General features: G+C 52.7%; 745 protein-coding genes, 1 tRNA gene, 5 pseudogenes, 1 riboswitch and 1 other annotated feature (1 of these 753 running past the window's edge). Of the genes and pseudogenes, 199 read left to right on the forward strand and 552 right to left on the reverse strand.

Annotated elements, in window-relative coordinates; genetic code table 11:
• A protein-coding gene (locus HRQ63_RS02140) for an alpha/beta hydrolase (RefSeq protein WP_172238424.1) crosses the window boundary here: on the forward strand, positions 1-480 show its 3' portion. It extends 456 nt beyond the left edge of the window; only the last 480 of its 936 coding nucleotides appear in the window; its start codon lies off the left edge, out of view; its stop codon occupies positions 478-480.
• A gap of 172 nt (positions 481-652) precedes the next feature.
• Here HRQ63_RS02140 and HRQ63_RS02145 read toward each other — a convergent pair whose 3' ends face one another.
• Positions 653-994 carry a cupin domain-containing protein gene (locus tag HRQ63_RS02145; RefSeq protein ID WP_172238427.1) on the reverse strand — a complete coding sequence of 114 codons (342 nt, stop codon included), beginning with the start codon at positions 992-994 and terminating at the stop codon, positions 653-655.
• Between the two features lie 185 nt (positions 995-1,179).
• Here HRQ63_RS02145 and HRQ63_RS02150 point away from each other — a divergent pair, with 185 nt between their 5' ends.
• Positions 1,180-1,761: a hypothetical protein gene (locus HRQ63_RS02150; protein ID WP_172238430.1), complete on the forward strand. Its 582-nt coding sequence runs from the start codon at positions 1,180-1,182 to the stop codon at positions 1,759-1,761.
• A 182-nt stretch (positions 1,762-1,943) separates the two neighbouring features.
• On the opposite strand, the gene HRQ63_RS02155 is transcribed toward HRQ63_RS02150, so the two are convergent.
• Positions 1,944-2,783 carry a YitT family protein gene (locus tag HRQ63_RS02155; protein ID WP_172238433.1) on the reverse strand — a complete coding sequence of 280 codons (840 nt, stop codon included), beginning with the start codon at positions 2,781-2,783 and terminating at the stop codon, positions 1,944-1,946.
• 218 nt (positions 2,784-3,001) lie between these two features.
• Here HRQ63_RS02155 and HRQ63_RS02160 point away from each other — a divergent pair, with 218 nt between their 5' ends.
• Positions 3,002-3,331, forward strand: a complete 330-nt coding sequence (locus HRQ63_RS02160; RefSeq protein WP_172238439.1) for a hypothetical protein — start codon at positions 3,002-3,004, stop codon at positions 3,329-3,331.
• 108 nt (positions 3,332-3,439) lie between these two features.
• Here the strand turns inward: HRQ63_RS02160 and HRQ63_RS02165 are convergent, their stop codons facing one another.
• Positions 3,440-4,810 (reverse strand): MFS transporter, encoded by a 1,371-nt coding sequence (locus tag HRQ63_RS02165; protein WP_172238444.1) that lies wholly within the window; start codon positions 4,808-4,810, stop codon positions 3,440-3,442.
• Between the two features lie 114 nt (positions 4,811-4,924).
• Between HRQ63_RS02165 and HRQ63_RS02170 the strand changes: the two are divergent.
• The 13 genes and pseudogenes from HRQ63_RS02170 to HRQ63_RS02230 all read left to right on the forward strand — a co-directional run bounded on the left by HRQ63_RS02170 (position 4,925) and on the right by HRQ63_RS02230 (position 17,829).
• Positions 4,925-5,806: pseudogene (locus HRQ63_RS02170) on the forward strand (LysR family transcriptional regulator).
• A 159-nt stretch (positions 5,807-5,965) separates the two neighbouring features.
• Positions 5,966-6,346, forward strand: coding sequence for a hypothetical protein (locus HRQ63_RS02175; protein WP_172238447.1), 381 nt, complete (start codon positions 5,966-5,968; stop codon positions 6,344-6,346).
• 111 nt (positions 6,347-6,457) lie between these two features.
• Positions 6,458-7,039, forward strand: a complete 582-nt coding sequence (locus HRQ63_RS02180; protein WP_172238450.1) for a TetR/AcrR family transcriptional regulator — start codon at positions 6,458-6,460, stop codon at positions 7,037-7,039.
• Between the two features lie 217 nt (positions 7,040-7,256).
• Entirely contained in the window at positions 7,257-8,306 is a 1,050-nt protein-coding gene (locus HRQ63_RS02185; protein WP_172238453.1) for an NADH:flavin oxidoreductase, read from the forward strand.
• A 42-nt stretch (positions 8,307-8,348) separates the two neighbouring features.
• Positions 8,349-8,426, forward strand: a complete 78-nt coding sequence (locus HRQ63_RS26345; RefSeq protein WP_371873195.1) for a MerR family DNA-binding transcriptional regulator — start codon at positions 8,349-8,351, stop codon at positions 8,424-8,426.
• Positions 8,427-8,638: 212 nt separating this feature from the next.
• Positions 8,639-11,464, forward strand: coding sequence for a sugar-binding domain-containing protein (locus HRQ63_RS02195; RefSeq protein WP_172238456.1), 2,826 nt, complete (start codon positions 8,639-8,641; stop codon positions 11,462-11,464).
• A 119-nt stretch (positions 11,465-11,583) separates the two neighbouring features.
• Positions 11,584-12,138, forward strand: a complete 555-nt coding sequence (locus HRQ63_RS02200; protein WP_172240504.1) for a DUF4334 domain-containing protein — start codon at positions 11,584-11,586, stop codon at positions 12,136-12,138.
• A 268-nt stretch (positions 12,139-12,406) separates the two neighbouring features.
• A complete protein-coding gene (locus tag HRQ63_RS02205) occupies positions 12,407-13,096 on the forward strand; it encodes a response regulator transcription factor (RefSeq protein ID WP_172238459.1) in 690 nt (229 codons plus the stop codon).
• Positions 13,083-14,519, forward strand: coding sequence for a HAMP domain-containing sensor histidine kinase (locus tag HRQ63_RS02210; RefSeq protein ID WP_172238462.1), 1,437 nt, complete (start codon positions 13,083-13,085; stop codon positions 14,517-14,519). Before HRQ63_RS02205 ends, HRQ63_RS02210 begins: the two co-directional genes overlap by 14 nt.
• A gap of 4 nt (positions 14,520-14,523) precedes the next feature.
• Complete coding sequence (gene flgB, locus HRQ63_RS02215) at positions 14,524-14,934, forward strand: flagellar basal body rod protein FlgB (protein ID WP_037288268.1); 411 nt, start codon at positions 14,524-14,526, stop codon at positions 14,932-14,934.
• Between the two features lie 308 nt (positions 14,935-15,242).
• A complete protein-coding gene (locus HRQ63_RS02220) occupies positions 15,243-15,443 on the forward strand; it encodes a cold-shock protein (RefSeq protein ID WP_037288271.1) in 201 nt (66 codons plus the stop codon).
• A 309-nt stretch (positions 15,444-15,752) separates the two neighbouring features.
• Positions 15,753-16,679 carry a bifunctional helix-turn-helix transcriptional regulator/GNAT family N-acetyltransferase gene (locus HRQ63_RS02225; RefSeq protein WP_172238465.1) on the forward strand — a complete coding sequence of 309 codons (927 nt, stop codon included), beginning with the start codon at positions 15,753-15,755 and terminating at the stop codon, positions 16,677-16,679.
• Between the two features lie 100 nt (positions 16,680-16,779).
• The gene (locus tag HRQ63_RS02230) at positions 16,780-17,829 is read left to right on the forward strand and encodes a hypothetical protein (protein WP_172238468.1); all 1,050 of its coding nucleotides are present in this window, start codon (positions 16,780-16,782) and stop codon (positions 17,827-17,829) included.
• A 102-nt stretch (positions 17,830-17,931) separates the two neighbouring features.
• Here HRQ63_RS02230 and HRQ63_RS02235 read toward each other — a convergent pair whose 3' ends face one another.
• The gene (locus tag HRQ63_RS02235; protein ID WP_172238471.1) at positions 17,932-18,882 is read right to left on the reverse strand and encodes an AraC family transcriptional regulator; all 951 of its coding nucleotides are present in this window, start codon (positions 18,880-18,882) and stop codon (positions 17,932-17,934) included.
• A gap of 211 nt (positions 18,883-19,093) precedes the next feature.
• Here HRQ63_RS02235 and HRQ63_RS02240 point away from each other — a divergent pair, with 211 nt between their 5' ends.
• Complete coding sequence (locus HRQ63_RS02240; protein WP_172238474.1) at positions 19,094-20,074, forward strand: aldo/keto reductase; 981 nt, start codon at positions 19,094-19,096, stop codon at positions 20,072-20,074.
• Positions 20,075-20,132: 58 nt separating this feature from the next.
• Here the strand turns inward: HRQ63_RS02240 and HRQ63_RS02245 are convergent, their stop codons facing one another.
• Positions 20,133-21,005: an AraC family transcriptional regulator gene (locus tag HRQ63_RS02245; protein WP_172238477.1), complete on the reverse strand. Its 873-nt coding sequence runs from the start codon at positions 21,003-21,005 to the stop codon at positions 20,133-20,135.
• Positions 21,006-21,192: 187 nt separating this feature from the next.
• Here HRQ63_RS02245 and HRQ63_RS02250 point away from each other — a divergent pair, with 187 nt between their 5' ends.
• Complete coding sequence (locus tag HRQ63_RS02250) at positions 21,193-27,093, forward strand: rhamnogalacturonan lyase family protein (protein ID WP_172238480.1); 5,901 nt, start codon at positions 21,193-21,195, stop codon at positions 27,091-27,093.
• Between the two features lie 97 nt (positions 27,094-27,190).
• Here the strand turns inward: HRQ63_RS02250 and HRQ63_RS02255 are convergent, their stop codons facing one another.
• The 3 genes from HRQ63_RS02255 to HRQ63_RS02265 are packed head-to-tail and all read right to left on the reverse strand — an operon-like array spanning position 27,191 to position 29,063.
• On the reverse strand, positions 27,191-27,559 hold the full coding sequence (locus tag HRQ63_RS02255) for a GntR family transcriptional regulator (protein ID WP_172238483.1): 369 nt from the start codon (positions 27,557-27,559) through the stop codon (positions 27,191-27,193).
• A gap of 3 nt (positions 27,560-27,562) precedes the next feature.
• Positions 27,563-28,216 carry an ABC-2 transporter permease gene (locus HRQ63_RS02260; protein ID WP_172238486.1) on the reverse strand — a complete coding sequence of 218 codons (654 nt, stop codon included), beginning with the start codon at positions 28,214-28,216 and terminating at the stop codon, positions 27,563-27,565.
• A complete protein-coding gene (locus HRQ63_RS02265; RefSeq protein ID WP_172238489.1) occupies positions 28,209-29,063 on the reverse strand; it encodes an ABC transporter ATP-binding protein in 855 nt (284 codons plus the stop codon). Before HRQ63_RS02265 ends, HRQ63_RS02260 begins: the two co-directional genes overlap by 8 nt.
• Positions 29,064-29,245: 182 nt before the next feature.
• Here HRQ63_RS02265 and HRQ63_RS02270 point away from each other — a divergent pair, with 182 nt between their 5' ends.
• The 3 genes from HRQ63_RS02270 (at position 29,246) to HRQ63_RS02280 (ending at position 36,237) form a co-directional block, all read left to right on the forward strand.
• Entirely contained in the window at positions 29,246-29,851 is a 606-nt protein-coding gene (locus tag HRQ63_RS02270) for a sugar O-acetyltransferase (protein WP_172238492.1), read from the forward strand.
• Between the two features lie 188 nt (positions 29,852-30,039).
• A complete protein-coding gene (locus tag HRQ63_RS02275) occupies positions 30,040-32,043 on the forward strand; it encodes a TerD family protein (protein WP_172238495.1) in 2,004 nt (667 codons plus the stop codon).
• A gap of 48 nt (positions 32,044-32,091) precedes the next feature.
• Positions 32,092-36,237, forward strand: a complete 4,146-nt coding sequence (locus HRQ63_RS02280; protein WP_172238498.1) for an NACHT domain-containing protein — start codon at positions 32,092-32,094, stop codon at positions 36,235-36,237.
• Positions 36,238-36,251: 14 nt separating this feature from the next.
• On the opposite strand, the gene HRQ63_RS02285 is transcribed toward HRQ63_RS02280, so the two are convergent.
• Positions 36,252-37,217 carry an AraC family transcriptional regulator gene (locus tag HRQ63_RS02285; protein ID WP_172238501.1) on the reverse strand — a complete coding sequence of 322 codons (966 nt, stop codon included), beginning with the start codon at positions 37,215-37,217 and terminating at the stop codon, positions 36,252-36,254.
• Positions 37,218-37,376: 159 nt separating this feature from the next.
• Between HRQ63_RS02285 and HRQ63_RS26135 the strand changes: the two genes are divergently transcribed.
• From HRQ63_RS26135 to HRQ63_RS02355, 14 genes are all read left to right on the forward strand, one after another.
• On the forward strand, positions 37,377-37,982 hold the full coding sequence (locus tag HRQ63_RS26135) for a sugar O-acetyltransferase (RefSeq protein ID WP_172238504.1): 606 nt from the start codon (positions 37,377-37,379) through the stop codon (positions 37,980-37,982).
• A gap of 2 nt (positions 37,983-37,984) precedes the next feature.
• Positions 37,985-38,590, forward strand: coding sequence for a DUF1349 domain-containing protein (locus tag HRQ63_RS02295; RefSeq protein ID WP_172238507.1), 606 nt, complete (start codon positions 37,985-37,987; stop codon positions 38,588-38,590).
• Between the two features lie 453 nt (positions 38,591-39,043).
• Entirely contained in the window at positions 39,044-39,199 is a 156-nt protein-coding gene (locus HRQ63_RS02300) for a hypothetical protein (protein ID WP_172238510.1), read from the forward strand.
• A gap of 285 nt (positions 39,200-39,484) precedes the next feature.
• The gene (locus tag HRQ63_RS02305) at positions 39,485-40,810 is read left to right on the forward strand and encodes an MFS transporter (protein WP_172238513.1); all 1,326 of its coding nucleotides are present in this window, start codon (positions 39,485-39,487) and stop codon (positions 40,808-40,810) included.
• Positions 40,811-41,108: 298 nt separating this feature from the next.
• Positions 41,109-41,534, forward strand: a complete 426-nt coding sequence (locus HRQ63_RS02310) for a MarR family winged helix-turn-helix transcriptional regulator (RefSeq protein WP_172238516.1) — start codon at positions 41,109-41,111, stop codon at positions 41,532-41,534.
• Between the two features lie 522 nt (positions 41,535-42,056).
• Complete coding sequence (gene nfsA / locus HRQ63_RS02315) at positions 42,057-42,797, forward strand: oxygen-insensitive NADPH nitroreductase (protein ID WP_172238520.1); 741 nt, start codon at positions 42,057-42,059, stop codon at positions 42,795-42,797.
• A gap of 52 nt (positions 42,798-42,849) precedes the next feature.
• Positions 42,850-43,854: an MsnO8 family LLM class oxidoreductase gene (locus HRQ63_RS02320; protein WP_172238524.1), complete on the forward strand. Its 1,005-nt coding sequence runs from the start codon at positions 42,850-42,852 to the stop codon at positions 43,852-43,854.
• A 54-nt stretch (positions 43,855-43,908) separates the two neighbouring features.
• The gene (locus HRQ63_RS02325) at positions 43,909-45,300 is read left to right on the forward strand and encodes an NtaA/DmoA family FMN-dependent monooxygenase (RefSeq protein ID WP_172238527.1); all 1,392 of its coding nucleotides are present in this window, start codon (positions 43,909-43,911) and stop codon (positions 45,298-45,300) included.
• Between the two features lie 123 nt (positions 45,301-45,423).
• Positions 45,424-46,755: an NtaA/DmoA family FMN-dependent monooxygenase gene (locus tag HRQ63_RS02330; protein ID WP_172238530.1), complete on the forward strand. Its 1,332-nt coding sequence runs from the start codon at positions 45,424-45,426 to the stop codon at positions 46,753-46,755.
• 35 nt (positions 46,756-46,790) lie between these two features.
• Positions 46,791-47,051 (forward strand): BUD32 family EKC/KEOPS complex subunit, encoded by a 261-nt coding sequence (locus HRQ63_RS02335; RefSeq protein WP_172238533.1) that lies wholly within the window; start codon positions 46,791-46,793, stop codon positions 47,049-47,051.
• Between the two features lie 19 nt (positions 47,052-47,070).
• On the forward strand, positions 47,071-47,385 hold the full coding sequence (locus HRQ63_RS02340) for an ArsR/SmtB family transcription factor (protein WP_172238536.1): 315 nt from the start codon (positions 47,071-47,073) through the stop codon (positions 47,383-47,385).
• Between the two features lie 78 nt (positions 47,386-47,463).
• A complete protein-coding gene (locus HRQ63_RS02345) occupies positions 47,464-47,712 on the forward strand; it encodes a DUF896 domain-containing protein (RefSeq protein ID WP_172238539.1) in 249 nt (82 codons plus the stop codon).
• A 161-nt stretch (positions 47,713-47,873) separates the two neighbouring features.
• On the forward strand, positions 47,874-48,575 hold the full coding sequence (locus HRQ63_RS02350) for an SDR family NAD(P)-dependent oxidoreductase (RefSeq protein ID WP_172238542.1): 702 nt from the start codon (positions 47,874-47,876) through the stop codon (positions 48,573-48,575).
• Positions 48,576-48,689: 114 nt separating this feature from the next.
• Positions 48,690-49,136 carry a MarR family winged helix-turn-helix transcriptional regulator gene (locus HRQ63_RS02355; protein ID WP_229714040.1) on the forward strand — a complete coding sequence of 149 codons (447 nt, stop codon included), beginning with the start codon at positions 48,690-48,692 and terminating at the stop codon, positions 49,134-49,136.
• A 69-nt stretch (positions 49,137-49,205) separates the two neighbouring features.
• Here the strand turns inward: HRQ63_RS02355 and HRQ63_RS02360 are convergent, their stop codons facing one another.
• Complete coding sequence (locus HRQ63_RS02360; RefSeq protein ID WP_172238548.1) at positions 49,206-49,574, reverse strand: VOC family protein; 369 nt, start codon at positions 49,572-49,574, stop codon at positions 49,206-49,208.
• Between the two features lie 102 nt (positions 49,575-49,676).
• On the opposite strand from HRQ63_RS02360, the gene HRQ63_RS02365 reads away from it, so the two are divergent.
• The 7 genes from HRQ63_RS02365 (at position 49,677) to HRQ63_RS02395 (ending at position 58,691) form a co-directional block, all read left to right on the forward strand.
• On the forward strand, positions 49,677-50,687 hold the full coding sequence (locus tag HRQ63_RS02365; protein ID WP_172238551.1) for an alpha/beta hydrolase: 1,011 nt from the start codon (positions 49,677-49,679) through the stop codon (positions 50,685-50,687).
• 111 nt (positions 50,688-50,798) lie between these two features.
• The gene (locus tag HRQ63_RS02370; RefSeq protein WP_172238554.1) at positions 50,799-51,041 is read left to right on the forward strand and encodes a DUF896 domain-containing protein; all 243 of its coding nucleotides are present in this window, start codon (positions 50,799-50,801) and stop codon (positions 51,039-51,041) included.
• Positions 51,042-51,236: 195 nt separating this feature from the next.
• Positions 51,237-52,457, forward strand: a complete 1,221-nt coding sequence (locus tag HRQ63_RS02375; RefSeq protein ID WP_172238557.1) for a sensor histidine kinase — start codon at positions 51,237-51,239, stop codon at positions 52,455-52,457.
• Complete coding sequence (locus HRQ63_RS02380; protein ID WP_216673817.1) at positions 52,454-53,125, forward strand: response regulator; 672 nt, start codon at positions 52,454-52,456, stop codon at positions 53,123-53,125. Before HRQ63_RS02375 ends, HRQ63_RS02380 begins: the two co-directional genes overlap by 4 nt.
• A 252-nt stretch (positions 53,126-53,377) precedes the next feature.
• The gene (locus tag HRQ63_RS02385) at positions 53,378-55,570 is read left to right on the forward strand and encodes an MMPL family transporter (RefSeq protein WP_172238560.1); all 2,193 of its coding nucleotides are present in this window, start codon (positions 53,378-53,380) and stop codon (positions 55,568-55,570) included.
• A 150-nt stretch (positions 55,571-55,720) separates the two neighbouring features.
• The gene (locus HRQ63_RS02390) at positions 55,721-57,802 is read left to right on the forward strand and encodes a beta-galactosidase (RefSeq protein ID WP_172238563.1); all 2,082 of its coding nucleotides are present in this window, start codon (positions 55,721-55,723) and stop codon (positions 57,800-57,802) included.
• A gap of 34 nt (positions 57,803-57,836) precedes the next feature.
• Positions 57,837-58,691: an AraC family transcriptional regulator gene (locus tag HRQ63_RS02395; protein WP_172238566.1), complete on the forward strand. Its 855-nt coding sequence runs from the start codon at positions 57,837-57,839 to the stop codon at positions 58,689-58,691.
• 157 nt (positions 58,692-58,848) lie between these two features.
• On the opposite strand, the gene HRQ63_RS02400 is transcribed toward HRQ63_RS02395, so the two are convergent.
• The 5 genes from HRQ63_RS02400 to HRQ63_RS02420 form a co-directional block, all read right to left on the reverse strand.
• The gene (locus HRQ63_RS02400) at positions 58,849-59,319 is read right to left on the reverse strand and encodes a DinB family protein (RefSeq protein ID WP_172238569.1); all 471 of its coding nucleotides are present in this window, start codon (positions 59,317-59,319) and stop codon (positions 58,849-58,851) included.
• Positions 59,320-59,341: 22 nt separating this feature from the next.
• Entirely contained in the window at positions 59,342-59,929 is a 588-nt protein-coding gene (locus tag HRQ63_RS02405; protein ID WP_172238571.1) for a TetR/AcrR family transcriptional regulator, read from the reverse strand.
• Entirely contained in the window at positions 59,926-60,387 is a 462-nt protein-coding gene (locus tag HRQ63_RS02410; RefSeq protein ID WP_172238574.1) for a nuclear transport factor 2 family protein, read from the reverse strand. Before HRQ63_RS02410 ends, HRQ63_RS02405 begins: the two co-directional genes overlap by 4 nt.
• 667 nt (positions 60,388-61,054) lie before the next feature.
• The gene (locus HRQ63_RS02415; RefSeq protein WP_229714042.1) at positions 61,055-63,334 is read right to left on the reverse strand and encodes a glycoside hydrolase family 3 C-terminal domain-containing protein; all 2,280 of its coding nucleotides are present in this window, start codon (positions 63,332-63,334) and stop codon (positions 61,055-61,057) included.
• A 92-nt stretch (positions 63,335-63,426) separates the two neighbouring features.
• The gene (locus HRQ63_RS02420) at positions 63,427-64,986 is read right to left on the reverse strand and encodes an NAD-dependent epimerase/dehydratase family protein (RefSeq protein ID WP_172238577.1); all 1,560 of its coding nucleotides are present in this window, start codon (positions 64,984-64,986) and stop codon (positions 63,427-63,429) included.
• A gap of 173 nt (positions 64,987-65,159) precedes the next feature.
• Here HRQ63_RS02420 and HRQ63_RS02425 point away from each other — a divergent pair, with 173 nt between their 5' ends.
• Positions 65,160-65,717, forward strand: a complete 558-nt coding sequence (locus HRQ63_RS02425) for a TetR/AcrR family transcriptional regulator (RefSeq protein WP_172238580.1) — start codon at positions 65,160-65,162, stop codon at positions 65,715-65,717.
• A gap of 84 nt (positions 65,718-65,801) precedes the next feature.
• Here HRQ63_RS02425 and HRQ63_RS02430 read toward each other — a convergent pair whose 3' ends face one another.
• Genes HRQ63_RS02430 through HRQ63_RS02440 form a run of 3 tightly spaced genes read right to left on the reverse strand, consistent with a single transcriptional unit; the run spans position 65,802 to position 70,921 of the window.
• Positions 65,802-66,635 (reverse strand): SDR family NAD(P)-dependent oxidoreductase, encoded by an 834-nt coding sequence (locus tag HRQ63_RS02430; protein ID WP_229714043.1) that lies wholly within the window; start codon positions 66,633-66,635, stop codon positions 65,802-65,804.
• A 44-nt stretch (positions 66,636-66,679) separates the two neighbouring features.
• Positions 66,680-68,122, reverse strand: coding sequence for an MFS transporter (locus HRQ63_RS02435; protein WP_172238583.1), 1,443 nt, complete (start codon positions 68,120-68,122; stop codon positions 66,680-66,682).
• 57 nt (positions 68,123-68,179) lie between these two features.
• Positions 68,180-70,921: a glycoside hydrolase family 78 protein gene (locus HRQ63_RS02440; protein WP_216673818.1), complete on the reverse strand. Its 2,742-nt coding sequence runs from the start codon at positions 70,919-70,921 to the stop codon at positions 68,180-68,182.
• Positions 70,922-71,110: 189 nt separating this feature from the next.
• Between HRQ63_RS02440 and HRQ63_RS02445 the strand changes: the two genes are divergently transcribed.
• Positions 71,111-72,346, forward strand: a complete 1,236-nt coding sequence (locus tag HRQ63_RS02445) for a helix-turn-helix domain-containing protein (RefSeq protein WP_172238586.1) — start codon at positions 71,111-71,113, stop codon at positions 72,344-72,346.
• A 108-nt stretch (positions 72,347-72,454) separates the two neighbouring features.
• On the opposite strand, the gene HRQ63_RS02450 is transcribed toward HRQ63_RS02445, so the two are convergent.
• The 4 genes from HRQ63_RS02450 to HRQ63_RS02465 form a co-directional block, all read right to left on the reverse strand.
• Positions 72,455-72,844 (reverse strand): GNAT family N-acetyltransferase, encoded by a 390-nt coding sequence (locus tag HRQ63_RS02450; protein ID WP_172238589.1) that lies wholly within the window; start codon positions 72,842-72,844, stop codon positions 72,455-72,457.
• A gap of 223 nt (positions 72,845-73,067) precedes the next feature.
• Positions 73,068-74,096, reverse strand: coding sequence for a zinc-binding alcohol dehydrogenase family protein (locus HRQ63_RS02455; RefSeq protein WP_172238592.1), 1,029 nt, complete (start codon positions 74,094-74,096; stop codon positions 73,068-73,070).
• On the reverse strand, positions 74,093-75,061 hold the full coding sequence (locus HRQ63_RS02460) for an aldo/keto reductase (RefSeq protein WP_172238595.1): 969 nt from the start codon (positions 75,059-75,061) through the stop codon (positions 74,093-74,095). The genes HRQ63_RS02455 and HRQ63_RS02460 overlap by 4 nt, the downstream gene beginning before the upstream one ends.
• Positions 75,061-75,927, reverse strand: a complete 867-nt coding sequence (locus HRQ63_RS02465) for an amidohydrolase family protein (protein WP_172238598.1) — start codon at positions 75,925-75,927, stop codon at positions 75,061-75,063. Before HRQ63_RS02465 ends, HRQ63_RS02460 begins: the two co-directional genes overlap by 1 nt.
• 140 nt (positions 75,928-76,067) lie before the next feature.
• Here HRQ63_RS02465 and HRQ63_RS02470 point away from each other — a divergent pair, with 140 nt between their 5' ends.
• Complete coding sequence (locus tag HRQ63_RS02470) at positions 76,068-76,937, forward strand: AraC family transcriptional regulator (protein ID WP_172238601.1); 870 nt, start codon at positions 76,068-76,070, stop codon at positions 76,935-76,937.
• Positions 76,938-77,022: 85 nt separating this feature from the next.
• Here the strand turns inward: HRQ63_RS02470 and HRQ63_RS02475 are convergent, their stop codons facing one another.
• The 3 genes from HRQ63_RS02475 to HRQ63_RS02485 are packed head-to-tail and all read right to left on the reverse strand — an operon-like array spanning position 77,023 to position 80,206.
• Positions 77,023-78,150 (reverse strand): glycoside hydrolase family 88/105 protein, encoded by a 1,128-nt coding sequence (locus tag HRQ63_RS02475; protein WP_172238604.1) that lies wholly within the window; start codon positions 78,148-78,150, stop codon positions 77,023-77,025.
• On the reverse strand, positions 78,147-79,259 hold the full coding sequence (locus tag HRQ63_RS02480; protein ID WP_172238607.1) for a dienelactone hydrolase family protein: 1,113 nt from the start codon (positions 79,257-79,259) through the stop codon (positions 78,147-78,149). The genes HRQ63_RS02475 and HRQ63_RS02480 overlap by 4 nt, the downstream gene beginning before the upstream one ends.
• Positions 79,260-79,315: 56 nt before the next feature.
• Positions 79,316-80,206 carry a pectinesterase family protein gene (locus HRQ63_RS02485; RefSeq protein WP_172240519.1) on the reverse strand — a complete coding sequence of 297 codons (891 nt, stop codon included), beginning with the start codon at positions 80,204-80,206 and terminating at the stop codon, positions 79,316-79,318.
• An 84-nt stretch (positions 80,207-80,290) separates the two neighbouring features.
• Between HRQ63_RS02485 and HRQ63_RS02490 the strand changes: the two genes are divergently transcribed.
• Positions 80,291-81,157, forward strand: coding sequence for an AraC family transcriptional regulator (locus HRQ63_RS02490; protein ID WP_172238610.1), 867 nt, complete (start codon positions 80,291-80,293; stop codon positions 81,155-81,157).
• Here HRQ63_RS02490 and HRQ63_RS02495 read toward each other — a convergent pair.
• Positions 81,087-82,727, reverse strand: coding sequence for a glycoside hydrolase family 28 protein (locus HRQ63_RS02495; RefSeq protein WP_172238613.1), 1,641 nt, complete (start codon positions 82,725-82,727; stop codon positions 81,087-81,089). The two genes, HRQ63_RS02490 and HRQ63_RS02495, sit on opposite strands and share 71 nt — an antisense overlap.
• A gap of 23 nt (positions 82,728-82,750) precedes the next feature.
• Positions 82,751-84,331, reverse strand: coding sequence for a glycoside hydrolase family 43 protein (locus tag HRQ63_RS02500; protein WP_172238616.1), 1,581 nt, complete (start codon positions 84,329-84,331; stop codon positions 82,751-82,753).
• Between the two features lie 148 nt (positions 84,332-84,479).
• Between HRQ63_RS02500 and HRQ63_RS02505 the strand changes: the two genes are divergently transcribed.
• From HRQ63_RS02505 to HRQ63_RS02520, 4 genes are all read left to right on the forward strand, one after another.
• The gene (locus tag HRQ63_RS02505) at positions 84,480-86,672 is read left to right on the forward strand and encodes a helix-turn-helix domain-containing protein (RefSeq protein ID WP_172238619.1); all 2,193 of its coding nucleotides are present in this window, start codon (positions 84,480-84,482) and stop codon (positions 86,670-86,672) included.
• Positions 86,673-86,852: 180 nt separating this feature from the next.
• A complete protein-coding gene (locus HRQ63_RS02510) occupies positions 86,853-87,833 on the forward strand; it encodes an ABC transporter permease (protein ID WP_172238622.1) in 981 nt (326 codons plus the stop codon).
• Between the two features lie 12 nt (positions 87,834-87,845).
• Positions 87,846-88,730, forward strand: coding sequence for a carbohydrate ABC transporter permease (locus HRQ63_RS02515; RefSeq protein WP_172238625.1), 885 nt, complete (start codon positions 87,846-87,848; stop codon positions 88,728-88,730).
• A gap of 62 nt (positions 88,731-88,792) precedes the next feature.
• On the forward strand, positions 88,793-90,319 hold the full coding sequence (locus HRQ63_RS02520) for an ABC transporter substrate-binding protein (RefSeq protein ID WP_172238628.1): 1,527 nt from the start codon (positions 88,793-88,795) through the stop codon (positions 90,317-90,319).
• A 133-nt stretch (positions 90,320-90,452) separates the two neighbouring features.
• On the opposite strand, the gene pdxR is transcribed toward HRQ63_RS02520, so the two are convergent.
• The gene (gene pdxR / locus HRQ63_RS02525; RefSeq protein WP_172238631.1) at positions 90,453-91,976 is read right to left on the reverse strand and encodes a MocR-like pyridoxine biosynthesis transcription factor PdxR; all 1,524 of its coding nucleotides are present in this window, start codon (positions 91,974-91,976) and stop codon (positions 90,453-90,455) included.
• 101 nt (positions 91,977-92,077) lie between these two features.
• On the opposite strand from pdxR, the gene HRQ63_RS02530 reads away from it, so the two are divergent.
• Positions 92,078-92,962: a dihydrodipicolinate synthase family protein gene (locus HRQ63_RS02530; protein WP_172238634.1), complete on the forward strand. Its 885-nt coding sequence runs from the start codon at positions 92,078-92,080 to the stop codon at positions 92,960-92,962.
• Between the two features lie 188 nt (positions 92,963-93,150).
• Positions 93,151-94,080 carry a DMT family transporter gene (locus HRQ63_RS02535; RefSeq protein WP_216673846.1) on the forward strand — a complete coding sequence of 310 codons (930 nt, stop codon included), beginning with the start codon at positions 93,151-93,153 and terminating at the stop codon, positions 94,078-94,080.
• 302 nt (positions 94,081-94,382) lie between these two features.
• On the opposite strand, the gene HRQ63_RS02540 is transcribed toward HRQ63_RS02535, so the two are convergent.
• The 8 genes from HRQ63_RS02540 to HRQ63_RS02575 form a co-directional block, all read right to left on the reverse strand.
• Positions 94,383-95,201 (reverse strand): energy-coupling factor transporter transmembrane component T family protein, encoded by an 819-nt coding sequence (locus tag HRQ63_RS02540; protein ID WP_172238640.1) that lies wholly within the window; start codon positions 95,199-95,201, stop codon positions 94,383-94,385.
• Positions 95,188-96,114, reverse strand: coding sequence for an energy-coupling factor ABC transporter ATP-binding protein (locus HRQ63_RS02545; RefSeq protein WP_172238643.1), 927 nt, complete (start codon positions 96,112-96,114; stop codon positions 95,188-95,190). The genes HRQ63_RS02540 and HRQ63_RS02545 overlap by 14 nt, the downstream gene beginning before the upstream one ends.
• A complete protein-coding gene (locus HRQ63_RS02550; protein WP_172238646.1) occupies positions 96,099-96,899 on the reverse strand; it encodes an energy-coupling factor transporter ATPase in 801 nt (266 codons plus the stop codon). The genes HRQ63_RS02545 and HRQ63_RS02550 overlap by 16 nt, the downstream gene beginning before the upstream one ends.
• A 1-nt stretch (position 96,900) precedes the next feature.
• Positions 96,901-97,455 carry a biotin transporter BioY gene (locus HRQ63_RS02555; protein WP_172238649.1) on the reverse strand — a complete coding sequence of 185 codons (555 nt, stop codon included), beginning with the start codon at positions 97,453-97,455 and terminating at the stop codon, positions 96,901-96,903.
• A 233-nt stretch (positions 97,456-97,688) separates the two neighbouring features.
• A complete protein-coding gene (locus tag HRQ63_RS02560; protein ID WP_462939118.1) occupies positions 97,689-98,750 on the reverse strand; it encodes an ABC transporter substrate-binding protein in 1,062 nt (353 codons plus the stop codon).
• 34 nt (positions 98,751-98,784) lie between these two features.
• Entirely contained in the window at positions 98,785-99,546 is a 762-nt protein-coding gene (locus HRQ63_RS02565) for an ABC transporter ATP-binding protein (RefSeq protein WP_172238652.1), read from the reverse strand.
• Between the two features lie 3 nt (positions 99,547-99,549).
• Positions 99,550-100,566, reverse strand: coding sequence for a FecCD family ABC transporter permease (locus HRQ63_RS02570; RefSeq protein ID WP_172240525.1), 1,017 nt, complete (start codon positions 100,564-100,566; stop codon positions 99,550-99,552).
• Positions 100,567-100,856: 290 nt separating this feature from the next.
• Positions 100,857-103,352 carry an ATP-binding cassette domain-containing protein gene (locus tag HRQ63_RS02575; RefSeq protein WP_172238655.1) on the reverse strand — a complete coding sequence of 832 codons (2,496 nt, stop codon included), beginning with the start codon at positions 103,350-103,352 and terminating at the stop codon, positions 100,857-100,859.
• A gap of 178 nt (positions 103,353-103,530) precedes the next feature.
• On the opposite strand from HRQ63_RS02575, the gene HRQ63_RS02580 reads away from it, so the two are divergent.
• Positions 103,531-104,295 carry a MerR family transcriptional regulator gene (locus HRQ63_RS02580; protein WP_172238658.1) on the forward strand — a complete coding sequence of 255 codons (765 nt, stop codon included), beginning with the start codon at positions 103,531-103,533 and terminating at the stop codon, positions 104,293-104,295.
• Between the two features lie 58 nt (positions 104,296-104,353).
• Here HRQ63_RS02580 and HRQ63_RS02585 read toward each other — a convergent pair whose 3' ends face one another.
• From HRQ63_RS02585 to HRQ63_RS02600, 4 genes are all read right to left on the reverse strand, one after another.
• Positions 104,354-105,097, reverse strand: coding sequence for an amino acid ABC transporter ATP-binding protein (locus HRQ63_RS02585; RefSeq protein ID WP_280529283.1), 744 nt, complete (start codon positions 105,095-105,097; stop codon positions 104,354-104,356).
• Positions 105,098-105,132: 35 nt separating this feature from the next.
• Positions 105,133-105,798, reverse strand: a complete 666-nt coding sequence (locus tag HRQ63_RS02590) for an amino acid ABC transporter permease (RefSeq protein ID WP_172238661.1) — start codon at positions 105,796-105,798, stop codon at positions 105,133-105,135.
• A gap of 32 nt (positions 105,799-105,830) precedes the next feature.
• A complete protein-coding gene (locus HRQ63_RS02595; protein ID WP_172238664.1) occupies positions 105,831-106,637 on the reverse strand; it encodes a transporter substrate-binding domain-containing protein in 807 nt (268 codons plus the stop codon).
• A gap of 170 nt (positions 106,638-106,807) precedes the next feature.
• Positions 106,808-106,966 (reverse strand): hypothetical protein, encoded by a 159-nt coding sequence (locus HRQ63_RS02600; RefSeq protein WP_172238667.1) that lies wholly within the window; start codon positions 106,964-106,966, stop codon positions 106,808-106,810.
• A gap of 68 nt (positions 106,967-107,034) precedes the next feature.
• On the opposite strand from HRQ63_RS02600, the gene HRQ63_RS02605 reads away from it, so the two are divergent.
• Complete coding sequence (locus HRQ63_RS02605) at positions 107,035-107,292, forward strand: hypothetical protein (RefSeq protein ID WP_172238670.1); 258 nt, start codon at positions 107,035-107,037, stop codon at positions 107,290-107,292.
• Between the two features lie 146 nt (positions 107,293-107,438).
• Here HRQ63_RS02605 and moaA read toward each other — a convergent pair whose 3' ends face one another.
• From moaA to HRQ63_RS02635, 6 genes are read right to left on the reverse strand one after another with little or no spacing between them, the layout of a single operon-like run.
• Positions 107,439-108,455 carry a GTP 3',8-cyclase MoaA gene (gene moaA / locus HRQ63_RS02610; RefSeq protein ID WP_172238673.1) on the reverse strand — a complete coding sequence of 339 codons (1,017 nt, stop codon included), beginning with the start codon at positions 108,453-108,455 and terminating at the stop codon, positions 107,439-107,441.
• A gap of 16 nt (positions 108,456-108,471) precedes the next feature.
• On the reverse strand, positions 108,472-109,119 hold the full coding sequence (locus tag HRQ63_RS02615; RefSeq protein WP_172238676.1) for a molybdenum cofactor guanylyltransferase: 648 nt from the start codon (positions 109,117-109,119) through the stop codon (positions 108,472-108,474).
• Positions 109,116-109,349 carry a molybdopterin converting factor subunit 1 gene (moaD, locus tag HRQ63_RS02620; protein WP_172238679.1) on the reverse strand — a complete coding sequence of 78 codons (234 nt, stop codon included), beginning with the start codon at positions 109,347-109,349 and terminating at the stop codon, positions 109,116-109,118. The genes HRQ63_RS02615 and moaD overlap by 4 nt, the downstream gene beginning before the upstream one ends.
• Complete coding sequence (locus tag HRQ63_RS02625; RefSeq protein WP_172238682.1) at positions 109,346-109,789, reverse strand: molybdenum cofactor biosynthesis protein MoaE; 444 nt, start codon at positions 109,787-109,789, stop codon at positions 109,346-109,348. The genes moaD and HRQ63_RS02625 overlap by 4 nt, the downstream gene beginning before the upstream one ends.
• Complete coding sequence (mobB, locus tag HRQ63_RS02630; protein WP_172238685.1) at positions 109,776-110,390, reverse strand: molybdopterin-guanine dinucleotide biosynthesis protein B; 615 nt, start codon at positions 110,388-110,390, stop codon at positions 109,776-109,778. The genes HRQ63_RS02625 and mobB overlap by 14 nt, the downstream gene beginning before the upstream one ends.
• A gap of 29 nt (positions 110,391-110,419) precedes the next feature.
• Positions 110,420-111,697 (reverse strand): molybdopterin molybdotransferase MoeA, encoded by a 1,278-nt coding sequence (locus tag HRQ63_RS02635; protein ID WP_172238688.1) that lies wholly within the window; start codon positions 111,695-111,697, stop codon positions 110,420-110,422.
• 64 nt (positions 111,698-111,761) lie between these two features.
• On the opposite strand from HRQ63_RS02635, the gene moaC reads away from it, so the two are divergent.
• Positions 111,762-112,253: a cyclic pyranopterin monophosphate synthase MoaC gene (gene moaC, locus HRQ63_RS02640; protein ID WP_172238691.1), complete on the forward strand. Its 492-nt coding sequence runs from the start codon at positions 111,762-111,764 to the stop codon at positions 112,251-112,253.
• A 297-nt stretch (positions 112,254-112,550) separates the two neighbouring features.
• Here the strand turns inward: moaC and HRQ63_RS02645 are convergent, their stop codons facing one another.
• The 11 genes from HRQ63_RS02645 to HRQ63_RS02695 form a co-directional block, all read right to left on the reverse strand.
• Positions 112,551-113,075, reverse strand: coding sequence for a MogA/MoaB family molybdenum cofactor biosynthesis protein (locus HRQ63_RS02645; RefSeq protein WP_172238694.1), 525 nt, complete (start codon positions 113,073-113,075; stop codon positions 112,551-112,553).
• A 50-nt stretch (positions 113,076-113,125) separates the two neighbouring features.
• Positions 113,126-114,157 carry a ThiF family adenylyltransferase gene (locus HRQ63_RS02650; protein ID WP_172238697.1) on the reverse strand — a complete coding sequence of 344 codons (1,032 nt, stop codon included), beginning with the start codon at positions 114,155-114,157 and terminating at the stop codon, positions 113,126-113,128.
• An 81-nt stretch (positions 114,158-114,238) separates the two neighbouring features.
• Positions 114,239-115,444, reverse strand: coding sequence for a nitrate/nitrite transporter (locus HRQ63_RS02655; protein ID WP_172238700.1), 1,206 nt, complete (start codon positions 115,442-115,444; stop codon positions 114,239-114,241).
• A gap of 276 nt (positions 115,445-115,720) precedes the next feature.
• The gene (locus tag HRQ63_RS02660) at positions 115,721-116,233 is read right to left on the reverse strand and encodes a hemerythrin domain-containing protein (protein WP_172238703.1); all 513 of its coding nucleotides are present in this window, start codon (positions 116,231-116,233) and stop codon (positions 115,721-115,723) included.
• 28 nt (positions 116,234-116,261) lie between these two features.
• On the reverse strand, positions 116,262-116,909 hold the full coding sequence (locus HRQ63_RS02665; protein ID WP_172238706.1) for a response regulator: 648 nt from the start codon (positions 116,907-116,909) through the stop codon (positions 116,262-116,264).
• Between the two features lie 6 nt (positions 116,910-116,915).
• Positions 116,916-117,959 carry a sensor histidine kinase gene (locus HRQ63_RS02670; protein ID WP_172240531.1) on the reverse strand — a complete coding sequence of 348 codons (1,044 nt, stop codon included), beginning with the start codon at positions 117,957-117,959 and terminating at the stop codon, positions 116,916-116,918.
• Between the two features lie 23 nt (positions 117,960-117,982).
• Complete coding sequence (locus tag HRQ63_RS02675; RefSeq protein WP_172238709.1) at positions 117,983-118,441, reverse strand: GAF domain-containing protein; 459 nt, start codon at positions 118,439-118,441, stop codon at positions 117,983-117,985.
• A gap of 125 nt (positions 118,442-118,566) precedes the next feature.
• On the reverse strand, positions 118,567-119,253 hold the full coding sequence (gene narI, locus HRQ63_RS02680; RefSeq protein WP_172238712.1) for a respiratory nitrate reductase subunit gamma: 687 nt from the start codon (positions 119,251-119,253) through the stop codon (positions 118,567-118,569).
• On the reverse strand, positions 119,250-119,816 hold the full coding sequence (gene narJ, locus HRQ63_RS02685) for a nitrate reductase molybdenum cofactor assembly chaperone (protein ID WP_172238716.1): 567 nt from the start codon (positions 119,814-119,816) through the stop codon (positions 119,250-119,252). Before narJ ends, narI begins: the two co-directional genes overlap by 4 nt.
• Complete coding sequence (gene narH, locus HRQ63_RS02690) at positions 119,809-121,395, reverse strand: nitrate reductase subunit beta (protein WP_172238720.1); 1,587 nt, start codon at positions 121,393-121,395, stop codon at positions 119,809-119,811. Before narH ends, narJ begins: the two co-directional genes overlap by 8 nt.
• On the reverse strand, positions 121,385-125,077 hold the full coding sequence (locus HRQ63_RS02695; RefSeq protein WP_172238723.1) for a nitrate reductase subunit alpha: 3,693 nt from the start codon (positions 125,075-125,077) through the stop codon (positions 121,385-121,387). Before HRQ63_RS02695 ends, narH begins: the two co-directional genes overlap by 11 nt.
• Before the next feature lie 104 nt (positions 125,078-125,181).
• On the opposite strand from HRQ63_RS02695, the gene HRQ63_RS02700 reads away from it, so the two are divergent.
• Positions 125,182-125,631 (forward strand): hypothetical protein, encoded by a 450-nt coding sequence (locus HRQ63_RS02700; RefSeq protein WP_172238726.1) that lies wholly within the window; start codon positions 125,182-125,184, stop codon positions 125,629-125,631.
• A gap of 230 nt (positions 125,632-125,861) precedes the next feature.
• Here HRQ63_RS02700 and HRQ63_RS02705 read toward each other — a convergent pair whose 3' ends face one another.
• Positions 125,862-126,239: a MerR family transcriptional regulator gene (locus tag HRQ63_RS02705; protein WP_172238729.1), complete on the reverse strand. Its 378-nt coding sequence runs from the start codon at positions 126,237-126,239 to the stop codon at positions 125,862-125,864.
• A 104-nt stretch (positions 126,240-126,343) separates the two neighbouring features.
• Between HRQ63_RS02705 and HRQ63_RS02710 the strand changes: the two genes are divergently transcribed.
• Positions 126,344-127,225, forward strand: coding sequence for an SDR family oxidoreductase (locus HRQ63_RS02710; protein ID WP_172238732.1), 882 nt, complete (start codon positions 126,344-126,346; stop codon positions 127,223-127,225).
• A gap of 89 nt (positions 127,226-127,314) precedes the next feature.
• Here the strand turns inward: HRQ63_RS02710 and HRQ63_RS02715 are convergent, their stop codons facing one another.
• From HRQ63_RS02715 to HRQ63_RS02760, 10 genes are all read right to left on the reverse strand, one after another.
• Entirely contained in the window at positions 127,315-128,064 is a 750-nt protein-coding gene (locus tag HRQ63_RS02715) for a response regulator transcription factor (protein WP_172238735.1), read from the reverse strand.
• The gene (locus tag HRQ63_RS02720; protein WP_229714044.1) at positions 128,039-129,796 is read right to left on the reverse strand and encodes a sensor histidine kinase; all 1,758 of its coding nucleotides are present in this window, start codon (positions 129,794-129,796) and stop codon (positions 128,039-128,041) included. Before HRQ63_RS02720 ends, HRQ63_RS02715 begins: the two co-directional genes overlap by 26 nt.
• Before the next feature lie 295 nt (positions 129,797-130,091).
• Positions 130,092-131,582 (reverse strand): ABC transporter substrate-binding protein, encoded by a 1,491-nt coding sequence (locus HRQ63_RS02725; protein ID WP_172238741.1) that lies wholly within the window; start codon positions 131,580-131,582, stop codon positions 130,092-130,094.
• An 82-nt stretch (positions 131,583-131,664) separates the two neighbouring features.
• A complete protein-coding gene (locus HRQ63_RS02730; RefSeq protein ID WP_172238744.1) occupies positions 131,665-132,594 on the reverse strand; it encodes a carbohydrate ABC transporter permease in 930 nt (309 codons plus the stop codon).
• Positions 132,595-132,607: 13 nt separating this feature from the next.
• Complete coding sequence (locus HRQ63_RS02735; protein WP_172238747.1) at positions 132,608-133,543, reverse strand: ABC transporter permease; 936 nt, start codon at positions 133,541-133,543, stop codon at positions 132,608-132,610.
• 679 nt (positions 133,544-134,222) lie between these two features.
• Positions 134,223-134,900 carry a molybdate ABC transporter permease subunit gene (gene modB / locus HRQ63_RS02740; protein ID WP_172238750.1) on the reverse strand — a complete coding sequence of 226 codons (678 nt, stop codon included), beginning with the start codon at positions 134,898-134,900 and terminating at the stop codon, positions 134,223-134,225.
• Complete coding sequence (gene modA, locus HRQ63_RS02745) at positions 134,900-135,766, reverse strand: molybdate ABC transporter substrate-binding protein (RefSeq protein ID WP_172238753.1); 867 nt, start codon at positions 135,764-135,766, stop codon at positions 134,900-134,902. Before modA ends, modB begins: the two co-directional genes overlap by 1 nt.
• 229 nt (positions 135,767-135,995) lie before the next feature.
• Positions 135,996-137,576, reverse strand: a complete 1,581-nt coding sequence (gene hemG / locus HRQ63_RS02750; RefSeq protein ID WP_172238756.1) for a protoporphyrinogen oxidase — start codon at positions 137,574-137,576, stop codon at positions 135,996-135,998.
• Entirely contained in the window at positions 137,573-138,757 is a 1,185-nt protein-coding gene (locus HRQ63_RS02755; RefSeq protein ID WP_172238759.1) for a TIGR04053 family radical SAM/SPASM domain-containing protein, read from the reverse strand. Before HRQ63_RS02755 ends, hemG begins: the two co-directional genes overlap by 4 nt.
• Positions 138,758-138,771: 14 nt before the next feature.
• The gene (locus HRQ63_RS02760) at positions 138,772-139,491 is read right to left on the reverse strand and encodes a YwiC-like family protein (RefSeq protein ID WP_172238762.1); all 720 of its coding nucleotides are present in this window, start codon (positions 139,489-139,491) and stop codon (positions 138,772-138,774) included.
• 169 nt (positions 139,492-139,660) lie between these two features.
• Here HRQ63_RS02760 and HRQ63_RS02765 point away from each other — a divergent pair, with 169 nt between their 5' ends.
• The 8 genes from HRQ63_RS02765 (at position 139,661) to HRQ63_RS02800 (ending at position 150,398) form a co-directional block, all read left to right on the forward strand.
• Positions 139,661-140,086, forward strand: a complete 426-nt coding sequence (locus HRQ63_RS02765; RefSeq protein WP_172238765.1) for a hemerythrin domain-containing protein — start codon at positions 139,661-139,663, stop codon at positions 140,084-140,086.
• Positions 140,083-141,882 carry an SEC-C domain-containing protein gene (locus HRQ63_RS02770; protein WP_172238768.1) on the forward strand — a complete coding sequence of 600 codons (1,800 nt, stop codon included), beginning with the start codon at positions 140,083-140,085 and terminating at the stop codon, positions 141,880-141,882. The genes HRQ63_RS02765 and HRQ63_RS02770 overlap by 4 nt, the downstream gene beginning before the upstream one ends.
• 545 nt (positions 141,883-142,427) lie before the next feature.
• Positions 142,428-144,110: a sigma-54-dependent Fis family transcriptional regulator gene (locus HRQ63_RS02775; protein ID WP_172238771.1), complete on the forward strand. Its 1,683-nt coding sequence runs from the start codon at positions 142,428-142,430 to the stop codon at positions 144,108-144,110.
• A 158-nt stretch (positions 144,111-144,268) separates the two neighbouring features.
• The gene (locus tag HRQ63_RS02780; RefSeq protein ID WP_172238774.1) at positions 144,269-145,294 is read left to right on the forward strand and encodes a 2-keto-3-deoxygluconate permease; all 1,026 of its coding nucleotides are present in this window, start codon (positions 144,269-144,271) and stop codon (positions 145,292-145,294) included.
• Positions 145,295-145,346: 52 nt separating this feature from the next.
• Complete coding sequence (locus HRQ63_RS02785) at positions 145,347-146,642, forward strand: four-carbon acid sugar kinase family protein (RefSeq protein WP_172238777.1); 1,296 nt, start codon at positions 145,347-145,349, stop codon at positions 146,640-146,642.
• Positions 146,639-147,634: a 4-hydroxythreonine-4-phosphate dehydrogenase PdxA gene (gene pdxA / locus HRQ63_RS02790; protein WP_172238780.1), complete on the forward strand. Its 996-nt coding sequence runs from the start codon at positions 146,639-146,641 to the stop codon at positions 147,632-147,634. The genes HRQ63_RS02785 and pdxA overlap by 4 nt, the downstream gene beginning before the upstream one ends.
• Before the next feature lie 235 nt (positions 147,635-147,869).
• Positions 147,870-148,922: an NAD(P)/FAD-dependent oxidoreductase gene (locus tag HRQ63_RS02795; RefSeq protein ID WP_172238783.1), complete on the forward strand. Its 1,053-nt coding sequence runs from the start codon at positions 147,870-147,872 to the stop codon at positions 148,920-148,922.
• Between the two features lie 243 nt (positions 148,923-149,165).
• Positions 149,166-150,398 (forward strand): aminopeptidase, encoded by a 1,233-nt coding sequence (locus HRQ63_RS02800; protein WP_172238786.1) that lies wholly within the window; start codon positions 149,166-149,168, stop codon positions 150,396-150,398.
• A gap of 95 nt (positions 150,399-150,493) precedes the next feature.
• Here the strand turns inward: HRQ63_RS02800 and HRQ63_RS02805 are convergent, their stop codons facing one another.
• Entirely contained in the window at positions 150,494-151,636 is a 1,143-nt protein-coding gene (locus tag HRQ63_RS02805) for a zinc-dependent alcohol dehydrogenase (RefSeq protein ID WP_037288494.1), read from the reverse strand.
• A 251-nt stretch (positions 151,637-151,887) separates the two neighbouring features.
• On the opposite strand from HRQ63_RS02805, the gene HRQ63_RS02810 reads away from it, so the two are divergent.
• From HRQ63_RS02810 to HRQ63_RS02820, 3 genes are all read left to right on the forward strand, one after another.
• A complete protein-coding gene (locus HRQ63_RS02810) occupies positions 151,888-152,691 on the forward strand; it encodes a TraR/DksA C4-type zinc finger protein (RefSeq protein ID WP_172238789.1) in 804 nt (267 codons plus the stop codon).
• 272 nt (positions 152,692-152,963) lie between these two features.
• Complete coding sequence (locus tag HRQ63_RS02815) at positions 152,964-153,551, forward strand: RNA polymerase sigma factor (protein ID WP_172238792.1); 588 nt, start codon at positions 152,964-152,966, stop codon at positions 153,549-153,551.
• Positions 153,532-154,362, forward strand: a complete 831-nt coding sequence (locus HRQ63_RS02820) for a hypothetical protein (RefSeq protein ID WP_172238795.1) — start codon at positions 153,532-153,534, stop codon at positions 154,360-154,362. Before HRQ63_RS02815 ends, HRQ63_RS02820 begins: the two co-directional genes overlap by 20 nt.
• A gap of 98 nt (positions 154,363-154,460) precedes the next feature.
• On the opposite strand, the gene HRQ63_RS02825 is transcribed toward HRQ63_RS02820, so the two are convergent.
• From HRQ63_RS02825 to HRQ63_RS02855, 7 genes are all read right to left on the reverse strand, one after another.
• The gene (locus tag HRQ63_RS02825) at positions 154,461-155,024 is read right to left on the reverse strand and encodes a hypothetical protein (RefSeq protein ID WP_172238798.1); all 564 of its coding nucleotides are present in this window, start codon (positions 155,022-155,024) and stop codon (positions 154,461-154,463) included.
• Positions 155,025-155,141: 117 nt separating this feature from the next.
• Complete coding sequence (locus HRQ63_RS02830) at positions 155,142-156,866, reverse strand: PH domain-containing protein (protein WP_172238801.1); 1,725 nt, start codon at positions 156,864-156,866, stop codon at positions 155,142-155,144.
• The gene (locus HRQ63_RS02835) at positions 156,863-157,372 is read right to left on the reverse strand and encodes a PH domain-containing protein (protein ID WP_172238804.1); all 510 of its coding nucleotides are present in this window, start codon (positions 157,370-157,372) and stop codon (positions 156,863-156,865) included. Before HRQ63_RS02835 ends, HRQ63_RS02830 begins: the two co-directional genes overlap by 4 nt.
• Positions 157,373-157,580: 208 nt before the next feature.
• Positions 157,581-158,969 carry a hemolysin family protein gene (locus HRQ63_RS02840; protein ID WP_172240533.1) on the reverse strand — a complete coding sequence of 463 codons (1,389 nt, stop codon included), beginning with the start codon at positions 158,967-158,969 and terminating at the stop codon, positions 157,581-157,583.
• A 378-nt stretch (positions 158,970-159,347) separates the two neighbouring features.
• Positions 159,348-160,139 (reverse strand): class I SAM-dependent methyltransferase, encoded by a 792-nt coding sequence (locus tag HRQ63_RS02845; RefSeq protein ID WP_172238807.1) that lies wholly within the window; start codon positions 160,137-160,139, stop codon positions 159,348-159,350.
• A gap of 45 nt (positions 160,140-160,184) precedes the next feature.
• On the reverse strand, positions 160,185-161,654 hold the full coding sequence (locus HRQ63_RS02850) for a DUF6892 domain-containing protein (protein WP_172238810.1): 1,470 nt from the start codon (positions 161,652-161,654) through the stop codon (positions 160,185-160,187).
• 360 nt (positions 161,655-162,014) lie between these two features.
• Complete coding sequence (locus HRQ63_RS02855; protein ID WP_172238813.1) at positions 162,015-163,460, reverse strand: alpha-L-fucosidase; 1,446 nt, start codon at positions 163,458-163,460, stop codon at positions 162,015-162,017.
• Positions 163,461-163,595: 135 nt separating this feature from the next.
• On the opposite strand from HRQ63_RS02855, the gene HRQ63_RS02860 reads away from it, so the two are divergent.
• Entirely contained in the window at positions 163,596-165,041 is a 1,446-nt protein-coding gene (locus tag HRQ63_RS02860; protein WP_172238816.1) for a glycoside hydrolase, read from the forward strand.
• 121 nt (positions 165,042-165,162) lie between these two features.
• On the opposite strand, the gene HRQ63_RS02865 is transcribed toward HRQ63_RS02860, so the two are convergent.
• The 6 genes from HRQ63_RS02865 to HRQ63_RS02890 form a co-directional block, all read right to left on the reverse strand.
• Positions 165,163-165,567, reverse strand: coding sequence for a spore coat protein GerQ (locus HRQ63_RS02865; RefSeq protein ID WP_172238819.1), 405 nt, complete (start codon positions 165,565-165,567; stop codon positions 165,163-165,165).
• A 339-nt stretch (positions 165,568-165,906) separates the two neighbouring features.
• Entirely contained in the window at positions 165,907-166,653 is a 747-nt protein-coding gene (locus HRQ63_RS02870) for an SDR family NAD(P)-dependent oxidoreductase (protein ID WP_172238822.1), read from the reverse strand.
• A 189-nt stretch (positions 166,654-166,842) separates the two neighbouring features.
• The gene (locus tag HRQ63_RS02875; protein ID WP_172238825.1) at positions 166,843-167,025 is read right to left on the reverse strand and encodes a hypothetical protein; all 183 of its coding nucleotides are present in this window, start codon (positions 167,023-167,025) and stop codon (positions 166,843-166,845) included.
• Between the two features lie 710 nt (positions 167,026-167,735).
• Entirely contained in the window at positions 167,736-169,025 is a 1,290-nt protein-coding gene (locus HRQ63_RS02880; protein ID WP_172238828.1) for a VPS10 domain-containing protein, read from the reverse strand.
• A gap of 97 nt (positions 169,026-169,122) precedes the next feature.
• Complete coding sequence (locus HRQ63_RS02885) at positions 169,123-169,809, reverse strand: LrgB family protein (protein WP_172238831.1); 687 nt, start codon at positions 169,807-169,809, stop codon at positions 169,123-169,125.
• The gene (locus tag HRQ63_RS02890; protein WP_172238834.1) at positions 169,790-170,158 is read right to left on the reverse strand and encodes a CidA/LrgA family protein; all 369 of its coding nucleotides are present in this window, start codon (positions 170,156-170,158) and stop codon (positions 169,790-169,792) included. The genes HRQ63_RS02885 and HRQ63_RS02890 overlap by 20 nt, the downstream gene beginning before the upstream one ends.
• Positions 170,159-170,373: 215 nt before the next feature.
• Here HRQ63_RS02890 and HRQ63_RS02895 point away from each other — a divergent pair, with 215 nt between their 5' ends.
• Positions 170,374-171,303 carry an L-lactate dehydrogenase gene (locus HRQ63_RS02895; protein WP_172238837.1) on the forward strand — a complete coding sequence of 310 codons (930 nt, stop codon included), beginning with the start codon at positions 170,374-170,376 and terminating at the stop codon, positions 171,301-171,303.
• Between the two features lie 87 nt (positions 171,304-171,390).
• Here HRQ63_RS02895 and HRQ63_RS02900 read toward each other — a convergent pair whose 3' ends face one another.
• From HRQ63_RS02900 to HRQ63_RS02915, 4 genes are all read right to left on the reverse strand, one after another.
• The gene (locus HRQ63_RS02900) at positions 171,391-172,479 is read right to left on the reverse strand and encodes a hypothetical protein (RefSeq protein ID WP_172238840.1); all 1,089 of its coding nucleotides are present in this window, start codon (positions 172,477-172,479) and stop codon (positions 171,391-171,393) included.
• Positions 172,480-172,499: 20 nt separating this feature from the next.
• The gene (locus HRQ63_RS02905) at positions 172,500-173,594 is read right to left on the reverse strand and encodes a DUF3900 domain-containing protein (RefSeq protein ID WP_172238843.1); all 1,095 of its coding nucleotides are present in this window, start codon (positions 173,592-173,594) and stop codon (positions 172,500-172,502) included.
• Between the two features lie 220 nt (positions 173,595-173,814).
• Positions 173,815-174,159, reverse strand: coding sequence for a hypothetical protein (locus HRQ63_RS02910; protein WP_172238846.1), 345 nt, complete (start codon positions 174,157-174,159; stop codon positions 173,815-173,817).
• Positions 174,160-174,186: 27 nt separating this feature from the next.
• Positions 174,187-175,137, reverse strand: a complete 951-nt coding sequence (locus HRQ63_RS02915) for a tyrosine-type recombinase/integrase (RefSeq protein WP_172238849.1) — start codon at positions 175,135-175,137, stop codon at positions 174,187-174,189.
• A 287-nt stretch (positions 175,138-175,424) separates the two neighbouring features.
• On the opposite strand from HRQ63_RS02915, the gene HRQ63_RS02920 reads away from it, so the two are divergent.
• Entirely contained in the window at positions 175,425-176,744 is a 1,320-nt protein-coding gene (locus HRQ63_RS02920) for an outer membrane protein assembly factor BamB family protein (RefSeq protein ID WP_172238852.1), read from the forward strand.
• Positions 176,745-176,896: 152 nt separating this feature from the next.
• Complete coding sequence (locus HRQ63_RS02925; RefSeq protein WP_172238855.1) at positions 176,897-177,844, forward strand: alpha/beta hydrolase; 948 nt, start codon at positions 176,897-176,899, stop codon at positions 177,842-177,844.
• 84 nt (positions 177,845-177,928) lie between these two features.
• Here HRQ63_RS02925 and HRQ63_RS02930 read toward each other — a convergent pair whose 3' ends face one another.
• From HRQ63_RS02930 to HRQ63_RS02955, 6 genes are all read right to left on the reverse strand, one after another.
• Entirely contained in the window at positions 177,929-179,386 is a 1,458-nt protein-coding gene (locus tag HRQ63_RS02930; protein ID WP_172238858.1) for a DUF4179 domain-containing protein, read from the reverse strand.
• Complete coding sequence (locus HRQ63_RS02935) at positions 179,383-179,928, reverse strand: RNA polymerase sigma factor (protein WP_172238861.1); 546 nt, start codon at positions 179,926-179,928, stop codon at positions 179,383-179,385. Before HRQ63_RS02935 ends, HRQ63_RS02930 begins: the two co-directional genes overlap by 4 nt.
• 404 nt (positions 179,929-180,332) lie before the next feature.
• Positions 180,333-181,328 carry a tryptophan--tRNA ligase gene (gene trpS, locus HRQ63_RS02940; protein WP_172238864.1) on the reverse strand — a complete coding sequence of 332 codons (996 nt, stop codon included), beginning with the start codon at positions 181,326-181,328 and terminating at the stop codon, positions 180,333-180,335.
• Between the two features lie 71 nt (positions 181,329-181,399).
• Positions 181,400-181,664: a binding site (T-box leader), on the reverse strand.
• A 76-nt stretch (positions 181,665-181,740) separates the two neighbouring features.
• A complete protein-coding gene (locus tag HRQ63_RS02945; RefSeq protein ID WP_172238867.1) occupies positions 181,741-182,259 on the reverse strand; it encodes a hypothetical protein in 519 nt (172 codons plus the stop codon).
• Positions 182,252-183,889 carry a sensor histidine kinase gene (locus HRQ63_RS02950; RefSeq protein WP_172238870.1) on the reverse strand — a complete coding sequence of 546 codons (1,638 nt, stop codon included), beginning with the start codon at positions 183,887-183,889 and terminating at the stop codon, positions 182,252-182,254. The genes HRQ63_RS02945 and HRQ63_RS02950 overlap by 8 nt, the downstream gene beginning before the upstream one ends.
• Positions 183,890-183,996: 107 nt before the next feature.
• Positions 183,997-186,978: a Tn3 family transposase gene (locus HRQ63_RS02955; RefSeq protein WP_172238873.1), complete on the reverse strand. Its 2,982-nt coding sequence runs from the start codon at positions 186,976-186,978 to the stop codon at positions 183,997-183,999.
• 198 nt (positions 186,979-187,176) lie between these two features.
• Here HRQ63_RS02955 and HRQ63_RS02960 point away from each other — a divergent pair, with 198 nt between their 5' ends.
• On the forward strand, positions 187,177-187,743 hold the full coding sequence (locus HRQ63_RS02960) for a site-specific integrase (protein WP_172238876.1): 567 nt from the start codon (positions 187,177-187,179) through the stop codon (positions 187,741-187,743).
• Positions 187,744-187,915: 172 nt separating this feature from the next.
• Here HRQ63_RS02960 and HRQ63_RS02965 read toward each other — a convergent pair whose 3' ends face one another.
• From HRQ63_RS02965 to HRQ63_RS02985, 5 genes are all read right to left on the reverse strand, one after another.
• Positions 187,916-188,338 (reverse strand): protein-tyrosine phosphatase family protein, encoded by a 423-nt coding sequence (locus HRQ63_RS02965; protein WP_308809900.1) that lies wholly within the window; start codon positions 188,336-188,338, stop codon positions 187,916-187,918.
• A gap of 25 nt (positions 188,339-188,363) precedes the next feature.
• Entirely contained in the window at positions 188,364-189,323 is a 960-nt protein-coding gene (gene trxB / locus HRQ63_RS02970) for a thioredoxin-disulfide reductase (protein WP_172238879.1), read from the reverse strand.
• Between the two features lie 80 nt (positions 189,324-189,403).
• Positions 189,404-189,823, reverse strand: a complete 420-nt coding sequence (gene arsC / locus HRQ63_RS02975) for an arsenate reductase (thioredoxin) (RefSeq protein WP_172238882.1) — start codon at positions 189,821-189,823, stop codon at positions 189,404-189,406.
• An 18-nt stretch (positions 189,824-189,841) separates the two neighbouring features.
• The gene (locus tag HRQ63_RS02980; protein ID WP_172238885.1) at positions 189,842-191,140 is read right to left on the reverse strand and encodes an arsenic transporter; all 1,299 of its coding nucleotides are present in this window, start codon (positions 191,138-191,140) and stop codon (positions 189,842-189,844) included.
• Positions 191,141-191,159: 19 nt separating this feature from the next.
• Complete coding sequence (locus HRQ63_RS02985; RefSeq protein WP_172240539.1) at positions 191,160-191,495, reverse strand: ArsR/SmtB family transcription factor; 336 nt, start codon at positions 191,493-191,495, stop codon at positions 191,160-191,162.
• 215 nt (positions 191,496-191,710) lie between these two features.
• Here HRQ63_RS02985 and HRQ63_RS02990 point away from each other — a divergent pair, with 215 nt between their 5' ends.
• Entirely contained in the window at positions 191,711-192,031 is a 321-nt protein-coding gene (locus tag HRQ63_RS02990) for an ArsR/SmtB family transcription factor (RefSeq protein WP_308809901.1), read from the forward strand.
• A gap of 58 nt (positions 192,032-192,089) precedes the next feature.
• Entirely contained in the window at positions 192,090-193,388 is a 1,299-nt protein-coding gene (locus tag HRQ63_RS02995; protein WP_172238888.1) for an NAD(P)-binding domain-containing protein, read from the forward strand.
• A gap of 374 nt (positions 193,389-193,762) precedes the next feature.
• Here HRQ63_RS02995 and HRQ63_RS03000 read toward each other — a convergent pair whose 3' ends face one another.
• Positions 193,763-194,449: a response regulator transcription factor gene (locus HRQ63_RS03000; protein ID WP_172238891.1), complete on the reverse strand. Its 687-nt coding sequence runs from the start codon at positions 194,447-194,449 to the stop codon at positions 193,763-193,765.
• A gap of 84 nt (positions 194,450-194,533) precedes the next feature.
• A complete protein-coding gene (locus tag HRQ63_RS03005) occupies positions 194,534-195,016 on the reverse strand; it encodes a hypothetical protein (RefSeq protein WP_172238894.1) in 483 nt (160 codons plus the stop codon).
• 124 nt (positions 195,017-195,140) lie between these two features.
• Here HRQ63_RS03005 and HRQ63_RS03010 point away from each other — a divergent pair.
• A pseudogene (locus HRQ63_RS03010) lies at positions 195,141-195,482 on the forward strand (dihydrofolate reductase family protein); the annotation flags it as partial.
• 209 nt (positions 195,483-195,691) lie between these two features.
• On the opposite strand, the gene HRQ63_RS03015 reads toward HRQ63_RS03010, so the two are convergent.
• The 23 genes and pseudogenes from HRQ63_RS03015 to HRQ63_RS03125 all read right to left on the reverse strand — a co-directional run bounded on the left by HRQ63_RS03015 (position 195,692) and on the right by HRQ63_RS03125 (position 218,917).
• On the reverse strand, positions 195,692-196,012 hold the full coding sequence (locus HRQ63_RS03015) for a hypothetical protein (RefSeq protein ID WP_172238900.1): 321 nt from the start codon (positions 196,010-196,012) through the stop codon (positions 195,692-195,694).
• 173 nt (positions 196,013-196,185) lie between these two features.
• Positions 196,186-197,085: a 3-hydroxyacyl-CoA dehydrogenase gene (locus tag HRQ63_RS03020; protein ID WP_172238903.1), complete on the reverse strand. Its 900-nt coding sequence runs from the start codon at positions 197,083-197,085 to the stop codon at positions 196,186-196,188.
• A 105-nt stretch (positions 197,086-197,190) separates the two neighbouring features.
• Positions 197,191-198,687 carry a DUF1963 domain-containing protein gene (locus HRQ63_RS03025; protein WP_172238907.1) on the reverse strand — a complete coding sequence of 499 codons (1,497 nt, stop codon included), beginning with the start codon at positions 198,685-198,687 and terminating at the stop codon, positions 197,191-197,193.
• Between the two features lie 60 nt (positions 198,688-198,747).
• Entirely contained in the window at positions 198,748-199,716 is a 969-nt protein-coding gene (locus HRQ63_RS03030; RefSeq protein WP_172238910.1) for a phosphotransferase family protein, read from the reverse strand.
• Positions 199,713-200,669, reverse strand: a complete 957-nt coding sequence (locus HRQ63_RS03035) for a hypothetical protein (protein WP_172238913.1) — start codon at positions 200,667-200,669, stop codon at positions 199,713-199,715. Before HRQ63_RS03035 ends, HRQ63_RS03030 begins: the two co-directional genes overlap by 4 nt.
• Positions 200,670-200,862: 193 nt before the next feature.
• Positions 200,863-202,275 (reverse strand): extracellular solute-binding protein, encoded by a 1,413-nt coding sequence (locus HRQ63_RS03040; protein WP_229714045.1) that lies wholly within the window; start codon positions 202,273-202,275, stop codon positions 200,863-200,865.
• 59 nt (positions 202,276-202,334) lie between these two features.
• Positions 202,335-203,186 carry a carbohydrate ABC transporter permease gene (locus HRQ63_RS03045; RefSeq protein WP_172238916.1) on the reverse strand — a complete coding sequence of 284 codons (852 nt, stop codon included), beginning with the start codon at positions 203,184-203,186 and terminating at the stop codon, positions 202,335-202,337.
• A gap of 18 nt (positions 203,187-203,204) precedes the next feature.
• Complete coding sequence (locus tag HRQ63_RS03050; protein WP_172238919.1) at positions 203,205-204,113, reverse strand: carbohydrate ABC transporter permease; 909 nt, start codon at positions 204,111-204,113, stop codon at positions 203,205-203,207.
• 73 nt (positions 204,114-204,186) lie between these two features.
• A complete protein-coding gene (locus HRQ63_RS03055; protein WP_172238922.1) occupies positions 204,187-205,209 on the reverse strand; it encodes a LacI family DNA-binding transcriptional regulator in 1,023 nt (340 codons plus the stop codon).
• Between the two features lie 201 nt (positions 205,210-205,410).
• The gene (locus tag HRQ63_RS03060; protein WP_172238925.1) at positions 205,411-206,286 is read right to left on the reverse strand and encodes a hypothetical protein; all 876 of its coding nucleotides are present in this window, start codon (positions 206,284-206,286) and stop codon (positions 205,411-205,413) included.
• A 113-nt stretch (positions 206,287-206,399) separates the two neighbouring features.
• Positions 206,400-207,314 carry a LysR family transcriptional regulator gene (locus tag HRQ63_RS03065; protein WP_229714046.1) on the reverse strand — a complete coding sequence of 305 codons (915 nt, stop codon included), beginning with the start codon at positions 207,312-207,314 and terminating at the stop codon, positions 206,400-206,402.
• Positions 207,315-207,542: 228 nt separating this feature from the next.
• A pseudogene (locus HRQ63_RS03070) lies at positions 207,543-207,818 on the reverse strand (ABC transporter permease); the annotation flags it as partial.
• Between the two features lie 64 nt (positions 207,819-207,882).
• Positions 207,883-208,167: an ATP-binding cassette domain-containing protein gene (locus tag HRQ63_RS03075; RefSeq protein WP_172238928.1), complete on the reverse strand. Its 285-nt coding sequence runs from the start codon at positions 208,165-208,167 to the stop codon at positions 207,883-207,885.
• 51 nt (positions 208,168-208,218) lie between these two features.
• Positions 208,219-208,863, reverse strand: coding sequence for an HAD-IA family hydrolase (locus HRQ63_RS03080; protein WP_172238931.1), 645 nt, complete (start codon positions 208,861-208,863; stop codon positions 208,219-208,221).
• A gap of 297 nt (positions 208,864-209,160) precedes the next feature.
• Entirely contained in the window at positions 209,161-209,832 is a 672-nt protein-coding gene (locus tag HRQ63_RS03085) for a pyridoxine/pyridoxamine 5'-phosphate oxidase (protein WP_172238934.1), read from the reverse strand.
• A 4-nt stretch (positions 209,833-209,836) separates the two neighbouring features.
• Positions 209,837-210,706 carry an aldo/keto reductase gene (locus HRQ63_RS03090; protein WP_172238937.1) on the reverse strand — a complete coding sequence of 290 codons (870 nt, stop codon included), beginning with the start codon at positions 210,704-210,706 and terminating at the stop codon, positions 209,837-209,839.
• Positions 210,707-210,865: 159 nt separating this feature from the next.
• A complete protein-coding gene (locus tag HRQ63_RS03095; RefSeq protein WP_172238940.1) occupies positions 210,866-212,323 on the reverse strand; it encodes a glycoside hydrolase family 1 protein in 1,458 nt (485 codons plus the stop codon).
• 13 nt (positions 212,324-212,336) lie between these two features.
• Positions 212,337-214,214, reverse strand: a complete 1,878-nt coding sequence (locus HRQ63_RS03100) for a beta-glucoside-specific PTS transporter subunit IIABC (RefSeq protein WP_172238943.1) — start codon at positions 214,212-214,214, stop codon at positions 212,337-212,339.
• A 138-nt stretch (positions 214,215-214,352) separates the two neighbouring features.
• Entirely contained in the window at positions 214,353-215,195 is an 843-nt protein-coding gene (licT, locus tag HRQ63_RS03105) for a BglG family transcription antiterminator LicT (protein WP_172238946.1), read from the reverse strand.
• Positions 215,196-215,410: 215 nt separating this feature from the next.
• Complete coding sequence (locus HRQ63_RS03110; protein ID WP_172238949.1) at positions 215,411-216,313, reverse strand: Cof-type HAD-IIB family hydrolase; 903 nt, start codon at positions 216,311-216,313, stop codon at positions 215,411-215,413.
• An 86-nt stretch (positions 216,314-216,399) separates the two neighbouring features.
• Positions 216,400-217,596: an epoxide hydrolase family protein gene (locus HRQ63_RS03115; RefSeq protein ID WP_172238952.1), complete on the reverse strand. Its 1,197-nt coding sequence runs from the start codon at positions 217,594-217,596 to the stop codon at positions 216,400-216,402.
• Positions 217,597-217,684: 88 nt separating this feature from the next.
• A complete protein-coding gene (locus tag HRQ63_RS03120) occupies positions 217,685-218,482 on the reverse strand; it encodes a hypothetical protein (RefSeq protein WP_172238955.1) in 798 nt (265 codons plus the stop codon).
• A gap of 21 nt (positions 218,483-218,503) precedes the next feature.
• Positions 218,504-218,917 (reverse strand): DUF3592 domain-containing protein, encoded by a 414-nt coding sequence (locus tag HRQ63_RS03125; RefSeq protein ID WP_172238958.1) that lies wholly within the window; start codon positions 218,915-218,917, stop codon positions 218,504-218,506.
• A 173-nt stretch (positions 218,918-219,090) separates the two neighbouring features.
• On the opposite strand from HRQ63_RS03125, the gene HRQ63_RS03130 reads away from it, so the two are divergent.
• Positions 219,091-220,803 (forward strand): methyl-accepting chemotaxis protein, encoded by a 1,713-nt coding sequence (locus tag HRQ63_RS03130; protein WP_172238961.1) that lies wholly within the window; start codon positions 219,091-219,093, stop codon positions 220,801-220,803.
• Positions 220,804-220,905: 102 nt separating this feature from the next.
• Here HRQ63_RS03130 and HRQ63_RS03135 read toward each other — a convergent pair whose 3' ends face one another.
• From HRQ63_RS03135 to HRQ63_RS03210, 16 genes are all read right to left on the reverse strand, one after another.
• Complete coding sequence (locus tag HRQ63_RS03135; RefSeq protein ID WP_172238964.1) at positions 220,906-221,412, reverse strand: DinB family protein; 507 nt, start codon at positions 221,410-221,412, stop codon at positions 220,906-220,908.
• A gap of 120 nt (positions 221,413-221,532) precedes the next feature.
• The gene (locus HRQ63_RS03140; RefSeq protein WP_172238967.1) at positions 221,533-223,791 is read right to left on the reverse strand and encodes a TerD family protein; all 2,259 of its coding nucleotides are present in this window, start codon (positions 223,789-223,791) and stop codon (positions 221,533-221,535) included.
• A 224-nt stretch (positions 223,792-224,015) separates the two neighbouring features.
• Positions 224,016-224,375 (reverse strand): hypothetical protein, encoded by a 360-nt coding sequence (locus HRQ63_RS03145; protein WP_172238970.1) that lies wholly within the window; start codon positions 224,373-224,375, stop codon positions 224,016-224,018.
• A 30-nt stretch (positions 224,376-224,405) separates the two neighbouring features.
• Positions 224,406-224,771, reverse strand: coding sequence for a hypothetical protein (locus HRQ63_RS03150; protein ID WP_172238973.1), 366 nt, complete (start codon positions 224,769-224,771; stop codon positions 224,406-224,408).
• A gap of 117 nt (positions 224,772-224,888) precedes the next feature.
• The gene (locus HRQ63_RS03155) at positions 224,889-225,818 is read right to left on the reverse strand and encodes an NAD(P)/FAD-dependent oxidoreductase (protein ID WP_172238976.1); all 930 of its coding nucleotides are present in this window, start codon (positions 225,816-225,818) and stop codon (positions 224,889-224,891) included.
• Between the two features lie 202 nt (positions 225,819-226,020).
• Positions 226,021-227,070, reverse strand: a complete 1,050-nt coding sequence (locus HRQ63_RS03160; protein ID WP_172238979.1) for an ankyrin repeat domain-containing protein — start codon at positions 227,068-227,070, stop codon at positions 226,021-226,023.
• Between the two features lie 454 nt (positions 227,071-227,524).
• Positions 227,525-228,559 (reverse strand): ABC transporter substrate-binding protein, encoded by a 1,035-nt coding sequence (locus HRQ63_RS03165; protein ID WP_229714047.1) that lies wholly within the window; start codon positions 228,557-228,559, stop codon positions 227,525-227,527.
• 122 nt (positions 228,560-228,681) lie between these two features.
• A complete protein-coding gene (locus HRQ63_RS03170; RefSeq protein ID WP_172238985.1) occupies positions 228,682-229,140 on the reverse strand; it encodes a hypothetical protein in 459 nt (152 codons plus the stop codon).
• Positions 229,141-229,312: 172 nt separating this feature from the next.
• Positions 229,313-230,134 (reverse strand): hypothetical protein, encoded by an 822-nt coding sequence (locus HRQ63_RS03175; protein WP_172238988.1) that lies wholly within the window; start codon positions 230,132-230,134, stop codon positions 229,313-229,315.
• Between the two features lie 129 nt (positions 230,135-230,263).
• Positions 230,264-230,830: a hypothetical protein gene (locus HRQ63_RS03180; protein WP_172238991.1), complete on the reverse strand. Its 567-nt coding sequence runs from the start codon at positions 230,828-230,830 to the stop codon at positions 230,264-230,266.
• Entirely contained in the window at positions 230,827-231,714 is an 888-nt protein-coding gene (locus HRQ63_RS03185) for a phosphotransferase family protein (RefSeq protein WP_172238994.1), read from the reverse strand. The genes HRQ63_RS03180 and HRQ63_RS03185 overlap by 4 nt, the downstream gene beginning before the upstream one ends.
• 280 nt (positions 231,715-231,994) lie before the next feature.
• On the reverse strand, positions 231,995-232,624 hold the full coding sequence (locus HRQ63_RS03190; protein WP_172238997.1) for an NUDIX hydrolase: 630 nt from the start codon (positions 232,622-232,624) through the stop codon (positions 231,995-231,997).
• Between the two features lie 33 nt (positions 232,625-232,657).
• The gene (locus HRQ63_RS03195) at positions 232,658-232,951 is read right to left on the reverse strand and encodes an adhesin (RefSeq protein ID WP_172239000.1); all 294 of its coding nucleotides are present in this window, start codon (positions 232,949-232,951) and stop codon (positions 232,658-232,660) included.
• Positions 232,952-232,978: 27 nt separating this feature from the next.
• The gene (locus tag HRQ63_RS03200) at positions 232,979-234,337 is read right to left on the reverse strand and encodes a GNAT family N-acetyltransferase (RefSeq protein WP_172239003.1); all 1,359 of its coding nucleotides are present in this window, start codon (positions 234,335-234,337) and stop codon (positions 232,979-232,981) included.
• Between the two features lie 50 nt (positions 234,338-234,387).
• The gene (locus HRQ63_RS03205) at positions 234,388-235,383 is read right to left on the reverse strand and encodes a nucleoside hydrolase (protein ID WP_172239006.1); all 996 of its coding nucleotides are present in this window, start codon (positions 235,381-235,383) and stop codon (positions 234,388-234,390) included.
• A 214-nt stretch (positions 235,384-235,597) separates the two neighbouring features.
• Complete coding sequence (locus HRQ63_RS03210; protein ID WP_172239009.1) at positions 235,598-237,364, reverse strand: ABC transporter substrate-binding protein; 1,767 nt, start codon at positions 237,362-237,364, stop codon at positions 235,598-235,600.
• Positions 237,365-237,513: 149 nt separating this feature from the next.
• On the opposite strand from HRQ63_RS03210, the gene HRQ63_RS03215 reads away from it, so the two are divergent.
• Together HRQ63_RS03215 and mgtE are read left to right on the forward strand one after the other, a co-directional pair.
• Positions 237,514-238,764, forward strand: a complete 1,251-nt coding sequence (locus HRQ63_RS03215; RefSeq protein WP_216673821.1) for an MDR family MFS transporter — start codon at positions 237,514-237,516, stop codon at positions 238,762-238,764.
• 231 nt (positions 238,765-238,995) lie between these two features.
• Positions 238,996-240,369, forward strand: a complete 1,374-nt coding sequence (mgtE, locus tag HRQ63_RS03220; protein WP_172239012.1) for a magnesium transporter — start codon at positions 238,996-238,998, stop codon at positions 240,367-240,369.
• 371 nt (positions 240,370-240,740) lie between these two features.
• On the opposite strand, the gene HRQ63_RS03225 is transcribed toward mgtE, so the two are convergent.
• Positions 240,741-243,095, reverse strand: coding sequence for a heavy metal translocating P-type ATPase (locus tag HRQ63_RS03225; protein WP_172239014.1), 2,355 nt, complete (start codon positions 243,093-243,095; stop codon positions 240,741-240,743).
• Positions 243,096-243,433: 338 nt separating this feature from the next.
• Between HRQ63_RS03225 and HRQ63_RS03230 the strand changes: the two genes are divergently transcribed.
• Positions 243,434-243,742, forward strand: a complete 309-nt coding sequence (locus HRQ63_RS03230) for an ArsR/SmtB family transcription factor (RefSeq protein ID WP_051507534.1) — start codon at positions 243,434-243,436, stop codon at positions 243,740-243,742.
• 249 nt (positions 243,743-243,991) lie between these two features.
• Here the strand turns inward: HRQ63_RS03230 and HRQ63_RS03235 are convergent, their stop codons facing one another.
• Both HRQ63_RS03235 and HRQ63_RS03240 read right to left on the reverse strand, forming a co-directional pair.
• Positions 243,992-245,059 (reverse strand): cation diffusion facilitator family transporter, encoded by a 1,068-nt coding sequence (locus HRQ63_RS03235; protein ID WP_371873196.1) that lies wholly within the window; start codon positions 245,057-245,059, stop codon positions 243,992-243,994.
• Positions 245,060-245,248: 189 nt separating this feature from the next.
• Positions 245,249-246,913, reverse strand: coding sequence for a glutamine--tRNA ligase/YqeY domain fusion protein (locus tag HRQ63_RS03240; RefSeq protein WP_229714050.1), 1,665 nt, complete (start codon positions 246,911-246,913; stop codon positions 245,249-245,251).
• A 749-nt stretch (positions 246,914-247,662) separates the two neighbouring features.
• On the opposite strand from HRQ63_RS03240, the gene HRQ63_RS03245 reads away from it, so the two are divergent.
• Positions 247,663-249,867, forward strand: a complete 2,205-nt coding sequence (locus tag HRQ63_RS03245) for an anthranilate synthase component I (RefSeq protein ID WP_172239023.1) — start codon at positions 247,663-247,665, stop codon at positions 249,865-249,867.
• A gap of 416 nt (positions 249,868-250,283) precedes the next feature.
• Here the strand turns inward: HRQ63_RS03245 and yidC are convergent, their stop codons facing one another.
• On the reverse strand, positions 250,284-251,324 hold the full coding sequence (yidC, locus tag HRQ63_RS03250; RefSeq protein WP_172239026.1) for a membrane protein insertase YidC: 1,041 nt from the start codon (positions 251,322-251,324) through the stop codon (positions 250,284-250,286).
• 522 nt (positions 251,325-251,846) lie between these two features.
• Here yidC and HRQ63_RS03255 point away from each other — a divergent pair.
• Positions 251,847-253,955 carry a sensor histidine kinase gene (locus HRQ63_RS03255; RefSeq protein WP_172239029.1) on the forward strand — a complete coding sequence of 703 codons (2,109 nt, stop codon included), beginning with the start codon at positions 251,847-251,849 and terminating at the stop codon, positions 253,953-253,955.
• 147 nt (positions 253,956-254,102) lie between these two features.
• Here the strand turns inward: HRQ63_RS03255 and aguB are convergent, their stop codons facing one another.
• From aguB to HRQ63_RS03275, 4 genes are all read right to left on the reverse strand, one after another.
• Positions 254,103-254,984, reverse strand: coding sequence for an N-carbamoylputrescine amidase (gene aguB, locus HRQ63_RS03260; RefSeq protein ID WP_172239032.1), 882 nt, complete (start codon positions 254,982-254,984; stop codon positions 254,103-254,105).
• Between the two features lie 86 nt (positions 254,985-255,070).
• Positions 255,071-256,099 carry an agmatine deiminase family protein gene (locus HRQ63_RS03265; RefSeq protein WP_172239035.1) on the reverse strand — a complete coding sequence of 343 codons (1,029 nt, stop codon included), beginning with the start codon at positions 256,097-256,099 and terminating at the stop codon, positions 255,071-255,073.
• 118 nt (positions 256,100-256,217) lie between these two features.
• Positions 256,218-257,444: a Bcr/CflA family multidrug efflux MFS transporter gene (locus HRQ63_RS03270; protein ID WP_172239038.1), complete on the reverse strand. Its 1,227-nt coding sequence runs from the start codon at positions 257,442-257,444 to the stop codon at positions 256,218-256,220.
• Between the two features lie 311 nt (positions 257,445-257,755).
• The gene (locus HRQ63_RS03275; protein WP_172239041.1) at positions 257,756-258,682 is read right to left on the reverse strand and encodes a ketopantoate reductase family protein; all 927 of its coding nucleotides are present in this window, start codon (positions 258,680-258,682) and stop codon (positions 257,756-257,758) included.
• A 176-nt stretch (positions 258,683-258,858) separates the two neighbouring features.
• Between HRQ63_RS03275 and HRQ63_RS03280 the strand changes: the two genes are divergently transcribed.
• Both HRQ63_RS03280 and HRQ63_RS03285 read left to right on the forward strand, forming a co-directional pair.
• The gene (locus tag HRQ63_RS03280) at positions 258,859-259,449 is read left to right on the forward strand and encodes a TetR/AcrR family transcriptional regulator (protein WP_172239043.1); all 591 of its coding nucleotides are present in this window, start codon (positions 258,859-258,861) and stop codon (positions 259,447-259,449) included.
• 87 nt (positions 259,450-259,536) lie between these two features.
• Positions 259,537-260,667: an AI-2E family transporter gene (locus tag HRQ63_RS03285; RefSeq protein ID WP_172239046.1), complete on the forward strand. Its 1,131-nt coding sequence runs from the start codon at positions 259,537-259,539 to the stop codon at positions 260,665-260,667.
• Between the two features lie 83 nt (positions 260,668-260,750).
• Here HRQ63_RS03285 and HRQ63_RS03290 read toward each other — a convergent pair whose 3' ends face one another.
• Both HRQ63_RS03290 and HRQ63_RS03295 read right to left on the reverse strand, forming a co-directional pair.
• On the reverse strand, positions 260,751-261,638 hold the full coding sequence (locus tag HRQ63_RS03290; RefSeq protein WP_172239049.1) for an aldo/keto reductase: 888 nt from the start codon (positions 261,636-261,638) through the stop codon (positions 260,751-260,753).
• Positions 261,639-261,796: 158 nt separating this feature from the next.
• Positions 261,797-262,291 (reverse strand): GNAT family N-acetyltransferase, encoded by a 495-nt coding sequence (locus tag HRQ63_RS03295; protein WP_172239052.1) that lies wholly within the window; start codon positions 262,289-262,291, stop codon positions 261,797-261,799.
• Positions 262,292-262,489: 198 nt separating this feature from the next.
• Between HRQ63_RS03295 and xerS the strand changes: the two genes are divergently transcribed.
• A complete protein-coding gene (xerS, locus tag HRQ63_RS03300; RefSeq protein WP_172239055.1) occupies positions 262,490-263,575 on the forward strand; it encodes a tyrosine recombinase XerS in 1,086 nt (361 codons plus the stop codon).
• Between the two features lie 306 nt (positions 263,576-263,881).
• On the opposite strand, the gene HRQ63_RS03305 is transcribed toward xerS, so the two are convergent.
• From HRQ63_RS03305 to HRQ63_RS03345, 9 genes are all read right to left on the reverse strand, one after another.
• Positions 263,882-264,292 carry a DUF350 domain-containing protein gene (locus HRQ63_RS03305; RefSeq protein WP_172239058.1) on the reverse strand — a complete coding sequence of 137 codons (411 nt, stop codon included), beginning with the start codon at positions 264,290-264,292 and terminating at the stop codon, positions 263,882-263,884.
• Positions 264,293-264,437: 145 nt separating this feature from the next.
• Complete coding sequence (locus HRQ63_RS03310; RefSeq protein ID WP_172239061.1) at positions 264,438-265,109, reverse strand: PspA/IM30 family protein; 672 nt, start codon at positions 265,107-265,109, stop codon at positions 264,438-264,440.
• A gap of 103 nt (positions 265,110-265,212) precedes the next feature.
• The gene (lpdD, locus tag HRQ63_RS03315) at positions 265,213-265,560 is read right to left on the reverse strand and encodes a prenylated flavin chaperone LpdD (RefSeq protein ID WP_172239064.1); all 348 of its coding nucleotides are present in this window, start codon (positions 265,558-265,560) and stop codon (positions 265,213-265,215) included.
• Between the two features lie 32 nt (positions 265,561-265,592).
• The gene (locus HRQ63_RS03320; protein ID WP_172239067.1) at positions 265,593-266,537 is read right to left on the reverse strand and encodes a dihydroorotate dehydrogenase; all 945 of its coding nucleotides are present in this window, start codon (positions 266,535-266,537) and stop codon (positions 265,593-265,595) included.
• Positions 266,534-267,226, reverse strand: coding sequence for a dihydroorotate dehydrogenase electron transfer subunit (locus HRQ63_RS03325; protein ID WP_172239070.1), 693 nt, complete (start codon positions 267,224-267,226; stop codon positions 266,534-266,536). The genes HRQ63_RS03320 and HRQ63_RS03325 overlap by 4 nt, the downstream gene beginning before the upstream one ends.
• 345 nt (positions 267,227-267,571) lie before the next feature.
• Positions 267,572-268,606 carry an NADH:flavin oxidoreductase/NADH oxidase gene (locus HRQ63_RS03330; RefSeq protein WP_172239073.1) on the reverse strand — a complete coding sequence of 345 codons (1,035 nt, stop codon included), beginning with the start codon at positions 268,604-268,606 and terminating at the stop codon, positions 267,572-267,574.
• Positions 268,607-268,877: 271 nt separating this feature from the next.
• Entirely contained in the window at positions 268,878-269,642 is a 765-nt protein-coding gene (locus tag HRQ63_RS03335) for a MarR family winged helix-turn-helix transcriptional regulator (protein ID WP_229714051.1), read from the reverse strand.
• A 312-nt stretch (positions 269,643-269,954) separates the two neighbouring features.
• Positions 269,955-270,677, reverse strand: coding sequence for an amino acid ABC transporter ATP-binding protein (locus HRQ63_RS03340; RefSeq protein WP_172239076.1), 723 nt, complete (start codon positions 270,675-270,677; stop codon positions 269,955-269,957).
• Entirely contained in the window at positions 270,664-272,139 is a 1,476-nt protein-coding gene (locus tag HRQ63_RS03345; protein ID WP_172239079.1) for an ABC transporter substrate-binding protein/permease, read from the reverse strand. Before HRQ63_RS03345 ends, HRQ63_RS03340 begins: the two co-directional genes overlap by 14 nt.
• A 207-nt stretch (positions 272,140-272,346) precedes the next feature.
• Here HRQ63_RS03345 and HRQ63_RS03350 point away from each other — a divergent pair, with 207 nt between their 5' ends.
• The 3 genes from HRQ63_RS03350 (at position 272,347) to HRQ63_RS26140 (ending at position 275,932) form a co-directional block, all read left to right on the forward strand.
• Positions 272,347-273,546: a M20 family metallopeptidase gene (locus HRQ63_RS03350; protein ID WP_172239082.1), complete on the forward strand. Its 1,200-nt coding sequence runs from the start codon at positions 272,347-272,349 to the stop codon at positions 273,544-273,546.
• A 362-nt stretch (positions 273,547-273,908) separates the two neighbouring features.
• The gene (locus HRQ63_RS03355; RefSeq protein WP_172239085.1) at positions 273,909-275,666 is read left to right on the forward strand and encodes an alpha-glycosidase; all 1,758 of its coding nucleotides are present in this window, start codon (positions 273,909-273,911) and stop codon (positions 275,664-275,666) included.
• A 131-nt stretch (positions 275,667-275,797) separates the two neighbouring features.
• Complete coding sequence (locus HRQ63_RS26140; RefSeq protein WP_268239419.1) at positions 275,798-275,932, forward strand: hypothetical protein; 135 nt, start codon at positions 275,798-275,800, stop codon at positions 275,930-275,932.
• 269 nt (positions 275,933-276,201) lie between these two features.
• Here the strand turns inward: HRQ63_RS26140 and HRQ63_RS03360 are convergent, their stop codons facing one another.
• From HRQ63_RS03360 to glgB, 3 genes are all read right to left on the reverse strand, one after another.
• Positions 276,202-276,573, reverse strand: coding sequence for an iron chaperone (locus HRQ63_RS03360; RefSeq protein ID WP_172239088.1), 372 nt, complete (start codon positions 276,571-276,573; stop codon positions 276,202-276,204).
• A 425-nt stretch (positions 276,574-276,998) separates the two neighbouring features.
• Entirely contained in the window at positions 276,999-278,429 is a 1,431-nt protein-coding gene (glgA, locus tag HRQ63_RS03365; protein ID WP_172239091.1) for a glycogen synthase GlgA, read from the reverse strand.
• A complete protein-coding gene (glgB, locus tag HRQ63_RS03370; RefSeq protein ID WP_172239094.1) occupies positions 278,426-280,465 on the reverse strand; it encodes a 1,4-alpha-glucan branching protein GlgB in 2,040 nt (679 codons plus the stop codon). The genes glgA and glgB overlap by 4 nt, the downstream gene beginning before the upstream one ends.
• A gap of 218 nt (positions 280,466-280,683) precedes the next feature.
• Between glgB and HRQ63_RS03375 the strand changes: the two genes are divergently transcribed.
• Positions 280,684-281,898 (forward strand): glucose-1-phosphate adenylyltransferase, encoded by a 1,215-nt coding sequence (locus tag HRQ63_RS03375; protein WP_172239097.1) that lies wholly within the window; start codon positions 280,684-280,686, stop codon positions 281,896-281,898.
• Between the two features lie 88 nt (positions 281,899-281,986).
• Here the strand turns inward: HRQ63_RS03375 and HRQ63_RS03380 are convergent, their stop codons facing one another.
• From HRQ63_RS03380 to HRQ63_RS03405, 6 genes are all read right to left on the reverse strand, one after another.
• Positions 281,987-282,559 (reverse strand): GNAT family N-acetyltransferase, encoded by a 573-nt coding sequence (locus tag HRQ63_RS03380; protein WP_172239100.1) that lies wholly within the window; start codon positions 282,557-282,559, stop codon positions 281,987-281,989.
• Positions 282,560-282,578: 19 nt separating this feature from the next.
• Entirely contained in the window at positions 282,579-284,048 is a 1,470-nt protein-coding gene (locus tag HRQ63_RS03385) for a sensor histidine kinase (protein WP_172239103.1), read from the reverse strand.
• Complete coding sequence (locus HRQ63_RS03390) at positions 284,045-284,743, reverse strand: response regulator transcription factor (protein WP_037288719.1); 699 nt, start codon at positions 284,741-284,743, stop codon at positions 284,045-284,047. Before HRQ63_RS03390 ends, HRQ63_RS03385 begins: the two co-directional genes overlap by 4 nt.
• A 59-nt stretch (positions 284,744-284,802) precedes the next feature.
• A complete protein-coding gene (locus HRQ63_RS03395; RefSeq protein ID WP_172239106.1) occupies positions 284,803-286,107 on the reverse strand; it encodes a hypothetical protein in 1,305 nt (434 codons plus the stop codon).
• 52 nt (positions 286,108-286,159) lie between these two features.
• Entirely contained in the window at positions 286,160-286,885 is a 726-nt protein-coding gene (locus HRQ63_RS03400; RefSeq protein WP_037288724.1) for a phosphonate ABC transporter ATP-binding protein, read from the reverse strand.
• Between the two features lie 73 nt (positions 286,886-286,958).
• Positions 286,959-288,134, reverse strand: coding sequence for an MFS transporter (locus tag HRQ63_RS03405; RefSeq protein ID WP_342355245.1), 1,176 nt, complete (start codon positions 288,132-288,134; stop codon positions 286,959-286,961).
• A gap of 218 nt (positions 288,135-288,352) precedes the next feature.
• Here HRQ63_RS03405 and HRQ63_RS03410 point away from each other — a divergent pair, with 218 nt between their 5' ends.
• Both HRQ63_RS03410 and HRQ63_RS03415 read left to right on the forward strand, forming a co-directional pair.
• Positions 288,353-289,213, forward strand: a complete 861-nt coding sequence (locus HRQ63_RS03410) for an ArsR/SmtB family transcription factor (protein ID WP_172240563.1) — start codon at positions 288,353-288,355, stop codon at positions 289,211-289,213.
• A 60-nt stretch (positions 289,214-289,273) separates the two neighbouring features.
• A complete protein-coding gene (locus tag HRQ63_RS03415) occupies positions 289,274-290,041 on the forward strand; it encodes an HAD family hydrolase (RefSeq protein ID WP_172239109.1) in 768 nt (255 codons plus the stop codon).
• Positions 290,042-290,072: 31 nt separating this feature from the next.
• Here HRQ63_RS03415 and HRQ63_RS03420 read toward each other — a convergent pair whose 3' ends face one another.
• The 8 genes from HRQ63_RS03420 to pdhA all read right to left on the reverse strand — a co-directional run bounded on the left by HRQ63_RS03420 (position 290,073) and on the right by pdhA (position 301,148).
• On the reverse strand, positions 290,073-292,355 hold the full coding sequence (locus HRQ63_RS03420; protein ID WP_172239112.1) for a DNA topoisomerase III: 2,283 nt from the start codon (positions 292,353-292,355) through the stop codon (positions 290,073-290,075).
• A 341-nt stretch (positions 292,356-292,696) separates the two neighbouring features.
• A complete protein-coding gene (locus HRQ63_RS03425) occupies positions 292,697-294,184 on the reverse strand; it encodes a glutamate synthase subunit beta (protein ID WP_172239115.1) in 1,488 nt (495 codons plus the stop codon).
• A 158-nt stretch (positions 294,185-294,342) separates the two neighbouring features.
• Positions 294,343-294,837 carry a dihydrofolate reductase gene (locus tag HRQ63_RS03430; protein WP_172239118.1) on the reverse strand — a complete coding sequence of 165 codons (495 nt, stop codon included), beginning with the start codon at positions 294,835-294,837 and terminating at the stop codon, positions 294,343-294,345.
• Positions 294,838-294,849: 12 nt separating this feature from the next.
• On the reverse strand, positions 294,850-295,644 hold the full coding sequence (gene thyA / locus HRQ63_RS03435; RefSeq protein ID WP_172239121.1) for a thymidylate synthase: 795 nt from the start codon (positions 295,642-295,644) through the stop codon (positions 294,850-294,852).
• Between the two features lie 195 nt (positions 295,645-295,839).
• Positions 295,840-297,264: a dihydrolipoyl dehydrogenase gene (gene lpdA, locus HRQ63_RS03440; RefSeq protein WP_172239124.1), complete on the reverse strand. Its 1,425-nt coding sequence runs from the start codon at positions 297,262-297,264 to the stop codon at positions 295,840-295,842.
• A 3-nt stretch (positions 297,265-297,267) separates the two neighbouring features.
• Positions 297,268-298,950: a 2-oxo acid dehydrogenase subunit E2 gene (locus tag HRQ63_RS03445; protein ID WP_172239127.1), complete on the reverse strand. Its 1,683-nt coding sequence runs from the start codon at positions 298,948-298,950 to the stop codon at positions 297,268-297,270.
• 30 nt (positions 298,951-298,980) lie between these two features.
• Entirely contained in the window at positions 298,981-299,958 is a 978-nt protein-coding gene (locus tag HRQ63_RS03450) for an alpha-ketoacid dehydrogenase subunit beta (RefSeq protein ID WP_172239129.1), read from the reverse strand.
• A 122-nt stretch (positions 299,959-300,080) separates the two neighbouring features.
• The gene (pdhA, locus tag HRQ63_RS03455; RefSeq protein ID WP_172239133.1) at positions 300,081-301,148 is read right to left on the reverse strand and encodes a pyruvate dehydrogenase (acetyl-transferring) E1 component subunit alpha; all 1,068 of its coding nucleotides are present in this window, start codon (positions 301,146-301,148) and stop codon (positions 300,081-300,083) included.
• A 276-nt stretch (positions 301,149-301,424) separates the two neighbouring features.
• Between pdhA and HRQ63_RS03460 the strand changes: the two genes are divergently transcribed.
• From HRQ63_RS03460 to HRQ63_RS03470, 3 genes are all read left to right on the forward strand, one after another.
• On the forward strand, positions 301,425-302,150 hold the full coding sequence (locus tag HRQ63_RS03460; RefSeq protein WP_172239136.1) for an alpha/beta hydrolase: 726 nt from the start codon (positions 301,425-301,427) through the stop codon (positions 302,148-302,150).
• A 231-nt stretch (positions 302,151-302,381) separates the two neighbouring features.
• The gene (locus HRQ63_RS03465) at positions 302,382-303,023 is read left to right on the forward strand and encodes a thiamine diphosphokinase (protein WP_172239139.1); all 642 of its coding nucleotides are present in this window, start codon (positions 302,382-302,384) and stop codon (positions 303,021-303,023) included.
• Between the two features lie 246 nt (positions 303,024-303,269).
• Complete coding sequence (locus HRQ63_RS03470; protein ID WP_172239142.1) at positions 303,270-303,590, forward strand: helix-turn-helix domain-containing protein; 321 nt, start codon at positions 303,270-303,272, stop codon at positions 303,588-303,590.
• 30 nt (positions 303,591-303,620) lie between these two features.
• Here the strand turns inward: HRQ63_RS03470 and HRQ63_RS03475 are convergent, their stop codons facing one another.
• The 20 genes from HRQ63_RS03475 to HRQ63_RS03570 all read right to left on the reverse strand — a co-directional run bounded on the left by HRQ63_RS03475 (position 303,621) and on the right by HRQ63_RS03570 (position 321,205).
• Complete coding sequence (locus tag HRQ63_RS03475; protein WP_172239145.1) at positions 303,621-304,595, reverse strand: hypothetical protein; 975 nt, start codon at positions 304,593-304,595, stop codon at positions 303,621-303,623.
• Positions 304,582-305,133 (reverse strand): hypothetical protein, encoded by a 552-nt coding sequence (locus HRQ63_RS03480; RefSeq protein WP_172239148.1) that lies wholly within the window; start codon positions 305,131-305,133, stop codon positions 304,582-304,584. The genes HRQ63_RS03475 and HRQ63_RS03480 overlap by 14 nt, the downstream gene beginning before the upstream one ends.
• 3 nt (positions 305,134-305,136) lie before the next feature.
• The gene (locus HRQ63_RS03485) at positions 305,137-305,517 is read right to left on the reverse strand and encodes a hypothetical protein (protein ID WP_172239151.1); all 381 of its coding nucleotides are present in this window, start codon (positions 305,515-305,517) and stop codon (positions 305,137-305,139) included.
• A gap of 63 nt (positions 305,518-305,580) precedes the next feature.
• A complete protein-coding gene (locus tag HRQ63_RS03490) occupies positions 305,581-306,045 on the reverse strand; it encodes an ABC transporter permease (protein ID WP_172239154.1) in 465 nt (154 codons plus the stop codon).
• Between the two features lie 41 nt (positions 306,046-306,086).
• A complete protein-coding gene (locus tag HRQ63_RS03495) occupies positions 306,087-308,165 on the reverse strand; it encodes a hypothetical protein (RefSeq protein ID WP_172239157.1) in 2,079 nt (692 codons plus the stop codon).
• Complete coding sequence (locus tag HRQ63_RS03500) at positions 308,162-310,057, reverse strand: ATPase, T2SS/T4P/T4SS family (protein ID WP_172239160.1); 1,896 nt, start codon at positions 310,055-310,057, stop codon at positions 308,162-308,164. Before HRQ63_RS03500 ends, HRQ63_RS03495 begins: the two co-directional genes overlap by 4 nt.
• Before the next feature lie 3 nt (positions 310,058-310,060).
• Complete coding sequence (locus HRQ63_RS03505) at positions 310,061-310,906, reverse strand: CpaE/TadZ family protein (RefSeq protein ID WP_172239163.1); 846 nt, start codon at positions 310,904-310,906, stop codon at positions 310,061-310,063.
• A gap of 1 nt (position 310,907) precedes the next feature.
• Entirely contained in the window at positions 310,908-311,579 is a 672-nt protein-coding gene (locus HRQ63_RS03510; protein WP_172239166.1) for a hypothetical protein, read from the reverse strand.
• Between the two features lie 12 nt (positions 311,580-311,591).
• Entirely contained in the window at positions 311,592-312,557 is a 966-nt protein-coding gene (locus tag HRQ63_RS03515; protein WP_172239169.1) for an SAF domain-containing protein, read from the reverse strand.
• A 67-nt stretch (positions 312,558-312,624) separates the two neighbouring features.
• Positions 312,625-314,073, reverse strand: a complete 1,449-nt coding sequence (locus tag HRQ63_RS03520) for a serine/threonine protein kinase (protein ID WP_172239172.1) — start codon at positions 314,071-314,073, stop codon at positions 312,625-312,627.
• 148 nt (positions 314,074-314,221) lie between these two features.
• Positions 314,222-315,304: an SAM-dependent methyltransferase gene (locus HRQ63_RS03525; RefSeq protein WP_172239175.1), complete on the reverse strand. Its 1,083-nt coding sequence runs from the start codon at positions 315,302-315,304 to the stop codon at positions 314,222-314,224.
• 69 nt (positions 315,305-315,373) lie between these two features.
• The gene (locus HRQ63_RS03530; protein ID WP_172239178.1) at positions 315,374-315,724 is read right to left on the reverse strand and encodes a thioredoxin family protein; all 351 of its coding nucleotides are present in this window, start codon (positions 315,722-315,724) and stop codon (positions 315,374-315,376) included.
• The gene (locus HRQ63_RS03535) at positions 315,721-316,086 is read right to left on the reverse strand and encodes a cyclic-phosphate processing receiver domain-containing protein (protein ID WP_229714052.1); all 366 of its coding nucleotides are present in this window, start codon (positions 316,084-316,086) and stop codon (positions 315,721-315,723) included. Before HRQ63_RS03535 ends, HRQ63_RS03530 begins: the two co-directional genes overlap by 4 nt.
• 31 nt (positions 316,087-316,117) lie before the next feature.
• The gene (locus tag HRQ63_RS03540) at positions 316,118-316,945 is read right to left on the reverse strand and encodes an Fpg/Nei family DNA glycosylase (RefSeq protein ID WP_172239181.1); all 828 of its coding nucleotides are present in this window, start codon (positions 316,943-316,945) and stop codon (positions 316,118-316,120) included.
• Positions 316,946-316,966: 21 nt separating this feature from the next.
• Entirely contained in the window at positions 316,967-317,773 is an 807-nt protein-coding gene (locus HRQ63_RS03545; RefSeq protein WP_172239184.1) for an HAD-IIA family hydrolase, read from the reverse strand.
• A gap of 18 nt (positions 317,774-317,791) precedes the next feature.
• Complete coding sequence (gene rnz, locus HRQ63_RS03550) at positions 317,792-318,727, reverse strand: ribonuclease Z (RefSeq protein ID WP_172239187.1); 936 nt, start codon at positions 318,725-318,727, stop codon at positions 317,792-317,794.
• A 169-nt stretch (positions 318,728-318,896) separates the two neighbouring features.
• The gene (locus HRQ63_RS03555; protein ID WP_172239190.1) at positions 318,897-319,706 is read right to left on the reverse strand and encodes an HAD family hydrolase; all 810 of its coding nucleotides are present in this window, start codon (positions 319,704-319,706) and stop codon (positions 318,897-318,899) included.
• Positions 319,707-319,773: 67 nt separating this feature from the next.
• Complete coding sequence (locus HRQ63_RS03560) at positions 319,774-320,307, reverse strand: methyltransferase (protein WP_172239193.1); 534 nt, start codon at positions 320,305-320,307, stop codon at positions 319,774-319,776.
• Positions 320,308-320,445: 138 nt separating this feature from the next.
• Positions 320,446-320,646: a DUF896 domain-containing protein gene (locus tag HRQ63_RS03565; RefSeq protein WP_037288787.1), complete on the reverse strand. Its 201-nt coding sequence runs from the start codon at positions 320,644-320,646 to the stop codon at positions 320,446-320,448.
• A gap of 145 nt (positions 320,647-320,791) precedes the next feature.
• Positions 320,792-321,205 (reverse strand): LysM peptidoglycan-binding domain-containing protein, encoded by a 414-nt coding sequence (locus HRQ63_RS03570; protein ID WP_172239196.1) that lies wholly within the window; start codon positions 321,203-321,205, stop codon positions 320,792-320,794.
• 239 nt (positions 321,206-321,444) lie between these two features.
• Between HRQ63_RS03570 and lexA the strand changes: the two genes are divergently transcribed.
• Entirely contained in the window at positions 321,445-322,071 is a 627-nt protein-coding gene (lexA, locus tag HRQ63_RS03575) for a transcriptional repressor LexA (protein ID WP_172239199.1), read from the forward strand.
• A gap of 92 nt (positions 322,072-322,163) precedes the next feature.
• On the opposite strand, the gene HRQ63_RS03580 is transcribed toward lexA, so the two are convergent.
• From HRQ63_RS03580 to HRQ63_RS03600, 5 genes are all read right to left on the reverse strand, one after another.
• The gene (locus HRQ63_RS03580) at positions 322,164-322,538 is read right to left on the reverse strand and encodes a hypothetical protein (protein WP_172239202.1); all 375 of its coding nucleotides are present in this window, start codon (positions 322,536-322,538) and stop codon (positions 322,164-322,166) included.
• A gap of 64 nt (positions 322,539-322,602) precedes the next feature.
• Positions 322,603-323,403, reverse strand: coding sequence for a D-alanyl-D-alanine carboxypeptidase family protein (locus HRQ63_RS03585; RefSeq protein WP_172239205.1), 801 nt, complete (start codon positions 323,401-323,403; stop codon positions 322,603-322,605).
• A 178-nt stretch (positions 323,404-323,581) separates the two neighbouring features.
• Complete coding sequence (gene coaA / locus HRQ63_RS03590; RefSeq protein ID WP_172239208.1) at positions 323,582-324,505, reverse strand: type I pantothenate kinase; 924 nt, start codon at positions 324,503-324,505, stop codon at positions 323,582-323,584.
• Between the two features lie 173 nt (positions 324,506-324,678).
• Positions 324,679-324,879 carry a hypothetical protein gene (locus HRQ63_RS03595; protein WP_037288795.1) on the reverse strand — a complete coding sequence of 67 codons (201 nt, stop codon included), beginning with the start codon at positions 324,877-324,879 and terminating at the stop codon, positions 324,679-324,681.
• 177 nt (positions 324,880-325,056) lie between these two features.
• Positions 325,057-325,434 carry a hypothetical protein gene (locus HRQ63_RS03600; RefSeq protein WP_172239211.1) on the reverse strand — a complete coding sequence of 126 codons (378 nt, stop codon included), beginning with the start codon at positions 325,432-325,434 and terminating at the stop codon, positions 325,057-325,059.
• Positions 325,435-325,889: 455 nt separating this feature from the next.
• Between HRQ63_RS03600 and HRQ63_RS03605 the strand changes: the two genes are divergently transcribed.
• Positions 325,890-326,126 carry a hypothetical protein gene (locus HRQ63_RS03605; RefSeq protein ID WP_172239214.1) on the forward strand — a complete coding sequence of 79 codons (237 nt, stop codon included), beginning with the start codon at positions 325,890-325,892 and terminating at the stop codon, positions 326,124-326,126.
• A 207-nt stretch (positions 326,127-326,333) separates the two neighbouring features.
• On the opposite strand, the gene glnA is transcribed toward HRQ63_RS03605, so the two are convergent.
• The 14 genes from glnA to HRQ63_RS03675 all read right to left on the reverse strand — a co-directional run bounded on the left by glnA (position 326,334) and on the right by HRQ63_RS03675 (position 346,110).
• Entirely contained in the window at positions 326,334-327,662 is a 1,329-nt protein-coding gene (gene glnA / locus HRQ63_RS03610; protein WP_037288797.1) for a type I glutamate--ammonia ligase, read from the reverse strand.
• A 128-nt stretch (positions 327,663-327,790) separates the two neighbouring features.
• Positions 327,791-328,204, reverse strand: coding sequence for a MerR family transcriptional regulator (locus tag HRQ63_RS03615; protein ID WP_018977629.1), 414 nt, complete (start codon positions 328,202-328,204; stop codon positions 327,791-327,793).
• 176 nt (positions 328,205-328,380) lie between these two features.
• Positions 328,381-329,634 carry a methionine gamma-lyase family protein gene (locus tag HRQ63_RS03620; protein WP_172239217.1) on the reverse strand — a complete coding sequence of 418 codons (1,254 nt, stop codon included), beginning with the start codon at positions 329,632-329,634 and terminating at the stop codon, positions 328,381-328,383.
• Between the two features lie 236 nt (positions 329,635-329,870).
• Positions 329,871-331,154, reverse strand: coding sequence for a GTPase HflX (gene hflX, locus HRQ63_RS03625; protein WP_172239220.1), 1,284 nt, complete (start codon positions 331,152-331,154; stop codon positions 329,871-329,873).
• Positions 331,155-331,218: 64 nt separating this feature from the next.
• Positions 331,219-331,902: a YdcF family protein gene (locus HRQ63_RS03630; RefSeq protein ID WP_172239223.1), complete on the reverse strand. Its 684-nt coding sequence runs from the start codon at positions 331,900-331,902 to the stop codon at positions 331,219-331,221.
• 37 nt (positions 331,903-331,939) lie between these two features.
• Positions 331,940-332,491 (reverse strand): ribonuclease FAU-1 family protein, encoded by a 552-nt coding sequence (locus HRQ63_RS03635; RefSeq protein WP_037288804.1) that lies wholly within the window; start codon positions 332,489-332,491, stop codon positions 331,940-331,942.
• A gap of 206 nt (positions 332,492-332,697) precedes the next feature.
• Positions 332,698-335,448 carry a PBP1A family penicillin-binding protein gene (locus HRQ63_RS03640; RefSeq protein ID WP_172239226.1) on the reverse strand — a complete coding sequence of 917 codons (2,751 nt, stop codon included), beginning with the start codon at positions 335,446-335,448 and terminating at the stop codon, positions 332,698-332,700.
• A 196-nt stretch (positions 335,449-335,644) separates the two neighbouring features.
• Complete coding sequence (gene hfq / locus HRQ63_RS03645; RefSeq protein ID WP_037288808.1) at positions 335,645-335,887, reverse strand: RNA chaperone Hfq; 243 nt, start codon at positions 335,885-335,887, stop codon at positions 335,645-335,647.
• Positions 335,888-335,926: 39 nt separating this feature from the next.
• A complete protein-coding gene (gene miaA, locus HRQ63_RS03650; protein ID WP_172239229.1) occupies positions 335,927-336,877 on the reverse strand; it encodes a tRNA (adenosine(37)-N6)-dimethylallyltransferase MiaA in 951 nt (316 codons plus the stop codon).
• Positions 336,870-337,649, reverse strand: coding sequence for a class I SAM-dependent methyltransferase (locus tag HRQ63_RS03655; protein WP_308809902.1), 780 nt, complete (start codon positions 337,647-337,649; stop codon positions 336,870-336,872). Before HRQ63_RS03655 ends, miaA begins: the two co-directional genes overlap by 8 nt.
• A gap of 208 nt (positions 337,650-337,857) precedes the next feature.
• Positions 337,858-339,948, reverse strand: coding sequence for a DNA mismatch repair endonuclease MutL (gene mutL / locus HRQ63_RS03660; RefSeq protein ID WP_172239232.1), 2,091 nt, complete (start codon positions 339,946-339,948; stop codon positions 337,858-337,860).
• Between the two features lie 54 nt (positions 339,949-340,002).
• Positions 340,003-342,774 (reverse strand): DNA mismatch repair protein MutS, encoded by a 2,772-nt coding sequence (gene mutS, locus HRQ63_RS03665; RefSeq protein WP_172239235.1) that lies wholly within the window; start codon positions 342,772-342,774, stop codon positions 340,003-340,005.
• 707 nt (positions 342,775-343,481) lie between these two features.
• Positions 343,482-344,435 carry an aromatic acid exporter family protein gene (locus tag HRQ63_RS03670; protein WP_172240572.1) on the reverse strand — a complete coding sequence of 318 codons (954 nt, stop codon included), beginning with the start codon at positions 344,433-344,435 and terminating at the stop codon, positions 343,482-343,484.
• A 151-nt stretch (positions 344,436-344,586) separates the two neighbouring features.
• Complete coding sequence (locus HRQ63_RS03675) at positions 344,587-346,110, reverse strand: carboxypeptidase M32 (protein ID WP_172239238.1); 1,524 nt, start codon at positions 346,108-346,110, stop codon at positions 344,587-344,589.
• 146 nt (positions 346,111-346,256) lie between these two features.
• Here HRQ63_RS03675 and HRQ63_RS03680 point away from each other — a divergent pair, with 146 nt between their 5' ends.
• The 5 genes from HRQ63_RS03680 to HRQ63_RS03700 all read left to right on the forward strand — a co-directional run bounded on the left by HRQ63_RS03680 (position 346,257) and on the right by HRQ63_RS03700 (position 348,971).
• Positions 346,257-346,619 (forward strand): iron-sulfur cluster biosynthesis family protein, encoded by a 363-nt coding sequence (locus HRQ63_RS03680; RefSeq protein WP_172239241.1) that lies wholly within the window; start codon positions 346,257-346,259, stop codon positions 346,617-346,619.
• Positions 346,620-346,721: 102 nt separating this feature from the next.
• Entirely contained in the window at positions 346,722-347,303 is a 582-nt protein-coding gene (locus HRQ63_RS03685; RefSeq protein WP_172239244.1) for a beta-class carbonic anhydrase, read from the forward strand.
• A gap of 236 nt (positions 347,304-347,539) precedes the next feature.
• Positions 347,540-348,079, forward strand: a complete 540-nt coding sequence (locus HRQ63_RS03690) for a PadR family transcriptional regulator (RefSeq protein ID WP_172239247.1) — start codon at positions 347,540-347,542, stop codon at positions 348,077-348,079.
• A 145-nt stretch (positions 348,080-348,224) separates the two neighbouring features.
• Complete coding sequence (locus tag HRQ63_RS03695; RefSeq protein WP_172239250.1) at positions 348,225-348,689, forward strand: hypothetical protein; 465 nt, start codon at positions 348,225-348,227, stop codon at positions 348,687-348,689.
• A 3-nt stretch (positions 348,690-348,692) separates the two neighbouring features.
• Positions 348,693-348,971 carry a DUF2653 family protein gene (locus HRQ63_RS03700; RefSeq protein WP_172239253.1) on the forward strand — a complete coding sequence of 93 codons (279 nt, stop codon included), beginning with the start codon at positions 348,693-348,695 and terminating at the stop codon, positions 348,969-348,971.
• A 176-nt stretch (positions 348,972-349,147) separates the two neighbouring features.
• On the opposite strand, the gene HRQ63_RS03705 is transcribed toward HRQ63_RS03700, so the two are convergent.
• Complete coding sequence (locus HRQ63_RS03705; protein WP_172239256.1) at positions 349,148-349,396, reverse strand: hypothetical protein; 249 nt, start codon at positions 349,394-349,396, stop codon at positions 349,148-349,150.
• 242 nt (positions 349,397-349,638) lie between these two features.
• Between HRQ63_RS03705 and HRQ63_RS03710 the strand changes: the two genes are divergently transcribed.
• Together HRQ63_RS03710 and HRQ63_RS03715 are read left to right on the forward strand one after the other, a co-directional pair.
• On the forward strand, positions 349,639-350,016 hold the full coding sequence (locus HRQ63_RS03710; RefSeq protein WP_172239259.1) for a MerR family transcriptional regulator: 378 nt from the start codon (positions 349,639-349,641) through the stop codon (positions 350,014-350,016).
• 68 nt (positions 350,017-350,084) lie between these two features.
• A complete protein-coding gene (locus HRQ63_RS03715; protein ID WP_172239262.1) occupies positions 350,085-350,930 on the forward strand; it encodes an oxidoreductase in 846 nt (281 codons plus the stop codon).
• Between the two features lie 90 nt (positions 350,931-351,020).
• On the opposite strand, the gene HRQ63_RS03720 is transcribed toward HRQ63_RS03715, so the two are convergent.
• Positions 351,021-353,129, reverse strand: a complete 2,109-nt coding sequence (locus HRQ63_RS03720; RefSeq protein ID WP_172239265.1) for a glycosyl hydrolase 115 family protein — start codon at positions 353,127-353,129, stop codon at positions 351,021-351,023.
• Positions 353,126-353,863, reverse strand: coding sequence for a rhamnogalacturonan acetylesterase (locus HRQ63_RS03725; RefSeq protein ID WP_172239268.1), 738 nt, complete (start codon positions 353,861-353,863; stop codon positions 353,126-353,128). Before HRQ63_RS03725 ends, HRQ63_RS03720 begins: the two co-directional genes overlap by 4 nt.
• Positions 353,864-354,024: 161 nt before the next feature.
• Here HRQ63_RS03725 and HRQ63_RS03730 point away from each other — a divergent pair, with 161 nt between their 5' ends.
• On the forward strand, positions 354,025-354,903 hold the full coding sequence (locus HRQ63_RS03730) for an AraC family transcriptional regulator (RefSeq protein WP_172239271.1): 879 nt from the start codon (positions 354,025-354,027) through the stop codon (positions 354,901-354,903).
• Positions 354,904-354,912: 9 nt separating this feature from the next.
• Here HRQ63_RS03730 and HRQ63_RS03735 read toward each other — a convergent pair whose 3' ends face one another.
• Together HRQ63_RS03735 and HRQ63_RS03740 are read right to left on the reverse strand one after the other, a co-directional pair.
• The gene (locus HRQ63_RS03735; protein ID WP_172239274.1) at positions 354,913-358,098 is read right to left on the reverse strand and encodes an alpha-mannosidase; all 3,186 of its coding nucleotides are present in this window, start codon (positions 358,096-358,098) and stop codon (positions 354,913-354,915) included.
• A gap of 94 nt (positions 358,099-358,192) precedes the next feature.
• Positions 358,193-359,251 (reverse strand): LacI family DNA-binding transcriptional regulator, encoded by a 1,059-nt coding sequence (locus HRQ63_RS03740; protein ID WP_172239277.1) that lies wholly within the window; start codon positions 359,249-359,251, stop codon positions 358,193-358,195.
• Between the two features lie 157 nt (positions 359,252-359,408).
• On the opposite strand from HRQ63_RS03740, the gene HRQ63_RS03745 reads away from it, so the two are divergent.
• From HRQ63_RS03745 to uxaC, 4 genes are all read left to right on the forward strand, one after another.
• Positions 359,409-360,443: a LacI family DNA-binding transcriptional regulator gene (locus HRQ63_RS03745; protein WP_172239280.1), complete on the forward strand. Its 1,035-nt coding sequence runs from the start codon at positions 359,409-359,411 to the stop codon at positions 360,441-360,443.
• A gap of 81 nt (positions 360,444-360,524) precedes the next feature.
• Positions 360,525-361,940, forward strand: coding sequence for a tagaturonate reductase (locus HRQ63_RS03750; protein ID WP_172239283.1), 1,416 nt, complete (start codon positions 360,525-360,527; stop codon positions 361,938-361,940).
• A 13-nt stretch (positions 361,941-361,953) separates the two neighbouring features.
• Positions 361,954-363,441, forward strand: coding sequence for a UxaA family hydrolase (locus HRQ63_RS03755; RefSeq protein ID WP_172239286.1), 1,488 nt, complete (start codon positions 361,954-361,956; stop codon positions 363,439-363,441).
• Positions 363,438-364,922, forward strand: coding sequence for a glucuronate isomerase (uxaC, locus tag HRQ63_RS03760; RefSeq protein WP_172239289.1), 1,485 nt, complete (start codon positions 363,438-363,440; stop codon positions 364,920-364,922). The genes HRQ63_RS03755 and uxaC overlap by 4 nt, the downstream gene beginning before the upstream one ends.
• Before the next feature lie 825 nt (positions 364,923-365,747).
• Here uxaC and HRQ63_RS03765 read toward each other — a convergent pair.
• Positions 365,748-366,629, reverse strand: coding sequence for a helix-turn-helix transcriptional regulator (locus tag HRQ63_RS03765; protein WP_172239292.1), 882 nt, complete (start codon positions 366,627-366,629; stop codon positions 365,748-365,750).
• A gap of 218 nt (positions 366,630-366,847) precedes the next feature.
• On the opposite strand from HRQ63_RS03765, the gene HRQ63_RS03770 reads away from it, so the two are divergent.
• Entirely contained in the window at positions 366,848-368,839 is a 1,992-nt protein-coding gene (locus HRQ63_RS03770; protein ID WP_172239295.1) for a beta-galactosidase trimerization domain-containing protein, read from the forward strand.
• Between the two features lie 407 nt (positions 368,840-369,246).
• Here HRQ63_RS03770 and HRQ63_RS03775 read toward each other — a convergent pair whose 3' ends face one another.
• Both HRQ63_RS03775 and HRQ63_RS03780 read right to left on the reverse strand, forming a co-directional pair.
• On the reverse strand, positions 369,247-370,653 hold the full coding sequence (locus tag HRQ63_RS03775) for an NCS1 family transporter (RefSeq protein ID WP_172239298.1): 1,407 nt from the start codon (positions 370,651-370,653) through the stop codon (positions 369,247-369,249).
• A gap of 413 nt (positions 370,654-371,066) precedes the next feature.
• Positions 371,067-372,314 carry a pyridoxal-phosphate-dependent aminotransferase family protein gene (locus HRQ63_RS03780; RefSeq protein ID WP_172239301.1) on the reverse strand — a complete coding sequence of 416 codons (1,248 nt, stop codon included), beginning with the start codon at positions 372,312-372,314 and terminating at the stop codon, positions 371,067-371,069.
• Positions 372,315-372,595: 281 nt separating this feature from the next.
• Between HRQ63_RS03780 and HRQ63_RS03785 the strand changes: the two genes are divergently transcribed.
• On the forward strand, positions 372,596-374,227 hold the full coding sequence (locus tag HRQ63_RS03785; protein WP_172239304.1) for a PucR family transcriptional regulator: 1,632 nt from the start codon (positions 372,596-372,598) through the stop codon (positions 374,225-374,227).
• 71 nt (positions 374,228-374,298) lie between these two features.
• On the opposite strand, the gene HRQ63_RS03790 is transcribed toward HRQ63_RS03785, so the two are convergent.
• The 4 genes from HRQ63_RS03790 to HRQ63_RS03805 form a co-directional block, all read right to left on the reverse strand.
• On the reverse strand, positions 374,299-374,763 hold the full coding sequence (locus tag HRQ63_RS03790) for an SMI1/KNR4 family protein (protein ID WP_172239307.1): 465 nt from the start codon (positions 374,761-374,763) through the stop codon (positions 374,299-374,301).
• Positions 374,764-374,784: 21 nt separating this feature from the next.
• Positions 374,785-375,225: a hypothetical protein gene (locus HRQ63_RS03795; protein ID WP_172239310.1), complete on the reverse strand. Its 441-nt coding sequence runs from the start codon at positions 375,223-375,225 to the stop codon at positions 374,785-374,787.
• A 101-nt stretch (positions 375,226-375,326) separates the two neighbouring features.
• Positions 375,327-375,731 (reverse strand): hypothetical protein, encoded by a 405-nt coding sequence (locus tag HRQ63_RS03800; protein ID WP_172239313.1) that lies wholly within the window; start codon positions 375,729-375,731, stop codon positions 375,327-375,329.
• Between the two features lie 16 nt (positions 375,732-375,747).
• On the reverse strand, positions 375,748-376,233 hold the full coding sequence (locus tag HRQ63_RS03805; protein WP_172239316.1) for an oxidoreductase: 486 nt from the start codon (positions 376,231-376,233) through the stop codon (positions 375,748-375,750).
• Positions 376,234-376,423: 190 nt separating this feature from the next.
• Between HRQ63_RS03805 and HRQ63_RS03810 the strand changes: the two genes are divergently transcribed.
• Positions 376,424-376,828: a CBS domain-containing protein gene (locus tag HRQ63_RS03810; protein ID WP_172239319.1), complete on the forward strand. Its 405-nt coding sequence runs from the start codon at positions 376,424-376,426 to the stop codon at positions 376,826-376,828.
• Positions 376,829-376,934: 106 nt separating this feature from the next.
• Here HRQ63_RS03810 and HRQ63_RS03815 read toward each other — a convergent pair whose 3' ends face one another.
• The 14 genes from HRQ63_RS03815 to HRQ63_RS03880 all read right to left on the reverse strand — a co-directional run bounded on the left by HRQ63_RS03815 (position 376,935) and on the right by HRQ63_RS03880 (position 395,759).
• Complete coding sequence (locus HRQ63_RS03815; RefSeq protein ID WP_172239322.1) at positions 376,935-378,827, reverse strand: bifunctional homocysteine S-methyltransferase/methylenetetrahydrofolate reductase; 1,893 nt, start codon at positions 378,825-378,827, stop codon at positions 376,935-376,937.
• A complete protein-coding gene (gene metE, locus HRQ63_RS03820) occupies positions 378,827-381,265 on the reverse strand; it encodes a 5-methyltetrahydropteroyltriglutamate--homocysteine S-methyltransferase (protein WP_172239325.1) in 2,439 nt (812 codons plus the stop codon). Before metE ends, HRQ63_RS03815 begins: the two co-directional genes overlap by 1 nt.
• 441 nt (positions 381,266-381,706) lie before the next feature.
• Positions 381,707-387,112 carry a diguanylate cyclase gene (locus tag HRQ63_RS03825; RefSeq protein WP_172239328.1) on the reverse strand — a complete coding sequence of 1,802 codons (5,406 nt, stop codon included), beginning with the start codon at positions 387,110-387,112 and terminating at the stop codon, positions 381,707-381,709.
• Positions 387,113-387,247: 135 nt separating this feature from the next.
• Positions 387,248-388,141, reverse strand: a complete 894-nt coding sequence (locus tag HRQ63_RS03830; protein WP_172239331.1) for a DUF6612 family protein — start codon at positions 388,139-388,141, stop codon at positions 387,248-387,250.
• Between the two features lie 210 nt (positions 388,142-388,351).
• Positions 388,352-388,702: an Imm51 family immunity protein gene (locus HRQ63_RS03835; protein WP_172239334.1), complete on the reverse strand. Its 351-nt coding sequence runs from the start codon at positions 388,700-388,702 to the stop codon at positions 388,352-388,354.
• 170 nt (positions 388,703-388,872) lie between these two features.
• Positions 388,873-389,481, reverse strand: coding sequence for a hypothetical protein (locus HRQ63_RS03840; protein ID WP_172239337.1), 609 nt, complete (start codon positions 389,479-389,481; stop codon positions 388,873-388,875).
• A gap of 142 nt (positions 389,482-389,623) precedes the next feature.
• Positions 389,624-390,262 carry a DUF4241 domain-containing protein gene (locus HRQ63_RS03845; protein ID WP_172239340.1) on the reverse strand — a complete coding sequence of 213 codons (639 nt, stop codon included), beginning with the start codon at positions 390,260-390,262 and terminating at the stop codon, positions 389,624-389,626.
• A gap of 88 nt (positions 390,263-390,350) precedes the next feature.
• Complete coding sequence (locus HRQ63_RS03850) at positions 390,351-391,259, reverse strand: cytochrome c oxidase assembly protein (RefSeq protein ID WP_229714054.1); 909 nt, start codon at positions 391,257-391,259, stop codon at positions 390,351-390,353.
• Entirely contained in the window at positions 391,252-391,722 is a 471-nt protein-coding gene (locus HRQ63_RS03855; protein ID WP_172240578.1) for a DUF2243 domain-containing protein, read from the reverse strand. Before HRQ63_RS03855 ends, HRQ63_RS03850 begins: the two co-directional genes overlap by 8 nt.
• A 281-nt stretch (positions 391,723-392,003) precedes the next feature.
• Entirely contained in the window at positions 392,004-392,522 is a 519-nt protein-coding gene (locus tag HRQ63_RS03860) for a MarR family transcriptional regulator (protein ID WP_172239343.1), read from the reverse strand.
• Positions 392,523-392,714: 192 nt separating this feature from the next.
• Complete coding sequence (locus HRQ63_RS03865; protein ID WP_229714055.1) at positions 392,715-393,740, reverse strand: phosphotransferase enzyme family protein; 1,026 nt, start codon at positions 393,738-393,740, stop codon at positions 392,715-392,717.
• Positions 393,741-393,771: 31 nt separating this feature from the next.
• Entirely contained in the window at positions 393,772-394,131 is a 360-nt protein-coding gene (locus HRQ63_RS03870; RefSeq protein WP_172239346.1) for a YhjD family protein, read from the reverse strand.
• Between the two features lie 42 nt (positions 394,132-394,173).
• Positions 394,174-394,515 carry a YolD-like family protein gene (locus HRQ63_RS03875; protein WP_172239349.1) on the reverse strand — a complete coding sequence of 114 codons (342 nt, stop codon included), beginning with the start codon at positions 394,513-394,515 and terminating at the stop codon, positions 394,174-394,176.
• A complete protein-coding gene (locus tag HRQ63_RS03880; RefSeq protein WP_172239352.1) occupies positions 394,512-395,759 on the reverse strand; it encodes a DNA polymerase IV in 1,248 nt (415 codons plus the stop codon). Before HRQ63_RS03880 ends, HRQ63_RS03875 begins: the two co-directional genes overlap by 4 nt.
• Positions 395,760-396,040: 281 nt before the next feature.
• Between HRQ63_RS03880 and HRQ63_RS03885 the strand changes: the two genes are divergently transcribed.
• Positions 396,041-396,841, forward strand: coding sequence for an SDR family oxidoreductase (locus tag HRQ63_RS03885; protein WP_172239355.1), 801 nt, complete (start codon positions 396,041-396,043; stop codon positions 396,839-396,841).
• A 160-nt stretch (positions 396,842-397,001) separates the two neighbouring features.
• Here the strand turns inward: HRQ63_RS03885 and HRQ63_RS03890 are convergent, their stop codons facing one another.
• The 9 genes from HRQ63_RS03890 to HRQ63_RS26250 all read right to left on the reverse strand — a co-directional run bounded on the left by HRQ63_RS03890 (position 397,002) and on the right by HRQ63_RS26250 (position 412,649).
• Positions 397,002-398,225 (reverse strand): glycoside hydrolase family 88 protein, encoded by a 1,224-nt coding sequence (locus tag HRQ63_RS03890; protein WP_229714056.1) that lies wholly within the window; start codon positions 398,223-398,225, stop codon positions 397,002-397,004.
• Positions 398,218-401,655, reverse strand: a complete 3,438-nt coding sequence (locus HRQ63_RS03895) for an alpha-mannosidase (protein WP_172239358.1) — start codon at positions 401,653-401,655, stop codon at positions 398,218-398,220. The genes HRQ63_RS03890 and HRQ63_RS03895 overlap by 8 nt, the downstream gene beginning before the upstream one ends.
• 33 nt (positions 401,656-401,688) lie before the next feature.
• Positions 401,689-404,118 (reverse strand): heparinase II/III domain-containing protein, encoded by a 2,430-nt coding sequence (locus HRQ63_RS03900; RefSeq protein ID WP_172239361.1) that lies wholly within the window; start codon positions 404,116-404,118, stop codon positions 401,689-401,691.
• A gap of 83 nt (positions 404,119-404,201) precedes the next feature.
• Positions 404,202-405,827 (reverse strand): extracellular solute-binding protein, encoded by a 1,626-nt coding sequence (locus HRQ63_RS03905; RefSeq protein ID WP_172239364.1) that lies wholly within the window; start codon positions 405,825-405,827, stop codon positions 404,202-404,204.
• 24 nt (positions 405,828-405,851) lie between these two features.
• A complete protein-coding gene (locus HRQ63_RS03910; RefSeq protein ID WP_172239366.1) occupies positions 405,852-406,727 on the reverse strand; it encodes a carbohydrate ABC transporter permease in 876 nt (291 codons plus the stop codon).
• A 34-nt stretch (positions 406,728-406,761) separates the two neighbouring features.
• On the reverse strand, positions 406,762-407,730 hold the full coding sequence (locus HRQ63_RS03915; protein WP_229714057.1) for an ABC transporter permease: 969 nt from the start codon (positions 407,728-407,730) through the stop codon (positions 406,762-406,764).
• Between the two features lie 509 nt (positions 407,731-408,239).
• Entirely contained in the window at positions 408,240-409,730 is a 1,491-nt protein-coding gene (locus HRQ63_RS03920; protein WP_172239369.1) for a DUF3969 family protein, read from the reverse strand.
• Positions 409,731-409,832: 102 nt separating this feature from the next.
• Positions 409,833-410,144 carry a YtxH domain-containing protein gene (locus HRQ63_RS03925; protein ID WP_172239372.1) on the reverse strand — a complete coding sequence of 104 codons (312 nt, stop codon included), beginning with the start codon at positions 410,142-410,144 and terminating at the stop codon, positions 409,833-409,835.
• Positions 410,145-410,252: 108 nt separating this feature from the next.
• Positions 410,253-412,649, reverse strand: coding sequence for an AraC family transcriptional regulator (locus HRQ63_RS26250; protein WP_172239375.1), 2,397 nt, complete (start codon positions 412,647-412,649; stop codon positions 410,253-410,255).
• A gap of 165 nt (positions 412,650-412,814) precedes the next feature.
• On the opposite strand from HRQ63_RS26250, the gene HRQ63_RS03935 reads away from it, so the two are divergent.
• Genes HRQ63_RS03935 through msrB form a run of 3 tightly spaced genes read left to right on the forward strand, consistent with a single transcriptional unit; the run spans position 412,815 to position 415,366 of the window.
• A complete protein-coding gene (locus HRQ63_RS03935) occupies positions 412,815-413,528 on the forward strand; it encodes a cytochrome c biogenesis CcdA family protein (RefSeq protein ID WP_172239378.1) in 714 nt (237 codons plus the stop codon).
• Between the two features lie 18 nt (positions 413,529-413,546).
• Positions 413,547-414,095, forward strand: a complete 549-nt coding sequence (locus HRQ63_RS03940) for a redoxin family protein (protein ID WP_229714058.1) — start codon at positions 413,547-413,549, stop codon at positions 414,093-414,095.
• A 44-nt stretch (positions 414,096-414,139) separates the two neighbouring features.
• Positions 414,140-415,366 (forward strand): peptide-methionine (R)-S-oxide reductase MsrB, encoded by a 1,227-nt coding sequence (msrB, locus tag HRQ63_RS03945; RefSeq protein WP_172239384.1) that lies wholly within the window; start codon positions 414,140-414,142, stop codon positions 415,364-415,366.
• A 116-nt stretch (positions 415,367-415,482) separates the two neighbouring features.
• Here the strand turns inward: msrB and HRQ63_RS03950 are convergent, their stop codons facing one another.
• Positions 415,483-415,710 carry a DUF1450 domain-containing protein gene (locus HRQ63_RS03950; RefSeq protein WP_172239387.1) on the reverse strand — a complete coding sequence of 76 codons (228 nt, stop codon included), beginning with the start codon at positions 415,708-415,710 and terminating at the stop codon, positions 415,483-415,485.
• Positions 415,707-417,152 (reverse strand): HEAT repeat domain-containing protein, encoded by a 1,446-nt coding sequence (locus tag HRQ63_RS03955; protein WP_172239390.1) that lies wholly within the window; start codon positions 417,150-417,152, stop codon positions 415,707-415,709. The genes HRQ63_RS03950 and HRQ63_RS03955 overlap by 4 nt, the downstream gene beginning before the upstream one ends.
• 134 nt (positions 417,153-417,286) lie before the next feature.
• On the opposite strand from HRQ63_RS03955, the gene HRQ63_RS03960 reads away from it, so the two are divergent.
• On the forward strand, positions 417,287-418,843 hold the full coding sequence (locus tag HRQ63_RS03960; RefSeq protein WP_172239393.1) for an ABC-F family ATP-binding cassette domain-containing protein: 1,557 nt from the start codon (positions 417,287-417,289) through the stop codon (positions 418,841-418,843).
• A 350-nt stretch (positions 418,844-419,193) separates the two neighbouring features.
• A complete protein-coding gene (locus HRQ63_RS03965) occupies positions 419,194-419,886 on the forward strand; it encodes a hypothetical protein (RefSeq protein ID WP_172239396.1) in 693 nt (230 codons plus the stop codon).
• A 63-nt stretch (positions 419,887-419,949) separates the two neighbouring features.
• Here the strand turns inward: HRQ63_RS03965 and HRQ63_RS03970 are convergent, their stop codons facing one another.
• Both HRQ63_RS03970 and HRQ63_RS03975 read right to left on the reverse strand, forming a co-directional pair.
• On the reverse strand, positions 419,950-420,840 hold the full coding sequence (locus HRQ63_RS03970) for a fumarylacetoacetate hydrolase family protein (protein ID WP_172239399.1): 891 nt from the start codon (positions 420,838-420,840) through the stop codon (positions 419,950-419,952).
• Positions 420,841-420,915: 75 nt separating this feature from the next.
• Positions 420,916-421,368 carry a MerR family transcriptional regulator gene (locus HRQ63_RS03975; RefSeq protein ID WP_172239402.1) on the reverse strand — a complete coding sequence of 151 codons (453 nt, stop codon included), beginning with the start codon at positions 421,366-421,368 and terminating at the stop codon, positions 420,916-420,918.
• Between the two features lie 214 nt (positions 421,369-421,582).
• On the opposite strand from HRQ63_RS03975, the gene HRQ63_RS03980 reads away from it, so the two are divergent.
• On the forward strand, positions 421,583-422,434 hold the full coding sequence (locus HRQ63_RS03980; protein ID WP_172239405.1) for an aldo/keto reductase: 852 nt from the start codon (positions 421,583-421,585) through the stop codon (positions 422,432-422,434).
• Between the two features lie 71 nt (positions 422,435-422,505).
• Here HRQ63_RS03980 and HRQ63_RS03985 read toward each other — a convergent pair whose 3' ends face one another.
• From HRQ63_RS03985 to HRQ63_RS26255, 6 genes are all read right to left on the reverse strand, one after another.
• The gene (locus HRQ63_RS03985; protein ID WP_172239408.1) at positions 422,506-422,790 is read right to left on the reverse strand and encodes a hypothetical protein; all 285 of its coding nucleotides are present in this window, start codon (positions 422,788-422,790) and stop codon (positions 422,506-422,508) included.
• 52 nt (positions 422,791-422,842) lie between these two features.
• On the reverse strand, positions 422,843-423,556 hold the full coding sequence (locus HRQ63_RS03990; protein ID WP_172239411.1) for a hypothetical protein: 714 nt from the start codon (positions 423,554-423,556) through the stop codon (positions 422,843-422,845).
• A 340-nt stretch (positions 423,557-423,896) separates the two neighbouring features.
• Complete coding sequence (locus tag HRQ63_RS03995; protein WP_229714059.1) at positions 423,897-424,919, reverse strand: NAD(+)/NADH kinase; 1,023 nt, start codon at positions 424,917-424,919, stop codon at positions 423,897-423,899.
• A gap of 32 nt (positions 424,920-424,951) precedes the next feature.
• A complete protein-coding gene (locus tag HRQ63_RS04000) occupies positions 424,952-425,989 on the reverse strand; it encodes an SPFH domain-containing protein (protein WP_172239414.1) in 1,038 nt (345 codons plus the stop codon).
• A 166-nt stretch (positions 425,990-426,155) separates the two neighbouring features.
• Complete coding sequence (locus HRQ63_RS04005) at positions 426,156-426,893, reverse strand: alpha/beta hydrolase (RefSeq protein WP_172239417.1); 738 nt, start codon at positions 426,891-426,893, stop codon at positions 426,156-426,158.
• A gap of 131 nt (positions 426,894-427,024) precedes the next feature.
• Positions 427,025-428,407, reverse strand: coding sequence for a HEAT repeat domain-containing protein (locus tag HRQ63_RS26255; protein WP_172239420.1), 1,383 nt, complete (start codon positions 428,405-428,407; stop codon positions 427,025-427,027).
• Between the two features lie 296 nt (positions 428,408-428,703).
• Here HRQ63_RS26255 and HRQ63_RS04015 point away from each other — a divergent pair, with 296 nt between their 5' ends.
• A complete protein-coding gene (locus HRQ63_RS04015) occupies positions 428,704-430,395 on the forward strand; it encodes a DUF6138 family protein (protein WP_172239423.1) in 1,692 nt (563 codons plus the stop codon).
• Positions 430,396-430,810: 415 nt separating this feature from the next.
• Here HRQ63_RS04015 and HRQ63_RS04020 read toward each other — a convergent pair whose 3' ends face one another.
• The 4 genes from HRQ63_RS04020 to HRQ63_RS04035 all read right to left on the reverse strand — a co-directional run bounded on the left by HRQ63_RS04020 (position 430,811) and on the right by HRQ63_RS04035 (position 437,234).
• Positions 430,811-432,340, reverse strand: coding sequence for an MDR family MFS transporter (locus HRQ63_RS04020; protein WP_172239426.1), 1,530 nt, complete (start codon positions 432,338-432,340; stop codon positions 430,811-430,813).
• 195 nt (positions 432,341-432,535) lie between these two features.
• A complete protein-coding gene (locus tag HRQ63_RS04025; protein WP_172239429.1) occupies positions 432,536-432,829 on the reverse strand; it encodes a hypothetical protein in 294 nt (97 codons plus the stop codon).
• A gap of 298 nt (positions 432,830-433,127) precedes the next feature.
• Complete coding sequence (locus HRQ63_RS04030; RefSeq protein WP_172239461.1) at positions 433,128-436,247, reverse strand: chitobiase/beta-hexosaminidase C-terminal domain-containing protein; 3,120 nt, start codon at positions 436,245-436,247, stop codon at positions 433,128-433,130.
• A gap of 198 nt (positions 436,248-436,445) precedes the next feature.
• Entirely contained in the window at positions 436,446-437,234 is a 789-nt protein-coding gene (locus tag HRQ63_RS04035) for an SDR family oxidoreductase (protein ID WP_172239464.1), read from the reverse strand.
• Positions 437,235-437,421: 187 nt separating this feature from the next.
• Between HRQ63_RS04035 and HRQ63_RS04040 the strand changes: the two genes are divergently transcribed.
• Positions 437,422-437,973 carry a helix-turn-helix domain-containing protein gene (locus HRQ63_RS04040; protein ID WP_037288985.1) on the forward strand — a complete coding sequence of 184 codons (552 nt, stop codon included), beginning with the start codon at positions 437,422-437,424 and terminating at the stop codon, positions 437,971-437,973.
• A 128-nt stretch (positions 437,974-438,101) separates the two neighbouring features.
• Here HRQ63_RS04040 and HRQ63_RS04045 read toward each other — a convergent pair whose 3' ends face one another.
• The 6 genes from HRQ63_RS04045 to HRQ63_RS04070 form a co-directional block, all read right to left on the reverse strand.
• Entirely contained in the window at positions 438,102-438,797 is a 696-nt protein-coding gene (locus HRQ63_RS04045) for a hypothetical protein (protein WP_172239467.1), read from the reverse strand.
• Between the two features lie 37 nt (positions 438,798-438,834).
• The gene (locus HRQ63_RS04050; RefSeq protein WP_172239470.1) at positions 438,835-440,061 is read right to left on the reverse strand and encodes a DUF418 domain-containing protein; all 1,227 of its coding nucleotides are present in this window, start codon (positions 440,059-440,061) and stop codon (positions 438,835-438,837) included.
• Positions 440,062-440,228: 167 nt separating this feature from the next.
• Entirely contained in the window at positions 440,229-440,651 is a 423-nt protein-coding gene (locus tag HRQ63_RS04055; protein WP_172239473.1) for a MaoC family dehydratase, read from the reverse strand.
• A 177-nt stretch (positions 440,652-440,828) separates the two neighbouring features.
• Positions 440,829-442,259, reverse strand: coding sequence for an NAD-dependent succinate-semialdehyde dehydrogenase (locus HRQ63_RS04060; RefSeq protein ID WP_172239476.1), 1,431 nt, complete (start codon positions 442,257-442,259; stop codon positions 440,829-440,831).
• A gap of 170 nt (positions 442,260-442,429) precedes the next feature.
• Positions 442,430-443,602: a saccharopine dehydrogenase NADP-binding domain-containing protein gene (locus HRQ63_RS04065; protein ID WP_172239479.1), complete on the reverse strand. Its 1,173-nt coding sequence runs from the start codon at positions 443,600-443,602 to the stop codon at positions 442,430-442,432.
• Complete coding sequence (locus HRQ63_RS04070; protein ID WP_172239482.1) at positions 443,599-444,390, reverse strand: class I SAM-dependent methyltransferase; 792 nt, start codon at positions 444,388-444,390, stop codon at positions 443,599-443,601. The genes HRQ63_RS04065 and HRQ63_RS04070 overlap by 4 nt, the downstream gene beginning before the upstream one ends.
• 243 nt (positions 444,391-444,633) lie before the next feature.
• Here HRQ63_RS04070 and HRQ63_RS04075 point away from each other — a divergent pair, with 243 nt between their 5' ends.
• Positions 444,634-445,722, forward strand: a complete 1,089-nt coding sequence (locus HRQ63_RS04075) for a helix-turn-helix transcriptional regulator (protein ID WP_172239485.1) — start codon at positions 444,634-444,636, stop codon at positions 445,720-445,722.
• A 259-nt stretch (positions 445,723-445,981) separates the two neighbouring features.
• Here HRQ63_RS04075 and HRQ63_RS04080 read toward each other — a convergent pair whose 3' ends face one another.
• The 4 genes from HRQ63_RS04080 to HRQ63_RS04095 all read right to left on the reverse strand — a co-directional run bounded on the left by HRQ63_RS04080 (position 445,982) and on the right by HRQ63_RS04095 (position 452,148).
• Complete coding sequence (locus HRQ63_RS04080; RefSeq protein WP_172239488.1) at positions 445,982-447,160, reverse strand: acetoin utilization protein AcuC; 1,179 nt, start codon at positions 447,158-447,160, stop codon at positions 445,982-445,984.
• Between the two features lie 71 nt (positions 447,161-447,231).
• Positions 447,232-447,864: a GNAT family N-acetyltransferase gene (locus tag HRQ63_RS04085; RefSeq protein ID WP_172239491.1), complete on the reverse strand. Its 633-nt coding sequence runs from the start codon at positions 447,862-447,864 to the stop codon at positions 447,232-447,234.
• A gap of 313 nt (positions 447,865-448,177) precedes the next feature.
• Positions 448,178-449,686, reverse strand: a complete 1,509-nt coding sequence (locus HRQ63_RS04090) for an extracellular solute-binding protein (protein ID WP_172239494.1) — start codon at positions 449,684-449,686, stop codon at positions 448,178-448,180.
• A gap of 182 nt (positions 449,687-449,868) precedes the next feature.
• Positions 449,869-452,148: a helix-turn-helix domain-containing protein gene (locus HRQ63_RS04095; protein WP_172239497.1), complete on the reverse strand. Its 2,280-nt coding sequence runs from the start codon at positions 452,146-452,148 to the stop codon at positions 449,869-449,871.
• A gap of 423 nt (positions 452,149-452,571) precedes the next feature.
• Between HRQ63_RS04095 and HRQ63_RS04100 the strand changes: the two genes are divergently transcribed.
• Both HRQ63_RS04100 and HRQ63_RS04105 read left to right on the forward strand, forming a co-directional pair.
• The gene (locus HRQ63_RS04100) at positions 452,572-453,498 is read left to right on the forward strand and encodes an ABC transporter permease (RefSeq protein WP_172239500.1); all 927 of its coding nucleotides are present in this window, start codon (positions 452,572-452,574) and stop codon (positions 453,496-453,498) included.
• 23 nt (positions 453,499-453,521) lie between these two features.
• Positions 453,522-454,400 (forward strand): carbohydrate ABC transporter permease, encoded by an 879-nt coding sequence (locus tag HRQ63_RS04105; protein ID WP_172239503.1) that lies wholly within the window; start codon positions 453,522-453,524, stop codon positions 454,398-454,400.
• A 224-nt stretch (positions 454,401-454,624) separates the two neighbouring features.
• Here the strand turns inward: HRQ63_RS04105 and HRQ63_RS04110 are convergent, their stop codons facing one another.
• Positions 454,625-455,992, reverse strand: a complete 1,368-nt coding sequence (locus HRQ63_RS04110) for an alpha-L-fucosidase (RefSeq protein WP_172239506.1) — start codon at positions 455,990-455,992, stop codon at positions 454,625-454,627.
• Between the two features lie 262 nt (positions 455,993-456,254).
• Here HRQ63_RS04110 and acsA point away from each other — a divergent pair, with 262 nt between their 5' ends.
• The 3 genes from acsA to HRQ63_RS04125 all read left to right on the forward strand — a co-directional run bounded on the left by acsA (position 456,255) and on the right by HRQ63_RS04125 (position 459,913).
• Positions 456,255-458,027 (forward strand): acetate--CoA ligase, encoded by a 1,773-nt coding sequence (gene acsA, locus HRQ63_RS04115; RefSeq protein ID WP_172239509.1) that lies wholly within the window; start codon positions 456,255-456,257, stop codon positions 458,025-458,027.
• Positions 458,028-458,242: 215 nt separating this feature from the next.
• On the forward strand, positions 458,243-458,839 hold the full coding sequence (locus HRQ63_RS04120) for a hypothetical protein (RefSeq protein ID WP_172239512.1): 597 nt from the start codon (positions 458,243-458,245) through the stop codon (positions 458,837-458,839).
• A gap of 15 nt (positions 458,840-458,854) precedes the next feature.
• A complete protein-coding gene (locus HRQ63_RS04125) occupies positions 458,855-459,913 on the forward strand; it encodes a hypothetical protein (protein ID WP_172239515.1) in 1,059 nt (352 codons plus the stop codon).
• Between the two features lie 127 nt (positions 459,914-460,040).
• Here HRQ63_RS04125 and HRQ63_RS04130 read toward each other — a convergent pair whose 3' ends face one another.
• A complete protein-coding gene (locus HRQ63_RS04130) occupies positions 460,041-460,403 on the reverse strand; it encodes a DUF4181 domain-containing protein (protein ID WP_172239518.1) in 363 nt (120 codons plus the stop codon).
• A gap of 80 nt (positions 460,404-460,483) precedes the next feature.
• Complete coding sequence (locus HRQ63_RS04135) at positions 460,484-461,221, reverse strand: Bax inhibitor-1/YccA family protein (protein WP_172239521.1); 738 nt, start codon at positions 461,219-461,221, stop codon at positions 460,484-460,486.
• Between the two features lie 140 nt (positions 461,222-461,361).
• Between HRQ63_RS04135 and HRQ63_RS04140 the strand changes: the two genes are divergently transcribed.
• On the forward strand, positions 461,362-462,243 hold the full coding sequence (locus HRQ63_RS04140) for a PhzF family phenazine biosynthesis protein (protein WP_172239524.1): 882 nt from the start codon (positions 461,362-461,364) through the stop codon (positions 462,241-462,243).
• A gap of 77 nt (positions 462,244-462,320) precedes the next feature.
• Here the strand turns inward: HRQ63_RS04140 and HRQ63_RS04145 are convergent, their stop codons facing one another.
• The 11 genes from HRQ63_RS04145 to HRQ63_RS04195 all read right to left on the reverse strand — a co-directional run bounded on the left by HRQ63_RS04145 (position 462,321) and on the right by HRQ63_RS04195 (position 474,504).
• A complete protein-coding gene (locus HRQ63_RS04145; protein WP_172239527.1) occupies positions 462,321-463,079 on the reverse strand; it encodes a MerR family transcriptional regulator in 759 nt (252 codons plus the stop codon).
• Positions 463,080-463,393: 314 nt separating this feature from the next.
• On the reverse strand, positions 463,394-464,221 hold the full coding sequence (locus tag HRQ63_RS04150) for an endonuclease/exonuclease/phosphatase family protein (RefSeq protein WP_172239530.1): 828 nt from the start codon (positions 464,219-464,221) through the stop codon (positions 463,394-463,396).
• A gap of 129 nt (positions 464,222-464,350) precedes the next feature.
• Positions 464,351-465,067, reverse strand: coding sequence for an ABC transporter ATP-binding protein (locus HRQ63_RS04155; protein ID WP_172239533.1), 717 nt, complete (start codon positions 465,065-465,067; stop codon positions 464,351-464,353).
• Positions 465,064-466,182 (reverse strand): ABC transporter permease, encoded by a 1,119-nt coding sequence (locus HRQ63_RS04160; RefSeq protein ID WP_172239536.1) that lies wholly within the window; start codon positions 466,180-466,182, stop codon positions 465,064-465,066. Before HRQ63_RS04160 ends, HRQ63_RS04155 begins: the two co-directional genes overlap by 4 nt.
• A gap of 112 nt (positions 466,183-466,294) precedes the next feature.
• Positions 466,295-467,701: a HAMP domain-containing sensor histidine kinase gene (locus tag HRQ63_RS04165; RefSeq protein WP_229714061.1), complete on the reverse strand. Its 1,407-nt coding sequence runs from the start codon at positions 467,699-467,701 to the stop codon at positions 466,295-466,297.
• A complete protein-coding gene (locus tag HRQ63_RS04170) occupies positions 467,698-468,375 on the reverse strand; it encodes a response regulator transcription factor (protein WP_172239539.1) in 678 nt (225 codons plus the stop codon). The genes HRQ63_RS04165 and HRQ63_RS04170 overlap by 4 nt, the downstream gene beginning before the upstream one ends.
• Positions 468,376-468,396: 21 nt before the next feature.
• The gene (locus HRQ63_RS04175; RefSeq protein WP_172239542.1) at positions 468,397-469,176 is read right to left on the reverse strand and encodes an apurinic/apyrimidinic endonuclease family protein; all 780 of its coding nucleotides are present in this window, start codon (positions 469,174-469,176) and stop codon (positions 468,397-468,399) included.
• Between the two features lie 295 nt (positions 469,177-469,471).
• On the reverse strand, positions 469,472-470,452 hold the full coding sequence (locus tag HRQ63_RS04180) for a glycoside hydrolase family 43 protein (protein ID WP_172239545.1): 981 nt from the start codon (positions 470,450-470,452) through the stop codon (positions 469,472-469,474).
• A gap of 638 nt (positions 470,453-471,090) precedes the next feature.
• Complete coding sequence (locus HRQ63_RS04185; RefSeq protein ID WP_172239548.1) at positions 471,091-471,987, reverse strand: carbohydrate ABC transporter permease; 897 nt, start codon at positions 471,985-471,987, stop codon at positions 471,091-471,093.
• Between the two features lie 17 nt (positions 471,988-472,004).
• Complete coding sequence (locus HRQ63_RS04190) at positions 472,005-472,883, reverse strand: carbohydrate ABC transporter permease (protein WP_172239551.1); 879 nt, start codon at positions 472,881-472,883, stop codon at positions 472,005-472,007.
• Between the two features lie 364 nt (positions 472,884-473,247).
• The gene (locus HRQ63_RS04195) at positions 473,248-474,504 is read right to left on the reverse strand and encodes an extracellular solute-binding protein (RefSeq protein WP_172239554.1); all 1,257 of its coding nucleotides are present in this window, start codon (positions 474,502-474,504) and stop codon (positions 473,248-473,250) included.
• Positions 474,505-474,783: 279 nt separating this feature from the next.
• Here HRQ63_RS04195 and HRQ63_RS04200 point away from each other — a divergent pair, with 279 nt between their 5' ends.
• Both HRQ63_RS04200 and HRQ63_RS04205 read left to right on the forward strand, forming a co-directional pair.
• The gene (locus tag HRQ63_RS04200; RefSeq protein WP_037289034.1) at positions 474,784-475,686 is read left to right on the forward strand and encodes an ArsR/SmtB family transcription factor; all 903 of its coding nucleotides are present in this window, start codon (positions 474,784-474,786) and stop codon (positions 475,684-475,686) included.
• A 173-nt stretch (positions 475,687-475,859) separates the two neighbouring features.
• Positions 475,860-478,079, forward strand: a complete 2,220-nt coding sequence (locus tag HRQ63_RS04205; protein WP_172239557.1) for a carboxypeptidase-like regulatory domain-containing protein — start codon at positions 475,860-475,862, stop codon at positions 478,077-478,079.
• A gap of 80 nt (positions 478,080-478,159) precedes the next feature.
• On the opposite strand, the gene HRQ63_RS04210 is transcribed toward HRQ63_RS04205, so the two are convergent.
• A complete protein-coding gene (locus tag HRQ63_RS04210; protein WP_172239560.1) occupies positions 478,160-479,134 on the reverse strand; it encodes an AraC family transcriptional regulator in 975 nt (324 codons plus the stop codon).
• Positions 479,135-479,259: 125 nt separating this feature from the next.
• Here HRQ63_RS04210 and HRQ63_RS04215 point away from each other — a divergent pair, with 125 nt between their 5' ends.
• Complete coding sequence (locus HRQ63_RS04215) at positions 479,260-480,018, forward strand: SDR family oxidoreductase (protein WP_172239563.1); 759 nt, start codon at positions 479,260-479,262, stop codon at positions 480,016-480,018.
• A 103-nt stretch (positions 480,019-480,121) separates the two neighbouring features.
• Here the strand turns inward: HRQ63_RS04215 and HRQ63_RS04220 are convergent, their stop codons facing one another.
• The 3 genes from HRQ63_RS04220 to HRQ63_RS04230 form a co-directional block, all read right to left on the reverse strand.
• Entirely contained in the window at positions 480,122-480,952 is an 831-nt protein-coding gene (locus HRQ63_RS04220) for an energy-coupling factor transporter transmembrane component T family protein (protein ID WP_172239566.1), read from the reverse strand.
• On the reverse strand, positions 480,952-482,655 hold the full coding sequence (locus tag HRQ63_RS04225) for an ABC transporter ATP-binding protein (protein ID WP_172239569.1): 1,704 nt from the start codon (positions 482,653-482,655) through the stop codon (positions 480,952-480,954). The genes HRQ63_RS04220 and HRQ63_RS04225 overlap by 1 nt, the downstream gene beginning before the upstream one ends.
• A gap of 91 nt (positions 482,656-482,746) precedes the next feature.
• Positions 482,747-483,304, reverse strand: coding sequence for an ECF-type riboflavin transporter substrate-binding protein (locus HRQ63_RS04230; RefSeq protein ID WP_172239572.1), 558 nt, complete (start codon positions 483,302-483,304; stop codon positions 482,747-482,749).
• 244 nt (positions 483,305-483,548) lie between these two features.
• Between HRQ63_RS04230 and HRQ63_RS04235 the strand changes: the two genes are divergently transcribed.
• The gene (locus tag HRQ63_RS04235) at positions 483,549-484,406 is read left to right on the forward strand and encodes a CPBP family intramembrane glutamic endopeptidase (RefSeq protein WP_172239575.1); all 858 of its coding nucleotides are present in this window, start codon (positions 483,549-483,551) and stop codon (positions 484,404-484,406) included.
• Positions 484,407-484,560: 154 nt separating this feature from the next.
• Here HRQ63_RS04235 and HRQ63_RS04240 read toward each other — a convergent pair whose 3' ends face one another.
• The 6 genes from HRQ63_RS04240 to HRQ63_RS04265 all read right to left on the reverse strand — a co-directional run bounded on the left by HRQ63_RS04240 (position 484,561) and on the right by HRQ63_RS04265 (position 492,325).
• Complete coding sequence (locus tag HRQ63_RS04240) at positions 484,561-485,169, reverse strand: hypothetical protein (protein WP_172239577.1); 609 nt, start codon at positions 485,167-485,169, stop codon at positions 484,561-484,563.
• Positions 485,170-485,191: 22 nt separating this feature from the next.
• The gene (locus tag HRQ63_RS04245) at positions 485,192-485,695 is read right to left on the reverse strand and encodes a GNAT family N-acetyltransferase (RefSeq protein ID WP_172239580.1); all 504 of its coding nucleotides are present in this window, start codon (positions 485,693-485,695) and stop codon (positions 485,192-485,194) included.
• On the reverse strand, positions 485,692-486,372 hold the full coding sequence (locus HRQ63_RS04250; RefSeq protein WP_172239583.1) for a DUF1266 domain-containing protein: 681 nt from the start codon (positions 486,370-486,372) through the stop codon (positions 485,692-485,694). The genes HRQ63_RS04245 and HRQ63_RS04250 overlap by 4 nt, the downstream gene beginning before the upstream one ends.
• Positions 486,372-488,999: a tetratricopeptide repeat protein gene (locus tag HRQ63_RS04255; RefSeq protein WP_172239586.1), complete on the reverse strand. Its 2,628-nt coding sequence runs from the start codon at positions 488,997-488,999 to the stop codon at positions 486,372-486,374. The genes HRQ63_RS04250 and HRQ63_RS04255 overlap by 1 nt, the downstream gene beginning before the upstream one ends.
• Position 489,000: 1 nt before the next feature.
• Entirely contained in the window at positions 489,001-490,698 is a 1,698-nt protein-coding gene (locus HRQ63_RS04260; protein WP_172239589.1) for a molecular chaperone HscC, read from the reverse strand.
• A gap of 169 nt (positions 490,699-490,867) precedes the next feature.
• Positions 490,868-492,325, reverse strand: a complete 1,458-nt coding sequence (locus tag HRQ63_RS04265) for an amino acid permease (protein WP_172239592.1) — start codon at positions 492,323-492,325, stop codon at positions 490,868-490,870.
• Between the two features lie 164 nt (positions 492,326-492,489).
• Here HRQ63_RS04265 and HRQ63_RS04270 point away from each other — a divergent pair, with 164 nt between their 5' ends.
• Complete coding sequence (locus HRQ63_RS04270) at positions 492,490-492,948, forward strand: PH domain-containing protein (protein WP_172239595.1); 459 nt, start codon at positions 492,490-492,492, stop codon at positions 492,946-492,948.
• Between the two features lie 271 nt (positions 492,949-493,219).
• Here the strand turns inward: HRQ63_RS04270 and HRQ63_RS04275 are convergent, their stop codons facing one another.
• The 15 genes from HRQ63_RS04275 to HRQ63_RS26350 form a co-directional block, all read right to left on the reverse strand.
• Positions 493,220-494,365 carry a Gfo/Idh/MocA family protein gene (locus tag HRQ63_RS04275; protein WP_229714098.1) on the reverse strand — a complete coding sequence of 382 codons (1,146 nt, stop codon included), beginning with the start codon at positions 494,363-494,365 and terminating at the stop codon, positions 493,220-493,222.
• 216 nt (positions 494,366-494,581) lie between these two features.
• Positions 494,582-495,628: an ABC transporter ATP-binding protein gene (locus HRQ63_RS04280; RefSeq protein ID WP_280529284.1), complete on the reverse strand. Its 1,047-nt coding sequence runs from the start codon at positions 495,626-495,628 to the stop codon at positions 494,582-494,584.
• Positions 495,625-496,617 carry an ABC transporter ATP-binding protein gene (locus tag HRQ63_RS04285; protein WP_172239601.1) on the reverse strand — a complete coding sequence of 331 codons (993 nt, stop codon included), beginning with the start codon at positions 496,615-496,617 and terminating at the stop codon, positions 495,625-495,627. Before HRQ63_RS04285 ends, HRQ63_RS04280 begins: the two co-directional genes overlap by 4 nt.
• 33 nt (positions 496,618-496,650) lie before the next feature.
• Positions 496,651-497,934, reverse strand: coding sequence for a M20 family metallopeptidase (locus HRQ63_RS04290; protein ID WP_172239604.1), 1,284 nt, complete (start codon positions 497,932-497,934; stop codon positions 496,651-496,653).
• 127 nt (positions 497,935-498,061) lie between these two features.
• The gene (locus HRQ63_RS04295; protein WP_172239607.1) at positions 498,062-499,636 is read right to left on the reverse strand and encodes an ABC transporter substrate-binding protein; all 1,575 of its coding nucleotides are present in this window, start codon (positions 499,634-499,636) and stop codon (positions 498,062-498,064) included.
• Positions 499,637-499,669: 33 nt separating this feature from the next.
• Positions 499,670-500,581, reverse strand: coding sequence for an ABC transporter permease (locus tag HRQ63_RS04300; protein ID WP_172239610.1), 912 nt, complete (start codon positions 500,579-500,581; stop codon positions 499,670-499,672).
• A gap of 19 nt (positions 500,582-500,600) precedes the next feature.
• The gene (locus HRQ63_RS04305) at positions 500,601-501,611 is read right to left on the reverse strand and encodes an ABC transporter permease (RefSeq protein ID WP_172239613.1); all 1,011 of its coding nucleotides are present in this window, start codon (positions 501,609-501,611) and stop codon (positions 500,601-500,603) included.
• A gap of 469 nt (positions 501,612-502,080) precedes the next feature.
• A complete protein-coding gene (locus HRQ63_RS04310; RefSeq protein ID WP_172239616.1) occupies positions 502,081-503,610 on the reverse strand; it encodes a PucR family transcriptional regulator in 1,530 nt (509 codons plus the stop codon).
• Between the two features lie 403 nt (positions 503,611-504,013).
• Positions 504,014-504,649 carry an aspartate/glutamate racemase family protein gene (locus HRQ63_RS04315; RefSeq protein WP_172239619.1) on the reverse strand — a complete coding sequence of 212 codons (636 nt, stop codon included), beginning with the start codon at positions 504,647-504,649 and terminating at the stop codon, positions 504,014-504,016.
• Positions 504,650-504,662: 13 nt separating this feature from the next.
• Positions 504,663-505,610, reverse strand: coding sequence for an aminopeptidase (locus tag HRQ63_RS04320; protein WP_172239622.1), 948 nt, complete (start codon positions 505,608-505,610; stop codon positions 504,663-504,665).
• Between the two features lie 12 nt (positions 505,611-505,622).
• Positions 505,623-506,288 (reverse strand): AroM family protein, encoded by a 666-nt coding sequence (locus HRQ63_RS04325; RefSeq protein WP_268239422.1) that lies wholly within the window; start codon positions 506,286-506,288, stop codon positions 505,623-505,625.
• Between the two features lie 29 nt (positions 506,289-506,317).
• Entirely contained in the window at positions 506,318-507,295 is a 978-nt protein-coding gene (locus tag HRQ63_RS04330) for a DUF1177 domain-containing protein (RefSeq protein ID WP_172239625.1), read from the reverse strand.
• Positions 507,296-507,509: 214 nt separating this feature from the next.
• A complete protein-coding gene (locus HRQ63_RS04335) occupies positions 507,510-508,487 on the reverse strand; it encodes a LysR family transcriptional regulator (protein ID WP_172239628.1) in 978 nt (325 codons plus the stop codon).
• A gap of 235 nt (positions 508,488-508,722) precedes the next feature.
• Positions 508,723-509,283: a flavin reductase family protein gene (locus HRQ63_RS04340; RefSeq protein ID WP_172239631.1), complete on the reverse strand. Its 561-nt coding sequence runs from the start codon at positions 509,281-509,283 to the stop codon at positions 508,723-508,725.
• A gap of 241 nt (positions 509,284-509,524) precedes the next feature.
• Positions 509,525-509,689 (reverse strand): hypothetical protein, encoded by a 165-nt coding sequence (locus HRQ63_RS26350; RefSeq protein WP_371873177.1) that lies wholly within the window; start codon positions 509,687-509,689, stop codon positions 509,525-509,527.
• 82 nt (positions 509,690-509,771) lie between these two features.
• Here HRQ63_RS26350 and HRQ63_RS04350 point away from each other — a divergent pair, with 82 nt between their 5' ends.
• Positions 509,772-510,617 carry an alpha/beta hydrolase gene (locus HRQ63_RS04350; protein WP_172239634.1) on the forward strand — a complete coding sequence of 282 codons (846 nt, stop codon included), beginning with the start codon at positions 509,772-509,774 and terminating at the stop codon, positions 510,615-510,617.
• 170 nt (positions 510,618-510,787) lie between these two features.
• On the opposite strand, the gene uvsE is transcribed toward HRQ63_RS04350, so the two are convergent.
• Positions 510,788-511,789 (reverse strand): UV DNA damage repair endonuclease UvsE, encoded by a 1,002-nt coding sequence (uvsE, locus tag HRQ63_RS04355; RefSeq protein ID WP_172239637.1) that lies wholly within the window; start codon positions 511,787-511,789, stop codon positions 510,788-510,790.
• Positions 511,790-512,572: 783 nt separating this feature from the next.
• Here uvsE and HRQ63_RS04360 point away from each other — a divergent pair.
• Positions 512,573-512,794 (forward strand): hypothetical protein, encoded by a 222-nt coding sequence (locus HRQ63_RS04360; protein WP_172239640.1) that lies wholly within the window; start codon positions 512,573-512,575, stop codon positions 512,792-512,794.
• Positions 512,795-512,872: 78 nt separating this feature from the next.
• Here the strand turns inward: HRQ63_RS04360 and HRQ63_RS04365 are convergent, their stop codons facing one another.
• The 3 genes from HRQ63_RS04365 to HRQ63_RS04375 all read right to left on the reverse strand — a co-directional run bounded on the left by HRQ63_RS04365 (position 512,873) and on the right by HRQ63_RS04375 (position 514,486).
• Positions 512,873-513,253, reverse strand: coding sequence for a flagellar basal body-associated FliL family protein (locus tag HRQ63_RS04365; protein ID WP_172239643.1), 381 nt, complete (start codon positions 513,251-513,253; stop codon positions 512,873-512,875).
• Positions 513,254-513,377: 124 nt separating this feature from the next.
• Positions 513,378-514,259 (reverse strand): hypothetical protein, encoded by an 882-nt coding sequence (locus tag HRQ63_RS04370; protein ID WP_172239646.1) that lies wholly within the window; start codon positions 514,257-514,259, stop codon positions 513,378-513,380.
• Between the two features lie 5 nt (positions 514,260-514,264).
• A complete protein-coding gene (locus tag HRQ63_RS04375; RefSeq protein WP_172239649.1) occupies positions 514,265-514,486 on the reverse strand; it encodes a hypothetical protein in 222 nt (73 codons plus the stop codon).
• A 434-nt stretch (positions 514,487-514,920) separates the two neighbouring features.
• Here HRQ63_RS04375 and HRQ63_RS25845 point away from each other — a divergent pair, with 434 nt between their 5' ends.
• Positions 514,921-515,178 (forward strand): hypothetical protein, encoded by a 258-nt coding sequence (locus tag HRQ63_RS25845; protein WP_229714062.1) that lies wholly within the window; start codon positions 514,921-514,923, stop codon positions 515,176-515,178.
• 689 nt (positions 515,179-515,867) lie between these two features.
• Here the strand turns inward: HRQ63_RS25845 and HRQ63_RS04385 are convergent.
• On the reverse strand, positions 515,868-516,590 hold the full coding sequence (locus HRQ63_RS04385; RefSeq protein WP_172239652.1) for a YceI family protein: 723 nt from the start codon (positions 516,588-516,590) through the stop codon (positions 515,868-515,870).
• A gap of 219 nt (positions 516,591-516,809) precedes the next feature.
• On the opposite strand from HRQ63_RS04385, the gene HRQ63_RS04390 reads away from it, so the two are divergent.
• The 3 genes from HRQ63_RS04390 to HRQ63_RS04400 all read left to right on the forward strand — a co-directional run bounded on the left by HRQ63_RS04390 (position 516,810) and on the right by HRQ63_RS04400 (position 519,611).
• On the forward strand, positions 516,810-517,493 hold the full coding sequence (locus HRQ63_RS04390; protein WP_172239655.1) for a response regulator transcription factor: 684 nt from the start codon (positions 516,810-516,812) through the stop codon (positions 517,491-517,493).
• Positions 517,478-518,917 carry a HAMP domain-containing sensor histidine kinase gene (locus HRQ63_RS04395; protein ID WP_229714063.1) on the forward strand — a complete coding sequence of 480 codons (1,440 nt, stop codon included), beginning with the start codon at positions 517,478-517,480 and terminating at the stop codon, positions 518,915-518,917. The genes HRQ63_RS04390 and HRQ63_RS04395 overlap by 16 nt, the downstream gene beginning before the upstream one ends.
• Positions 518,918-519,200: 283 nt before the next feature.
• Complete coding sequence (locus HRQ63_RS04400) at positions 519,201-519,611, forward strand: hypothetical protein (RefSeq protein ID WP_172239658.1); 411 nt, start codon at positions 519,201-519,203, stop codon at positions 519,609-519,611.
• A 187-nt stretch (positions 519,612-519,798) separates the two neighbouring features.
• On the opposite strand, the gene HRQ63_RS04405 is transcribed toward HRQ63_RS04400, so the two are convergent.
• From HRQ63_RS04405 to HRQ63_RS04440, 8 genes are all read right to left on the reverse strand, one after another.
• The gene (locus HRQ63_RS04405; protein ID WP_172239661.1) at positions 519,799-520,845 is read right to left on the reverse strand and encodes an LLM class flavin-dependent oxidoreductase; all 1,047 of its coding nucleotides are present in this window, start codon (positions 520,843-520,845) and stop codon (positions 519,799-519,801) included.
• Between the two features lie 56 nt (positions 520,846-520,901).
• The gene (gene ssuE, locus HRQ63_RS04410; RefSeq protein ID WP_172239664.1) at positions 520,902-521,474 is read right to left on the reverse strand and encodes an NADPH-dependent FMN reductase; all 573 of its coding nucleotides are present in this window, start codon (positions 521,472-521,474) and stop codon (positions 520,902-520,904) included.
• Between the two features lie 50 nt (positions 521,475-521,524).
• Entirely contained in the window at positions 521,525-523,618 is a 2,094-nt protein-coding gene (locus HRQ63_RS04415; RefSeq protein ID WP_172239667.1) for a dipeptide ABC transporter ATP-binding protein, read from the reverse strand.
• A 52-nt stretch (positions 523,619-523,670) separates the two neighbouring features.
• Complete coding sequence (locus tag HRQ63_RS04420; RefSeq protein WP_172239670.1) at positions 523,671-524,588, reverse strand: ABC transporter permease; 918 nt, start codon at positions 524,586-524,588, stop codon at positions 523,671-523,673.
• Positions 524,585-525,520, reverse strand: a complete 936-nt coding sequence (locus HRQ63_RS04425) for an ABC transporter permease (protein ID WP_172239673.1) — start codon at positions 525,518-525,520, stop codon at positions 524,585-524,587. Before HRQ63_RS04425 ends, HRQ63_RS04420 begins: the two co-directional genes overlap by 4 nt.
• A gap of 36 nt (positions 525,521-525,556) precedes the next feature.
• On the reverse strand, positions 525,557-527,212 hold the full coding sequence (locus tag HRQ63_RS04430) for an ABC transporter substrate-binding protein (RefSeq protein WP_172239676.1): 1,656 nt from the start codon (positions 527,210-527,212) through the stop codon (positions 525,557-525,559).
• Positions 527,213-527,370: 158 nt separating this feature from the next.
• Positions 527,371-528,738 carry an LLM class flavin-dependent oxidoreductase gene (locus HRQ63_RS04435; RefSeq protein WP_172239679.1) on the reverse strand — a complete coding sequence of 456 codons (1,368 nt, stop codon included), beginning with the start codon at positions 528,736-528,738 and terminating at the stop codon, positions 527,371-527,373.
• 645 nt (positions 528,739-529,383) lie between these two features.
• Complete coding sequence (locus HRQ63_RS04440; RefSeq protein WP_172239682.1) at positions 529,384-531,225, reverse strand: UbiD family decarboxylase; 1,842 nt, start codon at positions 531,223-531,225, stop codon at positions 529,384-529,386.
• 298 nt (positions 531,226-531,523) lie between these two features.
• On the opposite strand from HRQ63_RS04440, the gene HRQ63_RS04445 reads away from it, so the two are divergent.
• The gene (locus tag HRQ63_RS04445) at positions 531,524-532,405 is read left to right on the forward strand and encodes an AraC family transcriptional regulator (protein ID WP_172239685.1); all 882 of its coding nucleotides are present in this window, start codon (positions 531,524-531,526) and stop codon (positions 532,403-532,405) included.
• A 62-nt stretch (positions 532,406-532,467) separates the two neighbouring features.
• On the opposite strand, the gene HRQ63_RS04450 is transcribed toward HRQ63_RS04445, so the two are convergent.
• Together HRQ63_RS04450 and HRQ63_RS04455 are read right to left on the reverse strand one after the other, a co-directional pair.
• The gene (locus HRQ63_RS04450; protein ID WP_172239688.1) at positions 532,468-532,611 is read right to left on the reverse strand and encodes a hypothetical protein; all 144 of its coding nucleotides are present in this window, start codon (positions 532,609-532,611) and stop codon (positions 532,468-532,470) included.
• 189 nt (positions 532,612-532,800) lie between these two features.
• Positions 532,801-533,442 carry a sugar O-acetyltransferase gene (locus HRQ63_RS04455; protein ID WP_172239691.1) on the reverse strand — a complete coding sequence of 214 codons (642 nt, stop codon included), beginning with the start codon at positions 533,440-533,442 and terminating at the stop codon, positions 532,801-532,803.
• Positions 533,443-533,887: 445 nt separating this feature from the next.
• Here HRQ63_RS04455 and HRQ63_RS04460 point away from each other — a divergent pair, with 445 nt between their 5' ends.
• Together HRQ63_RS04460 and HRQ63_RS04465 are read left to right on the forward strand one after the other, a co-directional pair.
• Entirely contained in the window at positions 533,888-534,235 is a 348-nt protein-coding gene (locus tag HRQ63_RS04460; RefSeq protein ID WP_172239694.1) for a hypothetical protein, read from the forward strand.
• Positions 534,236-534,373: 138 nt separating this feature from the next.
• Positions 534,374-535,360 (forward strand): 3-oxoacyl-ACP synthase III family protein, encoded by a 987-nt coding sequence (locus tag HRQ63_RS04465; protein ID WP_172239697.1) that lies wholly within the window; start codon positions 534,374-534,376, stop codon positions 535,358-535,360.
• A gap of 394 nt (positions 535,361-535,754) precedes the next feature.
• Here HRQ63_RS04465 and HRQ63_RS04470 read toward each other — a convergent pair whose 3' ends face one another.
• From HRQ63_RS04470 to HRQ63_RS04480, 3 genes are all read right to left on the reverse strand, one after another.
• Positions 535,755-537,212, reverse strand: a complete 1,458-nt coding sequence (locus HRQ63_RS04470) for a catalase (protein WP_172239700.1) — start codon at positions 537,210-537,212, stop codon at positions 535,755-535,757.
• Between the two features lie 269 nt (positions 537,213-537,481).
• Positions 537,482-538,255: a winged helix family transcriptional regulator gene (locus HRQ63_RS04475; protein ID WP_172239703.1), complete on the reverse strand. Its 774-nt coding sequence runs from the start codon at positions 538,253-538,255 to the stop codon at positions 537,482-537,484.
• Positions 538,231-538,626: a Fur family transcriptional regulator gene (locus tag HRQ63_RS04480; RefSeq protein ID WP_172239706.1), complete on the reverse strand. Its 396-nt coding sequence runs from the start codon at positions 538,624-538,626 to the stop codon at positions 538,231-538,233. Before HRQ63_RS04480 ends, HRQ63_RS04475 begins: the two co-directional genes overlap by 25 nt.
• A gap of 898 nt (positions 538,627-539,524) precedes the next feature.
• Here HRQ63_RS04480 and HRQ63_RS04485 point away from each other — a divergent pair.
• Both HRQ63_RS04485 and HRQ63_RS04490 read left to right on the forward strand, forming a co-directional pair.
• A complete protein-coding gene (locus tag HRQ63_RS04485; RefSeq protein ID WP_172239709.1) occupies positions 539,525-539,701 on the forward strand; it encodes a YjfB family protein in 177 nt (58 codons plus the stop codon).
• Between the two features lie 135 nt (positions 539,702-539,836).
• Positions 539,837-540,682 (forward strand): GNAT family N-acetyltransferase, encoded by an 846-nt coding sequence (locus tag HRQ63_RS04490; RefSeq protein ID WP_172239712.1) that lies wholly within the window; start codon positions 539,837-539,839, stop codon positions 540,680-540,682.
• 73 nt (positions 540,683-540,755) lie between these two features.
• Here the strand turns inward: HRQ63_RS04490 and HRQ63_RS04495 are convergent, their stop codons facing one another.
• Both HRQ63_RS04495 and HRQ63_RS04500 read right to left on the reverse strand, forming a co-directional pair.
• Positions 540,756-541,511: a hypothetical protein gene (locus tag HRQ63_RS04495; protein ID WP_172239715.1), complete on the reverse strand. Its 756-nt coding sequence runs from the start codon at positions 541,509-541,511 to the stop codon at positions 540,756-540,758.
• On the reverse strand, positions 541,508-541,957 hold the full coding sequence (locus HRQ63_RS04500; protein ID WP_172239718.1) for a flavodoxin: 450 nt from the start codon (positions 541,955-541,957) through the stop codon (positions 541,508-541,510). The genes HRQ63_RS04495 and HRQ63_RS04500 overlap by 4 nt, the downstream gene beginning before the upstream one ends.
• 189 nt (positions 541,958-542,146) lie before the next feature.
• Between HRQ63_RS04500 and HRQ63_RS04505 the strand changes: the two genes are divergently transcribed.
• Together HRQ63_RS04505 and HRQ63_RS04510 are read left to right on the forward strand one after the other, a co-directional pair.
• Entirely contained in the window at positions 542,147-543,016 is an 870-nt protein-coding gene (locus HRQ63_RS04505) for a class I SAM-dependent methyltransferase (protein ID WP_172239721.1), read from the forward strand.
• A complete protein-coding gene (locus HRQ63_RS04510) occupies positions 543,016-543,768 on the forward strand; it encodes an RluA family pseudouridine synthase (RefSeq protein ID WP_172239724.1) in 753 nt (250 codons plus the stop codon). Before HRQ63_RS04505 ends, HRQ63_RS04510 begins: the two co-directional genes overlap by 1 nt.
• Before the next feature lie 417 nt (positions 543,769-544,185).
• Here HRQ63_RS04510 and gyrA read toward each other — a convergent pair whose 3' ends face one another.
• The 5 genes from gyrA to HRQ63_RS04540 form a co-directional block, all read right to left on the reverse strand.
• Positions 544,186-546,642: a DNA gyrase subunit A gene (gene gyrA, locus HRQ63_RS04520; RefSeq protein ID WP_172239730.1), complete on the reverse strand. Its 2,457-nt coding sequence runs from the start codon at positions 546,640-546,642 to the stop codon at positions 544,186-544,188.
• A gap of 24 nt (positions 546,643-546,666) precedes the next feature.
• A complete protein-coding gene (parE, locus tag HRQ63_RS04525; protein ID WP_172239733.1) occupies positions 546,667-548,646 on the reverse strand; it encodes a DNA topoisomerase IV subunit B in 1,980 nt (659 codons plus the stop codon).
• Positions 548,647-548,739: 93 nt separating this feature from the next.
• Positions 548,740-549,729, reverse strand: coding sequence for an ABC transporter permease (locus HRQ63_RS04530; protein WP_371873178.1), 990 nt, complete (start codon positions 549,727-549,729; stop codon positions 548,740-548,742).
• A complete protein-coding gene (locus HRQ63_RS04535; RefSeq protein WP_172239735.1) occupies positions 549,726-550,697 on the reverse strand; it encodes an ABC transporter ATP-binding protein in 972 nt (323 codons plus the stop codon). The genes HRQ63_RS04530 and HRQ63_RS04535 overlap by 4 nt, the downstream gene beginning before the upstream one ends.
• A gap of 100 nt (positions 550,698-550,797) precedes the next feature.
• On the reverse strand, positions 550,798-551,613 hold the full coding sequence (locus tag HRQ63_RS04540) for a GDSL-type esterase/lipase family protein (RefSeq protein WP_172239738.1): 816 nt from the start codon (positions 551,611-551,613) through the stop codon (positions 550,798-550,800).
• A 218-nt stretch (positions 551,614-551,831) separates the two neighbouring features.
• Between HRQ63_RS04540 and HRQ63_RS04545 the strand changes: the two genes are divergently transcribed.
• Positions 551,832-551,904: transfer RNA gene (locus tag HRQ63_RS04545), tRNA-Lys, on the forward strand.
• A gap of 228 nt (positions 551,905-552,132) precedes the next feature.
• Here HRQ63_RS04545 and HRQ63_RS04550 read toward each other — a convergent pair.
• From HRQ63_RS04550 to HRQ63_RS04595, 10 genes are all read right to left on the reverse strand, one after another.
• The gene (locus HRQ63_RS04550; RefSeq protein WP_172239741.1) at positions 552,133-552,687 is read right to left on the reverse strand and encodes a CAP domain-containing protein; all 555 of its coding nucleotides are present in this window, start codon (positions 552,685-552,687) and stop codon (positions 552,133-552,135) included.
• Between the two features lie 177 nt (positions 552,688-552,864).
• The gene (locus tag HRQ63_RS04555) at positions 552,865-553,320 is read right to left on the reverse strand and encodes a GNAT family N-acetyltransferase (RefSeq protein WP_172239744.1); all 456 of its coding nucleotides are present in this window, start codon (positions 553,318-553,320) and stop codon (positions 552,865-552,867) included.
• Positions 553,310-554,500 (reverse strand): formate-dependent phosphoribosylglycinamide formyltransferase, encoded by a 1,191-nt coding sequence (gene purT / locus HRQ63_RS04560; RefSeq protein ID WP_172239747.1) that lies wholly within the window; start codon positions 554,498-554,500, stop codon positions 553,310-553,312. Before purT ends, HRQ63_RS04555 begins: the two co-directional genes overlap by 11 nt.
• Before the next feature lie 146 nt (positions 554,501-554,646).
• Positions 554,647-556,491 carry an ABC transporter ATP-binding protein gene (locus HRQ63_RS04565; protein WP_172239750.1) on the reverse strand — a complete coding sequence of 615 codons (1,845 nt, stop codon included), beginning with the start codon at positions 556,489-556,491 and terminating at the stop codon, positions 554,647-554,649.
• On the reverse strand, positions 556,488-558,260 hold the full coding sequence (locus HRQ63_RS04570; protein ID WP_172239753.1) for an ABC transporter ATP-binding protein: 1,773 nt from the start codon (positions 558,258-558,260) through the stop codon (positions 556,488-556,490). The genes HRQ63_RS04565 and HRQ63_RS04570 overlap by 4 nt, the downstream gene beginning before the upstream one ends.
• Before the next feature lie 472 nt (positions 558,261-558,732).
• Positions 558,733-559,689, reverse strand: a complete 957-nt coding sequence (locus HRQ63_RS04575; protein ID WP_172240608.1) for a pectinesterase family protein — start codon at positions 559,687-559,689, stop codon at positions 558,733-558,735.
• A gap of 23 nt (positions 559,690-559,712) precedes the next feature.
• On the reverse strand, positions 559,713-561,056 hold the full coding sequence (locus tag HRQ63_RS04580; RefSeq protein WP_172239756.1) for a glycoside hydrolase family 28 protein: 1,344 nt from the start codon (positions 561,054-561,056) through the stop codon (positions 559,713-559,715).
• A gap of 1 nt (position 561,057) precedes the next feature.
• Positions 561,058-562,305 carry a glycoside hydrolase family 88/105 protein gene (locus HRQ63_RS04585; RefSeq protein WP_172239759.1) on the reverse strand — a complete coding sequence of 416 codons (1,248 nt, stop codon included), beginning with the start codon at positions 562,303-562,305 and terminating at the stop codon, positions 561,058-561,060.
• A 15-nt stretch (positions 562,306-562,320) separates the two neighbouring features.
• Positions 562,321-563,850, reverse strand: a complete 1,530-nt coding sequence (locus HRQ63_RS04590) for an extracellular solute-binding protein (RefSeq protein WP_172239762.1) — start codon at positions 563,848-563,850, stop codon at positions 562,321-562,323.
• A 49-nt stretch (positions 563,851-563,899) separates the two neighbouring features.
• Positions 563,900-564,772 (reverse strand): ABC transporter permease, encoded by an 873-nt coding sequence (locus HRQ63_RS04595; protein WP_229714099.1) that lies wholly within the window; start codon positions 564,770-564,772, stop codon positions 563,900-563,902.
• 369 nt (positions 564,773-565,141) lie between these two features.
• Between HRQ63_RS04595 and HRQ63_RS04600 the strand changes: the two genes are divergently transcribed.
• Positions 565,142-566,029 carry a carbohydrate ABC transporter permease gene (locus tag HRQ63_RS04600; RefSeq protein WP_172239768.1) on the forward strand — a complete coding sequence of 296 codons (888 nt, stop codon included), beginning with the start codon at positions 565,142-565,144 and terminating at the stop codon, positions 566,027-566,029.
• Between the two features lie 87 nt (positions 566,030-566,116).
• Here HRQ63_RS04600 and HRQ63_RS04605 read toward each other — a convergent pair whose 3' ends face one another.
• The 12 genes from HRQ63_RS04605 to leuC all read right to left on the reverse strand — a co-directional run bounded on the left by HRQ63_RS04605 (position 566,117) and on the right by leuC (position 585,666).
• Entirely contained in the window at positions 566,117-568,357 is a 2,241-nt protein-coding gene (locus HRQ63_RS04605; RefSeq protein ID WP_172239771.1) for an AraC family transcriptional regulator, read from the reverse strand.
• Positions 568,358-568,591: 234 nt separating this feature from the next.
• Positions 568,592-569,461 carry a peptide-methionine (S)-S-oxide reductase MsrA gene (gene msrA, locus HRQ63_RS04610; RefSeq protein WP_229714100.1) on the reverse strand — a complete coding sequence of 290 codons (870 nt, stop codon included), beginning with the start codon at positions 569,459-569,461 and terminating at the stop codon, positions 568,592-568,594.
• A gap of 207 nt (positions 569,462-569,668) precedes the next feature.
• Positions 569,669-570,517: a S66 peptidase family protein gene (locus HRQ63_RS04615; RefSeq protein WP_172239774.1), complete on the reverse strand. Its 849-nt coding sequence runs from the start codon at positions 570,515-570,517 to the stop codon at positions 569,669-569,671.
• 317 nt (positions 570,518-570,834) lie between these two features.
• Entirely contained in the window at positions 570,835-573,252 is a 2,418-nt protein-coding gene (locus tag HRQ63_RS04620) for a putative bifunctional diguanylate cyclase/phosphodiesterase (protein WP_172239777.1), read from the reverse strand.
• 223 nt (positions 573,253-573,475) lie between these two features.
• Complete coding sequence (locus HRQ63_RS04625) at positions 573,476-577,282, reverse strand: dynamin family protein (RefSeq protein WP_172239780.1); 3,807 nt, start codon at positions 577,280-577,282, stop codon at positions 573,476-573,478.
• A gap of 54 nt (positions 577,283-577,336) precedes the next feature.
• Positions 577,337-577,594 (reverse strand): hypothetical protein, encoded by a 258-nt coding sequence (locus HRQ63_RS04630; protein WP_037293207.1) that lies wholly within the window; start codon positions 577,592-577,594, stop codon positions 577,337-577,339.
• Between the two features lie 54 nt (positions 577,595-577,648).
• Complete coding sequence (nth, locus tag HRQ63_RS04635) at positions 577,649-578,320, reverse strand: endonuclease III (RefSeq protein WP_172239783.1); 672 nt, start codon at positions 578,318-578,320, stop codon at positions 577,649-577,651.
• Between the two features lie 137 nt (positions 578,321-578,457).
• Positions 578,458-581,187 (reverse strand): S-layer homology domain-containing protein, encoded by a 2,730-nt coding sequence (locus tag HRQ63_RS04640; protein WP_172239786.1) that lies wholly within the window; start codon positions 581,185-581,187, stop codon positions 578,458-578,460.
• A gap of 132 nt (positions 581,188-581,319) precedes the next feature.
• Complete coding sequence (locus tag HRQ63_RS04645) at positions 581,320-582,729, reverse strand: N-acetylmuramoyl-L-alanine amidase (RefSeq protein WP_172239789.1); 1,410 nt, start codon at positions 582,727-582,729, stop codon at positions 581,320-581,322.
• Positions 582,730-583,051: 322 nt separating this feature from the next.
• Positions 583,052-583,441, reverse strand: a complete 390-nt coding sequence (locus HRQ63_RS04650) for a DUF6037 family protein (protein WP_172239796.1) — start codon at positions 583,439-583,441, stop codon at positions 583,052-583,054.
• Positions 583,442-583,607: 166 nt separating this feature from the next.
• On the reverse strand, positions 583,608-584,210 hold the full coding sequence (gene leuD / locus HRQ63_RS04655) for a 3-isopropylmalate dehydratase small subunit (protein WP_172239802.1): 603 nt from the start codon (positions 584,208-584,210) through the stop codon (positions 583,608-583,610).
• A 34-nt stretch (positions 584,211-584,244) separates the two neighbouring features.
• Positions 584,245-585,666 (reverse strand): 3-isopropylmalate dehydratase large subunit, encoded by a 1,422-nt coding sequence (leuC, locus tag HRQ63_RS04660; RefSeq protein ID WP_172239805.1) that lies wholly within the window; start codon positions 585,664-585,666, stop codon positions 584,245-584,247.
• A gap of 471 nt (positions 585,667-586,137) precedes the next feature.
• On the opposite strand from leuC, the gene HRQ63_RS04665 reads away from it, so the two are divergent.
• The 4 genes from HRQ63_RS04665 to proC all read left to right on the forward strand — a co-directional run bounded on the left by HRQ63_RS04665 (position 586,138) and on the right by proC (position 590,882).
• On the forward strand, positions 586,138-587,055 hold the full coding sequence (locus HRQ63_RS04665; protein WP_172239808.1) for a LysR family transcriptional regulator: 918 nt from the start codon (positions 586,138-586,140) through the stop codon (positions 587,053-587,055).
• A gap of 447 nt (positions 587,056-587,502) precedes the next feature.
• Positions 587,503-588,606, forward strand: a complete 1,104-nt coding sequence (gene proB, locus HRQ63_RS04670) for a glutamate 5-kinase (protein ID WP_172239811.1) — start codon at positions 587,503-587,505, stop codon at positions 588,604-588,606.
• Positions 588,607-588,635: 29 nt separating this feature from the next.
• On the forward strand, positions 588,636-589,931 hold the full coding sequence (locus HRQ63_RS04675; protein WP_172239814.1) for a glutamate-5-semialdehyde dehydrogenase: 1,296 nt from the start codon (positions 588,636-588,638) through the stop codon (positions 589,929-589,931).
• 72 nt (positions 589,932-590,003) lie between these two features.
• Positions 590,004-590,882, forward strand: a complete 879-nt coding sequence (gene proC / locus HRQ63_RS04680; RefSeq protein ID WP_172239817.1) for a pyrroline-5-carboxylate reductase — start codon at positions 590,004-590,006, stop codon at positions 590,880-590,882.
• A 102-nt stretch (positions 590,883-590,984) separates the two neighbouring features.
• Here proC and HRQ63_RS04685 read toward each other — a convergent pair whose 3' ends face one another.
• From HRQ63_RS04685 to HRQ63_RS04710, 6 genes are all read right to left on the reverse strand, one after another.
• Positions 590,985-592,241 carry a multi-tm2 domain protein gene (locus HRQ63_RS04685; RefSeq protein WP_172239820.1) on the reverse strand — a complete coding sequence of 419 codons (1,257 nt, stop codon included), beginning with the start codon at positions 592,239-592,241 and terminating at the stop codon, positions 590,985-590,987.
• On the reverse strand, positions 592,222-592,695 hold the full coding sequence (locus HRQ63_RS04690; protein ID WP_172239823.1) for a hypothetical protein: 474 nt from the start codon (positions 592,693-592,695) through the stop codon (positions 592,222-592,224). Before HRQ63_RS04690 ends, HRQ63_RS04685 begins: the two co-directional genes overlap by 20 nt.
• Positions 592,692-593,318 carry an RNA polymerase sigma factor gene (locus tag HRQ63_RS04695; RefSeq protein ID WP_308809906.1) on the reverse strand — a complete coding sequence of 209 codons (627 nt, stop codon included), beginning with the start codon at positions 593,316-593,318 and terminating at the stop codon, positions 592,692-592,694. Before HRQ63_RS04695 ends, HRQ63_RS04690 begins: the two co-directional genes overlap by 4 nt.
• Before the next feature lie 419 nt (positions 593,319-593,737).
• Entirely contained in the window at positions 593,738-595,408 is a 1,671-nt protein-coding gene (locus HRQ63_RS04700) for a type 2 periplasmic-binding domain-containing protein (RefSeq protein WP_172239826.1), read from the reverse strand.
• A gap of 133 nt (positions 595,409-595,541) precedes the next feature.
• Positions 595,542-597,149: a response regulator gene (locus HRQ63_RS04705; RefSeq protein ID WP_172239829.1), complete on the reverse strand. Its 1,608-nt coding sequence runs from the start codon at positions 597,147-597,149 to the stop codon at positions 595,542-595,544.
• A 15-nt stretch (positions 597,150-597,164) separates the two neighbouring features.
• Positions 597,165-598,934, reverse strand: a complete 1,770-nt coding sequence (locus HRQ63_RS04710; RefSeq protein WP_229714064.1) for a sensor histidine kinase — start codon at positions 598,932-598,934, stop codon at positions 597,165-597,167.
• 248 nt (positions 598,935-599,182) lie between these two features.
• Here HRQ63_RS04710 and HRQ63_RS04715 point away from each other — a divergent pair, with 248 nt between their 5' ends.
• Together HRQ63_RS04715 and HRQ63_RS04720 are read left to right on the forward strand one after the other, a co-directional pair.
• Complete coding sequence (locus HRQ63_RS04715; RefSeq protein ID WP_229714101.1) at positions 599,183-600,040, forward strand: ABC transporter permease; 858 nt, start codon at positions 599,183-599,185, stop codon at positions 600,038-600,040.
• A gap of 16 nt (positions 600,041-600,056) precedes the next feature.
• Entirely contained in the window at positions 600,057-600,929 is an 873-nt protein-coding gene (locus HRQ63_RS04720) for a carbohydrate ABC transporter permease (RefSeq protein WP_172239835.1), read from the forward strand.
• Between the two features lie 224 nt (positions 600,930-601,153).
• On the opposite strand, the gene HRQ63_RS04725 is transcribed toward HRQ63_RS04720, so the two are convergent.
• The 60 genes from HRQ63_RS04725 to HRQ63_RS05020 form a co-directional block, all read right to left on the reverse strand.
• Positions 601,154-601,834 carry a DnaD domain-containing protein gene (locus HRQ63_RS04725; protein ID WP_172239837.1) on the reverse strand — a complete coding sequence of 227 codons (681 nt, stop codon included), beginning with the start codon at positions 601,832-601,834 and terminating at the stop codon, positions 601,154-601,156.
• Between the two features lie 57 nt (positions 601,835-601,891).
• Positions 601,892-603,187: an asparagine--tRNA ligase gene (gene asnS / locus HRQ63_RS04730; RefSeq protein ID WP_172239840.1), complete on the reverse strand. Its 1,296-nt coding sequence runs from the start codon at positions 603,185-603,187 to the stop codon at positions 601,892-601,894.
• 23 nt (positions 603,188-603,210) lie between these two features.
• Entirely contained in the window at positions 603,211-604,419 is a 1,209-nt protein-coding gene (locus HRQ63_RS04735) for an acetate/propionate family kinase (RefSeq protein WP_172239843.1), read from the reverse strand.
• Positions 604,416-605,288 (reverse strand): 3-hydroxyacyl-CoA dehydrogenase family protein, encoded by an 873-nt coding sequence (locus tag HRQ63_RS04740; RefSeq protein WP_037289189.1) that lies wholly within the window; start codon positions 605,286-605,288, stop codon positions 604,416-604,418. The genes HRQ63_RS04735 and HRQ63_RS04740 overlap by 4 nt, the downstream gene beginning before the upstream one ends.
• 414 nt (positions 605,289-605,702) lie before the next feature.
• Entirely contained in the window at positions 605,703-607,205 is a 1,503-nt protein-coding gene (locus HRQ63_RS04745; RefSeq protein ID WP_172239846.1) for an AAA family ATPase, read from the reverse strand.
• On the reverse strand, positions 607,198-607,743 hold the full coding sequence (locus HRQ63_RS04750; protein ID WP_172239849.1) for a hypothetical protein: 546 nt from the start codon (positions 607,741-607,743) through the stop codon (positions 607,198-607,200). Before HRQ63_RS04750 ends, HRQ63_RS04745 begins: the two co-directional genes overlap by 8 nt.
• A 412-nt stretch (positions 607,744-608,155) precedes the next feature.
• Positions 608,156-608,674, reverse strand: coding sequence for a DUF5590 domain-containing protein (locus tag HRQ63_RS04755; protein WP_172239852.1), 519 nt, complete (start codon positions 608,672-608,674; stop codon positions 608,156-608,158).
• A 25-nt stretch (positions 608,675-608,699) separates the two neighbouring features.
• On the reverse strand, positions 608,700-610,010 hold the full coding sequence (locus tag HRQ63_RS04760) for an amidohydrolase (protein WP_172239855.1): 1,311 nt from the start codon (positions 610,008-610,010) through the stop codon (positions 608,700-608,702).
• On the reverse strand, positions 609,973-610,650 hold the full coding sequence (locus tag HRQ63_RS04765; protein WP_172239858.1) for a redox-sensing transcriptional repressor Rex: 678 nt from the start codon (positions 610,648-610,650) through the stop codon (positions 609,973-609,975). The genes HRQ63_RS04760 and HRQ63_RS04765 overlap by 38 nt, the downstream gene beginning before the upstream one ends.
• A gap of 25 nt (positions 610,651-610,675) precedes the next feature.
• Positions 610,676-613,540, reverse strand: a complete 2,865-nt coding sequence (gene dinG / locus HRQ63_RS04770; protein WP_172239861.1) for an ATP-dependent DNA helicase DinG — start codon at positions 613,538-613,540, stop codon at positions 610,676-610,678.
• 224 nt (positions 613,541-613,764) lie between these two features.
• A complete protein-coding gene (panD, locus tag HRQ63_RS04775; protein WP_172239864.1) occupies positions 613,765-614,148 on the reverse strand; it encodes an aspartate 1-decarboxylase in 384 nt (127 codons plus the stop codon).
• Positions 614,141-615,055: a pantoate--beta-alanine ligase gene (gene panC / locus HRQ63_RS04780; protein WP_172239867.1), complete on the reverse strand. Its 915-nt coding sequence runs from the start codon at positions 615,053-615,055 to the stop codon at positions 614,141-614,143. Before panC ends, panD begins: the two co-directional genes overlap by 8 nt.
• Positions 615,052-615,981, reverse strand: a complete 930-nt coding sequence (panB, locus tag HRQ63_RS04785; protein WP_172239870.1) for a 3-methyl-2-oxobutanoate hydroxymethyltransferase — start codon at positions 615,979-615,981, stop codon at positions 615,052-615,054. Before panB ends, panC begins: the two co-directional genes overlap by 4 nt.
• 491 nt (positions 615,982-616,472) lie before the next feature.
• Positions 616,473-617,522, reverse strand: coding sequence for a biotin--[acetyl-CoA-carboxylase] ligase (locus HRQ63_RS04790; protein WP_172239873.1), 1,050 nt, complete (start codon positions 617,520-617,522; stop codon positions 616,473-616,475).
• On the reverse strand, positions 617,519-618,841 hold the full coding sequence (locus HRQ63_RS04795; RefSeq protein WP_229714065.1) for a CCA tRNA nucleotidyltransferase: 1,323 nt from the start codon (positions 618,839-618,841) through the stop codon (positions 617,519-617,521). Before HRQ63_RS04795 ends, HRQ63_RS04790 begins: the two co-directional genes overlap by 4 nt.
• A 12-nt stretch (positions 618,842-618,853) precedes the next feature.
• Positions 618,854-619,984, reverse strand: coding sequence for an N-acetyl-alpha-D-glucosaminyl L-malate synthase BshA (bshA, locus tag HRQ63_RS04800; protein WP_172239876.1), 1,131 nt, complete (start codon positions 619,982-619,984; stop codon positions 618,854-618,856).
• Between the two features lie 27 nt (positions 619,985-620,011).
• Complete coding sequence (bshB1, locus tag HRQ63_RS04805) at positions 620,012-620,710, reverse strand: bacillithiol biosynthesis deacetylase BshB1 (RefSeq protein ID WP_172239879.1); 699 nt, start codon at positions 620,708-620,710, stop codon at positions 620,012-620,014.
• The gene (gene mgsA / locus HRQ63_RS04810; protein WP_172239882.1) at positions 620,703-621,128 is read right to left on the reverse strand and encodes a methylglyoxal synthase; all 426 of its coding nucleotides are present in this window, start codon (positions 621,126-621,128) and stop codon (positions 620,703-620,705) included. Before mgsA ends, bshB1 begins: the two co-directional genes overlap by 8 nt.
• 142 nt (positions 621,129-621,270) lie before the next feature.
• The gene (dapB, locus tag HRQ63_RS04815; RefSeq protein WP_172239885.1) at positions 621,271-622,071 is read right to left on the reverse strand and encodes a 4-hydroxy-tetrahydrodipicolinate reductase; all 801 of its coding nucleotides are present in this window, start codon (positions 622,069-622,071) and stop codon (positions 621,271-621,273) included.
• Complete coding sequence (locus HRQ63_RS04820; protein WP_172239888.1) at positions 622,068-622,421, reverse strand: nucleotide pyrophosphohydrolase; 354 nt, start codon at positions 622,419-622,421, stop codon at positions 622,068-622,070. Before HRQ63_RS04820 ends, dapB begins: the two co-directional genes overlap by 4 nt.
• Positions 622,422-622,517: 96 nt before the next feature.
• Complete coding sequence (locus HRQ63_RS04825) at positions 622,518-623,177, reverse strand: DUF1405 domain-containing protein (protein ID WP_172239891.1); 660 nt, start codon at positions 623,175-623,177, stop codon at positions 622,518-622,520.
• A gap of 128 nt (positions 623,178-623,305) precedes the next feature.
• A complete protein-coding gene (locus HRQ63_RS04830; protein ID WP_037289219.1) occupies positions 623,306-623,524 on the reverse strand; it encodes an IDEAL domain-containing protein in 219 nt (72 codons plus the stop codon).
• Positions 623,525-623,841: 317 nt separating this feature from the next.
• On the reverse strand, positions 623,842-624,444 hold the full coding sequence (locus HRQ63_RS04835; RefSeq protein ID WP_172239894.1) for a histidine phosphatase family protein: 603 nt from the start codon (positions 624,442-624,444) through the stop codon (positions 623,842-623,844).
• Between the two features lie 37 nt (positions 624,445-624,481).
• The gene (locus tag HRQ63_RS04840; protein WP_172239897.1) at positions 624,482-625,099 is read right to left on the reverse strand and encodes a hypothetical protein; all 618 of its coding nucleotides are present in this window, start codon (positions 625,097-625,099) and stop codon (positions 624,482-624,484) included.
• On the reverse strand, positions 625,089-625,694 hold the full coding sequence (locus HRQ63_RS04845) for an RNA polymerase sigma factor (protein ID WP_172239900.1): 606 nt from the start codon (positions 625,692-625,694) through the stop codon (positions 625,089-625,091). The genes HRQ63_RS04840 and HRQ63_RS04845 overlap by 11 nt, the downstream gene beginning before the upstream one ends.
• Before the next feature lie 190 nt (positions 625,695-625,884).
• Positions 625,885-626,505, reverse strand: coding sequence for an immunity protein Imm33 domain-containing protein (locus tag HRQ63_RS04850; RefSeq protein ID WP_216673823.1), 621 nt, complete (start codon positions 626,503-626,505; stop codon positions 625,885-625,887).
• 20 nt (positions 626,506-626,525) lie between these two features.
• Positions 626,526-626,969 (reverse strand): hypothetical protein, encoded by a 444-nt coding sequence (locus HRQ63_RS04855; RefSeq protein ID WP_172239903.1) that lies wholly within the window; start codon positions 626,967-626,969, stop codon positions 626,526-626,528.
• Between the two features lie 43 nt (positions 626,970-627,012).
• Positions 627,013-627,810, reverse strand: a complete 798-nt coding sequence (locus HRQ63_RS04860) for a metallophosphoesterase family protein (RefSeq protein WP_172239906.1) — start codon at positions 627,808-627,810, stop codon at positions 627,013-627,015.
• Positions 627,811-627,828: 18 nt separating this feature from the next.
• On the reverse strand, positions 627,829-628,143 hold the full coding sequence (locus tag HRQ63_RS04865; RefSeq protein ID WP_172239908.1) for a hypothetical protein: 315 nt from the start codon (positions 628,141-628,143) through the stop codon (positions 627,829-627,831).
• Positions 628,140-628,865 (reverse strand): DUF4274 domain-containing protein, encoded by a 726-nt coding sequence (locus HRQ63_RS04870; protein ID WP_172239911.1) that lies wholly within the window; start codon positions 628,863-628,865, stop codon positions 628,140-628,142. The genes HRQ63_RS04865 and HRQ63_RS04870 overlap by 4 nt, the downstream gene beginning before the upstream one ends.
• 307 nt (positions 628,866-629,172) lie before the next feature.
• Positions 629,173-629,520 (reverse strand): hypothetical protein, encoded by a 348-nt coding sequence (locus HRQ63_RS04875; RefSeq protein WP_172239914.1) that lies wholly within the window; start codon positions 629,518-629,520, stop codon positions 629,173-629,175.
• A gap of 453 nt (positions 629,521-629,973) precedes the next feature.
• Entirely contained in the window at positions 629,974-631,062 is a 1,089-nt protein-coding gene (locus HRQ63_RS04880; protein ID WP_229714066.1) for a prephenate dehydrogenase, read from the reverse strand.
• A gap of 83 nt (positions 631,063-631,145) precedes the next feature.
• On the reverse strand, positions 631,146-632,243 hold the full coding sequence (hisC, locus tag HRQ63_RS04885; RefSeq protein ID WP_172239920.1) for a histidinol-phosphate transaminase: 1,098 nt from the start codon (positions 632,241-632,243) through the stop codon (positions 631,146-631,148).
• Positions 632,244-632,409: 166 nt separating this feature from the next.
• Complete coding sequence (gene trpA, locus HRQ63_RS04890) at positions 632,410-633,327, reverse strand: tryptophan synthase subunit alpha (protein ID WP_229714067.1); 918 nt, start codon at positions 633,325-633,327, stop codon at positions 632,410-632,412.
• Positions 633,324-634,526 carry a tryptophan synthase subunit beta gene (gene trpB / locus HRQ63_RS04895; protein ID WP_172240629.1) on the reverse strand — a complete coding sequence of 401 codons (1,203 nt, stop codon included), beginning with the start codon at positions 634,524-634,526 and terminating at the stop codon, positions 633,324-633,326. Before trpB ends, trpA begins: the two co-directional genes overlap by 4 nt.
• Positions 634,526-635,248, reverse strand: a complete 723-nt coding sequence (locus tag HRQ63_RS04900) for a phosphoribosylanthranilate isomerase (RefSeq protein ID WP_172239923.1) — start codon at positions 635,246-635,248, stop codon at positions 634,526-634,528. Before HRQ63_RS04900 ends, trpB begins: the two co-directional genes overlap by 1 nt.
• On the reverse strand, positions 635,245-636,063 hold the full coding sequence (gene trpC / locus HRQ63_RS04905) for an indole-3-glycerol phosphate synthase TrpC (RefSeq protein ID WP_172239926.1): 819 nt from the start codon (positions 636,061-636,063) through the stop codon (positions 635,245-635,247). Before trpC ends, HRQ63_RS04900 begins: the two co-directional genes overlap by 4 nt.
• Positions 636,053-637,084, reverse strand: coding sequence for an anthranilate phosphoribosyltransferase (gene trpD, locus HRQ63_RS04910; RefSeq protein ID WP_172240632.1), 1,032 nt, complete (start codon positions 637,082-637,084; stop codon positions 636,053-636,055). The genes trpC and trpD overlap by 11 nt, the downstream gene beginning before the upstream one ends.
• 485 nt (positions 637,085-637,569) lie before the next feature.
• The gene (gene aroH / locus HRQ63_RS04915; RefSeq protein ID WP_172240635.1) at positions 637,570-637,941 is read right to left on the reverse strand and encodes a chorismate mutase; all 372 of its coding nucleotides are present in this window, start codon (positions 637,939-637,941) and stop codon (positions 637,570-637,572) included.
• On the reverse strand, positions 637,941-639,056 hold the full coding sequence (gene aroB, locus HRQ63_RS04920; RefSeq protein WP_172239929.1) for a 3-dehydroquinate synthase: 1,116 nt from the start codon (positions 639,054-639,056) through the stop codon (positions 637,941-637,943). Before aroB ends, aroH begins: the two co-directional genes overlap by 1 nt.
• A gap of 1 nt (position 639,057) precedes the next feature.
• A complete protein-coding gene (gene aroC, locus HRQ63_RS04925; RefSeq protein WP_172239933.1) occupies positions 639,058-640,227 on the reverse strand; it encodes a chorismate synthase in 1,170 nt (389 codons plus the stop codon).
• A 202-nt stretch (positions 640,228-640,429) separates the two neighbouring features.
• Positions 640,430-641,254: a CheR family methyltransferase gene (locus HRQ63_RS04930; RefSeq protein WP_268239424.1), complete on the reverse strand. Its 825-nt coding sequence runs from the start codon at positions 641,252-641,254 to the stop codon at positions 640,430-640,432.
• A complete protein-coding gene (gene ndk / locus HRQ63_RS04935; protein WP_037289254.1) occupies positions 641,245-641,688 on the reverse strand; it encodes a nucleoside-diphosphate kinase in 444 nt (147 codons plus the stop codon). The genes HRQ63_RS04930 and ndk overlap by 10 nt, the downstream gene beginning before the upstream one ends.
• A 267-nt stretch (positions 641,689-641,955) precedes the next feature.
• Entirely contained in the window at positions 641,956-642,930 is a 975-nt protein-coding gene (locus HRQ63_RS04940) for a polyprenyl synthetase family protein (RefSeq protein WP_172239936.1), read from the reverse strand.
• The gene (locus HRQ63_RS04945) at positions 642,927-643,781 is read right to left on the reverse strand and encodes a menaquinone biosynthetic enzyme MqnA/MqnD family protein (RefSeq protein ID WP_371873179.1); all 855 of its coding nucleotides are present in this window, start codon (positions 643,779-643,781) and stop codon (positions 642,927-642,929) included. The genes HRQ63_RS04940 and HRQ63_RS04945 overlap by 4 nt, the downstream gene beginning before the upstream one ends.
• Positions 643,778-644,395, reverse strand: coding sequence for a UbiX family flavin prenyltransferase (locus tag HRQ63_RS04950; RefSeq protein ID WP_172239942.1), 618 nt, complete (start codon positions 644,393-644,395; stop codon positions 643,778-643,780). The genes HRQ63_RS04945 and HRQ63_RS04950 overlap by 4 nt, the downstream gene beginning before the upstream one ends.
• Positions 644,389-645,261 carry a UbiA-like polyprenyltransferase gene (locus HRQ63_RS04955; RefSeq protein WP_172239945.1) on the reverse strand — a complete coding sequence of 291 codons (873 nt, stop codon included), beginning with the start codon at positions 645,259-645,261 and terminating at the stop codon, positions 644,389-644,391. Before HRQ63_RS04955 ends, HRQ63_RS04950 begins: the two co-directional genes overlap by 7 nt.
• A 1-nt stretch (position 645,262) precedes the next feature.
• Entirely contained in the window at positions 645,263-645,979 is a 717-nt protein-coding gene (locus HRQ63_RS04960) for a demethylmenaquinone methyltransferase (RefSeq protein WP_172239948.1), read from the reverse strand.
• Positions 645,979-646,770, reverse strand: a complete 792-nt coding sequence (locus tag HRQ63_RS04965; RefSeq protein WP_172239951.1) for a heptaprenyl diphosphate synthase component 1 — start codon at positions 646,768-646,770, stop codon at positions 645,979-645,981. The genes HRQ63_RS04960 and HRQ63_RS04965 overlap by 1 nt, the downstream gene beginning before the upstream one ends.
• 117 nt (positions 646,771-646,887) lie before the next feature.
• On the reverse strand, positions 646,888-647,112 hold the full coding sequence (gene mtrB, locus HRQ63_RS04970) for a trp RNA-binding attenuation protein MtrB (RefSeq protein ID WP_037289270.1): 225 nt from the start codon (positions 647,110-647,112) through the stop codon (positions 646,888-646,890).
• Positions 647,113-647,280: 168 nt separating this feature from the next.
• A complete protein-coding gene (locus HRQ63_RS04975) occupies positions 647,281-647,553 on the reverse strand; it encodes an HU family DNA-binding protein (RefSeq protein ID WP_037289272.1) in 273 nt (90 codons plus the stop codon).
• A gap of 242 nt (positions 647,554-647,795) precedes the next feature.
• Positions 647,796-648,158 (reverse strand): 2Fe-2S iron-sulfur cluster-binding protein, encoded by a 363-nt coding sequence (locus HRQ63_RS04980; RefSeq protein ID WP_172239954.1) that lies wholly within the window; start codon positions 648,156-648,158, stop codon positions 647,796-647,798.
• A gap of 13 nt (positions 648,159-648,171) precedes the next feature.
• Entirely contained in the window at positions 648,172-649,212 is a 1,041-nt protein-coding gene (locus HRQ63_RS04985; RefSeq protein ID WP_172239957.1) for an NAD(P)H-dependent glycerol-3-phosphate dehydrogenase, read from the reverse strand.
• On the reverse strand, positions 649,205-649,843 hold the full coding sequence (plsY, locus tag HRQ63_RS04990; RefSeq protein WP_172239960.1) for a glycerol-3-phosphate 1-O-acyltransferase PlsY: 639 nt from the start codon (positions 649,841-649,843) through the stop codon (positions 649,205-649,207). The genes HRQ63_RS04985 and plsY overlap by 8 nt, the downstream gene beginning before the upstream one ends.
• Positions 649,844-649,903: 60 nt before the next feature.
• Positions 649,904-651,232: a ribosome biogenesis GTPase Der gene (gene der, locus HRQ63_RS04995; protein ID WP_172239963.1), complete on the reverse strand. Its 1,329-nt coding sequence runs from the start codon at positions 651,230-651,232 to the stop codon at positions 649,904-649,906.
• Between the two features lie 207 nt (positions 651,233-651,439).
• A complete protein-coding gene (rpsA, locus tag HRQ63_RS05000) occupies positions 651,440-652,720 on the reverse strand; it encodes a 30S ribosomal protein S1 (protein ID WP_172239966.1) in 1,281 nt (426 codons plus the stop codon).
• Between the two features lie 93 nt (positions 652,721-652,813).
• Positions 652,814-653,509, reverse strand: a complete 696-nt coding sequence (gene cmk, locus HRQ63_RS05005) for a (d)CMP kinase (protein ID WP_172239969.1) — start codon at positions 653,507-653,509, stop codon at positions 652,814-652,816.
• 185 nt (positions 653,510-653,694) lie between these two features.
• Positions 653,695-654,336 (reverse strand): flagellar brake protein, encoded by a 642-nt coding sequence (locus HRQ63_RS05010; RefSeq protein WP_172239972.1) that lies wholly within the window; start codon positions 654,334-654,336, stop codon positions 653,695-653,697.
• Positions 654,337-654,549: 213 nt separating this feature from the next.
• Positions 654,550-655,299 carry a glutamic-type intramembrane protease PrsW gene (gene prsW / locus HRQ63_RS05015; RefSeq protein ID WP_172239975.1) on the reverse strand — a complete coding sequence of 250 codons (750 nt, stop codon included), beginning with the start codon at positions 655,297-655,299 and terminating at the stop codon, positions 654,550-654,552.
• A 107-nt stretch (positions 655,300-655,406) separates the two neighbouring features.
• Positions 655,407-656,018 carry a genetic competence negative regulator gene (locus HRQ63_RS05020; RefSeq protein ID WP_172239978.1) on the reverse strand — a complete coding sequence of 204 codons (612 nt, stop codon included), beginning with the start codon at positions 656,016-656,018 and terminating at the stop codon, positions 655,407-655,409.
• Between the two features lie 361 nt (positions 656,019-656,379).
• Here HRQ63_RS05020 and HRQ63_RS05025 point away from each other — a divergent pair, with 361 nt between their 5' ends.
• Positions 656,380-657,342: a polysaccharide deacetylase family protein gene (locus HRQ63_RS05025; RefSeq protein WP_172239981.1), complete on the forward strand. Its 963-nt coding sequence runs from the start codon at positions 656,380-656,382 to the stop codon at positions 657,340-657,342.
• Between the two features lie 63 nt (positions 657,343-657,405).
• Here the strand turns inward: HRQ63_RS05025 and HRQ63_RS05030 are convergent, their stop codons facing one another.
• The 3 genes from HRQ63_RS05030 to HRQ63_RS05040 are packed head-to-tail and all read right to left on the reverse strand — an operon-like array spanning position 657,406 to position 659,254.
• Positions 657,406-658,236, reverse strand: a complete 831-nt coding sequence (locus HRQ63_RS05030) for a metallophosphoesterase (RefSeq protein WP_229714103.1) — start codon at positions 658,234-658,236, stop codon at positions 657,406-657,408.
• A complete protein-coding gene (locus tag HRQ63_RS05035) occupies positions 658,233-658,667 on the reverse strand; it encodes a hypothetical protein (protein WP_172239987.1) in 435 nt (144 codons plus the stop codon). Before HRQ63_RS05035 ends, HRQ63_RS05030 begins: the two co-directional genes overlap by 4 nt.
• Positions 658,664-659,254 (reverse strand): CPBP family intramembrane glutamic endopeptidase, encoded by a 591-nt coding sequence (locus HRQ63_RS05040; protein WP_172239990.1) that lies wholly within the window; start codon positions 659,252-659,254, stop codon positions 658,664-658,666. Before HRQ63_RS05040 ends, HRQ63_RS05035 begins: the two co-directional genes overlap by 4 nt.
• A gap of 785 nt (positions 659,255-660,039) precedes the next feature.
• Between HRQ63_RS05040 and serA the strand changes: the two genes are divergently transcribed.
• Positions 660,040-661,626: a phosphoglycerate dehydrogenase gene (gene serA / locus HRQ63_RS05045; protein ID WP_172239993.1), complete on the forward strand. Its 1,587-nt coding sequence runs from the start codon at positions 660,040-660,042 to the stop codon at positions 661,624-661,626.
• Positions 661,627-661,704: 78 nt separating this feature from the next.
• Here serA and glpK read toward each other — a convergent pair whose 3' ends face one another.
• The 9 genes from glpK to ribE form a co-directional block, all read right to left on the reverse strand.
• Positions 661,705-663,207, reverse strand: a complete 1,503-nt coding sequence (gene glpK, locus HRQ63_RS05050; protein WP_172240641.1) for a glycerol kinase GlpK — start codon at positions 663,205-663,207, stop codon at positions 661,705-661,707.
• 96 nt (positions 663,208-663,303) lie between these two features.
• Entirely contained in the window at positions 663,304-664,758 is a 1,455-nt protein-coding gene (locus tag HRQ63_RS05055; RefSeq protein WP_172239995.1) for a HAMP domain-containing sensor histidine kinase, read from the reverse strand.
• Between the two features lies 1 nt (position 664,759).
• Positions 664,760-665,476, reverse strand: coding sequence for a response regulator transcription factor (locus HRQ63_RS05060; protein WP_037289300.1), 717 nt, complete (start codon positions 665,474-665,476; stop codon positions 664,760-664,762).
• 108 nt (positions 665,477-665,584) lie between these two features.
• On the reverse strand, positions 665,585-666,316 hold the full coding sequence (locus HRQ63_RS05065; RefSeq protein ID WP_172239998.1) for a pseudouridine synthase: 732 nt from the start codon (positions 666,314-666,316) through the stop codon (positions 665,585-665,587).
• Between the two features lie 210 nt (positions 666,317-666,526).
• Positions 666,527-667,186, reverse strand: coding sequence for an SMC-Scp complex subunit ScpB (gene scpB / locus HRQ63_RS05070; protein ID WP_172240001.1), 660 nt, complete (start codon positions 667,184-667,186; stop codon positions 666,527-666,529).
• On the reverse strand, positions 667,155-667,946 hold the full coding sequence (locus HRQ63_RS05075; protein ID WP_172240004.1) for a segregation and condensation protein A: 792 nt from the start codon (positions 667,944-667,946) through the stop codon (positions 667,155-667,157). Before HRQ63_RS05075 ends, scpB begins: the two co-directional genes overlap by 32 nt.
• A 31-nt stretch (positions 667,947-667,977) precedes the next feature.
• On the reverse strand, positions 667,978-668,448 hold the full coding sequence (ribH, locus tag HRQ63_RS05080; protein WP_172240007.1) for a 6,7-dimethyl-8-ribityllumazine synthase: 471 nt from the start codon (positions 668,446-668,448) through the stop codon (positions 667,978-667,980).
• 59 nt (positions 668,449-668,507) lie between these two features.
• Positions 668,508-669,821 carry a bifunctional 3,4-dihydroxy-2-butanone-4-phosphate synthase/GTP cyclohydrolase II gene (locus tag HRQ63_RS05085; RefSeq protein ID WP_172240010.1) on the reverse strand — a complete coding sequence of 438 codons (1,314 nt, stop codon included), beginning with the start codon at positions 669,819-669,821 and terminating at the stop codon, positions 668,508-668,510.
• A gap of 22 nt (positions 669,822-669,843) precedes the next feature.
• Positions 669,844-670,509, reverse strand: a complete 666-nt coding sequence (gene ribE / locus HRQ63_RS05090) for a riboflavin synthase (RefSeq protein WP_172240013.1) — start codon at positions 670,507-670,509, stop codon at positions 669,844-669,846.
• Positions 670,510-670,862: 353 nt separating this feature from the next.
• Positions 670,863-671,029, reverse strand: a riboswitch (FMN riboswitch).
• 445 nt (positions 671,030-671,474) lie between these two features.
• Between ribE and HRQ63_RS05095 the strand changes: the two genes are divergently transcribed.
• Positions 671,475-671,885 carry a DUF3221 domain-containing protein gene (locus tag HRQ63_RS05095; RefSeq protein ID WP_172240016.1) on the forward strand — a complete coding sequence of 137 codons (411 nt, stop codon included), beginning with the start codon at positions 671,475-671,477 and terminating at the stop codon, positions 671,883-671,885.
• A 100-nt stretch (positions 671,886-671,985) separates the two neighbouring features.
• Here HRQ63_RS05095 and HRQ63_RS05100 read toward each other — a convergent pair whose 3' ends face one another.
• The 8 genes from HRQ63_RS05100 to HRQ63_RS05135 all read right to left on the reverse strand — a co-directional run bounded on the left by HRQ63_RS05100 (position 671,986) and on the right by HRQ63_RS05135 (position 678,845).
• Positions 671,986-672,252 (reverse strand): hypothetical protein, encoded by a 267-nt coding sequence (locus tag HRQ63_RS05100; protein WP_037289310.1) that lies wholly within the window; start codon positions 672,250-672,252, stop codon positions 671,986-671,988.
• A 170-nt stretch (positions 672,253-672,422) separates the two neighbouring features.
• A complete protein-coding gene (locus HRQ63_RS05105; RefSeq protein ID WP_172240018.1) occupies positions 672,423-672,857 on the reverse strand; it encodes a peptidylprolyl isomerase in 435 nt (144 codons plus the stop codon).
• Positions 672,858-673,045: 188 nt separating this feature from the next.
• Positions 673,046-674,380 carry a diaminopimelate decarboxylase gene (lysA, locus tag HRQ63_RS05110; protein WP_172240021.1) on the reverse strand — a complete coding sequence of 445 codons (1,335 nt, stop codon included), beginning with the start codon at positions 674,378-674,380 and terminating at the stop codon, positions 673,046-673,048.
• 154 nt (positions 674,381-674,534) lie between these two features.
• Positions 674,535-675,365, reverse strand: coding sequence for a purine-nucleoside phosphorylase (locus HRQ63_RS05115; protein ID WP_172240024.1), 831 nt, complete (start codon positions 675,363-675,365; stop codon positions 674,535-674,537).
• A 55-nt stretch (positions 675,366-675,420) separates the two neighbouring features.
• The gene (gene xerD / locus HRQ63_RS05120) at positions 675,421-676,305 is read right to left on the reverse strand and encodes a site-specific tyrosine recombinase XerD (protein ID WP_172240027.1); all 885 of its coding nucleotides are present in this window, start codon (positions 676,303-676,305) and stop codon (positions 675,421-675,423) included.
• Positions 676,306-676,559: 254 nt separating this feature from the next.
• Positions 676,560-677,015, reverse strand: a complete 456-nt coding sequence (gene fur, locus HRQ63_RS05125) for a ferric iron uptake transcriptional regulator (protein ID WP_037289318.1) — start codon at positions 677,013-677,015, stop codon at positions 676,560-676,562.
• Between the two features lie 112 nt (positions 677,016-677,127).
• Positions 677,128-677,691, reverse strand: a complete 564-nt coding sequence (locus tag HRQ63_RS05130) for an NUDIX domain-containing protein (RefSeq protein ID WP_172240029.1) — start codon at positions 677,689-677,691, stop codon at positions 677,128-677,130.
• A 26-nt stretch (positions 677,692-677,717) separates the two neighbouring features.
• Positions 677,718-678,845, reverse strand: coding sequence for a M20/M25/M40 family metallo-hydrolase (locus tag HRQ63_RS05135; RefSeq protein WP_172240032.1), 1,128 nt, complete (start codon positions 678,843-678,845; stop codon positions 677,718-677,720).
• Between the two features lie 463 nt (positions 678,846-679,308).
• Between HRQ63_RS05135 and prli42 the strand changes: the two genes are divergently transcribed.
• Entirely contained in the window at positions 679,309-679,404 is a 96-nt protein-coding gene (gene prli42, locus HRQ63_RS05140; RefSeq protein ID WP_084778204.1) for a stressosome-associated protein Prli42, read from the forward strand.
• A 322-nt stretch (positions 679,405-679,726) separates the two neighbouring features.
• On the opposite strand, the gene HRQ63_RS05145 is transcribed toward prli42, so the two are convergent.
• From HRQ63_RS05145 to HRQ63_RS05165, 5 genes are all read right to left on the reverse strand, one after another.
• The gene (locus HRQ63_RS05145) at positions 679,727-681,148 is read right to left on the reverse strand and encodes a dihydrolipoamide acetyltransferase family protein (RefSeq protein ID WP_172240035.1); all 1,422 of its coding nucleotides are present in this window, start codon (positions 681,146-681,148) and stop codon (positions 679,727-679,729) included.
• Positions 681,149-681,175: 27 nt separating this feature from the next.
• Positions 681,176-682,159: an alpha-ketoacid dehydrogenase subunit beta gene (locus tag HRQ63_RS05150; RefSeq protein WP_172240038.1), complete on the reverse strand. Its 984-nt coding sequence runs from the start codon at positions 682,157-682,159 to the stop codon at positions 681,176-681,178.
• A 1-nt stretch (position 682,160) separates the two neighbouring features.
• Positions 682,161-683,198 (reverse strand): thiamine pyrophosphate-dependent dehydrogenase E1 component subunit alpha, encoded by a 1,038-nt coding sequence (locus HRQ63_RS05155; protein WP_172240041.1) that lies wholly within the window; start codon positions 683,196-683,198, stop codon positions 682,161-682,163.
• A gap of 343 nt (positions 683,199-683,541) precedes the next feature.
• Positions 683,542-684,963: a dihydrolipoyl dehydrogenase gene (gene lpdA / locus HRQ63_RS05160; RefSeq protein ID WP_172240044.1), complete on the reverse strand. Its 1,422-nt coding sequence runs from the start codon at positions 684,961-684,963 to the stop codon at positions 683,542-683,544.
• A gap of 42 nt (positions 684,964-685,005) precedes the next feature.
• A complete protein-coding gene (locus HRQ63_RS05165; RefSeq protein ID WP_172240047.1) occupies positions 685,006-685,218 on the reverse strand; it encodes a Ni2+-binding GTPase in 213 nt (70 codons plus the stop codon).
• 202 nt (positions 685,219-685,420) lie between these two features.
• On the opposite strand from HRQ63_RS05165, the gene HRQ63_RS05170 reads away from it, so the two are divergent.
• The 10 genes from HRQ63_RS05170 to HRQ63_RS05215 all read left to right on the forward strand — a co-directional run bounded on the left by HRQ63_RS05170 (position 685,421) and on the right by HRQ63_RS05215 (position 695,777).
• Positions 685,421-685,828, forward strand: a complete 408-nt coding sequence (locus HRQ63_RS05170) for a GntR family transcriptional regulator (RefSeq protein WP_172240050.1) — start codon at positions 685,421-685,423, stop codon at positions 685,826-685,828.
• A complete protein-coding gene (locus HRQ63_RS05175) occupies positions 685,825-686,925 on the forward strand; it encodes a DUF1648 domain-containing protein (protein ID WP_172240053.1) in 1,101 nt (366 codons plus the stop codon). Before HRQ63_RS05170 ends, HRQ63_RS05175 begins: the two co-directional genes overlap by 4 nt.
• 114 nt (positions 686,926-687,039) lie before the next feature.
• Positions 687,040-687,891, forward strand: coding sequence for an STM4015 family protein (locus tag HRQ63_RS05180; RefSeq protein ID WP_172240056.1), 852 nt, complete (start codon positions 687,040-687,042; stop codon positions 687,889-687,891).
• Positions 687,888-689,189, forward strand: coding sequence for an STM4014 family protein (locus HRQ63_RS05185; RefSeq protein WP_172240060.1), 1,302 nt, complete (start codon positions 687,888-687,890; stop codon positions 689,187-689,189). The genes HRQ63_RS05180 and HRQ63_RS05185 overlap by 4 nt, the downstream gene beginning before the upstream one ends.
• Positions 689,186-689,989, forward strand: a complete 804-nt coding sequence (locus HRQ63_RS05190; RefSeq protein ID WP_172240063.1) for an STM4013/SEN3800 family hydrolase — start codon at positions 689,186-689,188, stop codon at positions 689,987-689,989. Before HRQ63_RS05185 ends, HRQ63_RS05190 begins: the two co-directional genes overlap by 4 nt.
• A 17-nt stretch (positions 689,990-690,006) precedes the next feature.
• Positions 690,007-691,371: an STM4012 family radical SAM protein gene (locus HRQ63_RS05195; RefSeq protein ID WP_172240066.1), complete on the forward strand. Its 1,365-nt coding sequence runs from the start codon at positions 690,007-690,009 to the stop codon at positions 691,369-691,371.
• The gene (locus HRQ63_RS05200; RefSeq protein WP_172240069.1) at positions 691,368-692,258 is read left to right on the forward strand and encodes an STM4011 family radical SAM protein; all 891 of its coding nucleotides are present in this window, start codon (positions 691,368-691,370) and stop codon (positions 692,256-692,258) included. The genes HRQ63_RS05195 and HRQ63_RS05200 overlap by 4 nt, the downstream gene beginning before the upstream one ends.
• Complete coding sequence (gene cysC / locus HRQ63_RS05205; RefSeq protein WP_172240072.1) at positions 692,255-692,836, forward strand: adenylyl-sulfate kinase; 582 nt, start codon at positions 692,255-692,257, stop codon at positions 692,834-692,836. The genes HRQ63_RS05200 and cysC overlap by 4 nt, the downstream gene beginning before the upstream one ends.
• A 112-nt stretch (positions 692,837-692,948) precedes the next feature.
• Positions 692,949-694,091: a DNA alkylation repair protein gene (locus HRQ63_RS05210; protein WP_172240075.1), complete on the forward strand. Its 1,143-nt coding sequence runs from the start codon at positions 692,949-692,951 to the stop codon at positions 694,089-694,091.
• 120 nt (positions 694,092-694,211) lie between these two features.
• Complete coding sequence (locus tag HRQ63_RS05215) at positions 694,212-695,777, forward strand: methyl-accepting chemotaxis protein (protein ID WP_172240078.1); 1,566 nt, start codon at positions 694,212-694,214, stop codon at positions 695,775-695,777.
• A gap of 414 nt (positions 695,778-696,191) precedes the next feature.
• Here the strand turns inward: HRQ63_RS05215 and HRQ63_RS05220 are convergent, their stop codons facing one another.
• On the reverse strand, positions 696,192-697,103 hold the full coding sequence (locus tag HRQ63_RS05220) for a hypothetical protein (RefSeq protein ID WP_172240081.1): 912 nt from the start codon (positions 697,101-697,103) through the stop codon (positions 696,192-696,194).
• 598 nt (positions 697,104-697,701) lie between these two features.
• On the opposite strand from HRQ63_RS05220, the gene HRQ63_RS05225 reads away from it, so the two are divergent.
• Positions 697,702-699,675 carry a copper amine oxidase N-terminal domain-containing protein gene (locus HRQ63_RS05225; RefSeq protein WP_172240084.1) on the forward strand — a complete coding sequence of 658 codons (1,974 nt, stop codon included), beginning with the start codon at positions 697,702-697,704 and terminating at the stop codon, positions 699,673-699,675.
• Positions 699,676-699,848: 173 nt separating this feature from the next.
• On the opposite strand, the gene HRQ63_RS05230 is transcribed toward HRQ63_RS05225, so the two are convergent.
• The 4 genes from HRQ63_RS05230 to HRQ63_RS05245 form a co-directional block, all read right to left on the reverse strand.
• Complete coding sequence (locus HRQ63_RS05230) at positions 699,849-700,424, reverse strand: GNAT family N-acetyltransferase (protein WP_172240087.1); 576 nt, start codon at positions 700,422-700,424, stop codon at positions 699,849-699,851.
• 227 nt (positions 700,425-700,651) lie between these two features.
• Entirely contained in the window at positions 700,652-701,719 is a 1,068-nt protein-coding gene (locus HRQ63_RS05235; RefSeq protein ID WP_172240090.1) for a GTPase, read from the reverse strand.
• Positions 701,720-701,815: 96 nt separating this feature from the next.
• Positions 701,816-702,457, reverse strand: coding sequence for an SDR family oxidoreductase (locus HRQ63_RS05240; RefSeq protein WP_172240093.1), 642 nt, complete (start codon positions 702,455-702,457; stop codon positions 701,816-701,818).
• A 29-nt stretch (positions 702,458-702,486) separates the two neighbouring features.
• Complete coding sequence (locus HRQ63_RS05245) at positions 702,487-702,735, reverse strand: hypothetical protein (protein WP_037289356.1); 249 nt, start codon at positions 702,733-702,735, stop codon at positions 702,487-702,489.
• Between the two features lie 171 nt (positions 702,736-702,906).
• On the opposite strand from HRQ63_RS05245, the gene HRQ63_RS05250 reads away from it, so the two are divergent.
• Together HRQ63_RS05250 and HRQ63_RS05255 are read left to right on the forward strand one after the other, a co-directional pair.
• Complete coding sequence (locus HRQ63_RS05250; RefSeq protein ID WP_172240096.1) at positions 702,907-703,854, forward strand: copper amine oxidase N-terminal domain-containing protein; 948 nt, start codon at positions 702,907-702,909, stop codon at positions 703,852-703,854.
• Between the two features lie 124 nt (positions 703,855-703,978).
• Positions 703,979-704,548, forward strand: a complete 570-nt coding sequence (locus HRQ63_RS05255) for a glutathione peroxidase (RefSeq protein WP_172240644.1) — start codon at positions 703,979-703,981, stop codon at positions 704,546-704,548.
• A gap of 95 nt (positions 704,549-704,643) precedes the next feature.
• On the opposite strand, the gene spo0A is transcribed toward HRQ63_RS05255, so the two are convergent.
• From spo0A to HRQ63_RS05345, 18 genes are all read right to left on the reverse strand, one after another.
• A complete protein-coding gene (gene spo0A, locus HRQ63_RS05260) occupies positions 704,644-705,450 on the reverse strand; it encodes a sporulation transcription factor Spo0A (protein ID WP_172240098.1) in 807 nt (268 codons plus the stop codon).
• 342 nt (positions 705,451-705,792) lie between these two features.
• Entirely contained in the window at positions 705,793-707,523 is a 1,731-nt protein-coding gene (gene recN, locus HRQ63_RS05265) for a DNA repair protein RecN (RefSeq protein WP_172240101.1), read from the reverse strand.
• Between the two features lie 154 nt (positions 707,524-707,677).
• The gene (gene ahrC / locus HRQ63_RS05270; RefSeq protein ID WP_172240104.1) at positions 707,678-708,127 is read right to left on the reverse strand and encodes a transcriptional regulator AhrC/ArgR; all 450 of its coding nucleotides are present in this window, start codon (positions 708,125-708,127) and stop codon (positions 707,678-707,680) included.
• A gap of 83 nt (positions 708,128-708,210) precedes the next feature.
• A complete protein-coding gene (locus tag HRQ63_RS05275) occupies positions 708,211-709,074 on the reverse strand; it encodes a TlyA family RNA methyltransferase (protein ID WP_172240107.1) in 864 nt (287 codons plus the stop codon).
• Positions 709,075-709,121: 47 nt separating this feature from the next.
• Complete coding sequence (gene dxs / locus HRQ63_RS05280; protein ID WP_172240110.1) at positions 709,122-711,026, reverse strand: 1-deoxy-D-xylulose-5-phosphate synthase; 1,905 nt, start codon at positions 711,024-711,026, stop codon at positions 709,122-709,124.
• A gap of 244 nt (positions 711,027-711,270) precedes the next feature.
• Positions 711,271-712,176, reverse strand: a complete 906-nt coding sequence (locus tag HRQ63_RS05285) for a polyprenyl synthetase family protein (RefSeq protein WP_371873180.1) — start codon at positions 712,174-712,176, stop codon at positions 711,271-711,273.
• Positions 712,173-712,454: an exodeoxyribonuclease VII small subunit gene (xseB, locus tag HRQ63_RS05290; protein ID WP_229714105.1), complete on the reverse strand. Its 282-nt coding sequence runs from the start codon at positions 712,452-712,454 to the stop codon at positions 712,173-712,175. Before xseB ends, HRQ63_RS05285 begins: the two co-directional genes overlap by 4 nt.
• Positions 712,455-712,461: 7 nt before the next feature.
• Positions 712,462-713,823, reverse strand: a complete 1,362-nt coding sequence (gene xseA / locus HRQ63_RS05295) for an exodeoxyribonuclease VII large subunit (protein ID WP_172240116.1) — start codon at positions 713,821-713,823, stop codon at positions 712,462-712,464.
• A gap of 15 nt (positions 713,824-713,838) precedes the next feature.
• Complete coding sequence (gene folD / locus HRQ63_RS05300) at positions 713,839-714,699, reverse strand: bifunctional methylenetetrahydrofolate dehydrogenase/methenyltetrahydrofolate cyclohydrolase FolD (RefSeq protein ID WP_172240119.1); 861 nt, start codon at positions 714,697-714,699, stop codon at positions 713,839-713,841.
• Positions 714,700-715,054: 355 nt separating this feature from the next.
• Positions 715,055-715,507, reverse strand: a complete 453-nt coding sequence (nusB, locus tag HRQ63_RS05305; RefSeq protein WP_172240122.1) for a transcription antitermination factor NusB — start codon at positions 715,505-715,507, stop codon at positions 715,055-715,057.
• A 334-nt stretch (positions 715,508-715,841) separates the two neighbouring features.
• Positions 715,842-716,075: a DUF2273 domain-containing protein gene (locus HRQ63_RS05310; RefSeq protein WP_172240125.1), complete on the reverse strand. Its 234-nt coding sequence runs from the start codon at positions 716,073-716,075 to the stop codon at positions 715,842-715,844.
• Positions 716,076-716,087: 12 nt separating this feature from the next.
• Positions 716,088-716,627 (reverse strand): alkaline shock response membrane anchor protein AmaP, encoded by a 540-nt coding sequence (gene amaP / locus HRQ63_RS05315; RefSeq protein WP_172240128.1) that lies wholly within the window; start codon positions 716,625-716,627, stop codon positions 716,088-716,090.
• 67 nt (positions 716,628-716,694) lie between these two features.
• The gene (locus HRQ63_RS05320) at positions 716,695-717,114 is read right to left on the reverse strand and encodes an Asp23/Gls24 family envelope stress response protein (RefSeq protein WP_037293297.1); all 420 of its coding nucleotides are present in this window, start codon (positions 717,112-717,114) and stop codon (positions 716,695-716,697) included.
• An 83-nt stretch (positions 717,115-717,197) separates the two neighbouring features.
• On the reverse strand, positions 717,198-718,586 hold the full coding sequence (gene accC, locus HRQ63_RS05325; protein WP_172240131.1) for an acetyl-CoA carboxylase biotin carboxylase subunit: 1,389 nt from the start codon (positions 718,584-718,586) through the stop codon (positions 717,198-717,200).
• On the reverse strand, positions 718,583-719,056 hold the full coding sequence (gene accB / locus HRQ63_RS05330) for an acetyl-CoA carboxylase biotin carboxyl carrier protein (RefSeq protein WP_172240134.1): 474 nt from the start codon (positions 719,054-719,056) through the stop codon (positions 718,583-718,585). The genes accC and accB overlap by 4 nt, the downstream gene beginning before the upstream one ends.
• Before the next feature lie 181 nt (positions 719,057-719,237).
• Complete coding sequence (locus HRQ63_RS05335) at positions 719,238-720,491, reverse strand: aspartate kinase (RefSeq protein ID WP_172240137.1); 1,254 nt, start codon at positions 720,489-720,491, stop codon at positions 719,238-719,240.
• A 220-nt stretch (positions 720,492-720,711) separates the two neighbouring features.
• Complete coding sequence (efp, locus tag HRQ63_RS05340; RefSeq protein ID WP_172240140.1) at positions 720,712-721,269, reverse strand: elongation factor P; 558 nt, start codon at positions 721,267-721,269, stop codon at positions 720,712-720,714.
• A gap of 53 nt (positions 721,270-721,322) precedes the next feature.
• Positions 721,323-722,393 (reverse strand): M24 family metallopeptidase, encoded by a 1,071-nt coding sequence (locus tag HRQ63_RS05345; protein WP_172240143.1) that lies wholly within the window; start codon positions 722,391-722,393, stop codon positions 721,323-721,325.
• Between the two features lie 219 nt (positions 722,394-722,612).
• Here HRQ63_RS05345 and HRQ63_RS05350 point away from each other — a divergent pair, with 219 nt between their 5' ends.
• Positions 722,613-723,614, forward strand: coding sequence for a DUF1385 domain-containing protein (locus HRQ63_RS05350; RefSeq protein WP_172240146.1), 1,002 nt, complete (start codon positions 722,613-722,615; stop codon positions 723,612-723,614).
• A 6-nt stretch (positions 723,615-723,620) separates the two neighbouring features.
• Positions 723,621-724,007, forward strand: coding sequence for a DUF2207 domain-containing protein (locus tag HRQ63_RS05355; protein ID WP_172240149.1), 387 nt, complete (start codon positions 723,621-723,623; stop codon positions 724,005-724,007).
• A 305-nt stretch (positions 724,008-724,312) separates the two neighbouring features.
• On the opposite strand, the gene HRQ63_RS05360 is transcribed toward HRQ63_RS05355, so the two are convergent.
• From HRQ63_RS05360 to adhE, 12 genes are all read right to left on the reverse strand, one after another.
• Positions 724,313-725,899 carry a family 10 glycosylhydrolase gene (locus HRQ63_RS05360; RefSeq protein ID WP_172240152.1) on the reverse strand — a complete coding sequence of 529 codons (1,587 nt, stop codon included), beginning with the start codon at positions 725,897-725,899 and terminating at the stop codon, positions 724,313-724,315.
• Between the two features lie 172 nt (positions 725,900-726,071).
• Complete coding sequence (gene mntR / locus HRQ63_RS05365) at positions 726,072-726,497, reverse strand: transcriptional regulator MntR (RefSeq protein ID WP_172240155.1); 426 nt, start codon at positions 726,495-726,497, stop codon at positions 726,072-726,074.
• 225 nt (positions 726,498-726,722) lie between these two features.
• Positions 726,723-727,526, reverse strand: a complete 804-nt coding sequence (locus tag HRQ63_RS05370) for a metal ABC transporter permease (protein WP_172240158.1) — start codon at positions 727,524-727,526, stop codon at positions 726,723-726,725.
• A gap of 12 nt (positions 727,527-727,538) precedes the next feature.
• Positions 727,539-728,315: a metal ABC transporter ATP-binding protein gene (locus HRQ63_RS05375; RefSeq protein WP_172240161.1), complete on the reverse strand. Its 777-nt coding sequence runs from the start codon at positions 728,313-728,315 to the stop codon at positions 727,539-727,541.
• 111 nt (positions 728,316-728,426) lie between these two features.
• Positions 728,427-729,440, reverse strand: coding sequence for a metal ABC transporter solute-binding protein, Zn/Mn family (locus tag HRQ63_RS05380; RefSeq protein WP_172240164.1), 1,014 nt, complete (start codon positions 729,438-729,440; stop codon positions 728,427-728,429).
• A gap of 182 nt (positions 729,441-729,622) precedes the next feature.
• The gene (gene metG / locus HRQ63_RS05385; RefSeq protein WP_172240167.1) at positions 729,623-731,641 is read right to left on the reverse strand and encodes a methionine--tRNA ligase; all 2,019 of its coding nucleotides are present in this window, start codon (positions 731,639-731,641) and stop codon (positions 729,623-729,625) included.
• Between the two features lie 497 nt (positions 731,642-732,138).
• Positions 732,139-732,426 (reverse strand): membrane protein insertion efficiency factor YidD, encoded by a 288-nt coding sequence (gene yidD / locus HRQ63_RS05390; protein WP_172240170.1) that lies wholly within the window; start codon positions 732,424-732,426, stop codon positions 732,139-732,141.
• A complete protein-coding gene (locus HRQ63_RS05395) occupies positions 732,423-732,887 on the reverse strand; it encodes a Fur family transcriptional regulator (RefSeq protein WP_037289406.1) in 465 nt (154 codons plus the stop codon). The genes yidD and HRQ63_RS05395 overlap by 4 nt, the downstream gene beginning before the upstream one ends.
• Positions 732,888-733,154: 267 nt before the next feature.
• The gene (locus tag HRQ63_RS05400) at positions 733,155-735,578 is read right to left on the reverse strand and encodes a stalk domain-containing protein (protein ID WP_172240173.1); all 2,424 of its coding nucleotides are present in this window, start codon (positions 735,576-735,578) and stop codon (positions 733,155-733,157) included.
• A 226-nt stretch (positions 735,579-735,804) separates the two neighbouring features.
• Positions 735,805-736,542, reverse strand: a complete 738-nt coding sequence (gene pflA, locus HRQ63_RS05405) for a pyruvate formate-lyase-activating protein (RefSeq protein WP_172240176.1) — start codon at positions 736,540-736,542, stop codon at positions 735,805-735,807.
• A gap of 108 nt (positions 736,543-736,650) precedes the next feature.
• The gene (gene pflB, locus HRQ63_RS05410; protein WP_172240179.1) at positions 736,651-738,915 is read right to left on the reverse strand and encodes a formate C-acetyltransferase; all 2,265 of its coding nucleotides are present in this window, start codon (positions 738,913-738,915) and stop codon (positions 736,651-736,653) included.
• 475 nt (positions 738,916-739,390) lie between these two features.
• On the reverse strand, positions 739,391-742,006 hold the full coding sequence (adhE, locus tag HRQ63_RS05415) for a bifunctional acetaldehyde-CoA/alcohol dehydrogenase (protein WP_172240182.1): 2,616 nt from the start codon (positions 742,004-742,006) through the stop codon (positions 739,391-739,393).
• 506 nt (positions 742,007-742,512) lie between these two features.
• On the opposite strand from adhE, the gene HRQ63_RS05420 reads away from it, so the two are divergent.
• Entirely contained in the window at positions 742,513-743,229 is a 717-nt protein-coding gene (locus HRQ63_RS05420; protein WP_371873198.1) for a Crp/Fnr family transcriptional regulator, read from the forward strand.
• Between the two features lie 45 nt (positions 743,230-743,274).
• On the opposite strand, the gene HRQ63_RS05425 is transcribed toward HRQ63_RS05420, so the two are convergent.
• The 8 genes from HRQ63_RS05425 to HRQ63_RS05460 all read right to left on the reverse strand — a co-directional run bounded on the left by HRQ63_RS05425 (position 743,275) and on the right by HRQ63_RS05460 (position 750,775).
• Positions 743,275-744,021 (reverse strand): hypothetical protein, encoded by a 747-nt coding sequence (locus HRQ63_RS05425; protein WP_172240188.1) that lies wholly within the window; start codon positions 744,019-744,021, stop codon positions 743,275-743,277.
• 152 nt (positions 744,022-744,173) lie between these two features.
• Positions 744,174-744,503, reverse strand: coding sequence for a winged helix-turn-helix transcriptional regulator (locus HRQ63_RS05430; RefSeq protein WP_037289418.1), 330 nt, complete (start codon positions 744,501-744,503; stop codon positions 744,174-744,176).
• A 95-nt stretch (positions 744,504-744,598) separates the two neighbouring features.
• Entirely contained in the window at positions 744,599-745,363 is a 765-nt protein-coding gene (locus tag HRQ63_RS05435) for a uracil-DNA glycosylase (protein WP_229714069.1), read from the reverse strand.
• 170 nt (positions 745,364-745,533) lie between these two features.
• Positions 745,534-746,265, reverse strand: a complete 732-nt coding sequence (locus HRQ63_RS05440; RefSeq protein WP_037289422.1) for a ThuA domain-containing protein — start codon at positions 746,263-746,265, stop codon at positions 745,534-745,536.
• Between the two features lie 52 nt (positions 746,266-746,317).
• Complete coding sequence (locus tag HRQ63_RS05445) at positions 746,318-747,286, reverse strand: sugar phosphate isomerase/epimerase family protein (RefSeq protein ID WP_172240191.1); 969 nt, start codon at positions 747,284-747,286, stop codon at positions 746,318-746,320.
• A gap of 527 nt (positions 747,287-747,813) precedes the next feature.
• On the reverse strand, positions 747,814-748,896 hold the full coding sequence (locus HRQ63_RS05450) for a Gfo/Idh/MocA family protein (protein ID WP_037289426.1): 1,083 nt from the start codon (positions 748,894-748,896) through the stop codon (positions 747,814-747,816).
• Positions 748,889-749,659, reverse strand: coding sequence for a sugar phosphate isomerase/epimerase family protein (locus HRQ63_RS05455; RefSeq protein WP_172240194.1), 771 nt, complete (start codon positions 749,657-749,659; stop codon positions 748,889-748,891). The genes HRQ63_RS05450 and HRQ63_RS05455 overlap by 8 nt, the downstream gene beginning before the upstream one ends.
• A 24-nt stretch (positions 749,660-749,683) precedes the next feature.
• On the reverse strand, positions 749,684-750,775 hold the full coding sequence (locus tag HRQ63_RS05460) for a Gfo/Idh/MocA family protein (protein WP_172240197.1): 1,092 nt from the start codon (positions 750,773-750,775) through the stop codon (positions 749,684-749,686).
• A gap of 184 nt (positions 750,776-750,959) precedes the next feature.
• Here HRQ63_RS05460 and HRQ63_RS05465 point away from each other — a divergent pair, with 184 nt between their 5' ends.
• Positions 750,960-751,784: a helix-turn-helix domain-containing protein gene (locus HRQ63_RS05465; RefSeq protein ID WP_172240200.1), complete on the forward strand. Its 825-nt coding sequence runs from the start codon at positions 750,960-750,962 to the stop codon at positions 751,782-751,784.
• Positions 751,785-751,942: 158 nt separating this feature from the next.
• Here HRQ63_RS05465 and HRQ63_RS05470 read toward each other — a convergent pair whose 3' ends face one another.
• The gene (locus HRQ63_RS05470) at positions 751,943-752,329 is read right to left on the reverse strand and encodes a hypothetical protein (protein ID WP_308809903.1); all 387 of its coding nucleotides are present in this window, start codon (positions 752,327-752,329) and stop codon (positions 751,943-751,945) included.
• 322 nt (positions 752,330-752,651) lie between these two features.
• Between HRQ63_RS05470 and msrA (HRQ63_RS05475) the strand changes: the two genes are divergently transcribed.
• Positions 752,652-753,626, forward strand: a complete 975-nt coding sequence (gene msrA, locus HRQ63_RS05475; RefSeq protein ID WP_172240203.1) for a peptide-methionine (S)-S-oxide reductase MsrA — start codon at positions 752,652-752,654, stop codon at positions 753,624-753,626.
• A gap of 94 nt (positions 753,627-753,720) precedes the next feature.
• Here msrA (HRQ63_RS05475) and HRQ63_RS05480 read toward each other — a convergent pair whose 3' ends face one another.
• Positions 753,721-754,254, reverse strand: a complete 534-nt coding sequence (locus tag HRQ63_RS05480; protein ID WP_172240206.1) for an NADPH-dependent FMN reductase — start codon at positions 754,252-754,254, stop codon at positions 753,721-753,723.
• Between the two features lie 275 nt (positions 754,255-754,529).
• Here HRQ63_RS05480 and HRQ63_RS05485 point away from each other — a divergent pair, with 275 nt between their 5' ends.
• Both HRQ63_RS05485 and HRQ63_RS05490 read left to right on the forward strand, forming a co-directional pair.
• Complete coding sequence (locus tag HRQ63_RS05485; RefSeq protein ID WP_172240209.1) at positions 754,530-755,816, forward strand: MFS transporter; 1,287 nt, start codon at positions 754,530-754,532, stop codon at positions 755,814-755,816.
• Positions 755,817-755,936: 120 nt separating this feature from the next.
• Entirely contained in the window at positions 755,937-756,368 is a 432-nt protein-coding gene (locus HRQ63_RS05490) for a DUF2188 domain-containing protein (protein ID WP_172240212.1), read from the forward strand.
• A 132-nt stretch (positions 756,369-756,500) separates the two neighbouring features.
• Here the strand turns inward: HRQ63_RS05490 and HRQ63_RS05495 are convergent, their stop codons facing one another.
• The 3 genes from HRQ63_RS05495 to HRQ63_RS05505 all read right to left on the reverse strand — a co-directional run bounded on the left by HRQ63_RS05495 (position 756,501) and on the right by HRQ63_RS05505 (position 759,087).
• On the reverse strand, positions 756,501-757,202 hold the full coding sequence (locus HRQ63_RS05495; protein ID WP_172240215.1) for a YitT family protein: 702 nt from the start codon (positions 757,200-757,202) through the stop codon (positions 756,501-756,503).
• 388 nt (positions 757,203-757,590) lie between these two features.
• On the reverse strand, positions 757,591-758,091 hold the full coding sequence (locus tag HRQ63_RS05500; RefSeq protein WP_172240218.1) for a Crp/Fnr family transcriptional regulator: 501 nt from the start codon (positions 758,089-758,091) through the stop codon (positions 757,591-757,593).
• Between the two features lie 18 nt (positions 758,092-758,109).
• On the reverse strand, positions 758,110-759,087 hold the full coding sequence (locus tag HRQ63_RS05505) for a helix-turn-helix transcriptional regulator (protein WP_172240221.1): 978 nt from the start codon (positions 759,085-759,087) through the stop codon (positions 758,110-758,112).
• A gap of 158 nt (positions 759,088-759,245) precedes the next feature.
• Here HRQ63_RS05505 and HRQ63_RS05510 point away from each other — a divergent pair, with 158 nt between their 5' ends.
• Complete coding sequence (locus HRQ63_RS05510; protein ID WP_172240224.1) at positions 759,246-760,124, forward strand: SDR family oxidoreductase; 879 nt, start codon at positions 759,246-759,248, stop codon at positions 760,122-760,124.
• Positions 760,125-760,667: 543 nt separating this feature from the next.
• Here HRQ63_RS05510 and HRQ63_RS05515 read toward each other — a convergent pair.
• The gene (locus tag HRQ63_RS05515; RefSeq protein ID WP_172240226.1) at positions 760,668-762,125 is read right to left on the reverse strand and encodes a serine hydrolase domain-containing protein; all 1,458 of its coding nucleotides are present in this window, start codon (positions 762,123-762,125) and stop codon (positions 760,668-760,670) included.
• A gap of 287 nt (positions 762,126-762,412) precedes the next feature.
• On the opposite strand from HRQ63_RS05515, the gene HRQ63_RS05520 reads away from it, so the two are divergent.
• Complete coding sequence (locus HRQ63_RS05520; protein ID WP_172240228.1) at positions 762,413-763,453, forward strand: LLM class flavin-dependent oxidoreductase; 1,041 nt, start codon at positions 762,413-762,415, stop codon at positions 763,451-763,453.
• A gap of 145 nt (positions 763,454-763,598) precedes the next feature.
• On the opposite strand, the gene aspA is transcribed toward HRQ63_RS05520, so the two are convergent.
• The 3 genes from aspA to ald form a co-directional block, all read right to left on the reverse strand.
• Positions 763,599-765,023, reverse strand: a complete 1,425-nt coding sequence (aspA, locus tag HRQ63_RS05525; protein WP_172240230.1) for an aspartate ammonia-lyase — start codon at positions 765,021-765,023, stop codon at positions 763,599-763,601.
• Between the two features lie 248 nt (positions 765,024-765,271).
• Positions 765,272-765,727, reverse strand: a complete 456-nt coding sequence (locus HRQ63_RS05530) for an OsmC family protein (protein ID WP_172240232.1) — start codon at positions 765,725-765,727, stop codon at positions 765,272-765,274.
• Entirely contained in the window at positions 765,724-766,860 is a 1,137-nt protein-coding gene (ald, locus tag HRQ63_RS05535; protein ID WP_172240234.1) for an alanine dehydrogenase, read from the reverse strand. Before ald ends, HRQ63_RS05530 begins: the two co-directional genes overlap by 4 nt.
• 302 nt (positions 766,861-767,162) lie before the next feature.
• Here ald and HRQ63_RS05540 point away from each other — a divergent pair, with 302 nt between their 5' ends.
• Positions 767,163-768,242 (forward strand): bifunctional 3-deoxy-7-phosphoheptulonate synthase/chorismate mutase, encoded by a 1,080-nt coding sequence (locus HRQ63_RS05540; protein ID WP_172240236.1) that lies wholly within the window; start codon positions 767,163-767,165, stop codon positions 768,240-768,242.
• A 564-nt stretch (positions 768,243-768,806) separates the two neighbouring features.
• Here HRQ63_RS05540 and aroC (HRQ63_RS05545) read toward each other — a convergent pair.
• The gene (aroC, locus tag HRQ63_RS05545; RefSeq protein ID WP_172240238.1) at positions 768,807-769,862 is read right to left on the reverse strand and encodes a chorismate synthase; all 1,056 of its coding nucleotides are present in this window, start codon (positions 769,860-769,862) and stop codon (positions 768,807-768,809) included.
• Between the two features lie 108 nt (positions 769,863-769,970).
• On the opposite strand from aroC (HRQ63_RS05545), the gene HRQ63_RS05550 reads away from it, so the two are divergent.
• Complete coding sequence (locus HRQ63_RS05550) at positions 769,971-770,861, forward strand: LysR family transcriptional regulator (RefSeq protein ID WP_172240240.1); 891 nt, start codon at positions 769,971-769,973, stop codon at positions 770,859-770,861.
• A gap of 39 nt (positions 770,862-770,900) precedes the next feature.
• Here HRQ63_RS05550 and HRQ63_RS05555 read toward each other — a convergent pair whose 3' ends face one another.
• The 4 genes from HRQ63_RS05555 to HRQ63_RS05570 all read right to left on the reverse strand — a co-directional run bounded on the left by HRQ63_RS05555 (position 770,901) and on the right by HRQ63_RS05570 (position 778,115).
• The gene (locus tag HRQ63_RS05555; RefSeq protein WP_172240242.1) at positions 770,901-772,238 is read right to left on the reverse strand and encodes a serpin family protein; all 1,338 of its coding nucleotides are present in this window, start codon (positions 772,236-772,238) and stop codon (positions 770,901-770,903) included.
• A gap of 46 nt (positions 772,239-772,284) precedes the next feature.
• Positions 772,285-773,460 (reverse strand): serpin family protein, encoded by a 1,176-nt coding sequence (locus tag HRQ63_RS05560; protein ID WP_172240244.1) that lies wholly within the window; start codon positions 773,458-773,460, stop codon positions 772,285-772,287.
• 51 nt (positions 773,461-773,511) lie between these two features.
• The gene (locus HRQ63_RS05565) at positions 773,512-774,804 is read right to left on the reverse strand and encodes a serpin family protein (protein WP_172240246.1); all 1,293 of its coding nucleotides are present in this window, start codon (positions 774,802-774,804) and stop codon (positions 773,512-773,514) included.
• 173 nt (positions 774,805-774,977) lie between these two features.
• Positions 774,978-778,115 carry a PAS domain S-box protein gene (locus HRQ63_RS05570; protein ID WP_172240248.1) on the reverse strand — a complete coding sequence of 1,046 codons (3,138 nt, stop codon included), beginning with the start codon at positions 778,113-778,115 and terminating at the stop codon, positions 774,978-774,980.
• A 710-nt stretch (positions 778,116-778,825) separates the two neighbouring features.
• Between HRQ63_RS05570 and HRQ63_RS05575 the strand changes: the two genes are divergently transcribed.
• Positions 778,826-780,892, forward strand: a complete 2,067-nt coding sequence (locus HRQ63_RS05575) for a hypothetical protein (protein WP_172240250.1) — start codon at positions 778,826-778,828, stop codon at positions 780,890-780,892.
• 484 nt (positions 780,893-781,376) lie between these two features.
• On the opposite strand, the gene HRQ63_RS05580 is transcribed toward HRQ63_RS05575, so the two are convergent.
• The 5 genes from HRQ63_RS05580 to HRQ63_RS05600 all read right to left on the reverse strand — a co-directional run bounded on the left by HRQ63_RS05580 (position 781,377) and on the right by HRQ63_RS05600 (position 786,059).
• A complete protein-coding gene (locus HRQ63_RS05580; RefSeq protein WP_172240252.1) occupies positions 781,377-781,865 on the reverse strand; it encodes a NusG domain II-containing protein in 489 nt (162 codons plus the stop codon).
• A 99-nt stretch (positions 781,866-781,964) separates the two neighbouring features.
• A complete protein-coding gene (locus tag HRQ63_RS05585) occupies positions 781,965-782,789 on the reverse strand; it encodes an AAA family ATPase (protein ID WP_172240254.1) in 825 nt (274 codons plus the stop codon).
• Between the two features lie 129 nt (positions 782,790-782,918).
• Positions 782,919-783,149, reverse strand: a complete 231-nt coding sequence (locus tag HRQ63_RS05590) for an ATP-binding cassette domain-containing protein (RefSeq protein WP_229714070.1) — start codon at positions 783,147-783,149, stop codon at positions 782,919-782,921.
• 25 nt (positions 783,150-783,174) lie between these two features.
• Complete coding sequence (cntE, locus tag HRQ63_RS05595) at positions 783,175-784,374, reverse strand: staphylopine family metallophore export MFS transporter CntE (protein ID WP_172240256.1); 1,200 nt, start codon at positions 784,372-784,374, stop codon at positions 783,175-783,177.
• 71 nt (positions 784,375-784,445) lie between these two features.
• The gene (locus tag HRQ63_RS05600; protein WP_229714071.1) at positions 784,446-786,059 is read right to left on the reverse strand and encodes an amidohydrolase; all 1,614 of its coding nucleotides are present in this window, start codon (positions 786,057-786,059) and stop codon (positions 784,446-784,448) included.
• Between the two features lie 188 nt (positions 786,060-786,247).
• Here HRQ63_RS05600 and HRQ63_RS05605 point away from each other — a divergent pair, with 188 nt between their 5' ends.
• Positions 786,248-787,843: a choice-of-anchor I domain-containing protein gene (locus HRQ63_RS05605; RefSeq protein WP_172240260.1), complete on the forward strand. Its 1,596-nt coding sequence runs from the start codon at positions 786,248-786,250 to the stop codon at positions 787,841-787,843.
• Positions 787,844-787,920: 77 nt separating this feature from the next.
• Here the strand turns inward: HRQ63_RS05605 and HRQ63_RS05610 are convergent, their stop codons facing one another.
• Positions 787,921-789,804, reverse strand: coding sequence for a coiled-coil domain-containing protein (locus tag HRQ63_RS05610; RefSeq protein WP_172240262.1), 1,884 nt, complete (start codon positions 789,802-789,804; stop codon positions 787,921-787,923).
• Between the two features lie 488 nt (positions 789,805-790,292).
• On the opposite strand from HRQ63_RS05610, the gene thrS reads away from it, so the two are divergent.
• The gene (thrS, locus tag HRQ63_RS05615) at positions 790,293-792,257 is read left to right on the forward strand and encodes a threonine--tRNA ligase (protein WP_172240264.1); all 1,965 of its coding nucleotides are present in this window, start codon (positions 790,293-790,295) and stop codon (positions 792,255-792,257) included.
• Between the two features lie 150 nt (positions 792,258-792,407).
• Here thrS and HRQ63_RS05620 read toward each other — a convergent pair whose 3' ends face one another.
• The 4 genes from HRQ63_RS05620 to HRQ63_RS05635 all read right to left on the reverse strand — a co-directional run bounded on the left by HRQ63_RS05620 (position 792,408) and on the right by HRQ63_RS05635 (position 796,735).
• Complete coding sequence (locus HRQ63_RS05620) at positions 792,408-793,511, reverse strand: hypothetical protein (protein WP_172240266.1); 1,104 nt, start codon at positions 793,509-793,511, stop codon at positions 792,408-792,410.
• 190 nt (positions 793,512-793,701) lie between these two features.
• Positions 793,702-794,880 (reverse strand): hypothetical protein, encoded by a 1,179-nt coding sequence (locus HRQ63_RS05625; RefSeq protein ID WP_172240268.1) that lies wholly within the window; start codon positions 794,878-794,880, stop codon positions 793,702-793,704.
• 320 nt (positions 794,881-795,200) lie between these two features.
• Positions 795,201-795,374 (reverse strand): hypothetical protein, encoded by a 174-nt coding sequence (locus HRQ63_RS05630; protein WP_172240270.1) that lies wholly within the window; start codon positions 795,372-795,374, stop codon positions 795,201-795,203.
• On the reverse strand, positions 795,371-796,735 hold the full coding sequence (locus HRQ63_RS05635) for a helix-turn-helix domain-containing protein (protein WP_172240272.1): 1,365 nt from the start codon (positions 796,733-796,735) through the stop codon (positions 795,371-795,373). The genes HRQ63_RS05630 and HRQ63_RS05635 overlap by 4 nt, the downstream gene beginning before the upstream one ends.
• Positions 796,736-797,167: 432 nt before the next feature.
• On the opposite strand from HRQ63_RS05635, the gene HRQ63_RS05640 reads away from it, so the two are divergent.
• Positions 797,168-797,566 carry a hypothetical protein gene (locus HRQ63_RS05640; protein ID WP_172240275.1) on the forward strand — a complete coding sequence of 133 codons (399 nt, stop codon included), beginning with the start codon at positions 797,168-797,170 and terminating at the stop codon, positions 797,564-797,566.
• Between the two features lie 58 nt (positions 797,567-797,624).
• Here the strand turns inward: HRQ63_RS05640 and HRQ63_RS05645 are convergent, their stop codons facing one another.
• From HRQ63_RS05645 to HRQ63_RS05675, 7 genes are all read right to left on the reverse strand, one after another.
• Positions 797,625-797,801 (reverse strand): hypothetical protein, encoded by a 177-nt coding sequence (locus tag HRQ63_RS05645; protein WP_172237243.1) that lies wholly within the window; start codon positions 797,799-797,801, stop codon positions 797,625-797,627.
• A gap of 80 nt (positions 797,802-797,881) precedes the next feature.
• Positions 797,882-798,541 carry a hypothetical protein gene (locus tag HRQ63_RS05650; RefSeq protein ID WP_172240278.1) on the reverse strand — a complete coding sequence of 220 codons (660 nt, stop codon included), beginning with the start codon at positions 798,539-798,541 and terminating at the stop codon, positions 797,882-797,884.
• Between the two features lie 16 nt (positions 798,542-798,557).
• Entirely contained in the window at positions 798,558-799,628 is a 1,071-nt protein-coding gene (locus HRQ63_RS05655) for a Kiwa anti-phage protein KwaB-like domain-containing protein (protein ID WP_172240281.1), read from the reverse strand.
• A gap of 27 nt (positions 799,629-799,655) precedes the next feature.
• Positions 799,656-800,066: a DUF3592 domain-containing protein gene (locus HRQ63_RS05660; protein WP_172240284.1), complete on the reverse strand. Its 411-nt coding sequence runs from the start codon at positions 800,064-800,066 to the stop codon at positions 799,656-799,658.
• 313 nt (positions 800,067-800,379) lie between these two features.
• Positions 800,380-800,574: a glycine zipper domain-containing protein gene (locus HRQ63_RS05665; RefSeq protein WP_172240287.1), complete on the reverse strand. Its 195-nt coding sequence runs from the start codon at positions 800,572-800,574 to the stop codon at positions 800,380-800,382.
• A 45-nt stretch (positions 800,575-800,619) separates the two neighbouring features.
• Positions 800,620-801,060, reverse strand: a complete 441-nt coding sequence (locus HRQ63_RS05670; RefSeq protein ID WP_172240290.1) for a hypothetical protein — start codon at positions 801,058-801,060, stop codon at positions 800,620-800,622.
• A 3-nt stretch (positions 801,061-801,063) separates the two neighbouring features.
• Positions 801,064-801,267 carry a helix-turn-helix transcriptional regulator gene (locus tag HRQ63_RS05675; protein ID WP_088489829.1) on the reverse strand — a complete coding sequence of 68 codons (204 nt, stop codon included), beginning with the start codon at positions 801,265-801,267 and terminating at the stop codon, positions 801,064-801,066.
• 192 nt (positions 801,268-801,459) lie between these two features.
• Here HRQ63_RS05675 and HRQ63_RS05680 point away from each other — a divergent pair, with 192 nt between their 5' ends.
• Positions 801,460-801,861 carry an ArsR/SmtB family transcription factor gene (locus HRQ63_RS05680; RefSeq protein ID WP_172240293.1) on the forward strand — a complete coding sequence of 134 codons (402 nt, stop codon included), beginning with the start codon at positions 801,460-801,462 and terminating at the stop codon, positions 801,859-801,861.
• Between the two features lie 143 nt (positions 801,862-802,004).
• Entirely contained in the window at positions 802,005-802,799 is a 795-nt protein-coding gene (locus HRQ63_RS05685; protein WP_172240296.1) for an SDR family NAD(P)-dependent oxidoreductase, read from the forward strand.
• A 57-nt stretch (positions 802,800-802,856) separates the two neighbouring features.
• Here the strand turns inward: HRQ63_RS05685 and HRQ63_RS05690 are convergent, their stop codons facing one another.
• The 3 genes from HRQ63_RS05690 to HRQ63_RS05700 are packed head-to-tail and all read right to left on the reverse strand — an operon-like array spanning position 802,857 to position 806,442.
• Positions 802,857-803,084, reverse strand: a complete 228-nt coding sequence (locus HRQ63_RS05690; RefSeq protein WP_037289504.1) for a hypothetical protein — start codon at positions 803,082-803,084, stop codon at positions 802,857-802,859.
• 14 nt (positions 803,085-803,098) lie between these two features.
• Positions 803,099-804,652: a response regulator gene (locus HRQ63_RS05695; protein ID WP_172240299.1), complete on the reverse strand. Its 1,554-nt coding sequence runs from the start codon at positions 804,650-804,652 to the stop codon at positions 803,099-803,101.
• A gap of 17 nt (positions 804,653-804,669) precedes the next feature.
• The gene (locus HRQ63_RS05700; protein WP_229714072.1) at positions 804,670-806,442 is read right to left on the reverse strand and encodes a cache domain-containing sensor histidine kinase; all 1,773 of its coding nucleotides are present in this window, start codon (positions 806,440-806,442) and stop codon (positions 804,670-804,672) included.
• A 718-nt stretch (positions 806,443-807,160) separates the two neighbouring features.
• Between HRQ63_RS05700 and HRQ63_RS05705 the strand changes: the two genes are divergently transcribed.
• The 4 genes from HRQ63_RS05705 (at position 807,161) to HRQ63_RS05720 (ending at position 813,443) form a co-directional block, all read left to right on the forward strand.
• Positions 807,161-808,498 carry an ABC transporter substrate-binding protein gene (locus tag HRQ63_RS05705; RefSeq protein WP_172240305.1) on the forward strand — a complete coding sequence of 446 codons (1,338 nt, stop codon included), beginning with the start codon at positions 807,161-807,163 and terminating at the stop codon, positions 808,496-808,498.
• Between the two features lie 122 nt (positions 808,499-808,620).
• Complete coding sequence (locus HRQ63_RS05710) at positions 808,621-809,493, forward strand: carbohydrate ABC transporter permease (RefSeq protein ID WP_172240308.1); 873 nt, start codon at positions 808,621-808,623, stop codon at positions 809,491-809,493.
• The gene (locus HRQ63_RS05715) at positions 809,493-810,323 is read left to right on the forward strand and encodes a carbohydrate ABC transporter permease (RefSeq protein ID WP_172240311.1); all 831 of its coding nucleotides are present in this window, start codon (positions 809,493-809,495) and stop codon (positions 810,321-810,323) included. The genes HRQ63_RS05710 and HRQ63_RS05715 overlap by 1 nt, the downstream gene beginning before the upstream one ends.
• 339 nt (positions 810,324-810,662) lie before the next feature.
• Positions 810,663-813,443 (forward strand): cation-translocating P-type ATPase, encoded by a 2,781-nt coding sequence (locus tag HRQ63_RS05720; RefSeq protein ID WP_172240314.1) that lies wholly within the window; start codon positions 810,663-810,665, stop codon positions 813,441-813,443.
• Positions 813,444-813,636: 193 nt separating this feature from the next.
• Here the strand turns inward: HRQ63_RS05720 and HRQ63_RS05725 are convergent, their stop codons facing one another.
• The 14 genes from HRQ63_RS05725 to HRQ63_RS05790 form a co-directional block, all read right to left on the reverse strand.
• Positions 813,637-815,145, reverse strand: coding sequence for a glycoside hydrolase family 30 protein (locus HRQ63_RS05725; protein WP_172240317.1), 1,509 nt, complete (start codon positions 815,143-815,145; stop codon positions 813,637-813,639).
• 29 nt (positions 815,146-815,174) lie between these two features.
• Positions 815,175-816,815: a type 2 periplasmic-binding domain-containing protein gene (locus tag HRQ63_RS05730; RefSeq protein WP_172240320.1), complete on the reverse strand. Its 1,641-nt coding sequence runs from the start codon at positions 816,813-816,815 to the stop codon at positions 815,175-815,177.
• Between the two features lie 72 nt (positions 816,816-816,887).
• Positions 816,888-817,802 carry a carbohydrate ABC transporter permease gene (locus tag HRQ63_RS05735; protein WP_172240325.1) on the reverse strand — a complete coding sequence of 305 codons (915 nt, stop codon included), beginning with the start codon at positions 817,800-817,802 and terminating at the stop codon, positions 816,888-816,890.
• Positions 817,803-817,815: 13 nt separating this feature from the next.
• Positions 817,816-818,793, reverse strand: a complete 978-nt coding sequence (locus tag HRQ63_RS05740; RefSeq protein WP_172240328.1) for an ABC transporter permease — start codon at positions 818,791-818,793, stop codon at positions 817,816-817,818.
• Positions 818,794-819,007: 214 nt separating this feature from the next.
• Positions 819,008-820,012, reverse strand: coding sequence for a LacI family DNA-binding transcriptional regulator (locus HRQ63_RS05745; protein ID WP_172240331.1), 1,005 nt, complete (start codon positions 820,010-820,012; stop codon positions 819,008-819,010).
• Between the two features lie 152 nt (positions 820,013-820,164).
• Positions 820,165-821,175, reverse strand: a complete 1,011-nt coding sequence (locus HRQ63_RS05750) for a hypothetical protein (protein ID WP_172240334.1) — start codon at positions 821,173-821,175, stop codon at positions 820,165-820,167.
• Positions 821,176-821,182: 7 nt separating this feature from the next.
• Positions 821,183-822,361 (reverse strand): serine hydrolase domain-containing protein, encoded by a 1,179-nt coding sequence (locus HRQ63_RS05755; RefSeq protein ID WP_172240337.1) that lies wholly within the window; start codon positions 822,359-822,361, stop codon positions 821,183-821,185.
• Between the two features lie 17 nt (positions 822,362-822,378).
• On the reverse strand, positions 822,379-822,624 hold the full coding sequence (locus HRQ63_RS05760; RefSeq protein WP_172240340.1) for a glycine zipper domain-containing protein: 246 nt from the start codon (positions 822,622-822,624) through the stop codon (positions 822,379-822,381).
• A complete protein-coding gene (locus HRQ63_RS05765; RefSeq protein ID WP_172240343.1) occupies positions 822,621-823,559 on the reverse strand; it encodes an ATP-grasp domain-containing protein in 939 nt (312 codons plus the stop codon). Before HRQ63_RS05765 ends, HRQ63_RS05760 begins: the two co-directional genes overlap by 4 nt.
• Positions 823,560-823,985: 426 nt before the next feature.
• Positions 823,986-824,318, reverse strand: coding sequence for a hypothetical protein (locus tag HRQ63_RS05770; protein ID WP_172240346.1), 333 nt, complete (start codon positions 824,316-824,318; stop codon positions 823,986-823,988).
• A gap of 29 nt (positions 824,319-824,347) precedes the next feature.
• Positions 824,348-825,223 (reverse strand): DUF4261 domain-containing protein, encoded by an 876-nt coding sequence (locus HRQ63_RS05775; protein ID WP_172240349.1) that lies wholly within the window; start codon positions 825,221-825,223, stop codon positions 824,348-824,350.
• A gap of 84 nt (positions 825,224-825,307) precedes the next feature.
• Positions 825,308-826,060: an esterase family protein gene (locus tag HRQ63_RS05780; RefSeq protein WP_172240352.1), complete on the reverse strand. Its 753-nt coding sequence runs from the start codon at positions 826,058-826,060 to the stop codon at positions 825,308-825,310.
• Positions 826,061-826,109: 49 nt separating this feature from the next.
• Positions 826,110-827,273 (reverse strand): ATP-grasp domain-containing protein, encoded by a 1,164-nt coding sequence (locus tag HRQ63_RS05785; RefSeq protein WP_172240355.1) that lies wholly within the window; start codon positions 827,271-827,273, stop codon positions 826,110-826,112.
• A 199-nt stretch (positions 827,274-827,472) separates the two neighbouring features.
• Entirely contained in the window at positions 827,473-828,333 is an 861-nt protein-coding gene (locus HRQ63_RS05790; RefSeq protein WP_172240358.1) for a GNAT family N-acetyltransferase, read from the reverse strand.
• 202 nt (positions 828,334-828,535) lie between these two features.
• Between HRQ63_RS05790 and HRQ63_RS26145 the strand changes: the two genes are divergently transcribed.
• Positions 828,536-828,664 (forward strand): hypothetical protein, encoded by a 129-nt coding sequence (locus HRQ63_RS26145; protein WP_268239429.1) that lies wholly within the window; start codon positions 828,536-828,538, stop codon positions 828,662-828,664.
• 372 nt (positions 828,665-829,036) lie between these two features.
• Here the strand turns inward: HRQ63_RS26145 and HRQ63_RS05795 are convergent, their stop codons facing one another.
• From HRQ63_RS05795 to HRQ63_RS05805, 3 genes are all read right to left on the reverse strand, one after another.
• Positions 829,037-829,471: a nuclear transport factor 2 family protein gene (locus HRQ63_RS05795; RefSeq protein WP_229714107.1), complete on the reverse strand. Its 435-nt coding sequence runs from the start codon at positions 829,469-829,471 to the stop codon at positions 829,037-829,039.
• 133 nt (positions 829,472-829,604) lie between these two features.
• Positions 829,605-831,218 carry a sensor histidine kinase gene (locus HRQ63_RS05800; protein WP_172240363.1) on the reverse strand — a complete coding sequence of 538 codons (1,614 nt, stop codon included), beginning with the start codon at positions 831,216-831,218 and terminating at the stop codon, positions 829,605-829,607.
• Positions 831,215-831,955 (reverse strand): response regulator transcription factor, encoded by a 741-nt coding sequence (locus HRQ63_RS05805; RefSeq protein WP_172240366.1) that lies wholly within the window; start codon positions 831,953-831,955, stop codon positions 831,215-831,217. The genes HRQ63_RS05800 and HRQ63_RS05805 overlap by 4 nt, the downstream gene beginning before the upstream one ends.
• Positions 831,956-832,125: 170 nt before the next feature.
• Between HRQ63_RS05805 and HRQ63_RS05810 the strand changes: the two genes are divergently transcribed.
• The 3 genes and pseudogenes from HRQ63_RS05810 to HRQ63_RS05820 form a co-directional block, all read left to right on the forward strand.
• The gene (locus tag HRQ63_RS05810; protein WP_172240369.1) at positions 832,126-834,201 is read left to right on the forward strand and encodes a glycosyltransferase family 39 protein; all 2,076 of its coding nucleotides are present in this window, start codon (positions 832,126-832,128) and stop codon (positions 834,199-834,201) included.
• Between the two features lie 37 nt (positions 834,202-834,238).
• Positions 834,239-835,159 (forward strand): annotated as a pseudogene (locus HRQ63_RS05815) (glycosyltransferase family 2 protein); the annotation flags it as partial.
• Between the two features lie 356 nt (positions 835,160-835,515).
• Positions 835,516-835,767, forward strand: a pseudogene (locus tag HRQ63_RS05820) (sugar phosphate nucleotidyltransferase); the annotation flags it as partial.
• Between the two features lie 236 nt (positions 835,768-836,003).
• Here the strand turns inward: HRQ63_RS05820 and HRQ63_RS05825 are convergent.
• A complete protein-coding gene (locus tag HRQ63_RS05825; protein WP_172240375.1) occupies positions 836,004-836,519 on the reverse strand; it encodes a hypothetical protein in 516 nt (171 codons plus the stop codon).
• 263 nt (positions 836,520-836,782) lie between these two features.
• Here HRQ63_RS05825 and HRQ63_RS05830 point away from each other — a divergent pair, with 263 nt between their 5' ends.
• The 4 genes from HRQ63_RS05830 (at position 836,783) to HRQ63_RS05845 (ending at position 841,683) form a co-directional block, all read left to right on the forward strand.
• Positions 836,783-837,982: an alanyl-tRNA editing protein gene (locus HRQ63_RS05830; RefSeq protein ID WP_172240378.1), complete on the forward strand. Its 1,200-nt coding sequence runs from the start codon at positions 836,783-836,785 to the stop codon at positions 837,980-837,982.
• A 186-nt stretch (positions 837,983-838,168) separates the two neighbouring features.
• On the forward strand, positions 838,169-839,884 hold the full coding sequence (locus tag HRQ63_RS05835; protein WP_172240659.1) for an ABC transporter ATP-binding protein: 1,716 nt from the start codon (positions 838,169-838,171) through the stop codon (positions 839,882-839,884).
• A gap of 63 nt (positions 839,885-839,947) precedes the next feature.
• Positions 839,948-840,280, forward strand: a complete 333-nt coding sequence (locus HRQ63_RS05840) for a YtxH domain-containing protein (RefSeq protein WP_172240381.1) — start codon at positions 839,948-839,950, stop codon at positions 840,278-840,280.
• A 767-nt stretch (positions 840,281-841,047) separates the two neighbouring features.
• On the forward strand, positions 841,048-841,683 hold the full coding sequence (locus tag HRQ63_RS05845; RefSeq protein WP_172240384.1) for a YtxH domain-containing protein: 636 nt from the start codon (positions 841,048-841,050) through the stop codon (positions 841,681-841,683).
• 116 nt (positions 841,684-841,799) lie between these two features.
• Here HRQ63_RS05845 and HRQ63_RS05850 read toward each other — a convergent pair whose 3' ends face one another.
• From HRQ63_RS05850 to HRQ63_RS05885, 8 genes are all read right to left on the reverse strand, one after another.
• On the reverse strand, positions 841,800-843,326 hold the full coding sequence (locus HRQ63_RS05850; RefSeq protein ID WP_172240387.1) for an ABC transporter transmembrane domain-containing protein: 1,527 nt from the start codon (positions 843,324-843,326) through the stop codon (positions 841,800-841,802).
• Between the two features lie 100 nt (positions 843,327-843,426).
• Positions 843,427-844,971: a lipopolysaccharide biosynthesis protein gene (locus HRQ63_RS05855; protein ID WP_172240390.1), complete on the reverse strand. Its 1,545-nt coding sequence runs from the start codon at positions 844,969-844,971 to the stop codon at positions 843,427-843,429.
• Positions 844,968-846,056, reverse strand: coding sequence for a glycosyltransferase family 2 protein (locus HRQ63_RS05860; protein ID WP_172240393.1), 1,089 nt, complete (start codon positions 846,054-846,056; stop codon positions 844,968-844,970). The genes HRQ63_RS05855 and HRQ63_RS05860 overlap by 4 nt, the downstream gene beginning before the upstream one ends.
• Positions 846,056-847,189 carry a glycosyltransferase gene (locus HRQ63_RS05865; RefSeq protein ID WP_172240396.1) on the reverse strand — a complete coding sequence of 378 codons (1,134 nt, stop codon included), beginning with the start codon at positions 847,187-847,189 and terminating at the stop codon, positions 846,056-846,058. Before HRQ63_RS05865 ends, HRQ63_RS05860 begins: the two co-directional genes overlap by 1 nt.
• A gap of 216 nt (positions 847,190-847,405) precedes the next feature.
• The gene (locus HRQ63_RS05870; protein WP_172240662.1) at positions 847,406-849,358 is read right to left on the reverse strand and encodes a PTS fructose transporter subunit IIABC; all 1,953 of its coding nucleotides are present in this window, start codon (positions 849,356-849,358) and stop codon (positions 847,406-847,408) included.
• A gap of 81 nt (positions 849,359-849,439) precedes the next feature.
• Positions 849,440-850,351 (reverse strand): 1-phosphofructokinase, encoded by a 912-nt coding sequence (gene pfkB, locus HRQ63_RS05875; RefSeq protein WP_172240399.1) that lies wholly within the window; start codon positions 850,349-850,351, stop codon positions 849,440-849,442.
• A gap of 3 nt (positions 850,352-850,354) precedes the next feature.
• A complete protein-coding gene (locus HRQ63_RS05880) occupies positions 850,355-851,101 on the reverse strand; it encodes a DeoR/GlpR family DNA-binding transcription regulator (protein ID WP_172240402.1) in 747 nt (248 codons plus the stop codon).
• Positions 851,102-851,528: 427 nt separating this feature from the next.
• Positions 851,529-852,605: a suppressor of fused domain protein gene (locus tag HRQ63_RS05885; protein WP_172240405.1), complete on the reverse strand. Its 1,077-nt coding sequence runs from the start codon at positions 852,603-852,605 to the stop codon at positions 851,529-851,531.
• Positions 852,606-852,906: the final 301 nt, after the last annotated feature.

Below are 852,906 nucleotides of genomic sequence, written 5' to 3' on the forward strand. Positions count from 1 at the left end.
GCTCCAGGATTCGGCATCCATCCCTCCAAAATCGGCGCGCTCGGTTTTTCGGCAGGCGGACATATGGTTGCGGCTTTGGCTGCGCTTTTGCGGGGATCGTCCGTCGATTACGCGGGATATGAGAAAGACGATATTGACGGCAGCGACGATCGTTTGGCGTTGCTCGGCTTGGTTTATCCCTTGATTTCGTGTACCGATCTGCCGTCGGTGGCCGTCTCGCTTTTTCATCGGAAAGACGCCGAAAACGAAAAGAAACGCGAAGAACTGCTGCGGCATTACTCCTTGGCTCAATACGTCCGGCCGGGAGATCCGCCTCATTTTCTTTGCTACGGCGATCACGATATGCTGCTCGGTTCCGACGGCATATCGGCCTACAAAGAATCGCTGGATAAGCACAATGTACCGAATACGCTGTTGACGCTCCAAGGAGCGAACCACGGCTTCGGAGACTGCCGGGCGCTCGGCGTATCGGACGCGTGACGAGCTTGGAGAGATACGCGTATTGGAAAAAAGAATTCACGGATTGGGCTAACGATATTTTCGCGAAAGTTACGATGTAACTGCGGACAAAAACATTCATCCCGAAAAGCCTAAACGCCGGGAAAAGGCGTTTAGGCTTTTTTTATTGCGCGAATCGCGTGTTCCAAAAAACTTACGCGTCCTTCGCGTACTCTTCGCTCGGCGTGTTGATCAACACGACCGACAAGCTTGAACGGGTATCGTCCGCGCTGCGGTAGGCGAAGGCTTCATGCCCTTCCACCTGCACCAAATCGCCTGTAGTTACTGCCGTTTCCGAACCGTCCGCGATCATGAATCCGCTGCCTTCCAGCACCGTCAGATACACCGTCGCTCCCGTATGGTTATGCGTCGGAAGCTGATGACCCGGGCCGAAATTCAAAAGAAATGCGACATGGCCTTCTTTTTTGAACACGATTTTTTTCGTAAACTTCTCCTCGCGGTATTCCTGAAAATCGCTCAATGTTTGTTTCTCCATCTATGACTCACTCCTTGACCGGATTAGGTTCTCGATGAGGGAATTCCCTCGGTTCTTCTTCATTATAAAAGACGGGAAGAAGAGGTTCGTGATTTCAGTCACAAAGATTTGGGCTGATTAAAAAAACATCCTGCAACTTTCTGAACGGTTTTTGCGTCAGGATGGAAAAAGAAGGGGGTTCTATCATGCTTAAGCCTAAAGTCTTTTTATCCTTACTCGCCCTAAGTCTGACCGCGATCGCCGCAAACGGATCGACAACCGAAAATATCGCGTTTGCCGCTCCCGACGAAAGCCTTTCAGCCGCCGCTCCGGCCGGCTATGACGAAATCTTGGACTTCCAATCCCGCGTCATTCCCATGCTTGAAGACTTTTTCCGAAACAAAAAATACGCCGCCCTGATCCCCGCAACCACCGACTACTACTTCAATAACGATCATCCCCAAGGCCCGAAAATCGCGTTCGTCACCAAAAAAGGCAACGAACCCAAAATCCGAGATCTCCGCAAAGCGCTGGAACGCAAATTCGGAACCGACGTCGTGTTCGAATCGTCCGATTACACCGTTCCCGAACTGGCCGCTTACGCCAAAAAGGTCGAAAAATATCTCCCTGCCATTTATGACGGTCCTTGGAGCGTCAGCTATTCGATCAACAGTTCCAGAATTTTCGTCGATGCCAATCTCACGAGCCGTCAAATCTATCTGCTTCTCCAGAAATTCGATGCCAAACGCCTGGACATCCAACTCGATTTCCATCCCGCCCTTACCTGAATAAAAAAGGCTGCCGATCGGCAGCCTTTACGCTTAAAGCTCTAATTGATAATCCACAGCGAGCCGAGCCCAGCGGAGGGAGAAATTCAGTGAAGGACGCCTTTGAACGCGTAAAGCCGAAGGCTTTGTGCGCGAGACAGCGTCCTGAACGAATTTCTCCCGCAGCGTCTCGACGAGCTCCTTCACGACCGCTGCAAATCCACGAACCCTTTTCCGAATACGTCTTGCAGATTGTGAATCGTCAAAAACGCATCCCGATCCGTCGCCCTTACGATATTTTTCAACATCGCCAGTTCTTTTTTGCTTACCACGACATACAAAATATCCACTGAACTCTGCGTATAGTACCCCTGACCGTTCACTACGGTAACCCCGCGATCCATCAGCGCGTTAACCTGCCTGGCGATCTCGTCCTTGTGCTTGGAAATGATCGTTACGGACTTCTGCGGGTTCAGCCCGGTCGTCACCAGATCGATGATCTTGGTCGCGACCACCAGCATGATAATCGTGAACATCAGCTTTTCCGCACCGATGATGAAGTACGAACACGCCGCTACCAGCACGTCGCAGACCAACAGCGCGTAGCTGATATTCCATCCCCAGAACTTGTTCATCAGCCGGGCGATAATGACCGTGCCTGCCGTCGTGCCGTCTCTGCGGATAATCAGTCCGATGCCGAATCCGATCATGGCTCCGCCGAAGATCGCGTTGACCATCAGGTCGTTCGATGCCACCTGCCACCCTTCCGTCATATGCAGGAAAAGAGAGTGCAGCGCGACGGCAACCAAAGTATAGACGACCGTCTTTTTAGGTAACAGCCGATAGCCGATCGCGAGCAGCGCCATATTGATGATCAGGCTGCTCCAACCGGGCGACCATTGGAATAAATAAAACAAAATGATCGTAATGCCGACCACGCCGCCTTCGCCAAGCTCGTGAGGAATAACAAATACGTTAATCCCCAACGCGAAAGCGAAAGCGCCGATCGCGATGATCAGTAAATCCAGTCCCGTCTTTTTCACCCCGATATCCTTCTTTCCGTCGTCTTTTCGCGCGCTGCTTCATATGCCTTCATTTAAGCACGGGACTTCGAAATTTCTCAAGAACTTGGACTACCAAGATACCATGCTAACTTGTTAGTCGATTAAAGAAAGAAGGCGACGGAAACTTTTAAAAAAACCTACTTGACAGATATGTGTTATACTAAATAAAAAAGGTACGACAAAGGAGACGCGCTTCCATGCAGTTTATCGGTCAAAAAGTAGAACATGCGAGTTACGGACAAGGCCAGATCGTTCATCAAGAGGACCAACGCATTGAAGTCAAATTCGCCAGCGAGGCGGAAACGCGCAAATTTATGTACCCTGACGCTTTCGAGAAATTTTTGAGCATGAACGATCCGAAATCCAAAACGCAGGTCGAACAAGACGTGCAGCGCATGCATGAAGGACGCCGCGAAGAACGGGAAGAGACCGAGCGCAAATGGGTAGAATCCAAAGAAGCCGAAGCCGCCGCCAAAAAAGCGAAAAAAGCTCCCGTTCGCAAAAAAGCGGTCGCGAAACAAGCGTAAGAACTTCCCGAGTCATGAATAGGCCGGTCGGAAAAAAGCAGCTCCCCTCGCTTTCAAGCGAAGGGAGTTTTTAGGTTGCGCAAAGCACTCGGCGTATCGCCCTGTTTGTCATGAATGCTCGACCGGGCCGCGTTTTTGCAAGCTCAAAATAGTCAGCAGCAGCGCGATCGAGAAAAGGCATATGCCCAATGTCCGAAATCCCGCGTTATTGAACGACCCGCTCATTACGATCCCCGTCAACAGCGACGACAAAACGGTTCCCAAATAACGAAACGTGTTGAACAAACCGGAAGCGACGCCGATGACTTCTTTCGGAGCGGCGGCGAACAGTGCAGCCTGCATGGCGACGCCGTTCAACCCGTTTCCGATGCCGAAAGCGGCCAGAATCAGAAAAAGGATAAACAAACCGGAATCCGGTTGCAAAATCGCCAGTCCTGCCGCGCCGAAAACCATAAGGATCGCCGAAGCGCGCAGCGCGGGAGCGGCGCCTTGACGTCCGACCCAAATTCCGGCCGCAGGCGAGATCGCAAGCGAACAAACACCGAGACTCAACATCAGCATTCCCGCGTGAAACTCGTCGATGCCGCGCACCTGTTGCAGATAAGACGGAAGTCCGAAAAATACCGCGTAAAAAAGCAAATTGGCCAGCATGAACTCCATATTGACGCGCGTAATCGCCGGATAACGGACAAACAGTCGCAAAGGAATAAACGGCGTGCCGACCCGAAGTTCGTACGCGGCGCAGACGACCAACAGCAGAAGTCCGATCCCTGCAAGCACAATCCCCGTCACGTTGATTTGCCCGCCGTGTTCAATCGAGAGCAGCCCGATGAATAACATGACCAACCCTGCCGTAAAAAGAACGATTCCCGGTACATCAATGCGTCTCAGCCATTCTCGCAAAGAGGACGTCGAATCTGTCGAGCGTTCTTCGGGAATGTTTTTCCACGACAAAAAGAATCCAAGCAGCGCAAAAGGAACATTGACGAAAAAAATAGCTTCCCATCCCCAATTCGAAGTGAGCAATCCTCCAAAAAAAGGTCCGATCGCCGCAGCCCCTGACAGAAAGACCGATAAAGTCGCCAATGCGGCAGATCGTTTTTCCGTAATATGAATCCGTACGATCGCCATGCCGACCGCAACCATCATGCTGGTGCCGACCGACTGGATGATGCGCAGCACGATCAGCCAACCGAAGCTCGAACAAAGCGGCGCGAGCAGCGAAGCGGCAAAAGCGACAACGAGTCCGGCCAGAAAAATGCGTTTTCGTCCGAATAAGTCACTGGCTTTGCCCATTACGGGCTGCGCGACGGCACTAGAGACATAGAATGAAAAAACGATCCAGGATACCGTCGTATAATCCAACCCGAAAGCATTTTGGATATCGGGAATCGCGACGGCTACCATCGAAGAGTTAAGCGGGTTCAGCATAATGCCCAAACCGATCGAAACCATCAGCCAGCGGCTGCGTGCATGCATATTCATTCCTCCTTATCCGAAGCTTAGCGAATTCTCGTCATTTCCTCCAACGCATTTTATGCTATGATTCCATAGACTCAAAGGAATGAATCGGCAAATAAGGGAGGCGTTCGGATGGAACTGCTGCAACTGCACTATTTTATCGAAGTGGCCCGGACGGAGCATATGACGGAGGCCGCGCATAAGCTGCATGTGACGCAATCTTCGCTCAGCAAAACGATTCGCCGGCTGGAAGAGGACGTAGGCATGCCGCTATTCGATCGGAATAATCGCCGGCTGAAGCTGAACGAATTCGGTTTGTTGTTTTTGCGGCGGGCGGAGAAAGCTTTATTCGAGCTGGAGCAGGGGAAAAGGGAAGTCCGAGACTTGGCCGACCGCGAGCCGGATACGTTAAAGCTGGTCGTCACCGCCGCAAGTACGCTGCCGTCCCTATTAGGCGAATTCCGCAAGCGGATGCCCGAGATCCAGTTTCACGTCGAACGGCTGACGGCTCGGGAAACGGAAGAACGATTGCGGCGAGGCGAAGCGGACTTCGGATTATCGTCGCCGCTCGCTTGCGGAGGCGGGATCGGCTGCGAGGTCGTCCATATCGATCCGATCGTCGCCGCGATTCCTTCCGAGCATCCTTTGGCAAGGAATCCGATTCTGTCCTTGGCCGAATTTCGGGAAGAGTGGCTGATCGGGGTGAAAAAAGGTTACGGAACGCGTAATCTGATCGATAATGCGGCGCTCCGGTATGGATTCTCGCCGCATTATGTCTACGAGGGCGATGAACCGTCAAGGCTGATTTCGCTCGTGGAAGCCGGCATCGGGATCGCGTTTATTCCGGCTACGGCGAAGGAAGAGCGAAGCGGGGTCCGATATATCGCTTTGAAAGAAAAAGAATTGAGCCGCCAGATCGCGCTGTCATAGAATACGGATCGCTATATTTCGCGTGCGGCGAAGGTGTTTCGCGAAGTGGTTCGGTCTCACTTTTCCGAAAAGGCTTCTTTTTAAAAACAGTCGCGATGGCTGGCTTCCTTGTGTCGGAGCGAATAAACCTGTATAGTGAGCCTTGAAAGAACCTCTGGAAAAATGAGGAACAAAACTTCCTTTTTTGCGGCTAACATTTCCTTTGCGGAAAAGTGGGACGGGAAGAGGAAGGGGCATATCATCATGGAAAAAGCAGCAGATCGGAAAACCGAGTTTCACGAACTTTCCGTCGCGATCAAAGCCTTTATCTTGGAAGAAAGCAGTCTGGTCCATATCGAAGGTTCGAACGAAGTCGTGGACGGCGGCGCTTACAAATGGAAGGCGTTATCGGAGGAAAGCAAACAAACGCAGCAGCGCTTATTCTCCCGATACGTCCGGCTTATCGATTCGATCGTTCGCGAAAATTTCGACGAAGAGTCTTTGGACCGCTTCGCGTGCAGCCGCGACCGCGTACTGAGCCTGCTGAAGCAGGATTCCGTCGTTTTGCAAGATACGAACGAGAAGGTGTACGAAGACATCACGGAAGAATTGAAGCTTCAAGCGTGGCTAAGCAAAGCGCTTTAATCAAAAAGACATCCTGCTCCGGATCAAGCCGGGACAGGCTTTTTTTGCGTTAAGAAAAGCCGCTTTTTCCTCATACTTGACCACGTGGTCAATAACTGATACACTCGTCCCATGAGCAGACCGAGAGAATTCGACGCCGACCTCGCGCTTCGCCGATGCATGGAGGTGTTCTGGACGAAAGGGTTTCATGCGACGTCCTATGAAGACCTGACTCGCACGACGCAGGTGAAGAAGCAGAGTTTGTACGGCGTGTTTAAGAACAAGCGGGAGTTATTTTTGAAGTCGTTGGCTTTATATCGGGAAGAAAACCTGTCTGTCTTGGAAAAAAGGATGGCCTGCGAAACATCGCCGGTCCGACGACTCGAAGCGATCTGCGAAGCGGCTTTATACGCGGACGACGAAGCCAGAATTCGCGGCTGCTTGATCATCAATACTTCGTTGGAATTCGGAAACGGGGACGCGGACATCAACCGGGAAATCGGACAGATGATGGAACGTACCGAAGGAATGATCGAACAGGCGATACGCGACGGGCAAGCGGAAGGCGCGATTACTTCGCGTTTGGGCAGCCGCGAACTGGCTCTTCATCTGAGCAACGCGATCAACGGAGCGAAGATGATGGAGAAATCGGGCATATCCCGGGAAGAAATACTCGGCGTTTTGCGCACCTCGATTGCTTTAATCGAAGCGTAGCGCTTTGCAAGAGGCGAATACCGGCTTATCGAAGAAGATGCGCCGGTTATTTTTCGGCTTTTAGTTGACCAGTCGGTCAAGAATAAAGAGATATTTGAATAAGGGGGTGAGGCTTCTAGGGCAGCTTGCAGACGATGACTTTTGACGATGACCAAGCGGTATTCACATATTCAATCTATTTCACATTTTGATCACACATATTAGGAGGCTATTCGCCATGACCGATTCGCAATCCGTAAAATCCGTTCAATCTTTGTTCCAACCGTTCCGGGTAGGCAATCTTTCGCTGTCCAACCGAATCGTGATGGCGCCGATGACCCGTCAATTCTCGCCTGAAGGCGTACCGGGAGACAATGTCGCCGCCTATTACCGCCGCAGAGCGGAAAACGGCGTCGGCCTGATCGTGACGGAAGGAACGGTCATCGACCATCCGGACGCGTCCAATCAGCAAAACGTGCCGCATATCCACGGCGAAGCCGCGCTTGCAGGATGGAAAAACGTCGTGTCCGAAGTCCATGCCGCAGGAGGCAAGATCATTCCGCAGATCTGGCATATGGGCGCTCGCGGCCAAGTCGGCGATTATACCGAAGCGGAAGTCGCGGATATCGTGAAGCAATTCGCGCATTCGGCAGCCGCGGCGAAAGAAATCGGCTTCGACGGCGTCGAGCTGCACGGAGCGCACGAGTACCTGATCGATCAATTTTTCTGGGGCAAAACGAATCCGCGCACCGATCGTTACGGCGGCGATATGGTGGAGCGCACGCGCTTCGCGGTCGAAGTGATCGAAGCGGTTCGCGCCGCGGTCGGACCCGACTTCCCGATCGTGTTCCGTTTCTCCCAATGGAAAGGAAGCGATTATACGGCGAAGCTGGCCGAGACGCCGGAAGAACTCGAACAGTTCCTGAAGCCGCTGAGCGAAGCGGGCGTCGACGTCTTCCACTGCTCCACGCGCCGCTTCTGGCAGCCCGAGTTCGAAGGTTCCGATCTGAACCTCGCGGGCTGGACGAAAAAGCTGACGGGCAAACCGACGATCACGGTCGGATCGGTAGGTCTGGACGGCGAATTCATGACGCTGTTCAAAGAAGGCAAAGGCGCGGAAGTAAGCGGGATCGAGCAACTGCTGGAGCGTCTGGAGCAAAACGAGTTCGATCTGGTCGCGATCGGCCGCGCGTTGATTGCCGATCCGGCTTGGTCGGATAAAGTGCAGCAAGGACGCCAAGACGAACTGGTGGCGTTCTCGCCGGCAGCATTGCAGGAGCTTTATTAAGGAAAGCTTGCAATTCGCCAAAAGCATCCAAGGACTGATTCGATTGGAGAGTTTGCGGCTATCGTCGGCATACCCGCCAGCAAGCTTCGGTATTACGAAAAAGAAAATCCGCATCCGTAAGGGAAAAAGCCCGTTCGACGCGAACACTCGCATTGAACGGGCTTTTTTACATGCCGAGCAGGCGAGATAGCAGAATCAGTCGGTTTCTTAGCCGGATATTCATTTCTTTTTCGCACAACGAACTCTACAATCAAGGTACATGCAACGAAGCCTTTGGCTTAAATTGATAACGCTTACCGAGTAGTTTGCGATAATCGAAAAGGAGTGAAAAAATGATCGATTTGCAATCGGCAGCCCGGATTCGACTGAACGGAAGTTGGAACTATGTATTGGACCCGGAAGACGTCGGAGAAACGGAGCAGTGGTACGAGCAAGGATTGCTCCAATCCAAAGAATCGCCGCAAACATTGAACTTTCCGGGAACGTTAACTTCTAACGGAATCGGTACGCCTTATACGTGGAACGGTGAAATGGACAAGGAAGCGATTCGTTCTCTTCGCCAACGGCATTCTTATGTCGGAGCGGCCTGGTACGAGATCGAAGTCGATGTTCCCGCGGACTGGCAGGGCAGCAAGGGGGTTGTCGTTTTGTTGGAGCGTGTCATGTTCCAATCTTCGCTTTGGGTAAACGGGAGTTTTGCAGGACGCTGCGACAGTTTATCCGTTCCGCATGAATACCAAGCGGACGCGTTGATTCGGACCGGGCAAAAAAATCGGATCACGCTGCGCATCGATAACCGGGATGTGCAGCGGATCGGCAATTACCCGAGCGCCTACACCGACGAGACGCAGACGATCTGGAACGGTGTCGTGGGACGAATGGAGTTGCAGGCTTATGAGAAAATTCGGATTACGGATGTGCATATTTTCCCGCATGACGATCTGCGCACGGTGACTGTAACCGGAGTGTGTCATAACGAAACGGATACGGAACTGCACGCGTTCATCGATCTGTCCGCGCATGTTCTGGGCACCGATCCCGATACGGTTTCGCAAAATGACTCTCCGTCTGCACCGTCGAATCGACAAGAACGCCTCGTTCTTCCTGCGCAAACGCAGAAGACGTTTAGCTGGAGCTATGACCTGGGACCGAATCCGCTGCTATGGGACGAATTTAGGCCTAATCGATATGCGCTTAAACTGGAACTGCGAGCAAATACGGAAACCAGCCAAACTCGCTCCTCCAACCAAGTCTTTTACGCAGAGACTGTTCAATCCTTCGCGCTCCGGCGTTTCTTGACGGACGGAAGAAAGCTTACGATCAACGGCCGGCCTGTTTTCTTGCGCGGCACGCTGGAATGCTGCATTTTCCCGCTGACCGGATACCCGCCGACGGAACTCGAAGATTGGCTGAAGCTGATGGGCACGGTCAAAAGCTACGGCCTGAACCATGTTCGTTTCCATTCCTGGTGTCCGCCCGAAGCGGCTTTCGAGGCGGCGGATCGCTTAGGCGTGTATCTGCAAGTCGAAGGCCCGGCGTGGATGGATACTTGGAATACGCCGGTCGGCGCGCATCCCGAGCATTACGCGTATCTGCCGGAGGAAGCGCATCGGATCGCGAAGGCATACGGCAATCACCCGTCGTTCTGCATTTTTAGCAACGGCAATGAGCTGAACGGCGATTTCGGGCTGCTGCACCGGATTGCGGAAGAGCTGCGAACGTCGGATAACCGACATTTGTATACGCTGACGACGAACTGGGACAGACAGCCCGACCCGGCGGAGGATCTGTTCTGTACGCAATCGGTCGACGGGACGGGGATTCGCGGACAATTTTATCCGGATGAGCTGGCGGACGGAACGATGCTGGACTTCAGGGAAGCGGTGGTGAAGCGGGATATGCCCGTGGTGGCGCACGAAGTCGGACAATATACGGTGTACCCTGACGTTGATACGATTGCGGATTATTCCGGCGCGCTGCGGGCAGTCAATCTGGAAGCGATCCGGGGGGATTTGGAGAGACGCGGATTGTCGGGCGACGTGCGCAAATTCGTACAGAGCTCGGGCATGCTGTCGCTCCGGTTGTACCGCGACGAGATCGAAGCCGCGCTGCGGACACCGGAGTTCGGCGGCTTCCAACTGCTCGATCTGCACGACTTTCCGGGACAAAGCACCGCGACGATCGGCATTCTGGATGCTTTTTGGCAGTCGAAAGGCCTGATCGAGCCGGAGCAATTCCGAGCGTTTTGCGGACCGACGGTTCTGCTGCTGCGGATGCCGAAGCGCGTGTATACGGCGGCGGAAGCTTTTGAAGCAGAGATCCAAATCGCTCATTTCGGAGAAAAGGAGCTGCCGCCTTCGCGCCTTGAATGGTCGATTGCGGACAGGTCCGGACATGTGCTGGATCGCGGGGAGCTGAATACGCAGCAGATCGGCTTCGGCTCGGGAATCCCGTTGGGAAGACTGCAATCCGATGCGCTGAATCAAGTTGCGCAGAGCACCGAGCTGCGTGTGGCGATCGAGCTGCCGGAGATCAAGGTTCGCAACGAATGGTCGATCTGGGTTTATACGCAGCCTCGGCTTGGAAAAGAAGATCATGGAGCGACGAGCGAAGCTTCCGGCTCCGAGATTACGATAACGAACGATTGGAACGAAGAGACCCGGCAAGTGCTGGAAAGCGGCGGCTCCGTTCTATTCCTCGCTCACGCGGCCCAGCTGACGCATGCGGTTCCCGGCAAGTTCGCGCCCGTATTTTGGAGTCCGGTCCATTTCGAGACGGATAACCCTTGCGGCATTTGGGTGGATCATGCGCATGGCGCTTTGGCCGGATTCCCGACTGCCGGTTATGCGGAGCATCAGTGGAAAGACCTGTTGGATCGTTCCGTGTCGCTGATCGCGCCGAAGGAACTGCCTTTCGAGCCGATCGTTCAGGTCATTCCGAACTTTTTCCATAATCGCAAAATGACCAATCTGATCGAATACCGCGCAGGCCGGGGCAAGCTGTTGATCTGCGGGATGGATATCGACAGCGATTTGGAGCAGCGTCCGGCGGCCGCGCAGCTTCGCAGCAGCCTGCTGACGTATATGAATAGCGGGCGTTTTATGCCGAAGACGGTGCTTGAAACCGAACAGCTTCAGGAGCTGTTGCGGAGAAAGTAAGCTTGCCGCGCATTGAACGACCGATTGCCTCATGTTACGATCAATGCGCGATAGCGTTACAAATGTAACAGGCGTCGACTCCTACTTCAAACCGCCAAAGGAGAGAACGGGTTTTGAATATGAAAAAAGAGCAGTTGAACCGAATGTTAAGCCGCCGATCTTCGCAGGAAGAGGCTTTTGCATTCTTTGATACATTGGAAGCGGCGGAGCCGCACGAGATGTGGGGCGTATGGAAAGGCGAAGAGCTGGCGACCGGTCATGCTTTCGAGGGTTTGCTCACGGCTTCCGGCTGGTACGGCAAAGAATTTCTCAGCGCCGAGCACGTGCATCCTCTGGTATTCGAGAAAAAGAACGGCGATTTATATAAGGTCAATCCGCTGCTGATTCCGCTCAATCTGCCTTTCGACAAAATTCCGAGACGGCTGATCCGTCCCGCGATGACACTGATCCGCCCGATTATCCGGACGAAGAAAAGCGCCGCCCGGCTGCGCAAGGTGGAGTATCGGGGCAAACTCGGCGCGTCGATGGTTTACGATAAAAAGGATATTATCGACGTCTTCCGCAAAGTCGATCCGGACACGCTGCTCGGGATCATGGACATTAAAAGCATGGATACGGACGATACTTACTTTTTCGTGTTGAACCGGGTCAACGGAAGAGGGCTTTTGGCGTAAGCGGAAAAATCGCCGTCGTAACGGGTTCATTCTTCGGCCGGCATCGCGCGGAAGACTGTTTCCTCAAGCATGGGCGATGAGCGCATTATGGAAATTGAAGCGAACGGTTTTCTATCCAAGAGCCTATAATGGAGATGACGGATCGATGCGCGGAGTTCCGTTAACCGGGGCTCTTTTTTGCGTTCGGATCCATCATGAAAAAAATTTAATGCTCTCTTCAGAGCGCTTTTATTACACTATTATAAAGTGGGAAAAGGAGCTGACGCCTATGCGTATTTTGGTCATTGAAGATGAAGAGGCGTTGTCCGACTTCATCGTGCTGGAGCTTCGGCATGAAGGTTATGAAGCCGTCCCTGCGTATGAAGGAAGAGAAGGCCTGGAGCAGGCGCTCGGCGAAGAGTGGGATCTGGTCCTGCTTGATCTGATGCTGCCCGGCTTGAACGGAATCGAGGTATGCAGGCGATTGAAAGCCGTCAAGGATACGCCGGTCATCATGATTACCGCGAGAGACAGCGTGATGGATCGCGTGGCGGGACTCGATAGCGGCGCCGACGATTACATGCCCAAGCCGTTCGCGATCGAAGAATTGCTCGCGCGCATCCGGGTGATCCGCAGACGTCAGGAGAAATCGCAGACTCCCGCGCCGATGTCGCTGACGTTCAAAGACCTTGAATTGAATATCGAATCGCGCATGCTGCGCAAAGACGATCAATGGATCGAACTGACGAAAAAAGAATACGAGCTGTTGTTCATTTTTATGAAGAATATCAATCGGGTTCTGCCCCGGGATCTGCTTCTGGAACGAATTTGGGGACATGACGTGGGGATCGAGACGAACGTGGTGGACGTGTACGTCCGGCATGTGCGCAACAAGCTGGACACTCGCGGCGGGGACATTGAAGCGTATATCCAAACGGTCCGGGGGATCGGATACGTGATGCGGCATGAGAAAGATTAAGCTGCCGGTATGGAAGACGCTCGATATCAAGTGGAAGCTGACGTTATGGTCCGCTTTTCATCTGATTTTGCTCTTTTTCTTCTACAATCTGCTTCAGTTCTCGATCCTGCAAGGATGGGTGCATAACCATGAGAAGGATATCATCCGCAAAAACATGGAAGAAGCCGTCGTATATCTGCACAGCATCGAAGGTTCAGGAAAAGTGGCGGACAGCCGATATTATCTGAACGTGCTGAACGAGCGGCATCAGTTGATCCGAATCGTGAACGAACGGAATATGCCGGTCGTCACGGTGACGAATAAAGTAGACGAAGACTGGGTCGCTCCGCGCTATGCCGATATGGAGCCTGAAGAACAGACTTCGCCCACGGGGGATACGCTGCTCGTTTACCGCAAGCCGATCGATTTCGGTTCCGAACGTTTTACCGTCGAGATCGTGCGCAACATGGAAAATTTCGAAAGCCTGATCACGCTGATCACCAGCCTGCTTGTGGCAACCGGATTGATCTCGATCGTGCTCAGCCTGATCGGCGGCCGGATGATTTCGTACCAACTGCTGAATCCGATCAACGCCATGATTCGAACGATGAAAGGGATTCGGGAAAAAGGGCTTAAGGAACGCGTCCAGATCAGCAATCCGCAGGATGAACTGACCGAGCTGTCCACCATGTTCAACGAGCTGATGGATAGCCTGTCCAAGTCGTTCGACCAACAGCAGCAGTTCATCGAAGACGCTTCGCACGAGCTGAAGACGCCGCTTACGATTATCCACGGTCATCTGTCGCTGATCAAGCGCTGGGGCAAGGACGATCCCGAAGTGCTGGAACGTTCGATTCAACTCAGCCTGAACGAGACGAACCGGCTCATCCATATGGTATCGGAGCTGTTGATCCTGACCCGCGCCGACGGCGCGGATGCTTCCGTATACGGACCTCCGGGGCCGATTCGGATCAGGCCGGCCGTCGAGGAGATCGTCGAGAACTTCCAGACGCTTCAACCGGAATTCCGTATTCTGACCCGGATCGAGCTGGAAGAGAACTTTACGCTGCCGATCCGAAAAAATCATCTTCAACAGCTGTTGATTATCGCGTTCGACAATGCGATCAAGCACGCCAGGGACAGCAAAAAGATACGCGTCGACGCCAAGATCGAAGATTCGTCGTTCAAGCTCGCGATCAAAGATTACGGAGCCGGAATCCCGCAAGAGGATTTGCCGTTCGTGACAAACCGCTTTTACCGGGTCGATAAAGCGCGAAGCCGCAAAGAAGGCGGCAACGGCCTCGGATTATCGATCGCCAAACGGCTGCTGGACGATTACGGCGGGTATCTGGATATCGATAGCGTCTACGGAGAATGGACCGAGGTGACGATTCGGTTCCCGCTCGCGCAAGTCGCATCGGAACGAACCCTTATAAAGGAGTGAGACCATGATTCAATCGACGAACGTGAAGCTGCATCAGTCGATCTTGCAGGCATTAAATGCCCGCAACGAAGTGACGGCGAACAATATCGCCAACGCGGATACCCCGCATTACAAAAGAAAAACGGTCGTCTTCGAAGACGAGCTTCGCAAAGCGATCGAAGGCGGGCGCAGCGAGCTGGAACTCAAAACGAATAACGCCCGCCATATGACGATCCGCTCGACGACCGGCGATGCAGCCGTACCTTTCCGGATCGTCGAAGACAAAGGCGCCAAGATGAACAACAATAACAACAGCGTCGATATCGACGTGGAGATGGCGACGCTGTCGGAAACTCAACTGATGTACAACTATACGGCCGACCGGGTCAGCGGGCATTACAAGAAATATAAAGAAATGCTTCAGGGTTTAAAATAAAAAAAAGCCGAATCGGCAAACTGAAAAAGCTGTCGAAAAGCCTTTGTTTTGGCGGTGCGACAGCTTTTTCAAACGATTCGGAGCTTAGTAAAATCATATATTTATTTTTTATATTTTTTAGGAGGCTTGTATTCCTCGGTTCGATAGGGTATAGTGACGTTAAGAAAGCCCTGACCCAAACTTACATGTTGCAGAGGGTTGTTATAGGATTAGCGAATAACCTTGTGCAATATGTGATTTTTAATTTTATCGGATGCTTTTTCTGAATAAATGAGGTCATGTAAATTTAATTTTTGGAGGTACCTCACATGCAAACAGGTACAGTTAAATGGTTTAACGCAGACAAAGGTTTTGGTTTCATCGAAGTTGAAGGCGGCAACGACGTGTTCGTTCACTTCTCCGCTATTCAAGGCGACGGTTTCAAAACTCTTGACGAAGGCCAACGCGTAGAATTCAACGTAGTTGAAGGCGCTCGTGGACCACAAGCTGAGAACGTTGTAAAGCTGTAATACTTTTTTAAGTGAAAGAAGCCGTACGCTGAATAAGCGTACGGCTTCTTTTTTTGCATTGTTCGAGCAGGCAACGTGACCGGAGAACTGCGGCAAGCAGGGTTAGTGCGGCGCTGCTGAGGGCCTTTCGAGCGGAACGCCTGCTCCATTGGGTATCCTGTTCTTCGTCTGCGCATTCGGTTGTTTGACCGTATTAGGAACATCGGACTTGGGATGTTTTTTTAGTTGACGCAGTCAAACTTAATCGCTATACTTCTTTTATATTTGACTGAGTCAAGTTCATTAATCATGAAACGGGAGGAATCCAGTATGCGTTCAGAAACATCCATGATTGCCGATATTCGCCGATTCAGCCGGTTTTATACGAGAGTATTGGGATTGTTGGATTCGCGTTTGTTAAGCACCGAGTTTTCGCTATCTGAGGTGCGCGTGCTGTACGAGATCGGAACGACACCGGATTGCACGGCCAAGATGCTGATCGATTGGCTGAATATCGACGCGGGGTATCTGAGCCGGATCATGAAAAAATTCGAGAAATCAGGTCTGGCTTACCGCGTGCAGTCGGAAGAAGACGGACGTTCTTATCTGCTGCATTTATCGGAAAAAGGAAAAGAAACGCTGGAGAAAATGGACGCGTTATCCAACAAGCAGGTTCGTCAACTGATCAGCCAAGTATCGGATCGGAGTCAAGCCGAATTATCCGCCGGCATGAAGACTATCGAAAGAATATTGTCCGAGGATCGCGACCTGCCCGACATCGAGATCCGTACCGATATTCGCCCCGGCGATATCGGCATGCTGATTCATCTGCACGGTTGGATTTATGCGCAGGAATGCGGCTACAACCACGTCTTCGAAGCCTACGTCTGCCGTACGTTTTACGAGTGGATGGAACGTTATGACCCGGAGAACGATCGAATTTGGTTAGCCGAAGCGGACGGACGGATCGTGGGAAGCATTGCGGTCATCGGAAAAGGCGAAGGTATCGCGCAGCTCCGATGGTTCATTCTGCATCCGGATTACCGGGGCGCCGGGTTGGGCAAGCAGCTGTTCGAACAAGCGATGGCGTATGGGCGGGAAAAAGGGCTGCGGCAGATGTTCTTGGAAACGACCGACGATCAGGAGACGGCGATCCGCATGTACGAAAAGAGCGGATTCCGGAAGACGGGGGAGCATGCGAACGAAGCCTGGGGCGTCCGCCATATCGAACGGACGTATACGTTGGAGTTGGGTTGAAGGGGAATGAAGGAGCAGTAAAACTCCTCTTTTGATGTATAGTAAAAGAATGGATGCAGAATCATTTATTTCTTATGCTCGCAATTCAAAGGAGGAGCTTATGCTATTTAAAGAGCTGAAAGAAACAATGCTGATTCCTGACCGTGAAATGATGTTGAATCGTCTGGTGAGTATAAGAGGTGCCGATGTTCTGCTGATTTCGATCACATCGGAGAACGGGCTTCGCAAATTGTGGACGCTGCGTGAAATTCCGGACTGGATGTATGAAGAAAAGCCGGATTACCAGCCTGAAGAGAATCGAACCCATCGCCAGCGCATGCAGGGGGCTTTACAAGACAAGGCGGCTTTCGGCGATCAGGAAGATTCCATCTCCAAAATGATCATTCAAGGGCAGCTTATGACGTTCGGTACATCGCAGTCCACGTTCTGTACGGAACAGGATCATGAAGCGTATATGAAGCTGCAGCATTTTGTTGAACAAGGAATGGAGCTGGCAAGCTTTGCGGACGTTAGAGTAGATCGTTTGTTTTTGACTTTTTACGAGCAGGACGCTTCCGAGCCTTTTCCCGACCTGGATTCGGAAAAGGAACTGGATATTGCGTTGAAGTTCAATAGCACGTCGCGTCAGATCAGCGTACGTACGGAGCCGATCGTGCTGGAATTCGGAGATGCGCCGAAAGAGGTCAAGCATTCCTTTTACGATCCCGTTAGCGGGAAAGATCGATTCTTCTACATCAAAGCGTTGACGCGAGAAGATGTTTGGAAAATAACCGAAGAAAATTTCGCCAAGCCGACTCCTCCGAGTTCGACGGAAGAAGAATGGCAGCACTTCAAAAATCAATATTTGCGGGGACTTGAACGTGCTTGTCCCAAAGGTCAAGAATTGGCTGTCGTCGAATACGAATCCGAAGACGATATTCAATTGGCGTTGTATTCCGAAGATTTTTTGGATTCGAAACCTGTATCCTTCACTAGCGAATCCGGAGACTTGCACTTTTCCGTATTTTATTCGTCCGTAAAACTAGGGCCCGACGGCTTCAAGCATCAAACGACAGTGGTCGGGCTGATTGATCGAACGTTTGATGGGAGTCTGGTCATTGAACTGGTGTCTTACCGCCAAGAACTTCCGGAGAAAACCATTACGTTTTGATCGGATTCCATAGTCGACATACCAAAGCGAGGTCCGTGCCTGCCCGGCGCGGATCTTGCTTTTTTCGTGTCGGTGAGTTTACCTATACGCGCTAAGTCTTGTTTATCCTCCGTACCGTTCCTTCATCCGCCGAATATCCGCGCGCGGCGAGCTTCCGAACAGTCGCGAATATTCCCGGCTGAATTGCGACTGGCTTTCGTAGCCGACGCGGAACGCGATGCCGGCAATATCCGTCGACTCGGCAAGCAGCAGACGTCTCGCTTCCTGAAGCCTTAACTGCTTTTGAAACTGAATCGGGCTCATGGCGGTGACTTCCTTGAACTGCCGGTGCAGCGACGAGACGCCGAGATTAGCCAATCGGGCCAATTCCTCGACGGGGAGCGTTCGATCGTAGTTCGCCAGAATATGCTCGATTACCGTTCGAATCCGCCGCGCGCTGCTGCCTTCCGCGGCCATCTGCTTCAAGGAGTCGCCATGCGGACCTTGCAGCACCCAGTAGAGCAGTTCCTTTTTGAAAAGAGGGGCCAGAACGGGAATATGCTGCGGTTGATCCAACAAGGAGCCTAACCGAACCGCTGCATCCAGCAAAGGCTTCTCCGCATCGCCCACGAACATGGCTCGTTTGGCTTTTTTGTCGCGGATCGGCTTGAGGTTCGCATGATTCATCACATCCAGCACTTCGGCCGGAGTGAATTCGATCTTGAACGCCAGATACGGACTTTCGGCCGAAGCCTGAACGACTTGCCCGGTAACGGGAAGTTCGACGGAGGCCACGATGCAATGACCCGGGCCGTAGCGAAAACGCTGCTCGCCGAGCCACACTTCCTTTTCCCCCTGGACGATTAGGCAAAACGAGATTTCGTTCACCCGGGCGACGGGTTCGCTGACCTCCGACTCACGAACCAAATATAACGACGGGACCATTGTAGAGTGAACGCCGTCCGTTTGCGCGTGTTTCCTGATCAGTCCATTTAATTGCGGCACGTCGACGGAGGGCTTATCGGAGACTTCTTTAGAAACTTCGGTGAAAGATTCGTCTGTCGTTTCGCTCATCCGCAACCTCTCCTTTTTCGCAAAATCTTGTTCGGTTTCCGCCTTGAACCCATCTTATCCGATATTGCGCTTTGGAAAAAGGGAGTTGAGAGCTTTAGGCAAAAAGAGAGCAGGAATACGAATAGGGATTGCGCAGAGCTTGTGGCATAATCGGAACTATAACGAACGAATTCACTTTTGAACTTACGGACCGACAAGGGAGGATATCGAAATGGAATACGTGAAGCTGGGAAACACGGGACTCGACGTATCGAAGTTTTGTCTGGGCTGCATGGGGTTCGGCGACCCGAAAAAATGGATTCATTCCTGGGTATTGAACGAAGAGGAAAGCCGCCCCGTCATCCGAAAAGCGTTGGAGCTGGGGATCAACTTTTTCGATACGGCCAATGTCTATTCGACTGGAGCCAGCGAGGAGATTCTGGGGCGGGCCATTCGAGACTATGCGAACCGCGACGAAATCGTGTTGGCCACGAAGCTGCACGGCCGCATGCACGACGGGCCGAACGGCGCGGGCCTGTCCCGCAAAGCAATCTTGAGCGAAATCGACAACAGCCTTAAGCGGCTCGGCACGGATTACGTGGACTTGTATATCATTCACCGCTGGGATTACGAGACGCCGATCGAAGAAACGATGGAGGCGCTGCATGATGTCGTGAAATCCGGAAAGGCGAGGTACATCGGCGCTTCCGCCATGTATGCCTGGCAGTTCCAGAAGGCGCTCTATACCGCGGACAAACACGGCTGGACGAAATTCGTCTCCATGCAGAATCACTTGAATCTGATTTATCGCGAGGAAGAACGTGAGATGCTGCCGCTGTGCCGGGCCGAAGGGATCGGCGTTACGCCTTACAGTCCGCTCGCTTCCGGCAGATTGACGCGGGACGCGTCGGAGAAAACGGAGCGCTTGGAGAGCGATCAGGTGCAGAAGTCCAAGTACGACGGGGCGGCGGATGCCGATCGGGTCATTATCGAACGCGTGGCGGAGCTTGCGGAGCGGTACACGGTACCCCGTACGCATATTGCGCTCGCCTGGCTGCTGCAAAAAGAACCCGTTACGGCTCCGATCATCGGCGCGACGAAGATCGCTCATCTGGATAACGCGCTCGGAGCGCTCGATCTGAAGCTCGCACCGGAGGATATAGCGTGGTTGGAAGAGCCTTATGCGCCGCATCCGATCATCGGGCATAGCTAATAAGCAAAAAGGCTTCGACGTACCTCGTGCGTACGTCGAAGCCTTTTTTTCATGCCGATCATTCGTAATAAATCGCCTCATACGGAAACTCCAGCTTATTCAGACGATACTCCGTAGGCGACATGGACATGTACTGCCGGAATACTTTGCCGAAGTAGCTGGGACTTTCGAAGCCGCATTTTTGGCCGATCAGCGAGATGGGCAGTTCGGTCGTTCTCAGCATCGTCAACGCGGCTTCGATCCGCCGATCTTTGAGATAGGCGAGCGGAGAAGTCTGCTCGGAACGCTGGAAAAGGCGGCATAAGTAATGCTTGTTGATCTCGCAATGCTGCGCCAATAGATCCAACGTGATCGGCGAGGCATAATTGTCCCGAAGAAATCGTTTGCATTTCTCGATCGCGTTGACGGACAAAGCGCCGATATCTTTCTCCGCGTCCCGGCTGCTTTGCACGAGCGTGAGCAGCCATTGATACACCTGCACGGACAGCCGGTATCGATCCGTCACCTTTTCCTGATTGATTAATCGGATGATATTCCACAATTCCTGAATCAAAGGCGAATCCGCGTTGCGCGAAATGACATGACCTTCTTTTTCGATAACCAAGTTCCAGATCCGGCTGGCTTCCTCTCCCCGAATGTTGATCCATACGAACTCCCAAGGCTGCTTGCCTTCTTCTTTATAGTAATAACAATGCTCGTCGTCGACCTTTACCACAAGCGCATGGCCTTTCGACAAGGAAAAGGTTTGCCCGCCGATATCCAAATACCCTTGACCGCTCAGCGTATATTGAAAAACGACATGCCCGGAATCCGGTCTCGCATCGCTTGAACAGCGGTATTCGGGATGCGACACGTTCTGCCAACCTACCGAATCGACGGTCATGATCGACGCGTCGTCGTTGCGAAAAGCATAAGAAACCGTATGGTACATCGCTTATCCTCCTTTGCGAAAAGTCAATTTTGTTATAGCGGAAGTCACATTTTTTAGATTGTAGGTCTATTTTAGCACTTGTAGAATAAATGTAAACGTTACCAAGAAAGGGGGATTCGTGATTGAACCGCAGAAAATGATGTTAGAAAACCAAAATACATATTCGTAAACAGGAGGGATTCGTTCGATGAACCGAAGAAAAGGTTCCAATCAGAAATCCGCAGCTGCTTTGTTTTTAGCCTTCCTCATGATCGTTTCGTTGGTTATTCCTCCAGCACCGGCAAATGCGGAAAACACAGATTCGCTGCCGACTCGCCAAGCGGAGTACTTGGACCGTGGATTGGTTGCAGTTCTGACCGACAATGGTGTATTTCTGAGCTGGAGATATTTAAACACGGACCCGAATGATATCGCTTTCAATATATATAAAAACGGCTCTAAAGTAAACGCGTCTCCTCTGGGTGATGTCACGAATTACACGGATACGACGGGATTCGACAGCTCGCAGTACCAGATTTCGACGGTCATCGCGGGCAAAGAACAAATGCAGCCGGAAGTCGTATTGGTCTGGCATAACGACTATCTGCCGATTCCGCTGGATAAACCTGCCGACGGGCGCACCAAAGACGGCGGAACGTACTCCTATTATGCGGGCGATGCATCTGTAGCCGATCTCGACGGCGACGGCGAATACGAGATTGTCTTTCTGTGGAGCCCGAGCAATTCCAAAGACAACTCGCAAGCCGGCTATACCGGCAACGTGTACATCGACGCGATCAAAATGGACGGCACAAAGCTGTGGCGGATCGATCTGGGCGTCAATATCCGGGCGGGCGCACACTACACGCAATTGATGGTCTATGACCTGGACGGCAACGGAAAAGCCGAAGTCGTCGTGAAAACGGCGGACGGCACGATCGACGGGCAAGGTACCGTGATCGGCGACGGCACGAAGGATTACCGCAACGACGGCGGGTATATTTTGTCGGGCGCGGAATACCTGACCTTGTTCGACGGAGAGACGGGGGCCGCCGTATCGACGGTCGATTACGCTCCGCCGAGAGGCAGCGTCGGCGATTGGGGCGACGGTTACGGCAATCGGGTAGATCGCTTCCTCGGCGGCATCGCGTATCTGGACGGCAAGACGCCGAGCGTGATCATGAGCCGCGGTTATTATACGCGTACCGTCATTGCCGCTTACGATTACGAAGACGGCCGATTGGTGAAGCGGTGGGTGTTCGACACCAACGAAGCCGGCAAACAATACGAAGCGCAGGGCAACCATAACTTGAGCGTGCTGGACGCCGACGGGGACGGCAAAGACGAGATCATGTTCGGGGCGCTTGCGATCGACGACGACGGCACGTTGATGTACAGCACCGGACTCGGACACGGCGACGCCATGCACGCGGGCAAGCTTGATCCGAACCGAGAAGGTTACCAGATCATGAGCGTGCACGAACATTCTAATGCTGCATACGGCGTCGAGATGCGCGACGCCGGGACGGGAGAGATCATATGGGGCGAATTCACGGGTCGGGACACCGGACGCGGCATGTCGGCGGATATCGACCCGAATCATCCGGGCTACGAGTCCTGGGCCACGACGATTACCGACGGATCGAGCGTGCCGGTCACCGGCACGTACTCGGCTGGCGGAGAAGTTGTATACACCCCGGAGCAATCGCCGAAAACGGCAAACTTCGCGATCTGGTGGGACGGCGATTTGCAGCGCGAGCTGTTCGACCATGAATGGGACGCGGGTACGGCAAAAGGCGTTCCGATCGTATACAAATGGGATTACGAGAACAAGAAGCTGAACGAAATCTTCCGGGCGACCGGCGCGTTGACCAACAACCATACCAAGGGAAATCCGGCGCTGCAAGCGGATATCCTGGGCGATTGGCGCGAAGAGATTCTGGTGCGGAGCGAAGACAGCTCGGAATACCGTCTGTACACGACGACCATTCCTACCGAATACCGCATTCCGACGCTGATGCAGGACCCGGTCTATCGATTGGGGATCGCTTGGCAAAACGTATCGTATAATCAACCGCCGCATACGAGTTTCTACATCGGCGCGGAAGCGACCGAGTTTCCGAAAGCGAATCTGAACTTGGTCGGCGGAGGCCAACAGACGGAGGAGGTGTATCGCTTCGACTTCGGCACGGAACCGGAAGCGGGAAATACGGGCGTGCAGGATACGCTGTATAACGAACAGACGGGATACGGCTTCACGGACATCGGCAGCGTGATTGCGGAAGCCGGTCAGGTGTCTGTTCAGTCGGGAACGACGTTCGCGGTAGACCTCCCGGACGCGAATTACAAAGTCACGCTGCGGCTCGGCAGCGACTCGCGCGACTCCGACGTCGGCGTCAAGTCGGAATACGTGCAGAAGCTGGCGGTGACTTCGGTGACGGCGGGCGAACCGCTGGAATACGCTTATGACGTGGCTTTGGTGGATGGGCAGCTCGAATTCTTGTTTACAGGCTCGGCGATCGATATTCAGGATATCGTCATCGAGAAATATCCGGATAAAAAAGCCGGAGCAGCCGCGACAATCTACATGGCCGGCGATTCGACGATGCAGTCGTACAGCGAATCGCAAGCGCCGCAAGAAGGCTGGGGCCAACAGTTCGGCCGCTACTTCGCGAATGGCGCGACGGTCGTGAATAACGCGATCGGCGGTCGGAGCAGCAAGTCGTTCCTGGCGGACGGCCGCTTGGATACGATCTTGCAGCGGATCAAGCCGGGCGATTACTTCTTCATTTCTTTCGGTCATAACGATGCGAGCGCCGGAATTCCGGATCGTTATGCGTCGCCGGAAGATTATAAAATGTATCTGGCCCGTTACGTGAACGGCGCCAAGCAGCGCGGCGCGACTCCGGTGCTGCTCACGCCGGTCGGCCGCCGGGATTTCAATACGGTGACCCAGCAATTCAACGTCAGTTTCCCGGAATACGTGCAGGCGGCCAAAGAAGTGGCGGCGGAGCTGGACGTTGACCTGATCGATCTCAGCCAATTGAGCGTGGCCTACTACGATCAGCTCGGCAGCGCGGCGACGGAGAAATTGTTCCTGTATGCCAATCCGGGCGAGTATCCGAAATATCCGAACGGCGTCAGCGACAACACGCATTTCAGCGGCTACGGCGCGCAAAAGATCGCCGGATTGGTCGCGAATGCTGTGAAAGACATGGGTTTAAGCATCTCGCCGCTGGTGATCGACCCGGATCTTGAAGAACCGGAGCCGGAACCGGAAGCTCAGCTTTATGAAGAAGACTTCGAAGGCGACCCGGCCGATGTTCAATATTCCCTGGTTAACGCGACGGGAATCGGCGGAACGATGGGAGGCACGGTCGTCGATCAGGACGGCAGCAAAGTCATGTCGCTGAGCGGCAGCGGTTCCGGGCATCGGGCGAAGACCTTCCGCATCTTCGATGCCGTGAACGGCGACAAGGTTGACGTGAATTTCGATTGGCAGTCCGGCAATGTCGGCGCTTTCCCTTCGGAAGGCCATCTGACGGTGCAGGATTCCGACGAGAACGCGCTGTTTACGTTGGTTGCCAAAAACGGCGATCCTAATCTCCATTACTTCGTCGGCCCGTACGCGGCGGATTACGCAGGCGGCAACACGGCGATTCCGGAAGGCGGCACGGCGACGACGATTCCGAAAAATCAATGGGTCAACGTGGACGCCGCGATCAACTTTGCCAACAAGACGCTGGATCTGACGTTGACGAGTCGCAGCAATCCGTCGGTCGCGCAAACGATCAAAGGGTTGACGTTAAGTCCGGGCGCTTATGCCGACAACGTCAGATCGCTTCGCTTCCTGGGCACGAGAAAAGGCGGCGCGGGTACGTTGAATTGGACGACGGCGATCGACAACGTGCGGATCGAAGGCACGGAGCTGCCGCCGGAGTCCGGCGATCAGACGGCCTTGAAAGCTTTGTACGCGGAGATTCAAGACCTGGATCTGTCGTCTTATACCGAAGCTTCGCGCGCCGTGTTGAGCAAGGCGTTGACTGCTGCCGAAGGTATCATCGACAAGACGGCGACGCCGGCTCAAGTCGAACATGCATTGAATATGCTGACGGTCGCCAGAGCTTCGTTGACCGGCGAAAAGGCTGAACCGATGAGCGTATACAAATTCGACTTCGGTTCCGGCGAAGCGGCCGAGGGCTACACCCGAGTAACGGCCGACCATGCTTATATCGAAGGTAACGGTTACGGCTTCGCCGATACGGCGTTGACCGAAGACGAGAATCGGGAAACCGGCGATGCGCTGAAAGAAGATTTCACACGGGTAAACGCGACCTCCTTCCTGACGGAGTTGGAACCGGCCAACTACCGGGTGACGATGACCGTCGGCGACGCCGAGGAATCGACGAGCACGAGCGTGATCGCCGAACAGATGACCAAGCTGCCGTTGGCGACGATCACCAAAGGCGAATTCAAGGAAGTTACTTATGACGTAGCGCTGATCGACGGCGTATTCAACTTCGAGTTTGCAGGCAATTCGCCGAAGATCAACGCTTTGACGATTGAGCGTCTGCCCGATAACGGCGCGGGCGAGCAGCCCGTCATTTACCTGGCGAGCGATTCGACCGTAGCCAATTACGCGGAAAGTTACCGTCCTCAAGCCGGCTGGGGCGAGACATTGAGCCAATACTTCGATCCGGATCAAGTATCGGTCGACAACCGCGCGATCGGAGGATTAAGCAGCAAGACCTTCCTGGTCGGCGGACATCTGAACGATCTGCTGCTGGACGTGCACGAAGGCGACTATCTGTTCATGCAGTGGTCGCATAACGATTCCACGCCGTCCCGTCCGGAACGTTATCTGACGCCGGAACAATTCAAAGGCTATCTGAACACGTATATCGACGGCGCGAACCAGCGCGGCGCGACTCCGGTTCTGGTGACGCCGGTAAACCGCCGCGACTACACGGGAGAAGTGCTGAACAAAAGCTTCCCGGAATACGTGCAGGCGATGAAAGAAGTGTCTCAGGAAACCGGCACGCTGCTGGTAGATCTGAATCAGGCGAGCTGGGAGTACTTCAACGAACTCGGCAGCGAAGGCACCAAGTCGATCTTTATGTGGGTCGGCAGCACGGAAGACAATACGCATTTGCAAATGAACGGCGCGATCGAGGTGTCCGAACTCGTCGCGGGTCTGGTCAAGGAACTGAATATCCCGCTGTCCGCCTTCGTGACGCTGGATGACGAATCGGATCAGACGCCTCCGCAGACTACCGCGACGCCGACAGGCGATTTGCAAAACGGCTCCTACAAGTCAGCCGTCGAAATTGTGTTCGAGGCAACGGACGAAGAATCGGGCGTGGCCGCGACCTATTACCGGATCAACGAAGGAGAAGTTGTCGAAGGCAATCAGGTCACGCTGAATGAAGAAGGCCGGCATGTCGTCACCTATTGGAGCGTCGATGCCGCGGGCAACAAAGAAGCCGAGCAAACGCTGGAAATTTCGATCGCCTTTGCTCCTCCGCTCGCGACCGATGCTCCGGGAGTTCCTGTACTTTCGGATAACAACGGTCACGACAGCGGCTTGCGGGACGGCGATTATACGATCACGATGAATCTCTGGTGGGGGAATAACGGCAGCACTTTTAAATTGTATGAAAATGGAGAGTTTATTAAGGAAGTGCCGTTAACCGATCAATCGCCTGCCGCGCAATCGGTCAAGGTCGATATCGCGGGCAAGCCTAACGGTACCTATGTCTACACGGGCGAGCTGATCAATGCACTCGGCACCACGACAAGCGCGCCGCTGACCGTAACGGTCACGGATGCCGCGCCGGGGCAAGCCGTTTTATCGCACGATAACTGGGACCAAGACGGCAACTATCTGATCAGTATGAATCTGTGGTGGGGCACGAATGCGACCGAGTATCGATTGTACGAGAACGGCGTTCCGGTCGATACGCAGGCGCTGCAAGCCCGCACGCCCGGCGCGCAATCGGCGACAACGACGATTGCAGGCCGAGCGGCGGGAAACTATGAGTATGAAGCCGTATTGCAAAATGCAGCCGGAGAGACCCGGACGTCCAAATTGACGGTTACGGTCAAGTAAGCATAGGCAGGTCGTGGCTGCGCGCAAGGTGTGCTTTATCTAACTAAAGAACCCGCTTCAGCGCTGTTGAAAAATGCGCGTCGAAGCGGGTTCTTTTTCATTCATAAATGCTTTTCAACAACGCTATGACTTCTTCTAACGTCAGTCCGAAAGATTGATAGTACTCGATATCGACCGTCATCTGCTTCAGGATCATCTCGCTGCGCTTCTCCGTCATCCGTTCCGGCGACAGCTCCGTGATAAAGCAGCCTTTGCCCGTTACCGTGTAGATCAGGCCGGAGCGCTCAAGTTCTTCCCACGCTTTTTTCACCGTGATGATGCTGACTTGAAGCTCGACCGCGGCTTGACGGATCGGAGGGAGGGAATAACCGCCTTCCAGCTCGCCCTTCAGAATTTGCGCGCTGATTTGTTCGAAAATTTGCTGGTAGATCGGTTTTTCGGAGGTGTTGGAGATCATGATATTCATGCTTTACACTTCTACTTTCTTGAATCGTTGATAAGCGATGCGATACGCGACGTACGTTAATGCGGCAAAGATCAATACCCCCGTAAGCAGAATCGAATAATGGATCAAGCCGTCGCCGGAACCGCTGCCTTTGAACAAGTTGTACACGAACTGATTTTGAATGCCCAACCATTCGGCGCCGCCCGCGAACAGCACGGCAGCCGTACTCGCGACAAGCGTCGCCGCACCGTATTTATAAGCCGTTTTGTAGTACATCGAGATGAAAAAGAGATTGAACAGCGCCAACATGGTCAGCGTCAGTCCCCAGAAACCGGGTGTCGGCTTGAAGAAAATGTAGTCGAGATACGGATACAGGCTCAAGCTGATTTTACCGTAGATCATAGCCGTCAGCACGTGCAGCACTTCCAATAACACGATCAGCAGCACCTTCGACTTGACGACGTTTTTCTTGTCCACGGGCAGCATGCTGGTGAACATCAAGTCGTTTTGGCTTTTATAGCCGCCGAAGATGTTCGGAATCGTGATCATGCAGAAATACAGCGGAACGATAAAATACAACCAGCCGGGAATCAGCATCAAGGCTCCCGTGATAAAAGGAAGCACGAAGAAAAACGGATTCACGCCGAGCTTGATTTCTTTCAACAGCAAATTATACATGGGCAGCCTCCTTTTTGGAGTAATAGATCATGATTTCTTCGAGGTTCGGAATCGCGGTTTTGAACGCAGCGGAAGGCGTGAAGTTCTCGGTCAGGATCAAGCCGGTAAAGCCGAACGAATTGACTTTATACGAAATCAGGCGATCTTTGATGTGGTCGAGGTCTTCGACCCTGCCGTTGATCAGGCGATACCTATCGACAAAGTCTTCCTTTTCCGCGCTGTTGATGATTCGCCCGTCATGGATGTATGTAATGTAGTCGGCGCACTTTTCCAGGTCGGAGGTGATATGGGTCGAGAACAGGATGCTGATCTCCCCGCCCTGCACCAGCTCGCGGAACACGTCCAGCAGATCGTCGCGCGCCGCCGGATCGAGACCGCTCGTCGGTTCGTCCAGAATCAGCAGCTTGGCGCCGTGCGAGAGAGCAAGAACCAGGCTGTACTTCACTTTCATCCCCGTAGACAGCTCGGCAATCTTTTTGTCTTCGATCAATTTGAACTTTTGGATGTAATGGCGGTAAGACTCCTCGTTCCAGTTGTCGTAGAAGGTCTTGAAGACGTTGGTCAACGTCTTGATTTTGCTGCGCGTATAGAAATCGACATTGCCGAACGCGTATCCGACGGTCTGCTTCAGCTCGACTTCGTGCTCATTCATGCTCTTGCCCATGATCCGGATCTCGCCGCTGTCGACCGAAATCAGGTTCAGTATCGACTTGATCGTCGTAGTCTTGCCCGCGCCGTTCAGCCCGATAAAGCCCATAATATAGCCTTGCGGCAGTTGAAAAGAGACGTCGCTTAGTTGAAAGTGCGGAAACTTTTTGTTCAGGTTTTTTACGTCGAGCATAATCATATTCTCATCTCCTTTGTCGCGTATATATCGTGTATGCACAATGTATCATCGAGCTATCAGAGTGTCAACAGCGCCGAATCTTGCTTTCCGCTATTTCCTTTTCTAAAATTATCGGATACGCTTGGTTGTAATCGCTTACTGAATAAAAGAGAAGCGAAGTCGATTTTAAAGGAGTGTCGGAAGTGGAGTTCAGAGAGAAATTGCACAACGGAGATTTATATTTGCCGATGGACGAGCAGCTTATGAATGAACAACTGAAGTGCATGGAGCGTCTGTACGACTTCAATCTCACACGCCCCCTTGAGCAAGAACGTCGTCAAGAATTGCTGAAAGAGATGTTCGCCGAGATCGGAGAAGGCTGTTACATCGAACCTCCGCTTCGCGCGAATTGGGGAGGACACCATGTTCATTTCGGAAAAGGCATCTATGCGAACTTCAACCTGACGCTGGTGGACGATACGCATATCCATGTGGGCGACTATACGATGATCGGGCCGAACGTGACGATCGCGACGGCCGGACACCCGATTCTGCCTGAACTGCGGGAGCAAGCTTATCAATACAACGCCCCGGTACATATCGGCAAAAATTGCTGGATCGGCGCGGGCGTCATCATCATTCCCGGCATCACGGTCGGCGACGACTCGGTGATCGGCGCCGGCAGCATCGTGACCAAAGACATCCCGGCAGGCGTGGTCGCGGTAGGGAATCCGTGCAAAGTCATGCGGGAGATCAACGAGCGGGATCGGGAGGTTTATTTCAGAGATCGGAAGATCGAGCTGGAGTAGAGGGCTAGCGATCGGAAAATGGATATAACGGAAAAGAGTCTTCAGTTGCGGTTCGCGCACTGAATCGACTCTTTTTTTCTTTTTGTGCATTCACTTCCAGAAGAAAAGAGAGTACTATTTAGAGAGCAAGTGGAACTTTAGAACTATGCTCATATTAAGAAAGAAATTTCCTCAGGAGGGGACATCTTATGGGTGCCAGCAGTTATCGCAGTTCGTATCAATCGTACTTAAACCGCCAAAGCGTCGAGGGAGACCAAATGAACGTCATCCTGATCGTCAACGTCGCGGAAGGCTTGCAAAAATACATGAAGCGCAGCAATATGCAGACCGTGTTCAACAAACTGTCTCCGTTAACGTTGAGCGGTCCGGTCAAAGTCGTGGCGCAGCAAGACGGTTCTTTTTACCTGCTGCCGCCGTTCACTCACGAAAACACCCACACCTATATGAAAGAACACATCTATGGTCTGGACCCGGCACGCGGCGAAAAAACGGATCTGTTCTCCAAACTGTTTACGACCAGCGAATTGACGCACCTGATCTGGTTTACGGATGAAGAGGTTACGCCGTATCTGCCGAAGATCACTTCCATGCACGCGCCGCATCTGTTTTGGAACTTCATTTCGATCAAAGGCTCTCCGCTTCGCTGCACGGAAAAAGCGCCGAAAAACGTCACGCTCACGCACGCCCCGAAAGTCTCCAGTCTTGCTACCTCCGTGCTCTACCGCAAAATCTTCAACAAATTCACCCAATATATCAACAAAACCGATCTGCCGATGAGCGGACGGGTTCGCGTGATGCAGACCGAAGACCGTTCCGCATCGCAGCAGGTGGTCAAAGGCTCCAAAACGACCATCGAACCCCGCAATCTGAAGATCGGCATCGGTTGGAAAACGTCGGAAGGCGAGTGTCTCACCGCGGGCATGCTGCTCGCGAACAACCGGCTGCCGGACGCGGAAAGCATCGCTTTTTTCGGAAACAAATCGACGATCGGCATGACGCACGTGGACGGAAGAGAGCTGCCGACGGAGGACATGGAGTTATTTACGGTGAATCTGGCGGCGATCGGGCAAGCAGGTCCGGACAAAGTGTTGTTCACGCTCGTCATGCCGCACGGCGTGCCGGAAGAACTCTATCTGCGCCTGATGACTTACGACAACCGGGAATTGCTGCGGTATGACGTGGATATGAGCGCTTGTTCCGGCAATACGGCTTTGGAATTGGGCTCGCTATATGCTTACAAAGACCAATGGCGGTTCAACGCGATCGGCAACGGCTATGACGCGGGGATGGAGCTGGTCGCGGAGCATTACGGCATTCCCGATCTGACCACGACCTATTCGTTCACGCCGGAAGTGTTGGAAGAGATCGCGCTGGACGGCCGGACGTTCGAGTATCAGATGCAGGATTTGTTCACGAAGCTCGGCTACGACGTGGAAGTGCCGACCAGCGACCCTTATGCGCCGGATTACGGAGTCGATTTGATCATCATCAAAGGCGGCGTCCGCAGAGCGGTACAGCTCAAGTGCTTCAGCAACGTCGTGCCGGTTCGCGCCGTGCAGGAAGTGTACGCGGGAGCGAAAATGTACGATTGCGACAGTTACTTGGTGGTGACGACGAGTTACTTCAGCCGCGCGGCGCTTCAGATGGCGGAACAGCTCGGCGTCGAAGTGTGGGACAAAACGCAGCTCACGAAAACGGAGGAGCGCCTGCGCTCGCGGATCGGCGTCTCGCCGGAGCATGAATTGAAACTCAAGCTGTCGAAGCTGGATTCGGAAGACGAAGTGGATATCGATATTTCGGCGTTTCTCGTGAACGAACATGACCGCTGCGCGGGCGAAGACGACTTCGTCTTTTACAATCAACCGGATCATCCGAGCGGCTGCGTACGATTGATTAACGATAACGTGTGGGAAAAGCTGCTGATTCTCGACCTGGCGAAGCTCCCTGCGCACTGCACGCGGATCGTCGTGGTCGGATCGCTCGATACGTATAAGCGGAAAGTGGAGCTGACGATCGATAACGAGCTGGATCTGTACCATACGTTCGAGTACATGCCGAGCGCGGTGTGCGATACGTTGGTGCTGGGGCAATTCCGGAAGATCGACGGGGAATGGGCTTTTACGACGTCGGAGACTTATTTCGCGGGCGGGTTGGAAGAGGCTTGTCGGGCTTATGGGTTGGAGGTTGGTTGAAAAAAACGCAAAAATTTTAAATTTAAATATATATGATAAAGGAGCAATATGAAAAAAAATATTTATGATTGGGAAAGGTTTTGGTGTGGCCGTACTGACTCTTATTCTTTGGATCAAGAGGGTTTTTTAACTGAACCTACTTCTGAATATGGAAAATACTTATCAACTGCTGTGAAAACGGCAGATGAACTCAAACAAGTAAAATGCTTAGCCTTATTAGGAGAGCCTGGTATTGGCAAGACTTATACTTTCAAAAAGATGTCTCAGGAACAGGAGCTTTCTCAAGACATAATCTATATAGATCTTAGATCATTTGCTAGCGAGCAGCGTTTAATGCGCAAGCTTTTTGATAGTCCCAAATTTTTAAACTGGGTTGATAGCGATAATTTACTTTATGTTTTCTTGGATAGTCTAGACGAGTGTTTACTTCAAATGAAAGAAATAGCTGACTTATTAGCTGATGAATTCAAAAATTATGATTGCAATCGCCTGTTTCTAAGGATTGCTTGTCGAACTGCAGATTGGCCGTTACGTCTAGAAGAAGAATTAATTAACGCTTGGGGAGAAGACGAATTTTTGGCACTTGAAATGCTTCCGTTAAGGCGCTGCGATGTTGAAGGGGCAGCTTCAAGCGAAGGATTAGATTCTAATCAATTTTTGGAGGCCGTTATTGCTAAAAATATTGTTCCGTTTGCAATAAAACCCGTTACGCTAAAAATGTTGTTAAATATATTTGAAAGCCAAGATTCATTTCCTGACAAACAATCTCAAATATACTATGAAGGTTGCAGATGGTTGTGCGAAGAACTTAATGCTAAAATAAAAAGTTTTAAAACGACTGATGTTGAAGGGCGTTTAACTATTGCTTCGAGAATTGCCGCTCTTACTATCTTTACAAATAAATTCACCATTGTTAGAGAGAACTATTTTGGTAGGTACCAAAAAGAAGATTTGAATATGCTTGATATCCTAAACGGTTCAGATCGACAAATAAATCAGAATCTAGTTTTGGCTGAAAATGATGTTGCAGAGGTACTTTCTACAGGTCTTTTCACATCAAGAGGAGCTGCACGTTTTGGTTGGTCGCACCAGACTTATGCTGAGTTTTTAGCTGCTATTTACCTTATCGAAAGCAACTTTACGTTTGAACAAATGCTGAGTTTAATTAAGCATCCGACTGACCCGACAGGTAAAATTATTCCTCAACTTCGTGAAACAGCTGTATGGCTTGCGTCTTTAAATAATAATGTCTTCCAATATATATTAGATCATGAACCGGAATTGTTGCTAAAAAGCGATATTGTAAATACAGAAGACAATGCCAAAAAAAGGATTGTAGAGCATCTTCTTTTAAAATGCGAAGCACAGGAACTACACGGATCAGAACCAGACCTGATTAATCTACTCAATAAATTAAATCATCCTCAAATTGCTGCACAATTGCATCCTTATATAAGTAATCCAAGCAAAAATTCATTTGCTCGAAGAATTGCTATTAGAATTGCTAAAATCAATAGAGTTCAACAATTAAAAAATGAAGTTCTTCTGCTTTTACTGGATCCTAAAGAAGATCATTATCTGCGTGGTCTAGCGGTTAATACTTATGTCCAATTATGTGACTCAAGTGAAATTCAAAATTTAATGCCCTTGGTCGAAGAAAATTTGGAAGAGGACTACAATGATGAGTTAAAGGGAAAAGCTTTGAGTGCATTGTGGCCAGACGTTATTAATCTGGAGCAGTTGCTTTCTATTTTGACTCCTCCAAAGAAATTGAATTTTTGGGGCGAGTATAGATATTTTATCAAGTATAAATTTGAAGAGGCTTTAACTGAAAAGGATCTTCCTTTTGTTTTGACTTGGCTATTAGGTTATAGCGATTTCAGACATATAGATTTTTTTTGGGAAGATTTATTTAAAGAATTAATGAATCAAGCATTAGATAACTTCGAAAACAAGTATACAGTTGAAGCTTTTATTAAAATAATTAAAATAAGATTTAAAAATTTTGATGATTTTGAATACTTAAAAAGAGAAATTAAAGTAGATATAAAGAAAAAAATCGTAGAAAAAATACTGTTAGAATCAGAAGAAGGGGTTAATCATTTAGCTTATTCTATTTTCGTTAAAGAAATAGATCTTATTTGGTTTTTGGAACAAGCATGTGAGCAAAGAGAAGAGAGGATACAAAAAAAGTTTGCTAGACTTTCTCTATGGTGCGGTGACATTTTTGAATACAGAAACGTTGAAACTATAATGAAATTTGCAAATGACAATGCTGCTGTATTCGAGACCTATAAGGGCTACTTGGAACCGATTGTATTAGACTCAAAAGAAGCAGTACAAGCAAAGAATGATTTTTATAAGTTGGAAAGACGGCGTCTAAGAAACCGAGAGCAGCAAACTCCAAAGGTGCCTTCTTTAACAACTCGGTTCGACACTTGGATGGCAAAAGTTATAGCAGGTGAGGTTGGGCTATGGTGGAGGGTAATCTATGAGTTGGCTTATTTAGATGAAGTAAATAGAGCAGATGTATTTAATATGAATATACAAACTTATCCTGGCTGGTCGTTGATTGCAGATAGAGAAAAGCGTTTGGTTATAAATTATTCAAAAGAATATATAAAGCAAGCAGAGGTACTTAAAGAAGAATGGTTTGGTAAAAACATTCTTCATCACGCTGCAATGGCCGGCTATAAGGCTTTGAGATTGAATTATGATTTTGAACATGATTTTTTGTATTCTATAGATACAAATATATGGAGTAAATGGTCTCCGGTATTATTTTGCTCATATAATGAAAGTCCAGAGGAAGAAAAGATTCGAAAACAACTAATGAGAATGGCTTACAGCAAGGCTTCATCTAAAATTATTAATGATCTGCTGGAGCTTATGCTTAAATACGACCAAGATAATTCCAGCATTTCTTTTATTGGTTTAATGGAAGAATGTTGGGATGATGAGTTGCAAGTGAAGGTTTTTCGATTTTTGAGAGAACAAAAATTGAATGATCAAAACAAAAGTATACTTATTGGTGAACTTCTAGAGAGTAAGGTGTCTGGTGTAGAGGAATATGTTTTATCGATAATTAAAACACAATTGAATAACGATGAAAATAGTAAATTATCGGCTACTATACAAGCTGTGGCTTTATTGAAATCTAATGAACAAACATGGAAACAAATATGGAATTTTAAACAACATGATCCAATATTTTTACGTGAGGTATTTTTATTAGCTGCAGACAAAACTGAAGCTAAGTTGAAAGTAAATTCTTTTTCTGAAGAATTTTTGGCTGAGATATTTATATGGTTAACCAAGCAATTTCCTCACCATGAAGATCCCAACCACGAAAATGAAACTATGGCTCATTGGGTGGGACCAAGAGAACATATCGCTGAATTTAGAGACAGCCTTTTAATTTTGCTAAAAGGGCGAGGAACGGAAAAATCCATTTCAGCTATTGAACAAATTATTAGATCCTTTCCTCATTTAAGCTGGTTGAATTGGACACTGCAAGAAGCTAAAGAAACAACGCGACGTAGCACATGGCAGCCAGTAAGCGCTAAAGATCTAATTTTGCTTGCGGAAAACTCTCAGAAAAGAATTGTAGACAGTGGGCATCAGCTTATAGATGTTGTATTAAAGGCACTGACAAAGATTGAGCAAAGATTACATGGTGTAACTCCTGAAGTTCGGGACATATGGAATGACGTTGGAGATAATAAGTATACACCTTACAATGAAAATGAATTTTCGGATTACATCAAAAGGAGACTTGAAGATGAAATTCGGGGAAATGCAATCGTTGTAAATAGGGAAGTAGAGTTACAAGCTACTTTAGCGTCAGAAACAGGAGAGCGAACGGATATTCATGTGGATGCAGTAGCTCTATCAGATGCAGATAATTTTGAAAAGATAACTGTTGTTATCGAAGTAAAAGGCAATTGGCATCGGGAGCTGCTAACTGCCATGCAAACCCAGTTAGCAGATCGCTATTTAAGTGAGGGTAAGACTAGTTATGGTATCTATTTAGTGGGATGGTTTGATAGTGAAAAATGGAGTGCATCTGATTCACGTAAGAAGAATGCCCTTAAGTACGACATAGAGGAAGTCAAAGAAATATTACACAAACAAGCAGAAGAATTATCAATCAATAAACAAATAAAAACTTTTGTAATGAATGCAAAATATTAATTCTCATCACCTATTTAATTTTTATATCCTGAACGCCGATACTCCCCCGGAGTCACCCCAACCCTCTCCCTGAACGCCTTTACAAAATAGCTCAACGACCGAAACCCGCATTCCAGGCTCACCTCCTGCACGCTCTGCGTCGTTAAATGCAGGAGGCGCTGAGCCATTTTGACCCGATATTGCAGCAAATACTCGATCGGCGATACGCTCGTATACGCCTGAAAACACCGCGCCGCTTCGCTTTTGCTAATATTGGCCGATAGGATAATATCCTGAAGCGTCACCGGATTCCGGTAATTCTCCCGAATATAAGCGATCATCTGCTGAAGTCTCACCTGCGCCTGGATCGCTTTTTTGTCTTGCGGAAATCGCGGCAGTTCATCCAGATGCGCGAACAGGATCTGCCATACCTCGCTAAGCTCCCGCTGCACCTGCATTTCATACCCTTGACCGTTCAAGTCGCGAGGCCCGAAGTCCAGATAAGGAAAAGCTTCGTACACGCTCTTCGGCCCAAACTCCTGCAACAACGCAAACACCAAATCCAACCGCTCCAATACGTCTTTTTGCCAAGAAATCTCCGGTTTGAATACGACATAAGGCAGATCCGGCGCATCCAGCAGCGGCGTGATGTATTTCTCGTAAATGACGCTGGAGTGCGGGGCGATCATCTCGGCGGAGAATACGATATTCGGACACGGACATTCCTGCGGCTCGCCGACCTGTTGAAATCGATGAAGCGTATTGTTGCTGATAAAGATCCCTTCCCCGGGATTCAGCGGAACCAGATGATGACCGACTTGCACCTGAATCGCGGAACCTCGAATCACGAAAAACTCCGGTTCGAAATGCCAATGCAGCGGAACCTGTCGTTGTTGGAACAAATGAAGCTCGTCGACGTAGAACTGGATCGGAAAATTCGCCGTGCCGTGTTGGGTACCTTCGTACAGCATAGCATCTAAAGGCATCGTGTCTGGACGCATAAGCAGCTCCTTTTCGGGAAAATAGTGATAACGAATGGAAAGAAAGTGGATTGAGCCTAAGCAGGCTTATGCCTATAATCTGTTCTGGGAAGAAGTCGTTTCGCTGCACCTCGTATTTTCTTCATCTTACCAACAAAATAGGTAAAGTCGGAGGTTTTTATGGATATCGAGCAGATCAAACGCATGACCAATACCGGAGAAATGTATGATGACGCCGCTCCCGACGTGGCCCGCGTCAGAGATCATGCGTTGGCGGAGTGCCGAAGATATAATGCTAAAGTAAACGCCAACGAAGGCTACGACATGTCGATTTTGACAGCGTTATTCCACGAGGTCGGGGAAAATGTGTACATCGAATCGAATTTTCGCTGCGAGTTCGGATTTAATATCTCGATTGGAAGCGAAGTGTATATCAACCATGATATGATTATTCTGGATTGCAACGAAGTCAAGATCGGGAATGACGTGTACATAGGACCGCGTGCGGGATTGTATGCGGCCAACCATGCGGAAGATCCATTCGAGCGAGCGGAAAAAGGCGTATACGCCAAGCCGATCGTGTTGGAGGATCGGGTATGGCTGGGCGGCGACGTGAAAATTATGCAGGGCGTGACGATCGGGGAGAACAGCATCATCGGCGCGGGCAGCGTCGTGACTAAGGACATCCCGCCCAACGTCGTCGCAGCCGGCAATCCGTGCAAAGTGATTCGACCGATCCGTTTTTCGGATACGCAATGGAAGCGCCCAAATGAAGGAGGAAAATGACCATGAACCCAGCTGATTTTAAAGATTTCCGTTGGTTAAACGAGAGCCGTGCCGAATTCGAAGGGGACAAGCTGACCATTTACGCCCCGGAGAAAAGCGACTTTTTCTGCAATAACGGAGCGGTTTCCGACGAAGGCATTACCCCGGAATCGCTGACGAACGCGCCTTTTTTCTATAAAGAAGTCACCGGGGATTTCGTGATGCGCGCACAAGTGCAAGTGGATTTCAAAGACGTCTACGACGCGGCTTGCTTGATGGTCATGGACAATCTGGACGTGTGGGGCAAGTTTTGTTTTGAATTTACCGACTTCGATACGCATGCGGTGGTGAGCGTCGTGACCAACCATACGTCGGACGACGCCAACGGCAGTAATATTGAAGGGAATTCGGTATGGTTGCAAGCGGTGCGCGTAGGCCAATCGTTCGCGTTCCACTATTCGCTCGACGGCAATCGCTTCTTCATGGTTCGCTTCTTCAATCTTCCGGTGGGAGACACGGTCAAAGTCGGTCTTGTCGCTCAAGCTCCTACGGGCGGCGGAGGAGATCGGGTCTACTCGAATTTCTCGTTGGAGCCGCGGACGGTGAAGAATATTCGAAGCGGCGAATAAGAAAAGGGCTTTCCGGCATCATGCCGGGAGGCCCTTTTTCATATTCATATGTGTTTCTGGCGAAAGCATCATTCCTTCAACGCCCCGATCATTCCCCCATGCACGCAATGCTTGCGCAAGAATGAGTACAGCATCAAGATCGGCAAGTTCGTTACGATGATTGTTGTATGCTTGATGGCGATTGCATGGATTAGTCAGTGCGCTGAAGCACCGATTCCAGTGCAACGGTAAGGATCAACTTAAAGTCGAACCCCAGTCGTAAAGACCCTGCTGATTGTCGTAAATGCCTTTAACGACGCGATAGGCGAGCATTTAAAATTTTCGGGATGCGTCTTCGGATCGAAGCTGTTAAACTGACAAAAGCTATCGATAAGATAGTGAATCTATAAAGCTTTATGAGCGATAAGAAATGAGGACTTAGGGAGTGCCGAAATCCTGGGAATGTACGCCGATTTGAAAGAAGATTCCGTAACGGACGCTTTGAACTTTAACGCCAGTCTGATCAACACGAAAGTGATGAAAACATCGATTCTAGGGGAGCGGTACGAATATATCGTATTTTCGCTGCACGGCGGAGTCGTGCTGTGCAGAAGCGAAGACGTCGAATAAATCGAAGATTGGATCGACGAAAAGTTCCAAGAAGTGTTCAGACCGAAAAAAGCGACCGCTTCGGAAGAAGAGAAGATCATCGAATTGGTACATAGCTGAAATTAAAGAACCAATAAAAACATTGATAAGAGAACGGCTGTTGCGGAGAGAACAAGCGGCCGTTTTCTTATTACGTAAATCTGAATTTGAACGGGATCATTGTGTGCCATACAATTTCGTTATTGTATGGCTTTTTCACGCATGGTATCATTTCGGATATTGTCAAAGTGGAAGTAGGGGGAAGAGATGTCAAAAGATCAAACCGAAAAGAATGTTCCGACCCGGGAATCGGCGGGGAGTCGGAACGCCGAATTCCGGTCTTACGTCGATTCGCCGGAAAAGCAGCGCCGATTGTACCGGAAAACGATGAATATCGTGATCGCGTCGCAAATGTTCGGCGGAGCCGGACTTGCCGCCGGCATCACGGTAGGCGCGCTGCTCGCGCAGGACATGTTCGGCACGGACGGCTATGCGGGCGTGCCGACGGCGCTGTTTACGTTGGGTTCGGCCGGTGCTGCCTTGATCGTCGGTCGCTTGTCGCAGCGCTCGGGACGACGCGTCGGACTGGCCAGCGGATTTTTAGCGGGAGGAATCGGCGCGATCGGCGTCGTATTGGCCGCCGTGCTGAACAGCATTCCGCTACTCTTGTTATCGCTGCTCGTATACGGCGCCGGATCGGCGACCAACTTACAGGCCCGGTATGCGGGTACGGATCTCGCCCTGCCGACGCAGCGCGCCAAATCGATCAGCATGGCCATGGTGTTCACCACGTTCGGCGCGGTAGCGGGACCGAATCTGGTGAACGTGACGGGCGGCGTTGCTACCTCATTGGGCGCTCCGGCCCTGTCCGGTCCGTTCATGCTGGCCGCCGCCGCCTATCTGCTGGCCGGATTCGTCCTGCTGATCTTCCTGAAGCCCGATCCGCTGCTTGTTGCCAAAGCGGTCGCTTCCGCGGAACGGGAAAAACTCAGCCTCGGCAGCGCTGCGCCCGCGCCTCTTTCGCAAGCGCAAAGGGAAGTCAATAAGCGGGGCGTTATCATCGGCGCTTCCGTCATGGTGTTAACCCAGATCGTGATGACGGGCATCATGACGATGACGCCGGTACATATGAAGCACCACGGTCACGGACTCGGTGCCGTCGGCATGGTCATCGGCATCCACGTGGCGGCGATGTACCTGCCTTCCTTATTGACCGGAGTTCTCGTCGATAAATACGGTCGCAAACTGATGTCCTACGCATCCGGCGTGACGCTGCTGCTGGCCGGTCTGTTAGCCGCATTCGCGCCGGGCGATTCCATGCCGCTGCTCATTCTTGCGCTCGCGCTGCTCGGCCTGGGCTGGAACTTCGGTCTGATCAGCGGAACCGCGGCGATCGTGGATGCCACGACGCCGGAGACCCGCGCGAAAACGCAGGGAACGGTGGATGTGCTGATCGCTCTTGCGGGAGCCTCAGGCGGTGCGCTGTCGGGTATGGTGGTTGCGCATTCGAGTTATTCGATGCTTTCTTTGGGCGGGGCCGTGCTAGCGTTGTTGTTGATTCCGGTGGTGTTGTGGTCGAGGAAGACGGCATAGAAGGATAGGTTAATGTACGGGAAAATATAAGTGCAAAAGCATTTGCATAATCTGCGCTCCGAGAACGAATCGATGGGTCTACAGAGTGACCTTATGGACGTCCGCTGGCTCGAAAAGCACAAAATTGAAATAGGCACCGGGCAGAATGCGTGATTCTTGCTTTTTCGGTCACTCTGGATCACTTGGAACGGTCAAACGGCGGATATTGATTAATAGGCTAATGATTTTCGTTGACAGCTGAATTCCCTCGTGATACATTTAGTCTGCTAAATATATTTTGGGTAGTGGAGGTTTAGCAGTGAACAATCAGATTGATTGCGATATTCGTCAGTCATTAGATAAAATTTCATCTCGTATGCGTCGAGACTATAATGAAAGTCTGCGAGAAATTAATTTGTATGTAGGTCAGGATAATTTACTTTGTCGTTTATGGGAAAGTGATGGAATTACCCAAATGCAATTATGCGAACATTTAAAATGTGAACCGCCGACAGTCACGAACATGGTGAAATCGCTGGAGCAAAATGGATTTATATCTCGCAAACGCGATCAACAAGATGCTAGAGTCATGCGGATTTATTTGACCGAAAAAGGGCGAGATTTACAGGCGTCGGTTAAGCTAAAGTGGAAACAGCAGCAAGACAAGTTGCTCCATTCCTTTTCTCCTGAAGAACGTTTAGCTTTAAGAGATGTAATGGATCGGATGGAGAGAAACTTATACTAAAGTTTCTCTCATCATTTATTTAGCAGGCTAATTATTTATTTCTTTTGCCGAAACAGATCTGTCGATTCCTTGGCAGCTCGATCCAAAGAGGTGTATCCATTGAAAATTGAGCAGCTTATTCTTGCCTGCATACAAGAGAAACCCGGTATAAGTGCCGAGAAAATCGTTGCATGCTTAAATGAAATTCAATCAGATTTGCAAATAGACGTTAACGGGAATTTTCGCATTTTGGTTTATAGGCAGCTACGCACATTGAAAAAGAGACGTAACGTTCATAATAAAGGTGACCGTTGGTATAGGATCAATCCTAATAAGTAAATTTTAAAATACTCAAGAACTCAAATCTCTAAACATGATTGAAGTCTTCGAAAAGTAATCAATCATCCGTTATATCTTAACCTATTGTTTAATAAGCTAAGTATTATCTTGGTTTCTTATCTTCTGAAAATACCGACAGCTATCCGTAGAGCCAAAATGAATTTAACAGCCCCAAATAAAGTTTTTATTAGAAGGGATAATTCAATGAATGATACTTTAAAACTGCTTCAAAATCATGCATCCGTTCGTTCGTATACAAGCCAGCCGTTGACTGAGGAACAGCGGTCCGCTATTTTTCAGGCGGCGAATCAAACGTCCTCGTTTAGTCTGCTTCAGGCAGTAACCATTATGAGAATTACTGAACAAGATCTTCGGAAAAAAGTAATGCATCTTTGCGTGGATCAACCTTATATCGAAGAAGCGGCAGAGTTCTGGATTTTTTGTGCTGATTTTAATCGCAACCATCAAATCGCCCCTGACGTAGATCTTTCCTACGTTGAGTTTCTACTGATCGGATCGTTCGATGCGGGGTTAATGGCTCAAAATGCTTTAACGGCAGCCGAATCAATGGGTCTTGGAGGGGTCTATATCGGCGCAGTTAGAGCAAACATAGAAAAATTAACCGATTTATTGAATTTACCAACGCATGTTGTTCCTTTGGTAGGGCTTTGCATGGGTTACCCTGCTGAAGAGAAGCCTGGTTTGAAGCCTCGTTTGCCTCAATCAATGATGATGTTCGAGAATCAATACCAGCCGGTGGACAAAGATCAGTTGGAAGCGTATGACCGACAGATGCGCGATTATTATCAGAATCGTCCAGTCAGCGCACCCTTTTCTGTGAAAAAGATAAAAGGTTGGACAGACCATATCGCGGATCATCTCGAGAGAAGCCAAATGCCTTCCATGCTCGAGTATTTAAATAAACAAGGCTTTGCGAAAAAATAGAAGGTCATAAGAAAGAAAATTCGATTTACCTCATAATACGGGAGATGACGTTGTGAACTATTCGGTACTCGATTACGTGCACGTTTTTAAGGGAGAAACCCCTCAACAAGCGCTGGAAAATACAAAAGAAACATTAGCATTAGCGGATTCCTTGAACTATAAACGATACTGGTTTACGGAGCATCACAACGCAACGACCATATTCAGCATGGCTCCCGATTTATTGATGATGCTCGCCGGTACGTTGACGAAAAAGATGAACGTCGGAGCAGGAGGCATCATGCTGCCCAATTACAGTCCTTATAAAGTGGCGGAAAACTTTGCGCTATTAGAAGCATCGTTTCCGGGTCGCGTGGATTTGGGCATGGGACGTGCATCCGGAACGGACATCTTGGCAAAAATCGCACTTCAAATGACCAGAGAGAAAATGATTGAGGTAGATACGGCTGATCAGATTCAAGAGATTATTTATCATTTAACGAAATCCTTCCCCGAAGGTCATCCCTTCCAAGCGTTAAAAATCGCTGGAGCACCGTATAAGCCAAATATGTTTATGCTAGGCTCATCCGCAGGCGGCTTAAGTTTGGCGGCAAAATTCGGTATGAAATTCGCTTTTGCAGGCCAATTAAACCCGGGGCAAGACGTGCAATTATTGAACCTTTATAAACAACGCTTCGAAGCGCAAGGCCATAAAGAAAAGCCGTACAGCATTTTATCGAAATTCATTTTCGTGGCAGACACGGAAGAAGAAGCACAACGAGCGGCCTTGCCGGCTGAAATTAGCTGGATGAAAATGTATATGGGCGTAAAATCAGAAGACTTGCGATTAATGTCGGTTGAAGAAGCGGCCAACTATGAATTTACTCCATATGAACTGGATATCCGTGAACAAAATAAAGGACGCTTTATCATAGGGAATTCCGAGCAAGTCAAGACGGAAATTCAAGAACTTGAACGCACAGCACATATTGACGAGATTATGATCGCGGATTGGTATGCGGATCAGCGTACGCGATTAAAAGGATATGCGTTATTGGCTGAATTGATGAAAGCATAATGGCTCTAGATACACAATCATCTTAATGATTCGAGTCGGAAAGAAGGCATATCCATGAATAACGTAAAAAAAAGTGAATCATCCGCAGGCAAGCCGGAAACGAAAAACAAGCATATGATCTTGGGAGCGGTCCTCGGAAACAACTTCGGTTCGCATCCTGCCGCATGGCGGATGCCGCACGCGGACCTTGGGTCATACACTAATATTGATGCTATCGTGAAACAGGCACGGTCAGCCGAACGGGGAGGAATGCAGTTCCTCTTCCTGCCCGAACGTCTTTTCCTGCAAGGCGATCTTTCCAAGGCACCGCCTTTGTTCAACATCGATCCGATCATTACCCTTTCGGCCGTGGCTCAGGCAACCGAAAAGATCGGACTGATGGGCACGGCGTCCACCTCCTTCACCGAGCCGTACCTGCTGGCCCGCCAATTCAAGGCCCTCGACGTGATCAGCCGCGGACGGGCCGGATGGAATGCCGTACCGAGCTACGAACCCGTTGCTTTCGCGAATTTCGGCAAGGTTCCGCCTCTCCGGGAGAATAAGTACGAGCGTCTCCACGAAGTGGTGCAGATCGTCCAGGCGCTGTGGGGAAGCTGGGGATACGAAGCGGGCCGGCCCGACCCGAACGGCATGTTCGCTGACCCGGCCCATATTCGTCCGATCGACCTTCAAGGCAAGCACGTCGGAGCGCGCGGACCGCTTCCCATCCCTCCGTCCGAGCAGGGACAGCCGGTCATTATGATGCCTGCCAGCAGCGGTTACGGCTTGCAAGCTGCCGGCATGTACGCCAACGTCGTTGTCGGAATGCCATCGACGATCCAAGAAAGCCGGGCCATCCGTCGGGCTCTGCAAGAAGCTGCCGTACAGGCGGGCCGAGATCCCGAAGAAATCAAATTCGTTGTATTCGCCGGCTTCACAGTCGGCGAAACGAAGCGGAAAGCCCTCGATGCACGGCGCGCGCTCGACGACAGAACGGATATCCGAGGACCATTGTCACATCTAGGCGCGTATCTCGGCTTGCGTGAGGAAATCGCTCTCCCTGACGCCCCTCTCACGGCTGCGCAGCTCGCCTCCGTTCGGGCGAATCCGCAAGACGCACGTTCCATTTTGGCAGTCAAGCTGGCTAAAGCAGGATGGTCGCCCCGTGACATCCTCGCCCATGGGGTGTTCGAGGCTACACCTACTATAGTCGGCACCGCCGAGGAAGCTGCCGACTACCTTCAGGAATGGTTTGAAGCCGGAGCCGCGGACGGATTCGTGACAAACTTCGACGACTTCCACACGGGGATCGACGAATTCGTCGATCGCGTCGTTCCCGTCCTGCGCGAACGCGGCCTTTTTCTCGACGGATATGAGGGGAAAACTCTCCGTGACCACTTAAGTCTGCCCGAGCAGTACGGACTAGATCCCCGTATTGCAAATGAATCGACCGGAGGCGCCCTTTGATAGACTGGAAAATTGTCTCTAAAGATTGTAGATAGTATAGAACGTTTGACACGTTATTGTTTATTTATTTTGAGTCCTATCGGCAAGTAGATACCATATAAAAATAAATTAGGGGGGTTGTTTATGTCCGAAAAAAAACAAATGCTGCTTGGTTTAGGATTTACGGGGGCATACGGGGCAAGTGCCAAAGCTTGGAAAAGCGAAGGCGTCCATGTGACTACTTATCCAGATATTCATGCAGATATTCGCTATGCTCAACTTGCTGAAAAAGGTAAATTTCAATTTCTGTTTGTAGGGGATTTCCCTGGAGCGATACCCGATGATAACAGGGAAGTGCCATCGATGACGCTTGAACCTATCATTACGGCCACTGCCATATTACAACAAACCAAACACATTGGCGTGGCGTCGACTGTGCACACTCAGTGGAATAATCCTTTTACGTTAGCACGTCAATTTAAAGGGATAGATTTAATGAGTGGTGGACGTATTGCTTGGAATGCGGTTACGGGATCAAGTCCAAAGGCAGCAGAGAACTTTGGTGTAAAATTAATGGATAATAGATCACGGTATGAAAGTCATTACGAGTTCGTAGAAACTGTACAGCACTTATGGGCAACATGGGGAAAAGATGCTCTAAAAGCCGATAAAGAAACCGGTGTCTTTGCGGATTACAGCCAAGTAAAACCTGTTCATATATCCGGTAAACATATACAGGCAAGCGGAGCCTTGCCCATTCCGCCTTCACCGCAAGGACAACCGGTCATCTTTCACTCTGGTGGATCCCCGAATAGTATAGCGTTTGCAGGACGTTATGCGAGTGCAATGATTGGTGAAGTGTGGACGATCGAACAAGGGATTGCTACAAGAAATGCACTACGCCAGGCTGCGATAGACGCGGGTCGAAATCCGGATGAGATTAAATTTATCTCAGGACTCATGCCGGTTATTGCCAATTCTAAACGTGAAGCCATAGATCGTCACGCAAGTTTTATGGATGAAAATATCGTAAGACAACGTGCATATCATATCGGAATGATATTAGGAATCAGCTTGACTCCTGAAGATTTGGAACGACCGATCGCACCGGAAGTTTTAGATAAGGTAAAAATCGGCCGTTACTCCGATCCTCGTACTGAGAATGTTTTAAAAGTGGCGCGTGAAGGTTGGACATTACGCGATGTCATTTATCATTCCGTGATTGATTACCATCCTGCAACATTAGGGGATGCAAAAGAAACGGCGGATTACCTAACTGAAGTGTTTGAAAGCGGCGCAGCAGATGGTTTTTGGATACTGCCCGATGCTTATGAAACCGACTTGAAACGTTTTGTGGAAGAAGTGGTTCCTATTTTACAGGAGCGTGGTATATTCCATGAAGATTATGAGGGAGAGACTTTAAGAGAAAATCTTGGCGTGCCCTATCAGTATGGTGTAGATAAACGATTATCTTAATAGAAGTAATACAGAGCACAGGCTGAGAAGGGCCTGTGCTTGTTTATGAGCGTAAAAAATCAAGTCAAGAAGTACCGATGCCGGTCGGTTTCGACGCGGAGGGACGGGAGATTGTTACTTTTCTTCCGGGCAAAGTCGGTAAATACCTGCTGCCTGCCTGGTTATGGGCGCCGGAGATCGTGGACGATGCAGGCAGGCTGCTGCGCCGTGTCCATGATGCCAGCGTTCCGCTGATCGGAAAGCCGCTCGCCGCCATGTACGAGCGAGATTACGAGCTTATATTGATATATCGGTAAAAATCGATATAATAAAGATATGGAACACATTGACATATTCAAAGCTTTATCGAACGAGACTCGCTTGAACATTTTGAAGTGGCTGAAGGAACCCGAACGGCATTTTCCCGACCAAAGCGCGAACATCCCGAAAGGGGAGGGCTTTGAAGGCGGAGTTTGCGTAGGCGAAATTCAGGAAAAGGCGAAGATTTCGCAATCGACCGTATCCCACTATCTGAACATGATGCACAAAGCCGGATTGCTGGAATCGGCCCGTTACGGTCAATGGACATACTATAGACGCAACGAATCGTTTATTCGCCGCTTTATCCGATCGCTCGACACCGAGATCTGACGCGAACGTCATGGAGTTCGAAGTCGCTAACGATACGGAGCGCGGGACGATCGCCGCGAAATGAAGGGGGACAAATATATGGTTATTCCGATCTTGGAACGAATTAATGAACTGTCGAAAATGGAGAAAGAAAACGGATTGACCGAAGAACAGCGGCAGGAACAAACGCATCTTCGCAAAGAATACCTGGGAATCTTCCGCGGTTCGGTTAACGATCTGCTGCTCAATTCCACGATCGTCGATCCGCTGGGCGACGACGTGACCCCGGAAAAATTGAGAGCGAAACAAAACGAGATCGCTCAAAACAAAGATAACGAATCGCTGTAACTCTTTACATCGAACTCGCCGTATCGCGCCACTGCGATTACGACGAGTTTTTTCATGTGAAAATTTTTGCTCGGAAAAGGACTTGCCAGAATATCGAATAGCGACTACAATGTTGATACATCAACTGTTGATGTATCAACATTGTAAGAGGAGAATGAATCATGACGAAAACAGCGTTGGTAACAGGCGCGAATAAAGGGATCGGTTTTGAAACGGCGAAGCATCTGCTGCAAGCGGGATACCGCGTATTGGTAGGCGCGCGCGATCAAGCACGCGGCGAAGCGGCCGTCGCCGAGCTGCAAGCTTTCGGAGACTCGAAGCTGCTCGTCGTGGACGTTGCCGATCTCGGCAGCATCGATAGAGCCGTCGCGACGATCAACGAACAGTATCCGGAGCTGTCGCTGCTGATCAACAACGCGGGCATCCCCGGCGATATGCACCGCGTCGGCTGGGAATCGAACGTCGAAGAACTGCGCGAGACGCACCAGGTCAACTTTATCGGACCGTTCGCGTTGTCGAAAGGATTGCTTCCGCTGTTGATCGCCAACCAAGGCATCATCCAAAACATCACGATTCCGATCGAGCCTCTGTCATTCTTCAATCCGTTCGCGTATTCGACGTCCAAAGCGCCTTTGAACGTGATGACGAAGTCGTGGGGCATGGCGTTCGAACAAGAAAACATCCCGGTGCAGATCTTTGCCGTCATGCCGGGAGGCGTGACCACGGACCTGAACGGCAACATGACCGGCGATTTCATGAAGACGCCGGCTCAAGCCGCCGAGCTGATTACCGGCTTCGTGCTGGACGGCGAGAACCGTAACGGGCAGGTCATCAACTTCGACGGTACGCTGTCGGTTTATTGATCCTTATCCGATTTAACGAAACCCTTTCTCCTCAGGAGAGAGGGTTTTTGCTTGATTTTGCGTTATAATAAAAGATATCGTAAGCCCGTTCGAAATAAATCCGAGAAAGATGTGATGGTTTTGAGCAAAGATTGGTCGCAGGAATCCGCTCTTTTATATGAAATCTACCGCGTCAACAACGCGATCAATACGACATTCGATGCCTACATCAGCATCAGCCAGTCGCGCTTCGAGATTCTCGCCCTGATCTACAACGAAAGCGAGATCAGCCAAAGCGACCTGCAGCGCAAAGTCACGCTCGACAAAGCGGCCGTCGCCCGTCATCTCAAGCAGCTGGAGGAAAACAAGATCGTGACCCGGCGCAAAAAAGACGGGGACAACCGCTCGGTATTCGTTCAGCTGACCGATGCCGGCCGGGAAATGATCGAGACGTCGCAAAAAGAAAAAGAACATTTCGCGAACGAGCTGCTGGCCGACATGGGCGAAGCGGAACTGGCTCAATTGAAAAAAACGCTGGTTCGGTTGAATCACAACATCGAGCGTATGAGAAAGCAAAATTAATAATTGTTTTTCGAAAAAGAAAAAGTGCAGCAACATGAATCGTCATGCCGCTGCACTTTTTGCGTCTGCTTAAGCCTTACTATGCAGCGTGATCCAGTACCCGTCGGGATCGGCAAAGCTAAACGTGCGTCCGAACGGTCCGTCGATCGGAGCCGATACGATCGTTACGCCTGCCGTGGCAAGCTTGTCGTGAATCTCTTGAGCATCGGGCGCGTGCAGCCATAATGCAACGCCAAGTCCCGGCTGCGTAACCGAGCGCAGCTCAACGCCCGGCATCGGATCGCGCAGCGCGAAAGCGATCGGTTTGGTGTCGAAAACGACCGCGTGAGGCGGGCCTGCTTGGGATCGAACGAGACCGAGATGATTCTGATAAAACTGTGCGGAACTTTCAAGATCGGTCACCTGAAGCGAAATAAAGTCGGGTCCAATAACGGGCATGATATTCTCCTTTGCGTACCTATGAATTTGGATTGCGTTTATATGTTCACTATACAAGCCCGCTACTGACAGCAGTATGTCAGTAGTCAAAAGGAGAGACGGATGAAAGCAGTCAAACGAATATCCGCGGCCGTATTGTCGCTGCTGATCGCTATTCCGGTTTTGTTTTTCGGCATCGGCTTATTCACACCTGATCCCGCGGCGCATTTGACGAGATGGGCGTTCGGCGGAATCGGCGATCAAGCGCAAGGTTCGTATGCCCGAATTCCCGAGTTTTCAAGCTTGAGCGAACAGGTCGTCGTACATCGAAACGAAATTTACGATCCTTCATCCCGTTTCGGCCGAATGGATATCTATATACCGAAAGATAGCGTAAACAGGCAAAAGCCCGTGCTTTTCTGGGTACACGGCGGAGCTTTTGTGGGAGGAGACAAGAACGGGATCGCCGATTATATGACCATGCTTGCCAGCCAAGGGTACATCGTCGCGAATTTGAACTACGAGCTGGCGCCCGAATCCGAATATCCGAAGCCGCTGCTTCAGATCGGAGAGGCCTATCGCTATATCGAAAAGAACGCTTCAAGGTACGGAGCCGATATGACGCGGATCGCGTTGGGCGGCGACTCGGCGGGCGGGCAGCTGATCGGACAGTTCGCCAATATGCAGGTCGATCCCGGATACGCGGAGACGATCGGCATAGAACCTTCGATCCGTCCCGATGCTATCAAAGCCGTCGTGTTCTTCTCGGCGCTGCTGGATGTCGAAAAGTTCGACGAAACGGATTCCGGCATGTCCAACTACTTTTTCAACAAATCGGCTTGGGCTTATTTCGGGAAAAAGAACTGGAAGACGTCGGCGGAAGCGAAGCAGTCGAATATAACGGGGAATGTAAATGCCGATTATCCGCCGACCTATTTGACCGACGGCAACACGAATTCGTTTCAAAGCCATGCCGAAGAGCTGCGCGGACAGTTGGAAGCATCGGACGTTCCGGTCGAAGCTGCTTTTTACGAATCGGAGCTTATGCATGAATATCAATTCGATATGAGTAAGGATGAGTCGCAGGACAATTACCGCAGAGTTTCTGACTTTTTGGCAAGATATCTGCAATGAACGATGCGGCCTGACCCGTCTATCGGCGCGAAAGATGTACACGAAAGCAGAAATTAGTTAAAATATGATATAACCAAAATGAAAAATGCATGGAGTCAGGGAGGAAGTCATATGGTAAACCCGAGTTTGGAACGAATCAACGAGCTGTCCAAGAAACAAAAAGAAGTCGGTCTGACGGAGGCTGAAAAAGAAGAGCAAGCGGTGCTTCGCAAAGAATATTTGCGTACCTTCCGCGGTTCGGTCGACGAGCTTCTGCTGAATTCCACGATCGTCGATCCGCTGGGCGACGACGTGACGCCCGAGAAACTAAGAGCGAAGCAGAACGAAATCGCGAAAAAAAGAGATGAAAATTAGGAAACGAAAATCAAGAAACGAAAACTAAAATTCGAGTTCGATCCGAAGAAGCCTGCCGATCCGGCAGGCTTCTTTTTGTCCGGGTGATTTTCGCTCGATAGCCTCTTTAGCATCGCCGCATGAACGACCCTGTACGAAAGTACAATATCCACGTTTCCTGTTCGCCTTTATAATAGAAGGCAAGGAGGCGTTGTTTTGATTTCCGACCTTATCTTTTCGCGTTTTAAAAAAACCGCTCGCGGCGGATCGGCGGATGAACTGTTCGTTTCGAGGCTGCCTGTTATCTTATGGATTTGCATGGTGTTCGCGGCGGGACTGATCCTGCAAAATTTTATCCGTTTCGATCTTGTCGGCAGCTTGGCTTTCGGCATAATCACGGCTTTGCATATCGACGTGCATTGGCATGCGCATCGTTGGGCCAAATCGCATCCGTGGATGTATTTCATTCTTCAGCATGTTTTGGTCTGGATTGCCGCTTTGTCGGTACCGCAGGGATACCAGGCCGTCATTATCGGATTTTTCCCTATACTTGCCGCTCAAAGCGTCGCCGCATTCGATTTGAGAAAAAAGGTTGCCGTCGTGCTTTTGGCCAATGCCGGATCGTTCGTATCGCTTGTATTCGTGCTGGGCCAGCTCCGCGATCTTGCGCTGCTGCTGCCCCTGTTCGGGTTGATGTTGGTCGTCGTTATCGCGTACGCCGTGCTTTTTTTCAATCAGGTGCATGCGAGGGTTCGTACGCAGGCTTTTCTGAGCGATCTGGAAAAAGCGCACCGCAAAGTCGAAGAACTTACGTTGGCTAACGAAAGGCAGCGGATGGCCCGCGATTTGCACGATACGCTCGCGCAAGGCGTTGCCGGCCTCATCATGCAGCTTGAAGCCGCGGAAGCCTTTTGGATGCAGGGCAACACGGAACGCACCGGAACGATTATCCGGCTGTCGATGAGCCAGGCACGAACCACGCTTGCCGACGCCCGACGGGCGATCGATAATTTGCGGGCCAAATCCGCTTCCGACCTTGATTTCCGCGAAGCGGCGGAAGCCGAGATCGAGCGTTTCGTTCAAGCGATCGGCTTGCGCGTTTATACGGATATCCAAGTCGCGCGCAGCCCGTCGAGAGTGGCCGCCGAGCATCTGCTGCGGATTCTGAGCGAGTGCCTGACGAACGTGGCCAAGCATGCGCGCGCAGGCAAGGTCTGGGTCTCTTTGTCCGAACGCGGCGATCTGTTGGATATGGAGATTCGGGATAACGGTGATGGTTTCGATACGAATCAGATCGGCAAGCAAGCCGGACATTACGGAATATTGGGCATGCAGGAACGGGTGCGGCTGATCGGAGGCAAGCTCAGTGTGTTCAGCGGCAGCGAAGGAACGCGCGTGCAGGTCGAAATTCCGTTAAGCAAAGGAGAGAAAGCATGAGTCAAGCAGAAGAAAACCGGATTTATGCCGTGCTGATCGCGGACGATCATCTGGTGGTGCGGGAAGGATTGAAGTTGATTCTGGAAACCAATCCCCGGTTCCGTATCGCCGGAGAAGCGGAGAACGGCGAAATCGCGGTAAAGCTGGCCGAAAAAGCGAAGCCGGATGCCATATTGATGGATCTTAACATGCCGATCATGGGCGGGCTTGAAGCGATGAAAGCCATGAACCGCAAAGGTCTCGATATTCCGGTGATCATTTTGACAACCTATAATGAAGACGACATGATCGCGGACGGATTGGAGCTCGGCGCCAAAGGGTATCTGCTCAAAGACACCGGCCGCGAGCATCTGTTCCGCACGATCGAGTCCGCCGTTCGCGGCGAGACGCTGCTTCAAGCGGATATCGTCAGCCGGGCGTTCGCCGCCAGGCAGAAAAGGCAGAGCACGGAACCGGCGATCAAAGCGGAAAGCGTGTTGAGTCCGAAAGAAGTGCAGACTTTGCAGCTCGTCGCCAAAGGGTACCGAAGCAAAGAGATCGCGTTCGACATGGGCATTTCCGAACGAACGGTCAAAGCGCATTTGACGAACATCTATAATAAGCTCGGCGTCGATTCCCGGATGCAGGCGATATCGGCTGCGGTGGAGCAGGGGATCGTACATCTTTGAATTTCCATATTCCTATACAGTGAAATAACAAAGCCTTTCCGTGCCGCCGCGCGAAAAGGCTTTTTTGCGATTTCGCTTCGAGGCTTCTTGCATTCCTGTAAGGGTGATCTGCTGGCTGCTTGCGTACATGTACGTTTTTGCCCGAAGGTACAAGTCCGTAAACGGCACGTTCGTACGATGGCGGCTTTCCGTTTCGAGCCTAAGATAAATGAAGACACAGATTATCATCACGAAACGGAGTGGAAACTACGCATGGCAAAATATTTATATCGGCTCGGCTTATGGTCGGCCAAAAATCGCTTGAAAGTCATTTTCGGAGGCATCGCACTGCTGATCGCGACCGCCGTACTGGCATTATCGATCGGCCCGGCATTTAACGAAAACACGCCGATTCCCGGATTGAAATCCCAAGAAGCGTTGGAAATGATGAATAACGAGTTCCCGTCGGCTCCCGAAAACGGCGGTCAAACCAAAATGGTGTTCAAAGCCCCGCAAGGTGCAACCTTATCTTCGCAAAGCGCGCAGATGACGATCGCGCGCACGCTGAAAAAAATCGCCGAAGATCCTGCCGTCAAAGAAGTCGTCAGCCCGTACAAAAACGGATCGCTCAGCGTCGACCGGACGATCGCTTACGCGACCGTCACCTATGACGTACCGGGCGGGGAGGTCACGAAAGAATCGAAAGCAAACATCGACGCCGCGGCCGAGACGCTGCGAGAAACCGGTTGGCAGGCGGAGATGAGCGGCAACGGCTACAGCAAAATGAAAATCGTCAGCATCATGGAAGTGATCGGCGTGTTCGTCGCTTTCCTGGTTCTGTCCGTCACGTTCGCTTCGTTCCTGACCGGCCTGCTGCCGATCGTTACCGCGATTATCGGGCTCGGCATCGGACTGATGGGCGTTCTGCTCGGATCCAATGTATTGGAGATGTCCGCGACTTCGCTGTCGCTGTCCGCCATGTTGGGGCTTGCGGTCGGCATCGACTATGCGCTGTTCATCGTCTCGCGTTACCGTCAGCAGCTGCTCGAAGGGTATGACCGGGACGAAGCCATCGCGATCGCGAACGGAACGGCGGGAAGCTCGGTCGTGTTCGCCGGCATCACGGTCATGATCGGCTTGTGCGGATTGGCTGTCGCCCGAATTCCGTTCCTGACCGCGATGGGCTTGGCCGGGGCGCTGTGCGTGCTCGCTGCCGTACTGATTGCTGTCGTTTTCGTTCCGGCTGTCCTGTCTTGGATGGGCGAGCGGATCAGTCCGAAAAAAAACAATCCGCTGCTCGCCAAATTTTCGTTCAAAAAAGCAGGTCGACGCGAAGACGTGGATACGGCGTGGGGCACGTTCGTGACGAAACGCCCATGGCTCGTCGTGTTGGGAGGCGTGGCGCTGCTTGCCGCGATCGCGCTGCCGTTCGGACGCATGGAGCTCGGGATGCCCGACGACGCGCAAAAACCGGTCGAACAAACGGAGCGGCGCGCCTACGATTTGCAAACCGAAGCTTACGGCGCCGGCAGTCACAGTCCGCTCGTGATTCTGGCCGAGGCTTCAGGCGGCGAACAAGCGGGGATTGATGTGCAAAAAGCGATCGAGGCACTCGGGAAGTTCAAAAATATCGGAACGGTAACCCCCGCTATGCCGGGGCCTTCCGGTAATCTGTTCCTGATCAGCGTGGTTCCCGCAACAGGGGCGCACGATCAAGAAACGCGGGATTTGGTTCAGCAAATCCGAGGCGGCGCGGCAGATATTCAGCGAGATACGGGAGTCCGGTTGATGGTGACGGGCAGCACCGCGGTCGGCATCGATATTTCGCAAAAACTCAGCGACGCGCTGCCGAAGTTTTGCCTCGTGATCATCGGGTTGGCTTTCTTGCTGCTGATGACGGTATTCCGCTCCCTGCTGGTGCCGATCAAAGCGGTGCTCGGCTTTATCTTGTCATTGGGCGCGACGCTGGGCTTCGTCGTTCTTGTCGTCCAGGATGGGCATACGGGCACGCTCTTCGGTTTCGGAGGACCGGGACCGATCCTGAATTTCCTGCCGATCATTGTCGTCGGTATCCTGTTCGGCCTGGCTATGGACTATGAAGTGTTTCTCGTCAGCCGGATGCGCGAAGAGTTCAAACACAGCCGCGACGCGAAGCGCGCCGTGCTTGCGGGGATCAAGCATAGCGGCAGCGTGGTTACGGCGGCAGGCTTGATCATGATCTCCGTATTCGTCGGTTTCATGCTGGCGGAAGATCCGATCATCAAGTCCATGGGCTTCGCGCTCGCGTTCGGCATCTTGTTCGACGCTTTCGTCGTCCGCATGCTGATCGTGCCGGGCGCCATGACGCTGATGGGACGCTCCGCCTGGTATTTGCCGAAATGGCTGGACCGTATCCTGCCGAATATCGACGTCGAAGGCGAATCCGTGATGGAAGAAGTGAATCGCCGAAAAAAAGAAGCGGCGTAAAAGCATCAAAAATCGGTATTGTTCATTTTGTGCTAGTTATAATCCGGATAATCCTAACGCGCCGAACCCTCTCTCCTTTACAATGAATGCACGAGCACGCAGCAAACCGACAACCGAAAATCATTGAAATCGAGAGAGGGCGGCTAAGCGATGAAGCATACGTTCAAGGAGTATCGGCAACCGGAAATCCTGCGCAATCATTTGAATCTGGGAGGCACTAATCCGGAAGGCGAGAAGATCGACGTCACCAGTTTGTACATCGAACGGGGCGGCAAGCCGCATATTCCGGTTATGGGCGAGTTTCATTATTCCAGATGTAATCGCAACGACTGGCACGACGAGCTGTGCAAAATGAAAGCCGGCGGAATCACGCTCGTCTCCACCTATGTATTTTGGATCTATCACGAAGAAATCGAAGGCGTCTTCGATTTTTCGGGCAATAACGATCTGCGCGCCTTTATCCAAGAATGCGAAAAGGTCGGTCTGGACGTCGTGATCCGAATCGGTCCGTGGGCGCACGGCGAATGCCGCAACGGCGGATTCCCGGATTGGCTGCTGGATAAACCGTTCGAACTTCGCGACAACAATCCGTCCTATTTGGCGCAAGTGCGCACGCTGTATACGAAGATTTTCGATCAGGTGCAGGGGCTCTTTTACAAAGACGGAGGAAAGATCATTGCCGTTCAGTTGGAAAACGAGCTGACGGATCGGGCCGACCATCTGGCGAAGTTAAAAGAAATCGCGATCGACTGCGGGATCGTCGCTCCGATCTATACCGTGACCGGATGGAATGCCGTGGAAGGCGCTCAGATCCCGGTAGATGAAGTGCTTCCGGTATTCGGCGGGTATTGCGAAGCGCCTTGGGAAGATCATAGAAATCCGCTACCGCCGTCTCCTCATTATTTTTTTACCGGCCTGCGCAACGATACCGGCATCGGGGCGGATCTGCTTCCTCAAGCGATCGAAACGGATTCGCGGTGGCGTTTGCCGTATGAACGGTATCCTTTTGCAACGTGTGAGCTGGGCAGCGGCATACAAGTCACGCATCATCGCAGACCGTTGATCAAGCCGATGGACATTTACAGCCTATCGCTCGTGAAGATCGGTGACGGCAACAATCTGATCGGTTATTATATGTATCACGGCGGCACGAATCAGATCGGCAAACGGTCGACGTTCCAGGAATCGAAAGCCACCGGCTACCCGAACGATTATCCGATTCTGTCGTATGATTTTCAATGCGCGTTGTCCGAATACGGAGAAGTGCGGGAACAATACCGTCTGCTGAATCTTCTGCATTTATTCGTTCAGGATTTTCAGGAAACGCTTGCGCCGATGACGCGGGTAGAGGCTGCGCAATCCGTTTCCAGGGAAGATACGACTTCTTTGCGGTATGCGATGCGCACGGACGGAGATCGCGGGTTCGTATTCGTGAATCATGTTCAACGGCTGACGGAGCTTGCGGATGTGCAAGATGCGGTGATCGATACGGGGAGCATCGCATTTCCGAAAATCGACGTGAGCGGCGAAATCAGTTTCTTTATGCCGTTTCGTATGGAGCTGCCGGGCGCGGTTCTCGATTATGCGACGGCTCAGCCTTTGTGTATCGCAGGCGATACGTATTTCTTCGCGCAAATCCCCGGAATCAAGCCCGAATACCGATTCGGCGACGGGCAAACGATTACGGTTCAAGCGGGGATCGAATCGGCTTTTGAGATTAACGAGGCGACGATCGTGACGCTGACTTGGGAGCAGGCCAAATATTTGCGCAGATTGGAAGGGGAACTGTACGTAGGCGAACAATGCGACCTGTACCGATCGACCGGCGAAATTCGTTCTGTTGCGGGCGGTGACGTTCGTTATCTGCATTGGACCGGAAAAAGCTTTGAGCCGCATTCCATTCAACAGCCGTATACGGCACCCGTAGTCACGTATGAGGATGTCGCGAAGCTTCCTTTTGAGCCGAAGCATACCGAAGAACTGCATATCGGCGGCGAGCGGAACGTTCAATGGCGAAAAGTTTCCGTGACGGGAGCCGAAGGGTTCGTCGATATCGACTATTATGGAGATACGGCGCAGATTTATGCAGACGGGGAACTGGTCGCGGATAGTTATTATTACGGAGAGACATGGAGAGTGCCGGCAAAGCTGCTGGAAGGAAAAGAGTGTTACCTTGCCGTGTCGGAAATGCGGGATGACTTTTACAAAGAGTTCGAGAGCAAGACCGGCTAACAGGCTTATCAAATCGAAGGAGATCGAACCGACCATGTTACCCTTCAGACTTTTTCATCATAAAGGCCATATCGAATATCCGTTGTCCTTATACAGCTGCGGCTTGCATGAACAGCACCGGGTGCATCGGGCTATCGGTTATCCGACCTTTCAATGCATGATTTGTTTCGGCGGCGCGGGGACCTTTGATTTTGAAAACGGATCTTCCTTAACGATGCAGAGGGGAGACGTGCTGCTTGTGCCGGGCAAACTGGCTCATGCGTACGGTCCGAAAGCGGAAGGCGGTTGGGTGTTAGGGTATATGGGCATCGAGGGGCCTTTGATCGAGCCGTTGATTCATTCCCTGGAGCTTCCGCTTATGCAGCCGATCGCGGTGGTAAGCGAGCATCATATGAAGCAGCTCGAAACGGATCTGAGGCAGTTGTGGAACGGAAGCGAACCGGACGGGCGGGATAGTTACGATCAGCAGCATGCTTCTACGCGGATTTACCATTTGCTGACGTCGATTGCCGCGATGACGCGCAGCGAGGATTCCGTATCCAAAGACCGCAGCAGTGCCGGAGTCAAAACGCTGCTGCGCGCGTCGGTGCAGTATATGGAGCAGCATTATATGGAAGAATTAAGCATCGCGAATATCGCCGATACGGTAGGCTACTCCAAACAGCATTTTCAACGCAAATTCAAAGAAATCTACGGCGTAAACCCTAATCATTATCTGCAGCGTTTGCGAATGCTCAAAGGCGAGCAGCTATTGGCCGAACAATCCGAACTTTCCGTAGGCGAGATTGCGATCAGGGTCGGCATGGAATTCAATTATTTCGTGCGCTTGTTCAAAAGGGAGCACGGAATCACGCCGGCGCAGTATCGATTGACCCGAGCGTATGAATAATTGAGAGAAGATCTATTTATCCATGCGAAATATCAAAATCCTCGAGCCCTGTAATCCAAAAAAGTCACATTAGTCTATATTGGCAAGAAGTTCGTATGAAAATAAAACCGACCTGATCCTGATTCGAATAGGATGCAAGGTCGGTTTTATTCGTTTTCTAATTTTCGATAATGCTCTTCATGTTTTTGATCGTTGCAAAGTGCATGGCTTCATGGTAAATCAGAAAACCGAGCAGCTGCTCTACAGTGGTAAAGGTAAGTCCTGTAGAAGATTTGTAAGGCGAATGGATGTCTTCGTTCAATTTGCTTGAGAGAACCTCTTCGACCCGCTGCATCTGTTCCGTCAGCAAGTCGAGGAGTCGGGACAACGTCGGGGGCTCGATATCCCAATCGGACGGTTTGGTTCCCGGATCGAACAGCTTGTTGAAGTTAGCCGGATATTGGGTGTCTTGGCCGGCAAGCTGGAAAGCGAACTTCTCGTGTATCACGTACATGTGTCCCAGATTCCATTTGATATGGTTTTTCAAACCGATCGGAATAATTTCCGTCGTAGAGTCATCCATGCCTTTCACATACTCAATAGTCTGAAGGCGAACGAACTTCAATTGATCCATGACAAAATTGCTCATCTTATTAACCTCCGATAATGTATCAGTGAGTCGGATGGCTATCCGAAGCCGAAATGCAAGCCGAGACCCGCTGCTTCAGATTGGCCAATGTGCGTCCGAACAAGGCTTCATCATGCAGCGCTCTGCTCAGAACCAATCCTCCCTGAATGCCCGCGATCGTTTCTTCGGACATGCGGTCGGCCGTCTCTCGAGAAAGACCGGTTCGAACCAACGCCGCGCTAAATGCTTCGATCCATCTTACGAAATATTGCCGAATCGCGGCAGCGAACCGATCCCGGGTTTCGTCCAAAGCGAATGCGCCGATCAAGCAAATCCGCTGACCCGATTGAAAATAAGCATCGACCTCTTGCCACATCTGATCGATCGCGGCTTGTGCTTCGCTTTGTTCGAGCGGTTCGAAAATTTGACGGGTAAACCATTGATCGATATGCGTCAGAACTTCGGAAGCCATCTCGTCTTTTCCGCCGGGGAAGAAATGATACAAGCTTCCTTTGGACAGACCGGTTCGGGCCGTAATCTTGCTCATGGAGGCTCCTTCATAACCTAACTCGCGGAATACTTCAGTAACGAGAGGGATGACGTCTGGCTTTTCGAAAACGGTACGGGTCATAGGCCTAAGTCGCTTAAGCTTGGATGATCGGCAGGTCGGGTACCGAGCGGCCAATGGAATTTGCGTTCTTCTTCTTTGATCGGCATGTCGTTGATCGAGGCGAATCGGCGCTGCATCAATCCGTTTTCGGCGAATTCCCAATTCTCGTTGCCGTAAGATCTGAACCAGTTGTTGCTATCGTCGCGCCATTCGTAAGCAAAGCGTACCGCGATGCGGTTATCCGTAAACGACCACAATTCTTTGATCAGTCGGTAATCGAGTTCTTTGGCCCATTTGCGGGTGAGCAAAGAGACGATGGCTTCGCGGCCCGTGATAAATTCGCTCCGGTTTCTCCAATAACAATCTTCGGTGTACACCAGCGAAACGCGCTGCGGATCGCGGCTGTTCCAGCTGTCTTCGGCCACGCGGGTTTTTTGGATTGCCGTTTCGAGAGTGAATGGAGGGTTCAAGTTTTGCATGATTATTTCCTCGCTTTCTATACTGTTTGTCTCAGTATAAACCGATCGGTTTAGAAGCGCAAGTTCATATTTTTCTTTTCGCAGAATACACATTCCGTGATCGTTATAGGACGCATGGAATCGGTCATAAGCGTTGGTATTAAGGGCTGCATGTGCATGCAAGATTTGCGCAAACAGGCGGGATATGAAGAAAAAAAGCATTGTGCATGCACGACTTGGAACGAAAAAGCATCGTAAGACAATTTTCGGCGAGATCGGCTTAGATCTGACCGAGCGGCTAATCCGATTACGCGATACGATAAGTATTGAGTCGTTCGTTCATCGCGGATGCACAACTTAGCGAAGGTACGGCGATTGAGTAAATGAAGAAAACGTTGGAGGAAATGCTTTTGATGAACGGATGATTGAAGTAAGTGTTTGAAAATTGGAGCAGCCAAGCGAATTTTTCGACGGCAGAAGGTCATTAATTCGCTTATATACATATGTACAAAATACGGATTTTGTGAATAAGTATTAAATCTTTTATATCATATGGAACATCTTCGATCAAAAACATAAAAAGCTGTAGTTACCTCTTGAATCCCGGCAACTGCAGCTTTTTATTTGATTTACCGTTGTTTTAGACGTTTAAGCCCATATTTATCAACGGTTTCTTCAAGCGGTCCACTTAACTTATTTTCGAGTTATTTGCAGCTTGCAAGATTCCCTGCATCATGTCCTCAGTAAAAGCGCCGTTACTCATTACACATGCATTATGCAAGGTTGTGCCCAAGATCATTTCTTGCATCCCGGCACCCAAACCCTCATTATTACTTGGATTTGCTTGTGACTGCATAGCTTTCATTATTTCTGCTCCGACAGGATTATCCATTAAATCTCCGAAAGTCGAATGTCTTGTCAAAATGTTAGGGATAACCGTTGTCGAATGAACGTAGACGGTTTTGCGTTGCAAAATTTCACGAGAAGATGAACCGATTAAAATATCGAAGCTTCCCGTCTCCACATGCCAGTCGTTTATTTTAGTATTGTAATAAGCAAAAGCTCTCTTTTCCAACTTAAACGTTACGATTTTTTCTTCGCTTGGATAAAGGTGAACTTTTTCGAATCCTTTTAACTCTTTTTCCGGTCTGGAAATCTTGCTTTCGATGTCCCTTACATAAAGTTGGATAATTTCTTTTCCTTCCATATCCCCCGTATTTTTCACCTTGATCGAAACAGTAATTGAATCGGTATCCTGAATTTCATCGCGATTTACTTGGATGTTGCTGTATTCAAAGCTTGTGTAACTCAATCCGTATCCGAACGGAAACAATGGTTCAACGTCTCTAGTATCGTAATGCCTGTAACCAACAAATATTCCTTCGCTATAGTCGGCCGTTTCTCCATCTCCGGGGAAGTGTAAATACGAAGGGTTGTGAGCCAACTTCTTAGGGAATGTTTCAGCCAATTTTCCGCTCGGATTAGCCAGTCCGAATATCAAATCAGCAATAGCTCCTCCTAATGCCTGTCCTCCCAAGTAACCTTCAAGTACCGCTTTTACCTGATCAAGCCAAGGCATTTCAATAGGTGCCCCATTGCTTAAAACGACAATTACATTGCTTTGAACTTTGGCGACTTCTTCGATCAAAACTCTATGGCTTACAGGTATGCTCAAATATTTACGATCAAATCCTTCCGATTCGTAGCTTTCGGGCAGCCCGGCAAAGATTACCGCAATCTCCGTTTTCTTCGCTAGCTCAACGGCCTCTGAGATCAGCTGTTCATCCGCCTCGTCGCGATCGAGGGAATAACCTTCGGCAAAATCGAGTACAGTGGTAGGCAAGGCTGCTTTTTGCATCTCTTCAAAAATATCGTCGACTTTTGTAGGATTAATATGTGAGCTGCCTCCGCCTTGAAATCTCGGTTTCTTTGCGAAAGCTCCTATCACCGCAACGGATTTCACCGATCGAAGAGGTAGAATTCGATCTTCATTCTTTAGCAATACCATGCTTTCGCGCGCTGCTTCCCTAGCTATCTTATGATGTTCGTTCTTGTCATAGGCAGCATTTTGCTTCTTGTTTTCTACTGCCTGAAAAACGATTTTCAATATCCTCTCCACACTCTGATCAAGCTTCTCCAATGAAAGTTTACCTGTTTGTACAGCTTCAATAATTTTTTTCTCTCCCATTCCTCCGCTTGCCGGCATTTCAAGCTCAAGCCCCGCTTCAATACCGTCATCCAGTTCGTTTACAGCCCCCCAATCGGACATGACCAACCCTTCGAAACCCCATTCTTCCTTGAGAATTTCAGTCAACAATTTTTTATTTTCAGAACAGTAGCTGCCGTTCACTTTATTATAAGCGGCCATTACAGTCCAAGGTTGTCCGTCCTTCACGGCTTGTTCGAAACTGGCCAAGTAGATTTCTCTCAATGTACGTTCGTCAACTACGGCATCGACAGACATCCTTTTGAACTCTTGATTATTTACCGCGAAATGCTTGATGGAAGTCCCCACACCTTGGCTTTGAACTCCCTTGATATAACTAGCCGCAAGACTGCTCGATAAATAAGGATCTTCTGAGAAATATTCAAAGTTCCTTCCGCACAACGGCGAGCGCTTGATATTGACACTCGGTCCAAGCACAATAGATACATCTTCTGCTTGAGCTTCCCTCCCGATAGTCGCTCCCGTTCTATTGATCAAATCTTTATCCCAAGAGCAAGCTAGTCCGGCGGCGGAAGGGAAGCAGGTCGACGGAAGGCTTTTATTGATTCCGAGATGGTCGGTATCTCCTTCCTGTTTTCTCAAACCATGCGGTCCGTCTGTCATCATGACGGACGGAATACCCAATCTCTCGATTTCCTTCGTATTCCAAAAATCTTTACCGGAGCAAAGACCGGCCTTTTCTTCCAAAGTCATTTGTTTCAGTAACTCTTTAATATTTCTCATCGGTTTAATTTGTTGCATTCTTCCGAGCCTCCAGTTCTTTTACGATTTGCGAATATTTCTTGTCGAGATCATATCCCCGTTATTATTTATTCCATATCGGATTCAACGTTTTAATCACTAATCTTCCGACTCGCAAGCAGCTCCGTTTCCACATCCAGCTCCGACACCACTTTTTTGTAGACGCGCCCTTCTCCTTCGGCGTGCAAAGGATTCCACACCTGCGCAAAAAACGGTTCTCGTTTGGCGCGTTCTCGATAATTCCAGCTCTCTCGCTCGCACTGCGGACAGAAGTGCCCGCCTTCCAACATCAGCGTGGGACTCGCTGAAAACGAATGTCCGAACGCGCATTCAAAATCAAGCTTACCGCTCCAATCGCCGGTGGTCATCTCTGTCGAAAGGCACGTTCCCCCACGGAATGCTGCGGCGCCTCTGATATCTTCAAGATTTAGGCCCGAAGCTGGTTTGGATTCTTCGTAACCGTGGTTCAGCCGGATGACGGTATCCCATTGTTCGAATTTTCTCATGTCAGATAGTCGATCAGGCAAGGTTTCCCAATTCGTTTTACTGCCCCAATAGGCTTCGATCTTTGCCTCGTCTTTGTCTTCGATGAATCGGATGGTGCCGCGTTCTTTGACCGCCTGTTTTCGGATCGTCCGTTTGATCATTTTCCCCATGAACTTTTGCCCGCCGGGCAGTTTGGTTATGACCTTGGCGACTGGGACGAGTGCTCCTAAGTTATCGAGATAACTGCGGTAAAAATAATCCATCGAATCGCTGCGAAAATGCAGGCGATGCTCCAGTTTGTCGGAATCGAGATAATATTGTCCGTGAAAATTCCGCGTCGCGTACCATTTGGGTTCGATCAGATGATCCAGGTTGCTGATGCCTAATTTCCCGTACATGGCCCGATACATATCGAGTGTGCTGACCCGGCAGCTCTCCCCGCCTCCGACATTATAAATATGTCGCCAAAACCCGGGGTCCAAGCTTTCATCGATATCGAATATGCACAGATTTCGCATCAATCGACCGGAGTCGCGATCGGATACGTATTCCAGCACGTTTTCCAAGCAGTTATGAAACATGATCGGATCTTCAATCTTGCTCATCGCCGGGCCCATGATTCCGGTCTGCCGGAGACTTACCCAGTAACGCAGTCCCGATTCGATCACCATACGCTCGGCCGCAATTTTCGATACGGCGTAATAATCGTAGACGCTCGGCTTCAGCGGGTCGCCGACGCGTCCCCAATGGATTGGCGGCATTCGGTCGCCTGTCTGGGCCACCGTGCCGATATAGACAAATCGCGTATGCGTTTCGCGGCCGCTTTCTTTGATCGCTTCAACAATATTGAACGCGGAACCGTAGTTGACTCTCATCGCGATTTCCGGAAACTCATCCGCAGCGGGAGATACGAAAGCGGCGATATGCAAGATGATATCGGCCTTCTTCACGCATTCGTTCACTAAGTCCCGGTCAAGTAGGTCGCCGTATACGACTTCAATCCCTTCGATTTGTTCGTAGGCGTTCAATTTGGCGCGACTGCCCGGCGTGTCCAGATCAAGCAGAAGCAGTTCGCATTTGTCCAGATCGTTTTTCATCAATTTGAGCGTTTCGATACCCATATTGCCTGCCGCTCCGGTAATCATGACTTTCTTTTTTGACTTCATCTTCTCTCACCTGCATCGTGGATTTATTGACAAATCATTCGTCTAACCTCAGAATACAGACACAGTGTCTATTCAACAACCACCAGTCTATTCGGAAAATGATGCGATATCGACACTTTCATTCTCCGTGTCTATTTCCGCGAAAAAATAATCGATTCCAAGGAGAAGACGGTATGAATCAACGCGAAAAATTAACCAAGATGCTGCTCAAGCAAGGCTTGATCCGGTTGCTGAAGCAAAAAAACATCAATCGGATCAACGTCAAAGAATTATGTGCCGAAGCCGGACTCAATCGTTCCACCTTCTACCTGCATTACGACGGCGTTTTTCATTTGCTCGAAGAGCTCGAACAGGAGATCATCGGCAAGACCAAAGAATATCTATCGAAAATCGAAGCCGACAATGATAGCATCGCGTATATCCGCGCTTTTTTGGACCATATTCAAAAAAACGGCGACCTCTACACTTTGATGCTTTTGAGATCGGATGAGCTCTCTTCTTTTCCGAAGCGCTTGATCAACGAAGTATTGAACAATATCGATAACGACCTGCGTTTGAATGTGCCCGAGCAGCTGAAAGACTATATTTACGCCTATCTGGTCAACGGAAGTCTCAGCATCATGCAGGAATGGATCCGACGCGAATTCACGGTATCCAGCTCGGAAATCGCGAATTTGATCTACTCATTAGCCGACTCTTCGATGCAGGCCTTCATGTCTCGCAACGAATAATGACTGTCGAAATTCCAGAACGCCGCCTTTATAGGCATAGGAAAAGGTAATGTACGTTCATACATGTTCGTTAGTTCCGAGGCGTCAAAGGGTCAAGCCCCCGTCGACCGCGATCACCGAGCCGGTCATGTAAGCAGATCGATCCGAGGCCAAAAAGACGACGGTCTCCGCGATATCCGACGGGTCCGCAAATCGGCCGATCCGCATATTGGGGAATTCTTCCGGCACATAACCGGACTCCTGCATCATCAAGGGAACGGCTTGCGTCAAAGGCGTATCGACGCCTCCCGGACAAATCGCGTTGATCCTTACGCCTTTGCGCACGTATTCGATCGCTGCCGCTTTGGTCAGTCCGATCACGGCATGCTTGCTCGCGGTATAAGCGGACATGCTGTGTTCGGCGCGCAGGCCCGCCGTGGACGCCGTATTGATAATCGAACCGATTCCTTGGGCATGCATGATTTTAAGCACCTTTTTCAAGCCGAGAAACACGCCTCGTACATTGACGCTCATGATCCGGTCGAATTCCGCTGCGTCCAGATCTTCGATTAAAGAGAACTTTTGCAGAATGCCGGCATTATTGAAAAATACGTCGATTCGGCCGTAAGCGTCGATCGCGGCTTGAACGTAGCGTTCGACGTCTTCTTCGCGGGAAACGTCGGCCTGTACGAATAAGGACTCGCCTCCCTGCTTGCGGATCAAGTCGGCCGTTTCTTCGCCGGTTTCGGCATTGAAATCGACGGCGACCACCGTATAACCGGCGGCAGACAATGCAAGCGCCGCTGAACGTCCGATTCCGCCGCCGGCTCCGGTGATGATCGAGATCGCTCCCTTCGTGGCCTGTTGTCGGACGGAACTTTTGACGATCGTTTTCGGGTTTTCGGACGGTTCGCCCGGCATGGAATGTTCAGTATGCATGATAGTAATCTCCTTTTTGTGAACGGATAGGCCGTATGGGTGTCTTAATTGTTCGCCTGTTTTCTAGCTTCCAATTCTTTGACGATTTGCGGGTACTTCTTGTCCAGGTCGTATTTGCGAAGGAGCAGATAACTGACAACGAACAAAGCAAACGGCAGGTATATGGTCAAGGCCAAAATGCTCGCGATAGCGGAATCGGATTGAACGGCCAAGGTTCCGTCGTAGCTGCCGAAAGCCAGAATCCATCCGATCATGGCCGTACCGATCCCCATGCCGACTTTTTGTCCGAAACTGCTGCCGCTGTTCGCCATGCCGACAATACGCTTGCCGGACTGCCATTCCCCGTATTCGATCGTATTGGCGAGCAGCACACCGCTGACCGCCATCATCGGAATCATGGCAAACGTAGAAAATGAACCGAAAATCAAAGCGCCTAAAAAGCTATACGGCATGAAGCAGCGGATGCCTGTCGATGCAATGCCGATCAGAAAACCGATCTGTGCGGTACGCGTTATGCCGTATTTTTTAATCATTGGGCCTACAAGCGCGAAGCCTATAAGGACGGGCAGAAGACCTACAGCTCCCATGACACCGACCAAATTTTCGTTTCCGAGAATATACTTGGTGTAATAAACGTTTGTCGAACCAGAAATAGAGTTGGACATTTGATATAAAATATTAATAAAAAGCATGATGACCCAATATTTATTTTTGAACAACAACCTGATGCTTTCCCGAAAAGTGACTCGGTCTTCTTCTGCCGTTTCTTTGAGTCGGTCTCCGTCTACTTTTTCTTCGGAAGACAAAAACGTGGTCAATAACGCAAGACCTGATAGAATACCCAGCGTGACGCCGATGATGATCCAAGCTTTCTGATCGCCGCCGAGCATGTTGGACATCGGGATCAAAAAGATGGCGACGGCCATGCCTATGGCATATCCGAAGGCGGCCCGCGTAATACCCATTTTTCCGCGTTCTTCCGTGCTTCGCGTACGCAAAGCCATCAGACTTCCGAGAGGAATCGCGATAGCGGAATAGACGAAGCCGGTTGCCAAAGTGATCGTCACGAAAGCGTAAACGTACTTCACCGAATCGGAAGCGCTTACAGGAACGGTAAACAATAAAATGATGGAAGCGATGGCTGGAACGATCATCCATAAAAACCAGGGGCGCGCTTTTCCGTATTTTGATTTCGTCGAATCCACGATCTTTCCCATCATCAGATCGATAAAAGCGTCCAATATCCGGGTCAACAGCATGATGGTACCCACAGCTGCCGCCGCTAATCCGATTTTATCCGTGTAGAAAAACGTAAGCATCCCGGCCAAGCCGCTGATGGAATTGACCGCGACCATCGAAGCGCCGTCGCCGAGGTAATGCTTAAGGGTCATCGTTTTTTGAATTCCGTCGGCATCGACGCCGAGCGTTTTTTTCGGTTTGCTTGCGATCGGATCCAGTCGATTGATCTCGTTTTTTTCGGCTTTCATGGGCTTCCTCCTAGTTATGAAGGGAAAAGGGAATCGTTTCCCTTTTCCCGGACTCCGCTAAACCGTTATTTCGGCCGCGTTCAACCGATCAAGCACCATATTGAACAAGTCTGCCGATTCTTGGGTTCCGTTAGCTACCACTTCGCTGATCGTAAATCCGTAAGCCATCTTGATCAGAGGGTGATTCAACATGTCAGGCGCATACTGATTGAACAGTTCTACGGCTTCCGGTTGATCCATGATTTCTTGCAGCGTGGAGTCCATCGAATACCGATCTTTCTCCAGGCTCGTTGCCGTTTCGTATTCGAACGTATGCAGTCCCGAACCGACTTCGATCGGCTCCGCTTTTTCCGGCAGATGAATAACTGCCGTCGTGTTGGCCGGAATCTTCACCTCGATACGGATTTTTCGGTTTTCGCAGGACCATACGCTTCTGATTTCTCCGTACACCGATCGGAAAGAAGCCTCTACCCAGGTAATGCCTTTGATGAATTGCGGCTTGATTGATACCTTTTTGTAGCCCAGCTCCAGAAGGCCGATTCCCGCCAGCTTGCCGTACATCCAATCGCCGATCGAACCGTATGCGTAATGATTCAGCGAATTCATTCCCGATTCGTCAAAGCTACCGTCGGGCAGAATCGAATTCCACCTCTCCCAGATCGTTGTCGCGCCTTTTTTGACTGCGTACAACCAGGACGGATAATCTTCTTTGAGCAGAAGCGTTCCGGCCAGCTCATGTTCGCCTTGTTCCGTCAATACGTGGCAGAGGTAAGGCGTGCCTACGAATCCGGTCGATAAATGGTTTTTGTGATTGGCGATATTGGTTGTCAGCGATTCTAGGATTCGAGGTTTATATTTCTCATCCGCCAAATCGAAGTGCAAGGCCAATACGCAGCCGGTCTGCGTCTCGCTGACCATTCTTCCTGTCTTGGTGATGTATTCGTCGTTGAAGGCTTGTTTAATTCTTAGATACAACTCGTCATACTTGGCCGCGTCTTCGTTCTTGTTCAGAATTCGGGCCGTTTGTCTGACGATATCGGTCGAATAGGCATAATAAGCGTTGGCGACCAGATACTTGTCGGTGGCTCCGGTTCGATCCGCGCTTTCTTCTTTATCCAGTGCTAGCCAGTCTCCGTATTGAAAACCGGTTTGCCATAATCCGCTGCTTCCGCAGCGGGCGGAAATGTAATCGACCCAGCCGGTCATGCTCTCGTATTGGTCTTCCAATATTTTTAGATCGCCGTACGTTTGATACATGACCCACGGAATGACGGTAGCGGCATCGCTCCAAGCGGCGGCTCCTTCCTGATCGCCCAGAATATTGGGCACGACATGAGGGACGCCGTACTCCGCCGTTTGTTCGGAAGCCAGATCTCGCAGCCATTTCGTGAAAAACAGCGCTACATTGGCATTATAAGCCGCTGTGCCCGCGAAAACCTGAGCGTCTCCCGTCCAGCCCAAGCGTTCGTCCCGCTGCGGGCAATCGGTCGGAATGTCCAGGAAGTTGCCGCGCTGTCCCCACTGAATATTGCTTTGAAGTTGATTGATCAACGGATTCGACGTTCGGAAAGAGCCTGTCTCTTCCATGTCCGTATGCAGCGCGCAAGCGCGGAAATCGCCCGTGTCGATCTCTTCAAGCCCCTCGATCGCGATATACCGGAAGCCGTGGAACGTAAAATGCGGCGTGAACGTTTGGACCTGTCCGTTGCAGATAAAGGTATCTACGGAAATCGCTTGTCTCAGCGTGTCGGGATAGAAGTTCCCGTCCTTATCCAGTGTTTCCGCATGGCGGATTATGATTTTTTGCCCGACATGGCCGGTCGCTTCGAATTCGACGAACCCGGTGAGGTTTTGGCCGAAGTCAATGATCCGCTCGCCTTTGGGCGAAGTGATAAGAGCTTGGGCCGGAAGTTTCCGGGTAATCCGGACAGGTTCGCTTTCTTGCGCGACCAGCTTGCCGTTATCGAAACACGTGATCTTAGCGGCGTGCGAGGCATCCGTTTCGAAGGTCGAATCGAACGTCTCGCCCATATAAATCTCGCTGTAGCGGATGCTTCCCGTCGTCGCTTGCCAGCTGTCGTCGGTCGCGATAATTTCTTTCGAACCGTCTTTGTACGCGATATGAATCTCCGCCAGCGCGGCAACCCGCTCTCCGTAATGGTTAGGCGTGCAGCTGAATCCGAAGATCCCTTTGTACCAACCGTTTCCGACCGTGATTTCGATCTTGTTCGTTCCCGGGATCAGCTCTTTTACCGCATACGTTTGATATTGCAGCCGCTTGTTGTAATTGGTCCAGCCCGGAGCGAAAAAGGTATCTCCTACCTTCTCCCCGTTCATTTTGATTTCGTAAACGCCCAGCGAAGTCGCGTACACGCGGACTTTTTCGATCTCTTTTTTCACGTCGAACTCCCGAACGAAAACCGGACATGCCGTTTCCTCGGCCGCGAAACCGTGCGTGATCCATTTCGCTTGAAAATTCGTTCCGCCGGACAATCCCGTTTCGAATGAAGCTTCGGCCGAAGCTTCATGACCTTGATTATCCCAGACCGTGACGCGCACGTCGTACAAAGAGCAAGGCTGCAAGTCTTGGCCGGCGTAGGCGATCAGCACGGAGGAATCGCTTTCGCGCATTCCGCTGTCCCACACCGCTCGGCCTCCTAGATTCACCTCGATTCGATAAGCCTTTTGCAGCACGTTTTTTTCCGACGATTCGATCTTCCACGAAATTCTCGGTTTCTTCAGATCGATTCCGATCGGGTTGTTGAGATATTCGATTCGTACATCCGTCAATTTCATCATTTTCATCCTTTCCGATTATCGGCAGCGAATGGTTTGCCATATGGACTGATTCTGCGATATTCTTTGTTTTTCTTTGATGTTAGCGCTTTCTGATTTTATTTTAAGCGGTTGAGGTTTAGAATTATGGTATTCTGATTTTATTTTTGGCATTATAATGCTAAGAAATTCGATCGAAAGGATGAGAGCGTATTGGAAGCCGATCTGGAAGTCTGTCGAACTCTTTGCTCGTCTCTGGCCGGACTGCACGATATATCCGCTTTTTTGGTAACTCCGACCGGGGAAATCGTATTCGAGTGCGTGGAATCCCGGCTGTTAAACCCTTTGTACCGCAACGATAAGCAGAATTTGTTCGCGTTGTTGAATTTCGATCCTGTACAGCATTACGACTTCCCCGTCATCCGGCGGACCGTGCTTTTCGAATCTTACATTCTGGTAAGCGTCATGCGGAATCAAGAATTCAAAGGAACGGTCATTCTGGGTCCTGCGCTTGCCCGAACGATGGCTGAGCCTCATATTAACGGGTTGATTAGCGACTTCGATGCTTTTTCGACGCGGGATCACATCCTTCATTACTATATGAACCTGTCGATTTTGCCGAAAGAAAAACTCATTCATCTCGCTCTGCTGGTCCATGCCTCGATCAATGGCGTCTATCTGCCCTTCGAGGAAATCAGCGCGCGAAATGATCAACTGATGCGGTTTCCCGACAACTTGGAAGCGACGCGCTTGACGTTCGAAAAAACCGAATCTTTCGAAGCCCCGCATCATGATCCGCTGCTGGAAAAACAACTGCTTGCCCTGATTCGGGAAGGCCGCGTCGATGAATTGAAAACATTTACCGTCATGAGCGAAGAAGCGACCGGGGTTTTGTCTAAATCCAGCCATATCCGTTCCCAAAAAAACTTGGGGATCGTGGCGATCGCCATTTGCGCCAGAGCGGCGATCGACGGAGGCGTCTACTCGGAGATCGCGTTTTCGCTAAGCGACCGTTACATTCAGCGGCTTGAAGATTTGTCTTCCGTCAAAGAGATTGATAAGCTTCAAATGGAAGCGATTTTTACGTTCGCGAGCAAGGTGGCGGAAGCGCGGGAGCAGAAATATACGACAACCGTGACGGCCTGCCAAAATTACGTTTATTCCAATCGATTCGAAAAAATCACGCACGAAGACATCGCCAAGGCCGTCCGCCTGAGCCCCAACTACTTGTCGGTTCTGTTCAAAAAAGAGGTCGGACTGTCGGTCGGCGAGTACATCCAAAAAGTCAAAGTGGACGAAGCCAAAAACCTAATCGCGTACACGGCGACTTCGTTATCGGAGATCAGTTCTTTGCTGCAATTCACGGACCAAAGCTACTTCACCAAGATTTTCAAAAAAATAGAAGGCATCACGCCCAAGCAGTACAAAGAAAGGCATCGCCTGCTATAGAGTCGCAATTCGCCTCCGTTTTGGCCATAAAAAAAGAAGCGGAAGACTTTATGATCGCAAGCCTAAGCTTTTGATCCGCAGTTTCTTCCGCTTCTTTTTCAAATCCGCTCAACCTCTGTGCCACACGCCGCCCGCTCCGGCCTTGAACCCGCAGCCTTCGTAAAATGCGGCGTTTTTTTGTTCGAACGTCAGCGTCACAATCTCCAAACCATACGCTTCCGCCTCTTCCAACAACCTGATCACTAGTTTTTTCCCCATCCCTTGTCCCTGATAATCCGGATGCACGATAACATCTTCCATATATCCATGCTGCAAGCCCATCCCGGCTACATAGCCAAAGGCAATGAGTTTTTCCTGTTCATTTTTAACGCCCGCCCAGAAATTACACCGCTCGAACAGAATAGGAAAGTCACTGTCCCGCCGCACCCAGCCGATCGCTTCTCTAAGGTCAGGCACTTCATTGTTCTGTAGCTTCGGGTTAATCAACACTTGAATCATGAAGCTCTCCTTTCATGCCGTTCTTCATTGTCTTTCCCCAGAATACAGACCATAAGAAAAAAGCAATTTGTGCAGATGAAAACGCAGAATAACAACTATAAATTAGCCAATGAGCATCCGCAACCGATATACAGCAGCGATTCCATTAATTGCATGATTATAGGAACTTCATTATAATCTCTATCTAAACCTTTTCAAAGGAACCCAAATCTAGTCTACAAACTCAATCCCCCAACTCCACCATCGCCTTAATCACCCCAGACTCCGGCTTCAACCAACTTTCAAACTCCCCGATCATCTCCGCAAATCCCGCCCGGTGCGTAATATACCGGTCGGTATCGATCATCCCGCCAGCAAGCGCCTCCCGGACCGATGCGAAGTCTTCCGGCGTCGCATTCCGACTCCCCAGCAGCGTCAACTCGCGGCTATGGAAATGCGGATCATTAAACGTAATATCATCCTTAACCAGACCCACGTACACCAAAGAACCGCCATGCGCAACGTACCCGAAAGCCTGCTGCATCGACTGCACGCTGCCCGTCGCATCGATCACGATCGGAGCCCCTGCGCCGTCGATGAGTTCATCCAACTGCCGCTGTACTTCGCCGCCCGCGATAATCGTATGCTCCACGCCCGCCCATTCCCGGCAAAAGGCCAACCGTTCTTCGTTGATATCCATCGCAATGACGCGTGCTCCCGCATAACGCGCCAGCGCCATAATCCCAAGCCCGATCGGTCCCGCTCCCACGACCAACACCGTCTCGCCGCTTCCCTTAACCAACCCCGAACGGCGAAGTCCGTGTGCACCGATTGCAAGCGGTTCCAACATGGCGGCTTGATCGAGCGTCAGTCCTTTCGTTCCGATCAGATGGCTCACCGGAATCGAGACGCGCTCCCGCATGCCGCCGTCGATATGAACGCCGAACACCTGCATGTGTTGGCAGCAGTTCGTTTTTCCGATTCGACAAGCCGAGCAGTTTCCGCAGTGCATGTACGGGATCACGCTCACTGTGTCGCCGGCGCCCAGCCCTTGCTCATTTTCGCCGATTTGCTCAATGACCCCTGCCAACTCATGTCCCAAAATCCTCGGATAGTTGAAAAAAGGCTGCTTCCCGCGAAACGCATGCAGATCCGTTCCGCAGATTCCGATCCGCCGAATCCGCACGATCGCATGTCCCTTTTCCCTGATCGGTTCCGGTAAATCTTCGCGCAGCACCAGACGACCTACTTCTTCGCACACGATTCCTTTCATGCCAGGTCCCTGCTTTCGCTCGCCTTTTTCAAACCCTGATTATATTCCGGAAGTCCGCTTGGCCAGCTCTTATTATGGATCGGCTTGAGAATCTCCAATACTTCTTCCAATAACGTCTCGTCGATCGTCTCCTCGATCCACCCTGCATTGCGAATGATATTGGCAGACGAAGCCGTACTCACGAGCGTCGTCGGAATCTGCGCATGGCTCGTCGAATACTGCATAGCCAACTTCGCGATATCCGTGCCGGCCTTCTCGCAGTGAAGCGCCGCTTGGCGGCACAACGCTTTCACTTCTTCTCCCGCAGGATGCCACGACGAAGGTTCGCGCGTACTGAGCAGTCCCATCGCCAGAGGCGAAGCGTTCACCAGCCCCACCCCTTTTTCCTCCAATAAGGGTACCAAATCCAGCAGGGAGTTATCGTTCAGCGCATAATGGCAGTACGACAGAATCGCATCGAACTTCATTTGCGGCAGCATCTGCTCGAACAAGGCCAAAGGCAGACCGCTGATCCCGCAAAAACGAATCTTTCCTTGCTCTTTTAACTGATGCAGAGCCGGAACCGCTTCCTCCAAGATGATCTCCGGCGAAACGAATTCGATATCATGCAAAAACAACATATCCAAGTAATCCGTCTGAAGACGCTGCAAGCTTTCCTCCACGCTGCTGAAAATCCGTTTCGCCGTAAAATCGAACTCTGCTTCTCCGTAACGCCCGGCTTTCGACGATAACAGGAACTTGTCTCTCGGAACCTGTGCGATCGCTTGGCCGAGTACCGCCTCCGCGCGCGTCAATCCGTAATAAGGCGACACGTCGATGTAGTTGATGCCGCAGTCGATCGCCGCATGTACCGTTCGAATGCTTTCCGCGTCGTCCGTTTCCCGGAACACGCCGCCGAGCGAAGAAGCGCCGAAGCTTAAGATTGAGACGTCCAGACCGGTTTTGCCCAGTTTGCGCGTTTGCATTATGAAATTCCTCCGTTATCCAAATAAAATGTGTTCGCGTTTTCTCCGAATAGCAAAGCCTTCTCCCGATCGGTCCATTCCGCCGGAATCGCATGCAGCAATATATCCATCACCTGATCGTATTCCGCAGCCAACAGGCATACCGGCCAGTCGCTTCCGAACATGACCCTTTCCGGTCCGAAAGTTTGCAGCACGCGGCGCACATAAGGAACGAAGTCGTCGACACTCCAGCCTGACGGATTCGCTTCGGTCACCATCCCGGAGATTTTGCAAGATAGACCCGGGTAATCGGCAAAAGCGCTCAAATGATCCGCCCAAGCTTCAAAATGCTTTGGCTCGCCGTGTTTACCGCTTTGCGCAATGGGAGGCTTGGCGAGGTGATCCACGACCCCTCGCAAATTCGGAACCTTTTCCAACAAACGCAGCGTCACTTCCATCTGAGGCGCCGTCAGCAGCAGATCGATCGGCACCTGTTCGTCGGCGTATCCCCGCAGCGCTTCGACGAATGCCGGCTCCAACATGCGCGAAGCGTCGGGCATATCTTGAATCATTAAGCGAAATCCGCGGAATTTGGGATTGCGGCGGAATCGTTCGTAATGAAGGCGATGATCACCGTCGAACAAATCGATCCAGCCCACAACCCCGAGAATCGAAGGCGTACGGTCGGCCAGCGACAAGATATATTCGGTCTCTTCCAGAGTCGGCGCCGCCTGAACAAGGATACTCCCGTCCAAGTTGTGCGCATGCAGCAGAGGTTCCAGGTCGTTCGGCAAAAAGTCCCGATGCAAAACCGGAAGCTCCGGCGTGATCCATCCGTAATCTCCCCGTTCTATTTTCCAATAATGCTGATGAGCGTCGATACGCATACGGCAGTCCACCCCTTTCAACGACTATTGTATCCGACGAAAAAAGGATTGAATATCGTCTTTCCTTGCATATTTATCGCTTTTTTTGATATTTTGTAAGCGTAATCTATTTTGTCGGAAAAGGAAAGGAGCGATGATCCGTGAAGCCTTTGCGTAAACCGTTCGACGGCGATCCTCTTTTCCCGCTTGAACTGTCTTACCGCACGATGAAAAAGCCGATCGACGAATTGCCGGATCATCTGCATGACCGATATGAGATCGTCTTCGTGCATAGCGGTCAAGGCGTGTTCTTTATCGACGATGCTTGGTATGAGAAAAAAGCAGGCGATTTGTTTCTGATTCCCGGCAACACGATCCACCGATCGCTGCCTCATGACGAAGATCCGGTCGTGTCGTCCGTGTTGTTTTTCGCGCCGCGCCTGCTGCATACGGAGTCCGTAGACGGTGCTTATCATGCGCTGCTCTGCTTCGATCGGGCGCGCAAACATAAAACGTACCGCCTGGAGCTGCCTGATTCGCTGATCGCCGAAATAGAAGCTTCGTTCAAAGAAATTCATCTGGAACTTGAGCGGCAGCAGCTCGGCAGCCGTGAAGCGGTCAAGCTGATCGCGAGTACGCTGCTGCTGCGAATCAACCGCCTGATTTACGCGCAGCAGCCGGACCGCGCCGAAGAAACGGCAAGTATTCCGTTTTGGATGAAAGAAGCATTGCGCGAGATCGACGAGCATCCCGAGCGTTCCAACGGATTGTCTACACTCGCGGCGAGAGCCTGCATCTCTCCGCCGCATTTTTCGCGCGTATTCAAGCAGTTGACCGCCATGAACGTAACCCAATACGTCAATGCCAAGCGAATCGTACGGGCAAAAGAACTGCTGACCTCTACCGACCGCAGCGTCGCGGAGATTGCTCAAAGCTGCGGTTACGAGACGACGGCGCATTTTCATCGGATATTCAAGCGGGTTGCCGGCACGACGCCGAGCGGATATCGGAAAACTGCGCCTCAACAATAAAAAACGACAGAAAGCGATTCGCTTCTCTGTCGTTTTTGAGCAGACGGAACATTTCGAAGTTTTTTCAATCGCTATATTCGTTTTGTTAGGATACTCCTTCTGCTTCCAACACCGCCAACATCAAGGGAGCGACGCCCATCGGCGTATCGCTGACCACGGCTTCGGAGATATAGTAATCGTACGAACCGTTGCGGTCGATGCTCAGTCCCGCGCCGTGGCAGATGCTGTTCAGATGAATGCCCTGCTCGTCTTCCGTAATCAGATGCTGCAAAATGCCTTCATACCCGCGCCGCATCGGTTCCTCGAAATTGTTTTCCAGGTAGCCCAGCCGCAGCCCTTTCGCCATCGCGTACACGAACATGCAGGACCCCGAAGCTTCCGAATAATTGCCTTTGCGCCCTCCCTGATCCAATACCTGATGCCACAGACCGCTGTCCGCATCCTGAACCTTGACCAGCGCGCCGATCATCCGTTGGAAAATGCCGATGAGCGTGCCCCGCTGACGATGCGCGACCGGAACATGATCCAGCACGTCCACGGCCGCCATCGCGTACCATCCCATCGCGCGGCTCCAAAAATGCGAAGACAGTCCCGTCGACGAATCGGCCCATTCCTGTTCTTTCGACTCGTCCCAACCGTGATAAAGCAGTCCGGTACGCGGATCGCGGGTACGGCGTTCGATCAACAGCAGTTGGTGCATCGCTTCGTCGATCAGATCGGGACGGTCGAACGTTTTGCCGTATTCGGCCAGAAACGGCGAAGCCATGTACAGACCGTCGAGCCACATCTGAAACGGATACACTTTTTTATGCCAGAATCCGCCTTCCGAGGTTCGAGGTTGGGAGATGAGCTGGGCAGCGAGCAGATGGGCGGCTTCCGCGTAATGGTTTTCTCCCGTCGCCCGGTATAGAGTGAACAGGTTTTTCCCTTGGTTGATCTGATCCAGATTGTACTCTTCCAACCGATAGGTGCGAATACGTCCGTCTTCCCCGACAAACGCATCCATATGCCGCTTCATGAACGCGATATATTCCGGTACTTCAAGCTGCTGGCCTGCACGCGCAATCGCCATAAGCTGCATCCCGGGGACGTAGGCCCAGCGCTCCATGACCCATGGATGCTCGCCTTTGTCGTTGCACTGTGCCAAAAGCCGGTCGGCGAATTTGCGTACGAGCCGGGTTCCTGCCGCGTTTTTCGCGTTTATCGTTGTCATCTCTGCCGTGCCTCCTTGTTGGTCGTCATCAGCTGCTGCTTCAGCCAGGCAAACGCCGGATCGCCGTGAATCTCGTGACCGCCTTCGAAAAAGTCTGCTTCAATGCCGTCGGGACGGCCTGCTGCCTGAAAAATGGTGTGCAGCCGATCCAGCGCTTCGCGAACGCCTGCAAGACCGAATAGATGATCTTTCGCACCCGACTCTACAAAAAGACCGCGCGGCGCGATCAGGCCGAGCAGATCGGGCATTTCCGCTTCAAGCAAAATACCGGGGATATAATTGTCCAGACAGTGATTGCGCGACAGGATGCTTGCGGCAAACGTATTTGTGTAACCGCTTACGACTGTGCAAGCAATACGCGGATCCAAAGCAGCGGTAAACCCGGCGACAAGCCCCCCGCCCGAAATGCCCATGATCCCCGCCCGATCGGAATCGAATTCATGGCGCGTCTGTACATAATCCAGCGCGCGCATCGTCTCGTAGATCCGGTACCCCGCCATCGTTTGCCCGACCATAAGCAGCGCCGAAGATAAGCGGAAGCAGGAATTTTTGCCCGGATCTTCGGCCGCCGAAGCCAAGTCCTCTTCCAAGCGGCGATCGCCGAAACCCAGCAGCTCGGGCGCGACGACGACGAATCCTTGCCGCACGAGAGACAACGCGAAATCTTTATGCAGGCCCGGCTCGCTTTCCCTCGCCGATCCGTCCGGATGCAGCCCTACGATCTCGCGGCTTCCGTAACCGTGACCGTGGATCGCGAGTACGACAGGACGCGAATCGGAAGCCGCGGAATGCCGAGAATCGTCATGCGTATTCGAATTCGGCAAAGGAATGTCGGGAACGAGCAGATATAGCGGCATGCGAAGACCTTCGTACGTCGTAATTTCGATGCGCTCTCGAATATAACCGTCGCACTGCGTATGTTCCATCAGCGTCGGGTTCAATTCGGCGGGAACGGACGGGAATTCGCCCAAAAGTTCGCGGAATCGAAGACGCAGCTCCGTTTGCCATTGATCGAAAGGGATGTTCGCTTCCCATTCCGAACGCCGGGGTGCTGATTCGCTCAGCGTACGTATGAAATGCTCTAACGTGTTCGGTTCATGTGGGTTCATCGCGTCAGTTCTCCTTTTTGATTGCGGGTCTCGCCGGATCGATTGAACGGTTCCGATCAATATCCCTCCGGATGCCAGCCGTCCAAAATCTCGATCACCCGATAGTCGGCCGCTTCTTCGGCACTTAACTGACGAGACCAGTCGGCACGCGCATCGGGATTCGCTCCGGGTCCGCTGCTGTCGAATTCTTCATAACGGCTGGTCGATTCCCGATCCGGCTGTCCCCAATTGTGCCAGCCTTCCGGAATAATCGAAGCGTCGATCGTCGTCCGGATCAACGCGACATGCGCGAAGGAGCGCCAAGGGCGTCCCAGATAGACGTCGCTGACGCCTTCCCCGCCCGTGATGTTGCAATCGAGAAATACATAGCCGAACTTTGCGTCTTCGGGCGTGGAAGCTGCGGTTATATAGCCGCGGGAGCGCTTGTTATGCAAGCGGCAGCGGTCAAAGACCGCAGTCGCCGCGCCGAAGATATAATCGACATCGCCTTCAATATAGCAATCGTCGTAGTATTGTTTGCCTTTTCCCGCATACAAGGTGTCCTGGTCACCCAGCAATCGGACGCGTCGGAATACCGCATAGCCGGCGTCGACGAACGCAGCAACGGCTTGGCCCGTACCGGGTCCGGAAGCATTGCGGATCGTCACGTTTTCGGCGGTAAAATGTTCGGACAAGACGTTGAGCGTACCGCTGCGGAACGTGCCGAGCGGCTGTCCTGCCTGGTCCGGCGTATGCGCATTGTCCGACCAGCTGATGATCGTGGAAGCGGCATCGTCACCCAGCAGCAGGATCGGCGGGGCATCGGCGCGAACCGTCACCTTTTCCTCATATACGCCGGGTTTGATCCGCAGCGTGACCGATCCGGCAGAGCCGGTCGGAATATAATCAAGTGCCGACTGAAGCGTGGCGAAATCGGCATCGGACTGCTTAGAAACGGTAATGAGCATCAAGGGGCGGACTCCTTTCCCGGATTGGCGGGTATGTTCTATAATGAAGTTAAAACAGGTCGGTGCGAGAAAAGGAAGTGAACCATGTCCGGTATCAGCAGCCCCAATCCCAAGCATGTTCTGGAAGACGGACGATTCAGTATTCAACATATGAAGCGCAAAGGGATCACGGCCATGCCGCGTTCCCACAGTCATGACCAGATCGAATTGTATTTCCTGTGCGAAGGCGAACGCGTCTACTTTGTCGATGATCGCGTCGTCACCGTGCATAAAGGCGAGCTGATCCTGATCCGCCCGAATCAGCTTCACGCGACGGCAAGTTCCGAGATGGCGGAGTTCGAGCGGATTCTGGTCAATTATGATCCTCTGCTGCTGCCGGATGCTCTACAAGGCGAAAACAAATGGTTCCATAATCAGGGCTACCGGATGTTTCGACTGACGCTGCGGGAGCAAGACGAGGTCAAACAGCTGCTTACCCGAATCCTCGACGAATGTCTGGCAAGCCGCGACTATTACGAAAGCTGCGCGGTCGCTTTGTTCACGGAACTGATGATTCTGCTTCAGCGTTCCGAAGGCGTGCAGTTTCAGCAAAACGGATCGGCCAAGCCGCCGCTGCACGATCTGGTCAACAACGTTGCGGCGCATATCCGCGAACATCATCGGGAAACGCTGACGCTGGAAGCGACGGCCGCTCATTTTTTTATCAGTCCTTCGTATTTGAGCCGCGTGTTCCACCGTTTAACCGGGTTTCACTTCCGCGAATATATTTTGCATATCCGAATGCGGGAAGCCGAGCAGCGGTTGGCCGACTCGGAAGAACGGGTTCAGGAGATCGCTTCAACCGTCGGATTCGAGCATTTATCGCATTTCAACAAGACGTTCAAGAAAGCGACGGGACTGACGCCTCTGCAATACCGGAAGCAGGCGCGATCGCTTCGCCGTCCAGATTGACGTTACGGCAGCGGTGTACGGTTAACTGCGGGCGTTCCCGGGTCCGGAGCGCGATATTGTCGAGCTCTATTCCGTCGGCATGCCGCAGGACGATCCCTTTTTCGCTGGTCGCCCGAAGCTTTTCGATACGCAGATTGCGGAGGGGCATTTCGGGAAGGCCATTCACCAGAAGCGCTGCAGCCGCTCCTCCGCAAACGACGTCCCGAATCGCGATATCCCGAAATACCGGCGTTTCTTCCGTTACCGGATACACTTCGTCGTCGCTGCCTTCAGACCCTTCCACCCCTGCATAAAAGAGATGGAACGAAATCGCTTCGTGCACGATATCCCGCATCACGATCCGCTCGATCTCGATATCCTCCACGACACCGCCGCGTCCGCGCGTACTTTTGAACCGCAGGCCGATATCCGTTCCGCTAAACAAACAATCGCTGACGCGCACCCCGCGTACGCCGCCGGACATCTCGCTGCCGATCACGACGCCGCCATGCCCGTGATACACGCTGCAATGCCGGATCGTGATCGACTGGCACGGCATTCCCGCACGCCGGCCTGCTTCATCCTTACCGGATTTTAGGCAAATGGCATCGTCACCGACATCGAATACGCTATGTTCGACAAGCGCATGGGTGCACGATTCCAGATCCAGTCCGTCTCCGTTTTGCGAGTACCAGGGGTTACGGACTTGCACCCCGCGAATGGTCACTTCTTCACAGCCGACCGGATGCAAACACCAGGCCGGGGAATTTTGAAACGTAGGCCCTTCGAGCAAAATCCGTTGGCATGAGCGCAGGCTAACCATGTTCGGACGCAAGAAGGTTCGGGCAGGCAAATAATCTTGCGCGCCGGCTGCAGGGTGCGAAATTCCTGCTTGCTCGACATGCGCGGATGCCGTAGATAATCGCTCGCGCAGTTCCCGACAGTACGCTTCTCCGTCCCGTGCTTCCGCGTTGGGCCACCAAACTTCATTCGCCGTATCCACGACGCCGCCGGATTGAAGCAGCTGCGTCCATTGCGGCGGCGTTGTCTTGAAACGCTTGACCGGACGCCAGCCTTCCCCGCCGCCGTCGAAAATTCCGCTGCCGGTAATGGCGATATCCGTCAACTCCGAACCGTCCAGAGGAGCTTGGCAGCGCCATTCCGGACGGCCTTCGAAATGCGAAGGCACCAACGGATACAATTCAGGATTAGAGTCGAATTGGACCAGCGCGCCGCTCTCTACGCGGAGGTTGATTCGGCTTCGCAGCGTTAGCGGGCCGGTGCGCCATAATCCGGCGGGAATGATCACCGTTCCGCCGCCCGAGGCGGCACAGTCGTCGATAGCGGCTTGCAAGGCGGACGTGCACAAGTCCAATCCGTCTCCGACCGCGCCGTAGTCCAGCACGGTTACGCTTCGATCCGGAATTCGCGGCAGTTCGGGCAGCGGGTATCCGGTGTCATGCCCCTCGGATTTATCGCGATCCGAATGTGCGCCGGACCGATCCGAGTGCTTCAACCGATCCGCTCCGTCCCATTCATCAAGATGCTGCGGCTTGCGTTCAGCCTCGCTGCGGGTTACATGCCTATTCATTTTGGCAATCCTCTCCTTCCCCTCTATTCCAACCCTTCATAACTGAACCAATCAAAGTCGGCGTGGTTGGAGCTGTCCGCCCCGTTCGAGCTGGCATACAGTCCGATATAAGCGCCGGTGAATCCGCCTGCCGTATCCGTGCTGAGCACCCGACCGTCGGCATTCGCATGCAGCGGCGTCCACGTCTGCTGTTCGTTTTCCCGGTAAAAGAAACTGTAGTCCTGACCGCGGGCTTCGACTTTGAACTGGGTATGCGTTTTGCTCCACGGCACGCTGGCCAATACCTCGTCTTCGCCGTGCAAACGTACCGTCAGCGTTAGAGTCCCTGTTTCGCCTGCGAAACCTTTTTCCCCGGAAGCCACTTCGAATCGGAAATGGTTATCCGCATTTTGGAACAACACCAGTCCGGCCGTTTCGTCAGCCGCGGCGGGTTCGAACGTCATGTCTGCGGCCGCGCGGAACGAAAGATGCTGCTGCCTGCGCGCGATCAATGCCGGATTGGCAAGGTCGCTCAGCTTCTCCGGCTTCAAACGCAGACGCAGATTTCCCGGCGCATCCTTCAAACTCCAGAAGTCGCCTTGCGGCGTTCGCAGGAAGTTCCAAACCAACGACAAGTCGCTTTGATCGAACTCGTCGCGAACAGAAGGCTGCGGCCAGATCGTCTCCGGCAGGTCGGGTGCAGGCGTCTCGAATTCCAGCATGCCTTTTCCCGGATTGACGATCGGCCATTCGTTTTCCCACTTTACGGGCGTCAAGAACGTCTCGCGTCCGAGGTTGCGGTAATAGCCGCCGCTCGTGCGCGAAGCCAGGCAGAACATCCACCAGTCGCCGTGCTGCGTCTCGATCAATTCGCCGTGGCCGACGTTCACGATCGGAAACTCCCGGCCCAAATGGCGGTGAGTCAGGATCGGGTTGGCTTTATTGCCTTCGTAAGGACCCGTGATCTGTTTGCTGCGCGCAATCGTGATCGCATGGGTATGTCCCGTGCCGCCTTCGGCGATCAGCACGTAATACCAATCTCCGATTTTGTACACATGCGGTCCTTCCTGGGCATGGCCGACCTTCAGTGCTCCCTGCCAAATACTGAGCTTTTCGCCGATCAGCTTGCCCGACTTCAAGTCGATCTCTTGCAGCCAGATATCCATATGCTTCGCGTAATCCTGACCTTCCGGCGGAACGCGATTTCCCGTGTAGTAGACTTTCCCGTCGTCATCGAAAAAGAGCGAAGGATCGATCCCCGGCGCATCCTCCAGCCAGACCGGGTCCGACCATTCTCCTGCCGGATCGGCAGCGGTCACATAGAAGTTATGACAGTCCTTGTCATTGTCCACGAAGGTCGTTATCATATAGAACACGCCTTCGCGGTAACGAATCGTAGGCGCCCAGATGCCTCGGGACGGCGTGTTTTGATCCAGGTTCAACTGCGACGGACGATCCAATACATGGCCGAGCTGTCGCCAATGAACCAGGTCTTTGCTGTGGAAGATCGGTACGCCGGGGAAAAATTCGAAGCTCGAAGTGACCAGATAATAGTCTTCGCCGACGCGGATCGCCGACGGATCGGGATAAAAACCGGGCAGGATCGGATTGCGGAACGTTTTCAAAGGGATGCCTCCTTTAGAGTGAAAATTAATCCGTTTACATATGTAAGCCTTATCAATTATAGTTCGTATACATTTAATTTTCTTGCTATAAACATGTCTATTTTGATCATTTTTATACTTTCATGCTTTTAACTTAGGAGTGATGACCATGAAGAAAAGAATGAAGCTGCATACGCCTTTTTTTCTGAGTTTGACGCTGATCGCGGTATGCAGCATTCTTGTGCTCTCCGTCGCGATCTTTTTCTGGTACCGGAGCTTAACGATTCAGAACGTCAACAAGGCCAACGAAAGCGTGCTTTTGAATACGGCCAACGTGTACCGAAATTACAAAGACGTCGCCCAAAACTATACGATGGATTTCTATGCGAACCCGAATATCCACGCGCTCATGATGAGCGGCGACACCGATTGGAGCGACCAGCTTTACAGCGCTTTAAGCCAGATCAAGGGTGCGCTGATCGTCAATCCTTATTTGGAAAACGCCTATATCTTCGGTACCGAAGAACCTGTCGCCATGTTCGAGAATCTTCCGCTCAGCCTGGACTCCAAACAAGAATTGTTTCGTAAAATTCAGGAGAGCCGAATTGTCGAGTCGCCTTTTCTTTGGACCGCGCAGCGAAATGACGGAAGCGACATTCCGTTGATCGCGGTTTTCTATAATGACCGGGCTTTTGCCAACAGCGCTTATTACGGCGGCGTCGCGATCACGATCAATCCGGCGGAACTGCAAAAAAATCTGTTCGTGCAGCAGGGCGAAGATTCCACGCATTACCGAATTCTTGACGAGCACGGAAATTTGTTGATGCATAGCCCCGGAATCTCGGAAATCGACCCCGAAATGGCGCAGCGCATTATCCAAACGGAAGCTTCGGCTGAACACTCTTTCGTTTTCAAAGGCAATGATGAAGCGAAATTGATTACCTACGTCCACTCGGAAAAAGACGGATTGTGGTTCGTTTCCGAAACCTCTTATACCGACAGCGTGCGCGATATCTCCAATGCCCGGAACCTGATGATGCTTCTGTGCCTGGCTCTTACCCTCGTCGCGATCGCGATTGCTTTCTGGATCTCGCGCCGCATGTATCAACCGATCGACCGGATCTTCGGCAGCATCGTTCATCTGTCGGGCAGCCCTGATTCCCCGCAGAGTCGGGATTACCGGATCGTCAATCGCGAACTGGAAAGCATCGGCGAACGAATGGCCCAGCTGCGCAAAGAAAACGACGACAGCGCCGTGCTGCATTGGCTGCTCGCTCCCCGCGATGCCGACGGGAGCGGTACGCCGCAGCGCTTGGCCGAGTTGGAAGGTTCTTATTGCGTATGCGTATTGTCTGCGGAAAAAGACTGCGACGAGATGTTGGCGCTCATTAAGCTAACGTTCGAAGAGTGGGCCAATCTCCGGATCTTCCGTCCGCACCGCCATACCGCCGTGCTGATTGTCAGCGAGTTAACGCCGGGATGTTTGGATGATCCCGAAGATTTTCAAAAGCGCTGGAACCAAGTCGAACATAGCGCAGACGCAGCGGGGATTCGTTATACGCTCGGCGTCAGCGGGTTGACCGGCCTCGCGGAACAGCTGAAAGACCGCTATGACGAAGCTTGCGACTGTCGGCGCCACGTGAAATTCCGCAAGCAGCAATCGATCATATTCGCCGAAGGTCTGCTTCCGCTTCATGCAGGGCCGATTCCGGAAAGTCATATGGAACCGATTCGGACTGCCGTGCGCAAACGGGACGAAGCGTCGATCAATCAGGCAGTCGGGCAGCTTTTGTCCGTGACCTGCGAGTATCGGGCGGAAGCCTCGACTGCTTTTCTCGCCAGCCTGGCTTCGGAGCTGAGTCGTATCGGCGCGAAAAAGGCAGAACACTGGGACCTCGATCTGCTCGATCTGTATCCGCTAATCGATCGGATCGGGAACCACGCCGAATTGCGGGAGTGGCTCGATCATCACTGCCGCGTTGCAAGTGATCGGCTGGATCGGATCGACGGTCTGCAAACGCGCAGTCTCGCCGCAGAAGCGGTACGTTATATCGCCGAGCATTACAACGATCCCGAATTGTCGCTCAACGCGCTGGCGGAAAAGCTGTCGATCAGTTCGGCGTATCTCAGCCGCTTGATCGCGGACGGAACCGGCAGCAATTTCCCGGAACTGGTGAATCTGCATCGTCTGGAACAAGCCCAGCGGCTGTTGATCGGAGAGCTTGAGCTGGATATTCGCGAGATTGCCGAACAGGTCGGGTACAACAGCAGCACCTATTTTACGACTCAGTTCAAAAAGCGCTACGGCGTCACTCCTTCCAAATGGAGAATCCACCACGTGCTGGAGCATAAGGAACCGTAATGCTTGCTTAAGGCAGCTTAAGTTCAAAAAAATGATGCTTTTTTCGTTTTGTTAAGCCCTTCTTTTCGCGATTTGTTAAGCTTTATCTCTTTATTTTGATAGCGCTTACATATTTCCCGGGCTTATGCTGATGGCGTTACGAATCCAACACGTCAAAACGAAAAAAGGAGTGGAACGTCGATGGTGCAACAAGCTACGCCGCGCGAAACGAACGAGCGTCTCGCCAAGCGTCAGGCTGTAAGCTTCGGTCGGCTGCGAAAGTCGATCGGAAGAGATGCTCCCTTATACTTGCTGGCGCTGCCGGGAATCGCGGTTCTGATCCTCTTCGCCTACCTGCCGATGAGCGGGCTGATCCTCGTATTCAAGAACTACAACTTCAATGACGGCATCTTCGGCAGTCCCTGGGCGGGATTCGCCAACTTCGAGTTCTTTTTCTCCAGCATGGAAGATGCGATTCGGGCAACGCGCAACACCGTCATGCTGAATGTGCTGTACATGTTGACCGGTACCTTTTTCTCCGTGGCGATCGCTATTGTATTGAATGAAATACGCAGCAAATGGTTCGTCAAAATCACGCAAAGCGTCATGTTCTTTCCCTACTTCATTTCGTGGATCATCATCGGAGCGATTCTGTTCTCCCTGCTGGACTACGATAAAGGCATCCTGAACCAATCGCTCGCCGCTTTGGGCTTAAGTCAGGTGGATTGGTATTCGAGTCCGTGGCTGTTCGTCGTCATTTTGGTGCTGGCGAACATCTGGAAAAGTGCCGGATACGGCGCGATCATCTATTATGCGGTGCTTCAGGGGATTGACACCTCCTACTATGAAGCGGCCCGGATCGACGGTGCTTCGAGGTGGCAGATCATCATGCGGATCACGCTGCCGATGCTGATCCCGTCGATCATCCTGATGAGCCTGCTCAGTATCGGCGGGATGCTCAAAGGCGATCTCAGCATGATCATGGGCGTCACTTTCCTGAATCCTTTGCTGCTGCCGACCACCGATATCATCGACGTGTACGTCTACCGTACCGCGATCCGTTCCGGCGAGTTCGGATTCGCGTCGGCGATTACGTTGTATCAGTCCGTGTTCGGCTTCATTCTGGTGCTGGTCGCCAACAAAATGGCCGGCTGGTACGACAAAGACAGCAAACTCTTCTAGGAGGTGAAAAGCATGTCCAAGGCTGAAAACAAAGGCTTATTGATCTTTTTCTACATCTGCATCGCCGTCTTTTCTGTCATTTGCTTCGCCCCGTTCGTGCTGGCGGTCTCCGGTTCGTTATCGACGGAGTCTCGGATAGCGGCGGAAGGGTATTCGTTCTGGCCGCGCGGCTTTTCGCTGGAGACGTATCAGTTTTTGTTCGGCTCCAAACTGGAACAGATCGTTCGCGCCTATGCCGTGTCGTTGACCGTGACGGTGCTGGGCACGGTGTCGGCGGTTCTGGTCACGACGGCGTACGCCTATGTGGTTTCCGTCAAAAGTTTCCGCTTCCGCAACGTCTTTGCCTTTTTCGCCTACTTCACCATGCTGTTCAGCGGCGGCACGCTCCCTTGGTATCTGCTCAGCACGAAATACTATCATCTCGACGACAAGCTCATCGGCCTGATCGCCCCTTACCTGCTGAGCGTGTTCCTGATGTTCCTGATGACCAACTATTTCCGCAGCATTCCGCACGAGATCGTGGAATCGGCGCAGATCGACGGAGCCGGACATCTGCGTATTTTCATCCGGATCATGCTGCCGCTCGGGCGGGTCGGGGTGGTCACCATTTCCCTGTTCTACGCGCTGCAATATTGGAACGACTTCTACCTGCCGCTGATGCTGGTCACCGACGAACGGCTGTACACGATCCAATACCTCATGTACACCATGATGGCCAATATCCAGTTTCTCGCGTCCGGCAATGCCGCGCAGGTCGGAGGAGCGATCATCGCCCCGCCGCTTGAAACCGCCAAAATGGCGATGACTTGTCTGACCGTGCTGCCGATCGCGATTTTGTACCCGTTTTTGCAAGGCTTTTTCGTAAAAGGAATCGTGGTCGGCTCGGTCAAAGGTTGATCGTACCGCTATAAGGGCAAAGCGCTTGAATCTTCGACTACATGAGGGAGGTTGGTTCATTTATGTTCGGAAAAAAAGGATGGCTCGGTTTGCTTATGACTGCGGTTCTGCTGCTTGGTGCGTGTTCGCAAGGCGGAGGCGCAACGACGACCGGCACAGGCGGCAGCGACGCAAATTCCACGGATGCGTCCGGTAACGAAGCAAGCGGCGAGTTGGCTCCGGCCAAGCTCAAGATCGTGCTGTACGGAGACGAGTCTAACCGGATGAAGGAATTGGCGAAGACGGAGTTTTACGACCGCATCAAGCAGGAAATCAACGCCGAAGTCGAATTCCAATTCCTGCCGTGGACGGAATATGCGGGCGGCAAGACGGATCTGATGCTCTCCACAGGCGAAGACTTCGCGACGTACACCGACGCCAACTACATGGTCAAATCGGTCGCCAAAGGCCTGTACGCGGATCTCACCCCCTATACGGAAGCTTCCGACGATCTGAGCCGAACGGTAGACGAAGCTTCGTTCAAAGCCTTCCAATTGAGCGGAAAACAGTATGCGATTCCGGTCGGCAACAAACCCAATTCCGCCGAGTTTTACAGCGTGCTCGTCCGTCAGGACCTGCTGGAAGAAGTCGGCATGAGCGAAGTGACTTCGCTTGCGCAGCTGGAGGAATACTACGATAAAGCCCATGCTGCCCATCCCGAGCTGATCGGTTACGCCGGAGTCGATGCTCGCCGGATGCTGCTGTACGATTACACGGACAAAAACCTGTATTGGCAAAACGATTTTGTCGCATTGGACGAATCGGCGCAGGACGATCGGATCATCAATTGGTTCGAGTCCGAAGAATTCAAAAAATATGCAGGCCTGATGCGCGGCTGGTACGAAAAAGGCATCATCCCGAAATACGCCGCCACCAACGTCCCGCAGTTGCAATCCGACTGGAATTCCGGCAAAGCGATGTTCTGGGCCGGTACGGCGGCGCGTCCTTTCGAAGGCGCGGCGACCATCTCCCAAGCCGTGCCGGACGCCAAGCTGGTCAACTACTTCCTCGGCGAAGGCCGTCCGAAGATCAGCCGTGGCACGTATAGCACCGCGTTCTTCGTCTCTTCGGCCGCGAAAGATCCGGAACGTTACGTGATGTTCTTCAATCTGCTGCAAAAAGATCAAGAACTTTACGACCTGTTCGCCTACGGCATCGAAGGCACGGATTATACGCTGGACGAGAACGATCGGATCACCCGCCTGACGACGGATTCGTTGATTCCCGACTGGCTGCTCATGAACAAAAACTTTATCCGTTTCGACAACAGCGTGCCGGACGATTTTATTGCCGAATACAAAGCTTGGGACGACGGCGCGGTCATTTCGAAAGGCGCAGGCTTTAACTTCGACAACACCCCGGTCAAAAACGAAGAAACCAAGCTGAACGGCGTATTGACCGAATACCTGGCTCCGATCGGCAGCGGCTTCGTCGATTACGAGACGGGATATCCGAAAGCGCTGGAACGACTTAAAGCCGCAGGGATCGACAAGTATATCGCGGAATATCAAAAGCAATTTTCGGCGTGGCATGCGGAGCAGAATCAGTAGTACATCGCAAGCGAAACAGACTTAAAAGTTCCTTTCGAGAGAATTCAAGAGGATTTATCGAACAAACGCGCTTTCGGATAATAGAGGGCGCGTTTGTTTTCGTTGAGGCGCATTAGAGATAGGCCCGCTTCTTTCATATGCGCGCTATGCCCCATGCTATAGCCAATCGCTTTACGCCTTCCTCGATTGCGGCTTCATTTAATCCCGCGTATCCAAGCAGCACTTGCGTTTTGACTGGGGACGATACATCCGAAGGATCGATATAACAGTCGGCTGCCGGATAGACTCTGACTCCCCATTTTTCTGCAGCCCCGATCGATTCCTGCTCGGTCATTCCGTTATTCGGCTTCAGCAGCAGATGCAAGCCGGCAGCCGCACCGATGATTCGCACCTTTTGATCCATGTAAGTTCGAATAGCCGCCACCAAGGCCGAGTATCTTTTTTTATACAAATTCCGCATTCGATTAAGATGTCTGGCCCACTCCCCGCTCTGCATGAACAACGCCAACGTATATTGATCCAATCTCGAAGTCGTTTGTTTGTAATGCTGTCCTCTCGTCCGGTAGGCGGGCATCAGCTTATCGGGAAGAACCAGATAACCGATACGCGCCGAGGGCATCAGCGACTTTGAAAACGTCCCTACGTAAACCGTATTGCCGTGCTTGTCCAGGCTATGCAAAGAAGGAATCGGCCGCCCTTCATAACGAAACTCGCTGTCGTAATCATCCTCGATGATCGTTCCGCCTGCCGCCCGCGCCCATTCGATCAATTCCAGCCGCCGTGATACGGACATCACGGTGCCGGTGGGGAATTGATGGGAAGGGGTAATGTAGACGGCCTGTACTTCGTGCTGCCCGAGTTCGCTCACTCGTATGCCCGATTCATCCAGTTTTACCGCAACCGGGGCGCGCCCGCACTCCTCAAAAATCATGCGCATGCGCGGGTACCCCGGCTCTTCCATTGCGTATCTCGCTTCTCGTCCGATCAGCCGGCACAACAAGTCCATCAACCACTGCGTTCCCGCACCGATGACGATCTGTCCGGGCGAGCAGCGCACGCCGCGCGACTGATACAGATATTCGGCAATTTGCTGTCTTAACTCGATCTCTCCCTGCGGGTCTCCGTATTGGAGAAGGCGCGCATGCTCGGGAGACAAGCTTTTCATCAGAAACTGACGCCATAAGCGGTACGGAAAATGCTGCGTATCGACGTCGCCGTATCTGAAGTCGTACAACGGTTCATTTGCGGCATTCAAAGATTCAAGCTCGGCTCCGCCGTCCAAATCCGAGTCGTCGGAGTCCCACGGATTTTTGCCGTTGATCAGATTCGTCGGTTCGTCTTTGTTGAGTTGGGACCGATCACGCTTTAATGCCTCTTCGCTCTCGGGCAGTTCGGATACAAACAAACCTCGACGAGGCTCGCTGTGCACATAACCTTCCGCAAGCAGCTGCTGATAAGCCGCATCTACCGTATTTCGGCTAACATGCAGATGACCGGCCAGTCGGCGCTGAGAAGGCAATTTGCTGCCCGAAGAAATTCGCCCGGCACGGATCTCTATTCTCAAATAGCTGTACAACTGTTCATAAATCGGTTCTTTTCGATGGCTATCCCATATTCCGTCCGGATTGCTTGTCAACAACGGCGTAAGTTCCAACATTCCAAACTGGCCCCTTTCATTTGATCGAAACTGGTTCTGTCGAACAAGCCAGTTCATTTATATACTATACGAAATCGAAAAAGAAATGGGAGTGTCGGGTTATGTTCAAAGGATTGTCCGCTTTTCCCCTTACGCCTTTTAAGGATGAGGATATTGACGAACAAGCTTTTCTTGCTTTGGTCGGCCGCCTGGTTGAAGCCAAAGTCGATTCGATCGGCGTACTCGGTTCGACGGGCAGCTATATGTACCTCGGTCGCGAAGAACGTCGGCGAGTTATCGAATTGTCGGTTCGCGAAGCCGGGAAAATTCCCGTTATGGCAAGCATTAGCGAACTTCGCCTGCGCGACGTGCTGCTGCTGGCTGAAGATGCGCAAAAAGCCGGGGTGAGCGCCATGCTTCTTGCTCCCGTGTCGTATCAACCGCTCAGTGAAGAAGAAGCGTTCTCGTTGTACGAAGAAGTTTCACGCCGCGCGTCTGTTCCGATCTGCGTCTACGACAATCCCCGTACAACGAGGTTTACGTTTAGCGACGATCTGCATGGGCGAATTGCGGCGCTGCCTCATGTGCAATCCATTAAGATTCCCGGCGTTTCGGATCATTCAGTCGAGGCAAAAGAACGTATCGATCGTTTGCGGTCGGTCGTTCCCGAAAATTTCGCGCTTGGCATCAGCGGCGACCCCTGCGCGGCAGCGGGACTGAATGCAGGCTGCGACGCCTGGTATTCCGTATTGGGCAGCTTATTCCCGAAAGTCTGCCTGGAACTGACCCGTCATGCGCAAGCCGGTCGAGCGGAAGAAGCCCTTCGCGTCTCCGAACGCTTGGCTCCGATCTGGACTTTGTTCAACCGTTACGGCAGCGTGCGCACCGCCGCGGCAATCGCGATTCGTCAAGGATGGATGAGTGCGCCGGGATTGCCTCGTCCGCTTGCTCCTGTTCCGGTTTCCGACATCGAGCAGATTGCCGATTATCTGAATACGTTGTCCTAATAGCTTGACCAATCTTAATCCGAGGTTTACGTTCGCCTGAAACATACACGCTTTAGGTACGATTCAGGGGGGCGTAACCTTACATTTAACTTGGTCAAGATACTGATTAAAGGAAAACGGCCCCGATAACGCGAATGAAGAAGCATGCAGAGATCGGTTAAGGAGGCTAGGGTAAAGTCGTGTGGTTTATGTTCGCAATTGCAGCTTCCGCTTGCTTCGGTATTCGGGGGATTTTGTATCAATGGACTTCGCAGCGGCCGGCAGATCGAAATCTGCTGTTCGTGGGCGTGTATTTGTCGGGAATTATCGTCTCGCTTCTGCTGAATTGGCAGGCGAAACAGCCCTGGAACGACGGGATTGAGCTGGGCATTCTAATGGGGATGTTTTCTTTTGCCGCCAATGCTTCGTTGTATCGGGGCTACGAGGTCGGCCGCGCGTCGGTCGTGGCGTTCTTCTCTGCTTTGTCACCGCTGGTTGTCGTTCTGGCCGCTTATCTGCTATGGAGCGAAGCGCCGGGCGTTTTGCAGGGAGTCGGCTTCGCCATAGTCGTGCTGGCGCTCGTCATCGTCCGTTACGGACAAGATCTTCGCAGCGGTCAGCTTCGCGGTTGGAGTTGGGGAACGCTCGCGATGCTGCTATACAGCTTCACGGATTTGAGTTCCAAACAATCCGTGCTGGTCGGCGCATCGATGCTGCCGGTGTTGACGATGATGTTCGTGACGGGGACGGTATTGTTTCTGGGGATGTACGTCGCAGATCAGGTTCGGAAAAGCCGCGGGAAAAAGGAAGCGGTAAATGATACGGCGTCTAATCTGGAGAATCAACAACCTGCATCAGCTGCTACCGCCCCCGACCTTACGGCTTCTGCCGCCTGGACGATGCGGCGCACATTGTTATGGGGCATGACCGTAGGTCTGACCAATATCGCAGGCATGGTTCTGATGCTGAACGCGCTGCAGGAAGGCGTCACGGGCATCGTCTCCGCGATTACTGCGATGAGCGTGATCGTCGTGATTTTGTACGCGCGCTTTTATTTGAAAGAAACGATGAGCCGCCGCGAAGCGTTAGGCATTTTGCTTGCTTTTGCGGGGATTGTCGTACTGAGGTTGGCTTCTTGAAAAAGAAAAAGCGCCCGGGTTTTTGGGGACGCTAACATTATAAGAAAGATCCTATTCGGTTTGGGAGCTTGATGGCTGCAGGAGAAATTCGTTCAAGACGCTGTTTCACTCGGAAAATGGATTAGATTTAAACAAGGAGTTTTCCGAGTTCAAAGGCGTCAACATAGCGCTGAGTGTTACCGCAGGTTTTCTTCGAAATCCTGTATTTCACTGAATTTCTCCCTCCGCCGTACGCTTTGCCACGAATCAAATCTTTCTCTGCCTGTTAGCGCCCTTAAAGCTGGGCGCTTTTTTGAGTGAGTTTAGATATGGGGAAGATAGTCATCTAAAACAAGAAGAGCGCTTAAACTTAACAACATAAGCAATCCGGCTGCAAGATCGAGCTTCGTCAAACAAAGCGGGCGGTATACGGTTCTCCCCCGCCCGTCGCCGTAAGCCCGCGCTTCGATCGCCAGCGTCAAATGATCGGCTCGGCGGGCGGTGCTGACCAGTAGGGGAACCAGGATCGGGATGAACTCGCTTAGACGAGACAGCGGATTGCGACTGGATGGCTCGAAGCCTCTGGCTCGCCTTGCCAATCGAATACGGTGGATTTCTTCCAGGATTGTCGGGATGAATCGAATGGCGATTACGACCATCAGCGAGAATTGTTCGACGGGAACGCGCAGCTTGGACAACGGCTTCAGCAGCGTTTCCAGTCCCTGCGCCAGAACGAGAGGTCGGGTCGTGCCCGTCAGCGCGGATGCCGGCAGAATCATCAGCAGGATGCGCCAGACGATTCGGATTCCTTCTTCGATCCCTTCGACGGTGACTTGCAGGAAACCATATGAAGCGAGAATCGTTTGTCCTTTTCCCAGCATCGCATGATACAGCAGCGTGAGCAGCAGAACCGGAAGCAGCGGCAGCAGACCCCGCAGGTAAAAAAGAACCGGAATACGCGATACAAGCAAAATGACCACGACCGCGATCGTCGCCGCAACATAACCGCTTCGGTGATCCAGCATCATGATGACCACCATCAGCATTAATAGGCTAATCAGCTTGATACGAGGATCAAGACGGTGCAAAATGGATTTCCGCTCAATGAACTGGCCGACTAACAATCGATCAGAACGGTTCATCCGACGGGCCTCCTGTTTCTTTTCGGGCATTCCAGGCTTCCTTTACCCGCTCAAGAACATCCGCTTCGCGGCAGCTTGCCGGATTCAACGCTCGACCTGACAGCTGCCCGGTCAAGCGCAGCAGTTCGATCGCTTCCGGCAGCGGCATTCCGGCCTGACTGAGCAACTCGCTTCGATGCAAAAACAACTCGTCTGCCGTGTCGTGTGCCAACAGACGTCCCTCATGCAGCAATGCAACGCGATCCGAATACTCCGCAACATCCTCCATCCGGTGGGAAATAAACAACACCGCGCGTTGTTCGTGCTGCAGGCCGTTTCGCTGCCAATCTCGAAGAAGCTTCAGCAGCTCGCGCCGGCTTACCGGATCGAGTGCGGCTGTAGGCTCGTCCAAAATCAACAATCGAGGATTCGCGATGAGCACGGAAGCAATAGCCAGCCGTCTTTTTTGTCCCCCGCTGAGTAAAAAAGGCGATTGCTGGAGCAGTTCTTCGCTTAAGCCGAACGTCGGAAGGATTGCTCGAATGGATGCCGCAATTTCTTTCGAAGAATCTCCCCGCATTCGCAAAGCAAAGCTCAATTCTTTCTCGACGGTCGTTTCGAAGATCTGATGCTCCGGATATTGAAAAACAAATCCGATCTCAGGCACAACGCGAGCACGTCCTTTGCGATCTCTGGCCATCGATTGTCCTTCAAGCCGGTATTCACCCGTAAATTCGGGGATCAGTCCTTTAAACAAACGGGCCAGCGTAGACTTGCCGGCTCCGGTCTTGCCGATCAACGCGGTCCAGGTTCCGGGTTCCAATGTTAGATCGATATGCTTCAGCACAGGCGTTCCGTCCAGTTTAACGCAGACGTCGCGAAGCTCCCAACCGCTTTGCTGCTCGATAACGGTCTTTTTTATCCGATTGACCATTGCGATGCAACACGTCCTTTCCAGTCGGCGGCCGTTTCTCCGGTCCAGCCGAGCAGCTGCCCTATTCGAACGGCAAAAGGTTGTTCCAGTCCGTACTGCTCAAGCGGCGTCTCCCGGAAAAAGCTGTCCGGCGAACCGTCGAATACCAACGTTCCCTGATCCAGCAGCAGAACGCGACGCGATGCCAAAACTTCGTCCATATGATGGGTGATTTGCACGACGGTTATTCCTTGCTGATGAAAATCCCGCATGAGTTTGATCAGTTCGCTGCGGCCTTCAGGATCGAGCATGGAAGTCGCTTCATCGAAGACGATGAATTGAGGTTGCATCGCGATGACCGCCGCAACGGCAGCCCTCTGCTTCTGTCCGCCCGACAGCTCGTGCGGAGCGGAATTGGCGTACGACTCCAGCCCTACGGCTTGCAGCGCACTGCGAACCCGTTCTCCGATTTCGTTAGCAGGAACAGCGATGTTTTCCAAACCGAATATAATCTCGTCCGTGACATTTGTCGTAATAAATTGATCTTCGGGATTTTGAAAGACCAAGCCGACGGCTTGGCGAATACCGCGAGCTTGTTTGGGATCGGACATCGTTTTTTCACCGAGTCGAACGGAACCTTTTTTGGCAGGCAGCAGCCCGTTCATAAGCTTGGCGAGGGTAGATTTTCCGCTCCCGTTACCCCCTACGATCGAGATAAATTCTCCCTTTTCGATCGCGAAACTGACGTCTTTCAATACCTCTTGATCCCTGCGATAGTAATAACCGACTTGATCGAAGACCAGCATATCAGGCGCCGAGCACTTTCTCTTCAACCGGACTGACCGCGCGGGCTTGCACGACCACGATCGCAGCGATCACGGCCTTCACGATATCTCCGGGCACAAAGGCCAGCGAGGCAATCAATCCTGTCCATATCGGCGTGTTCGTAATCAAAGCCATGACGACCGCTCCGATCGCTCCGCCCATAATAACGCTGAACGCAATATTTATAGCTATGAGTTTCCAAGTTTTCAGCTTCGGCCATACTCGTTCGGTCGCCCAGCCGATGCAGAATGCAACCAGCGGCCAGCTGAAGATGTACCCGGCGGTCGGACCTACCAAAGGAGCCAATCCCCCCGACCCGCCGGCAAGGATAGGCAGGCCGAGCGCAACCAGCACGATAAACAGAATCAAGCTGATCGAGCCCGTTTTTTTACCGAGAAAACCGCCGGCCAGCATTACCCCCAATGTCTGAAGGGTGATCGGAACGGGAATGAATCCGAGCGGAATCGGAGGAATCATCCCCAATACGGCGATCAGTGCAGCAAATAAAGCGGCATATACCATTTCTTTTGTTTTCATGACATTGTCAACCTCCGATATCGTTCTTCTTACTATGTAGGCAAGCTAGTCCGATCCTGCTTGCTTCGTGCTTTTGCATTATAGCCTGATCGAAATCTATTGTAAACCATATTTTTCATTTATGGTTAACAATAGATTTCTGCTTAAGTCGACTCGCCGTCTTGTCAGACTCGCTCAACTTTATAGCCGATAAAAAGAAGCGCCCCCTTTCCGCAGAAAGGAGCCGCTTCTTTTTACTTGAACAGGTCCGGATACAATTCTTTCGACAATTTCTCGATCCCTTTCAAAGAATCGTACCCATAACCGAACATATAGTTATAATTCATGGCATAAACTTGTTGGTTTTTAATCGCTTGCATGCTTGAGAGCTTAGGATTCGCGTATAGCGCTTCTTTGACCTTCTCGGTCTGCTCGCCGTCCGGAATGATGATGATATCGGGGTCGGTCTCGATCAGCATCTCGATACTGCCGTCGCCCGCGCGATCTTTGAGCGGATTGTCGAGTTTGATCTTGTTCATGACGTCGTTGAAAAAGGTTTCTCCCTGAAGCGTCAGCAGGCTGACTTCGCTCGCGTCGAACATATGCAGGTAAACATACGTCTTGTTTTCCGTGATCGTGCTCAGCTTCGAGGTCACGGCTTCTTCGCGCTTTTTCAGGTCGTCGATGAAGGTCTGCGCATTTTCTTGAACGTCGAAAATTTTGCCCAGGTTTTCGATGTCGGCATAGACCGAATCGTACGTGCCGCCCGCGATCGAAGATTCCAGCACGTACGTCTTGACGCCCATCTCGTTCAGCGAGTCGACCGTTCCCGTACCCCAATCCGCGTTGTCGAACAATCCGCCGCGGCCCAACACGATGTCCGGATCGACGCCGAGCGTGACTTCTTTGCCGACATAACCTTGATCGAGAATGTTCAGCTTCGCGTATTCGTCGGCTACGTCCGGATCGCCTTCGCCCTGCCCTGCGCCGACGCCGACGATCTTATCGCCGAGTCCCAAGTGCAGCAACAGTTCGGCAGTAGGGCGGGTGTTAGCCATGATGCGCTCGGGGGCTTTGTCGAAGGTTTGGTCTTTGGCTGTCCACTCCGTGCCGCCCTCAGCCTTGGCCACGTTCGGCATCGTCAACGGGTAAAGAGCCGCTTCGGTTTGCGCTGCCGTTTCCGTCGATCCCGCGGCCACTGTTCCTGTCGATTCCGCCGCGGCTTCCGGTTGAGTGCTCGCTGCGCCGCCGCACGCCGTCAGAGCCAGCATTAGGGCCAGCGTCGCTCCTGCCATTGCGTTCTTTTTTTTCATCATGATCATTTCCCCCTCTATGTATATGCAAATCGCGTTACAAACTGTAGGCGAAGCCTAAGCTTCCGGTAATCGGATTGCGGTAAGTCGTGCATTTCACCTCGTAAATGTCTTCGATGTTTTCCGGCGTCAGCACGTCTTCCGGCGTTCCGTGCGCGTACACGACCCCGTTTTTGACGGCATACAGATAATCGCAGTAATGCGCGGCCATCTCCAGATCGTGCAAAGCGGCCAATACGCCGATTCCGAGGTTTTTGACGCAGGACAGAATTTCGATCTGATACCGGATATCCAAGTGGTTGGTCGGTTCGTCGAGAATCATGAATTCCGGCTGCTGCGCGATCGTGCGCGCCAGTACCACCCGCTGCTTCTCGCCGCCGGACAGCGACAGATAGCTGCGTTCCTTGTACTCCGTCAGATTGGTGATGCGCAGCGCGTCCTCGACGATCTCGCGGTCTTTCGGCCGATCCGCTTCCAGCATCTTTTTGTGCGGCGTGCGGCCGAGCATCACCATTTGTTCCACGGTCAAGTCAAAATGCATCTCGTTGAACTGTCCGACGACGCCCATTTTTTGCGATACTTTTTTCTCGGACGATTTTAAAATGTTCAGATCGTCCAGCATCACGCTGCCGCTTGTCGGCACCAGGCTTTTGTAGATGCTTTTGAGCAGCGTCGATTTGCCGCAGCCGTTGGGACCGATCAGGCCGACGAACTGCTTGTCTTTTACCCGGACGGACGCGCCATGGACGATAGTCTTGCGCCCGATCCGCACCTCCATGCCCGCAGCGGTCAATTCCATCGTTTACCCCCCGAAGTTATAGCCTTTTTTGACAATCATGTAGATGAAGAGCGGCGAACCGATCACCGACGTGATGATGCCGATCGGCAGCTCGACGTTATGTACCAGCGTTCGCGACAGGATATCGGCCCAGATGAGGAACAGCGCGCCGAGCAGCAAAGTCGCCGGCATCAGCCGTTTGTGATCCGCCCCGAACATGCCCCTGGCGATATGCGGGATAATCAAGCCGACGAAGCCGATCATGCCCGCGTAAGCGACCATCGTCCCGGTAACGAGCGCCGTCGCGACCATATACAGCTTGCGGTATACGCTCAAGTTGATGCCCAACGTAATCGCCGATTCGTCGCCCAGCAGCATGGCATTCAGCACCCGATGCTGGAACAGGAAGATCAGGCAGCCGAGCAGCACGACGATCGCCATGATCGGCACCTTTTGCCAACTCGACGAACCCAGGCTGCCCATCGACCAGAACGTAACGGTCTTGATGCCTTCCGCGTCGTTGGCGAAGTAGATGATCAGACTGGAAAAAGAACCGCACATCGCGCCGACGACCACGCCCGAAAGCACCAGCTTGACCGACGTTGCCTTACCGCCGATGCTCGACAAGAACAGCACGCCGAGCGACGTGACCATGGCGCCGACGAAGGCTGCCGAAGCCACGCCGAATTGCGAGAAGATCGTACCGCTGCCGAAGCCGACCAAAATGGCAAATGTCGCACCGAGCGAAGCACCCGAGGAGATGCCCAATATGTACGGATCGGCAAGCGGGTTTTGAACGACCGCCTGCATGACCGTGCCGCATAGAGACAACCCTAACCCGATCAATAAGGCGAAGATGACTCTGGGCATCCGAACCTGCATAACGATGTTCAGATACGATCCGTTGTCGATCTGTTCGATCGAGCCGAGATGGCCTCCCGATAGCGCATGCAGCAAAATATTCATCGCTTGCCGAAACGGAATCTGCACCTGGCCGATCGACACGGAATAGACGGCCGACACAAGAATCAAACCCGCCATAGCCAGAATGAACGCACTATAAAAACCGGTCGCCCGGGCTTTATGCGTCCGTGTTTTTTGCAACGCTGCCTCCTGCATGTTTCCGGATTCACCTCCGCGTGTTGAATTGAAAACCGTCATTCGATAATGATTATCATTTTCACAAAAGTCATCGTACCTCTATTTTGCGCAAAAAACAATCTTTATAAAGAAAAAATATGTATTAAATATTGTAAACAGATAAACAAACACAAAAAAGAGAAGAGCATAAAAGCTGCCTCTCCCGTTTGAATTTTCTGTACCCGCTGTTGTCAGCCGTTTATTCTTAAATGCTCGGCCGTGGCCGTCGTGCCGCTTTGCTTCATCTCTTCCGGCGTTCCCTCAAACACGACATAACCCCCGTTGATCCCGCCTTCGGGGCCCAGATCGACGATCCGGTCCGCGGCTTCGATCACTTGCAGATTATGCTCGACGATAATGACCGTATGCCCGGCTTCCACCATTCGATGCAGCAGGGTCAAAAAGTGCTCCGTATCCAGCGGGTGCAAACCCGACGTGGGCTCATCCATGAGGTACAGAATTTTTTTGCCTTTTGTCCCCAGCAGTTCCGTCGCCAGCTTCAATCGTTGTCCTTCGCCGCCGGAAAGCGTGGTCAGCGTCTGTCCCAGTTCCAAATAACCCAACCCCACGTCCTTGAGCAGATCCAGCGTCCGCATAATTGTGGCCCGTCCTTCAAACAACTCTGCGGCCTCTTCGATGGAAGTATGCAGAACGTCGTGAATGGAATGTCCCCGATACTGGATCGCGAGCACATGATCCTGGAACTGCCGACCTCCGCAGACCGGACAAGTCACCTCGATATTTTGGAAAAAGAGCATGTTGCTCGTCACGGTTCCCAGCCCTTCGCAGTTCTCGCAGCGCCCTCCAGCCGTGTTGAACGAGAAGCTTTTTGCGGATAAACCGGCTTCTTTGGCCTGCTCCAGAGAACCGAACAGCTTGCGGATTTCCGCGTACACGTCCGAGTAGGTGGCCACGTTCGAACGCTTCATCCGGGAGATCTGCGTCTGCCTGATGCTTACGATCCGGTCAAACTGCGTCAGTCCGGTGATGCGCTTGGCGGCAGGATGAGCCCCGCCTTCAGCTAATACCCCGAACACAAGCGAGGACTTGCCGGATCCCGATACCCCGGTAACTGCGGTTAGGATCCCTGCAGGGAAATTCACGCTGACATCATTCAAATTATGCAAAGAAGCCGATTCGATTCCGATCGAAGCCCCGTTCCCTCTTCGCCGCTTGGGCTTGGGATGGTTTGTAGGGTCGGCTGACGCGGCAGACTTCGCTTCGGCAAACGCATTCAAATATTGTCCCGTTACCGATCCGCTTAATCGCTTCAGCTCATCCAGCGTTCCCGTCGCAATCACTTCGCCTCCGTGCCGCCCCGCTCCGGGTCCCATATCGACCATATAATCCGCCGCGTTCATCATATCGGTATCGTGCTCGATGACCAACACGGTGTTACCCAGATCGCGCAAACGCTCCAGCATGGCGATCACGCCTTCCGTATCGCGAGGGTGCAGACCGGCTGTCGGCTCATCGAAAATATACAAAATGCCCGTCAAATCCGAATCGAGTGCAGCAGCCATTCGGACACGCTGGCCTTCGCCGCCGGAGAGCGTCATCATCTGACGGTCGATCGACAAATAGCCGAGCCCCGTCCGCATCAGCCTGCCGAGCTTGGTGTGCAGGTCATTCAAGTAAATTTGGGCAGGTTCCCGCTCCGCGACGCCGAGAGAATCGTTCAACTTCGATATCCAGTCTTTTAATTCCTCAAGCGAAAGCTTTCCGAGCTGCGGCAGTCGGATACCGCCCACGGTGACGCTTCGAGACTGCTCATTTAAGCGTTCCCCTTCGCAGTCCGGGCAGATCACCGAGTCGAAAAACGCCTCGGCTTCTTTCGTTTCTCCGCCTTTTTCCGAAATGCGTCGCCAAAGCGTAGTATAGACGCCTTCGAACTTTCCGCTACCGACGGTTTTGGGAGGCGGAATATCGGGGAAGACCTTTTTTGCTTCGCCAGAGTCGGTGCCGTGCAGCAAAATAGCTTGGCGCCCTTCTCCATATTCGCGAATAGGCGTATTAGGTTCGATCGGCACGCCGTAGTGACGAAAAGCTTTGTACAAAACATCCACTTGATAAGCCAGATATCCGCTTTGTCCCCAGTAGAGCACCCCGCCTTCTTCCGGAGAAAGGGATTCGTCGATGCAGCGCTCCGGCAGAATGCTGAGCACGCTTCCGAATCCCTCGCAGCGCATGCAGGCTCCTTCTTTGGTGTTATAGGAAAAATGCGTGCGGGTCAGCTTGTCCATTCGTTGTCCGCAGCGGTTGCAGTCCATGTACACATAGAACTGACCGTCCGATTTGGCCGTCTCTTCCCGGCATTCCGCTGCGGATATCTGTTCCCCGCAATGCGGACAGATACGCTCGCCCAACTTCTCGTAGATCATGCGCAGATCGGTATAGATGTCCGTTTTGGTCCCTACGGTCGAGCGGGGATTGCGATTGTTCTCGTTTTGCGCGATCTGCACGGCCGGCGAGACGTTGCGAATGGATTCCACTTTCGGTTTGCGGATGCCTTCCATGCCGATCGTCTCCAGGTACTGCCGCTGGCATTCCTGGAAAAGCGTATCGACCAGCGTCGACTTGCCCGAGCCGGACAAACCGGTAAATACCGTCAGCTTTCCGCGCGGAATGTCCAGGTTCACCTGCTTCAGATTGCCTTCCGTCGCGCCTCTGATTTGGATCATGTTCATGTTTTTGCCTCCTTTACCGCGGTTCTTTTACGATCATACAACATTCATGCAACCTTTCGGTTCAAGACGAATGAGCCCGGGCGCGGCGGATACGGAATCGTGATAAAATTACCGTAGCACTTGAAGGTTGTACTTGAAGGTTGGAACTGATTTCAGAAATGAACGGGAGGACAGAAGAATGGATCACGCACCCGATGACGCAAAAGAAAAAGAAACGTGGACGCCTGCTCAGGCCGCGCGTTTGCTGAACGTCAGCACGACCACGCTTCGCCGCTACGAACAGCTGGAGTTGATTCCGGACGTGGCGCGAAAAGGCGCGGGACGACGGACGTATACCCGGACGCATATGGAAGCTTTCTCCGCGCTGCGCGCCCTGCTCGAAGCTTACGGCATTTCCGCGGCGTATGCGGCAATGCGGAGAATTCGCGAAAAAAAGATATTGGAGGCGCTGTGGGACACTAACCGGCAGCAGGCGGATATTCATCAGGAGCGGCAGCGCGTCGCGGAAATGATGGAGCTGATCGGGCAGGCCGATTTCGCGAAATACGGCGGACGCCGCATAAGCGACCGCATGACCATCCGCGAAGCGGCGGAAATTGCGGGGGTTAACGCTTCCGCGATCCGCCATTGGGAAAAGGAAGGATTGATCTTCCCGGCCCGCGAAGCGCATAACGGGTACCGGATTTTCGGGCCGCGCGAGCTTCGACGGATCGTCGTGATCAGCAGTCTGAGGCGCACCGTTTATTTTATCGATCATATGAAAAAGCTGCTGGACGACCTGGATACGCACAACGCGGCCGCCGCGGAAAAATCGTTCGCGATCGCGCTGGAAAAGCTCAACCGGCAGCTGCTGCTCCAGCATCGGGCGATCGCGGCGGTGCTTCGGTATATCGACGGCGCCGGTCTCGGCGAGGATTCGCAAACAAAGGTTTTCGAGCATTAAAAAGAACCCCCGAAAGGCCGGGGGGTCTTGCGGATGCGCATTTTCGTTTCGGATCAAGCTACCTGACCGAAGCCGTCTGCAGGAAGCTCTGCGTCTGCGGCTCTTTCGGATTCGAGAAAAATTCCTGCGCCGGCGCTTTTTCGATAATCGTGCCGCCGTGCAGGAAAACGACCGTATCGGCGACTTCGCGCGCGAAATTCATTTCGTGCGTCACGACGACCATGGTCATGCCTTCTTCTGCCAAGTCCCGCATCGTCCGCAGCACTTCGTCGACCAATTCGGGATCCAGCGCGGAAGTCGCTTCGTCGAACAGCAGGATATCGGGCTTCATGGCCAGCGCCCGCGCGATCGCCACGCGCTGCTTTTGGCCGCCCGACAGCTTGCCGGGGTACACGTCCGCCTTTTCTTCCAGCCCTACCTTGAGCAGCAGTTCTTTCGCTTCGCGGATCGCCTGTTCTTTCGGCACTTTTTTGACCCTGACAGGCGCTTCGATAACATTCTCGAGCACGGTCATATGCGGGAAAAGGTTGAACTGCTGGAACACCATGCCGACCTTCTCGCGGATTTTGTTCAGATCGTCGTTTTTCGGATCGATGGCTTTGCCTTCGATCTGGATTTTGCCTCCGCTGCTTTCTTCCAGAAAATTCAGGCAGCGCAGCAGCGTGCTTTTGCCGGAACCGCTCGCGCCGACCAGGCAAACCACCTCGCTTTCCTGCACGACCAAATCGATGCCTTTGAGCACTTGCAGGTCGCCGAACGATTTGGTCAGTCCTTGCAGCCGGATCATTTCTTTCATCGTCATCCCCGCTTTCGTTCAGTTTGAAAAATGGATGAAGCTTAACGTTCGCTGATCGCCATTCGGCGTTCCACGGCGCGCACGGCCAGCGTCAGCAGACCGACCAGGATGAGATAGTAGATCGCCACGATAATCAGGTACGTCATTTCGTCGAAATTGTTCGAGCCAAGCGTCGTCGCCACGTTGAACAGTTCGTTCATCGAAATGAAAGCGGCGAGCGACGAGTCTTTCAGTCCGATGATGAACTGGTTGCCGAGCGGCGGAAGCGCTCTGCGGAACGCCTGCGGCAGGATGATGCGGCGCATGGCCAGCGAACGCTTCATGCCGAGCGAGGTAGCCCCTTCCATCTGTCCTTTGTCGATCGATTGGATCGAACCGCGGAAGATTTCCGCGATATAAGCGGCGTTATGGAAAGCCAGCGCCAGCGAAGCCGCCCAGAAATCGGGGATCAGGAACAGGCCGCTGAGACCGAAGTACAAAATGAAGATCTGCACGATCAGGGGCGTTCCCCGAATCAAATAAATATACGCGTTGGAGACCCAAGCCAAAGCTTTGATCCCCGACAGTTTGAGCAGCGCCACGAACAGGCCGATGACGATCCCGAGCAGGATGGAAACGACGGTGAGTTCCAGCGTCAGTACCATGGCCCTCGTCAGCAGCCCGCTGCTGCTTGCAAACGTTTCGAAAAACTGGGCAATTCCGTTCATTCGGGCACGTCCCTTCTGTCAGATATGACCGGTCAATCCGCGGCCGCGGCTTCCGGTTCGGTCGTGATGTCTTCGCCGAAGTATTCTTCGCTGATCTGCTTCAGCGTGCCGTCTTCGCGCAAAGCGTCGATCGCTTCGTTGATCCGTTTCAGCAGCGCCGGATTGTCCATGGGCACGACGACGGCTTGTTCGCTTCGTTCGATCAGCTGCCGTTCTTCGACGGCGAAGCCTTCCTGGATCGTGGTGCGTCCGGTCACGAAATCCGTGATTACCGCGTCGTGGCGCCCGTCGGCCAGAGCCTGCAGCGCCGTGATATCGCTATCGTACGTTCTGACGTTGCCGGTATAGCGCTTGGCGATATCCAGATAGCTGGTTCCTTTGGCGACCGCGACTTCTTTGCCTTTCAGATCGTCCGTCGTTTGGATCGGGCTGTCGGGACGGGTGAAAATTTGAGGTCCCGAATAGTAGTACGGCGTGGAGAACAAGACGTGCTTGGCGCGGAGATCGTTGATCGTCAAGCTGGCGACCGCGGCATCCGCACGGCCGTTCTTGACGCCTTCCACCAGACCGACCATTTTCATCCGCTTGGCTACCGGTTCGACGCCGAGCTCCTCGGCAATCGCGTTGCCGACTTCGATATCGAAGCCCGACATGGTCAAATCATCGTTCAGGTAGCTAAACGGGCGAAACTCGCCGGACGCCGTGAACACGAACTTGTCGTTGTCCAGCAGCCCCGTTACTCCTTCGGCCCGCTCGCCTCCGCCGCATCCCGTCAACGCCGACATGGCCAACACCGCCGTCAGCAGAAGGCTTTCCCATTTTTTTCCCCGGATAAGCATGTGCGTCTCTCCTTTCCTCGTCGAGTCAAAACTTACTTACCCAAACCACTGAGGCAAACTCACTTTCCATGTAAAGAAGAGCTGCAATGCAAAGTAAAACGGTATTGCCTATGCGGATGCACTCGAAAAGCCGCGATCTGCGCAGATCGCGGCTTTTCGGTAAGAAACGGTCAAAAAACAAGCCGCCGCTCCAGCAGCGCGGAAAGCGGCGGAGATTGTTCGTTTTCGAGCCGTTCTTCGATCGCGACGCGCAGGGCGGCCATATGCAGCGCGACGAGAAAGCGAAACTCGCAGGGCTTGGCGGCTCTGCCGGTCAAGTTCTGAACCAAGTTTCGAGTCCCGAGCGGTTCGGGTAATGCGTAGAAAGACGTTTACTCGAACCGAGGAGGAATACGACATGGCAAACGAAGGCAGACCGGAAGATACGGAATTCATGACGCGCGAGGAACGCGAAGCGGCCGGACGCCGCATCAACGCGGGATTCGCGAAGTACGAGCGGTACGAACATTCGGATTCGGGACAGGACGCGCCATCTGATATCCCGACCGGCCCGATCGTCCGACAGCTTTCGGACGAAGAAATTCGACGCCGCGTCGGAGAAGGCAATTTCGACGCCGCAAAAAACGACGGCCAATCCCCTTCGATCAACAGCTAAGCGGGTTTCGACGCTCAAGCGCACCTTCAGGGTCGAAAAAGACGAACGAAAAAGACGGTTTCTCCGGTATGCTCGGGGAAACCGTCTTTTGTTTTGCACAACGCCGGGACCATGAAATCTTCGCTGCGTTTAAGCACCAATAAGCATCAACCGCCGATATACGACATATTGATCTTTTTGCGATTTCGCGCCGTTTGCTCGGTCCGTTCATCGGAATAACGATCCGCGCGGGCTTCCCATACCCCGATGATCGCGGCCAATATTTCTTCGTCGCTCGCGCCGCCGCGCAGCAGCGCCCGAAGATCGAAGCCTTGAGAAGCGAACAGGCACGTGTAAAAGATGCCGTTGGAAGACAGCCGCGCCCGGGTACAGGACGAACAAAACGATTCCGAGACCGAAGTGATAAAGCCGACTTCCGCATCCGTTCCTTGATATCGATAACGCGAGGCGACCTCGCCGAAATAATCGGGTTCTACCGCTTCCAGCTCATGCACGTCGCGCAGGCGTTCGTAAATTTCCTTTTTCGTGACGACCTTTTTAAAGCTCCATCCGTTATCGTTTCCGACGTCCATGAATTCGATAAAGCGCAAAGTCACGCCTCTTTGTTTGAAATAAGCGGCCATGGGCAAAATTTCGGATTCGTTGACGCCCTTTTGCACGACCATATTGACCTTGACGTCGAATCCGGTCTCCAGCGCGCGGTCGATCTGCTTCAATATCAGCGCCGAGTCGATCCCTCGGCCGTTCAAGCGGCCGAACAGTTCGGAGTCCAGCGCGTCCAAGCTGACGTTCAAGCGCCGGAGCCCCGCTTTGCGAAGGGCTTGCGCATGGGAGCCGAGCAGCACGCCGTTGGTGGTCAGGCCCACGTCCTCCACGCCTTCGACCCGCATGATGCGGGAGACCAGATCGGGCATGCCTTTGCGCAGCAGCGGCTCTCCGCCGGTCAAGCGGATTTTTTTCACTCCGATCGAGGCGAACAGCCTGGTCAGGCGCTCGATTTCCTCGAAGGTCAGCAGCTCGCTTTTCGGCATGAAGGCGAAATCGTCGCCGAAGATCTCTTTGGGCATGCAGTACGAGCAGCGGAAATTGCAGCGGTCCGTGACGGAAATGCGCAGATCGCGGATCGGCCTGCGCAGCCGGTCTGTAGGCGTTTGACGGTTCATGGTCCTTCCTCCTTTCCTAATTCAGCTTTATGTCGCTGTCGTCGGGGGTATTACAATTGCGGAATACGTTCTCGTTTTCGTTAATGGTTACGGCATCGATCCAGCAGGTATTCAGTCCGGCGAGCCTTTTCATCACGCTCAGATCGCCCGCCGAGACGGATTCTTCCAGCCTGTCGGCGGCGCCGTGACGCCAGACGCTGAACAGCGGAACGGGAGCTTCCGCAGTACGGACCGCGACGACGTCGGCCGCGGGAACGTTCCCGGCCGTTTCGAGCAGCTTCCGCACATCGGCTGCCCCGATGAACGGCATATCGCAAGCCATGACGACATAGCGCGCATTCGGATGCTTTCGCATGGCGGTGCAGATTCCGGCGAGCGGTCCCCGGCCTTCCATCTGCGGCAGATCCGTGCAAACATCGAGATGCGGAGGGAATCGGTTTTCCAGCTCCCGGCTCGCGACGACAAGAACCGTGTCGCAAGCCTCGCGAAGCGCGTCCAGCGCCCGCTCGTAAAACATGCGGCCGTCCGCTCCTTCCCCGCTCAGCCGGGCGAAAGCTTTGGGCGAACCGAAGCGGCGCGATAACCCGCCCGCCAGAAGCACGCCCACCGTCCGGCATTTTTCTCGGTCGCTGCCGCTTGCATGCGTGCCGTCCGCCCCGTTCATCCGCCGCTTACCGGAGGAATCAATGCGGCCGTATCGCCGGCTTGCAGCACGTCTTCGGGCAGCGCGTATTCTTCGTTCACGGCGACGCGAACGGCATCCAGCGAAAGGTTCGGGTATTGGTTACGTACCCATTCCAGCAGCTCGTTAACGGTACGTCCGGCAAGTTCGGCTTGTTCCTGCGGTTTGCCCGCGGCTTCCCGGAGGCCCGCGAAATAAAAAATGGTGATCATGGCGTCTCTCCTTCCTCGGGCTTTCGGCGTTGATCGCCGATCCACTCCGTACCGTTTTCCCAGATTTCCTTTTTCCAGATCGGAACAAGTTCCTTGATGCGTTCGATCGCGTGTTCGTTGGCTTCGTAGGCATCGCGCCGATGCGGCGAAGATACCGCGATGACGACGGCGATCTCGCCGATCTTCAGCTCTCCGATCCGGTGGGCGATGGCGGTCTTCGTGCCCGGCCATTTTTCTTCGATTTCCGTGCCGATTTTCGCCAGCATCTTTTCGGCCATCGGGATATAGGCTTCGTAAGCGAGGTACAGCGTGCGAATGCCGCGCGTCCATTCCCGCACATGTCCGGTAAACAGCGTCACGGCTCCGGCCTCGGGGCGCAGCACGTAGTCCGCGTAGAGCTGGGGATTAATCGGTTCTGTTACAATCTCATAAGCTTTCATGACGATCTCCTTTCAGCCAATCGGTAAACCAGGCCGCAATGTCTTCGCTTTGTCGTCGGGAGAAGATCGGGAGTTTCGATTTCTCGTCCGCATGTTTCTGTGCTGCTGCAACTTCGGCCGGAAGATCTTCGTTCGCCGTGACGATCAATTCGATATTCGGCAATGATCGAAGGCTTGTCCAGTCTTCCAGGGAACGAAGCAGCACGATCTTGGGATGCCGTTCGTTCTTGAATCCTTCGATCAGAATCAGATCCGGATCGGCGCAGTTCTCCGTATATCGAATCAGCGTATTCAGATCATCGATTCGGTCGGACTCTTGCCGCTGCCTGACTTGCAGTAAAGCGACCTCGCCGCCGACGACGATCGAACTGGCCGCTCCCGCTCGGAACAATCGAGAGGCATCCGTAGCCGGCGGCGGAAGATCCGGCGCTCCGCCGTGTCCGTGATGCTTGATGGCGGAGGTCCGGAAACCGAGATCCAGAGCGGTGCGGATCAGGCTTTCGGTCAGCGTTGTTTTCCCGCTGTTTTTGAAGCCGACAATCTGAAGCAGCTTGGAAGCACTTGTTTCGCCGTGGATGCTGCGGGGCCGCGAGTTGTTCAAGGGTTCGCCGCCCAGTCGCCTGATCTTCCTCATAGTGTCCAGACGGACGAGCCTTCCTCCATGCCGGGAAGAAGCACATCCACCGTATCTCCGGTTTTGAAGCCCCGTGTTCCGCCCGGCAGAACGATCAAGGCATTGCCGCGTCCGATCGAGGATACCGCGTTGGATTTATTGAATCCGGCCGGACGAACGCTGCGGCCGTCGTAGACGGCACGGACAAAGCGCGTAAACGGATTGGCTTTTCCGAAATCTTCGCCGAGAACCGCTTGAGTCTGCATCGGGTAAACGCGTTCGGCTCCCATCATGCTCAGCAGCGCGGGCCGGGCGAACAATTCGAAGCCCGTGTAACAAGCCGACGGGTTACCGGATAGTCCGAACAGATACCGTCCGTCCAGAACCGCTACCGTGGTTACGCTGCCCGGCCGCATCGCTACCTTGTTGAACAATACGTTCGCGCCGAGCTGTTCGTAAACGGCCGGCAGCAGATCGAAATCGCCGACCGATACGCCGCCCGTCGTAATCAGGCAGTCGCATTCCGTCAACGCTTGCCGAACGGTCTCCAGCATGTCGTCCAGACGGTCGACCGCGGCTGCGTACATTCGGCTCCGAACGCCCATTCGCCGCAATTGAGCCGCGATCATCGGACCGTTGCTGTTGCGGATCTTGCCCGGTTGAAGCGCGGAACCCGGTTCCAGCAATTCGGTTCCCGTCGATAGAATGCCTACGACCGGAAGCTTCGCAACCTCGACCCGTTCATAACCGAACGTTGCCAGAAGCGCGATCGTTCCCGGATGGACCAAGCTGCCCGCCGGCAGGATTTCTTCGCCCGAACTCATGTCTTCGCCGCGGAAAGATATATTCTCGCCTGCTTCGAACGGCTTGCGGATCGTGAATGCGGCGCTGATTGCAGCGCCTTCCGCATCGGCGGCCGCGCCGCTTTCCTGAGTCTGTTCCAACATGACCACCGCATCCGCTCCCTGAGGCAGCTGCGCGCCGGTCATGATACGGACGGCTTGATGCTTTCCGACCTTTTTGCCGGATACCGCGCCTGCGCCGATATGATCGACCACTTCGAACGCCACGCGATTCGTTCCCGACGCACCGGCGGAATCTTTCGAGCGAATAGCAAAGCCGTCGTACGGCGAGCGGTCGAACGACGGTACGTCATGAGCCGCGACCAAAGGCTTGGCGAGGATGCGTCCATAAGATTCTTCGAGCGGAACGAACTCGCTGCCTAACATTCCGGCTTCCGCCTGTATTCGCTTTACGGCTTCGCTTACGGAAATGGGGATTCTAACTTCAACCATTGATCTCTTCTCCTTTGCCCATGCTATACTGAGGTCATCCGAACAGATGAAGGGATGATCATTTTTGTCTGAATTGACTCATTTTAACGAACAGGGACGCGCCCGCATGGTCGACGTGTCGGAAAAGAACGAGACGGTGCGCACCGCGCGCGCGACGACTTCCGTCCGCGTCAACGAAACGATCTATAATCAGATCCGAACCGGCGGGAATAAAAAGGGCGATGTGCTTGCCGTGGCGCAGATTGCGGGCGTTATGGCTGCCAAAAATACCGCTCAGATTATTCCCATGTGCCATCCGCTCATGCTGAGCGGCGTGGATATCGAATTCGAATGGAAAGTCGACGAATCGCAGGCTTCCTACGAAGTGTTCCTGTACGCGACCGTGCGTACCAAAGGCCCGACCGGCGTCGAAATGGAAGCTTTGACCGCCGCCAGCGCCGCCGCGCTTACGATCTACGACATGTGTAAGGCAGCGGGCAAAGAAATGGTGATCGGACCGACGATGCTGCTGGAGAAAACCGGCGGCAAATCAGGCGATTACGTTAGGGAGCGCTAAGCAGCTCTGACGTTGTCCGGAAATTCCTATTCGCTGGGGTGAAGCTTGACGGGCGGCTGCGGGAGAAATTCGTTCAAGACGCTGTCTCACTCGGAAACATGGACGGTAATTCAGGGAGTGATTTTCCGAGCTCAAAGGCGTCTTTCACTGAATTTTTCCCTCCGCCTGTAAGTTTCACGATGGAATAGGAATTTGCGGACCGTTAAGAGCGCTTGGCGCTCCTTTTTTGGTTAGAAAGATGAAAACATTTCCAACATCCAAATTAATTTCTGTTGGCACTGTATTATGTTATTGCTTTTAATGCTCTAATCGATGTTTGGTCAGTTCATGCAGCATATGGCGCAGTTCCGGCAGGATAATGCGCTTCATGGCGAGCGTGACGGCGCCTGTGGAGCCGGGAAGAGCGAAGATGACCTTCTCTTTGGCCGTCCCTGCCGCCGCGCGGCTCAGGACGGACCGGGTGCCGATGTCTTCGGCGAAGCTGAGGTAGCGGAACAGTTCGCCGAAGCCGTCGAGTTCTTTTTCGAACAAAGGACGGACGGCTTCCAGGGTGACGTCGCGGGCCGCGATTCCGGTGCCGCCGGTGGTGATGATCGCGTCGATTTCGCCGCGCAGCAACCAACCTGCGACGATGGAATGAATCGCTTCGGCATCGTCCGCGCATAATGTGTATTCGGCAACTTCGATTCCCGCCTCGCCCGCCAGTTCCAGGATGCGTCCGCCGCTTTTGTCCGTTTCTTTGGTTCGCGTATCGCTGACCGTCAGCAGAGCCAAGCGGATCGCGCGTTCATTTCCTGTTTGGTCCGGTATATATTCGCTCATGGTAAGCCCTCCCCTTCTTGCCTTCCTTCCCTGTACTCCGATTCTATATCTTAACCGAATAATTTGCGATGCAAGGTCCGTCCTTCGGCCACGCTGCCGGTTCCGTGAATCAGCAATCTGCCGTTGATGAACAAAACGAACCGGGCATCGAGGGCATGGAACTCGACAAAATGAGGGGTGCGCCGGATTTTGCCGCCTGCGCGGCGGCCGATGCGTTCCGCGTCGTCCAGCGTGACGGGACGGTTAGGGTCCGGCAGGACTTGCACCGTGTCTCTTCCGCAAAGCGAAGCGTAAGCGGGTCTGGCGCTGCGCTGCAGCGACGGATACGTCGGAGCCGGGCCGCAAGACGGACAATCGGCTTGGCGGATCCGGGATATGCCCGTATCCATCTGCGTGCCCGTCCACAGATCGAAATGATGCACCTTCGTCCGCAGCGCTTCATGATTTCCGGTGAGCCATTTCATCGCTTCCGCGCATTGGATCGCCGCCGTCGTCTGAACGGCCGGCGCTATGATGCCTGCCGTATCGCAGGTATCGTTGGCTGCCGGAAGAACGGGAACGAGGCAGCGGAAGCAAGCCGAACGTTCCGGAACGAAAGGAAATACCGTACCCGAACTGCCTACGCACGCGCCGTAAATCCAGGGAATGCCCGCTTGCAGCGCAGCATCGTTAATGAGCAGCCGCGTCTCGAAATTATCGGTGGCATCCATGATCAAGGAACAAGTTGCCGCCAGGCGGCGCATCAAGGTCGGATCCAGATCGTCGAAATACGTATGTAAACGAACGTCCGAACGGATCTGAAGCAATCGCTCGCGCGCAGCTTCGACTTTAGGCGTCATCTGCTCGGCATCTTGTTCGGTAAAAAGCTGCTGCCGCTGAAGATTGGACCATTCCACGTAATCCCGATCCACCAGATGCAGTTCTCCCACGCCGGCACGCGTCAAGGTCTCGGCAATCGCCGAGCCAAGCGCTCCGCAGCCGATCACGGCCACGGAAGCTTGCTCCAGTTCCGCTTGTCCGGCTGTGCCGATCGGACCGAATCGTATTTGGCGGGAATAACGGTCGCCTTGAAGAGTGTTCATGGATCAGTGCCTCCTTGCATGCGAAGCCGCCCGGTATTGCCGGACGGCTGTTTGCGTGCAAACGGGTCGGTGCCCGCTTGTTTATTTGCGCATCGTTTCGGATTGCGCTTTGGATACTTTTTTTCCGCCTACGGCGTCGGACTGCATTTTATCTTGATAGTACAACCAGAACACAAGCACCATGCTGACCATCGCGACTTGGGACAGCAGCATGAATCCGATCGAATATTGCCCTGTCGCCCCGTGAATGGCTGCGAGCATGATCGGCGGGAAAAACCCGCCCAAGCCGCCCATCATGGAAACGATTCCGTTGGCGATACCGGATTGTTTTTGGAAATAGAACGGTACCAGCTTGAAAATGATGCCGTTGCCCAAGCCTGCGCAGAAAGCGATCGCCAGGCAGCCTACCGTGTACGGGCCGAGCGACGGCGAGAACGCCAACAGGATGGCCGCGATGGTATAGACCGCGAATGTGCCTCCGAGCAGCAGCAAAGGCTTGAACCGATCCGCCAGCCATCCCCCGACCGGACGGAAGAAGGTAGCGATCGCGATAAATCCGGCAGTCCGCATGCCCGCATCTACCTTGTCCAGACCGAAGTTGGTCACGAGGAAGTTCGGCAGGTAGACCGTGAACGCGACGAACGATCCGAATGTGATGAAGTAGAACAACGAAACCAGCCACAGCTTTTCGTTTTTGTAAATGCCTTTGATTTGCTCGATGATCGGCGTTTTCACTTTGACTTCGCGGCGGTCGCCGAACACGAAGTTCAAAATAATGAAGATGCCCAGCAGAACCAGGTACCACTTGATCGCAGCCTGCCAGCCGATTTGCGTGGCCAATACGGGAGCCGCGAACGTGCTGATCGCCGTGCCGATATTGCCCATGCCGTACATGCCGTTGACGAAGCCGTGTTTTTCGGCCGGATAATACTTGGGCAGCGACGTGACGCCGACGGAAAATACGGCACCGCCGACCCCCAGGAACAATCCGCCGATAATAAGCGCGGTCATCGATTGGGCTACGCTGATATAATACACGGGAAACAGCAGAAGCACAAAACTGATGAGGAAAACGAGACGCGCGCCGATGATGTTGGCGTAGTACCCGAGCGGAATGCGCAAGATCGAGCCGAGTACGACCGGAATGGCCGTCACGATCGCCAACCGATCCGCCGGAATGGCGATATCTTCCTTGATGAAAGGCATCAGCGACGAGATGATGACCCAGACCATGAACCCGAGGGTCAGGTTCAGGGTTTGAAGCGGGAGCTGCATTTTTTTGATCATGTTGCACGCACCTTTTCGACAGTTATTCGTCCGGCCGGAAAGCGATCGTCTCGAAGACGCTCGCCGCCCGCCGATCTACTGTCCTCATTGTAGCGACCCCCTCGTTCAGGGCATATAGGGGAGTCCCCTTTCAAAGGCAGGGTAAACCCTGAAAAGCTTTTTTCCGAGCGAAGATTGAGGTTTTAGGCGCATAGGCATGCAAAAACGACTCCGAAATTCCTGTCTATCAGGGTTTCGAAGTCGTTTTTTCGTCACAATTTCGGTCCGGCGGGGCGATCAGGTGATCATCGTGTTCATCCGTTCGTACAGCTTCAGCATCTGCTTGGGCAAAATCCGGGCTTCGGCCATAGGGAACAGTACCGTTTCTTCTTTTACGTGATTGACGGTGAGTACCTCGAACGCCTCGCCCGCGTCACGAACGGCAGCGCGGATTTCTTCCAGCGTCAAGTTCTCCGGATCGACTTCGGTATGATGCATGAAATGATCCAGGTAAGCTTCGATCTCCCTATGCTCTTCTTGAATGCCGACCAGAGGTCCTTGTTCAAAGCCGATATACCCGCCGAGCGCGGGGAAAAAGTGTTCTTCTTCCTTGTCCATGTGCTTTTTCAAAGGAATGCGGAAACGCTCCAGCTTCTCGCGCAGCGTGCCGAGCAGCACGCGCGCCGTATGCGGATCTTGTTCTTCTTCCAGGCGCAGCACGAGCGGATGCCACTCTTCGGCCAGATAAGACAGGTAACGATGCTCGTTTTCCAGCAATCGCATCGCCGGTTTTTCGAATGTCAGATTCATTGTGATGTTCACCTCCGTCTAATGCCGGTCAGAAGTCGAGCAGTTTTTTGCGCAGCGCGTACTCGACCAGCTCCGGACGATTTTTGAGTTGAAGCTTTTCCATGATTTTGGCCTTGTGGGCTTCGACCGTTTTGACGGAAATGAACAGCTTCTCCGCGACTTCCTTGTTTCCGTAGCCTTTGGCGATCAGGGGCAAAATCTCCAGCTCGCGTTTCGAAAGCAGCTCGAACGGATCTTCGGAGCTGCCCGACTTGTCGTGCTTGATGAATTCCCGCACCAGCGAAGTCGCCATTTTGGGATGGATGTATGTACCTCCCGCGTGAACGGTCCGGATCGCCAGCAGGAGCTCCTCGTCAGGCGCGTTTTTAAGCACGTAACCGGAAGCGCCGCTTTTTAAAATGTGGAACAGATACTCTTCGTCGTCGTGCATGGTCAGAATAAGGATTTTCGTGTCCGGATAATCTTCCTTGATCTTGCCCGTGGCGATCAGTCCGCTTTCTCCCGGCGGCATGCTGAGATCCATGACGAGAATGTCGGGTTTATTTTTGGCGACTGCCGCATAAGCTTCGATGCCGTCGGCGGCAGTGGCGATGACTTCCATGTCCGGCTGAAAATTCAGGATCATGGAAAAGCCGCTCCTTACGATGGCGTGGTCGTCCGCGATTACGATTTTCATCCGTCATTACTCCTTTTCCTTGGATTCCGGTATCGGGATTTGCAGCAGCACCCGCGTGCCGATTCCGGGTTCGGAATGCACGTTCAACGATCCTCCCGCAAGCTCGGCCCGTTCGCGCATCCCATACAGGCCGAGCCCCGTTCCGATCGGATCCGATCCGGCTTCGAAGCCCTCGCCTTCATCCTCGACTTCAAGCCGAAGCAGGCCGTCGCGCTCGAACAGATGCACGCTGACCGTATCGACCTGAGCATATTTCAACGCATTCAACACCGCTTCCTGGCAGATCCGGTAGATGACCGTCTCGATGTCGCTGTCGTAACGCTTGCGCGCCACGCCCGATACGAATCGGATGACCAGCCCGTAGTTCTCCTCTACCCTTTTGAAGTGGGAACGGAAAGCGGCCTCCAGGCCGAAATCATCGAGAGCCGCCGGACGAAGCTCGACGGACAGATGCCGAATATCGTCGAGCAGGCGGGTCATCGCGGCTTCGGTCTGCTTCACCTTTTTCAATACCGTATCGTCGTCCGTCATATATTTAAGCACGCGAAGATCGACGACGGCACTCATCAGCTCCTGAGCGACGCTGTCGTGCAGTTCGCGGGAAAGACGTTTGCGTTCGTTCTCCTGCGCTTCGATCACATGCTTCATCATCTTGTTCTGGTACAGCTTCTCTTGCACGCGCAGCTGAGGGGTCAAATCCCGCAGCATGAATACCCGTGTTCCGTTCTCGGGGTCTACCGTATGGAACGACCCGGCATAGGGAACGACGCCTTTGCCCTTCGTCTCCAGGTAAACCTGAAAAGACGAATGCTCGGCAGAGGCCGGAAGCTGAAAATAACAGTCGAGGCAGGTGATTTGCTCGGTATCGCTCGTATAGCCCCGGCAAGTTCCGCATAATGCCTTTTCGCTGCCTTCGTACAGCTTCATCAGTACGTCCTCGGAGACGATCTCCTCGGCGGCCGGGTTCATGGCTAACGCGCGTCCGGACTTATCGAAAAAGAAAATGGCTTCTTTGCTGTTCTCGAACAGCTTCATCATCAACGGGCTCATCGGTCCGACTTCCGGCAAAGGATTCAATGCGAAGCCACCTCCTTGCCGTCCAGCTCGCCGATCCCGTGCCTCGCCGCTTGTTCAAGCGCGAACATCAAATCGGGCGTCATCAAATGTTCTTCGCGAAACCCTCCGAGCAAAACTCCGGATACGCGTGCATCGTTCCAAATCGGCACGGCGCCCAAGCTTTCAAGCTTTTCGGACTGCACGATCGGATAGTTGAACAAACTGCTTGCCGCCACATAGTCGCGGACGGAAGGAATAAAGACCGATTTCCCCGTCTTGAACACCATTCCGGCGATGCCTTTGCCCGACTTGAGCACGATGCGGCGAAAACGTTCGTTGAGATTTCCGGTCGCGTACTTCCAGCGAATCACGTATTGCTGTTCGGCAGGCTCCACGAGCGCCAATGCCAAAAAATCATAGCCGAACGCCTGCCGCATCGCGTTCAACTCCGTTTGGTAATCTGCGTGTAATCCCATGTTTATGCATCTCCCAGCGAAAGTAGAAAAGCGGGCCGGGCCCGCTCCCTCCGATTCTTGACCGTATGGTTCATTCCGCTGGTTGTCTGCGAATTTCATTCAATGACTGCGGATCGGCCAAGAAATTAATTGGATTTGTGTCTTCTGTAAAGGATATAACTTCTCCCGACATAATTCAACGGCACGCTCCATACGTGAACGAGCCTCGTGAACGGCCAGAACGCGAAGATCGCAAAGCCCGTGAGCGCATGGACTTTGAACGACCAAGGCACATTATGCATCAGCGAAGCGTCCGGGCGCAGCATGAACAGTCCGCGGAACCAGATCGAGATCGACTCGCGGTAATCGAATTCCGGCTGAACGGCATTGGTGAACAACGTCGCGTACATGCCCATGAACACGATAAACAGCAGTAATACGTTGACGATCAGGTCGGACGCGGAGCTGAGACGGCGCACGTTGCGGATGGTGAAGCGGCGCGCCGTCAGCAGCAGCATGCCGATCAGCGTCATCGCGCCGAAAATCCCGCCGATATAAACCGCCCCGATGTGGTACATATGCTCGCTGACGCCCATCGCGTTCATCCACGATTTCGGGATCAGCAGTCCGGAAATATGGCCGAACGCGACCGGAATGATGCCCAGATGGAACAGCAGGCTGCCGAACATCAATTGTTTTTTCTCGATGAATTCGCTTGATTTGGCCGTCCAATTGAACTGGTCGTGCCGATAGCGGAAAATATGGCCTACGACGAAAATCATGAGGCAGGCGTACGGGAAAATGACCCAAAGGAATTGATCGAACATGTTCATGGATTTACGGTCTCCTGTTCTACGCAGGCTCTCAACGTGCGGCGCAGTCCCTGCACCAGGTAACGGTACGGGCTGTCCAGCTTCTCGAGCGCTTGCAGCAAGTGGTACGTGCCGTCTTCGAAAATCGCGAAGAGCAGCCGGAAATTTTCGGGCGCTTTGCGTTCCTTCATCCATTCGGCGGCATAAAGGAATTCGCACATCAGCGGCAGATAGTCCGGAAGTTCGCCTTCCGGCATTTCCAACCCGAACATCTCGTACAGCACTTTCATCCGCAGCAGCATCTGTCCGCGTTCCTTGGCATCTTCGAATTTGAAATAAGTCATATACAGCGCGCAGTCTTTTTGAAAATCGAACGTCTCGGTATACTGCTCCCGGATCTCGTCCAGGCTCAGCTCGTGCATCCGATCCCAGTAGGCTTTAACGTCTTCGAGTGCCGGATGATCCGCCGAAAACGATTCTTCCAGAAAAGCGGGATGGAAATCCCGCTTCTCCGGATACATCAGCTGACTGGCGAAAAATCCGAAAGACGTTTTGTAATCGTACAGCTTCGCAACATCAATCACGCCAGATCCCTCCATAGAAGTTTTCTTCGTACATCTCTTTGCCCGTTTTGACCGGCGCTTCGGCATTCGGATCGATCGACGATACCGCCGGCCCGCAGCCGTCGCAGCCCGTGCTTGCGCCCATCGCGCCGAGCATGTCGCCGAAGCCCGCGGCGCCTTGCGCCCGGTAAGGGTTCACGTAGCCTTCGCGGTGCGAAGTCGGCACGACGAAGCGGTCTTCGTATTTGGCGATCGCCAGCAGGCGGTACATGCTTTCCGTTTGGCGGGCCGTCAGTCCGACTCTGGCCAAACGGCTTTCGTCGAACTCTTTGCCCGTCGTTTTCGCACGCATGTAGGAGCGCATCATCGCCATGCGCTGCAGCGATTCCTTGACCGTCACCGTGTCGCCGGCCGTCAGCATGTTCGCCAGGTATTGGATCGGCGTCCGCATCTCGTCGATCGCCGGGAAGATCATGTCCGGATTTTCGATCGAGTCTTTGCCTTCGAAGTAGTTCATGATCGGGCTGAGCGGCGGCACGTACCACACCATCGGCAGCGTGCGGTATTCCGGGTGCAGCGGGAAAGCCAGCTTGTGCTCGATCGCCAGTTTGTAGACCGGAGAGTTCTGAGCCGCTTCGATCCAGTCTTCGGAAATGCCGTCTTTGCGCGCCTGGGCAATGATCGCCGGATCGCTCGGATTCAGGAACAGGTCGCATTGCGCCATGTACAAATCTTTTTCGTCCGGCGTCGATGCCGCTTCGTGCACGCGGTCCGCGTCGTAGAGCAGAACGCCGAGGTACCGGATGCGTCCGGTGCACGTTTCCGAGCAGACGGTCGGCAGGCCCGCTTCGATCCGCGGGAAGCAGAACGTGCACTTCTCGGCTTTGTTGGTTTGCCAGTTGAAGTAGACCTTTTTGTACGGGCAGCCCGTCATGCAGTAGCGCCAGCCGCGGCAGGCTTCCTGGTCGACGAGCACGATGCCGTCCTCTTCCCGCTTGTACATCGCACCCGAAGGACACGACGCGACGCAGCTCGGATTCAGGCAGTGTTCGCACAAACGCGGCAGATACACCATGAACGATTTTTCGAAGTTGAACTTGATCTCTTCTTCGATCTTTTGGATATTCGGATCGAGCGGGCCGGTAATATGCGCGCCGGCCAGATCGTCTTCCCAGTTCGGACCCCATTCGAGATCCATTTTTTCGCCGGTGACGACGGAATGCGCGCGTGCGACCGGGGAGTGCTGCCGGTCTTTCGCATTGGTCAGGTCTTCGTAGTTGTAGGTCCACGGCTCGTAGTAATCTTTCATTTCCGGCATGTCAGGGTTATAGAAGATTTTGCCGAGCGCGATTTTGGACAGCTTGGTGCCGGATTTCAGCTCCAGTTTGCCTTTGCGCAGCTGCCAGCCGCCTTTGTACAGTTCCTGGTCTTCCCAACGTTTCGGATATCCGATGCCCGGTTTGGTCTCGACGTTGTTGAACCACATGTATTCCGCGCCTTTGCGGTTCGTCCAGGTGGTTTTGCAGGTCACGCTGCACGTATGGCAGCCGATGCATTTGTCGAGGTTCATGACCATCGCGATTTGCGCTTTAATTTTCAAGCCAATTGACCTCCTTCATCTTGCGGACGGCAACGTACACGTCGCGTTGGTTGCCGATCGGACCGTAATAGTTGAAACCGTAGCTAAGCTGCGCGTAGCCGCCGACCATTTGCGTCGGTTTCAAGTGAATGCGCGTCGGCGCATTGTGGCTGCCGCCCCGCGTATCGGTAATTTCCGAACCCGGTACTTGAATGTGCTTGTCCTGCGCGTGATACATGAACATGGTTCCGCGCGGCATCCGGTGACTGACGACGGCACGCGCCGTTACGACGCCGTTCCGGTTATACACTTCCAGCCAATCGTTATCGTTGATGCCGTGCGCATCCGCGTCTTCGTTGTTGATCCATACCGTCGGACCGCCGCGGAACAACGTCAGCATGTGCTGGTTATCTTGGTACGTGGAGTGGATGTTCCATTTGCCGTGCGGCGTCAGGTAACGAAGTACCAGCGTATCCACGCCGCCTTTCGCTTCACGGTCGCGAGGTCCGAACACCATCGGCGGCAGCGTCGGTTTGTAGACCGGCAGCGCCTCGCCGTACTGCAGGAACACTTCGTGATCCAGATAGAAATGCTGGCGTCCCGTCAACGTGCGGAACGGAACCAGACGTTCGATATTCGTCGTGAACGGCGAGTAACGGCGTCCCTTTTTGTTCGAGCCGCTGAACACCGGAGTCGGAATGACTTCGCGCGGCTGCGACGTGATGCTTTGGAACGTGATGCGCTCCGCGGCGCGGTCGGCGGAAATGTCTTTCAATTCGACGCCGTGGTCGTGCTCGGCCGATTCGTACGCTTTTTGCGAGACGCGTCCGTTGGTCGCCGACGACAGGTGCAGAATTGCGTCGGCCGCATGACGCGCCGAGTCCAGCTTCGGCAGTCCGTCCTTAATCGTTTCGTCATAATGCACGCCATTCAACTGCTTAAGTTCTTCGTACTCTTCGGCTACCGAGAAGCTGACGCCGTGCGCGCCGGTTTTGCCGATCGCAAGGTTCGGGCCGAGCGTAATGTATTTGTTATGAATTTGCGTGTAGTCGCGCTCCACGATGCTGAAGTTCGGCATCGTTTTGCCCGGCACGCCTTCGATCTCGCCTTTGGACCAGTCTTTGATCAGACCCATCGGCTGCGAAATTTCGCCGACCGAGTCGTGGCCGAGAGGCGCGGTGACCAGATCTTTGTAAACGCCCGGCAGATGCGTTTTCGCCATCTCGGAGAACACTTCCGAAAGGCGGCGATAGATGTCCCAGTCCGAGCGCGATTCCCACAGCGGATTGACCGCCGGGTTGAACGGATGCACGAACGGATGCATGTCGGTCGAGCTGAGGTCCGTTTTTTCGTACCAGGTCGCGGCCGGCAGCACGATGTCGGCAAACAGCGGAGTCGTCGTCATGCGGAAATCGAGCGCGACCATCAGATCAAGCTTGCCTTCCACGTCTTCGCGCCATACGATTTCTTCCGGCTTGTCTTCTTCGTTCGGCTTCGCCAGCAGCGCGTCGGATGCGCCGAGCAGATGCTTCATGAAGTATTCCTGACCTTTCGCGGAACTGGAGATCAGGTTGGAACGCCAGATGAACAGCGAGCGCGGGAAGTTTTCCGGCGCGCCCGGATCTTCGACGGCGAATTTGGTTTTGCCGCTGCGGACTTCGTCCACCGCGTGTTTCACGATTTCTTCGTTGGACTTTTTGCCTTCGCGCGCCGCTTCTTCGGCGAACATCAGGCTGTTTTTGTTGAACTGCGGATACGACGGCAGCCAGCCCAGACGAGCGGCGAGCACGTTGTAATCGGCCGGATGGCTGTACGTTACGTCTCCGCCGGTCGGAGATTTGAGCGATTCGGTGCTGCTTTCTTCGTAACGCCATTGATCGGTCGCGAAGTAGAAGAACGATGTCGCGTTTTGCAGTCGGGCAGGCCCTTGCCAGTCTTTGGCGAACGCCAGCGTCGACCAGCCTTCGATCGGACGGCATTTTTCCTGACCGACGTAATGCGCCCAGCCGCCGCCGTTGACGCCTTGCGAAGCCGTCAGCACGACGAGGTTCAAGATCGAACGGTAGATCGTGTCGCTGTTGAACCAGTGGTTGATGCCCGCGCCCATGATGATCATCGAACGGCCGCCGCTGTCGAGCGAGTTCTGCGCGAATTCGCGGGCAATCTGCGTGACGACGGAGGCTTTGACGCTGGTTACTTTTTCCTGCCAAGCCGGCGTGTAGAACGATTCCGCATCGTCGTAGCCCGACGCATTATATGGGCTTTCGATCCGCGCGACGCCGTATTGGCTCATCATCAAGTCGTAGACGGTGGCGGTGTAACGTTCCGTGCCGTCGGCGAGCGTGATTTTTTTGGCCGGAATGACGCGTTTGAACGTGCCGTTACCCGCATTGTCGAAGAATGGGAACGCGATTTCGAGCCATTCGCCGCCGTGGTTCTCCACGGACATGGCCGGTTCCACCTTCGTGCCGTCTTCGCGTTCGAGGATCAGGTTCCACTTCTTGCCCTGTTCCCAACGTTGGCCGAGCGTACCGTTCGGAACGAGCATCTCGTCCGAAGCTTCGTCGTAAATGACCGGTTTCCAATCCGCGTGTTCTCCGGCTTCCGCTGAGCCCAGATCGCTCGAACGCAGGAAACGTCCGCCTTTCCATACGTCTTCGTGCGGATCGAGCAGGATCAGGAACGGCATGTCCGTGTACTGCTTCGCGTAGTCGATGAACATCGGTTCCTGGCGCTTTTGGTAAAACTCGTCCAGGATGACGTGCGTCATGGCTTGCGCCAACGCGGCGTCGGTACCGGGATGCGGAGCCAGCCAGTTGTCGGCGAACTTGACGTTTTCGGCCAAGTCCGGCGCGACGGAAACGACTTTCGTTCCTTTGTAGCGGACTTCCGTCATGAAGTGGGCGTCCGGCGTGCGCGTCAACGGCACGTTCGAACCCCACATCATCAGGTAACTGGAGTTGTACCAGTCCGACGATTCCGGCACGTCCGTCTGCTCGCCCCAAATTTGCGGCGAAGCCGGCGGAAGGTCGGCGTACCAGTCGTAAAAGCTCAGCATTTCGCCGCCGAGCAGCGAGATGAAGCGCGCGCCGGACGCGTAGCTGACCATCGACATGGCCGGGATCGGCGTGAAGCCCGCGATCCGGTCCGGTCCGTATTTGCGAATCGTATAGATCAGCTGCGCGGAAATCAATTGAAGCGCGTCGTCCCAATTCACGCGGATATGGCCGCCTTTGCCGCGGGCTTTTTTGTATTCCATCGATTTGGCCGGATTTTCGACGATGCTGGCCCAAGCTTTGATCGGGTCTTGATGCTCGCGCAAAGCGGCTTCCCACATCCGGAAAAGCTTGCCGCGCATATACGGGTATTTCACGCGCAGCGGGCTGTATTCGTACCAGGAGAACGTCGCGCCGCGAGGACAGCCGCGCGGTTCGAATTCCGGCATGTCGGCTCCGCAGGACGGATAATCGATCTGCTGGTTCTCCCAAGTGATGATGCCGTTTTTCACGAATACTTTCCAACTGCACGATCCTGTACAGTTTACGCCGTGCGTCGTGCGCACGACTTTATCGTGGGACCACCGCTGGCGGTAGACGTTTTCCCATTCCCTGTTCTTTTCTTCGAGGATCGACCAACTATCGGAATAGCTTTCGACCGGTTTGAAAAAGTTGAGTCCGAATTTTCTTTTCGTCGGATTCTTCATCGGATGATCCACACTCCTTTTCGGTTACTTTTCATTATGAAAGACCGGGAGTCGGCATCCCATTAGGGAATGTCCTATTGCGCGGGGGGAAAACCCTAAACGCATTGAAAAAGGGGATTTTAGTTGAGGGCGTGCTGAATGGCGCTGCGGGAGAAATTCGTTTCGGTCGCGTGTTGCATTTGGGAAGCTGGATTGGATTTTATAAAGGAAGCTTCCCAAATACAAAGGCGATCGCTAGCGCTCCTACACTGAATTTCTCCCTCCGCTTGGCTCGCTGGGTTATGGATTTGATGCTAAATGTTGGGAAATCGGCTTCTGCGCAATTGTTTTTGAGTTCGAGACTGCCTTTTATTCATGCAAAACAGGGCGTGTACGCGACTGCTGAATGCATGCAAAGATGCATTTCAACGAATTTGCGTACACGCCCTGATTTAGGCGTCGGATTTGCTTTATCGATGTCAACACGCGACCTAAAGCCTTTCGAAGAAAGGCACAACGCGTCGAGAAAGTCTAGCGTAACTGGAAGCGAGAAGACGGAGAGAGAAATTCAGTGAAGTACAGGCTTTTTGAAGAAAAGCCTCTTCGGAAGCATAAGCTAATAGTGATCGCCTTTGAAATCGGGAAAATTCCGCTGAAAATTTAATCTCTTTTCCCGATTTCAACACGCGACCTAAAGCATTTCGAAGAAAGGCACTTCGGAAGCATACGCTGGCAATTTTTCTTGCAGTCTTCTCGCTTCCCGCGCCTACGTGACTTTCTGTAAAGCCTTTCAACGCTCTTGCTTTCACGTCGACTCCGAACGTTCCATGTTTCGGAAAAATTCGATCTTGTAGTCGATTTTGTCGAGGGAGTCTTGGAGTTCTTTCATTTGTTCGACGACTTTTTCGCGGTAGGTTTCCATGAATTCGCGTCTTGCGGTGGCGCTGGAGGCTTGGCCGTTTTTGGGGATATTGAACAGCTTGATGTCTTGGACGCTCAACCCCAATTTGCGGAAATAGGTGATGACCTGAAACCAGGCGATATCGGACGCGGAGTAGATGCGGTATCCGTTTGGATCGCGCCGGATGCCGTCGATCAGTCCTTCTTGCTCGTAAAAGCGCAGCGTGTGAATGCTGAGACCCGTCTCTGCTGCGGCTTGTTTGCTCGAAAATGTGGTTTCCATGCCCGCATCATATCATGAAAAATTGATGCTTGCTATAGAGTTCACTCTATAGTTTAGGCTGTTCATGCGGCAATCGAAATCAACTCATTTGGAGGCGGGATATCATGAAAGTATTTGTTACGGGAGCGACGGGATTCATCGGAACGGCGGTCGTGCGGGAATTGTTGGAGGCCGGACACGAGGTTGTGGGATTGGCTCGTTCGGGCAAAGGCGAAGAAGCGTTGAAAGCGGCAGGTGCGGACGTATGGTTAGGTTCGCTTGAAGATCTGGACGGATTGCGACGCGGAGCGGAGCAGGCGGACGGCGTGATCCACTTGGCGTATATTCACGATTTTTCGGACCGGGCGGCCGCGGAGGAAGCGGACCGTCAAGCGACCGAAGCGATCGGGGAGGCGCTGGCGGGAACCGGAAAGCCTGTCGTGCTCACGTCCGGGACGTTGATGCTGCCGCAGGATCGGATCGGCACGGAGGATGAACGGCCTGTCGGCAGCGGACGTTATGCCGAGACGGGCGTGGATCGGCTGACGGAGCGCGGAATCCGGGCTTCGGTCGTTCGGCTCTCCCCTACTGTCCACGGCGAGCATGATTACGGGTTCGTCCGGGCGTTGGTAGGGATCGCTCGCGAAAAAGGGTTTTCCGCTTATGTCGAAGACGGCTCCAATCATTGGCCGGCCGTTCATCGTTCGGACGCGGCGCGTCTGTTCCGGCTGGCGTTGGAATCGGCTCCGGCAGGAACCCGCTTGCACGGCGTGGCTGAGCAAGGCGTGTTGTTCCGTTCGATCGCGGAGGTCATCGGGCGTCACCTGAATCTTCCTGTTCAATCGATCCCGGCAGCGGACGCTCCCGCGCATTTCGGCTGGTTGAATTTTGCGGCATCGGCCAATTGCGAAGTTTCCAGCGACCGAACACAGCATTTGCTGAACTGGAAGCCTGAGCATCCGGAGCTGCTGGAAGATCTCGAAGCAGGTTACTATTTCCGCGATTGAGAATAGCTCAAGCACGGGTGTCTAAAATGAAAGCGGTCGTTCGTTCAAGGGTTTTTCCTTGCGAACGGCCGCTTTTTTATTCAGGCTGCTCATCTTCTCAAATCCGAAGGCGATTTATCGAAATAAGCATGAAAATGCGTATAAAAGTAACCCAGATTGGAGTAGCCGACCGAATGCGCGATGCTGGCGATTTTGTCGTCGGTCGACAAGATCCGCTCGCGCGCTTTCAACATCCGGTAAGCCATCACGTATTCCGAGAATTTCATTTTGGTTTCTTTCAAAAAAATCTGGCCCAGATACGTTCCGTTCATGCGAAACTGCTCGGCGACCATTTTGAGCGTGATATTTTGCTCGTATTCGGTTTTGACCGTCAGCAAAATATGATTCGTGAGTTTGGACAGGCTATCGTAACGCACGCCCAGCACGGGGTCCAGATTGACGTCGCTCGTCCCTTCAAGCGTTCCGTGCAGATCTTCGACGATAATTTTTTCCACGACTTCTTGCAGTTTGGAGCGATTGACCGGCTTAAGCAGATAGTCTTTCACGCCGCAGCGGATCGCTTCCCTGGCGTACTCAAACTCGTTGTATCCGCTCATGATGATGTATTTTGTGGGCAAACCCAGTCCGTTCAGCTTGCTGATCGCCTCGTATCCGCGGTCTTTGCCGATGCAGATATCAAAGATCGCGATGTCCGGGTAAATGGCGACGGCTTTCGAGATCGCGTCGTCTGCCGTTTCGCTGGTCTCGATGCAGCCGAATCCGTACTTTTCCCAGTCCAGCGTTCGCTTCATGCCTTCCAAAATTTGCGGTTCGTCATCCACAATCAGAAGTTTGTACATGGATCGCAGCTCCCTTCGGAATCGTCACGGATACTTTCACGCCTGCTTCTTCATTATTCTCGACATGCAGCGCAAATCCTTCTCCATAGAAAAAATGCAGCCGAGTGCTTACGTTATGCAGCCCGATGCTGGTTACGGGAGCGTCGTCTTTGCGCGATAAGGTGCTGCGGATATGCTCGAGGCGTTCTTCCGCGATCCATTTTCCGTTATCCGCGATCTCCAGATGAAAATGCGTCTCCGACTCCCAACCGTTGACCATAAGCAGGTTGAAGGCATTGCTCGAATTGAATCCATGCACGAAAAAGTTCTCGGCGAGCGGCTGCATCCAGAACTTCACCGTAGGCAGCGCCGACAGCGTCTCGTCCACATTGAATTGATAATAAAAGCGATCCGGGTATTTGAACTCCATGATTTTCAGATACTCACGCAGCAACGAAAGTTCTTTGCCGATCGTGATAATATTTTCGTGTTTCACCATATCCCGATACAACGCGCCGAGTGTCGCAATTGCGTCCGAAGTTTCCATATCGCGATTGACCAGAGCTTTGGAGCGGATCGCTTCCAGCGTATTGTAAAGGAAATGAGGATTAATCTGATTTTGTAGCGCTTTCATTTCTGTCTCCTGCTGCTTGAGCTTTAACAAATATTCCGTGCGGATATGTGTGTCCAACTGCCTCACCATATCTTCAAGTTCTTTGGCGATCATCCCGTATTCGTTGCGTCGGTATCGGGCCGGAGTCTCCGGGGTGAAATCCGCTGTTTTGACCCGCCCGATCGATTGGATAATATGATGAAGAAAGCGCGCATCATCCCTAAGATTATACACAATGAGCGTCAGCACGCTGATCATCGCCGACAATACAATCAGGAAAACGGATAAAAGCGTTCCCCAGCGTTCGCGAATCATCGTATTCAGATCGACCCAACTGACGAAACTATACTCAAATTTGGCTGAGGTAAAAGTCGTGAAAAAGACTCCGTTCAGACCTCCGGCAGACAAATATCCTTGGGCCCGTCCGTCTGCCAATGCGCGTGCAACCAGTTCGTTGTTTTCTTCCTCGGCTGAAAAGTCGGGATAAACATCTCCGTTCATTCCAATCAGCGCCGCGCGACTGATCCCTTCATTAATCGAACTGCCAAATACCCGATCGCTGCCCACGACAAAACGCAGTTCCCCCAGCTTGCGCGAAATTTCATTGGGATCCGACAAATTTTCTTGATATATAAAACCCCGATCGATCGAGCTGCGGAACATTTCGTCGTCTTCAGGCACCTGGAATTTGAAGCGGGTATTGCCGTTTTTGTCGAAGCGAAGCACGTTGCCTTTTCCCGCGGTCTGCAGACTGACTTGAATGATATCCCCCTGCCCTCCGCCGTATAAAAAAGACTCCACGTCGTCCGGAAAAGAAATCATCGGCTGATCGACGCGGCTGGCTTCAAGTCTCGCGGAAAAGTATTGTTCAGCACTGCTGCCTAAAAAATACCGAACATCGGCCATCAACCCGCTGTTCAAATAGACGCGCTGCATGTAAGCTTCGATCCGATCGGCATTATGCTGCAGCGTATTCTCGACTCCGGCAAAGGTGCTTGCGGCTTGATTCCGGGCATTATCGACCCATTGAACGAATAGGATGGCGCAGGTAAGCAAGCCTATGGCCATTCCGATGGATACGACGAAGATCGCATACGCCATAAATTTGCTTCGATAAATCTTGATTTGCAAAAAGGACAAGGCAGGCGCCTCCTTTGCCATATTTCTTATTGTAGCACTTGATGCGGAAAGGATGTGCAGCAGAAAAACCCGAACGGAGATTGGATTCCGTTTGGGTTCTGCTGATGGGAAAATCCTGTTTGTTGGGGAAGCTTGAGGGCTGCGGGAGAAATTCGTTCAAGACGCTGTTTCACTCGGAAAATGGATTGGATTTAAATAAGGAGTTTTCCGAGTTCAAAGGCGTCTTTCACTGAATTTCTCCCTCCGCTCTCGCTTCGCTCACATTAAAGATTTTTACATACGCTTCACTTATTTTTTATTTAAAATAAGCTTCGATTTGTTCTTGGGCGGCTTGGACGATGGTGTCCATGCCGGCGGCTTTCATTTCGGCTTCGACCTTAGGCACGATGACGGCCGGGTCGGAGGCGCCGGTGATCAGTTCGGATTTGTATTTGTCCCACACGGCTTTGGTGTTGGCGACTTCGGTGGTCAGGTTGCTGATGTCCAGCGCAAAGCCCAATGTAGACGAAGGAGTAGCTTCTTCGTTCAGTTTGCGAACCTGCTCCCATTGGTCTTCGGGTGCGCCTTTGGTCACGGCCAAGTTGAAGAACGTGCCTTGGGTGTAAGCGGCGAGCGGCCAAGTGTCGCTGACGCGTTCGATGACTTTTTCGCCGTCCACGCTGTTGTAATCGACGCCGAGTTCGCCGAACGCCAGCATGTTGCGCAGCTTCGGATCGGTGTTGACGAGTTCCAGATACTTCAACGCTTCGTTTTTGTATTTGGAGTTCGCGGAGATCGCGTTCAGCGAGCCTTGGATCGTGCTGGTGGTGTACAGAGGACCAAAGACTTGTACCATATCGTACTTTTCGACGCCTTCGTTGATCTGGTAGTTGGCTTCCGCGCCCGGGAAGGCTTGGGCGCTGAAGAACGGACGCGCTTTTTCCGCTTCGCCCCTCGTCGGCGCGTCAGGGTTGATGATGCCGTCTTGGTACCATTGGTGCAGCAGCGTCAAGTTTTCCATCATGTCCGGTTGGTTAAGCGTGAACACGACTTTGCGGGATTCGTCGTCGACTTTTACGCCGAGCGGCTGGAGTCCCAGCGTAAGATCGTCGTAGCCGTTGAACAAGCCCGGGAATCCGTCGCCCTGCGTCAAAGACAGCGGATAGTAGCTTTTGCCTTCGCCCGCTTTCATGTCGCGGAACGGCTTGTCGAGGTCGCCGAGCGTCTTGACGCTGTTCAGGTCGATGCCGTATTTTTGCACGTAAGTATCGTCGAAGATCCAGTATTGGGTCAGCGAGGAGTCTTTATAAGTAGGAACCGAGTAAATTTTGCCGCCGATCTTGGCTCCGTCCCAGACCGTTTCCGGGATGAACTTGTACAGTTCCGGCGATTCGCTTTGCACCAGGTCGGTCAGATCGGCGAACGCGCCCATCGACACCTGCTGGTTGTACTTGCCGCTGTTGGTGAACATGATGTCGAACGGTTCGCCGGTGTTGACGATCGTGTTGATTTTGGTATCCCAATCGGCCCAGCTGGCGACGCGGATATCGATCTTGACGCCGATCTTTTCGGCCGTGTACTCGTTCATGGCCGCGACGGCTTTGTCGAAGTTGCTCGGAACCTGACCGCCGATCGTCCACCAGACCAAAGTCGGCACTTCGCCGGAGTCCGCGGAACCGCTATCCGTTTGCCCCGAGGAATCGGTCGTACCGCTGGTGCTGGAACCTCCTCCGCTGCATGCAGCGAGCACAGACATCAGCAGCATGACCGTGCAGAACGTGGAAAAGAATTTGCCTCTTTTTTTCATGAATCGTACCCCCTCTTTTCGGTTTGGTAGGCTTGCTCTATGCGTCGATGACCGGAAACGCCTGAACCGACAGCTTCCGGGGTCACCCTTTGATCGAACCCACTGTCAATCCGGCGATAAAGTAACGCTGGAAGAAGGGGTAAGCGAACGCCACGGGCACGACGATCAGGATCGCCACGGCCATGCGCGCGGTTTCTTTCGGCATGCTGGCGACCAGCGTCGCGTAGCTGACCCCCATGCTGGAAGCGTTTCTCGCCAAAGCGTCCACGTTACTCATCAGATTGTTCAGCAGCGCTTGCAGCGAGTACAAATCCTGATCGTTGATGTACAGCATGGACTGGAACCAGTCGTTCCAATAGCCGAAGCAAAGGAACAACCCGATCGTGGCCAGCACCGGCAGCGAGATCGGCATGATGATCGAGAAGAAAATGCGCAATTGGCTCGCCCCGTCGATCTCCGCCGATTCGACGATCCCGTCGGGAATGGTGCTGCGGAAAAACGTTTTGCAAATGATGACGTTGAACGACGATACCGCAAGCGGCAAGATCAGCGCCCAGATCGTGTCTTTCAACCCGAGCAGATTGGCGTTGATAAAGTAACTCGATACCAGGCCGCCGTTGAACACCATCGGAATGAACACGACCCAGGTCAGGAAACTTTTCAGCTTGTAATTGGGCTGCGCCAGCACGTACCCCATCGAAGCGGTCAGCAGAACGCCGAGCACGGTGCCGATTACGGTGACCAATACCGAGACGCCGAAAGCCCGCAAAATGACCGTTCCCTGCTGAATGATAAACTCGTACGCTTCCACGGAGAACACGGTCGGAAACATATGGTAACCCGTCTCCCGGATCGAATCTTCGCTGGAAAACGAAATGGATACAATGACCAGAATCGGAACGACGCACACGAGCGCAAGGAGGATAAAGACCAGATGGAATAGGACATTCATGCCTTTTCCGATTCGGTTGTACCGGTCGAGCCCGCTCGTCGCTTCACTTTTCGCTGCCATAGACTCGCCTCCTTTACATCATCGCGCTTTCGGAATCGATACGGCGAACGATCCAGTTGGCGAACAAAATCGTGATACAGCCCATGACCGATTGAACGAAAGCCGCTGCGGACGCCATGCCCACGGTCGCCGTTTTCAGCTGCTTATACACCAATACGTCGAGGGTCGTGGTGACGTTGAACAAGGAATTGGAGTCTCGCGGAACCTGGTAGAATAGACCGAAGTCCGTGTAAAAAATACGCCCGACCGCCAAAATGAACATCATGACGATCACCAGCTTCATCATCGGCAGCGTGATATACTTCGTCTGCTGCCAGATGGAGGCTCCGTCGATGACGGCCGCTTCGTAGTACGTGCTGTCGATACCTGTTATGGTCGCCAAATACACGACCATGCCGTAGCCGATCCCTTTCCACACGTTCATGAAGATCAGGAAATACGGCCAATACTTCGGTTCCATGTACCAATTTACCGACTCGGTGCCGATCCCGTTCAACATCTGGTTCGCGATCCCTTTGTCGAAGCTCAGGAACGCCCAGATCACGGCGGAAACCACGACCCAAGACAGGAAATACGGCAAAAACATCATCGTTTGATACACTTTGCCCGCCCTGCTGTTGTGCAGGCGTCCGATCATCAGAGCCAGCGTGACCGGGATCAGAATGCCGAGCAGGATGAAAATGATGTTGTAGCCCAGCGTGTTGCGGATGGTGATCCACGCATCGTTGGATTTGAACAGGAACTCGAAGTTTTTCCATCCCGACCAAGGGCTGTTGAATACGTTGCTCAGAAAGCCGCCGGAGATTTTGAAGTCTTTGAACGCGATGATCACGCCGAACATGGGCAGGAAGCAGAAAAGTATGTACCAGATCGTAGTGGGCAGTGCGAGTAAGGTAAGTTCGGTATCCTGCTTGCGCCAACGCGGCCGCTTTTGTTTTTCTTTTTTCATGTTCACCCCGTCCCCCGTGTAGTGGATTTGATGTGGCTGTATTCAGGATATAAGAAAACGCTTACATTTTAATAGAGCAGAAACGTTAGACTTCAGTCGGGAAACGTTAGATCAAAGGGAGAAAAATTCGACCTTTGATCTAACGTCGGGGAATTGCCTTGAAGTCCTGTTTGCGGGGGGCACTCGTCCGTGAAGGACTTGAAAGCAATTCGACGTTGGCAAGGTCTCATTTTTGGGGAAGGGAGTAAAAAGAAAAAGCTCTGGTTTCTCAAAGTACGATCAAAAGGAGTGCTTGAGAGAATGGCAAAGAAATAAATGCGGATATACAGTTATTTTCAGCAGATACGTACAAGAAAAGAAATAGATACGATTATACAGTTATTTGAACAATAATAGAGTGAAAAGAAGAAAATGAGATGAAATAGATGGATATATGCATTTATTGGCTCGATGAAGTTGAAAAAGAAGAAATTAAATGGATATTCGCATTTATTTTGCAGAGAGCATTTTTGAACTGTGGGAGGACGTTTGGATCATCGGATGATGCAGAGATTGCGCAGGACTGTGGATCATCATATATCAGCTTTGAAGGGGCAGAAAAGGAAAGGATAAGTTTGTTGAATTTGATAGAAAATAAAAAAACGTCCCGAGGTCGTTAAGATGGGCTTCGGGACGTTATTCAAGAAGATCGGCGTCCCGTGAGGAGCAGCAGGACGAAAGATACGGCGACGATCGCGATGGTCCAAGCCCAGGCTAAGGACAAATGGCCGGAGTCTACGGCGACGTAGATCGCGGTCGGAACGGTCTGGGTTCGGCCGGGGATATTGCCGGCGATCATGAGCGTGGCGCCGAATTCGCCCAGGCTTCGGGCGAAGCCGAGAACATAGGCGGTTTTTAGAGACGGCGCGATCAGCGGCAGCGTGATATGCCGGAAGACCTGCCATTCGTTAGCCCCGATCGAGCGGCCGGCGTCTTCGAGGTCTCGGTCGACGGCTTCGAATCCGGTTACGGTCGTTCGATAGACCAGCGGGAAAGCGACGACCACGGCTGCGATAACGGCGGCCTGCCAAGAGAAGATCACTGTTGAATGAAAAATCTTTTCGATCAATCCGCCAAGCCATCCCCGACGTCCGAGCAGGATCAGCAGCAGGAAACCGACCACCGTCGGCGGCAGCACGAGCGGAAGCATGAAGATCGTCTCCAGCACCGTTTTGCCTCGAAAAGTCTCGCGACGGGACATGTACCAGGCTACCGTCGTTCCGAGTAGTATGGCGATGACGCTCGCCAGCAGCGCGACTTGGAGCGAAAGGCGGATCGGCGACCAATATTCGCTCCAGCCGATGTCCGCAAAAGTCATCACTGTGCGACGGAGAAGCCGTAGCCAGTCAAGACATTGAGCGCTTCCGGCGTTTGCAGATAGTCATAGAAAGCTTGTGCCGCTTCTTGGTGCTCTGTTGCTTTTACGACACCGATTGGGTAGTTGATAGGCGAGTAGCTGCCCGCTTCAACATCGAAAGAGACTTTGACTTGATCCGAAGTCATGGCATCCGTTTTGTAGACGAAGCCTGCATCCGCATTGCCTGTTTCCGTATATTGAAGCACTTGGCGCACGTCTTTGCCTTGAACCATTTTATCTTGCAGGGAATCCCACAGTCCGGCATTGGTCAGCGCTTCTTGCGCGTATTTGCCGGCAGGAACGCTGTCCGGAATGCCGATCGCGACATGCTTGACGCTATCGACAGTCAGATCCTCGATCTTCGTTACGGCAGATTCTGCGTCTTTCGGTACTACGACAACGAGCGTATTGGTTAACCAGTCCTTTTCTTGACCGTCTTCGATCAGGCCTCCGTCCAGCAGCGCCTGCATGTTTTTGGTCGAAGCGGACAAGAACAAATCAGCGGGTGCGCCTTGCTCGATTTGCTGTTGAAGTGCACCCGAAGCACCGAAGTTGAATTCCAGCTTTACATGGGGATGGGCAGCTTCGTATGTTTTTTGAATATCATTCAAGGCATCCGTCAAGCTGGCCGCAGCCGAGATCGTCAACGTAACAGGTTCGGTTGTCGGCGCGGCGGTATCGTTACCGCTTGCTTCATCCGTACTTTCTGTTTGTTGGCCGGCGGCCTGAGCTGCGGTTGGCTCAGCAGGTTTTGCTCCGCAAGCCGAGAGGATCAGCAGCAGCGCAAGCATAGGTAACAGGAAGATATTGAACTTTCTTTTGTTCATGGTTCGCGTTCTCCTTTTCGATTACTCCAAATTTACAATACACAAACTTGCCTGTTCAGTCTACGCCCGGACAATCGAAAAAGCGATTCGGGAACCCCCCTTTTATCCAGTAAGGATTGCTTGAGAATTGGCGAGTGTCGAGTTGTTCTCGTTAATCGCAGACGTGAAAAAAAGGCAATCTCCTTACAACCCGCTTAAGGGAGTTAGGGTAGCCTTTTCGATATCCATATCAAGAAGCAGACTCGCACTTTTCCGCTTTTTCCATAAGTGCCGGAAGTCCTTCGAGCAGCTTTGCCGCGGCATCCCGACCCCCTGCCACGCAGTCGGGAATGCCTACGCCGTTATACCCGGCACCGCATAGCAACACGCCCGGCAGCGAATTTTCCAGACCGGAACGTACCTCGTTCAACATCTCGACATGTCCTACCGGATATTGAGGCATCGCGGACAGGCAGCGGCTGACTTCGGCCCATTGCGGTACGGTATCCAGCCCCGTCAATTCGCGCAGATCGCGCTTGGCCGCTTCGATCAATTCGCGATCTTCCATGCTTGTCCACTGTTGGGCGCCGGAACGGCCGATATACGTTCGAAGCAGCGTCTGTCCTTCAGGAGCGACATGCTGCCACTTGGTCGAAGACCAGGTGCACGCCGTAATCAGCCGGCCTTCTTTTCTGGGCACGAGGAAGCCGGAACGCTCGAACGAAATATTCAGATCCGCAGTCCGATAGGCCAACGCGATGTTCGCCACCGATACATAGTCGATCTCCGATAACCGCTGCGCGGCAGGCACTTCTTCGTTAAGTAATCGGGCCGCTTCAAATGCAGGCAAAGCGCAGATCACGCCGTCAGCTTTTAAACATTGACCGCTATCCAGAGTTACTTCATAACCATGCAGATCCTTTTTAATGAAAGAAGCAGCCCGAGCTCCCGTAATCACCTGAACGCCCGAGTCGCGCAGATGCTGTTCCAGACGCGCCACCAATGCCGACAATCCGCCTTGATAGGATAAAAACATGCTTTTGGACAACTTGCCGGAAAGAGCGGGTGCGCGTCCTGTTTTGCCAGGAATCGAAGATGGACTTCCAGTACCGGACGGCCCTTGATTCGACTTCGAATCTGGAGCCGGATTCCCTTTCGGACGTCCGCCGCCGCGCGCCATCCCTTTGATCAAGCTGCCTTCTCGCTCTTCCATCGCTTTGAACTGAGGAAAGGTCGCGTTCAGACTAAGCGAGCGCGTATCTCCGGCGTAAATTCCGGCCAGAAGCGGCTCGGTGATCCGTTCCAACACTTCTTTTCCCAGACGGCGCTCGATAAAATCACCCAGCGCTTCATCCCCTTTTCCCTGTTTCTTGGGCAAGACGAGATCAAGCGCGGCACGCAGTTTGCCCATCGGCGAGATCAGTCCGGTTCGGATAAACGGAGACAACTTGGTCGGGATACCCAGAATGAAGCCCATAGGCATCGGATGCATTTTCCCTTTGTGCAGGATATAGCTGGTTTTCGCATTCGGATTGGTAGGAACCAATTCGCCTGTAAGACCCAACTCTGCGGTTAAATCCAGAATGGCCGTTTTGCGTGCGATGAAAGAATCCGGTCCTTTTTCGATCAGACAGCCCTCCCGATTTTCCGTACGCAGTCGACCGCCGAGCTGTTCACTTTCCTCGACGATCGTGATTTCGAGCGAAATCCCTTGCTCCTTGGCTTGTTTGGCTAAGTAGAAAGCGGAAGCAAGCCCGCTGATCCCGCCTCCGAGTACAAGGATTCGCTGCGGAGTTGAACATGGCCCTGTTTTCTGGTTCGTTGCTGTCATGATTGTGGTTCTCCTCTCAACGCTATCGGAATATACGTGCAGCTCGGATCGCTTTCCAAAAAATCGCTAGTGACGGCAAATGCACGTGCACGCGAGCCGCCGCATAATTGCTTGAATTCGCATGCGCCGCATTTGCCTTTTAATCGATTCTTGTCGCGCAGGCTTCTCATAACGGGAGAGTCGCGGTAAATGTCCTCCAGCGCCTCTTCCCTAACATTTCCGCATTTTACGGGCAAAAATCCGCTGGGATAGACGTCTCCGATGTGGCTGATAAACAAGAAACCGTCGCCGTCATTCACTCCTTTAGGAGCGCGTCCGAGTACGTCGGCGCGTTTGAAGTCCCTTTTTGAACCCGAAACCGCATTGACCCTGTTCATCGAAAAAGAACTTCCGGGCTTTGAAATGCCAACTCCGTCAGACCTTTCTGCGCTTGGATTCGATTGGGCACGCTTCGCGGATAACTGCACGGCCACCCGGCGATAATGCGGCGCTTCGGTGGCTTTGACGCCGTACGGCATCCGCTGTCCTACCTCATACAACCATTCCATCACTTTTTCGTGTTCTTCGGCGCTGATCATGTCTTTTTGGGCGGCACGACCGGTCGGGATCAGGAAAAAAAGGCTCCAGAGCACAACGCCTATCTCTTTGACTTTTTCCGAAATAGCCTCCAGATCATGCAAGTTATAACGGGACACCGTCGTGTTGACCTGAATCGGAATTCCCATTTCCTTCAAATAACCAATACCGCGCATCGTCGTATCGAAAGATCCTGCCGTACCTCGAAAGTGATCGTGAATTTCGGCACAAGAACCGTCAAGACTGAACGCCCAACGCGAGAGTCCGACTTCTTTCGCTTTTTCGACAGAACTTCGGGTCACGCGCGGCGTGGCACTTGGAGTCATGGATACGGACAAACCTTTTTCCTGGATCGCATAGCGGGCAAGTTCGAACAAATCGGAACGCATCAGCGGATCGCCGCCCGTGAAGACCAATAACGGACGATTCATCAGGGCGATTCGATCAATCAGCGCGCGGCCTTCTTCATGCGAGAGTTGATCGGGATCGGCCCGGTATTGAGCTTCCGCCCGACAATGCAGACATTTGAGCGCGCAGGCTCGGGTCACTTCCCAGATCACGATAAAAGGATCAACGGCGTAATCGCGCGGGGCCGGCATATTCATGGGGCAAGACTCCTTTACAGATAGACGATCAATACGAAAACATACAACATCACGGCAAAAACAAGTTCGGCGATTCCCGTTTGTTTGACCTTCAGCTTACGCTTGGGCAGCACGATCGCGCGCGCCAGCAGAATCGTGAACGGAATCGCGAGCGGGAGGCTTAACCAAGCTGCAAAAGGAATCAACAACACATGGTAAGCGATCGACAGACGGTAATAGCGCGGGTTCTTTTTCTCGCGAATAATCGTTTTGACATAAAGCGCGGTACCGATGAAATACAAACCCGACATTACAAACAGCAGTGTGGTCTTCGTCCAATCTGCTTCATGTCCCGCCGACACGTACACGACCGGATAAATAAAGGAGCAAAACAACAGGATCGCCACGATATCATTGAGCAGCGCGCGTTCATTTTTGGATTTGGCGTAATAGGCGGGGATCGCGAACGTAAGCAGCAGCAGTACGCCATAGCCAATCAACTCGGGTTCGGATAGCACGACAATGATCGTAAGCGGAATCAAGATCAGACCGTACACCAGCGACGGCTTCAGGTAACGATCCTTCTTCCCTGTTTTGATCCATTGGAGCACAGGAAAGCTGAACAAATACATGGACAGCCAACACAGAAACAACGGAAGATGCAACAATGTGGCTCCGGCAACGGACATCCCAAGCAAAAACGGAAGCATCAACATGGCCCATGCGCCGTGCTGATTCGGAATATAGCGGTTCATGGCATTATCCTCCTTACGGGTTTATTGTATAAAACGTTACCGAAGGCGACCAATCAGGGACTTCCCTGTTTCGCTCCGGGAAATGCCTAACCGAACCGCCGCGCGCGTCTGCGCATGCTATACTGGACGCGTCGAAACGAGAAAAAGATTCGGAAAGGTGGAGTTAGTTATGGGAGGACCTGCACTGCGTCAACATCATGCCCATCATGCCATTCATGAAGGAGCGCTCAGCGGCGCGATCGATAAAACGGAAGAACTCGAAATTCTGATTCAGGAAGGCAAAAGCGCAGAAGCGCGCCTTGCGGCGGATCAGCTGCTCGGCTATTGGGTCACGCGCGTGCTCAGTCATGCGGATGCCGAAGAAGAAGGTTTTTATGAAGAAATGGCGGGAGAAAATCCGGATCTTCGCCTGGCCGTCGTCAAATTGACGCGGGATCACGATATTTTGCGCATGATCGTGGCCGATATCGTGAACGAGCTGCCCAAAGACGGACCTGCTCCCGACGTGATGCGTTTGTTCTACTCTCTGATTACGATCAACGCTATCCACAGCCGCGAAGAAGAACGTCTGCTGTTCGGGGAGCATTCGGAATGAACCGTTCAGCGTCTGCCGTCTCCGCGGGTCGCAACGATGCTTGTCCGTGCGGCAGCGGATTGAAATACAAAAAATGCTGCGCAACGCGCGACGAACAAGCTCGTGCCGAGGTATCCCGTCAAGCAGCGCTTCAATCGGTACTGCGCGATTTTTTCACGACTCATCCTCGCCCGTCCGAACAAAAGGCGTTATCGGCTTGGAAAAATGAATGGGCTCCTCGCCTTCAAGCCGCTTACGGCGCGGAAAAAACGGACGCCGTAGTCGGAGATACGTTCTTTTTCGGCGAAGCCGTCGATACTTGGAACGCATTCGTGCAGGATCAGTCCGCAAAGGCCGATAACGCAGCGATTGCCGACACGTTAAAAGGCTGGAACGATCCCCAATTTGCGGTATTTCGCATCATGGGCAAGGAATCGCACGTGTTCGGAGCAGCCAAAGCAGCAGGCAGCGATTCCGATCCAGGACTGTCCGTCCGCGCGTCGGAAGTGTTGAGCGGAGATCTGTTCGAGCTGCGCGTGGACGACTCTTTCCGACCTCAACCCGGTATGATCGTGCTCGGATTTTGGCTGCCCGGCATAACGCCGGATGCTCCGAAATTCGCGTTGAACAGCCTTGTGCTGATCGAAGAACCGGACGATGAAGCCGTGCTTCGTCTGGAGCGGCTCAGAAGCGAATGGAACGATCTTCAACTTAATAGCTTTTACCGTTCCCGTATCGCTGACGTATATGAAGCGTTCGGCGAATCGGTAGCTGCGGATCTTTCTCCTGAAGAGCTGCCGGAGTCGATAACCGAAGCGATTCGCAGGCTGGACAACTTCCTGATTCGTCACGACGTGAAGCATGATCGGCTGATGGACATCACTTTCCGATTCCTGAAGCGCAAGCGTCAAACGCCCGATGCGGGAACGGCCGCCGCGGCCGCGATTTCGTTCGGTCTCGCGGAGGGTTGGCTCACGAACGACTGGGATGCGGAACGCCTGACCGAAAAGTTCGGCGCGAAGCCCCAAGACGTCAAGCGTCTCGTCCAAGAAATGGCGGATTTCGAACGCAAAACCGCCGTTTATGAGGAAAAAGAAGAAATCATCGGCTTCCGGATCGGCACGGATCCCATGCCCGACGAATTCCGCCAATGGCGACTCTATATGCATATCAAAGATTTGGATATTCAAGGCGAGGCTGCGCTGCGGCGTCAGATGGACTATTTCTCGGGTATCCCTTACATCCCGGTTTCTGCACAAGAAGAAGCGCAGCTTCGTGCTTATGAAGCTTATATGGCGCGCGATCTTGAATTCCGGACCGAAAAATGGACAGAGGCCCGCCGGCTGCATCCCGACAATGCCGATGTTTTGCTGCTGGCTGCCGAATTCGAACAAGATGCTTCCATGCGCCTCAATCTGCTGGAACGCGCCGAACAGTCGGCTCTTGAATCTTTCGAAGCCGATATCCAACCGCCTTGGCTGCATATGCCCAATCGGCCTTATTTGCGCGCATTGATGCGAAGAGCGCTGCACGATTGGGAAAACGGGCTGCGGGATGAAGCGTTCGAGCGTTTTTATAAGCTGCTGCGTTTGAATCCGGCCGATCATCAAGGCGCCCGCTATCCCGCGCTCTCCGCGTTGATTGCGCGGGGAGATCTCAAAGCGGCCGCCGGGCTGCTGGCGCATTATGCGGAAGGGGCGGGAGACAACGCGATCTATCGTTGGTTCGACTGGGTCATCCAGTACCGGGAAGACCGTTTGGGCGCGGAAGCGGAAAAATTGTACCGGGCTGCGGTCGAAGCCAATCCGTATACGTAAAAATGGGTTCGCGATCGCATGGAAGCCCAGCCTTATCCGCAGTCGGCCGTCATGACGCCGCGTTCGCCGGAGGAAGCGCGGTTCATTTGGACGATGATTCGTCCGGCGCTCTTGAATTAAGAATTCTTGGTTGGGGACGCTGCGGGAAAGACAGATTTCTTAATTCGGTCGCTTGTGGCTTAGTTTTAAAAAAAGAAGTTCCGACGTGCTGTGCCATCGGAACTTCTTTTTTTTGATTAAGATCGTTGAAACTTGTGCTATTTTTGTTGCTAGATGGCGAAGCGAACTTCGTATTCGCAGTGGTCGTCGCCAGAAAAGTTGCGTTTGACTTCGCGTACGCAGGCTTCTTTGCCGGTTACGCGGTGAGGCAAGCTTCCGAAGATAGCGCCTTCGTTTCGTCTTCAAGCATCGGAAGGCCTCACAAAAACAGTCGTCCACGGCGAAAAGCGGCATGGAATTTTCGTCGTTTCGTTTGTGTTATAATGTTTCACGTACCGCCAACTGGCGGAAAAGGAAACGATTATACATTCAAAGCGGGGAAATCCATGAAAATCCATGTACATCTTATCGCGCCTTATGCCTCCATGCTTTCGATCGTCGAGGAGTGCGTCCCGCTGTTCCCGGATTTGCATATCGAGTGTTCGGTCGGCGACTTGGAAAACGGCGTCGAGCTTGCGGTCGCCGCGGAGCGAGCGGGCGCGGACATCATCGTCAGCCGCGGCGGAACCGCCCGTTCGATCAAGCGTTCGGTGACCATTCCCGTGATCGACGTGCAGCTATCGGGCTACGATATGATCCGCTCTCTTCTGCTCGCCAGCAGCCTGAAGGAAAAAACGGCGATCGTCGGGTTCCCCAACGTGACGTCGGGCGCGCAAGCGATCATCGACCTGCTCGATCTTCCGCTGAAAGCTTTTACCGTGACGGAGCCGCGCGAAGTTCCTTCGCTGGTCCTCGATCTCAAAAGCCGCGATTATAAGCAGATTGCCGGAGACGTCATTACGCTGAAAACGGCGAACGAATACGGATTAAAAGGCTTCCTGATTCAATCGGGTCGGGAATCGGTGCGCAGCGCGCTTGAAGATGCGCGGCTCGTGTACGGTTACCTGCATCGCAACGATCAGTTGGTCCGCGTTTTCGAGCGGTTTTTGCAGTCGGCTTATCCCAATCTGGTCGTGGCCGACGAGCGAAACCGGATCGTTTACGCCAGAACCGGCGATTTCGAGCGCAACCCGCTGACGGAAGAACGGATTGCGGCACTCGGCGCCAAGTTGGATCAAGATGCGGCGGGCTTGTCGGAAAAGCTGACGATCGACGGCCAGCATTTGGTTGCCGAAGGCTTTAAGCATCGCATCGACGACAAGGAATATACGCTGTATACGCTGCGGAAAAACGGAAATCCGGGTTCGAGCCATGCGGGCATATCGACTTTTTATCCCGAAGATTCAGGACCGCTGATCGAAGCTTCTTCCGAAATCCGACGGTTGACCGCTCAGCTTCGCTTGCTGTATCGGGAAACTGAGCGCGTATGCTTGTACGGGCCGCAAGGAAGCGGAAAAAACTTCATCGTCGATTGCGTTCATCGGGAACTGTCGCCGAACGGCCAGATGATGACGATCGACCTCAAGCATGCGGATCTGGCCGAGATTTCGAACGCTTCGCTGGATGGCATTGCCACGATCAAGATGCTGCATGCTTCTCAAGCGGAGGAAGAGCTGCTGCGCGACTTTTTCGCAAAGATTGCCGAACGCGGTATTCGTTTGTTTTTGATCGAGAACGCTTCGCCCGACGAACGCCTCCTTTCGATCTTCGACGCCGTCCGATTGGCGATGCCCTCGCTGTCGGAGCGAAAAGAAGATATTCTTCCTTTGGCGCAGGCTTTCTTGTCGGATTGCCATCAAAAGTTGGGAACGAACGCGGTGAAGATTCAGGAAGCGGCCGCGAAACTGTTGGAAAACCGGGATTACGCATACGGGATCGACGGTTTGAGACGCTTGATCAAAGAACTGGCTTTGAACGAAACCGACTATGTGATTCAGGCGGAGACGGTACGAAAAGCGACGACCGAACACAGTCCTCCAAATCGTTGGCAAATGCCTGCAGGCACGTTGAAAGAAATCGAAAAGCAAGTGATCGAAGCGGTCCTCCGCGAAGAAAATCATAATCAGTCCCGAACGGCCGAGCGGCTCGGCATCAATCGGGCAACGTTATGGCGCAAGCTCAAAGAGTGAATTCTTGAGCTTGCTTTTTTTATGCGTAAATATGTTGCATTATTAAACAAATAATAAAAATTAAAATGATTTATCGAAAAAATGTTGCTTTTATAAACAGTTGAGCGTATATTACGACAAGTAAACGCTTCAAAAACATCGAGAGGGGATCAATAAGCATGAAAATCAAAGCAACTTTGGATCGTATTCCCGGAGGCATGATGGTCGTACCGCTGCTTCTTGCAGCATCGGTCAACACCTTCTTTCCCAACATTCTGCGCATCGGCGGATTTACGGAAGCGCTTTTCGTCAATAGTGCAAGCGCTTTAATCGCGCTTTTTCTTTTGATTGCGGGCACGCAAATCAATTTGCGCACGGCCAAAGCTTCGGTAGCCAAAGGCGTTACGCTGCTATCCGTCAAATGGCTGCTCGGCGTCGCCGTCGGGCTGCTCGCTTTCTGGTTGGCCGACAGCAACGGGCTGTTCCTCGGCCTTGCCCCGATCGCGATCATCGGCGCCATGACCAATTCCAACGGAGGCTTGTATATCGCTTTCGCCGGACAGTATGGTAAAGAAGAAGACAAAGCGGCTTATCCGTTCCTTGCTTTGAGCGACGGACCGTTCCTGACGATGGTCGCGCTCTCGATCTTCGGCGCCATGGGTTTTGCCAACGGATTATTTTCGCCGATGTCGTTCGTCGCCGTTCTGCTGCCTTTGGCCGTCGGGATTCTGTTGGGCAACCTGGACAAAGAGATGGGCGATTTCCTATATAAAGGCAGCGATAAGCTGGTTCCGTTTTTCGCTTTCGCGCTCGGCATGGGAATCAACTTCAGCGCGATTATCAAAGGCGGTCTCAGCGGTATCCTGCTCGGAGTCATCACGGTACTGTTGACCGGCGGCGGGCTGTACCTGCTATTCAAGTTCCTCGGCTGGAACCCGATCGTCGGCGCGGCGGAAGGCTCTACGGCAGGCAACGCGGTCGGCACTCCGGCAGCGATCGCCGCGGCGAATGTATCGTTCGCTCCGATCGCGGAATTGGCTACGGTCCAGATCGCGGCAAGCGTCGTGACGACCTCCATCCTGCTGCCGATCTTTATCGGATTCCTCGCCAAGCGCTTGGAAAAAGAAAAAGGCGGACTCGCCAAGTACAATATGTCGGTCAAAGAACGCCGGGAGCTGGAAGCTTCGTCAGTCATTGAAAAATAGAGAAAGAGCCGAGCCATCGCTTAAGGCTCATGGATCGGAAGGAGAAATCAGCATGAAACTTGCCATTATCGCCGACGATTTGACAGGAGCGAACGATAGCGGCGTACAATTGTCGCGTAACGGATTAAAAACGACCGTGCTGTTCGATATGGACGCTGAAGCCGCAAAAGTTTACGAAGCGGTTGCATTCGATACGGACAGCCGCGCCGTAGAGCCGGATCAAGCTTACCAACGCGTGAAAACGGCAGCGGAATTTTTGCTGGAATCCGGCTTCGATACGCTGTTCAAAAAAGTCGATTCCACGATGCGGGGAAATATCGGCGCAGAACTGGATGCTTTTTACGACGCACTGAAACCGGATTTCCTGATGTTCGCGCCCGGCTATCCCAAAAACAACCGAACGGTTCTGGATTCCACGCTGTATCTGAACGGCATTCCGGTCGGAGAAACGGAAATCGCGAAAGATCCGAAAACGCCGGTCACGATTTCGGATTTGACCCGGCTTCTCGGTGCGCAGACTTCCCGGCGGATCGGTACGCTAACCGTAAACGATCTGGAACGGGGAACCCGGCATCTGCTGGAGCGACTGAAGCGTTATGCCGCGGAAGGCGCGGCTTACATCATCGTTGATTCTACCGAAGAGCGACATTTGGAACAGATTCTTACCGGTTTGAAAAACGTGCCGTATCGCTTGGCCTGGGCCGGTTCGGCGGGCCTTGCCAACTATCTGCCTGCTTATCACGGATTATCCGCCGACTCGAACCGTCTCCAAATCAGCGACGAGCCCGGACAAGTTTTGACCGTCGTAGGCAGCGTCAACCGAAATTCCAGAGCGCAGCTTGCGTACTTGCTGGAGCAAAATAACGTGCGTGCCGTTGCTTTCGAATCTTGGAAAGCCGTGGCTTCGAAAAAAGAATGCGAAGACGAGATCCGCCGCGTGTATGACGAAGCGTTAAACGCAGCGCGGCAAGGGCGCGACGTGGCTGTATTTTCGACCGGAGCGCCCGAGCATATCGAACAAGCCTGGAAGGTCGGCGAATCAGCCGGCTTCAGCCGCACCGAAATCAGCAACGAAATCGTCAAAGCGCTGGCTGCCGTATGCGCGCCGCTGCTCGAACAGAACTTGTTCAAAGGCGTATCCATGAGCGGCGGCGATACGGCGAAGCAGGTCTGTCTTCGCTGGGGCGTAAAAGGTTTCGAACTGTTGGACGAATTGGAAATCGGCGTGCCGATCTCTTCGTTCCTCGGCAAAGAAGGATTGTACGTCGTGACCAAAGCCGGAGGATTCGGCACGAAAAGCGTATTTGCGCATGCGATAGAAAAATTGAAAGGAGTGCAGCAGTTATGAAACCGACAATCGGAATTACAATGGGCGACGCCGCAGGCATCGGTCCCGAGATCATCGTCAAAGCGTTGAAGGAGGAAGACGTTTACCGGACATGCAGCCCTCTCGTTATCGGAGACGCCAAAATGCTGGAGCGCGCGCTGAACGTCACGCAAACGAATTTGGAGATCCATCCGGTGCAAACCGCTGCCGAGGCCAAATTCGAGTACGGCACGATCGATGTGCTGGATCTGGATCTGCTCCCTGCCGATCTCCCTTTCGGCCAAGTATCGGCCGAAGCCGGCAATGCCGCTTATCAATACCTCGCCAAATCGATCGAATTGGCAAAAGCCGGCGAGATCCAATCGATCTGCACCGCGCCGCTGAATAAGGAAGCTCTCCATCTGGGCGGACATCTGTATCCGGGCCATACCGAAATCCTGGCCGCGCTGACCGATACGGAAGATTTCTCGATGATGCTGACAACGCCGAACTTGCGCGTTATCCATCTGACGACGCATATGGGCTTGATCGCGGCAATCGAAAGCATTACGCCGGAGCGTACCTACACCGTCGTCAAGCTTGCGCACGATACGCTGAGCAAAGCCGGTTTCGACAAGCCGCGTATCGCGGTCTGCGGGATCAATCCGCATGCCGGAGAAAACGGACTGTTCGGCAACGGCGAAGAAGAAGAAAAGCTTGCGCCGGGCATCGCCCGCGCGGCGGCCGAAGGCATCGACGTGACCGGTCCTTATCCGGCCGACACCCTCTTCTTCCGCGCCGGACGCGGCGATTTCGATATAGTCGTCGCCTGCTACCACGACCAAGGCCATGCCCCGATCAAGGTCATGGGCATCGAAGACGGCGTCAATATCACCGTCGGCCTCAAAGGCGGCATCATCCGCACCTCCGTCGACCACGGTACCGCTTTCGATATCGCCGGAAAAAACATCGCCGGCGAAGCCAGCATGCTCGCCGCGATCCGCTCGGCGATCGAGTTGGCTCCCAAACGCTGATCGCGCAAAATGCCGAAAACACCCTATTCTTCAATCGAAGAATAGGGTGTTTTCGGTCCTTCCTGTCATCGTTCGCGCGATTCTTTCGATCCGGTCTGAAAACGGCTTACCGAGGCTTCCGATTTCAAACGATTTGGAAATGCGCTTGTTTTTTAGAGGAAACTGTTGGTATACTTACTTTGATATTGAGAATCATTATCTTTTGAGATTGATATATAAGGGAGGCCATATCAGCATGGAAAACCATGAAGTTTACGACGTAACGATTATCGGCGGAGGGCCGGCCGGGCTCTTTTCCGCTTTCTATAGCGGTCTGCGCGAGATGAAGACGAAGATCATCGAGTTCCAACCTTTCTTGGGCGGCAAGGTCCACGTGTATCCGGAGAAAATGATCTGGGACGTGGGCGGTTTGACGCCGATGCCGGCCGCCAAGCTGATCGAACAAATGGTAGCGCAGGGCCAAACGTTCAAGCCGGACGTCGTGCTGAACGAGAAAGTGACGTCGATCGCACGCTCGGAAGACGGCGAACATTTCGTGCTGCACACCCTGTCCGGCGATCAACACCATTCGAAAACGATTATTCTGGCCGTCGGCGGAGGCATTCTCAATCCGACCAAACTCGATATCGAGGGCGCGGAGCGCTTCGAAGTGACGAACCTGCACTACACCGTCAAATCGATCGCTCGCTTCAAAGACAAGACGGTTCTGATTTCCGGAGGAGGCCATTCGGCGGTGGACTGGGCCAACGAGCTTGCGCCTTTCGCGAAAAAAGTGTACCTGACCTACCGCAAAGAAGAACTTAAAGGACACGAAGCCGATATTACACGAATGAAAGCCAACGGCGTGGAGCTGCTGCTGAACGCTACCATCAAAACGCTTGTCGCCAACGAAGACCATTCGGCGATCGGCACCGTGTTGATGGAGAAAAACGATTCGCAAGAAGAGTTCGAGCTCACCGTGGACGACGTGATTATCAGCCACGGATACGAGCGGGATACCGAACTGCTCAAAAAGAGCGAGATCAAAATCGAAATGAACGAATACCAAATCCTTGCTTCTTCTTCAAGCGAAACGTCCGTGCCGGGCATCTTCGCCGCCGGAGACGTCGTTCATTACGACGGAAAAGTGCATCTGATCGCCGGCGCGTTCCACGATGCGGCGAATGCCGTCAACAAAGCGAAACAGTTCGTCACGCCGGATGCACGAGGTTACGGCATGGTCTCTTCCCACAATGATCTGTTCAAAGAGAAAAATCGCGAGATCATGAAGGAACTCTATAGTAACTAAGTCTTTGCGAAATCGAAGAATCCCCCGGCTGCGAGCATGCGGCCGGGGAATTTCTGCGTTAAGAGATTCGAACGCTTCATTCGCCACTCCCCTTTTCCCTCAAAATCAGCCGTTTCCCGCAACTTTTCCTGTATTCTCGCAGCCTAATTAACCAATGTTAGATTTCCTTTCTATGCGTGATCTTGTACAATGGAAGGCATAGCGTTTATTTTAATGAAGCAAGTATCGAAACGGAGGCCTATCATGTCGGATTTTCAAACAAACCTTAACAAATACGCCGAACTCGCGGTAAAAGTCGGTGTGAACGTTCAGCCCGGACAGATTCTGATGATCGATGCAGGCGTCGAATCGCTCGAATACGTGCGTCTGGTCGTCAAGCATGCCTATGCGGCTGGCGCCAAGCTGGTCAAGGTGAACCTGGCCGACGAAGCCATCACCCGCATGCGTTACGATCTTGCGCCGGACGATTCGTTCGAGATCGCGCCGAAGTGGACCGCGGCGGAGCGCGAAGAATTGGCGGAAAACGGCGGCGCGATGCTGGCTGTTATCTCCAATAACCCCGATCTGCTGAACGGCGTTGACCCTAACCGCATCTCCACGCTGCAAAAAGTATCCGGCGAAGCACTCAGCAAATACCGCCAATACGTGCAGTCCGATAAGCTGGCTTGGTCGATCGTAGCCGTTCCTTCGGCAGCTTGGGCGGCTAAAGTTTTCCCTCACCTGCCTGAAAACGAGCAAATCCCGGCCATGTGGGAAGCGATCTTCAAAGCCGTTCGCGTCGATCAGCCTGATCCGGTCGCGGCTTGGCAGCAGCATATCGCCACGCTGAACGACAAATCGACATACCTGAACAGCAAAAAATACAAAGCGCTCCACTACACGGCGCCGGGTACCGATCTTACGATCGAGCTTCCCGCGACGCATCTGTGGGTAGCTGCGGACAGCGAAAGCGAGCGCGGCACGGCATTCGTGGCCAACATGCCTACGGAAGAAGTATTCACGGCCGCGCTCAAAACCGGCGTAAGCGGAACGGTATCGAGCACGAAGCCTTTAAGCTACGGCGGCAACATCATCGACAACTTCACGCTGACGTTCGAAAACGGACGCATCGTGGACGTGAAAGCCGAGCAAGGCGAAGAAACGTTGAAACGTCTCGTCGAGATGGACGAAGGCTCGCATTACATCGGCGAAGTGGCACTCGTGCCGCATAAATCCCCGATCTCCGAGTCCGGCATTCTCTATTACAACACCTTGTTCGACGAGAACGCTTCGAACCACCTGGCGATCGGCAGCGCGTACGCGTTCAACATCGAGGGCGGCAAGTCGATGTCTCGCGAAGAGCTGGCCGAAGCCGGAATCAACCAAAGCCTTGCGCACGTGGACTTCATGATCGGCTCCGCCGAAATGAACATCGACGGCATCACGCAAGACGGCACGGCCGAGCCTGTCTTCCGCGGCGGAAACTGGGCGTTTTAATCGATTGACGGCATAACGAAAGCCCTCCATTCCCTTTCGGGGAAATCGGAGGGCTTTTTCTTTGCTTGGAAATGACGAAAGGCGACTTTATTTCATTACGGTTTAAGCACGACCTTGATACAGTCTTCCTTCTTGCTGTCGAAGATATCGTAGGCATGCTCCGCTTCGTCCAGCGACAGGCGGTGCGTAATAATGTCGGTCGGATCAAGCTGTCCCGTTTTGATTTGGTTGAAAAGTTCCGGCATATAGTGGATGACCGGGGCTTGTCCCGTCTTGATCGTCACGTTGCGCTCGAAGATATGACCGAACGGGAAGTTGTTGTAGCGCAGTCCGTAGACGCCCGTTACCTGGATCGTACCGAATTTCCGCACGACGTTGGAAGCCATATGGAACGCGCCGAGACCGCCGCCCTGCAGTTTGAGCTTCGTTTCCACTTTTTCCATGAACGTTTTCTCGGAATCCAGGCCTACGCAGTCGATGACCACGTCCGCCCCGCCGCTCGTGATTTCGAGCAAATGCTTGTCCAGATCGTCGTTTTCCATGAAGTTGAACGTCTCGACGCGGTTCGTGCGGCGCGCATGTTCCAAGCGGTACTCCACGTGATCGACCGCGATGACGCGTTTTGCTCCTTTTTGCCACGCGAATTTTTGCACCATCAGCCCGATCGGCCCGCAGCCCAACACGATGACCGTATCGCCTTTTTTGACGCCCGCATTGTCCACGCTCCAGTAAGCGGTCGGAATGACGTCGGACAGCAGCAGCACCTGCTCGTCCGTTACTTCCGCGTCCGGCGGAATCACGAGCGGACCGAAATTGCCGTAAGGCACTCTTAACAGCTCGGCTTGGCCGCCCGCGAAGCCGCCGTACGTATGCGAATAGCCGAGCATCGCGCCCGTGTCTTTGGCCGGATTTTCGTTGGCGTTGTCGCACTGGCTTTCCATCTGATTCTGACAGAAGAAACATTGCCCGCAGGATACGTTAAACGGAATAATGACGCGGTCGCCTTTTTTGACATGCGTCACGTCGCTTCCGATTTCTTCGACGATGCCCATCGGTTCGTGCCCGATGATATAGTCGTCGGTCATGCCCGGAATTTCGCCGTTGAACAAATGCAGGTCCGAACCGCAAATCGAAGTCGAAGTGACGCGAATCAGAATATCGTCGCGTTTTTCGAGCTTTGGCGTCGCTACGTCTTTCACTTTCACCTTGCGCTTGCCTTGATAAGTGAGTGCTTTCATATCGCCCATCGCTCCTTTTGACTGAAAAGTTTTGTAAAAGGCTTTCTTTTCCTCATTAAACGAAATCGAGAACGAGTTAACATTATTTTCTCGGTTTGCCGATTCGCGAGGTTTGCCGGCCGTTCCTTTTTCGCCGAAGATTGGTTCGCCTGCCGTACGGGTATAAAAGAGAAAGAAAGCGACGGTGCAAGCCTGATCTTGCAGCTTGCAATCGGATCGCTAGGAACCGACTACGAATGGAGGCTTACATCATGAAACACTTAAACGACTCCCAGATCGACACGCTGAAAAATCTTTTGCTGGAACAAAAAAGCGAGCTGGAGCAGCATTTCGGCAATTCGGAGGATACGACGGAAGGCTTCGAGACGTCTCTGCGCGATTCCACGGGCGAATTATCTTCCGTCGATAACCATCCGGCCGATCTGGGCACCGAAGAATTCGAGCGCAGCCGGGACATGGCGATCGACAGCGATCTTTCCGATCGCCTCGACGAGGTCAATGCCGCGCTTCAACGTATTGAAGACGGCAGTTACGGCGTCGACGCGAAGACCGGCAAAGAGATTCCGTTCGAGCGGCTTGAAGCCGTTCCGTATACGGCCTACAACGTCGATACGACGCCGGAAAATAATCCGATCACGGATTACCGTCCGGTCGAAGAAGACGTCATGACGCCTCCTCCTTCGGGCGCGGGAGAAAACCGTCAGGCTCATGCAGGCAAATTCGACGACTCGGATGCTTGGCAGACGGTCGAGAGCTACGGAAATGCCGACTCGCCCGCCATGTCCACCAAACGCGACGTCGAAAGCTACGATCAGCTATCGAGCGACAACAACGAAGGCGAAGGCGCGGTCGAATCCTACGAGAACTTCACGGCGAACGATATGACCGGAGGAAACCGCAGCGTGGAAATGACGCGCGCCGAGCGCGAATACGTCGAAGCCGGCGAAGGCGAAGCGATCGCCGAAATCGACGAAGCGGTCGAAACCGAAGCCGCTCTGGAACAGGCGATTGAACGTGACGGCGTCAAGTCCGGAAAAAGAAGCAGCGACGAATAAAAAGTTCATGGACGGATATCATAAAGCAAAGCCTCGGATCTCTATCCGAGGCTTTTTTATGCGGTAAATTTTTTGAATAATTGTGCAAAAGGTAATCGAATGTCCAAAAATGATTCATTATATCATAATAAAAAGCCCACCTTCTTCCTTCTTTCATGTAGAATAGGAGAATATTAAATTAATTTCTTCCGTTCCGACGAGTAGGCTTACATACATGAACAGGATCGTAAGCAGCCTGATTCGTTCGGAACGCAACCGGGAAAGGAGCAAATATGGCTCAGCATCTTCAGATGCTCCTCAGCCATGAATTCGACGAACTTGACGAAGGCATGCAGGAGCTGATATATAACGAATACTATGATCTGGCCTACGGAGCCGTATTTTACATTGTGCGGGATCACGCGGCGGCCGAAGACGTCATTCAAGAAGCTTTCTTGAAATTGATCGGCCGAAGACCCGAATTCGAGAACGAATCCAAGTTTTTCGCTTGGCTCAAGGTCGTAACGCGAAACAGCGCAATCAATGATTTAAGAAAAAACAAAAGACACCGTAACCATGTGGAAGCGGATAGCGTTCTTAATCATATAGAGGCTAAGCAGGATGCCGGAGCTTCGACCGAGAAAACGGTCGAGGTACGGATGATGGAGGAAGCGATCCTGCGGCATCTCGAAGAAATGAAGCCGGAATACCGCGCGATCATTCTATATCGCTGGAAATACGGCATGTCGTACAAGGAAATCGCCGATTCGCTTGGCACCAGCGAAGACATCATCAGGCAGAGGCTCTTCAGGGCAAGGGAAAATATGCGCAAGGTGCTGCGCAAAGAATGGGAGGGCAGCGATGAAAGACGAAAAATTTGACGAGCTGTTCGATGAAGCCTTTGAACGCGCCGTGAATTCCGCATCGCCGGTTGACCCGAAATCCCGCCGGGCATCCTGGCAGCGCGTGCAGCAGCACCGTATGCAGCATACTTCGAGAAGAAGACGCAAGCGCATGGTTCGTTTGACCGGAGCGGCGGCCGGACTAATCCTGCTCGGATCGGTCGTGTTCTCGGAACCGGTACGGACCGGAGCATTGACGCCGATTTATCAGACCTTGTATACGTGGAGTACAGGCGAAATCGCGCTGACGACCGGGGAAAAGAAGCCGCTCGAAACGGAAGGCGCGCTGACTCCTCCTCCTCCGGAAGGCATTCAAGAACCGATCTCCACTTCGGAAACCAGCGATTCCGAAGAAGGGGTCATCACGGATTTCGTGACTACCGAGAGCCAACCGGCCACTCTGGAAGAAGTTCGCGAAAAACTTCCGTATACGATGCCCGAGTTCCCTCGGATTCCGGCCGATCTCAAGTTGGACCAAGTTTATTTATCCGTTCCCGATGACGGTTCGACACCCAAAGGGTATACCCTTTTGTATCGGGGTGACGGAAATCGCGAAGCCATGTTCAATATCCGATTATTGGAGAACGAAGAAAACGGAACGTACGGTTTCGGTCCCGGCGAGCTTAAGGAAGTTATATTGGACAACGGACTCGAAGCCCAGTATGTCGGCAGGGAATACAACAGCTTGGTTCATACCATTCGCGGGAAGCTTGATATTATGGTCAACGGATCCTTGACGGAAGAAGAGTTTCTTCAAATTGCCGGACACATCGTGGACGGGGAACCTTAAGAGCGTAAAGCATGATTGTGCGAGGGATCGCATGATTTCAAATAAAAAGCTTCTTCCCGAACGGGAGGAAGCTTTTTTGCCGCGGATTGACAAGATTATTAGTTAGACACGAATACGGTGCTGCTGTAGAGCGTACGACTTTCTTTATTGATTCCGCTGGATGCCCAATGATCGGATTTGATTCGATAATAATAACCTTTCGTCACGTTGGAGGCGTAATTCAGACTGTTATACGCAAGCGCCGAACTTTTGGTTCGCGTTTTTCCGAACTCCACCCAATCGCTGCCTGTCCAGCGTTCGAGGCCGACCGTGACGCCGCCTTGAGAAGCGGAAGCCGAGCTTTTTGTTTCGGCGGAAATTTGCAGCGAAGAGCTGCCCGATATCGAAAGGTTACTGTATGCCGAAACCAGATACTGGCTGGTTATTAAACTTGATGTAAAACCTTCGTAATATAAGGTCGGCGGTGGTGGCGGCGTAAGCGCGCCGGGCTCCATCAAAGATTCATTTAACGATTTTTCCGGCAGTGTCGTAAAAATATGGTCTGTCGTAGGCTCTGATTCCGATGCTTGCCCGACCCCGGGAGCAATGAGCGACGCAGTAACCAAAGCGATAGCAGGGATAGCTAGAAGCTTAAAAAAATGAGTTTTTTTGTTTATATTCATTTTTATTCCCCTTTTCCTATGTAAATGTGTTGCATAGTTATATAACGAAACAGGAACCGAATCGGTTCCTGTTTTCTCCAAATTATTTTAATTTATTTTTAGAACTTCATAAAATGCTCAACTTTGCCGCCCTCGGCGGTACCACTCATAGATTTGTTGCGCATCCGAAGCTTTCAATCGGGAAACGCCGATGGAAGAACCTCCGGAGCCGCCCAGCAGATGAGCTTTGATATTAAGCATCTGCCCTCTTCTCTGCCAACGGCTGCCCCCGACCCGGAAAGCCACGATATGCCGTTTCAGTGTGCAGTGCGTCTGTTTGGCGATCGCCCGATTAACGATTGTCAGCCGATCTCCGTCCAAAGCGGCTCCGCTCGTGCGGAAACTCCAGTAATCCAGACCGAATACGATCGGAATCAGCAGCAGCGACCACAAGCCCATATGCGGGAAAAAGTATATCAAGACCGCGGACAAGATGATCGTTACGATCAACCCGATTCGCACATAGCCGAGGAACGCGCGTTTCGGAGGCTTCAATTCCGCAGCGGCGAACGAAAACTGCGGGATCGTCTGTTCCAGCAAATTCGCGATCTGAGCCCGGGGAATAAACGGATGCAGCGCCGGAGTCTCCTTCTCGCTTGAAGAAGACACCACGTTGACCTCGACATGCGCGTAACCTATTGCTTGCCGCAGCCAGCCCTCTCTGATCGTTACGGCCTGAACTCGGGAAGGATCGAATAAAAATTGCTTGCGTTCGAGCAATCCGTAGCGCACCGAAAGTCGCTCCCCGTCCTTGTACAAGGAAAAGCCGGCGAATTTGACGATGAACAGCACGAGCGACAACAGCCATGCAGCGATAAGCGCCGCCGCAGCAATGATCAAAATGGCTTTGATGCCGGTGAAGTAGGCTTGCGCGTTGCTTACCAGTTGGTTGACCCAGCGATCCGGCAGCAGGTCGTCCGCGAAGGAAACGATACCGGCCACGAAGGCGACGGCCAGGCCGAGATTCATCTCGGTGAGAGCCGCCAGGAATAGGCGGCCGGGTCCGAGCCGGTAGAGCAGCTCCGGCTCGCGGGTCTTCGGTCGAGCGTCGGCCGCGACCGAAGGATGTTGCGCCGCAGGCCCGCCTTCGGCGGGGCGTGCCTGCGGCGCGAGCGAATCCGGCGGGGCGAAGCCGTCCGCCGCGCCGGATTCGCCCGGAACGGCCGAATCGCGCGGCGCTCGATTCGGAAGAGGCGCTCCTGCTTCATGAGGAGCGCCGGACGGAGCACACGGTGCTCCGTCCATTCTTTCCGGTCCCCATGCTTGGACCGGAAACTCATTGGCGGCCTGGTCCGGGCCGCTTTCGCTTGCCGCGATCCCTGCGGCCGCATCATCGGCCTGATCGGGGAAGGCAATAGAGCGCTCGTTCAGCACGCGCTGAAGCCGCTCCGCTTCCTCGCGCCGAAGCACGGGCAGCACGGCATCCCCTTCGCTGCCGCCCGGCGTCTCGATCTTTAATTGCACGACGCCCAGCAGTCGCTGGATCAGAGGCTGTTCTTGGCTCACGGAATGAATACGCGAGTAATAAATAATTTTCTCGCTGCGTTGGATCAGACCTTTGCGAATCGTAATTCGGTCCGACTCTTCCTCGTACGTGAACCTTTTCCAACCGACGATTTCCATCGCGCCTGTCAGAAGAATCAAGAACAACGCGCCGCCCATCACCCAATACAAAGCAGGCGGGAATTTTCCGTCTGCCACGAACTGAATGCCGAAGATGAACAGAAGCGGAAGCAGACTGCGGATCAGCTTGAGTATGGAAAAGACGATATACAGCGGAGACAGCCGCTTCGGGCCGCTCATTCTTCCGTCCTCCGAGCCAATTCCCCGATCGTCCGTTTCAAGCTTTCCGCTTCCCCGGCTTTTAGTCCGGCAATCGAATGCGTAGTCGCCGCCGTCACGACCTTCAGTTCGGCCAAGCCGTACTTGCGAAGGATCGGGCCGCTTTCCAGCTTCACATGCTGGACCTTGGTCATCGGAATCAGCGTCTCCGTGATAAAGAACAGCCCTTTGCGAATTTCGACTTCTTCTTCGAAGATCGCGAAACCGAACCGGTTATAGCGGATCACCGGAACCCGGAACGTGGCAAAAATGAATAACAACGCAAAAACCAAGGTAACCAGACCCCCGAGCCACAGCGGCAGCCAGCTCCATTCGAAAATAGCGCCTAATACGGCAAGCGCAGCCGCTATAAGCAGCGGAAATATGTAGAAGCAGGCGCTCCCAAGTCGCGAAGCTGCAATCCAATCCGGGTGCAGGCGCCGGAAACGTTCTTCGCCTCTTTGTTGCTTTTCTTCATTCGATTCCATTATTTTCCCCTCCATGCCTTAAAGCGTAGCGATATTTCAGATTGAAGTCAAACATATGCTATCGCTTCTTCATGTACCTGAAAGGGATACGCAAACAGGTAGGTTCAAGTTGCATATATGGAAAAAAGACCGCCGAATAATTCCGGCGGCCTCTCTGTTTTTCGTTTCCCTATACTGTGCCGCTTTCCGGCACGAATCAAGCTTGTGATTACGCGCCTGCTTCAACCCTTTTCGCTGTCAAAGCCGTAGACATCGCTGCTTCGGTTTCCAGTTCTTCACCGAGCAGCTCCGAATCGGCCGTATCCGTCTCGCGTTCCGGCATGCGATCTTCCTCAGGCAGCGGCTTCAAGATCCTCACCCGCGAAATCCGCTTCTGCTCCGTTTCATCCACGATAAATGTACACCCTTCGTGATCGACCGACTGTCCTTTTTGCGGAGGCAGCGCATCGATCCGGGCATACAACCAGCCGCCGATCGTGTCATAGTCGTCAAAGTCGAGCTCGAAACCGAATTGATCGTTCACGTCTTCGATCAGCATCATGCCGTCGATCGAATAGCTGAACTCTCCGGCTTGCTCGAATTCAGGGCGTTCTTCTTCGTCGAATTCGTCCTGAATCTCGCCTACGATCTCTTCCATGATATCTTCCAGCGTAACAAGTCCGGCCGTACCGCCGTATTCATCGACCAGCATCGCGATTTGCGTACGGCTGCGCTGCATCAGCTTCATCAGTTCGCTGATCCGGATCGATTCCGGCACGGCGATAATCGGACGAATCAGCTGATCATAATCGGCGCCCGGCGAACGCATCAGATCCTTGATATGGATAAAGCCGATGATATGGTCTTTGTCCTGTTCGCATACCGGATAGCGGGTTCGCATACCGTCATAAGCTGCTTCAAGATTTTCCTCATACGACAAATTGGTGTATAAGCAGATCATTTCCGTTCGCGGAATCATCACTTCGCGCGCCGTGGTGTCGGCAAATTCGAAGATATTGTCCACGAGCGCCATTTCCGTATTATCGATCAGCCCGTTCTTGTTGCTTTCCTTCACCAGAATCCGGATTTCTTCTTCGGTGTGCGCAGAATCCAGTTCGGAAGCCGGCTCGATCCGCAGCAGCTTGAGCAGACCGTTCGCCATTCCGTTCAGGACCCAGATAAACGGATACATGATTTTGTAGAAAACGACCATCGGAGCCGCTGCCGTCAACGCTACCGCTTCCGTTTTGCGGATCGCCATCGACTTCGGAGCCAATTCCCCGATCACGATATGCAGCATCGTGATGATGATGAATGCGATCGCGACGGACGTTCCGTGAATCGCCGCTTCGTTGTTCCAGCCGAAGCTATGGAACAACGGGCGCAGGAACGACGCGACCGCCGGTTCCCCGATCCAACCGAGTCCAAGCGAAGCCAGCGTAATCCCGAGCTGACACGCCGACAGATACGCATCCAGGTTTTGCACCATGCTTCGGGCAAAACCGGCACGCTTGCTGCCGCTGTCCGCCATCGTGGCAATTCGGCTTTCGCGCAAACGCACCATCGCGAATTCCGCCGCTACAAAAAATCCGTTCAAACCTACAAGCAGCACGACCATTAAAATACTTAACCAACCTGGCAAGGGGTCACTAGTCAATATACATCCCGTTTCCGCGCCGCTTATCCAAGCGTTACGCTATCGGAAAACGGGTCCACCTCCTTCGTTTTCCTGAGTCATTTTGTTTCGCCTTTTCCGAAAAATGCTTATTTTGCGGTCTGTCGACCCAAACTAGCAACTCCCCAATTTAGCTCACTCCGTTTCTTTTTAGCTATACGTTCAATTATAATTGTTAGTTACCCGCAGCAAAATAGGAATGAAAGGTCAAAAAAGCCAAAAAACCGCCCTGAGGGCGGTTTAAAGCCTATTTTCTCGACCCATTCTCACTTCTGGCGTTCCCGCACGGTCTCGCTCACGCTTTTACGGCGGTTCCTCCGATTATTTATGCGCGATTAAGGTGAATGTCTTCGGAATGCCTTTGTCGAAACTGTCGCCGGATAAGTTGGGTTCCTCATCAAGCCGAACGATCACAAGGCTGTTTTGAGCTACCGCGGTCACGATCTCCCCGAGATTCCATTTGCGAAGCAGAACCTTCGGCGGTTCGCCCTCCGCGTATTTGGCAAAGGAAGCTTCTTGTTCTTCCAGCGACGTATCGAAGTAATCCCCGTCTACCTTATGCTTGCGAATCTTGGCCGTCGTTCCGCGCGAAGAAATCAGCTTCGTCGAAACCGGATGGAAATCGCGAAGCACAAATCGTCCACCAGGCGCGAGCAGCGTCTGAACCACGTTCATAAACGGATTCAGGTCCGTGAAGTAATGCAGGATGCCCATTTCCGCAAATACGATATCGAAGGTTCCGGCGAGATTCGTCACGTCCAGCTTGAGCACATCCGAAATCATATAATCCAGGGGAACGCCCGCCGCTTCTGCCAACTCCAACGCATAACGATGATTGCCCGGCGAAAAGTCGACGACGGCAACCGAAGCACCGAGCAGCGCAAGTGCAACCGCTTTGCTTCCGTTGGAGCCCATCAGGTTCATGATTCGTTTGCCTGAAGGATCGCCGATCGCGTCTCCCAGCACGGACAACGATTTCAATGGCTGCTTGCCGATTCTGTCTGCCGCTTCATCGGGCCTTCCGAAGCGTTGAACCCAAGCCTCGTACGTTTCCCGATTCCAGGCCTCTTCGTTGAAAGGATGGGCAGCATTCTGTTGTTCTTGGTTGTTCATATTCGACTTCCTTTCGATACCGCGCTCAGATCGCTGAACGACGCACTAATCCTGAACCAAAATTATTCCGCGTTCGACTGCCGGAGCCGAATCAGCTTTCAGCAATCGAATCGTTTGAAGCACGCGCAGGTTCGGCAAATGCTGAAGATCTTCAAGCGTATGCACGTCGAAGCAGCCGTCTTCTCCGTTCCAGAACGGAATAATCTGAAGCTGAACCTGCTGCCCGCTGCCGATAACAAGCTTCGTGACTTTCGATAAGTCCTCCTCCGTCAATACCAGGCGCTCGAAATACTCTCGAACCTCAGGAATCGGTCGGTCTCCTTCTTCGGCAATCGATATCTCGCGCAGTGCATACTCTTGGACGAATACGCCTACGTCGAAACGCGGAGTCAACACGTTTTGTTTGTACATCAATTCTTCGATAACCGCAAGCTTAAAGTTAAAATCCGCGAATGAGATCCCCTTGACCCCATTTTTGGTGCTTGGCATGCTGTCGGCTTCGATCTGCGCAATAATCGCATTCGCCTGCCGGAGCGTCTCCGCGGCTTTCGCGGCCAGAGCGGTCTTGCGATGTTGGGTAACGGTCAAATCAAGCACCAGTCGCCGATCATTGGATCTGGCGATCTGAAGCAAAGGCTGGCGCAGCAGAGGATAATAGATAAACGTATCGATAAATTCGTCGAATTGTTCATCCGACCATGCAGGCATATACCGTGCAAGTGCATCCAACACGGGGCGAATGCCGCGTTCAAGCACGGCAGCTCCCTCGCCCATAAACGAAGAAGCCAGACTGAAATAAGCTTTGCCCTTACTATCGCTGGATTGATCCAGCTCCAGATAGAAGTTAATAAGCTGCGCAATCTCTTCCGCATACCCGGGATGGTACCCCAACATATAGACATGAACATGATTGCAAGCCGGATAGAACGTTCGAATCAACTCCGGAAGCAAAATTGAGGCTTCCGAACGCAGATCATCATCATCCATATAATGCGGATGGTTGAAATAGATTTCAAACAGTGCTGCGGCGGCGCGTGAAAGCCCGTGAAAAACCGGATCGCGCTGATCGGCACCCGTCCCCTTCTCAATCCATTCGCGCAGCAGCCCAAGTACACGCGTATGGCTGGATCGCAACTCATCCCGAAGCGCATAGGAACTTTCGAGCGAGGCCTTGCGAAGTGCAAACAGCTCGGTTAATTTGGCTGTTTTTCGTGCGGATATTGCTTCTGTGAACGGTTCTTTTTCCAAAATATTCAGCATCGTGTCATAAAACCATGCGCGTTCCTCGACGGTTAGCAGGACAAACATCGACCACGCTTCGTTGATCCGTTCATCCACGCGCTTTTGGTTCTCTTCCTCAAGCTCGAAATCGTCCACCCACTCGAAAGAAGCCTCGATTATTGCCCGACCTTCCGGTTCAGGCGTGAATCCTTGCAACCGATTCAGCAATCGGTGCGAGAGTTCCGAGGGCTCTTCGTCGGGATTTGCCCGAAGCAGGGCTTGGAGCTTGGTCATCGTATTTCCTCCCAGTACATATGTCCATTACGTAACAATTTTTGTTCCTATAATAGTAACATTTAGTTTACCCCCTGTACTAGTCCGGCTTTTTGGAATCCTTTAGAATTCTAACGAAATGCCGGAAGATTTTTGCCGTTCTTTGCATTCCGTCAACGATACCTCCCTTATCGATCAGACAAAAGGCCTGTTTTGTTGAAATTAGTGCTCGTGAAAATGGTTGTTCGGTTATGCATGACAGCAATATGTAAGACCTTGAGCCTATCTCTATCATAAGGCTTTCTGCATTCTTTTCAAAGCCGAAGAGCCGGAATGCGCGCATCCCTCTTGATAGACGCACCGATTCCGGCTTTGGTTGGATTACGAATGAAGGAAGTTTACGAACAATCGAGACAATGTCGGAAATTCCCGGTATTGCTTCATAACGACTCGGATTTGCGCAGTTTGTACAGGCTCAAAACGCAAGATTTTAAGATGCCCCACAATTCCGCCTTCTGTAATCTGCTTCCATTCTCCAACGGTTTCCTGATGAGCATCTACCGGCCTAGCCAATACTTCAAAGGCTTCAATCCGTTGTCCTGCCGGCAAATATTCCCCGAGACTCAAGGTATCAATCCACTGCGATTGCTCCCACGTTAGTTCCACCCAAGGATCAACGTCTCTCTTTTCCGGCTGCCAAAATGAATCGTTCTCGCCTGAATGGGCAGAGGAAACGAGTTCAACACCGGCTTGTCCGCTTGAAGTTCGTACGCTCACTCCCTGCATCAACGAAGGATCCCGAAGCTGCGATATTCTCTGCCCGAGGTCCTCCAGCGCCAAACGATCCGGCTTAGCGATACGTCCCTGCGCATCGGGCGGTACATTCAGCAGAAACGTCGCATTCCCCCCGACCGCATTCAGATAAATCCCGAACAATTCTTCGCCGCTGCGAACCCGTTCGTCTTCTTCCTGATGGTAGAACCAACCGGGACGAATCGAAGTGTTCACTTCCGCGGGATACCAGACCCATTCGCCGTCGTAAGATTCAATTGCCTGCCTGCTGCCCAAGTCTTCTTCCATCGAATCGAAAGAACGCGAGAACTCCCCATCGTCGGCCTGCTGCGACTTCTCGGCCGTCTTCTCCGCATCGCGCAGCGGCGCAGGCACGACGCTCCATTCCTGATTCCGCGTCTGTCCCGCCTCGTTGCCGACCCAGCGGATATCCGGTCCGCATACGCTGATCACGCAATCCGGCTGCAAACGGCGAACCGTCTCGTAGTACAGCTCCCAGTTATAAAACTGCTTTTTTCCGCTGGCTCCTTCTCCGTTCGCTCCATCCAGCCATACGCATCCAACCTCGCCGTAATTCGTCAACAGCTCCGTCAGTTGGCGGACATAGAAGTTGTCGTAAGCGGCTCCTTCTCCATAGCTGCTTTCCGTCCGGTCCCAGGGAGAGAGATAGACCCCGAATTTCAACCCGTATTTCCGGCAGGCTTCCGATACTTCCCGCACCAGATCGCCTTTGCCGTCGCGCCAAGGAGTGCAGGCAACGGTATGCTTCGAGTATTCGCTCGGCCACAGACAGAATCCGTCATGATGTTTACAGGTCAAAATCACTGCCCGCATGCCGGAACCCGCAAGAATCGCCACCCATTCCTCTGCATCGAGCGACCGGGGATCGAAGATCGATAGGTCCTCATGGCCTTCGCCCCATTCGCGTCCGGTCATCGTGTTCATTCCGAAATGAATAAATCCATAGAACTCCAAACGCTGCCAAGCGAGTTGTCTGGCCGATGGAGCAACTTTCGCGATGTCATGCAAGTCCACTACAGCACTTCCTTTCCGCTAAAAAGGTTCACTCCAAAAGCATAACCGATCTGCATGAAAGATGCGCGTTTTCAGAGCGAGACGAATGATTCCCGGTTATACTATAGAAGAATTCGAATCTGAAGGAGGCGAATCATGGGGAACGAACAAGCCGAAAATGCTGCTTTATCCTCGATCGAGATCGATCTGTCCGTCAAGCATCAGACTTTTGAAGGTTGGGGAACGTCTCTCGCCTGGTGGGCCAATGTGCTGGGAGGGTGGAGCGAGGCACGTAGACGCGAGATTGTGGAAAAGCTATATTCTGCGGAATCGGGATTGGGCATGAATATCGCTCGTTACAATATCGGAGGCACGAAAGACACGGAAGATCCTTATTTGGACTACAGCAAGGCGATTTTATCTTTTCAAAACGAAGACGGAAGCTGGGATTGGTCGCGAGATGCGAATCAGCGGGAGATCGTGGAGTTGATTCGCGACGTGACCGATGAACCGATCTTTGAAGCCTTTTCCAACTGCCCGCCCTGGTGGATGACTCTTGCGTACGATCCGCGGCAGCCGGACGGCGCGCAAGGCGCGACGACGGGAGGCATCGATGGCGGAGATAACTTAAAACCCGGCTCGGAACGCGAATTCGCTCGTTATCTGGTTGAGGTTGTCCGGCATTTTCGAGATGAACATGGGCTTACGTTCCGCACGCTTGCTCCGTTCAACGAACCCGTTGCAGGCTGGTGGAAGCATCGGATTACGAAGCAAGAAGGCGCACAGATTCGGCCTGAACAGCAGCAAATCGTGATTCGAGAGGCTGTTGCGGCTTTACAGGAGGCCGGACTTTCGGATACCTCGATCAGCGCATCCGATGAATCGTTTGTCGAGATGGCGCTGAATACGTGGAACGCCTTCTCGCCTGAGGTGAAAGCACTGATCCCGCAGGTAAATACCCACACGTACAATGATTCAAGCTATGATCCGGAAGATTTTATGAAGGCGGTTACATCCGATAGGAAAAAGCTTTGGATGTCCGAAGTCGGCTTTGAAAACGGGGCTCACCCGACGGACGATCCGCATTCGATGGCAGGCGCAAAACGATTAGCTCAAAGCATCACCAAAGATTTGAAAATCATGCGCTCTGAAGCCTGGGTGTATTGGCAAGCTGTCGAAAGCAATGTCAGCACGTGGGGATTGATTTTTGCTCCGTTTGAACATAATGAATCAGAGTCTTACTCTATGTACAAGCAATATTATGCACTCGGCAACTACAGTACATTCATTCGTCCGGGAAGCGTCATTGTTCATAACGATAGCGAGAAGTCGCTCGCGGCGCTCGACTCTGCTGCGAATCGTCTGACGATCGTCACCTATAACGACAGCGATACGGAATCGGCCAGCTACGCTTATCGGTTAAAGGGATTAGCCGCGTCTGGCGATCGTGCCTTGCTTCAAGCACGCGTATACCGGACGAGCGCTGAAGAAGATCTGGTTGAGCTGGAATCCATAACGCTGGACAATGGGACTTTTACGGCTGAAGCTGTTCCGGAGTCGGTAACGACGTATGTGATTGATCAGGCGGCTGCAACAACATAACCAAAAAGACCTTCTCCGCACGACGAGTGTCGGAAAAGGTCTTTATTTATTGCCATTCATGGGCCATCAAGCCTCGCTTTGTTCGTTAGGATTGGATTTGCTCACGGGTCGAACCGTTAACTTATTGTCCGGCGAAAAAGGCTTCGTTGCCCGAGTAGAAGTATCCGGTCGTATCATTGAATACCACATAGTCGATGCAATTCAGGGGTACAACGGTACGCTGTCCGTATTCGATGCTCAATACGACATGGTCGCTGCCCGCCGCTTCAAGTCGTCCTTCGACCGAAGTTGACATGAAGCCGATATTCATTCCGGGTACGATATAAAAAGTGCCTGTGCGTCCCAGGTTATTTTGCAAAGTGGAGATCACGTTAGGCTGCTCGTAGTTGGTCTGCGGAATGGACGCTTCGATCATCGGCGATCCCGATCTGGCCAACGGATTACGGAACCCAACCCCGCCTCTTCCTGCCATGCCGTTCATGCCGCTGCTGATCCGATAAGTCACCGGTGAATAGGAATATTCCATATAAATCCCTCCTCGTTTTTTGCGCGGATGCCCGCGAATGGATAAAGATGCGTTCACGTCCGCCCGGCTGTATCGTCCATTTAGAGAAGGTGAGATTACGATTAGAGTACAATTCATGCTTTATATCCTTATTATTACCCACGAAACTGAGAGGCAAACCTTATTTTTACATGGGATATGGCAAAAAGGTGACGTGGGAGCTACAATTCTCGGGCTCAAAGGCGTTTTGAACTGAATTTCTCCTCCGCTAGTTGTAGTGGTAGGAGAAAAAGAAAAACATAAAATGATTTAAGGCCTGCGCAAGGTACGCAGGCCGCTTTGAACATCTTCTTACTTCGCTTATTCGGCGTAAATCATTTTCCGCGTCATTCCGCCGTCCAGGACCAATTCGGCTCCGGTTAGGAAGGTGTTGTCGGGGTGCGTGATGTACAGGCAGGCGCGGGCGACGTCTTCCGGGGTGCCTACTCTGCCTATCGGATGTTGCTTGTGATCTTCTTTGCGCAGTTGGTCGTATTCTTTCGTTTCGATCCAGCCCGGGCTTATGCAATTGACTTGAATGCCGTCTCCTCCAAGCGATATGGCCAGCGAATGCGTCAGAGCGAGGATCGCTCCTTTGGATGCGGCATAGGCTTCGAAATTGGGTTCGGACATATGGGCGCGCGTCGAGCATAGGTTTACGACGGAGCCTTTTCCGTGCTTGCGCATATGCAAAGCGGCTTCCCGGGTTGCGAGAAACGTGCCGCGGACATTCGTATTCATCACATCGTCCCATTCTTTAACGGTCAACTCATACGGAGACTTCCAAATCCCGAATCCGGCATTATTGATCAGGATATCGATCCGGCCGAAGGCTTCGATCGTTTCTCGCATCAGTTGGGTAATATCCGATTCGTTAGAGACATCGCATGGAATAAAGATCGCTTCCCCGCCCGAATTACGGATTTCCGCAGCCGTTGCGGCTCCTTCGGGTTCTTGCGTATCGGCAAGCACGACACGTGCTCCTTTTTCAGCATAACTTTTAGCGACAGTCTTTCCTATTCCTTGAGCGGCGCCGGTTACGATCACCGTCATCGATTCAAAACTCATATTCTTGTCAGCTCCCTTCCCGTTTTCACTGCTTTATTATTACCCAAACGTCTTGCTGAAGGAAACCAAAGCAAAAAGTCCTTCGCGGGGTGAGGCGAAAGACTTGATGTCCGGCAAGCGGATTTATTATGTGATTAAATTCACTTAACGGGGTGCAAAATGTGTCTTCTGCACATCCGGGCGTCGGAATTACGCGTAGTACATGTTCAGCAGTTGATTCGTTTCTGCGCTTTCGTTCTCTTCATTGTTCAGCAATCCTTGTTCAGCCCAGCAAGCCAAGCATTGTTCTTCGGTTTCGCAAAGGTGAGCGTCTTCGCAGTTGTAGCAAAGGTTCAGGTAGTTACGAGTCAGTTGGGCAGTTGCGGTGGTCATGTGGATCACTCCTCGATTTAATTTAAGTTTAGGGTTGTTTGAGTTGTCGTTTTGTTTTGTTGCATTCTTTATATTTAAAAAATAACAGATTTTTCGGCAGAATAATGTGATTTATTTCACATTATCTGAAATGAATTAAAATTTTCTGTTCGTTGTGTGGTTAAAGTGCGGCGCTGCGGGAGAAATTCGTTCAAGTCGCTGTCTCACCCGGAAAGTTGAATTGGATTTGAATAAGGAGTCTTTCCGGGTTCAAAGGCGTCAACATAAAACTGAATGTTACCGCAGGTTTTCTTCGAAATCCTGTATTTCACTGAATTTCTCCCTCCGCTTCTCCTTCGCTTTTTTATAAAAAGATAAAGGCGAAAAGCACAAAAAGTGCACTCATGCGATTTTACTGCATAAGTACACTTATTGTTCGAATTATTTTTTAAATAACATCGAAGTATTAGACAAAATAAAAAGGTTGTCCTTATTTAGGACAACCCCACCCCCCCCAGAAAATCTCTTCCCGAAATGAAGCGTACAGCGGAGGGGAAAATTCAGTTCAATACGCCTTTGAACTCGGAAAACCTTCAACTTAAATTTCAATCTAGTTTTCCGAGTGAGACAGCGTCTTGTGAAGCATTTCGAAGAAATGCACTTCGGAAGCCTATGCTTGTAATTTTCCCCGCAGCGCCCAAGCGTCTTTCAACGGACAGGGTTTTCTCGAATCAAATCACATGCCAGGTGACGCCGCCGTCCAGCGTTTGCAGAAGCAGAGAACGTCTCAGTTCGGTTTTGCCGATCAGGATCCAGCCGACTTGGTCGGTGACGAATTGGACTTGGAAGATCTCGGGGTACTTCTTCATATTTTCGACCAGTTTGTCGCTTTTGGGAAGTGGTTTCCAGTTTTGTCCGCCGTCGGTCGTACGATAGAACTGCGAGCCGATCGGAATCCATCCTTTTAGGCGATCGATAAATACCGGAGCAATTTGCAGGTTGAGCGATTCCTGAGCAGGAAGTTTGAAAGCCGCGTGTTTCCAAGCCACTCCGTTATTTTGCGTGAAATAACCGTGGTATTGGACGTTCTCGCGCTGCTTGCAGCCCACGGGTACCCAGGAACCTGCCGATGTCTCGTACGCTTGCGGTTTCCCGCTTACGTAAGCATCGCAACTGCCGATCGGATTTTCTCCTCCCTGGAAAAACGACGAGGACTTAAACCAGTTGCGCCCGGCGTCTTTGGTTCGATAAAGCGCAGGCCGTCCCAGTTCCAGCGTCGTGGCATAGCCGCTGCCGTCGGACTCGAAATGAATGCCCGATACGTAACCGATATCCGGTAACGGATTTCCCGAACCGCTCGGTTGGGAATCGCTTGCGGTACGCATGACCGCATTCCAACTTTCTCCCCCGTCCAACGTCCGATAAAGCGTCTTATCCTCGCGGCCCGCAGTGGAAGACGTTTTGGTTGTCAGCAGCCAGCCGCGGTCGTTATCGCTGAAAGATAAAGCAGCGGGCAACTCGTCGGTACGCCCCAATGTCGCAAGCGCCCAGTTTTCTCCGCCGTCCGAGGTGCGCAGAACGAGCGTTTCTTCGGCGATTCCTGCACTGCGTACAATCCAACCGTGCTTCGTGTCCGTGAAAAACACTTCTTTTCCATACTCGGGCACATTGGAGAACGTCACTTGCTCGGAAGGCGACAAAGGCGTCCAGTTCTTGCCGTTATTTTCGGTTAAGTACATCCGAAGCGCGCTTCGAGTCAGCCCCCAAGCCATTCCGGTCTTCCCGTCAAATAGATGCATCTCCGTTAACCGGGTCTGCACCACGTATTCTTCATATTTACTGGCGCTGCCGCCCTCTTCGGGTTCGACAAGCGTAATTTCCTGGCCTCCGTCATCATCGGCCGTATTCGTCTGCACTGTCGGTTCGGATGCCGCGTCTTCCGTCGAAGAGTCGCTCGTACATCCGGCCAGCACAATCAGCATAGCAAGCAGAGGCAGCAGCACCTTTCGCCTGATCCGCATTGCAGCCGCCCCCTTTGATTTTGAATAATGTCGCACGGAGCGCAATTCCTTCGTCATTATAGCATAAAAGACCATAGCCGTCGCAACTGCGTCCTCTTCAGCCCAACCACAGATACATCGGCACGAACAGCAATGAAGTGACGATTCCCGCAAGCCCCATGCCGAGCGCGCTGAAGCTGCCTGCCGTTTCCGATTCCTGCAAGCTGCGCGCCGTACCGAAACCATGCGCGGCGCTCCCCATCGCCAAGCCGAACGAGACCGGATCCCGGAGACCGATTCGATATAAAAAGGCCGGTCCCAATACGCCTCCGAGCACGCCCGTTACGACGCTGAACATTACGGACAGCTCCGGCGTCCCGCCGAGCGATCTGGAGATTTCGATTCCGATCGGCGAGCTGACCGATTTGGGCAGGATGCTGAGCAGCACCTCGTGCGAGCCGCGGGTCGCGTACACCAGCAGCCCTGCGCTGACGATGCCCGTGATCGATCCCGCAAGCACGGAAATCGAGATTGTTTTGAGCCGTTCTCGAATCAATTTGCGATGCTTATAAATCGGTACGCCGAGCGCCACGGTCGCCGGGCCGAGCAAACTCGTCAATAGCCCGACCTCGCCTTGAAAATCGGCGATCGGGAATCGCAGCAAACCCAAAACGATCAGAATGATCGCACTGCTGCTCAGGATCGGATGCAGCCAAGGCAGTCTCGCCTGTATCCCTCTGGCAAGGGCGTAAGCTCCGATTGTTAAGGTGAGCCCAAAAAGCGGATCATGCAGAAAGTTTTCCATCTTCAGGAACCTCCTTCTGCTTCGGCTGCGTTTTCTTGGCAACCATCCCGGTCACCCATAGCACGGCGAACGTACTTCCGACCACGCCAACCGCGATCGATACGGCATTGTTGCCAAGAAACGGAATCAGCGCCGCCGCTCCGATCACATAGGGAATAAAAAAGAGCAAAAGATGCCCCGTCAATAAGTTCGCGGATTGCTCTACCCATTCCAACTTCACGACTTTTCCGAATAATGCAGCCAAAAACAACAACAAACCTATAACGTTGCCCGGTAACGGAAGATGCAACGCATCGTGCAGCAGCACGCCGGCCAGGCTGAATCCGAGTAGGATTGCAAACCCGCGCATAATCGTTCAACCTCTTTTCCGCCGGTTCACCGCAGTAATCCCGGATACTTGTTCAAACATTTTATCATTATAACAAAACTCGACAGAATTCGCGCAAAGACATTTGACACAATTTCGTGACATGCTGCTTGTTAGCGTGTAAACTGGTTACAAAGTTGAGAGGGTCTTTTTTATTCCTCCCATCCCATATCCTGAAGAAATGGAGTGATTTGGACATGACTACCCCATCCTCGCGTTCCCGCCGTGTCGTCGTGATTGGCACGGGCGACGTAGGAGCAACTACCGCTTATACCCTGCTGTTGAGGCAGCGCATGACCGAACTCGTTTTGATTGACGTGAACAAGGAATTGGCATTGGGCCAGGCACTGGATATGAACCACGGCCTGCCTTTCGTCGGCGGCGTGAAAGTCTGGGCCGGCGATTATTCCGACTGCAAAGACGCGGCCGTGATTATCATCGCGGCAGGCGCAGCCCAACGTCCGGGCGAGACGCGTATCGATCTGCTCAACCGCAACGCGGGCATTTTCGACCAAATCATCGGCAACATCGTGAAGTACAACGATAACGGGATCATTCTCGTCGCGACGAACCCGGTAGATATCCTCTCGTACGTATCGTACAAAAAGAGCGGTTGGCCGGCTCATCGCGTGATCGGTTCGGGTACGCTGCTCGACAGCGCCCGTTTCCGTTATCTGATCGGTCAGCAAAAACATCTCGATCCGCGAAGTATCCACGCGCATATCATCGGCGAACACGGCGATTCCGAGCTTCCGGTATGGAGCATGGCGAACGTTGCGGGTGCCGATCTGGCCTTGTCGGAGACTACGCAAGACGAGATCTTCGAAAATACCAAAAACGCGGCGTACGCGATCATCAATGCCAAGGGCTCGACTTACTATGCCATCGCTCTTGCGCTTGACCGGATCGTAACGGCCATCTTGCAAAACGAAAGCTCGGTTCTTAACGTCTCGACCTTGCTGGATAACTATCACGGCATTTCCGACGTATACCTCGGTCTTCCTTGCGTCGTCGACAGCACCGGCGTACGCGAGCATCTGGAAATTCCGATGAACGACAAAGAGCTTGAACTGCTGAATGCTTCGGCCAACAAGCTCAAGTCGGAAATCGCGAAAGTCAATCTGTAAAATAAGCTTTCCTGCGTGTAAAAAGCCCCCTGCTCTCTAGCGAGAGTTTGGGGGCTTTTGTTGTTTGCAAGACGATAAGCTCAGCCGTCATAATCGGACAATCTCCGCATGCAGCAATCGGCCGGAAGAAGCATCGCACACAAATTCGCTTTCCTCGATCCAAACCAGCGAGGCTTGCTCGATTCCGTTCGCGCGGCTTCCGGTTCGCACGTAATAAGGCAGAACCCGAATATGCCCTTTGAGCTTCTCCCAAGCCTCGTTCTCCGATAACTTCGGCTTATACAAGGTTTCGGCGAAACGTTCAGGACGCAAGCGGCGAAAATGCAGCTCATCCGACACGGCTGCCAACTTCCCGCTCCGACGCTCGATATACAAATCCAAGCAAGCGCCAAGCACGGGAAGCCCGTTCACCAATCGATAAACGCGCACATGAGCAAAACCGCCGCTTGCGGCCCGAAATGAAGACCTTTGTCTGCCTGCGAGAAAAGCCCAGCGGTAAGCCCTCGGTTTGGTCGAGCGCAGCAGATAATCCAGCACGGCGCTTCGGGCGCGTCTTAACTCGTCCCGATCCAGCGGCTCGGGTCTTCTGGAGTCTGAAATAGGAATACGTCCTTGCAGAGAGCGAATCGGCGCTGAAGCACTTCGTTTCGCCGAGCTTCCGCCACGCAAGTCAATCCACTCCCACGGCCCGAGCTTTTCGTCTTGCAGCACACGCTTGCCGTTTTGATCATAGAGTCTTGGGGGGAACAGGTAAAAAGGCATTACGGCAGATACATCCAGCGCATAAGCACTTCGAATGCAAGAATAGTCCTCGGGAGCCTGAATCAATGCCGGAGCAACCTCCATAGGCTCGGTTTCGAACCGACAAGGCGCCCAGTCTGTTTGCAAATCGCTCAGTTCGCCGGAAGATTTCATTCGGATGAACAAGCGGGGGCCGCGGTAAAACGGAATCCCGCGATAATGACGGGCATACTCCAATCGCATCTCGTCATTATCCAATTCGACGGCGCGAATCGGCAGCAAGTCTTCCGGATTGATGTCGGGCCTCACTCGCGCAAGGTGTTCTTCCGCCAGAACGGCATAATGCGAACTCTCTTCGTCAGACAAAAAGCGGATGCCGCCGAAGCCTTCTTTTCGAACTCCTGATAGCGCTTCATGGTTGTTAGGTCTGGTCAAAGGCTTCTCCCCTCTACCTATTAATAAGGCAGGCCGTCATCTCCCGGTTCTTCGCGTCGTTCAAGCAGGCGCTTCGCCACGGTCTCGAAATCTTCCGGCTGAAGCAGTTCGATCGGGGAATGCCCCTTATCGAACACGAACGATTCGCCTTCCAAAATAACGGCGTACCGTCCGTTCAGGCGCGTGATATGAACGCCGTAACCGAAGTCGGCAAGCAATCCTTTGATCTGCGAATTTCCGAGCTTGAATCGAACCTCGATGTCCGGCTGGAATTCCGTGATCCGCTCGGCCGCTTCCATCACCTGCTCCGGTTCCCATTTTTGCTGAATATCGCGCTTATCGCTGGCTGTCCATAGCTCCAGGTCGTGTTCTTCGCGCTGACGCTCTTCGCTGGTTTCGTCCGGCCATTTTTCTTCCACGTAAGTCTGCACGAATTCCATGACGCGATCGTTTACGATCTCCGGCATCGACTGTTCATATACGACGAACTTCAGGAAGTCTTCGAAGTAACGCGCATGCGAAGGTTGGTGAATCTTGAGCTCCCAATCCTCGGTCATTCCCGCTTCGGGCATATGCGGATACATGATCGACTTGATGCTTTTCGTGCTAATCGCCATTTCGACTTCGTCGATCAAATTCTGTTCGTCCGAAATGCGCGCGATTTTATTCTCGAAGTCGCATTTCATCACGAAAATAAACGGATCGTCGGAATGGGTCGGCATTTTGGCACGGGTCAGCACCAACGCTCCGCCGCGAACCGAGCCGGTATCCAGATAATTTCGCACCAGATCGTCGCAGGCATTTTTAAAATCTTCCTTGCCGTCCGCCGTCCGCATGCGGTTGAACATATTGAAGTTGGGATTGCTGTCGAGTTCATAGCCCGGTTCGACGATAAACGTGCCGATCTTGGTCGGTGCTTGCTCGGTCAGCGGGTTCTTTTCCACTTTTCTTTTCGCGATCCGCGAGAACTCGCCGTCGAGAAATTTTTTCACGGGACTATCTTCGTAATCGTAATCGTCCATGGTCTGGTAATGCTTATAACCTCTCGCCCCCTGGCCTTCGCGGCCCTCCACCTGGATGACGAAAAACGATAAAAATTCAATGTCGAAACGCATAATTCTTTAAACCCCTTCTGCCTCCGATTTACGCCGGGCGCACTCGGAAGGCGGTAATGGCTGCCATGCAACGCGCATTGCTTTCCGGCAGCAAATTGCCTGTCTGCCTACGATAGCACGACCGCCGAAAATGAACAATCTCATAAAGAAAATTCGTTAAAACATACAAAAACGCGACCTGCCGATATCGACATGGGCCGCGCTTCTTGTCAAAACTTCTTTATTTTCCTTGACGCTGCTGCATGAATTCCAACCCTTTTTGCAGCAGTTCCTTCATGGAACCGAACTGCGTGTTGGCATTGACCTTCTCGTCCAATTCCTGCGGAGGAACATTTTGAAGCGCGTTCGGGTCGTTGCCGCCGATGCCGAATTTCTGAAGCATTTCCGCAGCGGACTTGAACGGCGTATACTTTTGCAAAAACTCCGAATTCAGCAGCTGATCGAGCGGAAGCTTTTGCAAAATTTCGTTAAGCGGAAGTTTATTGGCCATTTCGCTTAAGCCGCTCAAGTCTCCCTGCTTCAGTTTGTTAAATGCGTCTCCCAAACCTCCAAGATTAAATCCCATGCGTACCGCCTCCTGATCAAATAGGTGTTACTCGCTTTTACCCGAATTGCCCGGTAGCTTAACATCCAATCGACTCATGGCCTCTTCCTTCTCCCGATTCGAGACGTGGGTATATACCGTCGTCGTCTGGATCGAGGAGTGGCCGAGCATTTCCTGCACCGTTCGCAGATCCGCCCCTCGACGCAGCAGCATCGTGGCGAACGAGTGACGCAGCTTATGGCTGGAATACGGAATCCGCTGATGCGGCTCCAAGTCCTGCTGAAAACGATCGAACGTATCGGCCGCCAACTGCTGAATCGCGCGAATGGACATCCGACGTCCTTTTTGCGAAACGAACAGCGCTTCCTCACGATCCGTCCACGGCGACAGGCGCTGCGAGATCGCTTCTTCCAGCACGCCCATGACGGCTTCAGGAACAGGCAAAGTACGCCATTTGCGTCCTTTGCCGAACACTTGAAGGGTTCGCCGTTCGGCATTGTAATGGGAGACGTTCAGCGCATGCACCTCGCCGACCCGCAGCCCCATATAAGCCATCAGCAAAAAAATCGCCAGGTTGCGTTCCCGGTACTTGCCGTCGACCGCTTCCAAAAATTCTCCGATCTGACGTTCATCCATGTACACGGGTGCGCGGTTCTTTTCCGTTTTCGCTTTTTTGATCCCGATCGCCGGGTTCTGTTCGATCAATTCCAATTCGATCAACGCTTTATAAAAGCAGTGGATCGCGGCATGTTTGCGGTTCCGCGTAGCGTCTCCCGATCCGTTCCTTCTGGCATTGGACAGGAACGACATCACATGGATCTTTTTCACCGCGTCCAGCTCTTTTCCGCTCAATCCCATTAAAAATTGCCGTACGTCGCTTAAATAGTTTTTTTGCGTATAGTCCGTATATCCCGCGTCCTGCATCCAGATCAGGAACGCTTCCAGATACTCGGCATAATCCTCAAGCATCTCATCGTCGGGAATCCGAATGGTTGCCATTGCCTGCATCGCTCCGCTTCTGCTTTTTCGAAAAAGTTTCTTCTATATATTGTGGACTACCGAATGCGTATGGCGCAAGCCCCAAGAAACTTTTCTCAAACAAAGGAGCAACAAAGTTTCGAGGCTGGACGTTTAATAGGATATGGTAAAAAGCGGAAAGCGAAAGGAGTGAAGACCGTGCAAATGGATAGGGGCATTTTTTATAAGTGAACGTAACTTTAATTATGTAACCTTTTTATAGAAAAATGAAGTCGTTTCCAAATTACCGAGAGGAGAATTCATTATTGATGAACATGTGCGGAAAACCGGCTTCCCTGCTTTTGATCGTCGCCCTGACGTTGCCCTTATTATCTTTGTCCGCCGCTTCGGCAGCGCCGGTCACTTCATATACCAATCCTGTACGCTCTGAAACGAATACGATCCAAGCGATCAAGCCGATGTGGAGCGCCGAGACAGACTTCGACGGTCAAGCTTTTCCCGCGGTAAATTCCGGTAATAACGTGATTTACGTGCATAAGGGCAAACTGCGCGCGATCAGTGCCGTTACGGGAAAAACGCAATGGTCTTCTTCTCTTCTTCCTTTGTCCGAATCGATCGCAGGAAACGGCACGCTGTACTTCGTCGATCAAAAAGGAATGCTGGTCAGCTTGAACGCCAAAACCGGAAAACCGTTCTGGAAAACCGATACGGGCATACCCTCCGATTCGTCTTTGACGGTCAAGCTCGTCGACGGAACGCTTTACGCAGGCGGACCTTTTACGCTTCAAGCCTACAACCCGGTCAACGGGAAAAATCTGTGGAAGCAAAAAACGAAAAGCGAGTACGGAGGACCTTATATCCAAGGCGTCTATGACGGCGTGCTTGTAGCTTCGATGACGGTCAGCGGAGCGCTCACGATCGATCAATATGTCGGATACAACCCGAAAACGGGGAAAAAGGTATGGGAAAGCGGCGGAAACAACGGCCCTGTGCTGGCTTATCGTAACGGATGTCTCTACGTGCGCGACCAATACCCGATGAGCAGTCCGGATCACGCGCTGCTGCTGAATAAAATCCGGGTCAAGACGGGAAAAATGACTAAGGCGAATGAATACGTCCAAGTCGAAGACGGCATGTTCCAAACGGCCGATCAGGTCTTTGTCGAAGGAGACGACCTGTACATCGCGATGCGTAAATACAGCGAAGGCACATTGGAAGGCTTCTCTTCCATGCTGCACCGCTTCAAACTCGACGAGGATCCGGACAAGCAAACGCCCATGATTTACGAAGGCAGAGGCGACTTCCTTGCAGGGCCATACTTGAACCGCTTTTTCGTGCAAAAAGAGCTTCGCTTGGAAGCCGTCCCTCTTAACGGAAAAATGAGCGAGAACTACAATATCCCGAGCAACCCCGTTTCGAGACTGGACTTGATCGCGAACCGTGCCTATGTCGGCGTCAGCGACGGAAAGTTCTACATCATCGATATTCCTTCCGGCCGAACGCTCGGCGTCGTGGATACGAATTCCCGTACGTACGGACAGACGTTGGTCGTCGGCAGCATGATCGTCGTGCAAGCGGAAGGCAAGCTAATCGCCGTAAAGCGGCCGGTATTAACGAAGCAGCCTTGAAATTTTACGTTAATTATGTTTCGCAAAATTAAATTTTGTGGTATATAAAAAAGGAGGGCTGTTTCGCCATATACATATGCCCGCCGAAACGCAATACGGTTTCACCAAATTTGCAAGGGTGCGTTGATGCGCCCGGAAGGAGCTCTATTCTTATGACAGATGCAAAGAAACCCGTACTCGAACCCGCAGCGCAGAAATTTGCCGACGACAACGCGAAGCCTCCCTTCTTGTCCGATCTCGGTCCGGAAAAAGGACGCGAAACGGTCGACGAAGTTCAATCCGGCGATATTTTCAAACCGGAAGTGGACGCGGAAGACAAAACGATCGCAGGCGGTCCGAAAGGCGAAGTCTCGATCCGCGTGCTTCGTCCGAAAGGATCGACCGGTCCTCTTCCCGTGCTCCTTTACACCCACGGCGCAGGCTGGGTATTCGGCAACGCGCATACGCATGACCGCTTGATCCGCGAACTGGCAGTCGGTTCGGAAGTGGCCGTCGTGTTCCCGAATTACAGCCTCTCCCCGGAAAGCAAATATCCGGTCGCGATCGAAGAAATCTACGCGACGTTGGAATGGATCGCTTCGCAGGGCGAAGCCGAAGGGTTTGACACATCCAAACTGTTCGTCGGCGGCGATAGCGTCGGCGGCAACATGACGGCGGCGATCACGCTGATGGCGAAAGAACGCAGCGGCCCGAAAATCGCGAAGCAGCTGCTGTTCTATCCGGTAACGGACGCTTCTTTCGAAACGGAATCGTATAACCAGTTCGCGGAAGGCTACTTCTTGATGAAAGAAGGCATGAAGTGGTTCTGGGATCAATACACGACCGATCCGGCTGAACGCGACCAAATCACGGCTTCCCCGCTGCGCGCGACAATCGAACAGCTGCAAGGTCTGCCGGAAGCGCTCGTCATCACGGGCGAAGCCGACGTGCTGCGAGACGAAGGCGAAGCCTATGCGAACAAGCTGCGCGAAGCAGGCGTTCCGGTAACGGCGGTGCGTTTCCAAGGGATTATTCACGACTTCGTGATGCTGAACGTGATGGCGGAGACGAATGCAAAAAAAGGCGCGATACTGCTGGCGAATGCTTGGCTGAAAGCCTGATCCCGACCGTGAAATCGCACAAACTCAAAAAGACCTCTTCTGCCGCCTGCGGCGCGCGGAAGAGGTCTTTTTTTTAACGAATCATCAATGACGCCCTTTGACGGCTTTGTTCCAATCCAACGGAATCTCGAAGCGTTTTTGCGATTCCGGTGCTCGGAACGGCATGACCATGAACGCGGCAATATCGTCAGGATTTATACGTTCGATAGCCCTTTCGAATATCAACTCGTTTGCGGAAATGCGTTCTGGACTGAATATGTTGAAGCTCAAAATCTCGCCTTTTTTCGTTCGGATATTAAATATCCAGGATTGTGCATGGGGCGAATTGTATTTCGTACGGAACACGGTACGGTCTTTTTGCATATCGATATCGGTCAGGGTCATCGTTTCTCCGTCAAATCCTTTAAAAACGAGCGGAAGATGACCGTCAAACGTTTGAAGGATCATATCGTCTTCAGGCGCGTCTGCATCTTCGGGTTTTGACAAATGAATTTTGGATAATGTCAAAGCTAACGAAGAAGGCTCAGGATTGATTGCGCTGAAAGGTTCGATTGCAAAAACTTCGTCTTGATAATCTTCGCGGCTCGGATTCATATCCGAATACGATCGATTGCCTGTCAAAAAACGGGTATCGATATCGTCCGAATAGGTGATCTCCAAGCTGCTGTCTTCTTGCGGATTATGACGAGTCGTCTCGATCACGTTCCATAAAGGCCCTACCTTGATCTTGTTGATTCGCAATACGTATCCTTGGTACTCAATCGTTTGGTTCGGGAAAAAAGTCAGCGTCCGGGCATCCGTTTTGGACGAGTCCAATTCCAACTCGGTTTGCCAATTGCCCGGTGTGCTCGCGAGTTCATGCACCCGAAGCGCCAATTTAATTTTTTGCGGACCATCGAATTTCCAAAAAGCATACGTAAGCGTACCCGCAAAACGATGACTGTCCAAAACGGTTCTCGTAACGCGGATTTCCGCTTGAGGCGGATCATCCGATTCCGCGTCTGTCCGTTTCAATTCGTACTCGAACGTCGAAGTGGCTTCGTTCAGCGGAATAGAGGTGTCGGAACGTTCCGCCACGTAATCGATCTTAACATCGTTTCCGTCATAATAAGCTTTCACGAGCGTTAACGTAATGCCTTGATCTTCCAACCGGATATTCAAGGGCGTAAAAAATTCGTCAATGCGTTCTTCGCCTTTGAATCGGAGCTCTCTGGGTGCAACTTCGTCGACCAAATGCCGAAAATCGATACCGGAGATATTCCATTTCGCCGGAACGGATCGGGACTCGTTCCATCCATATATAGCCGCGCTTGCCAGAAGCAAAATCGCTGCCAATGCCGCAAAAATAGGCATACGGTAATTTCGTTTGACCGGAATGATTCGTTTCATCTGATCCGGCTGATCGTGCCAGATGCGATCGAACGTCACGCCCGGATTCAGCTTCTTCAAGGAATCGGGTCCGTCGGCTTTTAACCGTTCGACTATCTCGCGTTCAGACGAAGAAAAACGACGAGCGGCAAATCGAGCAAAATAAGCTTTCATCGGACCTCCTCCCGCGTTTGGGAACAATTGTGCAAACGATGCGTCAACAGGTCGGGATTCACCCTGAGTTTGGCGAGTCCGGCGGCAAGTCTGGATTTGCACGTGCCGAGCGGGATCTCTAACGTTTGCGCGGCTTCTTTAAGCGGGATTTCCGCGTAATAATGCAGTACGATTACTTCCCTGCTTTTATGCGGCAACCGACAGACCGCTTGCCATAGTTCTTGCTGTCGTTCGTTTTGCAGCGCGACCGTTTCAGCCGTTTGATCCGTAGGCCGATCCGGTACCTGCCCGAATAGTTTTTGCCAATTAAGCTTACGATAATGGCTGCGCGCGAGATTGACCGCGATTCGCGCAAGCCACGGCCGGATCGGTTCGTGCCGGCAATACGATCCGTATTTTTGAAAAGCTCGCATAAACGTCTCCTGCGTCAAATCGTCAGCAAGCGTTTTCGACTTCGTTAACGCGAGCAGAACGCCGAAAACGGCTTTGGCATGTTGATCGAACACCTTTTCCGCCTCCTCCCGGCTTAAATCTGCATTCATCTTTTCCCCTCCCTTTTCTCTGACCGCTATACGCTTTGAAAAGGAATTCGGTTCGGTGTTCTCGCAAATTTTTTTCGAAAATGAACATTAGGGCGTGTCTTCAAACCTGCTAACGTGTATCTTTGACTGCCTTTTCGCTCTCAACTGGAATCGTACCTAAACCGTGTACCATTCCAGCGACGCTTCGTCACTCTCCCTTGACGTGCCCCGGCACGACTGCGGAAAAGTTCTTTGCCGAGAACGAAAATTCAGTAAAATCTACGTCCGTCGAAGTTTAAAGACATGCCATAGTTTACAGTAATATAATTATGTAATCTAGATATAAGAAGCCTGCTATCCGTTATTCGGAAGCAGACTTCTTGTATTTTTGTTATTCACCTATTTAACTCTGCTTTTCCCGTCGATCAGTCGAACGTCACAAATCCCATCGCTTTTTTCGCCGCTAACAGCGTTTTCCCCGCTTCTTCGTTCGCTTTTCGCGCGCCTCGCTTCAAAATCTCGTCCAGCTCAGCGGAATTCACAATCTCGTGGAAACGCTGCTGGATCGGTTGCAGTTTAGCGATCACGACTTCGGCCAGTTCTTTTTTGAAAGCTCCGTAACCTTGTCCGTCGAAGCGCCGCTCCACGTCTTCCGTCGACACTTCACCGAACAGCGAATACAGCTCGATTAGGTTGCTGACGGCGGGTTTGGACTCCCAATCGTAACGCACCTGTCCGTCCGAATCGGTCACCGCGCGGGAGAACTTTTTGCGAATGACGGCAGGCTCGTCCAACATCAGAATATAGCTGGCTTGATTGGGATTGCTTTTGCTCATTTTCTTATGCGGATCATCCAATCCCATGACTCGGCAGCCAATATCTTGGACGATCGCTTCCGGTACCGTAAACGTTTTGCCGAAGCGGCTGTTGAAGCGGTCGGCCAAGTCGCGCGTGAGTTCCAAATGCTGCGTCTGATCTTCGCCTACCGGGACATGGGACGCTTGATAAAGCAGAATGTCCGAAGCCATCAGCGCGGGATACGTGAACAACGATGCGCTGACGCCTTCTTTTCCGTCCGACTTCTCTTTGAACTGCGTCATCCGGTTCAGTTCGCCGAAATGCGCCTGCGTCTCCATGATCCATCCCAGTTCGGCATGCGCCGGAACTTGCGACTGAAGAAAGATCGTCGCCTTTTCCGGATCGATGCCGGCCGCCACGTAATACGCCGCGATCTCTCGCGAACGCTGATGCAGCTCTTTCGGATCTTGAGCGACGGTCACGGCATGCAGATCCGGCACGAAAAAGAAACTCTCGAATTCATGCTGAAACTTCACGAACTGACTAAGCGCGCCCGCGTAGCCTCCGATGTTCAGATCGCCGCTCGGCTTGATGCCGGATAAAATACGTTTGGTTATGCTCATTTTTATTCTCTCCTCAAATTCGATTGAACAATACCCTCATTCGAAACGCAAAAAAGACACTCCATCCCTGTCAAAGGGACGAAGTGCCTGTATGCGCTCCGCGGTACCACCCGAAATTCAGCCCGAACGGACTGCTCTTGGACCCGTCAAAACGACTAACGGGGTTCCCCGAGATAACGGAGGGAAGCCGTCGGCGCCTACTGACCGCAAATCGCGGGGTTCGGACCGAAGCGAACGGACCCATTCACCGAACGTCGTCATGCCGGACCTTTCACCGATCGCCGGCTCGCTGAGATGATTCTCGTTAAGGTTACTCTTTCCATTCCTAGCTTTTGTTATGGGCAGTTGTTGTAGGCAAGTGTACGCGATCGGTTCGGAAAAAGCAAGCTTTGAATAGCGGGACGGATTTCGTTTATTGAAGAGTGATCTCTTTTGTCCAGGTTGCTTCTTGTCCGGCGTCATCGGAGAATACGAATGAAATCTCGCCCCGCTCCCCTTTTCGGGCATTTGGATACAGGAAGCCGGAAAATTGTCCGTCGCCGCTGATGTAAAAGCCGTCTTCGCCGCTCGCTCCGTTTTCCCGTGCCTGCTCATACGTCGTGACGATCGGATCTCCTTCGCCATGCCACTGCATTTCGCTCAGCGCGTAGCCTTCCGGAATCTTCTTAAAAGAGAAGGTCAAGCCTCCGCTCTCGATCGGTATTTCGGTCTGATCGAGCACAACCAGAATTTGCAAATCCTCCGCTTCCCGATCGGCAGCCGCATCGGGTACGTCGGTAGGTGCCGCAGCCGGAGCTGTCTTATTCGACTGCGGCGCGGAAGTTTCTTTTTCCGGCTCCTTCTCTGTTGAAGTCGCGTTTTGCCCGCACGCGCTTAACATAAGCATTCCTGCAATCAAAGCCATGCCTGCTAACCTAGGATGTTTATTCATCGTCTTCCCTCTCCTGTTCAACGAGTGAAGCTTCGCGCAACGTGAAACGAAAAGCTACACCTTTCTCTGTATTTACTACTTCATAATCGCTATCGTGCAGTTCCAAAATATGCTTGACGATGGCCAGCCCCAACCCTGTCCCGCCCAAGCGGCGATCCCGGGAACGTTCCGCTCTGTAAAACTGCTCCCAGATCCGCTCCAGGTCGTCCTTCGGAATCGGTTCTCCGTCATTTTCGATCACGATCTCTGCAATTTCAGAATCTAAGCGCCGCAGTGAAATTCGGATCTCCCCTGCTTCGCGTGCATGCCGGACCGCATTGCTAAGCAGATTGATCAGCACCTGATCGATTCTGCGCGGATCGGCGATCACACGAAGCCGGGATTCGCCGATCAGACGAACCTTGAGATGCCGGCTTTCGATCTGCTCCGTCAACGAATCGAGCAGCGAACGCACATGCACGGCGATATCCAGATTCTCCGTCTTGAGCTTGATCGCTTTGGCTTCGAAACGGGAAAGCTGGAGCATGTCCATAATCAGGGCGTTCATGCGATCCGTTTCTCCGACGATCAATTGCAGGTAACGCTCGCGTTTGTCTGCGGCCACGTCGTCTTGCAGCCCTTCCGCAAAGCCTTTCACGATACCCAATGGCGTTTTCAACTCATGCGAGATGTTGGCGATCAATTCTTTGCGCAGTTCCTCGGCACGCACTTTTTCCTCGACTTCATGTTCCAGCTCGGTATTAGTTTCGGACAGCTTGCGCAGCGCCGCGTCGAGATTATGTCCCAGCGTATCGAGATTGCGGGACAATTCGCCGAACTCGTCATGCGAACGAATCGCTCTTCCTTCATCCGGCGTAAAATCAAGCGCAGCCATGCGCGACGAGGTTCGACTAAGACGGATCAACGGGCGAGACACCATACGAGAGTATACAAACGACAACAACAGCAAAACGATTCCGATAACAGGCGCCAGATAAACGAAGTAACGTTGGAGCATTCCGACGGCCTCGCCCAACGGTTGAAGAGATGCCAAAGCAAACGCATAGCCTTCCGGTTTTCCTTGCTCGTCTACAATCGGAACCAAAATACGCAAATAAGGAATCCCGCTCCAATCATCGTTCCATTCGCTGATCAACGTGTCGCCGGCGCTTACGCGTTGTTCCATATCCGAGGAGTCGGCATTCCGCCAATCCGTCAGCGCTTCGTCGATTCGCGTATTCGCGTAAAAGGGATTGAATTCCTGGTTCTCCGGCAGCACCAATTCGGTAATTATTCCTTTTACACGAGCAAGTCCGCTTTCCGGCCGAGGTTCATCGCTTTGCAGCGCGACCGGTTGCATCAACGTATCCTGCTCGTCCATGTAGATTCCGTCCGCCACCAGTTCCTCGCCTGCCCGAAGGCCGGAAGGGACGTCCGAAGCGGTCATTCCTTCCGAGGACAGTAGAAGCGTGATCCGCTTGTTGTCTGACGTTTGCAAAGAGATAAAATAAGGATCGAGGCTTCGGCGTTCGAAATCGGTATTCAAAATCGCAAGCGAAGCTTTGTTTTCATTGGTGAATCGTCCGAGAATGCGCGCCGTCGCAACAGGGTCGTTTCCTGCTTCCGCATACTGCACGCTGAAATCCCGCATGCTTTTTTCCAGATCGTCCGTTTTAACCGTTTGGGGGTACAGCCAACATTTTAACGAAAATATACGCTAAGACAATATTTGGAATAGAAAAGCCGGATTTCCCTACTCTAAGGAGATCCGGCTTTTCTTATATTCAATGAAGGTAAAGGCTGTAGACCGGCCTTACTATTGGATTTGAATGTGTATTCCCCTAGGAAATTAATATGCTCCCACGCAAGAGGTGATACATGAGCTAACAAGTTCTCATCTAATTCTCCGTTTTGCTTTAACTGATTCGTAGCTTCTGTAAGATAAACGGTGTTCCAAAGACTAATTGCATTGATTATAATGTTTAAAGCACTTGCTCTTTGCAGTTGATCTTGTAAAGCCCGTTCCCGTAACTCCCCATGCTTTCCAAAGAAGATCGCCCTGGCCAAAGCATTCATGGCTTCTCCTTTATTAAGTCCTCGTTGTACACGTCGCCGCAGCGATTCATTTAAAATGTAATCAAGTATAAAAATCGTTTTTTCGATTCTTCCGATTTCTCTAAGTGCCTTTGATATTTTGTTCTGCCTCGCATAAGAGCCAAGCTTGCCCATAATGAGGGATCCAGAAACCGTACCTTCTCTTATTGAATGCGTCAACCGTAATACATCATCAAAATTCTCTCGAATAGTTTGGGTGTTAATTTTCCCTCGAAAAAGATCATTTATTTCATGGGGATGATCCATTACATCTATCGTATATAACCTAGAATCAGATAAGTCACGAAGTCTTGGTGCAAAGCGAAATCCAAGCAAATGAGATAAACCAAATACTTGATCTGTATAACCCGCTGTATCTGTGTAATGTTCTTCAATATTCAACTCAGACTCATGATGCAATAATCCATCGATGACATGAACAGCATCACGGGCGTTAGTATTAATGACTTTGGTGTAAAAACTCGAAAATTGATCACTTGTGAATCGATATATAGTTGCTCCCTTTCCGGAACCATAATGGGGATTAGCGTCTGCATGTAAAGAAGATACACCGACTTGCACACGCATTCCATCAGAAGATGATGTACTGCCATCGCCCCAAATTGAGGATAAATCCATTTTATGATGGAAATTAACAAGCGTAGCTTGCGCTCTGTTCAAAGCATCCTCATCCATTCGCCATTGAGCAACGTTTGCCATTTGTCGATATGTGATTCCTGGTGTTGCGTCCGCCATTTTTGTGAGTCCAATATTTGTTCCCATAGCCATTAGTGCTGCTAGTATCATGGGTTTCTCTTCTTGATGCGGGGGTTTTCCCGTAGACGTGTGAATAAATGCTTTATCAAACCCTGTCCACCCTGAGACTTCCATCAATAAATCCGTTAATTTCATACGTGGAAGTAGACGATAAAGAGAAGCACTGAATGCCCTGGCATCTTCCGGGACATCTTTTTCAAGCCGTTGAATGTGCAGTTTGCCATTCGTCAGATTGGCTCCTTCTAAATCATGAATATTGCCTTTTACATGTTGAATACGTTCTAATAAAGAAAGTCGTCGTTCTTCAAGATAATCATCCACTGACAAACTAACAGCAATCCTTGTTGCATTCGTTGCAGATGCAATCTCCCATTCTTTTTTGGAAACTAGATACTCCTCAAAATCTTTATGTTGGCGACTCCCGGCGATGGAAATATCTCCTGACCTTACATGGTTTCGAAGCTCCGTTAGTGCTGCCATTTCATAATAATGCCGATTAATCGACCCGTCTTCTTCGTAGACATGCTTTTGCCACCGATTAGATACAAAATCCAAGGGGGCATCTCTTGGCACTTTGCGCTTATTCGTTTCATTCATTTCGCGAATAGTATCTAATGCTTTCATTAATGGCTCACTCGATTTAGTCGAACGGAATTCAAGTGCCCTTAGTAGAGTCGGTGTATATTTTCGCAGGTAAAAAAAGCGACTTTCTAAAAGATCTAAATAATCATAATTAATCGGTCTAGACAAATCCTTCGCTTCCTCAATGGAAGTAACAAATTTTTCCCACGGCATGATGGTTTCTAAGGCTGTAAAAGGATCCAGCTTTTCTTCGCGTGCCTTTATAAGAGCTTCACCTAAGCGAGCATAATGGATGACTTTCTCATTTACTGATTTCCCGTTCTTCTTTTGCAGTTCTTCTTGAGCTCTACGTCCTTTCGCTTGGAGGGTCAAGATTTGTCTGTCGTGAATTTCAAATGCGTGATCAATTAAGTCTTGGTTCAGATGGAGCAAATAAGCAACTAATATTGCATATCTTTTTTCTTTAGTGAATCGTCGGAAGGAATGGGGTTCATATCTAGCGCCTATTTTAGATAGTTGTCGCAATCGATTGGGGTGTATGGACTCAGTTATTACTGTAAGTTGAAGTGTTTTAATGTATTCTAAGCGCTCGATCACTTTTAAAAAGGCATCTGGAGATGATTGCCCTGGAATCTCTCTTAACCATGATAAGTATGTTTTCCCACTATCAGTAGGCATTAGCGATAGTAAGCGATCCAGCTTTTCAAGTTGAAATGGTGCTAGGGAGTCATTAAAGTGATTAAAAATATGTTGTTCCGTCCGTTTTCGTGTTTCCCAGACTACTCTTTCAATGGTGGCCATACTTGGTAGAATGACTTTCCACTTCCGGACGATCTGAATGGCCGTCTGTATCAGATGAGTAGGGTTTCCATTAGCCATAGCATCATCGAATAGGAATCTAGAAAGTCGACGATATGTTGATATGGTAAAGGTTTGGTAATCATACTCTCTACGGATTTCTACCAAATGCTCATATTTAGTTGCTTCTCGTTTAGCGTAATTTAAGAACTCATTTGGATCCACTTTAATTTGTTTAGCGATATAAGATATAACATATGTAGGAATTTCATTTATATCAGATAATGTCCACCCTGAAAATCGAATAATGCAAAGTTGTACGGCAAAACCCAAACGATTATAGTCTCTTCTATGTCGAAAGATGACATCTACATCGTGCTGGCTTAGCGTGAAGAATGTACCTAAGGACCATTCATCTAATTCAGTGGGAATGGACATATACGTTTTCCGTTCCTCTGGGGTTAGTAATTCTCTTACTCGAGCATACACAATAAAAAAGCTCCCTCCTAAAAAGTGGTTTCACGAATGATACATAACTATCTTTTGTATCATTCGTGAATATCCTAAACACCTTGATAAATAAAGGTTTTTTTAGAGTTTTCCATCTCTCGTCATTTTCTCTGCTTTTTGAATCATACATAATATATAATAGTATACATTAAGTATCATAATTTTGGAGGAGTTAATTTGGAGTATGTTCAACCGATTCGGGATCGAAAACAGATAATTGCAATCAAGAAAATTTTAAAAGCTACCAATATAAGGGACTACTGTCTCTTTAACATAGGGATTAATTCCGGCCTACGGATTAGCGATTTACTTCAATTAAGAATTGGTGATGTAATTGATGAAAAGCATACTATTAAGGATCGAATCTCGCTTCGTGAAGTAAAAACAGGGAAAATGAAAGATTTTCCTATCGGAGATACGTCAAAAAAAGCAATCAGAGAGTACTTGATAACAAGAGATTACGAAGAAAACGAACCGTTATTTCGTTCCAGGAAGGGGAAAGAAGCATTAAAGCGACAACAAGCCTATCGAATTATTAACGAAGCGGCTAGAGCTGTAGGAATAAAAGAAAGAATTGGTACTCATACATTACGAAAAACGTTTGGTTATCACGCTTACCAATCTGGAGTGGACCTCTCGATTCTTCAAAAATTGTTTAACCATTCAGCACCAAGCGTTACGCTAGCCTATATTGGTATGACACAAGATGAGCTTGATAATGTGTATTTGAATTTAAATCTATGAGGTGGGTATCTCTTTTTATCTCATTTTAATAAATAATGTTGGCTGTACCCCTCTAAGGTCCTGATAGCGAGAATAGGTCTTATGGGGTACTAGCTCTTATTATAATTAGATGTGACGGATAATAAAGTAGATTAACCTTATTAATTCGCTTTTACCTTAATGAATATAAGCACTACATTTTATAGAGTCGTCCTAGCGTTTCCTTCATTTCAGGCTTAACGGATATCTCAGAACGAATTGAAACAGCTTTTTCTTCTGCTTCTTTTATAGATTCAGCTAACCCTAGTTCAAGAAGTAAACCAATCGCAACCGTTCCAGTCCGATTTTTTCCTCCTGAACAATGAAAGAAAATTGTTTCATCATTATCATAAGCATTTTTAACAGCATCAATAGCGGTCTTCACTGATTTATCCTGTTTCTCTTTATCATCAATAATGGGTAAATGCACACGTTTACCAGTCTTATCCTCGTCTAACGATTCAGCTCTTAGATCAAAAACCTTACCGAGATCATGTGTCTTTGTCGCTTCTTCTGCACTTGCAGCACCACCGATATACACTCGGTTAGGAATCAATTCTTGATAGGATGTCATCATCTTGTCCTCCATTTATAGTTATAAATTATGATAGAGACTGGCTCCAATCCAGTGTTGTCTCTCCCTCGAGATAGTGTTCAACATCCAATGCAGCCATACAACCTGTGCCGGCAGCTGTTATTGCTTGTTTATACGTTACATCTTGTACATCTCCACAAGCAAACATTCCCGGTATTGATGTTTTTGTTGTACCAGGTTCCACAACTACATAACCATTTTGATCAAGTTCGACCTTATCTTCCAAAAAGGCTGTATTCGGTGTATGACCTATTGCTAAGAAAAATCCGTCCGTTTCAATTAACTCTTCTTTACCTGTACTATTATCAACCACTTTTACACCGGAGACCTTCCCGTTTGTTGAAAGAACTTCAGTGGTCATTTTATTAAGAGCCCACTTTATTTTATTGTTTTCTTTAGCTCTGTTTTGCATAATCTTAGATGCTCGAAGCTCGCTACGTCTATGAATAACAGTAACCTCATCTGCAAATTTCGTTAAGAAACTTGCTTCTTCCATAGCTGAATCTCCACCACCAACAACGACAACTTTCTTACCTCGATAGAAAAATCCATCACAGGTTGCACAAGTACTGACCCCTTTTCCGAAATTTTCTTTTTCACCAGGTACGTTAAGCCATTTAGCTGATGCCCCTGTTGAAATGATGATCGTCTCGGCTTCAATCTCTTCTTTCCCATTGATAGTTAAATGGAATGGTCTTGATTCTGTTTTTACATTAGTGACCCAACCAGTTTTAAACGTTGCGCCAAATCGTTCAGCTTGTTTTCGCATGTTATCCATGAGTTCTGGTCCAGTAATACCGTTGATGAATCCAGGGAAGTTTTCAACCTCAGTTGTAAGTGTTAATTGACCTCCTGGTTCCTGTCCTTCAATAACCAAAGGGTTCATGTCAGCTCTTGCTAAGTAAATAGCAGCTGTTAGTCCAGCTGGTCCTGTCCCTACAATAATCACTTTATGTTTTGTCGCCATATTAACAACCCCTTATATAATAATTCACTTATATATACTTGAAAATGTAAGTCGAGGGTATTACTCCCTCGACTTAGAAATTACTTACTTGTTTCTGAGAAACGCTTGATACGTTCTGCTATTTCATCTCTCACACGTTGGAAAAAGGCCCACTTCTCTTCTTCTGTCCCTTCAGCCTTAGCCGGATCATCAAATCCCCAATGATCACGTTTCACATGTGGAGGAGTCATCGGACATTTGTCTGCTGCATCACCACATAACGTAACGACAAAGTCTGCGTTGTTTAACAGTTCTGTATCAATGATATCAGACGTTTGGTTAGAGATATCAACGCCTACTTCTTTCATTGCTTTAACGGCATTAGGATTTAATCCATGTGCTTCAATCCCTGCACTATATACATCCCACTCACTGGCTAAATACTCTTTTGCCCATCCTTCTGCCATTTGGCTTCTGCAAGAGTTTCCAGTACAAAGAAAATAAATTGTTTTTTTAGACATTGTATTTTGCTCCTTCTTTTAATGAATAATGAGTAACCATAGATATAGTCCCATTAGAGTTATAAACAATACTGGCAACGTGATGATAATACCTGTTTTGAAATACGTTCCCCAAGATATTTTGACGCCTTTTTGTGTTAAGACATGAAGCCATAACAAAGTGGCTAATGAACCAATTGGCGTGATTTTCGGACCTAAATCAGCTCCAATCACATTGGCATAAATTAACGCTTCTCTAGTTATACCTGTTGTATCAGTTCCCGCAATCGCAATCGCATCAATTAAAACAGTAGGCATATTGTTCATAACAGAAGACAGAATGGCTGCTATAAAGCCCATTCCCATCGTAGCTGCAAAGAGACCCTGATCAGCAACCACCTGGATGGTATCAGATAAAACGTCTGTCAAACCAACATTACGAAGTCCATACACGACAACGTACATACCAATTGAAAAGAATACAATATTCCATGGCGCACCACTTAGAACCTTTCGTGTCTCAACGGCTGAACTTTTACTAGCAAATACTAAGAAGATAATTGCGATAATACCCGCAACAATTGATACTGGGATATGCAAGAACTCACTTACTAAATAACCAACTAAAAGAACACCTAACACAAACCATGACAGACGAAACATTTTATGATCTTTAATCACATCCACAGGCTCTTGAAGTTGTGAATAATCATATCGTTTCGGCATTTGTTTTCTAAAGTAAAGGTAAAGGACCAGAATACTTGCTAGTAAGGCAAAAAAGTTTGGTACGATCATACGTGTTGCATATTCAACAAACCCAATTCCGAAATAGTCAGCAGAAACAATATTCACTAGATTACTAACCACTAAGGGTAACGAAGTCGTATCCGCAATAAATCCACTTGCTATAATGAAAGGAAAAACCATCTTCTCGTTAAATTTAAGTGAACGAACCATTGATAAAACAATAGGTGTTAGAATAAGCGCTGCACCATCATTTGCAAAAAATGCTGCCACAAATGATCCTAATATACACACATAAATGAACATAAGGACAGCATTACCTTTTGCCATTCTAGCCATGTGTAAGGCAGACCATTCAAAAAATCCAATCTCATCTAAGATAAGCGAAATAATAATAACAGCAATAAACGTTAACGTAGCATTCCAAACTATACCCGTTACATCTATGACATCAGTGAAACTTACAACTCCAAATAAGAGAGCCAAGATTGCTCCACCACATGCAGACCACCCAATATTTAAGTTTTTAGGCTGCCAAATAACGAATACCAGAGTCAGAATAAATATTGTCGACGCTAAAATGACTGAACTCAAAATGTATTTCCTCCCCTTTTTAGCACTTAACAGGCTGTACTTTTTTTAATGCCTCTTTTAGAGAAGGATCATCGTGATCTAGTTGATCTAAAACAGCTTTAACCAATGAAAAGTGTGAAGACTTATCATTAAGCGAGTAATGTCTCCATTGTCCTTTTCTATTTTCATTCAATAGATCAAGTTGCTTTAACTTTCTTATGTGCTGACTAATAGCAGGCTGACTCGTTTCAAACATATCAACAAACTGACACACGCAATACTCATTATTCTCTATCAGTTTTAACATTAACAATCTTGTTGGATCACTTATTACTTTTAAACAAGCAACCACGTCAGTTGTATCTTGTTTTTGCATATTTACCAACGTCCCCACTCCCTTCCACACAGATTGTATAATATTCTTTTTATATAAGTCAATATTTATATTAGTGCATTCTTATATACTAATTGTTCTATTCATTCGGATAGTATTTATATCAATTTTTTTGATTAAATGCTTGCAAGAAGAAGATTTATGTAGTAAATTTGATTACATCAACTAATTTTGATTAAAGGAAAGGAAGATTGCTTGTGTCTTTAGTGACGGATCAAAGCAGTTGTACTTCTCCAAACTTTGTGACTTATGCTGAAAAATTTAAAGCTATGTCAGACCCAAAAAGATTGGAATTATTACATTTACTTTGTATAAACGGTTCTACCTGTGTATGTGATCTTGTCGATGAAATGAATATTCCTCAATCTAAGCTCTCTTACCACCTAAAAATTCTTTTAAATGCAGATCTCATTTTTAAGGAAACGAAAGGTACTTGGAGTTATTATTCACTAAATGAGGATGTTATGAGTCGCATATTATCAAGAGAACTTTGCTGTATTCTTACTCCATCTTTATAAAAGGTGGACTTTTGTTTCATTATTAAATCAAAATAAATTGATATAAGGAGTGTTTAGTATGAAAAACGAACAATTACCCGTTGCAATTATTGGTGCTGGCCCTATTGGATTGGCGGCGGCTGCTCAGTTAGTGAAACAAAACCAAGCTTTTATTCTGTTTGAAGCAGGTGCTTCAGTAGGAACAAATTTTTTAGATTACTCACATGTTCGACTGTTTTCCTCTTGGGAATATAATATTGATTCAGCAGCACGATCTTTACTTCTAAAGAATCAAGTTCCACTTCCAGACCCTAACAAGCTACCCTATGGTGGCGAAATTGTTTCAGAATACTTAGAGCCTTTATCATCTCTTTCTGAATTGAAACCCTACATTCACTTAAATAGTAAAGTTGTTCATATTTCTAGAAAGGGGATTGATAAAGTTAAAACAGATGGTCGTGAATTGCTCCCTTTTATAATACAAGTAGAAAACAAAGATTTGGACCTTCAACAATTCGAAGCAAAAGCAGTAATAGACGCTACGGGAACATGGCATAATCCCAACCCCTTCATTTCAGGTGGCTTAAATACGATGAATCAAAAAAACGATTCAATTCACCCTGGAATACCTAATATATTAGGTGATGATAAGGAAACATTCATAAATAAACGAGTTCTTGTTATAGGCAGTGGACATTCTGCGTTAAATTCTATATTAGATTTAGTGAAATTAAAGAAAGTTGCACCGGAAACAACCATCTCTTGGATTATTAGAAAACCAAATGTGATAGATGTTTTAGGTGGAGGAAGTAATGATCAGCTCCCCGAACGTGGTGCGTTAGGTACTCGTGTTGAGAAGGAGATTTCAAATGGAAATGTTGAGGTTCACGTTTCCACGTTTGTTGAATCTTTTAAAACTGATAAGACGGGTGCCTACCTTTTAACAGTGTCTAAAAATGAAAATCAAACAGAAATTGGACCGTTTGATCACATTATTTCAAATACAGGTTCCAGTCCTACTTTTGAGTTTCTAAAGGAAATACGTTACACATTTGATTCTACTTTAGAAAGTGTTCCGAAATTAGCACCACTTATCGATCCAAATGTTCATAGCTGCGGTACGGTTCGACCACATGGAGAAAAAGAACTTAGACAACCTGAAAAAGACTTTTATATTGTAGGTGCTAAAAGTTATGGAAGAGCACCAACTTTTCTAATGGCTACCGGGTATGAACAAGTACGATCCATTGTTGCCTACCTTTCTGGTGATCGAGAAGCTGCCAAAAGAGTAGAACTAAAACTACCTGAAACAGGTGTTTGCAAAGTGAGCTCCCTTTCGAATAAAATCCAATCCAATGTAGGATCTTGTTGTAACTAAAAGATACTCGCTTAATTCAAGATGTTCTAGACAAGATAAAGAACTGCTGTGACTTTTCACGGCAGTTCTTTTTTTCTGATGACTTTTCCATTGCCACTACATCTACATATTTATCATCTAGTTTTCCCTGCTTTCTATCTGTAAAAATATAAAGCCGAATTATCCGGTAGACTCCTTAAAGTAGGAGGACTCGGTTTTTTTGTGCCAAATATTGTCTTAGCGTATATTTTCGTTAAAATGTTGGCGTTACCCCTTTGATAAAAACGTTCGAAAAACACGCTTTGCGCAGCAAGAATCAAAGCGAAGATACTCAGCATAACCAGCGACGTCACGCCAAACAATTTTAAAACAACGCTAACCTTTTTCATCTTCATTCAACTCTCGTTTCCGAACTCGAACTTGTATCCCGTTCCGATCACTGTGCGGATTAATCGCCCTTCGTCGCCCAGCTTGGCTCGAAGCTTTTTGATATGCGTATCCACCGCCCGCGTATCGCCGTAATAATCCATTCCCCAGACCGCATTCAGAATTTCGTCGCGTTCGAGCACTTTTCCCGTATTTCGCGCAAGAAGAATCAGCAGGTCATACTCCTTCGGAGACAGCGTGATCCCTTCTCCTGCGACTTCCACGGCATGCGCTTGGCGGTCAATCGTCAGTGTTCCATAAACCAACCGATCATCCTCGCGCCCGAGAGTGCCTTCTGCCCGCTTGAGTAACGCAGTCGCGCGAGCCACAAGCACCTTGGGGCTAAAAGGCTTGGTTACGTATTCGTCGGCTCCCAGTTCAAAGCCCATGATCTGGTCGTCATCGTCGGCCCGCGCCGTAATGATAATGATCGGAACGCCAGACTTTTTGCGCACGCGCCGGCAGACCGACCAACCGTCGATCTCCGACATCATGATATCGAGTACGATCAGATCCACTTCATGCTCTTCGAATAACTCCAGTGCTTCACGACCGTTATCCGCTTCGAGCACGTGCCAATTTTCCTTTTTAAAATAATCAGTCATGAACTCGCGCATCAGCACGTCGTCTTCCACCAACATAATCGTTCTCTTCATTAAATATGCACTCCGATTCTCCGGATTTTCCGCCTCTTTCATGCTACCCGGAGACTTACGCACTGTCAAAATGCTCCGGGACGGTTACTTGTTTACGGCGTAAACGGCAATTTTGCCATCGAATTGACTGATCCATAGTTGTCCGTTACCGACCATGACTCCTTGCCAATTGGCGAATAGGTCTTCTTCGATTGCATACCCCAACGTCCGTTTCACTTCCGGCGTCATGATCGAATCGTACTTCGCGATAAAACGGGCCGGAGTCTGGAATTTATACGTCTTGCCGTTCGTGTTGACGTTCAACGGATAACTGATCATCGAAGCTACGGCTTTTTTATCGTTTTTGGCCACTGCCTGCTGAAGTTTGATGAAGAAGGTATGGAACGCCGCAGGATCATCAATACCGGCTGCTTCGTAAGGATTGCTTTTTTGCGCCGGTTGAGAAGTGACGGTCTTGGGATTCGTTACCGCCGCCGAAGCCGCATCCGCGGATGACGTCCAGGAAGTGCCGATGATCGCCGTGCCTGCAAGCGTCGTGCTTAAAAGAAGTTTGGTTGTTTTATTCATAGTAGAATGCCTCCTGTTTGTTTGGGATGCTCTAAGTATAAAAAAGTCATGTGTAGTCTGCGTGTACATGGTGTGGAATTTCGAGTACATTGAGGATGATAAACATGTAGTTCGATGCGGCACTGAATGGATCGAGAACGTCGAGAAAATCGTATGTTCTACAACCTTGGAAAGTGTCGAATGGAATAACTCCAGATTGGTCAAAGAAAACATCAAAGAAGAAATCGAAACCCTCAAGCAACAATCCGGCGGAGACCTGGTGATTCTGGGCAGCCCGAGACTCGCTCAGCACCTGATGCAACTTGGGTTAGTCGATGTATACAAAATCACAGTCTCTCCCGTGTTGGTCGGGAGTGGGCTGCGTTTATTCGAAGGGCTCGGCGAGAAGGTTAATCTTAGACTTGTCGAAAACAAAACATTCGATTCTGGAGCGAGTGGTTTGATTTATCACACTATAGGTTCATAATTATTATTATGTAAACTAAATTAGTGACTATAGATTTTTCCGCTTCGAGAATATATTTTTGCTCGCAAAAATATAAAGGGAATAATTAGAAAATCAATCGTTTTAACCCTTCGATTATGGTTACCAAGGAGCTTTCTTTAGTAGAATTAATCGATTTAAAAGGAAACAGCGTATAATTTATATTATACGCTGTTTTTATGAAGTGAATTTCATTGCTTTTTATCGGTTGCAGCTTGTTGATTTGTCCAACAAAAACCTACCGACAACAAGGCCAAACCCAAAAGAATTAAATAAAAATCCAGCGCGGATACACGAAAACTGAAAGTCGCATCGTATTTTAAAACAACGCTTAGCCCAATAAACGTTATGCCCATAGCCATGATCCGACCTCTGGTCAAGTTTTTTCGATACCGGGTAAAGCCGAAGACGAGTCCCGAAATGATCGCCGCCAACATCAAGATCACGATCACATCAAAGCCTGTTTCCGTGATACGAAATAGATCGTATAACGGATTCCTGTAATTTTCCATGTACTCACTTCCTTTCTTTTGAGTTCCTACATCTTTATAAACTCTGCAGCTCGATGAAAGTTGGATAAAGAAACGAAAATTCATGTTTGAAAATAATTATTATTATGTAAACTTTGAGAACGCAAAAAAAACGAAGAGCGCGGCTCTCCGTTTGATCGTTTCTCTTTTGACTATTAACCTTTCAAAAACCCCGGATCCCGATAACTCGGATTCGGATACGTATAGAATCCTTCTCCCGTCGCTTTACCGAGCTTTCCTTTGTCGATATACTCCGTTTTCAACAGCTCGGCCACGGCTTGGTAATCGGCATCCCCCGTTTGATCCGCTCTTGTTTTGGCTACGTGATAAGCGGTATTGATCCCGATGACGTCAAGCATGCCGAACGGTCCAACCGGAGCGCCGGTGCCGACCATCCAGGTTTTATCGATCGTTTCGATATCCGCGACGCCTGTCACGAGCAGCTTCTGCGCCGAACTAAGCAGCGGAACGAGCAGCGAATTGACGATATAGCCGGGCTGTTCTTTTTGTATCGGCAGAGCGACCATCCCGATTTGTTTGGCGAAATTTACGACGTCGTTGAAGACCTGCTCGTCCGTGCCCGAATGTCTCATGACTTCGCCCGTGTTGTTTTTCCAAATTTCGTTCGCGAAATGCAAAGCCAAAAACTTGTCCGGTCGTCCGGTCGCGTCCACGAATTGGCTCGGCAGCAGCGTGGACGAATTGGTCGCGAAAATCGTATGCGCCGGAGCGACTTTCGCCAATTTTTCGTAAAACTCGATCTTGATCGGCACGGATTCCGGTACCGATTCGATCACCAGGTCGGCGTTGGCCGCAGCTGCAGCAAGATCGCTTTGGAACGTCAAACGTCCCCAAGCCTCGTTCAATTCCTCTTGCGTCGTGCCTAAATCTTCCGCGTAGCGCGGTTTAAGCTTTTCGATTCTTTCTTTGGCGCGGTCCAAAGCTTCGTCATTGATGTCATACACCGTTACCGAGAATCCGTGAAGGGCGGTTTGAAAAGCGATTTGACTGCCTAATACGCCGCTGCCTGCGATCAAAATATTCGTGTAGCTCATTTTCAAACATTCCCTTCGACTTTGATTTCATATATAAATATCTTCATATACCTTGCTTTTATCTTAATCCTTATTTAAATTTTAAGCAACTTAATTTTTAGCTATTTATGTACTTTGCATGATACAGATGACATGATCGAAGTTCGACTGGCGAAGATCGGCTTCCCTGATCCAAAAGTAAATCCGTCCCGTATCTCCCCAATCGGAGTCAGGCGCGTCGTCGGAATCAATCTGAAGCAGCAGTCTCCATTCGGACGCTTCGCGGTCAAACTTCGCCTGATCTTCCTCGCTGATGCTGCTGTCGAACGAACGCCATTGAAGCATTTTCGCGCACTGCTCCTGCATATCGCCTTGAATTTGATCAGGATGCCCGAGCAGCCGGTGAATCGGCACGTGGCATAGTCGCGGTTCGCTTAAGTTTGTAAGGAAAGTACTCCAATATCGTTCGTGATCAACCGTGTTCCCGTCCCATCCCAAGCCCAGTTGTTTAAGATAAGCCGAGTCGGATTCGGGTACGCATAGATCCGGAACGAACGTGATTGATGTCGGAGACAAAACGACTTTAGGATCTGCCTGCATCAGCGACTCCGGTATATCCAGGCGTCTTAATTCATCGAATGCAGAGGAAGGCGTATAAATGACTTTGCAGGTCGTCGGATCGCCGTGGAACGCATCATCGTCGTACATGGCCGCAGAAGCGTAGAAAAAAGAAAGCAGGCCGTTCGCGGGCAGCGGAAGCGTGTGGCCTTGCGGCAGTTCAGCCAGATTGATTTGCGCTATAAAAGTATAAGGACACTCGTCCCACTCCGGCCACGATATCCCTTCAGGAAGATCGGCTCCTCCGCCTACCCGGCTTTTCCCTGTAACAATATCCGCTTTCTTGAGCGCTTTCAGTTCCATTTTCAATGAAGGAAACAGCAGCTTGCCGATCTGTGTTCGGTATTCTACCAATCCCGCGTCCGCCAGCTTTTGCAGGACGAACTCGGGATTCAGACGCTGTTCGGGAGTGGGTTGTTCGTAAACGTAAAAGCCGTCGTCTTCGATTTTGAGCAGCGATTCCGGGCGTTCCGAAGCAAATTCCAACAGCTTGATCGCAGGTTCGCGTTCTTCGTAACGATTGCTGTGCGGAAGCACGATCGCTTTGACCAATCCAAGTCCGGAGAGATCTTGCTCAGGCACGGGTTCCGTTCCTGCGCTTAAAATTCGGGCATGCTCGATCGTCGTTCCGAGCACGGCCGCTCCGGCGCTATGGCCGATCAGAAGATGTCCTTGATGATGCAGCTGCCGAAGTATGCGATCCGCTCCCGACTCCTTCAACTCCGCGAGGATCGCAAAAGGATCGCCGCCATTCAGGTAAATGATCGGATAATCTTTCAACTGCTCTGCCGGCACATGCGCCAGATCGAAAAAGTCGACTTCGAATCCCAATCCTTCCAATAATTCTCGCGTTCGAAAAGCATGGTGGTTGCCGGCTGCATGTTCCGGAGCCGTTTTTGCCATAATGGCCGCTTTACGTTCCAGGTTCGCTTGCTCGACGATTTCGATCAACCGCTTTTGAGCTTCCGGAAGGTATAGGCCGCTGGAATTGAGTAAGATTTGCATGATAAATCCCTTTTAGTTTACATAATTATAATTACGTATCATTCTAGTACATTTATATCTTTACCTTAATTGAGCAAAAGCGCGTCCGGCGATATCGGCAAACTGCGCCACGTCGCCGGGGCTGCAATCGATCGCCCAGCGCAGCTTGTCGAACGAACGCAAAACGAACAGCTTTTTCGTGTCCGCGAGGACGGAAACCGGAAGTCCGTATCCTTTCAAAAAAGCCGAAATCTCCTCGTCGCGGGGCCTTCCTTCGATCATTTGAATCAGCATGAGCTGCATCAGGTCCACATGAGGCACCGGTCCGACTTCCGCGCTGCCCCAATCGATCAGCACGATATGCGGAGATGTCGTACCCGGCACGTCGCTTACTAAGATATTTTTTAACGACAAATCGCCGTGGTTCAATCCGAAATGCCATTCTTGGCCGGCCAAGCTTTCGAAAAGCTCACGCGCCTGCCGGGATTGAGCCCGGGTGATCACGCCCAACTCCAGCAGCCGGTCTCCATCGTTCAAGCTTTGGATATTGTAGCGAAGATAATCGTTCCAGCTCCCATCCGAGCCCGGATGCGGCGGGGAAAAGAACGTTCCGCGTTCCGGATCCGACAGGTTCTCGCCGTATCCTTTCACCGGAATGCGATGAAGACGCGCCGCGTATTCGCCGATAACGGACCATAATAAAGCAGGATCAGCCGAATGATCGAGCCCGTTTACACCGTTCTCAAAACTCTGAATCATATAAGGAATTTCGCCGCATCGTCCCAGTTCCAGCACTTCCGGGCCCGGAATTCCGGCAAGCCGAGCTTGTTCCATGCACCATTTTTCCTTCAAGTAAATATCGCTCGCGCACGAATCTTCGGTGTTCATGCGGATCACGATCCGACGTCCTGACGTTTCCGCGATCCAGACTTCATTGACGAAGCCTTTGCCGAGGATCGGAGAAACCGAGACGTCAGGCGCGGTAACGCTCTCTTTTTCGAAAAAAGCTTCCGCGATCCGGATCGCAAGCTGTTTCGTTTTTCCGCTCATGGGCTGCCGTCTCCTTCTTTTCCGGTTTCCTTCAATTCCATGTTCAAGACGTCCAGCAGCGAGTAAAAAAAGATCATGGAACGCAGCGGAGTCGCGGAATCCTTATGCCTGTCCAGGAATTCGTCTTTGAACAGAAACGCTTTTCTATGCCAGTTCCGGTCGTACATTCCGCCGAACAGGCCGAAAAAGGCATTGGACAGCATGGATGCGAAAATAATGATGCGCAAGTTTCGGCTTTGCCGGCTTCGCGCTCCTTTGACTACCGCATATTCGCTTGCCCATAGTTCCGCCAAAGACATCATCGTCATCTCCGGCCTGCCAGGGCGTAGTTCGAAGTACTGCCCATGTTTGCTTTCGGCGATCTCCTTCAGTTCCGCAATCGTCAGGATATGTCCGCTGCCCCGACTTAAATCTTTGCGCATTTTGTCCCGGATTACCGGTAACGAAAAAAGAGGAGGATCATTCCAATCTTCGGTCATCCCCCAAAATTCCGTATCGATCGCTTGCCAAGTCCGGCGAAGATCGACTTCGACTTCGCTTACCGCTTCCCGTCGCTGCTGTTCCGTCAACTCGATCTCTTTATACACAAAAGGTTTTTTCTTGGACGGATTCATCCGCTCGACGTAATCATCCCACATTTCCGCTTCGTCTAACACGGTCAAACGTCTAAAATGCGGCTTGACCGCATACAGCAGCTCGACGATTCGTTCGTGAATCTCATCCGGCGCGAAAGCGGTCTTGGTAAAACCGTCCATGCGCAGCTTGCCGTCAAATACAAAACCGACACTTTCTGATTCCGGATGCGGATCTGCCCGAATCCCGATTTTGCGAGCCTCGTCGATCTCTTCGTAAGGCCAACCCTGCTCCGCGCAAAAGACCTTGACCTTGTCGATTAGCGCTCCCCGGTCTTCGGTCGACTTCAAAGTTCCTTTATAAAAAATCGTCACGCCCATCCATTTGATCCTCCTCTGAATCCTGTATCAGCATTCGGCTACCGCTTTGCCGATCCCTTTTCCAATAATACCCGATTCTCAGCCTTCTTTTCTTACAAACGCCTTCTACACTTTGTTTATCACGCGAAAAAAAGCGAAGAGCCGCAGCTCTCCGCTTTGCTTTACTAATCGGCTTTCCCTATAGATCGTTCCGTCACTTTTGGCTGCCGATCCATTCCGTTGCTTCTTTTTGCGCTTGGTCCAGAGCCTCTTGCGAAGAAGCCGAATCCAGCAGCACTTTCTCTACGTTTTCGGACAAAATATAGCGGGGCTGCCCGGAACGATACGGATAGCGAGGTGCCCACAACCGGCCCATCGCTTCAAGAACGACGCTCATTTGCGGGATTTCTTTGACGCTGGCCCATTCCGTGGAAGACTTCACGACCGGCGTGCTTTCGATTCTGTAGTTGTCCCACATGAACTGCTGATAGAAGTCGCTTGAGCTGAATTTCAACCATTCCCAAGCCAGATCTTTCTGCGTGCTGGATTTGCCGATCGCAAACGGACTGCCTGCAAACATCCCGCCCATCTTCTTTTCCGGATTGATGAACAGCAGCGCCGCATCAAAACGATCCTGCGTGCCGTTGGTCCGAATGTCCGTTACGAACCCCGGAGCCGAACGCAGATTGATCGCCACATCGTTGTCCGCCGTCAAGAACTTTTCCGCCCCTTGTCCGGCCATAACGCCTTCGGGTGCATATTCTTTTGCCTTTTTCAACAGATCCAGCGACTCGGCCATGGTTGGCGTATTAAATTCCAGCTCCATGTCTTTCCAAAGGAACCCCGTGCCCCATTTGCCGCCTTTGGACTCGTTAATGTTCATTACGGTATCTGCGGCATCCGATTTGTTAAAGGTCAGACCGTAGTTCTGTTCCCCGGTTTTCGGATTGGTTCCCGTCATCTGCTCGGCTTTTTCCAAAATTTCTTCGATTGTAGGCTCTTTGGACAGGTAAGACACGCCCCACTCGTCGAAGAGCTGCTTATCGTAAGTAATGACGCGGGTATCTCCGATGAACGGCAATCCGTAGATTTGAAGATCCGCATCCTCGGGCCCCATCGCTTTCCAACCGTCGACTTGACCGTAAAAATACTGATTCAGGTCGAAGCCGTCCTGGTCAATGTAAGACTGAAGCGGCTCCAACAAGCCTTGTTCCGCAAAAGTCGCGATTCCCGGAAGCTGGTACACGTCCGCCGCGTTGGATTGCAGCATGGTTTGCGTCTTCTCGTTGTAGCTGTCCCAGCCCATCAGAACGAAATTAACTTCCGTGCCCGGATACATCTTTTCGAATTCTTCTTTTAACACGTACACGCCTTTGGTTTTTGCGCCCGTCTTCGGATCGGTCTTGTCCTGTTCCACGAAACCGCCGATCAATTGAACGTTCAGTTTACCGGATAGACCTGTCGTCTCGACCGGTGCGGCGGATGCGACGGCTTTTCCCGATTCTTTAGCCGGTTGATTAGGTGTCGTTGCGCTCGATGAGGGGTTGCCGACGCCACATGCACTGAGCAGCGTACTGATTAATAACAGACTTGTTAATCCCCAGGCACTCTTTTTCGGTTTCATCATTAGAACCTCCTATGTAGGGTTGATGACGGATCACGGGATCAAGACGATACTTCGGCCGGTCACTCTCCTTTCAGACCGCTAAGCGCGATGCTTTGGATGATGTATTTTTGCATAATCAGGAAAACGACCATAACCGGAATAATGCTGACCGCAGCCGTGGCCATCGTTACGCCCATCAACGGAGTGCCGCTTTCCTGGGAAAACTGGGACAAGAACAGAGGAACGGTTTTCAAATCCTGACTGTTAATGACGACGAGCGGCCAGACGAACGAATTCCAGCTGCCTTGAAAAGAAAGAATAGCCAGCGTCGCGGTGATCGGCCCTGCCAGGGGGAAGAAAATGTGGAAGAAAATCTTGAACTCGCCTGCTCCATCGATCTTCGCCGACTCCCGTAATCCCTCCGGCAGCTGGTCGAAAAACTGCTTGCACAGCAAGATGCCCATGGCATTGATGAGGCTTGGCAGAATGATCGGATACCGGGTATCGATCAAATGCAAATCATTGAACATGATAAACATCGGGATCAGCGTCGTCTCAAAAGGAATCATCATCGTGGCAAGTACCAGAATAAAAAGTATCTTTTTCCCTTTAAAACGACCCCGCGAAAAAGCATAACCGCCCAAGAGGGCCGACGATACGCTAAGCAGCACGCTAAAGAAGGCATTTACGGCGGAGTTCCAATATGCTTTGAGCATCAGGCCATTTTCAAACACAAGCGAGTAATTAAACCAGCTAAAATCATACGGAATCAGTCTCGGCGGAAAAGGCGCGTTCACGTTGGCCGTTCGTTCAAAGCCTACACTGATCATCCAGAGAAAAGGCGTGATCATGATCATGCCAAGCGCCAAAAGCAAAAGACCGACGACAGCGTCCTCCCATTTTCTTCGCATGCTTGAGCCCATGCTTCTCATCCGCAATCTCCTCCTGCTCTATATCTTCATTCTGAAAAATTTGATATTGATAAAAGTGAAAATCAGAATCAGAACAAGCAGCAGATACGAGGCCGCGGAAGCGACGCCGTACTCCAATCCGCCGAAGCCGCGCTCATAAATAAACCCGACCAACGTATACAAAGAACGCACCGGACTCCCCGTATGCCCGCCTAGCATAAAAGCCTCCGTAAACCGCTGAAGCCCGTCGATCCAACCCAGAATGACCAAGATCGTAATGCTTCCGAGCATATTGGGGACGGTGATGTAGAGCCATTGTTTGAAGCGCGAAGCCCCGTCGATCGAAGCCGCTTCATAGTAGTCCGGCGAGATCGCTTGCAGGTTGGCCAAGTTGATGATGATGCCGAAGCCCAGCGTATGCCAGCTCGCCAGCAGGATCACGCTCCACCTCGCAGAGGTCGGATTCGCCAGCCAGATCGTTTCCGGAATACCGAAAAAGCTTAGCGCATAGTTCAACAATCCTTGAGGATGAAGCACCACCAGAAAGACGGTAGCCGCGGCGACCATGGAGGTAATATTCGGTATGTAAAAAAGGATTTTGAAAAAGTTTTTGCCCCTGCGAAGCGATTGGATCAGGCAGGCAATGATGAATCCCGACGGAATAACGATAAGCAGTTGAAAAAAGGCAATGTAGAAGGTGTTGAATATCGCTTGGCGGAACGATCCCGAAGTCAGTACGTACCGGTAATTTTCTAACCCGACATATCGCTCTTCAGCGCCTCGGGTAAAACTCAATCGAAAAGATTCCAACATCGGGTATAGCGTAAACAAGCCGATCCCAAGCAGTGTCGGCAATAAGAAAATGAACCAGACCCAGCCTTGCGAAGTCATTTTACCTAGTCGTTTCTTTTTTCCGCGTATGCTTTCTTTGACTACGATTTCGCTCATATGGATCGGACAGTTTCGTCCTTCGACCTCCTCGTTTCGAACGGATATCAATGCGCGATGCAATCTTTTGGGATTAAAGGTCTTTGCAGCTTTCTTTTTCGATCAGATCATGCGGGATTCGATTCACCCATCCGGATGGCGGCAACTCCGAACGATATTTCTCCGGCTCGATCCGTTCAAATAATAAATCGAGTACCGTCCGTGTTATCCGATCGACAGGTTGGTGAATCGCGGTCAAGCGGGGGCGCACAATATCCGACATCGGGCCTCCGTCAATACTGATTACCGAGAAGTCGTCCGGAACGCGAAGTCCGCGGTCATGGATCCTATTCATGGCACCGACCGCCATATCGTCGCTGACCGCGAATACGGCTGTAAACGAATGGTTCTCCCTGTTCTGAAGCAGCTCTTCCATCAGCCAATATCCCGTATCCAGCTTGTAATCGCCGTAACGGATCAGTGAATGGTCGATGGTGATTCCGTAATGCTTGCATGCCGCTATATAGCCTTGGCAGCGGTGCCGACCTTCGCTGGTATCCTGCATGTCTCCTGCCAGCATGGCAATTCGCCTGTGACCTTTGCGGATGAGATACTCGGTGGCGTCATACGCGGCTTGAATGTTATCGATCGTCACCACGGGAAGGTCAAAGCCCACGTCGGCCTGCGCAATGATCGGAATGTGGGTCCGTTTGATAAAACTTTGGATCTCTTCGTTCATTTTCCCGTGCATCAGCAGAATTCCGTCAACCCGCATTTCTTGAAACACTTGCAGGTAATCCATCACTTTTTTTGTGTTTTCTTTGATATTGGAGACCAGCAAATGGTAGCCTCTCCTCGCGCATTCTTCTTCAATCCCGCTGAGTACCGAGGCCTGATAGCCGGAAGTGATATCCGCGATAATGACGCCGATCAGGTTCGTTTTATTGCGTTTGAGACTTTTGGCGATCATGCTCGGCGTGTAGTTCAGCTGCTCGATCGCTTGCCGTACTTTCTTTTCCAGTTTCTCGCTCACATGCGGGCTGTTGTTGAGTACGCGAGATACGCTGGTAGCCGATACGCCGGCAGCGCGAGCTACATCTTTAATTTGAGTGTCCATGGCTCGTCATCCTTTGCATTAGAGAAGCTGTTCTTCATTTGGTATCGATACCAATTTGGATCGAGTTTAGAATAACAGCGGAATATTAATTCAAATGATTGAATTTGTGAGCGGGAAATCAAGTTTTTGCCGAAACGTAAAAAGACGAAGAGCCGCAGCTCTCCGTCTCGATTGTTCATCTAATCGCTTGAGCGATAACGATTAATACCGATCCAGAATCAGGTTCGTCTTGAGCGAGTCCGCAGGAACCAGCCAGCCTTCGGATTCCAGTTCATCCATCAGTTCGGCGCGCTGCGAAGCGGCTTCGGTATAGCTGTCCGTCTTGAACGAGATTTCGACGATCGACTCGTTTTCCGTACCCGAAGCATTCAGGATCGGCCACACTTCGATATCCACGTCCACGCCATTGAAGTCGCCGCCGTATTTGGTCACCGCGACCGGACCGTAAGCGCGTGCGTCTTCCAGCGTATCTTTGCCCCAGCCTTTGGAACGCGTCTTTTCCAATTTGCCCGGAATTTCGTTAACCAGCATCTCCAGCGCCTTTTGATTGGAAGGAAGACTCAGTCCTTTGGAAGCCTTTTTCTCTTTAGTCACCGAAAAGCTCAGCGTCTGCTTGCCGTATCCCCAGTCCACTTCGGCCTTGTAGTTATCGTCGGAGGAATCGAACCCTGCGGCATTAGCTTCTGTTAGCGCCGCGTCGATCTGACCGTTTTGCACGTCGAAACGCTTTTTGTAAGTCAGCTCATAAGCCGATTTGCTTTCCTTTTTGCGTAAACGAACATTCCAGCTCTCACTATTCAGATCTAGCGTGTCCGTGTCAAAGTATTCCACCATAAGTCGCTCCGGCGCACCGCCGATTTCAAAAGCCTGATTGACGGCAGCGCTTAATCCTCCGCCGGAAGTCAACACTTCGTCGGAATCGAGCAGGAACTTTACTTCATAACCGGGGACGGCATTGGACGCGGCATTGGCTTCCGGCGTGCTGCTCCATCCGGTAAACAGAACGGCACTTCCGAATACAGTAACAGCAACAGTCTTCACAAGCTTGCGTGGACTTAACGGCTTCAAGAGATTCATGACGATTCTTTCCACTCCTTCGGATGTCGGTGTCGATTACTCTTTTACTTTAGAGGAGCGAAGTTAGAGCGATATGAACGGCTGCCCGGTTTCCGGTAAAAAATCGCAAGAATTTACTGAGGTTGATCAAAGTTTGATTGAACGTATTCGGTAAAACGCGACAATAACGCCGACGGATAGCGGTGTTTATGGGTCGCCATATAGATGTTTCGTTTGAAAATGCTGCCCGGCGGCGAGTACGTATGCAGCAATCCCCGTTCCACTTCGGACTGCACGGCCAGACGGGACACGAAGGATACATGCTCGCCCAGCATCACCGTCTGTTTGATCGCTTCCAACGAATCCAGCTCCAATCCGATCGGCAGCTGCCGTCCGTGTTCCTGCAGCCAACGTTCCGTCAGATGCCGCGTGCTCGATTCCGAACCGTGCATGACGAAATAGCAGGCCGCAATTTGCCGAGGCGAAGGCCGGGACGTCGAAGCAAGCGCATGATCGGGAGAGAAAATCAATACCAATTCATCTTCGCAGACCGGTTCCATGCGCAAATCCGGCGATTCCAGCGCATTCGCAGAGAGGAGAGCCAGATCGATCTCGCGGCGCTCCAGCATGTTCTGAATAACCGGAGCGGTCTTTACGCATAAAGAAAGCTTTACGCCCGGATACATCGCGGAAAACCGATGCAGCATCCCGGGCAGCAGATACGTCGCAGGCACGTAGCTGGCGCCGATCTTAAGCTCGCCTTTTCGCAGCGTATCGAATTCCCCGATCGCCCGCTGCGCTTCTTCGGCCAGCTCATTGATTTTGACCGCATAGTGATGCAAGGCTCTACCCGCATCGGTCAGCGGCACGCGTCCCATCCGTGCTTCGAACAGCTTGACGCCGAAATCCCGTTCCATGTTTTTCATATGAAACGTAACGGTCGGCTGCTTTAATTCCAAAATATCCGCTACGGCCGTGATTTTATGGTGCTTGGCCAGCAATTCTATGATTCTTAGCTTGGTCGGGGTCATGCCGTTTAAAGATGTCATCAGATTTCCTCCGTTTCCGTTTGCCTTCTGTTCTATATCAGTTAAATCTATGAATGTCAGAAGCGTTCATAGATAAAATCAATTTTCTGTTTAAGTAAAACAAAAAGAATTGGAATATACTTAACATAATATTTATTACGTTAAGTTATTTTAAAAAGCCGATTGATCAGGATGTGTACGCAAAGTCCGTGTTGGCGGAGATTGCGTACACGCCCTAAATAGCTTGATTCATCCTTTTATCGTCTCTTCCTCAACCCATTGACCGAGTTCATTTAAAAACAAACGGTACCCCATCTGCACGAATAAAATAACCGATAACGACACGCTGCCCACCATGCATAGCATAATGGCAATCTGATACTCGATCGCCATCAGCGGCGAAGCGCCTCCCAGGATCTGCCCCGTCATCATGCCCGGAAGAAACACGATGCCCATGCCGACCATCGAATTGAGCGTGGGCATCATCGCGGCGTCAAAAGCATCGTTCACGACGCTGCGATCAGCATCAGAATCAAGACGAACCCATACGCTGCCCCGAGCTGCCACCAGACGATATCGATCGTGCCGTTCATCGGCGCACTTCCGCGTCTTCCGTCACTTTTCCGGCTTCGATTGTGACGCGGTAATCGCCCAAGCGTCGAATCGCGGCCGGCGAATGGCCGATCATGACGATCGATTGGCCGGATCTCGAAGCGCTGCGGACGATCCGCTCCAAGATTCGTTCCGCCGTGCCTTCGTCGAGCGACGAAGTCGGCTCGTCGAGCAGCAGGGCGGGAGGTCGAAGCAGAAGAATTCTGGCGATCCGGATATGCCTATCTTGGTTTGCAAAAAACGCAAATAAAGCCTCAGGCATAAAGCCTGAGGCTTTCATCTCGACAAGATAACGCTTACACTCCCTCTTGCTCTAAATCGCGCTTGCGTTGAAACCCGCTATGGCTGCCGACACTTCGCCCGGGCACAAAGCCGTAAAATCGGGTGAAAAACGCTTCATCAACTCAAACGAATCGTAACCCCATCCGGCCGCGATGATCTTGATTCCCGAGCGCTGTCCGGCCTCTATATCGCGAAGCTCGTCGCCGATATACAGGGCTTCATGCGGATTAAGTTTATTGTCGCGCAGGAACGAATGGATCGCGCGATGCTTGCCGAACAAGCTGAAGCACGAGCGAACCTGCACGAATTGGCTGATCTCGTTATGACGCAGGAAGGAACGGATATTGCTTTCCAGGTTGGACGAGATGATGCTCAGTTGATACCCTTGAGCGTTCAAGTCCCGAATCAAATCGCCGACGCCGTCTTTGATTTCCAGCGTTTTGATCTGACGGCGATACTCCGAAAACAATTGGAATCCGAGGAACGGCAGACGGTACAGCGGAATGCCGAGCGCCTTGGAGCGTTCGCGTATGGACCGTCCGGCGAAAGGCTCCGATTCGTCGTCGCTGATCGCGCGATATCCGTGTTTGGCCGCCAAGCTGTTATACAATTCAACGATAAGCGGGCGGGAGTTGACAATCGTTCCGTCGAAATCGAAAATTACGTGCCGTATCATGGTCCATACCTCCTCTTGTAGTAAAAGCTTATATCTTTTATATAACCGCTTTCAGCTCAACTTTGACCTTTAATTTCCTGAATAATGGAAAATGGATGAGCGTATATACTCTATTATAACGGATTTTCGGATCAAAAAATAAAGATTTATTTTAATTTCGTGCAATTCAAGCGAAAAAAATAAAAAAGCGAAAAACAAATCCGCCCGCAGGCCGTTTAAAGGCTGCGGGCGGATTAGGATGCAAAGGCAAGGCTTGACCTCGCATGCACCTTAAATTTCTGCAAATCTGTCTGAAAACTACGGCCATAATAAGCCGCGTTCCCAATCGTCGTGCTTGTTCAGGCGGTATTGAACGCGCGTATGCTTTCTTCCCGGATCGGCCTGCCAAAACTCGGCTTCGTCGATCTGAAGCGCATACAATCGCCAAAGCGGCGCGGCGGCTTCAGGATGATTTTTCAAAAATCCCCGCTGCTCGGCCAAATTTGCTTTCAACTCTTCTCGGCTATCCAGCGGACGGCTTTGCCGCCCGATCATGGCGACCGCCCGGGCTTCGTCCGGACGCCGGCGGAAATCGTCGGCGCCTTCTTTTTCGCCCGTTTCAACCGCCGTTCCCCGCAAACGGATCTGACGCCCGACCGCGGGCCAATAGAAGGTCAGCGCGGCATGAGGCCGTTCCTGAAGCTGCATGCCTTTGCGGCTCTCCATGCTCGACGCGAAATAAAACGTCTCGTCGTGCACGTCTTTGAGAATCAGCGTGCGGGCATCCGGACGGCCTTCGCCGTCTACCGTAGACAGCGTGACCGCATGCGGCTCCGTTACCTGCTGCCGCAGCGCATCTTCGAACCATTCAAGAAACAATTCGCCCGGTTTTTCCGGAAGGTGTTCCGTATCGAACGTATCGAACGATCCGGTCAGCGACTTCAATCCGCGGAATAACGGATTTCGGTTGTCTTTTTTCGTATCGCTCATACGATCAGGCCAACTTGTTCAGCGTTTCGAAGTCTTCGTCGCTCAGCTGCAGTCCCGCCGCCGCAATGTTCTCTTCCAAATGGGACAAGGTCGACGTGCCGGGGATCGGCAACATCACCGGCGAACGGCGCAGCAGCCAGGCCAGCGCCACCTGGGCGGGCTTCGCGTTCAATTTTTTGGCGATCTCGTCCAGCGGCCCGCCATCCTTCGCCAGTTCTCCGGTCGCGAGCGGGAACCACGGGATAAAAGCGATTCCGCCCGCTTCGGCTTCCTCCAGCACGTCTTCAGCTTTGCGGTTGGAAAGATTGTACAGATTCTGCACCGACACGATCTCCGTAATCTCTCTGGCTTCGCGCAGCTGCTCGACGCTGACCTCGCTCAAACCGATATGACGGATCTTGCCTTCTTTGCGCAGCAGCTCTAGCTCGCCGAGCTGTTCGGCCAAAGGAACCTTGGGATCGATGCGATGCAGCTGGAACAAATCGATCCGTTCGACGCCGAGATGGCGCAAGCTCATCTCCGCCTGCTGCCGCAGGTATTCGGGCCGCCCGACGGGCCGCCAATCGTTGGGGCCCGAACGGGTCAAGCCCGCTTTCGTCGCCACGACCACGTCGTCCGCATACGGATGCAGCGCTTTTTTGATCAACGGTTCGGCGACGACGGGACCGTACGAGTCCGCCGTATCGATAAAGTTCACGCCCAGTTCGACGGAACGCTTCAGCACCCGCACCGCTTCGTCGGGATCTTTCGGATCTCCCCAAACGCCGGGACCCGTCAGCTGCATCGTGCCGTAACCGAGCCGGTTGACGGTCATGTCGCCGCCGATCGTGAACGTGCCGGAATGAGCCGCCGTAATATTGTTTTGATCTGTCATGAGTTCTCTCCTCTCGAAATACGAATCCGTAATTTTGAACAAGTACATCCTCATTCATTACCCGAAGCGCTTGGCGAACAATCCCGAAATAATTCGTTCAAGTCATTCATGAAACGATCGATCCTACCGAATTCACGAGAGCCTGAATCACAGGAGTTTTCAAATCAGATCGGCCCCGTTGGTTTCGATCACTTTCTGGTACCAGTAAAAGCTGTTTTTCTTGCTTCTTTTCAATGTTCCGTTCCCGTCATTGTCTTTGTCTACATAAATGAAGCCGTACCGCTTCGACATCTCTCCGGTCGACGCGCTCACTATATCGATACAGCCCCACGACGTATAAGCGATAAGGTTTACGCCATCCCGCACGGCTTCCCTCATTTGCTCGATATGAGCCCGCAGAAATTCGATCCGATACGTATCGTTGATCGTGCCGTCTTCTTCGACCGTATCCACGGCACCCAAGCCGTTTTCGACGACCATCATCGGAATGCGATAGCGGTCGTACACATGGTTCAATACGTACCGCAGTCCTACCGGGTCGATCTGCCAACCCCAATCGGTCGCTTTCAAATACGGGTTTTTGAACCCACCGAACACGTTTCCTTGCGTCTCGTCTCCTTCCGGCCGAGTCCCCACAACATGGGATTTATAGTAGCTGAAGCTGTAAAAGTCGACGCAGCCTTGCTTAAGCGTTTCTGCATCTTCGGCTTCCACTCGAATCTCGATGCCTTTTTCCTCAAAATAACGCTTTGCAAAGTCCGGATATTCGCCGCGTACTTGGACATCGCCGCATAGCATATTGTTAACTTGGTCCATGCGAAGAGCGAGCAACATGTCTTCTGGCTTACATGTACTTCCGTAACCGTGGCTATAGTTAATCATGCAACCGAGCTTGAAGTCCGGATTAATCTCGTGAGCGAGCTTCACTGCTTTCGCACTCGCTACAAATTGATGGTGCAGCGCTTGGAATCTCATTTGCGTGCTATCTACGGCTGTACTATTGAACACGCCGCTATCGTCCACTAGAAGCGCTCCGGCAAGATAAGCGCCTGCTGGAACGATCAGACTATTGATTTCGTTGAACGTAATCCAATATTTCACAACGTCTGTATAACGAGTAAAGATCGCTTCGCAATAACGAACATAGCAGTCGATCATTTCTCTGGAAGCCCAAGCATTGAATTTCATGGTTAAGCCAAAAGGCGCTTCGTAATGAGAGATTGTGACGATCGGTTCGATATTGTACTTTTTCAATTCGCTGAATACGCGATCGTAAAACTGCAATCCAGTTTCATTTGGTTGCAATTCATCGCCGTTCGGAAAGATTCTCGACCAAGCGATCGACATCCGGTAAGATTTGAAGCCCATTTCGGCGAACAAGCGAATATCTTCTTTGTAACGGTGATAAAAGTCGACGGCTTCGTGCGAAGGATAATGTACGCCTTCTTCCGTCGTTCTCGTCACACGCCTTGGCACTGCATGACTTCCGCCTGTCATCATATCGGACGTACTTGCCTTTTTCCCGTCTACGTTCCAAGCTCCTTCGTACTGATTGGCAGCGGTGGCGCCGCCCCACATAAAGTTCTCCGGGAATACGTTCTTCGTTTCGTTGTTCATGTATAGTTCCTCCTTAAACAATTTGAATCAATTTTTCGCCAATCGTAATCGACGTTTTATCTGTAACAATCACATCTGTAAAGTCATCGGAATTCGTTACAATAATCGGAGTCGTCAGGTCGTAACCTTTTGCCGCAATAGCAACGGTATCAAATTCAAGAAGCAAATCGCCGGCTTTGATCGTCTGACCTTCTTGAACGTGGGCAGTGAAATGCTCGCCTTTAAGTTTTACGGTATTCATCCCTACATGAATCAGTAACTCCGCACCACCGCTCGAACTAATGCCGATCGCATGTGCGGTAGGGAATACGGCTGTTACCCTACCATTCACTGGCGAAACTAATCTTCCGTCTGATGGCGTAATCGCAACACCTTTCCCCATAGCACCGGAAGCAAAAGCTTCATCTTGAATCGTAGACAATTCATGGACCTGACCGGACAACGGTGCGATCAACACCCGATCCGAAGTCTGAAGGGCAGAAGCTCCAGCAACCACACCCGATACGGGTTGTACAGAGGTCGTAGTTGAAGTAGCAGTTGTTTCTTCCGGGACATCTTCAAATCCTAAAATCAAAGTCATCACGAACGTTACGACAAAAGCGATTACGCAACCGATCGCGGCATGTACGAGGTTCCAAGGGTTTTCCGTGATAAAAGCAGGCAAAGTCGCGATACCCGCGATACCCAGAGCCGAACGTGCTACGCCGAATAATCCGACATATACACCCGCTACAGCACCACCGATAATGACTGCGATCAACGGCTTTTTCAGTCGCAGAGTGACACCGAATAATGCCGGTTCCGTAATGCCCAGAAGCGCAGTCACACTTGTCGAAAAAGCAACTTGTTTGAAAGCTTTGTTCTTCGTGCGTAAGCCTACAGCAAGAGCAGCCGCACCTTGGCTGATATTATGCACAAGCATACCCGGTCCGACGATGCTATCTTTTTGCGTTTGCGCATAAGCAGTCAAAACGACAGGTCCAAGACTGTAGTGCATACCTGTCATAATCAAGAACGGGAATGTTGCGCCAATCACACCGGACAACAACCAGCCTACATGCGTATTGATATAACCTACACCTGCTGCTAGATAGTTACCTACGATCGCGCCAAGCGGTCCTAGCACAATAAGCGTTAAAGGTGCCATCACGATCAGAATGATCAAAGGCTTGAGAATCGATTTGACAACCGAAGGTGAATATTTTTCTGCAAAACGTTCCACGTAAGACAAGATCCATACCGCCAAAATAATCGGGATAACAGACGAAGAATAAGTTGCCGGAGTAACGGGCAGTCCCAAGAATTTAATCGGATCTCCTGCGGACATCAAAGCCGAGAAACTTGGATGTAACAATACGCCCGCAACGGCTAAAGACAATCCTACGTTTGCTTTCAACTTAACTGCGGCACTCCAAGCGAGTAGCATTGGCAAGAAGTAATAAGCAGAATCGCCGATAAAAGTCATGATCGTATTGAATTGACCATCCAGATCGACGAGATTGAATGTTTTCAAAATCAGCATTAATGCTTTGATCATGGCGCAACCAATCATGGCAGGCAAGATCGGAGTAAAGATTCCGGAGATCGTATCTAGGATCGTAACGAATCGTCCTTTTTTCACTACAGGCGCATCCGAAGGAGCACCGAAATTACCAAGCTTAGCCAATGCTTTGTATACATTGTGAACTTCGTTCCCGATAATGACTTGGTACTGACCGCCACTGCTGGCAACGCCCATAACGCCGGGTACATTTTTGAGTGCATCACTATCAGCAATCGACTCATCTTTCAGATTGAAACGAAGTCTTGTTGCGCAATGTGTCACGCTATCTACGTTTTTTTCGCCACCAACGAGGTTTAGAACTTCGCTAGCTGTGTTCTCATGTTTCATGAACGAATCCCCTTTGAACAATTTTTTTATAAAAAAAGACCTAGAGTCCTATCGAATATAGATAGGCTCTATAGCCGATAGGACTCTAGGTCTTGCCTGCTTTACCAGTAACAATCCTAGTTTATTCATTATGAAAATCTACTCGTTCTTTTCTTCGTCGATGACTCTTTTGATATGAACGGTGAGGTACACAAGCTCATCATCGGTTAATTCTTTTCCGTAATCTACGTGTATAAGCTTGGCGATCCGTAAACTGCATTGATATTCGCTGGCATATTTTTCTTTGATAATCGGCAAGAAATCGCTATCTCCGCTTCGAACTACGTTGTCATTGAACAACCGATAAGCAAAAAATTTTAAATGCGTCGTCAGTCTGGAGTAGTGAATCGAACTTTCGTTAAAATGGATATTGAACTGATACCGAATCAGATTCAACACTTTTTGGATAAATTGCGTGATCTTCATCGTTTCTTCCATATCGGATCCAAGCTCTGCATTGACGATATGCAAGGCGATAAAACCAGCTTCATCTTCGGGCAACTCAATATCAAATTCTTGATTAATCATGCCTAACGCTTTCATCGCAACTCGGAATTCATTTGCATAAAAGGCTTTAATCTCAGATAAGAGCGCATTATTAAAATTCATTCCTTTGTTATAACGAGCTACAGCGAAGTTAATATGATCGGTCAGTGTCAAATATATGTTTTCGTTGAGTTCTTTGTTCAAAGTCTCTTTGGCATATTGAATGATACTGTCCGACACACGAATATACTCCATCGGGATTTGCGCAAGCAAGGCATATAACTTGCCTGTTACATTTTTGGATTTCAGAAAAAATTCTTTTTCGATTTTGGCTCGATCGACCTCATCTCCTTTTTTCTTCTGAAACCCAATGCCGCTTCCGAGAAGCATCATTTCCTGACGTCTGTCATTAATGGCACAGACGACATTATTGTTAATAATTCGCGTGATTTTCATAGAATCTCCTTTTAAAATGAAACGTTTACAAAATTTGCAAACAAAAAAGACCGATAATACCCGTTTCATGAGAATAAGCACTCATGTTTGGTATTAATCGGTCTTGCCTGCTTCATCAGTAACAATCCGAATCGTATTCATTATGCTTTTATAAAGTTATATTAGGGTAAAGCATGATCTTTGTCAATTACGTGTTACAGCTAACTTTTATTCGTTCACGTCTTTTTTGGAAGCGCGGCGATCGGGAGCTCTCCGCCTTCGATCAGCCCGTACTTGACGAACCCTTGATACAGCCCGTCTTCCTCCAGCGTGCCGGTCACGTGATCCGCGACGCGCTTGAGTTCTTCCCGCGCATTTCCCATCGCGATACCGACTTTGCAGTACTCGAACATTTCCAGATCGTTCAAGCCGTCTCCGATCGCGATCGTGTCGGCTGCCGAGCGCCCCAGATGGCTGAGCACGTCGGCGATGGCGACCGCTTTATGCACGCCCGGTACCACCAGCTCGCCGCTGTTTTTTCCGAACATCGGCACCGTGCATTGCAGCACTTCGAACAGGCCTTCGAATTCGGCTTTGATCGTTTCGAACGGCAAAGCGCCTTCCAGGAAGCAGATTTTGTTCACGTCTTCTTTGTATAAGTTTCTTTCTCCGTAGGTCAGCGCGTTCAGAAACGGATGCGGGTTGCTTTCCAACTGCCGCATCGCCGCCGGATCGTTCGCCACGTCGCCGTAGATCAACCGGATCAGATGTTCCCGGAGACGGGGACTGGCATACAGCGCCGAATTGGACTCCAGGTAAAAGTCGATCTCGTTCGCGCCGAAAAAGTCCACCAAATGACGCACAGCTTCGGGCGCGACCTGTTTGTGGTACAGCAGCTGACTGCCGTTTTCCACATAACCTCCGCCTGCGCCGATCAGTCCGTCGAAGCCGATTCCCCAGATTTCTTCGTAAATTTCCGGCTTGGAGCGTCCCGTGCACAAATAAAGCAGATGCCCGTTCGCCCGGGCTTCGCGGCAGGCGCGCGCGGCGGATTCCGGCACGCGTCCGTCGTCCGCCACCAGCGTCCCGTCGATATCGATAAATACGATTTTGGAAGAACCTTCATCAGAAGCAGTCATACTCGTAAAACCTCCCGGTTTTGAAATCGGATCGCCGTCTCGGTCAATTCCGTATTTCTACCGTACCGCCTGAAACGCGTTACACGTCAACCTTTATCCCAAGCGCCGATTTTCCGGAAAAATTCGATCACGTCCCGCGTCAAAAGTTCCGGCTGCTCCATGGCCGCGAAATGACCGCCGCGATCGAACTCGGTCCAATGCGCGATATTGTACCGATCTTCGGCCAGAGCGCGGACCGGGGCCGATACGTCTTTCGGGAATACGGCGACGCCGATCGGGGGACTGTCGCCCGAGGAATCGGCGTCCGGCAGCGGCGATTGCTCCGCATGCATCGTTTCGTAATACAATCGGGCCGAAGAACCCGCGGTCGCCGTCAGCCAATAGATCGAAACGTTGGTCAGCAGCCGGTCCCGGTCGATCACGTCTTCCGGCAGGTTCTTTTTGTCCGTCCATTCGTAGAATTTTTCGATGATCCAAGCCAATTGTCCGGACGGCGAATCGGTCAGCGCGTACGCAAGCGTCTGCGGGCGGGTTCCTTGCTGCACGGAATAACCCGACTGCTCTTTCGCGTAATATTTCATTTTGTCCAACTCTTCCCGGTCCTGCGGCTTGAGCTTCGCCAATTGCTTCGGATTTTCCGGCGGCGGCGTCACGAGCATGTTCACATGCGCGCCGACGACTTCTTCGGGATGCTTCGAACCGAGTTCGAGCGAGATGAACGATCCCCAATCGCCGCCCTGCGTTCCGTAACGTTCGTAACCGAGCCGCCGCATCAGCACCGCGAACATGCCGGCAATCCGTTTGTAGTCCATGCCCGGCTGCTTCGTCGGTCCCGAGAATCCGTAGCCGGGAAGAGACGGAATCACAAGGTGGAACGCTTCGGAAGCCGGTCGTCCGTAATCGCGCGGACGCGTCAGCGGACCGATCATCTCCGAAAACTCGACGATCGAGCCCGGCCAGCCGTGGATCAACAGCAGCGGCAGCGCGTCCGGTTCCGGCGAACGGATATGCATGAAATGAATATTTTCGCCGCCGATCTCCGTCGTGAAGTGCGGATATTCGTTCAACTTCGCTTCGTGTTCGCGCCAATCGTACTCCGTGCGCCAATATTCGGCCAGCTCTTGCTGGTACGAGAGCGGAACGCCGTAACTCCATCCGCCTCTCGGTTCCGGGTCCGGCCATCGGGTACGGGACAAACGCTCGTTCAGATCGTCGAGGTCCGCTTGAGCAATATCGATACGGTAAGGACGCACAATCGCACTTTCTTCGGAATGATCGAACATGGTTAAAATCCTCCTTCGCAGTCTCAAAAGAATCGGAGCCCTTACGGGTTCGGGCATACTCTCCTTCTTACCCTCCGTTCCAGGAAGCTTACAACCATTTTCCGAAGTATTTCTCGATCGTTTCCCGCGAGTATCCGTCGTCTCCCTGCCAACCGTCCACGGCGGAAAAGTCCGTATCGCCGCGCCTGCCTTTTCTCGGGGTATCTTGCTCCGCCAATATGCCCGCATATGCCCAAATCTCCATGATCTGGTCGCGTTCGGCTTTGTTCGAAGGCAGGAGGTCTTTCCAACGCTTCTCCAATTTTCGCGCATGATCTTCGGGTTGACAGTCGTCGATGCCTTTTAACAGATTAAGCAGGATATCCACGTCTTCCCGCGTCACGTCCCCGACTTCTTCGCGGGTTAACAGATGCAGGTCCATCCAGCAGTAGGTCAGCCAGTTATGACGAACGCCGCCCCACTTCACGCGTTCGAAATTCAAGACGTTGAGATCATGATCGACGTAACTTTTTTCCGACTGAAGCCATGCCTGATCGCACTCGGGACAGGCGCTTGTGCGGCGATGCTCGATAACCGGTGATTCGCTGTATGTATGGTTGGGAACATTCGCAGTCAAAGCAAAGCTGGACAGCGCGCTGCGCAGTTCCACCCGCCGACCGGATAGACTATGTAAAAACGCCGCTCCCACCCGTTCTGCCGTTAGCTCCTGATGCAGATTTCGAATTCGCCGAATCAGTTCGTCATGCGTAATCGTTAGCGGATCGAACATCATGTGTTGCGCTTTTGCATATTCGAAATCATCGCCGGAGTAGCTCATGGGCGTCTTTTTCCACCCTTGAGCCGACCAGAACGTTGTCGTCAGAATCTTTTTTGCTTTTTTATCCAAGTTATTATCCCTCTTTCCCGATTAAAATGACAATGCCGCGCCCAACGCCAGAAAAACGACGCCGACCACGATCGGCAGCGTCTGCTTGCGCAGCGTATCGCTATCGTTCAACATTTCGAACATCGAAGGATCTTCCGGATTATAATGCACCTTCACCTGCCCGCCGCTCGTCTGCGACCGCATCGAACTTCCGACTCTCGATACATGCTCCACGATGCCCGAAGCTGTTTTGAAGCGTACCACCGGATGGTAGTTGATTCCGGTACTGCCTCGATTCAATCCCGTATCCGGCAGCTCTTCGTAGCGCAAAATCTCCCCGGTCACCGTATGCTCGCTTTTTGCCAGTTTGCGGCGACGAAATCCCGAGTAAATGCCGAATACGATAAACAACGCTCCCAGCGCCCAAAATAGTCGTTCGTTTCCCCATCCTTCCATTATAAAAACCTCCTTCGAACAAGCATTTTCAGTTATTTACCGCCAAGAGCTTTCATCCAATCATCGCGTGTTCGCTTTCCTCCCGAAAAGCTTTTCGAAATATCTTATCAGAGCGCGCTTGCCGACCGATATAGATAGACGGGAATTTTATTATGGTATAAGGGGCGAATGCGTTGAAATTGTTCAGAAACTTGTCCGTGACCCGAAAGCTGATTATTTTAATTACGGTCAGCGCGCTGGCTCTCGGTTCGGTCGGCTTTATCGGCCTTAATTACATCCGTGTGTTGGCAAAAGATTCGAAGATCATGTACGGCGAAAATCTCATTCCGCTCAGCAAAGTCATGCAGGCTCGAATCAATGCACGGGCGAGCGACGCTTATACATTGGAATTGCTTACGGCAACCGATGCGGCTCGCACCCAAGAACTCAAGGGCGAGATCGACTCGGCTTGGGAAGAGATCGGCCAGATCGCCGATGAGCTGGATGCGGGCATGCTGACTTCGGATCAGCAGCAATTCCTGGACCAATACCGGTTTGAAGCGTCCAAATTGCAGGAGAGCCGCGGCGAAGTCTTGAGTTTGATCGAAGCCGGCCAACGTGCGCAAGCCTATGAGCTATACGCTTCCCGCGTCGAGACCGACCGTAAAGCGGTCAACGACTCGCTCAAAGCGCTTCAAGCTTCCAATATCGAATACGCAGGGACGATCAACGAGAAAAACCAATCCAATCTGGATGACATCATGATTTTGGTCTGTTCCTTGATTGTCGCCGCGCTTCTTGTTTTGATCGGTCTCGGAATCCTGACTGCCCGCTCGATCGTACGTCCGGTCAAAGAAGTGGTGGCTCTGCTGGCTCAAGCGGAAAACGGCGACTTCACGGTAAAAGGAGCTTATGTATCCAAAGACGAAATCGGCGGATTGACGACTTCCTTCAATCAAATGACGGGCAAGCTGCAAACGGTATTCGGTTCCGTACAGGAATCTGCTTATCTCGTCGCTTCTTCCTCGGAAGAGCTAAGCGCCAGCGCCGAACAGAACAGCAAAGCCAGCGAGCATATCACGACGATCGTGCAGGATTTGGCCGTCGGTTCGGATACGCAATCGGATAAGGTGGCGCAAAGTTCGCGCATCGTCGCCGATATTACGGGGCATACGCGCGAAATCGCCGATTACACCGACGAAATGCGCCGCGACGTGCAGAACGCTTCCGAAGCTTCGGCCGAGGGCAGCCAAGCGATCGGCGAGGTCGGACGGCAAATGCATACGATCTCGACGAACGTCGGCAGCCTTGCCGAAGCGGTGCAAAGCCTGGGACGTCGTTCGGAAGAGATCGAGCAAATTACCAATGTCATCTCTGGCATTTCCAGTCAAACGAATCTGTTGGCGCTGAATGCGGCGATTGAAGCGGCGCGTGCCGGCGAGCATGGACGCGGTTTCGCTGTCGTCGCCGACGAAGTGCGCAAGCTGGCCGAAGAATCGAATAATTCGACGAAGCAGATTACCGCGCTGATCGAATTGATTCGTCAGGATACCGAAGTCACGCTGCGTACCATGCAAAACACGTCGGAAGAAGTTCATTCCGGATTGGCCGTCGTGGACGATGCAGGACGCTCCTTCGGAAAGATCGAACATGCCGTCGGCGAAGTCGTCCGGCAGATTGAGAACGTCTCCGGTATTTTGCAGCGGCTAGCCGGCGGTACAAGTCAGGTCAACGAGTCGATCGGCGAAGTTCAAGACGTAGCGCGCGAGTCCGCCATGAACGCGCAAAACATCTCGGCGGCCACGCAGGAACAGCTGGCTTCGATGGAAGAAATTTCGTCCTCCTCCCAAGCGCTTGCGAGTTTGGCGGACGATCTCCAAAACGTCATTCGTCAATTTAAGATTTAAAGTCATCCAAGCATTCAGCCTATTCAGGCGAAGGCGCAAAAAGGAAGTCCCTCGACGGGACTTCCTTTTTTCTCATCTTTTCGCTTTTCTCCGTTCCGTGAATCAACTGAAGCTGCGGGTCGCCGGCCATACGCCTTGCATCTTGCTCAGCATGACGATCTGGCCGATATGGTACGCGTCATGCATCGCCAGCGTGCGGATTCCGCCTCCGAGCGTTCCGCCGTCCGAAAACTTGCGACCCAGCATGTCGACGTCCGATTTTTCGACCAAAGCCGAAAGTTCCCGATGCAGCCGATACAACTCTTCCTTGGATGCTGCCCATCCCGCTTCCGAAGCGTCTTCCACGTTGAACGTGCCGGTGTTGTTTTCGGTCTCCGGAAATCCCTCCGTTTCTCCGTTCGCATTCATGAGCAGACGTTTTTTGTAAAAGATCAGATGCCGCACGGTCTCGTGAATACAGTTGGAAGGACCGTCCAAAGGCTTCCATACTGCCTGCTTCGCCGTGACGCCTTGCAATGCTTGTTCCAGCGGCGGGAACCACTCTTCCTGATCCAGACAGCTGTCCCATGATTGCTGAAGCAACTTGCCGGGCAATTCTTTGATATCCATCGATACGCCTCCTTGTCGGTCTGCCCTGCGGGCTTTCTCTTTATTAGCTTTCACCCCCGGCAAGAGGACTTTAATCTCAAAAAAACAAAAAAGCGTCGGAAACGCAAAGTTCCGCGACGCTTACAAATACTCCCCGACGATGATATCCGTTCGGTACGGAGTCATTCCTTCCTCCATGCCGAACACCGTATCCGCTTCGTATTCCTTATGAGTCAAAGTTCCGCGCGCTTTCGCGTGCAGCGTATACAGCTCGGCGAGCGTCGTTCGGCGCACGTCCGCGAAAGCTCTTCCGAGCAGTTCCAAGCCGCTCATATTGTCATGCGCCGTGATCCGGAATCCTCTGTTTTTCACGACCGAATCGATCCAAATCAGCTGATTCTCCCACAAGTCGATCGCGAACGGAACGGCTTGCTGAGCATCGACGGTCAGATCGAAACGCGATTCGACCGTGCGCGGATCGTAGGCCTGCCCGGCTCTTGCCCGGTGCCGCACCATGAATCCGGCCAAACATTCCGGCAGTGCCGAAAACGGTTGTCCCGTAAAGCAGGCGACCTGTACCATGGCGTAACGCGCTCGGGTTCTCCATAGCACTTCAGGGATATTCAAATCGATGAATTCGGAAGCGCCTTTCGGAGCATTGGTGATATCGCCGCTGTGCACCCCGAATTCCTCTTTCAAATTATAAAAAGCCAACGTCTCCACATGCGACCAATTTTCGTCCAGCAGCACCAGCGACAGATCAATGTCCACGCGCCGCATGTCGGCGGAACCTTCGTTCATATTGGTCCACCAGCAGAATAAACGCAGGATGTCCCCTTCCGGAACTTCGATGCGGCTGCCGCGAGGCAGGGGACGGAGCGCGGAGCTAGCCGAACGGTTCGAGAAAGGCACGGGAATATTCGCAAGGCGCGGATCGATATAGACCGCACCCAACGGTTCGCGTTCGGCGAATCGGGCAATCAGCTCCTGCTCGATTCGTTGAACCAGCCGGTTGGTTTTGGCAGAGTCCAACCGCGGCAGGCGATCATGAATCGCGACGGCTTTGCCGATATTGCCTTTCGGAAAAAATACCCGGTATTGTCGAGACTCGCCGCGATGTTTGAAGTGCGCCAGCAGCTGAAGCAGCAGCGGAACCGCCAAACGGTCGGCTATGCGATCGAACGCGGACATGATCTTCTCCGTTTGCGCCGGTTGGGAACGCAGCAGCAGGTCCAATCGACGGGCTAATTCCCCCGGACGGCGAGCCAACAAGTCGATGACTTGGGGATCTTGCAAGATCAACCCTTCTTCCGCCTCGCGGCGGAAAGTCGGAATCGATTTCTGCCGTCTCAACAGCGTGAAAGCTTCGAACGCCGAAGGGTAGCGTCCCCGCATTTCTCCCGGATGCAAAATCTCTCCAAGACGCTTCCAAGCCTCGCGATACAGCACCATGTCTTCGACGGAAGCTCCGGTCTTCTCCAGCAAACCGAGCAGCAAACGGCGTTCCGACCGTTTAAACTTACGGAATCGATAGGGGTTCACCGGTGTCCCGTCGGCAGGATGTATCTCCGTCTGCATGCCTTGCATCAGGTTGTACGGGTTAGCGGCAGGCCGCGTCAATTGAGCCGTCTTTTTCGTCCAGAACAGGCTTGTATCCAGTCCTGACAATCCCGCCGCCAGGCGCAGCACGTCCGTCGCCGTATTGAAGGATTTGGAAAGGCGTTCGACATCGGCCATTCCTTCTTCCAATAGCACGGAAGCAACGAAAGCCGCATTTTCCTTGTACGGCATCTCTTCCGGCAGCAAGCGGGACAGCTCGGGATCCAGACCGCTGCGCAGAGAGTCCGCTACATCCTGTTTGTCTTGTTCGGACAACGAAGCATTCGCGCGCATCAGATTACGGATAATGAATAGGTATTCGGTTTCGGATCCTTGTTCGATTTGTTTGAGCTTTTTGCGAATTTTCAATTCGGGGCGCTTCTCGGCCGGAGTCTCGGGCAATGCGCCCGTCATATAATGGAGCAGCGCGCGCAAATATAGCTCTGCATCGCTTGCGTCCATGACCTGCTGCGGGAAATTGGGATACATGGGTACGTATTTGACATGGTCGCCGAGCATCCGCCGCAGCGTCGGTATCACTGCATCATGAAGGTCGCTTAGGGTATCCGCATCCAGCGTCGAAGCTGTTTCCAGCAGTTCCGAAGAAAACGTAAACCCGAGTCTTTCCATATTTTTAAGCAGCGCCGCCAAAACACCGGGCTCCGCTGCCGAATGATGTTCGAGGTTGGAAGGGATCGTTTGCTGCTCCGCCGCAGGCAGTATCAACTTCCGTGCGCGTCGCAGAAATACCGGATTGAGGGTTCGAAGCGCCTGACGCGCATTCGCGTGTTGAAGGGTCATCGTACAACCTCCTTTTATGTTTGTTAAACAATCGGAAGCCGCAGGAGAGCCGGAACGCTGGGATCGGTTGGAGGATAGAAGGAAGCGTTCCGATAGCCTGCGGCTTCGTCATGTCCACACTTTATCACTCTCATATTCACTCCAATAGGGCACAAGTATGGCGAAAGCAAAATGAATACAAAAAAAGCAAGCGGAATCTCTCCGCCTGCCTGCTCCCGATCTACCTATTCGACTCGATGTACCAGCTTGCTCCGCCGTCCCAATGTCATCTCGACCGTCTGTCCTTCGCGGAAGTTTTCCGGATTTTGGTTAGCAGAAATAACCGAACTTTTATGCTTGCCGTTGTCCAGCTTAACCCATACTTGATTGCGATGTCGGCTGACTACCGTTCCTTGAACTTTGGTAAAGTCTTTTCGAGTCATGTCCATCACGATCATAAAAAGCACGATGAATGCAATGATGCCTACAACAATGAACATGATCTGCAAGATCGAAAATTTAGGATTGCTCCAATTGCCAAAAACCTGCCCTGCCGATAAAGCAAACAGCAGCGCGGTAATCAACAAAGTCGATTTCATCTGCAATGTCCGTTCCCTCCTATTCATATGCACGGATTAAGCTTTTTTAAATTCGTCAGTCATATCCCTTTTCACGAATTCAGATGGCACATCCTGCGTCTGGGTGAAGCTATGAAACAACAGCTCTGTCGTCTCCGCGTTAAAAGTCTCCACGACTTCTCCGCCCGGCTTCGAAATTTGTCCGATCGCGTAATGCCGGAATCCATCCGGATGAGGAACCCGAATTTCCACGATCATTTCCTCATAAGATCCGGCACATTGAATATACAGATTGTCGCTAACGGTAAGTCCGCAGTATGTACGATTCAGGTCATCCATCCGATCTAAAATCTGTCTGATTCGTTCGCGGGAAGCGTCCTGCTCGGTAACATTCCCGCGGTTTTCCTCATATCTGAATTCCATGAAATCACTTCTCTCCTTCCTTTGACCAAAGATTTGGAATCAACAAAACCGCAGGCTTAAGGCTCTGCGGTTTTGTGTTGGTTCTATTTTACATCTTGCGGCGAAGAGGAACAAGCATCACCGAGCTTGGACGCGTTTTTCCCAATCCGACTCCAGAAATTCCGTGTTGATGGCAACGCCTGCCATCGATCCGGCCGCGACAGCCGCGGCTACCTGGTACTTCTGCGAAGCTCCGTCACCCGCACCGAACACGCCGGGCAGATCGGAGCGTCCCAATTCGTCCACGATCATCGTACCGAACTCGTTTACGGCACAACCGAGTTTTACGGGAAGATCAGAGCCGGGAGCAAGCTTCGGAGCAAAGAAAATGGCGGTACGCGGAATCTCGCGGCCGTCTTCCAGTATAATCGCGACCGTCTCTCCTGCTTCGGAAGATATCTCGCGAATCGGAGCCTCATAAACGGGAATTCCTCTGCGCCGAAACTCCGTCATTTCTTCTTCGGGACGAGGCGTTCCGTCGGTGAAAACGGCCACATCATTCGACCATCCGGAGATCGTGCGCGTCAGGTGCATCGTATGATCTCCGGCAATAACGGCGATCGGTCGATCCCGCATCTCCCAACCGTCGCAATACGGGCAGACATAAGCGCTTTTTCCGTAGACGTGTTCCAGCCCTTTCAAATTCATCGGAAGATCTTTCATGCCCGTCGCGAATAGCAGCTTACGGCCGGTATGCGTTTCCCCTTCGCTTGTCGTCACTCGGAACGCGCCGTCGCTTCCTTCGATGCTTGCTGCGGCTGTCTGAACAAAACGCACGCTCGGATATGCCGCAATCTGTTCGCGTGCGACTTTGCGCAGCTCGGACGGAGATACGCCGTCACGAGTCAAAAAACCATGAGATTCGCGAGTGACCCGATGGCGAGGCAGTGCTTCGTCGATAACAAGCACGCTGCGGCGGGCTCTTCCCAAAACCAGTGCGGCACTCATCCCTGCCGGGCCTCCTCCGATGATAATCACGTCTGCCGAGTTTGAAGATGGATTCAACATATCGATCTCTCCTTTTGTAACTATTATAGATTCTTTATATCTCTTATTATCCCAAAAGAAAAGCGGTCTATGTTATGAATAGGTAAACAGGATACCGAAGACCGCTTGATTTCAATTAAAGATGATATGTATCTATAATATTCGTAATCGTTTCGATTTGTCAATTCTTTTGTCCGATTTTTGATTCGAGGATTTTAACGGCCTAGGTTTGAGCATATTTTTCTGCAGCATGAAGCGGCGTTTCGCCTTTCGAATTCGGCAGGTTCGGGTTTACTCCTGCTTCGATCAAAGCTTCAATTGCGGCTGTTTTCCCGAATTGGGCGGCGTAATGAAGCGGGGTACGGCCGTGCTTTTCCTCTATTGACGGATCTGCGCCGTGTCCGATCAACGCAGCGACGGCAACATCGTTGTCCGCGTATGCCGCCATATGCAGCGGGGTAAGTCCTGCTGCTTTGCTATTGAGTTGATTCACTTCGGCTCCCCCGCGTACGACTGAAGCGATCAATGAAACATCTCGGCAGTTGACAACCAAAAACAATCCGCCTTTACGCAAGGAAGCCTCGTTCGCTTGAGGGTCGATTCGCGCCAGGTAATCAACGATTTCCAAAGCTCCGGTCGTATAGGCTTGCTCGAGCGGCGTATGTCGGTTATGCGTCTTGGCCGTGTCGGCTCCCGCTTCAACCAACAAGCGAACCAACTCGAGATTTCGATGCGCGCAAGCGATATGCAGAGGCGTTCCGTAACCGCTCACTTTGCGATCCAACTCGCGCGAGGAAGCTTTGGGCAGACGTTCCAAGACCGCTTCTGTATCCTTTTTGATACAGGCATAAGCCAACGTGTTCTTGAAGGTTTCCGATTTCAATGCTTTTTCCAGCCGTTGTTTGGCCCAGTCTCCGTCCGGTTCGATCCGGTAAACCTCGTACGCCAGCCAATCGATCGCTTGTCCGGCATCCAACAGCGGGTTTAGGTCATTCCGGTATTCAAGGGTCGGCGCGGCGCCGGGAGGCGATACCAGCAGAAATCCGGTCCATTCCGTCGTTCGCTTTTGGTAAGCACGTCTGATGATTTTCATGGGATCGCCGGGTAAGTCAGGGTCTTCGCATCGATATTGACCAGGGTTTCCCGTATAGAGCTGGTAGGAGGAAACGATCGGATCGCAAAAAGCGATCAGCAGCACATGGGAGTGCGGAGAAGGTCGGTATTGATCCAATAATGTCTGTAGTTCGTTAAGGGCCGAATCCATTTTATGCATGACAATATTCCTCCGGGTCGATTTGTTGGTTGCGTTTTTTTCAGGGTTTGTTTTGCTGTTTTTCCGGTTTTTATGTTTTTATTATTGTGAATTTTTCATATAATGATTTTTTATTTTTTCGCTAAATCTCGATATGCTGATTGCGGACAGGTTCCCTTTTCGGTTGATCGATTGGAACTACTGTATCACACTCCGATCATTTACTGCCAAGCCGTCCGGCATGGCATAATAAACCTAGAAAAAGCACCCCCGTTAAGGAAGTGCTCTCGAATTTTTTTCGGTGTGCTAGGACGTGTCTGCAAACCTACTGACGTGTATCTTTTACTGCCTTTTCGCCCTCAACTACGTCACTTTCCCTTGACGTGCCCCGGCACGACTGCGGAAAAGTTCCTTGTCGATAACGAAAATTCAGCAAAATCTACGTTCGTCGAGGTTTGCAGACACGCCCTAGAGCTTATTTGGCGGAAAGAAGGCTGTCCGTAATAAATTTCAGCTGCCCTTCGAGCGAAATCGGATCGTTGTACGTATCCGATTTCGGGTCCAGTCGGAAAACGTTGCCCGCTTTGACGGCCGGAAGGTTTTTCCAAATGCTGTTTCCGTAAACGACTTCGGGATCGCTGTCGTCGCCTGACCACGGGCTGGTGAAAATGATATCCCCGGCATACTCCGGCAGCAGCTCCAGCGAGATCGAAGCGAAGCCCGTACCGCTGTCGATCGCTTCCGCTTGCGCTTTTTCCGGCGCTTTCAACCCGAATTCGCCATACAGAATTTCGCCTCCGCGACCGTAATTGTGCCCGAATACGTAGAGGCCTTTGTCGTACGGGTTCAGAATGGATACCGTGCGATCGCCTACGGCCGCTTCGACTTGGGGCTTCAATTCATTGATCTGCGACTCCCAATTTTCGATCCATGCTTTCGCTTGATCTTCGCGGTCCGTCAGCTTTCCCAGTTCCAGGAGCAAGTCTTTGTAAGTCCGTTTGCCGTACTCGAACTGCACGACCGGCGCGATCGCGGATAACTGATCGATTCCTTCCGTGCCTTTGTACGCGATAATCAGATCCGGCTTAAGTTCGAGAATCGGCTCGGCCGTCGGAAGATCGCCCAGATCGACGGTGCCTTGCGCAGCCAATTGTTCCTTGATGTATTTATTGTTGATCGCTCCCGACAACGCTCCTGCGACAGGAGCATCGAGCGCTACCAAATATCCGGTCGTAAAAGCAGTCAGATCAACGATGCGCTGCGGATTTCGGGGAACTTGAACGTCGCCCGCATCCGATGCGAAAGTCACCGTATCGCTTTCCGTCGCTGCCGTTTTCTCAGCCGCAGGTTCTGCCGGCGTCTCCTCCGCAGTCTTTTCAACCGCCGCCTGCTCTTTTGTCTCGGTCGTACTGCTTGTATCGGCCGCATTACTTGTCGGTTGCCCGCATGCGCTAAGCACCAGCATAAAAGCCATAACCAGCAGCAACAAAGCAGCATTATATCTTTTCAACAAAATAAACCCACCTTTTTTCATTTGATATTGATAATCGTTATCAAAATAGCACGCGATCTACGATTTGACAAGCAAATTCTTCAGATTCGGCCAAAAGGCAGGTTTGATAAAAAATTGCGTTACTCAATTTGAATAGATAAGGCATAGCTTGCATAATCTTCATTGCCCCAAACGGCCCAGACTTGCAGCGCATAATAACCGACTAAATCCGGCAGCGTCAAAGTCGTTCCGCGAACGATCACGGGTACGGGTGCAGCCCCCGGGTCTTCCATGCTCATCAAGTTCGCCGTGATCTGAAAAGGCTCTTCCCCGTCAAAATCGAGCCGGATTCCGTTTTTAGCTTGAAAAATTTCTACTTCGTCATCACGAACTTGCTCCGTCGGATGCCCGGAATCGGAGTCCGTATCCTCCCAAGAATAGGTTCCGAGCGTCATCGGCATCCGTACCGTATTCAGGCGTTCTGCAGTCAAAGCCGGCGGCTTGCTCACTGCTCCGCAGCCCGACATTAGGGTAACGAACATCAGAAGGATCAGAATCATTGTTGTGCGGAAAAAACGGAGCTTGCAAGGAATTCTCATGTTCGTTTCTCCTTTCGGGCATGTAAATTAAAGATCGAATCCATTATACCTATATTTTTCCATATTGTAAAAGGATATAGCGGTCGGAAATCATAAAAAAACGACCTTCTGTTGGAGAAGATCGTCTCTTGGCATTCTACCGAATTCATTGTACGTTTTTCAAAACGTAAACTTACCTAGCTTCTTCCTTTTCGATACTGCCCGATTCGCGACTCCGGCGCATTCTGCGTTCCGCCGTGCTTTCTTCGACTCCGCGTAAACCGTCCCTTGCGAAAATCAGCTCCAGCTCCAACAGCCGATCGGACAAACGAACCGGGATCGTTTCGCGCAATTGCGGCCATGGAAGAAGCTGCTCGGACAACAAACGATATTCCGTGTATTCCAACGCGGGCTTGAACGCAAACGAACGCAAATAACGTTTTACGCGCGCATGAACTTCTTCGGCGTCGCCGCCCGCCGGCAGCGAACAAGCGATCTCTCCGCCCGCATACAGCCCGTCAGCGCCCGCTCGTTGTCCCGTACCCAGATACAAGTCAGGCAGCAGCTCGAACACTTCAGGCATCGGAGACAAAGCATGCTTGCCCGGCTGGGCGAACAAGCGAACATGGGAGCCGTCGCTCAAGTTGCTCCGATTTTTAAGCAGCCCTTTCAAAATGCGGCCGTGAAACGTGACTTCGCAATCCAGCACTTCGCCGTTGGGACCCACATAGATCCAGACCTGTTCCAATTGATAAATATGTCCGATCTCGTAATCCCACCAAATCGCGTATTCCAAAACAAATTCGGTCCGGTGATCGGCTTCTTCGAACGACCGCGGAAACGACGGTGATTCTTCCTCGACTCCCAAGCATGAAAATCCGACCAGATTGGGCAGGAAAGGCTCGCGCAGATCGAACATCAAATAAGGCGCATAGCGCTCGCACAACTTGCGCTCCTCGCCTTCGGCATTTTTTGCCGTTTGCTCTTCCCATCCGTTCGGCGCCGACTCGCTCATTTTCTCAACTCCTTAACATTTCTCTGCATCCGCACTGCAAATAGTTGCCGGAATGCGGATTCATTTTTCCCGTATCTTTATTTTGCGGGAAAAATGTTCGGTGAATGTTAAGCCGGATAGGAAGAAGCGTTAAGTTTGTCTGGAATATAACGTCGCGCCGCCGGAGCCGAGAATCGCGATGGAACGACCCGACGGCGAAAATCCGCAGATTAACGGTCCGTCTAAGCGTCTTGTATCCAGCAGAACTGCCTGGCGCAGATACGAATAACCCGGGGCAAATGCCTGTTCCAAAATCACGGAAGCCCGCGGCCACCACGGATAGATGACTTCCAAACGCCAACCGTCCTCCGTAACCCGGATGCCGCCTCCGGCTTCGAATCCGAATAAGCAAATATCCGAACCGCCGCGCGGAGGGGAGAAAACAAGATCATTCGACGACAACGACTTTTCCGTAAGCCTCGAATCCCGTTCTCTCGCTACCTGCTCGCCCGTATCGGGGACGGTAAGCGAATAACCCGAACTGCCGATCATCAGAAACTGTTCTTGCTCATCCCAACCGCATGCATAAGCGCCGGCAGCCGGAACGATGATCGCTTCTCCCCAAGGTTCCGGCATCGGTCCGAGCCGAAGCGCTTTGGCCGCTCGCGCCAGATCAAGCTCGAACGATGTCCGAATCTCGTCTTCTTCCGGATTCATTCTTTTACCTCCTGTGCATAAGCTTCCAAGCCGTAAACCAATGATTCTTCATGGCCTTCTTCGGCACCGTACAGCGCTTCGCGCAGCAGGAGTATTTTGGCGTACAGGCGAACCCGCTCAGCCAAATTTGCATCCCCTCCGTACGCAGCCAAGCATTTTTCGAAAAACAACGGTCCGTATCCGCTCAGAATGCCTGCAAAATCGGCCGCCGGATCGCCCATTCTTGCCGATCCGAAGCCGATCACGCCTGTCACCCGTTCGTCCGCGGCATCCCAGAGCAGATGTGCCGGACCGAACGCTCCATGGATCAACACCTTTTTCGATTCCTTTTCCGCTGCTATCCAAGCTTTCAGATCGACTTCCGCCCGTGCCTGCAATTCCTTGCCCATAACGGGAAACAACCGTCTGCGCATCACGTCTCTCAGCTGCTCGCCCGACAAATGTTCAATCTCTTCACTGTCGTCGGGCTCGGGCGGTTTCGCTTCCCATTGTACGGCATGCAGCCTTTTAAGAAATTCGCCGATCGTCGCCGCTGCACGTTCTTCCTCTTCCGTTCCTGTTAATCCCTTCAACGATTCCGGCCACAACGGCTCTCCGTCGATCCGCTCGTAGCCGATAAAAGCCAGCACCGGTTCCAACCGTTCCAGCGATTCGCAGACCGGTACGGGCACCGGAAGATTGGCAGCTCGCGATATCGTCGGAAGCAGCGTTTGGGCTTCGTACGCCAGGTGCTTCGCTCCCCATTCATTTCGCGCGAACCGAAACACAAATCTATAGTTGATGCCGAAGACCGCGTAATGCTGCGCGGCTCTCTCCGTCTGGATATCCTCAATCGCCATCTCCGGATAAACCTGCTGAAGGCGTTGGGCAAATGGGTTGCTCATGATGAATCCTTCCCTTCGTTTCTCTGGTACTAACTTAACACAGGTGCAACATTCGCGAAATTAAAAGAAACGCGGACATCAAAAACGAACATCGCCTAAGCGATGTCCGTTTTTGGTTACATCCTGATAGATTTCGGCTGAACTCATCCTTCATCATCCGGATCATTAGGAGAAATCCAGCTCATTTCGGCAAATTCCATGATCTTTTGGAAACGATCGACCGATTCCGATATCTTCGTTTCGTCGACGAATGTTTCGGGAATGCCGGATTTGCAAAGCCCTATTCGAGTTTTTCCAAAGCCCGGAAAAGCAATTCGTAATACGTTTCGGTATTATCCGTATAATCGCTCAACGAAACCTCGTGCTGCTCGTGCAGAGGACGCTGATGCTCATCGTAGGTGATCCCGTTGATCGCAATGCGTTCTGTTTTACCTTGTACCAACTCCCGAAAATCCTCGGCTCCCACCCAAAACACGCCGGAGACCTCGCTCTGCTGCACCCGGTAATCTTCCAGGCGCTGATCGCAACGGTACAGGTGAACGTGAGTAAACTCCCGGTCCATATAGTGCTCGGAAATGCGGTATTCCTCCTGATGCATGCCGCAGTAGATCAGATCTTCATAGCGCGCAGACAGGCCCAGTTCCTCTTCCAACTCGCGCAGTCCGTCTTCGGGTGTCTCGCCTGCAAGCAGATGGCCCGCACTGGAGGTATCGAGCTTATCGGGAAACGTTTCTTTGCTCGGATGACGGAGTTGAAAAAGCAGCTTCCATCCCTCTTTCCGCGAACCCGAAACTACCCAACAATGGAACACCTGATGCCACAAGCCCTCCCGATGAACCTCTCCGCGAGTCGCTGTTCCGATCCAATCCTTCTTTTCGTTGAATACATCCAATACTTCGGTGACGGCCATCGTTACTGCACCGCTCCTTTCGCTAACTATGATCTACGACGCGCAGTGATCCTGACCTTGCATAACGAGACCTTTTCCGCGCTCGTCGACCCGCAAATCCAATGTGACTTCGGAGTCTACGAAGCTGATCGCATGCGGCTCGTATACCACTTCAAGACCGTTCACGACGCAGCGGCGATCATTGGTCTCGGCCTCTCCGAGCTTCACCATGAATCCGGTTCCGCAGCAGCTGCAGCTTTTACCGTTCGACAAGACGCGCAGCGACGAGATCCCGGTCTTTTGCATTTGTTCTTCGATAAAGACTTTGGCTTCGCTAGTGATCACCATGTTTGCTTGCCTCCTGCGCTTAGGCGTCTATTCCTCTTCTTCCAGATCCTTCGGATTCACGATCGCCAGCAGTACATGATCCTGCCAACGTCCGTTGATGTTCACGTTGCGGCGGCACAATCCTTCGCGTTCGAAGCCCGCTTTCTCCATCACGCGCAGCGATCCCCGGTTATGCGGCATCACGCCTGCTTCGATACGATGCAGCGCCAGCACTTCGAACGCATGGCGCACGACGAATCGCACGGCTTCGGTCATATAGCCTTTGCCGTTGTAATCGCCGTCCATCGAATAACCGATCATCGCGCTTTGCAGACTGCCCCGCTTGACGTCCATCAAATCCACGCCGCCGATCAGCAGCCCGGATTCCCGTTCTCGCACCATAAACGTGTAGCGCTTATCGGCAGCCGCGGCTTCGATCGATCTGCGCACGCGGGCGACCTGCTCTTCATGCGTATAAAAAGACTCGTCGCGCGTCGCCGTAAACTGACGGAAAAATGTTTGGTTTTTCAACTCGTGCTCAAGCAGGTCGCCGACGTCGCTTTCTTGCACCAACTCGACGCGCAGCCGCTCGGTTCCGTCGTGATACAAGCCTAACGCGGATTGCCCGTCCGTCCACTCCGGTCGAGCCGATAACGGTTGATCTTGACTTTCCTGTTCGTGCAGCGGCCGGTTCGTATCCATCTCTTGGTGAGCCTCCATCCATGTCTCGCCTGTTCTCGCTATCCGTTGAAGGGAGCTTGCATGTTCCAAAAACCAGCGATACAACCCTTCGTTGGCATAGACTTTTTTCCAGCAATCGTGACCCATTCCCGGATAAAGCGTCAACTCCACTTCCGCGCCGACTTTCCGCATCGCTTCGGCAATCTTTTGCGATTCCGAAGGGCGGATAACCTGATCGTCCATTCCGTGAAAAATCCAGGTCGGCATGTCTTTGAGTTTGCGCGCATGGGCCGGGTCGCCTCCGCCGGATACCGGAGCAATCGCGGCAAAGCGCTCCGGATGGTGATCCGCCAACTGCCAGACGCCGTATGCGCCCATGCTGAAGCCCGTCAGGTACACGCGGTCGGAATCGATATGCCAATGCTCCTCCAGCTCGTCGAGAATGGCCAGTACCTCGTCCTCGCGCGTGTTCCAAAAGGCTCCCAGCGGACACTGCGGAGCCGCGACGATAAAAGGAAAGTCCCGTTCTTGTTCCATGCGTGCCGGGAGGCCTTCTTTGCGTATCGCATCCGGCTGCGTTCCGCTTCCTCCGGCTCCGTGCAGATACAGGATCAACGGCCATTTCTTTGAATCGTTTTCGTCGTAGGTCAAAGGAACGTACAGCAAATACTTCATGCGAATGCTTTTGAGAATTTGTTTGTCGATCCGAAGCTCCCGTCCATTCACCGTTCCAGCCTCCTTTTACGCGCATCGTTCATCTGTTCATTCTATTTTGTCTATCGGATTGCGCCCAACACGTCCAGCAGCATCTGCTTGAAGCGCGGACGGTCGATGCCTTCGCATACGCGCACGTTCGGCTGACGGCCGAGACGGCCGTTGATATCGACCACGCTGTAACCGCGCGTCCACTCGCCTTTGGTTTCCACGTCGACGAAGTACTTATTGCTTTTGGTCATCACCGATTCGTCAGCAGCGACCGCCATCAACAGCGTGTCCGGATGCGTCGTGCCGCTAAGACGGTGTACCTTTTTATTAAACTGCATGACGACTTTGTTGACCGCGATAAAAAATTCCGCGCCCGAAGTTCCGAGCGCCGAGATTTGCGCATGGTCCTCGTCGTCCATCAAAGAGAAGTCCGTGCACATTTCCCAGCCTACCATCGTGGTCGGAATGCCCGAATTAAGCACCAGGCTGGCCGCTTCCGGATCGGTATAGAAGTTATATTCCGCCGCCGGCGTGATATTGCCGAGCGCATTGTTCGTGCCGCCCATTACATACAAATGCGCGATTTCCGGCACGATGGTCGGGTCTTTTTGGATCGCCATGGCGATATTCGTCAGCGGCGCGATCGCGAGCAAAGTCACCTCTCCCGGATATTTGTGCACCGTATCGATCAGAAAATCAACCGCATGTCCTTCCGAAGGGCGCTGCTCGGCCAACGGGAAATTGGCTCCGCCCATTCCGTCGCTGCCGTGCACGTCTTCGACGGTCAAATGGGAAGGCGAATTCCAAGGTGCCAGCAGAGGTCGCTCGCAGCCTTTGAACACCGGAATTTTACCGTCCGCTCCGCCTTTGCCGGCAACTTGAATCGTGTACAACGCGTTTTCGACCTCTTGGTCGAACTGCACGTTGCCTCCGGTCATCATGATGCCCAATACGTCGAAATGATGCAGCGCCGTCAGGATGGCGATCGTGTCGTCTCCCGCTGTATCCGTGTCGATAATCACTTTGCGCCGCTCTTTCGCGGCAGAGTTCCCTTGATTGCTTGTCATGCGTTCCTCAGCCCTTCTTTGTCTATGATCTGGTAGCTTGTCAACTCTTAATCAAAGGATTACGTTTGTCTGAAACACACACGCTTTAAGCGTGTTTCAGACGGGCGTAACCTTATCTTTAATGTTGACAAGGTGCGGTCATCCCTGCGGTGACGGTGCAGCCGGCTTCTGCCTGCCGTCTACCTTTTAAGCATACGTCGGCGCGGACGGAGGTTCAATCTTTTTCCCCGGCATTCGCGCTTTTGACCCATAATCGGGACAGGTTCGGAAAACCGAGCGCGTCCATGCGCAATCCGTACAGATTCCGGTTGAAGTAACCGCGATGATTGATATGCGTCCCGTACAGCAGCCAGTTTTCTTGTTCCAGCAAAAACTGCGCCTGTTCGAACACTTCGGCGCGTCCTTCTTTTTCTTTGCCCATGAATCCGTCGAACAATGCGTGCAGCGTAGCGAGCCGCTCGTCGTCGAGCTTGCGGTTGATATACGTGCCTTCGTTCAGAAAAAAGTTCAACAATTCCAGCTCCCAATCGTCCTCCAGCATTTCCGCAGCCAGGGCGAGTTCGCCGGGATCCGCCTCCGTCCGGCCCAGCGAAATCTCCTGCGGGCACAGTTCCAGCTCAAGACCGATGCCGCTTGCCCGCTTTTTTAGCCACTCCGCTTCCGATCTTTCCTGCTTGCGGTCCATGAACACGATTTGCAGCTTTTGACCTGCGTACCCGCTGCGGCGCAAACATGCTGCCGCTTCTTCGAGAGAACCCGGCGGAATCACGGAGCTTTTGCTGCGCGAGGGCAAAAATCCGGCGGCCGGCTCGAGCAGGTTCCCGCCCAATTCCTTAATGATGGCCTGCCGATCATACAGCAGACGAATCGCGTGCCGGAACTCCGGATGATGATGGATGCCCGCCACGCGAAAATTGAAAATGAGATAGCGGCAGCCCATTCCGGGTTTGCTCAACTCTTTGCTGTCTTCCACGTCGTCTTGATCCGATAGATGATAAGTTCTGCTTTCCTGCTCGATTCCGGGCAAAAACCAGACATCGACCCGGTCGATCAGCGGACGGTATCCGAAATACCCGTCGAAAGCGTTCAACGTCAGCTTGCTCTTTTCCAACTTGCCGATCCGGAACGGTCCGCTGCCGATCGGCAGCCCTTCTTTTTCGTCGGCGGGCAGCACGGCCAGATACAAACAGCCGGCCAAATGAAGAAAAAAAGCATTGGGACGAGACAAGCGGAACGTGACGACGTAATCGCCGAAAGTCTCCGCGTCCTCCACGTCCCCGAACAGCTTGATTGCGGGCGAATTTTTGCGGCGCAGACGATGAAGCGTCGATTGAACGTCGCGCGACGTCAGCAGCCTCCCGTCATGAAAACGGACCCCTTTTCGCAAGTAAAAGGTCCAGCGCGTCCGATCGGGGCTGCTTTCCCAGCGGTGGGCCAGCTTAGGCAAAAAGCTTTCGGATGCCGTATCGTAATCGACGAGCGTATCAAACAATTGGCCCAACACGTACACTTCGAACACCGTGTAAGCGAAAGCCGGGTCCATGTTTTCCAAGCGTTGGCCCCGGATCATCTGCAGCACGTCCCGCGTCGACGACTCTTCGGGTTCGCTGCGAAGTCCCAGATACACGTTTACCCGCTTCCACAATTTTCGCTTCAGCGTTTCGTCGACCTGAGCGTCCGCGATCAGATCGAGCGCTTCGTTCATGCGGCCGCTTTCCAGCAGCGCGTCCACCTTCATCTCCAGCACCTCGCCGATCGGACGAAGAAAAGCCAGCGTGGACCCGTTGCCTCTTCCGCGTCCCGGCGTCCAGCGTATCCATCCTTTCTCCTCCAAGCGCCGCAGCACGAATTTGACGTTGCGCGGCGTGCAAAAAAGCAGCTCCGACAGCTTCCCGACCGTGACCGCAACGGTGCCGTCTTCGTTCTTTTGCTCCCTCAATCCCCGATAAATCTGTAAATAATGCAGCATTCCGCTGTCCATGAGCCCCGCTCCTTTCCTCGGACGACGTTATGATCTTATTCCAGCATATAAAAGGTGAAAAAAGCAAATCTTTTCTTACCCTTTTTCTTCTCCTTTTCGCCCGGTACAATGACGACAGTTCATCATAAGGAGTAAGGAGAGTAAGGCCCATGATTCCAAAAGCGCTAAAAAGTATTCACCCCCTGGCTTGGACGATCATTATCGGCACGATGTTCGGACGCGTCGTAACCTCGATGAGCATTCCTTTCCTGGCCATCTACTTGACCGGAACGATGGGCGTATCGGCTACCCAGACCGGATTCATCGTCGCGGCAAGTTCGCTCGCGGGCGTCTCGATCAGCTTTTACGGCGGGTATATCTCGGACCGGATCGGCCGAAAAAAAGTAATGCTCGTCTCCGTTTTCTGTTGGGCGGCCGTCTTCTTCGGGTTTGCGGCGTCGACGGAAGTCTGGATGTTCTTCGTCGTCAACGTGCTGAACGGCTTATGCCGCTCCGTGTTCGAACCGGCTTCGCGAGCGCTGTTGTCCGATACGACGGCACCCGAACATAAGCTGCTGGTGTTCAACCTGCGTTACGCGGCCATCAATATCGGCGTCGTGTTCGGACCTATTCTCGGCCTTCAGCTCGGCTCGGCCGAATCCACCTTCCCTTTTCTCGTGGCAGGGGTCGTGTACGTGGCATACGGCTTCGTGCTGGTGGTTCAATTCGCCGCTCATCGCAGCGCACTGCCGATTCCGAGCGAAGCCGAACCTCCGCGCATAAGCGAAGCATTATCCGTCGCAAGCCGGGATCGCATTTTTCTGCCGGTACTGATCGGAACGACGTTCTGCGTGCTCGGATACGGACACTTCAGCTCGACGCTCGCGCAGTATCTGTCGTTGGCTCCAGAGGTCAGCAACGGAAAAGAGCTGTTCTCGTACATGCTGGCGATGAACGCGGCGGTCGTGCTGCTGGTGCAGTATCCGATCGTGAAAACGGCCAGCCGCTTCCGTCCGGTCGTTCCGCTTATCTTGGGAAATGTATTCGTCGCGATTTCTTTGCTTATGTTCGGCATGGGGCACAGTCTTTTCTTATTGTTGGCGGGCGTGTTCGTGTTCACCGTCGGCGAAGTGCTGATGTTCACGATGATGGACATGCTGATCGACCGAATCGCCAAGCCCGAGTGGAAAGGCACGTATTTCGGAACGATCGGCTTCAACAATATAGGCAACGTGGTCGCGCCGATCGTCGGCGGTCTGCTGCTTGACCGGTTTGCGCTGCAAAGCGGGTTTGCCGTGTTCGCGCCTCTGGCGCTGCTGACGGCATGCGGTTTGCCTTTCCTTTGGGCGGCGCATAAGCGATTGACGTCCAAAGAAGCCGGAGCAGAGCGCAACGGCGATACCGCTGAGAAATTAGCCTGATTCGGCTCGCGACCTAAGCTTGTCGGACAAAACTGCATCTTGAAGCCATGCGAACGCCTTCGGGCGCCGCATGGCTTTTTATTCATGCTTTTGCCGTTATGACGTTTGGGTGCTTCTTCGGACGTTTACACTTTAGAGAGTAAGCAATATCGAACAAGCGCGGTTATGCACGATAACGAACCTTGATTTCGGGAGGGTTCCGGTGCATGCCCGGCTTGGAAGGAGGAACCTATGCCACCCATTCTTACCGCGCAAGAAATGTACATCCGCCAGTTGACCGAAGAAGCCCTGGGACTGCTTCGGCAAGAACGTACGACCGACTTCGAGCACTTTGCCCGGGATGTCCATCCTTACGACCTCGCACAGATTTACCACGAGCTTTTGCCCCATGATCAAAACCGATTCCTGCATCTGCTTCCGATCGAGCAGCTTGCGGACCTGACCGAATCGACCGGCAATGCGGAGCAGGTCAAGATTTTCGGCATTTTGGGACCGGAACGTTCGATCGACGTGATGCAGCAGATGGACGAAGGCGACTTGGCGCGATTCCTGCATGAACTGACGCCAGCCAAGCGCGAAGAGCTGCTATCGAGCATGCAGGTCAGCAGCGCGACTTCGCTGCGCAGGCTGCTGAGCTATCCGCCGGAAAGCGTCGGACGACTGATGTCGGAGCGCTTTATTGCGATTTCGGCAGAAGATACGCCGCGAGCAGCGACCGAACATATCCGCCGCGTCGCTTCGATCTCCGATACGATCAGTTACCTGTATGTGACCGATGAAGAAAAAAAGCTGGTCGGCGTCGTTTCGTATCACGATTTGTTTTTTGCCGACGAAACTGCTGCGATCAGCGATTTGATGAAAAAACGCGTCGTTACCGTTACCGTTACGATGGATCAGGAAGAAGCGGCCCGATTGATTCAGGACTATGATTTTCTGGCGCTGCCGGTAATCGATGAATCGCAGAAGCTGTGCGGCGTCATTACGGTGGACGATATTCTCGATATCGTCGTATCCGAAGCCGACGAAGACGTGGCCAAGATGGGCGGCGGCGGCAAAGACATCGACTTCGATACGAAGGCTTTCGTCGCGGTGCGGCGGCGTCTTCCGTGGTTGATCCTGCTGCTGTTTATCGGGTTGGTCTCGGGAAGCATCGTGGGCTATTTCGAGGATACGCTGCAGCAGATCGTCGCGCTTGCGTTCTTTATGCCGATGATCGCGGGGATGACCGGAAACACGGGCACGCAGTCGCTTGCGGTCGTGGTGCGCGGTCTTAACGGGCGCAAGCTGACGGCACCGACCGTATGGAAGCTGATCCGCCGCGAATTGGTTGTGGGCGTGTCGATCGGCATATGCTGCGGCATTATCATCACGTTGATCGCTTATTTCTGGCAAGGAAATTGGGTGCTGGGAGGAATTATCGGGATTTCGCTGCTGGCGACGCTGATTATCGGAACGTTGACCGGAACCTGCATTCCGCTGCTGCTCAGTCGGTTCAAAGTCGATCCGGCGGTCGCTTCGGGTCCGTTGATCACGACGTTGAACGATATTTTGTCGTTGTTTATTTATTTCGGGATCGCTTCGCGGTTTTTGGGGATGTTGGGGTGAGGCGGTTTTGAATTGGCCGAAAAGTTCCTGTTCGTTAAGGGAGCTTGAGGCGGCGCTGCGGGAGAAATTGCCAGCATAGGCTTCCGAAGTGCATTTCTTCGAAATGCTTCACAAGACGCTGTCTCGCCTAAGAATTTTAGAGTTGACCTTAGAGTCAGCTCTAAAATTCTTAGGCTCAAAGGCGTCGTTCACTGAATTTCTCCCTTGCTTGCGAAGCTGCTTAAGGAACAGGATATCGTCAAAACAAAGCCCTCTCGTTTGGTGAGAGGGCTTTGTTTTGATTAATTTTTAATTAACTGTATGATGGCAACTATAATGTGTAGAAGCGGATGAGCAGGAAAGAATAGAGAACATTTTAATACCTTGACCGCTTAAATCGAAGTCTGAACCGAAGTCGGTTCGGATGGCTGGGTGCCTGGGGTTGGAGATGGTGCGCGCAGCACGCGCATGGCGTTCAGTACGGCAATCAAAGTCACGCCGACGTCGGAGAATACGGCTTCCCACATGGTGGCGATGCCGAAAGCGCCGAGGATCAGGAAGACGGCTTTGACGCCTAGGGCGAAGACGATGTTTTGCCATACGATGCGGCGAGTACGTTTGGCGATGCCGATCGCGGTCACGATCTTCGACGGTTCGTCGGTCATGATGACGACGTCGGCGGCTTCGATCGCGGCGTCGGAGCCGAGGCCGCCCATCGCTACGCCGATATCGGCGCGTGCCAGTACGGGTGTATCATTGATGCCGTCACCGACAAACAGAATTTTTTCTTTGGCGCCTTTTTCCCGATCCAGTCTCTCGATCTGTTCGACTTTATGTTCGGGCAGCAGTTCGGCGTGGACTTCATCGATTCCGAGACTGCGTCCGACGGATTCGCCGACGCTTTTTGCATCGCCCGTTAGCATGACCGTCTTGCGAATGCCTAGATTTTTCAAACCGCGAACGGCTTCTGCCGAGTCCGACTTTACTTCGTCCGCGATCACGATTCGGCCCGCGTAACGTCCGTCAACCGCGACATGCACGATTGTGCCGGTATCCGAGGCTTCAGTGAAAGAAATACCTTCGGCGCGCATCAGCTTGGCGTTGCCGGCCAGTACGGTCGAGCCATTCCACCGCGCCCGGATGCCGTGTCCGGATACTTCTTCGTAATCGTTCACTTTGGACTCGTCCAGCTCGCCGCCAAAAGCTTCGCGGATCGAGTCGGCGATCGGATGGTTCGAATGCAATTCGGCATAAGCAGCGGCTTCAATCAGTCGTTCTTGCTCAAAACCTTCTCCAGGATGAATCGCGGTTACTTTGAAGCTGCCTTGCGTCAATGTGCCTGTCTTGTCGAACACGACAACTTTGACATTGTTCAAGGCTTCCAAATAGTTACCGCCTTTGACCAGCACGCCTTGTTTGGACGCTGCACCGATGCCCCCGAAGAAGCCGAGCGGGATCGAGACGACCAGAGCGCAAGGACAAGAGATCACCAGGAAGATCAAGGCACGATAGATCCAGTCGGCGAACAATGCACCAGGGATGAACAACGGCGGAATGACGGCCAGCAGCAACGCTGTAATGACCACGATCGGCGTGTAAGCACGTGCGAATTTGTTGATGAACGTCTCGGTCGGCGCTTTGCGTCCAGCCGCATTTTCAACCAGTTCCAAAATTTTGGCTACCGACGATTCGCCGAACGTACGCAGGACCTCTACGGTCAGCACGCCGTTTTTGTTGATGAATCCGCCCAGCACTTCGTCCCCGGCTTTCACGCCGCGAGGAACGGATTCGCCTGTGAGCGCCGACGTATCCACCAAGGAAGAACCTTCAACGATTCGTCCGTCCAAAGGTACTTTTTCGCCAGGACGAACCAGGATGCAGGCGCCGACAGCTACCGATTCCGGCTTGACTCTCTTCGTCTCCCCGTCGACCTTCAGGTTGGCATAATCCGGACGGATATTCAGCAGCGACGTAATCGATTTGCGCGAGCGGTTAACGGCCAGGCTTTGGAAGAACTCGCCTACTTGGTAGAACAGCATAACCGCTACGCCTTCCGGGTATTCCCCGATCGCAAAAGCACCGATGGTCGCCACCGACATCAGGAAATATTCATCGAAAACTTGGCCGCGGAAAATGTTTTTCACCGCTTGCAAGACGACATCGCCGCCGACGGTCAGATACGCCAACAAGAACAATGCCAGTTCGATTCCTCCGTTAACCGGAGCGAGCAATGCCGTTGCCATAAGCGCGGCACCCGCTCCAAGACGGATCAACAGTGTCTTTTGGCTTCCGCCGTGATCGTGCGAATGTCCGGCGTGTCCATGGTCATCATGATCGTGACCCGCGGGGTCATGAACTGCATGGGAATGCCCCTGTGCGCCATGCTCAGGATCGCGAGTATGCGCGTCCGATCCGCCGCCGTGCGCGTGACCGGAAGAAGCTGCAGGTATCGCGCTCGAGGAGGCGTGAGCAGTGCGTCCTTTAGCATCGACAGGCTGTCGGGTGCTTTTCAAAACAATCCGTACATGAGGCTCCAGCTTTTTGATCGTTCCCGCAGCTTTCGAAGACACTTCCGCCTCTTGCTCCGAATCGGTTTCAAAGGTCAGCGTTTTATTGACGAAGTTCAACGAACAGGCAGATACGCCTTGCATCTTCTGGACGCTGTTTTCGATCTTGAGCGCGCAGTTCGCACAATCCAATCCTTCAAGCACCCATTCGCGCTTGACCGTTCCCGCGGCGGTTCCCATAATAATCCCTCCCGGTTAGTGTCTTGTCTTCTCTTTAGGCGCATAGGCAAAATCCGCTTCCGTCGGAATTTGCCTGCACGCTCTATTCACGCTATTCAAAAACATTACGGATAATATATGAGCATATGTTCATGTGTTATTTTGATTATAGTCTCCTCCTTCTCCGAAGTCAAAACTTTCGCCGAAAAAAGCCTATTCGTAATCTCAACGATTTTTGCTATAATGAACACATGACGCATACGGGAAGGTGATGAAGCGTGACACAGGAAGCGCTACGCGAAGATTTGACGGACGAGTGCGGCCATGACGGCGCGGACAGCTCGGCCCCCCGAGACACGCTGGTTCAGATCAAGGAGAATTTCGTGGACGAATCCACCACTATAGATATGGCCGAAATGTTCAAAGCGCTAGGCGATCCGACCCGGGTAAGAATCATTTATGCACTGCTGCAAAAAGAACTTTGCGTGCATGACGTTTGCATCGTGCTCGATATGACGCAATCGGCCGTCTCGCACCAGCTTCGGTATCTCCGCAATACCCGCATCGTGAAAAGACGCAAAGTGGGCAAGACGGTGTTTTATTCGCTCGATGATCGGCATGTGGAGGAGATTTTTGCCCAGACATTGCAGCATTTGAAGCACGGGTGAGGGGGAGGTCCTGTTCGTGGGCAAAGCATGAGCGCTGAGGGAGAAATTCGTTCGAGACGCTGTCTCACGCAGAAAACCTTTGGTTTTCCGCGTTCAAAGGCGTCTTTCACTGAATTTCTCCCTCCGCTGCGAGCTTCACCAAGATCAAGACTTTGTTGGGGATTTAATAAATTAAGAAAAGGAAGCCCGAAATTTGGGCTTCCTCTTTTTTGGTGCAGGGAGACTTGAATTTTGTGTTTAATCAAAGCGTTAGTCGTCGTCGCTCACTTTGCAATCGAAGCCGGGCAGGTCGAGTTGGATAGTGATATGCGAGATGCCGAACTCTTCGGTGAGGATGTGGCGGGCTTGGTTCAGTACGGCGGGACCGTCGGCCGCGTCGTTGAGTACAAGGTGACCGCTAAGCAGCGGCATGTCGGAGGACAAAGACCAGATATGCAGGTCGTGAACGTTTTGCACGCCCGGAATTTCGGAAAGTTCTTCGCGGATCTGGTCGGCATCGTAACCGGCGGGCGTGCCTTCCATCAGAATATGCACGGAGTCGCGCGTAATGCGGTAAGCGCTGAGCAGAACCAAGGCGGCTACGATGACACTGGCGATCGGGTCGGCCAGATCCCAACCGAAGGCCATAATGAGAATCGCCGCGACGATCGCGCCGACCGATCCCAGCAGGTCTCCGATGACGTGCAGGAAAGCGCTTCGGATATTGAGGTTTCCAGACGTATCGCCCCGCATCAGAAGGTAGGCCGCTACGATGTTGACGAGCAAACCGATAACGGCAATCGTCAGCATGCCTGTGCTCATCACGCTCGGCGGATCGGAGAAACGTCGGAATGCTTCGTAGAAGATGTACAATGAGATACCCAGCAGTGCCAGACCGTTCAGGAAAGCAGTCAGGACCTCAAAGCGTTTATATCCGTAAGTCTTCGCGCTGCTTGCCCGGCGTTCCCCCCAGATCATCGCCAATAAACTGAGCCCAAGCGCTGCGGCATCGCTTAGCATATGCCCGGCATCGGACAACAGCGCCAGGCTGTTGGTGACAAGGCCGCCGATGACTTCGACGATCATATAAGACGCGATTAGGAAAAACGATAATTTAAGTGCTTTTTTGTTCGCGTTATGCGTATGGGAGTGACCTCCCGGCCCGTGAGAATGACCGTGGCCGCCGTGATCGTGATCGCTGCGGCGACTGCCCGAACCGCCTGCATGATGATTAGCGCGGGAATCATGATTGCGCGGGTGATGATCGTGTTCATGGCTGTCACGAAGCTGATGCTCACTTGAACCACGTTTTGCGAATGATCGTTTTTTATCCGGGATCTGACTCATGCGACTCGCCCTCTTTTCGACAACATATGAGCGATTGCTCATATGTTAACTATAGACCTCTTTTTTATATTTTGCAAGTCGCCTGCGTTACTTCTCAAAAAAACACTCCGCCGAAGCGAAGCGTTCTAGGTATGCTTTTGAATGCACGATTCTTTCGGAAAGTTCGAGCAAGACGCACGTTTAATTTCCAGCTTCTTTAGGCTTGGAATCCTTCAATGAAACAATCCGATTAAATACCGGTTCGCCTGAATGCCCTATATCCGGATCAAGTGCGTAATAGCCGTGACGAATAAATTGGAATCGATCGCCTATAGCTGCATTCTTCACACTGGATTCTACCCGCGCATGAGTGATTTTCACCAAGGAATCCGGATCGACGAGCAATGTCCAGTCATTGCCGGATTCGGTCAATCGGGTATCCGGCTTCAACAATGGACCATAGTGCCGGATTTCCGCTTGCATGGAATGTTTCACCGAAACCCAATGAAGAGTCGCTTTAACTTTTCGGGCACTGAAGCCGCTTCCGCTCCGTGTCTCCGGGTCATAGGTACCGTGCAGCTCCAGGATCTCTCCAGTTACGGGATCTTTGACGACCTTCGTACAGGTGACAAAATACGCGCCTTTTAATCGAACCTCTTTGCCCGGAGCGAGACGATGAAATCCTTTTTCAGGCTCTTCCCTAAAATCTTCCCGTTCCAGATACAACTCGCGACTGAACGGAACGCGTCTTTTGCCCATTGATTCGTTCTCCGCGTTGTTTTCGATATCCAGCCATTCCGTCTCCCCTTCGGGATAATTGGCAATGACGAATTTGACAGGATCAAGCACGCTCATGACCGTCCTGGCTTTAGGTTTTAAATCTTGTCGCACGGCGTGATCCAACAAAGCGATATCGACCGTGCTGGATGTTCGAATCATTCCGACATCCCCGATGAATCGGCGAATGCTCTCGGGCGTAACCCCTTTTCGGCGCAAACCCATGAGCGTGGGCAAACGAGGATCATCCCAACCGGAAACGAACCCGCCTTCCACAAGCTCTCTCAAATAACGCTTGCTGGTCACGACTCCGGTAATATTCAGACGGCCGAATTCTCTTTGTTTAGGGGCTTCCGGGATGTCCAATTCATTCATCACCCACTCATACAGCGGGCGGTGATCTTTAAACTCGATCGAGCATAGCGAATGCGTGATGCCTTCAACGGCGTCTTGGATCGGATGCGCGAAGTCGTACATCGGGTAAATGCACCAAGCGTCTCCTGTCCGGTAATGCGGAGCGTGAATAATACGGTAAAGGGCCGGATCGCGCAGCGTCGGATTGGGGGATTTCATATCGATCTTGGCGCGCAGTACTTTGGCTCCCGCCTCGTATTCCCCCGCTCGCATGCGACGGAACAAATCCAGATTTTCTTCGACGGACCGTTCCCTGTAAGGACTGTCGATACCGGGCTCGGTCAGCGTCCCCCGATACGTCGCCATCTCGGCCGGATTCAAATCGCACACATAAGCTTTTCCCTTTCGGATCAAGCGAACGGCCGACTCGTAGATCCGCTGCGCATAATCGGAGCCGAAAAACACTTCCGGTTCAAGACCCAGCCAGCGGATATCCACTTCGATCGCCCGAACGTATTTCATGTCTTCTTTTAGCGGATTGGTATCGTCGAAGCGCAGGTTGAACTTTCCTCCGAAACGCTCCGCCATTCCCGCATTGGTTAAAACGGCAAACGCGCTCCCGATATGCAGATAGCCGTTCGGCTCAGGCGGGAAACGGGTCGCAATCGGACGCGCATAGGTTCCGGCATCCAGGTCGCTTTGAATCATTTTGCCGAGAAAATGGTCTGTATTCATAAAAGTCTCCTCCTCCATCGAGTCTCCGAATTTGCGCAAACTAAAAATCCCGCCTCCAAGACTTGTCGTCTCGGAGGCGGGATTGAATTCGCGGTGCCACTCCGGGTTCGCCGCCGCCTCGCGGCAAACGGCCTCGTCAGGTACGTCGTGACTGCGCCCTAAAGCATTCGCACGGTTATACCCTGGCTCTATAACAGGAGCACCTGTCGCTTCATCCTTCCGGGTCGGAATTCCGAAGCGCTGCGGACGATCCCTGAACCCTGTTCGGCTCATCAGATGTCGGATAGGGCTTGGTTCGGGTCGACTTTTAACATCCCTTCTCAGCTTGCCGGGATTCTCTGTAGTCAATCAGGCAACCGTACTCTTCCTATCACTCGCGTTTTGGATTTGGAAATCTATTGTTATTCATATACGCTAAGCGTGAACAGATTTTATCATACGTATGGTAAAATGACAATGCGAACCTTTCCCGCAGCATATTCGTTCAAAGAAACTTTGACGGGGCTTCGACTCGGCATTGACAAGCGGCCTGCCGACCCGGTATGATTTGCGGTAAGTCCGGAGAGCCGGACGCCCGCGGAAGAGTCCGCAGCAACACCGAGCCGATTTACCCCTATTACCAGCAGAGCCTGAGCAGAGACAAGAGCAGAGACAAGTTGAGCGGAGCCGAGTCCCCATTTTCAAACCCATATCCATCACTTTCTTTCTCTTTGCTCTCCACCCTTGCCTGAATCGAAGGAGGAGAAAAAGTGAAATTTCAACCCACTCTTAGTCCGCAGCAAACCACTTACGTAACCCGGGGGAACCTGGAAATCACGCGCACCCTGACCCCTCTTGACCCGTCGGAGGCGGTATCTCCTATTCTTGAGCGAATTGACAGCCATCGCGGCGCCCTTTTCACCAGCGGCTATGAATTCCCGGGCCGTTATTCGAGATGGGACGTCGGATTTTTGAACCCGCCGATCGAGCTTCGCTCTTCGCGCGGTCTTTTCGAGATCCAATCGTTAAACGAACGCGGCGATCTGCTGCTTGATTTTTTGCATCGCCATCTGTCGGCCGATCCCGTATTCGATCTGTCCCGTGAAGGCGGACTGATCTCCGGCTCCATCCTGCATCAAGAAGACGAAGAGGAACTGCTGTCCGAGGAAGAACGTACCCGTCGCCCCTCGATCTTCACGCTGATTCGCAGCATCAAAAACGCGCTCGAAGCGCCCGAAGATTCGCAGCTTGGTCTGTACGGTGCGTTCGGTTATGATTTGGTGTTCCAGTTCGAGCCGATGCCGCTTAAACACGAGCGTACGCTTGAGCGGCCCGACGTTGTTCTTTACCTGCCGGACGAGATCGTGATGGTCGACCGCCAGATGGGGCAAGCGTACAAGCTGAGCTATGATTTTGCGCGGGAAGGCCGTTCGACCGCCGGATTGGATCGGGCGACGCCGGAGACAGCAACGGCGACGGCTTCCGCAAAGACTCCGCCGCAACTTCCGGAATATGTTCCGGGACGTTACGCTAGCCTGGTCGATACGGCCATCGAAGAGTTCAAAGTGGGCAATCTGTTCGAAGTCGTGCCGACGCAGACGTTATACGAACCGTGCCCGGAAGCGCCTTCCGCCGTGTTCCGCAGATTGTGCGAGATCAACCCGAGCCCGTACGGTTTCATCGTCAACCTGGGTACGGAGCATCTGGTCGGTTCGTCGCCTGAAATGTACGTGCGCGTCGAAAACAAACGGATGGAAACGTGTCCGATCTCCGGTACGATCAAACGCGGCGCTTCTCCGATCGAAGATGCCGAGCAAATCCGCAAACTGCTCAATTCGCACAAAGACGAAGCGGAGCTGAACATGTGCACCGACGTCGACCGCAACGATAAATCGCGCGTCTGCGAGCCTGGATCGGTCAACGTGATCGGACATCGGCAGATCGAAACGTATTCCCATCTGTTCCATACGGTCGATCATGTGGAAGGCACGCTGCGCGAAGGCTGCGATGCGCTGGACGCTTTCATGACGCACATGTGGGCGGTTACGGTCACCGGGGCTCCGAAAAAGGCGGCGATCCGCTGGATCGAAGATCATGAAGATTCTCCTCGCGACTGGTACGGCGGTGCCGTAGGCTTTTACAGCTTCGACGGCGGCTTGAATACGGGCTTGACGCTGCGCACGATTCGTATTCGCGGCGGCGTGGCCGAGATTCGGGTCGGCGCGACGCTGCTGTACGATTCGGTTCCGGCGGAAGAGGAAGAAGAAACGCTGACGAAAGGCGCGGCGCTGCTCAAAGCGGTTCGCGGCAATCGGACCGTCGGCGCGGCGGCACTGTCCGCATCGGAACAAGCGTTTAACAAACCCGGCGCGGGAAAAAGACTGCTGTTCGTCGATCATGAAGATTCCTTCGTGCATACGCTGGCGGGCTACTTCAAAGAAACAGGCGCCGAAGTTTTGGTTCTCCGTACTCCGGCCGCTTTACGCGTGCTGCGAAGCGGCGAAGCTTTTGACGGAATCGTTCTGTCCCCGGGACCGGGACGGCCGGACGATTTCCGGATGCGCGAGGTATTGGATCTGGCGCTTGAACGGGAAGTCCCGATGTTCGGCGTCTGCCTCGGTCTGCAAGGCATCGTCGAGTACTTCGGCGGCAGCTTGGGCATTCTGGGCGTGCCGCAGCACGGCAAGCCCGCCTATGTGACCGCTACGGCCGATTGCCCGTTGTTCGACGGCATCGACGGCGCGTTCAAAGTCGGCCGCTACCACTCCCTGCACGCCGATACCATGCCGGAATCGCTGGAAGTAACAGCTCGTTCGGAAGACGGCGTCGTCATGGGCATCCGTCACCGCGAACTGCCGATCTATGCGGTTCAGTTCCATCCGGAGTCGCTGCTGACCGCCGGAGGACGAATCGGTCATCAGATCATCGGTAACTTTATGCGGACGGCGAATTTGAGTCAGTCGGCGGTACGGTGAGTTGACGCCGGATTTGCTCCGCTTGTAATCGGTACGTTAAAATACGCCTTCTATCCAAGCTGCAACAAGGCTTGGATAAGGCGTATTTTGCTGTTCATGTCGATATGAAATGCTCTTAAGATCAATCTTGCTAAAAAGCAACAATAGGTCGAAATTCGTTTGCAGCGGCCACCATACCTTTTCGCAAAACGTCTTTTCGGCATGCAGCTGTCCTCGCTCCAGACGGTCTCGGCGTTCTCCGTTTCTGCGTGCAAGATGTGATTCCAAAAATAGGACATGAGCTTTTTCAAATAGTGCTGAATGATTCGTCGCGATTCCTCCTCAGATTTATAAAAAAACGTCCCGTCACATTCCTAGGAATGGACGGGACGTGCTTCGTCACCGAATCGCGATATGGTTGTAGGCGGGATATAATTTTAAGCTTTCGCCGGCTTTTTACCGCCCTTTATAGACGCGTTACCGTTCTTTTTCGCAGCTTGATTCCGATTGCCTGACGCTTTCGCGTTCTTGGCCGCACCCGGCGTTTTGGTCGTTTGGGCCGACGCGGTTTGCGACGATTCGGCATTCGGTTTACCGGGCTTGTCGTTTCCGTTATCCGGCTTGTCCGATTCTTCGATTACAGGAAGCTGTGCCTGCATAGCCGCGATCGAATCGGGATCGGACGGATACATTTTGCGGAACAACAGCGTCTGGAGCAGCAGGAACGATCCGCTCGCCATCCAGTACAGCGGCATGGCCGCCGGTGCGCTGAAGGAGAAGAACAGCATCATGATCGGCGAAATATAGCCCATGATCGCCATCTGCTTGCGCTGTTCGGATGTCATGCTGTATTGGGAGACTTTGGCCTGCACCAGATACAAAATCGCGACCAGAATCGCCATGATCCAGTCCGGCGATCCGAGCTTGAACCACCAGAACGAATGCGTCGACAGTTCCGGAGTCAGCCGAATCGCCGTATACAGCCCCGACAAGATCGGCAGTTGAATCAGGATAGGCAGGCAACCGATGTTGAGCGGATTAAACTTGTGCTTCTGGTAGATCGCCATCATTTCCTGCTGCATTTGTTTCTGCTGTTCGGGGTCTTTCTTATTCTCGTATTTCTTCTTCAGCGCGTCCATGTCCGGCTGCATCACGCTCATCTTGACTTTCATCTGCTGCTGCGAACGAGCTTGACGCATCATGAGCGGGAACAGAACCAAACGAACGATTAACGTAATCGAGATGATCCCGATGCCGTAACTGCCGCCGAACCATCCTGCCAGATGCTGAATCAGATACGAGATCGGGAATACGATATAGTGGTTGAAAAATCCCGGCGTCGAGCTGGTAATTTCGCCGCTCTGCATGCCGCATCCCGACAACAGCACCATCATCCCGATCAAGACCGTTACTGCTAAGAACTTACCTCTTGCCGAACCGAAAATGAATCCTTTTGACTGCGTATTTGCTTGTGCCATGTTGCTTTTCCTCCTCGTGAGTTCGAATAAACGTCATCGCACGAGGAAAAGCAATCGCCGCCGTCGTCATCGGGGGCTTCGCGGCGCCGGATCATCCGACTGAGCCTGGAAGGCGCGCTTGTACCGTGGGGCGCGGGAATGGGATTAAAATAGTTCCGATAATCGTAATTCCCGGCGATAAACCACGTAAAAGACAACCCGCCGTACAAAAACAACAGATAAAAATAACGCAAAATCAAGATTAAGCTGATCGAAAATAAATAAGGGAGCAAATCCTGGAGATCGAGCAAAGGATTCACCTCCTTTCACCGTTCAAATGTTTAAATCTTTAATTGTGAATAATATAACATATTCCCGTCCGCTTGTATATCTTCTCTCCGTCTTTTGCTTCAAGCTTCCGCCTTTAAGGTAAACAACGTGTAGAACGCCATTACATTACAGAACCGATCGTACACGTACGTTGGCCGCGTTTGAAAAGGTGCATGCGCTACAGTTCGGTCGGACCGGAAAGCAGGAAGACCCATGATGAGCTATCGAAAAAAACAACTGCTCGGCTTCGGCGTGATCCTTTTTTCCCTGATGATTCTGCTCATCGTTCTGGCCGCCATGCTGGACGGAGTTCGTCAGAACCTCTCTGAAATCATGGACGAACGCTATGATAAAGTCAGCCGCTCCGCCGCTTTCCGCAACAATTTCGCTTATCTCGACAGCGAAGTCGGTTATCTGATCAACGAAAACGATCCGCAGCAGATCTCCTCCCACCTCGCCCAGATCGATAGGCGCAGTCAGGCTGCGTACAACCATCTCTCGTATCTTCAGCTTCATATCGGCAAAGACGGAAACGGCAATATGCTCGGTTCTATCCAACAAGGCCTCGATCGGTACATGGACGTCGTCGAACGCATCGACGATGCGCTGAACCGCGGCGATTCCGAAGCGGCTTCAACCCTTTTCGTCGAGGAGGCGCAAGGAATCCGTACCAACCTGCTGCGCAATCTGGGCGAGTACACGATGATGCAGGAAGATCGGATGCAGACCGCGCAGCAGGAAGCGGATAATCGTTTCGGCCATATTTTGATGGTCAGTGCGGTTTCGGCTTTGGCAATCATCCTGATCGGAGTGATTTGCGCCTCATGGGTCATTCGAGGCACGGGACGGAGCCTGAGGCGGATCACGGATATGATGGACCGTTTCGATCCGGGAGCGGTCGAACGGATGTCGCGTTTGACGATCGATACGGATGACGAGATCGGCAATATCGCGAACGGTTACAATCATATGCTGGATGCTTTGGAAGACCACAACCGTCGAAGCAGAACGTTCAATCAACGGATCGAAGAGACCAACTGGCTGCAACTGAAACTCAATGAGCTGCTGCTGCTGTATCATCAAATGCCGGATCAGAAAGCGTTGGCGCAAAAATTCCTTTCGATCGTCGCTCCGGCCGTGCAAGCTTCGTCCGCGCTGTTTTATATCCGCGAAACGAAAGACGGAAAAACAAGCTTTTCGCGTATCGCCTCTTACGCGGACGGCGGTTCTCCGGACACGCAAAAACGCTTCCTGCCCGGCGAAGGTCTGATCGGCCAAGCCGCTATCGACCGGCGCGAAATTTTGATCGACCTGCCCGACGACCATGCCGCGACGCTTCGGGTGGGCAGCGGCGACTTCCGGCCGAAACAGCTCTGGATCATCCCCATCCAGGCGGACGACCATGTCGAAGCAATACTCGAACTGGCTTCGGTGCAACCTTTTTCTCCGCTGCACCATGAGCTGATCGAACAGCTCCGTTCGACGCTCGGCATCGCGCTGCAAAGCGTATCGGGACGGATCGAAGTCGAACGGCTGCTTCAAGAATCGCAATCGCTGACCGAAGAGCTTCGCCTTTCATCCCAGTACAAATCGGAATTTTTGGCCAATATGTCGCACGAACTTCGCACGCCGCTGAACAGTATTTTGATCTTGTCCCAGTTGATCGCGGAAAACCCCGAAGACGCGGATAGCGAAAACAAAAGTTACGCCGACATTATCCATCGCTCGGGCGAAGACCTGCTAAGTATCGTCAACGACGTGCTGGATCTGTCGAAAGTCGAAGCCGGCATGCTGGATATCAATCGAGAAGCTTTTTCGCTACGTGATTTCCCCGAACTGATCCATTACGGCTTCGATGCCCTCGCGCGTCAAAAAAATATCGAATTCGAAATCAAGGTTGCCGAAGATGTTCCCGCTTTTTTCCATACGGACGGAAAACGCATGCAACAAATCGTTAAAAACCTGCTTTCCAACGCGTTCAAATTTACTTCGTCGGGCAAAATATCCTGTACGCTTCATCCCGTTCGAATCAGCGACCTCCCCTGCGCCGCTCCCGGCGCCGAAGCCGCTATGTCCGCGATCGCCGTTACCGTTCAAGACACGGGAATCGGCATCGCGGAGGATAAGCGCGAAGTCATTTTCGAAGCGTTCCGTCAAGCCGACGGCAGTACGGAACGCATGTACGGAGGAACCGGACTGGGCTTGTCGATCTGTCGGGAGTTCGCTAGGCTGCTCGGCGGCTGCATGACGCTCGACAGCACGGAAGGCCAAGGTAGTTCCTTTACCTTGTATCTGCCCGAGCTGCCGGAAGAATCCGTTTGACTCGAACGCCTCACAACCGCTTTTGTACCCGTCAAGACGCTGCTCGATCGACATCGGGGTGTCTGAGCGACATTTAAACATTTGTTTTTCTTGCCCAAAACAAATAAAAGGACGACTCGCTCAGAGTCGTCCTTTTTCGGGCTTTTTTTAGCGGCCCATCTTGCGTTCGCCGTCGTACGTCGCCAGCACCCCGTAAAGTTCCGGTCTGCGGTCGCGGAACACGCCCCACTCGATCCGGTCGATCTCCAGTTGGTCGAGATCGAACTCGGCCGTCAAGATTTCTTCCTGGTCGCGGCTCGCTTCGGCAATCTTGTTGCCGCGAGGACCCGCGATGAAGGAAGAGCCGTAGAAGTTGATCGAAGAATCTTCGTCGCTTTCCGGGCCGATCCGGTTGGACGCGATAACCGGGATCAGGTTGGAACCCGCGTGGCCGATCATGCAGGCCTGCCAATGATCTTTCGAGTCGATCGAGCTGTCCTGCGGCTCCGAACCGATCGCGGTCGGGTACAGCAGAATCTCCGCGCCCATCAGCGCCATCGCGCGCGCGGCTTCCGGGTACCATTGGTCCCAGCAGATGCCGACGCCGACTTTGCCGTAACGGGTATTCCAGACTTTGAAGCCGGTGTCGCCCGGATTGAAGTAAAATTTCTCTTCATAACCCGGACCGTCCGGAATATGGCTTTTGCGATACGTGCCGAGGATTTCTCCGTCCGCATCGATCATCGCGAGCGCATTGTAGCGGGCATAGTTTTTCTTTTCGTAAAAGCTGATCGGCAGTACGACTTCAAGCTCTTTGGCAATCAGCTTGAAATGGTTAATCGCTTTGTTGCTTTCCAATTCTGTTGCGTACTGATAATATTCCGCTTTTTCCTTCTGGCAGAAGTAAGGCGTCTCGAACAGCTCTTGAAGCAGGATGACCTGCGCGCCTTCCGCCGCCGCTTTGCGCACGAGCGCTTCGGCTTTGCGGATGTTATCGTCGATGTCCCACGTGCAGCTCATTTGGGTTGCGGCTACTTTCACTTTTCTCATGAAAAAATTCCAGCTCCTCTCGATTGTTGCTCTCTGTTATCAAGGAAATCCGTTCAGGCAGGATTACCCGATTTTCCGATCTATGATTAACGTCCCGCCGGGATCTGCTGCGTCGTACAGTGTACATTGCCGCCTTCGCGAATAACGGCCATGCCGTCAACGGTGCGAATGCGAAGTTCCGGGAAGGTCTGCTGCAAGACTTCTTCCGCCAAGCGGTCGGTTTCCGCCGCCGCTCCGCCGAATACCGGCAGGATGATGCCTCCGTTGACGAAGTAGAAGTTCAGATAGCTTAACGTAAGCCGGCTGCCTTCGTACTCCAGGTACGGCGGCTGTTGAATTTTGATGATCTCCAGCTTGCGTCCTTTGGCATCCGTCGCTTCTTCCAGAATGCGCAGGTTTTCTTGAGTAATCGCGTAGTTCTCGTCCGACGGATCGTCGCAAACTTGAATGATGACTTTCCCCGGTGCCGCGAAACAAGCCGCATTATCGACATGACCGTCCGTCTCGTCTCCTGCCAGGCCGCGGTTCAACCAGATGATTTTTTCCACGTTGGTGAAGTTTTTGACATGCTCTTCGATTTCTTCGCGACTTAGCGAAGGATTGCGGTTCTCGTTCAGCAGGCATTCTTCCGTCGTCAGCATCGTGCCTTCGCCGTCGACGTGAATCGAACCGCCTTCAAGCACTAGCGGCGCGTCGAATTTACGCAGTCCCAGGTGTTCCAGCACGGCAGGCGCCACGGCATCGTCCAGATCCCATGGAGAATATTTGCCGCCCCAAGCATTGAAGCCCCAATTGACGCCGGCACGTTCGCCTTCTTCGTTCACGACGATTGTCGGACCGTTGTCGCGCAGCCAAGCATCGTTGTGCGGAATCGCCAGCAGCTCGATCGAATGACCGGCGAACACCGGATGCAGACGCTCGACGTCTTCCGGATTCACGACCAGGGTCACCGGTTCGAACTCGGCAATCGCTTTGACCAATTCGGCATATCCCCCGCACACTTCGTCGAAGTTGCCCGGGTATACCATCGAAGCCTGTACGGGCCAGGACAACATCGTCCGTTCATGCGGCGCCCATTCGGCAGGCATTGTATAATGAAGGTTTTTCGGATTCATGGTTTGTCGTCCCCCTACTTTAGGTTGAAAAAATCGTTGATTCGCGAACACCATCATACAATAAGTGCCGAACGCAAACAAGCCATTCCCGTAAAGAACAGGAACGACTTGCGTAAAGTTAATTGAGCGCAATACGACGAGTCGGCAGCACTAACAGCGTATACGACATAAGCGCCAACAGCTCCGCGATTCCGATTACCAGCCCCATCGGAAACGCGGTCTGTCCGCTTCCCAGTCCGACGAGCGGACTGGCCGCGGCTCCGAGCAGCAGCGGCATCAAACCGATCAAAGCCGAAGCGCTGCCCGCCGTATGCGGTTCCTGGCTTTGCATCGCAAGGGATGTCGTTGTCGAAGCAACCATACCGACACTTGCTACGACAAGGAAAAGAAGCGGAGCGATCGCCCATAATCCGCCGCCGAGCCAGGTGACGACCGTTAATGAAATGCCTGCACAGAACGCGATCAACAGACCGGTTAGCAGCAGTTTACTTTCTCCGGTCCGATGAACGAGCCGCCCCGTGATTTGCGAGAACAACACGATACCCAATCCATTGACGGCAAAGAACAGGCTGTAGCCTTGCGGCGAAACACCGAACAAGTCTTGAATCACGAACGGTGAGCCCGAAATGTAAGCGAACATTGCTGCCGTGACAAAGGCCTGGGACAACGCATAGCCGACAAAAGCGCGACTTTGCAGCAATTGTCCGAATGTGCCGAGCGTATCGCCCAGACCGCCGGAAGAACGTCGTTCGCGCTCCAACGTTTCCGGCAGTGCCATCACCACCGCGATCAGCATCAGAGCACCGATGGCACATAGCACCGAGAACACGCCGCGCCAAGATACGTAGTTCAGAATCGCGCCGCCGAAGATCGGAGCGAGAATCGGAGCCAGGCCGTTCACGAGCATCAGCATGGTGAAGAACTTCGTCAATTCGGTTCCGGCATACAAGTCCCGAACGACGGCGCGGGAAATGACGATCCCTGCCGCGCCCGCCGCTCCCTGAATCAATCGCAGCACGATCAGAATCCAGACGGACGGAGCGAAAGCACAGGCCAACGAAGCGAGCGTATAGAGAACCAGAGCGACAATCAATGGGCCGCGTCGGCCGCGAATATCGCTAAGCGGTCCGGCGATCAATTGTCCCAGCGCCAAGCCGAGCAAACAGGCGGTTAGGCTCAATTGAGCAAGAGACTGGGTCGTATCGAGATTCTGCGCAAGCTTAGGCAGCGCAGGCAGATACATGTCGATCGACAGCGGACCGAAGGCGGATAAAGCACCGAGGATCAAGATGAATTTCAGACGCTGGGCTCGGCCGACCGGCGTCTTGCCGGAGACGGTTGACATGAAAAATGCAGCTTCCTTTCTTTGGTCGGATTGTTTATCGGAAATCCTATTCGTATAGAAGCTTGGGGCGCTGAGGGATAAATTCGTTCAAGACGCTGTCTCACGCAAAAAACTTTCAGTTTTCCGCGTTCAAAGGCGTCTTTCACTGAATTTATCCCTCCGCTTAGCTTCCTTACAAGATAACCTTTTCAATAAACATTAATCTTTGAGTATCGATTATCGACCTTTGCCGCGTTTCCGTCAATGCTTGCCGAGTGATTGGGGTTCCTTTTTTAAGGTTTGGATTTTATTGGTTTTCTATTATGAATTTTTCATGTGATGATTTTAGATTTTAAAAGACGGTTCCAGTTTGGTGTTTGTTTTTCGGATGAGACGGTCAGGTTTCGGAACTCTTTGTCCAAGGCTTCGATTTCCGCGAAAGAACCGTCGATCAGTGTGGCTGCGGGGAGTCGGTGGTAGATGCTCAGAAGTGCAGGCAGGATATTTTTGCATCGACGAATGGCTTTGGCCTGGCCTGCCGGGACCATCGGGTAGCCTGCGGTTTCTAATCTGTCGAACCCTTCTCCCATCGCTGCGACGATTTGTTTGAGCAAGCGTTTGTCGCGCGCTACGGCTTTGAGGTCGCCGTTGTGGACGTACAAGGCAGCGTTGAGAGGGACGATCGGGATGATATGGTTTTTCAACCAGCCGTCGATGTCCGAATGAAGAGTGAGTTTGGCGTTGCTGTTCGCGAATGCTTCTTGCAGAAGCGGAAGGAATGCAGGTTCTCCGTGCAGTCCGCCTGCGATCAATTGTCCTTTGCCGAATCGAAGAGATACGACGGTACCGTCTTCCCGGCGTATGCCGCCTCCGACTTGGAACCCGAAAGCCAGATGTTTGTCGCTGTTCGCCAATGCTTTTAACTGTTTTTCCGTTGCGGCGATGTTCGGGTTATTGCCTACCATCATGATGTGCTCGCTGATATTGGCTGCAAGAACCGGAAGCACGGCTTCGATATCCGAGTATTTCATCACAATAAAGATGAGATCATAACGATCATTCGGTTCCAGCGTGCGTATCACGCGGGGATGATCGGTCGTCGTTTTGCGTTGAAAGTGATGCCGGATCACCAATCCCTTTTGTTCGAGCTGGTCGGCTCTTTTTCCTCGCGCCAAAAAGGCGACTTCATGTTGCTTCTGCATCAATAGCTGTCCAAGCACGCTGCCCAGTACCCCTGCTCCATAAATCAAAATTCTCATATTCTCTCTCCCTTTTCTGCAAAGACATTTATTATTGACAATTGTTGATTCCTGAACATCTGTTGAGTAATATAAACGTATCAAGACTTTAAACTCGCAGCAATGACCGATTAACTCGCCTTTGTTGCTTACTCAACACAAGAATATAATCTGTTTAGAAAAAAGGAGGGAAACCGATGGACCGACGCGTACGTAAAACGAGGGAGACTCTTTTTGACACGTTCATCGAGCTGCTTCGCGAGAAAGGATTCGAACGTATTACCATTCAGGAAATCGCCGATCGCGCCGATGTGAATCGCGGCACGGTTTATCTGCATTTTCAGGACAAATTCGATCTGCTGAACCAATGTATCGACAGTTATCTGCACGATTTGAACGAAAGCTGCCGTCCGGAAGTTCCGGAGGAACGCCCCGAAGCTTCCTTGCTGCGCACCTTCGAATATTTGGAGCAGAGCGCCGAACTTTATTCCCTGCTGGTTCGCAGCGAAGGAAATCCGGCTTTCCGTTCGCGTTTGTCCTCGATGCTCAAGCAAGGCGTGGGGACGCAATTCGACCGGTTCGTGCAGCATGATCGGATGAACAAAGAAATTGCTGTTCAGTTTCTTACGACTGCGATCGTCGGGCTGTTCGAGTGGTGGCTTGCGGAAGGAATGCCTTACTCTCCGGCCGAAATGGTCAGGCAGTTGATGATTTTGCTTGAGGCGCATGGTCTTCCGGGACCGGTTGCAGGGTCGGAGCGCGTCCTCCTTTCGCCATCCATACATTGACTTGCGCCTCGTTTGCTCATTTTGTATGCTTGAACATAAGAAGATCTTTAATTTAGTAGAGATTAAGCCAAGAATGGAGAAGTGAGAATGAACCAACCCAGGTCATGGTCAGGGCGATTCCGCAGATTGTTCCTGAACAACAAGTTTGTGCTGTTTTTATTCATCGCGCTGCTGGTCGGCGTCAACGTTCTCGTCTTTTCCAAAATATCGTTTATCTTTAACCCGCTCTGGGTGCTGATCAAAACGGTCGTTCTTCCGATCATTCTGACGGGCGTCGTTTATTATCTGCTGAACCCGATCGTCGATTTTATGGAAAAGAAAAAGGTCAAACGGGTGTATACCATTTCGGTCCTTTATCTGCTGATCATCGGAATCCTTGTGACGGTCATCACGCTGATCGTGCCGGTGATCCGGGAACAGCTGCTGGGGTTCTTCGAAAACTTCCCGGCGTACAGCCAAACGATCCAGACCGAATTCGAAAGATGGATCGGCAGCGATCTGGTCGCCCAATTCCAAGCCACGACCAATCTCAACACGCAGGAAATCGTGAGCACGATTTCCGAACGGGCGACGACCATCCTCAACCATACCTGGACCGGAATCGGCGGCCTGCTCGGCATCGTCAAAGAATTGGTGCTCGCGATCGTGACGCTTCCGTTCATCCTGTTCTACCTGCTCAAAGACGGACACAAGCTGCCGGGCTACATCTTGAGCTTTATTCCGACGAAGCTGCGTCCGGGCTCGCTGACCGTTCTGCAAGAAGCGAATCATCAAATCAGCTCTTATATTCGCGGCCAGGTCATCGTCAGCATGTGCATCGGCGTGCTGCTTTACATCGGCTACCGCATTATCGGACTCGAATATTCGCTGGTGCTCGCCATCGCCGCCGCATGTACCGCGATCGTTCCTTATCTGGGGCCCGCGATCGCGATTACCCCGGCGATTATCGTCGCAGCCGTCACCTCGCCGATCATGCTGCTCAAAATGATCGTCGTATGGACGGTCGTGCAATTGGTGGAAGGCAAATTCATTTCGCCGCAAATCATGGGCAAATCGCTTAAAGTGCATCCGATTACGATCATCTTCGTAATCCTGACGGCGGGCAATCTCTTCGGCGTCGTCGGCATCCTGCTGGCTGTTCCGGGTTACGCCGTATTGAAAGTACTGGCTACGCATATCTTCGATTGGTTCAAAATGCGTTCGCAATTGTATCTGTAATGTTGCCAAGCAAAAAGCCTCTGGCTCGCTTTACGCGAGTGCGGAGGCTTTTTTTATAGGATTGATCGTTTTTCATTTACCGATTACGTGCGTCCCGTCCAGTCCGCCGGCGCAATCTCATGCCAACGACGGCGAATCTCGTCATAACGCTCCGGATCGAGAGGTCCGGCTTCGAGCAGCTTCGCGTTCTGCTGCCATCGATCGGGCTTCGTGGTGCCGACGATCGCCGTATGCACGCCCGGCGTCGACAGCGTAAAACGCAGCGCCGTGCCTACGGAGTCCGGTTCGGATTGGAAACCGTACTGGAGTTCGCGCAGGCGTTTCCAATATGCGTACGCATAATCGTCGGGATCTACCGTATCGAACAACCAAGCTGCATTGGCGATCGGGCGCTTCACGGTCACGCCCATATCCCGTTTGATTGCTTCCGGCAGCACCAGATCGATGACCTCTTGATCCGCTACGTTCAGTGAAGTCTCCAAGCTGTCGAACGCATCCGTTTTTACCGCGTACAGCGCATCCGTCGTATCGCCGCTGTACCCGATGAAGCGAGTCTTTCCTTCTTGCTTGGCGCGCTGCAGGACCTCGATCACCTCACCCTTGCGCAGCACCTCTTCCGAGCAGCTATGCAAATGAATCATGTCGACATGGTCCACTTTAAGTCTTTTCAAGCTGCGATCGATCGTGGCGGCAAGAACAACCGGGTCCCAGTCCGAACCGTCGATTCGCGAGGCATGTCCGCACTTGGTAAATAGATAGAAGTCGTCGCGACGGTGCGAGATGGCATTCCCGATCAGCTCCTCGCTGTCTCCGTAGCACTCGGCCGTATCGATGATGTTGAGTCCTGCATCGATGGCGCCGCCCAGCAGCTTATCCACATCGGCCTGCGAAACTCCGCTTCCGATCTCCGACGCCCCGAAGCCAAGCACGCTCACATCCATTCCGGTCTTGCCGTACGTTCTTTTTTCCATGTTGCATCCTCCTCTTCGCGGCGTTAAACTTTTGGTCCACTTTCCTTTTACCCATCCATTCGTTTTAAGAAAGCGTATTTTTGCATCAATTCGAAAAAGTATACGATTTCTTGCGCCGAATATACGATTTCTTGAATCGTTTGAGAAAGAACCCCGTCCTAATTTTCGAAATACTGGCTCGGATGCCCCTGAAACGGATGCGTTCGTTCTTTGTACGCGCCGTTCGTGTAAATTTCGATCGTATTCCGCCAAAAGCGCTGCGCGGGTTCATTGTTTTTGAGCTGCGTGATTTTCCAGCGTCCCCGGAACCGATCGAACAGCATCACCGCCGCGCTTCCTCCTACACCGTGCCGACGAAACTTTTGCAGCACGAAAAATTCAACCATGTAATAGGACGGCTTTTTTCCGTTATCGTCAGTCCGTTCCACCAATGCCATCCCTGCGGGTTCGCCGTCGGCGCGGATCAAAAACGGAAATTTCCGATCTGCCTTGCTCCAAAACTCGTCCAAATCCGGATAATCGGGAAAACGTCCGTTTTCGTCCGCCGCAATATCCAGATATAACGTAAAATCATATAGGTAAAACTGAAGCAGATTCTCGATCACCGCACGACGCTGCTCCGGTACAAGTTCCAACTCCACAATCGGTTTCATGCTTTTCGGCTCCTTTATCCCGTATGATCCGTAATCTTCCTTTTCCATCGTAACCGACTCCGCCTCTTTCCGGCAACTTCGCGCGCGGATATTAACGAATGACCGTCTGCCTGCTTCGATTGCGCGTATGGTACACTAAAGACACAAGTTTGTTTCGACGGTAAAACCGTTATGTTATTTGCGAAAAGAGGAACTGTCATGAGCATTCAAAAAACAATCGACCGCACGCGCCTTGGCGAAAAGCTGCCGGAAATGCCGTGGTACGTTCAGCAATTTGTCGACTACAAACTGCCTGATCTGTCTCCGTCCACGCTGCTGGAGTACGTGCGGGACTACGAGTCTTTTTTCAACTGGCTGCGCGCCGAAGGTTTATCTTCCGCTACCGCCATGAAAGAGATCACGCTGGAGGAACTGGAATCGCTGCGCATGGAAAACGTGACGAGTTACCGCCTTTATCTAACCACGCGTACAGAAGGCACCAATTCGCGGATTACAGTCACACGTAAGCTGTCGGCACTCCGATCGATGTTCCATTATCTCAGCCAAATTGCCGAAGACGAGGACTTTTACCCGCTGTTAAAACGAAACGTCATGGCCAAAATCGAGGTCAAGCGTACCAACAAACCCAAAGATACCGCCGCCAAGCTAAAAGGAAAAATCTTGGAGGAAGAAGAGCTGCTCGCGTTCATCGACTACATCCGCGAAGGCTACGCCGCCGATGTCGCAGACAACAAACAAGCCAGCTACGCCCATGCCAAAAATAAAGAACGCGACGCTTCGATCGCCAGCCTGATCCTCAACTCCGGCCTGCGCGTCTCCGAAGTCGTCAACCTGAACATCGCCGATCTGGACATGGGCAACAAAATGCTCTACGTCATGCGTAAAGGCAACAACGACGAAACATTCAAAACCCCGGTCTATTTCCGCGACCAGGCCCGTTTCGACATGGAACGTTATCTGTCTTTGCGAGACGCCGACTACGCCGCCCCCAAACGCGAAAAAGCCCTCTTCCTCGCCGTTCCCAACGGCCAAAAAGAAGGCAAACGCATGACCAAACGCGCAATCCAGGCGATGATCATCAAATACGCCAAACGCTTCGGCAAACCGTATTTGACCGTCCATAAACTCCGCCACTCGTTCGCGACGGATTATTACCTGCAAAACGACATCTACAAAACCAAAGAACAACTGGGCCACGCCTCCACCGAAACCACCGAAATCTACGCCCACCTCACCGACAAAACCATGTCCGAGGCTATCGAACGCCGCGGGGAGGAGACCTGAGTTTCTTTGTTTGCTTGCCTTTGCCTATAATCGAGCAACATATTCGTTTTTAATCTTTATTCTTTTCCTTAAACTAAAAAAGAGAAGCGGCGCTTGGCCACTTCTCTTTTGCTGTGTCAAAAAGTCTTGTTCCGAACGAAGCGCTTAGCGGAGGGATAAATTCAGTGAAAGACGCCTTTGAACTCGGAAACTTCCACTAAAAATTTTAATCGGTTTTCCGAGTGAAACAGCGTCTTGAGCGAATTTCTCCCGCAGCGTCCCAGATTCTTCCCCGAACAGGACTTTCCCCGACGTCATCAAAATAGACTAGATGGACAACGCCGCCGTAATAATCATCGCACCGATCACATGCAGCGTCCCTGCAAACAACCCATGCGCCACATTCCCGCGTTCCGTGCCTTCGTCCAGATTAAGATCGCCCCATTTTTTCAGCACGAACTCCACCAGACTTTCCAATGCGAGCAAAATGACGAACGAAATAAACGATACGATCCAGGCGCTTACGATGCTCGAAGAGCCTTCAAGCACGTATTTCAAAATCAAGGCTTGAGCAAAAATCTTCATCACCAGACGGATCGTGACCGCCAGATTGCCTCTTCGGATTTCCTGGAAATCCTTATACTTCGTAAATAACGAGTCAATCACCATTAACAGTGTCAGCAGTACCGCTCCGGAAAGCGTCCATACCGCAAGTCTAGCCAAATCCGAAAATTCCACTTTCCGTCCTCCTTACGCGCCGATTATGTAAAACCATGAAAAAGCGAAGAGAACCGCCGCGTACATACGTTCCCCTTCGCTTGGCTTTGTTCGCTTTTTGGCGCTTCAGCCGTTATTCTGTTTTGATTTTACTTCGTTGTGCGACTTATTCGTTTTTCTCGTATTGCTTCATCAGTGCTGCCAACTCGCTGTCTACGGCGCTGTTTTTGCCAAGTTCCGCAAACTCGTCGTCAAGCGATTTGCCTTTGGAAGACATCTCGTTGCTCGCTTCGGCTTGCGCTTCCATGTTCAGCATTTTATCTTCCATGCGCTTCAAGCCGGATGTCGCGCTGTCGGAGTTGAAGCCGGACATGGTTTTGTTGATTTCCGTTTGCGCTTTGGCCGCACTGTAACGGGCAACCAGCGTATCGCGCTTGTTTTTCATTTCGGTGAGCTGCTTGCGCATCTCTTCCAGCTTGCCGCGCAGATTGTCGGCAGCCGCTTTGTTTTGGTCGAAGCTGTTTTTATACTCGTTCATCTTCTGCTCGGCCGCATTTTTTTCTTCCAATGCGCGGCGGGCCAGATCGACGTTTTGAGCTTTTGCTGCCATGTGCGCCTGCTCGGTGCGGCGGTTGACCAGCTCTTGCTGCTCTTCGTAAAGCTGTTTGAACTTTTTCTCGATGGCGATTTGGGCAGCAACCGCTTTTTCGGCGTCGGCCAGATCTTCCTGCATGTCGCGAATGTATTGATCCGTCAGTTTAACCGGATCTTCAGCCTTCTCGATCAATGCGTACACGTTAGACAAAGTTAGATCTCGCAATCTTTTGAAAACGGACATCCCTTTTTCCTCCTCGAAAGTGCTCTTTTCTATATTGTTTTGAACCATTACCCTTCCTATTACGCGAGAGGTACAGCATCGGTTTCACAAGGTCTGTAAATTTTTAAAAGTTTTTTTCCGACGCATCCAATGCTTCATCGATCAGACGGGATACAACGCTGCTCACTGAGCTAATTTGTTCGTGCGTGATACCGTCGTAGTGAATCCCCATGACTACGGTTACGGTACGTTCAAGCAAACGAGCCGCGTGCAGGGCAGAGGGCTCACTGAGCATATGTTCTTTATGTCCGGGAACGATCGTCGTGCTCACCTTATACGCAGCCTCTTCGAGGTATGCTGTTGAGACCGCGCCAATATGAGCCGCGCCGCCCGTAACCACGAGCAAAGTGTCTCTTCCGATCTCCCGACGTTCGACTCGGATATCTTCAGGTTTAAATGGATAAGTCTCCAAGCTGCACGCCTCCTATTCGCTTAGTCAAACTCCTATAAAATGCCGCGAATTTCGTTCAGGCTTCGAATCCCTTCCTCAAGCATGAATCGTTCCAGGCCTTCAGCCAGATCCGCACCCGCCTGCCCATTGACGAAATTATACGTGCCGACCTGCACCGCTTCGGCTCCGGCCATAATAAATTCGATCATATCTTCCGCGCTTGAGATCCCGCCCATCCCGACGACCGGAATATTCACGCGCTGGCAGACTTGATGCACCATCCGAAGCGCAATCGGTTTAACGGCCGGACCGGACAGCCCTGCATACAAATTCTCGAATACGCTCCGACGCTTGCGCACGTCGATCTTCATGCCGGACAGCGTATTGATCAGCGATACGGCTTCTGCGCCTTCTTCTTCGCACATCCGGGCCATGTCCGCGATATCCTCGGCGTTGGGCGACAACTTCACCATGAGCGGCAGGGTCGTTGCGGCGCGAACCTCCCGGACGACTTCGCGAGCGATGCAGGTCTTGATGCCATAAGCCATTCCGCCTGCTTTGACATTGGGACAGGAAATATTCAATTCGACCAGATCGACGGCTTTGCGTCCTTCGCTTTGGCGTTTTTGCGAATCGTCATCGATCAATCGTGCACCGTCCACGTAATCCTGTATCGTACCTCCGCCGAGGTTGACGATTCGAACGGTGTCCAACGTTTCCCAGAAGGCGCATTCTTCATCCAAGAAGGCTTGCACGCCGGGATTCTCCAATCCGACGCTGTTCAACATGCCCGAAGGCGTTTCATGGACACGGATGCCCGAATTACCGGATTTCGGGTGCAAAGTGATTCCTTTTCCCGAGACTCCGCCAAGCTTGGACAGATCGTACAACTTTCCGTACTCTTTGCCGAAGCCGAATGTTCCCGATGCCATCACGACCGGGTTTTTGAATGTTACTTCTCCAATATGGCAAGCCGTATCCAATGTTGTCTCGATCATGCGAATACAACCTCCCCTGCACGGAATACCGGGCCGTCCACGCACGCCTTTTTCCGTCCGTTCTCGCAGCCTACGCTGCATACCAGACAAGCTCCGATTCCGCAGGCCATCCGATTTTCCAGAGATACATAGACTTGCGCCCGACCGGACGACATCGCGCTTTTCATCTGGGCGGCACGCAGCATCGGTTCCGGTCCGCAGATGAAGATCGTATCGTAATCGTCGAAGTTCGCCCGGTCCAGCACGATTCCGCCGAGGTCGATCTCGACAGGATGTCCAAGCGACCGGAATTCATGTTCTTCATACACTTCGACGCTGTATCCCAGATACAGGTCGGCTTGCTCCAGATGTCTGGCCGCATAAAAAAGAGGCGCAATCCCGATGCCGCCCCCGATCAGCGCCGTACGGCCTTCTGCCGCCGGAAACCCGTTGCCGAGCGGTCCAAGCAGCGTGACATCGTCACCTGCTTGCATCCGCGAAAGCATCCGCGTTCCTTCTCCCGCCACTTTATATAGAAACTTCACGCCGCGTTCGTCCTGATCGTACACGCTTAACGGACGAGATAGCAGCGGATAGTTGTCCCAGCCCCGCACCATAAAAAATTGTCCTTGCTTCGCTTCGAAGCGTCCTTCCGCATGCATTACGTAAATGCCTTCCGCCACGCGCCGGTTGGAAATGATTGTCGCCATAGGATCCTCCCCCAGATTGCTGACTTTCGCATATCTTGTCTATGATGCCTTGCGGCATGGGGAAAAGCTATGACATGAATCACTTATCTTTTAAGCTGACTTTGGTGAGGGAAGCGAGAAGACTCCGAGAGAAATTCGTTCCGGTCGCGTGTTGAAATCGGGAAAAGAGATTGAATTTTATATGGAATTTTCCCGATTTCAAAGGCGAACATTTCATTCCTTCACTGAATTTCTCTCTCCATCTTCTCGCTTCCAGTTACGTTAGGCTTTCACGACACGGAAAAACACATTGTTCCTATCCGTTCATTTCTATTTCATTAATGATTTTTATTACTTCAATCACTTCTACTTCAACGCCCGATAGCCGCGGCGGTAGGCTTCGGGGATTTCGAGACTGCCTTGCAGTTCGCGCGAAGCGTGAACCGCCCAGTAGGGATCGCGGAGCATGCCGCGGCCGATAGCAACGAGTTCGGCGCGTCCTTCGGTTATGACCCGCTGCGCGTCTTCGAAATCGTCCAGCAAACCTACTGCGATGACGGGGACGTCGAGCGCTTCGCGAATTCGCTCTGCCAAGCTTACCTGATAACCGGGACCTGCGCCCGGGCCTCCTGCGGAACCGATTGCGCCTTCGCCGCCGGACGTGATATGGAAAATGTCAGCACCGGCATCCCGGTAACGGCGGCTGATCTCGATCGCATATTCGACATCGTAGCCGCCGTCTACATACTCGGTGGCGGAGATTCGCATCAGCACCGGCATGTCGGCAGGTACTTCGGCGCGCACCGCTCGGGTAACCTCTTCGCCGAATAAGGCTAGATCTTGTCCATATTGATCGTCACGTTGGTTGGTCAGCGGCGAATGGAATTGATGAATCAGATAACCGTGTGCCCCATGAATCTCGACTGTATCGAAACCTGCTTGAATCGCTCTGCGTGCCGCGTCCGCGTAAAGGCTGACCATATTCCGAGCTTCTTCGGTCGTCAGTGCTCTGGGGGTTCGATAGGTCTCGTCAAAAGCAATCGCTGAAGGCGCGACCGGGGGTGTGGCATCCTGTGCTTTTCGCCCTGCATGCCCAAGCTGGATAGCGGCTTTGGCTCCGTAACGGTGAATGCCGTCGACGATCTTTTTCCAAGCCGGAATCATCTCGTCGCTCCAGATCCCCGTATCCCGGTTTGTGATTCGTCCGTCAGGATCGATACCGGACATTTCGACAATGATAAACCCGGTTCCGCCCACTGCCCGGCTTATGTAATGAACCTCATGCCATTCATTCGGAATCCCGTCCTCGGCGTCTACCGAATACTGGCACATCGGCGGCATCACGATTCGATTCGGAAGCTTCAAACCTCGATGTTCAAAAGAAGAAAACAAATCAGCCATTTTTATACCCCTTCCGTTTTTCAACATTCTATCTTTACGTAACCCTAAACGCTTTTTATTATACACGCCCTAGTAGCTTCAACAAACTTAATCAGATAAGCGTAGTCTAAGACTTAACTTGGTCAAGCTCCGACTTCGTCAATGAGAGAAGTGAGTATCAGTTCCTATATGAAAAACCCACCTAAGCAAGCGCTCAAGTGGGTTGAAATAATAACGTGGATGAAATCAACAAACGTTCAATCGCTCAGCTTGTTACTACTCGTTCTTGCTTTTATTCACGCTCTTGTTCGGCATTACGATCCGGACCCGAATGCGGGGAGTCCGGGAATCCGAATCCTCGGAAGTGTCCCGGTCCGTGACCATGACCATGTCGACCACCCTTCATCCCGCCAAAGCGGAAACGCCCGCCCCCAGGACCGAATCCTCCGCGTCCTCCCGGGCCAAACGGCGGGCGCGGGCCTCCTTCGCGTTCCCAGAACTCTCTCGGATCGCGTCCGGCAAAACCTTCGCCTTCCGTTTGCTTCTCCAGCTCCGCAATCAGCCGCTGCAAATATTCGCCGAACTGCTCGCGTTCTTCCTCCGTAAAACTTTCGAATAGCTTCCCATCCTCCTGCTGGTTCTGCTCCGCCTGTTCAGCCGCTTCAGCTCCCGCTTCCGTCAACTTCACGTTCATCACGCGTCGATCCGTCTCCGAAGGCGTACGCTCGATATATCCGCCGCGCTCCAGCTTCACCAATAGCTCCCCTAATGACTGATTACGCATATTCAAAAGGAAGGTCAACTCCTTCTGCGTAATCTCCGGCTTAAGCTTAAGCAGTGCCAATACCCGTCCTTGGCCCCGATGCGGATTCCCTCCATGCTCCCGATCCCGGCGGATATGATGGTGATATCTATGCATAAGCGCTGTAGCATGGAAAAACGTTCTCATCAGCCCGTCGTTGAACCCTTGCTCTTCTTCGCGAAATCCTTGATCTTGCTCACGACGAGGTTCATTATCCATCTTTTCATGTCCTTGATTCCCTTGATGTTCACTCATGAATGAGCCCTCCTTTTTATAAAGGCACCTTAAATTCAGGTACCTTACTTTTATAATATAAAGGTACCTTAACATTTTTGCAACCCTTCTTATTTCTTATTGACTTCGAATGTGTTCGCACATGAATTTACCCATACAAAAAGCCCCAGACCGATAAGTCCGAGGCGCTTTTGCATCATCTTTTTTGTAATCTTTTAATCCGAGGGTCTTTCCCTACCCTACCCCCTGGGGAGCGTGATCGCGGGTGGAGCGCCTTTGGCTTTCCGCAAGGAAAACAACTAAGCGACACACGCGATCACGCTCCCCCTCTCCTCATAATACTTTACTCAAAAAATCCTGCGTCCGCGCATTCTTCGGCGCGCCGAACACTTCTTCCGGCGTACCCTGCTCCACGATCACGCCGCCGTCCATGAACACGATCCGGTCGCCGACTTCGCGCGCGAAGCCCATTTCGTGAGTTACGATGACCATCGTCATGCCGTCTTCCGCCAGCTTTTTCATCACGTCCAGCACCTCGCCGACCATTTCCGGGTCAAGCGCCGAGGTCGGCTCGTCGAACAGCATCACATGCGGCTGCATTGCGAGCGCGCGCACGATGGCGATACGTTGCTTCTGACCGCCGGACAGTTGCGCCGGGTATGCGTTCTTTTTATCAGCCAGACCTACAGATTGCAGTAACGCTTCGGCCCGCTTATCGGCTTCGGCTTTCGATAAACTCTGAAGCTTGATCGGAGCGAGCGTAATGTTTTCCAGCACGCTTTTATGCGGGAACAAGTTGAACTGCTGGAACACCATGCCCATCTTCTCGCGCGTTTTATCGATGTTATGTTTTTTATCCGTAATCGGTTGACCTTCGAACAAAATCTCTCCGCCCGTTACGTCTTCCAACCGATTCAAGCAGCGAAGGAAGGTACTTTTGCCCGAGCCGCTGGGTCCGATGACCACGACCACTTCGCCTTTTTTGATCTCGGTATCGATTCCGCGCAGGACATTATTTTTTCCGAACGATTTTTGCAGATTTTTAACGGCTATCACCGGCACTCAACCTCCGTTCTAATACATTTAACAGCTTGGACAGAATCAGCGTCATGATCAGGTAGATGCCTGCGGCGATGACCAGCGGGTACAGACCGGAATAAGTCAGCGTACGTACGGCATTGGCCTGGAACATCAGATCGGCGACCCCGATAAACGATACGATCGAGGATTCTTTGATGATGACGACGAATTCGTTGCCGATCGCCGGCAGAACGCCTTTGATCGCTTGCGGAATGATGATCGTGCGCATCGCCATGCCCCGAGGCATCCCCAGCGAGCGCGCGGCTTCCATTTGTCCTTTATCGACGTTCTGGATACCCGCGCGGAAGATTTCCGCCAAGTAAGCCGAACTATTCAGCGACAGCGTGATAATCCCCGACTGCAGGACCGAGAATTTGATATCGAACGCGCTGGCCAGACCGAAGTGAATAATCAGGAGCTGTACGAGCATCGGCGTGCCACGAAGCACTTCAATGTATGTTATAGCGATCCATTTTAGAATTTTGACGCTGGACAATCTGAGCAGGGCGATCAACAAACCGATCAGGAAACCGAACAATACGCCCAAAGCGGACAGCAGCAGCGTGTATTTCACGCCGTCCGCATAAAATCCGCGATATTTCCAAAAGAACGAGAAGATGTTGCTCGGAGCCGTCTCGCCGGAATTCAGTTCGTTGGCCTGCTGGATAAATCCGTCTACGGCGTTGGTCGCGCGCAGACGCTCAAGCGTCACGTTGATTTCATTGACCAATTCAGTGTTGCCTTTTTGAACCGCGATCGCCATCGGCGTATCGCTGTCTTCCGGTACCGCTTCGGCGATCGCGATGCCCGGGCGGTTTTTGACTTGAGCTTCCGCTACCGGTCCTTCGAACACTGCGGCGTTGACGCGGTCGGAGCTGAGCAGGCTGACCACGTCGGAAATGGTCTTGACCGCCGTGACCTGCGCGTCCGGAATCCCGTTCGCGATTTCTTCTTGAATCGAACCCGTTTGCACCCCGATTTGCTCGCCTTGCAGCGCGTCCATCGTTTTGTATTTATCGACGTCTTCCGAACGGGTCAGAATGACCTGGCGCGACGTATAGTAGAGGTCGGAAAAATCGACGTTCTGACGTCTTTCGTCGGTCGGCGTCATGCCGGAGATGATCATGTCGATCCGGCCGCTTTGCAGCGCCGGAATCAAACTGTCGAAAGACATTTCTCTAATGACCAGTTCGGCGCCCATGTCTTTGGCAATCTCTTCCGCGATCATCACGTCGGAGCCGACGACCTTGCTTTTTCCGTCTACCGTCATCAGGAATTCGTACGGCGCGAAGTCCGGGCTCAACCCGATCGTCAGTGTTCTTTTCTCATCCGTGCTTGATGCGCTTTGTGCGTTTGCTTGTCCGTGACCCGGATACAGTGCCAAGGTCAGCATCAACAATGCCATCAGCATCGGGATTATTCGTTTCAGTCTCAACATGCCCTCTCTCCACTCTCTAAGTAAAATAACAAGTCATCATTATAAAACGATACTCATATTTATACAACAATATTCACAAAATGTCGCGTACTTTTTTACCGTTCACCAAATTGTTTTATTCCTTACAAAGCCGCGTCATCATTGAAAACGTTTCGCTCGCATGATAAGCTTTGACTTCAAGTCCATCGACACAAGGAGCGTTTACTCATGAATAATAAGCAAGTCATTTTCGATATCGTCGATACCTCTTCCGCCGAACTCAAGGAGATCGCCGCGTATATCGCGCAGAACCCGGAACTGGGCAACGAAGAATTCAAAGCGTCCGCCAGGCTCAAACAATCTCTCGCGGAACACGGCTTTGAAGTCGAAGCGCCGATCCTCGATATCGAGACGGCGTTTATCGGCACGTTCCGCTCGGATAAACCGGGACCGACCGTCGCGCTTTTATGCGAATATGATGCGCTGCCGGAGATCGGCCATGCGTGCGGACATCATCTGATCTGTACCATGAGCCTCGGCGCGGCATTCGGATTGAAAAATGCCATCGCCGAGCTGGGAGGTACGCTTCGCGTATACGGAACGCCTGCGGAAGAAACGCGCGGAGCGAAAGTGACGATGGCCGACGCCGGATTGTTCGACGATTGCGACTTCGCCCTGATGGCGCATCCTTATTACTCTTTCCAAAAGTCGGGCAGCGCGCTGGCGATGGACGCGGTCCAATATGAGTTTTACGGAAAGTCCTCGCACGCGGCAGCCAGTCCCGAAGCGGGCGTGAATGCGCTGGACGCCGTTCTGCTTCTTTTTAACGCGATCAACGCACTCCGGCAGCAGACGCGTGCGGACGCACGTATTCACGGAATCATCAATCACGGCGGCGTCGCCGCGAACATTATTCCGGACTATGCTTCTGCCCAATTCTATATTCGTTCAGCGGATCGTCCTTATACCAATGAGTTGGTGGAAAAGGTACGGCGGATCGCGGAAGGCGCGGCGCTCCAGACCGGATGCGAGCTGAAAGTATCGAACTACGAATACTCCTATGACGAGCTGATCACGAACGAGACGCTGTCGGAGACATTCACGCGTAATCTGATCGAATCGGGTGTCGCCGCGGATGTGATCGAAGCTCCGGTAAACGGCGGTTCGGCGGATGTGGGCAATGTCTCTACCCGCTGCCCGGCGATCCATCCTTACGTGCAGGTGGTATACGAGCGCCATGAGCTGCATAGTATCGGGTTCCGCGATCTGGCGCAGAAAGACGAAGCTTACGAGGCTATGGTATTCGGGGCTAAAATGTTGGCGGGGACGGCTTATGACGTGCTGACGGTTCCGGGATTGCTGGAGAAGGTGCGCGAAGAGTTCAAACAAAATGCTTATCGGGAGAAGAGTTCCTCGGCGAAGGATTAAACTCGGATCGGATGGAATATTGTAAGTTCGGGAAGTTCAGCCTGCTTTCGATTTTACTCGGGAGCAGGCTTTTTGTTTTTCTAGGATTCTTTTCTTTCCGATCGTTGGTTTCGATGTAAAGTTTTTCCGGGTAATAACGTCCATCTTTGCGTCGCTGGGTAACTGGGATGAGGGGGAAAGAATTAAAGAATTAAAGAATTAAAGAATTAAAGAATTAAAGAATTAAAGAATTAAAGATTAAAAGATTAAGAGATTAAGAGATTAAAGAATCAAAGATTAAGAGATTTTCGCTTATCGCGGTAACTGGAAAAGCTTATTGCCCGGTGGGGTATAAGCTTTTCGTTACTATAAGGAGGAATTTCATGTTTCGGGAAGCGATGTACCACGTACCGCGTGACAAATGGGCTTACTCTTATAATCTCCATACGATTCACCTTCGTTTTCGCACCAAGAAAAACGATGTCGATCGCGTTACCGCGTTGACCGGAGATAAATACGACTGGAATCGTACATATTTCGAAGTGGAATTGGAAAAAGCGGCGACCGACGAATACTTCGATTACTGGGAAGGTCCCGTGCGTCCGAAATTCAAGCGCGTGGCGTACATTTTCAGATTGACTTCCGGAAATGAAACGCTTTTTAAGGCCGACAACGAATTTCATGACGGTTTCCCTGCTCCGACCGGAGGATTTTACGAGTTCCCTTACATCCATGCCGTCGATCTGTTCGCGGCGCCGGATTGGGCAAAGAAGGCGATTTTTTATCAGATCATGCCCGACCGATTTGCCAAAGGCGATCCTTCGATCGACCCGCCCGGGACACTTGCTTGGGGCGCGCAGCCTACATTGACCGATTATTTCGGCGGAGATTTGCAGGGGGTGCTCGATCGTGTCGATTATTTGGTGGAGCTGGGGATCAATGCGATTTATTTCACCCCGATCTTCACCGCGACCACCTACCATAAATACGATACGGTCGACTATAAAACGATCGATCCCCATCTCGGCGACGTCGCGGTGCTCAAAGAGCTCGTCGAAGCTTGTCACGGCAAGGGGATACGCGTCATTCTCGATGCCGTATTCAATCATTGCAGCGATCAATTTCCTCCTTTCCGCGATGTCGTGCTCAAAGGTGCTTATTCGCCTTACGCGGATTGGTTTCATGCCAACAAATTCCCGCTTGAAGTCCGGGACGGCATTCCCACTTACGATACGTTCGGATTTTACGGCAATATGCCCAAGTTCAATACGGGCAACGAAGAAGTACGCAAATACCTGCTCGGCGTGGCCAAGTATTGGATCAAAGAAGTCGGCGTCGACGGTTGGCGTTTGGACGTGGCGGACGAGGTCGATCATCATTTCTGGCGGGAATTCCGGGACGTGGTAAAGGCGGCGAAACCGGATGCCTATCTGGTCGGCGAAGTATGGAGCGATTCTCTTTCTTGGCTGATGGGCGATCAATTCGACTCGGTGATGAACTATCCGTTCTCGGACAAAGTGTTGGCTTTCTTCGGCGGCGGCATGGACGGCTACCAGTTTTCGAGCCATATGAGCAGCCTGTTAATGCGCTATCCTCAGCAAACGAACGAAGTGGTCTTCAATATGCTGTGCAGCCATGATACGCCGCGTTTGTTGACCCGATTGGGCGGCGACAAGCGTAAATTGAAACTGGCGATCGTCTTTTTGTTCACGTACATGGGCACGCCTTGCATTTTTTACGGGGACGAGATCGGACTGCAAGGCGGCGCGGATCCGGATTGTCGAAAATGCATGCAATGGGAACCCGATAAGCAGGACAGGGAACTGCATAGCTTCTATCGGCTAATGATCATGCTGCGAAAAAGAAACCCGGCGCTGCGCGGCGGACGTTTTCGCTTCCTGATGGCCGAATCGGGCAATCCCTGCATCGTGTATGAACGAATCGACGATCATATTCATTTCACGATCTGGATGAACAATACGGGGCAGCCCAACATCTTATCGCACCCTATCGAAACGGATGACTGGCGCGATGCGCTAACCGGGGAAAGCGTTCCTACAACGGACGGACGGCTTGCTATTCCGCTTGATGCTTACGGTTACCGTATTCTGTACCGAAATTTGTCGCCTGCCGACGCTTAATGCGTCGGTTTTTCGCTTATTGCAAAAGAGTTTTTGCCAAACAAAAAGAAAGCGTTTTAATTTCTGTATTTTGGTTATTTTTCCTTAGGCAGTTCGCGGTAATTACTGTGACCCAAAAGGAGGCGGCCGACATGTTTTTCGTCGTTTCGATGGCAGCTATTGTAGTATCGGTACTGGCAACGTTAAGGTGGATTGACAAAGGTTCGATCGGAACCGGCGTGAAGACGGCATTGTTCATGGTTTTTTATTATTTTAGTCCTTTCTAGGGGCTGGGGAGTGCGAGATGGGCGAGGACGCTACGGGGCGGGAGGGAGCTTCGATCGCTGTTGAAATGCGATTTCTTGATTGGAAGCCTTGGTCAGGGTGGAAATCGGATTTCAAAGGCGAGCACTTCGTTTCTTCGCTTCCCTTCCACCCCTTCGCTCAAGCCCATAGGCCCCCGGGCTAAAAGCATTCGGGGGAGGGATTAAAAAAAGAACTTCGCTTTGACAAGAGCAAAGTTCATTCCTAACAGCCTGGGATTTACTTATCAATACTATTTTCTCCAAAAAGTCGTGCAGTCTGCTTTATCTTCGATGTTGAATTCAATGATTTCTTTCAACAAGTCGTAATCTACCGGGCTTTTCCAAGGAATGCGAAACAATTGGTTGGTATGCGTATAACCAGACGCTGCGATCTTGTCCGCAAAACGCTCCAAAGCCGCTTTCTCCGGAGCCACGGACATATGCGCTTTGGCTGTACTGAACGCGATAATAAAGGTCTCGTGATCCGTAAACATCGGTTGATTCCAAGCTACTTTCGCCGCTAAATTCGGAAACGTCTCATGAATCCATGCAAAAATGTTCTCCAGCCGTTCTTTTTGCAATGGGTCATCGACCTTGTCCAAGTATTCCTTAAATGCGTCCATCGAATAAACCTCCTTGTCGACATATCTTCACCTTCGAAAACAAACACATATCCGAACCGATTACATCCGATATTCACATGTGTAACCGTACACTTTATCGCCTTTATCCTTTATGTCATAAGTCTGCCTGACAACCGCTCTTTTAACAAGTGTTTCATCAAAAAAAGACCGGGATCGAAAATCCGATCCCGGTCTTTCCCTACTCCACTACAAAAAGTAGGGATGTACGATCTCTTAACGAAGCTTTAAGCGAAGGGAGAAATTTAGTGAAATACAGAGTTTCGAAGAAAATCTGCGGTAACATATGAAGTTATGTTGGCCTTTGAACGCGGGAAGCCGGAGGCTTTCCGCGTGAAACAGCGTCTTGAACGAATTTCCCCCATAGCGCCCCAAGCTTCCAACCCGAATAGGACTTCAGGACTTCCCTACTTGCTCAACGCCTCATAAATCCCAAGATATTCTTTCGCCGAAGCCAGCCAGCTAAAGTCCTCGCTCATGCCGTTCTGCACGATCTTTTTCCAAGAAGCGTCATTCCGATAAAATTCCAAAGCGCGGCGAATCGTATGCAGCATATCGTGCGCATTGTACGAAGCGAAGCTGAATCCGTTGCCTTCGCCCGTGAATTCGTTGTAAGCCTGGACGGTATCGTTCAAACCGCCCGTCTCGCGAACGATCGGCACGCTGCCGTAACGCATGGCCAGCAATTGGCTGATGCCGCAAGGCTCGAACATGGAAGGCATCAGGAACATGTCGCTCGCCGCGTAAATATTGCGGGACAGCGGCTCGCTGAAGCGAAGCTGCGCCGACAACTGCTGAGGATGGCGGTAAGCCGCTTGACGGAACCAGTCTTCGTAACCGGGTTCGCCCGTCCCCAAAACCACGACCTGAACGTCGTCCCCGTACAGCAGCTCGTCCAGCACGCGAACGATCAAATCGAGTCCTTTCGGCTCCACCAGGCGGGAAACGATGCCGATCATCGGCGTTTTCACGTTGACCGGCAGGCCCAATTCGTTTTGCAGCGCCGTTTTGTTTTCCCGTTTCTTCGCGATGCTGCTTTTGTAACGGGCATGCAGCGCTTTATCCGTATTCGGATTGTAGCTTTTCGTATCGATGCCGTTCACGATGCCCGTCAGCTTGTCGCCGATCGAAGACAGCAGCCCGTCGAGTCCGTAGCCGTAATGCGCGGTACGGATTTCGTTCGCGTAAGTCGGGCTGACGGTCGTCACTTTTCCGGAATAGACAATGCCCGCTTTCATGAAATTGACGTTCCCGTAGTATTCCGCTCCGCTATCGGTAAAGTGGCGGTTATCCAATCCCAGCAGCTCGCCGAATACCGCATACGGGAACACGCCTTGATACAGCAGGTTGTGGATCGTATAGACCGTTTGAATATTATCGTAAAACGGATCATGCGCGTACCGGTCCTGAAGCAGCAGCGGAACCATGCCCGTATGCCAGTCGTGGCAGTGGATGACGTCCGGCTTGAACCCGATCTCCGGCAGAATGTCGAGCAGGGCTTTATTGAAGAACGCGAAGCGTTCGCCGTCGTCTCCGTAACCGTACACGCCGTCGCGGCCGAAATAGAATTCGTTATCGATGAAATAGACCGGAATGCCGTTGTCGTCGTATTCTTCGATTCCGCAATACTGGCTGCGCCATCCCATTTGTACGTGAGTAACGCCTTTATGGACCATTTTTTCTTTATAGGCTTCGGGAATCGCTTTATATTTCGGGAGAACGACGCGAATGTCCGCTCCCGCTTCCTTCAATGCTCTGGGCAGGGCCCCGATCACGTCGGCCAAGCCTCCCGTTTTGATAAAAGGTGCCGCTTCCGCGGCCGCAAATAGTAATTTCATTGATCTTTCCCCTTTCTCGCTGCCGGTTTTGCGTCCGTTTTCGGCATTTTGGACGGTTTGTCGGAAGCTTTCTTTTTTGCGGTCGATTTTTTCGCCGGCGCTTCCGAGACTTTCAAGGTGTCCGCGGAACGCGCGCTTTTTTTAAGAATGACCATGCCCAACGCCGGAAGCTTCACGGGCAGATGGTAAGGACGGTCATGCCATGTTCCTTTTTCCGCGCGGATGAGCTCCCCGTTCAAAATGCCGCCGCCGCCGAAACGAATATCGTCGCTGTTGAACAATTCCGCGTAAGCTCCGGGTTTATCCACGCCGATTCGGTAGTCTTCATAAGCGATCGGTTTGAAATTGATCAGGATATACAGCGTATCGCCCGGCTTTTTTCCTTTTCGCACGAACGTGATAACGCTCTGGCTGGAATCGTCCGCATTGATCCAGTCGTAACCGTCCCAGCTATGATCGATCTCCCACAGCGCTTTTTCGTTCAGGTAAAAATGGTTCAACGCCGCCGTATAGGCCTGCATCTTGCGATGGGCCTCGTAATCGAGCAGGAGCCAGTCCAGCTGTTCTTCATCCTTCCATTCGATGAACTGGCCGAACTCTCCTCCCATAAAGAGCAGTTTTTTGCCCGGATGCGTAATCTGGTAACCCAGCAGCAGGCGCAGGCCCGCGAATTTTTCTTCGTAAGATCCCGGCATTTTATCGAGCAGGGATTTTTTGCCGTGCACCACTTCGTCATGGGACAGCGGCAGCATATAATTTTCCGAATGCGCGTATACGAGCGGGAAAGTCAGCAGATTATGGAGCGAAGAACGTCCGTCGAAATGGGTTTCCACGTATTTGAGCGTATCGTTCATCCAGCCCATGTTCCATTTATAATTGAAACCGAGTCCTCCCTCATGCGCCGGAGCGGTGACCATCGGCCAAGCGCTCGACTCTTCCGCCGCCATGATCGCATTCGGATAATAACTGAAAATCGTACGGTTCAATTTACGCAAAAATTCGATGGCATCGACGTTTTCGACGCCGCCGGATTCGTTGGGACGCCATTGATGGGGCTTCTTCTCGAAATCGAGGCGCAGCATGCTGGTCACCGCGTCGATCCGCAGGCCGTCGAAATGGAACATTTCCAGCCAATAAAGCGCGCTGGAAATCAGGAACGATTGAACCTCGGGTTTGCCGAAATCGAAAGACAACGTTCCCCAGCCCGGCTTCTCGGCCAGCATCGGATCGGCATATTCGTATAAAGGACTTCCGTCGAACTGCCGGAGGCCGTGCGCGTCTTTGGCGAAGTGCCCGGGAACCCAATCCAGCAGCACGCCGATGTCAGCCTGATGGCACCGATCGATCAAATACATGAGATCTTTCGCTTCGCCGTAACGGCTCGTAGGCGCGAAATATCCCGTAGCCTGGTAACCCCATGACAGATCGTAAGGGTATTCCGTCAACGGCATGAATTCCAAATGGGTGTATCCCATTTCCTGAATATAAGGGATCAGCACGTCGGCCAATTCGCGATATGTATAAAAAGTTCCGTCTTCTTTCTGTTTCCATGTGCCTAACTGCATTTCGTAAACGTTCATCGGCTTGGCGTAAGGCGCCCGGCGTTTTCTTCGCCATGCCTGATCTCCCCATGCGTAACCGTCCACCGATCCGACGCGCGATGCGGTATTGGGTCTGACTTCCGCATAAACGCCGTACGGATCCGCGCGAAGCAAACGTTCGCCGGATTTGGATCGAATATCGTACTTATAAAGATCCCCGTAGCGAACGCCTTCCAGGAAAGCGCTCCATATTCCTCCGGATTTCGGTAAAAGCTCAAGCGCGGCGCGGCCTCCGTCCCACTCGTTGGCGTCCATGGCAACGCCCACGAACTCCGCGTTCGGTGCCCATACCGTGAATCGAACGCCTTCTTTATTGTTTTCCGTGCTCAGGTGCGCGCCGAACATCCGGTAGCTGTGAAAATAATTACCTTCATGAAATAAGTAAATGTCTTTTTGCGTCAATGGCTGCGATCCAGCCGCCGGCTGCTTGGCCATCCCTTCACTCTCCTTTTTTCCGCTCATTATCTGCTTGCTGTGTTCATCAAAACAGATCAATAGTTCTATTACCCTTATTTGAAACCAATGAATAAGGCGATACTAAAAAAAATAAATTCAAGAAATTGCAACTCATTTCCATTTTTCATGGTTTCAAAGCTTGCTTCTTCCGTTTAATTATACCTCATGTTGACATACATCACGGGAGGGAAATTAACATGGAAAAGAAAGATTGCATCGCTATGCTACTGGCTGGAGGAGAAGGTCGCAGATTGGCACCGCTGACGTCTACGATCGCAAAACCCGCCGTACCTTTTGGCGGGCACTACCGTATTATCGATTTTCCTCTCAGCAACTGCCTCAATTCGGGAATCGACACCGTAGGCGTACTGACCCAGTATGCTGCCGAGTCGCTCCATGAACATATCGGAGAAGGCACGCCTTGGAAGATCAATGCGCAAGAAGGGGAGATCGCGCTGCTGCCGCCCGGCGAACAAGGCGAATATCGCGGAACGGCCGACGCGATCACCAAAAACATCGAATTTATCGACAAACATGATCCGGAGCATGTTTTGATTTTGTCCGGCGATCATATTTATCATATGGACTACGCGGAAATGGTTCAATCGCATAAAGCTTCCGGAGCCGACGCGACCCTGTCGGTCATGGAAGTGCCGCTGAATGAAGCCCACCGTTTCGGCATCGTCACGACCGACGCCGATCTGCGCATCGTCGACTTTACGGAAAAGCCGGCTAAACCGATGAGCAGTCTGGCTTCGATGGGCATTTACGTGTTCAAATGGTCGTATCTGCGCGCTTACCTGCTGGAAGACGCGGACAAAGCGGAATCCGGCCATGACTTCGGAAAAGATCTGCTGCCTTTGATGCTCGGCGACGGTTCCCAACTTAACGCTTATCCGTTCGCGGGCTACTGGAGAGACGTGGGTACGGCAAACAGCCTTTGGGAAGCGCATATGGACCTGCTGGGCGAAGAAAGCGAATTCCGCTTGAACAAGTCGGAATGGCCGATGCACACCAATCGCCAAGCCAGCCGCCCTGCTTTGTTCCGACGTACGCTGGCCCTTTCGCCGATTGATTCGATGGTGCACGAAGCCTGCGTCAACGAAGGTTCCGTCAAGCACTCCGTGCTTTTCCGGGACGTCAATGTAGGCAAAGGTTCGACGATCACGGATAGCGTCATCATGCCGGGAGCTTCGATCGGACGCAACGCCAAAATCCAATATGCCATCATCGGCGAAAATGCCGTTATTCACGACGGAGCTGTCATTTCAGGATCTCCGAACGAAATTTTGATGATCGGTCCCAACGAAACGGTTTATGCCAAGCCTTTTGTTCGTCCGCAGCCCGTTCATAGTTTGAAGGAATCTTTCGAACCTGTGGCGCTTCGTCAAGCCGGAGGAATGTCTTCTTAATTCAAAAATATCCGAGCGATCGGTTAAAAAAAGCCTTTCCCGAGATTTAACATGCATTTCGGGAAAGGCTTTTTCTCATGCCTATGCTTCAGGAGCCGTTGTTCTTCTGTTCCTGATTCGTCTTTTCATACAAATTCACGTACCGTCCTCCGACGCTTCGTCTCAGATCGCGCTCAGCAATGAAACGGAATCCGCTTCTCTGATAATAAGCATTCAAGCCGGGCAAGTGGGCAACGCAGTCCAGCCTCAACCCCCGCTTGCCTAGCCGGACAGCTTCCGCTTCCGCATAATGCAGCATTTTTCCGCCATAATCAAAGCCTCGATATTCCGGACGAACCGTAAAACGGTGCAAATAGAGATAACGTTCATCGTTTAATTCTTGCCAATAGCCGGGATCGCTGTCTTGAAGGGTAAACAATCCTGCCGGATTCCCGTCTGATGTTAGTAAAAATACCCGGCGGCTATCGAAGTATTCAAGTATCGTCTCCATACTGAACATTTCGGGCTTCCACTGTTCCACCCCTCGGCTGACCATAACTTCAGCCGCTTCGCGCAGCATCCCTGCAAGAACAGCTGCATCGTTCTGGACGGCTTCCCGAATGACGAGCACAGCTTCATGTTCGCGGAGCCGTTCATGGGATGTCGACTTTTCCGATGACATCTCTTCGCCCCGCTTTCGGTTATATAGGTTTCGTGTCGGAAGAGTCCTCATTGAAAGTTTTCTCGTCCGAAGCTTCTTCGGCTTTCGGTTCTTCCTCAAGCAGAGGCAGCTTCACGCTTACCGTGGTTCCTACCCCCAGCTCGCTTGTCATATTCAGTTCGCCCTCATGCAGTTCCACAAGCTGCTGCGTGATCGCCAAACCGAGTCCCGTTCCTCCGCCTTGCGTGTTAACCTGGAAGAATCGATCTTTGACCCGCTTCAAATTCTCTTCGTCAATGCCGATCCCGCTGTCTTGAACCGCGGTACGTACCCAACCGTCCTCACGGACCACATGCAGTACGATCACCGAACTTTCATGCGAGAATTTGATTGCGTTATCGACGATATTCAAAAATACCTGCTTCAGACGATTAGCGTCACCGTACACGGGGAAGCTGTCGCCGTCCGCATCCAGACGCAGCTGCACTTTTTTCAACTCGGCCTTGGCCCATACATTCAGTACGATTTCTTTGAGCAGTTCCTTCAATTCCACATGCGCCATCGTCAGCTTCATTTCGTTCTGCTGCAGCTTCGAGAAGTCCAGCAGCTCTTCGACCAGACCGATCAGACGCTCCGTTTCCTTGGAGATGATCCCCATGCCGATTCGCGTCTCGTCCGGGTCATAGCCGCCTGAATCGAGCGTCTCGCTCCAACCTTTGATCGAAGTAAGCGGAGTCCTCAGCTCATGCGAGATCGAGGAAATAAAATCATCCTTGATCTGGTTGCTTCGCACGATCTCCTCGGCCATATAGTTCAGCGTGGAACCCATCTCGCCGAGCTCATAGCGGTAATCGCCTTCGACCCTGACATCGAACCGGCCTTTAGCCATTTGCGCCGAGACGGCGATGATATTGTTGATCGGCCGTACGATCGAATTCGCCAGGCCGATGCTGACAATCAGGACAATGACCAGAATTGCCGCAATAATCGCCATCGATACAAGCGTAATCTCGGTAAGGCGTTGATTGACTTTTTCGATCGAAGTCACGAAACGCGCGAGATATACCTGACCTCCGCCCGGCTGAAGAGTGGTCGTCACGGCCATGACCGGTTCCCCCGTCGTCGCTTGGCGTCCGATCCATTTCGACGTGCTTCCCGAAGCCAGCGCTTGCGGGATGTCGCTGGTTTGTACCGGTTTGTCCGACGGGAAACCCGAAGAACTGATCAGCACTTCGCCTTTGCCGTCAAGAATCTGCAATTCGGCTTCGGGCAGTTTCAGCAACGCCAAAATCTGACTCAGGTATTCCATCTCCCCGTAATCCCCGGCGCTGGTGGAGATCAGCGCGCTTCGTACCGTCACGTCGATATGGCTCGAAATCGAGTTATAGATCGTGTCGTAATAATAAGCCCGGATCGCAAACAGAAACACCACTTCCACGAGCATCAGCGCCAGGAAGATGACGATGAAATAGTGCATGACGATCTGCCTGCCGATGCCTTTCTTAATCATTGACCCTGACCTTTCCACTTATATCCGTGCCCCCACACCGTTTGCAAATATTCCGGTTCGGAAGGATTATCTTCGATTTTCTGGCGCAGCCTGCGGATGTTTACGTCCACGATCTTCGGGTCGCCCATATATTCTTTGCCCCAGACGTGGTCGAGCAGCACATCCCGGCTGAGCGGCGTATTTTCTTTTTCCAGGAAAAATTGAATCAGCGAAAACTCCGTCGGGGTTAGTTCGATCGCCTGTCCGTTTTTCTTGAACTGCTTCGAGATCAAATCGAGCTTGAACGGTCCCGAGTCGAAGGTCACCTTCGCCGCCGTTTCCCGATGCACGTTGACCCGTCTTAACAACGAGTGAATCCGAGCAATCAATTCCGTCGGGCTAAAAGGCTTGCTGACATGGTCGTCGGCACCTACGGACAGCGCGTATACTTTGTCTTGTTCCTGCACCTTGGCAGTCAGGAAAATGATGCCCATCCGTTCGTTCGTCTCGCGAATCCGGCGGCAGACCTCAAATCCGTCGATGCCCGGTACCATGACGTCGAGCAACGCGATATCGATGCCCGGCTCGGTTTGCAGAATATGCAGAGCCTCATTACCTTCTCCGGCCTCCAAGACCTCGAATCCGTTCCGCTTCAAGTTGATAACGATAAAGCTGCGAATCGATTCTTCGTCCTCCAAAATCAATACTTTACTCATGAGACTCCCCTTCCCGGATTTTAATCGTGCATACTTCCGTTTGATTCGTTTTTAGCTTTTCAAGTACTCGGGACTCCGGCTTTATCGGCTGCCAATTCCCCGTCCGGATTCACCCGATACGCGATGACTTGGCTGCTCGTGCCGTACAACTTGATCCAGCCTTTGTCTTCGGATTCGTTCTGCCATTGAGCCGGCGTGAAAAATCGAACTTCCTCTACCCATTCGCGAGTATCGATAGTAACGAACTGCAAATATTTGTCGACTATCGATACCGTATTGAGCGTGACATTTTTCAACAGGCTTTCGGGAAACGGCTGAAGGACGAATCGTCCGTTCGGATCGCGATATTGCTCCCTGACCGGAGTCAATCCTTTTTTACCATCCCAACGGCTGTACAAGGTGAGCATCGGAATATCTTCCTTATTCTCGAAATAACTCCACCCGTCCGGCATGTTCAGCAAACCGATCTCGATGATGCCGTCTCCGTCGACGTCTTCGCTTTTCACCCAACCGTCGCGGAAAGCCGAATCTTCGCTGAGCACGGATTGAAGGATGCCGTTTTTCATCACCACGATCTGCGTATACGAACCGGAACCGATGATCATATCCAGCACAAGTCCGACCTGAGTTTCCGAAATTTTGCCCGCCGTGACATTGTAGTACCCCGTGACCGTCTTGTTAGGCAGCACGAGCGAAGACAATTCCTGAAAATTATTATCCTGATACTGATAGACTTTGATATCCGTTCCGACGTTCGGTTTCAAGTTGATCAACGCCAGCTCGTTTCGCCCGTCGCCGTTCAGATCGACCAATGAAAATGCCGAGTAGGCCAGCTTATTGCCGAGCGTCTCCAATACGGCTTGGCTATCCGAGCGGACGTAGGAATACACCATCAGCACATTGCTTCCGGCGCTGGCCGGATTTTCGCCGTCCACGCCGAATCCTGCCAAAATATCGATATGGCCGTCTCCGGAAACATCCATGAATTCAAGCTTATCCAGCGTCGTCCCTTCGCCTACGATATCCAGCATTTTGACCCAGGTCCCGTCCTGATTTTGCAGGATCATGATATGGAGATTTTCGCCGCTGTTCGCGGGTTTGTAAAAAACGATAGCTTCATTAACTCCGTCACCGTCCAAATCTTCATAACGAACCGCGCTCGTATCGCTCGAATTTTGCGCTCGAACTTCCACCGCACCGGCCGGGAGCTGGCGATCGATCGTATTTCTCAACGCTTCTTTATCCGCCGGAAGGCGAGGCGGCTGGATCAGCGAGGTCGGGTCCGGCAGCGACAGCGTATCGCTGCAACCCGACAATAACAGCAGCCCCGCCGTTCCAACGACGCTTAACCACAATTTTTTCATTCCTTCGCTCACTCTCTTCCACTTATGCCTGTCGGACGATTAACGGAAAAAGCTACAGTCGATTCTTCTCGGCCGTAGTCAGGCGACGACCCCGGATATCCAGAATCACCTTACCGTCTTCCATTCCCCATATACGGCTCGCATGACGTTCCGCCAACTCGATCGGAAGAACGGCCACGACCGTTGTTTCCTGCGTCTCGCACAGGTTCTTAAGCATGCCCAGCACATTGTCTGCGGTATGCGGATCAAGTCCGATGACGGGTTCATCCGCCAACAACACGTTCGCTCCGTGCGCAAGCGCCCGCGCCGTAGCGATCCGCTGTCTCTCGCCGCCGCTCAGATTTCCTGCTTTGAGCTTGGCTTTATCCAGCAGGCCGAACGATTCGATCATATCCATGGCTCCCATATAGTCATCGGTGCGAACCATGCCGGTAAGCCGCCGCCAAGCCGGCGTCTGGCCGACTTGGCCGATCAATACATTTTTCAAAGCGGTGCGGTTCGGATCGAGATCGGGATTTTGTTGGAGATAAGCCCATTCTTTTCGAATGCGGCGCTTGCCGGACCATCCGGCTTTGAACACGTCGAGATCATCCACCACGAATGTTCCGCCGTCCCAATCTTCCCTAAGCGCCAGACAACGGAGCAGCATGCTTTTCCCGCTGCCGCTCGGTCCGACGATCGCCACGAATTCGCCGCGAACCAAATCAAAGTCTATGCCTTTAAGTATAGGTGTTTTATCGCTGCTTACGGTCTTTCTCAAGCCTCTCACCTTAATCATTCGCCATCCGACTCCCCTGACTTGGTAAACTTCACTTCTCTAGTGTACCCCGAAACGTTCATTCATTGCCACGTCAGGCGGCCTTTTTCTCGATATTTTTCAATGATTTGCCCCGGAAAAAGAATCCCAACATGCCAAAGAGCACATAGGCGCCGCCCATGATCCAAAAGAGCAGAAACGGCGAGCCGTGCTGCATGCCGAATCCCCCGATTCCCGGTCCCACCATGCTGCCGAGACTGAAGTGGAAGGAAGCGACAACGTTAGCGGACGGAATCAATGCCCTGGGCAGCAAATCAGCCGCATAAGCCATTCCCAACGAGTAAAACGAACCGACAAGCCCCCCCGCCACAAGGAATAACGCCATATTGGCCCACAAATGCGTTCCGGCGAACGGCACGAGCGCGAACAACAATCCTCCGTAGATTCCCGCCGTGATCAAGATCGGACGTCGCCCGAAGCGGTCGCTTAACATCCCGAGCGGCAATTGCAGGATTAACCCGCCGATCCCGATACATAAAAGAAGCAAGGCGATATCTTCTTTGACCAAACCGATGCGCAGCCCGTATACCGGGAAGTTCCCGTTGAGCGATGCCTCCATATACCCGTACAGGAAGGCCGGAATCAGCGCGAACCAGGCATACCGGTAAATCCGCGGGAAGCGCGCAAATCCTTTTTGTTCCTGCAAATCGCGTTCCGGCTTGTATTCGGGCAAATAGCGCAGCACAAAAATAAACACCACCAAAAAGAGCACGGCCAACGAGACAAAAGGAACATAGTCCCCGTAATCGACCAGACCGATTCCGAGCGGACCGATACTGAATCCGATCCCGTAGGACATGCCGTAAAGAGATAAGTTCCGCCCGCGATTCTCTGCCGGCGTCACTAACAGTACCCATAATTGCGCCACGTAATTTAAAGCGCTATCGCCTGCCCCGACGATCAGACGCAGAACGAACCATACGCCGATGCTCGGGATCAGCGGAAACAGCGGCAGCGCGATCATCACCATCAACAAACCGCCGATCAGCAGCTTTTTAAACCCGACAACCCCGACCAATCTTTCGGCCACAAGCGTCATTGCGAATGATCCGATATACAAAGCCGCTGAATTCAAGCCGTTAACGGATGCGGAAACGCCTTGCTGCTCCAACAAAATAGACAGCAGCGGCAGCAATAGTCCCTGACTCAGCCCGGCCATGACGACGATGCCGAGCAGTATGTAATAAGAAAATGCAGATCGGGAAGCCAATAAATCATTCCTTTCTTTCCTTCGTAATCGTAGTACCTTGTCAACGTTAAAGGTAGTAGTAGACAAGTCAAGGTGAAACCATACATAATAAATGCAAAAGACTCATTTCGAACGTCAATCTATTTTTGAACGCGGTCAACGGCATAGGAGGTCATGATTTGAATAATTACGAAGTCAAAATCGACGTATCCGAGATTTATGAGCTTCTCGGCAGTTTTATGGTACATATTACAAAAAAATGGCTTCAGAATCTCGATATCGGCTCAGAGTGGTCAACGGAAGCCGAAGCAGGGATGCCGCCTGAGATGCGCCGGCGATTCGAAGAAGCGGCGGAATGGCCGTTTTTGGATTTCGACGCCTTGTATGCTCTGGTTATCGAACGCGAAGCAGGCGAAGATATTCCGGCTTTCCTGGACCGATTGCTTGCGGAACCGGCTGAACGCTTATTGGAACGAATCTCCCCGCAGCTTCCGCTGCTGACCAACGAAGAATTGTACCGGATTCAACGCGACTACACGCCGTTGCTGAAATCATGGTATACTTATTACTTCAAAAATATCCAGGATTCCATCCTTCCTCTCATCGAAGAAGATGCGGCCGAGAAACGCGAACTGCTGCTCAAAATGGATGCTAACGCCCTTGTGGAGTATGCATCGGGCGGCCTCGTGGTGGAGACGCCCCTCGATCTGAAGACGGTTATCCTTTTCCCTACCGTGCATAATCGACCGATGAATACGTACTGCTTCTATGAGAATGTCCTTCTCATCCAGTATCCGGTGGATGTGCCGGAAGCGGAAGAAGACGAACCTCCGACCGTGCTTCTTCGCATGACGCGCGCACTGGCTATGCCGGATCGGTTGAAGCTGCTGCGCTACGTTGCGGATCAGCCGCGCTCGCTTCAGGAAATGGAACGGGATCTCGGACAACCCGCCGAAGCGCTCAAGCACCATATGGTACTGCTTCGCACCGCCGGATTGCTTCGTACGCATATCGGCGAGCAATCGAACGAAAAATTCAGCATACGTCCCGACGGGGCATCGGAATTGCAAATGTTTCTGGAATCGTATCTTCGGATCTAACCGGTTTCGTCGAATCATTGAACCGAGCCCTGTCGGGAGATTTGAAGGAGTGAACATCCCATGACGGGCCCCTGCAAACAACACTTGATTTTTGACTTGGACGATACGCTGGTTTATTGCAACCGATACTTCGATCAAATTCTGGACGAATTTCTCGACCGGATGGTTCGCTGGTTTTCCGCCTATGGATTGGAAGCCGAACAAGTTCGCCAAAAGCAGCTGGAAATCGATATCGCCGGCGTTCACGTCGTGGGCTTTGCCAGCCATCATTTCCCGGAATCGCTGATCGCGACCTACCGCCATTTCAACGCCGCTTATCAGAGAATCGGCAGTGACGCCGAAGAAGCGCAGCTCATGAAGCTCGGTCTTAGCGTGTACGACCAAGAGGTTGAAGCTTACCCCGGAATGGTCGAGACGCTGGAACGGCTTCGCGGCGAAGGACACGGTCTGTACCTGTATACCGGCGGCGAAGATCAAATCCAGCAGCGCAAAATCGACCAAATGAAGCTGAGTACGTATTTCGGCTCGGATATCTTTATTCGCCAACACAAAAACGTCCAGGCGCTCGAAGGCATTTTACAAAAAAAAGTGCTGCCTCGGGAATCCACCTGGATGATCGGCAATTCGCTCCGAACGGATATCGCTCCTGCGCTTAGCGCCGACATCAATGCGGTGTATCTGAAGCAGGAACGCGAATGGGCCTACAATATGATCGACCTGGACGGAACTTCGAAAGGAACGCTGCATACGATCTCCAAACTTCCTGAAGTGCCCGATCTGATTAGCCGCTTCGCGCGATCCCCTTTCCAAAAACGGACCCTTTCCTAAGGGCCCGTTTTTTTGCGTGAAAAAGGAACGGTTACGCACGCGGCTTGGCCTGCTCCGTCTTCTCGACGCGATCCGCAAACAGGAAATCGAGTTTCTTCTGCTCGGCATTCCAGGACAGCGCGGCATCGAAGGTTCGCTCGCCTTTTTTGAAGCCTTTGAGCGTAAGCGTCTGACCTTTATCGAGCAGACGTTTGACCTGACTTTCCGATATGGCTTTACCCAGAATTTTTTTTGAAATGGTGAACATGCAGGCCGGATAACCGGTGCAGCCGTACAGCTTCTTTTTATCCACGACCGGCTTGCCGCAAATCGGACATGAGCCGAGCTCGGGGGAACCGGCGCCGCCTCTTCCCGGCTCTCCGGTTTGCTGACCGCCGCCTGTTTTCCCGTATGCCGGACGCTGTTCGCCGCTTGGCAGTTCGACGGTGAAAGTCCAGCCTTTTTCCGCGGCGACCGCATCGGCTACAATCTTTTGCGCCAGCCGTTGAGCCTGCTCCATGAATGCTTTCGGCGACTCCTGGCCTTGACCGATCTCTCCCAGACGCTGCTCCCACTTGGCCGTCATCTCCGCCGAAGCCAATATGCTTTCGCCCAAGGCTTCGATCAACACGGTCCCCTTATTCGTCGCGTAGACCATATTTTTACGAACTTCGATATATTGACGGTCTTTCAGTCCGCCGATAATGCCTGCCCGAGTCGCTTCCGTGCCGAGACCTTCCGTGCGTTGAAGCACCTTTTCCAATTCGGCGTTGTCCAGATGTTTTCCGGCCGTTTTCATCAGCGTGATCAGTTGGCCTTCCGTATAGCGCTTCGGCGGTTGCGTTTTGCCTTCTTTGACCTGAACATCCGCCACCTTGCCCGTATCGCCTTCTTTGACGGGAGGAAGCACGGACATGTCCTCGTCGTCTTCCTCTTTCCCGCTCTGGTCTTCTTCTTTAGCAGAGGTTTTCGCTTTCTTTTTCGGCGAGTTATCGTAAAGCACTTTGCGCCAGCCTTCTTGCACGATTACCTTGCCTTTGGTCATGAACGGATCGCGTCCGTCGACCAGCGTCACCAAGTTCGTATAGTCGATGATCGCCTTCTCTTCGTGCGCGGCAATCAACCGTTTGGCAATGAGCAGGTACAGATTCAGGTTCATGCCTTGCAGCTTGCCCGGCGTCGGCACCTGTTCCGTCGGAATGATCGCGTAGTGATCGCCGACTTTGGCTGCGTTCACGTAACGTTTGTTGCCGAGCAGCGTCGATTTGGGCGCGGGAAGAAAAGGACTCAGTTCCTGAAACCCCGCCAGCTTTTTCAAAATATCGGGAAATTGCTTGGCCTCTTCATCGGTTACATACGACGAGTCGGAACGCGGGTAAGAGATATAACCGTCGAGATACAGCTGCTGCAGCGCGCTGAGCGTATCCTGAGGCGAGTATTTAAAAATCTGGTTGGCCGAAGCTTGCAGCGACGAGAGCGAGAACAACTGCGGCGGCTGGAACTCTTTACGCTCCGTCTCGATCGAATCGACGACGGCGTCTTTGCCTTCGCAGCGCGCTCGGATCTCTGCGGCTTCCTCCGGCGTTTTCAGACGGTTTTCTTCGCCTTTGAACCAGGTTCCTTCATACTCTGCACCATCGAACGCAAATTTGGCTTTGACCTCCCAGAACGGCTCAGGCTTAAAATTGGAAATTTCTTTCTCGCGAGCCACGATCAACGCAAGCGTCGGGCTTTGCACTCTCCCCGTCGAAAAAACACCCTGGACGCCGCGACGTTGGAACAGCAAGGAATATACCCGCGAACCGTTCATTCCGACCAGCCAATCCGCGCAAGAGCGGCTGACCGCCTCGTAGTAGAGATTGCGCGTCTCGATCTCTTCTTTGAGGTTGGCAAAGCCCTGCTCGACCGCGCGCGGCGTGAGCGACGAGATCCACAGACGCTTCATCGGTTTTTTTACGCCGCTAAGCTGAATGATAATGCGCACGATATATTCGCCTTCGCGCCCGGCATCGCTTGCGATAATGATTTCTTTGACTTCAGGGCGCTTCAGCAGGTCGTTTAGCAGATTGAACTGTTTGGCTTTGTTCGGTGTAATGCGATGCTTGAATTTACCGGGCAAAATCGGCAGACTGTCCAGACTCCAGCGCTTGTAGGCCGGATCGTATTCCTCCGGCGGCACAAGCTCGCAAATATGCCCGACCGCCCAACTGACATAAGCACCGTCCGGAAACGCAGAGCATTTGTCGATCTGAATATACCCTTGCGTCTTTTTATGTTTGAACGGCGCAGCCAGCTTCGCTCCTTGGTCAGGCTTCTCCGCAATAATCAGCTGCAAATTAATCTCCTCCTGTGGAATACAGCAAGCAAAAGGCCGAGAGTGCTCCTCCCGACCTTTTTAGCCACGTTTCTTCGAACGAATATCCGAACTCTTATTTTAGCACGGAGGCGCACTTTTCGCTATAAGGCAAAACGAAACGCTGCATGACTTAATAAAGATAGTATAGTGTTATTTAATATTACATGTATCATAAAAAACTAAAAAATATCTATCTTTATTGCTTATCGTGTAATATAATATGACTATAAAATACAAGTAAGTAATAAAAAAGGCCACTCATTAAAGAGCGACCCTATCAAGAAAAGATTGTTAACCTATCATAGTCAAACCGTTTACCATTAAACGAGTACAGTAGCCCCCATCAGGAACTTATCTACTTCGCGTGCCGCTTCGCGGCCTTCGTTGATCGCCCAAACCACCAAGCTTTGTCCGCGACGCATGTCGCCGGCAGCAAAAACTTTTTCCGAGTTCGTTTTGTATTCGCCGTACTTCGCTTTTACGTTTGTCCAACGATCCGTCTGCAATCCCAATTGCTCGGCCAACGTTTGCTCCGGTCCGTCGAAACCGATCGCGATCAGTGCCATTTGTGCCGGGAATACACGCTCGGTGCCTTCCATTGGAGCATATACTTTACGTCCAGTCTCATCAACCGTACGCTGGATTTGCACCGTATGAAGTTCCTTGAGATTGCCTTCTTCATCACCGACGAATTTCGTTGTCATGATCGAGAACTCGCGCGGATCATCGCCGAAGATTGCTTTAGCTTCTTCCTGCGCATAATCGAGCGTGTACACGTTCGGGAATTGCGGCCACGGGTTAGCGAGCATATCGCGCTCAAGCGGCGCTTTTTTGTGCGTGCCGAATTGAGTAATGCTGCTGCAGCCGTGACGCAGGGATGTCGCCACGCAGTCGGAACCCGTGTCGCCGCCTCCGATCACGATAACGTCTTTTCCCGCTGCCGAGATGTAGTTTCCGTCTTGGAGATTGGAATCGAGATAGCTTTTGATCGTACCGTTCAGGAAGTCCATCGCATAAGTCACGCCTTTGAGGTGGCTGCCTTCGATATTGAACTCGCGCGGCTTGGTTGCTCCGCCGCACAATACAACCGCATCGAATTCTTCCGTCAATTGCTGAGCCGGAATGTCTTTGCCGATCTCGGTCGAAGTGATGAAGGTGATGCCTTCCGCAGCAAGCAAATCGACGCGCCGCTGTACGATATCCTTTTCCAGCTTCATGGACGGAATACCGTAAGTCAGCAAGCCTCCGACACGGTCGGAACGCTCGTATACCGTTACGCAGTGGCCGGCTTTATTAAGCTGCGCCGCGCAGGCCAAACCCGCGGGACCCGAACCGACAACCGCTACCTTTTTCCCCGTACGGTTTTTCGGAGGTTCAGGCTGCACCCAACCTTCCGCAAAGCCCTTCTCGATAATCGCTTCTTCGATGGTCTTGATCGTAACCGGTTGGCCGATCAGACCGACCGTGCAGGAACCTTCGCAAGGAGCCGGACAGATTCTGCCGGTGAATTCCGGGAAGTTGTTCGTTTTGTGCAAACGGTCGAGCGCCTCTCTCCACAATCCGCGGTAAACGAGGTTGTTCCATTCCGGGATCAAGTTGTGCACCGGACACCCGGAAGTGCCGCCGGTCATGTTAACGCCCACATGGCAGTATGGCGTGCCGCAGTCCATACATCTGGCTCCCTGCGTACGCAATTCTTCTTCCGACATATGTTTATGGAATTCTTCCCAATCTTTCACGCGCTCGAGCGGACTGCGATCCGCCGGCAGTTGCCGTTTATATTCCATAAATCCAGTAGGTGTAGACATCGAACGTTTCCCCCATCCGCATAAATTCTCGATTTTTGTTCTCTATTTGATCACAAGCGATATATTTCACCTATAATATCATCTTTCATTTATCGTTTGAAATAGATTATACGGAATTTAATTTGCATTTTCTGAATACGGCGCATTTTGATTCAACGCTAATTTTTGGGACGTTCATAGACTTCGAATTCGTAACGGTAGACGTTTTTTTCATCACGGATTCCTTCTTCCGAAGAAACCAGCAGCCACGATGACCAATCTACAGTCGGGAACACCGCATCTCCTTCAAAGCTTTCTCGCACTCGAGTTACGCGCAAACGATCGGCAATCGGAAGCGATAAGGCATAGATCTCCGAACCTCCGATGATCATAACTTCTTCACCGTCAGCAGCAGATAAAGCATCTTCGATCGAATGGACGACATCCGCGCCGTCAGCCGTATAAGAAACATCGCGTGTCAACACGATGTTCTTGCGATCTTTGAGCGGCTTGGACCCGAACGACTCCCAAGTTTTGCGCCCCATCACCACGGTTTTGCCTACGGTTTCGCGCCTAAAATAGGCCATGTCGGCGGGAATGCGCCAGGGCAGCGCATTATCCCGACCAATAACCCCGTTTTCTCCTTGCGCCCAAATCAGCGTAATGATCGGCATTGTTGAACCCTCCTATACGGCAATCGGTGCTTTGATTCCCGGCTGCGGATTATAATCGATAAATTCAAAATCCTCGTACGCATAGTCGAAAATGGATTCCGGTTTGCGCAGAATGCGCAGCTGCGGAAGTTCGCCCGGTTCGCGTTCCAGCTGAGTTTTTACCTGCTCGATATGATTCGAATAGATATGCACGTCGCCGCCGGACCATACAAATTCACCGACTTCCAGATCGCATTGCTGCGCAATCATATGCGTAAGCAATGCGTAGCTGGCAATGTTGAACGGCAGACCCAGGAAAGTATCGACCGAACGCATGGTGAGCATGCAGGACAACTTGCCGTCAGCTACGTAAAACTGGAACAGCAAATGGCATGGAGGCAGCTTCATGTTATCGATCTCGGCCACGTTCCACGCACTGACGATGTGTCGGCGCGAATCCGGATTGTTTTTGATGGAGTCGATTAGCTGCGAGATTTGATCGATCTTACGGCCGTCCGGCGCTTCCCAGGCACGCCACTGCGAACCGTAGACCGGTCCCAGTTCTCCGTTCTCGTCCGCCCATTCATTCCAGATGCGGACGCCGTTCTCTTGCAGATAGCCTACATTGGTGTCGCCTTTTAGGAACCATAGCAGTTCATGCACAATCGACTTTAAATGAAGCTTCTTGGTCGTAAGAAGCGGAAACCCTTCTGCCAAATCAAAATGTAATTGTCGTCCGAACACCGAAACCGTTCCTGTTCCCGTCCGATCTCCGCGCTGCGTACCGTTATCCAAAATATCCTGCAGCAAATCCAAATATTTACGCAAAACATCCACCTCTGTTCTCACTTATTCGTTTTTTTAGTTTATCATGCTTGCCGCCAGCTTGAACAGGCTTGAAAATTTACGAAACCGAATAATATGCACATAACAAAACGGACGCCTATGAAAGGCGTCCGTTTCGGTTAAAATCATCCACGAAAATCATTTGCGGTAACGCAATGAATTCTCCGTTTTGATTTCTTAGCGTTTTTTAGGAGCGATAGCGTGGATCGGGTTACCCAGAACCAGTTCAGCCGCTTCCATCACGATTTCGCCCAGTGTCGGGTGAGCGTGAATAGTCAGAGCCAGATCTTCAAGAGTTGCGCCCATTTCCACAGCCAGACCCATCTCAGCGATCATGTTTGTCGCTTCAAGACCTACGATTTGGCTGCCCAGCACGACGCCGGTGCTTTCTTCAGCCACGATTTTCACGAAGCCTTCAGGGTGGTTCAAGGATACGGCACGACCGTTACCGCCATAGCTGAACTTGCCGGCAACAACGTTGAAGCCTTTTTCTTTTGCTTCTTTTTCAGTCAGGCCTACGCTCGAGCATTCCGGATCCGTGAAGACTACAGCCGGCATGCACTTGTAGTCGACCACGGACGAATGTCCGGCGATCGCTTCAGCCGCGACTTTACCTTCGTACGAAGCTTTGTGAGCCAATGCCAGGCCCGGTACGATATCGCCGATCGCGAAGATGTGCGGGATGTTGGTACGGCCTTGCTGATCGACTTTGATCAGACCGCGCTCGTCGAGTTCAAGTTCAATCAGGTCCAGACCCAGTTCGCCATCGGTGTTCGGACGACGTCCAACCGTTACGAGCAGGTAGTCAGCCGTGATTTCTTGCGACTCTCCCCCAACGGAGAATTTCACGGTAACGTCTTTGTCTGTTTGCGTTGCACTTTCAGCTTTGGCATTCGCATGGATCTCGATGCCGTTTTTCTTCATGGTTTTCGAAACGAGGTTCGTCATATCTTTGTCGAAGCCTGGCAGCACGCTGTCCAAACCTTCGATGATCGTAACTTTCGTTCCGAACTTCGCGTACATTTGACCCAGCTCGGCACCGATATAACCGCCGCCGATTACGACGAGGCTTTTCGGAATTTCAGGCAGGTTCAACGCTTCTGTCGAAGACAGAATGCGTCCGCCGAACGGGAAAGGCTTCAGTTCGATCGGACGGGAGCCCGTAGCGATGATGCAGTTCTTGAAACGGTAGCGCGGCGATTCGTGATCGTTGAATACGCGTGCTTCGTTTTGGTTGATGAACATGCACTCGCCGTTGAAGACTTCAACGTTATTGCCTTTGAGCAATCCGCTTACGCCGTTCGTCATTTTTTTGACGACGCCGTTTTTGAACTCTTGAGTTTTAGCGAAGTCGACTTTAACGTCGGTTGCCGTTACGCCGAAAGCATCGCCGTGCAGCGCATTTTCATAGCTGTGCGCAGCCGAGATCAGAGCTTTGGAAGGGATACAACCACGGTTGAGGCAGACACCGCCGAGCTCGGCTTTGTCCACGATCAGAACCTTTTGTCCCAGTTGAGCGGCACGGATAGCGGCTACATAGCCGCCGGGTCCCGCACCGATTACCAATGTGTCAATATCCAGGGAAGCGTCTCCTACTACCATTGTTTATACCTCCATTACCATCAACTCGGGATTAGCGAGAAGGGATTTAAGATAGTTCATGCAGTTTTGCGCAGTCGCGCCGTCGATCAGACGGTGGTCGAAGCTCAAGGACAGAGCCATCATTGGAGCAGCTACGATTTCGCCGTTTCTTACGATGGCTTTTTCGCTGATACGGCCGGTTCCGAGAATTGCAACTTCCGGATAGTTAATGATCGGCGTGAAGAACATGCCGCCCGCGGAACCGATGTTCGTGATGGAGATCGTGCTGCCTCTCATCTCGTTCGGGGCAAGCTTGCCTTCGCGACCGCGTTTTGCCAGATCGCTGATCGACTCGGCAATCTTGAATACGCTCTTGCGGTCGGCGTCTTTGATAACAGGCACGATCAGACCGTTTTCGGTGTCTGTTGCAATACCGATATCGTAGTGTTTCTTGTAAACGATCTCGTTGGCAGCTTCGTCGATCGAAGCGTTCAAAGCCGGGAATTCGCGAACTGCGGCAACCAGGGCTTTTACGATGAATGGCAGGTAAGTAACCTTAACGCCTTTCTTCTCGGCCAATGGTTTCATGCGAGTACGGAAAGCAACCAGTTCGGTTACATCGACTTCGTCCATGATTGTAACGTGCGGAGCTGTATAAGCCGATTTAACCATCGCATTCGAAATCGCTTTGCGGATACCTTTAAACGGCACGCGCTCTTCGTCGGCCGCTGCCGGAACAGCTGTAGGCGCTGCTGCTGCTTTTGCAGGAGCTTCTGCTTTCGCTGCTGCGGGAGCTTCGCTTGCCGCAGCGGCTGGAGCCGATGCCGCCGCTGGTGCTTGGCCGCCGTTTTTCTTGAAGTTCTCTACGTCTTCACGCGAGATTTTGCCGTTTTTGCCCGTACCTTGTACTTGGCCCAGTTCTACGCCTTCTTCGCGAGCGAATTTGCGTACGCTTGGCGTTGCCAGAACTTCGCGGTTCGGAGCTCCCGAAGTCGAAGCGGCTGCAGGAGCCGATACCGGAGCTTTCGCTTCGGCCGCCGGAGCGGATTCTTCGATCGTTTCCGAACCTTCAGGCAGTTCGCCTTCCACTTCGATGATCGCAACGATGTCGCCTACGTGGTGAGTTTCACCGTCGGCTACGCGAACTTCGAGAACCGTTCCGTTTACCGGACAAGGTACTTCGACGACCGCTTTATCGTTTTGAACTTCCATGATGATATCGTCGTCAGTGACTTTGTCTCCGGCTTTGATATGCATCTTAACGATTTCGCCTTCGTGCAGGCCTTCGCCAAGTTCCGGGAACTTGTAGGCGAATTTGTTGCTGCCGGAAGCAGAGCCTTGCGATGCCGAAGGATCAGCCGTTGCAGGGGAAGCAGCAGCGCTTGTATCCGCTCCGCCTACGGCTGCATTCGCTTCTTGGGCAGCGTCAGCTTCAGGTGCGCTTTCCGAACCTTCCGGCAGTTCGCCTTCAGCTTCGATGATCGCAATGATGTCGCCCACGTGGTGAGTTTCACCGTCTGCCGCGCGAACTTCGAGAACCGTTCCGTTTACCGGACAAGGTACTTCAACGACCGCTTTATCGTTTTGAACTTCCATGATGATATCGTCGTCAGTGACTTTGTCTCCGGCTTTGATGTGCATCTTGACGATTTCGCCTTCATGCAGGCCTTCGCCGAGCTCTGGGAATTTATATTCAAATTTTGCCACGTTGCATTACCTCCTTCTGGATATCGCTAATTAAAATTCAAGAACCTTTTTAACGCTTGTAATAATACGCTCCGGTGTTGGCAGCCATGCATCCTCGATTTGCGCAAATGCGTAAACCGTATCCGGAGGAGTCACGCGCAGGACGGGAGCTTCCAGGTGAAGAATCGCTTTTTCGTTGATTTGCGCAATAACTTCAGCGGCTACGCCGGAAGTCTTTTGAGCTTCTTGAACAACGATCGCGCGGTTCGTTTTCTTGATCGAAGCCACGATCGTGTCGATGTCGAGCGGGTTCAGGGTACGCAGGTCGATGACTTCAGCTTGAATGCCCTCTTTTTCGAGTTGCTCAGCTGCTTTCACCGAAGTGTGTACGCACATGCCGTAAGTGAGGATCGTGACGTCCGAACCTTCGCGAACAACATTGGCTTTACCCAGTTCTACCGTGTACTCGCCTTCCGGCACTTCAGCACGGAATGCATGGTACAGGTTCAAGTGTTCCATGAAGAAAACCGGATCGTTATCGCGGATCGCGGAGATCAACAGACCTTTTGCATCGTAAGGGTTCGAAGGAACGACAACTTTAATGCCCGGGCTTTGAACCAACAGACCTTCAAGTGCGTCCGTGTGCAGCTCAGCCGCTTTGACGCCACCGCCGAAAGGCGTACGGAAAACGATCGGCGAGTTGTAGCGACCGCCCGAACGGTAACGCATGCGTGCCGCTTGAACGATCATTTGGTCAAGAGCTTCGAAGATGAAGCCGACGAATTGAATTTCGGCGATCGGACGGAAACCTTGCACGCCCAGACCGACAGCCATGCCGCCGATTGCGGATTCAGCCAGCGGAGTATCGAATACGCGCTCTTCGCCGAATTCTTTTTGCAGCCCTTCTGTTACACGGAATACGCCACCAACGTTACCTACGTCTTCACCGAAGATCAGAACGTTCGGATCACGCTTGAGTTCCACACGCATTGCGTCGCGGATTGCTTCTTTCATATTCATTTGTGCCATTGCTACATTTCCTCCTTAACGTTACGTTCAATGGATACCGCTCTATATGCATTTGAAGCTTGTATGCGCAGGTAAAAGGTTCGGTTGAGTGCCGCCGGGGCACTCAGCCGGAACCGATTCTTTTATTGGAAGTCCGCTTTTTGCTCTTCCAGGTGTTTAGGTGTATGTTCGAACATGGAATCGATCAGGCCGGAAACAGTCATTTTCTCTGTTTTCTCTGCCTTTTTGATTTGTTCGGCTACGGTTTCTTTGGCTTCTGCTCTTACGCGTTCCGTGTCTTCCGCAGTCCAAAGGCCTTTTTTCTCCAGGTATTTCGCAAGACGAGTGATCGGATCTTTCTCGCTCCATTGTCCTTCTTCTTCCTTCGTACGGTACTTGGAAGTATCGTCGGAAAGGGAGTGCGGCTTAAAGCGGTAAGTTACCGCTTCGATCAATGTCGCGCCTTCGCCGTTGCGTCCGCGCTCGGCAGCGTCTTGAACCGCTTTGATAACGGCAAATACGTCCATGCCGTCGATTTTAACGCCTTTGATGCCTGCTGCAACCGCTTTGTGAGCGATCGACAGTGCAGCGGTTTGCTTCGCGAACGGGGTCGTGATCGCATAACCGTTATTTTGCACGAAGAAGATTACAGGCAGTTTGTACACGCCTGCGTAGTTCAGGCCTTCATAGAAGTCGCCTTCCGACGAACCGCCGTCACCTGTATAAGTGATCGCGACTTGTTTTTGCTTTTTCAGTTTGAAGCCCATAGCGATGCCCATCGCGTGCAGGATTTGTGCACCGATGATGATTTGCGGCATCAGAACGTTAACGCCTTCCGGAATTTGTCCGCCGTGTTGATGACCGCGGGAATACAGGAAAGCTTGGTACAATGGAAGACCGTGCCATACGAGTTGCGGAATATCGCGGTAACCCGGGCAAACGAAATCTTCTTTTTGCAGAGCGAACTCGCTGCCTACCATTGTTGCTTCTTGACCGGAAACCGGTGCGTAGAAGCCGAGACGTCCTTGACGTCCCAGGTTGATTGCTCTTTCATCCCAAGTACGGGTAAAGACCATACGACGCATAACTTCTTTCAGTTGGTCGTCAGTCAATTCTGGCATCAATGCTTCGTTAACAATTTCGCCATCCGGCGAAAGAACGGAAAGAGCTTCAACGTCTTCCGTATACACTTCATAAGGAACCTTGCTCATTATTTTTCACCCCAATAAAAAATTTGAATATCATGTCCCTCTGTTATATCATTATTATACACCTGTTGCATAGCCGAGTCAAAGAAATTAAGCATATTTGTTCATTAATTTCTTGTGTTGTATATATAACAGGACTAGTATATTAGTATAACAAAAAGGGATTTCCGAACGTTCTGCGTCTTTTCGTCCGCACAAATCCAATCTTACCGCATTCTCGCCTGCCCTGTAAAGCGCATGCAAAACCAGCGATCAAACTTGTAAAAGGAGAGAACTTCCATGACAGATTCCCGCTACCTTAAACGCACCATTGTGAAAGAAGTCATTGCGAGCAGTTTTTTAAATGAAGAAAGAACGCTTCGAATTTATCTGCCACCCGGCTATAACGAGGTGCTTAGCTATCCTGTTGTCTACTGCCAGGACGGTGAAGAGTTTTTCAATTTCGGTCGGATTGCCACCTATGCCAACCAACTCATTCTGGATGAAGGCGTAGAACCTTTCATTATAGTAGGGATCGAAGTGGACGTAAAAAAGAGAACCGCTGAATATGCTCCGTTCGGAGATCGTCATGAAGCTTACGTGCGCTGTATCATGGAAGAAGTCATTCCGTTCGTCGAGCAAAAGTACCGCGCGCGCGAAGATGATCGCATTTTGGCCGGAGATTCATTAGGCGGTTCGATGTCCCTCCATCTATCCCTGTTATATCCGGGCGAGTTCCCTCGTATTATCAGCCTTTCGGGTGCTTATTATGGAGAGTCGCAGGAGATCATTGCGCGCGAGTCCGACTTGAGTTGGCTCGACACCTACATGATCGTAGGGTTGCAGGAGGATGAATACGAGACGGATCACGGAACCTTCGACTTCGTCGACCTCAACCGCCGAACCCGCGATCTGCTGCAAGACCGCGGCGCAACCGTACGCTACGCGGAAAAGGAAGGCAAGCATCTCTGGGGATTTTGGCAGAAAGAACTTCCGGACGCACTCATGTATTTTTTAACCCATTAAAGGAATCGCAACGCTTAATTTTTTGTCAATCTTGCAAACTCGGTTGCTAAATTCATTGTGCATTCGCTGCCGGCGCGGATTTAAAGTATCTTTTGCCGCTTCATTTGATGTCTTTGCGTATACGCGCGGATTCGTTATACTGAAGAGCAGCGATACCGAGTTGCCTTCCGCATTTATTCAGCTTACGCAACCGGCACGCCTCATCCTTTACTTATGAAAAGAGGGTTTGTATTGACTGCCAAACGAGTTGTTATCGTCTCCGGTGGATCATGGACCGACGATTACCTGAAATATATCAGCGCTGGCGATCTGCTCATCGGAGCGGATCGCGGCGCCTTGTTATTGATCGAGCACGGATTAACGCCAGATATTGCTGTAGGAGATTTTGATTCCGTCTCCCAAGAAGATGCCGAGCGAATTCGTTCAGCCAGCATCAGAACGGAGTCCTGCGATCCGGTCGACAAAAATTATACGGACACCGAGCTTGCTTTTGAATTGGCTTTGGATCAACGTCCCTCGGAAATCGTCATGCTGGGCGTAACAGGCGGACGAATGGATCATACGCTGGCCAATGTCCAGCTATTGATTCGCGCATTGCACCATCAAGTCGTCTGCACGATTCGAGATGCCAACAATTACATCCAACTGACAAGCAGCCGGCTTACAGTAGAAAATCACGGATTTACATACATATCCCTAATTCCGGCTACGATGGAGGTCAGCGGCGTAACGCTTCAAGGCTTTGAGTATCCGTTAACCAATGCCACGCTTCGACAAGGACAATCGCTGGCGGTGAGCAACAAGCTTGCCGGCTCCACCGGCACGGTATCGATCGAAAGCGGATTATTATTCGTCATTCAAAGTCGGGATTAAAAGCGCTACATTCGCCTATTGGAAGCATAAATTAAAAAGCACCACGCCTTTCCCGTTCGCGGGTATGGGGCTGGTGCTTTTATCATCTTAAGAAGGCTTGGCAGGTTTCATTTGTTTAGAAAAAGAATACGTAGACCTTGGCTACTCATTCGTTATATAGTCTAGTTGCGGGCACCCTTTTATGTTTTCTTGGATAGGGCGACTCAATTCCCAGACACTTATTTCGGTCAGAGAAAGGCGGATTTTATGGACATCGGAAGCAAACTGCGCTATTTGCGCAAAGCACGTCATTTATCTTCGGTGGAGCTTGCCCAACGGGCGAACGTCTCCCAATCCTCGATCAGCGACATTGAATGCAATCGGCGCTCGCCGAGACTCAATACACTGAGCAGTCTCAGTCGAGCACTGGGTCTCCCCCTTTCCGAACTGCTGCCCGTCGACGACCTGCTGGAACATCCGTTAAAAGAAGAAGAACGCGAAATCCTCGATTTGTTCAGCCGAATGAACGAATCCCAGCAAAAGCATCTGTTAGAGCTTCTCAGAAGCTTTTCCTCAAAAAAAAACTAACACTACCTACCAATCAATCATGATCACAGCTTAATTCCGGACCGGGAAATAGCCGGATCTGGCCGCGTCTTTCTCGTTCTCGAATCGTTCTTCGACTTTCGCGGGCAGCCGCGCAGGGTCGCGTGAGTAATATCTGATTCCGGTAGACGGATCAACAGATCCATAGATCACTTTTTTCTTCTTCAGCATGCCCCCGCCGAAGGAATAGTTGTTGTACTGTTGGTCGCCGACGGGGATTCCCTGAATGAACGCGACGATTCCGATATCATCGATCCCGTTATCCCACTCTTCCTGCGAAATTTGCGGCAATGTGAACAGGTAATCGATTCCGTAGCGCGTCGCATATTGATTATGTCGATTGATCACATAAGCAAGGTCGTTCTGGATCGCATTGATGATGGTTTGCCGACGAATAGTCTCGAAAGCCGCACCGTCTCTCAATAAAGGGATTTGCGTAGAAGCAACCACTTCCGCTCGCTGTCCCTGAACCCAACGCAAGGAGCTGCGGTCATACGTTTTCACGAATCCATCCAGCGAAAAATTCACGATATTCCCTTGCGTATCCGCGTACGAGTAGGGCTTCTTCGGCGACCATACCAACCTCATCTGTGCCTGACCGCCCGAATCCACAAATTGCTCGGTTGCATAAATGTAATAACCGTCATAGTCGATCACTGCGACTGCCGGTATGTAACCTGCAAGCGCTCCGATCGCAACCGCATCGCCGTCCACATTAAAGTTCAAAGCCAGTGTTCGATAGAAAGCCTCTACAGCGCGTTCTTTATTTGCCCGAAAAAACTTTTTCGATCCGTAACCGGGTTCATACTTCTGATCGACCGTCTCGTTCAGCATATATGCCGCATCCTGAATCGCCGTTTTCGTAACCAAATTATACCGATCGGTCAGCCGCATGACTTTATCCAGATCATCCAGGCGCATTGACGCAATTTGAAAAAAGGGCGAAAAGATCAGTACGAAAATAATCGCAAAACTAGTAATCTTCATGCAGAACCATTCCTTCGTAGTTCATCAGAACCGTCGAATTTTCTTGGGTATTGTCACTCATTAGAAAATCCCATAATTGCGTAGCCGCAGTCCGATTTTTATTCGTCATCTGAATGCCGATATAATCGCCGACCTGCATAGTATAACGCCGACTCGGATCATCCGAAGGCAGCGTGCCATCGGGAAACAATACGGCAAGGATCTGTTGATTGTAAAATCCGGAATAGTAAGTCGTGAAGCTATTTTGAAAAGTAACGGGGTTAGCGGGATCGCTGTAATCCGGACTGGTTTGCTTATGCAAATGTTCCAGTTCCACTTCATACTGATTGCCTGTTGCCGCCAGTTGAGCGTTGAACTCTTTATACATTTGCGGTGTGATATATCCCTTCGTTCTCGCACTATCAATAAAATGCGTCGCCGCGCTCTGGATCACAATGTTTGCAATTTTATCCTGACTTCTGGCTTGCTCATATAATGGGTACATGAACAAAAGCAAAACAGCCAACAGAGCAGCGAATATGCCGGTTACATATTTCATGTTTTAGCCCCTAAATACGATTTTGATTAAACTTCCGGCGGCGTCTCTCTCGTAAGTCGCTCGGTACTTTTTGCTTAAATCAACCCGGCTTGGGTCAAAGTTCTCATAAGTTCCTGTTCGTATATAAAGCACGCCGTTAACTTCAACATTCATATCATTTTCTTGAATACTGCGAATGATGTTCACGATGGCAGCTCCCGTATACGTCTCTTCTCCGGGAACAGCAAGCGCAGCCTTAACTTTTCGATCTTGATCCGTCTTCAACGCATAAGCGATCCGTGTTCCGTGTTCGATCGATTGAATCGCATTCACCGTGTATGTACACGCCCCGATGAACAGGAAAAACACAGCAGCCAGTACCATAAAACTCCTCGCATTGCTCATTTTGTTCTCCCAACCGGGCAGCAGCCCTCCGACCAGGCCGGAAGGCTGCTGAGTCCCTTTGCTCTATTTCGTTTGAGTAAACACGATACCGCGAACCATATTATTAGCGTCACGAACAACCGAGGACTTAAATTTACCCGATGGGTTAATAAAGTTGTTGTCCGCTTCATTCAGGGCTGGCGACAACGTCGTATTATTCGTATCCCCTGTAATGATTCCGGTTGTTTGGTTGAACTGGCTGCCGTAGTAAGTCGATCCGCCTTTACCCGTTTGAACGTACACGCCAAATTGAGCCTCATTGTTATACTGACGGACCGCGTTCATAACTTGGCTACCGGACAACGTCGTGTTCTCATAGATATTGAAGCGAGTCTGCGACAATTGCGTCTGAATGGTAGAAAATTGAGTTTGGCCTTCTTTTGCAGCGTCTTGCGAAGAAATGAAAATGACGACCACCGTTGTGATCAGCGCGAGCGTCAGAAAAATTCCTGCTGCCAATTTCAAACCCGAAGTTGCATTGCTTCCCATAATAAATAGTCCCCTTTAAAACGAATTTTGGTTGATTGTTTTTAAATTTGGCCCAGTTGCGTAATCAGATCCTTCATCTGCATGAACGATACGTACAGGAACGGAACGATGATGTAAGCACCAAGCATAAACATCACAGGCGCAAATCCTATATCCCTGCCCCAGTTCGCTTTGCTTTCGATCAGACGATCCATCGTTTCTTTTTTCTGTTCCCGGTAATACTCTTGCTCCATTTCCAAATCGTCGAAGGCTTCTTGAATCGAAATACGCTCCAGCGCATTTTCCAAACGTTCGATCATTCGAACAAAAGACGGGAACGGAGCCTCAGTCTTCAACTGTCGTAACGCAGCCGCAGAACCGCTATCATAATCAAGCAAGCAGCGCTGCAGCGCGGGTTTGAAAATGATTCCGAAGCGCTCCATCCATTCCAGAATATTTTGCACGCTCATCCGGTCGAATTGGCTCAGAATCGAGATCAACATCCGAAATTGATCGACTTCGTTCTGCATTTCCATTCCGCGAATCCGACGTTGAAATTGCATGATTCCCAGCGGAACAAAGTAAACGCCGATACCTGCCGCAACGGCGGTCAATACTTCCCACCATTTCAGATACTCGCTGTCCGCCTGACTAAGCTTTTCCACGATCCGCGTTGCCATTTCATTTTGTTGAACATCGCTCAGCGCGGAAGCAGCGGATTCTCTGACGAGGCTTCGTACCTCAGCTTCCCAACCGGACTTACCTGCATCAATCTCTTGCATGATCCGTCTGTCGAAAGAAGTTCGTTCCTCAGCTTCCCGGCGCTCCGCGTCATCAATCCGACCCAACATCAGTCCGCCTTTGAGATAGGTTGGCGAATTCCAGATTCGTTCGACCTGACTGATATGCGCCGAGACAAACATACCCGAGACAAAAAGGACAGCACACAGCGACAGCAGCAAACGTCTTACGGTTAACCATTCAATCATGAGCGGCGAATTGGATTCTTTGATCAGCCGCGATAGACTGTAATGCGCCTTCGTATGTTTCTGAGGCACGAACCGGTCAACGACAAAACGAATCGGCCGATATTCATACAGTTTCTTTTCCCAACGAATGCCGCCCGACTTCGGTGTATACCGAGACTCTTCCGTTTCGGCCAGCTTGCGGATCAGCACATATGCGGCAATCGCTACCGCGTATAGCAGCAGCTTGGCCGCCAAGCCGATCCGCCCTTCGTAAAATTCGCCCATGACCGGAAAATACGTCTCGGCCCAGCGTTGAAGAGGGAAGGACAACAAAATCGGTGCCAATGCAATGACCGTCAAGCTGTTCAGCTGATAACTCAAACGGTTTCTGCGCAGCAGGTCGAAATTAATATCTTGAACGAATTTGCTGATTGCATTCAGGTATAATGAACCTTTGGCCGTCGTTTTGTCGCCGTATTCCATAATCATGCGTGCGATGCCGGTAAATACTTTCAAGTAACGATTGGGAGCGACTTCATAGTAGGCCGCCAAGCTGCGATCCGGATCTTTGGCTGTCAGTACGCCATGCATCCGTTCACCGTGCAGCTTCATGTCATGACCGGATAACTGCGCGGCTTCATAGATTGCCTCATCTGCCATGCGGGTTGCTTGAAATTGATGCCGATTATCCTCCAAAAAGTCGCGAAAATCCTTCAACAAGCGATTCTCTACGCGATGCACGAACAGATCGATAAGCATCCCGTTCAAGACCAGACAGCCAATCATGCCCAGGAGCACAACAGACACACTTCGCCCGAATAATGCAAGAGCCAAGATCAACCCGACGACAATCAGTAAAACCGAATATGTGATCTTCATCGTTTCTTTGCGAATAGTCAGTTCATCATATGGACTGATCACCGCAAGCCGTTGACGGATTCGACGTACTTGACCGCGAAAGATCGGAATTTGCGCGGAACGAACATAGGAACGTTGATAGAAGCGATTGAGCTTCGGGTTTTCCTTCTTTATCCCGGGCTGGCGGTTCATCCAACTGGTGATCGTCTCTTCCTGAACGCCGCTTTTCTTACGCAGCTGCCGGAGAATAATCCACAGCACAATCGGCACGACGTACAATGCGGAAGCCAGGATAATCAGCAATTTCACGCTCATGCCGACTCACTCCCCCAGTACCGATCCAGAAAGGCACGAAAATCAGCGGCGTCCTCCCTTGACATGTTGCCTGCCATCAGTTCGACTTTTCGAGAAGTAGGACGATGTACCGGGACATACCTACCATCCCGGAATTCAATGATATTTCTGGCTTCGAACGTACGTCCCGTTAAGCGTCGATAGTAATGTAGATTGGCACGGGCCAACACTTTAATCGCCGATGCCTCATCCAACTCTCCGTCCAACTTTCCTGCAAGTTGGGCAAACCCTTGCTCGTCGGGATCCAGCACGACGCATTCCGTCAACCGTTCGATATACCGGGTACCGTCACGCTCTTTTTCCAGATGCACATCGAACGCAATAACGCTGGCTACCTGCTCCTCGGCGATCCGTTCGTTCTGAAACGTTCCCGTCTTAAGCAATGAGTTTCGCAGCGACCAGACTAGGTCTTTCATCGTTTTGGCATGATGACTGAAAACCGTGAACTTACTGGCAACTTGCGACATCTGAACAGCCCAGGCCGCAACGGGATCCGTCGCGACTTCCCCGAGAATGTTAACCGTACCGTCGGTCTTTTTTTGGAGATCCAAGCCTTCCTGACCGCTGATTTTGTCTGTCTCGCGAAAAGCCAGCGTATTGCGTTCCGGATAAAGCCTGCGCAAATGCAGCTCGAACGCCAATTCCTGAATCCGCAGATTGAACGTTCCGTAGATCGACTTGACCATCGCCATAAGCAGCGTCGTCTTACCCGAACCTTGCTCGCCGGTCACGGCCGTTACCTGAGCGCCTTTCATCAGATAATCCAGCATTTTCATCGGCAGTTCGGCGCCTTTCACCTGTTCGGAAGCCAGCAAACGCTCCAAGCTCAGATTCGGCAAATCAAATTTACGCACAAAGAACGCCCAGCTTTCGGAAAAAGGCGGCCTTACCACGACAACGCGCGAACCGTCCTGCATTTCATTGACCATATAAGCCTTGGCTTCGGAAAGCTGTCCGGGACTTCCGAATTTGTAAATATTCTGACAGACTCGCTTCAACTCCAGATCGCTGCCGAATCCGAGGAATGCCAAACGAATCGATTTGCCTCGGTAAAAAATCCAGATGCTATCGCAGCCGTGCGGTCCTTTTTCCCGCATGGATCGCATCAATTCAACTTCATGCTCCAACTCTTGCATATTGGCAGGCAGGCCGGAGACCCCGCCCGAGACGCCGTCAATGGTCTGATCCCGCAACTCGTCGATGGGTCCAAAACCCTTATACTGCTGATACACACGTTGAACGACGATTTGCAGCTTGTCATCGAACGACAATCTCGGTGCTTCAAGAGCATAGATATCGCGAATCTCTTCAGGCGTAATGATGTACGACTCCGTCTCGCCGTTTTCGATAATGGATTTCAATTCTGCCAAGCGATGCTTTTCGATCAGTTGACTCAAGCCCTGCATGCCATGCTCCAATTTGTAGGCGTGCAGCAAAATATCAAATTTGTCCTGATCCGTAAGCAGCCGCTCGTCACCGAAAGGCAGCACGCGATCAATCGTCGATTCGTTAATCACCTCTCCGCGCAGAAGCAAGTCGGCAATGAATGATTTGACGTAAGTCTTATCCGCCAAGCTGCCGGAATTGCACATCTTGAGCGAACTTTTCAGTTCAGCCACGACATTTCTTCTACGCTCGAACTCTTCTGCCGATAAGCCGAGGTCCAGCAGATTGGCATTGGTGAATTCATTAATGGCCGCCGTCGCGTAGGACTGAAGCGCCTCGATCGTAAAAAGCTCGGCCTCAAGTTCCCGTGCTCCTTGCGTCATGGGATTTTTACGAAGCATCAGAAGTAGCCACAACAAAATCCCGGCGAGAATCACACAAATCAGCAGCAAATTAATCCAGTCCATGCCTTATGAGGCTCCCTTCGCGGCATCTACGTGTTTCAGTCTGGTGTTGATGCCGATCTCTTCCAGTAACTTTTCCGCAGTCCGACGAACTTCCAACATGAACGGATAATTGTCATGCCGCCGATCCACCGAGCGGCTTCGCGCCATAAAACCTTTGATATCCCCATCATTGATCGCATCTCTAAAGTCAGAACTGTAAGGCACGGTCAATGCAGGCTCGCGTCTTCCGTACTTCCGCAAAATGTTGGCTGCTTTGTATTTGGAACGAGGGTCGTAACCCGAGAATAAGAGCAGTTGCTTTTTGCCATGAAGCTCTTCGGGCCAGCCGTTTCGATTGAAATAACGTTCCAGCATGTCGGCATTCTGCGTGAGACAAACGACGACGAGATCCGCTTCCGAAAGCGCCCGTGCCGCAGCCGGGCTGTCGGTCCCCGAACGGATATCCAGCAAAATGCAGTCGTAGTAGTTTCTTGCGTTGGCATAAATATTTCCGATAAGTCCGCTGGCATTCTCGAATTGCAGCCGATTCATGCGTTCCGAGCCGCTGAGCAAATCCAGGCGATCCCGCTCGATCAGAAGCGCGTTGTTTTTGACCGTTTCCCGTTCCAGCTTGCCGCTGCGAGCCAGACGAACCAAAGCATCCAGTCCGGTTCCGGCATCGGTAGCCAGGTCTCGGCTATATGTATTGATCGAGCGGGAAAAGCCTCGTTCCAGCGTACATTCTTCCCCTTGAGGCTGAGAGACTAACGTACGAATCCGATACTCGCTGCCGATGATCGAAGCGATTGCGGCAACAGAAGAAGTTACGCCTGTTCCATGTCCGATACTCCAAAAAGCGATTTGTCCCATTTCATTTGCTCCTTTCAGCTTTTTTCCACAATTTGCGCGTTTCGCGTTCGTCATTTTCAAGAAGCAACGAGGCAATCCCTTGCACGGTCTTTTTCATTTCTGCGGATACCCCTTTAAGTTTCAGGCTGCTGGAATACTGATTGCCGATTTTGACCGCAAGATCACGTTCATCCGGGTAATAGACCAAGGTTTCTTTCCAATCAATCGGAAAAGCTTCAAATTGTTCATTGATGTAGGCTTCTCCCGGTTCACGCGCACCTTCGATCCATACTTTATGAAAGGCAGATAGTTCGGCAGGCGGCCGCTCCGTAAAAAAGCTTTCCAAGAGTCGAACGCTTCGGCGAACCGAGGTCTGCTCGCATCCCAATACAAGGAATCGCTGCTTCGCTTCCGGCAACTCGCTTAGCCGAAACGGATCATCCGTGTCATACAGAACAAAATCATAGTCCGCATGGGCAAAAGCTTGCTCGCCTCTTGCCGGAATCCAAACTTCAAATCCGTCATACTCCTGCGGTTGGCCCGGAACATCCAACGCCGGATACGAAAATTCGTAACTTCCAAGCGCCGTAGCATCGACAATCAACACGCGCAGGCCACTTTCGGCTAATATTTTGGCTGTATAAAACAGCAAGTCCGTTTTATCGCGATCACCGATAAAAATAGCTCGTTTCACCTGTTATCCTCCTCAATCGCCTACGCTAGCATCGGAGTTATCCGTGAAAACGGGCTCGCCTTCTGCCGCCTCAGCCTCTTGCGTCGTTCCGGTATCCACGCTTTGCTCTTGAATCAGCGAGTTATTTTGCGTACCGGGATTAATCGTGCTCATATTTGCTTTACCGTTCAGATATTTCTGAATATCTTCCGGTGTCAGCAGATCCAATCCGCTTTCCAGCTTCTCGCGCATCCGGCGTTCCAGCTCGGTCTTCGCACGTTCGACGATATTCGGATCGCTTTCAATCAGATCCAGAACACTTGTATTTGCCGGATAGGTAATAGTTGCGGCTTGTTGAAGCCCCGGCTCAACATAGGTCACCGCGTAGATCGAAGCATCGTTCAGATAAGCATCCACAATAGCCGACGATATCGTCAGAATCTCGCGTTCGTTCATCTGCACCCAAATTGTTCCGGAAGCCAGATCCTCGGTACGCTTTTTGGACAATACGATGAAGTCTTCGCCTGTCGGGAATTTTACGCGAACATCGACGAACTCTCCGGCTTGCAGACGGCTCGGCAGCTCGATCAAACGAAACTCTTGGTTACGCAGATCTTTGGGCGTCACTTCGCCTTCGTACAGCATCGACTCGCTGACAGGCGTGTTTTTGGAAAGCGAAACTTTCGCATAACGCCCTATCGCATCTTCCCGGGCGGGCATATCTTCCGGAACTGTCGTTTTAACGACTTCAATCCGGACTAGATCATCCTCCCCGATTGCTTCGCCGGCTTGGATATTACGCGTCAGCGCAAAGACCGGAATGCGCTGTGCATCCATCTCCGCAATCTGCTGTTCATACCCGCTCCGATCAGCCTCGTAATTTTTTTCGATATGGCGTATATAAGGAATGCCCGCCGCAGCGCAGATCAATAACGCTGCCGCTGCTCCCGCCCCCGCAGTCAGCAAGCGCTGACGCTGGCGAAACCTGATTCTTGACATGATTGTTCTCCCTTCATTTCCGTTTATGCCGGTGTTGCTTTTGCAGCTTCAGCTTCGTTTTTCCGCTCTAGCGGAAAACCAGTTTCAAAATGGATCGGCGCCCCTTTCGTGTATAAAGCGAACCGAGGATCGGCTCAAAAGCGTCGCGCAGGTTTCCGTCGAACGGATTCGATAGCGGAGGCAGCGAATAGATTCTTTTGTGACCGAGTCTTCGGCGCATTTCCCGTACGGCCTCCTCAGCAGCAAACGGAAGCACATACGTCCACTTAGGCCTTGCGCGCAGTGTTTCCCGATGAGCAAAAGCGACTAAATCTCCGCTGCGCCATTCGCTTGCGGAACCGACAATCACCGGAGCGTCCGCCCGCAAAAACTCTTCAAAATCACGAGCATCACTGCAAGTTCCAAGATCCAGGACCACGTATCGGTATCCTCTGCTGAAAATATCGGTCAAACGCCCCCGTTCTGCCGAAGGCCAGTAATCGACCCCCCGAATACTGAACATCCGTCGCCCTCTGAGCGGCTCGCCTTCCCATTCCATCGCAATGCGTTCAAAAGCCCCAGACGTTCTGCCCAACTCGACGAGCGCGGTTCGTCCTCCCTCGCGAGCAAGCGTATGCGCAGCAGCAACCGCTATATGCGTGGCTCCGCAACCCTGGAAATTGCCGAGTACCGCAATCGTGGACGTGCCTCCAACACCTGAGGTCAACGGAGCTTCGCCTTCGACAGGTTCAGGCTGAATGATTCGCTTGATATCGCGGATATGCGGATAGCGTTCTTCACGCCGGTAACTCAGCATCCGACGAATCGCAGGCACCAGTGCCGAAGGAAGATCAGGTCGCAGCGCGCGCTGCGCCTCCGGTGTCCATTCGCTAAACCGACCAGCCGTGGAGAGGTACAACAGCATCGCCCCCAACGCATACTGATCGCTGGACGGATCGCTTTGCCCTTCATACTGCTCAGGTGCGGCAAATCCGATCGTTCCGAGCTTCACCGTATCGGCGTTTTTGTCCGGGTTGGCACTTCGCGCAATTCCAAAATCGATCAAACGAATCGTTCCGTCTTCACCGATCATCACGTTACCCGGCTTCAAATCGCGAAAGACGATCGGCGGACTTTGCGTATGCAGATACTCCAACGTTTCGCAAATTCGCAATGTCAGCTCCAAGATGAACGGAATGTCCAGCACACCCCCGGCTCTGCTCGCATAATCGCTCAAATTCGAACCTTCGATGTACTCCATGACCAGAAACACTCGACCTTCGGCATCCGGCGAAAAAAAATCAGCGACCTGAGGCAAACTGCGATGACGCAGCCTGGTCAGCATCTTCGCTTCGTTTTCGATCCTTTCATAATCCGCCGTATCGGCCATCGTCTCCTTAACGGCCCACCACTTGCCCGGAAGCTTGGCGTCGGAGGCCAGATAGACCCGACCCATTCCGCCGCTCCCGAGTACGCGTTCCACCCGGTATCGATCTCCTATTACGGCTCCTCGCTCCAATTTTGGCGGGTAAGGCATGAATTCACCCCTTTTCGGACAAAAAAAGAAAGCACCCCTCGCAAACCAGGTCCTAAGACCGGATTCGTGAGGGATGCTTTCCCTTTCCGTGCATATGATTTTGAAGTCATTATAAGCCTATTGCTTGCTAAGTGTAAAGACCTATTTATTAATATTTAATCATGTAAAGCGTAATTTCTTCGCGATTATGGAACAGTTGCTTCGCACGTTGGACCTGCAAACGCGAGTTTTCGAAGGATGCGATGACCTCTTTGATCAGCGCCATAGGCTTTTTGTGCATAAGCTTGATCGTGACGATAGCCGTACCGCCCGGACTTAATCCATGAAGCAGACCCGACACCAATTGAACCATTAACTTGGGACTCCAACTCATGTCGCATACCAGCAAATCAAACTCGTTATCTTTGAATTTGACTTCGCTTGCGTTTTTACGGATATAGGTCAGGTTCGGCGATTTGAGCAACGACGGATGCAGTTTCGCCGGGTCGATCGCGGTTACCTTCAATCCGCGTTCAAGCAGCAGCGACGTCCATCCGCCGGGAGCCGCACCGATATCCACCGCGCTCCGATAAGCTGAGAGATCCAGCCCGAATTCTCGTTCGGCTTCAAGCAGTTTGAACTTGGCGCGGGACAGTTGTCCTTCTTCGCGACGGAAACGAACCGCTCCTCCGCTCCAGTCCGACAAATTGTCCTCCGGACGCGAAATTCCCGCGTAAATTGCCGAATCCGTCAAATATACCGAGGCAATCCAATCGGCGCTTGCCGTCACGAATTCCGCTTCGGATGCACGAAGCAATTCTTCCAGCCATTCCTTCAACTGCGACGAACTTTCCTCGCCTGCATCAGCGCTTTTTCTCACCTGAAGCGCAACTTTGACGCCTGCTCCCATCACCTTGCTCGACAAAATAAACGAGGCGGCTTCAGCGAGTAATTCTCCGGCATTTTCACCTTCGCGTTCGAATTGAACAGGTTGAATATGACGCAGGAAAATAGGACGACTATCCGAAATTTGTTGTATCGCGTTCTGCTCGGATACGTTCAATTTAACCAAAAGAACTTCACGATCGCTCAATACGCTGCTTTTTACCGAGCCGAAAAGTCGACGAAGCTCTTCCTGTGCATAAGCCGCAAAGTCACGGTTTGCCGTGCAAATGAACAAACTTTCTCCTTGCTCCGGCTCCTGAACTTCTTCTATGTTTTGATTTTCTTGTTCCAACTCGTGCTCACTCAAAATACATTAACCTCCACAAAATCCGCGTATCATATAGGTTTCAACGATACGCGGATTCTCTCTTGTTCGTTATCGTCTTTTTGGTTCGGACCACATGCCGCGCTTCTGCTCTTGTCCGATAAACTCCAGCAAATAAGGCACGGAGTGCATGGCATAAATCGTACGCGGTTCGCCGGGAACGGCCGGATCGAAGATACTGAGCGAGGGCGTGCTGCTAATCCGATAGTTGCGAATAAACTCGGGCGCGAAATTCAGGTCAAGCGCATAAATATCGATTTCCCGGTCCATTTGTTCAATCACGTCCAACATTCTTCGCGCCGCTTTACAGGTTCCGCAAAAAGGCGTATGTCCGAATACGATAACCCGGCGGTCTCTCGCTTCGATCCAGCCTGCCAGTTCGCGTTCAGTCGATTCTCTCATCGGGATTCTTCATTAGCGACTTTTCTGCGGACTTCTTCAGGCATGGAGCCTTTGTGCAAAATCACGTCGTCAGGTTTACCCGCATATAGAGTCTGATACATACTCCGCCGACCGTATTCGCTTGAAGTATGCAAATAAATTTCGCGCGGGAACGTTCCATTCGCCACAATTCGCGCCGCGACTTCGCTGCCGCTCAATTCTCCAGGGCCCATTTCGTGATCCAACGATAAAATGTCCACGTCGCACGCTTTTAGCATTTCCAGGCATTCTTCACCCGTACGCGCCAATGCGAAGCCTTCCGGACAAGGACGCCAGTCGTCCATATACAGATGGATTTTAGGTTTGTTTTCGGTATTCGTCACGTTCTCGCTCCTTCCCGAACGATTCCCCCTATCACGAAAATACGGGAGTTTGCTCGTATTGGCATTGCGGGCAATAGTAAGCTTTTTTACCCGATACATCCATCTTTTCGACTTTCGCTCCGCCTTCGGTGCATGGCTGGCCCTCACGTTCGTAAACGCGGCATTGTGCCAAGTATCCGCCCGTTATCGTATCCTTAGCGCTGAGCGGCGTTTGAATGCAGCCTCCCGCATCGATTGCGGCACTCAGTACGCTTTCCAAAGCTTCGTACAGACGAGCTGCACTCTCCCCGTTAAGTTCCTGTACTTTAACCGAAGGCAGCAGTCCCGCAGCAAAGGCGATCTCATCCGCGTAACGAGGGCCGATTCCGGCTGCCAACTTTTGACCGGTCAACAGGCTGCGGAGCGCTCCGCGACGCTTTTTAAGCTGAGCGACGAACGATTCCGCGGTAAGTTGACGGGAAAACGGATCAGGACCCAGCGTCTTCACCACATCGTCCAACCCGCGTACGGTCATCAGGCGCAATATGCTTGCTTTTCCTGCTACATACAGCGTGCGCTCCCCGAATCCGATCTCCGCTTGAACGACGAACGGCGGTTTTTCATCACCTTCTCCGCAATACAGGGCACCGTCTTTCGCCAAAGCAATCAACAGGCGGTGACCGTTATCGAGGTGGAAAATCAGAAAAGTTCCGCGACGCTCAAGGAAAAGCAAGCTTCTTCCTTCTAAAGCTCCGGCAAATTCCTCAGGTGTAACATCGGTGCTGCGCTCATTGGCCAGATAAACTCGATCAATCGGACGATCAAGGATCCACTGGCCTAGTTGTCTGCGATAATGTTCGATTTCAGGCAGTTCAGTCATCAATCATCGTTCCTTTCTTTTTTAGCTTAACGTTAATACCCATTCCCTTACTTCATGCAAATTGCTCTTGACGAGATCAGGCTCCGCGTCAGCAAGACCTTTGTGGCGCTCCAGATTATGCGGAGTGGTGACGCCCTCATCCGTAAGCAGCAACAGAGAACGACAGCCTGCTTGAGCACCGGCCTTGATATCGGTCATCATGTTGTCGCCAATAATCGTGACCTGCGAAGATCGAGCGCCGAGCCGATTAAAAGCAAAGTTCATTAAAATCGATGAAGGCTTGCCGATCACGACAGGTTGAACTCCGGTCATGGATTGGAGAGCCGCTCCCAACGTACCCGCCCCGGGCATCAGTCCTCCCTCGGAAGGAAGCAGCAGGTCGGGATTCGTTAATACGAACTCTGCGCCAGCCAAAATCAAACGTCCGGCCTGTGCCAATTTTTCATAGGAAAACTCTCGGTCAATCCCCTGCAGGACATAGTCGGGATGACCGTTTTCGCCGGAAAACTCTTTCAGTCCAGCCGCAGATACCGCACCGCGCAACCCGGCTTCCCCGAATATAGCTACAGAAGCCCCCGGCTTACGACCCGCCATATAGGCAGCAGCTGCCATAGAAGAGGTGCAGACCTGTTCAGGCCGCGCAGGAATACCCATTTTGTTCAACCTCAGCGCGACCGTTTCCGGCGCAGCCGAAGAATTGTTGGTTAGAAAAAGAAACGGAATATGACGATCATTCAATGTTGCAATGAGTTCGTCCGCTCCAGGTACCATTCGCTCGCCATGATACAAGGTTCCGTCCAAATCGATCAAGATACAGCTTTGCGTCATATCGCTTCATTCCTTTTCTCATTCTACGCCTTTCGCAGCACGGATCGGATAAGATTGGTGTTCGATCGCAAGCCGCGTATGAGGAAATACGGCTTGCGCTTCTTCTAACAGCGGCTGAAGTTGTTCCAAATCCTTATAACGCGAACTAAAATGGGTCAGAATCAACTCGCCCACTCCCGCTTGCCGTGCAGCTTCCGCAGCCTGAACCGCGGTACTGTGATAATACTTATATGCCAGATCGGCAAATTCGTCAGTGAATGTCGCTTCGTGAACCAACAGATCCGCTCCCGATGCTAACGGATGGATACCCGGAGTCGGACGCGTATCGCCAAGAATCGTGACAATTCGGCCGCGCTTCGGAGGTCCGAGCACCTGTGCGGGTTCAATAGTGCGTCCGTTCACCGTAATGCATTCTCCATTCTTAAGCTTACCGTATTCCGGCCCCGGACGCACGCCCCATTCCTGCAGAAGTTCCATATTTAAGCTGCCCGGACGATCCTTTTCGGTCACACGATAGCCATAGCTCTCGATTCGATGCTCCAAAGCTTCGGCTTCAACCTTGATCTGATCGTCTTCGAACACCAATCCGCCTGAATGTTCCACGATCTCCAACCCGAAGTCGATCCGGCTTTGCGTAGCTCGCAGCGTGGCTTCCAAGAAATCTCTCAGCCCTTGCGGGCCGTATACGGTCAGTGGCGGAGAACCTTCATGCGAAGCCCGGCTGGATAACAGGCCCGGCAGTCCAAAGACATGATCGCCATGCATATGCGTGATAAAAATTTTTTCCAATTTGCCGAGTTTAAGCGGCGAATGCAAAATCTGATGCTGAGTCGCTTCGCCGCAATCGAACAGCCAGGAACAACGCCGTTCCTCCAACATGCGGAGCGCGACGGACGTAACATTGCGCTGCGTGGTCGGCAAGCCCGCATTGGTGCCGAGAAAATAAAGTTCCACAGCCGCACTCCTCCTTCTTTTGACGCCGTCTTGCACGCCGTAAATGCTAATTCAATACCCGAATCCGGATTCGGATAATCGGATTCGTTCGTTTTCCCCGTTAAAATGATGAAGCGAAAAAAAGCCCGCCCGCCGCAGCGGGCGGACGGAATACCGGTTCGCCGATTTCTCAGGAATTGTGGATTCCCGCCAGTGGAAGCAGATCGCGCAAAGAGTCGATTTGATGCACGGGTACAATACCGGAATGCGGCGGACGGCCTACACGGTTAATCCAGACAGAAGGAATTCCTGTATCGAGTGCCCCGCGAATATCCGTGCTTTGCTTATCGCCAACCATCAAAGCTTCTTCCGGCGCAACGCCCAACAATCCAAGCGCATGACGGAAGATCGAGGTATCCGGTTTGCCTTTTCCGAACGTTCCCGAAATCACGATATGATCAAAATAAGGCACCAACTGCGGTACGCCGTCCAACTTTTCTTGTTGCAGCGATGGACAGCCGTTCGTCAACATAAGCAGTTTGACATTCCCCTTGAGCTGATCAAGTACGGAATAGGTCTCTTCATAGACGTGCGGACGCTTGCGACGCTCCGCAGCAAATAATGCGGACAATTCCAGGGCCAGCGCTTCATCCTCGACGCCGAGATCAGCCAGGCCCAGACGCCATGCTTCTTTCCGATAAATCGGAGCAATCTCTTGCAATTTACGGAATTCCGGCTGTTCGCCTTTGTCAAAATTCGCCCACAGGCCTTCGAACGGGCTGATGCCGATCATCTGGGTGAACGGATAGGTTTCGTAAGTTGCATACAGATCGCGAGCACGGTCGCGCACTGCCGCTTCAAGCGCTTCGGCATTGATTCCCGTACGACGCGCCGCTTCTTCCGAAGCGACTTCAAAAGCTTCTTTTACGCTGCGCTCATCCCAGAGCAAGGTATCATCCAGATCAAAAATTACCGCTTTTACCGTCGTTTCCACCGTCATTTCGTAGTCCCCTCACTCTTCCGTTATAATCGCCGACACGCGTAACCCTACGTGGGCTGAAGATAAGTTATTGCTTTTTTTCAACCGGAATCTGATGCTGCTCCGCAAATTCGGTCACGCGCTGAGCGATCTCTTCCGTTTTGAACATCTTCAGGAAACGGGAGAAGATCCAATTGGCGCTTTTTCCTTTTGTCTCGATCGTAACATAGCCTTTTTCGATTCGGAATTTGGCAATATCGCCCGCCAGAAGCGTACGTTCACGGTTAAAGCGAATCGTCGATACCCGGTCTTTGCCCACGCGCAAAAACGGACGGCGCAAGAACATGATCACCGCCAAGATGACATACATGACGATGATGAACCAATACGATGCGCCGGAAGCTTCTTCCACGCCCGACATTTGCGCTCCCACCGTAATGACGGTCAGGAAAATGGCGATAATCATCAGAAACGTCGGGAACATGTAATTCCTGCCTTTGAACGTGTCGTAGGCTTGATTCACGGTTCCTGCGGCACCGATTCGTTCCTGGCCTGTTTTTTGCCTCAAAGTGTTCGTTTTCTGCTGATTTTTACGGACCTGTCTCTCCCATGAACGGGACATTTCTTTTCCCCCTTAGCGATCTATCACTCTGCTTATGAAGCTTTATACAAAAAAAGCTCGCCGGAACGCGGCACTCCCTGTCCGCGAACCGGCGAGCCATTTCCGTTTCGATGAAGCGCTTGCCTTGAACAATAAAAATTAATGCAGCTTGCCGCCGTTCTTCGGTTCTTCATCAACCCATTCGATCGAATCCAGCTCTTGACGGAAATTGCGCCGTACGTTGCCGAGATAGATTTCACGAAGTTTTGCACGCTCTTCCAGCTCTTCTTCGCTCAGTCCTTCGGCTTTATGTTTACGGGCCAGCTCATTGATCCGGCCTACCAAAGTATCGATATCCACTATACACCCTCCTTGTAACCATACTTCTTTATACTTTCACATGAAAAAAAGAGCTTGTCAAGGCGATTGCCCTGCAAGCTCTTTTCTCGATTTCCGACGTATGGCTTACGAGTTCGCGCCCGTCACAGCCTCGCTGCCTTACGTTTTAAAAATTAGGCAAAATCAATTCTTCGCCGGCATAAATCTCACTGCTGTTCAGCTCGTTCTTCTGCTTGATCCCCGAGATGAAAATCCGAGTATCCGCGCCTTCCGGTTTATTGTTTTCGGCAATGGACCAGAGCGTATCGCCGGGCGATACCACGACCGTGCGTACTTCCGCCGGAGGCGTGTTGCTCTGAAGAGCATGCACCACTCCTGTTCCTGCGAATAAGCCGATCAATACAAACAACAGCAAACGAACTCTAGCCGCGCCAGTTTTGCTCCAGCGGTACTTTGGCATACCGATGCTATGTAAAAGAGAAGGAATAGATGAAAAGATTCGATGAATGCGCCCTTCATTGTTGCTTCCCACGGTGTCATAGATACTTTTATAAGTTGTGTACTTTGGCATTTTCAACACTCTCCCAAACGTTTGTTCTGCCCTCTGCGAACAATATAGCACGAACATACGTTCAGATCAATAGGTTTTGGAACGTTTGTTCGCGAAAATTTGTTCGCATCTTCGCAGAACTTACGTTTGTGCGAACGGAAGTTCTATGATATAATCGTCCCATATCGCATTCGAAATTTATGATTCTTTTTGGGATGCTTTTGCAAGATAATGAATAATTAAATGATTAATGAATGGGGTTGATACGAATGTCGAAGATTTCCGTACGCCAACAGGCTATTCTGGAATTTATCCGTACTGAGGTCAAATCCAAGGGATATCCGCCGTCCGTTCGCGAAATCGGCGAAGCGGTAGGTTTAGCTTCCAGTTCCACCGTTCACGGACATCTGGATCGCTTGGAGAAAAAAGGGTTGATTCGCCGCGACCCGACAAAACCACGCGCGATCGAATTGCTTGGCATGGATGAGTCGGAGAGCAGCAACTTGTTCGCATCGACAATCCGCCGCGTTCCGGTCGTGGGTAAAGTTACTGCCGGCGTGCCGATTACGGCAACCGAGAATATTGAGGATTACTTCCCTCTTCCGCAGACGATGGTCGGCGAAGATCAAGTGTTCATGCTCTCCGTCATTGGAGACAGCATGATTGAAGCAGGCATTAACAGCGGGGATTACGTCGTAGTTCGCCAACAACAGACGGCCAACAATGGCGATATCGTTGTAGCCATGACCGAGGAAGACGAAGCCACAGTGAAGACGTTTTACAAGGAAAAGGATCATATTCGCCTTCAGCCGGAAAACCCAACGTATGAGCCGCTTCGTTTGACTCACGTTACGATTCTCGGTAAGGTCGTAGGTTTGTTCCGTAATTTTCATTGAAGGACGGACGCATGATTGAATTTCAACAACGTCCCAATTAAAAAAACTCCCCGGATAACGGAGGAGTTTTTTTGTGCAGTATAAGTTATGCCCTAGTCTGCGGTTCGGTGTCGTCTCGATGATGGTTCCGGCACGTTCGGGCGGTGCTTAATTCGAAGCGCTCTCTCTTCTTGCGTAGATGAATAGGGCGAGCCCGGAATGATTTCGCCTGCTTCGCGATTAGGTAGCCACGAAAACACGGCTTTCAGCTTATAAGCTTTACGCAATACGGAAATATGCGTTAATGAAGACTTGTCCGGCCAACGGATATATCCGCTCTGCTCCAGGTTAATCAGCGTGATCGTCACATCCCGGAATGCGCCTCCGCTGCGACGCATAAGTCCGGCCATCGATAGTAAACGAAAAGCGAGCCAACGATGACGACGCAAAATTCCCAAAATCCTTCGCTCCAAGCGATTCATCTTCACAAACACACCCTCTCGTTCGGAACGTATGTTTGTATTATAAGCGAACATCAGTTCTTTTTCCAGCCTATTTTTGGATTTTCGGATAAACGTTCAGCGCATCCTGGATATGATAAGGTTTACTCCAAGGACTGCCGTCCGCATCAGCGGTTACCAGCATGTACTCCTTACCGTCTTTGACAGCGATCGAAGCCAAACAGAGACCCGCGGCGCGTGTATATCCGGTCTTTCCGCCAAGGATCTGTCCGCCTTTGAATTGCAGGGTCGGAGCGCTTTCCGATAGCGTGCTATGCACTGTCATTCCTTGTGGATGAGTGTTCGTCGGCGACATCGAATATTTATGCGTCGTGACCAATTTGCGGAAAGTCGAATTTTTAAGCGCGGCTTTCATCAGGATCGACATATCTTTGACCGTAGTGTAGTGATTGGCGTTATGCAGACCCGTGACATTCGTAAAATTCGTATGCTTCATGCCTAGCTGCTTGGCTTTCCGATTCATCTTTTTCACGAAATCCGCTTCCGATCCGGAAACCGCGTACGCCAGTCCAACAGATGCGTCCGCTCCCGAAGGCAGCATCGAACCGTATAGCAGGTCAATCGCTTTGACTTTTTCGCCCCGCTTAAACCCTGCCATCGACGCCCCTTGCTTCTCCAGGCTTGCAAACATCCCGGCCGGCAGTGTCGTCTTCCGTTGAAGGTCCGGCAGATTTTCCAACGCCACGAGCGCCGTCATCATTTTGGTCATCGAAGCCGGATATACTTTTTGATTGATATTTTTCTTCATCAGCACCCGACCGTCACTCATTCGGATCAAAATAGCATTGGAGCTATAGAGTCCTGAAGCCAATTTGGAAGACGCGGACGACAAAAGCGTTGATTCGTAACTAGCCGTCTGAGCGGCAAGCGTTTAGGCAGGCAAAATACTTCCCGAAACGGCTATAGCCGATGTCATCACGATCGCTGCCGCAGTTTTCCAAAACTTGCGTGCATAGGCCTCGTTTTTTGCTGTCCTTCTTGATTTCACTCTTATGTCTCTCCTTCTATGTTCAGATTTCCCGTAAATAAACCTCATGAATCTGATGATCGCGTCCTTTTCTCAAGATCAGATCAGCCCGTTGACGCGTCGGTAAAATGTTTTCGTTCAAATTCAGCAGATTGATGTTCTCCCAGATCTGCGAAGCACGCTCGACCGCCTCCTGGTTACTCAGATCCGCATAACGATGGAAGTAAGACAACGGTTCGCGGAAGGCCGTCTGTTGCAGGAGAAGGAAACGATCGATATACCAACTGCGAATATCTTCGGCGTCAGCGTCGATGTACAGCGAAAAGTCGAAGTAATCGCTCACGAACACCGGTTGTCTTTTGCTGACTTGAAGTACGTTAATCCCTTCTACGATCAAAATATCCGGATTATCGATCACTTCGAACCGGTCCGGCAGCACGTCATAGGTGATATGCGAATACAGCGGGGCTTGAACATTGCGCTCACCGTCTCTTACTTTACTCAAGAAATCGATCAACTGCTTGGTATCGTAGCTTTCCGGGAATCCTTTTCGAGCCATAAGCCCCTTCTTTTCCAATACGCGGGTAGGGTATAGGAAACCGTCCGTCGTCACCAGGTCCACCTTCGGGTGATGCTCCCAGCGGGACAAAAGGGTCTTCAGCAAGCGCGCCACCGTACTTTTACCTACGGCCACGCTTCCGGCAATCCCGATAATAAAAGGCTTGTTTACCGGTTCACAACCCAAAAACGCACTGGTAACCTCTCGCAAATACTGGGCCGCCCTGACCTTCAAGTTAATCAGACGGGTCAATGGAATATAGATATCCTCTGCTTCACGCAGCGAAATTTTGTCGTTCAGACCTTTGATTCTCTCCAACTCTTCCTCGGACAACAACAGTGGCGTTCGACTCCGCAATGCTGCCCATCTGGCTCGATCGAATTCTTTGAAATTTCCATACGCATTCATCTTCAACCGATCCCTCACTCTGACATAGTACCTTCAGTCTAGCAAATTACATCCGTTTTGAACACGCATTTGACTTTGTTTTGAAAAAAGGCGCAACCTTTGATCGTTTCCTCCACAGTAAACGTTTTTAAAACAAAAACAGCTTCCGGCCTTGGGGCTCGGAGGCTGTTGGTCTAACTGGAAACTTTGAATACATGCTTGTGCCGCGGATAGCTGACGCCTTTGATCCATACGCTGAAATCGGTATACTGCTGCACGGTACCGCCTTCGTCCACTTCCGACTCGTCGATCGCGTCAATCACGAAGATCGGCACTTGCATCAGGGCGGCCGCGAAAAATTCTTCGTTGCTGATTAGTTCTCTGTACGTTTTCATAATAAAATCTCCTTGGCTTGTAAAAATCGGTTCCCGACTTAGAAAGCAGGAACCGATTCTCATTGTAACCAGAACGCCGGCGCTTGTAAATGATACGGCTGGAATTCGGTTTATTCGGGCTGTACTCGTTAATTTCAAAAGGAAGAATATTATTGAAAATAACCGAATAGGCGCTTTTTACAAACGTTCACTTAACTCTAATTGATGATCAATCTCTCTTTCTATTTCGTTATAAACTTGCAGACCTGTTTTCTGCCACACAATCGAATCCTGTCTTAAAAAACTAAGAACACGTTCACCGCTTTGATTGAATTGAGTCAAAAAGCTGCTATCCAATTTCAAATGAACGACTTCATTCAAAATTTCGACGTATTCATTGCAGATATCCTGCTGATCAAGAGTTTGATTAGCATCCAAACCAACCCATTCATATGCACCGTTCTCTACAATTTTCGACGACCCTTCAATATAAGTCATTGAAGAATTCCTCATAAAAATTTTGATCTGAATTAAAATCGAACGTAATTTTTTCTTCAATATCGTTTTTGCTTCCAACTTATTTCTTCCCCCTACTACTCTTGTTGAATAAAAATACTCTATAATTTTAAAGTTTGAAGCAATTATATTGTATCAAGAGAATAAGTTAGGGTACAACAGGAAAATTCATAATTTATTTCAATCTGTTTACTTCGTAGTCGGGGGTGGTATGTATACCTTTCAACTACATTTTCAGGAGGAAAACATTATTTTCATAAGCTTGGTTCAAGCTATAGAGCTTAGCAGCGAAGTTCGACTGCATGTGATAAGCGGCGAATTTTACGAGGGGATTTGTAACAATCACCCTAAAGACGACTTACTTTTCGATATTCATAGCGATCAGCGAATCGTGACATTGCCTCGTTGGACCATTAAACGAATCTGGCATGCTGTATAAATAAAAAAACGCCTGCCCAAGGCAAATCTGACGGTATATCCCCTCAAGTCAAACAGTGAAAAGAAGCTCATGATAAATGGGATCAACACTGGAGACCGGAGGGTTTTTTATTGCCCAAAAAGGACCAACCTTCAATCGATACAGTGCGAAAACAACAAGAAGCCGTTCCGAACCGGGCAACGACTATCGCAACACGTGTACCGAGTCCTTTTTCTCGTATGCAAAAGCTGAGCAGCTGTATGCGGAGAATCCCAAAACATTTGAAGAAGCCAAGTACCAAATTACGATCGGGACGGGTATGCGCAAAGAATAGGCTGCTGCACTCAAATAGCATGATATTGATTGGAGCAAAGTTCAACTGCGTATTGATGAAACTTCGACTTTACGGCTCACTTTTTAAAGCGACTTCCTAAAAACTTTGTGGGCATTTTGTGGGCACGCAGGCAACTGAACGTGTTTTTGAGAGAGTGCCCATAAAAACAAAAACCCTTAGCGCTTAGAGCGCCAAGGGTTTGAAGTCCTAGTAAAGCGTCATGTACTGATCGCGTTCCCATTGGTGGACTTGAGTTCTATACATATCCCACTCAATTTCTTTCAACTCGTAGAAGTGCGTCAGAGCGTGTTCGCCCATCGCTTGTACCACGACTTCGTCGCGGATCAGTTCGTTGAGTGCTTCTTTCAGATCGGCCGGAAGGCTTGGAATGCCTTCTTCGATCCGCTCTTCTTCGGACATCACGTAGATGTTGCGGTCGATCGGAGCCGGGAGCTTGAGCTCTCTTTTGATCCCGTCGAGACCGGATTTCAACATCACCGCGAGTGCCAGATAAGGGTTCGCTGCCGGGTCCGGGTTACGAACTTCGATCCGGGTGCTCAGGCCGCGCGACGCCGGAATACGGATCATCGGGCTGCGATTGCTTGCGGACCATGCCACATAACAAGGAGCTTCGTAACCAGGCACAAGACGCTTGTACGAGTTTACGGTCGGGTTCGTCACCGCCGCAAATGCACGAGCATGTTTGAGGATGCCTGCCATATAATGACGGGCTGTCTCACTCAGACCGAGCGCATCGCTCTCATCGTAGAAGGCGTTCTCGTTACCGCGGAACAGCGATTGGTGACAGTGCATGCCGGAACCGTTCATGCCGAACAGCGGTTTCGGCATGAACGTCGCATGCAGACCGTGTTGGCGAGCGATCGTTTTGACCACCAGTTTGAACGTTTGGATCTGGTCGGCTGCTTTCATCGCATTTTCGTATTTGAAGTCGATCTCGTGTTGTCCCGGCGCTACTTCATGGTGGGACGCTTCGATTTCAAAACCCATTTCTTCAAGGGTAATGACGATCTCGCGGCGGCAGTTCTCGCCCAGATCGGTAGGCGCCAAGTCGAAGTATCCGCCTTGGTCGTTCAGTTCGTCGGTAGGATTGCCATTTTCGTCGGTACGGAACAAGAAGAATTCCGGTTCCGGCCCTACGTTCATTGCGCTGAAGCCCATTTCTTCCGCTTCTTCCAATGCACGACGCAGAACGGCACGAGGGTCGCCTGCGAACGGCTTGCCGTCCGGCATATAAATATCGCAGATCAGACGCGCAACGCGGTTTTCCGTCACCCAAGGGAAGATCACCCACGTGTCGAGGTCCGGGTACAGATACATATCGGATTCTTCGATCCGCACGTAGCCTTCGATGGAAGATCCGTCGAACATCATCTTATTGTCAAGCGCTTTAACCAACTGGCTGACCGGAATTTCAACGTTTTTGATCGATCCGAGCAAGTCGGTAAACTGAAGACGAATAAAACGAACGTTTTCTTCTTTGGCAATGCGCAAAATATCCTCTTTAGTGTAACTCAAGATACCCTCTCCTCTTCATGTCTTTTCTTCATCATCGAAGGTCGCTGTTACAACCTGATGAGCTGACCGTTTGTAATAATTCGCTGAGACAAAGAAAATCCCTGCCTTGTTTCGAAAAGAATGTATTCTTACTTTCTATTAAAGAATCGGGAAAGTTCGCCTTGAATCAGCGAGACTTGACCCGGCTTCTTACCGGAAACCAATTGCTGCTTAAGCATGCGGTGAAGCTGCGAGTCGGAAAGCTCCTTACGCTTCTCTTCGGTCGCGGCGTTAAGAACCGTCGCTTCTTCGGACTCTTTAGTGACCGGGTTCATCACTTGCTTAATGCCGGCAATGTTAACGCCTTTCTCGATCAGTGCTTTGATTTCCAACAGTCGTTCTACATCGTTAAAAGAAAACAAACGCTGATTTCCCGAAGTACGCGCCGGAACAATCAAACTATGCTGCTCATAATAGCGGATCTGCCGTGCAGACAAATCAGTCAGTTTCATTACGATGCCTATAGGGAATAAGGCCATATTTCTGCGAATGTCGTCGCCCATGGATTCATCAACCTTCCAGTGTACTATTCTGGGTTCCATCCCGAAATCCGCCTTAATCCCGGATGCCTGGGCGCGTAGCACCCTGTCATTCAGTGTTGTCGTTCGGGGATGAAACCTTATTCTCTCTCTTATTGTACATATCCTGATAGGAAGCGTCAATGATGTGTTAGATTAACTCACAGTAAATTGCGATCAAAAAGTGTCTGTAACGCATTAAGTACTCCATATTTCACATGCGAATACGTTAGCCCGCCTTGCAAATATCCGATGTAAGGCTCGCGAATCGGCGCATCCGCCGACAATTCCAAACTTCCGCCTTGAATAAAAGTTCCCGCCGCCATGATAACCGGATTCTCGTAACCCGGCATATCCCAAGGTTCCGGTACCACGTGACTATCGACCGCAGCGGCCAACTGCACGCCTTGCACGAAGGCGATCAACTGCTCCGCGCGCTCGAACACGATCGCTTGAATCAGGTCTGTCCGCGGCGCGTTCCAGGCCGGACTGCTTGCGAACCCCGCCAAATCAAACATGGCAGCCGCGAAAATACTTCCTTTTACCGCTTGTCCGACAATTGTCGGTGCCATGTAAAGGCCTTGATAGATTCCTCTCGTTGTTCCCAGCATAGCCCCTACTTCAGCCCCGATGCCCGGAGCGGTCAAACGATAAGCCGCGAGTTCAACCAGGTCTTTGCGTCCGCAAATATATCCTCCGGTTTCCGCCAAGCCTCCGCCCGGATTTTTGATCAAAGAACCTGCCATAAGATCTGCGCCAACCTCGGTCGGCTCGATTTTTTCCGTAAATTCGCCATAGCAGTTGTCTACGAACACTATCGCATTCGGAGCCAATTCCTTAACGCGACGCGTCATGGCTCCGATCTCTTCCACCGTAAAAGGAGAACGCCAAGAATAACCGCGCGAGCGCTGAATGCCGATCACGCGAGTATTAGGCGTTATTTGACGCTCGACCTCCATCCAATCAATGTCCCCATTCTCCAGTAATGCCGCTTCGCGATATCCAATGCCAAAGTCAGCCAGCGAACCCGTGCCGTCGCCTTTTTTGCCGATTACCTTATGCAGCGTATCGTACGGAGTTCCCGTGATGTACAAGAGCTCGTCGCCCGGACGAAGCACGCCGAATAACGCGGTAGAAATGGTATGCGTTCCCGAGGCGAAATGAGGGCGTACGAGCGCAGCCTCCGCTCCGAATACTTTGGCATACAGTTCATCCAATACTTCGCGCCCGCGATCATTATAGGCATAGCCCGTCGAAGGATTAAAATGATAATCGCTGACTTTGCATTCCCGGAAAGCTTCGATCACCTTCCACTGATTATGTTCGACAATATCGTCTACGACATCAAAAAGAGGGCGTACCCGCCGTTCCGCTTCTTCTTTCCATTGTTCGATCCGTGTATCAAATGTTTTCATTGCGTCTCAATCCGTCCTTCATATCCGATTCAAATTTGCTGGTTCTCAAGTTAGCTGCCTGCAACATTCTTTTAACCTCGCGTGTCAGACCTGAGTCTAACACTTCACAGAATTAACGCGTCACACCCATGTAACGTTTTAATTGCGGTAAAAGGCGAAACTCATACAGAGGGCGAACCCGCTTACCGTCAATAGGACGGCTGTGCAAAGTTCGCCTCGGCATCACTTTATAGCGCTCAGACTTTATACTCTTCCAGTAGATACGCGTACTTCTCTGCTTCTCCCTTGTGCAAGCGCACCTCATAAACGATATGTTCTTCATCAAAATCCTGCGAGATTACTTCTCCGATTTTGTACAATTGAGAAGCCAGATCGCCGCGAGCAGCCGGAACGCGATAAGTGACGGTTCCGCCGGTCAGTTCCTCTTGAAGACGGTTCAACAGCTTTTCCAAGTCTTTCTCGTCGTAGGCGCTAAGGCGCAGATTCCAATCGTCTTCCGGCAAAAGTTCCAATTGTTCCGGCGTGCAGAGATCCTTTTTGTTGTAAATCTGAATCTGAGGCTTATCGACCGCTCCCAGTTCTTGCAGCAGCTGATCGACGACCTTCATCTGATCTTTCAACATCGCCGAGGAAGCGTCTACAACATGCAGCACAAGATTGGCTTCGTTGACTTCTTCGAGCGTCGCTCGGAATGCGGCAATCAGATGGTGAGGCAGATTCTGAATAAAACCAACGGTATCCGTCAAAACGATCTCTCTGCCGCCAGGCAGTTCCAACGTTCTCGACGTCGGATCAAGCGTGGCAAAAAGCTGATTCTGCACGTAAACGTCGGCGTTCGTCAACTGGCGCAGCAGCGTCGATTTGCCTGCATTCGTGTACCCGACCAAAGCTACCTGAACCGTTCCGCTCTTTATGCGACGCTGACGCTGCTGGGCACGATGTTTCTCGACTTCCGCGATTTGGCGCTTCAATTCGTCGATTCGCCCGCGAATATGACGACGGTCCGTCTCCAGCTTGCTTTCGCCCGGACCACGCGAGCCGATTCCGCCCCCAAGTCGGGAAAGATTGCGTCCTTGTCCCGCCAATCGCGGCAGGAGATAGCTCAATTGTGCCAATTCGACTTGAATGATGCCTTCGCGCGTCTTGGCACGTTGCGCGAAAATATCGAGAATCAACTGTGTGCGGTCGATAATTTTAAGATCCAGCTCTTCTTCCAAATTTCGCACCTGCGCACCGGAAAGCTCCTGGTCGAAGATGGCCGTATTGGCGCCCAACTCATCCGCGATCAATTTCAGCTCCTGAACTTTACCTTTGCCGATGAACCATCTCGTATCTTTCTTTTCCCGGTTCTGCGACATGCTGCTGAGCACTTCAACGCCTGCCGTGTCAGCCAAAGCGACAAGCTCCTCCAACGAGTAAACCGGATCAATGCCGGAACGCTTCACATCATCCGTTACCAGACTTACTAGAATCGCCCTTGAGCTTTCCTCTGGAGTTGTATCGTAAGTTGTACTTTGCATGCTTTTGTTCTCCTTCTATCCGTATGGGGCTTTGTTTAAAAACCCGGCATCCCATTATCCCCGATTATTTGCCGTCTGGCAATCGGGACTTGTCAAACAGCCATTTGGTAAACGCCAGCATTTCGCGCCCGCGCGTTTGCCAAACGTTCAATGCTTCGGTGTCGGCCAGCACGAATTGCGGATCATCATAATGCAAAAACTCCGCAATATCCCGTGACCGCGCACCATGAAACCGATGCGTTACGATCGATGCGGTATGCACGCCTTGCTGCTCCATGATGCGGCGGCTCAACAACAGGTTTTCGTATGTGCTTGTCGCCTCGTTTTCGAGCCAGATATCCGCCTTCGGCACACCGCGTTCGATCAGATATTCAGCCATGCCTTCTGCTTCAGTCAGTCTCATTTCAGGACTATCCAAACCTCCGCTGACGATCAGTTTCGGATATGCGCCGCTTTTGTATCCTTCATAAGCGGCATCCAATCTCTCCTTCAATGCGGGGCTCGGCTTGTTATCCCACAGCCGGGCGCCGAGCACGATCGCGACATCCGTAGAATGTTCCGACGACAAGGACATGCCTTGACCGATTCGAACCTGCATATACAACGTCCACAGCGCGAATAGCAGGAACCCTGATAATAAAACGATTCCTACGCGCTTCTTCCAACGCCTGCCGCGTCTCGACTTTCGTTCCGGAATATGCACCGGTCCAGCAGATCGAAACGCAGTCGTACGTTCTCTTTTTGCCACTTTCCAAATTCCCCTTTCCTTTGAATGAAGGCTAAAACTACACCTTCAAAGCGGAAGCCGGGAACAGTCGTCTGCGATGCTCGATCGAAAGTCTGAAGTAAGGAAAGGCGTGAGCATCGATCATTCGCAGCAAACCGTGTGCCGTTTTGGTAGCCAATGCGTAATCTGCTTCCGTAATCACTCCGCGCCGCAATGCGTCATCCAATTCGTCTTCGTCAAGCAAAAATACAGTTCCGTCCCCTAATACCACAATATCCAGGTACAGGTCGTCGAACCAGGGAACTCCTTGATCCGTTACGCCCTGCGATTTGCAGATATCAATGTACCATTCTACCACTTCCCTTTTTTCGTTGAACATCGTCGTTACGATGAAGTGGGCGTCCTTGGGAAAATACTGCAGCCAAGAATAGCCCTTGTCAGCCACGCAAAACGTAAGTCCCCCATACGTTTTCATTAGCGGTTCCTTCAATTTGAGCATGTTGTACAAGGTTACGTAGCCCGTAAAGCGGCGGCTGTCGATATACCGGCACAAGAATCTCCGGTCGGTTACGCGCCGCCAGTTGGCTCTGTCAGCAAATTTACGTTTCATAGGGAACCGACCCTTTCTCTATTCCATTTGCATCAAGCTTATCACATTCTCTGGTCACTTCACAAAAGAAGTGACTTGCTCATGTCTTTGTATTACCCGTTTTAAGCAAAAATGTACAAAAAAAGCTCCGGAAAGCCGTTTCCGGCTTCCAGAGCTTTCTTGATTTGGTTTTCATTCGCTGACGAAGACGTATGCAGGGAATGAAATTAAGGCTGGGTCGTTGCCTCGTCTTGCGTCTCGGTCGTACCCTCAACCGTGCCAGGATCGGTGTTTTGAGCATTAGGGTCAACAGCAGGATCGGTTGGCGTGTCCGGCTGCGACTGATCGGCAGGCGCATCAGGAATTACGGTACCTGGAACAACATTCTCCTCGCCGCCGGAATCTCCTTCGGTTGGCGGAATGTTCGTTCCCGGGTCGGTATTTTCCGTCCCTCCGTTGTTTCCGTTACTGTTTCCATTACCGTTCCCATTGCCGTTGTTGCCTGAGTTTCCGTTGCCGTTATCGCCCGAATTCCCATTGTTTTCGCCCTCATCCGTCTCCGGAGGCGCCACAGGCACTTCACCTTGATCGATTTCCGGATCAGTTTCTGTCTCATCCGGCGGAATCGTATCGTCCGGAAGATCCTCTTCGGGATTATCTTCGGCCGGAACGGTCAACGTAACCGTGTTTGAAGCTGCCGACTCGACGATAGGCTCCTCGCCTGCCCGATATGCGGTAACGGCATAACTGTAGGTGAGTCCCGGAAGCGCACCGGTATCGGACGAGGAAGCCGACATCAAGCCGTCCGTCAGCAATGAAGGCTGAGTTTCGGATGACTCCTGCCGATACAAACGGTAACGAATGTTTTCGCCGCCTACCGGCTGCCAGGAAAGCATGATTGTTTGGTTAGCCACGTCGTAAGAGGCTACCAGCCCCGACGGCGAAGCGGCAGGTTCAACCGTCTCCGGCTGCTGCGGTTCCGGTGTCTCTACCGTCTCCTGAGCAGGCGCATCCGGCGCTTTGAAATCATTCACAGGCATGCCTTCCATGGCTTGTTTCATGATTCGCGCGAACATGGAAGCCGCCAATCCGCTGCTGTTTTTGAGCATATGCTGCGCATCCGGTTTGTCATAGCCCATCCAGACGGCGCCTGTCCATTCCGGCGTATAACCGACGAACCATACGTCACGGTTGGCACTGTTACCCTCGATACCGCTTTGAGTCGTTCCCGTTTTACCCGCAAGCGGACGACCGATATCGGCTTTGCGGCCGGTACCGTCGGTAATCGTGCTGCGCATCATGTCGGTCATTTCGTAAGCCGTTTGAGCGCTCATGACTTGTTTGGAATTGTCGATTCGACTATAAATCTCGATTTCGTTCGAATCCCGAATCGATTTGATCGCATAAGCTTCCATGTATTTGCCTCCGTTGGCAAACGAGTTATAAGCCTGAGCCATCTCCAACGTATTCGTGCCTTTGCTTAGACCGCCGAGCGCTATACTCAGGTTATGGTCATTTTCGGTCAACGGAATGCCTAAAGACTCTGCGAATTGATAACCCGTCTCCACGCCGATCTGACTAAGCAGCCAAACTGCCGGAATATTGATCGACTCGGCAAGGGCGTCTTTCATCGATACCGATTGACTATAGCCGTGCAAGTTTCGAGGACTATAATTGCCAAAGCTTTGCTGTTCATTGTTCAGTGGCGTGTCCACAGTAAATCCGTTCTCCAGCGCGGGTGCATAGGATGCGATCGGCTTGAACGCCGAACCCGGCTGTCTACGGCTGTTGACCGCGCGGTTGAAGTCGCCTTTATGATAATTACGGGCACCCAGTATGGCAACGATGCTGCCGTTCTGGTTGTTCGTGATCGTCATGGACGCCTGTACGGGCTGATCGTCAGGACTTTGCTCGAACATCGCGTCGTCCTTGAATGCTTCCTCAAGGCTCTGCTGCGCTTTTGCGTCCATCGTCGTGTAAATCTTGTATCCGCCGCGGTTCAGATCGTCTTCGGTCAATGCCGTCGTATCTTCCGCTTCCTGAAGGACATAATCGATAAAGGCTTGATAATGCGTTTCCTTCGTCTCCGGCGGCGTATACGCATAATCGACCGCTGCCGCCTTATCTTTTTCCGCTTCCGTAATGTAACCTTGCTCATACATCAGCTGAAGCACGACTGCGCGGCGTTCTTTGGACTTGTCGGGATTGGCAATCGGGTTGTAACGCGTCGGTGCCTTCGGCATCGCCGCCAAGGTCGCCATTTCCCATAATTCGAGTTTATTCAGGTCGCTTTTGCCGAAGTAACGCTCGGATGCCGCTTTGATGCCGTAATACTGACCGCCGAACGAAATCCGGTTCAGATACATCGCCAAGATCTCAGGCTTCGAATACTGACGCTCCAGCGCCAATGCGATCGACACTTCCGTCGCTTTTCGGAAGAATGTTTTATCCGCCGACAAGAAGATGTTTTTCGCTAACTGCTGGGTAATCGTACTGCCGCCTTCAACTGCGGAACGTGCAATGATGTCTCGTACTGCCGCACGGCCGATCGATCGGAGATCGACGCCCGAGTGCTCGAAGAAACGCTTATCCTCCGTCGCGACAAAAGCATCCTGAAGCAACTCCGGGATATCCTGCGATTCGACTTCCTCGCCTCGCTGGATTTTGATTTCTCCGATCTGAACTCCCGTACGGTCGTAAATAACTGTCGGCGCTTTAATTTCGATCTTGTCTTTATTCTCTGCCAGTATTTTCTCTCCGCTCACCGTAATGAACAGATAACCGCCCAGCGCACAAAACACGGCAAAAGCAGCCGTGAAAAACAACGTCCAAAATACGCGTTTCCCCGTTATTTTTTTCTTTTTCTTCGGGGAGGTTTTCTTCTTGGCGGTCGTCGGAGGTTTCTTCCCTCCGCCGTTACCTCCGCTTCCGCTGCCTCCGGTCGTCCGGTTGGAGCGGCTCAATTGTGGGTTAGGCATGATGTGTTGTGACACCCCTTTTGCTTTCTTTGCGCATGCAGACCGTCTGCGTACGCGCCCTAACGAAAAGAACAACCTGTGAAGGTTGCTCCCGTTCGCAGCTATGGACTTAGACGTTAGGATACAGGAAAAGTTTCAAAATTGCCGTTACAGGTTTGTCATTCGTTCGTCACTTTTGATCAAAAGCTGCCCCGGATTACTCTCCGGACGTGGTCTCTTGCTGAGTCAGGGATACGTTGCGCTGCGGCATGAACGTGGAAATGGCATGCTTGTACACCATTTGCTGACGTCCGTCGCTGTCGATCACGATCGTAAAGTTGTCGAATGCCTTGATCGTGCCCCGAATTTGAAAACCGTTGGTCAAGTAGACCGTGGCCGGGATATTCTCTTTGCGCAGTTGGTTCAGGAACGTGTCTTGAATATTAATGGATTTGTTCATAACCGGTACCCCCAATTGTCATTTTACTGTCATTTTCTTTCAAAATTCGGAGCTGAACCTTCCCGTAATTATACCATGAATCTTCTCGTAATTTGCAGAAAAGTTTTCCGGTTCGGAAACGTCCATCCATTGGATGTCGTGCATATGACGGAACCAAGAGAGCTGCCTTTTAGCGAAATGCCGAGTATCCCGCTTCAGTAAATACACAGCTTCTTCAAGCGTCGCCGATCCGTCCAGATAAGGCCAGATCTCTTTATAACCCAGTCCTTGCATGGAAACCATGTCCCGCGTGTACCCGAGCGATCGGAGCTTCTGAACCTCTTCGATCAATCCTTGTTCCATCATTTGGTCGATCCGCTCTTCAATACGGTTATATAGCATTTGGCGGTCCATTGTCAAACCGATCAAACATAGGTCGTAAGGCGTGGTCTTTTTCTGTCTGGCCAACTGCTCGGACAAGGTTTCTCCGGTCAGCTTGTAAATCTCCAGCGCCCGAATGACGCGACGCGTATCATTGGGATGCAATCTTTGTGCGGATTCCGGATCAATATCCCGCAATTTGTCATGGAGCGCTTGTGTTCCGTGCGTTTCGGCAAACAAAGCTTGTTCCGTTCGGAAGGCTTCGTCTGCCCCGCTGTCTGCGAATTCGTAGCGATAACATAAGGATTCAACGTACAGACCCGTTCCTCCGACGATAAAAGGAAGATTTCCGCGCGCTGCGATTTCCGGGATCAGCGTATCGCAGCGTTCCTGGAATTCGGATACGGAAAACGGTTCATCCGGCTCATGGATATCGATCAGATGATGCGGTACACCTTCCATTTCGGTCTTTGAAATTTTTGCCGTGCCGATATCCATACCCCGATACACCTGCATGGAATCGCCCGAAATGATCTCACAAGAGAAAGCTTTGGCTAACTCGATGCTGAGCTTGGTCTTTCCCACGGCTGTCGGTCCGATCAAAACAAGCAATTTGGGCTTATCAGTCAACTGTAATCACTCCATACGTAATTTTGGCATGGACGCGACCATCTGACGTGAAGCCGAGACGCTCCATTTCTCCGCTACCTTTTTTCTCTTTTAAAACGACGGTCTTGCGTGCTACGCGAACCGCTTCCCGAATCGACTCTTCACTGAGCGCCCGATCATCCGCAAATGCACGCAGCGGCGAAATCGCGGAAGAGTCGTAGACGGGTTTGCGGAACATCGGATCGAAATACACCACGTCAAAACTATTATCCGGCAACGACTTCAAATAGTGCAGATGATCCGTGTTGACGACTTCGACGCGCCGCATCGCTTCTACGACCGACGGCTTCTCCACTTCGTAGCTGGCAAGTCCCTCGCGAAGCAAAACGGACAGTTCTGCCGAAGCTTCCAGACAGCGAACCAATCCTGTAGGCCCGACTTGGACGGCAAATACGAGCGAGTCGGTGCCCAAGCCTGCCGTGCAGTCGAGAACCGCATCTCCGGCTTCTGCTCGCGCAGCGTCGATCATCGGATCGGGTTCGCCTCTTAATAGCCGCTTCGCACGGACATAACCCATGCTTGGATGATATTCGAGCACAGGCTGATCTTCGCGGAAAAGACGGGCTTTGCCTTGCGTCACGATCAATACCGCATCCGCGTTGTATTTCGAAAATAAATTAGGAATCGAGGTTCGGCCTCTCGGCACGATCGGGATTCCCTGTTGTTCGGCAATTCCTGTCGCTCGCTGAAGTTCAGCTTCAGCGGGTTGAATGCCGGTTGTTACGATCATCATGAAAGGTGTTCTCCTTGCGTTAAGATACGAATTCGATGAAGCAGGACGTTTACCCGGTTGAATGAAATACTCGCGGGATCGGGTCGCCGATTCGATGAAGCGGGACCTTCCCCAGTTGATTAGGACGCTTGCGGGTTATTTTCGAAGCCGGTTAAAGCGTCCGGCTTCGAAAATCGGATTATGGTCGCTTTGGGATTGGGGGAAGGTCTTACATAACCCGTTTAAACAATTTCTCCAAATCGTAAGAAGAGAATGACACGACAATCGGTCTGCCGTGAGGGCAGGTGTAAGGTTGTTTGCATCTGCCCAGGCGTTCGATTAAGGTCTGGGCTTGAACATCGCTTAAGCGTTGATTGGCTTTGATTGAAGCTTTGCAGGAACAGAGCGTAGACGCTTTTTCCCGCAATTTAGCCAAATCAATCGCTCGTTCGCTCAGCACCCATTCAGCCATTTCTTCAATAATCGAAGATTCGTCACCGGCGGGGAACCAATGCGGATAAGCGGTAACCCGGAACGTTTGACCGCCAAAAGGCTCCATGTACACGCCTGCCTGCTCGAACCAACCGAGCCGATCGCGGATCTTGGTGCTTTCGGCAGACGTGAATTCCAATGTAATCGGCAGCAAAAGCTCTTGCGAAGCTTCTTCCGGCTGGCCGAATTTTTCGTAATAATATTCATAATTAATCCGTTCATGGGCCGCATGCTGGTCGATCAGGTACAGACCTTGATCATTTTGCGCGATCAAGTATGTGCCGTGATGCTGTCCGATTAGCGTCATCTCCGGAAAAGTCGGACGTTTAGGCGCTTCTCCGCGGCTGTACAGCTCCGCTGCGCGAGCTAGCGCCGCATTATTTTGCGCAGGCTGAGCTGCTTGACGCGGATTCGAACCTCCAGATGAAGCGGAACGGCCAGTATAACCCAGTCCATGTCCAGGTTCGCGAACTTGTTGAGGACGAGAGTCCTGTGCACCGCCAATTGCCGGATAGGATATGGAAGCCTTCAGGGCTTCTGGCACCTTGTCTGCGCGTACGGATGTCCCCTTCGGTTGCGAAGCAGAGGAATCAGACGATTCTTTGTTCTTATCGGCAGATGCCGCAGCATTTTGTTGACCTGCCGCGTTGCCTTGGGATACCTGTTCGGAATGCGCGGCAGCCGATCGGGGTTCGCTTGTTGCGGAAGGCATATCCTTATCCTGCGGCAGTCCCGATGTCAGATCGCCCAGCAACCCCTCACGCTTGGGAAAATGAAACTGTTCTTGCACAATCGAGTTGTTTTTGCCGATCCGTTGGTTGACCGCCTTCGGAATCAGCACTTCATGCGACAGAACCGCGCGAATCTTTTCTTCCACAAAAGCAACCAGCTCCGCTTCCTTGCTGAAACGCACTTCCAGCTTTGCCGGGTGTACGTTTACGTCAACCAGCGACGGGTGCATGACCAAACGCAGCACGACAAGCGGGTGACGTCCAACCGGAAGCAGCGTGTGGTAGGCGCGCATAATCGCTTGGTTCAGCACATGACTACGAATGTATCGCCCATTTACAACCGTAGTTATGGCGCTGCGATTAGAACGTGTAAAGTCCGGCAAGCTGACAAAACCGGAAACGGCAAAGTCCAGACTTTCCCCTTCCAGTTCAATCATAGCTTTGGCGCTTGTGGTTCCGTATACGGCCGCGATGACTTGAAGCAGGTCGCCTCCGCCCAACGTTTGCAATAACGAGTTGCCGTTATGCCGAAGGGTAAAAGCCACCTCGGGATGAGATAACGCCATTCGGTACATGTAGTCGGAGATATGCCCAAGTTCAGTCTGGACCGTCTTCATGTATTTCAGACGCGCCGGTGTATTATAGAACAATTCCTTTACGCGAAAATCCGTTCCGCGTGAAGCCGGAGCGTCTTCGTTGCTTTTCAACGTACCGCCTTCAATGACAAGCCGCCGCCCCGCGCCGTCTTCCCCGCAAGCGGTCACCACTTCGACTTTGGAAACCGAGGCGATACTCGGCAGCGCTTCGCCCCGGAAGCCCAGACTCGTAATCTGAAACAAATCCCGGCCTCCCGAAATTTTGCTGGTTGCATGCCGATAAAAGGCTGTCTCGCAATCTTCCGGATCGATCCCGGAACCGTTATCCGTAACCCGAATCGAAGATAAACCACCCTCCTCGGTCCATACGTCGACTTTGGTCGCACCCGCATCAATCGCATTTTCAACCAATTCCTTCACGACCGAAGCAGGCCTTTCCACCACTTCGCCCGCCGCAATCTGGTTGGCAATATGTTCATCCAGCACTTTAATCTTGGCCATATCGTTTCTCCTTTCCCGAGCAGCATCGGAAATGCGCTGAATCTGATGACTTGCCTATAATCTCTGCGCCTCCAACTTCAATTCATTCAGAATTTGCATGGCTTGAAGCGGCGTCATGTTCATTACGTCAACATCGCGTACACGTTGAAGCATCTTCTTGACTTTCGGATCTTCTTTAGCCGGTACTGCATGAATCGACTTTGCAGGATGTTCCTCGTCTCCGAAAATGGATAACTGCACAACCTCGTCAGCATCGGTCGCCGCAGTATCCGTTTGCTTTTGTTCGGTTATGCGCGTCCCGTCCTGATCCGCAGGACTTGCCATCAATGATGTTTCTTCCCGGATAATATCCGGTTGTTTGCGATCTTCCTCAGGTACAGAGACCGAATTCGGGGCAACCGAAACACCTGTCGCCTGACCTGCCGCCACTTCAGCCGCAGCCTGTTCGAAACCTTGCAACAGCCCGTATGCCCGATCAATAATGCTGCCTGGCAATCCTGCCAGACGGGCACAATAGATCCCGTAACTCGTGCTGGCCGCTCCTGCAACCAGCTTACGCAAGAATGTGACCTTATCGCCGCTCTCGCGCACGGCCATGCAGTAGTTTTGCAGCCTCGGCAAGCTTTCCTCCAAGTGAGCCAACTCATGGAAATGGGTCGAAACCAATGCTTTGCATCCGATCGACTCATGCACGTGTTCGATGACCGCTTGGGCAATAGCCATCCCTTCGCTCGTCGAGGTGCCGCGGCCCAATTCGTCGATGATAATCAGACTGTCTTTGGTCGCTTGTTGGGTCATCACTTGAATGTCGGCCATTTCCACCATGAACGTACTTTGTCCGCCGACAAGGTCGTCCGCCGCGCCGATCCGGGTAAAAATGCGATCCAGCAGCGGTACGTTGGCTCGATCCGCCGGAACGAAGCAGCCGATCTGTGCCATGATGGAGATCAATGCGACTTGACGCATATACGTGCTTTTACCCGCCATGTTGGGTCCGGTAATGAGCATGATATTCGCACCTTGTTCCGCCAGATCAGTCGCATTGGCAACGAATGAGCCGCCTTCCATCACCGCTTCAACGACCGGATGGCGACCATTGTCTACGCTAAGATCGTAGCCGTCATGCAGCTGCGGTCGCACAAAAGATTTCTCCGCGCTAGCTTCCGCGAACGCCTGATAAACGTCGGTTTCAGCAACACGCTCCGCAAGCGCTTTGAGGCGCGGTATGCGTTCTGCCACCTGCTCGCGCAGTTCAAGAAACAATCCGTATTCCAAATCCGCCATTTTTTCTTCGGCTTCGAGAATCAATGATTCTTTTTCTTTCAGTTCAGGCGTGATGTAACGCTCCGCGTTCGACATCGTTTGTTTGCGCTCGTAACGCCCTTCCGGCAGTTGAGCCAGATTGGCACGCGTGACTTCAATATAATAGCCGAATACTTTGTTATACCCGACCTTCAATGAACGGATACCCGTGATACGGCGTTCTTCGGCTTCCAACTCGGCGATCCAGCGCTTCCCGTTCACGCTCGCTTCGCGCAATTGGTCCAAATGCTCATGGTAGCCTTTGCGAATCAAGCCGCCGTCTCGTACGGATACCGGAGGTTCATCGGTCACTGCCGCAGCGATCGCTTCTGCCAAATCCGCGCACTCGTCCATTCGTTTAGCCGTTGCCGCCAGGGTTTGCGAACCGGAATTCAAACAAACTGCCTTAAGTGCAGGAATTTGAATCAGCGAATCGCGCAGCGCGATCAGATCGCGTCCGTTGGCACTGCCGAAAGCAACGCGTCCCACCAGCCGTTCCAAATCGTAAATTTCCCGCAGCGCTTCTTGTACGTCGCCGCGCAAAATCAGATCGCGATGCAGATACTCCACGGCCTCCAACCGGTCTTCGATCGCGCTGCGTTGCAATAGCGGCTTGTCGATCCAACGACGCAGCGTACGCGCGCCCATCGAAGTTTTGGTACGGTCTAACAGCCAAAGCAGCGAACCTTTTTTCGAGCGTTCGCGTACGGTCTCGGTCAATTCCAGGTTACGGCGCGTAAACGGATCGAGGATCATATAGTGATTCGGCTCGTACACCGAAATTTTGGTCAGTTGTCCCAATGCTCTTTTTTGCGTTTCTGCTAGATAGGCAAAAAGACGCGCCACGCAAATACGACGCTCTTCGTCCAATCTTGCCCAAGACGCTTCGCCGAACTGCTCGCGCGCGCCGTCTTCCTTCCCCTTTTCCCAAGGCGTGCAGACCAATCGGCGTTCCAAAGGCGCGATCTGGCTCTCCAACAGCTGCAGCAACTGCGCATCCCCGATCGCTTCGACGGGCTGATAAACACCGACTTCACCCTTGAGCCATTCCTCGCTCTCCGGCGCGGATGTCACATGCAGGTCTCCGGTTGAAAGGTCGCAAGCGGCGATCGCCATCATTCCATGGGAACGGGTCACGCAGACCAGATAGTTATTGGACTTTTCCCCAAGCGCTCGGCTCTCCATCAATGTCCCCGGCGTCACGACGCGAACGATCTCGCGGCGCATCATTCCTTTGGATTCGCCGGGCGTCTCGACTTGTTCGCAGATCGCGACTTTATATCCTTTTTCAATCAGACGCTGAACGTAACCTTCGGCCGCATGGTAAGGAACGCCGCACATCGGAGCTTTCTCTTCCAATCCCGCGTTGCGTCCGGTCAGCGTAATCTCCAATTCGCGCGAGGCGGTAATCGCATCGTCGAAAAAAATTTCGTAAAAGTCACCAAGACGGAAAAAGAGGATCGCGTCCTTTGCTTCTTCCTTGATCTTGACGTACTGCTGCATCATCGGCGTTAAAGTGGCCATGATTCCCCTCCATTTACCTGCTTCTTCTCTTCTTGATTATAGCAGACTTTTTCTAAAAAGCGCGATAACACGAACGTGTGTTCATATTTATTTCGAAAAAAGCTTTTTCGGAAGATCCTGTTTGTTGGAAAAGCTGGGCGCTGCGGGAGAAATTCTTTAGCGTATGCTTTCGATGTGCCTTTCTTCGAAATGCTTTAGCTCCTACACTGAATTTCTCCCTCCGCTGGCTTCGCTTACTCTAACTACCTTTTCAAAATACAACTTTTTCATTAGGCGCTTGGTTATGATAGGCTTCAAGTGCTTGAAAATCAAATTTACGTTATACAATAAGACTGTAATAATGAACAAGCCCACTTAAATAAAAAATGTTACAATCATTCACCGCTCCAGATCATTCCCGACTTTTACGCAGGAAATACAAGAACGATAAAAGACTGCAACACTTTTACTCATAAAAAGAGATTACTTTTAAAAGTTATGAACTTCAAACCCATTTGCCCATGCAATTCAAAGCAAGATTTCAAATCCTCTTTTCCTTCCTACACCAACCTGGCCAGGAGGGCGGAGGGGTGTTCGTGCAGGAGCGTAGCGTTCGCCTTTGAAATTTGGAAACGCCCTTATTATGATCCAATCCAGTTTCCCGATTTCAACACGCGACCGAAACGAATACCCCGCAGCCCTCTCTCCGCCAATCCTAGCCAGCCCCCTCACGTGATATGCGGAGCCTTATCCTTTTTCGACAACCCCAGATATCGATTCAACTCGCGGCATAATTGCAGGATCGCGGAGCGGACTTCGAATTCTTCGCGGGTTTCCGGAAGGCTCATTTCTTTGAATTGTTCTTCCAGTTCTTTCAGCATTTCCGCCGCATTTCCGGTATAATGCTCGCTTTTGACGTCGCGCTCCAACCGATCGAACAGCTCTGCCGTGAGTTCGGCTTGGGAAATCTGCCGATAGACTTGCGACACGAGCTGGGCCATCGTTTGGATCGAATCGAGCTGCTGCTTGCGCATCACGAAATACACGCCCCAGAATTCATCGGACTTCAACACTTGATTTTCCCGCGAGCGTCTTGCCAGTTCAAGGCCTTCGGCTACTTTTTTATCCGCTTCGATCAGCTCTTTTCCGTCCCAGACATAATCGGGATTGCGAAGCGTCTTGGCGAACTGGGCAAAAATACGCGAAAAGCATTCGTCCGCTTCACTGCGGATTTTGGACAGTTTCTCTTCCGGGTTAGGCATGTAGATCAAGTTGACCAGCATCGCCGAGCCCAATCCGATCACCAGCAGCTGCAGCTCTGTCCAGAGCACCGGCCATGTAATCTCGCCTGCGTTAAATACATGGAACACCACGACTGCATTGGTCACGATTCCTCCCTTGAACGTCGCTTTGACAATCACGGGGAACGCAATCAGGATATACAGCGGAATCACCCAATAATGAAAACCAAGCGTACCGAACAACACGCAAGCGACGATCAGACCGACGATCGAGGCGAAAAAGCGGTCCACGACCGTTTTGACGCTGCGCTTGATTGTGGTGTCCAGCCCCAAAATAGCCAGCAGCCCCGCCGACGTGGCCGATGGAATACCGACAAAATGGGCTATCATGATCGAAGCGAAAGCCGCCAACGCCGTTTTGATGACGCGAAAACCAAACATACGTGCCACCGAATCCTTTCTCCGTTTTTCAGAAATATTCTCTTTACTTTCAAAACTTCCATGTTCCTTACATTTCTCTTCGGAGACAAAAATCCCGCCGTCCTTTTCGGGAATCGGCAGGATTGGTTTGGATTTTCGAGCAAAGATGATGTTACAGCTTCAGATTATACAGGCTTGTGTACTTCTGTTCCAGATAGTCTGCCAGATAATCCGGATTCAATTCTTCGCCGGTGACATCGAAAATGATTTCGGAAGGCTTTTTCGATTTGCCGAAGCGGTAGACTTTCTCCGTAAGCCATTCTTTGATCGGCAGCAGGTTGCCTTGTTCGATCAGCTCGTCGAAATTCGTCAGCTCTTTGCGCAGCGTATGCATCATTTGCGCCGCGTACATATTGCCGAGCGAATACGAAGCGAAGTAGCCGAACGCACCGCCTGACCAGTGAACGTCCTGCAGCACGCCTTCGGAGTTATTCGGAGGCGTAATGCCCAGGTAACTCTCATATTTGGCATTCCAAACTTCAGGCAGCTTTTTCACGTCGAGGTCTTCATTAAAGAGCATCTTCTCGATTTCATAGCGAATGATGATGTGCAGGTTATAGGTCAGTTCGTCGGCTTCGATTCGAATCAACGAATTTTCCACGCGGTTGGCCGCGAAGTGGAATTTTTCCGGCGTAACGCCTGTCAGTTGATCCGGGAACTGCTTTTGCAATTCGCCGAAGTAACGCTGCCAGAACGGCAAACTGCGGCCAATCATATTTTCCCAGAAACGCGATTGCGATTCATGGATGCCCATCGAAGTGCCTTGAGCCAGCGGCGTTCCGGTGAGTTTCGGATCGACATTTTGCTCGTACAGCGCGTGTCCGCCTTCGTGCAGCGAGCTGAACGCCGCGCTCAGTACGTCATGCTCGTGATAATTCGTTGTAATGCGCACGTCGCCCGGATTCAGTCCCGTCGCGAACGGATGCACCGTCTCGTCCAAGCGTCCGGCGTCGAAGTCGTAACCCATTTCTTTCAAAATGAAATGGCTGAACGCTTTTTGGCCTTCTTTCGGATAAGCTTCGTCGAGGAACGGCAGTTCCGCCACAATCTCCGAAGCCGCAATTGCCTCAGCCAGAGGAACCAGACGCTTTTTCAAGCGATCGAACACGTCATCGAGACGCTCGACGGTCATATCGGGTTCATACATATCGAGCAGCGTGTCGTACGGCGTATCCTTCGCTCCCCAGTAGCCGATAAATTTGCGCAGCGTGCCCACGATTTCCGTCAGATAAGGCTCAAACGACTCGAAGTCTCCGCTTTCTTTGGCCCCTTCCCATTTCGTTTCCGATTTGGAGGTCAGGATCGTATACGCTTTGAACTCGCTTTCGGGAATTTTGCGATTTTGGTCGTAGCTTTTTTTGACCGTTTCCACCAGTCTGCGATCGATATCGTCCAATTGCGACGCGTTCGCTTCCTGCCTAAACAGATCCAGATATGTACCCATTTCATCCGATGTTTCGAGCTTAAAAGCTTCCGTAGACAGCAAACCGATCGTTTCCGCCCGCGTTTCCGCGCCTTTGCGCGGGGCACCGGTGCGAAGATCCCAATACATCAGGCCTACCGCTTCATTGTAGCTTCCGATCTTGGCCACCAATTCGCGAAATCCGTTCCATTGTTCCTGTAGTTGTTGTTCCATTCGGAAAGTTCACCTCGTTTGTTTGATCGTACAGCAAAAATGGTAAAAATTATTGTTCACCTCTTGATCATACGTTTTGAGAGGTCTATAATCAATATCAACAAAAGGTTTTGCAAAATATAATTTTTAAAAAGGAGTCCTTCATCATGTCGATGTCTCTTACTATGAAAGTTTCCCCGGAAGCGCAAATCTTGCTTGAACAAGCGTTCGGCGGCCGTCCCGGATATCTTCGCGTCGCTTACGACAACGAAGGTTGCGGATGCTCGCTTAGCGGCGCGATTGCCCTCTGGCTCGTCGATGAGCAAAAAGCATCGGATTTGACGATCGCTTCCGATAGCGGCATTTCGTTCATTATCGATAAAAACGACGCCGTTTATCTGGATCAAAACCTCTCGATCACGATCAGCGGCTTCGATAAATCGTCCGTGCGCCTTGCCAGCGACGGCCAATCTTACGGCTCCAGTATCCGAGTCGAAGATCGCCGCGCAGCTTCCGAAGTTCGCGCCTGAACCGCTTTCGCCTAATTTCGGCAAAATTCGTGCTTGAAATTCCCCTATAGTGTTATGTAAAATTCGGGATAACGCTCCAGGGCGAAAAAGGAGGAAGCAGCTTTGACTCAGATTACGGATATTTTGGACCATAATAAAGCGTTCGTCGAAAACAAGGAATACGAAACATTCATCAGCGGTAAGTTTCCTGAAAAAAAAGTCGTCGTGCTCACCTGTATGGATACTCGGCTGACCGAGCTGCTGCCGCGGGCCATGAACCTTCGCAATGGAGATGCCAAAATTTTGAAAACGGCGGGTGCCGTAATCTCCTCACCGTTCGGCAGTATTATGCGCAGTATTCTGGTCGCGCTTTATGAACTGCAAGCCGAAGAAGTAATCGTTGTCGGTCATCATGAATGCGGGATGGCTTCGCTGAATGCGGAACATATCATGGGCAAAATGCGCGAACGCGGCGTTTCGGACGAGGTGCTCGCCACGCTCGATCACTCCGGCGTACAGCTTGGGCAATGGTTCAAAGGCGTGGAAAACGAGACACAAGGCGTCATGCACAGCGTTAACATGATTGTCAATCACCCGTTGATGCCTGCGGGCGTACCCGTGCATGGCATGTTGATCGATCCGAAGACAGGTGCGTTGGAAGTCATTTGCGACGGTTATGAACGTAACGGCGACGCTGCGAAGTAACGAAAATTCTGCGTGATCGATCCGTAATGATGTGTTCGTAATGAATTATGAAAAAAGTTTAATATTGCGGCGCGGTTCCTTTTCGGGACTGCGCTTTTTCGTTATCGGCAGGCTATTTAGCCCCTTGCAGGCATCCGAGTTGGTTGCCCCGGCATCTTTTTATGTTGTACACTTTGGACAGAGGTCGTGCACCGTCCCGCGGCGGAGCGCCCTGAATATGGAGAACGGGTGATTTCATGAATATACTTTCTTACGGCCTGCTTGCTCTGGTTTCACGCAAAGAAGCTTCAGGCTATGATTTGATGCTCAAGATCCAGCCATTCTGGCAAGCCAAGCACAGCCAGATCTATCCTCTTCTCGGCAGTATGGAGGAAAAAGGATTGCTTAGCGCCATATGGATTCAGCAAGCAGACAAACCGGATAAAAAGCTGTATTCCATCACGCCCGAAGGCACATTGAAATTACACGAGTGGCTGCTGGAAGAGACGGCGGCCCCGGTCATGCGCGATGAGTTCAATCTGAAATGCTTCTGCATCCACTTGGCGGAACCTTCCGAGGTTCGTCGCATGTTTGCGGATCGTCGTGCTTACCACGTCGACCGAATCAAGTATTATAAAGACATTCAAGACAATATTCCCAAAGAACACCGCAATCCGGGCCACATCGGCTTTGAAGATTACATTCTGCTGCAAAAAGCCGTTCTGCGCACCAAAGCCAGCGTGGACTGGATCGATTGGGTCGAGCAAGAGTACGGACAATGGACGGTCGAAGCCTGATCAGCCGCTTTATTTAAAACTTTTCTAAAATAATCGTTAAAAATTGAAACGTTCTCGAAATTCCTCCGTATAAGGTCAGGGAAGGGCGAAGTTTAAGCTTTGTCCCTTATCCACAAACCTTATTACAGGAGGAATTTCATTTATTATGAGTCGATCCAAAAAATTCTTTTCCATCATGCTGTCTTTCCTGATCATCTTCGGCGCTTCGGCGATCGTGCCGGATCAAGCGGACGCGCGCCGCGGCGGTGGCGGCTTCAGCTCCGGTCCGAGATCTTACCAAAGCACGCCGAACAAATCGCAAAATACCGACAGTGTCAATTCGGGCACGCGCTCGAATTCCAATACGCAATCCAATAACAGCAGCTTGAACCGCAACAATACCAATAACCGCGGCGGCTTCGGCGGCGCCATGTTCCGAGGCATTTTGTTCGGCGGCATCGCCGGTCTCCTGTTCGGCAGCCTGTTCGCCAATATGGGAGCTTTCGGCGGAATCCTGGGCCTGTTGGTCAACGTGCTTGCCCTGTACATGTTGTTCGTCATCGTCCGCGCCGTTTACCGCAGCGTCAAAGAAAACCGTCGCCGCTCGCGCGAACGCGAAGGACGTTACTAAGCCATGCAGCTTACGATGGATGAAATTATCAATGCGGTCTGTCTGAATATCGCGGAACGCCGGGTGATCAAGCCTACGGAAGTTACGGTTGAGATGTTGTGGGATGAAGATTTGGGCTATAGCGCGCATATTACGGTGCAAGGGCGCGACTGGTACATCAACGAAGGCTCCCTGATCGAAGCCATCACCCAATATCTGGACCGGGAATACGGGATTCGTGCTTTTCAAGATCAGATTACATTGGATTTGACTGATGAAATTATCGCGCATATTGCGGTGTAGGCATGTTTCGCCTGAAGGTCCTGTTCGTTGATCAGCGGGCGGAGAGCTGCGGGAGAAATTCGTTCAATCCGCTGTCTCACGCAGAAAGCTTTCAGCTTTCCGCGTTCAAAGGCGTATTTCACTGAATTTCTCCCTCCGCCTGACGCTCGGCTCAGATTCAAACCTTATTTGAAACATTAAGCCTGATCTTTTATAGATCGGGCTTTTTTATGTACAAAATATTTGGAAATGAGATTTAGATTCGGCAGCGCAACGCTTTTTTCTTCATGCTGCTTATTCTCCGTTATCAAAGAAATTTCAATCCTATAGTCATCGGCAGGAACGAATCGAATCCGCTGGCCGCTTTTTCCGGAAAGTTCGATTTCCAGAATTCCCTCTTGTTCGATCTGACGGCATTCTTCGAAAATGGTCTTGACTACCTCCATGTCGCGACTGCTCCATAGAGTGAACACTTTAAAACCGCGCGTGCCTTTTCCCCATTTCGGTTCGTGCGGTAATCCTCTATCTCGAATGGATTGAATTCAGGTCGTATCGCTTTGCGCATCCGCGTCTACGTCGACTACAAGATGATCAATTTTCATTACAGTTTCTCCTTTATGCCTTCCGGCTTCTTTTTAAAATCTTCGTCTCATGTTAAAGTTAACTTTAACGAAATGGGGTGCAAATCATGTTCACTATCAAAGAAGTGCAAGAAAAATTCGGCCTGCCGGCTTCGACTTTGCGGTTTTACGAAAAAGAAGGCATCCTTCCGCCGATCGGGCGGGATAGCGGCGGACGCCGGCTATACAGCGAACCCGAGCTGGAATGGCTGCAGTTGGTGGTCGCGCTGCGCGATACTGGTATGACGATGGACCATATCAAAAACTACGTCGAATTGGTCAAACAAGGCGATGAAACACTGCATCAACGGCGACAGATCCTGCTGGAACACAAACAGGACGTCGAACGCAAAATGAACCAGACGCTCGAACACTTGGAGAAAATCAATCGAAAGATGGCCGTATACGATCTGCTTGCGCATGGAAAAAAAGATTTTTTGATCTGATTCCGCTTGACTTAAACTTCGCTTTAATTTGTATGCTGATGGTATACCTTTAAAAGGAGTGAAGTCGTTTGTCGCAGAAAAAAGTATGGTTCATTACCGGTTGCTCCACAGGGTTCGGCCGAGAGCTGGCAAATAAACTGATCCAACAGCAATATCCCGTGGTGATTACCGCGCGCAATCCCGAATCGCTGTCGGAACTTGCTCAAGGTCGCGAAGACCAAGTGCTTGCGCTCAAACTGGACGTAACGGACAAGCAGCAGATCCAAAAAGCCGTATCCGCCGCTCAAGAAAAGTTCGGACGTATCGACGTACTGGTGAATAATGCCGGAATCGGCTACTTTGCTTCCGTCGAAGAAAGCGTGGAAGAAGAAACGCGCAACATGTTCGAAATCAATTTCTGGGGACTGATGCATGCGACGAACGCGGTACTGCCTTTGATGCGCAAGCAGAAATCCGGTCATATCATCAATTTCTCTTCGATCGGCGGATTGACTTCGTTCCCTACGCTCGGTTACTATCATGCGACCAAATACGCGGTAGAAGGCGTGTCCGAAAGCTTGGCGCAAGAAGTTGCCGAAAGCGGAATCCGTGTCTCGATCATTGAGCCGAGCGGATTCCGTACCGATTGGGGCGGTCGCTCTTCGGTCAAAACGCAAACCTCGATCCCCGAATATGAAAACACGGTCGGACGCATGCTGAGCGGCATCGGTCAAAGCGCCGGCCAAGAAGCGGGAGATCCGGCAAAAGCCGCCGAAGCCCTTATTCATATTGCCGAACTGGATACGCCTCCTTTGCGCCTGCTGCTCGGGAAAGCCGCTTATCAAGCCGCAACCTACAAGTTCACGAACTTGTTGAGCTCGATCGAGGAATGGAAAGAAACGACGATCAATGCAGACTTCCCGCAGCAATCTTGATTCTTGTTGATCATTTTTAACATAAACGATCAAAAACCGCTTTTCCGATTTGTCGGAAGGCGGTTTTTGCGATGATCGCGTCGGCCCGAGCTACTTACGATCGACGTCAATCGGGCAGCCTGCATCCGTAAACAGACGTTCTTTTAACCTCGCTGCCAAATCGTCGTCCGTCAGCGGTTCCCGGTGCGTATTTTCCAAATAAATATGCTTCTCCGTTTCCGGCATCAAATATTGCTTGTACCATAGGAAAAAGTCCGGGCTATCCCCGTGCATGCGCAGCACTTTTCGCAGGGTATCGACATTTTGCACCGTACTCGCGATATTGGTCAACCAATCGGCGCGATAGAAATCGGCCCATTTTCCATGTTCGGCCGCGCGCAGCGCATCCAGCCCCCGACGGTAATGCCGCAGCGACTCCGAAGCCAGCACGAACGCTTGCGGGTATTGCCCCAGCCGATGCGCGGCGTAAGAACGGCAGAGTTGATAAAAGCCTTCGCTCCCCGATAAATGCAGCTCGCCGTGAAACCGCAAATGATCCTCGGCACGCTGACGATCTTCGGCACCAAGCTTCGCCAACGTCCCGTCACATTGTTCAAGCCAATTTTTCCATTTGTCGATTGCAGGCGCAAGCCTTTGTTCGAATGCTTTGACCTGCTGCTCAAACGAGCCTGCGCCGACCGCCCAGTCCAGACGGCGATCGCTCTCGGCTTCTTTTCCTTGCAGCCAATGACCGATAATCTGCCTCGCCGGATGATGATAGTATTGCTCGCCCGCCAAATCGTCGGGATGCGGGCCGTAAGGCAGAGTCGCTTCGGCATAACTGTGATAAAGTCGGGCCAACGCTTCATGCTCCGATACGTAATAAGATCGGACGAAACTTTGCAAGTGCTCTTTCGTATCGATCGTGCCTTCATTCCACAGCGTACTGACGATATCCAGCGGATACGCATGGGGCCGAATATTCCCGCTGTTGAGGATGAGGTAATCGGATGCTCCGACAGCAAATGCCGCCTCCAGCTCGCTTTTCAAAAAGTCGGCGCTTCCCGCGAACATCGTCAAATGATTGGAAGCTTGCAGATCGTGGAACGTCACATGAATATACAAGCCGTGGCGGCCCGAATCCTTGATTCCCGGCAGCGAAGGAATCCGAAGATTGATGTCGTCCCTGCGCCGCGATACCATTTTGCCGTACCCGTTATCCGCCCAGACCCTGATCGTGTTCTCGGGTAACGAGATCCATCCTTCCTGGTACAACTCCGCGATCTCCCCGTATAAAGCCACGCAGCAGACCGGGTCTTCCACGTATTCGCGGATCATGTCGTATTGCTTTTGCATGACCTGACCGATCAGTTCGCCCCGCTTGAACGGCGTGTCGAAGCTCGGATCGTCTTCCCAAAAAGGCTTGTCGCCCTGGCCGCGGAACGAAAGTACCCAGACGACTTTTCGATGCCGCTGCTCTTCGATCGCCTGACGCCATAACTGTTCGTACCGCTCCGGCTCTCGTAAATAACTCATTTCACGCCCGGGGTAGGCTCTAGCGAACATTTCGGCTCCCAGCGGCTCGGCATGATGATGCGTCACCCAAAGTCCCATTTCCGATGCCAATTCATAATGAATCCCGTGGCGCGGCAAATCCGTTCCGGGAATGACCATATTGCCTCCCGAGCGCAGCAGCGCTTCAAAAACCGGCTCCCATACTTCGCGCGTCGGCGGATATTCCGGTTTCCAGCCGATCAGACAGACTTCGTCATTCACGAACCAGCCGCGGTATCGGACTTTGCGAGGAGAGGACGCATAATCGACGCATGGAATCATCACTTCGCTTCGACTTTTGATCTCCTGATCCATCCAATACCAGAAAGGCTGGATGCCCAGAAACTTTCGACTGAACGCCAACACGCCGTACACGACGCCCAATTCGTCCCGTCCGACGATATGGAGCACGGATACCTCGTCGGAAACGAACCGAAATTCAAAAGCTTCGGGATGCGCGGGACAAGAGTCGTTTTCGCCGGCTAAACCGATACGGATCTGCGCTTGCCTCGGATCGGCCGCAAACTCCGGTTCGATGCCGAGCACGGCGGTCAGATCGCGCTTCAGCATTCGCAGTACGTGGGCAATCGCCGTAGAATGAGGTTCGACAGCGTAAATAAGCACTTTCCCGCTCAAATTCATCTCGCGTTTGAACGCATTACTCATGGAGCGACTACCGGCGTGCTTTTCCCAGTATCCGCTTGCGATTGAACATCGGCGAAAAGCTCGGATAACGGCCGAACCTCCCGAATGCCGATCGCAGTCAACGCCTGTGCAGCCATTCGGGCTATTGCGACGGCACCGTCTTCGTTGAGATGCGTGTCATCCATAATGCCTTCCGGATAATTCGGGTGTACGCCCGGTTCAAACTGGGTAAACCACTGCCGGGAACGTTGATTGCCCATCTCCTTGTAAGCCGAAGCGCTGCGTCCTGTCAGATCGATAAGCGGCACGGCTTCCCACAGCGCCAGCGCTTCCGCCGCCCGAGGGTAGTCGCCGTGCGTTTGCGTCAGCAACCCGTCGGCATCGAACCAGCGGCGGGAGATCGGAGTAAGCAAAATCGGCTTCGCCCCTCTCGCGCGTGCTCCGTCGATGTAGCGTTTCAAAGACTCGCCATAACTCCCCCAAGGACTTGTATGGCGATCCGGATCGTCTTTTTCATCATTATGTCCGAATTGGATCAGCAAATAATCGTTCTTGCCAATCTGCTGCAAGATGCGATCCAATCTGCCTTCGTCGATAAAGCTTTTACTGCTGCGACCGCAAACGGCTTCATTCACGACGTTCACATCGGGTTTTAAAAAGAGTCGCAGCTTGTTGCCCCATCCCTGCATCGGTGCCCGATCCGCCGGATAGTCGGCCATCGTCGAATCTCCTGCCAAATAAAACGTAACCGTCATTTCGACCTCTCCCCTATTCGCAAATATACAGCTCTCAAAAAAAGGCTAGCCCAATTTCTGCCGGATTACCCCGCTTATAACGCTTACTTGACGAAGACCCCGCTTTTTTTGCTAAAATAGAACGATAAAATGAAAGCGCATGATCTGGAAGGGGCATTCTTATGAACCTGCAATGTATTCCCGATCTCCTGCATTACGGGAATAACGAAGACGAAATCCGGGCCGAATTCGATCGTCGCTGCGGACACTTTTCCATGATTCAGAATCATTACCATGCGAGCTATGAGCTGTATTATTTGTTTAGCGGCGAGCGGAATTACTTCGTCAAAGACAGCTCTTACCGCATTCGCGCAGGGGACCTGATCCTGATCGATTCCAACGCCGTGCATAAGAGTACCGACTCCGGCATTCCCGACCATGAACGGATCGTGCTCTACTTCTCGCCGGGCTATTTCGATCGCTTTCCCGCGGATGAGCGCGAATTGCTGCGAGCTCCTTTTACCGGCGGCCGTCCCTTGGTTTCGTTGAATCTGCAAGAACGATTGCGCGCTGAAGAATTATTGATCTCTCTATTAAATGAGCTGCATACGCGTCCTACCGGTTATCGCCTGCACGTTCAGCATATGGCCGGTGAACTGCTGCTTCTGGTCGCGCGGGCTTCGCGTAAACCCGAAGTATCCACCATGCCGGAGCCTACCCCCGTTCAGCGAAAAGTTTCGGAAATCGTGCGGCATATCAACGGACATTTCGCCGAACCGCTCGAATTGGATGAACTGTCGCGCCGATTCTTTATCAGCCGAAGCCATTTGAGCCGGACGTTCAAGGAAGTGACAGGCTTCGGTTTTGCCGAATACGTGAATATCACGCGCGTTCGCGAAGCCCAACGGTTGCTCCGGGAAACCAAAACTAGCGTGACCCGGATCTCGGAACAGGTCGGCTTCGAAAACTTCTCGCATTTCGGCAAAATGTTCAAACGATTATCCGGCGTCTCGCCGCGAGAATACCGGAACTTGGATCGCGCGAATCGGGAGAACGCGTGAAAAAGTTGGCTACAGGACGACCCGCAGCGTGATGATCTCGTACGGCTTAAAGATCTGCACGAATTCGTTTCCTTCAACTTCATTCTCCAGCGGTCGTTCCAGCAGATCGCAGAGCTGCCATGAACGAACGCCATAATCGCTGGCAAGCTTGGCTCCGACGCGGCGTCCCGTATATTCATGAAGCCGAACGATCAACGCGTCTCCTTGTTCCGAGCGCTTGATCGCATCGATCGCGATTCCGGCGGTGTCTACAGTGATCAACGAACGGTTAGCCCCGGCTTGATAGGCACCAAGTACGGCCCGCGGCGGATCGTTAAGCACCCAAGCCTCTTCCGCCGTATTTCCCGCGACCCAATCGCCGGAATGCGGAAGCAGCGAGTACGTAAACGCATGCTCCCCCTGATCGGCGCTCCAATCCGGATCGGTTGCCGATTTGATCAAGGTTAGGCGCATCGCGGAATCTTTGATATCGTAACCGTACTTGCAATCGTTCAGCAGGCTGACGCCGTAATCGCGCTCCGACAGGTCCGCCCATTGATGCCCGACCGTCTCGAATCGCGCATAATCCCAACTGGTGTTCCAATGCGTCGGTCTTTTTACGTTGCCGAACTGGATATCGTATGTGGCTTCGGTGGAACGGATCGATACAGGGAACGCGACCTTCAACAGTTGATGCTGTTCGTGCCAATCCACCGTCGTCTCAAAATCGATTCGGCGCTGCTTGGCGTACACTTTGATATGCTGCGTCACCGCGGAATCCATATAGCGCCAGCTCATCCGCAGGATGGCAACCAACGGGCCGCTCCGGATCCATTCGGTTGCGGTCAGTTCCGTCACTTCGCGCTTTTTCTCCAGATTCTCCAGATCGATATTCCAGGCATCGTACTCCAGCGGTTTGTCTTCGAACACTTGCAGGACATTGCCGCATTCGCCTTCTTTTAACACCTCGCGTTCCGCTTCCCGATCGAAAACCCGCTTCAACTGTCCGGCTTCGTTCCATTCCAAAATGTAAAAAGGCGTGGTCAAGCTTCCTTCTTCCCATAAGAACGGACTTTCATTTTCGGACGCATTCTTTTTCGGCGTCGGCGTCGAATGGATCACGGTACTGCCCATCGGGGTCAGCGAAGGAACTTCGACCAGCCATGCTCCGTCGGATAAAAATTGCGCATGCAGCGATCGGCCTTCCGAATCCGTCCAAGCCAGATGCTCAGCTGAAGCAGCGTGTTCTTTTTGCACATGCACCAGTCCGTCATACCGGAAAAACGCGCCGCTGAATACGGTATAACCGCTAGACTGCGACTCTTCTTCATGGTCGGGGGTCAAAGCTGCGGGTTTCAAGTCACGGGTTAGTTCCTGGGTCGCTTTTTCAACCAATTCTTTGCGGATATTCTCCGCTTGATCGTATTCGATCCGCGAATCTTCATACACTTCGCGAATCGCCGATCCCGGAATGATATCGTGGAACTGGTTGCGCAGCAGGATTTTCCAACCTTCCAGCAGACGATCCGCCGGATAGCCGTTCAAATCCCCTTTCTCCGCCGCCAAAAGCATATTCAGCCATTCGGCTTCGCGATACTTCAATTCCAGCTTGCGATTCATGCGTTTATTATGAGCCTGACTGGTATATGTCCCGCGATGCGTCTCCAGATACAACTCGCCGTCCCAGGTATGCACGTACTCTTCGGAGTTCGCAATCGTCCGATTAAGCCGCTCGAAGTATTCGTCCGCCCGTCCCGGTTTGACGCTTGGAATCCCAGGAACGGTATCGAGACGCCTGCGCATTTCCAGCATATCGCGATTGACTCCGCCTCCCCCGTCGCCGTAACCGTAAGCCAGCAAGAGTTCGGTATTGATATTTTTGTCCTGATACAGATCCCAGATCCCCTGCACGGAAAAAGCTTCGATCACTCCGTTATACGTAATGCCTTGCGACAAAGGCTTGGCTCTCGTCGTGATAAAATGAGTCAGCACCTCGCTGCCGTCGATCCCTCTCCAACGGAAAGTGTCGTGCGGCATTTTGTTGTAACGGTTCCAGCCCAGCTTGGTCGTCATAAAAGTCTCGATCCCTGATTTGCGTAAAATCTGCGGAAGCGCCCAACTGTACCCGAACACGTCCGGCAGCCATAAATGCTTGCATTCCACGCCGAATTCTTCGCGAAAAAATTGCGTGCCGTACAGAATCTGACGGACCAGCGATTCGCCGCTCGTCAGATTGCAATCCGCTTCCAGCCACATGGCGCCGCCCGCTTCCCAGCGCCCTTCTTCGACTCTTTCCGCGATTTGGCCGTACAGCTCCGGGTAATCCTGCTTGATATAATCGTAGAGCTGAGGCTGTGTCTGCAAAAAGATGTATTCGGGAAATTGACGCATCAGACGCAGGACGGTCGAGAAAGAACGCGCCGCTTTTTCCCGGGTATGCGTCAGACGCCAAAGCCAAGCCACGTCGATATGGGTGTGCCCGACGGCAGTAACCTGAACGGGATGAGGTTCGCTCCGAATGTGCGCCAGTCGATGTTGCAAATCCGCATCCGCAGTTTGAACGCTATCGTAAAAGCGGTCGCCGCCCGGCTTGGACCAATCCAGAAGGCGGAAAGCTTTATCGAGTGCGGATAACAATTCCTGCTTCAACGCGTTATTTTCTTGCAGCTCCCGATAGACGCCCAGCACGGCACGCGCCGTATAATACAGATTATCCGTCGGCTCGTCCAGCCAAGTCAGCCGTGCCGAGTTCAGTACATGTTCTTGCAAAGTCGGAAGACCGCCGCCTTCAAGCCCCGACCAGAGACGAAAAGCAACATCCAATTCGCACCCTGCTGTATCCGCTTCCAAAAAAACTTCCGCATGATTGGAGTCTACGCCTTGATACGGATGCCCGTCGATGAATAACAGAGATTCGAATCCGCTGTTGTAAAAGTCTCCCGTACGACCGAAATCAAATAGACCGACAATCCGACTTCCTGCCCATTCTGTTGGAATTCCGACTTTTCGCCGCAACCAAATGTAGCGGTCCCGGCCTGCCCAACGATCTCCGATGCCGTATGTGCGGCCTGCTTGGAATGAGCTTGGCGGGTAAGCGCCGTTGACTCCTTCTTCGTCTTCAAGACCTAACCATTCATCTAACATAATCGACCCTCTATAACGGTACGGTTCCAATTCAGTGATGCGTTTCGTTAGCTTTTCGTCCGTGGCAAACATGTTTTCCACCCTTTCATAACACGTGTTATAGGCTGAGAAAATAGACGGTTTCCAAAAAGGAATACCGTCAGGCATATCTGTGCATCTTGGCTAATCAAGCACTCTCGCCCGGCTTCAGGATAGCCGGAAGCCATAGCTTGGAGGGCTTTTCGGCTTCGCCCCGTATCTGCAAAAGCACGCTCCGTACCGCCGCCTCGCCCATTTCCGCATAAGGAATCTCCACGCAGCTTAAAGTCGGCATGCTCAGCAGATCGCCTTGAATCGTATTATCCGCAGCCATGATGCACAGATCGGTGCCGATCGACAATCCGAATCGATAAGCGCTCCGATACAAATCCGGTGCCGCGCTGGACCAATTGAGCAGCACCGGCGGCGAATCTTGTTTCGATTCGGCCCGCTGTCGGCACCAATCCTGCCAATCGACCCGCCCCGCCTGCTGCAACTGACGAGAAATCTTCGGCTCCAACTTATGTTCGCGGCACCATTCCTCGTACCCTTTCCGGCGCTGCTGTTCCGCCCAGTTGACTTTGCCTTCGTGCGACAAGCTGAATACTTCCGCATATTCGGGGACAAACTTTTTGTCGGAACACTTTTCCCATAAATAGTCCAATGCGGTTTCGATGCTTTTTCGATAATCGGCGTGCACGGAGCAAACCCCTGCGAATTCGGCGTAGCCTTCTACCGATACATAGGGAACGCCGTTTGCTTGAACACGCTGTGCCCATTTCTCGTCGGCATAGCTGGTATCGTCCAACGTGACGATTCCGTCGATTCTTCGTTGTTGATACAGCTCCAACAGCTCGGCTCGCGCTTCGCCTGCTTTGCCTCTTCCCGGCGAAGTGAGCAGCAGATGATACCCTTCCGCTCCGCTCGCCCGCTGCATCCCTTCCAACAGACGCATGAACAAAGGATGCGACGTATCGCCGAAAGCCGCCAACGTCATGCTGCGTCCGGTCTTCATTCCGCGTGCTCTGGCGTCTACATGATAATCCAGCTCGCGGATCGCAGCCAACACATTTTCCCGCGTCTGCTCGCTTACCCCGATTCCCGGCGTGCCGTTCAATACGGCGGACACGACGCTGCGCGACACGCCTGCGAGTTTGGCGACGTCCTGACTGGTCGCTCTTTTCGGACTTCCCGATTTATTATTCATTTCTACACCTCGCACTCAATATAACACGTGTTATATCTACTGTATAGAGGTTATTCCAACGCAAAACATCCATCTTTTCCGAAGATCGACGCGTTGACAAAGACTTCCATGCTCGTTATGATGAAAACGTTAACATTTATAGTCGGGAGCGAAAAGCATGATTACGATCAAAGACATCGCGCGAGCGGCAGGCGTCTCGCACACCACCGTCTCCCGGGCGTTGAACGGCAGTCCGCTGATCAAGCCCGTCACGCGGGAGCGAATCGCGAAGATTGCCTCGGACATGAACTACGTCCCCAACTACAGTGCCAAAAATCTGGTGACGCGCAAATCGAACACGATCGGATTATTCTTTTCCAGCATCGAGCAAGGAACGTCTTCGAGCTTTCTCGCCGATGCGCTCAAAGGAATCCGCCGCGAACTGGACGAGCATTATATGCTGACGATGAGCGGCATCGACGATCCGGGCAGTCTGGAAAGCATCAATCCCCGCCGCTACGACGGGATTCTGGTCATGAGCCAGAGCGAGTTGGATAATCGGTTTATCTACCATGTGCAGTCGGCTGATATTCCGCTGGTTGTCTTGAACCGCCAGCTGGATGATCCATCGATTGCGAATGTGGCGTCGGATGATCGGGTCGGCGGACGCGCGGCGGCGGATCATGCTTTCGAATGCGGACACCGCGCGATCGCGATCATTGAGGGAAAGTCGGGGTTCAAGTCTTCCTCCGAACGGCGCTTGGGTTATACGGATAGCCTGCTTTCGCACGGGATATCCCCGAACCCGGACTATTTCGTGCCCGGAGATTATAGTATCGAGAGCGGATATGCCGCCATGAACGCCTTGCTCGATCTGAATAACCGTCCGACTGCCGTCTTTTGCGGCAACGACGATATGGCGATCGGGGCGATGAATGCCTGCTTCGACCGCGGGGTGCATGTTCCTGGCGACGTCTCCTTGATCGGATTCGACGACATGATCTTCGCCCGGTATACGAACCCGCCTTTGACGACGATTCATAAATCCGTGTCCGAGATTGCCGCCGAAGGAACCAAACTCCTGCTTCAACGCATGGAACAGCCGCACGTCCGACCGATTCAGCGCCTGCTCGGCAGCAAGCTGGTGCAGCGCCGTTCCGTAGCGAAGTTCGCAGGCAGCAACGAGCATCGATTGGGTTCGGCAGCCGAATAGCTTTTGAGTTTTCGGCGCCGTAATCTTTTTCGCAGCAAAATGTTCACGTGTGCAAAAATTCGTTTCAAAGGAGCAAAAAGCATGGAAACTTTACCCGGATTATCTCGCGGCATCCTGCCCGAAATCGCCGAGCACCCCGAAAAGGTCATTCAATTCGGCGGCGGCAACTTTATGCGGGCGTTCGTCGATTGGCAGCTTCAGAAAATGAACGATCAAGGCTTATTCGGCGGAAGCGCCGTTCTGGTGCAGGCGAACTCGCCCCGAACGGACCCGAACTTCGCGAAGCAGGACCATTTGTTCACGGTGCTGCTCAGCGGAATCGAAAACGGCGAGGTCGTCGATCGCGCGGAGATCGTATCCAGCATCCGCCGCTCCGTCAATCCTTATCAGGATTACGCGGAATACCTGGCGCTCGCGGACAACGACCGGCTTTCGTTCATCGTCTCCAACACGACCGAAGCCGGCATCGTTTATCGTTCCGAAGAGCGGCCGGAAGAACGCGCGCCGTCCGGCTTTCCCGCCAAGCTGACCGCCCTGCTGCACCGCCGGTATATGCTCGGCAAGCCGGGCTTCACCGTCATTCCCTGCGAGCTGATCGACCGCAACGGCGAGAGGCTGCTGGAGATCGTCAACAAGCACGCCGACGATTGGAACCTGGGCAAGGCATTCACATCGTGGCTGAATACGCAAAATACGTTCTGCTGCAGCATGGTCGACCGGATCGTGCCGGGTTTCCCGCACGGCCGCGAGCAGGAACTGGCCGCGAGGTTCGGCTATGCCGACAAACTGGCCGTAACCGCCGAGCCGTACATGCTCTGGGTGATCGAAGGTCCGGAAAGCCTGCAAGACCAACTGCCGTTGGCCCGAGCCGGATTGAACGTGATTTTCACGCCCGACATGACGCCTTACCGCGAGCGTAAAGTCCATCTGCTGAACGGCCCGCATACGGCGATGGTGCCGCTCGGACTGCTGGCCGGACTGGAGACCGTCGAAGACGTGATGAAGGACGAAGACTTTTACGCCTTTATCCGCTTGCTGATCGAACAGGAATTGATCCCTATGCTGCCTCTTCCGCTCGACGAGCTGGAGCCTTACGCGCAATCCGTGTTGGAGCGCTTCCGCAATCCGTCGATCCGCCATGAGCTTCGTTCGATCTCCCTCAACAGCATATCCAAATTCAAAGCGCGACTGCTGCCGATTTTGCTTCGTTTCGCCCGGGAACGCGGCGAGCTTCCGCCGAGAATCACGTCGGCTTTCGCCGCTCTGCTCTACAGCTATCGCGGAGACAAAATACCGCCGCAGGACGAAGCTTCCGTGACGGCGATCTTCGATCGCGCTTGGTCCGATCCAAACCGCTTCGTTACCGATATTTTAAGCGAAACCTCGCTGTGGGGCGTCGATCTGAATAAGGTTCCGGAATTGGCGACGCGTCTGGAAAGCCATATTCGGGAGCTGGAATCTTCCGGCCCGCGCACCCTGCTGCATCAACTCGTATAGGAGGAATCAAGACATGCGGACTTTGATGAAAATGAATCCCCGCGACAATGTCGCCGTCGCTTTGCGCCCTTTGTCAGGCGGCGAGCATCTGGATGCGGAAGGGACGGAAGTATCCAGTCTGAGCGATGTCCCGCAAGGTCATAAGATCGCGACCGCTTCGATCCCGGCAGGCGGCGTCGTAATGAAATACGGAGCCCCGATCGGCTATGCCGCCGAAGACATTCCGGTCGGACAATGGATTCATACCCATAACATCAAGACTACGCTCGCGGGCGAAGAGGAATACCACTATGAACCGGAACTGCACCCCGTCTCTTATCCGAACCGGGGACTGACTTTTGAAGGTTATCGTCGCGGCAGCGGAAAAGTCGGCATTCGCAACGATCTGTTCCTTGTCCCGACCGTCGGCTGCGTAAACGGCGTCGCCGAACTGATGGTTGCCGAATTCAAAGCCGTTCATCCCGATCTCGGTCCTTTCGACAATGTGACGGTGCTGAAACATCCGTACGGCTGCTCCCAACTGGGCGATGATCACCGAATGACCCGCAGCATTCTGATGGACGCGGTCAACCATCCGAACGCAGGCGGCGTATTGGTATTCGGACTCGGCTGCGAAAACAATATCGTCGCCGAGTTCAAGCAGATGTTAGGCGACTTCGACGAATCCAGAGTCAAGTTTCTGGTTGCGCAGGAAGTCGGGGACGAAGTCGAAGCGGGACTGGAACTGCTTGAAGAGCTGCATCAAGCGGCTATTCGCGATAAACGCGAACCCGTGCCTTTGAGCGAGTTGAATGTCGGCTTGAAATGCGGCGGTTCCGACGGTTTCTCCGGCATCACCGCCAATCCGCTGCTCGGCGCTTTCTCGGACTTCCTGATCGGTCAAGGCGGCAGCACCATTTTAACCGAAGTTCCCGAGATGTTCGGCGCCGAAAAAATGCTGATGGCCCGTGCCGAAAACGAAGAAGTATTCGAAAATATCGTCTGGCTGATCAACGATTTCAAACAGTATTTCCTGTCGCACGGCGAGACGGTGTACGAGAATCCGTCGCCGGGCAATAAAGCGGGAGGCATTAGCACGCTGGAAGACAAGTCGCTGGGCTGTACGCAAAAAGCAGGCACTTCGGCCGTTGTGGACGTGCTGAAATACGGCGAGAAGCTGCGCAAAAAAGGATTAAGCCTGCTGCAAGCGCCCGGTAACGACCTGGTCGCTTCTTCCGCGCTCGCGGCCTCGGATTGCCAACTGGTGCTGTTTACGACAGGACGCGGAACGCCGTTCGGCAGCTTCGTGCCTACGGTTAAAATCGCGACCAACAACGAACTGTTCGCCAAAAAAGGACACTGGATGGATTTCAACGCGGGACCGCTATTGGAACAGCCGATGGAAGAAATTTTGGAGGCCTTTATCACTTATTTGATCGAAGTCGCCAGCGGACGCAAAACGCGGAACGAAGAAAATCAGGTGCGCGAACTGGCTATCTTTAAAACGGGGGTAACGCTATGAATACGAAAAAGACGAACGCAGGCCAAACGAAAGCTTCGGGCTTATCGGAAAACACGGCTGATACATCGGTTGGAAAAAGCGGCTTTTTGAACGATAACTTTCTCCTCTCCACCGAAACGGCGCGCAAGCTGTTCCACGAACATGCGCAAAAGATGCCGATTATCGACTATCACTGCCATCTCGATCCGAAAGAAATCCATGAAGACAAACCGTTCGCCAATCTGACGGAAGCTTGGCTGTACGGCGACCATTACAAATGGCGGCTGATGCGGGCGAACGGAATCGACGAAGAACGGATCACCGGCTCGGCTTCCGACTACGATCGCTTCACAGCCTGGGCGGAAACCGTGCCGAAAACGGTAGGTAATCCGCTGTACAGTTGGACCCATCTGGAACTGCGGCGATTTTTCGGGATCGACTCGCAGTTAAACGAACGCACCGCACCGGAGATTTGGGAACAGGCCAACGAAAAGCTTAAGCAATCGGAATTTACGCGCCGCGCGCTGATTGCAAACTCCAACGTGAAAATCGTCTGCACCACCGATGATCCTGCGGACGATTTGGAGTATCATCGGCTGTTGGCGGAGGAGGAGCAGCGCTTCACGGTGCTTCCGACCTTCCGTCCGGACAAAGCACTCAATATTGATGCGCCCGGATTTCAGGACTGGATTGTTCGTTTGGAAAAAGCGTCCGGACGAACGGCTTCCACTTTCGCGGAGCTGACGGACATTTTGGATGACCGCGTACGCTTTTTCCATGAACGCGGCGGACGACTGTCCGACCATGCGCTGGACACGTTGAAATACGAAGCGGCAGACGCGGACGAACTCGAACGGATCTACGCCAAACGCCTGAACGGCGAGGACTTAAGCGAAATCGAAGTGACCCGCTACCGGACCGAACTGCTGACCCGCCTGATCGGCATGTACGCGCGGCAAGGCTGGACGATGCAGCTGCATCTGCACGCGTACCGCAACAACAATACGCCGATGTTCCGCAAGCTCGGTCCGGATACCGGATATGACGCATTAAACGATCTGCCGTTGACCCAATCGCTGTCCCGACTGCTCGACCGCGCGGAGATCGAATCCGGTCTGCCGAAAACGATCCTGTATTCGCTTAATCCCGGCGATTATCCGGCACTGCTGGCGCTGATGGGCTGTTATCAAGGCGGAGGCATTGCCGGAAAAATGCAGTTGGGCTCCGGCTGGTGGTACAACGACACCCGAGACGGCATGCGCCGCCAATTGACGCTGCTGGCGGACAACGGCCTGCTGTCGCGATTCGTCGGCATGCTGACCGATTCGCGCAGCTTCCTGTCGTATACGCGGCACGAGTATTTCCGGCGCGTATTGTGCGAGTGGATCGGCGAACTGGCCGATCGCGGGGAAGCGCCGGACGATCCGGAGCTGCTGGGACGAATGACGGAGGATATCGCGTACGGGAATGCAGCTTCTTATTTCGGATTCGGCGGGAAATAAAAATAGGATAAGGTCCTGTTCGGGAGGGAAAGGCCTACGGGCGGCAGCGGGTTCATTTCGTTTCGGTCGCGTGTTGAAATCGAGAAAATAGATTGAAACTATAAATGGTTTTTCTCGATTTCAAAGGCGAACATTCCATTCCTTCACTGAAATGAACCCGCTGCCTGTTGGCCTTTCGTGAACAGAGCTTATCTATTTTTTACTTTTTAGGGTAGTTAGGATAGATAAATAATGAAGTATAACAAGCTGCGCTTGGGCGCGGCTTGTTTTATTTGGGAAAAGATTTTTTCAAGAATGGAGATCCAAGGTAACTGGTTTCGCTCACAATTTGCACTACGCTGTTTCCATTGCGTTGCCGATTTGTCAATGTAGAGTTGAATAAGACGGCAAGTGATAGACTTAGATTACATAAAAAGCAACCTAGAGCTGTTAGTTCGTCGATTTGAGGACGAATGAAATGTCTACATTGCTTAAAGATCAATCTGGCTGTAATTAGCAACAAAATGGCCTTTGTACGTTGCTTTCGAAGCACTGTAGCAAATCAGAGCAATTGTTTATCCATCATGGCCGATGAGTTGGATTACATAGAACTTACTCCTCCCTTAAACCCTACCCGTTTGATTCTTTGAAACTCCTGTCAGGAAACAAAGCGCTTAGCGGAGGGAGAAATTCAGTGTAGAAGCGTTAGCGTTCGCCTTTGCATTTGGGAAGCTTCCTATAAAAATTCCAATCCAGCTTCCCAAATGCAACACGCGATCGAAACGAATTTCTCCCGCAGCGCCCCCGCTTCTTTCACGAACAGGATTTTCCCCAGAATCAACAAATTCATATCCGAAAAACAGAATGCCGCCGCCGATACTCCCCCGGAGTCAGCATCGTCTCCCTTTTAAACAATCGGGAGAAATAATTGGCGTCCCGGAACCCGCACTGCTCGCCGATTTCCGTAAGCGGATCATCCGAGTGCGCCAGCAGCCGCTTGGCGCGTTCGATCTGCAAATGGTGCCGATAAGCCAGCGGGCTCATTCCGGTATATTGCTTCAAACAGCGGGATAGATAATCGAAATGATAATGCAGATCCTGCTCCATTTGCTCGGAATTGAACGGAAGCTCCAGCGTACGCTCTAAGTAAGCTGCGCATTCTTCTCCCAGTTGATCCGCACGAGAGCGCACTTGAGACACGGTAAGTTCTTTTTGCAGTTCAAGCAGAAGCTGGCCGAATAAGACATGCAGTTCGTAAGAACGTGCCCGCGTCGGCGTTTCGTACAGACGCAGCATCCGATCCAGCAAAGGCCGCAGCGACGCAAGATCGATTTTGCCGAATTTGGGAATGCGGACAACGCCGGGGCTTGGAACGGTTTCCTGACTGGATCTCGGCGGCAAAGGTTGGCCCGGTGCCGAGTCTTCATGCAGTTGCGGCTTAGGCTCACTCGGAGTCGCATGCCGAAAATGAATCCAATACACTTCCGTATCGACCTCGGTCGGACGGTAGCCGCTATGACGCAAGCCTTCCTCCAACACCAACATCTCTTCCTGCCCGATCTCGTACCGCTCTCCCTCCTCTTCCATATACAAAGCGCCCGATCCGCAGATAATCAGATCATACGCCCCGAACACTCGCTCGGCGTGCATCATGCCCTGCCGCCAAATGCCATGTCCGATTGCAGCAATTTGCGGAAAAGGCGGCATAACAAATTCCATCGTTCGCATAATCTCATTCTCCTTTTCGATCATCGGTTAAGCACTCTGCTCCATCCGGTCGAGCGGCATTTTCCGATCTTGCTCTTACTTCCTGCTTGCCGTTCTTTTCCTTCATGATGTAGAAATTGTACGATACGTAGTCGATATTGTCAGCTTCTTTAAGCCTGAATATCCGTTAGAGTGGTAGATATCGTACGATATTCTAGTCAATCAGGGAGGAACATGGAATGCGATTCCGGCAGGTTCATCTGGATTTTCACACGTCAGAAGCAATCGGGGACATCGGGCAACGCTTTTCAAAAAAGCAATTCCAGGACATGCTGAAGCTCGGTCATGTAGATTCGATTACCGTCTTTTCCAAATGTCATCACGGTTGGGCCTATCACCCGTCCGAAGCGAACGAGATTCATCCGAATTTGTCGTTTGACCTGCTGCGTGCACAAATCGAAGCGGCGCATGAGATCGGGGTAAAAACGCCGGTTTATTTGTCTGCGGGATTGGATGAAAAGCTGGCTCGACGACATCCCGAATGGCTGATCCGCGACAAACAGGAACGAACCAACTGGGCCTCGGACTTTATGGAACCGGGTTATCATCAATTTTGCATGAACACGCCTTACTTGGAAATGCTGGCGGCTCAGGTACGCGAGGTCGCAGAACGGTATGACGCGGACGGCATTTTCCTGGATATCGTCGGCGTACGCGAATGCTACTGCCAATCCTGCGTGGCGGAGATTCGCAAACGCGGCTCGGATCCCCGGAATACGACGGACATGCAGCAGCTCTGGGAAGAAACGTACCTGAAATACGGAGCCGCGATGGAGGAAGCCGTTCATGCTTTGAAGCCTGATCTTCCGCTTTTCCACAATAACGGACATATTCGGCGCGGACGGCGCGATCTGGCTGCGCTCAATACGCATTTGGAGCTGGAATCGCTGCCGACGGGCGGCTGGGGATATGATCACTTCCCGCTGTCGGCGCGTTATGCGCAGGGACTCGGGATGGAAGTGCTCGGCATGACGGGAAAATTTCATCAGTCCTGGGGCGAGTTCGGCGGCTTCAAGCATCCTAACGCCTTGCGTTACGAAGCGGCACTGAGTCTGGCCAACGGCGCAGGCTGTTCGGTCGGCGATCAGCTGCATCCGTTGGGCGAAATGGACCCGGCCACGTATGCGTTGATCGGAGAAGCGTATGCGGAAGTCGAGGCAAAAGAAGAATGGTGTCGCGAAACCGTGTCGGTGGCGGATATCGCATTAGTATCGGCAGAAGCTGCGGCAGCCGATTTCGCCGATCAAACACTGAACCTCAAAGCGATTGCGGCAGCCGATACCGGAGCAGTGCGCATTTTGCTTGAAGGACACTATCTGTTCGATGTCGTCGATCTTGAAAGCGATTGGCTTCGCTATAAGGTCGTGATCCTGCCGGACTGCATCGGAATTACGCCCGAGCTGCACGGCAAACTTAATGAATTCACGGCAAAAGGCGGCAAGATTTTGGCTACGGGACGGTCGGGAATGCTTCCGGACGAATCGGCTTTTGCTTTAAAACTCGGCGCAAAGTGGTTGGGAGCCTCTTCTTTTAACCCGACTTACACTCGACCTGATTTTGAACTTCCGGCACTTCGCCTTGCATCGTTTATTGTTTACGCGGATGCTTACGAGATTGATTTAGCACCCGGAGATCGGCTGCTGGGCAATCGGCAAAACCCGTATTTTAACCGCGACCTGTTCACCTTCAGTTCTCACCGACACGCTCCGTCCGATCTGCAAGATGCGGGAGCGGGTATTACCGAAGGGGCGGACGGCATCTATGCAGCATGGAATTTGTTCGCCGACTACGCCGAGTATGGCAGCCTGCCGGTCAAACAAATCCTGCTGCATCTGCTGGATCGATTGTTGGAGTCGGCGGCAGGAGAACGCACACTGCGCGTCGATCTGCCCGCGCAAGGCGTCGCTACGCTTCAGGAGCAGCCTGCGGCAAATCGCCGGGTGCTCCATCTGCTCTATGCCCCTCCCGTTCGTCGCGGCAAGGATACCGAAGTGATCGAGGATCTGCCGCTCGTAAAATCGACGGATGTTCGATTGGCCGAGCAGTATCCGGTACGTGAACTGTATCTGGCTCCAGAGCGACAGTCTCTTCCGTTCGTACAGGAAAACGGGCAGATTCGCTTTACGGTGCCGGAGTGGTCTTGTCACCAGATGGTGGTTATCGAATTTTAGAGGATCGCATTCACTCGATTACGCATCCCTATCTGATCTGCCGCGACTGATTCTGCAACCTTTATTAATCTGGGAGAAGTCCCGCTCCAATACGTATTCGGGAGTTCCAGTTGTCCGAATCATATTAGCATGCGTATTACTCACGACACCTTGGGCGAGTCGGTTGGTCTGAACGATGCACCGCCCGCTACCTATCGCGTCGAATTTAAAATGTCGAACGCAGGCGAAGAATTTTTTACGACAGAAAAGCCGCAGCCCGAAGAAAAGTTTGCCGGTTCCTCATTCCCTATCCGTATTCGTTAGCGTGCTGCTCCGATGCTGCGAACGAAAAAAAAAAAAACCGCTCCCCGCCGAACGGCGGAAAAGCGGTTTTTCGTTTGATTCGTCATGCAACGAATAGCCGGGAATCAGTTCGAAGTCGTATCGTAAATGGTTCCTTTTTTGAACGAAGATCCTTTGAAAGCGAACTTGCTCAGCAGCAGATACGCGATACCTGCCGTAACGAAACCGATGATCCAGCCGATGTCCACAAGCAGGAAGGCCGCGCCCGCTCCGATGAGCATGGCGAGAATCGCGCTCGGGTTGTATCCTTTGAATGCGCCGTCTTCCCGATACAGCTCGGCAGCATCCACCTTTTGTTTGCGCAGAATGTAGTATTCCACCAACAGGATGGCTACGATCGGACCCAGGAAAGCGGAGTAGATCAAGATAAACGTGTTCAAGCCTTTGGCCGAGGAGTCTTGCACAAGCACCCATGGGAAGGAGCAAAGCGCAAGCAGACCGGTGATCACGACCGAAGCTTTATACTTCAATTTGGTCACGAGCGAGATGACGTAAGCCGGCGGTACGATGTTGGCTACCATGTTTACCGCTACGGCGCCGATAACGATGAAGGCCGATACCGCTACCGTGATGTAAGGGTTGTCGACGATAACCGCGAAGGCTTTAACCGGGTTGGAGATGCCTGTAGCCGCTGCCATCATGGCACCGATCGTCAGAACGAAGCCGTAAGCGATAATGATCGGCACGAAGTACAGCGCGCTGCGCTTCTTGTCGCTGATGCCGGACTTGAGCTCGCGGGAGTAATCGGCGGCGCTCAGGAAGATCGCGGCATAGTTGCCGAGGAATACCATGATGAAGGCGAAGAACGGAAGTCCCCATGTGCCCTGCGCGTTTACCCATACGTTCGTGATATCTTCGCTGTGTTGCGTAAGCAGCAGGCCGAAGACGTAAACGAGCGCGAGCATGATCACGACCGAGGCAAGCGTTTCCACCCATTTAATCGCATGGAATCCGTACAGCGACAACACGATCTGTACAGCCTGCAAAATGACGAAACATATGGCAACGTTATCGAACGAACCGCCGCTAAGCACTTTGACGATTTCATTCAACGCGGTACCTCCGACCCAGCTCTGGAAGCCGTACCAGACGATGGCGGGTACGCCGCGCAGGAACGAGGAGATGACCGAGCCTTTGATGCCGAACGACATGCGCAGTTGAACCACGTAAGGAATACCTGTACGGTAACCGAACCGATCGTTAAGCGCAAAGATTACCGAGATGATGCCGATTGCCAAAATTGCGGCAACGAAGGTTTGAAGCGCATTCAATGTGGCTACGCCTACGGCGATCAAGCTTGCCCCGAGCGTCATGTTCCCGAGATTGACGCCGTCCCCGATCCACATGAACATATACGCTACTGGACCAACCGTTCTTTCATTGTCCCGCTTCGGATTCAGGGATTCGTCCAAGTTGCTCACTTCCTGCAATTGCGTGCCCTCCGCTGATTGCCCCGCCAAATTCGTAGACATATTCGCTCACTCCCTCTTTTTGGTTGCCTTTATCGATCCGTGGTTACGGATGAATCGGAAGTCCAGTAAGATAACATTACTTTTCTATGTAATGTATTCTTACCCCTTGCTTTATGCTTCTTATTTTATCAGCTTGACGCGGCAATTCATTAGCAAAAACGTAAATTATGAATCTGTTCGCTGTCGATATTGAACAAAAAAAGTTTACACCCTTCTTACAATCCATTTAACTCTTTGTTTGGATTCTTGCCAAGCACTTCTTGACGATAAAAACGGGGTGAAGATTCGCCTTTCGTTTAAAACTTCTCCGCAGTATCGCGAGAAAGCGAAAGTTCAAAAAAAGGCGTATCTCGAAAACTTGCGCAAAAGGACTCCGGAAAGGCTCGGAATCCTTTTCTCGCGGCGCAACCTTTTTACAGAGCCAATGCACCCGCTTCAACCTGCTCGTACACGTCAAGCGCGCCTTGCACGCCGCGTCCGACCGTGATCGGAGCATGGTGTCGGATCAACACGGCTTCCAGCGCAGCCAGAACGAACAGCACGTTCTCTTTGCGGCAGCTGTAGCCCATCGTTCCGATCCGCCAGATCTGTCCGTGCAGCGGGCCGAACGAGCTTGCGATCTCGATGCCGAACTGATTCAGCAGCATGCTGCGTACCGACTCGCCGTCCACGCCCGCAGGAATTTTCACGCAAGTTACGACCGGAAGCTTCCAAGCGACGTCGTTGAACAATTCCAGCCCCATGCCTCGAATACCGGCCATCAATGCTTTCTCGTGCAGCTTGTGACGTTCGAAGCGCTCTTCCAATCCTTCTTCCAACAAAATGCGCAGTCCTTCGCGCAGCGCATACAGCATCGACGTCGCTTCCGTGTGGTGATTCAGGCGGCGAGGACCCCAGTAGTCTTGCAGCTGGCTAAGATCGAAATAGTTGCTGCGGATCGGATGAGCCACGTAATGAAGATCGCTCTCTTGCGCAACGCCGCGTTCGACTTTTTTCCGACTTTCCAAAATGCGCTCTACGCGCTCGTTGTACGTGACGGGCGCCATGCCGGAAGGTACGGAAATACATTTTTGCGTGCCGCCGATCACCGCGTCAAGCTGCCACTCGTCGACTTTGACCGGAGTACCGCCGATCGAAGCGACCGCATCCACGACTGTCAATACGCCGAGTTCGCGGCAAGCGGGACCGATCTTGTCGAGCGGTTGCATGCAGCCTGTCGACGTCTCTCCGTGCACGATAGCCAAAATCTTCGGTTGGACGCGTTCCACTTCGTCGATGACCGCCTGTTGGTCGAAGACCTCGCCCCATGTACATTCCATCAAATAAACTTCGGCGCCGTTACGCTCCGCAATCTCGGTGAGCAAATGACCGAAGCGACCGAAAATCGGAATCAGAACTTTATCTCCCGGCTCGATCAAACTGCACAGAACCGCTTCGATTCCCGAGCGGGATGTTCCGTCTACCGGAAAGGCCCACTGGTTTTTCGTCTGGAACGTCTGCCGAAGCATGTCCATCGTCTCGTTCATCATCCGCGTGAACTCCGGATCGAATTGTCCGAGAATCGGCGTCGCCATCGCGCGAAGCACTCTCGGATCGGCTTCGACCGGCCCGGGAGTCATAATCGTTCTCAAAGGTGCATGGATTTCGCGGTACTTCGTCATCTGTTTAACGCCTCCTCAATTTGTCCGTCCGTATCGGGCCATGTCCTCGGTTTCGCTGTAAAAGTTGCCGAAACACGTCCCATGGGTCGGTTGTTTTCTTATGCACGTTATGCTCGATAGCCTTTATTCCAACTTTATACGATTTTCGATCGATGTTAGTTTAAATGACTTGGCAAATGCGATTGATTAATTGTAGAATAAAACCACATTGAAATCATTCACGAAATTGTAGAAGAATTAAAAGACTCGTTGTACACGTTAACCAAAGGGGCACGAAAACCATGAAACTTAACGACTTGCTGAAACTGCCCGTGTTTGACGAAACCCTGATCGCGGCGGGAGCAAACGGATTGAATCGCGAGGTCTATACCGTCAACATGATGGACGCTCCCGATATTATCTCTTATTTAAAACCAAACGAACTCCTGATTACAACTGCTTTTCATTTAAAAGACGATTTAACCGCGCTGCTCGAACTTATTCGCGTCATGAGCGCTCAGGGATGTGCGGCTCTCGGCATTAAGAGCAAACGGTACCTCGGCGGCATTCCGGAATCAGCCGTGCAGTTGGCTAATGAGTTAAACCTTCCGCTGTTAGAACTTCCTTCCAATACTTCTCTAGGCGACATCGTAAACAAGTCGCTCAGCCATATCCTCGACATGCGGACAAATGAGCTTCACAACGCCATGCAGACCCATCGTCAATTTACTCAACAAATCATGAGCGGTCAGGGCATCCCCAAGCTGCTTGATCAACTGTCTTCCCTGCTTCATCTGCCCGTGGTTTTACTGGGTCCTTATTTGCAGCCGATCTCGGGGCAGTTTACGCGCAGTTCGACGGCCGCAAGACTCGAAGCTTCTTTGGCCGACGGCGGCCATTTGCTGGCGACGCCTTCGATCTGTTCTTCCTTTTCGCTGCTGGATGAACAACGCGAGACGCTGACCCTTTTTCCCGTCTATACGCACAGGCAGCTTCATTATCTATGCATCGAAGGCTTCGTACGCTTCTCCGAGAGTTCGTTGGTGCTCACGATCGAACAGGCAACCAACGTGATCGCTTTCGAATTGATGAAGGAAAATGCGCTCAAGCAGAATCGCCGACGCATCCAAAACGACTTCTTCGCCAACTTTATCGGAGGAGCCTTTTCCGGCAGCGAAGAGATCGCCAGCCGCGGACGCGAGTTCGGATTGTCCGGCGACCAACGTTATATTTGCGCGGTGGCCAAACTGGACGGTACGGAAAAAACGACTTCTTTCGTCCAATACAAGGCGGAGCAGGATCGGATCGCCGAGCATCTCGAAGCCGAATTGGCTAACTTCCGTCATCCCGTTCATCTGTTCACCCATGACCGCGCTTATGTGCTGCTCATGCCTTTGGTCGATGATTGGAAAACGGTCGAGCCTTCCTTCGTGTCGCTGCTGGAGAGACTGCAAAACAAAATCTCGGCGCATTACGGCTCCGATTTGTCGCTGGGCTTCAGCAGCTACGCGCAACCGCTCGCCCATGTTCCGATCTCCTACAAGGAAGCGAACGAAGCTCTTTATTTCGGCGGAATCGCGGGCAAGACCCGTTTTATCGAGATCTATCAACCGAAAGAAGTTCCCGAAATTTTGCGCATGATTCCGTACGAGCATCTGCGCAAGTTTTATACGGATACGATGCAGGGCTTTACGGACGAGACGCTGAAAGACCATCATATGCTGCTCCAGACGCTGTCCGTGTATATGGAGACGCACTGCCAGCTCGCGGAAACGGCGAAGCGACTGTACATTCACCGCAATACCGTCATTTATCGATTGGAAAAATGCGAGGAGATCATCGGGCGCAGCTTGAAAGACCCGGAAGAGACGCTGCGGCTGCGGATGGCATTTCGAATCAAGGCGCTGCTGCCTGAAGGCGCGACGTCGAAATAACAAACGCGAAAAGATCGCTACCGGTCCGCAAGGATGCAGTAAGCGATCTTTTTTTACAAGATAAAGGCGGTTCAGTGTCCTCGTTCTTGCAGCAGCCGATCCAAAAAACCGACAAAGCTATCCGCATATTCCTCGGGTTCCGCGCCAAAAGGTTCGAACAACATAATCGGGTATTCGACCGGTACGTCTGGCTCAACAATCGGCTGCGAGACGTCAAAAAAGAATTCAGCATCCGCATCCGGCTTGAATATGTATAACCGATCTTTCGGAATCCAGTCCTGCTCGATGTTTAACCGATATTGATTGATCAGGTCGTCAGGCGCTTCCTCTTGAAATTCCGGCGGGGCCAGCGTAAAGATCTCCGTCCCTCCCAGACGGAGCATTCCGAATTCCCGGAGCCACCATTTGTACGAATCCGGCAGGCGGTACCCCAGCTCTTTTTCCGCGGCCTCGATCCATTCAGGCTCTACTTTTTCCTTTAACCGGCGTTTGCTTCCGGCGAATCCGTCCAGCCTTCGGCTTAAGTTTTCATGCATGCGCGTGCTCACCCTTTCTTTCTATTTTAATGCTTCGCCCCGCATATCTTTCTTCATTAGCTTATTCGCCACTTCCAGTGCCTCTGTCCGGTTCGATGCAGGTGCGCTGACCATGAGGCCCGAATCGCTGCTCCACTCCGAACCGCCGTCTTCTTTTTGCTCAAAAACATTGATCGTGACGTTGCGCAGCGGGTCATCGGCATAAAAACTTCCATATATATAACGAAAGGGACCCGTAATCTCATGGTAGCCATTATAAGCAATTAACCGACTTCCCGCTCCTTCGCCCAAGTTTATCTTTATTTTTTGTTCGGATTCAGTTAATGGGATATCGCTTCCTTGAATATCGATCGTACCCGAAAACGTCCGAGCGCCTTTCCAATCTTTCCAAACCTCGCTGTCGATCTTTACTCGCACAAGCTCTTCATGCCCCGCATTCGCTTCGCCCAGATGGTATTTCACGCCCTGTACGTCCAAATGAACCTGCCTCGGCCAGTAAAGGAAAAAAGCTGCTCCCAGGGCGCATAAAACGATCAACGACAACCCCCATCTTTTGCTTATTTTCATGAATCCCAAGGCCCCTCCGTTTTTCCGATTTCGATTTTTTTGCCGGATTCGTTTTTGAAACGAACCAGACTGTCCGTGTCGATAAACTGTTCGTTATGCGCATAATCGACAATGGCTTTTACCTTATAAAAAGTTCCCGAATCGATGACCTGAATATTCACCCTCTCGTACAATCCTTCGGGCCGACGGTAGTAGGCATACGTCCAGCCTTCGTCTTCCAAAAGCAGCAGCTGGTCTTCCGCGCCCTCCGTCCGGATACGTTCAGCCATAGCGGGCGACGCCTTCGTTTCCTCAGCCTCAACATAACGAATCGGCTCATAACGGATAAAGGAAATCGTAACCGCGATCGCGATCACTCCAAGCAACGACAAAAGGGCCCAATGGCGACGGTACATGCTCATATGCTATATCTCCTCCTTACGAGTCACTGCCTGCTTCTCTCGGCCAATAAAATCCTTCTAGACCATAGGCAGAACGAATCGTTTCTATATAAGCTTGCTCTTCAAAATAAAAAGGACCAATTTCAGGCATGGCAGTCACTCTCGGATTGGGAGAGCCCTCGCTCTCGATCCCAAAATCGTACCAAACGAATTGTCCATCCTCCCGCTTGATTCGCAGCGATACTGCCCCGCAACCCAGATCGCCGCAAGCAGGGCAGATATAAAGCGCGCGTCGGCCGTCCGGAAAATCCGCTTCGGCATTCAACAACAGTTTTTCGATATGTTCTTTCTGAAAACTTTCGCTCCCGAATCCCAGGCAAGCGATATCGTCAAGATTGGGATACATGCCGATCACCCGATCGTATAACCGCTGTCCGTCAATCCATAAATCCGCATGTTCAAACGTACACGGATAACCTTCGCGTTTTTCTTTTCGTAGATGCAATATCGATACTTTGGACAACGTTAGCTCCACCTTTTTAGGGAATATTGTCAACTTTGATGCTTTAAAAGCCCCTATAACCAAGACGGTCCAGCCGCTTAAATAGTTACGCTTTTGTCGTATAACTCGCTAAACATTCAAAAAAGACCTCAACTATGTTTTAATAGGAATAAGGGTTCGGAAATTCGACGGTTAAGGAGTGTACACTTACATGGAAGTCTCGCGTTTTCTTTTACCCAAGGATCAAGTCAAGCATATCCCCTCTTCCGCCACGATGATGGAAGCGATGGATTTGCTGGAGAAGAATCATTATTCCGCGGTGCCGATCATCGACGAGCAGGGCCGCTACGTAGGCACGCTGTCCGAAGGCGATCTGCTTTGGAAACTTAAAAACACGTTCAACTTCAATCTGGAGATGATGTCCGATATTTCGCTCAGCAGCATCAAGCGGTATCGGCATAACGAATCGGTCGTGATCGATGCGGACATGGAGGATATGCTGACCCTCGCCGCCGATCAGAACTTCGTGCCCGTAACCGATCACGACGGCGTATTCCTCGGGATTATCCGCCGCCGGGATATCATCAATTATTACAATGACGGGATCATGGACTGAATCGATTTTCCAGGCAGGAAAAAAGCTTTCCACGACGTTCGCGCAAGCGAATGGTGGAAAGCTTTTTTTGTTAAAGTATGAGGGTATTTCGTCGGAAAGTTAAGGCTTAACCCGATTGGATATTCTGTCCTTTGCGCTTCGCTGCCGCTTCATGCACATAACGGGTCAGCTCCGCCGATTGCTCGTAGCGCAGGAACGGAGTCATGATGTAGACACCGCTGAAGTATTCCAAAATCACGTCGATCAGGGAACGGGAGATGTTCATCCCTTCCTGCATCGCGGCTTCCTTGTCGTGTTCGTAACGCTGCATCCGTCCCAGCACCTCGTCCGTCAGACGGATGCCAGGCACTTCGTTATGCAGGAAGGAAGCGTTTTGCGCGCTGATCAGCGGCATGATGCCGATAAAGATCTGCTGCTTCAGATGCTTGGTTGCATGATACAGCTCTTCGATCCTTTTTTCGTCGTAAACGGGCTGCGTCATGAAGTAGTCGGCGCCGGCCGCAATCTTTTTCTCCAGACGCTGCACGCCTTTGTCCAGATGGCGCACGTTCGGATCGAACGCGGCGCCGACCGAAAAGTTTGCACGCAGACCGAGCGAGCGGCCCGAAGGCAATCGGCCTTCGTTGAACTGTTTGGTCAGCTTGATCAGGTCGAACGAATTGTAGTCGTAGACGGAGGTCGCACCCGGGACGTCGCCGACCTTCGACGGGTCGCCCGTGATCGCGATCATCTGATTGATGCCCGAAGCGGCAAGCCCCATCAGATGGGATTGAAGCCCGATCATGTTGCGGTCCCGGCAGGCGACGTGCACCAGCGGCTTCACGCCGTACTTGTTTTTGACGACCGAAGCCAGCGATTCGTTGGCGATCCGGGGACTTGCGAGCGAGTTGTCCGCCAGCGTGAGCGCGTCGATTCCGGCTTCTTTGAGCGCTTGCACGCCTTTGAAAAAGCCTTCGGTGCGCAGCGTGCGCGGAGGGTCGAGCTCGACGATGACCGAGTGATCTTTCGCAGCAGTGATCTCGTGGAACAATCTCTCGGCGGGCGGCGCGTCGGCGCTTGCAAGCTCGGCGACCGTCTCGCGGATCTCGATCCGCTGCGCCTCCGTCCCGGGAAGCGCTTCCGTAATTTTCTCCGTAATCGGCGCGGCGCCTTTCACGGACTCGACCATCGCGGCCACATGCTCGGGCGTCGTGCCGCAGCAGCCGCCGATCAGACGCACGCCTTGATCGCGCAGATCCAACGCGCTTTTCCCGAAATAATCCGCTCCCGAACGGTATCTGATGCGGCCTTCGTTATACTCGGGCAGACCCGCGTTCGGATAAGCCGACAGGAACGCATGCTTGGGCAGCGGTACCTGCTTCAAATAACGATTCATATGGAACGGGCCGAGCCGGCAGTTCAATCCGACCACGTCCGCGCCCAACCCTTCCAAAATGGCAAACATTTCAGCCAACGTGCTTCCGTCCTGCAAATAACCGGAATCCTGCGTCGAGACTTGCGCCACGATCGGCAGATCCGTTTTTTTGCGGGCCAAAGTCAGCGTAGCGCGCAATTCTTCGGGATCGTAAAAAGTTTCCAGCAGCAAACCATCTACCTCTTCGGATAGCAGTGCTTCAATCTGACGCTCGTTGCTCCGCTTGATCTCGCCGAGCGAAACTTCGCCGGGCTTGGTATTGCGGATACCGCCGATCGTGCCCAGAACGTAAGCCCCGGTGCCTTCCGCGGCCGAACGGGCCAACCGGGCGCCTGCCCGGTTGATCGATTCCAGCTCGTACTCCAGATTATAGCGCTTCAGCTTGTGATCGTTCGCCGCATACGTATTGGTCTGGATCACTTCGGCTCCCGCGCCCAGGTACGCCCGGTGAATCTGGCGCACCTGCTCGGGACGGGTCAGGTTCAGCTCTTCGAAGCAGCGGTCGATGCCGTTCAGATACAGCAGCGTGCCCATCGCCCCATCGGCGACGATCACTCTTGTTCGCAGTTCGTCGAGCAGCCCCATTAGATTTGATCGCCGGTCGCTCCGACGCCTCCTGCTGCTCCTGCTTTCGCGAACTGCTCACGCAAGGCTACGGCTGCTGCGACCATCGTCTTCAGCGACGGCACGACTTCTTCTTCGCGTCGCGTTTTCAGGCCGCAGTCCGGGTTGATCCAGAATTGGGCCGGATCAAGGACTTCAAGCGCGCGCTGCGCGATCGACTCGATCTCGGATTGGTCCGGTAAACGCGGGCTGTGGATATCGAATACGCCCAAGCCGATGCCTTTGTCGTACGTATCGTCTTCGAACGCGGATACCAGGTTGCCGTGGCTGCGCGCCGCTTCGATCGAGATGACGTCGGCGTCAAGGTCGGAGATCGCTTGAATGATATCGCCGAACTCGGCATAGCACATATGCGTGTGGATTTGCGTTACGTCCTGCACGCTTGTCGTCGAAGCGCGGAACGCATAGACCGCGTCATCCAGGTACGCCTGCCAATCTTCGCGCTTGAGCGGAAGACCTTCGCGCAGTGCCGGTTCGTCCACTTGAATCATGCCGATGCCGGCTTCTTCCAGCGCACTGACTTCGGAACGAAGAGCCAGAGCGATCTGGTTCTGCACGACGGCGCGGGACAGATCGTCGCGTACGAACGACCAGTTGTAGATCGTGATCGGGCCTGTCAGCATGCCTTTGACCGGCTTGTCCGTCAGCGATTGCGCGTACGCGCTTTCCGTTACCGTCATCGGGCTCAGCAGCTTCACGTCTCCGTACAGGATCGGCGGCTTCACGCAGCGCGAACCGTACGATTGTACCCAGGCGAAGGACGATGTCGTGAAACCGGCCAACTGCTCGCCGAAGTATTCGACCATGTCGTTACGCTCGAACTCGCCGTGTACCAGCACGTCGATGCCGATCTCTTCTTGGATACGAATCCAACGCTCCGTTTCCGCATGCAGGAACTCAACGTATTGAGCTTCGCTCCACTCTCCTTTTTTCCACTTGCTGCGCGCTTGACGAACTTCGGTGGTCTGCGGCAGACTTCCGATCGTTGTCGTCGGCAGCAATGGCAGCGGCCAGTGCTTGGCTTGCACGTCGCGGCGCGTCGCGTAAGGCGACAAACGTTCCGGACGGTTGGCATCCAGCTTGCCCAACGCGTCGCGTACCGATTCGTCGTTGCGTTCCGGCGATGCGTTCAGTGCGGCAACCGCGTCCACGCTTTCCTTGATTTCGGCAGCCGCGGCTTCCTCGCCTTCGTTCAGCGCTTTAACCAAAGTCGCGATTTCCGCCAGCTTCTCGTCGGCGAAGCTCAGGCCGTTTTTAATCTTCGCTTCCAGCTTTTCCTCGCTGCGCGTCGTGACCGGCACGTGCAGCAGGCTCGAAGACGGTTGAATGAACAGCTCTTTCGCGTTTGCGGCTTTTTCGATGCGACGCAGCAGTTCCAGCTTCACGCTCAGATCGGAACGCCAGATGTTGCGGCCGTCGATGATGCCCACGCCCAGAATCTTATCTTGAGGGAAGCCGTTCTTTTCGAGAGCAGCCAGGTTGCGACCGCGGTCATAGACGAAGTCAAGGCCGATCGCTTGCACCGGAAGCTGTACCACTTCTTCGTAACGGGATACCGATTCGAAGTACGTTTGCAGCAGGATGTTCAGCTCAGGCGTAGCGGCATCGAAAGCTTCGTAGATTTTACGCAGGCGCGCAGCGTCTTCGTCGCTGGTTTCCAAAACCAGGATCGGCTCGTCGATTTGTACCCATTTCGCTCCGGCTTCGCTCAGTTCCTTTAATACTTGCACGTACAGCGGAATGAGTTCGTCCAGCAGCGAGTCGAAACGATCGTTTTCGATACCGCGTGCCAACTTCAGCAAGGTGAGCGGGCCGACGATGACAGGTTTTCCGTCGATGCCCAGCTCTTCTTTGGCTTCAAGGTAGAAGGCCAGCGGGCGGTTGACCGTAAGCTTCGGCGTCAGGCCTTGCAGCTCGGGCACGATATAATGATAGTTCGTGTCGAACCATTTGGTCATCGGCGAAGCCGCGAATGCTTTTGTACCCCGCGCTACGGCGAAGTAAGCATCCAGTCCATATACGCCTTGTTCGTTCGGAGCAAAGAATTTCGTTCCCGCATCTTTCGCTGCCGCCGGTTCTTCGTCGTGAGCGCCGCTTGCGCAGTTGCAGTTCTCGTCGTGCGCAGCGGTGTCGGCGCCGCCGGTGAAGCGCTGCGGCACGAGACCGAAGGTAAACGCGGTGTCGAGAATGTGATCATAGAGCGAGAAGTCGCCGACCGGAATCAATTCCGCTTTCAGGTCGCGCTGTTTCTTCAGATACTCCAAACGAAGCTTTTTCGTTTCGCTTTCCAACTCGGCCGCGTCGATCTTGCCCGACCAGTGCGCCTCCAGCAATTTTTTCCATTCCCGTTTTTCGCCGATTCTCGGATACCCCAAATTCGAACTTTTCGCTTGCGTCATGTTGATCTTCCTCTCTGCCGGATATTCGGAGGTGCCTGCCTGTCGGCGGCTCGTCCGTGACTTTGAGTATGATATTAGGCATCCGGCAGCCGAGTGTCAATCGCTCCCGAAAGCCGACAAGACGGCGTTATAGTCAAATTCCATGCTCAGCTCTCGGAATTCCCGATAGCCGGCTGCAATCCCCTGTTCACGTTAAAAACGGTCAATCCCTTATCCCGTAAGGATTCGCGGTCTTCCGGCTCCCGAAGACGGCAGCAGAGCCCTCGAATCGTCTATATCTTCAGGCTATGACTTACTATAGCAAAGACGCATAGACTAAAAATCGAGAAACGGCGCCAAAATAGACATTATGCTGCCTCGCAAACATATCTCCGGACAAAAAAAGAAACCTTGCGCGGCAATATTCGCTCGCGCAGGTTCCCTTTTCCGTTCCGAAACGAGCTACTCGTATTCCGCCATCGTGACGCGGTTGCGTCCTTCGTGCTTGGACGTATACAACGCCTCGTCGGCCATTTTATACAGCTTCTCCTCTTCAAGCTCCGTTCCCTGCGCCCACACCGCACCGATCGATACGGTCACGATGCCAAACCCGGGGTTCCGCGCATGCTCGATCTGCAATGCGGCTACGGCCCGACGCACCTTTTCCGCGAATTCCTTACTTTCTTCCCGGCTGGCGCCGGGCATCAAAATGCCGAATTCTTCGCCGCCCAGACGAAAAGCAAAGCTTTGTCCGTCAGCGGTGCAGCGCCGGAGCGCGCCGCCCAGACGCTTCAACACCTGATCCCCTTCATAGTGTCCATACGTATCGTTGTACTTTTTATAGCAGTCGATATCCAACATCAGGCAGGCCAGCGAGTCCTCCTTTTGATTTGCGCGGGCAATGCTTCCGGCAAATACGGTGTTGAAATGACGACGATTGTAAAGCCCTGTCAACTCATCCGTGACGGACAACCGTTCGATCAAGTTCAACGACCGATTCAATTCTTCATTATTGCGTTTGAGTTCTTCGGTCCGCTCGGCGACGATCTCCTCAAGGTTTTCTTTGTGGCGTTGAAGTTCCTGTTCCGCTCTTTTTCTGGCCGTGATATCCTTGACGGTTCCCTGCACCGCCCTCTTGCCGCGATAAGAAACGCCGCTCACCTTGTGGATTGCGGTCACGATCCGAACGCCGTCCCGGTGAGAAAGCGAAGTCTCGTATTCGGACGGCGTCTCCCTGCCTTCGATTCGGCTTCGGTAATAAAGCTCCACCCGCTCCGCGTCTGCCGGATGAATAAACGCATTGTACGGCGCGCCCAGCATCTCGTCCGTACGGTAGCCCAGCATTTCCGCCAAGGCGGTATTGACGTAGACGAACCGACCGTCCTGAATCATGAAAATGCCGTCTTGAATATTATCAACGAGTTCGCGATACTTGGCTTCGGACTGCTCCAACTCTTCATACAGACTCGCATTCTCCAGGGAAAAGACCATGTCCCGGGAAAGCAAATTGATAATTTTCATTCGTTCTTGCGTAAAAGCGCCCGTAACCAGATTGTTTTCCAAATAGATGACGGCAACGGTCCGGTTCTGGTTAATGAGCGGCATGCAGACAATGGAACGCGGACGATGAAGCCGAATATACGGATCGCCGGCCAGCGAAGGTTCCGTTCCCGCATCGTCAACGATCAGCGTCCTGCCGCTTTCTTCGACCGATCTCAGCAGCGTTTCGGGCAGAGGATCGTATAATGTAGTTTCACGTACGACCACCGAAATTCGATCCCCGTCCGCGACATAGCGACCTTCAACCATCATCGGACTTTGCCGAAGCAAGATATATCCCCGCTGCGCTCCCGCATTTTTGATGACGATCTCCATCAGCGCCTGAAGCAGGTGATCCAATTCGATCTCCCGCGAGATCGCTTGCGAGGCCAACATCAAGACATCGAGATCAATGCTGTCCGACGAAGCGGTAAACGTACCGGGCTGCACGCGTTCATGCGCACGGGAGGTCGTATGCTGCGGATAGCGCTGCGCCAATTGCCTGATCTTGCCTTCCGCTCCCCAGACTGCGTAATAATACACGGCTTTGCCAAGCAAATAAGCCCCGTAATCGGCATGCCCTTTTTTAAAATGGAAAGCCGCGGCCAGTTCGAATCCCAATGCTTTGTAACGCACCGGCCCCCGACTTTCCGCTTCGGCGCATGCCAGATCGTATAATCGGGCAGCTTCGTCCGACCGATCGGATTTTCGTGCGCGTTCCGCCCGCAGCAGCAGCTCGTGCCAAGCAAAATTATGCGGATTATGGGCAGCCCAGTTTCGAATGCGGCGAAACTCGCGGCCTATTCGATTCTGCCTGCGACGATGCGCTCCGGCGTCATGCAGAGGACTTGCGTAAGCGCTGATCAAAAAGCTGTATAGGGCATACTCCTCCATAAAAGCCGAACCCGCCAGCGCGCCTGCGTAAGCTTCGGCCCGGTCCATATAATTTGCCGCTTCATCGTATTGTCCGGCGGTGAAGTATTGTTTCATCTTATATAAATAGTAGATCGCGATGCCCGACTTGTAGTCCGCACTCTCCAACTGCGCCAGGCAAGCCGTCTCGCTAAAATCCGGTCCGTCGAACGATAAAGGGTCCTCCAACAGTCCGGCCAGTCCCCTCCATTGCTGCCGGGCAAGCTTGGCCGTCGCCAGCGCTTCATGATGTCCCGTATTTTCGATCAAAGCAATATGCTTCTCGCTCTCCTCAATCTGCGCCTTCATATCCAACGCAGGATGCCACAGATTGACGTAATAGCACGCATGCGCCAGATACAGCAAATTCCCCGAACGCAAGCCGGAATCGATCGCTTCGCCAAAAGCTTCCGGCAAGCAAGGCCAAGGTTCTTTCCAGATTCGAGTAAATAATGCCGTCAGCACCTGCGTCGCGCTGCGCGATCGAAGATCGTCAAAGCGATCATGGAGACGAAGCGCCAGACTCCCGAATGCCCATGCCCCCTTAACGTCTCCCAACCCGGACAACAGCAGCGCGTAGCCGGTAAAAGCAAGTGCCGATTCCGGCGCAATGCCGTACTTGAGCGTCAGCGCCGTCTTTTTGAGTACGATCAGGCCGAATAAAGGCTGCTCGCCCGAAATAAAAGCAGGCGGAAACATCCCGATCAACAGGCGCATGGCCAGCTTAACCCGGGGATCGCTCATTTCGCCGCCTTGTTCCAAACGTCGGATCGGGGTACGGGCAAGCTTCAGCTTCACCTTGCCCAATTCGGCGGCAACCGCCGTCATCCGCACGCGATCAGGTAAACGAATCCCGAGTAACGACAACCCTTTCTTGCCTGAATCCAACGATTCCTTCATCAGCCCCAAATAAAAATAAAACGCGGCCTGCATCTCGTAAAGCCCGGCCGATTCCAGCGGATTTCTTGCTTGAACGATCAATTCTGCGCACGCTTCATCCGCTTCTTCGATCCGGCGGCAAAGATACCCGCATTCCGCATACAAGAACAAAGCGGCACGCGTCAAATCCGGCCGCGCGATCCAACGCGCGTCCCCCAGCAATTCCGCTGCCGTTCGCGCCAACTCCCATGCCGTATCGTAACCGTAAGCCGCTTTTGCCAATCCGGCGGCTTCGATATTCAATCGGATCAAGCACTCCCGCTCCGCTTCATCTTCCATATGCGCAAGTCCTTTGTTCAAGTGCGCCACAGATTCAAGCAAGTCTTTTGGATATGCAGCCGGGTCAGGACCAAGCTGTTCAAGCCATACTCGGCCGATCCGCAGATGCAGTCGAACGATCTCGCTCGGCGATCGCATCTCGTAAGCGGCCTGCTGAATCCGATCATGCCGGAATCGATAATGCGACGATGAACCGACGGAAGCCGCGGATTCCGGAAGCTCGTAACGGACAATCAATTCTTCTTCGAGCGCTTGCTCCAAGCAGCGGTCTATCGTCGCGCGATCGACTTCGCCGGTCCGTTCAAGCAAGCTTGCGTCAAATCCCGAACCTAATACTGCCCCAAGCGTCAAGAGCCGCCGAAAATCGCGATCCAGACCCAGCAAACGCTCCATCAATAGCCCCAGCACATCTTCGCTGACCGGCATTTCCGCAATCCGCTGCACGTCCCACTCCCAGCTTCCCCTGGGCGCATTGAATGCAAGAAGTCCGTCCCGATGCCATTCGCGCAGCGTCTCCCGAGCGAATAAGGCATTTCCTCGCGTTCGAAGGCGCAAGACTTCCCCCAATGAGCGAACCTTATCCCGATCCGCATGCAGCGTTTCGGCAATCAGCGATTCCAGCGCTTCCTGCGTCAACGGACCCAATTCGATCCGACTGACTTCGCGAGAAGCACGAATCCGATCTGCCGAACCGGACAAGGGATGATCTTCGCCCAGTTCGTCGGAACGATAGCCCCAGACTACGCAAAGTCCGCGCAGCTTCGGATCGAGCAGCAGTCGTTCCACCAACTGAATCTCGGTCGGATCTGCTCGATGCATATCATCCATAAACAATAACAGCGGTCGTCCGTCATGCAATAATCCTCGAACGAAAGCGGCAAAGCTCAGGAAAAAACGGCTTGTATCTTCAGCCGGAGCAAGCATATGCAGTTCAGGCGAAGCACCGATCCAAGCTTCAAGTTCCGGAATCAGCCGCGCAATCAACATTCCGCTGCCGTCAAGCTCTCTGCGCAAATTTCGGGCCATTTCCGAATGCTGCAAATCGTCCCGATTTTCCTCGACCGCCATCTGGATCATCAAGCCGCGGAACGCCTGAATAAGGGCCGCATGCGGAAGGCTTCGATTGTAAGGATCGCATTTCCCTTCGGCCCAGCGTCCCTTTTCTCCCGTAACCGCAGTGCGCAGTTCGTTGACAAAGGTCGTCTTGCCCGTCCCCGCTTCGCCCGACACTTTAAGCAATCTTGGCGGCTTTCCGGCAGCAGAACAAAAAAAGGCTTTAGCCTGAGGAAGCTCGGCTTCCCGACCGTACAACCGCTGCGGCAGCCGGAATCGTTCCTGACGATCCCGGCTGCCCGGCTCAAAATCCGTTTCGCCACGGATGCAGCGCAATAAATCGGCCTTGATGCCGTATGCAGTCTGATAACGCTCTTCGGGCGACTTGCTCATCAGCTTCATGATCAAACGGGATAAAGCGGGAGAGGCATGTTCGGGCATAACTTGATGGGGCGGAGCGGGGTGTTTCGCCATTAACGAAAACAGATACTCCGGCGCGTTCTCTTCCTGATAAGGACGAGAGCCCGCAGCCAGTTCATATAAGGTAACGCCGAAAGAATAATAATCGGTCCGAAAGTCGATACTTCGATTGATTCGCCCCGTTTGTTCAGGCGACATATACGAGAGGCTGCCTTCCGGTAATTCAGCCTGTCTCAAGCTATCGATATCGACGGATGCGGAGTCTTCGGACAATCCGAAATCAATCAGCCGAAGCCGGTTAGTCGTCATGTTCCAGATCAAGTTGGCAGGTTTGACGTCTTTATGGATAACGCCGCGCGCGTGCACTTCGCCCAAAATTTCGATAAAAGCGACCATTGCGCGCAGGAACGACTCGGGGTCGGGACGCTTTTCCGCCCAGATCCGATCCAACGAACGCCCGCCGATATCTTCCAGCTGCAACAGCAGCATTCCCCCGCGTTCTTCGAGCCGAATCGGGCGTATAACCCCTTCTACTTCGGCACTTAATTTTTCCAGCAGGCGATGTTCCTTTTTGAATCGAATCACTTCCTGCGAATCCGCTGATCCCGAACGCAATATTTTCAAAATCACGGTCTCGCCGGAATCTTCATTTATTGCACGATAAACGGCTCTGCGGCCATTGTCGGAAAAGGTTTCGATAATAGTAAAACGATCAATTGTTGTCATGGTCCCATTCCACCTTTGGCCGCCGATTCTCTTATTAATTCTTAGCATATCCCATATCATCGGTTGAGGGAAGCCGATTGCGTCCGGACGCGAAAAAGCCAACTGCAAGATTGCAGCTGGCTGAAAATCGCGGTGTTATTGTGCGCTATCTACGACATCTTGAGGAACGGTGATCGCTTCGATCTCGTTGTGCTTCGAAATCGTGCTGTCCATGACCATATGCATCGACATGCTCATGGCTTGGTCTCCTTCTCCGCTTTCCGCCGACATCGTCATGTCAATCAGCGATTTGGTCGGATAGAACGTTTCTTTGTTTAGCGCGTAAGTGAGGTTCATTTCTTCGATGTTCATTTGATCGAGAGCCGCCGCGGATTGTTCGTCGCTGCCTCCCAGCATGTCCGAAGCCATGGATTTGATTTTATCGCCCGACAGCGATGCGGTCAGCACGTAATCGTCGCCTTCTTCGGTCACTTTCATGTCGCTGGCCACGGATTTGAATTGATCGAACGAAGATTCCAGATTCGATCCGCTTTCCAGCGTGGCCATCATTTGCGAACGCTGTTCTTCCGGAAGCTTTCTCCATTGTCCTTCCACTTCCATGTAGACCGCGTCGGCCGTAATGTACTGCTTGATATCGGTCGAAGCGCCTGCCGCATCGGTTTTGATTTCTTGGTAGCCGCTAATCGCCGGATCAAGCACAATATCGGTATTCATGTTCGTTTTGGACGTATTTTCTTCGCCGTTAAGCGTCATGCTTTGATCGATATTCGCGACCATGTTGTAACTTTTCAGTTCTTTGGTCGCTTCTTGAGCTTTGTTCAGCAGTTCTTCGGCCGACATCGACGATGCCTCGGCCGCCGGTTCTTCCGCAGCAGGCGTTTCTGTTGCTTCAGCGGCTGGCGCTTCCGCAGGCGCCGTCGTATCCGTCGCTGCCGGAGTTTCGGTAGTTGCCGTTTCCTCGTTGTTTCCGCAGGCTGTAATGCTTACAACCAACATCGCCGAAAATACGGCGGTCCAAAGTTTTTTCATTATGTACCCCTCCTGGTTTCTGATAAATATGTCTCTTCGGCTTATTAAACCAAAGCGCCTTGTTTTTAACGCTTTTATGACAAATTAACGCCTAAAGCGATAAAGAACAAAGCTTTTCCATGTTATCAATACACCCGGCAAGGGAATACCCGTCATTCGAACGAATTACTGACTGGGGCTTTTCTCACGTAAGATTGGGACTTATGTCTTTTAATCCAATTCGGCTCGGGAAAAGAGATCGCGAATCAAAGCGTCATCCTCGCAAGCGTCTTTGAATGCGTAAACGAACAGCTCCAACGCTTCGACATCGTCTGAATAGGCAGCAAACATGTCGGCTTCCGGATCAAACTTGACGCGGTCGGCAAGATGCGGCATTTTCTCTTCCAGGAATACGGCGGCGAGAGAACCCCAATCATAACCGCTTCCTTCAAACCCGTCATCCGCACGCTCCGCAAACACTTCGTTCTTGTAAAGTCCGGCACTCAAGATTACCGAAGCTTTTCCTTCACCGTGGTCTACCCATTTGAACGGCTCCATGCCGTGTTTGGCTTCTTCCGTCATCTTCTTTTCCTCCTTGATCCAATTTGATAAAAAACTTCCCCGTATCAGTTTACTACACCCTGGCTATGGCACACAAAATGCTTTCATGGCCTTCTCGATAAAAAGCTGTACGGCCGGCGATGATCGCGGGCAGCGTCATGCAAGAAAGCAGACCTGCTTTCTTCATTTCTTTATTTTTGCCCAGAAACCAAGGGAAGACGATTCAGCCGCTCCGCCAGTTCGGCGGGCAGCGGTTCTTCGAGAATTCGAACTATCGCGTGACGATCCGCTCCGTTTTGCTCCAAATAACGCTCCAACAAATTCGCTTTTTCGGCCCGACCCATCAGCGCGTACGCCGCCAGCCACACTTCCGGACTGGCGATTCGAAGTCCGTTTCGGACGCCCGCCGTCAAAGCCGGCATCCGGCATTCTTTCCGATCGGCGCGGATCGCGAATCCGATAATAATCTCCACTTCCGGATTCGTTCCTTCGATTCGCAGTTTGCAGCCGCTTCCGTACAGCTCGCTCGGACCGCTTTCTTCGATCAGCTTCGTTTCGGCAAGCGACTTTCGCACTTGAGCTTCCGGCGCATCGGTCATCAAGTCCCAATCGCGCACGTTATCCGTTAAACCCAGTCCGAGCAGCATGCCGCTTCCGCCGACGACGTAATCGATCCCCGCACGCTCCAACAAAGAGGTTACGCTTTCCAGCGTGCTTCGTTTTTCGGACATACCCGAGATTTCTTCCGCAATTCCGCTTTCCGCAGATTCGTATTGCTTTTTATGTACCGCTCTGTTCATGGTCGAACCCCTCCTTATTCTCCGCAGCTTGTTTGGCCGGTCGTCTTTTTCGGCTTTTTTGCATTGTACCACGAAGCGCGCCGGAGCAGACGAAAAAACGCCGGGAAGGCACAAGGCCTTCCCGGCGCACGATACGCGCCTTTTATTCCGACGGACCGTTCGCGGCATCGCTTTCCCGAACCACTTGGAAATCGGTCAGCAGCGAAACGACTTCGTCGTTCTCGTCGATGCCCCAATACGAAGCGTAAAAACCGTCGCCGAAGCCCGAAGCGAACATGATGACGTTCAATCCGGATTCTTCGTCCGAAGTCAGGTTGCCCCATACGCCGTCATGCTCTTCCAGCACGTCCGCGACCAAATCGTCGTAAAGACTGATATATTCGTCGCCGAGTTCTTCTTGAAGCCGACCGTCCAACGATTCCAGCGCGCGGACCGCGTCTTCGTCGGCGAAGCTTCCGATACCCGCGTCGACCGGATACCCGAACAGCTCGTCCTCTTTCAGCGTGCTTTTATCCTGACCCGGACGAACGGCCAATTCCCAGCGTACCGGCTTGTTGTCGGAAAAACGCAGCTCCGCTCCGGCAATCGTGCCTTTTTGTTCGCTATGCCAAGCATACACCGGGTAAGTGCCGGGCTTGACCTCGTATTCGAACGCTTCCAGCGTCGAAGTCAGCGGATCGCAGGCGACTACGCGTCCCGAGACGATTTTTAGCGGATCCAGAGGCTGCGGACGCAGCGATCCGTTGGCAGGCTCCAGCAAATCTTGCAAAAATTTCGACATGGGTTCTCTTCCTCTCTTTTTCGAAAATAAACGACGTCGCGAATCATTTCGTTCCTGACGCCGATCAAACGGCCTTTCGCTCTACGTACTATGTATACCCTCTTTTCCCGTTTTCCGAACGAAGTTTCCGTTTTCCTTCATTCGATGCGTTCGGTGTCGAAGGCATATCCTGACGCCCGGCTGCCCGGTACCCGCGATAGCAAAACAATACGATCAACAACAGATCAACCCCGTCGCCGCCGTAATACATCAGTTGCGCGCCGATTCGGACATCTTCGATATCCGTGCCGGGCGGCGGAGACGCATACAGGAATTTGCCCAAAATGCCGTGCGCCGCGAAAGCCGCGATCATGACGCAAGCCCGAAGTTTCATTCCCGTGCGGTGAGGAGAAGGATCGACGGGCAGGAGCGAAGCGGTAAACAGATAGCCGGCAGCGAAAACGTGAATATGAACCAGCGCATGCAGCACTGCGGAGGTATGCATCGCCGCGTATAGATTCGTCGTATACAGCAGCCACAGCCCGCCGACGTTCAACAGCGCCGCGATAACGGGATGCGTCAAGACGGCGGCCGGACGGCTGCGCAGCAATCCCGTCAGCATCCGGGCCGAGCGGCGCGGCAAGCTTCGAAGCAGCAGCGTGATCGGCGCGGAATAAACCAACAACAGCGGACCTAACATGCCGAGCAGCAGATGTCCGAACATATGGGCGGTGAAACTGCCGTGCGACGCTTGGGCAAGCGGACCCGCGACCGCCGAAGCGCAGGCGAGTATACCCGCGCACGCCAGCAGCGAACGGTAAGCCGGCCAACGCTTGTAACGGCGCGAAGTCCAAAACGCCGTACCCAGATAGAGCAGCATCAGCGGCAGAGCCAACAGCATGAGCGGGACAAAAGCGGCCATGCCTTGAGCGGCGTGATGGGCCGACTCGATCGCCGACGCGTCGGCGCCATGATCGTGTCCGGCATGCGCGTAAACGAAACCGTTCGCTCTATTCACGCGCCGACGCTCCTTCGCGGGATTCCGTTTTTTCCCGCCCCGTCCGAATCGTCATGATTATCCCCGCGATCAGCAGCAGTGCGCCGGCTATATTCCAGCTCCAATCGTATGCCGTCAGGTCCACGCCGTACCGGATCTGATGAATCTGCATCAGCTTATGATGAACGATTCCGTCATACAGTTGAAAGAACCCGGCTCCCAGCAGCACGCCGCCGATCCAACGCGAACGGAACCATGCACGCTTCCGGCGCAGATCGGCCAACATAAACAAGGAAGCGACCGAAGCGAACCAGCTGAACGCATGCAGCAGACCGTCCGAAACCAGTCCAGCCCCCGTCGTGGAAAGATCGTAAAAATGGTGCCAATGCAGCAGCTGATGAAATACGACTTCGTCGATAAACGCGATACATCCGACTCCGAACAGAATGCCGGATACCAGGCTTCTCGATCGACTGTTTCCGATCTCTCGCGCCGGCTGTTTGCGGCTTCCGGCATGGCTTGAAAATTCGCTCACGTTTTCTCCTCCTTTTGTAAAAAAACCTCTTTCTTCTATAACCCTTGTTTTGCGACTTCGAATTTCTGCCGGTTCGTCGGATGCTGCAAAAAATCGAAAAACAAAAAAACTGCCGCTCAGGATGGTTGGTCCCGAACGGCAACTAAAATCAATGCTGTGTCCTGCGATATGTATGAAAACGATGAGATTGGCAGGAATGGCGGCCGTGCGTGAAGCTATACTGCCGAATTCTAGCGAACCTTTTCCGCAAAAAGCTGCTGACGTTCGAACTCCGCTCCGGCGTGGCGCAGGAATTCACCGACGAAAGCCAATTGCTCGCCGCTGTAACCGCCCAGGAAAGTCCGGAAACGCTCTTCTTCGCGCTCGTGCAGCTCGCAATGCGTATCGAACACTTCGCGGCCCGCAGGCGTCAGACGGTAATAAATTTCTTTGCGATTGTGACGCATGCGCTCGCGCTTGACCAGACCTTCGCGCACCAGGCGCGTTCCGATTTTGGTCACCCCTGCACGCGACAGACCGATCTTCTCGGCGATGGTCGTTCCGTTGATCGGCTCGTGCCGACCGATGCACTGAATGGCGTTCACCACCGTCAGATTGCCTACCCGGCTGCCCGTCTCTTCGTCTTCGATCATGGCGCGGAGTCTGGAAGGCTCCGTTTGTCTATGGCTTTCGTACCGATGCAGGAAATCCAAAATTTGTCCGTAAAGTTCCGATGGTGCTGTATGTTGACGGTAAACGCTTGCTTCCATAGCATTCACTCCTTCAGGATATATGGGATGTTCAGCTTCAACGTCATTGCTACTGAGAACAATATATCCTAATTGAGAATGATAATCAACAAAATTTTTAAAATAATATTTTTCCCGTACGTATAAAAAGATGCCGTAAATAAAGGAAAACCGGCTTCTTAAGCCTTTCGGCCGCCGGCTTTCCATTCTCAATTAGGCTAAAACTTCAGTTAACAAAAGCTTCAGTTCCGGTTCGTTTCTTCTCATGCGTTCCAAATCCCGGGATAACGAATTCGCTTGTTCTTCCAATACGGTCCAACCGTCTATGCCTTCCCAATAGCGAGTGAGGAAATGCAGGAAAACGTCCACTTTGCGCAAACGCATAAGCAGCGGAATCGCGTCGATTTCTTTTTCGCTCAACATGACGCTTTTGCGGAATCCTTCGGCGAACAGACGGATCGGTTCTTCGCCTTCGGGAAGCCCGGACAAGATGACCGCCGCATCCATCGCCCGGACGTCGTAGGTGCAGAATTCGAAATCCAGCAGCGCTTCGACGATTTTCGGCTCGCCCGCGCGAACCAGCAGGTTGGATGCGTTGAGGTCTCCGTGTATGAGCTGATGCGGCAGGCTGCGAAGATGTTCCAATTCGCGCAAACTCTCGGCATAAGCTTCCGCCATCCGAATCAGGGCAGGAGCCGCTTTTTTCAACTCGGAAGGCGGGTCCGCGGCGAGGCCGGATACCCGTTCAAGCTTGCAAAGCGGATACGCTTCATCCAATTCGTAATAGGGGCGGTAAGCCGGCTGTCGCCCCGGATCGATCAAAGCCAACGATGCGGACAACTCGCCTGCCGTTTCCCCGAATGCGCGCAGCGGACGAAGATCTTCGTCTGCCGGGCGCATGCCTTCGATGTAAGCAAACAAACAAGCAAACCGTCCGCTGCCGTCTTCCAAGCGGACCAACGTTTCTCCCTTTGCCGTACGCAACGGCACAGGCGTGCGAAAAGACAATTCCGCTTCGGTTAAGGCCAGCAAAACCGCATGCTCGAATTCGATTTTTTCCGGCTCCTGATGCGTTTCGTACACCCGCAACACATAACGCTCGTAATCGTGATCGATAAAACGCGTGGTGTTGTTCCAGCCTTTGGCTCCTTGTTGAGGCGTTCCTGCATACTGCGGCAAATACTGCCGAACCACGTTCTCCAATACGCCTTCTGCCGCTTTTCCCGCTCTTCCCGTCATACGCTCTCTCCCGTCAACTTTTATCCATTCATTATAACGCCCTTACGGCGGCAAGACGAGCTTCGATCATTTCTTCCACGTCGCATTTGACGCGGCTCCACATCAACGCCATCCGGTCATGATGCCCGCGGCAAACGTATTCGGCATGCAGCTTGTCTTCCATACGGATCTGCTTCACGATTTTGATATTGCGGGAACGGAGTTTTTGACGCAGCTCTCTCATCTCGTAACGCGCCTCTTCGCGCAGACGATCGAGCTGCCTGAGCAAAACGGCACGCGTGCGCAGCTTGGATCCGTCGATCAATTTCATGTCCGCATCCAGCACCCGAATCAGGTAGGGCAATTCCAGCATCGCCCGAATCAGGGCAAAATCTTCTTCCGTCGCTTTCATCGGCACGGCTCCTTTCGCGAACGGAACGTCGAATCATGCGGTTTATTCGTCTTTCCATTCGGCACCGGCAATATCCGAATACGCGATTCGGCGAATGCCGGACGCGTTCTCCAATCGAAGCGTTCCCTGAATCGGACTGGCATCGGTCACGATTCCTTCCACCCATTCGCCGGAGGAATTTCCTTGCAGCCGAAGCTTAACGGACGAATGAAGCACGAGCGACCTTTTGACCGCTTCGGCAATATGATCCAGTTCGTCCTGATGCAAAATAACGCGCCTGCCTTGATCCCTTTCCGCCGACGCGCGCAGGATGCGCTGCCTGTATTCCGGCAGAATCATGCGACTGGCTTCCCAAATTCCGTTACCCTCTAGTTTTTTCGTCATTTGTAATGTCCTCCGATCTTGTCCGCCCGGTCCTGCGCCCGTGCGGCCTTCGTCAAAGAATGCCCGCGCACGATCGCCGTCTCGCCGAAACGGTCTTTGATTTCGTCCATGGCCCGATCCAGAAGCCGTTGCCGTTCCCGGTCTTCGAATAGCGAGGGTTGGTAAACATCGGAGGACAAAAGGCCGCCCAACGATAAATGAAGCCTTTTGACCGGCATGCCGTCCCAACCGTCCCGAAACAGGCGGAGCGCTTCGCGATACAATTCCGCCGTGATATCGCTGGGGTCGGGCAATATTCCGCGCCGATGAAACCCTTCGCTTCTCCGATATCCGCCTTCGCCGCCCGCTCCTACCGACAACGAATCCCCCATGCGCTTCATGCGCCTGGCCCTGCGCCCGATCTCGGTACATAATTCGAGCAGCACCGTCTCGATCTCTCCCGCTTCCCGATAAAGCCGGGGCAGCGTGATCGTCGTGCCGATCTGCTTTTGTTCGCGCTCCGTCCACGGCGATACCGGAGAATCGTCCATGCCGTTCGCGACGCGCCATAATACTTCTCCGTTGACTCCCCAGCGTTTTTTCAATTTCGTTACCGGCGTTCGCGCCAGTTCCCCGATCGAAAGAATGCGCAGGGCGAGCAAATGCTTTTCCATGCGCGAACCGACGCCCCACATATGCCTGATCGGCTCAGGCCAAATCAAGGTTTCCCAGTCTTTTTTCGTATGTATGCGGATAATTCCGTTTTCTGTCCGTTTGGCAACCAGGTCGCATGCCAATTTAGCCTGAATTTTATTCGCGCCGATGCCGAACCTGGCCCGCACGCCGGTCTCCACGGCGATGCGGGATTGAACGAGCCGGGCCAATTCTTCCGGGCTCCCGCCGTGCAAGCGCAAAGAACCCGTGACGTCCATAAACATTTCGTCGATCGAATAAGGCTCCACAAGATCGGTATAGGCTTCGAGAATTCCGGCGATCAACGCGGAAATTTCGATATATTCGCCCATGCGCGGACGAATCGCGACCAGATCCGGACACTTTGCCAAAGCGGAGCTTAACCGTTCTCCGGTACGAACGCCATGCCTTTTGGCAATAGCGCAAGCCGCGAGTACCGCGCTTGAAGGAACGGAAGGTTCTCCGACCACGGCAAGAGGACGTTCGCGGTATTCCGGATGTCTGGATTTTTCGACCCCGGCGTAAAAGCTTTCCATATCCACCAACATGATGACCCGACTTTTGCCCGGCATGATCTCTCCCTCCCGACAAAGTCAAAATAAGCAGCTCGGTTCAGCGCCTTTATTTTCTTACTTCAATATTATACACCGAACATCAGTTCTGTAAACGGGTTTTTTGCGCTTTTTCCGAGCGGATCGAATACGCGCCTTGGGGCAAACGGCAGCTGCGGGCGTTCGAATCCAACAGCCGTCCGGGCAAACATTTTGATTCCCGCGCCGCATTCCCGGGTAAATCCACAAAAGCATGACGGACAAGGACTTTTTTATCAACCACATCTTGGGAGGGCGACACCATGGCTATTTTCTCGAATAAAAAAACGATCTTCATCACGGGCGCCGGCAGCGGGCTGGGCAAAGGAACCGCGATCGGATTGGCGCGTGCGGGGCATCGCGTGATCGCGACCGTGGAAACAATCTCGCAGGTCCCGGAGTTTCGCGAGTACGCCAATTCGGAAGGATTGGATATCGAAGTCTTTAAGCTGGACGTCAACAATCCGCTCGACCGGGCGCAGGTCGAAGAACATGATTTCGATATCTTCGTCAACAACGCCGCGATCGGCCATACCGGTCCTTTCGCGGAAGTTCCCGTAGATAACGTACGGCAAGTATTCGAAACGAATTTTTTCAGTTCGATCGAATTGGCTCAAATCGCCGCACGCAAGTTCGTTGCCAAAAAGAAAGGCAAAATCGTGTTTACCAGCTCGATCGCCGGCCTTAGCGTCAACCCGTTCCTCGGTCCTTACTGCGCCTCCAAGCACGCGCTCGAAGCGCTGGCGCAGGCTTTGCAGCAGGAGTTGGAACCTTACGGCGTACAGGTCGCGACGATCAATCCGGGACCTTACAAAACCGGCTTCAACGATATGATGTTCGAGGAAAAAGAAAAATGGTACGACGAAAAAACGAACTTCACCAAACGCTCCGACCTGCTCAAAGGCGAACAGATGCTGGCCCAGCAGTTCGACCCGCAGGACATGGTCGACAAAATGGTCGAAATCATTCCGCAGGACAAGCATAACTTCCGCACCGTATGGCCGGAAGCTTCGGAGCAGCAGGTCAAGGAATACCAAGCGAAGCTGTGGGAGCAGAAGATTTAAATACGGACGCGATCATGGATCGTTCGGATGAACCGTCGGGATCTTTACCGGGTAACTATTAAAAAAGACTGCTCTGAAGCCGTTTGCCGGCTTCAGAGCAGTCTTTTCGCTTGTCAGGCCGTCTCTAGCGCGAACCCGAAATCTACGAATCCACGCAGATTCAAGGCTTCCATCCCGGCTTCAACACCCGCACCAACGCCTCGAAATAATAATAATCCCCCCAGATCGTACACTCGTCAATCCCGATCCCTCGAGGTTTGTTATATACGCCATGCTTCAATACACCGTTCGACCCCGGCAGATCGCGCGTCGTATACCCCGCATCGAGCGCGGTCAAAATCGCCAAAGCCTGCCTTTCCGCCTGCTTCCGTTCCTCGCCGGAGGGAAGCTGCCTTGCCAATTCCAGCAAGCCGCAAGCCGCAACGGCCGAAGCCGAAGAATCTCTCTCCTGCGCATTTCCCGTCAAAAACACAAGGTCCCAATATACGACGCCGTCAGGCGGGGTACGCTCGTCAAAGTAATCAGCCAATGTTTTCGACAGCTCCATCAGATCCTTTTCATGCGTATGCAGATAGCTCAGCATAAAGCCGTAAATGCCCCATGCCTGCCCGCGCGCCCAGCACGAATCGTCCGCATGTCCCTGATGCGTCGTGCCGTATTGCGGCTCTCCCGTCTCGGCATCCATATAGTAGGTATGATACGTCGTGCGATCCGGCCGTACCAGATATCGCGCCGACTGACGGACGTGACTGCGAGCCTGATCCGCGTAGCGCGGATCGCCGGTTTCTTCGCTTGCCCAATACAGCAGCGGCAGATTCATCAGGCAGTCGATGATCATTCGTCCGCGTTCTTCGGGATCGTCGAGATTCCCCCACGCCTGCACGATGCCCGCTTGGGGAAGATAGCGCGAAGAGAGCAGCTCCGCCGCGATCAATCCGGCCTCCCGGGCTTTCGGGTTGCCGGTGATCCGGTATTCGTTGACCGCGGACAGACTGTATAAAAAGCCCAAGTCATGCGTATCCGTGCCGATGCGTCCGTCCAGGCGCGCGCGGTAATCGGGAAGCTGACTCTCGGCGGCTTGGCGGTATTTGACGTCCCCGGTCAATTCGTAAGCCAACCAAAGCATCCCGCTCCAAAAGCCTGACGTCCACTCGAAGTTGGCGATGGCCGGGTAGACGCCGCCTACGCTGGAAGGAGCCGGATAAGCGCACGGCCCGAACGTTTCAAGACCGGCATCGATACGTTTGAGCACGAAAGCCGCGGCACGCTCAAAAATCGGGGTTCGACTCTGCTCCATTTCCGCTGCGGGCCTCTCTTCGTCTACCATGCTCTTTTCTGACTGTACCGGATTCAAAGTTACTTCCTCGGCGTTCTTTTTACTCATCGGATACACCTCCCCCAAAGTTAAGCCGAAACGTCTTGATCTCGTACGGTTTGAGCGTGAACCGCCAAACTCCGGACCGTTCTTCGCCGATCGGACGTTCCAACAAATCCGTTTCCTGCCAATGCAGGGCTTCGGCGAAGGACGACATCTCCATCTCGCCGCTTCTTCCCTCGCATTCATGCAGGCGCACGATCCATCTGTTTTCGTCCTCGGCTGCTTTGAAAGCATCAATAGCCGCTCGCGAATCCGATCCGTTCAGCCCTGTCGCACGCAGAAGCGAGCGGCCATGCAGGCTTGAACTTCCTTCCCAAGCGACGGGCGGGCTGTTCAAGCTCCAAGCTTGCCGCATCGTGCCGCCTTCCGCCCAATCGCCCGCATGAGGCAGCAGCGAGTACGTAAAGACATGCTCGCCGAGATCCGCTTCCGGATCCGGGTACTCCGCCGACTTGATCAAGCTCAACCGCAGCGTATGGTCTTTGACGTCGTATCCGTATTTGCAATCGTTAAGCAGACTGACGCCGTACCCCCGTTCCGACAGATCCGCCCATTGATGTCCCACCGTCTCGAACCGGGCATAATCCCAGCTCGTATTCCAATGGGTCGGACGCTTCACGTTGCCGAACTGGATATCGTAAGAAGCTTCGGTGGCCCGAATCGCGACGGGAAAAGCAACTTTCAACAGCTGCCTGCGTTCCTGCCAATCCACCGTCGTGCAAAAATCGATGCGGCGATGGCCCGTATACAGGCGCATTTCCTGAGTGATCACCGAATCGCCGTACGCCCATTCCATCTCGATCGAAACACGCAGCGGACCGTTTTCTTTTAGCCGCATGAATCGAAGGGTGTCCACGGTCCGCATCTTTTCCTTGTAAAACAGATCGATGTTCCAAGCGTCGAATTGCAGCGGCTTGTCTTCAAATATCTGGAATACGTTTCCGCGCTCGCCGGATGCCAGTACCTCGCGCCGATGCTCACGGTCATATAAACGACTCAGGCCCCCTCGTTCATCCCATTCCACAATGTAAAACGGCGTTTCCAACCTGTTTTCCTGCCATATAAATCCCGGTTCGGAAGCGATAGCGCGAGCCGGTTCTATTCGATCCGTACTTTCCGAAGCTTCCGACGGATCGCCCTCCGGATCAAATATCAGCTCATTGAAACCCAGCGGAGCCACATCCCCCGTATCGACCAACCAACCCTTTTCAGTCCGTTGAAAAGCAAGCCGCCGTCCATCCGCCGTACGCCAGCTGCAGCCGCCCACTTCAATAATGCCGAGTTCTTCCTGCCCGCTCAGTTGTTCATGCGTATCCCAACCCCTGATTTCGACAGGTTCCGAGCTGCTCCAGGAAGAGTCGTTGAATACGGTATAGGTACGGGAACGCTGCGATCTTGGCACTCGAACGGTAGAGGCTTGAGCGACTTCTTTTCCCGTTTCCGGCGGCAGCCCGCCCTCGTCCGTCCACCTCTCGGCGGCTTCCGCGTCCTGCGTCGATTGATCCTTCGTCTCCGCCGCTGCGGCAGGACGATAAGCATCGACTCCTTCTGCTCGCGTTTCAATGAAAGTCAGTGCTTGAATCGACGCTTCATCGACCGACGCGACCAGCGAATTCGCCTCTTCGTATTCCAAGCGCGCATCCTCGTACACTTCTCCGATCGAAGAGCCGGGGATGATATCGTGAAACTGATTGCGCAGCGCGATCTTCCAGGCTTGATCTAACCGCTGCTGCCCTGCCGGCGCATCATGCCCGCCCAACAGACCCGCGGCCGCATTCAACAGTTCCGAACGCCGAAGAGCCAGCTCCAGACGCCGGTTCGCTTTTTTGATCCAAGCCTGGCTCGTATACGTCCCCCGGTGATTTTCCAAATACAGCTCGCCGTCCCACGTATGCACGTACCCTTCCGTCTCCGCCGCCGTGCGCTCCAAACGGTCGAAATAGTCGTCCGCCCTGCCCGTTACGGTTCGCGGCAATCCCGGCATATGCTCTAATCTACGACGCATTTCCAGCATGTCGCGATTGACCCCGCCGCCTCCGTCCCCGTAACCGTAGCAGAGCAGCAGCTCGCGGTTCATCTCCCGATCTTTATACTGCTCCCAGATTCCCTGTACCGTTTTCGGCACGATATATCCGTTGTACGTATAGTAGGTCTCTTCCGGGAACTCGATCTCCGGCGTGGTGATAAAATGGGTCAGCACTTCCGAACCGTCGATCCCCCGCCAAACGAAGGTGTCGTGCGGCATCCGGTTATACTGGCTCCAACTGATCTTGGTCGTCATGAACGAAGTGATGCCGGATTTGCGCAGGATCTGGGGAAGCGCCCAGCTGTAGCCGAACACGTCGGGCAGCCATAGATAACGGTTCTCCACCCCGAATTCATCCCGGAAAAAGCGCGTTCCGTGCAAAATTTGCCGGACCAACGACTCGCCCGAGCTTAAGTTGCAATCCGCTTCCAGCCACATGGCGCCTCCGGCTTCCCAGCGTCCTTCGGCCACCTTTTTCGCGATCTCTTCGTACAGCCGCGGGTAGTCCTGCTTCACGTATTCGTACAGCTGCGGCTGGGTCTGAAGGAACACGTAATCCGGGTAATGCTTCATCAGCTCCAACACGGTGGAAAAAGATCGGGCCGCTTTTTCCCGCGTATGCCGAAGCCGCCAAAGCCAGGCCACGTCGATATGGGTATGCCCGATGCAGTTGACGGTGATCGGATCGGCCGATTGCGGATAATTCGCGCGCAGCTTAACCAAGCGGCGCTCAAGTTCGGCAAGCGCCGTTTCGACGGATACATAAAAAGATTCCGTGCCGGGCTTCGACCAATCCAGCAGACGGAAAGAATGATCCAGCGCCGATAACAGATCGCCGCGTTCCGCCCGCGTATCGGCAAGGATATCGACCGTCTCCAGCATTGCGCGTCCCGTATAGTACAGATCGTCCGACGCCGCATGCAGCAGGGCGATCTCGGCCTGCCCCAGCCTATGCTCTTGCGGCGTCTTCGGCCCTCCGCCTTCCAAACCGGACCACAAACGAAAATGCAGATGAACTTCACTGTCTGCAAGATCGTTCAGGAAAACTTCGCGATGATTGGAGTCGACGCCTTGGCGCGGCTGACCGTTCACGAACAGCAGCGATTCGAATCCTCTGCTGTTGCCGTGCGGCGTGGTGCCGAAATCGAATCGGCCGACAAGGCGGAAGCCGGGCGGCGCAGTCGGAAGCACCGACGACAGACGCAGCCACAAATAACGGTCCCGCCCTTCCCAACGCTGCCCCGGCGGCACGGCCGTCCAGCCTTCGTTGTCGGCTTCCGGCGGTAAGGCGGCAATATCCCCATCGGGATCGGGGCAGATTTCCAGCTCTTCGAACTTCGATAACGTTCGATATCTTAGCGATTCCAATTCCGTCAGGCGGGCTTTCAGTTTTTCTTCGGTTTTGAACATGAAGCAAGCCTCCGTTCGACAACAGAATGGTGGTTACGAATCAAGTGCGTTCTTTTCGTCCAAACGAAATTCGGAACGTCCGGCCTGCATTTTCCGCTTCCACATGCCGGAGTCGAAATCGAATCGAAGTCCTTCCGCTTCGCATTCCTCGTTCGGGTCTCGATCGAGCGCGAAATAACACCAGGCGTCCGCGGATAGCGACGTCGCCGCCCGCAATCCTTCCCGATAGTCCAGCGCGGCGCTTCCTTTGAGCAGGGAGCTGAATAGGCAGCGCCCTTCCCGCTTGAGGTAACTGCCGTTATGCAGGGCAATCCGCCCCAACGAACCGTCCTTCTCGTAAAACAAGACCGTCAGGAAAGCATCCGTCTCCCAAACGCCGAACCCCGCATGCGAATTATCGTGCATGACGCGACCGTCCGCGCGGCGGTTGACCATCAGCTCGACGCGGCTGCCGTTCGTGCGTTTCAGGGAGATCGCTTGCATGCCGTCGCCGATTGCGGAATCGGACAATTCGGAAGGTTCCGCATCCGATCCTGCCGTTCCCGTCAATCGCTCGACCGTCAATTCTTCCTCTTCGGAACCCGGCAGCAGAAACACGCTCAGGAACTTGATCCGCCCGTCTTCCGATCCGGAACGGATTTTGGCATAATCGGCTTCGGGAAAAACATCCTCCAACCCCGTTGCTCGGGAAAAAGAGTTCAGATATCCTTGTTCCGAAACATATTCTTTCGTTTCGGGGTAGGGATGCAGCACTTGCAGCTTCATCTCCGCCCGTTCCATGGACAACGACGGCTCCGCCCGGCCTTGTTCGATCTTCATCCCGGCAGGCATATGCAGCAGCCATTCGAACGTGCCGCTCTCCCGGGCTTGCAAATCGTCGATCAGAATCATGGCGCCGTCCACGCAGACGAAATGCCGGTAAAAGCGCCGGTACGCCCCGGCGTAAGGACCTGTGCAATCCGCCAACAGATACCGGTAGCCGGGAGTGTCCAGCCAATCGGGAATGCATCCGGGGAATTTGGTTCCTTCCTCAATCAGCGCAGGCGGTTGGCCGTGACCGTTGAACAAAACCACGTTGTGCGCGGCAGACTGCCGATAGTAGGCGTTATACAGCGGCTTGGAATACGCGCAGTGCCCGGAATCGTCAACGAAAGTCCGTCCGCCGACGGTCAGGATGAACGTCCCGACGTCCAGATGATTGTGATTCCAGCTTTCTCCCGTCTTCACGGCCAGCACGACCTGCTCCCCGCCGCTTTGCCAGCGCACGAAGCCGTAGCCCGAATGCCCCAGCACGGCGATTCCTTCTTTTTCGCTCGACACGGGGGGTTGAATAGGCAGATGTTCCGGATAAAAAGCGAACTCGGCCGCTTCCGACGGTTCTCCTTTAATGTACGCGAACAATCCGAGCATGTCGCCCCGCCGCTGCATATCGGCCAAACGGAGCCAGACGTAAGCATGCAAAGTCCGATCGCCTTCGTCGCCGAAATGAAACGTGCCGACCTGCCCTTTTCCGCGCTCCGATTGACGTTCGGCAGGTTCCGATAAGGGTTTCGATTCAGGGTTCGCCTCTGAGCCTTTATCCCCGTCTTGCGCCCGTTTCCAATAAATCGTTTCCAGGTACACGTCCGGAATCTGCCGCAGCACCTCCGATTCGCCCAGCTTCGCATCGCCTGTCCGCCTCCGGTAAGCGGCTTCGAACACCAGAAAATTGCCTAACGCGTAATCCAAATACCCCATCGTTTCGACATAATCGCCGTCCGCCCCGAAATTCGCTTGTTTGTTTTGAAGCACGTTTCCCGGATAGGCGAACCACTCGCGGATGCCTTCCGTGATCGTATGCAGCGCTTCGTCCGCGTGAGGAACACGACCTTCGAGCGCTAGCAGCAGCAGACCGGCCGCGGATACGCAGACAATCCACCAATTATGACCCATTGTATCCAGCGCATGAATCTTTTTGACCGGATGCAGCCAATCTTCGTACAGCGGCAGATAAGCTTTCTCGTACAGCATCTGCTCGATTTGCCGCCGCTCCTCCGCGTTGCAAGCATGACGCACCGCGTCGTAAGCCGAAGCCAGCCGAAGCCCGATATCCGCCGTCCACAAATCCGACTGCCGCCCGCCGCCGCTCTGATACACCCAACGGTCTTCTTCGCTTAACAAAGTAATCAATCCCGCGGCCAGCGCTTCCGCTTTCCGGCTGTCCGTCATGCGCGCGTAAAATGCCAGGTTCTGCGCTTCCTTCGCCAGCATCCGCACTTCGTTCCCGAGCGTGAAAAGCTTGCTTCCGCCGTAAGTCAACCAGCGTTCGCGCAGCGAAGCGATTCGCTGCCTTGCTTCCCGCACCCACGCCGCGTCCCGGCTTTCCATCTTTTCCGCAAAAGCCGCCCAACCCCGGCCCATGGCAGGATCGGATTGAATCAAACGCCGGCTTCGGGCTAACGTCTCTTCGTCATAAATCAACATAGTCGTCCTCCCGCAAGCGGCTTCGGAGCGACAATCCGCCCGAAGCCGTTTTTTTCGTTCTATGATCGCCGCGCGGTTCGTTCTTACTCGAACTTCATCGTGTACAGTTCTTTCATGAAGATCCAGGAGTCTTTGTTGTCTTGGTACCACTGCTTGTACCAGTCTTCGAGCGCTTGGCCGCCGGACGCGTACCATGATTTTTTCACGTCTTCGACGCCTTGATCGACGGTGTAAGCATCTCCGCTGACGATCGCTTTGGCCATGGTATCGTTCATCGTGTTCCAGCCGTCGTTGAACGTCGTCGTCATCGCTTTATCGAGCGAAGGACGGAACTTGGCATGCGTGAAGCCGGGATGCGGATGCTCGGGGTCGAGGTAGAGCTTGTCCATTTCTTGGGCGATCGCGATCCATTCCTGATCGATCGGGTCGGTCGAATCTGCCGGACGTCCGCCGATCTTGTTGTCGTTCAGGATATACTTCGGCATAAACATGCGGTAGTCGTTGGTGTAACCCATCTGCGTTTCGTTTTTCGCTTCGTCGATCGGTTTCATCGTGCCGTCTGCTTCCTTGGTGTAATTCTCGCCTTCGATGCCGTTCGCGAACGTCTCGACCGTCGACGGCGTGACCATGAAGTCGATGTACTGCATAACCGCTTCCGGATCTTTCGCGTTGGCGTTTACCGCCCCCGTCATCTGGAGAGCCGGGTTGAAGTCGGGACCGAAACGGCCGAATTGACTTTCCGGGAATGCCATCGCCGTGACTTTGGCGTTCGGATCGGTGTTTTTCAGCGTATCGAAGTTTTTGCTGATGACGGTGCTGTAAGCCAAGTAGATGCCCAGCTTGCCGCTGGCGAAGTCCTGCTCGGCTTTTTGGCCGTTTTTGTCCGACAGGAAGTCTTTGTCCACGATGCCGTTGTCGAACAGCTTTTTCTTGAAATCGTAAGCGGGCTTGATCCGGTCGAATTGCCGCACCAACTGATCGTTTTCGACGATGAACATCTCGTTTTGGAACATGGCATCGATATAATAGGTAGCGAATTGGCTCAAGTTGATGCCGTACGTGTCTTTGACCCCGTTTCCGTCCGGGTCTTGATTGGCAAAGGCGTCCGCTACCGCATACAGTTCGTCGACCGTTTGCGGAACTTCAAGTCCCAGCTTGTCGAGCCAATCCTGACGAATCACCATCGCGCCGAGCACTTCCGGTTTGGTAACCATGCCGATCAGGTACATTTTCCCGTCCGGCTTGGTGCCGAGCGTCTTGAGCGCCGGAACCTTTTCCAGCAGCGCCTTGTATTCGGTACTGTTGTTCGCGACCAGATCGTCCAGCGGAAGCAGCTGCTTTTGCGCCCACAGCGAGTTCAGGAAGTCGGTATCGTACTCCAGCACCAGATCGGGCGCGTCGCCGGAAGCGAACAGCATGCTGTACTTTTGCTGCGACTCGTTGCGGGGAATCGGCACGAATTTGGCGTTGACCGGACCGTTTTCGTTGATCCATTTCGTCCAGCGGTTGTCCGAGTACGTGCCTTCTTCTTTCGGAATTTGGCCGCGGTCGTAGATGGAGACGCTGACTTCTTTTTTGCCGCCGTCTCCGCCCTCTCCGCTGTCCGCGCTTTGCTTTTCGTTCGTTCCGCAGCCGCTCAATACCATCGACAACGCCATAACCGCCGCGAATCCGCCCGTCACCTTTTTGCTCCAGCTCTTTTTGCCCATACTCTTACCCCTCTCTGTTTGTGATCATCCTTTAACCGAACCGATGAGCATGCCTTTGACGAAATATTTTTGCAAAAACGGATAAACGATCAGCATAGGAAGAATCATGACGATGATCCCGGCGGAACGGATGGACTCGGGCGCCAGCTTGCGGAAAGCGTCCGGATCAAGCATCGCCAGTTCCGACATGAGCGACTGACTCTGAATCATATTTTGCACGAGCACCGATAAGTTGAAGCGCTCGGGATCATTGATATAAATCAGAACGTTGAAGAAAGAGTTCCAATGCGCCACCCCGTAAAAAAGGGCAATCGTCGCGATGACGGGAATCGACAGCGGAAGCACGATCCGCAAAATAATGCGCCATTCCCCGCTGCCGTCAATCCGCGCCGCATCTTCCAACTCCTCCGGGATATTTTCGAAAAAAGAGCGCAAGACGAGCAGATTGTAGACGCTGACGAGTCCGGGCAGCCATAACGCGCCGTAGTTGCCGACCAGTCCGAGCGACTTCGCCAGCAGATAGTTCGGGATCAGGCCCGCCGTGAACAGCATGGTGAACACGATCGCCAGCGTCAGGAACCGTCTTGCATAGAAATGCTTGCGGGACAGCGGATACGCCGCCAAAATCGTGAAGACCATGTTCAGCCCCGTGCCGACGAGCGTGATGATCACGCTGTTTTGAAAAGCGCCCACGATATTGGTGTCTTCGATCAGTTTGCTGTACGCCGTCCAGGTAAAATCCCGCGGCCATAAGCTGACCTTGCCGAGCGTAATCGCTTCGTTACCGCTGAGGGACAAGGCCAAGATGTGAATGATCGGCAGCAGGCAGCTCAGGGCGGCCAGGGCCAGAATGAAATAGTTGACGCCGTAAAACACTTTTTCTCCGCTTGTCGATTTCACCTTGCTTCTCCTCCTTTTGTCGATTCGCCGCCGTTTACCATAGTCCGCGTCCCGAACGTCTGGCGATGCCGTTGACGAGCAGCACCAGCGTCAGCCCGATCAGCGATTCGAACAATCCCATCGCCGTGGCGTAGCTGAATTGTCCCGATCCGAGACCGATTTTGAAGTTCCACGTGCTGATGACCTCGGCAACGTTGACGACGACTGGATTTTGCAGCACGTACACCTGATCGAATCCGACGTCCATTACGTTCCCGATATTCAGAATAAACATCAGGATAATCGTCGGCATCAGGCCGGGCAGCGTAATATGGAGGATTTGCTTCCATTTGCCCGCCCCGTCCATTCCCGCCGCCTCGTACAGACTCGGATCGATCGAGGTCAGCGCGGCCAGGTAGATGATCGCCGACCAGCCCGCCCCTTTCCAGATGCCCGAAGCGACGAAAATGGTGATCCACGATCCTTCGTTGAACAGGAACGGATACGTGCTGCCAGTGAGACGTTCCAGCATATTGTTGACGAAGCCCGTCTCGATCGAGAACATCATCAGCACCAGCCCGCCGACGATGACCCAGTTAAGGAAGTGCGGAAGATAGAGCAGCGTCTGCGCCCAGCGTTTGAACCAAGAGCGGCGAACTTCGTTGAGCAGGATCGCCAGAATGACGGGGAACGGGAAACCGACGAATACCGTCAGTGCGCTCAGCACCAGCGTGTTGCGGATAATGCCGAGCGTGTCGGGATTCTGGAACAAATACTTGTAGTTGTCGAAGCCGACCCACGGACTGCCGAGTATGCCGTCCGCGAAGTTGTAGTCCTTGAACGCGATGATAAAACCGAACATGGGCACGTATTTGAAAAGAATGAAAAAGATCGCGATCGGCAGGAACATGATGAGGAGCGGTTTGTTCATGTTCCATCTTCTGCGTCTGCCGAGAGCGCTGTTCGCTCTCATGCGCTCGGCCTTCTCGCTGTTTTTTTGCGCTTGGATGTCCAGGCTGCCCATTGCTTCACCTCCGGGTGGATGTAAGGATCAAGATGATACAGGATGCGGCGGAGGCCCGAAGATGTGGCACGTCGCATGAGAGAAGCGCGCTTTCCGTTTGGGAAGGAATACGGATGCGGGTTTAGGAAAGCGCTTCCTCGTTGGTGCAACGTTAATGTACCGAAAGCGGGAATATTGGGCAATTGTCAGGTTTCGAGGAGGTAACGTTTTTTGCGATTAGCGAGTATCGGACGGAAAAAAGGAGCGAGAAAGCTAGGTGGGGTAAGGGATTCACGTTTTTTGACGGGGTTTCAGAATTTGATTCTTGTGGAGAAGATTGGGATCTGAGGGAGAAATTACTAGCATAGGCTCCCGAAGTGCATTTCTTCGAAATGCTTCACAAGGCGCTGTCTCACCCGGAAAGTTGAATAGGATTTGAATAAGGGGCTTTCCGGGTTCAAAGGCGTCTTTCACTGAATTTCTCCCTTCGCGTTTGCTTCTTATTTTTTTGATGATATGAAGTAATTTGTTTATTTTCGGAACGTTCGTTCATAGTCTTCAAACCGAATCTTTCGGATGAACTTGCGATCTGCGGTTCTGACGACGATGCCTTCGGCTTTGCCTGCGGACTCGATGCCTACCTGCGTCGTCTCGAACTTTTTCAAATAAGCAAACGTCTCTTCGAACGAGGCGGGAAAGTCGGATCCGTTGACGGTTTCCAATAAAGGGGCAGCTTGCAGGTTCAAACGTTCGAACAGGGATTGCTTTTGTTCATCGACGTAAAAAGGCTGATGGTCGTGTTCGCGCCACTCTGCTATTTTTTCCGGCGGCAGGCTTAGAAGTCGATCAAGTTCTTCTTGATTTAGGGTGAACGCGTCGAATGCGCGATAGCTCTGCGTTTTACGATCCGAATAGTTTTTGGAAGCTTTGGTTTTACCGCCGTAAGATTCTTGATAAATGACCGCCAAAGCCCAATCTTGGTCGGCAAAGTCGCTGGTGATCAGTTGTTCGGCCAGCGGTTTCAGGAATTCCGCGATGTTACCGTAAGGGTTGCCGATCCGATCGCCTTTGGCATAGAGCAGCTCTTCTCTTGATCCAATCAGGTAATCGATTTCATCGTCAGGCGTACGGAGCAGGATGATTCTGGAGTTTTCTCCGTCGACTTTTTCATAGATATAAGCTTGGTTGGATTCGTTAAACCCGACCGAATCGGTAAGCGTATCGTTCAGTCGCCCGCGCTCGCCCAGTTGGTGGTAGGTTTGAATGCTTGGGTATTTGGTGAGGGAGTTGATTTTTTTGAAATCCATAGGGGCAGCTCCTTTTTCGCAAGAATGGATGAGTGAAGGGCATGGTGTTTTGAGCTGTGCCAGATCATGGGCAACCTGCTCGCAATCTGCCAGACGTTTATAAAAAGTTATTCCGAACCGGTGCTTGAACAAGTCATAGATTTGAATCGCGATTTCTTGCACCGACTCGTTATGGACAAGGATGCGAACCGCTTCTAAGACTTCCCGGTCATACTCTTCGCAAAGCAGCGGATCGATTCCGGCCGGATTCCATTCGTTAATGATCACAGCCGTTTTTTCGAAAAAAGGATGTTCCCTCGATCTCTGCTCGTCAAAGTTATTCACCCAAAACTTTTCGGTCTGCTCGTCAGCCGCGATGCTTTTCAGCAAATTCAATGCTTCTTGCCGGCTTGATTCTATCGAGGCATTCAAATGATCCGGAACCAATCGCGCCACGTCTTCCAACATGCAAAGATCGCTAAAAAATTCTACGATCGCTTCCCGGCTGCCTAGACGTTCGAGATATTGCGAAATGTAAGGCCGTAAAAAAAGACGATAAGCTTGTTCGAAATCCATTGCGCCGTGTTCCAAAGAATCAAGCACGCCTAAAGCTAGAGTCAGAAATAATTTCTCGGTCTCCGCTCTCTCCGTTAATTCGATTTTCAGTTTCTCCAAGCCTCCTTTTTCGGTCGCCAGATCGCAGATCCCTGCGCCGACGGATCTCATACCCATCATCAACGTTTGAATTCGTTTTTCCGTTTCTATTTTTCTTTTCGAAACAAAAAAGCCTTTCCCTCTAACGGATAGAGAGAAAGGCTTTATCTGTTTCGAAATCATTCAAGACTTGAATCCTTTAACCTCTTGCTTGATATCCGAAGCCGCCGAAGTCGCTTCTTCTTTGAATTCCTTCACCACTTCGACCGACTCCGCGAGCAGGCCTTTGATCTCTTGGCCTTTCTCCTGAAGTTCGCCGCTTTGTTCTTTGATGCGCTGGCCCTGCGTTTTGAGCAGGTCCACAGTGTTCATGAACTTGTCGCGCAGCGTAGCGCCTTCCTGTGCGGCAACGAGTACGGCCAGGCCGGCTCCGATCAGTGCTCCTGCTACTGCGCCGACGACGATTGCATTATTTTCGGAATTGGAATTTGCCATTGTCTGTTGCTCCTCTCAGCTATTCGAATAGGCTTGCTGCATCGCTTCTCTTTTAGGTATTACCCACTCTGCGGACGTTTGCCGCCGCTTGCGGCATACATTTTCGCATTATTCCTTTCCGCTCTCCGTTTTGCTTCGCGTCCGATACTCCCCGGGCGTCGTCGACGCGATCTTTTTGAAGGCCCGACTGAACGACATGTAATTGGCATAGCCGACGCGCAGCGCGATGTCCTGGATCGGATCGGTTGTTTCTTTCAGCAGCTTTTTGGCCGAATCGATCCTCACGCCTGCCAAATAATCGACGAAATTTTCCCCGAAAGCATCCTTGAACAAACGGCTCAAGTAGCTGGAGCTGAGTTCGAAGCGATCCGCGATCAAAGAGAGCGACAGATTCGGATCGCTGAAGTTTGCGTCGATGAATGCCCGAACTTCCCGAAGCGTAACGTGACTGCTGCGGCTCTCGCGCAGCAAACGCAGCCGAACCGCATACTCGTCCAGCAGGCTTCGCACTGCCGGCTCAAGTTCGTCCAAAGTGTCGAAATGCTCCAATGCGGCGCTCAGCTTCGGAGCCGCTTCGGTACGCCATAACTCTTTGACTTCACCGGGCAGCTCCATCATCTCGCGCAAAAGTTGATAAGCCAATACATTCATCAAGCCCGACAAATCGTCTTTGGGAAGCAGCGCCGCGCGCAGTTCGCCGAGCAGTTCCTCCAACTGCTCCTTCCACTCCGGCTGCCCGAGCCGGTAGGCTTGCGCCAACTCGCGGATCGTGCGCAGCACGCCGTACAGTTCGGCCGCCGCCCCTTTGCGCAAGTCTTTTCGGGCAATGACCCGGGCGCCGCCGAGCGAAGACTTGTATCCCATCGCTTCGTCCGCTTCGCGGGATCCGCGCGCGATCTCCTCCGGACCGTTCAGTTCATCTCCCAACGCTACAGTGACCGTACATTTCAGATGCGCCGCAACCCAGATGACCAGTTCCTGCGCAATGCCTGATGCCTGCGATACGACGTTGCCGTCCGCAAACCGCAGCAGCAGGCCCATTCGCCCTCCCGGCAGCCATTCGGCCCAAATGCGCGCTCCGCGACCCTCGGCCAACTCCCCCGCCGCGTTGGCTAGCGCATAACGAAGCAGTTCGCGGCTGCGCTCCGAGTAAGCGCGGTTAAATTCGTCCGGGCGGTCGATCTCGAGCAGCCCGACAACGGCTCGACCGAAGTTGGCGTTTTGTGCGGGGCTGCCGGTTCCGCGTTCCGCTTCCAGTCTCGTCGTCTCCGCTTCCCATTCCTCCGCTCCCACCACCCGAGATCCGTCCAACAACTCCCTGAAAAACTCGCGTCTGCGATACCCGATGTCTTCCCGCTGCCGCTGCCGATCCGCCTCGGCACGGGCAATCATGGCACTCAGCGTGGATTCGATACGGGCAAACTCGTCCGCGCTCTGCGCTCGGCGGACTCTGCGATCCGAACGTTCTCCGGCCGCCTGCTCGCCCGACTTTTCCGTTTGGCTTTCCCCGCTGATCTGCGCCGCCTCCGTCAATGCCGCCGCGGCTTGGGCCGTGCCCGGCGGCAGCGCCTCCAGACGCTCCAACAAGCGCATGACCGGTTCGTAATTTCGCCTCGACACAAAAACAGCCCAGCCGATTCCGAGCAGAACGATCAAGGCGGCCCCGCCGATCCAGACATACCATATCCCCGTCAAAATCTGCGACAGCGAATCGCCGATCACGCCGCCGCGAATCTCCCATCCCGTATACGCCGACGATACCGCGGATAATTCCCGGTTCGATTCCGCCGCCGCGCGCGACGCGCCGCTTTGCAATTGATCCGCATCCGCCGAAGGCAGATTCGTCTCGGTTCCGAGCATCAACGCGCCGTCCGCCGTATACAGATGAATAAAACTGGTCTCTTGCCCGATCATCTCCCGCAGCAGCTCGCGCACGGAATCAAGCGACACGTTCACGACCATCAACCCGCGTTCGCCCGTGAGCAGCGGAATGCCTTTTACCAGCGTGACCACCGTCCGCGGCTGCTCCCCGAACGCCGATATCTCTCTCGGTTCGGACCAACGCACCGGAATCGGCCCCTTCAGCACGTTTTGCAAAAAATCCCGATCCGGAAAGCCGGCCAATCGACCGAATGACAGATTGCTCAGCACCGCATCGTCCGCTAACCGGTACACGTAGATCGAGTCGATCAGCGGATTCGTCAGCTTAAGCCGTGCCAGACGCCTCGAAGCTTCGTCGGCAGCCAGGTACGGATTTTCCGAAGCGGAGAAAAACGAAGAAAATTCCCCCGACGTAATCTCCCGGTTCATCATCTCTCCGATCGAACGGAACGAATAATCCAGAGATTGCACCGCCTGACGCGAAAAGACTTCGTTCGCCCGGGCCGTTTCCCGCTTCGACAACTCTGACGATCCGACAAAAAACAGGATCATCAGGATCGCCGGCACGACAACGAGGATAGGCAGGTACGAGAATGTCAATCGATTGAACCAGCTCCTGGACACGCGCACCCCTCCTAATCTCATTATAAAATTACATATTTTATCATCCGATGCAATGCTTTTCGAACTTCCCGACAAAAAAATCCCCTGCGGACTAATCCAAACCTCATTATTTTGCGTACAATAGATGTAGAACAACATTATTTCACTACCGGAGGTGACGCTTCTTTGCCTGCTGAATCCTTATATATCGGAAGCGTGCTGGCCGCGGGAGTCTTATCTTTTTTCTCTCCCTGCATCTTCCCGATGCTGCCCGTCTATTTCGCTTTTCTCGGCGGATCGGAAGCGGGTCGTCCGAGCGATTCCGCTTCGCCGCGTTTTAAAGTCAATCCGAAGCTGATCGGCCGCACGCTGCTGTTCATCCTCGGCCTGTCCACCGTCTTCCTGCTGCTCGGCTTCGGCGCGGGCGCGCTCGGCGGAGTCATCAACAGCTCTTGGTTCATGATCGCGTGCGGCGCGGCGGTGATCTTGTTCGGCATTCATCAGACCGGCGTGCTCAACCTGATGTTCCTGCAAAAAGAAAAACGCCTCACCTACGATTCCAACAAGCAAAAAGGCTGGCTCGGCGCATTCCTGCTCGGCTTGACCTTCAGCTTCGGCTGGACGCCTTGCATCGGCCCGGTGCTCGCTGCCGTCCTCGGCGTGGCCGCAGGCGGCGGATCGGCGGGATACGGCGTATGGATGATGTTCATTTACACCGTCGGCATGGCCGTTCCTTTCCTGATCCTGGCCGTGTTTTCCGATCTTCTGCTGCGCCGGATCAAAAACCTGTACAAACATATGGGCAAGATCAAAGTCTTTTCCGGCCTGATTCTGATCGCCATGGGCATCCTGCTGATGACCAACAACCTGGCCGTGCTTACGGCAGCGTTCCAACTTTAACTTTTAAACCCTAAGGAGATGACCGATTTGCAACATGCAAAAAAGAAATGGCTGCCTCTATTGATGTTATTCTCCGCGGTGCTGCTGTTATCGGCATGCGGACAAAACGGTTCGGCGACTTCCGCTTCCGGCGGCACTGCCGCAAGCTCCGCTCCGGCTCCGCAGTTCGACCTCAAAGACCTGAGCGGCAACGAAGTCAAACTGGCGGATTTCAACGGCGAAAAAGTGTACGTTAAATACTGGGCTTCGTGGTGCTCGATCTGTCTCGCGGGCATGGAGGAACTGAACACGCTGGCCGGACAAGACAACGACTTCAAAGTGATCAGCATCGTCGCTCCGGATTTCAAAGGCGAAAAGTCCGAAGCCGATTTCAAAAAATGGTTCGCGGGCATGGACGAAAGCAACACGACCGTGCTGATCGATCAAGACGGCAAATACGCGCAGCAGCTCGGCGTGCGCGCATATCCGACTTCGTTCTATATCGATTCGACGGGCGGATTGGCGAAAACCGTGCCGGGTCACAACACCAACGACGTGATCGCTTCGAACTTTAACGCGATCCCTTAAGGAACGACGGTTCGTTTTCCCACTATAACGAGGAGGTTCCACTTATGAAAAAAAGAACCCGGCCGTCGGCCTGGCTCTCTCTCGTCTCGCTAATGCTGCTGAGTCTGCTTCTGTCGGCCTGCTCGACGTCCGGCTTCGCCGGAATGAATGCCGCCGGCTCCACGTTCCCTTCGAGCGTAACGGCGGCAAGCATTCCGAACCCGAACGCGGACGTCGACTTTTCCAAGTCCGACCTGAAAAAGATTTATCTCGCCGGTGGCTGTTTCTGGGGCGTCGAAGCCTATATGGCCCGGATCTACGGCGTACAGGACGCCGTATCGGGTTATGCCAACGGAACAGGCGAAAATCCTTCGTACGAAGACGTGATCCAAGGCGACCGCGGCTTTGCCGAGACCGTCGAAGTCACGTACGATCCCGAATTGGTGCCGCTGGACAAGCTGCTGACCGAGTTTTTCAAAGTCATCGATCCGACCAGCGTCAACAAGCAGGGCAACGACCGGGGCATCCAGTACCGTTCCGGCGTGTATTACACGGACGACAGCGAGAAATCGGTGATCGAATCGGTCATCGCCAAAGAACAAGAGCGATACAATCAAGACATCGTGACCGAAGTGCTGCCGCTCGAGAACTTCTACATGGCGGAAGAATATCATCAGGACTATCTGGAAAAGAACCCGAACGGCTACTGCCATATCGATATGGGAATCCTAAACGAGCAGGAGATCCCGGCTGACGGCGCAAACGACACATCGGCGGCAGGCGTCACGACGACGGGCGAAAAATCCGCTGCCGCGACGAAAGCCCAAGGCAAAATCGTGATCGACCCGGCCGACTACCCGAAACGCAGCGCCGAAGAATTGAAGAGTCTGCTGACGGATATTCAATATAAAGTCGCCGTAGAGCAGGATACCGAACATCCTTACTCCAACGAATATTGGGACACGTACGAAAAAGGCATCTACGTCGACGTCTCCACCGGCGAGCCCCTGTTCGCCAGCGAAGACAAATACGACTCGCAGTGCGGTTGGCCGAGCTTCGTGAAGCCGATTACGCCGGACGTCGTGACCTATGACGAAGATACCGCCTACAACATGGTCCGCACCGAAGTGCGCAGCCGTTCCGGCGATATCCATCTCGGCCACGTTTTCGACGACGGCCCGGCGGATCGCGGCGGCAAACGCTACTGCATCAACAGCGCGTCGATCAAATTCGTGCCTCTGGCCGATATGGACGCGCAAGGCTACGGGTATTTGACCAGCGTGGCGAAATAAAACGTACGAACTCGTGCACGGAAAAAGGCCATGACGCCGACACTTTGTCGGGCATGGCCTTTTTGCATGAAACGCAGCGTCGACGGACCTTGAGATCAGTCGTCAATTTAAAAAACTTACTTCTTTTTCGCGATCCGCTTCTCCAACTTTTTAACCAGCTTCTTCGGCGTCTCCGCCCGCACGATCTCGCCTTTTACCCTCGCAAACGGCTCGGTCCGGCACAATCGGCATTCTTTCAAGCAGGAGTCTTTTTTGACTTTGACGTCCTCGTATTCGCCTTTTAACGCTTTGTAAGCCGACTTCGAGAAACGATCCAGGTTTTTTTCGCAAAATTCAATCTTCATCGCCGTTCCTCCTTCAATTTCCGCAGCATGTTCCGCACACGCGTAAGCTCGGACGGAACACGGCGGTCAATATGATTTTGTGTACGGAACCCATATTCCTTAAGCCGGTGCCGAATATTGCCGGGAATATAATGCTCGTCCGTCGGATGCTGCGCAAGAAGCTGTTCATACACGGGTAGCAGACGTTGATCCGTCACGCCGCCGAGCGATTGAATCGCCGTATGCACGACGTTCGGCGCGGGATCGTGCAGAAGCACTTCAATAAACTCGTCCAAATAATCAGCTTTCCGATTCGATTTTCCGGCTTGCCAGATCGCGCTTTTGCGAATCTCCGCATCTGAATGTCGAAATGCCGGCAGCAGCAAGGGAAGCGGTTCGATTCCTGCGGCCTCCGCAATATATCCGAGAAAACGGAATGTTTCTTCATCTGTTTCGCGCGGAATCAAAGTTTGGATCTCTTGCGCGAAATTTCGGGCGTTCTTTTTCCGATACCAATGGATCAACTGGGCCGCGGTTCGTCGATCCTCCGCCTGTTCGCTCTCCAGCCCTGCAATCAGCATCGGATCGGCAAGATCCGGCGCATGGGCGGCCAGCAGGGTCAACGCCCAGTACCTCACGTTGTCCGCAGGATCATGCAGCAGCTTTTCCGCAAGCCGCACTGCCGGTTCTTCGAGACGAGGGAAACGCAGAAGCGCCTTCAACGCTTGCGCACGGTTCTCGCTGCTGCCTGATGCTGTCGCCTGCTCGACCAACTCTTGTTCGCTTCCTCCGGGCGTCGTGCCGAACCAATGTATCTTGAAACCGGCAATGATCTCGTCCAACCATCGCTCGTACCAATCCAGGAAGTTCTTTTCGTGCGTAAAAAAAGGCTTTTGGTATTCCATGTTCATGTACACGACGCGTCCCCGATGCTCGCCGCTGACGATCAGCAGGATTTCGTTGTCGCAGCCCATCGTGCCGATCTCGAGCGTACCTTTCAACAGATCGGCGAAAGCCTCGTTATACGCGTCGTCATCCAGCGATTCGTCTACCGCATACTCTTCCGTATCTTGGGACTGCCAATCCTGGGTAGCCGGACTCATCCGGAAAAGTGAAGCTTGAGCCAAACGCTCCACATTCGGCTCCATGCTGTCTGTACCGTAAATCCCGTAATAAGGTCCTGCTCCGCCGTAGGAACCGGGTCCGCCGTTACCGATCCCGGTCAAAAAAGCGGCGAACGCTTCCGGCAGTTGAACGCCCCACTTTTTTTGCAGCGTGTCCAATTCTTCAAGCGTCATCGGTTCATTCACCCGGTAACGATGACTGCCAGCACCAAATACCTGCTCGGCTCCCGGAGTCCGTGCGGCACGCGTCAGCTTTTGGCGAATCCGTTCGATCTGCCGATCATATAAGCTTAAATTCGGCATTTCTTGCACCGATTCGTTTTTTTGTTCCCTATCCATGCCGTCACTCTCCTTCTTTGCATGAAAACTTTCCGCTGTTTTCCAGGTTTCCATTGAGTTGTGAGCTGTTACCTTTTATAATGAAACGGAAAAAGTTTTAATCGAAATCTAACAGAAAAAGGTGTCTTTCATTAATGAGTATACTAAATGTAGAACGACTGAGCCACGGCTTCGGCGACCGGGCAATTTTTAAAGATGTCTCCTTCCGCCTGCTGAAAGGCGAGCATATCGGCCTGATCGGCGCCAACGGCGAAGGCAAATCCACGTTCATGAATATCGTGACGGGCAAGCTCCAGCCGGACGAAGGCAAGGTCGAATGGTCGAAACGCGTTCGCGTCGGCTACCTCGATCAGCATGCCGTACTGGAAAAAGGCCAAACGATTCGCGACGTGCTCAAAGGCGCTTTCCAATACCTGCTCGATATGGAGCAGGAAATGAACGATATGTACGGACGCATGGGCGACGTGACTCCGGAGGAGCTGGAAGAACTGCTGGAGCAGGTCGGCACGATTCAAGACACGCTGACCGCGCAGGACTTTTACCTGATCGACGCCAAAATCGACGAGACCGCCCGCGGACTCGGCTTGACGGACGTCGGCCTGGACAAAGATGTCAACGACCTGTCAGGCGGACAGCGCACGAAGGTTCTGCTCACCAAGCTGCTGCTCGAGAAGCCGGACATCCTGCTCCTCGACGAGCCTACCAACTATCTGGACGAAGTGCATATCAACTGGCTGACGCGCTATCTGCAAGAGTACGAGAACGCGTTCATCCTGATCTCGCACGATATTCCGTTCCTGAACAGCGTCGTCAACATCATTTACCATATGGAAAATCAAGAGCTGAACCGCTACGTCGGCGACTATGATTATTTCCAAGAAGTCTACGCGATGAAAAAGCAGCAGCTGGAATCGGCGTTCAAGCGTCAGCAGCAGGAGATTTCCCAGTTGAAAGACTTCGTGGCCCGCAACAAAGCCAGCGTAGCGACCCGCAACATGGCGATGTCCCGTCAGAAAAAGCTGGACAAGATGGACGTGATCGAACTGGCTCAGGAACGTCCGAAGCCGCAGTTCAACTTCAAAGTGGGCCGTACGGCGGGCAAACTGATCTTCGAAACGAAAAACCTGGTCATCGGCTATAACGAACCGCTGTCCCGCCCGCTCGATCTGAAAATGGAACGCGGTCAAAAAATCGCGCTCGTCGGCGCCAACGGTATCGGTAAAACGACGCTGCTGCGCAGCATTCTCGGCGAGATCCAAGCGATTAACGGCACGGTCGAGCGCGGCGAGCATCAACAAATCGGTTACTTCGAACAAGAAATGAAAGGCGACGGCTCCAACACCTGCATCGAAGAGATCTGGAACGAGTTCCCTTCGCTCAGCCAATTCGAAGTGCGCGCGGCGCTGGCCAAATGCGGCCTGACGACGAAGCATATCGAGAGCAAGATCACGGTACTCAGCGGCGGCGAAAAAGCGAAAGTCCGTCTGTGCAAACTAATCAATCGCGAAACGAACATTCTGGTACTCGACGAGCCTACGAACCACTTGGACGTCGATGCGAAAGATGAACTGAAGCGCGCGTTGCAGGCTTACAAAGGCACGATCCTCATGATCTCCCACGAACCTGAGTTTTACAAGGATATCGTGACGGAGACGTGGAATTGTGAGTCTTGGACGACGAAGGTTTTCTAAGTTAGGTCCTATTCGGAAATGAAGCCGGGTCGGCTGCGGGGGAAATTCGTTCAAGACGCTGTCTCACTCGGAAAAGGGATTGGATTTAAATAAGGAATTTTCCGAGTTCAAAGGCGTATTTCACTGAATTTACCCCTCCGCCTATCGCTTCGAACCGAATAAAACTTTTAAAATCTTCATCTATGTATGGATGTAGATGAAATGCGGAAAGGCTCCTTGAAAGGGGGCCTTTTTGCGTATAAATAAAGTTGGCTAGTGGGAATCGTCTTAACGGATGAACGACGACTAAATAAGCTGCAGAGAACTCATGTGTAGGTAAAGACGTTACGTTTATAAGAGGAGGTCGAAAGATGGGGAGACGGAAAAGGATTCAGCGACTTTTGGTTATAGGCGGGATGGGTTTATTGTTAGGGTTGGCGGGTTGCGCAGCGGAGAAACAGGACGGTCTTTCGAATGCCGATTCCGCTTCGATGCAAGAGACGGGCGAAGCGCAGGAGGAAGAAGGTTCAGTGGACGAAAATATTTCTAAAACAACAGGCTTGGAGACGGTCAATGCCATGGCTACTTTCGTCGGGTATGCCAAAGTGGATGAGTTAGATGAAGCATCCGACCTTATTTTGATCGGTACGCCGACTCAAGATTTTGTGGAACGGGCTTCTACTAATACTTATTATGCGGACGGGCATATTCAAGATATTTCGACGTTGACCGATTTCAAGATCGAACGCGTAATCAAAAATGAAGAAGACGTCGAGTTAGAGGATGTTATTCGAATCATCGAACCTATTTCGATCATTAAACAAGACGGCGTCAAAACAATACTTACGGTCGAAGATTACGTAGAACTTCAAAAAGGAAAAACGTATATCATTTTCCTGGGCAAAAACACGTACGGTCGGTACAGCGTAATCAATATGAACAACGGTCGCTTTGCCATAGAAGAAGACGGAAATTCGGAACTTGCTGTCATGGCTGATTCCATACAAGAGAAGCATAGCGAATTTCAAAAAGAGGTGTTGGAAAAATACGGGTTAAATCCTTGAAAACAAGCGTAAAAGAACAGTTCTGTTTAAGAGCTGTTCTTTTACGCCTTAAGATTGATTGGTTTATTCGCCGATCGTGTTGGTCAACTCGCCCAAGCCTTTGATAGAGATCGTCACTTCGTCGCCGGTTTTAAGCCAGACGCGAGCGGTTTCCGGCTGGCCGAACACGACGCCTTCCGGCGTGCCGGTCAAGATGACGTCGCCCGGGCGCAGCGTGAAATGTTTGGAGATATAAGCGATGATTTCCCGGCAGGAAAAAATCATGTCGGAAGTGTTGGAATCTTGAACGGTTTTGCCGTTAATGCGCGCCGAGATGCGCAAAGCGTCAGGGTCGGAGATTTCGTCGGCGGTAGCGATATAAGGGCCGATCGGAGCGAATCCGTCGCCCGTTTTGCCGAGCAACCATTGTCCGGAAGTCATTTGCAAGTCGCGTGCCGACAGATCGTTTGCGCAGCAGTAGCCGAAGACATAATCGAGCGCTTCTTCTTCGCTGACGTTGGATGCGGTACGACCGATCACGATGGCAAGCTCGGCTTCATAGTCAAGCTGTTTCGTTTCGGAAGGGTAAGGAATAATGTCTCCGTGCGCAGCTGCCGAGTCAGAGAATTTACTGAACACGACAGGTTGCTTAGGCAGAGGCATATTTGTTTCTTCCGCATGCTTTTTGTAGTTCAACCCGATGCAGACCAGCTTGCCCGGATGCAACACGGCAGGCAGAAAGCGGACTTCGGTTTGCTGCTTCGATTCGAATTTGGAACGATCCGGCCCCAGACGCTCCCACGCATTGCGAATAGACGCGATTCGTTCCGGCGATTTCAGCAGCTCATCCGTGGTCGTCGGCAATGTTGTTCCTTTTTCCAACCATGGAGTGAGCGCGCCGAGCGGCACGATTTTCCCTTCATTGATCAGAACAACCAACGGCCGGCCGCCGCGTTCCACATTAGCAAATTTCATTCCGTTCCCTCCCGTTTCGCTTTATCTCGTGCAGCTTCGATCGGTTCGCGCGAAACTGCACTCTCTTTTGTAGTATCATTTTTCCTGCAAAACGGTTGAAGCGTAAAATACATCTCCATGCATATACCGCATTCGCTCCCAAGTTGCCGGATTTGTCGTATCGGGTGTTTTGCCTGCCAGTATCTCTTCGTACAACAACATTTTCTCTTCCAAATGAGCCACGTGACGTTTCGCTTCTTCCAGCTGCCGACGCGCTTCTTCCCCGTGCTTTTTCATCATGGCGCTTCGCTCGGGAACGGTCGGATCGCCTTGAAGGCAAAGATCGATATACGTCTTGATTGCCTCGATCGGCATCCCGGACTGCTTCAAGCACCGAACGCCGAACAACCAGTTGATCGATTGTTCATCGAACAGCCGCACATTATGCTCGCTGCGCCGTACAGTCGGCACGAGCCCTTTATCCGTATAAAAACGGATCGCGTGTTCGGTCAATCCTGTAATCTGCGCCGCTTCTTTGACAGTATGCATACGATGTTCTTCCTCCTAAAAAAAATTCGAAATATCGCTTGCCTTCGTGTAACACGAAGGCTTTAAGCTTATTGTAAAGCAAATCGACCCGAAGCGAAAATATTCGCCGATTGGTACGCTGCCGCAAAAGCATCCAGCGCGCCTGCGTACCTGAAAAGCATTTTTCGTTCGGAACCGATCGCTTTCCCACATTCACCCAATAGGAGGAATTCCCATGCAAACCGTAACATTGAACAACGGCGTCAAAATGCCTCTTCTCGGCTTCGGCGTTTATCAAATTCCGGATGCGGAGCAGTGCGAGAATGCCGTGTACGAAGCGCTGAAAACCGGCTATCGTTTGATCGATACCGCCGCGGGCTACATGAACGAAGAAGCGGTAGGCCGTGCGATCAAACGCAGCGGCGTACCGCGCGAAGAATTGTTTATCACGACCAAACTTTGGATTCAGGACGCAGGCTACGAGAGCGCTAAATCCGCCTTCGCCAAGTCTTTGGAAAAACTCCAGTTGGACTATCTGGACCTGTACCTAATTCACCAGCCTTTCGGCGATTATTACGGGGCTTGGCGCGCAATGGAAGAACTGTATCATGAAGGAAAGGTTAAAGCGATCGGCGTCAGCAACTTCCTTCCCGACCGCCTGATGGACCTGATCGTGCATAATGAAGTGATTCCGGCCGTCAACCAAGTCGAAACCCATCCTTTTTACCAACAAGCCGAAAACTCCGCATTCATGGCCGAGCAAGGCGTGCAGCATCAATCTTGGGCGCCTTTCGCGGAAGGCCTGGGTAATATGTTCGAAAACGAGACACTGACCGCCATCGCGAATCGGCACGGAAAATCCGTTGCTCAAGTGATTTTGCGTTGGCTGACTCAACGCAGCGTTATCGCCATTCCCAAATCGGCGAACAAAGAGCGCATCATCGAGAATTTCGATATCTTCGATTTTGAGTTGAGCGCGGACGAGCTTGCGCAAATCGCCGCCCTCGATACGCATCAGACGCTGTTCATGTCTTATCACGATCCCGAATTCGCCAAGCTGTTGGGTACGCTGAGGGTCGAACTGTAATCGTAAAAAATAAGCATCCGCTTCTGCTTAGGCAGCTGCGGATGCTTTCCGTATTTATGCGTAATTCGCGCTTATTCGGTTCTTGTCTTGTAAGAGTTCTCCCTGTATTTGTTGTCCCGGGTCGGCTCTTGTCGATCGACGTTCGGTTCGGGTTCGGTTGGCTGCGGCTCCGAATGCCACGCTTCAACCTTCTTTTTCCGCTTGCGCCGGAACCAACGCTCCAACCGGTTCGCGGACTGGCGTTCGGCCAGCGTCTTCTTGATTCCTTTCATCAGCAGCTTGGAGCGATCCTCGTCGTTGCGTTCCAACTCGTGGAGGTCCTTCAGAAATTCATCCTTCATATTATGCATCTCCATGTATAAGGTCTCCTCTCAGTATATCGAACATATGTTCTTTTGTCGAGTCTCGTTATTTTCCGGCTTCCTGGTGTCCGTCTCTGACCGGAAGCTCGCCGAACTCTTCGCGGATCTTGCGTCGGATTCGGGGAATCAATTGTCGGTAAGGACCGACTTCGCTGATATCGGACAGGTCTCCGACTTCCAAAATATGATGCTCATCCGCTTTCTCCAAATCCAACAGCAGCCTGTATTCCGATTGGTATTCGTATTCTTTCGGTTTGCGAAAATATCCCCACGTACCGGCAAAAGTATCCAACTCGTGGTATGCGACCATCCCTTCCCGCAGTCCGAAACCCGCTTTGCGGCAGGCTTCCGCGACTCGCTCTTTGAAAGCTTTCGGATCGGTGACGACGACCGCGTAATCGCCGAAATTTTCGTTCCGAGGATGGATCAAATGCTCTTCTTCCCCTTCGGAGTAGCGCCGCAAAGACTTGTTCGTGATGCCGTGCAGACTGAGCGAATATTGTTGGTCCGCTTCGTTTTCCTGCAATACGATCGGCCCTTCCAAGTCTTCCAACGGTTTGCCTCCGACATAAACTTTATAATTTTCCGGATTGTAGATAGCGGAAGCCGCTTCGAACGGATCGTTGCGTCCCGATTCGTCGGGTTCCGGATTTTTGAAAGCGCTCAGGCATTGAAAATGAAGCCGGCCGCGTTGAAATTGTTCCATGAAACGTCGTTCTCCGAACTTGATCAGCACATAAATCCGTATCGGATTCTGCATAAGCGCTCTCCCTTCTCTTGTTCGTATTCAGCCAATGCTGTTTCAGGGATACTCCATATTTACCCAAAATCCAGAAAAAACAAAAAGGCTTTCCCGGAAGGGAAAGCTTCAACGCGTCGAGAAAGTCCGACGCAACTGGAAGGGAGACGGCGGAGAGAAAAATTCAGTGAAGGAGCGATAGCGCTCGCCTTTGAAATCGAGAAAATCCCGCTAAAATTTCAATCCTTTTCTCGATTTCAACACGCGACCGGAACGAATTTTTCTCGGAGTCGGCTCGCTTCCCGCATCGAAGCCACTTTCTCGACAGCCTAAGGCTTTCCCGGAAGGGAAAGCCTTTTTGTTATACCGCCAATAGTCCCCGCCGCTCCGCTACCGTGATCGAAGCCTCGACTCCCGAACCGAACTCCAGGTAATCGTCTTCGACGCCGTCGCTGAAAATCACGCCGCTTTCCGGCATCTGCGACATGATCCGAAGCGGGCTTCGTTCGTCGATTTTGCCGAATACCAGATTCGCGGAAGTTGCTCGGCTCGGATACGGTTCGCGCACGCTGAAGTACAGATAAGGCGAATCCCAACCGAACGAAGCATCCGGGGTCAACGCTTGCGCGGGTTGTCCGGCCGCTCCCGACGCAATCCCGGCGGCTCCGGCCAGCACGCTGCGAAGCCAGCCGGTCGAGCCCATTCCGGTCGACACGATGATTCCGCTCGACGACTGCTGCTCGGCGGCCTCGTTTATTCGCAGCTCGTAACGGGCGGATACGTGCGTCCGGCGCCCGATAAACAGATCGTTAACCGCGTACAGCACCTGCCCGTCGTTCAACTCCGCCTGCGCCAGCCGGACTTCTTTGACCGGGCGTTTGTCGCGCAGGATATCGCGGGCCACCGACTGCAATTCCCCGACCTTGAACGGCAGCAGCGCTCCGTCCCACCGCTGCGGGTCCGGGTTGACGCCGATCAACGGCCGATAAGCCGCGTATTTGAGCGTATTGGCGACCAGACCGTCTTGACCCAGCACCACGACCACGTCTTTTTCCCCAAAAATGAAATTCGGCACATGCTCGCGATCCACGTGCTGCACGCGCCCGACTACGCTCAGCGACTCCGTCGCCTGATGCAGCGCCGCGCGGTAGACCCGATCTTCGCGAATATAGTCGCCGAAATCCGCCCCCAGCCGCTCTACGTAGAACTGCGCCTGTTGGATGGTATTGTACCGAACCACCAGCTCCTCCAGCCGGGTCCGGCGCTTCACCAGCACGATCTTCGCCTCCGTTTCCGGAGCGCCCGCCGCCGTGCTGCCGAATGTCTGTCCGTGACGGGAATCCGCTCCCCTCCGGCCAGGCGCGTCGAAGGAAGATTGCCGCATTTTCGCTTCCCTGTCCCTGTTCCCGAAAAAGCTCATCGCTGCGCAACCCCTTTCGCCGCCTGTCCGCCCATCAGTCCTTGCAGCAGATCCGGCGTAATATTCAACTGACCGATTTTCTCCGCGTTGCCGGCCATTTCCTGGAACGCGATCGCGATCAGTTTATCCGGCTTCATATCCATATTCGCCATCGCTTGCAGCACGTTCGGATTGACGTTTTCCAGCGATTTCATGACGGCGGTCAGCTCGTACGCTTTGGCGTCGGCGGCTACTTTTTGGTTCGAGGTTTCCAGACCGATCAACTCCTGCCTGCGCTCTTCCATGCCGATATCGAAGCTGAGCTGCTCTTTTTCCATCTCGTGCCGCTTTTGCTTGACCGCTTGTTCCGCATTAAGCTGCGTTTCGCGAATCTGCCGCTTTTTGGTCTCGACCGCGATTTCGGTGTTCAGCTCGTTTTCTTTCACCTGGCGTTCCTGCTGAATCGAAGCGTTGCGGCGGCGGTATAGCGCTTCATCCGCATCCTGCAAAATCTCTTCGCGCGCTTTGGCTTCCAATGCGCGCATCGTGTCTTTATTCGGCAAAATGGCGAGAATCGACAGTCCCATCAGTTCTACGCCGAGCGCAGCCAATTCTTCGTCGTTCGCCAGTTCCCGCCGCATGCTTTGAGCCAGCGTCTCGCTTGCCTGAATCGCTTCGCGGAGCGGCATACGGGCCAGACCGCGCTTGATCCGCACTTTGACGATGTTCACGACGCGCTGACTGAGCAGAGCCGGATCGTCCGACAGGTAGCGGTTCTTTTTCAAATCATAGGTATAGTTCAGCACTTCGGTCATCCGTTTATATTCTGCGATCCGGTAGATAAGCTGACCTTGCACCGTAATTTTCTGATAATCGCTCGTCATCTCGTCGAACATGAACGGAACGTCGATCGACGAGACCGGCACGACCACGACCGACGTCGTCGGCGCATAATAGTGAAAAGCAAGCCCGACGCCTTCTTTGACGACTCTGCCGTTCTTAATTTTCATCACGTACTCGCTAGGCTGGAATTTCGCAAAACGGAATCCGAACATGATGTTTCCCCGCTTTCTTTTTCGTTATTGTCATTTCGACTTTAACAAAAATATAGCATAGTTTTTTGATATTATCAATATGATATTAACAAAAAGTTACGAAGAAAATCCAATAAAAAAACCTTATCCCCGCAGGGACAAGGTTCGATAAAAGTAGACAATTCCTTCAAACGCGCTCCGATTGCCGCTCTCGGGCATCCTCAACCGTTGGCAACGATGCCGAATCCGAAGCCCGTTTATTTGCTGCATGATCCCGCACATGTTCCAGCACCGCGTCGAACAATTCAAGCTGATTCGGCGAATGGCAGACCAGATGGCCGCTTTGCGGCAGCAGCACTACCTTTTTATCCGCCGATCCCAGATGTTCGTTCAGATACGCGGAACTGCGGGGCTTTACCAGGTGATCCGTGGCTCCTTGCACGATCAATGCCGGAGACTTTGCTTCTTCGTACCACTCCAGCGATTCGTCCACGATACGGTAAAACTCGCGCGTGGCCCGGGCCGGAACGGCAAAAAAGTTACGAATGTAACGTCCCACCATACGCGGTTGCATCAAAGTTCGGGCAATCGCCGGCGGATGAAGCGGAAATACCGGCGTGGACAATAACGTAATCGACGCGATGCGTTCCTTGTAAAAAGCCGCAAGGCGCGTCGCGATCAACGCCCCCGTAGAAAATCCGATCAGATGCACGCGGTCATGTTTGACGAGCAGCGTCTTGAGTTGTTCTTCGGCGCTGGCGATCCATTCCCGATTGCCTGCATCCTGCATTTCCTTGCGACTGCCGCCGTGACCGCTAAGCGTGAACGTACTGACGTCAAATCCTTTTTGATCCAAAAAATCGGCAAGCGGCTCCATCTCGTGCACGCCTCCCGTAAAACCGTGAATCAGCAGGCAGGCTTCCATCTGTACCCTCTCCCGTCCTTTTCGATTCGGTGCTTTCTATCAGTATAGCGCTTATCGAATCGAATCGGCAAAGCGGTCAACCTTTTGAATCCGGCCCGTCACCGCTTAATCGCGTCTTTGTTGCAAATCCGTCACGTCTTGTTTACTTTGACCCGGTACTGTTTCAATAGACGCTCGGCTTCTTCGCGTATTTCGGGATCGGAATCGCCGGCCGCGCGTTCAAAATAAAGATACGCCTGCTCCCCATACTCACCGAGACGGCGGAGCACGGCTTTACGGAGTTTGACTCCGGAAGAAGGTTCCGCGATCAATCTGCCGTATCGAGACAACAATCCCGGCAAAGGCAGCCCTTCAAGCGCGCCTACCGCGGTCTCGCGTACCACCTCGTCCGCATCGTCCAACGCCCGTCCGAATTGCATCGCGTACGCTTCCCGTCCCGGCAGGCGCCCCGCATGGAACACAGCTTCGCGGCGCATATCCGGATCGGGATGCGTGAAGAACAGAATCAGCGTCGCCAGCGGATTTACCGGTCCTTGCTCCAGAATGCGGACAGACTGACACAGCACACGGTGGTCTTCTTCGTCAGCCAGCAATCGTTCAAGCCGCGACGTCAGTTGACCGCCCCCAGGCTCACCGTACGCGTCAATTTGTCTGGCTGCATTCAATCGCTCTTCCGCGAGCGGACTTGCCAGTGCCTTTTCAAGAAAAGCAAGGGCTTGGACATATTCTTTTTGCGCCAAAATCTCCAGAGCAGCCATTCGCACGGCCGGAGACGCGTCTGCACATTGTTCGAATAGGAACGACAGCGTCTCTTGCTTCAGCTTGGGAAGCTTATGCATGCCTTGGATCGCGCTGACCTTGACCTTCTCTTCCAGACTCGTCAAATACAGATCAATGAGCTCCACGTCGTCCCCGGCCCGCTCCATCGCGAACCAGCCCGTGTCGTAACCGCCGATGATCTCGTCCACCCAACGCTCGTACCATTCCAGAAAATTCGCTTCATATGTAAAAAAGGGAATTTGATAGCTGCGATCCACATACACGACTCGACCCCGGTAAGGACCGTTCAGCACCAGCATCATTTCAAAAGTCCAGCCCATGGATCCGATGCCAAGCATGCCGCCATACAGCTCCTGCTGCAGTCGCCTCCGCTCTTCGGGCTTGATCGAGGGATCATCCAGGAAAGCGATCATCGCTCCCCACTCTTCTTGAGTCATGCCGGGAGACAATAGGCATTCTTGCTTCAAAGGTGCTGCGATCCTGTCCGGATCAAGCGGCGCTATGCCGTAATAAGGACCTGCTCCCCCATTACCCACAACTTGCAAAAACTCGGAAAACTCATTCGGTAGCGCTATGCCTGTCTTGGCTTCGAACCGGGCAATCGCCTCAAGTTCAAGCGGTTCGTTCATTTGGTAACCGTGCCGATTCGCTCCGAATTCTTTGAGAGCATCGTCGCGCCGCGTTGCCATCTTCAGCTTCCAGACGATACGCTCCAACTGCGCTTGCTTCTTCACTTCGTGTCCCTCCCCAAGTAAAGCCGACCGTGATCGCACTCCCGACGCGCGGTCGCCTTCCGTTCGCTTCTCCGGCCGCGATGAAGCGATAATTCCGTCTCTCTGACGATCCTCGTTATCTATGTCTGTTGGTTGTATGTATGCTATAATCTCAATTTGTAATGGCTGGAACCGTTGCACGTCTTTGCCACTGTGGTTGATTGTAACTCGTTGGAGTCTTTTGTGCAAAATTCCAAATGGCCTATTTTCCTTTCTTTGTAAAGGATTTAAGAAAATACGCAAGGAGGAAAATGTGGATGTCGAATCTTTCCGATACATTGTTGGAGGAGGTCTGGAAACGACTTTGCTCCATTTACGCGCGCGAACGGCAGCGTCTGGATGAAATTACAGAATGGAGCCCTCTTCAAGCCGGCGTCTTCAATTATTTGAAGATCAGCCGCCTGACGCCGAAATGGGGCAAGACTCCGTATCGCTTATCGATTGACGTATATGAACCTTTTTCATGGAGCGATAGTTCTTACAAGTTCGAGCTTGACCCCTATATCGAAGACATCACCGAAGAAATGCTGCATGATGAATTTTGGCCTGCTTTATTGAAAAAAGTAAACGAGCTGCGTTTGTCGGATGAGATGGGACCGCGCTTTTTCGATTATCGGTTTGAGCTTGTCGCGGATTTTCAAAGGGAATCTCCTGCCTCATCATCCAAGCTAACTGCTGCATTGATCGATGAAGCCAAACTCGCCGGATTAAAAGAAACGTTGGCGCATTTTATTCAAACGAAAGTCTTATCCGAGTCTCCTGCGCGTCCGAAAAGCAAAGATTATTTCTTTTTTTCCCGACTGCTCGTGAATCCCGATCTGCTGCCGGAAGAAAAACGTGCTCCCGATCCGCAAAAGCTTGAAACGCTGTCGCTTAGCCTCAGCCGCAAACTCAAAGAAAATCCCGAGCGTCTGGCCGAATGGAAGCGCGAGTATGCCCATGCGCTAAAAGGATGGGCCGAAGAGCAATTTTTGCCGCTTTATTTCGATGAGACGAACGAGTATCCGCTGCGCTTCCGCGTCAAGCCCAGCATCGAACAGCCGACACTCCATTCGGACGCCTTGGACTTTTTCCTCTATGCGGCGCTTCAGGCAGGCCGCGACGATCCACAGCTTCGATTGTCCTATCTTCGTTACGCGTCCGATCTGGGTTCAGATACGGCAGCGCGTTATTTGAAAACCGGAAGCGGCAATATGGAAAGTTCGCGCAAAGGCAGTGGTTTTCAAGGCAAAGCGAATGACGTGCTTCAGACCATCGAATTGAAACTAAACATCGAAAAAGAGCAAGCATATCTGGAAGCTCTGAATTATCTGTGCGACCTAATGCGCCAGGGATTCCCAAAAGCCTACGCCTTGAAGCTGAAAAGCACCGAAAAGCAGTGGCTGCCGCTTAAAAAGCTCGCCAAGTCGCCCCTGCATCGATTTTTCGCCAATGCGCTGCAATACCCGGCACTGTTCCCGGTAATCGCCGAATACGCGGATTTGGTCATGGAAGAGTTCGCCTGGTACGGAGATGTCGAAGCAGGCGAAAAGTCGGTAATGCCGGGCACCTACGCGGTGCTTGGGCTCGGACTGCATAGCGAGGATTACGATTCGCTGCTGGTTCGGTACATGCAGCTTGTCGATACCGAGCACCAATCGGCGCATGACGAGTATGCGGGCCTATTCGCTTCCGTAAGAGGGGTAAATGAACGTACGTTACCGATCTTGATTTCGATTGTGCTTGGCGGCGGTCAGAGTGCGCGGCCGATTAAGGAAACGCTGATCGATACGCCTGTGCTGGCCCGCCGGTTATCCGCGCAGCTTCTTCCGCTGGAAGATCATGAACGGGAGCTTGTGATCTATCGATTGTTCGGAGGTTGGGACAAGTTGGCGCGCACCATGAAGAAGGCCGAACCGGATATGGCGTCGGCGCTTGAGTCGGTCACACTTGTTAAAGGACGGGCATAGAATGAAAAAAAGAACGTTAATAACTATAGCCTGCATGCTGCTTCTTATGCTACTGGTGTCCCTCCCGGCTCCTTCGCAAAGCTCCGCTTTCGAAATCGATGCCGCAACCAAGCAAAGACTTGCCGAACAATACGGTCTGGATGAACCGTCAGAAGCGGAACCGCCTTTTTATGCCGATTTCGGAAGCACCATACCCTATGCATCCGGATATATCGACGACTCGGGTATTTATTTTGACGATTTGCGCGGAGTTGCGCATATGCTCGGCGTTTTCTCCATAATAGGGCATGCGCCTCTGCCGACCTGCACTCGGAATTTCATTTGGTTTCTCTCAAACGTCTCGGAAAGCTAACCATATCGAGCAAAGAAAGGCTGTCCCCGTCGCCGAATGCAGCGGGAACAGCCTTTCTTCAGCTTATGAACGAGAGCCGTCTGCCCGTTCTGCTCCATTCGATTCTTCCGCGCCCGCCTTCGCATTGCCCATAAAAGCAATCGCGACAGCCGCCAAAGCAATCGGGATCAGCGCGAACAGGAACATCGAAGTAATCGAGTCGGACATGGCGTTCACGATCTTGTCCAGAATATCCGGCGGGATCTGCGAGCGCACGTCGGACTGGAACACGCTGCGAAGATCTCCCCCCGCGAAACCTCCCGCTTCCTGTCCGGCAAAAGCATCCTTCAAACGGCTTGCCAACACGCTGCTTTGAATCGCGCCGAAGATCGTAATGCCGAGCGTCATGCCGAACGAACGCAGGAACGAGTTGGTCGAGTTCGCCGTTCCCCGGTACTGAGGCTCCAAATTGTGCATCGAAGCCGTCGGCAGCATGGAGAAAGAGAATCCGACGCCGAAACCGGCCAGAACCATATAGATCGTAAGCAGGACGCGCGAAGTATCCGGCGACATAAAGGCCAGCAGCGCCATCCCGGCGAAGAACGAAATCACGGATACGGTCATCAGGCGGCGGAACGGAATTTTAGTTTGGAAAATACCGCCGAGCGCGCTGCCCGCTACCGAGCCCAGCATCATCGGAGTCAGGATCAATCCCGCATTGGTCGCCGAACCGCCGTAAACGGCCTGCACGAACAGCGGAATATAGACCGTAAGAATGATAAACGTCGCGCCGTACAGGAAAGCCAACACCTGCGACGAGGCAAATAATCGGCGCTTGAACAGCCAGAACGGCAGAATCGGATCAACCGCCTTGCGTTCTGCGAGCACGAAAGCGATAAAGAATACGGCAAAGGCTGCAAAGAGCCCCAGAATCGCGATCGAATTCCAAGCGTAACCGTCCGAGCCGCCCAGCTCCAGCGCGAACATCAGTGCCACGATCGCCACCACCAGCGTGACCGCGCCCACCCAGTCGATCTGCTGCTTGCGATGCACGGCCGACTCTTTGTAAAAGCCGATGATGAAGAACAAAGCCAGCACGCCCAGCGGCACATTCACGTAGAAGACCCAGTGCCAGCTGATTGCTTCCGTAATATAAGCACCGAGCAGCGGTCCCAGCACGCTCGACAGACCGAATACCGCGCCGAGCATCCCGGTCATTTTACCGCGCTTCTCGGGCGGAAACGTGTCGAAGATGATCGTGAAAGCGATCGGCATCAGCGCTCCGCCGCCGATTCCTTGAATCGCGCGGAACAAGCTAAGCTGCGTCATCGTTTGGGCCAGTCCGCAAAGCGCGGAACCCAGCAGGAACACGATCAATCCGAACACGAAAAATCGCTTGCGCCCGTACATATCCGACAATTTGCCGAAGATCGGCATCCCTGCCATCGTAGCGACCATGTACGCGGACGTGACCCAAACGAATTGATCCAATCCTCCGAGATCCGCGACAATGGTGCCCATCGCCGTCGCAACGATCGTATTGTCCATCGCCGCCATCAAGATGCTGAGCAGCAGTCCCGCGACCACCCATTTCGTATTTGCTTGATTACTCATTGTGCGCACCAACCTTTGTTGTCTTAAATTCTTTTCAAGACTAAATGACCCGTTGGTCATTGTCAAGAATTTTTTATGTCAGATTAGGCATATTGGAATTTAGATTCGAGTAAACGCATCATTACACCCTTTTTGAGAGGAGTTTTATTTTGAATCGTTTGGATCGGGAGAACGAACATTCGTCTTCTGAATGCGTCAGCGGTAAGGCATGGCATTGGCCGGATTCATTTTGGGAGCATTCAGCGTATGTGTTCCTTTCATTTCCTGAATATTGATCGTTACTGACGAGAATACCGGCGACCTTGGCGCATAGACCGCCATCACGATACTTTCGCTTCCGGTGGCTTTTGCGTGCTCGATCGTCGGATTGACGCTTTCCTTCATTGCGGTACCCAGTTCGCGCGGAGCTAAATTCGCGCTCGCGGGCATTTGTTTGAACGCGTTGGCGATGCCCGTTTCCGGAGCATTCGGTTTGATTTCTTCTGTCATTTTGTTTTCGCCATAGCTTTCTCAATAACCTAAGAAGCCTGTAGAAGGCTTCTTAGGTTATTGAGAAAGTTACGTTTGAGAGGGAAGCCGTAAGGCTCTGAGAGAAATTCGTTTCGGTCGCGTGTTGAAATGGAGAAAAGGAATCAAATTTCAGAGGAATTTTCTCCACTTCAAAGGCGATCGCTATCGCTCCTACACTGAATTTCTCTCTCCGCCTTCTAGCTTCCAGCTACGTTTGATTTTCTCGACCTTTTGAGAAGCTTAGAGCAGGCTTCTTTTTACTAAGAAAACTATTTTATCAAGGAGCGGCCGAAACGATTTCGATCCCGTCGACGAACGCCGTATTATCTCCGTTCGTCGAAGTGGCGACGAAGCGGACTTCGCGGCTGCCGGCCGTCACGGAGAACGGTTCGGTTCGGAACGGTTCGAATCGGGCGGACGCCGGCGTGAAAGAACCGACTTTGTTCGTTCCGACGTAAACATCGAACTTTTGGATCCCCGGATAGCCGGAGCGCTGGGAAGCCTGAAATTGGATGCGGTACGAACCGGCCGCGAAATCGGCCGTTTGCTTGAATGTGCCGCTTCCGGACGAATCGGTTTTCAGGTAAGCGGTTTGAACGCCTTCCGGCGCGTCGGGCGCGTAAAACGGCTTGCCGTTGCGCTGGATGCCCGAATGGTTGTCGAACGTCCAACCTCCTGCGGTAAAGTTGAATTTCGCGCCGCTGACGACCGGGTCTTCGAAACCGCCATTGGTCAACGCGGTTTCGCCGCCCGGCGTTTCCGGCGTATCCTTGCCGGTCGGCGCGATCGCGACGGAATCGATGAACGCGGCGTTGTCTCCCTGCGTTTTCGTCGCGGAGAAGCGGATCGCGTGCTTGCCTTCGCTCGCGTCGAAAGCGTCGGTGGTATACGAGGCGTACGCGCTTTGCGTAATGTTGTAGGAACCGATCTTCGTATCGTCGAACCAGATATCGAAGGTCTGATCCCCGTAACCCGCGCGCTTGGCCGCTTCGAACGTCAGCTCGTAGCGTCCCGCCGGGAAGTAGACCGACTGGCTGAACTCGCCCGCGACGCCGTTGGTCGTTTTGAGATAACCGCTCTGCTTGCCTTCCGGCGCGGCAGGAGGCTGGAACGGGCTTGTATTCGCCTGCACGCCGGATTCCGGTTTGAACGACCAACCGTTATTCATCGGGCCGCCGGACGCTCCCGTGGTCGCCGGGCGCTCGAAGCCCGCGTTGATCACGGTCACGACCGGATATTCATCCGGCACGACGGAGCTGGTATAGCCGCGTTTTTCGAAACCCGGAGCCGGATCGCCGCCGAACGTCGCGTCGTTCAACGTCGCGCCTCCGGTCAACGTTTTGTACACGAAACGCCCGTCCGCGCCGTAGGCGACGCTTTGCGTGCCGGAAAACGTAATCTGATCGCCTTCGTAGCCCGCGAACTTATAACCGTCCGGTCCCGAAGCAAGGCTTCTCGTCCGGTACAGCGAAGACGAAACAGCCGAATTTTGCACACCCGGCGCAATCGCGATCGCTTTAATCGTTTGCGTCGTGCCTTCCGGCAAAATGATCGGTCCGCCGTACAGCGACGAAGAAGCCGTAGGCGTGCTGCCGTTGGTCGTATACCGGATTTGCGCGTTCGGCGTCCCGCTTTCTAGCTTCACCGCTTCGGACGACGGATATAATCCGTGCTTTAAGCTGAAGCTCGGCGCTTCCGCCCGTCCGGCTTCGCTTTTCGGCGTAACTTTGACCAGCGCGATGCCGTAGGCTTTCGGATCGGCGGCGCTTTGCGCTTTGACCGCGACCCACTTTTCGCTTGCGATCGCCGGAGCGGTATATACGCCCGCCGAACTGACCGTGCCGTTATTTTGGCCTGCTACGCTCCAAGTGACGCCCCCGCTGCCGTCGATCACTTCCGCGTTCAGCGTGACGCTTTCTCCGCCTTTTACGTACGGATCGACCGGAGTCACCGAGACCTGGGTATCCGGTTCTTCGGTCGTGTAGATCGCGAAGGAATAATCCGTTTCGGACGAATTATCCTGGAAAGCGCTGCTTGCCTGGAACGTTCCCGATACGGCCGGAACCGTCGCGTTGCCTTCCAGCGCGATGTCGTCGGTGTACGCATGCTTGTAGAACGTTTTATTGATCGCGGTATCGCCGAAATCGAAGGTCAGGTTTTTCGCTGCGCCGCCTTTGCTTTCGACCAGCACCGCGTAATCGCCTTCGCCCGTTTTGAACGCGGCGGCGCGGATGTCGTCCGCGTCGGTTTGCGCCGCAATCACTTCGCTATGCTCCGGGATATACCGGCTGAGCAGCGAAGCGGCGTAGAACGTGCGATTCGGCTTCAGCCCGAGCACGTTGGAATCCCACATCGTGTACGCGCCGTTCACGTCGCCGAGCGGATCGGCCGTCCAGGTTCCCGTCATCTGCCACACCAGCGCGGAACTTGCGCCGGAATTGGCCGCTTGGATCACGTTGTTCGCGAATCCCGCGTCCCAGCCGCTGATATCGTCGTACCGCCAGCCGAACTCGGTCAGGTGAACCGGCTTGCCTCCGGCTGCATCGGTACGCTGCTGGATCGCGCCGCCGAGCGTGTCGTAGCCCGCGCCGTATACATGGAAACTGTACGCGTCGAAATGCTCGCCCGCGTTTTGCTCCATGTAAGCGGTCCAGGCGGGAGCGTCGACTTCTTCCGGTCCCCAAATTTCGATCCGGTCCCTCAGCCCGTCCGTTTGAAGCTGCTGGCTGACTTTGGCGACCATCTGCGCGTAATACGCTTTCTGGTCGCCCGGCGCTTCGAAGTCCCAGCTGCCGTTCGGTTCGTTATAAAACGTTAAGTATTTGACGTTATCGTAACCGCGTTCGTCCAGCAGCTCGCCGAGCAGCGCCGACGCGGAACGTCCGTAAGCGTCGAGATCGGCCGGGGCGCTCGTCGTCGGTTCCTGCCCCGGAATGCCGAACCAGGATTGGGCTTTGCTGCCGACTTTCCAGCCGAAATTCAGCTCCACTTCGGTTCCGGCTTCCTTAAACGCGTCCAAATAAGCGTAAAAAGCTTTCATTTCGTCGCTGTCCCACGTGTACTGCCCTTTTTGCGGCTCCATCCAATCGATCTGGAACCAGACTCTGGCGACTTTGGGCTGCGCCGTCAAAATGCGTTTGCGGTCGACTTCCCAATGCGCGTCGGAGTAGCCGAAGCTTTGCGTTTGCGACATCAGCGACTGGGGCATCAGGTTAACGCCGACGCCCAGGAAATTCTGCTGGATGATTTGATCCGGATCGATCTCGATCGTTCGGGCGGCTGCCGCCGATACCGGATCGGGCTTCATTCCGACAGGAAGGGCGAGCGACAGGCCGAGCAGGATTCCCAAAGCGGAACGTCCGAACGAACGCGCGCGAAGCGACTTTCTTTTCTGCATATTCTCTCTCCTTTTAATCGAATTCGCCGTTCATGATAACAGATTTCCTCCTCTCGTGTTTATGCTATCGCAATGTAAGCGTTAACAACTTGAAAGATCCCACGAATCACTTGAAAAATTTTTCATCTTAATCATCGCTTGCCAAAAAGCCGTTCCGGATAACGCTGCCGGAACGGCTGTTCAGATCCAAATAGCGGCTTAGAGAGCCTTCACCGCGCCCCCGTCCACCAACAGCGCTTGTCCCGTCGCGTACGTATTGGCGAACGATCCGTAGAACGCTACGACGCGGCCGAATTCGTCGGGTTGGCCCAGGCGGCCTAGCGGAATCGAGCGTTCGCTGGCTTGACGGACTTCGTCCAGGGATCGGCCTGTTTTTTTCGCATTGGCTTCGTCCAGCTCCTGAATACGATCCGTGGCGATTCGGCCGGGGGCTACGGTGTTGATTAGAATGCCGTCAGGCGCTAGTTCGGTCGCCAGCGTCTTCGTGAGCGCATGAACGCCTGCACGAAAGACGTTCGACAGGATGAGGCCGTCTATAGGCTGTTTGATCGAGGCGGACGTCAGATTGACGATTCGACCGCCGCCTGCTTTACGCATATAAGGCAAAGCTTCGCGGATCATGCGGATCGTACCGAGCAGGTTCAATTCATAAGCGGCTTGCCAGTCGCTGTCCGACATTTCGTCGAAACGTCCTCCTTTGGGGCCTCCGGCATTACAAACCAATACATCCAGACCGCCAAAACGCTCAGCTGCTTCGCGAATGGCGCGCTGCACGTCGTCCGCTTTTCCCGCGTCCATCGCTACCGTCGAAACTTCGACGCCCGTTGCTTCTCCGATCACGCGCTTCGCCTCCGACAATCGTTCCTCGCTCCGACTGGCAATCGTGACGTTGGCGCCTTCGCGTGCGAATTCCAGCGCCGAGGCGCGCCCGAGACCTTTACTTGCCGCAGCCACGAACACCGATTTTCCTTTGAGTCCCAAATCCATTTTCTAACCTCCTTATTTCCTCTTCTTGCTTCTTCTATTATACCCAACTTCGAACGCGGTCAGCGTGCTTGCCTTTTCTTCTTGGCTAGGGCGTGTCTTCAAATCTGCTTCTATCGAGGTTTGAAGACACGCCCTAGCGAACGAGCGAAAATCTTGGTAGGATAATGACACGAAAGGAGCGATGAACATGGATCTGGGTTCCAACATCCGTACCATACGCAAACGCAAAGGCATTACCATCGCTTCGATTTGCGCTGCTACGGGCCTATCGCAAGGGTTCATGAGCCAGGTGGAAAACGATAAAACGTCGCCGTCCATTGCCACGCTCGAACAGATTGCCCAAGCTTTGGATGTGCCTTTGGCTTATTTGTTATTGAAAAAGGAAGAACGGATGCAAGTCGTCCGCAAAGAAGAACGACGCCGGACATCAGGAGGAACGGAGCAGGTCGATATCTCGCATATCGGGCGTACGCCGCATCTGCGCATGACATTGATCGATCTGGCTCCCGGCGCCTCGTCAGGCGATACTCCCCATGCCCACGAAGGCGAAGAAATTCATATGATTGTCAGCGGATCGGTCACGGCGCAGCAAGGCGAAGACGTCTATGATTTGCACGAGGGCGATACCTTCAGTTGGAATGCCTGCGTTCCGCACCGGGTCTGGAATGATAGCGACAAACCCGCCGTCGTGCTGATCGCGGTGTATACGGATTCCAAGCGGGACGCTGAACCGATCTGAGTTTCTCTTTTGTTGATTTCCCCTATATGTACCTCAGCTATGATTTTTTTAAAAAAGCCGTTCCGCCGGCATCTTTCGATTGGCGAGAACGGCTTTTTTGCGTTATTTTTCAAACGTATAAAAATCACTTAACGACGTCCGATCAGCATCTTTCCTGGTTGGAAAACGACGGAATAACCCAGTTTGTACAGCTCCGCATAGGGACGCAATGGATCCCTAGTTGACTCCAATCCGCGATACCTCGGCCATTGCAGATAGTAAGACAGCCAGTAATCGCAGCCGATCGAGTAATAGGCTTCGCTCAAAATTTCGACCGTTTCGTTAAAGTCCGTATGTGCGGAAATGACATCAGTCAGCGTTTCGTAAATGATACTCCCCAGATTGTCTTCTGCCTCAAAATTAGTAAAGATCGGAGCGATGTGTCCCGGCGCAAGCACCTCGATCACCGAAATATTCGTAAGCGTCCGTGCTGCCTGCTGCGATTGCTCGGGGTCAGCCGCGAATAATCGCAGCAAACCCTCGATCAGTGCGCCGCCAAGCACTTGAATATGCTCTTGGGTGGCGTCATTCCGACCTCCGTTAAAATAACCCGGAACTGCTTCTCCTTCGAACTCCGAAACATCCAACATCTCGTAAATCGGACGGATACGAGCTAGTAGCGTTTCTCCGTACTCCAGAGGTTCAAATACTTTTTCTACAACTTGTCCTTCCGGCATAAATGACTGAAAATATCCATACAATTCATCTTCCGTCACACCACCTTGTGCGTAAGGCTCTTCTCCGATCAGGCTCAGTACGTACAACCCATATTCCTGCTGATTCATTAGGTCCCTCTCTTTCTTTGCGAAAGTTCGACATATCCTAAGCAGAAGGGTTATCGATTGATTCCTCTGTCGATAAGCGTATCTTTTTCTTAAACGGCGGAAGTTCCAAATTCGTTCCGGCTCTCCACAACCATTCGAACGGTCCGTAGAGGAAACGGCGGAGCCAATAATGACTGACGATCATCTGCAAAGCGAAGAAGGCGATCCCGATCGGTACCACGGCCGCCATAGGTAGGCTTCCGATCACGCCGAGCGAAGCAAAGATTCCTTCGCCGGATGCCTTGAACAAAGTAACAAATACGAGCGATTGCATCAGATAATTCGTAAACGCCATTCGCCCTACGGCCCGGAACGGCTCCAGCAATCGCGCGGTACGCGAGCCTTCGCTTCCGGCCAATCCGATGATCAACAGCACGGCACCGATCGTCACGGCAAAGCAAGCCGCCGGATGCAGCGTCGTGATCCAGTTATTGTTCCACTCGCTGCTGTACAAATACTTGCCTGTCCAGCCAAGCAGCAGAAGCAGCGCACCCAGCGAAGAAGCCAAGATCGGATGCTTCGGCAGCCGGGTGAACAGCCCGCTGCGGTACGCGTACATACCGAACAAGAAGAAGGTCAAATGCTCGACCGCCAATACCAACTCGCCGAAGCCGGTAGACAAGTAGCGGCTGGAGAAAAAGGCTTCCTGGTTCGGAATCAGCGCAACACCGCTGTAGAGCAAGGAAGCTGGCGATACCGTCTGAAGCGCGGAAGAAAGTCCTTCTCCCATGACCGTTTGAATTTCATACGCCGTAACCAGGAACAAGACAATCCCCGACAGCAGCAAAACAGGTTTCGGCATCCACAGGAACAGCATCAGCATAAAGCCGTCCAGCGCGTACATAAACAGAATATCGCCGTTCCAGACCGCAAATACATGCAGCGATCCGAATAGCAATAGCATCAGCATTCGGCGCAGCAGCATCGGATACGGTCTCCGGCCTTTGCGGACGGCCGCGTCGAAGATCAGCATCATGCTGATTCCGAACATAAACGAAAACAGCGGACGGGCACTGTTACCAAATAACACGTCAATCGCTTTCCACAAAAAATTGCCGATGATATCGCCCTCATCAAGCGAAGCACCGGTCAAATGAGAGAGATTGCACATAAATATAGCAAACAAAGCGATGCCGCGAAGCTGATCAAGTACATTAATGCGTCCATTCGGCGTACCTGCTGCCGCTTTCAAATGAAGATCGGATGCCGCCTCGGGCGTCGTCATGGGAAGATCAAACCTTTCTCTGTCAAAGACCGCCGAGCGGCCAATGGGTGATGTAGAATTACCTTTTCCCATTGTAGAGTCGGCAAGCCGGCGACTCCTCCTTCGAAAAATACAATTGAATGACAAGTTTGTTACGCCTTCAGGCATGTCTGTCCATTTGCCGATCGTTATTTATCTACCAACGCCGACAGTTCTCCGCTGAATACCTTTTCGTTTTTTCCGTTATACGTAGATAAAAGAACCGTAACGATTCCGCTGCGCCGCTTCTCTTTAAGATCAATAACTTCCGCTTCCACGCGCAGCTCGTCATCCGGGTAAACGGGTTTGATAAAACGAATATCATTCATCGACGTGCCCGCTACGACCTCTTCCCCGTACGCTCCCGTCTCGACCCACAACTTGAACGATACCGCCATGGTCTGGATGCCGGAAGCGATAATGCCGCGGAAGCGTCCAGCTGCGGCCTTTTCCTCATCCAGATGCATGTATTGCGGGTCGTACGCAGAAGCGAATTCAATGATGCTTTCTTTACTTAACGTGATTGAGGCCGTTTTAAAAACATGTCCGAGCGTAAATTCTTCAAATTTCATAACAAGCTACCTCCGAGTCGATGGATTTCGTTAAAGATACAAAGTGAAGCAACGGAAAAAAAGCCGTTCCGCAGGGAAACGGCCATGGCTTGATCTTTGCGTCTGCCGATGTCGCCGTATATGTATTATCATACGCGCGAAAACGCCAAGCAAACAACCCTAACGTTCATTGCCTTTTTACAAGCCCAACGAAATATACTTCACTTCCAAATACTCTTCGATCCCGTAACGCCCGCCTTCGCGTCCTACGCCGCTTTCCTTGAAGCCCCCGAACGGAGCTTGAGCCGTGGACGGCAGCGGATCGTTCAAGCCGATGATTCCGAATTCAAGCCGCTCGGCAATCTGTACGGCTTCGCTGATCTGTTCGGTAAATACATAAGCGGCCAGACCGTAGGGGCTGCCGTTCGCCCGTTCGATTGCTTCATCGATCGTACGGAACGTCGTTACGGGAGCAAGCGGGCCGAAAGTCTCTTCGCTCATGCAGACCATATCGTCCGTTACATCGGCAAGCAGCGTGGGCTGCACGAAGTGACCGTTGCCCAAATCAGTGACGCGTTCGCCTCCGACAAGCACGCGAGCTCCTTTGGAACGGGCATCTTCGATCTGTGCCAGCACTTTATCCACCGCCGCGGCATTGATCAATGGGCCGATATCCGTTTCTTCATCCAATCCGTTACCGACTTTAAGCTCCGCTACTTTGTCCGCGGCAAGCTGAACGAATCGATCCGCTACGCTCTCATGCACGTAGATCCGATTCGTACAGACGCAGGTCTGCCCGCCGTTGCGGAATTTGGAAGCGATCATGCCGTCTACGGCTTTGCGCAGGTCGGCATGTTCGGTCACGATAAACGGCGCATGGCCGCCAAGTTCGAGTGATAGCTTTTTCATGGTGTCGGCGGCGCCTTTCATCAGTTCTTTGCCGATCCGGGTCGACCCGGTAAAAGACAATTTGCGCACGCGCGCGTCCCGCTGCCAAACGCCTCCGATTTCGCCGGGAACGCCTGTGACGATATTGATGACTCCTGCCGGAATGCCTGCTTCTTCCGCCAGTTCCGCCAGACGCAAAGCGGTAAACGGCGTTTCTTCCGACGGCTTGATCACGACCGTGCAGCCCGCCGCCAAAGCGGGGGCTGCTTTGCGAGTGATCATCGAAGCCGGAAAATTCCACGGTGTGATGAGGGCGGCTACCCCGACGGGCTGCTTGGTTACCCAGATTCGTTTGTTTGCCGAAGAGGCTGGGATCGTTTCTCCGTACACCCGCTTGCCTTCTTCGGCATACCATTGGATAAAGCTGTTGGCATAATCGATCTCGCCTGCGGCTTCTTGCAGCGGTTTGCCTTGCTCCAGCGTCATGATCTCGGCAAGTTCTTCCCGATGCTCCGCGATCAACGCGTGCCACTTGAGCAGCAGTGTGCTGCGTTCGTTTGCAGGTAGAGCCGACCATTTCGAAAAAGCTTGATATGCCGCATCGACCGCTGCTTGCGCATCCGCTTCCGTGGCTTGGGCGATATGCCCGATCCGCTCTCCGTTCGCGGGATTGCGTACTTCCATATGTTCGTTCGTGTCTCTCCACGAGCTTCCGATCCGTAACTTTCCTTGCTTATTCACTGGGCATCCGTCCCTTCGTCGGTACTGAAAAGCTTGCTGAAAATAGGCTGACGCAAGCGGGCTCCGGCAGGTGTCTGCCGAACCCTTTCTTTATTAGTATACCCCAACGAAGTAACAGACCCACCCGCGGATCAAAAGCGATCGGCTTTTTCGGAACTCGCGCACGTCGATCAAACGCCGCGCCGGGTCGGTATGCGCACTTGGCTTGCGTCCGACGCCTCCGGCGCTTCGAAAGACAAGTCCACTTCCAACTCCGAAGCGGAATCCGTGCGCACCACCGACCAGACGGTATCCGCGTCCAACAGTTCTTCCAAATGCAACACGCCTCGCAGTTCGGGCCGGGCAAGCAGCGTTTCGGCAGTATAAGCAGCAACGCGTGCGGTCATATCCGACTGGCGGATCCCGCGAATCGTGCATCCGGATGCAGCAGAACGGCCGTTACTGCGACCGTAGGCAACGACACGAACCGCAAACTGCTCGCTGCCCGCATGTAACGCTCCAGCGAGTTTGACCGATAGAGCGCGCATCGGCGGCCAACGCAGCAGCCGGAAGACTCCCAAACGACGCAATCCGGCAGCCGCCCGAGCAATACCGTTCACATCAAAACCAAGCCGCGTCGATACATCGGATACGCCGAGCGTGCCGGGCAAAGTTCGCTGATCCGAAAACGGAAAACGATAAACCCGTTTCCGGCCAAGTTTACCGCCGAATTCAGCTGTAATCCCGTTGGTCATCGAACGGACTTTGCGCAGCCGATCCGCTTCCGCGACTTCGAAATCCGCTCCCATGGAATCAATGGTCCATTCTATAGCGGCTTTGCCATGATGTTCGCCAAGACCCAACATCAACGAAATCTCGATTCGATCCGTATCATCCAATGCGGCGGCCGCTTTGGCGGCAAGAAGATTGGTCAACCCCGGTGCCAGCCCTACGCTGAGGACCGCAGCAGCTTTAGGCGAAGGAATGCTTAGTCTGCCGGCTTTCAGCAGAAAATCGACTTTTGCCGTTATATCCATGTAATGCGTGCCTTCTTCCAGACACTGCTCAACAAGACCGGGTTCATCCTGATCGAGACACATCACGATCAAAGCGATGGAGGACAGATCCTTTTTGGGGGCATCCGAGCCTACAGCCCATTGCATAGGCTTGACGAGGCCACCCGTTTCTTTTGAAAAGCGCTGCGCGGACTCAAGGCTGCGCCCAGCCGCATATACATGTCCGGGGAATCGTTTTGCCAGCTGCAGGGATAGGGTCCGCCCTACGCTTCCGTATCCGCCGATGATTACAATATCCGTTTTCCCAGGCGATAAAGCTGCGCTATAGGATCGTTGAATATGATTCATGCTTCTCTCTCCTCCTTTTTGAACGCCAACCAACCGTCTATCAAAAACGCCCCGAAATATCGCTCCGCATGGCGGAATCCGCATTCTTCCAATAGCTGCTCGACTACCGAAGACGGAATCGGGTCGGATTGGGGTCCGAGCGAAGTCGCAAAGCGAAGCCAATCTTCTTCCGTAATTCCCTGGCTCAGCATATGGGTCCGCCAGGCCTCCATCACGATCGGATAAGCGGTAGAGTCAAAATCGGCATTCAACGAGGCAAACAGCAGCGGCGCGCCCGGCTTCAACCGATCGGCGATGGCTTGCAGATGCTGCTTTTTCGCTTCGATTCCGCGCACGAAATGTATGACAAGCATACAAGCTGCCGCATCGTACTCCCGCGTATCGAGTGATAAGAATTCGTCTCCAGCAAGTTCAGAGCGCTCTTCGCTCCGTTCTTTCAACTCGCCAAGCACCAGTTGAGTGCGCGCAGCGATCCGACTTGCCTCAATTCGCCGACGCGCTCGCTCCAGCATGACCGGAGAAGGGTCGACTCCCGTGAACGTCCACTGGGGTTCCGCAGCTCCGAATGTCTCCAACTCCTGACCGCCGCCCGCACCTGCGATCAGCAGATGAGCGTCATAACCTTTCCCCTGATGTGTTGGATCAAGAGCAGCTCCAAGCAGTTTGACGCCCATTTCGTATAAATTCGCATATCCGGGAATTTTAGCGGCAATCGTCTCCGGATACTGCGAAGCATGAGGATGATTCCATTTCATGTTCACTCCGGCTTGCTGTTCGTTTATCGTCATCTTGCTTCCTCCTTCAAGCCCGTTTAAGGCTCCCTCTCTTTGTCGGGCTTCCGATCCTGATCGTATTCCGATCGATTTCGTCTCATGCCGTCTCGCTTATCCAAAGCTGCAAGCAGCAGCATTGAAAAACCCCATCGGAATAACGGATAATGAAGGTAGCAGCTCCGAACTCTTTTCTATTATTTCGAAAGTCGGATGCGATGCCCATCCCAGAAATCAGGGGGAATTGCAAGGAGGAAGGGTATGGAACAGCAAATCAGCCGCTTATCGGGCAAACTGCACCGGGTTGCGGACAAATTGCCCTCCCCGCGCGCTTATCGCAGCGCTTGCCTGTCCCTTTTGGTCGGAGCCGTGCCGTTTGACGGCGCTTGCTTTACCGGAATAGACGGGCATACCGGATTGAGTACCGGTTCAGTTACCGACGACGTCGTCGAGGCGATTCATCCTCGCCTGTTCGACTACGAATATCGCGGCGAAGACGTCAATCGCTACGATGCTTTATCCAAGGCGGAAGTACCCGCCGCTTCACTCGTTCTGGCTTGCGGCGGACAGCCCGAGATCAGTACGCGTTACCGCGAGATCTTGTTCCCGGCCGGATTCGGGGATGAACTGCGCGCCGTTCTGACCGCACGCGGTCGGCGCTGCGGACATCTGTCGCTGCTCCGCAAAGAAAATCGTCCTCCCTTCACGGAGGACGATGTGCGCCTCGTGGCGGCGCTGCTGCCGCAAATGGCGGCTTATCTGCGGCAATCCTCGTTTTCCGAAGAAGACACGGAAAACGAGTCCGGGCAGCCGCTTCCCCTTCCGCACGAATCCGGCGTCTTCGTGCTGGCGGACGATCTGCGGCTGCTGGCCGCGAATCCCTCGGCCGAAGACTGGCTCGCCGTGCTGCGCGGCGCCGAGCAGATCGGACCGGACGTCACGCCGCGTCCGGTCCGCGCGGTTTGTACCCGCGCCCTATCGCCGTCTGCGCAGGACGGCGATCACGCCGCAGGTGCCGCACGGGTCTGCGTTCCCGTGCCCGGCGGCGTCTACGTCGGCATCCGCGCCAGCCGGATGCAAAGCACGGACGGCGAAGTCCAGCTCGCCGTCACCGTCGAGCGCGCCAGGCCCGTCGACATTTTGCCGGTCCTGGCCGAAAGCTTCGGCCTGACCGAGCGCGAACGCGAAGTCGTGGACCGCATCGTTCAAGGTCTCTCCGGTAAAGAAGCCGCGCTGTCGCTGCATATGTCGGAGTATACGCTTCAAGATCACTTGAAGTCCGTATTCCGCAAAACGGGAACCAAAAGCCGACGAGAGCTGGTCTGGCGGTTATATTCGCGGTTCAGCTGAACGCTCGGACAAGTCGCCGCTTTGCTCGGCGAATGCGCATAACGAAAAGCCCTGCCGTCTCGCAAGATCGCGAAGATAAGCTGGGCTTTTCGCAGTGCGTGTGTTTCTGTCCATCAACTTCACGGCATCTTTTTATCTTTAGCTTTTCTTCTAGCAGCTTGACCCATCTTAATCAGACAGGCCTAACCTTACATTTAACTTGCTCAAGGTACTGGCTTCGATTGTTGACTTTTTGAACACATTTTTGCTCATTTTAATCTTACCGCAAATACATCGAAGCCAACTCCGCCGACCGGCGATTCGCGGCTTCGATCTCCGCCCTTCTCGGCATCGGCGCCCATTCCGAAGTATCGTCCAGCCACGTCTCGGGCAGATCTTCCGGGCTTTCCGGTCCCCAACGCGCCAACCATTCTTCCGGCAAACGCAAACGGGGATCGGCATCGATCTTTTGCAGCAGCGGATGGCCGCTCATTTCCATCCATAGCAGCGCCCAGGCCCTCGGCACGACGCGCCAAATGTCATATCCGCCACCGCCCAGCGCTACCCAGCGTCCGTTGCAATGCGTATGGGCGGCTTCATGCAGCATCTTCGGCATTCGGCGATAAATGTCCATGGAGCAATGCACGTGCGCGAGCGGATCAAGGGCATGCGCGTCGCATCCGTGCTGGCTGATAATGATATCCGGTTTCGCTTTGTGCAGCACGTCGTCCAACACGTTTCCGAAGCACTCCAACCACGAAGCATCTTCCGTATACGGCTCCATCGGCAGATTGACCGTGCAGCCGAATCCTTCGCCTTCGCCGCGCTGCTCCACCAACCCCGTGCCCGGGAAAAGGTATTTCCCCGTCTCGTGAATCGAGTACGTATAGACGTTCGGATCGCTGTAAAAAGACATCTCTACGCCATCGCCGTGATGCACGTCCGTATCGACGTACAACACCCGCGCTCCGTATTCTTTTCGAATAAAAGAAATAGCGACGGAAGCGTCATTGTACACGCAAAATCCGGAACCGCGCTGCGGCATCGCATGATGAAGACCGCCGGCCAGATTAATGGCATGACGCGCATCGCCGTCCATCACCAGCTTCGCCGCGCCGACCGTAGCCGCCGCGATGATCTCCGCACTCTGATGCATCCCCGGGAAAAACGGCGTATCTTCCGTATCCAAACCGTATTTTTGCGCTTCGCCGATTTTTCGCCCATCCGGACGCAGCGCGCTCAATGCTTTGACGCTTTCCACGTATTCCGGCACGTGGACGGCATGCAGCAGCGCTTCGTCCAGATGATTGACGGATACGATTTCGGACTTGTTCGGAAAAGCGTTCGCCGATCGCAGCAAATCCCGCGTCAACGTGATCCGGTGTTGATCGAACGGATGATCTTTGTCGAATACGTAATTCAAAAAATGCGGGTGAAACATATATACGGCATCCTGCATGCTGCGGCTCCTTTCTTCGCGGGAAGTCAAAATGCGCGTCACGCCTGTCGGTTCTTTTCCGCTTCGTTTGTTCAGTACATGAACCGCTGCCGGAAACGCAGTCGGTCGAACGCTTCCGCTGAAGCCTGCGGCACGTTCTTTCCTACGCGAACCATCAAGCAATTGGCAGGATGGCTGCAAATTTCGGGATCATCCGTAGCGAACCAGACCATATCGACGTTCTTCATCAGGTTTTCCATCATCTTTCGGTAATCCCATACGCTCAAGCCCGTACTGTCCAGATCCCAGTGCCAATAGTACTCCGTGGTGAATACGATCGCATTGTCGAGCTGTTCGCCGCGGAAAGCGATTTCCAGCAGTTTTTTGCTGATTCCCCGGCTCCTGTAATCGTTTGCAACTTCGATCGCGCCCAGCTCGACCAGATCATCCATATTCCCTTCCGACCACAGTTCATATTCATCGGGATAATGGAACGTCACGTAGCCGACCACGACATCTTCTTCCAATGCGGCGATGATTCGTCCTTCCGGCAGTTCCGCGATTTCGACAAGCGCTTCATGCTGCTCGCTCGGGCGGCGAAACGCGTCAAGCTGCGGATGCAGCGTAAGCTTTCGCAATTGCTCGGACGGCATCGGACCTTGAATCACCAGTTTTCTGTCGCCTTCGCCGATCGTTTCTTCGTGAAACACTTTGATATGCTCCATGCGGCCTCCTTTTCCCGAAACGGCATGTATTTGAAAAAGGCGGCCAAAACGACCCTGGGCATGCCTTCAAACTGGGCGACGTCCATCTTTTGTCGCCGAGGTTTGAAGACAAGCCCTAACGACGCTTACGCGCGGACGGCCCACTTCTTCTTCGTTTATCATAGCTGTTTTTCGCGGTGAACACCAATCTTCGGGAAACGACAACAAGCCTATGAAAAAGCGGCAGAGTCCGAACAACGAATCTGTTCGGCTCTGCCGCCAATATGGGCTGTCCAACGAAATATCAAACTTCATTCCGCATAGAAAGGTTTGTTTACTGCGCCGCCCGCCAAGTATCGAACTGCTTTTTATACTCTTCCACGACTGTATCCAGTCCGGCTGCTTTCATATTCTGGATCGCGCTCGCAAAACCGCTCTCGTAAGGCACCACGCCATACATCAACGGTAAAATGCTCGTCTGAAGCTCGGCCACGCTATTGGCGTAAGCGCTGGCGACCGGGGTCGGATCGAAACTGAATCCGATCGTGACGCTGTTGATCGCGTCGTCGGCTACGGTCGTTCTGCGCTTTAGGCGCCCCGGATCGATCGTCGACGAGTAACGGTTCATTTCCACGTTGCCGAGCAGCCAAGTGGATAGCTCATACTTGGGTCCGCCTGCATCGGTAAAAGCCAACGTCTCTTTTTTGTTCTTGCCTTCGTCTTTCCAATGCGTACCTTCGATGCCGCTCTGCACGAGATCGAAGTTTTCTTGGCTGGAGAACACCCAGTTCAGGAATTGCACGCCCGCTTCCGGATTCGGAGACGTCGCCGATACGCCGTTAGAGTTACGGATCGCGTAGGAACGGAATTTTTGCTGCTCGTTCAGGAAATAGATATTCACTTCCGCGCCCGGGAACGTCTCGCGGATTTTATCGTCGATCCCCACGTCGCCCGGACGGTATAAATAGCGGCCCGCCAGTTCTTCTTTGTTGAGCACTTCGCTCGGCGTGGTCAGCACGTCTTTGAGGATCAAGTTTCGGGAATAGGCTTCGTTCATGTATTGTACGTCTTTTTTGAACTCGTCGGTTTCCAGCCATGACTTCACGCTGCCGTCTTGGTCGACGTAGATCAGGTTGTCGATGACCGCGAACGGATACGTCTCGTAAGTCGTATGCAGGAACGTCGCCGGTTCGCCCAGCAGCTTGATATAGACGTTTTTGTTATCCTGCGGCCAGTTTTTTTGAAAAGTCTCCGCAATATTCAGCAGGTCTTCCGGCGACTTGGGCGCATCCAGATTATTTTTCTCCAAAAGATCGCTACGCAGCGTCACCATGCCGTCGTTAAATGCCGTATCGAGCCAGAAGTTGGGGATATAGGTGATTTCGCCGTTGATTTTGGCCGAGTCCCAGATCCAGTCGGGCATCGACGCTTTCAGCTGCGGCCCGTATTCGTCCAGCAGCTTGTCGATCGGCAGCAGCGCACCATTGCCGGCCAGAACGTTCGGTCCTTTGATATCGTGCATGATCGTGATCAGCTCGAATTCCTCGCCCGTGGACATCATCAGATTGGTTTTCTGATCCCACGCGTCGCCCGGAATGTACGTCGGCTGATAATCCAGGTTCAGACCGTCCGCTTCGAGCTTTTCGTTGATGGCTTTTACGACGGTGTCGAGGTCTTCCGGCGCGTTGCCGGGCAGCAAATAACGCACCGGCAGTTTGCCTGACGTCCCTCCGCTTCCTCCGTTCGCGTTCGAACTTTCGCCGCCGCCCGAACAACCGGCCAGCATGCCGAGCGCCAAGATCGACGCCAGTCCCATTTTCGCTTTCCGCTTCCATGTCTTCATTTCGGATATCCCCTCTCGATCTGAATTGATGCGTCGTCCCAAGCGTAACCGGAGGGGTGTGCGCGAATATACTGCAATAATAAGCAAAGCCTCAATTTAAACAAGAATATGCCGCATATTGCGACTGCAAGTAAGCATGACTGCTCCATTTTGAAGTCCACGACTCGCGAGAATGAACAGTTTTAGGCTTTGATTCGCTCTAACTGCATCCGGCTTCGATACTGCGCCGGCGACTGATGGTTATATTTTTTGAACAGCGTATAGAAATAGGTGGTATTGAAAATGCCTACCTGCTCGCTGATACTTTGAACGGGTTCATCGGTTTGCAGCAGCAGCTCCTTGGCTTTTTCCAACCTCACTGCATTCAAATAATCGTTGAACGAAGATTCGCAGTGGGCTTTGAACAGCTTGCCGACGTAACTTCGGGACAGCTTCACCTCACCGGCTACCAGTTCAAGCGATAAATCCGGCCGGGCGTAATGGGTGCCGACGTACGTTTGAATGTAATCGACAATCTCCGCATGCCGTTCGTCTCCGTCGGACTCCGTATCGCTCGACAATTTTCCGGCCAAGTCTTTGAGTGCTTCTTTAAATTCGTACAGCGTCTCGAATGAAGACATCCGGCGGGTAAAATTCAAAAACAGATTGTTGATTTCCTGGTTTTCGGAGCGCGAGACGCGAAGCTGCTTATACAGACTGCTGACGAATTGGTTCATGCAAAATAGTGCTTCATGATAATCCCCGGTCGAGATTTCTTCGGCCCACAGTTCGATTTCCCGGTTGATCCGCGAACGCTGCCGCAGCCGGATCGCGTCGATCACCGACTTTTCTTGCTTGGACGGATACATAAGCTCGTGATCACCTGTATCAGAAGCACGCGCGCAATCGAAAATATGTCCTTTGCCTTCGAAAAAACGACGCCGGACGCCGGACTGCGCTTGTTCGAACGACTGACGCACTTCTTCGTGAGAGTGCGCCGTCGTCCCGATGCAGACCGTCACCGAAAGATTCAGCGTATGGCGCAACCCGTGTTGAAGTTCCAGGAAAAGCGCGTCGAGCGGGATCGTGTCTCTCGGCTCCTCGCCCCCTTCCGGCGTCGGAATGATCAGCGCGATCGTGCCTTCTTCGATCACCGCCGCGCGGACCCGGTAGCAACCGAACAATTCGGCCGTCGTGCGCAAAATCGCTTCGTGCGCGAAAGCCCTCGTCGGCGCGTCCACATGGGTCCGAAACTCGTCCAAGCCGTCGACCAACAGCGCGATCGTCGTGTACGTGGTTCCCGGACAACTCTGTTTAAAACGTTCGAACGTGCCTGAACCCCCGCTTTTCAATACCTCGAGCACTTCCGTTTCCTGCCTTCGCGCCGCCACGCTTTCCAGCGAAGAAAGCTTTTCGGTCATCTCCGAATACGAAGCGTTCAGCAGTTCGAATTCGTTGATCCGCCGAGCGTTTTGCTTATGCCGCTGCATGCCCGAAATTTTCTCCAATACGCCGCGGATCGGATTGTAGGCATAATGGGTCAGCCGGGCCGACAGCAGCAGGCTCGCGACGAAAATAGCCAACGCCAGGCCGAGCGAAGACCAGCGCAGCGCACTCATGTTGAACAGCAGATTGCGGTATTCGCTATGGCTGACGAACACCCAATCCAGATCGGCCGACTTCACGTAGGTGATCACGTTTTTGCGGCCGTCGATCTCGTCCATGAAATATCCGCTCTCTCCCGGTTCTTGCAAAATACGTTCGATATAAGGCGTAGAAGACATGTTGTCCATAAACCTCGACGAATCGGAATGGGTGAGGATCACGCCTTTGGAATTCATCACGAACAACGAATCCGCCGCATCGTTTTGATAACCGCCGATCAGCTTCTGAATATAGTCCGTATCCATATTAATGACCATGGCGCCTTGAGCGGGCAGCAAAGCATAGTAGCTGGGCAGCAGCACGAACGTCAGCACGTTGTTTTCCCTGGAGCTGCCGGGATTCAGCATGCGCCGGGGGAACAGTTGGAAATAACTTTTGTTTTTGGAGCTGATCTGCGTAAGCAAAAATTGTTCTTGTTCCAGCGTGGCGCCTTTCGTGTCGAGATACGTTTCGGTCAAGCCGTTATAGATGCCGATCGATTCGATAAACGGATAGGTGGTCTGCATATTGCGCAGTACCCGCGAAGCATGATACTGCTTGATCCGGTCATTTTCGCGATCAAATAAAGAAGCCACGATCGTCTTGTCGTTCAGCATCAATCCGCCGAAATTGTATACTTGGTTTTTGATCACGTTCGAGACCACGCTGCTTTGCTTAAGCATCGACTCTGAAATTTTGCCGACTTCGCGCGCCGTGCTCCAAGAAAACAGCGCATAGAGTACGGCGGTGACCAGCGCAATGACGACGGCGGTCAGCAGGACGAAACTGAGGAACATATTGCGATATACCGTGTAGCGCAGCAGTCCGTTTTTAAGCATCGCCATTCCCTCCGATTCTGAAGATTGCCTACCTCTATACTTTCTAATGTTCGTTTATATATCGCGAATTGTAACTAGATAACGCTTACATGCTGAGCGATAAAGTTATTCTCATTATAAAGAAGCCGAAAAAGATCGCAATAGCGAACATTTTGACTTCAAATCGCGAATAATCTGCCATGAACCTCTCTCAAAAATCGCAGAACCCTTGTCGCATAAGGCTTGGCGCTTCATCCGCTCCAGGTTTGCAAATCTTCCGAATCAACGCCAAATTAAAGTTTTTCGCCATATTCGAAGTCCGAAATTCGCTTTCGATTCGCCGCCGCGCCATTTTCGAAGTTTACCCCGTTTGATTCTGCTGCTTAGACTTGAGTAGACAAGCGGCAGACTTTTCCCACGAAACGAAAGGGTGTGACATTTGCGATGAAAAACAAAAAAGGCTCCATGCTGCGCGAAATGAAACAAAACGGTTACGCTTATTTGCTGGTCATCCCCGCGGCCGTCTACACGCTGATTTTCGGTTATTTCACGCTGCCGTACATGCTGATCGCGTTTCAACGATTCAATTTCAAAACGGGCATTTTCAATTCGCCTTGGATCGGTCTCGACAATTTCGAATTCTTTTTCTCTTCGCCCAGAGCGTGGGAAGTCACGTTCAACACGCTCAAGCTGAACGTTCTGTTCATCGTCGTCGGCACGATCGCCGCGATGGCGCTCGCGATCCTGTTCAACGAACTGCGCAGCAAATTGTTCTCGCGGCTAACGCAATCGACGATTCTGTTTCCGCATTTCCTGTCCTGGGTCATCGTCAGCTACATCCTGTACAGCCTGCTGTCGACCGATTACGGCATCGTCAATCAAATGCTGGCGAAGCTGAATCTCAATCCGGTCAACTGGTACGCGTCGCCGCAATATTGGACCAGCATACTGGTCATCACGGCGGTCTGGAAAGACATCGGCATGAATCTGGTTATCTATCTCGCCGCGATCACCGGGATCGACGATACGTATTACGAAGCCGGACGCATCGACGGGGCCACGCGCTGGCAGTTGATCCGCCATATTACCATTCCGCTGATGATGCCGACGATCATGATTCTGTCCTTGCTCGCGCTCGGCAAAATCATGTACGGCAGCTTCGACATGATCTACGCGATCATCAAAGACAACGGCCTGCTGTATCCGACGGTCGACGTTATCGATACGTACGTGTTCCGCTCGCTGCGCACCATCGGCAATCCGGCGCAGGCGATGGCGGTCGGACTTTATCAATCGGTGGTCGGCTTCATTCTCGTCTGGGGAAGCAACCGAATCGTGCGTAAAATCAATCCGGATCATGCGCTGTTTTAATCATAAAAAGGAGGTATCCGTCCATGAACGTGAACCGATCCCGATTGTTCGATATCGCCAACGCGGCGTTGATCGGCTTTATCTCGCTGCTGTGCCTGGTTCCGATGCTGCTCGTGCTGATGGTGTCGTTCACCTCGGAAGCCAGCATCCAGCAAAACGGGTATCAGCTGCTGCCGTCCGAGTTTTCGCTCGATGCGTATAAATTGCTGCTCGGCACCTCTCCGCTGTACCGCAGCTATCTGGTTTCGTTGTTCGTGACGATCGTCGGCACGCTGATCGCGGTGCTAATTACCGGCATGGCCGGGTATACGCTCGCCGCCAAGCATATCCGTTACCGCAACGGGTTGGCGATGTTCTTTTTCATCACGATGGTATTCAATACGGGCCTCGTGCCGTGGTATCTGATCAACCTGGAGCTGGGGCTGCGCAACAATATCTGGGCGCTGATCGTCCCTTCGCTCATTTTCAACCCGTTCAATCTGTTCCTCGTCCGCAACTATATGTCGCAGATTCCCGGTTCGCTGATCGAAGCGGCCAAGATCGACGGCGCCAACGATATTTTTATCGCGTTCCGCATTTACTTCCCGCTCTGCATGCCGGTCCTTGCCACGATCACGCTGTTTTACGGCATCGGCTACTGGAACAACTGGTTCAACGCGATCATGCTGGTGGACAATCAGAATCTGTACCCGCTGCAATACTTGCTGTTCAAGCTCAATTCGGAGATCAACATGATCCAGCAGATGCAAAGCTCCGGCGTTCTGGTCAGCGATGCGGTCCTGCCGCAGGAATCGGTAAAAATGGCGACTGCCATTCTGACGATCGGGCCGGTGATCTTTTTCTATCCGTTCCTTCAGCGGTACTTTATCAAGGGACTGCTGATCGGTTCGTTAAAAGAGTAGGCTGTGCCGCAGCTGCTGCAACACAGGCCGTCTCGCAAGCTGTACTTCAGCTTCGGGACAGCCTTTTTTGTTTGAAATTTTCCGATCATGCCGAAAAGGCTATCCCGCCAGTCGACTACGACTGACGGAATAACCTTCGACGTTACGCTCAGGATTAAATGGTTGCTATGCCTGGCCTGACTAATCCGTTAACGCTGCTCCCTGCTTTTATTTATCAGCATGGATCAGCGCTCGCGCCCGTCCAGATATACGGAAGTCCCCCGCTGCCCGCGCGCCCATTCCGCCACTCTCGACGGATCGCCTTCCCACAGCCGCTGTCGTCCCCATTCGTTCGCTTGCGGACGGCTTTCGCATTCCACGCGGATGACCGGGAACAACCGGGTCGGCGCTTCTATAGGAAGTCCCCGTATGATCACCCCGTCCTCCGTCTGTTCGAATTCCAGCTTCTGCCCCGTGGTCAGCAGCGTAACCCCCGTGACCGGAGTCGCCAGGTCCGGGAGCCGCATCTCCGGTCGACCGTCCCAAAAACGAATGATCAAATACAGATTGTTGCCGCTGATCGTCTGCCGCCCCCGCGTGACGAATTCGGTCAGGGAACCGCCGTCCGAGCCGTATACGGCTTCTCCGTGCACTTCCAGCCAGCGTCCGATCTCCAACGCCCGCTCCACGAACTGCGGCGGAAGCTGCCCGTCGGCGGTCGGTCCGCAGTTCAGCAGCAGATTGCCGCCGTGCTCGCCGCCTTTTTCCGCACATTCGCAGAGCAAATCCAGCAGCGTGTCCGCAGGTCGCCAGCGCTCGCCGATCACATGACTCCAGAGCCGCCAAGTACTGACCTGACACGACTCCCACAAGCGGGTACGGTCGACTTCGACCAGATGTTCCGGCGTGCCGAAATCGCCCAACGTATCGGAGTCCCCTGCTCCCGCTCCTCCGTCGGCTCGGTATCCTTGACGTTCCATGGAGTAACCGAGACGGTTATTGATCAAAATGTTCGGCTGAAGCCGCCGCATTTCTTCCATCAACTCCACGCTGCGCAGGTCGTCCGCGTTGCGCGGCCATACGCCGTCGAAAAAGAAATGGTCGATCTGCCCGTAATTGGAGAGCAGTTCGCGAACCTGGTTATGCAAATAGTCGCGGACCTTTCTCCAGCCTTCCGGATCTTTCTCGGGACCGTCGAAATAAGCCGGCAGCCGCCAGTCGATCCAGGAGTAATAGAGTCCGATCCGCAGCCCCGCTTTGCGGAACGCGTCGACGTATTCGCGCACGAAGTCTCTGCCGGGAGCCTGCTTGGCGCTGGAGTAATCCGTATACGCGCTGTCCCATAGGCAGTACCCGTCATGATGCCGCGTTGTCAGGCAGGCGTATTTGAACCCCGCCTTCTTGGCCGTGTCCGCCCATAGTTCGGGATCGAAATGAACCGGGTTCCACCTTGCGGCGGCTTCCGCGTATTCCTGTTGGTTCAAGTGCTCGCGAAACAACACCTGCTCGCCCCGCCCGTACTGCGCGTAAGGCCCCCAATGAAGAAACAGCCCGTAACGGCTTTCCGTAAACCATTTCCAACGATCCGGCACCGTAAATCCTTGCGTCGTCATATCCTTTTTCCCTCCCGTAATTCTTAACTGCTTTGTGCTTACGGGAATTGTAGCATCGAACGGGCGCAGGACCGGTTTCACTTTTGGATAGTTCTTCTTTTTGAAGCCTTTCTTTTCAATACCCTTGACGGCAAAAGAAGAAAACGAATAATAGATGTGCTATACTACAGAAAATTGTAAGCGCTATATCTGTAAATGCATAACTTTGCGTCTTGATCAGCAGCAGTCAACTTCATTCACGCGTACGCGACAGGAGGCTCTTATGGAAAAGAACACGGCAGAAATCATCGGCGTCGAGGTGCAGCAATCCAATCTGGGCAGTTATGAAGAGGCTCGCCTCGCATTCGATTGGACGGACGAGGAAAAGCGCTTCAGTTGGCACGAAACCGGACAGCTGAACTTGGCTTACGAAGCGATCGACCGACACGCAAAGTCAGGCTTGGCCGATAAAATCGCGCTGCTCTACAGCGATCCGGAGCGCGAAGAATCGTATACGTTCGAGCAGATGCGGCAGGAATCGAACCGGGCGGCCAATATGCTGCGCGGCCTCGGAATCGGCAAAGGCGACCGCGTGTTCATTTTCATGCCGCGCACGCCCGAGCTGTATTTTACGTTGTTGGGCATTGTCAAAATCGGCGCGATCGCGGGTCCTTTGTTCGAAGCCTTTATGGAAACGGCGGTGCGCGATCGGCTCAAAGACAGCGGCGCGGTCGCGATCGTGACGACTCCGACGCTGGCCGAGCGCGTTCCCGCGCACGAGCTGCCTGAATTGAAGCATGTGATTTTGGTGGATGCTTCCAAACCGGTCGAAAAAGAAGCCGCCGGCGCGGAAACCGACAAGGGTCTGCTCCCGGAAGATTCGCCTTTCGCCGATTTCCACGCCTTGATGCACGAGGCTTCGACGGAAGCGGACATCGAATGGGTCGAACGCGAAGACGGATTGATTCTGCATTATACGTCAGGCTCCACAGGCAAGCCGAAAGGCGTATACCACGTTCACGGCGCGATGGTCCAGCAGGCGTATACGGGTCGGATCGTGCTCGATCTGCAGCCGGACGACGTCTACTGGTGCACGGCCGATCCGGGCTGGGTCACGGGAACTTCGTACGGAATCTTCGCCCCTTGGCTGAACGGCGTGACCAACGTTATTCGCGGCGGCCGTTTCAGCCCCCAGGATTGGTACGAGACGATCCAGCGCAACAAAGTCACGGTCTGGTACAGCGCGCCGACGGCATTCCGCATGCTGATGGGCGCGGGCGACGAAGCGGTAAAACAATACGACCTGTCCTCGCTGCGGCATGTACTGAGCGTCGGCGAACCGCTCAATCCCGAAGTGATTCGCTGGGGACACCGGGTGTACGAGCGGCGTATCCATGATACGTGGTGGATGACCGAGACCGGCGCGCAGCTGATCTGCAACTATCCGTCGATGGATCTTCGTCCCGGTTCGATGGGCAAACCGATTCCCGGCGTCGAAGCCGCGATCGTGGACGATCAGGGTAATATCCTGCCGCCGCTTCGCATGGGCAATCTGGCAATCCGTACCCCGTGGCCGTCGATGATGCGCAAAATTTGGAACAACCCCGCCAAATACGAGGAGTATGTGCGGATTCCCGGCTGGTATATCTCTGGCGATTCCGCTTATATGGACGAAGACGGCTACTTCTGGTTCCAGGGACGGATCGACGACGTCATTAACACCTCCGGCGAGCGGGTCGGTCCGTTCGAAGTGGAAAGCAAATTGGTCGAGCACCCGGCCGTCGCCGAAGCAGGCGTTATCGGCAAACCCGATCCGGTGCGGGGCGAAGTGATCAAAGCGTTTATCTCGCTGCGCGAAGGATACGAAGCGACCGATGAGTTGAAAGCCGAGATCACCAAATTCGTGAAAGAAGGCTTATCCGCCCATGCGGCGCCGCGCGAGATCGAGTTCAAGGATAAACTGCCGAAAACGCGAAGCGGCAAGATCATGCGGCGCGTGCTCAAGGCATGGGAGCTGAAACTGCCGGCGGGAGATTTGTCGACGATCGAGGATTGATACCCTGCATATACGCCTATAGAGATGCAAGTCGAAAAAGCCTGTTCCGTTTAAACGACGGTTACAGGCTTCTTTTCCATGTTTGAACGTTCAAACGGTAAAGCCGCCCAGCTTCCAAAATGTAAAATTTTATTTTTTCTGACTTTTGATGTTTCTACAAAAAACCCCACGTTTATTAAAGCGTTAAAATACATAGTTTCAGGAGGAATGTCCAGTTGAATATTGGTGCGAAAAAAACGCTGTCGACCCTCGCTTCGGTTGCTCTGACTGTGCCTCTGCTGATTGCGCCGCTTCCGTCCGCTTTTTCCGCTTCGACTGCGTTCGCAGCCGTTAACGAAGCTCCCGCCCCGCCGGACGATCCTGCACGAGAAAAGCTGCTGTATGAAATTTCCGTGTTTCAGATCGCCGCCGAAATGATGACACCTTCCGCCATGCATGGTAATTTGCCCGATCTGTTCGAACAAAAGTATAAAAACCGAATCGTCGCCGAAACGACGGCGATCGCGCAGAATCCGAATTCTACCCCTACCCAACTGCAAAAAGCACTCAACTACGTTGACTTTTCCTTGCACGATTTTTTTGAAAAAGGTAACCCGTACACTTCGTATATTTTAATCAAGATGTCAAGTTACTACATTATGCATTTTCCAAGAAGCGACGAACCCGGTGGATATTCCGAAGAAAAAGTACAGGCGTTAATCGATAAAATGAGTCATTTACTTAGTCGGATCGATACCGGAGAAGACGAATTTACGATTTACCGCGAGTTTATGGAAGAACTTATTTATTTCGATTCTCATCCTAATGTTTAAAAAGGAGGCTATCCATTGAAAAGCTCTGCTCGTCAGACATATGTCAAGTTCATAGCGGCAGTTTTGGTCTTGTTGGTTGCTTTCGGCTCTTCGTCGACCTATGCCCAAACAAGCAGCGCTGCCGCGAACGGCTATCGGCCTCCTTCCGGAATCGAATTGCAAGATGCCGACCGCACCCGTCTTTTGCAGGAAGCCAGAGCGATGTATCAACTGAACGAAGCACAAATCTCCTCTTACGACTACGGCTCTTATTACGAAAATTTCAAATCGATCAGTCTTAAGGCTTTTGCCGTTGCTTTCGATCCGGCTTCGACCTCGGCTGAACTGATTTCGGCTTTGCAGCCGTTCGATTCGTATCCGCCGTATAACTTATTTTCGGGCGACAGTAATGTATTCGTGGACGAAATTTTATTTGAAAAAGAACTTCAACTGCATCTGTACACCGAATTCGGCAGCGAACCGGGCCAATGGACCGAAGCCAACGGCCGGCAGTGGATGGACGATATCGAGCTCGCCCGCGACAAATTGTATCCGTTGATTGCCTGGGATTACTGGGAACCGGAAGTGTGGCCGATCTTTTGGGAACATCTGAATACGGCAGTCAAATTCGAAGACCTGCGCAACGGACGTTCGGACATTCTGTCGCAAACGTTCCGGTATCGCACCGATGTATTGAACCGCCTTGCCGACCGGCGCCTTGCGCCGCAGCAGGCGGCAGCTTTCGATACGTCCGTTAAAGAGCTGGAACGGCTGCTCATCGTTTCCGCAGCGCCTGAACCGATCGCCGCTGCGTTCGCGCAGGTCAAAGCGGCTTACGAAGCGCTGCCGCAGGGCGGTAATCCAGCTTCCGCGCTTGCCGCAGATATCGAAACCGCCCGGCTGCTGCTGGATCTGCCTAAAGGTATCCGTTCCGGCCAATATCCGGCTTCGGCTTTCGGCACGCTGCGCCGGGCGATCAATGAAGCCCAGCGCGTACTGGAAAAAGGCTCTACACCCGAGCAATTCCTACAGGCTCAAAGCAAACTAGCCGCAGCTGTAGCCGACTTCCACAGTAAAAAGAAGCCTGGAAGCTGAAGCTGCCGGCAGGCGATTTATCGACGATCGAAGATTGAGCAAGGAATAGCCGCTACGCTGTTCAACAAAAAAAGTCCGTGTCCGCCATCCGGCGAATACGGGCTTTTTTCGCCCGATCTTTTTACGCTTACGCAACAACGCTCCAGATCGCCACATAAATCAAGCAAAACGCAAGCTGGATCAGCGACATCAGATATTGGTTGGAGCCTTTGAGATATTTCCATTCGAGCAAAGCCCGGAACCCCGTTTGCAAAGACAAATACCCGGCAAAGAACCAGATAATCGCCTGAATGTCTTCCCAGCCCGTCGTGTTGTAGAGAATGAATAAAATCACCATCCCGGCGACGGTCAATCCGATCGAACCCCACACTTCGATTCTGCGGCCGACCGGATGTACAATACGCTGCAAGACGCCTTTGACCAGAAATCGCTTCAATACGTAAGACAACCCCAAATAAAAACCAAGAAATACAACCAACGGCAAAAACATACGAACTCCCCCTTCCTCATAACTATAGCCCGAAGCATGAGCTTCGGGCCAGTATGCAAAAGATGCCTTATTCTATCCAATTAGTCCCGCTTCGCGAACTTCGACAGCAACTTCAGAACTTCCAAGTACAACCATACCAGCGTCACCATCAGTCCGAACGCTCCGTACCATTCCGTCTGCTTCGGCGCGCCGTAACTCGCTCCCTGTTCAATGAAATCAAAGTCCAACAGCAGGTTCAAAGCCGCGATTACGACTACGAATAAGCTGATGCCGATCCCGATCAATCCCGACTCGTGGATAAAAGGAACATTGACCCCGAAAAAGCCCAGAATAAAGTCGAACACGTACACCAGCATGATCGCAAAGGTCGCCATAATGATCCCCGTACGGAAGCTCGGCGTTACTTTGACGATCCGCGTTACATATAAGAGCAGCATCGCGAACAAGGTTCCCACCGTGATCAATACGGCGTTAAGCACGATACCCGGATATTCCGCATCAAAAGCTGCCGAGATCGCGCCCAGCGCCAACCCTTCAAAGATCGCGTACAGCGGAGCCGTGATAAACGCGACTTTCGGTACGAAGCTCGTCACCAGTGCCGCAATCAACCCCAGAACAACGCCCGCGATCATAATTCCGTATACGTCGTAGCCTTGATCAAAACGATACCACGTATAAGCCGCGCCCCCGATCAACAGCACCAGCATCACAAAGGTCTTATACACCGTTCCGCCTACCGTCATGCTGCCCGACCCGATCAGATCTTCTCTTGCCCGTTCAAATAATCGTTTACTGAATACCGGGTTTCTCGACTCCATCTTCCATCATCCTTTTTCGCCAAATGGCCGTAATGACTTCTTGTACGTCAAAAGTTGATTAAGGTAGCAAAACTTGTCGCATAACGCGCAATTCGTTACAGTAACACAAGCACATTTTTCCGGAAAAGAGGTTCATTATCATGACGACAATCACCGTACATACGTTGAATGCTTTTGCTTTACAGATCCCGGGCGGCAATCCGGCAGGGATCGTGTTTGAAGCCGAAGGATTAAGCGAAGCGCAAATGCAGGAGACGGCAAGACAGGTCGGTTTTTCGGAAACGGCGTTCTTCTTGCCTGCCGCGAATGCGGATTTTCGGCTGCGCTACTTCACGCCGAATGAAGAGGTTGACCTGTGCGGCCATGCTACGGTAGCGGCCTTTGTCTTAATGGCTGCACAGCAGCGCATACAGCCGGGACGCTTTACGATCCATACGGGTGCAGGCCTACTTGAGATTGAACTGCGCAAAAACGGCGACGCTTTTTTGACGCAAACGCTGCCCGTATTCGGTAAAATCTTGGATCGGGAGCCCATCGTAAAAGCACTGGGGCTGTCGCTGGATGACCTGGACGAGCGACTTCCTGTGCAGATCGTATCAACCGGCTTGCCGGATATTATGGTGCCTATACGCAGCGAAGCCCGACTAGCCGATATTCAACCCGACTTTGACGCCATATCCGCGATCAGTCGCATGCACGGCGCGGTCGGAATCCATGCTTTTACGACAGATACGCGTTCAGGTGCCACGGCAAGCTGCCGAAATTTCGCGCCGTTATACGATATCCCCGAAGAGAGCGCCACAGGAACTTCGAACGGCGCGTTGGCCTGCTACCTGCATCAATATAAAAGGTTGGACGCGTCTGTCGAAGGCCTGTATACTTGCGTATTCGAACAAGGCGAATTCATGAGACTCCCCTCCCGAATCTATGCTGAACTGAGCCTCGACGATGCCGGAAATATAGGTTCGATTCGCGTTGGCGGTTCAGCGTCCGGGATCGACAGTCGAGTCATCCAACTTTAACTTATAAGCAAACAGGCGCGACATCGGATTGCTCTCCTTTTTCGCGCCTGCCTGCTCTTTCGTTTAAAACGTTCGCCTTATCCCTCAACTCCGTGATTGCCTGCATAAATGCCCATCGCTTCACACATAAATGCAGCCAACCCTTCCCCGTACTTATCGATATTTTTCGTAAAACGCTCATCCTGCACATACATCTGTCCAAGCCCGGCAAATGCTTCATACGAATAGGTCCCGAAGTTGTCCAAAAACGCGTACCATTCACCGATGACTTCCTGCGCTCGCGGCGAAGCCGGATCTTCGTGTCGGGCTTCAGCCAGCACACTCATTCGCGTATCCCATTCCTGCCGAAGCTCCGCCTGGCGTTCAGGAGTATCCGTACGCCGGGCAAGCTTGCGCTTCGACTCGTCAATCGCCGCATCTCCCCAACGCTCTCTCGCTTCTTGTTCGTACGGGTTATTTGTAAAATCAATGCCTTCAAATCGCTGTTCGTTGGTCATGGTAACCTCTCCTTTGGCATGTTGGATGCTGTGGTCGATATTGGCAATCATCCGCCGGGTATGCGCCATTTTCTCTTCGAGCATACGCCGCTGAAGCTCCAACGCCTCCAGTCGATCAAAGGCCGGACTATCCAATATTCGGCGAATTTCTTTTAACGAAAATCCAAGCTCCCGAAAAAATAAAATCTGCTGCAACCGTTCCATATCGTGATCCGAATACATCCGATATCCTGCTTCCGTAACCGCATCCGGCCTGAGCAATCCGATCTCGTCGTAATGATGCAAGGTGCGGACGCTTATCCCTGCAAGCTGCGATACTTCCTTCACTTTTAACGCCAATCGCACTCACCTCCTCCGTATGACCTAGTGTAAAACATCACGTTACGTGAGGGTCAAGCATTTTAGCTAAAAGTAAAAAAGAAGCTGCCAATCTGCACGAAACATCGCACAAATGAGAAGCTTCTTTTTCCAATGCCCTTCCTAACCTACCCAAAAAGCAAAACGTAACTGGAAGCGAGAAGACGGAGAGAGAAATTCAGTGAAAGACGCCTTTGAACTCGGAAAATTCCACTAAAAACTTCAATCGACTTTTCCGAGTGAGACAGCGTCTTGAACGAATTTCTCTCGCAGTCTTCTCGCTTCCCGCTCACCCTTTAGCTTTTCCCCAACTCCGCAATCAACGGATAATGGTCAGACGGATACTTCCCTCCAAAATGACGCCGATCAATCTCGGACCACCAAACAGTCAAAGGATTCTGCGCAAAAATATAATCGATCGGTTCCCCTTCCATTCCGCCTGCAAAATCATGGAAGGTACGCCCGCTCGCGCCGTTCAATCGACGATAAGCATCTTCCAACACAGGCACGGCACCTTCTTCCGGTAGCTCTCCGCGCAAATAACGAAGCGGCTGATCCGAAGGTTCGCCGTTCATATCCCCCATAAGTACCGCTGAATCCTCCGGGTATGTTGTCGCATGCTTCAGCATAACGGTACCGACGAGCTTCGCCCCTTCGATCCGCGCCGCTTCGCCGATATGATCGAAATGCGTATTGTACACCCGAACGATTTCGCCCGATGATCGATGACGGAAGCGCCCCCAAGTGCAAATGCGCGGGTAATCGCTATCCCAGCCGAGCGAACCTACCGTTTCCGGCGTCTCCGATAACCAGAACTGTCCCTGCTCCAACACCTCGAATTCATCAGAACGGTAAAAGATCGCGCAATGTTCGTCTTCCTCGGCACCGCGCCTTCCTTGCCCGATCCGGCGGTAATCCGGCAAGCCTTGCTGCAAGTCCTCCAACATCAACAGATAAGCCTCCTGCACGCCGAAGATCGAGGGCGCATGCGCTGCAACAGTCTCTACTGCCCATGGCGCACGCTGTACCCACTCATTCCCTTCGTCATTGGCCGTATGCGTTCGCAGATTGAAAGTCATGACCTTCAGCTTAAACGCATCCGTACCTGCCTGCTTTTGATTCATATGCAAACCTCCCGTTTTTTCGAAACGTTTCTATATCATTATGATACCCCTTTCAAACGAATTTGGCGAATGCTAAAACCCGACCCTCCAAAGAGAATCGGGTTCGTGTCTGATCTCGCGAACCGATGGTTAACCTTCCCGCAAACGCCCGCTCTCCAGTCGAAGCACGCGATCGCAATAAGGCAAAATCCGCTCGTCATGCGTCACGATAACGCCGGCTTTGCCTTCGGCTTTAATCCGTTCGGCGAGCAGCTTGGTGACATCGCGCCCCCGATCCGCGTCAAGGCTCGCTGTCGGTTCATCCGCCAAAATCACCGACGGATCGTTCATAAGCGCACGCGCTACCGCAACACGCTGCCGCTCGCCGCCGGACAATTTATCGGGATAATGTTTGCGGCGGGCAGTCAACCCGAGCCGTTCCAGCAGTTCTGCTGCACGGCGAGCCGCTTGTTCTTTGTCGGCGCGGCCGAGCTTGGCGACAAAGCGAAGCTGCTCTTCGACTTTCAGATAAGGAAGAAGATTCGCTCCTTGGAAAATGAATCCGATCTCATGCAGCCGCAAATCGGCCAATTGTCGTTCATTCATGCCCGAGAGGCTGCGCCCGCCGATATGCACTTCGCCGCGGCTCGGTGTGAGCAGCGCCCCCGCAATGGATAAAAAGGTACTTTTACCGGATCCCGACGGCCCTACGACCGCCACCAATTCCCCCGACTTCACCGAACAAGACAAATCTTCCAGCACCGTAAGTTCGGATTCCCCGTCCCCGTAGGCATGCGATACCCCTTCCAGATGCAGCTTGATGTCCTCCGCCCCGGAAAAAGGAACGATATTCAGCTTCGTATTCATGCTCCAGCCCTCCCGATCGCATCCAATGCATCCGTTTTGGCAACTTTCACGACCGACGCCAATCCGCCGATCAGAGCCACCGCCAAAAACAGCGAACAGCTTAGCAGAATCGTGCCTCCGTCCAACGCAAACGGCATGGCGGCCGGCAGCATGGCTTTCATCACCAGCACCAGACCGACTCCGACCGCCAAACTTCCTACCGATAACACCAGCACTTGAGCAACGACACTTCCTGCCAAGTAACGCGTTTTGGCGCCGATCGCTTTTAGAATCCCGAATTGACCGGTCTTTTGAATGGTGATCACGTAGAAAAAGACAGCCAGTACAAAGGCCGAGATCACGTAGAGGAAAGCGATCATCATCATCAACGAGGACTGTTCCGCCTTATGCCCCGGAATGGCCGAGATCGCTTGGGATTTGGTAATGACATCGGCATCCGTTACCGAAGCTCGCAATTCTTCCGCTTGGGAACCGGACACGCGCAGCGCGATCGCATTGTACGCCGTATCGGCCTCGCCGCCGCGCGCAGCCATAATCTCCGAACGGTAAGCCGCCCAATCCGCATCGTTCATCCATACGGCGGGCATATGGCTGTACGACTGATTTTCCGTAAAGCCGCCGACCGTCCATTCCAGCCCCGTCGCGCTATCCACGATCGTATCGCCGATTGCGACGCCTGATTCGGCCAGATGACGGTCCGCCAAAACAGTTCCCTTTGCCGTCTGATTCAACCCCTGACCTTCAACCGTCTGCGGCACCAGCCATCCGTCCGCTTGTACCCCGAACAACGCGATATCGATCTTGCTGTCGGAGTCTTTTCGCGTCACCGTCGTCATCTGTACGCCTAACGGTTCCGCGCTTTCCTGTCCAACAGCATTCTGCGCCTCCTTAACCTGCTCGCCATGTAATGCCGAACGCGCAAACCGATCATCCGAGTCTTTTTGCACGATAAAATGATCGGCCGGCATGTTGCGAACCGCCGAAGACGTCGCGTTGCCGAGCCCGTTCGCAAGTCCGGTCACGAACAGGACCAGAAAAGAGACCAGCAGCATGATCGTGACGATCAGCACGTAGCGCGTCTTGGAAAATCGTATTTCCCGCAAAGCCAAAAACATCGGGTTCTCCTCCTCTTTTTCCCGCCCGGACACGTTTTGCGCATCGGGCGGCAGTTCTCTCCATCTGCCACCCAGTCTAGGGCCGGAAAATGAACGGAGTATGAACACCAAATTACAATTTCGGCAAACGCACGATAAAGACCGACCCTTTCCCGACTTCGCTTTCGACCTGGATCGTTCCTCCGTGCAGGTTTACGATTTTTTTCGCGATAGCCAGTCCCAACCCCGTGCTTCCTCCATCGGCTCTCGAAGGATCTCCGCGATAGAACCGGTCAAACAGCAAAGGCAGTTTCTCCGGCGCGATTCCGTTTCCCGTATCCGCGAACCGAAGTACGTTTTCTCCGCCTTCCGCCTCTGCCGTAACGGAAATGGACCGCCCTTCGGGAATATGCTTGACCGCGTTCGACAGCAAATTGATCCATACCTGATCGAGCAGCGTCGCATCCCCCATCGCCGCAAGCTGATCCGGCACGGATAGGCGCAGCGCCAGTCCTTTTTCGCTCATCTGCCATTCCAGCACGTCGACGGCTCTGCGGATTTCATTCTTCAGCTTGAGCGGACTGCGCACCAAGCCGTCTTCCATTCGATCCAAGGAAGAAAGAAGCAGCAGCTGCCGTCCCAACGCGGACAATCTTCGACTCTCTTCGCCGATAATCGTCGCGAAGCGCAACCGTTCGGCCTCCGACAATTCGGCAGAGGACAACTCCGAAGCAAAACCTTGAATCGAGGTGAGCGGCGACTGGATCTCGTGCGAGACATTGGCGACGAATTCCCGGCGGGATTCCTCCAAGCTCGACAAACTGCGGCTCATCGTCATGAAATGGCCGGCTAACTGTCCGATCTCGTCACGGCGCTTGGTCGGCAATTCGATATTGTAATGCCCGTCGGCGATTCGTTGGGTAGCCGCCGTCATCCTCGTGATCGGCTTAACCAGATAGCGGGTAGCGATCAGCAGCACCGCAATACTGAATACTACCGTCAGAAGACCTACCATGGCAAAGAAACTGCGCAGCTCGCCGAATTGCAAAATGACGTCCGGCCGTAAAAAAAGCGCTGCCGGACGACCATTCAATTCCAGCGGTACGCCGACCGTATTGCTGAGCCGATTATCGAAGAACCCCGTGATAAAAGGCTTGTTCGGGAAATTCGCGACTCCGTGATATTCCCCTCCGGCCAGCACTTCGCGTACGGCTGCCGATTCGAGATCCTGCTCGCGGAAAGCGCGTCCGTAAAATGCTCCTTCTCCGCTACCGTCCGTCACATATAACGCGTAGCCCAGCCTTGCCGCACTTTCCAGGTACTCGTCTGACGAATCGGGACGGAGTTCGGCCATTCTTTTCGCCTCGTAGGCGATCTGCGTGAGCTTTCCATCGTTAAAAGGCTTGAGCTGAACATGATAATACACATTCGAAACGAGAAACCCGAGCAATGCTCCGATGGCAACCGCCAGCAGCGTAGTGAGGCAGACGCGCACATACAGACTTTTAACAGGACGATCCATGCCGAGCTTAAGCCTCACCTGCGGTGCACCTCCAACTTGTAGCCGATCCCGCGAACCGTCCGAATAGAAAAGTCGTCGCCATATTCGGCAAAGCGATCGCGAAGACGTTTGATGTGAACGTCGACCGTACGCTCGTCGCCTTCGTAATCCGCTCCCCAGAGCAGCCGAATCAATTCGCCGCGTTCGAACAGCCGACCGGGATATTGAGCCAACTGCGCCAGCAGTTCGAATTCTTTCAATGGCAGCAACAGCGTAAAATCCCCCTCGGTAATCTCGTGATTTTTGCGGTCAATAGTCAGGCGGTTCAACCGGATCTTATCACTGGAAGCCAACGAATAGCGGCGAAACAAAGCGTTCATCCGAAACAGCAGCTCCCGCGGTTCAAAAGGCTTGGTGATATAGTCGTCGGTCCCGTGCGCGTATCCGGCTTCTTTGTCCTCCAACTGCTCGCGAGCCGTCAAGAGGATCACCGGAATATCGTACTGACTTCGGATTTCGGTACACAGATCGAGTCCGCTGCGCCCCGGCATCATTACGTCCAACACAGCCAGATCCACCGGAGTCTCAGCCAGATGCTTTGCCGCTTCGTCTCCGTCTCCGGCTTCAATCACCCGATAGCCTTCCTGCGTCAGTACCGTTCTCAGCAGCGCCCGAATATGAATGTCGTCGTCGGCAATCAATACTTTTTTCATTTTCCCGATCCTCCCCGGCTGTTATCGAACCGCTGCATAAAAGGCCGCACTCTCCACCATCGGCGTACAATCCGCATGGTCTCCGGTCAGATTGATTTCGAAAATAAAGTCTTTGCCTTCCACGAAAGGCTTCACGCGCTCCCAATCGATCAAGCCTGCTCCCAACGGAAGCGAGTCATGCCGTTGTCCCATGCTGTCCACCAGATGATAGTATCGAGCATACGGCGCGGTCCGTTCCAGCACCTCGCATAGTTTGTCGTTATCGCCGCGAAACCCGATAAACGCATGGCTGACATCGACGTTGATCGGCAAATTCAGCGGAACGATCAGGTCGTCGATCAGATACGGATTGCTGTAGCAAAATAGCCCTTCCGTCGAATCTTCCCAGAGCAGCAGTCCGCTGTCGTAACCCGGAATGGAAGCGATCGCTTCCCGAAGCGCAATCGTCGATTCCCGGTCGATCGGCGCATTGCCCATCCCGACATAATGCGCGTGAATGACGCATTTCGCATCTTCTTCCTCGCAAATTCGCAGCAGCTCCGCCGTCGATTCCCGGTAAAAAGTAATCATTTCCGGTTCCTCGCTTAATATGTCCAGATAAGCACCCCGATATTTCGACGGATGATGCATATAGGCTTTAATCCCTCTGCGCCGCATTTCCCGAATACGTTCGCGTATAAGCGGAGTACGTTCCATATCCTTTTCCGTTAAAAAAAGCTCGACGATCTCCGGTTCATGACTCAGACGATTCGCGAAACTTTTGTCGTCGATGCCGCCTTTGAGTCTTATGCCTTTTTGCATGTCGATTCCTCCCGTGCTCCTGTGTTCGTTTGTCGGTTCTGTCGATCGAAGCGACTTGTCCGACCGCAACCGTTTCTTTCTTCATCTTAACGAAAAGCAGCCCGGCGTACAAAGTTCATTTCGCGGCTGCGCGAATTTTCTCGCTCGGCGCCTTTATTTCCAAATAGAAAGAAAAAGCCTTTGCTCTTCCCTGAAACCGAAGTTTCGAAAGGAGCAAAGGCTTGTCTTCGACGTAACATGGCAAACGAACGCCGCTGCCGGCAATGTTCGAAAAAGAGAAGGTTGACGAATCCGATTACGAAATCGCCAGTTCGTCCGCCGACGTATCCGGTCTCGGCACGCCGAAGTTCGGAGTTCCGTCTTCGTTCCATTCAATCACCTGAACGCGAGCATGACGGTTCGGATCGTATAACGGATCGCCGACGATCTCTTTATAGCTTCTTCCGTGGAACACGAGCAGGTCGAGCGAGCCGTCTTCGGATACGGTGAAGCTGTTATGGCCCGGTCCGTACTGCCCGTTTTCTTCGCAAGTTTGGAACACGGGAACCGGCGTTTTGACCCAAGATTTCGGATCAAGCAGATCGCTGTTCTCATCCGCAGTCAATAGACCCATGCAGTAATTGTAGTCCGTAGCACTGCCCGAAAAGGTCATGAAGATCCGTCCGTTGCGTTTCAGGATCGCGGCACCTTCATTCACCAGGAACCCGATTTTTTCCCACTCGTACTCGGGCGTCGAAATGCAGACCTGCTCGCCGCGCAGCGTCCACGGATTTTCCATCTCGGAAATGTACATATTCGAGTTTCCTGCAATCTCCGGATCTTTCTGCGCCCAAACGTAATAACGAATACCGCGATGTTCGAATGAAGTCGCGTCCAGCGCGAACGACTCCCATTTCGTTTTAATTTGCCCTTTTTCGATCCACTCGCCTTCCAGCGGATTATCGGAATCGTTTTCGAGAACAAACATGCGATGATCGAACAAGCCTTCCTTCGTCTCCGACGTATGCGCCGCCGCGAAGTAGACGTACCATTTGCCGTCGATGAAGTGAATCTCCGGCGCCCAAATATTCGCGCTCATCGGGCCGCTGTCATGCTTATACCAGATGTTTTTCGCTTCGGCATCCCGAAGCCCGATAATCGTGGATGCGCGTCTAAGCTCAATCCGATCATACTCAGGAACGGAAGCAATAAAATAATAGAAACCGTCTGTATGTTTCAAGATAAACGGATCGGCTCTTTGTTCGATCAAAGGGTTAGGTAAGTTGTAAGGTGTCATAAAATAGGGGCTCCTATCGGGAATTTGACGGGGGCCGATGCGTTGGATCGGCCGGGAGCGGACCAGCACAGGCACGTATGGGGCGCTCCGGGGCGTGGGGTTCTTGCGATCGCTGTCGAATTTCGATTTCTTCATATTAACAAGGTTAAGGTTGAAATCGAAATTCAAAGGCGAGCGCTCCGCTTCTTCAGAATCCCCACACCCCTCCGCTAGCGCGTGCCCGGCCGACCCAATCGGCCTGATCAAATTCTTTTTATTTTTATTGGGTAGGTGTGTAAGGTAAAGCCTTGCCGAACGCTAATGCTGCGGCAAGTCAAAGCAGTAAGGATAAGTACAACTAGTCAGAACGAATACAAGTGAATAGAAGTTCAAACACAATTGAGATCGAAACGAGAACTCAATGCCGTGCTACTACTACCTAAAAAACACGAACGAGGCGTTTTAAAGGGAAATCGGTGTTTATTCCAGGCCGCGTAGCTTGGGGCGGAGGGGGAAATTCAGTGAAGGAGCGTTAGCGTTCGCCTTTGCATTTGGGAAGCATCCTTGCAAAATTCCAATCCAGCTTCCCAAATGCAACACGCGACCGGAACGAATTTCCCCCGCAGCCCCTCCCGCAAGCCCCCCAGAATAACCCCGCCTTACCCTTTAATCCCCGAGTTCAAATTAATCGACTGAACAAAATATTTTTGGGCGAACAAGAACAAAGCCAGCGTCGGAATGATCGCCAGGATCGCCGAACCCATCAGTTGCCCGATCATCCGGTAGTTGCCGTAGATGTCTTGCAGCAGCAGCAGACCTGCCGTGACCGGCATCTTGTCGACATCCGTGTACACGATAACCGGCCAGAGGAAGTCGTTCCACGATCCGGTGAACGAGAACAGCGCGCAGACGATCAGGACCGGCTTGATCAGCGGCAGCATGATCGAGAAGTAAATCCGGAAGTGGCTGGCGCCGTCGACTTTCGCCGACTCGTCCAGATCTTTCGGAATCGCGAGCATGAATTGACGCACCAAGAAGATGTTGCCCATACCCGCAAGGCCCGGGATAATCATCGCCCACGGCGTGTTGACCCAACCGAGCGCATCGATAATTTTGTAGGACGGAATCAGGTTTACGACGCCCGGGAAGAACGAGATTCCCAGCAGCGTGAAGAACAGGAAGTTACGTCCTTTAAAGTTCATGCGTGCGTAACCATAGCCCGTAATCGAGATAACCACGACGACAAGCAGCGTATGCGATGTCGCGATCAAGACAGAGTTCATCAACCAACGCAGAATCGGCGCCGTCGACGTGTTTTCCAGAATTTCCGTATAATTGTCCATGATCCAGTTAACCGGAAGCAGCCGGAATCCGGTGCTTACGACTTCGGTCTGCGAACGGAACGATGTCGTGATCCCGAAGATAACCGGTATGATCCAAATCAAGCAGAGCAGCCCGAGGAATACATAAGCCACAACTTGAGAGACGCTGACTTTCGTGCGCTTACGGCCTACGGCCACGGCGCTTTTATCCAAATCCATGACTGGGTTTGACATGCTGCACTCCTCCTTAATCAGTTCGAGTTACGATTCATGACGTAGTACTGCAGGGCCGAAATCACGAGAATCACGAGGCCCAGCAAGACTGCCATGGCCGAGGCCATCCCCGCGATGGATTCGCCGCTGCCGAAAGCCAGTTGGCGGATGTACATCATCAGCACCGACGTGCTCTGTTGAGGACCGCCGTCGGTCATCATCAGCGGTTGGCCGAAGACGTTGAACGCGCCCGCCGTCGTCATGACGAACGTATAGATTAACGGGAAGTTGATCGAAGGCAGCGTAATGCTGAAGAATTTGCGGATCGGACCCGCGCCGTCCAGCTCGGCCGACTCGTACAGTTCTTCGGCAACCCCGCTGATCGAAGCCCGGTAGATGATCATGTTGCCGCCGATGCCGCCCCAGATGGTCAAGATAATAATGATGAGCCAAGCATACGGCTGATGCGTCGCCCAGGCGATCGTCGAGCCGAACAGATTGCCGGTGATGCCTAGCTGTTTGTTGAAAATCAACGAAAAGATCAAGGCCGATGCCGAAATCGAGATCAGGCCCGGTACATACAATACGGATTGAATGAAGGTTTTGCCTTTGAGTTTCTTGTGCGACAGCGCTACCGCGATCATCAACGGAAGCACGATAAGCGGCGGTACGGTGAAGAGGACGAACAGAAGCGTGTTTTTCAAACCGTTAAAGAACTGCGTATGGAACGTCGACGACGTATCGAACAGGATCGTATTATAGTTCGCGAATCCTACCCAGTTCGGTGAACCGGCCAAGTTCCACTGCGTGAACGAAGCGTAAATGCCGTAGATCGTCGGGATGACGACGAACACGAGAAACAAAATCAGATGCGGTCCCACAAAGAAAGCGGGAGCCAAACTCAGCTTCTTTTTCATAGGCTTTCAGTTCTCCTCTCAAGACTGCCCTGAATCCCGGATCGCGTTCAGGCTGTATGCCGAACCGTTGCCGGGCTTGGAAAAAACGATATGCCCTCTCTGGGCATATCGCCAGGCTGCCCTCGAAAGTCACGGTTGCGGGAGAAGTCATCAGGCTCCGAGAGAAATTCGTTCAAGTCGCTGTCTCACTCGGAAAAGAGATTGAATATCAATAAGGAGTTTTCCGAGTTCAAAGGCGTCTTTCACTGAATTTCTCTCTCCGCCCGCTGACTTCCAGCTACGTTAGACTTTCTTGACATCTTGGCGATGTATCCGCTCTGGGCATATCGGTTCTTCTTTTGATGTAGTAATCTATTCGATACGATTATTCGCCGGTTTTGGCTGCCGCCCCGGTCGATTCGGTAATCTTGTCTTCGACTTCCTTCTGCATCGTCTGCAAGGTTTCGTCGATGTCCACGTTGCCGCGAACCATATCGCCGACATACTTGTCGACCGTTTCCGCGATGTACGGATAGTACTCGTACGTGTAGATGTACAGCGACTCGATTTCTTTTTCGTCCGAAGTGAAGAAGGATTGCATGTACTGCGAGAAATCAGGGCTTTCCACGACTTGCTTACTCGCAGGAATTTGACCGGCTTTCGCCCACTCTACCGAGTTTTCGCGAATGAATTCGAGGAATGCGCCGATGCCTTGTTCTTTTTCGTCCAGACGCTGTTCGTTGTTGAACATCGCGAACAAGTGGGACGAGGAACGGTTCGTGAATTTGTCCGGGCTGACCGAGTATACGTTCGTGACGCCGAAATTCAGGTTCTCGACCGTAGCGTGCGCCGTGGAACTCCATGTTCCGTCTGTCGAGAACAGCACGTTGCCGGATTGGAACATCAGATAGCCGTCTTCGCCGAACGGAGTCATCAGACCCGCGTCGTTGATTTTTTTGACATCTTCGACCGCCGTTTTCATGACTTCGGTGTTGACCGCTGGCTTGCCGTCTTCTTGAATATCGCCGTTCAGGTTCTGAATCTGTCCGAGCATCGCCCATCCGAGCAGCGCGTCGTTGACCACGTAATCGCCTTCGTCCATCTTGCCTTGCAGGCTCAGGATTTCGTCCACGGTTACGTTATTGTCGTCAAGGAAACTTTCCGCGCCGTATTTGGCCAGCAAGTCCTTATTGTAATACATCACGTTGGCATGGATATCGAGCGGAACCGTGTATTGCGTACCGTCGATGTTGCCTGCGCCCCAGGCTTGCGGCAAGTAATTGTCTTCTTTCAGTTCTGGTTGCGCTTGCATGACTGTCGTCATGGCTTCAAGCTGATTTTGTTTCACGTATCCCGGTACGCGGTCGGCGTGAATGATCGCCAGATCCGGGATGCCTTTACCGGAACTTAATACGGTAGAGATTTTCGTATACATATCCGCGGTTACGACATGCTTCACCTTGACTGCCGGATCGGTGTCATTGTAAGCCTTCACCAGGTTGTCCATGTAAGCGCCGTCTTCGCCTGTAAGCGGTGTCCAGAATGTAATCGTGTTCGGATCGTTCGCGTTACTGCTGCAACCTGCCAGCAGCGAAGCCGTCAACGCAACACCTGTAAGTAATGCCCCCAATTTTCTTTTCAATGTATTCTCCTCCTGTCTATGTAAACCCTTAACTCGCGTTTAGTATATCCCTAATCTGAAAACGGTGTCAATAACTTTTTAATAAACTTAAAACTTAAATTTATAGTTTAGTTAACTTTTTTATTACTTTAATTTCTGAATGTAACCGCTATTTTGTTTCGAGAATACCTTATGTATTAATTTATGTACATGTTAATAATCTTTATGGTATTATTAATTTCACTAAGAGCCGGCAGCGGCTCGTTCTATAGAAACTAAGCGAAAGAAGTGGGATAAGAGATGCAGTTGGAAATCGATCAGTCCTCTCTCGTCGTCTATGAAGCACTAGCCAGCGAAGTTCGTATCAAGATCATTCAGCTATTATCCAAGAACAAAATGAATATTAAGGAATTGGCCGCCGAGCTTGGCATCAGCAGTCCGATCGTGATTAAGCACATCAAGAAGCTGGAAGACGCGGGGATCATCAAAACGGAGAAAGTGCCGGGCAAGTCGGGATTGCAAAAGCTCTCCATCCTGAAAGTCGACCACATCGAAATTAATTTTCCGAAAAAGATTTTCCACTCTTTCGACTCCTATGAAACGTCGGTGCCGGTCGGCCATTATACGGACTTCGACTTGAAGCCGACATGCGGACTCGCTTCGGACAAAGACTTTATCGGGCCTGTCGACGATCCGAAGTATTTCATGGACCCGAAGCGCATGGATGCGGAAATTTTGTGGTTTACGCAAGGATTCGTGCAGTACAGCGTGGCGAATTTCCTGAAAAAAGAAGAAAAGCTGCAGCAATTCGAGATCAGCATGGAGCTGTCTTCGGAGTTTCCGTTCTCGAACGACGTATGGCCGTCCGATCTCACCTTCACGCTGAACGGCGTCGAGCTGGGCATCTGGACCAGCCCCGGCGACTTCGCGGATACGAGAGGCAAGCTGACTCCGGAATGGTGGCCGCATAACCTCAATCAGTACGGCTTGCTCAAAACGATCCGGATCACGGGCCACGGCACGTATGTCGACGGCGATCCGATGTCCGATATTTCGATCGCCGATCTGGATACGAGCTGCGATCGCTGGACTTTGCGCATTGAAGTCAAGGAAGATGCGAAGAACGTAGGCGGAGCGACGATTTTCGGAAAAAAATTCGGAAATCACAACCAGGATATTTTGTTTAAGATGTATTATTTATAAGCCGAATTTTCTTTTTAACTAAAAAACCTTGTACGCCGCATCGATATCGATTGCGTGTATAAGGTTTTTTCTTTTTCTTAAAAATCATGAATTCGGCATAACTTATCTGTCATTTGCCGCGTTCGGCATAGTAAGAAGATCCCTTGCAATCAAACCGAAAAGGAGTGGGCCGCTTGAACCAGACAAAACCATCCAGAAAACGTCTCACGCTTGCCATCGGCCTCGCTTTGATCGCCGCGACGCTGTTGACCGTTTGGCTGGTGAGCACGTTCGACCGCTTTCAGGCTTTTCAAACCCCGGAGCAAAAGCTGCTGCATGCCATGGAAGACATCGAACAGGCGGACGGGAACAGCAAAGCCAAATTAATCGAACAAACGGTCATCGAACCTTATGCCTATACGCCCTATACGTTCGACGTTCATCTGGGCGCTTCTTCGATGGTACGCTCCGGCAGCACGGAAGACGCGCTGCTGACGCCGGAAGAACGAATCCCTCTGCTGGAGTGGTACATGCAACATGCGGAACCTAGCCATTACCTGATTCGGGCCGCCGAGCAGCTCGTTTATGAATACGCTGTGCTGGGAAAAAGTGCGGAGGCCGACCAAGCGCTCGCACAGACTGTGAAACGCTTATCCAACAACACGGCGGAGCGACGAGACCTTTTGCTGCTTCAAGCCGAACGCCAATTGGAATACGGAAATACGGAGCAGACGCGCAAGCTGCTGGAACAAGCCGGACCGGCTGGAAACGACATCGTGTTTAACGGCCTTTCCGAAACTTACGGTTGGATCTCCAGCAGACTGCTGTTTGCGGAGGGACAAGCCAAATCGGCTTTGGAGTCGGCTCAGCAGGCGCTTGTCGAACAGGCCCGCGTCGAGAAAGACGGCTACGCCTCCGAAAGTTATATTGCGCTTGAGGACTATCGAAACTCGTTGAAAACGGCTTTGAACCAACATGACAGCGAACCGTCCGTATTTTCGGGCAAGCTTATCCGCAGCGACGGCACTCCCGTCCCGCGTGCCGGCATCTTTTTGCGGGAAAGCGACCGCAGCCAATATCGGGGCGACAAAGAACCGTATCACGCCGTGACCGACGACACGGGAACATTCGAAATTCGCGGCGTCATTCCTGGCTTTTACCAGCTTGAGGTCGGTCTCTCTTACGAGCAGCTTGAGGATTGGAGCTGGCCGTTCGACTGGGACGACCGGATCGAAATCAAAGGAAATTCCAGCGTCGAGCGCAATCTTGCGATGACTCCTTTGATTGAACAGCAGTCTCCTCTCGGCGGACAGGAATTAACCGGAGACACGGTCGAATTCCGCTGGGCAACGGTGGAAGGCGCAGCCTATTACGAACTCGGCGGCATGATTCCGAATCAAGATAACAGCGGCGGAACGGGGTCGATGATTCGAAGCGGAATTACGGACAATCACCTTTCGATTCCGATCGACGAACTGTATGCCACGCCGGGTCCTTTGTCGTGGAGCGAAGACAACGACTGGGAATCGACGCAGCCCGACACTCTCCTTGCTTATATGAATCCGGAGGCCAAATTTTCGTGGAGCGTCGAAGCTTACGATGCCGAAGGCAACAAGATCGCGCAATCATCAAGCCCCCGGATCGATTCGAAAAGCATCGAGAACCGGCCTGAATTTTATTTGAAGCAGCGAACGCTTAACCCCGCGGATCGGCTGGTTTTAAAAGGGGAACTTGCTCAAGCGCTAGATCGCTACCGAAGCAACGTCGAAGCCGATCCGAACGATACGGAATCACTACGTCTGCTCACCCGTTTGCTTTACGCGAAGTCTCAGATCGGGGAAGAACAGACCATGCAGGAGCTTATCCCGTTACTGGAACGCTTAAGCGAGCAAAGCACGAACCCGCGCGAAATCGAGAAGTTGCTGAGTTTGTTTTATGAAAATGCCGATTGGGCAAAATATGAACAATACTACCGTCTTTATACGGAGTCGAACCCAGAACCGATAAACGCGTATGAACGTTCCATCTATGCAACAATGCTGCTGTATCAAGGAAAAACCGACGAAGCTCGGGAGGCGTTTGCCGATGCCCTGTCCGATGACGGAACTCATCGTTTTGTCGGTATGGCATTGGCGGCGGAACTCGCTGACCACCGATCGTTAACCAAAGTTCGCGAGATGGCCCGCTCTTATCCGGAACTGAGTGAAGAGAATTCTTGGACGTATTGGTCCGACCTGCTGGAAGCGATGGAAAAGGAACGTTCCGCATCGCCGGACACATTCGATGCAAAACTAGACAAGACCTTGACCTCTTTCCTGAACAATCGCCAGGCCGATGTTAAAGCGAAAGCTCCGGCATCAAGCGGCTTGCCTTCGATCGACGACTTTGTCGAAGCATTGGCACAGGTGCACTAATGCCAAAAAGCCCGGAGCGATTTGCCGTTCCGGGCTTTTTGGTCTGCTCGCCCGAACCTTCGATTTTTCCCCGAATCCGATCAACGATCCAACCGTTCCCGCATCTGCTTCATATCCTTCGCGGGCGGCAGTCCGAACATGCGCGCATACTCGCGGCTGAACTGCGACGGGCTCTCGTAACCGACGCGGAATGCCGCTTCTGCCGCTTCGCGCGTCTCCGAAAGCAGCAATCGACGCGCTTCCTGAAGCCGAATCTTTTTCTGATACTGAATGGGCGTTATACCTGTAACTTCCTTGAAGTGAGCATACAACGACGATTCGCTCATATGAGCCTGGCTTGCCAGTTCTTCCACGCGAAGCGGCTTATCGTACTCCTGCTGCAAACGGCTGACCACGGAAGCGATCCGCTGCGATAAAGTACCTCCGGCCGCGAAGCTTCGAATACGTCCGCCCAACTCGCCTTGCACCGCACGATACAGTAATTCCCGGATCACCAGCGGCGCCAAAGCTTCGATGTCGTCCTGACTGTCGAGCAAACGGACAAGTCGAATCGCCGCATCCAACAGCGCTCGATCCATGCGCCCGATACCGAGTCCACGATCCGGCTTGCCTTTTTCACTTGTGATCTTCGAACTTCCCGCACCGCCCAACTGCACGATCTGATCCGCCGTAAAATAAAGCTGCAAGCTCAAATACGGCTCTTCATCCGAAGCTTCGACGACGCGTCCGCGGATCGGTAATTCGACGGAGGTCGCCAAGTAGGAATAAGCATCATAGGTATAGCGATGTCGGCCCAGCATGACCTGTTTCGCTCCCTGCGCCACAATGCACAGCGACGGCCGGTACATCGAATGCACCAGTTCGTTCGTCTGATTTTGCCGGATGAGGCGCAGTTCGGGAATCGCAGTCGACTGCGGCCCTTCAACGGGAGCATGGCGGATAAGCAGGTCGGCCAGTTCCTGCCTTGCGGCTTCCCACTGGGGATTTGGCTGTATTTCGGATTGACGCTCTATACGAATCAGCCTCCTTTTTGGTGTACGCTTCTTTTCTATCATGCGCCTTATTGGAGGATTAGGCAAGGATTCTCCGGGATTGATCTACCTGATTCGCTCTTCCGACGCGCATAATACGGGTATAAGAACGGCAACATACTTTCTTTTTAAAAGGAGCGACTACTCTTATGAATCCATCTCTCACATCCTCTGCATTTACCGGAAAAACCGTTATCGTCACCGGCTCGTCGCGAGGCATCGGCAGTGCGATCGCACAAGACTTTGCGGCACAGGGTGCCAACGTTGTGGTCAACTACAGCGGCAGCCGCGCAAAAGCCGAAGAAGTTGTTCGGCTTATCGAGCAGCAAGGCGGACGCGCGATTGCGATCCAAGCCGATATCAGCGTCATTGCCGATATCGAATCGTTGTTTACGCAAACCGCAGAAGCGTTCGGCGGCATCGATATTCTTGTCAATAATGCAGGTCTGATGCACACGGTGCCGCTGCTGCAAGTGACGGAGGAAGACTTCGACCGCCAGTTCGCCGTGAATGCAAAAGGAACCTTTTTCGCTTGCCAGGCCGCTGCACGACACTTAAACGAAGGCGGACGAATTATTAACTTCTCGACTTCCGTCGTCGGCGCGATGTTCCCCGGGTACAGCGTCTATGCCGGAACCAAAGGAGCTGTCGAGCAATTCACCCGTCAGCTTGCCAAGGAACTGGGGCCCAAAGGAATCACGATCAACGCCGTCGCTCCGGGACCCGTCAATACGGAGCTATTCCTGGAAGGCAAATCGGAGCAGCAAGTTGCAGGGATCGTCGGAATGAACGCTTTCGGACGACTCGGGGAAACGGACGATATTACCGGAACCGTTCTGTTTCTGGCGAGCGAAGAAGCGCATTGGATGACGGGGCAGACCCTGCGCGTTAACGGCGGGTTTGTATAAAAAAACAGCAAAAGCCGCTCGTACATTGGCGTACGAACGGCTTTTTTTTATGATGAAATGCAGCAGTCGGAGCTTATCCGATCGAAGCCGCGCTTCTGATACGTCACGCAAACGGGTTGTAAAACCTCGATCCGTCCCAAAACGTAATGACCAACACGGCGGCCGAAATCAGCACCGCGCCCGCGATCGCCAACGTGTCGCTTTTGGTCAGCGTCCGGCTTCTGTACCAGGTGCGTTTACGTTTGCGACCGAAACCGCGCAGCTCCAGCGCCGCGCTGACCTTCTCGATCCGCTCCAACGTTGCCAGAACGAGCGGAAGCAGAATCGCAGCCATATTTTTCACGCGGCGGCCCAGTTTTTCTTTTTTGGACAAATCGATTCCCCGGGCTTGCGCAGCCGTGGAGATATTCACGTATTCCTGCTGCACGTCCGGGATATAGCGCATGGTCAGCGAGATCGCATAAGCCACCTTATAACTCACGCCTACGCGATTCAGCGAAGATGCGAATTCACTCGGCTCCGTAGCAAGCAGGAACAGCAGTGCGGGCGGCACCACGACAGCGAACTTCAACAGCACATTGAACTGGTAAAATAATTGCTCGGAAGTCAGCGAATAACGTCCGGCGATATGCAGCAGCTCATGCCGGGTTCCGTAAATTTGTACGCCTTGTTCCGGTGAAAAGAGGAAAATCGCCAATTGGTTCAGCACGGAAAAAATCAAAATCAAATAAAGAACAAACGAATACTGCTTAAACGGAACTTTCGATACATAAAACACGCTTAACGAGATCACGAGCATAACCAACAGGCAGCGCGTATCGTAACTGACCATCCCCGCGATCGAAAACAACAGAAAGGCGATCAATTTGGTCACTCCGTTTAACCGATGAACAGGCGAACCTACATCGGAGTAAGACAGCAGCTTGGGTGCCATCAGTTCATCATCCTCCTGTCCGAACGAATGAACCGGGACACGAACTCGTCTTCCGGCTGCACGCCGATTCGTCTAGCCAGGATATGCAAGGACGTCTCGTGCAGATGCGCTTCTTCAACCACTTCCGCATTGCCCAAAATCCGTGCCGGCGTATCGTCCGCAAGCTTGCGTCCTTCAGCCAGTACAACGGTTCTTTGGCCGTATTCCAACATCAGATGCATGTCGTGCGTGATCAGAATCAAAGTCATTCCCTGACGGTTAAGCTCTATCAGAAACTTCATCATTTCATTGTAATGCCGGAAATCCTGACCTGCCGTGGGCTCGTCAAGAATCAAAATTTCGGGACGCAGAACGAGAATCGAAGCAATGGTGGCACGCTTCTTCTGTCCGTAACTGAGCGCCGATACCGGCCAACTGCGGAACGGATATAACCCGCAGACGCGCAGTGTTTCATTAACCCGATCCCGAATCTCGGCTTCCGGAATCCCTCGATTGACCAATCCAAGCGCGACTTCGTCGTACAATAACGGCTTGGACAGCATGTGATTGGGATTTTGCATCACAAAACCGATCACGTCAGCTCGTTCGCGAATCGTATCCCGAGACAGATCGCGTCCGTTCAATCGCATAGAACCGGAAGAAGGCTTGTGAAATCCGCAAATCAACCGGGATATCGTCGACTTGCCTGCTCCATTGCGACCTGCGATGCACAAAACTTCGCCACGGCCTATGCTTAATGAGACGTCTTGCAGCACGGGCTTTGCCGGATCGTAGCCGAAAGTAATTCCTTCTAACTCCAACAAAGGCTGCTTGACGTCAGACGTCGGACTCGCCAAATTAGCCTCGTGCCAGCGAATCAATTGCTCCGCACAGCCTTCAAGATTAATACTGTCCACGCTTCTTGGGCCGATCTCGGGTGTCACCTGACAACCCGCATATCGCAGAGCCGACAGATGGAGAGGTTCCCGAATGCCTTTTTCACGCAAAACACCCGAACAGAGCAGCTCGTCCGGCGGCAGATCGGCGACGATCCGACCTTCTTCGATCACGATAATTCGGTCTACCGGGCAATGCAGCACTTCCTCCAGCCGATGCTCCACGATAATAATCGTCCGTCCGGATTCGCGATGCAATCGGTCGATCAGCTCCACTGTCGCCCGCCCCGTATAAGGATCGAGACTCGCCAACGGTTCGTCAAACAACAAAATAGGCGCGCCGCCGACCAAACCGCCCGCCAGCGTCGTTTTTTGTTTTTGTCCCCCTGACAGCTCTTGCGGGGAAGCATTGAGGAAATCGGAAAATTCCACTTCGGCCGCCGCTTCTTGAACCCGACGAATCATTTCCGCATGCGGAACGCCGTCGTTCTCCAGCTTGAAGGCGATATCTTCAGCTACGGTCAGCCCGACGAATTGACCGTCCGGGTCCTGCATGACCGTTCCGATGGAGTCCGACAGTTCGGCGATGCCCATGTTTTTGCTGTCCGCTCCCATAATTTTGAGCATACCCGAATGTTCGCCCGGATAAAAGTGCGGCGCAAGCCCGTTGATGCAGTGCGCCAGCGTGCTTTTGCCGGAACCTGAAGGACCGACGATCAGCACCTTTTCTCCTTCGTGAATCGTTAAGTTGATATCGCGCAGCGTCGGTTCGCTCTGCGCGCGATATTGAAATGTAAATTGATCGAACTCGATCACCGGTTTTTTCATGGCTTTCCTTTCTCGTTACCGATCTGCAAACGAAAAAGCCGGCTGAATGCACCGGCTTTTTTGCGCTTGCTTCTTTCCCAATTTTCACATGCTAGGCTTCCCGCGTCAAGCTTCCGCGCTTCGTACGCGTCTTGGAATACGCGATCGCGATCAGCGTCCCCAAAATAGCAACCGTTACCATGTTCATGCCCCCGGCCGCAAGACCTTGGGTAAATACTTTGTTGGCCGGTTCCGCATAGATCAGAATATCCAGCACAGGCGCGACGATAAACCAGGCAGCCGCATTGGCAATGATTTGCGCGATATTGAACCGCAAAATCTCTTTGCCGCCGAATTCGCCGTCATGAATACGAATCCCGCGACTGAACAACCCGGCAAGCAGACCGAATACGCCGGAAGCGATGATCCAGCTGAACCAAGGTCCGAACGAGATCAGATCCGCTACGGTATGGCCGATCAGACCGATCAACAATCCCGCCCATGGTCCGTACAGCAACGCGAACAGTGCCAAAATCGCGTAGTTCGTTTGCAAGTTGGTGTTCGGAATTCCTGTCGGAATCGAGCCGAAACGAGCCAGCACGACGAACAACGCCGCTCCGATCCCGATCGCGACGACCGTTTTCACCGAGAACCCTTTCGAAGATTGCATAAATTCCCCTCTTTTCTTTATAAACATGCGAATCGTTAAACGATTGCCTTCTTTGCGTTGATTATACCGGGATAAACGTTGCATGGCTACCGTTTTTTTATGAAAAGTATATTTTATCCATCGGAATTGTAAGAATAAAGGGATCGGCCGTCGGACCGATAGACATCACCTTCAGGCAATGCTAGCGTTGAACAGACTCGATGGATCAAAAAACCCAAAATTCGGCCTAAGGAGTGTCTAGGTAATGAATGAGAAATCGTCTAAACTCGCTTCATTTTTTCAACACCCGTTAGTGTGGATGCCTATCGGTTTCATCTTGCTTGTTTTGTGTAACGGCCTGCTAGGTCCGATGATCGGTTCGACGGATATTCCGTTTGTCGTATCGATGTCGCTCGTTAGCGGAATCGTCTGCGTTGCCGCATACATACTGATCATGAAGGTCATTGCGCGCCGCCGTCTGTCCGAGCTGACGCTTGGCCAAGCCGGACGCGAAACGCTGCTGGGCATCGGAACCGGTATTCTTTTTATCGGAATCAGCGTGCTTATCATTATGGCTTTCGGCGGATACAGCTTCCATCGGTCACCCGCCGGATCAACAGGCGTGCTGATCGCTGGATTGCTGCTGTTTGCCAGTGCGGCTTTATTCGAAGAACTGGTATTTCGCGGCCTTTTGGTACAAGGAATCGAGCGCCTTAGCGGAAGTTGGGTAGCGCTGGCATTGACTTCGATCTTTTTTGGCGGCGTTCATCTGGCTAATCCGAACGCAACGCTTCTTAGCGCCGCAGCCATTGCGGTCGAAGCCGGACTTCTGCTCGGCGCAGCGTTCTTGTGGCGTCGAAATTTATGGTTCGTTACGGGATTGCATTTTGCCTGGAATTCTTGTGTAAGCCTGCTTGGCATTCCGGTATCGGGGATCGATTCAGCGGGTTTATTTGAGGTCCGCGTAGCGGGAAGCGATCTGTTGACGGGCGGAGCTTTCGGGATTGAGGCTTCGATTGTTCCGGTGATCGTGGGCTTGCTGCTTTCGCTCTGGATGGTGGCGCGTGCGCATACGGCGGGTCATTGGCGATCTTTTCGTAATCGGCGGCAGGATATAGTTTAGTGCGTCTTTCCTCTTGGTAAGTTGAAGAACTATGGAAGAAATTCAGTAAAAGACGCCTTTGAACTCGGAAAGTTTCCGCGTGCATTCTGATTCGCTTTTCCGTGCGAGGCAGCATCTTGAACGAATTTCTCCCTTAGCCTAACGATTGAAAAAACTACACGAGAACGAACTCGGGACCGACCGGATTTTCTTTTCCAACGCCGATGTAAGCTCGAACACGAAATTCGATCTCCGCCAAATGATCCGGCAACGCAGGGCTAATGATGTAATTATACGACATTTTCCCTGTCGTTCCGGAGCCGATTTGCATTCGACAGTCGTATTCCTGATCTCCGCCGATCTCTAGAGTAAATTCGCGATGAGTACGTTCAGAATGATGAAGGTCAAATTCTTCTTCCCAATCTGCGCTTAACACGACTACGCTTGCGTTATCGTACTGCCGCATCGCAACGACCGAGTAAAACACACCGTCTTGTTCAGCCGACCTCATCACAGGAATCTGACACCTAAATTCGTTCGGCTTCACTCGGGGCTTGTACATATCCTCAAGATTCAAGGTAGAAAATACGGTATGCAGATATTCTTCATAAAACCCGTATTTCTCTGCCCACTCTTTCACCAGGACTTTGAGCGGATGTCCCGGATTTCCTTCCGCCAACTCTTTGCGCTGTTTGAGCAACCCGCAAATTTTTTCATCAACCGGCTGAAGCTTCTCGTTGTAATAAACGTCTTTTCGTTCAAAATCTCCGACTTCCATCATCATCTTTTCCTCCCTTATCCGGTCGTCATACGATCCGTTTATAGAATTTCTTATCGACCTCCATCACCGGGAACCCGGGCGGCAGCATCTCTGCGGTCACTTCGGCAAATCCGTTCTTTTCGTAGAATCGGTGGGCGGCTTGGAAAGCGGGCGTCGTTCCGAGCCATATCTCCTCCAGCCCCCGCTGCTCCGCCCAAGTGAAAGCCTCATCCAATAAACGCTTCGAGACCGCATAGTGTCCGCCCCGGAATTCTTTTTTCACGAACATTTTACGCAACGCTGCCCGATCTTGCCCGATGTCCAACAGAGCGATCGTTCCGATGATTTCGCCTTCATGGAGCGCAGTCCAAAAGTTCCCTTTTCCTTTCTGATAAAAGGTCTCGATCTCAAGCAGGTCCGGTTGGTCTTCCAAGGTGATCGGAATGCCGTATTCGTTACGCTGGATATGTAAAATAAGCTCGGCCGTGCGATCTCTCCGTTCAACTGAAGAGGCGTAAGGTTCGATCGTATATGCGGGCTGTCGGTTCATTCTGTTCCCTCCCAAGGCAAGCTTGGCGGCTCCGGCAGCTCGATCTCCCATTCCAGTTCGCGCCAAGGCGTCGATTCGTCCGCAAGAGGTCCGCGCAAAATCCCCGCATTGATCTCCGACAACTCCTCCGAAAGATCGCCTGCCCAGAACTGCCTCCCCGCCATATAAGCAACCGCGTAATCCGGCCAACTCCGATACGAATAACGAGCCCGAACCGCCGTATGCAGCAGACAGATTTCTTCTTCTTCCTCGCCGATATACCCTTCCAGACGCGCGCAGCGAAGGTAAAAGGCCAAGCGCCCCAAATCCCAAGCCGCGATACCCGCAGGCGGCAGCCGATCCATATAAAGATGCACCGTATATAGCTCGGCGTATCGCTCCATCTCCCGCCTGCTTGCCACGTAAGTCTTCCGTTGTGCCAACGTCATTCCGCTGAGTCTCAGACGCATGTCTTGAAAACCGGGATTGTGCATCCCTGCCCACATGCGTTCAGCCAAGTGCCTAATGCCTTCCGCATCCGTGATTCCCCATAGGTCTTCCAAAATGCCGGATGAATCGAAATTGGCATTGCGGCATGCGGCAGGAGTATAAGGCGGTTGTACTCCGTTTTGCGTCAACAACGGCGCTCCGAGCGCCGTTGCCCAATCCAAAGCACGTTGATATCCGTAAGCATCCATTACCTATTCCAACCCTCCATTTCATAAGGCCGAACATCGCGCGGCTCTATTCGAACCGGATAAAGCTTCATACTGAACGGCCAACTCTCGCGGCGCGACGGGCTGCGCATCAACTGTCGGAGCGAAGACGGAATCGAGCTTCGTCCTTCCATTTTCTCCAGTCTGGATTTGTAATCGGGATGCGACGGATTTTCTTCAGAAGCTTGGCGTGCCAAATAAAGAGCCTCCTCCGTCAGACCGTTTTCGAACAAAGCGATCGACAACAAACTGGTCGCATCGCCGCGCAGTCCTGCATCATAAGCTTGGCGAAGATGCTGCATGGCCGATTCATACTCTCCTTTTTTCAACAGCCAGGCACCGATATAATAATGAACCTGCGGATACAGCGGCTTGATCGACTGTCGGTTCAACAGTTCGCTGATCACCGCCCCCGCTTCCGCTATGCGCTCATGTTCAAATAAAACACCGATTCGCCGCATTTGCGTCTCGGTATCGTCCGGCTCTAGTGCCAAGATCCGATCTGCATAATCCAAAGCCAATGCCTCTCCGCGAGCTGCCAGCTCATCCAGCGCAAAACGAAGAATTTCGGGATCCCCGGGTGCGACTTCGGCTACGCGCATAAAAGTACTCCGTGCTTCGCGGCTCCGTCCCAGCTTGCGATAAGCCCAACCTTGAAGCAGCAACATTTTGCCGTCGACCTCTGTCGCATGTTCCGCTTCGGCCAATGCTTCCGCGTATCGGCCTTTACGCAAATACAACTCGCATAAAGCAGCGCGAACAAGCGGCGAATCCCCGAAGTTCCGAGAGTGTTCCAGACTTTGCAGCGCTTCGTCATAACGTCTCGTCTTCAGCTCGCACAGCCCTTTCATCCACAGCCAATTCGGATGGCCCGAACGATTGGCCGAAGCACGCTCAAAGTCTGCCAGCGCTTCCTCGTACTGCCCCAGCCGATAGCGGACGACCGCTCGTTTGCCGTAATGAACGCCTTCCGGTTTCAAGCTCAACGCGCGATTGATCAGCTCCAGTGCTTCCTCATGATGATCCTGACCGATTGCGCAATCCGCCAGTGCAGCCCAGATGACAACATTTTCGCCTAAAAAAAGGGTTTGTGCGGTTTTGAGGTCTTTTTCCGCCGCCGACCATTGTTCGCACTTGATCCGATACAATCCGCGATGCAGCCAGGCATAATACGCATTTTTCGACGAAGAAGAACTCAAGTCGACCGCCTGATCCAGACAGCGGGAGCCTTCCTCTTCGCGGCCAAGCATGATCCACACCCGACCGAGCAGCGTCTTCATTGCACTCGTCGAGCCGTACGTCGGAGCTTCAGTCAGCAATCGTTCGCAATCCGCATAACGCTCCAACTCAAACAACAACTCTCCTGCCGCAAAACGCGAATCACGATCCCCGGGATACCTTTTCAGCACATCAAGCAGCTGCTCGGCCTGCATCGCCTGCAAATCAAGCAGCCGTATACGCAGCTCGATATCCGACGGCTCCAGCAGCAGCGCCAAATCGCATACCTGCCGGGCTTCGCCGCAGCGTTCCAATTCGCGAAGGCAGCGTGCCAGCCCAAGCAAAGCCTGCGGATCATTAGGCAGAAGATCGAGCGCACGCCGAAGCAAATCCAAAGCCTCCGCCGCACGCTCCGTTTCCAGAAACCGATCGGCCAAGCGCAGTAACGCATCCCGTTCATTCGGAAATTCAGCAACCAGCGCCTTCCAATCCTCTTCTGCACGCAAATCCTTGCCGAGCAGGTGCAGCGTAGTCGCTCGAAGCCGCAGCAGATCGGGATCTCTATGAAATAACATATACGCCTTATCAAACTGTTCTACGGCCTCGCGAAGACGACCATTCCCCATCAAAGTCGCTCCGCTTGCTCGCAAAGACAGAAACTCATCATGCGAAAAGTCTTTTCCGGGCGGCAAATACTCAAACCTTAACGCTGCGGGCTGGCGGATCGAGTTCAGTACGAATGCAGCAAAATCGGGCGGCACCAACTTGGCAAGCCCAACCTCGTCGTCTGTCCAATAAAAGATTTGGTCGAGCCTTTGCCAGACGGGCAACGGAAGATGAGGATGCTCCGATAAAAAGGCCAGAACCTTCGGTTGCACTTCTTGCTTGAACGAGAAATTCTTCAATTGTTCGTGCTCAAGCAGCTCGCTCCATTTTTCAACTTGGATTCGCTGGGCGTAGTCGTCATATAACTCTTCGAACAATCGAATCAGGCCGTCAGGATCAAGACCTTCAACGGACTGTCCGGAAGCGGACGCAGGTACGTCGGTTGAACCCGGATGCGAGGGAATGCCCTCTTCGTTGGTTCTTGGTACTCTGCGGCGCTGCGCCAAACGGTTCGCTTCTCCCCAAGCAGGCAGACGCTCTGCGTCATGCTCCCCGTTCGATGCTGCCGCATCATTCGCCGAACCGCCGACAAAATGTGCATCCGCGCGCGCCTGCGGTTCCAATGTTTTCGCTTGTTCCAATGCCTCGCCGTACGCTTCGCGCAGACGTTGGAACCCTTCCGGATCATCTTCGGGATGCGTCTTTTTTAAAAGGGCCGCATAAGCGCGTTTGATCGCCCGGCTATCTGAGGTCGGCGCTATGCCGAGGATCTGCCAGATTCCCATCTCAACGACGATTCCTTTCGAACTGATTCAAAAATTGTTCCAGCCGATCGGCTTCTTCGCTGATTTCTTTGGCGTCCTGACGGTTCAAAGCCGCTTCGAAGCGCTGCATCGCCAAGCCGATCCATTCGCGCTCGTCGCCGAGACGCTCTTCGTACAGCCGATCTCCCCGCGCCAGCAGCAGGCGATTTTTCTCCCGGTCTCTCGGGTGCATCTTCAACGTTGCCAACTGCGCCAACCGTCGTTCAATCTCTTCGCGGCTCATAACCCCCGGATTCTCCTCGATCACGATGCGATGCACGTCTTCCAATCCGATCGTTTTGACCTCGACTTCCAAGATGCCGTTGATATCGTAGGTATAACGGATATCGATATCCCGAATGCCCGTGGTTCCCGGCGGAAATTCCACTTCCAGCTCGCCGAGCAGCAGGTTATTGGCGGCCAGACGACTTTCTCCCTGATAGATTTTGACGATGATCCGCCGCTGTTCCTCGTTTACGGTCGAGAATCGTTTCACCCGGCTCACCGGAACGAACGTATTGCGGTCGATGATCGGACTGAAATGACCGCTCTCGTATTCGCCCGTTTCATAAGCCATCGCGACTTCCGTGCCGAGCGTGTACGGACAGACGTCGGTCATGACCACGTCTTGAAGCTCTTCGCTGCGTTCTTTCATTCCGGCCTGAATCCCCGCGCCGACGGCAATCGTTTCGTCGGGATCGATGCTGGCGGCGGGCAGGCGCCCGAACATGCGGCTGAGCATCGAATACACCACAGGCATACGCGAAGCGCCGCCTACCATGACGATCTCGTCAATCGTATTCGCATCGATCGAAGCGTCAAGCAGCGCGCGTTCGATCGGTTTGCGAAGCCGTTCCACCAGCGACTCCGTTAGCTTCTCGAACTTTTCGCGATCGATGACCAGCTCTTTCGTCTCGCCGCCGATGCCTGCACGCATCAAAATCGGCTGCTGTCTCGACAAGCCCTTTTTTCCCGACTCCGCCTGATCCCGCAAAAAAGCTAACGTTTTGCGCTCCAACGAAGAAGACTCCGTGCCGAACGAAGCGAGGAAATGATCGACGATCACGTTCGTGAAATCTTCGCCGCCGAGATAATTGTCTCCGGCCACCGCTTTGACCTCCATCACCCCGTCGAACAGCTCAAGAATCGACACGTCGAACGTGCCGCCTCCGAGGTCGAACACGAGAAACTGCGTTTCCGGCTTCTGCTGATGCAGCCCGTAAGCGATAGCCGCCGCCGTCGGCTCGTTGAGCAGGCGTTCGACTTTCAACCCCGCCAGTTCTCCCGCCATTCGGGTGGCTTTGCGCTGCGTATCGTTGAAATAAGCAGGCACGCTGATCACGGCTTCCGTAACCGGCTCGCCCAGATAATTCTCGGCATCGGCTTTCAGCGCCCGAAGCACCAGCGCCGACAGTTCTTCCGCCCGGAAGCGCCGATCGCCCAGCCGGACTTCTTTGGCCGTGCCCATATGACGCTTGAACGCGGCCGCCGTCATCAGCGGATGCGTAAGCAGTCTTTCCTGCGCGATTCGTCCTACCAGAATATCGCCGTTGTCGTCCACGCCGACGACCGACGGAGTCAAGCGATCGCACAAAGCGTTGGGAATCAGCTCGGCGCGGCCGTTTTTCCAGACCGAGACGGCGCTATTGGTCGTACCCAGATCGATTCCGATAATGGTCATGGTTATTCTCCACCGTTTCTTTGTATGAGATATGAACAATATATGATTCTCAGTTTAACAGCATAGCCATAATTTCGACAAATGAGCGAAAACTCTTCTTTTCCTATAAAAAAAGAAACTTCAGGCTGACCTGCCGAAGTTTCTTTGCATGATTTCGATTTTGACTGTCTTAAGAAGCTTTCGTTCCCGCGCTCTCCGTCTTATCCGACTCTCGCAGCTGCTTGCGCAGCAGCGGATAAAACAGAATTCCGCTGGCCAGCAGCAGCACGCCGAACCCGAACGTTTTCCAATCGCCCATGCCCGCATATACGACCCACACGGAGTAGATGGTAGCAAGCACCGCCACGATGCCGTCCGTGCGGCGTTCGCGCGCTTTTGCATAACCCTCGCCGGTCAACGTCAGTTTGAGTTGATAGACCGACGCGATCAGATACGGGACCAGATACGCAAGCGTCGCGACCACGATGATGAAGTCGAACGCCTGAGAAATCGAACCGGAGATCGTCGAGAAAATCAGCAGTTGGCCGAGCGCGTTCGAGATCCATAGCGACAGCTTCGGCATGCCTTTGTCGTTTTCCTGTTTAAAAGGCTGAAGAAAAACGCGCTGCTTGGCCGCTTCGTAAGGAACCTCCGCGCTCAGCAATACCCAACCGATCGTCGATCCGATCAAACTGATCAGACCCAATGCCGCCAGCAGATAACCGCCGTAAGGTCCGAGTACCGCCGTCATCGCGTCGACCAACGGATTTTGCGACTGCATCAATTGTTCTTTCGGCAGAAGTCCCATGGTCAGAATACTGATGCCGACGTACAGTACGATCGCGATCAGCAGCCCGGCAAACGTCGCCCGGCTGACATCCTTTTTCCGCTTGGCGCGCGCCGCGAACACGGTTGCCGACTCTACGCCGATAAACGCCCACAGCGTTACGACCGCCGCCGCATTGATCTGCGACAGAAGCGATGCCGAACGGCCCTCCGCATCGATATGCGCCGCCGCGAACTGTCCCATCGTCGAAGATTGAAAAGCAAACAAGGCAATGATAATGAACAAAGCAAAGCCGATGACTTTCGTTGCCGTCGCGATCAGGTTCAACCGTCCGGCTCCTTCGATTCCCCGCAATGCCAGAAAGTGAGTTCCCCACAGCAGCAGCGAGCATACGACGAAGTTCAAGCTATGCCCGATCGTCAATTCGAAGCTCCCGATGCTAAGCAGCACGCTCGCGCTGTTCATGATCGGGAAGAACGTCGATAAGTAGCTGGCGAACGTCGTGATGACGGCCACGAAGCCCGCAATATTTCCGATCCAGTAGCCCCAGCTCGACATGAATCCCGACAGCAGCGATAACGCAGGGCTGTTCGGGAATAATTCTTTTGCATAAATCTGCGGTCCGCCGTTCAATTCGGGTTTGCGCAGCGCCAAATTTCCGAATACGAGCGCTAGCATTAATACCCCAAAGCCCGTTACGGCCCACGCCAATACTGTACCTGCCGGACTTGCCGCTTCCGCCAGCGAACGCGGCAGCATGAAAATCCCTGATCCGACCATATTCCCCACGACCAAAGCCGTCAGTACCCAAAACCCTAATGTCTTTCCCTTGCTCAACGAAATTACCCCTTTTCCATCCATGCTCTATCTCTGTACCAGTGAGACGCAAAAAAGCATCCCGGCCTTTCATTATACACTTTTCTCTGGTAAAGCGAAAGAGTAAAAGACAAAGAACAGAAACGAAATTGTACGAAGGCGCTTTCGTCCTGTAGAATAAACGGGAGATCAATGATTCGGAGGCGGGTATGAACAATCGATACAAAAGCGAAAAAGACGTATTTTTCTTCACGATGAACTGGGCCATTATTATCGCGCTGCTGATTCTGGTCTGGATGGGGCTCTCGACCGGAGGCTCGCTGCTGTTCATTCCGGTATGGCTGCTCATTTTGATGTTTGTCGTATCCACATGGTATATGACCAACTACGAGATCGACAAAGGGCATTTGCGCGTGCGCTCGGGACCGCTGAACTGGAATATTCCGATCGACAAAATCGAGAAGATTCGACGCAAGCGCAGCATGAGTTCGGGTCCGGCGCATTCGCGCAGTCGGTTGGAGATCACGTACGCGGGCGGCAGCATGTTGATTTCGCCGGTGCGGGAAGAGGAATTTTTGAAGCAGTTGAAGGGGATTAACCGGAAGATCACAATCGATGTGCCGGATGTGAAAAAGGATGACGGCGCGAAAAAAAACCTTTCCCGGTGAGGGAAAGGTTTTTTTCATTTTGAGGGGTGGGAGTTTGGGAGGCGCTGCGGGAGAAATTTGTTTCGGTCGCGTGTTGACTTCGGGAAGCTGGATTGGAATCTTATAAAGGAAGCTTCCCGAAGTCAAAGGCGATCGCTGACGCTCCTTCACTGAATTTCTCCCTCCGCTTACTTCGTCTCCCAGACCACTCTCTCAAAAGATGCAACCTTTTGGGTGTTGTAAAAAAGAGCTTTCTTTTTCGGCTTTATTGGCCTTCAAAGATTAGACTTTGCTAGTTTTCGAATTCGTTCAGGCTGACCCAGCGTTTTTCCGCGGCAGAGCGCTCAACGGCTTCCAGCACAGCTTGGCATTTCACGCCGTCCGCGAAGTTGGGAACGGGTTGGCGGTCTTCGGCGATTGCTTTCATGAGTTCATGCACTTCATGGGTTACGGTGTGTTCGTAGCCGATGGTGTGGCCTGCGGGCCACCAGGCGTGCATGTAGTCATGCGCGGCGTCGGTGGCAAGTACGCGGCGGAAGCCTTGGACGTCTTCGGCGTCTTCGGAGAAAAAGACTTCCAGTTCGTTCATCCGCTCGAAGTCGAAACGGACGCTGCCGAGGCTGCCGTTGATTTCGAACGAATTGGTGCTTCGGTGGCCGTTGGCGAAGCGGGTGGCTTCGAATGTGCCAAGCGCGCCGTTTTCGAAACGGGCCATGAACATGGCGGCATCGTCGACCGTGACTTGGCCGCGAGGGCCGTCGGCAGCGCCTTTTGCCGTGAGTCCGGTCATTTCGGTCGGCATCGGGCGTTCTTTGATGAAGGTCTCGGTCATGCCGATGACTTCATCGAACTCGCCTACGAGGTAGCGGGCCATGTCGATGGTATGCGCGCCCAGATCGCCGAGCGAGCCGGAACCGGCGATTTCTTTTTGCAGACGCCAGACGAGCGGGAAATCCGGGTCCATGATCCAATCTTGCAGGAAAAGACCGCGGAAGTGATAAATTTTGCCCAGTCTGCCCTCTTCGATCAGCTTTTTCGCCAATCGTACAGCCGGAGCGAAACGATAGTTGAAGCCGACCATATGCTTAACGCCGGCAGCTTCTGCGGCCGCCAGCATTTCTTCGGCATCGGCAAGACTTAACGCGAGCGGCTTCTCGCAAAAGATATGTTTGCCCGCAGCAGCGGCAGCGAGCGCGATTTCCTTATGTGCATCGCTCGGGGCATTAATGTCGATCAGGTCGATATCGTCTCTGTTCACAAGCCGGCGCCAATCGGTCTCGATACTCTCCCAACCGAATTGCTCGCCCGCCGCACGTACCGCTTCCGCATCGCGACCGCAAATTGCGGTCATGAGAGGCTTCGGGACATCCGGCAAAAACATGGGCAGCGCCCGATATGCGTTGCTGTGCGCCTTGCCCATAAATTTGTATCCGATCATGCCGACATTTACGAAATCGTTCAAGAACATTCTCCACCCTTCCGGCCTCTGCCAATCTTTGATATCGCTTTCATATTTTATTGTAGCGAAAAGTGTGCATCAAAGAAAGTTTTGCGCAGAATCATGCGGGACGTGCGGCAAAGAATCAACTTCTTTGCCGCACGTCCCGCATTGGATTAGCGACATAATATCAAATCTATTCGTCTAACATTCATATCAGGCATACAGATGACAAGCCACCTGCCGATTCCCGTATGTCTTCAACTCCGGAAGCTCCGCCCTGCAGCGTTCGGTCGCAACCGGACACCGTGTATGGAAAGCACAGCCCGAAGGCGGATTAGCCGGGCTTGGAACATCTCCCTTCAGCACGATGCGATCCCGAAGCGCGTCCGGGTCCGGCTGCGGAACGGCCGACATCAGCGCCTTCGTGTAAGGATGCAGAGGTTCCGCGAACATCTCTGCCGTCGGTGCCAATTCAACCAGTTTCCCCAAGTACATCACGCCGACGCGGTCGCTGATGAAGCGGACGACCGACAGATCATGGGAGATGAACATATAGGTCAGGCCGAGCTGCTGCTGCAAATCCTGCATCAAATTGAGCACCTGGGATTGAATCGAGACGTCCAGTGCAGAGACCGGCTCGTCACAGACGATAAAGCGCGGATTCAGTGCCAGTGCCCGAGCGATTCCGACCCGCTGCCGCTGGCCGCCCGAGAACTCATGCGGGAAACGGCTGGCATGATACGGCGAGAGACCGACTGTTTCCATGAGGGAATCGATTCGGTCTTCCAATTCCTTTTGGCCGATCGTCTCGTGCGTACGCAGCGGTTCTTCGAGAATCTGACGTACCGTCCAGCGCGGATCGAGAGAAGCATACGGATCTTGGAACACCATCTGCATATTCGTGCGGAACTTGCGCAATTGTTCGGGATTCAGCGCACGGATATCCGTGCCTTCAAATCGGATTTCGCCTGCTGTCGGTTCAACCAAACGCAATACGGCCCTTCCGGTTGTTGACTTGCCGCAGCCGGATTCGCCGACAATCCCAATCGTCTCGCCGCGCTTAATCGACAAACTCACGCCATCGACCGCACGCACCGCGCCTGCCGGCTGTCTGCTGAACATCTTTTTGCGGATCGGATAATGCTTGGTCAAATTCCGAATTTCGAGCAGGACGTCAGAGTCGGTCGGCTGCAGAGAATCCGAACCTTGTAGCGATGTCGCACCGTTCAACGTTTCTTCCGGTTTATTCAAGGTACTCATGATCCCACCGCCTCCTTCTCCATCTGCCGCAGGAAACACCGACACTGATGACCGCTTTCCGTCGACAACAATTCAGGAGCCGATTCTTCGCATTGGCGCATCTTCACCGGACAACGCGGAGCGAATCGACATCCCGGCGGTAGTTCTAACGGATTCGGCACTTGTCCAGGGATGGATGCCAGGCGCTCGCGACCTTCCGATAGCTGCGGCAGCGAGTCGAGCAAACCTTGCGTATACGGATGCTGCGGACTGCGGAACAATGTGCGCACATCCGTTTCTTCCACGACCTGCCCGGCATACATGACGACCACGCGATCGCACATTTCAGCCACAACGCCGAGGTCATGGGTAATCATCAAAATCGCGGTGCCTTCCTCTTGCTGCAGCTCGCGCATGAGGTCCAAAATTTGCGCTTGAATAGTTACGTCCAATGCCGTTGTCGGTTCGTCAGCGATCAGCAATTCGGGTTTGCAAACCATAGCCATGGCAATCATGACACGCTGGCGCATACCGCCGGATAGTTCATGCGGATACTGTTTCACAATCTGCTCCGGCCGCGAGATTCCGACTTTTCGCAGCATCTCGATCGACAAAAGTTCGGCTTCTTTGCGTCCGATCTTCAAGTGGTAACGTGCCGATTCCGCAACTTGACGCCCGATGCGAATGACCGGATTGAGCGAGGTCATAGGTTCTTGAAAAATCATCGCCATCCGATTGCCGCGTACTCTGCGAATATCCCGTGCTGACTTACGAACGAGATCTTCTCCTTTGAACCGGATTTCGCCTGCCGCGATCCGACCGATCTTTTTGGGCAACAGCTGCATGATCGACAGCGAGGTGATGCTTTTTCCGCAGCCGGACTCCCCGACGATCCCAAGGGTCTCGCCTCTGGAAATCTTCAGATCGATCCCGTCCACCGCGCGAATGACCCCCCCGCCGGTCACAAACTCGGTCCGCAACCCGGATACTTCAAGCAATTCCGCCGTCATGGTCATCCCTCCCCTTCTTTTCGAATCAACGCTTTACTTCACGCCCAGGTATTTCAATGCCGTTAAGGCATACACTTTGGCACATTGGATAATTTGGTCGACGGGCGCCTTTTCGTTTAACCCGTGAATCGTGGACAACTCGGCCGGACCATATTGAAGCACCGGGATATGATGCTTGCGGAAATGCCGAGCGTCACTGGATGCCCATTGCAGCACGCCGTACGCTTCTTGCCCGCTGACCTCGGAGATCATTTCAACCAGATCGGATACGATCGGCTCATGCGGCGGCGTCCAATTGGCGTTACCCTGGAAACCGAACGGCTGGACGGTCGTCTCGATGCCCGCTTCCAGCAGCAGTGAGTTCGCACGTTCCATCACTGCCAGATAATCGACGCCGAACGGAACGCGACTGTCGACCTGTACCGTGCACCGATCTGCGACCACATTGACTTTTGTGCCGCCTTCGATCGTGCCGATATTGACGGTAACATGATCGAATACCTGCTCCGAACCAGGCGCCGCGCCTTCTCTGTGGATGGCATAATCTTTGGAGATTCGAATAATTTCCTGAACCTCGTTCGGAATATTAGGCTTGATGTCCCACAGCTTTTGCAGCGCTTCGATTCCTTTGGCCGCTTTGACAATAGCACTCACGCCTACTACAGGAGACAAGCTGCCGTGACCCGGCGTACCTTCTACCGTAAACTCGAACCAACAACTGCCTTTTTGCCCGATTGTCGGATTGAGCGGACCGGAAGGTTCGGCAATGACGGCAGCCGTGCCTTCCACAAGGCCTCGATCCAGCACCCAAGGAACGCCGAGGTGACCGCCCGTCTCCTCGTCCGGAACGATAAGCAGCGAGAGATCGCCTTGAAGCGGAACCTTCAGCTCAGCCAACAGCACCGTCGCAAAAATCAAGCCCGCCAAACCGCCTTTCATGTCGGAAGCTCCGCGCCCCAGCATGTAGCCGTCACGAACTTCTCCGCAAAACGGATCGAAATCCCAACGTTCCAAGTCTCCGGCAGGCACGACATCGGTATGGCCGCAATAGATCAACTTTTTCTTTTCCGAATCAGACGATGCCGCACCGCCTAATGTCGAAACCAGATTCCACATCGTTTCGGTTGTTTCATGCACGGTGGTATCCATTCCTGCCTTTTTCAAATAAGCAATAATAAATTGACTGATATCGCGGGAATCCCCCGGTGGGTTCTCAGACGGAAAACGAATCAACGCCGAACATAATTCCAGCAGCTCGTCTTGCCTGTTATCAATCTCTTGTAGCAGCCTGGCTTTCCAATCGATGCTGTCTGTCATGATTTAACACTCCTTAGCTTGACCGTTATGTTAGGGATGACCGTTGTTGCGAAAAAGAAACGGGAGACCGCCGAAACCCGGTCTCGCCGTTCTGCACGCCGGCCTTGTCGAGAGAAGAATGGACTGCTTATTGCGCCTTGCTGATGGTATTGAAGCGAATAACCTCGTCCGGGTAGTAAATATATCCGCTCACTTTGTTGTTCATGCCTACAATGCGATTGTATTCGTACAGGTAAGACCATGGGGAATCCGTCGTAATCAGTTCCTGCGCTTTGGCATACAGTTCGTTGCGCTTGCTCTGATCCGCTTCCTTGCCGGCTTCTTCCCACAGCTTGTCGACTTCAGGATTACTGTAGTTGATATAGTTCGACGAACCTTCGCTGGAAAGCAGGAAGCCGAGGTGATAACCCGGATCATTGACGAACGAAGTCCATTTGGAGATAAAGGCCGTCAAATTTTTCTCTTTTTGCATCTCAAGGAACTGGGCGCGCGCAACCTTCTCGATGTTCATAGTTACGCCGATCTTCGCGAGTTCCGCCTGGATAATAACCGCATCGTCCTCCCAGTCTTGGAAGCCCGAACCGAGCGTCAGATCGAAGGCGAATCCGTCTGGGTAACCGGCTTCGGTCAGCAGTTCTTTCGCTTTGTCGAGATTGGTGTCATACACATAGCCTGCATCAGTGTACCCCGGCGTGTTGCTGGCGACTGCGCTTTTCATTTGCTTGGCTTGACCGTACATGACATCGCCGATCAGTTGCTCGTAAGGAATTGCGTAAGAGATCGCTTGGCGAACTTTGGCATTGTCGAAAGGAGCCACTTTGTTGTTCATCGCGAAGTACAAAATCCGATTGCTTGCGTTGGATTGAACGGTCAGGTTCTCATTGCTTTGCAGAGCCGATACGTCTTTCGCCGGAATCTCGATCGCCATGTCGACGTCGCCTTTATCCAGCAGCAGTACGCGGTTCGAAGCTTCTTTCGTAAACTTCAACGTGACCTTGCTCAGCGCCGGAGCGCCGTTCCAATACTCCGCGTTAGCGCTGAATACCGCTTCGCTGGCCGGGTCCCATTTGTCGATCTTGAACGCGCCGGAGCCTGCCGTGTTGGTCTTCAGGTAATCGTCGGCTTGGCCTTCCATCGCCTTTTGATCGATAATCGAGAAGTTATACAAGGCGATAATCTGCATGAACATGTGATTCGCCTGGTTCAAGGTGATTTTCACCGTAGAGTCGTCCGGTGCTTCTACGCTCTTGATATCTGCCATTCCGTACAGGAAGCTGCCCGAACTCGAAGCGCCGAGACGTTCATAGGAGTAGACCACGTCTGCCGAGGTCATCGGGTTCCCGCTTTGGAACTTCACGCCGTCTTGCAAGGTAAAGGTATATTCGGTTCCGTCCGCCGATTCTTCCCAACTTTTGGCGAGCATCGGCTGGATGTCGTCGGTATTGGCTACTTCCGAGCCGTCGACTGTCTTTTTCCCGTAGGTGACCAGTTGGTCGTAAGCCGCCAAAACGAGCGTGTCGGATGTTAGATCGCTTGCTTCGGCAGGGTCCATTGTCGTTCCGCCTTCGGAATACGCAACCGTCAAGGTAGGCTTGGCTTGTTCGCCGTCCGCATTTGCCGTTTGTTGGTTTGCATTGCTTGCACAACCGCTCAATACGATCGAAAGAGCCAGAAATCCGCCGAACAATTTCATTTTTTTCATATGAATCTCCCCTTTTCCTATGCAAGTCTATGTTTACTTCCCGGAGCGAAGCCGCGGATCAAGCACGTCGCGCAGTCCGTCTCCAAGCAGGTTGAAACCAAGTATCGCAGTCGCGATGCCCAGACCCGGGAAGGTGACCAGCCACCATTGACCGGAAATGATATACTCGCGTCCCTCCGCAATCATGGCGCCCCATTCCGCAATCGGCGGCTTGACGCCAAGTCCGAGGAAGCTCAAGCTGGATGCGGTCAGAATGGCAAAGCCCATACCGAGCGTAGCTTGGACCAACAGCGGAGCAAGCGCATTGGGCAAAATATGTCGGAACAAAATGACTTTATCCTTGACTCCGATCGCACGACTCGCCTCGATATATTCTTTTTCCTTGAGCGAGATGGTCTGGCCGTACATCAATCGGGCAAACTCCGGAATCCCGACGACGCCGACCGCAATCATCGCACTGGTGAGCCCGGCTCCGATCGATGCCGCAATCGCCATCGACAGCACCAGCGAAGGGAAAGCCAACAAAATATCCATCAAACGCATGATTACATTGCCGATTCGGCCGCCGTAGTAGGCTGCGATTCCGCCAAGCGGCACGCCGATGCAAAAGGAAATCGCGACGGCGATCAAGCCTGTCCAGATACTGATACGGGCACCGTACAAAACGCGACTGAGTACGTCTCGCCCAAAGTTATCGGTTCCGAACCAATGCGCCGCATTCGGAGCTTGCAGCTTAGAGGCCGTATCCGTCAGCGTCGGCCCATACGGCGCAACCAAAGGTGCAATAATAGCGAGGATCGTCCAGATGATAATGAAGCCAAATCCCAGCATGGCCAGACGATTTTTCATCAATAGCCGGGTAAAAGTCTGCCGTTTCGCCGCAGCGACTTGCGCCGAAGGTTGCGGGACAGGATTGGGAACAAGCGTTGTTGCCGTTTCACTCATGGGTTAAGCCTCCTTGGTTTCACTCGTAACGAATACGCGGATCGATCCAGCCATAAATCAGATCGACGAGCAAATTAATCAGGCTGTAGAGCAGTGCGCTCACTAAAGTAAAAGCCTGAATCGGTGCGTAGTCGGCAGCGAGAATGGAATCCGTGACGTAACCACCAACGCCCGGCCAAGAGAAAATCGTTTCGGTAATGACCGCACCGCCTAGCAAATAGCCGAATTGCAGTCCCAGCACGGTCAGCGTCGGGATCAACGCGTTCACCAGAGCATGACGGGAAATCACCAGAAACTCATGAATCCCTTTAGCCCGCGCGGTACGGATAAAGTCTTGTCCGATGACTTCCAGCATGCTGGAGCGCATCATTCGGGCTACGATCGCCATCGTTCCGGTGCTAAGGCAGATCGCGGGTAAAATCAGATGCGCCAGACTGGATCGGAAAGCAAGAAAGTCGCCGGTAATGAGACTGTCGATCAGATACAATCCGGTAATATCGGTGGGCGGGTTCAAGTCACCGCTGATTCTTCCCATCGGCGCGGGCGACCAGCCCAGAATCGAATAGAAAATGTAGATGAACATCAAGCCCAACCAGAAGATCGGCACGCACGCCCCAATGAGGGAAAAGACTCGCGAGATATGATCGGCAATCGACTCTTTACGCGTAGCCGCGATAATGCCGACCGGAATAGCAACGAGCACCGCGATCAAAATACTGAACAGCGTCAATTCGATCGTAGCGGGGAAACGGTTGGCGAAGTCTTCGGCTACCGTATGTCCCGTGTGATACGCCATGCCCAGATCTCCCTGGAACAACTTGATCACGTAGCTGAAAAACTGCATGTACAACGGCTGATCGAGCCCCATATCGCGCCTGATGTTCTCAATGACCGTATCATCCGCTTGTTCGCCTGCCATCATCACCGCCGGATCGCCCGGCAGGACTCTCGACAGAATGAACGTGATAATCACGATCCCAAGCAGCGACGGAATCATCTGTCCCAGCCTTTTCACGGTATATCCAAACAATCGATCCACCCCTTTTTGTTCTTTAGCTGTTGTCCGTTTTCCTCACATCTACATTTCCAAATCCCTTTTTCAATTCGCGTTTCAGTGATTTGTGCTCATTCTACAGAGATTAAGACCGGTTCACTACGTCCTATTCCGCTAAAAAAACAAAGCTTCTCCTGTCCTCCAAGCACGAATATCACTCTTTATGTCAATTATTTTCCTCAATACAGCTAAACCGCTTTAAAACAAAGAAGCTTCAAAGCAAAAAAAGAACCTAGAATTACCTTAGATGCAACGCACCAAGAAAACGTAACTGGAAGCGAGACGACGGAGAGAGAAATTCAGTGAAAAACGCCTTTGAACTCGGAAAATTCCTTAGTTAAATCCAATCCATTTTCCGAGTGAGACAGCGTTCTGAACGAATTTCTCTCGCAGTCGTCTCGCTTCCCGCTTCAAAGTAACTTTCGAGAACAGCCTGAATCCGAGTTCACTCAGATGGTTGTTCAGACAAATAATAGGCAATCAGACAAAGATGCAAAGTCAGTTGCTCATGCGGATCATTAAGGTCAAAACCCGCAATATCGCGAATACGTTCCAAACGATATTTCACCGAATTGCGATGAATAAACAAATGATTAGCTGTATCTATCAGACTTCCGCGGCTTTTCAGATAAAAGAATAAGGTTCGCAGCAGATCCCCGCCATGATCTTCGTCGTACTGTTTGAGTTTACCCAACCGCCGCTCGAATAAGGCTTTGAATCCGACGTCGTCCGCGGTGCCGCGCAAAAGATGGTACAGTTCAATCTCTTCATAGTCCGTCAATTCTCCGCCGCTGAGTTTGTTCGAGATCGACAAAGCACTCCGCGCTTCGCTATACCCTTCATGAATATCCCACAGCCATTTGGGACGTCCGATTCCTGCCCTGCACCGGGAAAGTCCGGATTCTTTGCTTCGCATCCAATCCTTAACTACACTTGTCCAGACATGAGTCTCTTCCAGCGTTGTCGTTTCTTTTGACGCAAACATAGGCAAGAACAAAATGGCCCGATTGCTGCGGAATTCCACGTGCGGCTTGACGCCTCGACTGGCAGCTTCTTGTTGAAGCAGACGAATTAATCCGGTCTCGTCCGGCGATAGATCGCCTTCAATGACAACGACCTGCCACATCTGTGCCGGATTCATTCCAAGTTGACGGCCCCGTTGCTCCGCTTCGTGCCGTGACAATCCTGGAGGCGTCATCAGCTCGTCGATAAAATTTCCTCGGAGTCGGCTCTCGGTATCCGCAACGATCTTGTCGCGCATCAGCTCCAACGCCAGTACCAATCGAAACTGCTCAATCGCAACCCCTTCCAGCTCATCCAATTCGCGCTTATCAACAAGCAGACGAGCTACAGAGCGTCGGTCGACATCGATATTCCATTCTTGCGGATGCTCCGCGGTTCGATAGTCCCAGCCGACGGGGGAAGCAACAAGCGTGCAACCTGCATAGTCCACGACAGCCGTTGACGTTCCAAGCAGCGCGGATACCTGATCCTGCACCGCTTGAATACCTGAATTTTCAAGTACCATTCGCGTCAACTTACGGTAAATTTCATCTGCACGGCGCAGTAATACCGCCTGTCGATCCAACACCTGCTCCATGACCGCTTGCGTAATGTCGGTGTAAGGAATTTCAGGCGGCAATTCAATCAGCGGCAATCCGGCTTCCTCGCTTGCAAGCAACGCTTCCTTTGGAATTTCATTCAGAAAACGAGCAGGCTTGATCGCCAATCCCGCAGCCCCTCCCTGGGCCAGCGTACGGATCATGTCCGTCAGACGTGAAGGATCATGACGAATGGAATAGGCCGTGGTCAGCATAAGCACGCCTTCTTTCACCCATCCTTTTAAATCCGGTACTTCAATAATGTCAATACAACGTACAGGGCGGCTTAATCCCTGTGCACCTCCGACCACTTTGGCCTGCCCGAGCAGAGGCATGCGAAGCAGTTCACTAACAGTCACTCCGGTCTTCTCCACGATCTCCTCACCACCCTGTCTAAGTTGTTATCGCGTCTGTCCGAGTGCTCAAATGGAGTTTGCAACTCTTTCATCCGCCGACTTGCTCAATTTTCAGGTTAGTTTATCAGACATCGAAGGTTAAGAATAGAGCATGTTAGCTATTTGTGAAAAGTAAACGCTATCCTATTCCGTGTATATCCATCAATGGAAATGGATTCAATCATAACCTCGCATGAATCTTGAAAAGAGCACAGCAAACAGGCTTTGCTTGCCGGAATACTTCTGCCGGAAAACAAAGCCCGTTGATTGTACAATCTGATAACTGATCCAAGTCGTTCGTTTACACCAAATCCTCTTATCAAACAATCCAACATCGCGATTACCATGACCGTGTTTGATAAGAGGTTGCTCAAGCTGCAATTTAAACCGTTAAGTCATGTACGACTTCCGCGCCAAGTGCAAGAATCGGATCAACTGCGACAATCCCGGTTCGGGCGAACAGTTCTGCCGCAAAATCAATACTGGCAAAACCTGTGCAAGCCAATACGAGTACCTCGGCTCCTCTAGCTTGCAAACGCCGTGCCGCTTCAATCGCAGCCTCGCGTCCGGAAGGCGTCTGAAGATCAAGTGTCGTTACGACGCCCTCCGGCCGGTCCATTCCGATATAAGCTTGACCCAGCACCTCATAAATGAGCGGCGGGATTTCCTCTAAAATAGTCAGTACGCCTACCCGTGGTGCAATGCGCAGCGCCCGACGCGCAGCACAAGACCCCGCGCCGTAGACAGGCACTCCCACCGCCAACCGTGCTTCTTCCAACGCCGGGTCAGCCGCACAACTGATTCCGATGGCGCGGCAACCGCGAAGTTCCAGTTCCCGAGCCAACGCGACAATTTTCGGAAGCGATTCCGCTTCTGTCGCCTCATCATAGACTCCGTTCGGCTGATTCGGAATACAGGCGCTCAGCGTGCGAATACCGCTATCTTTTTGAATCAAAAGACCATGTTGATCGATATCCGCTTGTCGCTGCATCGTAATGACGCGAATGATTCCCAGCATAGACGACCTCCTCTCAATCGATCAGCTTACCCGCTTTCATCACAAGGCGATCGTCGAGATACACATCAGGCTGCCGAACAACGCAGTCGATATGTACGCCGGCATCAACAGTCCCGCCGAAGGTATGATTACTTCCGAAAGCGATATGAATGGTACCGTACACCTTTTCGTCCTCCAACACAACCCCCGTGATCCGAGCCTTATCGTTGGTTCCGATTCCGAATTCCGCCAAGGTTCGTCCTGCTTCTTCTCCCAGCATATTCAGCAATTCGGACCCTGACGCTCCTTCCGCCGCAACTAAACGTCCTTCGCGTACCCGAAGCAATAACGGTTCCTCTAGCGCGCCAATCCCGGCAACGGACCCATCCACCCAGATCTCGCCTTCACCAAGCCCTTCGATCGGAGCAATATAAGCTTCGCCCGACGGCAGATTTCCGGATTCTCCCGGATTACGGTACAGCCCGGTACTCGAAACTCCGTTACGATCGGCAATAGAGAAGGTCAATCGGTATCCTTTTTTCTCGATGCGCACGGTAGAGGCTTCGGATAACTGCGCGGTCATCCGTTCCGTCAAGTCGCGAACCCGGCCATAATCGGCCGTGATCGCTCCATTGACGAACATATCCTCCGTAATGCCGGGCATTGTCGCTACGCGAGCCCCTGCGGCAGCCGCATGTTTGCGCGCTTTCGTATGGGTGAGCGAATGCCGGGTGATGCAGACGACAACCGAAGCCTTTGCCATGGCGTCGGCGATCGGAGCGGGTGGCTCTTCGCCCGACTTGGAGCGTTCGCTCATCACCGCAAGCATCGACTCTGCTCCCAGACGTTTCCCTGCCGCATACAGCGAATCAGCCAAGTCGCGCCGACTGTCATCCGTAACCACCACTAGCGACTCGCCGACCTTGACATCCAGACAATCGCGCAATAACTGACAAGCAATCTCGATTCGAGCCTCATTCATTTTCACACCCCCTTATACCGTTTCCGACAATATTTTACCGATCAGCGCATTTGACAAAATAACGGGAATATCCAGTTCTTCCGTTACCCAGCTTCGCATCTCTTTCGTATATCCCATGCAGTCCAAAATGATCAGATCCGCGCAGCCATTCAGACTGCGAGCCGCATTGCGAAAGGCTTCCCGGTCCGGTGCATAAGGAGATGCGGAAGCATAAACCGGCTCCAATCCGTAAGGCCCGTACTTCAACCGCAGGCTCTCTGCCTGCTGCTCCAACGGACCGATCACCCCTAGCCGACGTTCACCCGCCAATGCTTTTAACAGCGGGGGAAGCAGCCGATCCGGCTCATAGAGTAATGCGTTTGCAGTCATCAACCCTGGAAAAACACCTGTACAGAGCAGCAAAATTTGACCGATCCCTTGCCCTTCCAATTCATTAATCTTTTGCTGAATGAACGGCTTGATCTTATTACGGGAAAAGACGACAGCCTGCCCATTTGCCAGTCTGGAGGTCAATACATGATCGTCCGAACCTTCCGGATACAGCTGCTCGCGGATATCGGATTCGACCATGCCGTCCAGTGCGCCTACCTGTATCAGTTCGATCCCTTCTCCGAGTGCGTCCTCCAAAATAGGAGCTACGTCGGTACGAGGCGCCTGACCGATTGTGATCATCCCCAACCGTCGCGTCCGATTATGAGCGGAGCCGCTCACAAGCCCGACGGTTCCATAGCCGCTTCTGCTTTTTCCGTCTCCTCTACGCCGAGCGTTTGGAGTTGTGCCATCGAACCGTAGAGACGATGAAGCGCCGCAAACTCTTCCTCGTTGTAGAAACGGCATGTTCCGGCGGTGACTTCCTTCGCTGTCTCGACGGCAAATCGTACAGCAGACGCAATGTCCACTTCGTGGCTGGCTCCCGTGCCGCAGCCCGGAATCGCCGACTTCGCAGTCACCGCCAATCCGACAACGGGAGCATCCGTAGCGACTGCCGGTTGCAGAATCGAATTGATATGGTACAAGCCATTGCCGTAAGGCGTAATATCCTGTGTCGTAATCGGGAATGTCACCGGCAGCTCCCCTGTCGTCATCTCCATGATGCGCAGCAGGTCCTCGCTCACGCGCAAAATATAGCCCTGCTTCACGGTCGGCGATAACGCGATGCCTTTATGATTAATGACCCGGTTTCCTTTTGTCGTGTCGATCGATACAATGGCATCCATAGCGGCTTCGATCTCGTAACGATTCATCACGTCGATCTCGACCGGGGAATCCATGAAGTCCACCGGATCATGCGGACGAGTGGGTGCATCCGGACAAATATGCGTGGTGACAATCACATCGCCGACCAGCCGGTCGCCCTTCTGCTGCATATCGGCTAATTTGAGACCTGCCGCAACGGCGGCTACCGCTCCGTCCGCATCGGACACGATGCCAATGCGCGACGGTCTTGCTCCGATTCCGCCCAGACGTCCGACAATCCCCATCGTAGGCGCGATACCTCCAGACGTTTTACCTGAAGTGCCCGGAATCAGAATACGCACAAAGTCCGTTTTTCCTTTTTCGCCATAAACTTCAGTCACTTCGACTTGAGCCTCCGGGTAATCTTGAAACAAATCCTTGATCTCGCGGCCACTGACATAAGCGCTGTCCATCGTTCTATAGCTAATCATCGTTTCGTGAAGGGTCATGTGCAGCTCTCCTTATCGGGAATTTATCAACAATGGTAGCCCATTCCCTTCCTCTTCCACAATGTACCGAGACGCTAAAAAGCAGTGTGTATTCTTGTCCGGCAGCCATAAAACTAACATGACGCGAAGCCTTTTTCCCAACAAAAAAACGGCCTCTCCCAGCAGAGAAACCGCTTGTTCCATACTTATATATTCCACGGACTGAACTAATGATTCATCGAGCCAATGCACGCGAAATGCCGGATTGCGGCTTGCTTCGGCGCAGTACATCCTCGTCGCCGTGACCGGAAAATGGAGACGCCGCCAATTCTCCTTCGCGCACCAAATCCCCGAAGATCGAAGACAGTTGGCGGGTAATCGCCGAATCGTCCTGTCGCAGCGCGACCAAGCTCGTCTGAAGCGCGAATTCGGACAACTCGCGCACGCGCACAGGCGTCAATCGTCCTTCCCGTACTTCTTCGCGCGCGCAAACCGCAGGCAGGAATCCGATACCCGCTCCGCGCAGGATCAGCTTTTTCGCCGTCTCGGAATTATCGACGTGAAACGCGATCTCCGGCGGCGATTCCAGGGCTTCGAACGCCCGGTGAATCCGTAGCCAGTCAAGCGTTCCGCATTCGAAAAAGACGAGTTTGCGTTCTTGAAGCTCTTCCGCCGATACCGATTCTTCGTCGGCGAACGGATGGTCCGAACGAACATACAAATGGATCGGATCTTCGTAAAAAGCCGCGGTACGCAGCGACGGGTGCATCACTTTGCGGATAAACGCCACGTCGGTCTCTCCCGCAAGCAGCCGCTTGACCAAGTCGTCCGTGCCGCCGGTCGTCAGCTTGACGTGGATGCCGGGGCAGCGTTCGTGCAGGCGGGGCAGCAGCTCGGGAATCAGATAATTCGATACGGAGATCGTGCTGCCGATCCGAAGCTCCTGCGGCAATTTTTCCGAACGACGAATATGCTGGCGCCCCTTTTGCAGCGTCTTCAGCATTTCTTGGGCATAAGGCAGAAATTTGCGTCCTTCTTCCGTCAAAACGACCTGCTTGCCGATCCGGTCGAATAACCGGCAGCCGAGCTCTCGCTCCAGCGTCTGGATTCTGGCCGTTACCGAGGGCTGCGATAAAAACAGCGCCTCGGCCGTTTTGTTGAAACTCCCGTAGTGATTGATATAGACGAAAGATTCGATATTTTCGATATTCACCCGGCTGCCCCGCTTTCATTATGATTTTTCCGATGAATTAAGTCGGTTTAATGTATCATAGTGTCCGTGAGCATTGCTGTCAATGGATATTCAAGCGCAAGAAGATATAGAAAAAATCAATAAGGAAACGGATTTCCTGCTTCTTTTTACCGCCTTTTCATCTCCGCTTCCTTATCATCGGCGCAATCCGTCCATTTTGGATCGATAGACTTTTTCTATACGTATCGCCGCAAACTTATCCCAAAGGCCAGTACGATCTTCGTTCGGCTCGTTCGTCCAATACGCGGTAGACGGCACGTCCCATATATAACGGAAGATTCAGCTTGTTCAAATCCGGCAAACCGTTTTCGCCGAATACGGCATCGTCCCGATAAGCTTGTACGATCTCCCCGACGATCCAATAATGGTCCCCATATGCATGAATATCTTTGACCCGGCATTCGTACGCGACATAAGCGTCACGGAGAATCGGCACGCCCGTTTGCTCGCCGTCATCGAATGTCAGATTCAACGCGCTCAGCTTGTCGACGTCGCGACCGCTCAAAGTGCCCGTACCCTGAATCTGTTCGCTGCACGCTGCAGGCAAAAAATGCACGCCGAACACGCCGGATTCGCGGATCAAGCCGTAGCTATGCGCGGCTTCGCGCAGCGATATTCCGTAAAAGGCAGGACCGGAGCCGATATAGGAATGCCAGCCCGACGCCATTACGTTGCGCTCCTCGCCCGATCGGGATGTCACGACGGCGACCATGCCCGGATACGAGTAGGTCAATTCGCCTTCGACCGCTTTTTTCATCGATACCCTCTCCTTGTTCGTCTTTTGATTTTCGAGCCGCATACGCAAAAAACTTACCCGTACACATCTGTCTTAAGTGTACAGGTAAGCGAGTAAAAGAATCAAATCTGCCGCAAACGGACGATTTCGTTTCAAGCTCTTGATTTGAACAACAAATAGACGAAATACGGCACGCCGATAATGGAGATGACCATGCCGACCAGACCGGAGATCGGCATCATGTAGCGATAATGGATACCGATCAATCGGCGGGCAATACGCGGGCGATCAGACCGAAGAAGCCGACCCGGTACGCCCGCCGCGAGCGATAACCGATACGTTGGATGCCGTTCAGGCGGAAGATCAGATTCTCGTGCAAAACGTTCGTTCCGCGCTGCACCGTACCGTCTTTCATTTTTAAAATCATCCCGATTGCTCTTTTCTTTTCGGCTTCTGCCTGTAATAATCATTAAATGATAATTCATATTTACCGTATAGGAGGAACCTTCATGACATCTGACTTCACTGCACCGCAAGTCCGCTCCGGCGACACCCATGCACCGATCGAACTGCGCGGCACAAGGCAATTCGCCCTGTTTTCCGCGGAAGGACGCGAATACCGGATCCTGATGTCCGTTCCGGATCGGGAAGCGCCTGCATCCGGCTATCCGGTCATTTACATGCTCGACGGACATGCCGCGTTCGCCACAGTCCTCGATGCCGAACGGGCTCAATCCCGCCGCGCCGAAAAAACAGGCGTCGCGCCGTCCGTTATCGTGGGTATCGGCTATCCGAGCGGCCTTCCTTTTTCCCCGGAGCGCAGTTACGATTACACCCTGCCCGTCCCGGCCCAAAACCTTCCGCCTTCCCGAGACGGCAAACGGTGGCCCGAGCATGGCGGAGCCGACCTTTTCCTGAACTTTATCGAAAATGTGCTAAAACCGAAAATCGAAAGCATCCTTCCTATCGATCGCAGCCGTCAAACGCTGTTCGGACATTCCTTAGGCGGACTGTTCACGCTGCATGCTTTATTCACCCGTCCCGAAGCGTTCCGCTGCTATATCGCCGGAAGCCCCTCCCTGCATTGGGCGAAACCGTTGATCGGGCAGGAAGAAGAAGCTTTTATCCAAAAACTGCACACCGAAAAATACGAGCTGAATCTGCTGATTGCCTTGGGCGAACTCGAAAGCGACCCTCCCCACCATATGGTTCAAAACGCCCGCGCCCTGTACGACCGCCTCGAACCGCTGCGCGAATACGGACTGAATGTCAATTTCCGCTTATTCGAAGGCGAAAATCACGGCTCCACCCTGCCTTCCATCGTCAGCCCGATGCTGAGAACGGCGGCCCTATAAAAAATTAGAGAAAACCAGCTTAGGCAAACGCAACCATACCTCTATTCAAAGCAAGCTGTCGATAAGGTCAAGTGTGCGGTGGACGCGAAAAGACTCTGAAAGAGCCTACGCCGGCCATTTCTTCCGCAGCGCCTCCGCCTCCCCGCACCAAACGGAACCTATTTGCTTTATTATCCCTCCACCTCGATTTTTCCTCCGCTCAAAATCTTCACTCCGTCGCCCTGGTACGCTTCGAAATCCTTCATTAGCTGAAACAGCGCCCGGTCCTTATGCTTCGCTTCCAGCATCACGTCGATCTGCGGAGACGTCTTCGCGGCCTCGCGCAAAAAATCCAATAAAGGCCCGACTTCCACGCCGTCCGCATGGCTTCGACGGTCCGTCTCGCTTTTCGGACTGGAAGCATGGATCTTCGGCGGCAAATGTTCGCCGTCTGGCACATCGGTTCGGGCAAGCGGCGACTCCCAGGTCTTCGCTACCTCCGGCCACCAGTCTGAAGCCGGTTCACCGCTGCTATTCGTCCAATGATGATGGATATCCAGCACCATTGGCAGGCCTGTGCGCTGCGCGGCTTCCAGCGTTTCTCCGACCGTGAATGTCTTATCGTCATTTTCCAGCGTAATCCGACTTTGAATATCCGGGTCCAGCTCCGCAAAATGCTCTACAAATCGATTGGCTGCTGTAGGCTTATCCCCATACGCGCCGCCGATATGGATATTATTTTTCGAACGCGCATCCAGTCCCATCGCTTTGAGCATTCGGACATGGTAACGCAGATCCCGAACCGACGACACGAGTACCTCCGGTCGCGGCGTGCTCAGTACCGTATAGTGGTCGGGGTGGAAAGAGACTCTCAAATTATGCTTGCGCACATAAGCGCCGATTTCCGCAAAAGGCTCGGCCAGCGCAATAAAAGGGTCCCAATCCCGGAGATCGGCATGCGTGGCAAGCGGAATCAGTTTGGAAGAGAAACGGTACATTTCGATTCCTTCCGCCACATTATGTCTCAGCAACCGCAGCGTATTATGCAGATTGACGGCAGCGATCCGTTCCAGCTCCCGCAATCCGGCTTCGCGGTCCGGCAGCTTGGCGAAGCGTGCCATGGTCATCGTTTTCGAAGGCGAAGAATCCTGGATTTCAAGCGACATTGCGACATATCCAAAACGAACAATCATCAGCAGCTTCCTTTCTAGGGCGTGTTTTAAAACTCCAATGGACACAGATTTTGCCGAATTTTCGTTCTCAATAAGAAACTTTTTCGCAGTCGTGCCGGGGCACGTCAAGAAGAAGTGACGTGATCGCTGGTGGATGACTACACGCTTTAAGTAAACATCCATTGAGGGCGAAAAGGCGGTAAAAGATGTATATTGTCGAGTTTTAAAACACGCCCTAGCCGAACATGGTATGCGTGTATTGATTGTCGATTCAACAACGCTTCAGAGTTATGACTTTTCGTATCAAGCTTTGGATGTTCCGTGTCACCCGCAGAAGTATGACGGATTTAAAGTTTGGATTCCTGTAAGAGGTAAGCAAGCCGTTGCGTATGCCGATTATGATTTCATTCTATACGACACCGACGATCCGTTTCGAGTGGCTGAGTTGCCACTTTGCGAACTATCCGCATGTCACAGAATATGGATCGAGGGAGCGCGTGAACCGGGAGAAGCGTACATTAACGAACAATTCGAAGCTTTTCCGATTGACTAGAAAGAATCATGGGTCTATTACCCGGACGAACGCAATCTTGCGGTCAAAATCGGCAATCAGTATACCAGCAGCCTAAAGCTGAAGAAGCTATGCTCAGAAATGAAAAAGGCTGTGCAAGGGATTGTCACGGTTTTGCTTGAACATGATAAACGTGAAATGCGGAGATTACGGAAAAAAAGCTGAAAGGAACAAATAAAATGGGACAAATCGCCTTTTGGAGTATAAGGCATTGAACAGGCGTGACCTCTTCTGTGGCAGCGATCGCTTCGATCATCGGTAGCGAGTATCGGATTCGCACATTGGTATCTCAGCCTCAAGGGGAAGAAAACACGCTGGAACGAGGATTTTCCCGCTCGATCAATACCTACAGCCGAGATCCGGCCACTGATGCTGGAACCGGACTTGACGCATTGGTTCGTTTGGCTCGGATCGTCAAGCTGGAGCGAGAAACGGTGAAAAATAATGCACTTTAAAAAATGAAAGCTAACCCTTTTATGAATGCTATAAGCAGGTTAGAATTCATTATCTAGAGTGATGGGTTTGTAAGAAAACTATTTAGGATAAATCAATTTTTCATTATTATCATCCTTTATATAAACCATTTTTGCGTTTTTAAAATCTTTATTTTTAATAGTAATATTAAAATCTCCACTAGGATTTTTTTTAGTGACAAGACCTCCTTTAATATCAATATAAACTTTGTCTTCTTTCAATGCATAACTATAATCTCTATAACTTATTGCACTTGCCGATATGCTGCCTTGAATAGATAAAGAGTCGTCGTTTAGTGAAACTTGCATGACTGCTACTTCTTCTGTAGAAAGAACCGAAGTAGAATTTTTTAGTTGGAAGTATGCTATTAGCAATCCTCCAAGGGCTAATACAATAACTAAAGATCCAAATACTATCATAATTTTTTTTCCCTTTTTCATATGGATCACTTCCCATAAGTTAATATGATGCAATGATTTTTGGGGTAGACATGCATTTCTTTTAAAAGGATAGTCGCATACCAGTTACTGGCATGCGACTATCCTACATATGAATTAATTTAAATCATCTAAAGATGGTGCTAGGTGAGGGAGTGCCAGAGCCATTAGCATAATAAACAATGTAGTCAAAAGGTACGGCTCCACCTGAAACAGAAGAATTTATGTTTTTTATACTACTAGCAAGGTTCTTAGGCGTATTTATAACTCCGGCAGATACAGCTGGAAAGGCAACCGAATTCCAACTTGAAGCAGCGAAAGAAGAACAATTTGTAAGTTCAGACCATCTATCAAAACCAATTATATGAGAGTTCAGTACATTTAGATTGCTTTGTGTAATGTTTACTTTTGCTGACACCCGATTACTGTAAAAATTCTGGGTCTTAATCATGTAACTTTCAAGATTGTACCAAAGTCCGGTGTGTTCAGCTTTATTTCCCCATGTTCCTAATGATAAAGTTTTACCGGGGGCTACATTGAACTTCCCGACAACTATAGTGCTACTCGAGATGTTAGAAACTGTAATAAAAGCATGATTACCTAGATTCAATGAATGTCCTGAGCTTTGCGTTGGTTTTGACGTCGTTGGATCTGCAAAAATTCGTACAGCAGCTACTGAACTAGCTAAAGTCGACATACCAGGCCCATTTTTCTGTTGTACGGAAATTTCATTGTCGTTAACCAAAGCTTCCTCAAACTCTCTAGTGTCTACAAGAACAGGTTCTGTAGCTTGTTCAAAAGACTTGTTAAAGTTTTGAGTTATGTCATTCGAAACTAGATCTTCTTCAGAGCCATAATCTTCATAATATTTCAAAGCATATTTAAGAAGGTAGGTATCTAGTACTTCCTTTTCTGTTTTGGAAAGGTCTTTCACAATTTGATTGTAGTTTTCCTGAATATAAAGAATATTCTCTTCATAACTAGAGTTTCGATTTTCCTTGTAAATCAAATCTTCTATTTTTTCAAAAGTTTTTTGTCATTCTCGTTATCTAAAGTATTACTGTATATGTCCTGAGCTTCTGTTTCCTGTAAGCCTGTAAGAATAACATAATCATTGAGAATGCGATCGAAGGCTTCTCCATCATAAACATTTTTTTCAGCAGCCGAACTAGTAAAGGGGATAGATACAACCATTAACACAGCCAAAAGTAACACTAAAAGAATTTTTTTGAACATAATTACTCCTTTTTTTTACTTTTTTGTATTAATTTACACTTTAAAACATATTGATTAAACAGTAAAGTTATTTTCAATATTTAATACTTAAATTACATTCGCAATATTATAAAGGCTTCTTTTCTTAGAAAAGTTTGTTGGAATTATAAAATTTTCAAATTAATTTTTAAGTTATACGTTTTTTCAAAAAATAATATTTTTATTTTTTCTTTATATTAGCACTTTGCATCCATCTAAGCCCTTGCTATATAACGGTTTTCCGATCATAAAAAAAGGACTTCGCCCCGAGGCACAAGCAACGCGCGAAGGCTTCTTCGCGCGTTGCTCGCAGCCCCTTTGGAGAACATCGACACGTTCACGGCTTTAGGGGGCAGACTCCAATTTGACCTTCGTTTCCGTTATTAGTGTGGACTTTGGTTGGACTCTCCGCCTCATTGTTTTCGGCGTTAAGCCGTGTTTTTGCTGAAGTAACTCGTAAAAATCTTACCCAGCCGTTGTTTGAATATCTTGTGGCTCAGTGCTACGAAGCGGGAAGCCTGGACGGCACCCATGTCGCCATCGACAGTGCAGCCGTTCATGTCTATGAGAAAAAAGAACCCAAGCGAAAAAGCGAACTCACCGGCGATGCTGCACCGAGAAAGTCAGGGCTAGAAGGAACTCTACAACAAGCAAACCAGTGTAGAACGCTGTAATTCTCGAATAAAAACCTATTTAAACGCAGACCAATTGCATGTTTGGGGCATTCAAAAAGTCACGACTTACCAAAATTCGAATGCAATTGTGCTGCTTTCTGCTACGTTGGCTGTAACGAAACAACGAGTCACAAACACCTCTTAAATTTTAAGCTTTCCAGAATTCTGCTTGTCTGTCCTTTTTTTGTCTTGCTCGCTCAACATCTCTATTCAGCTTGAGATCCAATCTTTTTTTTCTGGAACATGAATTATACAAAATGCTCATGTAAGTGAAAGCAATAAATAAAATCGATCTTATAGCATTTTGCAATGTGCGAAATAGAATGATCTTAGGTAATCATAAAGGTTCCCGCCATCCATTATGGTAGTCGGTATTATGGGTTGAAGAAGCCTGATTTCGCACAGGACTTATGACCTGACCATGCGTTTAAAGCGCTACAGGACCAAAAAGTTACAAAGGATTACTTATCATAAGTGTGGAATGGGTACCGCAATCGGTATGATATTCAAAAGTATTTTGAAACCAATCTAGTACCATAACCGCTTAAAAGGCAGTAGGTATTCTACTTAGAACATCACGCAAAGGAGCTTTTCGGAATCAGCATGATCCCTATGTCTCTCTTCCCAAAACAAAGACCCTGCCGCAAATCGCGACAAGGTCTAGTCATAGCTAACGATTAAGTTCCTGCTTATTTTTCAAGCGTCAGTTCCAACTGGACGTTAATGTCATTTTCTGTGCTCAGTACAACGGAGTGCGGATTCGCCAGACCGAAGTCTTCGAAGGTTACGACCGTCGTGCCCGACAGCAGCAATTTCCCGTCTTGGTACGAAGCTTTCGCGTCAAATGTTACCGGCTTTTCGATGCCTTTGAGCGTCAGCGTTCCGTCCAGGGTAAAGTCGTACACTTCGCCGTCCGTCCATTCCTGCGGCAGACCTTCAAACGCGGTTGCCGTGAACGTCGCTTGCGGGTATTGGCTCATTTGGAAATAGTCATCGGCTTTGATATGCTCATCGCGCTGCGCGTTGCCCGAGTCGATGGCATCGATCTCGATCGCGCCGCTGCCTTTCATTTGCGCCGCGTCGGCTACGTTGACATCCCACGTTCCGCTAACTTGATCGTCGACAAAGTTAACGGTCTCTTGCGAAGTCGTGACGGAGAAATACACTTTGGACGCGTCCGCGATATTCCAGGTTCCGTTCAGATCTTCCGCGGCTACTGCCGCACCTGTACCAGCCGCTTCGGTCGTCGTGCCCGAGGTCGATTCCGTATTCGCCGCCGCTTGCGTAGGAAGCACGCTTTCGATTTCCACGTTGTTACCCAAGTAATTGGTCATAAACGCATAAGTAGCGCCGCCGCCGATCACCACGACCGCCGCCGCGGCAATAATCCAATTTCTCGCTTTTTTATTCATGATTTTCTCCTCCTGTGAATCTGTTTTTCGGTATCATACCAGCCTAATGTGTCGAGAACATGTCAAAAGGCTTCTTTCAAAAATTTGTTCTCGAAATCGTTGCAATTGACCTAAAAACTCTTGTCCTGCGCCGTTTTGTTTGTAGAATAGAAGCCAAGGACGCATACAGCCCGGGAGTCCAACATGACAAACGGGACGCTCCGAAGGGAGGAAACGGTCGTGACGACGATTTTAATTATTGAAGACCAGGAAGCGATCGCTCGCGTGCTCGCTGCTTATTTGAAAAAAGCCGGCTTCGGCGTTGAACGCGTATCCGACGGCCGATTGGCTATGCATACGTTCGAGGAAACGCAGCCTGCGCTCGTCCTGCTCGACATTATGCTGCCCGGCCTCGACGGCTGGGAATTGCTTGCGGAAATTCGCAAACGCGGGTCATGCCCGGTCATTATGCTCACGGCGCTCGGGGATATCGATTATCGACTGAATGGGCTGAACGGCGGTGCCGATGATTATATGACCAAACCGTTTGTTCCTGAAGAGGTCGTCGCGAGGGTCAATGCCGTGCTGCGTAGAAGGCCCGTATATAGCGGAGCCGACGCCTGTAAAAGTTTCGGGGGTCTATTGATCGACTCCAATGCCCAGCGCGTATCGCTCAATGGCGCCGAAGTTCCGCTCACGCCGAGGGATCTATCGCTGCTGATGTTCTTGTCCGAGCATCCGAACCGCATGTTTACCAGGGAGCAATTGATCGAGCATGTATGGGGAATGGATTATGAAGGAAGCGATCGCGCGGTCGACTTGTCGATTAAAAGACTGCGTCAAGCGTTATCGCATTGGCCGCCGGATAACGGCGAGATTCGCACTTTACGAGGAACGGGGTATCAATTTTGGATCGCGGAATGAATCATCTCGGCAAAACGCCCCGGCAGCGCAAGGATAAAAAACCGCGTAACCGCAGGGCAACTTCCATACTCACTTATTGGACGCTGCGCTACTTTCTGATTTTGTTCGCAGCCTTGGCAATCATTGCGGGCGGCGCTCTGTACGGCATACGCGAGACCGCCATGGAAAATCGCTCGCGCACGGCGGCCATGCTCGGACAAGAAGTAGCCGATCGGGTGAAAAACAGCGACGGCACCGTACACATTCCGGATAATTTGAACGCTATTTTGGACGAGCGCATGGGTTTGTTCAACATGAATCTGGACGTCTGCCTATTGGTCGCCGATCCGGCAGGTAACGCTTTATTTACAAGACCGCAGATGACCGAACAGCAAGTTGAGGAGAAGCTTGATCCGAATCCGCGCTCGGGCGAGCCGGAATACCAACTGGTTCGAACGCCGATTATGGAAAACGGCGAAGAAATCGGCGGCGTGTATATCAGTCAATTCCGCAAAACCCCCGCTTACGGCTCGCATGAACTGCTGGTATTCGCAGGTCTTTTCAGCGTAATCGCCTTATCCGGCTGGTTCACCATTTATTTGCTTTCCCGTAAATTATCCCGTCCGATCCGCCGCGTGGCGGAAAGCGCAAGACAAATTCGTAACGGTAACTATGATGTTGAACTAGAGGTCAAGACTGGCGAACGCGAGCTGCTTGAGCTGGTTGATTCGTTCCGCGGCATGGCAGGGCGTCTGCGCCAACTTGAAGAATGGCGAGAACTTTCCCTGGCAGGCGTGACGCACGAATTGAAAACGCCGGTCACTTCGATCAAGGGACTCGTGATGGCTGTCCGGGACGATGTGGTAATCGGCGAAGAAGCCAAAGAATTCCTAGACATCGCCCTTCAGGAGTCGAACCGCATGGAACGGATGGTCGCCGATCTGTTGGATTACAATGCTTTTTCTTCCGGAAATGTCGAGGTACGCCGAGATCGACTCGATCTCAAACTGCTCGTCTCGGAAATCGTCTATCAATGGAAACTTCCGCATGAGTGCGACTCGATCGAAATCGACTACGCTTTTCCTGACGAAATGGTCTATACCACGGGCGATGCGCTCCGTATCCAGCAAATTGTCGTCAATCTGCTCAACAACGGCATGCAGGCGGCACATCCTGATCGCCCGCTGCGTCTGCATATCGCGATCAGCGAATCCGACGGTCGGATTGACGTGGAGGTCGCGGATAACGGTGCGGGCATTGAAGAGTCGGACCGCGATTATATCTTTGATCGATTCTTCCGCAGCGAAAAGAAAAAGCGACAAACGCGCGGGCTCGGCCTTGGCTTGACCTATAGCCGATTACTGGCACGAGCGCAAGGCGGAGAACTTCAATTACGTTCAAGCGGTCCCTCGGGAACTACCTTTTCGCTCCAACTGCCTATGTAGGACATAAAACCTATTATTTTGCGAAAAATGTTCGATTATTATACGGCTAACGCATACTATAAGATAAAAAACGACCTGATCACAGAATCAGGTCGTTTTTTTTATTAATCATGGATTTATCCCGCATAAATTAGAATAAACCAGGCCTTTCTTCGACATTTCTTATCTCTTTTTGTGTCGAATACGTGAAAAAAGAAGTTTTGTAGGTCTTGTGAACTGAGTCTAAAGGTAGTATTATGGGTCTACAACCTACTGACCACATAATCCGAATGAGGTGATCCAGATGACCCTTTTGGTCGATTATTGCCCAAAGTGCGGAACGATTTTCCAAAAGAACGCCAGAAACTTATGCTCCTCTTGCAGCAGCCAGATGGACAATCATCTGAACCGCTGTATGGATCATCTGTGGATGCGCCCGCGCAGCACGACTAAAGAACTAGCCGAAGCAACCGGTGTATCGCTGACCGAACTTCATACTTTTATCAAATCCGGACGTTTGTCCTCTTCTTCTTATTCGAATCTTACTTATCCTTGCGAGTCCTGCGGCCATGATACGCGCAGCGGCCGACTGTGCGGTTCCTGCATGGGCGTGTTCCGCGAAGCGGGAAAATCTCAACCGGATCCAAAAGTTCCTGCGCGTCAGCTCATCGTCAAGACAACGACAAAGATGATGTATACTTCTCGCCATCGTTAAACGGCAACCTGAACATGAGCTTCTATCCCTAGTATTCAACCCGACTCTTATGGAGTCGGGTTTTGTTTGTTTAAACATCGGCACGAAACAAAGCGGACCCCGTCTCCTTTTTCAAACAAAGGAGCGAGCCCGCTTCATGAACAGTTTTAATCCTGGTCACCCAAGGTCAAGTCTGTACGATCTAAACTCAAACGGCTTCGATCGACGACACTTTTTCTTTATCCTTTTTCGTTTCCGTCTCAAAATAACTCTTCAACAGCTCATACGAGCGAACACGCTTGGCAAAATCTCGGATCGGACTCGTGATGATTAACTCCTCTACTCCGCCGCGCTCAGCAGCCTCGCGAAGACGACGTCCTACACTGGCGGCCGAGCCTTTAATCAACGGTGACGGCACATGCTCGATCCGGTATTCCTCGCCCGACTGCTTGCCGAATTCCTCCGCCCGCTCCCGGTCGCCGATCGTGATTTTGCGTCCGCCGGCAAGAATCGTCCGGAACAAATCACTTTCGACCGCGATACCTTCCGCCTCCTCGTCGGTATCGGCCGCTGCGGCGGATACGGACAAGATCGACTCCGGCCGAGAACCCTCCACGGATACGAATTTTTCCCGATAACGCCGCAATGCGGTTTCCGCTTGATCCAGGTCCCCATTGATGAACAAGGAGAATACATACGGAAGACCCAACTCGGCTGCGAGGTCCGCGCTATCGGAACTTGCACCAAGTACGTAAAGACGAGCCGGCTGCTCAGGTAAGGGTTCCGCGCGAAGTCCTTCCAACGGATCTCCTTCACCCGGGTCGATCCCATGCAGATAGTTGCGCAGTTCTTCGAGTTTACCCGAGAGCGAAGCATCCTCCTCCGGAGCTCCTTTGCGCAATGCCAGCGTGGACCGCGGCAAGCCGCCCGGCGCACGGCCTACGCCCAAGTCCAGGCGATTGGGCTCCAGGTTCGCCAACACGTTGAAGCTTTCGGCGACTTTGTACGGGCTGTAGTGCTGAAGCATAACGCCTCCCGAGCCTATCCGAATTCGTTCCGTCGACGCGAGCAGATAGGCGATGAGCACCTCCGGCGACGACCCCGCAACCGAACGGGAATCATGATGCTCGGATACCCAGAAACGATGATAACCCAGTGCTTCCGCACGACGCGCCAATTCTACCGTATAACGCAAAGCCCGCTCGGGCGTATCGCCTTCAAAAAGCGGGGATTGGTCCAAAATGCTCAGCTTCATGCTCTCTCCTCTTTCCTTTGCCCTGTTAAATGAATAGTTAAGCGATGTCTTTACAGCTAAGCACGTACGCCCGGTAGTTCGGCAGGAACGCTTTTCCGTCTGGCAAGTTCAAGCTTCAGTTCGGATAGTGAACGTTCGAGGCGCGATTGCGTCTCCGCAGACAGGATATAACCCCCTTCGGGACGTCGCTCGATTTCCCGATCCACGCTGTAGACACCGCCGAGAATATTGCGTGCGGCGAGTGCGTTTAACACCGGTTTGAGCGAGTAGTCGATTGACAGCAGATGCGCGATCGTTCCGCCGACGAAAATCGGAAGCACGGGTTTGTCGCGCAATCCCTCTTGAGGAATCAAATCGAGGAAGGTCTTCAGCACCCCGGAATAGGAAGCCTTGTACACCGGGCTGGCGAAGACGATCGCGTCCGCCTCTTCGACTTTGCGCAGCGCTTCGCGAATCTCGACCCCTGCAAAGTTGGCAGTGACAAGGTCGGCAGGCGGAAGCTCGACGATATGCAGCAATTCGCCGACCAATCCCTCTTCGGCCAATCTTCCTTGCAAATATTGAACCGGACCATAGAGTCGGGATGACAGGCTGGGGCTCCCGGAAATGATTAGAATTTTTTGCGTCATGGCTAATTCCTCCTCGGGTAAACGGGATTTCTGATAAGATCGTCGATCCTTTACAACGGGTAATGGCAAGCTGCCTCATGCCGAGCGCCGACGGTCGCAAATGCCGGCTCGACATTGCGGCATAGATCAGTCGCCATCGGGCAGCGGGTATGGAAACGGCAGCCGGGCGGCGGATTTGTCGGAGACGGAATCTCGCCTTGAACAGAGATCGATTCAGGCGTCGCGGGCGACATGCCCGGAATCGATGACAACAGCGCCCGCGTGTAAGGGTGCGCCGGACGGCGGAATAATTCTTCGCTCGGCGCGGTCTCGACCAGCTTGCCCAGGTACATGACGCCGATCCGGTCAGAGATATGGCGGACCACTTGCAGACCGTGCGCGATAAAGACTGAAGTCAATCCCAGCTGCTGCTGCAAATCCTGAAGCAAGTTCACGATCTGCGCTTGCACCGAGACATCGAGAGCGGATACGGCTTCGTCGGCCAAAATGAACTTGGGATTAACGGCAATCGCTCGGGCGATTCCGATCCGCTGCCGCTGTCCGCCCGAAAATTCATGCGGGTAGCGATTCTGCCAGGATGCTTTCAGTCCTACCTGTTCAAGAAGCTCGCTCACCCGATCAAGTCGCTGGGCCTGATTGAGTTCGGTGTGCACGCTTAGCGGTTCAGCGATGATTTCGCCGATGCTCCAGCGCGGATCAACCGTCCCGTACGGGTCTTGGTGAATGATTTGCAGATCGCGGCGCGACTCGCGCCAATGCGTTTTGTCTTTGATCGACAACTCGTCTCCCCGATACAACACGCGACCGCCGGTTTGCGGCTCAAGCTGAAGCAGCAATCGACCGAGCGTGGACTTGCCGCTGCCCGATTCGCCGACAAGACCGAAGGTCTCGCCTTCGGCAATCGACAGCGATACGCCGTCTACCGCGCGAAGATTGCGCTTGGCACGCCCCCAACCGCCGCCGAGCGGATAATGTTTTTTCAGGTGTTCGGCTTGAAGGAGAGGATGCGAGCCCGAAAGGCTTTCTTCTTTGACCGGAGCTTCATGAATACTTGATATCGATTGGCGGGAAGCTGCCGGATGAAGCATACCCGATGGCGGCGCATCAGGCACCGGCGACAAATGCCGTGCAGGCGTTAATTCCGCATGTGTCGCGGCTGCGACGGCAGCGGCTTCATCCGCGTGCCAGCAAGCAGCCGACCGGTTATTGTCCTTCTCGCTAAGCGGCGGAACGGATTCTCGGCACTTGTCCGTCGCAAAAGCGCAGCGCGGGTGGAATCGGCATCCTTCCGGCATCTCCGCAAGCCCCGGCGGCGAGCCTTCGATCGCGCGCAGTCGTTCGCCTCTTCGGCTGTCGAGCGTAGCGATCGAATTCAATAGGCCAATCGTATACGGATGACGCGGACTGCCGAGCACGTCGGTCGCCGGTCCCTGCTCGGCCACCCGTCCGGCATACAAGACGACAATTCGATCCGCCATCTGAGCCGCTACGCCAAGATCATGCGTAATCAACAAAATGGACATATTCAGACTGCTTTTCAACTCGTTCAGCAGTTCCAATATTTGAGCCTGGATCGTGACGTCAAGAGCGGTCGTCGGCTCGTCCGCAATCAGCAGCTCGGGACCGCCGGATAAGGCCATCGCGATCATCGCCCGTTGCAGCATGCCGCCGGACAGTTCGCCCGCCACCTGCTTCATCCGCAGCTCAGGCTCGGGAATGCCGACACGGCGAAGCAGCTCGACGCCTTCTTTCCAGAACGTCGACTTCTTGCCGCGCCGGTGCGCTTGCATCGTCTCGACGATCTGGCTTCCGATGGTAAACACCGGATCGAACGCGGCCATCGGCTCCTGGAAGATCATCGCGACACGCCGCCCCCGCAGGTCGCGCATAACGCTTTGCGGCAGTGACTCAATGGGAGTATCGCCAAGGGTAATGCTGCCGCCTGCTATGCTTCCGTTCTCGTAATCGGTCAGGCGCATGATCGCTTTGGAAGCGATGGTCTTGCCGCTGCCCGATTCGCCAACGAGACAGACGGTCTCACCGGGGGCAATGTCGAATGAAATTTCCGATACCGCCGTGAGTATGCCCCTCGGCGTATGCACGTCGATCGTCAGGTCTTTGACTTCAAGCAGTGGCTGTGTCATGCTGCGAAATCTCCTTTCTGTATGACGCTTTTCTTTGACGACGGATTTCTTCTCACGTCCGTCCTTTGCGTTTCGGATCGACGGCATCGCGCCAGCGGTCGCCGATCAGATTGATAGACAAAACGAACAACGTGATCGCTAAGCCCGGGAATGTGCAGATCCACCAGGCCACGGTCAGATAGCCGCGTCCCTGCGACAGCAGCGCTCCCCAATCCGGAATTTCTTTCAATACGCCGAGTCCGAGGAAGCTCAGTCCCGCTCCGGCCAAAATCGACGAACCCAGACCCAATGTCGCCATAACGAGCAGCGGCGCGGCCGAGTTGGGAAGGACATGCTTGGTCAGGATAAACGACGGCTTGGCTCCGATCGCGCGGGAGGCGAATACGTAACCCCTTCCGCGAATGGCCATGATCTGCCCTCTCATCACCCGCGCATACCCCGGTACGGAAGAGATCGCGATCGCCAGTACGATATTGCGCAAGCCCGGTCCCAATGCCGCGGCGATCGTCAGTGCAAGCAGAATGCCCGGCACGGTCAGCAGCACGTCCATCACGCGCATGATGACGGTGTCCAGCTTGCCGCCGACATAACCCGCGATAGAGCCGAGCGCTGCGCCGATCAACACGCCGACAATGACCGAGCTGGCTCCGATGAGCAGTGAATCCTTTGTCCCGTGAACGATCAGGCTGAACACGTCCCGACCGAAATAATCGGTGCCGAACAGGTGAGCCGCCGAAGGCGCCTGCAAGATCGCGGCCGTGTTCATGTCGGTCGGCGAATACGGGGCAATCCAGGACGGGAACAATGCGCACAAGACGAGGAACACGATCGCGATCCCGGCCAGACCGATCGGAATGTCGGATGAAGCCAAGCGCAGTCTTTTTCCGCTTCTGATCGCATTTTCCGCTTGACCCAAGCCTGTACGTCCCCGCCATGCGCCGCGTCTTGCCGCTCCTGCCGAAGTCTTCATGTTCTCGCCCCTTTCCGTCTGATTCTCGGATCGATCGCCGCATACGACAGATCGACCAGCAGATTGATGCCTACATACACGATTGCGGTGAAAAAGACGATGCCCTGCACGACCGGAAGGTCTTTGGCCATGATCGCATCGGCCAGAATCCGTCCGATGCCTTGCCGGGAAAAGACCGTCTCGATGATGACCGTTCCCGCCAACATGTCGCCGATCTGCATGCCGATCAAAGTAACGGCCGGGATCAGCGCGTTGCGCAGCACATGCTTGATCTGAATCAGTCGTTCGCGCAGCCCTTTGGCCCGAAGCGTCGTGACGAACGGCTCGTTCAGCACGTCGAGCATACTGCCGCGCACCATCCGCACGATGGAACCCGCTCCGACAAAACCTAACGCAAGCGCAGGCAGAATCAACGTTTCGAAGCCGTCCGATCCCATCGCGGGCAGCCATTTTAGCTGAACCGAGAAAATCAATATCAGCAGAATGCCCGACCAGAACGTCGGCATCGAGATGCCGAACAGTCCGACGATGCGGGCCGACAGGTCAATGATGCCGCCTTTGCGCACGGCAGACAGCACGCCCAGCGTAACGCCGACGACGATCGCGACCAGAGCGCTGGCCGCCGTCAGCAGAAGCGTCGAAGGAACTTGATGCAGAATCTTCGGCAGGACCGGTTCGGAGCCGACCAGCGAACGTCCGAAATCTCCCGTCAGCATATCGCCGAAGTACGCAAGCAGCCGTTCATGGAACGGTCGGTTCAGCCCTAACTGCTCCCGCAGATTTTCGATTACTTCGGGACTCACGGTCGTCGGGTCGACCATCGAGAGCACCGGATCGCCGGGCAGCAGGTAGAAGATGCAGAATACGAGCGCCAACGATCCGACGATCACGAGAAGCGAGCTGAATAACCGGGAGCCGATTGCCTGGAGCATGACGATTGCCTCCTTTCGTTTCCTTTTCGAGTAAGCTTATTTGCTCAAATACACGTCGTTGAAGATCGGGTAGCCGAACGGATCGAAGGTCAGACCCTGTACCGATTTTGCGGCGGCAACCGTGTACGGGAAAACGTAGATCGGCAGAATGAGCGCTTGGTCGCTGATGTACCGCTGCACTTTTTTATATAACTCTGTCCGCTTGGCCTCATCCTTCTCGACGCCCGCTTCTTCCAGCCACTTGTCCACTTCGGGATCGGACAATCCGTTCAGGGTGCGGCGTTCGCTTTCTTTGGTCGAGTGATAGAAAGCGGACAGCGCGTTCGGATCGGAGTTGACTTGGCTGTTGCCGTACAGATCGTAATCCCAGTTCTGATACACGGCGGTCGCGATATCCTGCGTGATTTCGACTTCCGTTTCGACGCCGATCGCTTTGAGCTGTTCGCGGATCATGGCGGCGATATCGTTGCGTTTCTCGCGGTTCGGCGAACCGTCGACGTAGTGGAGCGTCAATCGTTGGCCTTCTTTTTCACGAATGCCGTCCGCGCCTTTCACCCAACCCAACTCATCGAGCAGCGCGTTGGCTTTTTCCAGATTCGGGGCGATTTTTCCTTCCAGCGATTCGTCGTAACCCAGGATGCCCGGCGTCAGCGACGACCAAGCGCGTTCATACGTGCCCAAATAGAGCGTTTTGACGATCGTATCGACATCAACGGCCGACTGCACGGCTTGACGGGCTTTCAGCTCGTCCCAAGGCTTTTTCTCAAGGTTGAAAAAGAGCGTGTACGGCAGGCCGATCGTGTTCGTTTTGAATAGTTGAGCGTTCGGATCACTTTCCAAGGCTACGATATTTTGAGGCGGGACGGTCTCCGCGGCCAACACTTGTCCGCTCTGAACGCCGCCGATCCGCGTCGCTTCCTCAGGCACGATCTTGAACGTCAAACGGTCGAGATAAGCGGCTCCGGTATTTTTCGCTTCACCGCTGCCCCAAGCGTAGTCCGGGTTGCGTTCCAGCACGATCTCTGCGTTTTCCGACCAGCTCAGGAATTTGAACGGCCCCGTTCCGATCGGATTTTTGCCGAAATCTTCGCCTTTTTCTTTGGCCGCCGTAGGGGATACTATGCTCAACATGCCTTGGCTCAAGTTGCCGAGGAACGCCTGCGACGCCGTTTCCAGATTCAGCTTGATCGTATATTCATCCACGACCTCCGAAGATTTGTAGGGACGAAGCAGCGCAAGCGCATTGGCCGCCTTCGTCTCCGGGTCAATGATGCTGTCGAAGTTGTATTTGACCGCTTCCGCATTGAACGGCGTGCCGTCTTGGAATTTGACGCCTTCTTTCAGTTTGAGCGTATAGCTCAAGCCGTCGTCCGATTGTTCCCACTCCGTCGCCAGCGACGGGCCGAGCGAACCGTCCGCGTTGCGTACGAGCAGCGTGTCGTACAAAGCGCCGAATACCCGAACCGACACGGCCAAGCCGCTTCGGCGAGGGTCCAGCGTATCCGGCGAAGTGGCCAGCGCATATGTAAACTCTCCGCCCTGCACGGGTGCGGAAGCTGTTGCAGTGCCGCTTCCGGATGCCGCTTGAGCTGTTGCCGCGCTGTTCGATGACGAGCCGCAGCCCGCCAACACCGTCGTTAATGCGAGCGCGAATGCTCCGAATGCGTAAGCAGGTTTGAATCTTCTTTTCATCGAAAAACCCCCTTTTAATGGTTCGCTTCATCTTCAACCCCTCCGGGCAAGAAGATGAAGCACACCCGCGATAAGCGATAAGTTTTTAAGCAATAAATTTTTAAGAAAGACCCGAAGCGGATTTCCGCTCCGGCCTTCGTTATTTTACGGAATTGCAATCAGTTAGCCGTCGCGCTTTCGACCGAATTGGCAGTCGAAGATTGTCCACGACGCTGTGACGTATACCGGTTTTCCGGAATCGGCACGCCCAGGTTGCCGCGTAGCGTATCGGTTTCGTAATCAAGGCGATACAGTCCGCGTTCTTGCAGAATCGGCACCACTTGATCGACGAAATTGCGCAGTCCGCTCGGAATGTCCGTATGGATAATGAAACCGTCCGCGCCTTCCGCTTCAAACCATTCTTGGATACGATCCGCTACATCTTCCGCCGTACCGATAAAGGTTGTTTTCGGCGTTGCCGAGCGAAGAGCCACTTGACGCAATGTCAGTCCTTGTTCTTTGGCATCGCGCTTGATCTTGTCCGTGCCGCTCTTGAACGCGTTACTGCCGAGATCGCCGAGATCCGGGAATGCTTCGTCCAACGGGTATTGGGAGAAGTCGTGGTGATCGAAGAAGCGGCCGAGGTACTCCAGCGCCTTTTCGATCGTGACCAGCGAAGCGATCTCTTCATAACGGGCTTCGGCTTCTTCGCGGGTACGGCCCACGATCGGATTGATACCCGGCAGAATCGCGACGTCTTGCGGCTGACGGCCGTTGGCTGCGGCGCGCTGCTTCACGTCTTTATAAAAGGCCTGTGCGTCTTCAAGATGCTCATGTCCGGTGAATACGGCATCCGCGGAGCGAGCCGCCAAGCTCTTGCCGTCTTCGGACGAACCCGCTTGGAACACGACCGGTTGTCCTTGCGGCGAACGGTCGATATTCAGAGGACCTTCAACGGAGAAGTATTCGCCTTTGTGATCCAGACGGTGCAGCTTCTCCGGATCGAAGAAGACGCCCGATTCCTTGTCGCGTACGAACGCATCGTCTTCCCACGAATCCCACAGGCCGCGAACGACTTCCAGATGCTCTTCGGCAATCTTGTAACGGTCGGCGTGCGCCGGATGGTTACGGATGTTGTGGTTGCGTGCCGTGCCTTCGAGCGGTGAAGTAACGACGTTCCAACCTGCACGTCCGCCGCTGATCTTGTCGAGCGACGCGAATTGACGGGCAACCGTGAAAGGTTCGCTATATGAGGTAGAGAGCGTTCCGACCAAACCGATCTTGCTGGTCACGGCAGCGAGCGCGGACAAAATGGTCAGCGGCTCGAAACGGTTCAGGAAGTGAGGAATCGACTTTTCGTTGATATAAAGACCGTCGGCGATAAACAGCAAATCGAACTTGCCTTCTTCTGCGGTCTGCGCCTGACGTTTGTAGAAATCGAAATTGACGCTGGCGTCGCTCAGGACTTCCGGGTGTCTCCAACCTGTCACGCTTCCGCCTACTCCGTGAATAATTGCACCGAATTTCAAGCTCCGTGTATTCGTCATTCTCTCTCCGCCTCTCTTTTTCTCAAAATGAATTCTTTTAATTCCGATGGTTTTTGTATGCTTTCGGGTTGAGAAGAAGCTTACCACTCTCCCGGTTAAAGGGTCAATCGTTTGGTTTATAGACATTTTCTATACGCTTATAGAAGAAAATGATGTGACGTTTATCGTTGCGGAAAAATATAGAAACAAGTTGTCGAGAGAGTCGTTTTGGTGCGGGAAGCGAGAAGACTGCGAGAGAAATTCGTTCCGGTCGCGTGTTGAAATCGGGAAAACAGATTGAATTTTTAGTGGAATTTTCCCGATTTCAAAGGCGAACACTTTCGTTCCTACACTGAATTTCTCTCTCCGTCTTCTCGCTTCCAGTTACGGTAGGCTTGATCGGCACATTGTGGCTTTCTGCGAAAGCTTTTAATTCAATGATTTTTTTGATTTCTTCTATCTTCCGGCTAAGTTAGACTTTTTCAACATGTTAAGAAACCTGCTGTCTTCTATAAGTCGGAGCTTAGAAGACAGCAGGTTTCTATGGGTTTTTTTCGATTAATTTACTTCACAAGAGCAGTATTTCCCTACATTTAAAAACTGCTATTGCGATTAGCGTATTTCGGAAGATCGGCATCTTCTTTCACTTTGAAAAAGCTAGTCATATTATCGCTTCGCGCGAAGGATGCCCAGGCTGCCGCTCGGAGCGAACAATCGCTCGGTGTGCGCGGTCACTTCCGGGTCCTGAACAAGCGGCGGAGCTTGGTGCGGTTTGATGCGTGCGTCAATGATGACGTTGTCGCAGCCCCAATGCTTGTGCTTGTGCGTCGCCCCGACGCCGTGGATATCGTGCGACGGGTTGCTGCGGGTAAAGCCTGCCCACAGGAAGTTGTCGAAGGAAGCGCCCATGAACTCGGTATCGTCGCAGAGGACGATCATCGGGCAATCTTGGAGCGGCCCTTGCGCTTCGATCGCTTTTGCGAGAGTTTCCATTTCCGTTTCGACCGAATCGTAGTCGGTGAAAGCCGGTGCCTGAAGCAGCGCCACGCCGGGCATGGCCATTACCGGTTTGCCGAAGCCTTTCGGCAGGTAGTCCAATGCGGCAGGAACCTCTGCAGCCAGTTTGCGGATCGGCTTGCCTACAGCGGCGAAAATCACTTTGCTCCCGCTGTTCAGTCCCGTACCCGAATAATCCAGCGTGTCGATTGTCGTATTGGTCTGGAAATGCAAGTCGCGCCGTAAATCGATCCGTTCCAGAATATGCGCGAACAGGGCTTGAATATCATGCGCATTTACCGGAACGTCGTCCTCGGCCGTAATGAACAGATACTTGGCAAGACTGAGCTGACCCGTGCCCAAAATCCGGTTGGCAATGGTCAAAATTTCCGCGGGACGCTTGACCGGTTGGTAAGGCGTATAACGTTCGCTGCCTACGGCCAAAAGCAGCGGATGCACGCCTGCGGCGTCAACCGCATGTACTTCCTTCACGCCCGGAATCTCCTGCTTGACCGCGCCGCCCGTCAGTTCGTGGATCAGCGCGCCGAACGCCGTATCCTCCTGAGGAGGACGGCCGACGACCGTGAACGGGTAAACGGCATTTTTTTTCGCATAGACTTTATGCACGCGCATCATCGGGAATTCATGCACCAAGCTGTAATAGCCGAGGTGGTCGCCGAAAGGCCCTTCCGGCTTGGTCTCGTCGGGATAAATCTCGCCCGTGATGACGAAATCGGCGTCATGGCTGACGCAATAGCCGTCCACGTAGCTGTAACGGAAATGTCGACCCGACAGCAAGCCGGCGAAAGTCAGCTCGCTGAGTCCTTCGGGCAGCGGCATGACGGCAGACAACGTGTGCGCCGGAGGACCGCCGATAAAGCAGCTGACTTTGAGCGGCTGTCCTCGTTTGGCGGCCTTCGATTGATGGACGCCGATGCCTCGATGGATCTGGTAATGCACGCCGATCTCCCGGTCCTGCTCGTAGTCGTTGCCGCTGAGTTGAATCCGGTACATGCCCAAGTTGGCGTTCATCACGCCCGGCTTGTCGGGATCTTCGCTATATACCTGAGGCAGCGTGACGAACGCACCTCCGTCGTTCGGCCAGCTTTTGATCATCGGCAGATCGGAAATGCGGACTTCTTCGAAATCGGCCGGAAGGCCGCTCTTTTTGATCGGCAGCGCTTTGCGCGCGGCAAAACCGGTTCCCGCGTAGCGATGAGGTTGCTTCAGCGCTTTCATCGGCTCGTTGCGCAGAGCGATGACTTCCTGCGTTGATTCCCAAGTATCGCGGAAGATGTATTTGCTGCGCTCAATCGTGCCGAACAAGTTGGAAACGGCGCCGTATTTCGAGCCTTTTACGTTTTCGAAAAACAAAGCGGGGCCGCCCGATTCGAACGCTCTCAAGTGGATGGCGGCCATCTCCAGATTCGGGTCGACCTCTTCCGTGATGCGGATCAAGTGTCCGGCGTTTTCAAGATCGGTGATGCATTCTTGCATGCTGCGATATGTCATGGATATAAGGCTCCTATTCGGGAATATCGTGATGGTTTTATTTTACCTTACCCCGGAGTTGGATGCCAAATTCTTGCGCGGGTGGTGGCGCTGCGGGAGAAATTATAAGCCTATGCTTCCGAAGTGCATTTTTTCGAAATGCTTCACAAGTCGCCTTTCACTGAATTTCTCCCTCCGCTGGTTCGTATTATATTCATATTAACTTTTTATTAATATCGTAGGATCTATATTGCTTTGAAAACATGTTTTGACTAAAATAATAGCAAAATCGTGTAATTCAAAGGTGATTGTATTGAATATGAAACTTGAAGTTTTTTCGGATTTGTCCGAACGGTTGAATTATAATCTGCCGGACTTTCCTCTTTATGCGCGAAAAGGTTCGCTGCGTCATTTCGATCGTTACGCCGCCGCCTATCACTGGCATCCGGATGTCGAGTTCATCTTGATCTTGGACGGTTCCATGGAGTACTTCGTCAACGGGCAAACGATCTCTCTTTCGAAAGGCGAAGGGATCTTCGTAAACAGCAAACGGCTGCATTACGGTTTTTCTGCCGCGCAGACGGATTGCACATTTCTGGTCGTCGTGATTCATCCCTCGCTGCTCGGCGGAGGAACGCTTGCCGGGAAAGCTTATTTCGAACAAAAATTCGGCTCTGCGACAGAGCATTTTTTACTGCTGCAACCTGAGGTCGGGTGGCAGCAAGAAGTATTGGATTCGATCCGGGCCGTATACGAAGACATGCATGACGGCAGCGAGAATTTGTTTCGTCGGATGTCTCAAGCCGCAAACTTGTGTGCCCTCGTCTCCGATCATATTCAGTCTGCGCCTCAGCAGGACAATGACGAGCACGCTTGGATGCTGATCCGCGCCATGACCCGCCATATTCATCAGAATCATGAAAAAAAATTGACAATCGACGAGATCGCGAGTGCCGGTTCCGTCTGCCGAAGCACATGCTGTTCATTGTTCAAAAAACATCTCGGCCAAACGCCCAACAATTACTTGATCCAATACCGGATTCAAAAAAGCTGCGAAATGCTGAAAGAAACGGAACGATCCGTCGGAGAAATCGCCTTGGCCAGCGGTTTTCAGACGTCCAGTTACTTCTCGTCGGTGTTTCGTAAACATATGGGCTTTTCCCCGCAGCATTTCCGCCAAACGGTTGAAGCGGTCAAGTAACCTTCGATGTCCTTGTAACCTCAAAAAAGCGGAAACGATTTCTCGTTCCCGCTTCACTCCCTCTATTCTTCTTCCTCGAACCGCTTCATGAATCTTTTTTCCTGAGTTTCGGCAATACGCTGAACGCGTTTGGAATACGATACTTTTTTGACGACCACATAAATCAAAATCAATAGCACGGCTGCAAAAGTTAATTGCACGACCATAAATCCCCCTCCTAAAGCAATCAAATCGTCTATGTTCAGGATAGGGGATCTGCAATTTCGTTTCTTCCAAAATCGGTTATATGTTTATCAATATCGGACAAGAAAGACAACCGGCACTTTCGAATTCCGCACATAAAAAGGCTGCCTAATGCGCATACATGCGAGCTGGGCAGCCTTTTTCCTCTCTTGTTAGGGTTCAATAATTTCGCAATCGGCCAGAATATCCGGCTTATAACGCATACTGTCTTCTTCCGTGATCGCGCGAATCGTTTTGCAAGGAACGCCCGCAGCGAACGAATGGGCAGGGATATCCCGGGTCACGACGCTTCCTGCTCCGATGACGCAACCGTCCCCGATCGTAACGCCGCCGCAAATGGTCACGCCCGCCGATACCCACACGTCATTTCCGATGACCACTGGTTTTGCGTAGCAGAGCGAAGCCGGATTGCCGTGTCGGTCCAACATCTGCCTGCGTTCCGAAGCGATAAACGGATGCACAGGCGTCGCGATGGTCACGTTCGGCCCGAAGCTTACATTGCTGCCGATCGTCACTTTCGCATCGTCCTGTACGGTCAAATTGTAGTTTGCGAAAAAACGCTCTCCGATTTCCGTATGAACGCCATAGTGGAAAAAGATCGGCCCCTGCATAAAAGACCCTTTTCCCAAACGGCCCAGCAGCTGATCCAGCAGCTCCGCTCTGGTTTCCGTTTCGTCTTCGAACGTCTGGCTGTACCGTTGGCTGAGCTTATGCGAACGAAGCTTAATTTCTCTAAGCTCGACATTGCCCGGCGAAAACAAAATGCCTTGATGAATACGTTCTTGTTCCGTCATATCTGACCTCCTCAAATCCGCGAACGAATAGGCAGACGCGATATCACGCTTGCCCGCTTCCGATTTGTTAAAGATTACAACTCCAGTCTACTCGTTACCCCTCCATCTCGTCAAAACGCTGATCCTTGTCATAATATTCCCGATCCCGATCCGTAATTTCGCGCAGAACGCGACACGGGCTTCATTCTCTTTTCCGATTTCGGTAGGATTGCCCTAAATATAGAGGTTTGATCCGGCAAGCTGCTACCAAAATCGGATATGCTCTTAGCAAAATCGTGCACGCCTTTTATTCGGTCCTAAGAACCAATTTAGTTGTCTTGACCTATTTTAGTATCTTGAATTGCGAAAAAAATGTAGAATTATGTTACGCATCTTCAGTAAACGTGCTTGAAGCCGATATAAAAGGAGATGTAGAGAAAAATATTCGAGAGGCAGGAGAAAAAGAATGGCTCAACCATACAGTATCCAAACCAACCAAACTGCGAAAAAGGTAGACATGAAAGTAAGCGGTACGTTTACCCCTCAGGACTATCAAAACTTCGTACGCGATTATGCTAAAATGGCTTCCTCGATCGATGCAAAAACCTTCACGCTTGAAGTCGATTGCCGCGATATGGACCTGCTTGCGACAGAAGAAGTCGAAAAGCTGAAAGGTTCGTTTGCAAGCTATAAAGAAACCGGATTCGAAAAAGTCGTCTTCATCATCAGTACGTCGCAAACTATTATCAAAATGCAATTGGCACGCGTGGCACGCGAAGCGGGTCTGAGCAACCACGAAGTCATCACGAAATAATCGATATCACGCATAATCTTTTAGGCTCCGGCCCGGATTTACTTGTTCCGGGCCGGAGCCTTATTTCCCGTAAGCATGTCTTGACACCTATTGCAATACATCGTCGATCTACATTTAGAGATAAAAGGAGAAAACCGCATGAGTCGTATTCACATTGCTGCTGTTGATATTTACCACCCGGAAAACGCCGTCGGCAACGAATTTTACTTTGATCATTTCGACCGCAGAAACAATGATATCCGGCGTTTCATGGAACACATGGGCAGAGAATCCCGTTATGTGATCGACAATGACGACGAGAACGGCCTGACGATGGGCATTGAAGCTGCGAAAAAAGTATTGGCGAAAGCCGGCCTGCAAGGATCGGATATCGATATGATCGTCTTTTCGACACAGGTTCCCGAGACGACCTTCCCGGTCAATGCGCTGTATATTCATGCCGCGATCGGTGCCGATTCCTATGCAATGGTGCTCGACTCCAACGCGAACTGTGCAGGCATGGTCGTCGCTGTCGATCATGCCAGCCGCTATATGCTAACCAGCCCGGAGATCCGCCGCGCCCTGATCGTCGGGTCGGACTACAATACGCTGGTTAGCGATCCGGAGAGTGCCGTTACCTATGCCAACTACGGCGACGCGGCAGCGGCAGTGATTTTGGAGCGCAGCGAAGCGGAAGGCGGTTTTATCGATTCTATTTATCATACGGATCCCGTCAACCGCGACTTTATTCGTTATCCGGCAGAAGGATTGGCCAAGACGGTCAAGCACGGTTCGGATGCAAAAGGGATTTTGTGGCTGCCGTTTGAAGCGCATGCCGCTATGCCGCCGACCTTCGCAATGTTCGAGAAGCTGCTTGGACGCAACGGCTTGACGCCGCAGGAGATCGGCAGCTACTGCTTGTCGCAATTCTCGTTGGAAAATGTGTTGAAAATTCAGCGTCAATATGGACTAAGCGACGAGCAGATGGTGTATGTGGGCGACCGCTTCGGGTATACAGGGACGAGCAGTCCGTTTATTGCGCTGCATGAAGCCGTCGAGACCGGTCGCGTGAAGCGCGGGGATCACGTGTTGTTCTGGTCGATCGGGTCGGGATTTCAGCTTGTTGCGATGTTGTTCCGGTATTGAGCGGATTCGGCCGGGGGTGTGCTGTGTTTAGGCGGCTGCGGGGAGTGTTCGTTTCGGTCGCGTGTTGAACTTGAGAAGCGGATTTTAATTTTTAGCGGAAGCTTCTCAAGTTCAAAGGCGAACGCTTATAGCATAGGCTTCCGAAGTGCATTTCTTCGAAATGCTTTGGCTCCTTCACTGAAACTTTCCCCTCCGCCTGGTGTGGCGCGTTGGGGGCTGAATTCCTCAATTTTTGTGGTTAGGGTAAAAAGGTTAAAGATAGAAATAAAAAGACCGTGGTTCGCATCGGATGCGAATCACGGTCTTTGTTGTTAAGGGATTCAGGAAACCTTACGTACTTGCAAGTTATTATGTGACTCCGGTGCAATTGCTATTCAATCAATGCATACAAAATTTAACGACCGCCCATGAAAGAAGAGATATCGACGTTCAGGGATTGGGCCAGGCGCATGCCGTATTCGCGGTCGGCGCGGATGAAGTTGCAGATCGCGCGGAGCTTGGTGTCTTCGTCCACCGCGTTCAGGTCGTTTACGATATTGGCAATCAGATTGTCACGCTGCTCGGCAGTATACGAACGGTATTGGGCGCCGGCTTGGGAAAAGTCGTCGGTTTTGAAAATCTTTTGGCGGGTCACATGGCCTTCGAGAGCCGGTTCGGATTCGCGGTAGTCGGGATCTTCGGCCGGGCTTTCGTTGTATCCGTTCGGCTCATAGTTGACTTTGGGCGAAGCGGGATGCATGTTCATGGCTCCGTCTTGTTGATGGTTGCGGACAGGTGCGTAAGGGCAGTTGATCGGCAGCTGCAGATAGTTGGCGCCCAAACGGTAACGTTGGGTGTCCGGGTAAGAGAACAGGCGGCCTTGGAGGAGCTTGTCCTCCGACGGCTCGATGCCCGGTACCAGCGCGCTTGGCGAGAAAGCCGCTTGCTCGACTTCGTTGAAGAAGTTTTGCGGATTTCGGTTCAACGTCATCGTACCCACGACATGGAACGGGAATTGTTCTTCCGGCCAATCTTTCGTGGGATCGAGCGGGTCGAATTCGTAATCGTCGATATTTTCCGGTTGAATCATCTGAACTTTAAGCGTCCATTCCGGGAAGTCGCCCTCTTCGATCCGGTCGAACAGGTCGCGCGTCGCGTGGCTGAAGTCGTCGCCTTGCATTTCGCGGGCTTCGGCTGCGCTCAACGTGCGAACGCCCTGTTTGGATTCCCACTTGTATTTCACGTAAACGACTTTTCCTTCCGCATTTACCCATTTGAAGGCATGTACGCTGAAGCCGTCCATTTCACGATAATTCGCGGGCGTGCCGTGATCGGAGAACAGCCAGGTCATCATATGCGTGGACTCCGGCGTACGCGTCATGAAGTCCCAGTACCGCGAAGGCTCCTGACGGTTCGACTGCGGGTCGGGCTTGAGCGAATGCACCATGTCCGGAAATTTGATCGCGTCGCGGATAAAGAATACCGGGAGATGGTTGCCTACGATATCGTAGTTGCCTTCCTGCGTATAAAATTTAACGGCGAAGCCGCGCGGATCGCGTGCGGTTTCCGGCGAACCGGTTCCGTGGATGACCGTCGAGAACCGGACAAACACCGGCGTTTCCAATCCGGCCTCGCCCAGAAAAGCGGCGCGCGTATGTTTGGCCATGCTGTGTTCCGTTTTGAATACGCCGTGAGCGCCTGCTCCGCGCGCATGCACGACCCGCTCCGGAATGCGCTCGCGGTCGAAGTGCGCAAGCTTTTCCAACAGGTGATAATCTTCCAACAATGCGGGCCCTCGGCGGCCTGCCGTTCTCGAATTCTGGTTATCGCCTACCGGCGCTCCCTGGTTGGTCGTCAGTCTCGAATCGTTCATATGAATGATCTTCCTTTCCGGATTGAAGATGGATGTCTGAATATCAATCATTTAGAATTGGTTTTAGACCTTTTCTAAATTTATAATTGAATTCTACCATCCTTCCGGGCAGGCGATCATGAGGAGAACATAAGCGTTTGGTGAAGATCGGGTGAAGGCGAAGCCGGAAAAAGTCCGGACTTCGCGCTGGATGCGTTAGCTTTTTTCGCTTTTGGAGTCGAGCGTGATCAACATGATGCAGCGTGTTCAAAACCCCGAGCAAGCAGACTCTAATCGGCCAGGCGATACCCGACGCCTCGCACCGTCGCGACGTAGAGCGGCTGGCCGGCACTGTCTCCCAGCTTTTTGCGCAGACTTTTCACATGCACGTCCACGACGTTGCTGCCGCCGAAATACTGCGTGCCCCAAATCCGGTTCAGCATATCTTCGCGCGTCTGCACGGTGCCTTGTCCTTCGATCAATTGCAGCAGAAGCTCGTATTCGGTCTTCGTCAGATCAATGCGCGCACCGCCCCGATATACCGTCATGCGACGGCGATCGATACGCAAGTCTTTGAAAATCAATTGATCGCGTATTCCATCGAGATCAGCCGCCGATTCGGCATCCGGTGTACGGAATGCGCCTGTTCGCAGGATACGGCGAACATGATGCAAGCCTTCCTGCGGCCTTGCAGGCCAAACCAACAGCTCCTCGTGAGCTCCGATCGATCCGTCGCTGCAGAGCATGCGCTCATCCACCAGGAATAACGTCGGGATCGCTGCATGTACCGGATGCATGTTTTCACGGAATGCGCCGACCGGATCTTCGTCCTGCGAACCGCTGACGTCGAAGATCAGCAGATCGGCCTGCATGGCTCCCGCTTCGGAATGTTCCCAGCGGTGGAAGACCAGCACGTCGAAGCAGGCCTCCATCAGCGTCCGCATCAGTTCGTGCATGCGTCCGGGAAAAGGGCTGACCATAATGATCCGCCGCGTCATTTCGCAAACCTCCGGCATCGGAGCTTGCATCTCCAGTACCGTCATTTCTTGCGCTTGCTTCTGCATTCGGCGCACACTCCTTCCACAACGATATGAGCGCCTTCCACCTCGTATCCGGTTTCTTCGGCTACCCGGGCCAACCATTCTTCGGGAATCGCGGTCGTCACTTCATCCACTTTTCCGCATACTTCGCAAACGATATGCTGGTGGTCGTCCGTGCGCGCGTCGTAGCGGCTGGCCGTTTCTCCGAGTTTCAGCTCGCGAATCATGTCTTTATCCGTCAAATAACGCAGCGAATTATATACGGTTCCGTAAGCGAAGCTGTGGCCGCGCTCCACCAACCGGTTCATCACGTCGGCCGCCGTCGGATGATCGGCCGCATCGCGTACGATATCGTATACGGCTTGACGTTGGGTTGTTAAATTGATCGTTTTCATCAGGCATTCCCCATTTGGTTTGATTTTATGTGAACATACGGTTGAGTTTCATTCTCATTCATTTCAATTTAGAATAAGTATAAATCTATTTCGTAAAGGAATCAAGATACTGCGGAAAAATAGATAACTAGATGATCGCGCGTTGTATGCAGAAGTATGGGTAAGCCGTGCTTCTCGCTTAACATAAAAAAACGACTTTCCCGAAGGAAAGCCGTTTATCGATGATTCGATATTCTCGCTGCCGCTCAAATCGTCGAAGTCATCTTTCGGCGGTCTTAACGAACGTAATGCTGTACGTCCCGCCGCCTTTCACTTGAATAACCGATGAAACCTCTTACCGTTCGCCGAATCTTGTTGCTCTTCCGGCACTCTTGCCAAAACCGAACGATTTCGCTTACCGAAACCGACTCTCATGGATGAATCGTTTCCTAAATAATCCTGATACTGCTCACTGCGCTAATACGACCGCCAGATCGTATGCGCTATATGGCGAAACCGTGCGTTATAATTCTGAGTTGTCACTCTACGGCGAGAGACTTCGTTACTTGAAACCTAAAACAACGAAAGCCCTACCTCTCTTCCATCCTTGCGGCTCCGAAGACCGCGCCAGTGTGATCCGGATATCAAAGCATATGCTGCATGCGCATAATTTCGTTATTCAAGTGTCCACAATGTTTATTATTATAGCGCAGTTTCCTGATAAAGTCAAACTTTTGATAGGGGAAATACGGATGCTGCAGGAGAAGTTTCCAGCCTATGCTTCCGAAACGCATTTCTTCGCAATAAACGAGAACGCATCAAAAGCCCTATTTGCGATTGCCCTTTTTTGGCCGATAACAGCCGTAGGCTTATATTCGAACGGACTCCGAGTCCGACAGCCGGAAAGGAGGAACCCGACATGGATATTGCGGCGCTTTCCACGGCGATGAGCCAGGTAGCCGTCACCCAGCAGGCCTCGATTCAGGTCATGAACATCTCCATGGATCAAGCCAAGCAGCAAAGCGAGCAGTTTGCCAAAATGCTGGAGACGAGCGTTGCCCCACATTTAGGCGGCTCGGTCGACTTCCGCGCGTAATCGGCACGGCTCCCGAAAAGACTCGGATGCGGGAACTTCGCGCCGAGTCTTTTTAAGTGAGTTCATGTTCTTTTCATGCTATAATTCGTTCATCTTCTCCTTCTATTTATACATATCGGGTCACAGGAGGTTCACTTGCTGAACGAACAACAACTTCAAGACATCAAATCGCTCCAACAGATCTGCGAGCAGCGGGACGGTATTCTGCTGAAACTTAACGACGATATGCTGCGAATGCCTTCGCGGGCAGATCATATGGATTACCTCCATTATGAAGGGGATGCATTGATCGGCTTCTTGGCGCTCTACGGCTTCGGCGGACAGCTGGAGGTCTGCGGCATGGTTCATCCCGATTATCGCAGACAAGGCATTTTCACGCGTTTATGGAACGAGGCTTTGGCTTCCGGTCGACTGTCGACCGTGTCTTACATCCTGTTCAACGCGCCGAAGGCTTCGCTTTCCGCACCGGAATGGTTGAAAACGATCCGCTGCCGTTACTCTTTTTCCGAATACGAAATGGCTTGGCACCCGCTTCCTGAACAAGACTTTTCCGCGGCCGATCCGACAGTCTCGGTTTCTTATCGTCCGTATGAAGAAGAGGATCAAAATTACGTGCTTCAGCTTTACGCCGACGGTTTCGACACGAATGAAGAAGACACCGCGGAAATGCTTGCCGAAGAAGCTTGCAGCTCCAAACGAATTCGAAGCATGGTCGTGTATCATGGAGAAACGGTAGGCACGCTGGTAATGGATTACGATACGCCGGGTCAAGCCTGGTTGTTCGGATTCGTAATCGACGGCGCTTACAGAGGGCAAGGCATCGGACGCAGCATTTTGTTGCAAATGATACGACGCGAAAACGAAGCCGGGCTTCAGCCCCATATCGGCGTGGAAACGCAAAACGATCACGCGCTGCGACTTTACGAAAACTGCGGATTCCGCTCCTATGTCGTGCAGGATTATTACGAACTGCGATTGTAATAGGGAAAAAGCCTTGTTCGTCCGCACGATGCGGATTCGAACAAGGCTTTTTCCTGTTAGACATGATTCGCGATCAGCTTAAACGAAACGCAGCCGCAGATTCGACCGCATCTTGCTTGCAGCGTCCGCAAGCGCACGTCTGCCCGCTATTCGTCTCCTCCATGCCGCTATGCGCCAGTCTCAGGTAATCGAGCGATTTTTCATAAGGAACATCATCCAGCGACAAGCAAATCCGTTCGCCGTCCAACACGCTGCAGACTTCGATTTTCGCCGGATCGGTTCCGAAGGCATGGCGACAAAATACCCGCGCCGCATGTCGGTAACCGTCCAGCACTTCAGGATCGTCATCCACCGCGAATTTTTGCAAATGAATCCCTTGTCCGTCTTCGCTCTGCCAGACTACTTGAAAGATCATCGACAGGTCGATTCCCAGATCGGGAACATGCGTCTCGAACTGCTCATAGAGCATGACCGGACGATGTCCCTCATAACCGTCGGAGATGAAAAAAGACTTCAGATGACGGGCTACGCGATCTTTCAGTTCCCAGTAGCTTTTTTCCGAATCGAAGTAAGAAATACGGCGCGGCCAGCGGTAATCCACCAGCTCACCTGTATCCGCATGACGGCGAAGCTCCGGTTCGACGGAGTAATAGCGATTGACGGCATGGCCGACCGCGTACTGTACGCGCTGCGTCCAATGGTATCCGCCATCGGATTTGCGAGTCGTGTCGGACTGCCTGGCCGAGGATAACCAACGCTCCAACCGATGGTCTTGCAGCAGCGGGGTCTCCTCGGCGGAAGGCGTCGGAAGCTCCCTCATGCTTCTCATACGCCGACCGTGCTGCCGACGAAGTTTCTGCCGAATGCACGGCAATTCTCGCGTTCGTCGCCGGACGGGTTCAACTCCAGCTTCAGAGGCTCGAGAATCATTTCCGCGCCTCGTTCAGCCAGCTTTTCCTGTAACAGGTCGACGGCCTTCGCGAACTGCTCGTATACCGTATCGCCGCTGCCGAATACCGCCGCCTTTTTCCCTTTCAAATCCAGGTCGTCCAGGTCGTCATAAAAATCGAGGAACTCGTCCGGCAGCTCACCGTCTCCCCAAGTGTAAGCCCCGAGCATAATGCCGTCGTAGTCAAGCAAAATGTCAGCGCTGCAGTCCTCGGCCAATTTGATCGTGACTTCGCCGCCCGCTTCTTGAATGCCGCTTGTGATCAATTCCGACATTTCCTCCGTATTGCCGGTCATGCTGGCGTATATGAGAATGAGTTTGCTCATGATTAGACCTCCAAGTTCAAATTCCAATATCCTCTATCATAATGATAATGATTATCAGTGTCAACTGGTTTTGAATTTCTGGATTTTTACCCCCTGTTCGGATACAATGAAGGTCTGGGAATTACGGCGATCGACGGCGTATACATCCTCTAGGGCAATCACGATAAAATTAAGGGTGGTTCAATCACAATGTACATGGCTCAAAACTGGAAAGACTATGAACTGATCGATACAGGCGCGGGCGACAAGCTTGAGCGTTGGGGCGACGTGATTCTTCGGCGTCCGGACCCGCAGATCATCTGGCCGATCGCGGACGAAAGCGGACCTTGGCGCGAGACCGCAGGTCACTACCACCGCAGCTCGGCGGGCGGCGGTGCTTGGACGTGGAAAAAGCAGCTTCCCGAGCGTTGGACGATCAATTACGACGATAAACTGAAATTCTATATCAAACCGACCAGCTTCAAGCATACGGGATTATTCCCGGAACAAGCGACGAACTGGAGCTGGATGATCGACAAGATCCAAAACGCGGGACGTCCGATCCAGGTGCTGAATCTGTTCGCTTACACGGGCGGCGCTACGGTGGCTTCGGCTTATGCCGGCGCTAGCGTCGTGCATGTCGATGCGGCCAAAGGCATGGTTCAATGGGCAAAAGAAAACATCGAACTCTCAGGCTTGAAAGATCGTCCGGTGCGCTTCATTACGGACGACGTGTTCAAATTCGTGCAGCGCGAACAGCGCCGCGGGAACAAATACGACGCGATCATCATGGATCCTCCTTCCTACGGACGCGGCCCGAACGGCGAGACGTGGAAGCTGGAATCCAGTTTGTATCCGTTCCTTGAATCGTGCATGCAGATCCTGTCCGACGATCCGCTGTTCATGCTGATCAACTCGTACACGACAGGCATCTCCCCGACGGTATTGTCCAACATGTTGGAGATGACGATGAAGCCCCGTTACGGCGGCCAAATCAGCGCAGGCGAAATCGGACTTCCGATCTCCCGCTCGGGTCTGACGCTGCCTTGCGGCATTCTGGGTCGCTGGGAGTCGAAATAATGAATACCCCCGACGAACGATCTTCGGCAGGGCTATCCGGCATTTCGGTCTTGCTGGAAGATAATCACCTGCTCGGCGTCGTCAAACCGGTCAATATCCCGGTACAGGAAGATGCCAGCGGCGATGCGGACATGCTGACCCTGCTTAAAAGCGACCTCAAAATCCGGCACGATAAACCGGGCAATGTGTTCTTGGGCCTGGTGCATCGGCTGGATCGTCCGGTCGGCGGCGCGATGATCTTCGCCAAAACATCGAAAGCGGCTTCCCGCTTGTCGGATTCGGTACGCACCCATTCGATTCGCAAAACGTATGCTGCCGTCACGAACGGTATACCGCGCGAACGCGAAGGGCATTTGGTCCATTATTTGCTCAAAAACGAGCGCACGAATACCGTCACAGCCGTGCGAAAAGGAACGCCGGGCGCCAAAGAGGCGATTTTGGATTATAAGGTCTTAGCCGAAGACGGTAATCGGGCCCTGATGCATGTAGAGCTGCATACGGGACGCTCGCACCAGATTCGCGTGCAAATGAGCAGTATCGGCTGCCCTCTGTATGGCGACCAAAAATATGGCGCGGCATTGACCAAACCCGGCGAGCAGATTGCCCTTTGGTCGGTGCGTCTTCGATTCCCGCATCCGGTAACGAAGGAATCGACGCTGCTGATTTCGCTTCCGCCGGAAACGGCTCCTTGGACACAGTTTTCGGACAATGCGTACAAGCTGCTGCGAAACGAGCTGGAACACGGAGAATGAAGTCAGTGATCAAAGACAAGGGCAAGGCCGAATAACGGCACAAAAAAAGACGTTAGGGGAGAGCTGCTTCGAGCAGTCGAACCGACGTCTTTTTTAACGGAAATAGATTGACCGGAGGATGAAAAAGATAAGCGTAATCGCAGCGCTTGCACCGCTGATGCTCCAGGATACGACATGCTTGCGCGTATACGGAATATATTTGCGTTCCATGTATCCTCTAAATCCCAAAACCAGCGAAAGCGTCAAGAACACAAGAGGATTGGTGCTCATAAAATCGATCTATTAGACGCGAAAGGAACGGTTTCGGTTGCATTTTTCGTGAAAACCGACGAGCCCAAAAATGAGTATGATAAAAAAGACGTTCCTTGCGCTTACGCGCACGAAACGTCTTTTTTGTTGGCGATTGGCGCTTACCTTTTAGACGGTCGAATCCCGTTCGAACGAAGGCAGCAAATCAAGTATCGTATCCGACTTTTCCACGTTAATCAACGCTTTGCCGATATGCTTGCGTTCGGTCAACGGTGCTTTTCCGGCCGGGAACTCAAGTCTCTCCCCGTTGGACAGTACGGCAACAGCCGGCAATGTATCGCTTGTGTTGTATGCCGCCATAATTCGATTGCCGTTCGGCTTCACTCTTTTTCCTTCCTTGAACTCGAAGGTCGCGATGCCTTTGCCTCCGCGACTTTGCGACGGGTATTCCAGCAGCATCGAACGTTTGGCATGACCCAAATCCGTCACGACCAGGACTTCGCCGTCATCGCCTTTCACGAACAATGCAGCCGTGACCTCGTCTCCATCCTTAAGCTGAATACCGCGTACGCCGGCGGATACCCGACCCATCGGCGACACTTCCTGTTCGCCGAAGCGAATACTCATGCCTTGCGCCGTTACCAGAAGCATGTCTCGGCCGCCGTCGCTCAGATTTACCTGAACGACTTCGTCCCCTTCGCCCAGCTTGCAGGCGGCAACGCCTCCGCTGCGCTTGGTCGCGTAATCGCGCAGCGCGGTTCGTTTAACCTGTCCTTTTCGCGTCGTGAAGACCAACGATTGCTCCGACTCTTCAAGTTCTTTGACCGGAATGATCGAGACGATCCGTTCTTCCTTATCGAGCGGAATAATATTGACGATTGCCGTACCGTTATCTTTCCATTTGAACTCCGGAACCTGATGGACCGGAAGCAGATAAAATTGTCCCCGCTGCGTGAACACAAGCAAACGATCCAGCGTGCTTACGTCAAGCAGATGACGAATATAATCGCCTTCCCGCGTCCCGGATGCGTTACGATCGCTGCCCGAACGCGTGAACGAAGCCATGCCCGAACGCTTGATGTAGCCTTCTTGCGACAGCGAGACGATCACGTCTTCCTGCGGAATCATCACTTCCAGATTCAGCTTGATTTCTTCGACTTCGCTCTGAAGATCGGAACGGCGGGCAATACCGAATTTATCGCGGATTTCCGTCAGTTCTTTGCGAATGACGTTATCCAGCTTGCGGCTGCTCGACAGGATGCCTTCCAGCACGTTGATCCGTTTTTCCAGATCCGAATGCTCTTTTTCGAGCTGGGTAATCTCCAGATTGGTCAGACGGTACAATTGGAGAGTCAAAATGGAATCGGCTTGGCGTTCGGTAAAACCGAACATCCATTGCAGATTGTTTTGCGCGTCCTGACGATTTTTCGAAGCGCGGATCGCGGCGACGACATCGTCCAGGATATTCAGCGCTTTGACCAAACCTTCGAGTACGTGCGAACGGTCTTTGGCCTTTTCCAACTCGTGCGAAGTACGCTTGGTAATCACTTCGCGCTGGTGGTTGATATAGGCTTCGAGGATCGCTTTAACGCCTAATTGCTGCGGTGCTTTATTGACGATCGCGACCATGTTGAAGTTATAGCTGACCTGAAGATCGGTTTTTTTGAGCAGGTACGCGAGAATGCCGTTGGCATCCGCGTCTTTTTTCAGCTCAACCACGATCCGCATGCCTTCGCGGCCGCTTTCGTCCCGAACCTCGGCGATGCCTTCTACCTTTTTCTCGAGCCGAATATTTTCCATCGCCGTAACGAGACGGGCTTTGACGACTTGATACGGAATTTCGGTGATGACGATCTGCTGCTTGCCGCCGCGCAAACTTTCGATTTCCGTCCGGGAACGAATCTGAATTTTGCCGCGGCCGGTGGAATACGCTTCGCGAATCCCCGCTTCGCCCATTACCGTGCCGCCCGTCGGGAAGTCGGGTCCTTTGATATACTGCATGATGCCGTCCAGATCGATGCCCGGCGTATCCATGACCGCGATGCAGGCATCGATAACTTCCTGCAAATTATGAGTCGGGATTTCCGTGGCAAAACCGGCCGAAATTCCGCTGACGCCGTTCACTAACAGATTGGGATAACGCGCAGGCAGCACGACCGGTTCTTTTGCCGTGTTATCGAAATTGTCTTTGAACTGGACGGTACGCTTGTCGATATCGCGCAGCATCTCCATCGCGATCGTCGACAAGCGAGCTTCCGTATAACGCATTGCCGCTGCCGGGTCATCGTCGATAGAGCCCCAGTTGCCGTGTCCGTCCACAAGCGTATGCGCCATTTTCCATGGCTGAGCCATACGCACCATGCCCTCGTAGATCGAAGAGTCGCCGTGCGGGTGGTAGTTGCCCATCACGTCTCCGACCGTCTTGGCCGACTTGCGGTAGCCTTTTTCCGGCGTATTGCCCGATTCGTACATCGCGTACAGAATCCGGCGTTGAACAGGCTTCAATCCGTCGCGGACGTCGGGAATCGCACGGTCCTGAATAATATATTTGGAATACCGGCCGAAGCGGTCGCCGACCACTTCTTCGAGAAAAGCCGGTTTGAAAATTTCCTCCGGTACGCTCATCGATTATAAGTCTCCTTCTATCGCTTATTCTTCCACTTCGGTAAAATCCACGTTCTCCACGATCCAGCGCTTGCGCGGGTCGACCTTGTCGCCCATCAATGTGGATACGCGTTTCTCTGCTTTCGCCGCATCTTCCACCTGAACCTGAAGCAAAGTGCGGGTGGTCGGGTCCATCGTCGTTTCCCAGAGTTGATCCGGATTCATTTCGCCGAGGCCTTTATAACGCTGAAGTTCGAAATTTTTGCCGCCTTTGGTCAACTTCTCAAGTTCTTCGTCGCTCCATGCGTACACGACCTCGTTCTTGCGCGAACCTTTACGGGTGATTTTGAACAGCGGCGGCTGGGCAATATACACGCGGCCCTGATCGATCATCGGCTTCATGTATCGGTAGAAGAAAGTCAGCAGCAATACCTGGATATGCGCGCCGTCCGTATCCGCGTCGGTCATGATGACGATTTTGGCAAAATTGCTGTCTTCGATCGCGAATTCGGGACCGATGCCCGCGCCGATTGCCGAGACGATCGCCCGGTATTCTTCGTTTTTCAGGATTTCGGCCAACTTGGCTTTTTCCGGATTCAACGGTTTGCCTTTCAGCGGAAGAATGGCTTGAATTTTGGAATCGCGCCCCTGCTTCGCGGAACCGCCGGCAGAGTCGCCTTCGACGATAAAGAGTTCGGTCTTCGTGAAGTCTTTCGATTGCGCCGGAGTCAGCTTTCCGTTCAGGTTGGAGCTTTCGCTGCGCTTTTTGCCGGTCCGCATCTCGTCGCGCGCTTTGCGCGCCGCTTCCCGCGCGCGCGCGGCCTGAACGGCTTTGCGGGTCAGAATTTGCGCGGCCTGCGGATTCTCTTCCAGGAACTGCGCGGTCTTGTCCGACACGATCGCATCGACCGCGCTGCGGGCCGAAGCGCTGCCGAGCTGGTCTTTGGTCTGGCCGACGAACTCGACATCGCCCATTTTGATACTGATGACGGCCATCATGCCTTCGCGCAGGTCGCCGCCTTCCAGGTTTTTGTCTTTTTCCTTTAGCAAACCTGTTTTACGCGCATATTCGTTCAAAATACGCGTATATGCCGTCTTGAAGCCTGTTTCGTGCGTACCGCCGCCCCGCGTAGGAATGGAGTTAACGAACGAAGCAATCGTTTCCGTATAACCGGCGTTATATTGGAAAGCCACTTCGACTTCGATATCGTCTTTTTCCGCATAAAAACGAACGACGTCATGCAGCACTTCTTTGCCTTCGTTGAGGAACTCGACGAACTGCTTCGCTCCGCCTTCGTAGTAGAACTCTTCTTCCGTTTCCGTACCCTTGCGCTGATCGGTCAATACGATACGCAGGCCGGAGTTCAAGAAAGCCAGCTCCTGCAAGCGTTCAGCTAGCGTATTATAGGTCAGGGAGATCCCGTTCTTGAAGACGCGAATATCCGGCTTGAACGTAACTTTCGTGCCGGTCTGTCTCGTATTTCCCAGCACCTCAAGCCCCGTTGCCGGTTCTCCGACATGCTCTACGCCCTTTTTGTCCACGCGGTATTCGAACCGTTGACGATGAATTTTGCCGTCGCGGTAAATTTCGACTTCCAGCCATTCGGACAACGCGTTCGTTACCGATGCGCCGACGCCGTGCAGGCCTCCGGACTTTTTATATCCTCCGCCGCCGAATTTGCCGCCGGCGTGCAGAACGGTATAAACGACCTGGGGCGTAGGCACGCCGCTTTTGTGCATGCCCGTAGGAATGCCCCGTCCGTTATCGCGTACAGTGACGGAACCGTCCTTGTTCAACGTTACTTCAATCCGGTCGCAATATTTCGCCAAATGCTCGTCGACAGCATTGTCCACGATTTCCCATACCAGATGGTGCAGGCCCGAAGAGCTGGTGCTCCCGATATACATACCCGGCCGTTTGCGAACTGCGACCAAGCCTTCGAGCACCTGTATGTCGTCCGCATCGTATCCTTGAACGGCCTGCGGGGCCGCCGTCTGTTCTGCCGTATCGATCTGTTCGGCCATGATTTCTCCCTCTTTCTCTCTTGCTCGCTCTTTGCCTCCGGATCGTCAGCTTACCGAAATGCAAACAAGTGTTTTCATTTTTCTCTTTTCATTTTAAGTCAAAACGTCCCTTTTCGTAAAGACGATAAACGAAATAAACACGGAAACCGCTCCCCATGCCGCTAAAACAGCTAATGAAAAGCCTAATGTCATGCCGTCGATCGGCGCAGGATTACCCGCCAGATACTCGGTCAGCCCAAGATTTACCATAAACAGATATTTGGCGCTCGTCCAGGCCGAAGCCATATTGGTCAAAATGGAGCCTGAAATCAAAGCGGCCATCATGACGACGATGCTTGCAGCCGTACTCCGCACCAAAACCGATACCATGAACGCCAACAGCGCGACCACGATTCCGACAAACCAAACCAGTCCCGCCTGCATCAACAAATATTGCCACTGAGGCGTCGCTTGCACATAGGTCAGATCGACGTCGGACCCGTTCAATACGAATCCGGTGAAGATCGGAATACTCCAACCGGAATAGCCGAAAAAGACGCCCGAAATCAAATAACAGACCAGATAGGCGCTCACGACGATCAATGAGACGAACATAAGCAGAGCCGTCAATTTGCTTAACAGCACTTTCCAGCGCCGCACCGGCCTTGCAAGCAGCATCTTGATCGTGCCGCCCGTTCGTTCCGAGGAAACCAGGTCGGAAGCGATTGTCAGAATCATCAAAGGAATAAACAAGGCCGCCGAGTTATTGATGAACTCGCGAGTGAATGTCACCCCGCCCGGTTCGTTCGGATTCACGTCGTTATCGAGGTAATACTGCATCTGCTGAATATAGATTTGCCGATAAATTTTCCACTCTTGCGGAACCCGATCGCTGCTCAGCGAGTTCTGGTTATCGATAATGGCTTGCTGCACTTCCAATCGCCAATCCGTACCGTAACTCTCTTGGCGTTCAAGCGATTGTCGCATCTGCGCATAACTGAAGATCGGCACCATAATGGCAAGAATCAAAAGCACGATGTAAAAACGCTTTTTCTTGATGATCTTGACGACTTCGTTTTGTACCATAGCCCAAAACCGTTTCACTCGATGCCCTCCCCTTCGGTCATTTGCAGGAAAAGTCGCTCCAGCGTGGGGGCAACGCGGTGAACGCCTCTTACGGCAATGCCTTCGCGGACCATCACGTCGAGCACTTCGGCTACACGCTCTTCCGGCGTCTCGGTCACGATGCTGCGCTCGTTCAATAAAGCGGCAGCGGCATCTTCCAGTGCTTCCGCTCCGGCCGAATCCACAATAACGATATCTTCATATTCGGCAAGCAAAGTCAAAGCTGCGGCTTTCGGTTCAACGTCCCAAATCACCATTCCTCGGCCTGCACCCATCAACTCGTCGACCGACCCTACCGCAAGCTCTCGGCCACCGCCGATAATCGCGACCCGATCGCAGAGCAGTTGAATCTCGCTCAACAAATGACTGGATACGAAAACCGCGAGTCCCGCCGAAGCCAGTTCGCGGATAAAAGCTCGCATTTCCTTGATTCCTTTGGGATCAAGACCATTGGTAGGCTCGTCGAGAATCAGCACTTTCGGCCGGGCAAGCAGCGCTTGCGCGATCCCCAGACGCTGACGCATTCCGAGCGAATAGGTACGAACCTTCTCATGAATCCGTCCGCCCAGATGAACAAGTTCCGTAACCTCGCGAATGCGTCGTTCGTCAATTCCATCCTGCATGCGGGCAAAATGCATCAGGTTCTCCCAGCCTGTCAGATAAGGATACATTTCCGGATTTTCGACGATGGAGCCTACATGCTTCAGCGCTTCTTCCGGTTGCTTTTGCACATCGAAACCGCAAATTTCAACGCTTCCGGAGGTCGGTTTAATAAGACCGACCAGCATGCGGATCGTCGTCGTCTTGCCTGCGCCGTTCGGACCGAGAAAGCCGAAAATTTCGCCTTCCCGCACGTCGAAGCTGATGCTATGAATGATCGTTTTACGACCGATTCGCTTATTTAAATCCCGTACACGCAGAACGAAACCGTCGTCAGACTGATTCATCTTTCCCCGTCCCTTCCTTGGTTATCGACTTTTTCAAAGGTTCATGCGGTCAACGTACTAATACCTTGTCAACATTAAAGGCAAGGTTACGCTCTCAAACTTATTCCAACCCTTGAACGATTCGCTGCGCAATACGCTCATAGCCGTCCGAGTTCGGATGAAAATGATCGGATGACAAGTAAGCGCCGGGATCTCGTTCAAACAGGTCAAATGTCGGTGTCAGGACCATATTCTTCCCTTTAGCAATACGTGCCGATGCTTGGGCATTCCATTCGGCAATCCCCAGATCGCCTTCATCGCGCAGCGATTCGATATCGCCGAACGGATTATATAAACCCAGATAAATAATGCGTGCCGTCGGATTGATAACCCGAAGTTGATCAAGTGCTTCGCCAAGCCGTTGCGAGGCCGAAGGCAAAGCCGTATCCAACGCGTTGGCATCCGGTGCTTCCGTACTCGTTTGTAAAGCCGCACCGCCTTGAAACAGGTCGTTTGCACCGATCGACAGCAAGATTATATTAGCTTCCTTCAATACATAACGAACGCCGGGTTCATTCAATTCCGTCAGTAACTCCTGCGTAGTCATGCCGTTAATTCCGAGATTATTAAGAAAACGCACTTCGCGATCGCCGCTTTGACCCAACAAAACCGCGGCCCGCCGGGCAAATCCCTGTCCGGTTGCATCTCCTGTTCCCTTGGCAAGCGAGTCGCCGATCGCAACGATCCGGTAACTTCCGTCTTCGGTCGAAGGAGCGCGTTCTGTCAACGGAGCAACCGCAGAAGCATCGGCGTTCGCAAGGTTAGGCCTCGGAAACATCAGCTCTTGCGCTCCGTATCCGAAACCAACAGCCAGCAATAAAGCAGAAAGTGCCGAAAGTACGGCCGTTGTTCGCCATATCCACTTCCACGAATTCATGCTTCTCCTCCTTATATGAAAGACAACAAAAGTTTAAGCTTTCGCGTATGCGCCACGTACCTTACCTTAAGTGTTCGTGAAGCAATTTGCAAACGCGGTTCGAAATTTTTTTAACTTCTGCAAAAAGATACTTGCTAAGCTATTTTAATTTATGATAGGATATTCTTTGTCGCCAGAAATAATCGTTCAATGATGAAGGCGGCCGTTACAAAAAATATGGGACATTAGCTCAATTGGCAGAGCATTCGACTCTTAATCGACAGGTTGTAGGTTCGATTCCTACATGTCCCATTCTTTATATAATGAACGATCGCGAAGAACCCCAACCTCCCAAAAGGTTGGGGTTCTTCGTATTCCAAAATCCAACGTAACTGGAAACGAGAAGACGGAGAGAAAATTCAGTTCAATACGCCTTTGAACTTGGAAAACTTCGACTAAAAATTTCAATCGACTTTTCCAAGTGAGACAGCGAATTGAACGAATTTTTCTCGGAGTCTTCTCGTTTCTCCACCCGCCCCATCAACCAATAAATAACTGAACCCAATATCCATTATAATAGCCGACGCCGATCGAGGTGAAGCTTGGGTTCAAGATGTTGCTTCGATGTCCTTCGCTATTCATCCATCCTTGCATCACGCTCTCGGGCGAACGCTGTCCCATCGCAATATTCTCACCCGCTGTTCGGAACGGTACCTTTTGTAATCTCAAGAGGTTGAAAGGAGAACCGTATGTCGGAGAGGTATGGTCGAAGTATCCTTTCTTCGACATATCCATGGCTTTCAAACGCGAAGCCTTCGCTGTGCCTGCATGGATCGTAAGCGGCTTGAGCCCAGCCTTGCGACGTTCCAAGTTCACCAGATAAACCACTTTGGCGGTAAACTTCGACTTATCGGTTGTCGTTTTTGCATACGCGGCTTCATAAGCGGTTTGGGCATGCGCATTTTCTAGGGGGCCTACCCCGTACACACCGCCCATTACGAACGTAGAGGCCAAAGCAAGCAAACTTATTTTCTTGCAGAAGGCCACTGCAACGCTTGGCTTTGCTTTTCGCTTTTTCATGCTTGATGCGTTCATGCTTGTTCCTCCTCTATTTCCTTGATGACTTTGACTCTTTGCATGGAATTGGAACCTATATCCATTTACCCGTAAAATCAGGCTGGGTAATCCTTAAGGCGATCTAAACAAAAAGGCCCCGCTCGCAAGAGCCGGAACCGAAGGGTAAGGAATTTAAATGTATGTGGTCTGTTAGTCTTACAGCGCTTTGATGAATTTGCAGCCGAACTTCTCAAAACCGGCATGTTGATAGAACTCGTGTGCGCCAATACGATCCTCGCGATTGATTCCGGTCAGGAACAGAAAGCGGCATCCCGATTCTGTAGCCCAGGTTTCCGCTTGCTCGACAAGCAAACGGCCGATTCCGCAGCCGCGGCAATCCTCGTTTACGATCAGCCCGGCAATTTGAACCATCTGCGCTTCCGATCCTCGTGCAGGAATCAAACGCAGCGAGATCATCCCCACCGCTTTGCCGTCTTTTTCTGCCAAATAAGTCTGGAAATTCGGATTGTTTTCGCGCGATTCCAATTGCTCGCGCATGACGCTAGGCGTCGTAGGATACGACAGTTTTCGCATCAATTCCGTCAATGCGGCAGCATCGCTGCAAGAAGCTACGCGAAGGCTCGCTGTTTTTTCCAATACGTTAGTTGTCATCCGAATACTCCTCTTTTAGCAGGCCGGCCGCTTCGCGGGCACGGCTGCGCGCAGTTTCCACATCTTCCGCCGCGCTAAGCGCGACGGCCATTCTGCGACCCGGCTTCGAATCGGGCTTGCCGAATATTCGAACCTGGGTACGCGGGACGCTCAAGGCTTCCGTCAGACCGCCAACTTTGAAATTTTCGCTTGATCGGGTTGCTTTCAGCGTTGCCGAAGCCCCCGGTACCAGCAGTTCGACTCCCGTGATAGGAAGTCCCAGTATCGCTCTCGCGTGCAGCGCGAACTCCGACAGATCCTGCGTAACCATCGTTACCATACCGGTGTCGTGCGGACGCGGCGATACTTCGCTGAAGACAACGCCGTCCTTCGTCAGGAACAATTCAACGCCAAACAGCCCATAACCGCCAAGCTCGTCTGTAATTGCTTTTGCAATCCGCTTGGCTTCTTCAAGCTTACCGTCATCCATCCGGTGCGGCTGCCAGGATTCCACATAGTCGCCGTCCTTCTGGATATGCCCGATCGGCGGACAAAATGACGTTCCGGATACGCTCCGAACCGTCAACAGTGTAATTTCGCTTTCAAAGGGCACGAATGCTTCCACGATGACCCGGGTGTTGTTTTTTGCTCGCGCGCCTTCCAAAGCAAACTGCCAGCACTTCTCGGCATCCTCCGGCGTCTTCAACACGCTCTGTCCTTTGCCCGAAGAGCTCATGAGCGGCTTGATCACGCAAGGCGCGCCGAGTTCGGCCACCGCCGCCTTCAGTTCATCCAAACTGTCCGCAAAACGATAGGCCGCCGTCGGCAGGCCTAACGTCTCCGCGGCCAAGCGACGGATACCCTCGCGGTCCATCGTCAATCTGGCGGCCGTAGCCGTCGGAATCACGCGGAACCCTTCCGTCTCGAGCTTCTCCAACATCGGAGTCGCGATCGCTTCGATCTCCGGTACGATCAGATCCGGCTTTTCCCGCAAGATCAACTTCCGCAATGCGTCCGCGTCCAGCATATCGATCACATGGCTGCGGTGTGCGACCTGCATGGCGGGAGCACCCTCGTAACGATCGACGGCTATGCATTCCACGCCAAGCCGCTGCGCTTCGATGACGACTTCCTTGCCCAGTTCACCGCTTCCGAGAAGCATGATTTTCTTCGCGTCCGCGGATAATGGAGCCCCCCACATCGTTGACCAACTCCTACGCTTTTTGGTTTATCCTTATCTATTTTGTCTGCTGGCAGACTGAATTGCAACCCCGATCGCTCAAATTTTTATGAAAAAATAGCGAAAACCCGCGAAAATTGTCGCAGGTTTTCAAAGAAATATCCTTTTTACAAAAAACGGAATTGAGCTTCGACCAAGCCGTTGTAAATCCCGCCATGTTTAATCAATTCGGCATGCGTGCCTTGTTCCTTGATCTCGCCGTGGTCGAGCACGATGATCTTGTCGGCATGGCGAATCGTGGAGAGACGGTGTGCCACGATGAAGGAGGTTCGGCCTTCAAGCAGCACTTTCAGCGCTTCTTGGATCCTCAATTCCGTCTCCGTATCGATGCTGGCCGTGGCTTCGTCCAGGATCAAGATTCGCGGATCGGCAAGCAGGGCCCGGGCGAACGAAAGCAATTGCCGCTGCCCCATGGAAAGCGCGCTTCCCCGTTCTTCGACTTCCGTATCGTATCCGCCGGGAAGCGCCATAATAAAATCGTGCGCTTTGACGGCCCGCGTGACTTCTTCGATCTCCGCGTCCGTCGCGTCCAAGCGGCCGAAGCGAATATTTTCGCGAATGGTGCCCGAGAAAATGAACGTATCCTGCAGCACGATTCCGATCTGCGCGCGCAGGCTTTCCAGCTTGACGTCCCGCACGTCGTTGCCGTCGAGTTTGACGGAGCCTTCGCTAACGTCGTAAAAGCGGCTGAGCAGATTGATGATCGTCGACTTGCCGGAGCCGGTATGGCCGACGAGCGCGATGGATTGCCCGGCTTTAGCTTCGATATCGATGCCTTTAAGCGCTTGGCGTCCCGGTTCGTACTCGAACACGACTTTTTCCAGATTGACGTCGCCCCGAATTTTCGGCAGCGGCTTCGCTCCCGGCTTGTCGTCGATGCTCGGCTCCTCGTCCAGGAACTCGAAAATACGTTCCGACGAAGCCATCGCCACAAGCAGTTGGTTGTACATTTGGCCCAGACGGTTGATCGGGTCCCAGAAGTTGCCGACATAGTTCGCGAACGTCACGAGCAGGCCGACCGTTACTTCTCCCTGTTGGATCAGATAGGTACCGTACCAGAACAGGATCATCGATCCGAACCCGCCCGTGATCTCGATCATCGGTCCGAAGGCCTGGTTCATCGTCGAAGCGCGGTTCCAGGATTTCCGGCTGTCCGCGTTCATGCCGTTGAAAAATTTCATGTTTTCTTTTTCCTGCGTGTAGGCCTGAGTCACGCGAATGCCCTGGATCGCTTCGTTCAAGTGCGAATTGATCCGAGAGTTTTTGAGGCGGACATCCTGCCAAGCCATGCGGATTTTCTGGCGCAGCTTGGTCGAGATAAAGAACATGATCGGAACGGTAATCATCACGGCCAGTCCCAGCTTCCAGTTGATCAGCAGCAAAATGACCATGATTCCGGCCAATTGAACGCAGTCGATCATCGCGTTGACCGCGCCGTTCGTGAACAAATCCTGCAGCGAGTTGACGTCGTTCGTTACCCGTACCAACACCGAACCCGCCGGGCGCTTGTCGAAGAAATTGAACGAGAGCTTCTGGATATGCTTGAACAGCGAAGAGCGAATATCGTAAATGACCCGCTGCCCGATGATATTCGTGTATCTGATCCGGAATACGTTGGCGACCCATTGTACGAGATACAGTCCGAGTACCGCGGCCGTTACGATGTAGAGCAGCTTTTGGTCGCCGCCTTTGATCGCTCCGTCGATCGCCACGACCCCGGTCAAATACGGAACCGCAAGTTTCGTGACGGTTCCGAGAACCGTCATGATGAGAATCAGCGGCAGCATCTGTTTGGCGTACGGACGCATGTACGAGAACAGCCTGCCGAACTGTTTCCAATTGAACGCCTTGTCGATATCGTCGTCGTCCTTATAGACGAAACGGCTTTGGTTAGGGTCGCTCTGCGCTTTTTTGCCTAGCTTGGGATTGAACTTTTCTCCGTGCGTGCTCACAGGCTTCCCCTCCCTTCTTCGTCTTCCGCCGTTCGAGCGATATGGTCGGCGTATTGAATGTTATAGACTTCCTGATAAGGGCCCGGCTCGGCGATCAATTGTTCGTGACGGCCTCTTTGCACGATATGCCCTTCGTTCAAGACGAGAATTTCGTCGGCATGGCGCAGCGAAGAAATCCGGTGCGCGATGATGAACGTCGTCCGTCCTTTCATCACTTCTTGGAAGCCGGCTTGGATTTCGTGTTCGGTCTCCATATCGACGGCGCTAGTCGCATCGTCCAGGATCAGGATTTTCGGATTTTTGAGCAGCGCGCGCGCGATCGCGATCCGCTGCTTCTGACCGCCGGACAAGCCCATGCCGCGCTCGCCGACCACCGTATCGTAGCCTTCTTTCATTTCCATGATGAAGTCGTGCGCTTTGGCCAATTTGGCCGCGCGGACGATGTCTTCCATCGGAACGTCGTTCATTCCGTATCCGATATTGCCTTTGATCGTCGACGAGAACAAGAAGGTTTCTTGGAATACGGTCGCGATCTGACCCCGCAGATCTTCGACGCGAAGATCCCGGATATCGACGCCGTCGAACTTGATCGATCCTTCCGTGACGTCATAGGCACGCATCAGGAGTTGAATGATCGTCGATTTGCCCGCGCCGGTTCCGCCGAGCAGCCCGATGACTTTGCCCGGAGGCGCATCCAGATTGATATCATGCACCGCGTGCAGCTTGTTGCCGTAAGCGAATCCGACTTTTTCGAACGTCACCTGTCCGCGAACCGTTTCCGGATCGAGGGCCAAAGCGTTTTCTTTGTCGCGGACGTCGATCGGTCTGTCCAGAATCCCAAGTACCCGTTCGCCGGAAGCTTCGGATTGCGTGTAGTTGTTGATATGGAAGCCTAATCCCCACATCGGTCCGATAATGTACCAGATCAGACTGAAGAAAGCGACCAGTTCACCAATCGTCAGCGTTCCGCGAATGACCATCGTGCCGCCGACGCCGAGCAGAAGTACCGCACAGCCGGAAGCCAGAAGTTCCATAACCGGGAAGTAACGGCTCCAAAGCCCGGAAGCATGAAGCTGATTGTCTTTGTAGCGGTCGTTGCGCAGAGAAAATTTGCCCACTTCATGCGGTTCGCGAGCAAAAGCTTTGACCGTGCGGACCCCTGTGACGTTCTCCTGAACGGCCGTGGTCAGGGAGCCGAGCGCAAGACGCATTTCCTGAAAAGCCGGATGAATCCGCGATTCGAAGCGTATGGCCACGAATACCAGCGGCGGAATCGTGATCAGCGTCCACAGCGTCAACTGCCAATTGATCGACAGCATCATCGCGGCGCCGAAGCCGACCATCAGGAACAGATTGAGGATTTGGGCGAACCCGAAGCCGATAAACAAACGGATCGCTTCGAGATCGCCGGTCAGACGGGACATCAGATCGCCGGTTCTGGCCGTGTCGTAATAACGGAACGACAAAAATTGCAGTTTCTCGTAACATGCGTTGCGCAGCCGGTAAGCCAAAAAGTTACCGAGACGCGCGCCGAAGAAACCATGCAAAAACTGCATGATCGCTTTGAGTGTCACGACGCCGACCACGGCCAGCGCAAGCTGCGGCACCAATTCGAAATTGCGCGGTGTAATCACGTCATCGATTAAAATCTGAAGTAGTTTGGGGTACACCAACCCCAAGGCAGTGGCGATTGCCAGAAAAAGAATCGAGACGAACATATACGTCTTCTTCTCCCAGTAATAGTCCTGCAGTCGCCTGAGAACGTTCATGTCTTTCCTCCTCGTTTTCGGGATTGCCGAATTTCTTTCGGTTTCCCAATTTCCGTATACGGTTGCAATGCTTGAGCATAATGCAGTTTATCACCACGCCTTTATCCCGGCAAAGCGAGGAAAAAAGCATATTTCGGCAAGGGAGCGGCTCTGCATGCGACTAGTGTTGTCAGCGCATTCATTCATACGAAATAGTCTCGCATCCTCGCTTATTCGGCAACTTTGACGAATTTCGAAAAATATGGCCTACAAAATTCGAAAACGCTTTAACTTTTTTCGAAAATCAGTCTTTCCGGATAATCAAAAAAACCCGGTACAATCGACTGTTCCATACATTTTTCGGACAAAAAAACTCCAATATTACGACACCGCTCGCCCTTGCTCCATTCAAAAAGACTGCTTCCGTTCAAATGGCAAGCATCATACGCGCTGTCCATTCGAGCAGAAACAGTCTTTCTTCATTTAATCGAACTCACCAAAAACGCTCGTCTGCAAAAACATCTCCCCGGCTCCATAATTTTCCCGGGGATGTGTCATCAACCGCCCAAGCAACGCGTCGGCTCGAGTCTTTGCCAGCCGCGCTTCCGTATTCCCGATAATCCGCAGTACGTTCGTTGGCGGCATCTCCCCAATTGTCCCATCCTTCCGGATGAATATGGCTTCCCATTCGGCAATCGGCAAATACGGTTCGGGCATAGGCACGCCACGGTCGACCCAGATATACGGATGCGGAAGCCACGTCGGAAGCAGCAGTGAGCACGCAGCGGCGAAAGACATAGCCGAAAGACTGATTTTCAGGCGTGGACGCCGCCGTGACGTAACCGAACGAATCCTGATTCGGACGAGCCAGACTATGCAGTTCGCATTGTTCGAAATAAGCGCAAGCCCCGCCGAATACGTAGTCCACGGTTCCTTCGATTCGGCAATTCATGTACAGCTGCCGGTACTGCTCGTGACGCTGGCGGATTTCGATACCTCCAAATACAGAACCTTTCTTCGGAGAAGGGGGAAGCGGGCCCGTGAACAACGTGTCTTGATGGCCTTTGAATATGCAGGAGCGAAAAACAGTCCGATCGCAGTAAGCCGCAACCGCGATCGCTTGTCCGATAGACTCTCCCTGTCCCGCCGTATTCGAGACCGTTATGTTTTCTACCCGCAGATCGCTTCCGCCCAAAAAAAGCGTCGGCGTGGCGAAGGTTCCGATTTCCTTGCCGTCTGTTCCTTTTTCCCGGGCAAAGCGATTCATTTCGATAGTCACTTGGCCTACGCCGATCATCTTCAGGTTGGACCGATAAATTCGAAGCTGCTCGCGATACGTACCCGACAAGATGTACAACGTTTCGGGGATTTGCGGATCGCGACGTTCCAGTTCTTCGACCGCCTCCCCTATCGAAGCGTATTCGCAAAAGGGTTCTGCACCGACCCACAACGGCATTCGAAATCCCTCCTTAGTTAAAAGCTGCCCGAATCCGCGTATTGCACCAAACGTTCGGGTTGCGCGGTATGCACGGAGCGGCAATCGACGACTTCGACCTCTTCCCCGTGTTCGATATGAAAGGCAGGGCCTTCATGCTGCGCGATTCGCACCCGACGAAACGCGATGTCCCGCACATTCCCCAAATAAAATCCTCGGGCGCGCATCGGCTCAAGATCGGCCATCATGGCAGGAAGCCCGGGAATCGCATCCTCCGCCATCGAAATCTCGATATCGTCAAAAGTCACTTCGGAAATCGGCATCTCGGCCAATCCGTACAGAAATCCGGCCGCGGCATGCACCTGGCGAGCCGTAATATGAGCAAAATGAATCCTGCGGAAGATCGGCGTCTCCTTCGTTACCGGATACGGATTCTTGTCCCAGACATACCGGTCCTGACCGCGCGGTCCGCAGAAATAATACAGATTCAGAATGAACGGGCAAATCACGTTTTCCATGACGATATTGCTGACCCTAATGTCTTCGACGATCCCGCCGCGTCCGCGTCTGGACTTGAATCGTATGCCGCGATCCGTTTCCTTGAACACGCAGTTCTGAATGACTACGTTGCGAATGTCTCCGCTCATTTCGCTGCCGAGCACGACGGCGCCGTGTCCATGCAGCATGGTACAATTGACAATGGAGATATTTTCGCAGGGGATCCGCTCTTGCGCGTCTTCCGTGCCCGACTTGATCGCGATACAGTCGTCGCCGACATCGATATGACAGTTCACGATTCGCACGCCGGAACACGACTCGGGATTGATTCCGTCGGTATTCGGCGAATCGGCCGGGTTCAAGATCGACAAGTTGTCGATCGTCACGTCTTGGCAGCGCATCGGATTCACCGTCCAGCTTGGCGAATTCACCAAATGCAAGTCGCGCAGCGTGACCCGGCGGCAGCGATCCAGGCCGATGAGCTTGGGGCGCGGATATCGAAGTTCCTCCGACGCGCCGCGATGTCGATTCCACCATGCTTGTCCGCAGCCGTCCAACGTTCCGCCTCCGGTTACCGAGACGTTTTTCAGATCGGCTCCGTGCAAACAGGAAGCGTATACCTGCCTGTTCGCGCCCTCCCAGCGGGACTCGACAATCGGATACTCTGCGGGATCGGTACTGAATTTCAGCACGGAACCCGCACTGAGTCGAAGCTCGATATGGCTGCGAAGCGAGACGGAACCCGTTAAATAGATTCCCGCCGGCACGAAAACCGTCCCTCCTCCCGCCAACGAAGCGGCATCGATAGCCGCCTGAATGCCGCTCGTCGAAGATTGTTCCGTGTTGGGCAGCGCTCCGTAATCCGTAACGTTATACAGGGCCACGTCAACTCGCTCCTTCCGCTCCAACCGAGGACACTCCAGTCGATGGCGTGGTCTTGTGCACGGCTTGATCGGACCGGGACGCGTATTGATCTGATGATGCGCCGGAATTCATCGGTCTTGGCAGCAGCAGTTCATACTCGACGCAGGCTTGCAAAAATGCGCCCAGCCCTTTCTGGTCATTGGTGACGATCGGCTCGCTGATATAATAAGCAAAGCTGCCGTCGCGTTTGTCCGCGCCGCCGAGTCCCGCAACCTGGCAGTTTTTGTTCAGGTTGATCCAGCCTTCTTTCGTTTCGAGCACGAATTCGTCGATCAGGCCGCGGAAAGCCAGCTCCAACGGCTCCCGCCAGCTATCGTCCAACATGCCGAGACGGATACCTTTTGCCATGGCGTAAGCGATCATGGAAGTGGCCGACGCTTCCCGGTAATTGCCTTTCCGGTCGGCCTGGTCGACGATCTGGTACCAGACGCCGGAATCCGCATCTTGATAACGGCGGAGCGCCGTCAGCGTATCGGTCAAAATCCGCAGCAGCTCCGGAGCGTCGGATCGAGCTGCCGGAAGCAGCTCCAGCGTATCGACGAGCGCCATGACGAACCAGCCGAGCGAACGCCCCCAGAAGTGCGGAGACAAACCCGTTTGCGGATCGCACCACGGCTGAACTTTTTTCTCGTCCCAGGCATGATAGAGCAATCCGGTCTTCGCGTCCCGCGTATGCTTTTCGCATAACAGGAACTGCTTCGTCACGTCATCCAGCCCTTCGCCGCCTGCATATTCCAGCTGATATTGCAGATAGAACGGCGCGCCCATGTACAAGCCGTCCAGCCAGATCTGATAAGGATAAATCTGTTTATGCCAAAAGGCGCCTTCGGACGTGCGGGGATGGCTTGTCAATTGTTCGCGCAGCAGATCCGCCGCCGTCCGGTATTTGGCTTCGCCCGTCTTCTTATGGAGCGCGAACATCAGCTTGCCGTTGTTGATATGGTCGATATTGTACTCGTCTTGGGCATAGCCTCGGATCGTACCGTCCGCCTGCACGAACTCGTCCATCTGTTTTTGCATATAACGGAAGTACCGGTCGTCGCCGGTACGACGCCACAGCGCTTCGAAACCTTTTAACACTACCCCGTAATCGTACGACCATTTGCCTCCGTGCCCGTTGCACGCGTGCAGCAGCGGACTTCGCTCCATGATCGATTCCGCCGTGCGCACGGCGTAACTTTGTTTATTCAAAACGTTATGCTGATCCATAGGTTCCTCCTTTGCTTACGATTGAATTTCTTTGTAAGCGGCTTCATATTCAGCAATGATTGCATCTCCGCCGGATTTTTTCCAACTTTCAACCGCGGCATCGAATCCTGCACGATCAAGTTCGCCCAGAATGTACTTATACGTAGCGTCCGTGATCGTTTTTTGCAGCTCGGAGCCTTGCGTGTTATACGTCTCCGATTCCAGCGAGTAAGCCGGATTCAGTACCGCGTAATCGGCATTGTCCGCAATCAGCTTGTCGGATTCCTTTTTCAGCGGGTCGGCGTCATGGATCTTGAACCCGCTCTCTTTCGGACGGCTGGCCGAGAACGGTTGGACTTCCTGCTGCCACAGATCCGTATCGATGATCGTCGCCGCATCCTGATCGTCCACCGTATAGTGCGTGCCTTCGATGCCGTAGGTCATCAGCGCGTAAACGTCTTCGTCGAGCAGATCGTTCACGAATTTCAGCACTCTTTTCAACTCGGCTTCGTCTTTGACTTCGGATCTCGGGAATGACAGCAAGCCGCCAATGCCGTTGTTCGCTGCCCAGATTGCCCGGTCCGCCTCATTGCCCGTCGACGTGATGTCGTTGACGAGTACCAGCTCCATATCGTCCTGAATGCCTTTCGCCATGTTCAGCAAGTTTTTGCTGTCAAAGATCGCGCCTACGTAGATGCCTGCACGGCCCTGGGCGAACTTTTGCTGTTGGTCGGTTTTGGCGGTAACGGCGAAGTCCTGATTAATATACCCTTTTTGATACAGTTCTTTCATGTAATCCATCGTGTCCGCGTAACCTTGCGTCATGAACTCCGGCGTCATTTTTCCGTCCGCGCTTACTTCCCAAATATTCGGCGTTCCGAAGTAAGAACTGAGCGTCTTGAACGCCCCGTAGGTCAGATCGCTGCGGTCCACGAAGCCTGTCGTATCGTCCTTGCCGTTGCCGTCGGGATCATCTTCCGTGAACGCCCGCGCGACTTCCATCAGTTCTGCGGTCGTATGCGGCGTCTCCAGTCCCAGCTTATCGAGCCAATCTTTGCGGATGGTGATGCCGTTGCGCGCCAGATCCTTTTGGAACGGAACGCCGTACAGCGTACCGCTGATCGAAGCCGAACGGCGCGTATCTTCGGAAATTTTCGCCAGGTTCGGGTAATCGTTCAGATAAGGCTCCACGTCCCAGAACAGACCGGATTTGAGCGAGTTGCGCACGGAAGAGTTATCGAGCATCGTCAGCGTCACGATATCGGCGAGCGAATCGGAGGCCAGCGAAGTATTGATCCGTTCTTCCTTCGACGCGTCCGGGATCCAGGAGAACTGGATATCGGAGTTGGTCTTCTCTTCGATCTTGTTCAAAATGGTCTCGGTCGGCGGGGAAGCGGTGTGCAGGATGTTCAGCCAGCTGATATTCGCTTTCGAATTCTCGTCGTACGGCTCGCCGGAAGCGGCTTGATTGCTGCTTGCTCCGCCGCTGCAGGCACTAAGCAGAAGAATTGTGGTACACAGCAGCAGCGCCCCCGTTTTACGGGCTTTTCTCGCAACTTTTTTCATGTGATTACCCCTTCTTTTTTGGAATAAAATCTTCGCTTGCAGCATGCGCTCAATACACGCCGTCTTCCCCCATCTTTTTGGCGAGCCGGTTGGACAACATGACCAGAACCAATCCGACTACCCCTTTGAACAAACCGACGGTCGTACTGTAGCTGAGCTGACCGTTCTTGAGCCCCGCCGTATAGATGTACGTATCGAAAATTTCCGCCACTTCGCGGTTGAGGGAATTCAGCAGCAGATACATATGCTCGAAGCCCAGATCCAGCGTGCTGCCGATCTTCAGAATAAGCAGGGTGATAATGACCGGACGGATTGCGGGAAGCGTGACGTGCCAGGTCTTGCGCAGGCGTCCGGCTCCGTCCATCTCCGCCGCTTCGTACAACTGCGTGTCGACGACGGTAATCGCGGCCAGGTAGATGATCGTCGACCAGCCGAGTTCTTTCCAGATGATCTGCCCGATGTAGACGGTACGCAGCCACTCCGACGAGGTGAGGAAGCTGATCTTCGGCAGTCCGACTGCCGCAAGCAGCTCGTTCAGCACGCCGCCGTCGACCGTCAGAAATACATAAGTAATGGAAACGATGATGACCCAAGACATGAAGTGCGGGATGTAGATGATCGTTTGAATCGAGTTTTTGAAAAACTTGTGCCGAACTTCGTTGAGCATGAGCGCGAGAATAATCGGTAACGGGAAAAAGAAAACGATGTTCATCGCGAACAGGACCAACGTGTTGCGCAGCAGCATGAAGAAGGTAGGTTCCGTGAACAGGCGGATAAAATGTTTGAATCCTACCCATTCGCTGCCCATGATGCCTCGGTACGGCTGGTAATCCTGGAAGGCGATCACCAGACCTCCCATCGGGAAATACTTGAATACGACGAAATAGAGAAAACCGGGCAGGATCATCAAGTACAGCAGCATGTGCTTGCGAACGCCGAATCCGCGTTTGCGCACGGCTTGACGATCATGCGTCAGCAGGGACGCATCGGACACGTTTACCGGCTTTGCCATCGTTAACCGACCTCACTCTCACTTTGAATTCCGATTGCTTCCCCAGCGTAAGCCCAAAGACCGATTCCGTATATAATCATCAAATGATAACGCTTCCAAAACCCCGTCGTTACGGGTTTTGTTGGCGAGTGAACGGTTCTGATGATTATATTCGAAGCTGATGATTATCCGGCAAACAAAGCATTATACGCCCATCACCTCATGCGCGGATTATATACGGAACGCAAGGCCGCTGGTATCGTGGAGATAGGCATTCAAGTCCATAAGGAGGTTCATATCATGGAGCATTCTTCTTCGCATCGCAAGCAAACTCTCGGCAGCCGGCTGTTCAATATCGTCAACTATACGCTGCTGATCCTGATCGCGCTCATCTGTCTGCTGCCGTTCATTAACGTGATCGCCAGCTCGTTCGCGTCTACCCAGGAGGTCGTATCCAAAAAGTTCATCTTGTTCCCCACTACATTTTCTCTGGATGCTTACCGCTACATCTTGTCCACGCCGACGATCTTCAAAGGACTCGGCGTATCGGTCGGCGTGACGCTGGTCGGAACGATCGTGAGCATGGTGCTGACCGCGCTGATGGCTTACGGATTGTCGCGCAAATACTTAAGAGGCCGCAACTTCATCAACTTCGTCGTCGTGTTCTCCATGCTGTTCAGCGGCGGGATGATTCCTACGTTTCTGGTCGTCAAAGGAACCGGCCTGATCGACTCCTATTGGTCTTTGATTCTTCCGGTTGCCGTCAACGCGTTCAATCTGATCATCATGCGGAACTTCTTCCAAGCGCTGCCTGACGAATTGGAGGAATCCGCGAAGATCGACGGCAGCAACGACTTCGGCATTTTCCTGAAAATCATGCTGCCGCTCGCTCTTCCTTCGATTGCCACGATCTCGCTCTTTTATGCCGTGACCTATTGGAATACCTACATGACGGCGATCTTGTATCTGACGGATTCCGTCAAATGGCCGATCCAGGTGCTGCTGCGTCAGATCGTGATCGTATCGAGCGGCATGCAGGCGGAAGGCACGTCGGTCGACGTCATCCCGCCTGCGCAGACGATCAAGATGGCCGTGATCGTGGTCGCGACCATTCCGATGCTGATCGCTTACCCGTTCGTGCAGAAGCATTTTACCAAAGGCGCGCTGCTGGGAGCGGTCAAAGGCTGATCGGTCACTGCCCATGCCTCGCTTCCATCGGATACGACAAAGCCCCGTTCTTCTGTGGAACCACAGGAGCACGGGGCTTTTCGTGCGTCACATATTTTGTCTGAGCTTGCGGTATACGCCTGGCGTCACTTGTTCTTTTTTTCGGAACGAACGAATAAAGTTTTGCGGGTTATGGTATTGCAGACGCTCGGCGATTTCTTTTACGGTCTGATCGGTCTCGGTCAGCCATTTTTTCGCCATGTCGAGCCGGTACCCCATCAAGTAATCGCTGAAGGTCGTGCCGAATTCCTTTTTGAAAATACTGCTGAGATAATTGGGATTGTAATGCAGCCGCTCTCCGATCATCTCCAGCGACAACTCCCGATCGTACTCTTCGCGCACGATATCGGCGATCGTCTGCGACAAACAGCGGAATTGCTCGTTCGTTTTCTTTTCCATGCTGCGGACCATCGGGAAAATAACCTGCTCGACCAAAATGCGCTCCACCTCTTCGGGATTTCGGATACTGAGCAAACGATGGTACAACGCATGATTGTCGGCGGTCAGCAGCACTTCGATTCCGAGCAGCTGCTCCAGTTGGATCAGATTGTTGACCAGCCGCACGAGCATCACTTCCAGGTTCATCGAATTGCGGCTTTTTTTCATGAATTCGGCCAGCAGCGGATACAGCGCCGCCGATACCTGCCCTTCGTCGCCTATGCGGATTGCGTCGAACAGTTTGGATTCCAAATGCGCCGGATAATGCAGCAGCACCGGACCGGAGACGACCGATTCGATATCTTCGTAAAAAATGATCGACTCCTTGCCCAAATTCAACCGCTGATGCAGCGCCTGCTTGCTCATTTCGCACGCTTCGCGACTTTTGAGCAGATTCGGATAAGCTCGGCTGATCCCTACGCTGACCGACAGCTTGAGATAATCTTTGACCGCGCGTACCATCTGTTTGGCATATTCCAGCATTTGCCGACGGATCTCCTGCTCGCCGTAATCGTCGAACATCAGGATCGTGGCCTGCGTGTCGTCGTTCAAAATGACCGGCAGCATTCGTATCCGAGCGGGAATGATCTCCTCGGCAATCTTGTTGACCGCGAGCAGCAGCACGTCCCGATCCGGCGTATCTCGTTTGCCTACGTTGTCGAGTTGAACCAGCATGGTGACGTATTGTCTGGACCGGCTTCCTTCGTAGCCCAGACGCTTCAAATGATGCTCCAGCTCCCCTGCCGAGATGCGGCTGCGGAACAGATTTAGCACGAACTGCGTCTGAAGCTGCGGCTGTTCGGCTTCCATCAGCGTTTCGAGGCTTTGCTTTTCGCTCAGCAGCCGATTGATCGAAGACAAAATCCAATCGACTTCGTTTTTGCCTCGCGGCGAAGCATGGTCAGGCAGGCTGCTCGTGATCTGGCTGATGGGTTTGGTAAAACGGGCAGCGATCACGTAAGCGACCACGGCGATCAGTAAGATCAAAGCCAGCTCCATGGCGATCAATCCGAATCGGGTCGCTTTTAAAGCGCCGGCGATTTCTCTGGGATCAAGCACGGTGAAATAGGTCCAATTGTTGTAAGCGGAACGCGAATAAATAAAATCGCCTTTCGTTTCATGGCTTGATTTTGCGTCGATCATGCCTTTGGTCTCGCCTTCTCCCGCGACTCGAGTCAAATTCAATCGCTCGGCTTCATTGATCGGCGACTCCGAGTCGGTATCGTACATCAACTCGCCTTGTTTGTTCAAAATAAACACTCTGGCGCCGTCTTCGCTTCGAAGCGTCCGGCCCAACGTATCCAACGATAGATCCGACAGCGCGATCGCGTCTTTGTTCGTGGAAAAAGCGGGCAGCGTGTTAACGAATCGGATTCCGTTCTCCGTTTTGATCCAGAACAAGCCTTTTTCTTGGTTATCGATGTATTGCCGATACAAGCGCTCTTTCTCCGCGGCATCGATATAGGATAGCGTTCCGTTCGAGATCATCCAGTCTCTTTTCAGGCTGATTAACGTATATTCGGCTCCTTCCAAGCCCATCGTGGCAATATAGTTCAGTTGGGAATTCACTTCCCGGTAAGCAACGAAATCGCGTTGGGTGATCGGGTTATCGACAACCTGATCGAAGGAGGTTGTCGTGCTGTATGTATTGAAAGCGTATTCAATTGTGCGTATTTTTTGTTCCAGATTGTTTTTGATTTGGGTAATGGAATTTTGCTTTTCTTCGGCCACGCTGTCGATGACTGATCGGACGGTCTGAAAATACGTATAAATTCCAAAGCTTACTGCCAGGGCGACGCCCAGCAGAAGGATGGGAATGAACGTTTTATAAAACATTCTTCCTTTTTTCATCAAATCCCTCCAGCGTCTATAAGATTCTTCCATATTATAACGTTTAAAAGAGGGAGGGGGAAGGTCTTAATTTGGCGGGGAAGCGCGGGGCGGCTGCGGGAAAAGATAAGACCGTTTGGGGGAGTAGTCAGGGAAGGGCAATGCCTTCTAGGATCGTTTTTGTGGCAAGCTTAAAGTTCGCCTATAATATCAAATACGGATTTCGATCATTTCGAAGAATAGTAACGCGTATGCCTATTCCATTTCGTCTTGCGGGACGAAACGGAGGGCAGCGGAGTTTACGCGGTAGTGGAGACGTTGGTCGCCGGGGCCGTCGTAGAGGAGATATCCGAGTTTGATGCCGGTTAGGCGGCTGACTAGCGCGGTGCGGACGGTGTTGCTGCCGAGAGCAGCTTCGCGTTTGACCAGGCGGCTGCCGGAGGTTTTGGAGAAAGCGGGCCAGCCGTCGCCGGCGTCGTATTTGTCGGCCGCGTCGAACAAGGGGTCGCCGCTTAGGCGGTCGACGTAAGTACCCGGGCGCGTTTCGTTCCAATATGCGTTATCGAAAGCCGTTTCCATATCGCCGCGGATCATGACGTTATATTCGGTTTCGGTCAACTGCTGACGCAACCGTTCGCGGTCGCGGTCGGTATCCCAGTGTTCGTGAATGAACGTATCGCGACCCGAATGTTGACGGTAAAGACGGTAATGGCCGAAGCTGCGTTTATAGTAATCTTGATGTTCTTCTTCGGCAGGGTAAAACGGACCGGCTTCGGTGATTTCGGTGACGATTTTGCTTTTGAAGCGCCCGCTTTTTTGCAGATCTCGCTTGGACGCTTCGGCTTCCTTGCGCTGTTGATCGTTGCTTGTGAAAATCGCGGTTCGGTAGGAAGCGCCGCGATCCTGAAATTGACCGCCGGCGTCCGTCGGATCGATCTGCTGCCAGAACAGCTCCAGTAACCTTTTGTACGGAAAAATCTCCGGTTCGAATACGATTCGTACAGCTTCGGCATGTCCGGTCGTCTCGCTCGCTACTTCGTCGTACGTCGGATTTTCGGTATGTCCGCCGGTGTAGCCGGATACGACCGAGACGATACCCGGCAATTCGTCGAACGGCGAAACCATGCACCAGAAGCAGCCTCCCGCGAAGATTGCCGTGTCGAATCCGGGTTTGGAAGGAAGGCCCGCATACGCGGGATCCTTTTGCCCTTGCTGATCCGTTATGCCCCGTTCTGCTTCGGACTGCATCTTGGATGATCGTTTTGCATGTCCGAACCACCGCTTACGAAGCTTCATTGCGCCCCTTCCTTTCTAAGCCTGTTTGAAAACTTCCTAGCCGAGCACGATGCACTTCGCGTCTTCGCCATGTCCGATCTGACTCGATTTCACAATGGGAATGCTCCGGCCTTGCGTCAATTCAAGCAGTAGATCACGCACGATTCCGAATTCGCCGCGGCTTTCCAATTCGGTGAACGTTCCCAGCAGGAGTCCTGAACAACGCTCCAAGGCCCCGGTCTGGGAGAGTTGGGATAGCAGCGACGAGATTCTTGCGGCTCCGCCGCCCAATGCTTCAAGCAAAAGAACTTTTCCGGTGGCATCCGGCCAATACGGAGTCCCCGCAAGCTTGAGCAGACAGCGCAAATTTCCGCCGATCACATCTCCGTTCAGATCCTCTCCCTGCAAAAATTCAAAATCGAAATTATACAAATCCGGCAATCCTTCAAAGAACGTTCGATAAAAAGCTTCGCGTTGTCGTTCTGCGTAGGCTCCGATCAGGTTCATCGTTCGATAATGGTAAGTCCGAATGCCGCTGCGGGCCGACACTGCGTTCAATACCGTGGACAAGTCGCTCAGGCCGAACAACGGCTTGCCGGAATTCCGAATGGCTTCATAATGAAGCAGCGGCAAAATCTGATTCGCCGCATCTCCGCCGGATATATCGAAAATAGCGGCAATCCGCGGATCGGCGAATAAACGATTCAATTCATCTGCACGTTCGCGCGGCGTACCGCTGAAAGGCCCTGCGGTTCGGATCAACGTGCGCGATTCTTCGACCTGAAGTCCGAAGCTGCGAAATTGTCCGCTCAGCGCTTCGATTCGCGCGCGGTCTTCAGGCGCCAGGCCGTCCGAGCAAGCGATCAATGCGACCCTATCACCGGATTTCAATCGGAACGAGGACATAAAGATTCTCCTTTGCTTAAGGGTATACGCAACCTTAACGACATGCATCTTCGAAGTTTGCATACATGTTCCAAAAAGACTTTGCGGCTGCTTCGATCCTGTTTTCGCTAGGATCACGACCGCCGCGTTTTTTATTTTACACCATTTTTCCGTATTCGGAATAGGCATAACGCGTTTGCTGAACGGACGCGCTCGCAACGGCTTTAGGTTTTTCTATTTCGAATTTTTCATCATATTATTTTTATTTATTCAACCTTATCAGCAAAAATCCCCGATTCGATAATTCGCTGAATCGGGGATCCTATCCACGGGATGGTTTAAGAAACGTGCGCGCGGTCTACCTGTTCCGGGGTAAGCGGACGGCTGTAATAAAATCCTTGCACGTTATAGCATTGAAGCTCTTGCAGCAGCGCGACTTGCTCTTTGGTTTCAACGCCTTCGGCGATGATTTTCAAGCCCAACTGCTTGGCCATCGAAATGATCATTTCGGCGATCGCTTTGCTGTCTTTATCCGTCGTGATTTTGCGGATGAACGAGCGGTCGATCTTGAGGCAGTTGATCGGGAGGCTGTGCAGGTAGCTAAGCGAGCTGTACCCTGTTCCGAAGTCATCCATGGATACCGAAATGCCGGCTTCTTTAAGCTTGTCGAGAATTTCGATGACATGGTCTTCGTTATGCATCATCGCGCTTTCCGTAATCTCCAATTCCAGCAGATGCGGATCGAATTCCGTTTCCTGCAGCGTTTGGAGAATCGATTCATAGATATCCGGCTTCATCAGATGAACCTGGGAAATGTTGACCGCGATCGGCAGCGACGACCGGCCGGCAAGTTCCCAACGCTTCGCCTGCGCGCAGGCAGTACGCAGGACCCATTGTTCGATCGGCACGATCATGCCGCTTTTTTCTGCCAGCGGAATGAAACGGAGCGGCGAAATTTCACCGTGAACAGGGTGGTCCCAACGCAAAAGCGCTTCGTAACCGATGATGCGACTGGTACGGATATCGAATTTCGGTTGATAAAGCAATCGCAGTTGATCGCGGTCGACCGCATATTCGAGTTCTTGTTCCAGCCAGATCTCTTCCTGGCTCGTACGGTCGCTGGCCGCGTCGTAAAAGCGGTACTGCGAGCTGCCGTTCTGTTTGGCCACGTACATGGCGGCGTCCGCGTATTTCGTGAGCAGATCGCTCGACAAGCTGTCTTCCGGATAACGGGCGATTCCGACCGAAGCCGACAATTTGACCGTATGCTTGCCGATTTCGAACGGTTCGTTGAACCGTTCGACGATCTGTCCCGCCCATTTTTCTATTTCGGCACGGCGGCATACGCCGGGCAAAATGACCGTAAATTCGTCTCCGCCCATCCGCGCGAGAAAAGCGCTCGACGGAATGCTATCCTTAATCAGCCGTCCCGCATGCTTGATGACCAAATCGCCGAAAGCATGGCCGAAGAAGTCGTTCACCCGCTTAAAACGATCCAGATCCACGAACAGCAAAGTAAACGGCTCCGGTTTTCCTTCGCCGTAATGGGCATACCGCTCCAACGTATTTTCGTAGGAACGCCGATTGGCCAAACCCGTCAGTTCGTCGTGATAAGCCAAGTGACGGATCGTTTCCTGATCGCGTTTGCGTTTGGTGATGTTTTTGGCCATGCTGTAAGCGCCCACGACATGCCGTTCCACGACGATCGGCAGCGAAGTCAGCGCGTACGACTGCATATTGCCGTCCGGCCCTCTCACGTCGATCTCGGCCGTGCCGTGTCGTCCGCCAAGTACCGTTTTCATATGCTCGGCCACGATCCGCCGCTGCTCGCCCGAAAACAAATCGCTGAACTTGGAACCGACGACTTTTTTGCCCAACTTTTTCGCGACGGCTTCCGCTTGTTCATTCATGCCCATCACGACCCCTTGTTGATCGAATTCCAAGACGCCGTCGGGGTTATGCTCGTATAAGGAGATGTAATGTTGCTGCCTTTCGAGGATTCTTCGCGTTTGCAGCTTTTCCCTTACTCGCAGGAAATCGTCCGGGATGGCGACGAGGCAGCATACGATCGCCAACATAATGAGGTATGGGAGCAAAAAAGCCCGATTTTCTCCGATTTCGCCCAATTGGTTATACACATCCAAAGGCAGCACGGATAACACGCTCAAGATAGGGGCTCCGAACAGCGCGATGCCGCATAATACGATACCCGGCAGCGTCCAGCGCGAGTTCAGTCCGAGTTCGCGGTTCCGGTTGGATAACGCCAGCAGCCGGATCACGGCGAAGCCCACGCATAAGGTAAGCCCTACCGTCAGGGCCACAAGATCCGGATTCCATACCGCGAAATCGCGGAACAAAATCACGACGTTAACGTAATCGAAAATCAAGATCGTCAAGGATACGATCAATCCGGTCAAAAAGAAACGGCCCGAACCGCTCGGAGGCTTAACCGCGTAGCGCATGGCCAACGCGGTGGCCGCCAAACAGCCTAAGATGGTAAAAATAAAATGAATCGCGTAGTATTGCTTGTTGACCGGAAGCGTCAGCGAAAGCGGAGCGATGATATGATCGATGCTGAAAGCGGCCGTAGCCAGCAAAATGACAATGCTTTGTCGTCGTCTGACCCGCCCCGTGCGCAGCTCCGAACTTTTCCATGCCGCTCCATAAACAATTAACATACATGCCGCAATCGAGCCCATTAACGCAATCGCTAAATATACCCCGTTTAGTGATAGGATTTTCAAGATGTCATTCATGATATTCTCTCCCGCCTGCTTAACTTAGGGACCCGATCGTGCCAACTGCATCCATATGACTAACGACAATGAGTCTTTTATCTTATGAGTTACCCAGCAACTTGAGACTCGAAACCTTATTCGGATACAAAAAAAGGCAGGCAAGTGACATAAAATGTATGACATTGCCTGCTAAATATTTATTTGGAAACTACCTTGCTTAAAGCCGGGACTTTCGAACGTCTTATACGCTTGCCGCAGTTTCCGATTCCAGTATTTTTTCAAGACGATCTTCGATCCGTTTCCAGGAATCGGTATCGGATTTACCCGACAACGATAATCTAAGTCCTTCGGCCGCTTCTTCCGCCTGCCGCAGAACGGCCTGCGCGAGCTCCTTCTGCTTTTCGGCCAACTGCCTGCCGTAGAAGGATTCGAATTCGGGCAATCTGGCTTCGGTGATCTGCTGCATGGTTTCGCGGAAAGTCGCCAAAGCGGCTTCGCGAACGACATCGCGTCCGCGCTGTTCGAAGAAAGCTTTGGGATTTTTGAACAAAGGCCAGAGCGCTCCCCAGTTTAATGCTCCGCCGAGCTTCACTTCGGAAATTTCCGGCGTTTGCCATTCTCCGCCGTCTCCTTGCTCCGGCAGGTCGAACGGAGCTCCCAACGCGGACAGCCTTTCCAAGACGTCCTTCGCTCCTTCTTTCAGCATGCGTTGGCCTGCCCGCTCGACCCGAAGGCCGGTGGCGAGCAGTTCGTTTTCCGCTTCGCGCGCCACCATGCGCGACAACTCCCGGCCGCAAGCCAGGAAAGCCGCTTTGAGATCGCCGCTTCCCGAATGAAGGATGGCCGGGTTGAAGCTTTCGGCGAACCAAGCGTTGAAACGGAACTCGATCCGCTGCCGAACATGGAACAGCAGCTCCCGGATCTCGCGCGACAGCTCGGGAAGCTTATCGGCCGCTCCGCCCGTGCCGATGATCGTTTTCGCTTCGGCAAGCGAAAGCTCGAGCCGCTCCGCCCGGGCTTGCTTCTCTTGCTCGCCTTGCGTTGCTTCTTCGATCCAGCCGGCGATCCGTTCGCGTGCCGCTTCGATCTCGCGGTCGGCGGCGGCCGCGGCGAGTCCCGCCAATTCTTCGGCGGCGAAATGCATCAGTTCCCGTTCGAAATCCATGAATCGATCGATCCCTTCGACATCTGGGAATTCAACGGAACGATCTTGCGCGGCGTTGTTTTTTCGCGGCGCGGACTTTTTGCGATCAAGCGCGTTCAAACTGGACACCGGGTAAATCCTCGGTTTTAAAATGCCCTCCGCGCGCAGCCGCTCTTCCAAGTGCGCGGTTACTCCCGCGCATTCTTCTTCGGAATCGGCAAGATCGGCGGCATTGACGATGAAAAACGTCTTGTCGACGCTATCGCTGCCTTTGACCCGGCCGAGCTGGGCCAGAAACTGACGATCGGCGCGCGAAAACGCATGGTTGTAATACGTCACGAATACGAGCGCGTCGGCATTTTTCATGTAGTCGAACGTAACTCCCGTATGACGGGCATGCACCGAATCCGCTCCGGGGGTGTCCACCAGGACGATGCCTTGGCGGGTCCACTCCGAATCGATGTATACGTCGATCCGTTTGACGAAGCAGGCCCGGCTTTCATCGGCGGCATATCGGCGGAATTCCGCGGATTCCGTAAGCAGTTCGGTCCCGAGCAAAGGCTCGGCAAGATCGTATCCCGCATCTGCGGCACGCAGGAAGCTGTAATGCGCGCGTCCGGACGGATGGATACGATCAGGCGTCAACGCCCGGACCTCGGCGCGCCAACGGCCAAGCGCGGGATCTCGAAGTCCCAACAATTCGCACGCGTCCGCCAGGTCTCCGGCCACTTCCTCGGCGGTCTTCATGACGATGAGCGCCCTGCCGTGATCCTCGGCGCGTTCAGGTGCCATAATGCGGCTGATGGCCGCGGTCGTCGGATGCGGCGACACCGGCAAATAAGAATCCCCGAGCAGCGCGTTCGCGAAAGAAGATTTTCCGGCGCTGAAAGCGCCGAACAATGCCAGAGTGAAACGCCCTTCCCTCAGCGACGCTTCCCGTTCGCGCATGGCACGCAAAGCGGAACCGAATGCCGGCAGCGGTTCAAGCAATTCTGCGGCCTCGTTCAAACGCTCGGCCGACGCTTGCAAAATGCCGAGTCGTCCCGAAGCGGCGGATTCTTCCCCGCCTTCGGTCCCAAAAACGGAAGAAAACACTTCCTCGTCGCCTGAATCGTCTGCAGCTTCCGCTTCCCCGGCCGCCGAGCCGATCATCGCGAAAAAGGAATCGTCTGCGGTCGTCGCTTCGGTGCTCCGGCGCTTCGAATGCCGCTTGGCGCCAAGCAGTTCGTCCAACGCAGCCAGCCGAGCGGGCGAACGTTCATCGATGGCGCCGATCATACCGATCAGCTCCGCTTCGCGAACATCAAGCGCTTCACGCACTTCCCGGCGGCGGCGTGCTTTATCCGCGAATAAGGAAGCTTCCGCGATCTCCCGTTCGAGTAACGCCAACTTTTCCGCGTCCTGCGGTCCGCGGCTGTCCAAGAGGCGATCGGCAAACTCCAACGACGCCCTGCGGAATCGACCGAGCGCATCGGCACGCAAATCACCGGTAAAGTTCATCACGTATTCGGGCGACAACCGGGCATCGGACTTGAGAAGCCCGGTTATCCAGCCGTCCTCGACGCGCGGCAGCGCCTGCTCGAGCTGCGCCTCCCGATCGGCATCCCAGACGCCGATCTCGCGCCCGAACGCCCGCAGACGTTCCCGGACGTGAACATCGAGGCCTGCTTCCACGCGTTCCGAGAAATCGGACGCTGCGGTCTGAAGCCGATCTTCCCGTTCTTTTTCCGTCCGTTTTTTCGAACCGAAAAGTCCGCCGGCCCGGAAACCGGGCGCTGCGGATTCCAGATACGACTGGACAAGATCACGCAGCGAAGCGGGCATGATTGGCGCATTATCGAGAATTCGCCCGATATCCGCCATCAGCCGGTCGCGAAGCACGGTTCCCGCATCAAGCAGTTCGCTTCGTACCGACTGAAGCGCTTGCAAATTCGCTTCCGCGATACCTTCGTTTTCTGCTTCCTCCTCGGTCAGCGAAGCTGCTTCTTCCGGCCTAATATCCCGTTCGCGAGTCAGATGCCGTTCGATCAAATCACGGGCAGCCAAACGAATGCCGCGCCCCAGCAGTTCCTCCCGTTCTTCGAGCAGGCGCTCGATTAGCGTTACAAGACGCTGCCAATCGCTCAATGGATGATCGGGGTGCTTAACCGACAAGTATAGGATTCCGGCAGCGTTAATCTGCCAGTCTGCAAAGGTACGCTCAACCGTTTCCTGGTAATGCGTAAACGGCAGCTCTCCTTCCCGATGCTTATCGACTTGGTTCACGATCAAAACGAGCGGCTTGCCCAGATCGGACAGACTTTTGGCAAACGCCAAATTGGTTTCCGATTGAACATGGTTATAATCCATCACATAGAATACGACATCCGCCAAATGCAGCGCGGCATCGGTTGCGGAAGCATGGGCCGCATCGGTAGAATCGACGCCCGGCGTATCCAGAAAAGCTCCGCCGTGGTGCAGCAGCGGAATATCTCCCCAAATTTCAACCGTGGCATAAGCTTCCCCGTCTTTGCAGTAAAGGGCTAACGCTTCTTCCATCTCTTCGGGCGCCAATACAAGCTTCTTCGGTTCCCCGGGCAGGTCCGAATCGATTCCCGGCCTATCGGCTGTTTCCGCAGTCGGATGCAAGGTGATCTCCGCACGACGTTCTCCGCTTCGGATAATCGCTGCATTTGCCGTCGTCGGAAGCGGACCGGACGGCAGTAAAGGTCCTCCGCATAAGGCATTGATCAGACTTGATTTTCCGGCCGAGAAATGTCCGAGAAAAGCAAGCGTCAGCTCTTTTTGATTCCATTTGTGTTCAAGCTGGCCGATCTTGGCTGCTATTTCAGGATCTTCATATGAAATTAGAGCGGCACGCAGCCGCTCTAATTTCTTGTGCAGATCCCTGGAATTCATTGTCATGTCCACCATATGCTCCTCCAGGTTCAGCGCCGTTTCAACGTTCGCAAGCGAAACTTAAACGGACGGGATGAAAATTTCGAAAATTTTTCCGTGCTGCAAAATCGTGATGTTGCGTTTTTTGTCGCGCATAACCACGACTTCCGGCTTTACCCGCATCTGTTCGATGTATTCTTCCGGAATCTCGGTCACGAGTCCGACCGTTACGCCTTCGATTTCCGTGTCTTCGTTCTCCGGAATATCGCTGACGAGTATTTGCTCGAAGATATCCGAAAATTTCTCGAACTCATTGGTATATACCGTCACGCATTTCATGTTTTCCATCATGTTTTCCATCCTGTCCATCCTCTTTTTGTGTAGTTTTGGTTCTTAAACCGATTTTCGCGTTCTGCGTACCGTTGATGTTTTCATGCGTCTTTTGCCTTCTTTGCATACATCAAGCAGCGGACAAACCTGGCAGTTCGGCGATTGCGCCTTGCAATGATAGCGACCGAAGAAAATAAGACGATGATGCGTAAGGGTCCATTCCTCTCTAGGCACCTTTTTCATCAACTTCTTCTCGACTTCAAGCACGGAATCGTCTTCCGCCGCAAGGCCGAGCCGCTTCGATACGCGCTCGACGTGGGTATCCACCGCAATGGCCGGCATATCGAAAGCGTTCGATACGACGACGTTGGCTGTTTTCCGCCCCACGCCGGGAAGTTTGACCAGCTCGTCGTGGACGCTCGGAACCTCGCCTCCATACTGCTCGATCAACAAATGGCAAAGATTTTGAATATGCTTGGCTTTGTTCCGATACAGTCCGATCCGACGAATATCCTGCTCCAGCTCTTCGCGCGGCACGGCGATGTAATCGGCCGGCGCATGATATTTCCGGAACAGGTCTTTTGTCACTTTGTTAACCGTAACATCCGTACACTGAGCTGACAACAGTACCGCGATCGTCAATTCAAACGCGTTGCCGTAATCCAGCTCGCAACGGGCGTCCGGATACATGCCAGCAATCGTGTCCAGAATATGTCTGACCTTCGCGTTTGTCATGGCTCAATCCTTCTCCCGCGTCGCGATGCACGAAACTTGACCGCAGAAACCCGATCTCAAAGACAAACCGGCCGGTGCGAACGATAAGGTTCGCACCGAGCCGGCCTGACCGTACCCGGCGGCAGCCGGACGGAAATCTATTGCTTCACGAGCTCGTACACGACGTTGTTATTCAGATACAATACGATTTTATCATCTCCGGCGAGCGATTGCACGCTGATATTCGTCGTTCCCTGGTGAATCCAGGCATCCGGAGCCAATTTGAAGGTATTTGCTTCTGATGATCCGGGTGTAATCTTCACGAACACCGTCTGCGTCAAGGCATCGTATTTCCAGAAACTTTTGCTGACGGCTTGGAAGATCGCGAACGACGTGCTGCCGTCCGGTTGAACGATTGCCTGTACGTGCTGGCCGGACGCGAGCGCCCCCAGAGCCGATATAAGCGTTCCGTTTTGAACGACATTCAAAGGTCCTGCCGCGGCCGAATAAGTCCGGGTCGCTCCCGCAGAGGTCTGCAGCGTCACGGTACGGGAGGCCGTATCCACGTTTTGTACCGAACCGATAACGGTATCCGACACCTTTACTTTCGCCACTTCCGATCCGTTGAAAGTGACGTCAACCAGACTCCCCGGGTTCAAGCCCGCATAACCGATCTGCGTACCTTGCGTATTCTGAATCAGTTTGTCGTCTGCATACAGACTTGTTGCAATGCCGCCTTGTTCGACATTTAAACGACTGCTTCCCGGGGTCGTCGAAGCGACACGGAATTGCTTGGTAGTCTGAACAGCCACGGATTGCAATACGATTCGATCGGCGTAAAGGGAAGCCACGACTCGATCGCCCGTTTTGATGTTCGACATGGTCGCATAATTAACTCCGTACACCTGGACGACAGTACCCACTGCACCGTAAGGAAGTTTAACCGTTGTACCGTCGTCAAGTTTTAACGTAAGCGACATGGCTGACGCATTAACCTGTTCAACTGTCCCCTCGTATTTATATACAATCTCCATCGATAATAATCGGCTGTTCACGGCTGTCAAGTTCAAACCGCGTCCTTTGATCAACAACGGCTCAATTCCTTTGAGCGTAGGCGTAGACGAGTTATAAGTCAGTTTGGTTGCGGCATCGAGCGTAAAAGCATAAGGCTTCCCGGCGGAATCAATGACTGCCAATACTCCCGTTGCAGAATCGTAAGAGCTGACGGTCGCCGCCGTAAGTTGAGTGGCTTCACGATCCTGCACGACGATTTGCGTAACTTCGCCGGCGCCGTTCAAGGTTAACGCTACGCGATCTCCCTGAGCCTTGTCGGCGATGAGGTCCGCAAGCGAAGCTGTTTTTCCGTCAATCATCACCGTCGCTTTATCCGCAACCAATTTGACTTCCAATGCTCCCGTATCGGTTTTGTAGGTCAAAGTCGACCCGTCAGCCGATTTTTGATACAACGACGCCGTCACCGTACGCTCCACGCTTTCCGTGACTTCGATCGTACGAATCACGTTGTTTTCGATCGTATACCCGACTTTACTGCCTGCTTTAAGATCGGCCGCGTTCAAAATTTCATTTTGATAGCGAATAATCGTTGCGGAATCCAGCTTATACTGTTCCGAGATCCCTGTCGAAGCGTTAAAAGTTACCATGCCGGAAGCGGTATCGATAGCGGTGATTGTACCCGTATCCTTTTTGCTCACATTGCCGGAAGTCACTTGGACGGTGAGAATTTTGCCTGCGCCGGAATAAGTTTCGCGCAGAATAGAAATGCGGCTGCCTGCGCTGATGCTTTTCGGATCGATTTTATTGCCGTTTTGGTCGAGGAAAACGGTCTCCGCACCATATTCGTATTTCGGGTAATCGCTCTCCGTTCTCAGGAACAACGTATTGGTGCCCGTTACCCGGTCAAACTCGCCCGTGATCGTCTCGACCTGGGCTTTCCCGTCGACGATTTCCACGTAAGCGGCTTGTCCGCCTGTGCCTGCGGCCATGATTTTGGTATACAGCTGCACGGACGAGGCAGGTACCTTCGCGTCGGAGTCGGCAGTAAAATAAGCCGTGCCTGCGCCGAGCGCGTACGTCGCTGTCGTTCCGTTGGCATAAAGCGTCAGGGAGTTGGCCGTTAACCCGGTTACGATCCCTGTCGTCATTCCCGCATATGTAGGCGTGATGTAACTTTCCGCACGGCTGAAGAATGTCGCCATCTGAGCGCGGGTCACCGAACCGGCCGGATTGAACTTATTGTTCTCCACGCCTTGAGCGATGCCGAGCTTAACGGCCGTGCTGACATAGCCCACGCTTTCTTTGGCAATATCCCCGTTGTCCGCAAATGCCGTAGCTTCGGTCGAAGCCAACGCTTCGGACTCTTTGCCGATCGCGCGCACGAGAATTTTGGTTACCCATTCTCGGCTGGCGGCTTGGGAGCCCCAGGCTTTGCCGTCGATATCTTTTTCTTCCGCGGACTTGATCAGACCTTTGTCCAAAGCAAGATCCACGTAAGGCTTGAAGTAGTTGCTCACCGTCAGTCCTTCAGGCAGCACGGCTGCTTCGACGGTTCCCAGCTCGCCTTCTGCTCCGGCAAAACGAATCGCCATCGTAATCCCTTCTTGGCGCGTAATGTTATCGGCTGGCTTGAACTGGCCGTTTTGCCCGAGAACGATCCCCTGTGCCGCCAACTTGTAGATATGCTTTTCCGCCCAGTAGCCGGATTTCACGTCGCTAAAACCTGCTGCGGCCGTTGTCGCTGCCGCGGCCGGCGCCGTCGTTTCGGCCGCCAATGCGAACGAACCCCCGCTCGCTCCCATCATCACGGCCAAAACGGCCGGAACCACCTTTTTCATTTTGAATGTTCCGTTAGTGTATTTAAACTGCCGCATGTCTTTTATCCCCTTTCCTTTCTTCCAAGCGATTAAGCTTTAAACAAAACATTCGCCGCCGGCGCTCTTATTCCTGCCGGCGGCGAATGTATGAAATAATCGTAACTTTTCGGTTTCTAAGCGTCGATCCGTCTACAGTCCCAGATACTCGAGCAATCCTTTGGCGATCGCTTCGGCTACTTTTTGTTGGAAAGCTTCGTTTTTCAGCTGCGCCGCGTCTCCTGCATGGCTCACGAAGCCGATTTCCAGCAGCGCTGCCGGCATGTTCGTTTCGCGAATGACATGGAAGTTGCCGTATTGAACCTTGCGATCCTTGAAGCCCGTAGCTTGAAGAATATACTTGTGCAGGGTCGTTGCCAGGGATTTGCTGCTTTCGCGTTGATAATACGTTTCCGTTCCCGTGGCGGCCGACGAACCGCTGTTGTTGTGAATGGAGATGAACACGTCCGCGTTGACGTTCTTCGCTACGCGTACCCGCTCTTTCAACTCCAGGAATGTATCGTCGCTGCGAGTCATGACGATATCGACGTTGGCGTTCTTTTTCAAAATAGCTTCGACCTTGAGCGCGATGCCCAGATTGATGTCTTTTTCCCGAATGCTGTTGCCGACCGCTCCGGGGTCATGAGCGCCGTGTCCCGCATCGATGACGATGACTTTCTTGCCGTTGCCGCCCACGTTCGTGTTCGGCGCCGTCACTTTGTCCAATGCCACGAATACGGAAGTTCCTTCTTTGGAAAGTTTATACGTATTGGCGCTTTTCAGGTCGATCACGACTTGGACGGTGTTCGGGTTGCTCTTGGGAATGAAATAACGAATCTGCGAAACGTTATCCGCATTGTCCGCCGAGATCGTCCCTACGTCGCCTACGCTCATGCCGCTTCCGATCGCCGGACCGAAGCCCGTATTCGACAACTCCAGCAAAATGCGGTTCGGGCCGGCGAGCACGGAGTCCTTCACCGTTACGCTCTTATCCGCGGTTATCATCAGGCGATTGTCGCTGAAGCTGATGGCTTGAAGCAACGCCATGTTACCGACCGGCGTCGTCACCGGAGTCAGCGTTCCGCTATCGGACGCGCCCGGCGTCGTGGCTCCGACCGATCCTCCCGCCGGATTGCCGGAAGTGAACAGGGAGACCTTTTGCGCCGCGTTGTCCCATTTGACTTGAAGTCCCATTTGCGCGCTTACGAAGCGCAGCGGCACGTAAGTCGTTTGCTTTTGCGCCATGGCCGGCTGGGTCAGGGAAACGAGCGCCCCGTTTACCGAAGCCATGCCCTGGTTAATGGTGAGTACGACGGTATCTGCACCGCTGCCGATGGTGACCTGCTGAGCTGACTGGTTCCATTCGACCTTATAACCCAGTTCTTCGGAAACGACCCGGATCGGAACCATCGTGGTCTGATTGACCGTGAGCACGTCCGCGTTGGCAAGCTCCCGATTATCCAGCACGATTTTGGTTCCGGACGAAGCCGCTTGTCCCGTATGCGGGAGCAAGAACATCAGCATCAGGACTGCCATGACTGTTGTTAACACGTACTTTTTCATTCATCCACCTCTAAATTCTTCGCTTTTTTTCGTCGGACTTGGGTCCTACTCGGGCTTGCTCCCAAACGCCTTTCGAACCATTCCGAACTATTGACATCCCAACAGTTGTTTACGTTAGCTTAGACGCGGACTTTTTTCGAAAGTTGCGGCATTTATTGCATTTTTGTCATCAATCCCATCACAACCGGGACTGTCGACGCTTCCTCGCTCCATGAGAAGCGGATTCTTCGGACCTAACAAATTCCCATTCTTTTTATCGGCATCTCCGGTATGCAAAACGTAGAGTTTGAAAAAAAAACCTGACAGATTTTTTTATCCGGTCTTATCCGCGTAGAACTTCCTGCTCGATCTCCGATTTTTCTTCAAGGACTTGCGTCGGAATGAAATCTGCAAAGCGCTCATAAAGCTCCCGAAAAACCTCGCCCAGATTCTCCGCATACTCAATATCAAAATACCCTCGCATTGCCCTTGCATCCAGCATGAACTGCCGCTTGGTGGCCGGAACCGTCAACCGATCCCGCAGCTTGCCCACTCGTAAAAATTCCAGCTGCATCAGCGCTTCAGGAGGCTTCGGGTCGTCTTTTCCGTAAGGCTTGACCAACACTACATACCGTTGCTTATTGTACTCGAACAGAAAGGAGTCGACCGAACGCTTTTTTTTCTTCATATCCTTTTTCAACTTTTCCAAATTACCGAATAACGACGAACCCATCACTTCCTCCTCTATCCAATCCCCGTTGAAATCTTCACTTATTATAAAACGAAGTGCCGCATTGTTCCAACCCTCCGTTATCCATAAAACTAACGCAAAGCAAAAAAAGCACCGCTCCCTGTCGGGAAGGCGGCGCCTGGGAAATTCAACTTAAAACCATGAACGCTTAAGCGTATGCCCGTTCAGCGCGTTTCGCTTCGTATGCGGAAATCTCATCCTCATGTTGAAGCGTCAGACCGATGTCATCGAGCCCTTGCAGCAGGAACTGGCGGCGGTGCTCATCCAGATCGAATTCGATTCTCAGTCCATGGTCATCCGTCAACACTTTATTGTCCAGATCCACATTCAGGCGGTAGCCTTCATGCTCGGCTGTACGAGCGAACAGATCCTGGACCTGTTCTTCGGACAGTACGATCGGCAGAATGCCGTTTTTGAAGCAGTTGTTGTAGAAAATGTCGGCGAAAGACGGTGCGATCACGCAGCGGAATCCGTAGTCCATAATCGCCCAAGGCGCATGCTCGCGGGACGAACCGCAGCCGAAGTTGGCGCGGGAGATCAACACTTCCGCTCCCGTATAACGCGGCTTGTTCATCTCGAACGAAGGATTCACTTCGCCTGCTTCGTTGAAGCGCCATTCGAAGAAGAGGAACTGGCCGAAGCCGGTCCGTTCGATGCGCTTCAGAAACTGCTTGGGAATGATGGCGTCCGTATCGACGTTAACCCGGTCTACCGGGGCAACGAGTCCGTTTAATTGTTTGAATGCTTCCATGTAAAGTCCCTTCTTTCCGGAGATTGGTCGATGATCAGCTAACGACTTCGGTCTTGAACTGCCAGTCGCGTACGTCCGTGAAACGGCCTTCGATCGCGGCAGCCGCGGCCATTGCCGGCGACACCAGATGCGTACGTCCTCCGCGGCCTTGACGGCCTTCGAAGTTGCGGTTCGATGTCGATGCGCAGCGCTGTCCCGGTTGAAGCACGTCGGGATTCATCGCCAGGCACATGCTGCATCCCGCTTCGCGCCATTCGAAGCCCGCTTCGCGGAAGACGACGTCCAGTCCTTCCTTCTCCGCTTGCAGCTTGACGCGTCCCGAACCCGGAACGACGATCGCGGTAACGTTCTGCGATACTTGGTAACCTTTCGCGATTTCGGCGGCGGCGCGCAGATCCTCGATCCGTCCATTCGTGCAGGAACCGATAAATACATAGTCCACCGGAATGTCGGACATTTTCGTGCCCGGAGCCAGATCCATATACTCCAAAGCTTTCTCTGCAGCACGACGTTCGTTCTCCGTTGCGAAATCAGCCGGATTAGGGACGACCGAGTCGATATCCGTACCCATGCCCGGGCTCGTTCCCCAGGTAACTTGAGGGATCAGGGAATCGACGTCGAAGTCGACAACGCGGTCATAAGTCGCGCCTTCGTCCGTTACGAGATTTTTCCAATCCGCGACGGCCGCCTCGAACGCTTCGCCTTGCGGCGCGTATTCGCGGCCTTGGATATAGTTGAATGTCGTCTCGTCCGGCGCGATCAGACCTGCTCTCGCTCCGCCTTCGATCGACATGTTGCAAACCGTCATACGCTCTTCCATGGTCAGATCGCGGATCGATTCGCCCGTGTACTCCAGAACATATCCTGTAGCGAAGTCCGTGCCGTATTTCGCGATAACGCCCAAGATCATGTCTTTCGCCGTTACGCCCGGTTTACGCTTGCCGATGAAACGAACTTCCATCGTCTTCGACTTTCCTTGCTGCAAGCATTGAGTGGCCAGAACGTGCTCCACTTCGCTCGTGCCGATCCCGAACGACAACGCGCCGAATGCGCCGTGCGTGGACGTATGGCTATCGCCGCAAACAATCGTTTTGCCCGGATGCGTCAGTCCCAGCTCCGGTCCCATGACGTGAACGACGCCTTGATCGATCGTATCGAGGTCAAACAGCTTGACGCCGAAGTCTTTGCAGTTTTGGCTAAGCGTATCGATCTGCTGCTTGGAAATCGGGTCTTTGATGTTAAAACGATCCGTAGTCGGTACGTTGTGGTCCATGGTAGCGAACGTACGGTCCGGACGGCGAACCTGGCGATTGCTCAGGCGCAGACCTTCGAACGCCTGCGGCGACGTCACTTCGTGCACCAGGTGCAAGTCGATATAAATGATGGCCGGCTTGCCTTCTTCTTGATGAATCACGTGATTATCCCAAATTTTCTCGTACATCGTTTTTTTACTCATTGATCTCACCCCGCTGCTGGATTCGAACCGACTGCTCATTTTTCCGTGCCGGTTTTGTTATTGGGTTAAATATAACATGGCGGTGTCTCATTGTTCCAAGATATAATAACTATAATCCTAATAGGTTATACCTATAGACGAACGACTTAAGCGCTTATTACAATAAGAAAAGTGAGGACGGTCCAATGTCGTTAAACATGTCAAAAAAGCCGAACGTAGCTGGAAGCGAGAAGACGGAGAGAGAAATTCAGTGAAATACAGGATTTCGAAGAAAACCTGCGGTAACATTTAAAACTATGTTGACGCCTTTGAACTCGGAAAATTCCTTATTTAAACCTAATCCATTTTTCGAGTGAGACAGCGGATTGAACGAATTTTTCTCGCAGTCTTCTCGCTTCCCCCGCCTACGAGGCTTTTTCGATAGCTTAAACGGCATCAAAACGTCAGAAGAATCTAAGGAGCACGATGAATATGGAATTGAGACAACTTCAATATGCGTTGATGATTGCGGCCGAACGCAATTTTTCCCGCGCGGCAGAGAAACTTCATATTGCCCAGCCTTCGCTGAGCCAGCAGCTGTCCAAGTTGGAAAAAGAACTCGGCGTTTTGCTGTTCCAGCGCAATACGAGCACGGTCGAGCTGACGCACGCGGGACGGGAGTTTATGAAGCGGGCCCAGCGGATCGTGGACGAAATGGACATTTTGTGCGTGGAGATGGAAGACATTTCGCAGCTGCGCAAAGGACGGATTACGGTGGGCAGCATGCCGATCACCGGCTCCCACTTGCTGCCCCATGTGCTTCCGGCGTTCCGCGCGGGCTATCCCGGCATCGATGTCACGCTGTTGGAAGACACGTCGCATAATCTGGAGCGGTTGACGGCGAACGGCAAAACGGACATCAGCCTGCTTTCTCTTCCGTTGACCGAACCGACGCTCGATTACGAGCCGATTGCCGACGAACCGATCGACCTCGCCGTTCCGCCGGGGCATCGTCTGGCTTTGCGCTCCGGGTCCTATCCGCTGGCAGGTGTCGATATGAAGGAACTGGAGCACGAACCGTTCATTATTCTGAAGCAGGGGCAAGGGTTTCGGAAAACGGTGCTTGATCTTTGCCGTCAGGCAGGCTATGAACCGCAAGTCGTATTCGAAAGCAGCAATATGGAGACGCTCCAATCGCTGGTCGCCGCCGGAATGGGCGTGACGCTCGTGCCCCGTTTCGTGGCGAGATCCAAACGAAGCGAACTGCTGCCGGTCTATCTCCCGCTAACCGATCCGGTGCCTTATCGCACGCTGGTCATTGCTTACCGCAAAGGACGTTCGCTATCGAAAGCGGCCGAAGCCTTTATCGATACGCTGCGCGGCACGATGACCGGGTTATCGCGTTCGTGATTTCACGGAACGAAGAGTAATTCTGGACTACGGCGCCGCGACGAATCGGTGACTGCGTAAAATTCCGGCTTTTACAAACGGCTCTCTCCGTGCTATTCTAGGAAAAACCAAAGGTTACACTGCAATGACGGGACCAGTAAGAAAGCGTCCGCCTTCCAGAGAGTAGATTCCGGTGTGATTGATATCAGTCGGCATTCCGATGCCTGCATGTCGATCACCGGCTGCGAGAATTTACGGTCAGGCCCTTTCCCAAACCTATCCCCGAGCGGTCCGGATGTTAAATTTGGACGGTTCCCCTCCGTTAGCGGGGTTGAGTAGGGCGACCCAGGTCGTCAATCAAGGTGGTACCGCGGGAGCGCTTATTCGGCTTTCGTCCTTCGCATAGCTTATAGCCGTGCCGTGGACGAGAGCCTTTTTATTTTGCGCACACAGAAAGAAGGAGATTTCATGTTAAAACGCATCGTAGTCAAAATAGGCAGCAGCTCGCTTACGGGCAGCCAAGGCGGATTGAACCACGACGCGATCGCCTATTTCGCGCGCGAGCTTGCCGAGCTGTACAAACAAGGCTGCCAACCGCTGCTCGTGACCTCGGGTGCCGTAGCCGCGGGCTTCAGCGCGATCGGCTATGCGCAAAGACCGAAGAAGCTGCACGAAAAGCAAGCTTCGGCCGCAGTCGGACAAGCGCTGCTCATGCGTGCTTATCAGGAAGCGTTGGCCGAGTACGGTCACGTGGCGGCGCAAATCCTGCTGACGCGAACCGACTTTCATAGCCGCAAGCGGATCGGCAGTGCCGTCATGACGATCGAAGAATTGCTGGAGCGCGGTATATTGCCGATTTTCAATGAAAATGATACGGTCTCCGTCGATGAGTTGAAATTCGGGGATAACGATACGTTGTCGGCTCTCGTCGCCAATCTGGTCAAAGCCGATCGCTTGGTGATCCTGACCGATATGGACGGACTCTACAGCGCCGATCCCCGTCAAGATCCGCAAGCCGTCAAATATACCGTAATCGACGAAATCGACGACGACATCTATCGGATGGCCGGCGGCGCAGGCAGCAGCGTCGGCACGGGCGGCATGCGCTCGAAGCTGGACGCGGCAAGGATTGCTACCCGCGGCGGCGTACCGGTATTCGTCGGACGAGCCAAGGAAGCCGGCGATCTTCAAGCAGCTGCCGAAGGCGGAGGAAAAGGCACCCATTTTACCACCACACTATCTTCCATGTCGGTCAAAAAACAGTGGCTGGGTTATCTCTCCCGTCCGTTCGGCGCCTTGATTGTGGATGCCGGAGCGCAGCGTGCTTTGACGGAAAACGGCCGGAGCCTGCTGCCTGTCGGCATTACGTCGGTGGAAGGACAGTTTCATGCAGGGGATGTCGTGGAAGTGCGCGGACCGCACGGCGATATCGTCGGACGCGGCGTCGTCAATTACGACATGGAAGATTTGCAGCGGGTCTGCGGCTTGCCGGGACCCCGGGTGTTGGAGACGCTCAATGGATTGCATCGCTTAGAGGCCATCCATCGGGATGAATGGATTTCTTTGCGCTAAAAAATCAGATCTCTAAGGAGGAATATCAGATGAGCCACGTACAAGGAAATGAACAAGTCTTAGCGAACGGTGCAACGCAAAGCGAAGTGCGCACCAAAGCCGCGCTGGCAGGAACTGCCGCTCGTCAAATGGCGACATTGTCGACCGATGCGAAAAATGCAGCTTTATTGGCGATGGCCGATGCGTTGAATACGGAAGCCGCATCCTTGATCGAAGCGAACCGCGAAGACTTGGAGCGCGGGCGCGCAAACGGAACCGGCGAATCGCTGCTTGATCGATTGATGCTGGATGAAGCACGAATCGCCTCGATCGCCGATGCGCTGCGCCTTGTCGCTGATCTGCCTGACCCTACCGGGAAAGTGCTGGAGACCATCGAACGGCCAAACGCGCTGCGAATCGAGAAGGTCAGCGTACCGCTGGGCGTGATCGGCATCGTATACGAAGCCCGTCCGAACGTCACGGTCGATGCGGCGGCACTCTGTCTGAAAACCGGCAATGCCGTCGTCCTGCGCGGCGGATCGGCAGCTTTATCCACGAATAAAAGAATTGCCGAAGTTCTGCGCGCCGCTCTTGCCCGGACTGCTCTTCCTGCGGATGCTCTGCAAGTGATCGAAGATGCTTCACGGTCTTCGGTCGATGAAATGCTGAAATTGAACGGCCTGCTGGACGTCATTATTCCGCGCGGCGGTCGTTCATTAATCGACAATGTCGTGCAGAATGCCACGGTGCCTGTCATTGAGACTGGAGCAGGGGTGTGCCATACGTATATCGATGCTTCCGCGAACGCGACAATGGCCGAAGAGATTGCAATCAATGCCAAAGTGCAGCGTCCGTCCGTCTGCAACTCCATGGAGACGCTGATCGTGCATGAAGACTTTGCCAAGCGCAATCTCCGTGAATTGGCCGACCGCCTTTTGGAGAAGAACGTGGAGCTGCGCGGCGATGAACAAACCGCGTCTCTCGTACCGGAAGCAAAGATTGCAACGGAAGAAGATTACGGCACGGAATACAATGACTATATTCTGAATATTAAGATTGTAAGCGAGTTGGACGAAGCAACCGCTCATATCGCCAAATTCGGTACGAAGCACTCGGAATGTATCGTGACGGAAAACGACGCCAACGCTGTTCGCTTCCTCAATGAAGTCGATGCTGCGGCCGTATATCACAATGCCTCCACCCGCTTCACCGACGGCTTCGAATTCGGCTTCGGCGCCGAGATCGGCATCAGCACGCAAAAGCTGCATGCCCGCGGCCCGATGGGATTGCCTGCTTTGACTTCGTCGAAATACCGGATCTACGGCAGCGGCCAAATTCGCCAGTAATCCAAATCTAACCTTACCTGTATGACAGATAAGTTAGCGGCAAGTTTTTAATTCGGAAAGGATGATTGGGTCATGACTCAAACTCGTATGTTGATTGAAGATCGCGTTTGCTTTTTCGGTGCCGGTTCGATGGCTGAAGCTGTTGCTCGCGGCCTAGTTGCCCGTGCCGTCATCGCTCCCGGCAATATTACGTTCCTGAATCGAAGCGATAAGTCGAAGCTTGAAGACTTGAAGCAACGCTACGGCATTCCGGGCACCAATGATCCTGTTGAAAAAGAACAAGTGCTGCGTACTTCGCCGATCATCATTCTGGCGATGAAGCCGAAAGATGCCGCAGAAGCGCTTGAACAGCTCGGGAAGTTGATCGGACCTCGCACCGTGATCGTGTCCATGATCGCGGGCCTGTCGATTCAAACGCTGCGCAGCCTGCTTGGACGTCCGGAGCAACCGGTCGTTCGCACCATGCCGAATACGTCAAGCGGAATCGGACTGGGCGTTACGGGCGTTAGCTACTCCGAAGGTCTGTCGGATGACCAACGCCGCACGGCTCGCCTGTTGTTCGAATCAGTCGGGATCGTGGTCGAAACGGAAGAAGAAAAAATCGACGCGTTGACCGGCATTTCGGGCAGCGGCCCGGCTTATGTTTACTATATGATGGAAGCTTTGATCGAAGCGGGCACTCGGGGCGGACTGACGCCCGATCAGGCTCGCGATATGACGATTCAAACCGTCTTGGGCGCCGCCCAAATGGTACGTCAAACCGGCGAAGAGCCATCCGAACTGCGCCGAAAAGTCACATCGCCCAACGGCGCGACCCAAGCCGCTATCGCCAAGCTGGACGAGAGCGACTTCTACGGAGCGGTTATTCGCGCCGCTGAGCGCTGCTCCGAACGTTCTGCCGAAATGGGACGCGAACTGGAAGACAAGCTTCCGAAGTCCGATCAAGCTTAAGCAACCGAATGCTAAAAAACCGCGGGTTCTCCAAGATATTCATACGGAGGACTCGCGGTTTTGTTTTTAAAACAAATTCTATTTCATTCAGTACCGGCCTTGTTACGCCTTAGCCCGCTCCGACACGCGCAGCAGCTTAACCCCGCCGCCGATCAGCAGCAGCGCCACCACTACATTACGAATATAAGGCTCTGCTTCATACAGTAGCGAAGCAATCGGCTGCACATGCACGCTGAGCACCGGCATAATGATCGTTTTAAGCACATAATACAGACCCAGTGCGACTAGAAGAACGCCGATCCAGACCCGATTCGCGTCGAAGTTGGCAATCAACGGACGATCGGACAGCGCTTCCTGTCCATAACGTCCGACCTGTTGCAGCGCATCGAAGAAAGCGTAGAACCAGATCAACGGTACGAGGAACAGGAACAGCGACAATCCCAGTATATCGAGAATATAAATACTGCCGAAGAACAAGATCATGAACTGCACGCCGCGCTTCATCAGTCCCAAATACATATGAGACGCGCCCGGCACGACAGCAAGCAGCAAACCCATCGTGCGGCTTTTGCGTCCGCCTTCGCTGCCCATGTCCCACTTGGCGATCAGGGAATAGTCCTGCAATTTCTCCCCGCGACGCTTCCTTTCAGCCAACTGAACCGCGTCGAACATCCCGTACACCCAAATAATCGGCAGCACTCCCAGGAATAACAAGAACGATTCGTCTCCCGTAAACCCGGTAATAAAGACCAATACGGTGGTCAGACCGAAGAAAGCCGCCAGGAACGAGACACCCCGTTGAATCAGTCCCATATACAAATGGCCAAGACCCGGCATGAAGCTGAGCAGGATGGTGAGGAATCGCTGAGAATCCGAAAAGTATTCCGGCTCGCGCAGCATATGTCCTTGCCCGATCGGCGGATAAGGCGGATAGTCCGGCATTTCGTCCGAACCGAACTCCATATGCGGCGGAACGCCTTCTTCCATACGCACTCTTCCGGCTCTGTATGAAGCTTCATCCGCATATTCCCCGTAATAGCCCTGTGCCTGCGGCGGTACATGATCCGGTCCGTAGTAAGCGTCTCTCGTCTGCCGGGATTCGCGTTTCGGCGAATGGTTCAGCACCGTACCGAGCAGATCGAACATGCTGATGCACCAGATCATGAAGGACAGCCCGAAAGCAATCCCTAGCGGCGTATGGTCATACGAATCGATAGAGGCCAGGCCTCCGATTCCCAAAATGCCGAGCGGAATCAGAAAGTAAAAGAAACTCCGAATTTTTCGCCCCCAATATAAATGCCCCAGTCCCGGTATGATATTCAGCATAAGCGCCGCAAATTTACTCCGTTGTCGATTCATGCTTGTTTTCTCCTTTCGCTTTGAGACCGCCGAACCAACCCGAAGCTCCGTCCGCCAACATTTGGCTGTACGAAATTTTCCCTGCTTCGCCGGCGGCACGCTGCGCTTGCTCGCCTAACTTGTCGAACGCGCCCGTGAAGGTCAGCAGCAATGCTGCCGCTGCCGCCACCGTATACAGCACGATCGGTTCTGTCCACTTCCGACCGAAGCGGCTTTTTCCGGCAGCCGACGGTTGTTCCGGAATCGCAATCATGACCCGCTCGATAAACGCGGTCTCGTCTGCCTGATCCGGCAGCTCGCCGCCTACGTTTTCAAGAGCGGCCATATAATGTTCGAACGCCAACTCGTCACCTTCATTCAGCAAACGTTCCAGGTTGTCTCGCGTGACTTCGGGCAATGTTCCTTTAACGTACATCGTCCATTCTTTCGGCCCGTAACGCACGATTCCACTCATCGCCATTCCTCCTCCCGCCAGTGCTGCCGTATCCACATTCGAGCCCGATACAATTTGGACTCGACGGTCTTGACCGTAACGTGCATCTCCGCCGAGATTTCTTCGTAATTTTTGCCTTGAAAATAAAACGCTTCGATCACATCGCGATGTCCTTGCGGCATTTCCGCCATTCTTTTTCGCATCTCGTCCGATTGCTCTTCCCGCAGCATTCGGGCCAGCGGCGCTTCGTCCCCCGACACGACTTTAAGCAGCGCCGGTTCGGAGTCGTACAAATCTTCGCGTCGCCGGTTCTGTTTGCGCTTGAAGTCGATCGCCTTGTTCATCGCGATTCGCGAGATCCACGTCTTGAATCCTTGGGAACGGTAGTCGGGGAGCGATTTATGAATTTGGATGAACACTTCCTGCGCGGCGTCTTCGGCATCCTTCTCGCTGCGCAGTACCGAGAAAGCAATGCGGAATACATGCTGCCTGTAGGCGTCGACGAGCTCGCGAAACGCGTCGCGTTCGCCGCGCAGTATGCGTCTGATTAATTCCTGTTCGTCAATCGGGCTCCCCCCCTTTCCAGCCGAATAGACGCGTGTATGCGTTTTGACCCCTGCATCTTTTCGAAAAAAAATCAGAATATGAGGATAACGGAGATTTGATTGTTTTTATTGTACAGGTTTCTGTTGCTTGTTAGAAATTGAAATGATAAAAAAGACCGAAAGATTCGGTCTTCCGGAGGAAGTTCCTGTTCGTTGGGGAAGCGCGGGCGGCTGCGGGAGAAATTGCCAGCATATGCTTCCGAAGTGCATTTCTTCGAAATGCTTTACAAGGCGCTGTCTCACTCGAAAAGCCTGATTAAAATTTTAAAGGAATGTTTTCGAGTTCAAAGGCGCCTTTCACTGAATTTCTCCCTCCGCCTGCTCGCTTTTCTCGGTATCAAAACTTTTGGGAATGTAAAAGACGGGGAATCCCGGATTCGATTCCCCGTCTTACACGATTCTATTCAAAACCTGGTATCCCTATGAATCATGGAGTTCGGCTTATTGCTTTCTTCCGATCATTGGCCGGATACGGACTTGTACCAGTCGTTGACTTCTTGCGTGATTTGCTCGCCGCCGTTGGATTTCCAGCTGGCTACGAATTCGTCGAAAGCGTCGACGGGAAGTTGGCCGTAGATGATTTTGTTGAACGTCTCCATTTCGGATTGGCGCAGCAGGTTCCATTTGGAAATCATGGTCGGCGTTGCGGCGCCGGTGAAGTAGTTTTGCCTGCGCACTTCTTGTTGGGACATGACCACTTTCGCGGCGTACCAGTTTTCCGGTTTGCGGAATTCGGCCATTTGTTTTTCGTACGGCGTGGTCGGTTCTTCGCCGTCCGCCAGCTTGACCAGCGTTTTCATGTACAGATCCGGAATACGCGCCGGTCCTGTCAGGAACGGGAACTCGTTGGAGAAGTTCGGAATTTTGTCTTTGTCGCTGGTCGGCGTGCCGTCGATCACGTCCCAGTCGTAGCCTTTGGCGAAGCCGTATTCGTACTCGCTGCCTGCTTCCGGGTTAGCCAGGTTGTCCAGCAGGTAATTGTAGTACAGGAAAATGGCTTCCGGGTGCTCGGCGTCTTTGTTGATCATGATACTGGCATTGACGCCGGAATTTTGCCATTTGGTGCCGATCAGACCGTCAGGTCCGGCCGGAACCGGATAAGCTTTGATTTTGGAGCCTTCCACGTTTTTGAGCAGATCGGGAGCCGGCCAGTCCGGAACCCAGTTGGCGCCGGGCAGGATGCCCGCGGTGCCTTTGGTCCAACTCTCCGCCGCTTTCGATTCGTCCCACAGCGCGGAGTCGGCATGGATATATCCTTTTTCCATCCACTCCTGGAGCTTGGCAAGCGCCTGCTTGGCGCCCGGATTGACGGAACCGTACTCCAGATTGCCGTCGGCGTCTTTGTTCCACTGCTCTTCGATCGTGCCGTACGCGCCGAATAACCAGTCCAGCGATCCCATCCACGTATTCGTGTTGTTTTTCAGCGTGATCGCGAGCGGGAACACTTCTTCAGGTGCAAGGCCGTCCGGATTCTCGTTCTTGAATTTGTCCATGATGACTTCCAGATCGGCGATGGTCTTCGGCGCTTCGAGATTCAGCTCCTCCATCCAATCTTCGCGCAGCCACAGTTCGGTATCGTCGTTATCCGTGTATTCGAGGATCGGCATATTGTACTTCTTGCCGTCCTTGGTAAACGGATACCACAATTCCGGATGCTCGGCCGAGTGATCCTTGAGGATCTGGTTGGCATACTTATCGAACAGCTCGTCGATCGGCATGAACTGTCCCGATTCGATCAGTTGGTTCGTCAGCACCGGATTAGTCGGAACCGGCACGAAGTCAGGCAGTTTCTCGCCGGAAGCGACAGCGAGCTGAAGCTTTTGTTTGTACTGATCGTCGTTGGCCGGGTACCAGGTGTCTTTGTGTTTGATTCCCAGCGTCTCCAACATCCAGCGGTCATGGACGTTGTTTTCTTTCGTATCGCCTTGGACGTATTTCTTCGGCATGAGCACGGTGCTGATTTCGATCGGCGGATCGTATTTCCCCGCCGCGAAAGCCGCTGTCGCCGTTTCCGATTCGACTGCCGCGCCGTCCGTTTTTGCGTCTCCGTCCGATGCTCCGCTGCAAGCGCTGACGGTGAACAGACTTGCTACCGCAAGGATTTTCCAAGCATTACGGATCTTTTTCATTGCGTTATCCCCCCCGTTGTTTGGTCAATCTATACCTTACATGCCTACTGTATCAACTTTTACGGGAGGGCATCTATATGAGTTTGTTAGGCGGAATAGGACTTTATTAGGCCGTTTGCGTGCCGGTCCTTATTTATTTCCCGCTGTCCCGATACTCTTGCGGCGTCACGCCGAAGTGCCGTTTGAACACTTTGATAAAATATGCCGGGTCCATGTAACCGATCTCCAAGCCGACTTCGTACACTTTTTTATCCGTCGATTTCAGTTTTTGGGAAGCTCGTTCCATCCGCAGGTTCGCTACGTAATCGCTGATGCCTTCGCCCGTCTCGATCTTGTAGATTTTGGACAAATGCGTCGGATGCAGATTCACGTGATCGGCCAATGCGCGCAGCGAGACGTCCAGATGCAGATTTTTATCGGCAAAAGCCTGAACCTTGCGCACGTAAGACGAACGATTATCTTTCACTTCGTTCGACGTGCCTTCCTTCAACAGACGAAGCGCGGCAATCGACCATTTTCTGAGCCGGGCAATCGAAGAAAAAGCTTCGCCTCGCTGCAGCGGTTCGATCTCGTTTCCCAGCAAACTTTCAAGCGTACGCCCGCCCCGATGCGCCAAATTGGTATACGAAGCCGCGATCAAAAATCCGGTTTCCATGCAATGCTCCCACGATTCGGACCAATGGGAGTCCAGCTCGTCGCATACGCCGTTCAACTTTTCTTCCGCCTCGTCCCAACGTCCGGCTTCAAGCAGCGTTTCCAACGAGGGGGAAAGGTAGAGCGACCGCAGCGCCCCTTGTTCGGCCGGCCCTGCCGGCTCGCTTAGACGCATCACGAACTCCCGCTCGTCTCCGACGATTTGCCTGAAATAAGCAGTCGCCCGGCTGAACGCGTCAGGCAGTTCTTCAGGAAAGCGAAACGGATCGGTCATCACGATCGACAGCGATCCTTTCAAAAACTGCTTGACCTTCGCCTGAAGCCCGGTCGCCAGCTTTTCCAGCAATCCTTCGCGTACCGGAGGAGCCTGGGGCTTGAATTGCAGCAGAAATGCCAAATATCCATGCTCCTCCTTCACTCCCCAGACCTCCAGAAACTCGCCCATCACTTCTTCGGCCATGTTGATAATCGCATACTCGATCAGCGGCTGGCCATTGTTGCGATATTTGCCGAACTCCTCTTCCATCCGCACCAACAACAGCGCGCAGCTTCCGACGGTAAAAGGCAGTCCGTAGCTGGTCAGCTTGCGCTCCCACTCGTCGGTCGACATCTTTTGCCCATCCAGCGCGTCAAGCAGCAAACGTCCGCGCAGCAGCGGCAAATTTTCGCGCAGCGCATAGGTTGTCCGCTCCAGCGAACTGACTATTTCCCAGTCGGCATTCAGCTGTTCCACCGCAGAACCTACGGCACCCAACAGCTCGGCATCGCTCGGCGGCTTCAGCAAATAATCGACCGCGCTGTGCCGAATCGCCTGTTTGGCGTATTCAAAGTCCGAGTGACCGGATAGCATGATGCATTTGATCTTTCGGTCTCTTTCCCGGATGATTTCGATCAATTCGATCCCGGTCATCTCCGGCATCAGAATATCCGAGATGACGATATCGATCGGGTGGGTATCGATCAGTTCCAGTGCTTCCCGGGCGGAATACGCTTTATGCACCTGCTCGATTCCCAGCGTGTGCCACGGTTTGTTCATCGACAGATTGTCGACCCAGTGAACTTCGTCGTCGACGATCAGTAGCTGCATCTTTCTTCTCTCCTTTTAAAAAAATTCGCTTTCCCAGAAAATCTCCGTCCGAAATCCCCCGGCGGGCGATGGACCGAAACGCAATCCGGATCGGCTGCCGAATTGGTGAATCAAACGCTGGTGCGTATTCCACAACCCGCAGCCCATCTCTTCTTGCAGCTCCTCGTTCATTTTATGATTTAACGCTTCATACTGCTCCGGCGTCAAACCCGGTCCGTCATCGTCGATGATAATCACGCAGAACCCGTCCGAGCACTCTCCCCGGATAAGGATTTCGCCTGAGGCATACGATTTGGCGACGCCGTGAATCACCGCATTTTCCACGATCGGCTGGATCATCAACCTCGGAATCTCTTGACTGCGCACTTCGTCCGAAATATCGATGCGGTAGTCGATTCGACCGTTGCGAAGCTTCTGGATATCGAGATAATTGACAAGCAATCGCACCTCTTCTTCAAGAGGCGCCATTTCTTTTTCCATACGCGTGGTGTACCGATAGTAAGCGCTTAAGTTAAAGGCCATCGATACCACCGCGTCTTCTTCTTTCATCTGCGCCATATTGATGATGTAGCCGAGGCAATTGTACAAAAAGTGGGGATTGATCTGGGCCTGAAGCTGCTTGAGCGTCGCTTCCCTGGCCCGGATTTTTTCGTTGAACACATTCTCGATCAGCTCTTCGGTACGGCGCGACATCTCGTTGAAGCGTTCGAACACAAACGAGAACTCGTTGCGGCTGCGCGCATGCAAGCGAACGGAATAATCGCCGCGCTGCACGCGCAATAATCCATTCATCAATTTTCGGATCGGACGCTGCACGTTGCGGTAGAGCAGCAGCGACGCGGAGATGCCGAGCACGAACAGCAGCGCGATCGACAGGTAAAAAAGGTTCCGGCTGAACGCGATCGGACCCAGCACCTGTCCCAGCGGCACGACGTCGATCAACTGACCCTCCAAATACGCGGAACCGACGGAACTGACCAAATAATCCTGTCCTTCAAGTTTCACAATCCGCTGAGCGGTCCGATCGATCGGATTCGTATCCAAATAGCCGACAAGAGCTTTTGACAGCTGCGGATCCGCCGTACGGTTCAAGATTGGCAGATCTCCTTTTCGATAGTAAAACGGGTCTCCCTTGCCGTCTGCTTTGTACGTATCCAGCATATTCCGAATATTGTCCGAGCTGAAGCTGGCTTCGACCACCAGGCTGCTGCCCGTAAGCAGTCCCTGCTCACCGAGCGAATCGGTATAAAACCAGTAAAAATACGACGGCGCGCCGCTATTCTCCTCATCGCCGTAGCTCCATCTGGTGCTCATATTCCGTTTCAAATAATCTTCGTCGTACCCTCCGCCGCGCGAATAATTGGAGATGACTTCGTGATTTTGCTGGGAATGCAGCGTGTATCGCGAAGGCCAAATATCCGTAACCCCCGATTGCAGCACCATCTTTTCCTGCACGGCATAACGGGTCTGCATCCGATCATACGCGTCTCCCCATAAGTTCAAACCGTTGAAATCCTGCACGTTCGGGTCTTTGGAAAAGGTTAAGCTAAAGTCCATCATCTGGCTGACCCTCGAATCGATCTGTCCGGAAAGGAACGTCAGCTGCCGTGCGCTCGACGATTGCAGTTCGCCGCTGACCACGTGGAAAGTGACGTCGTTCGAATACGTATACGCCAGCACGATCGGAAGAATCAAAATGAGAATCAGACTGTTCATTTTGGCAAATAAACTAATATGTCCGCGAATATTCCAACGGCTGCCCATTTTTTCGGATACGGACTGCATATGACGCTCCCCCAATCATTAGGCCTAATAAAACCATATCGATCCTAACATTGTTATATAGTCAGCCCAAAGAGCCGCTTGATACTATTTATATATAGCAGAGAAGGTTCAGAAGCAAGATACTTATCATTCACATTCGAAAGCGGGGGTACGCGATGGAAGCCAATCTAAGCGAGCAGGCTAAAGATTCGACGGTGCGGCGCAGCAAAAGAAAAAAAGGTCGCGGGCAGCCATGGATTCTGCATTTCATGGTGCTTCCGGCGGCCGTCATGGTCTTTATTTTTTCCTATATTCCGATGTCCGGCATCGTGATGGCTTTTCAGGATTACAAGCCTGCGCTCGGGTTTGCGGAATCGCCTTGGGTCGGACTGAAGCACTTTCAATACATGTGGGAAAACGACTACTTCCTGAAGATTACCGGCAATACGCTATTCTTCGCCTGTACCAAAATCATCATGAATCTGATCGTGCCGTTCGTGTTCGCGCTGCTGCTGAACGAGGTTCGGAAAATGGCGTTGAAGCGCTCGATCCAGACGCTCGTTTATTTGCCGCATTTCCTGTCCTGGGTAACGCTGTCCGGCATTCTGATCGACATGTTGGCTCAGACCGGATTGATCAACCAATTCATCGTCTACCTGTTGGGGACCAAACCGATTTTTTTCCTGGGCGACGGCAATTGGTTCCGCTTCACGGTTATTGTCAGCGACGTATGGAAAGAATTCGGCTTCAACACGATCATTTTCCTGGCGGCTTTATCGGGCATTAACCCTGCGCTGTACGAAGCGGCCGAAGTGGACGGCGCGACGCGCTGGAAACAAACGCTGCATATCACGATGCCTTCGCTGGTGCCGATCACGATCGTTATCGCGACGCTTGCGCTCGGCAACGTGCTGAACGCCAACTTCGACCAAATCTTCAACCTGTACAGCCCGCTTATTTATCAGCAAGGCGATATCATCGATACGTTCGTGTATCGGGAAGGCTTGCTCAGCGGACAGTTCAGCTTCGCCACGGCAGTCAACCTGTTCAAGTCGGTCATCAGCTTGATCCTGATCGCGGTCTCGTACCGTCTGGCTTACCGGTTTGCCGGGTATCGGATATTCTAGAAAGGGGGCCGCATCCATGTATCACAAAACGTTATCGTATCGAATCTTCAGCATCTGCAACAATATATTTTTGACCGTAATCTCGATCGCCTGCCTGCTGCCGCTGCTGCACCTGCTTATGGTGTCGCTCAGCTCGACCGCTCCCGCCAATGCCGGATTGGTCACGTTTTGGCCGATCGGGTTCACGTTCGAAGCGTATGCCAAGACGTTCGACAATGCCAACTTCCTCGCCTCGCTCTGGGTGTCCGTGGAACGCACGGTGCTCGGAACGGCGCTGGCGCTGGTGGTGAACACGACGGCCGCTTACGCCTTGTCAAAGGAAACGCATGTCTTCCGTGCCCGTAACGTGTACCTTTGGTATTTCGTGGTGACGATGCTGTTCAGCGGCGGACTGATTCCCGGTTATATTCTGGTCTTGAAATTGGGCCTGATGAATACGCTGTGGGCGCTGATTCTTCCGGGGCTGGTTGCGGTGTTCAATATCATTTTGCTGCTCAACTTTTTCCGCGGCGTGCCGAAAGATCTGGAAGAAGCCGCGTTTATCGACGGTGCGGGACATCTGCGGACGTTCTTTAGCATCTACCTGCCTCTGTCTCTGCCTGTAATCGCGACCGTATCGCTGTTTATGATGGTCGGCCACTGGAATTCTTATTTCGACGGCATCATTTATATCCGCGATACGGAAAAACTGCCGTTGGCCAGTTTCATGCAGACGATTATCGTACAAGCCGACATGTCCAAACTCGACCCGGAAGCCGTCGCCAATCTGTCCCAACGGACGATTCGCGCTTCGCAGATCTTTATCAGCGCGCTGCCGATTTTGCTGGTGTATCCTTTTTTGCAGCGGTACTTTGTCACTGGGATCGTAGTGGGCGCGGTGAAAGAATAGAAAAAGAAAAAGACGCTCTCCGAATTAATGGAGAGCGTCTTGCTTTTTGTTTTAAAAGATCCGATCGGTGAAGCTTTAGCGGAGGGAGAAATTCAGTTTAAGACGCCTTTGAACTCGGAAAAATTCCACTAAAAATTCTAATCGATTTTTCCGGGTGAGACAGCGACTTAAACGAATTTCTCCCGCAGCGCCCCGGCTTCCCAACGAACAGGATCTGCCGCCGTTTATCGTTGGCCGCGGAATTTTTGGGAATACGCGCGGACGTCTTCGGGCGTACGGACGCGGTTGCGGCTCCATTCGAGCAGGATTCGGTCGATATAGCGGAAATGCAGTTTGCCCGCGAATACCGCTTCTTTCAGAGCCAACAAAATCAGCTCTTCGGGGTATCGATCCTGGTCGATCCAGACGGAGATCGTTTCGCATTCCATCGGAGACAGCGGACGGGCGAATTCTTGTTCGAAAATGCGGAACAAGTTATCGACCGTCTCGGCTTCTTCTTCGGGAACGGCCGGGCGTTCGGTGCGGCGCTGGTTGCGTCGCTCTTCGGCCAGGCAGCCTGCGATGCGTTCGTACAGTCCTGCCAGATTGTAACGTTCGTAGCGAATGCCGGAAGGCGTGTCTTCGTCTTCATGGATGGCCAAGAAACCGTCCTTGATCAGACGTTGAAGCTTGCCGGCGAGTTCGCCCGTTGCAAGTCCGGTACGCTCTTCCAATTCTTCGAGCGTCGGGAAGTCGTTCAACTCGGCTTGGCGGAAGCCGATAAGCTGGATTAGCAGCATCGTTTCCTCCAAGCTGAGGTCCATCTTGCGATAAAAACGCAGCAGGGCGTGAGGAATATGAACCTGCGGCGATTCCATCGCATGGGAGACGCCCATGGCCCAGGTTTTCCAGGCTTCGTCATTCACCCGCTTGTTCCTCCTTCCGCCTGCTTGATCTACTCTTCGCAGCATGCGTAAAGCGCCTTACGGATACAGACGGTACAACATGCGCGGGAACGGAATCGTCTCGCGAACGTGATCGAGGCCGCAGATCCAAGCAACCGTACGCTCCAAGCCCAGACCGAAGCCGGAGTGCGGAACCGATCCGTATTTACGCAGGTCCATATACCATTTGTAAGCATCGGATGTCAGGTTGTGCTCGGCAAAACGCTCTTCCATCAGCTGCGGGTCGTCGATACGCTGCGATCCGCCGATGATTTCGCCGTAACCTTCCGGCGCGATCATGTCCGCGCACAATACGACTTCCGGGCGATTCGGATCCGGCTTCATGTAGAAGGCCTTGATCTCTGCCGGATAATGCGTGATGAAGACCGGCTTGTCGTAGTGGTTCGCGATAGCCGTCTCGTGCGGCGCGCCGAAGTCTTCGCCCCAAGGCACTTCGAAGCCGTTGTTGTTCAGGAACTCGATCGCTTCATCGTACGTGATACGCGGGAACGAACCCGTGATTTGTTCCAGCTTGGTCACGTCGCGTTCCAGCGTTTCCAGTTCCGCTTTGCAGTTCGTCAGAACGGACTGCACGACATGGCTTACGAATTGCTCTTGGATTTCCAGACTTTCTTCCAAGTCCACAAAAGCCATTTCCGGCTCGATCATCCAGAACTCGATCAAGTGGCGACGGGTTTTGGATTTTTCGGCGCGGAAAGTCGGACCGAACGAGTAAACTTTTCCGAGTGCCATTGCGGCAGCTTCCATATAGAGCTGTCCGCTTTGCGTCAGATAAGCATCTTCGTCGAAGTATTTGATATGGAACAATTCCGTCGTGCCTTCCGCCGAAGACGGCGTCAAGATCGGAGGGTCCATCAAAGTAAAGCCTCTTGTGTCGAAGAACTCGCGAACGGCACGCACGATTTGCGCACGTACGATCATCACGGCGCGCTGCTTCGTTGAACGCAGCCACAGATGGCGATGATCCATCAGGAAGTCTACGCCGTGCTCCTTCGGCGTGATCGGGTAATCTTCCGTGATATGCAGCACTTCGATTCCGGTTACGGTCATTTCATAACCCGATTTGCTGCGCGGCTCCTCGCGGATAATGCCGGTCACGTAGAGCGAGCTTTCCTGGGTCAGGCTTTTCGCGTCGTTCCAGATTTCTTCCGAAACTTCGCTTTTTACGACAACGCCCTGGATATATCCGGTGCCGTCGCGCAGTTGCAAGAACTGGATTTTGCCGCTCGAACGTTTATTGTTTACCCAGCAGCCGATTCTGACGGTCTCGCCTACGTGGGCGCTAACGCCGCGAATGTCTGTTTTGGTGGACATGGAAGTCATTCCTCTCCTCTATGTTAAGCTTTGCTTTCTTCTACGATACGGAACGTATCGCGGGCGATCACGAGCTCTTCGTTCGTCGGAACGACCAGTACTTCCACTTTCGAATTCGGAGTGGAGATACGACGCGCGTCGCCGGAACGGATTTTGTTCAATTCTTCGTCGATCTCGATGCCGAGATACGACAGGTTGTCGCAGACCGCTTTACGCACGATGGCCGAATTTTCGCCGACGCCTGCGGTGAAGATCAGCACGTCTACGCCGTTCATCGCGGCCGCATACGAACCGATATACTTGCGCAAACGGTATTCGTACATTTCGAAAGCCAGCGTCGCGTTCGCTTCGCCTTTTTCCCAGCCGTCCGTAATGTCGCGCATATCGCTGCTTACGCCCGAGATTGCAAGCAATCCGCTGTGTTTGTTGAGCATGGAGTTCACTTCGCTTACGCTCAGCTCTTCCTTGTTCATCACGTAAGGCACGATGGCAGGATCGAGGTCGCCGGAACGCGTGCCCATCATCAGACCTTCAAGCGGAGTCATGCCCATGGACGTATCGACGGAAATGCCGCCCTGGATCGCCGTCAAGCTGCCGCCGTTGCCGATATGCGCCGTGATGATCTTCAGATCTTCGATCGGCTTGTTCAGGAACTCGGCTGCCGCAAGGCTTACGTAGTAGTGCGATGTGCCGTGGAAACCGTAACGACGCACTTTGTATTTGTTGTAAAGAACGCGCGGAATCGCGTACAGGTACGCTTTTTCCGGCATCGTTTGGTGGAACGCGGTGTCGAATACGACGACCTGCGGGACGCCAGGCATGTTGATTTCCGAAGCTTCGATCCCCATGACGGCCGCAGGGTTGTGCAGCGGCGCCAGGTCGATCAGGGCACGGATATTCTTTTTCGCTTCTTTGTCCACGAGTGCGGATTCGTTGAAGAACTCGCCGCCGTGCACGACGCGGTGGCCGATCGCATTGATCTCATCAACGCTCGACAATACGCCGTGTACGCTGTCCGTCAGCTTGTCGATAACTTTGCGGATCGCCGTGTTGTGTTCAAGAATTTCGCTGACTTCCACGACTTCGTCTTTACCGGTCGGTTTATGCGTCAGAATGGACGAATCCATGCCGATCCGCTCTACCAGGCCTTTAGCCAGGACGGATTCATCCGTCATATCATACAGTTGGTATTTAAGCGAGGAACTCCCCGAGTTGATTACGAGTACTTTCACAGTCTGTCACCATCCTTGTCGTACTTGAAGAAACCTTCGCCGGTCTTCGTGCCGAGATGTCCTGCGCGCACCATCTTTTTCAAGATGATTGCTGGACGGTACTTCAGATCGCCGTATTCGCGGAACATGCCGTCGAGTGCTGCAAGCACCGAATCCAGACCGAAACGGTCGCACATTTCGAGCGGTCCGCGGTTGAATTGGTAGCCGATGCGCATTGCGTCGTCGATATCTTCGGCCGAAGCCACGCCTTCTTCAAGCACATGCAAAGCTTCGTTGATCAGCGTGCAGATCAGGCGGGTCGAAACAAAGCCCGGAGATTCGTAAACGGTCACGCCTTTTTTCTCCAGCGTTTCTTCCACGAAGTTCTTCGTTGCTTCGAATGTCGCATCCGATGTTTTCAAGCCGCGAATCAATTCGACCAGGTTGATCGAAGCGACCGGGTAAATAAAGTGCATGCCGATAACGCGTTCCGGATGGAGCGTGGAACTGCCGATTTCGGTCAGGCTCAGCGCGGACGTGTTGCTTGCCAACGTAATATGGCTCGGGCACACTTGATCCAACTGGGCAAATACCGCTTTTTTCGCTTCCAAGTCTTCCGAGATCGTTTCAATGACCAGATCGCAAGAACCGAGCTCCGCGAAATGGGTCACTTTGGAAATTCTCGACAGCGTAAGCTTTTTCTCTGCCGGGGTAATGCCCCATTTTTCAAGCTTTTTGTCTAGGCTTGTTTCGATCATGCCGTACGAATAGTCCAGCTTCTCGTTATTTTTCTCTACGAGCAGGACATCAAGGCCTCTGGAGGCAAGCATTTCTGCGATGCCTTGTCCCATGACCCCTCCGCCGACGACGCCTATTTTTTTGAAATTCATCTCTAGTATTCATCCTTTCTGGTCTCTCCTGCAAGATTGTCCACTCCTACAGCCGACATGAGCGTCTTGCATTCCCAACATCTAATCATATCTTAGCATAACCGAAATGTAAAAAAGAAATTGCGGCTTAAAAATATTCGGAAATGCAAAGAAATTATAGCAAGAGTTCAAACGGACATTGTCGACCGTACGCGGACACACATTTCTATCATAAGCCTGCCAAGCCGCCGAGCGACGAAGCAGTTGCGGATATTTTGTGAAGTCGGGACAAAAAAAGGCCCGCTGCTGCTTTTTAACGCAAATCGTTCGAAGCCGCGCAAGAAAATGTCAAAAGCCAAGGCCCCCAACTTCAGTTGGAGTCCTCGGCTAAATGAACAGGATGTCTATTATGAACGCGATTCAAATCAAGTCATATTACGCGGGCAGCTGCGTAAGCTCACGAAATTGGGCACGGAACTGCTCGCCCGAAAGAACTTCTTCATGCATCAAAATATCCAACGAACCTTCGAATACTTTCCGATACCGATCCAGTTCATTTCGCGTAGATTCGGTCAAGACGCGCAAAATCTTATCGTTATGCTTCATTAATTCTTCTTTGGTCAACATCTTCAGGCTGACGATCCCCAGATCCGTCAGACCGGATACGATCATGTTTTCAACCAGGTCCAATGCCTGCTCAAAATCTCCGCGCGAGCCGGTACTGCGGCCGCCGTAATACAATTCTTCCGCAGCGGAGCCTGCCAACGCAATCATGATCTGTTCTTCAAGGAACTGCTTGGTATACAAATATTGTTCCTTTTGAGGATTATGACGCACATACCCCAGCGCTTGTCCGCGCGGGCTGAGAGCGACCTGGCTGACGCTGCCCGGACGCAATACTTCAGCCATGATGGCATGTCCGAGTTCATGAATCGCCACGCGGCGTTTTTCGTCCGCGCTCGTCTCGCGATCCGTTTTCTCGCCCAGCATCACTTTATCGATCGCGCGCGACAAATGCTTTTGGTCGATCACGGCCTGCTTGTCGCGCATCGCATAGATTGCCGCTTCGTTCATCACGCTTTCGAGCTGTGCGCCGGAAAAACCATACGCTTCTTCGGCAATGCGGTCCAGGTCGGCATCCGGCGATACCGGGCGGCTTTTGGCGTGCAGTTCCAAAATATGCTTGCGACCTTTTTTATCCGGCAAATCAACCTGAATATGACGGTCAAAACGACCGGGGCGAAGCAGCGCGGCATCCAGCATCTCTTTGCGGTTCGTTGCGGCAATAACCAAAATGCGCGGCTCGTCGTTGTTGTAGATGCCGTCCATTTCGGTCAGCAGCTGGTTCAGCGTCTGATCATACTCGCGCTGCTGCCCGCCTTCCCGCTTGCCGCCGATCACGTCGATCTCGTCGATGAAAATAATGGCGCTTTGCTTTTTTTCCTGCGCCGCGCGGGTACGGGCATCCTTGAACAAATCACGGATGCGTCCCGCGCCCACGCCTACGTACATTTCAACGAAATCGCTGCCCGAAGCGGCAACGAAGACCGAGTCCGTATAATGGGCCGCGGCTTTCGCCATCAGCGTCTTTCCCGTTCCCGGAGGGCCCGTCAACAAAATGCCCTTCAACGGACGAATGCCGAGCTTTTTGATTTCTTCATGCTTGATCAAAAAATCCAAAGCTTCGCGCAGCTCTTGCTTGGAGTTGTCTTGTCCGCCGATCTGTTCGAACGTGAATTTTTCGGGCTTTTGCTTTTTTCGCTTGCGATCCTGAGCAGCGCCTACGGCCAAGCCGCCGCGCATTTGCAAAACCGCGAAGATTCCCACGCCGATCAGTGCCATCACCGCGATTGGCATAATATTGACTCCGATAAGACCCAGGAAGATCACGAACGCCGCTGCAAAACCGATCAACACTTCCATTGTCCATTTAGGCATTGTATTGTCCTCCTGTTCCGGTCGCCGCGGCCAGCGGCAGAATGATATATTTGTTGGCCTTCTTGTCCGACGCGGAACTTAAGGCAACGTAAACGTAGCGGTCATCCATATCGCTGGAAATGGTATATCCGTTATTTTCGTTTTGAATTTCGGCTAACGTATCGGGAATCATCGTATATCGCTTGTTAGCCATCGCTTCGGCAACCGAGAACGAAGCTTGCTTCCAAAGCTCTTCGATCTCCGGCGTCGAGTGGTCGGCAATGTCCAACTTGATCGAACGTCCTTCGAGCAAAGAACCTTGTTCTTTGCGAAGCTGGGCGATCATTCCGCGCAAATCCACATTCGATTCCAGATCGAGTTTCAATACGGCCTGCTTTTGGGTAATATGAGCTTGGGCGCTGGTAACGCCCGGATAATTCGTAAGCATTTTTTCAATAGGACGCTCAAGAGCAGTTTGACGATACATGAACCATCCTCCGAGCAGAAGGATGAGCGATAATGCGGCAGTAACGACAATAGGCAGCACACGAATTTTCAATGGGCATTTCTCCTCTTCTTGCTGTATGTGTAAGCATCGGGCAGAGCAGAATCCAACATCCATCTGTTTTTCCGGCATTTTTGCGAAAAAATGCTTTTTCGGCGTTTGTTTACCGTTTAAACCGAACCTTCGTTTTCCTTCTTTTATCCAAATTTAAACCCTTGTTGAGAATAAGTATATCACACCGTTTTCCCATTTTCTAATTCGCGTACGCGTTCCCGGATGCTTGCTCGGCACGGTTTTAGACCGAAAAAGCGTTTTGCGGGAACATGAACGATTTAAAGCAATCCTGCAAAAGCGAGCAAAAACGACGATTCCTTACAAAAAGCAGCATGAACTGCACAAAAAGGCCTTTCCCCCAAGGGAAAGGCCTTTTTTACCGGAACAATGAATCAAAAGGCGGAAATACTTCCTACCATTTCGGCAAAGCGGAAGGTTGCCCGACCTCGCTGCCGTCTTTGAGATTGTAGAATCGGTAATAACGAGTATCGTTCTGTTCGTAAAAAATCTGCCATACGTATTGATTGCTGTATACGCCCGGCAGAAGGCGAATCAATTTCGCGTCCGGAAGCTCGGCTTCGAATCGGCTGCGCATATCATCGCGCGTAACGGTTCCCGCGAGCGGCAGAGTCCGCAGTGCGTTCTGCCCTTCGGCCGGCGTACCGTCCGACTTGTATTTCATCCATACATATTCTTCTTCGCCTGCCGCAGTCGTCCCCAATACAACCCAGAAGATCGAGTTTTCTCCCCAGACCCATTTATCGGCCCGCTCGACTTCGGTTAATTGTGCTTGGGTACGCGCTGCCGCGATTGCCGCATTGCGCTCGCTCGTTCGATCCTGCATCGAAATGGTGTAATACAAATACGCTCCCGAGAGCAGGATCAAAAGGATGAGCACAACCAGCAAAATGAGTTTTGCGCGCTTGCTCACGTTGTCGTTCCTCCCGGTGTCCGGTTTATCGAGCTAACAGCCCTTCGAAAGAGGCCTGCGCTTCGAACCGGATTTTCTCTTCGTCCAGGGTCAGGCATTCGCGGTTCTTCACGATCTGGCGACCGTTCACCCAGACATGACGTACGTCCTGCCCGGCTGCCGAATACACGGCGTGCGAAACGTAATCCGTGCGAGGCACGAAATGCGCCTGTTCGATATCCAGGGCGATAAAGTCTGCTTTCATGCCTGCGGCCAGCGTACCCAGATTCTCGAGGTACAACGACCGAGCCCCGTACAAAGTTCCCATCCGCAAAGCTTCCAGCGCAGGGACGGCCGTCGGGTCGCCGGATACGCCTTTGTGGATCAGCGCCGCAAGACGCATCTCTTCGAACATGTCCAGATTGTTATTGCTTGCCGAACTGTCCGTGCCGAGCGAGACCACTACGCCTGCTTTGAGCATTTGCGGGACTTTCGCCACGCCGCTCGCCAATTTGAGGTTGCTGCCCGGATTATGGGACACCGCTACCTTGTTGGCTGCAAGCACTTCGATCTCTTCGTCGGTCAAATGCACGGCATGCGCAACCATCGACGGACGGGAGAAGAAGCCCAGCTTTTCCAGATGCGCCACCGGACGAAGGCCGTATTCGCGCACGTTCTGTTCCACTTCCGCCGCCGTTTCCGACATATGCGTGTGCAAAGGCAGATCCAGATCATGCGCGGCTTGAACAAAGCGCTCGATGTAAGCCGGCGGACAGGTATAAGGCGCATGCGGAGACATCATGACCGTGATGCGGCCGTCCGCCCCGCCGTGCCAGGTTTTCGCGAACGAGACGGCATCCGCCAATTTGCGCTCCTGCTCTTCTTCCGAACACAAGCCGATGACGCCGCGCGTCAACGAAGCGCGCATGCCGGATTTTTCTACGGCTTCCGCTACGCGGTCCATATGATCGTACATATCGAGGAACGTCGTGGTACCGCTTTTGAGCATTTCCACGATGGACAGGGAACTGCCCCAATATACGTCGTTCGAGGTGAATTTGGCTTCCATCGGCCACATTTTGGTTTGCAGCCATTCCTGCAGCACCATGTCGTCGCCGTAACCCCGCAGCAGCGACATCGCCGTGTGCCCGTGACTGTTTACCAAGCCCGGCATGAAGAGCAATCCCTTACCGTCAACAGCCGGCAAATCGCGCGCGTCCTCCGGCTCTTCGGTTCCGATGTACGCGATCGTGCCGCCGTCAATGATCATGCAGCCGTGCACGACGCCTCCTTGCTCGGCCGTCGCGAATACGCCGTTTCTAATGATCCACTTTTTCGGGTTGTTTGTCGTTGTCATGGACTTCGGTTTCCTTTCCGTTGTCGAGATAATAAGCCAGGCTCAGCAAATCGGTAGTGAAGTCGGCCGCATGAATCCGTACTTCGGCCGGCACTTTAAGCACCGTCGGCGCAAAGTTCAGAATCGCTTCGACTCCCGCTTCCACCAACTGGTCGGCAACGCGCTGCGCTTCCGAATCCGGAACCGTGATGATCCCTACGCGAATGCCTTTTTCGATCACCGTTTTTTTCAATTCCTCGATCGGCTGCACGGTCAGCATATTGATCTTGGTTCCGATCTTCGGCGTATAGGAGTCGAAAACGGCCACGATCTTCATGCTTTCTTTCAGGTACATGTTGTAGTTGGACAGCGCGTGACCCAAATTGCCGGCCCCGATCAACGCAACGTTGATCTGACGGTCCAGCTTGAGGATATGGCGAATTTTCTCGATCAGATAAGACACGTCGTAACCGATGCCCTTCCGGCCGAAATCCCCGAAATAAGCAAGATCCTTACGGATTTGAGCCGGATTGAGATCCAACTTCTGTCCAAGCTCTTGCGACGACACGGTCATCACTTCGCGTTTGTGCAATTCGGTCAGGTGACGCAAATAAACGGGAAGTCTGCGAACGACGGCTTCCGAAATTTTTTCCGCTTTCATTCAAGGTCCCTCCCAGGGAAAAAAATTAATCCGCCTTTGCTTCCGGCTCCAACCATTCCTCGACTCTCGGCACGATCTGGTCGAGAGTCATATGCTCCATTTTCGGGCCGGGAAGCGAGTATAAAAAGTATTTGCCGTAATAAGACTCAATCACGCGCGTATCGTACACGATGACGATCCCGCGGTCGCGGCGCGTCCGCACCAAGCGGCCGAAGCCCTGCTTGAAACGAATGACCGCCTGCGGGACGGAGAGCTTCATGAACGGATTGAGATTCTGGCGCTTAAGCAGCTCGCTTTTGGCCTCCAGCAGCGGATGGCTCGGCGGCTGGAAAGGCAGGCGGACGATGGCCAAGCAGGTCAACGCGTCGCCCGGGATGTCCACCCCTTCCCAGAAACTGCTCGTACCCAATAAAACGGTCTTCGGATTATCCATGAAACGCCGGGTCAATCGACTCCGGCTTCCGCTGTCCACGCCTTGACCGATAATTGAAATGCCTGAAGCAGCCAGCAGCTCTTTTAACGGTTCGTAGACCTGACGCAGCATCCGATATGACGTGAACAGCACAAGCATGCGTCCTTGGGTCGCTTCCGCCGTACGCGCCAGCGAATCGGTCAAGGCCGCCAAAAATCCGGCGTCGGCATTCTGACCTCTGACGCTCGGAAAATCTCTCGGAACGATCAAAAGCGCCTGCTCCCGATAATTGAAAGGAGACGGCAGCACTTCCGTTAACAGCCTTTTTTGCGAAGCCGATTCCCGAAGCCCCAGTTGATCGATCATATACTCGAACTTTTTGTCCACGGCCAATGTGGCCGAGGTAAGAACAATGCTTTTCTTTTTATCGAAAAAGTGCTGTTGCAGTTGGGCGCTGACATCGATCGGCACCGCATACAACTGTAACGACTTGCTTTTGAATTGCGAACTTCCTTCCAGCCAATACACCGTACTTCCGTCATCAAGCCGCATAAAGAATCGCAGCGACTCTCTGGCCTCCGACAGATCCTTGAGCAGACCGGAAATATCCGTTGCCAGACCTTCGGCCGTATAATCGCCGCTGTCTTCCTTGACGGAAGCCGCCATGCGTTCGCCGCGCCTTACAGCCTCCCCGAGTCCCACGTAAATCTGGTCTTCGAGCGTCGACAGCGTATCCCATCCTTTCGGATATTCGCCCGCCGTCAAACGCAGCGTATGCTGCCCCGCTTCGGGCGCCGACGGGTCTGCCCGATCCGGCAGCAGCGTATAGAGCAGCTCGGTCAGCTTGTCCCAGCTTTCCTTCGCATCGATCAACTCGGGAATCACGTCATCGATGGCCCGGGTCCAGTCATTGGTTTTCTCGTGACCCAGACGGCCAAGGAGCTGACGCAATGCTGAAAGTTGGCCGTTTTTCGAGTCTTTATACAAGCGGGTCATCGAATGGACCAACGAAAAATATTTCAAATGCAGCCCCAGATGCTTACCCGCTACGTCCTCAAGATGATGCGCTTCGTCGATGACAAGCCGCTCGTAGGCCGGCAATAGCTGATCGTCGGCCTTCACGTCGGAGAACAACTTGGAATGGTTCGTCACGACGACATCGGCCATCGACGCTTCATGCTTGGCCCGGTAATAGAAGCAGCTTCTAAACCACGGACAAGCCCGTCCCAGACAGGAGTCCGTCTCGCTCGCCACCGTATCCCAGAAGTCTTGTCCGCGACCGATTCCCAGGTTCAGCTCCTCGTCGTCGCCGCTCTGCGTTCGCGTCAACCAGACGACGAGCTGCGCCGACGTCATCGCATCGTCCGCCGGATGCACGAATTCGCGCCGGTCGATTTTTTGCTCCAGTTTGCGCATGCACAAATAATGCTGACGACCTTTGAACACGGAAGCGCGGAACTCGAAAGGAACCACTCGCGTCAATAACGGTACATCGCGTTCGCGCAGCTGCTCCTGCAAGTTGATCGTATGCGTGCTGATCATGACTTTGCGATCATTACGTACGCTCTCGTAAATGGACGGAATCAGATAGCCGAGCGATTTGCCCGTTCCCGTTCCCGCCTCGATCAAAAGATGTTTGTCGCTTCCGAACGCTTCCTGCACTTTGCCGAACATCATGTTCTGCGATTCGCGTTCCTCGTAACCCGGCAATTCCGCGCGCAGGTTATCCTGCACCTGCTCCAGAAAATCCGCGAACGAAAGGTCTTCAAGCGGATTACCGTCCCGAATTTCTCGCGCGGGCGGAACTTCCGCCCACTCTCCGGCTTTCAGCGCAAATTGGCGATAGAACTTGAACTCTCCGCCGTCCGGCAATTCTTCAAGCTCTTTCTCTTCGACCAACGTCTGGAAAAACCAACCCAGATCGCTGTCTCCTTCAAGCAGTTCCGCTACGCGTTGAAGCGTAATAAGCGGTAGCGATCTGGCTTCCTCCAAGCAGTGCAAAAAAACGTGCGCCGTTGCCAACGCATCGCTATCCGCCTGGTGCGGTCGTTCGTGAGGAACGCCGAACTGCGATGCGACTGCGCCAAGCTGGTAGCTCGTAATCGAAGGGTACAAAATGCGCAGCAGGTCAATCGTATCCAGAATTCGTCCGGTAAACGGCAAATATCCGGTCTGGTCAAGCGCACGCTGCAAAAATCCGAAATCGAACGCCACATTGTGTCCGATCAGAACGGCATCGTCAAGAAGCGGAATCATCCCGATGATCGCTTCGTCCAGTCCCGGAGCCTCGCCGAGCTGTTCTTCGCGGATTCCCGTCAGTTCAGCAATGAACGGAGGGAGCGGGACGCCGGGATTGACCAGGGATTGGTAGGTCTCCACGATCTGCAGATCATGGTCGATGACGCTCAGCCCGATCTGGATGATGGCATCCGATGCCTGAGTGCCCGTCGTTTCAAAATCCAGCACGGCAAATTTCATGGTGTCGATAAATCCTTTCAATCGGTTTTCCTTACCAGCATACCAGACAAACAGCAGTTTGGGAAACTGTTCACCACTTCTTGAAGTCCGAAAAAGGAGGAGTTTGCGAATAGGCCCTGGCCGCCTGTCGGCACAAAAGGCGGCTGCCGAACGACCCTTCTGTCAAGGATCGCCGGAGCCGCCGCCGGGATGCATATCCGATTACAAAAATATCCGGTCGCTATTTAACGGATCGTTGCGTGAACTTCCTTGGCAGCCGTCTCGACCGCGCGATTGCCCGCATCCACGAAGACGACCGTAGGCTCATGCGTCAAAGCTTCCTCGTTCGACATCGAAGCATACGAAATGATAATGACGGTATCGCCAGGCTGTACGCGGCGTGCCGCCGCGCCGTTCAAGCAGATCACGCCGCTTCCGCGCTCGCCCGGAATCACATAGGTTTCCAAGCGTTCGCCGTTGTTATTATCGACGATTTGCACTTTTTCATTTTCCAACAAATCGGCCGCTTCCATCAAATCTTCGTCAATGGTGATGCTGCCGACATAGTTCAGGTTCGCTTCCGTGACGGTTGCGCGATGGATCTTGGATTTCATCATGGTTCTATACATGCAAAGGAACCTCCTTGAGCTTCATAATCGTGTTATCAATCAGACGCGTAGAGCCGAATTTGACCGCCAAGGCCAAAATAATCGAACCTTCCGACGCACGCAGCTTTGTAAAACCGTCTTGTTCATCCAGCGGTTCCAGATTCGGAAAAGTCAGCAGGTCCACATAATCGATCTCGGCCAACGGCGATTCTTGAATCGCCGTTGTCACCTCCGCCATAATCAGCTCGGGTGTCACAGCGGCATCGCTTTCGATCCGCAGCGATGCTGTTCGTAACGAACGCGAGAGCACAAGTGCTTCGCGGCGTTGTTCCTCGCTCAGATAAACGTTGCGTGAACTGAGCGCCAAGCCGTCTTCCTCCCTAATGATGGGACAAGGAATGATCTCGATATCCATGTTCAGATCGTTGACCATCTTCTGAAGCACGGCTACCTGCTGGGCATCTTTCGCGCCGAAAAAAGCTTGATCCGGCTTGACGATGTTGAACAACTTCGATACCACCGTGGCCACGCCGTCAAAATGTCCGGGGCGCGAAGCGCCGCACAGACGCTCCGTGACCCCCGTAACGGTCACGGTCGTCCTGCGCTCTTCCGGATACATCTCGGCCACCGAAGGCAGGAACACAACGTCCACGCCTTCACGCTCGGCCAGCTTCAGATCGGCTTCTTCGCTGCGCGGGTAGCGGTCAAGATCTTCGTTCGGCCCGAATTGGATCGGATTGACGAAGATGCTGAGTACCGAAATCCCGCTTTCCTGCCGCGAACGGCGCAGCAGACTGGCATGGCCTTCATGCAGATATCCCATCGTCGGTACGAATCCTACGATGCTGCCGGATGCCGTATCGCTCCGTTCTGCTCGCAATTCGGCGATGAAGGAGCGAACTTCGGCAATCGTCTTGGCGATTCTCATCCTTGCGTCCCTACTTTCTCTTTATCGGAAGCCGAAGGCGCATTTTGCTGCGTTGCTTCTTCCGAACGTCCGCCGCCGTACAACGAATCAAGGGATTCGCTTACGCCTTCGTCTGCTTTGAACACGTGATTTTCAGCAGGGAAAGCTCCGTTTTTCACTTCATTAACGTAATCTTCGATGCCGCCGCGAATCTGCGAACCGACATCGGCGAATGTTTTGACAAATCGTTTTTCCATATAAGGAGAGGCGTACTTGACCACGTCGTGGAATACCAGAACCTGACCGTCGCATTCGCGTCCCGCTCCGATTCCGATCGTCGGAATGGACAATTCGCGCGAAATGGCGGCTGCCGTTTCTTCGGCGACAAGTTCCAATACGACGGCAAAAGCTCCGGCTGCTTCCAGCGCTTTGGCTTCGTCCATCAGCCGCTTGGCATCCGCGGCGTCTTTGCCCTGCACCCGATAGCCGCCGATCGTGTTGACCGACTGCGGCGTCAGGCCGATATGGCCCAACACCGGCACGCCGGATTGCACGATGCTTTTCACGGCTGCCGCGATCTCAAGTCCGCCTTCCATTTTAACGGCATGCGCATGGCCTTCCTGCATCAGGCGGCGCACGCCTCTAAGTGTCTCGTCCGTGCTTCCGTGGTACGTCATGAACGGCATATCGGCCACGATAAACGTATTTCCCGCTCCGCGCGCCGTCGCTCTCGAATGATACACCATGTCGTCCAATGTTACCGGAATCGTCGAATCGTAACCCAGTACGACGTTCCCGAGGGAATCGCCGACCAAAATGATATCGACGCCTGCTTCCTCCGCAAGTTTTGCCGAAGGATAGTCGTAAGCGGTAATCATCGTAAGGCGTTCATTTTGCTCTTTCATTTTTCGAATCTTGACTACGTTCAACGGTTTTTTCGCTGCCATGTCATCAGGCTCCTTTTGTGGATAGTGGAGGCCTTTTGCACCGGATCTACAAGTCCATCCAGCACAAATAGCCTTTTGCTGTCACCAAAAGGGCCGAAAGGTAAAGAAGAAACGGGTGCGACGATTCGCTTCTCCCTTCTGTCTCGGTCCTTGTTAGGCTCAGAGCAGAACTGCAGGGCTTGCCTGGGCGATGTTTCGCCCGGTTGGTGCATTTCGTTTCCTATTTCGTACATACGGGCAACCGGATACATGCTTCGGCTTCTGCGTTCAATTCGATATTCCGCCCGACAAGCAGGTCGGATTTCGAAGTAAACGTAGATCCGTATAGAGCCCATGCACGCGACCGCCTTGCTAAGACTACGATTTGCGGCAGTGCAGTTCGGCCTGATTTCGCCGATACCGCCTCCACATCGCCAGTATACCAAAACCAAGCATGAAAATCACCCTGGAACAATCATGAAAATAACTACCTTACATTTAACTGGGTCAAGCTACTCGCCATCAGGCGATCCGTCAGCTGCGCGCGTACCCGGATAGAGTTCGATATCTCCCGAATAGACCGGAACGATATCCCCTTCCTCTGTACGCATCATAAGCTCTCCCTGCTCGCCAAGACCATGCGCGACGCCGCGGCGCTCGCCTTTCAAATCGCGTACGGCGATCTCGCGCCCCAATGTCACGCTAAGAGATTCCCATAGCAGGCGAATCGATTCAAAACCACGTTCGTTATACAGCTCATACAGCATTTCGAATTCATTCATGACCGCCGCAATCAGAGCAGAGCGATCAACTTCAACACCTGATTCACGTCGCAAAGAGGTTACCTTGCTGCGCAGTTCTTCGGGATAATCGCTCTCGCTAAGGTTCGCGTCGATCCCGATGCCCATGATGCAATGCCGAACGCGTCCGTCTTCCACGACCGCTTCCAGCAAAATGCCGCACAACTTGCGCCCGTCGGCCAACAGATCATTCGGCCATTTGATGCCGGCTTCCACCCCGCTGACAGCGCGAACCGCTCGGCAAACGGCAACCGCCGTGAGCAAAGTGAGCTGCGGCACGGTCGTCAACGGTCCTTCCGGACGCAGCACGGCACTCATCCACACCCCGAGGCCGGGAGGAGAATGCCAAACCCGTCCCTGCCGTCCGCGGCCTGACGTCTGTTCTTCGGCTACGACGAGCGTACCTTCAACTGCACCTTCACGAGCTTTTTTCTCTGCTTCGGTCTGCGTCGAATCGGTCTTGCTCAGCACGGTCAGCTCGCGGCCGAAACGTGATGTCGTCAACGCCGCTTGAATGCGACGTGCATCGAGTGCCGAATCCGAATCTGCCAACCGGTAACCGAGCTTCGGCGAAGCGTCGAAAACATATCCGGCTTCTTTCAGCCTGCGAATCTGCTTCCATACGGCGGTACGGCTTACGCCTAAACGTCGGCTGATCTCTTCTCCCGACAGATACTGTCCCTCGGCCGCTTCGAACATGCCGAGCAGTCGATCCCGGCTTTTGGGTTCTTCGGTCCCCGTCGGTTTGTTTGCATCGGTCATTCGGGATTCGCCTCCTTGCCGGTTTCTGCTTCTGCGCCTGCTTCTATTCGAACAATCTCAGCCAGTAAAGCTTCACGCTCGTTCGGAACATGTCCAAGCGCAACTTCTTCAAGCAGTCGACGAATCAGCAAACCCAGCCAAGACCCGGGTTTACGATCCAAATGCGCGACGACGTCGTGACCGCCGAGCGCGAGCTCACGTACCGATTCCACGGGAATTTCTTTCAGCCAAAGCGTTTCGCCTTCTAATGAAGCCGGGCGATCATCGGCGATCGAGCAGCGGTAAGATATCCAATTCCCGACCGAAGCGCGACCGAAATCCAGTACACAGCGGACAAAAACGAGCTTCGCGCGCTGCTCCCCCTTTTGCCTCGCTTCTCCCATAAGCTCATCGATTCGCAACAATGCCGAGACCGACTTCGCGAAACTGCCCGAAAAGGTCCAGCTTTTGAGCGCCTGCTCCGCTTCTTCACCGGGAATACCAAGTCCGTCAAGCAGCGCGGCCCAGCGTAGTTCCTCCGGCTTCCCTCGCAATGCATCTAACGCTTCAAGCTTCACAGCTCCCAACATCTCCGGCGTCAGACGGATTTTGGCATGCGCCAACAGTCCGCTGCGCGCCAACAGACGTACACCGTCCGCCGGACGCGGGCCGGACACCATTTTTTCCAATTCCGCACGGATCCGCTCTGCCGCAATATGCTTCATATTGCCGCGCAGCTCAATCAATGCTTCCCAAGTCTTAGACTCCAGTTCAAAATCAAAAACCGAAGCAAACCGAACGCCGCGCAGCATCCGCAGCGCGTCTTCGCGAAACCGCTCTCGAGCATCGCCCACGCAGCGAATGACGCCCTGTTCCAAGTCCATTCGCCCGTCGTAAGGATCAATAAACGACCCATCCGGCAGACGGGCAATCGCATTCATCGTAAAATCGCGACGCCTAAGATCCTCATCCAGCGACCGAACGAAAGTGACTTCCTCCGGTCGACGAAAATCCTTATAATCGGTTTCCGTCCGAAAAGTCGTGACCTCGAACGGAATCTTCTCCATCACTACGGTCATCGTGCCATGCTCGATCCCTGTAGGGACGGTACGCGCAAACAGCTCGGCTACTTCTTCCGGACGCGCTGATGTTGCGATATCCATATCGTTAACCGGACGCCCGATCAGTTCGTCGCGAACGCATCCGCCTACCCAGCAGGCCGTATGGCCCGCTTGTTCAAGCGTACGCAGGATCTCTGCGCTAAGCCGCACCTGCTGCGGATCCGCATGCTTCCACTGCGTCAAATCGTTCAACTCCGTTTCTTTCTCTATCTGCATCATCGCGGCCGGAGCCTAACGCTCCAACACCCGGTAATAGATGTCCTCGTATTCCCGCATAATCTTCTGGTCGCAAAATTGAGTGTGGGCGCGCTCCAGGCAAGCTTCGCGCAGCTCCGCTTTTTTCGCCGGATCGCGCAGCAACGAAACAGCATAAGCGGCCATCGCTTCCGTATCCCCGATCGGAGCCAGGTATCCCGTCACGCCGTGCTGAACCAGCTCGGGAATTCCGCCTGCTTCCGAACCGACCGTCGGCACGCCGCAGGCCATCGCTTCCAAAGCCACCAAGCCGAAGCTTTCTTTCTCCGAAGGCAGCAATAAAATATCCGCAAGCGAAATCACCTGAGCGATCTCGTCCTGTTTGCCGAGAAAATGCACGCGTTCCTCCAGGCCGAGTTCCCGGATTTTGCTTTGCACTTTCGGCATGTCGGGTCCTTCGCCCACTAACAACAGCTTCGTCGGCATCTCGCGGTTGACCCGATTGAAGACGTCAATGACGTCCGGCACTCGTTTCACGGGACGGAAATTCGAGATATGCATCAGGATTTTCTCGTCCGGCGTCGCAAATTCCGCACGGAGCGTCGATACTTCGCGCGGATAATAGACCCTTTTATCGATAAAGTTATACGTCAGGTCGATGTCTCGCGTAATATCCAGCGCCTGGCGCGTTTGTCCGATCAGATCCGCCGACACCGCCGTCACCGCGTCGCTGCGGTTGATGGCAAGGGCGATCAGGTCTTTAAGCGTCTCATCCTGACCCAGCACCGTAATATCGGTTCCGTGCAGCGTCGTTACGATTTTGAGATCATCCCCGACCATTTGTTTCGCCAAATAGGCGCAGACCGCATGCGGTACCGCGTAATGGACGTGCAAAATGTCGAGCTTTTCCCTTTTGACCACTTGAGCCATCTTGGATGCCAGCGACAAATCGTAAGGCGGATAGCGGAACACGTAATAATCGCTGACTTCGACTTCGTGATAATGAATATTTTTATGAAAAGCACCCAGCCGGAACGGAATGCTATGCGTGATAAAATGGACCTCGTGTCCTTTTTCCGCCAGCAGTTTGCCCAGTTCCGTTGCCACTACGCCCGATCCGCCGAGCGAAGGATAGCAAGTGATGCCGATTTTGAGTACGTCTTTCATGAAGGCCGGAACCCCTTTCTCGCCGCTTTAAAAAAGATGAACCTTGTGCGGCAGTCGGGATGCGAAGCCCTCCGCGTAGCCGATGCCGCACTTTTGACCCAGCAGCGAATCGCGTGCTTTCACCCGTTCCGCATACTGCGCGGTCAGCGGGGTAGCCACGGCATCCGAACCTTGCGTCGGCCCTGTGAACTGCGACGCGTAACAGCGTAACGAAGCTTCTTTTTCGGCATAATATTCGGTCACGTCAACCGTAAGGTCGGCACGCCCGAGATCATTGATAAAATAAAAATACGTTTGGCTTACCGTCGCCGGAGGCAGCTCGGGCATATAGCGCCGCAGCTTGGCATTGAATACCGCTTCCTCTACCAACCCGCTGCACGCGATATGATCCGGATGCCGATCTTCCCAGTACGGGGCAAACACGATACGCGGCGCCCACTTGCGAATTTCGGCGACGATTCGACGAATATGCTCTTCCGTGCGGAACAGTCCGCGATCCGGCAAGCCGAGATTGCTGCGCACGGAGAGGCCGAGCACGGCGGAGGCCGACTCGGCTTCTTGTTGGCGCAGCTCTACCGTGCCGTTGGAAGACATCTCCGCGCGCGTAAGGTCGCAGATGCCGACACGGTAGCCCGCGCGCGTATGTTTGACGATCGTGCCGGCCATGCCGATTTCGGCATCGTCGGCATGAGCGCCGAAAACGAGAATATCGAGCGGCTCAGTCATTGCTCTCGATTCCCGGCTTGTACTTATGTACCAGCTCCCGCCAACCGAAATCGCCGCGCATCAATGCCTTGACGAGAATTTCGGCAGTCGCCACATTCGTGGCTACCGGGATTCCCTGCACATCGCAAATCCGAAGCAAGGCCGTAATATCCGGCTCGTGCGGCTGCGCCATCAACGGATCACGCAAGAAAATAATCAGATCCAGTTCGTTTTCAGCCACAAGCGCCCCGATCTGTTGGTCTCCGCCAAGCGGTCCGGACATGAAACGATGGATATTGAGGCCGGTTGCCTCCATGATACGCTGCCCGGTGGTTCCCGTGGAATACAGCTGACAGTCTACGAAGGCCTGTTCATAAGCGGTAACGAAATTGACCATCTCGTCTTTTTTGCGGTCATGCGCGATAAATGCGATCTTCATCGAGTTCCCTCTTTCCGGCTATGTTGGTTAAAAGAATTACTACCTTGTCAACGCTAAAAGAAAGGTTACGCCCGACTGAAACGCACCTGAAACGCGTGCCTTTCATTCGAACGTAATCCTCTGATTAAGAGTTGACAAGGTCCTACATCAAATGCTCGAAACCATATACCATTCCCGTATAATCCATCACCTTTTTGATTCCGATATTGACGCCCGGCATATAGCCGGCTCGCTCATACGAATCATGACGGATTTTCAGGCTTTGACCATATCCGCCGAATACGACTTCCTGCTGCGCAAATACGCCCGGCAAACGCAAACTATGAATGCGGAATCCGTCATATTCTCCGCCTCGCGCTCCCGGCAAAATTTCTTCCTCGTCCGGATTGCCCTGCTTGATTTTTTCGCGTCCTTGAGCAATCAGCTCGGCTGTTTTGATCGCGGTACCGGAAGGCGCATCCAGTTTCTGGTCGCCATGCGTTTCGATAATTTCGACATGCGGCAGATATTCGGCGGCCTTCGCGGCAAATTGCATCATCAAAATCGCGCCGATCGAGAAGTTCGGAGCAATCAGACCCCCGATATTCGCTTCTCGGCAAAGTCCGTCCAATTCTTCAATTTGCTGCGGAGTAAAGCCTGTCGCGCCTACAACCGGACGAACGCCGTGACGAATTGCGGTAACGGTATTCGCATAGACGACGGATGGAACCGTAAAGTCCACCAATACATCCGCTTTATTTTCCGACAAGGCCAGATCCAGATCCGAGGCAGCGATAATGCCGCAAGGCTTCAATCCTGCAAGCTCACCCGCATCCTGACCTGCCCCTGAACGATCAACCGCTGCAACCAGTTCAAGCGAAGCGTCCTCCAATACCATCTTCACGACCTCGCGTCCCATACGCCCGCCGGCTCCGGTAACGGCTACTTTGATTTTCTCGCTCATTGTCGTTCCTCCTCCTGCTGCGGATCCGTGTCGATTCGCGTCCAACGGTCTTTGTCGCGCGTGTTGAATTTATGCATGACCCGGTCATGGGCCTCAGTCAAATCAATGTTGAGCGAATTGGCAAAACACAGCGTGATAAACAAAATATCGCCGAGTTCCAATTCGATCGAGTTGTCGTCTTCTCCGGCTTTTTTCGGTTTCTCGCCAAAGCTGTGGTTGACTTCCCGTGCAAGCTCGCCGACCTCTTCCGTCATCCGGGCGAGCATCGACAACGGACTAAAATACCCTTCCTTAAACTGCGAGATATAACGGTCTACCTCGCGCTGCATCTCGGCTAGGCTCTTTTCCATGCCGGCATTCGCCTCTTTCTGTGTGTGGTGATATTGGACTGCACTCCTTCCTATGTTATCGCAAAGGGATTTTGAAGACAATGGTTGATATGTAGCCTAGGACATGTCTTCAGGCCTGTCCGTCGACCTCGCGCCGCGCCCGCTGCCGCGAATGGCTAACCAGCCGGCCAGAACACTTACGGCCGTCAATCCGAACGTAAAGTTGCGAACCTGATCGATGATCGCCAGATGCTGCAACGACAAATATGGGAAAATGCCATATGTATAATCGACCGTGTCATTAGTGAACGTCCAAATCGCAGCCGGAATCAGCCATAACGTCCCCAAACTGAAGAAACGAACGTACAACAGGGCTTCTATGGCCATAACGCCATGTGAAGCGATCAGCATCCAACTGAGCGGTTCAATCGGGTTGCCCAACGCAGCATCCCAGAAAATAATAGAGATCGCCCAAACTCCGTATTTAACGGATGTGACAATCGCCAATGCTTCAATCAAACGAACCACTCCGCGCATCAAACGAGAAGCAGGAGGGAATAGCAGTCCGAGAAGCGCCAGCGTAAAGAATAAACTTCCGGTCGGACTGTCCGGTACAAAAACAATTTGCCAAGCCGGCTGCGTGCTCCAAACACTGACCAGTTGCCCCCAGTACCAATAATAACCATAAACCGTACCTACCAAATTGCTAATGAAAAGCAACCAGAGAATCCGGCGATCGGTCAAAAGAGCGCGGCTCCATAACCACGATAACGACATGTTGTTCCTCCCGAATAAAATTGAAGACGCACCCGGTATCGTTTACCGGGCCTTCCCTTCATAAAAAGCCTGACCGCGTCGGCGGTCAGGCTTTTTATGAACCCGTTTTTATTTTACAGTTCGCATCTTCAAGTTGGCAAGCGCGAGGATTCTATCGATACGCTGTCACGTTCAATCATTTTCAATTCGCTCGTTAAAGCCAAGAAGGCGAGTTCGTCTCCGCTGGCCAGAGCTGCGTCGATATCCTGCTGCAACATTTCACAGCGTCGTCTGCGCAATGATTCATCCCATACCATCTCGGCGGCCAGACCCAACATCACTTCGTAAGCTGCTTTCATCTTGTCCAAAGGACGCACCTCCCGAGTTTTCATATCTTCACCGGCAATTGTTCAGCTCCGACGACTTCTGGTTGGAGGCGGTTCCCCCGCGCCCCTATTCATCGTTTTTTTTGTGAGCGCCCTCATTTTTTCACAATTTCAAGAGACAGAAGAGACAAAGAAGCTAACTCCTTTCTATGCATTTAACCCAAACTTCGATCCGTGCACCATAAAACGGAAAAAATCGGTAATTATATTTAACCCGTAATCGATTCTGCCCATAAAAAAAGCCTTTCTCCGGTCCAAGTACGTCGACCGTCGAAAAGCTTTGAATTCAAGTTCGATTATTAGCGATAAAGCTTGCCCGGTTGCTCTGCCGACAAATGCTTCGTACAGTTATAAACCAACGATTCCCAAAGCTCGCCGTTCTTTTCAAGCACGGTGAGCGACAAGTTGCCGATCCGTTCAACCTGCCGATCCGCATAAAGCGCGGCATACAATCGGGCCAGCAGACCTCCGTGCGTCACGACCAGAATATTTTGTTCCGGGTATTTCGCTTCAAGATCGGCCATGAACGCCAGCGCACGCTCGCCAAGCGCCTGAAGCTGCTCCTGACCGTTATCTTGGGTGCTCCAGTCTTCTCCGTACCGCTCGACCAGCTCGGAAATTCGCATGCCTTCCAGAGGACCGAATCCGCGTTCCGTTAAACGGACGTCGGCTTCCAATAACGGCAGATCCAATCGGGCTGCAATAATTTCAGCCGTCTCCTGCGCTCGCAGCAATCCGCTGGAGATCGCAAAATCCCACTCGTAAGGCTCTTCCGCCAGCCGCTCGGCTAATCGCGAAGCTTGGGCACGGCCCTCGTCGTTAAGCGGAATATCGATTTGTCCCTGAATCCGACCCGCTGCATTCCAGTCGGTCAGTCCGTGTCTAATCAAGCCGATACGCATTAACGTCGCTCCAATCTTTGGCGAAAAGTAAATCGCGTTATTTTCTCATTGCGGCAATCCGGCTTAGCGACAGCAGCGCCAGACCCATGCCCGTCAATGACAGGAACATCCAATATTGCGGGTGCGTCGGTCCGATTTGAGCGACCAGAGGCTCAATAATGCCCCGTCCCGACATTTGTTCGTCCGATTCGGTATCGGCAGATTCCGAAATACCGGCCTGCACCGTCAAAGGCTGAACGATCACGCCTGCCGGCACCTCTTGAGCTGCGCTTCGTTCGCGATCCGGCACGCCCCAGCCTGCAAGGTAAATAAAGCTGACAAGAAACACGGCAAGCAGCGCGGCAATCCATACGGCTGCACGGCTGCGGAATCGGTGCTGCGAAGCGTAAGTCTTGGCTTCTCCCGGAAGCAGCCAAGGAGATTCCTCGTAAATCCGATCCATGACGCCGCGGTTCATCCGTTCGGCGTCCATCTCGGGCAAATCAAGAGAGGCTTCTTGCAGCAACTCGTCCAGATCAGGAAAATCATCGAGATCAAACGTCTCGCTGTGCCGATCTTCCGGCCGAAGCGGTCCGCCCTTCTTCTCGTCCGGGCGCTGCTCATGCGGATTCCAGCGCATGCCCGCCCGGTGTCCGCCATCCTCTCTACCCTTCATTCGGTCTCATCCCCTTGTAGATCTCCTCATCGTACACCGGGCCGTAATAATAGGGTTCCAACTGATTTTTGATGCTGAGCCTTGCGCGGAACAACAAAGATTTGACGGAGCTGATACTTTGCCCCAAAATACGCGCGATCTCCTGATAATCCATCTGATCGTATTCGCGCAAGATCAACGCAGCACGTTGTTTCTCAGGCAAGTTATCGATCGCCGAGCGAACCATGCCGACCTGCTCGTTGCGAAGCAGCGCCTGTTCCGGTGCCGCATCCGTCGACGAATCGGTCACCAGCTCGCCGTCCTCAAGCGGGACATTGGTCGCCCGATGTCTGCGGAGCTCGCTGAGCGCCGTATTTCTTGCAATCGTGTATAACCAGGTGGAAAAAGAAGCTTCGACCTCGCGAAACGACTGGAGGCTTTTGAATGCTTTATAAAAAGTCTCGGAACTCACGTCTTCGGCAAGATGGCCAAGGCCCGCGCTCTTCAACATATAGTACGTAAATGCCAGGATTTTGCGCTGATAGCGCCGCATAAGAACCGAGTAAAGTTCGACATTCCCTGCTTTAATTTCCCGAATCAACTGGGAATCTTCCATCGAAAACGCGCCCCTCCCTCGCTCGCCGCAAAAAAATCTACAGCCCATTTTATCATAATGCCCGCTTTTCGCAAAAAATCCGGGGCTTCGACTCATAGACGAACAGAGCCGAGATAAAGTTGCAGCGATCGGCGAAATTTTTCTCTTTATTTATCTTATTACCCTTTTTTCGCTGATATACGGCTTTTTCTTACGCTTCGGATCTCCAAATATTGCGATCTTCCGCATCCAATACGGCTTCTACCTCGTCACCGTCCAGCACCGCGACGCATCCTTTGGGCAGGGCTAACACCTTCAGTATGCCGGGGCGCAGATTGAACAATTGAAAAATATAATACAAGCGCAACTCCTCCTGCTCAACTTGACCTTCGGCAGGTCCCAGGTACCAACCGGAACGTCCGTCTTGCCGATGATCGGTCCGCTCCAGATAAACCCGCTCGGCATTCAGTGCTTTTTCCGATGCGATCAGCGTATCCTGGAACAAGCAGGTCTCTCCCGCCGTTCCGCTTTGCTTCAACATATGATTCTGGGCCAATTGCACGGATAACGTCGCAGACAAATCATCGGTCGTGCGCGAAAACGGATCCGTCGCATAATCGGGAGCGAGAATTTGCACCTGTCCTTCACCTTTCTCATGGATGAACAAAATGCTCCAACCGACCTGAATCTTCATTCCGTCTTCGAGAAATCCGGCGTCCGCCTCGGTAGTCTCGAATAAATTCAACAGAAAATCGCCTTGCAGCTCCAAGCTTTCTTCACACTTTAACGAGAACGTGCGAGAACCGATTTCTTTGGTCTTCGTGATCAGCATGATTCAGACGTCCCCCGGTATCAATATGACTTTTGCTTACGGATTCGCTCCTGCTCGCTCAGATACTCCTTATATCCCCAAAACGCTTCTTCGCGCCCGCCGCCTTCCAGCAATGTAGCGACCGCATACGACAATAATTCGACCCAATCGGCCATTTGCTGCAGTTCTTCATCGGTGATCAACTCGTTGCTGCGCAGCATGCCGTTCGGCTCGATCGCCCAGGCTCGCGCGTATTGGCAAAGACTCCAAAAACACGACACGATCGTCCGATCGAGATTTTCTTTTTCCAATTCATCGCTCAACACGTCCAGAATTTCCATCAGTTCATGAAAATTCTGTTCGATCAACTTGCCTCTATAGGGACGCAGCATGCCGAGAAAGCCTTGTTCCACTTTTTCATGTTCAAGATCGTCATGTACGAAAGCATGCATTTTCAACCGCTCAACGGCTTGTTCCTTATTCAAGGCCAACCCTCCATGATGTATAAATTCCGGTCATTCCTCTTACTTACGCCTGCGTCAAAATAAAAGCTCGTCCGTCTGCATTCAGTACCTGCACCTGTCCGATCTCGGCTAAAGGCTGTTCCCAATGCACATGACCGCAGCAAACCAATGTATCCGAAGCCGACTCCAACTGCTCCCTGATGCCGATATGGCCACGCAGTCCAAGCGTCGGCTCATCCGGCCCTTGATGCAGCAGCAAAAGGTCAGGTTTGCGCGCCAGCAATCTTTTCAATTCACGCAAAAAAAGCTCTTCCGGCATTCGATTAGGCCGGTCCGTTCGGCCTATGATGCCTCCGAGACCGGCTACCCGCACGCCGACCGCTTCCCGTATTCCTGGACGTTCGAAAAATAAGACTTCTGCAAGTTCTTCCAAGCCGCCGGATGAAAAAAGATCGTGATTACCCGCTACTCCGGCCACGCCGCCGAACCGATCGTCGAAAGCTCGCCAGACCGGCAACGGATCACCGCTCGACCCGCGAACGCCAGGATCGGCATATAAATCTCCGCAGAGCAATACGAGAACCCGCCGCGGATCGATGTTCGGAAACTCCAATTGGAGCAGCAAAGCAAGGTGTTCAGCCAATTCCTCGCCGAGCAAACGTTCTTCGCCGTAGCCTTTTGTCCCTGCTTTACAGGTTCCCTGCAAGTCCGACGTCGCGATCAAAGCATCCCATCGAGCAGGAAGACCTTCCACTTTTCCGCTATGTATAGGCAGCTCGACGTGTTCGATTCCGCCTCCCGCTGCCGCCGACAGATAAGGTACCGCATCCACGGGCTCCGGGTCAAGTTTGACGATACGCATCAAGCTCCTCCTTTTGATTCAAAACGGCTTTTGTCCTTTGAAAGGGGCAAATTGTGCCGGATCGGCTCCGCGCGAGCAAAGGTAGCGCAGCGCTTGATCGAAGTCGCCGAACGTCAGTAGTTCTTCTTCCGCACAGTCCTCGGCGATATGCGCGTCTTGAGGATCGACGGCAAAAAAATAAGCTTGGTAACTCCCGTCTTTTTTTCGCATCGCATACTGGGTAAACTCTTGCTGTTCAGAAGCATTCGGCTTTGGCCGCATACACTCGTACCCGCGCGTCCGTCCGCGCTCCACGGCTTTTTTCCAGACCCAACCGTCGCTCTCGCCGCTCAACGATCCGGCTCCGACATGGAGGCTTGCAGTCTCGAACGCAAATTCTCCGCCAGTTTGCGGAATGCCGTTCGTTCTTCATCGTCCGCATACTCTTCTTTGCGCAGCTCCAACCAGTAGTCGCCGTCGGCCAGATCATACATATCGAGCAGCGTAATCTCCGCACATGCCGGACTTTCCATTGCCGCAAACATCAGCTCGGGACCGTCGTCCCAATTATATCCGTTCACGAAAGCATGCAGCAAAACCGCAGAGTCCAGATTCCGAACAGCCTCCAACGCTTTTTCGCGGTCTTCTTCGTACAGGAGTGCATCCAGCTTTTGCTGCTCCTCGGCGCTCAAAGTCAATCGGATCGCACCGCGAGTTTCCATGAGCAGATCCGCTACCGCGCGATCTCCGCGAGAAGCGGCAGCATTCCAAGGCGTAGCCCGAATCCCGCGCGGGGAGTCGATGCGGGCCCCGTATTTCAGCAGCAGCTTAACCGCTCCCTCTTGCTGGAACTTGATCGCTTTGAGCAGCGCCGTTTCGCCCATCTTATCCGTGACTTCGATCTCCGCGCCTTTTTCCAGCAAAATCTCGACCGCCTCCGTCGGCAGTTTATACGTCATGAATAGCATCAAAGGAGTACGTCCCCTGGAATCCCGCTCGTTGACATCCAGTTCTCCGGCAGCGGTTCGTACAGCGTGCACGTTTTTGGTTCTTGCAATTTCCGCCCAATTCGTCATCTTTCGGCTCCTTTGCAGCTTACTTTTATCTAAGGCGCCCTAGCGCCGTCATCATTCCTTACCCTACAGTATCCTATGCGCGTGCTTGGAGTTCAAGTCGAAATGAAAGGTTGATGCTGTTAAATGCGAATCAGATCATGATAAATCAGCCGTTGCGCTCCATGTACGTCCCCCGTCACCCAGATCATGCCGTCCCTCCGTTCTTTGCTTGATCCCTATCTCTCCAGTATACCTTTTTTGCCGATCAAAACAAAAAGCGAAGGATCGGCGTTAGCCGTCCTGCGCTTCTGATTTTAGCGACCGATAGTTAACTCCATGTTTCGAGAAGCATATACGCCTCTAACCGCTCAACCAGTAATAGACGTTCTTCGAATTGCTGTTCATCCACGAAATGCGCTTCCAGCACTCCGTCACCCTTTTTTTCGAACTTAAGCCTGTATCGCTGCAACACATAACGCCCCGACGGATCCCCCTCCGGTTCCCATCTCACATACAACTCATGGCCGAGATGCCGGTGAAGCACGCTCAGCAAAATCGAACCGTAAAACCAATCCATCGTCTCCGGCGACGGATCGATTTCCCGCAGCTCGTTAACCTCTACCCTCCACCCGCTCGGAATCCGAAGCGGCTGAAGCGCCACCTGATCTTTCTCCATCCAATCCTCTCCTTATCTCCGGTCAAACTTTCTCGCATCTGCATCCCGATCTCCAAATAACCCCATCTGTCCTCTTTAATTTTACACAAAAAAAGGCCGCTCACTGTGAGCGGCCCGCACACCATTTCGAAGTGCGCTAAGAGTTATAGGAGTGGAGAGAAACCATACTGTACGTTTATTATATGTATACGCTTCCAAAATGTCAACGCTTTCTTTTCCTTTTTTGTTCATAAAAATAAATCAGCCATTTCCGTCATCCTGCAAAGACGGAAATGGCTTTTGAAATTCTATTCAAGCGAAGCGATAGGCGGAGGGAGAAGTTCAGTGAAAAGCGCCTTTGAACCCGGAAAGTTTCCTTATTCAAATTCAATCCAACTTTCCGGGTGAAACAGCGCTTTGAACGAACTTCTCCCGCAGCCCGCCCAGCTTCAGCCAACGAATAGGACTTCAACCTCAGACATACACGTCGAACTCCAACCCCTCCAACGCTTCTTTCCCCCGATTCATATTCATCTCGTCCCGGAAAGAAAGCCTCATCAGCCCCGGCACATCCTCGCGACTCTCGATAATCTGCAAGTTGCTCAAGTTAATGCCGCGCGAGCCGAGCTCGGTCGTGATCCGGCCGATAATGCCGGGATGGTCAGGCACGTCGAGGTAAAGGTCGTACGTTTTGGCAATAACGCCTTTGCGACGTTCCGGCAATTCATTCCGGAAATCGCCGGCATCTTGGAATCGCGCCGAGATCCCTTCGCCGTCTTCCCGCTCCAACTGATCGATAAAACCTTCCACCTGCTGATTCCAGTCGCGTAGAAGCTTTAAAAGATTGAAGCGGTTATTCAGTAAAATGTCGCGCCATACGATAGGGTCGCTGGACGCAATCCGCGTAATATCACGGAAACCTCCGGCAGCAAGCGTTCGATACAGAGGATTGCTTTCATGGTATCCGCTGATTTGATTCACCAACGCTACCGCGATAATATGCGGCAGATGGCTGATTGCTCCAACGATCTCGTCATGCTGGCCCGGTTCCATGCAGATGACTTTGGCCCGGGTCAACGCCAGCAGCTTCGTCAACGCTTCGGTCGCTGCCGCATCGGTATCCGGCTCCGGCGTCAATACGTAATACGCGTTCTCGAACAGCAGCGAAGTCGCCGCCTGCACGCCCGAGCGCTCCGAGCCCGCCATCGGGTGGCCGCCGATAAAGCAAGCGTCCCCCCAGTCCAACTCTCTCGCCCGCGTCGCAATCGAAGCTTTGGTGCTGCCTACATCCGTAACGATACAGCCTTTTTTGAGCGGCAAAGCATTAATCTGTTCCAAATAGGTCTCCAGCAGCCCGACAGGCGTGGAGAGAAAAATAAAGTCGGCATCTTGCGCCGCTTCTTCCAACGACAGGGTCGCGGAGTCGACGACTCCGCGCTCCACGCTCAGATCGGCAAGATCCTGCCGGTGGGAAAATCCGACGAGCCGGACGTCCGGCTTCCCGCGGAAGCATAATGCCAGCGAGCCGCCGATCAGTCCCACGCCGATCACAGCAATTTTCATAGAGGTCATCCTCGCTTCGTTAGGGTTCTTGCAAGAAAACGTCCTAGCACGTTGTCAACGTTAAAAGTAAGGTTGACAACGTACTACACCGTGGCTTCCTGCCCGTTCAATGCTTCTTCGAACGTCCGGATGAAAATCTCGTTCTCTCTCGGAGAACCTACCGTCACCCGCAGATGCGTCGGATAAAGCTTGAACCCCGCACGCGCGATGACTCCTTTTTGCAGCATGCGTTGGAACAGTTCGACAGCCGACTGTTTCGTGTCGACCATGATGAAGTTGCCGTTTGCCGGGAAATGAACCAGTCCCAGACGATCGAATTCGCTTTGCAGGTACTTGATTCCTTCCGCATTCTTTTCACGGCAGGATTGCACGAATTCCTGATCCGCCAATGCCGCTTTTGCTGCCGCTTGCGCGATACGCGTCGTATTGAACGGCTCGCGTACCTGATTGATCGAACGAATCACGGAAGCTTGTCCGACGCCGTAACCGATCCGCAGCGCGGCCAGACCGTAAATTTTGGAGAAGGTACGCAGAACGACAACGTTAGCGTAATCCGCCAGCAATTCGGTGCCGTCCGGGTATTCGCTGTCGGTCACGTATTCGAAGTAAGCTTCATCCAGTACCGCCATTACCGAAGACGGCAGGCGGTCCAGGAAGCTTTTCAATTCGTCTTTGCTGACGATCGTGCCGGTCGGATTGTTCGGATTGCAGATCCATACGATCTTGGTACGATCCGTTACCGCAGCCAACATCGCGTCGAGATCGTGTTTGCCGTCTTGCAGCGGAACTTCGATACTCGTTGCTTTCTCGATATCGGCATTGCTTTTATATACGGAAAAAGTCGCATCCGCCATAATGTTCTCGTCGCCTTCCGACAGGAATGCGCGAGCAATCAGGGCAATGATTTCATCCGAGCCGCAACCAAAAATAATCTGGTCGGAATTAACGGACAAATGCTCGGCAACCGCCGCAGTCAGTTCGACCGCTCCACCGTCCGGGTACAAGTTGAATTTAGTCAGTTCTTCTTCAATCGCGGCTTTGACGCGAGGGGAAAATCCGTAAGGATTTTCGTTGGAAGCCAACTTTACGACTTCGCTGAGTCCGTATTCTTTTTGAACTTCTTCGATCGGTTTACCGGGCTGATAGACCGGAAGGTCGACAATATGCGCTTTAGGCTGCATGGATATTCCCCTACTTTCCTGATTTGGCGTGTTGCAGTGCGACAGTATCGAGCTGCAAGCAGACGCAAAAAGTATATGCTTAGACCGAAACAAGGAATGTCCGCGAAAAAGCAGGGGTGGTATGCACCTCTTTCTTCGCTTCGTTCCTTGATTTCGGCTGACGCAGTTATACTTTTAATTCTGCCACAAATTCGCGAATTTGCAAGAGCGCATCTTCGCGCTTGTCCGCATTCATCAGATCGGGGATCAAAGATTCGATCGTGCGCACGATCGCGCTGCCCACCACGACGCCGTCACATAGCTCGGAAAACCGCTCGACCTGCTCCCGGCTGGAGATGCCGAACCCGACCGCGACCGGCAGATCCGTACGGGATTTCACATCACGAATAAAAGCATCCACGCCTTCGTGGAACGAAGCACGTTCCCCGGTCACGCCGAGCGAAGAGACGCAGTAAACGAAACCGCGGCCGTTGTTCAGGATGCGTTCGATCCGTTCGCTGGATGTAGGCGCGACCAGCGGAATCAGCGCGATTCCGGCTTGATCTGCCCGTTCCAGCAGTTCTCCCGATTCTTCATGCGGCACATCGGGAATGATCAAGCCGCTGATTCCGTGCGCGGAAGCCTGATCGAAAAATTCGTTCAGCCCCATTTGCAATACGGGATTATAGTACGTGAACAGCACGAACGGCATCTTCACGCCGCGCTCTCTCGACTGTTTGGCGACATCCAGACAGGTTCGCACCGTAATCAACTGCTGCAACGCACGGGACGATGCCCGCTGAATGACCGGTCCGTCCGCAAGCGGATCGGAGTAGGGAACGCCCAATTCCAGAATGTCTGCTCCCGCATCTTCCAGACGCTCGATGATTTCAAGCGTCGTCTCGATATCGGGATCGCCTACGGTCAGAAAAGGAATAAGCGCCGTTCCGCCCTGCTCGCCGATGCGACGGAACGTTTCGTCGATCAGGTTGGGACGCGCATCGCCCGGGGCCGCGAACGAAGCACTTGCCGTGCCTGCCGATAGCCCTCCTTCCGCCGCCGGGTGCATGACGGTCCGACGTACGGCATTGGGTTGAATATTCATCGTGCGTCCCCTCCTTCGTTTTCATAGGCCATGATCGATTCGACGTCCTTGTCGCCGCGACCGGACAGGCAAACGATCAACAGCTTGTCTTTGCCCAGCTCTGGCGCGATCTTTCCGGCTTGCGCCAAGGCATGAGCCGATTCCAGCGCCGGGATGATGCCTTCTGTGCGGCAAAGCAGCTTCAGTGCGTCCAACGCTTCGTCGTCGGTGATCGGCACGTATTTCGCGCGCCCGGTGTCTTTGAGATACGAATGCTCCGGTCCGACGCCGGGGTAATCCAGCCCTGCCGAAATCGAGTGCGCAGGCTGAACCTGACCGTAATCGTCTTGCAGCAAGTAACTCATCGAACCTTGGAACACTCCTTTCGTGCCCAGCGTCATCGTGGCGGCATGAAGCGGGGTGTCGATGCCTTTGCCCGCGGCTTCAACGCCGACAAATTCAACTTCCTGATCGCGGACGAACGGGTAAAACATCCCGATCGCGTTGCTCCCTCCGCCGACAGCCGCCACGATCGTATCGGGGAGACGACCTTCGGTTTCGAGAATTTGGCGACGCGTCTCGTCTCCGATGACACGCTGGAAGTTTCGCACAATCAGCGGATACGGATGCGGACCGACGGCCGAACCCAAAATGTAAAACGTATCGCTCACATGGCTGACCCAGTAACGCAGCGCTTCGTTGCCCGCGTCTTTCAGCGTCTTCGTTCCCGATACGACCGGCACCACCTCCGCGCCGAGCAGCCGCATGCGAAACACGTTCAACTGCTGGCGCTGCATGTCTTCTTCGCCCATGAACACTTTGCATTCCAAGCCGAACAGCGCCGCTACTGTCGCCGTGGCTACGCCGTGTTGGCCTGCGCCCGTCTCGGCGATGACTTTCTTTTTGCCCATGCGTACCGCAAGCAGCCCCTGGCCCAGTGCGTTGTTGATCTTGTGCGCACCCGTGTGGTTCAGGTCTTCGCGCTTGAGATAAATCTTCGCGCCGCCGAAATGTTCGGTTAGGCGTTTGGCATAATACAATGGCGTCTCGCGGCCCGAGTACTGCTTCAGAAGATCGTTCAGTTCGGCGTTGAAGTCCTCGTCAGCCGAGTATTTCAGATAAGATTCTTCGAGTTCGATCAAAGCGTTCATCAACGTCTCGGGGACGAAACGTCCTCCGAAATCGCCATAACGTCCTTTTGCATCCGGCACTTGCTGAATCATGATAAAACCGCCCTTTCTACGAATGTAGTCATTTTCTCAAGATCTTTATGTCCGTCCGTTTCGACACCGCTGGAAACATCGATGCCGTCCGGTTTGTAATCCGTTACGAGCTGATGCACATTTTCCGGCGCCAATCCGCCCGCTACGAATAATTGTAACCCATGCCGCCGCGCAGCGCTTCGATAAAGCGGGATAATCTCCCAATTGAATGTCCGACCCGAACCGCCTCCGTAAAGCGGGTCATGGGTATCAATAAGCAGTACATCGACCGTGCCTGCATAAGCAGCCGCAACACGTTCCGCTCGTTCGGCGTGACTCTCGTCGCTGCCGTCCCCGCCGATCGGCACAGCCTTGAATACAGGAAGCCCCCATCGGTCGCGAACTTCTTTGCATAACTGAGGGCTTTCCTGTCCATGCAGCTGAATCACATCCAAGCGCGCATCCGATAGGACCTGTTGAAGTTCCTCCGGCGTCGGATTAACGAAGACTCCCGCGATACGAGGGCGCGAAGCGGCTCGGTTTGACTGGGCAGGCTGTTGATAAAGTCCGTCCAAGTTTCGGATCAATCCAGCGGCTTGCTGCGCATCGACCCGCCGCTTACTGGGCGCGAAAACCAAGCCGATATAATCAACCTGCAATTCCGCCGCTTTTTCCAATGCCTCCGGTGTTCGTACGCCACAGATTTTGACTTGGGGACGTACGGCTTCTTGCCGAGTCATCGCACTTCCTCTGTATCGATTCGGGAAGAAACAGCGCCCATCACTTCGGTAACCGCTTCGCCGATATCAGGCCGACGCATAAAGGTCTCGCCGATCAATACTCCCTTCGCGCCGTTGGAACCGACATAAGCGATATCTTCTGCTGTACGAATCGCGCTTTCGCTAATAAGCAGTGCCTGCTCGGGAACGTAAGTCGCCAATTCGGCGGTCACGGTCAAGCTGGTCTCGAACGTATGCAGATTACGATTGTTGACTCCGATCAATCCATGATCCGTCACTTTCAAGACCCGCTCTAGCTCTTCCTTATTGTGTACTTCGATCAGCGCGTCCAATCCGATCGATTCGGCTAACGCTTTTAATTGGCGCAAGCGGTCCGTTGGCAAAATCGCCGCAATCAAAAGTACCGCATCGGCCCCGATCAGACGTGCCTCATAGATCTGCAATTCGTCGATGACGAAATCTTTGCGAAGCAGCGGCAGCTTGACGACTTCGCGAATTCGCGTCAAATATTCCGCACGGCCCTGAAAATATTCGCTATCGGTTAGTACAGACAAGCAATCCGCACCCGCAGCTTCATAGGCTTGAGCCAGCTCGACCGGATTGAAATCTTCGCGAATCAATCCTTTGGACGGAGAGGCTTTTTTCACTTCGGCAATCAGCGCCATTCCGCTGCGTTTCGGGCTGCGCAGCGCAGCTTCGAATCCTCGTGTCGGCGGCATCGCCGCAATACGCTGCTTGGCCTCCGAAATATTCAATGTTTCTTTTAAACGTTGTACTTCGCTTTTTTTGGTTTCTACGATTCGATCAAGATACATATCCGCATTCCTCCGTTGTCTGGATAAGCTGTTCCAATTTGCCGAGGGCCTGGCCCGAGTCTACGATGTCTGCCGCCTTGCGTACGCCTTCCGCCAAATCCTGCGCGGCTCCGGCCGTGTAGATGCAGGCTCCGGCGTTTGCCAGCACGATGTCGCGCCGTGCGCCGCGTTCGCCCGACAGTACGCCTCGGATGATGCGCGCGTTATCCGCGGCATCTCCGCCGAGAATGCTTTCGAGGGAGTGGCGTTCAAGTCCCAGTTCTTCAGGGGTGATCTCGTACGTATGCACAGCGCCGTTTTTCAATTCCGATACCCGAGTCGGGCCGGAAACGCTGATCTCGTCCAATCCGTCCAGTCCGGCCACGACCATCGCGCGTTTTGCGCCGAGATTGCCGAGCACCGAAGCGATTTGCTGCGTTCGACTCGCGTCGTACAGCCCAAGCAATTGCCGATCCGCGCCTGCCGGATTGGTCAACGGTCCCAACAAATTGAACACGGTACGCACGCCCAGTTCCCGACGAGGAGCAGCCGCATGTTTCATCGAAGGATGATACGTCTGGGCAAACAAGAAGCAAATGCCGATCCGTTCCAAGCATTCGGCCGCTTGAGTACCGTTGATTCCGATATTGACGCCGAGTGCTTCCAGTACGTCCGCGCTGCCTGCACGGCCGCTTGCGGAGCGGTTGCCATGCTTGGCGACGCGGACGGAAGCCGATGCCGCAATCAAAGCCGATGCTGTAGAGATGTTGAATTTATGAATGCCCGAGCCGCCCGTGCCGCACGTATCCAGCAGATGCTCGCGCGCAGTTCCGACCGTCCCTGCAAAGCTTCTCATCGTTTCGGCAAATCCGGTAATCTCTTCGACCGTCTCGCCTTTCATGCGTAATGCAAGCAGGAAGCCGCCGATTTGCGCAGGTGTTGCGGCTCCGGTCATGATTCCTTCCATTGCGGATCTTGCCTGCTCCCGGCTAAGCGAGAATCCTTCAGAAGCCAATGCCAGCGCGTCCTTGACGCTGAACATAGGCTGGATCGATTCGGTTGTGTAGATCTGCGAGGATGGTTGCATATCAGGTTCTCTCCTTCAAATTGGATTGAGCTTGAGCGCCTTTTGGCCTTCCCCGAAATCCCGCTTCCCTTACTGCGAAGAGGTTATAAAAAAAGACCCCCGCTTCGCAGCAGAGGTCTTCGGTTCGAACAAGGCAACTGCCGCTTGGCAGCATACCGGGTTCGGGCTCCGACGGATCGCATTCGTTGATGTATAGCTCAAAAAAATCCGCGGCATCCTGGCCTTCGAATTCCTTCCCTATACGTTAACTCTGCTCAGCCTGACTCTGCTCTGTCTTGCGGCCTATGCCGCATCGGTCCCTGCGGACCTCACGATTCTGCATGCCCGCCCAAAAACACTCCTGTTTTCGGCGCGGTCATGTGAATCCTTCATGTTGTTACTTACTATACCCGATGATCAATCGGATAGCAAGCGTACCTTCACAATCCGGCTATAAACCTTTACTTTTGACCAGCCAGATCCGGACGCAGCACGGTGGCTCCCTGTTGATACACATGCCGAATTTCACGCTGATTCTTCTCCGTGTTCACCTGGATCATCAGGCGGATACAGCGGGGCAAGCTGCCTTCGACAGGAACTTCCAATGCACACATAAGGGGAACGAAATCCCAGCCTGCGCGTTTACGCACTGCCACCGCCGGAAAAGCGGCATCCAGATCATGCGTGACGGTGATCCAGACATTGCTGACCGTCTCCGGATCGATGGCGTTGCGCTCGATCATCTCCGCAACCAATGCTTCGGTCGCGGCGTAAATTTCGTCACGATCGTTATGTTCGACGGTCGTCGCTCCGCGAATGCCCCGATTGTAGATCACGATGATTCCTCCTTTTCTTTCAGTCGTTCAATGATATCCCGAATAGCGTCCGCTTCCACGTCGTTCGCGATCTCCACCCGACCGATCTCGGTCGGCACGATATAAACCATCTTGCCTTCCCTGAACTTCTTATCGCGTTGCATGGCGGACATCAGCGCTTCGGTATCCATGTCTTCCGGCAAAGTAACGGGCAGTTCAAGCGCACGCAGCATCAACATCGTCTCGCCGTACAGTCCCGTTTCCCCGCCGCGTTCTTCGCCCAGCAGCGCTGCGGCAGCCATTCCGACCGCGATCGCTTCGCCGTGCAGGAAACGCCCGTACCCTGCCACGGCTTCGATCGCATGACCCAGCGTATGCCCGAGATTCAGAATCGCCCGCAGGTCGTTTTCCCGTTCGTCGCGAGACACGATCTGCGCTTTGATCGCGCAGCCTTTTTCCAATCCGTAAATTAAAGCTTCCGGATCGAGCGCCAGCAGACGCGGCGCGTTATCCCAGCACCACCCGGCGAACGCGCGGTCCCAGATCAAACCGTGTTTGACCATTTCCGATAGCCCCGCGCGTACTTCGCGCGGCGGCAGCGTGGAAAGCGTATCGACATCGTAAAGCACCAGCTCCGGCTGATGGAACACCCCGATCATGTTTTTGGCAAGCGGATGATTGACCGCCACTTTGCCGCCTACGCTGCTATCATGCGCCAAAATGGTGGTCGGCACCTGGATAAATCGAATGCCGCGCATATACGTGCCTGCTACATAGCCGGCCAAGTCGCCGACCACGCCGCCGCCGAGTGCCAGAATGGCCGAAGATCGGTCCAACCCTGCCTCGATCGCCTGCGTAATGAGATCGTTATACACGGTTAGCGACTTGGTTGCCTCGCCTGCCGGAACGACTGCGCTGACGACGCGATAACCGCCGTTTGTCAGTTCAGACTCCAGCTTTTCCAGATAAAGAGGCGCCACGTTGTCGTCGGTCACGATCATCAGCGGACTTTTATCGGGTACGCCTACTGCGCGCAGATGCTCCGCCGCACTATCCAGCAATCCCCCGCCGATGACGATGGGGTACGAACGCTCGCCCAGTTCAACAGTCAGCGTTGTCGTCTCCGTACTCATATCAGTAGTTCTCCAGTTGACGCTTGTAGTTGTCGTAGTTGGCTTTGATCTCCTCCATGGAGTCGCCGCCGAATTTCTCCAGGAACGCTTTTGCCACTTCCCAAGCGACAACGCTCTCCAATACGACGCTTGCTGCCGGAACGGCACACGCATCGGAACGTTCCACCTGCGCATTGAACGGTTCGCGAGTGTCGATGTCCACGCTGCGAAGCGGCTTGTACAGGGTAGGGATCGGCTTCATCACGCCGCGAACGACGATCGGCATGCCGTTGGTCATTCCGCCTTCGAAGCCGCCGAGACGGTTCGAATCGCGGGTGTAGCCCGTTTCTTCGCTGTACATGATCTCGTCATGCACCTGCGAGCCGCGAAGCTGTCCGGCTTCGAAGCCGATGCCGATCTCGACGCCTTTGAACGCGTTGATCGACACGACGGCCTGCGCGATGCGCGCGTCGAGCTTGCGGTCGTACTGCACGTGGCTGCCGAGTCCGATCGGCACGCCTTCCACGATACATTCGACGACTCCGCCTACGGAATCGCCTTCTTTTTTTATCAGGTCGATGTAAGCTTCCATCTTTTTCTCGGTTTCCTCGTCCACGACGCGCACCGAAGAAGCTTCCGTGCGTTCGATCAACTCGTCCAAAGGCAGATTGTTGACAGGAGCTTCGATCTCGCCGATCCGCAGCACTTGGCCGCCGATACGAATGCCGAACGCTTCAAGGAACTGGCGGGCCAGAGCGCCGACCGCGACGCGCACGGCAGTCTCGCGGGCACTGGAACGTTCCAGCACGTTGCGAAGATCCTTGAGGTCGTATTTCAATCCGCCGTTAAGGTCGGCATGGCCGGGGCGCGGGCGGTGTACGCGGCGCTTCTCTTCGTCCGTGCCTTCGATCGGCTCGATGTTCATGATTTTGGTCCAGTGTTTCCAGTCGTTGTTGGCTACGATCAGCGCGATAGGCGCGCCGGTCGTTTGCCCGTGTCGAACGCCGCCTGCGATATCCGCCGTATCCCTTTCGATCTGCATGCGTCGGCCGCGGCCGTATCCCTTTTGTCTGCGCAGAAGTTGGAAGTTCAAAGCTTCAAAATCGATGCGCAGATTGCTCGGCATCCCTTCTACGATCGCGGTCAACTGCGGTCCGTGGGTCTCCCCTGCGGTCAAGTAACGTAAAGTCATGATGCGTTCCCCCTTTAAACTTTTAAACTGTAAACGGCTAAAATCCGTAAATGTCTTTGCCCATTATAACACCTGCCTGCTACTTCTCCAAGCCGCCTTTACATTTTGCGTAAGCTGTTCTTTTGAACAGCAAAAAGCCGACGCTTCCGCTGGATGGCGGGGCGCGACGGCTTTGCAGGACATTCTGTTTGAAGATATCCTTTTAGATTTTTTTATAGAAGAAGGTATCGCACGGCTCGAGTCCGTATTGGCCCGGCGAGAAAATCTGCTCGGTGCTGCCTACGAACAACACGCCGCCTTTACGCAAACTTGCCGAGAATTTATGGTACAAGGCCGATTTCGCTTCTTCGGTAAAGTAGATCATCACATTGCGGCAGACGATCAGATCGTAACCGTCGTCGAACTTGTCCGTCAGCAGATTGAGCTTGTGGAAATTGACCGCCCGTTTGAGCTTGTCGTCGACTTTGTACATGAGCCCTTCGGCTTTGAAGTACTTTTCGGCAACCTTCGGAGGGACGTCTTTCAGCGAACGTTCGAGATATTGTCCCTGCTTCGCTTTTGCCAATGCGCCTTCGTCCAGATCCGCCGCATTCAACTTGGAATCGCCGAGGATTCCGTGACCGTCGAGAATCATGGCCAGCGTGTACGGTTCTTCGCCCGTCGAACAAGCCGCGCTCCATACTTTAAGTCCTTTTTTGCCGCCTGCGCGAAGTTCCGGGATGATCGTGTCGCGCAGCACTTCCCAACGATTCGGGTTGCGCCAGAACTCGGAGACGTTGATCGTCATCCGATCCAGGAACTCGAAGAACAGGTTCTTGTCCTTTTTCATTGCTTCGAAAAATTCCCCGAACGTATTGTAGCCGTGCTTGCTGCGCAGTGTCGTCAAACGACGCTTCATCTGCGCTTCTTTGTATTGAGACAAGTCGATTCCCGTACTTGCGTTCACGCTTTTGATAAACCCGCTGTAGTCCGGGTCGCTTCCGGGTGCTGATGCTTCTTCGCGCCCTGCTCCTCTGATTAGATCCACCTTGCCACCGCCTTGTCGTAATCAAGCTGTTCCGCTTCGGTGAAGAAATTAGCGATCTCCCGAGCCGCGCTTTCCGGGCCATCCGATCCGTGAATCAGATTGAACGGCGTATGTGCCGCAAAATCTCCTCGGATCGTTCCCGGCAGTGCTTCCGTCACTTTGGTCTTGCCCATGACGATTCGGGACAGCGCGATCACGTCGTCGCCTTCCCATACCATCGCGAATACCGGACCGGACGTGATAAATTCAACCAGTTCTCCGAAAAACGGCTTGCCTTCATGCTCCGCATAATGGCGTTTGGCCTGTTCTTCCGAGATTTGCATGAATTTCCCGGCAACCAACTTGAATCCTTTATCTTCAAATCGGCTGACGATCCGTCCAACCAGTCCACGTTGTACTCCATCGGGTTTGACCATCAAAAAAGTGCGTTCCATCGGTAATCTCCCACTTTCGGCTATGATTTATTATCGGCTAAGACGCTTGCTTTTTAATAGAGTTATACGTTTTGGTGCGAGAATCCTGCTTAATATGCGAAAAAAGGGAGATTCATTGGAATTTGTCCGGGTTTTGGAGAAGTTCCTGTTTGTAAAAGAAGATGAACGCTGCGGGTAAAATTCGTTCAAGACGCTGGCTCACTTCATTTTTCAAACAAAACATCTTTTCAAACCGTACAAATTCATGAATTTCCCTTTTGATTGGGGTTAATAAGTGCGCCGAGACACGAAGTGCGCGATATCGCGCAGATGGCGGCGGGCGCGGATATCGGGCAGGCGGTCGAGGGCGGCTAACGCTTTTTGGGTGTAGCGGTCGGCCAGCTCTTCGGCTTTGGCGATGCCCGTGCTATTTCTGATCATGGTGACGGCGGACGAGACGTCCGTGCGGCCGTCGGCTTCGTGAATGCGGACGATTTCGCTTAATAGCGGTTCGCGCAGCGATTCTTCTTGGAGGGCATACAGCACGGGAATCGTGATGTTGCCTTGACGGATATCGCTGCCCGGCGGTTTGCCGATTTGTTTTTCGGTTCCGCACAGGTCGAGCAGGTCGTCGCGAATCTGGAAAGCCATGCCGACGTTGTAGCCGTAGTTGTACAGTTCGCGCGCGGCTTCGTCGGAAGCGCCGGCGGCGAGCGCGCCGAGTTGGCAGCTTACCGCGATCAGCAATGCCGTTTTGCGGCGGATACGCAGCAGGTAGCGGCGGATGCTTTGACCGGAGTTGAAAAAGTCGCGGATTTGTTCCATTTCCCCGATCGACATTTCGACCATCGCTTTGGCCAAAATGCGGTGAATCCGGGGGTCGTCCAAGCCCGCTACGATCTCCAGTGCTTTTGCGTAAATGTAATCCCCCGTGTACATGGCGATCCGGTTGTCCCATTTCGCTTTGACCGTCAACTGACCGCGGCGCGTTTGCGCATTGTCGATAACGTCATCATGCACAAGCGATGCCATATGGATCAGTTCGAGCGGAACGGCGATGCGCTGCAAGCGATCCAGCTCGTATGTACCGAATTTTCCGCCCAGCAGGACGAAAGCCGGACGAAGCCGTTTGCCCCCGGCTTTGAGCAAATGCATGGACGCTTCGCCCAGCGCTTCGCTCTCGACTTCAATACTCGCGTACAGCGAACGTTCAACGGCATCCATATCCTTTTTTAATGTTCCGAAGATCTCCATTCGTTTCATTCATTCACCCGTATCTGCGTATTATCGCTCCAAATTCCAATCTCCGCCTCTTGCGGCAGCAATCCCATCTCCCGAACATAGCGGAAGTAAAGGCTTAAGCCTTCCAAACGCTCCGAAGTCAAGTCGTAATTCAGATTCGCAAAATACCCCTGCCAATAATCCAGCTCGCCGCCGAGCTTTTCCTTAGCTTCGATGGCGACCGGCGTTACATCTTCCAGACTGCGCTGCTTGCTTGCCGCAAACGCCGCAGCCAGTTCGCCGATTTGTTTCGGATAACGAGCCGCAGCCTTTTTGGAAACGGTCCAGACTGCGAACGTCATGCTTTTCCCGGTCCAATTTTTCCACTCTGCTCCGAGATCGGTCACGATGTAATCGGTATTTGCCCAATCGGCCCGGATCGCATGATCGCCGATCAACAATGCGACATCCGCATGCCGCAACATTTCTTCGAGATCCGGTTCGCAGGTTACGTATTCCGGTTTCGCTCCATACGCTTTTTCCGCGATAACCTTCAACAAATTGACGGAGGTCGCAGATGTATTGGTCAGCGCGATCCGTCCATGAACCGCCTCCGCAAACGGCTTGCGCGAAAAACAGAGGATCGACCGGACCGGACCGTCCGCGCTCACCGACAAATCCGGCAGCAGCAAAAAGTCGTTTGACGCTGTCGCGTAGGCAAAGGAGGAGACCGGACTCATGTCCAATTCCCCTTCAAGCAGCAGTCGGTTCAAGACAGCCGGAACTTCGGTCCGCGTCGTCGCCGGAAAGCTGAGCGCGGAGGGATCGAAGTAATGATAGACCGGCCAAACATTCGTGTAGAGAATACGCCCCAAGCGCAATGACTCGCTCACGACTCCTCCCCCCATCTTTTAAACAATTTATGCGGTATTCCAACCGTGTCCAACACTTTGCCGACTAGAAAATCAACGACTTCTTCCAATGTGCGAGGACGATGGTAAAAGGCCGGCATGGCCGGAACCATTTTGACCCCGAGTCTCGACAGCTTAAGCATATTCTCCAAATGGATGGCATGCAGCGGCGTTTCTCTCGGTACGATAACGAGTGGACGACTTTCTTTGAGCATGACGTCAGCCGCGCGGGTCATCAGATTATCAGAAGAGCCGTGCGCGATCGACGAGAGCGTGCCCATCGAACAAGGGGCGACGATCATTCCCTCGGCCCGAAAAGAACCGCTGGCGATCGACGCCCCGATATCCGCCACCGGATGATAGACCAAGCGACCTGCACGCCCGCCGAAGCGACGTTCCAGTTCTGCTTCCCGGCCCGAAGCGTCGAAATCCATTTCTTCTTTAAGTACGCGCCAACCGGCATTCGACACGACCAGATGCACGGTAAAACCGTAATCCAGCAATTCTTCTGCCAGCCGTACGCCGTAAACGCTGCCGCTGGCACCAGTGATGCCCAATACCCAGTGCCTGCCGGTGCCTACGAGTTCGTTTACCAAAATTTCACCACCAAATCGATCAATGTGAAAACAAAGACGATGCTGCTAAGCCAACTGTTCATCGTGAAAAAAGCAGTCTGCACGCGGCTCAAGTCGCTCGGCTTCACGATGCGGTGCTGATAGAACAAGATCGAGCAAGCGATCACGACGCCTGCCGCGTACCACCAGCCGAGCGGCGTGATGAAAACGAGCGAAATCAAACCGATCGCCGTTACGACATGGAAACCCTGAGCGATCTTCAATGCTTTTTCCAAGCCGAATCGACTCGGGATCGAATAAATGCCTTCCTTGCGGTCAAAGTCGATATCGTCGCAGGCATAAATCACGTCGAAGCCGGCGGTCCAGAACGCGATGGCGACATAAAAGACGAGCGACGACCAACTGAAGCTGTCCGTTACCGCCGCCCAACCGCCGAGCGGTGCCAGAGCGATCGTTGCGCCGAGCACGATATGACACAACCAGGTAAAGCGCTTCGTATACGAGTACAGCAAGATAAGCGCGAGAGCGATCGGGAACAACGTCAATGCAAATCTCGACAGTTCCCATGTCGCCCACAGAAATAGACCGAGGAAAACGACGACAAAAATCGCAACCTCGCTCGTTTTCAGCAAACCTGCCGGAATCGCGCGCTTTTCCGTGCGCGGATTCTTGGCATCGATGTAACGGTCGATCAAGCGGTTCATGCCCATCGCCGCGCTTCTTGCCCCGATCATGGCCAGCAAAATCCAACCGGCCTGCGCCCAGGAAGGCAGGTGTCCGTTGATGACCACGGAACCGAGCAGCATGCCCATGAACGCGAAGGGAAGCGCAAATAAGGTATGTTCAATCTTGATCATTTCTAAAAAGACACGGATTTTCCCGAACATGCTATTTCTCCTTAATTCCGATATGCAGCGCGGCGACTCCGCCTGTCAGCGGATAATCTTCGACCTGTTTCAGGCCGACGTCGCGAAAGGTTTGAGCCAGTTCCTTGCGTCCGGGAAACGGCTTAAGCGATTCCGGCAGCCACTTGTATTGCTCGTAACTTTTAGCAAAGACTTTGCCGAATACCGGCAAAATCCGATCGAAGTAAAAATAATACAGGCCTTTGAACGGTTGAGCGGTCGGCTTGGATACTTCCAAACAAACGACCATTCCGCCCGGTTTGACGACGCGGCGCATCTCTTTGAGAACCTGCACCAGATCGGGCACGTTCCGCAATCCGAATCCGATCGTCGCATAGTCGAACGAATTATCGGCAAACGGAAGCTCCATCGCGTTTCCCTGAATCAGCGTGATTTGATCGCCGTAAGGATCGACCGCGATTTTTCGCCGACCGACATCCAGCATGGCCTGACTGAAATCGAGCCCCGTAATCGGTCCGTTTTTACTGGCCTCCGCCAAGCTCAGTGTCCAGTCGCACGTCCCGCAGCACAAATCGATCGCGCTGTCTCCCGGCGACACGGCCATTTTTCGCATGGCGAACTTACGCCACGCCTTATGACGGTTAAAGCTGATAATGTTATTCATGCGATCGTAATTCGGCGCGATCTGCTGGAATACGTCGTGAACGTGCTCCTCTTTTGGTTTCGACGAATCCGCCATTACCCGATCACCTTTCCTTTCAACTCTGCCGAAGTCTTGAAATTTTCGATCAGCGGATGCAATAATTCACGGTTAACCGCAGACGGCAGTTCCGCAACCGCATGCTCCAGCTGCATCGCGAAAGCTCGAAGCGATTCGGCCCATTGCGTATGCGTTCCCGCTTCACCGTCTGTCGACTGCCCATCGGATCGGAAGGATAAAGCATCCTGATCGCTTCCCGTTGCAACAATCAATTCCTCCAATGCTGCTTCACACAAGCCGACGAGCTTGAGCAGCTTCTGCCAGTGAGGCAGTAAAGGCCCCTCCAACAAACCGTCGAAGCCCTCGAATAGGCGAACCTTGATACCGGCCACCTCATCCAGATATTCGCGTAACTCAGGAGCCGTTCCTCCTTGAACCCGCAGGTACAATTCCATCTTTCTCCGGTTCACATCCGCGATTGCGCGACTCAATTCGGCAATCATTCCGACCTCGCCCGCCGCAGCCAGCAGCTCGTAAAAGCGACTGCTATAATAATCGCCCGCCAACACTTTGAGCTGCCGGGTCCGCATCGCTTGTTCTTCTTCGCTATCGTCGCCCGGCGCTACGCGATCATGGATATCCAGACCGGTCTGAAGCAGCGCGGTGACGGTTCCGTAGACCTCGCTCCGGCCGGCAGATTCCGAAGCTTCGAGGAAAACATGCAAGAGTCGAAGCCGGGCGTCCGGCAATGCCGGGATGGCCGTATGCTTCCGGATCATATCATATCCGGCGTATTTCTCGGTTTTCTCCGGTACGCAGTAAGGTTTCATCAACAGGCCTCCGACTTTTTACAACGTTCAACGCTAATTTTGTCACAATCTTTTCTATTATAGCATAAGCTTCTTCAAACAACTAATACTCTGCCGCAGAGGAAGGCAAGGTTGCGCTTAGGATTCGGTCTCGATATTCCCGTGTTTAGTAAAGACGGTAGCCTTGCCGCGCACCTTGATTGCAGAGGTGTGATCGGTAAACTGCGCGATTAGCACCTCACCCTTGTCCAGTTTCTCCGTGTGATGAAAGCGAGTATCTTGTCCTCTCGTCAGCCCGATCACATGAACTCCGTTCTCATGGGCTTTGATGACGACGTAATCCGCTTTTTCCGACTGTTCCATAATGATACCTCCTTGATTATATTTGAAATCATTTATTTGCGTATCGTTGTGTGTTCAACGGTAAATAAAGAAAAAGGCCGTGAATATGTATTCACGGCTTTCTCCCATCTTCGGCCGCAAGCAGCCTGGATGTTCAAAATCTTAAATCCCGAAAGGATTATGTAGATTTTATTTAATTCCGTCTTTCAGGGCTTTGCCCGGTTTGAAAGCAGGAATCTTGCTTGCCGGGATTTCGATTTCTTCGCCAGTTTGCGGGTTGCGTCCTTTGCGGGCGGAACGTTCGCGAATTTCAAAGTTACCGAATCCAACGAGCTGTACTTTCTCGCCGTTTTGCAGAGCGGTGGCAATGGCTTCGAAAACAGCGTCAACCGCTTTGGTTGCTTCTTTCTTACCAAGCTCGGATGCTTCTGCAACGTGGCTGATCAGGTCAGATTTGTTCATGCGTTTCACCTCCTGTTACAATCATACCCGGCACTCGTCCGAGTGCCCGCCCATAAGGCGTATTTGGTCTTTCCGTTTTGCCACAAAGCAAACCGCTAGGCGGTACAAAGCCGGAATTCTCAAACTGCCCAGAACCTGCGTTCTGGAGGCAACAAACCTATAGTAATACACCAGCCTTATAATTTCAAGCGTTTCGTCTACCCTGCAAGAGATTTAACAGAATGCCGTAAAACGACGCCCGATCAACGCCAAAAGTCGTCTTCCTCTTCTTTTTGCCGTTCAAGCTGCAAGCGAATCGCTCGTTTTAAAGGGTCTTCCGGCGTCTGCACTGAAACGTCTCCACAGACTTTAGCTTGGCAAGCCAGACGGATTCCGTCTTCCAGGCTGGCCCCGAGTTTTCGGCGTTCCGCTTCAGCTGGAGGCAAAACTCCAGCGCCTTCCGATTCCACTGTGACCTTGCACATGAGGCAGCCCATTCGTCCTTCGCAGCGTACGGGAATCCGTACACCAGCCGATCTTGCAGCGGCAAGCAGCGTCGTTCCCGGCCTTACGCGTACATTTTTGCCGTCAGGCGAAAAAGATACGGCATGACTCTGAATAGGCATGTTTGTTCCTCCTTTACGTGTGCCACTGCTCCCAGGTCTCTTGAGAAATCATTTCCATCTCCGTCTTCGGCCCTCGGCCCATCAAAGCTTCGACAGCGGTTTTTGGGTCAAGCCCCTCGAACAGAACATGGTACAACTGCTCGGCAATCGGCATTTGAACCTGATATTTTTGAGAAATGAAATGCGCGGCCTCCGTTGTACGAATCCCTTCGACGACCATCCCCATCGAGTCCAAAACCTCTTGAAGAGGCTTGCCTTGTCCGAGCATATAGCCCGCCCGCCAGTTCCGGCTGTGCTTACTTGTTGCCGTAACCACGAGGTCGCCCACCCCGGCCAGTCCGGCAAAAGTAAGCGGATTCGCGCCCATTTCCGTGCCGATGCGCGTGATTTCAGCCAAACCCCGAGTGAGCAGCGCAGCCTTTGCGTTATCGCCGTTTTGCAAGCCATCCGACATCCCCGCCCCGAGCGCGATGATGTTTTTGAATGCGCCTGCAAGTTCGGCTCCAAGCACGTCACGGTTCGTATATACACGGAAATAAGCATTCATCAGCAAATTTTGCGCGCGTTGAGCTTCTTCCTCGTTGGATGAAGCTACTGCAATAGTCGTAGGCAGTCGTCTGGCTACTTCTTCCGCATGGCTCGGTCCGCAGATGACACCGATCTTCGACTCTTCGCAGCCCAATTCCTCCGCGATAATCGTCGACATCCGCTTCAACGTACCGACTTCCATTCCTTTCGTAGCGTGAACGCAGAGCATATTTTCGTGCCAAAAAGGCTTCAATGCCCGAACGACTTCGCGCATTGCCTTGGACGGCGAAGCGATCACAACCGCTTCAGCGTCTTTAACGGCCTCTTCCATGTCGCTTGTGGCGCGAATTCCGCTCGGAAGCTGAACACCCGGCAAAAAACGTGCGTTTTCATGCCGTTCGTTAATCTCCTTCACGTGCTCTTCGTTACGCGCCCATAGCCGGACGTCATGACCGTTGTCGGCCAAGACCATAGCCAGGGCCGTCCCCCAACTTCCCGCTACCAATACGCACACTTTTTTAGCCAAGGCTGCGCTCCTTCCCGCCGGACTTCGAGCCCAGCTTGTTCTCTGTTCCGTTTTTCAACTTGACCAGATTGCCGCGATGCCGCCAAACGGCAAGCGCCCAGATCGCGATGCTGACAATCAGCACGGCAGTTCCGTAATCGTGCCAGCCTACAGCGCTGTAAATGATCAGCACGACCGGAGTCAGCGTCACAAACAACAACGAGCCCAGCGAAACATAGCGGGTGAAGACGATCGCCAAGATGCCGACAATACCCGCGATCAAAGAAGGCAGGAAGCAAAGGGTCGCCAACATCCCGATGGTAGTCGCAATCCCCTTTCCGCCTTTGAAGTGGAAATACAGCGGCCAGTTATGACCGATTACGGCTGCCAGGCCGGCAAGCGCCGGCGTCCAATCGTAATCGGGTGCCAACCAGCGACCCAGCCAAACGGCGAGAACGCCTTTGCAAATATCCAGCACAAGTACCAGAATTGCAGGTCCTTTTCCGAGTACCCGAAGCGTATTCGTCGCTCCGGCATTGCCGCTTCCGTGGTTGCGAATATCGATTCCTTTGAACAATCTGGCGAATAATACGCTGAAACTGACCGAGCCCAGCAAATAAGCGGCTACGATCGCGATTCCCGAAAATATCATGGTTCGCTCCCCTTCGTGCAACTGAACTTTTACATTCTCTTATCACGTGCCGACGCCATGTTATGCGTTTTTGTTATCGTCGGATTTACGTCTGGTAAAGATTCGAATCGGCGTTCCTTCGAAATCGAAAGCTGCCCGAATCTTGTTTTCTAGGTAGCGTTCGTAAGAGAAGTGCATCAGTTCCGGCGCGTTCACGAATACCACGATCGTCGGAGGCTTAACCGCAACCTGCGTCGCATAGTTGATGCGCATGCGGCGCCCCTTGTCCGTCGGCGGCGGATTGATGGCTACCGCATCGGAGATCACGTCATTGAGCAGACCTGTGGGAATACGACGCGAGTGCTGTTCAGCCGCTTGATTCACGACAGGCAGCAGCTTTTGCACGCGTTGTCCGGTCAAGGCCGATAAGAATACGACCGGCGCGTAGGTCATGAACAAGAAGTGATCGCGGATGCTTTTTTCGAAATGCTGCATCGTTTTATCGTCTTTTTGGACAGCGTCCCATTTGTTGACGACAAATACGGAAGCTTTACCCGCTTCAAGCGCATATCCCGCAATATGCTTATCTTGTTCGATAATGCCTTCTTCGCCGTTGATCACAACCGCAACCACGTCTGCACGCTCAATCGCGCGCATCGCACGCATCACGCTGTATTTTTCCAGGTTTTCGTATACTTTGCCGCGTTTGCGCATGCCGGCGGTATCGATCAGTACGTAACGTTGTCCGTCACGCTCGAATTCCGTATCGATTGCGTCCCGAGTCGTTCCGGCCACGTCGCTGACGATAACGCGCTGTTCACCAAGCAAAGCATTGACGAGCGACGATTTACCGACGTTTGGACGACCGATCAGCGCAACCCGGATCACGTCCTCATCGTATTCTTCCTCTTCCGCTTCGGGCAGATTTTCCACGATCGCGTCAAGCAAATCGCCTACGCCGCTGCCGTGCGCGCCCGATACGCCGATCGGATCGCCAAGACCCAAGTTGTAAAACTCATAGGTATCGTCCATACGGCTCATGTTATCGACTTTATTAACCGCCAACACAATCGGTTTCTTGGAGCGATACAACATTTCCGCTACTTCCGAGTCCGATTGGGTAAGACCGGCCTTGGCATCGCACATCAGAACAATAACATCTGCTTCTTCGATCGCCAGCTCGGCCTGAAGCTTAATCGATTTGAGAATTTGTTCGTCGTTAAGTTCGATACCCCCGGTATCGATAATGCTGAACGACCTGCCGTTCCAATCGCCGACACCATAAATCCGATCGCGCGTAACGCCCGGCTTATCTTCGACGATGGACAGTCGGTCGCCGATAATTCGATTGAAGATCGTAGACTTGCCCACGTTCGGACGGCCTACGATCGCGACTACTGCTCTTGCCATTTGAACATTCCTCCCGTCAGCTTCAGCTGAATTTTCCCGTTACACGACAAGAAACGGCTAAACCGATCCAATTCGGATCAGTCCCCGTTTCCTATCGGCGAATCCGGCCCATAAAAATGCAGATTACAGCCGATCCGTCCTTATATTGCACAAACGGCGAACCCGCAGCGGGTCCGCCGTTTGCTCGTTGCTATACTAAGGCGCCAATTATTCTTCCGATTGGCCCAGTTTTTCTTTGAGTGCCGCCAGGTCGAAACGCTCGCCCAGGGAAACGTTCATGCTTTGGTTGCTCAGCGAAACGTTAGGGTTGTCGATTTTCTCGACGCGAGGACCTTTATCGCGGCCTCTGCCCCCTCCCGATCTTTCCGGACGATCGGTTCTTTCCGGACGCTCTGCGCGAGCTTCGCCCGCAGGAGCTTCTTCGGTTTCTTTGATGCTCAGGCTGATGCGTTTTTCCGAAGGGTTAACGTCAAGTACTTTAACTTGAACGGTTTGTCCTTCTTGCAGAACTTCCTGAGGCGTACCGATGTGCTTGTGGGAAATTTGCGAGATGTGGACCAGGCCTTCTACGCCAGGAGCGATTTCTACGAATGCACCGAAAGGTACCAGACGTTTAACTTCGCCGCTGATGATTTCGCCTTGGTTGAACTTCTCGGAAGCCGTTTCCCATGGACCTGGAGTAGCTGCTTTGATGCTCAGGCTGATTTTGCCTTTTTCCGGGTCGACTTTAAGGACTTTTACCTTAACGCTGTCGCCTTCGGATACCGCGTCGGATGGTTTGTCAACATGGTGCCAAGCCATTTCCGAAACGTGAACCAGGCCGTCAACGCCACCGACATCGACGAATGCACCGAATTGAGTCAGACGTTGTACTTTACCTTCGATCACTTGACCTTCTTGAAGTTCAGCCATTACTTTAACTTTGTTGGCTTCGAATTCTTCTTCAAGAACATCTTTGGCGGACAGAATTACTTTGTTGTTTTCGCGGTCCAATTCTTTTACGCGAACACGGATTGTGCGGCCTTTGTAATCGCTGAAGTCTTCAACGAAATGACGCTCAACCATCGAAGCAGGGATGAAGGCGCGCAGACCTACGTCTGTTACGATACCGCCCTTAACAACGTCGGTAATCGTAACTTCGAAGATTTCCTTGTTAGCCAATTTTTCTTCGAGTTGATCCCAAGCTTTCGCTCCGTCGATCGCACGCTTGGACAGAACCATTTGCTCTTTGTTGTCGTTCAGGCTAACAACTTTAGCAACGACTTCTTGTCCGATTTCAGCGCCTTCTTCGAGCTCGCGAGTCGCGATTACGCCGTCATATTTATAACCGATGCTGACGTACGCTTGGTCATCGTCCAATTTCACGATCGTACCTGTAACAGTGTCCCCTTTTTTAACGGAAACCACTTGCTCCAGTTGATCTTGCGTAGCCGTTTCTTCGTTCACTTCTTGGTTTACCACTTCTTCATTTCTTGTCTCTTCCGACATGTTAAATACCCTCCTCGATTCAAAACCCTCATATTTAAACCCGCGGTGCGCAGAGTTCAAAACAATATTGCTTCAACCGCCTTCATTTCGTTCTTATCGAACGATCTTCCGATCGGCTTGGTGCACGATCGCTTCGGCCACCTCATCGATGGTCATGCTCGTCGTATCCAGCACCATCGCGTCGTCCGCACATACCAGCGGCGACACTTCGCGATTACGATCCAACTCGTCGCGCTGCGAAATTTCCTGTTCAAGCTGTTCAAGCGTAATGGCTTCGGACTCCGGCATTTCCCGATATCGTCTTCTTGCCCGCTCCTCAACGGTGGCGGTCATGAAGATTTTCACTTCCGCATCGGGAAGTACGGTGGTTCCGATATCGCGTCCATCCATAACGACACCTTTACGCAAAGCCATTTGCCGCTGTGAAGCTGATAGCTTCGCACGCAGCCCCTCGATTTGCGCATATCGTGAAACCGTCCGATTGACTGCGAGAGACCGAATTTCGTCCGTTACGTCTTGGCCCGAAAGCCAAACGCGCTGGCCGTCGTCTCCGGGAACCAACTCGATGTCAAGCGCCTCAAGGCGTTCGAGAACCGAAATCTCGTCTTCCGCCTCGATGCCGTGCTTCAGCATGTCCCATGTCACGGCCCGGTACATGGCACCCGTATCCACGTATACATAGGAAAGCTTTGCGGCGACCTTACGCGCGACCGTGCTCTTCCCTGCTCCCGCAGGTCCGTCGATCGCGATGTTGATTCTGAACTCCCGTTCCCCGTTCAAACTGGACAAGGGGCCATTCCTCCTCAAAGCCGTCTATCCGACAAACAAATAGACTTCTCAATCAATAAAAAAGCAGGCTGGGCCTGCGACAATAAAATTATAGCACAAGGATGTTTAATTTGCAAAACGTCAGCAAACGAAAGCAAAAAAACGCGACTCCTTTTCAAAAAACATCGAATCAAATCCGACTGGAATTACCGATTTCGAAAATCAAGCTGACGTTCGAAGCAGTAACGAATGACCTTTTGGCGTTCGGTATCCGCAATCTGACTGAAATGCACGCTTACCGTATTCAGACCCGTACCCGGTTCCTTAACCCGAAGCACTTCGCCGCTGAATCGGACATGATCGATGCTTCCGCTTTTGAACGCAAGCAAAATCCAGCCATCGACCTCTTGATTCATATGAAGATCGTGTTCATTAGGTGAAGTAAAAGATAAGCCGCCGCCGCTCAAATCGGAAGTGATCGCCGTAAAATGAAACTTCGGCGCCAACACGGCGATTTCCACTTTTGCGGGAACCCGCAAGTAATGCCTCCGTTGAATCTTCGATATTTCTTCCGGTAAGGGCTTGCTGATCCGCATCAAAGGAATCGAATCATCATGATAACCCAGTACGTGCGAGGTAAAATAATATTTGACTCCGTCTTCCGTCATATGGTGGACCGACAATTCCTCGCCAAGGCGAAGTCGGCTCATCCGACCTCCGCGCATCGGAATTTCAACCAGCAAGGATTGTTCTTCGATCTCCGAAATTCGGGAACGGTGCTCATTTTCAAGTTTGGCTTCCATGGATACGGGCTGCATAAACAGCATATCGTTTGTTTTTGGATACATTTTTTGATCGCCCGCCTTTAATATGCTTGCCGTTCGGCTGTTCGCCGCGGTATCAGGCCCTGCTTGGCCGTCGGCTTCGTTAGTATAGCATGGAAAAATATGCTTGTGAGCCTAATATCCCAAAAAAACAAAAGAAAGCCCGGCTTCTAGGCTATTCCCAAACCTGAAGCGGACTTTGAATGGATTTTCAATTATAAAACTAGTACTTTCGCATCAGGCTTTTTTCTTTTCGGATATGGATGTACGAGAAGAAGTCGGCTTTTGCATCGTTCGGTCGAAAGGCTCTTCCTTTTTCAAAAAACGGAAAGGGGAACGATTATTGGCCTTGACGACCTTGTCCATCCCTCCATACCACATCAATGCCATGAACGGAATGATGTACCAGAGCCAGTAATGACCGGATAGGTTCAAAATGATGTCGTAGACGCCGTGCCAGAGTAGAGGCATCAAGAGTGACAGCAAAAGGAATTTTTTGCGTTGGGAAGGATTGGCGAATTTCGCCCTCCCCATATAATAGCCCATTACGACGCCGAACATCGCATGACCCGATACCGGAAGCAATCCACGCAGCAGCAGCGCACCGAAGGAAGCCTTGAGTTGAAAAGCATACATAATGTTTTCAAGCGTGGCGAATCCGAGCGCTACGGCTACCGCGTATAAGATTCCGTCATAAGGTTCGTCAAACTCGGTATGATTATAGATAAAATGGAATAAAACAAACCACTTAAACGCTTCTTCCACGCCTGACGATATGCCAAAAGCAAACAAATACGGGTTATCGCCAAAAGCTCGCAAAAGGCCTTGTTGCACAATCGTAATCGGCAGCACGACCAAAAAGCCGAGCAAAAACATCCGCACCACCATGTGCAAAGGCTCCGCGTCATACTTGTCTTTGAGGTAAAAGTAAAAGAGCAGCGCTACCCCAGGCGTAACGGCCGCGACTAAAATGGTGAGAACGAACAATGCTTCCTCCTTTCCCGCCTGCTTATGGCGAATGTACAGGTATCGATTTCATGCCAAAACGGAAACGGCCGTCCCGGCAATCGGGACGGCGGCGTTTCGTTCGGGTATCAGGCCCGGCGGTCAAAGTGCGTGCAAATCTGGGCAACTGCCCGATCTGCCATGACCGTCTTACCATATTCCTGAAGCACGGCCGGTGTCACTGACGAGGAACCGCCGAATTCGGCAAGCACCGCCACCAGAGAGTCGTGCAGCGAATCGTCGAAATCCTCCGCGGAAAAATGCAGGAACCAGGCGTTATTATAATGGTAAAGCGAACCGTTCTCGGTTACTCGTTCACGCAGTACGTGAGCGGCTTCGATCAAAGGATCGATATCGTGGAAGGAGTAAACGATCGTATCGTTTGCCTCCATGGTCACTTCCATTTCATAAACTTCATCCGGCATTTCTTCGTCTCCCGGTTCCGAATGGAGCGGATCGTATTTCCCTTTGGTTACGACCACGACCATTCCTTGAGCAGGAAGAGCGAATACTTCGACAGCCAAAGGACCCGTCGCGTCAAACCCCAGCTCGGAATAGGCTTGATCCATCATCTCGGTAAACAGCTCGTGGACTCTCGGAATCTCCTGCCACATATCTTCTCGCTGAATACCACGTTCATTGAGATCATCGGACGTAAGGAAGATGCGAATTTTATCCTGACTTAATCGTTCAATTTTCATGACAGGACCCTCCTTTTGGAGTGAATTTTGTTGAAAAGGCATCCCATGATCGGCATGTCTTCCGCGCTGTCATCCGTACACCAAGCACGAAGCGCCGGCTCCTGGAGACACAGCACTTGCGGCGTCGGCCCGAAAGCAACTTCGAAAAACTCGCCAGTTGGTTGTGTTTTATATATATAACCACATATTTATGTTATCACTTCTTTCCGCTAAATGCACGCCCGGAAATCAAAACCCATGAAAGGTTTCAGGTTGAAACGAAAAGGTTACAATCCCGTTATGTGCCGCAAAGCTCCTGGCACTTATGCTAGACTTTGAAAGGGTTACATAAATGGATGACAGAAAGCGAGATGGATGACAGATGTGGAAAAAGACGGCCATGGTCTGGCTGGCTGCCGGCCTCGTGCTCGGCGCCTGCGGGAGCACTGCCGAAGAAGCGGGAACAAGCAACACGGAACAAACCGCAAATGCAACCGACACACAGACGACCGGGAATGTTACGGAAAACAGCGAGTCACAGACTACGGAAGATCCAAGTAGTCCGACCGAAGAAACAGAGAGCGTAAATAGCGGCGAGAACACGGATGCGGAAGCCGAAAAAGGCGCGGATGCGGAAAACGAAGAAACAGACGCCGAGAAAGCTGATGATTCGAGCGAAGACCCGGCCGCGGCTTCCGAAGAGATTGCGATCGAATATCATATGAACGCAAACTATGACATCGTTCCCAACGAAGGGACAGACGTCCCGAAAAAAGTGGTGTTGTTGACATTCGATGACGGCCCCAAAGAAGCCGATATGATCAACAGCTTGATCGATACGCTTGACAAGCACAACGCCAAAGCGATTTTCTTCGTTAACGGCTACCGCGTCAAAGCCAATCCCGATCTGCTTAAGCTGATTCATGACCGGGGCGGAATCATCGGCAATCACAGCTACGACCATATCATCTTGAAAAAGGAAAGCGACGCCGAAATCAAAAAACAAATGGAAGACACGCAAGCCATCGTTGAAGAAACGATCGGCGAAGCGCCTCACTTCTTCCGCCCGCCAAACGGTGCCGGCAATGATTACACGCGCGTCGTGGCCGCAGACAATAATATGCTGCATATGAACTGGTCCGTCGGTTCGCTCGACTGGGTCAATCAGAATGATTCCCAGGCCGTGATCGACAACGTCTTCGATCAGCTTCATTCGGGCAGCAACATTTTGATGCACGAGCTTCCTTGGACCGTTGAAGCTTTGGACGACTTGCTGACGCAGCTTGAAGCCAAAGGGTACTCGTTCGTAGACCCTAGAGCAATCGATACGACCAAACAGCCTTAATCCGAAAAGCAAGCAAGCCGTCCCCGCAATGGGGACGGCTTTTTCCATCTCTGCTCATTCCGTTTACTTTTGCAACGGCGGCGAACTGCGCAGCGTAATCAAATGGGTCTCGGCCGGTGAGCCCAGACGCAACGGAAAATGGCTTGTGCCGATTCCCCGCGTGATACGCAGTCCCGTCATGCCGCCGTCTTCGGAATCGATAAAGTGCGTGCCATCCAGATAGGTCTTGTAAAACGGCTTTGACGCCGCCGGACCGACTAACGGAAGACTGATTTGTCCGCCGTGGGTATGGCCCGCAAAAGCGTAGTTAGCCGAGATCCGACGCAGCGCCACCACCCACTTGGGATCGTGCATCAGCACGATCACGCAATCGTCGCGGCGAATGCGCGGATCTCCGCGCCACATGCCTGCGGGACCCAAATCATCGATTCCGGCGAGCCAAATCGTGCTTCCCCCGCGATGGAGCGGAACGTTTTTGCTGCCGAGCGGCTTGACCCCGCAGTCTTCAAGCAATCGATCCAGCTTCTCCATGTTCGGCATATAGGCTTCGTAGTCGTGATTCCCGTAGACGGCATATGCCGGTCCCAGATCGCGCAGCATGCGCATATTGGCGCGCGTACGCTCTTCAGGCACGCCGCGATCGGTCAAATCCCCGGCAATCCAAACGATATCCGCTTTGCCTTTCAATGCGGCAATCTCCGCTTCGGGCAAAGCCCGACGGTGAATATCCGCGATGAAATACACGCGATAGCCGTCGAAGGCTGCGGGCAATCCCGGAATGTGCACGTCTTCGTGCACGACGCGGAAAGCCATCGCCTCCTTCACCATATGTACGCCCAGGCCGGCAGCGGCGCCCGCCGCTGCTGCCAGAGCTTGTTTCCAACCAAATTTCATTGCCACGGCAATTTCACTCCTGTCGCCTGGGTTCCCCACCATAGCAGCGTCCCGAGCAGTATTAGAAACAGCAAGATCAGCGTTTCGTAAAACCATTTGGTCAGCCGAATCCGGCCCGACGGATACAACACGCTGCGCGGCGGAAGTTCTTCCTCCGGCTCCGTCTCGTTCACGCCGGACGCTGCAGCAGTTTCCCTTAACCTAGGACGCTCTGAGACACGCGAGGCCGCAGACAACCTTACCGAAGGCGTCTGGGGAACTGGCTCTGGCGATACGGCCCCTTTACGATTCTCGGGAACCGAAAGCCTCAATACGGTCGTATCCGACAGTTTCCTCTGATTATCCTGCCACTCCTGCTTGAACGACGGGCGCTTGCGGCGCTTCTTCCTTGTGCTCGGATGCCGATCCATGCGGCTTAAACGTTCGCTCATTGTTCCTTTTGTTCCCTCCGTTTAATCATGATGCCCGAAATAAAATCAATCAAAAAATGACAAACGATCGGTGCCCACAACGTGCCGGACTGCAAGTAAATCCAGCCCAATCCGTAACTGCTGGCAAACACCCATGCCGTCGGCAGCCAATGCCGCAAATAACGGATATGGATGACTGCGAAAAGAATACTTGTCCAGTAGAGGCCAAGATGATACTGAAGCGCTCCCCGGAACAATAACTCTTCGCAAATCGATACAATCGCCGCAATCGCGAAAATATGCCATATCGGGCGATTGCGAAATAATAGGGCATTGATCCCGCCGTCGTCCATATCTTCTTCGCGGCCCCAAAGCGTCATCAAAAAGTCGATCAAAAACATGACGACAGCCAATCCAAGTCCCCAATAGAGGAACGTCGGACTTTCCGGCAGAACCAGTAACTCCAAAGGATTTCGACCCTGCAGCAGTATCCAAACCGTGCCGACCAGCAGAGTTAACCCTTGGGTTAAATAAAGATTGATCAGCAATAACCGATCCGTAAGCTGCACCTGAGCCCGCCTGCTTTTGTTCTTCTTTTTATTTGTCATGGTTTTGTTCCTTAGTACCTGCAATTTAGAAAGCGGATTTCTAATCAAATGATAACGAAAAGAATAGACGTAATCAAGTTCTACCCCAGGAGATAGCCCTTTTCTCCCCCTAGGCAGAAGACCTCCCAATCCGGAATTCAGGCATTCGAAAATACGTACGCATTCCGTCATTATATCTTTAATGATCGGAATTCGGTCTTCATTTATCGATAGAAAACGAATTTTCCGGTTTTATCATTCGTAAAATCCGAATTTGTTTTACCCGTTGACACTCCGTGTAACCTTGTGTTAAAGTATGAAAAAATTAACCTGAGCGAAACGCTTTGAAGGAGAACGAACGGACCCGTACATTTCAGAGAGCCGGTGGTTGGTGCGAACCGGTATGGCGATCCGTTCCCGAGCGCTCCCGAGCGTCTGTCCGATTCCGCATCTTGCGGCGTAGGCGCAGCCGGTGTCACGCCGTTACCGTGAAGGGTCGGATTTTCCGACCCGCTAAGGCCGCAGCCTGCAAAGGTTCGGCGAATTAGGGTGGCACCGCGAGACTCTCGTCCCTTTACCGTACTATCGGTATGAGGACGGGAGTCTTTTTTTGTGGAAGCATTTTGCGAGCCGCCTCTTTTGCTCAGACCCGTCCTCTGCTACAGCAACGCGTCTTTCCGTTATTGCAATATTGTAATCGGTAGAATAGTTGGTTTTTCGGACGTTCCGCAGGCGCGGACCGGTTCCTTGAACATATTGGCTTGACTTGCAATGTACAGCGTACCGAATAAGGGAGGAAAATGACGATGTTTAAAGTATTGGTATCCGATCCGATCAGCGATTTGGGAATTCAGCAACTGGCGGAAGCCGCAGATGTGCAAGTGGACAAAAAGACGGGGCTTTCCGAGTCCGAATTAATCGAAATTATCGGCGAGTATGACGCACTCCTCGTGCGCAGCCAAACCAAAGTAACCGAAGCGATCATGACCGCGGGCACACGGCTTAAAGTCGTAGGCCGCGCAGGCGTAGGCGTCGACAACATCGACCTTCCGGCCGCAACCGGACGCGGGATTATCGTCATCAACGCTCCGGACGGCAACACGATTACGACCTGTGAACATGCTTTTGCCATGATGATGGCACTGGCTCGTCATATTCCTCAAGCTTATGCCAAAACAGTCGGCGGCGAGTGGGATCGCAAATTCCTCGGCGTTGAACTGCGCAACAAAAAGCTGGGCGTGCTCGGCATGGGTCGGATCGGCAGCGAAGTGGCCAAGCGTGCCAAAGCGTTCGGAATGGATATTCTCGGCTACGATCCGTTCCTGACCGAAGAACGCGCGGAAAAACAAGGCGTGAAGCTTTCCAGCGTTGACGATATCGTCAAAAACGCAGACTTCATTACCGTTCATACCCCATTGACGCCGGAAACTAAACATATGATTTCGACGGCTCAATTCGCGGTCATGAAAAAAGGCATGCGTATCATCAACTGTGCCCGCGGCGGCGTCGTGGACGAAGCGGCGCTCGTCGAAGCGATTGATCAAGGAATCGTGGCCGGCGCGGCGTTTGACGTATTCGAACAAGAACCGCCGGCTCCGGATCACCCGTTCCTGAACAACCCTAAAATCATCGTTACGCCTCACTTGGGCGCTTCGACCGTCGAAGCCCAAGAGAACGTTGCGATCGACGTATCCGAGCAAGTGCTGCATATTTTGCGCGACGAGCCGTTCAAAAACGCCGTCAATATGCCGCCTGTGGCCAGCAGCGTCATGAATAAGCTGCAACCGTACTTCTCGATCGGCGAAAAGCTCGGCAGCTTCGCTTCCCAATTGACTACGGCAGCCGTGAAATCGATTCGTATCGAATATGCCGGCGAATTGTCGGAAGTCGATGTGCAGCCGCTGACCCGTTACATTATCAAAGGCGTGCTCTCCCGTCATCTGGGCAGTGAAGTCAACATCGTCAACTCGCTGCATTTGGCCAAAATCCGTGATTTGAATATTCAGGTGAACAGCTCGTCCACGACAAAAGGCTTCACGAACCTGATTACCGTTACGCTTGTCGAGCAAGACGACCAACAGCGTTCGGTATCCGGTACGCTGCTGTACGGTTACGGCGAACGGATCGTTCAAGTCAACGAATTCCCGATCGACTCTGCGCCGGACAGCCACCTGCTGCTGATCTCCCACAATGACCAACCGGGCATCATCGGCAGCATGGGTACGCTGCTCGGCGGCAACGACGTCAATATCGCGACGATGCAGGTGGGACGGAAAGTCGTCGGCGGCGAAGCGGTTATGCTGCTAAGCGTGGATAAAGAAGTACCGAAAAACGTACTGACTGAACTTGTGGGTCTTCCCGCAATCAACTCGGCTCAGGAAATTACGCTTTAAATTCACCGGAAGTCCGCTCGATATTCTTAAAAAAGAAGCTGTCCGCAGGCCTTACGGCGCGTACAGCTTCTTTTTCATTTAAGCCTCCGGCTTTTCCCAGCCGCGAGTCCGCTCGATCGCATTCTGCCAACGGCGATATCGCTTCTCCCGCTGCTCTGCCTCCATCTCCGGTCGGAAATGGGCCGCGGGCGGGTTGAACGAACGAAATTGATCCCGCTCCCAAAGCCCGCAATGCAAACCTGCCAGCATGGCTGCACCGAGCGCCGTCGTTTCCGTTTGTCCGGTACGCACGACCTCCAACCCCAGAATGTCCGCCTGAAATTGCATCAGAATGTTATTGCGTACAGCGCCGCCATCCACGCGCAATTCGCGAAGCGGAATGCGGGAGTCCTTTTCCATCGCGTTCATGACGTCCCGCGTTTGCAAAGCGAGAGACTCCAACGTGGCACGGGCGATGTGCCCGGGCTGCGTTCCGCGTGTCAGCCCGAATATGGCTCCCCGCGCATACATGTCCCAATAAGGCGCACCCAGCCCTGTAAATGCCGGCACGATCACCACGCCGCCGGAATCCTCGACGCTTGCTGCCAATTGTTCGGATTCTGTAGGGTCTTCGATCAAATTCAGGCCGTCTTTTAACCATTCAACCGCCGCTCCGGCAACGAACACGCTGCCTTCCAGCGCATAATGCAATTCGTCACGCCAACCCCAGGCGATGGTAGATAATAGGCCGTGCGTGGAGCTTACGCGCTCGCTGCCTGTATTCAACAAGATAAAACAACCTGTTCCGTACGTGTTTTTGGCATGACCCGCTTCTACGCAAGCATGGCCGAACAAAGCAGCCTGTTGATCGCCGAGTACGGAAGCAATAGGAATTTCGACGCCGCCAAACCATTCCGGAAGCGTCTTGCCGAAATCAGCTCCGGACATCAAGACGGCGGGAAGCATCGAAGCGGGAATATTCAACTCTGAAAGTAATTTTTCGTCCCATGTTAGTCGACCGATATCGAACAGCATCGTACGCGACGCGTTAGTCACGTCGGTGACATGAGAACGTCCGCCGGTCAGCTTCCAGATTAACCACGTGTCGACGGTTCCTGCCAGCAATTCTCCGGCCTCTGCCCGCTCGCGCGCGCCCGGAATATGTTCCAGCATCCAGGCTATCTTAGTCGCCGAAAAATAGGCATCCACCACTAATCCCGTCGTTTCGCGGATATAAGGCTCCAGTCCTTTTTTCTTCAAGTCCTCGCAGATTGACGCTGTACGGCGGTCTTGCCAAACGATCGCCGGACCGATCGGTCGTCCCGTATCCCGATCCCATACCAGGGTCGTCTCCCGCTGGTTGGTAATCCCGATCGAAGCAATCTGCCCAGGCCCAACACCTGAAGTTGATAACGCTTCCCTAGCCGCTTCGAGCTGACTTTCCCAAATTTCATCCGGATCATGCTCGACTTCGCCGGGGTTTGGGAAACTCTGCGCGAAGGTCCGCTGCCCGATCGCCACCGGACGCGCCTCCTCATCGAAGAGGATTGCCCGAGAACTGGTAGTTCCCTGATCCAAAGCCAATATATAAGTACCGTTCATCATGCCCATCCTTTCCGTGATAAAGAAAACATGCCGGAATTGCTCCAGCATGTTCATTGTCGAACCTGTTCTTTCGATTCGGATATCGCAGCGATTTTATAGGCTTCGACCGTTTTTGGGAAGGATCACGCGGAATTTGGTTCCTTCTCCGACCACGCTTTCCACCTGAATGCGTCCACCGTGCGCATCCACAATGTTTTTGACAATGGCAAGACCCAGCCCCGTTCCGCTCGAAGCCGCTCTCGTTCTTGCTTTATCGGCTTTGTAGAAACGCTCGAAAATATAAGGGACGTCTTCAGCCGGGATTCCGTGACCTTCGTCAGCCACATAGATCGTCAAAGCATCCCCGTCGGTAATCGTAGGCTTGACCGCAATCGTAACCTTGCGTCCGGACGGCGTATGGCGAAAAGCATTATCCAGCAGATTGGTGACCACTTGTTCCAAACGATCTTCGTCCGCCTGTTCCAGCACCAAGTCTTCTTCTTCTCGTTCCAAACTGAAGTCCAGCTCGTCTTCCTTGGCACGAACAGCGAATTTGCGATAGACTCGTTCCACCAACTCGCCGATATCGACGCGCTCACGCGAAATGTCGGTGTGCCCTGCTTCCATTCGCGCCAAGTCCAACAGATCCTTGACCAGACGACCCATTCGCAACGATTCGTCGTGAATGACATGCAGCAGTTCGCCCTGCTCCTCCGGCGAATCCGCAAATCCGTCAAGCAGAGCTTCGCTGTATCCTTGCATCATGGATAACGGGGTACGAATTTCGTGCGAGACGTTGGCGACAAAATCCTTGCGCATCTTTTCCATATTCATGGCTTCAGTCACATCGCGCAGAACGGCAACAGCCCCCCGAACCTCATTGTCGAGGAATAACGGCGCCATATTGACGGCCCATACGCTTTGCCTGACGAGAACATTGGCGCTTCGGTCTTCGAGCGTCGTTCTGACCTGATCGAATAGCGGATATAGCGGCTCGGGAATCCGGGAAGAGGAGACTGCGACCGCTTCCCGTTCTTCCTCCCAACTGATCGCTTTCCAATCTTCAAGCAAGCGTTGGCCCGCAGGATTGGTCAGCTGCACCTCTCCCTCGCGGTTAAAGGTAATCATGGCATCGCTCATGCTGCGCAGTACGCCTGCCAATTGTTCCTTTTCAATGTTCAGGTCACGGATATTTTCTTCCAGCCTCGCTGCCATTAGGTTAAAAGTGCTTGCCAGCTCGCCGATCTCGTCATGAGCTTCAACATGGACTCTTGTTCCGTAGTCCCCTTGACGCACGGAGTCCGCGGCATCGATCAGTTGACGCATCGGCTGCGTAATTTTTTTCAGCAAAAAAAGCGCAAACACGGTCGTCATGGAGAATCCAACGATTCCCACGTAGATCAGCATGCGCTTGACGGCCGCAGAATTGGCGAAGGTAATATCGACGTACGGAATCAGAAAAAAACCAAGAGTCAGCAGCACGCAGGCGACGAGCGCAATGATCGTCAGCCAGAGCTTGCCGACCAATGTTCGCCATAGCGTGCCTACTCCTTCTCTCCAGCCTGCCATCTTACTTCGGAACCTCAAGTTTATAACCGACGCCCCATACCGTGGTAATCATGGACGCCGAGTCCGGAGAGACTTTGTTCAGCTTCTCGCGCAGACGTTTGACATGCGTATCGACGGTGCGCAAATCGCCGAAGAACTCGTAATTCCACACATCCTTCAGCAATTCCTCGCGCGAAAATACTTTATCCGGAGAAACGGCCAGATAGTGCAGCAGCTCGTATTCTTTCGGCGTCAGACTTACTTCATGGCCTCCGGCCAAAACGCGGTGCGCGTCATGCTCGATCGTCAGATGCGGGAATACGATGTTGTTGCTTGTACCGCTTTCCTTCGTCAGATAAGCCGTTGCCGAAGAACGACGCAGAATCGCCTTCACCCGGTAGATGACTTCGCGCGGACTGAACGGTTTGACGACATAATCGTCGGCGCCGACTTCGAAGCCTTGAACGCGGTTCACTTCTTCGCCTTTGGCAGTCAGCATCAACACCGGGGTCGATTTGACTTGGCGCAAACGTGCACAGACCTCTACTCCGTCGATGCCCGGCAGCATCACGTCGAGAATAACGAGCGTGTAGTCGCCCTCGGTCGCTTTTTGCAAAGCAGTCTCTCCGTCTTCCGCCTCATCGATTTCATAGCCTTCTTTTTCCAAGTACATACGAAGCAGACGCCGGATTCTCTCTTCGTCGTCCACCACGAGAATTCGCTCTTTTTGATCAGCCACGCTGCAACAATCCTTTCGTCTACGGCATGCCGGGGATGGCGGATCTGTCCCGCTGCGGCACACCCGATCAAGATCCGTTCTATTTAAAATGAAGCCTTAGTACTTGTCTCAGTCGTTCTTTTTATCCAGAAGCTGTCTGAGCTCGTTAATCTCGCTCTTAGTCAGAGGTCGATGCAAACCGCGCTTCAGGTTCTGCAAATACAGATTGCCCATCGCGATACGTTTCAGACGCTTAACCGGGTGCGAGATCGCATCGAACATCCGGCGAACCTGACGGTTCTTGCCTTCATAAATGGTGATCCGGATCGTAGCCTGCTTTTTCGCCTGATCCACGTCGTAATAATCAAGATCGGCCGGAGCGGTCATCCCGTCTTCGAGCTGGATGCCTTTTCGCAGCTTTTCCAAGGAGTCTCCGTGCGGAATGCCTTCCACGGTTGCCAGATAAGTCTTCGGCACGTGATGGCTCGGGTGCGTCAGCAATTGCGCCAATTCCCCGTCGTTGGTCAGCAGCAGAAGTCCTTCCGAATCGTAATCCAAACGGCCGACCGGATACACGCGTTCCTTGATTCCTTTGATGTAATCGGTTACGACCTTGCGGCCTTCCGGGTCGGTTGCGCTCGTAATGACGCCCTTCGGCTTATTAAGCATCAGATAAAGCTTTTGTTGTGCCTTGATTGCCCGTCCGCTGACCGTAATCTCGTCGGCGTCCGGATCGGCTTTGGTTCCGAGCGTCGTTACGACTTCGCCGTTAACCTCAACCTTGCCCGCCAAAATGAGCTCCTCGCATTTCCGTCTCGAAGCCACGCCTGCCTGGGCCAAAATTTTCTGTAATCGTTCCATAGTCATCCAGTCACCTCATCTTTCATCATACCCATACCTACGTAAAATCACAAGCGCAAACGATCCATGTTTTCACGGATTCGCCATGTTTTGGCGAAACACGGTCACGACAAGTGAAGCGGTTATGGCGGTTAACATATTGAGGCCCTCCCCCTGTGCGGGGAAAGGCCTCAATGACATCCTCAGTTCCATTAGACTAGCGCACGCCTATCACTGCTCGTCTTGGTGAAACCCTTCTTCTAAACGATCTGCAAGCTCGCCTTCTTCTGAAGGAAGTTCTTCCTTATCCGTCAATGCAGCAGAATCCGCACTTCCGAACAACAACCGCTCTTCCTCTTCCGAGATGACCATTGCTTCGAAAGCAGACGCATCCGGTAATTCTTCCAGCCCGCCCAATCCGAAATGATCAAGAAACGGCTTCGTTGTCCCGTACAAGATCGGTCTTCCGATCGCATCGGCGCGACCCGTCTCTACAATCAAATTCTTATTGGTAAGGGTATGAATCGCCCTCTCGGACTTCACGCCCCGAATCTCTTCGATCTCGATCCGCGTAATCGGCTGGCGATAAGCCACGATAGCCAACGTCTCCAGCGCCGCCTGCGACAAGGTCGCCCGGGACGGCGAGTACGCCAAGCGTTCGAAGTATTCCGAATGCTCGGGCAGCGTTGTCAAATGGTAGGCTCCCGCCAACTTGGTGACGCGCACGCCGCGAAGCGACTTGCGCAGATCGCGCTGCAAACTTTCGACTGCTTTTTGTGCTTCACTCGGCTTGCTTTCCGTAATTTCGGCAATCTGCCTTACGGTCAAGCCTTCATCTCCCGCCAAAAACAGGAGTCCTTCAATAATCGACTTCAACGTCTGCAAATCCATTTGACGCCGTTTCCCCTCTCCACTCCATTACGATGTCGTCGAACAGCCGATCCTGATAGCAGCTCACCTGCTTCATCTTCATCAGTTCGAGTACGGCGAGGAACGTCACGACGATCTCCTGTCTGTACATTCGCTCGTTCAACACGCTAGAAAATAATATTCGCCCACCCGGTCCCGCGCCGCGCAGCGCTCCTTCGAGTTCCCGCATCCGATCCCTGACCGAAATCTCGTCGCGGCGTATCCGGGTTACGACCGGTTTGCGATCCGCCCGCGCAAGCGCGCGCTGAAGTGCCGATACCAGATCGTCCACATGCAAGCCTTCCAGCGGATTCAATGCTTCTTCCGGCAGGAAAGGGGCCAGATCGTCCGGCTCACGGATATAAATGCGACCGCGCTCATGCTCCTTTTCGTGCAGCAGGCCGGCAATGCTTTTATACTTCCGATATTCGGTCAACCTGCGTATCAGGTCTTCCCGCGGATCGGGTTCTTCCTCTTCGTAGAAATCATATTCATCCATATCCATGACCGGAGGTTTGGGCAGCAGCAGTTTGCTCTTGATCGAGAGCAGCGTCGCCGCCATCACGAGAAATTCGCTCGTCACTTCCAGCTCAAGCTCCTGCATGCTGCGCAGGTACTCCATGTATTGCCCCGTAATCTCGTTGATGGAGATCTGCTGAATATCGATCTCCGCCTTGTCGATCAAGTGCAACAGCAGGTCGAGCGGACCTTCGAACGTTTCCAGTTTATAAAGTACAGTCAAGCCGTTTCCCCTCCGCCTGTATTGCGAACGGTCAGCCTTCGAATTGACGGCTCAGGCTGGCCATTTCAAGCGCGGCAAGCGCCGAATCCCAGCCTTTGTTGCCGGCTTTGGTTCCCGCACGCTCGATCGCCTGTTCGATATTTTCGGTGGTGACGAGGCCGAAGATCGTCGGAACGCCCGTTTTCAAATTGATCGCGGACACGCCCTTCGCCACTTCGTTGCAGACATAATCGTAATGCGTCGTCGAACCGCGAATCACGGTACCCAGCGTAATGACCGCGTCGTACTTGCCGCTTTCCGCCATTTTCTGCGCGATCAACGGAATCTCGAACGCGCCCGGAACCCAGGCTACGTCCACGTCGTCATCCTCCGCGCCGTGACGCTTGAGCGCGTCCAATGCGCCCGTCAGCAGCTTCGACGTGATGAACTCGTTAAAACGTCCTACGACGATCCCGAACTTATATCCCTGCGATACCAAGTGTCCTTCGAATACATTTGCCATTTGTCATCAACCATCCTTTGTCTATTGTATACCAGATTGACCGGTTTGTAGCCTTCGTTTTACAAATTTCTTGACTTGATTTCACGATCCGCCGCAAGCATCGCTTCGTTCTGCTCCAACGGTTCCAATTCTCCCGCCGTCGCTCCGGCAGCGGATTGACCTTCGCCGAAATTCATCAGATGCCCCAACTTGGACTGCTTGGCGTGCAAATACCCGCTGTTGTCGATATTCTCCGGCATCTGGATCGGCACGCGTTCCGTCATCTCCAGGCCGTGTCCTTGCAAGCCTTTGATCTTGCGAGGGTTGTTGGTCAGCAGACGGATTTTGCGCACGCCGAGATCGCTTAGAATTTGCGCGCCGATGCCGTACTCGCGCAGGTCCGCCGCGAAACCGAGCGCCAAATTCGCGTCGACGGTATCCAATCCTTCTTCTTGAAGCTTATACGCTTTGAGCTTGTTGATCAGCCCGATCCCGCGGCCTTCCTGGCGCATATACAGCAGCACGCCGCTGCCTTCCGCCTCGATCTGCCGCATCGCCGCGTCGAACTGCGGTCCGCAATCGCAGCGATGGGAATGGAAAACGTCGCCGGTCAGGCATTCGGAATGCACGCGGACCAGAACGGGGTGCTCCGGATCGATCTCTCCTTTGACCAATGCGATATGCTCCTTGTCGTCGATCTTGTTGCTGTACGCGACGGCGCGGAATTCGCCGAAGTCCGTCGGCAGCCGCACTTCGACTTCGCGCCGGACCAATTGTTCTTTTTCGCTGCGGTAATGGATCAAGTCCTTGATGCTGATCAGTTTCATGCCCCACTTTTTCGCAAGTTGGACAAGATCGGGCAAACGCGCCATCGAACCGTCTTCCTTGATGACTTCGCAGATCACGCCCGCCGGTTCCGCGCCGCTGAGCCGTGCCAGGTCGACCGCCGCTTCGGTATGACCGGCACGCCGCAGCACGCCGCCGTCTTTGGCGATCAGCGGGAACATATGGCCGGGGCGACGGAAGTCGTCGGCCGTCGTATCCGAACTTATGATCGCTTGAGCCGTTATGGCCCGTTCATGCGCCGAGATGCCGGTCGTCGTTTTGACGTGGTCGACCGATACCGTGAACGCCGTACCGTGGAAATCCGTATTGCGCGCCGTCATCGGTTCAAGCTCCAGCTTGGCCGCCCGTTCGCGCGTAATCGGCAGGCAGACGAGCCCGCGCCCTTCCGTAATCATGAAGTTGATGACCTCCGGCGTTACCCGATCGGCCAAAGCGATAAAGTCGCCTTCGTTCTCCCGATCTTCGTCGTCGACGACCAATACGATCTTGCCGGCTTTGAGGTCGGCCAGCGCGTCGTCGATGGGATCGAATGCAAACCGTTCATCCATCTTGATTCCTCCTTCGTTTTTCTCAAGCAAAACCGTGACGGGATAAAAAGCTTTCGTCGATCGCGGAGAAAGTTTTGGCTTGCGCATGATCCGCTTTTCCGAAACCGAGCAGATGCTCGACGTATTTGCCTAAAATATCGCACTCGACGTTAACGGAGCTTCCGGCTTTTTTTTGCGCCAATGCCGTCTCGCCGAGGGTATGCGGAATGATCGATACGCCGAAATGTCCGTTCTCCGCATGCGTTACGGTCAAGCTGATCCCGTCGATCGCGATCGAACCTTTGCCGATCACATAACGCATCATGTGCGGATCGTCGGCTTTGAACGTGAACAGTACCGCATTCTGATCCCGCTCGATCGAGACGATCTGCGCCGTACCGTCGACATGCCCTTGCACGATATGTCCGCCGAAGCGCCCGTTTGCAGCCAATGCCCGTTCCAGATTGACAGGACTTCCGCTGCCCAGCGTACTCAGGTTGCTGCTGCGGTAGGTTTGCGGCATCACGTCAACGGTAAACGAATCGCGTTCGTAACTGGTTACGGTCAAACAAACCCCGTTCACCGAGATACTGTCACCGATCGCGACGTTTTCCAGCACTTTCTTCGCGCCCAGAGTCAGCACCATCGCTTCTCCCCGACGGTCCGCGCGCCTGAGACTGCCTACTTCTTCGACCAGTCCGGTAAACATGGCTCTCCTCCTTTTCTTCTCTTTTGGGTATAAAAAGGCCCCGCTATTTGGACAAACGTCCAAAGGCGGGGCCTGGGATTGAAAAGCGAAAGTTGACGTATTTGCCGAAAATTCGGATTGCAAACCAAACAGAAAGCTCCGATGCGGAGTTCTGTGTTTGCTTCTGCCTCAGTGTCGGAAAGGACGTTTACGCATCTATGTGAAAAAACATACGAATAGCTTTTGACAAATGTCTACAGCAAATCCGCCGTGATTCATTTTAGACGCGACGCGCTTCCTTATACGTATGCCTGAAAAAACCAAAGGATATTGGCATGTTTACAGACGTACCTACGGCAAATACGACGGTTCGTTTTCTCTTTCTCCCATCCAGACTTTAACTGTCGGTCCTGGAATTGCACCAGGTCAGCCGAGCGGCTTCCATGCAAGAAACCGTTCGGGTCACGGACTTCGGTCTTTTTACGCAAAATAAAAGATCGTCACCGCCGGTGGGGAATTTCGCCCCGCCCCGAAAGAGTGTTTTATTGTAGCACTAGGTGAGTTACCGAAGTACGGTATTCGTTATGATGGTAGCACGGCTGAAAAAGAATTGCAATGACGGGGAGAGGAACATGTTTATAGGATACTTAAGTATCCTCAAATTGCCCTCGAAAGTTACGGTAGCGCGGGAAGCGAGAAGACTGCGAGATAAATTGCCAGCATACGCTTCCGAAGTGCATTTCTTCGAAATGCTTCACAATTCGCTGTCTCACTTGGAAAACGGGATTGAAATTTAAGATGTAGTTTTCCAAGTTCAAAGGCGTCAACATGATGCTGAATGTCACCGCAGGTTTTCTTCGAAATCCTGTATTTCACTGAATTTCTCTCTCCGTCTTCTCGCCTCCAGTTACGTTTGACTTTCTCGACAATCTGAGGTTGCATAAGTATCAGCTTTAAAATGTTTAATCTTTTTAAGGAGCGGTGGCATGAAAGCTTTTTGTTTGAGCGGGATTTTGTTGTTGGGAGTCGTTTGCGGTTGTTCGGCGGAAACGGAGACAAGAATTGAGGTAGAACGGCAATTGACAGAAAGCGCAGGAAATTCCGGCGTGGTTATAGACAAGCAGGATGGGCGCGTTCTGTTGGTTGGTAGTGCGGAGAAACAGGATATTTTGAATGGCGCTATCGATACCCTATTGGTCGAAAATAACGAAAATGCAATCTGGGTCCGTATTCCGGGCGATGATTATTCATTGGTTACCAAAGGAGATATCATTCGGTATTTCGGAAAAGGAGTCACCGCGGTTGATGCTTCTTTTCCCGCGCAAACGGAAGCCGCTCGGATCGAAATACGGACGCCGGCTGACTGGTCTGAAAAAGAACGCGCGCTGTTGGAATGATTTGGACAATGAATAAAGAGGCTGTCTATCAAGCTATGCCGTTAGCTTGATAGACAGCCTCTTTTTTATTTGCGGCAAGCGCCTTAACCGAAATCCGGAATCAACGTTTCTTTTTCCGATTTTGGTTCGACTTCGGTGCTGCCGAGCCGCCTTTGTTATGCGGATTTCGCTTGACGCTAGGCGTTGGAGCGGGCGGCGCCGATCTGAATTTGTGCTTTTTCCCGGAATACCAAAATCCCCAGGCACAGATGACGAGGATCATGAACGGATACATGGCGGTACCGTTAGGCCATGGGAGAACGAGCAGCATGAGAAGCGCGATAACGAAGAAAATGGCGTAGCCGACTTGAAAAATACGATGCATCATGGGATAAAGCTCCTTTTTCGGGTGTGTTCGGATGTGCGAAACGTAGTTAAGTTAACTATACACTATCTGTTTCGAAAACGGTTAACTTTGATGCAGCATGCTTAATCGGCACAAAAAAGCAGCGCTAAGCAGATATACTCCGCCAACGCTGCCTTTTATCGAAACAGAAATTACTCCGTTACGACCTTAACTTCTTTCATTTTGTCGCCTTGTTTTACGCCGTCGATCAGTTCCATGCCGCTGATAACTTTACCGAACACCGTGTGAACGCCGTCCAGGTGAGGCTGAGGGCCGTAGCAGATGAAGAATTGGCTGCCGCCGGTGTTTTTGCCCGCGTGAGCCATCGACAGAACGCCTTTGGCATGCTTCGTCGTGTTTGTCGAAGTCTCGCAGTCGATCTGCCAGCCCGGGCCGCCGGTTCCTGTGCCGTTCGGGCATCCGCCTTGAGCGACGAAGCCCGGGATTACGCGGTGGAAAGACAGGCCGTTATAGAAACCGGAGTTTGCCAGTTTCTCGAAGTTCGCTACCGTGTTCGGTGCTTCTTCCGGGTAAAATTCGATTTCGACGTTGCCGCCGTTTTCAAGCTCGATATATCCTTTTTTCATCAAATTCATCTCCTTAAGTTTCGTATAAATGCGCGATTCGGCCAAAAGCTCCCGCCTGGCGGGGTGCTTCGGCAACCTTAACCAGTGTACCCGAAACCGGCGAACAAAGCAAAGCATGCCGCAAAGAAATCCTGCGAAAAAGGACGGCTTTCGCCGCCCTTTCCAAGCCGCTCATTCGCAGCTGCCGCTTACTTCGCTTCTACCCCTTGTTTCGCCAAGCGAGCCGGAATCACGTCGTTGCCCGTGATGTTGTCCAAGCTCTCGCGACGAACGATCAGGTCGCTGGAGCCGTCTTTGACGAATACGACGGCCGGACGGCGGATCCGGTTGTAGTTGCTCGCCATCGCATAGTTGTACGCGCCCGTGCAGGCTACGGCCAACAGATCGCCGCTGTTCGGCGTCGGCAGTTCCACGTCCCAGATCAGCATGTCGCCGCTCTCGCAGCATTTGCCGGCAATAGATACGGTCTCTTCGTTCGCATCGCCGGCACGGTTGGCCAGCAGCGCTTCGTACTTGGATTCATACAGGGCCGGACGCGGGTTGTCGGTCATGCCGCCGTCTACCGCCACGTATTTGCGCACGCCCGGGATGTCTTTGCTCGTGCCTACCGTGTACAGCGTCGTGCCCGCATCGCCTACGATGCTGCGGCCCGGCTCTACCCAAATCTGCGGCAGCTGCGCGCTGATTCCCGCAAAATGCTTTTTGACCGCGTCCGTGATCGCTTTAACATACTCGGCTACTTCCAACGGCGTATCGCCTTCCGTGTAACGAATGCCGAAGCCGCCGCCCAGGTTCACGACTTTGAATTCGACGCCCGACTGCTCTTTGACTTCGCGGGCGAACCCGGCTACGCGCTCGACCGCCATCTCGAAACCGTCCGTCTCGAAGATTTGCGAACCGATATGCGAGTGCAGGCCCAGCAGTTCCAGGTTAGGCAGCGATGCGGCTTTTTTAACCGCTTCGATCGCAGTTCCGTTTTGGATGTCGAAACCGAATTTCGAATCCGTCTGGCCTGTCGAAATATACTCGTGCGTGTGCGCTTCGACACCCGGCGTTACGCGGAGAAGAATGCTTACCTTCACGCCGCGGCCTGCCGCGATCGCCTGAAGCATTTGCAATTCCGTAAAGTTGTCCGCCACGAAGCAGCCGATTTTGGCATCCAGCGCCATTTCGATTTCGTCCGGTGTTTTGTTGTTGCCGTGGAAGTGAATACGATCCGCCGGGAAACCGGCTTGCAGCGCGGTATGCAGCTCGCCGTCGGATACCACGTCGAGCGACAATCCTTCTTCGTCGGCGATGCGGCACATTGCTAGCGTGCTAAAGGCTTTGCTTGCGTAAGCAACCTGGAAAGTCAAACCGGACGCTTCGAACGCTTGGCGATATTCGCGGGCACGGCGGCGGATCAGTTCTTCGTCCATGATATAAAGCGGAGTGCCGTACGTTTGCTTCAATTCGACAACGTCGCAGCCTCCGATTTCCAAATGCCCTGCGGCATTGATTTTGCTGGTTCCGTGCAGATACATATGAATTCCTCCGATGTGTTCCGGGCTTTAATTTCTTCCGTTTAAACAAATAAGGCCTGCCCCGGGATTTGTACCCAGTATAACAGACCTTACATCCGGCACTGAATGGATTAAAGCGCAATTGTTTTGTATTTTTGTTCGATAGCCGACCCGCTTACATATTCGGGATGATCTCCACCACAAGATTGAGGAACTTTTCCTTCACCAATTCCGCTGTCTCCATGACTTCGCTATGGGACAACGGCTGATCCAGGATACCGGCAGCCATATTGGTGATGCAGGAAATGCCCAATACTTCAATGCCTGCATGACGCGCGACAATCGTCTCGGAAACGGTCGACATGCCTACGGCATCCGCGCCCAGCGTACGCAGCATGCGAATCTCGGACGGCGTTTCGTAAGACGGGCCGAGCAGCCCCGCATATACCCCTTCTTTAAAAACAAAAGCTTGATTGGCCGCTGCCGTCTTCGCCACTTCGCGCAGTCTGCGGCTGTAGGCTTCGGACATATCCGGGAAGCGAACGCCGAGCGTATCGTCGTTCGGACCGATCAGCGGGCTTTTAGCCGTCAGATTGAGATGGTCCGACAACAGCATCAGATCGCCGGGCTTGAACGACGTGTTGACGCCACCGGCCGCATTGGTCACCAGCAGTCCGGCAACGCCGAGCGCTTTCATCACACGTACAGGGAATGCCGTAACTTGCGGGCCGTAGCCTTCATACATATGGAAACGGCCTTTCATCATCACCACCGGACGCCCCTGAATCGTGCCAAGCAACAATTCGCCTTCGTGTCCTTCTACAGTCGAAGTCGGAAAATGCGGAATATCTTCATAAGCAATGGACACGGCATTTTCAATCAGGTTCGCCAGAATCCCCAGACCCGAACCGAGAATCAGACCGATTTCCGGCTTCAGATCGGTTTTCGAACGGATATAATCTGCCGCTTCCTTAATACTGCCTGCGATCATTTGCGGTGCAGTCATATTTATTCACGCTCCATCCCTATATATTCGAGCATACCCGGAACAAAGCTTATTTTTACGCCCGCGGGTGATGCAGTTCGTAGACTTCCTTCATATTGCGCTTCATGACGTGGGTATAGATCTGCGTCGTCGAAATATCCGAGTGGCCGAGCATTTCCTGAACCGAACGCAAGTCCGCACCATTTTCCAGCAGATGAGCGGCAAAAGAGTGGCGCAGCGTATGCGGCGTAATATCCGTCTCGATTCCCGCAGCGGAAGCGTATTTTTTAATAATCTTCCAGAATCCCTGCCGAGTCAGCCTCGTACCCAGTTGATTCAAAAACAAAGCCTCTTCCCCGCTTCGTTTGACAAGCTGATCACGCATCGGGCCCAGATAAGCCGACACCGCTTCTGCCGTCATCCGGCCGATCGGAACGATGCGTTCCTTGCCGGCAGCACCGCAGCGAAGAAACTTGAGTTCCAGATCGATGTCTCCCAGATTCAACGAAATCAATTCGGACACCCGAATGCCTGTCGCATACAACGCTTCCAGCATCGCCTTGTCCCGCACGCCTTGAGCACCGGACAGATCCGGAGCTCCCAACAAACGCTCTACTTCGGCTACGGTCAGTACCACCGGCAACTTTTTCTCCGGCTTCGGTGTGTCCAAATCCATCGATGGATCTTGCATCACGAGCGACTGCCGGATCAAATAATGGAAAAAGGAACGAATGGAGACCGAAGCGCGAATGACCGTGGACGACGCCTTGCCGGAACGCTTCATCTCATTCAGATAAGCAGCGATATGCGACTTGCGAACCTCGTCTACAGCCGTCACTCCTCGCCCCTCCGCAAACGCGATAAACTGCGCCAGGTCACGTCGATACGATTCCAACGTGCTCGCGGAGCGCCCTTTTTCCTCCGACATGTAGGTTATAAACGCGTCCAAATGCGTATTCACTAGTGGACCTCCTCCAAACTCTCCTCAGGAAAGCTGCTTGCTCCCCGTTCAGGCGGACCGCCAATCCCTTTTGAACATATAGATTCCACGGAGAAAAGTAATTTCCTGCTTAAAAGATGAATTTCCGTATTTGAGCGAAAACAAAGAATTTCATCGAAAAAAGCCCCGACGGATCATTTGCGATCCATCGGAGCCGACTTTAAAATGCTTAATCGCTTTGCATCGAACGAAATCCACTCGGAACCCGCCGCCGCTTACGCGTTATCTTCTTCTTTCGCTCTGCAACGATGGCAGATCCCCTGAAAGTCGAGTCGGTGATCCAAAACGGTAAACCGGTATTCTTTCTCCAGTCGTTCTTCCAGCGGCAACAGCCAGTCTTCGCGAATCTCGTCCATCGTTCCGCACTGCACGCAGATTAGATGATGGTGATGGTGCTTGTTCGATTCGCCCCGCAGATCATAACGCGAAACGCCGTCCCCGAAGTTGAGCTTCTCCACCACGTGCATTTCGCTGAGCAGTTCCAACGTGCGGTACACGGTTGCCAGGCCGATCTCCGGTGCCTTCTCCTTGACCAGCATGAACACGTCTTCCGCGCTCAGATGGTCTTCTTCGTTTTCCAGCAAAACGCGAACGGTGGCTTCCCGCTGGGGCGTCAATTTGTATCCCTTGGATTGCAGCTGTTGTTTAATTTTATCGATCCGCGCTTCCATAGCTTCTCCTCCCCCTCGGAGCATGCCCGTTCTTGCCGGCCGTTCTCCAGTCAAACTCACGTTCCCTATTATAGAAGTTACAGGGCTTTAAAGTCAAACGTTTACGGCACGTTTACAGCGGCCACTTTCCCGTCAACTCGCGGATTTGCCAAGCGTATACGGCCATAATCGTCTTCGCGTCGCTGATCCGTCCCGCGCGCATATGCTCAAAGGCCTCGTCCAGCGTGATTTCGGTCAGTTCCAAAAATTCGTCTTCATCCGGCTGAAGCGTCCCGACCGTAAGTTCCTCGGCTACGTAGAAATGGATAATTTCGTCCGCGAATCCCGGCGATGTATAAAAAGAAGACAAGTGGATCAGCTCGGGAGCTTTATAACCCGTTTCTTCTTCCAGCTCGCGCGCTGCCGCTTCGCGAGGGTCTTCGTCCGGCTCCAGTTTTCCCGCCGGAATTTCGATCTCCGTACGGCCGAGCGGCTGACGGAACTGCTCGACGACAAGCAGCTTGCCTTCGCGGATCGGCAGTACCGCCACCGCGCCCGGATGCTTGACGATTTCGCGGCTGGCCATTGTTCCGTCGGATAATTCGACCGTATCGATCTGGACTTTGATGATTTTTCCGTCAAAAATCGGCTGACTGCCCACCGTCTTTTCCCACAGCTTTTCTTTGCCTGCTTCCATGAACGTCTCCGCCTCTCGTGCTGGATTTAATTGCGTACCGCTTGACGAACGATTTCCACGATGAATTCGGCCAACTTGTTCAGATCTTCGACCTTGATTTTTTCGTCCGTCGTATGAATATTCTCGTATCCCACCGACAGATTGACCGTAGGCACGCCGAAACCGTTGAATACGTTGGCATCGCTGCCGCCGCCGGATTGGAACGTACGACCGCTGAGGCTCAACTTTGCCGCCGCCTTTTTCGCCAACTGAACGACTTCGGCGTCATCCGCGTGATTGAACGAAGGATAGACGATCACGCTTTCGAACACGGATTTCGCTCCGAATTCGGCACATGCGGATTCCAAAGCTTCCTTCATCGAAGAGATCTGCGCCTCGACTTTCTCCTGCACGGTACTGCGTGCTTCGGCATACAGTTTCGCGAAGTCGGTCACGACATTCGTCGCGCCGCCGCCCGAGAAACTGCCGATATTCGCTGTCGTGTCTTTGTCGATCCGCCCCAGCTTCATCCGCGAAATCGCCTTGCCGGCAACTTGAATCGCGCTGATCCCGTCTTCCGGATTCACGCCCGCATGCGCGGACTTCCCGTGAACCTCCATCGTGATTCTGGCCTGGGCCGGCGCGGATATTGCGATCTCGCCGATTTGGCCGTTGGAGTCGACCGCGAATCCGAGATCCGCGTCCAGTAACGAAGCGTCCATGAAACGCGCACCCATCAGACCGGATTCTTCGCCTGCCGTAATCACGAATTGAATTTGACCGTGCGGAATCTTCTGCTCGCGCAGTACGCGAATCAGCTCAAACAGTGCGGCAACGCCCGCTTTATCGTCAGCACCCAGAATCGTATCTCCCGAACTTGTAATCCAGCCGTCTTCATGCACGATCGGCTTGATTCCAAGGCCCGGCACGACCGTATCCATATGGCAGGTAAAAAACAGCTTCGGCGCATTCACGCCTTCGGTCGCCGGAAGCAGCGCGATCAGATTGCCCGCCCCGTGACCGGAACGCGATGCCGAGTCGTCTTCGACAACCTCTAATCCGTGCAGCTTGAATTTGCTTGTGAGCACATCGGCGATTAACCGCTCATTTTTCGTTTCGCTGTCGATCTGCACCAATTCCAGGAATTCATGCACCAATCGTTGTGTATCGATCATAAAACTTCCCTCCGCTTTCCTGATACGTTAAAATAGATGTTATGACGGAATACGCGCCTTCTTCCGAGAAAGGCGGCATAACCGCTTGTCCCTCTATCTTACTCAAAAAGAATGGAAAAACCAAAAAGGTGGGGTCGTGGATGCGTTTGTGGGGGGCGGCTGCGGGAGGTGTCTGTTTCGGTCGCGTGTTGAAAACGGGAAATTTCGATTATATTTTATTTGTATGTTTCCCATTTTCAAAGGCGAGCTATAGCATATGCTTCCGAAGCGCCTTTTCTTCGAAAAGACTTCAGCTCCTACACAGACACCTCCCTCCGCCTACTACGCACGCATTTGGTAAGGGGGCAGGGGGAAAGGCCAAAAGCCTTTAAAGACTTATCTTCAAAGTATGTACTTTAGCGTTTCACTTTTTTATTTAAATTGTTTATACACTTACATTCACGAAAAGAGGTTGGAAGGCTTCATGCAGAACAAAAAATGGTTCAAGATTTTTATTTGGTTAATGATCGTAGCAATGGTCGGTTCGGTATTCCTCGGACTGCTTCAGGTATTCGTGTAAAAATTATTTGCAGAACTATTGATATTGTTAAAAAGGAGCTGTGACGATACAAGTCACAGCTCCTTTTTAGCATGCCTTTGTTCTTGTCTTGTGTCTTGTGCAACCAAACAGAGCCCGGACGGTTATGTCCGGGCTCTGTTCTACCCCAAAGAAAGTCCATTTGAAGCAAGCGAATAGGCGGAGGGAGAAATTCAGTGAAGGACGCCTTTGAACTCGGAAAGATTCCACTAAAATTTTAATCGACTTTTCCGAGTGAAACAGCGTCTTGAACGAATTTCTCCCGCAGCCGCCTTCAAGCGCCCCTACGAACAGGACTTTCCCATCAATAGAGTTTCGTCTCCGCCGAATAGCCTTCAAGGTTTTCTTTAACCCGCTGCAAGAAGCGGCCGCAGATGAGGCCGTCCAGAATCCGGTGATCCAGAGACAAGCAGAAGTTCGCCATCGAACGCACGCCGACCATGTCGTTGATGACGACCGGGCGCTTCACGATCGATTCGAAAGTGAGCTGCGCGGCCTGCGGATAGTTGATGATCGGCTGGGACAAGATCGAGCCGAAAGAGCCGGTATTGTTCACGGTGAACGTGCCGCCCTGCATGTCGTCCAGTTTCAGCGTGCGCTCGCGCGTCCGGCGAGCCAGATCGTCGATTTCCATGGCCAGGCCGGCGATGTTTTTCTGATCGGCTTTTTTGATGACCGGAGTCAATACGGAATCTTCCGTGCCGACAGCCAGCGAGATGTTAATGTCGCGCTTCACGATGATCTTGTCGACCGCCCACACGGAGTTCATGATCGGGTAGTCTTTGATCGCGTTCACGACCGCTTTGATGACGAAAGCCGGATACGTCAGATTGACGCCTTCCTTGCGCTTGAACTCGTCTTTGTGCGTGTTGCGCAGTTTGACCAGATTGGTCATGTCGACTTCGATCATCATCCAGCCGTGCGGAATCTCGGACACGCTTTGGCGCATGCGGGTCGCAATCGTGTTGCGAATCGGCGTGATGTCGATATATGTCTCGTTGCTGCCGCGTCCGCCGTCTTCGATCTCGATTTTCGGCAGGGGCGGATTTTCGCTCAGGTGCAGACCCGAGTGGCGAACCTCGTTTTGCGGCGACGAAGGCGCAGCGAAGATCGGAGGCTGCGGCGCGCCCGACGAAATCACGGTCGGCTGCGATGTCGATTGCGCGACCGGATCCGCCGGCGCAGAGGTTTGGGAAGCTCCCCCGCGCTCCACGTATTGAAGCACGTCTTTGCGCGTGACGCGTCCTCCCATGCCGCTGCCCGGAATAACGGCCGGATCAACGTTATGCTGAGCTGCCAATGCTTGAACGGCCGGCGAATAGCGCGCTCTCATTCCGCTCTCGGAAGAAGCGGCGGCTGCCGTGCCGTTCAGCGAAGCCGGACGGGAAGCCGATGCCTGTGCAGCGGGCGCTGCATGAGAAACGGAATCGGATGCCGCTTGCGGCGCGGGAGCCGCGGCAGCCGCTTCGCCTTCAGTGATGATCCGGCAAATGATCTCGCCTACGGCGATCTCCTGACCTTCGGAGGCCAACAGTTCGCCCATCACGCCTTCTTCCGTAGACGGAATTTCGGCGTTGACTTTATCGGTAATCACTTCGCAAATCGGTTCATACATATCGACCGCGTCGCCCGGACGTTTCAGCCATTTGGCGATCGTCGCCGATACGAGAGATTCGGCGAGCTGCGGCATCGTAATCTCTTTTTGCGTGGAATTCGTTGCACTCATTACATTCACTCCTCTTTGGTCAAGGACTTAATACAGCGCCAGTTCGCGCATCGCGTCCAGCAGTTTGTCCTTGCTGAGCATGAAGAACTTTTCTTGCGGCGGATTGATCGGCATGGCCGGAGCATCGGGTCCGCAAAGACGGCGAATCGGCGCATCCAGGTCATATAGACATTCCTCGGCGATGATCGCGGCCACTTCGGCCCCTACGCCGCCTGTTTTATTGTCTTCGTGCACGATCAATACTTTGCCCGTGCGGCGAACCGCTTCGATAATTGCTTCGCGATCGAGCGGTTGAATCGTGCGCAGGTCGAGGATATGGCAGGTGATGCCTTCCTTCTCCAGCTCTTCGGCCGCCTGCATCGCGAAGTGGAGCGGCAGGCTGTAGCTGATGACGGTAATGTCGTCGCCTTCGCGCAGCAGGTTCGCTTTGCCGATCGGAACGATATAATCGTCTTCCGGCACGTCTTCTTTGATCAGTTTATAGCATTTTTTATTTTCGAAAAAGAGAACCGGATCCGGATCGCGAATCGCGGCTTTGAGCAGGCCTTTCGCATCATATGCCGAGTAAGGCGCAATGATTTTGAGTCCCGGCGTGCCGAAGAAGATCGATTCCGGGCACTGCGAGTGATACAGGCCGCCGAAGATGCCGCCGCCGATCGGCGCGCGCACGACGATCGGGCAATCCCAGTCGTTGTTGGAGCGATAACGGATTTTTGCCGCTTCGCTGATGATTTGGTTAGTCGCCGGAAGCATGAAATCCGAATATTGCATTTCCGCGATCGGCTTCATCCCGACCATGGCCGCACCGATCGCGACGCCCGCAATCGCCGATTCGGCCAGCGGAGTATCAATCACCCGATCTTCGCCGAATTGGTCCTGCAATCCTTTGGTCGTCGTGAATACGCCGCCTTTAACGCCTACGTCTTCGCCGAGCACGAACACGGAAGAGTCGTTTTCCATTTCTTCCTTCATCGCCAAGCGAATGGCATCGATATATTCCATCATCGGCATATCAGTTGTTCCCTCCCTGTCCGTCCGCATCGCCCGCATACACATGCAGCAGCGTGTCTTCCGCACGCGGATACGGCGCTTTGTCCGCATATTCCGTCGCTTCTTTCAGTTCCTGAGCCACTTCTTTGAGGTAGGCTTCTTCTTGCTCCTCGCTCCAAAGACCGGCTTCGACAAGGTACTGCTTATAACGCGGAATGCCGTCTTTTTTCCAGTTGGCATCGACTTCTTCTTTCGTCCGGTAAGCCAGATCGTTATCCGATGTGGAGTGCGGCGACAAACGGTACATCATCGCTTCGATCAAAGTCGGTCCTTCGCCGCGAACGCCGCGTTCCCGAGCTTCGCGCACGACGCGGAACATTTCAAGCGCGTCGTTGCCGTCCACCCGGAATCCCGGGAATCCGTAGCCGAGCGCGCGATCGCTTACCTTGCCCGCGAGCTGCTTGGCAATCGGCACGGAGATCGCATACTGGTTATTTTCGCACATCATGATCACGGGCAATTTCTGCACGCCCGAAAAGTTTGCGCCTTCATGGAAATCGCCCTGGTTGCTGGAGCCTTCGCCGAAAGTGACGAACGATACCGCGCCTTCGCCGCGCATCTTCGAAGCCAGCGCCGCGCCTACCGCATGCGGAACCTGCGTCGTTACCGGACTGGAGCCCGTCAATACGCGCAGACGCTTGCTGCCGAAGTGTCCCGGCATCTGGCGCCCGGCGCTGTTCGGATCTTCCGCTTTGGCGAATGCCGACAGCATCAGCTCGCGCGGGGTCATGCCGACTGCCAGCATGAAGCCGTAATCGCGATAGTAAGGCAGGAAGTAATCTTTCTGCGTATCGAGCGCGAACGCGGCGGCTACTTGCGCCGTTTCTTGTCCGATGCCCGATACGTGAAAATTGATTTTGCCCGCTCGTTGAAGCAGATGGCAGCGCTCGTCGAATTTGCGTGCGAGCAGCATATATTTGTACATGTCGACGGCGCGGCGGTCATCCAGACCGGCCGCCTCGTGCAGAGTCTGCGGTATAGCTGTTCCTTTTTGGCTCATTGCGGGAACCTCCTTAATTGTCGTAAAACGAATGGTTGATGTTCGGTTTCCTTTTACGAGGTTTAAGTCGTTAACTGCTTCTAACACAACGTCTTAAAACCTGGTACTAATTCTTAACCCGAACCTATTATAATCCTTTTTCGGCCGAAAAGAAAAGCGCCGCTTTAATGTGGTGTCGTACACCGTGCAAAAATCCGGAACGGTAAAGCGCATCAAGTCCGCGTGACGAGACGCTTCTCTCGGTTTTATTGTCCTCTTTTATGCTCAGCGACGCAAATAGACCTGCTCTTCGGTAGGAAGAACAGGTCTATTTCGCTTGCTATGATCGCTTGTCTAACTTTGATTAGACATTAATCGCATTCCCGTCAATCGCCAGCATCGCTTCGCCCAACGCTTCCGAAAGGGTCGGGTGCGCATGCACGGCGCTGCCCACTTCCCACGGCGTCGCGTCGAGCACGGCGGCCAAAGCAGCCTCGGCAATCAGTTCGGTCGCATGAGGCCCGATAATCTGTACGCCGACAAGGTCGCCTGTCTCCGTATCCGCAACCACTTTGGCGAAGCCTTCCGCATGTCCTTCGACAAGCGCTTTACCGATAGCCGAAAAAGGAACCTTTGCCGATTTGACGCTGCGTCCCAGCTCGCGCGCGCGGCTTTCGCTCAAACCCACGCTTGCTACCTCCGGCTGCGAATAGACGCAGCGCGGGATAAAGGCCGGATCATACGCATGCGTTTTTTCGCCTGCCAGATGCATGGCCGCCGCAATGCCTTCATGACTCGCCGCATGCGCAAGCTGCAAGCCGCCGATGCAATCGCCGATTGCATAGATATGGGATTCTCCGGTTTGGAAATTGGCGTTGACGGCAATATTCCCGTTCGCGACGCGAATATCCGTATTTTCCAGGCCGATGCCTTCGACATTGGCGGTGCGACCGATCGAGACGAGCATCTGCTTGGCCTCGAACAGCTGCTCCTCGCCTTGATGCAGCGCTTTGATCGCTATTCCGTTTTCGCCTGTCGAATACGTATCCGTTTGAAGCTGAACGCCGGTACGGATTTTCACGCCGCGGCGTTCGAGAGACTTGGCCAGCTCGCGCGCCGTCTCTTCGTCTTCGCCCGGCAAGATTTGCCCGGCCAGTTCGACCACCGTAACTTGAACGCCGAAGTCGCACAGCATGGATGCCCATTCGATCCCGATCACGCCGCCTCCGACGATCAGCAAGGATTCCGGAAGACTTTCCAACTCCAACGCTTCGTCGCTGCTGAGTATGTATTGACCGTCCGGCTCCAGACCCGGCAGTACGCGCGGGCGCGAGCCTGTCGCAATAATCAGGTTGGCGGGGACGATCGTTTCCATCTCGCCATCCGGCAGTTCGACGGCGACGGCTCCGCTGCGCGGCGAAAAGATCGAAGGCCCGATGACGCGTCCGCTGCCTTCAATGACGCGGATTTTATTTTTACGCATCAAATATTGAACGCCTTGGTACAGTTTGTCTACGATTCCGCGCTTGCGCTCCTGTACCTTCGGGAACACCAGGCGGCTGCCGGCGGTTTCCACGCCGTATTCTTCCGCGTTTTGAAGCAGCGAGTAAACCTCGGCACTTCGCAGCAGCGATTTGGTCGGGATACAGCCTTTATGCAGACAAGTACCGCCCAATTTTTCCTTTTCGATAATGATGACTTCCTTGCCGAGCTGCGCGGCCTTGATCGCGGCTACATAGCCGCCTGTTCCTCCGCCAAGTACCGCAACATCGCATGTAATGGTCATAAATTGTTTTCCTCCGTCTGTGTTCGATTTTACTTGTTGCGATTATTCATATAAGGCGTCGCGCAGCTTGGTCGACATCGTCGGCTTGCGACCGTTGGCCTTCAGCAGCGCTTCGCGCAATCTTTTGTTCTGCGCTTCGGTCTCTCGAAAACGATGCAGCATATCCGCAATCCATTCGACGTCTTCAGCTTTCATGGCCCCGGATTGGTGCAGACGCTGCAGTCGCTCCGCATCTTCCGTCCGATATTCGCCCATATTCGTTCATCCTTCCGTTTCCAGCTTCAAAACTGTCGGCCGCCCCTACGATCCTTTATACATCCGGACTTCTATGCAGGTTTCGGCTGCCCTTATCTAGCATACCACGAGTCCGCTCATTTTTCTCCGGCAGGAATTAACATTGACTATTCGTTCTATCTGTTATACTTTATATATAACAAGTAGATAAAGGAGGGTCATCATGTTTATCGAATTGGATCTGCAATCCGAAGTTCCCATCTATAAGCAATTGGCTGATCAGCTCATTGAAGGCATTGCTTCCGGGAAGTTATCGTCGGGCCAGCCGCTGCCTTCGGTTCGCACGCTCGCTGCCGATCTGGGCATCAATCTGCATACCGTGAACAAAGCTTACCAGGCGCTCAAGCAGGAAGGGTTTCTCGAAATCCATCGCAAACAAGGCGTCATCGTTCAGCCGGGCGCCCTACCGACGGCCGACGCCGCATTTCGAGAACGGCTCGGGCGCGATTTGCGTCCGCTGGTTGCCGAAGCCGTCGCTCGCGGCATGAAGGAGAACGAATTGCAAACACTGATTACCGCGTTGTACGGCCAGGTTCGAAATCCGTCATCCCAAGGAGGGGCTTCCACATGAATTCCGCTAACTCTTTCGCTTTTCTTATCGCTTTTATCGACTTGCTATGGTTATTTGCGTTAATAGGCGTTCCTGCTCTGATGAGCGCTACTCTGCTGGGCGTTTATGTCCCCAAAGAAGAACGGGGCATTCCGCAAGTCGCGCGCATCCGTCGATCCTTTTTGTTGTCGGGCTCGGGAAGTGCGCTGCTGGGCGGAATCTTCTCGATCCTCGCCTACTTTTCAAGCGGCGGCTCGGAAGGCTGGACGCTCGCGCTGCTGCTCATTCCTCAAGCGCTGGGCCTTTTTGTCGCCTGGAACTTTTCGCGGCGCCAAGCGCTTGCGCTCAAAGCCGAACGCGGTTGGAAAATCCCCCAGTCTTCCAAACGAACCGCTTATATCGGCAGTGACCGCGAATCCGCCGCGACCGGCGTTTCTGCCTGGGCATATCTGCTGCATATCCTCATTATTCTGATCACCGTCGCCCTCGTTGCTCTGAATTGGGACCGTATTCCGAATCCGCTTCCTGTCCATTTCGATGCCGCCGGATTGCCTGACCGCTATGCGGAAAAGTCGATCGGAAGCGTCTACGCGCTTACGATCCTGCAATCGCTGTTGACCGCGTTGTTCGCAGGCATTCATTTTTCGCTTCGCCGCATGCGTCAGTCTCTTGACCCGTCGGATCCGCAAGGGTCGCTTCGCAGACAAATTCAATTGCGTGCCTCCAACTCTTGGATGCTATTCTTGATCTCGCTGATCGTCACGGTCATGTTCAGCTGGCTTCAAGTCCGAAGCACGTACGATTTCAGAGGCACGCTGCCGATCGGCTTGGCCATGGCTTTTCTTCTGCTGCTCATGATTCCGATCGTCGGCTTCATGATCTATATCAGACGCCGCGGCTTGGAAGACGAAGGGATCAACCGCCGTCACGGCGAGGACCGATTCTGGCGGGGCGGCATGTTCTACTTCAATCCGCAAGATCCCGGACTTTTTGCGGAAAAACGCACGGGATTCGGCTGGACCTTCAACTTTGCGCGTCCGATCGTCTGGTTGCTCGCGGCTTCGATCGTCCTGCTTCCGGTTGCCGCCATAATCGCTACCGCGTTGCTCGCGGGCTAATACCAAAAAACAAGAACATACGTTTCCTTTTTTAGCTTGACTCCCCGCCTTGACGATGTTAGGTTGTTTTTAGGATTCCGATTAACCATTTCACTATTTTCGGGAGGAATTGACATGACGGAAATCAAGCTCAGCATCGGTTACGAAGAGTACGAAGACGGGCAAAAAATGGAGACCTTGATCGAAGAATTGGCAGAAAAGCCGGAAGCCGAACAGTTGTCGAGTCTTATTATCGGCAGTTGGGGCGGCGCTTACGAAGATTCGTCCGAATCGATCGTAGCCGCGCTCGTACGATTGAAAGACCGCTTTCTTGCGCTGCGCAGTCTGTTCATCGGCGATATGGATTCCGAAGAATGCGAGGTCTCTTGGATCATGCAGTCCGACTTGAATCCATTGTTCGCGGCGTTTCCCGAACTCCGGTCGCTCACGATCAAAGGCAGCACCGATCTGGCTCTGGGCGAGGTCAAACATGCTAAGCTCGAAGAGCTGACGATTATCTGCGGAGGCCTTGGCAAAAGCGTGCTTGCTTCAATCGCCTCAGCCGAACTCCCGGCGTTGAAAAAGCTTGAACTCTACATAGGCGTAGACAATTACGGATTCGACGGAGACATCGAAGACGTCATGTCCGTAGCCAAGCCGGGACTTTTCCCGAACCTCGCTTACCTCGGTTTGAAAGATAGCGAAATTCAGGACGAAATCGCTGCCGCCATCGCCCATTCCGATATCCTCGACGGTCTGGAGACGCTTGACCTGTCCGACGGAACGCTCAGCGACGAAGGCGCGGAAGCCCTGCTTGCCAGCGAGAAAGTTCGTCGTCTGCCGAAGCTCGATCTTCATTATCACTTTATGTCCGAAGCCATGACCCGTCGCGTAGCGACAGAGCTGCCCAACGCAGACGCAAGCGATCGCCAGGAAACGGAAAAGTACGACGGCGAGGAATATCGTTATCCTGCATTGACGGAATGATCGGGCAGCAAGCCGGAAGTCCTTTTTCCCGATTTCCCGACGCCCGGCATACCCCGCTACTCTTGATTGCCCATGCCGACGGAGAACGTACGGAAGGCCTAAGGCGGTCAAGATTGTCGGCGGGTCTGCCGGAGCCGATCATCGTTTCCTATGAGCAGCTGCTTGCGGGTATTCCTTTGCATGCAGCTGCCGAACGAGCCGGACTGCCGACAGGGATCACGCCGTTTATCCGACTCGATGCGCCCGGCGAACATTTCGGTGTTGAACGGGCGTTAATCGCGCTTGGATCGCCCCAGCACGACGACGGAGATGCACTGTTGCCGCTGAGGGAACGACGCGATCCGTATCGACTTTCCGAACAGGCGGCCTTGTCGTTGGAAGAACAACCTATACGACTGATGCACCCTTCCCAATGGTTTCGCGGCTTCTGCCGGTTGTTGGATCGAATTCGCAAGGAAGCCGCGGAGGCATGGCCGCAGGTTCGATTCTGGCATGACCCGGCTGACATTGCGACGATGTTCGATAAGCGGGCTTGCCATCGCCGCCTGGGCGCGGCAGGCGTTAAGGTCCCTGCCTTGCTGGCAGAAACCGAGACGCTAACCGGATACGAAGCGGTGCGCGAAGCCATGTTAAACAAGCGGATGCACCGGGTATTTCTGAAGCTGGCTTTCGGCTCGGGAGCCTCCGGGATCATCGCTTACCAGATCAATCCCCGAACCGGTGCCGAGATCGCAACCACTACCATGGGAGCCGAAGTCTACGTTCAACGTCCCGGCATTTTTTACAATTCAAAAAAAGTCCGTTCGCTGACCGACTCCGAGCAGATCCGTACGCTGATCGGCTATCTGTGCGGACATGGCGTTCACGCGGAACGTTGGATTCCCAAAGCTTCTCTGAACGGACGTCCGTTGGATCTTCGGCAGCTTGTCGCCTTCGGCGAAGCGGGACATGCCGTTGTTCGGATCGGCGAGAGTCCGATTACGAACCTTCATCTGCGCAGTCGGCGCGTATCTCCGGCTGAGTCGGGTTTGTCGCACGAAGCGCTGACGGCAGCAAAAAACGAAGCATTGGCCGTCATGCGTGCCTTCCCCGCCTCTTCTTCGGCCGGGATCGACGTGCTGACGGATCGGAACACCGGACAAGCTTATATCGCGGACGTCAATCCGTTCGGCGATCTGCTTCGGCGGGTGCTCCATGACGGACTAGATCCTTACGCTTGGGAAATGAAGCGATGGATGGAAGTCGGCGCTGTCGAAGATGATATGACCGGAAGCCTGCAAGGAGGAACGCAAGCATGACGCCCGAAAAAAGTTCGATCGACATGAACAAAGTCGTCGGGACACACGATATTTTAATGATTACGCTGGATACGTTGCGCTTTGACGCAGCCGTGCTTGAGCAAGACAACTGCCCGAACCTGTGCGGCAGCGGGCCTTGGGAAAAACGACATTCGCCGGGCAGCTTCACCTATGCGGCGCATCATGCTTTTTTCGGCGGCTTTTTGCCGACGCCGGCCAATACCGATAAGTCGTCGCATGTTCGCTTGTTTCATTCGCGGGGCACTGGTCTGAAGACGCATCCGCATACCTGGCTGTTCGATACGCCGGATATCGTCTCGGGTCTTGCCGCGGAGGGTTATCGGACGCTTTGCATCGGCGGCGTTATCTTTTTCACGAAAAAAGTGCCGCTCGCCCGCGTGCTGCCCGGTTATTTCCAGCGCAGCTTTTGGCGGATGAACTTCGGCGTCACCAATCCGCAGTCCACGAAAAACCAGGTGGATCACGCGCTGAAATTGCTGGCCGGTATTCCGACGGGCGAACGTTTCTTTTTGTTTATTAACGTCTCCGCTATTCACGGGCCTAACCATATATTTCTCCCCGGTGCCAAACGCGATTCGGTCGACAGTCAACGGGCTGCGCTGCGTTATGCAGATGCCGAGCTGGGTCGGTTGTTCGATGCGGTTCGGGCCCGGAACAATCCTGCATTTTGCATGGCCTTCTCCGACCACGGGACCGCTTACGGCGAAGACGGATATGAAGGACATCGCTTGGCGCATGAGACCGTTTGGAACGTCCCGTACCGGGAATTTATGCTGTAAAAAAAGGAGCGATTACCATGACCGAAACGGCCGTCTACGATATCGAGCGGGTCCGGGCCTGGAAACGGGAACTGGACGCCGCTCCTTACCGTTCGTATCTCTATTCTTATCCGCACAAGACCGCGTATCGTCCGTTCGAAAAACCGAAGCCGTTGTCCGAACTGTGGCAGGACGAACCCGCGGAAAGCTTTTTCCTCTATATGCATATCCCCTTCTGCGGGGCGCGCTGCGGATTCTGCAATCTGTTCACCCTGCCGGATAAACGCGAGGATGTGCATAAGCACTATGTCGACGCGCTCGAACGCCAAGCCAAGCAGTGGGCAGGTTTCGCTTCGCGTCCTTTTGCGCGGTTCGCGATCGGGGGCGGCACGCCGACGCTGCTGCGGGCCGATCAACTGAGCCGACTGTTCGACATCGCGGAAGACATCATGGGGCTGGATCCCTCCGCGGCTTCGATCTCCGTAGAAACTTCGCCGGAAACGGTTGATCCGCAGCGGCTGCGTATTCTCAAAGAACGGGGAACCGATCGCGTGAGCATGGGGATTCAGAGCTTTATCGAAGCGGAAGCGGCCGCGATCTATCGTCCTCAAAAACCGGACGAAGTTCGCCGAGCCTTGGATTTGCTGCAGCGCTTCGAGTTTCCTTTGCTCAACCTGGATCTGATCTATGGTTTACCGGGGCAGACGCTGGAGACTTGGCTCTACTCGCTTGAACAAGCTTTGAGCTACGAACCGGGCGAAATTTTCCTCTACCCGCTCTATACGCGGGAGCATACGATCCTCAAGCCGGGCGACGTACAAGGCGGAGGACCTGAGGATCTGCGCATGGATATGTACCTCGCAGCCTGCAAAAGACTGGAAGAGCGCGGTTACGAACAATTTTCGATGCGGCGTTTTGCCCGTAAAGATACGGTTGGTTATGATCCGTCCAAGCGTCCGCTAGCTTATGGCTGTCAGGAAGAAGGCATGATGGGACTTGGCTGCGGCGCCCGTTCGTATACGCAGCATGTGCATTACGCTTCGCGCTACGGAGTCAGCCGTAAAGCGACGGAGAGCATCATTGCCGATTACGTGGCCGCGGAACGTTATGATCATGCGGATTACGGCTTTGAGTTGAATGCCGAAGAACGTAAGCGGCGCTTCGTGCTCAAAGGCATTTTGCACAGCGAGGGGCTTCCGCTCGAAGAGTATACGCAGCGTTTCGGCAGTCATGCGTTCAATGACCTGCCGCAGCTGCATCTGCTGACGGAGTCCCGATTGGCATCGATCGAAGACGGCATTCTGCGAATGGGACGCGAAGGTCTCGGTTATTCGGATGCCATCGGCGACTGGTTGATTTCCGAACCCGTTCGCAATCGCATGCATGAGTTTGTGCTGCCATGAAGGCGACTCTTTATTTCCGCGGTTCTTTGTCGTCCTGCAACTACTCTTGTCCGTATTGCCCGTTCAGCAAAACGACGGACAGTGCCGAGACGCTGGCCAAAGATCAGCGTCAGGTCGAAAAGTTCGTCGAATGGGTCGCGATGCAGGAAAAACATGGGCATCGGCTCTCTGTCTTTTTTAACCCTTACGGCGAAGGACTCGTTCATGCCTGGTATCGGGAAGCGATCACCGTCCTCTCCCATATGCCGCATATCGATCGGGTCGCGATTCAAACCAATCTGTCCGCCAAGCTGGATTGGGCAGATCGGTTGAATCGGGATACCGCAGCGTTTTGGGCCACCTATCATCCGGGAGAAGTCAGCGAAGAACGATTTCTCGCGCGCTGCCTGGATCTGCATCGGCGCGGCATCAAGTTCAGCGTCGGCAGCGTAGGCGTTCGCAGCGCGTTCGACCGTATCGATTCGCTGCGGCGCGCACTGCCGGAAGAGGTCTATCTATGGATTAACGCGTTCAAAGATCGCAAAAATTACTACGAAGAGCATGAGATTCAGCGCCTTCGCGCAATCGATCCGTTATTCGAATTAAATCTGCCCGATTACGCCAGTCTCGGACAACCGTGCCGAACCGGAGAAAGCGTCTTTTTCGTTCAAGGTCCCGGGATCGTCAAGCGCTGCTATAGCGATCGGCGCGTGATCGGTCATCTGTATCGGGACGGTATCGAAGGCTTGTCGCAGCAGCGCGCTTGCGGGATGAAAAGCTGCGGCTGCTATATCGGTTACGTGCATATGCCAGAGCTGAATATGGAGAGCCGTTACGGAGACGGATTGCTTGAACGGCGCGGGTTGCGGGAACAATTCGTCACGGCTTATTCGGGAGGTCGCCTATGACTAATTTTGATGCAACAAAGGCGGGCCGTACGTTCTGGCTGACCGGGCTGCCGTGTTCCGGCAAGACGACGACGGCTATTGCTTTCGCCGAAACTTTGGCAGAGCGCGGAGTCGCGGTCGAAGTCCTCGACGGGGACGAGCTCCGGCGCCGGATCGGCGGCGGACTGGGCTTCAGCCAAGAAGATCGCATGGAAAACGTACGCCGAGCCGTCTATCTCTCGGGGCTGCTGAACAAACACGGCGTAACCACGATCGTCTCGTTGATCAGCCCCTATGCGGAAATGCGCAACTATGCCCGATCCGAGCTTTCCCGATTTGTCGAAGTGTATATCGAATGCCCGCTCGAAGAATGTGAACGCCGCGATGTCAAAGGCATGTACGCGCTGGCTCGCCAAGGGAAAATCACCTCCTTCACAGGAGTATCCGATGTATACGAAGTCCCTGTATCTCCAGAGCTGATACTTCGTACCGACCAAGATTCCGTGCATGAGAACGTAGCGAAATTGTTGGAGTCGTTCGATCAAGATCAATTTACGGCGCATCTTCATACGGAATCCACACTTTCCTCGCCCAAGTAACTTTTCCGAAAACAAGTAAACCCGGACATTCTTGTGTCCGGGTTTACTTGTTAGATTAGAGGAACAAGACCACATACTCCCGCGATCTGCGCGGCTCCTAGGAGGCACTCCCATGCCGGAACCATTAAAGCTCATGTATAACCGTACTTTTTTGCACAATTTTTCTATCAAGGTCAAATCGGTTCATCCATCTTTCGAAGATACTTCTTTCATTGCCGACGTACTTGAAGGAGACTGGGAAGAACTCGAGTTAAAGGCACGGATGCGCCGCATTTCGATTGTCCTCGGTCATTATCTGCCCACGCCTTTTACCGCGGCACTCGACATTCTGTATCGGATTGACGAGCAGTGCGTCGGGTTCCCTTATCTGTTCTTTCCGGACTTTGTCGAAGTCCATGGACAAGCCGAACATGATTTCGAAGCGTCTCTTGACGCGCTGGAACGATTCACGTCGAAATCTTCATCCGAGTTCGCTATACGGTTCTTTCTGCTGCGCGATCCGCAGCGCACGATGATTCGCATGCTGCATTGGGCAAAAAGCAGCAATGAACACGTACGAAGACTCGCCAGCGAAGGCTGCCGTCCCCGTTTGCCATGGGGGCAAGCTCTCCCGATGTTCAAACTTGATCCGGCGCCCGTACTGGAGATTTTGGAAAAGCTCAAAGCCGACTCATCGCTCTATGTCCGAAAAAGCGTAGCCAACAACTTGAATGACATCGCCAAAGACAACCCGGACCTCGTCAAACAGAAGGCCCGGAATTGGTATGGATCAGATCCGTTAACGGATTGGATCGTTCGTCGCGGTTGCCGGAGTTTGCTCAAACAGGCCGACCCTGAGATTCTGTCCTTGTTCGGATACTCTTCCTCGGAGTCCTCCACCAACGAAGCTTTGATTACCGGAGCCTCGCTGCAAGTCCGGCCTCAAACCCTTGCGATCGGCGGCGAAATCCAACTGCATTTTGAACTGCAAGCGCGCACCGGCGAGCCTTTGCGTATTCGTCTGGAATATGCGATCGACTTTGTTAAAGCTTCAGGACGAGCGTCACGCAAGCTGTTTATGCTTGGAGATCGTACACTGGACGGCGGAGCTGCCTTATCCGGAACACGCAAGCATCGTTTTGCCGATCTTACGACTCGCAGACATTATCCGGGGCTTCATCGCATTACCCTGCTTATTAATGGGCAAGAATACGCGGAAGATTCTCTAACACTTACGCCTCAAATTGAAGAACCCATCGTAAACCCTCTAAATTAAACACACTAATAATCTCCTTTTTTCGAAGCGCAAGCCAAAAAACCGGTTGTTAACTTGCCTGCCTTTTCGTATAATGTTAAAAAACATTACATATCTATTCGCGAAAAGGGCGTGTTATCGATGAAAACGAACCGCATTCCGAATCTTTTGCTTGCTTTGCTTGGCATAGCGGCAGCTACCGTGCTTTGGATCGATTCTTCTCGCAACCTGCTTCAGAGTCTATGCTTGGCGCTTGCCGTTTTGTCCGGAGCAGCCGTTGTGTTTTTCGCGCGGCAACATGCATCGGCCCGTTCTTCCAAACTCCGAACCATCCAAACCGAAAACGATTCAAGCAAACTCAAAAATTTTGTGTTCGAATCTCAAGTCGTTTCAGATCGATTGCTGGCCGTCGTAGAAGAAGTTCATACCTCCGTTCGCACGCTGACTTCCGTTACCGAACATTCCGAAAGAGCCGAACATGAATTGAACACGCATAGCACGGAAGCCGCAGCGCGTACGCAAGAAGCTTCTGCCCTGCTCGAAGAAGCTTCGCTCATCTCCGGTCAAATGGTCGAACGTGCCGCGACAATGGCGCGCGAAAGTCTGGAAGCCGGCTCCGCGGCAGGAGAATTGGCAGATGCTCTGAACTCCGCAGATATCGTCATGGCGAATATTTCGAGACAAAATACAGCAATCGGCGAACGCATTCATGAATTGACTCAACATATGACGGATATCGAAGCCGTCAATCGCTTTATTCGGGATGTCGTAGAGCAGACTTCGCTGTTGGCACTCAACGCTTCGATCGAAGCTGCGCGTGCCGGAGAAGACGGCCGGGGATTTGCTGTCGTCGCCCAAGAAATCCGCAAGCTTGCGGCACAAAGCGGCGATGCGCTCGGACGGTCGGCTACTACGCTCGGATCGGTCGTGTCCGGCGTCAGCCATGTGACGGAAGCGATGGCGGCAAGCCGACTGGCTGTGGAACAAGGCGTGAACGAGATGCATCGTATGCGACAGGAGATGCAGCAGCTTCATCGCAGCGTGGGCGGCGTACTGGACTCCGCAAAAGACGCGGATACATTGAGCGGCGTTCAGCAGGAACGGATGACGCGCGGCGTCATGGCATTAACAACCGCCGCCGAATTGACCAACCATACGACACGGTCTATGGAGCAGCTCTTTTCGCATATTGCCCAGCAGAGGGATCAGGTTAGCAAACTTGCGCGCATCGGGCAAGAAATGCGAAGCGCTTCTGCCGAGCTCTCCGACATGGTGGGCAGCTTTCAATTCGATCAAAAAGATGATGTTGCCAACAACGATATCGAAGCCGTTCGCCGCGTGTTGGAAACTGCCGCCAAGCAAGCCTCTGCGCTCCCGACAGACGAACGCGAGCATAATCTGCTCCTGTCCGGCTATATGCAGCGATCTTCGTCGATCGAAGCAATCTGGTCGAACCGTACGGACGGCTCATTCATTTTTTCCAAACCGCAAGCCGGCCTGCTCAATGCCAAGAATCGGGAATGGTGGCAGCAAGCGATGGAAGGCGAAACGTATATCTCGCCTGTATACATCTCCGCGATTACCAAACGCCCCTGCCTCACCATGTCCGCAGCGATTATCGGCGAGCACGGCGAGCGTATCGGCGTCGTCGGAATGGATTTGTCATTGGCAACGGGTAAGGCAAAAGATCATATTGCAGTTTCTTGACGCCTAAAAAAACAGAACCGCCTACCGAATGTCTTTCGACCATCGGCAGGCGGTTCCGTTTGCTTTGCGAATCTATGGAATTTCTAAAATGGATGGCATTCGTTAACGTAAGGAAACTTCGACTTGCTGCTCCCGTTCCGTTTCAAGTTCTTCGTCCGGCTTTCCCTTTGTCGAACCGTAGAGAATAAAATTCACTTCTTCCAATACGTCCGAAAATTGTTGCATGTGTTGATTACTTTGCATGGTTGTTCCTCACCTTACTCCAGTCTTGTGTCGTGTCCGCACTTATTATTTAACCAAAGACCCAACTTTGAAACTTGCTTGCTCGGGCAGCGGTTCCGGACACGATCTCTTAATATTGGAGCTGCCGCCTTTATCATTATCGGCAGATGAAGCCCGTTCCATAATATCCTTTTATTTCTTTTTGTGTTTGGTACGGGATTTTTTTTCTTTTTGTTTGGCAGAAGCTCTTTGCATGCGCCGTTTTTCCAGCTCCATTTCCCGCTTCAGATAAAGCTCCATGGTATTCTCCGGATTATCCGAAGCAAACAACATGAACTTTTTTAAATGTTCATTGTACTTGTCTTTGCCGAACACGCGGCCGTTCTCGCTTAGGAACAACTCCAACATCCGATGCGGATCTCCTGTGTTTTTAAGCGATTCGAACTCTTGCAGCACATCTAAAATTTGCGAAGCAATCCGTTCCGAACGGTCCTTGATCCGCTCTTCCCCAAGCCGAATATCTCCCGGATAGGCATGAGACAGGATCAGAAAGATTCCGCCGACCCCGTATAAGGCCAGCATATCCGCCATATCCACCGAATCCGAACTGACGCGGCTTGTCCACTCCAGCGAAGCCCGATCCGGATGCGTGAAAACATTCAAAAATCCGTAGACGTCGGTCAACTCGAACGAAATATGCTCGTACGCATACTTCATGACGCCCAGGTTGCTCCCCATCACTTCCTGGGCGGCATCATGATCAATCGTTTCGGGAGCCGCGCGATATTGGAACAATCGCGCAGAATGCTCGAAAGCTACCCGAATTTGCACAGGCGCTTCGACCACTAGCCCTCCCTCACGCAGCAAGACGGCCGCCGATAGCGAATTCGCGATTCGTTGAAGCAGGGCTCCGGCATAATAATCGTCTTCCCGCTCCGTATACTCGCGAGCAATCTCGATTAATTCGTGCATATAACCTAACATCTCGTCGCGAACCGAACCCGAGTGTTCAGGAGCCTCCAGCAGCGACGCTGGTCGCCATTCAACCGTTTCATCGCTTTGCGTTCCAGCGCCCTGCTTCAAGCGCTCGTCTTTTCGCACCATTGGCTCCTTCTCCTTTCAAGCTTTCTCATTTTCGTTGTGCGATGACCTCAATGAGAGGCCAGTTGTTTTTGCCACATTTCCTCTTGCAGCATACGCTCCGATAAAAAGACCGAACGGCTCTCCGCCAATCGAAAACCAAAATTAGCATACAAAGCACGAGCCGCTATGCCGGCCCGATTGATCAACGACCCACAGTCGCTCTCGCTCCTTCGCATTTCGTTTCCCGAAATCTCGAATGCCTTCCTCCACGAAACGTACGAAGGAATCGTCATACCCGCGCTCGCGACGATACAATTCGGCGTGCAGCGCAATGACGTTCTCTAAATCTTCCGGTCTATATGCGCGAATCTATTCCCTTTCGTCCCCCTGTCACGTCTCTTTCATTGTACCGGGTGCCACACCTGCGTTTCAACTTCGACTGCATCTATTTTGATGACAAAATCCTCATCATTCCGGGTGTGGGCAAAAAAGGAATTTAAGCTTGCTTGGTCGAATACATGATATTGAACGTCGCGATCCTTTCAGTCTGTCGGAGTCAGAACCGAAAGGAGTTTTTTGTGCGAACCGTTACTTGAAAAGACAGGGGTCATGAGGAGAAATGAAGGGAACGATTTTTGCAAAAACAGCACTTGCCGCGGGTATTTTGTTGGGAGCTGCTGTTCCGACGCCGCAGCTATGGGGCACGAGTGCCTATGCGCAATCATCCGCCGATTCAAGCATTCTGAGCGGACTGGATCATCGCAATTACATTCTTGACGACGGCTCGCTTCGCGCGGAAGGACGGACGATCGGTTCCGTACAAGAACCGTCGCCGTTTGTCGGCATCTCCAGGGATTCGCATACCGGAGATCATTATGCATGGACGGAAAACGGCTTGGTTTATCAATGGAGCGATCTCGGCATCACCGGAGCTCCCAAGCTGATCAAAGGCCTGCCGGCGGTTGCTCAGGTATCCGAAGATGTCATGCTGGCCCAATCGGGCGACGTTATCGGATACGCAAGCGCAGGAATGCCCGGCGGCATCCGAATTTCCGCACACTCCTCCGGGTTTGCACTGCTGACCGCAAACGGCGAAGTCTGGCGCTATCGCTCGGATTATTCCGCGAATAAGGTTAAAAAGCTCGCCGATCTGCCGGGCGCAACGGATATTCAATCGACAAGCAGCTCCGTAATGGTATTAGGCTCGGACGGGACGGTCACCAAGTTGGATGCCGAGACCGATTCGGAACCCGAGACATTCACGACCGGAGCCGTATCGATTGCCTGGGTCAAGGAAGAGTCCAGCAATGATCTGTATGTCGCAAAGTCTGACGGAAGCCTGTGGAAATACGAATACGGCAATGCCAAATCCGGTACGGCTGTCGCTTCGGTAAAAGGTGCCGTTTCCGTGAATGCTGCCGAAAAAGGACTCTTTGTTCGTTTGAGCGACGGAACATCGGGTTTGTACGCAAACGGAAAGTGGACGGAAGTCGCTCCGGCTCGCCTTCAATCGGCAGCCTTGACGTTGTCCCGAACTTCCGCCGCGAAAGGCGATGTCGTCAAAGTCACCGTCGAAGAGAAATTCACAGACGGATCCAAAAGTAAACGTACGCCGGCAGCCAGCGAACTCAGCGTTTCCGACGCCAAGATCGTGTCCGTGCAGAAAGACGGAAGTCTTAAAGCCAATGGGCTCGGGTCCGCTGCGGTAACGTTCAACTCCAAAGGCATTTCCGCCAAAACGACGCTGATCGTGAAACAAGGCGGCGCACTGACCGGAGCCGGTCTGGTCGGCGGCAGCACGTACCTTCCGGTTCGTCCTGTGTTCGCCGCACTTGGCGGAACGGTAACGAACTCCGGCAGCAATTGGACGATCCAATACGGAGACACGAAGATTCAACTGCAAAAAGGCAGCGCAAAAGCTACCGTCAACGGCAAGTCCGTCACGCTGAAAGGCAAAGTGCAGACACTCGACGGTCAAACGGTCTTCCCTGCCAGTTTCTTGTCCGCAGCGATTCCGGGCGCCTCGGTCAAATGGGATAGCAAGCTTCAGCAGGCCGTCGTCTCATTGGGTTCCGCGTCGCTGGAAGTCGAGTCGAAGCAAACCGCTCTGCTCAAGAAAAAGCAGCAGCTCGGAAGCCTGGCTCAATATCTGGGCAAAACCTATTGGATCAATAACTATAGCGGAGCAGGCGTACGATTCAGCAAATTGACGATCGCGGATATCAAGATCGCAGAAAGCGACTACGGCCGTTCTTATACGCTTGTCTTTAAAAATGCCGCAGGCAGCCAGTTCGCTTCGGCAGAATACTACGCTGCAGGCATTCCGGAATTGCTCGGCGATCCGGATGAATTCTTCCCGTTCGATCCTCGCGTACGCTATGGCGGCAGCGAACTGGTTTGGAACCAGATCCGAAGCGAGATCGTCGCAGCCGGCATGAACAAGCAGCATGTTCTGCTCTCATGGGGAGAGCCGTCAAGCGTCTCGACCGAAAACAGCAAGCGAGGCGTGATCGAAGCTTGGGTCTATATGAGAGGCGGCGTTACCTGGCAGGCTGTCGCTTTCGTGAACGGCGTTGTGGTTGGGATCTATTAAATTTTTCATTGATACGCTGCGAATGTGCAGAAACACAAAAAGAGATCCGCGCAATTCGCGGATCTCTTTTCGATTTGTTAAGAATCCCTGATAAGAAACATCAAAAATATCGACGAACAAATTTCTCCCGCACCTTTTGCGTTTATTCGGCGAACGGGATTTTCGAGGGCAGCCTATACCGAAATTCCGCTTTGCAAACCGGCAGTCTTCGCTTCCCAGTCTTCCAACGTAATCCCGAACAAGACATGGTCTTCCCAAGCGCCGTTAATCTTCAGATATCGCTCGGCCAGCCCTTCGCGTCGAAAGCCCGCCTTTTCCAGAACCCGAAGCGACGGCGCGTTACGCGGCATCACGCCTGCTTGCACCCGGTGCAGATTATGCTTGGCAAAGGCCAACTCCAGCACCCCGCATACCGCTTCGGTCATATAACCTTTTCCGTTATGCGCTTCATCCAGAAAGTAACCCAGATTCGCGTTTTGGAAAGGTCCGCGCGCGATGCCCGTCAATGCGGCACGCCCAAGCAATCTTCCGTTTTCGCGCAGGCGAATCGCATAGACGTAAGCCTGATCCCGGATACGGCCCTGCTCGCTTTGCATGATTTCCGTCCGCTGCCCTGCAAGTGTCAAATATCCGTCCGAACGAATCGGCTCCAGCGCCTTCAAAAACTGCCGGTTTTCCAATCGGAGCGCCAACAATTCTTCGGCCTCCTCCGGGGTAAATGATTTTAATTCCAGCCGTTCGGTCAACATTGAAACTCCTCCTTGACTTTGATTCGCTACAACGGCAGCTTGACCAAACTTACTTTAAACTTGGTCAAGCTGCTGACATGTACTTTCCGTCCATACGCAGCCATGTTTTTCATTATAGCAGAATCCGTCCAGGACGCCGAGGCAGCAGGTTTTAAAAAAAGAAAAAAGCCCCGCTGATACCTGGCTAACGCCAAAGGTACTCATGCGGAACTTTTCGTTTACGGTTCTTATTCCGGTTCGCCCGGCAATTTTTTGCCTTTATCTTTTCGATCACGGAAGGTCTTATACAGCTTGGACACCGATTCGGGCGTAACGTCGATTCCGCGCTCGTACGCATATTTGACGGAATACCCCAGCGCGAGCGTTACCGTTCCCGCGACGCCTGCTGCGGCTACGCTGCCGGCTCCGGGGAAAAACTTGACGATCTGCGAGAAAATCGTCCGTCCCAGATTGCCGACGATGGCCGTAATGACGATTTCTTTTGCGGCCTCTCGGCTGATCGGTCGTTCGTACAGCGTGGCCAGCTTGGTGAGCAGCCCGATCTGCAGCGCGGTCAGCGGAACGATATCGGCTCCCGGCAGCGGAACGGCTCCGATCGCGCCCGCCGAAGTCGATGCCGCGATGATCCATTTGTTGGCGATCGAAGACTTTTCTTTGATCGTGCGCGCGAACAGAATGTCTTTATTGTTTTTTTTTAAAAGTTCAAGAATCGCGTCGCGCAACGTATCGACGTTTTCCCCGGTCCGCGACGAAATCGGAATGACGTCGTATTTTTGCCCGGTTTCGCGTCGCACTCTGCTAACCAGCCGATCCACCTCGTCTGCGGCATCGATTTTGTTCAGCACGATCAGGATATTCGGATTGGCTTTTTCCACGATCCGGAACGAACGCTGCTCGCTTTCCGAGAAGACCGTGCCTGCCGCATTAAGGAAAAACAGCACGACATCCGTTTTCCTGAAATAATCCAGCGTCGTCGCGGAGTTTTCTTTATTCACATCGTTCAAACCGGGCGTATCGATGAAAAAAATTTTATCTTTATACGCGTGCGGATGGATCGCCGTCGTCTCGCCGGGTTCTGCGCCTACGCCGGCAACCTCTTCGCCCACGATCCGATTGATCGTCGACGATTTGCCCGCATTAACATCCCCGACCAGAGCAATCAAAATCTCTTTGTTCAACTGCTCGTTGATCTCGGCCATTTCTTTATCGAAGGCGTCGTCCGCGGCGTGCCGGATTTGACGTTTCATTTCGCTTTTCTGCGCTTCCGTATAAGTGCTTTTACCGATCGTTTTCATTTAACAGCCGCCCTTTCCCTATCCATATCGACTCCATGCCGCATATACGGTATCGTTAACCGGAAAGTTTCGTTACTGAAACGTGCAGGAGGCCGATCAGCTGCCGAACGCCACGCTGATCGGCGTATCGCCGGAAGTCAGGTCGAACGCGCGTCTGTACGTATTGCGATCCTCCAGCACGGCGGCGATGACCGCAGCTACGTCGTCGCGCGGAATCGAGCCGGGTTCCAAATTTTCTTCCGCCGAGATTCGTCCCGTGCCCGGATCGTTTTTGAGACCGCCCGGACGCACGATCGTATAATCCAAACCTGTCGTTTCCAGCATCCGGTCCGCATAATGCTTCGCCGCATAATAAGGCTTGATCGCTTCCGACCAGTTGTCGCGATTATGCGCCTGCATGGCACTGACGATCACATAGCGTTTGACGCCTGCTTTTTCGGCCGCTTCCATCGTTTTTACCGCGCCGTCGAGGTCGATCAGCAGCGTTTTGTCCAATCCCGTCGATCCGCCCGATCCTGCCGCGAAAACGATCGCGTCGCTGCCTTTGATCGCTTCGACCAGCACGTCAACACGATCTTCAAGGTTCGCGAACACGGGCTCGATGCCCTCCGCACGAAGCTGTTCCCCTTGCTCCTGCTTGCGCACCATCGCTTTCACCTGATGCTTGCCTTCATGCGCCAACAGCCGAATCAACCGACTTCCGATTTGTCCGTTTGCTCCGATTACCAATACGTTCATGCGATATTCCTCCTTGAGATTAAGTGATGTCAACGAATGCTGAATGCGACTTCCGATACTTTGGCCAAGTTGACGCTGATGTCCCGCCCTTCGCTTTCAAACGTCATGCAGCCGTCGCCTTCGGGCCGTTCGCCGCGGAAGGCCGGCACGACGTAAGCTTCCTTCAATTCCCGGACCGCAATCTCCAATTCAGCCGGAGTCAGTTCTTCGCTTGAGTCGAAAGCATATTCTTTTTCGATGCCGTTGTCGTATAAAATTCGAATATAAATGCCTCTCATTGTCGGTTCTCTCCCTTTCGGCTCTGAAGAATCATCCAGCGACTCCTCTCTTCATTATCTCAAACGAAATCACGGAAACCAAATCAGAGACCTTAACCTATGCAGAAATACCCGGATCGATTATGATTGGGTTATTATCTTTGCATTTACAGATAGAGGGGATTGAATTTGTTGAAAAAAAGAATGCTGCTGATCGCTTCGCTGGCCTTCGGCCTGTTCGCTTCCCAAGCGAGCGCCGCCGCGATGCAGGTATCCGTGGACGGGAAATCCGTATCGTTCAATACAAATCCCATCGTTCAGGAAAATGTCACGATGGTGCAGTTCGCACCCATTTTCCGCAGCTTGGGCATTTCGTTTAGTTGGAATCAACAAAAGCAGCAAATCACCGCGACTAAAAAAGGCACGCAGATGATTCTGACGCTAGGCAGCCGAACCGCTTATGTAAACGGAACTGCCGTGCGCATGCAGCGTGCGCCTGTGTCCGTCAACGGAAATATTTTTGTGCCGCTGCGCTTTGTAAGCGAAGCGACCGGGGCGAAAGTGGATGTCTCAGGCAGCCGAATTTCGATTGCAAGCAGCAGAGCCAGCGTCACTCCAGAAAATCAAACTCCCGTCGCCGGAGGAAGCTCAAGCGGAAACGGCAGCTCCCAAAGCGCCCTTAGCCCGTCGGAAGATGCCTTGACGGATTATCTGTATCACTACTACGACACCCTGTACACGCCGGACTCCGGTTACGAGGTCGATTATGCCGTTGTGCAAGAAGATGACGGAAGCTACAGCGTAACTATTCTACTCGACAATTACGAAGCAAGCGGCAATCTTTATGCGGAAAGCAAAGCCGATCCCGATATCTTGTTTGATTTTACCGGCGAATTTGCATTGGATTTGGCGGATACTTTCGGATTGGATGAGGTTTATGTCTTTGTAACTTTGGCCATGCCGTTGAACGGCGAGCCTGTCGATCTTCCCGAGGAAGACTTGGTAGAGCTTGAGGATGGGAGCTGGATGCTGATGCAAACGTTATTCGGGGGCAGCTACGACTTCATCGAGCATTATTCGGAGTTTCATGCGTTTCTGGACGGGGGCAAGACGGAGTTGCTAACCGCGGGAGAATGGTAAAAAAAGCGATACCAAAATAAAATTAAACATAAATCGAAATGTAACTTCCTTTTGAAAAAACAAATGCTAAAATAAAAAGTGTCGCCGACAACTTTCGACAATTTCATTCAAAGGGGCGTTTTTTCTGAACAGCATTTACGATTTCTCCGCCAAATCGATCAACGGACAAGAAGTATCTTTGGAGCAATATCGCGGCAAAACCGTTTTGATCGTCAATACCGCCAGCGGCTGCGGATTCACGTTTCAATTCGAAGATTTGCAAAAGCTGTACGACCGGTATAAAGAACGCGATTTCGTGATCCTCGGGTTCCCTTGCGGACAATTCGCGGATCAAGAACTCGACACGAACGATCAGATTCAAACCTTTTGCACGTTGAAGTACGGCGTTTCGTTCCCCATGTTCGAAAAAGTCGACGTACGCGACGAGAACGCGCACCCGTTGTTCGTTCATTTGGCCGGCACCAAACCTTTCAAAGGCTTCAATCCGTTCCATTCGGTCGCCAAAATTTTGATTCCGCTGATCAACGAACGCCATCCGGAGTATATGCCGGGCGATTCGATCAAATGGAACTTCACTAAATTCCTGATCGACGGGGAAGGCCAAGTCGTCGAACGCTACGAAGCGACCACCGATCCTATCGATATGGAAGCCGATATCGAAAAACTGCTGGACGCCGAAAAAACGCAAGCTTGATTCGATGCCGCAAATAAAAGCCGCTTCCGGAAAACGAATTCCGGAAGCGGCTTTCTTGCATGTTCTCGAATACGTCAAATGCAGGATACTTGCTCTCAGCTCACCTTATGCTCGATCCGCAGCTTGTCCGCGATCATCGCGATGAACTCGGAGTTCGTCGGCTTCGACTTGTTGATGCTCACCGTGTAACCGAACAGCTCGCTGATATTCTGCACCGAGCCGCGTGACCAGGCCAACTCGATCGCATGGCGGATCGCACGTTCGACGCGCGAAGGAGTCGTGGCGTATTTCTCGGCGATCGAAGGATAAAGGGTCTTCGTGATCGAACCCAAAATCTCGATGTTGTGATACACCATCGTAATCGCTTCGCGCAGGTACTTGTAGCCCCGTACGTGCACGGGAATGCCGATCTCGTTAATAATGGACGTGATGCTCGCATCAAGCGTCTTTCCTTTTGCCAAAGCTCCGATGCTCGGCTTAGGCGCAGGCGCTGCCTGTGCAGGCGCGATCGGAGAAGACGGGATGTTCAGCATCTGCCGTACACGGCTGACCAATACTTCGATATCAAACGGCTTCAAAATATAATAAGCCGCTCCAAGCTCAACTGCACGCTGCGTGATGTTTTCCTGGCCGAATGCCGTCAGCATAATCACTTTCGGACGGGGGTTTAGGTTCATGCTTTGCAGCTTCTCCAGTACGCCCAATCCATCCAGATGAGGCATGATGATATCCAGGATCAAAATATCCGGTGCGCGTTCAGCGCTGCGGAGTAATCCCAGTACCTCTTCCCCGTTAAAGGCGACCCCTGTCACCGTCATGTCTTCCTGGGCGGAAATGTGTTCTTGGAGCATATGAACGAAATCCCGATTATCGTCCGCAAGCATAACTTCGATGTTTGGCAAAGCCTGTTCCTCCTTATCATCCGGCCGCAAAGCCGAATCCTCTGTAGTCCATAGAACTGTTTCTGTCTCTTTTGAACCAGAACTCTCGTACAGATCTCATACCGTAAAATTCGACACCGTTCGAAGATTCCCTTCTAGTTGCGTCAAATCTCCGCTCTCTCTTAGTATATCGGGTTATACGCCGATTTCAAACAAAAAATCCCAAAACCGTAAATTAGCACAGATAACGAATCCGATTTCGGATTTTTCTCTTTTTTCGTGCCTTTGCAATAGAGCCAAAGCGGAGCCCTCGGCTCCGCTCATTGCCCTTGCTCACGGTTTTGGGATCAAATGAATCATCGGTCAGGAAGCTCGATCATTTTTGCTTTCTTCAGCAAGTTTCAGCATTTCCTGCGCATGATGCAGTGTTTTCTCCGTAATTTCGACACCGCCGAGCATCCGCGCCAGTTCCGTTACCCGGCCGTCGTCGTTAAGCGATTCGACCCGGGTCATAGTCCGTTCGCCCTCTACCCGTTTTTCAATCAGGTACTGATGGTCCGCCATGCAAGCAACCTGAGGCAAGTGAGTGATCGAGAAGACCTGACAATCACGAGAAAGCTTCACCAGCTTCTCCGCAATCGATTGAGCCGCCCGTCCGCTGACACCGGTGTCGACTTCGTCGAAGATGAGGACAGGCACTTTATCGTGTCGGGCAAAAATACTTTTGAGCGCCAGCATGATCCGTGATAGTTCACCGCCGGAAGCAATCTTGCCCAATGGACGCAGAGGCTCTCCGGGGTTAGGCGAGATCAGGAACTCTGCACTATCGACGCCCTGACGGGTCAATCGGACGCGACGGCCTTCAAACTCGAAGCCGCGGGCATCCTGGATCGGCTCCAGGCGAACTTCGATCGATGTACGCTGCATTTGCAAATCCTTCAGCTCGCCTTCGATCTGTCTCGCCAGGTCGCGCGAACAATCGCGGCGGAGCGCGCTCAACTCGCGAGCCAGAACGAGCGTCTTCTCCAGCTGCTTATCGCGCTTGGCCGTCAACAGTTCAAGCCGTTCGTCCTTGTTCTCCAGCATATCGGTTTCTCGATGAATGCGATCGTAATATTCGAGAATTTGTTCGACGCTGTCCCCGTATTTCCGGCGCAGACCGGAAAGCAAGTTCAAGCGGTCTTCGACCTCTTCCAGTCTCCCCGGATTAAACTCGATGTTTTCGCGATAATCCCGAAGCTGGAATACGGCATCCTCCAACTGGTAATAAGCGTTGCGAACCTGTTCGAGAATCGGCTGCATCGCCTTCGGATCATAGTTCTCCACGTCTTCCAGACTGGAGATTGCCGAATTGATCGATCCGATCCCCTGTTCGCCGTAAAGCAGATTATAGCCTTCCGAGACGGACTCCATCAGCTTTTCGCTGTGCGCAAGCTTGGAACGTTCATCCGCCAGTTCTATGTCTTCGCCGACCTTGAGCTTGGCCGCCTGGATTTCCTCCAGTTGAAAACGGTACATATCGAGCATCTGCAAAGACTTTTGACTCGTCTCGCGCAATTCCCTCAATTCCCGTTCCAGCTTCGCCAGCGCGGAATACTCTTGTTGATAGGCAGCCTTGGCCGGAGCAATCGTATCGCCGCCGTAAGCATCCAGCAGCCCCAGATGGCTCTCCGGACGCAGCAGCGACTGGTGCTCGTGCTGACCATGAATATTGATAAGCTGTTCGCCCACTTCGCGCAGCATCGTCAGGTTAACGAGCTGTCCGTTGATGCGGGACGTGCTTTTCCCTTGTGCGTTCACTTCGCGCCGGATCACCAGATGTTCCTCGGATGAAGCGGATATACCGAGTTGTTCGAGCGTCTTCCATACGGGATGCTCCCCCGATAATTCGAATAAAGCTTCCATCTCCGCCTTATCGGCGCCGTAACGAATCAGTTCCGAAGAACTTCTTCCGCCGGAGATCAAACCCAGCGCATCAATAACAATCGACTTACCTGCGCCTGTCTCACCGGACAATACATGGAATCCATGATAAAAATGGACGTCGACGGCTTCGACGACGGCGAGATTGCGGATGGACAATGCAACTAGCATGCACTCACCTCGTTGATAGTCTCCTCCGTCTCCATCCCGCAAACTTCGGGAGGAGCGGATTCAGTTCCATTATATTCATGCGAACACTTGTTTGAACAGTGGCAAATTGAAGAATTTGAAAAAAAGGTTCGTTTTGTGTTGCTCAAAATCAAGTTCAGGAAATGAATCCCATGATTTGGCCGATCACTTTTTGACTGTTCTCCGGCTCTCTGCAGATCAGCAAAATCGTGTCGTCACCCGAGATGGTTCCCATAATTTCCGGCCATTCCATATTATCGAGCAGTGCCGCGATCGAGTTGGCCGTGCCCGGAAGACACTTCATCACGACCAGATTCGCCGAATAATCGATATGAACAAAGTTGTCCACCAGTGCCCGCTTGAGCTTCTGTACCGGATTATAGCGTTGGTCGGTCGGCATGGAATATTTGTAACGGCCGTCGTCAAGCGGAACTTTAATCAACAGCAGTTCTTTGATGTCTCTGGATACCGTTGCTTGCGTGACTTGAAATCCGGCGGCGCGGAGAGCGCCGACCAGCTCGTCTTGCGTCTCGATATCCCGACTTGAAATGATCTCCCGAATTTTGATATGTCGTTGTCCCTTCATACGACTCCCCCTATGGTCATTGATCGATCGGCGATAAGTAAATTCGCCATCCTAATTCATAAACGCGTCCAGCACAAAGAAACTCACCGTTCGGCGGATGAGTTTCTTTGGAAATTTCGAGCGGCTTCCGCCGCGGTATTCGAGGCCAGCTCACGAATAACATCTTCGCCAAGCGGCTGCGTTTCTCCTTCCGGGAGCTTCAGATACGCGAGAAATTCAACATTGCCTTCTCCTCCCGTGATCGGCGAGAAGGTCAAGCCTCCGATTTCGAACCCGAGCGCATTGGCGAAGCTCAGCACTTCGTTCAATACATCCTCGTGTACCTTTCGATCACGCACTACCCCTGATTTGCCTACCTTATCGCGACCCGCTTCGAACTGCGGCTTAATCAGTGCAGCCACTTCGGCCGGACGTCGCAACAACTGCACCAAAGGCGGAAGAATGAGGCGCAAGGAAATAAACGAGACATCGATACTCGCAAAATCCGGCTGCGCACCCGTTAATTCCTCAGGCGTCATATAGCGGAAATTGGTACGCTCCATCACGCATACCCGCTCATCGTTGCGCAGCGACCAGTCAAGCTGGTTATAACCGACGTCGATCGCATACACGTAAGACGCGCCGTTCTGCAAAGCACAGTCGGTAAATCCGCCGGTCGAGGAGCCGATATCCAACATCACCCGCTCCGACATCCGGATATCGAACGTTTTGATCGCCTTCTCCAATTTCAGTCCGCCGCGACTGACATAAGGATGTATGGCACCTTTGACGTGCAAGGCTGCATCACGGGATACTTTCATTCCCGGCTTTTCGATCCGTTCGTTATCCGCAAAAACAAGGCCGGCCATGATGGCCGCCTTGGCTTTTTCCCGACTTGCATAATACGCCTGCTCGACAAGCAGGACGTCGATTCTTTCTTTGGATACTTTTTCTTTTGGCTCGGCCATAATCAGGCTCTCTTTCTGTGTAAAATGCGGGGTTTGCCTGCGTAATATTATGAAGGCAAGCCCGCTTTCAGTGCCAGACGGCTTCCTGTCACGGCTTCGCGAACGAGGTCCGCGGCATTTTCAGCCGTCAAGCCGGATTCCTGCTGCTGCTCCTTGATGCTTCCATGCTCGATAAAGCAGTCCGGAACGCCCAAAATCCGGACTTCCGCATGCGCGATCCCTTTCGACGCATAAAATTCAAGGACGGCACCGCCCAGACCGCCTGCTTGCGAAGCCTCCTCCATCACGAGAAGCTTAACGCCGCGATCCGCAAGATCGGTCAGCATATTCTCATCGAGCGGCTTCAGGAAACGCGCATTTACGACGCTGGCCTGAATACCGGAAGACTTAAGCAGTTCTGCGGCTGCAAGAGCAGTCTGAACCATCGGACCCACGGCCAAAATCGCGCAATTTTCACCTTCGCGAACCGTCTCCCAGCTGCCGATCGGTATATTTTTGAGTTCCGTATCAAACGGAACGCCCAGACCGTTAACCCGCGGGTAACGGAACCCGATCGGTCCTTTGTCGTAATCCAACGAAGTTTTCATCATGTGACGCAATTCGTTCTCGTCTTTGGGCATCATCAGCACCATATTCGGGATATGTCGCAGGAACGCGATATCGTACACGCCTTGATGCGTTTCGCCGTCCGCGCCGACAAAGCCTGCACGGTCAATCGCAAAAATGACATTCGCGTTATGGCGGCAAATATCATGCACGATCTGATCATAGGCGCGCTGCATGAAGGTGGAATAGACGGCGAAGACCGGCTTCATCCCTTCCATCGCCATCGCGGCGCATAACGTTGCGGCATGCTGCTCGGCAATGCCGACGTCAATCATGCGTTTGGGGAAACGTTCGGCAAACGCCATCAGTCCAGAGCCGCCCGGCATGGCCGGAGTAACCGCGACGATTCGCTCGTCCTGTTCGGCCAATTCGATCAACGTACTGCCGAATACCTCGGTATACATCGGGTTTCCGGCTGATTTAAGCGTTTTGCCGGATTCGATCTTGTAAGGCGAAATGCCGTGCCATTTATGCGAATCGGCTTCTGCCGGCTTGTAGCCTTTGCCCTTTGTCGTTACGACATGGACAAGCACGGGCCCGTCGATATTGTCCGACTGGCGGAACGTCTCCATCAACTTCGGCAAATCGTGACCGTCGACCGGACCGATATACTTGAAACCCAACTCTTCGAAAAGAACGCCTGGCACCATCATGTACTTGAGGCTATCTTTCACTTTTTCCGCCGTGCGAGCCAGCTTTCCGCCGATTGCCGGAATCTTTTTGATCAGCGACTCGACGTCGTCTTTCGCGCGAAGATAATGGCGATCCGAACGAACACGGCTCAAATAATTGTGCATTGCGCCGACGTTCGGAGCAATGGACATCTCGTTATCGTTGAGCACAACAAGCAAATTCTTTTTTTCATGACCGATATGGTTAAGCGCTTCGAACGCCATGCCGCCCGTCAAAGCGCCGTCTCCGATAATCGCGACGACCTTATTGTCTTCGCCCTTCAGGTCGCGCGCCATCGCCATGCCCATCGCCGCGGACAACGAAGTGCTGCTGTGGCCGGCTTCCCAGACGTCGTGCTCGCTCTCTGTACGTTTAACAAAACCGCACAAGCCTTTGTATTTACGCAGCGTATCGAATTTTTCCTGGCGTCCCGTCAAAATCTTGTGGACATAGGCTTGATGACCCACGTCGAAAATAAATTTATCCTTGGGACTATCGTAGCAGTAGTGCAAAGCCAGCGTCAGCTCGACTACGCCCAGATTGGACGCCAAATGGCCTCCTGTCGCCGACAGCTTTTCGATTAAAAACTGACGGATCTCCTGAGCCAAAGGTTCCAACTGTTCGGCCGGCAGTTTTTTCAGATCGCCGGGTTGATTGATTTGTGGAAGGAGCATATGTCATTCCCCGCTTTCCTTCATTTTCCTGAATTTCGGTTGCGAACGATTTTTTCGAATGTGGCCCTACCCTACGCAATAAAGCGTTCAGGTATTTGCCGTAGTATCGGTTATTATATCGTTTTTGGGGAAACAAAGCCAATTTTCGGCTTCCGATTCCCTGCTTACTCGTCGCCGATTCATCTGATGTTCAATACCCAAGCAAGCGAGCGGCGAAACCGGTCCGCCTCGAATTCGTTGCCGATTAACGATCTCGTTCAACCAGATAGTCGGCGATTGCAAGCAGCATTTCGGCAGACTCCAGTCCGGCTCCCGATACGGCAGACTTGGCTTCTTCGCTCAAACGGCGCACTTCTTCGCGCGACTTATCGATGCCGAGAAAATACGGATACGTGACTTTTTCCATCTTCACGTCGCTCTGCGTCTTTTTGCCTAACTTGCTTTCGTCGCCGACCAGATCGAGAATATCGTCTTGAATCTGAAAAGCCAGTCCGACGCCTCGTCCGAATGTTCGGAGCGCTTCAAGCTGCTTCGCGGAAGCTCCGGCGGTCCGTCCGCCCGCAAGCAGCGAAAACATGATCAGATCGCTCGTCTTGTGCAAATGAATGTATTCCAGTCTCGCAAAATCGGTCGTTCCTTGTTCGCCTTCCATATCCGCCACTTGTCCGCCGACCATGCCGCGAGGACCTGCGTATTCGGCCAGATCGGACACGATGGCAATCGCTGCATCCGCCGGAAGCAGACTTTCTCTGGCGAGCGAAGCGATCACGTAAAAGGCATGCGTCAGCAGGCCGTCACCGGCCAGAATCGCCATAGCTTCACCGAACACCTTGTGATTAGTCGGCTTTCCGCGGCGCAGGTCGTCATCATCCATGGCCGGAAGATCGTCATGGACGAGCGAATACGTATGTACCATCTCGACGGCAGCCGCCACGCGGATCGCCGCAGCCCGATTTCCCCCGAGACTTTCGCAAGCGGCCACGACCAATAACGGACGCAGGCGCTTGCCTCCGGCATCGAGCGAATACTTCATCGACTCCAGCAGTGCCGGCGGCATATCCCATTCGGTCGGAAAGGCTTGGTCGAAATAAGCTTCCAGATCGGATGCGACGTTTTTCATATACGGTTCAAGTTCAAACGCGTTGCTCAAAAGTTGTCCCTGCCTTCCGCTTCACCCGCGAAGTTTCGGCGCCGAAGCTGTCCGTCCTCTTCGACGATCGTTTCGATTTTGCGTTCGACCTGCTCCAGCTTTTGGCCGCACAATTGCGACAATTGCATGCCGCGTTGAAATAAATCAATCGCTTTTTCCAACGGCACGTCGCCTTGTTCAAGCTCACCCACGATTCGTTCAAGCTGGTCCATGGCCTGCTCAAAATTCAATCCCGCAGCTTCCGTCGGTTCTTGCGCCCGATCTTCATGGGATTGCATGCCCGAGTTATTGTCCATTTACTTTGCCCTCCTCCGTCGTTTGAATGACCTGACAGTCCAGACTTCCGTCGTTAACCCGGACAATGATCCGGTCGCCTTCACGCACTTCGCGCGCGGATTTGATCAACTTCTCTTCATTCTCGTCATAAACAAGCCCATACCCCCGTGCCATAACCTTAAGCGGACTTAACGCGTCCAGCTGGCGGACACTGCCCAGCAAGCGCTGGCGGCGGTCTTTGACTACTAGATTTATGGCGCTAGTCAGTCGTCCGTCCAGCGTTCCCAATTGACGGGCGGCAAGCTGCAGCTGGGCACCGGGATAGAAACGCGCCAGACGGCTGTGCAGACGCGTATGTTTATCCCGGCTCGCGGCAAGCTTTGCATCGGTTCTCGACGTCAGACGGCGCGTCAGCCCGTCGAGACGCTGCGCATGCGGCTGAAGCGCTCGTTCCGGCTGCCGAAGCACGGCAGAACGCTGCAAACGCGCCAGACGCTCGCGTTCCTGCGAAGCCCGACGAAGCAAAGCTCCCCGCAGACGCTGTTCCAATTGCGAAATGCGCTGCTGAAGCTCGCGTCGATCCGGCACGGCAAGCTCCGCGGCGGCCGTAGGCGTCGCGGCCCTAAGGTCGGCGGCAAAATCGGAGATGGTAAAGTCGGTCTCGTGTCCCACGGCCGAAATAACAGGGATTGCCGAATCATAAATGGCGCGGGCAACAATCTCCTCGTTGAACGCCCAAAGTTCTTCCAACGATCCGCCGCCCCGTCCCACGATCAGGACGTCGGCTTCGCCCAACCGGTTCAGGATGCGAATCCCGCGCACGATGGATGCGGCCGCTTCCTTTCCCTGCACGAGCGCGGGATACAGCATGACCGGAACGCCGGGAAAACGGCGCCCCAGCGTCGTCAAAATATCCCGCACGGCGGCCCCCGTCGGCGAGGTGATGACGCCGATCGCGCGCGGCATCGTCGGAATTTTCCGTTTGCCGCCTTCGTCGAACAGCCCTTCGCTTTCCAGCTTTTTTTTCAACTGCTCATAAGCCAGATACAGACTGCCGACGCCGTCGGGCTGCATCTCCGTGAGGTAAAGCTGGTATTGACCATCGCGTTCGAATACCGAAACGCTACCGAGCGCGACGACCCGCGTTCCTTCGCGCGGAATAAACGGCAGCCGTTTATTGTGCGAGGCAAACATGATCGCCCGCACCCGGCTGCCGGTATCTTTTAACGTAAAATACATATGTCCGCTCGAATGATGCGTAAAGTTCGAAATCTCGCCGCGCACCCACACTTCCGGCAGCAGCGGGTCCGCTTCGAACTTTTGGCGGATATACCGGTTCAGCTCCTGGATCGACAGTATGCGCTGCTCCATGTCCGGAAGCTCCGCTTAAGACAAGCCGTGCGCGCGTTTGGCGGCAACCAGCGTATTTTTCATGAGCATCGTAATCGTCATCGGACCTACTCCGCCCGGTACCGGCGTGATTGGACCGGAAACGGCGCTTGCCGATTCAAAGTCCACGTCGCCCGCCAATTTCCCGGTGTCCAGACGGTTGATGCCTACGTCGATGACGACAGCACCCGGCTTGACGTAGGAAGCGTCCACGAAGTTGGCACGCCCTACGGCTACGACCAGAATGTCGGCCTGACGCGTCAGTTCCTTCATGTTGGCCGTGCGCGAATGGCACATGGTAACTGTCGCGTTTTCGCGTTGCAGCAGCAGGGATACCGGTTTGCCGACGATATTGCTGCGGCCGATAACGACAGCGTGTTTGCCGGACATTTCGATGCCTGTATGTTTGATCAATTCGATAACGCCAGCTGGCGTACATGGAAGCAGGCTGTCGTCGCCGATCACCAGATTGCCCACGTTGACAGGGTGGAAACCGTCCACGTCTTTTTCCGGCGAAACGGCGTTGATGATCGCTTTTTCTTCAATGTGGCCCGGAAGCGGAAGCTGCACGAGAATGCCGTTGATGTTGGCTTGTTCGTTCAGCTTGTGCACGAGTGCCAACAGCTCTTCCTGCGGCGTATCGGCTTCAAGGCGGTGAACTTCGGAATAAAAGCCAAGGTCTTCGCAGGCTTTGGCTTTATTGCGCACATAGACCTGGGAGGCCGGGTCTTCCCCGACGAGCACGACGGCAAGTCCAGGTACGCAGTTCTGGGCTGCAAGGGCTTCAACTTCGAGTTTCAGGGTCTGGCGAATTTCGTCCGATACTTGTTTTCCGCTGATAATTTGGGCTGTCGTCATGATTTTTATCTCTCCTTTGAAATGGGGTCTACGTGGGTGTTTGGCTGCGGGGGAAGTTCGTTTCGGTCGCGTATTGAACTCGGGAAAATGGATTGGATTTTATAAGGAATTTTCCCGAGTTCAAAGGCGAACGCTAACAGCGTATGCTTCCGAAGTGCATTTCTTCGAAATGCTTCACCTACACTGAACTTCCCCCTCCGCCAGTTACGGTTGTGCAGGGACGAGCTAAAAGCGGTTTTTGGGTGCATGAAGAGCATAATTCGCTTGAAGGCGAATTACCACCTGGTCAATCAGCTCAAGCTAATCGCTGGAGTTATTGACCGGGCCCATTTATTTACTTACTATTTTCTGTTTCTTACTTGAGTTTGTTTTTCAGCTCGTCGGCGTCTTGGATCATTTTGCCCAATACGCCGTTGACGAATTTGCCGGATTCTTCGGTGCCGAAGTGTTTGGACAGTTCGATCGCTTCGTTGACGGCTACTTTGGCCGGAACGTCTTCGGCGAAGATCATTTCGTAAGCGGCCAGGCGCAGGATTTGGCGGTCTACGCGGGATAGGCGGCTGATCTGCCAACCTTTGAGATAGCCTCCGAGCAGATCGTCGAGGGCTGTTTTATTGGTCCATACGCCGTTGACCAGCGCCAGGACGTATTCGGCAAGGCGGTCGGCGTCTTCGAGTTTGACTTCGCCTTCGTTTTCGTTGCCGGCTTCCGCAATCAGCATCGAAACGGCGTCGAATGCCGCCACTTCGTTCATTTCCATCTGGTACAGGCTCTGTACCGCAAGTTCTCTTCCCAATCGTCTTTTCATGGGTGCCTCCTGTAATCTGTCAAATAATAGATTTGCTTTTGATCTTGCACATGCAAAAACCTGTGAAACGCTTCTCCCGGTATCCGAACGCTGTGTTCCCGAGAAAAGCAAGCCGGACGGCCGTGTGGCCGTGCCGTCATCGCGTTCCGGCGAGAAACGCCGCCTGTCTTGCTTAGAAGACGGACGCAAGCAGTTCTTCTTAAGGCTTGTCTTAATTCAAGACAAGCGATCAGTCCGGCGTAAAAACGTCTCACAGGCTTTCGCTCAACTTACTGTCGCGAAGAACAGCGCTCATGCCATTCTTCGCGTTTTTCAGATAATCTTTTTGCTTCTTTTAGCGAAACGGCCGCCAGCGTTCGGCCAGCTTTCCCCAGATTTCACCCCAAGGAAGCAACGGACCGGAACGTAAATCTTTTCGTCGCCCGATCCAATAACCGATCAGCGTCAACAGGGCCACGACGACCATATGCCAAAAGCCGACTACCAGATAAAGCAGGCCGAAAAACAATCCGCACGCGGTCCAGCTTATTCGACCGCCGTATACGACCCAAATTTCATTCCATTTCATCGGCGCCTCCCTCTATTCCACGCGGCTTTTGAAGGCCTGCGGCTGCACCACGCCAGCCACGTAAACGGAAACCGAGGCTACGGGGATTCCCGTGATTTCCTGAACGAATTCCTTGACTCCGCGCTGAATCTCGTCCGTCAGCGCAGGGATTGGATATTCGCCGTCGACGACCGTTCGAATTTGCACGTCAAGCCCCGGTTCGGTCATACGGATCCGAGTTCTCGGTTCCTTGACTCCTTTTACGCGGGCAGCGGCTTTCAGGCACAGATTTTCGATCGTCTCGACCGAGATTTGAATCTCGCCGAGATCCGTGCGTTGGTCGACGGAATGCAGGTGCGCCCGACCGCGTCGAAGCGAGACGTACAGCATCCTCAAACTGATTAGAATCAGCACGGCGAGCGCGGCAATCAGAATCGACAGCGTCGGCAGATCGAACCGGAAATCGACAGGAACCTGAACCGATCTGCTGAGCAGGAGGATTGCGAAGATGCTCAAAACCAAAATCGTGACACTGTATACGAACAGCAGCAGACGGTCTACAATTTTTGCCACTTACAGCCAAGCCCCCTCAAAACGGTAGTAAACCCCGACTTTACAGGTCGGGGGTTGGAAAAAATCGTTATTTCACCCGGGGAGTGCCGAGATCGAGTTCTTCGGTCCGTCCTTCGACTGCTTTCGCTCTGAACTGCACATCATGCACATGCACATTGACTTCGATCACGGAAAGTCCCGTCATCATCTCGATCGAACGTTTCACGTTGCGTTGAACGGCTCCGGCTACTTCAGGCAAACGGGAACCGTACTCCACGATAACGGATACGTCTACCGCCGCTTCGCGCTGACCGACTTCGACTTTTACGCCCTTGGACAGATTTTTGCGTCCGAGCAGCTCGGCGATGCCGCCGGCAAACCCGCCGCTCATGCCTGCAATGCCTTCCACTTCGATTGTAGCCAGGCCCGCGATCACCTCGATCACTTCCGGCGCGATCTGGATCTCGCCGATCTCCGTGCGTTCAAATTCTGTAGGTAAGCTGCTCATATTCGATACCATCCACCTTATGGATTATTTATTCCTTCAATATATCATTTGCCGCCCGATGTGACAAACGGCGTTTATCACGTTCAGACTTCGTTTTCTTCAAGGAATTTGATGTCGAAATCGCCGCGTACGAAGGTCTCGTGGTTCAACAGACGCTGGTGGAAAGGAATCGTTGTCGCAATGCCTTCAACCGCGAATTCCGCCAATGCCCGTTTCATCTTCGCAATAGCTTCATGGCGAGTAGGCGCCCAAACAATCAATTTCGCGATCATCGAATCGTAGAAGGGCGGAATGCTGTATCCTTGATAAGCTGCACTGTCTACGCGAACTCCCGGTCCGCCCGGCGGCAAGTAGAAGCTGATCTTACCCGGAGCCGGCATGAAGTTGCGATCCGGATCTTCGGCATTAATCCGGCATTCGATCGACCAACCGTTGATTTTCACATCGGCTTGGGTGAAGGAGAGCGGATTGCCTTCGGCAACCGAAATCATTTCCTGAATCAGATCGACGCTTGTCACCATCTCCGTAACCGGATGTTCAACCTGGATACGCGTATTCATTTCCATGAAGTAGAAATTATCGTCCGGGCCCAGTAAGAACTCAAGCGTGCCCGCTCCCGAATAATTAACGGCATGAGCGGCGCGTACCGCAGCTTGCCCCATGGCTTCGCGAACTTCTTCGGATATCACGGAACACGGCGCTTCCTCGACCAGCTTCTGACGGCGGCGCTGTACGGAGCAGTCGCGTTCGCCCAAGTGAACGGCATTGCCGTGCTTGTCCGCGATGATCTGAATCTCGACGTGCTTCATGCCTGTCAAAAATTTCTCCAGATAAACGCCCGCGTTGCCGAATGCCTTCTCGGCTTCCTGTTGGGCAGCCACGATCTGTTGGCGCAGCGTATCCTCGTCTTCGGCCAAGCGGATCCCTTTGCCGCCACCGCCTGCCGTGGCCTTAATAATGACCGGATAGCCGATGCCGCGAGCAAGCTCTACAGCCTGCTCCAAATCTTCGACCAGACCGTCGGAACCCGGAATAACCGGCACGCCCGCATCCTGCATCGTCGACTTGGCAACCGCTTTGTCTCCCATCTTCGTAATGGCTTCCGGGGAAGGTCCGATAAAGGTGATATTGCACGATTCGCAAATTTCCGCGAAATCCGCATTTTCGGCTAAAAATCCGTACCCCGGATGCACGGCATCGCATTCGGTAAGCGTAGCGACGCTCATCAGATTGGTGAAGTTCAGATAGCTGTCTTTCGAAGCGGTCGGTCCGATACAGTAAGCTTCGTCAGCCAGACGGACATGCAATGAGTCGCGGTCGGCTTCGGAATAGACCGCCACCGTTGAAATGCCGAGCTCGCGGCACGCACGAATAATCCGCACAGCGATTTCGCCGCGGTTGGCGATCAGAATTTTATTGAATTTCGTCGTTTCCAAATCGATACGTCCTCCTTCCGTTACCGGGTCGCTCATTCCGCTCGAACCAGGAACAGAGGCTGTCCGTATTCGACCAACTGTCCGTTCTCGACGAGCACTTCGACGATTTCGCCTTTCACTTCAGCCAGAAGCTCGTTCATCAGCTTCATCGCTTCGATGATGCAGACGACCGATTTTTCGTTGACGCGGCTGCCCGCGTTGACATAAACATCGGCATCCGGAGACGGCGAAGAGTAGAATGTGCCGACCATCGGGGAGACGATTTTATGTAAAGACTCGTCCGGTGCCGAAGCTTGGGCAGGAACCGTCGCCGCTGCCGCAGTTTGCGCGGGCAGGGCTTGCACTTGAGGCTGCTGCACCATCATAGGAGCTTGCAGAGCAGAAGCATCAATCCGCGATCCTTTGCGAATGACGACGCGCGCGCCTTCTTCTTCCAATTCCAATTCCTGAACCGACGTACGATCCAATAATTCAATGAGTTCTTTAATTTCGCTTATTTTAAACATTCAGGCACGCTCCTTAACATTTTCAGGCTTGTGCGGGTATTCAACCAGCTTTTTGTAAAATGCACGGCAAGCCGTTTACTAACGTTATGTATTATATCACAACACCGTAAAATAAAAAGAGCGGTCTCCCGGAGGAGGTTTCCGCCCTTTTCAAGTCCCCTAATCCCTTGCCCCGCTTGGCTTAACGGCGATCTTGCGGGCCTCCGACAAATGCCTGTTCCTGCGTATCCAGGTTGTAGGCCGTATGCAAAGCCGCAATAATATCTTTAACTTTTTCGCCTTCGATGACGCAAGAAACTTTGATTTCCGAAGTGCTGACCATCTTGATGCTTACGCCTTGGTCGGAGATTACGCGGAACATTTCCGCGGCCACGCCGGGATGGCTGACCATTCCCGCGCCCACGATAGACACCTTAACCAGATCGGTCTCGGAAGTCAGCTCGCGGTAAGAAACGCGTTCGCGAGTGCTTTCGATGACGCTCAATGCGCGTTCGGCTTCGGCTCCGTTTACGGTAAACGAGAAATCGGCTTTGCCGTCCTGCGATCCGCTTTGTACGATAATGTCGACGTCGACGCGCTCCGCAGCCAAAGCTCCGAATATGCCTGCCAGCACGCCCGGCACGTCCGATACGCCCAGAATGCTGATGCGCGCCACGTTTTTGTCATAAGCGATCCCGCTTACTACCACTCCCTGTTCCATGCTTGACTCCTCCTCCACTACGGTTCCTTCATTATAGGTAAAGCTCGAACGAACGATCAGGCGTACGCTGTTATGCTTCGCGTATTCAACGGCGCGAGGATGCAGCACCGCCGCGCCCAGATTAGCCAGTTCCAGCATTTCGTCATACGAGATCGACGGCAATTTGCGCGCGCATTTGACGATTCGCGGATCGGTCGAGTAAATGCCGTCCACGTCCGTGTAAATTTCGCAAGCATCGGCCTTGATCGCGGCAGCCAACGCAACCGCTGTCGTATCCGAACCGCCGCGGCCGAGCGTGGTGATTTCACCGTCTTCGCTCATCCCCTGGAATCCGGCTACAATGACAATCTTACCGGCGTCCAACGCTTTGATTACACGATCCGGACGGATATTGAGGATTCTGGCGCTGCCATGATTGGCCTCGGTCTCGAATCCCGCCTGCCATCCGGTAAAAGATACGGCTTCATGACCGATGGCCTGGATTGCGATCGACAGCAGCGAGATGGAAATCTGCTCCCCTGTCGTCATCAGCATATCCATTTCGCGCGCGGGCAAATGATCGCTCAAGCGCTTGGCCGAATCGATCAGATCATCCGTGGTGTCTCCCATCGCCGATACGACAACGACGCATTGATGACCTTCTTCTTTCTTCTCGGCGATTCGCTTCGCAACCCGCTGCATCCGCTCGGTGTCGCCGACGGAACTGCCGCCGAATTTCATAACGAATAATGACAAAACGTGTTCACTCCCCCGCATGTTTCCGAAGCTCGCTTGTCAGGCAAACGGCTCCGGTCTATTTTATCGCTTTAAATGAGTATAATACGAAAACGCCTCAGGCTTCCATTGTTTTTCGGAAAATTGTTTACACTTTTCTGCATAAGTATGTATAAAAAAGCTCTTCACCCGTCTGACGGTGTGAAGAGCTTTTGAATTCCATGCCTAAATGATCAAAAAACTAAGCACGGGAAACGTATTTACCTTCGCGCGTATCGATCAGCAGCACGTCGCCTTCGTTGATGAACAAAGGAACTTGAACGTTATGGCCCGTTTCGAGTTTCGCGTTTTTGGATGCGCCGGTCGCCGTGTTGCCTTTGATGCCCGGCTCTGTTTCCACGACTTTCAGCTCAACGCTTGTCGGCAGGTTAATCCCGAGGATTTCGCCTTTGTAGCTGATGATGTGCACGTTCATGTTTTCGCGCAGGAATTTGAGTTCCCACTCCAGCTGCTCGCTGGTCAGCGAGAATTGGTCATAAGTTTCGTTGTCCATGAACGTGTGGTCTTGACCGCTTGCATACAGATACTGCACGCCGCGGTTTTCGATTTGCGCGCGGCCGATCGTTTCGCCGGCGCGGAATGTACGCTCAACGGTGTTGCCGTTGCGCAGGTTTTTGAGCTTGGAGCGCACGAACGCGGCACCTTTACCCGGTTTTACGTGTTGGAATTCGATAACGGTGAAGATATCGCCGTCGACTTCGACGGTAAGGCCTGTTTTAAAATCGTTGACTGAGATCATAGAGGATCCCTCCTTGGAATGGTTGCGTTGCTGAAATAACTTCTAAGATTGCCTTATGCCATCGGCAGAAGGGTAAGCTCTTTGGTCGAAGACGTGATAATCTCGATTCCCGTCTCGGTAATCACGATATCGTCTTCGATCCGTACGCCGCCGAAGCCCGGAATGTAGATGCCCGGTTCTACGGTCACGACCATGCCCGGCTTCAGGATATCATCGCTGAGTTTGGACAAACGCGGACTTTCGTGCACTTCCATGCCCAGTCCGTGCCCCGTGCTGTGCCCGTAATGATCTCCGTAGCCGTACGACGAGATGATATCGCGGGTCAGAGCGTCCGCTTCGCGGCCGGTCATTCCCGGACGAATCTTGTCGAGCGCATTGAGCTGGGCTTCAAGCACGATACCGTAAACTTCGCGATGACGATCGCTTGCTTCGCCAAGTACAACCGTACGCGTGACATCCGAGCAATAACCGTTGAGCAAAGCGCCGAAGTCAAAGGTAATGAATTCGTTGCCTTGCAAAACGCGAGAGCTTGCTACGCCGTGCGGCAGTGCCGAACGTTCGCCGGAAGCGACGATCGTATCGAACGACGACGAAGTTGCCCCGTTTTCGCGCATGAACATTTCCATCTGCAAATCGAGCTCGCGCTCTGTGACGCCAGGACGAATTTTCGTCAGGATATGGCTGAAGGTACGGTCCGCCAGAACGGCCGCTTCGCGCATGATCGCAAGCTCGCCCTCGTCCTTGAAGATGCGCAGGCCTTCCACAAGGCCCGACACCGGCACGAGTTCGACGCCCGCCAACGCTTCCTTATAGCTTTGATACGTCGCAAATGTGACATGTTCCTGCTCGAAACCGAGTTTCGCCGAAGAACCAAGCAGTCCCTTAACCGTTTCCATCACCTTGGGTGCATGCTCGACCACTTTGAAATCTTTGGCCTGCTCAGGCGCCTGCGTCATATAACGGAAGTCGGTCAGCAGATAGCTTTCGTTTTCCGTGATGAGCACGTATCCGGCGGAACCGGTAAATCCGGTCAGGTAACGACGGTTAATGTCACTGGCCACAAACATTGCGCTAACGCCTTGCAAAGCCATCGCTTCGCGCAATTTGTTTACACGCTGCTGCATATTTTCTCCTCTTTCCCGGTGAACCTATATCAGTTCGTATTTTCCAGAGCTTCAAGCGAAATTACCACAGTACATTCTATCATACGCCCGCCCCCTCTGAGAAGCCTTTTTACGCGCAAGCAGCGTAGGCCGGGAAGCCGCCCGTTCGCTGGTATTTGCCCGTAAAATCCGATACAATGAAAAGAAATGTCTTTTAAAACGTTTAGGAAGGTGAAGGTTTTGTCTGAAAAATCTGCTCCCGTCGCCTACGGCGGACAAGCCGTGATCGAAGGAGTCATGTTCGGCGGCAAGCACGTCAACGTCACCGCGGTGCGCCGCAAAAGCGGGGAGATCACTTTCCTCGAAGTGCCCCGCGAAGAAAAAAGCTGGGTGCGCTCATTGCGCAAAGTTCCGCTGCTGCGCGGTCTGGTGAGCCTGGTCGACTCCAGCATCAAAGGCTCCAAGCACCTGAATTATTCGTTCGACGCCTATGCGGACGACGAGATGACGCCCGAGGAACGCGAAGAATTGAAAGCGAAAAACAAAAAAGGCGAAGCCAAATTGAGTCTCGGCGCTATCGTCGGCGTAACCGCCGCGGCGATCATTTCCTTTATCGTCGGCAAAATCGTGTTTACGCTGGTTCCGGTGTTTGTCGAAGACTTTTTGTTCAAAGGTTCGTTCGCTCATCAGATCTATCACAATCTGGCTGAAGGCGGCATCAAGCTCGTGCTGCTGCTGCTGTACTTGTATCTGATCTCGTTGACTCCGCTCGTCAAACGGCTGTTCCAATATCACGGGGCCGAGCACAAAGTCATCACCGCCTTCGAAGCCGGCGAAGAACTGACGCCTAAAAACGTGCAGAAATACACGCGGCTGCATTATCGCTGCGGAAGCAGCTTTATCATGCTGACCGTCATTATCGGCATTCTGATTTACTCGCTGTTCAGTTGGGATTCGCTGCTCGAACGCGTAGTGCAGCGCCTGCTACTCCTGCCTGTCGTAATGGGCGTATCGTTCGAGTTCCTGAAGTTCACCAATGCGCTTCGCGATGTGCCGGTACTGCGTTACCTGGGTTACCCGGGGCTGTGGCTTCAACTGCTCACGACCAAAGAACCGACCGACGAACAAGTCGAAGTGTCGATCGCCTCCTTTAACCGGATGCGCGAACTGGATGCCGTTTATCAAAAACAAGGCGTTCCCGCCTCGGCGCCGAACGCCATACTCGATCCTCTGGAGGGTTGATGTCTTATGAAAAGACCGGGAATCGCAGGTTGGATCATCCTGGCGCTCGCCGCGGTAGGTATCCTGCAACTCATCACGAATCCGTCGATCACTTGGCTGATTCCGATCGGGATCATTGCCGTGGTTGCCATTCTCTATTTCGTCTTGCCAAAAGCTCGTCGTTCCGGCGGTTATCGCACGCCGGACGGCAAGCGACCTAAAATCAAGCCTTCGGCCCGTACGCAGGAAAAAATGGCGCGCATGTCTTCTTCCGGTTCGTCCAAGCCGTCCGCGCCTCGCGGCGGCAAAGCGCCTGCACCTTCGAAAAATTCGAAGAAAAAGAAGAACTATCCGTTTCAGGTGATTGAAGGACGCAAAAGCAAGGATGACGAGGACGTGCCGAAGTTCCATTAAGTGTGGGTATTGAGCGGGATGCCTAGAGACATAGCGCCAAGGTTATCAGTGTAAGATACTGCGGCGCGGGCGGGGAGACGTTTCGGGTTCGGCCGCCGTTGTTTTCGGAAAAATGGATTGGATCATAATAAGGAGTTTTTCCGAAATACAAATGCTCTCTCACCTCGAAACGTCTCCCCGCTGGTGTGTAATTTGGCGGTAAGAGGAACAAAAGGCATCCCGCTCTATTGTGGGTAGTAAAGATCGAAAAAAAGCCGGGCCGCGGAAATTTCGCGGCCTGGCTTTTTTGTGTGCAACATTTACAATCAGTTCGACCAATATTGTTCCAAAGTCGTTTGGACTTTGCCGGACAAGATATGTTGGGCGCGGAAGAAGATGTTTCCGTCGACGTTTTGATGGCCGAGAGTATACGCCAGATGGTCGGTCAGTTCGGTTGCGCTGCTCCAACCGGCTTCGGCCGTGCCTACTTTATAGGCGGCTTCGCCGATATAGAGTTTCACGTCGGTTCCGGCTGCGACGCCGGCCCACCAATCGACTACGGTTTTGTAATTGGCGGCCGTGTTGGCGTTGCTCCAATAGACTTGCGGAACAATATAGTCGACCCATTCTTTTTTGATCCAGGTACGGGCATCGGCATAGGTCGTATCATACGCGGTTACGCCTGCACGCGTGTTGGAGCCGAGCGAATCGGTGGAAGCATTGCGCCACACGCCGAACGGGCTGACGCCGTAGCTGACCGCAGGTTTGGCTGCATGGATATTTTGCCCGAGCTTTTGCACGAAGTCATTGATGTTTCCCCGGCGCCAATCCCCTTTGTTGGAAAAAGCGGCCGTGTTGTATTGTTTGTAGGTGTTGTCGTCATTGAATTTCTTCGAAGACGATTCTCCGTACGGGTAGAAATAATCGTCCAGATGCACGCCGTCGACGTCGTATTTATTAACGACTTCCATGACTTCGTCAATGACGGATTGGCGAGCGTCCGGGATTCCCGGGTTGATGTACAATTTGCTGTCGAAATTCACGATCCAGTCCGGGTGGGCTTTGGCTACATGGTTGGAAGCCAGGCCTGCCGTGGAAGAACCCGTGCTGGCGCGGAACGGGTTGAACCAAGCATGGAACTCCATGCCCCGCTTATGCGATTCTTCGATCATGAAAGCAAGCGGATCGTAACCCGGATTTTTGCCCTGCGTTCCGGTCAATACGTTCGACCAGGGAACAAGCGTGGACGGGTAGAGCGCATCCGCGCTTGGACGCACCTGCACGAATACGGCGTTGATGCCGGTTTCCTGGAGCTGGTCCAGCATGGACGCGAACTGCGCTTTCTGTTTGGTCGCGTCTTTCGAAGACGGCCAATCAAGACTGGATACGGTCGCGACCCATGCGCCTCGAAGCGCGGTCAGATTGCCTTGATTATCCGGTATTCCCGGTGTCGGAACGCCGATCGGGCCGTCCGGCGTGGTCAGCGTAATGGTCTGGGTAGCTTGGCTCCAATTGACGTTAAGGCCCAATCCTTGACCGACAAACCGCAGCGGAACCATGATCCGTCCGTTCAGGCTCGTGACCGAAGCTTCCAGCTCCACGGCATTGCCGTTGACATAGGCCGTTTTCGAACCGAGCGGGATCGAGAGCAGCGTGCCGCCCTGATTGATTTTGACGACTTTATCGCTTTGCGACCACTCGATCTGAGCGCCAAGACTTGTACTCACAAGCCGCATCGGCACAAGCGTCGTATTGGATACGATATAAGGGTCCGCATCGCCCTGAATCCGTTGTCCGTCCAGTATGATTTGAATAACCGATGCCGCTTTCGCTTTCGTTGTTCCAAGTCCGCCCCATGCCGGTAACAGCAGCAGCACAGCCAGGAACACCATGATTCCTTGACGCCATTTCATTTTTCCAAGTCCCTCGTTTCGTGTTGATTTCGTTTCGCGCCTTTCCAAATAGGCCCTAATCGTTATACGCAAACAGCTTGCCGATTGTAGCGGTCAATGCACAAGAAAACTTTTCCGCAAGCAAAATCGCAAACAAAAAGGCATCTGTGCCCAATGGTCACAGACGCCTTTTCTAATTTTCGGTCGTTGTATCGTTCTGGACTGACCTAAGCTCTTCCAAACGCTTCGGATCACCGTTGAAATATTCCACCAGCGATTCGATTTGCGTGATTGAATTCCAGCTCAGATGATGCTCAATGCCTTCCACATCCGCGTAGATATGGCTCTCCTCCACTCCGATCAGACGCAAAAATTCCTCCAACAGCTGATGGCGGTCCACCAGTCTTTTGCCGATCTTTTTGCCTTTGCTCGTAAGAATCAACCCGCGGTATTTTTCATACACGAGGTACTCGTCCTTATCGAGCTTCTGAATCATCTTGGTGACTGAAGAAGGATGAACTTCCAACCCTTCGGCGATATCCGATACCCGGGCGTAGCCCTTTTCCTCAATCAGCAGGTAGATACGCTCCAAATAATCTTCCATACTGGGCGTTGGCATCCGCTTCCCTCTTTTCCTTGACTTGAGGCCGCCTTTTCGCGACTCTCTCGATAATGACGCCGATGAACACCGATCCCGACGCTTCGAAAATCGAACCGCTTCGAGACCTGTCTTCATGATGCGTCAGCCTTGCGTATTCATCATGCCAGCAAAAAACGGCTCTTACTATGATACCTTTATTCGAAGCCTATTGGCAAGTTCATGTCATAAAAAAAGAGGATACCGTCAGACGGTATACCCTCTTCGCGCCACCAGCGTCAGCAGCAGCATTAAAATAAGCAAAAGGACAATCGTAGCCCCCGGCGCAAAATTCCAAATACCCGCAACGATCAAGCCTGCGATTACGGCAATCTCCGCTACGGCCACTGATAATATGATCGACATGCGGAAGCTTTTAGCCAAAAACAAACTGCAAGCGACCGGAATCGTCAATAGCGCCGACACCAATAATGCACCGACAATCTTGATTGCCGTACTGATTACGAGCGCCGCAAGCACCGTAATCAACATATTCAGCAGCTTGACCGGAAGTCCGCTGACCGCGGCCGCGTCCTCTTCGAACGTAAGCAGGAACAATTCCTTATAGAAGAAGACCACGACGGCCACGACCACCACCGTAACGCCGCCTACCAGATACAGATCGGTCCGGCCAAGCGTATAAATACTGCCGAACAAATAACTCGTTACGTCGGTGTTGTAGCCTTGTCCGAGCGTGAAGAGGAACGAGGCCATGGCCACGCCGCCCGACATGATCACCGCGATCGACAGCTCGGCATACCCTTTGTACGCACGGCGCAGCTTTTCTATGGCGAAGGATGAAATGACCGCAAACACCAAGCCCACCACGAGCGGATAAACATTAATCAAAAAACCGAGCGCCACCCCGGCGATCGTCACGTGCGCCAGCGTATCCCCGATCATCGACAAGCGGCGCAGTACGAGAAACATGCCGATCAGCGGTGCCGTCAATCCGATCAGCAGACCGCCGAGTAAAGCGCGTTGAAAAAAGTCACTGAACAAAATTTCCAAATTACCGTCTCCTTACCCTTGCTCCGCCGATCCGACGAGCGGCATCGAATGCTGTAGATTCGTTTCTCCGCAATCCAGATCGTCGTGCGAATGACGCACGAAAAACTTGATTTTCCCGTTTTGCTGCCGCGGTTCTTTGCCCAAATAATCTTCTAGGCGATCGATATCGTGCGACACCATCAGGAAGGTGATATTGTGATGCTGGTGCATGTGCCGAATCAATTCGAAAAAGCCGTCCTGCGTCTCCGCATCGATCCCTACCGTCGGCTCGTCGAGCACAAGCAGATCCGGTCGATTGATCATCGCGCGCGCCAAGAAAACACGCTGCTGCTGACCGCCCGACAGACGTCCGATGCGTTTGTCCGCGATGTCCTCGATCCGCATGACTTGCAGAGCATCCTCAAGCTTCGTTTTGGCTTCTTTCGTCAATCGACGGAACAAGCTTTTGTTGGTGTAGAGTCCCGAAGTTACCACTTCGCGTACCGTTGCCGGGAACAGCATATTCAGCGCGTTTTTCTGCGGCACGTATCCGATTCGTTCCCAGTCGCGGAAGCTGCGGATCGATTCGCCGAACAAACGGATTTCCCCGCTCGTCGGCGGCATCAGTCCCACCAGCATTTTGAGCAACGTCGTTTTGCCGGCCCCGTTGGAACCGACGATACCGACGAAGTCCCGTTCTTTGACGCTGAAGTTCAAGTCTTTCATGACATGCTGGTCTTTATAAGAAAAGGACACGTCGCGTAGCTCGATCATCGGCTGATGGCAATCCACAGTCGGAAAAGCGGACATGGCATTCCCTCCTTTTTTATCTGCGTCCACTCAAACGCGCGGCCCGACAGATTGCCGGAACCGCGCGTTTATATATTGACCCTATCGAACGCGTCAACATGCTTGTCTCTTCTATTGTAAGGCGAGAAGCAGATTTTGCAAATTCTTTTGCATCAAACTGAAGTAATCATCGCCGTCTTTGGCCTGCTGCTCCGTCAAACCCTCAACCGGATTCAAGACCAACGTCTCCACGCCGGCTTCGTCCGCCAATGTTTTAGCCAATTTATCGGATACCAGCTCTTCGAAGAAAATATAACGTATGCCTTCTTCCTTCACCAGCTTCGCCAGATTCAGCATATCCTGCGCACGCGGCTCGGCGTCCGGCGACAGACCCATAATGGCATGCTGCGACAACCCGTAATCACGCGCCAAATACCCGAATGCCTGATGGGAGACCACAATTTCTTTATTCGTCAATGGAGAAAGCTTTTCCGCAAACTCGGTATCGAGTTGAGTCAGCTTGCCCGCCAACGCTTCATAACGCTCATCGTAGCCTGCTTTATGATCCGGATCGGCTTCAACGAGACTGTCGCGGATGTTCCCTGCCATGATCAGTGCCGACTTCGGACTTACCCAAGTATGGGGATCCGTATGTTTGGCATCGGCAGACTCTTCGGCATGTTCGTCCTCCGAGTGTTCTTCGCCTTCATGATCATGATCTTCTTCCGCGGCTCCGTGATTGTGCCCGTCGTCTTCGGTCGTGAGAATCAGATCGACGCCCTGGCTGACCTCCACGGCTTTGACTTCGGAATCGGAATCCAGCCCCTTCAAAAAGTCCGGCACCCATCCTTCAAGCCCGGCTCCATTGTAGAAAAACAGTTGAGCTTTCGAAGTGTTCACGATGTCCTGACCGCGCGGCGTCCAATCATGCGGTTCTACGCCGGTCGGCAGCAGGTTGATCACGTTCGCATCGTCGCCTCCGATCGCGGAAGCAAATTCATAGATGGGATAAAAGGTTGTGACTACATTGACCTTGCCTTCCACAATGGTTCCTGCCGAGTTTCGACCGCACGCCGACAATACAAGCAATGCCGCCAAGGCTATGACCAGTGCCAAGCGTCCTGCATATTTGTTGTTGCGCTGCATATTTGCATACACTCCGTTTCATATAAAAAATCCGATTCCGAGCAAGTACGCCCTAATCGTAACCTTACCGATTATAGGATTCCGCTTGAACATTGTCAACCTTTTTCGGTACATTTACGATTAGTTTCAATAGCAAAAAACCGGACTTCTCCGCAGCAGGAGAAATCCGGTGCAATCTGTTCTTATTTGACGATCGCGCCGTTCGGCATCGAATCCGGTACGGTCGCCAGCGTCAGTTGATCGCCGTGCGAAGCTGCCAGGATCATGCCGCGGGATTCTTCCCCGCGCAGCTTGACCGGCTTCAAGTTGGTTACGCAGATCACCTTGCGGCCGATCAGCTCTTCAGGCGTATAGAACTTCGCGATGCCCGAAACGACTTGACGTTGTTCGAAGCCAAGATCCAGCTGCAGTTTCAGCAGCTTATCGGCTTTTTTGACCGGTTCGCAGGCAATCACTTGAGCGACGCGCAGCTCCACTTTACCGAAGTCGTCGATGCCGATTTCTTCTTTCGGTTCCGGCGTTTCGATCGGAGCGGCCGCTTCGGCTTTCGAAGCTTCTTCTGCTTTGACCGGAGTGCCTCCGCTCATTGACTCTACAATATTCGCGACTTCGACTTCCACGTCGAGACGCGGGAAGATCGGATCGCCTTTTTGCAGTTTGGTTCCCGGAGCAATCACGCCGAATGTTTTCGCCGTGTCCCATTCTCTCCATGCCGCTGCTTCTTCGCCTGCGATACCGAGCTGGGTCCAGATCAGCTTCGGCGCACGAGTCAGGAACGGTTGCAGCAGCAAGGACGCGATGCGCAAGCTTTCGATCAGATGCAGCATCACCGATTCCAGTTCGCCTTTACGGCTTTCGTCTTTGGCAATCGCCCACGGCTGCGTCTCGTCGATATATTTGTTCGTACGGCTTACGAATTGGCTGATGGCGGTCAGAGCGACGGAGAATTCCATGCCGTCCAGCGCCTGCTCGACTTTATCCACCGCCGCTATTGCCGCTTCTTCCAAAGCAGCATCAAATGGCGTAACTTGTCCGTTATAAGCAGGCACTTCGCCGCCTACGTATTTATCGACCATCGCTACCGTACGGTTCAGCAGATTGCCCAAATCGTTTGCCAAGTCGGAGTTGATGCGCTCCACAAAGCTTTCGGGCGTGAATTGTCCGTCCGAACCGAAAGGCACTTCGCGCAGTACGTAGTAACGCAGCGCGTCGAGGCCGTAACGGTCAATCAGCTTGACCGGATCGATCACGTTGCCTTTGGACTTGGACATTTTGCCCTCGCGAGTCAGGAACCATCCATGACCGAATACTTTCTTCGGCAGCGGCAGGTCCAGCGCCATCAGCATGATCGGCCAGTAGATCGTATGGAAGCGCAGAATGTCTTTACCGACCAAATGCACGTCAGCCGGCCAGTATTTTTCGAACAGCGACGGATCTTTCGAGCCGTAACCGAGCGCAGTGATGTAGTTCGACAACGCATCGATCCACACGTAGACGACATGCTTCGGATCGCTTTTGACCGGAACGCCCCATTTGAACGTGGTACGCGATACGGCCAGATCTTCCAGACCCGGCTTGATGAAGTTGTTGACCATTTCATTTTTGCGGGACTCCGGCTGAATGAAGCCTGGGTTGTCTTCATAATACTTGAGCAGGCGGTCCGCGTAATTGCTCATTCTGAAGAAATAACACTCTTCCTTAACCAGTTCGACCGGGTGACCGCTTTCCGGGCTTTTGCCGCTGACGACTTTATTGTTGTCGTCACGCACGACGTCAGCCAATTGCGATTCGGTGTAGTACGTTTCGTCCGGAATACTGTACCAACCTTCGTATTCGCCTTTGTAGATGTCTCCCTGCTTAAGCAGACGCTCAAAAATCTCCTGCACCACTTTGATGTGACGCTCTTCCGTCGTACGGATAAAGTCGTCATAGGAGATATCGAGCTTATCCCATAGGCTGCGAATGCCTTCAACGATACCGTCAATGAACTGGATCGGCGTCTGGCCCGCTTCCGCTGCTTTTTGCTCAATCTTCTGACCATGCTCGTCCGTTCCTGTCAGGAAGCGCACATCATAGCCGCGCAGTCGCTTGTAACGGGACATTGCATCTGCTGCTACCGTCGTATACGTGTGTCCGATATGCAGCTTACCGCTTGGGTAATAGATCGGCGTCGTAATATAAAAGCTTTTTTTCTCTGTCATGCTCTTCTCTCCTTTTAAAAAAAGATTCGGAGCGGAAAATATCAAAAAGACTCCCGCCCCATAAAATGGGACGAGAGCCGTAAGCTCGCGCGGTACCACCCACATTCCCTTCGTTCTCGCGAATCGAAGGCTCTGCCGGTCATATTCGACCGTCCATTAACGCTGGAACACGCCTTGCACTCACTCTTCGCCGATCGATCCAGTTCAACTCCAAACCGTATGAGGCTCGTCTGTTGATTCCATTCGTCGCGTCGCAGCTCGTACAAAGTTCCTCCCGGACCATATTCGAAGGCTCTTCCAGACCGGTTCGCAGCGTGTTTCCCGGTTCTCTGAGGCTGGTGCTTCCTTCTACTCATCCGTTCTTCGGACTTCATTATTGACAGCATGATGCAATATCACGATAGTGATACACCAAAATATACCGAAGAAAAGCCCGAGGTGTCAAGTATAGCGTTGAAACTCAATGCCTGCGCATACAAAAAAGTCCACGGTCCCGATTAAATGCGGGTTCCGTGAACTCCTCCATGCCCTTCGTGATCATCCGGTTTCGGAGCGCGCGCAACGCGCGGCGGTACCGGATCATAACCGCCGGCATGCAGCGGATGGCACTTCGCGATTCTTTTCGCGGCCAGCCAGCTTCCTTTGGCAGCCCCATGAATTTCAACGGCTTCCAGCGCATACGCTGAACAAGTCGGCACGAACCGACAGCTCGGCGGCGTAAGCGGGGAAATGAACTTCCGGTAAAAACGGATCGGTCCCTGGACCGTCCGGCGCGCGATTTTCATCGCGCTTCACGCTTCCCGGCAGCCGCTTTGACCGGCTCCTGCGCCGCTTCTTCGCGGCAGTCCTTGCAGTAGCCAAACACTTCAAACTTATGCTTCACGACTTGGAAATCGTCCGGCGACTCCGTCAACTGCATCGGGCAAAACGTAATCGGATACGTTTTTTCGCATTGCAGACAGATCATATGGTGATGGTGATGATCTTCGCTGCAATGCAGCTTAAACTTCACGCCTTCTTCGAATACGATCTGCTCCAACACGCCGAGTTCCTGCATCACGCGCAGATTGCGATAAACCGTGTCGAAGCTGAGTCCTTTGTATTTTTGTCCCATATAGTCATAAACATCCTTGGCAGACAGATAACCGGGCGCTTCGGCAAATAATCGTGCCAGCGTCTTGCGCTGATCCGTGATCCGCAACCCCTGTTCAGCCATGATCTCGATAATGCGTTCCATCGAAAGCATCGGTAATCTTCGCCTCCCGGCCGTCTCCGGCTTAGTCCTTGGAGCGCCTTTATTCGTAACGCCCTTCATTAATAATGCCCCAAATCAACCGCGGAGTCAATCGGCCGCATTCCCGCAAATATGCGAAAAGCCCGGTTCCGCTTGAGGCGGAGCCGGGCTTTTCGATTAACCTTCGATTCATCGGAGCACACGCGGCCTCAGAATATCCCCGACCTGCCGAAGCCATGCCGAACCGTGATATCCTGTCGCTTGTACTCTCGTTAACACCTATTGCTTGAGCGCGGGCATTTGACTGAAGATCAGATTAACCGACAGGTTGCTGCCCGGTGCCGGCGTGAACTCCAAATCTACGCTCTCCGTGCTATTGCCCGTACGGTAGACTACGCCTGCTTCGCTCGACGTATTCAAGGCCGAGCCGACCAATCCCATACTTTGCGCGGATAACTCGACGAGCTGCCCGTTCACGACGATCCAGCCTGCATATTTGCCGCCGCGTCCGTTAAAGGTAATGAGCGTATTCGGAGCAACCTTGTCGAGGTGGATTTTGTACAACACGCCGAAGTTGCCCAGATTCGATTCTGGCAGGTTATTCGGAGCATCCACGCCGGTCAAGTTCAAGTCGTCCTTGTTATCGCCGATGATAAGCTTCGTTGGCGTTGGGCCGCCTACAGGCTCGAATACGTCAATGATTTTAGTCGCGAGCGGATACGTGCCGCGGTTGTGGACGCCGTCGCGCGGAGCTGTCGTCAATGTTTTTGCCGCTTCGATCGGATCGACATCGGTATCGACCATCAACGTGCTGTACGTGATCGGCTGGGAAGCATCGACGTCGGCGATCAGCGAGATGACCGTTTTATCCGCCATCGGAACTTTATTCAGATCCGTCAAAATGACTTTGCTTTCTCCCGGCTGCAACGTGATCGTCGTACGTTGTTTGCCATCGATCACCGATTGATGGTAACGCTGTACGGAGACTTTACCTGCTGCCGTAGCGAAAGGACTCGGGCCGCCGAAGCCGCTATCCAAAGTTTGAATCGTTGCCGGCGTCGCATTGTTGTTGGTCGCGACAACGTACATGGTTACGCGTTTTTTCGTGTAGTTCGCATGGTGAACCATGAAACGAACTTTACCGTTGATCGTATCTTCGTACAGTTTGCCTGTGCCGAATACCGATTCCGGGCTGTTGCTGCGATACAGGGTCACGTCACCGAGCGTATCGTAACGAGCTACTTTTTGCATGGACGGAACGCTGCCGCCATCGAACAGGAATTTGCTTCCGATCGGCACGAACAGCGCATTATATTCATCTTGCGTGTACAGAACTTCGTCTGTAACCGTGATCGTTTTGGTGAAGGTATCGGTTGCGCCGTCTTCATCCGTAACAGTCAGGGTAATGGTCTGAGGACCGGAAACGAAATAAGCCCCCTTCTGGTTTTCCCATACACGGCTGTTAGCTTCCGGCAAGTTACCGTCCGGGTCGTAACTTTGGTCCGTATAATTGACAGGTTCACCCATGCGGTAGACTTCTTTATCGGTTGTAAATTGTGCTACCGGTGGCTGGTTTGGCGCTTCAACCGTAACGGTTTGGCTGTAGGGATCACTCCATTGTCCCTTTGAATCTTGCACGGAATAAGTGATTGTATAGGTCCCCGGATCAGTGAAGACATCCTGACGGCCTTCCCAACGCTCATCAACGATATCGTAGCCGCTAGGCGATTCGGATTTCGTCGTATAAGTTACCACGGTTTCACCGGCAATGATTTTTTCAGGCGACACGGTAAACGATGCTGTCGGCTTGGAAGAAATCGTCAACGTGATCGTTTTCGCTTTGTAATCGATCTTATAAGGAATACCCAGTGCTTGCGTGATCGAAGTCAGCGGCACCATGAAGGTACTTTTCTCTTGATAAGAAGTCCCCTTCATCTTGGTAGGTACTCCGTTTACGGTGTACGTATCGGTGCCTAATTTGAAACGTAATTCGTCTTTGCCTTTTGTAATGACGGTTTCTTTCGTTTTTGCATCGTATGTAAGTTTGAGGCCTACACGATTAACAAACGAACGAACGGCAATATACGACACGCCGTCTTTAGCAGCCATCGGCTGAGCAGCGGTATAGGTTTGCCCATCCTGATACATTTTGTTGCCATTGATCATCAGAACAAGCTTATCCGTTCCCAATGTCGTCGATGCGTCGAATGTCGGCACGGTAGGCGTCGTTGCATTCGGAGTCTTCGTTGGCGTTCCGGTGCTTGGTGCAGTCGGCGTCGTTGCCGGGTTCTGCGCAGCCGGTACGGTTTCTTCGTCTGTCGGAGGTTCCGTCGTCTCCGTTCCGTCGACAGGCGTTGCCGAAGAATCGTCAGGCGTTTGCGTATCTGTAGGCATGTTGCCTTCCGTTTCAATCGGATTCGCCGGAGATTGCTCATTCGGTGAAGGTTGAACATTTGTAGATGCTGCCGGATCGGCAACAGAATTTGCAGCTTCGCCAGTTGTTTCGTTCGGCGCAGTTTGCGTTGGCGCGGCAAGTTTCTTCGTATAGCTTTTGGCTGCACCGTCTTGTTGTACCACTTCTCCTTGTACAACGACTGGCGTATTACCCGATGCCGCTGCTGCTTGGGCCGATGCAGGAGGCAGCACGGCTGCTGCCTGCACGACGACGAGCAGAGCGATGATCGTGATTTTCTTCAGATTCATTTTACGACTCCCTTTATAGCTGAATTTGGTCCTTCTCTCGCTAAGCACATAGACTTAGACGCGCCAATCCGTTAAAAGTTTCTGTGAAACAGTAAAAAAAGCGCCCTTCCTGTAAAAGGAAAGGTCGCTTTCTGTAAACGTTATGCAAGCATTTACACAGTTATCAACCTATTAATATTTAAAAAGATAATTTCTTGAATTTTAGGTATTACGGCAACAAAAGCAGTTACGCCATTTGCATGTTGCGGCCTTCTTCGATCAATCTGTACGCCCGTTGAACTTGCTCGTCCGTCGGAGAATCTACGCCTTCCAGCGGGTATTCCCGACCGAGTTCTTTCCATTTATAAATGCCCATTTGATGGTAAGGAAGAATTTCGAATTTCTCGACGCCGTTCAACGTTCCGATAAACTTCCCAAGATCTCGCAGGTTATTTTCATCGTCATGAATGCCGGGTACGAACACATGGCGAATCCACATCTTTTTGCCGTGATCGGACAACCATTTTGCGGTACGCAGCGTTTGTTCGTTGCTGACGCCTGTCAGCACTTTATGTTTGTCGTTATCGATATGCTTAATATCCAGCAGAACAAGATCGGTTACATCCATCAGATATTGCAGTTTGTCCGCATTATTGAAGCCGTTGCTGTCGAGCGTCGTATGCAGTCCCCAACGTGCTTTCACTTCGCGGAATACTTCGGCTACGAACGCGGCTTGCAGCGTCGGTTCGCCGCCCGAGATCGTTAATCCGCCGCCGGAAGAACGATAGTAATTGAGGTAAGGCTGTATTTCGGATAATACTTCTTCAACGGTCACTTCTTTGCCGCCGTCAAAATTCCACGTATCGGGATTATGGCAGTATTGGCATTTCATCAAGCATCCTTGCATAAATAGCACGAAGCGAATTCCCGGGCCGTCTACCGTCCCGAATGTTTCCAGTGAGTGCATGCGTCCTTTGTGACTCATTCGTCGTCACCCTTTCAATAATAACGGCGCTCACATCCCGCGAGCGCCGTATAGTTGATGTTGAATGAACAGGTAGCCAGCCCGAAGTCAACGCTTCGGCTTGCTTACTTACATATTCGAGTGGAACGTGCGGTTGATAACGTCCATTTGTTGTTCGCGAGTCAGCTTGATGAAGTTAACGGCATAACCCGATACGCGAATCGTCAATTGCGGGTAGTTTTCCGGGTGTTCCATCGCGTCCATCAATTGTTCGCGGTCGAACACGTTGACGTTCAAGTGGTGAGCGTTGCTGCCGAAGTATCCGTCCAACATCGCGACCAGATTCGATTTGCGCGTTTCTTCTTCTTTGCCCAGTGCTTTAGGCACGATCGAGAAGGTATTCGAAATGCCGTCAAGACTTTCTTCATAAGGCAGTTTGGCAACGGAGCTCAAGGAAGCCAATGCGCCTTTTTTATCGCGTCCGTGCATCGGATTGGCGCCCGGCGCGAATGGTTCACCGGCTTTGCGTCCGTCCGGCGTCGTGCCTGTTTTCTTACCGTATACCACGTTCGAAGTGATCGTCAGCACGGATTGGGTAGGCATCGAATCCCGGTAGGTTTTGTGTTTGCGAATCATGCCCATGAATTTCTCGACCAATTGCACGGCGATTTGGTCAACACGGTCGTCGTTGTTGCCGTAGCAAGGGTATTCGCCTTCGATTTCAAAGTCGATCGCGATGCCTTGTTCGTTACGGATCGGTTTAACTTTTGCGTATTTGATCGCGCTCAGGGAGTCGGCCGCTACGGACAGACCCGCGATGCCGCAAGCCATCGTACGCAGGATGTCACGGTCATGCAATGCCATTTCGATACGTTCGTAGCTGTATTTATCGTGCATATAGTGAATGATGTTCAGGGCGTTCAAGTATACTTCGGACAGCCATTCCATCATAGGTACGTAGCGTTTCATGACTTCGTCGTATTGTAGGTACTCGGAAGTAATGGCCGGGAATTCCGGTCCGACTTGTTCGCCGGATTTTTCGTCTTTACCGCCATTGATTGCGTACAGCAATGTTTTTGCCAGGTTGGCACGAGCACCGAAGAATTGCATTTGTTTACCGATGCGCATTGCGGATACGCAGCATGCAATACCGTAATCATCGCCGTAGATCGGGCGCATCAGATCGTCGTTTTCGTACTGGATCGAGCTTGTTTCGATCGAAACCTTCGCGCAGTATTTTTTGAACGCATCCGGCATTTGTTCCGACCACAGCACGGTCAAGTTCGGTTCCGGTGCAGGTCCCAGATTGTACAGGGTATGCAGGAAGCGGAAGCTGCTCTTCGTTACGCGAGTTGTTCCGTCTACAGCCATGCCGCCGATCGATTCGGTTACCCAAGTCGGGTCGCCGCTGAACAGTTCGTTGTAGTCAGGCGTACGCAGGAATTTCACGATACGCAGTTTCATAACGAAATGGTCAACCAGTTCTTGAGCCGTTTCTTCGGTCAAAGTGCCTTCGGCCAGATCGCGCTGCACGTAGATGTCCAGGAAGGAAGATACGCGTCCCAGCGACATTGCCGCGCCGTTTTGTTCTTTGACTGCTGCCAAGTAACCGAAGTACACCCATTGGAAAGCTTCTTTAGCATTGGTTGCCGGTTTGGAAATGTCCATGCCGTGCAGTTTAGCCATTTGTTTCAGCTCGCCCAGCGCGCGGTATTGTTCGGAGATTTCTTCGCGCAGGCGAATCGTGTTTTCGTCCATGCCGTCTCCGACCGTTTCGTTGTGTTCTTGTTGTTTTTGTTTCATCAGGAAATCTACGCCGTAAAGAGCTACGCGACGATAGTCGCCGATGATGCGGCCGCGGCCGTAAGCATCCGGCAGGCCTGTTACGATACCCGATTTGCGGGCAGCGCGGATTTCCGGCGTATAAGCATCGAATACGCCTTGGTTATGCGTTTTGCGAATATTGGTGAACGTATCGACGATCGATTGCGGAACTTCGAAGCCGTAAGCTTTGCAAGCATCGATAACCATCCGGATCCCGCCGTAAGGCTGAATCGCGCGTTTGAAAGGTTCATCTGTTTGTACGCCTACGATTTGTTCTTTTTCTTTATCCAAGTAACCCGCGCCGTGCGAAGTGATCGATCCCGGAGTGTTGACGTCTACGTCCCACACGCCGCCTCTTTCTCTTTCTTCTTTCGACAATTGGGAAACGATTTTCCAGAGATCATTCGTGTTTTGCGTAGGACCCGCCAAAAATTCTTCGTTGCCTGTGTAAGGAGCGATGTTCTCGTCGATGAAGTTTTTCGTATCGACGTGGTTTGTCCATTTACCTGCTTTAAAATTTCTCCATGCTTCCGAATTTGCGCCTGTGATTTCTTTTTCGATAACCGACATGTGATTACCTCCATTTATATGTTTAGCTGAGATCACGGCCTGGAGAGGCTTTCCGCGTCTCGCTTCAGATCCCTAGCTGCTGACGATCTCATCAACAAGGTGAAAAATATCACATTCATCGACAGACTTTAAGGCTTACTTTCTTCTCTCGATGTCTTGGGGACCTTTCATGCCTTTATTATGCCCTTCTTCGCTGCAAGATGATGTGATTTTTATCACAAGTTTTCACTTTTTTATGATTTTTATCACTTTTAAGCCCGCTTTCTGAATAACACATCATTTCGTGACTGTTTTTCAATCTTTCATGCCAACTGACTTTCTTCCTTCTATTAGATATGGAACAAAAAAGGCGGCGCTTCTCACCGAGGTGAGTGCGCCGCATCATGAATACGAGAGCGTTGTTGCTTAAAGGGCGTCGGAAGCCCGAGCGGATCGGATTAAACTTCGTACGTTTTCAGAGCTGCCTGTCAATGGATTATTCTTCGAATCTGCCGTAGAACGCGTCGCGGTATACGTCGGCCAGTTCGGTAACCAGAGGCAGTTTAGGGTTGGCCGTCGTGCATTGGTCTTCGAACGCGCGGTCAGCCAGGTAGTCTACGCGCGATTCAAACTGTTTCGCATCGAAGCCCAGTTCTTGGAACGTAGCCGGGATACCCAGTTTTTCGTTCAGCTCGCGGATGGCTTTGATCAAGCTCTTCACGCCTTCTTCCGTCGTTCTTGCCGGCAGTCCCAAAATGCGGGCAATTTCGGCGTAACGTTCGTCAGCGATAAAGTGCGAATATTTCGGGAACGAAGCGAACTTCGACGGTTTTTTCGCATTGTAACGGATGACGTGAGGCATCAGGATCGCATTCGTACGGCCGTGGGCCGTGTGGTACTCGCCGCCCCATTTGTGCGCCAAGCTGTGGTTGATGCCGAGGAAAGCATTCGCGAAAGCCATGCCGGCAAGCGTCGAAGCATTGTGCATTTTTTCACGGGCTACTTTATCCGCAGTCAGTGCCGATTTTTCCAGGTTGGCGAATACGAGTTGGATCGCTTTGATTGCCAAGCCGTCGCTGTAGTCGCTTGCCATTACCGATACATAGGCTTCGATTGCGTGAGTCAGCACGTCCATGCCTGTATCAGCAACCGCGACTTTAGGCAGCGAGTATACGAATACGGGATCGACGATCGCCACGTCCGGAGTCAGCTCATAGTCGGCCAGCGGATATTTGGTGTTGCCTTTTTCCTTATCCGTGATGACCGCGAACGAAGTGACTTCCGAGCCTGTACCCGAAGTCGTAGGGATCGCGACGAATTTCGCTTTTCTGCCCAGACGAGGGTATTTGTAAATCCGTTTGCGGATATCCATGAATTTTTGTTTCAGGTTGTCGAACTCGGTATCCGGATATTCGTAGAACAACCACATGCCTTTCGCGGCATCCATCGGCGAACCGCCGCCCAGAGCGATAATGCAGTCCGGTTGGAAACGTTCCATCATGGCACGTCCGCGCTCGACCGTCGTGGTCGACGGATCAGGTTCGACTTCCGAGAAGACTTCGATCGCAACCGGAGTTTGGCGTTGACGCAGATAGTGTTGAACGCGTTCCACGTAGCCGAGCTGTACCATCATCGGATCCGTTACGATTGCGACACGCGTGATGTCCGGCATTTTAGCCAGATATTGGGTTGCGTTCTTTTCGAAATAGATTTTATCCGGTACTTTGAACCATTGCATATTCACGGTACGACGCGCCACCCTTTTCACGTTAATCAGGTTCACTGCGGTTACGTTCGACGATGTCGAGTTGCGGCCGTAAGATCCGCAGCCCAGCGTCAGCGATGGCAGGTTCGTGTTGTAGATGTCGCCGATCGCGCCGTGCGTCGAAGGCGAGTTGACGATAATCCGGCCGGTTTGCAGGCGGTTCGCGAAGCGTTGAATCACCTCATCGTCGTTCGAGTGGATCGCCGACGAGTGACCCATGCCGCCGAACTCGACGACTTCTGCGGCGCGAGCGATACCTTCATCGGCCGTTTTTACTTTGTAGCAAGCCAGAACCGGGCTCAGCTTTTCAGCCGACAGCGGATACTTCGTGCCTACGCCTTCGATCTCGGCAACCAGGATTTTCGTTGTTGCCGGAACTGTGATGCCTGCCATTTCGGCGATCTTCACAGCCGATTGGCCGACAATCGCCGGGTTGACCGCGCATTTTTCCACGTTCATGGCGCTTGGCGTCAGCTTGGAGATTTCATCTTTATTTAGGAAGTAGCAGCCGTTTGCAATCATTTTCTTTTTAACTCGATCAAAAATCGGTTCTTCGATGATCACCGCTTGTTCGGATGCGCAGATCATGCCGTTATCGAACGATTTCGAAAGGATAAGATCGGTTACGGCTTGGTCGATATCCGCTGTTTTTTCGATAAAGGCCGGAACGTTACCGGGACCTACGCCGAGAGCAGGTTTGCCGCAGCTGTAAGCCGCGCGGACCATTGCGCCGCCGCCGGTTGCCAGAATCAGCGCTACGTCGTTGTGATTCATCAGAATGTTCGTTTTGTCCATCGAAGGCTTGTCGATCCATTGGATACAACCTTCAGGCGCGCCTGCTTTGACCGCTGCTTCATGCAGGATGCGAGCGGCTTCCGAACTGCAGTATTGCGCAGACGGGTGGAATCCGAATATAATGGGGTTACGTGTCTTAATCGAAATCAGCGCTTTGAACATGGTTGTGGAAGTCGGGTTGGTTACAGGAGTGATCCCCATCACGATGCCTACCGGTTCCGCAATCTTCTGGAAGCTGTCATACTCATTGTCCTCAATGACGCCTACCGTTTTATCATTCTTGATGCTGTGATAGATGTATTCCGTTGCGAAGAGATTTTTTGTGATCTTGTCTTCGTACACGCCGCGTTTCGTTTCTTCAATCGCGATCTTGGCGAGATACATGTGCTTGTCCAGGCCGGCCAGGGCCATCGCTTGCACGACGGTATCGATTTGTTGTTGGTCCATTTGCATGAACGCTTCCTGTGCTTTTTTCGCGTTATCAATCAGTTTTTGAATGTCCTGTTCAGCGGTTGGTTCAACAGTACGGGCGGCTTCATTCTTCACTGCCATTTCCCTCATCCTCCTCAAGATGTTTGCGTTGTTTTCTCTACGTCACAAATCATAGCACACGCATTTTGGTTTTGGAAGTGAAAAATTTCACAAAATAATTTCGATACGTTTTCCTTGATGTTTCCCGAAGCGCTTATCGCATTTCCTTTCATTAATGCCCTCGACTCGTCTTTTCGAAAAAAAGTTTAACCCTTTCTCTTTTTTTGTATTTACCTCCGTTTGAAGAGATTTTAAATCGGTCATTTTCCCAAAAAATGAACATATAAAAATTTATACAAAAATTTGCGTAATAAGAATTGACAAAATCACGGCTATCCCTCATGATAAAGATATAAAGTGAAAAAAGTCACAATGTTTGATATTTCGCCACTCTTTTTTCGCTCCGGCAACTCCAAAAACTTGAAATTTTCAGTTATAATTAATTTAAAATTTGATTAACGAAAACGTGTCAGTCGATGCTTTGCCGACAATTCGAAGTGTGCGCTTGCGCAAAGGAGATGTTAATGATGACCCTGTATCACCATGCCACCGATCATCGAGGCAACACCGGATGTTTTTCCGATCAAAATATGAAGCGTCTGGAAGTCGTTATGAAGGAACGCCATATCCCGGAAGGCTCGCATTTGTTCTGGGAGGGAGACCTCGCCGATAAGCTTTATTACATCAAAAGAGGCCGTGTCAAGCTGACCAAGTCGACCGATGAAGGCAAGGAACTCATCCTTTACATGTACCAAACCGACGACATGGTCGGGCAAGCGGACCCGTTCTTCAGCAGCAAGCATAGTTTTACGGCCGAAGTTATCGAGGATACGGAAGTCGGCGTTATCGAACATAAAGACCTGGAAGTTCTGATCTGCCAGCACTGTGACTTTGCGATCGACTTCATGAAGTGGATGGGCATCCACCACCGTTTGACGCAAACCAAATTCCGAGATCTGATGATGTACGGCAAGCCGGGCGCGCTCTGCTCGACGCTGATTCGCCTGGGCAACACCTATGGCGAAAAGCACGGCGAAGGAACGCTGATCAACAAAAAAATCACGCATACGGACCTGTCGAACATGATCGGAGCTACGCGCGAGAGCGTGAACCGGATGCTTAGCGACCTGCGTAAAAAAGGCGCTGTCGAGTATGAGAACGGCATGATCGTTATTACAGACCTTGCCATGCTTCAGGAAGTCTGCCATTGCGAACTTTGTCCAAACGAAATATGCCGGATCTAAGCGATCCGGCTTTTTTGTGCGTTTTTGTTCCGATTAAGGCGCATCTCAAAATCTCTCCAGCGTCAACTCCACGTAATCTCCCGGCTGTAGCGGCATATCAAAGCCCCGATCAGGATTGAGTTCTTTCCCGTTCACTTTGAGCACCCATCTCTCCCGCGGCTTGGTCATATACCCTTCTTGCGTATCCGGATTGGCTTTAACCAGTCGAATATTGCGATCATTCTCGGACATGGTCACGAGTCCGCTAGCTTTCAGCACGTCGCGAACCAACGTGCCTTCCGCATACGGATGCGCATAAGAACCGCCCAATGACGGGTTCAACTCTCCCCCGCTGATCAATAAGGTGTTAACCGGTGCCCCGTCGTTGCCCGGCGCTTCGATATAGAGCAGAATTTCGTCACCGGCTTGGACGCGTGCGCTGAAATCGTCCCCGGGAATCTCCTTGCCGTTCTGCTTGACCGACCATACCAATTCGGAATGAAGCTCTGTGTCATCGACCGAAGCAATGCGCCCTTCGTTATCGAATCGGATAATGCCGCTTCGTTCCAGGGCATCGCGGATTGTGTCTTCGGCTCGGTAAGAACTGATCAGCGAGCGATTCTCATTGGGCATATAAATGCCTCCGTCAACGACCAGTCTGAAGTTTTCACCGCTGCTTGCTTCCGCTTCAGCCGTTGTATCCGCTGAAGGCTGTCGAAGCAAAACGGCTGTCGCGGCTACCGCTGTAACAAGCAGGACGGCAAGCACGAACAGCAGGACACGTTGATCGGGCAGCTTGATTTTTGTCCGCATGGGTCCCCGTTCCCTTCCTCCCGAAGTGTAACCGATTTCCTCGGTTTATCTCCTTTATTGTAACAAAAGCAGTAGGCGTTTCTCAAATGCATACGTCACGAAATAAAAAAAGAACCCCTTCGTCTCCAAAGAGGTTCTCCGCGTGCCCCGGATCAATCGACCCAAGATTCCGCCCACATCTGAATTTGCTGCATAACCGGCTGAAGGGCCCGGCCTTTTTCCGTCAATTCGTATTCGATCCGCACGGGAGTTTCCGGATACACATGACGCACCAGAATACCTTCGCCTTCCAGATCCTTCATCCGTTCGGACAACATTTTGTCGCTCATCATCGGAATTTGGTTGGAAATGTCCTTGAACCGCTTCGGCCCGCTCATCAATGTCTGAATAATCAGACCGTTCCAACGCTTGCCCAAAAACGAAAAAGCCGTCTCGAATCTTGGACAAAGCTGCATTGACACTTCATGTTTTTGCTCTATCATAGATGATCACCTCTTAGAAGATTCCCTCTGAAGAGAAACTTACGATTTGTTAGTTTATTTCATATTAACACATTTCCAAGAAAAAGAAAATGCCTTCACGAATTATTTTTTACCGCTAAAAAATCTTTAAGTGCCGTCAGATCACGGTCAATCACTTCTTCGAGCGACCGATTGTAAATGACGGCAGCCGGATGGTACAGCGGAAAAATCGAATAGGAACGTTCACCGAAAACGTAGCCGGAAATAGGATCATTCATATCTTCGAGCCGCAGCACGGGACCCTCGATCACTTTGCCGTGAAGCGAGGAAATCGTTTCATGACTGCCGATCAGACGATGCAAACCAATATTCCCCATCGGCACAATAACCTGCGGCTGAACATGCTCGATCTCAAAATCCAGGATCGGTGCATGAGCCAATACTTCGTTTTTGGTCGGCGTACGATTGGAACGACTGATCCGCGGAAGGGTTCCGGCGGGTGCTCCTGCCACAACCTTGTCTTTAAAAGGGCGACTGCGTACCGCACTGGAAATATAGATATCTTGGCGCGTTAGCCCAAGCTTTTCCAGATACTGTTCCAACACCTTCCCTGCCTGTCCCGTAAAGGGGCGGCCTTCCACGATTTCCGTGGCGCCGGGCGCTTCCCCAACAAACATGATCTTTGCCGGAATGGCCCCTTGACCGAGCAAAAATCCTTCAAGGTCATAGCCTTCGGATCTTCGCAAGCAAGCCTTTACGATTTCTTCCGTTACGGGCGCGCTGCCAAATTCCACGTTCATAGCCATCCCCCTTTCTTCACTTGCCTCTTGATTATTTACCGGTATTGTTCCTATTTTACCCCAAATCGGATATTGCGCCAACCTCGACAAAGCCCTTCTTCATAATTTTGTTAACGCTTTCTTCATTATAAACAGAAAAGCCGTCCTTCCGCGTTAAGCGAAAGGACGGCCGTGCAGCAGCTGCTGCACGCCTTCGATATTCATGTTTCCCTAAAGTCGGAATTCGTTTTTTTAACGTCGGCAGAGATGTTTTAAACGAGTTCCGGAGCGTGCAATGGACGTACCGGCTGAGAATGCCCATACACCGGTTTGGCCGCAGTCGTCGGGTAAGCCCAACGAATCGAATTGGAAATTACGCGGATGATATCCTTGTTGTAATACGTCGGGTACGTTTCGTGTCCCGGGCGGAAGTAGAAAATCTTGCCGGAACCGCGGCGGAACGTGCAGCCGCTGCGGAAGACTTCGCCGCCGGAGAAATTGCTGATAAAGACGATCTCGTCCGGAGTCGGAATATCGAAGAACTCGCCGTACATTTCTTCATGTTCCAGGATGATGTTTTCACCGATACCCTCTGCGATCGGATGGGAAGGATTAACCGCCCACAAAATCTCTTGTTCGCCGGCTTCGCGCCATTTCAGATCGCAGCCCGTTCCCATCAGTTTTTTGAAAGGTTTGGAAAAATGGCCGGAGTGCAATACGATCAGGCCCATGCCTTCACGCACGCGCTGCGCAACGGCTTCCGCGATTGAGTCGTCGACCAGTTCATGCGCCATATGGCCCCACCAGATCATGACGTCCGTCGAGTCCAAGACTTCTCTTGTCAGGCCGTGATCGTCCTCTTCCAGCGTGCAAGTGCGAATGGCGAACCCTTCCGGCGTCAGGGCGCGCTCCAGTTGTTTATGAATACCGTCCGGATATACGGCTTTGACTTCTTCATCTCTGCGTTCGTGTACGAATTCGTTCCAGATGGTTACATTGATCATCGTCGGTATCCCCTTAATTATGACTGTAGTTTAAATGTCTGATTCTATCTCATTAAACCCACCACATCTCTCCTGCCGGCTCTTCGATAAGGACCTGTTGGAGATTGCGTACGGCTTTGCCAAATCCTTCATCGACGGACATCAGCCCGTCTTCGTGCTCAATACTAACAACGTAATCGTAATTTTGCAAACGCAGTTCGCTAATCATGTCGGACCATACTTTCAGGTCGTGACCGTAGCCGACGCTGCGGAAATTCCAAGCCCGGTCCTGCATCAACGTGTACGATTGCATATCGGTCAAACCGTGCATATTCACATTATTTTGGTCGATCGTGATGTCTTTGGCGTGGAAGTGATGGATGGCTCCGGCGCGTCCGAGAATACGGATCGCTTGGACCGGATCGATGCCTTGCCACCACATATGGCTCGGGTCGAGGTTGGCGCCGACCGCTTCGCAGGTCTCTTCGCGCAGCCGCAGCATCGTGGCCGGCGAATGTACCGAGAAACCGCCGTGCAGTTCAAGTCCGATTTTGACTCCGTGATCCTGCGCGAATTTGCCGGCTTCTTTCCAATAAGGAATAACCTTGTTTTCCCACTGCCATTTCAGGATGTCCTGATAATCGTTCGGCCAAGGCGCGACCGGCCAGTTCGGATACTTCGCATCCTCATGGTCGCCGGGGCAGCCCGAGAAGGTATTGACGACCTGTACATCCAGACGCTGAGCCAATTCGACGCTTTGCATGAAGGCATCGTGATCGGCTTTGGCAAGCGCTTTTTGCGGGTGGATCGGATTGCCGTGACAGCTGAGTGCGCTGATCGTCAATCCGCGCGATTCTACCGCTTTTTTGAAAGCGTCCAGCTTCGACTTGTCGGCGAGCAGTTCTTCCGGGTTGCAATGCACGTTGCCCGGATGCCCTCCCGTAGGAATCTCTACGGCTTTAAGTCCTTTTTCAGCGATGTAATCGAGCGACTCTTCGAATCCGCGTCCGTTGAACATTACCATGAATACTCCAAGCTTCACAACCGAACCTCCTTAGTTATTATATCCGTATTTTGAGGTGAATCTGAATAGGAAAGAGGTGCGAAAAAGCCCCTTTTTCCGACATTCGATCGACCAGCGAAATGTACCAGTAATGATGTGGGGGCGTGAAGTTCCTATGCGGGTTGGAAGCGGGATGCTGCGGAAGAAAGTTCGTTACGGTCGCTTGTTGCCCCGGGAAAATCGGAATGAATTTGATATGGAAATTTTCCCGGGGCAAAGGCGAACACTAGCGTTCCTTCACTGAACTTTCTTCCTCCGCCCGGCTTCGCAAAGGCAAAGGAACTTCACTTTTGGAAAAGTGAAAAGATGAGGGCTAAGTGAGCGAGATCGTAACTCGCTCACTGGCGCCTTTTTCGTACTTAAAAGTCAAGCGGGAGCCAGGCACCCGCTTTTTTAAAGCCTTGCACTTATGGAACGCAGAAAGCGTTTGAACAGATCACTTTTCGGCAGAACTTTCGGGTGCAGCTGGAAAGATTCTGCCGGCGTTCTTCAGCGAATAAGGAATCTTAGTTGAAGTATACGGCTTTGCCGGTTTTGGCGGACTCGTAGAGGGCTTCAAGAATTTGAGTAACCACGAGAGCCTGTTCCGGTTTGACGACCGGGTCTTTGTCTTCGAGGATCGCTTCGAGCCATTGGCGGGCTTCGCGATCTTCGGCGTTTTCCGAGCCGCCGTCGTAGAAGGCTACGCCGCCGGAGCCGAAGTCGACTTTGGTTTCGACGAGGCGGCTGCGGTTTTCGCCGTTGATGTGCAGGCCGTCAGCCATGTCCGCTCCGCCTTCGGTGCCGCAGAGCAGGGTTTGGGCTTCGCCGAATTTGCGCACGTTCAGCGCCCAACTGGATTCGAGCACGATCGTCGCGCCGTTTTCCATTTTGATGAAACCGAACGCAGAGTCTTCGACTTTGAACTGTTCCGGGTCCCAAGGGCCGAACGCGTTTGCTGCGTTTTCGCGGCTGCCGAGTTTGTGGAAAGTCGAGCCCATGACGCTTTGCGGCTTGTAGTTGTCCATTAGCCACAGAGTCAGGTCAAGCGCATGCGTGCCGATATCGATCAGCGGGCCTCCGCCTTGTTTTTCTTCGTCGAGGAACACGCCCCACGTCGGAACGGCGCGGCGGCGCAGCGCGATCGCTTTACCGAAGTAGATATCGCCGAGCTCTCCTTTTTCGCACATGTCTTTCAAGTGCAGGCTGTCGTCGCGGAAACGGTTTTGGTAAGCGATCGACAGTTTTTTGCCGGTACGCTCCGCCGCTTCGATCATGCTGCGCGCTTCTTCCGTCGTTTTTGCCATCGGCTTTTCGCACAGGACATGCTTGCCGGCTTCCAGCGCCGCGATCGTGATTTCCGCGTGGGAATCGTTCGGCGTGCAGACGTGAACGACTTCGATGCTTGCATCTTTCAGCAGCTCCGTGTAATCGGTATAGACTTTTGCGCCTTCTGCGCCGTATTTGTCGGCAGCTTCTTGGGCACGGGATTCGACAAGGTCGCAGAAAGCGACGAGTACGGCTTTGTCTTGTCTGGACAGAGCCGGAAGGTGCTTGCCGTTAGCAATACCTCCGCAACCGATTACGGCGACGTTAAGCGTTTTAGACATTCAATTTTGCTCCTTCTGCTGCGTATTTTTTGACCCATTCCATGCTTGTAGCGATACTTTCGAGCGGCTGGCCGCCTGCACAGTAGTCCTGTTCGACGACGATCCACTGTACTCCTGCTTCGATTGCGGCATCCGCGATCGCGGCAAGATTGACTTCGCCTACGCCCAGTTCGGCTGTAATGGCTTTTCCGTCGGCATCGCGCGTCATGTCCTTCAAGTGGATGATCGGCAGACGTCCTTTGTAACGATTAATGTATTCGACCGGATCGTAACCGCCGTAGTGTACCCAACAAGTATCCATTTCGACTTGCAGGTCTTCTGCCGGAATGGCATCGTACATCGCGTCGAAGACCGGCTTGCCGTCGATTTCTTCCGTCATTTCGAAATCATGGTTATGGTAAGCCAGCACGGCACCCTGTTTGCGGGTACGCTCGCCGAGGTCTTTCAGATTGGCGAAGACTTTGTCCCACTGGCGATCTTCTTCTACCAGGTAAGGGACGATCAGCGTATTGTTGCCGATTTGTTTGTTGTAGGCGATTTCCGCATCGAGATGTTCCAGCAGCTGCGCGTACGCCGTATGCGTACCCAGCGCCGTGAGTCCGAGCTCGTCGAGAATCGACTTCACTTCTTCTGCGCCGCGGCCGAAGAACGTATGGAATTCCACGCCTTTGTAACCCAGAGCGGCTACCTTCTCAAGCGTTCCGCGGAAGTCTTGTTCCATTTCTTCGCGTACGGTGTACAATTGCAATCCTACTTGCGTCATTGTGCGTTCCACCTTTTCATCAAATTATAATTTGAGCGAATCATGTCTTGCGGCAGGAACTTTGTACGAGCTGTCGAGCGTGATATGACGGCTCTCCGCGGACGAGTGCATAAAAGCATGCATCGCTTCCAGCACGTGATAAGCCAGCTCGCCGCTTGCCCGATGACGGCGGTTTTCCCGAATGCTTTTGACCATGTCTTCGACGCCTAAGCCCCGCTCGTTGCGGGCGCTCTCGAACACGGGCGGAAGAACTTCCCAATTTTCCGATCCGGCGCGGCGCAATCTGACATCCCCGCCGAAGAAATTCGGATCGGGCAGCGATAACGTCCCTGCCGTTCCGTAGATTTCCATCCGTGGCAATTCGGTTGCTCCCCGCACGTCGAAACTCATAATCATCGTCACGATCGGTCCGCCCGCGAAATCCAGCGTCCCTGCCAGATGGGTCGGGGTCTGAACCGCGATCGGCGTTCCGGCTTTCGGCCCCGAGCCGATCACGCGATCGGGAATTTGGATGCCGGTCGACGAGCTGATCCGCTGAATCGGTCCCAGCAGATTGACCAGTGCCGACAAGTAGTAAGGTCCCATATCGAACATCGGACCTCCGCCATAGGCATAAAAGAACTCGGGGTCCGTATGCCAACCTTCCGGACCGCCGCCAAGCATAAAGGCCGTTCCTGCAACCGGGCGGCCGATCAACCCTTCCTCGATCGCGCGGCGGGCCGTGCTGACCCCTGCGCCCAAGAAGGTATCCGGCGCGCAACCTACAGTGAGGTTCCGCTTGGTGGCCTCGTCGAGAATCAGACGGGCATCCTCCAACGAGACGGCGAGCGGCTTTTCCCCATAAACATGCTTGCCCGCCTCGATGGCAGCCAGATGTACGGAAGCGTGACTGGCAGGAATCGTCAGGTTGATAATCAACTGTATCGATTCGATCGCCATCAACTCTTCCACTGTGCAAGCGGTTGCAATGCCGAATTCGGCAGCCCGTTCTTCCGCCTTTTCAAGTACCCGGTCGGCGAGCGCAACCACTTCGATCCATTCGCTCGCGGCTAGATTTTGTAAGTATATCGCACTGATGTTGCCGCAGCCGACAATTCCGGTCTTCATGCGTGTCAAGAGAACACCACTCCTTCGTGTCGATTACCAAGCTGCTCGATCGCCGAAATATTCTCGGTTTCTTTTGTTCGTGGTTGGTTCGCTTTCATGGTATTGCATATCGATTTGTATTAAAATGAAGAATATAATCGAAACATGAACAATCTGGTCATTATTTTATTTTCTTTTTCAAGGAGTAGCTGATATGCAGACGACTGACCTCCCTTGCCAAGTATTTACCGCAGGATTTTCCTTCCACCGTACTCCTTTTCACGTTCACCGAACGGAAGGCCTTGGCAGTTATCTGCTTCGCCTTCAGACGGACGGCACTTCTGAAGCTCTCGTCGATGGAAAAATGCAACGGATTGAAGCCGGAGACCTGCTGCTCTATGGGCCGGACGAGACGTATGAACTTAAAATTTTCCCTCCTTCGCCTGCGGATAACCGCGAGCGGCCGATGGAAAGCGGGGACTACCACATCTTTTTCGGCGGCGAATGGATCGACCGTTGGTGGAACGAGCGCAAGCGGCCGACCAAGATCAACATTCCGCTCAGCGAAGGCCTGCTGGGTTTGTTCCGGCAGATCGTGATCGAGCAGCGCCGCATTTCTAATCCGGATCCGCGCATCTCCGATTATTACTTGCGCATTTTATGCCTGGAGACGGATCGATTGCTGAATGAACAGCCGATCTCGTCGGGCAAGACCTTTCTGGCTTATCGCATCAAACAGTATATCGAAGAGAACGCCTCCTCCCTGTTCAAGCTAGAAGACGTCTCGGCTTACGTGGATATAAGCGTTTCCCGCTGCGTTCATCTGTTCAAGGATACGTTCGGGATCAGCATTATGCAGTATGCCCTCGAAGTGCGACTCGATATGGCAAAAGAACGAATCGTGTTCAGTCCGATGCCGCTCGAACAGGTCGCCGAGACATCGGGGTTTGCCAACTATACGTATTTCCACCGGGTATTCCGCAGCAAATTCGGCATGTCGCCGAAAGAGTTCCGGCATACGCGCCAGGAGAAAATGTAGAAGGACGATTCAACTGCCTTTTCCTCGATACGACGCCAAAAAATCCCGCTCGAACGCTTCAGGGCGCTTGAACGGGATTTTCGTTTTCGTAAGCGAAACGCCTCGTAACTCTTCGACGGGCATTCGTCTATTTTCTGCCGACCGGCCCGGGATATGTCCTAGCCGTTCGATTCACGCTTCTTTTTCTTGATTTGTTCGATCTCCTCGGCCACGACCATGCCCAAATCCTCGTTGCCGAACATCGTCAGGACGCCGAGCAGCGTATCGTTGGTGATATCGCCGGCTTCCTCCTTCGAAACGGTCAGCTCCAGCCCGCGAGCCAAGCGTTCGTTCGCCTGCTGCTCCGGATAGGCTCTGGAATAGAGTTCTACCGGATCAAGGTCATTGTTGATGCACCACTGCGCATAGACGAGAATCATCATGTCTTCCTCTTGGCGGTAGACCTGAACGATTTTCTCCTGCGTTTCCTTTTCCAGCTCTCGTCGTCCTTCCGTGCTCTCGTAACGCTCGTAGTCGACATCCCGATTGTCATCGTAATCGCTCATCGTTCATCCAGCCTCCTTTCATTAAACTCGACATGCCCTAGTAGCTTAACCAACCTTACATTTAACTTGGTCAAGCTCCCAGGCAAGAACCATGCAGCAGTTTTCTTTTCGAGTATACGCGCCCGGTATCCGATTGGCAAAGGATCAACGGCAGCGCGCCAGCCTTTGATTCGCTAACCTCCGGAACGTTTATCTAGGCTTGTAGGCGTAAAGAAGCGTCAACACTTGCGTAAGCTTCAAAAACGTTTATAATTTAAAGTATAACTTCTAATTAATTGCGCATCAAACAATTGATTCAAATAAAAATCACGGAGGGATCTACATGGCCGATTATCCATCTTCTATGGTCCAAAAAGCAACGTTCGCGGGAGGCTGCTTCTGGTGCATGGTCACCCCGTTCGAAGATTTGCCGGGCATCGTGAAAGTCGTCTCCGGCTATACCGGCGGACACACGGAAAACCCGACTTATAAAGAAGTATGTTCGGAAACTACGGGACACGTCGAAGCGGTTCAAATCACGTACAACCCTGAACTTTTCCCTTACGAAAAACTGCTGGAACTGTTCTGGCAGCAAATCGACCCTACCGATGCAGGCGGACAATTCCATGATCGGGGTTCTTCTTACGGCACGGCGATCTTTTACCATACGGACGAGCAGCGCATCAAAGCCGAAGCTTCCAAGAAAGCGTTGGGCGAAAGCGGACGCTTCGACAAGCCGATCGTAACGCCGATCCGTCCGGCCGAAACGTTCTACGAAGCCGAAGAGTATCATCAGGATTACCACAAAAAAAACCCGGGCCACTATAAACGCTACAAAAAAGCCTCGGGCCGCGAAGCGTTTATCGAGGATCATTGGAAAACAACCGTTAACAAAGACGATCTCAAACAGCGTTTAAGCGAAATGCAGTATAACGTCACGCAAAAAAACGGCACCGAGCCCGCTTTCCATAACGAGTTCTGGGATCATCACGGCGAAGGCATCTACGTCGATATCGTGTCGGGCGAGCCGCTGTTCAGCTCCCGCGACAAATACGACTCCGGCTGCGGCTGGCCGAGCTTCACCCGTCCGATCCGAGATTATCACGTGAAGGAAAAAGTCGACCTGACCCACTTCATGATTCGCACCGAAGTGCGCAGCAAAGAAGCCGACTCCCATCTGGGCCACGTATTCGACGACGGTCCGGGTCCGGACGGTCTGCGCTATTGCATCAACTCCGCCGCGCTGCGGTTCGTACCGGCAGAAAAGCTCGAAGAAGAAGGCTACGGCGAATATCGCGCGTTGTTCGCCCAGTCTTAAACCTGCTTTATTCGGCAATAAATCGAGTTTGTCCTAACAAAAACGGATTCCGTCTGATGACGGAGTCCGTTTTTTTTCGGCCTATAAAAGAATCCTAAGCATGAATGCGCCGAATCAGGTGCACGAAGGTATCGACGGCTTTGCGAATACGCAGCTCGGTCGCCTGATCGGCGGGATCTCCGTTCTCGTCGAACTTGCGTTGATCGCTGCCGATCGAGATCCATTCCGGACAGTTCAGGCCGTGCAGGTTGCGGACGATCGCCTGCAAAGCGCCAAGGGAAGATACCCCCACCGATCCGCCTGCCGAGCTGGCGGACAGCACCGGCTTGCCTTCGAAATATTCGCTGTTCAGGAAGTCCAGCGCATTTTTCAGAACGCCGGAGATCGAAGAATGATATTCCGGCGTCGACAGAACGACAGCTTGTGCCGATTTGACGGCCTGCGACAACTTGAGCACTTCCTCGTGTCCGTAAGCTTCTCCCGGACCGTACAGAGGGAGTTGATGCTCGTACAAACTGAATACTTCGGTTTCGAATCCTTGCTCCTCCAGCAATTTGGCGATATAACGGATCAATACGGTGCTGCTGGCCTGCTCGCGGTTGCTGCCGGCGATCAATGTGACTTTCATCGTTAATCTTAATCTCCTTCCGTCTTTCGGTTTATCGGATTCGTCGCGGCCGCGCCTTGCAGGGCGGCAGTGTGCGATCATGTTTGTCATCATAACAGGAAATTTCAAATTTGAAAAACCGTTGTTTGCCGACTCGAAGGAATCAAATTTTGATCGCGAGGGTAATGGAAGCCAATGCTTTATTTGAAAGCGTTATCTTACAAGGGCTCGAGACAAGCGGCTGGCATTTATCGAACAGCCGAACGTTTCGATTTTGCCTGAAAGGATTTGAATACATGGCGACAAACGCGAATGACGCGGAAAACGGAGAATCGCATCAACGGAAAACGTCAGAATCGGCGATAGGCAAACGCCGCAGGCCGCCTTTGATTCGCTACGTGTCGGCCGCTTTGCTGGCGCGAGGAGCCGATGCCGGGGCGGCGGTCGGTTTCGTCATGCTGGCTTCCGCTTCGGGCGCGCCTGCCGCGCACGGAGCGTTGATGGCTGCCGCGTTGACCGCGCCGCATGTGTTCGGCTCGCTGCCTTCGCGCCTGCTCGATGCGGCCAAAGACGCCCGCATGATTTTGGCGGGTTCGGCCGTGCTGTACGGCTTGTGCATTTTGGCCGCGGCGCTAAGCTTCGGCCGAATGCCTTTGGCGATTGCGCTGCTGCTGGCCGCGGCGGCGGGATTTTGCGGTCCGCTGCTGACCGGCGGACTGAGCAGTTTGCTGGCACCGCTGATGCCGGGCCCCGAACGCAAGCAGCGCCGCGCCGAAAGCTGGGATGCGCTGACCTACGGCATCGGCGGCACGCTCGGTCCGGCAGCCGTCGCAGCCGCGGCTGCCGCTTTAAGCGCGGGATTCGCGCTGGCCGCTTTGAGCGCCGCGTCTTTTGCGGCAGCTCCGCTGATGATGGCTTTGCCCAAGCCCGCGCTGCCGGAGCGCGCCGAGCCTTCCGTTAGGTCGTCCGGCGCGGCGGACGGACAAAAGAAAAAGCAGCGCGGCGTGCTGCGCGCGTTGGCCTCGATCGGTCCGCTGCGCCGGGCTACGCTGCTGACGATGGCAGCCGCGCTGCCGGGCGGCGCCATCTCCGTGCTGGCGGTGTCTTTCGCCGAGCGGACCGCGCAAGCCGGCGGTTCGTCCGGCGGCTATCTGGTCACGGCGTTCGGCTTCGGCAATCTGGCCGGATCGCTGCTGCTCGTCTTGTTTCCGCTGCGCGGGAACCCGGAAAAGCAAATGCGCGGTTGGACCACGGCCGTCGCGGCAAGCTTTGTTTGCTGCGCGTTCATGCCTTCTTATGCTTGGCTGTTTGCGGCCCTGCTGCTGGCGGGGGCGGCCAACGCGCCGTTTTTCGCCGCGGCACTGGCGGTCCGCTCCGCCTTTTCGCCGGACGGGATACGCGCTCAGGCATTCGCCGCGATGGCCGGAATCAAAACGGCCGCCGGTTCGGCCGGTACCGCGGCGGCCGGCATGTTGATCGCGTTCGGCCCGTCTTCGCTGTTTTTGGCAGGCGGACTCCTCGTCTTTGCCGCTCTGCTCGCAACGGGCCGGGACGCTCTTTCGCGAACAAAGGCCGATGCTTAAGCCGTCGACCGGACGGGTAGTGAATAGCGTAAGCCGCGGCCGGGCAAAACGAATTCGGTTAACGTGCCCTTTTCGACGCGCCGCAAATCCGACAACCGTTAATGAATAGGAGGAATCGTCATGCCTTGGAACAAAAACGATTATCCGCAGTCCATGAAAAACCTGGACGAACGCGTCCGCAACAAAGCAGTCGAGATCGCCAACGCGCTGCTGCGCGACGGCTACGAAGAAGGACGCGCGATCGCGATTGCCACTTCGCAGGCCGAAGAATGGGACGAAAACCATCCCGAACACGGCAACGGCGACAAAAAAGACCGTTCGAGCGATAACGGCGGCAGCCGCGGCAAAAAACCAACATCGAAACCGTCCGGCAATCATGCGCTGCACGTTGTTTCGCACGAAGACGGTTGGGCCGTAAAAGAAGAAGGCAAAGACAAGCCGCTTTCGGTACACGATCGAAAAGAAGACGCCGTTCAATCCGCCCGAAAAGAAGCGGACGATCGCGATGTGCATGTCCACGTGCATACGCGGGACGGCAAAATCCAATCTTGAGTTTTCAAGAATTCCGATATGCAAAAAAACCGTTTCGGCTTTCTCCATCGCGGGAGAAAATCGGAACGGTTTTTTTCTAAAAACAAGCGGGGAAATTTGCGGCTCCGGGCCTTCCCCTGCGGCCCTATATGCTTACACTCGATTCAAACCTTTCACTTCCGGTGTTGCTTGCGGCACATGGCGCTTCGACGACGTGAACAGACGCATGATCGAAGTCAGACCTTGACGCAAAATTTGCGGTTCCACGGTCCATGTGATGACTTTGCCTCCGATGCAGACTGCGGCTACCGTATACAACGTCTCGGCCAGCGGCAGATACAGCAGTGACAATAGCAGTACCGACGCATCCATCAAAATGAATACCGTACCGATTTTGAGTCCCGTTTTTTCGTGCAGCCAGATGGCCGCGCAATCGTCTCCGCCCGTCGCTCCGCCTGAGCGAAGAACCAAGCCTCCGCCGATCCCGGTCAGTATGCCCGACAACAGTGCGGCAAGCCACAACTGCCCGTGCAGATCGAAGTTCAGCGTGGAGAAGTGCTCGATGCCGGCATAGAACGCGGTGAACGAGCCCGCGGCAAGCACGGCCGGTCCCATGTTCCTCCACCCTTTTTTCAGGGCGAATAACAGCATGAACGGAATATCGAGAATCAGAATCGTCAACGCGGGCGACAGCCCGAATGCGTATTCGCCGAGCAATGAAAGCCCCACAAATCCGCCTTCCGAAAGATGGTTTTGAAAATTAATGTGATAAAACGCGAATGCCATAACGAACGTGCCTGTTAAGATCGCGGCCGCCTGCGCGGACCGCTTCATCCTTTTCCCTTTTGCCTTCATACGATGATCTCCTCATTTTCGCAGTATTTGCCTAGTCGACAATGCGCTGCGAGCCAGAGGGGAAAACCGTAAGGCGTTCATCCTTCGCATGGATGTCCCTTCCCTTCGCAGTGTTTGTCAACAACGATGATCCGACAAACTTTCTACGAGGGACGCTAAGTATAGGAGAGATCGTAACGTTTCCAGATTGTCCTTTGGGGAATACTCCTTCGGGGACTCATGGTATCCTGATCCTTTCTGTGTTTGGATGTGAAGTCTGAGCATTATATACCCAGTGCTGTCACCTTTCTAAACTATTTTACCACAAAGCCATTCGGGAAGCGACAGAATGAACACGGTTTTTTGTAATTTTCATGTAAAAGAAGATGGTTTTCTTTGTAAAAAACTTCTATTTAGCTGCCCGAAGCAAACGATTTACCGTTTCCCGACGCAAGCCGATCAACTGCCCGATTTCCTCCTGTGTAAGCAGATCCGTCAGCGGTTGTCCGTAGGTATAGGTCTCCATCCAGCGCTGCAAAAGCTCCAACCGTTCGCCTGGCGTCCCCGCTGTCAAATGATCGATGCGCTGCTGCATAAACCGGACCTTTTCCTGAAGCAGCAAAGCAATCTCCAACGCTTTCTTCGGATCTTCCTCCAGGCTTCGATACCAATCGGAGGCAAGGATCGGCTCGACTTCGCTGCGTACAAGAGCTATTGCGGTGCCGTGCGTTTCTTTCGGACTGATCAGCGAGTGATGCGGCACGACCTCCCCTGCGTAAAAAACATTAAATAAAATAATATTCCCGTTTTCGTGGAGACGCGTGACTTTGAACAATCCGCTATGTACGCGATACAGATACTTCCCATCGTCCCCCTGACGGAACAATATTTCTCCTTTGTGCAAAATCATGCTTTTCCCCTCTTTCCTTCATGAATCCGGGCAACCCCGGTACATCTCTCTGACTTTCCCGGCTTCGGCAGCTACCGCTTCGGCAAATCCCGACGGCTCGATCACTCGAATGGATGCCCCGAAACCGAGCACGAGGCGCAAAGCAAATTCCGGCGTCGCCAGATCCGCTTCTACCTCGTACTGCCCGTTCTTTATCGGTTCCGCGCGCAGAACGCGAATATAGCGTTTTTCCCGAAAAGCCTGCAGCACCTCTGCCGTCATAACCAGGCTCACCTCATAATGAGGCAGTCGGTCCGGAAATGCGCGCAGCGAATCTTGCCAATAAGCCGCCAAATCAAAATCTTCGGGATACGCGAACGACTGCTCCAGCAAGCGAATGTTTAGCATGTTGGACACCCGGAAGGTCTTGATCGTATCCCGGTCTTGCGCAGCCAAGTACCAAACTCCCCGTTTGACGATCAAGCCCAGCGGCTCGACCAGACGATTCGGATCTTTCGACGCGGTCGGGTTTGCTTTTGCATAATCAAACGCCAACAAGCGCTCTTCCCACACGGCTTCCTGGCAGAGCGCCAAGGCTTCAGGAGTTGCTGCCGAACGCGTATGCCAACTGCTCTCATCAATCAACAAGCGGCGTCTTAAAAATTCAGCTCCCTGCCGCTCAGGCTCCGGATAAGCGGCTCTGAGTTTTTGCAAAGCCGTCTCGTAATGTCCGCCCAGTCCCACGTCGCTCAATGGACCGGACGAAGCACGCAGCAGCAGCGCCGCAGCCTCGTCGGGCGTCATTCCGGTTAGACCGCTGCGATACCCTTCCATCAGGCTCCAACCGCCGAAACGCCCCCGATGCGCCAAGATCGGAATACCCGATTGTCCGATCGCTTCCAAGTCCCGGCTGACCGTACGCGTCGTCACTTCCAATTCATCAGCCAATTCCCGTGTAGACATGCGTCCCCGGCTTTGCAGCAGCAGCACGATTTTCATCAGTCGGTCACCTCTCACGGAAGGACCTCCTTTGTATTTCGTTTATTTTTCGTCTCGATCCTTATATAAGACAAAGGTTGTCATCTATTATCGATTATATTGAGAATGCGGGCAATGTGCAATCCGGACGGAACATTCATTTCCCGACAACGAAGATGACAGGAGAGGTGGCAATCATGCCTACGAATGACAGACCGTTGAATGGCAAAATTGCATTGGTCGCGGGCGCGACAAGAGGAGCGGGACGAGGCATCGCGCTTGAACTGGGAGCACTCGGCGCGCATGTCTACGTAACCGGACGCACGACAAGGCAGCAAGCATCGGATATGAACAGAAGCGAGACGATTGACGATACCGCGGAGATGATCGAAGCCCGCGCAGGAACCGCCACTGCGGTGCGAACGGATCATTCCGACCCCGAGCAAGTAAAAAGGCTGGCGGAACGTATCAAGACCGAGCAAGGCGGGCTGGATATTCTGGTCAATGACATCTGGGGCGGCGACGATCTGACCAAATGGGATCAAAAGCTTTGGGAGCACTCGCTGGCAGACGGACTGTTGATTCAGCAGCGCGCCGTGCACACGCATTTGATTACCTCCCGCTATCTGCTCCCTCTCATGCTGGAACGACCGGGCGGTCTGGTGCTGGAAATCACGGACGGCGTAGACGATCGGTTCCGGGGTAACGTGTACTACAGCCTGGCCAAAGTATCGGTGATTCATCTGGCCAAAGCGATGGCCGAAGAACTTCGCCCGTATCAGATTGCCGCTATTGCCTTAACGCCTGGATTTCTGCGTTCCGAGGCGATGTTGGATCTGTTCGGCGTGACGGAAGAAAACTGGCGGGACGGGGCAAAAGCAGAGCCGCATTTCGTCGCCTCGGAGACACCGGCTTTCGTCGGACAAGCTGCCGCGCAATTGGCTGCCGATCCGGAAGTCATGACGTTTACGGGGCAAGCGCTGAGTTCATGGGGACTCTCGGATCGATACGGGTTTGTCGATGCGGATGGCGGACGCCCGCATTGGGGGCGCTACGCGGAGGAAAACAACCTTTAGTTTTCTTTTGTGAGGCCTGGGTTGGTCGGCTGCGGGGGAGGTCGTTTCGGTCGCGTGTTGCTTTAGAGAAATCGGATTAGGGTTTTACAAGGTGATTTCTCTAAAGCAAAGGCGAACGCTTCATAGCATACGCTTCCGAAGTGCCTTTTCTTCGAAAAGCCTGTACTGCACGACCACCCCCTCCGCCTCCCTTAGGCCTCGCGGAAAAACAAAAGGCTGAGGGTTGGGAAGTAAGAAAGAGCTATTTTAAAATTGTGAAGGAATTATTTATTCTTTCACAATTTTAAACATACAAAAAGAAGCTGCGGCATATTGCCAGCAGCTTCTTTAATTTCTTCTACCCCTTTTTAAGTATCGACAAAAGCTAACGTAGCTGGAAGCGAGAAGACGGAGAGAGAAATTCAGTGAAAGACGCCTTTGAACTCGGAAAACTTCCACTAAAAATTCCAATCGACTTTTCCGAGTGAGACAGCGAATTGAACGAATTTCTCTCGCAGTCTTCTCGCTTCCCCCACCTACGTAACTTTTTCGATACTCCGGCGCTTACTCGCCAAAAGCTAGTTTTCTGACTTCAGCGGTCATGGCGTTGGTGTCCAGTCCGCCGTGGTTGCTCAGGAGAATGATGACCGTGCCGTCGTTTAGACCTCGGCGGATGCCGGTGGTGTAGCCGTCGCCGCCGCCGCTGTGGAAGGCGACTCGATTCGGGCCTTCGCCGTCGACATGCCAGCCGAAGCCGTAGTTTTTGTACGGACTCACGGTATACATGCGTTCCATCGTTTCTTCGGACAACACTTTGCCTGCGCTCAGCGCTTGGGACCAGGTTAACATGTCGTCGAGCGTGGAATAGAGACTGCCCGTGCCCGAAGGCGAGAAGTAGTAGTAATCGACGCTCTTCCATGCGCCTTCTTGCCAATCGTATTCGTAGCCGGTCGGAATCTTGGTTTGTCTCGTTGCGGTTCCGCTATGCTTCATGCCGAGCGGGTCGAGAATTTTAGATTGAACGAAGTCCGCATAACTCATGCCGGAAGTTTCTTCGATGATGTAAGCAAGCAGCACGAATCCGCTGTTGCTGTACATGTAGTCGGTACCCGGCGCGAATTTAAGCGGGCTTTGCTTAATTTCTTCGACCGTCTCCGATAACGGGATTCCTTCTTCGCGTTTGAAATTCAGCGCGATCCCGGAGGTGTGCGAAAGCAGCATCGCCAACGTAATTTCGTCCCCGCGAGGATAGCCGGGAATATGCTGCGACAATGTGTCATCGATGCTCAGCTTGCCTTCTTCGGCCAGCTTCAAGATCGAAGCAGCGGTAAAAGCTTTGGTCAGGGAACCGAGACGCATTTGATCCGTCGGCCGGATCAACGTCGAACCCGAAGACAGACCGTACGATTTGCGCAGCAGCACTTCGCCTTCTTTGGCGATCAATACGCTGCCTGAGTAATTTTCTTTTTTGAGATAGTCGTTTACAGCCGAAAGTCCGGTATCGTAATTCGTTTCCGTGTCTGTTTTAAGCGATAGATTCAATACGCCGCCGCTGGTCACCGGGCTTACTTTTGCCCGCAAAGGTTCGGTCAGCCCGCGCAGCGGTACGGTCAGAATGCCGTCCACGTAACGCGTCGTACCCGGCATTTGCAGTTCGTAGCCGTTGACGGATACGGTGGTGGAATCGGGGCGGTAAAGCAATTCGTCTCCATTCAGCGTTACGATCGCCGCACGCTGTGCTTTATCCCACTTCACCTTCGCCCCCAGCGAAACTGCTCCTTCCCGAACCGGCACGTAGGTCAAGGAACGATACGTGTAAACGCTGCTCCCCCACTGGGCAGGCCGACCGTCGATCTCGGCAACGATCGAAGAGATCCCTGCTGATCCCGTTGCAGGAGAGAGACTTGCCGATACCGTTTCTTCCGCGTAAGCAGGCAGCGTGCTCGAAGCCACTGCAAATGCCAATCCGGCGCTAAGCGCTATTTTGCTCCAGGCAGAGCCTTTCTTTCCGTAAAGCTTCATGTTTGTACATCCTCCTGTCATTCATGGCGCGCATTCCTGCACGTATTCTTCGCTTTCCATCTACATTATGTATACCGAACTTCAGCTTATTAGTTGTGTACATCAACAATTTTAGATCGCTGACTACTGGATCCGAACAATTACTATACTTTATATAGTTAGTATTATTTTGATTATTATTTACGATTATGATATGATGATTGAGCGAAAAAGAATACGAACCGTTTACAATCATCATTCATATCCGCGTCATTTACGAAATGATGCTTTGAGAGGGGAACATAGATATGCTTAAGCTCGGCATTCTCGACCAATCGACCATTACGGAAGGAAGCGGCCCCAAAGAGGCTCTTCAGACGACTACGCGCCTGGCTGTCGAAGCCGACCGTTTGGGATACAACCGTTTTTGGGTATCGGAGCACCACAGCTCGAAAGCACTGGCACACTCCAGCCCTGAAGTTCTGATCGCTCATCTCGGCGCTAATACGTCCCGAATCCGGCTCGGCTCCGGCGGCATCATGCTGCCGCATTACAGCGCTTATAAAGTAGCGGAAAACTTCCGTCTGCTCGAAGCGTTGTATCCGGGACGGATCGACCTTGGCGTCGGACGCGCTCCGGGCGGACGGCCGCTTTCGACAAGGGCGCTGCAAGAAGGTCATTATAACAGCGTAGACCCTTATCCGCAGCAAATTGTGGATCTGATCGCTTATCTGAACGACGCCGTACCGGCCGATCACCGATTCGCGGGCTTGAGCGTATCGCCTTCGGTGGATACCGTGCCGGAGTTGTGGCTGCTCGGATCCAGCGGAGGGACGGCGCGCCTGGCCGCGCAAACGGGCGCTTCCTACGCATTCGCGCAGTTCTTCGGCACGCCGGGCGGATCGGAAGCAACGGCCTTTTACCATGACAACTTCGAGCCTTCGCTCATGTCGCCGAACTCCAAATCGCTCGCGGCAATCACGGTCGTCTGTGCAGATACGCAGGAAGAAGCGGAGCAGCTGGCTTCCAGTTCCGATCTGTTCTTCTTGGCGATGTACAAAGGCATGGAACTTCCTTACCTGCCATCCGTGAAGACCGCTACAGAATATCCGTACACGCCTTATGACCGGGAGCAAATTGCCGCAACCCGCGCTTATCGCGTAGTCGGAACGCCTCAGCAGGTCAAAGCCCGTCTGCTTGAACTGGCTGAAGAATACAAAACCGATGAATTGATGATCGTCTCGTCTATTCATGATCTGGACGCCCGCCTGAAATCGGTTCGGCTGGTTGCCGAAGCATTCGGGCTCGGCAGCGAACACTCGGAAGCAGCGGAAGAAGTTCAAGCTTGATCGAAAAAATAAGATTCGAAAGGCCGTACGGCATTGCCGCGCGGCCTTTTTGATCTGCGAAGCTTTCGAATCTCATGCAAAAGCCGTTCCCGCCGCTCCCGAAAGAGCGCCGAAAACGGCCCGCTTTTGCCGAAATCCGCTAGAACTATTCCCGCGTCAATTGCGACGAACCCGCAATACCCGGCTTCGTCATCTCGAACGGATTCAAAATGATATCCAGCTCTTCTTCGCTGAGCACGTTGTGCATCAAGCACAGATCGCGCACGGAGCGGCCGGTCGTCATGGCCTCGCGGGCGATACGGGCGCAAATTTCGTAGCCCAGGTACGGGCTGAGCGCCGTAATGACGCCGACGCTGCGCTCAACGTACTCGGCGCAGTTCGCTTCGTTGGCTTCGATGCCGTCGATGCAGTGCGTGCGGAACACGGTCAGCGATTGGTTCATGATGCTGATCGACTGAAGCAGGTTGAAGACCAGTACCGGCTCCATCACGTTCAGCTCAAGCTGTCCGGCTTCGGACGCGAGCGAGATCGTGTGATCGTTGCCGATCACCTGGAACGCCGTTTGGTTGACCACTTCGCACATGACCGGATTGACTTTGCCCGGCATGATCGACGATCCCGGCTGACGCTCGGGCAGCTTCAGTTCGGCCAGACCCGCACGCGGGCCCGATGCCAGCAGACGGATATCGTTGGCGACCTTCGAAAGGTTGATCATGCAGATCTTCAGCGCGCCGGACAGTTCCGTATAAGCATCCGTATTCTGCGTCGCATCGACCAGATCTTCCGCGTGACGCAGCGGCATGCCGCTGATTTCAGCCAATTTAACCACGACTGCGTCCATATATTTCACGTCTGCATTCAAGCCCGTGCCGATTGCCGTAGCACCCATGTTGATTTCGTGCAGCAGTTCTTTCGAGCGGCGTACCCGGTGCAGGTCGCGGCCCAGAACGCGTGCATAAGCAGCGAATTCCTGACCCAAACGGATCGGAACGGCATCTTGGAGATGCGTGCGGCCCATTTTAATCACATGATCGAATTCGCGCGCTTTGTTCTCGAACGAACGCTGCAAGCGCTCCATCGTATCTTCCAGCTGCTCGACAAGCGAGAGTGCCGCAATATGAATCGCCGTCGGGAACACGTCGTTGGTGGACTGCGCCATATTGACGTGCACGTTCGGATTCAGGTGGAAATAGTCCCCTTTTGCTTTGCCCATCAGTTCAAGCGCGCGGTTGGCAATCACTTCGTTCGCGTTCATGTTGATCGAAGTGCCTGCGCCTCCTTGAATCGGATCGACGATGAATTGCGCATCCCATACGCCATCCATCACTTCGCCTGCGGCTTCAACAATCGGTGCCCCCAGATGTCCCTGCAGTCTTCCTACTTCCATGTTCGCGAGAGCCGCTGCCTTTTTGACGATCCCCAGCGCACGAATCATCGATTCATGAATCCGGTAACCGGTAATCGGGAAGTTCTCGATCGCTCTCATCGTTTGTACGCCGTAGTAAGCGTCTGCCGGAACCTGTTTGGCTCCCAGGAAGTCTTTTTCTATCCGAAACTGCGGTTGCATCATATTCCGTCCTCTCAGCGCTGTCTGGGTATGCGTGCGTTTGCCGACATACCGCGAGCTGTGTATTTGGTGTGAATGTAAAAGTTGAATCGTTCTTTCTCGTATATCGGCTATTTGCCGACAAGGATTTAGCCGTTGGCCTTGCGCGGCAAACAAGGAAGAGGGTAACCCTCCCTTCCCCGTTCTATAGACGCTGCGCGCGAATCAAAGTTCCGCTGCCGCGTTTCCTTTTTACGACGCGCCAAGCTTTCTTAATCCGCCTGCTCGGCCACAACGATAGTCGGCTCTGCCGATACGTCGACGTTACCCTGAAGCGCGCGCGTAATCATGCAAGAGCTTTCGGCTTTGTGCGCCAGGCGCTCCGCCTTCACTCGAACCTCTTCGTCTTGGCCTGCGGCCAGTACGAGCAGTGGACGATGCGTAATCGATTTGTACGTGAAAATATTATTCGTGACGTCCACGATGCCGTCGGATTCGAGCGTCAGGCTCTGAACCGCAATCGCCGAACGCTCCAGCATCGCCGCCAATGTAATGATATAACAGGTGGACGCCGCTCCCAGCAGCATCTCATCCGGATTCGTGCCGATTCCCGGTCCGCCCATCGGTTCGGGAATGGAGATTGCGGTCTTCAGCTCTCCGCTTTCAATGGTGCCGGAGCTGTTACGCCCCCCGTCCCACTGCGCCGTGAGCCGAAATACATGGTTCATGCGATCGTCTCTCCCTTTTCACTTAAAATTGCTTCTATCTCAGTATACGCCAAACCGTGCGCTTCCGCGACCGCCTTATACGTAACGCGTCCTCCGCAGGTGTTGATGCCCTTGGCGATTGACGGATTATCCAGCGCCGCCTGACGGAAACCTTTGCGCGCAATCTGCAATCCGTAAGGCGTCGTGACCATCGTCAGCGCAAGAGTCGAAGTTCGCGCAACCGCCCCCGGCATGTTCGCTACGGCATAATGCAGCACCCCATGCTTCTCGTAAACCGGATTGTCGTGCGTCGTAATTCGGTCGATCGTCTCGATGGAACCGCCCTGATCGATCGCGACATCCACAATGACCGAACCCGCTTCCATCGTCTTCACCATCTCTTCGGTCACAAGCTTTGGCGCACGCGCCCCCGGAATCAATACCGCGCCCACAAGCAAGTCCGCACGCTCCACAGCGACTTCCAGATTATGTTTGTCGGACATTAGCGTCTTCAAGCGTCCGCCGAATTGGTCGTCGAGCTGCCGCAAACGATCCGCGCTGATATCAAGCAGCGTTACGTCGGCACCGAGTCCGATCGCCATTTTGGCCGCGTTCGTGCCTACGATACCTCCGCCCACGATCGTGACTTTGCCCGGTTCAACGCCTGGCACGCCGCCGAGCAACACGCCTTTGCCGCCGAACGGCTTTTCGAGGAAATGAGCCCCGATCTGGATCGACATGCGGCCGGCTACTTCGCTCATCGGCATCAGAAGCGGCAGGCTGCCGCTGCTCAGTTGAATCGTTTCATACGCGATGCCGGTAACTCCCTGATCAACCAAAGCTCGGGTCAATGCGGCTTCAGGGGCAAGATGCAAGTAGGTGTACAGAATCAGCCCGGCGCGGAAAAACCCGTATTCGGCTTCCAGCGGCTCCTTGATTTTGACGACCATATCGGATGCCCAAGCTTCGGCAGCGCCGGCTGCGACTGTCGCGCCTGCCGCCTCGTAATCTTCGTCCGAAAATCCGATTCCGAGTCCCGCACCGGATTCCACCCGGACTTGATGCCCTTCGGCGATATACGCTCTTGCGGATGCCGGCGTCATTCCGACGCGGTTCTCGTTGTTTTTGATTTCTTTCGGTACTCCGATAATCATATCCATCCCCCGCATTCTGGTCCCCGAAAGACGATGTGCGCCCCGTAGGGACAGTTTGGTTAAAGTTCCCAATTTCATTTTAACATAGGTAATAAAAAAAGAAATCGGCCTTTTTGCTGCGTTTTTTTGTTTGAAAAAGCTTTCACGTCTTGCTATGTATAGGCTTTGCGGATTAGAATGGGAGAAATACGCTTTTTAATCCTGTTCCGAAACAACGCGGTGAAGCGGAATGAGTATTGACGCTCTTCTGCATTCACGTCAGCGAAGGAGCAAGGCAACAGCTCAAAGGAGACTATGCAGACATGAATGAAACATTGGAACAGCTGCGGGCCAGCGTCGACGGAATCGACTCCCAACTGCTGGAACTGCTCAGCAAACGCGCAGAATTGGTACACCAAATCGGACAAGTGAAAGAAACCCAGGGCGTACCTAAGTTTGAGCCTGAACGCGAAAAGGAAATCCTTGACCGCGTGACCGGCCTGAACAAAGGACCTTTCTCGGACAGCACGCTGAAGCATCTGTTCAAAGAAATCTTCAAGGCGTCGCTGAACATCCAACAGGAAGATCACAAGCGCCAACTGCTGGTTAGCCGTAAAAAGCGTCCGGAAGACACCATCGTTAAATTTAACGGCGTTGAAGTCGGCGGCCCAAGCCCGATCCTCGTAGCGGGTCCTTGCTCGATCGAGTCGCGCGACCAGCTGCGTACCGTTGCCAAAGCACTCAAAGAGTCGGGCATTACGGTCATGCGCGGCGGCGCCTTCAAACCAAGAACGTCCCCTTACGACTTCCAAGGTCTGGGTCTGGACGGCCTGAAATTGCTGAAAGAAGTGGCGGACGAGTTCGGTCTGGCAACAATCAGCGAAATCGTGCACCCGTCGCATATCGAGATCGCTGCCGATTACATCGACGTGATCCAGATCGGCGCGCGCAACATGCACAACTTCGAGCTGCTGAAAGAAGTCGGCGGCGCGAAAATTCCGGTTCTGCTCAAACGCGGTCTGTCCGCGACGCTGGACGAGTTCATCCACGCGGCCGAGTACATCATGGTTAGCGGCAACGAGCAAATCATGCTGATCGAACGCGGGATCCGCACTTACGAGACAGCAACGCGCAACACGCTCGATATCTCGGCAGTTCCGCTGCTCAAGCAGGAAACTCACCTGCCGGTTATGGTTGACGTCACTCACTCGACCGGACGCAAAGACATCATGCTCCCTTGCGCAAAAGCGGCTCTGGCAGCCGGCGCGGACGGCATCATGGTCGAAGTTCACCCGGATCCGCAAACGGCATTGTCGGACGCGGCTCAACAGTTCGACATCCCGCAATTCGGCAACTTCTGGAACGGGCTGAAAAACTCCGGCCTGTTCGGACCTCGCTCGTAAACCCTTGAGAGCGGGAAAGGCCCGGGGGAGGCGGCGGGAATTCGCTCAGTTCGCTGTCTCAATCGGGAAGCGGGATGGATTTTACAAAGGAAGCTTCCCGATTTCAAAGGCGAACTTCACGAACTTCCATTTGCCGGGTAACTTGTCTCACTTCAATCATAGGTTTACGTTTGTCTGAAACGCACATGGTTTAGGTGCGATTCAGATAAACGTAACCTTACATCAATCTGAGACAAGTTACTCCTACGGCCTTTCTGATGCCGGCTTTTCAAGCGGCATTTTTATAAAAAGAAAAAGCAGCTCTGCGTATATTGCGCAGAGCTGCTTTACTGTGTCGAGAAAGGCTAACGCAGCTGGGCGCGAGAAGACGTAGAGAGAAATCCAGTGAAAGACGCCTTTGAACTTGGAAAACTTCCATTTGAATTTTATTCTAGTTTTCCAAGTGAGACAGCGTCTTGAACGGATTTCTCTCGGAGTCTTCTCGCGCCCACCGCATACGTAACTTTTTCGACAGAGCGAAGCAGCTCTATGACATATCGCAGAGCTGCTTTTTCGCGTACAACCTTAATTTAATAAAGCGGCTTGGCGTTTGAAATGGTCTTCGACGACCAGGCAGACCATGCTTTCGACGACGGGAATGATTCTCGGGCAGATGCAAGGGTCGTGTCTGCCGACGGTGGAGATTTCGGTTTCGGTTCCGTCAACGGTCAACGTCTGTTGCGGCTTGGAGATCGACGAAGTAGGTTTGACGACGACTCGGAAGACAATGTCCGCGCCGCTGCTGATTCCGCCGATGATTCCGCCGCTGTTGTTCGTCAAAAAGCCGTCGCTGTTCATTTGGTCATTATGCTCGCTGCCCAACATTTTCGCCGCCGCGAAGCCCGCGCCGAACTCGATTCCTTTGACGGCTCCGATCGACAACATGGCTTTGGCCAAATCCGCGTCCAATTTATCGAAAGCGGGTTCTCCGAGACCCGGAGCTACTCCCCGCACGACACATTCCACGATGCCTCCGCAGCTGTCGCCTTCGATCGCCAACGATTCGATAAGCTTGACCATTTTCTCCGCTGCTTCCGGATCGCAGGCTCTGACCGGATTCTGTTCAATGAAGGATTCGACAAATCGCTCGCATTGGATGCCGCCGACCTCGGACGTATAGGCGACAACGGAAACGCCTCTTCTTTCAAGCAATTTTCGGGCTACGGCTCCCGCCGCGACCCGCGCGGCCGTTTCTCTGCCGGACGCCCGCCCGCTTCCTCGATGATCCCGGATTCCGTATTTTTTCTGGTACGTAAAATCGGCATGACCCGGTCGAAACGAATCTTTGATGTCGCTGTAAGCGCTCGGCCGCATGTCATGGTTAAACAACATGATGCAGATCGGCGCGCCCGTCGTCTTCCCTTCGAAAACGCCCGACACGATTTTGATTTTATCGTATTCTTTGCGCGGCGACGTGACTGACGATTGACCCGGTTTTCTGCGGTCCATCTGAATTTGAATATAGGATTCCTCCAACTCCACGCCCGGAGTCGCTCCGTCTATAATAACTCCCACCGCTTCACCGTGAGATTCTCCGAAAGTCGATATTTTCAGTCGTTCTCCAAAAACGTTGCCTGGCATAGCTACACATCCTTCTCGTTTTTCTGCTTACAAAAAGTATAGCGTAGTCTATACTATTAATGAAATTGATAACATTGTTATCTGTCATAGAGAAGGGTGATAACATAGATGCAAGTCAACTTGGAGTTCTACAAAGTTTTTTTGAAAGCGGCCGAGACCGGAAATTTGACCCAAGCGGCGGTCGAACTGCATATGACCCAACCTTCAGTGAGTTACGCAATCGGTCAATTGGAAAAAAGCACGAACCTCGTTTTATTCCAAAGGCTGTCCAAAGGAGTCCGGCTCACTTCGGAAGGTCAATTGTTGTATGAATCGCTCTCCAAAGCTTTTCAATACCTGGAGTTAGCCGAGCAGCAAATCCAATCGCTTAACGATCACAAAATCGGATCGATCCGGATCGGTTCGACCGGAGGAATCATCAAAAACATGCTGATGCCCGGCCTGGATGAATTCCGCCGCCAGTATCCCGGCATTCGCATCAAACTGCTGCAAGCCAAAACAAGCGAAATTTTAACCCAGATCGAACAAAATAAATTGGACATCGGTTTTGTTTATTTGCCGATCAAAGCCCCGAATCTCATCATGACGCCGTTGAAATCGATGGAAAACGGCTTTGTGGTCGGGGAAAAGTTCAAATCCTTGTCCGAGATGCCTTTAACGATCGAACAACTGTTGGGGATTCCTTTGCTGCTTTTGTCCGCCGGAAGCACGACACGAATTTTTTTGGAACGATGGTTTTCGGATTACGGACATCCAATATCCGCCGATATCGAGTTGAACAGTATCGATCTGCTGGTCGACTTCGCGAAGCGCGGTTACGGAGCGGCTTTTGTCAGCACGTCTTTTGTCGAGAAAGAACTGGAACGCGGCGAGTTATTCGTACTGCATACCCGGGATCGGATACCGGCTCAAGAACTCGGCATGATTACGAGAAAAAATACGACGCCGCTGATCCGCAGCTTTACCGAAACGTTATCTGCGCTATTCAAATCGCCTTGATTTTAACTTGAACTCCGGGCATCTACGGATGCCTTCTTTTCAATCTTCCGCCGGGTTGCCGACCTCGCCCATGAACACGATCGCTCCCGTCGTACGGTCGGTAATGGCGAAAAAGAACGGGCGATTGAACTTGAGGTCAAACGGCGTTTGCGGAGCGGGGACCGATGTGGTCTCGGCTCCGATCACGGTCACGGCAGCCGCTTCCGTGCCTTCTTCGTTCACTTCGATAAAGGTATCGTGCGTGACGAAGCTCACGAAAATATCACCGGGCTGTGCGCCGCCTGCCGCGAGGCCGCCGAGCTCGGCGGTCTGGTCACTGAAGGCGTCGACCATGCCGAGCGCGGACAACGTCGCTTTCAGTGTTAATTTGTCTTTGAGTTTGAAGCGCGGGAGCTCGATGCTGCCTTCATTATCGGATAACTCTTGGCTCCATGCGTTAAATTTAGGCAATTGCCGTTGTTTGAACTCATCCAGCGAACTGTTCTCGTCAGGCAAGGCCAGAATCATGCCGAAGTTCCGGGTTTCGCCGTAGGGCAACCGGACGGCTTCGAATCCTTCTCCGTCCAGATAGGCATAGTCGCCGCTTTGGCGCATCGTCGGAACCTTCACTTCTTGGCCGCCTTCCGGATAAAAAGGCAGGTCTTCGGTTTGTCCCTTTTTAAACGGTTCGCTCCAATCGCCTTTAAAGTACATCGCGTTCATGAGCAGCAAAACAAGGTTCTCGCTAAGCGGTGCTTCAACGACTTCAGGAATCTTTCCGGCGGTGTTATCGGATGCCCATTGATTGATAGTGCTCACGGCTTGATCGGAGGTAAAATCTATCGCTTGGACTTGCGCGCCGTAGCTTTTCTCTATCCGCTCCGCGTAATCCTTATTCACTTCAAAGCCTTGACGGCTCCATAGTGAATTGGCAATATCCATCTTCACGGCAGGATCGGAGCCTCGCAGCAGGTCGCTCAGGATCATTTGGCTTTCGGCCAGCACTTCGGGCGACATGCCGTTCAGGTGGAGCATGCCGTCCATTTGCTGCGCCGTCTCCCCTTCGGCTCCGTCTTTCAACATGGATAGCGCGATGCCGATGCCTGCGGGGGAGATCATTCGATTGGGTCCCGGATCGGCTTCGCCGGGCTCGTCCTCCAGTTTGGCGTACAGATCCAGAGCAAACTTGTTTATCGCAGCAGAAAGTTCCGGGTTCGCGTCTTCGGCCTTATAAGCGGAGACGTAGTTCGGCTCGGACGTTCCGTTCGAACATCCGGCTACCGCAACGACAGCCAATAGGGCGAATAGAGATATTTTTTTAAAAAGCCTTTCCGATTTCCTTTGACCGAATCCTCTCTTCGGTCCGTCTTCTCTGTTTGTCTGGTTTGAAATACGCATCTTCGATTGACCCCCTTTTTTGTCGGTCGAGCGCGTTTTAAAAAAATCAGGATTCCGACGGATTGCCGATTTCGCCCATGAATACGATCAGTCCTGTTGTTCGATCGGTAATCGCGAAGAAAAACGGGCGGTTGAGCTTCAGTTCGAATGGCTCTTCCTGGGGAAAAGCGGCGCCCGCGCGAGCAATGCCCGTCACGGCTGCCGCTTCGGTCCCGACCTCGTCCACTTCGATGAAGGTCTTATGCGCAATCGCCCCGATCGGTTGTCCGTTTCCTTGTCCCATGCCTCCGAAATCGGATTGAAAAGGGTCGAAAGCCTTTTGTATGCCGAGAGACATCAACGCATCGTTTAACCGCAGCGACGTCTCCGATTTGAACTTCGGCAGCTCGATCGTTCCTCGCGCCGATGTAAACCGCTTATTCCATTCGGTCCATTTTGACAGCTGCTCGGCATGGAAGTCTTGAAGCGTCCGCCCCGGATCGGGAAGCGCGAGCAGCATATCGAATGCCCGAGCTTCGCCATAAGGCAAACGAACAGCCCGAAACCCTTCCGCATCCAGATACGCATAACGGCCGCTTTGCTTCATTGTCGGCACGTCAACGCTTTTTCCGGCTTCGGACTCTGAACTGAAAAATGGACGGTAGGCCGTCAGCGCAGGATTAAAAGGTTCCGACCACATCCCTTTAAAATAAACGGCATTCGCCAAGTAACTGCTTAAACCCGACAACGTTCCCCCATCCACCAACTGATCGATTTTCCCGTGCGTCGAGTCGGATACCCAACGATTGATGATGTCCGCCGCCTCCGGCGCTCCGAAATCGATCTCCCGATGTTCCGCTCCGTAATGAACGCGCAGCGCTTCCTTATAAGCTTCGGACACCGGATGCCCCGTTTGGCTCCACAGCGCATTGGCGATCTCCATCTGTACCGAAGCATCGGCCGACGACAACCGCTCCCGCAAGTTTTGTTGAAGATTGCCAAGCGAAGCATCTGACTCAAGCGTCGAACCCAGCACCCGATCCATTTCTTCAGCCGTCTTGCTCAAAGCGCCTTCGCGCAGCATCGATAACGCAAATCCGATACTGGCAGGCGAGATCATCTGATTACACAGGCTTGAAGCTTCCGCATCGTCCCGGGACGCGCTCAGCTTGCCGAATAATCCGATACCCAGCGTGTTCACCGATTGCACGAGCGATTCTAGCGGATTTGCTTGCTGCTTCATTGATCGATTGTCCTCCTTTTCCCTCTATCGCTTATTATCGTTACTTTTCACCTACGACTCTGCCGGATTTCCGACTTCGCCCATAAATAGGATCAAGCCCGTCGTACGATCCGTAATGGCAAAAAAGAACGGACGGTTCAGCTTCATTTCGAACGGTCGGTCAGACGGCGAGGCGGATTCGTTCATCGCCACTACCGTAACGGCCGCGGCCTCCGTCCCTTCTTCATTGACCTCAATAAACGTATCTTGCGACACCTCGCTCACGTAAAGCCCGGCAGCTTCCTTCGCAAGCCCGCCGAACTCAGCCTCATGGGGATCAAAAGCCGACTCCATGCCCAGCGACTTCAGGACATCATTCAAACTCATCGAGTCCTCAAGCTTGAACTTGGGAAGTTCCACCTGACCTTCTTGTTCCGCCAGTCGGGCGCTCCATATCGAAAAATCGGCAAGATGCTCATTTTTAAAAGATTCCAACGTCGTACCTTTATCCGGAACGGCCGCGATCATGGCGAAGTTCCCGGATGTCCCGTAGGGCAACCGAATCGCTTGAAAATCCTCTTCGTCCGCGTAAGCATAGCGCCCGGTTTGCGACATTGTCGGAACTTGAACACTCTGGCCTTTATCTGTTGCAAACGGCTGCTCTTTGGTCAATGCCGGATCAAACGGTGTCATCCAACTGCCTTTGAAATAGAGCGCGTTCATCAGAAAAAGAACCGTGTTCGGATCGATCGGAGGGTCAATGACCTGATCGATCTTGCCGTTCGTATGCAGCGCTGCCCATTCGTTCATCGTATCGGCGGCCGACTCCGAATTGAAATCCAGTGCACGTGCTTGCGCTTCGTAATTTTGCTCCAGACGTTCGACAAGGCTCGGCTTCAACTGAAATCCTTCACGCGCCCACAGGGAATTGGCGATTTCTATCCGCACCGAAGGATCGGCTGCCAGCATAAGCTCGCGCAAAATATGTTGCCCTGCGTCAAGCTGCTCGGCATCGAATGCCTTCAACCCCAACACCCGATCCATCTCTTCCGCAGTTTCTCCTTCGGCGCCTGCTCTCAGCATGGATAAAGCCATACCCAGTCCGGCAGGCGAAAGCATCACGTTAGATTGCACGATTTCCTGCGAAGCAGTCCACTCTGCATACAAATCCAGTCCAAAGCGATTCATGGCATGAGTCAGCTTGCGATCGACGTCGCTCTCCTGGTAAGCCGTAGTTCGAGCATTCGAAACTTGATTAGCATCCTTTTGCCTACTCCCGTTATTCCCGCAGCCAGCCAAAAGTCCCGTTGCAAGAAGAACGCCGAGCCCCAGTCTCACCCATGCCGCAAACCCTGATCGTCTCACCTTTCACCTCCTAGCGCCGCTGCTTTTCAAAGACTGCGGCCTTATATGTTTACCAACGCCACGGCATACAGAAATGTTGCTTGAATTGGAAAAGAAAGTGCAGCATTCATAAAAAAAGTCCCCTTCGCAAGCCTAAGCTCGCGATGAGGACTTCCCAAGCAACATGATATCCGTCAAAGCTTTTCCGAATGCGAATGCCCATTCTCTCGCAGGCGCGTTCGGGCCGTATTCAGTACCCGTTCCACTTCGGACGCGGCCACGGGCTTGCTAATGAATTCATCCATCCCGCCGGAAAGACATCGTTCCACGTCCTCTTCCCGTACGAAAGAACTCACTCCCACGATCAACGGCGTTCGATCCGGAGGCAGCTGCGTACGGATGCACGAAGCCGCTTCGACGCCATCCGCGCCCGGCAGCCCAACATCCATGAAGATCAAATCATAATCGCCGGAGATCGCCTGTCTGATTGCCCGTTCCCCATCCTCGACCGTATCCGCACGGCAGTCAAATCGGGCGAGCATGGCTTCAAGAACCTTCCGGTTCACCGGATGATCTTCAGCAATCAGAATGCGCAAATCCTGACGCGGCTCCGGAGCCGGCGGCTTCACGCCCGGCTTGATCGCCGGCTCGACCACTTCTTCGATATCCGTGAGACCGATAAACGGCTTCCCTTCCGTCTCCGGAATCAAGAACCGAAGCAGGAAACGGAATGTTGCGCCTTCGCCTTCTTCGCTCTCCACCGAAATCATGCCGCCCATCAATTCAACCAATTTACGGCTAATCGACAAGCCGAGCCCGGTTCCCCCATACTTGCGGTTCAAGATCGGATGCAATTGGGAAAAAGGCTGGAACAGCCGATGCTGCAACTCGCTTGCGATTCCGATTCCCGTATCCGTTACCGCAAATTCGATCCAGACTTCGCTGGGGGCACGGAACGCTTTGGGAGCAACGCGAAGCGTCACGCTTCCCTGCTCCGTGAACTTGATCGCATTCCCGACCAGGTTAATCAATATCTGACGCAAGCGCTCGCTATCGGCAATCACGACCGAAGGCACGCGCTGAACGGATTCGTCGACGGCAAATTTCAAAGCCAGATTCTTCTCCGTCGCGCGCGGCAGGAAGAGTTGAATCACGCTGACCAGCACCTCGCGCAGCTCCACGGGCTGAGGCTCGATCTCCATGCGCCCGGCCTCGATTTTGCTGATATCCAAAATCTCGTTCAAAATCTTCAGCAACGCGTGGCTGCTCTCGGAAATGATGTCGGCATACTGCCTTTGTTCCTGCTGAAGCTCCGTTTCACGCAGCAAATCCGTCATCCCGATGATTCCGTTCATCGGCGTGCGCAGCTCATGGCTGACGATCGACAAAAATTCGGACTTCGCCCGATCCGCGCGCTCTGCCGACTCTTTTGCCCGGATAATTTCTTTCTCTCCGGTTACGTCGCGAAATACCAGTACGGCTCCCCGGCGTTCGTTACGATCCAGAATCGGCGTAAACTGGTAGGAAACGAGGAAGCTTCCGCCGTCTTTTCTCCAGAACACCGCTTCAGGCTGCGCATGCGCAACGCCCGAATGAAGAGCATCCAACAGCTCTGCTCCGCCGGTTTGATAAGCACTCTCCTGCGTTTGGGCCTGGCGCATCATTTCCTCATAAGAGCGACCGATCGCTTCCCTGCCCTCATAACCGAGCATGGCCGCAGCAGCCGGATTGGTGAACATCACGCGGCCCGACGTATCAAAGCCGATGATCCCCTCCGACACGGTATTGAGCAGCAGCGAATGCTGATAGCTGAGTGCTTCGATCTGCGAAATGTACTGCTTACGCTCCGTGATATCGGTAATGATCGCATACACGCCGGACTGATCTTTTTTCGAACCGATCGGAACGTAAGCGACGCTGACGTCGCGCATTCGTCCGTCGCGGCGATGGAACGTCGTTTCGAAAACGCGGGACTCCCCGCTGCGCGCAGCCTCGAAATGGTTGCGCGAAAGACTGGCGTACTTTTTGGGCTGCAGCATGCCGATCCTAAGACGCTGCATCTGCTCGCGAGTATAACCGCACATGGCTTCCATGGCCGGATTGACGCTCAAAATTCGCCCTTTCATATCCAGGGATATGATGCCCGAATTGTGGTTCATGAAAAGCGAACGATACCGGCTCTCGCTGCTGCGCAGCTTCTCCTCGATGCGCACGCGGGCGGTCACGTCCTGCACGATGCCGATCACCTGCAAAGGCTCGCCGGTCGTACTGTCTTTGGACACTTCCCAAACGTCGTAAATCGTTTTTTCGGCCCCGTTGGGCAGTTTGATCCGATAAGTAATCTCTCCGTCGCGCCCGTTTTTCAAAATCCCGGACACCACGGTTTCGAAACGCTTCCGATCCTCGGGATGGATAAGACGAAGCAGCGATTCCGTTCCCGACTCGACCCCGTTCACCGCATAATCGAAAATTTCTCGCATTTCCCGGGAAAAAGTAAGGCGCATTTGCACCAGATCCCATTGCCAGGAACCGATGCTGGCAAGCTGCTGGGCTTTTGCCAACACAACGTCGTTCATCTTCCGCTCGGTGATGTCGCGCGCAATAACCAATATCCGGTTCACTTCGCCATTCGAGCCTCGAATAAGTCGAAACGAAGTATCCACCCAGCGAACACTGCCGTTTTTGTGCAGCACGCGACGTTCGAAGGTTTCGTTCTCCGCATACAGAGTTCCTTCGATCGTCATTTTCGTGGCATCGCCGGAATGGTAGAATGCCGTCCGATTTTGCCCCAACATCTCCTCCGGCGTGTAACCCAGAGTCCGCTCGACCGAAGGGGACACGTATAATAACGTGCCGTCCGGCTTGCTGAAAGAGATCATGTCGGGCGTATTTTGCGTAATTAATTTATAAATCTCACGGGTGCGATCCCCCTGATCCCCTACAGTAAGGTTCCGTTCGGACACGTCCTCCATATAAACCAGGATGAACGGCGGTTCGCCCTCGCCGGGAAGTTCGCACTCCACCTCGACCCACACGATATCTCCTCCGCTGCGTGCAAGACGGATCTCGATCGGTCCGAACGACCGAGGTTTCTTCTGCCAGTCATCAAAAGAATCCAGAAGATCAAGTGCGCTATCCGTTTCGGCACGAAGCAATTGCAAATAACCGTCGCCCAGAAGCTCATGCGCGGCTCGGCCGACGATCCGGCTTGCGGCCGGATTTGCACCGACACATTTCCCGCGCAAATCGAGAATCAGGACACCGGTTGATATTTTGTTATATATGCGTGTATACAGGGATGCGTTTGGAATATCGGACGAGGTCAAGTTCATTCTCCTTTAAAAGGCTCTTCAACAACATGCATGCAAGCGGCAAAACGTCCGGATCGTCCGTAAATTCAGCAGGCCTGCTTCCCGAAGAAGCCAGCCTGCAAATTTACCCGCACCCGGACGAATATGCCGATTCGGCACTCATATCAGCCTTACCGTTAACAGTCTATTCTTATCATTTACCCAAATCCGTAATCTTTATACCGGATTTGAATCTCCACCCGTCAAATTTCGCGCTCAATCGCGTACTTACAGCGTAACTTGTCGGTCCGGATACGATTATAACATAGAAGGCATGAGGAATTGGCTTTGTTATTTTCAAGATCGTTTCGGTAAATCGCTATGTAGAAAATTGTCGAAATTTTTGTTAATGCGATGTAAAGAGATGTAAAGTCGGCTATAGTTAAAAGAACTAGAAAATTCGGATGACTTCCGTTTAAATCGGCTTATGCCGAAATGAACCTTTCATCCTGAAGGAGGAACCTATGAAACGAATCAAATCCGCTGCGGCGAAGACGTCTGTCTCATTCAATCACCCCCATAAAGAACCGGATCTATCTTCTGCATACACACTAAGCGAAGATCGAATTTCGGCAATGCCGATCCCTTTCCTATCCCCGCTCCTACGTGAGTTAAATGAAACGGCCAAGCGCAGAATGGCGCAAGTTCTTGAATTCTCTTTTGCCCGTCGAGGCGCTTATAAGTGGCCCCAAGTGCTATTTGCCAAGTCGATGCTTGATCTATCCGCCCGAGCGCGGGGCAGCCGGGAGATCAGATCCAAGCTGGCGGAGGCTCTGATTGCAGCCGTACGCCCCCTGCTCGATTCGACGGATCCGGCCTTTTCTCCGGAACAATTCGATAAGAATCCTTCAGGTTGGACGCTGCAGCACGGCAAGTGGCATTGTTATTGGGCGTTATATTTTTCCTCGTCAGCCGATCCGTTCGAAGAAACCGGACGTCTGCGGCTTGAACGATTGGCTGCCGAAACGACCCTTGAAGCGCCCGCTGCGGAACCTCCTGCAGAGGCGACGGTTGCGCTTGATCCTCTGCCCTCCCACCCTCGCAATGAAGCGGCCGAACAGCGTCGCATCGAAAAGCTTAACAAGCGTATCGAAGCATTGGAGGAGCGAGCGCGCCGGGAAGAAGAGCGGGCACGACGAGCGGAAAAAGAAACTTCGGACGCCAAACGCGAAACGGCCAAGCTGCGCGAGAATTTGAACCGGAGCGAGCTGGAACTGGAGGCCGAACGGCGGCTGACTCATCGATTGACCGAAGAACGGGAGTCTTTTGCAGGACGCCTTGCCGAATCGAAGCGTCAGCACAAGCAGGATCGGAGCCGCCTTGAAGAAGAACTGGCCGAAACGAAACGGATCGCGGAAGCGTTGGAAAGTCGGATTCGAACGATGCAGACTGAAGCTGAACAGGAATCCTTCGCGAATACGGAAATGGAAGATCATGCGGCTGACGATCTTCACGAAGAGCGTTCGTTCTCGAACTCTGACCGATCGCAGGATCAAGGAACTGTGCATGCAGACCCGGTATCGCCTAATTCCGTAATAAACGCGGACGATACGGAGAGCACGGTCCATCAATTCGATTCCCTTTTGCGACGTGATCTGCGCGAAACAGGAACCTCGCTGCCAGGCGGGCATGAACCGGGAGACCCTGAGGCTCGAACGCATATGCGTCGCATACTCGACTTGCTGGATGCCGTGGATGCTTACGTTGCAGGTCGAAGACTGATGCACGGGGTCGATGTGTTGACGGATAGGCGTCAAGTGCCACGGAATCCCTCGGTCCAACCAAACAACAACCGCGGGCAAGATGCGCCAGGTCACGAGGAACATCCAAGCCGGCAAGAGCTGCAAGCCGATGCCGGCTTACGCGAAAATCGCGGCATGGCCGAGGCGCTGGAGCAATTCGAATCGAATGAACGTACAGAGGAAAATGGACAATCCGGCACCTTCTATCGCAGAGACCATGGCGGTTATATCGTGCTCGAAGAAGGGGAGAGCTTCAATATCACCGAGTCGATGGTGTATAAGCACCAGCTTCAACATGAAGCCGAAGTCTTGTGCATACCGAGACCTGATGGTCATGGCGGAACGCAGTACGAAATTTCGCTGCTGTTCCAGGGCGACGATACCTTCTCTCCGGTTCGTCAGTACAACGGGTATGCGGAACAGGATGAATACGGAACCTGGTATGCGGTAGATATGAACGATGCGGATCGCCGTTATCCGATCCATGCGCGGGATTTGGATATTCAGCGACCTGTCGATGGTGCGCCTTGCATCTTCAACGTCGGCGAGGAAGAGACAGTTGCCCGTCTGGCACGCGTCTATCGAGACTTCTCCGCTCCGGATGCGCCGCAAAGAAGGGAATCTTCCGTGCTGCGCTCTGCCTCCTCTTCTTCGTCTTCGAGCAAATCCAAACGCGAAGGCCGTAAAAGTAAGCCCGAGCCGTTCTTGCAAGGGTGTACGATTGTGGTCATGGGCGGGCAGCGCAAATGGTTTGAAGACGTGGTCGTGGAAAGCGGCGCCGAATACGTACATGAAAACGGGTTGCGGCCGGACCTTGTCGCTTCGGATTTGCGGCGGGCGCAGGCGCTGTTCCTTCTGATTACGTCGACGTCGCACCGCGCGTCTTGGGAAAGCGTCGAGCTGGCGAAAGCGGCGGACATCCCCTACTTTATTATTCAAGGATCGAAGTCGAATTTGCGGAGTATGTTGTGGGAGAACCGGGACGCGATCATGGAGGCGAACCGAGGCGACTTGTAATTGTCGCTAAGGCGGGTAAAGAAGTTCCTATTCGCTGGGGGAAGCTTGGCGGCTGCGGGTGAAATTCGTTCAAGACGCTGTCTCACCTCGGGAATGAAGATCGGATGGCAGCATCCGATCTTCATTCCCAAGGTTCAAAGGCGTCTTTCACTGAATTTCCCCCTTCGCCTATCGCTTCGCTGAATAGGAACGGCTTTACCGGACGCGGCAAAATTGTGCCGCGTCGGTTAAAAGAGTAGGAAAAGAAAAAGAGAAAAACAACAAAAAGGATCAAGGTTGCTGCGGACCTGATCCTTTTTGTTGTTGCCTCAATCTTGCGCATCGGCAATAATCGGTTCTGGATTGGGGATTATCCTGTTTCATTGTTGCGTATACGCAACAATGAAACCCACTCTTAAGCAGCATGAACAGTGATTGATCCAAAAACCGTCCATTATTCGGTGAAAAGCATGTTGGAGTTCGGCGAGATTCGGGCGGTTATTGATCAAGGTCCCAGCATGCCCACTACGGCGTCCAGGCCGTCGTCTTGGCCTTCGGGCGGGAGGACTTCGACGCGAACGCGGGTGGGGACGCAGACGATTTGTTGGTACGGGCGGGAAATGAAGCCCATGTCGAGCGCGATGCGCTTGGGTGCGTCCGAGTAGGTCATTCGGATGCCTTTGTCGTAGGCTTTTAGCGTATTGCGGCCGAATTCGGTTCGGATGTCGATCTCTCGTTCTTCTCCCGTTAGCGGTACGCGTTCGTATTCTTCGCCGTTGACGGTGATGACGGCGACCAGGGTATCGGCGGAAGCAGCGGCGTCGGCTTCTCGCCATTTTTGCCAGGCCAATACGGCGCCGGCCAGGATTAAAATGGCGGCGATCAGCATAAGATCGCCGCGTTTGATTTTTAGCTTGGGCTCGGTTGATCGGGATCGGGGCCGGGACTCGTCTGTAGGTTTACCGGGTTCGGGAAATCGTTCTCCGTTGTCCATCTTTGTTCTCCTTCAAGCTTTCTGATTACATGTTTTCGATCTTGGCTATGCGCCGACCGCTTATTGCTTGATTTCTATGACTTCCGGCTTCTCATGCCTTTAAGAACGCGCTCCCGCAGCTACCGGTGCCGGGGCATATTCTTCGTAGGACAGGCCGATATGCGAGCCGTCCATCGGTTGCCGTTCGATGATCGCTTTGCGTTTGGCTTTGAGGACGATCTGCTCGATGTCGGCGAAACTGCAACCGCCGAGCAGACGGCATGCTTCGGCTTCCGCGCCTTCTTCGCAGCCGAATCCGCCGATCAGCAGGCGAATATAGTCGCGGCGATCTTTTTCATCCGGCAGTTGGTAGGTCATTCGCGTATCGAAACGGCGCCAGATGGCCGGGTCCAATTCCGTCTCCAAATTCGTGGCGGCCATAAAAATGCTGCTGTCGCCGAATTCGTCCAGACATTGCAGCAGCGTATTGACGGCACGCGCCATCTCTTTCACTTCATCGCCGCTTTCGCGCGTACGGGCTACGGCATCGAATTCATCCAGAAACAACACGCACGGAACGACGGACGCATAATCGAAAATTTTGCGGATATTGCTGCCTGTCTCGCCCAGATGGCTGTGGATCAACGCATCCAATCGCACGACGATCAAAGGTAATCCGAGTGAAGCCGCGACGTGAAAAGCCGTCAGCGTTTTCCCCGTTCCCGGCGGTCCGTACATCACCACTTTGTTGGGAATCGGTACGCCATGCTCGTTGAATTCCTCTCTCCGTCCCAAAATGGTCATAAACTCTTGCACGATACGTCGATTTCGCTCCGGCAAAACCAAATATTTCACTTTGCGTACGCAGTCTTTTGCTTCATATATCGTAGCCATATCCGTGCCTTTGGATCTTGGCAGGCGTGCGGCTGTAGATGATTTGCCCATTCTTTCGCTTACTCCTCTCGACGCCTCTCAATCTGAAGCTCATATCTGCATTTTTAATTAATAGTAATCATTACTATTTAACTACGGAATACTCAAGATGTCAAACGATCTGTATCAAAAAAGCGCCTTTTAGACGGATTCAAAATCCGACCAAAAAGCGCTTAGCATGAGAATGCCGACGCTTCGCATGCTGCGTCCGTACAGACCGTAGATCAGCTCATCGAGAATGAGAGCATCCGGTTGTCCCATCATTCCGGCGGCAAAAGCCAGTCGCTGCTTTTGCCCGCCCGAGAGTGCAGCCGGATGGCGATCGCGCACTTCCCAAAGTTCCAGCTCACGCAGAAAGCTTTCCGCGTTCAAAGGCGTCTCTCGCTGAATTTCTCCCTCAGCTTGGCTTCGGCCCAGTAATTTTTGGGTGCATCTTTTTTCCGTTTAGAGCCGCGACGATAAAAGCGATTAGGGCCAGGAGTGTGCAGCATGTGAAAACTGTCGGGTATGAGCTGATTTGGGCGATCCAGCCGAAAACGAGGCCGCCGAGTGCGAAGCCCAAGTCGTAGGACGACATGAACAGGCCCATTAAGGTATAGCGGGCTTGGTTCGGCAGAGCGAAAGATAAATAAGTAGTCAAGGTCGGGTACAGGAATGCGAGCGCCAGACCGTTGAAGACGGCGGACAGGTACACGAGGCTTCCAAGCATCTGCGGCACTGCAAGCATCTGTGTGCCGACGGCGGATGCTAGAAGGAGGCCCAGGATCAAGGCTGCGCTCCAGCGGCCGTCGGACGGGATTTTTTTGCGGAAAACGAAACGGCAGACCACTACGGTCGCGCCTTGCAGAGCCAGATATATGCCGACGTTTCCGCTGTTTGTAGAGATGAGGTACAGCGGTAAAAAGGTCGCGATCGCGCCGAATATACATGAGGTTAACAGCATGATGAAGGTGCTGACGCCGAGCGGGCGGCTGCGGCCGATTTCGCCGAACGAGTCTATCAATCCGCGCAGCGTGTAAGATTGCTTATGCGCGGACGCTTTGGGCAAAGGCAGCGAAAGTCCCGCAGCAATCGCCGCAAAAGCCAACAGCAGCATCGCTCCGCCGAAAGCAAAGCTTCCTCCGCGTTCCCATAATTCGACGGCAAGAAGCGGACCGACGAGCGAAGGCAGCATGGTCGACAGCGTGTAGAGCGACAATCCCTGGCCGCGGTCTTTGTCATCCAATCGCTCCATGATTCCGGCCTGCATCGTCATGGAAAAGAATGCCGTCGCCGCGCCTTGCAGCGCTCGGAGCCAGATGTAGCCTTCGATGCCGGACACGGCATATAGCAGCAGCGTGATCGCATGAACGACAAGCAAACCGCGCATGACCGCAAGCGGTCCGAATCGACCGATCCATTGGCCGGCGAGCGGACGCAGCAGCATGCAAGTCAGCATATAAGCGCCCATCATCAAGCCGATGCCGCCTTGTCCGAGACCGGCATCGGCACTTCGCAAAGGCAGAGCTACGGTCAATACGGAATTAGCGAAAAAGAATAAAAAGGCAAGCGTATAGAGACGTATAAATCCCGCGGATGCGGGGCTGGCGCGATTCAATCCATATCCTCCTTCAAACGGGGAGCATGCTGCAGTCTGCGCACGCTCCCTTTTTCCCGATCATTCGACGGCTATGCCTGATAAGCCACTTGACCGTTCACGACGGTCATGAGCGCTTTGGCTTGCAGCAGCGATTGTTCGCCTTCCGCAATATCCCGGTCCAAAACGGTAAAGTCGGCGGCAAAACCTTCACGCAGCTGACCCCGTTCCGCCTCCTCGGCCGCGGCCAACGCGCTGCCTTCGGTGAACAGCCAAAGCGATTGCTCCAGGCTCAAGCGCTCCTTCGGCAGATAGCCTTCGGCAGGTTCGGCCCTATCCGGACGACGACGCGTCATCGCCGCATGGAAGCCGAGCAGCGGATTCAGCGGCTCGATCGGCGCGTCGCTTCCGCCTGCGCAGATCACGCCCGCGTCGATGATCTTTTTCCACGCATACAGATAATCCGTCCGCTCCGGCCCTACCCGATCCAGCACCCACGGGAAATCGCTGGCGACGAAACGCGGCTGGATATCGGCGATCAATTGCAGCTTTGTCATGCGGTGCAGCAGCTCGGCATCCAGCACCTGCGCGTGGATAAAGCGGTCGGGTAAATTCGTGATGCCTGAACCTGCGAGCGGAAACTTTTCCATCGCGGCAAGCGTCAGATCCGCCGCTCCGTCTCCGATCGCATGCACGGCAATCGGGAAGCCGAGCGAACGGGCGCGAGCAGTAAGCCGATGCAGCCGTTCCGCCGAATGAATCGCCATGCCGCTTGTGTGCGGAGCATCATGATAAGGTGCGTTCAGCAGCGCGGTTCGCCCTCCGATCGCGCCGTCGGAGAAAATCTTGACCGCGCCGATCCGCAGCCATTCGTCGCCGTCGCCCGCCGTCAACCCCAAACGCTCGGCCTCGTCCAGATAATCATGGAAAATAAGCTGATGCGAGCGGAACAAAACGCCTTCCTCGCGCAGCTCGCGGTGGATGCGGCGCATGATATCGATCCCGCCCAGATACCGAAGATCCTCGGTATGCGCGGCAGTCAATCCGAGGCTCAGCGCATATTCGCAGGCGGCGCGGATCGTGGATTTTTTGGCGGCGTAATCCGGTTCGGGCTGCACGGCGATCAGCAATTTGCAGGCTTCTTCATAGATCCAGCCGTTTAGTCCGCCCGACTCGTCCCGACCGAAAGCGCCGGACAGCGGATCGGGTGTCTCGCCAGTCACGCCTGCCCGGCGGAAGGCTTCGGTATTGGCGAGAAACGCATGGAAACACGTACGCGTGAGATAAAGCGGATGCTGCCCTGCCGCTTCGTCCAACTCGGCAAGAGTCGGAGCGAGCGCGGGCGAAAACGCATTTTCATTCCAATTCAATCCGAAAATCCACTCGCCGTCCGGCGTCTGCCGCGCACGTTCGCGAATTTGCCGGAGCATCCGGTCTTTGGACGACGTATCGGAAAAATCGAGCGCCGACAACTTCATGCCCTGCATCGACAAGTGCATATGCGAATCCGTCAGGCCCGGCAGCACGTAAGCGCCGTTCCAGTCGACCGTCTTGTAATCGCGTCCCGACAATTGCAGCTCTAATTCGCGCGCCATGCCGACGGCTCGGATAAGGCCGTTTTCCGCATATGCCGCGTCCGGCCCATTCGGCGCCGCATGAAGGCCGATTCGGCCGTTTTTGAATAAGGTTCCCTGGGTTATGGTCACAAGGTTCATTCCCTTCTCGGTTCGATTCAGACCTATCGTTGAGTGTACCATAAGCATGTACGGCAAGGGAGCTTTACACATTCCGGCTTTGCGTTTGACACGGCATTGATATTTACTCCTTACACTGGCAGAAGCCTGTAATGAATGCGGGTACATATCCTATGCCGACAAAGGAGCACGACTTACTTATGAAGCTGAGCACTTACCCGAAATTCCGTCGTTTGTTAACCGCAGGAACCGCAGCGCTGGCCGTCGGGGTTGTGTCCTTGAATGCCAACATCGGAACGCTGAATGCCGAAGCAGCGGCTCCGCAAATTCCGCTTCGCGCAGCCGCCGAAAATTTGTTGAGCAAGGTCACGTGGAACGCTTCCTCGGATAGCGTAACCGTAGAAGGCGAAGGGTTGAGCGGAACGTTTACGCTAGGCTCGACCTCGGCTGCGCTGAATGGAAAAGCAATGACGCTCGACGCTGCTCCTTATGCACAAAACGGACGCGTTTACGTATCCGAGATGGGCCTGACCGCGCTTCGGGATGCTTCTGCCGTTGCGCAAAACCGGACGGGCTTCGAGCTTGTGTCTTCGTTCGACGTTCCTTCGGGCAAAGCGGAGATCGCTTCGTCCACACCGGACGGACAACGTTTGATTGTAACCGAAGCAGATGCCGGAAGTATCGCCGTGCTGGATATTGCCGATCCGATGCAGCCGTCTCTTTTAAAAAATGTCAGCTTTAAGTCCTTGTCCGACAAAGCCGAAGTGACCAGCGTCGCAGTAATGCCGGACGGCAATTACGCGCTCGCGGTGATTCGGACAGGAGATACGATGCAGCTTGCGAATCCCGGCATTCTCGCGGTCGTCGACTTGCGCACGTACGAAATCGCCAAAACGTATCCGCTTGGCATCGGTCCCGATTCGATCGCCGTATCCAAAGACGGGCGTTATGCCGTAATCGCGATCGAAGACGAGGAGCTTGATCCGGCAACGGACGAATACGATTATCCGAACGCCAAGCGTCCGGGCAGCATCAGTGTCATCGAATTTACAGACGGGGATGCGTTAAGCGGCACGCTCACAGATCTGCCGGTCGATTTATCGGGAACGGAAGGCGCGATTTATCCACACGAGCCGCAGCCCGAGTATGTCGCGATCAATGAAGCGGGAACGACAGCGGCTGTCACTTTGCAGGAAAACAACGCGATAGCGCTTGTCGATTTGGCTACGAAAAAAGTGACCAAAATCTTCGCTCTCGGCACAACGACGCATGCGGCGGATGTTGAGGAAGACGGCCTGGTTTCTTTCACAAGTACGATGCAGGGGCGGTTCGAGCCTGACGGCATCGTCTTTTCGCCGGATGGCAAACATCTGATCACCGCCAATGAAGGCGACTTGGGCAAAAATGAGTTCGAAGACAGCGTGCGCGCGGGCGGACGCAATATCGCGGTGTGGGATCTGGACGGTAACCTGGTGTATGACAGCCTGAACTTGATCGACGAGGCGACCGCCCGGGCCGGTGTGTATCCCGACGACCGTAGCCCTAACAAAGGCAGCGAGGTAGAAAACCTGGCCGTGTCCACAATAGACGGACAACCGATCTTGGCTGTCGCGGCGGAACGCGCAGATGCGATCTTGTTCTTCGACCTGACGGATGCCGCGAAACCAACGTATCTCGGATTGATCCGCACAGCAGGCGAATCTCCGGAAGGCATTCACCGCGTGAGCGGACGCGATTTGTTTATCAGTGCCGATGAAGGCACGGGTACGATCAGCTTTTACGCCAAATCCAAGTGAATATGCGATAAATTCGACACGTTTAAAAGCCGAACAACCGTTGATCGCGGTTGTTCGGCTTTTTTTGGCGCTGCATGTTATAGATCAACCAGGCCGTAGATTTGTTTCTCCAGTTTCTTTTTGTCTTGCTCCAGCGCTTTGCTCGTCTGCTCCGAACGCTTCAGCTCTTCCCGGTATTCGGCTTGAAGCTTGCCCAACCGCGAAATTTCGGTATCCAGGAAACCGATCCGTTCCCGTTCCGCGGCTACGACGTAGCGCTCGCCTTGTCCCCATTCCCCGTCGCTGTGCAGCGCTTCGTCCGCCATCCGCTCCAAAATGCGATCCTGCTTGCGGCGAAGATCCATCAGCGTCACGCTGGATGCCGCATAGTTCAACGTGTATTTGACCAACCCCGCAAAGCCCTGTCCGCGCTCCTGCCGGGATGACTCGGTATCGCTCATACGACGGCGATTGTCCGCGTACTCTTCCAACAGCTGATCGAAGGAGGCCGAGATATGCGGGAGCTGCATGCTGCTGACGCGAAGCTTATCGACCAGCGAAGAACGAATTTCCGTAATTCGCTGCTCGGAACCCGCACGCTCGGTCCGAGCCGCTTCCAATTGCTCGGCGCAGCTGGCGGATTCGCGCGTGTAATAATCGATTCGTCCGTTCTCTTCGTCCAACTCGGCTTTTAACGCGCCGTGTTCTTCGGCGTGGGAACGCCACAACGCCAGCAGCGGCTCGTAATCGGCTTCCAACTCGTCTTCCGAGACCAATTCCGGCAGGAACAACTGAGTCAACAGCAACGGCAGGCGTCTGCGCTGCGGATTCAGATTGCGGTACATCGAAAGCGACGCGCCTTTGGTTCCGCCCGGAATCACTTGCAAAAACGCGGGGCTTGCGGATACCGTCAAAAAGTCGATCCGACGCCCGTACAATTCCTCGGTTTGGCCGAGTCCCAGCAGCCCTTTTGCCGAACCCAGCAGCGTCATGGCCGTCTCGTAATAGGCGAAACCCTGCTGCTGTTCGAGCGCGGCGAGCAGGATTTTCACGCTGCTCGGACGCGGGGGCGGAGTCGGCTCGGGCTGTTCATGTTCATCGAAATCCGAATCGGATGCAGCGGAACGGATCGAGGAATGAATTTGAGCATCGGATGCTTCTTTGTCCAGCCGCACGCTTCCGATCGGCGCCTCCGTATCCAACGGCAAAACCGCCTCGATATCCGGCTTGAAGCTTGGATCGAATCCGGGTACGTCCGATTGTTCCGAAGCCTGCTTAGGATCGACCGACTTGGGCGCGAAATTCGCAAGGTCCCGATCCCGATTCGCCGCTTCCGGCGATTCGGAAATCCCCTGCGCGTTCGATCCGATCCAATCCTCCAAATCAAAGTCCGGTTCGGATGGCGATACTCCCGCTTCCGCCGATGTCTGAAGGTCGGGATCGACTTCCGCCTTAGGCGTCTCCCACAGTTCCGGAAGATCCGGCAGCAGCGAATCGACGCGCCGCATATAGAGATCCCAATCCTCTTGAGACGCAGCATCCAACAACCGACCCAAAACCTGAATCAACTGGACGATCTGGTAATCGATCAGCGCTTCAAGCTCGCTCGCTTCAGGGCGATCCTCCCGAAACGCCAGGTAAGCCCGGTCTTCTTCGGCTGCGCCGATCTCGATCTGCTCGACGATTCCTCCGGCGAATTCTTCCAACTCCGCGGCCGTCGTCAGCGGCATGCCGACCAGCTTGGCACGCTTCGCAAGCTCCAGCAAAATGCCAAGTCGCAGATCGTCGTCGCTCCATTCGCGGTAAGCCAGCGCTTTTTCCTCTAATTTTCTGGCAAAACGTTCCGGTTCGCGCTTGATCCAATCGCGGATTTTGGACACGAGCAGCTCTTGCACCGCCGTATCGCAGCAAAGCACGTACATCAGTCTTAATTCGTCGCCCCCCAGCTTGCAGAGTGCCTGCGCAAATGTATGTCCGTACATGGTCCACACCCCTTTTAGGCGAATATCTTCGTAGCTTCATTCTAACCGCTGTCAGGGGGTTCGTTCAAATTTTCTCCTTGACCTTTCCCGAATCGCCCTCTATAATCCAGTATCAACGAAACATTCGGCTTTGACCGGAGACAATATTCCCCGAGCGCACCGTCCAGAGAAAGAAGCGATTGCTGAGAGCTTCTCCGGAAAGCGGCCCGGAATTACCCCTTCGCAGCCGCGAGAGCGAACGCCATGTCCGCTGCCGATCCTGAGTGGATCCGCACGGTGGCCGGTAGCTTCCGCCGATTGATCCCCGTTACCGGATTCCAAGTAAGGGTCGTGACTTGCCTATCGGAGCATCCGCTGCGAAAGTCATGGCTGAATGAGGGTGGAACCACGAGCCGAGCGCACTCGTCCCTTTCCGGGAGAGTGTGCTTTTTGCGTTTTCCGGAAGATCGTCTGCGCTCGCCATCCCACTATACTTGGAGGAATGCAGCATGTCCCAATTATCCAATGTTAACGTCAATTCCGGTTCGAACGATCGCGAACGGGTTGACATCACTTTCCCTAACGGCGACGTACGCCAAGTCTTGTCCGGCACTTCGATCCTCGAAATCGCCCGGTCCGCAGGAACTTCGCTCGGCAAAAACGCCGTAGCCGCCCGTTTGAACGGTCGCTTGGTCGATCTGTGCGAATGCGTGCAGGAGAACGCTTCGCTGGAAATTCTGCTTCCGGCAGATGAGGACAGTCTCCCGATTTACCGCCGAAGCGCCGCGAATCTGCTCGCCCGGGCCGTGAAACGATTATACGGCGGCAACGCCGCGGTTCGGCTGGGGAATAGTCAGGTTGCCAAAGACGGCTTTTACTACGAATTCGAACTTCCTTCCGCCCTCTCCGCCGACGATCTGCATGCGATCGAACGCGAAATGCGGAAGATCGCCGAAGAGAATCTGCCCATTCGCGGCCGCAAGGTTAGTCGCGCAGAAGCGTTAGTTCTGTTCCGGGAGCGTAACGAGCCGTACAAGGTCGAAGCGATCGAGCAAGCTCCTGAAGGAGCGGAATTGCGAATCTACGAGCAAGACGAGTGGGCAGATCTTTATAGCGAACCGCTGCTTCCTTCGGCCGGACGGCTCAAAGCATTCAAGCTGCTGAGCGTCGCCGGCGCTTACTGGAACGGCGACTCGGAGCGTCCGGTGCTTCAGCGGATTCAAGGTTCGGCTTTCCCGCGCAAAGAACAGCTCGACGAGCACCTGCTGCTGTTGGAAGAAGCCAAAAAGCGCGATCACCGCAAACTGGGGCGCGAGCTGAAGCTGTTCATGTTTTCGGACGAAGCGCCGGGGATGCCTTTTTACTTGCCGAACGGGATGTCGCTTCGCACAGAGCTGGAGAACTTCTCGCGGGACGTGCAGCTTCGCAGCGGCTACGACGAAGTGCGGTCGCCTTTCATGATGAACCGTCGTCTGTGGGAAGAATCGGGCCACTGGGATCATTATAAAGACAATATGTATTTTTCCGAAGTGGACGACGAAGCGTTCGCGCTCAAGCCGATGAACTGTCCGGGGCATATGCTGATGTACAAAAACGAACTGCGTTCCTACCGCGATCTGCCGATCCGCATGATGGAGTTCGGTCAGGTGCATCGTCACGAATACTCCGGCGCGCTGAACGGGCTGATGCGGGTGCGGACTTTTTGCCAGGATGATGCGCATTTGTTCGTGCTGCCGAATCAGATCGAAGACGAGATCGGAAAAGTCATGGATCTGATCGACCGGATGTACCGCGTGTTCGGCTTCGACTATCGGATCGAGTTGTCCACTCGTCCGGAGGATTCCATGGGCTCCGAAGAACTGTGGGACGAGGCGGAAAACGCGCTGCGGCGCGTGCTTGAGGACCGCGGCGTCGACTATGTGCTGAACGAGGGCGACGGTGCCTTTTACGGGCCGAAGATCGATTATCACGTGCTGGACGCGCTCGGACGCAGCTGGCAGTGCGGCACGATCCAGCTCGATTTCCAAATGCCGGAGAAGTTCGATCTGTGGTATATCGGCGAAGACGGCGGCAAGCATCGGCCGGTCGTGATCCATCGCGCGATTTACGGATCGATCGACCGCTTTATCGGCATTCTGATCGAGCATTACGCCGGAGCGTTCCCGCTGTGGCTGGCTCCGGTGCAGGTCCGCGTGCTGCCGGTATCCGCTCATTATGACGACTACGCGTTCGAAGTACGGAAAATGCTGCGGGACGCCGGAATTCGGGTCGAAGCGGAAGTCAGCGGCAATAAGCTCGGCTACAAGATGCGTGCGGCGCAGCAGGAAAAAGTGCCTTACGTATTCGTCGTCGGCGAAAAGGAACGGGAATCCGGCAGCGTGAACGTGCGGCGGTATAACGGCGATGAGCAGGTGCTGATGTCGCTGGATGAAGCGGTTGGGGCATTATTGCAAGAAAATTGCGAGCGGCAATGACGATCAGACGTCTATCTATTACCTTCTACAACGCTAAAGGTACTATTCGGTAAATCATCGGTAAATAAAAGGAAACGTTCGGGCCGATGCCCGAGCGTTTCCTTTTTCGATGTCCAAGTTATGCTTTTGAACGCCCGGGCAATCCGGCCGTTAAGCACCCGGCTTTCTGCGCATCAGGAAGTCCGTCTGCGCGTCCGCCAATTCGGAATTGGCCTGTTTCAATTGCTCCAACGTGGTCGCCGTTTCCAAAACCCGTTCCGCTTTGCGCAGCGCGCGGCGAAGGTCGCCGAATGCCGACTGCGGATACTGGCCAGGCCCGATTCCTTTCGGCGCGTCCATTGTTTTCCATACGATTGCGATGCCGTTCTTCAATTTTAAATATTCTTCGCTATTTTCGATCGGGCTGTCGCGTTTCAATTCGTCGACCAATGTCGCGTATCTGACGTCCAGATTGCCCTGAGCCATCTTCACTTGGTTGGAATCGGCATTGCTGTTGACCAACTGTTCCAATAAGGATGCGGCTTGCTCGAACGCTTGGACGGAATTCGCGTGATTGCCCGGATTTCCGCTGATCGCGTTAAGCCTGGCTTGAATATCCGCACGGTATTTCGACGCGGATTGCAAATAAGGAGCCGGATCGTACACATAAAGTTTTTTCGCTTGAACGACTTTCGGGAGATAAACTTCCTTGAAGGCTTGGATATAACTGCCTTTCTCCTGCCAGCCCAAATCTTCGGCGTATTTTTGCGCGTCCCATACGGCATGCAGCACAGCGCGGTCGGAAACCGACAGCTTGCTTTCATCCTCGCCGATATTGCTATGGTAGTATAATACGTACTCGGATGTTGCAAACATTTTGGAAATTTGACCGTCCAAGATGTAGAAATCGATAAAATCGTTCAGTGCTTTTTCGTAATCTTGCCGGATGGCCGATAATTCAGCCTGTGAAGCTGCCGGATCAAGCGCCGCGACATACGCTTTATTTTGAAGGGCGATCAGATCGTTGTAGCGGTAAGAATCGGAATCGAAATTATACGTTTGCGTGATATAGAAGGTCTGTTCTCTTTTCAAATTCAATGCGATCAGCTCGGCACGGATCGAGTCGTTCAAATAATCAAGCGGGACCGCGGCCTGCGAAGAAACAGCCGGTTGGTCTGCTTGCACGGCTGAAGGCTGGATGCCGAACCCTCCCAAGCCGACGGCAACCGCGAGCGTTACAGCGGACGTGCGTGCGAAACGTTTGTTGATTTTCATATAAAATATTCTCCTCCTTATTTATGTAATGGAATTACTTTCCTATATAAACTTGATACTGGATTTTAGACGCAAAAATTTCTGCTTATTTTTCCGAAACGAAGCAACGGAAGTCAGCCGCGCGAAAAGCCCGTTATTTCGCAATACGAAAGAACGGGCTTGATTTCCTTACAACGGAAACCGATACGGATTACGTGTTACGTTTACTTTTGAACTCGGAGACTGCCGAAGACAGATCCGAGCTTGCTTCTTTGACCTGCTCCGCCGTCGTGGATTTCTCCAACGCGCGCTCGGCTTTGCCGATTGCCCGTTTTAACGTGCCGACTGCGGAAGCGGCGTATTGGCCTTTTTCTTTGCCGGTCGGCGAGTCGAGCAAAGGTTCAGCCGATTTGATATCCGCTGCCAGCGACAGACCTTCGTTCAACGCGGCATACGTAGTCTCGACGCCCGACTGCGCGGCGTCCAGCTCGTTTTTACCGGACGTCCGGTCAAGAATCGCTTCGAGAGCGGCTGCGGACGTATCGAAAGAGTCGCGCAGGTCTTCTACCAGATCCTCGTCGACGTTTTCCGTGCGCGCCTTGATGTTTGCTTCGTACTGCTTCAACACCGACGTATAATCGGATGCACGGAACGCCGTAATATCGTTCGCTTCCGATTCGCGCAGCAGGAACTGCTTATACGCGGACAGCGCGCCATCCTTGGTGGAGTCTGCCGACAGCTTGTTTTGCGCTTCGGCTACGCCTTGCAGGACGAGCGCTCCGGCTGCGTTATTGCCGCTTTTGCTTTTAGCGTCGGCCAGCACTTTTTTCACCGCGTTCGCGTTGCTGATCGCTTCGCCGTTGTAACGGTCAAGCGATTCTTCCAGCTTACGGGACGTGGAGTAAATCCGATCTATCGGCGCATTCGGATCGGACAATACTTCGACGGCCCGATTGCGGGTTTCCGTCAAGGTCGCATATGCTTTTTCCGATGTATCCAACGGGAAATGCTCGACCGCCCGCAGCGTCATGACTTCAAGATCGATTAACGCGGCACGGGTCGCGGTAACCGAAGATTTTTTGGGATCGATAGAGATGACCGGCAGATATACTTCCGCATTGCCGATTTTGGTAACGGATGCCGATGCCGTGCGAACCGCAGTCGATGTGCTCGAAGCACTAACCGACGTGGTTACGGATGCTGCTGCATTGGGTACGGGACTAGCCTTGGTGCTTGCCGTCTTATCGGCCGAAGCCGCGACTTTAGCCTCCGATTCCGGTGAACCGTCTGCAAAAATATGAGGCACCGCATACACGCCGCCCGCCAATACCGCAGTCGCCACGACCGCCGCTGACCATTTTCTTGCGTGACTTGATGGTTTCTTTTCCATGTGAACGCCTCCTATGTACAGCAGTATGGTTCTACCTACTTTAAACCATTGAAGCGTTAACGAATCGAAAAAAAGCCCCTCTTTTAAAAAGAAGATTCGGCGAGATATAGTTAGTTAGGTTTGGAATTTTTCGAAGAATTGAGGCTAATCCGTTTTTTTATGACAGATAAAAAAGTTGAAGCAATAGAGCGTATCTTCGTTATCCATATGTAATCAAGTGACGTGAAGCAAATAAAAAAAGATTCTTTCCCTAAAATCAATGGGAAGAACCTTAGTTTAAAAATTTGAAGTTATATATTACTCATCTTTGCCCTTAGTAGTCACCAAGTTCCAAGTCCGCCGCCACTACCGCCACTCATCATCTTATATTCAATAGCGGTACCAAGGTTACCTTTATCAATACTTTTATCAGTATTGACTTCAAGCGTTAACGTAGTCGTAAAAACAGTAAGCAAAGCAAGGGAAATAAAGAATTTCGAAAACCCTTTTTTCATAAAATCATCTCCTTCATAATTTTTTTATACTTCAAATGTTGATCTTCTGAAGTATCGATCCTGTATTTCTCAAAAAGAGGTACATATTTCATAAACATTTCTTTATTGTTTATTTTAACGACAATCTCTAAACCATTCAATAAATAATCAAAGGCTTCATCAAATATTCTTTTTTTGAAATAATATTGAGCTGCCTCATAGCAAATATCTATGTATCGATTCATTTGATACATTTTATTATAATGAGAATTCTCAAATTTTGAAGACTCCACTTTCCCATAAAAATCTTTTAGAATTTCTGTAATTTCAAAATCATTTCGATTTGCTGCTGTTAACAAAATCGAAATTGTTGCGGATACTTCTTCCGGGTGCTCATCCATAAAAGCTATGCACTTTTCCAAAGACTGCAAGTCTCCAGACAATAAATCGATATAAATACTATTTTGCTTTGAAAAAAATCGAAATTTTTCGACTTCTTTACGCCCCTGTTCATCCAAACCAGCGAAGTAACTTAAATCTTCATAAAGTTTCGTATACGCACGAGCCTCCTTAAAGTTTTCTTGGCGAAACATAATAGTTTCCATGCTTAGAAAACCATATCCATAATAAACAACTAGCGGATGATCTGTTTGAATTGGAATATAAGCATTTGGATTATTCATGCTTTGCTTTTCTAAAGCATACACTGTTGAAGAAAACTGAATCAATTCTCTTGAATACTGTTCCGCTTCTTCTAATTTTCCAAGAGTAAAATATACGTCAAACAACCTCATCAACCCATCCAAACGATGATGATCCGGCAGCTTGTCGCAAAACGGTTCGAACTCGATCGCCGCTCTTAAGTTGCGCTCGTTGTCTTCCCCCAGAGCCGCGCGGAACAATCGATAATGGCTGACTGCCAAACGCTCCGACTGGTGGTACTTCTCGTTCTGCACGATACACTGGTAAAACACGGTCGATTCTTTGATCTTCCCGCTCGTATACAGGGCTTCTCCGATCTCGAAAATCATTTCCAACTGCTTAAGGTCTTCCAGCAATCTGGACAATACTTTTTCGATGCAATCGATTCGGTCCAGCTCGGCGGAGCGGATCAGGAAAGGTTCTACGCGACGGCGATTCGGCCTTCCGTCGTAGAAACACTCGTCAATGTACAAGTCGAACATCCAGCCTTCCTCATGTCCGAGCGCTTTTGCGATCCGTTCCAACTGGTTGAGCGAAATGGGTTTGGGAGGATTGCTGTTCAATATTGCGCTGAAAATGCCACGATTGATTCCCGACCATTCGCCGAATTCTGAAAAATTCATTCCCATTTCTGCGATTCCTCTTTCAATTTCGGAACGCAGCGTCATTGTCATTTCCATCTCCGCACCTCTTTCGCTTCAAAAACGTTTCCTGTATATACCAGTTGACCGTTGTATTTTTCTCAAAATGAAAGATAAACACTAAATCCTTCCCTTACAATTAATTTACAATATACAGAATAAATAAACATCGGTCAATTTCTTTTTGCATCCATTTTTGAACAATACTTGAATGATTTAAACCAAGCAGCAACAAGGATTTTAAAATGGAAATCTACTTACCGTAATGACCCGACAGTCATGTATTTAAATTCATGATTTTGATAATTATATTCAGCTAGTAATAATGAAAAACAAGATGTTTGGTAGTTTTGACGAGGGTTTAGCAGCGCTTTACTCATAACGTAACTTTTCTGGAATAAATTCCGTCAAATAGATAATGGGAGAGGAGGAGAATGTCTGAATACATCTATTCTTTTTCGAAGCAAAAATTTGTGGATCATTGTGATGCTCGCTTTTTCAATGACGTTAACGGGATGTAAAGAAGTAAATTATTCGCAATCCAACGGCGGAGTTTCGATCTCTTCGACCACAGTTGCCGTACCTAATGATGAACAAAACGAGGACGCGAAAATCCGCCAGATTGCCTGGGACAGCTTAAGCGATCGACAAAAAGACTCCGTACAAGGAAACTGGAAAACGGCTAAAGTTGAACGGCCCAAAGGAAGTTCGATCTGGTATGGAATCGCGATGGATAAGCAAAGCACGCCAATGCCGGATCAAGTTATTCTGGTGACCTTTAATACGCTTCAAGATCAGCTGCTGGGTCCGTTGGTTATTTATATCGATGCCGAGAGCGAGCAGCGTATCGGAGTAGGCATTCGCGAGTAAAACGACGAAAGCCCTCATTCCGCCAAGGAATCGAGGGCTTATCCGGTATTGAACACGTTCAGTTCTTTTTTGAATCGGCATCTTGTTCGTCATGATGAGACTCCGCTTGCGACAGTACCGATCCTGCAAGCGATTTGGTATTTTTTTCGGCCTCTTTATCGTGAAGCACTTTGGAAGCCAGCGCCGTCATTTTTTTCGAGGAATGCTTGCCGTCATGGTCATTGGAATTGGGCATCCGTATCACCTCCATAGTGTGGAAGTAACCGGAATGGCGGGAGAGGAAACAGGCGGACATAAAGTTCGGTTCCGCATGCGCTATCCGATTTTTGTCCGGCTGCGGCTTATCATATAAACGTTCCCTTTCAATGCTTCGCCACGATACTTCTCCCCCAGATCCAGATCCTTGCCTCTCACCAACAGCACGACCTCGCGCCGAAGCTCTCGGTCCTCTGCTTCCTCTTCCCGACTATGCGCAGAAATGGTCCCTTTGAACACCCGATAGCCGGATACGAAAAACAGCGGGCAGGTCGCGATCGTGTCCGTTTTCACGAACACCGCGATAATGAACACGATCATCAGCAGCGAAACGGCAAAATTGGTGATCGACGAGTAATCCAGCGCAAGCCGCGGCAGCAGCAGGGTCATGAGGAAAAAGGTATAGTCGCTGGCGGGCAGCTTTTCGAACCGCCGAACCGCGTAGTTCTGTCCGCCGCTTCCCGAATGCACCTTTTTCCCGATATCGCGCAGCAGCCAGACGATCACCAGACGGTACAAAAGCAGCGAACCTCCGAGCACGGCCAGCAGGAAACCTGATTCCGCAATCCAAAGGCGCCCTCCGAGCATCTGCGACAACCGCTCTTCCCGAATCGCCTGCGGCAGCAGATCGTTGCGATACAAAAAACCGCCGAGCATCAGCATCAACAACGGCGCATAGGCGGTCGTCCAGAGGATGATCGGTTCTTTTTTACTCCACATTCCCCAAGCTCCTCCTCTATACGTCCATATCCGTCTGTTGCTCGGCATTCTCGATCGAGTCGGTCAGGCCGAATTCTTTCGTTAAAAAGGACTGGACGATTTTATTCCCGAAAAAGCGCAGCAGCACCGTGGGACGGCTTCCTTCCGGATAGATCACCAGCTCTTTTTCCAAGTCGAGAAAATCGTACAGTTCCCATAACGGGGCATAAGCTTGACGGTATTCTTGCTCGCGGTCCGAACTGGCGGGAATGTTGTTTCGGATCATACGCAGTTCGCTGCACCGGTCTTTGAAGTTCTGCTCCAGCGCGTCCATTTGTTTCTCGCCCATTTGCGCTACTGTTCTTGTATGGAAAAAGGCTGTGCAGTCATGCTTAAAGCGCTCTTTATCCGCTTCGCCGATCGCAAAAAAAGGCATATCCGTAAGCGTATCGAGATTGCGATCCCGGGCTTGGACGATATGATCGCGGTAATCGAACACATATTCAAAAGATTGAAGCCTGGAGATGTACAGCTCGTTTTCGATCATGATGAATTCAATCTTCCCGCCCAATTCGATCAATTCCTCGGAAGTCTCCGTCAGTTCATTCGAGCTGCCAAACGCCCACTTTTTTCGAGATGCGCTTTGTTTGGGTTTGCGGTAGAAAAAGAAATACAATCGATGGCCGTCAAATTCGAGTTGAACGATCTGGAACTCCGTATCGGTCGTTTCCAGCAAACTGTCCGGATGGGCCAACGCTTGGAGAAGACGTTTTTTGCGTTCATACGGAATTCCGATCGTTTCGTCCAACGTTAATCGGGCCAACCGTTCATGCTTTTGGACTTCCAGATGGTATTCACCGACCGCGAAGCGCCGCGTTCCGTCCGATTCTGTAATCTGTAACGCACGCGTCTCGCGAAGGATCTGCTGCTTAAGCCATGTGCCCAGACTTTCCGATAAGGAGAGCGATTTGGCACGGTAATAACGATCTGCTTCCTTTTGCTTGCGTACAAGGGAAAAAACCACGTTGATTTCGCGCAGCTCTTCCGGGGTGGCGAGGCGGCTTAGCTTAGTCAGCGGATGATTCGGCTTGTTGATCGCTAAAGTCATGGATTGGCTGGCTCCTTTTTGTAAAGGTTAGGCAAACATCCCGCTGAGCGTGGCGCCGATCGCGACGAATACGATACCGACGCTGACGGGAATGACGGATAGCAGAATGCTTGTCGTCGACTTTAATTTAAAACGCGCCGGATTGTCCCGCAGATAGTACACGTCGACGGGAAGACCGATCTTGTGGCTTCTCCATGAGGTGCCGACCTTGGATCGTTCTTCCAATAGACCCTCCGGGGTATTAAAGCGTACAATCGGAAAATAGTAACGCATCGTGCGATTGGAGCTGCGCCGAACTTCTTCGGCATACTCCACAACTTCGCCTGTCGAAACTTCGGCGTGCCGCATGAAGCTTCGGTGTCGCAGCCATACGAACACGCCGATCCCCGCAACGATAACCCCGATCGCGAGAAAAAGCAGTCCCATCCATTGAATCAAGGGAATCCCTCGCTTTCTTTGGCTTATTTACGTTTCTGCCTGCTTCCTCTCCTGCTTATTACCCTTTTTCAGGCAGATTGAGTTGAGCCAAACCAGGGAAAAAGTGCGAACCTGAAGCTCCCAACAAATCCCCGGGAGGTTCGCACTTTTTGACCCGGGAAGCCTTACCGGGCTTGGGGTTAGAGTGGGTGCAATCGCACTCCGTGCGGGTGCGCGGATTGAAACTTTGCATTCCAAGCCACCTATATACCTAAATACAAAAAAAGGCTTTCTCTTATTCGAGAAAACCTTTATCTACACACCTTTTAAATAACTACTTTTCCTCCTGCTCATCCTGCTTGGAATCGCCGAATGCCGCGCCCAACGCTATGCCTACCGCCATTCCGATCGGAAGTCCCAACGTAATATTGTCCATCATCAATCCGAACAAAAGACCGAACGAAGTACCAAGCGCGATCCCGATGCTTATCGACTGCTCCTTCGTTTTCGACTGCTCTTTCGTTTTCATCGCTGCACTCTCCTTTGTCCAATTTCTTCCTACTACGCGCCCCGCTCAATTCCGTTTCGCGAAATATATCCACATCGCATAAAACAAAATGACCATAAACAGCAGCGCACCCAACAAGGCAAAGAACACCGCCGCATTCAAAAACCCCGCAATCACCGTAGCAACGCCGAGCGCCGCAAACATCACCAAGCATGTCATCGAAGCCGTTTTTTGAATAATGAGGCTGAACCGTTCGTCATTTTCTTCGATCTGCATTTTTTTGAGCGCGGCTTCGCTTCTTGAGCCTTTGATATTTTGCGCAAGGAATCCGAGAATTACCAACTCCAATCCGAAAAAGATGCCTTGGTGAAATCCTTTCGTGAAGCTGTTCAGGATCGGCAGTTCCGAGCGGTACAGCATAAAGCCCGTATAGATCAACGCAACGGCCATCGCCAACACCGTCAACACAATAATGCGGGTCCGTACCTTTTGCCGAAATGTGTGCATGGTCTATTCCTCCACTTCGCTGAAATCAAATACTTCTTCGATCGTCAGTCCGAAAAAGCGAGCGATCTTGTAAGCCAACACCAGAGAAGCCGTATACTTGCCGACTTCGAGCGACGTGATCGTTTGGCGGGTTACGCCGACGGCCAGTCCCAATTCCTCTTGCGACAGCTTGCGCTGCTTCCGCAATTCCGGGATTCGTGTTTTCAATAGGACTCCTCCCTCACCATTTGCAATGTCTGCTTTGCAATTTTAGTATAGTTAACTTTGCATAAAGTGTCAAGTCAGCTTTGCAAAAGCACTCGAGACTTTTAAAAGCTAGAGTAATCTTGCAATTTTGCGTACCCTTGTGTAAGATACGTTTAAACGATCAAACATTTCGACATTAAAGGATGAAGCATAATGAAGGATGAAAAACATTCCAAATCCGGCGAAGAAAACGAACATTCAAATCCGAAATTGCTCGCCAAAAAGCAGACGGTATTGGAGGAATTGCGATCGGCAACGGACATTTTAAAAGCGCTCGCGGAACCTGTAAGACAGGATATTCTGATGATGTTCATGCTGCACAAGCGGCTCAACGTTTCCCAGGTCGTCGAACGTTCGGAGCTGTCCCGCCCCGCTATTTCGCATCATTTGAAAGTTCTTAAACAAGCCGGTATCGTCACTTCGCGCAAAGAAGCTACTGAAGTCTATTACAGCTTGGCGGAGCAGGATTCGGTCGTATCGAAACTCCGACGATTGCTTGCTGCCGTCATGGAATTGGAACAAGATCCGGATAAAACGCACGAGCCCAAAGCTTGAACAACAGATCGCAAAGCCATCCTAAAAAGTATCCCTTCAAAGATGCTTTTTATTTATCCTTTTAGTCCAAATGTTTAAATGTTTAAATGTTTAATCATTTAGATTTATCGACTTATATATTCTACCAATCGGGAGGAATAATCATGATTGATCGGTACACCGGAAAAACGGTTTTGATCACAGGAGCTTCGTCGGGAATCGGAGAATGTTTCTCGGAAGAGCTTGCCGCAAAAGGCGCACATCTGATCCTTGTTGCTCGTTCCTCAGAAAAGCTGAATGCTTTGGCCGAGAGATTATCCGGTCGATACGGGATTCAGGCTGTCGCGATTTCTTTGGACCTGTCCGTAAGCGGCGCGGCAGAACGGTTAACGAAGAATATGCAAGATTGCGGTTTGCAACCCGATATGTTGATCAACAACGCCGGCATCGGCACGATGGCCCGGTTTGAAGAAATTGACGCGGCACGAATCGAACGCGAAGTTACGCTTAATATCATGACACTGACCGAATTGACCCGCTATTTGCTGCCGAACATGCTGAAGCGAGGTTCCGGTCTTGTGATCAATGTTGCTTCGATGACCGCGTTTCAACCTTCTCCCTACATGGCTGTGTACGGCGCGACGAAAGCTTATGTGTTGAGTTTTACCGAAGCATTGTGGGCGGAAAATCAAAATCGAGGCGTACAATTTCTGGCTTTATGCCCCGGCGAAACGCAAAGCTCTTTTCACGGCTCTTCCGGCGCAGATTCGCTCAATGGAAAACGCATGCAGCCGATCGAAGTCGTGAACGCGGCTTTTCAAGCGGTCGAGCAGCAAAAAAATTATCGGATCGCCGGACGCGGCAATTACTGGATGGGGCAGCTGCCGCGTTTTTTCTCACGACGTTCGGTACTCCGGATCGTCGAGCGAATGCTGCGTTCGGGATTAAAGCACACTTGATCCCGATCGAACACAAAAACCGGACGATGCAAGATCGTCCGGTTTTCTTAAGGAATGCTACAACTGGATCAGTCCGTTCACCAACAAAATCAATCCAAAGCCCGCACACAATACGCCGCCGACCGTTTTTGCGCGGCTGCGACGGCGATCGTAGTATTTCGGCCAGATCACGTACACGCCGAAAGCGATCAGCAAAATGCCCATGCCCAGGCTAAAATAGTGCATGATTCCGGTTATTGCTTCGGCACCCTGCCGGACGGCTTGGTCGCGGGGCGATTCTTCCATGAACGATCTCTCCTCTAAGCCAATTTGTCTTTATACTCCGTCGGGCTGCAGCCTGCATACTCCTTGAATACTTTGGAAAAATAATGCGGATCGCCGAAGCCCAGCGCGTCCGAGACGTGTTTGACCTTCATATCCGGCTCCGAGGCCAGCAAACGGCGCGCTTCATCGATCTTCAGCTCCATATAGTGATGCACGAACGTGCTGCCCGTATACCGCTTGATGATGCGACTGATATACGAAGGACTCACGTGGAACTGCTGCGCGGCTTCGGCAATCGAGATCTGAACGTAAAGGTTTTGCCTCAGATACCGGTCGATTTGCTCGAATAATTCTTCTCCCCCGCGCTTGCCCGGTTCTTGCAGCCGATCGAACTTTGCCGCGCACCACGCATAGAGCGATTCCGCAAAAGCTTCAGGACTTGCGGCAGCGAACAAAGCCCGAAGCTCGTGTTCCGAATTCGCGACGTCCGGCACTTTTTCACCGCTTGCCTCAATCACCGGGTCTTGCCCGCCCGCCCCAAGTTCGTCCGCCAAAAAGCTCACCAAGCGCTCCAGACTCATCATCCGCGCGGAGTCGTGCAGCCAATAAGACAAACTTTGCCGAAGCAGCAGCAGGAAACGTTCCTTTTGGCGCTGAACGATCAACTCCGCAAGCTGAACCTGAATCGCCAGTTTCGTCGCTTCGCCGGCTCCAACCTCCTGCTCTCCCGCCAGCGACGAAGCCAGGCAGCCGGATACCGTCAAACGATCGCGCACGGTACGCTCGAGTTTGCCGTATGCCGCAGACAATGCACGTAATTCAACCGGCTCAGCGGCGGCCAGCGCGATAGCGGATAGTCCGGCATTCTTCAACGCTTCGACAACCGCAACTTCGTCGAATCGAAGACGCTCGGCAGAGCTTTCGGTTATGATTTCCGCGGTAGCACTCTCTATGAATACGCCTTCATCTTTCAGTATAACAAACTGGCCCGCTTGCTGCGAAGGCAGCACCCTGAACGCTTCGGTTTTGAAAAAGTCTTTTAACGCAGCGTCGATGCTTTCGATGTCCCAAGCCTTCGCTTCGGCCGCAAAAGGACGCTGACGCACCAACACCAACCGTTTCTCTCCCGCCAACAACTCCGTATCCAACGTCATTTTCGCCAAATAGTCCGCTTCTACCACACCTTCCAGCAAACGCCGCTCGTTCTCCTGCTGCTCGCGAAGCTGCTCCAGCAATCGGCCGAGCACGTCCGCCAACTGCCCTTGATCCACAGGCTTGAGCAGATAGTCGAACGCCTGCAAATTCAGCGCGCGGCGCGCATATTCGAAGTCGCTGTAGCCGCTGATCAGCACCGTTTGCAGCCGGGGATTCAGCTTTTTCGCCTGCTCGATCAGTCCCAGTCCGTCCAGCTTCGGCATCCGAATATCGGTGAGCAAAATATCGACGGGCCGGGACTTCAACTGCTCCAGCGCTTCCAATCCGTTCGAAGCGGTCGCCGTCACCTGAACGGGCAGGCCGGCCGACCGGATCAGCATTTGAAGGTTGCGCAAGATCGGTTTGCTGTCTTCCGCGATGATCGCGTTATACATTTCTGCCACTCCTTTCTTTAATAAAAATCTTCCGTAAGCGACGCAATGATCTGGATCGCCGCTCCTCCTCCGTTATCGGAATGATTGTACATATTGAAAAACAACCGGTTTTTGTACATGAGCTGCAAACGGTGCGCCGTATTGACGATACCCATGCCGCCGATGCCCGTTTCCCGAGGAGCGTCTTCGCCGAAGGTTTCCGTCGATCGAATCAGGTCCAGCGTGCGCGCAATGATCTCCTGCGAGAAACCTTCCCCGTTATCCCGTACCTCCAGCGCCCACAATCCGTTGTACAGCTTCACCCGAATCTCGATCCGCCACGGCGCGTCCGCATTTCCGAAAGCGTGTTCGATACAGTTCTCGACAAAAGGCTGGATCACCAATCTCGGCAGGCGGATCTCGTCGAATGCCGGATCTTCATCGATGTTCCATTCCAAATCATCTTCGTAATTGTGCCGCAGCAGCGCCAGATAATCTTTCGTATGCTCCAGTTCCTGCGTCAGGCTCACATGCTCGTACGGCGAAGAAACGATATAACGCAGGCTGTCCGACAGGTTTTTGCACATTTCCGAGACGACTTCGTTCTTCCCTTCCTGCGCGGCGATGCTGATCAGGTACAGCGTATTATGGATAAAATGCGGCGCGATTTGCGCTTGCAGCGCCGAGTTGCGGGCAATCGCTTCTTCGTGCACGGCCAGCTTTTCCCGCTCGATCGAGACCTGCAGCCGATCCAGCAGCCCCTGGAACGACTCGCTCAATTGCAGCAGCTCGTTGTTCGACGAAGGGGTCTCCACTTTGGTATCGATATTGCTGTAATTGATGCGCCGCATCTGATTGCGCAGCTTGCGGATCGGCAGCAGGAAGCTGCGGGCGGAGAAATACATATAAGCGGCGGAAAAAAGAAACAACGAAGCGATCAGCAGCATGGAGATGGTCGCGACCGAATTGACGGGACCGAGCACCACCTTTTTCGGCGTCACGGTGTACGTGGTCCAGCCTGTCTCTTCGGATCGATAATACGCGACGTAATCGCCGGTATCGTTGATCGTTACGCCGTTTAAATCCGAGGTCGGAAGCCGGAAGTCGGGCGTTTCCGCTTCGGACGGATTCGATTCGTAAATGGTTCGCCCGGCGTAATCGATCACGTACACCTCGCTGCCGGGGCTTCCCGCAGCGACAGAGCGCCGGAGCATTTCCTGCTGAAGCTGAATCGCCATGTAACCGAATACTTTGCCGTTCTGATTGATGATCGCCCGGATAAAAAACACGCGATTCGCGGTTGGGCGATACAGGGAGTAACCGTTTTCAACCCAGTTGACGTCATTGCCGCTGCTTTCCAAAAACGGCAGCAAGGACGAAGGATTGCCCGGCGCGCCGATGAAAGTGGTCAGCAGGCCGCCGCGCAGATCGTAAATCGCGACGTCCTCGATGTTCATGCTGGGCCCGATGGATTGGAACATGATTTCTCTTAATTTTCGATTGAGCGACAATCCTTCCACGGATAATCGCGAAGAATCGCCGGTCGGCATCAATGCGAAAATATCTTTACTCGACAAAATCCGCTGCGAAAGTTGGTTCTGGCTGTCGACGTAGAGATCGAGCTGATCCCCGATTTTGGCTGCGGAGAGCCGCATCTCGTTCTCCGTCGTTTCCCGCAGCGGATGCACCACGATTGTATTCACATAAATGGCGAAGCTGCCCATGACGATCAGGAGAAGAACGGCGAATGCCAGAAAGAACTTGGTTTGCAGGCTGGCTCGGCCGCCGAGTTTGAATGTTCGGAAAAGCACCGTGCGACCTCCTTCTGGCTTGTTGATGTTCATACTGTACAACCAAAACGAAAAATCGACAAGGGTCGGGGATTAGGGCGTGTCTTCAAACCTCAATGGCAGCAGATTTGGTCGAATTTTCGTTCTCAGCAAGGAACTTTTTCGCAGTCGTGCCGGGGCACGTCAAGAGAAAGTGACGCGGCGGAGGACGAAAAGGCGGCAAAAGATGCACATTGGCAGGTTTGAAGACACGCCCTAGGCTGCCCCAGATGAAAACCGGTTAATTCTTCTTGTTTTTTCGAGCTTTTTTTCGAAGGTTGGACTTTTTTTCGTTTAGAGGCTGAGGATGGGGTAGAAATGGTGGAGCGGAGGACTGGAAAGGCTTGCTTCGAGGATGAGAAGCAAGTAAGGTCGTGCTGCGAACGAGAGTTTCGGCGTGAAAGGCGAAGGCTTCGCGGCTTCTTTTTCCTTTCACGCTACCTCATTGTTTGCTGGAGGGCGCTCGTATTTATGAGCGTTTTTTTAAAACCTTTAAGACCTTTTCGCTCGAACTACGCAGATTAAGAATACCGGATTGTATCAATCCGGTATTCTTAACCTTCGAGCGTTGTTCAGGATATTACCCCTAAAGAGTAAATCACAGCCATGTACCCTCTCCGCCCCACCCTCTATAATCTAAACATGAAAGCGGATTCAAGACGAGGACAGTTCAGGTTCAACATTCACAGGGGGCGATAACATGAAGCAAAAGACAAGAAAGATTGCGGCAGGATTGCTGGGCGGGTTGGTAGCGGTATCGTTGGCGGCTTGCGGCGGAGGCAACGCTTCGCCAGGCGCTTCTACGGCAGCAGGCGGTGGCGGAGGCGATACGGGCAGCAGCAGCGGAGGAAGCGGAACGACGATCGAGCTTGCGATCTCGAAAAGTTCGCAGGATTCGGCGTTCGTGCAGCAGGATCTGCTCGACGCGTTCGAAAAAGAAACCGGAATCAAGGTCAACTTGCAGCTCCTTCCGGCCGAGCAAACGGCGACGGTACTGCAAACGAAGCTGGCGGTCGACGAGACGCCGGATATCATTCAGTACAACCTCGCGAGCGCGACGACGGACCTGAATCTGGAGCGCAACTTCGAGATTCTCGACGATGAGCCTTGGGTGAGCCGTTTGGAGAACAAGGAAGTATTGTCCGCTTACGGACACGTCTACAGTTTCCACGTCAGCCAAGACACCGGGATGCAGGGCGTCGTGTACAACAAAGACATTTTCGACGAGCTGGGCCTGAGCATTCCGAACAACTTCGAAGAGTTCCTCGCGGTGTGCGAGAAGATCAAGGCCGCGGGCATCACGCCCGTATTCATGCCTTACAAAGATAACTGGGCGGCGAACGTGTGGCCGGCGGCGGCTTTCGCGGATTACGCGGACAAGAACGAGCCGGACTTGTTCGAGAAAATCAATTCCAACCAGAAAAAATGGTCGGATGTACCGGCTTTCGCGGACATTCTGCAGCAGCAATACGAAGTGTACGAAAAAGGCTACACCAACGGCGATCTGCTGAGCGACAGCTACGATATGGCCGTGGGCAAATTCCTGAACAAAGAAGTCGCGATGATGTTCATGGGCGACTGGCTGATCCAGAACGTGGCGGAAAACGATCCGAACATGCGCCTCGGCCTGTTCCCGATTCCGTACACGCAGGATGCCAAGCTTGGTGCCAGCCCGCTGGGCGGACAATTGTTCATTCCGAAAAAAGCCAAACATATGGCCGAAGCGAAGAAATTCCTCGACTACGTAGCACGCAAAGACGTGGCGCAGCCGATCGTCGACAAGCAAAAATACGTCTCGATCTTCAGCGACGTGACCACGCCGGAGCTGCCGGAGTACAAGCAGGAGATCGTCGACAACTACATCACGCCGAAGAAAACGGTGCTGACGGTAGATGCGCATATGCTGGTCGACCGCAGCGAACTGTACCGTTTGCTTCAAGACGAATTCGCGGGCGGCCTTGACGCTCAAGGCGTGCTGACGGCTTGGGACGAGAAATTCGCGCAGTTGATGAAAGACAAAGAGGTCGAAGGCTTCTAAGCCCAATCATCGCAAGCAGCAAATCCATCAAACCCGGACTTTCTGAATAAAGGCGTCCGCCGGGACGGGGGTCGACTCTGATCGTACCCCTGTTCCGCCGCGCGCATATGGAGTGTGAAAAGATGAAAATATCGAGAAAACTATACTCGTACTACCTGATTTGGCCGGCTTTGCTGGTCTACTCCGTCTTCTTCGTCGTTCCCGCCATCATCGGCCTGTTCTATTCTTTCACGGACTGGCGGTTGGACCGGGTGGGGCTTAACTTTATCGGTTGGGACAACTTCGAACGCATTTTCACGGATAAAACGCTGCTTCTTGCGATTAAAAACACGCTGATCTTCGCGGTCGTGACCGTTATCGGCAAAAACCTGATCGGGCTGGCTCTGGCGGTCGGCTTGAATATGCGATTGAAATCGCGCAATATTCTTCGGGCCATTTTCTATTCCCCTTCTATTCTGAGCGTGCTGGTAATCAGTATCGTGTTCACGCCGATGCTGCGCTCCGAAGGCACGATCAACCGCATTTTCGAATCGGTCGGGCTGGACTTTCTCGCGCAGCGATGGCTGACCGATCCGCAGATCGTTATTTTCACCGTGGCCGCGATCTCGATCTGGCAGCATGCGGGCTTCCAAATGGCGATCTATCTGGCAGGTTTGCAATCGATCTCGAAAGATTATTATGAAGCCGCCACGATCGACGGCGCCGGCGCTTGGAGAAGCTTCCGCAGCATCACGCTCCCTCTTCTGCTCCCTGCGCTCAACATCAATCTGATGCTGACGCTGATCGGCGGGCTCAAAGTCTTCTCCGAAGTGTTCGTGCTTACCGGCGGCGGACCGGGCAACGCTTCGCAGGTCGTCGGCACGATCATCCTGCGTTCGTTCGGCGAAGGCAGTTGGGGCCTCGGTACGGCGGTCAACACGCTGCTGTTCGCGGCCGTTACGGTCATCGCGATTCCGCTGCTCATCTTCATGCGCCGCAAGGAGGTATCCGAATAATGAACTATACGCGTAAAATGGCCTGGAGGAATTACCTCGTCGAAGGCTTTCTGATTCTCATGTCGCTGATTATCATTTTGCCGATGCTGGTCATGATCTTCGGCAGTTTCATGAACAATATCGAAGTCATGAAGTTCTCGCTTCGTTTACCGACCGAATGGCATTTTTCCAACTATGTCACGGTATTCAAAGAAGGCGGATTGGCCCGCGCGTTCTGGAACGGCATCCTGATCACGGGCGTGTCGTGTATCGTCAACATCTTCACGTCGTCCGCCGCCGCTTTCATTCTGACCCGGCGCGATACGAAGCTGTCGAATATCCTGTACATGTTCTTCTTCATGGGCCTGATCGCGCCGATGTCGACGATTACCACGATTCGCGTCGTGCAATGGTTCGGCTTCTACGGCAGCATCACGAGCGTTATTCTGATCTACGCGTCGCTTAACACCGCATTCAGCGTCTTCCTGTACAGCGGCTTTATCCGCTCGATTCCGAAAGCGCTGGATGAAGTGGCCTTCCTCGAAGGCGCGGGCACGCTCAGCGTCTTTTTCAAAATCGTCACGCCGCTGATTCTTCCGGTTAACGCGACGGTGGCGATCATGGTGTTCATGTCGGTATGGAACGATATCACCATTCCGCTGTACTTCCTGACGGACAGCTCGGACTGGACGATGCCGCTCTCGGTCTACAACTTCTACGGAAAATTCAGCCGCGACTGGAACCTGATCTTCGCCGATCTGGTGCTCACCTCGCTGCCGGTATTCATCCTGTATCTGTTCTGCCAAAAGTACATCGTAAGCGGTCTGACGGCCGGCGCCGTGAAAGGCTGATCGCGTTGTGATCGAAAAAAGGATTCCGGGTTTTCCCGGAATCCTTTTTTTTGCTTCATTATATTCTTCATATGTCTGTAGATACCTATGATCGCGCTTCGAATCGCGCAAACCTCGCGCTTCGAAAAAAATAAATGAATTTTTTTATGTACCGCGCCGCTTTCTTTCCATGAACAAACTCTACATATTAGCATCCTCTTCACCTCCGCAAAAGTACGCGAACAGAAAGTGACCAAACCTTGAAAACGGACCGAGCACCCAAAAACCGGGCTTACTTTTGGTTATAGAAATAAAGAAAGCATCGGACAAATATTCGCAACCGGAAGGAAGGTGATCGGATTGGCCAAAGCCAATCAACAACAAAAACCGCCTCAACCCTATCACATGATGGGAAGCGAAGATACGCTCGATCATTTGGATAGCGGCGAACGCGGTTTGAGCCCGGAAGAAGCTTCCGGCCGTCTGGAAAAGCACGGCCCGAACATGCTGGAAGAAGGTCAAAAAACAGGTTTTTGGGGAAAGCTGCTCGAGCAGTTGAAAAGCGTCATGATCATCGTGTTGATCGCGGCGGCAGGCATTTCGATCGCGCTCGGCGAGTACATCGACGGCATCGTGATTCTGGTCGTGGTCGGAGTCATCGTCGCGCTCGGTTTGATCCAGGAAAGCAAAGCCGAAGCCGCGCTTGAAGCGCTTCAGGAGATGTCTTCCCCGCATGCCAACGTGCGGCGCGGCGGCGAAACGAAAAACATCGAAAGCGCGGATCTGGTTCCCGGCGATATCGTGCTGCTGGAATCCGGCGATGTGGTTCCTGCCGACCTGAGGCTGATCAAAGCCAGTTCCTTGCAGATCGACGAATCGGCGCTGACCGGCGAGTCTCTGCCCGTAGACAAACAGACGGAGCCGCTCGACGAAGAAGATCTGGTCGTCGGCGATCGCGTCAATCTCGGGTATATGAGCAGCATCGTGTCGGGCGGCCGCGGGGAAGGCGTCGTAATCGCGACCGGCATGAATACGGAAGTCGGCGGCATCGCGGGTCATCTCAACGAAGACAGCCGCGAAAAAACGCCTTTGCAAAAACGGTTGGATCAAATGGGCAAATACCTGACCGTGCTCGCGATCGGGGCGGCTGCCGCGTTATTCGTAATCGGATGGCTGCAAGGACGGGATTTGCTCGAAATGTTCATGACGACCATATCCGTCGCCGTTTCCGCGATTCCCGAAGGGCTCCCCGCCGTCGTAACCATCATTCTCGCCGTGGGCGTCAAACGCATGGCGGGACGCAAAGCGATCATCCGCAAACTGCCGGCAATCGAGACGCTGGGCAGTACCCAAGTGATCTGTTCCGACAAAACGGGGACTTTGACCCAAAACCGCATGACCGTCCAGCGTTACTTCGTGAACGGGCAGTCCGTCGACGTTTCCGGCGATTCGGATCATCCCGACAAACAGGACGAACAATCGGAAGACGGCCTGCAGGCGGACACCGGCAATGAAAACGCGAAATCCGTGTTTACCCAAGTGTTGTCCTTGTGCAACGATGCCGAGCTGAATTCGGCAGACGACGACAACGACGAACAAGACGGCGAAAACAAGGAAAACCGCGATATCGGCGATCCGACCGATATCGGACTGGCCCGCTTCGCCGCGGAGCTCGGTTCTCCGCGAAAAGAATTGGAACAGCAATATCCGCGCGAAGGCGAAATTCCTTTCGATTCCACGCGCAAGCTGATGACGACCGCGCATAAGATCCATGACGACGGCTACCGTCTGATGGTCAAAGGCGCGCCGGACGTTTTGCTCGAGCGATGCACGAAGATCCATGGCGATGCCGTGGAAGAGATGACCGACGAACACCGGGAACAAATACGCGAAGCCAACAAAGAAATGGCGGACGACGCGCTGCGGGTGCTCGCTTTCGCTTATCGCGAAAGCGGTGAACTTCCCGACGAATCCGATCCGGAAAAGTTCGAATCGGAATTGATCTTCCTCGGACTTGTCGGCATGATCGACCCGCCGCGCGAAAACGCGGTCGAAGCCGTTCGGGTCGCCCGCGAAGCGGGAATCCGGCCGATCATGATCACCGGCGACCATGGCAGCACGGCCGCCGCGATCGCCAGGCAATTGGATATTTTGCAAGGCGACGACGAAGTGCTGACCGGCGCGGAGCTCGATAAAATTTCCGACGAGGAATTCGAGCAGAACGTCGATCATTACTCCGTGTATGCCCGCGTATCGCCGGAGCATAAAGTCCGGATCGTCAAAGCCTGGAAAAAGAAAGGCAAAGTCGTCGCCATGACGGGAGACGGCGTCAACGACGCGCCTGCGCTCAAAGCGTCGGATATCGGCGTCGGCATGGGCATATCGGGCACGGACGCCGCCAAAAACGCGTCGAAGATGGTGCTGACCGACGACAACTTCGGCACGATCGTGGTTGCCGTCGAAGAAGGACGGAAAGTGTTCAGCAATATCCGCAAATCCATCCAGTTCCTGCTGTCGGCCAATTTCAGTCAGGTCACGACGATCTTCGTCGCGACCAGCATCGGCTGGAGCATCCTGACCCCGATTCAGATTCTGTGGATCAACCTGGTCGACACGCTTCCGGGTCTTGCCCTCGGCATGGAAAAATCCGAAGGCGACGAGATGAAAAAGAAACCCCGCAAGCCCGATCAGAGCGTGTTTGCCGACGGGTTGGGTATCCGGATTCTGTACCAAGGCGCTTTGCAAGCCCTATTAGTACTGGCAGTGTTCGCTTGGGGAATCTATCAGTATTCTTCGGAAGAAGCGATCAGCATGGCCTTTATCGCACTCGGCGCGATTCAGCTGACGCACGCGTACAATGCGCGTTCGGCTACCGGCTCGGTGTTCAAGCTGGGCTTCTTCTCGAATAAGTACCTGAATTGGGCCGTACTGGTCTCCGGCGCGCTGCTGCTGGGCATCTCGATTCCCGAATTCATGCATCCGTTCTTCGGCCTCGTGCCTCTCGGCCTGAGCCAGTGGGCTATTGCTCTTGCAGCGGCGATCGCGATTATTCCGCTGGTTGAATTCATCAAGTTCTTTATCCGCGCAAGCGATAAAAAAGCGGCAAGAGAAAACGAGCAGGAAGAAAAGCAGGCTGCGTGATCATAGGGTAAAATTTGAGCATTAGAGTCGCTTCGCGACATATGTAGATGCGTCATTAATCGTATTTGAATGATGGATGTGTACGGTGAATTTTGTACGGCGCATGCGATAATTTGCGATACATGCGATAATTAACGAAGAAAGAACCCTTTCGACGTCGAAAGGGCTCTTTCTTTTCTTGTGTTAGTTTGCCTTATTTCGCCGCGTATAGCAACGATACCGCGCTTTTGGCTTCAACCTTGAAGCTGATCTCGCGGCCTTCGCCATGCTGGGTAGATAGAGATGCCGGCTCGGATTCTTTTTCCCCGGTCGGCATCATTCCGCTCCATTCCAGCGAAATCTGCCGACTCCCTTCCCCGTCGTTGAACAAAACGACGGCGATCGAACCGTCACGGTTCTCGAACGCGACGGAGCGAATTTCTTCCGCCGTGCAGGATGAGCTGATCCGCACGGCCCCGGGGCGAATGACTTTGCTGAAATGCGCCAACGCGTAATAATCGAGCGTATACGTCAGTTCCCCGGTCGCTTGGTTCACCTGCACGATGCCTCGGCAGGTGCTTTTGCCGAAGCCCGGCACCGTCGGGCCGTTGTGCTCGTCGAGCGCCATGTTCCACAGCACCAACGATTGGCTGTTATGCCGCAAAATATCGATGCCCGTGCGCAGCGCGTTCGAAAAAGCCTGCTCGAACGGAGGAATCCATTCGCCGCCGGAGCCTTCGGTGAAATGGACTTCTTTTCCGGGTGCTGCTTTCAATACGTCGGATTGCGCCGAAGCATGGCCTCCGTACCAATGCCAAGCCACGCCGTCTACCGCATCTCCCGCCCCTTCCAGCACTTCGAGCGGATAATCGGGTCGGTCCCAGTTATGGTCGTAGCATAAAATTTTCGTACGGATTCCCGCGCGCTCGAATGCAGGCTTGAGATGGTCTCGAATCCATACCGTCTGCTCGTCGGCCGGCATCAGCATGCTCGGATAATGCAGCGGCTCGTACAATGCTTCGTTCTGCGGCGTCACCGCGTAGACCGGCAGACCATGCGCGGCATACGCCTGAATGTAGCGGACGAAATAGTTGGCGAACGCTTCGCGATATTCCGGCTTCAGCCGACCGCCCAGCATCGAACCGCTTGTTTTCATCCAGCCCGGCGCGCTCCACGGCGAGGCCATCAATATAAGCTCCGGATTCAGTTCCAGCGCTTTTTGCGTCAGCGGAATCACGTCCGCTTCGTCGTGCGCGATCGAAAATCGCTCAAGCTGCGGGTCGCTGTCGCCTTCCGGCAGATCGTCGTAACTGTAGATGCTGCGCGCGTAATCCGAAGCGCCCATCGGATTGCGCAGTACCGACAAGCCGATGCCTTTTTCCGCGTCGAACAGTTTGACCATCAAATCTTCGCGTATCTTTTCGTCCAATACTTGATGGATCAAATACGCCGCCGAATCGGTAAAAGAAGCGCCGAATCCCTTCATTTGCTGTCCGCGTTCGGAGAAATCCAGCGTGACGGCGATTTCGGCTTGAGACGGCGCACCTTGCGCGTTTGCTGTCGCCGCCGGAACATCTGCACGTTCGTCATTCGGCGGTTGTCCGTCGCTGACGGCTGCCGTTTTGTTCGTTACCTCCTGTTCGCTGCCGCGAAGTTCGTCCAAGTTCAGCTCGCGGAATAATTCATGCTCGCCCCGCGAACGGTAAATCGTCCATTCGGACATCTCGATTCCTCCAGTCTCGGTGTCGATTTTTATTCAAGACCCAGCTTTTCTTTGTTCGCCGCCATCTTTTCGCTGCGAATCTTCACGATGTCGGCCCAGCGGTTTTGCTCCAGGAAAGACCGGTATTCGTTCAATACGGCGTCGAATGTCGCATCGTCTTTCGCGCGGATCATGCTGACCAGCGTGGTGTTCCATTTGGTATTGATCGCCGTCAACGCGCGCGCTTCGGCGGTACCTTGATCCGGGTTGATGTTTTCGAGCAGGAAGTGCGGAACCAGCTTGCCTTCGCCCCACTCTTGCATTTGCTTGACGGATTCCGGGAACGCGTCATCGCTCAATGCTTTGTGCTTGTCGTGGCCGAAGAACATGAACTCGCCCATCCGGTAGTCTTTTTTATAGCGGTCGGCATCGTCTTTTTGCAGCTTTTTGATTTCCGGCAGCAGTTCGATTTTGCCGTCGGCCGTTTTCTCGTACGTTTCGCCTTCGATCCCGTAGTTCATCAGCATTTGCCCTTCTTCGCTCAGCAGATACGTATAGATTTGGATCGCTTTGGCCGGGTCCTGTGCTTTTTTGGTCACGTAGGTCGCCATCCAGCCGGTAATGCCGGATTGGTTCAGCGTCGGTTCGTTGCCTTTGGTGCTTTGCGGTCCGTCGATCGCCATGTACGCTTTGTCGGGATTCGCCGTCATGAAGATTTGCAGATTGCCGCTTTGCTGAGGCGTTCCGTCGAGCAGCATCGCCGCGTATTTGCCGACTTTCACTTTTTCTTCGAACGCCGTCCCGTCGTCCGCGAAGCTATCGTCGCTCAAGTCTCCGGCACGATAAGCTTCGTTCAACGTTTTGATCCAAGTCAGATAATCCTCGTCCAGGTTGCGGTCGTAAAATTGTCCGTCTTCCGTTTGCAGCGGCACGCCGAGGAAATCCTGAAGCGTGTCGCCGAGCGAACCCGTGCCTTCTCCGATCGAGTTGAACCCGAACGGAATCAGATCCGGGAATTGCTGCTTGATCTCTCCCATCACTTGAACGAACTGCTCCGGCGTACCGATCTCCGGGCTGCCGAGCGCTTCGTATACGTCTTTGCGGATCACGAATGCCGTTTTCGCCGGAATCTCTCCGCTGTCGTAATCGGCCTGCGTATTGGAATAGTTCGGGTACCCGTACGTTTTGCCGTCTTTGAGCTGGAACCAATTCAACGTGTCGGCAGCGGCCACTTTGTTGAAATACGGATCGTACTGCTCCGCCAGATCGTTCAGCGGAAGCGCCCAGGTCGCGGCTTTTTGCGCTACCGCGGAGTTGGAGTCGAACACCGTGATCAGATCGGGCATGTCGCCGCCGGCGAAAAAGGTATTCAGCTTCGTATCGTCGCCCGTGATGAACTTGATATCGATGTTGAGGTCTTCCTTGATCTTTTTCGTGACCAAGTCTTTGCCGAAGTCCGTGTTCCACCAATCCGCGTTGACGTACCAAGTGAGCGTCGTGGATTCGGCTTTTTTGTCCGACTGCCAGGCCGGCGTCTCGGGATCAAGTTCGTAACGGCCTTCCAGCGATACCGGAGCCGCGGCTTCGTTGTCCGAACCGCCACCGCATCCGGTCAGCATCAGCGCCGTCGCCAGCACGCCCGCGCCCCATTTCCAAGCCGATTTTCTTAAAACGTTTTTATTCCCTTGCATATTTAACCCCTCCGATTCGTATGAATGATCTTACCCGTAAATATGGTTTTGACCGATCGATCATGCCGCTGCTTACTCTTTGACCGCGCCCAGCATCATGCCGGAAATAAAGTACCGTTGCAGCAGCGGATAAATCGCCAAGATCGGCAGCGTGGTGATCACGATCGTCGCAAGCTGAACCCCTTTGGTCGTCGTCTCGATGACTACCGAACCGCCGATGTTCTGCATGGACTGCGTTTGCGACTGCACGATGATCTCGTACAGCATCATTTGCAGCGGGTATAACGATTGATCGGTGATATACAGCTTGGTCGTCATGAAATCGTTCCATTGGCCGACCCCGTTAAACAGCGCGATCGTCGCCAGCGCCGGCATCGAAAGCGGGATGAACAAACTGAGGAATACGCGCCAATCGCCCGCTCCGTCGATCTTCGCCGATTCTTCCAGCGCGTCGGGCACGTTGCGGAAAAAGTTCATCAGAATCACGACATCGTAATAGCTGAACAGCGCCGGAATGATGTATACCCAGAAGCTGTTCAGCAGTCCGAGCGATTTGATGAGCAGGTACGTGGGGATCATGCCGCCGGAAAAGAACATCGTGATGACGCCCATCGCCACGTACAATCTGCGACCTCTTAAGTATTTTTTACTCAGACCGTAAGCGACCATCGCGCAGAAAAAGACGTGCGTGGAGACGCCGACGACCGTTTTGGATACGGAGATGAAGAACGCCTGCCAGATGCCCGCGTCCCGGAATACCGCGCGGTAATTTTCCAGCGAAAATTCCGTCGGCCAAAACACGAATCCGCCTTGCGCGAGCGACTGCCCGGAGCTGAACGACGATACGAGCACGTTCCACAGCGGAACGACGATCGCGACCGTGAACAGCAAAAGCAGCGTCATATTGACCGTGTCGAAGACCCGGTTGTCCAGCCCTCCTTTGATCCGGGTCGGCTTGATGCCGCTCGGTTTGGTTAACAAGCCCATACGTTCGTCCTCCCTACAGCACAGATTGGTTATCGTTCATTTTGCTCGTCACTTTGTTCGCGGTCAGCAGCAAAATGACGGATACGATCGAGACGCCGAGCCCGACGGCCGTCGCGTACGAGAAATCGCCTTGCGCCAAGCCCATGCGGTACACGTACGAGTTGATGACTTCGGCTTTTTCCCGGTTTTGCGAATTCATCAATACCAGCGTCTGGTCGAGGTTCGAACCGAGCAGGCCGCTGATCGTCAAGATCAAGTTCAGGCTGATGATCATCTTCATGTTCGGCAGCGTGATATTCCAGATCTGCCGGAGCCGGCCCGCCCCGTCGATCTTCGCCGCTTCGTAATACGTCGGGTCGATCTTGGCCATGATGGCGAGATACAAAATCGTGCCCCAGCCCGATTCTTTCCAGATATCCGACAGGGTGGCGATCCACCAATATTTATTCGCGTCGAGCAAAATGTTCTGCGCGTTGGAGATCAGCCCGAGGTCGAGCAGCAGCTGGTTGAACAGCCCCGTCGTGGAAAACCAGGTGATCATCATCCCGCCGAGCACGATCCAAGACAGGAAGTGCGGCAGGTAGGAGACGGTCTGGACGAACTTCTTGAACCGGTTATAACGGACTTCGTAGATCATGATCGCCAATACGATCGGCAGAATGAATCCGATGCCGAGCTTGAGGAAGCTGATTGCGAGCGTGTTGACGACGGAATCCCAGAAGTAGCGATCCGACAGGATAATGCGGAAGTTTTCCAGTCCTACCCACGGCGCGCTGTCCAGCGTATCGATCACGGTATAGCTTTTAAAAGCAATGGTCAGACCGTAGATCGGCACGAAGCAAAAAACGATCATGAACAGGATGCCGGGAATGACCATCGTCTGAAGTTGCCATTGTCGGAAGTAATCGATCGCGAAGCTTTTGACCCGCTGTCCGATCGACGGCTTGTCGTTCGTGGGTTGATCAGGTGAGGTCAGCGCGGATTTGGCCATCTGAGTGGCTCCTTTCGTTTGCTTGTCAATTTAATTAAAACGTTTTTATTAGTTTGCAAAAAAATCCTTTCGAGAAATCATCTCCTTTTCGAACCTGTTCGATAGAGCGCTTACTTTTTCGAATGCGAACGGTTACATTTTCGTGTTAAAAGAACCGTCGGAACGACAGCGGCGAATTGCGCTTTGTCCCGACCGAAAACCGTCCTTTCGCCTTTCAATCGACCGGAACATGGCTGGAAGCACGGACGATCAGCTCGCCGGTCAACGTCTGGCTCTGCCCTTCTTCTTTGCCCTGAATCATGCGCACCAGATGGTCGACGGTCAGAATCGCCTGGCGGGCGATGGGATTTCGGACGGTCGTCAGCGGCGGCGAGAAATACTGCGCGATGTCGATATCGTCGAAACCGACCACGCTGACGTCTCCCGGAACTTCGTAACCGTGCGCTTTTAACGCTTGAATACAGCCCATGGCGCTCAGATCGTTGCCCGCGAGGAATGCAGTCGGCAGCTTGCTCGCATGCATTCGGATAAAAGCTTTGATCGCGTTAAACGTACTGTCTTCTTCGAAGTATCCTTGGATCACGTAATCGCCGTCGAACGGCAAACCGTACTCCTTCAGCGCCGCCAGATAACCGTCTCTTCGCCGCACGCTGTCGAACATGGTGTCCACGCCGGAGATGTACGCGATCCGCTTGTGTCCCAGTCCGATCAGGTATTTGGCCGCTTCATACCCCGCCGCGTAGGAATCGAACGTGACGCTGCCCATTGTGTCGTTGCTGAATGCCCGATCCAGAAACACCGCTTTGATCTTGTCTTTTTGCATAATCTCGATGTCGTGTTCGTCGATCTTCAGTTCTTCGTAAATGATCACCCCGTCGACGCGCCGACCGAGGATGTTGCTCATGATGACTTGTTTGTCTTTGGTTACGAAAACGTTCAGCCCGTAGCCGTGCCGTTCGCACTGCCTCGACATCGTCTCGATCAGCTTGTAGAAATAAGGACCCGATACGCTTGTCGTGAAAAAACCGAGCATCATCGTCTTGCCTGATTTCAGCATCTTGCCATTGAGATTCGGTACGTAATTGAGCCGTTCCGCCACCTCGAGCACATGCTGCTTCGTCGCCGGATTGAGGACGTCCACGTCGTTGAGCGCGTTCGACACGGTGGAAATCGACACTCCGGCTTCTCTTGCGACATCCCGAATCGTAATTTTAGCCATAATTTTTGTTCCTTTTTATAAAAACGTTTTTATGAATTTAAAAATAGCATATGGATACCGTCGGGGCAAGCACAAATTTCAAACGCCGAAAAAAGAAGCTTTGCCGAATGGCAGAGCTTCTCGGTTTCAGGCCGGAAAATTCGGGTCCGGGCTTAAGGTTTGACGCTTTGTTCGAACTTTTCGGTCGCTACGAAATTAAGTTCGTACGATTCATTCTTGATCTCTTCCGCGGAGGCAGCCGTTTCCAACACCCTCTGGGCATGATTGATCGCCCGGTTCAAGGCCCCGAAGGCGGAAGCCGGATATTCGCCGGAACGGATGCCGCGAGGCGACGTATCCACCATGTTCTGCGCGCGCTTGATCGCGCGAGCCAGCTCTTCGGAATTCACGATAGTACTTGCGTACAGATTCACGTCATGCATCGCTGCCGTATACACCGCATCGTTATACGGACCGTTGTTCAGCAGAGCCTGCATAAAGGCGGACGCGCGGTCGAAATCGTTCACCCTCGCATCCATGTTCACGCCGTATTGCCCGAGTTGAGCCAGCGGAGCGGCGATGCGGGCCTGCGCGGAAGCCAGTGAAGACGCGTATCGGTTGATGTCCGGCGTCTCCAAATCAGACAAGGCGGACAATTTGAAATTGAAATATTGGTAGGCCTTCACCGCTTCGCTCCGGCTGTTTCCGAGTCCCGCCATATACGCGTACGTTTCGTCGATCAAATCGACGACGCCTTTTTCCCATGGAGTCAAGTACGAAGGATCGGAAGACGGATAAGACGAATAAATCCAATTCCCCAACCGTCCCATCACGATTCGGGTCTCGTTTAGGTCGCGCACGTAACGGTAATCGTAATCCCATAGAGCGTTCTGCAGCTGCTGCCGGGCCGAGAACAGATCCGAGGCAGGAGACGAAGGATCGGACAGCGCTTTAAGCGCTTTGTTCTGGGCGGCGGCAAGTGCCCAATATGGCGGGCTATCCGACGATTGGGCAAATCTTTGTTGGGAGCTGATCGACGCATCGAGCAGATAAACCAGTTCCATTTTGGCCGGATCGTTGAAATTCGGAACCGAAGCCGCGTAGGCTTCTGCGGATACGGATGGCGCGAAAGACAGGGATGATGCCCCGGCTGCCGCCGAGGCTGTTCGATTCCTTGTATGCACGATTCTTTTAAGCCTTGAACAGCGCTTCTCCCACCAGCTTTGCCGCCTGATCCGTACCCAACTCGCCGAAGCCGAACATCTGCTTCAGTTGGCCCGCAAAGCTGACTCCGCGGTTGGATAACACGACGAAGCCGGATTGCAAATCCCGGTTAAACGCCGCGTAGCTGCTGAACCCGTACGTGCCTCCGTTATGCCAATGGGTCACGGTTCCGTCCTGACGCATGGAACGCATCCACGCGTAGCCGATTCCGACGCCTTTGGACAACGCGACGGAGGCTTGTTCATGCTGGCAATCGAGCAGCGCCGGTTCCAGTTCTGCCGCATTCGGATGCTGTCCGAGCTGCGCTTCCAGATAAGTCAGCATATCCGGAAGCGTCGAGCGCACGGCCCCGGCTCCGGCCATTGCGGAGGTGAAGTCCCAATGCGGCATTTGTCGGCCGCCGGGAGCATAACCTGCAAGCATCGTCGCATCGGAAGAGGAAGCCGGGGACGTTTTTTTATGGGTATGCCGCGTCTTGGACGAACGCACTGCCGCTCCCCCGCCCGCAACGGCCTCGACAGATTCCGCAACCGGTTCCGCTTCTTTTCGCTCGCTCGCCTCTTCGCCGAGAATCGCCATGACGCTGTCGTTCATGCCGAGAACATCGAAGAAATCCTGCTGAAAAGCCTGAGATGCAGGTACGCCGGAAGCGCGGCTTAATGCCCATCCCAGCAGGCCGTAACCGTAGTTGGAGTACTCGTGCTTGCCTTGCGTGCGCAGTTTTTCCGCCCGCACCGCCTCAAGCAAATGTTCTTCCGAATAGGCCGCGTAGGGATTGGATTTATCCTGCTTCATCGAGAGCGTTACATGATTCTTCGCGAGCCTCGTCAAGCCGGATGTATGGGTGGCCAACTGCCGCAGCGTGACCGTTCGCGCAAACTCGCTGTCCGCAAGTTCGGGAACCAGCTTTGCCAGCGGATCGGAGGCCTGCCATAATCCGTCCTGTTCTCCTTTTGCCAGACGCAGTGCAGTCATCGTTTTGGTAACGGAACCGATCTCGTACTGGTCTTGAGCCGTCTTCCGATTCGGCGTCCAATAAAATTTCTCTCCGCGCACGATCCAACCGATTGCCGGCGCATGCTCGGGCAGCGATGCCCAGCGGATGATTTTCTTGTTGTTTTCGAGCATATGCTTCACGGCATCCATAAAGAAAGTCCTCCTGTTCAAATAGTCTTGCGTTCACTCTTATGTTTTTTATCTGTGCGCTTTTGGGCAGCGGTTCCGTAAATCAAGCCCAATGCGATGCCGAGCGGCATCCCAATCGCCATATTTTTGATCAGGATGCTGAGTATCATGCCAAACGCCGCACCGATTGCCATACCGATGCCAAGCGCCTTTTTGCCGGCTGCCGTCGGTTTTTCATTCGGCTCGTCCGCATTGGGTCGTTCATCGCGGTCAGGGTTCATCATCCGACCCCTTTCTCCAAAGACTTTTTCAACTCCGTATAGAAACGTTCCGCGTTCGTATCATCGGGCAGTCCCGCTACTTGACCGTCGCCCAACTCCAGCACGATCCACGGACCTTTATTCGTTTTTGCGAAATCGATCGTGAAGAACCGGCTTTCAATCGATCGGATGATCTCTTGAAACTCGCCTAACACGGCGTTAAAAGCTGCATCTTCGCCCGCTTCCCAATAGGTGGATACGAAGATCGGATTGCCGTCCAGTACGAAAACTCGGATTTCCCGCGATAAGGGCATGCCGCTGAGCGGATGACGAGATAGCGCTTCAAGTTCGGTAAAAGCGCGGAATACCAATCCTTCGTTCAATTGGCTGCCTTGCAGTTCCAGAAAGCGCCGCACCGTCTGCCGGACTTTGCTTTCGTCGGACGCATCCGGGATATAACAGGCTTCGTCCCATTCGTGCTTGCGCGATTTGACGTAGTCCTTGACGATGATCGGATGATTGTCGAAAACGCGAACCGCTTCCGCCGCAAGGTTCTCTGCCGCGTCGATCGATACCGGCGTCGGCAGCGGGAACCACATCGACTTCGGCGTGACGTCTTCGATCTTGGGATAAGATTCCGGCAAATAGTGGACATGACGATATTGCCCGGGTGTATGGATCAGACGCAGATTGCGGGTGAGCAAGGCTGCGTATAGGTTCTCGTATTCGTCAGGTCGCAGCATCCAGCCCCGGTACAGCGCAGATTGAGGTTCGGGACCGGGATGCAGGGCGACTCGTTTGAGCGCTTTTTGCGGATCGTTGTTCATTAAGAGTTCTTCCAGGTCGATGAGTCCGACGGCGAACCCTGCCTTTTCGGCGGAACGGTACTCTTCCATGTAGCTTTCGTCCGCTTCACGCAGATTCATCGGAGAAGAGGCGAATAGGACAGTAAAAGTCATATCAGGTACTCCTTTCGAATATCGAATACCGGACACTCCCCGTCCGTCTTCTTTTGTTAATGGTAAAGTAACGCGGGGCGGTTTGCAATTTTGCACGGGGTTTGTCGGAGTCGGAGTTAGGTAGATCGGGAAGGAAAAGGTGCGAACGGGAAGCTTGCATAAAATTCCCGGGAGGTTCGCATTCTGCGCTGCGTAAAGGATTGAGGGGTTGGAATGCGTAATGTAACGTCTTGTTTTTCGTAAAGCGCCGGATGCAATCCGCGATAAACGTTAGAATCCATTCAGTCGTCAAAGAACGCGCAAAAAAGCGGACAACCTCTCCAGAAGGAAAATTTGTCCGCTCGCTTCGCGAATCATATGAGTCATTTTTTCGATTACGTAGACGAGTACTCAAAAAGCAAGCACGTTCAAAAACCTTCGCTTTATTCACGTCTTCTCAGTCCCCACATACACCTTTACGCTTTCCGCCCGGTCGCCTTTCAACGTCTTGAACGTCACCGAGACCGCAAAGCCCAGTACCTTATCGCCCCACCTGACTTCTCCGTTGGCCGCCCCCGCTTTTCCGTGGCTGATCGCCTGAAACACGACGATTTCGTCCGGCCTGGCATCAAACGATTCGCCGTAGATCCGGACCGGATAATCTTCGTCGGAAACCGAGGCGCCGGATTTACCAAGCGCTGCCGCGACTTGGATTGCCAACTCTTCCACGAACGCGTTTTTCGGCGAATTGCCGCAGGTTCCGCTTCGAACAATCTTCATGCCGATTTCCTCCTCAAGTAGAAACGATCTCAAAATCCTTCGATCTTCACGGTCATCCCTTCAAGCGCCACGCCCGCCGACCGCACCAGCTTCAACTCCCGGCCCGCTCCAAAAGCTACCTCTTCCCCGCCCTGGAACCGGATATTCCGCGAGATCGCATAGTGCACCACCGAGAACGTCAGCTCGAAAATCTCGTTGCCCGAGCGCGGCGAATCCACCAGTTCGAACTCCTCCGAACCGAAGTCCGCCATGCCGTGCGTATACGCCGCTCCTCCGTGCGATCCGCCGTACAAGCCGACAAACACCCATAGATTCACCGGCAGCTCCTGCTCTTTTAACAACTCCGCACTCGCCAAGTAATCTGCCCGGCTCACAAGCAGCGGCGCGGAGTAGACGGCAAGCGCATTCATTTCGCCGTCCAGCAAAGCCGCGATCGCCTGAGTCAGGAAGCGGTGTCCGCTCAGACCGTTCGGCGTGTTGCGCAGCGTCACGAGCAGCTGCGCGGCATAGCCCGTAATCTCCTGCTCCGCCTGCGGCCACAGTTGATTGTACTTCGCGTTCTCTTCGGCCTCGCTATTCGGCAGGGGTGCGGGTATGTACTCGGCCGTAACCGTCATGCCCCGATAATGCGCGATCAGCTGTCCGTCATGCAAGCCGCCTTCCGCTTCCGCGCCTTGAATCCGCAGTTTCTGAATCACGCCTTCGAGCTGCGGCGGCTGCAACGTTTTCAGCAAAACATGACGATTTAACGTAACCGTGTCCGGTCGATGTTCCGGAATCACGCTCCAAGCGGCATTTTCCCTGCTCGAACGCGGCTCCCGATCCGAAACTCTCGAAGTCTCTTGTCCCGTGGTGTCCTCGTCTTCTTCCGTCAACTTTTTAAACCATTTCGTGAAAAAACTCATCGTTGTTCTGGCTCCTTCCGTTTTCCGATGAACAACGGACGTCCGGGCAATCCGGACATCCGCGCCGTTTTTCCGGAATTCGTTTTACAATAAATCCTGCATATAATATCGAATTTGCTTTCTCCACCAGTGCCAATCGTGATGCACGTCGTAGCCCCAAAAATCGAGCCGCGCCGGAATCGCTTTATTGTACAGCACTTCGCCGAGCCGCGCCGTCTCTTCCCGCATTTCGTCTTCCCATTCTCCCTGCCCGCAGCAGATCACGATCCGGCTATGACGATACTGCTCCAATCTCCATTCGTCCGTCATCCCCGGCAAATAGTCGAGCGGCGAGTTGTAGTAGACCGCGCCTTCCCGATATCCCCCGAAAAAGTGATTGACGGAGTATACCCCGCTAAGCGCAAGCAGCGTATCGAAGAACTGAGGATGCCGGAAAAAGAAATTCGCGCTGTAGTAAGCCCCCATCGAACAGCCGCTGATCAGGATCTTTTGCTCGTCGCCGCCGTTGTTTTGCCGGCTTTCCCGCAAAATGCCCGGAATCAGCTCATGCACGATATACGCGTCGTACTGCTCGTGCCGGCCGATCCGGTCCTGAATATTCCAATGCGGCGAGAAGAACGTCTCTTCATCCAGCGTATCGCACGCCCATACTTGCAATTTCCCCGCGTCGATCCATTCGGCCAGTTCGTCGATCATGCCCGAATCTTCATATTGATAAAAGCGTCCGAGCGACGTGGGGAACACCAGCATCGGTTTGCCCCGGTCGCCGTACACTTTATATTCCATGTCGCGGCCGAGCGCCGGACTGTATTCTTTTCGATATTGCACGTTAACCATAGTCCACCGCCCCGACCTTTCTTTTCACCTCATATTAAAGTGAGACAAACTATTCGGCTTGAATATAATCCGCGATCTCTCGCACCCGGTCCAGCGAATCCGCCCGGAACTGATACGCCCGATTGCCGCTGGCCCGGCTGAAGATCGCGTCGATCTCGTCGTAACGGACTACGGCATCGCCCAGCTCGCGCAAAATCTCTTCGTGGCTATGCACGTAATGCTTGCGGTCTTTGCGGCTCGCATATCCGGTAAAGTAACGGCCTTCCGGCGGCGCGCCGCTTCCTCCGTGCACGACCGTTCTCGCCCACAGCGAATACACGTCCGTCTCGTACGAATAGTTGATCGCATCCGTCATCCACGCGCCCGGAGGCCGCATGTTGACTTCAAGCGCGATCAGGCGGCCGTTTTTGTTGGATTTGAACAGCTCGATATGGAAGAAGCGTTCCCGAATTCCGAAAGCCTCCAAAATGCTCCGTCCCGCCTTCTCCACTTCGGGATCGACGTTTTTCAAACAAAAATAACGCAAATGATCATCGTCGCTGACCACTTTCATGATGCTCTGCTCGAACCGGTGGCTGGCCTGGAAACGCACGATGCCTTCATGGTCGATAATCCCGTCGTACGTCAAAATGATCCCGTCGATGAACTCTTCCATAATAAACGCCGTATCGTCGGGCCGCGTATGCAGGAAATAATCCAGCTCCTCCTGATCGCTCAGCTTGTACGTATGGCTCGCGCCCGATCCCAGATCCGGCTTGACCACGACGGGAAATCCGTTTTCCGCGATAAAAGCCGCCGCGCTGATCCGATCTGGATTTTTCAAAAAACGAACCGTGTCCACGCCGCTTTTGCGGAAAAAGTCTTTCATCTTCGATTTCTGTTTTAAGTTATCGACAAAGTCGGCTTTGGTGCCGTCGATATTGAAGTCCGTGCGCATCTGCGCGTCGCTCTCCAGCCAGTATTCGTTCATGGACTCGAAGCGGTCGATTTTGCCGTATTTATGGGTAAAGTAGCCTACCGCACGCAGCGTCTCGTCCTGATTTTCCATATTGTCGACGCGGTAATATTCCTTAAGCGCGCCGCGCAGCCGTTCAGGCAGGTCGTCATAAGCGGCGTCGCCGATGCCCAGCACCGTCGCGCCCTCCTCGTGCAGCCGAATCGCGAACTCGCCGCTGCTGCCGGGAAAGTGGGGAGAGAAAAACACAAAGTTCATGATCGGACCGCCTCCATCGCAAGATTGTACCTAATTTATCAGTCTACGGGGTTTTCGTCAATTTACCGAGATTCTTTCGCTTATGTAAAAACGCCGCCGGACACCTGCCCGGCGGCGAATTCGTTGCCTTGTAGGGCAACCTGAACGGGGATGCACGGTTGCGTCGGCTTTTGCGCCTCCGCCCCCGATCAAGCCCGCTTTATAATCTTTTTTCCAAACGGATGATCGATTTGATCTTCGCCGCATGCGGCGCAAACTTTCGCTCGGCCAATCGCAGCATCGTCTGGTTGTCTCCGGAGATGCTCATCATATGATAAGCGAAACGGTCCAGCAGCCGATGCTTGCGGTTCAGCTCGGCGAACAAAGCCATGCCGTTTCCCCGAATCCGGAACTCGGTTTCGACATGCATGGAGCGAAGCAGCAGCAGGTTCGAAGCCAACTGCTGGACTCCGAGCCACCCGGCAACCCTGCCGTCGATCTTCAGCATCGTGCTGAATTCCGGGTGCAGCATCCGCTCTTCTTCGAACGGATGCAGATCCGGCGGAAGCGAAGCGGCGATCCGCTGCAGTTCTTCGCGTTCTTCCGGAGCAGCCGACAACAGCGGCTTCAATTCGCAGCCTGCCGGCAGTCGGAACCGCTCCAGCCAAGATTCTTCCTGCGCGCTGGCCGAACGGAACGTATAGCTCCTGACTTGAAGCTTTTCCGACGCGTAGCCGCGTTTGATCAGAAAATCTCTTTCCGGGCAGGGTTCTCCTTTGCGCATCGTCAGCGTAACGCGGACCGTGCGGCAGCCTGCTTCGATCAGTTGACGTTCGGCTTCCAGCAGTAAACGGCTTCCGATTCCCAAATTGCGAAAAATTTCGGGAACATCAAGCACGCTGATACTGCCCGTTCCGGAACGCGGATGTGCAATGGCGAGCGCCGTGCCCGCAAACACCCCGTCCACTTCCGCCGTCAATCCGATCGAACCCGGAGGAAGCGGATCGGGCAAACCTGGCAAATAGGCTTTGAAATTTTCGGCTTTGGCCGGTCTTACTCGGATCGAAACGATTGCCCTCACCTTCCGTTCTGACGCGGACCTTGTATCGGATCCACGTGCTTATGTGATTCTTGATGTCGGCTTATGCATTTGGGCACTGTCGCCAAGCGTTAAAATGAAAAGAAATCCGTTCCTTATTCAGCATTTACAGGTTCTTCCGGGTTGGAAGCGTTCCACTCATGGCTGTTCGTTAATTGTGCAGCTTGAGCAGAGAGGACTAGCAATGGCACTAACCGCGATTGCCGAAGCGGCAGCACTTTGGGAAGGGAAGAAATTCGAGGCAAACTTTTTTATCGATGGCTTTTTACAACCGTGCCTTTTGCAGGCAAATGTGCTAATGTTGGTGCCTTAATAATAATTTAAATTCAAACAAAATCAATAGCATTTATCTAGGAATTGAAAATTTAAAATTCCTGCAGAAAATGCAAAGTAATCGAAACGTTTAAATCTCCATTCGTATCCTCATAAACCCTTTATTATCCAGCTTTTTTACGCATGCGCGTTTAAACGACTTCTTTGAATTTTCCGTCTATTTTTTCGCTATATTCTCAAGAAAAAAGCAGGCGCTCCGCCCTTCGAAATCGTCTAATTATTCCATAAAATATTGAATTAGGTAAAATCACTTTCAACTTGTTCAAGATGTTGGTTTGAATTCGCCGCTTTGATCTTTGCTTTTCGATCTTAACGGCTCGTGTACCCCGTATCCGCATGCAGCGTCATCCCGTCACGTACGAAGACATATCCAAAGCCAACCATAGATTTGCCTGCGCCACTTCCTCCGGCTGCTTCGATCTCCGCTACGGCGACATGTCCTTTTTCCTCGCTCATGCCCGCAACGACGACTTTGGCCTTTGCCTTCGCAGGCTTTCCAAAAACGCGTATACCAAAGCGCATCCTTGATCGCTTCTCCTCCGACGACCGTTATATCGGCTCTCGTAACCGTTACCGCGGCGTTTTCGGCGAACTTAATCTGCTGATCGAGGAATTCGATACGCTCCATCTTCAGCCCTGATCGGTAGGCTCCGATATCCATTTCTTTCGTCACGATTCTTCCCGGATGCGACAGAAAAACCAAATCGTCCGCGACCAGCGCATCCAGCGACTCCACGTCGCCCGTCAGCATGGCTTCTCTCAGTCCGGACTCCCGTTCTTCGATCACCGTTTGCAAAATTTCTCTTCCATTTTAACCCTTCGAACTCTTCTCCCGCAAAACGTCCTCCGGCCGAACAAAGCGGTAACGGAGAAGAGGGCAAGTCGCGTCATTCATGCTCCCCGCCCTCTTTGAGCCTGCCTCAAACCAACGGCAGCACCAGCGTAAACGTGCTGCCTCCGCCCGGAACGCTGCAAAGCTCCAGCGTTCCTTCATGCGCTTCCGCGATCGCCAGCGAGATCGCAAGCCCTAACCCCGCACCGCCGCTTCGTCGCGAACGCGACTCGTCTCCGCGATAAAACCGTTCAAACACTTTCCGCTGCAATTCGGGCGGAATCCCCGGTCCGTTATCGCTCACATCGATCAGCACCTGCTCCCCGCGCAAACGAATCGCAAGCGAAATTTCTCCCTGTTTCGAATCGGTATGCTGCACGGCATTGCCGAACAAGTTCAATACGACCTGCTTCAGCTTATCCGGATCGCCGGATACGCTGATATCCGGTCCTGCTTGCATATCCAGCAGAACATGCCGCTCTCCGGCCAACATGCGCAAATGAGACTCCAGCTCACGAAGCAGCTTCTCCGGCGAAACGGCCGCAAGCCGTAATTCCGGCCTGCGATCCAGCTTCACCAACACCAGCAAATCTTCGACCAGCTTGGTCATCCGCTCCGATTCTCCATGCATGCTGCGAAGCGCGGAGCGCAATTGCTCCTCGCTGATCCGGCTTCCCCGCAGCAGCACTTCCAAAAAACCGCGAATCGAGGTCAACGGCGTCCGCAGTTCATGCGACGCGTCCGCAATGAATTGCCGCATCCGTTCCTGCGATTCCTTTTCCGCGGCGAACGCTTCTTCCAAACGTTCCAACATCCCGTTGAAAGACAACGCCAACCGATCAATCTCCGCTTGTCCCTGTTCGACGGGAAATCGTTCGTCAAGCCGTCCCGCATCGATGACTTTAACCGTCTCTACCATACGGGATAACGGCGAAAGCGATCTGCGCAGCACCGGACGGTACAGCGTAAATCCGCCGGCCAGCGCCAGCATGGACAACCCCGCGAAGATCGCCAATTGACGCCACAGTATCGCAGTCAGCGGTCCGGTCGGAATCCCGATCTGAAGCATGGGCATTCCGCCGCTGCCAAAACCGCCTGCCGGGCGAAGCACGACAAGCTGCTCCGTTCCGTCCATATCGGACGCCAGCACATAATTCACTTTACGCCCGGGCTGCAAAAGCTTTTCGCGCAGCAAGTTATAGTCCTCTTCGCTTAATAAAGGAGCCGGAACCCCATATTTCGCGTTCAGATCATCGACCTCGCCTGTCGGATTGATCGCGGCCAGCGACAGCCCGCCCAGCAAAAACTCCCGCCGATCGGGCGTCGGTTCATCCGAAGCTTCGTCGGGTTCGTAGCCGCTTCCGTCCTCCGCATTTCCGCTCTCGTAAAAATCTCCTTCTCTGGACTGCAACGGAGCCGAACGCTGCGGAAGCGCGTGCGCCGCATCCGACTCGTTCGCTGCCGGTTCACGGCCTTTCTGCACGTCCGAGCGCCATTCTTCGATCAGGAACGGAGGAATCGAACGAAACTGGGCTTCGAGCGTCTCTGCCTGATTTTGATACAAAAAGCCGCGCATCAGAAAATATTGAAACCCTCCGATCAACAGCAGCAGCACCGCCAACACAAATAACGAACGCGCCAAGAGTTGGGCATAGAGCGTTTTTTGCGCGGGCTTTTTTTGCGCTTTTCCATCCGCGTTCATGACAGATCCATCCGGTAACCGGCGCCGCGCAGCGTACGGATTAGCCGATGTTCTTTGTCCCCCAACTTATCGCGCAGGGAGCGGATATATACCTCCACGATGTTCTCCTCGCCGCCGAACTGATAACCCCAGACGCTGTCGAGAATCTTGGTTTTGCTGAGTACGATGCCGTGATTGAGCACCAGGAATTTCAGCAGTCCGTACTCGGTCGGCGACAATGCCAGAGCCTCGGTCCGATACAAAATCTCTCCGCGCCGCTCGTCGATCCGAAACGGCCCGATTTCTACTCCTCCGAGCAGATTCGGAAACTGATTGCGCAGTCTGGCCTGAATCCGCGCAAGCAATTCCTCGAAGCTGAACGGCTTCACCACGTAATCGTCAGCGCCGAGCGTAAGTCCCGTCACCCGATCGTCCACAGCATCTTTGGCGCTGAGCATGATGACCGCCACGTTTTCCCCGCCTTTTTTCAACTTTCGACAAACATCGAATCCGTTCATTTCCGGCATCATGATATCCAAAATGACGATATGCGGCCGAAACTCTTCGGCTTTGCGAAGCGCCTCTGCTCCGTTTTCCGCCGTGCATACTTCATAACCTTCTCCTGCCAGCCCCAGCTCCAGAAACTGCAAAATATTCGGCTCGTCGTCGGCCAATAGAATTTTGACGCCTTTTTCGCCCGTCAAAAGATCTCCTCCGTTTCGGTCCGGGCCGTTGCCCGGATCATTTCTATCGCCCATTATGCCTTATGCCACCGGCTTTCAGCAAACATTCAGTTGGTTCTCAGGATGATTTCAGGTAGAGCCGTCACAATGGGAAGCAACAAGGCCCGCAGCCGGAGACTCCGCGCAGACGATGCGTTTTTTCGCATCCTGCGGCTTTAACCCCATCTAAGGAGTGACCTGACTCAATGAAATCCCAAGCGAAATTCCGCCCGGACTTCTGGCTGCTCGCCGCGGCGCTGATCGCCCTGTTTTTGAACGGTTGGAACATCTGGGAAGAGACTTACGCCAACACGTACTACACCGTAGCCGTCGCGAGCATGATGGAAAATTTCCACAACTTCTTCTATGCTTCGCTCGACTCCGCCGGATCGGTAACGGTCGACAAGCCGCCGGTCGCGTTCTGGATTCAGACGATCAGCGCTTTGATTTTCGGCCTGCACGGCTGGAGCGTCATCCTGCCGCAAGCGTTGGCAGGCGTCGGCTCCGTCATTCTTATCTATCTGCTCGTCAAGCCTTCCTTCGGCACTTGGTCCGCACGCATCGCCGCCTTCGGCATGACGTTCACCCCGGTTGCCGTCGCGGTCAGCCGCACGAACAACATCGATTGCCTGCTGGTTTTCACGCTGCTGCTCGCGAGCTGGCTGTTGTTCCGGGCCGTGCGAAAAGGCGGAATCTGGAGCCTGCTCGGCGCATTCGCGATGATCGGCATCGGATTTAACATGAAGATGCTGCAAGCCTACATGGTACTGCCGGCCTTCTATCTCTTCTATCTGTTGGCGGCCAAGCATGGTTGGAAAAAGAAGGCGACGTCCCTGATTGCAGCTACCGCAGTCGTCGCCGTCGTCTCGGTCTCTTGGGCAGTCGTCGTCGATTCGGTGCCCGCGAGCGAACGGCCGTTCATCGGCAGCAGCGGAACCGACTCCGTGATCAATCTCGCGTTCGGCTACAACGGCGTTTCCCGCCTGACGGGCGACCGAAGCACCGGAGCGGCAGGCGGTTCCGCTCAAGACTTCGGCGGCGGAGGGCGCGGCGGCGAAGGCGGAATGCCGGGCGGACAAGACGGCGGCTTCGGCGGGGCGAACGGCAGAGGCGCGCCAGGCGGGAACGGCGGCGGCGGAATGTTCAATACGGGCGAAGCCGGTCCGCTGCGCCTTTTCCAATCCGAGCTGTCCGGGCAAGCAAGCTGGTTGATTCCGCTCGGCCTGATCGGAGCCTTCGCCATATTGGCAAGCTGGCGCAGACGGAACTTCACGGACAAGCATAGGGAAATCATTTTTTGGCTGGCGTGGCTTGTTCCGGTCGCAGGATTCTTTAGTATCGCGGGCTTTTTCCATCAATATTATCTGATCATGTTGGCGCCTCCGGTCTCGGCATTAGCGGGGGCTTCTATTACGGAAATGTGGGACGCTTACCGGAATCGGGAAGGATTGTCTTCCTGGCTGCTGCCTGTATCGGTGCTCGCAACGACCGTGTTCTCCTGGTTCATCCTTCACCCGTACGACGAGACCATCGGCGGCTTCTGGTCGATCGGCGTGTTGGTTCTCGGTCTCATCGCCGCTGTGCTGCTCGCTTTGTTCAAACGCGGCGATCATAACCGTCTACAGCAAGCTTCTCTGATAGGAGCGCTGGCAGCGATGTTTATCGGGCCGATCTACTGGTCGCTCACGCCGATCGTTTACGGACAAAATTCGCAATTGCCGGCAGCCGGTCCCGACGGCAGCAGTTCAGCATTCGGAGGCGGCGGCCGAAACTTCTCCGGCGCAGATGATCCGGCGAATGCCGGGGCAATGCCTGGCAGCCCGGGCCGAAACGGCGGCGGCTTCGGCGGCATGGACGATTCGGAATCCGCCGATCAGGAGCTGCTCGTTTATCTGCGCGAACATAACACGGGCGAACCCTACCTCATGGCGGTCACCAACTATACGACCGCCGCTCCTTACATGATCGACGAAGACGAAAGCCTCGTCATTTTGAACGGCTTTAACGCTTCCGACGAAGTTTATACGCCGGAGACGCTCGAAGCGCTCGTACGCGGCGGCAAAGTCAAATACTTCCTGCTCGGCGGCGGCATGGGCGGAGGCGGCCGTGACGGCAATTCGGAGGTCACAGACTGGATCACGGAAAACGGCACCGAAATTCCGTCTTCCGAATGGCAAAGTACAACGGACGCAGATGCGGACGCCTCTACTGCCGATACGCAGAACGCTTTCGGTTTCAACGACAACCTGACGCTATATGAAGTGACACTGACGGAATCCTGATTCCGACAAGTCTTTACCTTTCAAGGAGGCGAATACGATGAATAACCAAGCGCGAATTTCCGTCATCATCCCTATGTACAACGAAGAAGCGGTTATCGCCGAGACGTACCGCCGTTTGTCGGACGTCATGCGCCGAACCGGAGAAAGTTATGAACTGTTATTTGTCAATGACGGAGGCACGGATCGCTCGCCGGATATCATCCGCGAGCTGTCGCGTCGGGACGAATCGGTCAAGCTGATCGGCTTCTCCCGGAACTTCGGTCATCAGATTGCCGTCACGGCAGGCATGGATCATGCGTCCGGCGACGCCGTGGTCATCATCGATGCGGATCTGCAAGACCCGCCGGAGCTGATTCTCGATATGCTGGACAAATGGCAGGAAGGTTACGAAGTCGTCTATGCCAAGCGCTCCAAGCGCAAAGGCGAATCGCTGTTCAAAAAATGGTCCGCCTCCCTCTTTTATCGCGTTCTTCATGCTTCGACCGAAGTGCCGATCCCGGTCGATACCGGCGACTTCCGCCTGATCGACCGCAAGGTGTGCGACGAGATGAACCGCCTCGGCGAACGGAATCCGTTCGTGCGCGGGCTGGTGAGCTGGACGGGCTTCCGCCAGGTCGCGATCGAATACGAACGGGATGAACGCCTGGCCGGCGAGACCAAATATCCGTTGAAAAAGATGATCAAGCTTTCTTTGGACGGCATCACTTCCTTTTCCCATAAACCGCTCAAATTGGCCGGTTACGCCGGAGCGTTCATGTCGGCAGCGGGTTTCGTATACATGCTGTACGTCATCGCGATGGCGCTATTTACCGACAGCACGATGCGCGGCTGGGCTTCCACGATCTGCCTCATGCTGATCTTCAACGGCGTAACGTTGATTATGCTCGGCGTGATCGGCGAATATATCGGACGCATCTATGACGAAGTCAAAGGCCGCCCGCTCTATATCGTTCGCGAAACGCACAATATGCAGCGTACGCCTTCACGGGAAGCCGATATGCGCAATCGTTCCGTATCTGGCGTATATGCCCAAGAATCCGTTTATGCTTCCGCTGCCAATCAGCGTGATACCGAATCGGCTGCTCATATCTCCCGCCCTACTGAACGGGTTGACGCTCCTTTGCAGCCGAGTGCCCGTTCAACCGAGACCGATACGGCTCCGACCGATGGAGGCATCGCGGCTATACCGGTGCATCATGTGGACGCAGACGAACAATCTCTTTTCCGGAATCACGCCCGCTATCCGACTGGACATGGAACGGCATCCGGCCATGTTGTTCACCATAGCGCGAGAAGGAGCGATCGCCGATGACGATGAGACTCCGCAAAGCCGTCATTCCCGCCGCAGGCCTGGGAACCCGATTCTTTCCTGCGACCAAAGCCCAACCGAAAGAAATGCTTCCGATCGTCGACAAGCCCGCGATTCAATATATTGTCGAGGAAGCTGTCGCATCCGGGATCGAAAGCCTTATTATCGTGACGGGTCGAAACAAGAAGTCGATCGAAGACCACTTCGACAAATCGGCAGAGCTGGAGCAGCAGCCTGAAGCGAAAAGCAAGTTCGATTGAGTGGAAAATGTCCGCTGGATTAGATTGCCTGCATGAATTGGTTTCACGACCGGAGTATGCTCGGGAATCGGCTTCCGGACTAAGCGCGATGCGACAGTCCGGGGATTGAAGCGGAGGATAGCGGAATAGAGTGCACGAGACGGAAATAAAGGCTTCGGTCCCCATATAGGAACCAAAGCCTTTATTTTATAGAAGAAAAAATTTTCGTTCTAAGCTAGGGCATGTACGCAAACTCAACGACGTGCATCTTTTGCTGCCTTTTCGCCCAGCCATAATTCCAGATCCCCGTCATAACTGAAATTTACCGAATCCGAAGGCAGCATCTCCGCCAACTCATCGCGAGTCGTCGCCTCACAAGATATTTCGGCTTGTCCTTGTTCGTCCGAGGCGGAATCGGTCAACCAATACCCGCCGATTTCCGTATTGTACGTCCACTCATTCCCCCGCTCGTCCCGATAAAGGTCCGCTGCTCCTCGGCTTTTGGTCGGAATCGAGAGAAAATCTTGCTCCGCCTGTGCTTCATAATCGGGATTGTTCCGCTTCCGAATCAGGCGTCTGAATCCGAACCTCTCCGGCTCTGCCGCCAGCACCCGACCGTCGTCCGCCGATAACACGATTTTTTCTCCTTCCATGAATACAGCTTTGACGGTAAAAGATAACGGGATGTCGATCAGACTGTCCATCCCGCCTCCGCTTTCGCGTTGCTCGGACAAAATGCCTTGTTGACGGACGCCGGGCAAACAAAACATTCCTGCCGCGAAGCTCTTCCAACGCGCTTTCCTCTCCCGACGCCGCATTTCGCATCAGTTCGAGATCTGCCGGATTTTTTTCAAGATCGATTGCCATGCTTCATCTCCCTTTCGCGAATCAGAACAGATCTGCTGAAAAGTGTTGAATTCTTTTGCATCCGTTTGCCCAAAATACGGATATGGGATACGATGCAAACAGACTCTTCCGCGGCTAAGAAAACGTGTTCCGTCTAAGCCGGACCGGAAACGAAAAGGAGAACGTCATGACGCATAAACGCTATTATGATTCTGCCTATTCCCAAGATTGGACAGCGATCATTCAAGAGATTATTCCAAGCGAAAACGGGATTTATGTCCGACTGGACGAGACTTTGTTCTATCCGGAAGGCGGCGGGCAGCCGGGAGACTCCGGGTGGATCGGCGAAGTCCGTGTACGGGATACATGCAGCAAAAACGGCGAAGTCCTGCATCTCGTTGAAGCTTCGCCCGGCGAGCCGGGGAGCGAAGTCTCCTGCCGACTGGACTGGGAGCGCCGCTTCGACCATATGCAGCAGCACAGCGGTCAGCATCTGTTATCCGCCACGGTGCTGGAACTGCTCGGCGCTGCCACTTTGAGCTTTCACCTGGGCGAGGACTATGCCACCGTCGACGTGGAACGGACAGAATGGACGCAGCACGAATTGGATCAGGTCGAACGGGAAGTCAATGTCCGCATCATGCGCAATCTGCCGATCAAAAGTTATTTCGTCAGCAGCGAAGAAGCCGCTAATTTGCCGCTCGTCAAAGCCCCTTCCGTTGAAGGAGAGGTTCGCATCGTCGAGATCGAAGGCATTGAATACAACGCTTGCGGCGGCACGCATGTGAGCGCTACGGGCGAACTCGGCCTGCTCAAGCTGCTGCGCGCCGAGAAGCAAAAAGGACATCTTCGCTTAACGTTCAAAACTGGACTACGCGCACTCGACGAATTCGTAACGCAAACCAAGGTACTGGCTGCCCTCTCCTCCAAGCTCAGCACGCCGAAAGAAGAACTTGTCGAACGATTGGAAAAGTGGACCGAGGAGGATCGGCGCAAGCAGACCGAACTCAACGCGCTGCGGCAGCAATTGGACGACTATATCGCTCAAGAATTGCTTCATGAAGCCGTGCGTACGGGAGGCCCTATATCAAAACTATTCGGTGATCGGACCGTAAAAGAGCTGCAAAGTCTCGCGACGGCTCTGACCGCCCGCAACGCCCGGCTTCCTATCCTGCTTGGATCGTTAACGGAATTCAAACTGCTTCTCGCTCACGGCGGCGAAGCCGGTTTCTCTTGCGGTGTTCTTTTCAAAGAAGTATTGCCTGCTTTCGGTGGCCGCGGCGGAGGTAATGATCGATTGGCGCAGGCAGGATTCGCAGCAGAGTCCGATCTCGCCGCTTGTTACGACATCCTGAAGCAGCGGCTGAACAATCACGAAATCAAGTAAAATAAGCGACTCGCAAACAAAATGCTTGTTCGCCTTTTTTTGTATTTTTATCTTGCCGTTTTGCTCGCATACAAGCTATGATAGAGAATGATTCTCAATAGACTCTGTTCCGACGGGCCGGCCAAACGCTTCGGATCGGAGATTGAGGAGTACAGATTAAGAGAGAAAAGAGGGATTGGCATCAACATTTTGAAACGTTTCTTCGCCTTTTACCGGCCTTACAAAGGGCTGTTCGTGCTCGACTTCTGCTGTGCCGTATTTGCCGGCCTGCTCGAACTCGCGTTTCCCATCGCGGTCAACACGTTCATCGACGACCTGCTTCCGGGCGGCAACTGGACCTTGATTCTGGCAGCGTGTATCGGACTGCTTGCCATCTATGCGCTGAATACGGGCATGCAGTATGTCGTGACGTACTGGGGACATATGCTCGGGATCAACATCGAGACCGACATGCGCAAAAGCCTTTTCGGAAAACTGCAAAAGCTGTCGTTCCGATTCTACGATAACCATAAGACCGGTCATTTGATCGGCCGGATCACGAACGACTTGAACGATATCGGCGAACTGGCCCATCACGGACCGGAAGACGTATTTATCGCCGTCATGACTCTCGTCGGTTCGTTTATCCTGATGTACAACATCAGTCCGGAACTTGCGATCATCACTTTCATTATCATTCCGGTCATGGCTTGGATGATTATCTTCTTCGGTCGCCGCATGACGCGCACGTACAGCCGACTTTTCGGTAACGTGGGCAACTTCAATTCCCGCATCGAAGACAACATCGGCGGTATCCGCGTGGTGCAATCGTTCGCAAACGAGAAGCACGAGAGCGAACTGTTCGAAGTCGAGAATCAGGATTTCCGCAAAACCAAGCTGATGGCTTATAAGACAATGGCAGGCAGCATGTCCGTCAACTATATGATGATGCGGCTGATCAGCGTTTTGGTTCTGGTCTTCGGCGCGTGGTACTTCATTCGCGGCGAGATCCAAATCGGGGAATTCGTAGCCTTCCAATTGCTCGCGAACGTATTCTTCCGACCGATCGAAAAGATCAATGCCGTTATCGAGAGTTATCCGAAAGGAATCGCCGGTTTCCGCCGTTACCTGGAAATCATGGACACCGATCCGGACATCCAGGACGCTCCGAATGCCAAAGCCGTCGATTCGTTGAAAGGCGAAATTCACTTCAACAACGTCTCGTTCGGCTATGAACAAGAACGTCCGATTCTTAACGACATCAGTCTTCAGGTTCACCCGGGCGAGACCGTAGCCTTTGTCGGACCTTCCGGTGCGGGCAAAACGACGATCTGCAGCCTCCTGCCCCGCTTCTATGAAGTTCAAGCCGGTTCGATCACCGTGGACGGTATGGATATTCGGGACATGACGCTGGAATCGCTGCGCAAACAGATCGGTATCGTTCAGCAGGACGTATTCTTGTTCTCCGGCACCATCCGCGAGAATATCTCCTACGGCAAACTCGACGCTTCGCTTGAAGAGATCTGGGTTGCCGCCGAACGCGCGCATATGGCCGACGTCATTCGCGCCATGCCGGAAGGCATGGACACCGTCATCGGCGAACGCGGCGTGAAGCTGTCGGGCGGACAGAAGCAGCGGATGGCGATCGCTCGGATGTTCCTCAAAAATCCGCCGATCCTTATCCTCGACGAAGCGACTTCGGCACTCGATACCGAGACGGAGTTGGCGATCCAAAAGTCGCTGTCGGAACTTGCGGTCGGACGCACGACGCTCGTCATCGCGCACCGTCTGGCCACGATCAAAAACGCGGACCGCATCATCGTCGTCAGCAAAGACGGCATCGCCGAAGAAGGCAAGCATGAAGAATTGATCGAAACCGGCGGGATTTACAGCCGTCTGCACCAAGCACAGTTTGGCAGTTGATCAAAGAGGGTTAATGTAGGGAAGAAGTTCAATCGCTGAAGTCGATAAGGAGATGAAAATCCGATGGACGAAACAACGAAACGGCGCCTGGCCCGAATCGTGATGGGCACGCTGGCCGGAGCCGGCGCAGCCTGGTTTCTCACTTCCAACAAAAGCGCCGGTACCCGGCAACAGATCCGCAAATTCGCGATTCAAACCAAGGAAAAAGGGTTGGAGTTGGGCCACGAGACTGCCGAGAAAACACGCGATCTGATCGCGCTCGGACGCGAAGTGTCCAGCGACGAAGATTGGAAAGAAGCCATCGAGACTCTGGAGATCAAGCCTTCGGCGGAAACGGACGACTCCTCTGCTGATCCTTCTGAAGCTGCATCGCATTTGCAAGTTGTGAAGGATTAAACGGAAAAACGTCCCTTTTGCGGGCGTCAAATTGCTCTCGAAAGTTACGTTGGCGCGAGAATCGAGAAGACTCCGAGAGAAATTCGTTAGCGTATGCTTACGATGTGCCTTTCTTCGAAAGCCTTCAGGTCGCGTGTTGAAATCGGGAAAAAGGATTAAATTTTTATTTGTATTTTCCCGATTTCAAAGGCGAACGCTAACGCTCCTGCACTGAATTTCTCTCTCCGTCTTCTCGCTTCCAGCTACGTTGGACTTTCTCGACACATTGACGCCCTTCGGGGCGTTTTTTGTTTGTGTGGGTAGATAAGGTAAAGACAGAAGACATCGAAGATTTGATACTTATGAAAACTGCGGCTGAAGCAACTCCTTTATTTTTCATAAATGCACCCCATTTAACACGTCGACCCTAGTACCAAAATTCAGTCTTGTTCAAATCCATTCCTTTACGCACTTATATCCTTTTCATTCTCTCTTGTAACTTGATTCTTCTATGGATCTTTTTCTTTTGCTTTTTCTCTTCTCCCCTCCAATCGAGAAATCCGATTCCGGCTCAATCCCAGCGGAGGGGGAAATTCAGTGAAAGACGCCTTTGAACTTATAAAGCCGTAGGCTTTATAAGTGAGACAGCGTCTTGAACGAATTTACCCCGCAGCGCCTCGATTGAGCCACCCCCGTCGAATTTTCTCGATTTCCCCCTGCTAACTCTGTTCAGAAACGTAACTATGGGTAATACTAAAGAAGAAGACTTTTAGACAGGAGGCTTACATATGTCGAATTCATCCTTGAAATTTATTGCCGGAATTGCAGCCGGAGCCGCCATCGGCGGGATTACTGCTCTATTGTTCGCTCCGCAGCGCGGTTCGGAGACTCGCCGCGTCCTCGCTGACGGTGCGATCGACTTGAAGGACAAAGGCTTGGAACTGAAAGACCGCGGCGTCGTCGCGGCGATCGATCTGAAAGACAGAGGCGTCATCGCGGCCAACGATTTGAAAGACAAAGGTCTGGAACTGAAAGATCGCGGCGTTACCGCAGCGATCGACCTCAAAGACCGCAGCGTCGACACGGCTATTGCCCTTCGCGACAAAGGCCAAGCTTCGCTGGAAACCGCCAAAGACAAAGGTCAAAACGCGATCGCGGTTCTGCGTGCCAAAGGTCAAGCCGCAGCGGAAACCAGCCGCGAGCTGATTGCTTTCGGCAAAGAAGTCGGCGAAGTCGCGATGGAATGGAAAGTCGAGATCGAAGCCGCCGTTCGCGACCTGAAAGTCGAGCTGGAAAAATTCCAGAGCGAGCAGGAGAACGACACGAAGCTTCAAGACGATATCGCCAAGCTCAAAAAGCAAACCGAAGAAACGGCGGCTGTCGTCAAAAACGCGCAGCAGCGCATCACCAACGCCGGTTCTTGAGACCATGACTGAACAAAAGCGTCCCTGAATATCAGGGACGTTTTTGTTTGCTTGTTCGTTGCAAACCTTGCCCCTTGATCGGTTTGCGTCCTGGCGCCGTTTGCACATTTCGGATTCTACCGTTCAAACGGCTTTTCCCTTTCGGTCATCCTCCCTTCCCGAAATTCAAGCACGCGGTCCGCGTATCGGGTTTCTTCCCGTAAATGCGTAACGACAATAACGATTGCGTTTTTGTCGAGCTTTGAGATCCGCTGCCAAAACAAATCGGCATTGCGCTTATCCAAACCTGCCGTCGGTTCATCAAAAACGTAGACGTCGCTTTCGGCAAGCAGTGCCCGGATCAACGCGGCGCGCTTCTTTTGTCCGCCCGATAAACTGTCCCCGCCTTCCGTCAATACCGTATCGTAAGCGAGAGGCAGCTGTTCGAATACCGTGTCCATATTAAAAATCGGCATTATGCGTTCGGCGCTGCGGCCTCCCCCTATTATTCGTCCTTCGCTCGGTTCATAAAACCCCGATATCAGCTTGACGAACGTCGACTTTCCAGACCCGCTCGCCCCGACAACGACGATTCGATCTCCTTTTTTCAAGATGCAATCCACGGAATGAACCGCATTCGTCGAAGCCCCCGGATATCGGAAAGAAAGACCTTGCAGAATCAGATCGCCTTGTTCGGGAGTCGCGGATTTGGCTTCGGGAATCGCCAGGAAAAGCAAAACGCGTGACGCGGAAGCCCAAGCTGCCTGCACTTCGCCCGCCAAGTCGACGGCATGCCTGGCCGGAAAAAAGATGATTTCGATCAAGGCCAAAAATCCGATCAGCTCGCCGATGCCCAGTTCTCCGTTCAGTACGCTTTGCCCTCCGACAGCCAGAACCAGTATATAAGCAGCGATCTCCGAAGCACCGCCGCAAATTTGCATGATGCCGTAGGTTGTGGCTCTTTTGACCTCCGTACGCTTGGAGCGCATGCATGCCTTTTCGAAACGCCGAATGCCCCAGCGTTCGGCTCCCGCGGACAAAAGATCTTTGGAACCTCGGAGCAGACCCGAGAAGGTCTCCGACATATCGGACATCGAATCCTGCGTGGCGCGATTGACCTTCACCATGGTTTTGGAGCCGAATAACGGAACGATGAATCCTAGCGCAAGAAAAGGCAGGATTTGCAGTGCGAGCCCGAAATCGATACGGGTCAAGGCGATTGCCGATCCGACGGACTGAACCGCGGAGTGCGCGATCTGCGCAAGCAAGGTGCCGTACAATTTGGCCCATGAAGGCAAATCCGAAAAGGCGTAAGCTTGCATTCGTCCGAGCGGCTGACGTTCGTTTTCGATCAACGGAATATTCAACAGATGCATCCATACCTTTACCCGAAGTCGTACCAGAATCTTTTGATCCAATGCGGTTCCGATACGGCGGGCAGACAAAGAAACCAGCCAGCTCATGCCCCATACGCATAAATACGCACCTACGTACACGAATGCTTGGCCTTCCGGATCTTTGCTCGTCAATTCGCCGATGATCATCCCGAGCAGCAGGGGCTTGAACAAGTTCAAGCCTGCCGAAGCCGCTCCGATCGCGATCGTCAATAAAACGAGCGGCAGTTCGGTTAGCAAAGGCATCAGCATTTTTTTGCGGGTTGACATGATTCATCTCTCCTTATGAAGGCATAAAAAAAGGAACCGCCTCAGAGAGGTCGGTTCCTTTTTTATGCTTATCAAGTATATATGCGGTTGAATCGATCGTTCAAGACTGTCCTTTTTCCGGCGTTTGAGGCACGGAAGCGCCGGAAGAGCGGCGGGATAACCTCAAGACAAAAGATAATACGTAGCGAAACGCTTCGCGTTCGAAAACGGACAAAGCCAGCAGATACGCCGGAACAATCAGAACGCCCAGCAGAGCAGCCCAGGCGAAAAAGGTTCCGTACGAAGAAATCGGCAGTTCGAAGCGGCTATGCAGCCATGCGGCGCCAACGAAAAGAACCGCGCACACCAGCCATTTTCGGAAAGTCAACCACGGGTTACGACTTAACAAGCGTACGTTCGCATAAAGGATCATATCCACCGAACGGTAAAGCAGCGCGGCTATAGTCCCGAGCAGAACGCCGTACACGCCAAGCACGAATACAAGTCCGAACGAAACGACCAAATTGATCGTCGATTCAAAAATCGCGCGACTTTGCGTGCCGCGAAAATGTCCCGCGATGTCGATCACGGTATCGGAAGGCGTTCGCGCGTTCATCAACAATTTGGAAAGGGCGAACAATAACGGCAGCCAAACATCGATATAATTCGCGTCGGTTATGCCTGCCGTATACAATTTCATGAAAGGCAGAACCAAAAGATAAGCCAATGTCACGATCGCGAAAACGAATCCGATAAAATAAGTCTCGTACGCGTTATAAAGCTTGTCGAACTTTTTCCTGTGTTCGAAAAAACTTTGTCCCAAAGCGAATTTGAGACTGCCGCCGAACGTCTGCATAAAACTGTCCACCACGTTGAAAATCATGTTGTACAGCACGTACACGCTGACCACTTTCAAGTTGGTAAACAACGTCAAGATCAGCACGTCGGTATTGCGGAAAATCAGGTAGGACAACTCATGGATCAGAACCGAGTTTTTTTGGCCGATCGCCGCATAGTCCGGTTTCGCTTTAAGGTCCAGCCAGTGATAGTGCCGGCGGATATAGATTTGGTACGCGACGATTTGCAGAATCACGATCACGAAATACGAAAACTGAACCGTCACGATACTGACGCCCTGCAGCAGCAGAACGATGCGAACGAGGCTGTTCACGATATTGCCGATCGTCACGACCGACGATTCGATATAACTTTTGCCCTCGGCAAGCAGCAGCACTTTGAACTTGCCTTGAAAATAATAATTGACCGCTCCGCCCATTCCGCTGAACGCGATGACCGCGAATACGGTGAGCATGGAATATCCGCTTTCCACGAAAAACGGATAAACGGCCGCCAAAAGCAGGACCGCGGCAAAATAGTAAATGCCGGTTTTTTTGTAATAAGCGGACGTGGCGGCAAGAATCGAATTGATTCGGCTCCGATCCCCTTCTGCCACGGGCTTATATAAGGCTTGCAGCGAAGCCGCGCCTACTCCTGCTTCCAGAAGCGCAAGATAAGCGATGATTTGCGAAACGGAATTGACGAGGCCGTTTGTGTCCGAACCGTATCCGACCAAAATCAGACGGGGAATAAAAAAGGCCAGCCCGATCGTGATGATCTGGCTGAGCAGCCCTGTCAGGGCATTGAGCAAAGCGCGTTTGAATCTCACGAATTCCCCTCCCCCGCCGCTCCGGTTCGGTTCGAAGACATTGTTGCGGCAGCGGATCTTGCGCTTCGCCTTGACGCGACGGAACTTTTGGCGCGCAGAAGCAAACCGTAAGCGAACGGCGAAGCACGGAACAATCTCAATGCGCGAGGCAGCGCGATTCCCTCGGTTCGGCATTCCTGTATGCGTTTTTTCATTTTATCCGGCAAGCCCGGATAATGAAGCTCGATATCGCGAAGCAGCGCAGACATGCGGAAGTCTCCGGCTGCTAGGCAGGTACGTATCGTATACAAATAATCTTCCAACAAATAAGGCCCGCCGAGCACGTCCGCGATCCGGTTCAATTCCGCGTCGTTTTGTTCGCGAAGATCCGCGGCCGCCCGATCGAAAGCCGCGGCGAAATCGAACTTGCGCACGTTATACGTGTAGGTTACCGAAGATCGGCGCTGTACGTAAAACATTAGCGGTTCATCGACGAAACGTACTTCCCGGGAACGGCCCAAAGCCCGGTAAATGAATTCCTGATCTTCACCGTTCACGCAATCCGGTTCGTAAAGCAGTCCGGACTCGATCAAATTCTTCCGCCGGTAAGCGATTCCCGAGATCGCGATTCGCAAGTCGCGATCAAAGAATACCTTTTTCAACGTATCGACTCCGCTAAGGGAATGCGGAAGGGCGGACTTACCGCGGAAAAAATCCGATAAAACCTTGCCGTCTTCGCCGACTTCGAGAAAACGAAAAACGACCGCATCGGGCGGCGCCGCATCCGAAGTCACCGCCTCGGCGATTTTTTCGACTAACGTTCGGTCCACATAATCGTCGCCGTCAAGAAAAAGAACGTATTCGCCTTTCGCTTCGGCCAATCCTCGGTTTCTTGCCCGGCTGACGCCCCCGTTCTCGGTGTGAATCAGCCGGGCTTCCGGCATATCGGCCAAATACGACTCGGCCGTTTGCGGGGTCCGGTCCGTAGAACCGTCGTTCACGATCAACACTTCGAAATCGCGCAAAGTCTGTTGACTCAAACTCTCCAGCGTGCTGCCGATGTAGGATTGCACGTTATACGCCGGCACAATAATGCTTATCTTCATCAAATATCATCCTTTTTCGCGGAGATCGTCAAATTTCTTGCGCCGCTTTCCGTTTCCACGCTCAAAAGCGAAGGTCCGGCGGCGCCTAACGCTTTTAAGCTTTTTGCCTTTTTCAAAAATCGAAGTTTTCCGGATGCCGTACATAATGCACGCAGCCAAAGCACGGCTGCCGCATACTTTTTCTTTGCGCAAAGAAAAGCGAAAACGCGCATCGGACGCCAAGTTTCGGAATCTCGCGCGATTGCGTCCATGCGCTCGCTGAATCCGGAATATGTAGCGGCAAATTTCAAATCCTTGACGCTTTCGAAAAGGGCGACCCCGTAATCCGCATCATGCACGCAGCTGTTTTGAACGCGTTCGAAAAAAAGACGATTCAAAATCCGCGTATACACGTCGCGATCATTATAATCGGCGTACCATTCCTCGAATTTTTCGACCAAATGCAATTCTCGCTTCATGTAATCCGGTTTTCGGGTACTGGTCAGCGAGTCGGGACGTTGAAGGTAATAATACAGGGTATGCTTCACGGATACAAATACGTTCGCATAGCGCAAAAAACATAGATTGAATAAAACGTCTTCGCTGAACACTTTGCTGTTCGATTCGAATCGCAGGCTTTGCGCCTCGATCAAACTTCTCCGATACAGTTTGTTCCATACCATGACCGCATATTTTTTGCTGTTCCACAATCGATCCAAGCCGTATTCTTCGATGACGATTCGTTCCGTACCCAGTCCGAGAACGTCGCGCTCGATCCGGTCTTCGTAAGCAAGCGCGTAATCGCAAGCGCAAATATCGGCTTCCTCACGCGCAGCTTCTTCATACATCGCGGCCAAAGCATTAATTTCGATCCAATCGTCGGAATCGACGAAAGCGACATAAAGCCCTTTTACCGCATCCAATGCGGTATTCCTCGCAGCGCTCAACCCTTGATTTTTTTGATCGATAATAATCACTCTAGAATCGCTTTTCGCGTAAGAATCCATGATTTCGCGCGAGCCGTCCGTAGAACCGTCGTTCACGACAATAATTTCGATCTGCTTCAATGTTTGATGAATCAAACTATCCAAACATCTTCTTAAAAAACGCTCTACGTTGAATACAGGTACAACGACGCTAACCAACGGTATCACTTTACCGCATCCTCCCCGAATTGAACAATTTGAGCGTAACTTAACCTATGTATAATCGATGCTTCCTTTCCAGCTTGCAGCTTATATAACCCTCATATTTTCAAATTGAATCAAGTGAAGGAAAAATATTATTTAGTGGTTAAATAAGGGAAAACCCCTGTTTCCAGTTAAGGAAACAGGGGTTAAGAATTGCAAGTCTTTTGGTAAGCGATTGATTTATGCCGCTTTTTTAGCCTCGATCTCTGCACGCTGTACCAGCGTTTTTTTCCACATGCCGAGAATCAGGCCGGAGATAACCGCACCGATGATAACCGTCAGCAGGAACAGTGCCGCATGGTTGGACAACAGGGCCACGAACACGCCGCCGTGCGGAGCCGGAACGTTGATTGCCCACAGCTGGGTCAGTCCGCCCGCTACCGCGGAACCGATGATGCAGGAGGTCAGGACGCGCAGCGGATCAGCCGCAGCGAACGGAATCGCGCCTTCCGTGATGAAGCTCGCGCCGAGCACGTAGTTCGTGATGCCTGATTTGCGCTCTTCGTCGGTGAATTTGTTCTTGAAGAATGTCGTTGCGAGCGCGATTGCCAGCGGAGGAACCATGCCGCCCGCCATAACTGCCGCCATCCAAGCGCCGTCGCCCGTGGAAGTGAAGATGCCGATCGCGAACGTGTAAGCCGCTTTGTTGAACGGACCGCCCATATCGATTGCCATCATGCCGCCGAGCAGGAGGCCCAGCAGAACCGCGTTGCCCGTACCCAGGTTTTCCAGTACGTTCGTGATCCAAGTGTTCAGACCGCCGAAGACCGGATCAATGACGTAGTACATGACGATCCCTGTCAACAGCAAGCCGAAGACCGGATAGAGCAGAATCGGTTTCAAGCCTTCGATGCTTTTCGGAATGCCTTTGAATACTTTGCGGAGACCGATAACGATGTAACCGGCCAGGAAGCCCGCTACCAGACCGCCGAGGAAGCCCGCGCCGGACGTGGAAGCCAGATAACCGCCGACAATACCCGGCATCAGGGCCGGACGGTCGCCGATGCTCATTGCGATAAAGCCCGCCAAGATCGGAATCAGGAAGTGGAAGGCTCCGTCGCCGCCGCCGATTCCCATCAGCAGTTTGAAGATCGGATTTTCCGCTCCGCCGCCGCCGTACTGCTCGAACAGGAACGAGATGGCGATCAGGATACCGCCGCCGACCACGAACGGAAGCATGTGCGAGATGCCGTTCATCAGGTCTTTGTAGATTTTGCCGCCTACGCTGACCTTGGCGCCTTTGTCGGAACCGCCCGCGGCAGCTCCGCCTTCATGGCGGTAGATCGGCGCGTCGCCGCTTGCCGCTTTGCGAATCAGTTCTTCGGATTTGCGAATGCCGTCGCTGACCGGACGTTGAAGAACCGGTTTGCCGCTGAAGCGGGCCATTTCCACGTTTTTGTCCGCCGCGATGATTACGCCGCTCGCGCGGGCGATCTCGTCGGCCGTCAGCTCGTTGCCGACGCCTTCGGATCCGTTCGTTTCGACGCGGATATTCACGCCGAGTTCCTTAGCCTTTTTCTTCAAGGCGTCTTCGGCCATGAACGTGTGCGCGATGCCGGTCGGGCAAGCCGTTACGGCTACGACAAATTTATCGGAATTCGGGTTGCCGACAATCGTGCCGGACGCCGCGGAAGCGCTTGCGTTAGCCGGCGAGGCGGAAGGTTGAGCGCCTTCGGATTCCGCTTGGGCCGCATTGAACAATGCGGTGACTTCGGCCGGCGTGCGCACGTCGCGCAGTTTAGCTAAGAAGTCGGGATCCAGCAGCATGCGCGAAAGCACTTTGAGCGCTTGAAGATGCAGGTTGGATTCGCCTTCCGGAACGGCGATCATAAAGAAGAAATGGGCCGGCTGTTCGTCGAGCGATTCGTATTCGACGCCTGCCGAACTTTTGCCGAATACGATCGTCGGTTGGTTGACCGCGCTCGTTTTGGCGTGCGGCATCGCGATGCCTTCGCCGATTCCCGTGCTGGATTGCGCTTCGCGAGCCAGAATCGCTTGCTTGAACGCCGCGGCATCGTTAATTCTTCCGCTTTTATTCAAAGACGCGATCAGTTCGTCGATAACGGCTTCTTTGGTAATGGACCGCAGGTCCAAAATCATGACCGGTTCGATCATCAGGTCGGTAATTCTCATCATGTTCCACTCCTCTGGAGGTGTTGTCGGCGCGCGGGTTACGCACGCCGTTCGGTGCTTGTTACTCTATCTTTTGAAGCGTTATACGGGATTGACTTGAACCTGCGGCAGCAGCGAATCGATCTTCGCCCGCTCGGCCAGGTCGTCCGAGAATGCGGTGGCGCTTCCTGAAGCCGTACCGGTACGGAGCGCTTCGAGAGGGTTGCCTGTCCTCGCCAGCGTACCGACGAATCCCGCAATCATGGAATCGCCCGCCCCGACGGAGTTTCGTACTTCCCCTTTGGGAACATTGGCGTGGTAGACCTGTTCGTCGGTCACCAGCAGCGCCCCGTCGCCCGCCATGGAGATCAGCACGTTTTTAGCGCCTTTTTCCAGCAGCTTGCGTCCGTACTTGATCAGATCGTCTTGACCTTCGATCTCGACGCCGAACAGTTCGGCCAATTCATGATGGTTCGGCTTGACCAGCATCGGTCCGTGCGGCAGTGCTTGGAGCAGCGCGTCCCCTGTCGTGTCGATCACGAATTTCGCGCCGCGTTCCTTGATCACCGCAATCAGCCGATCGTAGAACGAACCGCCGAGCGAAGGAGGAACACTGCCGGACAGAACGACGATGTCGTCTTCGGTAAGCGCTCTCAGCTTCTCCGCCAGCGCATTGGCTTCGTCTTCTCCGATTCGCGGCCCTTGGCCGTTAATCTCGGTCTCGCCGCCGTGCTTGAGCTTGATGTTGATGCGCGTGTCGTCTTGGACGCCGACGAAATCCGTCACGATCGACTCGGATTTGAGTACGTCTTCGATAAATCGTCCCGTAAACCCGCCGAGGAAACCCAGTGCCGTATTCTCGACGCCTAGTCGACTCAGAATTCGCGATACGTTGATCCCTTTTCCCCCAGGGAGCTTCAAGTCGCGCTTCATGCGGTTCAGCGCATCCAGCTGCAAATCTTCCACTTCCACGATGTAATCGATGGAAGGATTAAGCGTTACGGTATAAATCATGGTTCATCCCTCGATTATTTTGGTTTTCTCAAGAATCGACTTTCTCCACCGCTCGGGAATCGAGTCGGTAATGATCGCGGCTTCCTTGAGATCGAATAATTTGGCAAAGGCCACTTCGCCGAACTTGCTGGCATCCGCCAATACATACGAACGTTCCGCCAACTGCCGAGCACGGCGCTTGATGAGCGCTTCTTCCGGGTCGGGCGTCGTAAATCCGAATTCGGCGTTCACGCCGTTGGTTCCGATAAAAGCTTTGTCGAATCTGAAGTTGTCCATATTTTGAAGGGCGATACTGCCGATGACGGCTTTCGTATGGCTTTTCATCATGCCGCCAAGCAGATAAGCACGAATGTTTTTGCTAACCAGTGCTTCGACATGCGAAAGTCCATTCGTTACGACGGTAATGTCTTGGGCTTCGATAAAAGGAATCATGGCCAGCGTCGTTGTCCCTGCATCAATGTAGATACATTCGCCGTCCCGAAGCTGGGAAGCCGCTGCGCGACCGACTGCATTTTTTTGTTGAACGTTTTTGAACGTTTTTTCTTCCATGCCGGGTTCTTCGCTCCGACGATGCAGCAGGGAAGCTCCGCCATGTACCCGCTTGAGCAAATGCTGCGACTCCAAGTCGATCAAATCTCGCCGTACCGTTGATTCGGAGGTACCCAGCAGCTCAACCAGTTCCTGAAGCTTGACGATTCCGGAAACTTGTAAGCGCTGTAGTATGATTCGGTATCTTTCTTCTGTCAACATATTGATTCCTCCATCTGCCACTCATTGTAACCTACGCTTCACCAAAAAACAATCACTTTTATCCAAAAACATTCAAAATATTTCATCGATGATTGAGGCGATTGAAACCCCTTCATTCCCTGCGAACAAAGCCATGGTAACGCTTCCTCGGTCTGGATCATTCTCCTCCTTGAAAACGTTCATTCTTTCAAATCCATGCTTGTCTTTGAATCTATTATCGGATGCAAGGTTTTGACAGTTTAGCAGATCGGCGACTAATTTCGGTCCTATTCCGCTATGTACATGCAAAAAAGCCCGGGAAGGATGTCTCCCCGCTGCTCCGTGCAACACCTTTTATTACCGAAAAGTAAAACGGCACAAAAAACCGCCGCCGACCGAAACAAGTCAGTCGGCGCGGTCTGTAAGGCTAATCGATAATAATCGCCCTTTAACCAATCGTCTCTACGATATTCCCGTCCGGATCGCGCATCAGCGTTTTTACGATACGAATAGTCAGGCTGTTCATCGTATCCAGTTGAAATTCGCTTTCTTTGGGCACCAGGCGGCGGGTTAATTCAGCCACAGCATCCGCGTTCAGATACAAGTGGAGAGCGTTATCCAACTCAACCACGCGATTTTGCACATCGGGGATCATCAAGACGCCCGTGTCCGGTCCCATCAAGCTTAAATCCCGATCATGCAGCAAACGTCCCGCCAGAATGCGTGCCAACGTTTCCGCTTGTTTAGCGCCGAGTTGAAGCGTGTAGGAATTGCTTTTGAGCAGATTTCTTTTTTCTTCCCAACTCAAACTTTCGAAGTACAGCACGCCTGTGCTCGATCCTTCCGTACGTACGCCCAATTCGGCAGCGGCTCTGATCTCCGCATCTTCGAGCAACGAAGTCCGAGTCAGATCGGTCAAATAAAGAGGCAGGCGCTTCTGCGCCAAATCGAGAAAGCTTCGCGTATTCCAGACTTTGATCATATCCAGTTCATCCGCTGTAATCCCGACCACCTGCAAAAATTGAAACTTGCCGAAAGGCGAACTTGCTTGTCCCAATTCCGGGTCCTCCGCAAAAGCGACGGCCGTAATCGGCGTATCCCGCTCCGCTTCGATCGGACCGTTGGCATCGAGATGATGTCCGGACTGGAATCCGTTTCCGCTGCTGAATACGTATCGCGCCAGGTTCTGAAGGAAATTGATCGCCCAGGCCGGCGGTTGTTCTTCGCCTTCGCGCGCCAAACGCATTGTCAATTCAAAGCCAAAGCCGCTGTACTCCGTATTTTCGAATTCCTTTTCATACAACTCGGTAAATCCGTACGTCACATAATGCCAATGAGGAGCCGGTTCTTCACAGGCATATACGCTGACCCCGTTGAGCGGATCGGGTCCACCCAGTCGATACGAAATCAAGGTACCGTAATGGAAAGGCTCGACCCCAGGATAACGCTTGTTCAATACCGCATCGATCGCGTCCCAACCCGGTGCTTGATCGCCTTGGTCCTGCAATTCCTCATCTTCCTTCATTGTTCGCTGCTCCTTTCGATGGCTTCAATGCCGCTTGAGTGCTTCAACTTGGCACCTTTCTACTTTCAGTTTACCCGAATCCGGGCTTTTTTGAAAATGTACAAAAAAACGTTCCCCCGGCGTCTGCCATGGATAGGGGAACGTTTTGCATGAGTTAGGCCGATTCTTCTGTCTTGAACTTCGCAATTCGTGCACGCAGTTCGTCCGCGCTCACGGAGACTTCGCCCGAGAGATCGGAAATGCTGGAAATCGCTTGCGCCTGCTCTTGCGTCGACGATGCGGCTTCTTCGGTGCTGGCCGC

Source organism: Saccharibacillus endophyticus (assembly GCF_013185185.1).
GTDB lineage: Bacteria > Bacillota > Bacilli > Paenibacillales > Paenibacillaceae > Saccharibacillus > Saccharibacillus endophyticus.

Bases quoted from the DNA above. Each gene is read 5' to 3' on its own strand.
- HRQ63_RS02145 (WP_172238427.1), bottom strand. From the start codon at position 994: ATGGAGAAACAAACATTGAGCGATTTTCAGGAATACCGCGAGGAGAAG.
- HRQ63_RS02150 (WP_172238430.1), top strand. From the start codon at position 1,180: ATGCTTAAGCCTAAAGTCTTTTTATCCTTACTCGCCCTAAGTCTGACC.
- HRQ63_RS02160 (WP_172238439.1), top strand. From the start codon at position 3,002: ATGCAGTTTATCGGTCAAAAAGTAGAACATGCGAGTTACGGACAAGGC.
- HRQ63_RS02165 (WP_172238444.1), bottom strand. From the start codon at position 4,810: ATGCATGCACGCAGCCGCTGGCTGATGGTTTCGATCGGTTTGGGCATT.
- HRQ63_RS02175 (WP_172238447.1), top strand. From the start codon at position 5,966: ATGGAAAAAGCAGCAGATCGGAAAACCGAGTTTCACGAACTTTCCGTC.
- HRQ63_RS02180 (WP_172238450.1), top strand. From the start codon at position 6,458: ATGAGCAGACCGAGAGAATTCGACGCCGACCTCGCGCTTCGCCGATGC.
- HRQ63_RS02185 (WP_172238453.1), top strand. From the start codon at position 7,257: ATGACCGATTCGCAATCCGTAAAATCCGTTCAATCTTTGTTCCAACCG.
- HRQ63_RS02195 (WP_172238456.1), top strand. From the start codon at position 8,639: ATGATCGATTTGCAATCGGCAGCCCGGATTCGACTGAACGGAAGTTGG.
- HRQ63_RS02200 (WP_172240504.1), top strand. From the start codon at position 11,584: ATGAAAAAAGAGCAGTTGAACCGAATGTTAAGCCGCCGATCTTCGCAG.
- HRQ63_RS02205 (WP_172238459.1), top strand. From the start codon at position 12,407: ATGCGTATTTTGGTCATTGAAGATGAAGAGGCGTTGTCCGACTTCATC.
- HRQ63_RS02210 (WP_172238462.1), top strand. From the start codon at position 13,083: ATGAGAAAGATTAAGCTGCCGGTATGGAAGACGCTCGATATCAAGTGG.
- flgB (WP_037288268.1), top strand. From the start codon at position 14,524: ATGATTCAATCGACGAACGTGAAGCTGCATCAGTCGATCTTGCAGGCA.
- HRQ63_RS02220 (WP_037288271.1), top strand. From the start codon at position 15,243: ATGCAAACAGGTACAGTTAAATGGTTTAACGCAGACAAAGGTTTTGGT.
- HRQ63_RS02225 (WP_172238465.1), top strand. From the start codon at position 15,753: ATGCGTTCAGAAACATCCATGATTGCCGATATTCGCCGATTCAGCCGG.
- HRQ63_RS02230 (WP_172238468.1), top strand. From the start codon at position 16,780: ATGCTATTTAAAGAGCTGAAAGAAACAATGCTGATTCCTGACCGTGAA.
- HRQ63_RS02235 (WP_172238471.1), bottom strand. From the start codon at position 18,882: ATGAGCGAAACGACAGACGAATCTTTCACCGAAGTTTCTAAAGAAGTC.
- HRQ63_RS02240 (WP_172238474.1), top strand. From the start codon at position 19,094: ATGGAATACGTGAAGCTGGGAAACACGGGACTCGACGTATCGAAGTTT.
- HRQ63_RS02245 (WP_172238477.1), bottom strand. From the start codon at position 21,005: ATGTACCATACGGTTTCTTATGCTTTTCGCAACGACGACGCGTCGATC.
- HRQ63_RS02250 (WP_172238480.1), top strand. From the start codon at position 21,193: ATGAACCGAAGAAAAGGTTCCAATCAGAAATCCGCAGCTGCTTTGTTT.
- HRQ63_RS02255 (WP_172238483.1), bottom strand. From the start codon at position 27,559: ATGAATATCATGATCTCCAACACCTCCGAAAAACCGATCTACCAGCAA.
- HRQ63_RS02260 (WP_172238486.1), bottom strand. From the start codon at position 28,216: ATGTATAATTTGCTGTTGAAAGAAATCAAGCTCGGCGTGAATCCGTTT.
- HRQ63_RS02265 (WP_172238489.1), bottom strand. From the start codon at position 29,063: ATGATTATGCTCGACGTAAAAAACCTGAACAAAAAGTTTCCGCACTTT.
- HRQ63_RS02275 (WP_172238495.1), top strand. From the start codon at position 30,040: ATGGGTGCCAGCAGTTATCGCAGTTCGTATCAATCGTACTTAAACCGC.
- HRQ63_RS02280 (WP_172238498.1), top strand. From the start codon at position 32,092: ATGAAAAAAAATATTTATGATTGGGAAAGGTTTTGGTGTGGCCGTACT.
- HRQ63_RS02285 (WP_172238501.1), bottom strand. From the start codon at position 37,217: ATGCGTCCAGACACGATGCCTTTAGATGCTATGCTGTACGAAGGTACC.
- HRQ63_RS26135 (WP_172238504.1), top strand. From the start codon at position 37,377: ATGGATATCGAGCAGATCAAACGCATGACCAATACCGGAGAAATGTAT.
- HRQ63_RS02295 (WP_172238507.1), top strand. From the start codon at position 37,985: ATGAACCCAGCTGATTTTAAAGATTTCCGTTGGTTAAACGAGAGCCGT.
- HRQ63_RS02305 (WP_172238513.1), top strand. From the start codon at position 39,485: ATGTCAAAAGATCAAACCGAAAAGAATGTTCCGACCCGGGAATCGGCG.
- nfsA (WP_172238520.1), top strand. From the start codon at position 42,057: ATGAATGATACTTTAAAACTGCTTCAAAATCATGCATCCGTTCGTTCG.
- HRQ63_RS02325 (WP_172238527.1), top strand. From the start codon at position 43,909: ATGAATAACGTAAAAAAAAGTGAATCATCCGCAGGCAAGCCGGAAACG.
- HRQ63_RS02330 (WP_172238530.1), top strand. From the start codon at position 45,424: ATGTCCGAAAAAAAACAAATGCTGCTTGGTTTAGGATTTACGGGGGCA.
- HRQ63_RS02340 (WP_172238536.1), top strand. From the start codon at position 47,071: ATGGAACACATTGACATATTCAAAGCTTTATCGAACGAGACTCGCTTG.
- HRQ63_RS02345 (WP_172238539.1), top strand. From the start codon at position 47,464: ATGGTTATTCCGATCTTGGAACGAATTAATGAACTGTCGAAAATGGAG.
- HRQ63_RS02350 (WP_172238542.1), top strand. From the start codon at position 47,874: ATGACGAAAACAGCGTTGGTAACAGGCGCGAATAAAGGGATCGGTTTT.
- HRQ63_RS02355 (WP_229714040.1), top strand. From the start codon at position 48,690: ATGGTTTTGAGCAAAGATTGGTCGCAGGAATCCGCTCTTTTATATGAA.
- HRQ63_RS02360 (WP_172238548.1), bottom strand. From the start codon at position 49,574: ATGCCCGTTATTGGACCCGACTTTATTTCGCTTCAGGTGACCGATCTT.
- HRQ63_RS02365 (WP_172238551.1), top strand. From the start codon at position 49,677: ATGAAAGCAGTCAAACGAATATCCGCGGCCGTATTGTCGCTGCTGATC.
- HRQ63_RS02370 (WP_172238554.1), top strand. From the start codon at position 50,799: ATGGTAAACCCGAGTTTGGAACGAATCAACGAGCTGTCCAAGAAACAA.
- HRQ63_RS02380 (WP_216673817.1), top strand. From the start codon at position 52,454: ATGAGTCAAGCAGAAGAAAACCGGATTTATGCCGTGCTGATCGCGGAC.
- HRQ63_RS02385 (WP_172238560.1), top strand. From the start codon at position 53,378: ATGGCAAAATATTTATATCGGCTCGGCTTATGGTCGGCCAAAAATCGC.
- HRQ63_RS02390 (WP_172238563.1), top strand. From the start codon at position 55,721: ATGAAGCATACGTTCAAGGAGTATCGGCAACCGGAAATCCTGCGCAAT.
- HRQ63_RS02395 (WP_172238566.1), top strand. From the start codon at position 57,837: ATGTTACCCTTCAGACTTTTTCATCATAAAGGCCATATCGAATATCCG.
- HRQ63_RS02400 (WP_172238569.1), bottom strand. From the start codon at position 59,319: ATGAGCAATTTTGTCATGGATCAATTGAAGTTCGTTCGCCTTCAGACT.
- HRQ63_RS02405 (WP_172238571.1), bottom strand. From the start codon at position 59,929: ATGACCCGTACCGTTTTCGAAAAGCCAGACGTCATCCCTCTCGTTACT.
- HRQ63_RS02410 (WP_172238574.1), bottom strand. From the start codon at position 60,387: ATGCAAAACTTGAACCCTCCATTCACTCTCGAAACGGCAATCCAAAAA.
- HRQ63_RS02415 (WP_229714042.1), bottom strand. From the start codon at position 63,334: ATGCAACAAATTAAACCGATGAGAAATATTAAAGAGTTACTGAAACAA.
- HRQ63_RS02420 (WP_172238577.1), bottom strand. From the start codon at position 64,986: ATGAAGTCAAAAAAGAAAGTCATGATTACCGGAGCGGCAGGCAATATG.
- HRQ63_RS02425 (WP_172238580.1), top strand. From the start codon at position 65,160: ATGAATCAACGCGAAAAATTAACCAAGATGCTGCTCAAGCAAGGCTTG.
- HRQ63_RS02430 (WP_229714043.1), bottom strand. From the start codon at position 66,635: ATGCATACTGAACATTCCATGCCGGGCGAACCGTCCGAAAACCCGAAA.
- HRQ63_RS02435 (WP_172238583.1), bottom strand. From the start codon at position 68,122: ATGAAAGCCGAAAAAAACGAGATCAATCGACTGGATCCGATCGCAAGC.
- HRQ63_RS02440 (WP_216673818.1), bottom strand. From the start codon at position 70,921: ATGATGAAATTGACGGATGTACGAATCGAATATCTCAACAACCCGATC.
- HRQ63_RS02450 (WP_172238589.1), bottom strand. From the start codon at position 72,844: ATGATTCAAGTGTTGATTAACCCGAAGCTACAGAACAATGAAGTGCCT.
- HRQ63_RS02455 (WP_172238592.1), bottom strand. From the start codon at position 74,096: ATGAAAGGAATCGTGTGCGAAGAAGTAGGTCGTCTGGTGCTGCGCGAA.
- HRQ63_RS02460 (WP_172238595.1), bottom strand. From the start codon at position 75,061: ATGCAAACGCGCAAACTGGGCAAAACCGGTCTGGACGTCTCAATCTTA.
- HRQ63_RS02465 (WP_172238598.1), bottom strand. From the start codon at position 75,927: ATGCGTATCGACGCTCATCAGCATTATTGGAAAATAGAACGGGGAGAT.
- HRQ63_RS02475 (WP_172238604.1), bottom strand. From the start codon at position 78,150: ATGACAACGATAAACGCGAAAAACGCGGCAGGAACCCGGCTCGTACGC.
- HRQ63_RS02480 (WP_172238607.1), bottom strand. From the start codon at position 79,259: ATGAACCCACATGAACCGAACACGTTAGAGCATTTCATACGTACGCTG.
- HRQ63_RS02485 (WP_172240519.1), bottom strand. From the start codon at position 80,206: ATGCTCATTACCGTTTCTAAGCAGTCCGATGCCGATTTCGCCACGCTT.
- HRQ63_RS02490 (WP_172238610.1), top strand. From the start codon at position 80,291: ATGTCCGGTATCAGCAGCCCCAATCCCAAGCATGTTCTGGAAGACGGA.
- HRQ63_RS02495 (WP_172238613.1), bottom strand. From the start codon at position 82,727: ATGAATAGGCATGTAACCCGCAGCGAGGCTGAACGCAAGCCGCAGCAT.
- HRQ63_RS02505 (WP_172238619.1), top strand. From the start codon at position 84,480: ATGAAGAAAAGAATGAAGCTGCATACGCCTTTTTTTCTGAGTTTGACG.
- HRQ63_RS02510 (WP_172238622.1), top strand. From the start codon at position 86,853: ATGGTGCAACAAGCTACGCCGCGCGAAACGAACGAGCGTCTCGCCAAG.
- HRQ63_RS02515 (WP_172238625.1), top strand. From the start codon at position 87,846: ATGTCCAAGGCTGAAAACAAAGGCTTATTGATCTTTTTCTACATCTGC.
- HRQ63_RS02520 (WP_172238628.1), top strand. From the start codon at position 88,793: ATGTTCGGAAAAAAAGGATGGCTCGGTTTGCTTATGACTGCGGTTCTG.
- pdxR (WP_172238631.1), bottom strand. From the start codon at position 91,976: ATGTTGGAACTTACGCCGTTGTTGACAAGCAATCCGGACGGAATATGG.
- HRQ63_RS02530 (WP_172238634.1), top strand. From the start codon at position 92,078: ATGTTCAAAGGATTGTCCGCTTTTCCCCTTACGCCTTTTAAGGATGAG.
- HRQ63_RS02535 (WP_216673846.1), top strand. From the start codon at position 93,151: ATGTTCGCAATTGCAGCTTCCGCTTGCTTCGGTATTCGGGGGATTTTG.
- HRQ63_RS02540 (WP_172238640.1), bottom strand. From the start codon at position 95,201: ATGAACCGTTCTGATCGATTGTTAGTCGGCCAGTTCATTGAGCGGAAA.
- HRQ63_RS02545 (WP_172238643.1), bottom strand. From the start codon at position 96,114: ATGGTCAATCGGATAAAAAAGACCGTTATCGAGCAGCAAAGCGGTTGG.
- HRQ63_RS02550 (WP_172238646.1), bottom strand. From the start codon at position 96,899: ATGCTGGTCTTCGATCAAGTCGGTTATTACTATCGCAGGGATCAAGAG.
- HRQ63_RS02555 (WP_172238649.1), bottom strand. From the start codon at position 97,455: ATGAAAACAAAAGAAATGGTATATGCCGCTTTATTTGCTGCACTGATC.
- HRQ63_RS02560 (WP_462939118.1), bottom strand. From the start codon at position 98,750: ATGATGAAAAAAAAGAACGCAATGGCAGGAGCGACGCTGGCCCTAATG.
- HRQ63_RS02565 (WP_172238652.1), bottom strand. From the start codon at position 99,546: ATGGAATTGACCGCTGCGGGCATGGAGGTGCGGATCGGGCGCAAGACT.
- HRQ63_RS02570 (WP_172240525.1), bottom strand. From the start codon at position 100,566: ATGGCGGGTTTGATTCTTGTGTCGGCCGTCTATTCCGTGTCGATCGGC.
- HRQ63_RS02575 (WP_172238655.1), bottom strand. From the start codon at position 103,352: ATGAACATGATCCAAATCAGAGGCGCGACGGAAGGCAATCTGAAGCAG.
- HRQ63_RS02580 (WP_172238658.1), top strand. From the start codon at position 103,531: ATGGATCACGCACCCGATGACGCAAAAGAAAAAGAAACGTGGACGCCT.
- HRQ63_RS02585 (WP_280529283.1), bottom strand. From the start codon at position 105,097: ATGACGATGAAAGAAATGATCCGGCTGCAAGGACTGACCAAATCGTTC.
- HRQ63_RS02590 (WP_172238661.1), bottom strand. From the start codon at position 105,798: ATGAACGGAATTGCCCAGTTTTTCGAAACGTTTGCAAGCAGCAGCGGG.
- HRQ63_RS02595 (WP_172238664.1), bottom strand. From the start codon at position 106,637: ATGCTTATCCGGGGAAAAAAATGGGAAAGCCTTCTGCTGACGGCGGTG.
- HRQ63_RS02605 (WP_172238670.1), top strand. From the start codon at position 107,035: ATGGCAAACGAAGGCAGACCGGAAGATACGGAATTCATGACGCGCGAG.
- moaA (WP_172238673.1), bottom strand. From the start codon at position 108,455: ATGAACCGTCAAACGCCTACAGACCGGCTGCGCAGGCCGATCCGCGAT.
- HRQ63_RS02615 (WP_172238676.1), bottom strand. From the start codon at position 109,119: ATGAACGGGGCGGACGGCACGCATGCAAGCGGCAGCGACCGAGAAAAA.
- moaD (WP_172238679.1), bottom strand. From the start codon at position 109,349: ATGATCACCATTTTTTATTTCGCGGGCCTCCGGGAAGCCGCGGGCAAA.
- HRQ63_RS02625 (WP_172238682.1), bottom strand. From the start codon at position 109,789: ATGAAAGCTTATGAGATTGTAACAGAACCGATTAATCCCCAGCTCTAC.
- HRQ63_RS02635 (WP_172238688.1), bottom strand. From the start codon at position 111,697: ATGGTTGAAGTTAGAATCCCCATTTCCGTAAGCGAAGCCGTAAAGCGA.
- HRQ63_RS02645 (WP_172238694.1), bottom strand. From the start codon at position 113,075: ATGAGCGAATATATACCGGACCAAACAGGAAATGAACGCGCGATCCGC.
- HRQ63_RS02650 (WP_172238697.1), bottom strand. From the start codon at position 114,157: ATGAACACTCTTCAAGGCGACCGTTATTCCCGCCAAATACGATTCGGT.
- HRQ63_RS02655 (WP_172238700.1), bottom strand. From the start codon at position 115,444: ATGATCAAAAAAATGCAGCTCCCGCTTCAAACCCTGAACCTGACCCTC.
- HRQ63_RS02660 (WP_172238703.1), bottom strand. From the start codon at position 116,233: ATGAATCTGACATTCGAAAAACCGGCGATGCGATTGCTGGAAAACGAG.
- HRQ63_RS02665 (WP_172238706.1), bottom strand. From the start codon at position 116,909: ATGAAAATCGTAATCGCGGACGACCACGCCATCGTAAGGAGCGGCTTT.
- HRQ63_RS02670 (WP_172240531.1), bottom strand. From the start codon at position 117,959: ATGAGCCCGTTGATGATGAAGCTGTTCGAGAACAGCAAAGAAGCCATT.
- HRQ63_RS02675 (WP_172238709.1), bottom strand. From the start codon at position 118,441: ATGGGATTACACGCAGATTACCAAACGGAGTTGAACGCGATGCGGCAG.
- narI (WP_172238712.1), bottom strand. From the start codon at position 119,253: ATGAACATGTTCGATCAATTCCTTTGGGTCATTTTCCCGTACGCCTGC.
- HRQ63_RS02695 (WP_172238723.1), bottom strand. From the start codon at position 125,077: ATGAAGAATCCGACGAAAAGAAAATTCGGACTCAACTTTTTCAAACCG.
- HRQ63_RS02705 (WP_172238729.1), bottom strand. From the start codon at position 126,239: ATGGAAACCACATTTTCGAGCAAACAAGCCGCAGCAGAGACGGGTCTC.
- HRQ63_RS02710 (WP_172238732.1), top strand. From the start codon at position 126,344: ATGAAAGTATTTGTTACGGGAGCGACGGGATTCATCGGAACGGCGGTC.
- HRQ63_RS02715 (WP_172238735.1), bottom strand. From the start codon at position 128,064: ATGTACAAACTTCTGATTGTGGATGACGAACCGCAAATTTTGGAAGGC.
- HRQ63_RS02725 (WP_172238741.1), bottom strand. From the start codon at position 131,582: ATGAAAAAAAGAGGCAAATTCTTTTCCACGTTCTGCACGGTCATGCTG.
- HRQ63_RS02730 (WP_172238744.1), bottom strand. From the start codon at position 132,594: ATGGCAGCGAAAAGTGAAGCGACGAGCGGGCTCGACCGGTACAACCGA.
- HRQ63_RS02735 (WP_172238747.1), bottom strand. From the start codon at position 133,543: ATGAAAAAAGAAAAACAAAAGCGGCCGCGTTGGCGCAAGCAGGATACC.
- modB (WP_172238750.1), bottom strand. From the start codon at position 134,900: ATGACTTTTGCGGACATCGGCTGGAGCGAATATTGGTCGCCGATCCGC.
- modA (WP_172238753.1), bottom strand. From the start codon at position 135,766: ATGAACAAAAGAAAGTTCAATATCTTCCTGTTACCTATGCTTGCGCTG.
- hemG (WP_172238756.1), bottom strand. From the start codon at position 137,576: ATGACAGCAACGAACCAGAAAACAGGGCCATGTTCAACTCCGCAGCGA.
- HRQ63_RS02755 (WP_172238759.1), bottom strand. From the start codon at position 138,757: ATGAATATGCCGGCCCCGCGCGATTACGCCGTTGATCCTTTTATCGTG.
- HRQ63_RS02760 (WP_172238762.1), bottom strand. From the start codon at position 139,491: ATGAACCGCTATATTCCGAATCAGCACGGCGCATGGGCCATGTTGATG.
- HRQ63_RS02765 (WP_172238765.1), top strand. From the start codon at position 139,661: ATGGGAGGACCTGCACTGCGTCAACATCATGCCCATCATGCCATTCAT.
- HRQ63_RS02770 (WP_172238768.1), top strand. From the start codon at position 140,083: ATGAACCGTTCAGCGTCTGCCGTCTCCGCGGGTCGCAACGATGCTTGT.
- HRQ63_RS02775 (WP_172238771.1), top strand. From the start codon at position 142,428: ATGAAAATCCATGTACATCTTATCGCGCCTTATGCCTCCATGCTTTCG.
- HRQ63_RS02780 (WP_172238774.1), top strand. From the start codon at position 144,269: ATGAAAATCAAAGCAACTTTGGATCGTATTCCCGGAGGCATGATGGTC.
- HRQ63_RS02785 (WP_172238777.1), top strand. From the start codon at position 145,347: ATGAAACTTGCCATTATCGCCGACGATTTGACAGGAGCGAACGATAGC.
- pdxA (WP_172238780.1), top strand. From the start codon at position 146,639: ATGAAACCGACAATCGGAATTACAATGGGCGACGCCGCAGGCATCGGT.
- HRQ63_RS02795 (WP_172238783.1), top strand. From the start codon at position 147,870: ATGGAAAACCATGAAGTTTACGACGTAACGATTATCGGCGGAGGGCCG.
- HRQ63_RS02800 (WP_172238786.1), top strand. From the start codon at position 149,166: ATGTCGGATTTTCAAACAAACCTTAACAAATACGCCGAACTCGCGGTA.
- HRQ63_RS02805 (WP_037288494.1), bottom strand. From the start codon at position 151,636: ATGAAAGCACTCACTTATCAAGGCAAGCGCAAGGTGAAAGTGAAAGAC.
- HRQ63_RS02810 (WP_172238789.1), top strand. From the start codon at position 151,888: ATGAAACACTTAAACGACTCCCAGATCGACACGCTGAAAAATCTTTTG.
- HRQ63_RS02815 (WP_172238792.1), top strand. From the start codon at position 152,964: ATGGCTCAGCATCTTCAGATGCTCCTCAGCCATGAATTCGACGAACTT.
- HRQ63_RS02820 (WP_172238795.1), top strand. From the start codon at position 153,532: ATGAAAGACGAAAAATTTGACGAGCTGTTCGATGAAGCCTTTGAACGC.
- HRQ63_RS02825 (WP_172238798.1), bottom strand. From the start codon at position 155,024: ATGAATATAAACAAAAAAACTCATTTTTTTAAGCTTCTAGCTATCCCT.
- HRQ63_RS02830 (WP_172238801.1), bottom strand. From the start codon at position 156,866: ATGAGCGGCCCGAAGCGGCTGTCTCCGCTGTATATCGTCTTTTCCATA.
- HRQ63_RS02835 (WP_172238804.1), bottom strand. From the start codon at position 157,372: ATGGAATCGAATGAAGAAAAGCAACAAAGAGGCGAAGAACGTTTCCGG.
- HRQ63_RS02840 (WP_172240533.1), bottom strand. From the start codon at position 158,969: ATGGTCGTGCTGCTTGTAGGTTTGAACGGATTTTTTGTAGCGGCGGAA.
- HRQ63_RS02845 (WP_172238807.1), bottom strand. From the start codon at position 160,139: ATGAACAACCAAGAACAACAGAATGCTGCCCATCCTTTCAACGAAGAG.
- HRQ63_RS02850 (WP_172238810.1), bottom strand. From the start codon at position 161,654: ATGACCAAGCTCCAAGCCCTGCTTCGGGCAAATCCCGACGAAGAGCCC.
- HRQ63_RS02860 (WP_172238816.1), top strand. From the start codon at position 163,596: ATGGGGAACGAACAAGCCGAAAATGCTGCTTTATCCTCGATCGAGATC.
- HRQ63_RS02865 (WP_172238819.1), bottom strand. From the start codon at position 165,567: ATGGAATATTCCTATTCACCGGTGACTTATCGGATCAGCAGCGGCATG.
- HRQ63_RS02870 (WP_172238822.1), bottom strand. From the start codon at position 166,653: ATGAGTTTTGAATCGATGACGGTGATCGTAACCGGCGCCGCTCAAGGA.
- HRQ63_RS02875 (WP_172238825.1), bottom strand. From the start codon at position 167,025: ATGACCACCGCAACTGCCCAACTGACTCGTAACTACCTGAACCTTTGC.
- HRQ63_RS02880 (WP_172238828.1), bottom strand. From the start codon at position 169,025: ATGCGGATCAGGCGAAAGGTGCTGCTGCCTCTGCTTGCTATGCTGATT.
- HRQ63_RS02885 (WP_172238831.1), bottom strand. From the start codon at position 169,809: ATGGAAAACTTTCTGCATGATCCGCTTTTTGGGCTCACCTTAACAATC.
- HRQ63_RS02890 (WP_172238834.1), bottom strand. From the start codon at position 170,158: ATGCGCGGGTTTGCAATCCTACTCGGATTCAGCCTGGCCGGCGTGCTG.
- HRQ63_RS02895 (WP_172238837.1), top strand. From the start codon at position 170,374: ATGACTACCCCATCCTCGCGTTCCCGCCGTGTCGTCGTGATTGGCACG.
- HRQ63_RS02905 (WP_172238843.1), bottom strand. From the start codon at position 173,594: ATGCGTTTCGACATTGAATTTTTATCGTTTTTCGTCATCCAGGTGGAG.
- HRQ63_RS02910 (WP_172238846.1), bottom strand. From the start codon at position 174,159: ATGGGATTTAATCTTGGAGGTTTGGGAGACGCATTTAACAAACTGAAG.
- HRQ63_RS02915 (WP_172238849.1), bottom strand. From the start codon at position 175,137: ATGGCAACCATTCGGATTCCCGACGATGAGATGCTTGAGGATTATGCC.
- HRQ63_RS02920 (WP_172238852.1), top strand. From the start codon at position 175,425: ATGAACATGTGCGGAAAACCGGCTTCCCTGCTTTTGATCGTCGCCCTG.
- HRQ63_RS02925 (WP_172238855.1), top strand. From the start codon at position 176,897: ATGACAGATGCAAAGAAACCCGTACTCGAACCCGCAGCGCAGAAATTT.
- HRQ63_RS02930 (WP_172238858.1), bottom strand. From the start codon at position 179,386: ATGAAAGCTTATTTTGCTCGATTTGCCGCTCGTCGTTTTTCTTCGTCT.
- HRQ63_RS02935 (WP_172238861.1), bottom strand. From the start codon at position 179,928: ATGAATGCAGATTTAAGCCGGGAGGAGGCGGAAAAGGTGTTCGATCAA.
- trpS (WP_172238864.1), bottom strand. From the start codon at position 181,328: ATGAGCATAACCAAACGTATTTTATCCGGCATCAAGCCGAGCGGCGAT.
- HRQ63_RS02945 (WP_172238867.1), bottom strand. From the start codon at position 182,259: ATGAATAAACATCCTAGGTTAGCAGGCATGGCTTTGATTGCAGGAATG.
- HRQ63_RS02950 (WP_172238870.1), bottom strand. From the start codon at position 183,889: ATGCGGGATTTCAGCGTGCAGTATGCGGAAGCAGGAAACGACCCTGTT.
- HRQ63_RS02965 (WP_308809900.1), bottom strand. From the start codon at position 188,338: ATGATGACATCCTATCAAGAATTGATTCCTAACCGAGTGTATATCGGT.
- trxB (WP_172238879.1), bottom strand. From the start codon at position 189,323: ATGGCGACAAAACATAAAGTGATTATTGTAGGGACAGGACCAGCTGGA.
- arsC (WP_172238882.1), bottom strand. From the start codon at position 189,823: ATGTCTAAAAAAACAATTTATTTTCTTTGTACTGGAAACTCTTGCAGA.
- HRQ63_RS02985 (WP_172240539.1), bottom strand. From the start codon at position 191,495: ATGCAAAAACAAGATACAACTGACGTGGTTGCTTGTTTAAAAGTAATA.
- HRQ63_RS02995 (WP_172238888.1), top strand. From the start codon at position 192,090: ATGAAAAACGAACAATTACCCGTTGCAATTATTGGTGCTGGCCCTATT.
- HRQ63_RS03000 (WP_172238891.1), bottom strand. From the start codon at position 194,449: ATGAAGAGAACGATTATGTTGGTGGAAGACGACGTGCTGATGCGCGAG.
- HRQ63_RS03005 (WP_172238894.1), bottom strand. From the start codon at position 195,016: ATGAATAAAACAACCAAACTTCTTTTAAGCACGACGCTTGCAGGCACG.
- HRQ63_RS03015 (WP_172238900.1), bottom strand. From the start codon at position 196,012: ATGGAAAATTACAGGAATCCGTTATACGATCTATTTCGTATCACGGAA.
- HRQ63_RS03020 (WP_172238903.1), bottom strand. From the start codon at position 197,085: ATGAGCTACACGAATATTTTGATCGCAGGCAGCGGCGTATTAGGCAGT.
- HRQ63_RS03025 (WP_172238907.1), bottom strand. From the start codon at position 198,687: ATGCAAATCTTACTCAATTCCAGCGGCCTATACCTTCCGGAAGCTCAA.
- HRQ63_RS03030 (WP_172238910.1), bottom strand. From the start codon at position 199,716: ATGAGCGGAAAAACGAAACAGCTTGCGATCCGGATCGCGGAAGCTTTT.
- HRQ63_RS03035 (WP_172238913.1), bottom strand. From the start codon at position 200,669: ATGGGCGTGACGATTTTTTATAAAGGAACTTTGAAGTCGACCGAAGAC.
- HRQ63_RS03040 (WP_229714045.1), bottom strand. From the start codon at position 202,275: ATGATGAAACCGAAAAAGAGTGCCTGGGGATTAACAAGTCTGTTATTA.
- HRQ63_RS03045 (WP_172238916.1), bottom strand. From the start codon at position 203,186: ATGAGAAGCATGGGCTCAAGCATGCGAAGAAAATGGGAGGACGCTGTC.
- HRQ63_RS03050 (WP_172238919.1), bottom strand. From the start codon at position 204,113: ATGAGCGAAATCGTAGTCAAAGAAAGCATACGCGGAAAAAAGAAACGA.
- HRQ63_RS03055 (WP_172238922.1), bottom strand. From the start codon at position 205,209: ATGGACACTCAAATTAAAGATGTAGCTCGCGCTGCCGGCGTATCGGCT.
- HRQ63_RS03060 (WP_172238925.1), bottom strand. From the start codon at position 206,286: ATGAATCTCTTGAAGCCGTTAAGTCCACGCAAGCTTGTGAAGACTGTT.
- HRQ63_RS03065 (WP_229714046.1), bottom strand. From the start codon at position 207,314: ATGACATCTTTAAACGGCATGACCCCGACCAAGCTAAGAATCATAGAA.
- HRQ63_RS03075 (WP_172238928.1), bottom strand. From the start codon at position 208,167: ATGCCTGAGGCTTTATTTGCGTTTTTTGCAAACCAAGATAGGCATATC.
- HRQ63_RS03080 (WP_172238931.1), bottom strand. From the start codon at position 208,863: ATGATACGGCACGTAATTTTCGATTTCGACGGAACGATTGTCAACTCC.
- HRQ63_RS03085 (WP_172238934.1), bottom strand. From the start codon at position 209,832: ATGAGCGATACGAAAAAAGACAACCGAAATCCGTTATTCCGCGGATTG.
- HRQ63_RS03090 (WP_172238937.1), bottom strand. From the start codon at position 210,706: ATGACAGATCAAAACAATATTACGGCGGCTCATTCCGGCACGTTCACG.
- HRQ63_RS03095 (WP_172238940.1), bottom strand. From the start codon at position 212,323: ATGAACAACGAAACGAAGAACGTATTCCCGGAGAACTTTATGTGGGGC.
- HRQ63_RS03100 (WP_172238943.1), bottom strand. From the start codon at position 214,214: ATGAAACATGAGAACACAGCTAGCGAAGTTCTAAACCTCGTTGGTGGC.
- licT (WP_172238946.1), bottom strand. From the start codon at position 215,195: ATGAAAATCACGCGAATTATTAACAATAATGTCGTCTGTGCCATTAAT.
- HRQ63_RS03110 (WP_172238949.1), bottom strand. From the start codon at position 216,313: ATGACTGCTTCTGATGAAGGTTCTTCCAAAATCGTATTTATCGATATC.
- HRQ63_RS03115 (WP_172238952.1), bottom strand. From the start codon at position 217,596: ATGTTCGATCATTCCGAAGAAAGTGCGATTGTGCGTCCTTACCGTATC.
- HRQ63_RS03125 (WP_172238958.1), bottom strand. From the start codon at position 218,917: ATGGAAGGATGGGGAAACGAACGACTATTTTGGGCGCTGGGAGCGTTG.
- HRQ63_RS03135 (WP_172238964.1), bottom strand. From the start codon at position 221,412: ATGGATATCAAAGAATTGCCCGGCAAGTTGCTTCAGCAATCATGGGAC.
- HRQ63_RS03140 (WP_172238967.1), bottom strand. From the start codon at position 223,791: ATGACCCTTCAACACGCGAATGCGCGTCAGGCGCTTCGAACCCTCAAT.
- HRQ63_RS03150 (WP_172238973.1), bottom strand. From the start codon at position 224,771: ATGGAATTCAGATATGAGGAAAACCGCGGGAATGTTACCGAGCAGGAC.
- HRQ63_RS03155 (WP_172238976.1), bottom strand. From the start codon at position 225,818: ATGTTGAATCCATCTTCAAACTCGGCAGACGTGATTATCATCGGAGGA.
- HRQ63_RS03160 (WP_172238979.1), bottom strand. From the start codon at position 227,070: ATGCATAAAATGGATTCGGCCCTTAACGAACTACAGACATTATTGGAT.
- HRQ63_RS03170 (WP_172238985.1), bottom strand. From the start codon at position 229,140: ATGAGAATTCCTTGCAAGCTCCGTTTTTTCCGCACAACAATGATTCTG.
- HRQ63_RS03175 (WP_172238988.1), bottom strand. From the start codon at position 230,134: ATGAGCGAGTCGGCGCCGAACGGATGGGAAGAGCAAACGGCAAAAAAT.
- HRQ63_RS03180 (WP_172238991.1), bottom strand. From the start codon at position 230,830: ATGAATCCGGAAGAAGACGAGATTCGGACATCGTTCGAGCTTGATCTG.
- HRQ63_RS03185 (WP_172238994.1), bottom strand. From the start codon at position 231,714: ATGAGCAACCCATTTGCCCAACGCCTTCAGCAGGTTTATCCGGAGATG.
- HRQ63_RS03190 (WP_172238997.1), bottom strand. From the start codon at position 232,624: ATGGCCGTCACCGAAGTATTGGATGTATTCAACGAAAAGAAGGATTGG.
- HRQ63_RS03195 (WP_172239000.1), bottom strand. From the start codon at position 232,951: ATGGTGATCACTAGCGAAGCCAAAGTCTTTATCGAAGAACAAATGCAA.
- HRQ63_RS03205 (WP_172239006.1), bottom strand. From the start codon at position 235,383: ATGACAAGCAATCAAGGGAACTCTGCCGCGAAAGAGCGGCGCAAAGTG.
- HRQ63_RS03210 (WP_172239009.1), bottom strand. From the start codon at position 237,364: ATGGACAGCGGAATGCTGCATTATTTACAGATTTATCGGGGATTGAGG.
- HRQ63_RS03215 (WP_216673821.1), top strand. From the start codon at position 237,514: ATGATTCCAAAAGCGCTAAAAAGTATTCACCCCCTGGCTTGGACGATC.
- mgtE (WP_172239012.1), top strand. From the start codon at position 238,996: ATGCCACCCATTCTTACCGCGCAAGAAATGTACATCCGCCAGTTGACC.
- HRQ63_RS03225 (WP_172239014.1), bottom strand. From the start codon at position 243,095: ATGGGAACCGCCGCGGGAACGGTCAAGCGCGAATGGGTGCTTGAAGGA.
- HRQ63_RS03240 (WP_229714050.1), bottom strand. From the start codon at position 246,913: ATGAATACAGACCATTTTCTCGGCAAAATGATTCAAAGCGACCTGGAT.
- yidC (WP_172239026.1), bottom strand. From the start codon at position 251,324: ATGGCACAAGCAAATACGCAGTCAAAAGGATTCATTTTCGGTTCGGCA.
- HRQ63_RS03255 (WP_172239029.1), top strand. From the start codon at position 251,847: ATGATGAGCTATCGAAAAAAACAACTGCTCGGCTTCGGCGTGATCCTT.
- aguB (WP_172239032.1), bottom strand. From the start codon at position 254,984: ATGAGAAAAGTGAAAGTAGCCGCAACCCAAATGAGCTGCACGTGGGAC.
- HRQ63_RS03265 (WP_172239035.1), bottom strand. From the start codon at position 256,099: ATGAATCCGAAAAACCTTCATTATACAATGCCTGCCGAATGGGCGCCG.
- HRQ63_RS03270 (WP_172239038.1), bottom strand. From the start codon at position 257,444: ATGTCAACCGTCTCCGGCAAGACGCCGGTCGGCCGAGCCCAGCGTCTG.
- HRQ63_RS03275 (WP_172239041.1), bottom strand. From the start codon at position 258,682: ATGAGAATTTTGATTTATGGAGCAGGGGTACTGGGCAGCGTGCTTGGA.
- HRQ63_RS03280 (WP_172239043.1), top strand. From the start codon at position 258,859: ATGGACCGACGCGTACGTAAAACGAGGGAGACTCTTTTTGACACGTTC.
- HRQ63_RS03285 (WP_172239046.1), top strand. From the start codon at position 259,537: ATGAACCAACCCAGGTCATGGTCAGGGCGATTCCGCAGATTGTTCCTG.
- HRQ63_RS03290 (WP_172239049.1), bottom strand. From the start codon at position 261,638: ATGGAAAAAAGAACGTACGGCAAGACCGGAATGGATGTGAGCGTGCTT.
- HRQ63_RS03295 (WP_172239052.1), bottom strand. From the start codon at position 262,291: ATGAAACCGATTGTGGAGTTGGAACTTGTACCGGAGCAGCGTCGTGCG.
- xerS (WP_172239055.1), top strand. From the start codon at position 262,490: ATGAGCATTCAAAAAACAATCGACCGCACGCGCCTTGGCGAAAAGCTG.
- HRQ63_RS03310 (WP_172239061.1), bottom strand. From the start codon at position 265,109: ATGTCCGTTTTCAAAAGATTGCGAGATCTAACTTTGTCTAACGTGTAC.
- HRQ63_RS03320 (WP_172239067.1), bottom strand. From the start codon at position 266,537: ATGATCGAGACAACATTGGATACGGCTTGCCATATTGGAGAAGTAACA.
- HRQ63_RS03325 (WP_172239070.1), bottom strand. From the start codon at position 267,226: ATGGCGACAATCATTTCCAACCGGCGCGTGGCGGAAGGCATTTACGTA.
- HRQ63_RS03330 (WP_172239073.1), bottom strand. From the start codon at position 268,606: ATGGCTGATTTGTTTTCTTCTTTTGAACATCGAGGTTTGAAGCTTCCG.
- HRQ63_RS03335 (WP_229714051.1), bottom strand. From the start codon at position 269,642: ATGAGTGAACATCAAGGGAATCAAGGACATGAAAAGATGGATAATGAA.
- HRQ63_RS03345 (WP_172239079.1), bottom strand. From the start codon at position 272,139: ATGTTGAGACTGAAACGAATAATCCCGATGCTGATGGCATTGTTGATG.
- HRQ63_RS03350 (WP_172239082.1), top strand. From the start codon at position 272,347: ATGAATAATAAGCAAGTCATTTTCGATATCGTCGATACCTCTTCCGCC.
- HRQ63_RS03355 (WP_172239085.1), top strand. From the start codon at position 273,909: ATGTTTCGGGAAGCGATGTACCACGTACCGCGTGACAAATGGGCTTAC.
- HRQ63_RS26140 (WP_268239419.1), top strand. From the start codon at position 275,798: ATGTTTTTCGTCGTTTCGATGGCAGCTATTGTAGTATCGGTACTGGCA.
- HRQ63_RS03360 (WP_172239088.1), bottom strand. From the start codon at position 276,573: ATGGACGCATTTAAGGAATACTTGGACAAGGTCGATGACCCATTGCAA.
- glgA (WP_172239091.1), bottom strand. From the start codon at position 278,429: ATGAAATTACTATTTGCGGCCGCGGAAGCGGCACCTTTTATCAAAACG.
- glgB (WP_172239094.1), bottom strand. From the start codon at position 280,465: ATGGCCAAGCAGCCGGCGGCTGGATCGCAGCCATTGACGCAAAAAGAC.
- HRQ63_RS03375 (WP_172239097.1), top strand. From the start codon at position 280,684: ATGGAAAAGAAAGATTGCATCGCTATGCTACTGGCTGGAGGAGAAGGT.
- HRQ63_RS03380 (WP_172239100.1), bottom strand. From the start codon at position 282,559: ATGTCATCGGAAAAGTCGACATCCCATGAACGGCTCCGCGAACATGAA.
- HRQ63_RS03385 (WP_172239103.1), bottom strand. From the start codon at position 284,048: ATGATTAAGAAAGGCATCGGCAGGCAGATCGTCATGCACTATTTCATC.
- HRQ63_RS03390 (WP_037288719.1), bottom strand. From the start codon at position 284,743: ATGAGTAAAGTATTGATTTTGGAGGACGAAGAATCGATTCGCAGCTTT.
- HRQ63_RS03395 (WP_172239106.1), bottom strand. From the start codon at position 286,107: ATGAAAAAATTGTGGTTAAGCGTCGTTGGAACGGCGGGGCTGCTGTTA.
- HRQ63_RS03400 (WP_037288724.1), bottom strand. From the start codon at position 286,885: ATGATTAAGGTGAGAGGCTTGAGAAAGACCGTAAGCAGCGATAAAACA.
- HRQ63_RS03410 (WP_172240563.1), top strand. From the start codon at position 288,353: ATGGTACATATTACAAAAAAATGGCTTCAGAATCTCGATATCGGCTCA.
- HRQ63_RS03415 (WP_172239109.1), top strand. From the start codon at position 289,274: ATGACGGGCCCCTGCAAACAACACTTGATTTTTGACTTGGACGATACG.
- HRQ63_RS03425 (WP_172239115.1), bottom strand. From the start codon at position 294,184: ATGTCTACACCTACTGGATTTATGGAATATAAACGGCAACTGCCGGCG.
- HRQ63_RS03430 (WP_172239118.1), bottom strand. From the start codon at position 294,837: ATGCCGATCATTACGCTGATTTGGGCGCAAGGAGAAAACGGGGTTATT.
- lpdA (WP_172239124.1), bottom strand. From the start codon at position 297,264: ATGGTAGTAGGAGACGCTTCCCTGGATATTGACACATTGGTAATCGGT.
- HRQ63_RS03450 (WP_172239129.1), bottom strand. From the start codon at position 299,958: ATGGCACAAATGAATATGAAAGAAGCAATCCGCGACGCAATGCGTGTG.
- pdhA (WP_172239133.1), bottom strand. From the start codon at position 301,148: ATGAGCAAGGTTCCTTATGAAGTGTATACGGAAGACGTTGAAGCTCTT.
- HRQ63_RS03460 (WP_172239136.1), top strand. From the start codon at position 301,425: ATGACAGATTCCCGCTACCTTAAACGCACCATTGTGAAAGAAGTCATT.
- HRQ63_RS03470 (WP_172239142.1), top strand. From the start codon at position 303,270: ATGGACATCGGAAGCAAACTGCGCTATTTGCGCAAAGCACGTCATTTA.
- HRQ63_RS03475 (WP_172239145.1), bottom strand. From the start codon at position 304,595: ATGAAGATTACTAGTTTTGCGATTATTTTCGTACTGATCTTTTCGCCC.
- HRQ63_RS03480 (WP_172239148.1), bottom strand. From the start codon at position 305,133: ATGAAATATGTAACCGGCATATTCGCTGCTCTGTTGGCTGTTTTGCTT.
- HRQ63_RS03485 (WP_172239151.1), bottom strand. From the start codon at position 305,517: ATGAGCAATGCGAGGAGTTTTATGGTACTGGCTGCTGTGTTTTTCCTG.
- HRQ63_RS03490 (WP_172239154.1), bottom strand. From the start codon at position 306,045: ATGGGAAGCAATGCAACTTCGGGTTTGAAATTGGCAGCAGGAATTTTT.
- HRQ63_RS03495 (WP_172239157.1), bottom strand. From the start codon at position 308,165: ATGAGCGTGAAATTGCTGATTATCCTGGCTTCCGCATTGTACGTCGTG.
- HRQ63_RS03500 (WP_172239160.1), bottom strand. From the start codon at position 310,057: ATGGACTGGATTAATTTGCTGCTGATTTGTGTGATTCTCGCCGGGATT.
- HRQ63_RS03505 (WP_172239163.1), bottom strand. From the start codon at position 310,906: ATGGGACAAATCGCTTTTTGGAGTATCGGACATGGAACAGGCGTAACT.
- HRQ63_RS03515 (WP_172239169.1), bottom strand. From the start codon at position 312,557: ATGTCAAGAATCAGGTTTCGCCAGCGTCAGCGCTTGCTGACTGCGGGG.
- HRQ63_RS03520 (WP_172239172.1), bottom strand. From the start codon at position 314,073: ATGCCTTACCCGCCAAAATTGGAGCGAGGAGCCGTAATAGGAGATCGA.
- HRQ63_RS03530 (WP_172239178.1), bottom strand. From the start codon at position 315,724: ATGAGAGAATCGACTGAACGCGAACTGGCAGGCTGGATCGAAGCGAGA.
- HRQ63_RS03540 (WP_172239181.1), bottom strand. From the start codon at position 316,945: ATGACTGAACTGCCTGAAATCGAACATTATCGCAGACAACTAGGCCAG.
- HRQ63_RS03545 (WP_172239184.1), bottom strand. From the start codon at position 317,773: ATGACGCAAAGCTGTATCTTGATCGATTTGGACGGAACCTTGTATCAT.
- HRQ63_RS03555 (WP_172239190.1), bottom strand. From the start codon at position 319,706: ATGACGGTGGAAACGACGGTAAAAGCGGTAATTTTTGATCTGGATGAT.
- HRQ63_RS03560 (WP_172239193.1), bottom strand. From the start codon at position 320,307: ATGTCCCGTTCATGGGAGAGACAGGTCCGTAAAAATCAGCAGAAAACG.
- lexA (WP_172239199.1), top strand. From the start codon at position 321,445: ATGTCGAAGATTTCCGTACGCCAACAGGCTATTCTGGAATTTATCCGT.
- coaA (WP_172239208.1), bottom strand. From the start codon at position 324,505: ATGAATGCGTATGGAAATTTCAAAGAATTCGATCGAGCCAGATGGGCA.
- HRQ63_RS03595 (WP_037288795.1), bottom strand. From the start codon at position 324,879: ATGAAAACGTACAGAGAACTAATCAGCAACGAAGAATTTTTCGCGGCC.
- HRQ63_RS03605 (WP_172239214.1), top strand. From the start codon at position 325,890: ATGGGATCAACACTGGAGACCGGAGGGTTTTTTATTGCCCAAAAAGGA.
- HRQ63_RS03615 (WP_018977629.1), bottom strand. From the start codon at position 328,204: ATGGGCGACGACATTCGCAGAAATATGGCCTTATTCCCTATAGGCATC.
- HRQ63_RS03620 (WP_172239217.1), bottom strand. From the start codon at position 329,634: ATGAAAACATTTGATACACGGATCGAACAATGGAAAGAAGAAGCGGAA.
- hflX (WP_172239220.1), bottom strand. From the start codon at position 331,154: ATGCAAAGTACAACTTACGATACAACTCCAGAGGAAAGCTCAAGGGCG.
- HRQ63_RS03635 (WP_037288804.1), bottom strand. From the start codon at position 332,491: ATGAAACGTAAATTTGCTGACAGAGCCAACTGGCGGCGCGTAACCGAC.
- HRQ63_RS03640 (WP_172239226.1), bottom strand. From the start codon at position 335,448: ATGCCTAACCCACAATTGAGCCGCTCCAACCGGACGACCGGAGGCAGC.
- hfq (WP_037288808.1), bottom strand. From the start codon at position 335,887: ATGAACAAATCCATTAATATTCAAGACACGTTCCTGAACCAACTGCGC.
- HRQ63_RS03655 (WP_308809902.1), bottom strand. From the start codon at position 337,649: ATGATGATCGTAACAACCGGCATTCAACCCGCTGAAGCTGAACTTCAG.
- mutL (WP_172239232.1), bottom strand. From the start codon at position 339,948: ATGGCCAAGATTAAAGTGCTGGATGAACATATTGCCAACCAGATTGCG.
- mutS (WP_172239235.1), bottom strand. From the start codon at position 342,774: ATGGCCACTTTAACGCCGATGATGCAGCAGTACGTCAAGATCAAGGAA.
- HRQ63_RS03670 (WP_172240572.1), bottom strand. From the start codon at position 344,435: ATGTTTGGTTTTCGCGTCATCAAAACGGCGTTGGCGGCTTTCGCTTCG.
- HRQ63_RS03675 (WP_172239238.1), bottom strand. From the start codon at position 346,110: ATGGAACAACAACTACAGGAACAATGGAACGGATTTCGCGAATTGGTG.
- HRQ63_RS03680 (WP_172239241.1), top strand. From the start codon at position 346,257: ATGTCGATGTCTCTTACTATGAAAGTTTCCCCGGAAGCGCAAATCTTG.
- HRQ63_RS03690 (WP_172239247.1), top strand. From the start codon at position 347,540: ATGAATATACTTTCTTACGGCCTGCTTGCTCTGGTTTCACGCAAAGAA.
- HRQ63_RS03695 (WP_172239250.1), top strand. From the start codon at position 348,225: ATGAGTCGATCCAAAAAATTCTTTTCCATCATGCTGTCTTTCCTGATC.
- HRQ63_RS03700 (WP_172239253.1), top strand. From the start codon at position 348,693: ATGCAGCTTACGATGGATGAAATTATCAATGCGGTCTGTCTGAATATC.
- HRQ63_RS03705 (WP_172239256.1), bottom strand. From the start codon at position 349,396: ATGGAGGTAGTCAAGACCATTTTCGAAGAATGCCGTCAGATCGAACAA.
- HRQ63_RS03710 (WP_172239259.1), top strand. From the start codon at position 349,639: ATGTTCACTATCAAAGAAGTGCAAGAAAAATTCGGCCTGCCGGCTTCG.
- HRQ63_RS03720 (WP_172239265.1), bottom strand. From the start codon at position 353,129: ATGAGTAATGCGTTCAAACGCGAGATGAATTTGAGCGGGAAAGTGCTT.
- HRQ63_RS03725 (WP_172239268.1), bottom strand. From the start codon at position 353,863: ATGACGGTTACGTTTTATTTGGCAGGAGATTCGACGATGGCCGACTAT.
- HRQ63_RS03730 (WP_172239271.1), top strand. From the start codon at position 354,025: ATGAACCTGCAATGTATTCCCGATCTCCTGCATTACGGGAATAACGAA.
- HRQ63_RS03735 (WP_172239274.1), bottom strand. From the start codon at position 358,098: ATGTTTGCCACGGACGAAAAGCTAACGAAACGCATCACTGAATTGGAA.
- HRQ63_RS03740 (WP_172239277.1), bottom strand. From the start codon at position 359,251: ATGAATAATAAATCGGGAAGTCCGAAAAGAGCGACCAGTCAGGACGTC.
- HRQ63_RS03745 (WP_172239280.1), top strand. From the start codon at position 359,409: ATGATTACGATCAAAGACATCGCGCGAGCGGCAGGCGTCTCGCACACC.
- HRQ63_RS03750 (WP_172239283.1), top strand. From the start codon at position 360,525: ATGGAAACTTTACCCGGATTATCTCGCGGCATCCTGCCCGAAATCGCC.
- HRQ63_RS03755 (WP_172239286.1), top strand. From the start codon at position 361,954: ATGCGGACTTTGATGAAAATGAATCCCCGCGACAATGTCGCCGTCGCT.
- uxaC (WP_172239289.1), top strand. From the start codon at position 363,438: ATGAATACGAAAAAGACGAACGCAGGCCAAACGAAAGCTTCGGGCTTA.
- HRQ63_RS03765 (WP_172239292.1), bottom strand. From the start codon at position 366,629: ATGCGAACGATGGAATTTGTTATGCCGCCTTTTCCGCAAATTGCTGCA.
- HRQ63_RS03770 (WP_172239295.1), top strand. From the start codon at position 366,848: ATGCGATTCCGGCAGGTTCATCTGGATTTTCACACGTCAGAAGCAATC.
- HRQ63_RS03775 (WP_172239298.1), bottom strand. From the start codon at position 370,653: ATGTCTACGAATTTGGCGGGGCAATCAGCGGAGGGCACGCAATTGCAG.
- HRQ63_RS03780 (WP_172239301.1), bottom strand. From the start codon at position 372,314: ATGACGAAGTACCGCGAAATCCATGCACCTTTGAGAACGATTATGACT.
- HRQ63_RS03785 (WP_172239304.1), top strand. From the start codon at position 372,596: ATGAAACTTAACGACTTGCTGAAACTGCCCGTGTTTGACGAAACCCTG.
- HRQ63_RS03790 (WP_172239307.1), bottom strand. From the start codon at position 374,763: ATGCATGAAAACTTAAGCCGAAGGCTGGACGGATTCGCCGGAAGCAAA.
- HRQ63_RS03800 (WP_172239313.1), bottom strand. From the start codon at position 375,731: ATGAGCATGTACCGTCGCCATTGGGCCCTTTTGTCGTTGCTTGGAGTG.
- HRQ63_RS03810 (WP_172239319.1), top strand. From the start codon at position 376,424: ATGGAAGTCTCGCGTTTTCTTTTACCCAAGGATCAAGTCAAGCATATC.
- HRQ63_RS03815 (WP_172239322.1), bottom strand. From the start codon at position 378,827: ATGGGGCTGCTCGACGAACTGCGAACAAGAGTGATCGTCGCCGATGGG.
- metE (WP_172239325.1), bottom strand. From the start codon at position 381,265: ATGACGCAAGCGAAAAGTTCGAATTTGGGGTATCCGAGAATCGGCGAA.
- HRQ63_RS03825 (WP_172239328.1), bottom strand. From the start codon at position 387,112: ATGACAACAATTGATCGTTTTACTATTATCGAAACCTTTTCCGACAAT.
- HRQ63_RS03830 (WP_172239331.1), bottom strand. From the start codon at position 388,141: ATGAAAAAACTTTGGACCGCCGTATTTTCGGCGATGTTGGTTGTAAGC.
- HRQ63_RS03835 (WP_172239334.1), bottom strand. From the start codon at position 388,702: ATGACGGAAGAAGCCAAACACGGCATGGAGCCGTTCAAATGGGTAGAC.
- HRQ63_RS03840 (WP_172239337.1), bottom strand. From the start codon at position 389,481: ATGAACAGAGCGGTACATAAAAAGCAATACGAATCTGCGGAAAGCGGA.
- HRQ63_RS03845 (WP_172239340.1), bottom strand. From the start codon at position 390,262: ATGTCGAAATTTTTGCAAGATTTGCTGGAGCCTGCCAACGGATCGCTG.
- HRQ63_RS03860 (WP_172239343.1), bottom strand. From the start codon at position 392,522: ATGGAAGCAAGCGTTTACCGTCAACATACAGCACCATCGGAACTTTAC.
- HRQ63_RS03865 (WP_229714055.1), bottom strand. From the start codon at position 393,740: ATGACGGGAAGAGCGGGAAAAGCGGCAGAAGGCGTATTGGAGAACGTG.
- HRQ63_RS03870 (WP_172239346.1), bottom strand. From the start codon at position 394,131: ATGAAAGCGACGGAAGAAGATTTTGCCCTGATTCGGGCGATGCTGGAA.
- HRQ63_RS03875 (WP_172239349.1), bottom strand. From the start codon at position 394,515: ATGACGAAAAAACTAGAGGGTAACGGAATTTGGGAAGCCAGTCGCATG.
- HRQ63_RS03880 (WP_172239352.1), bottom strand. From the start codon at position 395,759: ATGCCGGGCAAAAGTCGGGTCATCATGTTGGTGGATATGGAAAGCTTT.
- HRQ63_RS03885 (WP_172239355.1), top strand. From the start codon at position 396,041: ATGGCTATTTTCTCGAATAAAAAAACGATCTTCATCACGGGCGCCGGC.
- HRQ63_RS03890 (WP_229714056.1), bottom strand. From the start codon at position 398,225: ATGAGTAAAAAGAACGCCGAGGAAGTAACTTTGAATCCGGTACAGTCA.
- HRQ63_RS03895 (WP_172239358.1), bottom strand. From the start codon at position 401,655: ATGTTCAAAACCGAAGAAAAACTGAAAGCCCGCCTGACGGAATTGGAA.
- HRQ63_RS03900 (WP_172239361.1), bottom strand. From the start codon at position 404,118: ATGTTGATTTATGACGAAGAGACGTTAGCCCGAAGCCGGCGTTTGATT.
- HRQ63_RS03905 (WP_172239364.1), bottom strand. From the start codon at position 405,827: ATGGGCAAAAAGAGCTGGAGCAAAAAGGTGACGGGCGGATTCGCGGCG.
- HRQ63_RS03915 (WP_229714057.1), bottom strand. From the start codon at position 407,730: ATGGGCAGCCTGGACATCCAAGCGCAAAAAAACAGCGAGAAGGCCGAG.
- HRQ63_RS03920 (WP_172239369.1), bottom strand. From the start codon at position 409,730: ATGATGGGTATGAGATCCGTCGGCGCAGGGATCTGCGATCTGGCGACC.
- HRQ63_RS03925 (WP_172239372.1), bottom strand. From the start codon at position 410,144: ATGGCAAATTCCAATTCCGAAAATAATGCAATCGTCGTCGGCGCAGTA.
- HRQ63_RS03940 (WP_229714058.1), top strand. From the start codon at position 413,547: ATGACCGATTTGCAACATGCAAAAAAGAAATGGCTGCCTCTATTGATG.
- msrB (WP_172239384.1), top strand. From the start codon at position 414,140: ATGAAAAAAAGAACCCGGCCGTCGGCCTGGCTCTCTCTCGTCTCGCTA.
- HRQ63_RS03950 (WP_172239387.1), bottom strand. From the start codon at position 415,710: ATGAAGATTGAATTTTGCGAAAAAAACCTGGATCGTTTCTCGAAGTCG.
- HRQ63_RS03955 (WP_172239390.1), bottom strand. From the start codon at position 417,152: ATGGATAGGGAACAAAAAAACGAATCGGTGCAAGAAATGCCGAATTTA.
- HRQ63_RS03960 (WP_172239393.1), top strand. From the start codon at position 417,287: ATGAGTATACTAAATGTAGAACGACTGAGCCACGGCTTCGGCGACCGG.
- HRQ63_RS03965 (WP_172239396.1), top strand. From the start codon at position 419,194: ATGGGGAGACGGAAAAGGATTCAGCGACTTTTGGTTATAGGCGGGATG.
- HRQ63_RS03970 (WP_172239399.1), bottom strand. From the start codon at position 420,840: ATGAAATTTGCTAATGTGGAACGCGGCGGCCGGCCGTTGGTTGTTCTG.
- HRQ63_RS03975 (WP_172239402.1), bottom strand. From the start codon at position 421,368: ATGCATACTGTCAAAGAAGCGGCGCAGATTACAGGATTGACCGAACAC.
- HRQ63_RS03980 (WP_172239405.1), top strand. From the start codon at position 421,583: ATGCAAACCGTAACATTGAACAACGGCGTCAAAATGCCTCTTCTCGGC.
- HRQ63_RS03985 (WP_172239408.1), bottom strand. From the start codon at position 422,790: ATGGAGATGCATAATATGAAGGATGAATTTCTGAAGGACCTCCACGAG.
- HRQ63_RS03990 (WP_172239411.1), bottom strand. From the start codon at position 423,556: ATGCAGAATCCGATACGGATTTATGTGCTGATCAAGTTCGGAGAACGA.
- HRQ63_RS03995 (WP_229714059.1), bottom strand. From the start codon at position 424,919: ATGCGGCAATCTTCCTTCGACGCGCCTGGCCGGAGGGGAGCGGATTCC.
- HRQ63_RS04000 (WP_172239414.1), bottom strand. From the start codon at position 425,989: ATGTTCGGATTCCGTTTTGCGAAATTCCAGCCTAGCGAGTACGTGATG.
- HRQ63_RS04005 (WP_172239417.1), bottom strand. From the start codon at position 426,893: ATGGAAGCCTGCCTGCTGATTCACGGTTTTACGGGAGGCGTGCACGAG.
- HRQ63_RS04015 (WP_172239423.1), top strand. From the start codon at position 428,704: ATGTCGAATCTTTCCGATACATTGTTGGAGGAGGTCTGGAAACGACTT.
- HRQ63_RS04020 (WP_172239426.1), bottom strand. From the start codon at position 432,340: ATGAGTAATCAAGCAAATACGAAATGGGTGGTCGCGGGACTGCTGCTC.
- HRQ63_RS04025 (WP_172239429.1), bottom strand. From the start codon at position 432,829: ATGACAGAAGAAATCAAACCGAATGCTCCGGAAACGGGCATCGCCAAC.
- HRQ63_RS04030 (WP_172239461.1), bottom strand. From the start codon at position 436,247: ATGCAGAAAAGAAAGTCGCTTCGCGCGCGTTCGTTCGGACGTTCCGCT.
- HRQ63_RS04035 (WP_172239464.1), bottom strand. From the start codon at position 437,234: ATGGATTTGGGACTCAAAGGAAAATCGGTGTTCGTGGCTGCGGCAAGT.
- HRQ63_RS04040 (WP_037288985.1), top strand. From the start codon at position 437,422: ATGGATCTGGGTTCCAACATCCGTACCATACGCAAACGCAAAGGCATT.
- HRQ63_RS04045 (WP_172239467.1), bottom strand. From the start codon at position 438,797: ATGAATCAGCAGGAATATGGGTTGTACGTACTGAGCCTGATCGGAGAA.
- HRQ63_RS04050 (WP_172239470.1), bottom strand. From the start codon at position 440,061: ATGACGACGCCCGAGGCGGCATCCGATCTTCATTTGAAAGCGGCAGCA.
- HRQ63_RS04055 (WP_172239473.1), bottom strand. From the start codon at position 440,651: ATGAAATTTGAAGAATTTACGCTCGGACATGTTTTTAAAACGGCCTCA.
- HRQ63_RS04065 (WP_172239479.1), bottom strand. From the start codon at position 443,602: ATGAATCATATTCAACGATCCTATAGCGCAGCTTTATCGCCTGGGAAA.
- HRQ63_RS04070 (WP_172239482.1), bottom strand. From the start codon at position 444,390: ATGACGATAAACGAACAGCAAGCCGGAGTGAACATGAAATGGAATCAT.
- HRQ63_RS04075 (WP_172239485.1), top strand. From the start codon at position 444,634: ATGGAACAGCAAATCAGCCGCTTATCGGGCAAACTGCACCGGGTTGCG.
- HRQ63_RS04080 (WP_172239488.1), bottom strand. From the start codon at position 447,160: ATGCAGGATGCCGTATATATGTTTCACCCGCATTTTTTGAATTACGTA.
- HRQ63_RS04085 (WP_172239491.1), bottom strand. From the start codon at position 447,864: ATGGAGCATATCAAAGTGTTTCACGAAGAAACGATCGGCGAAGGCGAC.
- HRQ63_RS04090 (WP_172239494.1), bottom strand. From the start codon at position 449,686: ATGAAGACATGGAAGCGGAAAGCGAAAATGGGACTGGCGTCGATCTTG.
- HRQ63_RS04095 (WP_172239497.1), bottom strand. From the start codon at position 452,148: ATGCTTAAAAACGGACTGCTGCGCTACACGGTATATCGCAATATGTTC.
- HRQ63_RS04100 (WP_172239500.1), top strand. From the start codon at position 452,572: ATGAAAAACAAAAAAGGCTCCATGCTGCGCGAAATGAAACAAAACGGT.
- HRQ63_RS04105 (WP_172239503.1), top strand. From the start codon at position 453,522: ATGAACGTGAACCGATCCCGATTGTTCGATATCGCCAACGCGGCGTTG.
- HRQ63_RS04110 (WP_172239506.1), bottom strand. From the start codon at position 455,992: ATGACGACGCAAGGATTTACGGTGCCGGATCGTTGGAAATGGTTTACG.
- acsA (WP_172239509.1), top strand. From the start codon at position 456,255: ATGGAAAAGAACACGGCAGAAATCATCGGCGTCGAGGTGCAGCAATCC.
- HRQ63_RS04130 (WP_172239518.1), bottom strand. From the start codon at position 460,403: ATGTTTTTGCCGTTGGTTGTATTTCTTGGTTTTTATTTGGGGTTGTCT.
- HRQ63_RS04135 (WP_172239521.1), bottom strand. From the start codon at position 461,221: ATGGAGTCGAGAAACCCGGTATTCAGTAAACGATTATTTGAACGGGCA.
- HRQ63_RS04140 (WP_172239524.1), top strand. From the start codon at position 461,362: ATGACGACAATCACCGTACATACGTTGAATGCTTTTGCTTTACAGATC.
- HRQ63_RS04150 (WP_172239530.1), bottom strand. From the start codon at position 464,221: ATGAATCAAAAGCAGGCAGGTACGGATGCGTTTAAGCTGAAGGTCATG.
- HRQ63_RS04155 (WP_172239533.1), bottom strand. From the start codon at position 465,067: ATGAATACGAAGCTGAATATCGTTCCTTTTTCCGGGGCGGAGGACATC.
- HRQ63_RS04160 (WP_172239536.1), bottom strand. From the start codon at position 466,182: ATGTTTTTGGCTTTGCGGGAAATACGATTTTCCAAGACGCGCTACGTG.
- HRQ63_RS04170 (WP_172239539.1), bottom strand. From the start codon at position 468,375: ATGAAAAAAGTATTGATTGCCGACGACGACATTCATATTCGGGCGCTG.
- HRQ63_RS04175 (WP_172239542.1), bottom strand. From the start codon at position 469,176: ATGCAAAAAGGCATAAGACTCAAAGGCGGCATCGACGACAAAAGTTTC.
- HRQ63_RS04180 (WP_172239545.1), bottom strand. From the start codon at position 470,452: ATGACACCTTACAACTTACCTAACCCTTTGATCGAACAAAGAGCCGAT.
- HRQ63_RS04185 (WP_172239548.1), bottom strand. From the start codon at position 471,987: ATGTCAAACCCAGTCATGGATTTGGATAAAAGCGCCGTGGCCGTAGGC.
- HRQ63_RS04190 (WP_172239551.1), bottom strand. From the start codon at position 472,883: ATGAAAAAGAAGCTGAGTTTGGCTCCCGCTTTCTTTGTGGGACCGCAT.
- HRQ63_RS04200 (WP_037289034.1), top strand. From the start codon at position 474,784: ATGCAGTTGGAAATCGATCAGTCCTCTCTCGTCGTCTATGAAGCACTA.
- HRQ63_RS04210 (WP_172239560.1), bottom strand. From the start codon at position 479,134: ATGATAGAAAAGAAGCGTACACCAAAAAGGAGGCTGATTCGTATAGAG.
- HRQ63_RS04215 (WP_172239563.1), top strand. From the start codon at position 479,260: ATGAATCCATCTCTCACATCCTCTGCATTTACCGGAAAAACCGTTATC.
- HRQ63_RS04220 (WP_172239566.1), bottom strand. From the start codon at position 480,952: ATGGCACCCAAGCTGCTGTCTTACTCCGATGTAGGTTCGCCTGTTCAT.
- HRQ63_RS04225 (WP_172239569.1), bottom strand. From the start codon at position 482,655: ATGAAAAAACCGGTGATCGAGTTCGATCAATTTACATTTCAATATCGC.
- HRQ63_RS04230 (WP_172239572.1), bottom strand. From the start codon at position 483,304: ATGCAATCTTCGAAAGGGTTCTCGGTGAAAACGGTCGTCGCGATCGGG.
- HRQ63_RS04235 (WP_172239575.1), top strand. From the start codon at position 483,549: ATGAATGAGAAATCGTCTAAACTCGCTTCATTTTTTCAACACCCGTTA.
- HRQ63_RS04240 (WP_172239577.1), bottom strand. From the start codon at position 485,169: ATGATGATGGAAGTCGGAGATTTTGAACGAAAAGACGTTTATTACAAC.
- HRQ63_RS04245 (WP_172239580.1), bottom strand. From the start codon at position 485,695: ATGAACCGACAGCCCGCATATACGATCGAACCTTACGCCTCTTCAGTT.
- HRQ63_RS04250 (WP_172239583.1), bottom strand. From the start codon at position 486,372: ATGGATGCTTACGGATATCAACGTGCTTTGGATTGGGCAACGGCGCTC.
- HRQ63_RS04255 (WP_172239586.1), bottom strand. From the start codon at position 488,999: ATGGGAATCTGGCAGATCCTCGGCATAGCGCCGACCTCAGATAGCCGG.
- HRQ63_RS04260 (WP_172239589.1), bottom strand. From the start codon at position 490,698: ATGACCATTATCGGAATCGATCTGGGTACGACCAATAGCGCCGTCTCG.
- HRQ63_RS04265 (WP_172239592.1), bottom strand. From the start codon at position 492,325: ATGGATGGAAAAGGGGTAATTTCGTTGAGCAAGGGAAAGACATTAGGG.
- HRQ63_RS04270 (WP_172239595.1), top strand. From the start codon at position 492,490: ATGAACAATCGATACAAAAGCGAAAAAGACGTATTTTTCTTCACGATG.
- HRQ63_RS04275 (WP_229714098.1), bottom strand. From the start codon at position 494,365: ATGATCGGATACAAATTTATGGGCAAGGCGCACAGCAACGCATATCGG.
- HRQ63_RS04280 (WP_280529284.1), bottom strand. From the start codon at position 495,628: ATGAGTACCTTGAATAAACCGGAAGAAACGTTGAACGGTGCGACATCG.
- HRQ63_RS04285 (WP_172239601.1), bottom strand. From the start codon at position 496,617: ATGACGGCGGAATTGCTTGAAGTATCCGGGTTGCGGACCGAGTTTGTG.
- HRQ63_RS04290 (WP_172239604.1), bottom strand. From the start codon at position 497,934: ATGACAGACAGCATCGATTGGAAAGCCAGGCTGCTACAAGAGATTGAT.
- HRQ63_RS04295 (WP_172239607.1), bottom strand. From the start codon at position 499,636: ATGAAAAAAATGAAATTGTTCGGCGGATTTCTGGCTCTTTCGATCGTA.
- HRQ63_RS04300 (WP_172239610.1), bottom strand. From the start codon at position 500,581: ATGAGTGAAACGGCAACAACGCTTGTTCCCAATCCTGTCCCGCAACCT.
- HRQ63_RS04315 (WP_172239619.1), bottom strand. From the start codon at position 504,649: ATGCTGGGAATCATTCGCGTCATTACGATGCAGCGACAAGCGGATATC.
- HRQ63_RS04320 (WP_172239622.1), bottom strand. From the start codon at position 505,610: ATGAATGAGGCTCGAATCGAGATTGCTTGTCAGTTATTGCGCGATTGT.
- HRQ63_RS04330 (WP_172239625.1), bottom strand. From the start codon at position 507,295: ATGACCCTTCACGAAACGATGATTAGCTATAGAACGATGGACAGCGCT.
- HRQ63_RS04340 (WP_172239631.1), bottom strand. From the start codon at position 509,283: ATGAAAAAAGCGGTCGAAGGCGAATTGACCTACTCGTATCCGGGCATG.
- HRQ63_RS26350 (WP_371873177.1), bottom strand. From the start codon at position 509,689: ATGATTTTAAAAATGAAAGACGGTACGGTGCAGCGCGGAACGAACGTT.
- HRQ63_RS04350 (WP_172239634.1), top strand. From the start codon at position 509,772: ATGACATCTGACTTCACTGCACCGCAAGTCCGCTCCGGCGACACCCAT.
- uvsE (WP_172239637.1), bottom strand. From the start codon at position 511,789: ATGATTGTTCGTTTTGGATATGTCGCAATGTCGCTTGAAATCCAGGAT.
- HRQ63_RS04365 (WP_172239643.1), bottom strand. From the start codon at position 513,253: ATGAAAAAGGGAAAAAAAATTATGATAGTATTTGGATCTTTAGTTATT.
- HRQ63_RS04375 (WP_172239649.1), bottom strand. From the start codon at position 514,486: ATGTTCAAAAAAATTCTTTTAGTGTTACTTTTGGCTGTGTTAATGGTT.
- HRQ63_RS04385 (WP_172239652.1), bottom strand. From the start codon at position 516,590: ATGAATAAAAAAGCGAGAAATTGGATTATTGCCGCGGCGGCGGTCGTG.
- HRQ63_RS04400 (WP_172239658.1), top strand. From the start codon at position 519,201: ATGACCCTTTTGGTCGATTATTGCCCAAAGTGCGGAACGATTTTCCAA.
- HRQ63_RS04405 (WP_172239661.1), bottom strand. From the start codon at position 520,845: ATGAAGCTGAGCATTTTGGACCAATCCCCGCTTTTTGAAGGCGATACG.
- ssuE (WP_172239664.1), bottom strand. From the start codon at position 521,474: ATGACGCAAAAAATTCTAATCATTTCCGGGAGCCCCAGCCTGTCATCC.
- HRQ63_RS04415 (WP_172239667.1), bottom strand. From the start codon at position 523,618: ATGACACAGCCACTGCTTGAAGTCAAAGACCTGACGATCGACGTGCAT.
- HRQ63_RS04420 (WP_172239670.1), bottom strand. From the start codon at position 524,588: ATGAAGACTTCGGCAGGAGCGGCAAGACGCGGCGCATGGCGGGGACGT.
- HRQ63_RS04425 (WP_172239673.1), bottom strand. From the start codon at position 525,520: ATGCTCCAGGCAATCGGCTCCCGGTTATTCAGCTCGCTTCTCGTGATC.
- HRQ63_RS04430 (WP_172239676.1), bottom strand. From the start codon at position 527,212: ATGAAAAGAAGATTCAAACCTGCTTACGCATTCGGAGCATTCGCGCTC.
- HRQ63_RS04435 (WP_172239679.1), bottom strand. From the start codon at position 528,738: ATGACGAATACACGGAGCTTGAAATTCGGTGCAATTATTCACGGAGTA.
- HRQ63_RS04440 (WP_172239682.1), bottom strand. From the start codon at position 531,225: ATGACATATCGCAGCATGCAAGAATGCATCACCGATCTTGAAAACGCC.
- HRQ63_RS04445 (WP_172239685.1), top strand. From the start codon at position 531,524: ATGAAACTTGAAGTTTTTTCGGATTTGTCCGAACGGTTGAATTATAAT.
- HRQ63_RS04450 (WP_172239688.1), bottom strand. From the start codon at position 532,611: ATGGTCGTGCAATTAACTTTTGCAGCCGTGCTATTGATTTTGATTTAT.
- HRQ63_RS04455 (WP_172239691.1), bottom strand. From the start codon at position 533,442: ATGACGGAACAAGAACGTATTCATCAAGGCATTTTGTTTTCGCCGGGC.
- HRQ63_RS04460 (WP_172239694.1), top strand. From the start codon at position 533,888: ATGGCTCAACCATACAGTATCCAAACCAACCAAACTGCGAAAAAGGTA.
- HRQ63_RS04465 (WP_172239697.1), top strand. From the start codon at position 534,374: ATGAGTCGTATTCACATTGCTGCTGTTGATATTTACCACCCGGAAAAC.
- HRQ63_RS04470 (WP_172239700.1), bottom strand. From the start codon at position 537,212: ATGAACGATTCGAGACTGACGACCAACCAGGGAGCGCCGGTAGGCGAT.
- HRQ63_RS04475 (WP_172239703.1), bottom strand. From the start codon at position 538,255: ATGCAGAAGCAAGCGCAAGAAATGACGGTACTGGAGATGCAAGCTCCG.
- HRQ63_RS04480 (WP_172239706.1), bottom strand. From the start codon at position 538,626: ATGAAAACGATCAATTTAACAACCCAACGTCAAGCCGTATACGATATC.
- HRQ63_RS04485 (WP_172239709.1), top strand. From the start codon at position 539,525: ATGGATATTGCGGCGCTTTCCACGGCGATGAGCCAGGTAGCCGTCACC.
- HRQ63_RS04495 (WP_172239715.1), bottom strand. From the start codon at position 541,511: ATGAGAAGCATGAGGGAGCTTCCGACGCCTTCCGCCGAGGAGACCCCG.
- HRQ63_RS04500 (WP_172239718.1), bottom strand. From the start codon at position 541,957: ATGAGCAAACTCATTCTCATATACGCCAGCATGACCGGCAATACGGAG.
- HRQ63_RS04505 (WP_172239721.1), top strand. From the start codon at position 542,147: ATGTACATGGCTCAAAACTGGAAAGACTATGAACTGATCGATACAGGC.
- HRQ63_RS04510 (WP_172239724.1), top strand. From the start codon at position 543,016: ATGAATACCCCCGACGAACGATCTTCGGCAGGGCTATCCGGCATTTCG.
- gyrA (WP_172239730.1), bottom strand. From the start codon at position 546,642: ATGAGCGTACCGGAGGAAATTTTCAAACCGGCTTTTCTCGAAGAAGTG.
- parE (WP_172239733.1), bottom strand. From the start codon at position 548,646: ATGGCCGAACAGATCGATACGGCAGAACAGACGGCGGCCCCGCAGGCC.
- HRQ63_RS04535 (WP_172239735.1), bottom strand. From the start codon at position 550,697: ATGAATCAGTCTGACGACGGTTTCGTTCTGCGTGTACGGGATTTAAAT.
- HRQ63_RS04540 (WP_172239738.1), bottom strand. From the start codon at position 551,613: ATGAATTCGTGGAAGTGGATATGGCGAACAACGGCCGTACTTTCGGCA.
- HRQ63_RS04550 (WP_172239741.1), bottom strand. From the start codon at position 552,687: ATGAACGCATCAAGCATGAAAAAGCGAAAAGCAAAGCCAAGCGTTGCA.
- HRQ63_RS04555 (WP_172239744.1), bottom strand. From the start codon at position 553,320: ATGACAACTAACGTATTGGAAAAAACAGCGAGCCTTCGCGTAGCTTCT.
- purT (WP_172239747.1), bottom strand. From the start codon at position 554,500: ATGTGGGGGGCTCCATTATCCGCGGACGCGAAGAAAATCATGCTTCTC.
- HRQ63_RS04570 (WP_172239753.1), bottom strand. From the start codon at position 558,260: ATGAACGTTCTCAGGCGACTGCAGGACTATTACTGGGAGAAGAAGACG.
- HRQ63_RS04585 (WP_172239759.1), bottom strand. From the start codon at position 562,305: ATGGATCAGCATAACGTTTTGAATAAACAAAGTTACGCCGTGCGCACG.
- HRQ63_RS04590 (WP_172239762.1), bottom strand. From the start codon at position 563,850: ATGAAAAAAGTTGCGAGAAAAGCCCGTAAAACGGGGGCGCTGCTGCTG.
- HRQ63_RS04595 (WP_229714099.1), bottom strand. From the start codon at position 564,772: ATGCTGCTGTACTTGATGATCCTGCCCGGTTTTCTCTATTTCGTCGTA.
- HRQ63_RS04600 (WP_172239768.1), top strand. From the start codon at position 565,142: ATGGAGCATTCTTCTTCGCATCGCAAGCAAACTCTCGGCAGCCGGCTG.
- HRQ63_RS04605 (WP_172239771.1), bottom strand. From the start codon at position 568,357: ATGAAAAAAGGAAGAATGTTTTATAAAACGTTCATTCCCATCCTTCTG.
- msrA (WP_229714100.1), bottom strand. From the start codon at position 569,461: ATGGTTTCGCCGTTCGACGAATTGCCGGGTATCGTCTCGGTCGTATCC.
- HRQ63_RS04615 (WP_172239774.1), bottom strand. From the start codon at position 570,517: ATGTCCTCGTTCCGATTGAAATCCGGTGATAGGGTCGCATTGATCGCT.
- HRQ63_RS04620 (WP_172239777.1), bottom strand. From the start codon at position 573,252: ATGAATGACATCTTGAAAATCCTATCACTAAACGGGGTATATTTAGCG.
- HRQ63_RS04625 (WP_172239780.1), bottom strand. From the start codon at position 577,282: ATGACAATGAATTCCAGGGATCTGCACAAGAAATTAGAGCGGCTGCGT.
- HRQ63_RS04630 (WP_037293207.1), bottom strand. From the start codon at position 577,594: ATGAAATGCGTGACGGTATATACCAATGAGTTCGAGAAATTTTCGGAT.
- nth (WP_172239783.1), bottom strand. From the start codon at position 578,320: ATGACAAACGCGAAGGTCAGACATATTCTGGACACGATTGCTGGCATG.
- HRQ63_RS04640 (WP_172239786.1), bottom strand. From the start codon at position 581,187: ATGCGGCAGTTTAAATACACTAACGGAACATTCAAAATGAAAAAGGTG.
- HRQ63_RS04645 (WP_172239789.1), bottom strand. From the start codon at position 582,729: ATGAAAAAGTACGTGTTAACAACAGTCATGGCAGTCCTGATGCTGATG.
- HRQ63_RS04650 (WP_172239796.1), bottom strand. From the start codon at position 583,441: ATGGGTTCGTCGTTATTCGGTAATTTGGAAAAGTTGAAAAAGGATATG.
- leuD (WP_172239802.1), bottom strand. From the start codon at position 584,210: ATGGAAGCATTCAAACAATTAAACGGACTCGTTGCCCCGGTAGACCGG.
- leuC (WP_172239805.1), bottom strand. From the start codon at position 585,666: ATGAGTAAAAAAACGATGTACGAGAAAATTTGGGATAATCACGTGATT.
- HRQ63_RS04665 (WP_172239808.1), top strand. From the start codon at position 586,138: ATGGAATTGAGACAACTTCAATATGCGTTGATGATTGCGGCCGAACGC.
- proB (WP_172239811.1), top strand. From the start codon at position 587,503: ATGTTAAAACGCATCGTAGTCAAAATAGGCAGCAGCTCGCTTACGGGC.
- HRQ63_RS04675 (WP_172239814.1), top strand. From the start codon at position 588,636: ATGAGCCACGTACAAGGAAATGAACAAGTCTTAGCGAACGGTGCAACG.
- proC (WP_172239817.1), top strand. From the start codon at position 590,004: ATGACTCAAACTCGTATGTTGATTGAAGATCGCGTTTGCTTTTTCGGT.
- HRQ63_RS04685 (WP_172239820.1), bottom strand. From the start codon at position 592,241: ATGAATCGACAACGGAGTAAATTTGCGGCGCTTATGCTGAATATCATA.
- HRQ63_RS04690 (WP_172239823.1), bottom strand. From the start codon at position 592,695: ATGAGTGGAATCGTGCGTTACGGGCCGAAAGAATGGACGATGTACGTT.
- HRQ63_RS04700 (WP_172239826.1), bottom strand. From the start codon at position 595,408: ATGAAAAAGATCCGTAATGCTTGGAAAATCCTTGCGGTAGCAAGTCTG.
- HRQ63_RS04705 (WP_172239829.1), bottom strand. From the start codon at position 597,149: ATGCAGCTACTGATCGTCGACGACGAAGTTCACTGGGTCGACAATCTG.
- HRQ63_RS04710 (WP_229714064.1), bottom strand. From the start codon at position 598,934: ATGCAGTCCGTATCCGAAAAAATGGGCAGCCGTTGGAATATTCGCGGA.
- HRQ63_RS04715 (WP_229714101.1), top strand. From the start codon at position 599,183: ATGGTGCTTCCGGCGGCCGTCATGGTCTTTATTTTTTCCTATATTCCG.
- HRQ63_RS04720 (WP_172239835.1), top strand. From the start codon at position 600,057: ATGTATCACAAAACGTTATCGTATCGAATCTTCAGCATCTGCAACAAT.
- asnS (WP_172239840.1), bottom strand. From the start codon at position 603,187: ATGTCCACCAAAACAGACATTCGCGGCGTTAGCGCCCACGTAGGCGAG.
- HRQ63_RS04740 (WP_037289189.1), bottom strand. From the start codon at position 605,288: ATGAATTTCAAAAAAATAGGCGTCGTCGGCGGAGGGGTCATGGGACAA.
- HRQ63_RS04745 (WP_172239846.1), bottom strand. From the start codon at position 607,205: ATGCCTAAATGGACAATGGAAGTGTTGATCGGTTTTGCAGCGGCGTTC.
- HRQ63_RS04760 (WP_172239855.1), bottom strand. From the start codon at position 610,010: ATGACAACGACAAACAACCCGAAAAAGTGGATCATTAGAAACGGCGTA.
- HRQ63_RS04765 (WP_172239858.1), bottom strand. From the start codon at position 610,650: ATGAAAGCGGAAAAAATTTCGGAAGCCGTCGTTCGCAGACTTCCCGTT.
- dinG (WP_172239861.1), bottom strand. From the start codon at position 613,540: ATGAAATTTGCCGTGCTGGATTTTGAAACGACGGGCACTCAGGCATCG.
- panD (WP_172239864.1), bottom strand. From the start codon at position 614,148: ATGTATAGAACCATGATGAAATCCAAGATCCATCGCGCAACCGTCACG.
- panC (WP_172239867.1), bottom strand. From the start codon at position 615,055: ATGAGAATCGCCAAGACGATTGCCGAAGTTCGCTCCTTCATCGCCGAA.
- panB (WP_172239870.1), bottom strand. From the start codon at position 615,981: ATGGCAGCGAAAAAACCGTTGAACGTAGTCAAGATTCGAAAAATGAAA.
- HRQ63_RS04790 (WP_172239873.1), bottom strand. From the start codon at position 617,522: ATGACCGATGCAAACAAACCGACGGGGACCGAAGAACCCAAAAGCCGG.
- HRQ63_RS04795 (WP_229714065.1), bottom strand. From the start codon at position 618,841: ATGATGCAGATAGAGAAAGAAACGGAGTTGAACGATTTGACGCAGTGG.
- bshA (WP_172239876.1), bottom strand. From the start codon at position 619,984: ATGAAAGACGTACTCAAAATCGGCATCACTTGCTATCCTTCGCTCGGC.
- bshB1 (WP_172239879.1), bottom strand. From the start codon at position 620,710: ATGACTGAGCCGCTCGATATTCTCGTTTTCGGCGCTCATGCCGACGAT.
- mgsA (WP_172239882.1), bottom strand. From the start codon at position 621,128: ATGAAGATCGCATTTATCGCGCATGACCGCAAAAAAGACGAGATGGTC.
- dapB (WP_172239885.1), bottom strand. From the start codon at position 622,071: ATGAGCGAGAAAATCAAAGTAGCCGTTACCGGAGCCGGCGGGCGTATG.
- HRQ63_RS04820 (WP_172239888.1), bottom strand. From the start codon at position 622,421: ATGGAAAAGAGCCTAGCCGAGATGCAGCGCGAGGTAGACCGTTATATC.
- HRQ63_RS04825 (WP_172239891.1), bottom strand. From the start codon at position 623,177: ATGTCGTTATCGTGGTTATGGAGCCGCGCTCTTTTGACCGATCGCCGG.
- HRQ63_RS04835 (WP_172239894.1), bottom strand. From the start codon at position 624,444: ATGCGTATCGGCTTGATTAGACACGGACTGACCGACTGGAATGCAGCG.
- HRQ63_RS04840 (WP_172239897.1), bottom strand. From the start codon at position 625,099: ATGAAGGGTAGAGAGGATGGCGGACACCGGGCGGGCATGCGCTGGAAT.
- HRQ63_RS04845 (WP_172239900.1), bottom strand. From the start codon at position 625,694: ATGGAAGATTCCCAGTTGATTCGGGAAATTAAAGCAGGGAATGTCGAA.
- HRQ63_RS04850 (WP_216673823.1), bottom strand. From the start codon at position 626,505: ATGCTGATCACGAAGACCAAAGAAATCGGTTCTCGCACGTTCTCGTTA.
- HRQ63_RS04860 (WP_172239906.1), bottom strand. From the start codon at position 627,810: ATGCGTATCGTCAAACTTGACCCGGAGCCCGTGGATGCGGTACCTTAT.
- HRQ63_RS04870 (WP_172239911.1), bottom strand. From the start codon at position 628,865: ATGACGAATTGGGCGGAAATTGCAAGAACCAAAAACGTGCACGCTGTA.
- HRQ63_RS04875 (WP_172239914.1), bottom strand. From the start codon at position 629,520: ATGGAGAAAGATCAGGTGGCGCTTCAGCCGCTTCGGATTCCGAGCGGG.
- HRQ63_RS04880 (WP_229714066.1), bottom strand. From the start codon at position 631,062: ATGAAAATTGCTGTGATCGGCGTGGGACTGATCGGCGGCTCGCTGGCA.
- hisC (WP_172239920.1), bottom strand. From the start codon at position 632,243: ATGCAGCCTAAAGCGCATATTGTCGACCTTCCGGTCTATCAGCCCGGT.
- trpA (WP_229714067.1), bottom strand. From the start codon at position 633,327: ATGAATATTCAACCCAATGCCGTACGTCGGACCGTCATGCACCCGGCG.
- HRQ63_RS04900 (WP_172239923.1), bottom strand. From the start codon at position 635,248: ATGACTCGGCAAGAAGCCGTACGTCCCCAAGTCAAAATCTGTGGCGTA.
- trpC (WP_172239926.1), bottom strand. From the start codon at position 636,063: ATGTATCTTGATCGAATCGTAGAAACCAAAAAAAGCGAAGTACAACGT.
- trpD (WP_172240632.1), bottom strand. From the start codon at position 637,084: ATGTTCAGCGTCAAGGACGCGCTGGCATTGGCTTCTGAAGGATTCTCG.
- aroB (WP_172239929.1), bottom strand. From the start codon at position 639,056: ATGAGTACGGAGACGACAACGCTGACTGTTGAACTGGGCGAGCGTTCG.
- aroC (WP_172239933.1), bottom strand. From the start codon at position 640,227: ATGACTTTACGTTACTTGACCGCAGGGGAGACCCACGGACCGCAGTTG.
- ndk (WP_037289254.1), bottom strand. From the start codon at position 641,688: ATGGAACGCACTTTTTTGATGGTCAAACCCGATGGAGTACAACGTGGA.
- HRQ63_RS04940 (WP_172239936.1), bottom strand. From the start codon at position 642,930: ATGAAACGAATGGAGATCTTCGGAACATTAAAAAAGGATATGGATGCC.
- HRQ63_RS04955 (WP_172239945.1), bottom strand. From the start codon at position 645,261: ATGTTCGGGAAAATCCGTGTCTTTTTAGAAATGATCAAGATTGAACAT.
- HRQ63_RS04960 (WP_172239948.1), bottom strand. From the start codon at position 645,979: ATGGCGGATTCGTCGAAACCAAAAGAGGAGCACGTTCACGACGTATTC.
- HRQ63_RS04965 (WP_172239951.1), bottom strand. From the start codon at position 646,770: ATGAAACCTTACTGCGTACCGGAGAAAACCGAGAAATACGCCGGATAT.
- mtrB (WP_037289270.1), bottom strand. From the start codon at position 647,112: ATGGAACAGTCGGAAAAAGCGGATTACGTCGTCATCAAAGCCCATGAG.
- HRQ63_RS04975 (WP_037289272.1), bottom strand. From the start codon at position 647,553: ATGAACAAATCTGACCTGATCAGCCACGTTGCAGAAGCATCCGAGCTT.
- HRQ63_RS04980 (WP_172239954.1), bottom strand. From the start codon at position 648,158: ATGCCTATTCAGAGTCATGCCGTATCTTTTTCGCCTGACGGCAAAAAT.
- plsY (WP_172239960.1), bottom strand. From the start codon at position 649,843: ATGATATTTTCGGGAATCGCGATCGTAGCCGCTTATTTGCTGGGCTCG.
- der (WP_172239963.1), bottom strand. From the start codon at position 651,232: ATGGCAAGAGCAGTAGTCGCGATCGTAGGCCGTCCGAACGTGGGCAAG.
- rpsA (WP_172239966.1), bottom strand. From the start codon at position 652,720: ATGTCGGAAGAGACAAGAAATGAAGAAGTGGTAAACCAAGAAGTGAAC.
- HRQ63_RS05010 (WP_172239972.1), bottom strand. From the start codon at position 654,336: ATGTATCCAAAAACAAACGATATGCTGTTTATGCAGCCCGTATCCATG.
- HRQ63_RS05020 (WP_172239978.1), bottom strand. From the start codon at position 656,018: ATGAAAATTGAACGATTAAGTCAGGATAAAATTCGCATCTTCCTTACG.
- HRQ63_RS05025 (WP_172239981.1), top strand. From the start codon at position 656,380: ATGTGGAAAAAGACGGCCATGGTCTGGCTGGCTGCCGGCCTCGTGCTC.
- HRQ63_RS05030 (WP_229714103.1), bottom strand. From the start codon at position 658,236: ATGAAATTTGGTTGGAAACAAGCTCTGGCAGCAGCGGCGGGCGCCGCT.
- HRQ63_RS05035 (WP_172239987.1), bottom strand. From the start codon at position 658,667: ATGAGCGAACGTTTAAGCCGCATGGATCGGCATCCGAGCACAAGGAAG.
- HRQ63_RS05040 (WP_172239990.1), bottom strand. From the start codon at position 659,254: ATGACAAATAAAAAGAAGAACAAAAGCAGGCGGGCTCAGGTGCAGCTT.
- serA (WP_172239993.1), top strand. From the start codon at position 660,040: ATGTTTAAAGTATTGGTATCCGATCCGATCAGCGATTTGGGAATTCAG.
- glpK (WP_172240641.1), bottom strand. From the start codon at position 663,207: ATGAACGGTACTTATATATTGGCTTTGGATCAGGGAACTACCAGTTCT.
- HRQ63_RS05055 (WP_172239995.1), bottom strand. From the start codon at position 664,758: ATGGCAGGCTGGAGAGAAGGAGTAGGCACGCTATGGCGAACATTGGTC.
- HRQ63_RS05065 (WP_172239998.1), bottom strand. From the start codon at position 666,316: ATGGAACGATTACAGAAAATTTTGGCCCAGGCAGGCGTGGCTTCGAGA.
- scpB (WP_172240001.1), bottom strand. From the start codon at position 667,186: ATGGATTTGCAGACGTTGAAGTCGATTATTGAAGGACTCCTGTTTTTG.
- ribH (WP_172240007.1), bottom strand. From the start codon at position 668,448: ATGGCAAATGTATTCGAAGGACACTTGGTATCGCAGGGATATAAGTTC.
- HRQ63_RS05085 (WP_172240010.1), bottom strand. From the start codon at position 669,821: ATGGATGAACGGTTTGCATTCGATCCCATCGACGACGCGCTGGCCGAC.
- ribE (WP_172240013.1), bottom strand. From the start codon at position 670,509: ATGTTTACCGGACTGGTCGAAGAAGTAGGCAGTCTCAGGCGCGCGGAC.
- HRQ63_RS05095 (WP_172240016.1), top strand. From the start codon at position 671,475: ATGAAAGCTTTTTGTTTGAGCGGGATTTTGTTGTTGGGAGTCGTTTGC.
- HRQ63_RS05100 (WP_037289310.1), bottom strand. From the start codon at position 672,252: ATGATGCATCGTATTTTTCAAGTCGGCTACGCCATTTTCTTCGTTATC.
- HRQ63_RS05105 (WP_172240018.1), bottom strand. From the start codon at position 672,857: ATGAAAAAAGGATATATCGAGCTTGAAAACGGCGGCAACGTCGAAATC.
- lysA (WP_172240021.1), bottom strand. From the start codon at position 674,380: ATGTATCTGCACGGAACCAGCAAAATCAATGCCGCAGGGCATTTGGAA.
- HRQ63_RS05115 (WP_172240024.1), bottom strand. From the start codon at position 675,365: ATGACTGCACCGCAAATGATCGCAGGCAGTATTAAGGAAGCGGCAGAT.
- fur (WP_037289318.1), bottom strand. From the start codon at position 677,015: ATGGAAGCGCGGATCGATAAAATTAAACAACAGCTGCAATCCAAGGGA.
- HRQ63_RS05130 (WP_172240029.1), bottom strand. From the start codon at position 677,691: ATGGAAGCAGGCAAAGAAAAGCTGTGGGAAAAGACGGTGGGCAGTCAG.
- HRQ63_RS05135 (WP_172240032.1), bottom strand. From the start codon at position 678,845: ATGATCGATACACAACGATTGGTGCATGAATTCCTGGAATTGGTGCAG.
- prli42 (WP_084778204.1), top strand. From the start codon at position 679,309: ATGCAGAACAAAAAATGGTTCAAGATTTTTATTTGGTTAATGATCGTA.
- HRQ63_RS05145 (WP_172240035.1), bottom strand. From the start codon at position 681,148: ATGAGTGCAACGAATTCCACGCAAAAAGAGATTACGATGCCGCAGCTC.
- HRQ63_RS05150 (WP_172240038.1), bottom strand. From the start codon at position 682,159: ATGCCGATGATGGAATATATCGATGCCATTCGCTTGGCGATGAAGGAA.
- HRQ63_RS05155 (WP_172240041.1), bottom strand. From the start codon at position 683,198: ATGAGCCAAAAAGGAACAGCTATACCGCAGACTCTGCACGAGGCGGCC.
- lpdA (WP_172240044.1), bottom strand. From the start codon at position 684,963: ATGACCATTACATGCGATGTTGCGGTACTTGGCGGAGGAACAGGCGGC.
- HRQ63_RS05165 (WP_172240047.1), bottom strand. From the start codon at position 685,218: ATGGGCGAATATCGGACGGAAGATGCGGAGCGACTGCAGCGTCTGCAC.
- HRQ63_RS05170 (WP_172240050.1), top strand. From the start codon at position 685,421: ATGTTTATCGAATTGGATCTGCAATCCGAAGTTCCCATCTATAAGCAA.
- HRQ63_RS05175 (WP_172240053.1), top strand. From the start codon at position 685,825: ATGAATTCCGCTAACTCTTTCGCTTTTCTTATCGCTTTTATCGACTTG.
- HRQ63_RS05180 (WP_172240056.1), top strand. From the start codon at position 687,040: ATGACGGAAATCAAGCTCAGCATCGGTTACGAAGAGTACGAAGACGGG.
- HRQ63_RS05185 (WP_172240060.1), top strand. From the start codon at position 687,888: ATGATCGGGCAGCAAGCCGGAAGTCCTTTTTCCCGATTTCCCGACGCC.
- HRQ63_RS05190 (WP_172240063.1), top strand. From the start codon at position 689,186: ATGACGCCCGAAAAAAGTTCGATCGACATGAACAAAGTCGTCGGGACA.
- HRQ63_RS05195 (WP_172240066.1), top strand. From the start codon at position 690,007: ATGACCGAAACGGCCGTCTACGATATCGAGCGGGTCCGGGCCTGGAAA.
- HRQ63_RS05200 (WP_172240069.1), top strand. From the start codon at position 691,368: ATGAAGGCGACTCTTTATTTCCGCGGTTCTTTGTCGTCCTGCAACTAC.
- cysC (WP_172240072.1), top strand. From the start codon at position 692,255: ATGACTAATTTTGATGCAACAAAGGCGGGCCGTACGTTCTGGCTGACC.
- HRQ63_RS05210 (WP_172240075.1), top strand. From the start codon at position 692,949: ATGCCGGAACCATTAAAGCTCATGTATAACCGTACTTTTTTGCACAAT.
- HRQ63_RS05215 (WP_172240078.1), top strand. From the start codon at position 694,212: ATGAAAACGAACCGCATTCCGAATCTTTTGCTTGCTTTGCTTGGCATA.
- HRQ63_RS05220 (WP_172240081.1), bottom strand. From the start codon at position 697,103: ATGGTGCGAAAAGACGAGCGCTTGAAGCAGGGCGCTGGAACGCAAAGC.
- HRQ63_RS05225 (WP_172240084.1), top strand. From the start codon at position 697,702: ATGAAGGGAACGATTTTTGCAAAAACAGCACTTGCCGCGGGTATTTTG.
- HRQ63_RS05230 (WP_172240087.1), bottom strand. From the start codon at position 700,424: ATGTTGACCGAACGGCTGGAATTAAAATCATTTACCCCGGAGGAGGCC.
- HRQ63_RS05235 (WP_172240090.1), bottom strand. From the start codon at position 701,719: ATGAAAACGATCGGTAAAAGCACTTATACGGAAGCGCAGAAAAGCGAA.
- HRQ63_RS05240 (WP_172240093.1), bottom strand. From the start codon at position 702,457: ATGAACGTATTGGTAATCGGAGCAAACGGACAAATCGGAAGTCGGTTG.
- HRQ63_RS05245 (WP_037289356.1), bottom strand. From the start codon at position 702,735: ATGAGAGGCATTTATATTCGAATTTTATACGACAACGGCATCGAAAAA.
- recN (WP_172240101.1), bottom strand. From the start codon at position 707,523: ATGCTAGTTGCATTGTCCATCCGCAATCTCGCCGTCGTCGAAGCCGTC.
- ahrC (WP_172240104.1), bottom strand. From the start codon at position 708,127: ATGAAGGGACAACGACATATCAAAATTCGGGAGATCATTTCAAGTCGG.
- HRQ63_RS05275 (WP_172240107.1), bottom strand. From the start codon at position 709,074: ATGGCCGAGCCAAAAGAAAAAGTATCCAAAGAAAGAATCGACGTCCTG.
- dxs (WP_172240110.1), bottom strand. From the start codon at position 711,026: ATGCTCCTTCCACAAATCAATCAACCCGGCGATCTGAAAAAACTGCCG.
- xseB (WP_229714105.1), bottom strand. From the start codon at position 712,454: ATGCAATCCCATGAAGATCGGGCGCAAGAACCGACGGAAGCTGCGGGA.
- xseA (WP_172240116.1), bottom strand. From the start codon at position 713,823: ATGGAGCAGCGCATACTGTCGATCCAGGAGCTGAACCGGTATATCCGC.
- folD (WP_172240119.1), bottom strand. From the start codon at position 714,699: ATGACGACAGCCCAAATTATCAGCGGAAAACAAGTATCGGACGAAATT.
- nusB (WP_172240122.1), bottom strand. From the start codon at position 715,507: ATGAAAAGACGATTGGGAAGAGAACTTGCGGTACAGAGCCTGTACCAG.
- HRQ63_RS05310 (WP_172240125.1), bottom strand. From the start codon at position 716,075: ATGAAATGGAATGAAATTTGGGTCGTATACGGCGGTCGAATAAGCTGG.
- HRQ63_RS05320 (WP_037293297.1), bottom strand. From the start codon at position 717,114: ATGAGCAGCTTACCTACAGAATTTGAACGCACGGAGATCGGCGAGATC.
- accC (WP_172240131.1), bottom strand. From the start codon at position 718,586: ATGAGCGACCCGGTAACGGAAGGAGGACGTATCGATTTGGAAACGACG.
- accB (WP_172240134.1), bottom strand. From the start codon at position 719,056: ATGTTTAAAATAAGCGAAATTAAAGAACTCATTGAATTATTGGATCGT.
- efp (WP_172240140.1), bottom strand. From the start codon at position 721,269: ATGATCTCAGTCAACGATTTTAAAACAGGCCTTACCGTCGAAGTCGAC.
- HRQ63_RS05345 (WP_172240143.1), bottom strand. From the start codon at position 722,393: ATGCAGCAGCGTGTAAACAAATTGCGCGAAGCGATGGCTTTGCAAGGC.
- HRQ63_RS05355 (WP_172240149.1), top strand. From the start codon at position 723,621: ATGAAAAGACCGGGAATCGCAGGTTGGATCATCCTGGCGCTCGCCGCG.
- HRQ63_RS05360 (WP_172240152.1), bottom strand. From the start codon at position 725,899: ATGAAATGGCGTCAAGGAATCATGGTGTTCCTGGCTGTGCTGCTGCTG.
- mntR (WP_172240155.1), bottom strand. From the start codon at position 726,497: ATGCCAACGCCCAGTATGGAAGATTATTTGGAGCGTATCTACCTGCTG.
- HRQ63_RS05375 (WP_172240161.1), bottom strand. From the start codon at position 728,315: ATGTCCGCTTTTCCGACTGTGGATTGCCATCAGCCGATGATCGAGCTA.
- HRQ63_RS05380 (WP_172240164.1), bottom strand. From the start codon at position 729,440: ATGCAGCGCAACAACAAATATGCAGGACGCTTGGCACTGGTCATAGCC.
- metG (WP_172240167.1), bottom strand. From the start codon at position 731,641: ATGACAGAGAAAAAAAGCTTTTATATTACGACGCCGATCTATTACCCA.
- yidD (WP_172240170.1), bottom strand. From the start codon at position 732,426: ATGAAAATCGCGCGCCGGACGGTCCAGGGACCGATCCGTTTTTACCGG.
- HRQ63_RS05395 (WP_037289406.1), bottom strand. From the start codon at position 732,887: ATGCTTTCGATGGAACGCATTATCGAGATCATGGCTGAACAGGGGTTG.
- HRQ63_RS05400 (WP_172240173.1), bottom strand. From the start codon at position 735,578: ATGAATCTGAAGAAAATCACGATCATCGCTCTGCTCGTCGTCGTGCAG.
- pflA (WP_172240176.1), bottom strand. From the start codon at position 736,542: ATGAGTCACAAAGGACGCATGCACTCACTGGAAACATTCGGGACGGTA.
- pflB (WP_172240179.1), bottom strand. From the start codon at position 738,915: ATGTCGGTTATCGAAAAAGAAATCACAGGCGCAAATTCGGAAGCATGG.
- adhE (WP_172240182.1), bottom strand. From the start codon at position 742,006: ATGGCAGTGAAGAATGAAGCCGCCCGTACTGTTGAACCAACCGCTGAA.
- HRQ63_RS05420 (WP_371873198.1), top strand. From the start codon at position 742,513: ATGACCCTGTATCACCATGCCACCGATCATCGAGGCAACACCGGATGT.
- HRQ63_RS05425 (WP_172240188.1), bottom strand. From the start codon at position 744,021: ATGCGGACAAAAATCAAGCTGCCCGATCAACGTGTCCTGCTGTTCGTG.
- HRQ63_RS05430 (WP_037289418.1), bottom strand. From the start codon at position 744,503: ATGATAGAGCAAAAACATGAAGTGTCAATGCAGCTTTGTCCAAGATTC.
- HRQ63_RS05440 (WP_037289422.1), bottom strand. From the start codon at position 746,265: ATGATCAATGTAACCATCTGGAACGAATTCGTACACGAACGCAGAGAT.
- HRQ63_RS05450 (WP_037289426.1), bottom strand. From the start codon at position 748,896: ATGTCTAAAACGCTTAACGTCGCCGTAATCGGTTGCGGAGGTATTGCT.
- HRQ63_RS05455 (WP_172240194.1), bottom strand. From the start codon at position 749,659: ATGACGCAAGTAGGATTGCAATTGTACACCGTACGCGAAGAAATGGAA.
- HRQ63_RS05465 (WP_172240200.1), top strand. From the start codon at position 750,960: ATGCAGACGACTGACCTCCCTTGCCAAGTATTTACCGCAGGATTTTCC.
- HRQ63_RS05470 (WP_308809903.1), bottom strand. From the start codon at position 752,329: ATGAGCGATTACGATGACAATCGGGATGTCGACTACGAGCGTTACGAG.
- msrA (WP_172240203.1), top strand. From the start codon at position 752,652: ATGGCCGATTATCCATCTTCTATGGTCCAAAAAGCAACGTTCGCGGGA.
- HRQ63_RS05480 (WP_172240206.1), bottom strand. From the start codon at position 754,254: ATGAAAGTCACATTGATCGCCGGCAGCAACCGCGAGCAGGCCAGCAGC.
- HRQ63_RS05485 (WP_172240209.1), top strand. From the start codon at position 754,530: ATGGCGACAAACGCGAATGACGCGGAAAACGGAGAATCGCATCAACGG.
- HRQ63_RS05490 (WP_172240212.1), top strand. From the start codon at position 755,937: ATGCCTTGGAACAAAAACGATTATCCGCAGTCCATGAAAAACCTGGAC.
- HRQ63_RS05495 (WP_172240215.1), bottom strand. From the start codon at position 757,202: ATGAAGGCAAAAGGGAAAAGGATGAAGCGGTCCGCGCAGGCGGCCGCG.
- HRQ63_RS05500 (WP_172240218.1), bottom strand. From the start codon at position 758,091: ATGATTTTGCACAAAGGAGAAATATTGTTCCGTCAGGGGGACGATGGG.
- HRQ63_RS05510 (WP_172240224.1), top strand. From the start codon at position 759,246: ATGCCTACGAATGACAGACCGTTGAATGGCAAAATTGCATTGGTCGCG.
- HRQ63_RS05515 (WP_172240226.1), bottom strand. From the start codon at position 762,125: ATGAAGCTTTACGGAAAGAAAGGCTCTGCCTGGAGCAAAATAGCGCTT.
- HRQ63_RS05520 (WP_172240228.1), top strand. From the start codon at position 762,413: ATGCTTAAGCTCGGCATTCTCGACCAATCGACCATTACGGAAGGAAGC.
- aspA (WP_172240230.1), bottom strand. From the start codon at position 765,023: ATGATGCAACCGCAGTTTCGGATAGAAAAAGACTTCCTGGGAGCCAAA.
- HRQ63_RS05530 (WP_172240232.1), bottom strand. From the start codon at position 765,727: ATGAACCATGTATTTCGGCTCACGGCGCAGTGGGACGGGGGGCGTAAC.
- ald (WP_172240234.1), bottom strand. From the start codon at position 766,860: ATGATTATCGGAGTACCGAAAGAAATCAAAAACAACGAGAACCGCGTC.
- HRQ63_RS05540 (WP_172240236.1), top strand. From the start codon at position 767,163: ATGAATGAAACATTGGAACAGCTGCGGGCCAGCGTCGACGGAATCGAC.
- aroC (WP_172240238.1), bottom strand. From the start codon at position 769,862: ATGCCAGGCAACGTTTTTGGAGAACGACTGAAAATATCGACTTTCGGA.
- HRQ63_RS05550 (WP_172240240.1), top strand. From the start codon at position 769,971: ATGCAAGTCAACTTGGAGTTCTACAAAGTTTTTTTGAAAGCGGCCGAG.
- HRQ63_RS05555 (WP_172240242.1), bottom strand. From the start codon at position 772,238: ATGCGTATTTCAAACCAGACAAACAGAGAAGACGGACCGAAGAGAGGA.
- HRQ63_RS05560 (WP_172240244.1), bottom strand. From the start codon at position 773,460: ATGAAGCAGCAAGCAAATCCGCTAGAATCGCTCGTGCAATCGGTGAAC.
- HRQ63_RS05570 (WP_172240248.1), bottom strand. From the start codon at position 778,115: ATGAACTTGACCTCGTCCGATATTCCAAACGCATCCCTGTATACACGC.
- HRQ63_RS05580 (WP_172240252.1), bottom strand. From the start codon at position 781,865: ATGGACAACGGAGAACGATTTCCCGAACCCGGTAAACCTACAGACGAG.
- HRQ63_RS05585 (WP_172240254.1), bottom strand. From the start codon at position 782,789: ATGGGCAAATCATCTACAGCCGCACGCCTGCCAAGATCCAAAGGCACG.
- HRQ63_RS05605 (WP_172240260.1), top strand. From the start codon at position 786,248: ATGAAGCTGAGCACTTACCCGAAATTCCGTCGTTTGTTAACCGCAGGA.
- HRQ63_RS05610 (WP_172240262.1), bottom strand. From the start codon at position 789,804: ATGTACGGACATACATTTGCGCAGGCACTCTGCAAGCTGGGGGGCGAC.
- thrS (WP_172240264.1), top strand. From the start codon at position 790,293: ATGTCCCAATTATCCAATGTTAACGTCAATTCCGGTTCGAACGATCGC.
- HRQ63_RS05620 (WP_172240266.1), bottom strand. From the start codon at position 793,511: ATGAAAATCAACAAACGTTTCGCACGCACGTCCGCTGTAACGCTCGCG.
- HRQ63_RS05625 (WP_172240268.1), bottom strand. From the start codon at position 794,880: ATGGAAAAGAAACCATCAAGTCACGCAAGAAAATGGTCAGCGGCGGTC.
- HRQ63_RS05630 (WP_172240270.1), bottom strand. From the start codon at position 795,374: ATGAAAAAAGGGTTTTCGAAATTCTTTATTTCCCTTGCTTTGCTTACT.
- HRQ63_RS05635 (WP_172240272.1), bottom strand. From the start codon at position 796,735: ATGGAAATGACAATGACGCTGCGTTCCGAAATTGAAAGAGGAATCGCA.
- HRQ63_RS05645 (WP_172237243.1), bottom strand. From the start codon at position 797,801: ATGCCCAATTCCAATGACCATGACGGCAAGCATTCCTCGAAAAAAATG.
- HRQ63_RS05650 (WP_172240278.1), bottom strand. From the start codon at position 798,541: ATGTGGAGTAAAAAAGAACCGATCATCCTCTGGACGACCGCCTATGCG.
- HRQ63_RS05655 (WP_172240281.1), bottom strand. From the start codon at position 799,628: ATGACTTTAGCGATCAACAAGCCGAATCATCCGCTGACTAAGCTAAGC.
- HRQ63_RS05665 (WP_172240287.1), bottom strand. From the start codon at position 800,574: ATGAAAACGAAAGAGCAGTCGAAAACGAAGGAGCAGTCGATAAGCATC.
- HRQ63_RS05670 (WP_172240290.1), bottom strand. From the start codon at position 801,060: ATGCACACATTTCGGCAAAAGGTACGGACCCGCATTATTGTGTTGACG.
- HRQ63_RS05680 (WP_172240293.1), top strand. From the start codon at position 801,460: ATGAAGGATGAAAAACATTCCAAATCCGGCGAAGAAAACGAACATTCA.
- HRQ63_RS05685 (WP_172240296.1), top strand. From the start codon at position 802,005: ATGATTGATCGGTACACCGGAAAAACGGTTTTGATCACAGGAGCTTCG.
- HRQ63_RS05690 (WP_037289504.1), bottom strand. From the start codon at position 803,084: ATGGAAGAATCGCCCCGCGACCAAGCCGTCCGGCAGGGTGCCGAAGCA.
- HRQ63_RS05695 (WP_172240299.1), bottom strand. From the start codon at position 804,652: ATGTATAACGCGATCATCGCGGAAGACAGCAAACCGATCTTGCGCAAC.
- HRQ63_RS05705 (WP_172240305.1), top strand. From the start codon at position 807,161: ATGAAGCAAAAGACAAGAAAGATTGCGGCAGGATTGCTGGGCGGGTTG.
- HRQ63_RS05710 (WP_172240308.1), top strand. From the start codon at position 808,621: ATGAAAATATCGAGAAAACTATACTCGTACTACCTGATTTGGCCGGCT.
- HRQ63_RS05715 (WP_172240311.1), top strand. From the start codon at position 809,493: ATGAACTATACGCGTAAAATGGCCTGGAGGAATTACCTCGTCGAAGGC.
- HRQ63_RS05725 (WP_172240317.1), bottom strand. From the start codon at position 815,145: ATGTCCGAATGGACGATTTACCGTTCGCGGGGCGAGCATGAATTATTC.
- HRQ63_RS05730 (WP_172240320.1), bottom strand. From the start codon at position 816,815: ATGCAAGGGAATAAAAACGTTTTAAGAAAATCGGCTTGGAAATGGGGC.
- HRQ63_RS05735 (WP_172240325.1), bottom strand. From the start codon at position 817,802: ATGGGCTTGTTAACCAAACCGAGCGGCATCAAGCCGACCCGGATCAAA.
- HRQ63_RS05740 (WP_172240328.1), bottom strand. From the start codon at position 818,793: ATGGCCAAATCCGCGCTGACCTCACCTGATCAACCCACGAACGACAAG.
- HRQ63_RS05745 (WP_172240331.1), bottom strand. From the start codon at position 820,012: ATGGCTAAAATTACGATTCGGGATGTCGCAAGAGAAGCCGGAGTGTCG.
- HRQ63_RS05755 (WP_172240337.1), bottom strand. From the start codon at position 822,361: ATGGATGCCGTGAAGCATATGCTCGAAAACAACAAGAAAATCATCCGC.
- HRQ63_RS05760 (WP_172240340.1), bottom strand. From the start codon at position 822,624: ATGATGAACCCTGACCGCGATGAACGACCCAATGCGGACGAGCCGAAT.
- HRQ63_RS05765 (WP_172240343.1), bottom strand. From the start codon at position 823,559: ATGACTTTTACTGTCCTATTCGCCTCTTCTCCGATGAATCTGCGTGAA.
- HRQ63_RS05770 (WP_172240346.1), bottom strand. From the start codon at position 824,318: ATGAAGATTGTTCGAAGCGGAACCTGCGGCAATTCGCCGAAAAACGCG.
- HRQ63_RS05775 (WP_172240349.1), bottom strand. From the start codon at position 825,223: ATGAGTTTTTTCACGAAATGGTTTAAAAAGTTGACGGAAGAAGACGAG.
- HRQ63_RS05780 (WP_172240352.1), bottom strand. From the start codon at position 826,060: ATGGTTAACGTGCAATATCGAAAAGAATACAGTCCGGCGCTCGGCCGC.
- HRQ63_RS05785 (WP_172240355.1), bottom strand. From the start codon at position 827,273: ATGAACTTTGTGTTTTTCTCTCCCCACTTTCCCGGCAGCAGCGGCGAG.
- HRQ63_RS26145 (WP_268239429.1), top strand. From the start codon at position 828,536: ATGGCACTAACCGCGATTGCCGAAGCGGCAGCACTTTGGGAAGGGAAG.
- HRQ63_RS05800 (WP_172240363.1), bottom strand. From the start codon at position 831,218: ATGAACGCGGATGGAAAAGCGCAAAAAAAGCCCGCGCAAAAAACGCTC.
- HRQ63_RS05805 (WP_172240366.1), bottom strand. From the start codon at position 831,955: ATGGGCGATAGAAATGATCCGGGCAACGGCCCGGACCGAAACGGAGGA.
- HRQ63_RS05810 (WP_172240369.1), top strand. From the start codon at position 832,126: ATGAAATCCCAAGCGAAATTCCGCCCGGACTTCTGGCTGCTCGCCGCG.
- HRQ63_RS05825 (WP_172240375.1), bottom strand. From the start codon at position 836,519: ATGTTTTGTTTGCCCGGCGTCCGTCAACAAGGCATTTTGTCCGAGCAA.
- HRQ63_RS05830 (WP_172240378.1), top strand. From the start codon at position 836,783: ATGACGCATAAACGCTATTATGATTCTGCCTATTCCCAAGATTGGACA.
- HRQ63_RS05840 (WP_172240381.1), top strand. From the start codon at position 839,948: ATGGACGAAACAACGAAACGGCGCCTGGCCCGAATCGTGATGGGCACG.
- HRQ63_RS05845 (WP_172240384.1), top strand. From the start codon at position 841,048: ATGTCGAATTCATCCTTGAAATTTATTGCCGGAATTGCAGCCGGAGCC.
- HRQ63_RS05850 (WP_172240387.1), bottom strand. From the start codon at position 843,326: ATGTCAACCCGCAAAAAAATGCTGATGCCTTTGCTAACCGAACTGCCG.
- HRQ63_RS05860 (WP_172240393.1), bottom strand. From the start codon at position 846,056: ATGAAGATAAGCATTATTGTGCCGGCGTATAACGTGCAATCCTACATC.
- HRQ63_RS05870 (WP_172240662.1), bottom strand. From the start codon at position 849,358: ATGAGAATTACCGACCTGATGATCGAACCGGTCATGATTTTGGACCTG.
- pfkB (WP_172240399.1), bottom strand. From the start codon at position 850,351: ATGATTTATACCGTAACGCTTAATCCTTCCATCGATTACATCGTGGAA.
- HRQ63_RS05880 (WP_172240402.1), bottom strand. From the start codon at position 851,101: ATGTTGACAGAAGAAAGATACCGAATCATACTACAGCGCTTACAAGTT.
- HRQ63_RS05885 (WP_172240405.1), bottom strand. From the start codon at position 852,605: ATGAAGGAAGATGAGGAATTGCAGGACCAAGGCGATCAAGCACCGGGT.